General features: G+C 73.0%; 822 protein-coding genes and 12 pseudogenes (1 of these 834 running past the window's edge). 426 read left to right on the top strand and 408 right to left on the bottom strand.

Features of this window, described 5'->3' with window-relative positions; genetic code table 11:
* Positions 1-482: the 3' portion of a hypothetical protein gene (locus tag ACSNN8_RS30980; RefSeq protein ID WP_436653511.1), read on the top strand. The gene continues 121 nt to the left of window position 1, outside the view; only the last 482 of its 603 coding nucleotides appear in the window; its start codon lies beyond the left edge, outside the window; the stop codon is at positions 480-482.
* A gap of 63 nt (positions 483-545) precedes the next feature.
* Positions 546-1,934: an SGNH/GDSL hydrolase family protein gene (locus ACSNN8_RS30975; protein ID WP_436653510.1), complete on the top strand. Its 1,389-nt coding sequence runs from the start codon at positions 546-548 to the stop codon at positions 1,932-1,934.
* Between the two features lie 402 nt (positions 1,935-2,336).
* Here ACSNN8_RS30975 and ACSNN8_RS30970 read toward each other — a convergent pair whose 3' ends face one another.
* The gene (locus ACSNN8_RS30970) at positions 2,337-5,333 is read right to left on the bottom strand and encodes a glycoside hydrolase family 2 TIM barrel-domain containing protein (RefSeq protein ID WP_436653509.1); all 2,997 of its coding nucleotides are present in this window, start codon (positions 5,331-5,333) and stop codon (positions 2,337-2,339) included.
* 86 nt (positions 5,334-5,419) lie between these two features.
* Between ACSNN8_RS30970 and ACSNN8_RS30965 the strand changes: the two genes are divergently transcribed.
* Positions 5,420-6,607, top strand: coding sequence for a CDP-glycerol glycerophosphotransferase family protein (locus tag ACSNN8_RS30965; RefSeq protein ID WP_436653508.1), 1,188 nt, complete (start codon positions 5,420-5,422; stop codon positions 6,605-6,607).
* A 79-nt stretch (positions 6,608-6,686) separates the two neighbouring features.
* Here the strand turns inward: ACSNN8_RS30965 and ACSNN8_RS30960 are convergent, their stop codons facing one another.
* Positions 6,687-7,703: a LacI family DNA-binding transcriptional regulator gene (locus tag ACSNN8_RS30960; protein WP_436653507.1), complete on the bottom strand. Its 1,017-nt coding sequence runs from the start codon at positions 7,701-7,703 to the stop codon at positions 6,687-6,689.
* Between the two features lie 139 nt (positions 7,704-7,842).
* Between ACSNN8_RS30960 and ACSNN8_RS30955 the strand changes: the two genes are divergently transcribed.
* From ACSNN8_RS30955 to ACSNN8_RS30935, 5 genes are read left to right on the top strand one after another with little or no spacing between them, the layout of a single operon-like run.
* The gene (locus tag ACSNN8_RS30955) at positions 7,843-9,126 is read left to right on the top strand and encodes a sugar ABC transporter substrate-binding protein (RefSeq protein WP_436653506.1); all 1,284 of its coding nucleotides are present in this window, start codon (positions 7,843-7,845) and stop codon (positions 9,124-9,126) included.
* Positions 9,123-10,652, top strand: coding sequence for an ABC transporter permease subunit (locus ACSNN8_RS30950; RefSeq protein WP_436653505.1), 1,530 nt, complete (start codon positions 9,123-9,125; stop codon positions 10,650-10,652). The genes ACSNN8_RS30955 and ACSNN8_RS30950 overlap by 4 nt, the downstream gene beginning before the upstream one ends.
* Position 10,653: 1 nt before the next feature.
* On the top strand, positions 10,654-11,502 hold the full coding sequence (locus ACSNN8_RS30945) for a sugar ABC transporter permease (RefSeq protein WP_436653504.1): 849 nt from the start codon (positions 10,654-10,656) through the stop codon (positions 11,500-11,502).
* On the top strand, positions 11,502-13,787 hold the full coding sequence (locus ACSNN8_RS30940) for a TIM-barrel domain-containing protein (RefSeq protein ID WP_436653503.1): 2,286 nt from the start codon (positions 11,502-11,504) through the stop codon (positions 13,785-13,787). Before ACSNN8_RS30945 ends, ACSNN8_RS30940 begins: the two co-directional genes overlap by 1 nt.
* A 12-nt stretch (positions 13,788-13,799) precedes the next feature.
* A complete protein-coding gene (locus ACSNN8_RS30935) occupies positions 13,800-16,535 on the top strand; it encodes an alpha-amylase family glycosyl hydrolase (RefSeq protein WP_436653502.1) in 2,736 nt (911 codons plus the stop codon).
* A 7-nt stretch (positions 16,536-16,542) separates the two neighbouring features.
* On the opposite strand, the gene ACSNN8_RS30930 is transcribed toward ACSNN8_RS30935, so the two are convergent.
* The gene (locus ACSNN8_RS30930; RefSeq protein WP_436653501.1) at positions 16,543-17,262 is read right to left on the bottom strand and encodes a GDSL-type esterase/lipase family protein; all 720 of its coding nucleotides are present in this window, start codon (positions 17,260-17,262) and stop codon (positions 16,543-16,545) included.
* 166 nt (positions 17,263-17,428) lie between these two features.
* On the opposite strand from ACSNN8_RS30930, the gene ACSNN8_RS30925 reads away from it, so the two are divergent.
* The 6 genes from ACSNN8_RS30925 (at position 17,429) to ACSNN8_RS30900 (ending at position 24,798) form a co-directional block, all read left to right on the top strand.
* Complete coding sequence (locus ACSNN8_RS30925) at positions 17,429-18,898, top strand: family 43 glycosylhydrolase (protein WP_436653500.1); 1,470 nt, start codon at positions 17,429-17,431, stop codon at positions 18,896-18,898.
* 142 nt (positions 18,899-19,040) lie between these two features.
* Complete coding sequence (locus ACSNN8_RS30920; protein ID WP_436653499.1) at positions 19,041-19,781, top strand: TetR/AcrR family transcriptional regulator; 741 nt, start codon at positions 19,041-19,043, stop codon at positions 19,779-19,781.
* 88 nt (positions 19,782-19,869) lie between these two features.
* The gene (locus ACSNN8_RS30915; RefSeq protein ID WP_436653498.1) at positions 19,870-20,553 is read left to right on the top strand and encodes a hypothetical protein; all 684 of its coding nucleotides are present in this window, start codon (positions 19,870-19,872) and stop codon (positions 20,551-20,553) included.
* 57 nt (positions 20,554-20,610) lie between these two features.
* Positions 20,611-21,447 (top strand): DUF2382 domain-containing protein, encoded by an 837-nt coding sequence (locus ACSNN8_RS30910; RefSeq protein ID WP_436653497.1) that lies wholly within the window; start codon positions 20,611-20,613, stop codon positions 21,445-21,447.
* Positions 21,448-21,526: 79 nt separating this feature from the next.
* Positions 21,527-23,497 carry an ATP-binding protein gene (locus ACSNN8_RS30905; protein ID WP_436653496.1) on the top strand — a complete coding sequence of 657 codons (1,971 nt, stop codon included), beginning with the start codon at positions 21,527-21,529 and terminating at the stop codon, positions 23,495-23,497.
* Between the two features lie 83 nt (positions 23,498-23,580).
* Complete coding sequence (locus ACSNN8_RS30900) at positions 23,581-24,798, top strand: low temperature requirement protein A (protein ID WP_436653495.1); 1,218 nt, start codon at positions 23,581-23,583, stop codon at positions 24,796-24,798.
* Between the two features lie 36 nt (positions 24,799-24,834).
* Here ACSNN8_RS30900 and ACSNN8_RS30895 read toward each other — a convergent pair whose 3' ends face one another.
* Positions 24,835-25,449 (bottom strand): chemotaxis protein CheB, encoded by a 615-nt coding sequence (locus tag ACSNN8_RS30895; RefSeq protein WP_436653494.1) that lies wholly within the window; start codon positions 25,447-25,449, stop codon positions 24,835-24,837.
* A gap of 138 nt (positions 25,450-25,587) precedes the next feature.
* Here ACSNN8_RS30895 and ACSNN8_RS30890 point away from each other — a divergent pair, with 138 nt between their 5' ends.
* Entirely contained in the window at positions 25,588-26,310 is a 723-nt protein-coding gene (locus ACSNN8_RS30890; protein WP_436653493.1) for a Crp/Fnr family transcriptional regulator, read from the top strand.
* Positions 26,311-26,319: 9 nt separating this feature from the next.
* On the opposite strand, the gene ACSNN8_RS30885 is transcribed toward ACSNN8_RS30890, so the two are convergent.
* From ACSNN8_RS30885 to ACSNN8_RS30865, 5 genes are read right to left on the bottom strand one after another with little or no spacing between them, the layout of a single operon-like run.
* Positions 26,320-27,759 carry an ATP-binding protein gene (locus ACSNN8_RS30885; RefSeq protein ID WP_436653492.1) on the bottom strand — a complete coding sequence of 480 codons (1,440 nt, stop codon included), beginning with the start codon at positions 27,757-27,759 and terminating at the stop codon, positions 26,320-26,322.
* Positions 27,756-28,466, bottom strand: coding sequence for a response regulator transcription factor (locus ACSNN8_RS30880; RefSeq protein WP_436653491.1), 711 nt, complete (start codon positions 28,464-28,466; stop codon positions 27,756-27,758). Before ACSNN8_RS30880 ends, ACSNN8_RS30885 begins: the two co-directional genes overlap by 4 nt.
* Positions 28,445-29,878, bottom strand: coding sequence for a streptophobe family protein (locus tag ACSNN8_RS30875; RefSeq protein WP_436653490.1), 1,434 nt, complete (start codon positions 29,876-29,878; stop codon positions 28,445-28,447). Before ACSNN8_RS30875 ends, ACSNN8_RS30880 begins: the two co-directional genes overlap by 22 nt.
* Positions 29,878-30,660: an ABC transporter permease gene (locus ACSNN8_RS30870; protein ID WP_436653489.1), complete on the bottom strand. Its 783-nt coding sequence runs from the start codon at positions 30,658-30,660 to the stop codon at positions 29,878-29,880. Before ACSNN8_RS30870 ends, ACSNN8_RS30875 begins: the two co-directional genes overlap by 1 nt.
* Positions 30,657-31,568: an ABC transporter ATP-binding protein gene (locus ACSNN8_RS30865; RefSeq protein ID WP_436653488.1), complete on the bottom strand. Its 912-nt coding sequence runs from the start codon at positions 31,566-31,568 to the stop codon at positions 30,657-30,659. The genes ACSNN8_RS30870 and ACSNN8_RS30865 overlap by 4 nt, the downstream gene beginning before the upstream one ends.
* Before the next feature lie 202 nt (positions 31,569-31,770).
* On the opposite strand from ACSNN8_RS30865, the gene ACSNN8_RS30860 reads away from it, so the two are divergent.
* Together ACSNN8_RS30860 and ACSNN8_RS30855 are read left to right on the top strand one after the other, a co-directional pair.
* A complete protein-coding gene (locus tag ACSNN8_RS30860; protein WP_436653487.1) occupies positions 31,771-33,273 on the top strand; it encodes a S8 family serine peptidase in 1,503 nt (500 codons plus the stop codon).
* A gap of 64 nt (positions 33,274-33,337) precedes the next feature.
* On the top strand, positions 33,338-35,854 hold the full coding sequence (locus tag ACSNN8_RS30855) for a putative bifunctional diguanylate cyclase/phosphodiesterase (protein WP_436653486.1): 2,517 nt from the start codon (positions 33,338-33,340) through the stop codon (positions 35,852-35,854).
* Here the strand turns inward: ACSNN8_RS30855 and ACSNN8_RS30850 are convergent.
* Positions 35,811-37,016: a PucR family transcriptional regulator gene (locus ACSNN8_RS30850; RefSeq protein WP_436653485.1), complete on the bottom strand. Its 1,206-nt coding sequence runs from the start codon at positions 37,014-37,016 to the stop codon at positions 35,811-35,813. The genes ACSNN8_RS30855 and ACSNN8_RS30850 overlap by 44 nt on opposite strands.
* Before the next feature lie 111 nt (positions 37,017-37,127).
* Here ACSNN8_RS30850 and ACSNN8_RS30845 point away from each other — a divergent pair, with 111 nt between their 5' ends.
* The 3 genes from ACSNN8_RS30845 (at position 37,128) to ACSNN8_RS30835 (ending at position 43,382) form a co-directional block, all read left to right on the top strand.
* Complete coding sequence (locus ACSNN8_RS30845; protein ID WP_436653484.1) at positions 37,128-38,198, top strand: ferredoxin reductase; 1,071 nt, start codon at positions 37,128-37,130, stop codon at positions 38,196-38,198.
* A gap of 11 nt (positions 38,199-38,209) precedes the next feature.
* Positions 38,210-39,412: a fatty acid desaturase family protein gene (locus ACSNN8_RS30840; protein WP_436653483.1), complete on the top strand. Its 1,203-nt coding sequence runs from the start codon at positions 38,210-38,212 to the stop codon at positions 39,410-39,412.
* Between the two features lie 916 nt (positions 39,413-40,328).
* The gene (locus tag ACSNN8_RS30835) at positions 40,329-43,382 is read left to right on the top strand and encodes a BTAD domain-containing putative transcriptional regulator (protein ID WP_436653482.1); all 3,054 of its coding nucleotides are present in this window, start codon (positions 40,329-40,331) and stop codon (positions 43,380-43,382) included.
* On the opposite strand, the gene ACSNN8_RS30830 is transcribed toward ACSNN8_RS30835, so the two are convergent.
* The 5 genes from ACSNN8_RS30830 to ACSNN8_RS30810 all read right to left on the bottom strand — a co-directional run bounded on the left by ACSNN8_RS30830 (position 43,366) and on the right by ACSNN8_RS30810 (position 47,232).
* Complete coding sequence (locus ACSNN8_RS30830; RefSeq protein WP_436653481.1) at positions 43,366-44,127, bottom strand: ABC transporter permease; 762 nt, start codon at positions 44,125-44,127, stop codon at positions 43,366-43,368. The genes ACSNN8_RS30835 and ACSNN8_RS30830 overlap by 17 nt on opposite strands.
* On the bottom strand, positions 44,124-45,056 hold the full coding sequence (locus ACSNN8_RS30825) for an ATP-binding cassette domain-containing protein (protein ID WP_436653480.1): 933 nt from the start codon (positions 45,054-45,056) through the stop codon (positions 44,124-44,126). Before ACSNN8_RS30825 ends, ACSNN8_RS30830 begins: the two co-directional genes overlap by 4 nt.
* 52 nt (positions 45,057-45,108) lie before the next feature.
* Positions 45,109-46,104 (bottom strand): hypothetical protein, encoded by a 996-nt coding sequence (locus tag ACSNN8_RS30820; protein ID WP_436653479.1) that lies wholly within the window; start codon positions 46,102-46,104, stop codon positions 45,109-45,111.
* A complete protein-coding gene (locus ACSNN8_RS30815; protein ID WP_436653478.1) occupies positions 46,101-46,445 on the bottom strand; it encodes a PadR family transcriptional regulator in 345 nt (114 codons plus the stop codon). The genes ACSNN8_RS30820 and ACSNN8_RS30815 overlap by 4 nt, the downstream gene beginning before the upstream one ends.
* A gap of 103 nt (positions 46,446-46,548) precedes the next feature.
* The gene (locus ACSNN8_RS30810; protein WP_436653477.1) at positions 46,549-47,232 is read right to left on the bottom strand and encodes a 4'-phosphopantetheinyl transferase family protein; all 684 of its coding nucleotides are present in this window, start codon (positions 47,230-47,232) and stop codon (positions 46,549-46,551) included.
* A gap of 116 nt (positions 47,233-47,348) precedes the next feature.
* Here ACSNN8_RS30810 and ACSNN8_RS30805 point away from each other — a divergent pair, with 116 nt between their 5' ends.
* Entirely contained in the window at positions 47,349-47,969 is a 621-nt protein-coding gene (locus tag ACSNN8_RS30805; RefSeq protein WP_436653476.1) for a trimeric intracellular cation channel family protein, read from the top strand.
* 112 nt (positions 47,970-48,081) lie between these two features.
* On the top strand, positions 48,082-48,474 hold the full coding sequence (locus tag ACSNN8_RS30800) for a cupin domain-containing protein (RefSeq protein ID WP_436653475.1): 393 nt from the start codon (positions 48,082-48,084) through the stop codon (positions 48,472-48,474).
* A gap of 82 nt (positions 48,475-48,556) precedes the next feature.
* Here the strand turns inward: ACSNN8_RS30800 and ACSNN8_RS30795 are convergent, their stop codons facing one another.
* Genes ACSNN8_RS30795 through ACSNN8_RS30785 form a run of 3 tightly spaced genes read right to left on the bottom strand, consistent with a single transcriptional unit; the run spans position 48,557 to position 52,694 of the window.
* Entirely contained in the window at positions 48,557-50,164 is a 1,608-nt protein-coding gene (locus ACSNN8_RS30795; RefSeq protein ID WP_436653474.1) for a DUF2334 domain-containing protein, read from the bottom strand.
* Positions 50,164-51,324, bottom strand: a complete 1,161-nt coding sequence (gene wecB, locus ACSNN8_RS30790; RefSeq protein WP_436653473.1) for a non-hydrolyzing UDP-N-acetylglucosamine 2-epimerase — start codon at positions 51,322-51,324, stop codon at positions 50,164-50,166. The genes ACSNN8_RS30795 and wecB overlap by 1 nt, the downstream gene beginning before the upstream one ends.
* 20 nt (positions 51,325-51,344) lie before the next feature.
* The gene (locus ACSNN8_RS30785) at positions 51,345-52,694 is read right to left on the bottom strand and encodes a glycosyltransferase (protein ID WP_436653472.1); all 1,350 of its coding nucleotides are present in this window, start codon (positions 52,692-52,694) and stop codon (positions 51,345-51,347) included.
* A 402-nt stretch (positions 52,695-53,096) separates the two neighbouring features.
* On the opposite strand from ACSNN8_RS30785, the gene ACSNN8_RS30780 reads away from it, so the two are divergent.
* The 5 genes from ACSNN8_RS30780 (at position 53,097) to ACSNN8_RS30760 (ending at position 57,233) form a co-directional block, all read left to right on the top strand.
* Positions 53,097-53,270, top strand: a complete 174-nt coding sequence (locus ACSNN8_RS30780) for a CsbD family protein (RefSeq protein WP_436653471.1) — start codon at positions 53,097-53,099, stop codon at positions 53,268-53,270.
* Between the two features lie 202 nt (positions 53,271-53,472).
* The gene (locus ACSNN8_RS30775; RefSeq protein ID WP_436653470.1) at positions 53,473-53,808 is read left to right on the top strand and encodes a YciI family protein; all 336 of its coding nucleotides are present in this window, start codon (positions 53,473-53,475) and stop codon (positions 53,806-53,808) included.
* A gap of 27 nt (positions 53,809-53,835) precedes the next feature.
* A complete protein-coding gene (locus ACSNN8_RS30770; protein WP_436653469.1) occupies positions 53,836-54,012 on the top strand; it encodes a DUF1059 domain-containing protein in 177 nt (58 codons plus the stop codon).
* 111 nt (positions 54,013-54,123) lie between these two features.
* Positions 54,124-56,388: a putative bifunctional diguanylate cyclase/phosphodiesterase gene (locus ACSNN8_RS30765; RefSeq protein ID WP_436653468.1), complete on the top strand. Its 2,265-nt coding sequence runs from the start codon at positions 54,124-54,126 to the stop codon at positions 56,386-56,388.
* A 62-nt stretch (positions 56,389-56,450) separates the two neighbouring features.
* A complete protein-coding gene (locus ACSNN8_RS30760; protein WP_436653467.1) occupies positions 56,451-57,233 on the top strand; it encodes an alpha/beta fold hydrolase in 783 nt (260 codons plus the stop codon).
* Here ACSNN8_RS30760 and ACSNN8_RS30755 read toward each other — a convergent pair.
* Positions 57,230-59,512 (bottom strand): glycoside hydrolase family 9 protein, encoded by a 2,283-nt coding sequence (locus ACSNN8_RS30755; RefSeq protein WP_436653466.1) that lies wholly within the window; start codon positions 59,510-59,512, stop codon positions 57,230-57,232. The genes ACSNN8_RS30760 and ACSNN8_RS30755 overlap by 4 nt on opposite strands.
* A gap of 221 nt (positions 59,513-59,733) precedes the next feature.
* Here ACSNN8_RS30755 and ACSNN8_RS30750 point away from each other — a divergent pair, with 221 nt between their 5' ends.
* Positions 59,734-60,114: a hypothetical protein gene (locus ACSNN8_RS30750; protein WP_436653465.1), complete on the top strand. Its 381-nt coding sequence runs from the start codon at positions 59,734-59,736 to the stop codon at positions 60,112-60,114.
* A gap of 52 nt (positions 60,115-60,166) precedes the next feature.
* Here ACSNN8_RS30750 and ACSNN8_RS30745 read toward each other — a convergent pair whose 3' ends face one another.
* The gene (locus ACSNN8_RS30745; RefSeq protein WP_436653464.1) at positions 60,167-61,054 is read right to left on the bottom strand and encodes an aldo/keto reductase; all 888 of its coding nucleotides are present in this window, start codon (positions 61,052-61,054) and stop codon (positions 60,167-60,169) included.
* A 187-nt stretch (positions 61,055-61,241) separates the two neighbouring features.
* On the opposite strand from ACSNN8_RS30745, the gene ACSNN8_RS30740 reads away from it, so the two are divergent.
* Positions 61,242-62,285 (top strand): NAD(P)-dependent alcohol dehydrogenase, encoded by a 1,044-nt coding sequence (locus tag ACSNN8_RS30740; RefSeq protein WP_436655462.1) that lies wholly within the window; start codon positions 61,242-61,244, stop codon positions 62,283-62,285.
* Here ACSNN8_RS30740 and ACSNN8_RS30735 read toward each other — a convergent pair.
* Together ACSNN8_RS30735 and ACSNN8_RS30730 are read right to left on the bottom strand one after the other, a co-directional pair.
* Positions 62,249-63,343, bottom strand: a complete 1,095-nt coding sequence (locus ACSNN8_RS30735) for an alpha/beta hydrolase fold domain-containing protein (RefSeq protein ID WP_436653463.1) — start codon at positions 63,341-63,343, stop codon at positions 62,249-62,251. The two genes, ACSNN8_RS30740 and ACSNN8_RS30735, sit on opposite strands and share 37 nt — an antisense overlap.
* Before the next feature lie 131 nt (positions 63,344-63,474).
* Entirely contained in the window at positions 63,475-64,053 is a 579-nt protein-coding gene (locus ACSNN8_RS30730; protein ID WP_436653462.1) for a TetR/AcrR family transcriptional regulator, read from the bottom strand.
* Between the two features lie 87 nt (positions 64,054-64,140).
* On the opposite strand from ACSNN8_RS30730, the gene ACSNN8_RS30725 reads away from it, so the two are divergent.
* From ACSNN8_RS30725 to ACSNN8_RS30715, 3 genes are all read left to right on the top strand, one after another.
* Positions 64,141-64,587: an anthrone oxygenase family protein gene (locus ACSNN8_RS30725; protein WP_436653461.1), complete on the top strand. Its 447-nt coding sequence runs from the start codon at positions 64,141-64,143 to the stop codon at positions 64,585-64,587.
* 76 nt (positions 64,588-64,663) lie between these two features.
* Positions 64,664-65,173, top strand: coding sequence for a hypothetical protein (locus ACSNN8_RS30720; protein WP_436653460.1), 510 nt, complete (start codon positions 64,664-64,666; stop codon positions 65,171-65,173).
* Positions 65,174-66,679, top strand: a complete 1,506-nt coding sequence (locus ACSNN8_RS30715) for a flotillin family protein (protein WP_436653459.1) — start codon at positions 65,174-65,176, stop codon at positions 66,677-66,679.
* A gap of 48 nt (positions 66,680-66,727) precedes the next feature.
* Here the strand turns inward: ACSNN8_RS30715 and ACSNN8_RS30710 are convergent, their stop codons facing one another.
* Complete coding sequence (locus ACSNN8_RS30710) at positions 66,728-67,732, bottom strand: TerC/Alx family metal homeostasis membrane protein (RefSeq protein ID WP_436653458.1); 1,005 nt, start codon at positions 67,730-67,732, stop codon at positions 66,728-66,730.
* Between the two features lie 270 nt (positions 67,733-68,002).
* On the opposite strand from ACSNN8_RS30710, the gene ACSNN8_RS30705 reads away from it, so the two are divergent.
* From ACSNN8_RS30705 to ACSNN8_RS30695, 3 genes are read left to right on the top strand one after another with little or no spacing between them, the layout of a single operon-like run.
* Entirely contained in the window at positions 68,003-68,125 is a 123-nt protein-coding gene (locus tag ACSNN8_RS30705) for a hypothetical protein (protein WP_436653457.1), read from the top strand.
* Between the two features lie 60 nt (positions 68,126-68,185).
* Positions 68,186-68,590: a PadR family transcriptional regulator gene (locus tag ACSNN8_RS30700; protein ID WP_436653456.1), complete on the top strand. Its 405-nt coding sequence runs from the start codon at positions 68,186-68,188 to the stop codon at positions 68,588-68,590.
* Entirely contained in the window at positions 68,565-69,224 is a 660-nt protein-coding gene (locus ACSNN8_RS30695; RefSeq protein WP_436653455.1) for a hypothetical protein, read from the top strand. Before ACSNN8_RS30700 ends, ACSNN8_RS30695 begins: the two co-directional genes overlap by 26 nt.
* A 1,203-nt stretch (positions 69,225-70,427) precedes the next feature.
* Here the strand turns inward: ACSNN8_RS30695 and ACSNN8_RS30690 are convergent.
* Together ACSNN8_RS30690 and ACSNN8_RS30685 are read right to left on the bottom strand one after the other, a co-directional pair.
* Positions 70,428-71,420 carry a VWA domain-containing protein gene (locus ACSNN8_RS30690; RefSeq protein ID WP_436653454.1) on the bottom strand — a complete coding sequence of 331 codons (993 nt, stop codon included), beginning with the start codon at positions 71,418-71,420 and terminating at the stop codon, positions 70,428-70,430.
* 13 nt (positions 71,421-71,433) lie between these two features.
* Positions 71,434-73,161, bottom strand: coding sequence for a class F sortase (locus ACSNN8_RS30685; protein ID WP_436653453.1), 1,728 nt, complete (start codon positions 73,159-73,161; stop codon positions 71,434-71,436).
* A gap of 124 nt (positions 73,162-73,285) precedes the next feature.
* On the opposite strand from ACSNN8_RS30685, the gene ACSNN8_RS30680 reads away from it, so the two are divergent.
* The 6 genes and pseudogenes from ACSNN8_RS30680 (at position 73,286) to ACSNN8_RS30655 (ending at position 78,125) form a co-directional block, all read left to right on the top strand.
* Positions 73,286-74,758, top strand: coding sequence for a serine/threonine-protein kinase (locus ACSNN8_RS30680; protein ID WP_436653452.1), 1,473 nt, complete (start codon positions 73,286-73,288; stop codon positions 74,756-74,758).
* Between the two features lie 73 nt (positions 74,759-74,831).
* A complete protein-coding gene (locus ACSNN8_RS30675; protein WP_436653451.1) occupies positions 74,832-75,131 on the top strand; it encodes a hypothetical protein in 300 nt (99 codons plus the stop codon).
* Entirely contained in the window at positions 75,116-75,937 is an 822-nt protein-coding gene (locus tag ACSNN8_RS30670) for a hypothetical protein (protein ID WP_436653450.1), read from the top strand. The genes ACSNN8_RS30675 and ACSNN8_RS30670 overlap by 16 nt, the downstream gene beginning before the upstream one ends.
* Positions 75,934-77,043, top strand: coding sequence for a flavin reductase (locus ACSNN8_RS30665; RefSeq protein WP_436653449.1), 1,110 nt, complete (start codon positions 75,934-75,936; stop codon positions 77,041-77,043). The genes ACSNN8_RS30670 and ACSNN8_RS30665 overlap by 4 nt, the downstream gene beginning before the upstream one ends.
* Positions 77,040-77,699: pseudogene (locus ACSNN8_RS30660) on the top strand (Type 1 glutamine amidotransferase-like domain-containing protein); the annotation flags it as partial. The gene ACSNN8_RS30665 and the pseudogene ACSNN8_RS30660, both read left to right, overlap by 4 nt.
* 66 nt (positions 77,700-77,765) lie before the next feature.
* Complete coding sequence (locus ACSNN8_RS30655) at positions 77,766-78,125, top strand: ASCH domain-containing protein (protein WP_436655460.1); 360 nt, start codon at positions 77,766-77,768, stop codon at positions 78,123-78,125.
* A 35-nt stretch (positions 78,126-78,160) separates the two neighbouring features.
* Here the strand turns inward: ACSNN8_RS30655 and ACSNN8_RS30650 are convergent, their stop codons facing one another.
* Together ACSNN8_RS30650 and ACSNN8_RS30645 are read right to left on the bottom strand one after the other, a co-directional pair.
* Entirely contained in the window at positions 78,161-79,993 is a 1,833-nt protein-coding gene (locus ACSNN8_RS30650; protein ID WP_436653448.1) for a bifunctional sugar phosphate isomerase/epimerase/4-hydroxyphenylpyruvate dioxygenase family protein, read from the bottom strand.
* Between the two features lie 10 nt (positions 79,994-80,003).
* Positions 80,004-80,837: a shikimate dehydrogenase family protein gene (locus ACSNN8_RS30645; RefSeq protein ID WP_436653447.1), complete on the bottom strand. Its 834-nt coding sequence runs from the start codon at positions 80,835-80,837 to the stop codon at positions 80,004-80,006.
* A 158-nt stretch (positions 80,838-80,995) separates the two neighbouring features.
* Between ACSNN8_RS30645 and ACSNN8_RS30640 the strand changes: the two genes are divergently transcribed.
* From ACSNN8_RS30640 to ACSNN8_RS30600, 9 genes are all read left to right on the top strand, one after another.
* Positions 80,996-81,256 carry a hypothetical protein gene (locus ACSNN8_RS30640; protein WP_436653446.1) on the top strand — a complete coding sequence of 87 codons (261 nt, stop codon included), beginning with the start codon at positions 80,996-80,998 and terminating at the stop codon, positions 81,254-81,256.
* Positions 81,253-82,521: an MFS transporter gene (locus ACSNN8_RS30635; protein WP_436653445.1), complete on the top strand. Its 1,269-nt coding sequence runs from the start codon at positions 81,253-81,255 to the stop codon at positions 82,519-82,521. Before ACSNN8_RS30640 ends, ACSNN8_RS30635 begins: the two co-directional genes overlap by 4 nt.
* A 1-nt stretch (position 82,522) precedes the next feature.
* Positions 82,523-82,681, top strand: a complete 159-nt coding sequence (locus ACSNN8_RS30630) for a hypothetical protein (RefSeq protein ID WP_436653444.1) — start codon at positions 82,523-82,525, stop codon at positions 82,679-82,681.
* 51 nt (positions 82,682-82,732) lie between these two features.
* Complete coding sequence (locus tag ACSNN8_RS30625) at positions 82,733-83,278, top strand: hypothetical protein (protein WP_436653443.1); 546 nt, start codon at positions 82,733-82,735, stop codon at positions 83,276-83,278.
* A gap of 35 nt (positions 83,279-83,313) precedes the next feature.
* A complete protein-coding gene (locus tag ACSNN8_RS30620; RefSeq protein ID WP_436653442.1) occupies positions 83,314-85,554 on the top strand; it encodes a S8 family serine peptidase in 2,241 nt (746 codons plus the stop codon).
* Positions 85,551-86,198 (top strand): response regulator transcription factor, encoded by a 648-nt coding sequence (locus ACSNN8_RS30615; RefSeq protein ID WP_436653441.1) that lies wholly within the window; start codon positions 85,551-85,553, stop codon positions 86,196-86,198. Before ACSNN8_RS30620 ends, ACSNN8_RS30615 begins: the two co-directional genes overlap by 4 nt.
* A gap of 110 nt (positions 86,199-86,308) precedes the next feature.
* Positions 86,309-86,917, top strand: a complete 609-nt coding sequence (locus tag ACSNN8_RS30610; protein WP_436653440.1) for a hypothetical protein — start codon at positions 86,309-86,311, stop codon at positions 86,915-86,917.
* A gap of 16 nt (positions 86,918-86,933) precedes the next feature.
* Complete coding sequence (locus ACSNN8_RS30605) at positions 86,934-88,904, top strand: sensor histidine kinase (RefSeq protein ID WP_436653439.1); 1,971 nt, start codon at positions 86,934-86,936, stop codon at positions 88,902-88,904.
* Positions 88,905-88,996: 92 nt separating this feature from the next.
* Positions 88,997-89,569 (top strand): RNA polymerase sigma factor, encoded by a 573-nt coding sequence (locus ACSNN8_RS30600; protein ID WP_436653438.1) that lies wholly within the window; start codon positions 88,997-88,999, stop codon positions 89,567-89,569.
* Here the strand turns inward: ACSNN8_RS30600 and ACSNN8_RS30595 are convergent.
* Both ACSNN8_RS30595 and ACSNN8_RS30590 read right to left on the bottom strand, forming a co-directional pair.
* Positions 89,553-90,335, bottom strand: a complete 783-nt coding sequence (locus ACSNN8_RS30595; RefSeq protein WP_436653437.1) for a 2-keto-4-pentenoate hydratase — start codon at positions 90,333-90,335, stop codon at positions 89,553-89,555. The two genes, ACSNN8_RS30600 and ACSNN8_RS30595, sit on opposite strands and share 17 nt — an antisense overlap.
* 42 nt (positions 90,336-90,377) lie before the next feature.
* Positions 90,378-91,181, bottom strand: a complete 804-nt coding sequence (locus tag ACSNN8_RS30590; protein ID WP_436653436.1) for a serine hydrolase domain-containing protein — start codon at positions 91,179-91,181, stop codon at positions 90,378-90,380.
* Positions 91,182-91,260: 79 nt separating this feature from the next.
* Between ACSNN8_RS30590 and ACSNN8_RS30585 the strand changes: the two genes are divergently transcribed.
* The gene (locus ACSNN8_RS30585) at positions 91,261-92,091 is read left to right on the top strand and encodes an IclR family transcriptional regulator (protein ID WP_436653435.1); all 831 of its coding nucleotides are present in this window, start codon (positions 91,261-91,263) and stop codon (positions 92,089-92,091) included.
* A 4-nt stretch (positions 92,092-92,095) separates the two neighbouring features.
* Here ACSNN8_RS30585 and ACSNN8_RS30580 read toward each other — a convergent pair whose 3' ends face one another.
* The 4 genes from ACSNN8_RS30580 to ACSNN8_RS30565 are packed head-to-tail and all read right to left on the bottom strand — an operon-like array spanning position 92,096 to position 95,617.
* On the bottom strand, positions 92,096-92,881 hold the full coding sequence (locus tag ACSNN8_RS30580; RefSeq protein WP_436653434.1) for a 2-keto-4-pentenoate hydratase: 786 nt from the start codon (positions 92,879-92,881) through the stop codon (positions 92,096-92,098).
* 59 nt (positions 92,882-92,940) lie between these two features.
* The gene (locus tag ACSNN8_RS30575) at positions 92,941-93,948 is read right to left on the bottom strand and encodes an amidohydrolase family protein (RefSeq protein ID WP_436653433.1); all 1,008 of its coding nucleotides are present in this window, start codon (positions 93,946-93,948) and stop codon (positions 92,941-92,943) included.
* Positions 93,945-94,766 carry an alpha/beta fold hydrolase gene (locus ACSNN8_RS30570; protein WP_436653432.1) on the bottom strand — a complete coding sequence of 274 codons (822 nt, stop codon included), beginning with the start codon at positions 94,764-94,766 and terminating at the stop codon, positions 93,945-93,947. Before ACSNN8_RS30570 ends, ACSNN8_RS30575 begins: the two co-directional genes overlap by 4 nt.
* Before the next feature lie 14 nt (positions 94,767-94,780).
* Positions 94,781-95,617: an alpha/beta fold hydrolase gene (locus ACSNN8_RS30565; RefSeq protein ID WP_436653431.1), complete on the bottom strand. Its 837-nt coding sequence runs from the start codon at positions 95,615-95,617 to the stop codon at positions 94,781-94,783.
* Positions 95,618-95,859: 242 nt separating this feature from the next.
* On the opposite strand from ACSNN8_RS30565, the gene ACSNN8_RS30560 reads away from it, so the two are divergent.
* Positions 95,860-96,684 (top strand): IclR family transcriptional regulator, encoded by an 825-nt coding sequence (locus ACSNN8_RS30560; RefSeq protein WP_436653430.1) that lies wholly within the window; start codon positions 95,860-95,862, stop codon positions 96,682-96,684.
* 4 nt (positions 96,685-96,688) lie between these two features.
* On the opposite strand, the gene ACSNN8_RS30555 is transcribed toward ACSNN8_RS30560, so the two are convergent.
* The 7 genes from ACSNN8_RS30555 to ACSNN8_RS30525 form a co-directional block, all read right to left on the bottom strand.
* The gene (locus ACSNN8_RS30555) at positions 96,689-98,116 is read right to left on the bottom strand and encodes a dihydrolipoamide acetyltransferase family protein (RefSeq protein ID WP_436653429.1); all 1,428 of its coding nucleotides are present in this window, start codon (positions 98,114-98,116) and stop codon (positions 96,689-96,691) included.
* Between the two features lie 13 nt (positions 98,117-98,129).
* Entirely contained in the window at positions 98,130-99,536 is a 1,407-nt protein-coding gene (gene lpdA, locus ACSNN8_RS30550; RefSeq protein WP_436653428.1) for a dihydrolipoyl dehydrogenase, read from the bottom strand.
* Entirely contained in the window at positions 99,533-100,510 is a 978-nt protein-coding gene (locus ACSNN8_RS30545; protein WP_436653427.1) for an alpha-ketoacid dehydrogenase subunit beta, read from the bottom strand. The genes lpdA and ACSNN8_RS30545 overlap by 4 nt, the downstream gene beginning before the upstream one ends.
* On the bottom strand, positions 100,503-101,456 hold the full coding sequence (locus ACSNN8_RS30540; RefSeq protein ID WP_436653426.1) for a thiamine pyrophosphate-dependent dehydrogenase E1 component subunit alpha: 954 nt from the start codon (positions 101,454-101,456) through the stop codon (positions 100,503-100,505). The genes ACSNN8_RS30545 and ACSNN8_RS30540 overlap by 8 nt, the downstream gene beginning before the upstream one ends.
* 87 nt (positions 101,457-101,543) lie before the next feature.
* Positions 101,544-101,795 carry a hypothetical protein gene (locus ACSNN8_RS30535; protein ID WP_436653425.1) on the bottom strand — a complete coding sequence of 84 codons (252 nt, stop codon included), beginning with the start codon at positions 101,793-101,795 and terminating at the stop codon, positions 101,544-101,546.
* Positions 101,792-102,781 (bottom strand): MBL fold metallo-hydrolase, encoded by a 990-nt coding sequence (locus tag ACSNN8_RS30530; protein ID WP_436653424.1) that lies wholly within the window; start codon positions 102,779-102,781, stop codon positions 101,792-101,794. The genes ACSNN8_RS30535 and ACSNN8_RS30530 overlap by 4 nt, the downstream gene beginning before the upstream one ends.
* A 2-nt stretch (positions 102,782-102,783) precedes the next feature.
* Positions 102,784-102,993, bottom strand: a complete 210-nt coding sequence (locus ACSNN8_RS30525) for a dodecin domain-containing protein (RefSeq protein WP_436653423.1) — start codon at positions 102,991-102,993, stop codon at positions 102,784-102,786.
* 121 nt (positions 102,994-103,114) lie between these two features.
* Between ACSNN8_RS30525 and ACSNN8_RS30520 the strand changes: the two genes are divergently transcribed.
* Positions 103,115-104,482, top strand: coding sequence for an MFS transporter (locus ACSNN8_RS30520; protein ID WP_436653422.1), 1,368 nt, complete (start codon positions 103,115-103,117; stop codon positions 104,480-104,482).
* Positions 104,483-104,508: 26 nt separating this feature from the next.
* Here the strand turns inward: ACSNN8_RS30520 and aroQ are convergent, their stop codons facing one another.
* Both aroQ and ACSNN8_RS30510 read right to left on the bottom strand, forming a co-directional pair.
* A complete protein-coding gene (gene aroQ / locus ACSNN8_RS30515; protein ID WP_436653421.1) occupies positions 104,509-104,976 on the bottom strand; it encodes a type II 3-dehydroquinate dehydratase in 468 nt (155 codons plus the stop codon).
* Between the two features lie 78 nt (positions 104,977-105,054).
* Positions 105,055-105,732, bottom strand: coding sequence for a DUF998 domain-containing protein (locus tag ACSNN8_RS30510; RefSeq protein WP_436653420.1), 678 nt, complete (start codon positions 105,730-105,732; stop codon positions 105,055-105,057).
* A 219-nt stretch (positions 105,733-105,951) separates the two neighbouring features.
* Between ACSNN8_RS30510 and ACSNN8_RS30505 the strand changes: the two genes are divergently transcribed.
* The 4 genes from ACSNN8_RS30505 (at position 105,952) to ACSNN8_RS30490 (ending at position 111,310) form a co-directional block, all read left to right on the top strand.
* Positions 105,952-108,159 carry an Ig-like domain-containing protein gene (locus ACSNN8_RS30505; RefSeq protein WP_436653419.1) on the top strand — a complete coding sequence of 736 codons (2,208 nt, stop codon included), beginning with the start codon at positions 105,952-105,954 and terminating at the stop codon, positions 108,157-108,159.
* A gap of 140 nt (positions 108,160-108,299) precedes the next feature.
* Positions 108,300-109,118, top strand: coding sequence for an SGNH/GDSL hydrolase family protein (locus ACSNN8_RS30500; RefSeq protein WP_436653418.1), 819 nt, complete (start codon positions 108,300-108,302; stop codon positions 109,116-109,118).
* A 61-nt stretch (positions 109,119-109,179) separates the two neighbouring features.
* Entirely contained in the window at positions 109,180-110,541 is a 1,362-nt protein-coding gene (locus ACSNN8_RS30495) for an FAD-binding oxidoreductase (RefSeq protein WP_436653417.1), read from the top strand.
* A gap of 10 nt (positions 110,542-110,551) precedes the next feature.
* Positions 110,552-111,310, top strand: a complete 759-nt coding sequence (locus ACSNN8_RS30490) for a hypothetical protein (RefSeq protein WP_436653416.1) — start codon at positions 110,552-110,554, stop codon at positions 111,308-111,310.
* Here the strand turns inward: ACSNN8_RS30490 and ACSNN8_RS30485 are convergent.
* Positions 111,289-112,674: a phenylacetate--CoA ligase family protein gene (locus ACSNN8_RS30485; RefSeq protein WP_436653415.1), complete on the bottom strand. Its 1,386-nt coding sequence runs from the start codon at positions 112,672-112,674 to the stop codon at positions 111,289-111,291. The two genes, ACSNN8_RS30490 and ACSNN8_RS30485, sit on opposite strands and share 22 nt — an antisense overlap.
* Before the next feature lie 971 nt (positions 112,675-113,645).
* Here ACSNN8_RS30485 and ACSNN8_RS30480 point away from each other — a divergent pair.
* Positions 113,646-114,560 (top strand): hypothetical protein, encoded by a 915-nt coding sequence (locus tag ACSNN8_RS30480; protein ID WP_436653414.1) that lies wholly within the window; start codon positions 113,646-113,648, stop codon positions 114,558-114,560.
* Here the strand turns inward: ACSNN8_RS30480 and ACSNN8_RS30475 are convergent.
* Positions 114,557-115,417 carry a sulfurtransferase gene (locus tag ACSNN8_RS30475; protein ID WP_436653412.1) on the bottom strand — a complete coding sequence of 287 codons (861 nt, stop codon included), beginning with the start codon at positions 115,415-115,417 and terminating at the stop codon, positions 114,557-114,559. The genes ACSNN8_RS30480 and ACSNN8_RS30475 overlap by 4 nt on opposite strands.
* An 89-nt stretch (positions 115,418-115,506) precedes the next feature.
* Between ACSNN8_RS30475 and ACSNN8_RS30470 the strand changes: the two genes are divergently transcribed.
* Positions 115,507-116,031 carry a flavin reductase family protein gene (locus tag ACSNN8_RS30470; RefSeq protein WP_436653410.1) on the top strand — a complete coding sequence of 175 codons (525 nt, stop codon included), beginning with the start codon at positions 115,507-115,509 and terminating at the stop codon, positions 116,029-116,031.
* Here ACSNN8_RS30470 and ACSNN8_RS30465 read toward each other — a convergent pair.
* Positions 116,028-117,692, bottom strand: a complete 1,665-nt coding sequence (locus ACSNN8_RS30465; RefSeq protein WP_436653409.1) for a CocE/NonD family hydrolase — start codon at positions 117,690-117,692, stop codon at positions 116,028-116,030. The two genes, ACSNN8_RS30470 and ACSNN8_RS30465, sit on opposite strands and share 4 nt — an antisense overlap.
* A 199-nt stretch (positions 117,693-117,891) precedes the next feature.
* Here ACSNN8_RS30465 and ACSNN8_RS30460 point away from each other — a divergent pair, with 199 nt between their 5' ends.
* Together ACSNN8_RS30460 and ACSNN8_RS30455 are read left to right on the top strand one after the other, a co-directional pair.
* Positions 117,892-118,230 (top strand): STAS domain-containing protein, encoded by a 339-nt coding sequence (locus ACSNN8_RS30460; protein WP_436653407.1) that lies wholly within the window; start codon positions 117,892-117,894, stop codon positions 118,228-118,230.
* Between the two features lie 113 nt (positions 118,231-118,343).
* Positions 118,344-119,600, top strand: a complete 1,257-nt coding sequence (locus ACSNN8_RS30455) for a prolyl oligopeptidase family serine peptidase (protein ID WP_436653405.1) — start codon at positions 118,344-118,346, stop codon at positions 119,598-119,600.
* Between the two features lie 31 nt (positions 119,601-119,631).
* On the opposite strand, the gene ACSNN8_RS30450 is transcribed toward ACSNN8_RS30455, so the two are convergent.
* Complete coding sequence (locus tag ACSNN8_RS30450) at positions 119,632-124,671, bottom strand: diguanylate cyclase (RefSeq protein ID WP_436655458.1); 5,040 nt, start codon at positions 124,669-124,671, stop codon at positions 119,632-119,634.
* Between the two features lie 154 nt (positions 124,672-124,825).
* On the opposite strand from ACSNN8_RS30450, the gene ACSNN8_RS30445 reads away from it, so the two are divergent.
* Positions 124,826-126,571, top strand: coding sequence for a RyR domain-containing protein (locus tag ACSNN8_RS30445; RefSeq protein ID WP_436653403.1), 1,746 nt, complete (start codon positions 124,826-124,828; stop codon positions 126,569-126,571).
* A gap of 87 nt (positions 126,572-126,658) precedes the next feature.
* On the opposite strand, the gene ACSNN8_RS30440 is transcribed toward ACSNN8_RS30445, so the two are convergent.
* The 5 genes from ACSNN8_RS30440 to ACSNN8_RS30420 all read right to left on the bottom strand — a co-directional run bounded on the left by ACSNN8_RS30440 (position 126,659) and on the right by ACSNN8_RS30420 (position 131,253).
* Positions 126,659-127,846, bottom strand: a complete 1,188-nt coding sequence (locus ACSNN8_RS30440; protein WP_436653401.1) for a hypothetical protein — start codon at positions 127,844-127,846, stop codon at positions 126,659-126,661.
* A gap of 112 nt (positions 127,847-127,958) precedes the next feature.
* Positions 127,959-128,675 carry a SigE family RNA polymerase sigma factor gene (locus ACSNN8_RS30435; protein WP_436655455.1) on the bottom strand — a complete coding sequence of 239 codons (717 nt, stop codon included), beginning with the start codon at positions 128,673-128,675 and terminating at the stop codon, positions 127,959-127,961.
* Positions 128,676-128,752: 77 nt separating this feature from the next.
* A complete protein-coding gene (locus ACSNN8_RS30430) occupies positions 128,753-129,517 on the bottom strand; it encodes a class I SAM-dependent methyltransferase (RefSeq protein WP_436653400.1) in 765 nt (254 codons plus the stop codon).
* A gap of 9 nt (positions 129,518-129,526) precedes the next feature.
* Positions 129,527-130,486, bottom strand: coding sequence for a DUF808 domain-containing protein (locus ACSNN8_RS30425; protein WP_436653398.1), 960 nt, complete (start codon positions 130,484-130,486; stop codon positions 129,527-129,529).
* Between the two features lie 80 nt (positions 130,487-130,566).
* Positions 130,567-131,253, bottom strand: coding sequence for a TetR/AcrR family transcriptional regulator (locus ACSNN8_RS30420; RefSeq protein ID WP_436653397.1), 687 nt, complete (start codon positions 131,251-131,253; stop codon positions 130,567-130,569).
* A gap of 110 nt (positions 131,254-131,363) precedes the next feature.
* On the opposite strand from ACSNN8_RS30420, the gene ACSNN8_RS30415 reads away from it, so the two are divergent.
* Both ACSNN8_RS30415 and ACSNN8_RS30410 read left to right on the top strand, forming a co-directional pair.
* Positions 131,364-132,098: an SDR family oxidoreductase gene (locus tag ACSNN8_RS30415; RefSeq protein ID WP_436653395.1), complete on the top strand. Its 735-nt coding sequence runs from the start codon at positions 131,364-131,366 to the stop codon at positions 132,096-132,098.
* Positions 132,098-132,988 carry an SDR family oxidoreductase gene (locus ACSNN8_RS30410; RefSeq protein ID WP_436653393.1) on the top strand — a complete coding sequence of 297 codons (891 nt, stop codon included), beginning with the start codon at positions 132,098-132,100 and terminating at the stop codon, positions 132,986-132,988. Before ACSNN8_RS30415 ends, ACSNN8_RS30410 begins: the two co-directional genes overlap by 1 nt.
* 33 nt (positions 132,989-133,021) lie before the next feature.
* On the opposite strand, the gene ACSNN8_RS30405 is transcribed toward ACSNN8_RS30410, so the two are convergent.
* From ACSNN8_RS30405 to ACSNN8_RS30395, 3 genes are read right to left on the bottom strand one after another with little or no spacing between them, the layout of a single operon-like run.
* Positions 133,022-134,197: an RNA polymerase sigma factor gene (locus ACSNN8_RS30405; protein WP_436653392.1), complete on the bottom strand. Its 1,176-nt coding sequence runs from the start codon at positions 134,195-134,197 to the stop codon at positions 133,022-133,024.
* Positions 134,194-134,571, bottom strand: a complete 378-nt coding sequence (locus tag ACSNN8_RS30400) for a YciI family protein (protein WP_436653391.1) — start codon at positions 134,569-134,571, stop codon at positions 134,194-134,196. The genes ACSNN8_RS30405 and ACSNN8_RS30400 overlap by 4 nt, the downstream gene beginning before the upstream one ends.
* A 10-nt stretch (positions 134,572-134,581) precedes the next feature.
* The gene (locus ACSNN8_RS30395) at positions 134,582-135,163 is read right to left on the bottom strand and encodes a dihydrofolate reductase family protein (RefSeq protein WP_436653390.1); all 582 of its coding nucleotides are present in this window, start codon (positions 135,161-135,163) and stop codon (positions 134,582-134,584) included.
* A gap of 122 nt (positions 135,164-135,285) precedes the next feature.
* Here ACSNN8_RS30395 and ACSNN8_RS30390 point away from each other — a divergent pair, with 122 nt between their 5' ends.
* From ACSNN8_RS30390 to ACSNN8_RS30360, 7 genes are all read left to right on the top strand, one after another.
* A complete protein-coding gene (locus ACSNN8_RS30390; protein WP_436653388.1) occupies positions 135,286-136,104 on the top strand; it encodes a lysophospholipase in 819 nt (272 codons plus the stop codon).
* Between the two features lie 160 nt (positions 136,105-136,264).
* Positions 136,265-137,239: a LysR family transcriptional regulator gene (locus ACSNN8_RS30385; RefSeq protein WP_436653386.1), complete on the top strand. Its 975-nt coding sequence runs from the start codon at positions 136,265-136,267 to the stop codon at positions 137,237-137,239.
* 75 nt (positions 137,240-137,314) lie between these two features.
* Positions 137,315-138,982, top strand: a complete 1,668-nt coding sequence (gene araB, locus ACSNN8_RS30380; RefSeq protein ID WP_436653385.1) for a ribulokinase — start codon at positions 137,315-137,317, stop codon at positions 138,980-138,982.
* Positions 138,979-139,635, top strand: a complete 657-nt coding sequence (locus ACSNN8_RS30375; RefSeq protein WP_436653384.1) for an L-ribulose-5-phosphate 4-epimerase — start codon at positions 138,979-138,981, stop codon at positions 139,633-139,635. The genes araB (ACSNN8_RS30380) and ACSNN8_RS30375 overlap by 4 nt, the downstream gene beginning before the upstream one ends.
* A 10-nt stretch (positions 139,636-139,645) precedes the next feature.
* The gene (gene araA, locus ACSNN8_RS30370; protein WP_436653383.1) at positions 139,646-141,115 is read left to right on the top strand and encodes an L-arabinose isomerase; all 1,470 of its coding nucleotides are present in this window, start codon (positions 139,646-139,648) and stop codon (positions 141,113-141,115) included.
* A 157-nt stretch (positions 141,116-141,272) separates the two neighbouring features.
* Complete coding sequence (locus tag ACSNN8_RS30365; protein WP_436653381.1) at positions 141,273-142,571, top strand: hypothetical protein; 1,299 nt, start codon at positions 141,273-141,275, stop codon at positions 142,569-142,571.
* Between the two features lie 25 nt (positions 142,572-142,596).
* Entirely contained in the window at positions 142,597-143,232 is a 636-nt protein-coding gene (locus tag ACSNN8_RS30360) for a hypothetical protein (protein ID WP_436653380.1), read from the top strand.
* On the opposite strand, the gene ACSNN8_RS30355 is transcribed toward ACSNN8_RS30360, so the two are convergent.
* From ACSNN8_RS30355 to ACSNN8_RS30320, 8 genes are read right to left on the bottom strand one after another with little or no spacing between them, the layout of a single operon-like run.
* On the bottom strand, positions 143,193-144,020 hold the full coding sequence (locus ACSNN8_RS30355; RefSeq protein ID WP_436653379.1) for a carbohydrate ABC transporter permease: 828 nt from the start codon (positions 144,018-144,020) through the stop codon (positions 143,193-143,195). The two genes, ACSNN8_RS30360 and ACSNN8_RS30355, sit on opposite strands and share 40 nt — an antisense overlap.
* Before the next feature lie 3 nt (positions 144,021-144,023).
* On the bottom strand, positions 144,024-144,959 hold the full coding sequence (locus ACSNN8_RS30350) for a carbohydrate ABC transporter permease (RefSeq protein WP_436653377.1): 936 nt from the start codon (positions 144,957-144,959) through the stop codon (positions 144,024-144,026).
* 12 nt (positions 144,960-144,971) lie between these two features.
* The gene (locus ACSNN8_RS30345; RefSeq protein ID WP_436653375.1) at positions 144,972-146,276 is read right to left on the bottom strand and encodes an ABC transporter substrate-binding protein; all 1,305 of its coding nucleotides are present in this window, start codon (positions 146,274-146,276) and stop codon (positions 144,972-144,974) included.
* Complete coding sequence (locus tag ACSNN8_RS30340; protein WP_436653373.1) at positions 146,273-148,147, bottom strand: glycoside hydrolase family 127 protein; 1,875 nt, start codon at positions 148,145-148,147, stop codon at positions 146,273-146,275. Before ACSNN8_RS30340 ends, ACSNN8_RS30345 begins: the two co-directional genes overlap by 4 nt.
* Positions 148,147-149,658, bottom strand: a complete 1,512-nt coding sequence (locus ACSNN8_RS30335; protein ID WP_436653371.1) for an alpha-N-arabinofuranosidase — start codon at positions 149,656-149,658, stop codon at positions 148,147-148,149. Before ACSNN8_RS30335 ends, ACSNN8_RS30340 begins: the two co-directional genes overlap by 1 nt.
* Positions 149,659-149,668: 10 nt before the next feature.
* Entirely contained in the window at positions 149,669-150,565 is an 897-nt protein-coding gene (locus ACSNN8_RS30330; RefSeq protein WP_436653369.1) for a carbohydrate ABC transporter permease, read from the bottom strand.
* Positions 150,566-150,567: 2 nt separating this feature from the next.
* Positions 150,568-151,506: a carbohydrate ABC transporter permease gene (locus tag ACSNN8_RS30325; RefSeq protein ID WP_436653367.1), complete on the bottom strand. Its 939-nt coding sequence runs from the start codon at positions 151,504-151,506 to the stop codon at positions 150,568-150,570.
* A 17-nt stretch (positions 151,507-151,523) separates the two neighbouring features.
* The gene (locus ACSNN8_RS30320) at positions 151,524-152,879 is read right to left on the bottom strand and encodes an extracellular solute-binding protein (protein ID WP_436653366.1); all 1,356 of its coding nucleotides are present in this window, start codon (positions 152,877-152,879) and stop codon (positions 151,524-151,526) included.
* Between the two features lie 216 nt (positions 152,880-153,095).
* On the opposite strand from ACSNN8_RS30320, the gene ACSNN8_RS30315 reads away from it, so the two are divergent.
* Positions 153,096-153,917: an SDR family oxidoreductase gene (locus ACSNN8_RS30315; protein WP_436653364.1), complete on the top strand. Its 822-nt coding sequence runs from the start codon at positions 153,096-153,098 to the stop codon at positions 153,915-153,917.
* Positions 153,918-154,045: 128 nt separating this feature from the next.
* Positions 154,046-155,437, top strand: a complete 1,392-nt coding sequence (locus ACSNN8_RS30310; RefSeq protein WP_436653362.1) for a carbohydrate-binding protein — start codon at positions 154,046-154,048, stop codon at positions 155,435-155,437.
* Here ACSNN8_RS30310 and ACSNN8_RS30305 read toward each other — a convergent pair.
* Together ACSNN8_RS30305 and ACSNN8_RS30300 are read right to left on the bottom strand one after the other, a co-directional pair.
* On the bottom strand, positions 155,412-155,915 hold the full coding sequence (locus ACSNN8_RS30305; RefSeq protein ID WP_436653361.1) for a MarR family winged helix-turn-helix transcriptional regulator: 504 nt from the start codon (positions 155,913-155,915) through the stop codon (positions 155,412-155,414). The two genes, ACSNN8_RS30310 and ACSNN8_RS30305, sit on opposite strands and share 26 nt — an antisense overlap.
* A gap of 149 nt (positions 155,916-156,064) precedes the next feature.
* Positions 156,065-156,670 carry a DJ-1/PfpI family protein gene (locus tag ACSNN8_RS30300; protein ID WP_436653360.1) on the bottom strand — a complete coding sequence of 202 codons (606 nt, stop codon included), beginning with the start codon at positions 156,668-156,670 and terminating at the stop codon, positions 156,065-156,067.
* Positions 156,671-156,741: 71 nt separating this feature from the next.
* Here ACSNN8_RS30300 and ACSNN8_RS30295 point away from each other — a divergent pair, with 71 nt between their 5' ends.
* From ACSNN8_RS30295 to ACSNN8_RS30285, 3 genes are all read left to right on the top strand, one after another.
* On the top strand, positions 156,742-157,377 hold the full coding sequence (locus tag ACSNN8_RS30295) for a hypothetical protein (RefSeq protein WP_436653359.1): 636 nt from the start codon (positions 156,742-156,744) through the stop codon (positions 157,375-157,377).
* A 35-nt stretch (positions 157,378-157,412) separates the two neighbouring features.
* The gene (locus ACSNN8_RS30290) at positions 157,413-157,910 is read left to right on the top strand and encodes a nitroreductase/quinone reductase family protein (protein WP_436653358.1); all 498 of its coding nucleotides are present in this window, start codon (positions 157,413-157,415) and stop codon (positions 157,908-157,910) included.
* 145 nt (positions 157,911-158,055) lie between these two features.
* The gene (locus ACSNN8_RS30285) at positions 158,056-160,314 is read left to right on the top strand and encodes a putative bifunctional diguanylate cyclase/phosphodiesterase (protein WP_436653357.1); all 2,259 of its coding nucleotides are present in this window, start codon (positions 158,056-158,058) and stop codon (positions 160,312-160,314) included.
* 45 nt (positions 160,315-160,359) lie between these two features.
* On the opposite strand, the gene ACSNN8_RS30280 is transcribed toward ACSNN8_RS30285, so the two are convergent.
* From ACSNN8_RS30280 to ACSNN8_RS30265, 4 genes are all read right to left on the bottom strand, one after another.
* Positions 160,360-160,536: a hypothetical protein gene (locus ACSNN8_RS30280; protein WP_436653355.1), complete on the bottom strand. Its 177-nt coding sequence runs from the start codon at positions 160,534-160,536 to the stop codon at positions 160,360-160,362.
* A gap of 79 nt (positions 160,537-160,615) precedes the next feature.
* Positions 160,616-161,200 (bottom strand): hypothetical protein, encoded by a 585-nt coding sequence (locus ACSNN8_RS30275; RefSeq protein WP_436653354.1) that lies wholly within the window; start codon positions 161,198-161,200, stop codon positions 160,616-160,618.
* 66 nt (positions 161,201-161,266) lie between these two features.
* Positions 161,267-161,971 (bottom strand): TylF/MycF/NovP-related O-methyltransferase, encoded by a 705-nt coding sequence (locus ACSNN8_RS30270; RefSeq protein ID WP_436653353.1) that lies wholly within the window; start codon positions 161,969-161,971, stop codon positions 161,267-161,269.
* A 37-nt stretch (positions 161,972-162,008) separates the two neighbouring features.
* The gene (locus ACSNN8_RS30265; protein ID WP_436653351.1) at positions 162,009-164,315 is read right to left on the bottom strand and encodes a bifunctional glycosyltransferase/CDP-glycerol:glycerophosphate glycerophosphotransferase; all 2,307 of its coding nucleotides are present in this window, start codon (positions 164,313-164,315) and stop codon (positions 162,009-162,011) included.
* Positions 164,316-164,455: 140 nt separating this feature from the next.
* On the opposite strand from ACSNN8_RS30265, the gene ACSNN8_RS30260 reads away from it, so the two are divergent.
* Genes ACSNN8_RS30260 through katG form a run of 3 tightly spaced genes read left to right on the top strand, consistent with a single transcriptional unit; the run spans position 164,456 to position 168,649 of the window.
* A complete protein-coding gene (locus ACSNN8_RS30260; RefSeq protein ID WP_436653349.1) occupies positions 164,456-165,919 on the top strand; it encodes a glycosyltransferase family 39 protein in 1,464 nt (487 codons plus the stop codon).
* Positions 165,920-165,959: 40 nt separating this feature from the next.
* Positions 165,960-166,382: a Fur family transcriptional regulator gene (locus ACSNN8_RS30255; RefSeq protein WP_436653347.1), complete on the top strand. Its 423-nt coding sequence runs from the start codon at positions 165,960-165,962 to the stop codon at positions 166,380-166,382.
* Positions 166,379-168,649 carry a catalase/peroxidase HPI gene (katG, locus tag ACSNN8_RS30250; protein ID WP_436653345.1) on the top strand — a complete coding sequence of 757 codons (2,271 nt, stop codon included), beginning with the start codon at positions 166,379-166,381 and terminating at the stop codon, positions 168,647-168,649. The genes ACSNN8_RS30255 and katG overlap by 4 nt, the downstream gene beginning before the upstream one ends.
* A gap of 66 nt (positions 168,650-168,715) precedes the next feature.
* Here katG and ACSNN8_RS30245 read toward each other — a convergent pair whose 3' ends face one another.
* A complete protein-coding gene (locus ACSNN8_RS30245; protein ID WP_436653344.1) occupies positions 168,716-169,117 on the bottom strand; it encodes a DUF6188 family protein in 402 nt (133 codons plus the stop codon).
* Positions 169,118-169,293: 176 nt separating this feature from the next.
* Between ACSNN8_RS30245 and ACSNN8_RS30240 the strand changes: the two genes are divergently transcribed.
* From ACSNN8_RS30240 to ACSNN8_RS30230, 3 genes are all read left to right on the top strand, one after another.
* Positions 169,294-170,685: an AAA family ATPase gene (locus ACSNN8_RS30240; RefSeq protein ID WP_436653343.1), complete on the top strand. Its 1,392-nt coding sequence runs from the start codon at positions 169,294-169,296 to the stop codon at positions 170,683-170,685.
* Positions 170,686-170,856: 171 nt separating this feature from the next.
* Complete coding sequence (locus ACSNN8_RS30235; protein ID WP_436653342.1) at positions 170,857-171,126, top strand: hypothetical protein; 270 nt, start codon at positions 170,857-170,859, stop codon at positions 171,124-171,126.
* A gap of 184 nt (positions 171,127-171,310) precedes the next feature.
* A complete protein-coding gene (locus ACSNN8_RS30230) occupies positions 171,311-171,664 on the top strand; it encodes a hypothetical protein (protein WP_436653340.1) in 354 nt (117 codons plus the stop codon).
* A gap of 50 nt (positions 171,665-171,714) precedes the next feature.
* Here ACSNN8_RS30230 and ACSNN8_RS30225 read toward each other — a convergent pair whose 3' ends face one another.
* The 4 genes from ACSNN8_RS30225 to ACSNN8_RS30210 are packed head-to-tail and all read right to left on the bottom strand — an operon-like array spanning position 171,715 to position 175,009.
* Complete coding sequence (locus tag ACSNN8_RS30225; RefSeq protein ID WP_436653338.1) at positions 171,715-172,593, bottom strand: pyridoxal-phosphate dependent enzyme; 879 nt, start codon at positions 172,591-172,593, stop codon at positions 171,715-171,717.
* A 21-nt stretch (positions 172,594-172,614) separates the two neighbouring features.
* A complete protein-coding gene (locus ACSNN8_RS30220; protein WP_436653337.1) occupies positions 172,615-173,355 on the bottom strand; it encodes an esterase family protein in 741 nt (246 codons plus the stop codon).
* Positions 173,355-174,215, bottom strand: coding sequence for an RNA polymerase subunit sigma-70 (locus ACSNN8_RS30215; protein WP_436653335.1), 861 nt, complete (start codon positions 174,213-174,215; stop codon positions 173,355-173,357). Before ACSNN8_RS30215 ends, ACSNN8_RS30220 begins: the two co-directional genes overlap by 1 nt.
* The gene (locus ACSNN8_RS30210) at positions 174,212-175,009 is read right to left on the bottom strand and encodes an alpha/beta hydrolase fold domain-containing protein (RefSeq protein ID WP_436653333.1); all 798 of its coding nucleotides are present in this window, start codon (positions 175,007-175,009) and stop codon (positions 174,212-174,214) included. The genes ACSNN8_RS30215 and ACSNN8_RS30210 overlap by 4 nt, the downstream gene beginning before the upstream one ends.
* A 130-nt stretch (positions 175,010-175,139) precedes the next feature.
* On the opposite strand from ACSNN8_RS30210, the gene ACSNN8_RS30205 reads away from it, so the two are divergent.
* The 6 genes and pseudogenes from ACSNN8_RS30205 to ACSNN8_RS30180 all read left to right on the top strand — a co-directional run bounded on the left by ACSNN8_RS30205 (position 175,140) and on the right by ACSNN8_RS30180 (position 182,460).
* Positions 175,140-175,997, top strand: a complete 858-nt coding sequence (locus ACSNN8_RS30205; protein WP_436653332.1) for an aldo/keto reductase — start codon at positions 175,140-175,142, stop codon at positions 175,995-175,997.
* Between the two features lie 54 nt (positions 175,998-176,051).
* Positions 176,052-176,456 (top strand): annotated as a pseudogene (locus ACSNN8_RS30200) (LD-carboxypeptidase); the annotation flags it as partial.
* Entirely contained in the window at positions 176,430-177,047 is a 618-nt protein-coding gene (locus ACSNN8_RS30195; RefSeq protein ID WP_436655453.1) for a hypothetical protein, read from the top strand. The pseudogene ACSNN8_RS30200 and the gene ACSNN8_RS30195, both read left to right, overlap by 27 nt.
* A gap of 281 nt (positions 177,048-177,328) precedes the next feature.
* The gene (locus tag ACSNN8_RS30190) at positions 177,329-181,561 is read left to right on the top strand and encodes a polymorphic toxin-type HINT domain-containing protein (protein WP_436653330.1); all 4,233 of its coding nucleotides are present in this window, start codon (positions 177,329-177,331) and stop codon (positions 181,559-181,561) included.
* Between the two features lie 15 nt (positions 181,562-181,576).
* Positions 181,577-181,993, top strand: coding sequence for a hypothetical protein (locus tag ACSNN8_RS30185; RefSeq protein WP_436653328.1), 417 nt, complete (start codon positions 181,577-181,579; stop codon positions 181,991-181,993).
* Between the two features lie 59 nt (positions 181,994-182,052).
* A complete protein-coding gene (locus ACSNN8_RS30180; protein WP_436653326.1) occupies positions 182,053-182,460 on the top strand; it encodes a hypothetical protein in 408 nt (135 codons plus the stop codon).
* Positions 182,461-182,469: 9 nt separating this feature from the next.
* Here ACSNN8_RS30180 and ACSNN8_RS30175 read toward each other — a convergent pair whose 3' ends face one another.
* A complete protein-coding gene (locus ACSNN8_RS30175; RefSeq protein ID WP_436653324.1) occupies positions 182,470-183,249 on the bottom strand; it encodes a DNA-formamidopyrimidine glycosylase family protein in 780 nt (259 codons plus the stop codon).
* Between the two features lie 54 nt (positions 183,250-183,303).
* Here ACSNN8_RS30175 and ACSNN8_RS30170 point away from each other — a divergent pair, with 54 nt between their 5' ends.
* The 5 genes from ACSNN8_RS30170 to ACSNN8_RS30150 all read left to right on the top strand — a co-directional run bounded on the left by ACSNN8_RS30170 (position 183,304) and on the right by ACSNN8_RS30150 (position 189,026).
* A complete protein-coding gene (locus tag ACSNN8_RS30170; RefSeq protein ID WP_436653323.1) occupies positions 183,304-184,125 on the top strand; it encodes an alpha/beta hydrolase in 822 nt (273 codons plus the stop codon).
* Positions 184,126-184,562: 437 nt separating this feature from the next.
* Entirely contained in the window at positions 184,563-186,137 is a 1,575-nt protein-coding gene (locus tag ACSNN8_RS30165) for a family 16 glycoside hydrolase (protein WP_436653321.1), read from the top strand.
* Positions 186,134-187,138 (top strand): pectate lyase family protein, encoded by a 1,005-nt coding sequence (locus tag ACSNN8_RS30160; protein WP_436653320.1) that lies wholly within the window; start codon positions 186,134-186,136, stop codon positions 187,136-187,138. The genes ACSNN8_RS30165 and ACSNN8_RS30160 overlap by 4 nt, the downstream gene beginning before the upstream one ends.
* A 5-nt stretch (positions 187,139-187,143) precedes the next feature.
* Complete coding sequence (locus ACSNN8_RS30155) at positions 187,144-188,106, top strand: pectate lyase family protein (protein WP_436653318.1); 963 nt, start codon at positions 187,144-187,146, stop codon at positions 188,104-188,106.
* A complete protein-coding gene (locus ACSNN8_RS30150; RefSeq protein WP_436653317.1) occupies positions 188,106-189,026 on the top strand; it encodes a pectate lyase family protein in 921 nt (306 codons plus the stop codon). The genes ACSNN8_RS30155 and ACSNN8_RS30150 overlap by 1 nt, the downstream gene beginning before the upstream one ends.
* Before the next feature lie 85 nt (positions 189,027-189,111).
* Here ACSNN8_RS30150 and ACSNN8_RS30145 read toward each other — a convergent pair whose 3' ends face one another.
* Both ACSNN8_RS30145 and ACSNN8_RS30140 read right to left on the bottom strand, forming a co-directional pair.
* Positions 189,112-189,423: a hypothetical protein gene (locus tag ACSNN8_RS30145; protein WP_436653315.1), complete on the bottom strand. Its 312-nt coding sequence runs from the start codon at positions 189,421-189,423 to the stop codon at positions 189,112-189,114.
* Between the two features lie 76 nt (positions 189,424-189,499).
* Positions 189,500-190,555 carry a DUF3068 domain-containing protein gene (locus ACSNN8_RS30140; RefSeq protein WP_436653314.1) on the bottom strand — a complete coding sequence of 352 codons (1,056 nt, stop codon included), beginning with the start codon at positions 190,553-190,555 and terminating at the stop codon, positions 189,500-189,502.
* A 113-nt stretch (positions 190,556-190,668) separates the two neighbouring features.
* Here ACSNN8_RS30140 and ACSNN8_RS30135 point away from each other — a divergent pair, with 113 nt between their 5' ends.
* Positions 190,669-191,868 carry an acyltransferase family protein gene (locus tag ACSNN8_RS30135; protein WP_436653312.1) on the top strand — a complete coding sequence of 400 codons (1,200 nt, stop codon included), beginning with the start codon at positions 190,669-190,671 and terminating at the stop codon, positions 191,866-191,868.
* Here the strand turns inward: ACSNN8_RS30135 and ACSNN8_RS30130 are convergent.
* Entirely contained in the window at positions 191,790-195,938 is a 4,149-nt protein-coding gene (locus tag ACSNN8_RS30130) for an alpha-(1->3)-arabinofuranosyltransferase domain-containing protein (protein WP_436653310.1), read from the bottom strand. The two genes, ACSNN8_RS30135 and ACSNN8_RS30130, sit on opposite strands and share 79 nt — an antisense overlap.
* A 143-nt stretch (positions 195,939-196,081) precedes the next feature.
* On the opposite strand from ACSNN8_RS30130, the gene ACSNN8_RS30125 reads away from it, so the two are divergent.
* Positions 196,082-197,275 (top strand): glycosyltransferase family 4 protein, encoded by a 1,194-nt coding sequence (locus tag ACSNN8_RS30125; RefSeq protein ID WP_436653308.1) that lies wholly within the window; start codon positions 196,082-196,084, stop codon positions 197,273-197,275.
* On the opposite strand, the gene ACSNN8_RS30120 is transcribed toward ACSNN8_RS30125, so the two are convergent.
* Positions 197,260-197,421, bottom strand: coding sequence for a hypothetical protein (locus tag ACSNN8_RS30120; RefSeq protein ID WP_436653306.1), 162 nt, complete (start codon positions 197,419-197,421; stop codon positions 197,260-197,262). The genes ACSNN8_RS30125 and ACSNN8_RS30120 overlap by 16 nt on opposite strands.
* Positions 197,422-197,491: 70 nt before the next feature.
* Positions 197,492-198,982, bottom strand: a pseudogene (locus tag ACSNN8_RS30115) (hypothetical protein); the annotation flags it as partial.
* Positions 198,983-198,996: 14 nt separating this feature from the next.
* On the opposite strand from ACSNN8_RS30115, the gene ACSNN8_RS30110 reads away from it, so the two are divergent.
* On the top strand, positions 198,997-200,211 hold the full coding sequence (locus tag ACSNN8_RS30110; protein WP_436653304.1) for a polysaccharide biosynthesis protein: 1,215 nt from the start codon (positions 198,997-198,999) through the stop codon (positions 200,209-200,211).
* Positions 200,212-200,231: 20 nt separating this feature from the next.
* Positions 200,232-202,691 carry a fibronectin type III domain-containing protein gene (locus ACSNN8_RS30105; RefSeq protein ID WP_436653303.1) on the top strand — a complete coding sequence of 820 codons (2,460 nt, stop codon included), beginning with the start codon at positions 200,232-200,234 and terminating at the stop codon, positions 202,689-202,691.
* On the opposite strand, the gene ACSNN8_RS30100 is transcribed toward ACSNN8_RS30105, so the two are convergent.
* The 6 genes from ACSNN8_RS30100 to ACSNN8_RS30075 all read right to left on the bottom strand — a co-directional run bounded on the left by ACSNN8_RS30100 (position 202,692) and on the right by ACSNN8_RS30075 (position 209,003).
* Positions 202,692-203,384 (bottom strand): cation transporter, encoded by a 693-nt coding sequence (locus ACSNN8_RS30100; protein ID WP_436653301.1) that lies wholly within the window; start codon positions 203,382-203,384, stop codon positions 202,692-202,694.
* A complete protein-coding gene (locus ACSNN8_RS30095; protein ID WP_436653300.1) occupies positions 203,384-203,713 on the bottom strand; it encodes an ArsR/SmtB family transcription factor in 330 nt (109 codons plus the stop codon). Before ACSNN8_RS30095 ends, ACSNN8_RS30100 begins: the two co-directional genes overlap by 1 nt.
* Before the next feature lie 51 nt (positions 203,714-203,764).
* A complete protein-coding gene (locus ACSNN8_RS30090) occupies positions 203,765-204,532 on the bottom strand; it encodes a methyltransferase domain-containing protein (RefSeq protein ID WP_436653299.1) in 768 nt (255 codons plus the stop codon).
* Positions 204,533-204,607: 75 nt separating this feature from the next.
* Positions 204,608-206,050, bottom strand: a complete 1,443-nt coding sequence (locus ACSNN8_RS30085) for an MFS transporter (protein ID WP_436653298.1) — start codon at positions 206,048-206,050, stop codon at positions 204,608-204,610.
* A 46-nt stretch (positions 206,051-206,096) separates the two neighbouring features.
* Complete coding sequence (locus tag ACSNN8_RS30080; protein WP_436653297.1) at positions 206,097-207,071, bottom strand: aldo/keto reductase; 975 nt, start codon at positions 207,069-207,071, stop codon at positions 206,097-206,099.
* A 654-nt stretch (positions 207,072-207,725) separates the two neighbouring features.
* On the bottom strand, positions 207,726-209,003 hold the full coding sequence (locus tag ACSNN8_RS30075; RefSeq protein WP_436653295.1) for a DUF1479 domain-containing protein: 1,278 nt from the start codon (positions 209,001-209,003) through the stop codon (positions 207,726-207,728).
* Between the two features lie 87 nt (positions 209,004-209,090).
* Between ACSNN8_RS30075 and ACSNN8_RS30070 the strand changes: the two genes are divergently transcribed.
* Both ACSNN8_RS30070 and ACSNN8_RS30065 read left to right on the top strand, forming a co-directional pair.
* A complete protein-coding gene (locus tag ACSNN8_RS30070; protein WP_436653294.1) occupies positions 209,091-210,191 on the top strand; it encodes an ROK family protein in 1,101 nt (366 codons plus the stop codon).
* Between the two features lie 52 nt (positions 210,192-210,243).
* Positions 210,244-211,068: a PRC and DUF2382 domain-containing protein gene (locus ACSNN8_RS30065; protein WP_436653293.1), complete on the top strand. Its 825-nt coding sequence runs from the start codon at positions 210,244-210,246 to the stop codon at positions 211,066-211,068.
* Here the strand turns inward: ACSNN8_RS30065 and ACSNN8_RS30060 are convergent, their stop codons facing one another.
* The gene (locus ACSNN8_RS30060) at positions 211,069-213,825 is read right to left on the bottom strand and encodes an FAD-binding and (Fe-S)-binding domain-containing protein (protein WP_436653292.1); all 2,757 of its coding nucleotides are present in this window, start codon (positions 213,823-213,825) and stop codon (positions 211,069-211,071) included. It abuts the gene before it with no gap.
* On the opposite strand from ACSNN8_RS30060, the gene ACSNN8_RS30055 reads away from it, so the two are divergent.
* The gene (locus ACSNN8_RS30055) at positions 213,824-214,510 is read left to right on the top strand and encodes a GntR family transcriptional regulator (RefSeq protein ID WP_436653291.1); all 687 of its coding nucleotides are present in this window, start codon (positions 213,824-213,826) and stop codon (positions 214,508-214,510) included. The genes ACSNN8_RS30060 and ACSNN8_RS30055 overlap by 2 nt on opposite strands.
* Here the strand turns inward: ACSNN8_RS30055 and ACSNN8_RS30050 are convergent.
* Complete coding sequence (locus ACSNN8_RS30050; protein WP_436653290.1) at positions 214,494-215,030, bottom strand: hypothetical protein; 537 nt, start codon at positions 215,028-215,030, stop codon at positions 214,494-214,496. The two genes, ACSNN8_RS30055 and ACSNN8_RS30050, sit on opposite strands and share 17 nt — an antisense overlap.
* Before the next feature lie 179 nt (positions 215,031-215,209).
* On the opposite strand from ACSNN8_RS30050, the gene ACSNN8_RS30045 reads away from it, so the two are divergent.
* Positions 215,210-216,028: a CAP domain-containing protein gene (locus ACSNN8_RS30045; RefSeq protein ID WP_436653289.1), complete on the top strand. Its 819-nt coding sequence runs from the start codon at positions 215,210-215,212 to the stop codon at positions 216,026-216,028.
* A complete protein-coding gene (locus tag ACSNN8_RS30040) occupies positions 216,028-216,729 on the top strand; it encodes a VOC family protein (RefSeq protein WP_436653288.1) in 702 nt (233 codons plus the stop codon). The genes ACSNN8_RS30045 and ACSNN8_RS30040 overlap by 1 nt, the downstream gene beginning before the upstream one ends.
* A 12-nt stretch (positions 216,730-216,741) precedes the next feature.
* Here ACSNN8_RS30040 and ACSNN8_RS30035 read toward each other — a convergent pair whose 3' ends face one another.
* From ACSNN8_RS30035 to ACSNN8_RS29995, 9 genes are all read right to left on the bottom strand, one after another.
* A complete protein-coding gene (locus tag ACSNN8_RS30035) occupies positions 216,742-218,025 on the bottom strand; it encodes an alpha-hydroxy-acid oxidizing protein (protein WP_436653287.1) in 1,284 nt (427 codons plus the stop codon).
* A gap of 559 nt (positions 218,026-218,584) precedes the next feature.
* On the bottom strand, positions 218,585-219,466 hold the full coding sequence (locus ACSNN8_RS30030; RefSeq protein ID WP_436653286.1) for an alpha/beta hydrolase family protein: 882 nt from the start codon (positions 219,464-219,466) through the stop codon (positions 218,585-218,587).
* A gap of 128 nt (positions 219,467-219,594) precedes the next feature.
* Positions 219,595-220,653 (bottom strand): LLM class flavin-dependent oxidoreductase, encoded by a 1,059-nt coding sequence (locus tag ACSNN8_RS30025; protein ID WP_436653285.1) that lies wholly within the window; start codon positions 220,651-220,653, stop codon positions 219,595-219,597.
* Entirely contained in the window at positions 220,650-221,972 is a 1,323-nt protein-coding gene (locus ACSNN8_RS30020; RefSeq protein WP_436653284.1) for an LLM class flavin-dependent oxidoreductase, read from the bottom strand. Before ACSNN8_RS30020 ends, ACSNN8_RS30025 begins: the two co-directional genes overlap by 4 nt.
* Positions 221,969-222,706 (bottom strand): ABC transporter ATP-binding protein, encoded by a 738-nt coding sequence (locus tag ACSNN8_RS30015; RefSeq protein ID WP_436653282.1) that lies wholly within the window; start codon positions 222,704-222,706, stop codon positions 221,969-221,971. Before ACSNN8_RS30015 ends, ACSNN8_RS30020 begins: the two co-directional genes overlap by 4 nt.
* Positions 222,682-223,512, bottom strand: a complete 831-nt coding sequence (locus ACSNN8_RS30010) for an ABC transporter permease (RefSeq protein WP_436653281.1) — start codon at positions 223,510-223,512, stop codon at positions 222,682-222,684. Before ACSNN8_RS30010 ends, ACSNN8_RS30015 begins: the two co-directional genes overlap by 25 nt.
* On the bottom strand, positions 223,509-224,561 hold the full coding sequence (locus ACSNN8_RS30005; protein ID WP_436653279.1) for an ABC transporter substrate-binding protein: 1,053 nt from the start codon (positions 224,559-224,561) through the stop codon (positions 223,509-223,511). The genes ACSNN8_RS30010 and ACSNN8_RS30005 overlap by 4 nt, the downstream gene beginning before the upstream one ends.
* An 18-nt stretch (positions 224,562-224,579) precedes the next feature.
* On the bottom strand, positions 224,580-225,080 hold the full coding sequence (locus ACSNN8_RS30000; protein WP_436653277.1) for a flavin reductase family protein: 501 nt from the start codon (positions 225,078-225,080) through the stop codon (positions 224,580-224,582).
* Between the two features lie 128 nt (positions 225,081-225,208).
* Complete coding sequence (locus tag ACSNN8_RS29995; RefSeq protein WP_436653275.1) at positions 225,209-226,510, bottom strand: ROK family protein; 1,302 nt, start codon at positions 226,508-226,510, stop codon at positions 225,209-225,211.
* A gap of 143 nt (positions 226,511-226,653) precedes the next feature.
* Between ACSNN8_RS29995 and ACSNN8_RS29990 the strand changes: the two genes are divergently transcribed.
* Positions 226,654-227,772, top strand: a complete 1,119-nt coding sequence (locus tag ACSNN8_RS29990; protein WP_436653273.1) for a M14 family zinc carboxypeptidase — start codon at positions 226,654-226,656, stop codon at positions 227,770-227,772.
* Positions 227,773-227,800: 28 nt separating this feature from the next.
* Here the strand turns inward: ACSNN8_RS29990 and ACSNN8_RS29985 are convergent, their stop codons facing one another.
* Genes ACSNN8_RS29985 through ACSNN8_RS29975 form a run of 3 tightly spaced genes read right to left on the bottom strand, consistent with a single transcriptional unit; the run spans position 227,801 to position 232,486 of the window.
* Complete coding sequence (locus ACSNN8_RS29985) at positions 227,801-228,235, bottom strand: MerR family transcriptional regulator (protein ID WP_436653271.1); 435 nt, start codon at positions 228,233-228,235, stop codon at positions 227,801-227,803.
* 17 nt (positions 228,236-228,252) lie between these two features.
* A complete protein-coding gene (locus ACSNN8_RS29980) occupies positions 228,253-229,710 on the bottom strand; it encodes a SulP family inorganic anion transporter (protein WP_436653270.1) in 1,458 nt (485 codons plus the stop codon).
* A gap of 52 nt (positions 229,711-229,762) precedes the next feature.
* A complete protein-coding gene (locus ACSNN8_RS29975; protein WP_436653268.1) occupies positions 229,763-232,486 on the bottom strand; it encodes a TIM-barrel domain-containing protein in 2,724 nt (907 codons plus the stop codon).
* 778 nt (positions 232,487-233,264) lie between these two features.
* Here ACSNN8_RS29975 and ACSNN8_RS29970 point away from each other — a divergent pair.
* Positions 233,265-233,411 carry a hypothetical protein gene (locus ACSNN8_RS29970; protein WP_436653266.1) on the top strand — a complete coding sequence of 49 codons (147 nt, stop codon included), beginning with the start codon at positions 233,265-233,267 and terminating at the stop codon, positions 233,409-233,411.
* A 317-nt stretch (positions 233,412-233,728) separates the two neighbouring features.
* Here ACSNN8_RS29970 and ACSNN8_RS29965 read toward each other — a convergent pair whose 3' ends face one another.
* On the bottom strand, positions 233,729-234,601 hold the full coding sequence (locus ACSNN8_RS29965; RefSeq protein WP_436653264.1) for an NmrA family NAD(P)-binding protein: 873 nt from the start codon (positions 234,599-234,601) through the stop codon (positions 233,729-233,731).
* A 34-nt stretch (positions 234,602-234,635) separates the two neighbouring features.
* Complete coding sequence (locus tag ACSNN8_RS29960; RefSeq protein ID WP_436653262.1) at positions 234,636-235,301, bottom strand: TetR/AcrR family transcriptional regulator; 666 nt, start codon at positions 235,299-235,301, stop codon at positions 234,636-234,638.
* A 44-nt stretch (positions 235,302-235,345) separates the two neighbouring features.
* Between ACSNN8_RS29960 and ACSNN8_RS29955 the strand changes: the two genes are divergently transcribed.
* Entirely contained in the window at positions 235,346-236,134 is a 789-nt protein-coding gene (locus ACSNN8_RS29955) for an LLM class flavin-dependent oxidoreductase (RefSeq protein WP_436653260.1), read from the top strand.
* Between the two features lie 4 nt (positions 236,135-236,138).
* Here ACSNN8_RS29955 and ACSNN8_RS29950 read toward each other — a convergent pair whose 3' ends face one another.
* Positions 236,139-236,603, bottom strand: coding sequence for an Lrp/AsnC family transcriptional regulator (locus ACSNN8_RS29950; RefSeq protein WP_436653259.1), 465 nt, complete (start codon positions 236,601-236,603; stop codon positions 236,139-236,141).
* 79 nt (positions 236,604-236,682) lie between these two features.
* Between ACSNN8_RS29950 and ACSNN8_RS29945 the strand changes: the two genes are divergently transcribed.
* Both ACSNN8_RS29945 and ACSNN8_RS29940 read left to right on the top strand, forming a co-directional pair.
* On the top strand, positions 236,683-238,014 hold the full coding sequence (locus ACSNN8_RS29945) for an APC family permease (RefSeq protein ID WP_436653257.1): 1,332 nt from the start codon (positions 236,683-236,685) through the stop codon (positions 238,012-238,014).
* A 98-nt stretch (positions 238,015-238,112) separates the two neighbouring features.
* Complete coding sequence (locus tag ACSNN8_RS29940; RefSeq protein WP_436653256.1) at positions 238,113-239,606, top strand: M1 family metallopeptidase; 1,494 nt, start codon at positions 238,113-238,115, stop codon at positions 239,604-239,606.
* Positions 239,607-239,664: 58 nt separating this feature from the next.
* Here ACSNN8_RS29940 and ACSNN8_RS29935 read toward each other — a convergent pair whose 3' ends face one another.
* The 3 genes from ACSNN8_RS29935 to ACSNN8_RS29925 all read right to left on the bottom strand — a co-directional run bounded on the left by ACSNN8_RS29935 (position 239,665) and on the right by ACSNN8_RS29925 (position 248,207).
* Complete coding sequence (locus ACSNN8_RS29935; protein WP_436653254.1) at positions 239,665-240,807, bottom strand: FAD-dependent oxidoreductase; 1,143 nt, start codon at positions 240,805-240,807, stop codon at positions 239,665-239,667.
* Between the two features lie 61 nt (positions 240,808-240,868).
* Positions 240,869-241,450: a TetR/AcrR family transcriptional regulator C-terminal domain-containing protein gene (locus ACSNN8_RS29930; protein ID WP_436653253.1), complete on the bottom strand. Its 582-nt coding sequence runs from the start codon at positions 241,448-241,450 to the stop codon at positions 240,869-240,871.
* Between the two features lie 1,387 nt (positions 241,451-242,837).
* Positions 242,838-248,207 (bottom strand): carboxyl transferase domain-containing protein, encoded by a 5,370-nt coding sequence (locus tag ACSNN8_RS29925; RefSeq protein ID WP_436653251.1) that lies wholly within the window; start codon positions 248,205-248,207, stop codon positions 242,838-242,840.
* A gap of 129 nt (positions 248,208-248,336) precedes the next feature.
* Between ACSNN8_RS29925 and ACSNN8_RS29920 the strand changes: the two genes are divergently transcribed.
* The 16 genes from ACSNN8_RS29920 to ACSNN8_RS29845 all read left to right on the top strand — a co-directional run bounded on the left by ACSNN8_RS29920 (position 248,337) and on the right by ACSNN8_RS29845 (position 265,931).
* Positions 248,337-250,292: a 3-oxoacyl-[acyl-carrier-protein] synthase III C-terminal domain-containing protein gene (locus ACSNN8_RS29920; protein WP_436653250.1), complete on the top strand. Its 1,956-nt coding sequence runs from the start codon at positions 248,337-248,339 to the stop codon at positions 250,290-250,292.
* Between the two features lie 111 nt (positions 250,293-250,403).
* Positions 250,404-251,333 (top strand): DeoR/GlpR family DNA-binding transcription regulator, encoded by a 930-nt coding sequence (locus ACSNN8_RS29915; protein WP_436653248.1) that lies wholly within the window; start codon positions 250,404-250,406, stop codon positions 251,331-251,333.
* On the top strand, positions 251,330-252,355 hold the full coding sequence (locus ACSNN8_RS29910) for a LacI family DNA-binding transcriptional regulator (RefSeq protein WP_436653246.1): 1,026 nt from the start codon (positions 251,330-251,332) through the stop codon (positions 252,353-252,355). The genes ACSNN8_RS29915 and ACSNN8_RS29910 overlap by 4 nt, the downstream gene beginning before the upstream one ends.
* Positions 252,356-252,518: 163 nt before the next feature.
* The gene (locus ACSNN8_RS29905; protein ID WP_436653244.1) at positions 252,519-253,973 is read left to right on the top strand and encodes a sugar porter family MFS transporter; all 1,455 of its coding nucleotides are present in this window, start codon (positions 252,519-252,521) and stop codon (positions 253,971-253,973) included.
* Between the two features lie 4 nt (positions 253,974-253,977).
* Positions 253,978-254,928, top strand: a complete 951-nt coding sequence (gene iolC, locus ACSNN8_RS29900; RefSeq protein WP_436653243.1) for a 5-dehydro-2-deoxygluconokinase — start codon at positions 253,978-253,980, stop codon at positions 254,926-254,928.
* Positions 254,921-255,784 carry a Cgl0159 family (beta/alpha)8-fold protein gene (locus ACSNN8_RS29895; RefSeq protein ID WP_436653242.1) on the top strand — a complete coding sequence of 288 codons (864 nt, stop codon included), beginning with the start codon at positions 254,921-254,923 and terminating at the stop codon, positions 255,782-255,784. Before iolC ends, ACSNN8_RS29895 begins: the two co-directional genes overlap by 8 nt.
* A gap of 15 nt (positions 255,785-255,799) precedes the next feature.
* The gene (locus tag ACSNN8_RS29890) at positions 255,800-257,293 is read left to right on the top strand and encodes a CoA-acylating methylmalonate-semialdehyde dehydrogenase (RefSeq protein WP_436653241.1); all 1,494 of its coding nucleotides are present in this window, start codon (positions 255,800-255,802) and stop codon (positions 257,291-257,293) included.
* Between the two features lie 2 nt (positions 257,294-257,295).
* Positions 257,296-259,152 carry a 3D-(3,5/4)-trihydroxycyclohexane-1,2-dione acylhydrolase (decyclizing) gene (gene iolD, locus ACSNN8_RS29885; protein WP_436653240.1) on the top strand — a complete coding sequence of 619 codons (1,857 nt, stop codon included), beginning with the start codon at positions 257,296-257,298 and terminating at the stop codon, positions 259,150-259,152.
* A 14-nt stretch (positions 259,153-259,166) separates the two neighbouring features.
* Positions 259,167-260,111 (top strand): TIM barrel protein, encoded by a 945-nt coding sequence (locus ACSNN8_RS29880; RefSeq protein ID WP_436653238.1) that lies wholly within the window; start codon positions 259,167-259,169, stop codon positions 260,109-260,111.
* Positions 260,108-261,124 carry a Gfo/Idh/MocA family oxidoreductase gene (locus ACSNN8_RS29875; RefSeq protein ID WP_436653237.1) on the top strand — a complete coding sequence of 339 codons (1,017 nt, stop codon included), beginning with the start codon at positions 260,108-260,110 and terminating at the stop codon, positions 261,122-261,124. Before ACSNN8_RS29880 ends, ACSNN8_RS29875 begins: the two co-directional genes overlap by 4 nt.
* A gap of 2 nt (positions 261,125-261,126) precedes the next feature.
* Positions 261,127-261,993: a sugar phosphate isomerase/epimerase family protein gene (locus tag ACSNN8_RS29870; protein ID WP_436653235.1), complete on the top strand. Its 867-nt coding sequence runs from the start codon at positions 261,127-261,129 to the stop codon at positions 261,991-261,993.
* Positions 261,994-262,160: 167 nt separating this feature from the next.
* Positions 262,161-262,622: a MaoC family dehydratase gene (locus tag ACSNN8_RS29865; protein WP_436653233.1), complete on the top strand. Its 462-nt coding sequence runs from the start codon at positions 262,161-262,163 to the stop codon at positions 262,620-262,622.
* Positions 262,619-264,322 carry a PHA/PHB synthase family protein gene (locus tag ACSNN8_RS29860; RefSeq protein ID WP_436653231.1) on the top strand — a complete coding sequence of 568 codons (1,704 nt, stop codon included), beginning with the start codon at positions 262,619-262,621 and terminating at the stop codon, positions 264,320-264,322. Before ACSNN8_RS29865 ends, ACSNN8_RS29860 begins: the two co-directional genes overlap by 4 nt.
* A gap of 19 nt (positions 264,323-264,341) precedes the next feature.
* Entirely contained in the window at positions 264,342-264,632 is a 291-nt protein-coding gene (locus tag ACSNN8_RS29855) for a hypothetical protein (protein ID WP_436653229.1), read from the top strand.
* 73 nt (positions 264,633-264,705) lie between these two features.
* A complete protein-coding gene (locus ACSNN8_RS29850) occupies positions 264,706-265,542 on the top strand; it encodes an alpha/beta fold hydrolase (RefSeq protein ID WP_436653228.1) in 837 nt (278 codons plus the stop codon).
* Positions 265,539-265,931 carry a helix-turn-helix domain-containing protein gene (locus ACSNN8_RS29845; protein WP_436653227.1) on the top strand — a complete coding sequence of 131 codons (393 nt, stop codon included), beginning with the start codon at positions 265,539-265,541 and terminating at the stop codon, positions 265,929-265,931. The genes ACSNN8_RS29850 and ACSNN8_RS29845 overlap by 4 nt, the downstream gene beginning before the upstream one ends.
* Before the next feature lie 39 nt (positions 265,932-265,970).
* Here the strand turns inward: ACSNN8_RS29845 and ACSNN8_RS29840 are convergent, their stop codons facing one another.
* The gene (locus tag ACSNN8_RS29840; RefSeq protein ID WP_436653226.1) at positions 265,971-266,225 is read right to left on the bottom strand and encodes a hypothetical protein; all 255 of its coding nucleotides are present in this window, start codon (positions 266,223-266,225) and stop codon (positions 265,971-265,973) included.
* Positions 266,226-266,342: 117 nt separating this feature from the next.
* On the opposite strand from ACSNN8_RS29840, the gene ACSNN8_RS29835 reads away from it, so the two are divergent.
* Together ACSNN8_RS29835 and ACSNN8_RS29830 are read left to right on the top strand one after the other, a co-directional pair.
* Positions 266,343-267,110, top strand: coding sequence for a 3-hydroxybutyrate dehydrogenase (locus tag ACSNN8_RS29835; protein WP_436653224.1), 768 nt, complete (start codon positions 266,343-266,345; stop codon positions 267,108-267,110).
* Position 267,111: 1 nt separating this feature from the next.
* Positions 267,112-267,999 carry an alpha/beta fold hydrolase gene (locus ACSNN8_RS29830; protein ID WP_436653222.1) on the top strand — a complete coding sequence of 296 codons (888 nt, stop codon included), beginning with the start codon at positions 267,112-267,114 and terminating at the stop codon, positions 267,997-267,999.
* A 26-nt stretch (positions 268,000-268,025) separates the two neighbouring features.
* Here ACSNN8_RS29830 and ACSNN8_RS29825 read toward each other — a convergent pair whose 3' ends face one another.
* Positions 268,026-268,748: an STAS domain-containing protein gene (locus ACSNN8_RS29825; RefSeq protein WP_436653221.1), complete on the bottom strand. Its 723-nt coding sequence runs from the start codon at positions 268,746-268,748 to the stop codon at positions 268,026-268,028.
* A 147-nt stretch (positions 268,749-268,895) separates the two neighbouring features.
* Between ACSNN8_RS29825 and ACSNN8_RS29820 the strand changes: the two genes are divergently transcribed.
* Complete coding sequence (locus tag ACSNN8_RS29820) at positions 268,896-269,297, top strand: STAS domain-containing protein (RefSeq protein WP_436653219.1); 402 nt, start codon at positions 268,896-268,898, stop codon at positions 269,295-269,297.
* 130 nt (positions 269,298-269,427) lie between these two features.
* Complete coding sequence (gene fdhA / locus ACSNN8_RS29815; protein WP_436653218.1) at positions 269,428-270,675, top strand: formaldehyde dehydrogenase, glutathione-independent; 1,248 nt, start codon at positions 269,428-269,430, stop codon at positions 270,673-270,675.
* A 13-nt stretch (positions 270,676-270,688) separates the two neighbouring features.
* Here fdhA and ACSNN8_RS29810 read toward each other — a convergent pair whose 3' ends face one another.
* Positions 270,689-271,423, bottom strand: coding sequence for a hypothetical protein (locus ACSNN8_RS29810; protein WP_436653217.1), 735 nt, complete (start codon positions 271,421-271,423; stop codon positions 270,689-270,691).
* A gap of 96 nt (positions 271,424-271,519) precedes the next feature.
* On the opposite strand from ACSNN8_RS29810, the gene ACSNN8_RS29805 reads away from it, so the two are divergent.
* Positions 271,520-272,023, top strand: a complete 504-nt coding sequence (locus tag ACSNN8_RS29805; protein WP_436653215.1) for a Pycsar system effector family protein — start codon at positions 271,520-271,522, stop codon at positions 272,021-272,023.
* The gene (locus ACSNN8_RS29800; RefSeq protein ID WP_436653213.1) at positions 272,024-273,451 is read left to right on the top strand and encodes a hypothetical protein; all 1,428 of its coding nucleotides are present in this window, start codon (positions 272,024-272,026) and stop codon (positions 273,449-273,451) included.
* On the opposite strand, the gene ACSNN8_RS29795 is transcribed toward ACSNN8_RS29800, so the two are convergent.
* From ACSNN8_RS29795 to ACSNN8_RS29775, 5 genes are read right to left on the bottom strand one after another with little or no spacing between them, the layout of a single operon-like run.
* Positions 273,439-274,308 (bottom strand): protein phosphatase 2C domain-containing protein, encoded by an 870-nt coding sequence (locus ACSNN8_RS29795; protein WP_436653212.1) that lies wholly within the window; start codon positions 274,306-274,308, stop codon positions 273,439-273,441. The two genes, ACSNN8_RS29800 and ACSNN8_RS29795, sit on opposite strands and share 13 nt — an antisense overlap.
* Positions 274,298-274,975: a vWA domain-containing protein gene (locus ACSNN8_RS29790; protein WP_436653211.1), complete on the bottom strand. Its 678-nt coding sequence runs from the start codon at positions 274,973-274,975 to the stop codon at positions 274,298-274,300. Before ACSNN8_RS29790 ends, ACSNN8_RS29795 begins: the two co-directional genes overlap by 11 nt.
* Positions 274,972-276,654: a hypothetical protein gene (locus tag ACSNN8_RS29785; RefSeq protein WP_436653209.1), complete on the bottom strand. Its 1,683-nt coding sequence runs from the start codon at positions 276,652-276,654 to the stop codon at positions 274,972-274,974. The genes ACSNN8_RS29790 and ACSNN8_RS29785 overlap by 4 nt, the downstream gene beginning before the upstream one ends.
* Complete coding sequence (locus ACSNN8_RS29780) at positions 276,651-278,927, bottom strand: hypothetical protein (protein WP_436653207.1); 2,277 nt, start codon at positions 278,925-278,927, stop codon at positions 276,651-276,653. Before ACSNN8_RS29780 ends, ACSNN8_RS29785 begins: the two co-directional genes overlap by 4 nt.
* Entirely contained in the window at positions 278,920-279,666 is a 747-nt protein-coding gene (locus ACSNN8_RS29775) for a hypothetical protein (RefSeq protein ID WP_436653206.1), read from the bottom strand. The genes ACSNN8_RS29780 and ACSNN8_RS29775 overlap by 8 nt, the downstream gene beginning before the upstream one ends.
* A gap of 206 nt (positions 279,667-279,872) precedes the next feature.
* On the opposite strand from ACSNN8_RS29775, the gene ACSNN8_RS29770 reads away from it, so the two are divergent.
* The 4 genes from ACSNN8_RS29770 to ACSNN8_RS29755 all read left to right on the top strand — a co-directional run bounded on the left by ACSNN8_RS29770 (position 279,873) and on the right by ACSNN8_RS29755 (position 282,370).
* Positions 279,873-280,355: a RidA family protein gene (locus ACSNN8_RS29770; RefSeq protein WP_436653205.1), complete on the top strand. Its 483-nt coding sequence runs from the start codon at positions 279,873-279,875 to the stop codon at positions 280,353-280,355.
* Positions 280,356-280,533: 178 nt separating this feature from the next.
* Positions 280,534-280,899: a hypothetical protein gene (locus ACSNN8_RS29765; protein WP_436653204.1), complete on the top strand. Its 366-nt coding sequence runs from the start codon at positions 280,534-280,536 to the stop codon at positions 280,897-280,899.
* 170 nt (positions 280,900-281,069) lie between these two features.
* Complete coding sequence (locus tag ACSNN8_RS29760; RefSeq protein WP_436653202.1) at positions 281,070-281,624, top strand: hypothetical protein; 555 nt, start codon at positions 281,070-281,072, stop codon at positions 281,622-281,624.
* Positions 281,621-282,370, top strand: a complete 750-nt coding sequence (locus ACSNN8_RS29755; protein ID WP_436653200.1) for a hypothetical protein — start codon at positions 281,621-281,623, stop codon at positions 282,368-282,370. The genes ACSNN8_RS29760 and ACSNN8_RS29755 overlap by 4 nt, the downstream gene beginning before the upstream one ends.
* Positions 282,371-282,408: 38 nt before the next feature.
* On the opposite strand, the gene ACSNN8_RS29750 is transcribed toward ACSNN8_RS29755, so the two are convergent.
* A complete protein-coding gene (locus tag ACSNN8_RS29750) occupies positions 282,409-283,365 on the bottom strand; it encodes a GlxA family transcriptional regulator (RefSeq protein ID WP_436653199.1) in 957 nt (318 codons plus the stop codon).
* A gap of 286 nt (positions 283,366-283,651) precedes the next feature.
* Here ACSNN8_RS29750 and ACSNN8_RS29745 point away from each other — a divergent pair, with 286 nt between their 5' ends.
* The gene (locus ACSNN8_RS29745; RefSeq protein WP_436653198.1) at positions 283,652-284,650 is read left to right on the top strand and encodes an EamA family transporter; all 999 of its coding nucleotides are present in this window, start codon (positions 283,652-283,654) and stop codon (positions 284,648-284,650) included.
* 210 nt (positions 284,651-284,860) lie between these two features.
* A complete protein-coding gene (locus tag ACSNN8_RS29740) occupies positions 284,861-286,192 on the top strand; it encodes a radical SAM protein (protein ID WP_436653196.1) in 1,332 nt (443 codons plus the stop codon).
* Here the strand turns inward: ACSNN8_RS29740 and ACSNN8_RS29735 are convergent.
* Positions 286,179-287,573 carry a pectate lyase gene (locus ACSNN8_RS29735; RefSeq protein WP_436653195.1) on the bottom strand — a complete coding sequence of 465 codons (1,395 nt, stop codon included), beginning with the start codon at positions 287,571-287,573 and terminating at the stop codon, positions 286,179-286,181. The genes ACSNN8_RS29740 and ACSNN8_RS29735 overlap by 14 nt on opposite strands.
* Before the next feature lie 159 nt (positions 287,574-287,732).
* Here ACSNN8_RS29735 and ACSNN8_RS29730 point away from each other — a divergent pair, with 159 nt between their 5' ends.
* Entirely contained in the window at positions 287,733-288,488 is a 756-nt protein-coding gene (locus ACSNN8_RS29730; protein ID WP_436653194.1) for an alpha/beta fold hydrolase, read from the top strand.
* A 746-nt stretch (positions 288,489-289,234) separates the two neighbouring features.
* On the opposite strand, the gene ACSNN8_RS29725 is transcribed toward ACSNN8_RS29730, so the two are convergent.
* Positions 289,235-290,593, bottom strand: coding sequence for a YndJ family transporter (locus tag ACSNN8_RS29725; protein WP_436653193.1), 1,359 nt, complete (start codon positions 290,591-290,593; stop codon positions 289,235-289,237).
* Between the two features lie 1,056 nt (positions 290,594-291,649).
* Between ACSNN8_RS29725 and paaI the strand changes: the two genes are divergently transcribed.
* Entirely contained in the window at positions 291,650-292,090 is a 441-nt protein-coding gene (gene paaI, locus ACSNN8_RS29720) for a hydroxyphenylacetyl-CoA thioesterase PaaI (RefSeq protein ID WP_436653191.1), read from the top strand.
* Between the two features lie 239 nt (positions 292,091-292,329).
* Here the strand turns inward: paaI and ACSNN8_RS29715 are convergent, their stop codons facing one another.
* Positions 292,330-293,691 (bottom strand): PLP-dependent aminotransferase family protein, encoded by a 1,362-nt coding sequence (locus ACSNN8_RS29715; RefSeq protein WP_436653189.1) that lies wholly within the window; start codon positions 293,689-293,691, stop codon positions 292,330-292,332.
* 65 nt (positions 293,692-293,756) lie between these two features.
* On the opposite strand from ACSNN8_RS29715, the gene ACSNN8_RS29710 reads away from it, so the two are divergent.
* Positions 293,757-294,947 carry an MFS transporter gene (locus ACSNN8_RS29710; protein ID WP_436653188.1) on the top strand — a complete coding sequence of 397 codons (1,191 nt, stop codon included), beginning with the start codon at positions 293,757-293,759 and terminating at the stop codon, positions 294,945-294,947.
* 408 nt (positions 294,948-295,355) lie between these two features.
* Entirely contained in the window at positions 295,356-296,456 is a 1,101-nt protein-coding gene (locus tag ACSNN8_RS29705; RefSeq protein WP_436655451.1) for a carboxylate-amine ligase, read from the top strand.
* 10 nt (positions 296,457-296,466) lie between these two features.
* Here the strand turns inward: ACSNN8_RS29705 and ACSNN8_RS29700 are convergent, their stop codons facing one another.
* The 3 genes from ACSNN8_RS29700 to ACSNN8_RS29690 all read right to left on the bottom strand — a co-directional run bounded on the left by ACSNN8_RS29700 (position 296,467) and on the right by ACSNN8_RS29690 (position 298,982).
* Positions 296,467-296,679: a dodecin gene (locus ACSNN8_RS29700; protein WP_436653186.1), complete on the bottom strand. Its 213-nt coding sequence runs from the start codon at positions 296,677-296,679 to the stop codon at positions 296,467-296,469.
* 72 nt (positions 296,680-296,751) lie between these two features.
* On the bottom strand, positions 296,752-298,293 hold the full coding sequence (locus ACSNN8_RS29695) for a M28 family metallopeptidase (protein WP_436653184.1): 1,542 nt from the start codon (positions 298,291-298,293) through the stop codon (positions 296,752-296,754).
* Between the two features lie 125 nt (positions 298,294-298,418).
* Positions 298,419-298,982 (bottom strand): TIGR03086 family metal-binding protein, encoded by a 564-nt coding sequence (locus tag ACSNN8_RS29690; RefSeq protein ID WP_436653183.1) that lies wholly within the window; start codon positions 298,980-298,982, stop codon positions 298,419-298,421.
* Between the two features lie 62 nt (positions 298,983-299,044).
* On the opposite strand from ACSNN8_RS29690, the gene ACSNN8_RS29685 reads away from it, so the two are divergent.
* Positions 299,045-299,461 carry a MarR family winged helix-turn-helix transcriptional regulator gene (locus ACSNN8_RS29685; protein WP_436653182.1) on the top strand — a complete coding sequence of 139 codons (417 nt, stop codon included), beginning with the start codon at positions 299,045-299,047 and terminating at the stop codon, positions 299,459-299,461.
* On the opposite strand, the gene ACSNN8_RS29680 is transcribed toward ACSNN8_RS29685, so the two are convergent.
* The gene (locus tag ACSNN8_RS29680; protein WP_436653181.1) at positions 299,445-300,467 is read right to left on the bottom strand and encodes a LacI family DNA-binding transcriptional regulator; all 1,023 of its coding nucleotides are present in this window, start codon (positions 300,465-300,467) and stop codon (positions 299,445-299,447) included. The two genes, ACSNN8_RS29685 and ACSNN8_RS29680, sit on opposite strands and share 17 nt — an antisense overlap.
* A 55-nt stretch (positions 300,468-300,522) precedes the next feature.
* On the opposite strand from ACSNN8_RS29680, the gene ACSNN8_RS29675 reads away from it, so the two are divergent.
* The 6 genes from ACSNN8_RS29675 to ACSNN8_RS29650 all read left to right on the top strand — a co-directional run bounded on the left by ACSNN8_RS29675 (position 300,523) and on the right by ACSNN8_RS29650 (position 311,093).
* Positions 300,523-301,353, top strand: a complete 831-nt coding sequence (locus tag ACSNN8_RS29675; protein WP_436653179.1) for a phytanoyl-CoA dioxygenase family protein — start codon at positions 300,523-300,525, stop codon at positions 301,351-301,353.
* A gap of 132 nt (positions 301,354-301,485) precedes the next feature.
* Positions 301,486-305,565 (top strand): SpoIIE family protein phosphatase, encoded by a 4,080-nt coding sequence (locus tag ACSNN8_RS29670; protein ID WP_436653177.1) that lies wholly within the window; start codon positions 301,486-301,488, stop codon positions 305,563-305,565.
* Positions 305,562-305,861 carry an STAS domain-containing protein gene (locus ACSNN8_RS29665; protein ID WP_436653175.1) on the top strand — a complete coding sequence of 100 codons (300 nt, stop codon included), beginning with the start codon at positions 305,562-305,564 and terminating at the stop codon, positions 305,859-305,861. Before ACSNN8_RS29670 ends, ACSNN8_RS29665 begins: the two co-directional genes overlap by 4 nt.
* 66 nt (positions 305,862-305,927) lie before the next feature.
* On the top strand, positions 305,928-307,187 hold the full coding sequence (locus ACSNN8_RS29660) for a vanadium-dependent haloperoxidase (protein WP_436653174.1): 1,260 nt from the start codon (positions 305,928-305,930) through the stop codon (positions 307,185-307,187).
* Between the two features lie 211 nt (positions 307,188-307,398).
* A complete protein-coding gene (locus ACSNN8_RS29655) occupies positions 307,399-309,828 on the top strand; it encodes a penicillin-binding protein (RefSeq protein ID WP_436653173.1) in 2,430 nt (809 codons plus the stop codon).
* The gene (locus ACSNN8_RS29650; protein WP_436653171.1) at positions 309,825-311,093 is read left to right on the top strand and encodes a diacylglycerol/lipid kinase family protein; all 1,269 of its coding nucleotides are present in this window, start codon (positions 309,825-309,827) and stop codon (positions 311,091-311,093) included. The genes ACSNN8_RS29655 and ACSNN8_RS29650 overlap by 4 nt, the downstream gene beginning before the upstream one ends.
* On the opposite strand, the gene ACSNN8_RS29645 is transcribed toward ACSNN8_RS29650, so the two are convergent.
* Both ACSNN8_RS29645 and ACSNN8_RS29640 read right to left on the bottom strand, forming a co-directional pair.
* A complete protein-coding gene (locus ACSNN8_RS29645; protein ID WP_436653170.1) occupies positions 311,061-311,840 on the bottom strand; it encodes a metallophosphoesterase family protein in 780 nt (259 codons plus the stop codon). The genes ACSNN8_RS29650 and ACSNN8_RS29645 overlap by 33 nt on opposite strands.
* A gap of 50 nt (positions 311,841-311,890) precedes the next feature.
* Complete coding sequence (locus ACSNN8_RS29640) at positions 311,891-312,514, bottom strand: DUF4839 domain-containing protein (protein ID WP_436653168.1); 624 nt, start codon at positions 312,512-312,514, stop codon at positions 311,891-311,893.
* A 97-nt stretch (positions 312,515-312,611) separates the two neighbouring features.
* Between ACSNN8_RS29640 and ACSNN8_RS29635 the strand changes: the two genes are divergently transcribed.
* Both ACSNN8_RS29635 and ACSNN8_RS29630 read left to right on the top strand, forming a co-directional pair.
* Positions 312,612-313,007 (top strand): VOC family protein, encoded by a 396-nt coding sequence (locus tag ACSNN8_RS29635; RefSeq protein ID WP_436653166.1) that lies wholly within the window; start codon positions 312,612-312,614, stop codon positions 313,005-313,007.
* A gap of 283 nt (positions 313,008-313,290) precedes the next feature.
* Positions 313,291-314,484 (top strand): PP2C family protein-serine/threonine phosphatase, encoded by a 1,194-nt coding sequence (locus ACSNN8_RS29630; RefSeq protein WP_436653165.1) that lies wholly within the window; start codon positions 313,291-313,293, stop codon positions 314,482-314,484.
* On the opposite strand, the gene ACSNN8_RS29625 is transcribed toward ACSNN8_RS29630, so the two are convergent.
* Both ACSNN8_RS29625 and ACSNN8_RS29620 read right to left on the bottom strand, forming a co-directional pair.
* Positions 314,481-314,852, bottom strand: coding sequence for an ATP-binding protein (locus tag ACSNN8_RS29625; protein WP_436653163.1), 372 nt, complete (start codon positions 314,850-314,852; stop codon positions 314,481-314,483). The genes ACSNN8_RS29630 and ACSNN8_RS29625 overlap by 4 nt on opposite strands.
* An 89-nt stretch (positions 314,853-314,941) precedes the next feature.
* On the bottom strand, positions 314,942-316,069 hold the full coding sequence (locus tag ACSNN8_RS29620; RefSeq protein ID WP_436653162.1) for a cellulose binding domain-containing protein: 1,128 nt from the start codon (positions 316,067-316,069) through the stop codon (positions 314,942-314,944).
* Between the two features lie 214 nt (positions 316,070-316,283).
* On the opposite strand from ACSNN8_RS29620, the gene ACSNN8_RS29615 reads away from it, so the two are divergent.
* On the top strand, positions 316,284-316,937 hold the full coding sequence (locus tag ACSNN8_RS29615; protein WP_436653160.1) for a DUF3159 domain-containing protein: 654 nt from the start codon (positions 316,284-316,286) through the stop codon (positions 316,935-316,937).
* 75 nt (positions 316,938-317,012) lie between these two features.
* Positions 317,013-317,186, top strand: coding sequence for a CsbD family protein (locus ACSNN8_RS29610; RefSeq protein WP_436653158.1), 174 nt, complete (start codon positions 317,013-317,015; stop codon positions 317,184-317,186).
* 58 nt (positions 317,187-317,244) lie between these two features.
* On the opposite strand, the gene ACSNN8_RS29605 is transcribed toward ACSNN8_RS29610, so the two are convergent.
* Complete coding sequence (locus ACSNN8_RS29605; RefSeq protein ID WP_436653156.1) at positions 317,245-317,670, bottom strand: PPOX class F420-dependent oxidoreductase; 426 nt, start codon at positions 317,668-317,670, stop codon at positions 317,245-317,247.
* Between the two features lie 186 nt (positions 317,671-317,856).
* Between ACSNN8_RS29605 and ACSNN8_RS29600 the strand changes: the two genes are divergently transcribed.
* Both ACSNN8_RS29600 and ACSNN8_RS29595 read left to right on the top strand, forming a co-directional pair.
* On the top strand, positions 317,857-318,435 hold the full coding sequence (locus ACSNN8_RS29600; RefSeq protein ID WP_436653155.1) for a DUF3455 domain-containing protein: 579 nt from the start codon (positions 317,857-317,859) through the stop codon (positions 318,433-318,435).
* 79 nt (positions 318,436-318,514) lie between these two features.
* Positions 318,515-318,982, top strand: a complete 468-nt coding sequence (locus ACSNN8_RS29595) for a hypothetical protein (RefSeq protein WP_436653154.1) — start codon at positions 318,515-318,517, stop codon at positions 318,980-318,982.
* Here the strand turns inward: ACSNN8_RS29595 and ACSNN8_RS29590 are convergent, their stop codons facing one another.
* The 4 genes from ACSNN8_RS29590 to nhaA are packed head-to-tail and all read right to left on the bottom strand — an operon-like array spanning position 318,983 to position 323,475.
* The gene (locus tag ACSNN8_RS29590) at positions 318,983-319,873 is read right to left on the bottom strand and encodes a carbohydrate ABC transporter permease (RefSeq protein ID WP_436653153.1); all 891 of its coding nucleotides are present in this window, start codon (positions 319,871-319,873) and stop codon (positions 318,983-318,985) included.
* A 3-nt stretch (positions 319,874-319,876) separates the two neighbouring features.
* Positions 319,877-320,770: a carbohydrate ABC transporter permease gene (locus ACSNN8_RS29585; RefSeq protein ID WP_436653151.1), complete on the bottom strand. Its 894-nt coding sequence runs from the start codon at positions 320,768-320,770 to the stop codon at positions 319,877-319,879.
* The gene (locus ACSNN8_RS29580; RefSeq protein WP_436653150.1) at positions 320,767-322,095 is read right to left on the bottom strand and encodes an ABC transporter substrate-binding protein; all 1,329 of its coding nucleotides are present in this window, start codon (positions 322,093-322,095) and stop codon (positions 320,767-320,769) included. The genes ACSNN8_RS29585 and ACSNN8_RS29580 overlap by 4 nt, the downstream gene beginning before the upstream one ends.
* Positions 322,096-322,149: 54 nt before the next feature.
* Positions 322,150-323,475: a Na+/H+ antiporter NhaA gene (gene nhaA / locus ACSNN8_RS29575; RefSeq protein ID WP_436653149.1), complete on the bottom strand. Its 1,326-nt coding sequence runs from the start codon at positions 323,473-323,475 to the stop codon at positions 322,150-322,152.
* A gap of 117 nt (positions 323,476-323,592) precedes the next feature.
* Between nhaA and ACSNN8_RS29570 the strand changes: the two genes are divergently transcribed.
* Complete coding sequence (locus tag ACSNN8_RS29570) at positions 323,593-324,519, top strand: DUF389 domain-containing protein (protein WP_436653148.1); 927 nt, start codon at positions 323,593-323,595, stop codon at positions 324,517-324,519.
* On the opposite strand, the gene ACSNN8_RS29565 is transcribed toward ACSNN8_RS29570, so the two are convergent.
* From ACSNN8_RS29565 to ACSNN8_RS29555, 3 genes are read right to left on the bottom strand one after another with little or no spacing between them, the layout of a single operon-like run.
* Positions 324,516-325,589 carry a sensor histidine kinase gene (locus ACSNN8_RS29565; RefSeq protein ID WP_436653147.1) on the bottom strand — a complete coding sequence of 358 codons (1,074 nt, stop codon included), beginning with the start codon at positions 325,587-325,589 and terminating at the stop codon, positions 324,516-324,518. The genes ACSNN8_RS29570 and ACSNN8_RS29565 overlap by 4 nt on opposite strands.
* Positions 325,586-326,662, bottom strand: a complete 1,077-nt coding sequence (locus ACSNN8_RS29560; protein ID WP_436653145.1) for a sensor histidine kinase — start codon at positions 326,660-326,662, stop codon at positions 325,586-325,588. The genes ACSNN8_RS29565 and ACSNN8_RS29560 overlap by 4 nt, the downstream gene beginning before the upstream one ends.
* Before the next feature lie 18 nt (positions 326,663-326,680).
* Entirely contained in the window at positions 326,681-327,202 is a 522-nt protein-coding gene (locus ACSNN8_RS29555; RefSeq protein WP_436653144.1) for a hypothetical protein, read from the bottom strand.
* A gap of 143 nt (positions 327,203-327,345) precedes the next feature.
* On the opposite strand from ACSNN8_RS29555, the gene ACSNN8_RS29550 reads away from it, so the two are divergent.
* The 6 genes from ACSNN8_RS29550 to ACSNN8_RS29525 all read left to right on the top strand — a co-directional run bounded on the left by ACSNN8_RS29550 (position 327,346) and on the right by ACSNN8_RS29525 (position 332,677).
* Positions 327,346-328,008: a response regulator gene (locus ACSNN8_RS29550; protein ID WP_436653142.1), complete on the top strand. Its 663-nt coding sequence runs from the start codon at positions 327,346-327,348 to the stop codon at positions 328,006-328,008.
* 37 nt (positions 328,009-328,045) lie between these two features.
* Complete coding sequence (locus ACSNN8_RS29545) at positions 328,046-328,750, top strand: Clp protease N-terminal domain-containing protein (RefSeq protein ID WP_436653141.1); 705 nt, start codon at positions 328,046-328,048, stop codon at positions 328,748-328,750.
* Between the two features lie 147 nt (positions 328,751-328,897).
* Positions 328,898-329,722: an alpha/beta fold hydrolase gene (locus tag ACSNN8_RS29540; protein WP_436653139.1), complete on the top strand. Its 825-nt coding sequence runs from the start codon at positions 328,898-328,900 to the stop codon at positions 329,720-329,722.
* 67 nt (positions 329,723-329,789) lie between these two features.
* Positions 329,790-330,761 carry a S1 family peptidase gene (locus ACSNN8_RS29535; RefSeq protein ID WP_436653138.1) on the top strand — a complete coding sequence of 324 codons (972 nt, stop codon included), beginning with the start codon at positions 329,790-329,792 and terminating at the stop codon, positions 330,759-330,761.
* Positions 330,762-330,884: 123 nt separating this feature from the next.
* Complete coding sequence (locus ACSNN8_RS29530; RefSeq protein ID WP_436653136.1) at positions 330,885-331,853, top strand: ATP-binding cassette domain-containing protein; 969 nt, start codon at positions 330,885-330,887, stop codon at positions 331,851-331,853.
* Positions 331,850-332,677 carry an ABC transporter permease gene (locus ACSNN8_RS29525; RefSeq protein WP_436653134.1) on the top strand — a complete coding sequence of 276 codons (828 nt, stop codon included), beginning with the start codon at positions 331,850-331,852 and terminating at the stop codon, positions 332,675-332,677. The genes ACSNN8_RS29530 and ACSNN8_RS29525 overlap by 4 nt, the downstream gene beginning before the upstream one ends.
* Positions 332,678-332,713: 36 nt before the next feature.
* Here ACSNN8_RS29525 and ACSNN8_RS29520 read toward each other — a convergent pair whose 3' ends face one another.
* On the bottom strand, positions 332,714-336,013 hold the full coding sequence (locus ACSNN8_RS29520) for a BTAD domain-containing putative transcriptional regulator (protein WP_436653132.1): 3,300 nt from the start codon (positions 336,011-336,013) through the stop codon (positions 332,714-332,716).
* Positions 336,014-337,590: 1,577 nt separating this feature from the next.
* Here ACSNN8_RS29520 and ACSNN8_RS29515 point away from each other — a divergent pair.
* Positions 337,591-337,749: a hypothetical protein gene (locus ACSNN8_RS29515; protein WP_436653130.1), complete on the top strand. Its 159-nt coding sequence runs from the start codon at positions 337,591-337,593 to the stop codon at positions 337,747-337,749.
* Between the two features lie 9 nt (positions 337,750-337,758).
* Here ACSNN8_RS29515 and tcuA read toward each other — a convergent pair whose 3' ends face one another.
* Positions 337,759-339,201, bottom strand: coding sequence for an FAD-dependent tricarballylate dehydrogenase TcuA (tcuA, locus tag ACSNN8_RS29510; RefSeq protein WP_436653128.1), 1,443 nt, complete (start codon positions 339,199-339,201; stop codon positions 337,759-337,761).
* Positions 339,202-339,291: 90 nt separating this feature from the next.
* Here tcuA and ACSNN8_RS29505 point away from each other — a divergent pair, with 90 nt between their 5' ends.
* Genes ACSNN8_RS29505 through ACSNN8_RS29495 form a run of 3 tightly spaced genes read left to right on the top strand, consistent with a single transcriptional unit; the run spans position 339,292 to position 342,240 of the window.
* Positions 339,292-340,281, top strand: coding sequence for a tripartite tricarboxylate transporter substrate binding protein (locus ACSNN8_RS29505; RefSeq protein ID WP_436653127.1), 990 nt, complete (start codon positions 339,292-339,294; stop codon positions 340,279-340,281).
* Positions 340,278-340,733 carry a tripartite tricarboxylate transporter TctB family protein gene (locus ACSNN8_RS29500; RefSeq protein WP_436653125.1) on the top strand — a complete coding sequence of 152 codons (456 nt, stop codon included), beginning with the start codon at positions 340,278-340,280 and terminating at the stop codon, positions 340,731-340,733. The genes ACSNN8_RS29505 and ACSNN8_RS29500 overlap by 4 nt, the downstream gene beginning before the upstream one ends.
* A 1-nt stretch (position 340,734) precedes the next feature.
* Positions 340,735-342,240 carry a tripartite tricarboxylate transporter permease gene (locus tag ACSNN8_RS29495; RefSeq protein WP_436653123.1) on the top strand — a complete coding sequence of 502 codons (1,506 nt, stop codon included), beginning with the start codon at positions 340,735-340,737 and terminating at the stop codon, positions 342,238-342,240.
* A gap of 2 nt (positions 342,241-342,242) precedes the next feature.
* Here ACSNN8_RS29495 and ACSNN8_RS29490 read toward each other — a convergent pair whose 3' ends face one another.
* Together ACSNN8_RS29490 and ACSNN8_RS29485 are read right to left on the bottom strand one after the other, a co-directional pair.
* Positions 342,243-342,416: a hypothetical protein gene (locus tag ACSNN8_RS29490; RefSeq protein WP_436653122.1), complete on the bottom strand. Its 174-nt coding sequence runs from the start codon at positions 342,414-342,416 to the stop codon at positions 342,243-342,245.
* A 477-nt stretch (positions 342,417-342,893) separates the two neighbouring features.
* Positions 342,894-343,796 (bottom strand): TetR/AcrR family transcriptional regulator C-terminal domain-containing protein, encoded by a 903-nt coding sequence (locus tag ACSNN8_RS29485; RefSeq protein WP_436653120.1) that lies wholly within the window; start codon positions 343,794-343,796, stop codon positions 342,894-342,896.
* A gap of 103 nt (positions 343,797-343,899) precedes the next feature.
* Here ACSNN8_RS29485 and ACSNN8_RS29480 point away from each other — a divergent pair, with 103 nt between their 5' ends.
* Both ACSNN8_RS29480 and ACSNN8_RS29475 read left to right on the top strand, forming a co-directional pair.
* Entirely contained in the window at positions 343,900-344,637 is a 738-nt protein-coding gene (locus ACSNN8_RS29480; protein ID WP_436653118.1) for an ABC transporter ATP-binding protein, read from the top strand.
* Positions 344,634-345,947, top strand: coding sequence for an FtsX-like permease family protein (locus ACSNN8_RS29475; protein ID WP_436653117.1), 1,314 nt, complete (start codon positions 344,634-344,636; stop codon positions 345,945-345,947). The genes ACSNN8_RS29480 and ACSNN8_RS29475 overlap by 4 nt, the downstream gene beginning before the upstream one ends.
* A gap of 39 nt (positions 345,948-345,986) precedes the next feature.
* Here the strand turns inward: ACSNN8_RS29475 and ACSNN8_RS29470 are convergent, their stop codons facing one another.
* Both ACSNN8_RS29470 and ACSNN8_RS29465 read right to left on the bottom strand, forming a co-directional pair.
* Positions 345,987-346,232 (bottom strand): hypothetical protein, encoded by a 246-nt coding sequence (locus ACSNN8_RS29470; RefSeq protein WP_436653116.1) that lies wholly within the window; start codon positions 346,230-346,232, stop codon positions 345,987-345,989.
* Positions 346,233-346,268: 36 nt separating this feature from the next.
* Positions 346,269-347,264 carry an SDR family oxidoreductase gene (locus ACSNN8_RS29465; protein WP_436653114.1) on the bottom strand — a complete coding sequence of 332 codons (996 nt, stop codon included), beginning with the start codon at positions 347,262-347,264 and terminating at the stop codon, positions 346,269-346,271.
* Between the two features lie 130 nt (positions 347,265-347,394).
* On the opposite strand from ACSNN8_RS29465, the gene ACSNN8_RS29460 reads away from it, so the two are divergent.
* From ACSNN8_RS29460 to ACSNN8_RS29450, 3 genes are all read left to right on the top strand, one after another.
* A complete protein-coding gene (locus ACSNN8_RS29460; RefSeq protein ID WP_436653112.1) occupies positions 347,395-348,315 on the top strand; it encodes a GlxA family transcriptional regulator in 921 nt (306 codons plus the stop codon).
* 63 nt (positions 348,316-348,378) lie between these two features.
* Positions 348,379-349,374 carry a type I glyceraldehyde-3-phosphate dehydrogenase gene (gap, locus tag ACSNN8_RS29455; protein WP_436653110.1) on the top strand — a complete coding sequence of 332 codons (996 nt, stop codon included), beginning with the start codon at positions 348,379-348,381 and terminating at the stop codon, positions 349,372-349,374.
* Between the two features lie 667 nt (positions 349,375-350,041).
* Positions 350,042-350,464, top strand: a complete 423-nt coding sequence (locus ACSNN8_RS29450; protein WP_436655449.1) for an ASCH domain-containing protein — start codon at positions 350,042-350,044, stop codon at positions 350,462-350,464.
* 143 nt (positions 350,465-350,607) lie between these two features.
* Here ACSNN8_RS29450 and ACSNN8_RS29445 read toward each other — a convergent pair whose 3' ends face one another.
* The gene (locus ACSNN8_RS29445) at positions 350,608-351,105 is read right to left on the bottom strand and encodes a hypothetical protein (protein WP_436653109.1); all 498 of its coding nucleotides are present in this window, start codon (positions 351,103-351,105) and stop codon (positions 350,608-350,610) included.
* A gap of 98 nt (positions 351,106-351,203) precedes the next feature.
* Between ACSNN8_RS29445 and ACSNN8_RS29440 the strand changes: the two genes are divergently transcribed.
* Both ACSNN8_RS29440 and ACSNN8_RS29435 read left to right on the top strand, forming a co-directional pair.
* Positions 351,204-352,880: an aminotransferase class V-fold PLP-dependent enzyme gene (locus ACSNN8_RS29440; protein ID WP_436653107.1), complete on the top strand. Its 1,677-nt coding sequence runs from the start codon at positions 351,204-351,206 to the stop codon at positions 352,878-352,880.
* Between the two features lie 107 nt (positions 352,881-352,987).
* Positions 352,988-353,878 (top strand): dioxygenase family protein, encoded by an 891-nt coding sequence (locus ACSNN8_RS29435; RefSeq protein ID WP_436653106.1) that lies wholly within the window; start codon positions 352,988-352,990, stop codon positions 353,876-353,878.
* A 7-nt stretch (positions 353,879-353,885) separates the two neighbouring features.
* Here ACSNN8_RS29435 and ACSNN8_RS29430 read toward each other — a convergent pair whose 3' ends face one another.
* Both ACSNN8_RS29430 and ACSNN8_RS29425 read right to left on the bottom strand, forming a co-directional pair.
* Positions 353,886-354,449 (bottom strand): hemerythrin domain-containing protein, encoded by a 564-nt coding sequence (locus tag ACSNN8_RS29430; RefSeq protein ID WP_436653105.1) that lies wholly within the window; start codon positions 354,447-354,449, stop codon positions 353,886-353,888.
* A gap of 316 nt (positions 354,450-354,765) precedes the next feature.
* Positions 354,766-355,206, bottom strand: a complete 441-nt coding sequence (locus ACSNN8_RS29425) for a hypothetical protein (RefSeq protein WP_436653104.1) — start codon at positions 355,204-355,206, stop codon at positions 354,766-354,768.
* Positions 355,207-355,327: 121 nt separating this feature from the next.
* Here ACSNN8_RS29425 and ACSNN8_RS29420 point away from each other — a divergent pair, with 121 nt between their 5' ends.
* Both ACSNN8_RS29420 and ACSNN8_RS29415 read left to right on the top strand, forming a co-directional pair.
* Positions 355,328-356,500, top strand: coding sequence for a sensor histidine kinase (locus tag ACSNN8_RS29420; RefSeq protein ID WP_436653102.1), 1,173 nt, complete (start codon positions 355,328-355,330; stop codon positions 356,498-356,500).
* Positions 356,497-357,165, top strand: a complete 669-nt coding sequence (locus ACSNN8_RS29415; protein ID WP_436653100.1) for a response regulator — start codon at positions 356,497-356,499, stop codon at positions 357,163-357,165. Before ACSNN8_RS29420 ends, ACSNN8_RS29415 begins: the two co-directional genes overlap by 4 nt.
* An 11-nt stretch (positions 357,166-357,176) precedes the next feature.
* On the opposite strand, the gene ACSNN8_RS29410 is transcribed toward ACSNN8_RS29415, so the two are convergent.
* Positions 357,177-358,535, bottom strand: a complete 1,359-nt coding sequence (locus ACSNN8_RS29410) for an aminotransferase class V-fold PLP-dependent enzyme (RefSeq protein WP_436653098.1) — start codon at positions 358,533-358,535, stop codon at positions 357,177-357,179.
* On the bottom strand, positions 358,528-360,105 hold the full coding sequence (locus ACSNN8_RS29405) for an ATP-binding cassette domain-containing protein (RefSeq protein WP_436653096.1): 1,578 nt from the start codon (positions 360,103-360,105) through the stop codon (positions 358,528-358,530). Before ACSNN8_RS29405 ends, ACSNN8_RS29410 begins: the two co-directional genes overlap by 8 nt.
* Positions 360,106-360,345: 240 nt before the next feature.
* On the opposite strand from ACSNN8_RS29405, the gene ACSNN8_RS29400 reads away from it, so the two are divergent.
* The 5 genes from ACSNN8_RS29400 (at position 360,346) to ACSNN8_RS29380 (ending at position 368,186) form a co-directional block, all read left to right on the top strand.
* Positions 360,346-361,974, top strand: a complete 1,629-nt coding sequence (locus tag ACSNN8_RS29400) for a flavin-containing monooxygenase (RefSeq protein WP_436653094.1) — start codon at positions 360,346-360,348, stop codon at positions 361,972-361,974.
* Between the two features lie 17 nt (positions 361,975-361,991).
* Positions 361,992-362,942 carry an alpha/beta hydrolase gene (locus ACSNN8_RS29395; RefSeq protein WP_436653092.1) on the top strand — a complete coding sequence of 317 codons (951 nt, stop codon included), beginning with the start codon at positions 361,992-361,994 and terminating at the stop codon, positions 362,940-362,942.
* 2,219 nt (positions 362,943-365,161) lie between these two features.
* Positions 365,162-365,734, top strand: a complete 573-nt coding sequence (locus tag ACSNN8_RS29390; protein ID WP_436653090.1) for an ArsR/SmtB family transcription factor — start codon at positions 365,162-365,164, stop codon at positions 365,732-365,734.
* On the top strand, positions 365,731-366,999 hold the full coding sequence (locus ACSNN8_RS29385; RefSeq protein ID WP_436653089.1) for an MFS transporter: 1,269 nt from the start codon (positions 365,731-365,733) through the stop codon (positions 366,997-366,999). Before ACSNN8_RS29390 ends, ACSNN8_RS29385 begins: the two co-directional genes overlap by 4 nt.
* A complete protein-coding gene (locus ACSNN8_RS29380; protein WP_436653087.1) occupies positions 366,996-368,186 on the top strand; it encodes a cysteine desulfurase-like protein in 1,191 nt (396 codons plus the stop codon). Before ACSNN8_RS29385 ends, ACSNN8_RS29380 begins: the two co-directional genes overlap by 4 nt.
* On the opposite strand, the gene ACSNN8_RS29375 is transcribed toward ACSNN8_RS29380, so the two are convergent.
* Positions 368,138-368,779, bottom strand: a complete 642-nt coding sequence (locus ACSNN8_RS29375) for a hypothetical protein (protein ID WP_436653085.1) — start codon at positions 368,777-368,779, stop codon at positions 368,138-368,140. The genes ACSNN8_RS29380 and ACSNN8_RS29375 overlap by 49 nt on opposite strands.
* On the bottom strand, positions 368,776-369,405 hold the full coding sequence (locus tag ACSNN8_RS29370) for an FMN-dependent NADH-azoreductase (protein ID WP_436653083.1): 630 nt from the start codon (positions 369,403-369,405) through the stop codon (positions 368,776-368,778). Before ACSNN8_RS29370 ends, ACSNN8_RS29375 begins: the two co-directional genes overlap by 4 nt.
* Before the next feature lie 84 nt (positions 369,406-369,489).
* Here ACSNN8_RS29370 and ACSNN8_RS29365 point away from each other — a divergent pair, with 84 nt between their 5' ends.
* The gene (locus tag ACSNN8_RS29365) at positions 369,490-369,936 is read left to right on the top strand and encodes a MarR family winged helix-turn-helix transcriptional regulator (protein WP_436653082.1); all 447 of its coding nucleotides are present in this window, start codon (positions 369,490-369,492) and stop codon (positions 369,934-369,936) included.
* A gap of 9 nt (positions 369,937-369,945) precedes the next feature.
* Positions 369,946-370,431, top strand: coding sequence for a hypothetical protein (locus ACSNN8_RS29360; RefSeq protein ID WP_436653081.1), 486 nt, complete (start codon positions 369,946-369,948; stop codon positions 370,429-370,431).
* Positions 370,432-370,456: 25 nt separating this feature from the next.
* On the opposite strand, the gene ACSNN8_RS29355 is transcribed toward ACSNN8_RS29360, so the two are convergent.
* Positions 370,457-372,013, bottom strand: coding sequence for a pectate lyase family protein (locus ACSNN8_RS29355; RefSeq protein WP_436653079.1), 1,557 nt, complete (start codon positions 372,011-372,013; stop codon positions 370,457-370,459).
* Between the two features lie 240 nt (positions 372,014-372,253).
* Between ACSNN8_RS29355 and ACSNN8_RS29350 the strand changes: the two genes are divergently transcribed.
* The 4 genes from ACSNN8_RS29350 (at position 372,254) to ACSNN8_RS29335 (ending at position 374,721) form a co-directional block, all read left to right on the top strand.
* The gene (locus tag ACSNN8_RS29350; protein WP_436653078.1) at positions 372,254-372,433 is read left to right on the top strand and encodes a hypothetical protein; all 180 of its coding nucleotides are present in this window, start codon (positions 372,254-372,256) and stop codon (positions 372,431-372,433) included.
* A gap of 406 nt (positions 372,434-372,839) precedes the next feature.
* A complete protein-coding gene (locus tag ACSNN8_RS29345) occupies positions 372,840-373,613 on the top strand; it encodes a class I SAM-dependent methyltransferase (RefSeq protein ID WP_436653076.1) in 774 nt (257 codons plus the stop codon).
* Positions 373,614-373,664: 51 nt separating this feature from the next.
* Positions 373,665-374,120 (top strand): hypothetical protein, encoded by a 456-nt coding sequence (locus ACSNN8_RS29340; protein ID WP_436653075.1) that lies wholly within the window; start codon positions 373,665-373,667, stop codon positions 374,118-374,120.
* 43 nt (positions 374,121-374,163) lie between these two features.
* Positions 374,164-374,721, top strand: a complete 558-nt coding sequence (locus ACSNN8_RS29335; protein WP_436653073.1) for a DUF1990 family protein — start codon at positions 374,164-374,166, stop codon at positions 374,719-374,721.
* 114 nt (positions 374,722-374,835) lie between these two features.
* Here ACSNN8_RS29335 and ACSNN8_RS29330 read toward each other — a convergent pair whose 3' ends face one another.
* Together ACSNN8_RS29330 and ACSNN8_RS29325 are read right to left on the bottom strand one after the other, a co-directional pair.
* On the bottom strand, positions 374,836-375,834 hold the full coding sequence (locus ACSNN8_RS29330) for a hypothetical protein (RefSeq protein WP_436653071.1): 999 nt from the start codon (positions 375,832-375,834) through the stop codon (positions 374,836-374,838).
* A 30-nt stretch (positions 375,835-375,864) separates the two neighbouring features.
* Positions 375,865-376,326 (bottom strand): DUF6924 domain-containing protein, encoded by a 462-nt coding sequence (locus tag ACSNN8_RS29325; RefSeq protein ID WP_436653070.1) that lies wholly within the window; start codon positions 376,324-376,326, stop codon positions 375,865-375,867.
* Positions 376,327-376,376: 50 nt separating this feature from the next.
* On the opposite strand from ACSNN8_RS29325, the gene ACSNN8_RS29320 reads away from it, so the two are divergent.
* Positions 376,377-376,934: a chloramphenicol phosphotransferase CPT family protein gene (locus ACSNN8_RS29320; RefSeq protein WP_436653069.1), complete on the top strand. Its 558-nt coding sequence runs from the start codon at positions 376,377-376,379 to the stop codon at positions 376,932-376,934.
* Between the two features lie 14 nt (positions 376,935-376,948).
* Here ACSNN8_RS29320 and ACSNN8_RS29315 read toward each other — a convergent pair whose 3' ends face one another.
* The gene (locus ACSNN8_RS29315) at positions 376,949-378,121 is read right to left on the bottom strand and encodes a spore photoproduct lyase family protein (protein WP_436653068.1); all 1,173 of its coding nucleotides are present in this window, start codon (positions 378,119-378,121) and stop codon (positions 376,949-376,951) included.
* Between the two features lie 58 nt (positions 378,122-378,179).
* On the opposite strand from ACSNN8_RS29315, the gene ACSNN8_RS29310 reads away from it, so the two are divergent.
* Positions 378,180-378,650 (top strand): glutathione peroxidase, encoded by a 471-nt coding sequence (locus ACSNN8_RS29310; protein ID WP_436653066.1) that lies wholly within the window; start codon positions 378,180-378,182, stop codon positions 378,648-378,650.
* A 32-nt stretch (positions 378,651-378,682) separates the two neighbouring features.
* Entirely contained in the window at positions 378,683-379,561 is an 879-nt protein-coding gene (locus ACSNN8_RS29305) for an AEC family transporter (RefSeq protein ID WP_436653064.1), read from the top strand.
* A gap of 19 nt (positions 379,562-379,580) precedes the next feature.
* Here the strand turns inward: ACSNN8_RS29305 and ACSNN8_RS29300 are convergent, their stop codons facing one another.
* Positions 379,581-380,087, bottom strand: a complete 507-nt coding sequence (locus ACSNN8_RS29300) for a HEAT repeat domain-containing protein (protein WP_436653063.1) — start codon at positions 380,085-380,087, stop codon at positions 379,581-379,583.
* The gene (locus ACSNN8_RS29295; RefSeq protein WP_436653061.1) at positions 380,084-380,620 is read right to left on the bottom strand and encodes a GNAT family N-acetyltransferase; all 537 of its coding nucleotides are present in this window, start codon (positions 380,618-380,620) and stop codon (positions 380,084-380,086) included. Before ACSNN8_RS29295 ends, ACSNN8_RS29300 begins: the two co-directional genes overlap by 4 nt.
* 29 nt (positions 380,621-380,649) lie before the next feature.
* On the opposite strand from ACSNN8_RS29295, the gene ACSNN8_RS29290 reads away from it, so the two are divergent.
* Positions 380,650-381,264: a GyrI-like domain-containing protein gene (locus ACSNN8_RS29290; protein WP_436653060.1), complete on the top strand. Its 615-nt coding sequence runs from the start codon at positions 380,650-380,652 to the stop codon at positions 381,262-381,264.
* An 822-nt stretch (positions 381,265-382,086) separates the two neighbouring features.
* Here ACSNN8_RS29290 and ACSNN8_RS29285 read toward each other — a convergent pair.
* Positions 382,087-383,085 carry a sugar-binding transcriptional regulator gene (locus ACSNN8_RS29285; protein WP_436653059.1) on the bottom strand — a complete coding sequence of 333 codons (999 nt, stop codon included), beginning with the start codon at positions 383,083-383,085 and terminating at the stop codon, positions 382,087-382,089.
* Positions 383,086-383,333: 248 nt separating this feature from the next.
* On the opposite strand from ACSNN8_RS29285, the gene ACSNN8_RS29280 reads away from it, so the two are divergent.
* From ACSNN8_RS29280 to ACSNN8_RS29240, 9 genes are all read left to right on the top strand, one after another.
* Positions 383,334-383,996 carry a DUF2291 family protein gene (locus ACSNN8_RS29280; RefSeq protein WP_436653057.1) on the top strand — a complete coding sequence of 221 codons (663 nt, stop codon included), beginning with the start codon at positions 383,334-383,336 and terminating at the stop codon, positions 383,994-383,996.
* Positions 383,996-385,507: a sugar ABC transporter ATP-binding protein gene (locus ACSNN8_RS29275; protein WP_436653056.1), complete on the top strand. Its 1,512-nt coding sequence runs from the start codon at positions 383,996-383,998 to the stop codon at positions 385,505-385,507. The genes ACSNN8_RS29280 and ACSNN8_RS29275 overlap by 1 nt, the downstream gene beginning before the upstream one ends.
* Positions 385,504-386,586, top strand: a complete 1,083-nt coding sequence (locus ACSNN8_RS29270; RefSeq protein WP_436653054.1) for an ABC transporter permease — start codon at positions 385,504-385,506, stop codon at positions 386,584-386,586. The genes ACSNN8_RS29275 and ACSNN8_RS29270 overlap by 4 nt, the downstream gene beginning before the upstream one ends.
* Before the next feature lie 37 nt (positions 386,587-386,623).
* A complete protein-coding gene (locus ACSNN8_RS29265) occupies positions 386,624-387,613 on the top strand; it encodes a D-ribose ABC transporter substrate-binding protein (protein WP_436653052.1) in 990 nt (329 codons plus the stop codon).
* A gap of 72 nt (positions 387,614-387,685) precedes the next feature.
* On the top strand, positions 387,686-388,567 hold the full coding sequence (locus tag ACSNN8_RS29260; RefSeq protein WP_436653050.1) for a transketolase: 882 nt from the start codon (positions 387,686-387,688) through the stop codon (positions 388,565-388,567).
* The gene (locus tag ACSNN8_RS29255) at positions 388,564-389,526 is read left to right on the top strand and encodes a transketolase family protein (RefSeq protein WP_436653049.1); all 963 of its coding nucleotides are present in this window, start codon (positions 388,564-388,566) and stop codon (positions 389,524-389,526) included. The genes ACSNN8_RS29260 and ACSNN8_RS29255 overlap by 4 nt, the downstream gene beginning before the upstream one ends.
* A complete protein-coding gene (locus ACSNN8_RS29250; protein ID WP_436653047.1) occupies positions 389,519-390,892 on the top strand; it encodes an FGGY family carbohydrate kinase in 1,374 nt (457 codons plus the stop codon). The genes ACSNN8_RS29255 and ACSNN8_RS29250 overlap by 8 nt, the downstream gene beginning before the upstream one ends.
* Positions 390,893-390,944: 52 nt before the next feature.
* On the top strand, positions 390,945-391,925 hold the full coding sequence (locus ACSNN8_RS29245) for a TIM barrel protein (RefSeq protein ID WP_436653045.1): 981 nt from the start codon (positions 390,945-390,947) through the stop codon (positions 391,923-391,925).
* Positions 391,925-393,499 (top strand): nucleoside hydrolase-like domain-containing protein, encoded by a 1,575-nt coding sequence (locus tag ACSNN8_RS29240; protein ID WP_436653044.1) that lies wholly within the window; start codon positions 391,925-391,927, stop codon positions 393,497-393,499. The genes ACSNN8_RS29245 and ACSNN8_RS29240 overlap by 1 nt, the downstream gene beginning before the upstream one ends.
* Before the next feature lie 181 nt (positions 393,500-393,680).
* Here ACSNN8_RS29240 and ACSNN8_RS29235 read toward each other — a convergent pair whose 3' ends face one another.
* Positions 393,681-394,106 carry a VOC family protein gene (locus ACSNN8_RS29235; protein ID WP_436653043.1) on the bottom strand — a complete coding sequence of 142 codons (426 nt, stop codon included), beginning with the start codon at positions 394,104-394,106 and terminating at the stop codon, positions 393,681-393,683.
* A 120-nt stretch (positions 394,107-394,226) separates the two neighbouring features.
* On the opposite strand from ACSNN8_RS29235, the gene ACSNN8_RS29230 reads away from it, so the two are divergent.
* Positions 394,227-394,994, top strand: coding sequence for a hypothetical protein (locus tag ACSNN8_RS29230; protein ID WP_436653042.1), 768 nt, complete (start codon positions 394,227-394,229; stop codon positions 394,992-394,994).
* Between the two features lie 173 nt (positions 394,995-395,167).
* On the opposite strand, the gene ACSNN8_RS29225 is transcribed toward ACSNN8_RS29230, so the two are convergent.
* The 5 genes from ACSNN8_RS29225 to ACSNN8_RS29205 form a co-directional block, all read right to left on the bottom strand.
* Positions 395,168-396,160 carry an SEC-C domain-containing protein gene (locus ACSNN8_RS29225; protein WP_436653041.1) on the bottom strand — a complete coding sequence of 331 codons (993 nt, stop codon included), beginning with the start codon at positions 396,158-396,160 and terminating at the stop codon, positions 395,168-395,170.
* A gap of 76 nt (positions 396,161-396,236) precedes the next feature.
* A complete protein-coding gene (locus tag ACSNN8_RS29220) occupies positions 396,237-397,214 on the bottom strand; it encodes a cupin domain-containing protein (RefSeq protein WP_436653039.1) in 978 nt (325 codons plus the stop codon).
* 4 nt (positions 397,215-397,218) lie between these two features.
* Positions 397,219-398,031 (bottom strand): NmrA family NAD(P)-binding protein, encoded by an 813-nt coding sequence (locus tag ACSNN8_RS29215; RefSeq protein WP_436653038.1) that lies wholly within the window; start codon positions 398,029-398,031, stop codon positions 397,219-397,221.
* Positions 398,032-398,070: 39 nt separating this feature from the next.
* Positions 398,071-398,817 carry a hypothetical protein gene (locus tag ACSNN8_RS29210; RefSeq protein ID WP_436653036.1) on the bottom strand — a complete coding sequence of 249 codons (747 nt, stop codon included), beginning with the start codon at positions 398,815-398,817 and terminating at the stop codon, positions 398,071-398,073.
* A 77-nt stretch (positions 398,818-398,894) separates the two neighbouring features.
* Complete coding sequence (locus tag ACSNN8_RS29205) at positions 398,895-399,101, bottom strand: hypothetical protein (protein WP_436653034.1); 207 nt, start codon at positions 399,099-399,101, stop codon at positions 398,895-398,897.
* Between the two features lie 75 nt (positions 399,102-399,176).
* On the opposite strand from ACSNN8_RS29205, the gene ACSNN8_RS29200 reads away from it, so the two are divergent.
* Positions 399,177-399,929 (top strand): hypothetical protein, encoded by a 753-nt coding sequence (locus tag ACSNN8_RS29200; RefSeq protein WP_436653033.1) that lies wholly within the window; start codon positions 399,177-399,179, stop codon positions 399,927-399,929.
* Here ACSNN8_RS29200 and ACSNN8_RS29195 read toward each other — a convergent pair.
* Both ACSNN8_RS29195 and ACSNN8_RS29190 read right to left on the bottom strand, forming a co-directional pair.
* Complete coding sequence (locus ACSNN8_RS29195; RefSeq protein WP_436653032.1) at positions 399,871-400,689, bottom strand: TIM barrel protein; 819 nt, start codon at positions 400,687-400,689, stop codon at positions 399,871-399,873. The two genes, ACSNN8_RS29200 and ACSNN8_RS29195, sit on opposite strands and share 59 nt — an antisense overlap.
* Positions 400,686-401,672 (bottom strand): Gfo/Idh/MocA family oxidoreductase, encoded by a 987-nt coding sequence (locus tag ACSNN8_RS29190; protein ID WP_436653031.1) that lies wholly within the window; start codon positions 401,670-401,672, stop codon positions 400,686-400,688. Before ACSNN8_RS29190 ends, ACSNN8_RS29195 begins: the two co-directional genes overlap by 4 nt.
* A 114-nt stretch (positions 401,673-401,786) precedes the next feature.
* Here ACSNN8_RS29190 and ACSNN8_RS29185 point away from each other — a divergent pair, with 114 nt between their 5' ends.
* Positions 401,787-402,854: a LacI family DNA-binding transcriptional regulator gene (locus tag ACSNN8_RS29185; RefSeq protein ID WP_436653030.1), complete on the top strand. Its 1,068-nt coding sequence runs from the start codon at positions 401,787-401,789 to the stop codon at positions 402,852-402,854.
* Between the two features lie 804 nt (positions 402,855-403,658).
* Positions 403,659-404,060: a PPOX class F420-dependent oxidoreductase gene (locus ACSNN8_RS29180; RefSeq protein WP_436653028.1), complete on the top strand. Its 402-nt coding sequence runs from the start codon at positions 403,659-403,661 to the stop codon at positions 404,058-404,060.
* Here ACSNN8_RS29180 and ACSNN8_RS29175 read toward each other — a convergent pair.
* The gene (locus ACSNN8_RS29175) at positions 404,038-405,009 is read right to left on the bottom strand and encodes an alpha/beta hydrolase (protein ID WP_436653027.1); all 972 of its coding nucleotides are present in this window, start codon (positions 405,007-405,009) and stop codon (positions 404,038-404,040) included. The genes ACSNN8_RS29180 and ACSNN8_RS29175 overlap by 23 nt on opposite strands.
* A 221-nt stretch (positions 405,010-405,230) precedes the next feature.
* On the opposite strand from ACSNN8_RS29175, the gene ACSNN8_RS29170 reads away from it, so the two are divergent.
* From ACSNN8_RS29170 to ACSNN8_RS29150, 5 genes are all read left to right on the top strand, one after another.
* Positions 405,231-406,010 carry an LLM class F420-dependent oxidoreductase gene (locus ACSNN8_RS29170; protein WP_436653025.1) on the top strand — a complete coding sequence of 260 codons (780 nt, stop codon included), beginning with the start codon at positions 405,231-405,233 and terminating at the stop codon, positions 406,008-406,010.
* A 34-nt stretch (positions 406,011-406,044) separates the two neighbouring features.
* Positions 406,045-406,233: a hypothetical protein gene (locus ACSNN8_RS29165; protein ID WP_436653023.1), complete on the top strand. Its 189-nt coding sequence runs from the start codon at positions 406,045-406,047 to the stop codon at positions 406,231-406,233.
* 104 nt (positions 406,234-406,337) lie between these two features.
* Entirely contained in the window at positions 406,338-407,108 is a 771-nt protein-coding gene (locus ACSNN8_RS29160) for a hypothetical protein (protein ID WP_436653022.1), read from the top strand.
* A 64-nt stretch (positions 407,109-407,172) separates the two neighbouring features.
* Positions 407,173-409,953, top strand: coding sequence for a peroxidase family protein (locus ACSNN8_RS29155; protein ID WP_436653020.1), 2,781 nt, complete (start codon positions 407,173-407,175; stop codon positions 409,951-409,953).
* Between the two features lie 124 nt (positions 409,954-410,077).
* Positions 410,078-410,779, top strand: a complete 702-nt coding sequence (locus tag ACSNN8_RS29150; protein WP_436653018.1) for a VOC family protein — start codon at positions 410,078-410,080, stop codon at positions 410,777-410,779.
* On the opposite strand, the gene ACSNN8_RS29145 is transcribed toward ACSNN8_RS29150, so the two are convergent.
* From ACSNN8_RS29145 to ACSNN8_RS29110, 8 genes are all read right to left on the bottom strand, one after another.
* Complete coding sequence (locus ACSNN8_RS29145; RefSeq protein WP_436653016.1) at positions 410,776-411,714, bottom strand: LLM class F420-dependent oxidoreductase; 939 nt, start codon at positions 411,712-411,714, stop codon at positions 410,776-410,778. The two genes, ACSNN8_RS29150 and ACSNN8_RS29145, sit on opposite strands and share 4 nt — an antisense overlap.
* 297 nt (positions 411,715-412,011) lie before the next feature.
* Positions 412,012-412,731, bottom strand: coding sequence for an alpha/beta fold hydrolase (locus ACSNN8_RS29140; protein WP_436653014.1), 720 nt, complete (start codon positions 412,729-412,731; stop codon positions 412,012-412,014).
* On the bottom strand, positions 412,728-413,669 hold the full coding sequence (locus ACSNN8_RS29135) for an alpha/beta hydrolase (protein ID WP_436653012.1): 942 nt from the start codon (positions 413,667-413,669) through the stop codon (positions 412,728-412,730). Before ACSNN8_RS29135 ends, ACSNN8_RS29140 begins: the two co-directional genes overlap by 4 nt.
* A gap of 51 nt (positions 413,670-413,720) precedes the next feature.
* Positions 413,721-416,486 carry an AfsR/SARP family transcriptional regulator gene (locus tag ACSNN8_RS29130; protein ID WP_436653011.1) on the bottom strand — a complete coding sequence of 922 codons (2,766 nt, stop codon included), beginning with the start codon at positions 416,484-416,486 and terminating at the stop codon, positions 413,721-413,723.
* A 388-nt stretch (positions 416,487-416,874) separates the two neighbouring features.
* On the bottom strand, positions 416,875-417,201 hold the full coding sequence (locus ACSNN8_RS29125; RefSeq protein ID WP_436653009.1) for a zeta toxin family protein: 327 nt from the start codon (positions 417,199-417,201) through the stop codon (positions 416,875-416,877).
* A gap of 111 nt (positions 417,202-417,312) precedes the next feature.
* Positions 417,313-418,098 carry an SOS response-associated peptidase gene (locus tag ACSNN8_RS29120; protein ID WP_436653008.1) on the bottom strand — a complete coding sequence of 262 codons (786 nt, stop codon included), beginning with the start codon at positions 418,096-418,098 and terminating at the stop codon, positions 417,313-417,315.
* A gap of 111 nt (positions 418,099-418,209) precedes the next feature.
* A complete protein-coding gene (locus ACSNN8_RS29115) occupies positions 418,210-418,770 on the bottom strand; it encodes a HEAT repeat domain-containing protein (protein ID WP_436653006.1) in 561 nt (186 codons plus the stop codon).
* A gap of 96 nt (positions 418,771-418,866) precedes the next feature.
* A complete protein-coding gene (locus ACSNN8_RS29110; RefSeq protein WP_436653004.1) occupies positions 418,867-419,562 on the bottom strand; it encodes a CAP domain-containing protein in 696 nt (231 codons plus the stop codon).
* 326 nt (positions 419,563-419,888) lie between these two features.
* Here ACSNN8_RS29110 and ACSNN8_RS29105 point away from each other — a divergent pair, with 326 nt between their 5' ends.
* The gene (locus ACSNN8_RS29105) at positions 419,889-421,448 is read left to right on the top strand and encodes a methyl-accepting chemotaxis protein (RefSeq protein WP_436653003.1); all 1,560 of its coding nucleotides are present in this window, start codon (positions 419,889-419,891) and stop codon (positions 421,446-421,448) included.
* A 148-nt stretch (positions 421,449-421,596) separates the two neighbouring features.
* Here the strand turns inward: ACSNN8_RS29105 and ACSNN8_RS29100 are convergent, their stop codons facing one another.
* From ACSNN8_RS29100 to ACSNN8_RS29065, 8 genes and pseudogenes are all read right to left on the bottom strand, one after another.
* Positions 421,597-422,559, bottom strand: coding sequence for a transketolase family protein (locus ACSNN8_RS29100; protein ID WP_436653001.1), 963 nt, complete (start codon positions 422,557-422,559; stop codon positions 421,597-421,599).
* Between the two features lie 11 nt (positions 422,560-422,570).
* Entirely contained in the window at positions 422,571-423,473 is a 903-nt protein-coding gene (locus tag ACSNN8_RS29095) for a transketolase (RefSeq protein WP_436653000.1), read from the bottom strand.
* A gap of 193 nt (positions 423,474-423,666) precedes the next feature.
* Entirely contained in the window at positions 423,667-424,437 is a 771-nt protein-coding gene (locus tag ACSNN8_RS29090) for an SDR family oxidoreductase (RefSeq protein WP_436652998.1), read from the bottom strand.
* A 28-nt stretch (positions 424,438-424,465) separates the two neighbouring features.
* Complete coding sequence (locus tag ACSNN8_RS29085) at positions 424,466-425,965, bottom strand: sugar ABC transporter ATP-binding protein (protein ID WP_436652996.1); 1,500 nt, start codon at positions 425,963-425,965, stop codon at positions 424,466-424,468.
* A gap of 28 nt (positions 425,966-425,993) precedes the next feature.
* Positions 425,994-426,962: a sugar ABC transporter substrate-binding protein gene (locus ACSNN8_RS29080; RefSeq protein ID WP_436652995.1), complete on the bottom strand. Its 969-nt coding sequence runs from the start codon at positions 426,960-426,962 to the stop codon at positions 425,994-425,996.
* 29 nt (positions 426,963-426,991) lie between these two features.
* Positions 426,992-427,993 carry an ABC transporter permease gene (locus ACSNN8_RS29075; protein WP_436652994.1) on the bottom strand — a complete coding sequence of 334 codons (1,002 nt, stop codon included), beginning with the start codon at positions 427,991-427,993 and terminating at the stop codon, positions 426,992-426,994.
* Between the two features lie 69 nt (positions 427,994-428,062).
* Positions 428,063-428,839 (bottom strand): annotated as a pseudogene (locus ACSNN8_RS29070) (SDR family oxidoreductase).
* A gap of 14 nt (positions 428,840-428,853) precedes the next feature.
* Positions 428,854-430,353 carry an FGGY family carbohydrate kinase gene (locus tag ACSNN8_RS29065; RefSeq protein ID WP_436652992.1) on the bottom strand — a complete coding sequence of 500 codons (1,500 nt, stop codon included), beginning with the start codon at positions 430,351-430,353 and terminating at the stop codon, positions 428,854-428,856.
* A gap of 92 nt (positions 430,354-430,445) precedes the next feature.
* On the opposite strand from ACSNN8_RS29065, the gene ACSNN8_RS29060 reads away from it, so the two are divergent.
* The gene (locus ACSNN8_RS29060) at positions 430,446-431,447 is read left to right on the top strand and encodes a sugar-binding transcriptional regulator (protein WP_436652990.1); all 1,002 of its coding nucleotides are present in this window, start codon (positions 430,446-430,448) and stop codon (positions 431,445-431,447) included.
* 21 nt (positions 431,448-431,468) lie between these two features.
* Here the strand turns inward: ACSNN8_RS29060 and ACSNN8_RS29055 are convergent, their stop codons facing one another.
* Entirely contained in the window at positions 431,469-432,710 is a 1,242-nt protein-coding gene (locus ACSNN8_RS29055) for a pentapeptide repeat-containing protein (protein ID WP_436652988.1), read from the bottom strand.
* A gap of 596 nt (positions 432,711-433,306) precedes the next feature.
* Between ACSNN8_RS29055 and ACSNN8_RS29050 the strand changes: the two genes are divergently transcribed.
* The 5 genes from ACSNN8_RS29050 (at position 433,307) to ACSNN8_RS29030 (ending at position 439,611) form a co-directional block, all read left to right on the top strand.
* A complete protein-coding gene (locus ACSNN8_RS29050) occupies positions 433,307-434,470 on the top strand; it encodes an L-talarate/galactarate dehydratase (protein WP_436652986.1) in 1,164 nt (387 codons plus the stop codon).
* A gap of 216 nt (positions 434,471-434,686) precedes the next feature.
* Positions 434,687-435,586: a 4-hydroxy-tetrahydrodipicolinate synthase gene (dapA, locus tag ACSNN8_RS29045; RefSeq protein WP_436652985.1), complete on the top strand. Its 900-nt coding sequence runs from the start codon at positions 434,687-434,689 to the stop codon at positions 435,584-435,586.
* A gap of 92 nt (positions 435,587-435,678) precedes the next feature.
* Positions 435,679-437,322, top strand: coding sequence for an SLC13 family permease (locus tag ACSNN8_RS29040; protein ID WP_436652983.1), 1,644 nt, complete (start codon positions 435,679-435,681; stop codon positions 437,320-437,322).
* A gap of 45 nt (positions 437,323-437,367) precedes the next feature.
* The gene (gene garR / locus ACSNN8_RS29035) at positions 437,368-438,273 is read left to right on the top strand and encodes a 2-hydroxy-3-oxopropionate reductase (RefSeq protein ID WP_436652982.1); all 906 of its coding nucleotides are present in this window, start codon (positions 437,368-437,370) and stop codon (positions 438,271-438,273) included.
* A gap of 60 nt (positions 438,274-438,333) precedes the next feature.
* A complete protein-coding gene (locus ACSNN8_RS29030) occupies positions 438,334-439,611 on the top strand; it encodes an enolase C-terminal domain-like protein (protein WP_436652981.1) in 1,278 nt (425 codons plus the stop codon).
* Positions 439,612-439,757: 146 nt separating this feature from the next.
* On the opposite strand, the gene ACSNN8_RS29025 is transcribed toward ACSNN8_RS29030, so the two are convergent.
* A complete protein-coding gene (locus ACSNN8_RS29025; RefSeq protein WP_436652979.1) occupies positions 439,758-440,600 on the bottom strand; it encodes an IclR family transcriptional regulator in 843 nt (280 codons plus the stop codon).
* Between the two features lie 192 nt (positions 440,601-440,792).
* Positions 440,793-440,990, bottom strand: a complete 198-nt coding sequence (locus ACSNN8_RS29020) for a VOC family protein (RefSeq protein ID WP_436652978.1) — start codon at positions 440,988-440,990, stop codon at positions 440,793-440,795.
* A 14-nt stretch (positions 440,991-441,004) separates the two neighbouring features.
* On the opposite strand from ACSNN8_RS29020, the gene ACSNN8_RS29015 reads away from it, so the two are divergent.
* Positions 441,005-441,631 (top strand): TetR family transcriptional regulator, encoded by a 627-nt coding sequence (locus ACSNN8_RS29015; RefSeq protein ID WP_436655447.1) that lies wholly within the window; start codon positions 441,005-441,007, stop codon positions 441,629-441,631.
* On the opposite strand, the gene ACSNN8_RS29010 is transcribed toward ACSNN8_RS29015, so the two are convergent.
* A complete protein-coding gene (locus tag ACSNN8_RS29010; protein WP_436652977.1) occupies positions 441,609-442,259 on the bottom strand; it encodes a class I SAM-dependent methyltransferase in 651 nt (216 codons plus the stop codon). The two genes, ACSNN8_RS29015 and ACSNN8_RS29010, sit on opposite strands and share 23 nt — an antisense overlap.
* Positions 442,260-442,670: 411 nt before the next feature.
* Between ACSNN8_RS29010 and ACSNN8_RS29005 the strand changes: the two genes are divergently transcribed.
* A complete protein-coding gene (locus ACSNN8_RS29005; RefSeq protein ID WP_436652975.1) occupies positions 442,671-442,928 on the top strand; it encodes a hypothetical protein in 258 nt (85 codons plus the stop codon).
* A 156-nt stretch (positions 442,929-443,084) separates the two neighbouring features.
* Here the strand turns inward: ACSNN8_RS29005 and ACSNN8_RS29000 are convergent, their stop codons facing one another.
* Together ACSNN8_RS29000 and ACSNN8_RS28995 are read right to left on the bottom strand one after the other, a co-directional pair.
* Positions 443,085-443,414, bottom strand: a complete 330-nt coding sequence (locus ACSNN8_RS29000) for a hypothetical protein (protein ID WP_436652973.1) — start codon at positions 443,412-443,414, stop codon at positions 443,085-443,087.
* Positions 443,415-443,640: 226 nt separating this feature from the next.
* On the bottom strand, positions 443,641-444,003 hold the full coding sequence (locus tag ACSNN8_RS28995) for a hypothetical protein (protein WP_436652971.1): 363 nt from the start codon (positions 444,001-444,003) through the stop codon (positions 443,641-443,643).
* 57 nt (positions 444,004-444,060) lie between these two features.
* Here ACSNN8_RS28995 and ACSNN8_RS28990 point away from each other — a divergent pair, with 57 nt between their 5' ends.
* On the top strand, positions 444,061-444,450 hold the full coding sequence (locus ACSNN8_RS28990; protein WP_436652969.1) for a helix-turn-helix transcriptional regulator: 390 nt from the start codon (positions 444,061-444,063) through the stop codon (positions 444,448-444,450).
* Positions 444,451-444,873: 423 nt separating this feature from the next.
* On the opposite strand, the gene ACSNN8_RS28985 is transcribed toward ACSNN8_RS28990, so the two are convergent.
* The gene (locus tag ACSNN8_RS28985; protein WP_436652968.1) at positions 444,874-445,299 is read right to left on the bottom strand and encodes a hypothetical protein; all 426 of its coding nucleotides are present in this window, start codon (positions 445,297-445,299) and stop codon (positions 444,874-444,876) included.
* A gap of 302 nt (positions 445,300-445,601) precedes the next feature.
* Here ACSNN8_RS28985 and ACSNN8_RS28980 point away from each other — a divergent pair, with 302 nt between their 5' ends.
* The gene (locus ACSNN8_RS28980; RefSeq protein WP_436652966.1) at positions 445,602-446,225 is read left to right on the top strand and encodes a dihydrofolate reductase family protein; all 624 of its coding nucleotides are present in this window, start codon (positions 445,602-445,604) and stop codon (positions 446,223-446,225) included.
* 329 nt (positions 446,226-446,554) lie between these two features.
* Complete coding sequence (locus ACSNN8_RS28975; RefSeq protein ID WP_436652964.1) at positions 446,555-447,721, top strand: LPXTG cell wall anchor domain-containing protein; 1,167 nt, start codon at positions 446,555-446,557, stop codon at positions 447,719-447,721.
* Here ACSNN8_RS28975 and ACSNN8_RS28970 read toward each other — a convergent pair.
* A pseudogene (locus tag ACSNN8_RS28970) lies at positions 447,711-448,135 on the bottom strand (glycerophosphodiester phosphodiesterase family protein); the annotation flags it as partial. The gene ACSNN8_RS28975 and the pseudogene ACSNN8_RS28970 overlap by 11 nt on opposite strands.
* Positions 448,136-448,263: 128 nt before the next feature.
* On the opposite strand from ACSNN8_RS28970, the gene ACSNN8_RS28965 reads away from it, so the two are divergent.
* The 6 genes from ACSNN8_RS28965 to ACSNN8_RS28940 all read left to right on the top strand — a co-directional run bounded on the left by ACSNN8_RS28965 (position 448,264) and on the right by ACSNN8_RS28940 (position 456,127).
* Positions 448,264-449,169, top strand: a complete 906-nt coding sequence (locus ACSNN8_RS28965; RefSeq protein ID WP_436652962.1) for a hypothetical protein — start codon at positions 448,264-448,266, stop codon at positions 449,167-449,169.
* 749 nt (positions 449,170-449,918) lie between these two features.
* Positions 449,919-450,257, top strand: a complete 339-nt coding sequence (locus ACSNN8_RS28960; RefSeq protein ID WP_436652960.1) for a hypothetical protein — start codon at positions 449,919-449,921, stop codon at positions 450,255-450,257.
* 180 nt (positions 450,258-450,437) lie between these two features.
* On the top strand, positions 450,438-450,917 hold the full coding sequence (locus ACSNN8_RS28955; protein WP_436652958.1) for a hypothetical protein: 480 nt from the start codon (positions 450,438-450,440) through the stop codon (positions 450,915-450,917).
* Between the two features lie 135 nt (positions 450,918-451,052).
* A complete protein-coding gene (locus tag ACSNN8_RS28950) occupies positions 451,053-452,468 on the top strand; it encodes a diguanylate cyclase domain-containing protein (RefSeq protein ID WP_436652957.1) in 1,416 nt (471 codons plus the stop codon).
* Positions 452,469-452,601: 133 nt separating this feature from the next.
* On the top strand, positions 452,602-453,621 hold the full coding sequence (locus tag ACSNN8_RS28945) for a methyltransferase (protein WP_436652955.1): 1,020 nt from the start codon (positions 452,602-452,604) through the stop codon (positions 453,619-453,621).
* Between the two features lie 163 nt (positions 453,622-453,784).
* On the top strand, positions 453,785-456,127 hold the full coding sequence (locus tag ACSNN8_RS28940; protein WP_436652953.1) for a hypothetical protein: 2,343 nt from the start codon (positions 453,785-453,787) through the stop codon (positions 456,125-456,127).
* 77 nt (positions 456,128-456,204) lie between these two features.
* On the opposite strand, the gene ACSNN8_RS28935 is transcribed toward ACSNN8_RS28940, so the two are convergent.
* Genes ACSNN8_RS28935 through ACSNN8_RS28915 form a run of 5 tightly spaced genes read right to left on the bottom strand, consistent with a single transcriptional unit; the run spans position 456,205 to position 459,261 of the window.
* On the bottom strand, positions 456,205-456,915 hold the full coding sequence (locus ACSNN8_RS28935; protein WP_436652951.1) for an enhanced serine sensitivity protein SseB: 711 nt from the start codon (positions 456,913-456,915) through the stop codon (positions 456,205-456,207).
* A 40-nt stretch (positions 456,916-456,955) separates the two neighbouring features.
* A complete protein-coding gene (locus ACSNN8_RS28930) occupies positions 456,956-457,273 on the bottom strand; it encodes a hypothetical protein (protein ID WP_436652949.1) in 318 nt (105 codons plus the stop codon).
* A complete protein-coding gene (locus ACSNN8_RS28925) occupies positions 457,270-458,547 on the bottom strand; it encodes a WXG100 family type VII secretion target (protein WP_436652947.1) in 1,278 nt (425 codons plus the stop codon). Before ACSNN8_RS28925 ends, ACSNN8_RS28930 begins: the two co-directional genes overlap by 4 nt.
* Positions 458,544-458,885 (bottom strand): type VII secretion target, encoded by a 342-nt coding sequence (locus tag ACSNN8_RS28920; RefSeq protein WP_436652945.1) that lies wholly within the window; start codon positions 458,883-458,885, stop codon positions 458,544-458,546. The genes ACSNN8_RS28925 and ACSNN8_RS28920 overlap by 4 nt, the downstream gene beginning before the upstream one ends.
* Positions 458,875-459,261, bottom strand: a complete 387-nt coding sequence (locus ACSNN8_RS28915) for a YbaB/EbfC family nucleoid-associated protein (protein WP_436652944.1) — start codon at positions 459,259-459,261, stop codon at positions 458,875-458,877. Before ACSNN8_RS28915 ends, ACSNN8_RS28920 begins: the two co-directional genes overlap by 11 nt.
* A 154-nt stretch (positions 459,262-459,415) precedes the next feature.
* Between ACSNN8_RS28915 and ACSNN8_RS28910 the strand changes: the two genes are divergently transcribed.
* On the top strand, positions 459,416-460,681 hold the full coding sequence (locus ACSNN8_RS28910) for a protein NO VEIN domain-containing protein (RefSeq protein WP_436652942.1): 1,266 nt from the start codon (positions 459,416-459,418) through the stop codon (positions 460,679-460,681).
* Between the two features lie 157 nt (positions 460,682-460,838).
* Here ACSNN8_RS28910 and ACSNN8_RS28905 read toward each other — a convergent pair whose 3' ends face one another.
* The 4 genes from ACSNN8_RS28905 to ACSNN8_RS28890 all read right to left on the bottom strand — a co-directional run bounded on the left by ACSNN8_RS28905 (position 460,839) and on the right by ACSNN8_RS28890 (position 463,206).
* The gene (locus tag ACSNN8_RS28905; RefSeq protein WP_436652940.1) at positions 460,839-461,516 is read right to left on the bottom strand and encodes an SDR family NAD(P)-dependent oxidoreductase; all 678 of its coding nucleotides are present in this window, start codon (positions 461,514-461,516) and stop codon (positions 460,839-460,841) included.
* Positions 461,517-461,541: 25 nt separating this feature from the next.
* Positions 461,542-462,270, bottom strand: coding sequence for an alpha/beta fold hydrolase (locus tag ACSNN8_RS28900; protein ID WP_436652938.1), 729 nt, complete (start codon positions 462,268-462,270; stop codon positions 461,542-461,544).
* A gap of 139 nt (positions 462,271-462,409) precedes the next feature.
* Positions 462,410-462,922: an alpha/beta fold hydrolase gene (locus ACSNN8_RS28895; RefSeq protein ID WP_436652937.1), complete on the bottom strand. Its 513-nt coding sequence runs from the start codon at positions 462,920-462,922 to the stop codon at positions 462,410-462,412.
* The gene (locus ACSNN8_RS28890; RefSeq protein WP_436652935.1) at positions 462,889-463,206 is read right to left on the bottom strand and encodes a hypothetical protein; all 318 of its coding nucleotides are present in this window, start codon (positions 463,204-463,206) and stop codon (positions 462,889-462,891) included. The genes ACSNN8_RS28895 and ACSNN8_RS28890 overlap by 34 nt, the downstream gene beginning before the upstream one ends.
* A gap of 260 nt (positions 463,207-463,466) precedes the next feature.
* Between ACSNN8_RS28890 and ACSNN8_RS28885 the strand changes: the two genes are divergently transcribed.
* From ACSNN8_RS28885 to ACSNN8_RS28875, 3 genes are all read left to right on the top strand, one after another.
* Positions 463,467-464,087, top strand: coding sequence for a TetR/AcrR family transcriptional regulator (locus ACSNN8_RS28885; protein WP_436652933.1), 621 nt, complete (start codon positions 463,467-463,469; stop codon positions 464,085-464,087).
* 131 nt (positions 464,088-464,218) lie between these two features.
* Positions 464,219-465,811 carry an APC family permease gene (locus tag ACSNN8_RS28880; protein ID WP_436652931.1) on the top strand — a complete coding sequence of 531 codons (1,593 nt, stop codon included), beginning with the start codon at positions 464,219-464,221 and terminating at the stop codon, positions 465,809-465,811.
* A 29-nt stretch (positions 465,812-465,840) separates the two neighbouring features.
* Entirely contained in the window at positions 465,841-466,581 is a 741-nt protein-coding gene (locus ACSNN8_RS28875; RefSeq protein ID WP_436652929.1) for an NAD-dependent epimerase/dehydratase family protein, read from the top strand.
* Between the two features lie 34 nt (positions 466,582-466,615).
* Here ACSNN8_RS28875 and ACSNN8_RS28870 read toward each other — a convergent pair whose 3' ends face one another.
* Together ACSNN8_RS28870 and ACSNN8_RS28865 are read right to left on the bottom strand one after the other, a co-directional pair.
* Positions 466,616-466,753 (bottom strand): hypothetical protein, encoded by a 138-nt coding sequence (locus ACSNN8_RS28870; protein WP_436652928.1) that lies wholly within the window; start codon positions 466,751-466,753, stop codon positions 466,616-466,618.
* Entirely contained in the window at positions 466,750-467,010 is a 261-nt protein-coding gene (locus ACSNN8_RS28865) for a hypothetical protein (RefSeq protein WP_436652926.1), read from the bottom strand. Before ACSNN8_RS28865 ends, ACSNN8_RS28870 begins: the two co-directional genes overlap by 4 nt.
* A gap of 419 nt (positions 467,011-467,429) precedes the next feature.
* Here ACSNN8_RS28865 and ACSNN8_RS28860 point away from each other — a divergent pair, with 419 nt between their 5' ends.
* The 3 genes from ACSNN8_RS28860 (at position 467,430) to ACSNN8_RS28850 (ending at position 471,240) form a co-directional block, all read left to right on the top strand.
* Positions 467,430-469,403: an ABC1 kinase family protein gene (locus tag ACSNN8_RS28860; RefSeq protein WP_436652925.1), complete on the top strand. Its 1,974-nt coding sequence runs from the start codon at positions 467,430-467,432 to the stop codon at positions 469,401-469,403.
* Between the two features lie 111 nt (positions 469,404-469,514).
* The gene (locus tag ACSNN8_RS28855) at positions 469,515-470,075 is read left to right on the top strand and encodes a TetR/AcrR family transcriptional regulator (RefSeq protein WP_436652923.1); all 561 of its coding nucleotides are present in this window, start codon (positions 469,515-469,517) and stop codon (positions 470,073-470,075) included.
* Positions 470,076-470,151: 76 nt separating this feature from the next.
* Positions 470,152-471,240: a M15 family metallopeptidase gene (locus tag ACSNN8_RS28850; protein ID WP_436652922.1), complete on the top strand. Its 1,089-nt coding sequence runs from the start codon at positions 470,152-470,154 to the stop codon at positions 471,238-471,240.
* 46 nt (positions 471,241-471,286) lie between these two features.
* Here ACSNN8_RS28850 and paaK read toward each other — a convergent pair whose 3' ends face one another.
* The 6 genes from paaK to ACSNN8_RS28820 all read right to left on the bottom strand — a co-directional run bounded on the left by paaK (position 471,287) and on the right by ACSNN8_RS28820 (position 477,469).
* The gene (paaK, locus tag ACSNN8_RS28845; RefSeq protein WP_436652920.1) at positions 471,287-472,549 is read right to left on the bottom strand and encodes a phenylacetate--CoA ligase PaaK; all 1,263 of its coding nucleotides are present in this window, start codon (positions 472,547-472,549) and stop codon (positions 471,287-471,289) included.
* On the bottom strand, positions 472,549-473,784 hold the full coding sequence (locus ACSNN8_RS28840) for an aminotransferase class I/II-fold pyridoxal phosphate-dependent enzyme (protein WP_436652918.1): 1,236 nt from the start codon (positions 473,782-473,784) through the stop codon (positions 472,549-472,551). The genes paaK and ACSNN8_RS28840 overlap by 1 nt, the downstream gene beginning before the upstream one ends.
* A gap of 348 nt (positions 473,785-474,132) precedes the next feature.
* Positions 474,133-474,528, bottom strand: coding sequence for a hypothetical protein (locus ACSNN8_RS28835; protein WP_436652917.1), 396 nt, complete (start codon positions 474,526-474,528; stop codon positions 474,133-474,135).
* Between the two features lie 208 nt (positions 474,529-474,736).
* Positions 474,737-475,231 carry a hypothetical protein gene (locus tag ACSNN8_RS28830; RefSeq protein ID WP_436652916.1) on the bottom strand — a complete coding sequence of 165 codons (495 nt, stop codon included), beginning with the start codon at positions 475,229-475,231 and terminating at the stop codon, positions 474,737-474,739.
* Between the two features lie 480 nt (positions 475,232-475,711).
* Positions 475,712-477,019, bottom strand: a complete 1,308-nt coding sequence (locus ACSNN8_RS28825; protein ID WP_436652914.1) for a PQQ-dependent sugar dehydrogenase — start codon at positions 477,017-477,019, stop codon at positions 475,712-475,714.
* 9 nt (positions 477,020-477,028) lie between these two features.
* Complete coding sequence (locus tag ACSNN8_RS28820; protein ID WP_436652913.1) at positions 477,029-477,469, bottom strand: Lrp/AsnC family transcriptional regulator; 441 nt, start codon at positions 477,467-477,469, stop codon at positions 477,029-477,031.
* A gap of 131 nt (positions 477,470-477,600) precedes the next feature.
* Here ACSNN8_RS28820 and ACSNN8_RS28815 point away from each other — a divergent pair, with 131 nt between their 5' ends.
* Genes ACSNN8_RS28815 through ACSNN8_RS28805 form a run of 3 tightly spaced genes read left to right on the top strand, consistent with a single transcriptional unit; the run spans position 477,601 to position 481,129 of the window.
* A complete protein-coding gene (locus ACSNN8_RS28815; protein ID WP_436652912.1) occupies positions 477,601-478,683 on the top strand; it encodes a thiamine pyrophosphate-dependent dehydrogenase E1 component subunit alpha in 1,083 nt (360 codons plus the stop codon).
* Entirely contained in the window at positions 478,680-479,669 is a 990-nt protein-coding gene (locus tag ACSNN8_RS28810) for an alpha-ketoacid dehydrogenase subunit beta (RefSeq protein WP_436652910.1), read from the top strand. Before ACSNN8_RS28815 ends, ACSNN8_RS28810 begins: the two co-directional genes overlap by 4 nt.
* Complete coding sequence (locus ACSNN8_RS28805) at positions 479,666-481,129, top strand: dihydrolipoamide acetyltransferase family protein (RefSeq protein WP_436652909.1); 1,464 nt, start codon at positions 479,666-479,668, stop codon at positions 481,127-481,129. Before ACSNN8_RS28810 ends, ACSNN8_RS28805 begins: the two co-directional genes overlap by 4 nt.
* 22 nt (positions 481,130-481,151) lie before the next feature.
* Here the strand turns inward: ACSNN8_RS28805 and ACSNN8_RS28800 are convergent, their stop codons facing one another.
* Complete coding sequence (locus ACSNN8_RS28800) at positions 481,152-481,589, bottom strand: DUF6174 domain-containing protein (protein WP_436652907.1); 438 nt, start codon at positions 481,587-481,589, stop codon at positions 481,152-481,154.
* Between the two features lie 80 nt (positions 481,590-481,669).
* On the opposite strand from ACSNN8_RS28800, the gene ACSNN8_RS28795 reads away from it, so the two are divergent.
* Positions 481,670-482,380: a helix-turn-helix domain-containing protein gene (locus ACSNN8_RS28795; protein WP_436652906.1), complete on the top strand. Its 711-nt coding sequence runs from the start codon at positions 481,670-481,672 to the stop codon at positions 482,378-482,380.
* Here ACSNN8_RS28795 and ACSNN8_RS28790 read toward each other — a convergent pair.
* From ACSNN8_RS28790 to ACSNN8_RS28775, 4 genes are all read right to left on the bottom strand, one after another.
* A complete protein-coding gene (locus tag ACSNN8_RS28790) occupies positions 482,362-482,937 on the bottom strand; it encodes a dihydrofolate reductase family protein (protein WP_436652904.1) in 576 nt (191 codons plus the stop codon). The genes ACSNN8_RS28795 and ACSNN8_RS28790 overlap by 19 nt on opposite strands.
* Before the next feature lie 85 nt (positions 482,938-483,022).
* Positions 483,023-483,976: a LacI family DNA-binding transcriptional regulator gene (locus ACSNN8_RS28785; RefSeq protein ID WP_436652902.1), complete on the bottom strand. Its 954-nt coding sequence runs from the start codon at positions 483,974-483,976 to the stop codon at positions 483,023-483,025.
* Positions 483,969-484,169, bottom strand: coding sequence for a hypothetical protein (locus ACSNN8_RS28780; RefSeq protein ID WP_436652900.1), 201 nt, complete (start codon positions 484,167-484,169; stop codon positions 483,969-483,971). The genes ACSNN8_RS28785 and ACSNN8_RS28780 overlap by 8 nt, the downstream gene beginning before the upstream one ends.
* 354 nt (positions 484,170-484,523) lie before the next feature.
* Positions 484,524-485,693 (bottom strand): acyltransferase family protein, encoded by a 1,170-nt coding sequence (locus ACSNN8_RS28775; protein ID WP_436652899.1) that lies wholly within the window; start codon positions 485,691-485,693, stop codon positions 484,524-484,526.
* 449 nt (positions 485,694-486,142) lie between these two features.
* Here ACSNN8_RS28775 and ACSNN8_RS28770 point away from each other — a divergent pair, with 449 nt between their 5' ends.
* Entirely contained in the window at positions 486,143-486,553 is a 411-nt protein-coding gene (locus ACSNN8_RS28770) for a hypothetical protein (RefSeq protein WP_436652898.1), read from the top strand.
* 75 nt (positions 486,554-486,628) lie between these two features.
* Here the strand turns inward: ACSNN8_RS28770 and ACSNN8_RS28765 are convergent, their stop codons facing one another.
* Entirely contained in the window at positions 486,629-488,215 is a 1,587-nt protein-coding gene (locus ACSNN8_RS28765; RefSeq protein ID WP_436652897.1) for an MFS transporter, read from the bottom strand.
* 106 nt (positions 488,216-488,321) lie between these two features.
* Here ACSNN8_RS28765 and ACSNN8_RS28760 point away from each other — a divergent pair, with 106 nt between their 5' ends.
* Both ACSNN8_RS28760 and ACSNN8_RS28755 read left to right on the top strand, forming a co-directional pair.
* Positions 488,322-489,965 carry a diguanylate cyclase domain-containing protein gene (locus ACSNN8_RS28760; RefSeq protein ID WP_436652895.1) on the top strand — a complete coding sequence of 548 codons (1,644 nt, stop codon included), beginning with the start codon at positions 488,322-488,324 and terminating at the stop codon, positions 489,963-489,965.
* Complete coding sequence (locus tag ACSNN8_RS28755; protein WP_436652893.1) at positions 489,962-491,164, top strand: helix-turn-helix domain-containing protein; 1,203 nt, start codon at positions 489,962-489,964, stop codon at positions 491,162-491,164. The genes ACSNN8_RS28760 and ACSNN8_RS28755 overlap by 4 nt, the downstream gene beginning before the upstream one ends.
* Here ACSNN8_RS28755 and ACSNN8_RS28750 read toward each other — a convergent pair.
* Both ACSNN8_RS28750 and ACSNN8_RS28745 read right to left on the bottom strand, forming a co-directional pair.
* On the bottom strand, positions 491,145-491,753 hold the full coding sequence (locus ACSNN8_RS28750) for a DUF998 domain-containing protein (RefSeq protein WP_436652891.1): 609 nt from the start codon (positions 491,751-491,753) through the stop codon (positions 491,145-491,147). The two genes, ACSNN8_RS28755 and ACSNN8_RS28750, sit on opposite strands and share 20 nt — an antisense overlap.
* Positions 491,754-491,760: 7 nt before the next feature.
* A complete protein-coding gene (locus ACSNN8_RS28745) occupies positions 491,761-492,381 on the bottom strand; it encodes an alpha/beta hydrolase (RefSeq protein WP_436652889.1) in 621 nt (206 codons plus the stop codon).
* A 916-nt stretch (positions 492,382-493,297) separates the two neighbouring features.
* Between ACSNN8_RS28745 and ACSNN8_RS28740 the strand changes: the two genes are divergently transcribed.
* Positions 493,298-493,807 (top strand): GNAT family N-acetyltransferase, encoded by a 510-nt coding sequence (locus ACSNN8_RS28740; RefSeq protein ID WP_436652888.1) that lies wholly within the window; start codon positions 493,298-493,300, stop codon positions 493,805-493,807.
* Here the strand turns inward: ACSNN8_RS28740 and ACSNN8_RS28735 are convergent.
* Positions 493,722-495,179, bottom strand: a complete 1,458-nt coding sequence (locus ACSNN8_RS28735; RefSeq protein WP_436652887.1) for an MDR family MFS transporter — start codon at positions 495,177-495,179, stop codon at positions 493,722-493,724. The genes ACSNN8_RS28740 and ACSNN8_RS28735 overlap by 86 nt on opposite strands.
* 68 nt (positions 495,180-495,247) lie before the next feature.
* Between ACSNN8_RS28735 and ACSNN8_RS28730 the strand changes: the two genes are divergently transcribed.
* Complete coding sequence (locus tag ACSNN8_RS28730) at positions 495,248-495,835, top strand: TetR/AcrR family transcriptional regulator (protein ID WP_436652885.1); 588 nt, start codon at positions 495,248-495,250, stop codon at positions 495,833-495,835.
* A 63-nt stretch (positions 495,836-495,898) separates the two neighbouring features.
* Positions 495,899-497,191: a diguanylate cyclase domain-containing protein gene (locus ACSNN8_RS28725; RefSeq protein ID WP_436652884.1), complete on the top strand. Its 1,293-nt coding sequence runs from the start codon at positions 495,899-495,901 to the stop codon at positions 497,189-497,191.
* On the opposite strand, the gene ACSNN8_RS28720 is transcribed toward ACSNN8_RS28725, so the two are convergent.
* Genes ACSNN8_RS28720 through ACSNN8_RS28705 form a run of 4 tightly spaced genes read right to left on the bottom strand, consistent with a single transcriptional unit; the run spans position 497,188 to position 500,448 of the window.
* Positions 497,188-498,123 carry a glycine betaine ABC transporter substrate-binding protein gene (locus ACSNN8_RS28720; protein ID WP_436652882.1) on the bottom strand — a complete coding sequence of 312 codons (936 nt, stop codon included), beginning with the start codon at positions 498,121-498,123 and terminating at the stop codon, positions 497,188-497,190. The two genes, ACSNN8_RS28725 and ACSNN8_RS28720, sit on opposite strands and share 4 nt — an antisense overlap.
* An 11-nt stretch (positions 498,124-498,134) precedes the next feature.
* Entirely contained in the window at positions 498,135-498,794 is a 660-nt protein-coding gene (locus tag ACSNN8_RS28715; protein WP_436652881.1) for an ABC transporter permease, read from the bottom strand.
* On the bottom strand, positions 498,791-499,441 hold the full coding sequence (locus ACSNN8_RS28710; RefSeq protein ID WP_436652880.1) for an ABC transporter permease: 651 nt from the start codon (positions 499,439-499,441) through the stop codon (positions 498,791-498,793). Before ACSNN8_RS28710 ends, ACSNN8_RS28715 begins: the two co-directional genes overlap by 4 nt.
* Positions 499,438-500,448: an ABC transporter ATP-binding protein gene (locus ACSNN8_RS28705; protein WP_436652878.1), complete on the bottom strand. Its 1,011-nt coding sequence runs from the start codon at positions 500,446-500,448 to the stop codon at positions 499,438-499,440. The genes ACSNN8_RS28710 and ACSNN8_RS28705 overlap by 4 nt, the downstream gene beginning before the upstream one ends.
* 109 nt (positions 500,449-500,557) lie before the next feature.
* Here ACSNN8_RS28705 and ACSNN8_RS28700 point away from each other — a divergent pair, with 109 nt between their 5' ends.
* On the top strand, positions 500,558-502,015 hold the full coding sequence (locus ACSNN8_RS28700; RefSeq protein ID WP_436652877.1) for an aromatic amino acid ammonia-lyase: 1,458 nt from the start codon (positions 500,558-500,560) through the stop codon (positions 502,013-502,015).
* Here ACSNN8_RS28700 and ACSNN8_RS28695 read toward each other — a convergent pair.
* Together ACSNN8_RS28695 and ACSNN8_RS28690 are read right to left on the bottom strand one after the other, a co-directional pair.
* The gene (locus tag ACSNN8_RS28695; protein ID WP_436652875.1) at positions 501,982-502,476 is read right to left on the bottom strand and encodes a cysteine dioxygenase; all 495 of its coding nucleotides are present in this window, start codon (positions 502,474-502,476) and stop codon (positions 501,982-501,984) included. The genes ACSNN8_RS28700 and ACSNN8_RS28695 overlap by 34 nt on opposite strands.
* Positions 502,473-503,351, bottom strand: a complete 879-nt coding sequence (locus ACSNN8_RS28690) for an amidohydrolase (RefSeq protein WP_436652873.1) — start codon at positions 503,349-503,351, stop codon at positions 502,473-502,475. The genes ACSNN8_RS28695 and ACSNN8_RS28690 overlap by 4 nt, the downstream gene beginning before the upstream one ends.
* 134 nt (positions 503,352-503,485) lie before the next feature.
* Here ACSNN8_RS28690 and ACSNN8_RS28685 point away from each other — a divergent pair, with 134 nt between their 5' ends.
* From ACSNN8_RS28685 to ACSNN8_RS28675, 3 genes are all read left to right on the top strand, one after another.
* A complete protein-coding gene (locus ACSNN8_RS28685; protein ID WP_436652872.1) occupies positions 503,486-504,481 on the top strand; it encodes a LacI family DNA-binding transcriptional regulator in 996 nt (331 codons plus the stop codon).
* An 81-nt stretch (positions 504,482-504,562) separates the two neighbouring features.
* Positions 504,563-505,195 carry a TetR/AcrR family transcriptional regulator gene (locus tag ACSNN8_RS28680; protein ID WP_436652870.1) on the top strand — a complete coding sequence of 211 codons (633 nt, stop codon included), beginning with the start codon at positions 504,563-504,565 and terminating at the stop codon, positions 505,193-505,195.
* 13 nt (positions 505,196-505,208) lie between these two features.
* The gene (locus ACSNN8_RS28675; RefSeq protein ID WP_436652869.1) at positions 505,209-505,598 is read left to right on the top strand and encodes a TIGR03618 family F420-dependent PPOX class oxidoreductase; all 390 of its coding nucleotides are present in this window, start codon (positions 505,209-505,211) and stop codon (positions 505,596-505,598) included.
* Between the two features lie 18 nt (positions 505,599-505,616).
* Here ACSNN8_RS28675 and ACSNN8_RS28670 read toward each other — a convergent pair whose 3' ends face one another.
* Positions 505,617-507,047, bottom strand: a complete 1,431-nt coding sequence (locus ACSNN8_RS28670; RefSeq protein ID WP_436652867.1) for an aromatic amino acid lyase — start codon at positions 507,045-507,047, stop codon at positions 505,617-505,619.
* A complete protein-coding gene (locus ACSNN8_RS28665; RefSeq protein ID WP_436652866.1) occupies positions 507,044-508,054 on the bottom strand; it encodes an ornithine cyclodeaminase family protein in 1,011 nt (336 codons plus the stop codon). The genes ACSNN8_RS28670 and ACSNN8_RS28665 overlap by 4 nt, the downstream gene beginning before the upstream one ends.
* Before the next feature lie 59 nt (positions 508,055-508,113).
* Here ACSNN8_RS28665 and ACSNN8_RS28660 point away from each other — a divergent pair, with 59 nt between their 5' ends.
* A complete protein-coding gene (locus tag ACSNN8_RS28660) occupies positions 508,114-508,965 on the top strand; it encodes a MurR/RpiR family transcriptional regulator (RefSeq protein WP_436652865.1) in 852 nt (283 codons plus the stop codon).
* A gap of 98 nt (positions 508,966-509,063) precedes the next feature.
* Here the strand turns inward: ACSNN8_RS28660 and ACSNN8_RS28655 are convergent, their stop codons facing one another.
* Positions 509,064-509,768, bottom strand: a complete 705-nt coding sequence (locus ACSNN8_RS28655; RefSeq protein WP_436652863.1) for an SDR family oxidoreductase — start codon at positions 509,766-509,768, stop codon at positions 509,064-509,066.
* Positions 509,769-509,826: 58 nt separating this feature from the next.
* Between ACSNN8_RS28655 and ACSNN8_RS28650 the strand changes: the two genes are divergently transcribed.
* Entirely contained in the window at positions 509,827-510,210 is a 384-nt protein-coding gene (locus ACSNN8_RS28650) for a MerR family transcriptional regulator (RefSeq protein WP_436652861.1), read from the top strand.
* A 35-nt stretch (positions 510,211-510,245) separates the two neighbouring features.
* On the opposite strand, the gene ACSNN8_RS28645 is transcribed toward ACSNN8_RS28650, so the two are convergent.
* Genes ACSNN8_RS28645 through ACSNN8_RS28635 form a run of 3 tightly spaced genes read right to left on the bottom strand, consistent with a single transcriptional unit; the run spans position 510,246 to position 512,645 of the window.
* The gene (locus tag ACSNN8_RS28645) at positions 510,246-510,992 is read right to left on the bottom strand and encodes a phosphotransferase family protein (RefSeq protein ID WP_436652859.1); all 747 of its coding nucleotides are present in this window, start codon (positions 510,990-510,992) and stop codon (positions 510,246-510,248) included.
* 32 nt (positions 510,993-511,024) lie between these two features.
* Positions 511,025-511,906 (bottom strand): aminoglycoside phosphotransferase family protein, encoded by an 882-nt coding sequence (locus ACSNN8_RS28640; protein ID WP_436652857.1) that lies wholly within the window; start codon positions 511,904-511,906, stop codon positions 511,025-511,027.
* Between the two features lie 52 nt (positions 511,907-511,958).
* Entirely contained in the window at positions 511,959-512,645 is a 687-nt protein-coding gene (locus tag ACSNN8_RS28635; protein WP_436652856.1) for a hypothetical protein, read from the bottom strand.
* A 143-nt stretch (positions 512,646-512,788) separates the two neighbouring features.
* Here ACSNN8_RS28635 and ACSNN8_RS28630 point away from each other — a divergent pair, with 143 nt between their 5' ends.
* The gene (locus ACSNN8_RS28630; protein WP_436652854.1) at positions 512,789-514,126 is read left to right on the top strand and encodes an FAD-dependent oxidoreductase; all 1,338 of its coding nucleotides are present in this window, start codon (positions 512,789-512,791) and stop codon (positions 514,124-514,126) included.
* Between the two features lie 134 nt (positions 514,127-514,260).
* A complete protein-coding gene (locus ACSNN8_RS28625) occupies positions 514,261-515,445 on the top strand; it encodes a molybdopterin molybdotransferase MoeA (protein ID WP_436652853.1) in 1,185 nt (394 codons plus the stop codon).
* 6 nt (positions 515,446-515,451) lie between these two features.
* On the opposite strand, the gene ACSNN8_RS28620 is transcribed toward ACSNN8_RS28625, so the two are convergent.
* From ACSNN8_RS28620 to ACSNN8_RS28610, 3 genes are all read right to left on the bottom strand, one after another.
* Entirely contained in the window at positions 515,452-517,080 is a 1,629-nt protein-coding gene (locus tag ACSNN8_RS28620; protein WP_436652852.1) for a thiamine pyrophosphate-binding protein, read from the bottom strand.
* Positions 517,077-517,850, bottom strand: a complete 774-nt coding sequence (locus ACSNN8_RS28615; RefSeq protein ID WP_436652851.1) for a cyclase family protein — start codon at positions 517,848-517,850, stop codon at positions 517,077-517,079. Before ACSNN8_RS28615 ends, ACSNN8_RS28620 begins: the two co-directional genes overlap by 4 nt.
* Before the next feature lie 74 nt (positions 517,851-517,924).
* On the bottom strand, positions 517,925-518,905 hold the full coding sequence (locus ACSNN8_RS28610; protein ID WP_436652850.1) for a hypothetical protein: 981 nt from the start codon (positions 518,903-518,905) through the stop codon (positions 517,925-517,927).
* Between the two features lie 146 nt (positions 518,906-519,051).
* Here ACSNN8_RS28610 and ACSNN8_RS28605 point away from each other — a divergent pair, with 146 nt between their 5' ends.
* A complete protein-coding gene (locus tag ACSNN8_RS28605) occupies positions 519,052-519,303 on the top strand; it encodes a type B 50S ribosomal protein L31 (protein WP_436652849.1) in 252 nt (83 codons plus the stop codon).
* A 13-nt stretch (positions 519,304-519,316) separates the two neighbouring features.
* Here ACSNN8_RS28605 and ACSNN8_RS28600 read toward each other — a convergent pair whose 3' ends face one another.
* Both ACSNN8_RS28600 and ACSNN8_RS28595 read right to left on the bottom strand, forming a co-directional pair.
* Positions 519,317-519,841: a GNAT family N-acetyltransferase gene (locus tag ACSNN8_RS28600; protein ID WP_436652847.1), complete on the bottom strand. Its 525-nt coding sequence runs from the start codon at positions 519,839-519,841 to the stop codon at positions 519,317-519,319.
* Positions 519,841-520,623: an SDR family NAD(P)-dependent oxidoreductase gene (locus ACSNN8_RS28595; RefSeq protein ID WP_436652846.1), complete on the bottom strand. Its 783-nt coding sequence runs from the start codon at positions 520,621-520,623 to the stop codon at positions 519,841-519,843. The genes ACSNN8_RS28600 and ACSNN8_RS28595 overlap by 1 nt, the downstream gene beginning before the upstream one ends.
* A gap of 115 nt (positions 520,624-520,738) precedes the next feature.
* Here ACSNN8_RS28595 and ACSNN8_RS28590 point away from each other — a divergent pair, with 115 nt between their 5' ends.
* The gene (locus ACSNN8_RS28590; RefSeq protein WP_436652844.1) at positions 520,739-521,920 is read left to right on the top strand and encodes an MFS transporter; all 1,182 of its coding nucleotides are present in this window, start codon (positions 520,739-520,741) and stop codon (positions 521,918-521,920) included.
* Here ACSNN8_RS28590 and ACSNN8_RS28585 read toward each other — a convergent pair.
* The 3 genes from ACSNN8_RS28585 to ACSNN8_RS28575 form a co-directional block, all read right to left on the bottom strand.
* The gene (locus tag ACSNN8_RS28585; RefSeq protein WP_436652843.1) at positions 521,906-522,838 is read right to left on the bottom strand and encodes an NADP-dependent oxidoreductase; all 933 of its coding nucleotides are present in this window, start codon (positions 522,836-522,838) and stop codon (positions 521,906-521,908) included. The genes ACSNN8_RS28590 and ACSNN8_RS28585 overlap by 15 nt on opposite strands.
* 48 nt (positions 522,839-522,886) lie before the next feature.
* Positions 522,887-523,591 carry a GTP pyrophosphokinase gene (locus tag ACSNN8_RS28580; RefSeq protein ID WP_436652841.1) on the bottom strand — a complete coding sequence of 235 codons (705 nt, stop codon included), beginning with the start codon at positions 523,589-523,591 and terminating at the stop codon, positions 522,887-522,889.
* Between the two features lie 96 nt (positions 523,592-523,687).
* On the bottom strand, positions 523,688-526,612 hold the full coding sequence (locus ACSNN8_RS28575; RefSeq protein ID WP_436652840.1) for a M36 family metallopeptidase: 2,925 nt from the start codon (positions 526,610-526,612) through the stop codon (positions 523,688-523,690).
* 127 nt (positions 526,613-526,739) lie between these two features.
* On the opposite strand from ACSNN8_RS28575, the gene ACSNN8_RS28570 reads away from it, so the two are divergent.
* The 3 genes from ACSNN8_RS28570 to ACSNN8_RS28560 all read left to right on the top strand — a co-directional run bounded on the left by ACSNN8_RS28570 (position 526,740) and on the right by ACSNN8_RS28560 (position 528,900).
* Entirely contained in the window at positions 526,740-527,318 is a 579-nt protein-coding gene (locus tag ACSNN8_RS28570; protein WP_436652838.1) for a hypothetical protein, read from the top strand.
* Between the two features lie 5 nt (positions 527,319-527,323).
* Complete coding sequence (locus ACSNN8_RS28565; RefSeq protein WP_436652836.1) at positions 527,324-528,352, top strand: alpha/beta fold hydrolase; 1,029 nt, start codon at positions 527,324-527,326, stop codon at positions 528,350-528,352.
* A 152-nt stretch (positions 528,353-528,504) separates the two neighbouring features.
* The gene (locus tag ACSNN8_RS28560; protein WP_436652834.1) at positions 528,505-528,900 is read left to right on the top strand and encodes a hypothetical protein; all 396 of its coding nucleotides are present in this window, start codon (positions 528,505-528,507) and stop codon (positions 528,898-528,900) included.
* A gap of 370 nt (positions 528,901-529,270) precedes the next feature.
* On the opposite strand, the gene ACSNN8_RS28555 is transcribed toward ACSNN8_RS28560, so the two are convergent.
* The 3 genes from ACSNN8_RS28555 to ACSNN8_RS28545 form a co-directional block, all read right to left on the bottom strand.
* Entirely contained in the window at positions 529,271-530,035 is a 765-nt protein-coding gene (locus ACSNN8_RS28555) for an arginase family protein (RefSeq protein WP_436652832.1), read from the bottom strand.
* 2 nt (positions 530,036-530,037) lie between these two features.
* Positions 530,038-530,856 carry a polysaccharide deacetylase family protein gene (locus ACSNN8_RS28550; protein ID WP_436652830.1) on the bottom strand — a complete coding sequence of 273 codons (819 nt, stop codon included), beginning with the start codon at positions 530,854-530,856 and terminating at the stop codon, positions 530,038-530,040.
* A gap of 101 nt (positions 530,857-530,957) precedes the next feature.
* Complete coding sequence (locus tag ACSNN8_RS28545; RefSeq protein ID WP_436652828.1) at positions 530,958-531,428, bottom strand: MarR family winged helix-turn-helix transcriptional regulator; 471 nt, start codon at positions 531,426-531,428, stop codon at positions 530,958-530,960.
* Between the two features lie 71 nt (positions 531,429-531,499).
* Between ACSNN8_RS28545 and ACSNN8_RS28540 the strand changes: the two genes are divergently transcribed.
* The 3 genes from ACSNN8_RS28540 (at position 531,500) to ACSNN8_RS28530 (ending at position 535,048) form a co-directional block, all read left to right on the top strand.
* Positions 531,500-533,005 (top strand): FAD-binding oxidoreductase, encoded by a 1,506-nt coding sequence (locus tag ACSNN8_RS28540; protein WP_436652826.1) that lies wholly within the window; start codon positions 531,500-531,502, stop codon positions 533,003-533,005.
* Positions 533,002-533,862, top strand: a complete 861-nt coding sequence (locus tag ACSNN8_RS28535) for an LLM class flavin-dependent oxidoreductase (protein WP_436652824.1) — start codon at positions 533,002-533,004, stop codon at positions 533,860-533,862. The genes ACSNN8_RS28540 and ACSNN8_RS28535 overlap by 4 nt, the downstream gene beginning before the upstream one ends.
* Positions 533,863-534,478: 616 nt before the next feature.
* Positions 534,479-535,048 (top strand): RNA polymerase sigma factor, encoded by a 570-nt coding sequence (locus ACSNN8_RS28530; protein WP_436652823.1) that lies wholly within the window; start codon positions 534,479-534,481, stop codon positions 535,046-535,048.
* A gap of 286 nt (positions 535,049-535,334) precedes the next feature.
* Here the strand turns inward: ACSNN8_RS28530 and ACSNN8_RS28525 are convergent, their stop codons facing one another.
* Positions 535,335-535,526, bottom strand: a complete 192-nt coding sequence (locus tag ACSNN8_RS28525; protein WP_436652821.1) for a hypothetical protein — start codon at positions 535,524-535,526, stop codon at positions 535,335-535,337.
* 426 nt (positions 535,527-535,952) lie between these two features.
* On the opposite strand from ACSNN8_RS28525, the gene ACSNN8_RS28520 reads away from it, so the two are divergent.
* The 3 genes from ACSNN8_RS28520 to ACSNN8_RS28510 are packed head-to-tail and all read left to right on the top strand — an operon-like array spanning position 535,953 to position 538,125.
* Positions 535,953-536,645: a hypothetical protein gene (locus tag ACSNN8_RS28520; RefSeq protein WP_436652819.1), complete on the top strand. Its 693-nt coding sequence runs from the start codon at positions 535,953-535,955 to the stop codon at positions 536,643-536,645.
* On the top strand, positions 536,642-536,995 hold the full coding sequence (locus ACSNN8_RS28515) for a transcriptional regulator (protein ID WP_436652818.1): 354 nt from the start codon (positions 536,642-536,644) through the stop codon (positions 536,993-536,995). The genes ACSNN8_RS28520 and ACSNN8_RS28515 overlap by 4 nt, the downstream gene beginning before the upstream one ends.
* Entirely contained in the window at positions 536,992-538,125 is a 1,134-nt protein-coding gene (locus ACSNN8_RS28510; protein WP_436652816.1) for an alpha/beta hydrolase family protein, read from the top strand. The genes ACSNN8_RS28515 and ACSNN8_RS28510 overlap by 4 nt, the downstream gene beginning before the upstream one ends.
* Positions 538,126-538,129: 4 nt before the next feature.
* Here ACSNN8_RS28510 and ACSNN8_RS28505 read toward each other — a convergent pair whose 3' ends face one another.
* From ACSNN8_RS28505 to ACSNN8_RS28495, 3 genes are read right to left on the bottom strand one after another with little or no spacing between them, the layout of a single operon-like run.
* The gene (locus ACSNN8_RS28505) at positions 538,130-539,839 is read right to left on the bottom strand and encodes a glycerol-3-phosphate dehydrogenase/oxidase (RefSeq protein WP_436652814.1); all 1,710 of its coding nucleotides are present in this window, start codon (positions 539,837-539,839) and stop codon (positions 538,130-538,132) included.
* Positions 539,839-541,356 carry a glycerol kinase GlpK gene (gene glpK / locus ACSNN8_RS28500; RefSeq protein ID WP_436652813.1) on the bottom strand — a complete coding sequence of 506 codons (1,518 nt, stop codon included), beginning with the start codon at positions 541,354-541,356 and terminating at the stop codon, positions 539,839-539,841. Before glpK (ACSNN8_RS28500) ends, ACSNN8_RS28505 begins: the two co-directional genes overlap by 1 nt.
* A complete protein-coding gene (locus tag ACSNN8_RS28495) occupies positions 541,349-542,188 on the bottom strand; it encodes an MIP/aquaporin family protein (protein ID WP_436652811.1) in 840 nt (279 codons plus the stop codon). The genes glpK (ACSNN8_RS28500) and ACSNN8_RS28495 overlap by 8 nt, the downstream gene beginning before the upstream one ends.
* 127 nt (positions 542,189-542,315) lie before the next feature.
* On the opposite strand from ACSNN8_RS28495, the gene ACSNN8_RS28490 reads away from it, so the two are divergent.
* The gene (locus ACSNN8_RS28490) at positions 542,316-543,068 is read left to right on the top strand and encodes an IclR family transcriptional regulator (protein ID WP_436652809.1); all 753 of its coding nucleotides are present in this window, start codon (positions 542,316-542,318) and stop codon (positions 543,066-543,068) included.
* Positions 543,069-543,087: 19 nt separating this feature from the next.
* On the top strand, positions 543,088-544,578 hold the full coding sequence (gene glpK, locus ACSNN8_RS28485) for a glycerol kinase GlpK (RefSeq protein WP_436652808.1): 1,491 nt from the start codon (positions 543,088-543,090) through the stop codon (positions 544,576-544,578).
* Here glpK (ACSNN8_RS28485) and ACSNN8_RS28480 read toward each other — a convergent pair.
* The gene (locus tag ACSNN8_RS28480; protein WP_436652806.1) at positions 544,549-548,343 is read right to left on the bottom strand and encodes an AAA family ATPase; all 3,795 of its coding nucleotides are present in this window, start codon (positions 548,341-548,343) and stop codon (positions 544,549-544,551) included. The genes glpK (ACSNN8_RS28485) and ACSNN8_RS28480 overlap by 30 nt on opposite strands.
* Positions 548,344-548,454: 111 nt before the next feature.
* Between ACSNN8_RS28480 and ACSNN8_RS28475 the strand changes: the two genes are divergently transcribed.
* The 3 genes from ACSNN8_RS28475 (at position 548,455) to ACSNN8_RS28465 (ending at position 550,366) form a co-directional block, all read left to right on the top strand.
* Positions 548,455-549,519, top strand: coding sequence for a class I SAM-dependent methyltransferase (locus tag ACSNN8_RS28475; RefSeq protein WP_436652804.1), 1,065 nt, complete (start codon positions 548,455-548,457; stop codon positions 549,517-549,519).
* 93 nt (positions 549,520-549,612) lie between these two features.
* Entirely contained in the window at positions 549,613-550,050 is a 438-nt protein-coding gene (locus tag ACSNN8_RS28470) for an SRPBCC domain-containing protein (RefSeq protein WP_436652802.1), read from the top strand.
* Complete coding sequence (locus ACSNN8_RS28465) at positions 550,037-550,366, top strand: ArsR/SmtB family transcription factor (RefSeq protein WP_436652800.1); 330 nt, start codon at positions 550,037-550,039, stop codon at positions 550,364-550,366. Before ACSNN8_RS28470 ends, ACSNN8_RS28465 begins: the two co-directional genes overlap by 14 nt.
* A gap of 4 nt (positions 550,367-550,370) precedes the next feature.
* Here ACSNN8_RS28465 and ACSNN8_RS28460 read toward each other — a convergent pair whose 3' ends face one another.
* The 5 genes from ACSNN8_RS28460 to ACSNN8_RS28440 form a co-directional block, all read right to left on the bottom strand.
* The gene (locus ACSNN8_RS28460; RefSeq protein ID WP_436652798.1) at positions 550,371-551,357 is read right to left on the bottom strand and encodes a LacI family DNA-binding transcriptional regulator; all 987 of its coding nucleotides are present in this window, start codon (positions 551,355-551,357) and stop codon (positions 550,371-550,373) included.
* A 36-nt stretch (positions 551,358-551,393) separates the two neighbouring features.
* The gene (locus ACSNN8_RS28455) at positions 551,394-553,181 is read right to left on the bottom strand and encodes a hypothetical protein (RefSeq protein ID WP_436652796.1); all 1,788 of its coding nucleotides are present in this window, start codon (positions 553,179-553,181) and stop codon (positions 551,394-551,396) included.
* A 110-nt stretch (positions 553,182-553,291) separates the two neighbouring features.
* Positions 553,292-554,662: an FAD-binding oxidoreductase gene (locus ACSNN8_RS28450; RefSeq protein ID WP_436652795.1), complete on the bottom strand. Its 1,371-nt coding sequence runs from the start codon at positions 554,660-554,662 to the stop codon at positions 553,292-553,294.
* Positions 554,659-555,456 (bottom strand): alpha/beta fold hydrolase, encoded by a 798-nt coding sequence (locus ACSNN8_RS28445; protein ID WP_436652793.1) that lies wholly within the window; start codon positions 555,454-555,456, stop codon positions 554,659-554,661. The genes ACSNN8_RS28450 and ACSNN8_RS28445 overlap by 4 nt, the downstream gene beginning before the upstream one ends.
* A gap of 10 nt (positions 555,457-555,466) precedes the next feature.
* Positions 555,467-556,438 (bottom strand): zinc-dependent alcohol dehydrogenase, encoded by a 972-nt coding sequence (locus tag ACSNN8_RS28440; protein ID WP_436652792.1) that lies wholly within the window; start codon positions 556,436-556,438, stop codon positions 555,467-555,469.
* Between the two features lie 142 nt (positions 556,439-556,580).
* Here ACSNN8_RS28440 and ACSNN8_RS28435 point away from each other — a divergent pair, with 142 nt between their 5' ends.
* Together ACSNN8_RS28435 and ACSNN8_RS28430 are read left to right on the top strand one after the other, a co-directional pair.
* Positions 556,581-562,031, top strand: coding sequence for a carboxyl transferase domain-containing protein (locus ACSNN8_RS28435; RefSeq protein WP_436652790.1), 5,451 nt, complete (start codon positions 556,581-556,583; stop codon positions 562,029-562,031).
* Between the two features lie 99 nt (positions 562,032-562,130).
* Complete coding sequence (locus ACSNN8_RS28430) at positions 562,131-562,322, top strand: hypothetical protein (RefSeq protein WP_436652788.1); 192 nt, start codon at positions 562,131-562,133, stop codon at positions 562,320-562,322.
* Between the two features lie 7 nt (positions 562,323-562,329).
* On the opposite strand, the gene ACSNN8_RS28425 is transcribed toward ACSNN8_RS28430, so the two are convergent.
* Together ACSNN8_RS28425 and ACSNN8_RS28420 are read right to left on the bottom strand one after the other, a co-directional pair.
* Positions 562,330-563,139 (bottom strand): hypothetical protein, encoded by an 810-nt coding sequence (locus ACSNN8_RS28425; protein ID WP_436652787.1) that lies wholly within the window; start codon positions 563,137-563,139, stop codon positions 562,330-562,332.
* Positions 563,132-563,644 carry a sigma factor-like helix-turn-helix DNA-binding protein gene (locus ACSNN8_RS28420; RefSeq protein ID WP_436652785.1) on the bottom strand — a complete coding sequence of 171 codons (513 nt, stop codon included), beginning with the start codon at positions 563,642-563,644 and terminating at the stop codon, positions 563,132-563,134. The genes ACSNN8_RS28425 and ACSNN8_RS28420 overlap by 8 nt, the downstream gene beginning before the upstream one ends.
* 126 nt (positions 563,645-563,770) lie before the next feature.
* Between ACSNN8_RS28420 and ACSNN8_RS28415 the strand changes: the two genes are divergently transcribed.
* The gene (locus ACSNN8_RS28415; RefSeq protein WP_436652784.1) at positions 563,771-564,937 is read left to right on the top strand and encodes an RtcB family protein; all 1,167 of its coding nucleotides are present in this window, start codon (positions 563,771-563,773) and stop codon (positions 564,935-564,937) included.
* A gap of 13 nt (positions 564,938-564,950) precedes the next feature.
* Here ACSNN8_RS28415 and ACSNN8_RS28410 read toward each other — a convergent pair whose 3' ends face one another.
* Together ACSNN8_RS28410 and ACSNN8_RS28405 are read right to left on the bottom strand one after the other, a co-directional pair.
* Entirely contained in the window at positions 564,951-565,517 is a 567-nt protein-coding gene (locus tag ACSNN8_RS28410; protein ID WP_436652783.1) for a phosphoesterase PA-phosphatase, read from the bottom strand.
* 24 nt (positions 565,518-565,541) lie between these two features.
* Positions 565,542-566,612: a calcium-binding protein gene (locus tag ACSNN8_RS28405; RefSeq protein WP_436652781.1), complete on the bottom strand. Its 1,071-nt coding sequence runs from the start codon at positions 566,610-566,612 to the stop codon at positions 565,542-565,544.
* A 221-nt stretch (positions 566,613-566,833) separates the two neighbouring features.
* Here ACSNN8_RS28405 and ACSNN8_RS28400 point away from each other — a divergent pair, with 221 nt between their 5' ends.
* From ACSNN8_RS28400 to ACSNN8_RS28385, 4 genes are all read left to right on the top strand, one after another.
* A complete protein-coding gene (locus ACSNN8_RS28400) occupies positions 566,834-567,112 on the top strand; it encodes a hypothetical protein (RefSeq protein WP_436652779.1) in 279 nt (92 codons plus the stop codon).
* Complete coding sequence (locus tag ACSNN8_RS28395) at positions 567,112-567,495, top strand: hypothetical protein (RefSeq protein ID WP_436652778.1); 384 nt, start codon at positions 567,112-567,114, stop codon at positions 567,493-567,495. Before ACSNN8_RS28400 ends, ACSNN8_RS28395 begins: the two co-directional genes overlap by 1 nt.
* Positions 567,496-567,530: 35 nt before the next feature.
* Positions 567,531-568,619 (top strand): phospholipase D-like domain-containing protein, encoded by a 1,089-nt coding sequence (locus tag ACSNN8_RS28390; RefSeq protein ID WP_436652776.1) that lies wholly within the window; start codon positions 567,531-567,533, stop codon positions 568,617-568,619.
* A 637-nt stretch (positions 568,620-569,256) separates the two neighbouring features.
* Positions 569,257-571,206: an acyl-CoA dehydrogenase family protein gene (locus ACSNN8_RS28385; RefSeq protein ID WP_436652774.1), complete on the top strand. Its 1,950-nt coding sequence runs from the start codon at positions 569,257-569,259 to the stop codon at positions 571,204-571,206.
* Positions 571,207-571,383: 177 nt separating this feature from the next.
* Here the strand turns inward: ACSNN8_RS28385 and ACSNN8_RS28380 are convergent, their stop codons facing one another.
* Positions 571,384-572,433, bottom strand: coding sequence for a M48 family metallopeptidase (locus tag ACSNN8_RS28380; RefSeq protein ID WP_436652772.1), 1,050 nt, complete (start codon positions 572,431-572,433; stop codon positions 571,384-571,386).
* 261 nt (positions 572,434-572,694) lie between these two features.
* Between ACSNN8_RS28380 and ACSNN8_RS28375 the strand changes: the two genes are divergently transcribed.
* Complete coding sequence (locus ACSNN8_RS28375; RefSeq protein ID WP_436652771.1) at positions 572,695-573,555, top strand: alpha/beta fold hydrolase; 861 nt, start codon at positions 572,695-572,697, stop codon at positions 573,553-573,555.
* A gap of 96 nt (positions 573,556-573,651) precedes the next feature.
* Here ACSNN8_RS28375 and ACSNN8_RS28370 read toward each other — a convergent pair whose 3' ends face one another.
* The 5 genes from ACSNN8_RS28370 to ACSNN8_RS28350 all read right to left on the bottom strand — a co-directional run bounded on the left by ACSNN8_RS28370 (position 573,652) and on the right by ACSNN8_RS28350 (position 579,318).
* Positions 573,652-574,623, bottom strand: a complete 972-nt coding sequence (locus ACSNN8_RS28370) for an endo-1,4-beta-xylanase (protein WP_436652769.1) — start codon at positions 574,621-574,623, stop codon at positions 573,652-573,654.
* Positions 574,624-574,839: 216 nt separating this feature from the next.
* Positions 574,840-575,373: a GNAT family N-acetyltransferase gene (locus tag ACSNN8_RS28365; protein ID WP_436652768.1), complete on the bottom strand. Its 534-nt coding sequence runs from the start codon at positions 575,371-575,373 to the stop codon at positions 574,840-574,842.
* Positions 575,374-575,989: 616 nt separating this feature from the next.
* Positions 575,990-577,891: a multicopper oxidase family protein gene (locus ACSNN8_RS28360; RefSeq protein WP_436652767.1), complete on the bottom strand. Its 1,902-nt coding sequence runs from the start codon at positions 577,889-577,891 to the stop codon at positions 575,990-575,992.
* Entirely contained in the window at positions 577,888-578,331 is a 444-nt protein-coding gene (locus ACSNN8_RS28355; protein ID WP_436652765.1) for a DUF6220 domain-containing protein, read from the bottom strand. The genes ACSNN8_RS28360 and ACSNN8_RS28355 overlap by 4 nt, the downstream gene beginning before the upstream one ends.
* Positions 578,332-578,340: 9 nt before the next feature.
* Positions 578,341-579,318, bottom strand: coding sequence for a carboxymuconolactone decarboxylase family protein (locus ACSNN8_RS28350; protein ID WP_436652763.1), 978 nt, complete (start codon positions 579,316-579,318; stop codon positions 578,341-578,343).
* A gap of 144 nt (positions 579,319-579,462) precedes the next feature.
* On the opposite strand from ACSNN8_RS28350, the gene ACSNN8_RS28345 reads away from it, so the two are divergent.
* Complete coding sequence (locus ACSNN8_RS28345) at positions 579,463-580,596, top strand: sensor histidine kinase (RefSeq protein WP_436652761.1); 1,134 nt, start codon at positions 579,463-579,465, stop codon at positions 580,594-580,596.
* Positions 580,593-581,252: a response regulator gene (locus ACSNN8_RS28340; RefSeq protein ID WP_436652760.1), complete on the top strand. Its 660-nt coding sequence runs from the start codon at positions 580,593-580,595 to the stop codon at positions 581,250-581,252. Before ACSNN8_RS28345 ends, ACSNN8_RS28340 begins: the two co-directional genes overlap by 4 nt.
* Positions 581,253-581,258: 6 nt before the next feature.
* On the opposite strand, the gene ACSNN8_RS28335 is transcribed toward ACSNN8_RS28340, so the two are convergent.
* Positions 581,259-581,750, bottom strand: coding sequence for a hypothetical protein (locus ACSNN8_RS28335; protein WP_436652759.1), 492 nt, complete (start codon positions 581,748-581,750; stop codon positions 581,259-581,261).
* Between the two features lie 195 nt (positions 581,751-581,945).
* Between ACSNN8_RS28335 and ACSNN8_RS28330 the strand changes: the two genes are divergently transcribed.
* Positions 581,946-583,235: an acyltransferase family protein gene (locus tag ACSNN8_RS28330; protein ID WP_436652758.1), complete on the top strand. Its 1,290-nt coding sequence runs from the start codon at positions 581,946-581,948 to the stop codon at positions 583,233-583,235.
* On the opposite strand, the gene ACSNN8_RS28325 is transcribed toward ACSNN8_RS28330, so the two are convergent.
* Positions 583,232-584,737, bottom strand: coding sequence for a lysyl oxidase family protein (locus ACSNN8_RS28325; RefSeq protein WP_436652756.1), 1,506 nt, complete (start codon positions 584,735-584,737; stop codon positions 583,232-583,234). The genes ACSNN8_RS28330 and ACSNN8_RS28325 overlap by 4 nt on opposite strands.
* A 145-nt stretch (positions 584,738-584,882) precedes the next feature.
* On the opposite strand from ACSNN8_RS28325, the gene ACSNN8_RS28320 reads away from it, so the two are divergent.
* Positions 584,883-585,659, top strand: coding sequence for an inositol monophosphatase family protein (locus tag ACSNN8_RS28320; protein WP_436652754.1), 777 nt, complete (start codon positions 584,883-584,885; stop codon positions 585,657-585,659).
* 54 nt (positions 585,660-585,713) lie between these two features.
* Here the strand turns inward: ACSNN8_RS28320 and ACSNN8_RS28315 are convergent, their stop codons facing one another.
* Positions 585,714-588,884, bottom strand: coding sequence for a LamG-like jellyroll fold domain-containing protein (locus ACSNN8_RS28315; protein ID WP_436652753.1), 3,171 nt, complete (start codon positions 588,882-588,884; stop codon positions 585,714-585,716).
* 187 nt (positions 588,885-589,071) lie between these two features.
* Here ACSNN8_RS28315 and ACSNN8_RS28310 point away from each other — a divergent pair, with 187 nt between their 5' ends.
* Positions 589,072-589,392, top strand: coding sequence for an antibiotic biosynthesis monooxygenase family protein (locus ACSNN8_RS28310; protein ID WP_436652752.1), 321 nt, complete (start codon positions 589,072-589,074; stop codon positions 589,390-589,392).
* Here ACSNN8_RS28310 and ACSNN8_RS28305 read toward each other — a convergent pair.
* Entirely contained in the window at positions 589,367-590,407 is a 1,041-nt protein-coding gene (locus tag ACSNN8_RS28305) for a hypothetical protein (RefSeq protein WP_436652750.1), read from the bottom strand. The two genes, ACSNN8_RS28310 and ACSNN8_RS28305, sit on opposite strands and share 26 nt — an antisense overlap.
* A 56-nt stretch (positions 590,408-590,463) precedes the next feature.
* Here ACSNN8_RS28305 and ACSNN8_RS28300 point away from each other — a divergent pair, with 56 nt between their 5' ends.
* Complete coding sequence (locus ACSNN8_RS28300; protein WP_436652749.1) at positions 590,464-591,450, top strand: LacI family DNA-binding transcriptional regulator; 987 nt, start codon at positions 590,464-590,466, stop codon at positions 591,448-591,450.
* On the opposite strand, the gene ACSNN8_RS28295 is transcribed toward ACSNN8_RS28300, so the two are convergent.
* Together ACSNN8_RS28295 and ACSNN8_RS28290 are read right to left on the bottom strand one after the other, a co-directional pair.
* Complete coding sequence (locus ACSNN8_RS28295; protein WP_436652748.1) at positions 591,447-592,721, bottom strand: lactate racemase domain-containing protein; 1,275 nt, start codon at positions 592,719-592,721, stop codon at positions 591,447-591,449. The two genes, ACSNN8_RS28300 and ACSNN8_RS28295, sit on opposite strands and share 4 nt — an antisense overlap.
* Positions 592,722-592,745: 24 nt before the next feature.
* Entirely contained in the window at positions 592,746-593,315 is a 570-nt protein-coding gene (locus ACSNN8_RS28290) for an ester cyclase (protein WP_436652747.1), read from the bottom strand.
* Between the two features lie 58 nt (positions 593,316-593,373).
* Here ACSNN8_RS28290 and ACSNN8_RS28285 point away from each other — a divergent pair, with 58 nt between their 5' ends.
* The gene (locus ACSNN8_RS28285; protein ID WP_436652745.1) at positions 593,374-594,009 is read left to right on the top strand and encodes a TetR/AcrR family transcriptional regulator; all 636 of its coding nucleotides are present in this window, start codon (positions 593,374-593,376) and stop codon (positions 594,007-594,009) included.
* A 9-nt stretch (positions 594,010-594,018) separates the two neighbouring features.
* Here ACSNN8_RS28285 and ACSNN8_RS28280 read toward each other — a convergent pair whose 3' ends face one another.
* Both ACSNN8_RS28280 and ACSNN8_RS28275 read right to left on the bottom strand, forming a co-directional pair.
* On the bottom strand, positions 594,019-594,357 hold the full coding sequence (locus ACSNN8_RS28280; protein WP_436652744.1) for a VOC family protein: 339 nt from the start codon (positions 594,355-594,357) through the stop codon (positions 594,019-594,021).
* Between the two features lie 144 nt (positions 594,358-594,501).
* A complete protein-coding gene (locus ACSNN8_RS28275) occupies positions 594,502-594,705 on the bottom strand; it encodes a hypothetical protein (protein WP_436652742.1) in 204 nt (67 codons plus the stop codon).
* Between ACSNN8_RS28275 and ACSNN8_RS28270 the strand changes: the two genes are divergently transcribed.
* From ACSNN8_RS28270 to ACSNN8_RS28255, 4 genes are read left to right on the top strand one after another with little or no spacing between them, the layout of a single operon-like run.
* A complete protein-coding gene (locus tag ACSNN8_RS28270; RefSeq protein ID WP_436652741.1) occupies positions 594,683-595,288 on the top strand; it encodes a dihydrofolate reductase family protein in 606 nt (201 codons plus the stop codon). The genes ACSNN8_RS28275 and ACSNN8_RS28270 overlap by 23 nt on opposite strands.
* A gap of 52 nt (positions 595,289-595,340) precedes the next feature.
* A complete protein-coding gene (locus ACSNN8_RS28265; protein WP_436652739.1) occupies positions 595,341-596,135 on the top strand; it encodes a DUF2785 domain-containing protein in 795 nt (264 codons plus the stop codon).
* Positions 596,125-597,027: a fructosamine kinase family protein gene (locus tag ACSNN8_RS28260; RefSeq protein ID WP_436652738.1), complete on the top strand. Its 903-nt coding sequence runs from the start codon at positions 596,125-596,127 to the stop codon at positions 597,025-597,027. Before ACSNN8_RS28265 ends, ACSNN8_RS28260 begins: the two co-directional genes overlap by 11 nt.
* 22 nt (positions 597,028-597,049) lie before the next feature.
* A complete protein-coding gene (locus tag ACSNN8_RS28255; RefSeq protein WP_436652737.1) occupies positions 597,050-597,586 on the top strand; it encodes a GNAT family N-acetyltransferase in 537 nt (178 codons plus the stop codon).
* A gap of 15 nt (positions 597,587-597,601) precedes the next feature.
* Here ACSNN8_RS28255 and ACSNN8_RS28250 read toward each other — a convergent pair whose 3' ends face one another.
* Genes ACSNN8_RS28250 through ACSNN8_RS28220 form a run of 7 tightly spaced genes read right to left on the bottom strand, consistent with a single transcriptional unit; the run spans position 597,602 to position 604,419 of the window.
* Complete coding sequence (locus tag ACSNN8_RS28250; RefSeq protein WP_436652735.1) at positions 597,602-598,465, bottom strand: sugar phosphate isomerase/epimerase family protein; 864 nt, start codon at positions 598,463-598,465, stop codon at positions 597,602-597,604.
* Positions 598,462-599,517, bottom strand: a complete 1,056-nt coding sequence (locus tag ACSNN8_RS28245; protein ID WP_436652734.1) for a Gfo/Idh/MocA family protein — start codon at positions 599,515-599,517, stop codon at positions 598,462-598,464. Before ACSNN8_RS28245 ends, ACSNN8_RS28250 begins: the two co-directional genes overlap by 4 nt.
* The gene (locus tag ACSNN8_RS28240) at positions 599,514-600,341 is read right to left on the bottom strand and encodes a sugar phosphate isomerase/epimerase family protein (RefSeq protein WP_436652733.1); all 828 of its coding nucleotides are present in this window, start codon (positions 600,339-600,341) and stop codon (positions 599,514-599,516) included. Before ACSNN8_RS28240 ends, ACSNN8_RS28245 begins: the two co-directional genes overlap by 4 nt.
* 11 nt (positions 600,342-600,352) lie before the next feature.
* Positions 600,353-601,279, bottom strand: a complete 927-nt coding sequence (locus tag ACSNN8_RS28235) for a Gfo/Idh/MocA family protein (protein WP_436652731.1) — start codon at positions 601,277-601,279, stop codon at positions 600,353-600,355.
* A complete protein-coding gene (locus ACSNN8_RS28230) occupies positions 601,276-602,145 on the bottom strand; it encodes a carbohydrate ABC transporter permease (RefSeq protein WP_436652730.1) in 870 nt (289 codons plus the stop codon). Before ACSNN8_RS28230 ends, ACSNN8_RS28235 begins: the two co-directional genes overlap by 4 nt.
* Entirely contained in the window at positions 602,142-603,086 is a 945-nt protein-coding gene (locus ACSNN8_RS28225) for a carbohydrate ABC transporter permease (protein WP_436652728.1), read from the bottom strand. The genes ACSNN8_RS28230 and ACSNN8_RS28225 overlap by 4 nt, the downstream gene beginning before the upstream one ends.
* A gap of 1 nt (position 603,087) precedes the next feature.
* A complete protein-coding gene (locus tag ACSNN8_RS28220; protein ID WP_436652727.1) occupies positions 603,088-604,419 on the bottom strand; it encodes an extracellular solute-binding protein in 1,332 nt (443 codons plus the stop codon).
* A gap of 157 nt (positions 604,420-604,576) precedes the next feature.
* Between ACSNN8_RS28220 and uxaC the strand changes: the two genes are divergently transcribed.
* Together uxaC and ACSNN8_RS28210 are read left to right on the top strand one after the other, a co-directional pair.
* A complete protein-coding gene (uxaC, locus tag ACSNN8_RS28215) occupies positions 604,577-605,971 on the top strand; it encodes a glucuronate isomerase (protein WP_436652726.1) in 1,395 nt (464 codons plus the stop codon).
* On the top strand, positions 605,968-607,197 hold the full coding sequence (locus ACSNN8_RS28210; protein WP_436652724.1) for a mannitol dehydrogenase family protein: 1,230 nt from the start codon (positions 605,968-605,970) through the stop codon (positions 607,195-607,197). Before uxaC ends, ACSNN8_RS28210 begins: the two co-directional genes overlap by 4 nt.
* 17 nt (positions 607,198-607,214) lie before the next feature.
* On the opposite strand, the gene larC is transcribed toward ACSNN8_RS28210, so the two are convergent.
* From larC to ACSNN8_RS28180, 6 genes are all read right to left on the bottom strand, one after another.
* Positions 607,215-608,411 carry a nickel pincer cofactor biosynthesis protein LarC gene (gene larC, locus ACSNN8_RS28205; RefSeq protein WP_436652722.1) on the bottom strand — a complete coding sequence of 399 codons (1,197 nt, stop codon included), beginning with the start codon at positions 608,409-608,411 and terminating at the stop codon, positions 607,215-607,217.
* Positions 608,408-609,145 (bottom strand): nickel pincer cofactor biosynthesis protein LarB, encoded by a 738-nt coding sequence (gene larB, locus ACSNN8_RS28200; protein WP_436652721.1) that lies wholly within the window; start codon positions 609,143-609,145, stop codon positions 608,408-608,410. The genes larC and larB overlap by 4 nt, the downstream gene beginning before the upstream one ends.
* Positions 609,132-610,010 (bottom strand): ATP-dependent sacrificial sulfur transferase LarE, encoded by an 879-nt coding sequence (gene larE, locus ACSNN8_RS28195; RefSeq protein ID WP_436652719.1) that lies wholly within the window; start codon positions 610,008-610,010, stop codon positions 609,132-609,134. Before larE ends, larB begins: the two co-directional genes overlap by 14 nt.
* 115 nt (positions 610,011-610,125) lie before the next feature.
* Positions 610,126-610,341, bottom strand: coding sequence for a DUF397 domain-containing protein (locus ACSNN8_RS28190; RefSeq protein ID WP_436652718.1), 216 nt, complete (start codon positions 610,339-610,341; stop codon positions 610,126-610,128).
* Positions 610,342-610,433: 92 nt separating this feature from the next.
* The gene (locus ACSNN8_RS28185) at positions 610,434-612,095 is read right to left on the bottom strand and encodes a fatty acyl-AMP ligase (RefSeq protein WP_436652716.1); all 1,662 of its coding nucleotides are present in this window, start codon (positions 612,093-612,095) and stop codon (positions 610,434-610,436) included.
* A 62-nt stretch (positions 612,096-612,157) separates the two neighbouring features.
* Positions 612,158-612,529 carry a hypothetical protein gene (locus tag ACSNN8_RS28180; protein WP_436652714.1) on the bottom strand — a complete coding sequence of 124 codons (372 nt, stop codon included), beginning with the start codon at positions 612,527-612,529 and terminating at the stop codon, positions 612,158-612,160.
* Positions 612,530-612,706: 177 nt separating this feature from the next.
* Between ACSNN8_RS28180 and ACSNN8_RS28175 the strand changes: the two genes are divergently transcribed.
* Together ACSNN8_RS28175 and ACSNN8_RS28170 are read left to right on the top strand one after the other, a co-directional pair.
* Entirely contained in the window at positions 612,707-613,045 is a 339-nt protein-coding gene (locus tag ACSNN8_RS28175; RefSeq protein ID WP_436652713.1) for an ArsR/SmtB family transcription factor, read from the top strand.
* 19 nt (positions 613,046-613,064) lie between these two features.
* A complete protein-coding gene (locus tag ACSNN8_RS28170; RefSeq protein ID WP_436652711.1) occupies positions 613,065-613,862 on the top strand; it encodes an SDR family oxidoreductase in 798 nt (265 codons plus the stop codon).
* On the opposite strand, the gene ACSNN8_RS28165 is transcribed toward ACSNN8_RS28170, so the two are convergent.
* Together ACSNN8_RS28165 and ACSNN8_RS28160 are read right to left on the bottom strand one after the other, a co-directional pair.
* Positions 613,831-616,029, bottom strand: coding sequence for a putative bifunctional diguanylate cyclase/phosphodiesterase (locus tag ACSNN8_RS28165; protein WP_436652709.1), 2,199 nt, complete (start codon positions 616,027-616,029; stop codon positions 613,831-613,833). The genes ACSNN8_RS28170 and ACSNN8_RS28165 overlap by 32 nt on opposite strands.
* A 38-nt stretch (positions 616,030-616,067) precedes the next feature.
* Positions 616,068-616,778: a copper homeostasis protein CutC gene (locus tag ACSNN8_RS28160; protein ID WP_436652708.1), complete on the bottom strand. Its 711-nt coding sequence runs from the start codon at positions 616,776-616,778 to the stop codon at positions 616,068-616,070.
* Positions 616,779-616,872: 94 nt separating this feature from the next.
* Between ACSNN8_RS28160 and ACSNN8_RS28155 the strand changes: the two genes are divergently transcribed.
* On the top strand, positions 616,873-617,466 hold the full coding sequence (locus ACSNN8_RS28155; protein WP_436652706.1) for a TOPRIM nucleotidyl transferase/hydrolase domain-containing protein: 594 nt from the start codon (positions 616,873-616,875) through the stop codon (positions 617,464-617,466).
* Positions 617,467-617,492: 26 nt separating this feature from the next.
* Here ACSNN8_RS28155 and ACSNN8_RS28150 read toward each other — a convergent pair whose 3' ends face one another.
* Together ACSNN8_RS28150 and ACSNN8_RS28145 are read right to left on the bottom strand one after the other, a co-directional pair.
* Positions 617,493-617,780 carry a DUF4287 domain-containing protein gene (locus ACSNN8_RS28150; protein WP_436652705.1) on the bottom strand — a complete coding sequence of 96 codons (288 nt, stop codon included), beginning with the start codon at positions 617,778-617,780 and terminating at the stop codon, positions 617,493-617,495.
* Between the two features lie 75 nt (positions 617,781-617,855).
* Positions 617,856-618,500 (bottom strand): ATP-binding cassette domain-containing protein, encoded by a 645-nt coding sequence (locus ACSNN8_RS28145; RefSeq protein WP_436652703.1) that lies wholly within the window; start codon positions 618,498-618,500, stop codon positions 617,856-617,858.
* A 285-nt stretch (positions 618,501-618,785) separates the two neighbouring features.
* Here ACSNN8_RS28145 and ACSNN8_RS28140 point away from each other — a divergent pair, with 285 nt between their 5' ends.
* The 6 genes from ACSNN8_RS28140 (at position 618,786) to ACSNN8_RS28115 (ending at position 624,401) form a co-directional block, all read left to right on the top strand.
* Entirely contained in the window at positions 618,786-620,690 is a 1,905-nt protein-coding gene (locus ACSNN8_RS28140) for a cytochrome c oxidase assembly protein (RefSeq protein ID WP_436652701.1), read from the top strand.
* A gap of 52 nt (positions 620,691-620,742) precedes the next feature.
* Complete coding sequence (locus tag ACSNN8_RS28135; protein ID WP_436652699.1) at positions 620,743-621,291, top strand: copper chaperone PCu(A)C; 549 nt, start codon at positions 620,743-620,745, stop codon at positions 621,289-621,291.
* A complete protein-coding gene (locus tag ACSNN8_RS28130; RefSeq protein WP_436652698.1) occupies positions 621,288-622,454 on the top strand; it encodes a Dyp-type peroxidase in 1,167 nt (388 codons plus the stop codon). The genes ACSNN8_RS28135 and ACSNN8_RS28130 overlap by 4 nt, the downstream gene beginning before the upstream one ends.
* On the top strand, positions 622,451-623,002 hold the full coding sequence (locus ACSNN8_RS28125; protein WP_436652696.1) for a copper resistance CopC family protein: 552 nt from the start codon (positions 622,451-622,453) through the stop codon (positions 623,000-623,002). Before ACSNN8_RS28130 ends, ACSNN8_RS28125 begins: the two co-directional genes overlap by 4 nt.
* A gap of 158 nt (positions 623,003-623,160) precedes the next feature.
* Positions 623,161-623,814 carry a VOC family protein gene (locus ACSNN8_RS28120; RefSeq protein ID WP_436652695.1) on the top strand — a complete coding sequence of 218 codons (654 nt, stop codon included), beginning with the start codon at positions 623,161-623,163 and terminating at the stop codon, positions 623,812-623,814.
* Positions 623,815-624,068: 254 nt separating this feature from the next.
* Entirely contained in the window at positions 624,069-624,401 is a 333-nt protein-coding gene (locus ACSNN8_RS28115; RefSeq protein WP_436655446.1) for a hypothetical protein, read from the top strand.
* On the opposite strand, the gene ACSNN8_RS28110 is transcribed toward ACSNN8_RS28115, so the two are convergent.
* On the bottom strand, positions 624,379-625,539 hold the full coding sequence (locus tag ACSNN8_RS28110; protein WP_436652693.1) for an MFS transporter: 1,161 nt from the start codon (positions 625,537-625,539) through the stop codon (positions 624,379-624,381). The two genes, ACSNN8_RS28115 and ACSNN8_RS28110, sit on opposite strands and share 23 nt — an antisense overlap.
* Positions 625,540-625,619: 80 nt before the next feature.
* Here ACSNN8_RS28110 and ACSNN8_RS28105 point away from each other — a divergent pair, with 80 nt between their 5' ends.
* Positions 625,620-626,060: a MarR family winged helix-turn-helix transcriptional regulator gene (locus tag ACSNN8_RS28105; RefSeq protein ID WP_436652691.1), complete on the top strand. Its 441-nt coding sequence runs from the start codon at positions 625,620-625,622 to the stop codon at positions 626,058-626,060.
* Positions 626,061-626,091: 31 nt separating this feature from the next.
* On the opposite strand, the gene ACSNN8_RS28100 is transcribed toward ACSNN8_RS28105, so the two are convergent.
* Positions 626,092-626,574: an NADPH-dependent FMN reductase gene (locus ACSNN8_RS28100; protein WP_436652689.1), complete on the bottom strand. Its 483-nt coding sequence runs from the start codon at positions 626,572-626,574 to the stop codon at positions 626,092-626,094.
* Between the two features lie 180 nt (positions 626,575-626,754).
* Here ACSNN8_RS28100 and ACSNN8_RS28095 point away from each other — a divergent pair, with 180 nt between their 5' ends.
* Entirely contained in the window at positions 626,755-627,492 is a 738-nt protein-coding gene (locus ACSNN8_RS28095; RefSeq protein WP_436652687.1) for an SDR family oxidoreductase, read from the top strand.
* Positions 627,493-627,504: 12 nt separating this feature from the next.
* Here ACSNN8_RS28095 and ACSNN8_RS28090 read toward each other — a convergent pair whose 3' ends face one another.
* The 4 genes from ACSNN8_RS28090 to ACSNN8_RS28075 are packed head-to-tail and all read right to left on the bottom strand — an operon-like array spanning position 627,505 to position 633,220.
* On the bottom strand, positions 627,505-628,374 hold the full coding sequence (locus tag ACSNN8_RS28090; RefSeq protein ID WP_436652685.1) for an RNA polymerase sigma-70 factor: 870 nt from the start codon (positions 628,372-628,374) through the stop codon (positions 627,505-627,507).
* Positions 628,375-628,403: 29 nt separating this feature from the next.
* Entirely contained in the window at positions 628,404-630,125 is a 1,722-nt protein-coding gene (locus ACSNN8_RS28085) for a vWA domain-containing protein (protein WP_436652684.1), read from the bottom strand.
* Complete coding sequence (locus ACSNN8_RS28080; RefSeq protein WP_436652682.1) at positions 630,122-630,922, bottom strand: hypothetical protein; 801 nt, start codon at positions 630,920-630,922, stop codon at positions 630,122-630,124. Before ACSNN8_RS28080 ends, ACSNN8_RS28085 begins: the two co-directional genes overlap by 4 nt.
* 15 nt (positions 630,923-630,937) lie before the next feature.
* On the bottom strand, positions 630,938-633,220 hold the full coding sequence (locus tag ACSNN8_RS28075; RefSeq protein ID WP_436652681.1) for a putative bifunctional diguanylate cyclase/phosphodiesterase: 2,283 nt from the start codon (positions 633,218-633,220) through the stop codon (positions 630,938-630,940).
* A gap of 215 nt (positions 633,221-633,435) precedes the next feature.
* On the opposite strand from ACSNN8_RS28075, the gene ACSNN8_RS28070 reads away from it, so the two are divergent.
* From ACSNN8_RS28070 to ACSNN8_RS28060, 3 genes are all read left to right on the top strand, one after another.
* A complete protein-coding gene (locus tag ACSNN8_RS28070) occupies positions 633,436-633,987 on the top strand; it encodes a snapalysin family zinc-dependent metalloprotease (RefSeq protein ID WP_436652679.1) in 552 nt (183 codons plus the stop codon).
* 168 nt (positions 633,988-634,155) lie between these two features.
* Positions 634,156-636,177: an ATP-binding protein gene (locus tag ACSNN8_RS28065; RefSeq protein ID WP_436652678.1), complete on the top strand. Its 2,022-nt coding sequence runs from the start codon at positions 634,156-634,158 to the stop codon at positions 636,175-636,177.
* A gap of 63 nt (positions 636,178-636,240) precedes the next feature.
* Positions 636,241-636,783, top strand: coding sequence for a dihydrofolate reductase family protein (locus ACSNN8_RS28060; protein ID WP_436652677.1), 543 nt, complete (start codon positions 636,241-636,243; stop codon positions 636,781-636,783).
* A gap of 207 nt (positions 636,784-636,990) precedes the next feature.
* Here ACSNN8_RS28060 and ACSNN8_RS28055 read toward each other — a convergent pair whose 3' ends face one another.
* A complete protein-coding gene (locus tag ACSNN8_RS28055; protein ID WP_436652675.1) occupies positions 636,991-637,842 on the bottom strand; it encodes an ABC transporter permease in 852 nt (283 codons plus the stop codon).
* Positions 637,839-638,804 carry an ATP-binding cassette domain-containing protein gene (locus ACSNN8_RS28050; protein ID WP_436652673.1) on the bottom strand — a complete coding sequence of 322 codons (966 nt, stop codon included), beginning with the start codon at positions 638,802-638,804 and terminating at the stop codon, positions 637,839-637,841. Before ACSNN8_RS28050 ends, ACSNN8_RS28055 begins: the two co-directional genes overlap by 4 nt.
* Positions 638,805-638,883: 79 nt before the next feature.
* Between ACSNN8_RS28050 and ACSNN8_RS28045 the strand changes: the two genes are divergently transcribed.
* Together ACSNN8_RS28045 and ACSNN8_RS28040 are read left to right on the top strand one after the other, a co-directional pair.
* Entirely contained in the window at positions 638,884-639,672 is a 789-nt protein-coding gene (locus tag ACSNN8_RS28045) for a cyclase family protein (protein WP_436652671.1), read from the top strand.
* An 85-nt stretch (positions 639,673-639,757) separates the two neighbouring features.
* Positions 639,758-640,015 carry a hypothetical protein gene (locus tag ACSNN8_RS28040; protein WP_436652670.1) on the top strand — a complete coding sequence of 86 codons (258 nt, stop codon included), beginning with the start codon at positions 639,758-639,760 and terminating at the stop codon, positions 640,013-640,015.
* 12 nt (positions 640,016-640,027) lie between these two features.
* On the opposite strand, the pseudogene ACSNN8_RS28035 reads toward ACSNN8_RS28040, so the two are convergent.
* A pseudogene (locus ACSNN8_RS28035) lies at positions 640,028-641,184 on the bottom strand (alkaline phosphatase PhoX).
* A 198-nt stretch (positions 641,185-641,382) separates the two neighbouring features.
* Complete coding sequence (locus ACSNN8_RS28030) at positions 641,383-642,171, bottom strand: helix-turn-helix transcriptional regulator (protein WP_436652669.1); 789 nt, start codon at positions 642,169-642,171, stop codon at positions 641,383-641,385.
* 118 nt (positions 642,172-642,289) lie between these two features.
* On the opposite strand from ACSNN8_RS28030, the gene ACSNN8_RS28025 reads away from it, so the two are divergent.
* The 3 genes from ACSNN8_RS28025 to ACSNN8_RS28015 are packed head-to-tail and all read left to right on the top strand — an operon-like array spanning position 642,290 to position 645,121.
* On the top strand, positions 642,290-643,123 hold the full coding sequence (locus ACSNN8_RS28025) for an SDR family oxidoreductase (protein WP_436652668.1): 834 nt from the start codon (positions 642,290-642,292) through the stop codon (positions 643,121-643,123).
* A gap of 9 nt (positions 643,124-643,132) precedes the next feature.
* On the top strand, positions 643,133-643,855 hold the full coding sequence (locus tag ACSNN8_RS28020) for a GNAT family N-acetyltransferase (protein ID WP_436652666.1): 723 nt from the start codon (positions 643,133-643,135) through the stop codon (positions 643,853-643,855).
* 9 nt (positions 643,856-643,864) lie between these two features.
* On the top strand, positions 643,865-645,121 hold the full coding sequence (locus ACSNN8_RS28015) for an alpha/beta fold hydrolase (protein WP_436652665.1): 1,257 nt from the start codon (positions 643,865-643,867) through the stop codon (positions 645,119-645,121).
* Between the two features lies 1 nt (position 645,122).
* On the opposite strand, the gene ACSNN8_RS28010 is transcribed toward ACSNN8_RS28015, so the two are convergent.
* From ACSNN8_RS28010 to def, 3 genes are all read right to left on the bottom strand, one after another.
* Entirely contained in the window at positions 645,123-645,452 is a 330-nt protein-coding gene (locus ACSNN8_RS28010; RefSeq protein WP_436652663.1) for a winged helix-turn-helix domain-containing protein, read from the bottom strand.
* Entirely contained in the window at positions 645,449-645,928 is a 480-nt protein-coding gene (locus ACSNN8_RS28005; RefSeq protein ID WP_436652661.1) for a hypothetical protein, read from the bottom strand. Before ACSNN8_RS28005 ends, ACSNN8_RS28010 begins: the two co-directional genes overlap by 4 nt.
* A gap of 82 nt (positions 645,929-646,010) precedes the next feature.
* Complete coding sequence (gene def, locus ACSNN8_RS28000; protein WP_436652660.1) at positions 646,011-646,544, bottom strand: peptide deformylase; 534 nt, start codon at positions 646,542-646,544, stop codon at positions 646,011-646,013.
* A 73-nt stretch (positions 646,545-646,617) separates the two neighbouring features.
* Here def and ACSNN8_RS27995 point away from each other — a divergent pair, with 73 nt between their 5' ends.
* Together ACSNN8_RS27995 and ACSNN8_RS27990 are read left to right on the top strand one after the other, a co-directional pair.
* A complete protein-coding gene (locus ACSNN8_RS27995; RefSeq protein ID WP_436652659.1) occupies positions 646,618-646,779 on the top strand; it encodes a hypothetical protein in 162 nt (53 codons plus the stop codon).
* A gap of 135 nt (positions 646,780-646,914) precedes the next feature.
* A complete protein-coding gene (locus ACSNN8_RS27990; RefSeq protein WP_436652657.1) occupies positions 646,915-648,285 on the top strand; it encodes a dihydrolipoyl dehydrogenase family protein in 1,371 nt (456 codons plus the stop codon).
* Between the two features lie 83 nt (positions 648,286-648,368).
* Here the strand turns inward: ACSNN8_RS27990 and ACSNN8_RS27985 are convergent.
* Positions 648,369-648,962: pseudogene (locus ACSNN8_RS27985) on the bottom strand (DUF3152 domain-containing protein); the annotation flags it as partial.
* Positions 648,963-649,032: 70 nt separating this feature from the next.
* On the bottom strand, positions 649,033-650,499 hold the full coding sequence (locus ACSNN8_RS27980) for an ATP-binding cassette domain-containing protein (RefSeq protein ID WP_436652656.1): 1,467 nt from the start codon (positions 650,497-650,499) through the stop codon (positions 649,033-649,035).
* Between the two features lie 212 nt (positions 650,500-650,711).
* On the opposite strand from ACSNN8_RS27980, the gene ACSNN8_RS27975 reads away from it, so the two are divergent.
* Together ACSNN8_RS27975 and ACSNN8_RS27970 are read left to right on the top strand one after the other, a co-directional pair.
* A complete protein-coding gene (locus tag ACSNN8_RS27975; protein WP_436652654.1) occupies positions 650,712-652,214 on the top strand; it encodes an alpha/beta fold hydrolase in 1,503 nt (500 codons plus the stop codon).
* A 40-nt stretch (positions 652,215-652,254) separates the two neighbouring features.
* Positions 652,255-652,656: a GNAT family N-acetyltransferase gene (locus tag ACSNN8_RS27970; protein ID WP_436652652.1), complete on the top strand. Its 402-nt coding sequence runs from the start codon at positions 652,255-652,257 to the stop codon at positions 652,654-652,656.
* 9 nt (positions 652,657-652,665) lie between these two features.
* Here the strand turns inward: ACSNN8_RS27970 and ACSNN8_RS27965 are convergent, their stop codons facing one another.
* Positions 652,666-653,259: a GNAT family N-acetyltransferase gene (locus tag ACSNN8_RS27965; protein ID WP_436652651.1), complete on the bottom strand. Its 594-nt coding sequence runs from the start codon at positions 653,257-653,259 to the stop codon at positions 652,666-652,668.
* Positions 653,260-653,405: 146 nt separating this feature from the next.
* On the opposite strand from ACSNN8_RS27965, the gene ACSNN8_RS27960 reads away from it, so the two are divergent.
* Positions 653,406-655,289: an ABC transporter ATP-binding protein gene (locus ACSNN8_RS27960; RefSeq protein ID WP_436652649.1), complete on the top strand. Its 1,884-nt coding sequence runs from the start codon at positions 653,406-653,408 to the stop codon at positions 655,287-655,289.
* Between the two features lie 7 nt (positions 655,290-655,296).
* Here ACSNN8_RS27960 and ACSNN8_RS27955 read toward each other — a convergent pair whose 3' ends face one another.
* Both ACSNN8_RS27955 and ACSNN8_RS27950 read right to left on the bottom strand, forming a co-directional pair.
* Positions 655,297-656,226 (bottom strand): SIS domain-containing protein, encoded by a 930-nt coding sequence (locus tag ACSNN8_RS27955; RefSeq protein ID WP_436652647.1) that lies wholly within the window; start codon positions 656,224-656,226, stop codon positions 655,297-655,299.
* Positions 656,223-656,672 (bottom strand): MarR family winged helix-turn-helix transcriptional regulator, encoded by a 450-nt coding sequence (locus ACSNN8_RS27950; protein WP_436652646.1) that lies wholly within the window; start codon positions 656,670-656,672, stop codon positions 656,223-656,225. The genes ACSNN8_RS27955 and ACSNN8_RS27950 overlap by 4 nt, the downstream gene beginning before the upstream one ends.
* Before the next feature lie 202 nt (positions 656,673-656,874).
* On the opposite strand from ACSNN8_RS27950, the gene ACSNN8_RS27945 reads away from it, so the two are divergent.
* Both ACSNN8_RS27945 and ACSNN8_RS27940 read left to right on the top strand, forming a co-directional pair.
* Positions 656,875-657,276: a hypothetical protein gene (locus ACSNN8_RS27945; RefSeq protein WP_436652645.1), complete on the top strand. Its 402-nt coding sequence runs from the start codon at positions 656,875-656,877 to the stop codon at positions 657,274-657,276.
* 159 nt (positions 657,277-657,435) lie between these two features.
* The gene (locus ACSNN8_RS27940) at positions 657,436-659,490 is read left to right on the top strand and encodes a cellulase family glycosylhydrolase (RefSeq protein WP_436652643.1); all 2,055 of its coding nucleotides are present in this window, start codon (positions 657,436-657,438) and stop codon (positions 659,488-659,490) included.
* Here the strand turns inward: ACSNN8_RS27940 and ACSNN8_RS27935 are convergent.
* Together ACSNN8_RS27935 and ACSNN8_RS27930 are read right to left on the bottom strand one after the other, a co-directional pair.
* Complete coding sequence (locus ACSNN8_RS27935) at positions 659,471-660,385, bottom strand: DMT family transporter (protein ID WP_436652641.1); 915 nt, start codon at positions 660,383-660,385, stop codon at positions 659,471-659,473. The two genes, ACSNN8_RS27940 and ACSNN8_RS27935, sit on opposite strands and share 20 nt — an antisense overlap.
* Before the next feature lie 71 nt (positions 660,386-660,456).
* Entirely contained in the window at positions 660,457-660,993 is a 537-nt protein-coding gene (locus ACSNN8_RS27930) for a TIGR03086 family metal-binding protein (protein ID WP_436652639.1), read from the bottom strand.
* A gap of 63 nt (positions 660,994-661,056) precedes the next feature.
* Here ACSNN8_RS27930 and ACSNN8_RS27925 point away from each other — a divergent pair, with 63 nt between their 5' ends.
* The gene (locus tag ACSNN8_RS27925; RefSeq protein WP_436652638.1) at positions 661,057-661,830 is read left to right on the top strand and encodes an AraC family transcriptional regulator; all 774 of its coding nucleotides are present in this window, start codon (positions 661,057-661,059) and stop codon (positions 661,828-661,830) included.
* Between the two features lie 19 nt (positions 661,831-661,849).
* Here the strand turns inward: ACSNN8_RS27925 and ACSNN8_RS27920 are convergent, their stop codons facing one another.
* Positions 661,850-662,338, bottom strand: coding sequence for a MarR family winged helix-turn-helix transcriptional regulator (locus tag ACSNN8_RS27920; RefSeq protein ID WP_436652636.1), 489 nt, complete (start codon positions 662,336-662,338; stop codon positions 661,850-661,852).
* A gap of 87 nt (positions 662,339-662,425) precedes the next feature.
* On the opposite strand from ACSNN8_RS27920, the gene ACSNN8_RS27915 reads away from it, so the two are divergent.
* Complete coding sequence (locus ACSNN8_RS27915) at positions 662,426-663,001, top strand: NADPH-dependent F420 reductase (protein WP_436652635.1); 576 nt, start codon at positions 662,426-662,428, stop codon at positions 662,999-663,001.
* A 35-nt stretch (positions 663,002-663,036) separates the two neighbouring features.
* On the opposite strand, the gene ACSNN8_RS27910 is transcribed toward ACSNN8_RS27915, so the two are convergent.
* The 6 genes from ACSNN8_RS27910 to ACSNN8_RS27885 all read right to left on the bottom strand — a co-directional run bounded on the left by ACSNN8_RS27910 (position 663,037) and on the right by ACSNN8_RS27885 (position 668,983).
* Positions 663,037-663,648 (bottom strand): hypothetical protein, encoded by a 612-nt coding sequence (locus ACSNN8_RS27910; RefSeq protein ID WP_436652634.1) that lies wholly within the window; start codon positions 663,646-663,648, stop codon positions 663,037-663,039.
* Positions 663,645-664,979, bottom strand: coding sequence for a hypothetical protein (locus ACSNN8_RS27905; RefSeq protein ID WP_436652633.1), 1,335 nt, complete (start codon positions 664,977-664,979; stop codon positions 663,645-663,647). The genes ACSNN8_RS27910 and ACSNN8_RS27905 overlap by 4 nt, the downstream gene beginning before the upstream one ends.
* Positions 664,976-665,764: an ATP-binding cassette domain-containing protein gene (locus tag ACSNN8_RS27900; RefSeq protein ID WP_436652631.1), complete on the bottom strand. Its 789-nt coding sequence runs from the start codon at positions 665,762-665,764 to the stop codon at positions 664,976-664,978. The genes ACSNN8_RS27905 and ACSNN8_RS27900 overlap by 4 nt, the downstream gene beginning before the upstream one ends.
* 19 nt (positions 665,765-665,783) lie before the next feature.
* The gene (locus tag ACSNN8_RS27895; RefSeq protein ID WP_436652630.1) at positions 665,784-666,572 is read right to left on the bottom strand and encodes a zf-HC2 domain-containing protein; all 789 of its coding nucleotides are present in this window, start codon (positions 666,570-666,572) and stop codon (positions 665,784-665,786) included.
* Positions 666,569-667,108, bottom strand: coding sequence for an RNA polymerase sigma factor (locus ACSNN8_RS27890; RefSeq protein WP_436652628.1), 540 nt, complete (start codon positions 667,106-667,108; stop codon positions 666,569-666,571). The genes ACSNN8_RS27895 and ACSNN8_RS27890 overlap by 4 nt, the downstream gene beginning before the upstream one ends.
* Before the next feature lie 72 nt (positions 667,109-667,180).
* Complete coding sequence (locus tag ACSNN8_RS27885; RefSeq protein ID WP_436652626.1) at positions 667,181-668,983, bottom strand: NAD(P)-binding domain-containing protein; 1,803 nt, start codon at positions 668,981-668,983, stop codon at positions 667,181-667,183.
* Positions 668,984-669,058: 75 nt separating this feature from the next.
* On the opposite strand from ACSNN8_RS27885, the gene ACSNN8_RS27880 reads away from it, so the two are divergent.
* Together ACSNN8_RS27880 and ACSNN8_RS27875 are read left to right on the top strand one after the other, a co-directional pair.
* Positions 669,059-670,228 carry a hypothetical protein gene (locus tag ACSNN8_RS27880; RefSeq protein ID WP_436652624.1) on the top strand — a complete coding sequence of 390 codons (1,170 nt, stop codon included), beginning with the start codon at positions 669,059-669,061 and terminating at the stop codon, positions 670,226-670,228.
* Positions 670,229-670,267: 39 nt separating this feature from the next.
* Positions 670,268-671,464 carry an amidohydrolase gene (locus ACSNN8_RS27875; RefSeq protein ID WP_436652622.1) on the top strand — a complete coding sequence of 399 codons (1,197 nt, stop codon included), beginning with the start codon at positions 670,268-670,270 and terminating at the stop codon, positions 671,462-671,464.
* A gap of 25 nt (positions 671,465-671,489) precedes the next feature.
* On the opposite strand, the gene ACSNN8_RS27870 is transcribed toward ACSNN8_RS27875, so the two are convergent.
* From ACSNN8_RS27870 to ACSNN8_RS27855, 4 genes are read right to left on the bottom strand one after another with little or no spacing between them, the layout of a single operon-like run.
* Positions 671,490-672,641 (bottom strand): winged helix DNA-binding domain-containing protein, encoded by a 1,152-nt coding sequence (locus ACSNN8_RS27870; protein ID WP_436652620.1) that lies wholly within the window; start codon positions 672,639-672,641, stop codon positions 671,490-671,492.
* Positions 672,642-672,651: 10 nt separating this feature from the next.
* Positions 672,652-673,386, bottom strand: a complete 735-nt coding sequence (locus ACSNN8_RS27865; RefSeq protein ID WP_436652618.1) for an SDR family NAD(P)-dependent oxidoreductase — start codon at positions 673,384-673,386, stop codon at positions 672,652-672,654.
* Complete coding sequence (locus ACSNN8_RS27860) at positions 673,383-674,234, bottom strand: fumarylacetoacetate hydrolase family protein (protein WP_436655444.1); 852 nt, start codon at positions 674,232-674,234, stop codon at positions 673,383-673,385. Before ACSNN8_RS27860 ends, ACSNN8_RS27865 begins: the two co-directional genes overlap by 4 nt.
* A 47-nt stretch (positions 674,235-674,281) precedes the next feature.
* The gene (locus ACSNN8_RS27855) at positions 674,282-675,130 is read right to left on the bottom strand and encodes an SMP-30/gluconolactonase/LRE family protein (RefSeq protein WP_436652616.1); all 849 of its coding nucleotides are present in this window, start codon (positions 675,128-675,130) and stop codon (positions 674,282-674,284) included.
* 67 nt (positions 675,131-675,197) lie between these two features.
* Here ACSNN8_RS27855 and ACSNN8_RS27850 point away from each other — a divergent pair, with 67 nt between their 5' ends.
* The gene (locus tag ACSNN8_RS27850; protein ID WP_436652614.1) at positions 675,198-676,913 is read left to right on the top strand and encodes a dihydroxy-acid dehydratase; all 1,716 of its coding nucleotides are present in this window, start codon (positions 675,198-675,200) and stop codon (positions 676,911-676,913) included.
* Positions 676,914-677,717: 804 nt separating this feature from the next.
* Positions 677,718-678,353, top strand: coding sequence for a DUF6518 family protein (locus tag ACSNN8_RS27845; protein ID WP_436652613.1), 636 nt, complete (start codon positions 677,718-677,720; stop codon positions 678,351-678,353).
* Between the two features lie 147 nt (positions 678,354-678,500).
* Here ACSNN8_RS27845 and ACSNN8_RS27840 read toward each other — a convergent pair whose 3' ends face one another.
* Positions 678,501-679,616 carry a MerR family transcriptional regulator gene (locus ACSNN8_RS27840; RefSeq protein WP_436652611.1) on the bottom strand — a complete coding sequence of 372 codons (1,116 nt, stop codon included), beginning with the start codon at positions 679,614-679,616 and terminating at the stop codon, positions 678,501-678,503.
* 131 nt (positions 679,617-679,747) lie between these two features.
* Between ACSNN8_RS27840 and ACSNN8_RS27835 the strand changes: the two genes are divergently transcribed.
* Positions 679,748-679,996, top strand: a complete 249-nt coding sequence (locus ACSNN8_RS27835; RefSeq protein WP_436652609.1) for a transposase — start codon at positions 679,748-679,750, stop codon at positions 679,994-679,996.
* Positions 679,997-680,032: 36 nt separating this feature from the next.
* On the opposite strand, the gene ACSNN8_RS27830 is transcribed toward ACSNN8_RS27835, so the two are convergent.
* Positions 680,033-681,481: a protein kinase domain-containing protein gene (locus tag ACSNN8_RS27830; protein ID WP_436652608.1), complete on the bottom strand. Its 1,449-nt coding sequence runs from the start codon at positions 681,479-681,481 to the stop codon at positions 680,033-680,035.
* 145 nt (positions 681,482-681,626) lie between these two features.
* On the opposite strand from ACSNN8_RS27830, the gene ACSNN8_RS27825 reads away from it, so the two are divergent.
* Entirely contained in the window at positions 681,627-682,400 is a 774-nt protein-coding gene (locus tag ACSNN8_RS27825; RefSeq protein WP_436652606.1) for a universal stress protein, read from the top strand.
* Positions 682,401-682,413: 13 nt separating this feature from the next.
* Here the strand turns inward: ACSNN8_RS27825 and ACSNN8_RS27820 are convergent, their stop codons facing one another.
* Complete coding sequence (locus ACSNN8_RS27820) at positions 682,414-683,337, bottom strand: hypothetical protein (protein WP_436652604.1); 924 nt, start codon at positions 683,335-683,337, stop codon at positions 682,414-682,416.
* Positions 683,334-684,215, bottom strand: coding sequence for a hypothetical protein (locus ACSNN8_RS27815; RefSeq protein ID WP_436652602.1), 882 nt, complete (start codon positions 684,213-684,215; stop codon positions 683,334-683,336). Before ACSNN8_RS27815 ends, ACSNN8_RS27820 begins: the two co-directional genes overlap by 4 nt.
* A 198-nt stretch (positions 684,216-684,413) precedes the next feature.
* On the opposite strand from ACSNN8_RS27815, the pseudogene ACSNN8_RS27810 reads away from it, so the two are divergent.
* The 3 genes and pseudogenes from ACSNN8_RS27810 to ACSNN8_RS27800 all read left to right on the top strand — a co-directional run.
* Positions 684,414-685,670, top strand: a pseudogene (locus ACSNN8_RS27810) (M14 family metallopeptidase); the annotation flags it as partial.
* A 76-nt stretch (positions 685,671-685,746) separates the two neighbouring features.
* Positions 685,747-686,256, top strand: a complete 510-nt coding sequence (locus tag ACSNN8_RS27805) for a YciI family protein (RefSeq protein WP_436652600.1) — start codon at positions 685,747-685,749, stop codon at positions 686,254-686,256.
* A gap of 67 nt (positions 686,257-686,323) precedes the next feature.
* On the top strand, positions 686,324-687,511 hold the full coding sequence (locus ACSNN8_RS27800; protein ID WP_436652599.1) for a WD40 repeat domain-containing protein: 1,188 nt from the start codon (positions 686,324-686,326) through the stop codon (positions 687,509-687,511).
* 115 nt (positions 687,512-687,626) lie between these two features.
* On the opposite strand, the gene ACSNN8_RS27795 is transcribed toward ACSNN8_RS27800, so the two are convergent.
* Complete coding sequence (locus ACSNN8_RS27795) at positions 687,627-688,400, bottom strand: class I SAM-dependent methyltransferase (RefSeq protein ID WP_436652597.1); 774 nt, start codon at positions 688,398-688,400, stop codon at positions 687,627-687,629.
* 62 nt (positions 688,401-688,462) lie between these two features.
* On the opposite strand from ACSNN8_RS27795, the gene ACSNN8_RS27790 reads away from it, so the two are divergent.
* Both ACSNN8_RS27790 and ACSNN8_RS27785 read left to right on the top strand, forming a co-directional pair.
* Positions 688,463-688,813, top strand: a complete 351-nt coding sequence (locus tag ACSNN8_RS27790) for a helix-turn-helix transcriptional regulator (protein WP_436652596.1) — start codon at positions 688,463-688,465, stop codon at positions 688,811-688,813.
* Positions 688,810-689,244 carry a hypothetical protein gene (locus ACSNN8_RS27785; protein ID WP_436652594.1) on the top strand — a complete coding sequence of 145 codons (435 nt, stop codon included), beginning with the start codon at positions 688,810-688,812 and terminating at the stop codon, positions 689,242-689,244. The genes ACSNN8_RS27790 and ACSNN8_RS27785 overlap by 4 nt, the downstream gene beginning before the upstream one ends.
* 55 nt (positions 689,245-689,299) lie before the next feature.
* Here the strand turns inward: ACSNN8_RS27785 and ACSNN8_RS27780 are convergent, their stop codons facing one another.
* A complete protein-coding gene (locus ACSNN8_RS27780) occupies positions 689,300-689,761 on the bottom strand; it encodes a VOC family protein (protein WP_436652593.1) in 462 nt (153 codons plus the stop codon).
* Entirely contained in the window at positions 689,758-690,321 is a 564-nt protein-coding gene (locus ACSNN8_RS27775) for a DinB family protein (protein ID WP_436652591.1), read from the bottom strand. The genes ACSNN8_RS27780 and ACSNN8_RS27775 overlap by 4 nt, the downstream gene beginning before the upstream one ends.
* 72 nt (positions 690,322-690,393) lie before the next feature.
* On the opposite strand from ACSNN8_RS27775, the gene ACSNN8_RS27770 reads away from it, so the two are divergent.
* A complete protein-coding gene (locus ACSNN8_RS27770) occupies positions 690,394-691,317 on the top strand; it encodes a helix-turn-helix transcriptional regulator (RefSeq protein WP_436655442.1) in 924 nt (307 codons plus the stop codon).
* Here the strand turns inward: ACSNN8_RS27770 and ACSNN8_RS27765 are convergent.
* The gene (locus ACSNN8_RS27765; RefSeq protein WP_436652590.1) at positions 691,304-694,708 is read right to left on the bottom strand and encodes a hypothetical protein; all 3,405 of its coding nucleotides are present in this window, start codon (positions 694,706-694,708) and stop codon (positions 691,304-691,306) included. The genes ACSNN8_RS27770 and ACSNN8_RS27765 overlap by 14 nt on opposite strands.
* A gap of 18 nt (positions 694,709-694,726) precedes the next feature.
* Here ACSNN8_RS27765 and ACSNN8_RS27760 point away from each other — a divergent pair, with 18 nt between their 5' ends.
* On the top strand, positions 694,727-695,476 hold the full coding sequence (locus tag ACSNN8_RS27760) for a PIG-L deacetylase family protein (protein ID WP_436652589.1): 750 nt from the start codon (positions 694,727-694,729) through the stop codon (positions 695,474-695,476).
* Here the strand turns inward: ACSNN8_RS27760 and ACSNN8_RS27755 are convergent.
* The 3 genes from ACSNN8_RS27755 to ACSNN8_RS27745 are packed head-to-tail and all read right to left on the bottom strand — an operon-like array spanning position 695,470 to position 697,417.
* The gene (locus ACSNN8_RS27755) at positions 695,470-696,084 is read right to left on the bottom strand and encodes a hypothetical protein (protein ID WP_436652587.1); all 615 of its coding nucleotides are present in this window, start codon (positions 696,082-696,084) and stop codon (positions 695,470-695,472) included. The genes ACSNN8_RS27760 and ACSNN8_RS27755 overlap by 7 nt on opposite strands.
* Positions 696,085-696,115: 31 nt before the next feature.
* Positions 696,116-696,991 carry an aminoglycoside phosphotransferase family protein gene (locus tag ACSNN8_RS27750; protein ID WP_436652586.1) on the bottom strand — a complete coding sequence of 292 codons (876 nt, stop codon included), beginning with the start codon at positions 696,989-696,991 and terminating at the stop codon, positions 696,116-696,118.
* 9 nt (positions 696,992-697,000) lie between these two features.
* Positions 697,001-697,417, bottom strand: coding sequence for a hypothetical protein (locus ACSNN8_RS27745; protein ID WP_436652584.1), 417 nt, complete (start codon positions 697,415-697,417; stop codon positions 697,001-697,003).
* 1,030 nt (positions 697,418-698,447) lie between these two features.
* Between ACSNN8_RS27745 and ACSNN8_RS27740 the strand changes: the two genes are divergently transcribed.
* Complete coding sequence (locus ACSNN8_RS27740) at positions 698,448-699,281, top strand: hypothetical protein (protein WP_436652583.1); 834 nt, start codon at positions 698,448-698,450, stop codon at positions 699,279-699,281.
* A 14-nt stretch (positions 699,282-699,295) separates the two neighbouring features.
* On the opposite strand, the gene ACSNN8_RS27735 is transcribed toward ACSNN8_RS27740, so the two are convergent.
* The 5 genes from ACSNN8_RS27735 to ACSNN8_RS27715 form a co-directional block, all read right to left on the bottom strand.
* Entirely contained in the window at positions 699,296-699,721 is a 426-nt protein-coding gene (locus tag ACSNN8_RS27735) for a MarR family winged helix-turn-helix transcriptional regulator (protein ID WP_436652581.1), read from the bottom strand.
* A 419-nt stretch (positions 699,722-700,140) separates the two neighbouring features.
* Positions 700,141-701,331 carry an IS110 family transposase gene (locus ACSNN8_RS27730; protein WP_436652580.1) on the bottom strand — a complete coding sequence of 397 codons (1,191 nt, stop codon included), beginning with the start codon at positions 701,329-701,331 and terminating at the stop codon, positions 700,141-700,143.
* Positions 701,332-701,582: 251 nt separating this feature from the next.
* The gene (locus ACSNN8_RS27725) at positions 701,583-703,139 is read right to left on the bottom strand and encodes a diguanylate cyclase domain-containing protein (protein WP_436652578.1); all 1,557 of its coding nucleotides are present in this window, start codon (positions 703,137-703,139) and stop codon (positions 701,583-701,585) included.
* Positions 703,140-703,190: 51 nt separating this feature from the next.
* Positions 703,191-703,874: a response regulator gene (locus ACSNN8_RS27720; protein ID WP_436652576.1), complete on the bottom strand. Its 684-nt coding sequence runs from the start codon at positions 703,872-703,874 to the stop codon at positions 703,191-703,193.
* On the bottom strand, positions 703,871-705,397 hold the full coding sequence (locus ACSNN8_RS27715; RefSeq protein ID WP_436652575.1) for a sensor histidine kinase: 1,527 nt from the start codon (positions 705,395-705,397) through the stop codon (positions 703,871-703,873). The genes ACSNN8_RS27720 and ACSNN8_RS27715 overlap by 4 nt, the downstream gene beginning before the upstream one ends.
* A gap of 80 nt (positions 705,398-705,477) precedes the next feature.
* Here ACSNN8_RS27715 and ACSNN8_RS27710 point away from each other — a divergent pair, with 80 nt between their 5' ends.
* Positions 705,478-706,896 (top strand): cation:dicarboxylate symporter family transporter, encoded by a 1,419-nt coding sequence (locus ACSNN8_RS27710; RefSeq protein WP_436652574.1) that lies wholly within the window; start codon positions 705,478-705,480, stop codon positions 706,894-706,896.
* A 121-nt stretch (positions 706,897-707,017) separates the two neighbouring features.
* On the opposite strand, the gene ACSNN8_RS27705 is transcribed toward ACSNN8_RS27710, so the two are convergent.
* Positions 707,018-707,488, bottom strand: coding sequence for an AAA family ATPase (locus ACSNN8_RS27705; protein ID WP_436652573.1), 471 nt, complete (start codon positions 707,486-707,488; stop codon positions 707,018-707,020).
* Between the two features lie 77 nt (positions 707,489-707,565).
* Between ACSNN8_RS27705 and ACSNN8_RS27700 the strand changes: the two genes are divergently transcribed.
* From ACSNN8_RS27700 to ACSNN8_RS27690, 3 genes are all read left to right on the top strand, one after another.
* Positions 707,566-709,428: a protein kinase domain-containing protein gene (locus tag ACSNN8_RS27700; protein WP_436652572.1), complete on the top strand. Its 1,863-nt coding sequence runs from the start codon at positions 707,566-707,568 to the stop codon at positions 709,426-709,428.
* Positions 709,429-709,545: 117 nt separating this feature from the next.
* Positions 709,546-710,121: a nucleotidyltransferase family protein gene (locus ACSNN8_RS27695; RefSeq protein WP_436652570.1), complete on the top strand. Its 576-nt coding sequence runs from the start codon at positions 709,546-709,548 to the stop codon at positions 710,119-710,121.
* 83 nt (positions 710,122-710,204) lie between these two features.
* Positions 710,205-711,641 (top strand): NF041680 family putative transposase, encoded by a 1,437-nt coding sequence (locus tag ACSNN8_RS27690; protein WP_436655440.1) that lies wholly within the window; start codon positions 710,205-710,207, stop codon positions 711,639-711,641.
* Here ACSNN8_RS27690 and ACSNN8_RS27685 read toward each other — a convergent pair.
* Positions 711,638-715,060, bottom strand: a complete 3,423-nt coding sequence (locus ACSNN8_RS27685; protein ID WP_436652569.1) for a PAS domain S-box protein — start codon at positions 715,058-715,060, stop codon at positions 711,638-711,640. The two genes, ACSNN8_RS27690 and ACSNN8_RS27685, sit on opposite strands and share 4 nt — an antisense overlap.
* A 71-nt stretch (positions 715,061-715,131) precedes the next feature.
* Here ACSNN8_RS27685 and ACSNN8_RS27680 point away from each other — a divergent pair, with 71 nt between their 5' ends.
* Entirely contained in the window at positions 715,132-717,642 is a 2,511-nt protein-coding gene (locus ACSNN8_RS27680; protein WP_436652567.1) for an ATP-binding response regulator, read from the top strand.
* Between the two features lie 28 nt (positions 717,643-717,670).
* Here the strand turns inward: ACSNN8_RS27680 and ACSNN8_RS27675 are convergent, their stop codons facing one another.
* Both ACSNN8_RS27675 and ctaD read right to left on the bottom strand, forming a co-directional pair.
* Positions 717,671-718,426, bottom strand: a complete 756-nt coding sequence (locus ACSNN8_RS27675) for a septum formation family protein (protein ID WP_436652566.1) — start codon at positions 718,424-718,426, stop codon at positions 717,671-717,673.
* A 45-nt stretch (positions 718,427-718,471) separates the two neighbouring features.
* Positions 718,472-720,217 (bottom strand): aa3-type cytochrome oxidase subunit I, encoded by a 1,746-nt coding sequence (gene ctaD, locus ACSNN8_RS27670; RefSeq protein ID WP_436652564.1) that lies wholly within the window; start codon positions 720,215-720,217, stop codon positions 718,472-718,474.
* Between the two features lie 235 nt (positions 720,218-720,452).
* Here ctaD and ACSNN8_RS27665 point away from each other — a divergent pair, with 235 nt between their 5' ends.
* Together ACSNN8_RS27665 and ACSNN8_RS27660 are read left to right on the top strand one after the other, a co-directional pair.
* Positions 720,453-721,403: a sulfite exporter TauE/SafE family protein gene (locus ACSNN8_RS27665; protein WP_436652562.1), complete on the top strand. Its 951-nt coding sequence runs from the start codon at positions 720,453-720,455 to the stop codon at positions 721,401-721,403.
* A 60-nt stretch (positions 721,404-721,463) separates the two neighbouring features.
* Positions 721,464-721,655: a hypothetical protein gene (locus tag ACSNN8_RS27660; RefSeq protein ID WP_436652561.1), complete on the top strand. Its 192-nt coding sequence runs from the start codon at positions 721,464-721,466 to the stop codon at positions 721,653-721,655.
* Between the two features lie 3 nt (positions 721,656-721,658).
* Here the strand turns inward: ACSNN8_RS27660 and ACSNN8_RS27655 are convergent, their stop codons facing one another.
* Positions 721,659-722,258: an AAA family ATPase gene (locus ACSNN8_RS27655; RefSeq protein ID WP_436652559.1), complete on the bottom strand. Its 600-nt coding sequence runs from the start codon at positions 722,256-722,258 to the stop codon at positions 721,659-721,661.
* Positions 722,259-722,331: 73 nt separating this feature from the next.
* Between ACSNN8_RS27655 and ACSNN8_RS27650 the strand changes: the two genes are divergently transcribed.
* From ACSNN8_RS27650 to ACSNN8_RS27640, 3 genes are all read left to right on the top strand, one after another.
* Positions 722,332-722,763 carry a hypothetical protein gene (locus ACSNN8_RS27650; RefSeq protein WP_436652557.1) on the top strand — a complete coding sequence of 144 codons (432 nt, stop codon included), beginning with the start codon at positions 722,332-722,334 and terminating at the stop codon, positions 722,761-722,763.
* Complete coding sequence (locus ACSNN8_RS27645) at positions 722,760-723,629, top strand: hypothetical protein (protein ID WP_436652555.1); 870 nt, start codon at positions 722,760-722,762, stop codon at positions 723,627-723,629. Before ACSNN8_RS27650 ends, ACSNN8_RS27645 begins: the two co-directional genes overlap by 4 nt.
* Before the next feature lie 69 nt (positions 723,630-723,698).
* Positions 723,699-724,235 carry a hypothetical protein gene (locus ACSNN8_RS27640; protein ID WP_436652554.1) on the top strand — a complete coding sequence of 179 codons (537 nt, stop codon included), beginning with the start codon at positions 723,699-723,701 and terminating at the stop codon, positions 724,233-724,235.
* On the opposite strand, the gene ACSNN8_RS27635 is transcribed toward ACSNN8_RS27640, so the two are convergent.
* The gene (locus ACSNN8_RS27635) at positions 724,178-725,644 is read right to left on the bottom strand and encodes an amino acid permease (protein ID WP_436652553.1); all 1,467 of its coding nucleotides are present in this window, start codon (positions 725,642-725,644) and stop codon (positions 724,178-724,180) included. The two genes, ACSNN8_RS27640 and ACSNN8_RS27635, sit on opposite strands and share 58 nt — an antisense overlap.
* A 142-nt stretch (positions 725,645-725,786) precedes the next feature.
* Here ACSNN8_RS27635 and ACSNN8_RS27630 point away from each other — a divergent pair, with 142 nt between their 5' ends.
* Both ACSNN8_RS27630 and ACSNN8_RS27625 read left to right on the top strand, forming a co-directional pair.
* Positions 725,787-726,293: an N-acetyltransferase family protein gene (locus ACSNN8_RS27630; protein ID WP_436652552.1), complete on the top strand. Its 507-nt coding sequence runs from the start codon at positions 725,787-725,789 to the stop codon at positions 726,291-726,293.
* 207 nt (positions 726,294-726,500) lie between these two features.
* On the top strand, positions 726,501-726,920 hold the full coding sequence (locus tag ACSNN8_RS27625; RefSeq protein WP_436652550.1) for a nitroreductase family deazaflavin-dependent oxidoreductase: 420 nt from the start codon (positions 726,501-726,503) through the stop codon (positions 726,918-726,920).
* Here ACSNN8_RS27625 and ACSNN8_RS27620 read toward each other — a convergent pair whose 3' ends face one another.
* Entirely contained in the window at positions 726,921-727,865 is a 945-nt protein-coding gene (locus ACSNN8_RS27620; protein WP_436652549.1) for an alpha/beta hydrolase, read from the bottom strand. It lies immediately after the preceding gene.
* A gap of 133 nt (positions 727,866-727,998) precedes the next feature.
* On the opposite strand from ACSNN8_RS27620, the gene ACSNN8_RS27615 reads away from it, so the two are divergent.
* Complete coding sequence (locus ACSNN8_RS27615) at positions 727,999-729,195, top strand: histidine kinase (protein ID WP_436652548.1); 1,197 nt, start codon at positions 727,999-728,001, stop codon at positions 729,193-729,195.
* The gene (locus ACSNN8_RS27610) at positions 729,192-729,854 is read left to right on the top strand and encodes a response regulator (protein ID WP_436652546.1); all 663 of its coding nucleotides are present in this window, start codon (positions 729,192-729,194) and stop codon (positions 729,852-729,854) included. The genes ACSNN8_RS27615 and ACSNN8_RS27610 overlap by 4 nt, the downstream gene beginning before the upstream one ends.
* 383 nt (positions 729,855-730,237) lie before the next feature.
* Here the strand turns inward: ACSNN8_RS27610 and ACSNN8_RS27605 are convergent, their stop codons facing one another.
* The 3 genes from ACSNN8_RS27605 to ACSNN8_RS27595 form a co-directional block, all read right to left on the bottom strand.
* Positions 730,238-731,227 carry a LacI family DNA-binding transcriptional regulator gene (locus ACSNN8_RS27605; RefSeq protein WP_436655438.1) on the bottom strand — a complete coding sequence of 330 codons (990 nt, stop codon included), beginning with the start codon at positions 731,225-731,227 and terminating at the stop codon, positions 730,238-730,240.
* A gap of 177 nt (positions 731,228-731,404) precedes the next feature.
* Positions 731,405-731,788, bottom strand: a complete 384-nt coding sequence (locus ACSNN8_RS27600; RefSeq protein WP_436655436.1) for an RICIN domain-containing protein — start codon at positions 731,786-731,788, stop codon at positions 731,405-731,407.
* A gap of 833 nt (positions 731,789-732,621) precedes the next feature.
* On the bottom strand, positions 732,622-733,626 hold the full coding sequence (locus ACSNN8_RS27595; RefSeq protein ID WP_436655434.1) for a LacI family DNA-binding transcriptional regulator: 1,005 nt from the start codon (positions 733,624-733,626) through the stop codon (positions 732,622-732,624).
* A 363-nt stretch (positions 733,627-733,989) separates the two neighbouring features.
* On the opposite strand from ACSNN8_RS27595, the gene ACSNN8_RS27590 reads away from it, so the two are divergent.
* From ACSNN8_RS27590 to ACSNN8_RS27550, 9 genes are all read left to right on the top strand, one after another.
* The gene (locus ACSNN8_RS27590) at positions 733,990-734,982 is read left to right on the top strand and encodes an ABC transporter substrate-binding protein (RefSeq protein WP_436652544.1); all 993 of its coding nucleotides are present in this window, start codon (positions 733,990-733,992) and stop codon (positions 734,980-734,982) included.
* A gap of 55 nt (positions 734,983-735,037) precedes the next feature.
* Positions 735,038-736,558, top strand: a complete 1,521-nt coding sequence (locus ACSNN8_RS27585; protein ID WP_436652543.1) for a sugar ABC transporter ATP-binding protein — start codon at positions 735,038-735,040, stop codon at positions 736,556-736,558.
* Positions 736,555-737,571, top strand: a complete 1,017-nt coding sequence (locus ACSNN8_RS27580; RefSeq protein ID WP_436652541.1) for an ABC transporter permease — start codon at positions 736,555-736,557, stop codon at positions 737,569-737,571. Before ACSNN8_RS27585 ends, ACSNN8_RS27580 begins: the two co-directional genes overlap by 4 nt.
* A complete protein-coding gene (gene yjfF, locus ACSNN8_RS27575; protein ID WP_436652539.1) occupies positions 737,568-738,587 on the top strand; it encodes a galactofuranose ABC transporter, permease protein YjfF in 1,020 nt (339 codons plus the stop codon). The genes ACSNN8_RS27580 and yjfF overlap by 4 nt, the downstream gene beginning before the upstream one ends.
* On the top strand, positions 738,584-740,242 hold the full coding sequence (gene araB / locus ACSNN8_RS27570; protein WP_436652537.1) for a ribulokinase: 1,659 nt from the start codon (positions 738,584-738,586) through the stop codon (positions 740,240-740,242). Before yjfF ends, araB (ACSNN8_RS27570) begins: the two co-directional genes overlap by 4 nt.
* Positions 740,239-740,910, top strand: a complete 672-nt coding sequence (locus ACSNN8_RS27565) for an L-ribulose-5-phosphate 4-epimerase (protein ID WP_436652536.1) — start codon at positions 740,239-740,241, stop codon at positions 740,908-740,910. The genes araB (ACSNN8_RS27570) and ACSNN8_RS27565 overlap by 4 nt, the downstream gene beginning before the upstream one ends.
* Entirely contained in the window at positions 740,907-742,382 is a 1,476-nt protein-coding gene (araA, locus tag ACSNN8_RS27560) for an L-arabinose isomerase (RefSeq protein ID WP_436652534.1), read from the top strand. Before ACSNN8_RS27565 ends, araA (ACSNN8_RS27560) begins: the two co-directional genes overlap by 4 nt.
* A gap of 84 nt (positions 742,383-742,466) precedes the next feature.
* Positions 742,467-743,321, top strand: a complete 855-nt coding sequence (locus ACSNN8_RS27555; protein ID WP_436652532.1) for an epoxide hydrolase family protein — start codon at positions 742,467-742,469, stop codon at positions 743,319-743,321.
* A complete protein-coding gene (locus tag ACSNN8_RS27550; RefSeq protein ID WP_436652531.1) occupies positions 743,291-743,569 on the top strand; it encodes an alpha/beta fold hydrolase in 279 nt (92 codons plus the stop codon). Before ACSNN8_RS27555 ends, ACSNN8_RS27550 begins: the two co-directional genes overlap by 31 nt.
* Before the next feature lie 34 nt (positions 743,570-743,603).
* Here ACSNN8_RS27550 and ACSNN8_RS27545 read toward each other — a convergent pair whose 3' ends face one another.
* The gene (locus ACSNN8_RS27545) at positions 743,604-744,476 is read right to left on the bottom strand and encodes a substrate-binding domain-containing protein (protein ID WP_436652529.1); all 873 of its coding nucleotides are present in this window, start codon (positions 744,474-744,476) and stop codon (positions 743,604-743,606) included.
* A 508-nt stretch (positions 744,477-744,984) separates the two neighbouring features.
* Here ACSNN8_RS27545 and ACSNN8_RS27540 point away from each other — a divergent pair.
* A complete protein-coding gene (locus tag ACSNN8_RS27540; RefSeq protein ID WP_436652528.1) occupies positions 744,985-745,461 on the top strand; it encodes a DUF6082 family protein in 477 nt (158 codons plus the stop codon).
* A 72-nt stretch (positions 745,462-745,533) separates the two neighbouring features.
* Positions 745,534-746,112 (top strand): hypothetical protein, encoded by a 579-nt coding sequence (locus ACSNN8_RS27535; RefSeq protein WP_436652527.1) that lies wholly within the window; start codon positions 745,534-745,536, stop codon positions 746,110-746,112.
* 118 nt (positions 746,113-746,230) lie between these two features.
* Here the strand turns inward: ACSNN8_RS27535 and ACSNN8_RS27530 are convergent, their stop codons facing one another.
* The 4 genes from ACSNN8_RS27530 to ACSNN8_RS27515 all read right to left on the bottom strand — a co-directional run bounded on the left by ACSNN8_RS27530 (position 746,231) and on the right by ACSNN8_RS27515 (position 749,531).
* Positions 746,231-747,223, bottom strand: coding sequence for a nitronate monooxygenase (locus ACSNN8_RS27530; protein ID WP_436652526.1), 993 nt, complete (start codon positions 747,221-747,223; stop codon positions 746,231-746,233).
* 139 nt (positions 747,224-747,362) lie between these two features.
* Complete coding sequence (locus tag ACSNN8_RS27525) at positions 747,363-747,950, bottom strand: TetR family transcriptional regulator (protein WP_436652524.1); 588 nt, start codon at positions 747,948-747,950, stop codon at positions 747,363-747,365.
* 63 nt (positions 747,951-748,013) lie between these two features.
* The gene (locus ACSNN8_RS27520) at positions 748,014-748,373 is read right to left on the bottom strand and encodes a YciI family protein (RefSeq protein ID WP_436652523.1); all 360 of its coding nucleotides are present in this window, start codon (positions 748,371-748,373) and stop codon (positions 748,014-748,016) included.
* Positions 748,374-748,514: 141 nt separating this feature from the next.
* The gene (locus ACSNN8_RS27515) at positions 748,515-749,531 is read right to left on the bottom strand and encodes a LacI family DNA-binding transcriptional regulator (RefSeq protein ID WP_436652521.1); all 1,017 of its coding nucleotides are present in this window, start codon (positions 749,529-749,531) and stop codon (positions 748,515-748,517) included.
* Between the two features lie 146 nt (positions 749,532-749,677).
* Between ACSNN8_RS27515 and ACSNN8_RS27510 the strand changes: the two genes are divergently transcribed.
* From ACSNN8_RS27510 to ACSNN8_RS27490, 5 genes are read left to right on the top strand one after another with little or no spacing between them, the layout of a single operon-like run.
* On the top strand, positions 749,678-751,606 hold the full coding sequence (locus ACSNN8_RS27510) for a beta-galactosidase (protein ID WP_436652519.1): 1,929 nt from the start codon (positions 749,678-749,680) through the stop codon (positions 751,604-751,606).
* A 2-nt stretch (positions 751,607-751,608) separates the two neighbouring features.
* Complete coding sequence (locus ACSNN8_RS27505) at positions 751,609-752,526, top strand: carbohydrate ABC transporter permease (protein ID WP_436655432.1); 918 nt, start codon at positions 751,609-751,611, stop codon at positions 752,524-752,526.
* Positions 752,523-753,365 carry a carbohydrate ABC transporter permease gene (locus ACSNN8_RS27500; RefSeq protein ID WP_436652517.1) on the top strand — a complete coding sequence of 281 codons (843 nt, stop codon included), beginning with the start codon at positions 752,523-752,525 and terminating at the stop codon, positions 753,363-753,365. Before ACSNN8_RS27505 ends, ACSNN8_RS27500 begins: the two co-directional genes overlap by 4 nt.
* Before the next feature lie 10 nt (positions 753,366-753,375).
* Positions 753,376-754,698: an ABC transporter substrate-binding protein gene (locus tag ACSNN8_RS27495; RefSeq protein WP_436652516.1), complete on the top strand. Its 1,323-nt coding sequence runs from the start codon at positions 753,376-753,378 to the stop codon at positions 754,696-754,698.
* A gap of 7 nt (positions 754,699-754,705) precedes the next feature.
* Complete coding sequence (locus ACSNN8_RS27490; RefSeq protein ID WP_436652514.1) at positions 754,706-756,778, top strand: alpha-galactosidase; 2,073 nt, start codon at positions 754,706-754,708, stop codon at positions 756,776-756,778.
* A gap of 106 nt (positions 756,779-756,884) precedes the next feature.
* Here ACSNN8_RS27490 and ACSNN8_RS27485 read toward each other — a convergent pair whose 3' ends face one another.
* Positions 756,885-759,140, bottom strand: coding sequence for a catalase (locus ACSNN8_RS27485; protein ID WP_436652512.1), 2,256 nt, complete (start codon positions 759,138-759,140; stop codon positions 756,885-756,887).
* Positions 759,141-759,384: 244 nt separating this feature from the next.
* On the opposite strand from ACSNN8_RS27485, the gene ACSNN8_RS27480 reads away from it, so the two are divergent.
* Positions 759,385-760,281 (top strand): PRC and DUF2382 domain-containing protein, encoded by an 897-nt coding sequence (locus ACSNN8_RS27480; protein ID WP_436652510.1) that lies wholly within the window; start codon positions 759,385-759,387, stop codon positions 760,279-760,281.
* 36 nt (positions 760,282-760,317) lie between these two features.
* On the opposite strand, the gene ACSNN8_RS27475 is transcribed toward ACSNN8_RS27480, so the two are convergent.
* Together ACSNN8_RS27475 and ACSNN8_RS27470 are read right to left on the bottom strand one after the other, a co-directional pair.
* Complete coding sequence (locus tag ACSNN8_RS27475; RefSeq protein ID WP_436652508.1) at positions 760,318-760,665, bottom strand: DUF6401 family natural product biosynthesis protein; 348 nt, start codon at positions 760,663-760,665, stop codon at positions 760,318-760,320.
* A 643-nt stretch (positions 760,666-761,308) separates the two neighbouring features.
* Positions 761,309-762,340: a hypothetical protein gene (locus tag ACSNN8_RS27470; RefSeq protein ID WP_436652506.1), complete on the bottom strand. Its 1,032-nt coding sequence runs from the start codon at positions 762,338-762,340 to the stop codon at positions 761,309-761,311.
* Positions 762,341-762,511: 171 nt separating this feature from the next.
* Here ACSNN8_RS27470 and ACSNN8_RS27465 point away from each other — a divergent pair, with 171 nt between their 5' ends.
* The 7 genes and pseudogenes from ACSNN8_RS27465 to ACSNN8_RS27435 form a co-directional block, all read left to right on the top strand.
* Positions 762,512-763,822: an AI-2E family transporter gene (locus ACSNN8_RS27465; RefSeq protein WP_436652505.1), complete on the top strand. Its 1,311-nt coding sequence runs from the start codon at positions 762,512-762,514 to the stop codon at positions 763,820-763,822.
* A 167-nt stretch (positions 763,823-763,989) separates the two neighbouring features.
* Positions 763,990-766,860: an ATP-binding protein gene (locus ACSNN8_RS27460; RefSeq protein WP_436652503.1), complete on the top strand. Its 2,871-nt coding sequence runs from the start codon at positions 763,990-763,992 to the stop codon at positions 766,858-766,860.
* Between the two features lie 30 nt (positions 766,861-766,890).
* Positions 766,891-768,273, top strand: coding sequence for an FAD-binding oxidoreductase (locus ACSNN8_RS27455; RefSeq protein ID WP_436652502.1), 1,383 nt, complete (start codon positions 766,891-766,893; stop codon positions 768,271-768,273).
* Entirely contained in the window at positions 768,270-769,040 is a 771-nt protein-coding gene (locus tag ACSNN8_RS27450) for an SDR family oxidoreductase (protein ID WP_436652500.1), read from the top strand. The genes ACSNN8_RS27455 and ACSNN8_RS27450 overlap by 4 nt, the downstream gene beginning before the upstream one ends.
* Before the next feature lie 182 nt (positions 769,041-769,222).
* Positions 769,223-770,632 carry a M28 family peptidase gene (locus ACSNN8_RS27445; protein WP_436652499.1) on the top strand — a complete coding sequence of 470 codons (1,410 nt, stop codon included), beginning with the start codon at positions 769,223-769,225 and terminating at the stop codon, positions 770,630-770,632.
* 78 nt (positions 770,633-770,710) lie between these two features.
* Positions 770,711-771,232 (top strand): hypothetical protein, encoded by a 522-nt coding sequence (locus ACSNN8_RS27440; protein ID WP_436652497.1) that lies wholly within the window; start codon positions 770,711-770,713, stop codon positions 771,230-771,232.
* Positions 771,233-771,236: 4 nt separating this feature from the next.
* A pseudogene (locus ACSNN8_RS27435) lies at positions 771,237-771,791 on the top strand (DUF998 domain-containing protein); the annotation flags it as partial.
* A 93-nt stretch (positions 771,792-771,884) separates the two neighbouring features.
* On the opposite strand, the gene ACSNN8_RS27430 reads toward ACSNN8_RS27435, so the two are convergent.
* The 4 genes from ACSNN8_RS27430 to ACSNN8_RS27415 form a co-directional block, all read right to left on the bottom strand.
* Complete coding sequence (locus ACSNN8_RS27430; RefSeq protein WP_436652496.1) at positions 771,885-773,162, bottom strand: ABC transporter permease; 1,278 nt, start codon at positions 773,160-773,162, stop codon at positions 771,885-771,887.
* A complete protein-coding gene (locus ACSNN8_RS27425) occupies positions 773,159-773,851 on the bottom strand; it encodes an ABC transporter ATP-binding protein (RefSeq protein ID WP_436652494.1) in 693 nt (230 codons plus the stop codon). The genes ACSNN8_RS27430 and ACSNN8_RS27425 overlap by 4 nt, the downstream gene beginning before the upstream one ends.
* Positions 773,848-774,852, bottom strand: a complete 1,005-nt coding sequence (locus ACSNN8_RS27420; protein WP_436652493.1) for an efflux RND transporter periplasmic adaptor subunit — start codon at positions 774,850-774,852, stop codon at positions 773,848-773,850. The genes ACSNN8_RS27425 and ACSNN8_RS27420 overlap by 4 nt, the downstream gene beginning before the upstream one ends.
* A gap of 186 nt (positions 774,853-775,038) precedes the next feature.
* Positions 775,039-776,001 (bottom strand): pectate lyase family protein, encoded by a 963-nt coding sequence (locus ACSNN8_RS27415; RefSeq protein ID WP_436652492.1) that lies wholly within the window; start codon positions 775,999-776,001, stop codon positions 775,039-775,041.
* A 289-nt stretch (positions 776,002-776,290) separates the two neighbouring features.
* Between ACSNN8_RS27415 and ACSNN8_RS27410 the strand changes: the two genes are divergently transcribed.
* Positions 776,291-777,787 (top strand): diguanylate cyclase domain-containing protein, encoded by a 1,497-nt coding sequence (locus ACSNN8_RS27410; RefSeq protein ID WP_436652490.1) that lies wholly within the window; start codon positions 776,291-776,293, stop codon positions 777,785-777,787.
* Positions 777,788-778,770: 983 nt separating this feature from the next.
* Here the strand turns inward: ACSNN8_RS27410 and ACSNN8_RS27405 are convergent.
* The gene (locus ACSNN8_RS27405; RefSeq protein WP_436652488.1) at positions 778,771-780,276 is read right to left on the bottom strand and encodes a sensor histidine kinase; all 1,506 of its coding nucleotides are present in this window, start codon (positions 780,274-780,276) and stop codon (positions 778,771-778,773) included.
* Positions 780,277-780,303: 27 nt separating this feature from the next.
* The gene (locus ACSNN8_RS27400; RefSeq protein ID WP_436652486.1) at positions 780,304-780,558 is read right to left on the bottom strand and encodes a zinc-ribbon domain-containing protein; all 255 of its coding nucleotides are present in this window, start codon (positions 780,556-780,558) and stop codon (positions 780,304-780,306) included.
* 107 nt (positions 780,559-780,665) lie between these two features.
* Here ACSNN8_RS27400 and ACSNN8_RS27395 point away from each other — a divergent pair, with 107 nt between their 5' ends.
* On the top strand, positions 780,666-781,052 hold the full coding sequence (locus ACSNN8_RS27395; RefSeq protein WP_436652484.1) for an HPF/RaiA family ribosome-associated protein: 387 nt from the start codon (positions 780,666-780,668) through the stop codon (positions 781,050-781,052).
* 60 nt (positions 781,053-781,112) lie between these two features.
* On the opposite strand, the gene ACSNN8_RS27390 is transcribed toward ACSNN8_RS27395, so the two are convergent.
* A complete protein-coding gene (locus ACSNN8_RS27390) occupies positions 781,113-781,757 on the bottom strand; it encodes a response regulator (RefSeq protein ID WP_436652483.1) in 645 nt (214 codons plus the stop codon).
* Entirely contained in the window at positions 781,757-784,003 is a 2,247-nt protein-coding gene (locus ACSNN8_RS27385; protein WP_436652481.1) for a histidine kinase, read from the bottom strand. The genes ACSNN8_RS27390 and ACSNN8_RS27385 overlap by 1 nt, the downstream gene beginning before the upstream one ends.
* Positions 784,004-784,094: 91 nt before the next feature.
* Between ACSNN8_RS27385 and ACSNN8_RS27380 the strand changes: the two genes are divergently transcribed.
* From ACSNN8_RS27380 to ACSNN8_RS27335, 10 genes are all read left to right on the top strand, one after another.
* Positions 784,095-785,078, top strand: coding sequence for a CPBP family intramembrane glutamic endopeptidase (locus ACSNN8_RS27380; RefSeq protein WP_436652479.1), 984 nt, complete (start codon positions 784,095-784,097; stop codon positions 785,076-785,078).
* 1,050 nt (positions 785,079-786,128) lie between these two features.
* Positions 786,129-788,237, top strand: coding sequence for a hypothetical protein (locus ACSNN8_RS27375; RefSeq protein ID WP_436652477.1), 2,109 nt, complete (start codon positions 786,129-786,131; stop codon positions 788,235-788,237).
* A 4-nt stretch (positions 788,238-788,241) separates the two neighbouring features.
* Complete coding sequence (pelF, locus tag ACSNN8_RS27370) at positions 788,242-789,762, top strand: GT4 family glycosyltransferase PelF (RefSeq protein ID WP_436652475.1); 1,521 nt, start codon at positions 788,242-788,244, stop codon at positions 789,760-789,762.
* Complete coding sequence (locus ACSNN8_RS27365; RefSeq protein ID WP_436652473.1) at positions 789,759-791,165, top strand: hypothetical protein; 1,407 nt, start codon at positions 789,759-789,761, stop codon at positions 791,163-791,165. Before pelF ends, ACSNN8_RS27365 begins: the two co-directional genes overlap by 4 nt.
* Positions 791,166-791,190: 25 nt before the next feature.
* A complete protein-coding gene (locus ACSNN8_RS27360) occupies positions 791,191-791,916 on the top strand; it encodes a sugar phosphate nucleotidyltransferase (RefSeq protein WP_436652471.1) in 726 nt (241 codons plus the stop codon).
* Complete coding sequence (locus tag ACSNN8_RS27355; RefSeq protein WP_436652469.1) at positions 791,913-792,749, top strand: NAD-dependent epimerase/dehydratase family protein; 837 nt, start codon at positions 791,913-791,915, stop codon at positions 792,747-792,749. The genes ACSNN8_RS27360 and ACSNN8_RS27355 overlap by 4 nt, the downstream gene beginning before the upstream one ends.
* A gap of 8 nt (positions 792,750-792,757) precedes the next feature.
* Positions 792,758-793,615 (top strand): endo alpha-1,4 polygalactosaminidase, encoded by an 858-nt coding sequence (locus ACSNN8_RS27350; protein ID WP_436652468.1) that lies wholly within the window; start codon positions 792,758-792,760, stop codon positions 793,613-793,615.
* A gap of 22 nt (positions 793,616-793,637) precedes the next feature.
* Entirely contained in the window at positions 793,638-794,945 is a 1,308-nt protein-coding gene (locus ACSNN8_RS27345) for a nucleotide sugar dehydrogenase (protein WP_436652466.1), read from the top strand.
* Complete coding sequence (locus tag ACSNN8_RS27340) at positions 794,942-795,898, top strand: NAD-dependent epimerase/dehydratase family protein (protein ID WP_436652465.1); 957 nt, start codon at positions 794,942-794,944, stop codon at positions 795,896-795,898. The genes ACSNN8_RS27345 and ACSNN8_RS27340 overlap by 4 nt, the downstream gene beginning before the upstream one ends.
* Positions 795,895-796,599 (top strand): hypothetical protein, encoded by a 705-nt coding sequence (locus tag ACSNN8_RS27335; protein WP_436652463.1) that lies wholly within the window; start codon positions 795,895-795,897, stop codon positions 796,597-796,599. The genes ACSNN8_RS27340 and ACSNN8_RS27335 overlap by 4 nt, the downstream gene beginning before the upstream one ends.
* Here the strand turns inward: ACSNN8_RS27335 and ACSNN8_RS27330 are convergent.
* The 7 genes from ACSNN8_RS27330 to ACSNN8_RS27300 all read right to left on the bottom strand — a co-directional run bounded on the left by ACSNN8_RS27330 (position 796,588) and on the right by ACSNN8_RS27300 (position 803,707).
* Complete coding sequence (locus ACSNN8_RS27330; RefSeq protein WP_436652461.1) at positions 796,588-797,289, bottom strand: GNAT family N-acetyltransferase; 702 nt, start codon at positions 797,287-797,289, stop codon at positions 796,588-796,590. The genes ACSNN8_RS27335 and ACSNN8_RS27330 overlap by 12 nt on opposite strands.
* Positions 797,286-798,626 (bottom strand): NtaA/DmoA family FMN-dependent monooxygenase, encoded by a 1,341-nt coding sequence (locus ACSNN8_RS27325; protein ID WP_436652460.1) that lies wholly within the window; start codon positions 798,624-798,626, stop codon positions 797,286-797,288. Before ACSNN8_RS27325 ends, ACSNN8_RS27330 begins: the two co-directional genes overlap by 4 nt.
* Positions 798,619-799,692, bottom strand: a complete 1,074-nt coding sequence (locus ACSNN8_RS27320; protein ID WP_436652458.1) for an LLM class flavin-dependent oxidoreductase — start codon at positions 799,690-799,692, stop codon at positions 798,619-798,621. Before ACSNN8_RS27320 ends, ACSNN8_RS27325 begins: the two co-directional genes overlap by 8 nt.
* A gap of 2 nt (positions 799,693-799,694) precedes the next feature.
* Entirely contained in the window at positions 799,695-800,657 is a 963-nt protein-coding gene (locus ACSNN8_RS27315) for an ABC transporter substrate-binding protein (RefSeq protein WP_436652457.1), read from the bottom strand.
* Between the two features lie 10 nt (positions 800,658-800,667).
* A complete protein-coding gene (locus tag ACSNN8_RS27310; protein WP_436652455.1) occupies positions 800,668-801,384 on the bottom strand; it encodes an amino acid ABC transporter ATP-binding protein in 717 nt (238 codons plus the stop codon).
* On the bottom strand, positions 801,381-802,256 hold the full coding sequence (locus tag ACSNN8_RS27305; RefSeq protein WP_436652454.1) for an amino acid ABC transporter permease: 876 nt from the start codon (positions 802,254-802,256) through the stop codon (positions 801,381-801,383). The genes ACSNN8_RS27310 and ACSNN8_RS27305 overlap by 4 nt, the downstream gene beginning before the upstream one ends.
* Before the next feature lie 83 nt (positions 802,257-802,339).
* A complete protein-coding gene (locus ACSNN8_RS27300; protein ID WP_436652453.1) occupies positions 802,340-803,707 on the bottom strand; it encodes an MFS transporter in 1,368 nt (455 codons plus the stop codon).
* A gap of 94 nt (positions 803,708-803,801) precedes the next feature.
* Here ACSNN8_RS27300 and ACSNN8_RS27295 point away from each other — a divergent pair, with 94 nt between their 5' ends.
* The 7 genes and pseudogenes from ACSNN8_RS27295 to ACSNN8_RS27265 all read left to right on the top strand — a co-directional run.
* On the top strand, positions 803,802-805,406 hold the full coding sequence (locus ACSNN8_RS27295; RefSeq protein ID WP_436652451.1) for an ABC transporter substrate-binding protein: 1,605 nt from the start codon (positions 803,802-803,804) through the stop codon (positions 805,404-805,406).
* Positions 805,403-806,317, top strand: coding sequence for an ABC transporter permease (locus ACSNN8_RS27290; protein WP_436652449.1), 915 nt, complete (start codon positions 805,403-805,405; stop codon positions 806,315-806,317). The genes ACSNN8_RS27295 and ACSNN8_RS27290 overlap by 4 nt, the downstream gene beginning before the upstream one ends.
* Positions 806,314-807,159: an ABC transporter permease gene (locus ACSNN8_RS27285; RefSeq protein ID WP_436652447.1), complete on the top strand. Its 846-nt coding sequence runs from the start codon at positions 806,314-806,316 to the stop codon at positions 807,157-807,159. Before ACSNN8_RS27290 ends, ACSNN8_RS27285 begins: the two co-directional genes overlap by 4 nt.
* Positions 807,156-808,763: a dipeptide ABC transporter ATP-binding protein gene (locus tag ACSNN8_RS27280; RefSeq protein ID WP_436652445.1), complete on the top strand. Its 1,608-nt coding sequence runs from the start codon at positions 807,156-807,158 to the stop codon at positions 808,761-808,763. Before ACSNN8_RS27285 ends, ACSNN8_RS27280 begins: the two co-directional genes overlap by 4 nt.
* Positions 808,760-809,812, top strand: a complete 1,053-nt coding sequence (locus tag ACSNN8_RS27275) for an LLM class flavin-dependent oxidoreductase (protein WP_436652443.1) — start codon at positions 808,760-808,762, stop codon at positions 809,810-809,812. Before ACSNN8_RS27280 ends, ACSNN8_RS27275 begins: the two co-directional genes overlap by 4 nt.
* Positions 809,809-810,921, top strand: coding sequence for an LLM class flavin-dependent oxidoreductase (locus ACSNN8_RS27270; protein WP_436652441.1), 1,113 nt, complete (start codon positions 809,809-809,811; stop codon positions 810,919-810,921). The genes ACSNN8_RS27275 and ACSNN8_RS27270 overlap by 4 nt, the downstream gene beginning before the upstream one ends.
* Positions 810,922-811,356: 435 nt before the next feature.
* Positions 811,357-811,749 (top strand): annotated as a pseudogene (locus tag ACSNN8_RS27265) (IS30 family transposase); the annotation flags it as partial.
* A gap of 54 nt (positions 811,750-811,803) precedes the next feature.
* Here the strand turns inward: ACSNN8_RS27265 and ACSNN8_RS27260 are convergent.
* The 4 genes from ACSNN8_RS27260 to ACSNN8_RS27245 form a co-directional block, all read right to left on the bottom strand.
* Positions 811,804-813,732 (bottom strand): endo-1,4-beta-xylanase, encoded by a 1,929-nt coding sequence (locus ACSNN8_RS27260; RefSeq protein WP_436652439.1) that lies wholly within the window; start codon positions 813,730-813,732, stop codon positions 811,804-811,806.
* Between the two features lie 311 nt (positions 813,733-814,043).
* Complete coding sequence (locus ACSNN8_RS27255) at positions 814,044-814,637, bottom strand: hypothetical protein (protein WP_436652437.1); 594 nt, start codon at positions 814,635-814,637, stop codon at positions 814,044-814,046.
* A complete protein-coding gene (locus ACSNN8_RS27250; protein WP_436652435.1) occupies positions 814,634-815,365 on the bottom strand; it encodes a hypothetical protein in 732 nt (243 codons plus the stop codon). Before ACSNN8_RS27250 ends, ACSNN8_RS27255 begins: the two co-directional genes overlap by 4 nt.
* On the bottom strand, positions 815,362-816,054 hold the full coding sequence (locus tag ACSNN8_RS27245; RefSeq protein ID WP_436652433.1) for an ABC transporter ATP-binding protein: 693 nt from the start codon (positions 816,052-816,054) through the stop codon (positions 815,362-815,364). The genes ACSNN8_RS27250 and ACSNN8_RS27245 overlap by 4 nt, the downstream gene beginning before the upstream one ends.
* Positions 816,055-816,150: 96 nt before the next feature.
* Between ACSNN8_RS27245 and ACSNN8_RS27240 the strand changes: the two genes are divergently transcribed.
* Genes ACSNN8_RS27240 through ACSNN8_RS27230 form a run of 3 tightly spaced genes read left to right on the top strand, consistent with a single transcriptional unit; the run spans position 816,151 to position 818,496 of the window.
* Positions 816,151-817,017 (top strand): sensor histidine kinase, encoded by an 867-nt coding sequence (locus ACSNN8_RS27240; protein WP_436652432.1) that lies wholly within the window; start codon positions 816,151-816,153, stop codon positions 817,015-817,017.
* On the top strand, positions 817,014-817,721 hold the full coding sequence (locus ACSNN8_RS27235; RefSeq protein ID WP_436652430.1) for a response regulator: 708 nt from the start codon (positions 817,014-817,016) through the stop codon (positions 817,719-817,721). Before ACSNN8_RS27240 ends, ACSNN8_RS27235 begins: the two co-directional genes overlap by 4 nt.
* Entirely contained in the window at positions 817,711-818,496 is a 786-nt protein-coding gene (locus tag ACSNN8_RS27230; RefSeq protein WP_436652428.1) for an SAM-dependent methyltransferase, read from the top strand. The genes ACSNN8_RS27235 and ACSNN8_RS27230 overlap by 11 nt, the downstream gene beginning before the upstream one ends.
* A gap of 123 nt (positions 818,497-818,619) precedes the next feature.
* On the opposite strand, the pseudogene ACSNN8_RS27225 reads toward ACSNN8_RS27230, so the two are convergent.
* Together ACSNN8_RS27225 and ACSNN8_RS27220 are read right to left on the bottom strand one after the other, a co-directional pair.
* Positions 818,620-818,853 (bottom strand): annotated as a pseudogene (locus ACSNN8_RS27225) (helix-turn-helix domain-containing protein); the annotation flags it as partial.
* A 16-nt stretch (positions 818,854-818,869) separates the two neighbouring features.
* On the bottom strand, positions 818,870-819,400 hold the full coding sequence (locus tag ACSNN8_RS27220; RefSeq protein ID WP_436652426.1) for a CGNR zinc finger domain-containing protein: 531 nt from the start codon (positions 819,398-819,400) through the stop codon (positions 818,870-818,872).
* A gap of 100 nt (positions 819,401-819,500) precedes the next feature.
* On the opposite strand from ACSNN8_RS27220, the gene ACSNN8_RS27215 reads away from it, so the two are divergent.
* On the top strand, positions 819,501-820,496 hold the full coding sequence (locus ACSNN8_RS27215) for an EamA family transporter (RefSeq protein ID WP_436652424.1): 996 nt from the start codon (positions 819,501-819,503) through the stop codon (positions 820,494-820,496).
* Positions 820,497-821,684: 1,188 nt separating this feature from the next.
* Here ACSNN8_RS27215 and ACSNN8_RS27210 read toward each other — a convergent pair.
* Positions 821,685-822,317, bottom strand: a complete 633-nt coding sequence (locus ACSNN8_RS27210; RefSeq protein ID WP_436652422.1) for a DedA family protein — start codon at positions 822,315-822,317, stop codon at positions 821,685-821,687.
* Between the two features lie 68 nt (positions 822,318-822,385).
* Positions 822,386-823,189: a CPBP family intramembrane glutamic endopeptidase gene (locus ACSNN8_RS27205; RefSeq protein ID WP_436652420.1), complete on the bottom strand. Its 804-nt coding sequence runs from the start codon at positions 823,187-823,189 to the stop codon at positions 822,386-822,388.
* A gap of 72 nt (positions 823,190-823,261) precedes the next feature.
* On the opposite strand from ACSNN8_RS27205, the gene ACSNN8_RS27200 reads away from it, so the two are divergent.
* A complete protein-coding gene (locus ACSNN8_RS27200) occupies positions 823,262-824,986 on the top strand; it encodes a sensor histidine kinase (protein WP_436652418.1) in 1,725 nt (574 codons plus the stop codon).
* Positions 824,977-825,633, top strand: coding sequence for a response regulator (locus ACSNN8_RS27195; protein ID WP_436652417.1), 657 nt, complete (start codon positions 824,977-824,979; stop codon positions 825,631-825,633). The genes ACSNN8_RS27200 and ACSNN8_RS27195 overlap by 10 nt, the downstream gene beginning before the upstream one ends.
* 48 nt (positions 825,634-825,681) lie before the next feature.
* Here the strand turns inward: ACSNN8_RS27195 and ACSNN8_RS27190 are convergent, their stop codons facing one another.
* The 4 genes from ACSNN8_RS27190 to ACSNN8_RS27175 all read right to left on the bottom strand — a co-directional run bounded on the left by ACSNN8_RS27190 (position 825,682) and on the right by ACSNN8_RS27175 (position 829,505).
* A complete protein-coding gene (locus ACSNN8_RS27190; RefSeq protein ID WP_436652416.1) occupies positions 825,682-825,921 on the bottom strand; it encodes a hypothetical protein in 240 nt (79 codons plus the stop codon).
* Between the two features lie 149 nt (positions 825,922-826,070).
* Positions 826,071-827,816 carry a potassium channel family protein gene (locus ACSNN8_RS27185; protein ID WP_436652415.1) on the bottom strand — a complete coding sequence of 582 codons (1,746 nt, stop codon included), beginning with the start codon at positions 827,814-827,816 and terminating at the stop codon, positions 826,071-826,073.
* A 47-nt stretch (positions 827,817-827,863) separates the two neighbouring features.
* Complete coding sequence (locus ACSNN8_RS27180; protein WP_436652413.1) at positions 827,864-828,250, bottom strand: DUF6394 family protein; 387 nt, start codon at positions 828,248-828,250, stop codon at positions 827,864-827,866.
* A gap of 76 nt (positions 828,251-828,326) precedes the next feature.
* Positions 828,327-829,505 carry a zinc-dependent alcohol dehydrogenase gene (locus ACSNN8_RS27175; RefSeq protein WP_436652411.1) on the bottom strand — a complete coding sequence of 393 codons (1,179 nt, stop codon included), beginning with the start codon at positions 829,503-829,505 and terminating at the stop codon, positions 828,327-828,329.
* Between the two features lie 143 nt (positions 829,506-829,648).
* Here ACSNN8_RS27175 and ACSNN8_RS27170 point away from each other — a divergent pair, with 143 nt between their 5' ends.
* Entirely contained in the window at positions 829,649-831,805 is a 2,157-nt protein-coding gene (locus ACSNN8_RS27170; RefSeq protein WP_436652409.1) for a beta-glucosidase family protein, read from the top strand.
* A 42-nt stretch (positions 831,806-831,847) separates the two neighbouring features.
* Here the strand turns inward: ACSNN8_RS27170 and ACSNN8_RS27165 are convergent, their stop codons facing one another.
* The gene (locus ACSNN8_RS27165) at positions 831,848-832,012 is read right to left on the bottom strand and encodes a hypothetical protein (protein WP_436652407.1); all 165 of its coding nucleotides are present in this window, start codon (positions 832,010-832,012) and stop codon (positions 831,848-831,850) included.
* A 35-nt stretch (positions 832,013-832,047) separates the two neighbouring features.
* Positions 832,048-832,824, bottom strand: a complete 777-nt coding sequence (locus tag ACSNN8_RS27160) for a phosphotransferase (protein WP_436652405.1) — start codon at positions 832,822-832,824, stop codon at positions 832,048-832,050.
* A gap of 52 nt (positions 832,825-832,876) precedes the next feature.
* On the opposite strand from ACSNN8_RS27160, the gene ACSNN8_RS27155 reads away from it, so the two are divergent.
* On the top strand, positions 832,877-833,320 hold the full coding sequence (locus ACSNN8_RS27155; protein ID WP_436652404.1) for a hypothetical protein: 444 nt from the start codon (positions 832,877-832,879) through the stop codon (positions 833,318-833,320).
* Between the two features lie 81 nt (positions 833,321-833,401).
* Here the strand turns inward: ACSNN8_RS27155 and ACSNN8_RS27150 are convergent, their stop codons facing one another.
* On the bottom strand, positions 833,402-834,814 hold the full coding sequence (locus ACSNN8_RS27150; protein ID WP_436655430.1) for an LVIVD repeat-containing protein: 1,413 nt from the start codon (positions 834,812-834,814) through the stop codon (positions 833,402-833,404).
* Between the two features lie 164 nt (positions 834,815-834,978).
* On the opposite strand from ACSNN8_RS27150, the gene ACSNN8_RS27145 reads away from it, so the two are divergent.
* The 6 genes from ACSNN8_RS27145 to ACSNN8_RS27120 all read left to right on the top strand — a co-directional run bounded on the left by ACSNN8_RS27145 (position 834,979) and on the right by ACSNN8_RS27120 (position 841,403).
* Complete coding sequence (locus tag ACSNN8_RS27145; RefSeq protein ID WP_436652402.1) at positions 834,979-835,641, top strand: DUF305 domain-containing protein; 663 nt, start codon at positions 834,979-834,981, stop codon at positions 835,639-835,641.
* A 9-nt stretch (positions 835,642-835,650) separates the two neighbouring features.
* Complete coding sequence (locus tag ACSNN8_RS27140; RefSeq protein WP_436652401.1) at positions 835,651-836,763, top strand: NAD(P)H-dependent flavin oxidoreductase; 1,113 nt, start codon at positions 835,651-835,653, stop codon at positions 836,761-836,763.
* A complete protein-coding gene (locus ACSNN8_RS27135) occupies positions 836,763-838,274 on the top strand; it encodes an acetyl-CoA acetyltransferase (RefSeq protein ID WP_436652400.1) in 1,512 nt (503 codons plus the stop codon). Before ACSNN8_RS27140 ends, ACSNN8_RS27135 begins: the two co-directional genes overlap by 1 nt.
* 58 nt (positions 838,275-838,332) lie before the next feature.
* The gene (locus tag ACSNN8_RS27130) at positions 838,333-838,776 is read left to right on the top strand and encodes a hypothetical protein (protein WP_436652398.1); all 444 of its coding nucleotides are present in this window, start codon (positions 838,333-838,335) and stop codon (positions 838,774-838,776) included.
* A 25-nt stretch (positions 838,777-838,801) separates the two neighbouring features.
* A complete protein-coding gene (locus ACSNN8_RS27125) occupies positions 838,802-839,248 on the top strand; it encodes a hypothetical protein (protein ID WP_436652397.1) in 447 nt (148 codons plus the stop codon).
* A gap of 82 nt (positions 839,249-839,330) precedes the next feature.
* Positions 839,331-841,403 (top strand): MMPL family transporter, encoded by a 2,073-nt coding sequence (locus ACSNN8_RS27120; RefSeq protein ID WP_436652395.1) that lies wholly within the window; start codon positions 839,331-839,333, stop codon positions 841,401-841,403.
* A gap of 22 nt (positions 841,404-841,425) precedes the next feature.
* Here ACSNN8_RS27120 and ACSNN8_RS27115 read toward each other — a convergent pair whose 3' ends face one another.
* From ACSNN8_RS27115 to ACSNN8_RS27100, 4 genes are all read right to left on the bottom strand, one after another.
* Positions 841,426-842,403, bottom strand: coding sequence for an IS481 family transposase (locus ACSNN8_RS27115; RefSeq protein WP_436652394.1), 978 nt, complete (start codon positions 842,401-842,403; stop codon positions 841,426-841,428).
* A gap of 66 nt (positions 842,404-842,469) precedes the next feature.
* A complete protein-coding gene (locus tag ACSNN8_RS27110; RefSeq protein WP_436652392.1) occupies positions 842,470-843,258 on the bottom strand; it encodes a nucleotidyltransferase domain-containing protein in 789 nt (262 codons plus the stop codon).
* A gap of 18 nt (positions 843,259-843,276) precedes the next feature.
* Positions 843,277-844,032 (bottom strand): hypothetical protein, encoded by a 756-nt coding sequence (locus ACSNN8_RS27105; RefSeq protein ID WP_436652391.1) that lies wholly within the window; start codon positions 844,030-844,032, stop codon positions 843,277-843,279.
* On the bottom strand, positions 844,032-844,538 hold the full coding sequence (locus ACSNN8_RS27100) for a SigE family RNA polymerase sigma factor (RefSeq protein ID WP_436652390.1): 507 nt from the start codon (positions 844,536-844,538) through the stop codon (positions 844,032-844,034). The genes ACSNN8_RS27105 and ACSNN8_RS27100 overlap by 1 nt, the downstream gene beginning before the upstream one ends.
* A 130-nt stretch (positions 844,539-844,668) precedes the next feature.
* Here ACSNN8_RS27100 and ACSNN8_RS27095 point away from each other — a divergent pair, with 130 nt between their 5' ends.
* Positions 844,669-845,352: a GNAT family N-acetyltransferase gene (locus ACSNN8_RS27095; RefSeq protein WP_436652389.1), complete on the top strand. Its 684-nt coding sequence runs from the start codon at positions 844,669-844,671 to the stop codon at positions 845,350-845,352.
* A 156-nt stretch (positions 845,353-845,508) separates the two neighbouring features.
* Complete coding sequence (locus ACSNN8_RS27090) at positions 845,509-847,122, top strand: ABC-F family ATP-binding cassette domain-containing protein (protein ID WP_436652388.1); 1,614 nt, start codon at positions 845,509-845,511, stop codon at positions 847,120-847,122.
* A gap of 44 nt (positions 847,123-847,166) precedes the next feature.
* On the opposite strand, the gene ACSNN8_RS27085 is transcribed toward ACSNN8_RS27090, so the two are convergent.
* The 6 genes and pseudogenes from ACSNN8_RS27085 to ACSNN8_RS27060 all read right to left on the bottom strand — a co-directional run bounded on the left by ACSNN8_RS27085 (position 847,167) and on the right by ACSNN8_RS27060 (position 851,228).
* The gene (locus tag ACSNN8_RS27085) at positions 847,167-847,613 is read right to left on the bottom strand and encodes a DUF6918 family protein (RefSeq protein ID WP_436652387.1); all 447 of its coding nucleotides are present in this window, start codon (positions 847,611-847,613) and stop codon (positions 847,167-847,169) included.
* Between the two features lie 162 nt (positions 847,614-847,775).
* A complete protein-coding gene (locus tag ACSNN8_RS27080) occupies positions 847,776-848,531 on the bottom strand; it encodes a lipase family alpha/beta hydrolase (RefSeq protein WP_436652386.1) in 756 nt (251 codons plus the stop codon).
* A 152-nt stretch (positions 848,532-848,683) separates the two neighbouring features.
* Positions 848,684-848,830: pseudogene (locus ACSNN8_RS27075) on the bottom strand (IS30 family transposase); the annotation flags it as partial.
* Between the two features lie 98 nt (positions 848,831-848,928).
* Positions 848,929-849,411: a hypothetical protein gene (locus tag ACSNN8_RS27070; protein ID WP_436652385.1), complete on the bottom strand. Its 483-nt coding sequence runs from the start codon at positions 849,409-849,411 to the stop codon at positions 848,929-848,931.
* Between the two features lie 19 nt (positions 849,412-849,430).
* Positions 849,431-850,399: an ABC transporter substrate-binding protein gene (locus tag ACSNN8_RS27065; protein WP_436652384.1), complete on the bottom strand. Its 969-nt coding sequence runs from the start codon at positions 850,397-850,399 to the stop codon at positions 849,431-849,433.
* A 157-nt stretch (positions 850,400-850,556) separates the two neighbouring features.
* A complete protein-coding gene (locus ACSNN8_RS27060) occupies positions 850,557-851,228 on the bottom strand; it encodes an MBL fold metallo-hydrolase (protein WP_436652383.1) in 672 nt (223 codons plus the stop codon).
* A 132-nt stretch (positions 851,229-851,360) separates the two neighbouring features.
* On the opposite strand from ACSNN8_RS27060, the gene ACSNN8_RS27055 reads away from it, so the two are divergent.
* Positions 851,361-852,317: a TIGR03885 family FMN-dependent LLM class oxidoreductase gene (locus ACSNN8_RS27055; RefSeq protein WP_436652382.1), complete on the top strand. Its 957-nt coding sequence runs from the start codon at positions 851,361-851,363 to the stop codon at positions 852,315-852,317.
* Between the two features lie 3 nt (positions 852,318-852,320).
* Here ACSNN8_RS27055 and ACSNN8_RS27050 read toward each other — a convergent pair whose 3' ends face one another.
* Positions 852,321-852,824: a hypothetical protein gene (locus tag ACSNN8_RS27050; protein WP_436652381.1), complete on the bottom strand. Its 504-nt coding sequence runs from the start codon at positions 852,822-852,824 to the stop codon at positions 852,321-852,323.
* Positions 852,825-852,981: 157 nt separating this feature from the next.
* Here ACSNN8_RS27050 and ACSNN8_RS27045 point away from each other — a divergent pair, with 157 nt between their 5' ends.
* Positions 852,982-853,770, top strand: a complete 789-nt coding sequence (locus tag ACSNN8_RS27045) for a class I SAM-dependent methyltransferase (protein WP_436652380.1) — start codon at positions 852,982-852,984, stop codon at positions 853,768-853,770.
* Here the strand turns inward: ACSNN8_RS27045 and ACSNN8_RS27040 are convergent.
* Together ACSNN8_RS27040 and ACSNN8_RS27035 are read right to left on the bottom strand one after the other, a co-directional pair.
* Complete coding sequence (locus ACSNN8_RS27040; protein WP_436652379.1) at positions 853,745-854,956, bottom strand: LCP family protein; 1,212 nt, start codon at positions 854,954-854,956, stop codon at positions 853,745-853,747. The genes ACSNN8_RS27045 and ACSNN8_RS27040 overlap by 26 nt on opposite strands.
* 440 nt (positions 854,957-855,396) lie before the next feature.
* Positions 855,397-856,080: a S1 family peptidase gene (locus tag ACSNN8_RS27035; RefSeq protein ID WP_436652378.1), complete on the bottom strand. Its 684-nt coding sequence runs from the start codon at positions 856,078-856,080 to the stop codon at positions 855,397-855,399.
* 157 nt (positions 856,081-856,237) lie between these two features.
* On the opposite strand from ACSNN8_RS27035, the gene ACSNN8_RS27030 reads away from it, so the two are divergent.
* Positions 856,238-857,686 (top strand): aldehyde dehydrogenase family protein, encoded by a 1,449-nt coding sequence (locus tag ACSNN8_RS27030; protein WP_436652377.1) that lies wholly within the window; start codon positions 856,238-856,240, stop codon positions 857,684-857,686.
* On the opposite strand, the gene ACSNN8_RS27025 is transcribed toward ACSNN8_RS27030, so the two are convergent.
* Positions 857,664-858,470, bottom strand: coding sequence for a hypothetical protein (locus ACSNN8_RS27025; RefSeq protein WP_436652376.1), 807 nt, complete (start codon positions 858,468-858,470; stop codon positions 857,664-857,666). The genes ACSNN8_RS27030 and ACSNN8_RS27025 overlap by 23 nt on opposite strands.
* 7 nt (positions 858,471-858,477) lie before the next feature.
* Complete coding sequence (locus ACSNN8_RS27020) at positions 858,478-859,167, bottom strand: DivIVA domain-containing protein (protein ID WP_436652375.1); 690 nt, start codon at positions 859,165-859,167, stop codon at positions 858,478-858,480.
* Positions 859,168-859,286: 119 nt separating this feature from the next.
* Between ACSNN8_RS27020 and ACSNN8_RS27015 the strand changes: the two genes are divergently transcribed.
* On the top strand, positions 859,287-859,634 hold the full coding sequence (locus tag ACSNN8_RS27015; protein WP_436652374.1) for an MmcQ/YjbR family DNA-binding protein: 348 nt from the start codon (positions 859,287-859,289) through the stop codon (positions 859,632-859,634).
* Positions 859,635-859,642: 8 nt separating this feature from the next.
* Here the strand turns inward: ACSNN8_RS27015 and ACSNN8_RS27010 are convergent, their stop codons facing one another.
* Genes ACSNN8_RS27010 through ACSNN8_RS27000 form a run of 3 tightly spaced genes read right to left on the bottom strand, consistent with a single transcriptional unit; the run spans position 859,643 to position 864,281 of the window.
* Positions 859,643-860,425, bottom strand: coding sequence for an ABC transporter permease (locus ACSNN8_RS27010; RefSeq protein ID WP_436652373.1), 783 nt, complete (start codon positions 860,423-860,425; stop codon positions 859,643-859,645).
* Entirely contained in the window at positions 860,422-861,387 is a 966-nt protein-coding gene (locus ACSNN8_RS27005; protein ID WP_436652372.1) for an ATP-binding cassette domain-containing protein, read from the bottom strand. Before ACSNN8_RS27005 ends, ACSNN8_RS27010 begins: the two co-directional genes overlap by 4 nt.
* A 59-nt stretch (positions 861,388-861,446) precedes the next feature.
* Positions 861,447-864,281 carry an ATP-binding protein gene (locus tag ACSNN8_RS27000; RefSeq protein WP_436652371.1) on the bottom strand — a complete coding sequence of 945 codons (2,835 nt, stop codon included), beginning with the start codon at positions 864,279-864,281 and terminating at the stop codon, positions 861,447-861,449.
* Positions 864,282-864,368: 87 nt separating this feature from the next.
* Here ACSNN8_RS27000 and ACSNN8_RS26995 point away from each other — a divergent pair, with 87 nt between their 5' ends.
* The 3 genes from ACSNN8_RS26995 to ACSNN8_RS26985 all read left to right on the top strand — a co-directional run bounded on the left by ACSNN8_RS26995 (position 864,369) and on the right by ACSNN8_RS26985 (position 867,316).
* On the top strand, positions 864,369-865,502 hold the full coding sequence (locus ACSNN8_RS26995) for an AI-2E family transporter (protein ID WP_436652370.1): 1,134 nt from the start codon (positions 864,369-864,371) through the stop codon (positions 865,500-865,502).
* A gap of 80 nt (positions 865,503-865,582) precedes the next feature.
* Positions 865,583-866,419, top strand: a complete 837-nt coding sequence (locus tag ACSNN8_RS26990) for a helix-turn-helix domain-containing protein (RefSeq protein ID WP_436652369.1) — start codon at positions 865,583-865,585, stop codon at positions 866,417-866,419.
* 138 nt (positions 866,420-866,557) lie between these two features.
* Positions 866,558-867,316 (top strand): SDR family oxidoreductase, encoded by a 759-nt coding sequence (locus ACSNN8_RS26985; RefSeq protein WP_436652368.1) that lies wholly within the window; start codon positions 866,558-866,560, stop codon positions 867,314-867,316.
* Between the two features lie 111 nt (positions 867,317-867,427).
* Here ACSNN8_RS26985 and ACSNN8_RS26980 read toward each other — a convergent pair whose 3' ends face one another.
* Complete coding sequence (locus ACSNN8_RS26980) at positions 867,428-868,804, bottom strand: cellulase family glycosylhydrolase (protein ID WP_436652367.1); 1,377 nt, start codon at positions 868,802-868,804, stop codon at positions 867,428-867,430.
* 207 nt (positions 868,805-869,011) lie between these two features.
* Between ACSNN8_RS26980 and ACSNN8_RS26975 the strand changes: the two genes are divergently transcribed.
* From ACSNN8_RS26975 to ACSNN8_RS26960, 4 genes are all read left to right on the top strand, one after another.
* The gene (locus ACSNN8_RS26975) at positions 869,012-869,518 is read left to right on the top strand and encodes a sigma factor-like helix-turn-helix DNA-binding protein (protein ID WP_436652366.1); all 507 of its coding nucleotides are present in this window, start codon (positions 869,012-869,014) and stop codon (positions 869,516-869,518) included.
* A gap of 2 nt (positions 869,519-869,520) precedes the next feature.
* Entirely contained in the window at positions 869,521-870,603 is a 1,083-nt protein-coding gene (locus tag ACSNN8_RS26970; RefSeq protein WP_436652365.1) for a hypothetical protein, read from the top strand.
* An 82-nt stretch (positions 870,604-870,685) separates the two neighbouring features.
* Positions 870,686-871,174, top strand: a complete 489-nt coding sequence (locus ACSNN8_RS26965; RefSeq protein ID WP_436652364.1) for a nuclear transport factor 2 family protein — start codon at positions 870,686-870,688, stop codon at positions 871,172-871,174.
* Positions 871,175-871,230: 56 nt separating this feature from the next.
* A complete protein-coding gene (locus ACSNN8_RS26960) occupies positions 871,231-873,519 on the top strand; it encodes a putative bifunctional diguanylate cyclase/phosphodiesterase (protein ID WP_436652363.1) in 2,289 nt (762 codons plus the stop codon).
* Positions 873,520-874,258: 739 nt separating this feature from the next.
* Here ACSNN8_RS26960 and ACSNN8_RS26955 read toward each other — a convergent pair.
* Positions 874,259-874,696 carry an acyl-CoA thioesterase gene (locus ACSNN8_RS26955; RefSeq protein ID WP_436652361.1) on the bottom strand — a complete coding sequence of 146 codons (438 nt, stop codon included), beginning with the start codon at positions 874,694-874,696 and terminating at the stop codon, positions 874,259-874,261.
* Positions 874,693-875,328, bottom strand: coding sequence for a TetR/AcrR family transcriptional regulator (locus tag ACSNN8_RS26950; protein ID WP_436652360.1), 636 nt, complete (start codon positions 875,326-875,328; stop codon positions 874,693-874,695). The genes ACSNN8_RS26955 and ACSNN8_RS26950 overlap by 4 nt, the downstream gene beginning before the upstream one ends.
* Positions 875,329-875,389: 61 nt before the next feature.
* Between ACSNN8_RS26950 and ACSNN8_RS26945 the strand changes: the two genes are divergently transcribed.
* Positions 875,390-876,514: a methyltransferase domain-containing protein gene (locus ACSNN8_RS26945; protein ID WP_436652359.1), complete on the top strand. Its 1,125-nt coding sequence runs from the start codon at positions 875,390-875,392 to the stop codon at positions 876,512-876,514.
* 497 nt (positions 876,515-877,011) lie between these two features.
* On the opposite strand, the gene ACSNN8_RS26940 is transcribed toward ACSNN8_RS26945, so the two are convergent.
* The 3 genes from ACSNN8_RS26940 to ACSNN8_RS26930 all read right to left on the bottom strand — a co-directional run bounded on the left by ACSNN8_RS26940 (position 877,012) and on the right by ACSNN8_RS26930 (position 879,670).
* On the bottom strand, positions 877,012-877,779 hold the full coding sequence (locus ACSNN8_RS26940) for an SAM-dependent methyltransferase (RefSeq protein ID WP_436652358.1): 768 nt from the start codon (positions 877,777-877,779) through the stop codon (positions 877,012-877,014).
* A gap of 50 nt (positions 877,780-877,829) precedes the next feature.
* Positions 877,830-878,807 carry a helix-turn-helix domain-containing protein gene (locus ACSNN8_RS26935; protein ID WP_436652357.1) on the bottom strand — a complete coding sequence of 326 codons (978 nt, stop codon included), beginning with the start codon at positions 878,805-878,807 and terminating at the stop codon, positions 877,830-877,832.
* 140 nt (positions 878,808-878,947) lie between these two features.
* Entirely contained in the window at positions 878,948-879,670 is a 723-nt protein-coding gene (locus ACSNN8_RS26930) for a hypothetical protein (RefSeq protein ID WP_436652356.1), read from the bottom strand.
* A gap of 65 nt (positions 879,671-879,735) precedes the next feature.
* Between ACSNN8_RS26930 and ACSNN8_RS26925 the strand changes: the two genes are divergently transcribed.
* Entirely contained in the window at positions 879,736-880,455 is a 720-nt protein-coding gene (locus ACSNN8_RS26925; protein WP_436652355.1) for an MBL fold metallo-hydrolase, read from the top strand.
* A 12-nt stretch (positions 880,456-880,467) separates the two neighbouring features.
* Here the strand turns inward: ACSNN8_RS26925 and ACSNN8_RS26920 are convergent, their stop codons facing one another.
* Positions 880,468-880,896: a hypothetical protein gene (locus tag ACSNN8_RS26920; RefSeq protein ID WP_436652354.1), complete on the bottom strand. Its 429-nt coding sequence runs from the start codon at positions 880,894-880,896 to the stop codon at positions 880,468-880,470.
* A gap of 254 nt (positions 880,897-881,150) precedes the next feature.
* On the opposite strand from ACSNN8_RS26920, the gene ACSNN8_RS26915 reads away from it, so the two are divergent.
* From ACSNN8_RS26915 to ACSNN8_RS26875, 9 genes are all read left to right on the top strand, one after another.
* Positions 881,151-882,248 carry a ScyD/ScyE family protein gene (locus tag ACSNN8_RS26915; RefSeq protein ID WP_436652353.1) on the top strand — a complete coding sequence of 366 codons (1,098 nt, stop codon included), beginning with the start codon at positions 881,151-881,153 and terminating at the stop codon, positions 882,246-882,248.
* Positions 882,249-882,325: 77 nt separating this feature from the next.
* A complete protein-coding gene (locus ACSNN8_RS26910) occupies positions 882,326-882,697 on the top strand; it encodes a DUF3817 domain-containing protein (RefSeq protein ID WP_436652352.1) in 372 nt (123 codons plus the stop codon).
* A gap of 181 nt (positions 882,698-882,878) precedes the next feature.
* Positions 882,879-883,877 carry a methionine ABC transporter ATP-binding protein gene (locus ACSNN8_RS26905; protein ID WP_436652351.1) on the top strand — a complete coding sequence of 333 codons (999 nt, stop codon included), beginning with the start codon at positions 882,879-882,881 and terminating at the stop codon, positions 883,875-883,877.
* Positions 883,874-884,530, top strand: a complete 657-nt coding sequence (locus tag ACSNN8_RS26900; protein ID WP_436652350.1) for a methionine ABC transporter permease — start codon at positions 883,874-883,876, stop codon at positions 884,528-884,530. The genes ACSNN8_RS26905 and ACSNN8_RS26900 overlap by 4 nt, the downstream gene beginning before the upstream one ends.
* Before the next feature lie 11 nt (positions 884,531-884,541).
* On the top strand, positions 884,542-885,366 hold the full coding sequence (locus ACSNN8_RS26895) for a MetQ/NlpA family ABC transporter substrate-binding protein (protein ID WP_436652349.1): 825 nt from the start codon (positions 884,542-884,544) through the stop codon (positions 885,364-885,366).
* Between the two features lie 28 nt (positions 885,367-885,394).
* Positions 885,395-886,165 (top strand): poly-gamma-glutamate hydrolase family protein, encoded by a 771-nt coding sequence (locus ACSNN8_RS26890; protein WP_436652348.1) that lies wholly within the window; start codon positions 885,395-885,397, stop codon positions 886,163-886,165.
* Positions 886,166-886,244: 79 nt separating this feature from the next.
* The gene (locus ACSNN8_RS26885; protein ID WP_436652347.1) at positions 886,245-888,761 is read left to right on the top strand and encodes a M14 family zinc carboxypeptidase; all 2,517 of its coding nucleotides are present in this window, start codon (positions 886,245-886,247) and stop codon (positions 888,759-888,761) included.
* 77 nt (positions 888,762-888,838) lie between these two features.
* Positions 888,839-889,555 carry a hypothetical protein gene (locus tag ACSNN8_RS26880; RefSeq protein ID WP_436652346.1) on the top strand — a complete coding sequence of 239 codons (717 nt, stop codon included), beginning with the start codon at positions 888,839-888,841 and terminating at the stop codon, positions 889,553-889,555.
* Between the two features lie 24 nt (positions 889,556-889,579).
* On the top strand, positions 889,580-889,936 hold the full coding sequence (locus tag ACSNN8_RS26875; protein ID WP_436652345.1) for a hypothetical protein: 357 nt from the start codon (positions 889,580-889,582) through the stop codon (positions 889,934-889,936).
* A gap of 129 nt (positions 889,937-890,065) precedes the next feature.
* Here ACSNN8_RS26875 and ACSNN8_RS26870 read toward each other — a convergent pair whose 3' ends face one another.
* Complete coding sequence (locus tag ACSNN8_RS26870) at positions 890,066-890,779, bottom strand: MFS transporter (protein ID WP_436652344.1); 714 nt, start codon at positions 890,777-890,779, stop codon at positions 890,066-890,068.
* Between the two features lie 196 nt (positions 890,780-890,975).
* On the opposite strand from ACSNN8_RS26870, the gene ACSNN8_RS26865 reads away from it, so the two are divergent.
* Positions 890,976-892,151 carry a 4-hydroxybenzoate 3-monooxygenase gene (locus tag ACSNN8_RS26865; RefSeq protein WP_436652343.1) on the top strand — a complete coding sequence of 392 codons (1,176 nt, stop codon included), beginning with the start codon at positions 890,976-890,978 and terminating at the stop codon, positions 892,149-892,151.
* Positions 892,152-892,185: 34 nt separating this feature from the next.
* Here ACSNN8_RS26865 and ACSNN8_RS26860 read toward each other — a convergent pair whose 3' ends face one another.
* On the bottom strand, positions 892,186-892,866 hold the full coding sequence (locus tag ACSNN8_RS26860) for a SprT-like domain-containing protein (protein ID WP_436652342.1): 681 nt from the start codon (positions 892,864-892,866) through the stop codon (positions 892,186-892,188).
* 68 nt (positions 892,867-892,934) lie between these two features.
* Here ACSNN8_RS26860 and ACSNN8_RS26855 point away from each other — a divergent pair, with 68 nt between their 5' ends.
* Positions 892,935-894,272, top strand: coding sequence for an MFS transporter (locus ACSNN8_RS26855; RefSeq protein WP_436652341.1), 1,338 nt, complete (start codon positions 892,935-892,937; stop codon positions 894,270-894,272).
* Positions 894,273-894,372: 100 nt separating this feature from the next.
* On the opposite strand, the gene ACSNN8_RS26850 is transcribed toward ACSNN8_RS26855, so the two are convergent.
* The 3 genes from ACSNN8_RS26850 to ACSNN8_RS26840 all read right to left on the bottom strand — a co-directional run bounded on the left by ACSNN8_RS26850 (position 894,373) and on the right by ACSNN8_RS26840 (position 897,024).
* Positions 894,373-894,879, bottom strand: a complete 507-nt coding sequence (locus ACSNN8_RS26850) for an NUDIX domain-containing protein (protein ID WP_436652340.1) — start codon at positions 894,877-894,879, stop codon at positions 894,373-894,375.
* Between the two features lie 159 nt (positions 894,880-895,038).
* Positions 895,039-895,443, bottom strand: coding sequence for an NUDIX domain-containing protein (locus ACSNN8_RS26845; RefSeq protein WP_436652339.1), 405 nt, complete (start codon positions 895,441-895,443; stop codon positions 895,039-895,041).
* Positions 895,444-895,761: 318 nt separating this feature from the next.
* Entirely contained in the window at positions 895,762-897,024 is a 1,263-nt protein-coding gene (locus ACSNN8_RS26840) for an SGNH/GDSL hydrolase family protein (RefSeq protein ID WP_436652338.1), read from the bottom strand.
* A gap of 308 nt (positions 897,025-897,332) precedes the next feature.
* Between ACSNN8_RS26840 and ACSNN8_RS26835 the strand changes: the two genes are divergently transcribed.
* Positions 897,333-898,043, top strand: coding sequence for an alpha/beta fold hydrolase (locus ACSNN8_RS26835; protein ID WP_436652337.1), 711 nt, complete (start codon positions 897,333-897,335; stop codon positions 898,041-898,043).
* Between the two features lie 2 nt (positions 898,044-898,045).
* Here ACSNN8_RS26835 and ACSNN8_RS26830 read toward each other — a convergent pair whose 3' ends face one another.
* Both ACSNN8_RS26830 and ACSNN8_RS26825 read right to left on the bottom strand, forming a co-directional pair.
* Positions 898,046-899,935, bottom strand: coding sequence for a caspase family protein (locus ACSNN8_RS26830; RefSeq protein WP_436652336.1), 1,890 nt, complete (start codon positions 899,933-899,935; stop codon positions 898,046-898,048).
* Complete coding sequence (locus ACSNN8_RS26825; RefSeq protein ID WP_436652335.1) at positions 899,932-900,300, bottom strand: hypothetical protein; 369 nt, start codon at positions 900,298-900,300, stop codon at positions 899,932-899,934. The genes ACSNN8_RS26830 and ACSNN8_RS26825 overlap by 4 nt, the downstream gene beginning before the upstream one ends.
* A gap of 170 nt (positions 900,301-900,470) precedes the next feature.
* On the opposite strand from ACSNN8_RS26825, the gene ACSNN8_RS26820 reads away from it, so the two are divergent.
* Positions 900,471-901,064 (top strand): GrpB family protein, encoded by a 594-nt coding sequence (locus ACSNN8_RS26820; RefSeq protein WP_436652334.1) that lies wholly within the window; start codon positions 900,471-900,473, stop codon positions 901,062-901,064.
* Here ACSNN8_RS26820 and ACSNN8_RS26815 read toward each other — a convergent pair.
* Positions 901,039-901,620, bottom strand: a complete 582-nt coding sequence (locus ACSNN8_RS26815) for an NIPSNAP family protein (RefSeq protein WP_436652333.1) — start codon at positions 901,618-901,620, stop codon at positions 901,039-901,041. The genes ACSNN8_RS26820 and ACSNN8_RS26815 overlap by 26 nt on opposite strands.
* Between the last annotated feature and the right edge of the window lie 119 nt (positions 901,621-901,739).

Genomic DNA, 901,739 nt, shown 5'->3' with positions numbered 1-901,739 from the left:
CGGACGGCCATCGGGTGCTGCTCGCCGGGACCGCGGAGCTCGGCCGGTTCGTCGCCGGCACGTACTCGTTCGACGACGTGCAGGTGGTGCCGATTCGCGTCAATCGGTCGGATGCGGCGTGGGTGGTCGTGGCCGGGCCCCTCACGCTGCGGTTCGCCGTGGGCGGCCGCGGTGCGCTGGGCCGGCTGCTGCGCTCGGTGCCGCGGCCGCTCGCGCGGCAGCTGCCCTGGGTGCGGGCGATCGACGTACCGGCGCGGCTGCTGCGCGGGGTGCGCACGCACGGCAGCGCGGGCAACGGCCGCCGGGAGTGGTACGCCGTGCACGACCTGCACCGCATCGTCGGCGCCCGCGCCCTGCTCGACGGGCTGAACCTCGGCAACCTGGCCGCGGTGGACCCGCCCGTACGGTTCGGGTTCGGCTCCACCCCCCGCTTCCCGGCGCTGGCCCGCGTGACCACCACCGTCGAGATGCCGCCCCGCTGAACGATTGTCCGGCGCCCGCCCCGGTGGTAACGATGGGCATCAATGGACAGCGGGAGGAGCGACATGCGCATCACCCGAATCAGCAGAGCTTTCCTGGCCGTCGCGGCGTGTGTGCTGCTCGCGCCCGTCGCCGCCGCCGAGGCCCACGACCGGGCCTGGACGAGCGCGTGGACCGGCGCGGCGCAGGGCGTCTATCCGGCCGGCTACTCGGTCGGCCAGCCCGGACCCGTCGGCCCGGCCGGACCGGGCAACACGGCGCCGCTGCTCACCGCGGCGTTCCCCGACAACCAGGCACGCGACCAGACCCTGCGGATGATCGTGCACCCGAGCGTGACCGGCACGAGCTGGCGGATCCGGTTGACCAACGAGTACGGCACCAGGCCGGTCACCTTCGGGCGGGTGTACGCGGGCCGGCAGTCCATCGGCGCGACGGTGGCGCCGGGCACCAACCGTCCAGTGACGTTCGCCGGGCGGCGCTCGATCACGGTACCGGCGGGCCGCACGGCGCTCAGCGACCCGGTCTCCGTGAAGATCACCGATGCGTGGTCGCAGCGCCTCGCGGTGAGCCTGCACGTGGCCGGCGCCAGCGGCCCGATGACGTGGCACGCCGCCGCGTTCACCACCTCGTACGTCTCGGACCCCGGCGCCGGCGACCGCACCGCCGACCCCGGCGAGACGGCGTTCCCGCACTCCACCACCTCGTGGTTCTTCCTCTCCGAGGTGCAGGCGCTGCGCTCGCGCACCGCGACCGTCGTGGCGTTCGGCGACTCGATCACCGACGGCTTCTTCTCCACGATCAACGGCAACGACCGCTGGCCCGACGTGCTCCAGCGCCGGCTCGACGCGCGCCCGTCCCCGCGCGGCGACATCTCCGTGGTCACCGAGGCGATCGGCGGCAACATGGTCACCCGGATCGGCCGCACGCCCGGCGGCTGCACCCCGTGCGACGGCCCGCCGGCCCTCGACCGGCTCGACCGTGACGTGCTGTCACGCCCCGGCGTGCGCGTCGTCATCCTGCTCGAGGGCATCAACGACCTGGGCGGCGGCAACGCGACCGCCGAGCAGGTGATCGCCGGCTACCGCGAGATCATCCGCCGGGTCCACGAGCGCGGCATCAAAATCATCGGCGCGACGCTGACGCCCTCCGCGGGCACCGAGTTCGGCCTGTACGGCACCCCGCAGACCGACGCCAAGCGACGGACGATCAACGCCTTCATCCGCACGAGCGGCCAGTTCGACGGCGTCGCCGACTTCGCGGCCGTGACCGAGGACCCCGCTGCCCCCGGCCGCCTGCGCCCGGCCTACGACACCAACAGCAGCGTCGGCGGCCCCGGCGACCACCTGCACCCCAACCGGGCCGGCTTCCTCGCCATGGCCGGCGCGATCGACGTGGACCAGCTGGAGCGCTTCGCCCTGGACGCAACCCGCCCGGCCGCCGTCCCCGCGCGGTGACGGGGTGAGTGTCGCGGCGAAGCGCTAGTCCGGCCGGTCGGCTGCCGTCCCCGCGCGGTGAGGGGGTGAGCGTGACGGCGAGCCGGAAGCCCTCGCCCGTCGGCTACCGTCGCCGCGGGGTGGGCGTAACGGTGAAGCGGCGACCCGGGTCGGCCGGGTGCCATCACCGCGCGGTGGCGGGGTGTGCGTCAAGGCGAGGCGGTAGCCGTGCTGCTCGTCTGCCGCCACCGCGGGTGGGCGTCACGGCGAAGCGGTAGCCCTGGCCGGTCAGCTGCCGTCACCGCGCGGGTGAGCGCGGTGGGCGTCACGTGAAGCGGGAGCCCTAGCCTCTCGGCTGCCGTGACCGCGCGGTGAGCGCGGTCGGCGTCACGTGAAGCGGTGGCCTTGGTCGGTCGAGTGCCGTCACCGTGCGGGGACGGGGGTGAGCGTCACGGCGAAGTGGTAGCTCCGGTCGGCCGCGAGCTGGTGCTCGGGCGCGACGCCCGGGCCGCACGAGGCCGAGCCCAGCCCGTTCTGGGCCAGGTCCGTGTTCACATACAGCCGGTCCCGCGGCCGGAGGTCGTGCGGGTGCCGGGCCGCGTCGAGGTCGGCGCTGGTCCAGCGCCGCACGGTCAGTTCGAAGGTGGGCTCGCCGCCGATCCGGACGCCGCCGCCGTCGGGGCCGGTGATGCGGGCCCACCGCACCGCGGTCCGGTTGCCGTTCTCCTGCGGACGGACGTACGGGGTCTGCAGCTCGGCGACCCGCCCGGCCCAGCGGCCCATCCGCGCGGCCTGCCGGCTGTCGGCGTACGCCTCCCCGGGCCCGCCGCCGAACCACTGCACCTCGTCCAGGGCGGCGGGCAGCGCCATCAGCAGCCCGACGCGGGGCAGCACCCCGGTCCACGGCCCGACCGGCTCGGTCGTGACGTGCACCGCGAGGCCGTCGCCGCGCGCGGTCCACCGATAGGTGGCGAGCACGCCCAGATCCGTGGCGGCGGGGGCGACACGGGTCCGGACGACGTACGCGTCCCCGTCCGGCGCGGCCTCGAGCAGCCGATGCTGCAGCCGGTGCAGCCCGGTGCGGCGCCACTCCCGGGCCACCCCGGACGCTCCGCGCGACGGTTCGTCGTTGTCGGTGGGCGCCCGCCACAGGTCCAGCCGAGGTCCCGTCACAGTCATCCCGGCCAGCCGCACCAGCATCCCGGTGCGCGGGTCGAAGCGGCCGGGGCCGAGCTCCACCAGCCCGTCGTCGCCCGCCCGAGGACGGCGAACACCCCGGCCGGCCGGGTCGGTCGGCCCGGCTCCAACAACCGGCCCAGCGGTCGCGGCCGGGCCGGTTCCGAAGGCCGGGCCGGAGGTGGGGGCCTGGCCGGCGAGGTGAGCTGGGCCGGGCGGGGGCCCAGGCCAGGGGGCCTGCGCCCAGGCGACCTCGTGGCCGGGCGGGGCCCACGGCTCGGCGGCGGCCAGGACGGCCCGCACGGTGAGCCAGCCGTCCGGGCCCGGCGCCGCGCCGGCGGGCACGGGCACCGTGGCCGTGGCGCCGGGGGCGACGACCGGCACGGTGAGGACGCCGCCGGCCACCGTGGCGCCCTCGTGCTCGAGGAGCCACTCCCACCGCAGGTGGGCGGTGTCGCGGACGTCGTAGCGGTTCGCCACGGTGACGGTGGCCGCGGCCGGGTCGACGCTGAGCCGTACGGGCTCGTAGACCTTCTTGAGCTCCGCGAGCCCCGGCGACGGGGTGCGGTCGGGGAAGAGCAGGCCGTCGGCGATGAAGTTGCCGTCGTGCAGCGGCTCGCCGAAGTCCCCGCCGTACGCGAAGAAGTCCCCGCCGCCGTCCGGGCGCGGCCGGCGGATCGCCTGGTCGATCCACTCCCACACGAACCCGCCCTGGCACCGCGGATACGTGTCGAACAGCGCCTGGTACTCGGCGAGCCGGCCGGGGCCGTTGCCCATCGCGTGCGCGTACTCGCAGAGCAGGAACGGCAGGGCGCGCCGGCGGGCGTCGGCCTCGGGGTCCGGCAGCGGCGGCTCGCGGCGCCGGCCGATCTCGGCGACCTCCTCCGGGGCGGCGTACATGCGGCTGTAGCAGTCGGCGTCGGTGCTCTCCCGGTCGCCCTCGTAGTGGATCATGCGGCTCGGGTCGCGGTCGCGGATCCAGCGTGCCATCGCCGTGAGGTTGCGCCCGGTGCCCGACTCGTTGCCCAGCGACCACGCGATCACGCTGGGGTGGTTCTTGTCGCGCTCCACCATGCGCCGCGCCCGGTCCACAAAGGCCGGTTGCCACCGCGGGTCGTCGGCGGGGTTGCCGCGCCACCCGATCACGGAGAACCCGTGCGTCTCGACGTCGCACTCGTCGATCACCCACAGGCCCAGCTCGTCGCAGAGCGCGAGGAACTCCGGGGCGGGCGGGTAGTGGCTGGTGCGGACGGCGTTGATGTTGTGCCGCTTCATCAGCAGCAGGTCCTCGCGCATGGTCGCGACGGTCAGCGCGCGCCCGGAGCCGGGGTGCCACTCGTGCCGGTTCACCCCGCGCAGCGAGACCGGCACGCCGTTGACCGTCCACCGGCCGCCCTCGAGCGCGACCGTGCGGAAGCCGACCGCCAGCTCCGCGCGCTCGCCGGGCGTGGACACCTCCATCCGGTACAGCACCGGGTCCTCCGCCGACCACGGCCGCACCCCGGCGAGCTCGTGCGGGCCGGCTGCGTCGACGTCCGTCAGGCCGAGCTCGGCGATCGTCAGCCGGGCCGGCGCCGGGGTCTCGACGCGCAGCTCGCCGCGGCCGGTGCGGTGGTCGTAGCCGGCGTGCACGAACACGTCGGCGAGCCCGCCGGCCGGGCGCGCCTGCAACCGGACGGACCGGAAGATGCCCGACAGCCACCACATGTCCTGGTCCTCGAGGTAGCTGCCCGCGGACCACTGGTGCACCCGCACGGCGAGCACGTTGCGCCCCGGCCGCAGCGCCGCGCCGGCCGGGAACTCCGCGGGCAGCCGGCTGCCCTTGGCGTGACCCAGCTCGACGCCGTTGAGCCACACCCGGTAGCACGAGTCGACCCCCTCGAACCGCACCACGGCCGCTCCGGCGGGCCAGTCCGCGGGCAGCTCGAAGGTGCGGCGGTAGTCGCCGGTCGGGTTCTCGTCGGGCACGTACGGCGGATCGATCGGGAACGGATACCGCACATTGGTGTACGCCGGAGCGCCGTACCCGTGCAGTTGCCAGTGAGCCGGCACCGGGAGCTCATCCCACTGCCCGTCGTCGAAGCCCGGCTGCGCGAAGCCGTCGCCGGCCGTGTCCGCGGCGGGCGACAGGCGGAACCGCCACGGGCCGTCGAGGGGCAGCCGCGCCGCGTCCGAGGCGGGAACGGCCCGCGGCGTGCACACGCCCTCGCCCGGTCCGGGATCCTCGAAGTATCGAGCCGTCATCCGCGCACCGTACCCGCCGTTTCCCGGGGGTTAACCGGGCGTGCGTCGGGTATGCGGGCAGCCCTTGCGGACCGGAGGGGGAGCGGATGAAGGTCGTCCACTACAGCGTGGGGGGCGGATATTCGGACAGTCCGCGCGCCCTCTACGAGCATCTGGTCGCCACGGGCCACCCCGCCGAGCAGGTCTGGCTGGCCGCCCCGAGGCGCCGCCACCAGTTCCCGCCGGGCACCGCGACGGTCGAGTTCGGCAGCGGTCAGTCCATTGCGGAGCTCGAGTCGGCCGACGTGGTGGTGGCGAGCACCCACATCGAGCTGGAGTGGACCAAGGCGCCCGGCGCGACGTACCTGCAGACCTGGCACGGCACGCCGCTCAAGCACATCCACTTCGACTCGCTGTGGGCCCCGCCCGGCCGGGTGGCGGACCTGACCCGCGACGTACGCCGGTGGGACCACCTGCTCTCGCCCAACCGGCCCAGCACCGAGGTGCTCCGCGGCGCGTTCGGCTTCACCGGCGAGGTCGCCGAGACCGGTTACCCGCGCAACGACGTGCTGCTCGGCCCCCACCGCGACGACATCCGCGCCGAGGTGCGTCGCGGGCTGGGCATCCCCGACGACGCGACGGTGGTGCTCTACACCCCGACGTGGCGCGACGACGTCCTCGACGCGCAGGGCCGGCAGGACTTCTCGCTGCAGCTGGACCCGGACGACTTCACCCGCCGGCTGGGCCCCGGCCACTACCTGCTCGTGCGGACCCACTTCCTGGTCACGGCGGAGCTGCCGCCGATCGACGGGCCGCGGGTGCGCGACGTGTCCGCCTATCCGGAGGTGAGCCACCTCTATCTGGCCGCCGACGCGATGGTGACCGACTACTCGTCGACGATGTTCGACTTCGCCGTCACGGGCAAGCCGATGCTGTTCTTCACCTACGACCTCGCGGACTACCGCGACCGGCTGCGCGGCTTCTACTTCGACTTCACCGCGCAGGCGCCCGGACCGCTGCTGCACACCAGCGCCGAGGTCGTCGACGCGCTCGCCGACCTGCCGGCCGTGCGGGCCCGGCACGCTGAGGCGTACGCCCGGTTCCGCCGCACCTACTGCCACCTCGACGACGGCCACGCCGCGCAGCGGGTCGCCGCCCGGTTCCTGCGACCGCCCGGCCTCGCCGACCGCCCGGCCGGGGCCGTCCCGCGGCCCACCTCCCAGGCAATCACCAACAGAGCCTCGACGGCGAGGACGTCGCCCGGCACCAGGATCACGTCCGCCGGCAGCCGGTAGTTGCCCGGCGCCGGGGCCGTGAACTCGGGCGTCACGTCGTGAGAGCCCCGGCGGGCCTGTCGGACAGCCGGCCGGCGCCTCATCCGGGCGCACCCGGGACCGGGCCGGTGGTGCCGCGGACGACGATGTGGGTGGGCAGGGTGACGTGCGGCGAGTCGGCCTCGCCCCGTTGCAGGATGCGGTGCGCGAGCTCGCCCGCCACGGTGCCCTGCTGCTTCACGGGCTGGTGCACCGTGGTCAGGTCGAACATGTCGGCCAGGTGGTGGTCGTCGATGCCGACGACCGACATCGCGTGGGGGACCGGCAGGCCGGCGCGGCGCAGTGTGCGCAGCGCGCCGAACGCGACCTCGTCGGAGAAGGTCACGACGGCGGTGGGGGGCTCGGGGAGGCTGAGCAGTTCGCTCATGCCCTCGACGCCGCCGTGGCTGCCCCAGCGGCGGTGCACGACGTAGTCGGGGCGCACGTCCAGGCCGGCCTCCTCGAGCGCGGCGGTGAAGCCGCGCAGGCGGGCGCCGGGGGCGGCGTACTCGAGGCTCCAGGTGCCGGTCGAATTGATCATCGCAATGCGCTCGTGGCCGGCCCGCACGAGCTGGGCGGTGGCCTGGCGGGCGGCGGCGACGTCGTCGATGCGCACGTGCGGGTGGTCGCGCAGCGTCCCGCCGGCCATGACGACGGTGACGCCCATGAGGTCGAGGCGCCGCCGCTCGTCGTCGCTGATCGGCAACGCGATGAGGATGAGCGCGTCCACCTGCCGCCGGGCGGGCAGCTCCGCGAAGAAGCGCCGCCGCTCGCGCTCCTGCTTGACCTCGTAGAGCAGCACGTCGAGGTCGGTGCCGCGCAGCGCGGTCACGATGCCGTCGAGCATGGACGCGTAGAACCAGTGCGCGACGTCGGGGGTCACCACCGCGATGCGGCCGTTGGAGCCGCGCGCCAGCCGGGCGGCGTCGGGGGAGACCGTGTACGACAGGTCCTCCGCGAGGCTCTTGATGCGGCGCCGGGTCTCCTCGGACACCCCGGGCGCGCCGCTCAGCGCGCGGGACACCGTCGCGATCGAGACGCCCGCGCGCTCCGCCAGATCGGCCATGTTCAACGCCACGGCTGACACCGTAGAACACGTAAGCGTTTACGTAAATCAGCGCTCCAGAGTCCAAGGCGATAGACATCCGTCGTTGACAAGCGCAGTGACGGGTCTCACTCTGTCTGCGTAAGCGTTTACGCCAGGGGGAGGAGCCCCGATGAGACGCCGCCTCAGCCTGCTCGCCACCGTCACGCTGCTGTCCGCCGTCGCGTGTTCGAGCAACGACGGCGGCGAGCCGCCACCCCCGTCGGCGAGCAGCGCGCCGGCCACCGCGGGCAGTGGCGCCCCGGCCCGGGAGGACGCCGACCTGGTGATCTGGACCTCGGACGTGGCGAGCCGCGCGGTGCGGCCGATCGCGGAGAGGTTCGGCAGCGCGAACAACATCAAGGTCGCGGTGCAGGTGATCGCCGCCGACCTGGCCGCCAACGCGATCACGGCGAACGCGGCCGGCAACGGCCCCGACATCCTGACGCTGCCCAACGACTTCCTCGGCGGAGCGCTGCAGAACGGCGCCGTCACCCCGCTGTCGCTGCGCGCCGAGGACCTCACCGCGTACGAGAAGGGCGCCGTCGACTCGGTGAGCCGCAACGGCCAGGTGTGGGCGCTGCCGTACGGCATGGAGAACCTCGTGCTCTACCGCAACACCAAGGCGGCTCCGGCGGCTCCGGCGACCGTCGAGGACCTCGTGGCGACCGGCCGGGCCGCGGTGAAACGGGGAACGGTCAAGCGGGCGCTGGCCCTGCCGGTCGGGCAGGAGGGCGACGCGTACCACATGCATCCGTTCTTCACCTCGGCCGGCGGCAGCCTGTTCGCCGTCGGCGCCGACGGCCGGTACGACGCCTCCCGCGTCGGCATCGGCACGCCCGAGTCGATCGCGGCCGCCCGCCGGATCGCGGCGCTGGGGGAGAAGGGCTCCCGGGTGCTGACCCGCTCGGTCGACGGCACCAACGCGATCGCGCAGTTCACCGGGGGCGACGCCGCCTACCTGATTTCCGGGCCGTGGGCGCTTGCCGACATCCGCAAGTCCGGGATCCCGTACGACATCACGCCGATCCCGCCGTTCCGCGGTGGCCGGCCGGCCGCCCCGTTCCTCGGCGTGCAGGCGTTCTGGACCATGTCGAACGCCCGGAACCCTGCCTTCGCCGAGGAGTTCGTCACCAAGACCATGAACACGCCCGAGGCGATGACGGCCATGTACGAGCAGGACCCGCGCCCGCCGGTGCGCACCGACGTGCTGCGGGCCGTGTCGGCCAGGGATCCGGACATGGGCAAGCTCGCCGCCGGCGCGCGCAACGCGACGCTGCTGCCGGACTTCCCGTTCATGTCGGGCGTGTGGCCGCCGCTGGGCCAGGCGTACGCGGCCGTCGTCGGCGGCGCGGACCCGGCCGCGACGATGCGCAGGACCGGCCGCACGATCGAGAGCGTGGTCCGGTCCAAGTGATCGTCCTCGCCGTCCGGGTGCTCTGCCTGGGGACGACGGCCGGCACCGCGGCGGCGCTCACCCCCGGCCTGGTGGCGGGCGGGCACCACGTCGTCCTCACCGTCGTCTGGGCGATCGTGGCGGTGCTGCTGGCCACGTACGCCACCCGGCGCGCGCTGCTGGCCAAGTACATCGTGCCCGGCTCGCTGCTGCTCCTGCTGTTCACGGTCGCGCCGGTGCTCGCCACCGTGCAGCTGTCCACGACCAACTACGGCGACGGCACCCGCACCACCAAGGAGCAGACGATCGCCCGCATCCTGGGCAACTCGGTGGTCCAGGCCCCGGACTCGCGCACGTTCGCGCTGGCCGTGGCGACCACGGGCGACCCGGCCACCGGCCCGTGGACGTTCTTCCTGGTCGACCGCGCGACCGGGGCGGCGTACGCGGGCACGCAGGACGGCCTGGAACCGCTCGACGCCGGCCGGGCGACGGTCAGCGGCGGCTACGTGACCGCTGCGCCCGGCTACACGTTCCTGACCCCCGCCCAGGTCAACGCCGCGGCGCAGCGGCTGCGCGAGGTCAGCGTGCCCACCGGCGACGGCGCGATCCGCCTGCGGGGCCTGCGCGAGGCGTTCGAGGGCCGGGCGGTGCTGGCGTACGACCGGGCCACCGACACGATCACCGACACCCGCACCGGCGTGCGCTACACCGTCCGCGAGCAGGGCGACCGCGAGTACTTCGTGGACGGGCACGGCACCCGGCTGGCGGACCAGTCGTGGCGCGCCGGCGTCGGCTGGGACAACTACCGGCGCGCGTTCACCGACCCGCGCATCCTCGGCGGCTTCCTGCGGATCTTCGGGTGGACGGTCGGGTTCGCCGCGGGCTCGGTCGTGCTGACCTTCGCCGTGGGGCTGGGCCTGGCGGTGATGCTCAACGACCCGCGGGTGCGCGGGCAGAAGCTGTACCGCTCGGTGCTGCTGCTGCCGTACGCGATCCCCGGCTTCATCAGCATCCTGGTCTGGTCGGGGTTCTACAACCGGGAGTTCGGGCTGATCAACTCGCTGACCGGGCTGAGCGTCGACTGGCTCGGCGACCCGTTCTGGGCCAAGGTCGCGCTGCTGCTGCTCAACACGTGGCTCGGTTTCCCGTACATGTTCCTGGTCGCCACCGGGGCCCTGCAGGCGATCCCGGCCGAGCTGCGCGAGGCGGCGACGATCGACGGCGCGGGCGGCCCCACCGCGTTCCGCCGGATCACGCTGCCCTTGCTGCTGGTCGCCGTGGCGCCGATCCTGGTAGCGACGTTCGCGTTCAACTTCAACAACTACAACGTCGTCGAGCTGCTCACCCACGGCGGGCCGTTCACCCCCGACAACCCGGACGCGGGCGCCACCGACATCCTCATCAGCTACACGGTGCGGCTCGCCTTCGGCGCGGGCGGCGCGCAGTTCGGCTTCGCGTCCGCGATAGCCACCCTGCTCTTCGTCATCACGGGTGTGCTGGCGGCGGCCCAGTTCCGGGCCACCCGCCGGCTCGAGGAGGTGTACTGACGTGTCGCGCTGGTGGCGGGAGGTCGGCTGGCGTCACGCCGGCGGGCTGGTGGCCGTCGCGTTCGCCGTGATCCCGGTGCTCTACGTCGTCTCGGCGGCCGTCAACCCGCTGGGCACGGTGGCCTCGACCGGCGTGGTGCCGGGCGAGGTCAGCCTCGTGCACTTCCGGGCGCTGTTCGACGACCCGGCGCGGCCGTTCCTGCGCTGGTCGCTCAACACCCTGGTGGTGTGTGTGGCCGTGACGGCAGTGCAGGTCTTCTGCAGCGCCCTCGCGGCGTACGCCTTCTCCCGGTTCCGGTTCCGCGGCCGCCGCGGCGGGCTGCTCACGCTGCTGCTCATCCAGATGTTCCCGCAGTTCCTCGCGGTGATCGCGCTGTTCACCGCGATCACCGAGCTGGGCGAGGCGATCCCGGCGCTCGGGCTCAACACGATCGCGGGCTACAGCCTCGTGCTGATGGGCAGCGCGCTGGCCCAGGTGTGGCTGCTCAAGGGCTACTTCGACACCGTGCCGCGCCAGCTCGACGAGGCGGCCGTCGTGGACGGCGCCGGGCACGCGACGATCTTCTTCCGGATCGTCCTGCCGCTGGCCCGCCCGATCCTGGCGGTCACCGGGCTGCTGGCCTTCGTCGCCACGATCGGCGAGTTCCTGCTCGCCTCGATCTTCCTCACCGACACCCGCGCCAAGACCCTCGCCGTCGGGCTCTACGGCATCATCGAGTCGGACCGGTCCAACAACCTCGGCGTCTTCGCGGCCGGTGCGCTGATGACCGCGCTGCCGGTGGTGCTGCTGTTCCTGTTCCTGCAGCGCTACATCGTCGGCGGGCTCACCGCGGGATCGGTGAAGGACTGATGCGCCCCGAGGCCGATCCGGCGGCCGTGGTCGCCGGCGACCGCTACCGCATCACCGTGCTCACCGACGGCCTGGTGCGCCTGGAGTACAGCGAGGACGGCGTCTTCGAGGACCGCGCGTCCACGTTCGCGCTCAACCGGCGGCTGCCCGTGCCCGGCTTCCGCGTGCTCGACACCGGCGGCCACCTCGAGATCGTGACCGCCCGGTTCCGGCTCACCTACGACCGCGGCCCGTTCACCACCAGCGGGCTGAGCCTGGCCGTGCGCGGCGGCGTCACCACGTATCACTCGGTGTGGCGCTTCGGGCAGGAGCCGCAGACCCTCGGCGGCACGGCCCGGACGCTCGACAACGCCGACGGCGCGATCCCGCTCGCGCCGGGCGTCGTGTCGCGCGACGGCTACGCCGTGCTCGACGACTCGCGCTCGCTGCTGTTCGACGACGACGGCTGGGTCGCCGCGGACAACGTGGGCCGCACCGACCTGTACGTGTTCGCCTACGGCCACGACTACGCCGAGGCGCTGCGGGCGTTCTACGCCGTGTCCGGCCCGCAGCCGGTGCTGCCCCGCTGGGCGCTGGGCAACTGGTGGAGCCGCTACCACCGCTACACCGCCGAGTCGTACCTCGAGCTCTTCGACCGGTTCCGGCGCGAGGGCCTGCCGTTCTCGGTGGCCGTGCTCGACATGGACTGGCACCTCGTCGACGTCGGCCCCGAGCACGGCAGCGGCTGGACCGGCTACACCTGGAACCGGGAGCTGTTCGGCGACCCCCGGGCGTTCCTCGGGCGGCTGCACGACGAGGGCCTGCGGGTCACGCTCAACGTGCACCCGGCCGACGGGGTCCGCTCGTACGAGCAGGCGTACCCGGCGATGGCCGCGGCGCTGGGCCGCGACCCGGCGTCCGGCGACCCGATCGCGTTCGACGTGACCGACCGCAGCTTTCTGAAGGCGTACTTCGAGGTGCTGCACCGCGGCCTCGAGGCCGACGGCGTCGACTTCTGGTGGCTCGACTGGCAGTCCGGGCCGTACTCGCGGGTCGCCGGGATCGATCCGCTGTGGATGCTTAACCACTATCACTTCCACGACAACGGGCGGATCACCTTCTCCCGGTACGCCGGGCCGGGCAGCCACCGCTATCCGGTCGGCTTCTCGGGCGACACCGTCGCCTCGTGGGCGTCGCTGGAGTTCCAGCCGCACTTCACCGCGACCGCCGCCAACATCGGGTACGGGTGGTGGAGCCACGACATCGGCGGCCACTTCTTCGGCGTGCGCGACGACGAGCTCGCCACCCGCTGGGTCCAGTTCGGCGTCTTCTCGCCCATCATGCGGCTGCACTCGGCGAAGGACCCGTTCCTGACCAAGGAGCCGTGGGCGTTCCCGCAGCCCGCCCGCGACATCATGACCTCGTTCCTGCGGCTGCGGCACCGGCTCGTGCCGTACCTGCACACCATGAACCACCGCGGGCTCCCGCTGGTGCTGCCCATGTACCACCGCGAGCCGGACCGCGACGCGGCCTACGAGGTGCCCAACCAGTACCAGTTCGGCACCGAGCTGGTCGTCGCGGCGATCACCGAGCCCGCCGACCCGCGGACCTGCCTGGGCCGCGTCAGGGCGTGGCTGCCCGACGGCGTGTGGGTCGACGTGCTGACCGACCTGGTGTACGAGGGCGGCCGCACGCTTTATCTGCACCGCGACCTCGAGACGATCCCCGTGCTCGCGGCCGCCGGCGCCCTCGTGCCGCTGGACGGTCAGGCCGTGCCCGGCAACGACCCCGTCGACCCGGCCCACCTCGAGGTGCTCGTGGTGGTGGGCGCCGACGGCGAGTTCGACCTGGTCGAGGACGACGCCCGGACGCCGCTGCGGTTCCGCCAGCAGGACGGCGTCGTGCAGATCGGGCCGGCGAGCGGCGCGACGGGCGTACGGACCTGGACCGTCACGCTGCCGGGGTTCCTCGGCGACCCGGTGGCGAGCGTGGACGGCGCACCGGTGCCCGGCGAGGTCCGTTCGGGGGAGAGCCGCACTTCCATCACCGTCGATAGGGTTCCGGTCATGGCCACCCTGCGGATCGGCGTCGGCGCCCGGCCCCGCCTCGCCCGCAACGACGTGGCCGGGCGGCTGTTCACGCTGCTCAACCGGGCCCAGATCGAGTACCGGACGAAGACCCTCGTGCTCGACGCCGCGACGGCCCAGCGCTCGCTGGCGGTCCGCCTGTCCACTCTGCAGGCCCTGGACCTGGACGAGCCGCTGGCCACCGCCGTCGGGGAGATCCTGCTGGCAACCACCGATTGACCTGGAGGTCCGATGCGCATCCGATCCGGTGTCGCCGCCGCGGTGGCCACCGTGCTCGCGGCCGGGGCGTTCAGCGCCCCGGCGAACGCGGGCTCCTCCGGCCTGCCCGCGCGGCACTCGCTGCGCGCGCCGGTCACCGACGAGAACTTCTACTTCGTCATGGCCGACCGCTTCGACAACGGCAGCACCGCCAACGACACCGGCGGGCTCGGCGCCGACCCGCTCGTGTCCGGCTTCGACCCCACCCGCAAGGGCTTCTACAACGGCGGCGACCTCGCCGGGCTCCAGCGCCGCCTCGACTACATCCAGGGGCTGGGCACCACCTCGATCTGGCTGACGCCCAGCTTCAAGAACAAGGCGGTGCAGCTCGAGGACGGCCCGTCGGCCGGCTACCACGGCTACTGGATCACCGACTTCACCCGCATCGACCCGCACCTGGGCACCAACGAGGAGCTGCGCACGCTGGTCGACGCCGCGCACAAGCGCGGGATGAAGGTCTACTTCGACATCATCACCAACCACACCGCCGACGTGATCGGCTACGCCTCGGGCGCGCGGCAGCCGTACGTCTCGAAGGACGTCCGGCCCTACCGCGACGCCACCGGCCGCCCGTTCGACGACCGCGACTACGCCGGCACGAACACCTTCCCCCGGCTCGATCCCGCGACCTCGTTCCCGTACGTCCCCGTCCTCGACCCGGCCGAGCAGAACCTCAAGGTGCCGGCCTGGCTCAACGACGTCACGCTCTACCACAACCGCGGCGACACGACGTTCACCGGCGAGAACTCGCTGTACGGCGACTTCTTCGGCCTCGACGACCTGTTCACCGAGCACCCCCGCGTCGTCGACGGCATGATCGACATCTACGAGAAGTGGATCGCCGACTTCGGCATCGACGGCTTCCGGATCGACACGATGAAGCACGTCAACGACGAGTTCTGGCAGAAGTTCGGGCCGCGGGTGCTCAGCTTCGCCCGCGCGCACGGCAAGCGCGAGTTCTTCATGTTCGGCGAGGTCTTCGACACCAGCCGTCCGTTCACCTCGACGTTCACCACCCGCGACCGCATGCAGGCGGTGCTCGACTTCCCGTTCCAGGACGCGGCGCGCAACTTCGCCTCGCGCGGGCAGCCCGCCGCCGCGCTGGGCGAGTTCTTCGCCGGCGACGACTGGTACACCGACGCCGACTCCAACGTCTATCAGCTGCCGACGTTCCTCGGGAACCACGACATGGGCCGCATCGGCTCGTTCGTGCAGGCCGACAACCCCGGCGCCGGCGACGCCGAGTGGCTGGCCCGCGACCGGCTCGCCCACGAGCTGATGTACTTCTCGCGCGGCAACCCGGTGATCTACTACGGCGACGAGCAGGGCTTCACCGGCCCCGGCGGCGACCAGGACGCCCGGCAGACCATGTTCGCCAGCCGCGTGCCCGAGTACCTCGACGACGACCTGCTCGGCACCGCCGCGACCCACGCGCAGGACAACTTCGTCGCCACGCACCCGCTCTACCGGGCGATCGGCGACCTGGCCGCCGTGGTCGGCAAGCACCCCGCGCTGCGCGACGGCGCCCACCAGCACCGGTACGCCGACGCGCAGGCCGGCGTCTACGCGTTCTCCCGCATCGACCGGCGGCAGCAGAAGGAGTACGTCGTCGCGCTGAACAACAGCGAGCAGGCGCGCACGGTGGCGATCCCCACCTACGCGGCCGGGCAGCCGTTCACCGTGGTGTACGGCTCGGGCCCGCGCGCCGTCGCGGGCGCCGACGGCAAGCTGACGGTGACCGTGCCGCCGCTGTCCACCGTCGTGCTGGGCTCCGCCGGCCGGATTCCCGCCTCCCCGGCCGCTCCCGCGGTGTCGCTCGCCGCGCCGGCGCCGACCGGCTCGCGCATGCAGGTGTCCGCCGACGTGGCCGGGTCCTCGTTCTACGAGGTGACCTTCTACGCGAAGGTCCGGGGCGGCAACTGGATGCCGATCGGCACCGACGACAACGCGCCGTACCGCGTCTTCCACGACGTGTCGGGCCTGCGCGCGGGTGCCGAGGTCGAGTACCGGGCCGTGGTGCTCGACAACGCCGGCCACACCGCCTCCAGCCGTACGCGTTCCGCCCGCGTGCCCGCCCCCACGCTCACGCTGGAGGCGCCCGCCGAGGGCAGCAACGTCCGCGGCACGGTCGAGGTGCGCGCGGTCGCCGACCCGGAACGCGCCTCGCACGTCGTCCGCCTCGAGCGCAGCATCGCCGGCGGCGCGTGGACGCCGATCGGCACCGACTCGTCGTCGCCCGCGTACACCGCCTTCGACGACCTCGCCGCGCTCAATCTGGCGGCCGGCACCGAGGTGCGCTACCGCGCCGTCCTCCTCCAGCCGCGCACCGTCAGCGCCGTGCGGACCGTCCGCTACGCCGGGCCGCCGCTGCAGGTCGCGACGCTGCGCTATCACCGCCCGGCCGGCGACTACGACGGCTGGGGCCTGCACCTGTGGGGCGACGCCGTCGATCCCGCCGTGCTGGCGCGGATCGCCTGGGACCGCCCGCTTCCTCCGGCCCGCATCGAGAACGGGTGGGCCGTCTTCGAGATCCCGCTGGCCGACGACACCCGTCCGGTCAACTTCATCCTCCACCAGCCCAACGGCGACACGGTCCCCACCACCCGTGAGCCCGGCGGCGACCGATCGTTCACCCCGATCGACCATCCCCAGGTGTGGATCGAACAGGGCGACCCCACCGTCCACACCACCCCACCGGCCGGCGGCTGACCGCGGGTCACCCCCGGGCGCGGCCGGGCAGCCACCCGGCCGCGCCCGCGGTCTCCCACCACGCGCGGCGGATCTCGTGGGCGCCCCAGGCGTTCGGCTCGATGACGCCGCAGAACCACAGATCCCGGTTCGCGGGCCGGGGATGCGGCTGCCCCGGATCCCCGGCGTGCGCGCCGTGCCCCAGGAAGCGGGCGTGCACGTCGGCGACCCGGGCACCGTGCCGCCCGGCGAGCGCGGTGAGGGCCTCGTTGAGCGCGCTCACCGCCCGCGGCCCGTCGGGCCAGGGCGGCAGCACGTGCCCCGGCACGGCCCCGGTGCCGTCGCTCGGGTCGTACACGGTGGTCACCACGATGCGCGGCGCTTCGCCGCCCGCGGTGAGCCGGCCCAGGATCCGCTCGCCCCGGTCGGCGACCGCCCGGATCACGGCCCGGGCCGCGCTCGCGTCCCCGTAGGCGCCCATCAGGTCGTTGCCGCCGATGCTGATCGTCACCAGGTCGGCACGCCGGTCGAGGCGCGGCAGCTGCCGCTCCAGCACGCTGACGGTGGTGGCCCCGTCGGCGGTGAGGTCCAGTTTGTCGTAGCCGTGCGAGGCGAGGTCCCGGCCCGCCCAGTCCGGGAAGTCGGCGTCCCGGTTGCGGTGCAGCAGGCTCGCCGCCCCTCGCCCGGCCCCGCCGGCGTAGACGTCGATGGACATGGAGTCGCCGAGGGCGACGTAGAGCAGCGTCACGGGCCCTCGTCTTCCCCTGCCTCCGCGCGGTTAACCAGCCGACCGCGCCGGCGGCCGAAGCACCAGACAATCGCGAATCCGTCGTTGACAAAGGCAGTGAACGTTAACATCGACGAAACGCGATGGAATGGTGGCCGGCGGGCCGTTTCGACCACGAGGAGCGCTCATGCGTATCGGCAGGCTTCGTGCGGCCCTGACGAGCGGGGTGGTCCTGGTGCTCGCGGCGGTCGGGGCGGCGGCCGTGACGAGCGAGGCGTCAGCCGCCACGGTGACGCCCGGGGTGCCGTACGTGCTGGTCAACCGCAACAGCGGCAAGGCCCTCGACGTCTACGACCTGGCCACCGCGGACGGGGCGGCGATCAACCAGTACACCCGCAACGACGGCGCCTGGCAGCAGTGGCGGTTCCTGGACTCGGGCGGCGGCTGGTACCGGCTGCAGTCGGTGCACAGCGGCAAGGTGCTGGACCTGCCGACCACCGCGGACGGCGTGCAGCTCGTGCAGAACGCGGACCGCAACGACGCGCGGCAGCAGTTCCGGCTCGCGGACTCGGCGGGCGGGCTGGTCCGGCTGATCAACCGCAACAGCGGCAAGGCCCTCGACGTGTGGGAGTGGTCCACGGCCGACGGCGCGAAGGTGTCGCAGTATCGGGACCTCGACGGCGCCAACCAGCAGTGGCAGCTGGTCGCGCTCGGCGGCGCGGCCCGCACGTTCACGAACCCGATCAAGCGCAACGGCCCGGACCCGTGGCTGCAGTACCACAACGGCTTCTACTACCTGGCCACCACGACGTGGAACTCGACGATCACGATGCGCCGGTCGGCCACGCTGGCCGGGCTCGCGTCGGCCGCCGACCAGGTGGTGTTCAACCTTGCGGGGCGCACAGGAGGTTGCTGCAACATGTGGGCGCCGGAGTTCCACCTGATCAACGGCCGCTGGTACCTCTACTACGTGGCCGGGCAGAACGTCGCCGACTACAACCCGACGCAGCGGCTGCACGTGCTCGAGAGCTCCGGCTCCGACCCGATGGGCCCGTACGCCTTCAAGGCCGACCTCGGCAGCGACTGGCAGCTCGACGCGAGCGTCCTGAGGGTCGGCAGCAACCTGTACCTGATGGGCACGTACGGCGGTGACGGCGCCGGGCAGAGCAACTTCATCCAGAGGCTGAGCAACCCGTGGACGCTCAGCGGCTCGCGCGTGCGGCTCAGCTCGCCCACCCTGGCCTGGGAGCGGCAGACGGGGGCGGTCAACGAGGGCCCCGAGCCGCTCTACCACGACGGCAAGGTCATGGTCGTCTACTCCGCCTCGGCGTGCTGGGGCCCCGACTACAAGCTCGGCCTGCTCACGCTGACCGGCGCGGACCCGATGAACCCGGCGCACTGGACCAAGAGCCCCGACCCCGTCTTCCAGCGCAACGACGCCAACGGTGTCTTCGCCCCGGGGCACAACGGCTTCTTCTCCAGCCCCGACGGTACGGAGGACTGGATTGTCTACCACGCGAACGACTCCGCGGGCGGGGGCTGCGACATGAACCGCTCGACCCGCGCGCAGAAGTTCACCTGGAACGCCGACGGCACGCCGAACTTCGGCACGCCGGTGCGTCTCGGCACGTCCCTGACCGCGCCGTCCGGCGAATAGGCCCGGGCGTGCCCGACGAGGTGACGCGCGCGTGGTCCGCTGCCGGCCGCGGGCGTGGGCGCGCCCCGGGCGGCCGTTCCGCGGTGGACGGGCGTGCCAGAATCGTCGCGTTCGGACCGACCTGCGGCGCGGCGGAGAAGCGATGACCGAAGAGGACACCCGGGAGGCCCGCGCGGGCGCCCCCACGACCGGCCGGGCGGCGCTCGATCAGCGGCGCATCCTCGAGGCCGCGGTGCGGTTCATCGACGAGCACGGGCTGCGTGAGCTGACCATGCGCCGGCTGGGCGCCTATCTGGACGTCGAGGCCATGGCGCTCTACCGGCACGTGCCCGGCCGCGAGGCCCTGCTCGACGGCGTCGTGGAGACCGTCGTCGACGAGCTGTTCGGCGACCCGGACGTGCATCTGGAGGCCCACGCCGGCTGGGTCGACTATCTGCAGCGCCTCGCGCACGGGCTGCGCCGCATCGCGCTGGCGCATCCCGAGGTCTTCCCGCTGGTGGCCACGCGCCCGCCGGCCGCGCCGTGGATCCGGCCGCCGCTGCGCAGCCTGCGGTGGATCGAGTCGATGCTGCACGTCATGACGTCGGCGGGGTTCAGCGACGAGGCCGCCGCCGCGGCGTACCGGGCGTTCAGCAGCTTCCTGCTCGGCCACCTGCTGCTCGAGGTGTCGGCCCACGGCGTCGAGACGGGTCCGGTCGAGGAGCCCGACGTCTCGCCGGTGGGCGACCTCAGCGCGTACCCGATCGTGCGCCGGATGGAGCCGCACCTGGCGCAGGACGTCGCGGCCCAGGACTTCGAGGAGGCCCTCGAGGCGCTGCTCGACCGGGTGGCGCTGTTGCTGCCGCCCCGCAGCCGCCTGCGCCGCGCGACCGATCACGAGTGATTCCCGGGACAGGCGTTTACCGTGTAAACGCGGGGGCAAGTTCGAGGGTGTAGCCGCGCACCGCGGCTTTCGGCAGCCCGGAGTAATCATGACGTCGCCCCCCGATTCCTCGTCCCCGTCAGGCGCTCGCGCCTGGCACCCCGAAGACGGCTCACCCGATCAAGAAAAGACCACAAAGGACGGTCGCGGCGCCACCTCGGCGCTTTCCGACCGGCAATCCGTCGTGGCGCGGGAAAAGGATCGCTACGGCGGCATCAAATGGGGGTCGGCCTTTTTCGGCTGGCTGACCGCCACCGGCACCGCCGTGATCCTCACCGCCGTTCTGCTGGCCGCCGGGGCCGCGGTCGGCGTGTCGACCGGCACGACCGCCTCCGACGTGCAGGGCCAGGCGTCGCAGGAGGTGGGAAAGATCAGCGTCCTCGGCGGCATCCTGCTGCTCGCGGTGCTGCTCATCGCGTATTTCTGCGGTGGCTACGTCGCCGGGCGGATGGCGCGTTTCGACGGCGTCAAGCAGGGAATCGCGGTGTGGGTGTGGGCGATCGTGATCGCCGTGCTGGTCGCCGTCGCCGGTGCCGTGGCGGGCGAGAAATTCGACATCCTCGATCGCGTCGGCGGGTTTCCCCGGCTTCCCGTCGGCGGCGGCGACGTGACCACCGGCGCGATCATCGCGATCGTCATCGCGGTGGTGGCCGCGCTGATCGGCGCCATTCTCGGCGGGCTCGCCGGAATGCGCTTCCACCGCAAGGTCGACAAGGCCGGCCTCGGCCACTGACGTATTTCGTACCGATGCCCGGCACAACCGGGCGGATCCCTCAGGGAAAGGTTCACCATGATCTCCCAGAACGACATTCAGCAGATCTTCGGCTCCACCGTCTACACCACGGGCGGCGACAAGATCGGATCCGCCGGACAGGTCTACCTCGACAACACCACCGGCAACCCGGAGTGGGTATCGGTGAAGACCGGCCTGTTCGGCACCAAGGAGTCGTTCGTCCCGCTGCAGGACGCCAAGCTGGCCGGCGACCGCGTCGAGGTGCAGTACAGCAAGGAGCAGGTCAAGGACGCTCCGCGCATCGACGTCGACGGTGACCTGAGCCCCGCGCAGGAGGAGGAGCTCTACACGTACTACGGCCTGTCCTCCGGCGGCGGCAGCTACACCGACGAGACCCGTACGGCCGGCACCTACACCGACGAGACGCGCACCACCGGCACCTCCACCGGGACCCGCGCCACCGGCGTCCGCGGCGACGACGACCGCGGCGACACCTCGGGCCCGAACACCGACGACGCGATGACCCGCTCGGAGGAGCGCCTGGTCGCCGGCACCCGCACCGAGCAGGCCGGCACGGCCCGGCTGCGCAAGTACGTCGTCACCGAGCAGCAGCAGGTCAGCGTCCCCGTCACCCGCGAGGAGGCGACCATCGAGCGCGAGCCGATCACCGACGCCAACGTCGGCGCGGCGCTCGACGGCCCGGACATCTCGGAAGAGGAGCACGAGGTCACGCTGCACGCCGAGCGGCCGGTCGTCGAGACCGAGGCCGTCCCGGTCGAGCGGGTGCGGCTCAACAAGGAGACCGTCACCGACGAGGAGACCGTCGGCGGCGAGGTCCGCAAGGAGCAGATCGAGTTCGACGGCGTGGACGGCACCGAGCGCCGCAAGCGCTGACCTGAGCTTCGCCCGCCCGCCGGTGTCGTGTACGCCAAACGACCCCGGCGGGCGCGCTGTCCGCTCTACGCTGACCGGTGTGGCAGTGGTCCTGATCGCGGAGGACAGGCTCGACGAGCAGAAAGTCATCACCGAGGTCGTCCGCCGGCTCGGCCACGAGGCAACCGTGGCCGACGACGGCTGGAGCGCGCTGCTGGCGGCGACGCTGCACCGTCCCGACCTGGTGATCGCCGACGTCGAGCTGCCCCAGCCGGACGGCCTGCAGCTGTGCCGCGCCCTGCACGAGAACCCCGCGCTCACCGGTGTGCCCGTCGTCCTCGTCACGGCGACCCGGCCGCACCACCCGGCCCCGACCGGCTGCGCCGCGGTCGCCACCGTGCCGCGCCCGTTCGACCTGCGGCAACTGTCCCATGTCGTGGCCGAGCAGCTCGCCACGACCGGGGAGCCGTACGGGCTGGGCACGCCGGGCGTCGCCATGCCGGACGACCCCGAGTTCGTCGAGGCGCTGCTGCGCAGCACCGACACCGGGCTCGCGGCGTGCGACCGGGCCGGCCGGCTCACCTTCTACAACCGTGGTCTGAGCGAGTTCTTCGGTCCGGACGCCGCGGGGGTGCCGCTGGCCGAGTGGGCCAAGCGGTTCGGGCTGCGCCACCACGACGGCCGGCCGCTGCGCGCCGACGAGGTGCCGATGATGCGCGCGCTGGCCGGGGAGACCGTGCGGCACGCCGGCCTGCTGGCCCACGACCGGCAGGACCGCCTGCGCTGGCTGACCGTCAACGCGCACCCGGTTCGCGACCGCGACGGCACGATCATCGGCGCCGCGGCCGCCGTCCAGGACATCACCACCAGCTACCAGGCCCGGGTGTACGAGTCGTGCAAGACCGCAGTGCTGGAGGCGCTCACCGCGGGCACCAGCGCGAGCACGGCGCGGGCGGAGGCCGTACGGACGATTGGCACCCGCCTGGGCTGGTCGTACGTGCGGCTGTGGGTGCTGGACCAGGTCACCGATCAGCTGCAGACCGACGCCACCTACACCGCCCCCGGCGAGCAGCCGCCGCCGATCCCCACCTCGTTCGCGCGCGGCGAGGGCCTGGCCGGGTTGTGCTGGCAGCGGGGCGAGCCGATCTGGGTGCCCGACATCCACGCCGACGCCTCGCCCGTGCTGCCCGCGGTCCGCGCGGGCACCCGGTTCCGGGCCGCGGGCGCCGTGCCCGTCCGCGCGGGCAAGCACGTCACCGGCGTGATGACCTTCTTCTCGTACGATCCGCAGGAGCCGGAGCCCGGGCTCGCCGTGCTGCTGACCGGGGTCGCCGACAGCATCGGCGCGCACCTGCAGCAGCACCGCGCCGACGACCTCGCGCGGCACCTCGCCGCGATCACCGAGGAGTACGTCGCGCTGGCCGGCCACGAGCTGCGGACCCCGCTGACCTCGATCACCGCCTACACCGAGCTCATCGCCGAGGCCCCCGACCTGCCCGCCGACGTGCGCGACCTGGTCGAGGTGGTCGAGCGCAACAGCCGGCACCTGCGCCGGCTGATCGACCAGCTGCTCGACCTGGCCGCGCTCGACACCGGGCACCTGCGGATCGCCGACGACGTGGTGGACCTGACCACCGTGACGGTCGAGGCGGTCGAGTCCATGCGCGAGGCGGCGGCCGCCCGGCGGATCGCCGTCGTGCTGGAGGCGGCCCGGGAGGCGCCCGTGCGCGGGGACGCAGACCGGCTCAGGCAGGTCGTGCTCCACCTGCTCGACAACGCCGTCAAGTTCAGCCCCGACGGCTCCGCCGTCACCGTCCGGCTGACCCGGAAGGACGGCGCGGTGCTGCTCACGGTCGCCGACACCGGCGTCGGGCTGCCCGGCGGCCGCACGGCCGACCTGTTCCGCCGCCTCAACCGCGGAGACAACGCCCGGCACAAGGGCGTGCCCGGCAACGGCCTGGGGCTTGCGCTCTGCTACACCATCGTCGAGCACCACCGCGGCACCATCGTGCTGAGCCCGAACGAGCCGCAGGGAACCACGGCGACCGTACGGCTGCCCGCCTCCGGCTGACGTTCGGCGCGCCCGGGCCGTGTGGGAACGCGCCACAGGGGTAACCCGAGCGGTCACAGGCCGCGGCGGACCCGGGAGGCGCCATGACCGACGCAGAGGACCGGCGCACGCTCGACGAGCAGGAGAAGGAACAGGTCGAACCGGTCCGGCCACCGGACCTCAACCAGGAGTCGAACCGCTCCGCGACCCGGCTCGAGCTCTTCTTCGACCTGGCGTTCGTGCTGTTCGTGGCCCGCTGCGCCGACGTGCTCGCCAAGGACGAGACCTGGCACGGCGGGTTCGTCTTCGCGGCCGTGCTGACGGTCGGCTGGTGGGCGTGGGCCAGCACCACCCTGTACGCCAACCGGTTCGACACCGACGACGCCGTGTTCCGCCTGCTGACGCTGGCCGCCATGATCGGCGTGGTGGCGATGGCTGCCAGCGTGGACAAGATCGACGAGTCCACCGGGCGCTGGTTCGCGCTCGGCTACGTGGTGATCCGGCTGGCGCTGATCGCCGGCTACGTGCGGGCGTGGCGGCACGTCCCGGACGCCCGCCCGACCGCCCGGCTCTACCTGATCGGGCACTCGCTGGGCGCGGCGATCTGGCTGGTATCGCTGGCCGTGCCGACGCCGGCCCGCTACTGGCTGTGGGCCGCCGGCGTGCTGGTGGACGTGGTGTGGCCGACCGCCGCCGCCCGGCTGCGGGACGCCGTACCGCTGCATCTGGAACACCTGCCGGAACGCTTCGCGCTGTTCGTCATCCTCGTGCTGGGCGAGTCCGTCGCCGCGGTCGTCACCGGCCTGCACGACGGCGAGTGGAAGTCGTCCGTGACGGTCACGGCGCTGCTGGCCTTCGTGGCGGCCGCCGCGCTGTGGTGGGTCTACTTCGACCTGGCCGGCGGCGCGGCCAAGCGGCGGCTCACCGAGGAGGGCGAGGAGGTCACCAAGCACGGCGTGCACGACTTCTACGTCTACATCCACCTGCCGCTGGCGGTCTCGCTCGCCGCGGTGGCCGTCGGGCTCGAACACGCCGTGCTGCACGGCGCCGACGACCACCTGACCGCCGGAACCCGCTGGGTGCTCGGCATCTCGGTCGCCGGCTACCTGCTCAGCGCCGCCGTCATGCAGGCCCACCTGGGCCGCCGCGTCCGCGGCGCCCTCCTCTGGCCCGGCGCCGGCGTGCCGCTCGCGCTCGTGATCGCCTCGCTCGATCTGGCCCCCGCGGCCTTCGTCGGCCTGTTCGCCGCCCTGCTGACCGCGGGCGTCGTCACCGGTTTCGTCCTGCACCGCGAGGGCGAGGTCCGCACCGCGAAGGTGTGACGCCCGGTCGCCGAAGCGGTCGTCCCGGCGGGCGGGTCAGGCGGCGAGCGTGGCCCACGGCGACGGCGGCACCCGGAACAGGTCGGCCGCGCCGGGGGCCATGGTCAGCGTGATCAGGGTGGCGGCGATGCGCTCGAGCGGCATGACCAGGTCGACGCAGCCGGTGGCCAGCGCGGCCGAGGGCATGTCGGGAGCGGCGGCGCCGGCCGGGTCCTGCACCACGGCCCGGCCGCCGGCCCGCTTGAGGGCGCGAATGCCGATGGCGCCGTCGTCGAGACGACCCGTGAGCACCACGCCGAGCGCCCGCCGCCCGTACCGCTGCGCCACGCTTGCCATCAGCGGGTTGGCGAGGCGGTGGCCGGCGCCCGGCGCCAGGCGCAGCCGGCCCTCGTCGTCGACGGCGCCGGTGTGCCGCGCGGGCAGCACGACGATGCCGGGCCGGTCGACCTGCAGGCCCTCGTGGGCCGGCGTGACAGGCAGGGCGGCACGCCGGGCGAGCGCGGCGGCGAAGAGGGTGTCGATCGCGGGTGTGCGGTGCTGCACCGCCAGCACCGCGGCCGGGAAGGTCGCCGGCAGCGCCGCGACGACATCGCTGAGGGCGGCCGGACCACCGAACGACGCGACGATCACCACCACGTCGAAGGCCGGCACGCCGCCGCTATGTACGCCACCTGACACAGAAGGAGCATAGCGGTGTCGAACGGTGCCTGACACGACCACGCGCGGGTAGCGCATGGCTGCCGCCGATCGGGGTACGCGGCCGCCTTTGCCCTTCTGAGGAGACGCCCGATGACCGGTTCCCCGGACGCGCGCGACGGCCGTGCCGGCAACTTCATCCTGGCCGCCGTGCCCGAACCGGAGTGGGAGGCCATCCGCAACCGGTGCGAGCAGGTCGAGCTGTCGATCCGCGACGTGATGTACCGCCAGGGCGAGATGATCGACTACGTCTACTTCCCGCTGTCGTGCGTGTGCTCGATGCTCGCCGAGCAGCAGGGCGACGCGACCGTCGAGGTGGGCACCATCGGCCGCGAAGGGATGGCGGGGCTGCCGGCCTTCCTCGGCGTGGCCACCAGCCCGAACATGGTCATGGCGCAGATCGCGGGCGTGGCCCTGCGGCTGCGCATCGAGGACCTGCGCGAGATTCTCGTGGGCGACGGCGTCCTGCACGGCCAGCTGCACCGCTACATCCAGGCGACCATGGTGCAGCTGTCGCAGAACGTCGCGTGCAACCGGCTGCACACCACCGAGGAGCGCGCCGCCCGCTGGCTGCTCATGACCGCCGACCGCGTCGGGGCCGAGCAGTTCACGCTGACCCAGGAGTTCCTCGCCCAGATGCTCGGGGTCCGACGCGGCACCGTCTCGCTGACGGCCGGCCTGCTGCACGGGGCCGGGCTGATCAGCTACCGGCGCGGCGTCATCACCATCGACGACCGGCCCGGCCTCGAGGACGCCGCCTGCGAGTGCTACGGCGTCGTCCGCGCCGAGTTCGACGCGCTCGCCAAGCTCGGCTGACCGCGGGCGTCAGCCGGAGGCCGGCCGGGGCAGCGTGAGCCGGAAGCAGGCACCCTCGCCCACGGCCGTCTCGAGCTCCACGTCGCCGCCGTGCGCCCGGGCCAGCGAGCGGGCGATGGCCAGCCCGAGCCCGGCGTTCGCCCCGCCCGCGCGGGTGCGCGCACGATCGGTCCGGTAGAAGCGGTCGAAGACCCGTTCCGCCTGCTCGGCCGTCATCCCCGGCCCGCGGTCGGCCACCTCCAGCACGGCCCGCCCGTCCACGGTGCCGACACCGACGCGCACCGCTGTGCCCGGCGGGGTGTGCGCGACGGCGTTGCCCACCAGGTTCGCGACGACCTGCCGCAGCCGGGACTCGTCCGCGTCGACCGGGGCCGGGCCGGGCGCACCGGCCCCGCCGGGCCCGGTCAGCTCGACCGGCCGGGACGGGTCCAGCGCGTGCAGGTCGTGGCGGGCGTCGGTGGCCAGCGTGCGCAGGTCCATCGGCGCCCGGTCGAGCTGGCCCTCCGGCGCGTCGTCCAGCTGGGCCAGCAGCAACAGGTCCTCGGTGAGCCGGGTGAGCCGGGTCGCCTCACGGTCGATGCGGCGCATCGCCTCGTCGACGTCGGCCGGCTCGGCGAGCGCGCCCATCCGGTGCAGGTCGGTCGACCCCTTGATCACGAACAGCGGGGTACGCAGCTCGTGGCTCACGTCCGAGACGAACGCCCGCATCCGCGCCTCCGACTCGGCCCGGTCGGCGAAGGCGCGTTCGAGCTGGCCGAGCATCGTGTTCAGGGAGCCCGCCAGCCGCCCGATCTCGGTCGTCGGCGCGGCCAGGCCGGGCACCCGGCGGGTCAGGTCGCCGCCGGCGATCGCGGCCGCCGTGTGCTCGATGCGGCGCAGCGGCCGCAGGCCCCGGCCCAGAGCAACCCACCCCAGCGCGGTCAGCACGACGAGCAGCACCGCACCACCAGCAAGACTGGTGGTGCGCAGTTGCGCGACGGTGGCGTCGGCCTCGGCCATGGGCGCCGCGGCGACGACGGTCCCGTTCCATCCGGCGGTCCGCGCCGCGACCACCCGCCACCGCTCCGATCCGTCGGCGGCGGGCAGGAAGACGCCGGTCCCGTCGGTGGGGACGGCCCGCAGCCGGGCCTCCGGCGGAAGGCTCGCCCGGTCGAGCCGGGAGGACAGCAGGCCCCCGACGATCGCGCCGTCGGTGTCGAGATACACCAGGTAGGGCGCGCCGATCAGATCGAGGGCCGTGTCGAGCACGTCCGTGCCCGCGGTGGGACCCGGCCGGCGCGGGCCGCCCGGCGACACGTTCGAGATCAGCTTCGTGAGGCTGCCGAGCTGGGTGTCGAGGCGGTCGAGCTGGTAGTGCTCCAGCCGGTCGGAGACCACCGTGCCGATCAGGCCGAGCCCCGCCACCAGCAGCGCCGTCGTGATCAGCAGCAGCCGTACGCGCAGGCTCATCGCCGGGGCTCGCGCATCACGTACCCCACGCCGTGCACGGTGTGGATGAGCTTGGGCTCCTCGACGTCGACCTTGCGACGCAGATACGAGATGTACGTGTCGACGATGCTCGCGTCGCCGCCGAAGTCGTACTGCCACACCTGCTCGAGGATCTGCGCCTTGCTCACCACCCGGCCGGCGTTCTCCATCAGGTGGCGCAGCAGCCGGAACTCGGTGGGGGAGACCCGCACCGGACGGCCGTCCCGGGTCACCTGATGCCCCTCCGGGTCCAGCGTCAGCGCCCCCACGCTCAGCAGCCCGGTGGGACGGCCGGACGTGCGGCGCAGGATCGCGTGGATCCGCGCGATCAGCTCCTCGAGGTCGAACGGCTTGGTCACGTAGTCGTCCGCGCCGAGCGACAGCCCGGTCACCTTGTCGGCCGGCCGGTCGCGCGCGGTCAGGAACAGCACCGGCACCGGCCCGCCGCGACCCCGGGTCCGCTGCTCGCGCAGCCGCCGTACCACCTCGAACCCGTCCATGTCCGGCAGCATGACGTCGAGCAGCACCAGGTCCGGCGGCTCCGCCCCGGCCGACGCGATCGCCTCCGTGGCGGTGGCGGCCGAGCTCACCCGGAAGCCGGCGAAGCGCAGGGTCGCGGAGAGCAGCTCTCGTACGGTGTCCTCGTCGTCCACCACCAGCAACGTCGTCATCGGCTCTTGCATGGCCATGGCCGCCAGCCTACGAACACCTCGGCGAGCAGGCTGCCCGCAACCCCGGCGGCGGCGCCCGCGACCAGGGCCAGCCACGGGTTCGCCGCTAGCCGCAGCTCGAGCAGCGGCACCGAGAAGACGAACGCCCGCGCGCCGACCTCGACCGAGACCGGCGACACCAGAGCCAGGACGGCCAGCCCCGAGCCGCCCGCCAGCGCCGGGCCGGCGGCTCGTCGCAGCGGGCCGGGGCCGCCCGACTGGCGGCGGTCCGACTGGCGGCGGTCCGACTGGCGGCGGTCCGACTGGCGGCGGTCCGACTGGCGGCGCGCTCCGGCCGCGAGCGCGACGACGCAGCCGAGCACCAGGGCGGCGGACAGCACGGCGAGCGGCCTGCCGTCCGGCACCGACGGCCCACCGTCCAGGGCGCACGACAGCATCCCTTCGGCGTGCACGCTCCACGGCACCACGCCCAGCAGAGCCAGCGGGAAAGCGAACAGGACCACCCCGGCCGCCGCCGGACCGCCGATCGCCGCGACAACCACCAGGCAGCCGGCGACCGTCGCCGTGGCGGTCCACCACAGGATCCGGGCCCTCGCCGAGGCCGGACGGACCGGCCCGACCCCCGCCGCACGTACCGGCCCGGTCCCGGCCGTAGGGACTGGTCCGGTCCCGGCCGTAGGTATTGGTCCGGTCCCGGCCGGAGGGACCGGTCCGGCCCCGGCCGTAGGAATCCGGCCGATCCCGGCCGGTGGAACCGGGCCGGCCCCGGCCGGGAGGAGGCGGCCGGCTGCGGCCGAGGGATACCTCCCGACAAGCCAGCAGACGATCGCGACGGCGAGCGCACCCACCGCCGCACCGGCCACCGCTGGGCCGACGGCCACGGCGAACGCGGCATCGAGCGCCCGCCCGTCTCCGACCGGCAGACCGCTGCCCGACGGCAGACCGCTGCCCGACGGCAGACCGCTGCCCGACGGCAGACCGCGTCCGAACGGCAGACCGCTCCCGGCGGGGCAGCCCCGCATCCCGGCGTTCGCGCCGCCGGCCGGCAGCGTCAGGGTGCCCCGGGCGGCCCACGCGACCACGCCGGCTCCCACGGCGCAGACGGCCGTGGCCGTCGCGGCCCGCAGCAGCAGGCCGGCCCGGCCGCGGCGCAGCAGGAAAAAGCCCAGCACGACCGCCCCCACGAGCGAGACACCCAGCGGCATCGCGTCGATGCGGCCCTGCACGGCGACCGGCAGCCCGTCCCGCGGGGCCGCGCCCACCTGGACGGGAGCGCCGGTCGCCATCGCGACGACGGCCGCGGTCAGCCGGTGGAGGTCGCCCACCCGGCCGGCGTCGAGCAGCAGCAGGCCGGCTACGGCGGTGCCGGCCATGGCGAGCAGCGCCGCCGCCCCCGCGGCGGCGCCCTCGTACGCATCCCGGACGGCCATCAGACGTCGCGGCGCCGGAACACCACGAACGCGGCGACCAGCACCGCCGCGATGCCGAGGCACATGCCGCCCAGGTTCAGCCACGGATGCGGGAACTCGGGGTCCGGCACCGTGCCGAGGACGGCCGAGCCGCCGATGGTGGGCCAGTAGTGCAGGACGCCGCGCAGCCACGACGGGAACAGGCCGGCCAGCGCGGGCACGAGGAAGACGATCCCGACCAGCGTGGCCAACGCGCCGGCGGTGGCGCGCAGCAGGGCGCCCAGACCGACGGCCAGCAAAGCGATCGCCGCCAGATAGAGGCCACCGGCGGACACCGCGGCGAGCACGCCCGGATCGCCCAGCTCCGCGCTCGGCACGCCCTGCCGGGCCATCAGCGGCTGCCCGATGAGGAACGCGGCGAACATCAGCACCTCGCCGGCGACCACGGCCACGACCGCCGCCGTCACCACCTTGGCCGCCAGCACCCGCGGGCGCCGCGGCGTCGCGGTCAGCGTGGTGCGCATCAGCCCGGTCGCGAACTCCGAGGTCACCACGAGGATGCCGAGCACGCCGACGATCAGCTGGGCCACGATGTACGTCATCGAGCTGCGCCCGGTCGGGTCCCACGCCTGCCGCTCGGCCTGCGTCGCGGTCGCCCAGGCGTCGCCGGCCGCGTTCGACGACAGGATCGTGATGCCGAGCCCGACGACGAACAGGCAGGCCAGCGTGTACCAGGTGGAGTGCAGGCTGCGCAGTTTGATCCACTCCGCGTGCAGGGCGCGCGGGAAGCCGGCCGTCCTCATGCCGCCACCCCCTGGTAGTCGACGCTGTCGCGGGTCAGCTCCATGAACGCGTCCTCGAGCGACGCCCGCTGCGGGGTGAGCTCGCTGAGCGCGACGCCGTGGAACGCGGCGAGCCGGCCGATGTCGCCGGCGCTCATCCCGGACACCACGAGCGAGGACTCGAGCCCGTCGCGGACGGTCGCCCCCGCGGCGGCCAGCCGCAGCGCGAACCCGTCCGGGTCGGCCGCGCGCACGAGCACGGTGCCGCCGCCCCGGCGGGTCAGCTCGCTGACGGCCGTGTCGGCGACGAGCCGGCCCCGCCCGATGACGATCAGGTGGTCGGCGGTCTGCGCCATCTCGCTCATCAGGTGGCTGGAGACCAGCACCGCCCGGCCCTCGGCCGCCAGCGACCGCATCAGCTCGCGCACCCAGCGGATGCCCTCCGGGTCGAGCCCGTTCACCGGCTCGTCGAAGATCAGCACCCGCGGGTCGCCGAGCAGCGTGGCGGCGATGCCCAGCCGTTGCCGCATGCCCAGCGAGAACCCGCCGGCGCGCTTGCGGGCCACGCCCTCCAGCCCTGTTCGGGCGAGCACCTCCCCGACCCGGCGGCGCGGCAGCCCGTTGCTGACCGTCAGCGCGAGCAGGTGGTCGTACGCCGTCCGCCCGCCGTGGACCGCGCCCGCGTCGAGCAGCGCGCCCACCTCCGTCAGCGGCACCGGCAGCTCGCGGTAGCGGCGCCCGTCCACGGTGGCGATGCCCCGGTCCGGAGCGGCCAGCCCGACGATCATCCGCAGGGTGGTGGACTTGCCGGCCCCGTTCGGGCCCAGGAAGCCGGTCACCTGGCCGGCCTCGACGGTGAACGAGAGGTCGTCCACTACGGTCTCGGGTCCGTACCGCTTGGTCAGTCCCCGTACGTCGATAACGCTCATGCCGCCGATGCTGGCGGGCGCGGCTGGCCGCTTCCGCAGAGCTTCTGGGAGAACTCTGAGTGCCGGCCCGCTCCGCACGGCCGCCGCACCCGGGTCCCACAGGAAACCCTGCGAATTTCCCGGAGGTTTCTTCTCGGGTGCGGTCCGGGTCGGCCGATACGGACGCTCAGAACCGAGAGACTGCGGAGTGGCAATGAACCGGATGAGACGACTGAGCGCCTGGACGGCGGCGGTGGCCCTGGGCGCCACGTCGATCGCGGCACCGCCGGCGGCAGCCGCCGGGACGGGGGCGGCGGGAACGCACTGGGCGAGCTGGCTGGGCTCGGCCGTGGCCGACCAGCCGACCACGCTGCGGCAGGTCCGCACGCTGATCGGCGCCGACACGGGCGCCGCGGCCACGCTGACCGGCAAGGGCGTCGGGGTGGCCCTGATCGACACGGGGGTGGCGCCGGTCAGCGGGCTGCCCGCGGCCCAGATCGTGAACGGCCCCGACCTGTCGCTGGAGTCGCAGGCGGCGGATCTGCGCTACCTCGACACGTTCGGCCACGGCACGCACATGGCCGGCATCATCGCCGCCGACGACACCACCACCGGCACCAAGGGGCTGGCGCCGGGCGTCAAGCTCACCTCGATCAAGGTGGGCACGGCTAACGGAACCGTGGACGTGACCCAGGTGATCGCCGCGGTGGACTGGGTCGTCCAGCACCGCAACGACGACTCCGCCAACCCGATCCGGGTGATCAACCTGTCGTACGGCTCGGGCGGCACACCCGACGCGTGGAACGACCCGCTGGGCTTCGCGGTGGAGAAGGCGTGGCAGGCGGGCATCGTCGTGGTGGCCGCCGCCGGCAACGACGGCAACGACTTCGGCTCGCTCGCCAACCCCGCGTCGGACGAGTGGATCATCACGGTGGGCGCCACCGACACCCGCGGCACCCTGGCCACCAGCGACGACCGGCTCGCCTCGTTCACCAACCTGGCCACCGCGGGCAAGCAGATCAACGTGCTGGCGCCGGGCACCTCGATCCTGTCGCTGCGGGACACCGGCTCGTACGTCGACACGACGTACCCGAGCGCCCGCGTCGGCGACACGCTGTTCCGCGGCAGCGGCACCTCGCAGGCGGCCGCGGTCACCTCGGCCGCCGCGGCCCTGCTGCTGCAGGCGCACCCTTCCGCGACCCCCGACCAGATCAAGAGCTGGCTGGTGAGGGGCTCGACCCGGGTGCCCAACGGCGTCGCCGCGACGCTGGGTCTGCAGGGCATCAACGTGAACGGCGCCCTGGCCCGCAGCACCACCACGACCACCGCCCAGGTCTTCTCCAGGTCCAGCGGCGCGGGCACGCTGGACAACTCGCGCGGCTCCAGCCGGGTGATGTTCGACAACACCCCGCTGTCCGGGCAGCGCAGCGTCTGGGGCAGCCTGCCGACCACGACCTGGGCCGCGCGCAGCGGCGCGGGCACCGCATGGGCGGGCGGCGTGTGGATGGGCTACCGGCTGGCCGGCGACGGCTGGACCGGCAGCTCCTGGGCCGGCCGCACCTGGGCCGCGGCCACCTGGTCGAACAGCGCCCCGTGGAGCGCGAGCACGACGTGGAGCGACCCGGCGTGGACGGGCCGCCGCTGGACCGGCCGGTCGTGGACGACCGGCTCCTGGTCGGGCCGATCCTGGTCGAGCGACGACTGGTCGTCGGCGTCCTGGAGCTAGGACTTCTCATCCCTGCCCGGCGGCTGCCGACCTTATGGCGAGGCTACGACGAGGAGATCCGCTGATGGAGACGCTACCGGCACCCGCGCGTGCGCGGCGGCTGTCTCCCGCCGCACGCACCGGCGTGCTCACGGCGGGTCTGCTCCTCGTCGCGTCCGCCATCGTGATCGTCGGCCTCCGGCACGACCCCTCGGCGTACGGGGAAAGTCTCGGTCTTCTCGGCGTCCTCGCGGTGCTGTTCGCCGCGGCGGAGCGGTTCACCGTGACCTTCCCCGTACGGCGCGGGTCGCACACGATTAACCTCAGCGAGATCCCGCTGGTCCTCGGGCTGGTGGCGGTCGCCCCGGCCATGCTGGTGCTGGTGCGGGTGGCCGGCGGGCTCGCCGGGCTGATGCTGCTGGAACGCCAGCGCGGCGCGAAGCTGGCCTTCAACACCGCGCTGTACGGCATCCAGGCCGCCGTCGCCGGGCTGCTGTTCCACCTGGTGGTCCGTTCCGGGGACCCGCTCGGCCCGCGCGGGTGGATCGCCTGCCTGCTCGCCGCCCTGGCCGCCGACCTGCTCTCGGTCGTCCTGATCAGCGCCGTGATCGCCATCAACGACGACACCGAGGAATGGCACCGGCTGCTGCGCGCCGACCTGGGCAACGTCCTGCAGATGCCGCTGGTGGTCGTCACCACCACGCTGGGCCTGATCACCGCGATCGTCGTGCGCGACCAGCTCGCCGCCGCGGCCCTGCTGGGCATCCTCACCTTCGCCATCTACCGGGTGTTCTCCCGCTACAGCCAGCAGACCCAGGGCCACGCGCAGGTCGAGGCCCTGTACGGCTTCACCCGCGCGGTCAGCGGCTCGAACGACGCGACGGCCGTGGCGCACGAGGTGCTGAGCCAGGTGCGCGACCTCGCCCGGGCGGAGACGGCGGAGCTGATCCTGTTCGACGAGGACGGCGGCACCCGTATCCGCCTGTCGGCCCGCGACACCGTGGAGGTGCTCACCGGCGCCCCCGCGGACCCGGCCTGGTGGCAGCCGGCCCGGCACGGCACGCCCGTGCTGCTGAGCGGCGCCCGGGGTCCGGGCCTGCCGCGCGACGCGATGGCGGCGCCGGTCGCCCTGGGCGACACCGCCGCCGTCCTGGCGGTCACCGACAGCCTGCCGGACATCGTCACGTTCGACGCCGGCCACCTGCGGCTGCTGGAGGCCCTGGCCGGGCACGCCGGCGTCGCGCTGACCAACGCCCGCCTGGTGCAGCAGCTCAGCCACAGCGCCCTGCACGACGCGCTGACCGGCCTGCCGAACCGGCGCAAGCTGCTGGCCGACCTGCGCTCGGCGGTGCGGGCGCCGCGGGCGGGCCAGGCCGGCGTCCTGCTGCTCGACCTCGACCGGTTCAAGGACGTCAACGACGCGCTGGGTCACGCGGTGGGCGACGACGTGCTGCGCGAGGTCGGCCGTCGCCTGGGCGACCGGTTCGGCGACCGCGCCACGGTGGCCCGGCTGGGCGGCGACGAGTTCGCGCTGCTGGTGGCCGACGCCGACGAGGCGGCGATCGCGGCCCTGGCGGCGGAGGTGCACGCCGCGCTGGGCGAGCTCACGACGGTGTCGGAGCTGGCCGTGACGATCCGGGCCAGCATCGGCGTGTGCCTGTCGCCGCGGCACGGCACCGACCCCGATCGGTTGCTGCAGCGGGCCGACGTCGCCATGTACGTCGCCAAGCAGGCCCGCACCGGGGTGCACGTCTACCGCGAGGAGGACGACCAGGACACCCCGCGGCGGCTGGCGCTGCTCGCCGATCTGCGCAGCGCCGTCGAGCAGGGCGCGGTGCAGATCGCGTACCAGCCCAAGGTCGACCCCGCGACCGGACGGGTGGTCGGCGCCGAGGCGCTGGCCCGCTGGTCGCGCCCCGACGGCCCGGTGCGCCCCGACGAGTTCATCCCGCTGGCCGAACGCTCCGGCCTGATCGCGCCGCTGACCGAGCACATCCTCGGCACCGCCCTGGCCGCGTGCGCGTCGTGGCGCCGGGCCGGGCACCCGCTGTCGGTCGCGGTGAACCTGTCGCCGCACATGCTCACCAGCGGGACCGCGATCCTGGACGTCGTGCAGCGCGCGCTGCGCACCCACGACGTGCCGGCGCACGCGCTGACGCTGGAGATCACCGAGAGCGGGCTCATCGCCGACGCGGCCAACGGCGTACGGGTGCTGCACGCGCTGAGCGCCCTCGGCGTCAAGCTGTCGGTCGACGACTTCGGCACCGGGCACTCCTCGTTGAGCCGGCTGACCGACCTGCCCGTGCAGGAGCTGAAGATCGACAAGAGCTTCGTACGGGACATCGCGGCCCACCGCGGCCGGCAGGCGGTCGTCGCGGCGTCCCTGCAGCTCGGCCACGCGCTCGGCCTGCACGTCGTCGCGGAGGGCGTGGAGACCCCGGCGGAGTACGACCACCTGCGCGCGCTGGGCTGCGACTCGATCCAGGGCTACCTGGTCTCCCGGCCGCTGCCGCCCGGCGCGTTCGCGCGCTGGCTGGACGAGCACGCCGGCGGGGCCCTCACCCCGGCGGCGCCGGCTCCCGGACGGCCAGCGCGATCATGAGCGCCACCGTCCACTCCGGGTCGCGCAGCCGGTCGCCGTACAGCTCGCGCAGCCGCGTCATCCGGTAACGCACCGTCTGCGGATGGATGAACAGCTCGGCGGCCACGTCGTCGCGCCGGCCCTGGTGCCGCAGCCAGCTGCGCAGCGTCTCGATCAGCTTCGCGGCCGACTCGTCGGGGGACGCGGCCAGCGGCGCCAGCACCTTGGCGCGCAGGTCGGCAAGCGCCTGCTGGTCGGCGGTGAGCACGATCTCGGCCAGGTGGTCCTCGGTGTCGACGACCGTACGCAGCGACGACAGGCGGGGGATCTGCAGGATCCGCACGGCCCGGTCGTACGACGTCTTGACCTGCAGCCACGGCCGCGCCGGACCGACCACCGAGCGCTGCCCGCGCAGCAGGCCGAGCAGCGCCGCCCGCCCGCTGCCCTCGGCATCCGGCACGAGCAGCACCGAGGAGGCCAGCGCCGCCGGGCCGGCCTCGTCGAGTTGCAGCGTGCGGCGATCCAGCAGCTCCACCACCGCGCGGGCGGCGTGCTCCGGCACGAGGACGGCGGTCAGCGTCCGCGGCGGCAGCCAGTCGGCGCGCTGCGCGGCCGCGACCACGACGTGCTCGGCCTCGCCGGCGAGCAGCGCCTGGGTGAGCTGCTCCAGGTGGCGGATGCGGGCCCGGCCGGAGGAGGCCAGCTCGTCGGCGTGCCCGGCGACGCTGGCCGCGGACAGCTCGTCGATGTAGGCGAACACCAGCTCGGCGAAGTGCGCGATGGTCGCGGCCGGCTGACCGGTGCCCAGGCTGATCGCGGACAGCTCGTGCCACGAGACCCGGGCCCCGACCCGGTACGCCGCCAGCAGCGCGTCCAGGCTGCGGCCGTTGCGGGCCTCGCCGCGGCCGAGGGCGTACGCCCCTGCCAGCGCCGGCGCGAGCGGGGACTGCGGATCCGGGCCCTCCGCCCGCGACACCAGCTCGAGGAACGTGCCCAGCGCGGCCCGGACCGCGCGCTCGATCTTCGCGCCGAGCTCGCCCGCGAACGGATCGGCGTACGCCGGCACCTCGGCCATGATCGCGTCGATGGTCTGCGTGGCGACGTGCGGCAGCCGCTCCCGCAGCGGCGCCACCACGGCCGGCGACAGGCGGAAAGTTCTGACATCTGGGAGAGGTTCGGTCACGCCAAATACTCCGGTTTCACCGCCGCACGTTGTCCCGAGAGAACAAAATACAGGGTCTGATTCACTTCGCTCGGTCAGGAATCTACCTCGGTAACGCAGGAAGCTTGTTACGTGGCTGTTATACGTACTCTGCGGACCGGCGCGTGGCGGGTCGTCGAGCTCATCACCACGCCCGTTGTGCCTGCCGACTACCTCGACGTGATCGCTCCGCTTCGCAACGCGCAGGTGCTGCGCGCCCGGGTGGAGGCCGTGCGTCCCGAGACGGACGACAGCGTCTCGCTGCTGCTGCGACCGGGCCGGGGCTGGGTCCGGCACGAACCGGGACAGTACGTCCGGGTCGGCGTGGACGTCGACGGCGTACGGCTGTGGCGCTCGTACTCGATCACCAGCCCGCCCGGGCGCCGCGACGGCCGCATCACGATCACCGTGAACGCCGTGCCCGACGGCGTGGTCAGCACCCACCTGGTCCGCCGGGCCAGGCGCGGGATGGTCGTGGACCTCGACCCGCCGGCCGGCGAGTTCCTGCTCGACACCCCGCGCCCGGCGAAGGCCCTGTTCGTCACGGCGGGCAGCGGCATCACCCCCGTCATGGGCATGCTGCGCAGCGCGCTGCACGAGCTGTCCGACGTCGTCGTCGTGCACTCCGCCGGCACCCGCGAGGCCGTCGTGTTCGGCGCCGAGCTGCGCGCGCTCGCCGCGGCCGGCCGCATCCGCCTGATCGAGCGGCACACCCGCACCGACGGGCGGCTCAAGCCGGCCGACCTCGAGGAGCTGGTGCCCGACCTGTTCGAGCGCCGGGCCTGGGCCTGCGGCCCCAACGAGATGCTCGACGACCTCGAGACGCACTGGGCCGACAGCGACGCCGCGCACCTGCTGCGCACCGAGCGCTTCCGCCCCACGCTGATCAACAGCGGCGGGGGCGGCACCGTCACGTTCCGGCAGTCCGGCACGGTCGTGGAGACCGACGGCACCGAGCCCCTGCTCGACTCCGGCGAGGCCGCGGGCGTGCTGATGCCGTCCGGCTGCCGGATGGGCATCTGCTTCAGCTGCGTGCTGCCGCTGCGCGAGGGCGCCGTGCGCGACCTGCGCGACGGCCGGCTCACCGTCGCCGAGCCCGGCGACACCATCCCCGTCCAGACCTGCATCTCGGCCGCCGCCGGCCCCTGCACGATCGACATCTAAGAGGACCCCGCATGACCGTTATCCAGCGCAAGAAGTCCAACCCGATCGCCCACCTGACGCCCGAGGACATCGAGCAGATCGGCATCGAGCTCGACGCCATCCGCGACGAGGTCATGGGCAGCCGGGGCGAGCGCGACGCCGCGTACATCCGGCGCGTGATCGCCTGGCAGCGCGGGCTCGAGCTCGGCAGCCGCGGGGTGCTGCTGTTCTCGCTGTTCCCGCCGGCCTGGCTGGTCGGCACCGCCGGCCTGACGGTCGCCAAGATCCTCGAGAACATGGAGATCGGCCACAACATCCTGCACGGCCAGTGGGACTGGATGCGCGACCCGAAGATCCACTCGACGAAGTGGGAGTGGGACCACGCCTCCCCGGCCGAGCAGTGGAAGCACTCGCACAACGAGCTGCACCACACGTACACCAACGTCGTCGGCCGCGACAACGACCTCGGCTACGGCATCATGCGCGTCGACGAGGACCAGCGCTGGCACCCCATGCACCTGGGCCAGCCGCTGTGGAACTTCATCAACGCCTGCTTCTTCGAGTACGGCATCGCCGCCTACGACCTCGAGCTGGGCAAGAACCTGGCCACCGAGGAACGCCGCCGCGACCCCAAGTTCCGCGCCGCGCTCAAGGCCGTCCGCAAGAAGATCGGCAAGCAGGTGCTCAAGGACTACGTCGTGCACCCGGCGCTGTCCGGCCCCTCGTTCCTGCACACGGTCGCCGCCAACGCCACCGCCAACCTGATCCGCAACCTGTGGAGCCACTCGGTCATCATGTGCGGGCACTTCCCCAACGGCGTCGAGACGTTCGAGAAGACGTCCATCGAGGGCGAGACCCGCGGCGAGTGGTACCTGCGGCAGATGCTCGGGTCGGCCAACATCAGCGGCAGCAAGGCCATGCACCTGATGACCGGCAACCTGTCGCACCAGATCGAGCACCACCTGTTCCCCGACATGCCGAGCAACCGCTACAAGGAGATCGCCCCGAAGATCCAGGACCTCTTCCAGCGGTACGGGCTCTCCTACACCAGCGGGCCGCTGCCCAAGCAGGTCGCGTCCGCCTGGTACAAGGTCTTCCGTCTCTCCCTGCCCAACCGCGGCGAGGCGGCCGTCCGCCGCCCGGTGGAGAAGAAGGCCCCCGCCACCGCCAACCGGTGGCGCCGCGCCCAGCCGGCCGTCCCCGCGACCGAGCTGGCCGCCACCACCGCTTCCTGACCCCACCGCGACGCCCCGGCCCTCCCACGACGGCCGGGGCTTCGTCGTCTTCACCCCTAACCGCGCCGGCACTCCGGCCGTCCCCGTCGCCGTGCCGCAGCCAGCTCGTCGAGCCGTCCTGGCACGCCGTGTCACCGCTGTCCTTCTGTGCCACCGCTGTCGTTCTGTGCCGGTGCTGTCGTTCTGTGCCGCCGCTGTCGCCCTGTGCCGCCCTGTGCCACAGCTGTCGTTCTGTGTAGTCGTGCCGCCCCACGCCACTGTCATTCTGTGTCACGGCTGTCGCTCTGTGCCGCCACTGTCGCTGCCTGCCGGGACTGTCGCTGCGTGTCGCGACTGTCGCTGCGTGTCGCGACTGTCGCTGCGCGCCGCGACTGTCGCTGGGTGCCGCCACTGTCGCTTCGTGCCGTCGCTGTCGTGGTGAATCGCGGTGGCGCACGGTGCTACGACTGTCGCTCTGTGCCGTTGCTGTCGCGGTGAGCCGGGTTGGCGCACGGTGTCACCGTTGTCGCTCTGTGCCGCCGGTGTCTCGCCGGGGCGGTGCTGGCGCGCGGTGTCACAGCAGTCGCGCTGGGCCACTGGTGTCCTACCGGGTCGTTGTAACGCGGTGTCACTGCTGTCGCGCTGTGCCGCCCTCATGCATCTCTGTCAGCACAATCCGCATGCCGCTTCATAAAGCGCCTAGGTTCCTAGGATGCTTAGCGGTGGTGTGGTTAGCTGCAATGCATTGAAGCTCGAGTCCCGTGCGCGGATCTCAAACCGACGTCAGCAGCCGTGAGACGACTCGACCTATCGGGAGTCCCGGACGACGCCGGTAAAGGCGTGAAGTCGCTGGGGGTTGAAGCCCACAGCGGCCGGGACGGCCGGCGCCGGCTGCGGGGGCCGCTCCCGCTCGCTGGGGCGTGGCAAAATCCTGCGCGTGCAGATCGCGATCCTCGGCCCCTTCGAAGTTCGCGCGGGGAACGGCGCCGCAGTGGACATTCCTGGCGCGCGGCTCCGGGGGCTGCTCGTGGCGCTGGCACTGCAGCCCGGCCGCGTCGTGGGCAAGGCGTCCCTGGTGGACTGGATCTGGGGTGAGCGCCCGCCCGTGGACGCGGCCAACTCGCTGCACCGGCTGGTGTCGCGGCTGCGCAAGCTGCTGCCGGACGGCGCGGTCGAGGGGCATCCGGAGGGCTACCGGCTGGCGGTCGAGCCGGAAGCGGTCGACGCCAAGAGGTTCGAGCTGCTCGTGGCGGCGGGGCGTCTGGAGGAGGCGCTTGCCCTGTGGCGGGGCGCGGCCCTGCAGGATGTCGGGCTGCCGGACAGCGCCGCCCTCGACGCCGCGAGGGTGCGGCTGGAGGAGATGCGGCTGACCGCGCTGGAGGACCGGTTCGAGGCGAGCCCGGGGCAGGTGGCGGAGCTGACGGCGCTGGTCGCGGCCCATCCCGTACGGGAAAGGCTCGTCGCGGCGTTGATGCGGGCGCTCGCCGCGGCGGGCCGGTCGGGGGAGGCGTTGCAGGTCTTTCAGCGTACGAGGGAGGTCCTCGCCGAGACGCTGGGCACCGACCCGTCGCCGGAGTTGTCCGCGCTGCACGTCGCGCTGCTGCGGGGCGAGGGGACGCGGGCGCCGCAGGAGCGGACGAGCAACCTGCGGGCCGAGCTGACCAGCTTCGTCGGGCGCGACGCCGAGGTGGCGCAGGTTCGCGCGCTGGTCGGCGGGCACCGGCTCACGACGCTGATCGGGCCGGGCGGCGCGGGCAAGACGCGGCTGGCCACCGAGGCGGCCCGGACGCTGCTGGGCGATCTGCCGGACGGCGTCTGGCTGGTGGAGCTGGCCCCGGTGGCGGCGGACGGCGACGTGGCGCAGGCGGCGCTGACCGGGCTGGGGCTGCGTGACGCGCTGCTCGGCGGGGCGCCGGACGCGGACCCGGCCGACCGGCTCGTCGCGGCGATCGGGGACCGGGCGGTGCTGCTGGTGCTCGACAACTGCGAGCACGTGATCGAGCGGGCGGCGGCGTTCGCGCACCGGGTGCTGGGGGAGTGCCGCCGGCTGCGGATCCTGGCGACCAGCCGCGAGCCGCTTGGCATCACCGGCGAGGCGCTGTGGCAGGTGGAGCCGCTGGCGTCCGCCCCGGCCGTACGGCTGCTGCGGGACCGGGCGGCCGCGGTGCGCCGCGACCTCGCGACCGACGCCGCCACGTCGTCCACGCTGGTGCGTGTCTGCCGGGCGCTGGACGGCATGCCGCTCGCGATCGAGCTGGCCGCGGCGCGGCTGCGCACGATGACGCTCGAGCAGCTGGCGGCCCGCCTCGACGACCGGTTCCGGCTGCTGACCGGCGGCAGCCGTACGGCGTTGCCGCGGCACCGGACGCTGCGGGCGGTGATCGACTGGAGCTGGGAGCTGCTCACCGAGCCCGAGCGCGCGGTGCTGCGCCGGCTCGCGGTGTTCTCGGGTGGCGCGAGCCTGGAGGCGGCCGAACGGGTGTGCGCGGGCGGCTGCGTGCAGCCGGCGGACGTGCTCGAGCTGCTCACGTCGCTGGCCGAGAAGTCGTTGCTGGTGCCCGAGGGCGACGGCGCGCCGCGCTACCGGATGCTGGGCACGATCAAGGAGTACGCCGGGGCGCGGCTCGCCGAGGCGGGGGAGACCGAGTCGGCCCGCCGGGCGCACCTGGCGTTCTTCACCGAGCTGACCGAGGCCGCCGACCCGCATCTGCGCCGCGCCGATCAGCTGGCCTGGCTGGCGCTGCTCGAGGCCGATCACGACAACATCGGCGCGGCGATGCGGGGCGCGCTCGCGGCCGGCGACGCGCAGGGGGCGATGCGGCTGGTGGGCGGCGCCGGCTGGTACTGGTGGCTCGCCGGGCACAAGGCCGAGGGCATCGAGCTGATCACCGCGGCCACCGGGACGCCGGGCGAGGTCACCGACGACGTACGGGCCAGCGCGTACGCCCTCGCCGTACATTTCACCAGCTCGGGCCGCAGCGACGAGCACCGGACGGCCGAGTGGACCCATCGAGCGTACGAGGCGAGCCTGCGCAGCCGCTCGCGGGACCCGCGGCTGCGGCTGGTCGTCGCGCTGGAGCGCATGTTCGCCGAGCCGGGCGCGCTGCTGTCGGTGTGGGATCCGCTGCTGGACGACGAGGACCCGTGGGTACGCGCCCTCGCCCGGCTGCACTTCGGCAAGGCGCGGATCATGCTGGGCCGTCCGGGGCGGGAGGCCGAGGACGCGATCGAGTCTGCGCTCGCGCAGTTCCGGGCGCTGGGTGAGCGGTTCGGCATCTGGTTCGCGCTGACCGAGCTCACCGAGCGCCTCGCCGTCCGCGGTGACTTCGCGGGCGCGGCCGGTCTGCTGGAGCAGGCGATCACGGTCGCCACCGAGGTGGGGTCGGTCGAGGACGTCATCCGCATGCGGGGCCGGCAGGCGCAGTTGTTCTGGCTGCTCGGCGACGAGCCGGCCGCGGCGGACGCGCTGGCCCAGGCGCACCGGCACGCCGAACGGGTCACCTGGCCGGACGCGCTGGCCGAGGTGGCGCTGGCCGAGGCCGAGCTGGCCCGGTGGCGCGGCGACACCGATCGGGCGTACGCGCAGCTCGGCGTCGCGACGAGCCTGATGCGCGACGAGGCGGCGCGGGCGAACCTCGGCACGGTGACCCATGACGTGCTCGGCTATCTCGTGGACGACCCCGCCGAGGCGCGCGCCCACCGGGAGGCGGCCTACCGGGCGGCGGCCGACACCCACTACGCGCCGCTGGTGGCGCGGATGCTGGTGGGCATCGCCGACCTGGCCGCGCGCCTCGGCGACCTCGAGCGGGCCGCGCAGCTGCTGGCCGCCGCCGACGGCGTCCGCGGGCTGCCGGACCTTTCCGACCGGGACGCGGCCCGGATCGAGCGGGACGCGCGCGGCCGCCTCGGCGACGGGGGGTTCGCCGAGGCGGCTCGCAAGGGGGCGCTGACGGACTGGCGTCAGCTGGCCGAGCTCACGCTCGCTTCTTGAAGGTGGCGCTCGCCCACAGGTAGCCGACGACCGCGATCCCTGCGGACCACGCGAGCGCGGTGATCGTGGCGCCCGTGTCCGGCGTGCCGGCCAGCAGCCCGCGCAGCGCCTCGATGATCGGCGTGAACGGCTGGTACTCGGCGAACTGCTTCACGCCGGGCCCCATCTTGTCGGCGGGCACGACCGCGCTGCTGAAGAACGGCAGCATGACCAGCGGAATCACGGCCATGCCCGCGGTCTCCGGGGTCTTGGCGAACAGCCCCAGCGCCACCGTGAACCAGCTGACCGCGAACGAGACCAGCACGACGAGGCCGGCCACGCCGAGCCAGTCGAGCGGGCCCGCGGCCGGGCGGAAGCCCAGCGCGAACGCCGTCCCGACGATCGCCGCGACCGCGATCAGGTTGGTCACCATGCTGGCGACGACGTGCCCGGTCAGCACCGCGCCGCGGGAGACGTCCATGACCTTGAACCGGTTGATGATGCCCTTGGTCATGTCGGAGTTCACGGCCATCGCGGTGCCGCCGACCCCGTAGCAGATCGCCAGCAGGATCATGCCGGGCGTCGCGTAGTCGGCGTAGTCGACGCCGACGTCGAAGGCGCCGCCGATCACGTACACGAACATCACCATGATGACGACCGGGAACAGCACCGAGTTGAACACCGTCGTCGGGTTGCGGGCCGTGTGCTTGAAGTTGCGGCGCAGCATGATCGCCGAGTCGCCGAGGGCGGTTGCGGTGGTGCTCATCGGACAGTGACCTCCGTGCTCGGGCGGCCGGTCAGGGCCAGGAAGACGTCGTCGAGATCGGGTGTGTGGACGGACAGCTCCTCGGCGGAGACGCCCTGCGCGTCGAGCCGGTCGAGCAGGGCCCGCAGTGCGCGGGTCCCGCCGTCGCCGGGAACCCGCAGGCTCAGGCTCTCGGCGTCCGTGGTGGCCTCGGGGAACAGCCGCGCGGCCGCGTCGAGATCCGCGCGGCCGGCGAACCGCAGCCGCACGTGGCTGCCGGGGATCTGGCGCTTGAGCTCGGCGGCGGTGCCGTGGGCGACCACGCGGCCCTGGTCGAGCACCGCGATGCGGTCGGCGAGCTGGTCGGCCTCCTCGAGGTACTGGGTGGTGAGGAAGACCGTCACCCCGTCGGCCACCAGGGCGCGGATGATGTCCCACATGGTGCGGCGGCTGCGCGGGTCGAGCCCGGTGGTGGGCTCGTCGAGGAAGATGATCCGCGGCTTGCCGACCAGCGTCATCGCCAGGTCGAGCTTGCGCCGCATGCCGCCGGAGTAGGTGGACGCCTGCTTGCCGGCCGCCTCCGTCAGGTCGAAGCGGTCCAGCAGCTGCGCCACGACGCGTCCGTCCGCGCGGTGCAGGTCGGCCATCAGCTGCAGGTTCTCGCGCCCGGTCAGCAGCTCGTCCACCGCGGCGAACTGCCCGGTGACGCCGATCGCCTTGCGGATCTCGCGCGCCTGGGTCGCGGCGTCGTGCCCGTCGACCCGTACGGTCCCGCCGTCGGCCGTCGTCAGGGTGGTCAGCACGTTGACCGTGGTCGTCTTGCCGGCCCCGTTCGGGCCGAGCAGGGAGAAGACCGTGCCCGCGCGGACGGTCAGGTCGATCCCGTCGAGCACCGTCTTGTTCCCGAAGGCCTTGCGCAGGCCCGAAACTTCGATCGCTGAACTACTCATGCGTCCACGATCGGGGCCGGCCCTGTCACCGCCCTGTCACGGCTCTGACACGTCAGTCCCGGCCGCGTGCGGTCTGCACCGTCATCCACGCGAGGGCCAGCGTGCCGGGCACGGCGATCAGCAGCGCGGCCCACCACACGCCGTCGCCCGACCAGTCGAGGAAGGCCTGAACGCCCAGGGAGACCGCGGCCAGTCCGCCGACGACGCGGGCCGCCCGGGTGCGCCAGAACGGGTCCTTGCGCACCGGCTCGTGCTCGGACACCTGCCGGGCGTACTCGTCGACCGGCCCGAACTCGTCCTCCGGCGTGCCGCCCGACTCGGCCAGGTGCGCGCGGGCCTCCCGGGTGAGCTCGGCCGCGCGCCGCGGCGGAACGTCGTAGCGGCCGATCAGCAGGCCGGTCAGCCGGGTGAGCCAGGCGTCGGCGCCGGCCGGCTGCTCGGGCGTGGCCGGCTCGGGCCGCTTGGGCGTACGCACCGAGAGGGTCAGCGTGCCGATCGCCACCGCGACGAGCAGCAGCACCGGCACGTCGAACAGCCGCCGGCTCGGCAGCGTCGTGTACGCCGTGGCCGCGAGCAGGCCCAGCACGCCGGCCGCGAGGTAGCTGTACTTGACCAGGCTGGGGTGTCCGGCGGCGCGCACCGCCTGCGGAATCCCGTAGCCGGCGAACAGCGCCGCGATCAGCACCGCGGTGCCGGCCAGCGCGGCCGTGGTCGCCGGAAAGGCGAGCGTGCGGTCGATCGCGGCGAACAGCAGCGACGCGGCGATCGCGACCAGCGAGAGATGGAACAGCTGGCCGGTCAGGTAGTCGGCGGGGGTCATGCCCTCGCGGTCGACCTTCTCCAGCGTCCCGGGCGGCTGCTCGGCGACCACCGCCGCGGCGAACTCCCGCGGGTCGCCGAACGCCTCGTACGGCGACTCGCCCGTCCGCAGACAGTGGGCGCGCGCGTCCTCGATGATCGGGTCGGCGGCGTGGAAGCCCAGGCCGAGATCGCCCAGGGCCATCCGGGCGGGCAGCTCCCACGCCTCGAACGGTGCGGTCTTCGTCATCGTGCCCCCCGGGGTGACGTGGCCAGCAGGTGGTCGAACGCGGCGGCGAAGGCGTGCCAGAGCTCCCTTTCGGCGGCCAGCCGCTCACGGCCCGCCGAAGTGATCGAGTAGACCTTGCGCCCCGGGCCGCCCTCGCCCGGCTGCCAGTCGGCGCTCACCGCGCCGGCCGCCTCGAGCCGGCCCAGCACCGGATAGAGCGCGCCGCCCTTGAGCTTGCCGAGCCCGTGCTCGGCGAGCCGCTGGGCCAGCGCGTACCCGTGCCGGTCGCCCTCCGCGAGCACCGCCAGCAGAGCGAGGTCGAGCGCCCCCTTGAGCCAGCCGGCACTCGGATCCGCGTCCACCCGGCGCTCACCTCTTCCATCCGCTGACTAGGTGCCGATACGTACTAGTCTGGATCACAACTGGTCTGGGGCGCAAGGGGCCGGCGCGTCCGGGAGACGCCGTTCACCGGCTGACGGGCGGCGCGGCGTGCGGCATCACGACCGCGGAGGTGACGATCAGCCCGTCGCCGACGAAAAACCGGCCGTGCACGACGGTCAGCGGCGGCCCCGCGTCGCTGCGCGTGCCGTCGACCAGCAGCCGCGCGGTCCACGTACGGTGCTCCGGGTCCACCTCGAGCCGGGCGTCCTCGAAGCCGAGCCAGCGCCCGGTCAGCGGGAACCAGGCCTTGTACGTCGACTCCTTGGCCGAGAACAGCAGCCGGTCCCAGCGGACGCCCGGCTCGGCCCCGGCCAGCTCGGCGAGGTGGCGCTGCTCCGCCGGGCCGGCCACGAGGCCGAGCACGCCACGCGGCAACGGCCCGTGCGTCTCCGCGTCGATGCCGACGGACGCGACCACCTCCCGCCGGGCCACCGCCGCCGCCCGGTATCCGGGGCAGTGCGTGATGCTGCCGGCCACACCGGCCGGCCACAGCGGTTCCCGCTTCCCTCCGATGCGCAGCGCCGCCGGCGGAAAGCCCAGCTCGGCCAGCGCCTGCCGGGCGCACCGCCGCGCCGTCACGAACTCCAGCCGACGCCCCGGCGCCGCCGTGGCGACGAGGTCCTCCTCGCCGGCGAAGACCGGTTCGTCCGGGTCGTCGCCGAAGGCCTCGGCGCTCACCACGCCGGCCGGCAGCAACCGCTCGATCATCGGGTCCTCCGGGGGTGCCGTCGGCGACGCAGTGATCGTAAGCGCCTTGCCCGGCCGTCCGGCGGGGCCCTACCGTGGCGGCATGACCGGGCAAGCCGGCGGCCGCGCCCCCTGAGATGGCGGCGCTCGTTCTCGCGTTCGAGCTCGCCGGCATCTTCGCGTTCGCGGTCTCCGGCGCGCTCATGGCCATCCGCAAGGACTTCGACGTCGTCGGCATCGTGCTGCTGGCCGGCATCACGGCGCTGGGCGGGGGAGTGGCCCGCGACGTCATCATCGGCGCCACCCCGCCGGTCGCGTTCACCAACCTGGGCTACTTCCTCATGCCGGTCGCCGCGGCCGCGGTCACCTTCTTCGCGCACCCCGCGATCGAGCGCCTGGCGACCGCCGTGCTGGTCTTCGACGCGGCCGGCCTCGGGTTGTTCTGCGTCACCGGAACGGTCAAGTCCCTGGCGTACGGCCTGAGCCCCCTGCCGGCCGCGGTGCTGGGCGTCGTGACCGGCGTCGGCGGCGGCGTGCTCCGCGACGTCCTGGCCCGCGAGATCCCGGCCCTCGTCCGGCCCGACGGCGAGCTGTACGCCGTGCCCGCCGTCGCCGGCGCGCTGACCGTGGCGCTGCTGTGGTCGCACGACCTCCGCGGCCCCTGGACCGCCGCGGGCGCCGCCGTCCTGATCTTCGTCTTCCGCCTGGTGGCCATGGCCCGCCGCTGGCACGCCCCCACCGCCTGGCGCCGCCGATGATCAGAGCCGGGCTGGCCGCCTGACGGATAGCCGACCGCGCGGTCCCGCTCGGTCGGGTGGCGCGGAGAATCCCGCCTGACAAGCACGATCGTGGTTCGGAAGGAGGGGCACCATGACCTTGCCGTTCGACACCAGGCACCTTTCCGCGGCGGCCGACGCGATCGCGCCGGACGGGTCGGACGTCCGGCTTCTCGTCCAGCTCGACCGGGGCGGTCTCGCGCACTTCTCGCTGGCGCCGCGGGCTGTCTCGGCGCCGGTACGCCACCGCACGGTTGAGGAACTCTGGTACTTCGTCTCCGGTCTCGGCCAGATGTGGCGAAGCCGGGACGGCCGGGCTGCCGTTGTGGACGTCTGTGCCGGAACGTCGATCACCATTCCGGTCGGGACGACGTTCCAGTTCCGGTCGACCTCGGACGAGCCGCTCATTGCGGTCGGGGTGACGATGCCGCCGTGGCCGGGACCGGAGGAGGCAGAGCCAGTCGGCGAAGGCGAGTGGCCGACGTAGCCGGCCGGCGTCAAGCAACGGCAGCGTCGCCCGTACGGGATGCACGGGCGACGCTGGTGCCGGGCCGGAGCAGGACGGGTGCTCAGCCGGCGAGCATGGAGGTGGCGGGAACGAACGTGTAGCCCTGCGCCTTGAGGCCGGTGACGACCTGCTCGAGGTAGCCGGTGCCCAGGTAGGGGTGGTAGAAGAAGCTCGCCACCCCGTCGCGGACGGCCAGGTTGCGGCCGGCCGAGGCGACCAGGTCGGCGGGCAGGCGGGCCGGGTGGTTGTTGAACGAGGTGGGCTCGACGTTGCCGATGTTCTCGGGCACCACGACCGAGCCGTAGACGTCGCGGACGGTGTACGGGAAGAACTGGCCGAACTGGCGGCTGTAGTCGGGCTTGGCGCCGGTCAGCACGCCCGGGAAGTACAGGCCCCGGTCGTAGCGCTTGCCGAACAGCGTGTTGACCGCCTGGTAGTCGGCGGCGCTGCCGGCGTAGTGCGGGAACTCGAACAGCGTGGGCGTGCCCAGGCCGGCGGCGGCGAACACGAGGCCGGAGGCGACCATGCGCCCGCTCGCCCAGGGGGCCGAGTCGCCGGCGACCGGGCCGTCGTAGACCACGTTGTCGGCGCCGTCGATGTGCGCGGCGTAGAACTCGAAGTCGTTGGCGCTGACCCCGTCGTACGGGTTGGCGACGGTGCCGTACTGGTGGGTGTAGCCGTGCATCAGCAGCGTGCCGCCCCGGGCCTGCATGTACTTGAGCGCCGCGACGACCTTGGGCTTGCTCAGCAGCGTGTAGTCCTGCTTGTTCTTGGGATCGCGGAAGCGCGGGTAGACGGCGACGGTGAACGGCACCTTCTGCGCGGACAGGTAGTCGGCGACGGCGGTGAGCTCGGCGGGGTCGGAGTCGGGGCCGACGTCCTCGATGCGCACCAGGCCGCGGTGCCGCTCGGCGGTCCCGGACGCGCCGAGCGAGTCGAACAGCAGGTCGGCGAACGCGAGGTAGCGGTCGTCGTGGGTGACGTACGAGAAGGGGATCTCCCCGACGTAGGTGAAGTTGGCCGAGCGGACCGCCCACGGGAACGTCGACCCGTCCGGGCGCACGGCGGTCGCGAGCGTGGTCACCTTCGCCGGGTCGGTGATCGACAGGTTCATGATCCCGGACTTGTTCTGCGTGTCGCGGGTGAGCTTCTGCTGCTTGTAGTCGACCTCGGCGACGTCGGCGTTGTCGAACGCGCCGCTGGCGAAGCCGTGCTTCGCGGCGAACGCGCCGTCCGCGGTGAGCTGCCAGATGTTGTCGTACACCCAGGTCACCGGCTTGGTGGTGGCGGCCACGTCGGTGAGCAGCGCCGGCGGGATCGGCTCGTCGTAGGTGGAGCCGAGGTAGACGACGGCGGTGTACGCGCCCAGGTCGCCCGCCCGGTAGGACGCGACCGGCGCGGCCGTCCACGAGCCGAAGTGCGAGCTGAGGTTGGCGGTCTGCGTCGCGTAGACCTCGCCGAGCCAGCCGTAGTCGCCCGTGGTGTCGTACAGGATCAGGGTCTTCGCGGCGCCGCCGCCGGGAGCGGCCTTGCCGGACTTCGCGGCGGGCAGCGCGGTGACGGCGGCGGCCGGCTTGACCGCGGCCTCGGCGTCGATCGAGGTCAGGGCGAAGGCGCCCAGGGCGGCGACGGCCAGACCGGCCGAGAGCAGGGGCTTGGTGAGGCGCATCAGCGGGACACTCCAACCATGGCAGCGGGGGCAGCGGTGAGGCCGAGCAGGGCGGCGGTGGCCTGGGCGGTGCGGCGGGCGGCGTGCCCGTCGCCGTACGGGTTGCCGCCGACGGTCATCGCGTCGCGGCGGGCGCGGTCGTCGAGCAGCGCGGACGCCTCCTTGACGATCAGGTCGGTGTCCGAGCCGACCAGCAGGGCGCAGCCGGCCTGCAGCGACTCGACCCGCTCGGTGACGTCGCGCAGCACCAGCGCGGGCACACCGAACGACGGCGCCTCCTCCTGGATGCCGCCCGAGTCGGTCAGCACGAGGTAGGCCTCCGACAGCAGGCGGGACAGGTCCGCGTACGGCAGGGGGTCGGTGACCGTGACCCGCGCCAGCCCGGCGAGCCCGGCCTCCACCTGCGCCCGCACCGCGGGGTTGGGGTGGCTGGGCAGGACGACGTCGATGTCGGGGTGCTGCGCGACCAGTTCGCGGACGGCGGCCAGGATGCGGTCGAGCGGCTGCCCCCACGACTCGCGGCGGTGCGCGGTGACCAGCACGAGGCGGTTGGTGCTGCCCGCGCGGGCCGCGGCGACCTGCGGGTTCTCGTACGGCAGCCGGCGTGCGGCGACGGCGAGCGTCGCGTCGACCACGGTGTTGCCGGTGACCAGCACGTCGGCGGGGGCGACGTTCTCGTCGAGCAGGTTCGTCGCCGCCAGCGGGGTGGGCGCCAGGTGCAGCGAGGCGACCTGCGCCACCAGCTTGCGGTTGGCCTCCTCGGGGAACGGCGAGTCCAGGTCGCCGGAGCGCAGCCCGGCCTCGAGGTGCACGACCGGGATCCGGCGCCAGAACGCGGCGAGCGCGCCGGCCAGGCTCGTCGTCGTGTCGCCCTGCACGATCACCGCGGCGGGCGTGCGGACCTCCCACAGCGCCTCGAGCTCGCGGATCATGCCGGTGAGCAGCTCGGCCTGGCTGCCGGTGGCGCGCTCGACGGTCAGCGTGACGTCCGCGGCGAGGTCGAACGCGGCGAGCGCCTGGGTGACCATCGCGGGGTGCTGGCCGCTGGCGAGCAGCACGGGCTCGACCAGGCCCTGCTCGCGCATGGCGAGGGCGACGGGGGCGAGCTTGACGGCCTCGGGGCGGGTGCCGCCGATCAGGTGCACTTCGGGGAGCGACATTTCTCAGATCTCCTGGGGGGTCAGGCGGCGAGGGCGAGGTCGGGCACGGGGGAGGGGAGCGGTGCTTCGGCGAGACGTTCGGTCTTGGCCCAGGCCTGCCGGCCGGTGGCCTGGCGGGCGACGGCCCGGTAGGTGGCGACGAGCCCGAGCAGCAGGAACGCGGGGTAGGCCAGCGCGGCGAGCAGCAGGCGGGGCAGGGTCTCGTCGCGGAGCCGGTAGCGGTGCACCAGCGCCCAGACGAAGCCGGGGAACCAGGTGACGGTCAGCCAGACGGCTGCGCCGCCGGCGAGCTCCCGCCAGGTCGCGAGGAACGGGACCGGGTGGCCCGCCGCGAGCCCGGCCGTGGCGGCCGCCAACGTGCCGGCCAGCAGCACCGTGATGATCGCGTTGAGCCACGGCGAGACCAGGTAGTGCAGCACCTCGGCGAGCGAGGTGAGCCGGATCCGCTTCGAGGTGGCCAGGCTGCGCAGGTAGCGGGCGCACTGCAGGTTGCCCTGCGCCCAGCGGGTGCGCTGGCGGGTGAGCCGGCGGACGTCGACGACGGCCTGCTGGGTGACCGAGGCGCGGGAGGTGTAGCGGATGCCGACGCCGGACAGGTGCATCCGCAGCCCCAGCTCGAGGTCCTCGACCAGGCACGCCGACCAGGGCGAGTTGCCGAGCGCGAGCAGCGCGGACAGGCGGGTGAACTGGCCGTTGCCGCCCAGCCCGACGGTGTCGAGCCGGTCGCGCAGGCTCTGGCAGGCGTTGACGATGGTGGCGAACTCGAGGTCCTGCACGGCGCCGAGCAGCTTGTCGCGGTTGCGGATGCGCACCTGCACCTGCACCGCGCCGATCGCCGTGTCGCGCAGCATCCGGGAGACCTCGAGCAGGATGTTGGCGCTGCCCTGGCCGTCGCCGTCGATGATGCCGAGCACGACCTTCTCGGGGCGGATGCCGGCGTCGGCGGTCTGCCCGGCGATGTAGCGGTACGCGGCGTTGAGCGCCTCGCCCTTGCCCCGGCGCGCGTCGGGCAGCTCGCGGCGCAGGACGTGCAGGCGGGGGTGGTCGATCGCGGCCAGCACGTCCGGCGTGCCGTCGTCGGAGCCGTCGTCGACGACCAGCACCCGGGCCAGCGTGTTGCCCGGGCCGCTCAGCGCCAGCGCGGCCTTGACGGTGTTGCCGACCACGACCTCTTCGTTGAGCGCCGGAACGATGATCCAGAAGTGCTCGGGGGCGCCGTCGCCGTTCTGCAGCGACCGGGCGACGAGGTCCTGCCGGCGCGAGGCCACGTACCGGACCGCGATGGTCACCAGCGCCACCGTCGACAGCGGCCACGACAGCATGACCGCGTAGCCGGCGACGACGAGGTACCAGCCGTGCTCTCCGCCCATCGGGCCACCTCCGCGTCACCTTCAGTAATGTCGACCGCCGCTTATCGGGGCGCATTAGGACAATACGAAGCTACGCAGCGTGTAACAAGGCCATTAGCCGGACCGACTCGGCAATCTGGCCAAAGGGCCTAACTCAGACATCTCGAACACGCTTTAGCGGGGCGAAACCGGGCGCAATCCGGGCCATTGCCGCAACGGGCCTCGGCGGCCGTGGCGGCGAGTCATCTCACGGTGCGTGATGTCGACGTACGCGGGGAGCGAGCCCCGGCAGGTGACACAGAGTGGTGTGAAGGGCCGGCTACGTGCCTTTTTTCGAGACGACCGGGACGGTTGGTTCGTCCGGTGGCGCCGGGGTATTGAGTCAGGCGAGACAGGACACGACACGACGACGTGGAGGCGACGATGGCTTTCGACGACAAGGTCGACAACAAGGCCGAGGAGCTCGGCGGCAAGGCCAAGGAAGGCCTCGGCAAGGCGACCGACGACAAGGGCCTCGAGGCCGAGGGCAAGGCCGACCAGAGCGGCTCGAAGCTCAAGCAGGCCGGCGAGGACATCAAGGACGCCTTCAAGTCCTGACGGGCTCCCCATCCGTGCGCCGCGGCCGCTGTGCGGTCGCGGCGCACGTGTGCCTGGGCCCGGTGGCAGTCGCCGCCGGGGGTGCCTCGTGGGCGGGCAGCATCTGCCGCAGATTTCCCGGACGCGGGTGTCGACGAGCGGGGTCGCCGTTCGTCGCCTGGGGGAGACACCAACGACCGTCAGGAGTCACACGATGCAGTTCATGCTCCAGATCATCGGTTTCGCCGACGCCCGCTACGCCGAGGGGGAGGGCCCGACCGCCGAGGAGTTCGTCGCCTGGCAGCGGGAGCTGGCCGATGCCAGGGTCCTGGCCGGCGCCGGCTTCCTCGACGACCCACGGCAGGCCACCAGCGTGCGGGTGGACCGGGCCGGCGAGCGGCTGGTCACCACCGGGCCGGTCGAGGGGACGCGGGAGTACCTCGGCGGCTGGGCGATGGTCGACGTACCGGACCTCGACACGGCGGTCGGCTGGGCCGCAGCGTGCCCGGGAGCCAGGCACGGCCGGGTCGAGGTGCGCGCGGCGTTCCCGGTCGTTTAGGCCGCGACCAGGGGGTATCGGTCAGGCATGACAGTGACGATCCGGTGCGCCGACTTCAACAACGACTGCCCTGCCGAGTTCACCACGCCGCAGGAGGACGAGCTGCTGCAGCACGTCGAACTGCACACCAAGGCGGCCCATCAGCCGATGGAATGGACGCCGGAGCTGGCGGAGGTGGTCAAGACCCACGTCAAGCAGGCCTGACATCACAGGGCTGTGACATGAGCGACGGCGGCGCCGAACTCGTCAGGTGACGGCGCTCCCGGCCGATCTTCCCTTGGTCGCCCCAGAAGCGGCGAGACGAGTGGAGCGTTCATGTCCGCATTACCGGCCGGCCTCGGCGCCGCACCGCGATCACCGCGGTTGTGGCTGTGGTTCCTGCTGGCCGGCACGGTGGCGGCCACCGGGTACATCATGCTGCCGCAGAACCAGATCACCAACTGGATCTTCCCGGCGATCAACACCAGCGGCGCCGTGGCGGCGTGGGTCGGTCTCTACCGGGGCCGCCCCCGCAACCGGGCGGCCTGGGGCATGCTGGCCGCGGCGCTGTCGCTGTCGGCGGCCGGGGACATCATCTTCGCGGGCTACGACCTGTTCCACGCGGAGGCGCCGTTCCCCTCGGTCGCCGACGTGCTCTACATCGCGGCCCACCTGCTCGCCGCCGCGGCGGTCGTCCGGCTGAGCCACCACGCCGGGCGCGACAGCATGCTCGAGGCGGGCGTGCTGACCGTGCCGCTGGCCCTGCAGTACTGGATCCACATCATCAGCCCCACCCTGCACGACGGCGGCAACACGCTCGCGGTGCTGGTGGCCGTCGTCACCCCGATCGGCACGCTGATCGTGCTGTTCGGCGCGCTGCGGGCGGGGCTCAGCATGGAGCTGCGCCGCGCCCCCGCCCGGCTGCTGGTGGCGGGCATGGTGGCCTGGTTCGTGCCCGACGCCTACTACGCGACGGCCAGCCTCAACGGCACGTACGTCGCCGGCGGCTGGATGGACCTGGGCTGGATGCTCATGCCGCTGCTGCTCGGGGCGGCCGCGCTGCACCCGCAGATGCCCCAGCTCAACGTGCCGCTGCACGTCTCCACCAACATCCTGAGCGTGCGCCGCTACCTTGTCGTGATCGCCGGCGTGCTGGTGCTGGACGCGTACGCCGCCCTCAGCGCCCAGGGCCCCGACCGGCTCGCCGCCCTCGCCGTGCTCGTCTCCGCCACGCTGGCCGCGATCCGCATCCGCCGCCCGCTGCACGACATGGGCCGGCGCGCCACCCAGGACGCGCTCACCGGCCTGCCCAACCGCACCGAGCTGCTGCGCCGGCTCACGTTCGCGCTGGCCGAGCTGCCCGACGACGGCAGCAGCAAGGTCGCGCTGCTGTTCTGCGACCTGGACCGCTTCAAGGACGTCAACGACAGCCTCGGCCACGAGGCGGGCGACCGGATGCTCGTGACGATCGCCGAGCGCATCGCCGCCTCGGTGCGCGACGGCCGCGACATCGTCGCCCGGCTCGGCGGCGACGAGTTCGTCATCCTGATGCCCGGCGCCACCGACGCGGACACCGACGTCGTCGCCGAGCGGCTGGTCACCACGTTCACCGAGCCCATCGTCCTCGACGGCATCGAGCTCTACCCGTCCGTCTCGGTCGGGGTGCGCACCACCGACGACTACCGCGCCGACCCTGCCGAGCTGCTGCGCGACGCCGACACCGCGATGTACCGCGCCAAGAGCGGCGGCCGGGGCCGGGCCGAGCGCTTCGACGACCGGTACGCCGCGGAGGCCAGCGCGCGCCTGCGGCTGGACACCGAGCTGCGGCACGCGCTCGGCAACGGCGAGCTGGTGTGCGTCTACCATCCCGAGATCGACCTGGTCACCGGCCGGCTGTACGCGCTGGAGGCGCTCGTGCGCTGGCAGCACCCCGAGCGGGGCCTGCTGTCGCCGGACGAGTTCGTGCCGCACGCTGAGACCCACGGCATCATCGGGCAGGTCTTCGAGCAGGTCCTGCACCAGGTGCTGGCCCAGCAGGGCGCGTGGGCCGGCGAGTTCGGCTGGCGCCCGCCGGTGGCGGTCAACGTGTCGCCGCGGCAGCTGAGCGACCCCCGGCTCGTGCCCGTGGTGCTGGCCGCGCTCGAGGCGCACGACGCCCCGGCCTCCGCGCTGATCCTCGAGGTGACCGAGACCGCCCTGGTGGACGACGCGGTGATGACCGGCACGCTGGCCGAGCTGCGCCGGCACGGCGTCGCGGTGGCCGTCGACGACTTCGGCACCGGGTACTCGTCGGTGTCGCGGCTGGCCGACCGGCACTGGGACGCCCTGAAGATCGACCGCAGCTTCGTCGCGGGCATCGTCGACGACCCGGCCCGCGAGGGCGTGGTCCGCGCGATGATCGCCCTGGCCCACTCGCTGAAGCTGCGGGCGATCGCCGAGGGCGTCGAGGACGAGGCGACGCTGGACAAGTTGCGCGAGCTCGGCTGCGACGCGGCCCAGGGCTACTACTACACCCGCCCGGTGGACGCGGCCGGGATCGGCGAGCTGTTCGCGCTGGCGCCGCAGTGGGCGACCCGCGAGCCGGTGTCGTCGGCCGCGTGACGGCCGTAACGGCACGGTGGCATCCGGCCGGTCGGCGGCCGAACGTCTGGTAAACACCAGGGATGGTCATCCCCTGGTCGACGGTCGGCGCCGTCGTGGTCAACGGCGTGCGCCTCGGCTACCGCGAGGCCGGCGACCCGGACGGCGTGCCCGTGGTGCTGCTGCACGGCACCGGCAGCAGCGCGGGCACGTGGGACCGCTTCGCCCCGCGGCTGACCGCCGCCGGCCACCGGGTGATCGCCGTCGACCTGCGCGGGCACGCCACCAGCGAGCGCACCGGCGACTATCTGCTCGACAGCCTCCGCGACGACGTGCTGGGCCTGGTCGAGCTGCTCGGTCTGCGCGACGCCGTCCTGGTCGGGCACTCCGTCGGCGGACACGCCGCGCTGGCCGCAGCCCTGCGGGACCCCGGCCGCATCGCCCGGCTCGTGCTCGAGGACGTGGCGGCCCCGCCGCGCCGGCTTGCGACCCTGCCCGGCGGGTCGCTGAGGCTGCTGTCGGCCGCCACGACCTTCGTGACGGCCCGCCGCGACCACGCCCTGGGCGTGATGGCCTCGATCGTGCTGCAGCTGACCCGCCCCGACCCACAGTGGTGGGCGCGGCTGAGCGACGTACGGCAACCGGCGCTCGTGCTCTCCGGCGGCCCGGCGAGCTGCATCCCCCCGCGACGCCTGGCCGCCGTGGCCGCCGCGCTGCCCGACGCCCGGCTCGTCACCATCCCGGTCGGCCACCGCGTGCACAGCCTCGCCCCGGAGCCCTTCGCCGCCGAGGTCCTCACCTTCCTCGCCGGCTCACGGCCCGCCCCCGTGCCCGCCGCCCCCGTGCCGGCCCTTCCGGCGGGCTAGGACACCGCGCACGGGGTGCCGTTGAGGGCGAACGACGCCGGACGGGGGTTGCTGCCGGTGTGCGTGGCGTTGAAGCCGAAGCTCACCGACGCGCCCGCGGCGAGGCTGCCGTTCCACGACGTGTTGGTCGCCGTCACCTGGGTGCCGGTCTGGGTGACCGCCGCGGACCAGGCCTGGGTGACGCGCTGGCCCGCGGCGTACGGGAAGGTCAGAGTCCATCCGCTGACCGCGGCCGAGCCGTTGGTCAGCGTGACGGTCGCCGTGAAGCCGCCGCCCCAGTCGTTGGTCGAGTAGGCGACCCGGCAGCCCGCCGGCAGAGTCGGCGTCGGCGTCGGCGAGGGGGACGGCGACGGGGACGTGGTGGGTGAGGTCGTCGGCGTGGGGTCCACGGTTCCCGGCTCCGAGCCCCACACCCGGGTGGCGCCGTCGTAGAGCGGCACGCCCGCGTTGGGTCCCGACGCGGCCTGGTAGGACGGGTCGTTCGTCGGATCCCACGTGCCGCCCTCGACGACGCCGATCTTCAGCTGCACCTCCATGCGGTGCGCCGACTGGCCGGCCGGCGCGATCGTGTGGCCGGTGCAGTCCACCTCGACGTACCAGACGGTGCCCGAGTACTGCTTCGCCGCGGTCGGGCCGGGACAACCCTGGGTGTACGGCGACGAGACGGTCAGCGCCGCGTCGCCCTCGCGGGTGAAGTAGTAGCGGAACTTCCCGGCGGTCAGGGCCCGGGCCGGGAACGCCGACTTGTTGTAGACGATCGCCTTGATCCCCGTCGACCGGGTCTCGTTCTGCATGATCGTGGTCTCCACCGACAGCTCCGGGATGTCCGGCTTCTCGGCCACCGGGAAGCCCGCGGCGGGCGCCCCGCCGTACTCGCCGTAGAGCCGCGCCAGCGCCGAGGTGAAGCCGGCGTTGTAGTCGGTCGCCACCTCGTTCATGACGTAGTCGCCGCGGCTGTCGGTGTACTTGTCGTCCGGCGCGGACGGCCCGCCGACCAGCGCGCCGTAGAGCACGTGCCGGGTCTGCTCCGGCACGGTCTGGCTGTCCCACCACGATCCGTGTGCGGTGCGGTGGTGCGGGTTCTTGGGCGCGTTGGTCCCGAAGCCGATCACGTAGCTGGAGTTGCGCGGGTTGGCGCCCAGCGCGTAGTCGATCTGCTTGACCGCGAAGTCGTGATACCGCTGCTTGCGGACGGTGTCGGTCAGCGAGTCGCTGTAGGTGAGCGCGACGAACGCCGTGTTCGCGGCGTAGCGCAGCGCGCCCCACGTGTCCACGACGACCATGCCGCCGGGGGAGGTCCGCACCTTCTCGCCGTTGACGCCGACGGTGAACCAGTCCAGCCAGCGGTTCGCGTCGTCCACGTACTTCTGCTTGCCGGTCAGCTCCGCGAGCAGCACGTAGTTGCCGTACTGCTTGTTGTCCCAGCTGATCGTCCACTTGTACATCTTGGTGCTGGTCTGGTTCTCGTTGCCCTGCGCGTCGTAGCCGGCCTCGGCCTTCGCCAGGTACGCCGCGTCACCGGTCGCCCGGTGCAGCCAGATCGCGCCCCACACCAACTCGTCGGCGTAGCCGCTCCACGACCGGTAGAACGAGGTCGCGTCGGTGATGCACTCGTGGTAGCTCTTCCGCACGGTGTCGGCGAACGTGTACAGCTGCTTCGCGTGCGTGAGCAGCGTTTCCGCGTACGCCGGATCGGTCGCGCGGAACACCATCGAGCTCGCCGCCATCGCCGCCGCGGTCTCCGCCGCCAGCTCCGTCCCGCCGCAGCTCGCGTCGATCTTGTACGCCGGCCGGGCCATCGGCAGCACCTCGGCGGGCCCCCACCACTTGTGGTCGTCGTCGCCCTTGCCGACCTGCCCGTAGAGCACGTTCGCCGACGGGTGCGCCTTGATGAAGTAGTCGTTGGGCACCCGCAGGTTGTTCAGCAGGTGGGTCAGCTGTCCCGAGCTTGCGTACGCGTCCCGGTTCTGCACCGCGCCCCACGCGAGCATCGTCGTCGTGAACGCCATCGGCAGCCCGAACTTGACGTGGTCGCCCGCGTCGAACCAGCCGCCGGTCAGGTCCAGCCCCACGTCCGAGCCGTCGCGCATCGCCGAGTCGCCGCGCCACGAGACCCGGTTCCAGGCCGGCTTCTTGCCCGACACCTGCGCCTCGTAGAAGAACAGCGACTTCTGCAACGCCTCGCCGTAGCTGTAGGCGGGCGCCGCCGCCGCGCCGGTGGGCAGCGCGATCCAGGTCAGGCCCAGGACGAGGGCGGCGAGCAGGGCGCGGATCTTCATGTGGCGACTCCCCGGGGCGATTGACCGTCATCGTTACATGGGAGCGCTCCCATTGCAACGGTGTGTCAGAGTCGTTGCGCGCACCGCTATCTTGGGGCACCGTGACCACTGCGCATCAGCCTCGACGTGCCGGCCGGCGGGCCACCTTCGCGGTTGAGGTTGGCGGCCTTCCCGCCTATGCCGTGCAAGCGGGCGCGGCGGAGGCGACGGACGTTCGCGAGGTGGATGTCTGGGCGGGTGGCAGGAGGCTCACCTGCCGGGACAACGCCGCCTATGTGCCGACGCTGGTGCACCACATGCGGTCCGCCGCGGAGCTGGTCCGGCAACGGAAGGTCCCGCCTTCTCCGTTCCCCTGGCGCTCGCCCGCAGAGGTGTTCCGGCTGCTGAACGCGAACGACAGCGAGCTCCGGCAGCGGTTCTGGCTGCTGCGCCACTGGGACGAGGTCCTCGACAACGTGGAGACCTACGCCTGGCTCGACGACCGGCTGGTGATCGCGTGCCGCATCCGGCAGCCGATCCGCACCGACGTGTTCGTGGCGCGGGTGACTCCCGGCGAGTTCGTGGCCACCGTCGAGGAGGCCCTCGGCCTTCTGGCCCGCTGAGCCGGGCCGTCGATCACTCCCGCCCGCATCCAGGAAAGGTTCGCACGATCCGCTAGTCCTCCGGGATCGCGCGATCGAACAGCTCCGGGCGTGGCACGTCGGGGTCAGGGCCGCTGCGGGTGCCGGTGTCCAGCGCGTCGATGCGGGACATCTCGTCCGCCGTGAGCTCGAAGCCGAACACGTCGAAGTTCTCCGCGATCCGCCCCGGGTTGGTCGACTTCGGGATCGCGGACCGGCCGTGCTGCAGCTGCCAGCGCAGCAGGATCTGGGCCGGGCTCCGGTCGTGCGCGGCCGCGACGGCGCCCACCACCGGGTCCTTGAGGACGTTGCGGCGGTTCTCGCCCCAGCCGGGATAGAACGTGATGCCGCCGATCGGTGACCACGCCTGCGTGAGGATGGCGCGCTCGGCGTCCGCCGCCCGCACGTCGGGCTGGCTGAAGTACGGGTGCAGCTCCACCTGGTTGACCGCGGGCACGACATCGGCGTGCTTCATCAGGTCGGCCAGGTGGTGCGGCTTGAAGTTGCTGACCCCGATCGCCCGCACGGCCCCATCCGCGAGCAGCGTCTCCAGCGCCCGGTAGGCGGCGACCGTCCGGTCGAACCGGTCGGGGGCGGGCTGGTGCAGGATCAGCAGGTCGAGCCGGTCGGTGCCGAGCTTGCGGGTCGCCTTGCCGAACGCGCGCAGCGTCTGATCGTACCCGTAGTCGCTGACCCACACCTTCGTCTCGACGAAGACCTCGTCGCGGTCGACGCCCGACCGGCGGATCCCCTCGCCGACCTGCCGCTCGTTGCCGTAGATCGCCGCGGTGTCGACGTGCCGGTAGCCCACCTTCAGCGCCGTCTCGACCGCGTCGGCGGTCTCCTCCGGGGGACTCTGATAGACGCCGAGCCCGAGGGCGGGCATCGTGACGCCGTTGTTCAGCACGACTTCGAGGCTCATGAGCTCGACGCTAGCTCGCAGGTACTGCCGGTACACGTCTCGTCAGGAACTCCCGCGCGGGTCGCCGGCGAGGTTTCCTGGAGTGGCCTCGTTCTGCCCCTTGAACGGGCCGCGGACGGGTACACAGCAAGGGACGAGCGCCGCGCCGTCACGACCCTGCTACGCCCCTGACATTCCGGAGGACGTCATCCTTACCGTCAACGCCATCGCCGCGACCTCGGCCACCGACCCGCTCGTGCGCACCACGATCGAGCGCCGTGACCTCGGCCCGCGCGATGTACTGATCGAGATCCGCTACGCCGGCATCTGCCACTCCGACATCCACACCGTCCGCGGCGAGTGGGGCGAGGTGCCGTACCCGCTGACCGTCGGCCACGAGATCGTCGGCGTGGTGGCCGAGACGGGCGCCGAGGTCACCCGCTTCCAGGCGGGCGCCCGGGTCGGCGTCGGCTGCATGGTCAACTCGTGCCGCGAGTGCGACAACTGCCGCGCCGGGCAGGAGCAGTACTGCCTCAACGGCAACACCGGCACGTACGCGAGCGTCGACCGCGACGGCACCGTGACCCAGGGCGGCTACTCGACCCACATCGTGGTCGACGAGGACTTCGTGTTGCGGGTCCCCGAGACGATCCCGTACGAGAAGGCCGCCCCGCTGCTGTGCGCGGGCATCACCACGTACTCGCCGCTCTCGCACTGGAAGGCCGGCCCCGGCAAGAAGGTCGCCGTGGTGGGCATGGGCGGCCTCGGCCACATGGCCGTGAAGATCGCCGTGGCGATGGGCGCGGACGTCACCGTGCTGTCGCAGACGCTCGGCAAGAAGGACGACGGGCTGGCGTTCGGCGCGGGCGACTACCACGCCACCAGCGACCAGGCCACGTTCGAGGCGCTGCGCAACAGCTTCGACCTGATCGTCAACACGGTCAGCGCGCCGATCGACATGGCCGCCTACCTGGGCCTGCTGCGGCTGGACGGCACGCTGGTCAGCGTCGGCGCCCCGCCGGAGCCGCTGCCGGTGCCGGTGTTCGCGCTGTTCGGCAACCGGCGCTCGTTCGCAGGCTCCAGCATCGGCGGCATCGCCGAGACCCAGGAGATGCTCGACTTCTGCGCCGAGCGGGGCATCGCGCCCGAGGTCGAGGTCATCGGCGCCGACGCGGTCAACGAGGCGTACGAGCGGGTCCTGCGGTCCGACGTGCGCTACCGCTTCGTGATCGACGTCGACACGCTGCGCTGACCCAGGCTCTTCTCGAAGAACCGGACGACGTACGCCCAGGAGAGCTCGACGGGACGGGCGGGGCGCTCGCGGCAGTCGCGGGTGCTCCGCCCACGCGCGCCCGCGCTGACGGCGGGGTCGGTGAAGAACTCGTTCCACTGGCCGTGCTCGCCGCGGGGGAGCAGCACCAGCGTCGCTCTGCCGCAGGCTGCGCGCACCGCCTCGTACAGCAGGGTGCTCTGCTGCCAGGGCACCAGAATGTCGCGTTGGCCGTGCACGATCAGCAGCGGCGGATCCGTACGGGAGACGTAGTCGACCGGATTGGCCCGGGCGACCGCGTCCGGGCAGCTCTCGATCGGGCAGCCCAGCAGCAGCGACTCGGGCGACCGCGGGTCCGCGTGGCAGCCGGTCAGCCCGAACGCCTGGTTGAACGGCACACAGTCGCCGAGCATGTGCTCGTCCATCCGCAGGAAGTCGGTCGGCGGATAGATCGGCACCGCGGCCTGCACCCGGCTCGACGGCCCGCGGACGCCGACGTTCCCCTCCAGCTCGGGCACGTCACCGGTGACGGCCGCCATCGCCGCCGTCCAGCCGCCCGACGACTCGCCCATGATCCCGATGCGGCGCGGGTCGATGCCGTACCGCCGGGCGTTGGCCCGCAGGAACCGGATCGCCGCCTTGATGTCGTGCAGCTGCGCCGGGAACTGCGCGTTGGCGCTCGAACGGATCGCCACGCCCGCCACCGCGTAGCCGTGCGGGTTGAATCGCGCCGCCACGACGTCCGCCCCCTCGCGGCCGTTCTCCGCCAGCCACCCCGACCCGTGCGACCAGATGATCAGGGGCGCCGGCCGGCCGGTCCTCGGCAGATACAGATCCAGCAGGTGCCCCGCGCTGCCGGCCGGTTCCGCCGGCGCGTACGCCACCCCGGTGATCACCCGCCCACCCCCTCCCGCCGGCACGTGCCCGCTCCCGGTGACCACCCGATCGCCTCCTCCCGCCGTCCGGGCGTGGCCCGGCGCCGACCCGAGCAGCAGCGTGACGATGCCGATGAGACACACGAGGCGACCGGTGCGGGACATGAGCGACCTCCCTGCCTTTACCTGCACCCCAGCAGTGCCCGCCGGACCGCGGCAAGGAACCTTTCCGGAGGCCGGAAGGCCGCCACCCCGCGCTCGGCCGGGCCGTTGGCGAGCCGTCGGCCCAGGGGCCGTCACAGCAGCGCGAGGCGGTCCACGAGCAGTTCCGTCCTGCGCTCGGTGTCGCCAGGCCGCAGCCGTCCGGCCCGCGTCAGGGTCGCCAGCCCGTGCAGGGCCGCCCAGAACACCTCGGTGAACAGCCCCGGGTCGACACCCTCGCCGGCGACCGCGACGAGGGTCTCCCGCAGGGCGGCGAAGCCGTCCTTGAGAGCCTCCGGGCTCTCCTCCACCGCGAACGCCAGGCCGCCGTCGAGCTGGAACATCGCGTCGTAGACCGCGGGGTTGCGCGCGGCGAAGTCGAGGTAGGCGTCGGCGAGGGCGGTGACCCGGGCGCGCCGGTCGTCCGTGGCCGAGGCCGCGGCCCGCAGCGCCGCGGCCATCTCGGCGGCTCCCTCGAGGGCGACGGCGCCGATGATCTCGCGTTTGCCGCGGAAGTGGCTGTAGAGCACGGGCTGGCTGTACTCGATGCGCGCGGCGAGCCGGCGGGTGGTGACCGCCTCCCACCCCTGGTGCTCGGCGAGCTCGCGGGCCGTCGCCAAGATGAGGCGCTCGCGGTCCGCCCGTTCGCGCTCCTTGCGTTCCTGTACCGACATGCCCCCACTCTAGCGCCGCTAGACAAGCGAGCGCTAGTAGGGCTAGCGTTGCCACATCAGCTGTCATTGCTAGGTGCGGAGGGTCGCATGCTCACCATGCTCGAAGTGCTCACCATCGTGGTCGTCGGCGTGATGGTGGGGGTGGAGTTCTGCGTCGCCTTCGTCCTCAACCCGATCCTCGACCGCCTCCCGGGCGACAGCGGCCAGCTCGGCCGCGCCGACGGGGGTCGGATGCTCGGCGCCGTGATGCCGGTCTGGTACATCTCCTCGTTGGTCCTCGTGGCGATCTGGGCCGTCGCGGGATGGCACGACGACGGCGCCGGCATGGTCGCCGGCGCCGGCGCGCTGCTGCTGGTCAGCGTGATCATGTCGGTCCTGCTGCTCGTCCCGATCAACAACCTGAACAAGACCTGGACCCCGGAGAACCGGCCCGCGGACTGGAAGCAGCAGATCAAGCGCTGGGACCGCTTCCACTACGTCCGCGTCGCCGTCATCGTGGCCGCGTTCGTCCTGCTGGCCGCGGCCCGCATGTGAGCCCGCCGGCCGGGCCCCTCGCGCTGGCGCGGCTCCACTACCCTGACCTCGGCGTTCGGGCGGGGAAGGCGGGCGGATGGCGACGGCGACGGTGGTCTTCCTGGTGCTCGGCGCCGCGGGCGTGGCGGTGCTCGCCCTGGCGTTGCTCGGCGGGGAGCTGCTCAGCGTGCTGCACCTGGGCGACGGGCCGGTGTCGCTCGAGGTGGTCGCGGGCTTCCTGGGCGCGTTCGGGTTCGCCGGGGCGATCGCCATGGAGCTGCTGGGCGCCCCTGCGGGAGCCGCCGGCATCGGGCTGGTCGCGGCGGTGCCCACCGCCTGGCTGGCGCTGCGGCTCTCGCGCGCGGCGCACGCCATGCCGACCGACGCCACCCCGCGCCGGGACGACCTGGTCGGCGCGCTCGGCGTCGTCGTCACCGCGGTGCCGGCCGGCGGCGGGTACGGCGAGGTGCGCATCGAGCTGGGCGGCCAGCCGGTCAAGTTGTACGCCCGCGCGGATCGCGCCGTCCCGGCGGGCGCACAGGTCTTCGTCATCGAGGCACCCTCCGACACGAGCGTCGTCGTCGAGGAAACCCTGGGAAAGGTCTAGATGTCACCACTGCTGATCGCCGTAGCCGGCGCCGTTCTCCTCGTGATCCTGCTGGTCCTGTTCGTGCTCTCCCGCATCAAGGTGGCCGGGCCGAACGAGGCGTTCATCATCACCGGCCGCAAGGGGCGGGTGACCAAGACCGCGGACGGCGTCCGCACCACGGACCTGTCCGGGCAGAAGGTCGTCATGGGCGCCTCGGTGTTCGTGCTGCCGGTCGTGCAGAAGCTGCAGTCGCTCGACCTGTCCAGCCGCCGCATCGACGTCAGCATCAAGGGCGCGGTGTCCAAGCAGGGCATCCGCGCCGACCTGCACGGCGTGGCGATCGTCAAGGTCGGCGGCAACGAGGGCGCGATCCGGGCCGCCGCCCAGCGGTTCCTGCACCAGCAGGCCGAGATCGAGGACTTCACCCGCGAGGTGCTGGCCGGCGCGCTGCGCTCGATCGTCGGCCGGCTCACCGTCGAGGAGATCATCCGCGACCGGGCCGCGTTCGCCGGCGCGGTGGCCGAGGAGGCCGAGCACTCGATGACCAACCAGGGTCTGGTGCTCGACACGTTCCAGCTGCAGGACATCCTCGCCGAGGGCTCCTATCTGCAGGACCTGGGCCGGCCCGAGGCGGCCCGGGTGCTCAAGGACGCGGCCATCGCCGAGGCCCGGGCCCGCCAGCAGGCCGAGCAGGAGCGGCTGCTGGCCGAGGAGGCGATCGCCGAGGCGCAGCGCAACCTCTCGCTCAAGCAGGCCGGCATCCAGGCCGAGATCGACGCGGCGAAGGCGAAGTCGGCGGCCGCCGGGCCGCTCGCCCAGGCCGAGCGCGACCAGGCGATCCTCGCCGAGCAGCAGAAGGTGGCCGAGCGCAACGCCGAGCTCAAGCAGCGCCAGCTCGACACCGAGGTGCGCAAGCCGGCCGACGCGCAGCGCTACAAGGTGGAACAGGAGGCCGAGGCCGCCCGCGCCGCCGCCGTGCTGGGCGCGGACGCGCAGCGGCAGGCCACCATCGCGGCCGCGCAGGCGTCGGCCGAGCAGGCCCGGCTCATCGGTGAGGGCGAGCGGGCCCGCCGGGCCGCGCTGGCCGAGGCGAACGCGATCGAGGGCGCCAAGGAGGGCGAGGCCGAGCAGCGCCGCCGGTCCGCGATCGCGGAGGCCGTCGAGCGCGAGGGCGCCGCGGAGGCCGCTGCCATCCTGGCCAAGGGCGGCGCCGAGGCCGAGGCGATGGCCCGCAAGGCAGAGGCGTTCTCCGCGTACGGCGAAGCGGCCGTTCTCGACCTGCTCGTCCGCGTGCTGCCGCAGGTCGTCGAGGCGGCCAGCGCGCCGATGGGCTCGATCGACAAGATGACCGTGATCTCCACCGACGGCGCGTCGTCGCTGACCAAGTCGGTGGCGAACAACGTCGCGCAGGGCCTGCAGCTGGGCACCGACCTGACCGGCATCGACCTGACCGCGCTGCTCGGCAAGCTGGGCGCGGCCCAGGCCACGAACGGCGTCAAGCCGGAGCTCGAGCCCGAGCGCTGAGCCACCGCAGCGCCCGTCCGGGGCGGAGCAGCACGGCTCCGCCCCGGATCAGCGATCCCCGGGGGCGCTGCCGACCGGCACGCGTTCGGCGGCGGCGGCCTCGCGGCGGTTCGCCACCATGCTGGTGATCGTGACGGTGATCAGCGTGAGCGCGATGAACCCCAGCGAGGCGAGCGTGGGCACCTCGGGCAGGCTCGGCCAGACGCCGTGCGCCCAGTGCAGGACCAGCTTCACGCCGATGAACGCCAGGATGATCGCCAGGCCGTGGTTGAGGTGGCGCAGCCGGTCGAGCGCGTTGCGGAGCACGAAGTACAGCGCGCGCAGCCCCATCAGCGCGAACGCATTCGTGGCGAACACCAGGTACGGGTCCTCGGTCACGCCGTACACCGCGGGAACCGAGTCGACCGCGAAGACGATGTCGGTCATGAACACCGCCACCACGACCACCGCCAGCGGGGTCAGCGCGCGGCGGCCCGCCTGCCGCACCACCATCTTGCTGCCCTGATAGTCCTTCGTGACCGGGAAGAACCGGCGGAGCATCCGTACGCTGCGCATCTGCTCGATGTCGACGGTGTGGTCCTCGCCGCGTGCCGCGTCCCGCATGACCTTGCCGGCGGTCAGCAGCAGCACCGCGCCGAACAATAGGAACGCCCACGTGCCGGCCTGCAGCACGGCTGCGCCCGCCGCGATGAACACGCCGCGCAGCACCAGCGCGCCGGCGATGCCGTAGAGCAGCACCCGCTGCGCCAGCGCCGAGGGCACCGCGAACGCGCCGAGCAGCAGCATGAACACGAACAGGTTGTCGACCGACAGCGACTTCTCCACCACGAAGCCGGTGTAGAACTCGATCGCCGGGCGGCTGCCGTACGCCTGCCACAGCACCAGCCCGAACACGGCGGGCAGGGTCAGATAGAAGATCGACCAGCCGACCGCCTCGCGCATCGGCACGTCGTGCGGCCGCCGGGTGACCACGAAGTCGGCCGCCAGCAGGCCGATCAGCACCGCGATGCTGATCGCCCAGAGCTGGGGGGTGGCCACGGTTTCGAGACCCATGCGGGGGAACCTCCTCGGAGAGCGGGCGCCGTGCGCCAACGTCCGAGGTCTCCCTCACCCGCGGGTGTGGCGGGCGAGCGTACGGGGGCATCCGGGACGCCCGTGGTGACCGCAACGCTCTTTGTGAGGTACTCCCCTCGCCGGGCAGCCTATCCGACTTCGCGCCCCGGACGGGCACGTCCGGGGCGAGGATCACGCCATCCGGGTTGACGCCCCTCGCCGGCCGCCGCATGGTGGGGGAGAGGCCCGGACGGCCCTGGGAGGCCCGCCATGCTGGTCGACATCCTGCTCGGAACGCTGCTGATGGCGAGCTTCGTCATCTCGATGACCGCCCTGACCCCGGTGTCCCGTCGGCATCCGCACCGCAGCCACCGGTGGCGCCCCCTCGGCTGACCGCCCCTGCCGGAGAACCACTATTGGACGGCGCCTAATACCGTGAGTATTATGTGGCGCATGATAGCGGCGGCGAGCGAGCCCGACGCGGCGGCCGAGCGGCAGGCCCAGCTCCTGCGCGGCTGCCTCGACATGTGCCTGCTCGCGCTGCTCGCCGGCGAGCCGGCGCACGGCTACGAGCTCGTCCGCCGGCTCGAGACCGCCGGGTTCGGCACGGTCGGCTACGGCACCGTCTATCCGTTGATCACCCGGCTGCACCGCCTCGGCCTCATCGCCAACGCGTCGCAGCCCAGCCCCACCGGGCCGCCCCGCAAGGTCTACCGGCTCACCGACACCGGCCACGAAAGGCTGCTTGCCTGGCGCGAGCAGTGGGTCCAGTTCGCCGGCGTCGTGAACGCCACCCTCGCCGTCCATCCATCACCGCCTCCGGGAGACGACCATGAGCACGTCGACGCCGGTCGTTGACGACCTTCTCGCCGCCGCGGACCGGGAGTGGCGCGCCCTCGGCATCTCCCGTCGCGACCGGGCGACGCTCGGAGCCGACCTGCGGGCCGACCTCGACGCGGCGGCCGCCGACGGGCTCGACCCGCGGGAGCTGCTCGGCGCCGACGCGGCCTCGTTCGCGCTGCGCGTCGCCCAGGAAGCCGGCGCGACGGGGACGCCGCCGCGGTACGGCCAGGTCCTCGGCGTGGCGACCGCGGGGGCGGTGGTCTGCCTCGTCGTGGGCTTCGTCGTGGTGACCGGCCTGCACCAGGTGTTCGTGGCGGCGTTCGACCTGCCGCGCAGCGTGCACGTGCCGGTGTGGCTTGCTGCGGGCGTCTTCTACGGCGCCGTCGCAGCTGTCGTCGTCGCGGGCGCGGTCCTCGCCGTGCGCGTCGCTTTGCGCGGCGTGCCTCTCATCCGGCACACCGCGGCCCGGATGTCCTTGCTGCTGCCACCCGCCGTCGCCGCCGCGATCGCCGCCGCGGCCGGGCTGGGTTGGTCGCGCGACTTCTCGCTCGCCCCGCCGGTGATCGGAGCCGAGGCGGCCATCGTTCTCGCGGCTTTCCTCGGGGCGACGGCGCTGGCCCGCCGCTGGTCGGTGACCGCTACGGGTTGATCGAGCGTGGATCAGCAGCCGGGTGCGGCGACCGGTCCAGCGGCTCCGTGGCGGCGGTCGCGCGTAGGTGGGCCGATCCGGGGTGAGAGCAGCGGTCGCGCGTGGGTGGGCCGATCCGCCGTGAGAGCAGCGGTCGCGCGTGGGTGGGCCGATCCGCCGTGAGAGCAGCGGTCGCGCGTGGGTGGGCCGATCCGCCGTGAGAGCAGCGGTCGCGCGTGGTGGGCTGATCCGGGATGAGAGCAGCGGTCGCGCGTGGGTGCCCTGATTCGGAGTGAGAGCAGCGGTGGCGCGTGGGTGAGCTGCTCCCGGGTGAGAGCCGCGGTCGCGTGAAGGTGAGTGGGCTGATCCGGGATGGGAGCGGCGGTCGCGCGTGGGGCGGGTGGATCTGGGGCGAGAGCAGTGGTCGCGCGTGGGTGCGCTGATCCGGAGTGAGAGCCGCGGTCGTGCGGGGGTGGCCGGGCCGATCAGAGAAAAGAGCGGCGGTCGCACGTGGGCGGGCTGATCCGTGCGGAGAGCAGGGTCGAGCGAGGGCGGCTGATTCGAAGTGAGAGCAGCGGTCGGGCGTGGGAGGGCTGATCCGCGGTGAGAGCAGAGGTCGCGCGTAAGTGAGCTGGTCCGGAGCGAGAGCGACGGTCGCACGTCGTTGGGGAGCTGCTCTGGGGTGAGAGCGGCGGTCGCGAAGGGGAGGGCTGGTCCGGGGTGAGAGCAGCGGTCGGGCGTGGAAGGGCTGATCCGCGGTGAGAGCAGGGGTCGCGCGTAAGTGAACTGGTCCGGGGCGAGAGCGGCGGTCGCGCGTGTTTGGGAAGGTGCTCCGGGGTGAGAGCGGTTGTCGCGAACGGGCGGGCTGGTCCGGGGTGAGAGCGGCGGTCGCAGAGGGGTGGGCTGATCCGGGGTGAGAGCGGCGTTCGCAGAGGGGCGGGCTTGTGCGGGGTGAGAGCGGCGGTCGCAGAGGGGGGCTGGTCCGGGGGAGAGCGGCGGTCGCAGAGGGGCGGGCTGATCCGGGGTGAGAGCGGCGGCCGCAGAGGGGCGGGCTGATCCGGGGCGAGAGCGGCGTTCGCAAAGGGCAGGCTTGTCCGGGGTGAGAGCGGTGGTTGCACAGGGGCGCGGTGACCTGGCGTCGGACCAGCGATTCACGACAGCGGCAGCGGTGGCGGTGGCGGTCGTGCCGTCGCGGTCGGAGGTCGGGCCGGGGTCGCGGCGGGGTCAGCGGTCGCGTGGGGGCGGCACGGTGGCGCGGCCGTGGGCGACCACGATGGGCGGCGGGCGCCGCCGGCGGCGGGAGCGGTGCCACAGGGCCCATCCGCCCAGGCCGACGATCACCGCGACGGCGACGGGCGCCGCCACCAGCCTGAGGGTCCGGCGGCCGGGCGGCCGGTCGGGGGCGGCTGCGGGCAGGCGCACGTCGGCGGTCAGGGTCAGGTCCGCAGTGGTCACCCGCAGCGGGACGACGGCGGGGCGGCGGGCCGGCGTGGGGAATCGGATCAGGTAGCGGCCCCGCAGCGTGGTCTGCACCTGGTCGAGGGCGGGCACCACGACGGGCCGGCCGGCGGGGGCCAGGAAGCCGCCGGTGGCCTCGGCGGCGGTGGTCCAGAAGCGGCCGGCGTCGGCGGTGGTGGCGACGACCAGGACGACGCCGGCGGCGCGGAACCGGTCGGCCACAGCGGTCGCGGAGGGACCTCCGGCGTCGGCGGCTCCGGTGTAGACGACGGTGAGCTTGCGGCCGGCCGGCACGTCGGGGAACTGCTGGGCGGCCAGGGTCAGCGCGGCGGCGGTGTCGCGGGCGCCGTGCGGCCGTACGGCCTCGAGCGCCGCGACGATGCCGCTGGGGTCCTGCTGCGGTGGGGCGATCACGGCGGCGGGCGCGGAGTCGCCGATGACCGTCGCGCGGGTGCCCACGGGGGCCTCGAGCATGAAGCGGGCGCCCGCGCTGAGCCAGGCGGGCAGCGTGCCGGCGCCCGCGGCGGAGGTGTCGGCCACGATGGTCACGGCCAGGTCGCCGGAGAGGAACGGGACGAGTTCGGCGGCGCGACCGGCGCCGTCCACGGTCACCTCGGCCGACCGCGGGCCGGGGCGGGTGCTCGCGCTCAGGTCGACCAGGACGGAGGTCTGCCCGTCGGCGGTGAAGACCGTCCCGACCGGCAGGGGCACCGTTCCGGCGAAGGCCGTGCCCGCGAGCGCGAGGATCAGCGCGGCCACGGCCGGCGAGCGGTCAGACCGCTTCGGCGTAGACGATGACGTTGTCACGGTAGCTTCCGCGGGCGTGGTCGAAGCTGCCGCCGCAGGTGACCAGCCGCAGGGCGGGGTCGAGCGTGGGCGCGTACACGAGATCGGTCGGGAAGCTCGACTTGGCGACCCGCGACACCCGGGTCACGCGGAAGCCGGCGGTGCTGCCGTCGGCCCGTCCGACCTCCACCAGCGCGCCGGGGCTCAGGCCGGCCAGCCCGAAGAAGACGCCGGGGCCGTCGCGGGAGTCGACGTGGCCGAGCAGCACCGCTGGGCCGGGCTGGCCGGGGCGCGGGCCGCGCGCGTACCAGCCGGGCACCGCGGCGTCGGCGGGGACCGCGATCGAGCCGTCGGCGCGCTGCCCGAGGCCGACGAGCCGGCTGTCGACCCGCAGCGCGGGGATGCGCAGGCGCACCGGAGGCGCCACGGTCGCGTAGCTGGTGCTCGACGAGAACGCCATGCCGCCGTAGCCGGTCTGCGCGCCGCCGCGGGGCAGCCGGGCGGCCACCGCGGCCCCGAACGCGTCGGCCAGCGTGCGGGCCAGGTCGAACATGTGGTCGTACGTCTCGTAGGCGATGTCGTGCGCGGACTTGTAGTTCTTGTCCGCGTACGCGTCGGCGTGCTGCACGAGCATCCGGTCGTGCTGGCTGAGCGCGGCCTCGATCGCGGCGGGTGTGGACCGTCCGCCGGTGGCGCCGGAGAGGAACTGGGCCATGGTCCGCTGGAACGTGGCCAGCTGCTGCTCGGAACGCTGTTTCGCGGCCTGGTCCTGCGCGGCCGCGGCGGACGCGTAACCTACGAGCGCTTCGACGTGCGTACCCCAGAGCTGCTGGAACTTCTTGGCGGCCGGCGCGCCGAACAGGGTGTCGATCGCCGCGGCGAGATCGCTGGTGTTGGCGTTGAGCATGCGCCCGGAGGCGGTGAAGTCGGGTGTACGGGTGACCGCCGCCCGGGTGGTGTCCTCGATCAGCACGGCGTGCTCGGCCAGCAGCTTGCCGAGCTGGGAGCGCAGCCGCCACACCGGCTCCTGGAGCTCGGCGGTGTCGGAGGCGGGCAGCAGCGCCTTGGCCAGCCCGAGCCCGAGGTCGTACGTGTGCTGGAAGCCCTGCCGGAACTGCTGGTCGGACCGGGCGTAGTCGCCGGCCGCGTACGCGTCGGCCTGCCCGGTGAGGTGCTCGACGTGGGTGACGACCAGGGTGCGCGCGGTGGCCACGGGCAGCCGGCCCTGCGAGCCGCCGGCGAAGAACTGGGCGAGGTCGCCCTCGAACGTCGTGAGCTGCGCCCGCGCCCGGGCCTCGGCGGCGTCGTCCTGCTCGGCCAGGGCACCGGCGTACGCGAACAGGGCGACGACGTGCCGCGACCACAGTGGCCGGAACTTCTCCGCGGTGGGCGCCCCGAACAGCCGGCCGACCAGGGCCGTCATGTCCGCCGTGTTCTGCCCGAGCGACGCGTTCGCGGCCTGCACGAAGTCGTCGTCGCCGCGGACCCGGCTGCGCATCATGTTGGAGGCCAGCACCGCGTGCTGCCCGAGCAGCGCCTCGAACCGCACCGCCAGGTCGGCGGGGCTGCCGGTCGGCGCCGAGGCCGCGGTCCGAGCGATCAGCTCCCGCGGGGCCTCCGGCGGCGGTGCAGCCCGCACCGACACCACGGTGGCCGCCGTCGCGGTGACCACGGCGGCCGCCGCGATCCGGTATCCGGCTGCTCGCATGCGCATCGCCCGCCTTCATGATCGTTGTGGCAGGTCAGGGGTGCCGATGGGGCCGACGGTACGCCCGCTGCGCGACACAGGTCGAGTCCGCCGGACGGCTGAGGAATCGACACTCATGGTGGAGTTGCGGGTGCCCGCTTGCAGTAACGTCGAGGTGCTGGTGACCACGTGTGACGGCCGGGACCGGCATGGGCGGGTGAAGGCGATGACTGCGGCGGGCGACCTGATCGCCGGACGCTACCGGGTGCGGCGGCCGCTGGCCGAGGGGCATCTCGGCCACATCTGGCTGGGCGTCGATCAGCACACCGGACGGACGGTCGCCCTGAAGAAGTGCGCGCTGCCCGGGAGCCTCACCGAGGAGCAGCGCCTCGTGCTGCGGGTGTGGGTGCCCCGCGAGGCGCGCGCGTTCGCCCGCATCCGTCACCCGAACGTGATCCGCACCCTCGACGTGCTGCTCGACGGCGACGCCCCGTGGATCGTCATGGAGTACGTGCCGTCCCGCTCGCTGTACGACGTGATCCGCGCGGAGGGCTCGCTGCCGCCGCGCCGGGTGGCGGCCATCGGGCTCGACCTGCTGGCCGCGCTGACCGCGGCGTGGGAGGCGGACGTGCTGCACCTGGACGTCAAGCCGTCCAACGTGCTCATCGCCGCCGACGGCCGGGTGGTGCTCACCGACTTCGGCCCGGCGGGCTCGCGCGCCGGGGTGGCCGCGCTGGCGCAGGCCGGGATCATCCTCGGCTCGCCGCAGTACGTGGCGCCCGAACGGCTCTTCGGCATCTCCGACGAGCGCTCCGACCTGTGGTCGCTGGGCGCGACGCTCTACCACGCCGCCGAGGGCCGCACGCCGTTCATGCGCTCGACCGTCGACGAGGGGCTGCATGCTGCGGACGAGGGCCGCCCCGATCCGGTGTACCGCGCCGGCCCGCTCGCCCCGGTGCTGTTCGGGCTGCTGCGCCGCGACCCCGCCGAGCGGCTGAGCGCGGCCGCGGTGCGGGCCCGGTTGCGCCGCATCGCGCCGCCCACCCGGATGGTGCTCGCCCGGCGGGCCGGGACGGCGGCCGCGGCGGTCTCGGTGCTCGCGCTCGGCGGGGCCGCCGCGGTGATCCGCAGCGCCGGCGCCGATCAGGGCGCCCCGCCGCCGCCCGCCTCGGTCGCGCCGTCCCCGGCGCCCACGCTGCCGGCCGGCTTCGTCCGGTGGACCGAGCCGGGCGGCGCCTTCCGGGTGGCGGTGCCGCGCGACTGGCGCCTGACGCCGTCGGCCGGGGGCGTGGTCTGCACCGCGCCCGGCGGTCAGCCCGTGCTCACCGTGACACAGTGGACCGGCGACGGCAGCCTGCTGTCCGCGCTGGTCGAGGCGGAACAGGCGACGCGACGGCGGGAGCCCGGCTACTACCGGATCCGGATGTCACCGGCGACCGACCCGCCCGGAGCAGTGTGGGAGTACACGTACCGCGACCCCGAAGCCGGCGCGATGCGGGCCCAGAGCCGGATCGTGACGGTGGACGGCCGCTCGTTCCGCGTGGACTGGCGCGCCCCGGCCGCCGAATGGGCCGCCGGCCTGCCCACGCTGCTCGCCGTGCTGCCCACCGTCGGCCGGCCCTGACCGCTCCCACTGGTCGGAAGGGGCGTCCGTGCCGGGCGGCCGCCGATGACAGCGTGGGTCAGCGGAGGAACCTATGAGCACCTATCAGATGCAGAAGGTCCTGTTCGACTATCTCAGGGCCCGTGAGCACGCCCCCAAGGACCAGCGGCCGGACATCGCCGCCGTCGTCGCGCACGGCTACGACCTCGACGACGAGGAGCGCAAGGCCGTCGAGGAGCTGGACCTCGGCAAGCTGTACGCGCTCGGCACGCACCCGGTGATCATCAACGGACTGGCCCGCAACATGGGCTATCGCAAGGCCGACTACCGCCCGCTGCTGGCGGGGTCGATGCCTCCGGAGCGGAAGGTGAAGCCGCGATGGCTGAAATCGTGACGGCGTACTGCGCCTCGCACGCGCCGATGCAGGCGGTCGACCCGGAGTCGGCGCCCAAGGCGCAGGCGGACAACTTCTTCGCCGCCCTCGAAGCCGTGCGCAACCAGGCCGAACGCGCGCGCCCGCAGGCCGTCGCGATGCTCTCGGGGGAGCACTTCACCAACTACTTCCTCGACGCGCTGCCGCAGCTGGGCATCGGGCTGGCCGAGAAGTACCAGACCCCGTCGGCGCGGTGGCTGCGCATGGAGCACACCGTGCTGCCCGGCGACCAGAAGCTCGGCGAGCACATCGTGGCCGGCCTGGTCGAGCGCAACCTGTGGCCGACCCTGTCGTACGACATGGAACCCGACCACGGCTTCCTCACCGTCTATGACCAGCTCGACCCGGCATGGCAGACCCCGCTGGTGCCGATGGTGCTCAACTGCACCACGCCGCCGCTGATCACGCTGCGGCAGAGCTACGAGTTCGGCATCGCGATGGGCGACATCCTGCGCTCCTACGACGGGCTCGAGCGGGTGGCGCTGGTCGGCGGCGGCGGGCTGTGCCACTACGTCGGCGAGCCGCGCATCGGCGACATCGACGAGGACTTCGAACGCTGGTTCCTCGCCGAGCTGGGCAAGCCCGACTGCGGCGAGCTGCTCGACGTGCCCAACGACGAGCTGATGGAGGCGGGCAACGGCACCGGCGAGGTCCGCGCGTGGGTGGCGCTGGCCGGCGCGATGCGCGGGCACGAGATGAAGGTGCTGGCATACGAGCCGATCTACGAGTGGATCATCGGAATGGCGGTCGTGACCTGGACGCCGTGACGCCGGTCTTCCGGCAGGTGATCGGCCACTTCACCAGCGGCGTGGTCGTGATCACGGCCGTGCAGGACGAGGTCCCGTACGGCATGACGGTCAGCGCCGTCTGCTCGCTGTCGCTCGACCCGCCGATGCTGCTGGCGTGCCTCAACACCGCGAGCCGCACCCAGGAGGCCGTACGCCGCTCCGGCCTCTTCGCGGTCAACATCCTCGGCGAGCAGCAGGGCGAGCTGGCCGAGCGGTTCGCGCGGCCGGGGGACCGGTTCGCGGGGCTGCGGACCGACCCCGGGCGTACGGGCGTGCCGTTGCTCCCCGGCGCGCTCGCCACGGTGGAGTGCCGCGTCGCCGAGACGGTGAGCGCCGGCACGCACCGCGTGTTCCTGGCCGAGGTGGTGCACGCGGAGGCCGCCGGGGGCTCGCCGCTGGCGTACTTCCGCGGCCGGTTCGGCAAGTTCGAGCCGGCCCAGGACGCGCAGGCGTACCGGACCGTACGCCGGCTCGTCCTCGACCGCCTGCTCGCCCCGGGTGAGCCGGTCGGCGTCGAGCCGCTGGCCGACCGGCTCGGGGTGCCGCCGTCCTCGGTGTACTACGCGCTCACCCGGCTGGTGGGCGACCGGCTCGTGCGGCTGGACGCCCGGCTCGGGCACGTCGTCGCCCCGCTCGACGCGGCGACCTCCGACGACACGCACGACGCCAAGCTCGCCATCGAGCTGGGCGCCGCGGCCCTGGTCGCCGGGCGCCTCTCCGCCGAGCAGCTGGCCTCGCTGCGCTCGCTGGCCGTGGCCGCCGCCTCCCACGTACGCGACGGGCGGTTCACCGACGTGGACGGCTACATCCGCGACAACCACGCCTTCCACCGCTACCTCGTGGACGCCACCGGCGTCCGCGCGCTCGCCGACGCGTACGAGCACCTCAGCCTGCCCGACGTGATGGCGCGGGCGCTGCCGCCCGGCAGCGGGGCCGACCCGCACCTGGTCCGCGACCACTTCGAGCTGGTGGACGCGCTCGAACGCGCCGACCTGCCCGCCGTGCGCCGCGTGCTGACCGCCCACAACGAGCACGCCAAGGCGACTCAGCGCGCCGGCATCCGTGCTAGCGTCGCGCCACCATGAAGCTCCTCCTCACCTCCGCGGGCGTCACGAACGCGAGCATCCGCGACGCGTTGATCGACCTGCTGGGCAAGCCGATCGAGGAATCTGTCGCCCTCTGCATCCCCACCGCCTCGTACGGCAGCCCGATGGTCACCCCCGCTGTCACCTACCGCTTCCTCACCGGGCGGACCGGACAGCCCATGACCGAGCTGGGGTGGAAGTCGCTGGGCGTGCTCGAGCTGACCGCGCTGCCCACCATCGACCGCGACCGCTGGGTCTCGTGGGTGCGCGAGGCGGACGCCCTGCTGGTCAAGGGCGGTGACACGCTGTACCTGAGCCACTGGATGCGCGAGTCCGGGCTGGCGGACCTGCTGCCTGCCCTGCCCGACACGGTCTGGGTCGGGTACAGCGCCGGAAGCATGGTGATGGCGCCCCACGTCGGCCGGGAGTTCGTCGACTGGCAGCCCCCCGCCGGCGGCGACAGCGCGCTCGGGGTCGTGGACTTCGCGATCTTCCCGCACCTGGACCACCCCGACGCCCCCGAGAACGACATGGCCGCCGCCGAGCAGTGGGCCGCCCGCATCCCCGGCCCCGCATACGCCATCGACGACCGGACCGCCCTCAAGGTCACCGACAACCTCGTGGAGGTCGTCTCCGAGGGCCACTGGCGCCTGTTCGACCCGGCCTTCGGTGACCTCCCCGTTCTCGAGCTGGGACGCCCCGGCCCGGAGCGCGACTCCGGGGTGAGCGCCATCCTCACCGGCGCGAAGACGGCGATGACCGGGCTGCCCGCGTTGCACGCCGGCGAGCCGCTGCCCGCGGCCGGCGACCGGTTCCGCGTCGTCGACTCGACCGGCCGCGCGGTGGCCGTGATCGAGCTGACCGACGTCGGCACCTCGCCGATCAGCGCCGTCACCGACGACTACGCCCACGCCGAGGGCCGCGGTTACCGCGACGCCGCCGACTGGCGCGCCGGCCACGAGGACTTCTTCCGCAGCGACCTCGTGGCCGGCATCCTCGGCGGCGTCCCCGACATCGACGACGACACACTCGTGCTGACCCAGCGCTTCGTCCTGACCGCCCGCCTCTCCAGCGACGCCTGACGGGGGATCCACCCGCACCAGGTAGGACGACGCCGTCACGGCTTCCTGAGGCGCAGGTGGCGGTGGGCGGCCATGCGGACCGGGGCGTTGACCTCGCCGAAGCCGTCGTAGCCGCCGCGGCGCTCGACGATCTCGAAGAAGACCCGGCCGCCGTGGACGGGAGTGTAGAGGTGCAGCAGCTCGCCCCCGGAGGCGTCACGGTCGTACAGGATGGCGTGCCGGCGCAGCTGGGCGGCGAACGCGTCGGGCAGGGCGAAGCGCGCCACCAGGTCGGCGTAGTAGTTGTCGGGCACGGGCAGGGTCGTGCCGCCGAGGCGTTCCAGGGCGGCGGCGGTGGTGAAGATGTCGGCGGTGGTGAAGGCGACGTGCTGGGGGTCGGCGACGGCGGGCGCCCAGCCGCCGCGGCGCAGCAGCGAGACAGTCAGCAGCAGGCGTACGCGGCGGTCGGCGGTGTGGAAGGCCTGTGACCGCATCAGACCGTACGGGGCGGCGTACTCCTGGGCCGCGGCCCGCTCCAAGCCGAGCACCGAACGGTAGAACAGCCCGGCCTCGTCGAAGTGGTCGAACGGCTGGGCCAGCCCGACGTGGTCGGTGGTGATCAGGCCGACGCCGGCGGAGGACTGGCCCGTGGCCAGGAAGTCGGCCCGCCAGTCGTCGTCGTCGCGGCTGAAGAACACCGAGGTGCCGTCGGGGGCCGCGATCGCGGCGATGTCCGCCTCGCGCGGGCCGCGGACGCGCGGCAGTGTCGGCGCCAGCAGGGCGGTGGCGCGGGCGCGGGACTGCGCGGTGTCCTCGGTGGTCAGGGCGAAGGCGTCCAGCGCGGCGGCGCCCGTGGGCAGCTCGCGGGTGACGCCGCTGTTGAGCAGGATCCGGCACGCGCCCTGCTCCCACAGCTGCACCGGCTTGGAGCGGTGCTGGCCGGTGTGGGCGAACCCCAGGCCCTCCAGCGCGGTCTGCAGCTCGGGACCGGAGCGGCCGTCCACCGCGAACTCGGCGAAGGCGTGCGCGGACAGCGGCGGCGCGGGCGGCAGGCGGCGCCCGTGGTCGTCCAGGCCGTCCTCGAGCGCGATCAGCGAGCGCATCGCGTCCACGGCCGTACGCCCGGGGTCGGCCTGGCGGAAGACGTCGTTGAACACCTCCAGCGACAGCGGGCCGGTGTAGCCCGAGGCGAGCACCAGCCGCACGAAGCCGGTCAGGTCGAACGAGCCCTGCCCGGGGAACAGCCGGTGGTGGCGGCTCCACTGCAGCACGTCCATGCTCAGGTGCGGCGCGTCGGCCAGCTGAAGGAAGAACACCTTGCCGGGGGTGATGCCGGCGATGCCGGAGGGGCTGACCTCGCGCGAGAGCACGTGGAACGAGTCGAGGCACAGGCCCAGCGCGGGATGCCCGGCCTTGTCGACGATGCGCCACGAGTGGTCCCAGGTGGACACGTGCCGGCCCCAGGCCAGAGCCTCGTACGCGATCCGGAAGCCCCGCTGCGCGGCGCGGTCGGCGAGCCGCATCAGCTGCTCGGCGGCCAGGTCGTCGTCGTCGATCGCGGCGGGGGAGACCGACGAGCAGACCAGCACGGTGTCCGCGCCCAGCTCCGCCATCACGTCGAACTTGTGCTCGGCGCGGGCCAGGTTGGCGGCCAGCTGCGCCTCGGAGACCGCCTCGAAGTCGCGGAACGGCTGGTAGAGGTCGACGCTCAGGCCCAGATCGGCGCAGCGGGCCCGGATCTCGGCGGGCGACCAGGGCGCCAGCACGAGGTCGTTCTCGAACAGCTCGATGCCGTCGAACCCGGCCGCGGCGGCCGCGGCCAGCTTGTCGTCCAGCGCGCCGGACATGCAGACCGTGGCCACCGACCGGCGGAACCTCGAGGCGCCCATCGCCGGGCCCTCACCCCTCGACCCGGGACACCGCGCGCAGCTCGTCCGGCGTCGTGGTGCCGAAACCGAAGAACTCGAGGTACGCCGGGATCTGCTCGAACAGCATGTCCTTGCCGACCTGGACGGGGCAGCCGCGCTCCTGCGCCGCCTGCAGGAAGGGCGTGATCTCGCGCGTCATCACGACCTCGCCCACGAACGTGCCGGGGGCGATCCGGCTCACGTCCACCGGCAGCGGGTCGCCCGGCTCCATGCCCAGCGGCGTGGCGTTGACCACCACGTCGTACCCGTCGGGGTCCTTGGAACCGGTGACCACCTCGATGTCGGGGTAGTTCTTGGAGATGCGCCCGGCCAGCGCGTCCGCGGCCACCGCCTGGGCGTCGAAGACCGCGAGCGTCCCCACGCCCGCGCCGGCCAGCGAGGCCGCGATCGCCGAGCCGACGCCGCCGCTGCCGACCACCAGCGCGCGCCTGCCGGTGAGCTCCACGCCCTTGCGCTGCACGCCGCGCACGAAGCCGGCGCCGTCGAACTGGTCGCCCAGCAGCGTGCCGTCGTCGCGGCGCAGCACCGCGTTGGCGGCCCCGGCGATCTGCGCGGTCGGCGTGAGCTCGTCGACGAGGTCCACGGTGGTCACCTTGTGCGGCATGGTCACCAGCGCGCCGCGGATGTTGGTCAGCCGGAACAGCGGCCGGAAGAACGCCGGATAGTCCGGCGCCTGCACGCCCATCGGGACGACCACCGCGTCGATGCCCCGGTGGTCGAACCAGGGGTTGTAGATCAGCGGCGCCTTGAAGCTGTGCGTCGGATAACCCATGTGCGCGATGAGGATCGTCGTGCCGCTGATCATCGTGACCCCTCCGATCGGTTCCCCGGCCATCGTCGTCGCGCGGGGGCCCGTACGGCGTCCGGTTGCCGATCAGCGGAAGTCGGCCCGGCGCCGTGACCGCCATCGCCCGTAATCGTTCTCACTGAGAGTTGTCCGTCGATGGAGGGGATGCTGGGACCATGGTGACCACAATGCAGGCGGCCTTCGCCGTCGCGATCGTGGCGTTCGCCGCGACGCTCGGCGTGCTGACGACCCTGTTCAGGGCCCAGCTGCGCGGCTACGACCGGGCGGTCGCGGCGGACCTGCTGGACGAGTGGGCGGCCACGTACGCGGCCGATCCGCTCGCGGTGCCGTCCGCCGAGGTGCTCGCCGCGATGGTCCGCATGCCCGTGCCCGCCCGCTCCGTCTGGGACCGGATGTCGGCTAACTTAGCTAGGTGATTGCTAACACTCGGGGCGCCGCCTGGTCCGTGTGGGCCGGCGGACTGCTGATCTACGTCGTCGGCGTCTTCCAGCGCTTCACGCTCAGCGTCGCGGCGGTCGACGCCCTCGACCGCCTCGGCATCTCCGCCGCCGGGCTGAGCGCGCTGGCGGTGGTGCAGGTGGCGGTGTACGCCGCGATCCAGATCCCGGTCGGCGTGCTCGCCGACCGGTTCGGCTACCGGCGGCTGATCCTCGCCGGCGGCCTGCTGATGGCCGTGGGGCAGACCGCGGTGGCGCTCGCGCACAGCCTGCCGCTCGCCGTCGGCGGCCGGCTCGTGGTCGGGCTCGGCGACGGGCTCATGTGGATCTGCATGGCCCGCATCGTCGCGGGCTGGTTCCCGGCCCGGCGCAACCCGCTGATGCTCCAGGTGACCGCCATGGTCGGGCAGCTCGGCGCGATCGCCTCGGCCGTGCCCATGGTGTTCCTGCTGCGCTCCGGCGGCTGGACCACCGCGTTCCTGGTGTCCGCGGGCGTGGGCATCGCCTCGGTGCTGCTGGGCCTGGCGCTGCTGCGCGAGCCGCCGGACCGCGCCGCGCTGCCGCCGGCCTCGGTGCGGGAGCTGGCGGCCACCCTGCGGTGGACGTACGCGGAGACCGGCACCCGGCTCGGGCTGTGGACACACTTCGGCACCCAGTTCCCCGCGATGGCCTTCGCGCTGCTGTGGGGCTTCCCGTTCCTCACGATCACGCAGGACCTGGACGCCACCACGGCCGGCACCCTGCTGTCGATCCTCACGCTGTCGTTCATCGTCGGCGGCCCGATCCTCGGCCACCTGGTCGGGCGGCACCCGCTGTCCCGCTCGCGGATGGCGCTGACGGTCATCGGCTCGTCCGCCGCCGTCTGGACGGTCGTGCTGCTCTGGCCCGGCCGCGCCCCGCTCGGGCTGCTGGTCGTGCTGGTCGTCGTGCTCGGCTGGAACCAGCCCGGCTCGATGATCGGCTTCGACCACGCCCGCTCGTTCAACCCCGGCCACCGCCTGAGCACCGCCACCGGCATCGTCAACGTCGGCGGGCACGTGGCGTCGCTGGTCTGCATCCTGCTCATCGGCCTGGTGTCCACCGCGCTGCCGCACGCGGGCCTGTCCGGCGACGACGCCCTGCGCTGGGCCTTCGCCGTGCAGTATCCGCTGTGGATCGTCGGCGCCTGGCAGATCCTGCGCTACCGCGGCCGGGCCCGCCGGACGTACGGCCGCTACACCGCCCGCCTGCGGTACGGTGCGTGACATGCACCTGGCCATGAGTGCCCTCGTGCTCGCCGCGGGCCTGTCCATCGCGCTGTTCCTCGACGCCTCCTCCGAGGAGCAGCTGTTCGGCTACGTGCTGGCCGCCGTCGGCGCCCTCGGCCTCGCCGGCGCCCTGATCATGCGCCGCCGCCGCGACTGACGCCGCTCTGTACTCCCGCGCGGAGATTGCGGCCGACTGCGGGGAGCGCACATGCGGATGAGGCTGACGACTGCTTCGGTGTTGCTCGTGGTCGCCGCCTCCGCGGGGTGTTCGAGCTCGGCCGACGTCGCTCCCGGTGGGGCCGGCCCGGCCTCGGCGCCGGCGAGCTCGGGCGCCACCGCCGGCACGCCGGCGAGTCCGGTCGCGAGGACAGCCGGCCGGCAGGAGACGTGCGCGGCCTTCATCGCCTGGTTGAGCAGGACATCGGACGACGGCGATCCCCGGGTGCGTGACTACGTCGCCGTGCAGCTCGACCCCGACGGATTCTCCGCGCCCGGCAAGAACGAGATCCTTCGCACGTACTTCGCGTTCCAGGAGCGGGAGTTGCGCCCGGTGGCGGAGGCGGCTGCGGACCCGGCGTTGCGGAAGGCGCTGGGCACACTGGTCGACGGGATTGCCGCCCGCGCCCGGGACACGACCGCGACAAAAACACCCGGGGGCCTGCCGGCCCAGGCGCAGATCATCGGGATGTGTCACCTTCCCGGCCGGGTGGACAATGTTGGCAGTTCCGGCCGCGGGGCTATGTCCTCCGGGTGACAGCGCCCGCGGAGAGGGCTGTCCATACTTCGGGCATGCCTGCGCAGCGCAGCGGCACGCTCGAGGTCGTCGTCCTGCATCACGAACGGGGCGCCCTTGCGGGGGCCACCGTCACGCTGCGCCGGGTGGACTTCCCCAGCGGCCACGGCGTTCGCGCCTCCTTCGACGAGGACACCTCCCGCTACCTGGTGAGCGGGGTGGGCGAGGGCCGTCACCTGCTGCGGGTCGGGCACCCGGACACCAACGCCGACGAGCGGGAGATCGAGGTGGACCCGGCGGGGTCGACCGAGGTGTTCGTGCTGGGTGAGCCGGGGCTGCCGCACTTCCGTCGGGGCCGGGTGCGGGTGCCGTTCCGGCCGCGGGAGGACCTGGTGGGCGTGGTCTTCCGGGCGTCGCTGCCGCGGTCGGCTGCGGACGCTGCGGTCGGCTCGCTGAGCGACCTGGGGCTGGTCGAGCTCGACGTGCCCGAGCACGTGCGGCGCCAGCACGTACGGGTGCTGAGAACGACGCGGAAGGACGGTCTCGACGCGATCGTGCGCAGCCTGCAGGCGCGGCCCGACGTGGAGCGGGCCGGTCCGGTCGTGCTGCTGGACGACCGGTCGGTGTCGTTCCTGACCGACGAGCTGATCGTCCGCTTCGCCGACGCGGTGACCGAGGACCGGGCGGCGGAGCTGCTGGCCGCGCGGGAGCTGCGCGTGCTGCGGCGCCTGCCGTACGCGGGCAACAGCTACCACGTCACGCGGCCGGGACCGCCGAGCTACTCGCTGCTGGACGTCGCGGCCGCCCTCAACGAGTCGGCCGAGGTGGTGTGGGCCGAACCCAACCTGGCGGGCGCCGTCGAGCCCGACGTGATCACGCCGCCGGACCTGCTGTGGGGCGGCCTCTGGGACCGGCGCCTGGTCGGGGCCGACCAGGCGTGGCAGGAGCTGCGGGACGCCGGGGAGCCGGCCTTCGGCTCGCCGGACGTCGTCATCGCGGTGGTCGACTCCGGCATCGGGTCGAGCGGCGGGGTGCCGGCGCACCCGGAGTTCCGGGGCACGGTCTCCAGCGGGGCGCCGAAGGTCGCCCGGCTGTTCGACTTCCGGCAGCTGGTCGAGGGCAACGACCAGACGCAGGACGGCCACGGCGTCAGCGTCGCCGGCATCGCGGCGGCCACCGCGGGCAACCTCGTCGCGCCGGGCGCCACGGTCGCCGAGGGCCTCACCGGCGCCGCGCCGAACTGCCGGGTGATGGGGCTGATCCACGGGGCCACCGAGGCCGACGTCGCCGACATGTACGTCTGGGCGGCCGGCTTCGACCCGGCGAGCCCGCGGCCCGGCTTCCCCGCGCCGCCCGGCTCCGGCGCGGACGTGTTCACCACCAGCGTCGGCTTCGGCGCGGGCGCCCCGCTGTCCGGCACCGCGCAGGCGATGCTCGATCACCTCGCCACCGCGGGGCGCGGCGGCCGGGGGTGCCTCTGCTTCTTCTCGGCCGGCAACAGCGGCGCCGACGTGGTGACACTGCGGCCGTACGCGGGATACGCGCGCAGCTTCGGCACGGCCGCCACGACGCTCGCCGCCGACGGCGTGACCGAGATCCGCGCGCCGTACTCCAACCACGGAACGGTCGAGCTGAGCGCACCCAGCCACGACGGCGACGTGGCGGGGCTGCCCCTGCACGATCCGCCCCTGCACCACGCGTCGTGGTCGTGCACCCCGCCCGGGGAGGGCAACCTCCTCGGGCACGTGGTGGTGACGGACACGCTGACCCGGCCCGCCGCCCGCGGCGACACCACGATCGCCCTCGGCAGCGGCGCCGGGCTCGTGACCGGCGACCGGCTGCTGCTCGGCGACCCTGGGGCCGCGGGCGGCGAGACGGTCCGGGTGGGCGGGCTGCCCGTCGCCGGTGTGGTGCGGGTGGGCGCGCTCCGCCATCCGCATCCGGCGGGAACGACCGTGCGCAGCGGGCCAGCCGACTACCGCAACGACTTCGGTGGCACCTCCGCGGCCGCGCCCCTGGCGGCGGGCGTGGCGGCGCTGCTGCTCTCGGCGGACCCGGACCTCACCGAGGCTCAGGTGCGCACGATCCTGCGCCGGACCGCGGTCAGGCCCGAGCCCGGCAACGCCGACCCGGTCGGCCGCTGGCTCGACGACACCGGCACGCCGTCGTCGGTGAGCGGGCGGCCGCCGTCCTTCAGCCGGTGGTTCGGGCACGGCCGCGTCGATGCCGCCGCGGCGGTGCGCGAGGCGCTGGCCCACGCCGCCCACGTGCGGCAGAGGCGGCTCCCGGTGGGATGAGCGCGTCGCAGAGCGTCCTCATCGTGGACGACCACCCGGTCGTCCGCCGGGGGCTGCACGCCATGCTCGCGGCCGAGGCGTGGGTCGGCGAGGTGCTCGAGGCGGCCACGGTGGCCGAGGCCGTACGCGAGGTCGTCCTGCGGCCGGTGCACCTCGTGGCCATGGACGTCATGCTGCCCGACGGCGACGGCATCGAGGCGACCCGGCGGATCCTGCGGGCCCGCCCGGCGGTGCGGGTGCTCGTCCTGACGATGGCGCAGGACGACGACCTGGTGTCCCGGGCGCTGGCGGCCGGCGCCCGCGGCTACGTGCTCAAGATGACCAGCCCGGACACCCTGATCGACTCGCTGCGGACGGTCGCCGGTGGCGGCATGGTGCTGGGCCCGGACGTCGACCCGGTACCCCTGACCTGTGCGCGGCGAGCGCCGGCCGCGCTGCGCGCGCCGTTCGACCGGCTCACCGTGCGCGAGCGCGAGGTGCTGCAGCGGCTGGCCGGCGGCGACACCAACGCCCGCATCGCCCGGCATCTCGGCGTCACCGAGAAGACGGTCCGCAACCAGCTCACCGCCGTCTTCGCGAAGCTCGGGGTCGCCGACCGCATCCAGGCCGCGCTGCTCGCCCGCGACGCCGGCCTCGGGCCCTGACCGGCACGTCCCGCGCCGCCGGGACATCCGGCTCATGTGACCGGGACACCGGGACGCGATAGTCGGCCTCGAGGCCACGAACGAGTCCGGACCAGAGGGAGGACACCGCCATGCAGGGGTCGCCGCGTTACTTCATCGTCGCCGCCCGGACCTGGGTGCACGCGTACGCCACCACGGAGGACCTCGTCGCCGACGACGCGATCACCCTGCACCACTGCGGTGGTCTCGAGTTCTTCGACAGCGACGGCCACCGCTACGCGCCCGTGCTCGGCGCCGGCCGCACGCTCACGACCATCGCGAGAACACCCGACCCGGCCGACCCGGCCGTGGTCGCGGCGCGCATCCGCACAGCGCTCGGGCACGTCCGCCGGCAGCTGCGGGCCCGGCCGCGGGAGATCTTCGAGAAGGTCAACGAGAACCGGATCCTCAGCCACCACGAGGCGAGCATCGAGCTGATCGAGGAGACGCGCGAGCCGTACCGGCTGAGGTTCAAGGCCGGCGTCGGCGGCGCGGGCCGCAAGGAGTTCACGCTCGACGACGCGTCGTTCGGGTTCGACGGCGCCGGCGAGACGCTGGAGCAGGCGATCGCCTCGCACCTGCCGCTGCTCGGCATCGCTGCCGAGCCGCGCGAGCCCGAGCCGGGCGCGGACCCGGAACACGACCACACGGCGAACCAGAGCTGGGAACACCGGCTGTGCCACGCCGTGGGCCTCTGCTGACCGGCCGGGCGCCGAGATGACACAGGCCGACGCCGCACGTCCCCGGCCGCACCGCTGGCGCGTGGCCGTGCCGGCGACCGCCGCGGTGGGCGCGCTCGTGCTGGCGGGGCAGCTCGTCGACACGGGCGCGGAACCGGGCGGCCCGGTGGCGCTGACCGCCGCGGTCGCATTGTCGTTCACCGCGATGGGCGTGCTCGTGCTCGCCGGCGCCCCGCGCCACGGCGTCGGCCGGCTGATGCTCGCGGCGGGCGTGTGCGCCGCCGTCGCCGCGATCGCCACCAGCTGGACCGGCTGGGGCCCGCTGGCCTGGCTCAGCAAGTGGACCTGGTGGCTGCCGTTCGGCCTGGTGTTCCTGGCATTGCTGGCGTTCCCGGACGGTCGGCTGCCCTCGCCGCGCTGGCACTGGCTCGCCGCGGTCATCGGCGGCGCGACGCTGGTGACCACGGTGGGTCTGGCGGTGGCGGCGGCCGACCATCCCCGCACGTTGCTCACCTCGCTCGACGAGCCGCTGACCGGGCGGGCCCGGCTCGCGCTGGTGATCGCGTTCGGGGCGCTGCTGGTGTCGCTGCTCGGGCTGCTCGGCGTGGTGGCCGCGCTGGGGACGCGGTGGCGCCGCGCCGACGGCGTCACCCGCCGGCAGATCGCGTGCCTGCTGCCCGGCGCCGCGCTGCTACTGCTCGGGCTGATCCTCAACATCGTGGGCGTGACCGGGCTGTGGCCGATCACCGCGGCCGCCGTGCCGCTCGGCATGACCGTCGCCGTGCTGCAGTACCGCCTCTACGACCTCGACCAGCTGATCAACCGCACGCTCGTGTGGATCGTGCTGACCGTGCTGGTGGTCGTGTCGTTCGTCGCTCTTGTGGCCGTGCTGCGCGAGGTCCTCACGAGCGGGTCCGACGACCGCGCCTCGCTGGTCGCCACCGGCCTGATCGTGCTGACGTTCCAGCCGGCGCACCGCCGGGTGCAGCGCTGGGTCAACCGGATGCTGTACGGCGAGCGCGACGACCCGTACGAGGTCATCGCCCGGCTCGGGGAGCTGCTCGGGCACACCGCCGAGCCCACCAGGGTGCTGCCCTCGCTGGTGCACGCCATCGCGGGCTCGCTGCGGGTGCCGTACGTGGCGGTGGAGCTCGAGGGCCCCGGCGGCCCGCGCCTCGCCGCGTCCGACGGCGAGGCCACCACGGTCGTCGAGGCGTTCGAGATGGTGGCGCACAGCGAGACGGTGGGCCGGCTGCTGGTCGCCCGGCGGCGCTCCGGCGACCGCTTCACCCGCCGCGAGCGCCGGCTGCTCGAGGACGTGGCGCTGCACGCGGCCGTCGCGGCCGAGGACCTGCGGCTGATCCACGACCTGCAGGAGTCGCGGGAGAAGCTGGTGGTGGCCCGCGAGGAGGAACGCCGCCGGCTGCGCCGCGAGCTGCACGACGGGGTGGGCCCCACGCTGGTCGGCATGTCGATGGAGCTGCAGGCCGCGCGCCGGATCCTGCAGTGCCCGGCGCGCGCGGAGGAGATCCTGGCGACGCTGGCGGACGACCTGACGCTGTGCATGTCGGAGGTCCGTCAGCTCGTCGACCAGCTCCGCCCGCCCGCGCTGGACAACGGGCTCGAGGCCGCCCTGCGCCTGGAGTGCAAGCGGTTCGACAGCCCGGAGCTGGCGGTGTCGCTGACCGTCGGGCACGACCTGCGCGGCCTGCCCGCCGCCGTCGAGGTCGCGGTGTACCGCATCGTCGGCGAGGCGCTGACCAACGTGGCCCGGCACGCCGCCGCGCGCTCGTGCCGGGTGAGCGTGCAGACGGGACGGTCGCTCGTGCTGGAGGTCTCGGACGACGGCGCCGGCATGCCCGACGCGATCCGCCACGGCGTGGGCATCCACTCCATGCGCGAACGCGTCGTGGAGCTGGGCGGCGAGCTGCACATCGCGACGGCGCCGCGGCGCGGCACGACCGTACGGGCCCGCCTGCCGCTGGCCGCCGTGGCCGGCGTCCCGTGACGCCCGGGACAACTCCGGACAACCGTCCCTGACGCTCGGGACGTTTCCTCGCTCAGGCTCGTGGTGCGACATCGAGCGAGGAGGAACCCGTCATGACCGCACCCACGACGACCTGTCCGCAGCGGATGACCGGCACCGTCGTCCGCGCGGCCGCGGCCGGCGACGAGGCTGCGTGGCGCGCCGTGGTCGCCCACTACGAGGGCCTGGTGTGGTGGGCCGTGCGCCCGTTCCGCCTCGGCGACGAGCAGTCGGCGGACGTCGTGCAGCTGACCTGGCTGCGGCTCGTCGAGAACATCACGAAGATCCGCGACCCGGAGCGGCTCGGCGGCTGGCTGGTCCGCACGGCCACCCGGCTCTGCATCACCGCGCTGCGCCGCAACCGGCACGAGGAGAGACTGGACGAGACCGGCCACGCGCAGGACCGCGAGGGCCCGGAGGCCTTCGCGCTGCGCGTCGAGCAGCGCGCCGTCCTCGGCCAGGCGCTGGCCCGGCTCTCGCCGCGCGACCGGGACCTGGTGCGGCTGCTGGTGGTCGACGACGCCGACTACGACCACATCAGCCGAACGCTCGACATGCCCAGGGGCAGCATCGGCCCGACCCGCGGCCGGGTGCTGCGCCGGTTGCGCGCCGACCTCGAGGACCGCGACGTCAGGAGCGCCGCGTAGTGACCTCGACGGTGCCCAGCGCCTCGAACTCGGCGGTGACGGCCGCGCCCTCGGTGAGCGGCACCGGCTCGGTCAGGCCGCCGGAGAACACCAGCATCCCGGCGCTCAGCCGCTGATCGCGCGCGGCGAGCCGGTTGGCGAGCCAGGCCACGGACGCGGCGGGGTGGCCCATCACGGCCGCCCCGGCCGCGGTCGCCACCACCTCGCCGTTGACCCGCAGCACGACGCCGAGCAGGCGCAGATCCTCCAGAGCGGACGGTGGCACGGCCACCGGCCCGAGCAGGAACGCGCCGGCGCTGGCGTTGTCGGCGATCACGTCGGGCAGGCGGAAGCGGAAGTCGGTGTACCGCGAGTCCAGCACGTCCACCGCCGCGAACACGGCCTCGGTGGCGGCCAGCACGCTGGTCACCGTGGCGGGCGTCGTGACGTCGCGGGCCAGGAGGAAGGCGATCTCCGGTTCGGCCCGCGGGTGGATGAAGCCGGCCCGGTCGAGCGGTTCGCCGTACGGCAGCAGCATCGCGCTGGTGACCCACCCGTACAGCGGGGAGTCGACCTTCATGACCTGCTGCTTGGCGCGGCTGGTGAGGCCGAGCTTGGCGCCGACGAGCCGCTCGCCGGCCTCCAGGCGCGCGGTGATGCCGGCCCACTGCGCGTCGTACGCGGCCGCCTCGTCGAGGTCCGGGTGGTCGTCGGTGAACGGCGCGCGGTCCCGGCGGTCACGCTGCGCGGCGGCCAGCACCCGGGCGATCTCAGCTGGGTCGGTCATCCGGCCATCGTCGGCAGCGGCGCCGCACGGCGGCAAGCGGCGCTACCACTGTGCGGAAGCCAGCACCGCGTCCGCCAGCGGCGGCCACACCTCGGCGGCCCACTCGCCGAACGGGCGGTCGGCCAGCCCCGCGCACGCGAGCCCGGCGACCGGGTCCACCCACAGGAAGCTGCCCGACTGCCCGAAGTGGCCGAACGTCTCGGGGGAGTTGGCCCGGCCGGTCCAGTGCGGGCTCTTGCCGTCGCGGATCTCGAAGCCGAGCCCCCAGTCGTTCGGGTTCTGCCGCCCGAACCCCGGCAGCACGCCGGCCAGACCGGGAAAGACCGGGCGGGTCGCCTCGGGCAGGAGCGACGGGACGAGCGTGGGCGCGAGCAGTTCCCGGCCGAGCGCGGCCAGATCGGCGACCGGCCCGCGCGCGCCGTGCGCCGGCGAGCCGGTCAGCTCGGTGCCGGACATGCCCAGCGGCTCGAGCACCCGCTGGCGCAGCAGCCCGGCGAAGTCCGCGCCCGCCCGCTGCGCCACCAGATCGGCCGCGACCTCGATGCCCCGGTTCGAATAGATGCGCCGCCGCCCCGGCGCGGACAGCACGTCGTCGCTGTCGGGCGCCAGCCCCGAGGCGTGCGCGAGCAGGTGCCGCAGCGTCGACCCCGGCGGCCCGGCCGGCTCGTCGAGCGCCACCTCGCCGCGGTCCACCGCCGTGAGCACGGTCAGCGCGGTGACCAGCTTGGTCACCGACGCCCAGGCGAAGGCGTCGCCGGGCCCGGTGGACGCGAGCGTGCGGGAGGCGTCGGTCACGGCGACCGCGGCCACCGCCGGCCAGTCCGCCACTGCGTCGAGAGCTGCCATTGGGGCACAGTACCCGGCGGCTCTTCTGCTGAGCGGGAGCTTGGCCGGATACCGCGGGGAGCGCTCTTACGATGCGGGCATGGCTTTGGGAGTGGCCGGCGCCGGCGACCGCCGTGGGCGGTCGGTGGTCAGCAAGGCCGTGGCCCTCCTGGACGCGTTCGCGGTCGACGAGCCCGAGCTGAGCCTCAACGAGCTGGCCGGGCGCACCGGGCTGCCGCTGTCCACCACGTACCGGCTGGCCTCCGAGCTGGTGTCGTGGGGCGGCCTGGAACGGGTGCCCGGCGGCGGGTACCGGGTGGGGCTGCGGCTGCTCGAGGTCGGGGCGCTGGCGCCGCGCAGCGCGGGCCTGCACGAGATCGTGGTGCCGTTCATGCAGGACCTGTTCGTCGCGACGGGCGAGAACGTGCACCTCGCTGTGCTCGAGGGCGGCGAGGCGCTGTACGTCGAACGCGTGACCGGGCTGCGCTCGATCCCCGTGAAGTCGCGCCGGTGGGGCCGGATGCCGCTGCACGCCACTGGGGTGGGCAAGGTGCTGCTGGCGTACGCGGACCCGGAGTTCACCGACCGGGTCATCGCGGCGGGGCTGGCGCGCTTCACGCCGTACACCATCGTCGCCCCCGGCCACCTGCGCCGGAACCTGGCCGAGGTGCGGCGCACCGGGGTGGCGTTCGCCCACGAGGAGATGACGGTGGGCCGCGTCTCGGTCGCCGCGCCGCTGTTCGACGCGGGCGACCGCGCGGTGGCGGCGATGTCCATCGTGGTGCCCACGACGGTCGACCCCCAGCGGCTCGCGCCCGCCCTGCGCACCGCCGCGCTCTGCGCCTCCCGGCGGCTGCGCGAGCGGGCCTTCCACGCCGACCCGAAACGCCCGGCGGGGGAGCCCCGCCCCGCCCCGCCCGGCACCGGGTGAGCGGTCAGGAGAAGCGGGCGGTCACGGCGCCCAGGCGGGAGAACTCGGCCCGGAACGAGTCGCCGGGCCGGACGGGGACCATCTTGTGCACGGCGCCGGGCAGCACGACGTCGCCGGCCCGCAGACCCGAGCCGAGGCTGCCCAGCTTGTTGGCCAGCCAGGCGACGCAGCGCGCCGGGTTGCCCAGCGCGGCCGCGCCGGCGCCGGTGTCGAGCAGCTCGCCGTTGCGGCTGACCACGACGCCGATCAGCCGCAGGTCCAGGTCGGTCGCCGGGCGCATGCGGCCGCCCACCACGAGCAGGCCGGAGGAGGCGTTGTCGGCGACCGTGTCGACCAGCTTGATGCGCCAGTCGGCCACCCGGCTGTCCACCACCTCGATCGCGGGCAGCACGCCGGCGACCGCGGTCAGCGCCGTCGCGGTGGTCACTCCGGGGCCGGCCAGGTCGCGCGCCATGACGAAGGCCAGCTCCGCCTCGACGCGGGGCTGCAGCAGCGTGTCGAGCGGGATCTCGTCGCCGTCCTCGACGAACATGTCGTCGAGCAGCACGCCGAAGTCGGGCTCGTCGACGCCGAGCAGCTGTTGCATCGGGCGGGAGGTGAGCCCGATCTTGCGGCCGATCATCCGGGCGCCCGCGGCGATGCGCCGGTCGATGACGCGCGTCTGGATGGCGTACGCGTCCTCGATCGTCAGCCCGGGTGCGCGGTCGGTCAGCGGCTCGACGGGCTGCCGGTCGGCGATCGCGGTGCTCAGCTCGTCGGCGAACCGGTCGAGGACGTCGGCGTCGGTCATTCCCGCAGTCTGCGCGACGGCCGCCCGCCCGGCGCCGGGGCTTCCGCCCAGCGGCAACGTCAGACGATGCCGAGCAGCTTGGCCGCGTTGTCCCACTCGATCGCGCGGGTGGCGGCGTCGTCCAGGCCCAGCGCGCGCACCGGCTCGCGCGGCCGGGGGTCGGACAGCTCGAACGGGAAGTCGCTGCCCAGCATGACGTGCCCGGCGCCGACGTCGGCGACCAGCCGGTCGAGCAGCGTGACCGAGAACGTCGCGGTGTCGTAGTAGAGCCGGTCGGCGTACGTGCTGGGCGGCAGCGGAACGGTGTGCGCGACCTCCTTGTTGCGCCACCCCATGTCGACGCGCCCGCGCAGCGCCGGCACGCACCCGCCGCCGTGCGCGAGGCACAGCGCGAGGTCGTGGCGTTCCAGCACCCCGCCGAAGATCAGCCGGGCCACCGCGAGCGCGGTCTCCATCGGATAGCCGACGAGCTGGGCCAGGTAGAAGTCGCGCTGGCGGCGCGCGTCCGGAACGCCGCTGGGGTGCAGGAACACCAGCACGTTGCGGTCGGCGAGCAGCGCCCACAGGTCCTCGTTGACCGGGTCGTCGAGGTCGCGGCCGCCGCCCTGGCTGCCGATCGCGATGCCGGCCATCCCGAGCTCGTCCAGGCAGCGGCGGGCCTCCTCGGCGGCGCCCGGCCGGCCCAGCGGCACCGCGCCGAGACCGACCAGCCGCCCGGGCGCCTGGGCGACGTGGTCGGCGAGCTCGTCGTTGCCCTGCCGCACGATCTCGGTGGCGAACGCGTCGTCGTCCGCGGTGGAGCAGAACAGGAACGGCGGCAGCGACACCGCGTGGTGGCTGGTGCCGGCGGCGTCCATCCCGGTCAGGCGGTGGCCTACCTCGTACTGCGAGCGGGCCAGCGGCAGCGGCACCCCGGCGGCGATGCCGCTCACCCGCGGGTCCAGCCGCACCACCGAGGGCGCGGCCCCCTGGAGCTCGGCCAGCCCGCGGTCGCGCAGCCGGCGCAGCAGCGGCATCGGCATGGCGTGGGCGTGGACGTCGACGGCGGGGCTGTCCGGAGGCGTCATGGTGGTCCTTCCAGCGCGAATGCGGTGACGGTGGCCACGAACGCGGCCGGGTCCTCCCAGAAGAACAGGTGCCCGCGCCCGGGCAGCAGCTCGAGGCGGGCGCCGGGGATGCGCTCGGCGAGCAGCCGGGCGTTGCGCGGATCCACCACCCGGTCGGCGGTGCCGTGCAGCACGAGCGTCGGCGCGGTGATGGCGCCCTGCCGCAGGCTGCCGAACCGGGCGCCGGCGGCGAGCTGGGCCTGCCAGCCGACCGTGCCCGGACCGCCCCGGTGCACGGCGATCAGGCGCTCGAGCACCTCGGGGTGGTCGCGGACGGTGTCCGCGCCCAGCGTGTTCTGCACGGCCTGCCGGTTCGCCTGCTCGGCGGGCAGCCGCCGGGCCGCGGCGAGCATGCCCAGCGTGGCGGCCGGCATCGGGAAGGCGAACGGCCAGCCGGGCGTGGTCCCGGCCAGCACGAGCGTGCGCACCCGCGCGCCGTGCCGGATCGCCACCTCCTGGGCGATCATGCCGCCGAGGCTGATGCCGACGAGATGGGCGCGGTCGACGCCGGCGTCGTCGAGCACCGCCAGGACGTCGCCGGCCATGTCCGCGACGGTGAGCTGGCCGGTCGGCGCGTCGCTCTCGCCGCTGCCGCGGTTGTCCACCAGGACCAGGGCGAAGTGACCGGCGAGCCCGTCGGCCACCGGGTCCCAGCCGGCGCGGTCGAACCCGAGCCCCTGCACGAGGACCATCCAGGGCAGGCGGCGCAGGCGGGGACGGCGGATGCCGTACGCGATCCGCAGCCCGTCGTGCTGCGCATGCCGCACCCGGGTGACCACGACGGGCCCTTCGCTCAGGCGGCGTCGTCGGCCAGGAAGTCCCCGACCAGCCGGTTGAAGTCGGCGGACCGTTCGATCTGGACCCAGTGCCCGCAGTGGGCGAAGACGTGCAGGTCCCCGTTGTCCACCAGCCGCATCAGCTCGAGCGAGTTGTCCACCGGGATGACCTTGTCCTCGCGCCCGTGGACGATCAGCGTCTTGTGCGGCAGCGCGCGGATCTGCTCGTCCGGGGTGCGCATCGCCTCGACCCAGCGCTGCCGGGGCGCCGGGAACATCGCGGCGAACGACTCCTGGAAGCCCGGCTGCATGCTGGCCCGGTAGCGGACCTCGGCCAGCTCGTCGGGCACCAGCGCGCGGTCGTGGGCGAACACGTCGAGCACGCCGCGCATGTTCTCGAACGAGGGCTCGTACCCCCAGACCCGCTCGAGGCCCTCGGTGATCGGGAAGTCGACGCCCATGCTGCCCATCAGCACGAGCTTGCCGACCCGGTCGCCGTGCTGGGCGGCCAGCCGCAGCGCGATCGCGCCGCCGAAGCTGTTGCCGACCACGTGGGCGCGGTCGATGCTCAGCGCGTCCAGGAACCCGACGACCTGCTCGGTCCACAGGTCGAGGCCGTAGTCGGCCTTCTCCGGGCGCTCGGAGAAGCCGAAGCCGGCCATGTCGGGCGCCAGCACCCGGAAGCGTCCGGCCAGGGCCGGCATGACCAGGCGCCAGTTCGCGTACGCCGTGACGCCGGGCCCGGAGCCGTGGATGAGCACCACCGGCGCGCCCGTCCCCGCCTCCAGATAGTTGGTCTGCACACCGCTCGCGTCGACCGTGCTGCCGATCTCCGGCCGGTCCGTCTCGGTCATCTCCTGCTCCGTCCGCGTCGTCTCCCCGTCGACGGTGCTGCGCCCGGCCCCGCGCGGCAATGCCGCCTTCTGCTCAGCGGGACCGCCCGCGGACCGTCCGGGATACGCGCGAAACCGTCCGGGAAGCGACGGACCGTTTCCGGCATGTGACGCCATTCTCACTGAGTGGCAATGCCGACTTTCGCTCTCCGCCGCCCCATGTAACCGTCGGGTGACGGCTCAGTAACACTCGGGAGGCGCGGATGGCGGGGAACTCCACCGATGCAGGCCGCTCGGTGACCAGCAAGGTCATAGCCATTCTGATGACCTTCCGCACGGGTGAGGCGTACTCGCTCACCGAGATCGCCCGGCTCACCGGGCTGCCGGTGTCGACCGCGCACCGGCTCTCCATGGAGCTGGTCGACTGGGGCATGTTGCAGCGCACGGGGGAGGGGCAGTTCCGCACCGGGTCGCAGCTGCACGCGATCGCCGAGCGGGCCACGGCGGCCGTGCCCAACCTGCACGAACGGGCCCGCCGCGTGATGGAGGACCTGGCCGCCGCGGCGTCCCGGGCCGCCGTGCGGCTGGGGGTGCTGCGCGGCAGCCAGGCGCTCTACCTGGAGAAGGAGCCCGGCGACCGCCCGGTGCCGGTGGCGTTCGGGTCGGAGACCGTGCCGCTGCACGCCAGCGCGCTGGGCCGGGCCCTGCTCGCCTTCGCCCCGCACGACTTCGTCGAGACGATGATCGGCCGCGGGCTGGATCGCTACACCCCGCACACCACCACCGACCCCGACGAGCTGCGGCACGCGCTGGCGGTGATCCGCCTGACCCGGGTGGCGCTCTGCCTGCGCGAGTACGACCGGGACTACTGCGCGGTGGCCGTGCCCGTCTTCGGCATGGGCGGCAGGGTGGTGGCCGCGCTGGAGCTGGGGCTGCGCGACGGCCACGACCTCTGCATGGTGCGCCCGTCGCTGATCGTGGCCGGCCGGGCCCTGACCCGCGAGCTGCAGACCAACGCCGGGCGGTCGTCGCTGACGATCAGCGCCGACCGCCAGTTCGACGCCCTGCTCAACGCGAAGGCCGGGTAGGCCCTCAGGCGAGCTCGGCCTCCCAGTCGCGGTTCTGCAGGGCGTCGCGGACGTAGGCGAGGAACTGTGCGGCCACCACGCCGTCGAGGGCGCGGTGGTCGTACGAGAGGCCGAGCACGCAGGTGTGGTGGACGGCGATGGCGTCGCCGACCGCCACGACCCGGCGGGCCACGCCCTCGGTGGTCAGGATCGCCACGTTGGGCTGGTTGATGACGGCGGCCGAGGCGTATGTGCCCATAGGCCCGGGGTTGCTGATGGTGAACGTGGACCCGGTCATGTCGGCGGAGCCCAGCTTGCGCTCCTTCGCCCGGTTGCCGACGTCGCGGATCGCGCGGGCCAGGCCGCGCAGGTTGAGCCCGTCGGCGTCGCGGATCACCGGGGCCATCAGGCCGAGCCCGGCGACGTCGACCGCGATGCCGAGGTTGACGTAGTGGTGCAGCGTGATCGTCTGGCTGTCCATGTCGATCGAGCAGTTGAGCGGGGGGTACGCGCGCAGGCCGTCGCAGACCGCGCGGCCGATGAACGGCAGGTAGGTCAGCGAGCCGCCCTCCGCCTTGCGGAATGCCGCTTTGTGCTTCTGCCGCACCTGCTCGATGGCTTCCAGGTCGACCTCGATGGACGTCCACACGTGCGCGGAGGTGCGCCGGGACTCGATCATCCGCTGGGCGGTGACGATCCGGACCCGCGACATCGGCTGCACCTCGTCCCGGGCGTCGGCGGAGACGGGCGCGGCGGAGGCGGCAGGCGCGGCCGAGGCGGCGGCCGGGGCGGCGGAGGCGGCGGCCGGGGCGGCGGAGGCGGCGGCCGGGGAGGCGGATCGGGCCGACAGGGCGGCCAGGACGTCCTCGCGCATGACGCGGCCGCCCCCGCCGGTGCCGGTGATCGACGCGAGGTCGAGGTCGTTCTCGGTGACCAGACGGCGGACGACGGGGGACACCATGGGCTGGTCACCGTTGCCGCCGGCGGAGGAAGGAGCGCCGCGGGAGGCGGAAGGCGCGCCGGGGGAGGGCGCGCCGGCGGCGGGGACCGCGACGGGCTCGTCCACCGAGGAGGTGGACGGGAAGACGGGGGCGGCGGCCGCAGCGCCGGCCGGGGTGGCGGGCTCCGCGGAGGGCGGCGCCGCGATGGAACCGGGCGGGCCGACCGACTCGTCGACGGGGGAGTGCTCGCCCTGCCCGATGGCGTCGGCGGGACCGATGCGGGCCAGCGTGGTGCCGACGGGCACCGTGTCGCCGGGGGAGACCAGCACCTCGAGCAGCACCCCGTCGTACGGGCTGGGGATCTCTGAGTCGACCTTGTCGGTGGAGACCTCGAACAGCGGGTCGTCGAACGCCACCGGGTCGCCGACCTTCTTGAGCCAGCTGCTCAGCGTGCCCTCGGTGACGCTCTCGCCCAGCTTGGGCATGTTGACTTCGTTGATCTCGCCGGCCATCGGTGTACGCCTCTCAACCGTGCAGGGAGCGGCCGCTGAAGGTCAGCATGGTCTCCCCGATCGCCTCGGACAGGCTCGGATGCGGATGGATGAAGTGGCCGACGTCCAGCGGCGTGGCCTGCCAGTTGACCGCCAGGTAACCCTCGGCGAGCAGTTCGCTGGCCCACGGCCCGACCAGGTGGAAGCCGAGGATCGGCCCGTTCTTCGCGGACACGACCTTCACCATCCCGTCGGTCTCGCCGATGATCATGGCCCGGCCGTTGCCGGCGAATCGGTGCTTGTGCACCTCGACGTCGTGCCCGGCCGCGCGCGCCTGTTCCTCGGTCAGCCCGGCCCAGGCGACCTCGGGGTGCGTGTAGACGACCCACGGCACGCCGGTGTAGTCGACCGGCACGGGCGTCTCGCCGAGGATGTGCTGGATCGCCACGATCGCTTCGGCGTACGCCACGTGGGCGAGCCCGGGCGTGTCGACGACGTCGCCGATCGCGTAGACCCCGGCCCGGTTCGTGGACATCGTGGCGGTGTCGACGGCGACGAACCCGCGTTCGTCCAGCGCGATGCCGAGGGACTCGAGGCCGATGTCGTCGGTGACCGGCCGCCGGCCGATCGCCACGAGCACCTGGTCGACCTCGATCTTCTCCACGGTGGAGCCGCTCTCGAACCCGACCACGAGACCACCGTCGCTCGGCGAGGGCGCAGTCACCCGGGCGCCCGCGTGGATGGTGGTGCCGCGGCGGGCCAGCGACCGGGCCAGCACCCCGGCGATCTCCCGGTCCGGCCCGATCGGCAGCACGCCGTCGGGCAGCGCCTCGAGCAGGGTGGTCTGCACGCCGACGTCGGTGAACACCGAGGCGAACTCGGAGCCGATCACCCCGCCGCCGATCACCGCGACCCGTTCGCGTAGCACGTCGCTGCGGGTGCTGTGGTCGGAGGTGACGATCCGCTCGCCGTCCGGCTCGAACCCGGGGATCGACCGCGGCACCGAGCCGGTCGAGATGATCGTCGCGCGGCCGCGCAGGGTCTGCCCGTCCACCTCGACGGCGCCGTCCGCGGTGAGCCGGCCGTGGCCCTTCACGATCGTCACCTTGCGCCGCTTGAGCAACGTGGACAGCCCGCCGACCAGCTTGTCGACCACGCCGGTGGTGCGCTGCTCGACCCGCGCCCAGTCCGGCCGGAACGCGCCGTCGCCCTCGGGCATGATCCCGAAGTCGGCGGCGTGGGTGGCCGTACGGTAGACCTCGGCCGTCTGCAGCAGCGCCTTGGCCGGGATGCAGCCGCGGTTGAGGCACGTCCCGCCGACCGTGTCGCGTTCCACCAGCGCGATCGACAGCCCGGCCGACGCGCCGTAGAGCGCCGCCGCGTAGCCGCCCGGTCCGCCGCCCAGAACGACGACGTCGAAATCCGCACCCGAGGGGCTCATGACGTCGCCACCCGCCGGACGGTCTCGATCACCTCGGCGGTCGAGGGCAGCATCGCGTCCTCCAGCGGCGGGCTCGTCGGGATCGGGGTGTTGCGCGCGCCGATCCGGGTCACCGGCTGGTCCAGCTCCCAGAAGCAGCGCTCGCCGATCTCGGCCGCGATCTCCGCGCCGTACCCGAGCCGCCGCGGCGCCTCGTGCAGCACGACGGCCCGGGCGGTCTTGGCGACCGAGGCGCGGATCGTCTCGAAGTCCAGCGGCACGAGCGTGCGCAGGTCGACGACCTCGACCGAGATGCCCTCGCCCGCCAGCACGTCCGCCGCCTCCAGGGCCTGGTGCACGCTCGCCGAGTAGGTGATCAGCGAGACCCGGTCGCCCTCGCGCGCCACCCGCGCCCGGCCGATCGGCACCGGCTCCAGCGACAGCGGCCCGGGCTCCTTGATGCGCCGGTACAGGTACTTGCTCTCCAGGTACAGCACCGGGTTGTCGTCGCGGATCGCGCTGCGCAGCAGCCCGGCGGCGTCGGCGACGGTGGCCGGCGCGACGATCTTGAGGCCGGGGGTGTGCGCGAAGTACGACTCGATGCTCTGCGAGTGCGTCGGCCCGGCCCGCAGCCGCGCGCCGAACGGGCACCGGAACGTGATCGGCATGGCGTCGCCCGTGCGGTAGTGGTGCCGCGCGATGACGTTGGTGATCTGGTCCCAGGCCGTGGAGATGAAGTCGGCGAACTGGTACTCGACGACCGGTCGCAGCCCGTTGAGCGCGGCGCCCGCGGCCAGCCCGGTGAAGCCGGACTCGGCGATCGGGGTGTCCACCACCCGCCGTTCGCCGAACTTCTCGAGGAAGCCCTTGGTCACCTTGAACGCGCCGCCGAACTGGCCCACGTCCTCGCCGATCAGGAACACCCGCTCGTCCTCCTCCATCTCGGCCATCAGCGCCTGGCTGACCGCGTCGAGATAGGTGACCTCGTCAGGCATAGACCCGCTCCTCCTCACGGTCGGGCGTGGGCATCGGGTCGGACAGAGCCTTCCGGCGCGCCTCGATGGCCTTCTGCCGCGCCTGCTCGCGCATCGCGGCGATCTCGTCCTCGGACGCGTGCCCGGCCTCGACCAGCTGCCGGGCGGCGATCTCCACGGGGTCCTTGGCGCCCCACTCCTCGAACATCTCGCGCGGCACGTAGTCGGCGGGGTCGTGCTCGGCGTGCCCGTGCATGCGCATCGTCACGCACTCGATCAGCGACGGGCCCTCGCCGGCGCGGGCCCGGGCCACCGCGCGCTCGGTCGCCTCGTACACCGCGGTGACGTCGGTGCCGTCGACCTTCTCACCCGGGATGCCGTAAGCCACCGCCTTCGTCGCGAAATCCGTGCGCGACTGCAGCCGCAGCGGCGTCGAGTACGCGAACTGGTTGTTCTCGACGACGAAGACGCACGGCAGGTCCAGCACGGCGGCGATGTTGACCGCCTCGTGGAAGTCGCCGCGCGAGGTGGAGCCGTCCCCGCAGTACGCCAGCGCGACGCGGTCCTCGCCGCGGTACTTGAAGGCGAACGCCCCGCCGGTGGCCACCGGGTAGTTGTCCGGGATGTGGCTCGGCAGGTTGTAGATGCCGAGGTCCAGCCGGCCGTAGTGCAGCGTGCCGTCGCGCCCGCCGGTCGGCGAGGTGGCCTTGCCGAGGAAGCTGGCCATCACCTGCCACGGCTCCATGCCGCGCCACAGGTGCGCGCCGAGGTCCCGGTGGATCGGGCAGAGGAAGTCGTCGGGGCGCAGCGCGGCGGCCGTGCCGACGGCGATCGCCTCGTGCCAGTGCCCGGTGTAGACGCTGCCGAGCATCTCGCCCTGCCGGTACATGCTCACCATGCGGTCCTCGACGGCTCGATGCAGCGCCATCACCTGGAAGATGCGGATCGACAGGTCGCGGTCGGGCATCGGACGCCTCCTTCCCCTGCTCCTCCGCGGACGGTAAGCCGCGCCCGGAACGGGCCGACAGATCCGCTTCCGCACACCGGAAACGGCTCAGCGGCCGCCGTCGAGCCAGTCGAGCAGGTCCTGGTACGGCTTCATCGCGGCCCGCATCTGCTTGCTGATCTCGGCCTGCTGGCGGGCCATCCGGCCGACCTGCTCGCTCATCGCGGCCATCTGCTCGGCCAGCGCCGCCAGCGACTCGGCGGCCTTCTGCTGGCGTTCCAGCGCGGCCACGACCGGCGCGTTCGCCGCCCGCAGCACGTCCGCCTGCATCTTCGTCCACGGCCTCCACGGCTCGGTCATCGCGTCTCCCCGGTCGCGTACCACTCGTAGACGCCGTCCGGCCGGATCCGCCGCTCCACCACGCCGTCGTGGCGCAGATAGGCGATGTGGGCCAGCGTCTCGGCCAGCGCGAAGCCGCGCCGGTGCTCGAGCATCACCCGGCTGAACACCCGGTCGGTGATGTCCACGACTGTCTTGGGCCCGTCCTCGACGGCCTCCCGGATCGCCTGCAGACGGCGCAGCTTGTTGCGCAGGATCGCCTCGATGCGGTTCTGCACGTCCCGGAACGGGGTGCCGTGCCCGGGCAGCACCTGCACCGCGCGCAACGCCTCCACCCGGCGCAGCGAGTCCAGATAGCTGCCGAGCGGGTTGGCGTCGAACCCCCGCTCGAAGGTGACCGGCGGCGTCACCCCGGGCAGCAGGTGGTCGCCGGAGAGGACCACCTCGAGGGCGGGCGACCACAGGCAGATGTGCCCCGTGGAGTGGCCGGGGGTGTGCAGCACCTCCCAGTCCTGGCCGCCGATCGGGATCTTCTCGCCGCCGCGCAGCCGGGTCGAGGCCTCGACGACCGAGTACAGGTACGGCAGCCAGTCGCGCAGCCCGTGCGCCACCGCCGGCAGTTCCGCGGACGGCAGGCCGTGGTCGGTGTACGTGTCCCGGCGGCGCGCCACGGCCGTGTCCGGGTGCCGGTACTTCTCGCAGTCCAGGTCGGTCAGCGCGTGCATCCACAGCTCCGCGCCGGTCAGCTCCATCAGCCGCCCGGCCAGCCCGTAGTGGTCGATGTGCGCGTGGGTCACGACGATGCGGGACACGTCGGCCAGCTCGTACCCGGCCGTCCGCAGGCCCTGGCCGAGCTCGCCCAGCCCGTCGCCGTCCGGTCCGGGCCGCCACACGCCGCAGTCGACGAGCGTGACGTGCTGACCGTCGGCGAGCACGTACACGTTGACCGTCTCGATGCCGTTGTGCCCCACCGGAAGCGGCACGCGGGTGATCCCGTCGATCTGCATGGCTACCCGTGCACGCGTTCCATCAGCACGAACCAGACCCGTACGTGGGCCGAGAACTCGATCCGCCCAGCGGTGACCGAGCCGGACACCGCGACGACGTCGAAGCGCTCGATGCCGTCGAGCGTCAGCGCCGCCCGGTCCAGCGCCTCGGCGACCGCCTCCTCGACGGTGCTGCCCGTGCCGGTGAGGTCGATCGCCTTCTGAACCGCCATGCCCGGACCGTAACGCCGCCGGTCAGCCGCCCCGGGCCGCGGATCCGTCCAGTGGAATGCCGTCTGGACGCCGCCGCGGGCGCAGATCTCCAATGGTCGCGCCATCGGTGAGGGAGGATCCATGGACGCGCGCGAGCCGGCCGAGTTCACCAAGACGCCCAAGAAGGCCGCCGCCAGCGGCTGGATGGGCAGCGCTCTCGAGTATTACGACTTCTTCATCTACGCCCAGGCCGCGGCCCTGGTGTTCCCCGACATCTTCTTCCCCGAGGGCAACGACCAGGTCGCCGTCATCTCGTCGCTGGCGCTGTTCGGCGTCGGCTACGTGGCCCGTCCGCTCGGCGCGTTCTTCCTCGGCCACTGGGGCGACACCCACGGCCGCAAGAACGTGCTGGTGCTCTGCATGCTGATGATGGGCCTGTCGACGTTCGCGGTCGGCATCCTGCCCGACTACCACGCGATCGGCCTCGCGGCCCCGCTGCTGCTGGTGATCCTGCGGCTGATCCAGGGCTTCGCGGTGGGCGGCGAGATCTCCGGCGCGAGCGCCATGATCGTCGAGCATGCGCCGTTCGGCCGGCGCGGGTTCTACGCCAGCTTCACGCTGCAGGGCGTGCAGGCGGGCCAGATCCTCGCCGCCGCGGTCATCCTGCCGCTGTCGGCGCTGCTGTCCGAGGACGCGTTCCAGTCCTGGGGCTGGCGGATCCCGTTCCTGCTGAGCGCGGTGGTCGTCGTCGCCGGCATGATCATCCGCCGCCGCGTCGACGAGACCCCGGCGTTCCAGGAGGAGGAGACGCACGGCGAGGTGCCCAAGGCGCCGATCGTGCAGGCCGTGCGGGAGAGCGGCTCGGACATGCTGCGGGTCATCTGCATGGCGCTGATGAACGCGGTGCCGTTGGCCACGACCGTCTTCGGCGCGTCGTACGCCACGAGCGACGCCTACGGCATCAACATGAGCACCACCGCCTACCTGTGGATCTCGCTGGTCGGCAACGCGGTGGCCGTGCTCCTCATCCCGTACGTCGGGAACCTGTCCGACCGGATAGGCCGGCGCCCGCTGATCATCGCCGGGGCGCTGAGCTCGGGTGCCCTGTCGTACGTGTACTTCTACTTCATCAGCCAGGGCAGCGTGGTCGGCGCCTTCATCACCGCGATCTTCATGTGGGGCATCGTCTACCAGGGCTACAACGCGGTGTTCCCGGCGTTCTACCAGGAGCTGTTCCCGACCCGCACCCGCGTCACCGGCTTCGCCGTGTCGCAGAACATCGGCACGATGATCACCGCGTTCCTGCCGAGCATCTACGCGGCGGTAGCGCCGGCCGGGTCGAACGTCCCGCTGATCGTCGGCAGCTTCACGTTCGGCTGCGCCATCATCGCGGCGATCGCCTGCTGGACCGCCCGCGAGACCTTCCGCATCCACCTCAACGACCTCGGCACCAAGGACGCCCAGCCGGTGCCGGCGGAGGAGTACGAGCGGATCCGCGCGTCCGTCTGAGCGGGTCCGCCGACGGGGCCGGGTCTTCAGCTGGAGGCCCGGCCCTCCTCGTGCAGCGCGGCCAGCCCGTCGATGGCGAGCACGTAACCGCGGACCCCGAAGCCCACGACGATGCCCCGCGCCACCGGCGAGATGAACGAGTGGTGCCGGAACGCCTCCCGCTTGTGCACGTTCGAGATGTGGCACTCGACGACCGGCAGCTCGGCGCCCTCGATCGCGTCGTGCAAAGCCACCGAGGTGTGGGTGTACGCCCCCGGGTTGAACACGGCGCCGATGCACTCGCCGGCCTTGGCCCGCGCGCCGAACTCGTGCACCCAGTCGATCAGCTGCCCCTCGTGGTTCGACTGCCGGAACTCGGCGGTGAGCCCGTGCCGCCCGGCCGCGTCCCGGCACATCGCCTCGACGTCGGCCAGGGTGGTGCTGCCGTAGACCTCGGGCTTGCGGGTGCCCAGCAGGTTGAGGTTCGGCCCGTTCAAGACCAGGACGGAAGGCACGCTGACTCCAGGGTGGGCGCGGACGGCGGACGCCCCCAGGCTATCCGCGCGGCCACCCGCGCGCGCCCGCTCTTCCGGTCAGTGACCGGATCGGTCGACCGTCCGGGGCGGCCTCGATGCGGCGCCCAGGGCGGCGAGGCCGATCAGGAAGGGATACAGGATGCCGCGTTCGACCAAGCCGATGAGGACGCCGGCGCCGGAGCCCACGACCGCGAGGAAGGCCGCCAGCGAGACGAGACCCAGTGTCCCGAGCGCCACCAGCGCCCTCCCCAGCCGGCGGGAGACACCGAGCAGCCGGTGCGCCCGGCCGAGCAGGATCACGAGCACGTTGCCGGAGGTGAAGGCCGCGAACGCCCCCAGGCCGTGAGCGGCGGAGGCGTCGGCGGAGCCGGGGAACAGCGCGACCAGGACGGCGCCGGCGGCCAGCACCGCGGCCGTGGCGATCACCGCCCACCGGCGCCCGCGCGGCAGCCCCCTGAGCGCCAGGACGCCCGCGAGCGCGGCGATCCCGAACAGGAAGAAGCCGGTGTTCATCACCCAGGCGAGCGGCGAGTACATGTACTGCCCGAACGCGGTCGAGGGTCCGTGCACCCCGAGGTTGCTGATGAAGTGGTACGTGTAGCTGTACGGCGGATCCGTCCACGCGGCCGCGGCCACGAACTCGGCGGTGAAGTAGATGCCGCCCGCGGCCAGGAGCGCGGTCCGCGCCGCGCGGCTCTGCCGGAGCGGGACGGGTTCGAGGGCGAGATCGGTCAAGGTGTCCTCCTCGGAGCCGGACGTGATGTGTCCGAACACTGCGGCGGGTCGCTGACACCCTGCGGACACGGCGCCGACGCGCGCTGACACGGCTCGGGCGTGCTTGCGGCGATAGCGGCGATATAGGTGGGAGGTCGCAAGTCCCGCGGGCCCGGAAAAGGCCCCGCCTGCTGATTTCCGACTCCCGCGGCGAGCGATCGACGTGCGACGTTGTCGACCATGACTCCTCGTACGTGGACAGTCACCGCCGTGCTGGTGCTCGCCGGCCTCGCCGTGCCGGCCGGTCCGGCGTCCGCCGCGGCCACCCTGCCGCTGAAGGTGGACTTCTCCGACGCCGCGACCGCGCCCGCTGCCGGGTACGTCCGCGACTCGGGCGCCGCCTACACCGACGCCCGCGGCTACGGCTGGGTGGACCTGGGGGAGCGCACGCCGGTCGACCTCACCGGCAACGGGCGCAACCGCAACCCGGCGGCGGGGCAGGCCGATCCGCGGCTCGCCACGTTCCTACACGCGCAGCTGCCGGCGGGCTCGCCGGGGGTGCACACCCCGGGCGCGTGGGAGGCGGCCGTGCCGGCGGGGCTCTACACGGTGACGGTGGCGGTCGGCGACGCGGGCACGGCGACCGACAGCACGCACTGGGTGTCCATCGAGGACCAGAACGCGATCGCCGCGTTCAAGCCGACCGCCACGACCAAGTTCGCGACCGCCACCCGCACGGTGCGGGTCACCGACGGCAAGCTGACCGTCAGCCCGGCCGGCGGCACGAACACCAAGTTCGCGTACGCCGACATCGCCGCGGTGGCCGGCTCGGCGACGATCCCGGCCGTGCGCACCAGCACCCCGGCCAACGGCGCCACCGGCGTGCCGCTGACCACCAGCGTCGTCGAGGACCTCGTGCTGCCCAACGGGGGAGTGCGCGCCGCCTCGCTGACGAGCTCGACGGTCACGCTGACCCGGCTCAGCGACGGCGCGGCGGTGCCGGCGACCACGATCACCAGCGGCGGCGGCGACGTCATCAACCTCTCGCCGACCGCGCCGCTGGCGCCGCTGACGGCGTACCGCTTCACCGTCACGAGCGGGGTCACCGACGTGACCGGCAAGGCCTTCGCGCCGTACTCCATCGTCTTCACCACCGGCAGCGGCGGCACCGGCGGCCCGGTCGCCTTCGACAAGACCGTGGGCGTGGCCACCGGCGCGCCGTTCACCACGGTCGTGAAGGGACCCGACGGCCGGCTCTACGCGGGCACCCTGGACGGGCGCATCTTCCGCTTCCCCATCAACGCGGGCGGCACGCTCGGCACCCCGACGATCATCACCACCGTACGGGACAACGCCGCGGCGCTCGGCCTGCCGGGCGCGCCCGCGCGCACCGTGATCGGCATGGCCTTCGACCCCGCGTCCACGGCCGCCGCGCCGGTCCTGTGGGTCACCGACAACTACGAGTACGTCGGGCCGCTGAACGTGCCCGACTGGTCCGGCCGGATCGGGCGGCTCAGCGGCGCCGGCCTCGGCACGTACACCTCGGTGGTGGTGAACCTGCCGCGCTCGGTGAAGGACCACGAGACCAACTCGCTCGCCTTCGGGCCGGACGGGGCGCTGTACGTGTCGCAGGGCGCGAACAACGCCATGGGCGCGGCCGACTCGACGTGGGGCAACCGCCCGGAACGGCTGCTCAGCGCGGCCGTGCTGCGGCTCGACCCGGCCCGGCTGCCCGCCACGTTGCCGCTGAACGTGAAGACGGAGGACGGCGGCGCCTATGACCCGTACGCCCCGGGAGCGCCCTTGACCCTGTACGCCACGGGCGTGCGCAACGCGTTCGACCTGGTGTGGCACCGCAACGGCCACCTGTACGCGCCGACCAACGGCTCGGCCGCGGGCGGCAACACCCCGGCCACGCCGGCCACCCTGCCCGCCTCGTGCGCCCGCCGCGGCTACACCGGCCCGGCCGTCCCCGCGCTGACCGGCGTGCCCACCGCCGAGACCGACTACGTGTTCGACGTGCGGGCCGGCCGCTACTACGGCCACCCCAACCCGCTGCGCTGCGAATGGGTGCTCGCGGGCGGCAACCCCACGTCGGGCACCGACCCGTTCCAGGTCGCCGCCTATCCGGCCGGCACCGCGCCCGACCCGAACTTCGATCTCGCCGGCACGTACGACGCCGGCCTGCACGCCTCCGCCAACGGCGCCGTCGAGTACCGCGGCGGCGCGCTCAACGGCAAGCTGCTGGTGGTCCGCTACTCCTCCGGGCAGGACATCGAGACCTTCGACGTGGCCGCCTCGGGCGCACTGTCCAATCGCACCACCGGAATCACCGGCTTCACCGGGTTCAGCCAGCCGCTCGACGTGACGCAGGACACCACGACCGGTTTCCTCTACGTGACCGAGCTCGGCGCCAACCGGATCACGCTGCTCAAACCCCGTCCCTGAGCCGGCGCACGGATTCCGGCCGCCGAACGGACGACCCCGAACCGGCCGGACCGCCCTGTCGCATCCAAGATCACGTCCGCTAACCTGAGCCGCCCTCACCTACCGTGATCGTTTCCAGCATCGCAGGAGTTCCTTCCTCCATGGCCTTCCGCGCCGCCTCCGTGGCCGCCCTCGGGCTCGCCGCGGCCATCGCCGCTCCCGTCACGTACGTCCACGCCGCCACCGACCCGGTCCCCGCGCCCCGCGCGAGCACCCCGGTCGTGCGGGCGCTGGCCGCAGGCGCTCCCGCCGAGCTGCTGCAACGGCTGGACGAGGGCTGGCAGGACGCGACCATCACGCTGCTCGGCGATTCCACGGGCAACGAGCGGACCGAGTGGTTCTACCAGCTGTCCACCTGGCTGGCGGCGCGCTATCCGAACTACCGCACCACGTACCGCCTGTGGGACGCCCGCAAGCAGGCGTACGGCGCCCCGACCGTGCTGGGCGCCGGCAACGGCTGGCCGACGTTGTCCATCTACAACGGCAGCGTTCCGGGCGCCAAGGCGGGGTACGCCCTGCAGGGCGCCCGCTTCGGCAAGCTGACCGCGCAGCCGAGCGACCTCGTGCTGCTCAGCTACAGCCACAACGAGGGCACTGCCGGCACGTACCCCAGCTACCTGACGCTGGCCAACCGGCTCGCCGCCAAGCGCCCCGCGCCCGCCGTCGTGCCGGTCCTGCAGAACCCGGAGAGCATGCCCACCCGCACGCTGTCGCAGCAGGTGGGCCACGCCGAGCGGATGAGCGTCATCCGCGAGCTGGCCCGGTCGAGGGGCTGGACCACGATCGACGCCTACACGCCGTTCCTGCTCGAGGGCCGCCGCGGCACCAGGCTCATCCTCGACGGCACCCACCCCAACGCGGCCGGGCAGGCCGTCTGGCTCGCCGCCGCCAAGCAGGTCTTCCTCGCGACGTCCCGCTGACCCCTGCCGCGAGTCGTGTTCACGACGGCACGCAGAGTGGCCGGCGGCTACGGTGGCGCGCATGACTGTTGTCGGCGCGACCGGAGACCTGGCGGACGCCGTACGGGCGTTGCGCCCCCGGCTGGGTGAGCGGCTCGTCACCCCCGAGCGGGCGGAGTACGCGGCCGCGAGCAGGGTCTGGAACGCCGCCGTCACCCGGCGGCCCGCCGTGGTGGCCCGGTGCGCGGACGCGGCCGAGGTGAGCGCGGTCGTGCAGGCCGCCCGCGACGCGGCCCTGCCGCTCTCGGTGCGGGCCGGCGGTCACGACTGGGCCGGGCGGGCGGTGCGCGACGGCGGTGTGGTCGTCGACCTGACCGGCATGCGCGGGGTCTCGGTCGACCCGGCCACCCGGACGGCGACGGTGCAGGGCGGCGCGCTCTCCAGCGACCTGGTCGAGGCGGCCGCGCCGCACGGGCTGGCCGCCTCGACCGGCCTGGTCGGCAGCGTGGGCCTGGCCGGGCTCACCACCGCGGGCGGCTACGGACCGCTGATCGGCCGGTACGGCCTGGCCGCCGACAACCTGCTCGGCGCCGACGTGGTGCTGGCCGACGGCACCCTCGCGGTCGCCGGGCCGGACGCCGACGCCGACCTGTGGTGGGCCCTGCGCGGCGGCGGCGCCAACTTCGGCGTGCTGACCGCCCTGCGGTTCCGGCTGCACGAGGTGCCCGCCGTGCTCGCCGGCATCCTGATGTTCCCGCTCGCCGAGGGCCGCCGGGTGCTGACCGGCTACGCCGAGATCGTCGCGGACGCGCCCGACGAGCTGACCGTCCTCACCGGATTCCTGCCCGGTCCCGGCGGGCCGCTGGCGTTCCTCTGCCCGTTCTGGTGCGGCGCCGACCCGGCCGACGGCGAACCGCACGTCGCCCGCCTGCGTTCCCTCGGCCACCCGGTCGTCGACCAGGTCGCCCCGATGCCGTACGCCGCCGCGCTGCACATGTTCGACGCCGGCATCGTCGAGGGCAACCACTACCTGCTGCGCAGCCGCTGGCTCCCCGCGGTGTCGCCGCCCGCCGCGGACGCGCTCGCCGGCGCGGCGGCCGGGATGAGCTCGCCCTTCTCGACGCTCGTGGTCAACCGCTTCCACGGCGCCGCCACGCGGGTCGCCCCCGAGGCGACCGCGTTCGCCCAGCGCGCGCCGCACCAGGCCGTCGAGGTGATCGCCGCCTGGCCCGGCGGCCCGCCCGACGAGCACCGCGCGTGGGCCGACGCCGTCGTGGCCGCCCTCGACCCCGTGTCGCTGCCCGGCGGCTACCCCAACCTGCTCGGCCCCGACGACGACGCGCGGGCCCGCGAGTCCTTCGGCGCCAACCTCGAGCGGCTCGTCGCGCTCAAGCGCCGCTACGACCCCGGCACGGTCTTCTCGGCGATCCCCGCGCTGGTGTGAGGCGGCCGGCATGCCGCTCACGATGCACACCGCCGCCCAGCGGCCCGACCTGTGGGAGCGGGGCATCCCGTCGGCCGCCGTGTGGCCCGAGTACAACCTGCACGGTGACCGGCTCAACCGGTGGTGGGACCACCTCGACGAGGAGCTGGCCGACTACCAGTTCGTGCTCTGCGACGACGAGGCCGACGAGGTCGTCGCCGAGGGGCACACCTGTCCGCTCTGGTGGGACGGCGTGGACGCCACCCTGCCCGACGGCATCGACGCGGCCATCGAGGCGAGCTTCACCCGCACCCGGGCCGGCGAGCCGGTGAACACGCTGTGCGCGCTGGCCGCCGAGACCCCGCGCGACGGCCGCCGCCGCGGGCTCGCCCGCGAGCTGCTCGGCGCGATGCGCGCGATCGGGGCGCGGCAGGGCCTCACCCACCTGGTCGCGCCGGTGCGGCCGTCGTGGAAGGAGCGCTACCCGCTCACCCCGATCGAGCGCTACGTGCGGTGGCGGCGGCCGGACGGGCGGCTCCTCGACCCGTGGATGCGCGTGCACGAGCACGTCGGCGCCCGGGTGTCGACGCCGCTGCCCCGCTCGCTGCTGATCAACGGCACGGTCGGGGAGTGGGAGACCTGGACGGGCCTGGTCTTCCCCGAGACCGGCGACTACGTCTTCCCGGAGGGCCTGACGACCGTCCACATCGACGTCGAGCGGGACCGCGGCACGTACTGGGAGCCCAACGTATGGATGGTGCACCCGGATCAGGAATCCGGCCGCGTGTAGCGGTGCTTGACCCCGCGCGGGAAGAACTCCGGGTCGTCGGCGGGTCGCAGCACCACCTCCGGGGTCTGGTGACCGGCGGGCACGTAGTGCGCGAACTCGCTGTTGAGCCGCAGCAGCTCGGCGCGGATCGACGTGGCGGCCAGCTCGGCGCGCGCGGGGGTGGGCTCGGCGCCCGCGGCCAGCTCCACGACCACCTGCAGCCGGCGGTCACGGTCGGCGTCCTCGACGGTCCGCAGCACGAACCGCCCGGTCGCCCACTCGCTGATCCCCGGCCGCTCCAGCCCGACGGTGACGTTCTCCGGATAGACGTTGGCGCCGAAGAACGACACCGTGAACAGCGAGCGCCCGAAGACGTACACGAAGGGCAGCCGCGGCCCCGCGCCCGGATCGAAGCCGTGCTCGCGGCAGAAGGCGACGAGCTCCTCGTACGGCAGCACGCCGCCCTCGTCGGCGATGTGGTAGCGCACCAGCGGCACGGTGCCGTCGGCGCTGAACGCCAGCGTCCCGCCCGGCGCGGCCTCGAACAGCCGGGTCGCCGGGTCGTACTGCACCAGCGTCGGCAGCCGCGCGTCGCCGAACACCGACGAGGCCAGCTCGGGGCGCCCCGCGAGGAACCGGCGGATCCGTACGCTCAACGGGGTCTCGTTGCCGAGCACCCCCGCGTCGGCCGTGCCGTACAGCGACGCGATCCCGCTCTCCGGGTCGGCCGTGCCCGCGCGGGCCGCCACCAGGTCGCGCCACTGCTCGCTGAACACCTCGCCGGCCAGCACGAGCTTGACGTCGTACGCGGTCCAGTCCACGCCGCGGGCGAGGCCGGCGTCGATGACGTTCTTGACGAACGGCGGATAGCCCAGCAGCACGGTCTGGTCGTAGAGCCCGCCCAGCTCGCCGACGACCCGCAGGATCTCGTCGATGTCGTTGCCCGGCGCCGCCACCGTGATCGGGTAGCCGTCGGCGGACAGCTGCCGGCACGCGGCCACCGTGTAGAGCCCTCCGACCCAGTTGCCGAGCGCGAAGCACACCACCGCCAGCGTGCTGTGCTCGGCGGCCCCGAACCCGTACTCGAAGACCTGCTCGAAGCGCGCCGTGACCGCCCGCTCGTCCTGCACCGTGCGCGGCCACACCGTCGGCCTGCCCGACGACCCCGACGACACCGCCACGACGGCCGCCGCATCCAGCCGCCCGCCCCGGCACCGATCCGGCAACGGGTAGCGCTGGTGGTAGTCCGCCTTGGTCATCAGCGGGATCGCCGCCGGCCGGTCCACCTCCGCCGGGTCCACACCACAGGCCGCCAGGAAGCGCGCGTACGCGGGCACCGTCCGCACCGCGTCCCGGAAGAGCGCCACCAGATCCAGCTCCGACATCCGAACTCCTCCCGCCCCCGAGGGTGCTCGACCACCCGACTGTAGGCGCTCCCCGACCCACCGTCCTCATCGAGATCCGCCCATGCCGCCCCGCCGGTCCGCGGCCCGCAGACTTCCGGTCCCGACCCCAATGCCGCCGCCCGGGTCGCCGACGACCGTCCCGGCGGCGGCCGTCCCGGCGACGGCCGTCCCGGCCCGGGCCGCGATCCCGGCGGCGCCTCCACCGTGCCGCAATGCCGGCGGTGGCCCTCACCGTCCGGTCCGCGATTCCGGCGGCGGCCCTCACCGCCCGGCCTGCGGGCCCGGACCCGGCCACAGCCGCGCGATTGCGGTCGGCTCGGCGCGACCCCGCCGTCGCACCACCTCTACCTCACCTCCTGGCCGCCCGGTCGGGGACAGCTCGGTCCCCCGGTCGTGTTGTTCGGACGACCTGGGAGGTGTTGGCGCCGGGTCGGATGGCGTCGGTGGATCGCTGACAGAGGCGCGATCGCTGGATTCCCGGGGCAGTGCTCCTCGTAGCGTGGCTGCCGGCGCCGTGGTGCGTCTGGATCGCCGGCGGCGCGGCGAGCGGCTGCGGTCTCCGGTGTGACCCGGCGTGAACAGCACCGACAACGGCCGGCGTGCCGACGAGGCCTGGTGTTCGGCCCGGGCGGCTGCGGTGGTCGCTGCCGGCGCCGAACGGCACGACTCGACGCTTCGCCCCGCGCCCGGGCGCAACGGGCTCCCGCTGATCGCCCGCCGGCCCCGGGCAGCGGCTCGAGCGTGGCCCGGGGCCGGCGAGCCTGATCGGCGCGATGCGGCCGGCGTGCGGTCGGGGAGGAACCGGCCGGGAAAGGTGTCTGAACAATGGCGGCGGATACCCGCTTATCGCCTTTCCGACGCGACGATGCCGGTGCTGCCGTGCCGGTGCTCTCATGGCGGTGACAGAGCGGAACCCCAGCTCAGTGCGGTGATCTAGGCGAGGAGATCCCATGGCACCGACCATTGTCTATGTGCACGGAAACGGGAACAAAGTCGAGGCGGAAAGGCTCCGCTCGCAATGGGATCGGACGCTTTTCGGGCGTGATCTCGGCGGGGCGTCGCGGATGGCGTACTGGGCGTCGTTGCGGTACGCCCGTCCGCTGGAGAGCGAGGCGTGGGAGGACACGGGAGCGGTGCCCGACGCGGCGGCCGGGGTGGGGGAGGCCGAGCTTGCGGTGGCCGACCCGGAGACGTTCATCGCGGAGGTGCTGCTCCAGGCTCAGCAGGAGGCGCCGATGGCGGGGATGGCCGAGCTGGCGGGCGCGGCGCCGATCGAGGCCTGGCTGCGCGACATGACCTACACCGCGGAGGCGCTGGCCGCGGGGGAGGACTCGGAGGTGCTGGGCGCCGGGTTCGCCGAGGCGTTGCCGCTGCCGCGGCGGCTGCGGCTCGCGGCGTTCCGGGCGCTGGTGAAGCGCGCGTTCGAGGACGTGTACGCGTACTTCTTCGGCGGCATGCGGGACCCGATGCGCAAGGTGGTCCGCGAGGCGCTGACCGGCGCCGGCGAGCCGCTCGTGGTGCTCGGGCACAGCCTGGGCTCGATCATCGCGTACGACGCCCTGCTCGACGTGGGTGCGACGGTGGACGTGCCGCTGTTCGTGACGGTCGGCTCGCCGCTCGGCGTCACCGAGGTGCAGGACCTGCTCAAGCAGCCGCTGCGGGTGCCCGGCGGGGTGCGCTCGTGGCGCAACGTCTCGGACGCCCGCGACCTGGTCGCGCTCGACCACCGGATCCGCCCCGAGTACGCGCCGGTGGACCGCTGCGCCGACTTCTTCGTGACCAACACGAGCCCGAACTTCCACGGCATCGAGGGATACCTGCGGACGGCGCCGGTCCGCGACGCCGTGCTGCAGGTGTTCGGCTAGGGCCCGGTCGCCGCCGGCCGCTGCGGGTCGGAGGACCACTGCGACCACGATCCGGGGTAGAGGGCGGCGTCGATGCCGGCGACGGCCAGCGCGGCGATCTCGTGTGCGGCGGTCACGCCGGAGCCGCAGTAGACGCCGACCGGTCCGCGCAGCCCGGCGAAGCGCTCCCGCAGTGCGGGCGTGGCGAGGAAGCGGTCGCCGTCGAGGTTGCCGGCGGTCGGCAGGCTGACCGCGCCGGGGATGTGCCCGGCGCGCGGGTCGATCGGCTCCACTTCGCCGCGGTAGCGCTCGGCGGCGCGGGCGTCCACGAGCGTGCCGGTGCGGGCGAGCTCGGCGGCCTCGTCGGCGGTGAGCGTGGGCAGCTGCCCCGGCCGCAGCTCGACGTCGCCGGGCGGCCGCGGCGCCGTCTCGCCGATGGCCAGCTCGTATCCGGCGTCGCGCCAGGCGGCGAGCCCGCCGTCCAGCAGGCGCACGCCGGGGACGCCGGCCCAGCGCAGCAGCCACCAGGCCCGCGCCGCGGCCAGGCCGCCGCTGTCGTCGTAGGCGACGACCCCGCCGCGCCGGGTCACGCCCCAGCGGCGGGCGTCGGCCTGCAGGCGATCGACGCCGGGCAGGGGGTGCCGCCCGGCGCCGGGTTCGGGCGGGCCGGCCAGCTCGGTGTCGAGGTCGACGTAGACGGCGCCGGGGATGTGCCCGGCGCGGTAGTGCTCGGCCCCGTGCGGGTCGCCGAGCGCCCACCGCACGTCGAGCAGGACCGGCGCGTCCGCCCCGTCGAGCAGCCGGCGCAGCTCGGCCGCGCCGACCAGCACGTCGTCGCGCCGGTCGCTGCCTGTCCCGGCGTCGTCAGATCGGCTCATGTCGCTGCCATCGCTCCCGTCACACAACTGGCTGTCGATGTAAAGGCTACAGTTCCTATAGGTTTGGCTCAGTTGGAAGGAGGGTCACCGTGACCGTCGCCCCGCACCACGCCACCAACGGGTCTTCCTTCGCGATCGACAGCGACCTGTTCAAGGCCCTGCTGCGCCGGCACGCCGCCGCCGTGGTCGTCGTGACCGCGGCCGGGGATCCGCCGGCCGGCTTCACCGCCACCTCGTTCACCTCGGTGTCGCTCGATCCGCCCCTGGTCTCGTTCTGCCTCGCCGACACCGCGTCGGCCGCCCGGGCAGTCTCGCAGGCCGCGACGGTCGCGGTCCACGTGCTGCACAGCGACCAGGAGGCGACCGCCCGCACGTTCGCCACCAGCGGCATCGACCGCTTCGCCGCGCACGGCGCCTGGACGCCCGGCCCCGACGGCGTGCCGCTGCTCGACGGCGTGCTCGCGCGCATCGTCTGCCGCGTCTTCCGCCGCGTGCGCGCCGGCGACCACACGATCGTGCTCGCCACCCCGATCGCCGGCGAGATGCACGGCGACGACACTGCGCAGCCGCTGGTCTACCACGACGGCGGCTACACCAGGCTCCATCGCGACTAGGGCAGAACGGGCAGGGTCAGCCGCGAGGGCCGCGCGTCGTCGTGGAAGATTTCGAAGCGGCACGGGCGGCCCGCGGTGGCGACGCCGAACGGCTCCGGCGTCCCCATGTTGCGGGCGTACCGGGGGAACGCGCCGCCGCTGACCTGCACGCGCAGGCGATGCCCGGCCCGGAACCGGTACGCGGTGGGGAACAGCTCGACCTCCACGGCGAGCACCCCGTCGGCGTCCGGCCGGAGGCCCTGCGCGTCGGCCGTGCGCGGGTCCAGCCGGCGGATGCCGTCGACCACGTTGCGCGAGACGCCCTTGTCGTCCACGTCGCAGAGCCGCACGAAGACATCCGCGTACGGGATGTCGGTGCGCAGGTGGACGGTCGCGTGGACCGGGCCGACCACGTCGAGGTCCGCGCCCAGCGGCGCCCCGGTGAAGACCAGCACGTCGTCGCGCTCCTCGACCCGGCGGTTGTCGGCCTGCTTGCCCGGCGGCTGCAGCAACGGCCCGCCGACGGTCGGGGTCGGCCGCGCCGGGTCGTAGGTGAACCGGCTCGGCTCACCTCCGGCGTGCGGCGCCGACTCGAGCCGCCCGCCGCCCGCCAGGTGAAGATCCCTCTCCCGTACGGCCGGAGGCGGCCACTGGTCGAACTCGAGCCACCGCTTCGCCTGCTGCAGATACACCCGCACCGGCGCGCCCTCGGGCGCGGGACCGCCGTTGAGGTGATGGTCGAGCCACCTGGCGTCCGTCTGCACGATCGTCCGCAGCTCGCCGGGCTCGCCGTGCAGCCAGGGCCCCACGACCAGGCGGGCCGGCACCCCGGCGGCGCGCAGCGCGGTGTAGTCGGCGAGGTTGCCGGCCAGGAAGAGGTCCCACCAGCCGGTCACCATGCTCACCGGCGGCATCCGGCTCAGGTCGGCGTCGTCGTGGTCGGCCTGCGACCAGAAGCCGTCGGACGGCTCGGCGTGGGCGACGAAGTCGCGCCAGAACGGCACCGGCGCCCCCGCCACCGCGACGTCGACGGCCTGCAGCGGCAGCCGGCCCAGCGCGCGGCGGACCCGGGCCTTGACCCGCGGGTCGGGCAGGCCGCCGAGCAGGCCCGGCTGCTCCTGCCGGCCGATCTGCGCCGACCAGCTCAGCGCCGTGTGGATGTTCGGCGTGCCGTGGTCGTAGAACAGCCGGTGCGTCACGTTCGCCGAGGTGATGTGGGGCGAGACGCAGGCCAGCGGCGGGTCGGCGTACGGCGCCACGGCCCACTGGGTGTGCCCGAAATAGCTGCCGCCGGTCATCGCGACCCGGCCGTCGCACCACGGCTGCTGCCGGAGCCACGCGAGGGTCGCCAGGCCGTCGTCGCGCTCGGTGGTGAACGGCCGGAACTGCCCGCCCGAGCCGAACGTCCCGCGCGTCGCCTGCGTGAACACCTGGAACCCGCGCCGGGCCAGAGGAGCGGCGAACAGCTGCCCGAACGCGCCCGCCCGGCCGTACGGCACCCGGATGAGCACCACGGGCAACGGCCCGTCCTGCCCGGCAGGGCGGTAGTGGTCGGCGAGCAGCGTGACGCCGTCGGGCATCGGCACCGCCACGTCCCTGCGGATCTCGTACGGGACCGCGCGCACCGGGAGTCCCAGGGCGGCGTCCGCGGCCAGTCCGGCCAGCCGGGTGAATCTTGCCATCTGCAAGACCATAGCCGCCACGAGTGACCTTTCCTACGGGCGATGTGGTGGCTACTCGCGTCGGCAGCGCGTACCGTCAGGGGCAACGCACCACGTCGGGGCTTCCTGTCGTACTCAGGCTCGTCTTCTCGGCATCGCTTCCGCAAAGCGCGGCAGCGATCTGCATGCATCACTTCGAAGACGCGCCCTGGAGGCCGCTGTGACGCTTTCCCCGTCGGGATATGCCGACTCCCACCTCAAGGTCCACGTGCTGGAGCGCGTCGGCGCCGACGCGGTCGTCACCATGGCGGGCGAGCTCGACACCTTCAACAGCACCCAGGTGCGCGACGTCGTGACCGGCCTGCTGAGCCCCGAGCCGCCCGGCCGGATCGTGCTCGACATGGGCGAGGTGACGTTCCTCGACTCCTCCGGTGTCCGCTCGCTGCTGATCTGCCAGGAGGCGGCCGCCGCTCGCGGCGTCCGGATCATCCTCGAGCGCCCGAACGAGACCGTGCGGCAGATCCTGACCATCTGCGGGGTCGACCAGCTGTTCGCGTGAGCCCGCCCGTGACGTCACGGGATGTTGCCAGGAGATTACGGTCGCGATACGTTGCAGCGATCGACAGGCCTCGTTCTTTTCACGTCGCCGCAACCTGGCACCGGGGAGTCCGCATGTCCATGTCCGTCAGCCGCCGCGGCGTGCTCGCCGCCGGAGCCGGCGCCACCGCCGGCCTGGTCCTGCCGTCCGTGGCCGCCCACGCCGGCGGCCATCAGGCCACCGGCGTCCGTTTCGTCCTCGACGCCCGGACCCTCGACGGCGGTGAGCAGGTCACCGCGGTCACGCTGCGCACCGCCGGGCTGGGGCGCATCGACCCCCGCAGCCTGACCCCCGCCACGTTCACCGTGCACGCCAAGGCGACCAGCCCCATCCCGATCGCTCCCGGCGACCAGATCTTCAGCGAGTACGACCTGGACCGCGTCGTGACCGCCGCCCGGCTCGACGAGCACGGCGACATCGTCCTCGAGCTCCAGCACGGCGAGGGCCGCCCGGGCGCCGCCACGCTCGGCTACATCGCGAGCCGGGGCCGCAACGTACGGCTGAACCTCGTCTACACCATCACCCAGACCGCGCCCCTGGCCATGCGCCACGGCGGCACGCTCACGATCAGCCGCTTCCGGCAGGGCCGCCTGTCCAACCCCGAGGTCGATGCGTTCGGCTACCACGTCTCGGGATCGGGCATGAAGTACCGCCTGTACTCCCCGCCGCGCGGCGGCCGCCGCCCGCTGATCCTGTGGCTGCACGGCGGCGGCGAGGGCGCCTCGCTGCCCGACGGCTACTACGACAACGAGACCACCCTGCGCGCCAACCGCGGCGCCCTGGGCTTCGCCACCCGGGAGGCCCAGCGCATCTTCAACGGCGCCCACGTGGTCGCCCCGCAGAGCACCTCGTACTGGCTGGAGGACGGCGACCGCTTCGCGCCGCAGATCCGCGAGATCGTCGGCGAGGTGGTCCGCCGCCGGGACGTCGACACCGACCGCATCTACGTGGCCGGCTGCAGCAACGGCGGCTACATGAGCCTCAAGATGACCACCGTCTACCGCAGCCTGTTCGCCGCCTCCGTGCCCATCTGCGGCGTGGTGGCCCCGTTCCGCGACAACCCCGCCCCGCTGATCCCCGACGCCGAGCTGGCCCGCATCACCACCCCCACCTGGCTGGTGGCCTCGCGCGACGACGACACCGTGCCGCCCGGCCCCAACACCGTGCACGCCCACGAGGTCATCCCGCGCTCGCTGATGACCCTCTACGACCACGTGGTCTGGAACGGCTACCAGTTCCCCGGCCACTGGTCCTGGATCTACGTCGCCCGCAACGACCCGAGCATCAACGGCACCCACATCTGGCAGTGGATGTCCCGGCAGCGCCGCTGACGGGCCCCGCAGCCCGAACGCGGGCCGCCGGCTAGCCCGTCGCCGACGGGGCGACGGGCTCGGCGACCCGTACGGTGTTGCGCCCCTCGGCCTTCGCCTCGTACAGCGCCGCGTCCGCCCGCCGGACGACCTGCTCGCCGTCGCCCTCCGGGCCGGCCGCGACCGCCACCCCGATGCTCACGGTGACCGCCCCGGACGGGCCGTCCGGGTGCGGGATCCGCAGCGCCTGGATGCCCGCGCGCACCCGCTCCGCCAGGGTGGACGCGATGACCGGGTCGCTGTCGCCCAGCACGACGACGAACTCCTCGCCGCCGTAGCGGCAGGCCAGGTCGGTGCCGGCGCGGATCGCGCCGGAGAGCGCCGCCCCCACCTTGCGCAGGCACTCGTCCCCGGCCTGGTGGCCGAAGCGGTCGTTGTACTTCTTGAAGTAGTCGACGTCGATCATCAGCACGGCGTAGCCGCGGCCGGAGTGCCGCAGCCGGTCGTGGTGCGCGCTGAGCCCCTGCTCGAAGCGGCGCCGGTTGGCCAGCCCGGTGAGCGCGTCGGTGCTGCTCAGCTCCTCCAGCTTTGTGTTGGCGGCGGCGAGCTCGCGGGTCCGCTCGGCGACCCGCGCCTCCAGCGAGGCGTAGAGCAGCGCGTTGTTCAGCGACACCACGAGCTGGCCGGTGATGAGCTTGACCGCGTCGAGCCGGTCGGCCGTGAACAGCCCGCTGGTCTGCCGGTTGGCCAGGATCAGCACGGCCCGCAGCGTGTCGCGGTGCAGCACCGGCACGACCAGCAGCGAGCAGCGCCCGGCCCCGGCCAGGAAAGGGTCGCGCGCGAACCGGTCGTCGCGGGTGGCGTCCTCGACGAGCAGCACCTCGCGGGTGCGGACCGCGTACTGGAACGCGCTCGCCGGCAGCAGCCCGTACACCTCGGCGCCGTCGACGTCGAGCGGGGTGGACCCGTCCGGCCCGCCGGGCAGGAACCACTCGTTGCGCTCGCCGCGCACCACGAGCACCACCTCGCCCGCCCCGGTGAGCGAGGTCAGCTGCTCGACGATGGCCGTGCGCAGCTGCCCCAGGTCGGTGGCCGAGCTGAGCGCCTGTGAGGCCCGCACGATCGCCATCGCGTCCAGGGCGTCCGGGTTCAGCGCGCCGGTGCCCCGCGAGCGGGAGCGTGCGTCCCGTACGGCGGGGCGCAGCACCGGATGCGCGGTCAGCAGCTGCGCGACCTTGGCCGTGGCGCCCCACTGCTCGTACACCCGCAGGGCCTCGGCGAGGTGCAGCCGGCCGCTCGCCTCGAGCCCGATCGACAGGTGCAGCGTCGCGGCCCGTTGCAGGATCAGCGCCGTGTGCCAGGGCCGCTGCTGCGCCTGTGCCGCGTGGACGGCCTGGTCGAACGACACGGACGCCGCCTGAGGATCGCCGTGCAACCAGGCCTGTTCGGCCGACATCCAGAGTGCGAGGTGCTCGAAGTTGGCGGGGCAGTCGGCCGCCCGGGCGCGCAACCACGCGAGGTTGCCGGCGACGGTGGCCAGGCCCAGGTCGTCGGCCCGCACCTCCGGCGGCAGGGCGTGCAACCGGGTGGCGTGCGCCAGCGCGGACAGCACCCGGGCCTGCGCGGCCAGATAACCGGGCAGCACGCCGATGGCGCTCATCGCCGCGGAGGCGTGCCGCTGGAGGGTGGCGTGATCGCCGAACAACGCCGCGGCCAGCGCCCGGCACAGGTGGTAGACGTTGGTGGTGAGCGCCGTCGGCGGCCAGGCGGCCAGGTGGCGTTCCTCGGTGAACCCGTCGTCGTCGAAGCTGCCGGGCGCCGACGTGCGGCCCTGCAGCGCGCGGGCGAGCTGGCGGTGCGCTAGCGCCACACCGGCGAAGAACTCGTTGCCCGTACGGGCGTCGAAGGCGAGCGCCGACTGGATGTCCTCGTGGTAGGCGTCCACAGTGGCCGCCGATTCGAGCCGGCCGACGAGGATCGCGTTCCACGCCCCGGCCGCCATCTCCCGGTCGCCGCCGCGCACCAGACCGTCGTACGCGCGGCGCAGCTCGGCGATCGTCTGCTCGATCGGCTCGGTCCACACCTGCAGCTGCATCGCGTAGCGGTAGCGCGCCAGCGAGGTCGACGGCTCGTAGTCGCGGCTCTCGCCGACCGCGAGCACGTGCCGGCCGATCCGCGGGCCGGCCGCGAAGTCGCCGAGGACCTGCAGCAGCGTCATGCCCACCGACGTGAGCGTGGCGGCGAGATGCGGCGACGGGCCGTACTGCTGCCACATCTGCCAGCTGCGGACGAGGATCCACGGGCCGAGCCGGCGGTCGCCGATGAAGAAGCAGATCGGCATGAGCTTGCCGGCGACGCGGATCACGGCGAGCACCCGCGGGTCGTCGATCTCCGGCCGGGCCAGGTCGGCGGCCGGGTCGAGCCGCTGCGACCAGGCGACGATCTCCCGGCAGAGCTCGGGCAGGCGCGCCGCGAAGCCGGGGCCGGGCCGGTCCTCGCCGAGCCGCGCCAGCAGCTCCCCGCCCAGCTCGAGCGCCTCCCGCTGCCGCGCGCGCTGGGCGAGGCAGCTCAGCTGCACGACGGCCACCGACGCCAGCCGGACGGGGTCGGGTTGCGCGCGTTCCACCGCGGCGTAGACGGCGTCGGCCTCGTCGAGCCGGTTGAGCAGGTGCAGCGCGCGGTGCCGGCGGGCGAGGGCCTCGAACAACGCGGGGTCGTCGTCCGCGACACCCAACCCGGTCAGCGCGTCGACGGCCGCGCCCGCGAAGCGTTCGGCGGCCTCCTGGTTGCCGGACGCGGCGGCGCTCTCCGCGGCCACGGTGAACAGACCCGCCATGGTGCGCCGCTCCGCGGCGTCGGTCACCAGGGCGGCCGCCTCGAGATATTGCGCGGCGGCGACGACGGCGGTCTCCGGTCCGGCGGCGGTTTCCCGGGCGGCGGCGACGACGGCGGTCTCCGGTCCGGCGGCGGTTTCCCGGGCGGCGGCGACGACGGCGGTCTCCGGCACGGCGGCCAGGCGGCGGGCCAGGTCCAGCCGCATCCGGCCCCGCTGCTCGTCGGGGAAGCCGCTCAGCACGGCCCGGCGGACCTGCTCGTTGCGGAAGGCCGGCAGCATCGGCGCGGCCGGATCGCCGGGCGTCGCCGTGACGACGACCAGCTCGTCCTCCAGCGCCGGGTACATCGGCGGGAGCAGCTCCACCAGCGGCACCCCGGCCGCGCCGGCGAACACGGCATTGGACACCTCGTCGCCGCCCAGCAGGGCGAGGACGCGCAGCAGCTCGCGGGTGCGGGCGGGCAGCCGGTCGACGCGGTCGCGCAGCAGCCCGGACACGTCGCTGCGGGACGCCTGCCGGCGGATCAGCTCCTCGTCCCAGTGCCAGCCGTTCTCGCCGAGCGTGAGCGCGCCGTCCCGGCGCAGCGCGTTGACCAGCTCGAGGGTGTCCGCCGGGTTGCCCCCGGCCCAGCGGTGCAGCAGCCCGGCGAGGTGCTCCGCGGCGGCCGGCGTGGGCAGCCGCAGCACCTCGCGCAGCAGGTCACGGGTGCCCTCCGGGGGCAGGTTGCCCAGCTCGAGCAGCGGCACCCGTCCCCGCCAGCGGGCGAGCGTGGCACTGTCCACCTCGGCCGGCCGCACGGTCCCCACCACCAGCACGCCGACGATGCCGGGCTCGCTGAACACCGTCTCCAGCAGGTCGAACGAGGTCGTGTCGGCCCACTGCAGGTCCTCCACGGCCATCAGCAGCGGGCGCCGGGCGCTCACGACGGTGCCGAGCAGCGTGGCGACGGCCTGCCGCAGCCGCACGGCGGCCTCCCCGTCGCCCGTCTCGGCGTTCGGGCCCGGCTCGCCGCCGCCCAGCAGCGTGCCGAACTCGGGCAGCGCGGCCGCGATCAGGGCGGTGTTCGGGCCGAGCGCCTCGACCAGCGACGTCCGCAGCCGGGCCAGCGCCTCCGGCGGCTCGGTCAGCAGCAGGCGGCCCAGCCGGCGCAGCGCGCGCAGCACCGGCCCGGCCGCAGCGCCCTGACGGAACGGGTCGGCGCGGCCGGTCACGAACCAGCCGCCGCGCGCCGCCACCGGCCGCCGCAGCGCGTTGACCAGGGCGGACTTGCCGGTCCCCGCCGCGCCCGCGAGGAGCACCCCGCGGTTGCCGCCCAGCACCGCCTCCTCCCACGCGGCGCGCAGCGCGGTCACCTCGGCGTCGCGGCCGAGCAGCACCGAGGGCGCGGTCAGCCGCAGCGGGAAGTCGCGCTCGCCCAGCCGGAACGGCACGCCCGGCTGCTCGCACAGCCGGGCCAGGTCGTACGCCAGGCCCTCGGCGCTCTGGTAGCGGCGGTCCGGCTCCTTCTCCAGCAGCCGCGCCACGATCGCGGACAGCATCGGCGGCGTGCCGGGGTGCACCTCGGCCAGCGGAGGCGGCACGCGCAGCAGCAGATCCCGTACGAGCTGGAGGTCGTCGCCGTGGGTGAGCGGCGGGTGTCCGGCCACCAGCTCGTACAGGGTCGCGCCCAGCGCGTACAGGTCGGCGCGGTGGTCGACCGGCAGCCCCGTGCGCCCGGTCTGCTCGGGCGGCAGGTACTGCAGCGTGCCCTCGATCTCGCGCAGGTCGCCGAAGCCCGCCTGGTTCTCGGTGAACAGAGCGGACGCGTCGAAGTCGACCAGGACCGGTGAGCCGCGGTCGTCCAGCAGGATGTTCGCGGGGTTGATGTCCTTGTGCACGACGCCGCGCGCGTGCACGCCCGCGATGATGTGCGCGAGCCGGTGCGCCAGCCGCGGCACGCCGGCCGGGTCGATCTCGCGGGCCGCCACGGCGTACGCGAGCGTCCGCCCGCCCTCGTCGGCCAGCAGCGCGGCGTCCGGGTGCGTCCAGCGCGCCAGCCGGACCACGCCCGGCACCCCGGCCAGCCGTTCGAGCAGGGCGTGCTCCCGGCGCCGCCGCATCGGGCCGCTCGCGCCCAGGTACTGCTTCCAGATGACGGTCGTCTCGCCGTCCGGCAGGAACAGGCGCTTGATCAGCGTGCGGTCGTTCGAGCTGAGCACGACGTGGTCGGAGCCGGCCGTGGACAGCGTCGGCCGTCCCCGCCCACCCTCGGCACCCATCGTCACCCGTCCGCCTCGCCGAGCCCTGCTCCGGCTGCGGGGCTCACCTCATCCTGTTCGGCGCGCGACGACCCGATCTGATTCGGACTTCGGGTGATCACGGGCGGACAACCGGTGGATTGGTCGAAACCGGGCGAGGGCCCACGATGGTCGGGTGACGTCAGAGCAGAGCGACGGGCCCGGCCGGGTTTCCTGGATCGCGCGCGGGTTCTTCACGCTGGTCGCCGTCGGCGCCTTCGGGTGCGGCCTGCTGGGCTTCCGGCAGTACCTGCCCGGCCACGACGAGTACGGCCGCGGCTTCCTCGACCTCGTCTACTACAGCCTGCAGCTGTTCGTGCTCGACGCCGCGCCGCTGCAGAACGCCAAGAACCTGCCCGTCCTGCTCCAGGTGGCCCGGTTCGCCGCGCCGGCCGTGACGGCGTACCTCATCCTGCTCGCGGTCCAGGCGCTGATCGCCGGGCGGCTGCGCCAGGGCCGGATCGCGGTCACGGCCGGGCACTCGATCGTCTGCGGGCCGCCCGAGCTCACCGCCCGGCTGGTCCGCCAGATCCTCGGCGAGGCCCGCGGCAAGGTGATCGTGGTCGGTCCCGGCGGCCCGGTGCCGCGCGGGGCGCTGCAGGTGACCGGCGACCCGCGCCGGCCCGCGGTGCTGGCCCGGGCCCGGCTCAGCAGGGCCCGCGAGGTGATCGCCGTGGGGCCGGACAGCGTTCGCAACGCCGAGGTCGCGATCGCGGTGCACACGGTGGACCGGGGCGTCACCTGCTACGCCGAGGCCGAGGACCGCGACCTGTTCGAGGCCGTGATCCGGCAGCGGCTCGGCTCGGGCGAAAGCCGCGTCGACCTGTTCGCCCGCCACGACCGCACCGCGCGCGGGCTGCTCGACTGCCTCCCGCCGTTCCCGCCGGCCGATCCGCGCTCCGCCGTGCTGGTGATCGGCTATGCCGGTCTGGGCCGGGTGCTGGTCGAGCGGCTCCTGCTGTTCTGGGCGGGCGAGACCGGCGCCGGCCGGGTCACGCCGAGCCTGTGCGTGCTCGACCCGGCCGTGCCGGCGGACGCCGTACGGGTGCGCCACGCCGACCCCCGCGGCCGGATCGCCGTCACCGCGCGGACCGCCGACCCGGGCTGGCTGACCTCCGCCGACGACCTGACGGTGCCCGGCTCGGACGGCGCCCCGCGCATCCCCGGCCGGGTGTACGTCTGCCTCGACGACGATGCCGCGGGCATCGCGACCGGCAACGCCGTGCTGCGCCTGCTGGCCGGGCACGACACCACCGTCGTGGTCGCGGTCTCGCGCAGCGGCGTGCTCGGCGAGGCCGCCCTGCGCGAGGCCGAGCACCGCGGCGCGCTGCGGCCTGTGCTGACCCTCGGCCGGGCGCAGCTCGTCCTCGTCAGCGTGCCGCGGACCGCGTACGCCATCTCGGCGATCCGGACCGGCACCAACGAGGCGCTCGCGCGGGCCGTCCACGAGGCGTACGTGCGCAACGAGGAGGCGCTGGGCGAGACCGTCGCGACCAACCCGTCGGTGGTCGCGTGGGCGGACCTGCCGCCGCACCTGCGCGAGTCGAACCGCGAGCAGGCCTGGCACATCGGCCACAAGCTGCGGATGATCGGCTACGCCGCCGTCCCCGCGACCGGCGCCGTCACGCCGGTGACCCTCGCGGACGCCGACGTGGAGATGCTCGCCAAGGTCGAGCACCTGCGCTGGACGACCGAGCGCAGGGCCAAGGGCTGGACCCACGGCGAGCTCCGCGACGACGACCGCAAGCAGCACCCCGACCTCGTCGACTGGGACCGGCTGCCGCCGCGCCGCCAGGAGAAGGACCGCGCCGCCGTCCGCGCGATCCCGTCCTGCCTGGCCGCCGCCGGCCTCACCCTGGTCCCCGCCCCACGCCGGCGCTGACGCCGGCTTCTCCGCCGTCGCCGGCGTCTCCGCGCACCGGCCGGCGCTTCGGCCCCCGGCCGGCGTCTCGGCGCATCGGCCGGGGTCTCAGCGGATCCGCCATGCCGCGGGGCGGACCGTGCCGTCGGCGTTGCTGACCTGCGCCACCAGCAGCCCGGCGTCGGTCAGCTCGACCACCGCGGAGACCGACCAGCCCTCGGGCGCTGCGAGCGCGGTGCGGACCCCCGCCTGCCACAGCGACAGGCGTACGGTGCCGTCCTCGCCCTCCGACCGGATGACCATGCGGCCACCGGAGGCCGCGGCGACCCCGGTGGCCGACCGCTCGCCCTCGGCCAGCGGCACGAGCTGCACCTCGCCGCCGGGCGTCCAGTACGCGGCCTGCTGGTCGACGCGCCCGGCGACGCCGCCGTCGGAGGCCAGCGTGTTCGCCGAGGTCTGCGTGGTGTCGCAGGTGAGGCCGGCGACCGGCTGGCCGGAGGCCGTGGCCCGGCCCAGCACCACGTCGGTGCCGGGCACGCCGCCGACGTGCTTGACCAGCTGGTACGCGATGGTGCCGCCGTCGTTGCTGTAGCCGCTCGCGACGACGCTGCCGTCCGGCAGCACCCGCGAGACGCAGGCGGGGGAGAGCAGGAACGAGCTGACCACCGGGAGCCGCAGCGTCGCGCCGTCGCGCCACAACACCGGACGCGCGGTGATGCCGCGCCCGATGCCGTCGGTCACCCACACCAGCGCGGTGCGGGGACCGCCGACCGAGGCCACCGTACGGCGGTAGCCCGCGTCGAGCTCCGGGGTGCCGCGCAAGGGCGTGCGCGTGCCGTCCCGGGCGACGAGGTCCGACTCGCCCAGGGGCTCCGCGCCGCCGGTGAACACTCCCCAGGGCCCGGTCGGCCCGACCGCGTCGACCCGGATGCCCGGCACGAGCGTGGCGGACCGGCCGCTCACCGACCAGCGCACCGCCCGCGAGGCGCCGCCGACCGTGACCGCGCCGGCCGCTTCGCCGAGATCCGTCACGCCCGCGACCGTGCCGCTCGTGGCGCCCTCGGGCAGCGCGAGCTGGTGCCGCAGCCATCCGCCCCTCGGCGCCCGCGCCCAGCGTTGCGGAAGCCCGTCCGCCGTGCCCGCCACCACCCCGAACGGCGAGACGTCCACCGCCGTGACCGAGGCGACCCCCGCGGGCGCCGGCAACAGCTCACCCCGCAGCGGGGGAGCGGCCGGGGCAGACACGCCCCCGGCAACCAGAAGCGGGACGGCCACGATCGCCAGCGCATTCATCATCAACGATGTCTATCGGACGGCGGGCCGGCTGTCGCATACCGCCAGGCCACCGCCGTGCGGGTGCCTTTGTCGTACGTCAGGTCGCGCCCGATCCCGGGCCGGCCGGCGACAGTCACGCCGAACGCCTTGCCCCACGTGGCGCTCGGCTCCTCGGCGCCGAGCCGCGCCGGGTCGTACACGCCGGCCCGGTAGAAAGTGACGACGCCGTCGCTGAGCGGATAGTCGCGGCCGTCCTCCCCCCGCCAGGTCTGGCCGTCGCGATAGACGGGCAACTCCTGGAGGAGGCGGTCACCTGGCCGACCGGGCCGATCCGGTACTTGCCGGCGCGGTACTCGCCCAGCACCGTGGACCAGCCTTGCGGCAGGGTGAGCAGCGGGGTGGTCGTGTCCGCGCCGGGCAGCAGTTCGGTCACCGACGGCACGGCCCGCAGGGCGTTCAGTCCTCGTGCGGTCTGGCTCTTGACGGTGCCGGTGCGGCAGCCCAGGACCTCGGCCGTCTCCTCGACGCTGAGGCCCTCGAGGAACCTCAGCACCAGGACGGCGCGCTGCCGGGGCGGCACCTGGCTCAGCGCGGCGCGCAGGCGCAGCCGCTCGTCCACCTGCCCCGACTCGTCCGGCCGCGGCACGTCGGGCAACGCGTCCCCGGCCGACCGCTCGCGGCGCCACGGCCGGCGTTTCTCCCCGATCGCGGCGCGCACCACCATGGTGCGGGCGTAGGCGTCCGGCGAGGTCACCCGGTTCCAGCGCAGATACAGCCGCGCGAGCGCACCGGCCACGGCGTCCTCCGCGGCCTGCCAGTCGCCACACGTGACGTACGCCGGCGCGCGCAGCGGCTCGAACCGGACGCGGACGAACCCGCGGAAGAGGGCGACAGGACAGCGCGGGGTTGCACGAAACCGAGAAAAGATCAGGCGGCGCGCAGGACGGCGACGTACTCGGGGTGGTCGCGCAGCGCGGCGGCGAGGTCGGGCTCGCCCGGGCGGGAGGCGGCGACGTCCAGGGCCGCCAGGCGCAGGCCGGTGCCCTCGAGCAGCAGCCGCAGGTCGGCGGGGCTGTAGCAGCGCAGCCGCTGGCTGATGGCGGACTCGGGGTCGGCGGCGGGCCACCACGTGTCGGTGGCGACGGACGTCTCGCGGTCGAACGTGGTGTGCTCGAAGAGCTCGTACGGGTAGCCCTCGTCCGGCCGGGCGGGGCGGTGCTCGCGGTCGCCGTCCCAGCCCGCCCAGACGTACGGGTTGAAGACGTCGATCAGCGCGACGCCGCCGGGCGCCAGCCACTCGCGCGCGATGCGGCGCAGCAGCCGGCGCTGGTCCTCGTCGTCGCCGACCCCGAAGCCGTTCCAATAGCAGACGACGTCGAAACGGCCCCGCGGCCGTACGGCATAGAAGTCGCCCCGGATCACCGTGAGCGCACCGGGCGGCACGCCGGCGGCGAGCCGGGCCGTACGGCCGGCGCGGTCGCTGATCTCGATCGCGGTCACCTCGTGCCCGGCCAGGGCGGCGGCCACCGCCGTCGTGCCGTAGCCGGAGCCCAGCTCGAGCACCCGTCCCGGCCGGTCGCCGGCGTGCGCGCGGATCAGCGCCACCCGGCGGTGGTCCCGGCCGGTGAGCCGCGCCTCGGCATCACCCCACCAGGCGCCGGTGCGCGAGTAGAAACCCGCGACCCAGTCCATGCCGTGACGCTATCTGGCGGCGGGCTCCTCCGGGGTGGCGTGCTCGTCGTCCTTGCCGCGGCGGTGCAGCGTGAACGTCAGCACGGCCACGATGACCGCGCCGATGATCAGGCCGAGGATCGCGCTGAAGAACGTGTTGACCAGCCAGCCGATCAGGCCGCCGAGCGGGCCGGTGGCGTCGTGGGCGGCCTCTTCGGCGTGGTGCACGGCCTCGTAGAGGAAGTGCAGGCCCAGCTCGTCGGTGCCGACCAGGATGATGTGGCCGCCGACCCAGAGCATGGCGGCGGTCCCGACGACGGTGAGCACGGTGAGCACCACGGGCATGGCCTTGACCAGCCCGCGGCCGAACGCGGCGATGCCGCCGGAGCGCCGCGACAGGCTCACGCCGGCGTCGTCCATCTTGACGATGAGCGCCACGACGCCGTACACGCCGACGGTCATGACGAGCGCGACGACGGCCAGGATCGCCAGGCGGGACCAGAACGGCTCGTCGATCACCTCGTTCAGCGTGATGACCATGATCTCGGCCGAGAGGATCAGGTCCGTGCGCACGGCCCCGGAGATCAGCGTCTTCTCGTCCTTGGCCGCCCCGTCCTCGCCGTGGGCGTCGTGGTGGGCGATCTTGGCCCACACCTTCTCGGCGCCCTCGAAGCACAGGTACGCGCCGCCGAGCATGAGGATCGGCGTGAGCAGCCACGGCACGAACTGGCTGAGGATCAGCACGACGGGCAGGATGATCAGGAACTTGTTGCGCAGCGACCCGATCGCGATCCGCCGGATGATCGGCACCTCGCGCTCGGCGGCCAGGCCGTGCACGTACTGCGGGGTGACCGCGGCGTCGTCGATGACCACCCCCGCGGCCTTGGCGCCGGCTTTGGCGGCGGCCGCTCCGACGTCGTCGATCGAGGCGGCGGTGGCGCGGGCCAGCACCGCCACGTCGTCGAGCAGGGCTACGAGTCCACCGGCCAAGGCGAGTCCTTCCAGAGTCGGGCTGCGTCCGTGCCCTCACATTGTGGCAAGGTCCACGGCCGCGGGCTCGGTGCCCCGGCTCAGTCCGGCCGATCGAGGCGGTCGAGCCAGCGGTCGAGCAGGGCGCTCTCCTCGGGCTCGAGCCGGTCGGTCCCGCTCAGCGTGAGCTGGGAGCGCAGCCGGCGGGCCGCGGAGCGTACGGGATCGGGACCGGCCGGCTCGGGAGCGCGGGTGAGCACGGCGGCGAACACCGCGTCCCGGGCCCGGTGCGACAGGCCGGGGTCGTCGTAGCGGCCGGGGTGGGCGATGACGCTGAGCGCCACGCCGGCGTTGACCGGCAGGATCAGCTGGGCGGCCAGCCGCGGCGTGGTCCGCAGCGCGCCGGCGGCCGCGCAGCGCACGAGGGTCGCCTCCAGCAGGTCGAGGACCCGCCCGTGCGCGGCCGTGCCGGAGGCGAACATGAGCTGGTAGAGGGCCGGCTTCTCGAGGGCGAACGCCATGTGGTCGTCCCAGCCGGCGTAGAGGTCGGCGACCGGGTCGTCGGTGACCTCCAGCTCGGCCTTGCGCCGCGCGTACCGGTCGACGCCCGCGTCGGCCACCGCGTGCAGCAGGCCCCGCTTGTCGCCGAACAGCCGGTAGAGGACCGGCTGGGTGACGCCCACCTCCTCGCACACCGCGCGCGTGGCGACGTCGCCGTCCGGGGAGGCGGCCAGCTGCCGCTCCGCCGCCTCGATGAGCGCCGCTCGCACGGCGGTGTCGTCTCGCATGAGAGCAATGATACGACCCAGGGCTAGCGATGATTCGATGCGGGTGCTACGGTCGTCGTATCGGTGAAACGATTTGCCGATAGCGACACTATCGATCTTGAGGAGCAGACATGACCGACCAACGGGTCGCCATCGTCACGGGCGCGTCGCGGGGCATCGGCCGCGCCGTCGCCACCACGCTGGCGGCGGCCGGGCAGGCCGTCGTCGTGGGCTACGCCGGCCACGAGAAGGCCGCGAACGAGGTCGTCGACGAGATCACCGCGGGCGGCGGCCGGGCGGTGGCCGTACGGGCGGACGTGGCCGACGAGCGGGAGGTCGCGGCGCTGTACGACACCGCGGCCGAGGCCTTCGGCGGCGTCGACGTCGTGGTCAACTCGGCCGGCCGCATGACGCTGTCGACGGTCGCCGACCTGGACCTCGACGAGCTCGACGCCATGCACCGCACGAACATCCGCGGCACCTTCGTGGTCGCCCGCGAGGCCGCGCGCCGGCTGCGTCCCGGCGGGGCGATCGTCACGGTCTCCACCTCGGTCGTCGGCCTGCAGTTCCCCACCTACGGCGGCTACGTCGCCAGCAAGAGCGCGGTCGAGGGCCTGACCCTGATCCTGGCCCGCGAGCTGCGCGGCCGCGACATCACGGTGAACACCGTCGCGCCCGGCCCCACCGCCACCGACCTGTTCTTCGAGGGCAAGGACGAGGCGACCATCGAGCGCCTGGCGAAGCAGCCGCCGCTCGAACGGCTCGGCACCCCGGCGGACATCGCGAACGTCGTGGCCTTCCTCGCCGGCCCGGCCGGCCGCTGGGTCAACGGCCAGATCCTGCGGGCGAACGGGGGGATCGTCTGATGGTCGTCCTCGTCACCGGCGCGTCCAGCGGCTTCGGCAAGCTGACCGCCGCCGCGCTGGCCCGCCACGGGCACGTCGTCGTCGCCGGCATGCGCGCCACCGAGGGCCGCAACGCCGCCGCCGTCGAGGAGCTCGACCGGCTGGCCGCCGCCGAGCAGCTCGCGATCTCGGCGGTGGAGCTGGACGTGCAGTCGCAGGGCTCGGCCGACGCCGCGGTCGCCGAGGTGGTGCGCCGCCACGGCCGGCTCGACGTCGTCGTGCACAACGCCGGGCACATGGTGCTCGGCCCGGCCGAGGCGTTCACCCCCGAGCAGCTCGCCGCCGTCTACGACGTCAACGTGCTGGGCGCCCAGCGGGTCAACCGCGCGGCCCTGCCCGTGCTGCGCGAGCAGCGGTCCGGCCTGCTGGTGTGGGTGGGCAGCTCGTCCACCCGCGGCGGCCACCCGCCGTTCCTGGCGCCCTACTTCGCCGCCAAGGCCGCGATGGACGCGCTCGCCGAGAGCTACGCCGCCGAGCTGATCCGGTTCGGCATCGGCACCACTATCGTGGTCCCCGGCGCGTTCACCTCGGGCACCAACCACTTCGCGCACGCCGGGCACCCGGACGACCACGAACGCGAGGCCGCGTACGAGGACCGCTACGGCGAGCTGCGTGCCGGGATCGGCGAGCGGCTGGCCGCCCTCGTGCCGCCCGGCGCCGACGCGCAGCTGGTGGCCGACGAGATCGTCCGGGTCGTCGGGCTGCCCGCCGAGACGCGGCCGTTCCGCACCCACGTGGACCCGAGCCGCGACGGCAGCGAGGTCGTCTCCGCGGTCGCCGACCGCATCCGGTCCGAGTTCTACCACCGCATCGGCATCGAGGACCTGCTGTCCCCGAACGCCGCCCTCTGAGCGCCGAGATGCTCGGCCGCAGCTGACGCGGCCTCACGGCGGCGGGGTCGTGGCCCTCCGGCGCAGGAACGCGGCGACCTCGGGGCTGTCGGCCAGCTCGGCTGCGCGTCGATAGGCGGGGCCGGCGTCGCGGCCGGCCCGGGCGAGCAGGTCGGCCCGGGCCGCCCAGTAGGGCTGGAACTCCTCGGCGCCGGCGGGCAGGGCGGCGAGACCCGCCTCCGGCCCGTGCAGCCGGCCCCGGACGGTCGCCGCCGCCACCCGGGCGCCGAGGCTCGGCGCGACCTTGAGCAGGGCCGCGTAGAGGGTCTCCAGCGCGGCCCAGTCGGTGACCCCGGTGCGGCGGCGGTCGACGTGCACGGCCTGGATGGCGGCCTCCAGCTGGAAGCGTCCCGGCGGCCCGTCCGGGCGTGCCCGGCGCAGGCAGGCCTCGCCCTCGGCCACCAGGTCCGGGTCCCAGGTGGACGGGTCCTGCCCGGCCAGCGGCACGAAGGCGCCCGCGGCCCGGCGGGCCAGCGTCAGCGTCGTCAGCGCTGCCAGGCCCCACGCCTCGGCCTCGGTGTGCAGCAGGCCGGCCAGCGTCACCGCCAGGTACTGGGCCTCGCCCGCCGCCGAGCCGCGGCCGCCGCGCCAGTCGATCGCCGCGCAGCCGTAGACGGCCTCGAGCACCGCGGGCAGCCGCTCGGGCATGGCCCGCCGGTCCGGCACGGCGAACGGGATGCGGGCCTGCTTGATCCGCCGCTTGGCGCGCACCAGCCGCTGCGCCATGGCCGCGGGCGGCACGGCGAACGCCCGCGCCACCTCGGCGGCCTCGAAGCCGAGCACGGTCTGCAGCATCAGCGGCGTGCGGGCGGCCTCCTCGATCGCCGGGTGGGCGCAGACGAACAGCAGTTCCAGGCGTTTGTCCCCGATGGCGTACGGGTCGTGGTCGGCGAGCGGATCCGTGCGGGCGCTGTCGTCCTCGAGCGGCGCCGAGGTGCGCGCGGCGGCCGACTTCCAGGCGTCGCGGCGGCGGTTGCGGGCCACGGTCAGCAGCCATCCCTCCGGGTTGGCGGGCACCCCGTCGCCCGGCCACCGGCGCAGCGCCTCCTCGAACGCGCCGGCCAGCGCGTCCTCGGCCAGGGCCAGGTCCCCGTCCGGCGCCGCGAGCAGGGCGACGAGCCGGCCGTACGAGACCCGGGCGGCCCGTTCCGCCGCCGCGCGCGGGCTCATGCGTTCGGCGTCCAGACCCCGTCCACCGTGTACGTGGCCCCGGGCCGGATCTCCACCGCGCCCCAGTTCACCGGTGGGGCCTGGCGCGCCCACCCGATGGCGGCGTCGAGGTCGGGCACGTCGACGACCACCGTGCCGCCGAGCTGGTCCTTGGTGTCGGCGAACGGGCCGTCCTGCACCTGCAGCCGGCCGTCGCGCACCCGTACGGTGGTGCTCAGCTCGGAGGGCTGCAACACCTCGGCCGCGATCAGCACCCCGGCCGCGTGCAGCGTCGCCGCGTACGCGGAGAACGCCCGCTGGGCCTCGGCCACCACCTCCGCCCCGAGCTCCTCCGGCGTGGCCTCCTGGTAGTGAAACAGCAGCGTGTAGCGCATGTCGTCCCCCTCACCGGACAGCGTACTGAGCGATGATGACGCCGGTCGTGGTGGTGACCGACCGTTCCAGCCGCAGGTCGGCGCGCTCGCCCTCGGCGAACAGCCGGGTGCCCGAGCCGAGCACGATCGGATGCACCTGCAGCACGTACGTGTCGATGAGCCGGGCGGCGTGCAGCGCCCGCACCAGCTCGCCGCTGCCGAGGACGGTCATCCCGTCGCCGCCGTCCGCCTTGCGCTTGCCCACGGTCTCGACCGCCTCGCCGACGAGCAGTTCGGTACGGGGGTACGCCGCCCGCCGGCCGGCCGATCGGGTCACCACCAGCTTCGGCCGGCCGACCAGCACGTCCGTGAACGGGTTCGGCCGCTCGAGGGTGGTCCAGTAGCCGAGCAGGTCCTCGTAGGTGCGGCGGCCGAACAGCAGCGAGCTCGGCTGCGCCATGCCCTCCGCCGCGAAGCTCATCGACACGTCGTCGGCGAACCCGCCGGCCCACCCGCCGTGCGCGAAGCCGTTGCGCGTGTCCTCCCCGGCCCGTCCCGGCCCCTGCATGACCCCGTCGAGTGTGATGCTCTGAAACGCAGTGATGGTCGTCATGGTCCACTCCTCCGCCGGATCACGATGTCGTCGTCATGACGAGCCGGGAAGGGCCCGATCGACAGGTGCGGCGGGAAATTCGACGATCGCACCGGCATGATGGCCCGGAGGAGGCGACAGGCATGACTGACACACGGGACTTCGCGATCGACGGACTGCTCGGACGGCTGGCGGCCCGCGCGTGGGAGGCGGACGAGCCGTCCCACGTCGTCGTGGTCGCGCACGGCTACGGCGAGCACGTCGGGCGGTACGAGCGGCTCGCGCAACGGCTGGTCGCGAGCGGCGCGGCCGTCTACGCGGTGGACCACGTCGGGCACGGGCGCAGCGAGGGCGAGCGGGTGCTCGTGGCGGACTTCGAGGACGTCGTCACCGACCTGCACACGCTGGACGAGACGGCGCGCCGCGAACACCCCGGGCTGCCGGTCGGGCTGCTCGGGCACTCGATGGGCGGGCTGATCGCCGCGCGCTACGCCCAGCGGTACGGGGACACGCTCGCGGCGCTCGTGCTGTCGAGCCCGCTGGTCGGGCGGTGGGAGGCGGCGGCGCAGCTGCTCGCGCTCGACGAGATCCCCGACGTGCCGCTGGACATCACCACACTGTCGCGGGACCCGGCCGTGGGGGAGGCGTACGCCGCCGACCCGCTGGTCTGGCACGGGCCGTTCAAGCGCCCGACCCTGGAGGCGATCGAACGCGGGCTCGAGGCGGTCGCGAACGGGCCGGCGCTGGGCGACCTGCCGCTGATGTGGATCCACGGCGAGGACGACCCGCTGGTGCCGATCGAGGGCTCGCGCGCCGGCATCGGGCACCTGCGCGGGCCGGAGTTCGTCGAGCGGACGTACCCGCAGGCCCGGCACGAGCTGTTCAACGAGCTCGACGCCGACGCCGTGATGACCGAGGTGGCGGACTTCCTGCGGCGCACGGCCGGCAAAGCCCGGGGTTGAACCGCCCGCCGCGGGGAACGCGCCAATCTGCGGGGGTGCCCGAAAAGCGCTGACCCACTTAGTGACGAAAAGTCACCGCTTGACTTCAATGAGTGAAAAGTTAACATTCACGTTACGACGGTGTTAGCGATCACAATAGCAGGCGGGAGGGGCCGGTGGCGTGACGCTGCATGACTCGAACGATGCCCGACGACCGGCGCCGGAGCCGACCGGCGCGTCCCGCATGGAGCTGAGGCAGCTGCGGTACTTCGTCACGCTGGCGGAGGAGCTGCACTTCGGCCGCGCCGCGGCGCGCGAGCACATCGTGCAGTCGGCGCTCAGCCAGCAGGTGCAGCGGCTGGAACGCACGCTGGGTGTCCTGCTCGTCTCGCGCAACACCCGGCACATCGAGCTGACCGAGGCCGGCGTCCGGTTCCTCGCGGAGGCCCGGCAGATCCTGGCCCACCTCGAACGGGCGGCGGCGGCCGCGCAGGGCGCCGGCGACGACGGCCCGGTGCTGCGGATCGGCGTGCTCGACGACGGCTACGGGGCCGTGCGCGCGGCGCTGCACGAGCTGCTCGCGCGGCACCCCGACCTCGAGGTCCGCCTGGTGCACGCCGGCGTCCCCGAGCAGATCCGGTGCCTGCTCGACGGGCGTCTCGACGTCGGCGTCGGACGGGCCTCCGAGGTGCCGCCGGAGATCGCCACCGAGCTGTTCCGGTTCGACCCGCTGGGGGTGCTGGTCCCCGAGGGGCACCGGCTGGAACGGCTCGCGGCGGTGCCGGTGCCGCAGCTGGCCCGCGAATGCCTGCTGCTGCCCGACGAGGCCCAGGCCCCGGAGTCCGTCCGGTTCCTCACCGAGCTCTGCCGCTCCTCGGGGTTCTTCCCGGCCCGCTTCCGCGGCAGCGTGCAGGGCCTGCAGCCCGGCGCCGACCTGGTGGCGGGCGGCCGCTGCCTGATGGTGGTGCCGGAGCCGGCCGCGCCGCTGGCCGGCGTGCGGTGGCGCCCGCTGGTCGAACCCACGCCGCGCTATCCGTGGTCGCTGCTGTGGCGGGCGCACGACGTGCCGCGGCACGTCACCGCGCTGGTCGCGACCGCGCGCCGGCTCGGCCGCCGGGCGGGCTGGGTCACGGCCGACGTGGGGCTCGCGAGCTGACTTATCAGCTCGCGCGATGCGCCCATCTGGATTCGGGCGTTGCTTCGGCGGCTGCCGCGGCGATTGTCTGGCGGGGTGAGCAGCACGCGGGAACCGGTCGTCGTCGGCATCGATTTCGGCACCCTGTCCGGGCGGGCGGTGGTGGTCCGGGTCTCGGACGGCGCCGAGCTCGGCAGCGCCGTCCACGAGTACGGCCACGGCGTCGTCGAGGACGAGCTGCCCGGCGGCGGGCGCAGGCTGCCGCCCGACTGGGCGCTGCAGGTCCCGTCCGACTACGTCGAGGTGCTGCGCACGGCCGTCCCCAAGGCCGTCGCGATGAGCGGGGTGTCCGCGGAGGACGTGGTCGGCGTCGGCACCGACTTCACCGCGTGCACGGTGCTGCCCACGCTGGCCGACGGCACGCCGCTGTGCGAGCTCGACGAGCTGCGCGACCGGCCGCACGCGTACGTGAAGCTCTGGAAACACCACGCCGCCCAGCCGCAGGCCGACCGCATCAACGCGCTGGCGCACGAGCGCGGCGAGCCCTGGATCAACCGGTACGGCGGCCGGCTGTCCTCGGAGTGGGAGCTGGCCAAGGCCCTGCAACTGCTCGAGGAGGACCCGGAGCTGTACGACCGCACGGAACGCTGGGTGGAGGCGGCCGACTGGATCGTCTGGCAGCTGTGCGGCGTCTACGTGCGCAACATCTGCACGGCCGGCTACAAGGCGGTCTACCAGGACGGGCGGTATCCGTCGCGGGAGTTCCTCGGCGCGCTGGACGAGCGGTTCACCGGCTTCTTCGCCGACAAGGTGGAGCAGCCGCTCGCCGAGCTCGGGGCGCGCGCCGGCGGGCTGACCGAGCAGGCGGCCCGGTGGACCGGCCTGCGGCCCGGCATCGCGGTCGCGGTCGGCAACGTGGACGCGCACGTCACGCTGCCCGCGGCGCAGTCGGTGGAGCCCGGCCGGATGCTCATGGTGATGGGCACCTCCACCTGCCACGTGATGAACAGCGAGGCCCTCGGCGAGGTGCCCGGCATGTGCGGGGTCGTGCGCGACGGCATCACCCCCGGTCTGTGGGGGTACGAGGCCGGGCAGAGCGGCGTCGGCGACATCTTCGGCTGGTTCGTGCGCACCGGCGTGCCCGGCGAGTACGCCGAGCGGGCCGCCGCCGCGGGCCAGGACCTGCACCAGTATCTGACCGGCCTCGCCGAGCAGCAGGAGGTCGGCGCGCACGGCCTGATCGCGCTCGACTGGCACAGCGGCAACCGGTCGGTGCTGGTCGACCACGAGCTGTCCGGCCTGATCGTGGGGCTCACGCTGGCCACCCGGCCCGAGGAGATCTACCGGGCGCTGCTGGAGTCCACCGCGTTCGGCACCCGCGTGATCGTCGAGGCGTTCGAGGCGAGCGGCGTGCCCGTGGACGAGCTGGTCGCGGCGGGCGGGCTGCTCAAGAACCGGTTCCTCATGCAGATGTACGCCGATGTGACGCGCCGGCCGCTGTCCGTGCTCTCCTCCGCCCAGGGGCCGGCGCTCGGCTCGGCCATCCACGCGGCCGTGGCCGCCGGGGCGTACCGCGACATCCACGCCGCCTCCGCCGCCATGGGGCACCGGCAGACCGGCGCCTACACGCCCGACGAGCGGCGGGCCGCGGCGTACGACGCGCTCTACGCCGAGTACCGGACGCTGCACGACTACTTCGGGCGCGGCGGCAACGACGTGATGCACCGCCTGCGCCGGATCAGGCGGGAGGCGGGATCGCGATGACGGCGCTCGACGACGTACGGGAAGAGGTCGCCCTGCTGCACAGCGAGCTCGTCCGCTACAACCTGGTCGCGTGGACGGCCGGCAACGTCTCCGGCCGGGTGCCGGGCGAGGACCTGTTCGTCATCAAGCCCAGCGGGGTCGACTACGACCGGATCACCCCGTCCGCCATGATCCTGTGCGACCTGGACGGCGGCGTGGTCGAGGGCGATCTGTCGCCGTCCAGCGACACGGCCGCCCACGCGTACGTCTACCGGGCCCTGCCCGAGGTGGGCGGCGTGGTGCACACCCACTCGCCGTACGCCTCCGCCTGGGCCGCCCGCGGCGAGCCCGTGCCTTGTGTGCTGACCGCCATGGCCGACGAGTTCGGCGGCGACATCCCGGTCGGGCCGTTCGCGATGATCGGCAACGACGACATCGGCCGCGGCATCGTCGAGACGCTGCGCGACTCCCGCTCGCGCGCGGTGCTCATGCGCAACCACGGCGTCTTCACGATCGGGCGCACCGCCCGCGAGGCGGTCAAGGCCGCCGTCATGTGCGAGGACGTCGCCCGCACCGTGCACCTGGCCTGCCAGCTCGGCAAGCCGCTGCCGATCGACCCGGCCGACGTCGACCGGCTCCACGAGCGCTATCAGAACGTGTACGGCCAACGGTGAGGAGTCACCCATGCGGATCTGGTTCCTGACGGGCAGCCAGGGCCTGTACGGCGAGGACGTGCTCGAGCAGGTGCGCCGGCAGTCGCAGGAGATCGCCCGGCAGCTCCCGATGGAGGTGGAGTGGAAGCCGGTGCTCACCGGCGCCACGGCGATCCGCCAGGTGTGCCAGGACGCGAGCCGGGACGACGACTGCGCCGGCGTCATCGCCTGGATGCACACGTTCTCGCCCGCCAAGATGTGGATCGCCGGGCTGTCCGCGCTGCGCAAGCCGCTGCTGCACCTGCACACCCAGGCCAACGTCGAGCTGCCGTGGTCCACCATCGACATGGACTTCATGAACCTCAACCAGGCCGCGCACGGCGACCGCGAGTTCGGCTACATCCAGACCCGCCTCGGCGTGCCCCGCGTCACCGTCGCCGGCCACGTCAGCGACCCGCGCGTCGCCGAGCGGATCGGCGTCTGGGCCCGCGCCGCCACCGCGGTCGTCACCCTGCGCGCCACCCGCCTGGCCCGCTTCGGCGACAACATGCGCGACGTGGCGGTCACCGAGGGCGACAAGGTCGAGGCCGAGCTGCACTTCGGCGTGTCGGTGAACACGTACGGCGTCAACGACCTCGTCGCCGTCGTCGACGACACCTCCGACGCCGACATCGACAAGCTGGTGGCCGAGTACGAGGACGCGTACGACGTCGTGCCCGGCCTGCGCCGCGGCGGCGAGCGCCACGAGTCGCTGCGCTACGGCGCCCGCGTCGAGCTGGGCCTGCGCCGCTTCCTCGACGAGGGCGGCTTCACCGCGTTCACCACCAACTTCGAGGACCTCGGCGGCCTGCGCCAGCTCCCCGGCCTGGCCGTGCAGCGGCTGATGGCCGACGGCTACGGCTTCGGCGGCGAGGGCGACTGGAAGACCTCCGTGCTGCTGCGGGCGTGCAAGATCATGGCCGACGGCCTGCCCGGCGGCACGTCCTTCATGGAGGACTACACCTACCACCTGGCGCCCGGCCGGGAACGCATCCTCGGCGCCCACATGCTCGAGGTCTGCCCCACGATCGCCGCCGGACGGCCCCGCGTGGAGATCCACCCGCTCGGCATCGGCAACCGCGAGGATCCCGTACGCCTGGTCTTCGACGCCGCCCCCGGCCCCGGCGCCGTCGTGGGCATCGCCGACCTGGGCGACCGCTTCCGCCTGGTCGGCAACGAGATCGAGGTCGTCGAGCCCGACGAGCCCCTGCCGCGGCTCCCCGTGGCCCGGGCCGTCTGGCGTCCCCTGCCCGACCTGTACACCTCCACCGAGTCCTGGCTGACCGCCGGCGGTCCCCACCACACCGTCCTGTCGACCGCCCTCACCAGCGCGCACCTGTGGACCTTCGCCGAGCTGACCCGCACCGAGCTGGCCCTCATCGACGGCTCCACCTCCGTGCGGCGTTTCACCCAGGAGCTGCGCTGGAACGACGCTTACTACCGGCTCGCCGCGGGCCTCTGACCACCGTCGGCCGGTGGCGCTGCACTGTGGTGTCGGATCTGCTCCACCAGGCTGGCGGAGCGACAACTGCCGGGATGACGGTGATGGCCGGGCCGGTCGCGCGCCGCGGGAAGTCTCGAGGGCGGGCCGGGGTGAGGCGGCCGCGGGAGGCGAAAGGATGGAACGGGAGACCTGGTCGGCGGTGGTCCTGCTCGCCTTCGTGCCGATAGCCTACGGTGTCAGCCACGCGTGCGGCGTGGTGGTGAGCCGCGCCCTCGAACGCGGTGGCCGGTTCCGCAGCCGTTCGACGGCCTATCTGCTCGGCGCGGTGATCTTCATCCTGGCGTTCGTGCTGTCCGACCTGGTCGGGCAGGCGGGGTTCGGATGGCCGGAGGACGACCGGTCGATCGGTCGATCCGCTGCCCGGGGCGCGCTGATGGTGGGTTTCGCGGTTCCCTGCGGCGCGCTTCTCACGGTGCTCGCGAGGGCGCTGCCGTCCCGGTCGCGCACGGGTCCCGACCTGCGAGCCAACGCCCTGATGGCGGTCCTGTGCAAGGCCGCCGCGCGCCTCGTGCGGGCCGCCGGCGTACTGGCGCCGGTGGGGGTGTGGCTGATCGGCGTCGACAACCGGTGGCGAGCGGGCGCCGCGACGGCCGAGGGTTTCGACCGGGTCGTGGTGGCGTACTGGGCATCGGCCGTGCTGCAGACGCTGCTCGTCTGGGTCGTGGCCCTGGCGTTCTGCGCGATCGGCGCGGCCTGGCTCGAGGGCGTCTCCCGGCAGTTCGCCGTGCCGTTGCGGGCACCACGGGATGCGGTCCTCTACATCCGGCCCTTCGACGAGGAACGGAGGTTGTTCGCGTCGGACCGGACCTTCGAACAGTTCCTCGGCCCTTCGATCGACGAGCGGCTCGGGCCGTTGGTGGCGCTGGGAAACCCGGTCGACCGGGTTCCTCCGCAGGGAGCGGCCCGCGCCTATCCCCGCGACGAGGACTGGCAGGAGGCCCTGATCGAGCTCGCCCGGACGGCAAGGTGCATCGTGGCGGTGACGAGCTCGTCGCCGGCGACGACCTGGGAGTTCCGGCGCATCCGCGAGCTCGGCCTGCAGACCAGGCTGTTCCTCCTGTCACCGCCGCCTGGAGGCCCGGAGACGACGCGGCCCACGCGCCCGATGCCGTGGTTGCGCCGGTTCGCCGGCGCCTATCTCGGCGATGACATCGGGAGCCTGACCCGGCTGGTGGCCCTGCGCGGGCTCCCGAACGTGTGGTCGCCGGCGGCGACGGCGCCCTGGTCGGAGTTCGTCGACGTCCTGCGGTCCTGCGGCTACCGTGTCGGCATGGAGCAGCCCGCTCCCGGCGCCGTTCTGACGTTCGACGATGAGGCGACAGCCGTGGTTCTGCGGGCCGGCGCGATCGGGGCGGACGACTTCCTGGAGCCGATCCTCCGGGCGCTCCGGCCGGGCCGGCTGGACGCCGCCTGAGGCCCGGCCCGGGGATGATGGTCCGGTGGGTGGGCGGGTGTTGTGGATCGGCGGGTCGCCGTGTTCGGGCAAGAGCACGGTCGCGGCGGCGATCGCCGCCCGGTGGGGCGCGTCGGTCTACTCGTGTGACGACGCCTTCGACCGGCACGTCGCGCAGGCGGGCGCGGCCGGGCCGACTCTGCGGAGGGTGGCCGGCATGAGCGCCGGGGACCGGCTCCGGCGGCCGATCGCAGTGCAGGTCGGGGACGTGTTCGGCCTCTACCGGGAGGAGTTCCCGCTGATCGAGGCCGACCTTGCGGGCCTGCCGGGCCCGGTGGTGGCCGAGGGGGCGGCGTTGCTGCCCGAGCTGGTAGCGGCTCGCGGAGTCCCGCCGGAGCGGGCGGTGTGGCTGGTGCCCACCGAGCGGTTCCAGCGGGAGCACTACGCCCGGCGGCGCTGGGCATGGTCGCTGCTCGGCGAGGAGCAGCAGCCGGAGGTGCTGTTCGAGCGGTGGATGTGCCGCGACGCGCGGTTCGCGTCGGTGGTGGCGGGGCAGGCCCGCGAACGGGGATACCGGGTCGTGGTCGTCGACGGCTCGCTCGGCGTCGGCGCGACGATCGAGGCCGTCGCCGAGGTGATGGCTCAGCCCTTGACGGCGCCCGCGGAGAGGCCCGCCACGTAGTAGCGCTGCAGAGCCACGAACAACACCACGCAGGGAATCATGGCGATGACAGCGCCGGCGGCGAGGAGGCCGTAGTCGATGGTGCCGTAGGCGCCCTGCTGGAGGTTGAGCAGGGCCACGGGCAGGGTGTAGAGGTCCTCGCGGGTCAAGAAGGTCAGCGCGCCCAGGAACTCGGTCCAGGAGGCCAGGAACGCGTACAGCGCGGTGGTGGCCATGCCGGGCACCACGAGCGGGCGCAGCACCCGGGTGAGCGTCCGGATCGGACCGGCGCCGTCGACGCTGGCGGCGTCCTCCAGCTCGCCGGGCACCGAGGCGAAGGCGGTGCGCATGACGAAGACGCCGAACGGCAGGTTGACGGTGGTGTAGAACAGCACGAGCCCGAACAGGTTGTCGGTGAGGCGCAGCGTGTTGAGCTCGAGGAACAGCGGCGTCAGGATGGCCTGGAACGGGATCATGAGGGTGACCAGGATGAGCCCGAAGGCGATACCGGAGCCGCGGAACCGGAAGCGCCCGAAGCCGTAGCCGGCCGCGGTGGCGAGCAGGGCGGTGAGCGCGGCGGTGCCGAGCGAGACGAGCAGGCTGTTGAGGATCGCCCGCGGGATGGTGCCGACGGCCGAGATGTTGCGGAAGTTGCCGGTCGTCAGGTCGAACACGGTCGAGCTGTCGGGCGGCGCGGTGATGACGGCGTTGGGCTGCAGCGAGCGCAGCAGCGCCCACGCCAGCGGCGTCACGAAGACCACCAGCGACAGCACGGCCGCCACCGCGTACAGGAAGGTGCGGGTTCGCATGGCTCAGTCCCTCTCGCGCAGCAGCCAGAACTGTGCGGCGCTGATCAGGCCGACGACGACCACGAGCGCGACCGACAGGGCGGTGGCCGCCCCGACCTGCAGCTGGACGAAGGCGCGCTGGTAGATGTACATGACCACCGGCGTGGTCTCGCGGCCCGGACCGCCCTGGGTGAGGATGAAGAACTGCGTGAACGCCAGGAACGACCCGATCACCGACAGGATCAGGCTCATCGCGATCGTGCGCCGCATCATCGGGATCGTGATGTGCCATTCGCGCTGCCACCAGCCGGCGCCCTCGGTCTCGGCGGACTCGTACGTCTCGGGCGGGATCGCCTGCATGCCCGAGAGCAGCAGCACCATCGTCAGGCCGGAGACACCCCAGATCACCAGCACGCTGATCAGCCCGGTGGCCAGCGGCGCGTCGACGAGCCAGGCGGTGCTGCCGTCGGTGAGGCCGAGCCCGCGCAGCACGGCGTTGATGGCGCCGCTGTCCGGCTGGGCCTCGAGCACGGCGATGAAGCTCAAGGTGCTCAGGCCGATGACGTACGGCAGGAAGAAGATCGTCCGCAGCAAGGTGGAGCCGCGCCGCCGGCCGCGCACGACCACCGCCATGGCATAGCCGACCAGCAGGATCGGCACGGTGACGATGGCGGTGTAGAGCAGCGTGTAGAGCACCGACTGGCCGAACGCGGTGTCGCGGAACATCGCCGCGTAGTTGTCCAGGCCGACGAAGTCGTACGAGCCGATCAGCGGCCAGTTCGTCAGCGAGATGTAGACCGCGAACACCAATGGCAGCAGGACGAACGCGATCACGAACGCCAGCGCGGGCGTGACCATCGTCCACGCGACCCGGGTGGGGTGGGTCAGCGAGCCACGCCGGCGTCGCGGTGGTGCGGTTGCGGCCGCCGGGGCGCGTGTCGTGGCTTCGGACAGGGCCATGGTGTGCTCACCTCACAACTGCGCCTGTTCCAGGATGCGGTCGAAGCCCGCCTGTCCCTCGGCCAGTGCGCCGTCGAGGTCACCGTCGAACGTGGCGCGCCGGAACATCGCGATGAACGGGCTGTCGGGCTGGTTGAACAGCAGGTTGTAGGCCAGCGTGGGCGGGGCGTAGCCGCGTTCGAGCCGGTCGAGCGGCGCCACTGCCTGCGGGAACTCGCGGCGGAACTCGGGGGTCGCCACGTCGGAGCGCACCGGCGTGTACCCGCCGCTGGGCAGCGCCGCCTGCTGCGCCAGGTCGAGCGCGAACTTCACGAACTCCCAGCCGCCCGACGCGTTCCCTGCGCCGCGCGGGATGGCGAAGTTGTCGCCGCCGGCGAAGAACGCCTGCCCGCCGTCGGGCCCGGCCAGCAGCGCCACCCCGGTACGTTCGCGCATCTTCTCGTCGGCGTTCAGCACCGCGACCGCGTAGTTGGCCGGGAACAGCCCGACCTTCCCGGCGCGGAAGTCGCTGCCCCAGGCGGCCGCGATGTCGGCGAAGTTGGGCCGCGGCAGCAGGTTCTCGCGCCACAGCGTCCGATAGAGCTCGAGCGTGCGGCGCAGGGCCGGGTTGCCGGCGATGTTGCCACGCTGGGCGCCGACCTCGCCGGCGATCAGGCGCTGGTCGGTGGCCCACACGTGCGGCTGCACGACGAAGCCGAGCACGCCGGGGGAGTTGCCGGCGATCGTCCAGCCGTACACGTCCGGGCCGAGCGCGCGGACCCGCCGGGCGGCCTCGAGGTAGCCGTCGAAGCCGGTCAGCGACCGCTCGTCGACACCGGCACGCTGCAGCAGGTCGCGGTTGTAGAACAGCGCCGAGTTGTCGGCGAGGAACGGCACGGCGTACGCCCGTCCGCCGCGGGTCGCCAGGCGCAGGTGCCCGGAGCTGAGCGCGTCGCGGTACGGCAGCGCGTCGATCAGCGGCGTCAGGTCGGTGAACGCGTCGCGGAACAGGAACAGCATCGAGTTGATGTCGTCGATGTCCACGACGTCGGGCACCCGGCGGCCGCGGATCGCGGTGGCCAGCTTGGTGACGTACTGGCTGTCGAGCACCGGCGTGAGCTCGACGCGCAGCCGGCGCTGCGACCGGTTGAAGCGGTCGACGATCACCTCCGCGCCGGTCCGGGTCGCGGACCGGCACCACAGCCGTACGGTGCCGGTCGCGCCCTCGCCGAAGCCGGCGGCCGTGACGTCCGGTTCCGGCAGCGTCGCCCCGCAGGCCGGCAGCAGCGCGCCCGCCGCGCCGACGCCGGCCAGCTTCAGCACGCCCCGCCGGTTCATCGCGGCAACCACACCCGCATCGGGCCGATGTCGCGGTTCGCCCAGGCGAAGTACGGGATGGCGGTCAGCCGCACCGCCCCGCCGGAGCCCGCCGCGGCGGCCCCGTACGGCCACGGCTCGGGCTCGTGGCGCCGCGCCCAGCCGGGAACCGTGACGACGGTGACGCCGCCCAGCAGGTAGGGCCGGTGCTCCGCGGTGAGCTCGCCCTCCGGGTCGGCGCGCACGTCGTCGACCGTGACGCCGTCGGGCTGGTCCACCTGCTCCAAGGCGTACACCAGTGGGCCGCGCTCGAAGGCGACGCAGTCGCGGACGGCGTCGATGCGCTCGTCGGCGGCCACCACCCGCACGTCCATCGGCAGCACCAGCTCGGCGACGTCGCCCGCCTGCCAGGTGCGGCGGACGGTGGCGTACGCGCCGGGGCCGGCCGGCTGCTGCTCGCCCGCCACGGTCAGCGTCGCGCCCCGCGCCCAGCCCGGCACGCGCAGCGCGAGCGTCCACTCGCCGTCCGGCGTCTCGTCGACCCGCACCCGGATCCGGCCGTCCCACGGGTACTCCGTCTCGACGCTCAGCCGCCTGCCGTCCGCGCTGATCTCGCTCGGCGCGTACAGGTGCAGCTGCACGCCGTCGTCGTCGGTAGTGGCCAGGTAGCTGTCCAGGCTCGCCAGCGTCCGCATCACGTTGGGCGGGCAGCAGGCGCAGTCGAACCAGCCGCGCCGGCCGTGCGCGGGGCTGCGGTTCTCGTCGGCGTGCGCGCCCGAGCGCAGCTGCAGCGGGTTGACGTAGAAGTACTCGCCACCGCTCAGCGAGACGCCCGCGGCGAAGCCGTTGTGCAGCATCCGCTCGGCCACGTCGGCGTAGAGCGCGTCGCCGGTGGCCAGCAGCATCCGCCAGGCCCAGTGCACGCCGCCGACGGCCGCGCAGGTCTCCGCGTACGCCCGGTCGGGCGGCAGCTCGTACGGGTCGCCGAACGACTCGCGGTCCCAGCGCGAGCCGAGCCCGCCGGTGAGGTACGTCTTGGTGGCGAGCATGTCGGCGAACTGCCGGGTGAGCGCATCGAGCAGCTCCTCGTCCTGCAGCTCGACGGCCACGTCGGCGGCGCCCGCGCCCAGGTAGACCGCGCGCACGGCGTGCCCCTCGACGGTGGTCTGCTCGCGCACCGGCACCCGGTCGGAGAAGTACGTGGGCTCCTCGCCGTACCCGGCCATCAGCCCGTGGCCGCGGGCGTCGACGAAGTAGCGCGCCAGCTCCAGATAGGACCGGTTGCCGGTCTCGCGGAACAGCTCGACCAGTGCCGTCTCGACCTCGGGGTGCCCGTCGACGTCGTGCCGCTTGTCCTCGCCGAAGGTCGCCACGAGGTGGTCGGCGAACCGGGTCGCGACATCGAGCAGCGCGCGGTCGCCGGTCGAGCGCACCTGGGCGACCGCGGCCTGGAACAGGTGCCCCGCGCAGTAGTGCTCGTGGCTCCACGGCAGGTTGTGGTAGCGCCCCTTGCCTTCGGCCTTGACCACCGAGCTCAGGTAGCCGTCGGGCTCCTGCGCGGCGGCGACCACGGCGGTGATCTCGCGCTGGGCCCGCAGCAGCTCGTCGGAGGGCCGGCGGGCGTACTCCCACGCGGCCGCCTCCAGCCACTTGTAGACGTCGGAGTCCATGAAGATCAGCCCGCGGGTCCCGCCCTCCCGCTCCCCGGCGGCGATCCGCAGGTTGTCCAGGTTGCCGGCCTTCTCCAGCCGTTCCGGCCCCGAGGCGATCGCCGACTCGCGGTTGGCCTGCTGTCGGGCGGCCCAGAACCCGCCGGTGATGCGGGCGGAGCCGGACGGCACGGGACGCAGCCGGCCGAGGGCCCCGGCGGTGGGCAGAAGCGGGCCGGACATCACGCCGTCCGTCCGGTGAGGCGGATCAGGTTCCACGACAGCGGCGGCAGCTCCACCTGCAGGCGCCCGCCGTCCGGCCGGGGCTCGGCAAGGCGTCGGGGGGCGACGCGGTCGGGGTTGTCGCGGTCGTTGACGGCGTCCGGGTCGTCGTCGGCGATCGCCACGTGCTCGCCGCCGGTCAGGTGCGGCAGCGCCCGCAGGTCGACGTCGACGGTCATCGGCTCGTGCTGGTCGCGGTTGACGGCGAACAGCGCCAGGCCCTCGTCGTCGTCCTGGAGCACGGCCACGGCGTCGAGCAGCGGCACCTCGCCGTGCACCGCCGTCTCGTGGGTGGGCGACTGGGCCTCCAGCCGCAGCACGGTGCCGCGGCCGTGGCGCGAGGTCAGGGCGTACGGGTGGTAGATGCTCTGCCGCCACGCCGGCCCGCCCGTCGCCGTCATGATCGGCGCGATCACGTTCACGAGCTGGGCCTGGCAGCCGATCTTCACCCGGTCGGCGTGGCGCAGCAGGCTGATCAGCAGGTTGCCGACCACGACCGCGTCGGTGACCGAGTACACGTCCTCGAGCAGCGCGGGCGCCTCGGCGATCGGCAGGTTCTCCTCGCCGGGGAAGCGGCTCTGGTACCAGACGTTCCACTCGTCGAACGCGATGGTCAGCCGCTTGGAGTGCCGCCCCACCGCGCGCACGTGGTCGGCCGTCGCGACGATCGCGTCGATGAACCGGTCCATGTCCACGGCCGCGGCCAGGAAGCTGTCCCGGTCGTCGCCGTGCTGCTGGTAGTAGCTGTGCATCGAGATGTGGTCGACGGTGTCGTACGCCTCGGTGAGCGCGATCCGCTCCCAGGTGCCGAAGGTGGGCATCCGGCTGTGCGAGCTGCCCGAGATGACCAGCTCGATGCCCGGGTCCACGAGCCGCATCGCCTTGCCCGTCTCGGCCGCGAGCCGCCCGTACTCCAGGGCGTTCTTGTGGCCGATCTGCCAGGGCCCGTCCATCTCGTTGCCGAGGCACCAGACCTTGATCCCGTACGGGTCCTTGGCCCCGTTGGCCCGGCGGCGGTCCGACCACGCCGTGCCCGACGGGTGGTTGCAGTACTCGATGAAGGCCCGCGCCGCGTCGATCCCGCGGGTGCCCAGGTTGACGGCCATCATCGTCTCGGCGTCCACCTGCGCGGCCCAGCGCTGGAACTCGTCGACGCCGACGTGGTTGGTCTCCAGCGACCGCCAGGCCAGGTCGATGCGGGTGGGCCGCTCGGACACCGGCCCGATGCCGTCCTCCCAGTCGTACGCCGAGACGAAGTTGCCGCCGGGGTAGCGGACGATCGGCACGTTGATGCCGCGGACCAGCTCGACGACGTCCTGCCGGAACCCGTCCGCGTCGGCCGTGGGGTGACCCGGCTCGTAGATGCCGGTGTAGACGCAGCGGCCCAGGTGCTCCACGAAGGAGCCGTACAGCCGCGGGTCGACGGCGCCGATCCGGAACGCGGGGTCCACGGTGAGCGATGCAGAGTGCACGACTGATCTCCTAGCCTTTCAAGCCGGTGCCGGCGATGCCCTCGACGATGTTGCGCTGGAACAGCAGGAACACCGCGACCAGCGGGATGGCGCCGAGCACGGCCGAGGCCATCGTGTCGGCGTAGCGGATGCCGAAGGCGCCCTGCACGGTGGCGAGCCCGACCGGCACGGTCATCAGGTCGGGGTTGGTGAGCACCAGCAGCGGCCACAGCAGGTCGTTCCAGGACGTGACGAACGTGAAGATGGCGACCGCCGCCACCGCCGGACGGGCCAGCGGCATCACCACCTGCCGGTAGATGCGGAACCAGCCGGCCCCGTCGATGCGGGCCGCCTCCTCCAGGTCGCGCGGCAGCCCGTCGAAGAACTGCTTGAAGATGAAGATCGCGACCGCGGTCGGGATCTGCGGCAGGCTGACCGCCCAGTACGTGTTGAGCAGCCCGAGCGCGTCCATCTCGCGGAACTGCGGCACGATCAGCACCTGGCTGGGGATCATGATGCCGGCGAGGATCGCCCAGAACACCACGTTGCGGAAGCGGAAGCGCAGCCGCGAGACGGCGAACGCGGCCAGGCTGGCCGTGACGACCGTGCCGAACGCGGTCAACGTCGCGGTGATCAGGCTGGCCCCGAACCAGTTGAGGATCGCGGTGTCGTCGAGCACCCGCTGGAACGCGGCGAACGTGGGGTTGTCGATGAGCCAGGTCGTCCGGGTGGTCTCGGCGTTCGGCTTGAGCGCGGTGTCGACGGCCCACGCCAGCGGCACCAGCCAGAGCAGGGCGAACGCGATCAGCACGCCGAAGCAGATGCGGTTGAACAGCTTGTGCCTGAAGTCGATCTTCGCCTGGGTGACGCCGGCGCCGGCGGTCTCCGTGGCGAGGTCGCCCGGCGCGGCGATGGTCGGGTTGGCCACGGTCAGACCTCCTTCTCCTGGCGCCGGACGATCGTGAACCACACGGCCGAGACGGCGAGCACGACGAGGAAGAACAGCATCGAGACGGCGGAGGCGAAGCCGAGCCGGAAGTTGGTGAAGCCCTGGTCGTAGACGTACTGCAGGATCGAGCGGGTGGCGAAGTTCGGGCCGCCGGCGGTCATGATGTACATCTGGTCGAAGACCTTGAGCGACGCGATGACCTGGAGCACCGCGACCAGCGTGGTGGTGCGGCCGAGCATCGGGATGGTGATCCGCCGGATCTGCTGCCACGGGCTCGCGCCGTCGATGGCGGACGCCTCGTACAGCTCGCGCGGAATCTCCTGCAGCCCCGCCAGGTAGAGGATGAAGTTGAAGCCCAGCGTCCACCAGACGGTCGTGATGGCCAGCGACGGCATCGCCCAGTTCGGGTCGCCGAGCCAGGCGGGGGCGGTGATGCCGACCTTGCCGAGCCCGGCCTCGAGCAGGCCCAGCCCCGGCGTGTACATGAAGATCCAGATCAGCGAGATGACGGCGGACGGCAGGATGTACGGCGCGAAGAACGCCAGCCGGAAGAACCAGCGTCCGCGCCCGACCCGGTCGGCGAGCAGCGCGAACACGAACGCCAGCAGGATCAGCGGCGGCGTGGTGAGGATCGTGAACCACAGCGTGTGCCACAGCGACGACCAGAAGTCGCTGTCCTGCAGCGCCTCCGCGTAGTTGCCGAAGCCGGCGAAGCCGCCCAGGCCCGGCCGCACCAGGCTGGCGTCGAAGAAGCTCATGATCAGGCCGTACACGGCCGGGCCGATGATGAAGGCCAGGTACAGCACGGCGAACGGCAGCAGGAAGGCCATGGCGGGGCGGCCCTGGCCCTGCGCGGCGGACACGGGACGGCTCGGCGCCTCGGCCGGCCGGGCGCGGTGGGTGACGGTCTCGGTGGACACCAGCGACCTCCGGTCGGTCAGATCGGTGACGACGTACGGGCCAGCCCGCTCAGCGCGGAGCGCATCTGCCGCACCGCGGCGGCGGGCGCGACCTGACCGGCCAGGACGGCGCCGATGGCGGAGCCCGTGACGATCTCGAAGTTCGAGCCGGAGCCGGAGTACCAGCCCTCGGCGTCGTACGCGGCGGCCTCGGCGGCCGAGGCGTAGTTGGACTGCGGCTTCATCTGCCGGTACTCGGCGCTCTCCAGGAACGGCCGCCAGCTGGGCACGTGCCCGCCCTCGGCCCAGGTCTTGCTCTGCGCGAGCATGGCGGAGACGAAGCCGAGCGCCCGGTCGAGGCGCTCCGGGCTGTTGTCCGGATGCCGGGGGAGCACGAACGTGTGCGAGTCGGCCTGCACGGCGTACGGGCCCTCGCGGAACACGTGGGGCAGCAGCGTCATCGAGAACGGCGTCTTGGCCGTCTGGAACGTCGAGATCTCCCACTCGCCCTGCAGGAAGAACCCGGCCTGCCCCTCGGCGAACATGGCGATCGAACCCTGGTAGTCGGCCGCCGACGGGAAGAGCCCGCCGCTGGTCAGGCTGCGCAGGAACGTCAGCACCTCGACGGCCTTCGCGTCGTCGATCACCACCTCGCGGCCCCGGTCGGCGATCATCTGCCCGCCCAGCTGCGAGTAGAACGACTGGAACAGACGCCACGGGGTAGCCGTCTCGCTGATGAACGCGACGACGCCGCCGTACGCGCCGGTGACCTGCTTGGCCTTGCGCATGGCGTCCAGAAAGGCGTCCGGGCTGTCCAGCGGCGCCAGCTTGTCGCCGGCGTCCAGCAGCCCGGCCTTGCGGCAGACGTCGGTGTTGTAGAACAGGACGAACGGATGGGTGTCCAGCGGGATGGCGTAGATGCGCCCGTCGACGAGCCCGGCCTCCCACGTCTTCTGGGTGAACCGGTCGGGGCTCAGGCCGTGCCGGGTCAGCACCGCCGGGTCGAGCTCGGTCAGCAGGTCGGCCTCGACCAGGCTCTTCATCCGGGTCAGGTGCGACACGGCCACGTCCGGCGGCTTCTCGCCGATCGTCGCCAGCGACACCTTGGTGTAGTACGGGTTGCCCCACGCCAGCGTCACGGCGCCGAGCTCGACCTGCGGGTTGTCGCGCTGGTACGTCTGCAGCATCTGCTGCATCCGCACGCCGTCGCCGCCGCCGAACAGGTTCCAGTAGTCCAGCGAGCCGGCCGTCTCGCGGGAAGCGGTCAGGCCGCTGAGCACGTCCGACGAACATCCCGACAGGGCCGCGGCGGCGCCCAGCCCCGCGGTGGCCGTCAGCCCCCGCAGCAGGGTTCGCCGGCTCACCCCGGCGGGCGGTGTGGCGGGTATTTGCATGTGGTCTCCCTCCGGTGGGGCGCACACCGGCGGCGCGCGGCATTCGCGCTGGCAGGGTGGCTGGTGGCGGGCGAGTTCGAGCCTCCCGCCGGGCAGCGAAGCCGGTCAACACCCCGGCTTTCGCAAGCACAGATGAGCCGGTTCGGGAATGCGAAAAGTGCGGCCGGCCGATCTTGAGATATGACTGGGGTAGACAACCGGAGAAAGGACGTACCGATGGCCAGGACCTGGTTCATCACCGGCACCTCCCGCGGCTTCGGCCGCGAGTGGGCCGAGGCCGCTCTCGACCGCGGTGACCGCGTCGCGGCGACGGCCCGCAACGTGGGCTCGCTCGACGAGCTGGCGAGCAAGCACGGCGACAACGTGCTGCCGATCGAGCTCGACGTCACCGACCGCGAGGCCGTGCTGGCGGCGCTGAAGCAGGCGTTCGATCGCTTCGGCCGCCTCGACGTGGTCGTCAACAACGCCGGGTACGGCCAGTTCGGCATGATCGAGGAGATCAGCGAGCAGGAGGCCCGCGCCCAGTTCGAGACCAACGTCTTCGGGGCGCTGTGGGTCACCCAGGGCGCGCTGCCCTACCTGCGCGAGAGCGGCGGCGGCAACATCATCCAGGTGTCGTCGATCGGCGGCATCTCCGCGTTCCCGAACATCGGCATCTACAACGCCTCCAAGTGGGCCCTCGAGGGCTTCAGCCAGGCGCTGGCGCAGGAGGTGTCGCTGTTCGGCATCAAGGTCACGCTGGTCGAGCCGGGCGGGTTCTCGACCGACTGGGGCGGCTCCTCGGCCAAGCACGCCACCGCCTCCCCGGCGTACGAGAAGGTGCGCGAGATCGCCGCCGAGGCCCGCAGCAAGCGGGTGGCCAACCCGGGCGACCCGTCCGCCACCCGCACCGCCATCCTCAAGATCGTCGACGCCGAGAACCCGCCGCTGCGCGTGTTCTTCGGCGAGGCCCCGCTCGGCATCGCCACCGCGGACTACGAGTCGCGCCTCGCCGAGTGGCGCGAGTGGCAGCCGGTCGCGATCGAGGCTCAGGGCTGACCCCCGGATGCCCGCCGGTACACGCCGGCGGGCACGAACGGGCTGTTCGATGACTGTCTATATTGACAACGGCGCGTAACACTTTCGAAACTTCGGGGAGCGCTCTCACGGAGAACGAAGGGTTCGCCATGACACTTCGCACCCGCCTCCTCGCCGCCGCCTCCCTCACCGTCGCCCTCGGCGGATCCGGCGTCCTCGCCGTCTCCGCCCACGCTGCCCTGCCGCCCCCGCCGTCGGGCTGGACCCAGGTGTGGGCCGACGACTTCACCGGCGCCGCGAACACCCTCCCCAACGGCTCCAACTGGATCATCGACACCGGCACGAGCTACCCCGGCGGCCCGCCGCAGTGGGGCACCGGCGAGATCCAGACCTACACCAGCAGCACCAGCAACCTGTCCCACGACGGCGGCGGCAACCTGCGCATCACGCCCCTGCGCAACAGCGCCGGGCAGTGGACCTCGGCGCGCATCGAGACCCAGCGCACCGACTTCAAGGCGCCCGCGAACGGCGTGCTGCGCATCGAGGGCCGCATCCAGATGCCCAACGTCACCGGCAACGCGGCGCTCGGCTACTGGCCCGCGTTCTGGGCGCTCGGCGCGCCGTACCGCAGCGACCGCTACAGCTGGCCGGCCATCGGCGAGTTCGACATCATGGAGAACGTCAACGGCCTCAACTCCGTGTGGGGCGTGCTGCACTGCGGCGTCAACCCCGGCGGGCCGTGCAACGAGACCAACGGCCTCGGCGCCTCCCGGGCCTGCCCCGGTTCGGCCTGCCAGGGCAACTTCCACACGTACGCCTTCGAGTGGGACCGCTCGGTGTCGCCGAACCAGCTGCGGTGGTACGTCGACGGCCAGCAGTTCCACGCGGTGAACCAGAACCAGGTCGGCGAGCCGCACTGGACGAACATGACCGGGCACGCCGGCTACCACATCCTGCTCAACGTGGCGATCGGCGGCGGGTTCCCGAACGGGGTCGCGGGCTTCGGCACACCCACCGCGGCGACCGTGCCGGGCCACCCGATGCTGGTCGACTACGTGGCCGTCTACACCCGCGGCGGCGGCACGACCCCGCCGCCCACCACGCCGCCGCCCACCACGCCGCCGCCGGGTGGCGTCCGCGACGCCTACGCCCAGATCCAGGCCGAGTCGTTCAACGCCCAGTCCGGCGTGATCGTCGAGACGTCGAGCGAGGGTGGCCAGAACATCGGCACCATCCGCACCGGCGACTGGGTGCAGTTCGACAACGTCGACTTCGGCTCGGGCGGCGTCCGCGACTTCGTGGCCCGCGTGGCGTCCGGCGCCGCGGGCGGCGTCAGCGGCCTCGTCGAGGTCCGGGTCGACAACCGCGGCAACGCCCCGATCGGCAGCTTCGCGATCGGCAACACCGGCGGCTGGCAGAGCTGGCGCTCGGTGCCCGGCAACGTCGCCAACGTCACCGGCCGGCACACCGTTTTCCTGACCTTCACCAGCGGCCAGCCCAACGATTTCGTCAACGTCAACTGGTTCCAGTTCCGCCGATAGACGCCCGTCCGGCCCGGGGGTGGGACACCTCCCATCCCCGTCCGGCGCCGCGCGGCTGCAGCTCGAGCACTTCGAGCGCGGCGGAGAGCCTCTCCAGCGCCGCCAGCGCGTCCCGCAGGTCGTCCTCGCCGAGCTCGGCGGCCAGCCGTTCCGCGAAGACGCGGTGCCCCGGCCCGATCCGGTCCAGGGCTTCGCGCCCCGCGTCGGTCAGCGCGAGCAGCTTCGCCCGCGCGTGCGCCGGGTTGGGCCGGTACTCCGCCAGCCCCCTGTCGACCACCAGATCGGCGATGCGCTGCACGCTCTGCCGCGTGATGCCCATCGCCCGGGCGATCCCCGCCACCGGCAGCGGGCCGCCCACCACCGCGCCCAGCACCTGCCACCACGCCGCAGTCAGCCCCGCCGGCCGGGCAAGCGCCTCCGCGACGACCAGAAACTGCCCGTTGAGCCGAAACGCAGCCAGCGCCGCACCGGACAACAACGCCGGCGCCTCCCCGCCCCCAGCCCCCCGCCCCGCCGCGCCCGCTTCCGTGCCACCCCGGCCCGCGCTCCCGCTCGTGCCGCTCGGGCCCGCGCCCGCGCTCGTGCCGCTCGGGTCCGCGCTGGTACTCGCGCCGCCCCGGCCCGCGCTCATCGGGGCGCTGCCGCCGCCAGCACCGGGTAGGCGCTCGCGTCCGACTCCCCGAACAGCCGGTACCAGGCGTCGAGGATCTCCGGCGGATAGGCGTCCAGCCGCGCGAAGATCTCCCGCGCGAACTCCACCGGCGCGGTCGGCCCGGCCGTGATCACGTTGCCGTCGGTGATCGCGGCGGCCTCCCGGTAGTGCGCCGCCCCGGCATATCCCGTCGCGGCCAGATACTCCGCGGCGCCGCTGGTGTGTTCTCGGTCGTCGAGCAGCCCCGCGACGGCCAGCCCGAACGTGGCGCCGCAGATCGCCGCCACCGGCCGCCCCGCCGCGAGGAACCGCCGCGCCGCTTCGGCGAACACCGCGTTTCCGCCCGGCTCGTGCCAGCTGCTCGCCCCGGGCAGGATCAGCATCAGCGACCGCTCGGGGCCAAGCTCGCCCACCGTCATGTCCGGCAGGATCCGCATGCCCCCGGCCGTGGTCACCGGCTCGTCCGTCGCCGCCACCGTCCGCACCTGGAAGCCGCGCGCCCGCAGGTGCGCGGTCGCGTGTCCCACCTCCCAGTCCGCGAGAGTGTCGTACACCGCGACGTGCACCGTCTCGTCTGTCATGACAGCATTCTGTCAAGAATGACAGTGTGCTGTCAATGGCGCGACGGCGCCGGCCTGGCATGCTTGCCGCCGTGGGTTACGACTTGCAGGTCACGCGGGCGTTGATGGCGTTCGACAGCGAGTGGTATCCGATTCTCGATGCCGAGGTGCAGGCGCTGGCCCGCGACGAGCGCGCGAAGCCCGCCCTGGACAAGCTCCGGTTCGCCGCCGGCCGGCTGACCGCCAAGAACCCGGACCCCGGGCTCGTCGGCCGGATGATCGACCTGGCCGCCCGGCTCGACGCCTGGGTGATCGGCGAGGACGGCGAGTGGTACGTCCGGGACGGCGACTGCGTGGTCGCCCGGCAGCGCGGCCCCGAGGCGTTTGCTTGGAACCGGCGCTTCCTCACCCGCGGCACGTGGCTCGGCGGCATGAACGCGCACGCGCCCATCCGGCCGGGGGAGTGGGCGCGGCTGGTGGCCGCCCAGCCCGACTTCACGACGATGACGCGCATCGAGGCGACGCTGCCCTCCGGCGTCCGGTGGATCGCCTGCCCGCCGGTCGCCTGCTGGACCGGCCACCCGTCCGGCAGGGTCATGCCGTTCTTCTTCGACGTGGACGTGATCGAGGTGCGGCACGCCCACGAGCCGGCCGTACGGCGGATGACCGCGCTCGCGACCGCGCTCGGAGCGAAAGTGGTCGACGACTGCGACGTGTCGCCTGCCTGATATCGCGGCGGAGTGTCCCGGTCGAGGCTGGAGGTATGGCCGGCATCTACGCACGAACGATGCAGCGCGTCGGGCACAGCCGCTGGTTCGCGGTCGCGGTCAAGCACGCCGGGTGCAAGGTCGACCGGGTGCTGTTCCGGGCCACCGGCGGCCGGTGGACGATGGGCGGCCGGGATGCGCCGATCATGCTGCTCACCACCCGCGGCCGCCGGACGGGCAAGGACCGTACGGTGCCGCTCCTCTTCGTCCGCGACGGCGAGCGCCTGGTCGCCGCGTGCGAGAACTTCGGCCTGCAGACCGCGTCGAGCTGGCCGTTCAACCTGCGCGCCCACCCGTACGCCACCATCCAGGTCGGCTCGCGCACCGGCCACTACCGCGCCCGGCCGGCCACCCCGGACGAGTGCGACCGCTACGTGCCGCGCCTGGTCGCCGACTGGCCGGCCCACGAGACCTACCGCCGACGCTCCGGTGTCCGCCACGTGTTCGTCTTCGAGCCCGTCGCGTCCCCGCCTCCGGGCCGCCCCGGGGCGTGACGTCCGGCTCGCCGGCGGGCGGACGGTTCCCGGCAGTCGGCCGTTCCGCCCGTCCCGGGGCGTCCGTCGTGCGATTGTGAGAACTGTGGGACGTGGGTCAGAGCGGCCTGCCGCCACGCGCGCGGCCGCCCTTCTCGTCGCCGCCGTGATCGTCGCCGCCGTGCTGGTCGTGCTCGCCTTCGGCGTGTCCTCGCTCGGCGAGCTGGCCGCGCTCATGCTGGGCAGCGCGGTGCTGGTCATGGCCGCGATCGTCGCCGGCGTGCGGCTGCACCGCCCGCGACATCCGGGCAGCTGGTGGCTGATCCTCACCGCGGTCGGGCTGGCCCTGGCGGGCAACGTCGTCTGGGCGATGCTGCCCGCGTCGGTCACCGGCAACGCCGCCGCCATCAACATCATCTACGGCATCACGTACCCCATCCTGTGCACCGGGGTGGCGTTGCTGCCCAACCACCGCCGGCCCGGCGCCGCGTGGCTCGGCATGACGGAGAGCGCGATCGTCGCGTGCGCCGTCGCGGTCGTCTGGTGGATGCTCGTCGTCGACCCGCGGCTGATCGACACCGGGCTGATCCACACCCACGCGTACCTGCTGGTCGAGCCGTTCCTCGACCTGGTCCTGCTCGGCCTGGGCGTACGGCTGCTGCTCGTCGGCGACTCCCGTTCGGTCTCGTACTGGCTGGTCGCGGCGTCCTGCGCGGCACGGCTGACGGCCGATACCGCCTATCTGACCGTCGGCAGCGTGGCCGGCTTCCCCACGCTGCTGAGCATCGCCGGCTGGGTCGTCTGCAACGGCCTGCTCGCCGCCGCGGCCCTGCACCCGTCGATGAAGCGGGCCGTCCCGCTGCCGACGGTGGAGGCGACCCTGCACCGGCAGGGCACGGCCCGGCTGTCGCTGGTCATGGTGGTGGCGACGCCCGCGCTCACCGGCATCTTCCTGTTCCACGAGGGCGTGCGGGACTCGCTGAGCGGCTCGGACGTCATCGTGCCGAGCATCGCCACCGCGGTCACGTCGGCGCTGGTCGTCCAGCGGATGCGCCAGCTCAACCGGGTCGCCGCCCGGCGGGCCGTCGAGCTCGAGACGGCGCTGCGCAAGGAGGCGGAGCTCCAACAGGAGCTGCGCTACCGCTCCGAGCACGACGTCCTGACCGGTCTGCCCGGGCGGTCCGTGCTGTACGACCGGCTCACCCGGGCGCTGGCCCGCAGCCGCCGGGGCGTGCTGCTGGTGCTCGACCTGGACGCGTTCAAGGACGTGAACGACCGGTTCGGCGAGACCGTGGGCGACGACCTGCTCATCCAGGTCGCCGCCCGGCTGCGGATCCTGGTCACCGACGGGCTGGTGTCCAGGATGCACAGCGACGAGTTCGCCGTGCTGCTGGAGGACGCCACGGTGGCCGACGCGCGGGCCGTCGCCGAGCACGTGCTGGCGGCGATGTGGCGCCCGCTGCCGGTGCAGAACCACGAGCTGTTCACGACGGTCAGCGTCGGCCTGCGCGAGCTCGAGGACGACCTGATGCCGGCGGACGTGGTGCGCGACGCGTTCCTGGCGCTGCGCGCCGCCAAGGAGGCCGGCCGGGACCGGCTCGTCTGCTTCGACCAGGCCCTGCGCGACAAGCGGGACCGGGCGGCCCGCACGGTGGAGCGGCTGCGCGGCGCGGTCGGCCGCGACGAGCTGCTGGTGCACTTCCAGCCGCTGATCCGGCTCGCCGACGAGCGCGTCACGGGCGTCGAGGCGCTGGTCCGGTGGCAGCCGCCGGGGGAGCCGCTGGTGCCGCCGGACCAGTTCATCGGCGCCGCCGAGGACAGCGGGCTGATCGTGCCGATCGGCACGTGGGTGCTGCGCGAGTCGTGCCGGGTGGTCGCGGACTGGCACCGGCGCCACGGGACGGTGGTGTCGGTGAACGTGTCACCCCGCCAGCTGCGCGAGCCGGACTTCGGGGCGACGGTGGTGGACGCGCTGCGGTCCTCCGCGCTGCCTCCGGACGCGCTGATCCTGGAGATCACCGAGGGCGTGCTGGTGGACTCGGGTCCGGTCACCGAGCAGGCGATCAGCCATCTGAGCATGCTGCGCTCGCACGGCGTACGGGTCGCCGTCGACGACTTCGGCACCGGGTATTCGTCGCTGGCCTACCTGCGCGACCTGCCGATCGACCACATCAAGATCGACCGGTCGTTCATGCCGGCGCCGGGCGCCTGCGACCCGGCCGCCGTGGCTCTGGTCAAGGCCGTCATCGACCTCGCCGCCGGGCTGGGCCTGGGCACCATCGCCGAGGGCGTGGAGACCGCCGAGCAGGTGGCGCTGCTGCGCGAGCTCGGCTGCGAGCGCGCCCAGGGCTTCCACTACGCCCGTCCGCTGCCGGCGCCGGAGGCCGCCCGCCTGATCGTCGAGGCCGCCCGCGACCGCGTGTGAGACGACGGGAGCCGGGCGGTCGCCGCCCGGCTCACCTCGCGTCGCTCAGGCGTCCGTGCCGCTGGCCGAGTCGGCCTTGTCGTGCTCCTTCAGCTCGGGCCCATCGGAGCCGGAGTCGGAGCCGCTGTCGCTGGGCGCCTTCTTCGAGGCCTCGACCTCGGTCGGCGTGACCGGCGAGCCGGCGCCTTCCTCGGCCGCACCGCGTTCGATGTTGTCGGTCATGATGCCTCCTGTCCGTGATCTCTCCCGGACACCGGCTTACCCGGTGATCCGCCCGGCATGCGCCGCCGGCCGAAGCGCGTCAGCGGTTGGGCAGCAGCCGGCCCAGGATGCCCTGGGCCGTGGCGCCCGCCCGGTAGGACTGGACCAGGTGCGATCCGGCGGCGATGTTCGCGCCGGCCAGCACCGGGCCGAGGAACTGCGCCACGCGCTGCTGCCGCTGCCACTTCGCGATGCTCTCCGGCGTGTGCTCGGTGGGGGTGGTCGCGTCGACGACCTCGATCGGCTCGCCGCGGCGTTCCGCCTCGGCCGTCGCGTCGGAGATCCGCTTGCCGCAGTACGCCGCGTACGCCGTGGCGGCCGCGCCGGCGACCGCGAGGGCCGCCTTGGTGGCGCCCACCGTGCCGAACCCCTGCTGCAGGGCGATGCGCCGCCCGCCGACCCGGGTCAGCTGCAGCCCGGCCGCCAGCGTGGCGGCGATCCCGGCCCACTGCGCCGGCGCGTAGCGGCCCCACGCCGAGCTGGCCACCCGGATCCGGTCGGCGCCCTCCTTGAGGTCGCGGCCGGCCGAGTTGACGCCGATCACGCCCATCGCCGAGCCGCCGAACCACAGCGCCGAGCCGAGGTCGTGGACGGCCTGGGCCACCGAGTGATTGTCGGTCTGCATGGTCGTCATTCCTTCCCTTGTGGCGAGCCGATCGCATACCCACCGTGCCGGGCCGAAACCTCCGGGTCAGCGCGGCGGCTTGACCGCGATGCGGCCCGGGCCCAGGGGCACCAGCAGGAGCGGCTCGCCGGTCTCGCGCAGGAACTCGTCGACGGCCTGGCGCGCGCCCTGGAACGTGCCGTAGTCGTCGATGATGAGCACGCCGCCCGGCGCGAGGCGCTCGTACAGCGTCGCCAGCTCGTGCCGGGTGGACTCGTACCAGTCGGTGTCCAGGCGCAGGATGGCGATCGTCGCGGGCGCCTGCGCCGGCAGCGTCGACTCGACCGGCCCCTGGACGTAGTGGATCTGTTCTTCCGGGTACGGAATGTCGGCGAACCCCTGCCGCACGTCCTCCAGGCTCGCGACCGCCCAGATCCGGGCCGTCCGCGGCTGGGCGCTGAGCAGCTCGGTCACCGGCTTCCCGCCGTACGTCAGGTCCTTGTCGGTCGGTTCGGTCATCCCGTCGAACGTGTCGAACAGATACAGCTCCCGCGAGGTGTCGCCGATCGCCAGCAGGGTGCGCGCGACGACGTGCATGCTGCCGCCGCGCCACACCCCGCACTCCACGATCGCGCCCGGAACCCGGTGCTGCACCACGTGCCGTGTGGCCAGATACAGCGCGTACCGCTTCTCCTTGCGGGTCATCGTGTACGGCAGGGCCGCGCGCAGGATCGGCACCGCCTCCTCGTCGTAGTCGACCGGGTACGTCTCCTCGGCCGGCGGCGGCGCCACGGGAGGCGGCGGCGGAGGCGGGGGAGGGGGCGGCGGCTCAGCCTTCGCGGCGGGACGCCGGGATCCCGCCCGCACGATCTGATAGCCGGTGGTCGTCGCGAGCACCCGGTTGACGCGGGATCGCCACGCCCGGGGCAGATGTCTGATCACTGCGGCCTCCATCGTTGTCGGGCGGCGTCGCGCCGGACGGGACGAACACGCGGCGGACCACCCGCTCGGCGGCCCGGCCGTCGTCGAGGTAGCAGAACCGCTGCCGGAACCGGCGGCGTGCCGCGGTGGCGTCGTCGCCGAGGTGCGCCCCGGCGCGCAGCAGCTCGAGCAGGCCGGGGTACGTGGTGGCGACCGCTCCGGGCGGTTCGGCCGGCAGGTCGAAGTAGACCCCGCGGATCGACCGGTAGGCCTCCCAGTCCGGCGCGAAGATCACGATCGGCCGGTCCAGCACCGCGAAGTCGAACATCAGCGACGAGTAGTCGGTGATCAGCACGTCCGCGGCCAGGTAGAGGTCCTCGACGCGGGGATGCCCGGAGACGTCGACCACCAGGCCGGCTCCGGCCCCCCGGCGCCCCGGCTTGACGTCGAAGTAGTGGGCGCGCACCAGGATCACGTGGTCCGGGCCCAGCTGCCGGGCGAGGTCCTCCACGTCGAGCAGCATCCGGTCGTCGCGGTGCCACTCCCGGTGCGTGGGCGCGTAGAGGACCACCGTCTTGTCCGCGGGCAACCCGAGATCCGTACGGGCCGCCTCGCTGTCCGCCGGGGTGGCGCGGGCCAGCCGGTCGTTGCGGGGGTAGCCGAACTCGAGGGTCTCGTGCCGGCACGGATAGGCGCTCGCCCAGCGCTCGGTGGTGAAGGCGTTCGCCGTGATGCTGAAGTCCCACCGGTCGGCCCGGCGCATCTGGGCCCCGAAGTCCGGGTCCTTCACGCCGCCGGGATAGGGGATCTGGTCGAGGCCCATCACCTTCAGCGGGGTGCCGTGGTGGGTCATGACGTGCACCGAGCCGGGGCGCTTGGTCGCCCAGTCCGGCCAGTTGACGTTGTTGACCAGGTATTTCGCCCGGGCGAGCGCGCGGTGGGCGGCCAGCGTGCCGCTCACCACGTGGTCGACGCCGGGCGGCAGGTCGCGCACCCGGTCGCGGCGCACCACCCAGACCCCGCGCAGGTGCGGCGCCAGCTCGCGGGCCTTCTCGTACACGGCGGCCGGGTTGCAGGCGTACCCCCGGTTCCAGTACGCCGAGTAGACGACCAGCGTCTCGTCGACCGGCAACCGCAGCTGCACCTGGTAATAGCGCCGGAACGCCTGCGCGCGGACGGTGGCGGCCAGCCGGCGCGTCCGCCGCAGCGTGCGCCTGCCGCGGCGGCGGGCCCGCACCCGCAGGCGGTGGGCCGCGCGCAGCACCTCGAAGGTGCGGTAGTGCCCGCCCGCCAGCAGCCGGTGCTTGACGCCCTCGACGCCGCGCGGCACCTCGTAGCCCTCGGGCGGGCGGAAGCGGACGAAGTGCTCGTGCGCCCGGGTGAAGAACAGCCGGCGGGCCCCGCGCGGGATGCGGTTGCGGTTGCCCAGCACCTTGAACAGGTGCCAGGTCATCTGCCGGAACAGGACCGGGCGCACCGCCGCCGGGTCGCGCCCGAAACGGCCGGTCATCTCGTGCGCGCGGGCCCACGCCGGGAAGATCGCGAAGTGCCCGTCGCCGGCGGTGCGGGTGGCGGCGCCCACCCGGCGCTGCCGGTAGTGCACGCAGATCCGGTCCAGCGTGCTGATCCGCTCGGCGGCCGACAGGACGGCATAGGTGTACGGGAGGTCCTCGTACCAGCCGGCCTCGAAGCGGAAGCCCAGCCGGTCCAGCAGCTCGCGCCGCACGATCTTGTTCCAGGCCACGTGGAGCACGTCGGCCACCCGCGGCCAGTCCTCCATGGTGAAGACCTCCGGCGCCTCCCGCAGGATCCGCTGCGCCCAGCTCTTCTGCGCCCGGCCGGTCCACCACTCCCGCACCCAGTCGACCAGCAGCACGTCCGCGTCGGTCTCCCGCAGCCGGTCGGCCACCGCGGCCAGCGCGCCCGGCTCCAGCCAGTCGTCGCCGTCGAGGAACCAGACGTACCGCCCGGTGGCCCGGTCGAGCCCGGCGTTGCGGGCCGGGCCCTGGCCCACGTTGGCCTCCAGGGTGACCACGTGCAGCCGCGGGTCCCGGGCCGCGTACTCGGCGAGGATGCCGGCGCTGCCGTCGGGGGAGTGGTCGTCGACCGCGACGACCTCCACGTCGGTGAACGGCTGGCCGAGCAGCGACTCGAGACACTGGCGCAGGTATCCGTGCACGGAGTGGATCGGGATCACGACGCTGAGAAGGGCCATGACGACCACCTTCGGCTCGGGGCTCGCGTGCGGGGCCACCCGTCGGCGGCGCGCCCCGCATTGCCAGCCGAAGCTAGAATATTCGTCTGCGCCCCGCTGGGTATGCCGTCGTCCCTGTTGCGTCAGGACGGAGGCCCCTCATGAGCGACGCCGCCGACCGCGCGCGGACCGTGGCGCGACGCCTCGCCCCGTGGCTGGTGCCGGCGCTGCTGATGGCTGCCGTCTCCGCCCGGCATCTGTCCACACCGGTGCTGAGCTGGGACGAGATCGCCACTGTGGACGTCGCCACCCGCACGCCCGCGCAGATCTGGCGGCTCGGGCACCACATCGACGCCGCCGTCACCCCGTACTACTTCTTCATGCACGCGTGGACCGGGCTGTTCGGCATCTCGGAGTGGGCGCTGCGGGCTCCCTCGTGGATCGCCATGACCGTCAGCGCCGCGCTGGTGGGGCGGCTGGGGGAGCGCCTGCTCGGTCCCGGCCGGGGGCTGCTGGCCGGGGTGCTGTTCGCGCTGATCCCGCAGACGTCCCGCTACGCCCAGGAGGCCCGGGTCTACGCGATCGTGTGCCTGCTGTTCGTGGTGGCGACGGCGTTGCTGCACCGGCTGCTCGACCGGCCGGGAGCGGGCGCCGTGATCGCGTACGGGACCGCCGTGGTGCTGCTGGGCGCGGCCCATCTGGTCGCCCTCGCCGCGCTCGGCGCGCACGCGGTGATCGTGGGCCTGCACTGGTGGCGCACCCGGCGCGGGCGGACCGTGGTGGCGTGGGCCGCGGGCGTGACCTGGGCCGCGCTGGTGCTGGCGCCGCTCGCGGCGGTCGCGGCCGGGCAGGTCGACGCGCAGGTCGGGTGGATCTACGGACCGCCGACCCTCGACGACCTGCTCGCCGCGCCCGCGGACATCGCCGGGTCGGCCGGCGCGGCCTGGCTGCTGATCGGCCTGGGGGTGGCGGCCACCTGCCGTACGCGCGGCCGGATCGCGGGGCTGGTCGCGCTCGCCCTGCTGCCGGTGGTGACGCTGGCGGTGGCGGCCGCGGCCGGGCAGCCGTTCTGGGTGCCGCGTTACCTGCTGCTGGTGCTGCCGTGGCTGGCGCTGCTCGCGGCGGCCGGGGTGCCCGGGGACGGCCGGGCCGGGCTCGCCCGCGCGATGATCGCCGTGCTGGCGCTCGGCTGGGCGGGGCTGCCCGCCCAGCGGGAGCTGCGGCAGACCGACTCGCACAACGGCGGCAACTACCGCGCGGCGGCCGCGATCGTGGCCCGCGACCAGCAGCCCGGCGACGTGCTGCTGTTCCCCCGCGAGCGCGACCTGCGCCCGGGCATGTACTACTACCTGCGCGGCCGGCCGATCCGGCCCGCCGACTTCCTGCTGGTCCGGTCCGCGGCCGAGGCGGGCGACCTGCGCGCGGTGGAGGCGCCGGACGCCGCTTCCCGGCTGCGGGCGCAGCGGCGGGTGTGGCTCTTCGTGTACGGCAGGCCGAAGAGCCCGGCGGCGGAGCGGCCCGACCTGGCACCCGTGCTGAGCGGCGAGTTCCGCGCGGTGCGCACGTGGCGCCTGTCGAGCTCCACCCTCGTGCTGTACGAGCGCGCCGCCGCGCCGGGAAAGTAAAACTTGATCTGTTCCAGAAAAGGGGACTAGGGTCTGCGGGGTGACGTCCGACTTCGCAGCTCAGCTGCGGGCGGTATCGTTGCGCGTGACCCGGCCACGGTTGGCGGTGCTCGCCGCGCTGCGCGACCACCCGCACGTCGACACCGACACGGTGATCGACCTGGTGCGGGCCGGCCATCCCAAGGTTTCGCACCAGGCGGTCTACGACGTGTTGCGCGCGCTCACCGAGGCCGGTCTGGTGCGCCGCATCGAGCCCGCCGGTGCGACCGCCCGTTACGAGACGCGGGTGGCGGACAACCACCACCACGTCGTGTGCCGCTCCTGCGGCGCGATCGCCGACGTCGACTGCGTCGCCGGCCATGCTCCCTGTCTCACCGCCTCGGACGACCACGGCTACGTGATCGACGAGGCCGAGGTCGTCTACTGGGGCACCTGCCCCGATTGTTCGGAAGGAAACCGATGAGCGACAGCCAGGACAACTTCTCCGCCAGCGCACAGGGGGTAGACAAGAAGGCGGCCGAGGGCTGCCCGGTCGCGCACGACTCCGTCACCTCGCACGGCAGCGAGAGCGAGAACCCCGCGATCGACTCGCCCAAGCCGAAGACCGGTGGGCGCCCGCACAGCAACCGCGACTGGTGGCCCAACTCGCTCGACCTGTCGGTGCTGCACGCCCACTCGAACAAGGGCAACCCGCTCGGCGAGGACTTCGACTACGCCAAGGAGTTCGCCAAGCTCGACGTCGAGGCACTCAAGCAGGACATCATCAAGGTGCTGACCACCTCGCAGGACTGGTGGCCCGCCGACTTCGGCCACTACGGCGGCCTGATGATCCGGATGAGCTGGCACGCCGCGGGCACCTACCGCATCCACGACGGCCGCGGCGGCGCGGGCGACGGCGGCCAGCGGTTCGCCCCGCTCAACAGCTGGCCGGACAACGCCAACCTCGACAAGGCGCGCCGTCTGCTGTGGCCGGTCAAGGCCAAGTACGGCCAGAAGATCTCGTGGGCCGACCTGCTGGTGCTCGCCGGCAACGTCGCCATGGAGTCGATGGGCTTCAAGACCTTCGGCTTCGGCTTCGGCCGCGTCGACGTGTGGGAGCCCGAAGAGATCTTCTGGGGTCCCGAGGACACCTGGCTGGGCGACGAGCGCTACGTCTCCGACAACACGATGGCCGAGGGCGTCGGCGCGACCGAGATGGGTCTCATCTACGTCAACCCCGAGGGTCCCCGCGGCAACGCGAACCCGCTGGCCGCGGCCCACTTCATCCGCGAGACCTTCGGCCGCATGGCGATGAACGACGAGGAGACCGTCGCGCTGATCGCCGGCGGCCACACCTTCGGCAAGACCCACGGCGCCGCTCCCGCCGACAACAACATCGGCCCGGAGCCCGAGGCCGCCCCGATCGAGAACCAGGGTCTCGGCTGGATCAACGCGCACGGCACCGGCAAGGGCCCCGACACGATCACCAGCGGCCTCGAGGTGACCTGGACCGACAAGCCGACGCAGTGGAGCAACCGCTTCTTCGAGATCCTGTTCGGGTACGACTGGGAGCTCACCACCAGCCCGGCCGGCGCGAAGCAGTACGTCGCCAAGACGACCGACGAGATCATCCCGGACCCGTTCGACCCGGACAAGAAGCACCGCCCGACGATGCTCACGACCGACCTGGCGCTGCGCGTCGACCCGGCGTACGAGAAGATCTCGCGGCGCTTCCTGGAGAACCCGGACCAGTTCGCGGACGCGTACGCCAAGGCCTGGTACAAGCTGCTGCACCGCGACATGGGCCCGGTCAGCCGGTTCCTCGGTCCGTGGGTCGCCGAGCCGCAGCTCTGGCAGGACCCGGTTCCCGCGCACGAGGGCCCGCTGGTCAGCGACGCCGACATCGCCGGCCTCAAGGCCAAGGTGCTCGAATCCGGCCTGAGCACGGCGCAGCTGGTGTCGACCGCCTGGGCGTCGGCCGCGAGCTTCCGGTTCACCGACAAGCGCGGCGGCGCCAACGGCGCCCGGCTGCGCCTGGAGCCCCAGCGCAGCTGGGAGGTCAACCAGGGCACGGGCGAGGTCATCACGGCCCTCGAGGGCATCCAGCGCGAGTTCAACGAGGCCGGCGGCGCGAAGATCTCGCTGGCCGACCTCATCGTGCTGGCCGGCTCGGCCGCGGTCGAGAAGGCGGCGCGCGACGCCGGCGTCGAGGTGACCGTGCCGTTCCACGCGGGCCGCACCGACGCCTCGCAGGAGCAGACCGACGTCGAGTCGTTCCGCGTCCTCGAGCCGCGCGCCGACGCGTTCCGCAACTACCTGCGGCCGGGCGAGAAGACCCAGCCCGAGGTGCTGCTGGTCGACCGGGCGTACATGCTCAACCTGACCGCCCCCGAGATGACCGTGCTGGTCGGCGGTCTGCGGGCGCTGGGCAACAACTTCGGCGGCTCGCAGAACGGCGTGCTCACCGACAAGCCCGGCGTGCTCACCAACGACTTCTTCGCCAACCTGCTCTCGCCGGGCACGCGGTGGAAGGCGTCGGAGAACCAGGAGCACGTGTACGAGATCCGCGACCTGGCCACCGACGAGGTGAAGTGGACCGCCACCGCGGTCGACCTCATCTTCGGCTCGAACTCGCAGCTGCGCGCCCTCGCCGAGGTCTACGCCAGCGCCGACGCCGGCGAGAAGTTCGTGCACGACTTCGTCGCCGCGTGGACCAAGGTCATGGAGCTCGACCGCTTCGACCTGGCCTGATCCGCCCGCCGGGAGCCTGCTCGCCGCCGCTTCGAGGCAGCGGGCGGGCTCCCGGCCGCGGGTGTCTCACCCCTCGTAGTCGCCCCACACGGCCACCTCGCCGCCGGGCAGGCACACCACGAGCACGCCGCCCGGTTGCGCGACCGCCCACGACTCCACGTCGGCGTGCGCCTCGACCGCGAGTTCCGACCCGCCGGCGAAGCAGATCGTCAGGGTGCCCGCACGCCCGGTCCACGCGTCGGTGACCACGGCGCCGAGCAGCGTGGCCAGGACGTCCGACGGCTGGTCGCCCGGCTCCACCACGGCCCGCACACCCGGCCCGCTCAGCCGGGCCGCGGTCTCGATCAGCACCTCGCTGCCGCCGGCGAACGTCAGCACGACGGCGTGCCCCAGCCAGACGTACTCCAGCCTCCTGCCGACCAGCAGGCTGACCGCCCGCGCCTCCCGCGTACGCCCCTCGACGACCATCGTTGGCACCATCACTACCTCGGCAAGCTCTCGAAACCGCTGACGGCAGGACGCTAGCCGCGGGTTTCATAAGGGGGCCTTAAAGCAGCCGGAAAAGATCGCCGGCACGCCGCCGCCGCGGCAGGTCGATATCCGGAAGGGCCTCGGCGCGGGCGGATCTTCGCTAACTTCCGGGCATGGATCAGCGTACGCAGGACTTCATCGCGGCCTTTCAGGTGTTTCTCGACGAGGTGGTGGCGAACCACCGCGAGCAGGCGCAGCCGGACGGCGACCGCGCGCTCGCGCCGGTGCTGCAGGAGCACCTGGGCGTCGATCCGCGGGAGATCGCGGTGGTCACCGAGGAGGTGCCGGCCTACCGGTTCGTCGACCTCGACGGGGCGCTCGCCGAGATCCAGCAGCGCGACCAGCACGCCCGGCTGCTCGGCATCGGCGGCGGCGAGCAGCGCAACCATCACTCGCTCGGCGAGCTGCTGGACATGGCGGCACGGTTCCAGCACTTCCCGGTCGGCGCGGTGGACTACTCCAGCGTCGCGACCGGCCCGCGCAGCACGCGGGAGGCGGTCTCGTTCGGCCTGCGCCTGTTCTCGTACGCGGGTGACCCGGTCGCCGTGCTGCAGCGGGCCGCGGCTCCGCGCTACGGCAACACCACCGGACGGATGGAGATCCTCAGCCCGCGGCCGGGCGCCGCGGCGGCGCTGATCGCCGAGGTGCACGAGATGATGGTGCGCCACTCCGTGCTGCGCGGACAGGTGCTGAGCCTGGGCGGCTCGGACTTCGACCCGGGCGTCGGCGGCATCACCTTCCATCCGCGTCCGGAGCTCACCCCGGAGGACATCGTGCTGCCCGCCGGCCTGCTCGACCGGCTGCACCGGCACGTCGCCGGCGTCGCCCGCCACCGCGACCGGCTCCGCGCCGCCGGCCAGCATCTCAAGCGGGGCCTGCTGCTGTACGGCCCGCCCGGCACCGGCAAGACGCACACCGTGCGCTACCTGCTCGGCGCGCTGCCCGAGCTCACCGTGGTGCTGCTGTCCGGCCCGTCGATCCAGTTCGTCTCCGACGCCGCCCGGATGGCCCGCGCCCTGCAACCCGCGCTGGTCGTCCTCGAGGACTGCGACCTGGTCGCCGAGAACCGCGACTACAGCCCCGGCAGCCAGCCGCTGCTGTTCGAGGTGCTCGAGGCCCTCGACGGGCTCAGCGACGACGCCGACGTGGCGTTCCTGCTCACCACGAACCGGGTCGACGTGCTGGAGCCCGCCCTGGCCCAGCGCCCCGGCCGGGTCGACCTCGCCGTCGAGGTGCCGCTGCCCGACCGCGCCGCCCGGCGGCTGCTGCTGGCCCGCTACGCGCGCAGTCTCGCCTTCTCGCCCGCCGTGCTGGACGAGGTCGCGGACCGCGCCGAGGGCATGACCGCCTCGTTCATCAAGGAGCTGGTCCGCCGGGCCGTGCTGATCGCCGCCGAGGACGAGCGCGACGCCGCCGACGCCGACCTCACCCACGCCGTCGACGAGATGCTGGACGAGGCGCACACCATCACGCGCTCCCTGCTGGGCGCCGCCGACCCGGACTGACCGCCGCGCAGGACTCCGTATTCGACCCCATCGGGGCGCTGACCTGGACTTGTCGGTGATCCGCGACGACGTCGAGCCTGGTGTACTGGCGGCGTGGAACCATCTCAGGACGCGCCGCCGCCCCCGCCGCCCTCGTCACGTCGGCCTTTCTGGGTGGGGACGGCTGCGTACGTGCTCGTCGTGCTCGGCATGCTGACGCTGTCCGACGTGTGGTTCTTCGTGGCCGAGATCGCGACCCTGCCCATCGGCATCGGCTGGTTCACGGGCGGTTTGTACATCGTTGTCGCTGTCGCAGGCGAACTGGGCCGGGCCGGCGTGCCCTTGATGTACGTGGCTTTCGCCGCGGCGGCGGTCGTCAACGCTGTTCTGGTGCGTGAAGTATTTCGTTTCGCCGCGCAGCGCTGCAGGTGCCGCAGGCGGCCGCGCAGTTCGCCGGCCTGAAGCCGAGCCGGGTCGGCGCAGGATCACCGACGGGCCCCAGGCCGGGGTGGCGGCCGTCCTCGACGAGGCGGCGGCGTCCCCGGCTGACCACGCGTCACGACAAGCCGAGAAGGGCTGCGGAGAGATCGACATGACCGGCGAATCACCTGGGCAGCGGGCCCGAGTACCGGGCAGGGCGTCCCGGGTGGCGTTGCTGAGTGTTCTCGCGGCCCTTCTCGGAGCCGGGCTCTTCGAGCATGCGGAGGACCCCTGGCTCACCGTGGTTCCCTTTCTCCTGGTGGTGCTGGCGACCTCCGCCCTGACCAGAGAGCTGACGGACCAGGCGCAACGGGGCCGGGGGACTCCGGCCGGTGGCTGGGCGCGCAGCGACACGGCCATCGTCGTGACCCTGGCCGTCCTCGCCGCCCTGCTGACCGCCAGCGCCGCCTTCGCCCGGACGTCGCCGGGCGAGCACACCGCCGCGGCGTGCTTCGCCGCCCTCTACCTCGTGCTCGCCGGTTACTTCTGGTACGTGCGGCGAAGAAATCCGGCTGGGTGACGCCCACCGTCGCTGATGACGTCCGCCGTCCCGGAGACGGAGAGCGCCGCTCAGCCGACCAGGGGCTGGTCGACGCCGAACAGGCCGGGCACGCCGCCGCTGTGCAGGAACACGACCCGCTCGCCGGGGACGGCCGTGGCGGCGAGGCCGGCCATCGCACGGCCGGTGTAGATGGGGTCGAGGAACAGCCCCTCGCGCGAGGCGGCCAGCCGCAACGCCGCGCGGACCGGGTCGGTCACCGTCGCGTAGCCCGGGCCGACCTGGCTGCGATCGATGGTGAGCTCGCCCGGGTCGTCGGCGAGCAGGCGGCGTACGGCGGCGTCCGGGTCGGGCGTCGCGCCGGTGTCGAAGCCGAGCACGCGACCCGCGCCCAGGCCCAGCACCAGGCCGGCCATCGTGGCGCCCGAGCCCACCGCCACGACGACACGGTCGAACGTGGCCTGCGCGTCGAGCTCGCGGGCGCACTCGGCGTAGGCGTGCACGGACGTGGGCGACGAGCCGCCGAACGGGACGAGGAACGAGCCCGTACGCCGTGCGGCCTCGGCGGCGGCGACCTCGTCGGTGGGGCGGTCGCCCGCCCAGACGAGCTCGGCGCCGGCGAGCCGGTCGAGCAGCACGTTGCCGGCCACGCGCGGAGCGGGCTCGCCGGCCAGCACGAGCACGCAGCCCAGCCCGAGGCGGGCGGCCGTGGCGGCGGTGGCGCGGGCGTGGTTGGACTGCGGCGCGCCGGTCGTCACGAGCGTCGTGGCCCCGGCGGCCAGTGCCTCGGCGCAGGTGTAGCGCAGCTTGCGCGCCTTGTTGCCGCCCCCGCCGAGGCCGATCAGGTCGTCCCGTTTGATCCACAGCTCCCCGAGGCCGAGCTCGGCGGCCAGGCGCGGCGCCGGCTCCAGCGGGGTCGGGAAGGCGCCGAAGGGCAGGGGCTCGACCATGCCGATCATGCTAGTCGGCCGCTAGCAGAACTCCGGCAGGTGACGGGCGAGCTGGGCCCGCCACGAGGGCCAGTCGTGCGGGGTGTCCGGGCCCCACATGTCGAGCTCGTGGCGGATGCCCTTGGCGGCCAGCAGCTCCGCCATGCGCGGCGTCGAGGCGAGCGCGCCGGTCGTGTCCTCCCACTGGCCCCGGCCGCAGACGAGCACCAGGTGGAGCCGGGAACGCAGCCAGTCCAGGTGGTCGCCGTGCAGGTTGGCCACGTACGCGGTGGGGTTGTGGAAATAGACCGCGTCGCCGTGCTCGCCCCACGCGTTCCACGTGCCGGGGTCGTAGTTGCCCGACAGGCACAGCGCCTCGGGGAACAGGTCCGCGCGCCGGAAGGCGGAGTTCAGCGCGTGGTAGGCGCCCAGCGAGCAGCCGGCGGTCAGGATGCCGGCGTCGGCGCCGGTGTCGCCGTGGATGTGCGGCACCACGGCCTCGAGGATCCAGGAGTCGTACGCCGCATGGGCGCGGGCGCGGTCCTCCAGCGGCAGGTGGTGCGCCGACCACGTGTCCACGTCGAACGAGTCGACGCAGTACAGCTTGACCCGCCCCGCCTCGATCAGCTCCTCCGCCGCGCCGACCATCCCGTTGTCGGCCCACTCCCAGGCGTTGCCCTTCTCGGTGGGGAACACGAGCACGGGCCGGCCGTAGTGCCCGTAGGCGGCGACCGTCCCGCTCGCACCGTTCGGCGCCTGCAGGTGTACGGAGTAGTGGCGCATCACCGTCCATTCTGCCCCGCTCCCGCGGGCGGAAACCGGTCGGTCAGCCCCGGATCGCCGAACACCGTGATGCCCGCGATGCCGTCGGTCCGGCAGTCGAGCACGACGACGCCGTACCCCGGCACCCGCGCGGCCGGCTGCCCGTTGGCGTACGTCGGCTCCATCCGCCACTGCGTGAGGCCCACCGCGTCGGTGAGCACGGGCAGGCACTGCTCGATGCCGTCGAACCAGCGCCGGTCCGGCACGAGCTCGAGCGTGGCGTCGCGGCGCAGCATCGCGGCGAGCCCGTCGACGTCGGCCGTCTGAAAAGCCGTGATGTACGCGTCGAGCTGGCGCTGCGCCTCGGGGCTACGCGGCTCGGCCACGTCGTCCGGGCGGGGCGCGGTCTCGGCCAGCCGGGCGCGGGCCCGCTGCAGGGTGCTCTTGACCGCGCCGACCGTCTGGCCGAGCATCTCCGCCACGTCGGCCGCCGGAAACGCCAGCACGTCGCGCAGCACCAGCACGGCACGCTGCCCCGGCGTCAGCGTCTGCAGCCCCGCGATGAGCGCCAGCCGCAGGTCGTCACGGTCCTCGGCGTACGGCTGGATCCAGTCCGCGGCCTCGCCGGCGCCCAGCCCGGAGGGCAGCGCGCGCCGGCCGCGGCCCTCCAGCGCCGTCAGCGTGACGTTGGTGGCGATGCGGTGCAGCCACGTGCGGGCCGAGGCGCGCCCCTCGAACCCGGCCCAGCCGCGCCAGGCCCGCAGGTACGTCTCCTGCACGGCGTCCTCGGCCTCGTCCCACGAGCCCAGCATCCGGTAGCAGTGCGCGGTCAGCTCGCGGCGCAGGTGCCCGGTCGCGGCCTCGAATCCGGCATCGGTCATGCGAACAGTGTGCGGCGCAACCACCGTCCCGCCCTCCCGATCGCGTCGTCGGCCACCGGCGACCGGCCGGCCGCCATCTGGAAGGTGTGCAGCTGCCCGGGGAACACGTCCAGCTCGACGGCGGGCGCCCGCCCGGCCAGCATGCGGGCGTCGTCGACGAGCGCCTCGTCGCCGCCTGCCTGCACGTACGTCGGCGGCAGCGCGCCGAAGTCCCAGGGGTCCGGGGTGGCGCCGTGCAGGTAGGCCGCGGCGAGGCTGCGGGTCAGCTCCCGCGTGAAGAACGGGTCGGTGCCGGCGTCGTAGCTCGCACCGGAGTTGTCGAAGTCCACCCACGGCGAGAAGAGCACGAGCGCGGCGGGCGGCGGTACGGCCCGCTGCGCGATCCCGAGCGCGAGCGTGGCGCCGCAGGAGTCGCCGGCCAGCGCGACCCGCCTGCCGGCCAGCGACGCGTACGCGCTGGTGACCTGGTCGAGCTGTGCCGGATAGACGTGCTCGGGCACCAGGCCGTACTCGACGACCAGGGTGTCCAGCCCGGACGCCAGCGCCAGATGCCCGAACATGCGCCGGTGCGTGGCGATCGAGCCGCTGACGAACCCGCCGCCGTGGATCGCCATGAGCACCGTGGTGCCGTCGCCGCCGGGCGGCCGCAGCCACAGCCCCGGCCCGCTCGGCAGGTCGACCTTCTCCTCCCGTACGCCCTCGGGTTCGCTCGCCAGCGACTCCCACGGCCGGCTGTCGTCGCCGGCCGCGCGTTCCTGCCACAGCAGCCGATTCGGATCATGTGTCGTCGTCATACAGGGACAGACCGCGGCCCGCCCCGGAAGGAATCGCGGGACGTAACCCAGATCTCTTCTCCGCCGGGCGCCGGGCGCGGTGATCGGACGTAGCGTCGGCGGGGTCGGCACGAGCGTGAGGAGTCGGACAGTGAGCACACCACAGGCCGGTGCGGCGGGCACGATCGACCTCGGCGGGGACCTCACGGTCAACCGCCTCGGCTACGGCGCCATGCGGATCACCGGGGACGGCATCTGGGGCGAGCCCAAGAGCCGCGACGAGGCGAAGAACGTGCTGCGACGCGCCATCGAGCTCGGCGTCACCTTCATCGACACCGCCGACTCGTACGGTCCCGACGTGAGCGAGTCGCTGATCGCCGAGGCCCTCCACCCGTACCCGGAGGACCTGGTGATCGCGACGAAGGGCGGGCTGGTCCGGCCCGGGCCCGGGCAGTGGACGCCCGACGGCCGGCCCGAGCACCTGCGCGAGGCCCTCGAGGGCAGCCTGCGCCGGCTGCGGCTCGAGCAGATCCCGCTCTACCAGTTCCACCGGCCCGACCCCCGCGTGCCCCTGGAGGACTCGATCGGCGCGCTGGCCGAGCTCAAGGAGCAGGGCAAGATCCGCCACATCGGGGTCTCGAACTTCACCGAGGAGCAGCTGCGCACCGCCCAGCGGCTCACCCCGATCGTCTCGATCCAGAACCGCTACAACGTCGACGACCGCAACTCCGAGTCGCTGGTGGACCTGTGCGAGCAGGAGCAGCTGGTGTTCCTGCCGTGGGCGCCGATCCAGAACCTCGACGGCAACGCCGCCGTGCAGGAGGCGGCCAGGAAGTACGAGGCCACGCCCCACCAGATCGTGCTCGCGTGGCTGCTGGCCCGGTCGCCGCAGATCCTGCCGATCCCCGGCACCGGATCGGTCGGGCACCTCGACGAGAACGTGGCCGCGGCCGGCCTGCGCCTGACCCCCGCCGAGGTGGCGGCCATCAGCGGCCGCGGCAACGCCTGACTCCGGCCGCGAATGCGGTAGCGAGCCGTGCCCGGGCGCGGGGACACTGCGGCGATGACCGTGCCCGACCTGCTTCGGCCCCGTGCTCTGGCGCCCGGCGACCTCGTCGTCATCGCCGCGCTGTCCGGTCCGCTGCACGCCGCCTACGAGCCCGACCTCGAGCAGGCGGTGGCCGTGCTCGAGCGGATGGGGTTCCGCGTGCGCCGTGCGCCGCTGCTGCGGTCGGATCTCCGCCATTGGTGGAGCGCGGCCCGGCCGGCGGAGATCGCCGAGGAGCTCAACGCGCTGCTGCGCGATCCCGAGGTGCGCGCGATCGTCGCGCACGACGGCGGCCAGACGGCGCTCGGCTACCTGGACCTGATCGACGTCTAGGCGGTCGCCGCCGACCCCAAGCCGATCCTCGGCTACAGCGACATCTCGCTGCTGCACCTGGTGCTCCACGCGCGCACGGGGCTGGTCGGGTTCCACGCGGACCTGGCGACGCCCGGGCTCGGCGGGGCGTGGCGGCGCGCGCCCGCGGGCCGCCGAGCCGAGCTCGAGAGGCTCTACACGACGCTGCTAACCTCCACCGAGCCGATCGGGGCGTTGCCCGCCGGCCGGCCGTGGGAGTGCTGGCGTCCCGGCCGCGCCGAGGGCCGCCTGCTCGGCGGGGTGATCAACCGCATCGTCCTGGCTCAGGCGACGCCGTACGCGCTGCCGCTCGACCGGTTCGACGGCGCAGTGCTGTTCTGGGAGGAGACGGGCGGCCTGGCGTCGTACGTGTGGAGCTATCTGCACGTGCTGCGGCACAGCGGCATCCTCGACCGGATCGCCGGCATGGTCGTGGGCGTCCCGCACGCGATCGACGGCCTCGGCCCGTCCGGCGGTCTGCCTGCCCTGCGCGAGATCGTCCTCGACGTGCTGGGCGACCGCGACATCCCGGTTCTCGGCAACGTCGAGTTCGGACACGCCGGCCCCAACCTCCCGATGCCCGTCGGTGTCCGGGTCGCCCTCGACGCCCGGCGGGGCACGCTGTCGCTGCTCGAACCCGCCGTGCGGCACATTTCCTGAACGCGTTTGCGCAGCTACTGCCGTCGATGTTCGCCGAATGGCCGGGGACGGGATGGAACGGGCGCGCCATTCGTGTTTAGATCACGCCGTCGCATCGGAGAACGTCGAAGCCTTGGGCTCATACACGGGGGAAACACATGAACGCGCCTGCCGGCTGACGCCAGCGCTCGACTGAGCACCTCACCTGATTCCGGCCGCCCCGCGGCCGTGCCCGCGCGTGTCCTTTTCCGGTGCACGCGCCCTTTCGACGTGCCCTCACTCTGGCGGAACGGATGCCGGTCATGAAACCCCTGCCGCGGTTACGCGCGCTTCTGGTGGCGTTGCTGACGCTGCTTGTCGTCCTCGCCGGGCTGCACGCCCCGCCGGCCTCCGCGGCGCCCTCCACGCCGGCGGCGCGCCTGCTGGCGGAGCTGCTCGAGGGCGACGACCCGATTCCCGTACCGCCTGTGGTGAGCCAGCCGTGGGACGGCAAAACCGGGCTGGACGCCACCGCCGAACGGTGGCGCAAGGCCGTCGCCGACGTGGCCGAGCTGCACGCGGAGCCGGAGGTGCGCGCGGCGGCGATCGCGGCGCTGACCACCGGCGACACCCAGAAGATCTTCCAGTTCGCCAACGTGGAGAAGCGTCAGCTCGAGACGCAGATCGCGGCCCGCCGCAAGCAGCAGGCCGCGGACAACCTGGCGAAGATCAAGGCGATGGCCGGCACCGGCGGCGAGTACTTCCGCGCCGAGGTCGACCGGGTGCTCAAGGGCAGCGACACCGACCGCGAGCTGTTCCTCGCGTACGGGGCCGACGTCGCCCGCGCCCGCGACGAGAAGGTGGCCGCCGACAAGCAGGCCCGCGCCAACCAGTTGCGCGCCCGCGTCCAGCTGCTGGTCTCCGCGGCGCCGCCCGAGTCGCAGGTGAAGGCCGCGGCCACCGCCGCCCTCGCCGGTGACGACGCCGCGGTCGCCGAGTTCTGGAAGACCGGATACCTGGCCGCCGCGAAGGCCGACGCCGCGGCGCGTGAGCAGTACCTCAAGGACCTCGAGGCCCGCAACAAGGCTGCCGAGGCGCTCTCCGAGCTCGCCCAGCGGGCCCAGCGGGCGTCGGAGGCGCGCACCCGGCTGCTGCGGGCGCACGGCGACGCCGTACGGGAACTGCAGCGCGCGTCGAACGCCATGGCCGGCGCCGCCAACGCCGCCCGGCAGGCCGACCGTGTGCTGCGCGGCCCCGGCACCGTCGCAGGCAAGAACACCGAGCTGACCGCCGCCAAGACGAACACCGCCAACCAGGTGCGGGCCGCACAGGAGGCTGCCCAGCGGTCTGCGTCGGCCGCCGCGGTCGCCACCATGGCCGCCGACGACCTGATCGACACCGGCCTCACCTACGGCGCGGAGTGGTCGCTGATCGTCAGTGGTATGAACGCGGCCGTGGTCGCCGCGCAGGGCGCCGCCACCACGGCGGGCCACGCCATCGACGCGACCATCGCCACCAACAACGCGCAGGGCGCGCAGGCGCAGGCCGAGGCCCACGCGCAGCAGGCCATCAAGTGGCGCCAGCACGCCGAGGAGCACGCCAAGGCCGCGGCGAGGCTCGCCGACGCCGCCAAGCGTCAGGCCGACGCCGCCAAGACGGCCGCGGCGCGCACCAAGAAGGCCCGTGAACAGGCTCAGGCGGCCGAGGCTCAGGCGTGGGCCGCCGCCGAGCGCACCCGCAAGGAGCGGCAGGAGGCCGAGGCGCAGGCCGCCGAGGCCAAGAAGCAGCGGCAGATCGCCGAGGCGGAGCGGGCCGAGGCCGAGCGGCAGCGCGCGATCGCCGAACAGCAGGCCTCCGTCGCCCGCTCCCAGCGGGCCGCGGCGGAGCAGCAGGCGGCCGCCGCGAGCGCCGCCCGCCAGCGGGCCGAGGCAGCGGACGAGGCCGCCGGCGCCGCGGCGAACCGCGCCTGGAACCAGGAGGGCCAGGCGCGCGTGGCCCGCGACGAGGCGGTCGCGGCCGAGCGTGCTGAGCAGACCGCGAAAGCCAGGGCCGCCGCCACGCGGGCGTCGGTCGCCAGCGCCGCGACCGACGCCGAGAAGCAGGAGGCTCAGCGCCAGGCGGACGAGGCGAATGCTGCCGCGGGCCAGGCGGGCACCGCTGCACGGTCGGCGCGGTCGTCGGCCAACGCGGCGACGGGCGCAGCGGCGAACGCCCGGGCGGCGGCGAACCGCGCGCAGGGCGCCGCGGAACGCGCCTGGGCTGCCGCGGAGGCCGCGCAGGCCGCAGCCGACGCCGCGGACGCGGCGGCGGATCGAGCCGAGGCCGCAGCCCAGCAGACGCACGCCTTCCGGCTGAAGGCGGACGCCAAGGCCGCGGTCGCCACCGCGCAGGAGGTCAAGGCCGCTCGTGCGGCGCAGGCCGCGGTGAGTCTGGCGGAGAAGGCGGCGGACGAGTCGGTGCAGTCGCTCTGGGCGGCCAACCGCACCAAGGACGAGGCCGAGGCGGCGAACACCGAGGCGGTCGCCGCGGCGCTGCAGGCGGACATCGCGGTCAACGCGGCCGCGGCGGCGCGGGTGTCGGCGGCGGGCATCGCCGAGCCGGCCAACACGGCGATCGCCATGGTGTCGCCGTTCACCGGCGCCGACATCGACGCCGACTTCGTGCAGCAGGTCGCCCAGCAGGCCACGATCATCGGCCAGGAGCAGGCGACGGCGGCCGCACAGCGTGCCGCCGAGGCGCTCGCCGCGCAGAAGGCGGCCGAGGCCGCCGCGACGACCGCGGCCGAGCAGGTGAAGCCGGCGTTCCTGTCCGCCGCCGCGGCTGCCCAGTCGGCGGCGGAGGCGGCCGCGTCGGCGGCGGAGGCGAAGAAGGCTGCGGCGCAAGCTGCGGCCGACGGGGCCGCGGCTCGTGCTGCGGCGGCCAGCGCGGGTCGCGCCGACGCCCAGGCCCGCGCCGACGCCCAAGCGGCCCGGCAGGCCGCGAATGAGGCGGCCAACGACGCCGCGATCGCCGGGCAAGCAGCACAGGCGGCACAGAACGCGGCCGACGCGGCGAACAGCGCTGCGGCGGCGGCGGAGAGTGACGCCGCCGCGGCGCAGGGCGCGGCCGGCCGGGCGGAGGCCGACGCCGCGAACGCCCAGAGGGCGGCCGACAGCGCTCAGCAGTACGCGAATTCCGCGGCGGCCGCGGCCGACAACGCCGTCCAGTACGCGACCGAAGCGCAGCAGGCTGCCGAACGGGCCGAGGAGGCCGAGCGCCGGCGTGCCGCCGAGGCGCTCGCCAACGGCGTCGCCGACAACGGCGGGCTCCCGCAGGGCGAGGAGGAGCAGGCACTGCTCGACTCGCTCACCCCGGAGGAGCGCGCTCAATACCTGGCGGCGAAGGCCGAGGCCGGCAAGGGCCTGCTGGACTTCCTCAAGGAGAACGCCTGGGATCTGTTCGAGGAGCTCTCGGGCATCGGCGACGTCAAGAAGTGCATCATGGAGGGCAACGTCGAGGCGTGCCTGTGGACGCTCGTGGGGATGCTGCCGATCGGCAAGATCTTCGGTGCCACGGCGAAGCTGGCCAAGCTCGCCCCGAAGCTCTTCAAGTTCCTCGACGGGTTGAAGGCGGCGCGCAAGAAGGCCGAGGACCTGATCGCGGCTGTCCGGAAACGCGACAGCTGCCCGGTCCGGCTGGGCCCGCCGCCGAACAGCTTCGCGGCCGGGACGCTCGTGCTGATGGCCGATGGTTCGAGGAGGAGGATCGAGACCATCCGCGTCGGTGAGCGGGTGCTCGCCTCCGATCCGGTGACCGGCGTCAGCGTGGCCAAGCCGGTAACCGACACCATCACCGGCACCGGCGACAAAGCGCTGGCCGACTTGACCGTCGACCTCGACGGCCCGGCGGGTGGCCGCACCGCGCGACTCACGGCCACCGGCAACCATCCGTTCTGGGCGCCCAACGTCGGCCGGTGGGTCGAGGCGGGCAAGCTGCTGAGCGGGTCGGACCTGCTGACCTCGGACGGCCGGCACGTCGACGTAGAGCGGGTTCGGCACCGCGAGCAGCGGACGACGGTCTACAACCTCACGGTCGCGGACCTGCACACCTACTACGTGGTGGCGGGCGGCCTGGCGCTGCTGGTCCACAACATCGTCACGGGGATCCCGTGCGGGGTGGTGCCGAACGACCTTCCCTCGGGCCCGGCTCTGCCGGTCCGCAAGCCGGCCACCGTCGGCAACGCGGCCGGATACCACAACTACAACGAGACGTTCTTCAAGGCGAATCCCTCGGCACGCGGGAAGGTCTGGGTGCACCACGCGGTCGAGAGGGTGGTGCTGAAGAAGTACCCCGGCCTGTTCACGGAGGACGAGCTGCACTCGCTGGAGAACCTGCGCGGCATCCCGGAGGGTGTCGTGAACAACCGCGTGCATCTCAGCGAGGTCCGTGTCGTATGGAACGAGTTCTACTACGCGATGAAGGAAGCCGGCCGGACCCCGACGAAGCAGGAGGTCCTCGACTACGCCTCGAAGGTCGACGACATGCTGGGGCACTGGTTCGAGCCCAGAATTCGATGAGGATAGGTTGTGGCCATGAGCACTGAACAGCCGAACGGCGCTCCGCGCCGCTACCGGATCGAGCCGGATCCGGCCTGGGACTGGTACGAGGAGGAGGACGGTGGGGTGCTCGCCGTCGAGCTCTCGTGGGTGCCCGACGCCCTGGCCGGACGGCCGCCCGAGGTGGTGGCCGGCCCGGAGCTGGTCGCCGTCATGGCGGACGCCGGACTCACCGGCTACGTCACCGGGCCGGCGCGGGGGTACTACGTCCAGTCCGCCTTCGGAGTCCAGCCCAGCGACACCGCGCCGCCGCTGGTGCGCCTCACCGTCGGCGATGACCAGACGGCCGACTTCTCGTTCCTGGCGTCACAGGGCCTGACCGTCAGCGAGCGGGCTCTCGCCCTGCTGCAGGAGCACTGCCGGAACTTGACGGTCATGCCTCCGCGGAACTGAGCTCCCGGCCGCGAGCCGATCGAACAGGTCCGGATCAGGTAAGGGTAGGTTGCCAGCTCGTGAGCACCGAACAGACGGACACGCCGCGCCGGATCCGCATCGACCCCGACCCGGCCTGGGACGGCTACGACGACACCGACGGTGTGCTCTCGGTCGAGATCTCGTGGGCGCCGGACGCGCTGGCCGGGCGGCCGCCGCAGCTCATCGCCACCCCTGAGCTGGTGGCCGCGCTGTCGGCAGCGGAGCTCACCGGCTACCGCACCGGTGAGGCCCGCGTCAGCTACGACGAGGACGCCTTCGACGTCGAGGAGGGCGACACGCCGCCGCCCATGGTGCGCCTGGTCGTCGAGGACACCCCGGAGGCGGACTTCTCGTACCGGCGGGGCCGGGGTCTGACCGTCAGCGAGCGGGCGCTCGCCGTGCTGCAGGCCCACTGCCGCAACCTGACGGTCACGCCGCCCGGCTGAGCCGGCTGGTCAGGGCTGCGGCTGGCAGTGGGGACACCACCAGGTCTCCCGGTCGTACGGGTCGCTGCCGGCCGCCACGAACGCGACCGGCGTGCCGCATCGCAGGCAGGGCCGCCGGTACCGCCCGTACACCCAATGGGTCCGGCCCCTGCGCAGGTCGCCCGTGGTGCTCTGCGAGCCGTTGCGCAGCCCGAGCCGCATCATGCGGGCGATCACGTCGAGCACCCGCGCGACGTCCACCCGCCCGGCCGGGGTGTGCGGCCAGACCCCGGCGATGAACAGCCCCTCGACGGCCCACAGGTTGCCGATGCCGCAGACGTTGCGCTGGTCGAGCAGCGCCTCGCGGATGCGCCGGGCGGGATCGGTGGCGACGGCGGGCGCCGCCGCGGGCCACCGGTCGGTGAGGATGTCGGGGCCCAGGTGCCCCACCGCCTCGTGCTCGCGCGCCGTGGGCAGCACCCGCAGCACCGGCATGGCGTGCGCGGCCAGCACCCCGGCCGGGCCGAAGTCGAACCACGCGCCGACCCGGTCGGCCGCCGGGCCGGGACGCCAGCCCGCCCGGTGGATGCGCCACGAGCCCTGCATCCGCAGGTGGCTGTGCACGGTGCGCTCGCTGCCGAAGCGCATCAGCAGGTGCTTGCCGACGGCCGCGACGGTGACCAGCCGGTCGCCCGCGAACGACGGCGGGATCTCGCCGCCCCGCCGGAACTGTCCCGCCAGCACGTCGCGCCCGGCCAGCGAGGAGGTCAGCCGCGCGGCGAGCCGCCGGATGGAGTCGCCCTCGGCCACCGTCCCATGATGCCAGCCGCCCGGGCCGGGCACGCGCCGTCGCAGAATGGACCGATGGCGAAGCTGCGGATGGCGCTGGTGGTGGTGCTGCTGGTCGTGGCGCTGCTCGTCGCCCTGGTGTGGCTGCTGCAGCGGCGGCTGATCTACTTCCCGGACCGCTCGGCGCCGCCGCCCGCATCCCGGGTCGTTGCGGGCGCCCGCGACGTCGTGCTGCACACGGCCGACGGCCTGCGCCTGGGCGCCTGGCTGGTGACGCCCCCGGCGGGCCGCCGCGACCGGCACGTGGCAGTGCTCTTCGCTCCCGGCAACGCGGGCAACCGCCTCGACCGCGCGCCGCTGGCCGCCGCCCTGGCCGACCGGGGGCTGACCGTGCTGCTGCTCGACTACCGCGGCTACGGCGGCAACCCGGGCAGCCCCAGCGAGCAGGGTCTGGCCCACGACGTCGACGCCGCGCGCTCCCACCTGGCCGCCCGGGGCCTGCCCCTGGTCTATTTCGGCGAGAGTCTCGGCGCGGCGGTGGTGACGGCCCTCGCTGTCCGGCATCCGCCCGCCGCGCTGGTGCTGCGGTCGCCGTTCCGCGACCTGGCCGCCGCGGGCCGGGAGCACTACCCGTTCCTGCCCGTGCGGCTGCTGCTGCGCGACCGGTTCCCGGTCGGTGACCTGATCGGCCGGGTGCAGCGTCCCACGCTCGTCGCCTACGGCACCGCCGACACGGTCGTCCCGCCGGCGCACAGCATCGCCGTCGCGGAAAGAGCCGCGGGTCCCGTACGGCTGCTCGCCGTCGACGGCGCCGACCACAACGACGCGGCCCTCGTCATGGGCCCGGACCTCCTCGACGCGGTGGCCGAGCTCGTGGACGGCCTCGGGGTCGCGTAGACCGCTGCCGGGTCGTCGATCGCTGGAACGGAACGCACGAATGCGGGCGCCGAACACAGTGGCCGGTTCGATGTCAGGGCGCTCGGCCGTCGCGACCGGCGGCGTGATCCGGGATGGAGATCCGGTCGGCCGCTGTCGATGGAGAAAGCCGGAATCGCGCGCCCGCCCGCCGTTTCGCATGATCGTTCGCGACGCGACGATGCTGTTGCTGCAAACAGCGGTTGCCAACCCCGGCCGGAAACGGTCATAGTAGGGCACCCCATCGGCCAAGCGGCCGGTGCGATGGTTGCTGCGCGATTTCGGATGCAAATTACCTGCAAATGGATTCCATTGACTCGCGCCTATTCCCATTCTTATCTTCGGAAAAGAGATTTCGGCGGCGTTACGTCGTCGCGCCCATCCCCGGCGCCTCCTGCGAATTCCCCGAAGGAAATACCATGACCAGAATTCGATGGATCTCCATCGCGACGACGGTCGTCTCCGCCCTCGTGCTGAGCGCCGTCGTGACCGCCCCCGCCTACGCCGGCCCCCTCTTCTCCGACACCTTCGACGACGGCAACGCGAACGGCTGGAGCCGCTCCGGTGGCTCCTGGTCGGTGGTCACCGACGGCTCACCGGCGTTCCGGCAGTCGAGCACCGGCGCGAACGCCCGGGCGCTGGCCGGGACGACCTCGTGGACCGACTACACGGTCTCGGCGCGGGTGCGGCCGATCGCCTTCGGCGCCACCAACCGCACGGTCGGCATCGCCGCGCGGGCCCGCTCCTCGAGCGAGTACTACGCGCTGGTGCTCACCGGCGGGGGCGCCGCCCAGCTGCAGCGCGTCGCCGGCGGCTCGGCGACCGTGCTCGCCACGGCGGCCGTCGCGGGCGGCACCGGCACGTGGCGCACGCTGTCGCTGACCGTACGGGGCTCCGCGCTGACCGGCTCCGTGGACGGCGCGGCGGTCGTCCGGGCCACCGACGCCACGTTTGCGTCCGGCCGCATCGCGCTGCTGGCCTCGTACGCCAGCGCCTCCTTCGACGACGTCGCCGTGGACACCGAGACGCCCGATCCGGGACCGACCACACCGACCACGCCGCCACCTCCGGGGCAGTGCCGGGTCGCCGGCGCGCCCGCCGGGTTCGCCACGGTGAACGCATGGGGACAGAACGGCACCACCGGCGGGGCGGGCGGCCCCACCGTCGCGGTGGACACGGCCGCCGAGCTGCTCACCGCGATCGCGACCAGCGGGCCGCTCACCATCTGCGTCAGCGGCACGATCACGCTGCCCGCCGGCATGTACGACGTCACGAGCGACAAGTCGATCGTCGGCGTGGGCGCGACCGCGGGCATCACGGGTGGCGGCTTGAACATCGGGCTGCCGGTCTCGGAGGTCACCACGCCGCCGGCGGACGCCGTGCACAACGTCATCATCCAGAACCTGTCGTTCCGCGGCGCGAGCGACGACTCGATCAACGTGCAGATGTTCTCGCACCACGTGTGGATCGACCACAACGATCTGGCCGACGGCTACGACGGGCTCATCGACATCAAGCGCGGATCCTCGTACGTCACCGTCTCGTGGAACCACACCCACGACCACACCAAGAACATGCTGCTGGGCCACGACGACGGCAACGGCGCGCAGGACACCGGGCGGCTGAAGGTCACCTACCACCACAACTGGTTCGACGCGACGCCGCAGCGCAACCCGCGCGTGCGCTACGGCGAGCCGGTGCACGTCTACAACAACTACTACTTCTACAACACCGACACGGGCGTGGCCTGCCAGGCGAGCGCGGGCTGCGTGGTCGAGGGCAACTACTTCGAGAACGTCGAGGAGCCGGTCACCAACACGTACGCCGGTCCGGCCGGCCGCTGCGTGGCGCGCAGCAACGTGTTCGTGGGCGAGTCGGGCGCGCCCGACTGCAGCGGAACGGTGCAGGAGCCGTCCACCTACTACTCGTACACGCTGGACGACCCCGCCTCGGTGAAGGCGATCGTCACCGCGGGAGCGGGGGTGTCGTCGTGAGGCGCCGCTCCCTGCTCGCCGCGGCCGGAGCTGCCGCGGTCGCCACCGGTGGCCTTCCCCGGGCGGCCCACGCGGCTCCCGCCGGACCCGACGGGTTCGCCACCGTCGCGGGACACGGGCTCGCGACCACCACGGGCGGCGCGGGCGGCCCGGTGGTCACGGTGACGACCGCCGCCGCGTTCATCGAGGCCATCGCGCGGCCCGGACCGTACGTCGTGCAGGTCTCCGGAACCATCCCGCTGCCCCGGGGCCGGAACGACGGCATGTACCCCGTGGCGTCCGACAAGACGATCGTCGGGCTGGGCTCGACCGCATCGCTGGTCGGTGGCGGGCTCACCATCGGTCTGCCGGTCGACGACGACGTGACGTCCCCGCCCGCGAACGCGGTGCACAACGTCATCATCCGCAACCTGAGCCTGTCCGGCGCCTCCGACGATCTGATCAACGTGCAGATGTTCAGCCACCACATCTGGATCGACCACAACGACCTGTCCAACGGCGACGACGGCGCGGTCGACATCAAGCGCGGCTCCGACCTGGTGACCGTGTCGTGGAACAGGTTCCACGACCACGACAAGACGCTGCTGCTCGGCCACGACGACGACAACGCCGCGCAGGACACCGGGCGGCTGCGCACCACCTACCACCACAACTATTTCGACGGCTCCGACCAGCGGCACCCGCGGGTGCGGTTCGCGCCGGTCGTGCACGTCGCCAACAACTACTTCCGCGACAACAGCTACGGCATCGCCTCGACCAACGACGCGGGGCTGTTCGTGGAGGGCAACTACTTCTCCAGCGTCAACAACCCCGGCCGCGTCGACTTCAGCGGGCCGCTGGGCCGTCTGGTGCAGCGCGACAACATCCTCGTCGACTGCAACCACGCCATCGAGACGCGCGGCACGGTGACCGACCCGAGGACCTTCTATCCGTACGCGGCGGACAGCGCCGCGTCGGTGCCCAGCATCGTGCCGGCCGGCGCCGGCGTCGGAAAGGTGTGATCGGCATGCGCAGACTTCCGGGCGCGGGCGTCGCCACGCTCGCCCTGCTCGCCGCGGCCGGGATCGGGCCCGCGCGCGCCGTCGCGGCGGTCGCGGCCGTGGCCGACGGCTTCGCTTCGGTGAGCGGCGGGACGACCGGGGGAGCGGCCGGGCCGACCGTCACGGTCACGACCGGCGCGGACCTGGCCCGCTACGCCGGCGCCAACACCCCGTACACCATCCTGGTCTCCGGCCGGATCGCCGTGGACGACATGGTCACCGTGGTCGCGAACAAGAGCATCCTCGGCGTCGGCTCGACCGCCGAGATCACCGGCGGCGGCCTGCAGCTGGGCAGCACCACCCGGCCCGGCAACAACGTGATCATCCGGAACCTCCGGTTCAGCGGCGCCGAGGACGACTCGATCAGCGTCACCAACGGCGCCCACCACGTGTGGATCGACCACAACGAGTTCCTGCCGGCCTACGACGGCTCGCTCGACATCAAGCGCAAGTCCACCTTCGTCACCGTGTCGTGGAACGTCTTCCGCGGCACCGACAAGACCATGCTGGTGGGCCACTCCGACACGTACACCGCCGACGTCGGATACCTGAAGGTGACCTACCACCACAACTGGTTCGACGGCTCCAACCAGCGGCACCCGCGGGTGCGGTTCGGCGAGCCGGTGCACGTCTACAACAACTACTACCGCGACATCGGGCTCTACGGCATCGCGTCCACCGAGAACGCGGGCGTGGTCGCCGAGGGCAACTACTTCGAGAACGTCGCGTACCCGTGCCACTCGACCGGCGGCTACGCGGAGAGCAACCCGGGCCGGCTCGTGCAGCGCGCCAACGCGTTCGTCAACTCCGGCGTGTGCGAGGCGGGCGGCACGGTGACCGAGCCGCGCACGTACTACAGCTACTCGCTCGACCCGGCGTCGTCGGTGCCGTCGCTGGTGACCTCCGGCGCCGGCGTGGGGAGGCTGTGATGCACGCTCTCCTCGCCCTCGCCCTCGTCGCGGCCGCGGGGCTGGCCGCCGCGCCCGCCACGCCCGAAGGGTTCGCCTCGGTGGCCGGCGCCACGACCGGGGGCGCCGGCGGGGTCACGGTCACCGTCGACACCACCGACGAGCTGCTCGACGCCATCGACACCGTCGGCCCGATGGTCATCCATGTCAGCGGCACCATCGCCATCACCAGCAAGCAGGGCGTACGCCCGAACAAGACCATCCTCGGCCTCGGGCCGGACGCCACCATCACCGGCGGCGGGTTCGACTTCTACCGCTCGTCGAACGTCATCGTGCGCAACCTGACCTTCGTCGACGCCGAGGACGACGCGATCAACGTGGGGCAGCAGTCGCACCACATCTGGATCGACCACAACACGTTCGTCCGGCCGGTGGACGGCTCGGTCGACATCGTGCGCGGCGCCGACTACGTCACCGTGTCGTGGAACCACTTCGCGGGCACCGACAAGAGCATGCTGATCGGCCACTCCGACGGCGCCGCCTCCACCGACATCGGCCACCTGCGGGTCAGCATCCACCACAACTGGTTCGACGGCTCCCGCCAGCGACATCCGCGGGTGCGCTTCGGCGAGCCGGTGCACGTCTACAACAACTACTTCGACGGCAACGAGCTGTACGGCGTGGCGTCCACTATGAACGGCGGGGTGCTCGTCGAGGGCAACTACTTCGCCGGGGTGCCCTACCCGTGCTTCTCCACCGGCGGCTACGCCGACAGCGACCCCGGCCGGCTGGTGCAGCGCAACAACATCTTCAGCGGTTCGGGCACGTGCCAGGCCGGCGGAACGGTCGTCGAGCCGCGCACGTACTACAGCTACACGCTGGACCCGCCGGCCTCCGTGCCGTCCCTGGTGCAGGCCGGGGCGGGCGCCGGCCGCCTCTGAACGACCTCGGGCGGGGCCGCGCGGCCCCGCCCGTTTCTGTCAGTCCGGGCGTCGCCGACGGCCGCGCGGCTTCGACCGGGGACGCTCAGGCCGGGTCGGTGTACGAGATCGGCTTGCCGGTGGCGTGGGCGTACGCGATCTCCCTGCTGGTGGACTCGCCGATGTATCCGCCCGGGTTGACGACCAGGACCCGGTCGGCCAGGTCAATCTTGCGTAGGTGAAGGGCGCCCAGCGCGGACTTCTGCTCGTCGGTGATCGGCTCGTCCGCGGCGCCCGGGAAGACGCCCGGCGCGACGACGATGACACCCGCGAGGGTCAGATCGCGGTTCGCCGCGTTCATCTCGTCCGCGAAGCGGGTGGAACCGCAGATGCAGACGATCTCGGGTCGGTCCGGCACGGCTCGGTCCTTCGTGTCGAAGAGGCCGGAGGGATGGCGGGTCGAGGGCCCCTCGGGAGGCCCCCGACCCGGGAGGTCAGGCCTTGACGCCGGCCTCGCTGTCGGCGATCTCCTCGGCGCGGTGGCGGGCGGCGTTGCGGCGGCCCGTGGTGACGAGCACGAGGCCCAGGATCATCAGGATCGCGCCGGCCACGGCGAGGCCGATGGGCAGGTTGCGGCTGATCATCAGGACCTGGCTCTTGGTGTCGCCGGCGGACTGGACGTTGTGGGCGACCGTCTCGTCGGTGTAGATGAAGTTGCCGTCCAGCAGCTGCGTGGGCGCGCCCGAGTCGGGCACGAGCGTCTTCTTCTGCTGCTCCTGCACCTTGATGAACGTGCCGGACACCGGCTCCACCCAGATCGTTCGCACGTTGCCGTACGTCACCTGGCCGCTGTCCGCGTCGGGGGCGAACGTGTTGAGCAGGCCCTGCAGTCGCTCGGCCGGGAAGTCGAGCGCGGTGTCGGCGATGGTCTGCTGGAACCGGTACGTCTCGAGGCCGTCGATCTTCTCGGTGCCCTGGTACTGGATCGGCAGCGCCTTGCGCAGGTCGCGGTCGAAGTACTGGTAGTCCTTCTTCTCGGTGCCGAACGGGAACTTGTAGAGCTGCCCGGCGAAGGTCACCTCGGACGGCGCCTCGGGGCCGTCGGCCTGCAGGAACTGGTCCTTCCAGTCGACGGCGGCGGCGGTGTCGCGGTCGATCGCCAGCGAGGCCTTGTACTTGCTGACCATCTCGCCGGTCTCGACCCAGGTGACCGTGCCGTAGCCGTTCCAGACGACGGCCTCGCCCTCGAGGTCGCCCTCCATCTCGGTGTTGGTGAGGTCGGGCTGGGGCGCGATCTCGGTGGTGGAGCGCAGCGTGCCGGTGCGCACGGCGACCACCGGGTTCGGCTCGCCCTTGGTCTGCAGGAACTTCGCGCCCTGCGCCTCGGCCACGCTGGGCAGCAGGCAGTCCTTGGTCTGGTCGGGCTCACAGAGCTTCAGGTCGTAGGGCAGCCGCGCCACCGCCGGCGCGACGTAGAACGCACAACCTGCCGCGATCACCACGGCGAAAACACCGATGCCGAACAGCACGGCGCCCCAGCGAGCTCTCACGCCCGACCTCCTCCAAGTGAATCGACCGATCGGTATGCCTGCGCGGCCCGATCGCCCATAATGGGCGCACGTTACTCGCCAGTCACATAGTTGCGCGACCCCTGGGACGGAATGTGTCTGTACCGGTTTCGAAACGGCCCCTCCATCGACTTCCGCCGCTGGATGCGGTGCGTGTGGTGGGAGCGCTCGCCGTGGTCGCGCACCACGTCGGGTTCGCCACCGGCGTCAACGTCGGGAATGGACCGTGGGCCGGCTGGCTGGCCCGCCTCGACGTCGGCGTGGCCGTGTTCTTCGTGCTGTCGGGCTTCCTGCTGTACCGGCCGTGGGCGCACGCCCGGGCCACCGGGCAGCCGCTGCCGGACGCCCGCACGTACCTGTGGCGGCGCGCGCTGCGGATCCTGCCGGCGTACTGGGTCGCGGTCGTGGTGTGCCTGCTGGTCGTGCCGCGCAACCACGACGCCTCGGCGGGGGACTGGCTGCGGCACCTGACGCTGACCCAGATCTACCAGACGTACGGGCTGCGGCACGCGCTCGGGCACACCTGGAGCCTGGCCACCGAGGCGGTGTTCTACCTGCTGCTGCCGGTGGTCGCCGCGCTGGCGCTGCTGGGCCGGCGGCGGGCCGGGCGGCCGGTCGCCATCCTGGCCGGGTCGGCGCTGGTCACGGCGACCTGGGTCGCGCTGCTCGCCTCGGGCGTGCTCTCCACCGCCAAGCACACCACGTGGCTGCCGTCGTACGCGATCTGGTTCGGCGCGGGCATGGCGCTGGCCGCCGTGCACGTGTCGCTGAGCAACGGCCTGCTGCCGCGCTGGCGTTTCCTCGACGACCTCGGCCGTGCGCCGCTGGCGTGCTGGGCGCTCGCGCTGGCGGTGCTGGCCGTGGCGACGACCTCGATCGCGGGGCCGCGCAACCTCACCGAGCCGACCGCCGGGCAGTTCGGCGTCAAGATCACGCTCTACACGGTCGTCGCGGTGCTGGTGCTGCTGCCGCTCGCGTTCGGGCCGCCGACGCGGGCCAAGGCGGCGTTCGGCTCCGGCCTCGCCCGCTGGCTCGGGCTGGTCTCGTACGGGCTGTTCCTGTGGCACCCGTTCGTGCTCGAGATGATCTACGAGCTCACCGGGCGCAAGGAGTTCACCGGCGACCTGTTCAGCACGTACGCCCTGACGGTCGCCGGCGGGCTGACGCTGGCCACGCTGAGCTACTACCTGGTCGAGCAGCCGTTCCTGCGGCTCGGTCACCGCCGCCGGCGGCGCCCGCCGGAGAAGACCACCGAGAGCCAGAGCGCCACCCCGGCGGCGACCGCGGTGAGCTGAGGCAGCGCGGCGGTGTGCGAGCCGTCGCCGGTCACTGTGGACCAGCCCGCGAGCGCGAACAGCGCGACCGGCAGCAGCCATCGAGCCCAGCCCAGCGCCCGGCGCAGCTGCCGCCGGTCGAGCGTGTCCAGGTGCGGGCGCAACGCGCGCACGGCGATCACGACGGCCAGCCCCAGCGCGGTCAGCCCGGCCGCGGCCACCCCGCCGACGAGCAGCAGCGCGCCGCCGCCCACCGCCGTGGGCAGCAGCCACCGGCGTCGTCGCCGCACCGCGACCGCGGCGGTCACCGGCGTCCGCGCGGGCAGCACGGCCGCCACCACCACGCCGGTGATCAGCACGGCGCCCGCGGCGAGGGCGAGCCCGTACGTCCGATCGGGCGCGAACCGCAGCGTCACCTCGCCGGCCGGGCCGGGCGGCACGATCCAGCCCTGCTGCCAGCCGTCCACGATGAGCGGTTGCAACGTGCGCCCGCCCAGCGTCGCCTCCCACCCGGGGTTCGTGTTCTCGCGCATCGCCAGCACGCGCTGGGCCGCTGAGGCGTCGAGGTGCACGCGGCGCAGCGTCGGGTCCCACTTCTCGACGCGGACGGGGCTCTCCCGCCCGCTGGTCACGGTCTCGCCGGCGCCCTGGCCGGACTGTGGTCCGCGCAGCGGGGCCAGGCCGAGCCGCAGCGGGTCGGCGGCGGGCGACGCCACCGCGATCACCCGAGTCTCGCCGGCCGGCACCCGCACCGGCGTGGCCGCCGCGCTGCCGCACGGGCGGGCCTGCACCTCGCGCATCTCGAGCAGCTCGCGGCGGGTGGCCACCAGCGCGGTGGTGCGCCGCACGCCGCCGACCGAGACGGCGGGGCCGGTGCCGCAGCGCAGGGTCAGCTTGCGGTCGAGGTCGGTGCGGGCGACCGGCGGGTCGTCGAGCACACTGAGCTCGCTGACGCCGATCGGCAGCTCGCGTCTGGTGTTGCGGTAGGGGTCGAGCGACTGGGCGGGCAGCGCGTTGGCGAACAGCACGGTGATCGCCCCGGTGCGCAGCGGCGGCTGGAAGCGCAGCGAGCCGCTCTCGTCCAGGTAGCCGCTGCGGACGCCGTTGTCGCCGAGCACGGTGACCTGCCAGACGCGCGACGCGGCGACACCGTCGGCCACGCCGATCCGGATGCCGTTGACCTGCCTCGGCTTGAGGAAGCTCAGCCGCAGCCACGGGTTGGTGTCCTCGTCGGCGGCGTACCAGGTGGTGCTCGCGTCGCCGTCGGCCACCGCGCCGGGCCGGGCCGCCGGGTCGGGCACGCCGCTGCTGGACGCGGTCACGCTGGGCACGATGCCGCGGGTCACCGACGCCGCGCCGCCCGGGTCGAGCAGCGCGTTGAGCGCCGACCCGGGCCGGGGCCGGGCGCGCAGCGACAGCGAGTAGGTCGCGGTCACCGGCGCCACGGCGGTGCGGTCGAGGTACCCGCCGTCCTCGGAGTCGCGGACCCGGCTGCCGGAGCAGTACGGGCGGCCGGCGGCGAACGAGCAGGCGGGCGTCGACGGCGCGGCGCTGAACACCATCGCCGCCGCCCGGCCGGGCACGGGGGAGGGCGGCACCACCAGCGTGCGCTGGGCGACGACCCCCGGGATGCGCACCTCGGCGAGGCCCACGCCGCCGTAGCCGAGCCGCACGTCGCGGACCGCGTCCACGGTGATCCGGATCCGGTCGGTCGCGAACTCGGCGGGCAGCGGGACGGTCACGCTCGTGCCGAAGACCTCGCGGGTGATCGGCTCGTTCGGCGCCGCCGTGACGGTGATCCGGGTGGGCACCGAGTCCGTGCCCTGGTCGACGGTGAGCCCGATCTGCGGCACGGTCCGGCGCTCGGGCAGCTCGACCTCGAGCCACTGCCCGGCCGAGGGCTTGCCGGGCGCGGACCGCCACGAGGTGGCCGGGTTGCCGTCGAGCGCCGCGTAGGGCTGGTGGGCCGGGCGCGAGCCCAGCAGCGGATCGGCCTGCGAGTACGCCGTGGAGGCGCGCACGGTCCTGATGCCCTCGTAGCGCACGACCGTGTCCTGCTCGTCGCCCCAGCCGGGCAGGTAGTCGCGGGCGGGCGCGCCCAGCCGCCCGTCGTCGCCGGCCTCGAGCGTGGCCGAGGCCCGGTCGCTCGCCATGCCGAACGCGACCTCGCGGCGGCGCATCCCGTCGGTCAGCACGACCGGCCCGGCGGTCAGGTCGTCCGGCCGGTCGCCGGCCAGCACCGCGGGCCCGTCCGGAAGCTGCCCGGCGGCGGTGGCGGCCAGCAGCGACTCGGGTCCACCCACGACGGTCGCCAGGCTGCTGGAGTCGTACGCGGTCACCGGCTTCACGATGCGGTCGACCCGCCACACCTCGAGCGCCGGGACGCGCACGTCCAGCCCGTCGTCGACGAACACGCCGGGCAGCCCGCCGCCGCCCACCTCGGGCCCGAACGTGGCGACCGGGCTCAGCCCCGGCGAGCGCGCCAGCGCCTGCCGGGTGACGATCGGCTCGGTGGCCTGCGCCCGGCCGTAGTCCAGGTCGGAGCGCACCAGCAGGTACCGCACGCCCGAGCGGGACAGCAGGTCGGCCAGCCCGGGGGAGCCGGCCCCGGTGGCGAGCGCCTCCTCGACCGAGTCGAGCAGCCGGATGGTGGCCGGCGGGGTCAGCGGGATCGAGTTGCGCACGCCCCACCGGCCGCGCAGCAGCGCCTGGGTGATCTCGTCGCTGGGCCGGCCCCACAGGTACTGCGGGAAGCGGGCGGCCGGCACCACCAGCACCTGCTGACCGCCGAGGTTGCGGTCGAGCCACGCGGCGGCGTCGCGCCAGTAGCCGGGCACCTCGGTGAAGCTGCCGGGCGGCGTCAGCCCGCCGGCCAGCGCGGGGCTCGCGACGCCCGCGATCGCCACGAGCGCGACGCCGGTGACCACCGCCGCGCGGGCGCGGGCCGCGCGTCCGAACGCGCCGGCCGAGCGCCACGCCAGCCCCAGCAGGTGGGCCAGGCCGAGCACGAGCGGCAGCCGCAGCACGACGTCGAACTTGTGCACGTTGCGCAGCGGGGCGCCGGCGCCGTCGAGGAACGCGCGCTGGGCGCCTGCGGCCAGCCCGCCGGCCTCGCCGACGTGCCCGAGACCGACCAGGGCGAGCCCGGCCAGCAGGCCGCTGACCATCAACCAGCGGTGCGGCATGCCGCGGCGGGCCAGCCCCGCGAGGCCCAGCCCGGCGACCACCAGCGTGGCGACGATGAGCGTGGTCTCGGTGGCGAGCCGCCAGGCGGCCGGCCACAGCGGACCGAAGGCGCTCGTCAGGTACGCGTGCCAGTGCGAGGCGCCGCGCAGCACCGACACCGCGTCGGTGGGCCCGGTCGTCACGTCGGCGGTCTCGATGAAGTCGAGGAACGGCGGGCTGTACCGGCCGAGCAGCAGCAGCGGCACCAGCCACCACGCGGTGGCGGCCGCGACCGCCGCGCCCCAGGCGGCCAGCGCGGTGAACCGCAGCCGCGCGGGCCGAAGCCCGGCCAGCCACAGCACGGCCAGCGGCACGACGGCGAGCACGGCGGTGGCGTTCACGCCGCCCGCGCACGCGACGACCAGCGCCGAGCGGGTCACCGCCCGGCGGACCGGCACGCCGTCGCGCAGCCCCACCAGCGGCACGAGCACCCAGGGCGCGAGCGCGCTGGGCCACGCCTCGACCGAGATCGGGCCGAGCTCGGTGAGCAGCCGCGGGGACAGGGCGAACGCGACGCCCGCGACGACCCGGGCCCACGGGGTGCCGATGCGCAGCCGCCCGGCGAGCACGACCAGCCCGGTGAACGCGACGCTCAGCAGCAGCGCCCACCACAGCCGCTGGACGACCCAGGCGGGGATCGTGAGCAGCTTGCCGATCAGGAAGAACGGGCCCATGGGCCACAGGTAGCCGTACGCCTGATTTTGCAATTGGCCGAACGTGCCGGCCGGGTCCCAGACGTGCAGCGCGCGGCCGAGCCAGCCGGCCGGATCGACGACCAGGTCCACCTTCGTATCGATGGCGGTCGACCCGGGAGCCTGCAGGAACGCGACCGCGGTCAGCCCGGCGCAGACCGCGAGCAGGCGCAAACGCCAGACAGCGCGCGGAACGCCACCGTCCACTGACGAATTCAGAGCCGGCGGCATCTCGCTCCCGATTGACCGTTGCGGAGTCGCGGGGCGACCCCATACTGTGACCCGACCGCGAATGCTACTCGCGAGTAGGGGTGATTGTGGACACTACCGTCGCCGGGTCCCGGCACGTGCTCTTCCTCAACTGGCGCGACACCCGCAACCCGCAGGGGGGCGGCTCCGAGGTGTACGTGGAGCGCGTCGCGGGCGAGCTGGTGCGGCGCGGTCACCGGGCGACGCTGCTGTGCGCCAAGCACCCGTTCGGGGCCGCCGAGGAGCGGACCGCGGAGGGCGTACGGATCCTCCGGCGCGGCGGGCGGCACACGCTCTACCTGCGGGCCGCCCTGCTGTGGCTGGCCGGCTTCCTCGGCCTCGGCCCGCTCAGCCGGCGCCACGGCCGCCCCACGGTGATCGTCGACGTCGGCAACGGCCTGCCGTTCCTCGCCCCGCTGTGGGCGCGCTGCCCGGTGATCGCGCTCGTGCACCACGTGCACCGCGAGCAGTGGCCGGTCGTGCTGGGCCCGCGGCTGGCCCGCTTCGGCTGGTGGATCGAGTCGGTGCTGGCGCCGCGGGTCTACCGCCGGTGCCGCTACGTGACCGTCTCCGCCGCGACCCGCGACGAGCTGGCGGTGCTCGGCGTCGACCCGGAACGGGTGTCGATCATCCACAACGGCACTCCGGACATGACGACCACGGCTCCGGTGGCGCGCACGGCGCACCCGTCGCTGGTGGTGCTGGGCAGGCTCGTCCCGCACAAGCAGGTCGAGGTGGCGATCGACGCGGTGGCCGCGCTCGCCGGCGAGCTGCCCGGGCTCACGCTGACCGTGGCCGGGCAGGGCTGGTGGGAGCCGGCGCTGCGCGACTACGCCGCGGGGCTCGGGGTCGCCGAGCGGGTCCGCTTCGCCGGCTTCGTGACCGACGCCGAGAAGCGGCGGCTGCTGCGCGAGGCCTGGGTGGCGCTGACCCCGTCGCTCAAGGAGGGCTGGGGTCTGACCATCGTGGAGGCCGCCGCGGTCGGCACGCCCACGGTGGCGTTCCGCGGCGCGGGCGGCGTCGAGGAGTCGCTCGTGGACGGCCGGACCGGGCTGCTGGCCACCGACGGCGCGGACTACACCGCCCGGGTGCGCCGGCTGCTGACCGACCACACCCTGCGCTTCGCGATGGGCGTGGCGGCCCGCTCGCACGCGGCCCGGTTCACCTGGCCGGCGGCGGGGGAGCGGTTCGCGACCCTGGTGGAGGGCGCCGCCCGCGTCCCCGCGCCGGCCGCGGCGGACCGGGCCTACCTGGTGCCGTAGACCCCGGGCACGACCTGGGCGTCGTCGACGGTCTGCGCCGCCTCGGACGGCGAGCCGGTCAACGTGGAGGCCAGCGCCACCGACCCGATGGCGCCGAGGGCCAGGGCGATCACCCCGGCCAGGACCAGAGGAAGGGCCTTACGCATGGGGGGACTCCTTCGACAAGTAGCGATGTGCGCGGGACGTTACCACCTAGTAACTTCATTGCGAAGACCCGTTGGCGTACAACCGGAGGTCGGAGCCGGCATGCACCAGCCTCAATCCGGCAAGCGCGCCGGGCGGGACCGGGGCCTCGCCCTCGACGCGCTGCACGACCACCCAGCGCACGCCGAGGGCGGCCAGCGGCCGGCCGGCGGCGAGCGCCTCGCGGACCTCGCCGGCGCGCCTGCTCTCGCCCGCGATCACGCGGTCGCCCACGAGCAGCCGGTCGTCGCGCACGACGTCGGCGTCCAGGTAGCGCGGCAGCGGGTCGATCACCGTGCGCGAGCGGTTCCAGGCGTACGTGTGATAGCCGGCGAACGGCAGCGAGACGACCTCACCGGGGTCGCGTTCGACCGCGCGCTTCACCACGGCGAAGTCGGCCGGATAGGCGACCGGGCGCAGCCGCCCCGCGGCCCCGAACGCCAGATCGGGCTGCACGACCAGCGGCAGCACCAGGGCGCCGGCCAGTACCTCGCGGCGTCCGACCCGCTCGGCGCCGAGCGCGGCGCAGAGGCACACCAGCAGGGCGTACGGGATCAGGAACTTCTGCCCGTCGCGCAGCACCCCGGCACCGGGCACGGTGGACACCGCCCACTCGAGCAGCGCGCGGCCGCCGGGCAGCGTGGCGAGCGCGGCCAGCACGAAGCCGCCTCCGGCCAGGACCAGCAGGCGGATCGCCGTGGCGCCCGGCCACCGGTCGCGCAGCAGCCGCCAGCCGGTCACGGCCAGGGCGAGCAGCAGCACCGTGCCCGCGAAGGCCAGCGGCGAGGTGCGGCTGGGCAGCGTCGTCTGGGCGTTCCAGATGCCGCCGGTGCCCAGCAGCGCGCCGATCGGCCCGGTCCGGTCCGTGCCGCGCGCGGCGAAGGCGGCCACCCCGGCCGGGTCGCTGCGCCCGTCGGCCCGGCTCAGCGCGGTGGCGAGCAGCCAGGGCGCGTTGAGCAGCGCGACGACCCAGCTGCGGCGGGGCGCGAGCACCAGCACGGTGGCGAAGGCGATCAGCCCGCCGGTCGGTGTCACCGCGGCCGGCGCCGCCGCGGCGAGCACCCGCAGCGTCGCACGCCGGTCACTGCGGCAGGCGGCGACGAGCCACGGCAGGGCGCCGTACGCGAGCAGCAGTCCCCACTGGCCCAGCAGCAGCCGCTCGGCCAGGAACGGCGTCCACGCGTAGCCGACGGCCGCGACCAGCCGGGGCCCGAGCCGGTCGGTGGGCACCAGCCGGCCCGCGCCCAGCGCCGCGAGCAGCAGCACGGCGATCAGGACCCCGCGCTGGATCAGCCAGCCGGGCGCGATCAGCGACGCGAGCGAGACCAGCGCGTCCTGCGGCACGGCGCGCGGCAGCGTGGCGCTCGGCGCGATCAGGTCGGCGCGCAGCGGCTGGCGGGGGACGAACATCATGTCGTACGACAGCACGTAGCCCGGCGCGGCGAGCGGCGCCAGCACGGCGACCGTCACCAGCACCGCCGTGGCGGGCAGGGCCCAGCGCTTGACCTGGCGCACGGCGGCCACTCTAGGGGACTCCGATGAGCAGTCGTACGGGGATCGGCGCGGCCGGCCTGGCGGTCACCGCCGCCGGGGTGCTGGCCAACCTGCTGGCGTACGTCGTCCCGGTCGTCGGCGCCCGGCAGCTGAGCGCGGCCGACCTCAGCGCGCTCGCCACCCTGCTCGCCGTGACCGCCATCGCGGGCGTGGCCGGCACCGGCCTGCAGATCGCGGTGGCCGTGCACCGGGCCAGGCACGGGCCCTCCCCGGCGGCCCGGTCGGCGGCGCTCACGGTCGCGGTGATCGCCGGCGCGCTGGCCGTCGTGCTGCCCGTGGCCGTGCTCGCGCTGCGGCTGCCCGCCCTCGCCACGCTGCTCGCCGGCGTGTCGACCGTCGGCGTGGTGGCGGCGGGGCGCTGGCTCGGCGAGATGCAGGGCGACCAGCGCTTCGTCCCGCTCGCGGCGGGCCTGGCCGTGCTGGCCGGCGGCCGGTACGGCGGCGTGGTCGCGGGGCTCGCCGCCGGTCTGGGGCTGACCGGCGCGCTGCTGCTGGGTGCGGCGAGCGCCGTCGCGGTGCTGCCCGTGCTGCACCTGCTGGCCCGCCGGCCGGGCGTGCTTGTGCAGGGTGAGCCGCTGCCCGCGCGCGCGGTGCTGACCGCGGGCGGCGCGACGCTGGCGATGCTGGTCATCTCGTACGCCGACCTGATCCTGGCCCGCCGTTTCCTGCCGTTCGACGCCTCGGGGGCGTACGCGGTGGGCACCGTGCTGACCAAGGGCGCGTTGTGGGCGCCGCAGGTCGTCACCGTGCTGGCGCTGCCCCGGCTGGCCCAGGCCGACCGGCGCACGCTGCGGGTGGCGCTGTCGCTGGTGACCGCGTGCGGCGTGCTGCTGGTCGCCGGGGCGGCCGTGGCCGGCGGCCTCGCGTTCCGGCTCGCGGGCGGCCCGGACTACGTCGGGCTGGGCCGCTACGCGCCGGTCTTCGCCGCCACCGGCGCCGTCTACGGCGTGCTGTTCGTGCTGGTCAACGCGCAGGTCGCGGCGGGCGCCCGGTGGCCGGCCGCGCCGCTGTGGGTCGCCGCCGCCGGGTTCGCGCTCGCCACCTGGCTGCTGCTGCCGCACACGCTGCCGGGCATCGCGTTCGGCTCGCTGGGCACCGCGGCGGCCGCGCTCGCGGTCACGTCCGTCCTCGTCGGACTGCGGCTGCGCGGAACCGTTACCGCGCCGCGACCGGCGCGTGCAACGCTGTCCATCGATTGATCGAGACGGGGGTCTTGAGGGTGCGGATCGGTGCGCGGTGGTTGCTCGCCGCATGGGCGGTCGTGGTGCTGTTCGCGGTCGCGGCGGCGGCCGGCCCGGTGGCGTCGCCGGTCACGGCCGGCGGCAGCGGGGGCAGATCGGCGGCCGAGCTGACCGCGCTGTGGCAGCGCTACGGCGACACCTCCGGCGCGTGGCTGGGCGCCGACCGGACGGCCTCGGTGCCGCTGCCCGACGGCCGGCGGCTGTGGCTGTTCTCCGACACGTTCCTCGGGCGCCCCGACCCGGACGGCGCCCGGCCGCGCTCGGCGTCGCTGGTGCACAACTCGGCGGTCGTGCAGGACGGCGACCGGCTCACCACCGTCCACGGTGGCAGCCCCAACCGGCCCGAGTCGCTGGTCGCCAACGACACCGACGCCCAGTTCCACTGGATCGGCGACGCGGCGGTGCGCGGCGACGAGGTGCAGGTGCTGGTCAACCGCTACCGCAGCACCGGGCCCGGGCCGCTCGACCACGCGCTGGCCGGCACCGAGCTGACCACGCTGTCGCTGCCGGCGCTCGCCCCTGGCCGGCTGCGGCCGCTGCCGCTGGGCGACAAGGTGTCGTGGGGCTCCGAGGTGATGGCCGACGGCGGGCACACGTACGTCTACGGCACCGAGGCGGCCGGGCAGATGAAGTTCGCGCACCTGGCCCGGGTGCGCGGCGACGACCTCGGCCAGGCGTGGGAGTTCTGGACCGGCAAGGGCTGGTCCAACCGGGTCGACGACTCCGCGCGGCTGCTCAGCGGCGTGGGCACCACCTTCGGCGTACGGCGGGTGGCCGACCGCTACGTGCTGGTCACCCACGAGAACAACCTGCTGTTCAGCTCGGACTTCGTCGCGTACACGGCCGCCTCGCCCACCGGCCCGTTCGAGGGCCCGCACTATCTGTTCCGCGCGCCCGAGACCGAGGCCGGGCACGTGGTCTACGACGCCGACCTGCACCTGGACCTGACCGGGCCGGGTGCGCTGCTGGTCTCGTACAACGTCAACGACCTCGACGAGGCGGTCGCGTACGCCGATGCCTCGATCTACCGCCCGCGGTTCTTCGAGGTGCCGTGGCCGCCCGTCGCCGCCGACCGGCCGCCCGCGCCGCCCGGGGGCCTCACCGCGGTCCCGGACGGGTCGGGCACCGCACGCCTGGCCTGGAAGGCCGAGGGCGGTCGCGACTACCGGGTCCACCGCCGCGACGTCACGGCCGGCCAGACCCATTTCGTCCGGCTCGACGGGGACGCGCCCGGGCGGTTCCGCTCGGAGTTCCTCGTCAACGGGCACAAGTACGAGTTCGGCGTGACGGCCGTGGACCGGCGCGGCGAGAGCGCGATGTCGCCCGTGGCCACCATGACCGCGACCGTGCCGCCCCCGCCGGCGCCGACCCTCGTGCGCGCCGAGCCCGGCGACGACGGCAAGGTCACGCTGCAGTGGACCGAGGTGCCGTTCGTCCAGCTGTTCAAGATCTATTACCGGGACCTGTCCGCCGGGCAGAAGAACCGCAGCCCCGCGGGCGCCTACCCCGGCCAGAGCGCCACGGTCGGCCCGCTGCGCCACGGCCACCGGTACGAGTTCACCGTGGTCGCGGTCGGCGGCGGCGGGGACAGCGTGCACTCCAAGGGCCTGCGGGCCGTCGCCGTGGTCGCCGCGCCGCCCGCGCCCGGCACGCCCAGCGCGCAGGCCCGCCCCGACGGCACGGTGCAGCTGACCTGGCCGCCGGTGGCGCCCGGGCTCGGCTACAAGATCTATCAGCGGGACGTGAGCAGGGGCGGCGCCGACTGGGGGCAGCCCGGCATCGCGAACACCACGCAGTTCCGCTCGCACCCGCTCGAGCACGGCCACGAGTACGAGTTCGTCGTGGTCGCGGTCAACGACGGCGGCGAGGGCGCCCGGTCGCCGGTGGTGCGCGTCCGCGCCCGGCTCGCCGCGCCCGCCGACGCCCCCACCCGGCTGCGGGCCACCCCGGACGGCGCCGCGGTGCTGCTGAGGTGGCGCTCGGAGCAGACGTGGCACTGGGTGTTCCGGCGCGACGTGACCGCGGGGGAGAGCGCGTTCACCCGCGAGGAGTACGCCGTGCAGGGCACCCGGGCCACGCTGAACAACCTGGTGGCCGGGCACGACTACGAGCTCAGGGTCGCCGCCTTCAACCCCGGCGGCGTCGGCCCGCAGTCCGCCCCGGTGCGCGTCCGCGTCGCCTCGGCGCTGCCGACGAACCTGACCGCCACGGCGACCGGGCCGGGCAACGTGCGGGTGACCTGGCGCGAGACCCGCACCGACGTGCTCTACCGGGTCCAGATGCGCGACGCGACGGCGGGCGAGCAGTGGAGCACCGACCCCCTGGTGGTCGACGGCGACCACTACGACCGCATCCTGCTGACCGCCGGCCACCGGTACGAGTTCCGGCTGCAGGTCAACGACCTGACCACCGATCCCGTGTCGGTGACCGTCCGCTGATCACCGGTCGTCCGCGCAGCAGCCGTCCTCGCACGCCTGCCCGCCGGCGACCGGTGCCGCGCAGCAGGCGTCGCCCCGCCAGGCGTCGCGGCCCTCCTTCACCGCCACCACGGCGATGACCAGGGCCGCGGCGGGGTCGGCCCACCACCAGCCGGCCAGGCCGTTGAGCAGCAGCCCGGCGAGCAGCACGGCGGACAGATACGTGCACAGCAGCGTCTGCTTCGAGTCGGCCACGGCCGTGCGGGAACCGAGCTCGCGGCCCGCGCGGCGCTGCGCGTACGACAGGCCCGGCATCACGGCGAGCGACACCGCGGCCAGCGTGATCCCCACCGTCGAGTGGTCGGCGGCGTCCCGTCCCGCGAGCGCCCGCACCGACTCCACGCTGACGTAGGCGGCGAGCGCGAAGAACGAGTAGGCGATGACGCGCAGCGCTCGCCTCTCGCGGGCCTCGGGGTCGCGCCCCGCGAACTGCCATGCGACCGCGGCCGCCGACGAGACCTCGACGACCGAGTCCAGCCCGAACCCGACCAGCGCGGTCGACCCGGCCGCCGTACCCGCCCCGACAGCCACGACCGCCTCGACGACGTTGTAGGCGATCGTCGCCGCCACCAGCAGCCGGATCCGGCGGGTGAGCGCCGCCCGCCGGGCCGCGCCGGGGCCACGGGGCGCGAGCGGGACGATCGGCAGGTCCATCAGCAGCACTCCCCGTCCGCGGCGTCCGGGCAGGCGGCCGGGTCCACGGCGAGCACGAGCCCGAGAAGATCGCCGAGCGCGTGCCGCAGGCGGCCGTCGGCCAGCTCGTAGCGGGTGCGCCGGCCCTCGGGCACCGCCACCACCAGGCCGCAGCCGCGCAGGCAGGCGAGGTGGTTGGACAGGTTCTGCCGGGTGACCCCGAGCAGCGCGGCCAGCTCGGCCGGATAGCCTGGCGCCTCCCGCAGAGCCAGCAGCAGCCGGGCCCGCGTCGGGTCGGACAGGGCGTGGCCGAAGCGGGCGAGGACCTGCCCGTGCGTCACCGTCTCCACAACCGGGACAGTACAGCGATCCGTGTATTCAGGAAAGCGTGTACTCCGAGATCACGTACGGCGCAGGACGAGGGCCAGGTTCCAGGACAGCACCTCGCGGGCCGCCGGCACCCGGACGATCCACTGTGCCCAACGGGGGTGGTAGCGGGCCAGCGCGTCGACCAGCGTGGCCCCGCGGGCGGTGCGCGCCCAGCTCAGGGCCGCGCCGACCGAGTACGGGTGCAGGCTGCGGCGGTACCGGTTCTTCGGCGGCTTGCCGTTGCGGCGCTCGTAGCGGCGGGCCGCGTACTCCCCGCCGAGGTAGTGCCAGGGCGCGGTCTCGTGGCCGCCCCACGGCGACAGCCACGGCGTGAACGACGCGTAGACGAGCCCGCCGGGCCGGGTCACCCGCACCATCTCGTCGAGCATGCGCGGCGGGTCCGGCACGTGCTCGAGCACGTTGGAGGAGTAGCACACGTCGACCGATCCCGTACGGATCGGCAGCTCCATCCCGCTGGCCCGCAACGCGCCGACCGCGGTGTCGTCGCCGGCCGCGCCCGAGGCCAGGTCGCCGGCGTCCGGCTCCAGCCGCACGTACCGGGCGCCCGCCTGCGTGAACGCCGACGCGAAGTAGCCCGGCCCGCCGCCGACGTCGAGCACGAGCCGGTCGCGCAACGACCCGTACCTGCTCAGCTGGCCCACCGAGTCCGCCGCGAGCGCGCGGTAGAACCGGTCCGGGTCGGTCTGCTCGACCAGGAACGCCCGGAACAGCGTCACGGAACGGCGGAGGGTGGCCCTGTGCGCCACGGTTTGCTGCTGCGTCTGCGCCTCGGTCGTCACCGGCCCACTTCCTCATCGACGAAGGTCTGTGGCAATCTACCGGTGAGTAACTAGGGTGACAACAGTCCCTTCCCGTCAGGTTCCGGCCGGGACGGGAGCCGGGGTGTCGATCAGCTCGGCGGCCGTCCGCTCGGCGGTGCGGCGGGCCCAGCGGTTCGTGGTCAGCAGCCCGAGGGTCAGCACCGACAGGCCGCAGCCCACGACGATCCACCAGCCGGGGTGGCTCGCCTCGGCCAGCCCGGCGGGCGACGCGCCGGTGAACCCGGACACCACGACGGCGCCGATCACCGCGACGCCCAGCGAGCCGCCCACCTGCCGCGAGGTCGACGCGACCGCCGCCGCCACCCCGGCCTGGGCGCGCGGCATGCCGGACACCGCCGTGTTCGTGATCGGCGCGTTGACCAGCCCGAACCCGATGCCGAACAGCAGGTAGCAACCGACCAGCACGGCGTCCGGGGTGGTGGCCGTGAGCCGGGTGAGCGGCAGCATCGCGAGCGTCATCGCCGTGCCCGCCAGGATCAGCGGCAGCCGGGTGCCCCGCGCCGCGACCAGCCGGCCGGACAGCGGCGCGAACACCACGGTCATGGCGGCCATCGGCAGCGTGTAGAGGCCGGCGTGCAGGGCCGACAGCCCGCGGGCGTCCTGCAGGTAGAGCGTGTTGAGGAACAGGAACCCGGCCAGCGCGCCGAACGCGGACACCGCGATCACGGTGGCGCCGCTGAACGGGATGCTGCGGAAGAACCGCAGGTCCAGCAGCGGCTCCGCGCGCCGCGGCTCGTACGCCAGAAGCCCGGCCAGCGCCGCCGCGCCCAGCACGAAGCATCCGACGATCTCGGCCGAGCCCCAGCCCGCGCCCGGCCCCTCGATGATCCCGTACGTGACCGAGGCGAGCAGGATGAGCACGAGCGCCTGCCCCACGGGGTCGATGCGCCGCGGCTTCGGCGCCCGCGACTCCGGCACGAACAGCGCGGTCAGCACGACCGCCGCGACCCCGACCGGCACGTTGATCCAGAAGATCGACCGCCAGCCGAGCGTCTCCACCAGCACCCCGCCCAGCAGCGGCCCGATCGCCATGCTCAGCCCGACCACGCCGCCCCACACCCCGATCGCCCGGGCCCGCTCGCGCGGCTCCGTGAACGTGTTCGTGATGATCGACATGGCCACCGGGTTGAGCATCGAGCCGCCCACCGCCTGCACCATGCGGAACGCGATCAGCCAGCCCAGACCCGGCGCCACGCTGCACAGCAGCGAGCCGACCGTGAACAGCGCCAGCCCCGTCTGGAACGTGCGGCGACGCCCCACCCGGTCGGCCGTGCTGCCCGAGAGGATCAGAAGGCTGGCCAGCACCAGCGTGTACGCGTCGATCACCCACTGCAGCCCCGACAGCGACGTGCCGAGGTCCGTGCGCAGGGCCGGCAGCGCGATGTTCACGATGGTGTTGTCCAGCCCCACGATGAGCAGGCTCAGACAGCAGATAGCCAGCACGAGCGCACGGCGGCGGGGATTGAGATCGGGCACCCCTCGTTCCTACCGCCGGTGAGATGCATTCTGCAGTTCTTTCTTGTCACACGTAACCGGACGGCAGCCGCGGCGTGTAGTGCTCCGTCAGCGCGGCGAGCTCCTCGTCGGTCAGCTCGATGTCGAGCGCCGCCACCGCGTCGGCCAGGTGGTGCGACTTCGTCGGCCCCACGATCGGCGCGTCCACGACCGGGTTGTGCAGCACCCACGCCAGCGCCACCTGCGCCATCGGCACCCCCCGCGCCTCCGCGACCCGCTGCACGGCGTCCACGATCGGCCTGTTCTCGTCTCCCTTGTAGCGCTCGTGCAGCGGATCGACCTCCGCGCGCCGGGTCGTCTGGTCCTCCCACGGGCGCGCCAGCCGGCCCTTGGCCAGCGGGCTCCACGGGATCGAGCCCACCCCCTGATCGGCGAGCAGGCCGAACATCTCCCGCTCCTCCTCGCGCTGCACCAGGCTGTACTGGTTCTGCATCGAGATGAACCGCGTCCAGCCGCCCAGGTCCGCCGCGTGCTGCAGCTTCGCGAACTGCCACGCCCACATCGACGACGCCCCGATGTAGCGCGCCTTGCCCGCCCGTACGACGTCGTGCAGCGCCTCCATCGTCTCCTCGACCGGCGTCTCCGGGTCGAACCGGTGGATCTGGTAGAGGTCGACGTAGTCCGTGCCCAGCCGCGCCAGCGACGCGTCGATCTGCGTGAGGATCGCCTTGCGCGACAGCCCTCGGCCGCCCGGGGTGTCGCTCATCGGGAAGAACACCTTCGTGGCGAGCACGATCGAGTCGCGGTCGCTGTACTTGCGGATCGCCCGCCCGACGACCTCCTCGGAGCTGCCGTCGCTGTAGGTGTTGGCCGTGTCCCAGAAGGTGATGCCCAACTCGAGCGCCTGCCGGAAGACCGGCTCGGCCGCGTCGTCGCTGAGGGTCCACTGGTTGGTGCCGCGATCGGGTTCGCCGAAGCTCATGCACCCGAGAGCGATGCGGCTGACCTTGAGGCCCGAGCTACCCAGACGTGTGTACTCCATGGGCTCAACCTAGCCCCGGCCGCGCCTCCCGGCGATCTGCCGCCCTCACCAGCCCACCCCGCCCACCCAGGGGGCTGGCCCGCGACAATACAGCGGTCGAGCGGCGCGAATCGGGTTATCCACAGGGCGCGAGCAGTGAGCTTGGAGACAATCCGCGACGGGCGACGGGCGACGGGCGACGGGCGACGGGCGACGGGCGACGGGCGACGGGCGACGGGCGACGGGCGACGGGCGACGGGCGGCGGGCGGCGGCAGCGGTTGGCAGAGGGCGAACGGCGGGCGGCGGGGCGGCAGAGGCGACGGTGGCAGCGCGCGTCGGCTGCGAGGGCGACGGGGTGCGAGGGCGACGCGAAGCGGAGACAGCGGGCAGCCGACGCTCGGCGGCACGCGCGGTAGTTAGCGGAGGCCGCCGGCCCGTCGGAGCTGGATAAAACGGGCAGCGTGCAGCGGATGGCGTGCAGCTCGACGGCGGCGCGGGCGACGGGCAGCACGCGGCCCAGCGAGGGACCGGCGGCGGCCGACGCGGCGCGGCCGGGCGGTGGGTAGCAGGGATTGCCGCGCGAGTGGACGCGCGGCAGCGCCGACACTAGGCCGGCAGCCAAAAACGCACAGCGGCGGCCCCCGGACAGACCAGACGCCGCCGCTGCGATATCTCTACGACAATCCCAGCCCCCGGCGTCCGATCTCGTTCAGGTCGGCTGGCTGGAAGCGGTTCGGCCAGTCGCGCTCGTAGTGCTCGGCAGGGAAGTCGCCAGGGCTGGACCCCGTCAGGAAGGCCTCCCGCACCGAGACCGAGTAAGCCTCGTTACGGGGGCACCACGGCGCGGCGGGGATGTACATGACGTTGCCCCAGCCCTTCTGGGCCTCGACCGGCGCCACGCTGTGGATCATGTCGCAGTGCCACCAGACGGAGTCGCCGGCTCGGACGTCGGGGATGCCGGCGAGGGCCTCCATGAGCGGCGCGTGCCACTTGTGGCCGGCGGGGAAGACCTGGTTGACGGTGACGCCGCACATGTCGTCGTCGGGGACGTCGGGCAGCAGCGGGCGCAGCATCAGGTACGCCATGGCCTCGGGGATCGGCACGGTGTGCAGCACGCCCTGGTCGTGGTCCATGTCCGAGAGCGCGGTCCAGCCCTGGAACGTCCGGAACGCCGAGCACATGGTGGAGCCGGGATACTGCGGGCCGGCCGTCCGGTGGGCGGCGTCCCACGGGTCGTACTGCTCGACGCTGCCGTCGAACAGGTGCCGGAAGGCCTGCTGGTACGCCTGCGTCATCCACAGGTCGAGCGTGCCGGGGTCGAGGTGGGTGCCCAGCCCGGCGGAGTCGGCGCCCTCGGGGCGGCGGCGGATGCGGTCGGGGTAGAGCGAGTCGCGCTCCGGGTCGAACCACTGGACGCCGTCGGAGGAGGACTTCCACTGGCTGTTGAGGAACGCCTGGACCTTCGCCATGCGCGGGCTCTGCCGGGCCTGCATCTGCGCGGGCGACCAGTAGATCGGGTAGATCTCGGGCTTGGAGCCGACGCTGCCGAAGAAGTCGTCGCCGGGGCCGCGGTAGTTCTCGAAGAAGTGGTTGCTCTCGACGTAGTCGACGATGTCGGCGTCCCACTGCAGCGCCTGCGAGCGTTCGAAGTGGCCGCGCACCACGAGGCAGCCGCGCTTGTGCAGCAACGCCAGCTGTGCGGGGGACACCGTGCCCGCCTCGATGTCGGCGTAGTCGATCACCGGCCAGAGCGTCTCGCCGCGGCGGCGGGCGGCGGTGAGGTCGTCGATCGCGGCCTGCACGCGCTGCTCGACGACGGCGAAGACGTCCTCGACCGTACGGCCGGACGCGGCGATCCGTTCGCGCAGCGCAGCCTTGATCTCCCTGGTGGCGGCCCGGAGGTCGGCGGGCGTCTCCTCCCAGTGCGGCAGGGAGGTGGTCGTCGGGGGCACGGCGTCTCCTTCCAGTCAAGTCTCCTTACTTGTTAACTGTAGGCGGCATCACGCTTCCCAGGCAAGAGCCCTCACTAGAATTGGCGCGTGGATGTCGCCAAGCCTTCCCAGGAGCTGGTCCGCTCGCTCACCGACGAGCACGTGCTGCGGGCGCTGATGCGCCACCGGCGGATGACCCGCGCCGAGCTGGCCGCCGAGATCGGCATCTCCAAGCCGACCGCGGGCGAGAGCGTGCGCCGGCTGACCGAGCGCGGCCTGGTGGCCGACACCGGCGAGCGCACCCCGGGCGGGCGCGGCCGGGGCCGGGTGGGCTCCTACTACGCGCTGACCCCGGCGGCGGGGGTGGCGCTGGCGGTGACCATCTCGCCGGGCGGGGTCGTGGCCGAGTGCCTCGACGTGTTCGGCGACCGGGTGGCACGCGCGGGACGCCAGATCGAGCGGCCCGCACGGCCGAGCCAGGTCTCCGCGGCGCTGCGCGAGGCCGTCGAGGAGGCGGGCAAGGCGGCGGAGCAGCCCGTACGGCTGGCGGTCGTCGGCGCCGCCGATCCGGTGGACCGCACCACCGGGCGCCTGGTCCAGCTGCCCGACGCGCCGTTCCTGGTGGGCGAGCTCGACCCGGTCGCGATCCTCACCCCGTACGCCCAGGGGTCGGTCCTCGTCGACAACGACGTGAACTGGGCGGCGACCGCCGAGCGGGCCGCCCGGCGCCTCGACGACTTCGCCTACCTCTACCTCGGCGAGGGGCTGGGCTGCGCGATCGTCAACGACGGCGCGATCCGGCGCGGGCGCACGGGGCTGGCCGGCGAGATCGCGCACCTGGTCACCGCCGGGCCGGGCGGCCGCGCGACCCGGTTCATCGAGCTGTTCGGCGAGCTCGGGCTGCGCCGCTCCGGGTCGACGGCCATCGACGTCGGGCGGCTGCTGGACAGCGACCGCGCCGAGCGCGACGTCATCGGGGCGGCCGTGGCGGGCGTGATCGCCGCGGTGATCGCCCTGGCGGACCCGCAGGAGGTGGTGATCGGCGGTTCCTGGGGGCCGGTGCTGCTCGGCGAGATCGAGGCCGCTACCGGGCGGCTGCCGCGCCGGGTCCCGCTGCGCGCCACGGGCCTGACCGGAGATCCGGTGCTCTCGGGCGTACGGGCCGAGGCCCTCGACCGCCTGCGAGCCGAGGTCACCGCCGCCGGTTGAGCGCCGCCGCCCGGGGGTAGGAGAGAGGGGCGGGCATCCGAAGGGGACTACGGTGATCACACAGGACAACCTCGGGGACCTCAGCGGCGCCGAGGTTCACGACAGCGCGGGAGAGCGGATCGGCGAGGTCGCACAGATCTACGCGGACCCGGACAGCGGCCAGCCGCAGTGGGTGACGGTACGCACCGGCACGTTCAGCTTCCAGGAGTGCTTCGTGCCGCTGCAGGGCGCGCGGCTCGAGGGCGGCCGGCTGATCGTGGCGACGACCCGCGACCTGGTCATGCAGGCGCCGCTGCTGGAGACCGGCGCGCCGCTCGACTTCGACGACGCCGACCGGCTCTCCGCCCACTACGGCATGGCCCCCGGCACGCCGGAGGCCGCCGGCGGGAGGCACGCCGCCGCCGACACACCCGGCGCCGAGACGCAAGCCGCCGCCGATGCACCCGGCGCCGAGACGCCAGCCGCCGGCGGGACGCACGCCGGTGGGAGGCACGCCGCGGACGACGACGCCATGACCCGCTCGGAGGAGCGCCTCAAGGCGAGCACGGTGCGCGAGCCGGTCACCAAGGTGCGGTTGCGCAAATACCTGGTCACCGAGCAGCGCCAGGTCACCGTGCCGGTCACCCGCGAGGAGGTGCGACTCGAGGAGGTGCCGGTCACCGCCGCGGACGATCCCGGCGCTGCGACCGGCGGCGAGCCCGGCGCCGACGCCACCCCGGACGACATGATCCTGCACGCCGAGCAGCCCGTCGTCACCACCGAGAAGGTGCCCGTCGAGCGGGTGCGGCTGGCCAAGGACACCGTCCACGAGGAACAGACGATCAGCGCCCCGGTGCGTCGCGAGAAGATCGAGTACGACGGCCCCGAGCCGATCTGATCACCGGTCGAGCAGCTGGGCCAGGTGCACGGCCGGGCGGTCGCGCAGGTCGGCCACCTGGGTGCGGCACGAGAACCCGTCGGCGAGCACCACCGCCTCGGGGGCGGCGTCGAGCGCGGGGAGCAGGTTCTGCTCGGCCACGGCCACCGACACCTCGTAGTGGCCGATCTCGACACCGAAGTTGCCCGCAAGCCCGCAGCACCCGGCGAGCCGCCGCACCCGCGCCCCGCCCTTGGCGAGCAGGTCAGCGTCGGTCTTCCAGCCGAGCACCGCGTGGTGGTGGCAGTGCGGCTGGGCGACCACGTCCACGTCCGACAGGTCGGGCGGCGTCCACCCGGGGGTCTGCGAGAGCAGCTCGGCCAGCGTGCGCACCGATCCCGCCACGGCCGCGGCGTCCTCGTCGCCGGGCAGCAGCTCGTGGATGTCCGAGCGCAGCACGGCCGTGCAGGACGGCTCGATGCCGACGATCGGGACGCCCGCGCGTGCCTCGGCGGCGAGCGCTTCGACCGTACGGGAAAGGATCTTCTTGGCCGCGTCGAGCTGGCCGGTGGTGATCCAGGTCAGGCCGCAGCACACCGACCCCGAGGGCAGCCGGGGCTCGTAGCCGGCCGCGCGCAGCACCCGGACGGTCGCCTCGGCCACCTCGGGCGAGAACGCATCGGTGAACGAGTCGGCGAACAGGATCACCGGCTTGCCGCCCGCGACGGGCGTGAACGTGCGCCGGAAGGGCCGCCGCGCGAACGCCGGGACCGACCGTCGCCTGTCGACACCCGCCAGCCACAGCGCGAGGCCGCGCAGCCCGGGCAGGCGCGTGCCCAGGTTCGCCAGCCGCGGCGCCCACCCCGCCAGCCGGGCCCAGAACGGCAGCTTGCCCAGCGTGTAGTGCGAGCGCGGCCGCAGCCGTCCCCGGTAGGTCTGGTGCAGCACCTCGGACTTGTAGGAGGCCATGTCGATGCCGGTCGGGCAGTCCGACGCGCAGCCCTTGCAGGACAGGCAGAGGTCGAGCGCGTCGTGCACCGACGGGTGCGACCAGGGCAGCTCGCCCCGGACGACCTCCTGCAGCACCCGGGCCCGCCCGCGGGTGGAGTCCTTCTCCTCGCGGGTGGCCAGGTAGGACGGGCACATCACGCCGCCGGCCGCGGAGTTGTCGGCGCGGCACTTGCCGACCCCGGTGCAGCGGTGCACGGCCTGCGCCAGGTCGCCGCCGTCGTGCGGGTAGGCCAGCGCCAGCCCCTGCAGCGGGAAGCGACCGGCCGGACGGACGTCGGCGTCGACCGGGTCGGGGTCGACCAGCACGCCCGGGTTGAGCAGGTTGCCCGGGTCGAACGCGCGCTTGATCCCCGCGAACAACGCGAGCGCGTCGGGGGAGTACATGTGCGGCAGCAGCTCCGAGCGGGCGCGGCCGTCGCCGTGCTCGCCCGACAGCGACCCGCCGAACTCGCCCACGAGCTTGGCGGCGTCGACCAGGAACTCGCGCAGAACCTTGGAGCCGCCCGGCCGGTCGAGCGGGAAGTCCAGGCGTACGTGCATGCAGCCGTCGCCGAAGTGCCCGAACGGCGCGGAGCTCATGTCGTACGAGGCCACGAGCTCGTCGAAGCGGGCCAGGTAGGCGCCGAGCCGCTCCGGCGGCACCGCGGCGTCCTCCCAGCCCGGCCACGCCGGCCGGTCGGCGGGGGAGCGCCCGGCCAGCCCCGCGCCGTCCTCGCGGATGCGCCACAGCCGGGCCTGCGTGGCGGGGTCGGTGACGACCAGCGCGTCGTCGGCGATGCCGTCGGCCGCGAGCTTGCGGGCCCGCGCCTCCACCTCGCCCGGGTGGTCGCCGGCCAGCTCCACGAACAGCCACGCGCCCCCGCGCGGCAGCGGCGGCACGGCGTCGGAGCCCCGGCGGGCGCGCAGCACGTCGAGCAGGCGGGAGTCGAGTCCCTCGCACGAGGTGGGCCCGTGCGCGACCACGGCGGGGGAGGCCTCGCCCGCGGCCACGATGTCCTTGAAGCCGAGCACCACCACCACGCGCACGGGAGCGTCGACGACCAGCTTGACAGTCGCCTGCGTAATGATGCCCAGGGTGCCCTCGGAGCCGACCAGCGCCTGGGTGAGGTCGAACCGCTCGGGCAGCAGGTGCTGCACGGCGTAGCCGGAGACCTGGCGGCCGAAGCGGTCGAACTCGGTGCGGGCCGTGGCGAGGTGCTTGCCCACGACCGTCCGGAGCTCGTCGACGACGGGCCCCTGCGGGGCGGTCGTGCTCAGTGTGTCGCCGGCCGCCGTGAGCAGCTCGAGGGCCACGACGTTGTCGGAGGTGCGGCCGTACGCCAGCGAGCGCGACCCGCAGGCGTTGTTGCCGATCATGCCGCCGATCGTGCAGCGCGGGTGCGTCGACGGGTCGGGCCCGAACCGCACGCCGTGCGGGGTGACCGCCTTCTGCAGGACCGCGTGCACGGTGCCCGGCTCGACCACCGCGGTGCGCGCCTCGGGGTCGATCTCGAGCACGCGGTTGAGGTGGCGGGAGAAGTCGAGCACGATGCCCCGGCCCACCGCGTTGCCGGCCACCGACGTGCCCGCCCCGCGCGAGGTCAGCGGCACCCCGGTCTCCCGGGCGACCGTCAGCGCCGCGGCCACCTCGTCGACGTGCCGGGGCCGCACCACCGCGAGCGGCGGAATGCGGTAGAGCGAGGCGTCCGAGGCGTACATGCCCCGGGTGCCCGCGTCGGCGCGCACCTCGAGACCGGCCTTTCCCAGAGCCGCCACCACATCAGTCATGAGTAACATGTTACTCGTGCCCGCGCTCAGCCTTCCGTCCGAGGCCCCGTCGCTCGCCGACGCCGTGGCCCAGGCCGTCCGCGACGGCGTCGCCGCCGGCGAGCTGGTGCCCGACCGGACGTACTCGGTCTATCAGCTGGCCGACCTGCTCGGCGTCAGCCGAAGCCCGGTCCGCGAGGGCATGCTGCGCCTCGCCGAGGCGGGCCTGGTCGAGATCCGCCGCAACCGCGGCTTCCGAGTGCTGCTGCCGCACGCGCACGACGTCGAGGAGATCGTCGAGATCCGCCTGGCCCTGGAGCCGCCCGCCGCCCGCAAGGCCGCCCTCAGGGGTACGCCCGAGGAGCACGCGGCCATCCGGGACGCCCTCGACGCCATGGCGGCCGCGGCCGGCAGCGGGGACGAGACCGCGTTCTGGCCCGCCGACCGCGCCCTGCACGACCTGCTGCTGCGCGCCGCCGGAAACGGCCGGGCCGCCGCCATCGTCGCCCGGTTGCGCTCCACGACCGCTCTGCTGGGCCCGCCCACCACCGCCGGCGGCCGTACCCTGGCCGAGATCCACGCCGAGCACGAGCCGGTCGTGGCCGCCGTGCTGGCCCGCGACGGCGAGGCCGCCGAGGCTGCCATGCGGGCGCACCTCGAGGCGACCGGCAGCCTGCTGGTGGCGCGGCTCAGGACTCCGGGGTAGCGGTGCAGTACGCGTCGGCGCGGTCCACGACCAGGTCCTCCGGCGCCGGATAGCGCCGGTGCAGCGCGGCCAGCGCGTGCTCGTAGGCGAGCCGGCTGTACGGCGTCTCGCGCATCCGGGTGACCGACGCGCGCACGGCCGCGGCGAATTCCTCCGGCCAGCGCACCCGGTGCAGCGCCCGGACGATGTTGGTGTCGCGGTCGACCAGCACAATCTGCACCACGCCGTCGGCGTCGACGCCGGGCAGCCCGTCCTCCGGGGCGAACAGGTGCGGGTTGTACGGCGCCTGCGACCACGACAGGATCGGGCCGAGGCGGTACGCGAGCACGCCCGCGTGTTCGCTGTCGACCCACGCGAACTGGGTCGGGGCCGCGGAGACGGCCTGGACCTCCAGTTCGTGCGGGTGGCTGAGGAACAGCATCAGCTGCACCGGCTCACCGGCGAACATGGTCAGGGCAGCGCCTTCCGGCCAGTCGACGTCCGGATCGAGCCGGCTGCCCACCTCGACGATCAGGTGCACCCCGTCAGCGTAGACGCGCCGGGTTGCCCTCGTGCCCGGTTGGCCGTGATCCACGGACATGCATCTTTAAGTTTTGTTGAAGAAAGATGCGCTCGGCGGCGCGGCCCAGCAGAGTCGAGCGGGCGCCGCGACCGGCGCCCGTCCCACCCGGGACGCCCCCCATTCGATCGAGGACCATCGTGCGTACGCGTCACCGCCGGCCCACCCGCACCCGCGCTCTCGTGCTCGCCACCTGCGCCCTGGGAGTGCTCGGCGCCGGCGCGGCGGGCATCGCCTCCGCGCAGACCACCAAGCACCGCCCGCAGCCGGCCGCCGCCTCACGGTTGGGCGCGCACGTCGAGGCGTCGCGCGACTCCGACTCGCCCCGCCGGGTCGGCGACGTCGTACGTCAGCGGCCGCGCCCGCGCCCCACGGCGACGACCGCGCCCACCTCCACGACGGCGCCCACCACCCAGCCCACGACGGCCCCCACCACCGTCGCGCCCACCACGGTCGCCCCTACGACCGTGGCGCCCACCACCGTCGCGCCCACAACGGTTGCCCCCACGACGGTCGCCCCCACCACCCCGCCGGCCGCCGACACGGTCATCGAGCAGGCGCTGGCGCACATCAACGCCGCCCGCACCGCGAACAACCTCACCCCGTTCGTGCTGGACGCGAAGCTGACCAAGGCGTCGGAGGCGCACAACGCGCTCATGGTCGGCGGCTGCGGCCTCTCGCACCAGTGCCCGGGCGAGGCCGGCCTCGGGGCGCGCTTCACCGCGGCGGGCGTGTCGTGGAACTCGGCCGGCGAGAACATCGGCCAGGGCAACGCGTCGAACAACGCGGCCTCGATCGTCGCCGCGGCCAACGGCCTGACCGACCTCATGCTCGCCGAGGTGCCGCCGAACGACGGTCACCGCCGCAACCTGCTCAACCCCGGCTTCAAGCGGATCGGCCTGGCCGTGACCCGGGGCAGCGACGGCCGCGTCTGGTTCACCCAGGACTTCGTCAACTGATGGCCCCGCGCCTGCTGGCGGTCACCTTCGACGTCCGCGACCCGGCCCGCCCGGCACGGTTCTGGGCGGGCCTGCTCGGCCGCGAGGTGGTCGAGGACGCCGGCGGGCTGCTGCTGCCCGGCGACGACACGCAGGTCGGCCTGCGCTTCGAGCCGAGCGCCACGGACAAGGCCGGCCCCAACCTGGTGCACCTGCACCTCACCAGCGCCGACCTGGAGGGCCAGCGGCGTACGGTCGAGACCGCGCTGCGCCTCGGCGGCGCCCACCTCGACGTCGGTCAGCTGCCCGAGGAGGAGCACGTCGTGCTGGCCGACCCCGCGGGCAACGAGTTCTGCGTGATCGAGCCGGGCAACGCCTATCTGGCGGGCACCGGCTTCCTCGGCGAGCTGGCCTGCGAGGGCGCCCGGGCGGTCGGCCTGTTCTGGAGCGAGGCGCTGGGCTGGCCGCTCGTCTGGGACCAGGACGAGGAGACCGCCATCCAGTCCCCGCGCGGCGGCACGAAGGTCGCGTGGGGCGGCCCACCGATGGCTCCCAAGGAAGGCCCGGACCGGCAGCGCTTCGAGCTGGTCACGACCGGCGACCCGCAGGCCGAGGCCGACCGGCTGATCGCCCTCGGAGCGACCGCGCGCGGAACCGACGACCACGGCCACCTCCTGCTCGCCGACCCCGGCGGCAACGCCTTCCGGCTGCGGCGCAGCTGAGCCCCGCAGCGGTCACGCCCCGGCGGGCCGCAGCAGCTCCCGGGTGATCGACGCGATGTCGCGCGCGCCGGCCAGCGCCATCGTCAGGTCGAGCTCGGCGACGAGGTTGCGGATGACGTCCTCGACGCCCGCGCGGCCGGCCAGCGCGAACCCGTACATGTAGGGCCGGCCGAGCAGCACCGCGTCCGCGCCGAGCGCGAGCGCGGTGAACACGTCGGCGCCGGTACGGATGCCGCTGTCGAACAGCAGCGTGGGCCCGGGGCCGAGCTCGTCGCGGACGGCGACCAGCGCGTCCAGCGAGGCGACCGCGTTGTCGATCTGGCGGCCGCCGTGGTTGGACACGACGACGGCGTCGGCGCCCAGCTCGAAGGCGCGGCGTGCGTCGTCCGGGTGCAGCACGCCCTTGAGCACGATCGGCAGCCGGGTCCGGTCCCGCAGCGTGGCCAGGTGGTCCCAGCTCAGCCCCGGGTTGGAGTAGATGTCGAGGAACGTCTCGACCGCCGCGCGTGGCACGGGGGAGCGCAGGTTGGCCCGGAAGGCGCCGGGGTGGTTGCGGCTCATCGCCAGCAGCGTGCGCACCGCGCCGGCGGTGACCTGGACGGGTGCGCGCCCGGTCGCCCCGGCGAGGCGCTCCGCGACGATCTCGAGGAAGCGCGGGTCGGACGTGTACTGGGCGATGCCGACGCCCCGGCTGAACGGCAGCGAGCCCAGGTTGAGGTCCTGCGGCCGCCAGCCCAGCACGGTGGTGTCGAGGGTGACCACCAGCGCGCCCGCGCCGGCCGCCTCCGCGCGGGCGATCAGGCTGTCGACCAGGCGCTCGTCCTTGCTCCAGTAGAGCTGGAACCACCGCGAGGCGTCCCCCATGGCCGCGGCGCAGTCCTCCATCGGGTTGCACCCCTGGTTGGAGAGGACGTACGTCGTCGAGGTCGCGGCGGCGGCCCGGGCGATGTGCAGGTCGCTGTCGCGCCCCATCAGCGCGCCCGCGCCCACCGGGGCGAGCAGCACCGGCGTCGCGTGCCGGGCGCCCAGCAGCTCGACCGAGAGGTCCCGCTCCGCCGCGCCCGACGCCATCCGCGGCACGATCGCCCAGCGGTCGAACGCCTCCCGGTTGCGCCGCATCGTCCGCCCCTCACCCGCGCCGCCCGCGACGTACGCCCAGGCGGTGGCGGAGCTCGACCGGCGCGCGCGCCGCTCGAGCTCCGCGAAGTCCGCGGGAATCCGCGGCTTGCGGCCGAGGACCCCCTGCCGGTAGATGGCGTTCAGGCGGCGCAGCCCGGCTCCGGGCGTGGTGGGCATGATCGCCACGCTACCGCCCGCCGCGGCCGACCCGTACCCGACGACCGGTCGAACGCCGGGCCGTGCGCTGCGCCGCACGAAGCGGGCACGCCCGGCGCGGATCGACTGGCGCCTGGGCCTGACCGCTTCGACCGTTACGGAACCCCCGCCGTAGCAGCGCCGCCCGGCCGGCGGGCCCACCGGCCGGGCCGTATGCGCAACCTCGGAACAGAGCAGCCGGGGCGTGCGACCGGGACGCCGCACGCCCCGCAGACCCCTCAGCACCGCCGGCGTGGACGTCATCGCCTCCTGAGCCCAGGGCGCCTCGGAGCGGCGCGAACGCCGGTCGAAGCGCGGCCGGTCGTCCACGGACCCACGGATCCGCAGCAGCGCCGCGACGCAGTGCCTGTCAACCGGCTCGGACGCCATTGCCGGGGACGCTCCTGGCGTTGTCCACAGTTGCGGCTCGTCCACAGGGCTCGCCGCAGAGATCCGCTGGTTGCGCCACACTGACCGACGGGGGCTCCCCCTGGGAGGGTGGGCCGGGCGTTGGGCGTGATCTTGGAGGTGTCGAGGCGCCTCAGTCGCCGAGGGGGCAGCTGCTCTCGAATTGGGAAACGGCGCGATCCCCCGTCGGCCCCGGGCACAGGAATTGCTCGTACCGGGTGTCGTCGTCGACGAATCGCTTCAGCCAGGCGACGCTGTTCGAGGCGATCGTCGTGTTGGGGATGTTGGGAGCGAAATGACTCGCTCCCGCCAGTTCGAGATAGGCGCTGTCCGTGCCGTCCGGCAGGCTTTCGAAGAACGGCTCGGAATGCTGCCGCACCGGCGCGATGGTGTCCCGCTGTGCCCCAATGATCATGGTGGGCACCTGGACCCGGCCGAAGGTGCGGTTGAGGTCCCACGGTGTCAGCGGGATCGCGGCCTGGATCGAGGGGCGGCTGTTCGCCGCCTCGAGGGTGCCGCCGCCGCCCATCGAGTGGCCCATGACGGCCAGCCGGGTGGGGTCGACCCGGTCGCGGACGCTGCTGCGCTGGGTGAGGAAGTCCAGCGCGGCCAGCAGCTGCCGGCCGCGGCTGGCGGGCTGGTCCGAGGTGGTCAGCGTGTCGATGTTGAACACCACGAAGCCCTGCGAGGCCAGGCGTGGCGCGAGCCACGCCATGCTGGAGCGCCGGGCGGTGAAGCCGGGCGCGATCGCCACCGCGCCGAACGTGCCGGCGCTGGTGTCGGTGGGGAACACGATGTCGCCGCCGCCGAAGCCGCTGACCGCGCCGCGCGCGACCGTGACCTGCTGGGTGGCGAACGGGCCACGCGCGGCCTGGATGCTCGCCCGGCTCGGGGCGGGCCCGCGCTCGAACTCGTTGGTCGCCGCCTTGGCGTCGGGGATCAGCGTGATTCCGCCGACGGTCAGCGCGGCCGCCGCGAAAAGGCTGACGACATTGCGCGTACGGAATGGGGACATGGTCTCTCCCGGAACGGAAATGCGCGGACCGCGGCCCGTGGGGAGAACGTCCGGGTCCGCGCTTCCCGGCCGTTTTCCCCAGGGGCTTCATCGCGCATTACGGGAATCCCGCCGCCGGCGGATCAGCGTCACGGGGAAGCTGAGACCGCCGTCGCAGCGAGCCGGGCGATCAGCGCGTCGCCGACCCGGGCCGTCTCCCGCTTGTACGGGGTGTCGGAGAGCACGAAGTGGGTGATGCCCAGGTCCGCGTACCGCCGCAGCGCCGCGGCCACCTCGTCGGCCGACCCGACCAGCCACGTCGTGCCCGCGCCCCCGCCGCCGTACCGTCCCGGCGCCGTGTAGAGGCACGAGTCGAGCACGTCCCCGCGCGCGGCCAGGTCGAGCAGCCGCTGCTGGCCTACCGCCGGCCCGCGCAGCTGCTCGTGCACCGGCTGCGAGGCCATCGCCGCCACCCGCGCCTCCGCGTCCCGCCAGGCTTGGTCGGACGTGTCCCGCACGACCGTGGTGATGCGCAGCCCGTACTCCAGCGGCGGCAGTTCCCGGCCCAGCGAAGCGCTGAGCGTTCGCAGCCGCTCGATCCGTTCGGCGATGCCCTCGAGCGGCTCACCCCAGAACAGCTGCACGTCGGCGTCGGTGGCCGAGACCCGTTCGGCCGCGGCCGACGCGCCGCCGAAGTACAGCCGGGGCGCGACGGCCGGGCGCAGCGGCAGCGTCGAGTCGGTGACCTGGAAGTGGTCCCCGGCGAACGTGACCCGTTCGACGGTCCACAGCCGCCGGACGATCTGCAGGAACTCGCGGGTCCGCGCGTACCGCTGCGCCTGGTCGCCCTCGGTGTCGCCGTACGCGGCCAGGTTGTCCTGCCCGCTGACGATGTTGACCAGCAGCCGCCCGCCGCTGAGGTGGTCGAGGGTGGCTGCCGCCGAGGCGAAGTGCGCGGGCTGCCAGTATCCCGGGCGGATCGCCGCGAGCGGCCGGAACGTCGTCGTGCGCGCGGCGATCGCGGTCGCGACCGTGAACGTGTCGGGCCGGCCCCAGCCGGTGCCGATCAGCGCCCCCTCCCAGCCGTGCTGCTCGGCGGTGCGGGCCAGGTCGACGCTGTGCTCGAGGGTGCCGTACCCCTCGACCGCGCTGTCGCCGCGGTGCCCCGGTTCCACGGTGTTGGGGATGTACCACAGGAAGGTGCTCATACCAGCGCCAGCCGGTTCGCCGGGCGGGGCAGCCCGTAGTGCTCGCGCAGCGTCGTGCCCGTGTACTGCGTACGGAACAGGCCCCTCTCCTGCAGGATCGGCACGACCTTGCCCGCGAACGCCTCGATGCCGGAGGGCAGCACGGCCGGCATGATGTTGAAGCCGTCCGCGGCGCCGTTCTCGAAGTAGTGCTGGATCGTGTCCGCGACCTGCACGGGTGTGCCGGCGAAGGTGCGGTGCCCGCGCCCGCCGCCGAGCTTGCCGATGAGCTGGCGCACGGTGAGGTTCTCGCGCCGGGCCCAGTCGACGATGAGCGTACGGCGGCTCTTGGCCCCCTCGACCTGCTCCTCGGCCGGCAGGTCGCCCGGCAGCGGCTTGTCGAGATCGAGGCTGTCGGCGGGGACCTGCAGCGTGTGGGCGAGGGTCGCCAGGGCGTACTGCGGCGCGATCAGCCGGTCCAGTTCGGCGTCGAGCTCGCGCGCCTCGGCTTCGGTGTCGCCGATGACCGGCACGATGCCCGGCAGCACGATCACGTGGTCGGGGTCGCGCCCGGCCGCCGCGGCGCGGCGCTTGAGGTCGGCGTAGAAGGCCTGGCTCTCGGCGAGCGTGGGCTGGGCCGTGAACACCGCCTCGGCCCACTTCGCGGCGAAGTCCTTGCCGTCCTCCGACGACCCGGCCTGCACGAGCAGCGGGTACGCCTGCGGCGAGCGCGGCACGTTGAGCGCCCCCTCCACCCGGAAGAACGCGCCCCGATGCCCGATCTCGTGCACCCGCTCGCGCAGCGCGTGCACGCCGGACTGCTTGTCGGCCACGATCGCGTCGTCGGCCCAGCTGTCCCACAGCTTCGTGGACACCTCGAGGAACTCGTCGGCCCGCTCGTACCGGGTGCGGTGCAGCGGCTGCCCGTCGAGCCCGAAGTTGCGCGCGGCGGCGTCCCCGGCGGTGGTGACGATGTTCCAGCCGGCGCGCCCGCCCGACAGGTGGTCCAGCGAGGCGAAGCGGCGGGCCAGGTTGTACGGCTCGTTGTACGACGTGGACGCCGTCGCGATCAGCCCGATCCGGCTGGTGCTGCCGATCAGCGCGGCCAGCAGCAGCGTCGGCTCCAGCTTGCCGGCGGGCCGGCGCCCCGGGTCGCTCCACAGCACCGGGCTGTCCGCCAGGAACACGGAGTCGAACTTCGCGTCCTCGGCCACCCGGGCCAGGTGCTGGTGCGCGGCGAGCGAGAGGTTCGAGTGCGGGTCCGACCCGGGCAGCCGCCACGACGCCTCGTGGTGGCCGGTGTCGTGCAGGAACAGGTTGAAGTGCAACTGGCGGCTCATCGGCTCTCCTCTTCGACGCCCAGCTGGTCGAGCAGGTGGGTGCGCAGCTTCGCGAAGGCCGCGTCGGAACGCGACCGGTGGGGCAGATCCACGCGTACGTCGGTGCGCACCACGCCGCCGTCGAGCAGGATCACCCGGTCGGCGAGCACGATGGCCTCGTCGACGTCGTGGGTGACCAGCAGCACCGACGGCCGGTGCGCCTCGCACAGCTTGCGCAGCAACCCGTGCATCCGGATGCGGGTCAGGGCGTCCAGCGCGCCGAACGGCTCGTCCGCCAGAAGCAACTGCGGTTCCCGTACGAGCGAGCGCGCCAGCGCGGCCCGTTGCTGCTCGCCGCCCGACAGCTGGAACGGCCAGGCCCGCTCGCGGCCCGCCAGCCCCACCTCGGCGAGCGCCTGCCGGCCGCGCTCGCCGGCGTCGGGGGCGCGCAGCCCGAACGTGACGTTGTCGAGGATCCGCTTCCACGGCAGCAGCCGGCTGTCCTGGAACACCACTGACACCGAGCCGGGCACCACGATCTCGCCGTAGCCGGTCACGTCCCGGTCCAGCCCCGCCAGCGCCCGCAGCAGCGTGCTCTTGCCGGTGCCGGAGCGGCCGATCAGCGCCACGAACTCGCCCGCGGCGATGTCCAGGTCGAGGCCGTTGAGCACGCCGCCGTCCTTGCTGAAGCTGCGGTGCAGGTTCCGGACCCGTACGGCCGGCTCGGTGGTCAGCCCTCGAGCGTCCGACGCCATGCCAGCACCTTCCTTCCCGCCAGGCGCACCACGCTGTCCGCGCAGTAGCCGAAGACCCCGTAGATGACCAGGCCGACGACGATCACGTCGGTCTGCCCGTACTGCTCGGCCAGCGTGATCATGTGGCCGATGCCCGCGGTCGCGTTGTACTGCTCGACGACCACCAGGCCCAGCAGCGACGACGTGACCGCGAACCGCATGCCGAGCAGGAAGCCGGGCGACGCCCCCGGCAGCACCACGTGCCGGACGAACTCGCCGCGCGAGATGCCGATGGTCTCGGCCAGCTCGGCGTACTTGCCGTCGATGCTGCGCAGCCCGTTGTGGGTGTGCACGTAGATCGGCACCATGCTGATCAGCGCGATGGTCACGATCTTCATCTCCTGGCCGATGCCGAACCAGGCGATGAACAGCGGGATCAGCGCCAGCGTGGGCACCGACCGCTTGATCTGGATCGGCCCGTCGATGAGCGACTCGCCGAGGCGCGACAGCCCCGACAGCACGGCCAGCACGGAGCCGATCGCGACACCGAAGCCCAGCCCGAGCGCCGCGCGCTGCAACGACGAGAAGATGTTGCCCAGCAGGTCGTGGTTCACCCACTGGTCGCGGAACGCCACGACCACGTCCCACGGCGCGGTGAGGATCGACGGGCTGATGACGCCGGTCACCGAGCCCACGGACCACACGGCCAGCAGCAGCAGCGGGCCGATCCAGAAGGCGTACGGGATCCGGCGGCCCGGCCCGAGGCGGCGGCGGACCACCCGGGCGTCGGCCTGGAACTTCGCGGGAGGCGCCTGGGTGATGGTCATGCCGCGTCCCCGCTCACCACGGCGGAGCCGGCAGCGGCCGCTTCCACCTTCTCGAAACGCCGGTCGACGAGCGTGGTCACGTCGAGCTTCTCGTGGTTCTGCTGCTCGGCGAGCAGGTCGGCGGTCGCCTGCAGCCGGGCGATCGCGTTGTCCCACGTCGCCGGGATGCCCTTGGTGCCGTCGGCGGCCACGACGTCCTTGGCGTCCTGCGGGCTGAGCCCCTGCGTGTCCTGCAGGTACACCTTCGCGTACTCGCCGGGGTGCTGGTTCTGCCAGAGCAGAGCCTTCGCGCGTACGCCCACGTAGACCTTCAGCGCTGCGGCCTTCTCCGCGTCCTGCACCGTCTTGGTGAGGCAGTACAGCGTGGACGCGTCGTCGCGGATGCCGTGCGAGATGCTGGTGCCCGCCGGGTACTTCGCCTTGTAAATCTTCACCTGGGACGCCGCGATCGGGGCCACGTCCACGGCCTTGCTGCCCAGGGCGGTGGCGTACGAGTCGCCGGTGCTGGTCAGCTCGACCAGCGTCACGTCCTTCTGGGTCAGCCCCGCCTTCTGCAGCACCCGCAGCACGAGCGCGCCCTGCGCCTGGCCCGCGCTGTACGCGATCTTCTTGCCGCGCAGGTCGGCCAGGGAGGCGACGTTCACGCCGGGCGCGACGCCGAGCCGGTAGATCGGGTGCTCGACCGGGTCGACCGTCACCGACTGGAACACGATCTTCGTCGAGGTGCCGGTCCACGCCGCGAACAGCGACGGGATGTCGGCGACCGCGCTGCAGTCGAGCTTGTCGGCGCGGAACGCCTGGATGCTCTGCGGGCCGCCGCTGATGTTTGCCCACTGCACCTCGACGCCGGCGTCGGTGAGCTCGGAGTCCAGCCCGGACGCCTGCACGATCGCCTGGATCGCCGGGTCGCCGATGCGGATCTCGGTGCCGCCCGGGACCTTGTCGGGCAGCGCGGCGGTCAGCTCCAGCGTGGCGCCGGTGTCGCCGTTCGAGCAGGCGGTCAGGACGGTCAGGGCCACGGCCAGCGCTGCCACTGTGCGTTTCTTCATCGGGGGAGTTCCTTTGTCTCAGAGAACGTGGAAGGAGCCGTCGTGGTAGAGCAGGGGAGCGCTGTCGTCCTGCAGCCCGGCCTCGTGGATGCGGCCGATGACCAGGTGCGACCCGCCGGCCGGGTGGCGGTGCTCGATCGTGACGCGCAACCAGGCCGCGGCGTCGTCGAGCAGCGGCTCGCCGGTGGGCAGCCGGCGCCAGCGCGTCGGCGCGCCGAACCGGTCGGCGCCGCTGGTGGCGAACGTCCGGGCCAGCTCGGCGTGCCCGGCGCCCAGCAGGTGCACGACCGCGGACTTCGCGTCGCGCAGGTGCGGCCAGATCGAGGCGGTCGCCGCGATGCTGAACGACAGCAGCGGCGGATCGGCCGACAGCGAGGCCAGCGACGTCACGGTGACGCCGGCGGCGCCGCGTCCCGCGTCGGTGGTCACCACGGCGACGCCCGCGGCGTGCCGGCGGAACACCCGGCGGAACAGCGCCGGATCGACCGGCGCCGGCGCGGGGGAGGCGAGGACGGTCATGGGGGCCTCCGTATCGAGGGCAGGACGCATCGACCCGCCGCGATGCGGGCTTCCGCGCTGTAGGGGCCGCCTCCGGCGTCTTCGCCAGCGGCGTTAATTCATACTATGCAGCTAGGATTAGAAGGCAACTATGCGCCGGTCTGAAATAAGTCCGCCCTGCTCAGCGGCCCCGCATACACCGCATCGAGCGCCACGGCGCCGCCCGCCACCGCCAGCACGTCCCCCGCAAAACTCGAGCCCCGCACGACCCGTGCCACGCTCTCCGCCGCGCCTGCTGTCCCGCCGCTGTCCGGGCTCGCGCCGCCGGTGCTCCAGCCGGCCGCCTCCGCGCGTACGGCCGCCAGGCACCCCGGCAGCCGGTTGACCCCCGGCTCGCACACCACCAGCACCTCCGGGTCGAACAGGTCGAGCAGCGCCGCCACCGCCCGCCCGATCAACCTCGCCCGCTCCTGGAACAGCGCGACCGCCTCTTCCCGCCCTCCGAGCGCCGCGTCCAGCACCATGGACAGCTCGGGCCGGTCGATCACCCCCGCGGCGACCGCCCGCCGCAGCAGCGCCCGTTCCGACACGGCGGCCTGCAGGCACCCCGTCCGTCCACAGGGGCAGCCCCCGGCGACCCCGCCCACCGGCAGATGCGCCACCACCCCCGCCGCCGACCGCGGCCCCCGATGAACCTTGCCGCCCACCGCGAACGCCACCTCGACCACGTTGCCCACGAACAGATGGACCGCGCTTTCCCGGGCCCTCGCCGCCACCTCCCCGACCAGCTGCTCGGCCCGCAGCAGACCCCGCGAGTTGCTGTCCACCTCGACCGGCAGCCCGGTCAGGTCCGCCAGCTCGGCCCCGAGCCGGACGTCGCTCCACCCCAGCATCGGATGCTCCACCACCGTGCCGTTCCCGGTGTCCACCCAGCCCCCGGTGGCAACCCCGATCCCCAGGATCCGTCGCCGCCCGCCCTTGGGCCGCCCCCCGCCCTGCCCGTACCGGCGCCGCAGGGCGACGATCCGATCGGCGACGGCGGCGATCACGTCCGCCGGGTGGCGGCGGCCGTGCGGATCCCGGCGCTGCACGATCACCCGGCCGCGCAGGTCGAGCAGGGCGACGGTCGTGTGCTCGACGGCGATGTGCACGCCGATGACGGCGACCCGGTCGGCGGCGATGTCGAGCGGCACGTGCGGCCGGCCGATGCCCGGCGGGCCCGCCGCCTCGGGGGCCTCGCGGACGAGCCCGTGTTCGGTGAGCGACGCGACGAAGCCGGTGACCGACGCGGCGGACAGGCGGGTGACGCGCGCGATCGAGCTGCGGGCGATCGGGCCGTGGTCGAGGATGGCGCGCAGCACGGTGGCCGTGGAGTCGCCGGGCTTGCGCGCCGCCGGCGGCGGCAGGTCGTGGCGCCGGGTCGTGCGGCGCGCGCGGTCCGGGCCGCTCATGGCGCGAGGTTAACGTGCATTCCGCCGCAAAGCCGCACCAAGTCACCGGACGTTTGACGGTCGGTAACAACCGCGCTGCGCCCGCCCCCGCACGCTCCTAGAGTGGGCCGTGACATCGACGTCACTCGATCGGAGGAAGTCCGTTGATCGGTTCGTCCCAGACCGGTGCCTCCCGGCGGCTCGGCACAGCCGCCGCCGCCCTGCTCGCCGCCGGCCTCCTCGCCGTGCCGAGCCCCGCCCAAGCAGACGCGACCACCCCCACCGCCACCGGCGCCGCGGCAGCCGCGCCCGCCACCCCGACCGCCCCCGCCGCTCAACCCGTACCGCCCAAGGGACTGATCCCCGCCCGGCCGAGCCCCGACGAGGTGCGCCGCGCCCTGACCCGCATCGCCAGGGCCAGCGACGGCCGGGTGCGGCTGGGTGTCATCGGCCGCAGCAACGAGGGCCGCCCGCTGCGGCTCGCGACGCTCGGGCACGGCCGGACCCGGCTGCTCTACGTGACCCAGCAGCACGGCGACGAGCCGCTCGGCACCCCGGCCGCGATCCAGGCACTGTGGACGCTCGGCGTGCCGGACACGGCCTGGCACCGCTGGCTGCGCAGCCGCGTGACGATCGACGTGGTGGTGCAGGCCAACCCGGACGGCGCGGTCCGCAACCAGCGCTACAACCACGACCCGAGCGCCTCGGGTGACTACTCCGAGCCGGGCGTCGGCTACGACATCAACCGCTTCCACAACCCGCTCACGCCGATCGAGGACAACCCCGTGCCGGAGTCGCGCGCGGTGCTGCGGCACTGGCACGCCACCCACCCGCGCGTGGTCGTCGACTACCACATGCAGGGCCGCTACCTGCAGCCCGACGGCCGCGAGACGACCGCGTCGATCCTGTGGCCCACCACCACGCTCGCCCCGGCCGCGGCGGTCACCGCCTCGCGCCGCCTGGCCGTGCACAACTACGACGCCATGACCAGGCTGGCCGGCGCCAACGTCACCCGCTATCCCGGCGGCGACTACGAGGGCATCGCCCGCAACGCGTACGGCATCCTGGGCAGCGCCTCGCTGCTGGTCGAGCTCTCCGACCTGCCCGCCGAGCAGGTCGGCTTCCAGATCCGTACGGCGTACGTCTCGATGGTGACGACCGCGCAGGCCGCCGCCGACGGCTCCCTGTGGCGCGCCGACCCGGCCCGGGCCGACACCATCCCGGCCCGCGGGCCGGCCCTGCCCGACGCGCCGTCCACACTCGTGCGCGCCGACGCGGCCTGACGGCTGCCGCGGCGCAGGGAGTCACCGCTCACGCAGGTCGCCGTGGCGCCGCGGCCTGCGTGGGCGGCACCTGCTTCCCGCTGCGGACGATGTGGTCCTCGATCTGGCGCGCGAACCCCTCGGCGGTCTCGAGTTGCTCGCGCAGGGCGCGCACCCGGTTCTGCGCGGCGGTGTGGAACATCGCCAGCCGGTCCCGCAGCTCGGCGCGGCGCGGGCCCTCGGCGGTGGCGAGCGCGTCGAGGATGTCCAGCAGGTCGCCCATCTCCTCGAGGGTGAAGCCCAGCGGCTTCATCCGCTTGATCACCCGCAGGCGGTCGAGGTCGGGCTCGGTGTAGAGCCGGAACCCGCCCTCGCTGCGCGCGGACGGGGCCACGAGCCCGGCCTCCTCGTAGTGGCGGATCGTGCGGATGCTGAGTCCGACGCGCTCGGCCGCCTCGCCGATCTGCATGCGCCCTGTGATCATGGGATCAGTGTGCCGCATCAGTGCGCGGCGCCCAGCCTGCCCGCCAGGGTGCCGTGCAGGCGCGCGCTGGCGTCGTTCAGGCCGGTGATCTCGACGTGCTTGCCGCGGGCCTCGTACTTGGTGGTGACGGCGTCGAGCGCGGCGACCGAGGAGGCGTCCCAGATGTGCGCGGCGCTCAGGTCGACCACCACGTGGGCGGGGTCGCCGGCGTAGTCGAACTGATGGACCAGGTCGTTGCTGGAGGCGAAGAACAGCTCGCCGTGCACCCGGTAGACGCGGGTTCCGCCGTCGGGCACGAGGACGCTGGTGACCTCGGCGAAGTGGGCCACACGGCGGGCGAAGACGACCATCGCGGTGAGCACGCCGAGCACGACGCCGACCGCCAGGTTGTGGGTGGCGAGCGTGGCCGCGACGGTGACGACCATGACGGTGATCTCGCCGGCGGGCATCCGCCGGAGGGTGGCGGGCGCGATGCTGTGCCAGTCGAAGGTGCCGACCGAGACGACGATCATCACGGCCACCAGGGCGGCCATCGGGATCGTCGCGACGACGTCGCCCAGCGCCACGACCAGGATCAGCAGGAAGACGCCGGCCAGGAAGGTGGACAGCCGGGTGCGCGCCCCCGACGTCTTCACGTTGATCATCGTCTGGCCGATCATGGCGCAGCCGCCCATGCCGCCGAAGAAGCCGGTGACGATGTTCGCGACGCCCTGACCCCACGCCTCGCGCGTCTTGTCCGAGCGGGTGTCGGTGATCTCGTCGACCAGCTTGGCGGTCATGAGCGACTCCATCAGGCCGACGAGGGCGATCCCCAGGGCGTACGGGGCGATGGTCGTCAGCGTGCCGAGCGTGAACGGCACGTCCGGCAGCCCGGGCACCGGCAGGCTGTCGGGCAGCGTGCCCTCGTCGCCGACGTCGGGGACGGTGACGTGCGCAACCGTCGTGAAGACGGTCAGCAGCACGATGGCGACCAGGGGAGCGGGCACGACGGTCGTGAACCGCGGCAGCAGCCAGATGACGGCCAGCGCGGCTGCCACGAGGGGATAAACGAGCCACGGTACGCCGATGAGGTGCGGCAGCTGCGCGGTGAAGATCAGGATGGCGAGCGCGTTGACGAAGCCGACCATGACGCTGCGCGGGATGAAGCGCATCAGCCTCGCGACGCCCGCCACGGCCAGCGCGATCTGGATGACGCCGCCGAGCACGACGGCCGCCACCAGGTGGCCGAGGCCGTGCTCGCGCACCAGCGGCGCGACGACGAGCGCGACGGCGCCGGTGGCCGCGGAGATCATGGCGGGACGGCCGCCGGTGAAGGCGATCGTCACGGCCATCGTGAACGAGGCGAACAGGCCGACCTGGGGGTCGACGCCCGCGAGGATCGAGAACGAGATCGCCTCGGGGATCAGCGCGAGGGCCACGACCAGCCCGGCGAGGACCTCGGTGCGCAGGACGCGGGGCGACAGCAGCGTAGTCACCGCGCGACCCTACCCTCCCGTAAGGGGAGAGTAGGGCCGCTTGCGGCGATCGTCACTTCCGCACGAACACCGGCATCGTGTCGAGCGTGCTGGTAATCTCCTGGGTGGTGCCGCCCCGGTACACGCGGCCGGTGAAGTAGTCCTTCCACGAGCTGCCGGGCGGGAACCAGACCGTCGTCGTCGCGGTGGCGCCCGGCGTGGTCACCGGGGCGACGAGCAGGTCCGGGCCGTACAGGTACTGCGAGCCCGAGGTGGCGTACGCCTCCTGCTCGCCCGGGTAGGCGAGATACATGGGCCGCACGATCGGCGTGCCGGTCCGGCTGGCCTGCACGGCGGCGCTGTACGTGTACGGCTGCAGCTTCTTGCGCAGGTTGAGGAACTTCTTCGCCGAGGCGCCGGCGGCCGCGCCGTACTGCCAGGGCAGGCGGTCGCTGTGGTTGGAGTGCAGCCGGTCGATCGGCTGGAACGTGCCGAGCTGCACCCAGCGGGCGTACAGGTCGTCGGGCAGCTTGGTGCTGCCCGGCTCGGCGCCCGGCTCGGTGGACAGGCCGCCGGTGTGCCCGCCGATGTCGTGGCTGATGTTCGGCAGACCGGTCGCCGCGGACTCGCCCGGGGTGTAGCCGACCTGGAACTGCAGCGACTCCCACGTCGAGGCGGTGTCGCCGGTGAAGTGCAGCGTGGTGCGCTTGTCGGCCCACGGCCCGGTGGGCACGGCGGTCGGGCTGCCGTAGCCGCCGGCCTGCAGCGACCCGTACGCCCGGGAGAACGCGAACCCGTCACGCCGGGCGTACTGCTGGTTGATCCACGCGTCCGGGGTCACGCCCGCCAGCGTCGAGCGCGAGGCGTCGCAGCACCAGTCCAGCCACCAGAAGTCCGGCTTCGCCAGCGAGCTGTGCAGCTGGAAGTACGCGGCGAGCTGGTCCGGGTCGCCGAAGTCGAACGTGTAGCAGTCGGCGCCGCCGTTGCAGCCGGTGCGCTGCAGCTTGCCCTTCGCGGTGGCCTGCGCCTGCGCGAACTTCGGATCCGAGCCCAGGATGCTCGGGTGGATGTTGAGGCTGGTGCGCAGCCCCCGCTTCTTCGCCCACGCGAGGAAGGCCGGCATGTCCGGGAAGCGTGCCGGGTCGGCGCTCCAGCCGTTCCACTTGTCCGGCGCCTTGAAGTCGGTGTCGACGACCAGCACGTCCAGCGGCACGCCCTCGCTGCGGAAGCGGGCCGCGATCTGCTGGAACTCGGCGGCGGTGCGGTCGTAGTACTCGGAGTACCAGACGCCGTACGCCCACTGGGGCAGCAGCTTCGCGGGGCCGGTCAGCGTGGACAGCTCCGCGAGGCCGCGGCGGTAGTCCTGGCCGTAGGCGAACACGTACCCGTCCTGGGCCGTCCCCGGACGCGGGGTGACCTTGCCCTTCGCGTAGAGCGCGGACGCGGAGTCGTCGAGCAGCGACCAGCCGTCCTGGTAGAGCAGGCCCGGCTCGGTGAGCGCCGCGCCGTTCACGCCGTCGAGCCCGCGCCGGTAGCCGCCCAGCGGCGCGTGCGGGGCCAGCAGCGGGCTGCCCGCGGCGACGACCGCGACCGTGTCCACGTTGACGTTGCAGCTCTCGTCGGTCGGGCAGCCGAGAACCACCGTGTCGGTGCCGGCTTCGAGCGTGACCGGCGTTTCGACCGTACGCCAGTAGTCCCATCCACTCGTGGGCGGCAGCGTCACCGTCGAGCCGTCCACCGTCATGGTGCGCGACCGGATCGGCTGCGCGCCCGCCTTGCCGTTGGCGTAGCGCAGTTGCAGCTTGTAGGTGCCGCTCCTGGGCACGCCCGTCACCGTGACCGCGGCCGAGGCGCCGGCGCGCTCCAGGCCCGCCACGAAGCCCTCGCCCGAGTATCCGTTGTGGTCGGCCGCGCTTCGGGCGCCACCCGCGAGGGCACCCTCGTCCGCCTCGCAGACGGCCCCGTACGCGCACGGCTGCGGCGCGGGCGGCGTGGGCGCGGGGAGTGCCGCGCCCGGCTGCACGAGCGCCAGGCTGTCGATGTTGACGTTGCCCGAGTCGGCCGCCGTCCGGACGAGGCTGATCTCGTGGCGGCCCGCCGCGAGTTCGACCGGCACGGTCGCGACCGCCCAGGTGTCCCAGTTCGCCGTCGGCGGCAGCGACAGCGTGCGGTTCTGCCCGTCGACCGCCACCGTCAGCGTGCGCGTGACGTTCTGCCCGTCGCCGCCCGTGCTGTTGGCGTAGCGGACGACCAGGTCGTACGTTCCCGCGGTCGAGCCGGTGAAGACCAGCGCGTCACCCGTGTTCTCGAAGCCGGCCGCGAACCCCTTGCCCGTGAACCCGGCGTGGTTCGTCGCCACTCCCGGCCCGCGCAGGTCCAGGGCCTCCGCCTCACACAGCACGCCGACCGCACAGTCCGGCGGAGTCTTGCCCGCCCACGGCGCTGCCTGCACCGTCTGCCTGCCGTTACGCAGCCGGATCTCGAGGTTGTCGTCCGTGAACGCCCCCGACCCCACCTTGTAGCGCACCGTGAGCGCGCCCGTGTCGATGGTCAGCCAGCCCTTCTCCGTACGCTTGCTGAACCTCACCGGCTTGAAGTCGTCCCGCCCCACCACGTTGAACGTGGCCGCGTCGGTGAAGCTGCCGTACTCCGTGCGGACCAGCGTCGGCGAGAGCACCTGAAAGCGGGCCTTGCCCGACACCACCGTCCGGTCACTTCTCTGCTGCGCCTGCGCCACCCCCGCCGGCGCCAGGGCAACCCCCGCAACCACGACCGCCGCCATTGCCTGTTTGAGCACGCCCACTCCTCGAGCCGACACCCGTTGACAAAGATCAATTACAACGTTGTCATCGACATGTAACAAAGTCAACCAATCGCCGCCCCCATGGCCGAACACCCCTTCCCCGTGCACGTTCACCCACCCTCCACTGTCGCCAGTGCCCCACCGCCCCGCTCCCGCCCGCCGCTCCGGTCTCCTTGCGCTGCCCCTCGTTCCGCCGACCCTGACGCCTCGCCCGGACCGTTTCGGTCGTTCCGCATCGCTGCTCGGGTCACCCGGCCGCGCTTCGCTCCGCCGCTCCTTCCCCGCGCCGCCCCTGCGTGCGGGTCCAATCCGTGCGGTTCCGGGGTGGGTCGAGGCATCACGCGGAGTCTCGGTCCTCGGCATTCAGCAAGGCCTGGACCGCGTGGCGGCGCTCAAGGGCGGCTCGCCGGTCAGCCGACCGCAGGGCGCCGGCTGGTCGGCTGCTCGCCTGTCAGCCGACCGCCGGGCGCGGACGGGTCAGCTGCTCGCCGGTCAGCGACCGCCGACGGGGTCAGCTGAAGCGCTCTCGAGAAAACCTCAGCCCTGCGGCGGGTGGGTCTCCGCCGTGCCCGGGCGGAGGGGGTAGCCGGTGCGGTGCGTCCCGCCCACCCAGGTCGGACGGGGCGCGCGCCGGCGGCGCCGGTGCCCGGCCGCGTAGCGCAGGCAGGTGCCGGCGGTCAGCGCCTCGATCGGGCCGCACCGCTGACAGGCCGAGCCGAACTCAAGGCCGCGCAGCGCGGGTAGCCGCGGCGCTGAGCCAGGACACGCGCACGTGGACCGTGTCGTGTCGGACATCGGGCTGTCGCGCGTCCCCATGATGCTGAGCGGCGTGCACTCGCCGGAGCCAGACGCGCCGCCGACGGCGGCGGGCCCGCCGATGGCCAGCGAGAACCCCGCCGGGCGCGACCGCGGTCAGTGAGGTGCCGCCGGGCGCGACCGCAAGTCAGCGAAACGCTGGCCGGGCGTGACCGCAAGTCATTGAGACGCCCGCTGAGCGCGACCGCGGGTCAGCGTGACGCCACCGGCGCGACCGCGGGTCAGCGTGACGCCACCGGCGCGACCGCGGATCAGCATGACGCCGCCGAGCGTCACCCGGGGGTCAGCGAGACCCCGGCCGGGCGCGACCGCGGGGCAGCGTGACGCCGCCGGGCGCGACCGCGCCGCCGCCGGAGGGGAGCACCGGGCGTCGATGACTCTCCGGCACGGTGACTCCGGCGGCTGCGCGTCGGTGGGCTGTCAGGTCAGCAGCGGGCGCAATGTCGCATAGGCCCAAGCCTCCAGAGTGGTGGGAGTCGTCGTGGTGGCGTCGCGCCCCTGCTCGGGCTCGAAACCGTCGCGGGTGCCGGCGGCCATGCCGACGACGCCGGCCGCCGCCGGCTCGGTGAGGCCCGCGGCGAGCAGGGCCGCGCGCAGCTGGTCGTCGGTGGCCTGCTGGGCCTCGATCCGGCGCCCGGTCGCGGCGGACACGATCGCGGCCGCCTCGCCCCAGCTCAGGTCGGCGGGGCCGTGCACGGCGGCGACCGCGGTGCCCGACCAGCCGGCCAGCAGGCGCACCGCGGCCACCTCGCCGACGTCGCGCGGGTCGACCCAGGCCAGGCGGCGGTCGAGCGGCATCGTGGTGGTCAGCGAGCCCGCGCGCATCTCGTCGAGCTGGCCGAGCAGGTTGGTGAAGTAGTAGCCGCACCGCAGCGTCAGCACGTCGGCGCCGCTCGCGGCGAGCTGTTCCTCGTTGCGGGCCAGCCCGTCGATCAGCCCGGCGCCGTGCCGGCGTTCGGCGCCGACGCTGCTGATCTGCACCACGCGGGCCACGCCGCCGGCGCGCACGGCGGCCGCGGCGCCGGCGCCCATCGTCACCATGTCGGCGAGCGGGTCGGCGGCGGTGAACGACTCGGGTGTGGCCCAGAACAGCGCGTCGGCGCCCTTGACGGCGTCGGCTACGAACGCCTGGTCGAGCAGGTCGCCCTCGGCCACCTCGACGTGCGGCAGCAGGTCGCCGGGCAGCCTCGCGCGGTCGCGCACGAGCACGCGCGGCCGCTCGCCGGCCTGGACGAGCAGGCGGACGACGCGGGAGCCGACATTTCCGGTGGGTGTGGTCACGGCAATCGTCATGGCCACCATGCAACACCGGGGGTACGACACTTTTTCAGCGCGCGCCGACGCCGCCCAGGCCGTCCTCGAGCGCGGCGAAGCCCCGCGCGCCGACGCCGCCCAGGCCGTCCTCGAGCACGGCGAAGGCCCGCGCGCCGGCCGCGGCCACCCGGTCGGCGAGGCCGGGCGGCACGTCGCCGGCCAGCACGGCCTCGCGCACGAGCAGCACGAGCGAGCGCTGCACCGCGATCAGCGAGTGCGCGACCACCCGGGCGGTCAGCGGGTCGCCTCCGAGCCGGGCGGCCAGGGCGTCGCCGATGCGGGTCAGCGACATCAGCTCCCGGGCCTGCAGGGCGGGGCTGCCGGCGATGACCCGGTTCACCGTCCGCAGCCGGTCGAGCGGCTGCGGGTCGTCGCCGTCGAGCTGCCGCAGCAGGCCCTGCGAGGCGAACAGCTCCCGCCGGAACGCCGCCAGCGCGCTCTCGCCCGCCGGGCGCCCGGCGACCGCCTCGACGAGCTCGTGCCCGTACCGGTCGAGCCGCTCGAAGAACAGGTCCTCCTTGGTGTCGAAGTAGTTGAAGACCGTCGCCTCCGCGACGCCGGCCGCCGCGGCGACCTGCGCCACGGTGACCTGGTCGAAGCCCCGGTCGGCGAACAGCGTCCACGCGGTGTCGGCAATGCGATCGCGCGTGCGTTTCTTCTTGTCCTCCCGCAGGCCCATACTCGAATCTTAGAGTGACTCCAAATTTTCGGAGGCGACGGGCCATGGACGTCAGCGTCAGCGTCACCAACTATCCGATCGAGGCGGCCGACCTGGGCCGCGCCGCCGACGACTGCGGGCTGCACACGGTGTGGGCCGCCGACCACCTGATGCAGGCCGATCCTGCCGCGAAGCCCACCGATCCGATGCTGGAGGCGTACGCCGTGCTCAGCTTCCTGGCCGCGGTGACCCGCCGCGTCCGGCTCGGCGCGATGGTCAGCCCGGTCACCTTCCGGCAGCCGGCGCTGCTCGTCAAGATCGTCACGACGCTCGACGTGCTCTCCGGCGGCCGGGCCTGGCTCGGGATCGGCGCCGGCTACCAGAGCGACGAGGCCGCCGAAATGGGTCTGCCGCTGCCCCCGGTGGCCGAGCGGTTCCGGCTGGTGGAGCAGACGCTGCGGCTCGCCGGCCGGATGTGGGACGGCGACAGCCCGCTCGGCCACCCGCTGCCGGTGAGCCGGCCACCGATCCTGATCGGCGGCATGGGGGAGCGGCACACGCTGCGCCTGGTCGCCGAGCACGCCGACGCGTGCAACCTGTTCGACGTCCCGGACGGCGGCGCCACGATCCGGCGCAAGCTCGACGTGCTGCGCCGCCACTGCGAGGTCGCCGGCCGTGACTACGCCGCGATCACCAAGTCCGTCAGCACGGCGCTCGCCGAGGGTGAGACCCCGCGGGCCTTCGCGGACAGATGCGAGCAGTTCCGGGCGTACGGGCTGGATCACGTCGTCGTCATCGCGCGCGGCCGCCCGTTGACCACCCGCGACGTGGAAGTGGTGGGCGCGGCTGCCTGAGCGCTCAGGCCGGTCGGGGCAGCAGGCCGGGCGTCGGGTTCCGTACCTGCTGGAAGATCATTGAGGTGCGGAACCCGGTCACCTCGCGGCGCTTGGTGAGCCGGTCGAGCAGGAAGGCGTGCAGCGCGTCGAGGTCGGGCACGCCCACCTGCAGCAGGAAGTCGTCGCCGCCGGAGAGCACGAAGACGCTGAGCACCTCGGGCATCTGCGACACGTGCGCCTTGAACGTGTCGATGACGTCGCGGTTCAGCGGGCGGACCTGCACGGAGACCATCGCCTGCACCCCGCGGTTGAGCGCGGCGGGGTCGATGTCGGCGTGATAGCCCCGGATCACGCCGCGCCGGGTCAGCGAGCGGACCCGTTCCAGGCACGTCGACGGCGAGACGCCGAGCTGCCGGGCCAGCTCACGGTTGGACAACCGGGCATCTGACTGGAGCTGGGCCACGATCCGCGTGTCGAGTTCGTCCACGACCCCATTCTGACCCCTGGTTCCGGTCAAACGTTCGGCGGGACGCCCCAAGATCCGAACGACTGCCTACCGTCGCCGCATGAGCGAGCACCGGTTGGGACTGTGGCAGGGGACGGCGACCGTCCTCGGGGGTGTGCTGGGGCCGGGCATGCTGGTGCTTCCGCACCTGGCGGCGCAGGCGGCCGGGCCGGGGTCGGTGCTGGCGTGGGCGGGCCTGATCGTGGTGAGCGTGCCGATCGCGTTCACGTTCGCGCTGCTCGGGCTGCGTCACCCGGGCGGCGGCGGGGTGGCCCACTTCGCCGGGATGGCGATCGGGCGGGGGGCGTACGCCGCGGTGGGGTGGTGGTTCTTCGCCGCGGTGCCGATCGGCACCCTCGCCGGTGCGCTCGCGGGTGGGCTTTATGCGGCGGACGCGTTCGGGTGGGACGGCCGGGCCGCCGTGCTGATCGCCTTCGGTCTGCTGGTGGCGGCGTTCGCGGCGAACGCGGCGGGGCTGCGGACCAGCGGGCGCATGCAGGTGGCCATGGTGGGCCTGCTGGTCGTGGTGCTGACCGTGGCGATCGTCGCGGCGCTGCCCGCGGTGCGCGCCGATCGGTTCGAGCCCTTCCTGCCGTACGGGCTCGGCGGTGTCGGCAGCGCGGTCGGCGTGCTGGTGTTCGCGTTCGTGGGCTGGGAGGCGGCCAGTCACCTGTCGGCGGAGTTCGCCGGGCGGCGGCTGCTCACGGCGACCGGGCTCACGCTGGCGGCCGTCACGGTGATCTACCTCGGCGTGGCGGTGACGGGCGTGGGCTCGGGCGCGACGTCGTCCCCCGTGCCCCTGACCGCCATGATGGCCACGCGGCTGGGCGCCGTCGCGGAGCCGGTGACCGGCATCGCCGCGCTGGTGCTCACCTTCGGAGCGATCAACACGTACGTCGCCGGGGCTTCGCGGCTCGGGGTGGCGCTCGCCGGACAGCGGCTGCTGCCGCACCGCGTCTCGTCGCCGCAGCGCAGCCTCGTCGTGCTGGGCGCCGCGACCGGGATCCTCGGCGTGGGCATGCTGCTGCGTCCCGTCGGCCTGGACCCGTTGCTGCGGGCGACGTCGGCGTGCCTGGCCGCCGTCATGTTCGTCGGCACCCTGGCCGCGGTGCGTCTGCTGCCGGGCGGCCGGATGCGCCTGGTCGCGGTGGCCGGCTGCGCGCTCACCGGGCTGACCCTGCTGCTCAGCGGCCTCTACCTCGTGGTGCCCGCGGTCATCGCCCTGGCCGGGTTCGCCGTACGGGCGATCCACTCGACGCGGACCGCCCCGGCTCGCTCAACCCGCCCGCAACCGTTGCGCTCCGCGACTGTGCCGGGGGAGGTCTCCTCACCGGCGCCGCCCTCTTCGGCAGCAAGATCAACGACCTGTTCACCACCGTGGGCGGCAAGCTGACCGCGTGAGCGGACGTCGGGTAGCCGACCCGGGACTGCGATGATCGACAAATTTCGATAGCTTCAACGGGATTGCACGCCGACGGAAGGATGTGCCCCGTGCGAAAGCTGCTCACGACCGTGGCCGTCACCGCGTTGACGCTGGCCGCCACTGCCGTCGCTGCGCAGGCCGCGCCGGCGCCCGGCGGTCCCGGGCTCGGCGACCGCTACTACCCGGACTACGGCAACAGCGGTTACGACGTCTCCCACTACGACATACGCGTGCGCTACACGCCCGCGACCGACCGGCTGACCGGCACCACCACGATCCTGGCGACCGCCACGCAGGACCTGAGCCGGTTCAACCTCGACTTCGTGCTCGACGTCTCCTCGGTGCTGGTCAACAACCGGCCCGCCACCTTCACCCGTCAGGGCGACCACGAGCTGGTCGTCACGCCCGCGCGCCCGATCGCCGACGACGGCCGGATGACGATCGTGGTGCAGTACTCCGGGGTGCCCTCCACCAAGACCGCGGCGGGCTTCACGGCCTGGATCCGTACGCCCGACGGCGCGATGGCCGTCGGTGAGCCCGAGATCGCCTGGTGGTGGTATCCCAGCAACGACCACCCGCTGGACAAGGCCACGTTCGACGTGTCGATCTCCGTGCCCGACGGCGTCGAGGCGATCAGCAACGGCGTGATGCCGCGGCCGCCCGTACGCGAGACCCTGAACTACACCCGGTGGAGCTGGCGCTCGCTCAAGCCGCAGGCGACCTACCTGACGTTCATGACCGTCGGGCAGTACGACGTCACCCAGGACACCGACGCGGTCGGCCGGCCCGTCTACAACGCGTACTCGCAGCTGCTCAGCCAGGATTTCCGCGACGCCGCCGAGGCCAGCGTGGAGCGTACGGCCGAGATCGTCAACTGGGAGGAGACGGTCTTCGGGCCCTACCCGTTCGAGGCCGAGGGCGGCGTCGTCGGACCGCCGGAGACGCTCGGGTTCGCGCTGGAGAACCAGACCCGGCCCAACTACTCGTGGGCCTTCTTCCGCCGCGGCGCGAACACGTCGGTCATCGTGCATGAGAACGCCCACCAGTGGTTCGGCGACTCCGTGTCGGTGGCGCGCTGGGAGCACATCTGGCTCAACGAGGGCTTCGCCAGCTACGCCGAGTGGCTGTGGAGCGAGAAGAACGGCGAGGGCACCGCACAGGAGATCTTCGATTACCTGTACGCCACCACGCCCGCCGACGCTCCGATCTGGACCACGGCGCCGGCCGACCCCGGCGTGGCCCAGCTGTTCGGCGACGCCGTCTACGACCGGGGCGCGATGACCCTGCACCAGCTGCGCCTGGCCGTCGGCGACGACGACTTCTTCGAGATCCTGCGCACCTGGACCGCCCAGCACCGCTACGGCAACGCCACCACCCAGCAGTTCATCGACCTGGCCGAGAAGATCTCCGGCGAGAACCTCGACGCGCTGTTCCAGGCGTGGCTGTTCACGCCTTCCAAGCCGGCCGTCACCGGCGCCACGACCCTGGCCCGTACGGCGCCCGTCGCCCCGAAGTCCTGGGCGAAGATCAGCCAGACCCACGAGCTGCTCCACCGCAACTGACCCACCCTTCGCGCCGGCCCGGTCTCGCCCAGCGAGCCGGGCCGGTCCGCTGCCCGGCTCAGCCGGCCGCGGCGTCGAACGACGCGAACAGCTCGACCAGGCTCCGCGGCGCGTCGTCGTCGAAGAGCAGCTCCAGATTGCCGGCCGATTCCCGCGCGATCTGCTCGCTGCGCGGGAACAGTTCCCTCTCGTACGCGGTGAGGGCCGCCTCGACGTCGCCCCGGTGCGCGGCGATCGCCTTGCCCAGCTCGGCGCCGTCGAGCATCGCCAGGTTCGCGCCCTCGCCGGCGAACGGCGACATCAGGTGCGCGGCGTCGCCCAGCAGCGTCACGCCCGGGACGCGCTCCCACCGGTGCCCGACCGGCAACGCGTTGATCGTACGGGGGACCAGCGCCCCGTCCGCCTCGCTGATCAGCGACCGCAGCTGCGGCGCCCAGTCCGCGAACTGCTCCAGCAGCACGGCCTTGCCCTTGTCGCGATCGGCCCAGTCGACACCGCCGATCCAGTCCTCGGGCACGCGCAGCGCGATGTAGACGTGCAGGCTGCCGTCGGGTTCGCGGTGGGCCAGGAAGCCCCTGCCCGGCGCCGGCGCGAACAGCATGCCGCCGCCGACCACCGAGGCCGGCACCGGGTGGCGCTCGTCCGCCGCGAGGTGGTCCACCTCGACGAACGACATCCCGGTGTACCGGGGGACCGCGTCGGACACCAGCGGCCGGATCCGCGACCAGGCGCCGTCCGCGCCGACCAGGACGTCGGTCGTGACGGTCCCGCCGCCGGCGAAGGTCAGCTCGTGCCGCCCGTCGCCCAGCGACCGCACACCGGTGACCTTCGTGCCCCACTTGACCGTGCCGTCCGGCAGCGAGTCGAGCAGCATCTGCCGCAGCCGCGGCCGGTCCACCTCGGGCCGTTCGCCGGCGCCGTCGTCCGCCTCCTCGCGCAGCACCGTGTTGTCGCGATCGAGGATGCGCATCGCCTGGCCGCCCTCGTGGACGATCGCCCGGAACTGCTCGATCAGCCCCGCGTCGCGCAGGGCCACCTGCCCGTTGTGCTCGTGGATGTCGAGCATTCCGCCCTGCGTGCGGGCGTCCGGCGAGGCGTCCAGTTCGTAGATCGTGGCCGCGATGCCGTGGACCTGCAGGACGCGCGCCAGCGTCAGCCCGCCCAGTCCCGCCCCCACGATTGTCACTGTCGGCTCGTTCATGGCTTCTCCTTCTTTGTACGCGTTCGTGACGAACACGTTCGTAACGGGCATGGGAAACTGCTCAGCCCGCCTGCCGCAGCCCGTCGATGACCGTGCCGAACGCCCACCGCAGGCGCTCCTCACCGCTGCCGGAGAGAAGCTCCCCCCGGACCCGTACGACGTTCGGGTACGAATGCTGCTCCGCCTCCGCCACCGCGAGGGCAAGATCCTGCTCCTCGCCGGCGGCGTCCACGGACTCGTCCCGGCTACCCTGCTCCGCTGCGGTGGCCGTCGCGAGCTGCAACAGAATGTCGGCGCCCCAGGCCGCCTGCCTCTCCTGCACCCCGCCGGCCAGCAGCAGCCCCAGCACCCGGTCGATCAGGCCCAGGTAGTGCGGCCCCGACGGGCGCAGCACCAGGACCGAGCGGGCCAGGCTCGGCCAGGCGAACAGCAACTCCGTGAAGGCACACAGCTCGCCGATCAGCTGCTCCCGCCATCCCTTGCCCGCCGGAGCGCCCTGCTCGAGGTCGGCCACCAGCTCGTCCAACATGGCGCCGTGCAGCTCCGCCGTGTTGCGCACATAGACGTACAGCGAGGCCGGCCCGGTGTCGAGCTCGGCCGCAAGCCGCCGCATCGTCACCTTCTCCAGCCCCTCCGCCCTCATGATCCCCAGGGCGGTCTGCACCACACCGTCTCGGCTGAGGGGCGCTTTGGCCGGCCGATCCCGGCGGCTGACAGGTTCCCGACGCGGTGACATAACACGATCGTAGCGAACATGTTCGTGATGTGCCAAGGGCTGCTGCTTGGTCGCGCTGTGCAGGACTCGGCGGCCAGGGCATCTCGTGGGCAGGCACCGCCCGGGAGGGCTGAGGTGGGGTTACGTCTCTGCGGCGCCCGGCGCCGTCCGCCACCAGCGCAGCCATCGCCAGGATCTGCGGAGGGCGTGCAGCAACTCAAGGACGCGACCCGGGACGGAGTGAGCGGCGCAAGCGGCTCGTAAACCCCGGCGCAGTGCCGGCCGCTTTCCGGCGCTGTGCCGCTTCCCCGGCGCGGTGCCGCGTACTCGGCGCGACGCCGCTTCCCCGGCGCGACGCCGCTTCCCCGGCGCGATGCCGCTTCCCCGGCGCGATGCCGCTTCCCCGGTGCGACGCCGCTTCCCCGGCGCGACGCCGCTTCCCCGGCGCGACGCCGCGTACTCGGCGCGGTGCCGCTTTCTCGGCACGATGCCGACCGGGACGAATCCCGATCCCGAGTCGAGCCGTGTGAGTTGGACGAGCGGCGGCCCGCTCGTTGGGCAGACCCTCGGTACTCGAGTTATCCACAGGCTCCCTCGCGACCTTTGCCCGCGGCGTAGGCTCACCCCACTCCCTGGGCGGGCGGGGGAGGCGGTGGCCCACCGGGCTGATCATGAAGCGAAGGGGCGGCATCCCCTGCCGGGATGATCAGCTGGCAGGAGGGGCGCGGCCTGCCGGGCTGATCACCTGGCAATAGGCGGTAGCCCTGCCGGGCTGAGCGGCGGCATGCGGCGCGGCGGCCAGCCGGGTTGATCAGCGTGCAAGACAGGCGGCGGCCTCGCCGGCTGAGCGGCGGCGAGCGAGGCGGTGGACCGCGGGCCGCGAGGCGGTGGGCCGCGGTTCGCGAGGCGGTGAGCTGCGGGCCGCGAGGCGGTGGGCTGCGGGCCGCGAGGCGGTGGACGCGTGCCGCGAGGCGGTGGACCGCGGGCCGCGAGGCGTTGGCCAGCCGAGCTGATCAGCGGACGGCGGAGGCGGTGGCCCACCGGGCGGTTCAACACGAAAGGGCGGCGGCTTTGCCCGGCTGAGCAGCCGGCGGCCGAGATGGCGGCCCAGGGGCAGGAGAAGCAGTCGCCCACGAACAGGCGAAGGGGTGACCCACAGGCTGACCAGCACGCCGGGAAGCTGCGGCCGACCAAGGGGGCAGCGGTCAGTGAAGGGGGAGAAGCACTTGCTCGCGGCCGCGGGAAGCGGCGGTCGGCCGGGCCGGGCAGCAAACGGCCCCGCCCCCGCACACGCGAGGACGGGGCCGGTGAGCTTCTAGCCCTGCTGCCGGCGCAGGGCGGTGTCGATGGCCTCGATGATCCGCGGCCGCATCTCGGAGGCTTTGATCACCGCGTCGACCGAACCCACCTGCACCGCCCGCTGAATGCTGTGCACCCGATCGAACTCGGCCGCCACCTCACCCAACTTCTCCGTCCGCACCGCAGCCCGCAACTCCTCCAACCCAGCCGCCAACGCCCCCCGCTCCCCACCGGACGCCCCGGCCAACGCCGCCTCCGCCTCACGAACCCGCGGATCGTTCGCGGTCCGCCGGTTCACATCCCCGGTGAACACCACCGCCGCCGCCGGAGCACCCCCCAGCACCGACGCGAACGACCCCTCCAACGCCAGCACCGTCATCGCCGGATTCAACATCTTCGAGAACACCACGAACGCCCCACCGTGATACCGCGAAATCACCGTGAACACGATCGGGCCGGCGAAATTGACGATCGCCCGGCCGATCTCCGCCCCGTACTCCAACTGCAACTTACGCATCGACTCCGGCGACCCGTCAAAACCCGACAGATTAGCCAGCACCACCAACGGCCGATTCCCCGACGCCGCATTGATCGCCCGCGCCGCCTTCTTCGACGACCGCGGGAACAACGTCCCCGCCGTGTACGTGTCCGGCCCATCAGTCGGCGGGAACCCCCGCCGCGGCACCGACCGCGACTCGATCCCCAACAAACACACCGGAATCCCACCCAGGTGCACATCCTGCACCACCGCGGTCTCCGCATCGGCCATCCCCGCCCAGCGTTCCAGTACCGGATGGTCCTGGTCCGAGACGGCCCGCATGACCACCCGGATGTCGAACGGCTTCTTGCGGTCCGGGTTCGCCGTGGACGAGAAGATCTCGCCGACGGTGCTGAAGTCCGTCCCGGCCACCACGTGGGGGAAGTCCGAGATGTCCCGGTCGATCGGATCGGAGGTGTCCAGCCGCCGCGGTCCCGAGGAACCGGGCACCACATAGGTGTGCTCGTAGTGGGCCATCAGCACGTCCCGGGCTGCCGCGAGGTTGGGCGCCCAGTACTGCGCCTGACCGTTCGGGCCCATCACCCGGTCGTAGCCGCCGATACCGAAGTTGTCCTCCGCCGACACCCCACCGGAGAAGTCCAGCGACTGCTTACCGGTCAGCACCATCGCCGAATCCGGCGTCATCACCAGAATCCCCTTGGTGTGCATCAACATCGTCGCCTCGGCGTTCCAGTACGGCTGCGCCCCCACATTGATCCCGGCCACCACAATATTGATCTCACCACCGGCCTGGGTGAACTCCACGATCCGCTTCAACGCGGCCGCCACCCAGTCCATGTTCTCCGTACCGGAATCCATCGAGATCTTCGCGCCCGCCGACAACGCGTACCACTCCAACGGCACGGAGAGGCGCGTGGCCAGATCGAGGGCGGCGATCACCCGGCGGCACTCCGGCTCCGCCAGCGAGCCCAGCGCCTTGGTGGGGTCGCCCATGAGCAGCACCCGCTGGTACGGCCCGGTGGTGACCACGCCGGCGACGAGCGCGGCGGTGTTGCCGCCCTTGGGCCGGTCGACCGGCACGAGCTCCCCGGCGTCGGAGAGGTCGTGCTCCACGAAGTCGCCGAGCAGCGACGTCAGCTCGTACGGATAGACCGTGCCGCGCCGGGCAGCGCGCAGCACCTTCTGGCGGTAGTCGTCGAGCGGCTCGACGGGCTCGGCGGAGGGCTTGCCCACGTGCAGGCGGGCGCCGCGCCCCACCTCGGGCACGATCCGCACGTTCACCTCGGACAGCTCGCCCGCGTCGTCGCGCCGGCTCGCGATGAACTGGACCTCCTCGATGCCGGCGCCGGCCGTGGTGGGCAGGATGCGCTGGATCAGCATGCTGAGGTCGTCGGAGGGCAGCTCGGCGGACGGCCAGACGTACATCATGATCCGGTTGGTGTCGAACCGCTTGGCCGGCTGCGCCGCGCGGATCGCCTCGAGGCCCGCGGTCAGCGCGTCCTCGAGCGCCGGCAGCGCCACCAGCCGTCCCTCGGCGTCGCGCAGCGCGGTGAGGTCGCGGATCTGACCCATGGCGATCAGCCGCTCGTCCGCGGGGTTGGTGCGCGCCACCGCCCGGTAGAGGTAGACGTCCTCGTCGGCCGACGGCAGCCGGGTCAGCTCGAAGCCGCGCAGCCGGTTGAGCTGCAACCGCTGCGCGATCTGCGGGTGCAGGCCCCGGATCAGCCGGTCCTCGGTGAGCCCGCGGAACGTGAAGTGGTGGTGCATCGCGACGCCGCGGCTTCCGGCGATCGTCAGCGTGATGCGGCGCAGCGGCAGCGGCTCGGGCTGACCGGCGAGGATCTCCCGCAGGCGTACGGCCATCTCGTCCACGCCGGGCTGGTTCTCCCAGGTGACGTAGACGTCGGCGACGTCCGCGCCGAGGCTGCGCACCGCGTCGAGGGTGTCCGGCAGCCCGTCGAAGTCCACGGCGGTGGACAGCAGCCGGGTCACGCCGCGCGGGCCGGTGTGCGTGGCGGCGACGAACTTGCAGCCCCCGGACTCGCGCACGGTCACGTCGCTGAGCGCGGCGGTGCCGTAGTAGCGGCGGGTCAGCACCTCGAGCAGCGGGGTCAGGTCGCGTCCGGGCCGGCCGCGGCGCCGCCCGATCAGCCGGACCAGCGGCTCGGCGCTGGCGACCATGGCCTGGATGCGCTCGGCACGGTCGGGCGCATCCGGGTTCTCGTCCAGGTAGCGCAGGTGCGCGCGGACCCCGGCGTAGACCAGGGCGCGGGTGCGGCGCAGCAGCGGCTGGGTGAACCAGCGGAACACCACGCCGCGGGCCAGGTCGGCCACGGCGGGGAAGCGCACCTGGGTGGCCTCGATCAGGTGCTCGAGGGCCAGGCCCGCGGGCTCGGCGAGCAGCGGCGGCGGCCCGGCGAGCCACAGCCGCAGCAGCTCCGACACGACTGCGGCGTCGGCCGTCGTCCGCTGCTGGGCCAGGAAGATCCGGAACACCGCGGACTCGAGCTCGGGCGTACGCTCCAGGTCCGTCACGCCGTAGTGGCCGAGCATCCGGCACAGCCGCGCGCGGAACCGCTCGGGCACGCCGGCGCGTTCCACGTCGAGGCTCTGCAGATAGCTGTGGAAGTACTCGCGGGGGCTGTGCACCTGGCTGTCCGGCTCGGCGTCGACCTGGTCGCCGGGGCGGTTGCGGCTCAGCTCGCTCATGTCGGCGAAGATGGTGAGCAGCTCGACCTCGCCCGGCACGGGTCCGGTGCGCGCGGCCACGTAGCCGGCCGGCAGGCGCGGCGGCACGTCGAAGCCGAGCAGCAGCCCGCGCAGGTCCTGCAGGTCCCGCTCGGGCGACGGGGAGACCGGGGGCAGGTCGATGTCGACCGTCTCGCCGGCCTTCTCCTCGGCCACCTCGGCGTCGGACAGCGGCTCGAGCCGCAGCAGCGGCGCGCCGGTCTCGACCTGGCTGCCCACCGACACCGGGAGCTCGCGCACCCGGGCGTGGAAGGGCGCGCGCAGCACCGTCTCCATCTTCATGCTCTCGAGCACGAGGATCGGCGCGTCGGCGTCCACCTCGTCGCCCACCGCGAGCGGGGTGGCCACGACCAGCGCCGGGGCGGGCGCGCGCACCACGCCGCCCTCGTCCCGGCTGATCCGGTGCGCGACGCCGTCGACCTCCACGAAGTGGATCGGACCGTGCACGGCCGACACGAAGCGGAACCCGTGCCCGTTCACCTCGATCCGGCCGCGGTGCTCGTCGAAGCGCACGAGCGAGACGTCGGCCTCGTGCGCGTCGCCGCCGGCCGCGATGCCGACCCGGAACCGCCGGCCGCTCAGCCGCGCCACGCTGACCTGGTAGCCGGTGCCGCGCAGCTTGAGGCCGAGCGGGCGGCCGATCTCGTGCCGGACCTGCGGACGGCCGCCGTGCGCGGTCTCGAACAGCCGCTGCCGGCTGACCTCCTCCTCGTCCTCGTACGCCTCGATCGCGGCCGCCGCCAGCGCGACGGCGGAGCCGCGGTGGGCCACGAGCCGGCCCTGCGCCCGGACGCGGTCGATCCAGCCGGTGTCGGCGCTGCCGTCGATCACCTCGGGCTGGTCGAGCAGGTCGAGCACGAAGCTCTTGTTGGTCGCCCCGCCGTCGATGATCACGGTGGTCTCGGCCAGCGCGCGCCGCAGCCGGGCCAGGGCCTCGCCGCGGTCCTTCCCGTACGCGATGATCTTCGCGATCATCGAGTCGAACGCGGCCGGGATCGTGTCGCCCTCGCTGACGCCGGTGTCCACCCGGATGCCCGGGCCGGCGGGCAGCACCAGCCGCGCGATGTGGCCGGGGCTGGGCGCGAAGTCGCGGTCGGGGTCCTCGGCGTTGAGCCGCGCCTCGATCGCGTGCCCGAGCTCGGCGGGCGGCGAGCCGGTGAGCCGTCCGCCGCTCGCCACGTGCAGCTGCAGCTTGACCAGGTCGGCGCCCGTGGTGATCTCGGTGATCGGGTGCTCGACCTGCAGCCGGGTGTTGACCTCGAGGAACGCGAACAGCTTCTCGCCGGGGTGGTAGAGGAACTCCACGGTGCCGGCGCCGCGGTAGTCCACGGCCAGGGCCAGCCGGACGGCCGACTCGCGCAGCTCGGCCGCCTGGTCGGCGGTCAGCACGGGCGACGCCGACTCCTCGATCACCTTCTGGTTGCGCCGCTGCACCGAGCAGTCCCGTACGCCCAGCGCCCACGCGGTGCCCTGCCCGTCGGCGATGACCTGCACCTCGACGTGCCGCGCCCCGGTGACCAGCCGTTCGAGGAAGACCACGCCGGAGCCGAACGCCCGCAGCGCCTCCTGGCTGGTCCGCTCGTACGCGTCGGTGAGGTCCGCGTGCGAGGCCACCATGCGGATGCCGCGCCCGCCGCCACCCGCGGTCGCCTTGAGCATCAGCGGGTAGCCGATCTGCTCACCCGCGCGCAGCGCGTCCTCGAGCGTGGCGAGCTCGCCCCGGCTCCACGGGGCGACCGGCACGCCGACCTCCTCGGCGATCAGCTTCGCGCCGATCTTGTCGCCCAGCCGCCGCATCGCCTCGGCGCTGGGCCCGACGAACGTCACCCCGATGCGGTCGCACAGCTCGGCGAACGCCGGGTCCTCGGCGACGAACCCCCAGCCCACCCACGCCGCATCGGCCCGGCTGTCGCGCAGCGCGCGCTCGAGCAGCGGATGGTCGAGATAGGGGCGCGCCGAGGCCGGGCCGAGCGGCCACGCGACGTCCGCCTCCCGGACGTACGTGGCCTCCCGGTCCTCGTCGGTATGGAGCGCGATCGTCTCGATCCTGCTCCCGGACTCCGCGGACAGATCCCGCACGGCGTGGATAAGTCGCATCGCGGCCTCTCCACGGTTGACGATCGCGATTCGACGGAACATGCGCTCCTTTTATGCCGAATCCGCGCGGCGGCACAAGCGCTCTTCCGGCCTGTGGAAAACGGCCGCCGGCAAATGCCAGCATGTGAATGGCCCCTCCTTGATCCGGCGAAAAGGAGGTAACGAGGTGCTATGCAGCCTTTCGTCATCAACGGGCACGACCGTCTCGTTTTCCCGAGCAATTTCCAGCCCGAGCTGGATTTCACCGTGATCAGCAACCTCGACCAGCTGGCCGCGGTGATCCGCCGGGATTTCGAGACGAAGGCGCCCGACGGCACCGAGATCCTGCGCCGGATCGAGGCCGGCGGTCACTACGACACCCGCTACGCGCTCATGCGCGACGTCGCGCTGAACCTCTTCTGGGCGAACCGGTTCGCGATGACGATGTACGAGAAGCGGCCGACCCGCTGGCGCGACGTGCCGCGCAACCGCGAGGACGTGTTCCTGCCGGTGCTCACGCCGTGGGTCGACGCCGAGCGCAAGGTCGCCGCGGTCGAGCGCCAGTACGCCGCGCTGCCCCCGACCTGGGACGCCGAGGTGGAGGACCGCATCTTCGCGGTGCTGTTCGACGTGCTGCGGCACCGGCGGTTCCACGCGACCGAGCTGCCGCCGATCAAGCCCACGGTCGAGCAGATCCTCGCCGAGCCGGACAGCCTGACGTACCGGCTGGACACCTACGAGCCCGACTATCCGATGTACCGCTACCAGCAGATCCTCGACTGCAGCGAGGACGTGCCCGAGCTCGAGGCTTTGCACCGGTGGGCGATGGTGCTGCACAACCAGTACCCGTGGGACCGCGACCGCACCGAGCTGGCCCCGGTGTCGCAGCTGCGCGACGACGACTACGTGATCGTGTTCCACCCGCGCAGCCGCGACGTGCTCGACTTCATCCGCCGCGCCACCGACGGCCGCTCGGGCGTCGCGCACCGCGGCTTCGGCACGTCGCGGCACGTCGAGGCCCGCGAACCCGTCCGTCCGTACCCGCCGGTGCGGGTGCGCGAGCGGTTCCGGGTGCTGCCCCGGATCGAGGCGCTGGCCGCGGTGAAGGGCGAGCGGCTGTGCACCAACGACGACCTGATCCGCAACACCGCGTTCAGCTGGTCGCCGATGTCGGCCCAGGACATCAGCGACAAGACCGGGATCGAGACGCGGGTGTACTCGGCGCGGCCGCTGGAGGACCTGGCCCTGGAGGCGGCCGAGGCGGCGCTGCGGCACGCGGGCCGGCGGCCGGAGGAGATCGGCGCGGTGCTGTTCTGCACCTGCACGAGCACCCGGCTGATGCCGTCGCTGGCCACCTGGCTGTCCGGTCAGCTCGGCATGCAGCAGACCCACGCCTCGTGCGACATCGTGGCGGCGTGCGCGGGGCTGCCGTACGGGTTGTCGGAGGCGACCCGGCTGCTGCAGGAGGTGGAGCGCCCCGTGCTGCTGGTCTGCGGGGAGAAGTTCTCGGACAAGATCGGCACCGTACGCCCTCCGCGCATGATCTTCGGGGACGGCGCGGCGGCCATGGTCATCGGGCCCGCGGGGCCGGGGGAGGGCACCGACATCGAGGTGCTGCAGACGTACGCCAGCGGACCGGTCAGCGAGGTCAACTCGATCGTCTGGCCCAACCCGGAGTTCGACAACAACATCACCGTGTACGGCCCCGAGGTGCGCAACCTGGCCGGCCGCTACCTCAAGCAGATGATCGACGAGCTGCGCGCGCAGCCCGACCCGGACGGCGCCGCGCCCACGCTGCTGGAGAGCATCGAGCTGATCGTGCCGCACCAGGCCAACAAGACCATGGTCATCAAGCTGGCAGGCGACGCGGGGCTGACCCCGGACCGGCTCTACTTCAACATCGAGAGCGTCGGCAACACGTCGGCGGCGAGCATCCCGCTGGCCATCGTGGACGCCCGCGCCGAGGGCGTCATCAAGCAGCCGGTACGGGTGTTCGCGCCCGGCTTCGGCGCCGGCGCGGTCGGCGGCTACGCGGTGCTGCGGATCGACCCGGCCGTCATCGTGGAGGCGGGCCCGCCCTCCGAGGACGCTCCCGTCATCGACCCGGCGCCGGACCCGGCCGACGACGTGCGCGTGGCTTTTGGCTGATTTCGCCCGATCGACGCTGGGTGGCAGGGCCCTTGACCGTGGTCGAGGGCTCCGCCCACACTGGCCGCTAGTTCGTACTACTAATACGTACTAGTAGCCGGCGGAGGCCAGATGCAGACGCGCGTGCGCAACGCGACGGACCGGCGGGAGGCGATGCTCACGGCGCTGCGGGCCGAGGGCTTCCTGTCGATCACCGACCTGACCCGCCGGTTCGACGTGTCGCACATGACGGTCCGGCGCGACCTGCGGCACCTCGAAGAGGACGGCCAGGTGCGCACGGTGCACGGCGGCGCCAGCCTGTCGGGCCCGGCCCTGCACGAGTCGGGGCGGTGGCTGGGCGCCGGCGACGACGCCGAGGTCGGCATCGGCCGGTGCGCGGCCGGCCTCGTCGAGCGCGGCGACACCATCGCGGTCGACGCCGGGCGGCTGGGCTACGAGGTGGCCCGCGCCCTGCCCGGCGACTACCGCGGCACCGTGGTCACGCACTCCATCCCGACGATCCAGCTGCTGATGAGCCGCCCCCGCCCGCCGCGGCTGGTGGGGCTCGGCGGCGAGGTGACGCCCCGCATCTCCGCCTTCGTCGGCGCGGGCACCGTGGCCGCGGCCCAGGGCCTGCGGGTGGAGCTGCTGTTCCTCGGCGTCGACGCGCTCGACGACCGGGGCGCGTACGCCCGCGACGACGCCGAGGCCGCGGTCAAGCGCGCCCTGATCGGCGTTGCCACCCGCATCGTGCTCGTCGCCCGGCACGACAGCTTCACCGGGTCGGCGCCGCTGAGGCTCGGGCTGCTCGATCGGTTCCACGCGCTGGTGACCGACGAGCGGCCGCCGAGCTGTGTGGAGCAGACCCTGCGCCGCGCCGGCGTGCGCCTGCTGATCGCCGGCGCGCCGGGCGGACAACCGAACCGGCCGCCGGGCGGACAACCGAACCGGCCGGCGAGTGGACAACCGAGCCGGCCGGCGGGCGGGCAAATGAGCCGGCCGGTGGGCGGGCTCGCGAGCAGGCCGGTGAGCAGGCCGGCAAACGGGCAGGTGGCCCGATGAACGGGGAGCGGCTGACGCGGCCGACGATGCGCGACGTGGCCGCCCGGGTGGGCGTGTCGCAGGCGCTCGTGTCGCTGGTGTTCCGCGGCGCGCCGGGCGCCAGCCGCGCCACCCGCGACCGGGTGCTGCAGGCCGCGGCGGAGCTCGGCTACCGGCCCAACGCCGCCGCCCAGGTGCTGCGCCGCACCCGCAGCCGGCACCTCGGCGTGCTGTTCACGCTGCGCCAGCCGTTCGACGTCGACCTCGTCGAGGCCCTGCACCCGGCCGCCGAGCGGTACGGCTACCACGTGGTGCTCGGCGCGCTGGGCGCGGGCCGCGACGAGCGCCGCGCGGTCGAGGAGCTGCTGGCCAACCGCTGCGAGGCGATGATCCTGCTCGGCCCGGCCACCGCGGCCGCGCAGCTCGCGATGGCCGCCGAGGGGCTGCCGGTGGTGGACATCGCCCGGCGGTCGGCCGGCGAGGGCGTCGACGTGGTGCGGATCGCCGACGAGCAGGGCGCCCGGCTCGCGGTGGAGCACCTGATCGGGCTGGGCCACCGGTCGATCGTCCACGTGGACGGCGACGGGCTGCCGGGTTCGGTGCACCGGCGGCGCGGCTACGAGCAGACGATGCGGCAGGGCGGGCTCGCGGACCGGATCCGGGTGCTGCCCGGCGATCACACCGAGGAGTCCGGCGCCGCCGCCGTCCGGGATCTGCTCGCCGGCGGGGACCTGCCGACCGCGATCTTCGCGGGCAACGACCGCTGCGCCCACGGCGTGCTCGGCACCCTGCTGCGGGCCGGGCTGAACGTCCCCGGGGACGTGTCGGTGGTGGGCTTCGACGACAGCGGCGTCGCGCGGCTGTCGTTCATCGACCTCACCACCGTGCGCCAGGAGGTGACCCGGATGGCCGAGGCGGCCGTCGAGGCGGTCGTCGAACGGCTGGACCGCGGACGCATCGACGCCCGCGAAATAGTTCTGGAGCCCGCGCTGGTGATCCGATCCACCACCGGGGTGCCCCGCCGTACGCCGGAGATCGTGTGAAAAGCGCACCACGAAATCTCCCGGAAATGTGAACCCCGGCACGGCCCGGTGTTGGCATCCGACCTTATTGCCTCCTCGAGTTGTCGCCTTTCCGGAGCGCGGAGCAGTCTGATCGCGTTCGATGCGTCTGCCTTTTCCCCGGGCGCGTGAAGGGAGATTCACGATGTCGGCTCATCCCGTGCACGGTGGCTCCGCCGAAGTGGGCAGCCCCGGCGGCAACCCCCGGTTCCTGATCAAACTCACGGTGATCTCGACGCTGGGCGGCCTGCTCTTCGGCTATGACACCGGCGTCATCTCGGGCGCGCTGCCATTTCTCAAGGACGATCTGGGCCTGAGCGATCTGCAAGAGGCCACCGTGGTGAGCTCGTTGCTGTTCGGTGCCATGTTCGGCGCGCTGCTCGGCGGCAAACTGGCCGACGCGCTGGGCCGCAAGGGCAGCCTGCGGGTCTGCGCGATCCTGTTCTTCCTCGGCACGATCGGTACCTCGCTGGCGCCGAACTTCGAGGTCATGGTCGTCGCTCGCATCGTGCTCGGCCTCGCCGTCGGCGCCGCCGCGGCGACCGTGCCGTTGTTCCTCGCCGAGATGGCGCCCGCCACCCGGCGCGGCCGGATGGTCACGATCAACGAGTTGATGATCGTCGGTGGGCAGTTCCTGGCCTTCGCGATCAACGCGCTGATCGACGCGCTGTTCAGCGGCGCGCACATCTGGCGCTGGATGCTGCTGGTGGCGGTCGTCCCGGCGATCGCGCTGTTCATCGGCCTGTTCTTCCTGCCCGAGTCGCCGCGCTGGTCCGCGGTGCGCGGCCGCCTCGACGACACCCGCCACGTGCTCGAGCTGAGCCGCGGCCCGGCGGAAGCCGCCGAGGAGTACAACGTCATCGTCATGCACGCCCGGCGCGACGTGGGCGAGGACAAGGGCGCCGCGCTGCGTGACCTGCGGGCCTTCCCGTGGATGCGGCGGATCATGTGGATCGGCATCGGGCTGGCCGTGGTGCAGCAGGCGACCGGCATCAACACGGTCAACTACTACGCGCCCACCATTCTGGAGTCGGCGGGCGTGGGCACCAGCGCGGCGCTGGTGCTGACGATCGCCGTGGGCGTGGTCGGCGTCGGCGGCACGATCCTCGGCATCTACCTGCTCGGCCACATCAACCGGCGGCCGCTGGTGATCACCGGGTTCGTCGGCGTGGCCGCGGGGCACCTGCTGCTCGGGCTGATGTTCCTGCTGCCCGAGTCCCGGGCCCGCGCCTACCTGATCCTCGCCGCGATGCTGGTCGTGGTGTTCTTCGTCCAGACGTTCATCGGCACGCTGATCTGGCTGCTGCTCTCGGAGATCTTCCCGATGACCATCCGCGGGTTCGCGATGGGCGCCGCCGTGTTCGTGCTGTGGACCACCAACACGATCATCTCGTTCGTCTTCCCGCTGCTGGTCGGCGCTCTCGGCGCGACGCTGACGTTCGGGCTGTTCGCGCTCGTCAACGCCGGGTCGTTCTTCTTCGTCTGGCGGCTGTGCCCGGAGACGCGCGGGCGCACGCTGGAGGAGCTCGAGGACGACTTCCGCGAGCACGACGCCGCGCACTTCGCCCACCTGCCGCCCGCCGGCATCAAGGGGTCGTGATGCCATGACCGTCTTCGACGTGCTCACGATGGGCCGCATCGGCGTCGACATCTACCCGCTGCAGGTCGGGGTGTCGCTGCGCGAGGTCGAGACCTTCGGCAAGTACCTGGGCGGCAGCGCCACCAACGTCGCCGTCGCGGCCGCCCGCCACGGCCGCCGCGCTGCGGTGATCACCCGTACGGGCAACGACCCGTTCGGCGAGTTCCTGCACGACGCGCTGCGCGGCTACGGCGTCGACGACCGGTACGTCACCGGCGTGCCCGGCCTGCCGACCCCGGTCACCTTCTGCGAGATCTTCCCGCCCGACGACTTCCCGCTCTGGTTCTACCGCTTCCCCAAGGCGCCCGACCTCGAGATCCGCCCCGAGGAGCTCGACCTCGACGCGGTCCGCGACGCGCGGGTGTTCTGGGTGACCGTCACCGGGCTGAGTGAGGAGCCCAGCCGCAGCGCGACGCTGGCCGCGCTCGAGGCCCGCGACCGGCGCGGGATCACCGTGCTCGACCTCGACTACCGGCCGATGTTCTGGTCGTCGCGCGACGAGGCCCACTCCTGGGTCGAGCGCGCGCTGCCGCTGGTCACGGTGGCCGTGGGCAACCGCGACGAATGGCACACCGCGCTCGGCGACCGGTCGCCCGCCGACGCCGCCCAGGAGGCGATCGACCGCGGCATCGAGCTGGCGATCGTCAAGCAGGGCCCGCGGGGCGTGCTCGGCCGCGACGCCAAGCACACCGTGGAGGTCGAGCCCGTGCCGATCGAGGTGGTCAACGGGCTCGGCGCGGGCGACGCCTTCGGCGGGGCGCTGTGCCACGCGCTGCTCTCCGGCTGGGACCTCGAGCGCACGCTGCACTTCTGCAATGCCGCCGGTGCGCTGGTCGCCGGGCAGCTCGCCTGCTCGGACGCCATGCCCGACGAGGCCGCCGTCGAGCGCAAGCTGCGGGAGGCCGGCCATGCGTGACGACCGGATCCGCGAGCTGGTCACGGCCCGCGTCTCGGGGCAGCGGCGCATCACCGAGCTGGCGGCCGCGCGCAAGCGGCCCGGCGCGCACGAGCGCCACATGATCATCGCGCTCGACCACCCCGCCCGCGGCGCGCTGCGCGCCGGCCGGCGGCCGCTCGCCATGGCCGACCGGTTCGACCTGCTCGACCGGCTCTGCGTGGCGCTGGCCCGGCCCGGGGTCACCGGCGTGCTGGGCACCGCCGACGTCCTGGAGGACCTGCTGCTGCTCGGCGCGCTCGACGACAAGGCGGTGTTCGGCTCGATGAACCGCGGCGGCCTGGCCGGCACGGTGTTCGAGATGGACGACCGGTTCACCGGCTACACCGCCGCGGGGATCGACCGGCGGGGGTTCGAGGGCGGCAAGATGCTGCTGCGCATCGACCCCGACGACCCGTCGACGGTCCGCACCCTCGAGGCGTGCGGCCGGGCGGTGAGCGACCTGGCCTCACGCGGCCTCATCGCGATGGTCGAGCCGTTCCTGTCGCACCGCATCGAGGGACGCATCCGCAACGACCTGACGGCCGAGTCCATGATCCGGGTGATCTCGGTGGCCGCCGGGCTCGGCGACACCTCCGCCTACACGTGGCTCAAGCTGCCGGTCGTGCCCGAGCTCGAGCGGGTCATGGCCGCGAGCACCCTGCCCGCGCTGATCCTCGGCGGTGAGGTCGGCGCCGACCAGGAGGCCACCCTCGAGAGCTGGCGCAGCGCGCTGGCCCTGCCGACCGTCCTGGGCCTGGTGGTCGGCCGGTCACTGCTCTACCCGCCCGACGACGACGTGGCCAAAGCGGTGGACGCCGCGGTCGGCCTGCTCTGAGGAGAAGGAAGCACCATGAAGACCGTTCAGCACTGGATCGACGGATCTGCCGCCCACGGCTCGTCCACCCGCACCGCGCCCGTCTTCGACCCGGCCACCGGCCGGCAGCAGGCCGAGGTCGTCCTGGCGGAGACCAGCGACGTCGACGCCGCGGTGGCGGCCGCGCGCAAGGGCTTCGAGCAGTGGAGCCAGGTGTCGCTGACCCGGCGGGCGCGGGTGATGTTCAACTTCCGCAACCTGGTCATGGAGCACGCCGACGAGCTGGCCCGCATCGTCTCCAGCGAGCACGGCAAGGTGTTCGGCGACGCCAAGGGCGAGGTGGTCCGCGGCATGGAGATCTCCGAGTACGTCTGCGGGCTGCCGCAGCTGCTCAAGGGCGAGTTCTCCGACCAGGTCTCCACCGAGGTCGACTCGTACTCGTTCCGCCAGCCGCTCGGCGTCTGCGCCGGCATCACCCCGTTCAACTTCCCGGTCATGGTGCCGATGTGGATGCACCCGGTCGCGATCGCCTGCGGCAACGCGTTCATCCTCAAGCCCAGCGAGCGGGTGCCGTCCGCCTCGAACTTCTTCGCCGAGCTGTACGCCGAGGCCGGTCTGCCCGACGGCGTGTTCAACGTGGTGCACGGCGACAAGACCGCGGTCGACGCGATCCTCGACCACCCCGACATCGCGGCCGTCTCGTTCGTCGGCTCGACGCCGGTCGCCAAGCACGTGTACGAGCGGGGCACCACCGCGGGCAAGCGCGTGCAGGCGCTGGGCGGCGCCAAGAATCACTGCCTGGTGCTGCCCGACGCCAGCCTGGACTTCGCGGCCAACCACATCACCGCCGCCGCGTACGGCTCGGCCGGGCAGCGCTGCATGGCGATCTCGGTGGCCGTCGCCGTCGGCAGCGCCGGCGACGCGCTGGTCGAGAAGCTCACCGAGAAGGCCCGCGCGGTGAAGATGGGTCCGGCCAGTAGCGAGGACTCCGAGATGGGTCCGGTGATCACGGCGGCCTCCCGCGACCGCATCGTCGACTACATCGACCGCGGTGTGGCGGCGGGCGCCACCCTGCTCGTCGACGGCCGCGAGGCGAGCGGCGACGGCGGCTTCTTCGTCGGACCGACGCTGTTCGACAACGTCACCCCCGACATGGACGTCTACCGCGACGAGATCTTCGGGCCGGTGCTGGCCGTGGTCCGGGTGGGCACCGTGCAGGAGGGCATCGACCTGATCAACCGCAACGAGTACGGCAACGGCACCTGCATCTTCACCAACAGCGGCTCGGCGGCCCGCCGGTTCCAGCGCGACGTGGCCGCGGGCATGGTGGGGATCAACGTGCCGGTGCCCGTGCCGATGGCGTTCTACTCGTTCGGCGGTTGGAAGGCCTCGCTCTTCGGCGACAAGCACATCCACGGCCCCGAGGGCATCAAGTTCTACACCCGCGGCAAGGTCGTGACGGCTCGCTGGCCCGAGCTCGACCAGCCCGAGGAGCACGCGGGGCACATGCACTTCCCGGTGGCGGTCTAGCCGTGGGCGTGCGGCTGACCGTCGCCCAGGCGGTGGTCCGGTTCCTCGCCGTGCAGCACAGCGAGCGCGACGGGGTCCGGCGCCGGCTGGTGCCCGGCTGCTTCGGCATCTTCGGGCACGGCAACGTCGCCGGCCTGGCGCAGGCGCTGCTGCAGGCGCAGCGCACCGGCGAGGCGGACCTGCCCTACTACCTGGCCCGCAACGAGCAGGGCATGGTGCACGCCGCGGCCGGCTACGCCAAGACGCTCAACCGGCTGCAGACGCTGGCCTGCACGGCCTCGATCGGCCCGGGCTCGACGAACATGCTGACCGGCGCCGCGCTGGCCACGGTCAACCGGCTGCCCGTGCTGCTGCTGCCGTCGGACATCTTCGCCACCCGGGCGGCCTCGCCGGTGCTGCAGGAACTGGAGGATCCCGCCGGCTACGACGTGTCGGTCAACGACGCGTTCCGGCCGCTGTCGCGCTTCTTCGACCGGGTGTGGCGTCCCGAGCAGCTGCCGCAGGCCCTGCTGGGCGCGATGCGGGTGCTGACCGACCCCGCGCAGACCGGCGCGGTCACCATCTGCCTCCCGCAGGACGTGCAGGCCGAGGCGTACGACTTCCCCGGTGAGCTGTTCGACGAGCGGGTGTGGCATGTCGACCGTGCGATGCCCTCGCCCGCCGCGCTCGACCGGGCCGCGGCCGTGCTCGGCGCCGCGGAACGCCCCCTGATCATCGCGGGCGGCGGCGTCATCTACGCCGAGGCCACCGAGGCGCTGCGCCGCTTTGCGCGGGCCACCGGCATCCCGGTCGCCGACACCCAGGCCGGCAAGGGCGCGATCAACTGGGACCACCCGTGCGCCGTGGGCGGCGTCGGCTCCACCGGCTCGCAGGCGGCCAACGCGCTGGCCCGCGAGGCCGACGTCGTGCTGGGCGTCGGCACCCGGTACAGCGATTTCACGACGGCCTCCCGTACGGCGTTCCAGCACCCCGGCGTGCGGTTCGTCAACCTCAACGTCGCCGCGTTCGACGCCGCCAAGCACGCCGGCGTGATGCTGGTCGCCGACGCCCGTACGGGTCTGGACGCCCTGGCCGAGGCCCTGGCCGGCTATCACGTCGCCGACGCGTACACGGCTCGGATCCGCGGCCTCACCGCCGACTGGAACCGGGTCGTGGACCGCGCCTACCACCTGGGGCACGGGCCGCTGCCCGCGCAGAGCGAGGTGCTCGGCGCGCTCAACGAGACGATCGGCCCGCGCGACGTGGTCGTGCAGGCGGCCGGGAGCATGCCCGGCGACCTGCAGATGCTGTGGCGCGCCACCGACCCCAAGCAGTACTCCGTCGAGTACGGCTACTCCTGCATGGGCTTCGAGATCGCCGGCGCGCTCGGCATCAAGATGGCCGCCCCCGACCGCGAGGTGTTCGCGCTGGTCGGCGACGGCTCGTACCTGATGATGGCCCAGGAGATCGCGACCGCCGTGGCCGAGCACGTCAAGCTGATCGTCGTCATCGTCCAGAACCACGGGTTCGCCTCGATCGGCGAGCTGTCCGAGAAGCTGGGCTCGCAGCGCTTCGGCACCGCCTACCGCTACCGCGACACCGGCGACAAGCTGCCCACCGACCTCGCCGCGAACGCCGGGAGCCTGGGCGCGCAGGTCATCCGCGTGCGCACCGTCGACGAGCTCCGCGACGCGATCAAACAGGCCCGCGCGGCGACCGTCACGACCGCCGTGCACATCGAGACCGACCCGCTCGCGCCCGTCCCGTCCTCGGACAGCTGGTGGGACGTGCCGGTGCCCGAGGTGGCCGAGCTGGACAGCACCCGCGAGGCCCGCGCCGTCTACGAGGCCCACAAGGCCTCCCAACGTCCGCTGCTGTAGTGAAAGGACCAGCCATGAGAGACCTGTCCCGCCTGCGGCTCGGCACCGCGCCGGACTCCTGGGGCGTGTGGTTCCCGCAAGACCCGCACCAGGTGACGTGGACGCAGTACCTCGACGAGGTGCCGCGCGCCGGATACCAGTGGACCGAGCTGGGACCGCAGGGCTTCCTGCCGCAGGATCCCGCGCGGCTGCGCGACGAGCTGGACCGGCGTGGGCTGAAGGTCTGCGGGGGCACGGTGTTCGCCGCCCTGCACCAGGGCGACGACGCGCTCAAACGGGCGATCGACGCGTTCGGCCGGGAGGCGCGTTTGCTCAGCGCGGTCGGCGCGGAATACCTCGTGCACCTGCCCGAGCAGTACACCGACATGCACAGCGGCGAGGCCACCGAGGCCGCCGAGCTCAACGCCGAGCACTGGCGCAACCTGGTGACCGGCACCAACGAGCTCGGCCGGGTGATCTTCGAGGAGCACGGCGTACGGCTGGTCTTCCACCCGCACGTCGACACCCACGTCGACACCCAGGAGCGCATCGAGCGGTTCCTCACCGACACCGACCCGCGGTACGTCAACCTGTGCCTCGACACGGGGCACATCGCGTACGCGGGCGGCGACAACCTGCAGATCGTCGAGCGGTTCCCGGACCGCATCACGTACGTGCACCTCAAGCAGGTCGACCCGCAGGTGCGCGAGCGGGTGCGCCGCGAGGGCCTGCCGCTCAGCGACGCGGTCAAGCTCGGCGCGATGGTCGAGCCGCCGTACGGGGACCCGCCGATGCCGCCGCTGCTCGACGCCCTCGCCGCGCTCGGCCGCGACATCTTCTGCGTGGTCGAGCAGGACCTCTACCCCGTCGAACCCGACGTGCCACTGCCGATCGCCGCCCGCACCGCCGGGTACTTCGCCGGCTGCGGGCTCGGCCCGGTGCGGCGCTGGCCCTACTCGTCCCCCGGGAGCGCGGCATGACCCTCGACGTGGGCGTCATCGGCGTCGGCATGATCGGGCAGGACCACATCCGGCGGCTCACCCACGTGCTCGCCGGGGTGCGGGTCGCCGCGGTCACCGACGTCGACCTCGACCGGGCCAAGTCGGTCGCCGGAGCCCTCCCCGACGCGCAGGTCTTCGGCGACGGGGCGGAGCTGATCGGCTCCGACGACGTGGACGCCGTCGTCGTCGCATCGATCGGGTCGACGCACGAGGAGTACGTGCTGGCCTGCATCGCGGCGGGCAAGCCGGTCTTCTGCGAGAAACCCCTGGCCACCACCCGGGAGGCGTGCGACCGCATCCTCGACGCCGAGGTGGCGGCCGGCCGCCGGCTGACGATGGTCGGGTTCATGCGCCGCTACGACGACGGCTACCGCGACATGCGCGAGGTGATCGCCTCAGGCCACATCGGGGCGCCGCTGCTGTTCCACTCCGCGCACCGCAACCCGTCGGTGCCCGACGCCGTCACCAGCGCCGGGATGGTCGTCGACACGTGCGTGCACGACATCGACACCGCCCGCTACCTGCTCGGCGCCGAGGTCGCCGCCGTCCAGGTGGCCAAGCCGCGGCGCAGCAGCCGCGCCGCCTCGCACCTGCAGGACCCGCTCGTGCTGCTGCTCGAGATGAGCGACGGCGCGCTCACCACCGTCGAGGCCGCGGTCAACATCGGGTACGGCTACGACATCCGCGGCGAGGTCGTCGGCGAGATCGGCACCGTCGCGCTGGCCGACACCAACCGGATCGTTTTGCGGCGCGACGGCGGCTTCGGCGGCCGGATCCCCGCCGACTGGCGCGAGCGCTTCGTCCGGGCGTACGACGTGGAGCTGCAGGCCTGGGTCGACGCCGCCTCCAACGGCCGCTCGACCGGGCCGAGCGCGTGGGACGGCTACGCGGCGACCGTGGTCTGCGACGCCGGGGTCGAGGCCCTCTCCTCCGGGCAGCGCGTCCCGGTGTCCCTGCGGGACCGGCCCGCCCTCTACGCCCCGGAGGCCTGACCATGGTCAAGATCGCGCTCGACCCCGCCATGTACCACGCGACGCTGTCGGTGCCCGAGGAGCTGCGCAAGGCCGCCGACCTGGGCTACGAGCATCTGGAGCTGTCACCGCGGCCCGACTGGTTCTTCTGGCACCGCCACCCCAAGGCCGACGACGCGATGGTCGCCGAGGCTAAGAAGGCGATGACCGAGACCGGCGTACGGATCTCGTCGCTCGTGCCGGTGTTCAACTGGTCCTCGCCCGACGAGCAGGAACGCCAGGCTCAGGTGCGCAACTGGAAGCGGCTGCTCGAGATCGCCGCGGAGCTGGAGGTCTCGGTCGTCATGTCCGAGCTCTCCGGCGACCCGCGCGACCCGCTGCGCTCCGAGCACGCGTTCTACAAGTCCCTGGAGGAGCTGGCGCCGGTCTTCGAGCGGTACGGGCTGCGCCTGCACCTGGAGGCCCACCCGTACGACTTCGCCGAGCGCAACGACGACGCGGTGCAGATCGTGCGCGGCCTCAACAAGCCGTGGGCGAACTACTGCTTCTGCGCCCCCCACGCCTTCCACCTCTCCGACGGCGCCGGCGACGTGGGCCGGATGCTGCGCTACGCCGGGGAGCGGCTCGCCCACCTGCACATAGCCGACTGCTACAACCACCGCGCGAACGTGGGCAACCGCTACATCGTCAACCCACCCGGCGCCGACGCGCGCGTCCACCAGCACAACGAGATCGGCAACGGTGATCTGGACTGGGACGCGTTCTTCGGCACTCTGCGGGAGGTGCGCTTCGACGGGATCGCCTCGGTGTGCGTCTTCGGCTGGGAGGAGGACGCCGACGCCATCCACCGGAGGATGCTCGAACGGGTGCGGGCGGAGCTGTCGTCCTGAGCCCTCTGGGGCGCTGCCCCAGCCCCCGGCCATCGCTGCGGAGACCTCCCTGGCGATGGTTGCGGTGGGGGCTCATGGCGCGGAGGGCCGATCACGCCGGTCATCGCGTTCCCGGTCAGCGGAAGGACGTCTGTCGGGGCGGCGGGAGGGCGACTTACGTTCGCGGCGTGCCTGAAGTGATTGAAGTGAACGACCTGGCCACGCTCAAGGGTCGTGATCTCGGCAGCTCGCGCTGGCTGACGGTCACGCAGGAGCAGATCTCGACGTTCGCCACGCTGACCGGCGACGAGCAGTGGATCCACGTGGACGTCGAACGGGCAAGATCCGGCCCGTTCGGCGACACGATAGCCCACGGCTTCTTCGTCCTGTCCTGTTCCACCGGCCTGCTCTACGAGCTGCTCGAGGTCCGCGGCGCCTCGCAGATCCTCAACTACGGGCTCAACCGGGTGCGGTTCACCTCGCCGACGCCGGCGGGCAGCCGGGTGCGGATGAACCTGCGCGTCCTCGACGTCACCGAGGTGTCGGGCGGCTCCCAGGTCCTGTTCGCGCTCACCTTCGAGCGGGAGGGCCAGGAGAAGCCGGTGTGCGTCGCCGAGCTGCTGTTCCGCTACTACGGGCAGGCGTCATGACCGAGCCGAACGGAGCGGGAGCGGAGGCCGCCGGTGCGCTGGCGCCGGAGGTGTCGCTGTTCGCCGACAACGACCCCGCCCTGCTGGGACGGGCGCTGGCGGCCGCGGCGAGGGCCACGACCCACAGCCCGCTCGCCGCGACGTCGCTGACGCTGCGGCTGGGGGAGCGGCTGTGGAACGCGGGCACGGCGACGCTCAACCGGATGGTGGGGCGCACGACCGACGGGCCCATGCCGGTCGACCCGCGCGACAAGAGGTTCGCCGACCCGGCGTGGGAGGAGAACCCCGCGTACTGGGGGCTGCGGCAGGCCTATCTGGCGTGGCGGCAGTACGGGCTCGACCTGCTGCAGGCCGCCGACCTGGACCGCACCCAGGCGGGCAAGGCCGAGCTGGCCTGGTCGCTGATGCAGGACGCGATGGCCCCGACGAACTTCGTGCCGACCAACCCGGCCGTGCTCAAGCGCGCGCTGGAGACGGGCGGCCGCAGCCTGGTCGACGGGGCGCGGCAGTTCACCGACGACCTGCTGCACAACAACGGGCGGCCCCGGCAGGTGGACACCTCGCCGTTCGAGGTGGGCCGCAACCTGGCGTGCACACCGGCCAAGGTGGTCTACCGCAGCGACCTGATCGAGGTGCTGCAGTATCTGCCGCAGACCGAGCAGGTGCACGAGGTGCCGCTGCTGTGCAGCCCGCCGTGGATCAACAAGTACTACGTGATGGACCTCGCGCCGGGGCGCAGCTTCATCGAGTGGGCGGTGCAGCACGGCCGTACGGTGTTCGCGATCAGCTATCGCAACCCGGACGAGACGATGGCCCGCACCACCATGGACGACTACCTGGTCAAGGGCCCGCGCGCGGCGATGGACGTGGTCAGCGACATCACCGGCGCCGACACGATCGACTTCGTGGGGCTGTGCCTGGGCGGGGCGCTGACCATGATGACGGCCACCTACCTCGACGAGGCGGGCGACGACCGGCTGGGCACCATCACGCTGCTCAACACGATGGTGGACTACGCCGACCCGGGCGCCCTGGGCCGGTTCACCGACGAGGAGACGGTGGCGAAGCTGGAGCGGCGGATGGAGCGCCGCGGCTACCTCGAGGCCAAGGACATGGTCGGCACGTTCGACATCCTGCGGCCGAACGATCTGATCTTCAATTACGTGGTGTCGAACTGGCTGATGGGCAAGCAGCCGCCGGCGTTCGACATCCTCGCCTGGAACTCCGACGCGACCCGCATGCCGGCCGCGATGCACTCGTTCTACCTGCGCAACTTCTACGTGGAGAACAACTTCGTCAAGGGCAACCTGACCGTACGGGGGCAGCGGCTGCACCTCGAGGACGTGGACAACGACCTCTACATCGTCTCCGCGATCAACGACCACATCGTGCCGTGGACCTCGTCGTACGCGACCCTGCGGCACGTCCGCGGCGACGCCCGGTTCGTGCTGTCCAGCGGCGGCCACATCGCCGGGATCGTCAACCCGCCGTCCGCCAAGGCGTGGTACGTGACCGGCGCCGACTACCCCGACGACCCGCAGCAGTGGCGGGAGCGTGCCGAGCGGCACTCCGGCTCGTGGTGGGAGGACTGGGCCTCCTGGGGCGCGGAGCGGGCCGGCGAGCTGGTGGCGCCCCCGCCGGTCGGGGGAGAGAAGCATCCGGTGCTCGGCGACGGGCCGGGCGAGTACGTACGGACCTAGCAGACCAGAAGGGACTCTCATGAGCTCAGACATGGGCACCGACGCGGCGGCCGCCGCGACGGCGGCCTCCGACGAGGCGGTGCAACGGATCCGCGACCTGACCGAGCAGTTCATCGAGGCGGCCAAGACGGCCGGCAACCAGAGCCTCGACGCGTACGAGGAGTCGCTGCGCACGCTTGTGGAGTTCGAGCAGCGGGCGGCCGGCGCCTCGCAGCTCGACTGGGTGTCCAACATCGCCTCGGCGCATGCCAAGTTCGTCCAGGACGTCAGCGCGGCGTACGTTTCCGCGGCGCGCAACATGCTCAAGTAGGTTCTCTTCGGGTAAGATTCGAAGAAAGCCCCACCGGCTATCGGTGGGGCTTTCGGCACCCCTGGGGGCTGCGATGGATCCGGTTCCGTTCGCCGACCGCGGCACACACCTGCTGGTCCAAGGCATCCGAACGCGCGTCGAGGTCCGGGGGGAGGGGCCACCCCTGCTGCTGCTCAACGGCATCTGGGGCGAGCTGGCCGCCTGGCGCCGCGTTCTCCCGTACGTGCCGGGGTTCCGCACGATCACCTTCGACGCGCCGGGCATCGGCGGCACGGAGATCCCGCCGTACCCGATGTCGCTGCCGGCGCTGGCCCGCTTCGCGGTGGCGGTGCTCGACGCGGTCGGCGAGCGGCGCGCCCACGTGCTCGGGGTGTCGTTCGGCGGCATCGTCGCGCAGCAGGTCGCGACGCAGGCGCCGCAGCGGGTCGATCGGCTGGTGCTGGTCTCCACCAGCTGCGGCATGCTGCACCTGCCGGGCCAGCCCGAGGCGCTGCTGCGGCTCATGCACCCGCTGCCGACCGACCGCACCGGCGCCGCGGCGGGGCGCACGTTCGGCGGCCGGGTCCGCCGCGACCCGTCGGTGCTGGCGCGGCTCAACCTGGACGCGCCCCGCAGCATCGAGGCCTACCTGCACCGGCTCACCGGCCTGACCGGCTGGTGGGGGATGCCGTGGTCGATCCGGCGGCCGACGCTGGTGCTCACCGGCGACGACGACCCGATCGTGCCGGCCGGCAACTCGCGGATCCTGGCCTCGCTGGTCGCCGGCGCCCGGCTGGTCGTGGTCCCCGGCGGCGGTCACCTCATGCTGTTCGACAGCCCGGGCGTCGTCGGTCCCGTGATCGCGGACTTCCTCGCCGGTGCCGCGGCCGGCCGCGAATCGGGAGGCTGGACCGCTACGCTCGCCTCGTGAGCGACCGCCGACTTCCGCCGACGCTGGGCGACATCATCCGGCAGCAACGCGAGCTGGCCGAGCTGCCGATGCGCCAGCTCGCGGCGATGGTCGGCATCTCGGGGCCGTACCTGTCGCAGATCGAGCGGGGCCTGCGGGCGCCCTCGGAGCAGGTGCTCGGCGCGATCGCGAAGTCGCTGCAGACCTCCGCCGAGCGGCTGCAGCAGCAGGCCGAGGCACTCGCCCCCGAGCCGCCGGTGTCGGGCGTGGTCGCGGCGATCGAGCAGGACCCCGACCTGACGGCCCGTCAGCGGCAGGCGCTCACCGAGGTCTACGCGACGATGGCCGAGATGACGCGGATCCGGCGCCGTCGCCGCGGCCGGTCCGACGAGGACGAGCCCGGGACCTGAGCAGGTCCCGGGCTCGCCGTGGTGCTCGGCACGGCCCGCTCAGCTGAGCAGGGTGCGGACGGCGCCGACGTACGCGGCGTTGACGTCCTGCACGAAGGAGGCGTGCGCCCCGATCGCGGTCTTCATCCAGTCGGCGGGGGCGGCGTCGGCAGCGGCCCGCTCGAAGTCGACGGTGCTCTGCACGAACTGCTCGTACGCCTCGAGAGCCTTGCGGCCGATCACGCGGCTGGTCTCGGTGGCCTTCTCGCCGTACTCGCGGACCTGCTCGCCGGCGGCGAAGGTGGCGTCAGTCATGGGAAGTTCCTTCCGGTGGGGTGCCCGTTGTCGTATTAGCAAGTTAGCAAAGTTCTTGCTAACACCGCACCATGACCCCGGTCACTGATCGTCATCGCGTCGTCGTAGGTTCGAGACATGCAGACGACACAGGTGGTCGGACTCGACCTCTCCGGGCGCACCGCGCTGGTGACCGGCGCCGCCAGCGGCATCGGCCGCGCGTGCGCCGCACGGCTGGCGTCGGCGGGCGCGCAGGTCCAGGTGCTCGACGTCGACAAGGCTGCGGCCGAGGAGGCCGCGGCGGCCGTCGGCGGGCGGGCGGTGGCCGTGGACCTCGCCGACCCCGACGCCGTGGACGCGCTCGACGCGCGGGTCGACGTCCTGGTGAACAACGCCGGCCTGCAGCACGTCGCCGCGCTGCCCGACTTCCCGCCCGAGCGCTTCGCCTACCTGCAGCGGGTCATGGTGGAGGCGCCGTTCCGCCTGATCCGGCAGGCGCTGCCGCACATGTACGAGCGCGGCTGGGGCCGCGTCGTGAACATCTCGTCGGTGCACGGGCTGATCGCCTCGCCCTACAAGTCCGCGTACGTGACCGCCAAGCACGCCCTCGAGGGCCTGTCCAAGACCGTGGCGCTCGAGAGCGCCGGCCGCGGCGTCACGTCGAACTGCGTCAACCCCGCGTTCGTGCGCACCCCGCTGGTCGACAAGCAGATCGCCGACCAGGCCGCCGCGCACGGCATCAGCGAGTCCGAGGTGATCGAGAAGATCATGCTCGAGCGGGCCGCCATCAAACGGCTCATCGAGCCCGGGGAGGTCGCCGAGCTGGTCGCCTATCTGTGCACCCCGGTGGCCGACCTGATCACCGGCGCCTCGCTGGCGATCGACGGCGGCTGGACGGCGCACTGACATGGCGTTCTCGATGCTGGAGCCGCAGGAGTTCGACGTCGAGGTGGCCGGCGGCCCGCTGCGGGTGTGCCGCTGGCCCGGGGACGGCCCGGTGGTGCTGGCCGCGCACGGCATCACCGCCAACGCGCTGGCCTTCGCGCGCGTGGCGGAGGCGCTGCACGGCCGGGTGCAGCTGGTCGCGCCCGACCTGCGGGGCCGGGCCCGCAGCAACGGCCTGCCGGGGCCGTACGGCATGGCCGCCCACGCCGCCGACCTGATCGCGGTCGCCGACCACCTCGGCCTGGATCGCGTGCCGCTGGTGGGCCACTCGATGGGCGGTTTCGTGGTGGCCGCGACCGCCGCGCTGCACCCTGGCCGGGTCAGCGGGGTCCTGCTGGTCGACGGCGGCGTGGCGCTGCCGATGCCGGAGAGCGTGGACGTCGACGCCGTCCTCGCCGCGGTCATCGGCCCGGCGATGCTGCGGCTGGACATGACCTTCCCCGACGAGCAGGCCTACCTGGACTTCTTCCGCGCCCATCCCGCGCTCGGGCCCGGCTGGAGCCCCGCCGTCGCCGCGTACGTGCGGCGCGACCTCACCGGCGCGCCACCCGCCCTGCGGTCCTCGTGCGTGCTCGAGGCCGTACGCGCCGACGGCGCCGACACGCTCATCGACCGCACCACGGTCGACGCCGTGCATGGCCTCGCCTGCCCCGCCCGCCTGATGTGGGCCGCCCGCGGCCTGCAGAACGAGGAGCAGGGCCTCTACGACGAGCAGCGCCTGGCCGCCGCCCGCCTCGACCCGGACCGCGTCGCCGTCGAGCACGTCCCCGGCGTGAACCACTACACGATCCTGTTCGACGACCGCGCCGTCGCCCTCGTCGCCGACCGCATCGCCGGCCTGGCCGGCTGAGGGGCGGGGCCGGCTGAGGGGCGGGCTCAGCCGGCCAGCGGCAGCGTGGCCCAGACGACCTTGCCGCCGTCGACCGGGATGCTGCCCCATCGGCTCGACACCGCCTGCACCAGCAGCAGCCCGCGCGGCGCCGCGACCTCGGCCGAGGCCGCGGCGGGCAGGCGGGGCGGGTCGCAGCTGCCGTCGCGCACCGAGATGATCAGGTTGCGGGCGCCGAGGGTCAGGCGCAGGTCGGCCATCGTGCCCGCGTGCTCGGTGGCGTTGTGCACCAGCTCGGCGGCGATCAGGCCGCCCGGCTCGGCGAGGTGCGGCAGGTCCCAGCGGTCGCAGGCGGCGGTCGTCAGCCGCCGCGCGTGGCGGGCCACGCCGCTGAGGGGGAGCAGCCGGTCGCGGACGGACGGCAGCCGGTGGCGGTCCTCCGCCGCGAGCGCCTCGTCCATGGAGGCGAAGACCGGCAGCCGGGGGCAGCTGCGCGCGACGACCTCGGCCACCGCGGGCGGCGCCGAGACCACCAGCGGGATGCCGGGCCACAGCGCGGCGTGGTCGGCGACGGCGGCGAACACCAGCGTGGACAGCGGCGTCGTGACCGTGGTGTCCCGCAGGTCGACGACGAGGGCCTCGGGCTCCTCGGCCAGGCATTTCAGCAGACGGGTGCGGATGCGCGGCACGGTCGGCAAGGACAGCTCGCCGGAGACCGACAGCACCAGCCGGTTGCCGACCGGCTCCACGAGGCACCGAATCTCAGGCACGCGCCCATTGTTGCTCGCCGCATCCGGAGCGTCACCCGTGCGTGAGAGAAGCCACCTGCTCGGAGGCGGGGTACGGTTGACAGCGTTCGTCCGTGGCCTCTAGAAGTGAAGGAACCCCGGACCATTTCCCCCCTGGCTGGAGTTCACGTGTCCCCCTACGACCCGTCCCTTCCCGGCGGACTCCCGGAGCGGCTGCTCGATCTGCAGGTCGTCCCGCCGGCTCCGACGGGGCCGGTGCGCCTCGTGCTGCGCGGTGAGCTCGACCGCGAGGAGGCCGACCACCTGCAGGACGTGTTCGCAAGCGTGGTCCGCGACCACCCCGGCCGGCCCGTCGAGCTCGACGCCGCCGCCCTGAGCTTCCTCGACTCGACCGGCATCCGGTCGCTGCTGACCTGCCGCCTGCTCGCCGAGCAGGCCGGCTGCCGCCTGACGGTCGTCGCCGTCAGCCGCATCGCCCACGAGGTCCTCGAGGTCGCCGGCCTGCTCGACGGCTTCGACGCTCCGGTCCCCGCCTTCGCGGGAAAGGCGGGCGTCCGGCCCGCCGTCTGAGGCAGATGTCGCAATAGACGGGTCTCGTCACTATCGATGGTTCTGTTTCGGCTGCCGCCCGGGAAACATGGCGTTCATGGCCGCGTGACGATCTGGTCACGCATCGCCACACGAACGATGGGAGGCAACGATGCCAGCCAATCGCGCGGTGGTCTACCAGGGCCCCGGCAAGGTCGAGGTCCGTGAGATCGACTTCCCGGCGTACGAGATGAAGGACGGGCCGGGCGTCAACAAGGCCAACGTCGGCCGCCGCACCCCGCACGGGGCGATCCTCCGCACGGTCGCCACCAACATCTGCGGCAGCGACCAGCACATGGTGCGCGGCCGCACCACCGCCCCCGAGGGTCTGGTGCTCGGGCACGAGATCACCGGTGAGGTGATCGAGGTCGGGTCGGACGTCGAGTTCGTCAAGGTCGGCGACATCTGCTCGGTCCCGTTCAACATCGCCTGCGGCCGCTGCCGCAACTGCAAGGAGGGCAAGACCGGCGTCTGCCTCAGCGTGAACCCCGACCGGCCCGGATCGGCGTACGGCTACGTCGACATGGGCGGCTGGATCGGCGGCCAGGCGGAGTACGTGCTGGTGCCCTACGCCGACTGGAACCTGCTCAAGTTCCCCGACCGCGACCAGGCGCTCGAGAAGGCGCTGGACCTGGCCATGCTCGCGGACATCTTCCCGACCGGCTACCACGGCTGCGTGAGCGCCGGCGTGACGACCGGCTCGACCGTCTACATCGCCGGAGCGGGCCCGGTCGGCCTGGCCGCGGCGAGCTCCGCGTGGCTGCTCGGCGCCGCGGTCGTCATCGTCGGCGACCTCAACGAGGAGCGGCTCGCCCAGGCCCGCAGCTTCGGCTGCGAGACGGTCAACGTGGCCGAGGGCGACCCGTCCGAGCAGGTGCAGCAGATCCTCGGCAAGGACGCGCCCGCGATCGGCCAGCCGCTGGTCGACTCGGCCGTCGACGCGGTCGGCTTCGAGGCGCGCGGCCACGGCCGGGACGCGCAGACCGAGATGCCCGCGACCGTGCTGAACTCGCTGATGGACCTGACCCGCGCGGGCGGCGCCATCGGCATCCCGGGCCTCTACGTCACCGGCGACCCCGGCGGCGTCGACGAGGCGGCGAAGGTGGGCTCGCTGTCGCTGCGGCTGGGCCTGGGCTGGGCCAAGTCGCACTCGTTCGTCACCGGTCAGTGCCCGGTGATGAAGTACAACCGGCAGCTGATGATGGCGATCCTGCACGACCGGGTGCAGATCGCCAAGAACGTCAACGCCACCGCGATCCCGCTGGACCAGGCGCCGCAGGGCTACCGGGACTTCGACCAGGGCGCGGCCAAGAAGTACGTGCTCGACCCGCACGGCATGGTGGGCAAGCGCTCCGCGTGAGCCCGCCGGCTGCTCACCGCCGCCGGGCGGTGAGCAGCACCATGCCGGTGGTCTCGTAGCCGTCGCTGGTCGGGGCCGAGTCGACCCGGTCGATCGTCAGGTCGGTGGTGACCGGCTCGAACACCTCGCGGACCCGGTCGGCGTCGACCGGATATCCGGGCCAGTCGGGGCCCGTGCCGATCCGGTAGCGGCCCATGTTCTCCATGAAGGCCGCCACCAGCCACCCGCCGCGGTGCACCGAGCCGGCGTACGCGTGGCAGAGCTCGCGGAACTCCTCCCGGTCCTCGGTTGCGCTCTCCGCCACGAAGTGCATCGACGCCAGGTCGTACGTGTCCGGGGTGAGGTCCCGGGCGCCGCCGCGGCGCACCCGCACGCGGCCCAGGGCCTCGCCCAGGGTGGCGGGCAGGGCCGGCTGCAGCTCGCGGCAGCGACGGTAGAACAGCTGCCAGCTGTCGTCCGGGCCTTCGCGCAGCTGCTGGTCGAGGTACGCCACACTGGCCGCGCTGGGCTCCACGGCCTCGATGTCCCGGCTGACCGCGGCCGCCACCATCAGCGGGTACAGGTTGGGACCGGCGCCGAGCTCCAGCGACCGCCCGAAGTGGCCCGGCTCGAACCGGCGGTAGAACGCCGAGTGGTGCGCGAGCACCGCGTCGTCGTCCGGCTGCACGGCCCGGTAGATCTCGTCCACGTAGTCGGACACCGGCCACAGGTCCCAGTCGACGTCCCGGTTGCGCAGCGGCTCTCCCATCAGTCGATCATGCAACGCCGGGCAGAGATCGGCATCGTTGCGCTGTGTAGGCAATCGGACACGCCCGGGGGCGGCGACCGGCGATAGCGTCGAGACATGGCGCTGGAGGACTCCTGGAAACAGCTTCAGCACGTGCACGAAGTGGTCCGGTACGCCGACGCCAAGGCTGGCCTCATCCTGACGCTCAACGGCGTGCTCGTGGGCCTGGTCGTCATCCGGCTGCAGAGCGGCGGGTTCATCGGCGGCCATCCGGTGGCCGCGCCCGCCCTGATCCTCGCCACGGCGCTGCTCGCGGCCAGCGTCGCGTGGGACATCGCCGCCGTCATGCCGCGCCAGGTCACCGCGGGCGACCGGGGCGCGCTGCTGCACTTCGAGCGCATCGGCGAGCAGTTCGAGGGCCGCCCGGAGGACTACGTCGAGGAGTTCGTCAAGCTCGCCGACGACGCCGACCTGCTGCAGCGCGAGATCGCGGCGCAGGTGTGGGCGACCAGCGTGCTCGCCCGCCGCAAGTACCGCTGCGTGCAGTGGGGCCTGCGCTACCTCGCCGCGGCGCTGGCCGTGTCGGTGTTCGCCGCCGTCGCCGCGGCCCTCGGAGGCTAGATGGCGGCCACGGTCACCGCCGACGACCTGGGCGAACTGACACTTCTCGGTTCGGGCGGGCAGGGCGCCGTGTACGCCGTGGCGGGGCGCCCGGTCGCCTACAAGGAGTTCGCGGCGCCGCTGCGCGACTCCGTCGACGTCGCCGCGCTGCTGGCGTTGGTCCGGCTGCGCGAGGAGCTGCCCGCGGCCACGACCCGCCTGCTCGACGAGCGCGCGGCGTGGCCCACGGCCGTGGTCGAGCGCGACGGCGTGGTGACCGGCTTCCTCATGCCGCGGGCCCCCGAGGCGTTCCACACCCCGATCACCCTGCCGAGCGGGCGCTCGCGGCTGCTCGCGCAGGTGCAGCTGCTGCTCAACGACGAGCGCTACCTCGCCGCCCGCGGGCTGGCCGTCGACGACCGGTTCCGCCTCGAGCTGCTGCACGACGTGGCCGCCACGCTGGACGGGTTCCACCGGCTCGGCATCGTGGCCGGTGACCTGTCGCCGGTGAACCTGCTGTTCACCCGCGAGCGCCGCCCGCGCTGCTTCTTCCTGGACTGCGACGCGATGCGGCTGCGCGGCGCCTCGGTGCTCGGCCAGGCCGAGACCGCGGACTGGCAGGCGCCCGCGGGCGACGAGCAGGTCGCGACGCCGGCCACCGACTCCTACAAGTTCGCGCTGCTGTGCGTGCGCCTGTTCGCCGGTCACCAGAGCTCGCGCGACCCGGCGGCCGTGGAGCGGGCCGGCCCGGTGCTGCGCCGGCTGGTCCAGCGGGGCCTGTCGCCGGACCCGCGGGTGCGGCCCACGATGGGCCAGTGGGAGGCGGCGCTCGCGGCGGCCCAGCGCCCCCGGCGGCCGGCGTTCCCGGCGTCACGCCGGTGGGGCGGGGCGGCGGCGGCCGTGCTCGCCGTCCTGCTGCTGCTCGCGTTCGTGCTGCCGCTGCGCGGGTGCTCGGGGCTGCCGGACGGCATCGGGCTCTCGCTCGGCGGCGACCGGACCGGCGCCGCCGAGCAGGCGGCCGGGGTCGCGCGGCTTCTCGCCGACAGCAGGCGCAGCCGCGACCGGCTGGAGGACGCGGTGACCGCCGTCAAGGCCTGCGCCGGGATCCGGCCGGCGGCTGCGGATCTGGGCACGGTCGCCGCCGAGCGGCGCGCCCAGGCCGAGCGGGTGAAGGGCCTGCGGGTCGACCAATTGCCGGGCGCGGCGAGGCTGCCGGAGCGGATCGTCGCTGCGCTGGTCCCGGCGCGGCAGGCGGCGGACGCGTACGCCTCGTGGGCCGCCGGCGTCGTCCGGCAGGGCTGCCCCTCCGCGGCGCTGGGCGACCCGGACCGCGGCCGGGGGGACGCCGCGGCGCGCCGGGCGCAGGCCGAGTGGAAGCGGGTGGCGCAGCTGTGGAACCCGCTGGCCGACGCGTACGGGCACCCGCGGGTGGCGGCTCAGCGGCTGTGACGGGGCCAGATCGCCAGCAGCGTCCGGTCGTCGTCGAACGTCTCGCGGGAGAAGTCGGCGTCGCGCGCGAACTCCAGCGGCGGGCGCGGCACGGCGAGCCGTTCCGCCAGGTACGCCCCGACGCTGCCCGTGCCCTCGCCGAGCGGATCGCCGATGCCGTCGGTGGCTACCACCAGCACGTCACCGGCCTCGAGCACGCCGCCGCGCGCGACCACCTCGGGCACCCGGGGCAGCGCCGTCACCGCGGGCACCACCACCGCCGGATCGGCTCGGGCGGTGTCGAACAGCCGGCTGAACGTTCCGGCGCGGATCCGCCACGCGCCGCCGTCGCCCACCCGCACCACCTCGGCGACCGGGCCGCCCGGCCGGGGCCGCACCAGCCCGGTGATCAGCGTGGCGGCCATCTGCCGTTCGGCCGTCGCGGCGTCCGGCGCGTCCAGCCCGAGGGCCTGCTCCGCCTGCTGCACCACCTGCCACGCCGCGCGCTCCACCACCCGCGTCCAGTCCACCGCGCCGCCGCCGTCCAGCATGGACAGCGCCGCGGTGATCGCCGCCCGGCAGGCGGCGGTCGCGCCGAGGTGCGCCAGCGGCGTGGCGGAGACCCCGTCGGCGACCGCGAACACGACCGCGCCCGACCCCGGGTGGTGCACGGCCGCCACGTCGTCCTGCCGCGGCACCCCCTCGTACCGGTGGGCGTAGCCGCGCACGGACGCGAGCCGGACGGTCACCTCGCCGGTCGACCAGCCGTCCGCGACGGTGTCCGGGCGGTAGTGGGGCGTCAGCGCGGGCCGGGGCTCGAAGTCGGCGCCGGGCCGGCCCAGCGCGACCGCGCCCCAGTGGCCGCCCTCAGACGACATCGATGGCCATCTCGAATCCCGCCGGCTGCTCGACGACGAGCCGGGCCGGGCCTGCGGCGCGGGCCGGCACGGAATGGATGATGCTGTGCGTCAGCGCGGTGCAGAACTGGGCGACCGCCACCCCCACGTCCACGCCGGCCAGCGCCACGAACGCGAACTCGGGACGGGTCGCCACCTCCACGATCGTCTCGGGGCGGGCCGCGCCGATCCCGCAGGCGATGATGTTCGGGGCGCCCGGCGTGGCGTCGTGGTCGATCAGCATCCGGTGCTCGTCGTGCCAGCGGTCGTCGCTGGGCTGGCCGTCGGTGAGCATGAACACCGCCGGGCGGTGCACGGCGTAGCCCTCGCCCTTCAACCGGCGCACGTCGACGGGCAGCCGGTGCCGCAGGTCGGCGAAGGCCTTGCGGTAGTTCGTGCGGCCGCGGCTGACCAGCCGGGGGAGACGGTCGGTGTCGCGCAGGTCGGCCAGGCGCATCCGCACCTTGACGTCGTCGGAGAACCCGACGATCGAGAACCGCACCTTGGCTGCCGCCATCGGCTGGGCGAGCAGGGCCTCGTGCAGGTCGTCGAGCCCCTGGTTGAGCTCGCCGATGTGCCGCCCCATCGAGTGCGACTCGTCGGCCAGCACGTACACCGGCAGCAGCGTGGCCCTCGGCTCGGGGTTCATGACGGCCTCGCCGCCGAGGTGAAGCCCTGCGGCACCGACTCGGCGGGCCCGCGACGCTCGGCGGGTGGCCGGTCGAGACGCGCGAGCAGGTCGCGGAAGATGAAGTCGGCGCAGTGCCCGGTCGCCGGCACCGGATCGCCCCCGGGCTTGATCGTGAACGCGTTGCCGGGGTCGGAGGCGATGCCGGCGATCAGGTCCGGCGGCGCGTTGCCGAAGCCGAACGCCATGATCACCGCCGGTCGCACGCCCGCCTCCCGGTTGGTCAGCCGGTGCCGCAGCGCGGTCCAGTTGTCGTTGTCGGGCGCGCTGGCGCAGATCAGGTAGATCAGCGGGTCGTTCGCCGGCTCGTCCGAGGAGGCGTGCGCGTCGAGGTGGTCGGCCAGCTCGGCGAACAGCAGCGGGTACGCCGCGGGCTCGCCCGCGGTCAGGTGCGGCGCCTCCAGGTCGGGGGTCACCTCCCCGTACGGCAGCCGTTCGGTGACGTGCGCGGCGTAGCCCAGCACCGCGAGCCGGATCGCCGGCGCGGCGGCGTCGGTGGCGAGCGCGTCGAGCAGGTACGGCAGCGCCGTGTTCACGTGCGGGATCACCTGCTCGGCCCCGGCGGACTCGTCCACCACCAGGTACACCGGCTGGTGCCCGTAGGCCGGGTTCCAGCCGTGCCCGGCCGCGACGGTGATCGGTTCGGACGCCTCCGTGCTCGCGGCGGCGACCGGCGGCTGGTCCCACTGATCGTCGAGGGTGGACTCCAGCGGCACCTCCCGCGGCACGATGCCGAGCTGGGCCAGCAGTTGGGGCAGCAGCATCTGCAGATCCGCCGCCTGCACGACCTTGTCCCTGAGCATCGACTGGAACAGCTCGAGGGTGTGCTGGTTGAAGCGTTCCTGGTGGTCCATCCACGACTCGCGGTGCTCCAGCAGCAGCTTGAGCGCGCCCTGCGCGTCGTCCGGGTGCCGGGCCAGGTGGAGCCGGACGATCTCGTACGCGCCCTGGGTGCCGTCGCCCATCTGGTCCAGCTGGAGCTTGGCCATCTCGCGCTCGAACTCGTGCCTCATCCGGTCCAGCCGTCCGCGCTGGATCGCCGCCTCCAGCTCGGCCTTGTGCTGTGCCTTTTCCACCAGGATCCGGCTCTCCGCCTGCTTGCGGTCGCGCAGGTACTCGATGGCCTTCGGGTTGGGCACCAGCCGCGGCGCCACGTAGAAGATGGTGATGCCGTCGTCGAGCACGTCGTCCCCGTCGAACCGGCTGATGATCTCGCTCTCGGCCAGCTCGGCCAGCTCGATGTCGTACTTGCGCGTGATCCGGCGGAACTCGTCGGCCAGGTGGCTGTAGACCACGCGGGTCGCCTCGGTGATGTTGCGCCGCACGATTTCCTCCGGGTCGTGCACCCGGAACCCGACCTCCACGTCGGCGACGAACTCGTAGTAGTCACCGCGGGCCGGCAGCGGCGTGCTCTTCATCCACGCCCGGCGCCGGTGGTGGCTCATGTCGATGTCGTAGCGGCGCCGGTAGGCGGTCCGGAGCTGCTCCCGGAACGTCATCGGGCGGAAGCCGGGGAAGCTGAACAGCTCGCCGCTGTTGGTCGCGTACACGACGCCGACGTTGGGCGGCCGGCCGCGCGCCGGCATCCCGGGCAGCACCGGGGAGATGTCCTTGATCAGCGGTAGCGGGGTTGCGGTCATGCGGCTTCCGTCCTTACCTTGAGCGCCTTCATCACGGCCGCCGCCGTCTCGGGCAGCGGGAAGGGCGTGTCGGGCCAGTCCCAGCTCGCGGCATGCCGCAGCACGATCGCCCGGGTGCGCGGGCTGGTCGTGGCCACGGCGGAGAGCAGTCGCACCAGGGCGGTGCGGACCTCGTCGAAGGACTCCGCGTAGTCGGCCCAGAGGTTCAGCGCGCCGGCCGCGCCGGAGGCCATGACGCCGGAGTTGAGGACCTTGGCCCAGCAGGCGATGAGCGTGGGCCGCAGGACGGGGCGGCTGTCGGCGAGGTACAGCAGACCGGGCCAGATCTGGCTGTTCTCCCGGCCGGTGCCCTTGCCCACGTCGACGTACGCGAGCAGGTGCTGAGCGACGTGCTGGAAGACCGCCTGCCCGGCCAGCATGCGCCGCGAGTCGGTCTGCCATCGCGCCATGCGGCGCAGCAGCTCCGGGCCGTAGCGGTCCTCGTCCTCGGCGATCAGGTCGGCGAAGCTGGCCCCGATGCCCCAGGCCACCTCCCATGTGTCGATCATCGCCATCCGGTCCAGCCGGTCGAGCGCGCCCTGCAGGTCGACGGGGGCGAGCGCGAGACCACGGACGCGGGCGGAGGTGGCCTGCGCCTGGGGGTGGGCCGAGTTGCCCTGCAGACGGTTCGCCATGCGGCGCACCAGCGGGTACAGCCGCGTGTCCTGGGCCGGTATGCGCATCGCGTAGGCCACGACGTCCCAGGACCACGTGTTGTCGTGCAGGGCCAGCGGCCGCAGGGCCTGGTTGTGCACGAAGTCGAACGCGTAGGTCGACAGCACGCCGAGCGCCGTACCGGCGTACGTCCGCACGTCGAGCGACGGGTTGGTGGCCAGGTCGCGCAGCCACTCCAGCAGCGGCTGCTGGAACCGGTACTGGTGCCACACGTGGTCGAGCACCGAGCGCGGCCGGTCCCGGTCGATGTACTCGACCACCTCGATGGGCGTCCGGCCGAAGTCGCCTAGCTCGGTGGTCTGCCGCGTCCGGGCCCGCAGCATCCGCAGCATCTCCCGGTTGGTCAGCGCGAACGGGTCCCGCCACGGTGGTCGCAGCATCGGCGTGCCGGGCCCGACCGGCTGGGGTGGCCCGTCGAGCAGGTCGCACAGGTTGCGGGCGGCGTGCACGACGCTCTCGTACGGCAGCCCGTTGAGCACGGCGAGCGCGATCGCCGTGCTGCGGGCGGGCACGTCCGGCAGGGCCCCGAACCAGATGTCGAAGTCCTCGACCACGCGCTCGTCGATCTGCTCGCGCAGCCGGTCGACGTCGACGCGCTCGCCGTCGAACTGCTGGTCGATCATCAGCGCCAGGTTGGCCGCCATCTTGACCGGCCGGCCGTCGTGCAGCGTCTCGTCGACGACCTCGGCGACGCGCTCGTCGGCGAGGATGCGCGTGGTCATCGCCGCGGCCGCCGCGCCGTCGAACCGCTCGGTGAGCCGCCAGCGCAGGTGGCTCGCCAGGATGACGCGGTGCGGGCTCGGGCGGCCCAGCGCGACCGCGAAGTCGCCGACGTCGTCGTCGTTGAGCACGAGGTCGGCGTCGATCGTGAGCACCATCCGGGCGTCCCGCTGCTCGAGCGCGGTCGCTATCTGGTGCAGCAACCAGCCCTCCAGCCGGGCCTTGCCCGACGGGTCGCACAGCAGGAACCCGGCGCCGATGGGCAGCGGTTTCTCGCCGGCCGCGTCGGCGTCGAGCCAGCGCGGGAAATCGTGCAGGTCGACGTCGCGGTCCAGGTGGAAGATCGGCCGGTCGGCGGGCGTCTGCAGCAGCCGGATCGCGGCCGCGACCCGGCCGTGCCCGGCGCCGCCGCGCAGCAGCACGAGGCGACGGCTCTGCACGGCGGCGCGGGTGGCCGGCCAGTCCTGGGGGTCGACGAACGCGTGCCGCACCGGGTCGGTGAGCGCGGTGTCGACCTCGCGCAGCGGCGCCGGCTCGGCGCCGCCGACCCGCAGGACGAACTTGTTGCCGGCGACCTGGTCGCCACGCACGTACATGCCCCGGGCGGAGGCGAGCTTCTCGTGGGTCTTGGCCGCCTCGACCGGGTTCGCCGTCGGGGGCGGGCCCTCCGCGATGCCCGACGGCTTCGGCGCCTCCTGTTCCTTGCCGCCCTTGTCCGCGGCTTTGTCCTCGCCGCTCTTCTCGCCGCTCTTGTCCGCGCTGTCGCCCGGTGTGCCGGGGCTGCCGCCGGCGGCCTCGGCGACCCCGTCGGCGCCCTTCGCCCCGTCCGCGTCAGTCATCGCGACCCGCCGCCCGCTCGTTGACGACCTTGATGCCGTAGACCTGGTCGCCGCCCACCCGATAGGCGAAGTTGCCGGCTGCCGGGCCCGCCCGGTCCGCGGCCCGGGTGGGTGGTGGTGGTGCCTGCGCCGTGCGCCCGCCGCCGTTCAGGCCCGGGGGAGAGGGTCGCCCCGGCACGCTGATCCACACCTTCTCGTCGTGCAGCTCCTTGACGCTCAGCACGGCCGGGCCGAACGACGCCGCGTCGATCAGCGGATAGTCGTGCCGGACGACCCCGCGGTAGACCTCGTCGGACACGATCAGCGCCATCCGGGCCTCGGGCGCCGCGCGCAGCACGTCGCGCAGCGGCTGGGCGTCGACCAGCCGGCAGGCGGTGTTGAGCGCCTCGCCCATCCACCCGGTCGCGTCGCGCTGGAGGTGGCCCTGGTGCAGGGAGACCCGCAGGCGCATCCGCAGGGCCTCGCTCGCCATCGTCGCCTTGTGGCCCAGCGCCGCGTCCAGAGCCCGCACGAACGCGCCGGCCAGCGTCGCGGCCGAGACCGCCGGCGGCACGATCAGGATCATCCCGTCGCCGGTGCCGACCCGGTCCACCGCCTGTCCGTCGATGCCCGCCGTGCTCAGCGCCTCGCCGATCACGTCGGTCATGTCCCGCCGCAGCGCCTCCTGGAACGGGTTGGTCCGCGAGCCGAAACTCTCGATGTCGACCACGACGATGGCCTGGAAGGTGGGAACGCCCATGGGTCACCCCTCCGGTGCGGTATCGGCCTCAAAATAAGTCCGGGGCGAACCGGAATCCAGATGCCAACCGGTCAAAAATCACGCACGGCTACCCGGTGTTCACGCAGAGCGGCATCTTCGCTGGTCAATTCCCTGGGGTGACCGACTTCCCGCGTACGGCGGTGACGGTGTGTCGGGAAGCCGACGGTTCTGCGAGAGTGATGTCCATGCATATCGAGAAACGCCTGGCGGACCTCGAGCTCGTGCTCCCGCAACCGCTGCCCGCGCCCGCGAACCTGCCGCTGCCGTTCCCGTGGATCCGGGTGCACGGCGACCGGGCGTACCTCTCCGGGCACGGCCCGCTGGAGGCCGACGGCAGCCTGGCGCAGCCGCTCGGCAAGGTGGGCGCCGAGGTGAGCGAGGAGCAGGCGTACGCCGCGGCGCGCAAGACCGGGCTGGCGATGCTCGCGACCCTCAAGCGGGAGCTGGGCGACCTCGACCGGATCACCGGCTGGCTGCGTGTGTTCGGCATGGTGAACGTCGCGCCGGGCTACAACCGTACGCCCGCGGTCGTCAACGGCTTCTCCGACCTGATCCTCGAGTTGTGGGGCGAGGAGCACGGCCGCCACGCGCGGTCCGCCGTCGGCCACGCGGCCCTGCCGTTCGACATCCCCGTCGAGATCGAGGCCGAGGTCGCCGTCGAGCCCTGAGGGTGCGGCGGTCGACGCGGGTTGATGGTCGGGCGAGGTCGGACCGCGGCTGTCCGAAATTGAGCGTTGTGCCAGATTCGGACCGTCTGTGCCACATCGATGCAGCTCTATTGTGGCTGGCCATGGGCGTCGATACGTTCGGCGGGTCCTGTTCGATCCATGACATGGGGGAATGATCATGAGAAGAAACCGGATCGCGTCCGTCCTCTTCGCGCTCTCCTGCGCGGTGGGCGGTGCCGTCGCCGTCAATGCGACGCCGGCCGGGGCGGTTGCCGCTCCCAGCATCGACGTCGTCAGCGTCCAGACGAACCTGGCCGGCGCCGCGGCGGCGCCGTCGGCCGCGCTCGCGCTGGAGTACCACGTCATCCGCGACAACTTCTACACGTGGGAGACGTGCGAGTCGTACCGCAAGCAGTACGCGGTGAACTTCCCGTACCACCTGGCGTCGTACTGCACCCGGCAGAAGCAGAGCAACGGGCGTCACTGGCTCTACGTGGCGTACGAGACCTGCCCCGACCTCGTTGCGGCCAAGAAGGAAGCCTGACCGCGCGAGCCCTCCCGTCGCGGCGCGCCTGGCCGCGGCGGGAGGTCCTCTGCCTGGCTGCCCTCGGCCTGCTCGCCGGCTGCGCGAAGGACCCCGCGCCGCGACCCTCCGAGCGACGGGCCTGGACGGGCGGCGCGGGTCGATGGCAACCCGCGGACGGGCCGGTCGGGGTGGCTCTGCTCTTCAGCGGCGGCCGCCCGATGGACCTGCAGTGGCTGGCGGAACCGCTGCGCGACGGCGGGATGAGCACGCTCCGGATCGATCCGGCGAGCGGTCCCACCAACCTGGACGGCGCGATCGCTTACGCGGCAGCGTTGGCCGGGAATCCCGGGCCGGTCGGCGTCGTGGCGGTGGGGGCGGATGCCGGCGATGCGTGGCGGGCGCTCGCGGCCGGAGCCCGTCTGCGCGGCGCCGTGATGATCGGCGTTCCGGGCGTCGACAACCTCGACTTCGCGAAGGCACGCGAGGTGCCCGTCCTCGACCTCCACGCCGTGACCGACACGGTCGTCGACCGGGCCCACGGGCGTACGCACGGAGCCCTGGCGCTCGTGGGAGTGCCGCACGAGATGGTCAAGTACGGTTCCGTCCGGCCCGCCTTCTACGACCCGGCGAGCCCCGACTGGGCCGGGGACACCGCCCGGGACGCCGCCGGCCGCGCGGTATCGTGGCTGGGCACCGCGTTCACCACCGGCATGACCGTGCAACCGGGACGGAGCAGCAGGTGACCCGTGTCGACGTGCGAGGCCGGCTGCTGGCCGACCCCGCGGGTGTGGTCAGCATCGAGCCACGCCAGGCGCCCGGCCAACTCGAGGAATCCCTCGCCGGCCCCGTGGCGCCACGCTCACCGATCCACCTGCGGCTGACGGGGATCGACGTCGCGGGCGTCGCCGCGCTGCCGCAGGCCCGCCGCGACGACACGGGCGTGCAGGCCTGGGCCGAGGTGGTCGCCGAACTCGGGCCGGACGGCAGCGCGCGGGTGGAACGGGCCGGGCCGCTGACGGGACTGCGGGACTTCTGGACGCCGGGCCCGTCCGGCGTGCTCGACGCGGACATCGACGCGCCGCCGGGGGAGCCGGCGTGGGGCGTCGCGGAGCAACCGCTGATCGACGACGGCACCGTCCTCAGCCGCAAGATCCTGCGGACCCGCCGGGGCGGGCGCGCGCTCGTGCTGGTCACCACGGCCCCGGACGAGGTGGAGCGCCGGCTGCGGCCGGTGTACGGCGCCCACCTGCACGTCGAACCGAGCGCGTGGACGGCCGAGCAGTACCGCGGCGCCGGCGACATGCTCGGCCGTCACCACGACGAGTGGCAGGTGATCGTGCTCGGCGACCAGGTCGACGGCCGCGGCCGGCTCGTCGTCGTGGCCTTCACCGTCGACACGCCGCCGGCCCTGAGCCGGTGGCTGGCCACGCAGCCGCGCGGGCTGGTCGACCACCGGCCGTGGATCCGCCGCCTGACCTTCGCCGGGTAGCTCGTGACCGCCGCCGTCGTGCGCCCCGGCGGGCAATTTCACGAGACGCCGCGGAACGCCTCGCGGTAGGTCTCCGGGCCGACGCCGCGTACCCGCCGGAACTGGCGCCGCAGCGTGTCGACGCTGCCGAAGCCGCTGCGCCGGGCCACCGAGGCGATCGTCGCGTCGGCGCGTTCCAGCAGCTGCTCGGCCAGCCGCACCCGCTGCTCGCGCACCCAGGCGGCCGGGGTGGTGCCCGTCGCCTCGGTGAAGTGCCGGATGAACGTCCGCGGCGACATCGCGGCCCGCAGCGCGAGCGCCTCCACCGACAGGTCCGCGTCGAGGTGGTCGCCGGCCCAGTCGAGCAGCTCCGACAGGCCCCTGCCCGCGGTCGGCGGCGTCACCGGCCGGCGTGAGAACTGCGCCTGCCCGCCGCTGCGGTGCGCCGGCATCACCATCTCGCGCGCCACCCGGTTGGCGATGTCCGCCCCGTGCTCGCGACGCACCAGGTGCAGGCACAGGTCGATCGCGGCCGACGCCCCCGCGCTGGTCGCGATCGGACCGTCGACCGCGTAGATGCGGTCGGCGTCCACGATCACCCGCGGGAACTGTGTCGCGAGCAGTTCGGCGTACGCCCAGTGGGTCGTCGCCGTCCGCCCGTCGAGCAGCCCCGTCGCCGCCAGCGTGAACGCCCCCGTGCACAGCGCCGCCACCGTCGCCCCGCGGTCCGCCGCCCGGCGCAGCGCCTCGGCCAGCTCCTGCGACGGCGGCGGCACGGGCGGCGCCGCCCCCGTCACGATGATCAGGTCGGCCCGGTCGAGCCGCTCCAGCCCGTCCGACGGCGTGATGTGGAACCCCGTCGAGGTGCGCAGCGGCCCCGGCGTCGCCGCGCAGACCGCGTACGCGTAGCGGGGCAGCTCCGGGTCGGCGCGGGCCACCCCGAAGACCTCGCTCGCGATGCCCACCTCGAACGCCGGCACCGGCTCCGTCACCACCACAGCGACGTCAACCGTCATCCCGGCCCCTCCGCATCCGCTCATCCACTGAAAGATCGCCTTCACTGAGCCCAGCCCACCCACCCGGGGGCCGCCACCCTACGGCGGTTCGAGCGTTCGCCGCTCGAGTTGTCCACAGGGCCGCGACCCTACGGCGAAGCGGGCGTTTCGCTACCCAAGTTGTCCACAGGCCCGCGTCCTCGGTAGCAACGCTCCGCCGGACACCCCACATCCGCGAGCCGCCATGTTGGCGCGAAATGCCGCCTCCATGGCAAGTCTGCCAAACCCCACCGGGTACGCCCCAGACATGACCTTTCTCGGACCGCTGCTGATCGTCTACGTCGTCTGGGGCTCGACCTACCTGGCTCAGAAGATCGGCCTCGAGGGCCTCCCGCCGCTGACCATGAACGCCACCCGCTTCCTGATAGCCGGCGCGCTGCTCTACGCGTACTGCCGCCTGCGGCGCATGCCGAACCCGACCCGTCCGCAGTGGCGCGCCGGCGCGATCCAGGGCCTGCTGCTGCCCGCGGCGGGCACCGGCGGCGCCGCATGGGCCGAGCAGTGGCTCTCGTCCGGCATCACCGCGCTGTTCCTGGCCACCATCCCGCTGTGGATCGTGCTGGGCCGCCGCGTGGCCGACCGCGAGAAGATCAGCTGGCCGGTCGCGCTGGGCCTAGCCGCCGGGTTCGGCGGAGTCGTGGTGCTGGCCCGCCCGTCCGGCGGCGGTGACGCGGTCGCGATCGCGGTGGCGCTGACCGGCGCACTCTGCTGGGGTCTGGGCACGGTGTACGCGGGGCACGCGCCCCGCCCCGCGTCCGCGCTGATGGCGAGCGCGATCGAGATGCTGTGCGCCGGCGCGATCCTGGCCGTGCTGTCCGGGATCACGGGGGAGTGGTCGCGCATCGACGTGACGCCCCGGGCGCTGCTCGCAATCTCGTACCTGATCGTGTTCGGCAGCCTGGTGGCCTACACGGCGTACACCTGGCTTCTCGACCACGTCGCGCCGCGCATCGCCGGCACGTACGCGTTCGTCAACCCGGTCGTTGCCGTGCTGCTGGGCTGGTGGATCCTGTCGGAGCCGCTGACCGTCCGCATGCTGTCCGGCACTGCCGTGATCGCCGCGGGCGTGGCGCTCATCGTGCTGGCCCCCGCTCCCAGCGCTGCCGCCGCTCGTCCGGCGTCTGCTCCCACCACGGCGTGCCCCGCTCACCCAGCGCCACCTTCGCCGCCTGCACCCGGCGACGCGCCGGAGCCGGGTCCTCGCCCCTGCGCAGCGCTATCCCCACATCCCGCCGGGCGGCCATGAGCTCCTTGCGCAGCTCGGCCGCCACGTCCTCGGGGATGGCGGGGTCGGTGGCCCGCCACTTCCGGCCGTTGATGACGATGTAGTGGCCGTCGTCGGTGGTCTCCACGCCCGCCACACTAGGTAAGGCGTGATCCATCGCGCACCCCTTCCGCTTGGCGATGACCGGGCCGCGGTGCAGGATTCAGGCAGGAGAGTGGAAAGGGAGTTCTCATGGCGTCGCGCACCGAACTCGTCGAAGAGTTGATGGGACGTTTCCCGCACGTGCCGCGGGAGGCGGTCATCAAGGAGGACCTGCTCCGCGGCGGGCTGGCGTTCGACGACTCGGCGCTGACCGACAACGAGCACGGCGACGTCAAGCCGAAGTCGTACTTCATCTTCTCGTTCGACCACCGCACGCTGCCCGAGCTGGGCACGGCCGCGCTGCGCCGCCCGCCGGAGGAGATCGTGCTCACCGGAGGCCCGTACGGGCTGCGGCGCACGGTCGTGTCGGTCCGCACCAACCCGAGCTCGCCCTACAAGGTCAAGGCGGGTGAGGACGGCCGGCTCAGCCTGCACCTGGACGGTAAGCCGATCGCCGACGTCGGGCTGCCGCCGATGCCGGACTACTACCGGCACACGCTCGCCAACGGCAAGTCGGTCATGGAGGTCGCCCCGACGATCCAGTGGGGCTACCTGATCTACCTGACCGCGTTCCGCGTCTGCCAGTACTTCGGCGCCAAGGAGGAGTGCCAGTACTGCGACATCAACCACAACTGGCGCCAGCACAAGGCGGCCGGTCGCCCGTACACCGGGGTGAAGCCCGTCGACGAGATCCTCGAGGCGCTCGAGATCATCGACAAGCACGACACCGGGCGTACGTCGCAGGCCTACACGCTGACCGGCGGCAGCATCACCTCGCACGTGGGCGGCAAGGCCGAGGCCGACTTCTACGGCCAGTACGCGCAGGCGATCGAGGAGCGGTTCCCCGGCCGGTGGATCGGCAAGGTCGTCGCGCAGGCGCTGCCCCGGGCCGACGTCCAGCGGTTCAAGGACTACGGCATCCAGATCTACCACCCCAACTACGAGGTGTGGGACAAGAAGCTGTTCGAGCTGTACTGCCCGGGCAAGGAGCGCTACGTGGGCCGGGAGGAGTGGCACCGCCGCATCCTCGACTCGGCCGAGGTGTTCGGGCCGCGCAACGTGATCCCGAACTTCGTGGCCGGCGTCGAGATGGCCGCCCCGCACGGGTTCACCAGCGTGAACGAGGCGATCGACTCGACCGCCGAGGGCCTGCAGTACTTCATGTCGCGCGGCATCACCCCGCGGTTCACCACGTGGTGCCCCGAGCCGACGACGCCGCTGGGCAGGACCAACCCCAACGGCGCCCCGCTGGAGTACCACGTACGGCTCCTGGAGACGTACCGCGCCGTCATGGAGGCCAACGGCCTGACCAGCCCGCCCGGGTACGGCCCGGCCGGGGCCGGCCGGGCCGTGTTCTCGGTCTCCTCGTTCATGGACTCGCTGCCCGCGAACGAGGAGACCGCCGAGGTCACCGCCAGGTGATGTCGGACTCCGAGTAGAGGCAGTTGACGCCGTCCGCACCGCTGCCGATGTGGGACGGCTCGCTGCCCTTCGGCACGCCCTTGTATTTGTCGCAGATGACCGTCTTGCGCGAGCTGTCGTTCAGGATGGTGATGTTGCTGAACCGGGCGGTGTCGCCCCAGTTCGTGTTGATGCCGGCGAGCACCTTCGTCGAGGTGGCGTAGATGGTGTCCATCACGACGTGCCGCTGGTAGCTGGACGAGCAGTTGCCGCACGCCCGGTACAGCTTGCCGGAGTTCTGCACAGTGAACCCGCTGATGTGCACGGTGCCGGGCCCGTTGTGCTGGAACACCTTGTCCGTGCCGGAGCGGGCGCCGCCGCCGACCACGTAGTAGTCGGTGCCGCCGAGGAAGGTGGCGGCGTCCTCGCCCACGTCCTCCCACCAGACGTTCTCCAGCCGGCAGTTGCCCGCGCAGTGCACGCCGTCGCCGGCCGGGGCGCCGATGATGACGTTCTTGAGCGTGGCGCCGGCCGCCAGGTCGAACACCGGGTCCTGGCTCTCGCTCTGCCCGCCGTCGCCGATGCAGCAGATCCGCTTCATGCCGCCGTCGTAGGTGCCGGACACCGCGATGGTGCCGTTGGTGAGGCTGATCGAGCCGGCCGGGGTGGGCCAGGCGGGCGCGTTGCCGCCGCCACCGGGGTTGGTGCTGGTGGGGGTAGGCGTCGGGCTCGTCGGCGTCGGGGCCGTCGGCGTGGGCGTGCTGCCGCCGCCCCCGCTGGTGTTCACCGCGACGTCGTCGAAACCGGCTGAGGCGTACGAGGTCTGCAGCCCGATGCGGCCGCTCGCGCTCACCGAGCTGGTGGCCGAGCCGACCGCGGTGCCGTTGACCGAGCCGGTGATCGTGGAGCCGCTGACCGACAGGCTCAGCGTGTGCCAGGTGCCGGTCGCCACCGTACGGGACGAGGTGCCCAGCACGGTGACGTTGCCGCTGTTCACCGCCTGCAGCTGGGCCTGGCCGCTCTGCAGCGCGAGTCGGTAGAACGTCGTGGAGCTCTTCGACCGCGCGAGCAGCCCCGCGAACCCGCCGGAGCCGAACGACAGCGGCTTGACCTTCGCCGTGACGGTGTAGTCGGTCCAGCTCGAGTCGCCGGCGAACACCCGGGCGTTCTCGCTGCCGGCGTTGGTCTGGCGCAGGCTCTGGCTGCCGTCGGCGACGACCGTCCAGGTGCCGCCCGACTTCGACCAGCCGTTGGTGCCGCCGCTCTCGAAGTCGGCGGCGAAGACCGTGGCGGCGTAGGCGGAGTGGTTCGCGCCCACGGCGGTCACGAGGAGCGCTGCCGCGGTGGCGACGCCGGCGGCCAGTGCCGGTCTGCGCCAACGGCGGAATTGCGGGGATGGCATGGGACCTCCGGTGGCTCTTTCTTGCTCGCTTCTGCAAGGCCGCCGCTGCAACTTGCAGCGGCACGTTTGCACTGGGGAAAGGCCTTTCCTGGACCGCGATGCTAGGCCTGCCGCTCATCGACTGTCAACGATGTGTTCCGGCGGTGTGACCATGGACGGGTGCAGACTTCCGACGGTTTCCCGCTCGCCGTGCAGACCAGCGGCCGCCCCGGCGCTCCGGTGCTCCTGCTGCTCGCCGGCCAGGCCAACTCCCACGCGTGGTGGACGGATCTGCGGCCCGCCTTCGAGGACCGGTTCCGCGTCGTCACTTTCGACTACCGCGGTACGGGCGGGAGCCGCGGCCCCGTCGGCGAATGGTCCACACTCGGCTTCGCCGAGGACGCCGCCCAGGTGCTGCGCGCCTTCGGCGACCTTCCCGCGTACGTCTACGGCACCTCGATGGGCGGCCGGGTGGCCCAGCATCTCGCCGCCCGCCACCCGTCGCTCGTCCGGCGCCTCGTGCTCGCCTGCACCTCACCCGGCGGCCCGCACGCCGTCGAACGCCCTGCCGACGTGCGCCGCCGGCTGGCCGACCCTTCCGGCCGCCCGCAGGCGTTGCGCGAGCTCTTCTACACCGACGCCTGGACCGGCGAGTCCCACCTGTTCGGCGACCCCACGATGACCGTCGAGGAGAGCCGCGCCCACCTGCGGGCCAGCAACGGCCACGACGCCTGGGACGCCCTGCCGCACATCCAGGCCCCCACGCTGGTGCTGCACGGCACCGACGACCTGATGGTCCCTTCCGCCAACGCCCCCTTGCTGACACACCACATCCCCGGCGCCGTCCAGCACCTGCACGAGAGCGGTCGCCACGGCTTCTTCGACGAGTTCGCTGCCGACATCACACCTCTGATCGAAGACTTCCTGACCGCTTAGCCACCCTTCTGCGGCGCCCTCTCCGCCTCGCGCACTCTGCCTCGTGCCTCTTCGAGTGGCGCCTTCCTCGGCGGCGTCCTCCCGCGCGGCGCTATCTCTGCCTGCACCTTCCGCACGGTGGTCCCTCTGCCTGGCACCCTTGCCGGTGCTTTCTCCGCCGTGACGCCGGGCGCGGCTTTGCTCAGCGCATCACGCGTGCCACGCGCTGCGTCGCTGCCGACTTGGCACCGCGGCGGCGCAGCGCATAGTGCTCGCCGCGCGTTTCCTCGCCGGCGCGGCGGCGTGGCGCCTCAGTGTGTCGGGCTTTCTACGCGCTACGTTCCTGCTTGGCGCGGCGGCGTGGCGCCTCAGTGGGTCGGGCTTTCTGCGCGCTGCGTTTCTGCTCGGTCCCTCGCCGTGGCGCCTCCGTGCATCGGGCTTGCCGCGGGCTGCGTTCCTGCTCGGCGCGGCACCGGGGCGCCTCGGTGCGTCGGGCTTTCGCGCGCTGCGTTTCTGTCGGTCCCTCGCCGTGGCGCCTCGGTGCGTCGGGCTTTCCGCGCGCTGCGTTTCTGCTCGGCCCCTCGCCGTGGCGCCTCCGTGCATCGGGCTTGCCGCGGGCTGCGTCCGTGCTCGGCGCGGCACCGGGGGTGCCTCGGTACGTGTGGCCTTTCGCGCGCTGCGTCCCTGCTCGGCGCGGCACCGGGGTGCCTCAGTGCGTCGGGCTTTCCGCGCGCTGCGTCCCTGGCTCGGCGCGGTGCAGGAGCGCCTCAGTGCATCACGCTTGCCGCGCGCTGCCTCGCTGCCCGGCGTAGCACTGCGGCGCATCGGGCGATGAAGAGCCGCTGCACCACCGGAACCACCGGCCCGCCCAGCCGGGCGAGCCAATGCACAGCCCGCGACCGAACGTCGACCACGAACCGCACCGACCCGTCCGCGTCCAGCAGCACGCTGAAGCTCTCGTCGCCGTCGAAGGTGTGCCCCCGCAGCGCCCGGTAGTGCATGACGGTTCGATCCGCTTGCCGCACCACTTCGACGACCTCGCACGGTTCCGGCAGCCGCAACCGCCCGACGCCCACCATGGACAGCATGTGCTGCCCGGCATGAGCCGGCGGCGTTCCCGGCGTGACCCAAGCCCCCGAACGGCGGTGCATCTCCCAGCTCAGCAGCTCCCACGACGCCGCCTCGAACCGCTCCCGTCCCGCATCGTCCGGACCCTCGCTGCCAACAATGTCCGTTTCGAGAGTCGGGCCGCCTGCACCGCGCCGGGTAAGGCCTTTCCCTCCGGTTCGTTGGCCGGGTAAGGCCTTACCCGGCGGGCTGATGCGGTGCGACCAGCGGTTCGCGTGCCACGGCTGGTCGCGCGCGACCCATGCGACGACGAGAGCCGCGAGCACGGCAGTCGCGTTCAGGACGCCGTGGGTCAGGACCATCCACGTCAGATTCATATGCGGTACGGCGACAACCTGCCCCGCGGCGTAGAGCAGGGCCAACGTCATGGTGACGACGCTGACGCCGAACAGAAGCCTGGCAGCCCGGCCGGTACGGGCTGCGACGGCCAGCCACAGACCCGCGGAGAGCAGCCCCGCGCCCACCAACTCGACGAGGTCACCGCTTTCCTGCCCGACCGGCGTACGGCCGATCAGAAACCCCACGCCCACCACCGCCACGCCGGCTGGCGCCAGCCACCGGGCCGCTCGGTGCAACCGTCCATGCCCGTCCGCCAGCGCAAGCAACAGCAATGCGCCGAAGCCCGCCACGTGGAAGTGCGCGGCAGTCAGACCCAGTACGCCCGCCGGAAAGCCCATCAGCGCCACGCCGCCCCGTTCCGCCGCCAGCCCCGCAGCCGCCACCGGCAGGCAAGCGCCCGCGAACGCCACCAACCGATCGCGCCGCAGGACCACCGGCACCGCCAGGCAACCCACCAGGTACGGCACGCACAAGAGCCCCGCGACCTCCCCGCGCGGCAGCACCAGCGCCACCACAGCCGGCACCGCCGCGACCGGCCACCACCGTACGAGGCGGCGCCCGCGACCCAGCGCTCCCATCCCGAGCGGCACGAACGCCAGCACGCACACCGCCACGACGAGATGAAGCCCCGCCCATCCCGCCCCACTCAGCCGATCCACCGCTCCACCGCCTTGAACACGTTCAATTGAACGTGTTCAAGTTAGCAGAAGCGATCTCCAGCAGCGAGATCGGCCGAGCAGAGCAGGGACATGCGGCTGGGGTCGGGCGCGTGCCGGAACGGTGATGCGAGTGGCGTCAGAGCGGGCCGGCAGCAGTCCGGTCGGACTCGGTGCCCGCAGGTCGATACGGACGAATGACGCGGGTTGGCGAGCCGAGGGACGGCCGCTGGCTGCGAGCGCAGAGCAGGACGAGCCGGGACAGGCCTCGGGTGTGGTGGCGTGGGCGGCGTTGCGGCGGACGAGTGGAGGCGGCGTGCGTGGTGCTCTGGCGCGCGGGTGGTGAGGCGGAGATAGGGCGGCCGATGCAGGTGGCGTGGGCGGTGATGTGGCGGATGGGCAGAGGTCAGGCGGCGTGGGCGGTGTTGCGGCGGGCGGAGTCGAGGCGGCGTGAGTGGTGCTCCGGCGCGCGGGTGGTGGTGAGGCAGAGATAGGGCGGCCGGTGCAGGCGGCGTGGTCGGTGTTGTGGCGGACGGCGGTGAAGCGGCCGGTGCAGGCGGCGTGGCGGGGAAGCGCGGGCGTCGGACGAACGTGAGGCGGCCCGGGAGGCATTGTGGCGCGCGGGTGAAGGCCGGGCAGCGTGGGTGGGCGTTGTGGCGGGCGGAGGTGATGCAGCGGGGCAGGTGATGTGGCCGGCGGCCGGAGGCGAGGCGGCGTGCGTGGTGCCGCAGCGCGTGGGTGGAGGTACGGCGGAGCAAGCGGGCGGCGGGCGCCGCGCTGCGGCGCGTGGGTGGAGGTAGGGCGGAGCAACCAGGCGGCGTGGTGGTGATGTGGCGGGCGGGCGCAGACAAGGCGCGGGCGAGACTGAGGGGGACGCGAACCGCATTGGACGGGCTGGGACGGCGGGCGCATGCACTGTTGGCGCAACCACGCCGTGGAGGTGGGGCTGAGGCGAGGCGGGTGGAGGGCCGAGAAGGCGACAGGGAAGGGGAGCGGGTGGATCGCCTGCGGGAAGGCACGCGACGGGGGAGAGGGCGGGGGTGGTGTTACGTTCACGCGATGGCGGAGGAGGACGGGTACGAGGTTGCGCGGCGTGGGGCGGAGACCATGCTGGGCCGGGACGTCGCCAGCCGGGGGCTGGGGATGGAGCTCGTGGAAGTCGCTCCGGGGCGGGCGGTGATCGCCATGCGGATTCGGGACGACATGGTCAACGGCTACGGGCTCTGTCACGGCGGGCTGCTTGCCTCGGTGGCCGATACGGCGTTCGCGGTGGCGTGCAACACGTACGGGGAAGTGACCGTCGCGGCGGGGTTCGACATCACCTTTCTGGAGTCGGGGCGCGCGGGTGATCTGGTGCACGCCAGCGCCGTGGAGCGGGCCCGGCGTGGCCGCTCGGGTCTCTATGACGTGACCGTCACCAGGGTCGAGCCGGGCGGCGGCGAGGTGGTGCTGGCCGAGTTCCGCGGTCGCAGCCGTTCGCTGGGCAAGCCGATCTCCTGAAGGCCGGCGCTCAAACGAGGTGGGGCTGCCAGCTCCCGGATGCCGGCGATCAGGTGAGGAAGGTGGCCAGCTCCCGCATGCCGGCGATCAGGTGAGGAGGGTGGCGAGCTCCCGGACGCCGGCGATCAGATGAGGAGGGCTGCCAGCTGCAGGACGCCGGCGATCAGGTCAGGAGGGCGGCCAGCTCCCGGACGCCGGCGATCAGGTGAGGAGGGCTACCACCTGCGGAATGTCGAGTATCAGGTCACGAGGGTGGCCAGCTCCCGGATGCCGGAGCGCAGACGCGACTCGGTCATCTGCGAGTAGCCGAGGATCAGCGTGGGTGGGGAAGGGGCGCCGTAGTCGGCGAGCGTGGCCAGGGCTATGCCGTTGGCGCGGGCGGCCGAGGCGACTGCAGCGGAGTCGACGGAGGGCGGCAGCTCCACGGTCACGTGCAGGCCGGCGGCGATGCCGCGGACGCGGGCGGCCGGCATCGACGACGCCAGGGCCTCGATGACGGCGTCGCGGCGGCGGCGGTACCGAAGGCGCATGCGGCGCAGGTGACGGTCGAGCTCCCCACGGCGTACGAAATGGGCGTAGGCGAGCTGCTCGATGCGGGCGGTGCCCTGGTCGAGCAGCAGACGCTCGGTGCGCACGTCGCGAACGAGCACGGACGGCAGCACCATCCACCCGAGGCGCAGGGCGGGGGCCAGCACCTTGCTCGCGGTCCCGGCGTACACCACATGGTCCTGATCGAGGCCTTGGAGGGCGCCGACGGCGGGGCGGTCGTAGCGGTACTCGGCGTCGTAGTCGTCCTCGACGGCGATGGCGCCGGTCGCGCGCAGCCAGGCGATCAGGGCGGTGCGGCGGGCGGGGGCGAGCACCACGCCGGTCGGGTGCTGGTGCGCGGGGGTGAGGACGACGGCGTCCGCTCGGGTGGCGGCGAGCCGGTCGACGCGCAGGCCGAGCTCGTCGACGGGGACGCGGACGGCCTCGAGCCCGGCGCGGGCGGCGATGCGGGCCTCCTCGGGGCTGCCGGGCTGCTCGCAGGCGATGCGGCGCGCGCCGCGGGCGGCCAGCGCGCGGCAGATCAGGCCGAGGCCCTGCAGGTAGCCGTTGGTGACGACGACCCGGTCGCGGGTGGCTACGACGCCGCGTACCCGGCCCAGGTAGTCGGCGAGGGTGTCGCGCAGCGTGCCGGTGCCGAACGGGTCGCCGTAGCCGAGATCGTCCACGGTGATCTCGGTGACCGCGTCGCGCAGGCAGCGGGCCCACGCGGCCCGGGGGAACGACGACACGTCCGGGCGGGCGGGCCGGAAGTCGTACCGGATCGGGTCGGAAGACCCGGGCCCCGAGCCCGCGGAGGGGTGGACGAAGGGACCGGCGGCCACCCTCGGCTGCGCGCCCTGGCGCAGCGCGAGATAGCCCTCGGCGGCCAGTTGGGCGTACGCGTCGACGGCCACCTTGCGGGACACGCCGAGCTGCGCGGCCAGCTCCCGGGTGGACGGCACGGGCGTGCCGGCGCGCAGGCTGCCGGAGCGTACGGCGTCGCGGACCTGGCCCTGGATCTGCGCGCTCAGCGTGCCGGGGCGCTCGCGCGAGACGGTCAGCAGCAGCTCCACTGGTCCCCTTCCCCGGGGCGGCACTGGATCTGTTGTTTGTACCAGTTCCCCGCGAGGCTCGACACATGCTGTTTTCCACGTCGGTCGTCGCCCGCCTTCCCCTCGCCACCTTCAGCATCGGCCTGCTCGTGCACGTCGAACGGCTCACCGGGTCGTACGCCGCGGCGGGGGCGGTCGCCGGCGCGCTCGCCGTCGCGCAGGGGGCCGGCGGTCCGCTGCTCGGCCGTCTCGTCGACCGGCGCGGGCAGACCGCCGTCCTGCTGGGTTCCGCGCTTGTCGCCGGGGCGGCGCTGGTGGCCGTCGCACTGCTCCCGGCCGGCGTGCCGCTGCCGGCGCCGCTGCTGCTGGCCGCGCTGATCGGGTTCGCCACGCCGCCGGTGGGCGCCTGCATGCGTACGCTGATCCCACTGCTCACCCCGGGGCAGGATCGGCAGCGCCGGGCGTACGCGGTGGACGCCGCGGCGACCGAGCTGACATGGATCGCCGGACCGCCGCTCGCCCTCGCAGTGGGCTCGCTGGCCGGAACCGGCACCGCCCTGGTCGCGGCCGCTGCCGTCGTGGTCGCGTCCACGGCGCTGTTCGCGCTCGCCCCGGCGTCCCGCGGGTGGCGCCCCACCGGCGCCCGTCGTGCCCGGGGTGGCGCGCTGGCCTCCGCCGCCCTGCGCACGCTCGTGATCGTGCTGGTCGGCGTCGGGATCGTCTTCGGCGCCACCGAGGTCGCGGTGACCGCGTCGTCCGGATCGGCCGCCGGACTGCTGCTCGGCCTCTGGGGCGCCGGATCGCTGGCGGGCGGCGTCGTCGCGGCCCGGCTCGGCGGCGGGGCCCACGACGGCCGGGCGTTCGCGCTGCTGCTGGCCGCGCTCGGCGGCGGGCACCTCGCGATGATCGCCGCGCCCGCCGGGGTCGCCGGGCCGGCCGTGCTCATCGCGGTGGCCGGCAGCACGATCGCCCCGATCCTGGCCAGCGCGTACGGCATGGTCGACCGCGCCGCCCCCGCCGGCACCGCGACCGAGGCGTTCGCCTGGCTCGCCACCGCGACCGCGACCGGCACCGCGCTCGGCGCTGCCGCCGCGGGCGCCCTGGCCGAGCTGACCGGTCCGGCGTCCGGGTTCGCGCTGGCCGGGGCCGCCGGGCTGGCCGCCGCGTCGATCGCCGCCTTCGGACGGCACCTGCCGGGAAACCGGCAGCCGGCGGGCCGGCGCCCCGGACGGCAGGCGGGCAGCGAGCGGCTCGGACGCCTGGTGGCGAGCAAGTAGCTGGCCGGCACGCGGCGAGAAGCGGCACGGCGAGGGACGCCGGGCGGCGAGGAGTCACACAAGGCGTGGGGTGCCAGGCGGCGTGGGGTGTGGGGCGGTGAGAAGCGACACGGGGAGGGGCGCCTGGGCGTGGAGGAATCGCACACGGCGTGGGGTGGCGGGCGGTGTGGGGTGCCGGGCGGCGAGGAGTCGCACACGGCGTGGGGTGCCGGGCGGTGAGAAGTGCTGGGCGGCGAGAAGTGACACGGCGAGGGGTGCCAGGCGGCGACGAGTGGCAGGCGGCGAGCGGCAGCGCGGAGCGAGCACCCCGAGGTATTTGCCGAGGAGCAAACGGGAGGTATGGACCGGTTAGGAAGGGGTAGTCCGCCGCCGGTTCTCCCGGCGAGCGAAAGAGTGGGCAACGACATCATGCTTGATCGGGCCCGGCTGTCCCTCGGCGTGGAGGAGCAGTTCCTGCTGCTCGACCCGCGCACCGGCGTGAACCGGCCGGTGACCGAGCAGGTCATGGCCAAGCTGCCGGACGGGGTGCGCGACCGCGGCCGGCTCGAGTTGCGGTCGAGCACCGTGGAGACGGCGACCGGCGCCTGCACCGATCTGCGCGAGCTGCGGGACCGGGTCGTCCGGCAGCGGCGGGCGGCCGCCGGCGCGGCGGACGACGCCGGTGCGTGGCTGGCCGCCATCGGCGCCACGCCGGTGGGGGAGCCGGACACCACCCCGCCCGCGCGGCCGCGGCACCGGGCGATCGCCCAGCGGTACGGGCCGGTGGCGCTGGACCCGGCGGTCTGCGGACTGCACGTGCACGTCGGCGTGCCGGACCGGGAGCTGGCCGTGCAGGTCTGCAACCACCTGCAGGTGTGGCTGCCCGCGATCCGCGCCCTGACCGGCAACTCGCCGCTGTTCCAGGGGGTCGACACCGGGCATGCGAGCTGGCGGTCCGTGCAGTTGCTGCGCTGGCCGGGCATCGGACCGACGCCCTGGTTCTCGTCCGCGTCCGACTACGACGGTACGGTCGAGGCCCTCAAGACGGCCGGCGTGATGTTCGACGAGCAGATGCTCAGCTGGTACGCCCGGCTGTCGCCGGCGCGCCCGGCCGTGGAGGTCCGCGTGAACGACGTCTGCACCGATGTGGACGACACCGTGCTGACCGCCGCGCTGGTGCGCGCCGCGGTGGCGACGGCCCTCGCCGACATCCGGGCCGGTCGGCCGCCGGCCCGGCCGCGCACCTGTGTCACGGCCGCCGCGCACTGGCGTGCCGCCCGCGACGGGCTGGCCCACACCCTGCTCGACCTGCGGCTCGGCCGGGCCCGGCCGGCGTGGGAGCTGGTCAGCGAGTTCCTGGCGGTGGTCAGCCCGGCGCTGCTCGGCTCGGGCGACCTCGACCTGGCGATCGACGGGCTGGACCGGTTGCGCCGGGTCGGCGACGGGGCCCGGTGGCAGCGCGAGACGTACCGCCGCACCGGTGACCTGCGGGCGATGCTGGCCCGGCTGGCGCAGCGGACCGCCGGGTGAGGCGCGCGGGTCACTCGTCGTCGACGCGGAAGCCGATCTTGAGGCGCACCTGGAAGTAGGCGACGTCCCCGTCGACCACCTGGCCGCGGATCTCCTGCGACTCGAACCACTCGATGTTGCGGACGGTCAGGGCCGCCTTGCGGATCGCGGTGCGGATCGCGTCGTCCACGCTGTCCGGGCTGCTGCCGACGACCTCGCTGAGCCGATACACGTGATTGGTCATGGGCCCACTCAACCAGACCGCGGCCCGGCGCGGCAGGGGTCTGCACGCGCCGGGCCGCGGGTGGAGGAACGGTTACCGGAGGCCGTCGGGCTGCACGGTCCGGGCGGCCGCCGCCGTGGTGCGCGGCGGGATCGTGGACGTGTCCCGCGCGAACGTGGCCATCGCGGTCGCGATCGCGTCGGCGTTGATGTCGAGCGCGAAGGTGTTGATGTTGCCGATCAGCCGGTAGACCCGGCGCAGCTGGGCGTAGACCTCGGCGTCCGCACCGTCGCGCTCCGGGGTGAGGCTGTCGCACGCCTGGTGGTAGCACGGGTCGTACTGCTGGCCCGCGATGCCGCCCCACTTCGCGACGTCGTCCTCGGTCTTGAGGACCTCGGCGCCGGTGAACAGGCCGCCGGACGGGATGCCGACGCCGGCCGCGATGAACGGCCCGTAGTCGGAGCGGCCGGTGAAGTCGGACGCCGACGTGGCCTGCCCGCGGTCGGCGAAGAACTTCTGGAACACCGCCTCGATCTCCGCCGAGCCGGGCGGACCGGCGGGCGCGCCCTCGGCGGCCGAGTCGTCGCCGTCGTACACGCCGAGCGTGTAGTTGGGCGAAGCGATCATGTCGAAGTTCAGGTAGAGCGCGATCTTCGCCTGTTCGGCGGCCGGCAGGTTGGTCACGTAGTACGTCGAGCCGACCAGGTTGGCCTCCTCGGCGCCCCACCACGCGAACCGCAGCTTGTTCTTGTTCTTGAAGTGGCGCATCTGCAGCGCGACCTCGAGAATGCCGGCGCTGCCGGAGCCGTTGTCGTTGATGCCCGGGCCTTCCGGCACGGAGTCGAGGTGGGCGCCGGCCATGACGACCTCGTTCGGGTCGCCGCCGCGGGACTCGGCGATGACGTTCTCGGTCTGGCGCACCTCGGCGACCGTCTCGGTGGTGATGGTGACGGTCAGCCCCGTGGTGCCGGCGAATGCGACGCCCTGCGGGTACGAGATGGAGATCGCCGGGATGCCGACCGGGGTGCCCAGGGTGCCGGCGAACAGGTCCTGCCGATCGGCGCCGGTGGTGTTGCCCTGGTTCATGATGATGACGCCGACCGCCCCGGCGGCCTCCGCGTTCGCGGCCTTCACGCCGAAGTTGCAGGTTCCGCGCTGCAGCAGGGCGATGTTGCCCGCCACGGTGGCGGGGAAGTCGGCGGCCTCGCAGCCGGAGGTGCTGGTGTTCGGCGTCGCCAGCTGCAGGTCGACCGGGACGACCGTGCCGGTCGCGGTGCCGTCGCCCGAGCACTCCAGGACGTCGTAGTCCTCCTGGTCGACGTACGTGGTGGGGGTCGGCGCGTTCTGCGTGAACGACGACCCGGTGTCCTGGCAGAAGTTGAACGGGAACGGCTGGCGGGTCACCTTGTAGCCGGCCGCCCGCATCAGCGTCGACACGTAGTCGGCGCTGCGGGTGTATCCCGGGGTCCCGGAGGCGCGGGTGTCGCCGTTGCGGTCGGCGATGGCCTGGAACGCCACCAGGTGGCGCAGCACGCCGGCCAGCGTGACGGACTTGGTCAGATCCTTGGCGCTGCTGCCGCCCGACCCTGCCTGCGCGGGCGCGGCGGCGGCGAAACCACCCAGCAGCACTGCCACTGCGGCCGCGCCGCCGAGTCTTCTTCGTAGTGAGCGAGACACCACGGTGTGCCCTCCCCTGGAGCGATGATCGTGACATCCAGCAACCTAAATCCGTCTATGCGGGCGCGGAACCGGCCGTCCGGTCACCGCTGAAAGCCGACAGGGTCGCGGCCGAGCAGCAGGAGCAGCTCGCTGAGCGGGTCGGCGCCGGCCGGCACCGGCAGCGCGGGGGCGAAGGCGGCGCCGGGCTCGAGGCGCTCCGGGCCGTCCGGGACGGCGCGGGCGATCGGCAGCGCCAGGGCGAGGGCGTCGGCGTCCGGCTCGTACGGCACGCCGATCGCGCGCGCGACGTCCCACCCGTGCACCACGTAGTCGACCAGGTGGAACGCGATCGCCATCCGGCCCGGGACGGCCCGGTCGAACTCGGGCAGCCGGAACGGGCGGTCCAGCGCGCCCTCGGCGGCGAAGGCCGCGATCACCGCCTCGGCGGCCTGCTCGTACGTCGAGGCGCCGTGGGGCGTGGCGCCCGCGGCGGCGGCGAAGGCGAGGTGTTGCTCGGTCATGTGGGCCAGCAGCGCGGCCAGGTCCCAGCCCGCGCACGGGGTGGGCCGGGTCAGGTCGGCGTCGGTGACCTTGCCGACGAGGGCGGCGGTCGTGCGGACGGCGGCCGCGTCGGCGGGCCGGGGGTCGGTCTCAATCATATGCATGCGCTTATCATGTGCTCGTGCTTATTGATAGTCAAGCAGCGGGGAGGTGATAGGAGTACGACGTGGACGAGCGGGAAGATCTGGGCGCGATGCTCTTCCGGCTGGGCCGGGACCTGCTCGCCATGGAGCAGCCGATCCTGTCCCGGCACGAGCTGTCGATGTGGGCGTACGCGGTGCTGACCGCGCTGCGCGAGGGGCCGACGCGGACCCAGGCGGCGCTCGCGGCCGGCATCGGCGCCGACAAGACGCGGCTGATCCCGGTGCTCGACGAGCTGCAGCGGCGCGGGCTCATCGAGCGCGAGCCCGACCCGGCCGACCGCCGGGTGCGGCTGCTCGGGCTGACGGCCGCGGGCCGGCGCCTGCACCGGGCGGTGCAGGAGGAGATCCGGGCCGGCGAACAGCGGCTGCTCGCCGGCTGTCCGGCTCAGGACCGGGAGGCCTTCGTGCGGACGCTCGCCGCGCTCACGGCCCGGCGGTAGCCGCGGTGCTGCCGCGGACCTCCAGGTGGTGCGGCGCCACGATGCGGCGCGCGGGAAGCGGCTCGCCGCGGTGCCCGATGCGCTCGGCCAGGCACTTCAGCGCGGCCTGGGCGATCGCGGCCTTGTCGGGGGACACGGTGGTGAGCGCCGGGTTCGCGTACCGGCCGTCCTCGATGTCGTCGAAGCCGGCCACCGCCAGGTCGGCGGGCACCCGCAGCCCGCGTCCGACCGCGACGTGCAGGGCGCCCAGCGCGAGCTGGTCGCTGAAGCAGAACACGGCGTCGACCCGCGTCCCCGAGTCGAGCAGCCGGCGCATGGCCTGCGCGCCGTCGGCCCGGTGCAGGTGGTTCACGTCGAGCGCCAGGGCGGGGTCGTACGGGATGCCGGCCTCGGCCAGGGCCTGCCGGTAGCCCTCCGCGCGCCGGGCCGCGGTGCCGTTGACCAGGTGCGGCTGCAGGCCGATTGCGGCGATGCGCCGGCGGCCGCCCGCGATCAGGTGCCGCGTCAGGTCGGCGGACGCGCTCACGTTGTCGATGGCGACGTGGTCGAGCAGGCCGCCGGCGTCCTGCTCGCCGAGCAGCACCAGCGGCGCGCTGTCGGGGCGGCGGGTCAGGTCGGCGGGCGACAGGCCCCACGGGCTCATGATCAGGCCGTCGACGGACTGGGCGCGTACGCCGTCGAGAAGTTCGCGTTCCCGGGCGGCGTCCCCGCCGGTCTGCTGCACCAGCAGGGTCCACGAGTGCGCCTCGGCGTGGTCGGCGAGGTGGCCCGCGAGCTCGCTGAAGTAGGGCGAGGAGATCTCCGGCAGCACGAGCGCGATCAGCCCCGAGCGCCCGCCGCGCAGGTGCCGGGCGGCGGCGTTGGGCCGGTACTGCAGCTCGTCGAGCGCGCGCTGCACACGCTCGCGGGTCTCCGGCGCGACCATCGCGAAGCCGGACACCACGTTCGAGACCGTGCGCACGGACACCCCGGCGCGCTCGGCGACCTGTCTGAGATTGGCGCTCACAAAAACATCTTAGCCAGGTATTGCAACGTGGCATGCAACGTTGCAACATGAAGGTATGACGACTTTCGCGTACGACACCGAGGTTGGCGCCCGGGCCCGCGAGGCCATCTACACCGACGGCATCACCGCCCTCAAGGGCGCGTTCAGCGTCGAGTTCGCGGACGCCATGCGCGAGGACATCGAGAAGGCGTTCGAGGAGGCCCAGTCCCGTCCGGGCGGCTCCGTCGGCCGCGGCCCGAAGCGGTACTACGTCGAGATCCACCCCGAGCAGCTGCGCGGCTTCGTCGAGCTGGTCACCCACCCGTGGGTCGTCGCCGTCTGCACCGCCGTGCTCGGCCCGCAGTACGAGATCGTCGAGCTCGGCTTCGACATCCCGTTCGCCGGAGCGGTCAACCAGCCCTGGCACCGCGACTTCCCGATGCCCGAGGTCACCCGCACCGAGCGCCGGCTCAACTCGCTGGCCTTCAACCTGACCGCCGTCGACACCGACGAGGACATGGGCCCCTTCGAGATCGCCCCCGGCACCCAGTGGGACGACAGCCCCGAGTTCGGCCACGACATGTTCCCGCCCAAGCCGCACTACCCCCGCTACGAGGAGCGCGCGGTCCGCAAGTACCCCAAGCGCGGTGACATCTCCGCCCGCTCGGCGCTGACCATTCACCGCGGCACGCGCAACGAGTCGCAGAAGTCGCGCCCCGTGCTGGTGCTCGGCGTGGACGCGCCCGACGCCACCAACGGCGACAAGCACGCCATGGCGGTCACCCGCGAGTACTGGGAGTCGCTGCCGCAGCTCGTGCGCGACCACCTGCACTGCCCGGTCGTCGACAAGCTGACCCCGATCACCCAGAAGCACACCATCGAGGGCCTGGTCATGGGCGAGGCCTGAGCACGAAGATCTTTGCAGCTTTAACGATTCGCTCCCTGGGTATTGGGCCACCCGACCGCCAGGACGCTCCGGCGGTCCGGGTTGCGTATCCTCCATCGCGAGGCGCGCAGGGAGCGGGGGAGAGCACGCGGGATGGGCGGCGAGGAGACGGCCACCGGCGCGGACGTGTTCGCCGGTGGCAGCGACGTCGGGCGGGACCTCGCCGCGGTGGCCTGGGGCGAGACGCCGCTGGGCGCGCCCGAGGGGTGGCCGCAGAGCCTGCGTACCGCGGTCAGCATCCTGCTGTCCTCGCGTTTCCCCATGTGGATGGCGTGGGGCCCGCGGCTGACGTTCTTCTGCAACGACGCCTACCGCCGCGACACGCTGCGCAACAAGTACCCGTGGGCGCTCGGGCGGCCGGCCGGCGAGGTGTGGGCCGAGATCTGGCCCGACATCGGACCGCGCATCGAGACCGTGCTCGCCACCGGCGAGGCCACCTGGGACGAGGCGCTGCTGCTGTTCCTCGAGCGCTCCGGCTACCCCGAGGAGACGTACCACACCTTCTCCTACAGCCCGCTGCGCGACGACGACGGCGCGCTGGTCGGCATGCTGTGCGTGGTCAGCGAGGAGACCCAGCGGGTCATCGGCGAGCGGCGGATGGCGACGCTGCGCGACCTCGGCTCCGACCCCAGCGTGGTGCGCACCGAGGAGCAGACGCTCTCGTTCTCGGCGGCGCAGCTGGGCCGCAACGGGCGCGACCTGCCGTTCACGCTGACCTACCTGTTCGAGCCCGGGGGCGTACGGCTGGCCGCAGCCACCGGCATCACCGCCGACCACCCCGCGGCCCGCCCGGGCAGGTGGCCCGTCGAGGACGCCGCGCGGGGCGAGTCCGTGGTCGTCGCGCTCGACGGCGGGCTGCCCACCGGCGACTGGAGCGAACCGCCCGTCGAGGCCCTGCTCGTGCCGCTGCTGCAGCAGGGCGGCACGCCGTACGGGTTCATGGTGGCCGGCCTCAACCGCTACCGCACCCTCGACGACGGCTACCGCGGCTTCATCGAGCTGGCCGCCGGGCACGTCGCCGCCGGCATCGCGAGCGCCCGCAGCTACGAGGCGCAGCAGCGGCGCGCCGAGGAGCTGGCCGAGCTCGACCGGGCCAAGACCGCGTTCTTCTCCAACATCAGCCACGAGTTCCGCACCCCGCTGACGCTGATCATGGGGCCGGTCGAGGACCTGCGCACCCGGCCCGACGTCGGCCGCGACGAGATCCGCGCCGAGCTCGACGTGATCCACCGCAACGCCCTGCGGCTGGGCAAGCTGGTCAACGCGCTGCTCGACTTCTCGCGTATCGAGGCCGGCCGGATGCAGGCCCGCTACGAGCCGGTCGACCTGTCCAACGCCACGACCGAGCTGGCCAGCGTGTTCCGCTCGGCCTTCGAACGGGCCGGGCTGGCGCTCGAGGTGGACTGCCCGCCGCTGGCCGAGCCGGTGTACCTCGACCGCGGCATGTGGGAGAAGGTCGTCCTCAACCTGCTCAGCAACGCGCTGAAGTTCACCTTCGGCGGGGGCGTGCGGGTCTCGGTGCGGGCGGACCGCGACGCGGCCGTGGTGACCGTGGCCGACACCGGCATCGGGGTGCCCGCCGAGGAGATGCCGCGGCTGTTCGAGCGCTTCCACCGCATCGAGAACGCCCGCTCGCGCTCCAACGAGGGCAGCGGCATCGGGCTGGCGCTGGTCAAGGAGCTGGTCGAGCTGCACGGCGGCACGATCTCGGCGGAGAGCGCGGTGGGCCGGGGGACGACCTTCACCGTACGGCTGCCGTTCGGCACGCGGCACCTGCCGGCCGACGCCGTGACCGCCCCGAGCAGCACCGCCGCGGTCACCTCGGGCGCCGACCCGTACGTGCAGGAGGCCCTGCGCTGGCTGCCCGGCACCCCCGAGGCGGCGCCCGAGACGGCGCCGGCGGCCCTGGCGCCGGCCACCGTGCTGGTCGCCGACGACAACGCCGACATGCGCGACTACCTGACCCGGCTGCTGCGCTCGGCCGGCCACCGCGTGCAGGCCGTGCCCGACGGGCAGGCGGCGCTCGAGGCGGCCCGGCGGCGCAACCCCGACCTGATCGTCAGCGACGTCATGATGCCGCGCCTCGACGGCCTGCAGCTGGTGGCGGCCCTGCGCGCCGATCCGCGCACGGCCGGCACGCCGGTGCTGCTGCTCTCGGCGCGCGCCGGGCAGGAGGCCTCGATCGAGGGCCTCGAGTCGGGCGCCGACGACTACCTGGTCAAGCCGTTCTCGTCGGCCGAGCTGCTCGCCCGCGTGCGGGCCAACGTGGAGCTGGCCCGGTTGCGCAACCACCACGCCCGGTGGCGCACGGCGCTGATCGACTCGCTGCAGGAGGCGTTCTTCGTCTGCGACGCCGACGGCGCCGTCATCGAGATCAACTCGACGTTCACCGACATCCTCGGGTACGGCCCCGAGGGTCTGCCGTACGCCCCGGTGCACCCGTGGTGGCCCGAACAGGCCGACGACCCCGAGGGCTTCCAGCTCGTGGCCGACGCGTTCGCGCTGCTCATCGAGCGCAGCCGGGGCACGTACACGATCCCCGTCCGGCACCGCGACGGGCACCGGTTGTGGGTCGCGGCGTCGTTCAACCAGGTCGAGGACCCGGACACCGGCCGCCGCGTCATCGTCGGCACGTTCCGCGACGTCACCGCCGAGCACTACGCCGTGCAGCGCGAGAGCGCCCTCGCGGTCCTGAGCGTGCGGCTGTCCGAGGCGGAGAGCGTGCCCGGCGCCCTGGACAGCGTGCTGCCCGACCTGCGCGAGCTGTGGCAGGCCACGCACGTCTGCGCGGCCGTCTTCGGCGCCTCCGGCACACCCGCGCTGACCACCACCGAGCCCGGGGAACGCTGGGAGAACCTGTCCGAGCAGCGCCGCGCGGCGCTGCTCGCCCTGCGCGACCGGCCGCTGCTCACCCCGGTCGCCGAGCAGCCCGGCGACGCCGGCATCGCCCTCGAGCACCCCGGCGGCACCATGGTCCTGCGGGTCGAGCTGCGCGAGAACCGGCCGTTCACCGAGCAGGACCGGACCCTGCTCGCCCTGCTCGCCGGCCACCTCGGCCAGGGCCTGCACCGCATTCACCAGATCGACCAGCAGCGCGAGACGGCGCTGGCGCTGCAGCGGGCCATCCTCGGCCCGGCGCAGCTGCCCAACGGCTTCGCCGTCCGCTACGAGCCGGCGACCCGCCCGCTCAAGGTGGGCGGCGACTGGTACGACACCGTCCGGCTGGCCGACGGGCGCATCGGGATCGTCGTCGGCGACTGCGTCGGGCACGGCCTCGAGGCGGCCACCGTGATGGGGCAGCTGCGCAGCGCCTGCCGCGCCCTGCTGCTGCAGAACACCGACCCCGCGCAGACGCTGACCGCGCTCGACCGCTTCGCCGTCCAGCTCGCGGGCGCCATGTGCGCGACCGTCTTCTGCGGCGTGCTCGACCCGGCGAGCGGCGAGCTGACGTACGCCAGCGCCGGTCACCCGCCCGCGATCGTGACCCACGCCGACGGCACCACCGTCCTGCTCGACCAGGGCCGCTCCCGGCCCCTGGGCGTACGGTCGGCGGGCGAGCGGCCCGAGGCGCACTACACCGTCCCGGTGCGCGCCACCCTGCTGCTCTACACCGACGGGCTGGTCGAACGCCGCCGGCAGCCGCTGACCGCGGGCATCGGCAAGGTCGCCGCCGCGGTGCAGGAGGGCCGGTCCACCGCGCTGGAGGAGCTCGCGTCGCTCGTGATGGACAGCATGGCGCCCGAGGCGGGCTACGACGACGACGTGGCGCTGCTGCTCTACCGGCACCCCGGGCCGCTCGAGCTGGACTTCCCGGCCGACGCCACCCGGCTGGCCACGGTGCGCTCGACGCTGCGCGGCTGGCTCGCCCGCTGCGGCGTCGACGCCACCACCGCGCAGAACGTGCTGGTCGCGGCCGGCGAGGCCTGCGCGAACGCCATCGAGCACGGCCACCGGCACCTGCCCGGCGGCCTGATCCGCCTGCGGGCCGCCGCCACCGCCGACGACCTGCTCCTGACCATCACCGACAGCGGCCGCTGGAAGGCGCCGCGGCCGGCCGAGAACCCGCACCGCGGGCGCGGGTTCACCCTGATGCGGGCGCTCGTGTCGGAGGTCACCGTGACGACCGGTGCCGCCGGAACGACCGTCGGCCTGCTTGCGAGGATTGCCGAATGAGCACTCCGCTGACCCTCACGCCCGGACGCCGATCCGACGGCGCCGTCGTGCTCACCGCCGTCGGCGAGATCGACATGAGCAACGCCGCCACCTTCTCGACCGCGCTCACCGGCGCCGGCCGGGACGCCGAGGGCGCCGGCTTCGTCGTCGACCTCACCGGCGTGCAGTACATCGACAGCGCCGGGCTGGCCGCGCTGTTCCCGCACGTCGACCAGCTGCGGCTGGTCTCCAACGACCTGATCGCGCCCGTGCTGACGATCGCGGGTCTCGACGACATCACCACCGTCCGGTCGTAGATCTGCCACTTGCTCCGGCCGTACGGGGGAAGCGCCGCTCCACCGCAGGGGTGAAGCGTCGTGGTCATGACTGCTCTCGGGCGCCGCGCCGCCGCTGCCGCAACCGCTGTCAGCCTGGTGCCGGTGCTCGCCGGGACCGCGCAGGCAGCACCCGTCGAGACCGCGTCGGTCATCTCCGACTGGAACGCCGTCGCCACCACGACCCTGCAGGGCGACCCCGGCAAGGTCCCCACCGAGAGCTTCCTCTACCTGGGCTTCGTCCACGCCGCGATGTACGACGCCGTGGTCGGCGTGCACCCCCGCTACGCGCCCTACCGCCGGCACGGTGACGCCCCGCGCGGCGCGTCGGCCACCGCCGCCGCGGCTGCGGCCGGTCACAAGATCCTGGAGACCTATTCCCCGTACGCGAAGCAGGCCCTCGACGCCTCCCTGAAGGACTCGCTGGCCGACGTGCCCGACGGCGCGGCCAAGAACGCCGGGGTCTCGTACGGTGTCCGCGTCGCGCGCGACCTCATCGCCCAGCGCGCCTCCGACGGCCGCAACGCGAACGTGCAGTACACCCGGACGCCCGCGCCCGGCGTGTGGCGGCCCACCCCGCCCGCCGGCCTGCCGATGGCCGTCCCGTGGCTCGGCGGTGTCACGCCGCTGCTGGCCCGCAGCGCCGCCCAGTTCGACCCGCCCGAGCCGCCGGCCCTGACCTCCAGGCGCTACACCCGCGACTTCGCCGAGGTGAAGGCGCTGGGCTCGGCCACCTCCACGGCCCGCACCCCCGGCCAGACGGCCACCGCGCTGTTCTACTCCGGCAACGGCGTCGTCCAGGTCAACGCCGCCCTGCGCGCCCAGGCCGCCGCCCGCAACCTCGACATCGTCGACTCGGCCCGCCTCTTCGCCGCCGCCGACATGACCGTGGCCGACGCCGTCATCGCCACCTGGCGTTCCAAGCTGCGCTACGCCTACTGGCGCCCGGTCACCGCCATCCGCGAGGCCGGCACCGACGGCAACCCCGCCACGAGACCCGATCCGGCGTGGACGCCGCTGCTGGCCACGCCCAACTATCCCGACTACGTGGGCGGCTACAACGCCGTGATCGCCGCCTTCTCCCGCGCGCTCGAACGCATCCTCGGCCCCCGGCTCGACCTCACCCTGACCTCCACGGCCGTGCCCGGCGCCACCCGCCACTACCACAGCGGAGCCGTCCTGCGCGCCGACGTCGTCGACGCCCGCATCTGGCTGGGCATCCACTTCCGTACGGCGGACACCGCCGCCCGCACCCTGGGCGTAGACCTGGCCGACTGGGCGACGCGCCGCTACTTCCGTCGCCTGTAGCCGGGGCTCCGTCCTGGCCCCCGCCCCGACGTGAATGCCGCGAAACGGCAATGACGGGGGGACGGACAGGGCGTCCGATCGGGAGGGTGGCAGGCGTACGTCCGGGGGTTCGGTCTTGACGGTGCGGGCGGATTCGGGTTGCACTGCCTCTTGACACGACGAGGTGGAATTGACGGCGCTCGCTTCCGTCGACGCGCGGGATGGTGGTTCGGTGGGATCCTGGGTTCGCAGGGGCGATCACAACATCTTCTTCAACGTGTTCACGCTGCTGCTCTGCGGCGCGGTGGCGGGCGTCGTGGTGGCCGCGGCGGCGTTCCCGGTGGCGGCGATGTCGGGGCTCACGGCGAAGGCGGGCGGGGACGCGTTCGCGAGCCTGCCCAGCGAGCTCAAGGCCTTCAGCGCGCCGGAGATCACGCGGGTGTACGCGTCGGACAACAAGACGCTGCTCGCGCAGTTCTACGACGAGTTCCGCAGCGACGTACCGCTCAAGGACATCTCCAAGCCCATGCGCGACGCGATGGTCGCGGCCGAGGACCGGGACTTCTACAAGCACAACGGCGTCGACCTCAAGGGCGTCGCCCGGGCCGTGGTCAACAACAGCGGCAAGTCGGACGCCAAGCAGGGCGCCTCGACGATCACCATGCAGTGGGTGCGGATGTCGCTGGCCTACTCGGCGACCAGCCCGCAGGAGGTCGTCGACGCCACCGAGGACACCAACAAGCGCAAGATCACCGAGATCAAGTACGCGATGCAGGTGGAGAAGAAGAACTCGAAGGAGCAGATCCTCGAGCGCTATCTGAACATGGCGCCGTTCGGCAAGCAGACGTACGGCATCTACGCCGCCAGCAAGGTGTACTTCAACAAGCGGCCCAAGGACCTCACGATCGGCCAGGCCGCGATGCTCGCCGCGATCGTGCGGGCCCCGTCGTTCTACGACCCCACCACCAAGACCGGCTACGACGAGATCCGCCAGCGCCGCAACGCGTACGTGATCCCCGGCATGGTGGAGATGGGAGCGATCACGCAGGCGCAGGCCGAGAAGGCGAAGAAGGAGCCCATCCCGCGCAAGGTGCAGCAGATCGGCAACGGCTGCGTGTCGGTCTCGAACAACACCTGGGGCTTCTTCTGCGACTACTTCTACCGCTGGTGGATGGACCGGCCCGAGTTCGGCGCCACCACGTTCGACCGTGAGCGCCGGCTCAAGAGCGGCGGCTACCGGATCCGTACGACCATCGACCTGAAGGCGACGGCCGACGCCCGTGAGCGGGTCGCCGACCTGATCAAGGAGAAGAACAAGAACGCGCTGCTGCTGTCCGGGGTGGAGCCCGGCACCGGCAAGGTCAGGTTCCTGGTGACCAACCGCAAGTACAAGCTCGACAACTCCAGGAACCCGCTCTCCTCGGACCCGGCGAAGCGGCGCCAGGGGGTCAAGGCGTCCTATCCGAACACGGTCAACCCGCTGCTCACCGGCGGCGGCGACATCACCGGCTACCAGGCCGGCTCGGTCATGAAGATCTTCACGCTGATCGCGGCGCTGGAGAAGGGCTACCCGCTGCAGTACACGATCAAGGCGGAGAAGTTCTACCGGTCGGGCTACATCATCGAGCGCAGCAACGACTCCGCCTGCCCGGGCACGCACTTCTGGTGCCCGCAGAACTCCGGTGGCGGCGGCGAGGGCGTCTACAACATGTGGACCGGGTTCGGCCGGTCGATCAACACGTACTTCGTGCCGCTCGAGGAACGCGTCGGCGCCGAGAACGTGGTGGGGGTCGCCAAGCGGTTCGGCATCAAGTTCCGCGACCCGGAGGACGCCAAGCTGGCGGCGCCCGGCTCGGCGCAGCAGTGGGGCGCGTTCACGCTGGGCGTCTCGGCGACCACGCCGCTGGACATGGCCAACGCGTACGCCACCCTGGCTGCCGACGGCATGTACTGCGACCCGACCCCGATCGAGCAGATCACCACCCGCGACAACGAGAAGCTCGACATCGGCAAGCCGCACTGCGAGCGGGCGACCTCGGTGGACGTGGCCCGCGCGGCGCTCGACGCGGCGCGGTGCCCGGTGGGCGACCGGTCCCGGCTGGGCAGCTGCGGCGGCGCCACCGCCCGGCAGGTGCGCGGCGTGGTCGGCCACCCCGTGTTCGGCAAGACCGGCACCACCGACAAGGACCGCACGGCCTCGCTGATCGCGGGCACGACCTCGCTGGTCGTGGCCGGCTACCTGGTCAACCCCGACTACCAGGCGCACCGGGACCGGCTGCGGCACGACCAGGTCAACCCCGCCGTGTACCGGACCCTCGCCGACTACATGGAGGGCAGGCCGGAGGTCCAGTTCAAACGGCCGGAGAACCGCAAGCTGGTGTACGGCGACCAGCGGCGCATCCCGAACGTGGAGTGCGACTCGCTCAGCCGCGCGCGCAACCGGCTCGAGAACGCGGGCTTCTTCGTCGTGGTCAGCACGCAGGAGGTCGACTCCACCTGTCCCGCGGGCACCGCGGCGGGCACCGAGCCGAGCCGGCGTACGGTCAAGAACGGCGTCGTGGTCATCCAGGTGAGCAACGGCCGCACCGCCCAGCCGCCGCCGACCGGGCCCGCCACGCCCGGCCTGCCCTCGGTTCCGGGCCTGCCGAGCCCGCCACGGTGACGACCCCGGCGCCGGCCACCGGTCAGCGCGGCGCCGCCGTCGTGGCGCTCGCGGCGCCGGTGCTGGCCGTCGCCGCCGCCCTCGAGACCACCGTGCTGCACTTCGACAGCATGGTCGTGTTCCTGGTGTCCGCGACGCTGGTCACCGCGGCGGTCTGGTACGCGCTGACCCGCCGCGGCCCGCTGCGGTGGCTCGCCGTGCTGGCCGCCGCGCTCGGCGCCCTCGCCGTGGTGATGCTGAGCCTGTCGCTGTTCCTCATGCAGGCCGCCATGCTCACGGTGTTCGCGGTGGCCGGCCGGTACGCGCTGGGCCCGGACGGCGGCGCGCTGGTCACCGGCGCCCGCCCGGCCCCGGCCGCCCGGGAGCCGGTGCTGTTCATCAACCCCAGGTCGGGCGACGGCGCCGCCGAACGCGCCGGGCTGGCCGCCGCGGCCGCCGCGCGCGGCATCAGGACGGTCACGCTGCGGCCGGGCGACGACCTGGCGGAGCTGGCGGAGCAGGCCGCACGCGACGGCGCGGACGTGCTCGGCATGGCCGGCGGGGACGGGTCGCAGGCGCTGGTGGCGGCCACGGCGAACCGGCACGGGGTGGCGTACGTCTGCGTCCCGGCCGGAACCCGCAACCACTTCGCGCTGGACCTGGGCCTCGACCGGGACGACGTGACGGCCGCGCTCGACGCGTTCACCGACGGCGTCGAGCGGGTGGTCGACCTCGGCTCGGTCAACGGCCGGGTGTTCGTCAACAACGCCTCGCTGGGCGTGTACGCCGAGGTGGTGCAGGACAAGGGCTACCGCAAGGCGAAGATCCGCACCTGGGGCCGGCTGCTGCCGGACCTGCTCGGCCCCGGCGCACGGGCGCTCGACCTGGAGTTCGACGGCGCCGACGGCCGCCGCCACACCGGCGTCACCCTCGTGCTCGTCTCCAACAACCCGTACGACCTGTCCCGCGCCGGGCGGGCCGGCGGCCGTCCCCGCCTCGACACGGGCCGGCTGGGCGTCGTCGCGGCCCGCGGCGCGCGGCCGGTGGGGGAGTGGACGACCCGCGAGTTCGAGGTGCGCTCGGCGGCAGACGTGCCGGTCGGGCTGGACGGCGAGGCGCTGCTGCTGACCCCGCCGCTGCGCTTCGCCTCGCTGCCGGGAGCGCTCCGCGTGCGGGTTCCGCGGACGGTTCGTCCGAGCCGCCGCGGCGCCGCGCTCACCCGCAGCGACCTCAGCGCGCTGGTGCGCATCGCCTCAGGGCTGCCGCCGCTGCCAACCCCCGGCTGACCGGCGCCACTCGGTGGCGTCGCCGGGCACGAAGCCGCCACCGTCCCAGTGCCGCACGCTCAGCCGCAGCCCGTCGCCGTCGAGGTCGAGCACGGTGTACGACTGGCTCTCCCCGGCGCGCAGCCGCCGCGAGCACGCCGTCCCGCTCATCACCCCGATCACCCGCCCCGGCAGCTCCGCCTGCGCCGCCACGTGGTCGTGCCCGCACAGGATCACGTCGACGCCCGCCTCCGCCGCCGCCCGCAGCGCACGCTCGTGCCCGTGCACCAGCGTCTCCTGCGGCCGCTGCGCCGAGCGGAACACCGGATGGTGCAGCATCAGCACCTTGAGCCGCGCCCTCGGTCCGAACGCGGTGCCGATCCGCGCGAGCTGCGCGTCGTCGACCAGACCCCCCTTCCAGAGGTACGGCCGGGCCGTGCTCAGCCCGAGCAGCAGCAACCCGTCGTCGCGCACCACCGGCTCCGGCTCCCGGTCGATCACGTCCCGATAGGCCCGCAACGCCCCGAACGCCCGCCGCGGCCGATCCAGCGGCAGGTCGTGGTTGCCCGGCACACACGTCCAGGGCCGCCCGGTCGACTCCAGCAGCGCCCGGGCCGCCCGGAACTGCTCGCCGCGCGCCCGCATCGTGAGGTCCCCGCTGACCAGGATCCGATCCGGCCCGACCGCGACCAGGTCGGCCCGCAGCCCCGCCACCACCGCCGCGTCCTCCGCCCCCATGTGCAGGTCGGTGACGTGGGCCAGACGCATGCCCCGAGCGTAGCCTCGCCGCCGTCGAGGGCCGCTCCGCAGCGTCGCGCCTACCGGACCGCCGTCGAGACCGGGTCGAGGAGAAAGACGCACTGCACCGGGTCGAACTCGCCCACCTTGGCGACGAAGCGGAACTTGTCACCTTCCCCCACGGCGGCGGGGATGCCCGCACCGGTCAGGTTCAGATCGAGGATCCCGACGTCCTCGTACTTGAACGCCGGCCCGGCCGTCGTCTCCGGTCCCTTGTCGTCCGGGCCCAGCAGCAGATCGAAGCGAGTGTCGTAGTCACCGTGCGCGGCCATGTCCACGATCGAGCCGTCGAAGGTGATCGTCTGGCCCGCGTGCCTGGTCGCGAACTTTTCGTTCGCATCGTCGCAGCTGTCGGCCCTGAGCAGCGCCGCGAACTCGGGATTGTTAAGAGCCGTGATGACCTTGACGGCAGCCGGCTTCGCCGTGGTGGGGATCGGCGTCGCGGACGGCTTGTCGGCCGGGGCGGCCGTTGTCCTGGCCGGCTCGTTGGTCTTGCCTCCGTTGCTGAACGCGGCGCCGATGCTGATGACGACGGCCACGATCACGAGGACGGCGGCCGCCGTGCCGATCAGGAGCCACGGCAGCGGCTTTTTCGGCTGACGGAAGGTGAGGGTCGAACGCAGCGTGCCCGCGGACTGTTCCACGAGCCCCCAGCCCGCGACCGGCAGGGCATCAGTAGTGACCGAGCCGGGTCGGCTCGTGGCGCCCGCGCGATCCCGGCGGGTCTGAGAGCATGCAGCGATGACCTCCTACGTGTCGCACACCACCGTGGACTGCGCCGACGCCTATGGGCTGTCGCGGTGGTGGCAAGCCGTTCTGGACTACAGCGAGGACCCGGACGACCCCAACGAGCCGGGGCACGAGGAATGCCTGATCCGGTCGGCCGACGGGCGGCACCGGCTGCTGTTCGTCGAGGTTCCGGAGCCCAAGCGGGGCAAGAACAGGATTCATTTCGATCTGCGTCCGGCCGAGGGCACGCGCGACGAGGAGCTGGCGAGGCTGACCGGGCTCGGCGCGACCGTCGTGGACGATCTCCGCAACCCGGACGGCACGGGCTGGGTCGTGCTGGCCGATCCGGAGGGCAACGAGTTCTGCATCCTGCGGAGCGAGGGAGAGCTCGCGAACCGGCGGTCGTGACGGCGACCGGCGAACAGCGAGCGGCCGGGTGGGCGGCCGGGCGGGCGTACCTCGGACGGGTGGTTAGGCGGGGTCGCCGAGCGCGAGCAACACCGGGGCGGAGCGGCGCGCCGGGCGGGTCGGCGGGCGGTTGCCCGGCGACCTGGCACCGGGGCGGGCGAGATCGACGGCGGGAAACACCCACCGGCGGCCACGAGGAGGCGGCGGCCTCCGGACGGCCGAGGCCGTCTGCCAGGTGTCGCCCTGCAGCGGTGACCCCGGACCGGCCAGTAAGTTGTCGGGTGTGACCCAGGACGAGCGGCTGAGCCGGATGGAGGCCGTCACCGACGCGACGCTGTCCCGGCTCGACGCCTCCGACCTGCTCGACGAGCTGCTCGACCGGGTCCGCGACCTGCTCGGGGCCGACACGGCCGCGATCCTGCTGCTCGACGAGCACGCGGGGCAGCTGGTGGCGACCGCGGCCAAGGGGCTGGAGGACGAGGTGCGCCGGGGGTTCCGCGTCGCGGTCGGCCGGGGGTTCGCCGGGCGGGTCGCGATGACGCGGCGCCCGGTGATGCTCACCGACGTGGGCCCGGGCGACGTGGTGAACCCGATCCTGCTCGCCAAGGGCGTACGGTCGCTGCTCGGGGTTCCGGTCTTCGCCGCCGGCGACCTGGTCGGCGTGCTGCACGTCGGCCGTCTGACCCCGGGCCCGTTCACCGCCGACGACGTGCACCTGCTGCAGCTGGCCGCCGACCGGGCCGGGGTGGCCGGGGCGATCCGCTCGCGGCGCCTGGACCAGTCCGCCGCGCTGGCCGTGCAGCGCAGCCTGCTGCCCGAGCGGCTGCCCACCATCCCGGGCGTCGACCTGGCCGCCCGCTACATCCCGGGCCACGACTTCGGCATCGGCGGCGACTGGTACGACGTGTTCCACCTCGACGGCGGCCGCCTGGGCATCGTCATCGGCGACGTGTCCGGCCACGGTCTGGCCTCCGCGGTGGTGATGGGCCGCATCCGCAGCGCGCTGCGGGCGTACGCCCTGATCGCCGACGACCCGGCCGAGGTGCTCACGCTGCTCGACCGCAAGGTCCGCCACTTCGAGGCCGGGAACCTCACCACCGCGCTGTACGCGATCGTCGCGCCCGACCGTTCCTCGATCCGCATCTCGTCGGCGGGTCACCTGCCGCCGCTGCTCGCGCGGCCCGGCGAGCCCGCGGCCGCGATCGACCTGCCGCGCGACCCGCCGCTGGGCATCGGGACCCACCACCTCGGGCGGCACGCGACCACCGTGGCGCTGCCGCCGAGCTCGGTGCTGGTCTGCTACACCGACGGCCTGGTGGAACGCCGCGACGAGGTGATCGACGTCGGCATCGACCGGCTGAGCGGCCACGTCCGCCCGGAGCCCGCCGAGGCCGTGTGCAACGGCATCATGCTCGACCTGGAGGCGGGCCCGCGCACCGACGACGTCGCGCTGCTGGTGCTGCGCCGGGAGCACTAGACCGTACGCGGAACCTCGGCCCACACCACCTTGCCGGGCGGGGCGGGACGGCTGCCCCACGCGCGGCTCATCGCGGCGACCAGCAGCAGGCCCCGCCCGCCGATCCGGCGCGCGTCCGGCCGCTGCGGGTCGGGCAGGTGCTTGCTCTCGTCGAACACCTCGATCAGCACCGAGTCGGGCCCGCATCTGCAGGCCAGCTCGCCGCCGTCGTCGGTGTGCTGCAGGACGTTGCCGACCAGCTCGCTGATCACGATCATCGAGTCGGCGGCGAGCTCGGGTTCCTGCCACTGGGTCAGCGCGGCCTCGGCGGCGTGCCGCAGGGCCGTGATGTCGGCGCTGTGGGAGAACGGCAGCCGCACCTGATCCATGTCAGGCCTTCTACCCAGCCGCGTTGGATCTACGCAACCCGGCGGGTCCGCCGCTCCCAGGTTCCCCCGGGAGCGGCCTTCCGCAAGCCTCAGCTGTAGGTCAGCGAGAAGCTGTTGGTCGTGAAGGTCGACCGCCCGGCGGTGCCGGAGATCTCGAACCCGAACTGCAGCTCGCCGACCGTCACGTCACCCCACCAGCCGTTCGTGCGCAGCCAGTCCATGATCGCCAGCAGGTCGATCGTGCCGGAGCTGGTGTTGGTGCGGATGAACGAGAACACCGCGTTGGCGCCGTTGGAGCCGCGGTAGACGTTCCACGTGTGCCCGCCGACGGACAGGTTGCGCACGTTGGGCACGGCCCCGTTGGCGTCGTACGACTCGGCGATCGGGCCCACCGCGCCGTGCTGGTTGGTCCAGATCATGACCTCGTACGCGTGGTTGTTCGCCCAGATGTCGTACGTGGTGGAGTAGTCGCCGTCCGCGGGCACCGAGACGTTGAACGAGCTGGTCACCGAGGACAGCGAGCTGAGCGTGCGGTTCAGCGTCCGGCCCGTGTTGGGGTACGACTTCACGCCGCTGGTGCGCGGGTGGTCGGCGACCACGCCCCAGTTCGTGCCGCTGCGCGCCCAGATCGTCTGCGAGCCGGCGCCCGAGCCCCAGATGTTGTTGTAGAGCGTGTAGCCGTTGTTCGTCCACGACGCCCACTGCCCCGAGTCGACCCAGGCGGCGTCGCCCGGGACGCCGCCGGTGCTGGGCGGCGGGGTTGTGGTCGGGCTCGTGGGGGGCGTCGTCGAGGGGGAGGTCGGGGTGACCCCGCCGGTGCAGGCCGTGCCGTTGAGCGTGAACGAGGCCGGGTTGCTGGTGGCGCCGGTGGCCGAGCCGTTGAAGCCGAACGACGCCGTGCCGTTGGTGGCGAGCGAGCCGTTCCAGCTGACGTTGCGGGCGGTGACCGTCGACCCGCTCTGGGTCAGGTTCGCGTTCCAGGCCTGGGTGACGGTCTGCCCGTTGGCGTACGTCCAGACCAGGGTCCACGAGCTGAGCGGGTCGCCCAGGTTGGTGATGGTCACGTTGGCCCCGAAGCCGCCCGGCCACTGGCTGCTGACCGCGTACGCGACCCGGCAGCCCGCGGCCGCCGACGCCGGCGGGGCGGTGAGGACGGCCGCCCCGGAGCTGACGACCGCCGCGGCGGTCAGGGAGAGCGCGAGAGTGCGTCTGCGCATGGTCTTCCTTCGGTCGGAATGCCGTCGAAGCGCTTCGACGGTGGCGTCGGCGCTTCGAAGGACATCGATGGATGGTGTTGGCGCGATGGTAGAACCCGACACCCCGGTCGGCAACCGGCGGCGGGCGCAACCGCCCGCGCCGAGACACCCTCCACCTGGAGTGAGTCCGAGCCCCGGCTGCGGTTAGGCTTTCCTAACTCTCGAGGGGGTGGGGATGACGCAGCCGGAGTCGCTGTCCACGCTGCTGAACGGGCGGCGCGCCGCGATCGACGCCACCCTGCCGGCGGCCGGGTTCGTGGCCGGCTGGCTGGCCGGTGGCCGGTCGATCTGGGCCGGCGCCGGCGTCGCGGTCGCGTGCGCGGTCGTCGTCTCGCTCTGGCGGCTGCGCCACGGCGACAAGCCGCGCGCGGTGCTGATCGGCCTGCTCGGCGTCTGCGTGGCGGCGCTGATCGCGCTGCGCACCGGCCGCGCCGAGGACTTCTTCCTGCTGCAGCTGCTGAGCAACGCCGCGAGCGCGCTGGCCTGGGCGGTCAGCATCGTGATCCGGTGGCCGCTGCTGGGCGTGGTGGTCGGGGGAGTGCTCGGGCAGCGGTTCCGGTGGCGGCGCGATCCCGCCCTGCTGCGCTCCTACTGCCTGGCGAGCTGGGTGTGGGTGCTGCAGTACGTCGTACGGCTGGCCGTCTTCCTGCCCCTCTACGCCGCGGGGCAGGTCGTCGCGCTCGGCGTGGCCCGCGTCGCGCTGACGTGGCCGCTGGTCGCCGCCTGCCTGGCCGTGAGCTGGTGGGTCATCCGCCGCACGCTGCCCGCGGACCACCCGGGCCTGCGCCACCCGGTGATGCCGGACGCCGCCGGGCGCCTGCGGCCGTGACCCGGCGCCGCGGGATTGCGGTTCGCGGCGGATGGGTATCTGCACCGACGTAGGCACGACGATGTGGAGGCTGCCATGGCATTCGACGACAAGGTCGACAACAAGGCGCAGGAGCTCGGCGGCAAGGTCAAGGAGGGCGTGGGCCGCGCCACCGACGACGAGCGTCTGGAGGCCGAGGGCCGCGCCGACCAGAGCAGCTCGAAGCTCAAGCAGGCCGTGGAGAACGTCAAGGACGCCTTCAAGTCCTGACCCCACGACGGACGGCCCGCGGCACCTGGCGCCGCGGGCCGTCTTCTCTCCCCGCGGGTCAGCGCAGGGCCTGCCCGTACACGTGCTCGACCTTGAGCACCATCAGCACGCGCCCGTCGGAGACCATGGCCGAGCGGTACTCCTGCCAGTCGGGGTGCTCGCCGGCGGCCCGGCGGTAGTAGTCGACCAGCGCGTCGACCTCGGGGGAGTCCGGATCGGCGCCCGGCCCGATGAGCTCGACGGCGCCCTCGGCGGTCGCCCACGCCCACCCGTCCGCGCGGGTGACCTCCAGCGCGGCCCGCGGGTCGCGGCGCAGATTGGCGGTCTTGGCCCGGCTGCTGGTGAGCGACACGTAGATGCGCTCGGCGTCGCGGTCGTAGAAGGGAGTGACGGGGGAGAGCTGCGGCATGCCGTTCGCCCTGATCGTCGCCAGCACGCCGAGGCGGCTCTCGGCGAGCAGCGCCCGCGGATCGAAGTCAGTCATCCGATCATTGTCGCCGACCGCCCGCGGATCCCGGCTGTTTCGATCCGCTTCGAGGCAGGGTCGTCCGTTCGGACCATCCACGAAGGACGAACGGGTCGCATTGACGAGGGTCCACATCCCTACCCGTCGGTAGTCCGTGTCCAGCGTCGACGGGGCGACGCTCACGCCCCCTGACGAGGAGACCTCATGCTCAACACGAAGCGTTCCCGGGTCCGCGCCGCCGCCGGGGTGGGGATGGCGGCCGTGGTGGCCGCCGCCGGCGCCGTGACCTACAACGCCTCAGCCGCCGAGCAGGCCCCGATCGCGCCGGCCGCCGTCGGGCCCGACGCCCGCGCGGTGTCGATCCCGGGCATCCCCGCCGCGATCAAGCCGCCCGCGGGCGCCAAGCCGATCGGGGCGTACGTCGTCGCCAGCGGCACCCAGACCTACACCTGCACCGGCGGCGTCTTCACCGGCGCGTCGGTCCCCGAGGCCCAGCTGATCGGCACCGGCGGCCGCGTGCACCACTTCAAGGGCCCGAGCTGGCAGTCGACCCGCGACGGCTCGCTGGTCACTGCCACCAAGAAGGCCGAGAGCCCCCGCGCCGGCACGATCCCCGAGCTGCTGCTCGAGGTGAACTCGCGCACCGGCACCGGCGTGCTGAGCAAGGCCACCTACATCAGCCGCCTGCTCACCTCCGGCGGCACCGCCCCGGCCGGCGCCTGCACCGACGGCGCTACCAAGGCCGTCAAGTACGGCGCGGTCTACGTCTTCTGGACCAACTGACCTCCGCCCCGCGGACGCCGGCCTCCCTGCGCCGGCGTCCCGCGGCGCGCCTACAAGATCATCGTCTACGATCGCGCAGGTGAAACCGGCCGACGATCCTCGCCTGCACGCGGTGTACTGCCCGCGGTCCCGTCCCGCCACCGGCCGGCGGCTGGACATGTTCCCCGACTACGGCGCCTTCCCGGTGTGGTCCTGGCGGATGCTGCCCGCGCGCGGCGGCCATCCGGCCCGCGAGGTGCACGGCGGCATGAGCCCGCGCAGCCTGGGCATCAGCGACGAGCTCGCCGCCGCGCTCGACGAGTGGTCGCGCTGGCAGGACCGGCATCAGCAGGGCCCCGACCTGTGGTCCATCCAGAACGCGCCCCGGGCCACCGACGAGGAGTGGGCCGAGTGGAAGAGCCGCGGGGCGCAGCTGGCGAAACAGCTGGCCGCCGAGTCCGGCGACCTGGTGGTCTACATGTGGCCGTGGGAGGGTTGCGATCCCTCCTGCCCGCACTGCGGCGAGGGCTGCACCCGTAACGGCCCCCCGGCCGCGGACGACGCCTGATCAGCCCTTGCGGGCCTGGGTGGCCACCCCCTCGACGAAGTAGCGCTGGCACAGGAAGAACGCCACGATCATCGGCACGGTGGTGAGGACGGCGCCGGCCAGCACGACCTCCCAGCGGGACTCGCCCGCCTGGCCGAACTGGTCGAGGATCGCCTTCATGCCGCGCGGCATCGTGAACAGCTGCGGGTCGCGCAGGTAGATCAGCGGCTTGAGCAGGTCGGACCAGCTCGCCCGCAGCTCGAACACGAAGGCGACGATCAGCGCGGGCCGGCACAGCGGCATCGCGATGCGCCAGAACAGCCGCCAGTACCCGGCGCCGTCGACCCGGGCCGCCTCGAACAGCTCGCGCGGCAGGCCGAGGAAGAACTGCCGGATCAGGAAGATGTAGAACGCGCTGCCGAACAGGTTGGTGGCCCACAGCGGCACCTGGGTCGCCGCCAGGCCGAGCTCGTTCCAGATCAGGTACGTCGGGATCATCGTGACCGCGCCGGGCAGCATCATCGTGCCCAGCACCATCGCGAACCAGAAATTGCGGCCGGGGAAGCGGAAGTACGCGAACCCGAAGGCGACGATCGCGCTGGAGATCGTGACCGCCGTGGCCGCGGCCAGCGCCACCACGACGCTGTTGACCAGCCAGGTCAGCACGGGCGCGGCCGACCAGATGGTGGCGTAGTTGCCGGGCGCCCAGTGGCGCGGGATCAGCGCGTTGTCGAAGACCTCCGGACGCGGCTTGAGCGACGCGCTCACCAGCCACGCGAACGGGTAGGTGAAGATCACGGCGGCGACGGACAGGACGGTCCACAACACCCAGCGGTGCCGGCGCGCCGGGCGCCGCGCCGACGACGGCGAAGGGGTGGGCGCGGCTACCTGCGGCGCCTCGACAGCGGTCATGGCTCACTCGCTCTCGTAGTAGACGAACCGCCGGCTCAGCCGGATCTGCACCAGCGTGACGACCAGGATGATCAGGAACAGCAGCCAGGCGAGCGCCGACGCGTACCCCATGTGCAGGAACTGGAAGGCCTGCTGGAACAGGTAGATCACGTAGAACAGCGCCGCGTCGTTGCCGTACGTCTGCTGGTTCGCGCTGCCGAAGAACGCGGTGTAGACCTCGTCGAAGGTCTGCAGCGCCGCGATCGTGTTGATGATCAGCGTGAAGAACAGCGCGCCGCTGATCATGGGCACGGTGACGGTCCGGAACCGCGCCCACGCCGAGGCGCCGTCCATCTCGGCCGCCTCGTACAGGTCGCGCGGCACGTTCTGCAGGGCCGCCAGATAGATGATGACCGTGCTGCCCAGGCTCCACGCGCCCATCAGCACCAGGCCGGGCTTGATCCACGGGCCGTCCGTGGTCCAGTTCGGCCCGTCGATCCCGACCCGGCCCAGCACCTCGTTGATCATGCCGACCTGCCCGTTGAACAGCAGCAGGAACAGCACGCCGACCGCGACCTTCGGCGTGATCGTGGGCAGGTAGAAGACCGTACGGAAGAAGCCGGCCGACCGTCGCCCGGCGCGCACCAGCAGCTGGGCGAGCGCGAGCGCCACCACCATCGTCAGCGGCACGTGCAGCACCGTGTAGAACAGCGTGTTGGCCAGGCTCGTGCGCACCTTGGGGTCGGCGAGCAGCTCGCGGTAGTTGTCGCCGCCGACGAACGCGGTGCTGGTCAGCACGTCGTAGTCGGTGAACGACAGCACCAGGCTGGCCACCATGGGGCCGCCCATGAACACGACGAATCCGATCACCCAGGGCGACAGGAACCCGTACGCCGCCAGGGTCTCCCGCTTGATCATGTGCCGCTGTTGGCCTTGTCGAGCGCGGCCTGCGCCTGCTGCTGCGCCTGGGCCAGCGCCTGCGCGGGCTGCTGCCTGCCCTCGAGCACCCGGTTCACCGCGTCCTGCCAGGCGGCCTTGAACTCCTCGCCCGCCGCGAGCGCGGGTTCAGCGAAACCGCTTTCCTGCGTGCGCAGGACGGTCTGCACGGCCGGGCTCGGTTTCACGACGTCCCGGAAGATGACCTCGTCCGCCTTCTTGTTGCCCGTGAACACGCCCGTGAACGGCTTGCCGGCCGCCTGCCGTGCGGCGGCCCGCGCCTTCGCGGCGGCCACCCACGACTCGCTGTCGGTCATCACCTTGATCCACTTGCACGCCTGCTTCGCGTGCGCGCTGCCGGCGGGGATGGCCCAGGCGTTGCCGGTGATCCAGTCGACCGGCCGGGAGTCGCGGCCGGTGAACGGCGCGACCGTCAGCTTCACGGCGGGCGAGTTGTCGGCCAGCACGTTGAGGTAGAAGTCCTCCATCGGGAACGCGCCGAGCTGATTGCTCGCGAACTGGTTCTTGGCGCCGAAGAAGTCGAACGAGTCCCGGAACGACTTGAACCGGGCCCAGCCGCCCTGCGCGTTCACCAGCCCGACCGTGAACTCGAGGGCCTCGACGACCTTGGGGTCGGTCAGCTTGGCGGTCCGGCCGTCGTCGCTGACCAGCGCGGCGCCGTTGGCCCGCGCCCACAGCGGCAGGAACTCCGGGATCTTCGGGTCGAAGCCGATCCGCTGGATGCGGCCGCCGCCGACCTTGGCGAGCTTCGCGGTGTCGGACTTCAGCCTCGTCCAGTCGGAGGTGGTGAAGCGGGCCGGGTCGAGCCCCGCGTCCGCGAACGCCGCATTGCTGATCATCAACACGCGGTTGTTGTAGAACTCCGGCAGCCCGTACAGCTTGCCGTTGAGGGTGGCCTCCTTGACGGCGGCCTCGCGGAAGTGGCTCAGATCGATCTTCTGGTCGGCCACGCAGTCGTCCAGCGGCACGAGCGCCTTCTTGGCGGCGTACGTGCCGAGCAGCCGGCGCTCCATGTAGACCAGGTCGGGCGGGCTCTTGGCCGCCACCGCCGACAGGAACTGCTGGGCGCTGAAGCTGCCCTCCGCCGCCTTGGCCGTGCTCGGCGCGATCGCCTTGTTGGCCAGGTCGAACCGCGTCTTGGCGATGTCGTCGCCGGTGCCGAAGCCCATCATGCTCAGCGTCGCGGCGGCCTCGCCGTCCTGATCGGCCGAGCCCACTCCGCCGCAGCCGGCCGCCAGTGCCAGCACCATCGCGGCCCCGGCCGCGCGCGTCGATCGGTTGAACATCGTTGTTCTCCCAGGTGAGGTGGTACCCCTGGGTGCAACATAGGTCGGCGTCGATCAGCTCGCATCTCGGGACGCCGGGTCGCCCGGCGCGGCGTCCCGCTGATAGACGTCGGGGATGCCGTCGGCGTCCGCGTCGAGGCTCTCCTCGGCGCAGAGGCGGCGGTAGTGCCGGTCGCGGATGCGCAGCACCACGGTCGCCAGCAGCGCCGCGATCAGCGAACCCAGCAGGATGCCGAGCTTGGCGTGCTCGTCGCGGGGGCTGCCGGCGCCGAACGCGAGCTCGCCGATCAGCAGCGACACGGTGAAGCCGACGCCGCCCAGCAGGCCCAGCCCGAGCACGTCCCACCAGCTGAGCCCCTCGGCCAGCCGGGCCCGGGTGAACCGCTGCACCAGCCAGGTCGCGCCCGTGATCCCGGCGACCTTGCCGGCCACCAGAGCGGCGACGACCCCGATCGTCACGGCGTCGCGCAGGCTCGCCCCGAGGCCGCCCGACAGCGTCACCCCGGCCGAGAAGAACGCGAACACCGGAACGGCGAAGCCGGCGGACAGCGGCCGCCACCGGTGCTCGAAGTGCTCGGCCAGGCCCGGGCCCGGCCCCTGCGCGCGACGGACGACCGGCACGGTGAACGCGAGCAGCACGCCCGCGACGGTCGCGTGGACGCCCGACGCGTGCACCAGCCCCCAGGCGAGTGCGGCCGGCGGCAGCAGAAGCCACCAGGAGCGCACCCGGCGCTGCACGAGCAGGCCGAACAGGGCCAGCGGCGCCAGGGCCAGCAGCAGCGGCACGGGATGCAGGCTCTCGGTGTAGAACACCGCGATGATCGTGATGGCGAGCAGGTCGTCGACCACTGCGAGCGTGAGCAGGAACGTCCGCATCGCCGACGGCAGGCTGGTGCTGATGACCCCGAGCACGGCCAGCGCGAAGGCGATGTCGGTGGCGGTCGGGATCGCCCAGCCGCGCGGCGCGCCGTCGCCGGCCGCGACGTTCACCAGCACGTAGATCAGCGCCGGCGCCGCCATACCCCCCACCGCGGCGGCCACCGGCAGGGCGGCGCGCCTCGGGTCGCGCAGGTCGCCGGCGACGAACTCGCGTTTGAGCTCGAGGCCCGCCACGAAGAAGAAGATCGCCAGCAGCCCGTCGGCCGCCCACGCCCCCAGCGTCAGGTCGAGGTGCCACGCGGCCGGGCCGACGGTCCAGCCGGCGAGGTCGCGATAGGCGTCCGACCAGGGGGAGTTGGCCCAGACCAGCGCGAGCACCGCCGCGCCGAGCAGCAGCAGGCCGCCGGTGGTCTCCGCGCGCAGGATCTCGGCGATGCGGCTGGCCTCGGGCCACGAGCCGCGGCCGAACAGCGGCGAGGCGGTCTTGCGCGGGTCGGTCACGGAACACTCCAGGGCACGGCGAAGGACGTCGCCGACCAGTCTTCCCGGCACACCGCGACCAACACTACGCGACGACCGGTCCTAGACTCACCGTGACATTGATCTTAAGGGGCGGACATGCTGCACGTACGGGTCATCGCGCCCGACCGGCTCACCGAGCCGGCGCTCGAGGCGCTGACCGGCGAGGACGCCGTCACGCACCTGGTGCTGCTGCGCGGGGCGGCGCACGCGCCCAGCGGCGACGTGATCGAGTTCGACGTCGTCCGCGAGGGCGCCGACCCGGTCTTCGACCGGCTGCGCGCGCTGGGGCTCGACAGCGACGGCGCCATCGTCGTCGAACGCGTCGACGCGACCCTGTCCGCCTCCGCCGAGCGCGCCGAGCGGCGGGTGCCCGGCCTCGGCGTCGACGCGGTCGTCTGGCACGAGATCGAGCACCAGACCGGCGAGGAGACCGCGCTGTCGGCCTCGTTCCTGGCGTTCATGACCGTCGCCACGATCATCGCGGCGATCGGCGTGCTGCTGGACCAGCCGATCCTCATCGTCGGCTCGATGGTGGTCGGCCCGGAGTTCGGCCCGCTCGCCGCCCTGTGCGTCGGGCTCGTGCAGCGCAAGCCGAGGCTGGCCGGCCGCTCGCTGCTGGCGCTGGGCGTCGGCTTCCCGGTCGGCATGGTGATCACCGTGGGCGCGGTGTGGCTGATGACCGCCGCCGATCTGGTGAACAAGTCGATGCTGCTCGGCGAGCGGCCGCTGACCGACTTCATCTGGCGGCCCGACGCGCTGTCGTGGATCGTCGGCTTCCTCGGCGGCGTCGCCGGCATCCTGTCGCTGACCTCCGCCAAGGCCGGCACGCTGGTCGGCGTGCTGATCTCGGTGACCACCGTGCCCGCGGCGGCCAACGCCGCGGTCGCGCTGGCCTACGGCGTCCGCGACGAGGCGGTCGGCTCCGCCGTGCAGCTGCTCATCAACGTGGCCTCGATCGTGATCGCCGGGGTGCTCACGCTGCTGGTCCAGCAGCTCGTCTGGCGCCGGGCGCGCCGGGGCTAGCCGGGCAGCCACGCCTCGGTGCGCCATCCGCCGGCCGCGGTCGCGCCGGACTGCAGCCGGCCGCCCTGCTGCTGCACCCGTTCCCGCAGCCCGGTCAGCCCGCGCCCGGTGCCGCCCAGATCCAGGCGCTCCAGCCGGGACGCGTCGTTGTCCACCCGTACGCGCAAGGACCGTCCGGCCCCGGCGACCACCACCCGCACCGGTGCGCCCGGGGCGTGACGCAGCGCGTTGGTCAGGCTCTCCTGGACGACCCGGAACGCCAGGTGCGCGACCGGCGCGGGCACCCCGTCGCGGTCGCCCTCGAAGCGGCATGACACGTCCAGCCCGCTGCGCGCCGCGCGGGTCACGACCTCCTCGATCAGCGACAGGTCGGGCCCGCCCACCTCGGTGCCGCCGAGCAGGTCCACCAGCCGCTGCAGGTCGGCACGCCCCTGCCGGCCCGACTCCGCGATCGCGCCGAACGCCTCGCGGGCCAGCTCGGGATCGCGGTCGACCAGCCGCTGCCCGGCCGCCGCCTGGATGATCATCACGCTGATCGCGTGCCCGACGATGTCGTGCAGCTCCGCGGCGATCCGGGCGCGCTCGTGCCGCAGTGCCAGGTCGGCGAACAGCTCCCGCTCCTCCTCCAGCTCGCGCCCGCGCTCGGCGAGCTCGTCGGCGGTCTCCCGCCGCAGGCGCAGCACGGTGCCCGCCAGGAAGGCCGGCACGGAGAACATGGCCAGCGCCACGAGGCTGTCGTGCACGAGCAGCCACAGACCCACGACGTACGCCACCAGGCCCGCGCCGGCGACCCAGGCGGCCCGGCCCGTCCAGGCGAGGGCCGCGACGCCCGCCAGCAGCGCCATGAGCACCAGCGCCGCGTCGGGCAGGTAGCCGTCCCGGGTGCCCGCGGCCAGCCACAGCGCGCCGCCCGCCACCGCGACCGCCCGCGGGTGCTCGCGCCACCACAGCAGCGTGCATCCGCTCGCCAGCACCAGCCAGGTCAGCGTGCTCCACCCGCCGTGCACGGCCGTGGGCAGCGCGACGACGACCAGCAGCAGCGCCGCGATCCCGGCCCGTTCCCAGGTCATCCCGGCACCGGCAGCTGCGCCACCACGTGCGCCCGGCCGCGCGTCACCTTCACGTCGACCGAGCCGCCCAGCAGCCGGGCGCGTTCCCGGACGCGGGTGACCGCCGCACGGACCTCGGCGCCGCGCCCCACCGAGCCGTTCACCCGGATCTCGAGGGCGTCGTCGCAGAACCGCACCGCCACCTCCAGCCCGCCGAGCGCCTCTACCAGGTACTCGACGATCCGGTACGCCGACAGCTCCACCGTGGCCGGCAGCGCCCGCGGGTCGCCGCTGACCGTGAGCCGCGAGCGCGGCGACTCGGTGCGCGCCAGCAGCGCCTCCAGGTGCGCCACGGTCGGCGCCGGTGTCAGGTCGACCTCGCCGCTGCGCAGGAGCCCGACGAGCTCGCGCATGTCGTCCATGGTCTGCCGGCCGCCCGTCTCGATCCGCGCGAGCAGCTCCTTGGCCTGGGCCGGTGGCAGCCCGTCCGCCGACTCCGCGGCCCGGGTCAGCTCGCCGAGGCGCTCCTGCAGCAGCCCGTCGAGCCGGCCCGACAGCCGCGCCCGGTCGTCGGCGACCATCAGCGCCGCCCGCTCGTCGCGCAGCCGGCGCAGCTCCTCGTCGCGGCTGCGCAGCCGGCGGTTGAGGGCGCTGCGCTGCCGGGCGGCCCGCCCCACACCGAACAGGAGGAACGTGACCGGCGCGGCCAGCACCATGGCCCCAGGCCCCGCGGAGCCGTCGACCACCAGGACGGCGAAGCAGAGCGCGACGGTGAGGGCCAGGGTGAGCAGGGCCTTCGTCCGCTCGTAGGTCAGCGCCCCCAGGAACACGAGCGTGAACGCCAGCGGCAGCCCCGCGCCGCAGCGGGTCACCCAGCCGAACAGCAGGTCGTGCACCACCATGACCGCCAGCGCGACCGCGGTCACCGCGAGAGTGCTGCGCCGCCACCACAGCACCGGAACCGTGGCGGCGGCGAACACCGGGATCATCCACACCGACCGGCCGTACGCGGCCGTGTCGAGCGCCATCAGCACCACGCCCATGGCGGTGAGGGCGCCCGCGATCAGCCAGTCGACGACCCGCACTCCCCGCATGGCCGGCCCCCTTCCGCGTCAGGCCGCAGCAACCGCGGCCGGCTGCTGCCTGCGCGCAACTCGATTCTGGACCGCGAGGCCGAGGCCGTAGAAGAGCGCGGCAGCCGGCAGCCCGATTTCCCAGCCGTGCGCCAGGCCGCCGGTCGACGAGTCCCGCACGAGCGTCACCAGCCCCAGCGCGACGACGCCGGCCAGACCGATCACCTGGTTGCGCGCGCCCGGCGCGTACCGGGCCACGGCGTACGCGAGAGCGGCGGCCAGCGGCAGCCCCGCGCCGCACCGGGTGAGCCAGCCGAACGCCAGCACGTGCACGCCCATGGCCGCCACGCTGACGCCCACCACGGCCAGCACGTGCCGCCGTCGCCACAGGATCGGCGCCATCGCCAGCAGGAACACCGGCAGGATCACCCACGACGTCGTCGATACGGGGTGCGCCAGCCCGCTGTCGTCCCCGGCCCTCATGTTCTCCACCATCAGCAGCGCGCCCAGCGCGGTCAGCGCCCCGGCCACCACATAGTCCACCGGACGGATTCCCCTCATCGCCCTGTCCCCTCTCGCATCCATGCCGACGACGGTAGGAATCCGGGCGGGTAGTCCTCGTCTGCCCGCGGGATGACATCGCGCGGGCGCATCGTCCTCGAGGAGGACCCCCGGGCGTACGGGGGCAGGGCAGAATCGCTGACATGGCCGAGAAGATCCGGGTGCTGATCGCCGACGACCAGACGCTGGTCCGCACCGGCTTCCGGGTCATCCTCGAGGCCGAGGGCGACATCGAGGTGGTCGCCGAGGCCGGCACCGGCGCCGAGGCCGTGCGCCAGGCGCAGCTGGCCCGCCCGGACGTGGTTCTCATGGACATCCGCATGCCCGAGCTGGACGGCCTGGCCGCCACCGAGGAGATCCTGCGCCACCGCGACCCGCCCACGATCGTCGTGCTGACGACCTTCGACCAGAACGAGTACGTCTACCGCGCGCTGCGCGCGGGCGCGGCCGGATTCCTGCTCAAGGACGCCCCGTCCACCCGCCTGATCGCCGCGGTGCGCGCGGCCGCCACCGGCGACTCGCTGATCGAGCCGTCCATCACCCGCCGGCTGGTCGAGCGGTTCGGCGCCCCGCCGCGCCCTACCGGGCCGCCGCCCGAGCTGGCCGCCCTCACCGACCGCGAGCGCGACGTGCTGCGCCTGATGGCCCGCGGGCTGTCCAACGCCGAGATCGCCGCCGAGCTGGTCGTGGCGGAGACCACGGTCAAGACCCACGTGGCCCGCATCCTGAGCAAGCTCGAGGTCCGGGACCGCGTGCAGGCCGTCGTGCTCGCCTACGAGACCGGCTTCGCCACCCGTCAACCCTGAGTTGACGGTGCCCATCGGTCAACCTAGGGTTGACGGCATGACGCAGACGACTCCGCCGGTCAGGCTCGACGACCTGATCACGGCGATCACCCGCAACCACACCGACGCCCTCGACCGGCTGACCGACGCGATGCTGCTGGCCGATCACCTCGGCGAGGTCGCCGACCACCTCATCGGCCACTTCGTCGACCAGGCACGCCGATCCGGCGCGTCCTGGACCGACATCGGCCGCAGCATGGGCGTCACCAAGCAGGCGGCCCAGAAGCGGTTCGTCGGCAAACCCGACACCGACATGTCGCGCGCCTTTCAGCGGTTCTCCCGGCCCGCCCGCACCGCGATCGTGGCGAGCATGGACGAGGCCAAGAAGGCCGGCAACGCCGAGATGACCCCCGCGCACCTCGTGCTCGGCCTGCTCGGCACCGAGGGCACCGCGACCGCAGCCCTGCGCGCCCAAGGCCTCGACCTCGGCCGGGCGCGCGAGACGGTGTCCGCGAGCCTGCCGCCGCGCGGCGACGCCGAGCCGGTGCTGATCCCGTACGACGCCCGCGCGCGCAAGGCGCTCGAGCTCACGTTCCGGGCGGCTCTGCGCCTCGGTGACGAGGGCGTGGGCACGGGACACGTGCTGCTGGGGTTGCTGGAGGAGGAGAACGGCGCGGGCGTGCTCTCCACAGTGGGCGTGGACGCCGCCGCGGCCGAGCATTTCGTCGCGAAGGCCGCCGCCGAACCGCCCGTCGGTGATTGACGGGCGTCGCTCGCGCCGGACGGGAGCGCTCCCGTCGCGGAATCCGGACGACCTTGATGTTCATCACGTGGTTCTGGTTTCGGGCCTGGTGGCGGCATAGCTTGGGGGCGTGCGCGGCCGTTCCGCGCACAGCGAAGGGGGACGGGAATGCCTTACATCACCACGAACGACGGCGTCGAGATCTTCTACAAGGACTGGGGATCGGGGCAGCCCATCGTGTTCAGCCACGGCTGGCCGTTGTCGGCCGACGACTGGGACACGCAGCTGCTGTTCTTCGTGCAGCACGGCTTCCGCGTCATCGCGCACGACCGGCGCGGGCACGGGCGGTCGTCGCAGGTGTCCGACGGGCACGACATGGACCACTACGCCGACGACCTGGCCGCGCTCACCGCGCACCTCGACCTGCACGACGCGGTCCACGTCGGACACTCGACCGGCGGCGGCGAGGTCGCGCACTACATCGCCCGGCACGGCGAGAGCCGGGTCGCCAAGGGGGTGCTCATCAGCGCCGTACCGCCCATCATGGTGCAGACCGAGAGCAACCCGGGCGGCCTGCCCAAGAGCGTGTTCGACGACCTGCAGGCGCAGCTCGCCGCGAACCGCTCGGAGTTCTACCGGTCGCTGCCGGCCGGCCCGTTCTACGGCTTCAACCGGCCCGGTGTCGAGTCCAGCGAGGCGATCATCCAGAACTGGTGGCGCCAGGGCATGATGGGCGGCGCCAAGGCCCACTACGACGGCATCGTGGCGTTCAGCCAGACCGACTTCACCGAGGACCTCAAGAAGATCACCGTCCCGGTTCTGGTCATGCACGGCGACGACGACCAGATCGTCCCGTACGCGGACTCCGCCCCGCTGTCGGCCCAGCTGCTCAAGAACGGCGTGCTCAAGACGTACGCCGGTTTCCCGCACGGCATGCCGACCACCCAGGCCGAGACCATCAACGCCGACCTGCTCGAGTTCATCCGCTCCTGACCGGGCCCGCGGAGCAACCCGCCGGTCGCGGTCCGTGACTGGCGGGTTGTTCCTATGATCTTCAGCGATGAAGACGCTAGCGAGGGTCGTCGTCGCGCTGGTCGCCGCAACGCTGGGGGCCGGGGCTCCGAGCATGCCGGCTCACGCGATCGCTAACGGTGATGACGTCGCCGACGGACAGTACGAGTTCGCGGTCAAGCTCACCGACATCGGCATCCCGACGGCCGACGGCGGCAAGCGCAACAGCTCGTGCTCCGGCGGGCTGGTCTCGCCGCGCTGGGTGCTCACCGCGGGGCACTGCTTCAAGGACGAGAACGACAAGCGGGTGTCGCGCCCGGTCGCGGACCGCACCGTCGCCACCATCGGCCGCGCCGACCTCACCGGGTCGGCCGGCTTCAGCGCCAACGTCGTGGAGGTCCGCCAGCACGGCGACGCGGACGTGGCGCTCGCCCGGCTCGACCGGCCGATCACCGCCATCACCCCGCTCCGGCTCAACCGCAAGAAGCCCGTCCGGGGCCTCGGCGTCCGGCTCGTCGGGTTCGGGCTGACCAACGGCAAGGCCAAACAGACGACCGAGCGCCTGCAGACCGGCCGGTTCCGGATCACCGACGTCGACCGGCTCGAGATGGGCATCGTCGGCACGGCGCCGCGCGACGACACCAGCGCCTGCCCGCACGACTCCGGCGGCCCGTACTTCACCGGCGGCCCGACCGGCCCGGCCGTGGTCGTCGGCGTGGTCAGCCGCGGCCCGCTCTGCCCGCACACCGGCGCGGACACCTCCGCCCGGGTCGACGCGATCGCGCCCTGGATCCTCTCCGTCATCGGCCCCGACCTGCGCGCCGCTGCCAAGCCCACCACCAAGCCGCCGGCCGCGAGCCCGCCCGCGCAGCTGCGGCAGCCCGAATCCGTCTCGCGCGCCGCCAAGGACGAGCCCGTGCCGCCGCTGCTCTGGCTGGCCGCCCTGCCGATCGTGATGCTGGTCGGCGCGCTCGTGATGTGGACCGTCAAGCCCCGCAAGGGCAGCCACCGCCGCCGCTGATCGGCCGTGTCAGCGGCACGCCCGCGGATGTCAGCGATATGTGCGCGGGCTGTCAGCGCCGCGCGGAAGTCTCTTCGCCGAGGGCCGCTGCCCCAGGGCGGCCCGCGACGGAGGGGACGAAAGATGAGCGATCTCGTGGTGCGCGCCGAGGGCCTGCGCAAGCGGTTCGGCAAGACGCAGGCGCTCGACGGGGTGGACCTGGCGATGCGCCGGGGCACGGTGCTCGGCGTGCTCGGGCCGAACGGCGCGGGCAAGACCACCGCCGTACGCGTGCTGGCCACCCTGCTGCGCCCGGACGAGGGGCACGCCGAGGTGGCCGGCATCGACGTGCTGAAACATCCCGGGCGGGTGCGCCGGCGGATCGGGCTGACCGGTCAGTACGCGAGCGTCGACGAGGACCTGACCGGCACTCAGAACCTGGTTCTCATCGGGCAGCTGCTCGACCTGACCACCCGCGACGCCAAGCGGCGCGCCGCCCAGCTGCTCGAATGGTTCGACCTGACCGAGGCCGCCGGGCGGATGGCCAAGACGTACTCCGGTGGCATGCGGCGCCGCCTCGACCTGGCCGCCAGCCTGGTCGGCCACCCCGAGGTGATCTTCCTGGACGAGCCGACCACCGGCCTCGACCCGGCCAAGCGCGAGGACATGTGGGGCGTCGTCCGCTCCCAGGTCACCCAGGGCGCGAGCGTGCTGCTCACCACCCAGTACCTCGAGGAGGCCGACGCGCTGGCCGACGAGATCGTGGTGGTGAACCACGGCCGGGTCATCGCGCACGACGACCCCGACGGGCTCAAGCGCCGGGTGGGCGGGCTCACCCTGCGCGTCCGCCCCGCCGACCCGCAGCGGGTCCCGGACGTGCAGCGGGTGCTCGACAAGGTGGCCGCCCCCGGCACCGAGGCCTCCGCGGACGCGTCCGCGGGCGCCCGCCCCGGCGCCGTCACGGTGCCGGTCACCGACGACACCGCCCTCGACGAGGTCGTGCCCGCCCTGCGCCAGGCCGGCGTCGAGCTGATCGACCTCGGCCTGCACCTGCCCCGCCTCGACGAGGTGTTCCACGCCCTCACCGAGACCCGGAAAGAGGAACTCGTATGACCACGCTCGACGTCTCCGCCCCCGACCTCGCCCGCGACCTCGACCGGCCCCGGGGCGGCTCGTTCGCGGCGCTCGTCCGGCACAGCGTGTCGCTCGCCCGCCGCAGCCTGATCAAGACGATGCGCACGCCGGAGGCCCTGCTCGACGTGACGCTGCAGCCGGTGATCTTCCTGCTGCTGTTCACGTACCTGTTCGGCGGCGCCCTCTCCGGCGGCGACCGGCAGGGCTACCTGCAGTTCCTGCTGCCCGGCATGCTCGCGCAGTCGCTGGCCATGGGCGGCATCGCGCTCGGGCAGAACCTCAACGCCGACATCGAGAAGGGCGTGTTCGACCGGTTCCGGTCGCTGCCGATCGCCCGGTCGGCCCCGCTGGTGGGCGCGGTCAGCGCTGACATCGTGCGCTACCTGACGGTGTGCGTGGTGATGCTCGGCTTCGGCATGCTGATGGGCTTCCGGGTGCAGACCGGCTTCGTGCCGGCGGTCGCCGCCATCGGGCTGAGCATCGCGTTCGGGCTGTGCTTCTGCTGGATCTCGGTGTGGGTGGGCATGCTGGTGCGTACGCCCGGGGCCGTCCAGGGCCTGATGTTCCTGCTGGTGTTCCCGCTGTCGTTCGGCAGCAACGTGTTCGTGCAGACCGACACGCTGCCCGGCTGGCTGCAGGCGTTCGTGCACGTCAACCCGATCACCCCGCTGGTCGAGGCGATCCGCGGGCTGCTCGTGGGCGGCCCGGTGGCGCACGGGCTGACGCTCACGCTGGCCTGGATGGCGGGGCTGCTGGTGGTCTTCGTGCCGCTGGCGCTGCGCGGCTACGCCCGGCGCGCCTGAGCGGCACGACGCCGCCCGACGAGGGGTGCGCCGGGCTCAGGCCTGGCGCGCCTCGACCGTCGCCGGCGGGGGCGCAGGTGGGCCGCCGGCGAGCTGCGCGTGCAGCCGGGCCGGGTCCACCTGGGCAGAGGCCGTCTTGCCGTCCACGCCCCAGCCGGACTCGTACGCCGCGGCGTAGCCGTCGTCGCCCAGCGCGGCGCGGCAGCGGGCGCTCAGCTCCCGGACCTGCACGTCGCTGCGGTCGTGGGTGCCGCGCAGCCGGGCCGCCGAGCCCAGCAGCCGGGCCGCCTCGGCGTGCCGGCCCCGGTGCGCGGCCAGCCCGGCGGCGGCCACGGCCACCAGCGCCAGGATCGGCATGTCCCGGCTCTCCAGAGCCGCCGGGTACGCCCGGAGCAGCGCCCTCTCCGCGCCGGCGGCGTCGTCCAGCTTCACGCACAGGGCCGCCCGCATGGCGCCGGCGATCGCCCGGCCGTGGTCGCCGGCGAGCGTGGGATCGGCCGCGAACTCCTCGTCGGCCCGGTCGAGCAGCTCACCCGCCCGGTCCGTGTCGCCCAGCCGCACCCACATGCCAGCCTCGAGCGCGTTGAGCAGCGTGATCAGCTCCGGCGTGCGGGTGCGCAGCGTCCGCTCCCGTGTCGTCTCGAGCAGCGCTATCGCCTGGTCGAACTCCCCGCGCCGCATGTGCAGGTCGATCCAGCGCAGATCGATGAAGATCTCGTCGCCCAGGCTCAGCGACCCGAACTGCCGCGCCAGCGCCCGGGCCTCGCTCAGGTCGGCCAGCGCGCCGTCGAGGTCGCCGTCGTACTGACGCAGCAGAGCGCGCATCGGCAAGGTCGTCGCCAGGCCCCACCGGTCGCCGCTGCGGCCGAAGTGGTCCAGCGCGGCGGCCACGTCCACCCGTACCTGCTCGAGGTCGCCCTCGTTCTCGGCGAACTGCGCCCGGAACAGGTGGGACAGGCCGGCGAGCCAGGTGTCCGGCCCCTCGGCGAGCCGCTGGAACAGGGCGAGCGCCGCGTCGGCCTGCCGCAGGAAGAACAGCGTCACCCCGGTCAGCGCGCCGGCCAGACCGGGCAGCGCGGGATGCGCGAGCAGGCGGTCGGCGAGGTCGCGCAGCTCGGCGTCGCCGCGTTCGATCGCCTCGGTCTCCTGCTCCGTCATCGCTCCGCGGCTGCTGATCCGGTTGAGCAGCAGCACCGCCTCGGCACAGTCGTGTTGCAGCGACGGCCCACCGGGCTGTGCCAGCGCCGCGGCCAGCCAGAACGAGGCGTCGGCGTGCCGGCCGAACATCTGCCAGTACCACGCCAGGTTCATCGCGAGCGGTACTGCGGCGTCGCCGTCGCCGGAGTCGCACAGGTGGCGCAGCGCGGCGAGCGCGTTGTCGTACTCCGCGTTCAGCACCCGCAGCGCGTCGAGCTGACCGGGACCGCGCAGCTGCGGGTCGAGCCGGGCGACGAGCTCCGACAGATACCGGGCCGCCAGGTCGCGTACGGAACCGAGCGCCCGCTGCTCGGTGAGCCGCTCGACGCCGTACTCGCGCAGGGTCTCCAGCATCCGGTAGCGGCCCTCCGCGGCCAGCTGCAGAATCGACCGGTCCACCAGGGCGGCGAGCAGCTCCGGGATCTCGGCCGGGGGCACCTCGGTGCCGGCGCACACCGCGGCCGCCGACGCCTGGGTCACGCCGCCCGGCAGGACGGCGACGCGTTCGGCCACCGTACGTTCGTGCTCGCCCAGCAGGTCCCAGCTCCAGGCGATGACCGCGCGCAGCGTGCGGTGCCGGGGCGCGGCGGTGCGACTGCCCGTGGTGAGCAGCCGGAACCGGTCGGACAGCCCCGCCGTGAGCTCGGCCAGCGACAGCGTGCGCAGCCGGGCGGCGGCGAGCTCCAGAGCCAGCGGCATGCCGTCGAGGCCGCGCACGACCCGCACCACGTCGGCCAGCGTCGTGTCGTCGACGTCGAACCCCGGGCGTACGGCGGCCGCCCGCTCGGCGAAGAGGCGGACCGACGCCGTCCGGCGGGCCTGCTCCACGCCGTCGCCGGGCTCGGGCAGAGTGAGCGGGCCCAGCGGCACCAGGGCCTCGCCGTCGATCGCGAGCGGCTCGCGGCTGGTCGCCAGCACCCGCAGCCGGTCGCAGCGCGGCAGCAGCGCGGCCACCAGGTGCGCGACCGCGTCGATCAGGTGCTCGCAGTTGTCGACCACGAGCAGCATCTCGCGCCCGGCGAGCTCGTCGAACTCGTCGCGCACCTTGGGGTCGAACAGGGCGGTGCGACGCAGCCCCACCGAGGTCAGCAGCGCCGCGGTGACCTTCGCCGGCTCGGTGATCGCGGCCAGGTCGACAAGCCAGGTGCCGTCCGCGTACTCGTGCCGGTGCCGGCGGGCCGCCTCGAGCGCGAGCCGCGTCTTGCCCGCGCCGCCCGGCCCGAGCACGGTGACCAGCCGGCCAGAGGCCAGCAGCGTGTCGATCCGCGCCAGGTCGTCGTCGCGCCCGACGAAGCTGGTCAGCGGCGCGGGCAGATTGCCCGCGACGGCCCCTGCTCCCGCGGGCCGCCCGGGGTCGCCGGCGGCCGGCGACCCGTTCGGCGAGCGCAGCAGCCGGGTGTGGCGCTCCCGCAACGCGGAACCCGGGTCGGCGCCGAGACGGTCCGCGAGGTCCGCGCGCACCCGCTCGTAGACCGTTAGCGCCTCCGCCTGCCGCCCCTGCACGGCGAGCGCATCCATCAGCAGCGCCGCCGCCCGCTCGTGCACCGGGTCGTCGGCGAGCAGATCGGTCAGCCGGGCGGCAGCCGCGGCCGCACTGCCCAGCGCCACCTCGGCCTCGGCCAGGTCGGCAGCCGCCTCGACCGACACCCGTGCCAGCCGCGTCGCGACAGCCGGCGCCACCTCCGCGACAACCGCGGGCTCCGCACCCGGCGGACCGGCCCAGAGCGCGGCCGCCTCCCCGAGCAGCGACACCGCGGCTCGCGGCTCACCCGTCCGCAGCCGCTCCCGGCCGTCAGCGGCGAGCCGCTCGAACCGCAGCGCGTCGACGTCCGCCGGCTCCACCGCCAGCCGGTAGCCGCTCGCCGTCGGCGCGACCGCACCCGGCGAGCCCAGCATCCTGCGCAGCCGCGACACCAGCGCCTGCAGGGCGTTCACCGGGTCGGCGGGCTGCTCCTGCGGCCACAGCGCGTCGACCAGCGCAGCCGTCTCCACCGCCCGCCCGCCGGCCAGCGCCAGCCGCACGAGCAGGCCCCGCACCCGCGCGCCCGGAACCGGCACGGCCGCCTCGCCGTGCCGCACCTGAAAGGCGCCCAGCAGCGTCACGCGCAGCCGTGTCGCCGAGTCCGCGCTCCCGCCCACGCCTGCGATCCTCCCGCGTGGGTGCCCGGGACCCAAATCCGGCGCGCCCGGTCTGTGGACGGGGGCGCCGGCCGGTATCCGGAGCGTCCACTCCTGTGGACGACGCCGGGCTTCCGATCGTCGGGGGCGGTAGCGTCGCGCCCCTCTACTTTCTTTCCCTGGGCGGGCGGGGGAGGCGGTGGGCTGGCTTGGGGAACAGTTGGCCGCGCTGGGAGGGGGTGGGCTGGCTCGGGAGACGGCTGGTCGCGCTGTGTGAGGGGGTGGGCTGGCTCGGGGGACGCTGGCCGCGCTGTGAGGGGGTGGGCGGGCCCCAGGAGACGGCCGGCCGCGCCGGGACGGGATGGGCGCGCTTTGGGACGGCTGGCCGCGCTGAGAGGGGTCGGGTTGGGGAGGCGGTGGGCTGGCTCGGGGGACGGCTGGCCGCTCTGTGAGGGGTGGGCGGGCCGCAGGAGACGGCCGGCCGCGCCGGGACGGGATGGGTGGGCTTTGAGACGGCTGGCCGCTGAGAGGGGTGGGCAGGCTTCAGGCGACGGCCGGCCGCGCTGGGAGGGGTGACCGGGCTTCGGGGGACAGCTGGCCGTGCCGGGAGGGGTTGGCCGGCTCGGGGGCAGCTGGGCCGCTGCCGACCGGACGACCCGGCCGGCGGTCCGGGCGGGGTCGATGGTGCGAGGCGCTGACGGGCGGTCCGGCGGTTGGCGACGCGGGCTTGTGGCGGTCGCAGGCCGAAGATGCCGGCGGCGGGCAGGCACTGGCGGACACGCCTGCGGGCTGGTCCGCAGCGCGTGGTTCCAGAACGCAGGTGTGCTGGAGAGGCCGACTCGTGCGGTGGGCGACTAGAGGTTCCCGTGGCGGCGGCGGTGAGCTGATGGGGGCGCGAGCGGGAGTACTGAGGCGTCGGCGAGCGAACCGTGTGCAGTGACCAGTGGACGCCGATGTGGTGGGCGGTGACGGTGGCAGGTGGGAGACGGCGATCTGCCGGTGAGCGAGGCGGCGGCAAGAGAGGCGGCTGCCGCTATTACGGCGTGACGCGGCGCAATTGCCGTGACAGTGGCCGCAAACGAGGCGGACGCAGGTGCTGCCACGGCGGCGCGGTCACGACGGGTTGGTTATGCGCTGTGATGTCGGCGGGGAGGTGCAGTCGCTGCGGCGCGGGGAGCGGGGTCCTGTCGGCGGGGAGGCGCGGTCGCTGCGGCGCGGGGAGCGTGGTCCTGTCGGCGGGGAGGCGCGGTCGCTGCGGCGCGGGGAGCGTGGTCGTGTCGGCGGGGAGGCGCGGTCGCTGCGGCGCGGGGAGCGTGGTCGTGTCGGCGGGGAGGTGCAGTCGCTGCCGCGGGAGGAGCGGGGTCCTGTCGGTGGGCAGGCGCGGTCGCTGCGGCGCGGGGAGCGTGGTCGTGTCGGCGGGCAGGCGCGGTCGCTGCCGCGGGAGGAGCGGAGCCATGTCGGCGGACCGGGCCGGGTCGAGCGAGGTGACGGCGGCCGAGGGAGCGCGGGCACGACTGCGGGAATCGGGGGTTGAGGCCAGCGGTTGGAGGAGCGCTGTTCGGGGCAATACGAAGCCTCTTCTACGTTAGGAAAAGGCTATGCGGGCGCTGCTGGTGACGCTGGGGATCGTGGCGATTGTGCTCATCGTGCTGGGGCTGGTCATCAAGGCCGTCAAGTGGCTGCTCATCCTCGGGCTCATCGCGCTCGTCGCGTCGATCGTTCTGGGTGTCGTGAAGGGCCGCCGGGCCCTGCGGTAGCCCGGCGGGTCAGGCGAGTTCGCCGGCGCGGCGGCCGAAGACGGCGCCGGCGGTGAGGCCGCTGCCGCCGGGATAGTTGCCGCTGAAGAGGCCGCCCAGCATCTCGCCGCAGACGAACAGGCCGGGCATCGGGGAGCCGGCGGTGTCGAGGACCCGGCCGTGCGTGTCGGCGCGCAGACCGCCGAACGTGAACGTGATGCCGCACGTCACCGGGAAGGCGGAGAAGGGCGCCGTCCGGATGGGCAGCGCCCAGTTGCTCTTGGGCGGGTCGGTGCGGGAGGCGCGGCCGTCCTTTACGGTGGGATCGAAGGGGATGCTCTCGTCGATGGCGGCGTTGAAGGCGGCGATCGTCCGGTGCAGGGTGCGGGCGTCGACGCCCATGCCTTCGGCCAGGGCGGTCACCGTGGGGGCGGTCACGACGGTGGCGCCGGGGGAGTCGTACTCCTCGGTGCGCAGCAGGGGGCGGATGGCGGCGTCGAAGACCTGGAACGCGATGCCCCGGGGCTGGGCCAGAATCTCCGCGCCGTAGCGGGCGTACGTGTAGTTGCGGAAGTCGGCGCCCTCGTCGAGGAAGCGGCGGCCGTCGAGGTTGACCACGATGCCCAGCGGATAGCTCTGCCGGGTCAGCCGGTTGGTCAGCTCGCGGTCGCCGGTGGGGGCGGCGCCCGCGTCCCAGGCCACGCTGTGACACGTGGACCAGTCACCGCCGCGTGCGGCGCCGATGTCCAGCGCCGCGCGCAGCATGTCGCCGGTGTTCAAAGGCGTTCCCCGTACGAGGGCCCGCTCCCAGCCGGGGCCGAGGTGTTCACGCCGCCAGGCGGGGTCGGCCTCGAAGCCCCCGGCGGCGAGCACGACCGACTCGGCCTCCACAACGGAGCCCGACGAGGTCCGCACCCCGGTCACCCGCCCGTCCGCCGTCACGAGGCCGGTGGCCCGCACCCCGTACCGGATCTCGATGCCGGCGTCGAGCGCCGCGCGGGTGTGCTGCTCCATCAGCCCCTGACCGCCGCCCGTGCTGCCGACGGCCAGCCCGCCCCAGAACGTGTGGCGCCCGTCGGAACCGCGGTACGCCTGCCGCTCGTACATCAGCCGGAACCGCAGCCCGAGGCTGTGCAGCCACCGGATCGCCGGGCCGCTGCCGGTGGTCAGCACCCGCGACAGCTCCGGATCGTTGCGCCCGCCGGTGACGCGGGCGAGGTCCTCGGCGAAGCTCGACGCGGGGTAGGGCGGCAGGTCGGTCGTCGGGTGGCGCTCGTCGGGGTCGACGAACTCCAGCACGTCGGGCAGGCCCTCGTGCGCGATCCGGAACGCCCCGGCGGTGTAGAAGCTGTTGCCGCCCGCCTCGGCCGGCGAGCCCTTCTCGAGCAGCACAACCCGCCGGCCGCGGGCGGCCGCGGCGTGCGCGGCGCAGAATCCGGCGTTGCCGCCACCGACCACCAGGACGTGCGTCACGCCGCCTCCCAGGGCAGGATGAAAGATCCAGGAACCTGAATCTATGTGAGGGTCGGGCGGAACGTCCACGAAAGCGTAGGTGGGATGCGGATGGCCTGGAAACCGGCGGCCGTGGGGCCGTACGTGGCGGCGGCGCTGGCGACCGTCGCGCTGGTGGCGTCCACAGTGTGGGGCAACGGCGAGGACGCGGGCTTCCTCAACGGGCGGCAGCTGCGGCTGATGGCGCCGGCCGCGCCCGGCGGTGGGTGGGACCAGACCGCCCGCGAGATGCAGTCGGCGCTGCGCGACGAGGTGGGGCGCACCGAGGTCTACAACGTGGCGGGCGCCGGCGGGACGATCGGGCTGAGCCAGTTCGTGCGGCTCGACGGCGACGCCACCCAGCTCATGGTGATGGGGCTGGTGATGGTCGGCGCGATCGAGAGCAACGACGCGCCGGTCGCGCTGGACCGGACGACGCCGCTGGCCCGGCTGCTCACCGACTACGAGGTGATCGTGGTGCCGGCGGACTCGCCGGTGCGGACGATGGGCGACCTCGTCTCGCGGATGAGGCAGGACCTGGGCAAGGTGTCGTTCGCGGGCGGGTCTGCGGGCGGCATCGAGCAGATCCTGGCGGGGCTGATCGCCGACGCGATCGGCGTGGACCCGGGCGAGGTCAACTACGTGGCGCACTCCGGCGGCGGCGAGGCGCTGTCCACACTGCTCTCCGGCCGCGCGACCGCCGGCGTGTCCGGGGTCTCGGAGCTCGAGGCGCAGATCGAGGCGGGGACCGTACGCCCGGTGGCCGTCTCCAGCCCGCAGCGGCTGCCCGCGTTGCCGGACGTGCCGACGCTCAAGGAGCAGGGCGTCAACGTGGAGCTCGCCAACTGGCGCGGGGTGGTCGCCCCGCCGGGGATCAGCGCCGACGAGGAACGCGACCTCGAGGACCTGCTGGTGCGGATGACGCGTACGGAGTCCTGGCGCGAGACGCTGCAGCGGCGCGGCTGGATCGACGCCACGCTCACCGGGCAGCAGTTCGAGCAGTACATCGAGACCGAGCGGCGCACCGTCACCGACGTGCTGGTGAAGATGGGGCTGGCATGAACGAGGAGTCGGAGAAGAGGGCCGCCGGGCTGCTCGGGATCCTGATGATCGTCGGGGCGGTGGTCGTGCTGGTCGACGCGGCCCGGCTGCGCGGCTCCGACGACGCCCTGGGCCCGGCCGCGGCGCCGACGCTGCTCGGTGTGCTGCTGGGCCTCCTCGGCGGCGGCCTGGCGTTCCAGTCGCGCCGTTCCCTGCGTACGCGCACCGGCGAGCACCGGCGCCTGGGACGGCTGGCGGCCCTGGTGGTCACGCTGATCGCGTTCGCCCTGTTGCTGCCGATCATGGGGTACGTCGTGTGCAGCGCGGGCCTGTTCGTCAGCGCCGCTCTGCTGCTCGGCGCCCCGCATCCGGCGCGCGTGGTGGCGTACGGCTGGACTCTGGCCGTCGTGGTTTTTCTGATCTTCGACGTGCTGATCGGGTTGTCGCTGCCGACCGGGCCGTGGGGGTTCTGACATGGGTGACCTGCTCACCGGCTTCGCCGACGCGCTGACCCCGGGCAACCTGCTGTGGGCGCTGGTCGGCGTCACGATCGGCACCGCGGTCGGCGTGCTGCCCGGCATCGGCCCGGCCCTCACGGTGGCGCTGCTGCTGCCCGTCACCTTCCGCCTGGAGCCCGCCGCGGCGCTCATCATGTTCGCCGGCATCTACTACGGCGGCATGTACGGCGGCTCGACCACGTCGATCCTGCTCAACACCCCCGGCGAGAGCGCCTCGGTGGCGACCGCGCTGGAGGGCAACCGGATGGCCCGCGCCGGACGGGGCGCGGCCGCCCTGGCCACGGCCGCGATCGGCAGCTTCGTGGCCGGCACCATCGGCACGATCGCGCTGTCGGCGTTCGCGCCGGTCGTCGCGGACGTCGCGATCCACTTCGGCCCGCCCGAGTACGTGGCGCTGATGGCGGTCGCGTTCGTGACGGTCAGCGCGCTGCTGGGACCCAGCCTGCTCAAGGGCGCCGCGAGCCTGGTCATCGGCGCGACGGTCGGGCTGGTCGGCATCGACACCCAGACCGGGCAGGCGCGGCTCGCGTTCGGCGTGCCGTCGCTGCTCGACGGCATCGACGTGGTGATCGTGGTGGTGGCGCTGTTCGCGCTCGGCGAGGCGTTCGCGCACCTGCTCGCCGGCACCGGGGACAGCCGGGTGGAGCCCGTGCGCGGTCATCCGGTGCTGTCGCGCGCCGACTTCCGCCGGTCGTGGCCGGCATGGCTGCGCGGCACCGCGCTCGGCTTCCCGATCGGCAGCCTGCCCGCGGGCGGCGCCGACGTGCCCACGTTCCTCAGCTACAGCCTCGAGAAGCGGCTGTCCAAGAACCGCGCGGAGTTCGGCCACGGCGCGATCGAGGGGGTGGCCGGTCCCGAGGCGGCCAACAACGCCGCCGCGGCCGGGGTGCTCGTGCCGTTGCTGACGATCGGGCTGCCCACCTCGGCGACGGCGGCGGTGATCCTGACGGCCTTCCAGTCGTACGGGTTGCAGCCCGGCCCGCAGCTGTTCAGCGAGTCCGGGGACCTGGTGTGGGCGCTGATCGCGAGCCTCTACATCGGCAACGTGCTGCTGCTGGTGCTCAACCTGCCGCTGGTGCGCCTGTGGGTGCGGCTGCTGACGATCCCCGCGTACGGGATCTATGCCGGGGTGCTGGTCTTCGCCTGCCTGGGCGCCTTCGCCGCGGGCGGCACCGTCGCCGACCTGATCGTGCTCACCGTGCTGGGCCTGATCGGTCTGCTCATGCGGGAGGCGGGCGTGCCCGTCGCGCCGGCCGTGGTGGGGCTGATCCTCGCGCCGCTGGCCGAGCAGCAGCTGCGCAGGGCGCTCGCGCTCAGTGAGGGCGACTGGACGGTGCTCGTGTCGTCGCCGCTGACCGTGATCCTGTGGATCGTGGTGATGCTGGCGCTGGCCGCGCCGCTGTTCGCCGGTTTCCGCCGGCGCCGGGCCGAGATCCCGGAGGACCTCGGCGACGACGCCTGAGCTCAGCCGCGAGCCTCGGGCTCCGGCTCGGCGGCCGCGTGGCGGCCCTCGGTCGCGGCCCGGCGCTCGAGCTCCTCGTCCTTCAACAGATACTTCTTGATGTTGACGGTCGAGCGGGCGCCGAGGTCGTCCGGCTTGGCGGCGTGACGGCCGGCCGGCTGGTTGGTGTCGGTCATGACCGCAAACCGTACCCTCTTCACCTTTTCTTGTCTCCTGCCCACGCCTGCCACATATCGGCACGGCCGGGTTCCGGACTCGATCGGATGATCGGCGGCCGGGGCGATCCCCGATGGGGGGGCGACGCTGAACGGTTGCTCGGTACCCGCGGCGCGCCCACCGGCCCACCGTGGTGGACATGGACGGCGTGCTGAGCTTCCTCGACGGCGGCAAGAACCTCTTCATGAGCGCGATCGGAGGCGGCTTGGTGACTCTGGCTCTCACCTACCCGTACGACTGTCCCCGATCTCGTGCCGGCTGGTCCCCGGACGGTGTGAACAGTCGACCTGCGAGAACATCTTCGGGTTCGATGCCTTCCTCGCCGTGCAGCGGCCGGAGATGTCGGTCATGGTGGCCTTTCTCGTCGCCGCGGTGTTCGCGTTCGTAGCGGCCGTGGTGGGCCATGTCGCCGGCAAGGAGACGTGAACCGGAGGCGCTCAGCCGGAGGCTGCGGACAGCAGGGTCTCGAGGCCGTCGAGGAGGCGCTGCAGGCCGAAGTCGAGCAGGATGTCCAGGTCGAAGTCCTGGTCGCCGGTGGCTATGAAGCGCGCCATCAGCGGTAGCTCGCCGGTGGCCAGGACGGCGGTCATGCGCTGCTGCTGGGCTGCCAGCCACTCGGTGTCGGTGATGCCGGTCTCCTGCTCGGCCTGGGCCTCCTCCTCGAGGTTGACCGCGGTGCCGCGGACGTAGTTGGCGACCGTCACGGCGGTGCGGAACTGCAGGGCCGGGGTGAGGCCGAAGCCCTCCAGGGCCCGCATCGTCCACTCGGTGTGGGCCATCGCGTGCGGGGCCAGCAGCGGGCGGGTGAACGAGACGGCCTGCGCCAGCCACGTGTGGCGGCGGTACATCGACCACTGCAGGCGGGCCAGCGCCTCGACGCAGGCGCGCCAGCCGTCGCGCGCCGGCGACAGGTGGGGCGGGGGAGGGTTGGCCGCCATGACCTTGTCCATCATGAACAGCACCAGCTCCTCCTTGTCGGCCACGTGGCGGTAGACCGACATGGTGGGGATGCCCAGCTCGCCGGCCAGGCGCCGCATCGACAGGCCGGTCAGCCCCTCGGCGTCGGCGATCGTGACGGCGGTGCGGACGACCAGGTCGCGGTCGGGCGCGGCGCCGGGCAGCACGGCCCCGGCGGCGACGACCGTGCCGACGCCCGGCCGGGCCCGGACCAGGCCCTCGTCGCGCAGCTGGGCGATCACCTTGGTGGCGGTTGCCATCGCCACGCCGTACTCGGCCATGATCTGCCGGGTCGACATGATGCGCTCGCCGGGAGCGGGCTCGCCGGCGGCGATCCGGGCGGCGAGCTCGGCGGCGATCCTGCGATACACGGGGATGTCCATCCGGGCCTCCTGGTGCACTAGAGCACCTCACCCTAGTGCACTAGCTCGATCGGGGTGCTAGCACTACCGCGTTCAAGGGTAGTGCGCTCGTACGGTGTATCCCATGACGGACATCGTGAAGGTCGAAGAGCTTTACAAGACGTACGACGGCGGCGTGACCGCCCTGGACGGGGTCACCGCCGGGTTCGCCGCGGGCAGCTTCACCGCGGTGATGGGACCGTCCGGCTCGGGCAAGAGCACGCTGCTGCAGTGCGCGGCGGGGCTCGACCGCCCGACCGGCGGCCGGGTGTTCATCGACGGCGCCGAGCTGACGGCCACCAAGGACACCCCGATGACGAAGTTCCGGCGGGCCCGGGTGGGCTTCGTCTTCCAGGACTACAACCTGCTGCCCTCGCTCACCGTCGAGCAGAACGTGGTGCTGCCGCTGCGCCTGGCCGGCCGCCGCGCCGACCGGCGGCGGGTGCGCACGGTGCTCGAGCAGCTCGGGCTGGGCGACCGGACCGGCGAGCTGCCCGAGCGGCTCTCCGGCGGCCAGCGTCAGCGCGTGGCCGTCGCCCGGGCGCTGGTCGCCGAGCCCGCGGTGATCTTCGCGGACGAGCCGACCGGCGCGCTCGACCTGCGCAGCGCCCGCGAGGTGCTGGAGCTGCTGCGGTCGGTGGTGCACCAGTTCGGGCGCACGGTCGTGATGGTCACCCACGATCCGGTCGCCGCCGCGTACGCCGACTCGGTGCTGTTCCTCGCGGACGGCCGGCTGGCAGGGTCGCTGCACGCGCCCACCGCGGACGCCGTCGCCGAACGCCTCGCCCATCTCGGCGACCGCGCGATGGGAGCGGTCGCATGATCGCCGTCGCGCTGCGCAACCTGCGCCACCGCCCCGGCGGCTTCGTCGCCACGTTCCTGTCCGCGTTCCTCGGCGCCGCCCTCATCATGGCGTTCGCGTCGCTGATCGACACCGCCGCGGACGCCGACGCGGTCAGCAGCGAGTCGCTGAGCACCACGGCGAGCATCGGCGGCGGCTGGTGCCTGGTCATCGTCGCGTTCGCGGTGACCTCGACGCTGAGCCTGGCCGTCCGGCAGCGCGCCGACCAGATGGCCGTGCTGCGGCGCGCCGGCGCGACCGGGCCGCAGCTGCGCCGCATGATCGTGGGGGAGGCGCTGCTGATCGCGCTGGCCGCCTCGGCGGTCGCGGTGCCGGCCGGGTTCGCGCTGGGCCGGCTGCTGGTCTCGCTGCTGCACGACACCGGGCAGGTCGCCGGCACGGTCGACGCCGCGTTCGGCGTGACCGCGCTCGGCGCCGGCTTCGGGGTCACGCTGCTGGGCTCGTTCGCGGCCGGGGTCGCGACGGCCCGGCGTACGTCCAAGCTCGGTCCGCGACGGGAGCGGCCGCTGCTGCGGCGCATCGGCGGAGGGCTGTTCCTGCTGACCGGCGCCAACTGCGCGGTGCTGACCGCCACCCTGATGGACGGCAAGGGCATCGACGCGATGCAGACGGCCGGGCAGGCGGGCATCTGGTCGTCGGTCGGGCTGGCGCTGCTCGCGCCGGAGCTGCTGCGGCTGGTCACGGCCGTGCTGGGACCGGTCGTCCGGCTGCTGGGCGCCGCCGGGGAGCTGGCGGTCACCGGGGTGCACGCACGGACGCGGCAGCTGGCCTCGGCGGTGATGCCGGTGCTGCTGTTCACGGGCATCGCGACGGCCACCGTCTACATGCAGGGCATCGAGGACGACGCCGCGGCCGGGCAGGTGCAGCCCGACTACGCGCAGGACATCAAGACGCTGAACTACGTGGTCATCGGCATGATCACGCTGTTCGTGGCGATCATGCTGGTCAACACGCTGATCGCGGCCACCGTGCACCGCCGCCGCGAGTTCGCCCAGCAGCGCCTCGCCGGCTCCACCCGGGGCCAGCTGCTCGCCATGGTGTCGCTCGAGGGCGTGCTGGTCACGGTGACCGGGGTGCTGGGCGGGCTGGTCGCGTCGACGGCCACGATCCTGCCGTTCGGCTCCGCCCGCGCCGACCGGGTCTGGCCGGACGCGTCGCCGCTGCCGTTCGCGCTGATCGCGGCGACGGCGGTCGTGCTCACCGCGTTCGCCATGATCCAGACCACGAGGCGTACGGTCCGGGGGCCCGCCACCGTCGCGGTCCGCGCCTGATGGGACGGCCGTGCGAGGGGCTCCGCGCCGCGGGGCCCCTCAGTCGTCGTCGCGCTCGAGCCGGGACGGCCGGCGCCGGCGCAGCCTCGGCAGGCGCTTGCCCAGCAGCAGATAGGCCGCGTACGCCACGGCGGCCACCGCGACGGGCACGCCGCGCCAGCCGTCGTGCAGCACCAGCGGCGGAGCGGTCGAGATCAGCGCCATCGCCAGCACCAGCCGGTGCGTCGGCAGCCGGCCGGGGCCGCGCCCCGGCCGTCGCACTGCCGGCCCTGTTCTGTTGCCCACCGAGGTCAGGTTAGCCCCCGGATCTTCGGCTGCCGGTCAGCCCCTCCGGCGGCCCAGCGCCACGGCGCCGGCGGCGGCCACCGCCGCGGCGCCCGCGAGCGCCACCCGGTGCATCGACGCCCACGACCAGGCGTCGCGGGACTTGGCCCGGTCGTCGAACATGCCGTGCGCGCCGCGGTCGGCGTCGTCGTCCTGCGGCTCGAACACGTTGCTGCCGTGGCGCGGGCCGTCGGAGTCGCTGAGCTGGCCCTCGACCACCTTGCGGGCCAGGTACCAGTCCATGAACCCGGGCGCCACCCGGTTGCCGAGGATCGTCTTCGCCGTCGAAAACCCCACCCACAGGTTGCGGCGCGGGTGGTCGGCCAGGAACCGGATGGCGCGGGCGGCGACCTCGGGCTGGAAGATCGGGGCGACCGGCTGCGGGTGCTGCTCGAACTCGCTGGCGTTCCAGTCGAACTGCACAGTGTTGACGCCGGGCAGCTGCACCATGCTCACCCGTACCCGGCTCCCGGAGTGCTTGAGCTCGGCGATCACGCTCTCCGTGAACCCCTTGATCGCGTGCTTGGCGCCGCAGTACGCGCTCTGCAGCGGGATGCCGCGGAACGCCAGCGCGCTGCCCACCTGCACGATCACGCCGCGGTCGCGGGGCCGCATCTTCTCCAGCGCCACCCGGGTGCCGTGCACCTGGCCGTAGTAGGTGACGTCGGTGATCCGCCGGTACTCGTCGGCGGGGATGTCCCAGAAGTAGCGCAGGTCGCCGGAGAACGCGTCGTTGACCCACAGGTCGATCGGGCCCAGCTCGCGCTCGATCCGGTCGGCCGCCTCGCGCACCTGGTCGAGGTCGGCCACGTCGGTCGCGACGCCCAGCCCGCGTCCGCCGGCCGCCTCCACGTCCTCGACGGCCCCCTTCAGGCCGGCCTCCCCGCGGGCCAGCACGGCGACGTCCCAGCCGTGCGCGGCCAGTTCCCGCACGACGGCCCGGCCGATGCCGGCGGTCCCCCCGGTGACCACGGCGATGCGGCGCTCTGTCACGGCGTTCCTCCTCGTTGCCACGTCATACCAGGAAGGCAGTTACCCCGGGTCACCGCCGGGAATCCCGCCGCCGCCGACATTGATGCTTACCCTTGGTGCCGTGCCGCCGCCTCGCCTCCACCGTGTCGCCGTGCTCGTGCTCGAGGGCGCCAAGCCGCTCGACGTGGGCATCCCGGCCCAGGTCTTCACGACGCGGGCCAGCATGCCGTACGAGGTGCGGGTCTGCGGCGCCGCGCCGGGGCTCGTGACCGGCGGCGACGGGCTGTCCTACCACGTGGCCGACGGCCTGGACGCGCTCGACTGGGCCGACATCGTGTTCCTGCCCGGCTACCGCTTCCCCGACCGCGAGGACCCGCCGCCCACGGTCGTCGCCCGCCTGGTCGAGGCGCACGAGCGGGGCGCGCGGCTCGCGGCCATCTCCACCGGCGCGTTCGCGCTCGCGGCCACCGGGCTGCTCGACGGCAAGCGCGCCACCACCCACTGGCACTACACCCGGCAGCTGGCGCTCAAGCATCCCCGCGTCCAGGTCGACGAGAACGTGCTGTTCGTCGACGAGGGCAGCGTGCTGACCTCGGCCGGCGCAGCGTCCGGCATCGACCTGTGCCTGCACATTCTGCGCGGCGACCTCGGCATCGCCGCGTCCAACCACGCGGCCCGCCGGCTCGTGGCGGCGCCCTACCGCAGCGGCGGCCAGGCCCAGTACGTGCCCCGCAGCGTGCCGGAGCCGCTGGGCGCGCGCTTCGCGGCCACCCGCGAGTGGGCGCTGCACCGGCTCGACAAGCCGCTCACCCTCGAGATCCTCGCCCGGCACGCGGCCGTCTCGCCCCGCACGTTCTCCCGCCGTTTCGCCGAGGACACCGGCCACACGCCGATGCAGTGGGTGATGCGGGCCCGCATCGACCTGGCCCGCGAGCTGCTCGAGCGGTCCGCGCTGTCGGTGGAGCAGATCGCCGCGCGGGTCGGGCTCGGCACGGGCGCGAACCTGCGCCTGCACTTCCAGCGCATCCTGGGCACGACGCCGAGCCAGTACCGCCGGACGTTCGTGGCGTGATCCTTGTGAACGGTGGCGCGCCCGCCACTGTTTCGCCGCCGCCGTCGACGCGAGCCTGGAGGCATGACTCGCATCGCCATCAACGGATTCGGCCGCATCGGACGCAACGTGCTGCGGGCTCTGCTCGAGCGCGACAGCAAGCTGGAGGTCGTCGCCGTCAACGACCTCACCGGGCCGGCCACCCTCGCCCGCCTGCTCGCCTTCGACACCGCCGCGGGCCGCCTCGGCCGCCCCGTGAGCGTCGAGGGCGACGACCTGCTCGTGGACGGCCACCGCATCAAGGTGCTCTCGTCGCCCGACCCGGCCGCGCTGCCGTGGCGCGAGCTCGGCGTCGAGATCGTGCTCGAGGCCACCGGCCGGCTCACCGCCGCGGCCAAGGCCCGCGCCCACCTCGAGGCCGGCGCGCGCAAGGTGCTCGTGGGCGCCCCCTCGGACGGCGCCGACGCGACGCTCGCCTACGGCGTCAACCATGCCGCGTACGACCCCGCGGCGCACACCGTCGTCTCGAACGCCTCCTGCACGACCAACGCGCTGGCCCCGCTCGCCTCGGTGCTCGACGACCTCGCCGGCATCGAGCACGGCTTCATGACGACGGTGCACGCCTACACCCAGGAGCAGAACCTGCAGGACGGCCCGCACCGCGACCCCCGCCGGGCGCGCGCCGCCGCCGTCAACATCGTGCCCACCACCACCGGCGCCGCCAAGGCGATCGGCCAGGTGCTGCCCCGCCTCGACGGCAAGCTGTCCGGCGACTCGATCCGCGTGCCCGTCCCGGTCGGCTCGCTGGTCGAGCTCAACACCGTCGTCGCGCGCGACGTCACCCGCGACGAGGTCCTGGCCGCCTACCGCGCCGCCGCCTCGGGCCCGCTGGCCGGCATCCTCGAGTACTCCGAGGACCCGCTGGTGTCGTCGGACATCGTCGGCAACCCGGCGTCGTCCATCTTCGACTCGGCGCTCACCCGCGTCGACGGCCGCCACGTCAAGGTGGTCGCCTGGTACGACAACGAGTGGGGCTTCTCGCACCGCGTCATCGACACGCTCGAGCTGCTGGCCGCCTGACTGCTAGGAAGGGGGCATGCCGTTCACTGTGGTTCTGCTCCCCAGCCCGTTCCTCGGCCCGGCCGTGTGGGAGCCGGTCGCCCGGGCCCTGCGCGACGACGTCGGCTGTGCGGTGACGGTGCCCGCGCCACCCGACCCCGCGGCGGCCGACCCGGCCGTGGTGCTCGCCCGGTTCGAGGAGCAACTGCCGGACGGTGACCTGCTGCTCGTGCCGCACAGCAACGCCGGGCTGTACGTGCCGGCGATCAGCGTGCGACGCCCGGTGCGCGGCGCCGTGTTCGTGGACGCGGTGCTGCCGCCGGGCCGCGGCTCCGTGCCGGTCGCGCCGGACGGGCTGCGGGAGGCGCTGCGCGAGTCGGTGGACGCGGACGGGAAGCTGCCGCCGTGGACGCAGTGGTGGCCCGAGGAGGACGTGGCCGGGCTGTTCCCGGACGACCACGTCCGCGCGCTCGTGGCGGCGGAGCAGCGCCGCGTGCCGTTCGCCTATCTGAGCGCGCGGGTCGAGGCGCCCGACGGCTGGGACGCGCTTCCCGCGGCGTACCTGTCCTTCGGCGACACCTACGCCGAGGAGCGCGCGGACGCGGCGGCCCGCGGCTGGCCGGTCAGCGTGCTGGCCGGCGACCACCTGCACATGCTGCACGCCCCGGCGGCAGTGGCGGCCGAGGTGATGCGCCTGGCGGTCCCGGACCTGCCGTCGTTCGAGTTCGCCTTTCCCGGCGCGCTGCGCGACAAGCTGGTCGCGGCCGTCCTCGACGGCACCAAGACCACCACCACCGGGCTGCTCCAGGACTACGAGATCGACGGCGAGCCGCTGCCCGTCGCGGGCGCGCGGGCGGCTGTGATCGACTCCGCCGGCCGTCCGGTCGCGGTCATCGAGATCACCGAGGTGCGGGTGTGCCGGCTCGCCGACGTCGACCTCGGCCACGCCCGCGCCGAGGGCGAGGGCCACGACTCGCTCGCGGCCTGGCGGGCCGCGCACGAGGAGTTCTGGCACGGGCCGGACCATCGAGGATGGCTGGGCGACCCGGGGTTCACCGTGGACGACGACACCCAGGTGGTGCTGCAGCGGTTTCGCAGGGTGCCCGCGTGACGCTCACGCTGATACGCCGTTCACCCGTGGGTGCGGGCGCATGGGGCCGCGGGTGCCGGAGAGACCGCGATGGCGGCCGTGGTCTCCCCGGCAGGTTCGGCGGCGACCACGCGAGCCCGCTGCCCGGCTGAACGGCGGCGGAATCAGCGCGGCGGCCCGGTCCGGGGTGCCGCGATCGCCCGCGCGCCGGCGGGCTGCGCGCCGGGCATCCGGCGCGGCGCCCGGCGGAAGCCGTCGCCGCCCAGCCGGGCCGCCGCGAGCTCGGCAGCGTCCATCGTGGGCGCCTGCTCGCCGGTCGCCCGGCTGGCCAGCGACGGATGCTGCTTCTCCCATTCGTCGCGGACCTTCGCCGGCAGGTGCAGATGCCGCCAGATCCGGCGCAGCACACCCGGGTTCAGCAGGTCGTTGATCTCACAGCAGTCGGCGGCCTGGCACAGTACGGTCTGATAGGCCTGGCGCACCTGGGCCGGATCCTCCAGGTCGAGGATGCGGCGGCTGCGGTGCCCGGGGGCCATGCGCCGGGGCAGCTCGAGCTGCCCGACGCTGTGACCGTGCAGGTCGTCGAGACTGTCCGGAACGCTGGGTGCCCGGTTGGCGGGGCCGCGGTTCTGGCGGCCGTCACGGGCGGCGACGTACGGCATGAGCCCAGGCTAGGCTCGCCCGGGTGCCGTGGTCACCGGTTGAGCGGGACAGGTTGTCAGGGTGCCAAAAGTGCTGTGAGGGAACCATGGACACACCGATGTTGCAGAGGTTGCGGGACGGCTCGATCGGCGCGGGGGTGGTGCTCGACGGGCCGTACGGGCCGCGCCGCGTGACCTACGCCGACCAGACCGCGTCCGGGCAGGCGCTGGACTTCGTCGAGGACTACATCCGCCGGACGGTGCTGACCGGCTACGCCAACACGCACACCGAGGCCTCGGCCACCGGCGCGCGCACCGGCGCGCTGCGCGAACAGGCCCGCGCGACGATCCACCGGGCGGTCGGCGGCGGCCCGGACGACGTGGTGCTGTTCTGCGGCTCCGGCTCCACCGCGGCGGTCAACAAGCTCGTCGCGCTGCTCGGTCTGCGCGTTCCCGAGAACCTCGACGACCGGTACGCGCTGACACAGCGCATCCCCGCCGCCGAGCGCCCGGTCGTGTTCGTCGGCCCCTACGAGCACCACTCCAACGTGCTGCCCTGGCGCGAGTCGATCGCCGACGTGGTGGAGATCGGCAGCGACGGCCGCGGGCACCCCGACCTCGACGACCTCGCCGCGGCCCTCCGGGCGTACGCCGGAAGGCCCTTGAAGATCGGCAGTTTCAGCGCCGCCTCGAACGTCACGGGCCTGCTCACCGACGTGGCGGCGATCTCGGCGCTGCTGCGCGAGCACGGCGCGCTGTCGCTCTGGGACTACGCGGCCGGCGGCCCGTACCTGCCGATCAGCATGGCCGGCAAGGACGCGGTCTTCCTGTCGCCGCACAAGTTCCCCGGCGGCCCGCAGACCCCCGGCGTGCTGGTCGTCGGCCGGCGCCTGCTGGTCAACCGGGTGCCCACCGTGCCCGGCGGCGGCACCGTGGCGTTCGTCGACCCCGACAGCCACCGCTACCTCGACGACCCGGTCGCCCGCGAGGAGGGCGGCACCCCCGCGATCGTCGAGTCGATCCGCGCCGGGCTGGTGTTCGCGGTGAAGGAGGCGGTCGGCGCCGACGTGATCGCCGCCCGCGAGCACCGGCTGTGGCAGCGCGCCCGCGACCGCTGGGCCGCCGACGACCGCATCGAGATCCTCGGCGATCTCGACGCGCCGCGCCTGCCGATCGTGTCGTTCCAGATCCGCGCCGGCGCGCGGCACCTGCACCACAACTTCGTGGTGACGCTGCTCAACGACCTGTTCGGCATCCAGGCGCGCGGCGGCTGTTCCTGCGCCGGCCCGTACGGGCATCGCCTGCTCGGCATCGGCGCCGAGCTCTCGCACCGCTTCGAGCACGAGATCGAGGCCGGCTGGGAGGGCGTCAAGCCCGGCTGGGCGCGGCTGAACTTCGCCTACTTCCTCAGCGACACGGCAGCCGATTACCTGCTCGACGCCGTCAGCCTGATCGCCGCCCACGGCGCCCGCCTGCTGCCCGACTACCGTTTCCACCCGCGTACGGGCCAGTGGCGCCACGTCGCCGCCGACCGCACCCTGCCCGCCCTGTCCGACCTGCGCCTGCACCCCGACGGCTCCGTGACCCAGCCCCCGCCACCCGCCACGGCCGGCGAGGGCGCCCTGCCCGGCTACCTGTCCGAGGCCCGGTCCCTCCTGGCGTCGCGCCCCGACCCGATCGACGGCGCGGGGGCGGGGCTGCCCGCCGCCTTCGAGAAGCTCCGCTGGTTCCTGCTGCCCGACGAGTGCCTGCAGGGCTGGCTCCCCGACCTCGGCGACGGCATGCCCGACCTCTGACCGATCCGCCCCCCATGTCGGGTGAGCGAACGAATGGTTGACGAAACAAGTTTCCGGCGTATCGTGGGAGGTGCTTGAGGCTTCAACTAAACGCCGGGAGTATCGACATGACCAGCACCACTGCGGTGGCGGACGCCCGCATTCCGGCCGCGCACCCGTTCGCGGCGCACCTGCGCAAGGTGGCGGCCGAGGAGCCGCACCGCGAGTGGACGCCCGCCGACGGGCCGCTGCCCAGCCTCTACGTCAGCCACGGCGGCGGGCCGATGCCGTTCGAGAACCCGCAATGGCTCGACCCGCTGCGCTCCTGGGCCCGGTCGCTGCCCAAGCCCCGCGCCGTCCTCGTGGTCAGCGCCCACTGGGAGTCGGCGCCGCTGGCGATCAGCGCCACCCGGCCCGACGAGCTGGTCTACGACTTCGGCGGGTTCGACCCGCTGTACTACACGTTCCGCTACGACACCCCGGATTCCGGCGAGCTCGCCCGGCAGGTCACGGCGATGATGCCGGACGCCGAGCGGGTGCACGAGCACGGCCGGCGCGGGCTCGACCACGGCGCCTGGGTGCCGCTGAAGATCATGTACCCGGCGGCGGACGTGCCGGTGCTCCAGCTCAGCCTGCCCACCGAGGACCCGGACCGGCTGCTCGCCCTCGGCGCCCGCCTGCGGCCGCTGCGCGAGCAGGGCGTCCTGGTCGTCGGCTCCGGCCACATGACCCACGGGCTGCCGTTCCTCACCCGCGAGATGTTCACGCACAACCGGGTGCCCGGCTGGTCCGCCGAGTTCGACGCGTGGGCGGCGGAGGCGCTCGACCGTGGCGACGTGGCGGAGCTGGCGCGCTTCCGCAGCGCCGCCCCGGGCATGCCGTTCTCCCACCCCACGGTCGAGCACTTCACGCCGCTGTTCGTCACGCTGGGCGCGGCCACCGACCCGGCCGCCCCGGTGCTCACGAAGCTGGACGGCTACTCGGTCGGCCTGTCGCGCCGCTCGTTCCAGGCGGCCTGAGCCCGCGCTACTTGGTGGCGCGGCCGGTGAGCTTGTCGCGCAGCCGGTCGACCAGGCCGACGCCGGGGCCGACGAGCTTGTGGAACAGCTCGTTGTTGGGGGCGCTCGGGTGCGGGCGGGTCGGGGCCAGCTTCTTGGCGGTCTCGACCTTGCCGGCCAGCTCGACCAGCTCCTCGCGCGGGATGACGCGGCGCAGCTCGGGGAACTGGTCGTTCTCCTCGTCCTGCACGTGGTCGGCCAGGATGGTCTCGAGCTTGCGCAGCGCCTCGTCGAACTCGGGGCTGCTGACGTCGACGTCCTCGAGGCGCTTCATGGCCTCCTCGAGCTCCTTGTGCTCCTCGACGTCGTGCTCGACCGCCTTCTCGCCGTCCGGCAGGTACTTCTTCATGGCCGGGTAGACGTACATCTCCTCGGCGACCGCGTGGCGCACCAGCTCGCTGATGGCGGTGTCGGTCAGGTCGCGGCGGATCATCGGGTCGCGGATCGTCCAGATCTCGCCGATCAGCGCGGTGACGTCGCGGTGGTCGCTGGTCAGGACGTCGACGACGTCCCCGGTGGCAGGGCTGGTCATCCTCGGCTCCTTCTGCATAGGTGGGCGGCGGCCCAGTACCCGGCCGCCGCCGAACTATGCAGGCAGTCCGAGGCCGCCCTTCGCCGCGCAGTACGCGCCGGAGCCCACCCGCGGCGCGTGCTCGCGGTGGTCCCGGCGCCCTTCTCGTCGGAGCGCCACGTGATCCGACGTCGTGTCCGGCCCGGGCCGGCGCCACCGCGATGGCCTCCCCGATGCCCGAGTCCGAGCCGGTCACCACGGCAACCCGGTCATAGTTCTCATATCTCGGCGGCATGACGCCCGGGTACCCCCGAGACCCGGGCGTCGTACGTGCCGGCTACACGCTCATCACGGGGATGGCGCAGGTGGCGTCCGGGTTCAGGTACACCCGGGCGAAGACGCCCCGGTTGGTGTTCACGGAGTACTGCGTCGTGCCCCACGGCGAACCCGTGTCGCCGGTGGCGCCGACGTCGCGCAGCGAGCCGGTCGTGCCGCCCCAGACCTGCACCCGCGTGTTGCCGCCGCTGTTCTTGCGGATGTAGACGCCCAGCTGCGACGGCTTGAAGGACGGCTGCGTGCTCCAGGAGACGCGGTGGATCACGTACTTCGAGGACGCTTCGTCGGTGTAGCGGATGAAGGCGGTGAACAGGAACAGCCGGCCGGCCACCGTGCAGTGCCCGTGCAGCGGGAACGGTGGCGCGGGCGCCGCGTGCGCCGGCGGGGCGAACCCCAGCACGGTCGCGAGGATCAGGACGGGTACGAGCAGAAGTCGTCTCATGCTGCCGACTATCGAGCAGTGTCGCTGCCGTGTCGTGGTGCGCCGGGATGAAGACTCCTGCGGTACGCGGCTGCACCGCTCGGTTGACGACAGCGGCGCCGGCCGAGGCTATGGTGCGCCGATGGGGTGGCGTGCCGTCCGGTGGCCGCAGGGGGTGGACGCCCTGCTGGCGTGCGGGCTCGCGGCGGTCGGCGTCCTGCAGGGGCTGGACGACGCGACGGGCCGGTGGCGGCCGTTCGACCTCACCGCCGTGCTGCTCACCGCGCTCGCCACTTTGCCCACCGCGGTACGCCGGCGCGCGCCCGTCGCCGTCCTGCTGGTCTGCTGCTCCTTCTGGATCGGGCAGATCGCGCTCGGCTACAGCCCGGTCGTCACCACGTACGGCCCGCTGCTGGCCCTGTTCACCGTGGCCGCGACCCAGCCGCGGTGGCTCGCGGTCTGTTCCTGCGCCCTGGGCAGCGGCATCTGGATCGTCAGCGGCCTCGCCACCCACTTCGCCTCGCCGGCCGGTGTGGTGCTGACCGGGCTGGCCGTGCCCGCCGTGGTCGGCATGGTCGGCGACGGCGCCAAGCAGCTGGCGCTCGCCAACGCGCGGCTGGCCCGCGACCGCGAGGAACGGGCCCGCCGGGCGGTCACCGCGGAACGCCTGCGCATCGCCCGCGAACTGCACGACGTGGTCGCCCACCACATGTCCGTGGTGTCGGTGCAGGCCGGTCTGGCGCGGTACGTGCTGCGCGCCGACCCCGCCACGGCCGAGACCGCACTGAGCACCGTGCTGACCACCAGCGCCGAGGCGCTCGACGAGATGCGCCGCGTGCTGGCCCTGCTGCGCGCCGGCGAGGGCGACGACCCGGCCGCCGACGACCCCGCGCCCGGGCTGCCCGGCATCCTGGCGCTGGCGCAGCGGGTCCGCGCCGCCGGGGTGCCCGTCGAGGTCGAGGTCGCCGGCGAGCCGCGCCCGCTGCCGTCCGGCATGGACCTGTGCGTGCACCGGATCGTGCAGGAGAGCCTCACCAACGTGCTCAAGCACGCGGCCCCCGCCACCGCGTCGATCACGTTGCGCTACGGCGACGCCGAGCTCACCGCGACCGTCCGTGACGACGGTGCGCGGGCCCCGGCTGCCGCGGCCGGGGGGCGTACGGGGCAGGGACTGATCGGCATGAGGGAACGGGCCTTGCTCTACGGCGGTACGCTCGCCGCTGCGCCACGGCCCGGGGGAGGGTTCGAGGTCCGGCTCGTCCTGCCACTGCCCGCAGCGCCCGCGCGCGAGGAGGGAGACGACCCCGCCGCATGATCAGCGTGCTCGTCGTCGACGACCAGGTGCTCGTCCGTGCCGGTCTCGCCGCCCTGATCCGCGCGGCGCCGGGCTTCGAGGTCGTCGGGGAGGCCGTCGACGGCGAGGAGGCGGTCGAGCTCGCGGTCCGGCTGCGGCCGCGGGTCGTGCTCATGGACATCCGCATGCCCGGCGTCGACGGCACCGAGGCGACGGCCCGCATCCTCGCCCGGTGCCGCCCGTCGCCGCCGCGCGTGCTCGTGCTGACCACCTTCGACCTGGACGAGTACATCTACGCCGCGCTGCGTGCCGGGGCGAGCGGCTTCCTGCTCAAGGAGACCGAGCCCGAACGCCTGCTGGCCGCGATCCGGACCGTCGCCGAGGATGACACGCTGCTCGCCCCCGCCGTCACCCGCCGTCTGGTCGAGGCGTTCGTGCCCCCGGCCCGCCCGGGACGCGCCCTGCCCGCGCTGTCCCCGCTGACCGCCCGCGAGACCGAGATCCTCCGCCTGGTCGGCACCGGCCGCTCCAACGCCGCGATCGCCGCCGCCCTGGTCGTCAGCGAGGCCACCGTGAAGACCCACCTCACCCGGCTGATGTCCAAACTCGACCTGTCCAGCCGCGCCCAGGTGGTGGTCACCGCGTACGAGACCGGGCTGATCACGCCGGGCCGCCGCGAGGCCTGAGCGCCGGCCGGTCAGCAGCGCACCCTCGGGGCCAGCCCGGTGGTGTCGGCCCGCCGGTCGCGGTAGGTCGCGGTGAGGAAGTCGAGCAGCCGGTGCACGTCGCCGTGGGTGGAGGCCACCCCGAACGACACGCGGATCGCGCCGCCGCTGGGCAGCCCGATCCGCTCCAGGTACTCGTCGATCGTGCGCAGCCCCCAGCGCGACGAGCCGCGCAGCTGCCCCCGGCCGATCGCGAAGGCCCCCTCGCCGGCGCCCGGGTTGCAGAAGCAGCCGGTCCGCAGGCTCACCCCGCCGGCCGCGGCCTCCGCCGCCACCAGGCGCTCGTCGACGATGCGGCCGTCCGGGGCGAGCAGGTTGAACGCGATCGTGCCACCCCGGTCGCGGGTGCCGGCCGGGCCGTAGACGCGCACCATCGGGGTGCCGTTGCCGTGCCGCATCGCGGCGAGCCGGTCCAGCAGCAGGCCGGTCAGCTCGCCCACCCGGGAGCGGACCCGCTCCCGGCCGATCTTCGTCAGCCACTCCAGGCCGAACTCGACGTCCGGGATGCTCAGGAAGTTGAGCGTGCCGTCCTCGAACGCGGTCTCGTCCGGGGCGAGCTGGTGCCATTCCGTGCCCACGCTCACCGCGGCGATCGTGCCGCCGGCGAACCACGGCCGGCGCAGCCGCGCCAGCGCCTCGCGGCGGGCGACCAGGCTGCCCACGCCGGTCGGGTAGCCGAGCACCTTGTACCAGCTGATCGGCACGAAGTCGGGTGTGACCGCGGACAGGTCCAGGTCGTTGACGCTCAGGTACGCGGCGACGTCGAGCAGCACGTCGTACCCCGCCCGCCGGGCCCGGTCCACCCAGCGCAGCGGATGCCGGACGCCGGTGAAGTTGCTCTGCGCCGGAAACGCGAACAACCCGCGCCCGCGCAGCGCGGTCCCGATCGAGGCATCGGGGATGCGCAGCTCGGGCGGGGTCAACGGCACGTAGCGCCGGCGGGCGCGGGCCCGGCGGGCGAACTCCCGGATCCCGTTCACCGAGTTGTGGTTGTCGGACGTCATCACCAGGCCGCGGCGGCGCCCGAACGGGTACGCCTCCCCGACCAGCCGGCACGCGCCGGTCGCGTTCGCCGTGAAGATCACCGCGTACTCGTCCGGGTCGGCGTTGAGGAACCGCAGCACCGCCCGGCGCGCCGACTCGACCAGCTCGGTGCTGGCCACCGACGCCGGGTTCTCCGAGTGCGGGTTGCCGTAGGCGCGGCCCGCCAGCCGCTCGCGGTGGGCGTGCAGCTGCGCTTGCGCGTACACGCCGGCGCCGGTGTAGTCCAGGTAGACCTCGTCGCCCAGGTGGGCGTACTCGGTGGCGCGCAGGTCGTCGAGCTCAGGCACGGCGGCGCAGCACCCCCCACGTCGCGGCCAGGAAGACCGCGGTCATCCCGCCGAGGATCAGCCAGTCGACCAACACCGGGCGCGAGAAGCTGTCGCCGTACGTCGCCAGCAGCGGCGGCCCCAGCGGCGAGCCCCCGTCGCGCCACAGCGCCTCCAGCCCGGTGCTGTGGCCCAGGGCCTCGAACGACCACCGGTTCGACATCGCGTAGCTCATCCACCGGCCGACCGCGGCCATCTGCGGCACCGGCAGGATCGCGCCGACGAACAGCACCTGCGGGAAGCAGAGCATCGGCAGCAGCAGGCCGGCCTGCGCCACGTCGGACACGCTCGCCGAGCAGAGCAGGCCGAGCGCCAGGGCGCAGGCCGACGCGAGCAAGGTGGTCACATACACCGCGCCGAAGTCCGCAGCGGCCAGCGCCGGCAACCGGTCCAGCGCGCGCAGCACGCCCAGCAGGAGCAGGTCGACCACGGCGAGCAGCGGCAGCAGCAGGATCACCTTCGCCGCCAGGTAGGGCCCGAGCCGCAGCCCCGCGAACACCTCCCGGCGCAGGATCGCCAGCTCGGTGCAGATCTGCAGCAACCCGTAGGTCAGCCCGAAGAAGAACACCCCGAAGGCGATCCAGAACAGGATCATCACGGTGGTCGACGGGTCCGGCCGCTCGAACGCCCCGGCCTTGAACAGCATCAGGAACATCGCCAGGATCGCCAGCGGCGACCCGGCGAGGATGGCCAGGGTCAGCCGGTTGGCCACCAGGACGGCCAGGTTGCGCCGGGTGAGCAGCAGCGTCTGGCGGGGTGCGGGCCGGCGCGCCGGCGTGGTCGCGCCGCCGGGCAGCCCGGTGCCACCGGCGTCGTGCTCGAAGGTCGGGGCCCCGTCGAGCCGTCCGTAGATGCCGGCGATGTCGTCAGCGCCGAAGTGGGCGGCGGTGTCCCGGGCCGGGCCCGCGTAGACCAGGCGCCCACCCGGCGCGAGCACCACCGCGGTGTCGCACCGCTGCACGTCGGCCGGGTTGTGCGTGGTCAGCACCACCGGCACCCCGTCGGCCGCGAGCCGGCGCAGCAGCGCGAGCAGGTCCGCCGCGGACGCCGGGTCCAGCCCGGAGGTCGGCTCGTCGAGGAACAGCGCGGACGGCCGGGCCAGCAGCTCCACCGCGATGCTGGCCCGCTTGCGCTCGCCGCCGCTGAGCGAGCCGACCGGGGTGTCCGCGCGGCCGGTGAGCCGCAGGACCTCGAGGACCTCGTCGACGCGCTGTTCCGGCGCGCCGCGCAGCCGGGCGGCGTACCGCAGCGTCCGGGCCAGCGGCAGCTGCTGGTGGATGATGTCGTCCTGCGGGACGTACCCGATCGGGCCGGGCGTCCCCGAGAAGAGCACCTCGCCCTCGGCCGGCGGGCGCACCCCGGCCAGCGCCTCCAGCAGCGTGGTCTTGCCGGCGCCGCTCGCGCCGATCACCGCCACCAGCTCGCCGGCCCGCACGGTGAGGGAGACGTCGTCGAGCGTGCGGCGGCCGCCGCGCACCACCTGACCGAGCCCGACGGCCCGCAGCGAGCGTGGTTCGTTGATGACGGGCACGGACCGAACCGTACCTATGCCACTCAAGCGCGTGAATGCCCTTGATCTCCGCCGCAGGTGGGGCCGCATTCGTCGGGTCTTTCGCAGCGAGAACGAAACATCGCCGAAACATTGACCCAATGCAGAATGCATTCTACGGTGTGGGCTACGTCACGAACCGGTCACCGTTGGTGACGTCCCTCCGGTCGAGCCGCAGCCTCCGAGCCGGCGACCGCCTCCGATCCGCTCAGGAGTACGCCCATGTCCGTACCCGCACAGCAATCCGATCGCACCGTCCCGCCGAGCGTGGACGCCGTCATCGTCGGCGCCGGCTTCTCCGGGATGTACCTGCTGCACAAGCTGCGCCTGCAGGGCCTGACCGCCGTCGTGTTCGAGGCCGGCACCGGCGTCGGCGGCACCTGGTACTGGAACCGCTACCCGGGCGCCCGCGTCGACGTCGAGAGCCTCGCCTACTCGTACTCCTTCTCCGAAGACCTCGAGCAGGAGTACCCCTGGCAGAAGCGCTACCCCACGCAGCCCGAGATCCTCAAGTACGCCAACCACGTCGCCGACCGCTTCGACCTGCGCAAGGACATCGTCTTCCGCACGCGCGTCTCCGGCGCGACGTGGAACGAGGACGACCGTACGTGGCTGGTCCGCACCGAGCACGAGGACGCGGTCACGGCCCGGTTCCTCATCATGGCGACCGGCTGCCTGTCCGCGCCGAAGCTGCCCGAGATCCCCGGCATCGAGACGTTCAAGGGCACCTCGTACCAGACCTCGCGCTGGCCGCACGAGCAGGTCGACTTCACCGGGCTGCGGGTCGGGATCATCGGTACGGGCTCCTCCGGCGTGCAGTCGATCCCGGTGATCGCCGAGCAGGCCGCGGAGCTGACCGTCTTCCAGCGCACCCCCTCGTACTCGCTGCCGGCCCGCAACCGCCCGCTGCGCGACGACGAGGTCGCCGAGATGCGCGCCAACTACCGCGCGTACCGGCAGCAGCAGAAGGAGTCCGGCGCGGGCGTGCCCGTCGTCGTCCCGACCAAGTCGGCGCTCGAGGTGTCCGACGCCGAGCGCGACAAGACGTTCGAGGAGGCGTGGGAGAGCGGCAGCCTGGTCAACCTGCTGTCCACGTACACCGACCTGGCCACCAGCCAGGAGGCCAACGACACCTGCAAGCGGTGGATCCACCGCAAGATCCACGAGATCGTGCGGGACGAGCAGACCGCCGACGACCTGTGCCCGGAGTACCCGTTCGGCACCAAGCGGCCCTGCCTCGACACCGGCTACTTCGAGACGTTCAACAAGCCGGACGTGCACCTGGTGAACCTGCAGCGCACCCCGCTGGTCGAGGTCACGGAGAAGGGCATCCGCACCGCGGAGCGGGAGTACGAGTTCGACGTCATCGTCTACGCGACCGGCTTCGACGCGATGACCGGCGCGCTGACCAACGTCGACATCCGCGGGCGCGACGGGCTGTCGCTCAAGGAGACGTGGAGCGCCGGACCGCGTACGTACCTCGGCATCGGCTCGGCCGGCTTCCCCAACCTGTTCATGATCACCGGTCCGGGCAGCCCGTCCGTGCTGTCCAACATGATCGTGTCGATCGAGCAGCACGTCGACTGGGTCGCCGACGCCATCGCCCACCTCGACCACCGGGGCCTGCGCACCATCGAGCCCACGCCGGCCGCCCAGGACGAATGGGTCGACCACGTGAACCTGCTCGCGAGCTACACCCTCTATCCGCGAGCCAACTCCTGGTACATGGGCGCGAACGTGCCCGGCAAGACCCGCGTCTTCATGCCGTACTGCGGCGGCGTGGGGGAGTACCGCAAGAAGTGCGACGACGTGGCCGCGAAGGGCTACGAGGGCTTCTCAGTGGCTGCCTAACTATCGTGGAGGTACGGATGTCCCGCCGTGAACTGATCGACCCCGAGGTACGCGTCCCGCTCGACCAGCTGCTCGAGGCCATGCCGGGCGGCTTCAACGCGGTCCCCGACATCGTGCAGCGCCGCGCGACCGTCGAGGCCATGCTCAGCGGCATCGAGGTGCCCGACAACCCCAACGTCCGCAAACAGGACCGCACGGTTCCCGGCCCCGAGGGCGAGCCGGACATCACCGTACGGATCTACCGCCCTGTGAATGCCACCGGCACGCTGCCCGGCATCTTCTACATCCACGGCGGCGGCATGATCCTCGGCAGCGTCGAAGGCGAAGACGCCAACGCCACCCTGCTGTGCGACCAGGTCGGCGCGCTCGTGGTGTCCGTCGAGTACCGCCTGTCGCCCGAGCACCCGCACCCCGCCCCGGTCGAGGACTGCTACGCGGGGCTGGTCTGGACGGCGAAGAACGCCAGCGAGCTCGGCTTCGACCCGGACCGCCTGGCCATCTACGGAGCCAGCGCGGGCGGCGGCCTGACCATCGCCACCGCCCTGCTGGCCCGCGACCGCGGCGGCCCGGCGCTGAAGTACATGATGCCGATCTACCCGATGATCGACGACACCAACACGACGCCGTCCAGCTCCGAGATCGTCGACATCGGCATCTGGGACCGGGCCGGCAACCTCGAGGCGTGGGCCTGGTACCTGGGCGGCAAGCCCGCCGACCAGTACGCCGCCCCGACGCGCGCCACGGACCTCTCCGGCCTCCCACCGGCGTTCATCGACGTCGGCACCGTGGACCTCTTCCGCGACGAGGACATCGCTTTCGCCCAGCGCCTCATGGCGGCGGGGGTTCCTACCGAGCTGCATGTGCATCCCGGTAGCTATCACGCTGCTGAGACGTTCGCCGCTGAGGCTGCGTTGTCGAAGCGGATCTGGGGCTTGCGGCTGGATGCCCTTCGGCGGGCTCTCGCCTGAGTCATTGCCCCGGGGGTCTCTCGGCTCCCGGGGCCGCCTTGCGCTTGGGACGGTCAGTGGGTGGGTTCGCTTGCGCTGGGACGGTCAGGGGGTGGGCTTCCTTGCGCTGGGACAGTTAGTGGGTGGGTTTGCTTGCGCTGGGACGGTTAGTGGGTGGGCTTGCTTGCGCTGGGACGGTCAGGGGGCGGGTGACCACTGACGGCGGTGGGGCGTCTTATTGCCGTCAGTGGTCACCCGCCCCCTGACCTTGCATGGTGGTCCGTCACCGTGGGGTGGTGGTTGCTCGCTGCTGGGTGCCTGGCTGAGGCGGCGGTCCCCTTGCGGTGGGTGGTCTGGCTGCCGCGCTGTGGTTCCGGTGGGAGAGACAGGTCGGGCAGGCCGAGCTAAGTAGGTGGCTGAGGTGACGAACCTCGCCGGTCACGGTCGGCGCTGCGCGCCTGGTGGGGGGTCGGCCTTCAGACCGCGGTGAGCAGCCATCCGGCTCGCCACTTGCGACCATCGGCGCGTTGGCCCCTGTCAGCGAACCGCTCGCCGTTCCAGCTGCGGCCCCAGCAGCCACGGCAGCCTGCCGCCACAGTGATGCCCGAGCGGCTGGCCGTAGCCGAAGAACCAACCGCCAGCCGCAGCCCGGCGGCCAGCCGTACCCGGTCGCAGCACTCAGCGCAGTGCCGCCGGCAGGCGCCGCGCAGCCCCGGCCGTAGTTGCAGCCCCGGCCGTAGTTGCAGCCCCGGCCGTAGTTGCAGCCCTGGCCATAGTTCCAGCCCCGGCCATAGTTGCAGCCCCGGCCGCCGCTGGCGCGGCCTACCGTCAGCCGCAGGCCTAGCCACTATCCGTGACTGCTGCCGACGCTACAGCCGCGAAGTGCGGCCTCAGCCATAGCGCTTCAGTCGCCAGCCCACCCTTCAGCTCATCACCGGTGCAACTTCAGCCACCAGCCCCATCCCAGCCCAGATTCAGCTCAACCCCAGCGCAGCTCCAGTCCCTAGCCCCACCTCAGTCTCGCCTCCAGCGCGACTCCAGCCGCACCCCATCCCAGCTGAGTTCGCCTCTACCCCAGCGCAGTCTCAGTCCTCAGCCTCAGCGCAGCCGCCAGTGCAGCTTCAGTCAGTAGCCCGATCCCACTCGAGTCCAGCCCGGTCCCAGTAGAGCCAGCCGGATTCCAGTAGCCAGCCGGATCCCAATAGAGCCAGCCGGATCCCAGTAGAGCCAGCCGGATCCCAGTAGAGCCAGCCGGATCCCAGTAGAGCCAGCCGGATCTCAGTCGAGCCAGCCGGATCTCAGTCGAGCCAGCCGGATCTCAGTCGAGCCAGCCGGATCTCAGTCGAGCCAGCCGGATCTCAGTCAAGCCAGCCGGATCCCAGTCGAGCCAGCCGGCTCCCAGCGCAGTTCAGCTGCCAATCCCACCCCTCAGCCGCGCCGCCAGTGCAACTTCAGTCGCCAGCCGCGCCCTCAGCCTCGCCGCAAGTGCAACTTCAGCCGCCAGCTTCATCTCAGCCCGAGTCCAGCCCGACCCAGCGCAGTTCCAGTCGCTAGCCCCGCCGTCAGCGCAACCTCAGCGATCGGCCCATCCCAGCCGGGTCTAGCCTCAGCCCCACCCTGTGCAGTTTCAGCCGCCGCTCGCAGCTGCCTCCGCAGTCGTCACCGCAGCCCTACCGCACGCAACTTCGGCCGGGAGCCGCCAACCGCTACCCAAAGGTCGCCTTCGCGGCGACCAGCCGCTGGCCGTCAGCAGCGTCCCGGCCGTCAGCAGCACCCGGCCGCCAGCAGCGTCCCGGCCGCCAGCAGCGTCCCGGCCGCCAGCAGCGCCCGGCCGCCAGCAGCACCTGGCCGTTAGAGGCGCCCCGGCCGCGAGCAGCACCCCCGGCCGCAAGGCAGCTCCCCGGCCGCGAGCAGCACCCCCGGCCGCGAGCAGCGCCCCGGCCGCGAGCAGCACCCCCCGGCCGCGAGCAGCGTCCCGGCCGCGAGCAGCGCCCCGGCCGCAAGGTAGCTCCCGGTGCAAGCCGGCGTCCGCGATCCTGGCTCAGTGTCCGGCCGCTGCCCCGGCAACTTTCTCCGCCAGCCGTAGCCCCCAGCCGCCAGGCGCCAGGCGCCAGCGCCGCACTACGTGCCCGCAGTTTGCCGCTCCGACCGCTGAAACTCGGCACGGCTTAAGTCCCTTATACCGACCAATTGCACAATGACTCTTGCGCAACAGATCTTGTGCATGTGAGGGTGCGGTTATGACGGCGGATGAAGTGCGCAAGGTCAGTGACTCTCGGGTGTTGGCTGCGATGGCGCATCCGTTGCGGCGGCGGCTGATGGATGTGTTGAAGGTGCATGGGCCGGCCACGGCCAGTGTGCTGGCGGGCGCCACGGGGCAGGCGATCGGGAACGTGAGCCACCACCTGCGGGTGCTGGGGGAGTGCGGGCTCATCGAGGAAGCGCCCGAGTTGGCGCGGGATCGGCGGGAACGGTGGTGGCGGCTCGTCTCGCGGGGGGTGCGGTGGTCCACGAGCGACTTCCAGGACGACCCGGCGACGGCGGCGGTGGCGGACGCGGCTCAGTCGTTGAACCTCGACCACCAGGTGGGGCAGGTCCGGGGGTGGTTCGCGGCGAGCGACGACGACAAGGAGCGCTGGCGGGACTGCACGTTCGCGATGGACCAGTGGCTGCACCTGACGCCGGAGGAGCTGCGGGAGCTGGGGGAGGAGATCAACGAGCTGCTGGAGCGGTGGCGGCGTAGGCAGGCGCCGGATGCGGGCGGACGTCAACCGGTGTTCGTGTTCGCCTACGGCGTGCCGGGCAAGCCGTGACTGCGCCGGTAGCGGAAGGGGCACGGCTCGCCGGGCACCGGGACTTCCGGCTGTTCTGGGCGGGTCAGACCACGAGCAAGTTCGGCAGTGCGATCACCGCGGTCGCGCTGCCGCTGGTGGCGGTCGGCACGCTGGACGCCTCGACGCTGGAGGTCGCTCTGCTGCAGGCCGCCGTCTGGCTGCCGTGGCTGCTGATCGGCCTGCCCGTGGGCGTCTGGGTCGACCGGCTCCCGCGCCGCCCGGTGATGGTCACCTGCAACGTGGCGGCTCTGCTGCTGTTCACGAGCGTGCCGGTGGCAGCCTGGCTCGACGCCCTCACGATCGGGCACCTGCTCACGGTGGCGTTGCTGGCCGGCGCGGCGTCGGTGTTCTTCGAGACGGCGTACCAGGTCTATCTGCCGTCGCTGCTCGGCCCGGACCGGCTGGCCGAGGGCAACGCCAAGCTGCACGGCAGCGAGGCGACCGCCCAGGTCGCCGGCCCGGGCGTGGGCGGCCTCATCGCCCAGCTGGCCGGCGCGGTCTTCGGCCTGCTCGCCGACGCGGCCACGTTCCTGATCTCCACCGTCTGCCTGCTCGCCATGCGTCACCGCGAACCACGCCGGCCCGCGCGCAGCCCGCGCCGGGCCCTGCTGACGGAGATCACCGAGGGGCTGCGATTCCTGGCACGCGACCCGTACCTGCGGGTCCTGGCCGCCTTCGGCGCCGCGGCGAACCTCACGCTGACGGGCTACCAGTCGATCCTTGTCGTGTTCCTGGTGCGGGAGAACGGCGTCCAGCCCGGCACGGTCGGCGTCGTCGTCGCCGTCATGAGCGGCGGAGGGGTCCTCGGCGCCCTGATCGCCACCAGGGTGGCCCGGCGTTTCGGCACGGCTCGCGGGATGCTGCTGTGCCAGCTCGGCGCGGCCCCGTTCGCCCTGCTTATCCCGCTCGCGGGCGCGGGCCTGCGGCTCGCTGCGGTCATGGTGGGAGGCATGGCAGTCGGCATGGGGGTGGTCGCGGGCAACATCATCAAGGACAGCTTCCGCCAGACCTACACGCCCCACCACCTCCTCGGCCGGGTCGTGACGGGCATGCACCTGATCAACTACGGCACGATCCCGGTGGGCGCCTTCCTCGGCGGGCTGCTCGGCACCGTTCTGGGCCTGCGTCCCACCGTCTGGGTCATGACCGTCGCGTTCGTCCTCTCCACCGGCATCCTCCTTCTCGGCCCGATCAAGGGCCACCGGGAGCTTCCGCACGCGGCGGCTTCTAGGCTCGGGGCATGAGCCTCGACGTCGCCCGGATCCGGTCCGCCTATCCCGCCCTTGCCGAGGGCTTCGTGCAGTTCGACGGGGCCGGCGGCACCCAGCCGGCCGAACCGGTCATCGCGGCGATCGCCGGGGCGATGCGGACGGCGGTGTCCAACCGCGGGAGTGCGCACGAGCCTGCGCGCCGGTCCGGGGAGATCGTGGCGGCGGCGCGGTCGGCGGTGGCGGACCTGGTGGGCGGCGTGCCGGAGGGGGTGGCGTTCGGGCCGAGCGCGACGGCGCTGACCTACCTGGTGGCGCGGACGCTGTCGCGGGGGTGGGGGCCGGGGGACGAGGTGGTGGTGTCGCGGCTCGACCACGACGCCAACGTGCGGCCGTGGGTGCAGGTGGCGGAGGCGGCGGGGGCGAGCGTCCGGTGGGCGGAGGCCGACCTGGCGACCGGGGAGCTTCCGGTGGAGCAGTACCGCGAGCTGGTCGGGCCCCGTACGCGTCTGGTGGCGGTGACCGCGGCCAGCAACGCGATCGGCACCGTGCCGGCGGTGCGCGAGATCGCGGACGTCGCGCACGCGGCGGGCGCCCAGGTGTACGTGGACGGGGTGCACGCGACTGCGCACCGGCCCACCGACGTGGCGGCGCTGGGCGCGGACTTCTACGTGACCAGCGCGTACAAATGGTCGGGTCCGCACTACGCCGCGGTGGTGGCCGACCCGGCCGTGTGGGAGCCGCTGCACCCGGCGAAGCTGGTGCCGTCGCCGGCCGGGGCGCCCGACCGGTTCGAGTTCGGCACGCTGAGCTTCGAGTTGCTGGCGGGCATCACCGCGGCGGTCGACTTCCTGGCGGGGCTGTCCGGCGCTGACGGCTCCCGTCGCGGCCGCCTGCTGGCGAGCATGACGGCGGCCGCGGACTACGAGAGCCGGCTGGCCGCCCAGCTGCTGACGGGGCTGTCGGCGCTGGACGGCGTGACGGTGCTGCCCGCGGGCGGCGACCGGTGTCCGACGATCTCGTTCCGGGTCGACGGGCAGGACCCGGCCGAGACCGCGCGGCGGCTGGGGGAGCAGGGCATCTGCGTCTCGCACGGCGACTACTACGCCGCGGAGTACTTCGAGGCGGCGGGGCTGCGCGCCACCGGCGGGGCGGTGCGCGCCAGCCTCTACCACTACAACACCGCGGACGAGGTGGACCGCCTGCTCGAGGCGCTGAAGTAGGGCAGACGGACGGCGAGCACAGCGGTGGCCACGGCGAACGCGAACCCCGCGAGAGGCTGCGCGACCTCCACCGTCTGGCCCGCCAGCACGAAGACCGGAATCAGCACCGCGTACGCGACCCCGGGCCACCGCAGCCGGGGGTCGCTGCGCGCGATCGCCGTCCCCAGCACCACCGCGGCCACCATGAGCAGGAACGAGGCGGACAGCGCGGTGGCGAACAGCGCCGGGCCGTACGCCGTGTCGTCGTTGAGGGCGGCCATGCCGGGCACGCCGGCCAGGTGCGCGCGGCCGATGCCCGGCTGCACGAAGGCGGCGCTGCCGAACGCGGACGCCAGGAAGACGTTCGCGACCGTGGTCAGCACCAGGCCGACGACCGCGCCGCGGCGGTACCCGAGGTGGACGGTCACCGCCGCGGCGCCGAGGATGGCCAGCGCGGCGCCGAACACGCTGCCGCCGAGATGGCTCAGCAGGAACACGTCCGTGGTCACGTAGCGGGCGTACGCGTCGAAGTCGTCCACCGGCGGCTGGTGCGTGAGCGTGCCGAGCCCGAGCAGGACGCCGTACGCCGGCAGCGCCCACAGCCCGGCCCTCACAGGAACACCTTGGCAAGGTCGCGGGCCTGCGCGTGGGCGAGGCGGCGGCCCGCGTCGGCGTCGGCGGTCGCGAGGTTCGGCCGGAAGTGCACGGTCCGGATGTCGTCCACGCCGGCCCAGCGCAGCCAGTCCTCCACGTACGGCGCCTGGAAGTCGGATCCGAACGCCGGGCCGCGACCGGGGCCGTAGACCGCACTGGTGTAGATGACCGCGGCGCGCTTGCCGCGCAGCAGACCGCGGTAGCCCTGCTCGGGGTCGAAGCCGAACACCATGCCCGGCTGGCTCACGACGTCGATGAACTGCTTGAGGACGTACGGGATCCCGGCGTTCCACATGGGCACGCTGAACACGTAGCGGTCCGCGGCGTCGAACCGGCGGAACGTGCGGATCGCGGCGTTCCACGCGTCCGCGGCGGCGCCCTGCGGTTCCTCGCCGGCGAAGACGGCCATCTTGGCGGCCGCGGCGTCGGGCCCGAACGCGGGCAGGGTGCCGTCCCACAGGTCGTACTCCTCGACGGGTGTTTCCGGGGAGACCTCGCGGAGCGTGTCGAGGAAGGTGCGGGCGATCGCGAGCGACTCCGAGCGCGGGCCGCGGGGCGAGGCGGAGATGTGCAGTACCTGGTTCACGGCGACTCCTTCGTTGATTTGCGTGCGCACGCACATTCTTACGCCGATGCGTGCGCACGCACAAGAGTTGGGTAGGGTCGGGTGATGAGCGACACCGACGTGGCCGCCTGGGCCGCCCTGCTGCGCGTGCACGCCGCCCTGGTCCCGCGCATGGACCGCGAGTTGCAGGCGCGCTGCGGCCTGCCGCTGACCTGGTACGACGTGCTGCTCGAGCTGAACTCCGCGCCCGGCCGGCGGCTCAGCATGGGCGAGCTGGGCGAGGCGGCGGTGGTCAGCCGCACGCGGGTCAGCCGGGTGGTCGACCAGCTCGTCGCCGCCGGCCTGGTGAGCCGCGAGTCCAACCCCGACGACAAGCGTTCCGCGTACGCGGTCATCACCGACGCCGGCCGCAAACGCCTGCGCGCGGCCGCGCCCGTCTACCTCGACGCGATCCAGCGGCTCTTCACCGCCCGCATGACGGCCGCCGAGTCCCGTTCCGTCGCCGCGGCGCTGGAGAAGGTGCTCGCCGCCCTCCCACCTGCGCAGGGGTAGCGTGACGCTGTGGCGGCGAACGGCGATGAGGCACAGCAGAGCGTGAGCGACCGCGTCGTGGCGGACTTCGGCGACGGGTACGAGGTGGAGGCGATCGCCGCGCGGTACGGCCTCACCGTCGACGAGGTCTTTGCCGTGGTGCGGCTCGAGCTCGGCGGCGCCCAGGCGTCCGGCCCCGGGCTGCCTGCCGCGCCGGTGTGGCCGCCGCCCGCCTACGCGCCGCCCGCCGCGGATCCCTATTCGCCGCCTGCTGCGGGTCCTTATGCGCCGCCGGGGCCGTATCCGGCGCCGCCCGCCTATGCGCCGGCGGCTCCCGAGTACTACGCGCCGCCGCCCGCGTACGGGGCTTCGGGGTGGGAGGACGAGGTCACGGACGACGACGTCATCGTGGCCGAGTACGGCGAGGGGTACGACGTCGAGGCGATCGCGCGCAAGCACGGCATCGGGGTGGAGCGGGTCTACGAGGTGGTGCGGCGGGTGCTGGGGGAGGGGTGACCCCGGACAGGGCCACCCCTGCCGGTCAGGAGGCGTACGTCTCGAACTCGGCGATCCGCGGGGCGGCCGTCGCGCTCGTGATCTCGAAGGTGATCTTCTTGAGCGAGGTGGGCGTGAACGTGATGACGCCCGCGCCGCTGCCGGTCTTGAGCACGGCGCCGGTGTCGGCGTTCAGCACGCGGTAGGCGCCGATCGTGCCGCCGCCCGAGGCCGTACGGATGTTGATGCGCGACACCGTGGTGGCCGAGCCCCACTTGACTGAGATCGAGCCGGTGGCGGCGTTCGGGGCCCAGTAGGTGCTCGCGTTGCCGTCCTTGACGTTGCCGTAGCTGGTGCCGCTCGCCTTGCTCGAGCCGTCCGCGCCCGCGCTGAGGCTCAGGTTGGTGCCGCTCGGCTGGGTCGGCGTCGGGGTGGGCGTGGTCGGGCCGGGCGTCGTCGGGGTGGGCGTCGTGGGCGTGGGGGTCGTCGGGCCGGTCGTCGAGCAGTTGCCGGTGGACGTGCGGATGCCGGTGTTGGCGCCCGCGGTCTGACGCACGACGTCGGGCACACAGGCCGCGCCGTCGAGGCGGTACGCGTACGGGATGCTCACGCTCGTGGTCGACGTGAGGTTGGGCCCGGCCGGATTGGTGTCCTCGCCCGGCGCCGACCAGGTGACGTTGTCGAGGATGTTGCCCGCCACCTCCCAGTAGCCGGCCTGGTCGGTGTAGAACGTGCCGAGCACGTCCTTGGAGTCCTCGAAGTAGTTGTTCTCCACCTTGGCGCGGGCGCCGGCGCGCGAGTTGATGCCCGATTCGTTCAGGCTGTAGTAGTAGTTGTTGAAGATGTGCGCGACGCCGCCGCGCAGCAACGGCGTACGGGAGTCGATGTTCTCGTAGCGGTTGTGGTGGAACGTGATGAAGCTGTTGCCGGTGTCGCTCTCGCTGGAGCCGATGAGCCCGCCACGGCCGGAGTTCCGCAGGACGCTGTACGACAGGGTGACGTACTGGGTGTCGTCCTTCATGTCGAACAGGCCGTCGTAACCCTCCGCCTCGCCGCCCGACGCCTCGAGCGTGACGTGGTCGACCCAGACGTTGCGCACCGTGCTCTCCATGCCGATGGCGTCACCGCCGTTGGACAGCGGCGAGCCCGACTTCTTGACGTTCCGCACGGTCACGTTCTGGATGATGATGTTGCTCGAGTCGCGGATGTGGATGCCGAGCTGGTCGAAGACCGCGCCGCCGCCCACACCGATGATCGTGACGTTGCTGATCTGCTTGAGCTCGATCCGGTCGGCCGCGGTGTTGCAGCTGTCGCCCGACACCTTGGTCGTGTTGCCGTGGTTGATCGTGCCGGAGACCTCGATCGTGATCGGCGTGCTGCTGCTGGCCCGGCTGCAGAGGGCCTGGTGGATCTGGGTGCCGGTGGTGGCGCGGACGGTCGCTCCGCCGTTGCCGCCCGTGGTGCCGCCGTTCTGCGAGGCGTATCCGGTCGCGGTGCCGACCGCCGCCGCGCTGGCCTGGGGCAGCGGCAGTGCCGCCACGATGGCCGCGCCGGTGGCGCCCGTCGCCAGCGCCACGAGGGCGCGTTTTGCTGATCGTTTCACGGTTTCTCGCTCCTTGTCGCATACCGGGCGCTGCCACTACGAACCGTTGTCTCGGGTCCGCAACCGTCCGGGCTGCGAACCGGCCACCCACGCCGACTCGGCGATCCGTATGCAGGAAAGCGCTTACCTCTGCGAGGATAGAAAGATGTAAATGGCGATAGCAAGCGTTTGCAGTGTTTGCATCGGCATGAGCCGCCCGAGTCCGGGTATGCGCGTCGTTTGGAGACGAAGGAGGCTGACATGTCAGTTCGCGAGCCGAACGAGCAGCCCGAATTCGAGCGGCCCATCGACCTCACCGACCTGCCGGGACGGGGGGAACGCCCCGGACCCGCCCGGGTGCTCGAGCACCATCCGGACGACTCCGGCCTGCCGGGGGATGTTCCGGGGCCCAGCGGGCCGAACTCGCCGCCGCGCCAGTAGGGGCGGTTGGGCAGCTCCCGCTCATCAAGATCGCAGGTTGCCGCCCACGCAGAGAGCCCACCCTCCACCGGGGGAAGCCCCCGTCGGCCATTGTGGCCGAAAGGGCGGGCCTCTGCGGCGCGCCCTGTGGACGACCGCCGTCTGTGGACAACTTGCGGTCGAGCAGTTCTCGTGCGCGCTGAGTGGCGCGCCGCGGGCTGGCCTGATGTGCGCTCGAGCCGTTCTCGTGCGCGCTCGCCGTGCGGCGTGCGGCGGGCCGGCCTGACGTGCGCTTGTGCTGTGGCGAGCTCGTGCGGTGCGGTGCGCGGCGGACTGATCTGATGTGCGCCTGAGCTGCGGCGTGGATCAGCGCTGCCGCATGCGGCGGACTGATCTGCCGCGTGCTTGGACTGTGGTGCGGTGCAGTGTGCGTGAAGTTGCCCAGGGCGGCGACCCCGGCTACCTGGAGTTCCTGCAGATCCTCTGCGACGACGAGATCACCCGCCGCGCCTGGCATCCTGGCGCCATGGCCGATGACGAACTGGACAGCCTGCTGACCGAGCAGATCGCCTACTACCGGACACGTGCCGTTGAATACGACTCCACGTACCCGTTGGACGTTCACGCCGACGCGGACGCGCGAGCTGAACTCCTCACCAGGCTCGAACAGCTCGCGCCCTTCGGTAAGACACTGGAACTGGCGTGCGGGACCGGACAGTGGACGGCCGAACTCGCCCGCCACGCAACAGAAGTGACTGCTGTCGATGCTGCACCGGAGGCGCTGACGATCTGCCGTCAGCGCGTCGGGACGGCTCCCGTGCGTTTCGTCGAAGCTGACCTGTTCACGTGGCGGCCGCAGGAACGCTACGACTTCGTCTTCTTCTCCGCGTGGTTGTCACACGTGCCCCCGCAGCGCTTTGACACCTTCTGGGCGCTTGTCGCCGACTGCTTGAAACCAGGCGGCAGCGTCTTCGTGATCGACGAACTGCCGGCCGTTGCCGCGGTCGAACGGCCGGCTCCCGAACAGCCCGCTCCGGCAGTGCATCGCGAAGTCTCCGGAGGTCGGGCTTTTCGCGCCGTCAAGGTTCTCTACGCTCCCGACGAGTTGCAGGTCCGGCTCGATGCCCTCGGCTGGAAGTCAGACATAAATACGGTGGGCTGGCGGTATTTCTCCGCTTCACTGCGCCGAGACGAGCGATGAGTGCGGAGATTCACCGCGGATCTCGAGGCACGATGGCCGGGACGGAGCCAGGTGGAAATCGATCTCACGCACGAGGTGTCGGGACGGGGCAGCGCCGCGCCCAGGAAGCCGTACGACCGGCGCCTTGTCATGGCCGCCGCCGCCCTGGCGATCGGGCTTGTCGCCGGCGCCGTGGGCGTGACGATCGGCAGAAGGAGCAACCAAGGCGGCTCGGTGACGTTGGCCCATGCTGCCCTCACGGGTGCGAACCACAAGGTGCGGCTGCAATGGAGTCTGGCCAACTTCAGTTCCGAAGATGCTCAGGTGAGATCGGTCCTTGTCGACGAGATGCCCGTGGCGATCGAGTCGCCGATCATCATCGGCCGCTCCATCACCGAGTTCACCACGCCCCTTCGCTGCGGCGACGAGGTTCCCCAGCTCACCATCACGTTGACAGATGGCGATGGGCAGAGAAACGGCCTGGGCTACCTGGTGGACAAGGGTGACTGGACCAGGCTCTGCGGGTGACGGGCCGGCGGAACTCGGCCTGAGATCCAGTTACCGTGACCCAATGCGGCGCAAAGTCACCAGGTCCTTGGCGGAGCTGGCCGCTGCCCGCCTGACATACGAGGAAGTGGGCGCCACCAGGGCCGAGTCGTTGCCCGCGGGGTATGGCCATGTACGTCGCGATGTCATCATCGGCACCGGCCCGGAGGTTTTCGAGCGTGCAGTTGCCGCGCTGTTCGAGTGGCGCATGCATCAGAAGGCTGGCCTTGCTGTCATCGCCTCCAGCGGTAGTCCGGCGCCAGGAACTGACGTCGTGCTTCGCGCCGGTCCCGCGGTCCTGCATGTCACGATCCCGTGCCGCGTGGTCTACACCGTCGATGAGGTCGGCCGTCGCGGGTTCGCGTACGGAACCTTGCCGGGTCATCCGGAACGGGGTGAGGAAGCCTTTATTGTTCACCGGACCGGCGCGGGCGACGTGCAGTTCCGGATCCGGGCGTTCAGCCGGCCGGCATCGCTTCTGGCGCGAGCTGGTGGACCCGTCACACGCATGGTGCAGCAGTACGCGACAGACCGCTACGTCATCGCACTGCGCAACCTTGCCCGAGGCGATACCGAGTTCTAGCGAGCCTTTACACAGCAAGGGGCTTCGACACATCGCTGCACCGTCCACCGCGCGACCTGCGCGGCAGGGGAGCGCACGAGACTAGAGCTGCAGCGAGAGTTTCTCCTGTTGCGGTCATTGCCGACCATTCGACCCGACTTCCCACCTCTGCTCCGCGGTGTGGATGTCGGTTATCTGCGGGATCGGTCGTCCCAGGTATTCCGGGTTGGCGTAATGCCGCTGCGTCAGTCTCATTCCTTCGAGCATGTCGGGCAGCGCGTGCCCGCTCGGATTTCGGGCGGCATCGGGATGGCGCGGGTCGTCGGCGGGCAGCAGCCACAGTCCGGCGTTGAAGGCGATGTCGGCGTCCGGGTCGTCGGCGAGAACCTCGTACACGCGCCGGGTGGCGCCGGGCAGGTTCGCCAGCCAGTACCGGACCGTGGCTGATCTGTCCCGAGCCAGCACGAGGAGATCGGTTTCGGGGATCTCCCAGCCGTGGACCGCCTTCGCGTGGACGACGGAGCTGCGAACCTCCCAGGCCGGGTCGCGTACGAGTTGCCGGCGCTGCGCCACGGTGGTGCCAGGATTCATGCCGGCGCAGCCTCGCACGCGGGCATCGTCGTCGCGCAGCAGCAGCTGCAGGGTGGCCGGGTCGTCGGTGCACTGGGCCAGCGCCTCGCGGACCACGCGCTTCGTGTCGCGGGCCAGCCGCGCGCTGATGCCGGCGGGCAGGCCCGGGCGCTGAGCCAGCACCAGCCGTACGTCCTTGTCCGTTGCCTGGCACATCGCGTGTTGCACAGTGCGGTCGATGGAGGGGTTGTCGATGACGGACAACCGGACTGACCAGTGCGGATCCGACAGCAGGGCGATCATGACCTCGGCCGGTGTGGCGGGGTTGGTGGCCACGGCCTGGCGAGTGGCGCGGTCGGCGTCGCCGGCCAGCTCCCGCAGGGCATCCGGAGGAGTGTCGACCCGGCCGGCGACGATGCGCCGGATCGTCCGGGACGGATCCTGAGCCATCGCGGTCAGCAGATCGGGGCTCGCGTCCCCGTGCGAGGCGGCCGCAGCCCGGACTCGGACCTGCTTGTGCCGGCTTCTTTCCCCCAGGTCTGCGGTGTCGCGGCCCGTCGTCATCCCGCCGGCCTAAGTACCCACCGCATGGCTCTACCGGAAGCCGCGGAAGATGCCGTCGCCGTCCACGTTCTCGGCGAACTCCTCCCCATCCATGTTCGAGATGGTCAGGTTGTTCTGAACCGACCACATCTCCGATGGCACGACTCGGAACGTGGCACCGTATTGAGGCCCCTTCCCCGGGTCCACCAGGCCTTCCCCGTAGTCGTAGAGGTTGACCACCAGGACCGGGTGGTCCGGGTCGGTGAGCGTCTTCGCGTCGACGAGGAAGGCGACAGCCTGATCCACGTCCTCAGGCACCATCTCCAACAATTGTGACGACGTGACATTCTCGTACGCGAGGTCATCCACGAACGCAACGAAGGCTGCGAACCCTTCCTCCGTTTGCGGTTCACTGATCGCCGCCTGAGTCTCTTCCCATTCCTGCGGATGGCCGAAGTCAGTACGAATCACCAGGGAGACGTCGGAGTTCCGGTGCCACATGCGATCAGCCACGCCCGCGAAGGTAAGCCGAGCCGACGCCGAAGGTGTGGTTAGGTCTGGTCGTGGCAGCAGATCGACCGGGCCGGATCATCCTGCTCAACGGGGCCTCGAGCTCGGGGAAGAGCAGCATCGGGCGGGCCCTGCTGCCGCTGCTGGCCGACCCGTGGTTCCTCGTGCCCGTGGACGCGATCGGGGCGATGCGCTCGACCGTGCACACCCGGGTGCTCGACGAGGCGGAGATCGGCGACATGCTGAGGAGGACCCGGCTCGGCTATCACCGGGCGGTGGCGGCGCTCGCGTCGGCGGGCAACCACGTCATCATGGACTACCCGCTCAGCGAGCGGTGGCGGGTCGCGGACCTGCTCACGACGTTGGCCGGCTACGACGTGACGCTGGTGGAGGTCCGGTGCTCGCCCGAGGAGCTCGAGCGCCGCGAGCGGGCCCGCGGTGACCGGCCGCTCGGGCTGGCCGGCTCGCAGACGCTGGTGTACGAGCACGGCGAGTACGACATCGCCGTCGACACCACGACCGCCGGGCCCGGCGAGTGCGCGCGGACGATCGTACGGGAACTGGACGGGCTCGCATCCCCGAAGGGGTTCGACCGGCTCCGTCGCCGATAGCTGCCCCAGCCTGACTACGTCCAGTAGAGGATGCGGCAGGAGGGGAGGCGGGACGCGAGCTCGGCCTCGAACCAGCCGCGCAGTTCGGCCATCACCTCGCGGGGATAGACGTACTTCACCGCGCCGAACTTGCCGTGTTTGCGGGTGCGGGACTGCTCGTCCATCTCCAGGCGGGTGCGCGGATACCAGCCCAGCAGCACCTCCTTGCTGCCCGGCGTGAACCGGTGGGTGATCAGCTCGGCGGTGAGGTCGAGGCCGGGCACCCCGTCGACGGCGGCCGCCACGGCGTCGAGCAGTTCGCCGTAGTGGTCGCGCCAGTTGTCGACGGTCATGATGGGCGCGATCGTCAGGCCCACGGGGTAGCCGTCGAGCGCCAGCTTGCGCAGCGCGGCCAGGCGCTCCGGCAGGGGAGTGGTGCCGCCCTCCATCCGGGTGGTGACCGGCAGGCAGTTGACGCTGAACCGCACCCGCGTACGCCCCCGGTGGTCCAGCCCCACGAAGGTGTCCACGTCGGCGAACTTGGTCGTCCACCGCAGCTGCACGGGCGCTTCCCAGGCGCCGAAGTGCTCCACCGCCCGCCGCCAGCTGCCGGTCAGGTGCTCCAGCGCGAGCGGGTCGGTGTAGCAGGACGCCTCGAACGTGGTGCCCTCGTCGCGGCGGGCCACCCGGCGCGACGTGACAGTGCCCTCACCCACGTACGGCGTGAGCCCGTCGAGGATGTCGTCGAGGTCGGCGTACACGCGGGTCACCGGCGGCCCGGACAGCGAGCCGGCCAGGTAGCAGTACTGGCAGTGCGCGGGGCAGCCCTCGGCCAGGTCGAAGCGCCAGTCCGCGCTCGGGGCGATCGGCTGCAGCTTGCGGCGCGACGGCGGGCTCACCACGATCGCCATCGTCGACTTCGCCCGGGCGTACGTCTGCCGGTCGTTCTCGCCCCGCAGACCGGTGAGCCGCGCCGACTTGAGCCGCTCCACCTCGATGCCCAGCCCCTCGACCCGTTCGATGATCCGCAGGCCGTGCGGGTGGTCGTACGCCGGTGGGGTGGCGACCACGCGCTTCGGGATCCAGCGGCGGCCGGGGCGGGCGGGCGGCGCGACCCCGCTGAGGTCGTGGGTCCACACCTGCTCGCCGCTGGCGCTGTGCGGAGCCGCGGGATCGTCGAGGGCGAGCGGCGTGTCGAGGTCGGTCACCCCGGGCAAGTACCCTCGCCAGGGCGGATGTACCGCCCCACAACGATCGGGGGCACCGATGACGGCGATCCAGGAGATCCCGCTGAAGACCATCACCGGCGAGGACACCACGCTCGGCGCGTACGCCGGGCAGGTGCTGCTGGTGGTCAACGTCGCGTCGAAGTGCGGTCTGACCCCGCAGTACGAGGGCCTCGAGAAGCTGCACGAGCGGCTGTGTGACCAGGGGTTCTCCGTGCTCGGGTTCCCGGCCAACGACTTCGCCGGACAGGAGCCCGGCACCGACTCCGAGATCGCGGAGTTCTGCCGCAGCACGTACGACGTGCAGTTCCCGATGTTCTCCAAGATCAGCGTGCTGGGTCCGCAGCGCCACCCGCTCTACGACGCGCTCGCCGGCGACCAGGACGTCCAGTGGAACTTCGAGAAGTTCCTGATCTCGCGCACCGGTGAGGTCGCCGGCCGGTTCTCGCCGCGGGTCACGCCGGACGACGCCGAGCTGACCGCGGCGATCGAGCGGGAGCTGAACTCATAGCGGACGCGTTCTCCGGGTTCGCGGTCATCGGCGTGATCGTGCTGGCCGGCTGGGTGGCCGGGCGGTGGGGCCGGCTGCCCGCCGACACGCAGACGGTCGCGGGCCGGCTGGCGTACGCGATCCTCACGCCCTGCCTGATCTTCAGCGGGGCGGCGGCGTCGGACCCGGGCGCGCTGTTCACCCGGCCGCTGCTGGTCTCGGCGGCCGCGGCGTTGCTGTGCTTCGGGCTGCACGCGCTGACCACGCGCCGCCGCGACCCCGGCACCCGCATCGTGGGCGCCCTCGCCGGCGGCTACACCAACGCCACGTACATCGGCATCCCGGTGGCCGCCTACGTGCTGCGCGACACCGCGCTGGTCGTGCCGATCGTCATGCTGCAGCTGCTGGTCATCACGCCGATCGCGCTGACGCTGCTGCAGCTCGTCACGACGGGTCACAGTTCCTGGCGTACGTCACTGACCGTGCCGCTGCGGATGCCACTCACGGTCGCCGTCGCGCTCGGGGTGGTCGTCGCCGTGACCGGCCTGCGGATCCCCTCCGTGCTGGCCGAGCCGATCACCGCGATCGGCCAGGCCGCCGTGCCCGTGGTGCTCCTGGTCTTCGGCATGTCGCTGTCGGGCCGCCGCGTGCTCGAGCCCGGCCCCGACCGCCTGCCCGTCGTCGCCGCGGTCGTGCTCAAGACCGCGGTGATGCCCGCGCTCGCCTTCCTGCTGGCGCTGGCCCTGCGGCTGACACCCACCCAGACGTACGCGGTGACGGTGCTCGCGGCGCTGCCGACCGCGCAGAACATCTTCCTGTACGCGCAGAGCTTCGGCACGGCGCTGATCCTCGCGCGCGACGCCATCTTCCTGTCCACGCTCGCCTGCGCGCCCGCCCTCGTGGTGATCACCGGTCTGCACGCCCTGGCTTGAAGCGCGCCCGGCGTCGCCGTCATCGCGACTCCTCCCTGAGCTCCAGCAGCCGGCCGATCACCTCCTCGCGCCGCTCCGGGTCGCGCACGGCATACGTGCCGGGGGAGTCGTACGCGGAACGCAGCCGCTCGGCGCTCCGGTCGTCGAGCGCCACGCCCGTCCGGTCGATGAGCGCAGCCGCCTCACGGGCGCTCTCGTAGGTGTCGTCCACGACGATGTCCACGAGCAGCGGCAAGATCGGCGTGCAGTCGTACGGCCGCAGCGCGTACAGCAGCGTCCCGCGAAGTCCGCGCGTGTGCTCCTGCCGCAGCAGGCCGGCGATCACTTCGAACGCCTCCGGCGCCTCCAGGTCCGACAACGCCAGCGCGGCCGCGTTGCGCAGCCTCGGATGCCCGGTCGTCCCCAGCACGTCCAGGAGCGCCGGGACCGCCGCCCGATCGCCGCGCGACCCGAGCTGTAGCGCGGCGGCGCGGGCCGCCTCGACGTCCGCGCCCAGCAACACGGCCAGCAGGTGGGCGTCGCTCACCCCGCTGCACCCTCGCCGTAGCGGGCACGGGTGATCGCGTGCACGGCGACTGGCTGCTCGTGCACCGGCACGACCGTGTCGAACTCGTGCACGAGACCGAGCTTCTCCATGACCCGGGCCGACCGTACATTGTCGACGTGCCGGATGCTGACGACCCGGTCCAGTCCCACCTCGTCGAAGCCGAACCGCAGCGCCGCCGCGGCCGCCTCGGTCGCGTACCCCCGGCCCCAGAACCGGCGGCCCAGCCGCCAGCCGATCTCCACCGCGGGCAGCACCTCCGGCAGGAAGGCGGGCACCGCGAGCCCCGCCCACCCGATCAGCTCGCCCGACGCGCGTTCCTGCACGGCGAACAGCCCGAACCCGCGCTCGTCCCAGTCACGCATCATCGTGCGCAGGCTCTCCGCGCTCTGCCCGCGGTCGCGCACCGAGCCGTCCAGGATGTGGCGCATCACCTGCGGGTCGGCGTTGATTGCCGCGAGCGCGTCGAGGTCGTCGTCGCGCCACCGCCGCAGCGTCAACCGGTCGGTCTCCACGCGCCCATTCTGCGGCGTAGTCTCGCGCGATGACGACCAAAGCCGACTTCAAGAAGGAGTTGGACGCCTACCACGCGCGCCCCGGCGAGTTCCGCATCGTCGACGTCCCGCCGCTGCAGTACCTGATGATCGACGGGCACGGCGACCCCAACACCGGCCCCGCCTTCGCGCAGGCGACCGAGGCGCTCTACCCCCTGGCGTACGCGCTGAAGTTCGCCAGCAAGCGTCGGCTCGGCCGCGACTACGTCGTCATGCCGCTCGAGGGCCTGTGGTGGGCCGACGACCTGGCCACGTTCACCGCCCGGCGCGACAAGTCCCGCTGGGACTGGACCCTCATGATCATGGTGCCGGACTGGATCGATCGAGACATGCTCGCGGAGGCGGTCGCCGGCAAGGAGGGACCGGCGCGCCTGAGCGACGTGCGGCTGGAGACGCTGACCGAGGGGCGGTGCGTGCAGACGTTGCACGTGGGGCCGTACGACGACGAGGCGGAGGTGCTGAGGCGTCTGCACGACGAGTTCCTGCCCGGGCAGGGGCTGCGCGAGACCGGGAAGCACCACGAGATCTACCTGAGCGACGCCCGCCGCGTCGCGCCCGCCAAGCTGCGCACCATCCTCCGCCAGCCGGTGGTCGCCTCGTCCTGAACCAGCCCCACCCCGCCCACCCAGGGGGCTGGCCCGAAAATACGGCAAGCGCGGCCGCAAAAGTGCGTTGTCCACAGGCACATCGACGTGACGTGCCAGACAATCGTCGGCGCGGGGCGCGGGGCGCGGGGCGCGGGGCGCGGGGCGCGGGGCGCGGGGCGCGGGGCGCGGGGCGCGGGGCGCGGGGCGCGGGGCGCGGGGCGCGGGGCGCGGGGCGCGGGGCGCGGGGCGCGGGGCGCGGGGCGCGGGGCGCGGGGCGCGGGGCGCGGGGCGCGGGGCGCGGGGCGCGGGGCGCGGGGCGCGGGGCGCGGGGCGCGGGGCCGCAGGAGTGCAGCGCGAACGGCGAAGGGCCGCGCGGCGTCTGGGCGCGAGACGGGTTGCGGGCAGACGTACGAGTCGCGGCGCGAGAAGGGGTAGGCCAGTGGGGGCGCGCGAGGCGCGAGGCGGCAGGGGTGCAGCGCGAACGACAAAGGGCCGCGCGGCGTCTGGGCGCGAGACGGGTTGCGGGCAGACGTACGAGTTGCGGCGCGAGAAGGGGTAGGCCGGTGGGGGCGCGCGGGTGGAGCCGGACGCCCGCGTCTGGCGCGGTGGAGCGGACGCACCGATGGGGCCGGCGGTGGAGGCGGACGCACCGATGGGGCCGGCGGTGGAGGCTGACGCACCGAAGTGGCGCGTGCCCAAGTAGCAAGGCGCGAGCAAGGTCCGAGCACAAGCGGTGCAGGCGAGGGCATGGACACGAGACGCAGGCGACGACGAGGCGCCGGCGAGCGCGTGATGGCCCGAGGCGACACCGCGGCGGATCGGCAGCGCTGGTGAGCCGGCTCAGGCGTCGATCAGGCTGCGGGCGACCTGCAGGTCGGTGACCAGCACGTTCGCCCAGCCGCCGCGCAGGGCGGCGCGGATGGCGTTCGCCTTGCGCAGGCCGCCGGCCACGGCGACGCGGCGGGGGACGGCTCGCAGCGTCGACGCGGGGATGCCGAGCACCCGCTCGTCGAAGCCGGACTCGATGTGCCGGCCCGCGGAGTCGAAGAACCGCATGCACACGTCGCCGACGGCCCCGGCCGTGCGCAGGCCGGGCAGCTCGCTCTCGGCGAACGCGTTGCCGCTCTCGCGCAGCAGCGGCGACGGCTCGATGCTGCCGACGCCGACCAGCGCCATCGTCAGCTCCTCGCAGGCCTTGAGCACGGGCTCGATGTTCGGGTCGGTGACCATCATCTGGCGCATGTCGCCCGACGCGAGCAGGCCGGGCGCCTGCAGATACACGGCCTGCGCGCCGGTCAGCGCGGACAGCCGGCCGGTGATGCGGGTCGCGAGGGTCTGCGCGGTCACGTTGCCGACCCCGCCCAGCATCTGCACGACCTGGTCGGCCACCTGGGTGGGCCGGGGGTGCATGGCCTCGACGGTGGCGAGGATCGTGGAGCTCCAGGACGAGACGCCGATGCGCTCGCCGCCCATCAGTGTGGTCTCCAGATAGACCGCTGCGGCGGCGCCGAGCGCGCGCATGACCTGGCTCTCGTCGGCGTGGTCGTCGGTGTCGGCCACGATCACCTCGGTGACGCCGTACGCCTGCTCGATCTGCTCCTCGAGCTCCGCGTACACGCCTCTCGGGGCGATCACGGTGGTGCGTACGATGCCGAGCTCGACCGCCCGCTTGAGCAGGCGGGAGACGCGCGGCTGCGAGATGTGCAACTGCTGGGCGATCTGGGGCTGGCGCAGCCCGCGCTCGTGGTACATGCGGGCGACCTTGGTCAGCAGCCGGATCTGATCGGTGGCGATCTCGTCCAGCCCGGTCGTGCGCGCCGCCGGAAAGCGCTCTGCCACTCGGACCTCCCGTGTGCGTCACCGCGGCCGGAGAAGAATATCGATTCGGCCGCCGCCCCGCCGGCCAGGGTCCCGGCAACCGGGGCGCATAGAAATTCTGCCCTGCATCGGTATCACATCGGCACCGTAAGCGGCGCGGATCACCGCCGTCAAGCAACTCCGAGCGGTCCGGAATCAACCGTTGACAAGAACGACATCGAGGATTCACAGTGAGGGCATGCCCAATCGCCTATGAATGGATATTCAGCATGACGGTGATCACACGCCGGGCGGCCGCCCTCGTCGTCGCGGCGGCAACGGCAGCCGCGCTGGCGTCGGCCTGCTCGAAGGTGCCGGGCGTCTACGTCTACGAGAAGGACGGGCAGACGGCCGCCGCGCAGTCGGCCACCGACCCGAAGACCTATGTGGCCGACAACTGGTCCCAGAAGATCGTGCCGACCGTGCACGACAACGCTGTCGACATCACCACGGTGGCCGCGGCGATCGACCAGGACCCGGCGGCGGCCGGCAAGCAGTACGGCAAGCAGGCCGGCACCGGCAGCCCGTACGCCTTCATGGTCAAAGGTTCCGGGACGGTGACCGACGTCGACACCACCGCGCCCACCGGGCCGGTCACCGTCGAGGTGCCCCGGCCGGGCGGCAAGCCCTTGAAGATCACCATCGCGACCGGCCCGGTGATCGCCGGCACCGCCGTGCGCGACGCGGTCGGGTTCATCTCGTTCGGCGACTTCACCAACCAGATCGACTACGCCGAGGTCGCCAACCAGATCAACGACAAGGTGAAGACCGACGTCGTCGCCAAGGTCGACCGTGACGGCCTCAAGGGCAAGAAGGTCGACTTCCACGGCGCCTTCTCGTCGCTGACGCCGGGCACGATCTTCCTGGTGCCCACCGAGCTGGCGGTGAAGTGATGCCCGAGATCCTCGAGGCACACCACATCAGCAAGAACTACGGCGGCGTGCGCGCGCTCAAGGACGTCACGTTCACGGCGTACCGCGGCAAGGTCAACGTGCTCGTGGGGGAGAACGGCGCCGGCAAGTCGACGCTCATGAAGATCCTGTCGGGCTCGGAGCAGCCGACCACCGGCGAGATCCTGCTCGAGGGCGAGCCGGTGCAGCTGACCAGCCCGCGCGAGGCGCAGGAGCGCGGCATCGGGATCATCCATCAGGAGCTCAGCCTGTTCCCGAACATGACGATCGCCGAGAACCTGTTCGCCGGCCGCGAGCTGCGCCGGGGCCGCCGGTTCGTCGACGCCGCCGAGCAGCGCAGCCGCGCGAAGAAGGTGCTCGAGCGGCTCGGCCAGGACCGGCTCGACCCGGACGCGCTCGTCGGCGACCTGCCGATCGGCCAGCAGCAGCTCGTCGAGATCGCCCGGGTGCTGCTCACCGACGTCCGCGTGCTGATCATGGACGAGCCCACCTCGGCGCTGTCCAACCACGAGGTCGACGTGCTCTTCGAGGTGATGGGCGACCTGCGGCGCCAGGACGTCACGGTCATCTACATCTCGCACAAGCTCGACGAGTTCCGCCGCATCGGCGACTGGGTGACGGTCTTCCGCGACGGCAGCCTGGTCGCGCACGAGTCGATGACCCGGACCGACACCGGCTGGATCGTGCGCCAGATGGTGGGCCGCGACCCCGACTCGCTCTACGTGCGCAACAGCTCGCCGACCGGAGACGTCCTGCTCGACGTCCGGGGCCTGACCGTGCCCGGCACCGTCAAGGTCGACGACGTGTCGCTGACCGTACGGGCCGGCGAGGTGGTCGGCATCTACGGGCTCATGGGCGCCGGGCGCACCGAGCTCATGGAGACGCTGATGGGCATGCGCCGGGCGAGCGCCGGCGAGGTGCGCGTGCAGGGCCGGCTCGAGCCCAAGGGCACGGTGCAGGCGCGGATGGCGGCCGGTCTGGCGCTGGTGCCCGAGGACCGGCAGCGCGACGGGCTCGTGCAGACCATGTCCGTACGGGACAACATCCTGCTCGCCACGATCAACCGGATGACCCGCGGCGGGCTGCTCGCGACCTCCGCCGAGCAGCGCACCGCCGGCGGCAAGGTCGGCGAGCTGGCCATCAAGATCCCCGGCCTGGCCGCGCTGGTCACCGCGCTCAGCGGCGGCAACCAGCAGAAGGTCGTGCTCGCCCGGGCGCTGCTCACCGACCCGGTGGTGCTGCTGCTCGACGAGCCCACCCGCGGCATCGACGTCGGCGCGAAGTCGCAGATCGCCTCGCTGATGGCCGACCTGGCCGCGCAGGGCTTCGGGGTGCTGTTCATCTCCTCCGAGCTGGCCGAGGTGATGGCCATGGCCGACCGGGTGCTGGTGATGGCCCGCGGGCGCATCACCGCCGAGTTCACCGCCGAGAACGTCACCGAGGAGGCGCTGGTCGCCGCCTCCGCCTCCGACACCGTCCTGGAGACCTCATGACAGACACGCACGTCGCCGCGCCGGCTCCCGCCGCCACGGCGCCACCGCCCGGCGAGCCGGGCAACACGGCGCTCGCCCGGGCCGCGCTGCTGCTGCTGCGGGGTCGCACGCTTGTCGTCCTCGTCGTCCTGATCATCATCTTCAGCTCGATCTCGTCGGAGTACCTGACGCAGAGCAACCTGATCCTGATGACCAAGCACGTGGCCATCAACGCGATCCTGGCCATCGGGGTCACCTTCGTGATCCTGACCGGCGGCATCGACCTGTCGGTGGGCTCGATCGCGGGGCTGGCCAGCATGGTCGCCGGCGGCCTGCTGTTCAAGGGCCTCAACTTCCCCGGCGGTACGGTGTTCTTCTCCGTCGCCGTGGTGATCCTCATCGGCATCGTGGTCGGCGCTCTGGTCGGCGCGGTCAACGGCCTGCTGGTCACCCGGTTCAAGGTGGCGCCGTTCATCGCCACGCTGGGCATGCTCTACGTGGCCCGCGGCGCCGCGCAGCTGCACAGCAACGGCGGCACCTATCCCGACCTGGCCGGCACCGAGGCGCGCGGCAACACCGGGTTCGGCTTCATCGGCGTCGACAGCGTGCTGGGCATCCCGGTCGCCGTCTGGATCATGGTCGTGGTCGCCGCGGCCGCGATCGTCGTGACCACCAAGACGCCGTTCGGCAAGCGGATCTTCGCGGTCGGCGGCAACGAGCGCGCGGCGGTGCTCTCCGGCATCCGGGTCAACCGCATCAAGATCGCCGTGTACGTGATCTCGGGCGCGTGCGCCGCGCTGGCCGGGCTGCTGCTCACCTCCGAGCTGGGCGCCGCGTACCCGGACACCGCCACGACGTACGAGCTCAACGCGATCGCCGCGGCGGTCCTCGGCGGCACCGCGCTCAGCGGTGGCCGCGGCACCATCATCGGCACCGTCATGGGCGCCTTCGTCATCGGCTTCCTCAGCGACGGCCTCGTGCTGGTCGGCGTCTCCACCTTCTGGCAGTCGGTGGTCAAGGGCGCCGTCATCGTCTTCGCCGTCATCACCGAGCAGGCGCAGCAGCGTCTGCAGTCCAACCTCGCCAAGCGCACCGCCTGACACAGCCCCCGTTCGTCCGTGAAGGGACAGATCACAAGTGAAATCCCCCTGGAGAAGAGTTCTGCTCGCCGCCGGCACCGCCTCCGTCCTCGCCCTGACCGCCTGCGGCGGCGGCGGTGACGACCAGGAGTCGTCCGGCTCGGGCGCGGCGCCCGCCGCGTCCAAGCTGATCGTCATCATCACCCCGTCGCCCGACAACGTCTTCTTCAAGGCCGAGCAGGACGCCGCGGCCGCCCAGGCCAAGAAGCTCGGGTACGAGACGCTGGTGCTCAGCCACGACGACGACCCCACCAAGCAGAGCCAGCAGTTCGACACCGCGATCTCCCGCAAGGCCGCCGCGATCATCCTGGACAACGCCGGCGCCGACGCGTCGGTGACCGCGATCCAGCGCGCCAAGGACGCCAAGATCCCGACGTTCCTCATCGACCGCGAGATCAACAAGTCCGGCGTCGCGGTGGCGCAGATCGTCTCCAACAACGCCCAGGGCGCCGGGCTCGGCGGTCAGGAGTTCGCCAAGCTGATGGACGGCAAGGGCGAGTACGCCGAACTGCTCGGCAAGCCCACCGACACCAACGCCGGCGTGCGCTCGAAGGGCTACCACGGCGTGCTCGACCAGTACCCGGACCTCAAGATGGTCGCCCAGCAGAGCGCCAACTGGGACCAGGCCGAGGCGCTGCAGAAGACCCAGACGATCCTGCAGGCGCACCCGAACATCAAGGGCATCATCGCCGGCAACGACACGATGGCCCTCGGCGCGTACGCGGCGGTGCAGGCCTCCAGCAAGAAGAACATCATCGTCGTCGGCTTCGACGGCAGCCCCGACGTCGTCTCCTCGATCCAGAAGAACGGCATCAAGGCGACCGTGCTGCAGCCCGCCAGCAAGATCTCGCAGATGGCCGTCGACCAGGCCGACGCGTACATCAAGAACGGCAAGGCCGACCAGCCCGAGAAGCAGTCCGTCGACTGCGTGCTGGTCAATCCGGACAACGCCGCATCGGTCAAGGACTTCGCCGTCGCCGGCTCCTGACCCGCACCGCCGGGCGGGCTCCCGACCGGGCCCGCCCGGGCTCGACCGTCACACCTTTCAGAGAGGCACACCATGCTGGTCGCCGACCCCCGTACCGCCGCCGACTGGCGCCGGTTCCGGCAGGAGTTCGCCGAAGCCGGTCCCGAGCGCCGCCGCGAGATGCTGCGGGAGCGGGCCAACCGGTCCCGCACCACCGACCTGCACATGATCGGCCGGGCCGGCCTGGGCCACGTGGGCGGCGACATGTCCGTCCTCGACATCCTCACCACGCTGTTCTTCGCCGTGCTGCGGATCGACCCGGAGAAGCCGGAGTGGACCGACCGCGACCGGTTCGTGCTCAGCAAGGGCCACACCGCCGGCGCCCTGTACGCGACGCTGGCCGCGGCCGGGTTCTTCGCGGCCGGGGAGCTGGAGACGTTCGCCGCTCCGCTGTCCGCGCTCAACGGCCACCCCAACCGGGTCAAGGTGCCCGGCGTCGAGACCAACACCGGCCCGCTCGGGCACGGGCTGCCGGTCGCCGTGGGCATGGCCGTGGCCGGCCGGCTCGCCGCCTCGTCGCGCCACGTGTACGTGGTGCTCGGCGACGGCGAGCTGCAGGAGGGCAGCAACTGGGAGGCCGCGATGACTGCGGGCCACCGCCGGCTGGCCAACCTCACCGCGGTCGTCGACCGCAACCGCCTGCAACAGGGCGCCCGCACCGAGGACACCAACGGCCTCGACCCGCTCGACGCCAAGTGGCGGGCCTTCGGCTGGGACGTGCTGGAGGTCGACGGCCACGACCACCTCGCGCTGCTGGAGGCCTTCACCTCCCCGCGCGGGGACCGGCCCACCTGCGTCATCGCCAACACGACCAAGGGAAGAGGCGTCTCGTTCATGGAAGACCGCGTGGAGTGGCACCACAAGGTGCCCAGCGCCGAGCAGATCGCCACGGCGTCGGTGGAGCTGGCCCGATGAGCGCGCCCGTCCGTTCGGCTCCCGAGACCTTCGACTGCCGGGTGGCGTTCGCCGAGGAGCTGATCGCGCTGGCCCGCGAGGACGAGCGGATCGTGGCCGTCTGCAACGACTCGGTGGGCTCGAGCAACCTCGGGGGCTTCCAGAAGGAGTTCCCGGACCGGCTGATCAACGTGGGCATCGCCGAGCAGGACATGGTCGGCGTCGGCGCGGGCCTGGCGCTCAGCGGGTACGTCCCGTTCGTGTGCGGCGCCTCGCCGTTCCTCACCGGCCGCGCCCTCGAGCAGATCAAGGCCGACGTCGCGTACAGCCAGTCGCCGGTGATCCTGTGCGGCATGAGCCCGGGCATGGCGTACGGCGAACTGGGCCCCACCCACCACTCGATCGAGGACCTGTCCTGGCTGCGCGCGATCGCCGGGCTGGACGTCGTGGTGCCCGCCGACCCGGCCGAGACCCGCTCCGCGGTGCGCTGGGCCGCCGGCGCCTCCCGGCCGGTCTTCCTGCGCGTCGGCCGGTTCAAGGTGCCCGCGGTGACCGGCGACCGCCCGTTCACCCTCGGCGAAGCCGCCCGCCTGCGCGACGGCACGGATGTCACGGTGGTGGCGACCGGAACGATGGTCTCCCGTGCCCTCGAGGCCGCCGAGGAGGCCGCCGAGCAGGGAGTGTCCGTACGGGTGCTGAACATGTCGACGATCGCCCCGCTCGACGAGGCGGCGATCCGCGCGGCCGCCCGCGAGACCCGCGCCATCGTCACCGCCGAGGAGGCCACCACCACCGGCGGGCTCGGCGCCGCGGTCGCCGCCGTGGTCGTCGCCGAACGCGTGCCCGTGCCGATGCGCATGCTCGGCGTGCACCGCGAGTTCGCGCCCACCGGCAGCACCGCGTTCCTGCTCGAGCACTTCGGGCTGACCGCGGCGGACATCCGGCGCGCCGCGATCGGGCTGGCCCGCGCCGATGCCTGACGACCTCGTCCTCGCGATCGACCAGGGCACCAGCTCCACCAAGTGCCTGCTGGTCGACTCGTCGGGCACGGTGGTGCGCAGCGGGTCGGCGCCCGTGCCGATCCGCTATCCCCGGCCCGGCTGGGTCGAGCAGGACGCCGACGAGATCCTCGGCAGCGTGCTGACCGCGGCCGCCGCGTGCCTCGACGGTGTCGAGCGGAGCCGCGTCACGGCGGTCGGGCTCAGCACCCAGCGCGAATCGGCCGTGGTCTGGGACCGGCGTACGGGGGAGCCGGCCGGCCCGGTGCTGGGCTGGCAGGACCAGCGGGCCCAGCCGCTCTGCGACGCGCTGCGGGGCAAGGCCGCCCGCGTGCGGGAGATCAGCGGGCTGCCGCTCGACCCGATGTTCAGCGCGGCCAAGCTGCGGTGGCTGCTCGACCGTACGCCGGACGCGGCGGTCGGCACCGTCGACTCCTGGCTGCTGTACGCGCTGACCGGCAGCCACCAGATCGAGTCGGGCAACGCCTCGCGCACCCAGCTGCTCGACGTGCGCGCCGGCACGTGGAGCGCCGAGCTGCTCGACCTGTTCGGCATCCCGTCGAGCGCGCTGCCCGTGATCACGACGTCCGCGGGTGAGCTGGGCCGCATCGGCGCGCGTGGGGGAGTGCTCCAGGGGTTGCCGATCACTGCCGTGCTGGGCGACTCGCATGCCGCGCTCTACGCGCACGGCGCCGCCGCTTCCACGGGCGTCAAGGTCACGTACGGGACGGGGTCCTCGGTCATGCGCCTCGGCGCGGTCGCCGACCCGGGTGTCTGCCTCACCGTGGCGTGGAACGACGCCCTGGCGTCCGAAGGCAACATCCGGTCCTCGGGCGCGACCGTCGCCTGGCTGGCGTCGCTGCTGGGAACCTCGGCGGCGCAGATCGGGCAGATGGCCGCCACGGCCTCCGCCGACGGCGTGTTCCTCGTGCCCGGCTTCGGCGGCCTCGCGGCGCCGTGGTGGGACGACACCGCGGTCGGGCTGATCAGCGGCCTCACGCTGGGCACCCGGCCGGAACAGCTGGCCCGCGCCGCCGTCGAATCGATCGCGCACCAGGTCGCCGACGTGGTCGACGCGATGGGCCCCGCCGGCGCGCTGCTCGCCGACGGCGGCGCCAGCGGCAACGACGTCCTCATGCAGATCCAGGCCGACCTGACCGGCGTGCCCGTGCGCCGGGCCCGCACCGGCAACCTGTCCGCCCTCGGCGCCGCGTTCCTGGCCGGCGGCTTCACCCCACCCATCGCGTACGACGAGTTCCTTCCCGCGCCCGGCGACCCCACCCCTCATCGCGCCGCCTGGCGCGCCGCGGTAGCCCGCGCCCGCACCCCTTCCGCGTCCCCTTCGTGAGCCCGCATCCCCTCCTGGGCCCGCACCCCTCTTCGAACAGGAGCTGAGCACCATGACCGAGTACCCCCGTTTCGGCGCCGGCCTGTGGCACTTCGCCACCTACGTCGACCGGTACGCCACCGACGGCTACGGCCCGGCGCGCACCACGCTCGAGGCGATCGAGCTGGCCGGTCAGGTCGAGGACCTGTCCGTGGTCGACCTCAACTACCCGTTCACCCCCGGCGTCGGCTTGTCCGAGGTCAAGGACGCGCTCGCCGCGCAGAACCTCACCGCCATCGGCATCACCCCCGAGATCTACCTGCGCAGGTTCAGCCGCGGCTCGTTCACCAACCCCGACCCGGCCGTGCGCAAGGCCGCGCTCGACCTCATGCACGAGGCGGCCGGCATCGTGCGCGAGCTCGGCGCCGACTACGTGAAGATCTGGCCCGGCCAGGACGGCTGGGACTACCCCTGGCAGGTCGACCACCGCACCCTGTGGAAGCTGGCCGTCGACGGCATGCGCGAACTGGCCGGCGCGCACCCCGACCTCAAGTTCGCCATCGAGTACAAGCCGCGCGAGCCGCGCGTGAAGATGACGTGGGACTCCGCCGCCCGCTCGCTGCTGGGCATCCAGGAGATCGGCCTCGACAACGTCGGCATCCTGCTCGACTTCGGCCACAGCCTGTACGGCGGGGAGTCGCCCGCCGACGCCGCCCAGCTCATCATCGACCACGGCCGGCTCTACGGCATGGACGTCAACGACAACCTGCGCGGCTGGGACGACGACCTCGTGGTCGGCACCGTCCACCTCACCGAGATCTTCGAGTTCTTCCACACCCTGCGCAAGAACAACTGGGACGGCGTGTGGCAGCTCGACCAGTTCCCGTTCCGCGAGGACAGCGTCGACGCCGCCCGCACCGCGATCGGCACGCTCAAGCGCATCCACCGCGCCCTCGACCGTCTCGACACTGCGGCGCTGGCCGAGGCGCAGGAGCGGCAGGACGCCATGGCCGCGCAGCGCATCGTGCAGAACGCGCTCTTCGGGGAGCTGTGATGCGGCGCCCGCTCGCCCCGGCCGCCCGCTTACTCGCCTCGGCCGTCGCCTTGCTCACCGGTGCAAGCATCATCGGTGCGTCCCCGGCAACCGCCGCCCCGTCTTCCCTGAGCGGCAACTTCTCCGCTTCTTCCACTTCGGCGAAGCCGCGCACCGTCGTCACCACCGACATGGAATCCGACGACATCGCCTCGCTGGTGCGCTACTTCCTCTACACCAACGATCTCGACACCCAGGGCATCGTCTACACCAGCAGCAAGTTCCACTGGGCCGGCGACGGCAAGGGCACCGAGTTCTTCCTGCCCGACCGCGAATACACGACCCCGCAGACCTCGTGGCGCTGGACCGGCAACACCACCATCGAGGACAAGCTGATCCCCGCGTACGCCCAGGTCTATCCCAACCTGCGCAAGCACGACGCGGACTACCCCAGCCCGGCGAGGCTGAGGTCGCTGGTGCGGCTCGGCAACATCGCGTTCGAGGGCGAGATGGCCGCCGACACCCCCGGCTCCGACCTGATCCGCGGGCTCCTGCTCGATAGGGATCCCCGCCCGCTTTACCTGCAGGCGTGGGGCGGCACCAGCACGATCGCCCGCGCCCTCAAGTCCATCGAGGAGCGGTACTCGTCGACGCCGCAGTGGTCGCGCATCCAGGCGGCCGTCTCGGCGAAGGCGGTCATTCTGGCAAGCGGTTTCCAGGACGAGACGTACGCGAACTACATCTCCGTGACCTGGCCCCGTCTTCGCGTGGAGGATCGGTCGGCCGGATACGCCACGTGGGGATTCAACTGCAACAACGGCCAGGGAAACATGCGGGGTCTTCCCGCCGACCGCATCTACTTCACGGGTGCGTGGATCCGGAAGAACATCCAGATCGGCCCGTGGGGCTCGCTCTACCGCTCGTGGCTCGACGGGCAGACCACGCCCGGCGACCCGCTCGACGTGTTCGGCGACCCGGCGAAGGCCCCCGGCGGCTGGTGCAAGCCGATGGGCCCGTACGACTTCCTCTCCGAGGGCGACAACGTCGTCTTCAACCAGCTGCTGCCCACCGGCCTGCAGAACCCCGCCGACCCCACGACCGGCGGCTGGGGCGGCCGTGCCTACCAGGTAAGCGCTTCCCCCAACCTGTGGAGGCTCGTCCCCACTGAGAAGGACGCCACCGGCGCCGACGTGGCCAACCTGACCACGCTGCGCTGGGCCGGGGCCGCCCAGAACGACTTCGCCGCCCGCATCCGGTGGACGCTGACGCCGCGCTACTCGCAGGGCAACCACCCGCCGTCGGTCCGCATCGCCGGCCGCGACACCGTGCGCGCCCGCCCGGGCTCCACCGTGACGCTGTCCGCCCGCCTCGCCGACCCCGACCGCGACCGGGTCACCGCGACCTGGTGGCAGTACCGCGAGGAGGGCACCTACCCCGGCGCCGTCACCATCACCAGCCGCGGCGACCACCGCGCCGCGGTGACCGTCCCCGCCGACGCCAGGCCCGGCCGGACCATCTCCGTCATCCTGCAGGGCACGGACGACGGCGGTTTCCCGCTGACCCGCTACGACCGAGTGACCATCCGCGTCGCCTGACCCGAGCCCGATCCGCCGCCGTCCCGGCCACAGCCGGCTTCTCTTGCCGCCGTCGGATCACCGGTCGCTCCGCCCGTCGCCGTCCCGCATAGCGGGGCGGCGACGCCGCGTCTGGCTCACGGTTGGGTGCGCGGCACGCACCAGACGCCGCGCACTTCCGCATCGTCGGACAGCCAGATCGTCAGCCGGCGTTGTACTCGACGGCCACGTCGAGCACCCAGGTCACGCCGAAGCGGTCCGCGACCATGCCGTACAGCGGCGACCACCCGGCCGGCCCGAGGTCCTCGACCACCGTGCCGCCCTGGGAAAGGCCTTTCCAGTACGCGGTGACCTCGTCGGCATCGGTGCCGCGGACCGACACGAAGAACGGCCGGTCGCCGCGGTCGTACGACTGGCTCTCGCGCACGTCGTACGCCATGACGTGAAAGCCGTTGTCGGCCCGGACCTCGCCCCACGTGAGCCGGTCGGCGTCGGCCGGGTGCTCCACGCGCCCGCTCTCGGCGTAGGTGAACGCAGAGAGCTGCCCGCCGAACACCGACTGATAGAACTCGAGCGCCGCGCGGGCCTGGTCCTGGAAGTTCAGGTGGACGGTGGTGGTGATGCTCATGGGGGTGGCTCCTGTCGGATCGTGGTTGCTTCTCGCAGGACCAAGACTCGCAGCCATAGGTGCCAGGGTGTGTCACCTGTCGTCACGTGATTTCGGGACGAGATCGGGAACCTCGCGGGTATGGCTTTTCCTTACGGTGCCAACCAGGAGGTGGGCGGCCCCGAGGGCGACAGCTACGGCGTGGTCCTCGTGCGGACCGCCGACGCCGCAGCCGCGACGGCCGTGCTGCGGAGGATCCGGTTCACCGGCTGGGTCGCCCCCGCGCGGGACGGCTGGCTTCCGGTGATCGCCGTGCCCGGCGTCGGCGCCGTGGCCTCGGGCCGCCGGGGCATGGTGGGAGTCGGCGAAGCCCTCGCCGAGCACCTCGGCGCGACAGTCCTGACCGTACGGGTCGTCCGCGACCGCCAGCTGGCCCTGGTGGCCTGGTCCGCCGCAAACGACGACGACCGGCCGCGCGAGGTGGGCCGCTACGTCAGTGATCCGGCGCGTGAGCCGGGCGCCGACGAGGACGTGCTGTCGGATCCCTACGGCGTCGAGGCCGCGCCCGCGTTGGCCGAAGCCTGCGGCCGGCCCGAGGTGGGCGGCGACCTGGCCGAGATCCTGGCCGAGCGGCTCGACCCGGAGAGCGTCATCGAGTCCGAACGGCTGGCCCGGGTGCTGCGGCTGCTCGGCCTGCCCACCTGGCTGGTCGCCGTCGCGGCGCTGCCCCGGGCGATCCCGACCGGGCCCGGCGCCCGCGAGCTGACCCGGCTGGGGTTCGGGCTGCTCGGGCCGGCGGGCCTGCTGTGCGCCCGGGCGGCACGCGTGGTCCGGCGGCGCCGTCCGCCCGCGCCGGTGCTGGCCGACCCGCCCCGCGGCGGCTCCGGCATCGATCCCTGGCTGCTCTGATCGCGGGAAAGGCCCTACCGCCGGCGAGGCAGGCCGACAGCGGAAGCGGCCGACCGGGCCCGCCGACAGCGGGAGCCGCCGACCGGGCCCGCCGACAGCGGGAGCCGCCGACCGGGCCGGCCGACAGCGGGAGCCGCCGGGTCACCGTTTCGAGGGGACGGCGAACAGAGCCGTCAGCGGGAGCGGGGCAGGCAGCACTTCTTGTACTTGAGACCGGAACCGCACCAGCACGGCTCGTTGCGCTCCGGCGGCCAGGTGATCTGGGCCGGCCCGGCGAACAGCTGGCCGGCGTACCCGGCGCGGGTCCGCGCGTCGGCGGGGTCGCCGTCGGTCCCGGCGAAGGCGACGAGGCCCTCCACCGAGGCGGGCAGCACGGCCAGGCCCTTGCGGCCCGCGGCGGCCAGGCGGACCAATTCGCGTTCGAGGCGGGCGCGGTGCTCGTCCCAGGTCGCGCCGTACTGCTCGGCGGCGGCGGGCCACTGGGCGAGCAGGCTGTCGAACTCGGCGTGCGGCCAGAACAGCAGGTCGCCGTCGGGCTCGGCGTCGACCCGGGCGCCGGCGTTGGCCAGCTTGGACTCGAGCCGCTCGGCGAGGTTGTCGTGGGCGTCGTGCTGCAGGCCGAGCGCGTGGCGCAGCCGGTGCCGCTGCTGCAGCAGGAAGAACAGGAACCCGGCGTCGTCGGCGTCGGTGGGCTCGGCGGCGCGTTCGGCGAGCAGACCGCGTACGGCGTCGGTCAGCCACTCCTCGGCGACCGTGGCGCGCCCGCCGGCGGCCAGCGCGGCGCTGAGGAAGGCGGCGGCGTCCGTGTGCTGGGTGAGCGTGGGCCGCAAGGGCTCCAGCTCCGCCATGGCCTCGTCCTCGCGGCCGGCGCGGAACAGGATGCGGGCGCGCAGGGCGCGGGCGGCGGCGGCCTGGCTGTCGTCGCGTTTGCCGTACGCCTCGACGGCCCGGTCGGCGTAGCGCAGCGCGGCGTCCAGCTTGGTGCGGCTCTCGGCGATCTCCGCGGCGAGCGCGAGCGCGTATCCGGCGTCGTCGGGGTCGGCCAGCCGCCCGGCCTCCACCGCCTCGGCCAGCTCGGCCGCGACGCCGAGCGGGTTGGCCGCCCCGAGGGCGGACTGCCGGATCTCACTGAGGTCGGAGCTGGTCAGCTCGGTTCTTGTCGGCACGCCGTTACCGTACTGCTCCCGCCCCATCCGCGGCTGTTGATCTGGGTCTCATTCGGGGGATGTCGCGGGCCGGCGCTCACGTGAGCCGCACGACGCGGGGAAGGGGGGACGGGTGCGGCGCGAGGGCCGGGCGGCGGCGGTACTCCTGCGGGCTCACGCCGCGCTCGCGCTTGAAGGCGTTGCTGAGCGCGAAGGCGCTGCCGTAGCCGACGCGGCGGGCCACCGACTCCAGCGTCGCGTCGCCCTGGCGCAGCAGGTCGGCCGCGAGCGTCAGCCGCCAGCCGGTCAGGTAGGCCATCGGCGACTCGCCCACGACCTCGGTGAACCGGCGCGCGAGCGAGGCGCGGGAGACGCCCGTACGCGCGGCGAGCGAGGCGACCGTCCAGGCGTACGCGGGATCGTCGTGGATGAGCCGCAGCGCCGGCCCGACGACCGGGTCGGTGCGGGCCCGCTGCCAGCCCGGCACGTCGTCGCCGGCCGCGGCCAGCCACGAGCGCAGCACGCTGACCAGCACCAGGTCGAGCAGCCGGTCGAGCACGAGGTCCTGGGCCGGCTCGGTGCCGCGCATCTCGCGGATCAGCAGGTCGATCAGCGCCCGGTCGCCCGCTTCGGCCGGCCGGATCAGCAGCCCGGGCAACGCGTCGAGCAGCCGGCGGCTGACCTCGCTGTGCATCTGGTAGGTGCCGCTGATCATGACGGTGGCCCCGTCCGGCGCCGCGCCCCAGGTGCGTACGCCCTGGTCCGTCATCGTCATCTCGGTGCCGTCGACCGACTCGCAGCGCTGTCCGGGGTGGATGATGATCTGCGGCGCGGTGCCGGGGGAGTCGGCCACCACGTACGGCTCGGTGCCGGTGACCACGGCCACGTCGCCCGGGCCGATGCGGGCCGGCGCGGTGTCCTGCTTGACGATCCAGGCCTCGCCGCGCACGAGCGTGATCAGCGACAGCGGGGAGCCGTCCCGGATCCGCAGCGACCACGGCGGATCCAGCACCGAGCGCAGCAGGAACGCCCCGCGGGCACGGGGCCCGTCGAGCAGGCCGGTCAGCGCGTCCATGCGATCACCGTACCGGCGGCACGCTCCACACCCCGGTGGCCGCCGCGGCCGTCGCGTACGCGGAGAAGTCCCGGGCGGGCCGGCCGAGCGCTTCCCGCACGCCGTCGGCCGGCTCGGCGTTGCGCCCGTCGAGGATGCCGCGGAACATGTCGCCCAGCTCGACCGGCAGCCCCGCGGCGAGCAGCACCCGCTCGTACTCCTCGGAGCCGATCGGCGTGTAGCGGATGGTGCGCCCGGTGGCCCGGCTCAGCTCGCCCGCCACGTCGGCGAAGGTCAGCGCCCGCGGCCCGGTCAGCTCGTACCGCCGGCCGCGATGGCGCGGATCGGTCAGTGCGGCCGCCACCACGTCCGCGATGTCCTCGGCGTCGACGAACGGCTCGGGCACGTCGCCCGCGGGCAGCCGGATGTCGCCGTCCAGCACCGCGTCGCGCAGGAAGTCCTCGCTGAAGTTCTGCGCGAACCAGCTGCACGCGACGACCGTCCACGCCGTTCCGGCCGCCGCCACGCGCTGCTCGGCCTCACGGGCGAGCGGCTCGCCGCGGCCCGAGAGCAGCACGAGATGCTCGACGCCCAGCTCGGCCGCGAGGCCCGCGAACGCGCCGACCCGATCGGCCGCGCCCGGCAGCCCGAGGTCCGGATGGAAGGTGACGTACGCGGCCCGCTCGCCCTCGATCGCGGGCTGCCACGTCGTCTCGTCGTTCCAGTCGAACCGCGTGGCGGAGTGCCGCGAGGCGATCCGTACGTCGATGCCCTGTGCTGTCAGGCGGTCGGCCACCCGCCGTCCGGTCTTGCCGGTGCCACCGATGAGAAGCGTCATGCCTCCATGGAACCGGCCCGGGCTGAGACCCTGAATGGCTCAGATGCTCGGCTGCATAAGTGGGACGCTCAGGTGGCGGGCACGGCCGGGCGCTGGCCGGAAGGCGCTGAGGCGGGCGGCCTCGTCCGCGGCGGTGCGGGCCTCGAGCGCGAGGCTGCGGCTCGCGCGGTGCGCGAGGTCGGCGTCGGAGTGGGCGGCGCGCTCGGCGGCGACCGCCTGCTCGTAGCGGTGCCGCAGCCACGCCGCCGACGTCCGGGCGATCACCAGTTCCTGCTCCACCGGGTGCAGCCGGGCGTCCCAGGCGTACGCCGTCAGCGCCCCCACCGGCAGCTCCCCGCGGCTCACGGCGGCCGCCACCGCTCGGTGCAGGAAGCGCTCACGGGCCGCGTACTCCTCGCAGGTGCGCGCCGACCACGGCCGGCCCCACGCCGTGCCGGTCAGCAGGGCTCGCAGCCGCGAGTCGGCCGTCAGCCACGCCTCCCAGGCGGCGGTCGCCTCGTCGGCCGACCGCTCCCACATCTCCTGCCAGCGCCCGGCGCCGGTGGCGGCCCGGTCGGCGGCGACCCGCACCTCGGCGGCGTACTGCGCCGCCCGCTCGGCCTCGGCGGCCCGCCGGCGGCGGTGCTCGCCGCGCCGGCGCAGGGCGGCGAGCATCTCGCGCAGCGGCCGCTGCCCGCTGTCGAGGCCGCCGAGCAGCAGCAGCGCCGGGAAGGTCAGCACGATCAGCGTCGCCCAGATGACCGCCGGAGCCGGCTCGCTGAGCAGCATTTCCGCAACCAGGTTCATGTCGGGTGTCCCGTTCGTCCGCGAGTCGTCGAGTGACAGGCTGCGACCGTCGGGCGCCCGGGGCGCCGGGCCGACGGTCAGGCGGACACGAGCGGGGGAGCGCGGGAGCCGCGGACGCCCGCGGTGAACTGCGAGCGCAGGACGGCGACGCGCGCGGCGGGCGGGGCGTCCGGCGTGGACACCGGCTCGATCGCCGACGGCTCGGCCGGGCGCCGGAGCAGCGCGGACACGAGCGAGAACAGCGACGACAGCAGCAGCGCCCAGCGCGAGCCCGTCGTCACCATGGGTCCACCCTATACGGTGTTCCGGCGAGTCGCACGCCACGTCACACCACGCCGGAATGCGGGTATAAGGCAAGGGTGGAGGACTTCGCCGCGCCGGCCCTGGCCGCGCTCAGAGCCGGGTTCGGCACCCGCGAGGCGCTGGCGGGGCTGGCGCCCGGACTCGTCGTGCCCGACCCGCGGGGCTGGATCCCGGCCGACCTGCTGGCCGCCGACGACACCGGCCTGCTGCTCGCCGCGGCGCAGCGCCGGTGGCGGACGCGCCCGCACGTGGCCGCCGCGCTGATGTGGAAGGCGTACTCGTACTGGCTCTCGGTGCCGGCCGCCTTCAGCTGGGTGGCCGCGCGCCGGGTGCCGCACCTGTCGGCCGGTCAGGTGCTCGTGCGCCTCGACTCGGTCGCGCCCGTCCGGCTGGGGCTGCGGCCCGGCATCGGGGTGTCGGTGCTGCCCGACGACCCGCTGGCCCGCGACCCCGCGCCGCACGTCGAAGTGGTGCCCGACGAGGCCGCGCTGCTGACCTCGCTGCGCCGCGTGCTGCTCGACGAGCACGTCACCCCGGTGCTCGACGCCTTCCGCGGCGCGGTCCGGATCAGCCGGCGTCCGCTGCTGGGGTCGCTGGCCGCGGGCGTCGCCCACGCCACCCGGCACGCCGTCCGTTCGGTGCCCGGCGCCTCCCCGAGCGCGGTCGGCACCCTGCTCGGCGCGCTCGACCTCGCCGACCTGGTCGAGGTGACCGCCGGCCAGGTCCGCCGCCGCACCTGCTGCCTGGCGATCACCCTGCCGCAGCCGCGGATCTGCACGGACTGCTGCTATCAGCCCCAGCCGGGCTGAACGCCGTGCGGAACCGCTCGAGGGCTTGCTCGGATCCGCCGGACGCCCACGCCTCGAGCCCGACGACGCCGCGGTAGCCCAGCCGCCGCAGGGCCGCGGCCACCACCGGGTAGTGGACCTCGCCCGTGCCCGGTTCGCACCGCCCCGGCACGTCCGCAACCTGGATCTCCCCGACCCACGGCAGGGCCCGCTCGACCAGCTCGACGAGGTTCCCCTCACCGATCTGCGCGTGGTAGAGGTCGAGGTTGAGGCGCAGGTTAGGGCTTTCCACAGCTTCGACGAGGGCCAGCGTGTCGGAGGCCCGGGCGAACGGTGTGCCCGGATGGTCGACGGCGGTGTTGAGGTTCTCGAGGGTGAAGACGCGCCCCGCCCGCTCGCCGAGCTCCGCGAGCCGCGCGAGGGTCCGGGCCGCGGTCAGCCACATCCGCGGCGTCACCTCGGTGGCGGGCACGACCGGCAGGCCGCGCCCGTCGAGCCCGGTGCCGTGCACGTTGAGCCGCGGGCAGCCGAGACGCTCCGCCGCTTCGAGCGACAGCCGCGCGGTGCGCAGCAGCTCCCCGGCCCCGTCCGGGTCGGCGAGCGTGCCGCTCAGGTATCCGGTCATCGACGAGATCGTGGCCCCCGTCGCCGCCAGCGCGTCGAGGTCCTTGGTGGCCCAGCTCCACATCTCGACCTCGAAGCCGAGCGCGTCGATGCGCCGCACCCGCTCGGCGAACGGCAGGTCGAGGAACACCATCTCGGCGCAGGCCGCCAGCCTCACTTCGCCACCTCGACGGGCTTTCCCGTACGCACGGACTCCGCGGCGGCCAGCGCGATGGCGAGCGCGGCGCGGGCGTCCTCACCGGTCACCGGCGCCGGCGCGCCCGTGCGGACGGCCTCGGTGAACGCGGCCAGCTCGGCGACGTAGGCGCTGCCGAACAGCTCCTGGTCGCTGCTCGAGGTCTCCACGATCCGCCCGCCCGCGCCGGAGAACGTCAGGCCGGTGCGCCGCCCGTCGCCCATCGTGACCATGCCACCCGAGCCGAGCACCTCCCCGCGTACGTCGTAGCCGTAGCTCGCCTCGAAACACGCCTCCGCCGTGCCCATCGCACCGTTGGCGAACCGCACCGTCACCACGGCGGTGTCGAGCAGCCCCCGGTCGCGCCACTCCGGCTCGACCAGCGCGTCGGCGACCGCGTACACCTCGGTGGCCTCCGCGCCCGGGTTGAGGAACCGCAGCGTGTCGAAGTCGTGGATCAGCGTCTCGTTGAAGACGGTGCCGGGGGCGATGCGGGCGGGGTCGAAGCCCGCCGGGTCGCGGGTCAGCGACCGCAGCAGCCGCGGCGTGCCCACCTGCCCGGCGTCGGTCAGCCTGCGGGCCGCCGCCCAGTCCGGCGCGAACCTCCGGTTGAAGCCGACCTGCAGCACCACGCCGGCCGCCCGCGCGGCGTCGATCACGCGGTCCGCCTCGGCCAGGGTCAGCGCCATCGGCTTCTCGCAGAACACGTGCTTGCCGGCCCGCGCCGCCGCCACGGCCAGCTCCGCGTGGAACCGGGCCGGCGCGGCGATCACGACGGCGTCCACATCGGAGTCGGCCCACACCCGCTCCGGGTTCTCGTACGAGCGGTCGGCGCCCAGCCGCTGCGCCGCGCCCGGCACAGGGTCGGCAACGGCCACCAGGCGCACGCCCGGCAGCCGGCGGCTCAGCGTCTCGCCGTGGAACAAGCCCATCCGTCCCGACCCGATGAGGGCGACTCCTGTCATGCCTGCGGTCCCTTCTCTGGAACGTTCCAGTGGTCGCTCCAGGCTGAACGACCGGGGCGCCGGCGGTCAACGGCCGTGCTGGAACGTTCCAGATGATGCGATTACGCTGTCGGAGTGCGCGACGAACGCAGGCCCACGCTCACCGACGTGGCCACCCGCGCCGGCGTCTCCAAGTCGCTGGTGTCGCTGGTGATGCGCGACGAGCCCGGGGCGAGCGCCGAGACCCGCCGACGCGTGCTCGAGGCGGCCGACGCGCTCGGCTACCAGCCCGACAGCCGGGCACGGCTGCTGCGCAGCGGTCGCAGCCGCCTGCTGGGCGTCGTCTTCGGCATCCAGCACCCGTTCCACGCCGACCTGGTCACCGGCCTCTACACGGCGGCCCGCGAGACCGGCCACGAGCTGGCGCTGAGCGCCGTGACCCCGCAGCGCAGCGAGCACGAGGCCGTCACCGGCCTGCTGCAGGACCGCTGCGAGGCGCTCATCCTGCTCGGCCCGCAAGCCCCCGCCGCGAGCCTGGCCCGGCTGGCGTCACGCCTGCCGGTCGTCGTGCTGGCCCGGGCCGTACGCGCCCCCGAGGTCGACGTCGTCCGCAGCGCCGACGCCGAGGGCCTGCACCTGGCCGTGGACCACCTGGCCGGGCTCGGCCACCGCCACATCACCCACATCGACGGCGGCCGCGCCCCCGGCGCCGCCGACCGCCGCCGCGGCTACCGCACCGCCATGCGCCGCCACGGCCTGACCGGCGAGCTGCGCATCCTCCCCGGGGGCCTGACCGAGTCCGACGGCGCCGCCGCCGCGAGGCAGTTGCTGGCCGACCCGCCGACCGCCGTCACCGTCTTCAACGACCGCTGCGCCACCGGCGTCCTCGACGTCTTCGCCCGCGCGGGCGTCGACGTCCCGTACGACATCAGCGTGATCGGCTTCGACGACAGCAGCCTGGCCCGCCTGGCCCACGTCAACCTGACGACGGTCGCCCAGGACGTCCCCACGATGACCCGGCTGGCCGTCACGCGGGCCATCGCCCGGGTCGCCGGGCGCGACCCGGGCCTCGCGGAGGCGTCGGCGAGCATCACCCGTCCGGCTGCGGAGGGCCTGTCGCCGGTCTCCTTGCCCCGCAGCGACCGCGAGGTGATCGTCCCGCCCCGTCTCGTCATCCGCGGCACCACCGGGCGCCCGAGCTGAGCCGCCGGCCCGCTGGTCGAGCGCCCCGGCAACCGGCGGTTCCCTCTGAGTCGCCGGCTCGCTCGTCGAGTTCCCGCAGCAACCGGGCGTCCGAGCTGAGGCGCCGGCCCACTGGTCGAGTGCCTGCGGCAACCGGCCGTCCGGGCGCTGTTGCACCGGCCGATCGCCTGCCACGGCGGACCCGGCCCGCCCGTTGTCCGGGCATCCCGCCGTCCTCGACGCGACGGTGGTCCGGCGGTCTCGGCCGGGGGGGTGAGTGCCAGGTAAGGCACGGTGCACCCTCCGCCGATCGAACGCGGCACCAACCGCCGAGCCGGCCGCCCTCCCGAGCGAGCGTTCCGGCGGTGCAACGAGCGCCGTTCCCCGTGCGCGGCGCATAAGTGACTGCCGAACTGACCGCTGTCTCCAGCGCGGTGACCGATGTCCCGCGGCGCACCGGACGCCGTTCATCGCACGCGCCGAGTCGACGAAAGCCGCCGCACCCCTACCGTCCGAGCCGACCGAATCCCCAGCGCGAGAGTCGCCCGGCGTCGGCCGCGTTCCGCCTCGGCGCCGGCCCGGAGGCGACCCTGCGGGACACCACCCGGGATGCGTGACCCCCCGACCCTTCAGCTCCAAAGCGCCCGACGACCCCCGAGCTGAGAGTTCGGTGTGAATCCGGCCCTGTGGACAAGCGCGGGACGCCGCTCTCCGCCGGAGTAGAGTCGGCCGCTCCCCGGGTGGGCGGGGGTATGGGCGGGCCCACCCAGCACGTGATCATGCAGCGGGCGGCGGGCATGATCAGCGCGGGCGTAGGGTCGGGGCATGGCGATCTTGCCCGAGGGGCTGCTGAAGTTGCTGCGCGGCGCGAGTCCGTGCTTTGTCGCGACCGTGGACCCGGACGGGTCACCGCAGCTCACCGAGGTGTGGGTGGGCACGGACGGCGAGCGCATCCTGATCAACACGGTCGAGGGCTTCCGCAAGGTGCGCAACGTCGAGCGCGACCCGCGCGTCTCCGTGATCGTGGCCGACCCGGCGGACGTGAGCACCTACTACTCGGTGAAGGGCCACGTCGTGGACGTGACCCCGAAGGGCGCCGCCGAGCACATCGAGCAGCTGGCGCAGAAGTACCTCGGCGGGCCGTACCCGTGGTTCGGCGGCCGCGACCAGGTGCGCCTGATCGTCACCGTCGAGGTCGACAAGGTCATCCACGCGCCGTGGGGCTGACCTCCACCAGGGCGGAGCGCAGTTCGGCGGTGAGCTCGGCGAGGGCCTGCGGCGCGCTGCGGCACAGCCGGGGGAAGGCCAGGAAGCCGTGCGGCATGCCGACGTACGTCGTGACGCGCACGGGAACGCCGACGGCCCGCAACGCCGCGGCGTAGCGCAGGCCGTCGTCGCGGATCGGGTCGTGCTCGGCCACCTGGACGAGCGCCCGGGGGAGCCCGCTGTGGTCGGGCGCGAACAGCGGTGAGGCGTACGGGTCCCGGGCGTCCGCGTCGCCGAGATAGTGATCGCGGTACGCGACCGTGTCGGCCTGCGTGAGGATCGGCGCGCCGGCGTTCTCCGCCAGCGACGGGCTCGAGCCGGTCAGGTCCGTGGCCGGATAGATCAACCCCTGGAACGCGAGCGCCGGGCCCGACCGGTCGCGGGCCATCAGCGCCGTGACGGCCGCCAGGTTGCCGCCCGCGCTGTCGCCGATCACGGCCAGCCGGCCCGCGTCGGCGCCGAACTCCGCGGCCTGCGCGGCCACGTCGACCAGCGCGGCGTAGCAGTCCTCGGCCGCGGCCGGCCACCGGTGCGTGGGGGCCAGCCGGTAGTCCACCGACACCACCACGGCTTCCGCCGCGGCCGCGACGTTGCTGCACAGCCAGTCCGCGGTGTCGAGCGAGCCGACCACCCAGCCGCCGCCGTGGAAGTTGACCACCAGCGGCAGCGTCCGGTCGCCCGCCGACCGCGGCCGGTACGTGCGGATCCGCAGCCGCTCGGTCTCGCCCGCCGCGTACCCGTCGGTGAGCGTGACGCCGGGCGCGACGGCGCCGAGCAGCAGGTCGGTCACCGGGTTGTGGCTGACCTTGGCCTTCTGGTTGCGCAGGATCTGCTCGGTGCTCTGCCCCACGATCGACGACCGGCGCAGCGCCCGCCCGAGCAGCCGCACCCTCAGATCGATCTTCGCCATGGCCCGCCTCCGTGTGATCGCCGTACCCGATCATGGTCCTACCCACCGGAAGCCGCGGCTACTACATTGATGCCCGTGCGGACCGAGCGAGCATGACGCCTTCCGAATCGTGCCTCCACCTCAGGCGCCGCCTGTACCTGCCGGACGACCGCTTCGCCTCGGCGGCCGCCTTCGTGCGGGCGTAGCGGGTCGGCGGGCGCCCGTTCGCCTAGGCTGAGATCATGACCTCGAGGCCCGTCCGCATCGGGCTGCAACTGCAGCCGCAGCACGCCGACTACGCGTCCATCCGCCGCACCGCCGCCGAGGCCGAGGACCTCGGCGTCGACATCCTGTTCAACTGGGACCACTTCTATCCGCTGTACGGCGAGCCCGAGGGCCTGCACTTCGAGTGCTGGACGATGCTCGCCGCCTGGGCCGAGCAGACCTCGCGCGTCGAGATCGGCGCGCTGGTCACCTGCAACAGCTACCGCAACCCCGAGCTGCTCGCCGACATGGCCCGGACGGTGGACCACATCAGCGACGGCCGGCTCATCCTGGGCATCGGTTCGGGCTGGTTCGAGAAGGACTACCAGGAGTACGGGTACGAGTTCGGCACCGCCGGCGGCCGCCTCGACGACCTCGCGGAGGCCCTGCCGCGCATCGAGTCGCGGTTCGGCAAGCTCAACCCCGCGCCCACCCGCAAGATCCCGGTGCTGATCGGCGGCGGCGGCGAGAAGAAGACGCTGCGCCTGGTCGCCAAGCACGCCGACATCTGGCACAGCTTCGGCGACGCCGAGACGGTCGAGCGCAAGGCCGGCATCCTGCGGCAGCACTGCGCCGACGTGGGCCGCGACCCGGCCGAGATCGAGCTGTCCACCGCCGTGCAGGGCAAGCCCGCCGACGTGGGGCGTGAGCTGCTCGACAAGGGCGTCACCCTGTTCACCGTGAGCACCAGCGGCCCCGAGCACGACCTCAGCGGCCTGCGGGAGTGGCTCACCTGGCGCGACCAGATCAACGGCTAGTTTGGCTGTTGATCACCACGGGTAGGCGGAAGGCATGACTTTGCGCCTTCCGTCCGACCCGGACAAGTACCCGCCGCTCGACCCGGGCGCCCCGATTCCGGACGACCCGGGCGAGCTGGAGCCGGGCACGCTGCCGCCGCCGCCCGCCGAGCCGTCCCCGGTGCCGCTCGAGCCGGTGCCCGAGCCCGCTCCCGAGCCGGGTGGCGTACCCGAACCTGCCTGATCGGACGAGGGTCCGTCCCCTGTGAGTTCGTTGTGGCCCGCCTGTACCTTGGGCGCGTCACCGTCGGCGCCCCGCCGATCGGGGCGACGAAACGGGGGCACATCGTGAAAAAAACACTTCTGGGTTCGGTGGCCGTGCTGACGTCGGCCGCCCTGCTGGCGACCGGCTGCGCCGGCCAGGACGACGACGGCGCCAAGTTCGAGCAGCCGGCCGCCCCGGCCGCCACCTCCGCCGCCGCTCCGGCTACGCCCGCCGGCAACGGGGTCGAGAAGCTGACCGCCGAGCAGATCCTCGCCAAGGCCAAGGCGGCGCTCAAGGCGGCCGGGTCCTTCCACATGAAGGGCAGCATGAAGACCGACGACGGCAAGATGGGCCTCGACTTCAAGATCGAGGGCCAGAACGTCAAGGGCACGCTGGCGATGGACGGGCCCCGGGTCGAGCTGCTGTCGGTGGGCAAGCAGCGCTTCATCCGCCCGGACGCGGCGTTCTGGGCCATGACCAGCGGCGGCAAGGCGCAGGCCGCGCAGATCACCGAGGTCGTCGGCGACCGCTGGGTGAAGGTCAAGGCCAACGACGCGAGCTCGGCCGGCATGTTCACCGCCACCGACATCGACGAGCTGCTCGACGCCGACGGCAAGGTGACCAAGGGCGCCGTCACCACCCTCGACGGCAAGCCCGTGGTCGGCCTCAAGGAGAGCGCCGCCGACGGGGGCACGCTCTACGTCGCCACCACCGGCCAGCCCTATCCCGTCCGCCTCACCGGCCCCACCCCGGCCGACGGCGCGCTGGCCTTCACCGAGTTCGGCGCCACGTTCCCCGAGATCAAGGCGCCCGCCGCCGCCGACGTGATGGACCTCGACAAGCTCATGAAGTAGGGCCGCGTGCCGCAATGACCGGTACGCGACAGCGCCACCACGTCCGTGCCCCCATAGTGTTGCGATGACGACGGGGACGCGGGCGCGGTGGCAGGAGACGTACCTGGGCGGGTCGCCCGAGGCGGAGCGTCTGATCTTCGAGCGGGTGGCCGTGCAGATCATGCAGACGCAGCTGCGCAACCGCCCGGCGAAGGACGCGCCGATCGTCGCCGGGTTCCAGGCCAAGGGCACGTACGCGGTGGACGACGCCGTGCTGCGGTTCCGCGACGACCTGGCGCCCGAGCTGCGCACCGGGTTCGCGCAGCCCGGCGCGGCCTACCGCACGGCCGTGCGGTTCAGCAACGCCGAGGGGCGCATCCGCGACGACCGCGAGCCCGACCTGCGCGGCGCGGCGCTGCGCGTCACGGTGTCCGACGACGAGCACCACGACCTGCTGATGACCAACGCGCCGGTGTCGCACGCGCGCGACGCCCGGCAGTTCGCGGCGTTCGCGCTCGCCACGGCGGGCGGGGGAGCGGGCCGCTACGCCGGGCTGGTCAAGCTGGCCTTCACGATCGGGCCGGACGAGACGATCCGCATCGTGCGCAACGTGCTGGCGGGCCGGCGCCGCATCACCAGCGTCGCCGAGGAGACGTACTGGAGCCGTACGCCCGTCGCCTGGGGCGAGGAGGCGGTGCAGTACCTGCTGCGGCCACTGCCGGGTGTCGTGGGCGACGCCGGGGACGGCCCGGACTTCCTGACCGCGGAGATGGCGAGCCGGTTGCGGCGCGGCGACGTGCGCTTCGAGCTGTGCGTCCAGCGCTTCCGCAACCCCGAGGAGACGCCGATCGAGGACGCGGCCGTCGACTGGCGCTCGCGGGACGCGCCGCCCGAGCCGATCGCCACGCTCACCATCGGGGCGAGCTCGTGCGACAACCCGGTCGTGCACGGGCTGCGCTTCAACCCGTGGAACACCACCGCCGGGTTCCGGCCGCTCGGCAACCTCAACCGGGCCCGCAAGGCCGCGTACGACGCCAGCGCCGCGCACCGCGACCGGCAGCGCTGGCTCACCGAGGTCCCGCTGCGCAACCGGATCGCGGGCGCCGCCGTGCGCACGGTCTTCGGCGCGGTCAACCGCATCCGCCCGTGGCACCGGCTGCCCGACGCGCTCGCGCTGCTCAACCTGGCCGCGCTGCGCGACGAGCTGCGCCGCCACAACCTGCTCGACACCGAGGTGCGTGAGGCGCCTCCCCGCGTACGGCAGGCTCCTGTTCCCCCGTCGGACGACGAGCGGGAATTCCGTACGCACGAAGGGCTTTTCAACGACTTGTCGGCGCCCGCCATGGGCGCGGTCGGTGCCGCGTTCGGCCGCAACGTGCCCGCCGCCTACCGGCCCGAGCTCGTCGACGAGCCCAACCCCGTCGTGGTCAGCCGCGAGCTGCTGCGCCGCGACACGTTCAAGCCCGCTACCAGCCTCAACATCCTGGCCGCCGCGTGGATCCAGTTCCAGGTGCACGACTGGGTGGTGCACGCCCGGCACCCGCTCGGCGTGGACGACGTCCGCGTGCCGCTGCCGCCGGACATGCCCGGCTGGGCCAACACGCCGGGCGGACCGCTCGAGCCCGAGATGCGCATCGGCGGCAACGTCAGCCGCGGCACCGGCGCGGACGGCGTCGAGCTGCTGTTCGGCAACGTCGCGTCGCACTGGTGGGACGGCTCCGAGGTCTACGGCACCGACACCGCCTCGGCGAACCTGCTGCGCGACGGCGCCGAACTGCGGCTGACCGCCGACGGCTACCTGCCCGTCGACCTCGACGGCTCCGAGGTGACCGGGTTCCGCGAGGCGTGGTGGCTCGGCCTCAGCAGCATGCACACGCTGTTCGCCCGCGAGCACAACGCCCTCTGCGCCGAGCTCGCGCGGCGCAACCCCGGCTGGGACGACGAGCGGACGTACCAGACCGCCCGGCTCATCGTCTCCGCCATGATCGCGAAGATCCACACCGTCGAGTGGACGCCCGCGATCCTCGCCACCGACGTGCTCCAGCGGGCCATGAACGTCAACTGGCACGGCGTGCCCGCCGGCGACTGGCTCAGCCGCGCCGGCCTGTGGCTCACCGACGCCAACGCGCTGCACGGCATCCCGAGGACCACGCCGGACCACCACGGCACGCCGTACTCGCTCACCGAGGACTTCGTCACCGTCTACCGCATGCACCCGCTCATCCCCGACGACTACACGTTCGTCGCGCCGGACGGCTCGCCGCTGGGCACCCGCACCTTCGGCGACCTGATGGGCGCCCGCGCCGACGACGAGCTGCGCGCGATGGGCCTGAGCGCCGTGCTGCACTCGTTCGGCATTGCGCACCCCGGCGCCATCACGCTGAACAACTACCCGCGCGCCCTGCTCGACCTGGAACGCGACGGCGAGCGCATCGACCTGTCCGTGGTCGACCTCGTGCGCACCCGCCGCCGCGGCGTGCCGCGCTACAACGACTTCCGCGCCGGGCTGCACCTGCCCCGCATCGAGCGGTGGGAGGACCTCAGCGCCGACCCGGAGACCGTACGCCGGCTCCGCTCGGTCTACCGCAGCGTGGACGAGGTGGACACCATGGTGGGGCTGTTCGCCGAGACCCCGCCCGAGGGGTTCGGCTTCTCCGACACCGCGTTCCGCGTCTTCATCCTGATGGCCTCGCGGCGGCTGCAGAGCGACCGCTTCCTCACCGCCGACTACCGTCCCGAGATCTACACCCAGTACGGCCTGGACGTCATCGCCGACACGACGATGACCGGCCTGATTAGCCGCCACTGCCCCGACCTGGCCGCCGTCCTGCCCGAGCACGCCAACGCCTTCGCCCCCTGGCGCTGACCCGCGACCACCCGATCGCCGGGGTGATTTCTGGTTTCCGTCGCGCCCCCGCGCGGTAATCGACAGTGGTCGGTTGTCGAGCGGCGGGCGGGGTGGGCGAATGGTTTCCGGAGCGGTGCGGCAGATGACCCATCCGATGGCGCAGTTCGACGGGCTGACGCTCGAGGTGTCCGACGCCGCGAGCCAGGCCGGGTTCTGGCGGTTGGCGCTGGGCGGCCGGGTCGTCGACGAGGGCGACGGGCGGCTGCGCGTCGCGCCGGGCCCGGGACGGCCCGCCCGCGAGATCCTGCGACTGCACACAGTGGACACCTGCGCGCCGGACGACGCCCGCGTGCACCTCGACATCCGGCTCGCCGGCGCCGACCCCGGCGAGCTCGTCGCGGCCGGCGCCCGGCTGGTGCGCCGCCCCGGACCCGACCCGTGGTACGTGCTGGCCGACCCCGAGGACAACGAGTTCTGCGCGTTCCCGGGCCGCGACGACCGGCCGCCCGGCATGTTCGAGCTGGTCGTCAAGTGCGCCGACGCGCACGGGCTGGCCCGCTGGTGGGCCGCCGTGCTCGGCGGCCACGTCGAGGACGAGGGCGAGGCCGCCTCGGTGGTCGGCGCGCCCGAGTTCCCGTGGGACTACATGGTTTTCGACCCGGTGCCCGGCATCGAGCGCTTCGACGCCCGGGTGCGCTGGAACCTCACCGGCCGCGACCCGGACCCGGAGGCGCTGCTCGAAGCGGGCGCCACCGTGGTGGCCAAGCCCGACCGGGAGAACCCGTGGTGGGTGCTCGCCGACCCCGGCGGCAACCGCTTCTGCCTCACGCCTTCGGGCGACTAGCTCACCAGCGGCTTGAGCGCCGCGCCGACGGCGGCCACCACGCCCGGCCGGTGGCCGTTGCGGATCAGGTTGATGCAGATGCCGTCGATCCCGGCGCCCAGCACGCGCTCCTGAAGCTGCTCGGCGACCTGCTCGGCGGTGCCCAGGAACGCGCGGTTGCGGCGGTCCTCCGGGATCGTCCCGGCGAGCTCCTTCACCTCCTGCTCGGTCTCGCCGACCATGCCCATCACCAGAAAGCTGGTGGCCAGCGTCGCCGGGTCGCGGCCGATCTCCTCGCAGCGCTGCCGCAGCACCGCCACCTTGTGCGGCAGCTGCTCGACGTCGCAGATGATGTTCATGTGGTCGGCGAAGCGGGCGGCCAGCCGGAACGTCTTCTGCTCACCCGACCCGCCCAGCATGATGGGGATGTCCGGCCGTACGCGCGGGTTGTTCATGGCGCCGCGGGCCGTGTACCACTTGCCCTCGAACGTGGCCGGCTCGCCGCGCAGCATCGGCTCGATGATCGTCAGCGCCTCCTCGAGCCGCTCGAACCGCTGCCCGAACGTGCCGAACTCGAACCCCAGGTCGTGGTGCTCCCGCTCGAACCACCCGGCACCGATGCCCAGGATCGCGCGGCCCTTGGAGACCACGTCGAGGGTGGTCACGCACTTGGCCAGCAGTGCCGGATTGCGGTACGTGTTGCCGGTGACCAGCGTCGACAGCTGCACCCGTGACGTGGCCGTCGCCAGCGCCCCCAGCGCCGTGTACGACTCCAGCATCGCGTTCTCCGGGGCGCCGATACCGGGCAGCTGATAGAAGTGGTCCATCACCAGCACCGTGTCGAAGCCGGACGCCTCGGCCTCCCGCGCCTGCGCGATCACGGTGTCGAACAGGTCCTCGTCCGGCACGCCGGGATAGGTGAAGTTCGGGATCTGGTAACCGAGCCGGATGCTCACACTGCCTCCGATGTAAGAGGGCTATCACTTGGCAATGTAAGAGCCTACTCACATGAGGCCGCGAGGGCCACCATCCCGTCGTGACCAGCAGCGGAGCACGTCGCGCGTCTCCTCCTCGGCGGTGACCCGGATCGGCCTTCCTGGTCAACATCGACCGCTGGCTTTGCCGGCCTCACCGAGCAGGACCAGGGTGGCCGGGCTGGTGGCGGCAAGGTCGAGGAAGGCAGACAGGTGAGCCATCTCCTTCCGGCGCCCGATCATCTCCAACTCCTCTCCGAGCCGCCACGCCCTCTCACATCAGCTGCCGATCGCGGCGATCGCCTCGCGAATCACGTCGGCGACCTCCTTGGGGTGGGACAGCATCACGACGTGCGAGGAGTCGATCTCGACCGCCTTGATGCCGGCGCGCTGGTAGCCGAAGCGCTCCACGTCCGGATTGATGGTGTTGTCGTTGCTGGAGATCACGCCCCAGGCCGGCTTGGTCCGCCAGGCGGCGACCGCGGCCTTCTCGGAGAAGGCCGCCGCGGCCAGCGGGCGCTGCGAGACGGCCAGGACGCGGGTCAGGGCGCGGTCGACGTCGTGGGCGAAGACGTCCGGGAACTTCTCGATGTCGACGCTGACGTCGGTGCCGGGCTCGGTCGACCCCTCGATCGGGTACGGGGTGTAGACCAGCGCCGAGGCCAGCTCGGAGTCGGGGAAGCGCCCCTGCAGTTCGCCCAGGCTCTCCCCTTCCTGCAGCGCGTAGCCGGACAGGTAGACCAGCGCCTTGACGTTCTCCTCGGCCCCGGCGACGGTGATCACCGCGCCGCCGTAGGAGTGCCCGACCAGCACGACCGGCCCGTCGATCGAGCGCAGGACCGAGCTGATGTACGCGGCGTCACCGGACAGCGAACGGTTCGGCACCGCAGGCGTGAGGACCTTGATGCCGGCGTCGAGCAGCTCCGGCACGAGCCGGGCGAAGCTGGACGCGTCGGCGAAAGCGCCGTGGACCAGGACAACGGTGGGAGTGGTGCTCATCGGCTCAGGGCCTCCTTGATGAATGCGGCGCCCTGCGTGGTGGCGGCGATCGCGGCGTGGGTGTCCTTCATGGCGTTGACCATGACGAAGTCGTGGATGATGCCCTGGTAGCGCACGCCGGTGACGGGCACGCCGGCGGCGCGCAGCTTGGCCGCGTACGCCTCGCCCTCGTCGCGCAGTACGTCGGCCTCGCCGGTGATGACCAGCGCCGGCGGCAGGTCGGCGAGGTCCTCGAGCGAGGCCCGCAGCGGCGAGGCGGTGATCTCGTCACGCTGGGCCGGGTCGGCGATGTACTGGTCCCAGAACCACTGCATGGCGTCGCGGCGCAGCCAGTAGTTCTCGGCGAACTGGTGGTAGGAGTCGGTGTCGAACGCGGCGTCGGTGACCGGGTAGTAGAGCAGCTGCGCGGCGATGGCCGGGCCGGAGCGCTGCTTGGCCAGCAGGGTCAGCGCCGCGGTCAGGTTGCCGCCGACCGAGTCACCGGCGACCGCGATGCGCGAGCCGTCGAGGCCGTGCTCGCTGCCTTTCTCGGCGACCCAGAGCAGGGTGGTGTAGACCTGCTCGAGCGCGACCGGGTAGCGGGCCTCGGGGGAACGGTCGTAGTTGGTGAACACGGCGGCCGCGCCCGACTGCCGGACCAGCTCGCGCACGAGACGGTCGTGGGTGTGCGCGTCGCCGAAGACCCAGCCGGCGCCGTGCGTGTAGAGCAGCACCGGCAGCGGCCCGGTCACTCCGGTCGGGCGGTAGATGCGGATCGACACGTCGCCGGCGGTCAGATCCTCGACCTCGGTGCCGGGGACCGGGAAGTCACCGTCCTGGGTGGCGTCGACGACCTTGCGGCCCTCGATCGGCCCCAGGTCGGGCAGGAAGGGCGGTTTCGCCGTGGCGTCGGCGAAGGCTTGCGCGGCCGGTTCGAGCACCGGTTTCGGGTAACCCATCTCGGTTCCTCTCTCTGCGAAGAACCGAGCACACCAAAACCAACTGCACGATCACTGATCGCCTTTTGCAGTTCCGTCATCGGCCAGGACAGCGTCGACCTCGGCCATGAAGGTGGCGAAGTACTCGGGGCCAAAGCTCGCGGCATGCTCCGCTTCCCGGCCCTGGACGAGTTCGTGGGCGCGCTGCGCAGCCGTACGTGCTCGAGCCGTGTCGCCGATGCGGTGGTAGGCCTGGGCCAACACCATGGTGGCCCCGAAGGTGACGTGGTGGTCGTCGGAGGACACCCGTGCCAGCGCCCACTCGCCCCACCGCACCGCCGCCCGGTTGTCGCCGAGGCGCAGGGCAAGCCTGGCGCGTTCCGACGCCAGGGAGGAGCGGGCGTCCTGAATCCCCGCCGCGGTGGCCACATCGAAGGCCTCGTCCGAGGCGACGGCCGCCCCGGCCAGGTCACCGTTCTCCTCCCGGGCGGTCGCCAACGCGTCGTGGGCGTAGAGCAGAACGCTCGGCTCGCCGCTCTGGCGGGCGGCTGCGACAGCCCGCTCCGCGTAGGGAATCTGCTGTGGCCCGAGGGTGATCGGCGGCTGTGCGAGGTTGCGCAGGACCTGCGCCTGGCCGATCACGTCGGCCCGGCTTTCCGCGATGGCCAGTGCGCGCATCAAGTAGTCGCGGGCGCGATCGGGCTCGGCGAACTTCGCCTGCAGCGCGGCCTCACGCAGGAAGGCCGTCTCGATCTCGGGGTCGCCCAACTCTCTCAGCGCGTCCACCACCCGGAAGCTTTGCCGCCGGGTCTCTTTCGTCGTGTCGAGCCGGGACGCGCGCATGGGACGCGAATGCATGATGATCAGCGCCGCGTCGCGACTCCAGCCCCGGTCCAGGGCCAGGTCGGCCACCGCCAACACCGCTCGCCGCTCCCGGCCGTACCAGTCCAGGGCCGCGGGAACGTCTTCCGGCCGGGGCGGGAAAACGTCCGCTGGGGCCGAGCCGAGACGGGTCGGGGGCAGCAGCTGGAAAGTCAGGTAGGCGTTGTAGGAGGCGTGCACGTAGTGCTCGACCAAGCGGCGTTCCGCGTCGAGCCGGCCATCGCGTTCGTCGTCGATGAGTTCGGCGGCGTACGCCTTGAGCAGGTCGTGCGCCGTGTACCGGCCGGCGCCCAGCGGGGTGAGTATGTTCATGACGGTCAGTTCGGTGAGTTCGCCCCGTACGTCGGCGCCGGCGATGCTGGCCGCTGTGTCGGCTGCGACGTCGGTGTCCGGGTAGACGGCGAGCAGCCGGAACAGTCGGGCCGCGGGCTGGGACAGGACCGCGTAGGACCAGGAGAAGGCCGACCGCACGCTGTCGTTCTCTTCGCCGGTGTCGAGCACGTCGAGCCGGTGGCCGGGGGAGTCGAGGTCGGCCACCACATCGGCGAGGCTCTCTCCGGGGCTGACCGCGATCCGCGCGGCCGCGATCGACAACGCCAGGGGCAGGCCTGCGCACAGCTCGACGAGCTTGTCGGCTGCGCCGGGCTCCGCGGCCAGCCGATCCGCTCCGAGCCGGCGGGCGAGCATGTCGCGGGCCGCTGAACGGCCGACCCGGCCGACGTGCACGGGCCATGCGCCTTCGCGTGCGACCAGGCTGGGCATGCGGTTGCGGCTGGTGATCACGATCAAGCAGCCTGGCGAACCTGGCAACAGCGGGCGCACCTGGGCCGAATCGCGGGCGTTGTCGAGTAAAACGATCATGCGCCGGCCGGCGAGCGCGGACCGGAACCGGGCGCACAGCGCGTCCATGTCGTCGCGCTCGGTCGGCGCCGAACCCAGGCTGATCAGCAGCGTGGTGAGTGCTTCGGCCGGGCGCAGCTGCCGGCCGCCCGGGGCGAAACCGCGCAGGTCGAGGTACAGCTGACCGTCCGGGTAGTCACCAGCGATCCGGTGCGCCCAGTCGACAGCGAGAGCGGTCTTACCCGCGCCGCCCATGCCGCTGAGCACAACGATTCCGGCCCGGCGCCCGCTGTCGAGGGCGGCCGTCAGGTCGTCGCGCGGGCTGAATGCGCCCACCCGGAGCGGCAACTGGGCCGGCCGGGACCCGTCGACGCCCTCCGGATCGGTCAGTGCGTCCAGATGGGCCGCCTGCAACTCGGCGCCAGGGTCGGCCCCCAGCTCGTCGGCCAACCGTTGCCGCACCTGCTCGTAGTGGGTCAGCGCCTCGGCCCGGCGCCCGGCCGCGGTCAGCAGCCGGATCAGACCGGCCTGCAAAGGCTCGTGAAACGGCGCAGCTTGGGCGTAACCGGTCAGCAGGGGCAACAGCCGATCGGCCCGCGGATGATGCAGGGCCCGCAACGCCACGTCGGCTTGGGCGGTTTCGATGGCCGTGAAGGGCGGCAGCTCGAGCACATTCGCCGGAAGCCCGGCGAAGGGCTGGCCCTGGGCCAGGGTGAGGGCTTGCTCGAACTTGCCGACCGCGTCGGGGCTGTCGCCGGCCGCGCGGGCCGCGGCGGCCAGCTCGAAGAAGGCCATCAGGTCCGACGTCCGCGCGTCCTGCCGCAGCCGGTAGCCCTCCCCAACCGGCAGTAGCCAGGTCCCGGCCTCGCGGTGGGTCAAGTCCGGCTCGAACAACCGGCGGACCTGTCCGATCAGCCGCTGGATCTGGTTGACCGCGCTGGCCGAGGGCTGTTCGCCCCACAAGGTGTCCACCAGTTCGGCCGTGGTGACAGTGGCCCCGCGCGCCGCGAGCAGGACGGCCAGCACCGTCCGGACCCGGGTCGACCCGATCTCGATCTCGGACCCCTCGCGCCACAGCCGCAGACCTCCGAAAACACGCACTCGAACCGTGGTCATGACCACACTGTCGCGGGTGCGGCGCGGCCGGACAACCACTCGGCGGTGAGCGTGATCAGCAGCACCCCCGGACCAGGGCCGGCCGGTATTTCCCCCGATGACGACCCGTACCAGTGCTTCACAGGATTGATCGCATCACTGTCGCAGCAAGCGCGGCTTCCCCGATTCGCTGCTGCCGCCGAGCCTGAACTACACGCCGTTCACGGCGGCCGGCGGCGAGCCCGGCACCGACGTCACGGTCAAGCCCGAGTCGGTCGGACCATGACCGCGTTCAGGGCGTGCCGTCATCCGCTCTGGGGGCTGCACCCCGCGTCGTCAATAGCGTCGGCGGGTTGCTGCGATCGACGCAGACCGGGCCTGCCGTGTCGCGATAGCGGCAGGCGCTGCGTCAACGGCGGTGCCCGGGCAGCGGCCCACGCCCCGGCCTGCCGTTGCGCGTCGCCGGGCGTGAGCTGCCGGCTGGTTCCGCCGCCGCCCGCGCAACTGGCCGCCCCGGATCGTCCCCAACCGACGACGCGGTCATCGCTGCGACCATCCGTGCGTAGTCGGGGTGGAATGCGCGCAGGTCATCGACGTCCAAGCCGACCGCGTGCTCGCGGCCCAACTGGCGCAGCACCCGGCGTTGCACCATGCTCCTACACGCGCCGGGCCGGCCGCCGATCAAGACTGCGGCCGGTTGCGGGTGCGAGGCGCGCCCGGTCAGCAGCGCCGGCACGATGACCTGATCGAACAGGGCCCGGGCGGCGTGCTCGTCAGCCGATATCCGCCCATCACGCCGCTCCTGGGTGGCGCCTGGCTCGTCGGGGCGGTGGCGGGCACACAGCGGTCAGGCCGGTTGCAGCTGCAAGACCGTGTCGCCCTGCTCGTCGACGGGCTCGATCAGCTCGGGGCCGCGGGCGGCGCCGCGGCCGGTCTTGTTGACCGCGGTGGACACCGCACGGACCTGCAGCGGGGCGTAGTCGATGCCGGTGATCAGTTCGTGGGCGGCTTGTTTGTCGGTCAGTGCCGGGTCGAGCCAGGCGTCGATGCGCTCGGGCGGGAGGATCACCGGGGTGCGCTCGTTCATCTCGCCGGCCAGCCAGGTGGCGTGGTGGGTGATGATCGCCGCGGACCACAGCCAGCGGTCGGGGTCGTCGGCGTCCTTGTCGGGGTCGGCCCATTTCTCGTACAGCCCGGCGAACGACAGCAGGCCGTCGGCGGGGTGCACGTAGTAGGGCTGTTTGTAGTCGTTGCCGTCGGCGTCCTGGCCGGTGAGCCATTCGTAGTAGCCGGTGGCCGGGATGATCGCGCGGTGCCTGGCGAACGGGCCGCGCCACGACGGTGCGGTGGCGAGCCGGTCGGCGCGGGCGTTGTGCAACGACGGCATCCGCTTGGCTTTGCCGGTCTTCGGGTCGGTGCCGGGCTTGAACCAGAACGGTACGAGCCCCCAGCGCATGGCCCGGACCTCGCGCACGTCCCGGTCGCCGTCGTGGCGTTGCACGACGGTGTAGACCTTGGTGGTGGGGGCGACGTTCCAGGACGGCGCCAACTCGACGCCGTCGCCCGGGCCGGAGGCCTGGTAGAGCTCCTGCAGCTTCGACCGGTCCAACGCTGACACGTATCGCCCGCACATTTCGCGCTCCGTTTCTCGTCCGCCCCACGACGGTATCCGAGCCGGGCCCGGGTCTCTCGACGCCACGTCCTTCGCTCGAGCGCCGTCCGGCTCATACAAGAAAAGAGTCGGCTACTGCCTGTTCAACCTCGCGAGGCCGCGAGCGGCGAACGCGCGCACCTGGTCGTCCGGGTCCGCGAGCAGCCCGCGAAGGGTGGGTTCGGCTACCCGGCCAGGCAGCCCACCCAGGTACCAGCCGAGAACCATCCGTACCTGCGGAACCGGATCGTCAGCCAGCGGCAGCAACACCTCGAGTGCCCCGGGCCGCGCGTGGAAAGCCACGATGCCGGCAGCCCTGGAACGGACCTTCGGATCAGCGTCGTCAAGCAAGGTCCGAGCCAAAGCGTCGACCCGCTCGACGTCGGGTTGGTTCGTCAGACCCTCCAACGCCGTGGACCGCAGCTGCGGGTCGGCGAGGGCTGCCGCGAGGAAATCGAAGTCGCGCGCATCTCCGAGAAAGCCGACCAGCCGAAGGCGCATTCCCTCCTCACCGGCAAAGGACCGGACAGCGGAGCGGCTACCCTCCGGATCGTCTTCGACAAGCGATTCGATGTCATCGATCAGTGGCGCCACGTCCACCTCCGGACCCGCCGCGGCGAGCGCGCGCAACAGCCTGTCGAGGGCTGCGGACATCCCTCAAGCATAGTGATCACCGGCCCTGTCCGGGCATGCCGCTCAGCGGCATCTGGTGCCGGGACAGGGGAGCGGAACCACTCCGCCACTTGTGGGTCAGATTCGCCCGAAGTTCTGGGTCCAGTAGAGGGAACCGTCGGCCGCATAGGCCACACCCACTCCCACGGCGACGCTCGAGCAGTTGAGGATGTTGGCGCGGTGGCCGGCGCTGTTCATCCAGCCGGTGACGACGGCCTGCGGCGTGCGGTAGCCCCAGGCGATGTTCTCCGCAGACGCGCCGGTGGTGTAGCCGGCTCGCGCCTCGCGAACGACGAAGGTGCTGCCGTCCGACCCGGTGTGGTCGAAGAAGGTGTTGGTGACCATGTCGGTGCTGTGCGCCCGCGCGGCGGCGACCAGGCGGCTGTCGATGCGCAGCGCGCCGCAGCCGTTCTTGATCCGCTCTGCGTTCGTCAGCGTGACGACCTGCGTCTCGATGTCGTCGGAGGCCACCGGCGAGGAGGCCGGGACCGGGGTCGCCGTCGGTGCGGCCGGCTTGGTCGAGGTGCCCGGTACGGGGCTGCTGGTCGGCCGGGATGCGACCGGGTACGCCGGCCGGGTGAAGCGAGGGGCCGGCTTGCGGCTCCATCCGTCGCCCGGCTGGTACTGCCGGCCGTGCGGGTGGTCGGAGTCGGAGATGACGCCGGCCTCGGTCGGCTGGGCTGCGGAAGCCGCGAGAGCTGGACCGGCGAAGACGATCATGGGGGCTGCGATGAGTGCGGCGGCGATGGCGGCGCGCCGGATCGTTCGGGTCACGATGAGCCTCTTCGGTGCAGTCGACATGGTCACCGTCTGATTCGGCGATGCCGGGCGGGCGGCCGAGGCTCAGACCCCAAAGGCACCCTGGGGCAACCGAGACGCCACGCACGGAGCCGGCCGGCGCGTTGCGGGTCGGCCCGCTGTGCGGGTCCGAGGGCACTGTCGCGGAGGCCGTCGACTCATTCGGCATGTATGGGGGCCGCCATGGTGTGGGCTCTGAAGGCTCGCGGCGAAAAGGTGCCTAAGTCGCTGCATGATCATGCCGATAGGGCGGATACGAGGCGTGTGGTCGCATCGCGCGCCGATCAGTCCTGGAGACGCGCATGGCCCGCCTCGCTGATATCAGCGTTGCCAAGAAGCTGACGCTCATCGTGCTGATGGGGATGCTGGTCACCGTGCTGGTGACGATGATCGGGATGTGGTCGCAGGGCCAGCTGACGACGCATGCCCAGACCCTCCGGGACTACACGGTCACCCAGGCCGCGCTCAATCACCTGGACACGCGCGAGAGCGAGCTCAAGGTCGACGCATACCGCGCCGCGCACGGTGACGACACCACCGCAGACGCTACGGACGACGTTGCCTCGGCCGGCGAAGCCTTGCAGGCAGCCGGCGCACTGAAACTGCCGGGCTCGATCGACAACGACATCAACGGCCTGGGCGACAACGTGCAAGCCTTCAGTTCGTTCGTCACCACCTTCGTCAACGACGCCAAGGCGAAACCGAGCAGTGTCGACGCGCGCTATGACCAGATAGCCGAGCAGAACAACGTCGTGGACGACCAGATAGACGCCGTCCATGGCGAACTCGATGCGGCCGTGGCCGTGCAGCAGAAGTCCATGGCTTCGACCAAGAACGCCGCTCGCCTCTGGATGCTGCTGGTCGCCGGTGCCGGCCTGCTCGTGGTGGCTCTGCTGGCAGTACCGCTGGTGCGTTCGATCCTCGGGCCGGTACGCCGGGTGGGACAGATGGCCGCCGCGCTGTCCGCCGGAGATCTCACTCGAACCAGCGGTGTTCGCTCCCGCGACGAACTCGGCGTCATGGCAGAAGCGCTCGACACTGCTGTCGGCACACTGCGGCGCACCATGCAGGAAATGGCGGCCAGCTCTCACACTCTGGCCGGCGCCGCCACCGAGCTGGCCGCCACCAGCGCGGAACTGGCGGCGGGAGCGCAGCAGACCAGCCGCCAGACAGCGGCCGCGGCCGGGGAGGCCGACGACATCTCCCGCAACGTGCAGACCGTCGCCGCCGGCGGTGAACAGATGAACGTGTCGATCCGGGAGATCGCCCAGAACACCAGCAAGGCCGCAGAGATCGCCGGACAGGCCGTCGGTGAGGCGGCCCTGGCCACACGCAGCATCGAGCGACTGGGCGACTCGTCCGCCGAAATCGGCAACGTCATCAAGCTGATCACCGCGATCGCTGAACAGACGAACCTGCTCGCCCTCAACGCCACCATCGAGGCCGCCCGCGCCGGCGAAGCAGGCAAAGGGTTCGCCGTGGTCGCCAGTGAAGTCAAGGACCTGGCCCAGGAAACCGCCAAAGCCACGGAAGACATCGGTAACCGGGTGGCGGCCATCCAGTCCGACACCGGCGGGGCCGTCGAGGTGATCAACCGGATCAGTGCTGTCATCACCGAGATCAACGACTATCAGACGACCATCGCCAGCGCCGTGGAACAGCAGAGCGCGACCACAGCGGAGATGTCGCGCAGCATCGACGAGGTCGCCTCGGGTGCCCAGCGGATCGCGGAGCGCATCGCCGACGTCGCCCACACCAGCGACACCGCGGTCGAAGGGGTGGACCAGACCAGCCAGGCCAGCAATGAGGTGGCGCGCACCGCCGAGCACCTCCGCGTCCTGGTGGGTTCCTTCCGCGTCTGACCGGTCCGAAGGTCCGGCCGGGCTGATCGAGCTCTGCTGACCATGAGCACCACGCCGTCGTTGCGCTATGCGAACCTGGACGGGCGGATCCTGCATCGCGTGAGTGTCGCGGCGACGACCCGCCCGTCCATAGGTGCAGCACTGAAAGTCAGTGCTGCTGGATCAGCGCCCTGGCCGACTCCGCGATGCCGCTCGGGGACATGCCGTAGCGGTCCAGGAGGAAGCCGGCGGAGCCGGTGGGGGCGAACTCCGGTACGCCGAGGATCGTCACGCGGGTGGGGTGGCCGGCGACGACGGTCTCGGCGACGGCGCCGCCGAGGCTGCCGGCGGTCGTGGCCTCCTCGGCCGTGACGATGCCGGCGGTTTCCCGGGCGGCTGCCAGGACGGCGTCGGTGTCCAGCGGCTTGACGGTCGGCATCGAGATCACGCGGGTGTTGATGCCCTCGGCGGCGAGCTGTTCGGCCGCAGCGAGGGCCCGCCACAGGACGGTGCCGTTGCTGATGAGGGTGACGTCGTCGCCCTCGCGGACGGTGATCGCCTTGCCCGGAACGAACTCGTAGTCCTCCGGATAGATCTCCGGCACGCTCATGCGGCTGACGCGGATGAAGGCGGGACCGTCGGTGGCGGCGGCCCAGCGCATGGCGGCGGCGGTCTCGACGGGGTCGGCGGGCACGATGACGGTCATGTTGTCGAGCGCCCGCAGCCAGGCGATGTCTTCGATGGAGTGGTGGGTGGGGCCGAGCTCGCCGTAGGCCATGCCGGGGCTCATGCCGCACAGTTTGACATTGCGGTTGGAGTAGGCGACATCGGCTTTGATCTGCTCGAGTGCTCGGGCGGTGAGGAAGCTGGAGGCGGCCGAGACGAACGGGATGCGGCCGCCGTTGGCCAGGCCGGCGGCGACGCCGACCATGTCCTGTTCGGCGATGCCGACGTTGATGAGCCGATCCGGGAACGCCTTCTTGAACGCGTCGAGCTTGCTGGAGCCGACGGAGTCGTTGACGACGCCGACGATGCGGTGGTCCTCCTGCGCCAGGTCGGCGAGCGCTTTGACGTAGGCGTTGCGGCAGTCGAAGCGGGGCCGGTCGACGATGGAGTCCTGCGGGGAGGTCATGGCGGTTCTCCTCAGTTGCGGGTCGTGTCGCGGGCGGCGGCGAGCTCGTCGAGGGCCTGCTGGAATTCGCCCTCCGACGGCACCCGGTGGTGCCAGGCCACGTTGTTGCTCATGTAGGTGATCGGGTGGCCCTTGTGCGTGTGGGCGATGACGAAGGTGGGCTTGCCGGGCCGGAACGGCACCGCGGACAGCACGTCGTACAGCTCGCCGTGGTCGTGGCCGTTGACCTCCACGACGGCGAAGCCGAACGCGGCTGCCTTGGCGTCGAGCGGGTCGAGGTCGTTGGTCTGGCGGACGGTGGCGCCCTGCTGCAGCCGGTTGCGGTCCACGATGACCGTGAGCCGGTCGAGCTCGTACTGCGAGGCGGCCATCATGGCCTCCCAGTTGGAGCCCTCCTGCAGCTCGCCGTCGCCGGTCAGCACGTAGGTGCGTCGCCGGGAGACGTCCAGCTTCGCGGACAGGGCATGCCCGACGGCGATCGGCAGTCCGTGCCCGAGCGGGCCCGTGTTGGCTTCGACGCCCTTGACCTTGTTGCGGTTGGGGTGGCCGTTGAGCGGGGACAGCGGCTTGAGGAAGGTGGCGAGGTCCTCGACGGGCAGGAACCCGAACGCGGCCAGGGTGGTGTACAGCGCGCCGGCGACGTGGCCCTTGGAGAGGATGAACCGGTCCCGCTCGGGGTCGTCGACGGTGTCGGGGCGCACGTTGAGCACGGCGCCGTAGAGGGTGGCGAGGATGTCGATGGCGGAGAAGTCGCCGCCGATGTGGCCGGCCCCGGCGTGGTGGACCAGTTTGAGGTCCTGGATGCGGATCTGGCGGGCTGCCTCGGCGATGTGGGCGATCTGCTTCGCGCGGCTGCTGTGCGGCGCAAGGTGCCCGATCACCGGCAGGGTGGCGTGTTCGGTGGTGAGTGTCATGCGTCTGCGTCCTTCAGGTCGGCGGTGGCGCGGCGTGCGGCGGGTCGTGAGGCGGTGCGCCAGATGGCGGCGCTGGTGGAGGCTTTGACCGGGCCGGGCGTGTGGGTGATCTGCCGGCTTCCGGTTGCCGGCGATGAGGGGCCGGCGTGCGTGCTGAGTCCTGGTGGCTCGTTCCGATCCGGGAGTGCCGCCCTCACCAGCAGGTGAAGCCGCCGTCGACCAGCAGGTCGACCCCGGTGCAGAAGCTGGCGGCGTCGCTGAGCAGGAAGACCGCCGGTCCGACGAGCTCGTCCACGGTCGCCATCCGGCCGAGCGGCGTGTCGGCCTCGAACTGGCGGACCTGCTCGGCGACCTCGGGGCGGGTGTTCATCGGGGTGGCGGTGTAGCCGGGGCTGATCGAGTTGACGCGGATCCCGCGCCGGGACCACTCCATGGCCAGGCTGCGGCTGAGGTGCATGACACCTGCCTTGGAGGCGTTGTAGTGGCCCTGCAGCAGTCCGCGGTTGACGATCGTGCCGGACATCGAGGCTATGTTGACGATCGAGCCACCGCGGCCGGCGGCCAGCATGGCGCGCGCTTCGGCCTGGCAGGAGAGGAAGACGCCGGTGAGGTTGATGTCGATCACGCGTTGCCACTGCTCGAGCGGCATGGTCTCGGCGGGGGCGGCGTTGGCGACGCCGGCGCTGTTGACGGCCAGGGTGAGGTCGCCCAGAACGCTCTGGGCCCGGCTCACCGCCTCGGCGAGGCTGCCGGCGTCGGTGACGTCCCCGGCGATCGGGAGAGCTTTGACGCCGGCGGCCTGGATGTCGGCGCAGACCTGGTCGAGTGCGGGACCGGGCAGGTCGAAGCAGGCGACGTCGGCGCCGGATTCGGCGATGCCGACGGCGATGGCGCGGCCGATGCCGCTGGCGGCGCCGGTGACGAAGGCGGTGCGCTGATCGAGCCGGAAGGTGGGGACGGTCATGATTTCGCCTTTCGTGTTCGGTGGCCGCTCAGGCGGCGGCGAGGTGCATGACGGCGACGTCGGTGGCTTCGCCGCGGTCGAGGATGCCTTTCTGCTCGCCGCGGGCCAGGACGAGGACGCGGTGCGACAGACCGAGCACTTCCTCGAGCTCGGAGCTCACCACGATGACGGCCATGCCCTGCTTGGCGAGGTTGACGATGACGTCGTAGATGGCGGCCCGAGCGCCGACGTCGATGCCCCGGGTGGGTTCGTCGAGGATGACGACCTTGGGCCGGCGTTCCAGCCACTTGGCGATGACGACCTTCTGCTGGTTGCCGCCGGACAGAGTTCCTGCGTGCTGCTCGGTCCGGCCTTTGACCTGCATGATGCGGCAGGCGTCGAGTGCCACCTCCCGGACCCGGCGGGGGCTGATGAAGCCGCCGGGCCCGGCGATGCGGTCCAGGTTGGCCAGGGCGACGTTGTCGCCGATCGTCATGTCCAGCACGACGCCCTGCGCCTTGCGGTCCTCGGGCACCAGCACGACACCGGCTTGAATGGCATCGGTCACGGCGCCGGAGCGAAGCTGCCGACCGTTGACGTGCACGGTGCCTGAGGCCACCGGGTCGGCGCCGGCCACGGCCCGGACCAGCTCGGTGCGGCCGGCCCCGACGATGCCCGCGATGCCGAGGATCTCGCCCTCGCGGACGGTGAAGGAGATGTCCTTGAAGAAGCCGTCCGTGGCGGTGAGCCCCTGCACGGTGATCACCTCGCGGTCCCCGGGCGGGTCGGCGTCGGGGAAGACGCTTTCGATGCTGCGTCCCACCATGTCCTCGACGAGTTGGGTGACCGGTACCTGCGCGGTGTCGTGGGAGGCGACGTGCTGGCCGTCGCGCAGCACGACGATGCGGTCGCAGATGCGGGCGATCTCCTCCAGCCGGTGGCTGACGTAAATGAAGGAGACGCCCTCCTTGCGCAGCGCGTCGACCTGCGTGAACAGGTGTTCGGTCTCCTCCTCGCCGAGGGCGGCGGTCGGCTCGTCGAGGATGAGCAGGCGGGCGTTGAGGGTGAGCGCCTTGGCGATCTCCACCTGTTGTTGCGCGGCGACCTTGAGGCTGCCGACGAGCCGGCGGGGGGATACGTCGAGGCCCAGACGGCGGATCTGTTCGTAGGCGCGCCGGTCCATCTCCTTGCGGTCGATGCGCCCGCCGCTCATCAGCTGGCGGCCCACGAAGACGTTCTCCGAGATGGACAGGTCCGGCAGCAGGCGCATCTCCTGGTGGATCAGGCCGATGCCGGCCTCGAGCGCGTCGGCCGGAGCGGACGGGGCGTACGGCTGGCCGTTCCACCACATCTCGCCGGTGTCCGACGGGAAGTCACCCGCGATGATTTTGGAGACGGTGGACTTTCCGGCGCCGTTCTCGCCCAGCAGAGCCACGCATTCGCCGGGGCGGACGTCGAGGTCGACGCTGTGCAGAGCCTGGGTGGCGCCGAACCGTTTGGAGACACCGCGGACCTTCAGTCCGCTGTGCTCGCTCGTTGTCGAGGTCATGACTGCTCCTGGGACAGGCGTGAGCGGATCAGGGGTGCTTGGCGATGTATTCCTCGGCCTTGGCCGTGTCGCTGCTGGTCAGCAGGTTGGCCTTCTGCAGCTGGGTGGCCGGAACGGACTTGCCGCCGACCAGGTCGATGGCGTTGGCGACGGCCATGCGCCCCATCAGCTGGGTCTGCTGCACCATGGTGGCGTCGATCTTCTTGTCCCGGACGGCCTGCAGGCCGGCCTTGTCCCCGTCGAATCCCACGACCAGAGGCTTGGGGCTGAGGTTGGCGTTCGCGACGGCCTGGGCGGCGCCGAGGGCGAGGGCGTCGGCCTGTCCCCAGAAGACGCTGATGTCCGGGTGGGCCTGGATCATGTCCTGCGCGTTGGCGAAGCCTTCCTCCTGGCTCCAGGCGTCGGTGGGCTGCTGGGCAACGACCTTGAGGCCCGGCGCGGCCTGCAGGGCCTGCTGGAAGCCCTTCTGCCGGTCGATCTGGGGGGTCGTGCCGATCTGGCCCTGGATGATGCCGACGGTGCCCTTGCCCTTGGTCTGCTTGACGACCCAGTCGCCGAGTTCCTTGGCGGCGGCCACGCTGTCGGTGGCGATGAAGGTCTTGCCGGGGGCGTCGGCGGCGTTGCGGTCGATGTTGATGACCGGGATGTTGGCGCGCTCCGCGGCCTTCACCGGGACGCCGGCGGCGGTGGCGCCGGCGGGGATGTAGATGATGGCGTCGACCTGCTTGGTGATGAAGTCCTGGATCTGGCTGACCTGGCGCGAGGAGTCGCCGCCCGCGTCGGACACCACGACGGTGACGCCCTTGGCGGCCGCTTCGGCGCTCACCGACTGCTTGATCTGGTTGAAGAAGTCGGCCTGCAGGTTGGCCACGGCCAGGCCGATGGTGATCTTGTCGCCGCCGGATCCGCCGCCGTCGGCGCTGTCGCGGTTGCAGGCGGTGAGCGAGGCGGCGGTCAGGGTGGCGAGGGAGATAGCGAGAGCACTGCGGAGTTTCATGTCTTTCCTTCCGGGGTGAGGTGGGGGTTTCAGGACGCTCGGCGGCGCAGGACGTCGACCATCACGGCCAGGGCGATGACGATGCCGATGACGACCTGCTGCACGAACGGGGAGACCTCGAGCAGGTTGAGGCCGTTGCGCAGCACGCCGATGATCAGGACGCCGACGATGGTTCCGGGGATCCGGCCGACACCGCCGACGAGGCTGGCGCCGCCGATCACGACGGCGGCGATGACGTCGAGTTCGAGTCCCACGGCCGCGCTGGGCTGTGACGAGTCGAGGCGGGCGGCCAGGGCGACGCCGGCGATGCCGGCGAGCAGGCCGGTCACCGCGTAGACGCTCGCGGTGGCTGCCTTGACCTTGATGCCGGCGAGCCGGGCCACCTCCCGGCTGCCGCCGATGGCGTAGAGGGCACGGCCGCCGGGCCGGTAGCGCAGGAACGCCCAGCCGGCCACCAGCAGCAGCACCAGCACGATCGTCGTGACGGTCAGGAAGCCGAAGTAGCGTTCGGTGGACAGCGCGGTGAACCAGGCGGGATAGCCGACGATCTGCTGACCGTCGGTGATGACGTTGGCGAGACCGCGAGCGATCGACAGCATCGCAAGGGTCGCGATGAACGGCGGCAGCTTGGTGAGCGTGATGCCCAGACCGCTGGCCAGCCCGCACAAGCCACCGACGAGGACGGCCGCGACGATGCTGAGCCACAGCGGCCAGCCGCCGTTGTGCGAGGTCCAGCCCAGGATCATGGTGGACAGGGCGAGGACCGAGCCGACCGACAGGTCGATGCCGCCGGTCACGATGACGAACGTCATGCCGACGGCGAGGATCCCGAGGATGGTCACCTGGTCGAGGACGTTGAGCAGGTTGTTGACCGTCAGGAAGTACGGGGTGGCGATGAACAGGGCGAGGCAGAGCACGAGCAGGCCCACGAACGGCCCGCCTGTTCCGCTGCCCAGCCGGCGCAGTCGCTGCAGCAGGGCTGAGCGGTCTTCTGATTTGGCGCTCGGTTGTGCGGACACGGCTGTACTCACGGTGGCTCCTGAGGTGAGGGAGTGGCAGAGCACTGAGGGGTCGAGACGGGAGCGCGCGGCTCTCGTGGCTCAGTTCATGAACATGCCGCCGTCGATGTTGATGGCCTGGCCGGTGATGTATCCGGCCTCGTCGGAAGCCAGGAACAGCAGCAGGTTCGCGACGTCGTCGTTGGTGCCGGCGCGTCCGAGGGGGATGCCGGCGACCCACTCGGCCATCAGCTCGCCGGGCGCGTAGTCCCCGAGCAGCCGGCCCCATTCGCGGTCGTTGTAGGCCCACATGTCGGAGCCGACGATCCCGGGGCAGTACGCGTTGACGGTGATGTTGTGCTTGGCCAGTTCCTTGGCCAGGCTCTGGGTCAGGCCGATGACGCCGAACTTGCTGGCGGCGTAGTGGGGCGTGTAGATGAATCCTTGACGGGCCTGCCCCGAGGCGGCGTTGAGGATGCGGCCGCCGCTGCTGGTCCGCCGGATGAGCGGTACCGCCGCCTTGGCGCACAGGAACGCGCCGGTGGTGTTGACCGCGAGCACACGGTTCCACGCCTCCAGACTCAGTTCCTCGAGCGGCGCGATGGTGATCGTGCCGGCGTTGTTGATCAGCACGTCGAGGCGTTCGAACCGGGTCTCGGTCGCGGCGATGAACGCCGTCACGTCGGCTTCGTCGGTGACGTCGCATCGGACGCCGAGGGTCTGCGTCCCGAAGGTTGTCTGGACCTCCGAAGCGGCTTACTGGACGCGCTCGTCGCGGTCGACCAGGACGACGGCGGCGCCTTCGGCCGCGAAGCGGTCGGCGATGCCACGTCCGATGCCGGCGGCCGCGCCGGTCACGGCGACCACCTTGTTCTCCATGCGGCGGGCCGAACTCATGGCTGGCTCCTTGATCTTCGAGGGAGCTCGCGCGCGGCGGCGACAGCGGCATGCCAGCCGTCCATACGCTCCCGACGGGATTTCGAATCGGGACTCGGCTCGTATCCGGCGCCGGTCCGGCCTAGGCGATCCAGATCGGCGACCGTCCACAGTCCGGCGCCCAGCCCGGCGACGTGGGCTGCGCCCAGCGCCGAGAGTTCGGCGGCCGGTGAGGTACGGACGTGGCGGCCGGAGGTGTCGGCCTGAAGTTGCATGAGCGTGGCGTTGGCCGACGGGCCGCCATCAGCGAGGATCATCTGCACCGAACCGCCGGACTGTTCCACCGCGGCGACGACGTCCTCGATCTGGTAGGCGATGGACTCCAGTGCTGCCCGGGCCAGCTGTTCGCGGCCCGTGCTGTCGGACAGTCCGACGATCATTGCCCTGGCCTGGTCGTCCCAGTACGGGGCGCCCAGACCGGTGAAGGCCGGCACGATGAAGACACCTTGGCTGTCGCAAGCGGCGGATGTTGCCAGCTGGCCCGGTGTCGATTGCAGCAGGCGGGCCAGCCAGACGAGGGTGGCCCCGCTCGAACGGATGTTGCCTTCCAGCGCGTACGTGGGGTGGCCGAGCTGCCAGGCGATGGTGCGCGCCACGCCCGTTGCCGGCCGAGCACCGATCGTGGCGACGCCCATGACGGACGACCCTGTGCCGTAGGTGACTTTGACTCGGCCGCCGGTCCAGCCGGCGTGCGCGAACAGAGCGGCGTGCGAGTCACCGAGGACACCGGTGACCGGCACACCCTGCAGGTTCGGGTGCAGGCCGTCGCAGGACGTGAACGGTCCGGTGGAGGCCGTCACCTCCGGTAGCGCCTGCGACGGGATGTCGAACAGATCGAGCAGCCACGGGTCCCAGTGGCACGTCGAGATGTCGAGCAGCTGGGTACGTGCGGCGTTGCCGGTTTCGATGAGGTGCTGTCCGCCCAGCCGCCACAGCAGCCAGGAGTCGATGGTGCCCAGGCACAGTTCGCCTCGGGTGCTACGGGAGCGGTCCTGGTCGTACTGGTCGAGCAAGGCTGCTGCCTTCGACGCTGAGAACATGGCGTCCAGGGGCAGACCGGTGATGTCGCGGATCCGGTCGGCGTGTCCGATCGCGCGCAGCCGTGCGCAGAGGTTCGCGCCGCGGGTGTCCTGCCAGCCCAGTACTGGACCTAAGGGCTCCCCGGTGTGGCGGTCCCACAACAGCGTGGACTCCCGCTGAGTGCTGAGACCGACCGCGACCACCCGGCCCGGGCGAGCCTCAGCCAAGACGTCATGGACCGCCTGCTGGACGGAGCGCCAGATCTCCTCCGGGTCCTGCTCGGCCCATCCCGGCCGGGGATGGCGCTGGGTGATCGACACGGTGGCCCGGTGGCTGATCTCACCGTGTCCGGTGACGACGACCGCCTTGGTGGCGCTGGTGCCTTGGTCGATGGCGAGGACGACGTCACCGTCCTCAACTCGTTCGTCGGATGTCATCCGCATCTCCATTCGATGCCGAATAGATACCCAGCAGATTGCAAGCCTGTGAATGCCTTGTCAATCATGAATATCTATGCAAGAATGGGATCATGAACGCGAGTGCTGTACGGCCGATAGCGGCCGGCCTCGGCGTCGATCAACTCCGCCTGCTGTCCAAGATTGCTCGGATGTACCACGAGCAGGGATTTCGGCAGCCGCAGATCGCCGCCGACCTGAACATCTCCCAGTCTCGTGTTTCGCGGCTGTTGAAACAGGCCGTCGACATTGGCGTGGTTCGAACCGTGGTATCGATTCCACATGGCGTCTATACCGACATCGAGCAGAAGCTCGAAACAAGGTTCCGGCTTCGGGACGCAGTCGTCGTCGACGCCGGCGGATCGCCGGCGGACGTGCTGCGCACGCTGGGCGGGGCAGCCGCCACCTACCTCGATGAGACACTCGCCAACGACGACGTCATCGGCATCTCGTCCTGGAGCGCGACGTTGCTCGCCACGGTCGATGCGATGCGGCCGAAGAGCCACCTGACCGTCGACGTGGTCACGCAGTTGTCCGGAGGTATCGGCGAGCCGCAGGTTCAGGTCGATGCGACCCGGCTCCTCGACCGATTCGCCACCCTCACCGGCGGCCGGCCGTTGTTCCTGCCGACTCCTGGGCTGGTCAACAGCCCTACCGTGCGCCGCGCGCTCCTCAATGATCCAGCAGTCAAGGGGGTGCGCGACGTCTGGAATCGCCTGACAGTCGCCCTTGTCGGCATCGGAACCGTTCAGCCGTCGCCGCTCCTTGCCCGTAGCGGCAATGCCATCGAGCCGGAACAGCAGCGCCGGCTCGGTGAGCTCGGAGCGGTCGGAGATGTCTGCTATCGCTTCTTCGACAGAGACGGCGAGCTCATCAACTCACCCTTTAATGATCGAATCCTCGGCATCAGTCCAGGCCAGCTCAAAGCCACCCGTCGTCGTATCGGCGTGGCTGGAGGGCCGGAGAAGTATTCAGCCATCGCTGCTGCCCTGAAGGGTGGATGGGTCAATACTTTGATCACGGATCTCAATACAGCGGAGCGGCTGCTGAACGGGGAGCCCGGGCCGGTGGACTGAGGTAAACGCATACGCAGCTAGTCACTGCTGTTGGCAGGCGGGCGCAGGCGCAGAGCGCAGGGTGAAGCCACGAGGCAGGAGAGGAGCCGGCGGAGACGTAGCGGCGCAACTCAATCGGTCGGCGTCGAGATTCGTCACCGAGCGAAGATCGAAGGCTCTAAGGTTGGCGTCGTCCCACCTGGCCTCTTGCACGTCGGCTGCGGGGAACAGAGACGTTCGTTCCGAGCGGGCGCGCCGGAAGTCGGCCCGTCTCAGATCGGCCTCGAAGAATCTGGTGTTGCTCAACGTCGTTTCTTGGAAGTCCGTGCCGACGGCGATCGCTTGGGCGAAGTAGGCGCCACGAAGATCGGCCAGCCAGAACGACGATCGTGATATGTCGGCCTTGTCGAAGGAGGCCGACTCGAGTTTGGCGCGGTTGAAATTCGCCGTGGCGACGCGGCTGCCGTCGAGCCGCGCGTACCTGAGCGTGGCTCCGAAGAACTGGCCGTACGACAGCTCGGTATTCGAAAGATCAGCCGAGGTCAAGTCCGAACCCAGGAAGGTCGCACCGGCGAAGCTTCCGCCGGTCATAACCGCGCCTCTGAGCGAGGTACGGCTGAGATCGAGCAGCACGCCACCGTCGGCGGTAGCGTCGCGCCGAGTGAGCACGGTCAGGGCTGCCTGAGCATCCGGCTGTACCGGGCTGGGCGCCTTACCGCCCGTCTCGCGCGGCGCGTGCATGCGGACGTACGTCGACAACACCTGCACGATCGTCGGTTGGTCCGGGCGGGAGTCGCGCATGAGGCGGCCGAGCGCGAAGATGGCGCCCAGGCGGACGTCGATGGACGGCGAGCCGAGCTGCTCCACCGTACGGCTGTACCGGTCGGTGATCTGCCCCTGTTCGCTGATCCTCAGCTGATCCCGGGTGGCTCCCACCGACTGGGCGGTGTAGACCAAGGCAGCGACAGCGGCCAGCGCAGTCAGCGCCGAAACGCCTACCTGCGCCCACGTCGACCAGGAACGCTCCTCCTGCTTGTTCTCGCTGGCGGGCGGCGGCGGAGAGGGAGAGGGAGAGGTGCGGCGCGTTCCGCGCCTGCCTCGCATCCGCCACATGACGGTAAGGCTGACACCGAGGACGACAACGGCGGCCAGTTGGCCCCCCGACAGGTGATTCCGGAGAAGCGTCACGACCCACCAGACGGGCTGGATCGTCAGCACCAGCAGACCGGCCGACCCGCACACCCACGCAGAACGGATCAACATCCGGCGGTGGGCTTCAAGCATGCCCCGATCATCTGCGGGGCCTGCGGAGATATGGCGCCTACGTCCGTGATCCGACGGTCGCTGGGAGTGCTGGAGGTGTACGCGCAACGCCGGGATCGGGACGTGCAGAACGGTACCGGCCGCTGGGTGCACCCGGACGACCGGGGCCGCGGCTGTGGGCTGCGCCTTGGATTCGCACTGCGGCGACCCGACTTCTCCGCCTGGTAGCAGTCGCCCGGGATCTGCGCAGGCTGGCATCCGGCCGCGCGCGGGGCGTTGAGCTGTCGCTCGAGGTTCTACCGGCCGGTGGAGACGCGGGCGTAGCCGATGCGGATGTCCCTGGGGTGCGCCGGCGCAGGGGCGAGCAGGTCGACGGTGTCAGGCGTCGTCATGTCCGAAGTCCTGTCGGAAAACGGCGATGACGGGTAGCGACCTGAGGTGCCTCGGACGATGCTGCATGGTGAGGCCGCGCATTCGGCAAGTTCCTTGGACCTCTTGTTGCCCGAGGCGATCAAACCCGTACGACCTGCACCTCGACGTTGTCCATCCTCGGTCTCGGCGTCGTTCTGCTGTGAGAACGTCGCTGTCGGCTGATTGGCGAAGGTGGTGAGGCACCGATGACCCCGCGCGAAAACAGGAACGACAGCCTCCAGTCGAGCAGTGACCGGATCCGGCATGTACGGCTGTCCTCGATCAACCTTCCGCTCGCCACCCCGATCAGCGACGCGAAGGTCCTGACCGGCGTGCAGAAGCCGATGACTGACATCGTCTTCCTGTTCGCGGAGATCTCGACCGACGAGGGCCACAACGGGATCGGATTCTCCTACTCCAAGCGAGCCGGCGGCCCCGCCCAGTACGCCCACGCGAAGGAGATCGCCGACCGGTTGCTGGGGGAGGACCCCAACGACATTGCTTCGATCTACACCAAGCTGCTTTGGGCGGGGGCCTCGGTGGGACGAAGCGGCGTGGCGACGCAGGCGATCGCCGCCTTGGACATCGCCCTGTACGACCTGAAGGCGAAACGGGCCGGCCTGTCGCTGTCCAAGTTCCTCGGGTCGTATCGGCAGTCCGTTCAGTCGTACAACACCTCCGGCGGCTTCTTGCACCTGGCGATCGAGGAAGTCAAGGACCGCGCTACAGCGTCACTGGCCGAGGGAATCGGCGGCATCAAGATCAAGGTGGGCCAGCCGGACAGCCGCATCGACCTCGGCCGCGTCGCGGCCCTCCGCGAGCACCTGGGCCCGGACGTCCCCCTCATGGTCGACGCCAATCAACAGTGGGACCGTCCGACCGCGATGCGGGTCGGCCGGGCATTGGAGCAGTTCGATCTGGTGTGGATCGAGGAGCCGCTCGACGCTTACGACGCGGAGGGTCACGCCCAACTGGCCACGGCGCTGGACACCTCGATCGCCACCGGCGAGATGCTGTCCAGCGTGGCCGAGCACATCAGCCTCATCGAGCACCGTTCGGTCGACATCCTCCAGCCCGACGCCCCGCGCATCGGTGGCATCACGCCGTTCCTGCGCCTTGCCGCCCTGGCCGATCAGGCCGGTCTGCACCTCGCCCCGCATTTCGCCATGGAGATTCACCTGCACCTGGCGGCCGGCTATCCCCGCGAGCCGTGGGTGGAGCACTTCGAGTGGCTGAACCCCCTGTTCAACGAGCGCCTCGAGAACCGCGACGGCCGAATGATCGTCCCGAACCGGCTGGGCCTCGGTTTCACCCTCAGCGATCAGGCTCATGCCTGGGTCACCGACACCGTCGAGCTCGGGAAATTCTGAACCGCTGACCGCGCCCCGCATCGACTCGTATGTCGATCTCGCGTTCTCCGTCTTCCATGGCGTGCTTGCCCTTCGGGCACTGCACCATCCGTCAATATTGACATGAAGACAGCCTGCTTCGTATGTAGACACGTGTCTCCTATGTTTCTTACGGTTTCAGGTAGACGGACATCCATGTGACATCCCCGTGACATCCAGAGACGAGAGGTCTTCGCCATGCAGTCACCCTTCGGGGCCATCCCGGCCATGGTCACGCCACTGGACGCCCGCGGCGAGGTCATGGAAGGCGCACTGCGTGAGGTCATCGACTTCACCATCGGTAACGGCGTGCACGGGCTGTTCGTCCTCGGCAGCAGCGGGGAGATCTACGGGCTCACCGCCGCGCAGAAGCAACGGGTCGTCGAGATCGCCGTCGAGCACACGGCAGGGCGGGTGCCGGTCTATGCCGGCGCCAGCGAGATCACGACTCGGGACTGCATCGCCACTGCCCGCATGGTTGAGCAGGTGGGCGGCGTGGCGGGGCTGTCGGTTCTGACGCCGTACTTCCTCACTCCGAATCAAGCCGAGCTCATCGAGCACTTCACGGCCGTCGCCCGCTCCACCGAACTGCCCGTGATGCTCTACGAGAACGCCGGCCGTACCAGGGTGCCGATCGAGGTCGAGACCTGCCGCGTGCTCAGCAAGGTCGACAACATCGTCGGCATCAAGGACAGCAGCGGGGACATGACCCGGATGCTGAACTACCTGCGGGTGACCGACGAGTCGTTCACGATCCTCGCGGGACGCGACACGATGATCTACGCCGCGCTGTGCCACGGCGCGCGGGGCACGATCGCGAGCACCGCTAACCTGGCGCCTCGACTGGTCGCCGACATCTACGAGGCCTACCGCGCCGGGGACCTCAAGCGCTCTCTGGACCTGCAGTTCGCCCTGGCGCCGCTGCGCGCCTGGGTCGAGCGTGCCACCTTCCCCGTCGTGCTCAAGGAGGGCCTGCGGCTGCTCGGCATCGACGCCGGCGTGTGCCTGGCTCCCGCAAGCGGGCTCTCCGAGGCGGAGCGTACGGAGCTTCGAGCCGTTCTCGCCGGCTTGCCGGTCCAGAGCACAGTGCGCCGCTGACCCCCTCGCACAGCTGACTCTCGTCCGGCCGCGTTGCCGGAGCCTCTACCACTCCTCACGCTGGAGCCTCCCTGAAAGTGGGTTGGTCCGCTATGCCGCTCGTCATCGTCGGCCTGGCCGTCATCGTCCTGCTCGTCCTCACGACCCGCCTCAAACTCAACGCCTTCCCGGCATTGATCCTCGTCGCCCTCGGCGCCGGTCTGGCACAGGGCATGCCCCTGTCCGACACCTACGAGTCCATCGTGGACGGCATCGGTGGACAGGTCGACGACCTCCTCATGATTCTCGGCTTCGGCGCCATGCTCGGCCGCATCCTGGCCGACAGCGGCGCCGCCCAGCGCATCGCCACCAGCATGGTCCGCACGTTCAAGATCAGCCGGGTGCAACTGGCGATGGTGCTGACCGCCTTCGCCATCGGCATCACGATGTTCTACGAGGTCGGCTTCATCCTGCTGATTCCCATCGTGTACACGATCGTGCGGGAGAACCGGCTCCCCCTTCTGTGGGTCGGCCTTCCCATGTCCATCGCCCTGTCGACAATGCACAGCTTCCTCCCACCGCACCCCGGCCCGGCAGCGGTGGCCGGAACCTTCGAGGCGAGCATGGGCCTGACCCTGCTCTACGGACTGCCGATCGCGCTGCCGGCCGCGGCTCTGATCGCCTTCAGCTGGCCCCGGCTGCCCGGCGTCAAACGCATGCACCCGGCGATCCCGGCCGGACTGGTGGCCGAGCAGGATCTCGACGAGGCCGACCTGCCCTCGTTCGGCACCTGCCTGGCCATCGTGCTCATCCCCGTGGTGCTGATGGCCGGCGCTGCCGTCGGCGAGCTGGCAATGGCCGAGAGCAATCCGGTCCTGCCGTTCCTGGTGTTCTTCGGTGAAGGCCCGATCGCGCTGCTCATCGCCCTGCTGGTGGCCATCGTCGTGCTGGGTCCGCGGATCGGGCGAGCCGAGCAGGCGCCGCGACCGGAGGGTCTGGTACTCGTCGATGAACGCACCAGCGAGCTGCAGGCCAGCGAGGCCACGGCCGGCGTGTCGTCGGGCGCGACCAGCCGCGCAGGCACCGCGGTCCCGACCGCCGCATCGACGTCCGCTCCGGAACGGAGCAGCAGCCCCAGTGGGCCGCCGACGCCCCGCCAACCGTCCGACGACCCGCCCGACTCCGCCTCCGGCGGCACAGCGTCGCCCGGTGGTACAGCCTCGACCGGCGACACTGCGTCGCCCGGCGGCGCGGAGCCCCGGTCCCGAGCACGACGACGCGGCGACCGCTACGACGGTGTGCTGGCGGCGTGCACCGACGCCGTGAAACCCATGGCGATCATCCTGCTCATCATCGGCGCCGGCGGCGCGTTCAAGCAGGTTCTGGTCGACTCGGGGATGGCTGACTACGTCAAGGACCTCACCGCAGGGTGGAGCATCTCGCCCCTGGTCCTCGCCTGGCTCATCGCCGCGATCCTGCGTCTGGCGCTGGGCTCCGCCACGGTCGCCGTCGTCACCGCCGCCGGCGTCGTCGCTCCGCTGGTGGCGACCTCCGGCGCCAGCCCGGAACTGATGGTCATCGCCGTCTCGTGCGGAAGCATCGCCTTCTCGCACGTCAACGACCCCGGATTCTGGCTCTTCAAAGAGTTCTTCGGCCTCTCGGTGGTCCAGGCCCTCAAAGCGCGCACCACCTACACCACGGCACTGGGCGTGCTCGGCCTCGGCGGCGTGCTGCTCATGAGCACCTTCGTCGGCTGAGCCGGCCGGCACCCCACCACGTCCACCATCGAAGGAGACACACGCATGCGGATCGGTTTCATCGGGCTCGGCATCATGGGCAAGCCGATGAGCAAAAACCTGCTGGCAGCCGGCCACGACCTCGTGGTCAGCGACCACAACGAGGCGGCGGCCGCGGAACTGCTGGCGCTGGGAGCCAAGGCCGGTGGCACGCCGCGCGAGATCGCCGACGTCGTCGATGTGATCATTACGATGCTGCCGAACTCGCCCCAGGTGCAGGACGTGGCGCTGGGCCGTGGCGGGCTCGTCGAGACGTCGAACACCGGCGTCGTCTTCGTCGACATGAGCTCCATCGCGCCGCTGGCCGCGCGAGCGATCCACGACGCGCTGGCGGACAAGGGAATCGTGATGCTCGACGCCCCGGTCAGCGGAGGGGAGCCGAAGGCGATCGACGGCACGCTGTCGATCATGGTGGGTGGTGACGCCACGGTCTTCGAGCGCGTCCAGCCGGTCCTCGCCGCGCTGGGATCGTCGGTGGTACGCGTCGGTGACATCGGCGCGGGCAACACCGCCAAGCTCGCCAACCAGGTCATCGTGGCCCTCAACATCGCCGCCGTCGCCGAGGCCCTGGTCCTGGCGCAGCGCTCCGGCGTCGCCGCGGATGCAGTCGTTGCTGCCATCCGTGGTGGCCTCGCCGGCAGCACGGTGCTGGACAGCAAGGCGGCGATGATGCTTGATCACGACTTCAAGCCCGGCTTCCGCATCGAGCTGCACATCAAGGATCTGATCAACGCGCTGGACACTTCCCACGAGGTCGGCGCCGCGCTGCCGCTGACCGCCTCGGTGCTTGAGATGCTCGTCGCCCTGCGTACCGGCGGGCGCGCCCGGGACGACCACAGCGGACTCGTGCAGTACTACGAGCAGCTCGCCGGCACCCGCATCGCCCGGTCACAAACGAATCAGGAGGGCTGAAGGATGGGAACGCCACGAGTCGTGCGATCCACCGTCTATCCGGTAGCCGGGCATGACAGCATGGAACTCAACCTCAGCGGAGCCCACGCCCCCTACTTCACCCGTAACCTGCTGATCCTCGAAGACTCCGCCGGGAACATCGGCGTCGGAGAGGTCCCCGGCGGGCAACGCATCACCGCCACCCTGCAGGACGCCGCGCCGTACCTGCTCGGCAGCGACATCGCCCGCTACCGCGATGTGCTGCGCCGGGTGCGACACGAGTTCGCCGACCGCGACGTCGGCGGCCGCGGCCAGCAGACCTTCGACCTGCGCACCACGATCCACGCCGTCACCGCGATCGAATCGGCGCTGCTGGACCTGCTCGGGCAGCACCTCGACCTGCCCGTCGCCGCGCTGCTCGGACCCGACGGGCAGCAACGCGACAGCGTACGGATGCTCGGCTACCTGTTCTACCTCGGCGACCGGCGCGCGACCGACCTCGACTACCTCTCCGACGAACACTCCGGCAATGACTGGTACCGGCTGCGGCACGAGCAGGCGCTGACCCCCGAAGCCGTCGTAGCTCTCGCCGAAGCGGCTCAGCAGCACTACGGCTTCAAGGACTTCAAACTCAAAGGTGGAGTCCTTGACGGCAGTGCCGAGGTCGAAGCGGTCCGGGCACTCAAGGCCCGCTTCCCCGATGCGCGCATCACCCTCGACCCCAACGGAGCGTGGTCGCTCGACGAGGCCGTGTCGCTGTGCGCCGGACTGCGCGACGTGCTCACCTACGCCGAGGACCCCTGTGGCGCGGAGGCCGGGTTCTCCGGCCGAGAGGTGATGGCCGAATTCCGGCGGCGCACCGGACTGCCCACCGCCACCAACATGGTCGCCACCGACTGGCGCCAGCTCATGCACGCCGTACAGCTGCACAGCGTCGACATCCCCCTCGCGGACCCGCACTTCTGGACCATGCAAGGCTCCGTCCGCGTCGCCCAGCTCTGCCAAGACCTCGGACTCACCTGGGGCTCGCACTCCAACAACCACTTCGACGTCTCACTGGCCATGTTCACGCACGTCGGCGCCGCGGCTCCCGGCGACTACACCGCCCTGGACACCCACTGGATCTGGCAGGAAGGCATCGACCGGCTCACCCGCGAACCGCTACGGATCGAAAACGGTGAGGTCAAGGTGCCCCCACGCCCCGGCCTCGGTGTCGAGATCGACCTCGACCGGGTCCAGGCTGCCCACGAGCTGTACCAGCAGAAGGCGCTCGGCGCCCGCGACGACGCCCAGGCCATGCAATACCTCGTGCCAGGCTGGACGTTCGACCCCAAGCGTCCCTGCCTCGTCCGGCCATGACCGGCCACATCATCGCCGCACCGACACGTTCAAGGGCTCCTGACAGCCGCCCAAGCAGCCACCGCGCACGAGGCGGACCGTCGCGGTGGCCGGCCGCGACGACCGGCCAACGACGCCCGCACCCGCTCACGACGTGACGTTCGGAATCACTCCCAGGCCCGCGAACCCGACGGCGGCGGCGGAGTCAGCCGCTCGATCGCGTACTTCGTCCGGCACAACTCCTCCACCACCTGCGCCTCGCGATCGCCGCGTAGCCGTTCCACCGGCACCGAGCAGCTGATCGCGTCCACCGGCACCGAAGCCACCCGCAAGGCCACACCGAAACAGACGACCCCGAGCAGGTTCTCCTGCCGATCGATGGAATAACCGCGCTCCCGGACCGCCTTCAAGTCCGTCGTCAGTGCCTCCGCGTCGGTCAAAGTGTGGGGAGTCAGCGGCGCCAACGTCGACGGCAGGTGAGCCACGACCGAGTCGTCACCCTCCACGTCCAGACGCTCCGCCAGCAGGGCCTTGCCCAACGCGGTGCTGTACGCGGGCAAGCGCCGCCCGACACGGCTGAACGGGCGCAGGTACTGGCTCGACTCGTGCGTCGCTAGGTACACGATGTCGGCGCCGTGTAACCGCCCGTAGTGGATCGTCTCATCGAGCTTCACGCTCAACTCATTGACGTGCGGCTGCACGATCCGCAGCAACGGATCGAAGTCGAGATACGTCGTGCCTGCCAGCAGCGCCCGGATACCGATCGAGTACAACGTTCCGCTCGCGTCGGTCCGCACCCAGCCTCGCTCCACCAGCGTCCGCAACAGCGCGTAGACACTGCTCCGCGGCGCACCCAGGGCGTCACTCAACTCGCGCAGACGCACCGGCTCGTTCCCGCGCGATGCCATCAACTCCAGCACATCGACGGTCCGGGCAGCAGACTTCACCTCCCGGACGCCGGCGTCCTTCGCCGCCGCATCACCTGCCGACGGAACCTTCTCTCCGACCATCAACGCCTCGCTTCAGCTATGCCCGTCTGTCTACAAGTGTAGGCGGAGGTCAATAAGCGGACTGATTACTGCTTCCGCACCGTCAGGACATCTCAGTCGCCCGACGCCAAGCGATTGTCATGTCGGGTTCGACGTCGCCGCGGGTCAGGCCGCGCCGGAGGGACCGGGAGGAAACGGCAGTGATCGTGTGTCTCATCCGAACATCGCCGCCACGTGCGCAGCCAACTCGTCGGCGGGGACGTCGTGCAGGTGCTGGTCGATCGCCCAGCGGTGCCCGGAGGGGTCCAGGAACTGCGCTGTGCGGTCACCCCAGAACGCGTCGTGCGGCGGTTCGAACGCCGTGCTGCCGGCGGTGATCGCTCGAGCGTAGGCGGCGTCGACGTCAGGCACGGGCAGATGAACGCATCCTCGCCGCACTTCGCGAGTTGCTGGAGGCACGCACGTTCGACTCGCTCAGCGTGGCCGAGATCATCGCTGCCGCGGAGGTCTCGCGGGCGAGTTTCTACTTCTATTTCGCAGGTAAGCAGGCGGCCCTGGCCGAATTGGTGCGCCGCGCGGTCGATGCCGGTCACCAGGCTGCTCAGCCATGGGTGCGGGCACAGGCCGACGCACGAGAGACCCTGCGGGCGGGTGTTGAGGCCGGGGCCGAGTTGTGGCTCTCCCACGCGGGCGTGCTGCGCGCCATGCCCTTGATACGCGCGCATCATGCGTCGGCAAGGGCGACCCGGCCTGATCGAACCCCTGGCGTTCACCGCGATCACCACGGCCACGGATACGGCCGGGCCATCACCGTGGCCGCGGCCGCGGCATTGCAAGAGATGGGGGCATCCAGAGCCACGGTGTGCACCCCGAGCAGCAACGCCGGCGGCGTGGCGACATACGTTTCGGCCGGCTCCCAGACGTCACCGACTTCCGCCGTACGAATTGACGCTGCCACCCGCAACCGTGGAGCACAACGAGAGCGGCGATGGACGCGCCGGTTTGTGCGCGCGGGTTGTGTGCACCTTTCTAGCTTGGTTTGCGGGCGCTGACCAGGTGGGTCGACAGCCAGGGACCGCTCCACCACAGCCGCCAGCCCAGATTGCGCCGGCTCACGTCGAGCATGCCGAGGTGCCGCAGTCGTTGCTGATACTGACGGGTGCCACCCAGGTCGGCGATCAACAGTCGTCCTCCGGGCCGCAGCACCCGCGCCGCCTCGTCGATCGCGCGGTCCCGGTCCTTCTGCGCCTTCAGGTTGTGCATCGCCACATTGGAGACCACGACGTCGAACGATTCATCGGCCAGCGGCAGCTCGAGCAAGTTGCCGGTATGGAGCTCGACGCGGTCCGTCACTCCCGCGGCGGCCGCGTTCCGCATCGTCGCGTCCGGGCTGTTACCCGACTGATCGGCCCGCCACAGGTCGACGCCGACCGCTCGTCCGGCAGGAACCCGCTGCGCTGCGGAGATCAGCAACGCGCCGCGACCGCACCCGAGATCCACGATGTTCTCGCTGCCGCGCAGGTTCAGCCCATCGAGCAGCCGCCCCCAGACGACGAACTTCCCGACGCGGGAGGCATAGAGGGCCAGTACGCAACAGGCCAGGATCAGCGCGACGCCGACCAGCGGCCAGAACGTCCGCTGGACGACAGCCTGGGTGATACTGCCGACGATCAGCACCACAGGCACGATCAGAAGCCGGGGAGCGTCGATCCCGTAGTCGCCCGCCGGCCGAGCCGTCGGCGTGCCTGCAGCTCGATCTTGATTCACATCGGAGTACGTTAACCGCTACCCACGGGGCTCGCTGCCCCGCTGAACGACCACAGCGTCGACCCGACGACCCCCGGCGATAGCCGTCTCGAATGGCGTGGCGCACGGATCCCGGCAGATCCGCGTACTCGTGCCGACGGGTACCGGCCGATGTGTGGACCTGCACGCCAGACAGGCGTTGATTGGAGCATGGCATCCAAGCGTTCGTTCGTGTCAAGCCGAGGACGAGCGCCGCTTTACTGGTGGCCGATGGCTAACGCACACCCCGGTGTCTGCCGATGACAACCCGGTAAGTCGCCGCTGGAGCGAAGGGCACTGATAGTCATGGACCCGCTGCTGCTTCTCTTGCAGGAAGACGCCGCGCACGAACTGGCCGCCGCCGCGACCAACCTGGCGGTCACCGTGGAGTTGCTCAGCGCGGCGCATGCCGTGGCGGCCGGCTCGGGTGACCCGGGCGCTGCTGAGCTGCTCGCCGCGATCGACGCGATGACTGCCGTGCGTGACAGCCTGCATGGGCATGCCGCCACCCTGTCCAACGCCGGCCGCTTCGGCACCGTGGCCGTCCGTGGCGCATCCGGCTGACGAACGCCGGCTGCCCCGCGCCGCGTGACCCGCTGGACGCCTGGCATGCCGAGCCGGTGTTGGACGCGGTGCAGGTTGAGCTCGACGTCAAGCGCGCGATGATCGCGCTGCTGCCCACGGTGTGGCAACAGCGGCTGCTGTGTCCGCAGCGATTGATCATCGTGGGCGCCGGCCGTGATTCGGGGTGACTGCCTCCAGGACCAGTACGGTCATGTCCAGCAGACGCCGGTAGTAGGCGGCCTCGCTGCCGGACAGCTCCGCAAGGACCCGCCCGAGCCGGCGCTCGTGGGCCGCGAGCAGGTCGTACCGCCGGCTGTCGACGGTCCCGCCGTTGTCGAGCCACGTGCTGACACAGCCCGCGACGTCCGCGTCGAGCGTCACCATTTCGGCACCCGCCACGTCGAGCGACGTCAGCCGGCTCGGGAAGGGGGCCTCGGCATGCGCCCTCCATAGCCCTGCCACGGCCGTCATCCGGTCCTCGTCCATGCCGTACGGCGCTCCGCTCCTCGATGACGTCGGCCTCGACGCCTCGCAGCTTAGCGATGCGCCGGTCAGGCGGTGTCGGCGACGACGTGGACCAGGATGCGGGTCTGCTGGGCGATCGCTCACCCCGTACTCGGACTCGAAGTGCTGCATGTCGGGGGTGTGGATGCGCCCGGCCGGGGTAAGAGCTGAGGGCAGCGCCGGCGCCGGACCCGCGTCCGTCGCACCGTCAGGTGTCCAGCGGTGTCAGGACGGCGATCCGCCAGCCCGCGCCGGTGCGGACCAGCTGGTAGAGGTTGCGCTCCCCGGGCACATCGGCGTCGTAGCTCCAGGTGACGTCGGCCCATACGCTGTGCCCGGTCTCGGCGACGACCGCGATGGTCGCGTCGGCCCGCGTGACGCCCTCGTACTGGCCGAAGGCGCCGGCGAAGAACTCCTTGGTCTGCGCGGCGTCCGAGACGGCGACGGCCTGATCGGGGAACTCGATCAGCGCGGGCACGGCGTAGTGGTCGGCGATCGCCGACGGATCCCGCTCGAGCAGGGCGCGGGTGTAGGTGTCGAAGAATTCTCGGGCAACGGCTTCTCCAGTCATGGCCTTCACGCTAGGACGAAACCTGGACACGCCGGTGTCGTGGTTACGATGAGTTTCATGGAGTTTCCCACCGGACGGGCGGCCGCCGCCTCGCGTGACGCCCACCTGACCCTGCGGCGGGTGGAACGCCAGCAGCAGCTGATCGAGCAGTTGTACGCCGGCCCGCACCGGCTCACCCTGCGCCGGCTCGCCGACGGCCACCGGGTGACCGAGCGCACCATCGCCCGCGACCTCGAACGGCTGCGCCACTCCGGGGTCCCGATCACCGTCGTCCCCGGTCGCGGCGGCGGCGCCACCATCGACCGCACCCTGTCCATCGCGCCGATCGCGTTCGACCTGCCCGAGGTCGCCGCCCTGATGGCCAGTCTGGCCGCGCTCGGCCCGACGGCCAGCCCGTCCGCGGCGTCCGCCATGCGCAAACTCGCCGCTGCGCTGCACGCCGCCTAGCGCCGCCATCGCCCGGCTCAGCGCAGACGAGCCGTCTCGTTCACCGGCGCCCCGCGGTGGTGCCGTCCGGCCACACGTCCATGGTGGAGACCCTAGCCGCGTCCGGGCAGAGCCGGTGCAGGCACGCGTCGGCAGGACCGCGCGAACCGCCTGACGGACGGATCAGAAGGTGTCCCGCTGGCTTTCATGCTGAGCGCCCCACCTGCGTTCACCCAAGTAGACAGTTCTGCCCTTGGTCCGTCGGGATCTGCTGGTGTCCACTGTTCGCCGCGGTGTCGGGCATGTAACGGGCACGCTCCTCGCGCCCCTGATGAGACTGGTTTCCTACCGGGCGTTGCGTCCTCGAGGTCGGCGCGGGTCGTAGCTACGGCCCGATCACTGCTCACTTCCTTCCTCGCGGCCCCGACCGCGGCTCACTTCACGTCAGAGTTGTGAAGGACGCCGGCGACGCAGCGCCAACACGATCATCGAGACGACGGTCGTCCCCACCGCCAGGCCACAAAGGAGCGCGATCGTGCCGACGCCGTACAAGCCGCTGTCGTCGGTTGCGGCCGCGGTGGCGGTCCAGGCGGCGGTGAACGCCACCGTCATCACCGGCGCGGCGACGAACCACCGGACCCCGAGCAGCAATACGGCGACGAGCAGGACGAGCAATGAGACGGCGCAACCGATCACCTGCCACGTCTCGTACGGGCCGCTGAGGTTCTGCGTCCGCGGGTCGATCCGGTAGTCGTGGTCCCAGCCCATCCACGCCGACCATGACCCTGCCGACAGGGCCGCGACAACCAGCCCGCCGACGACCTGAACCCACACCGGTGAGCGGCGTACACCCGCCTCTTGTGTTGTCATGGTGCGAAGCTATCGCCGGTCCGAAGCCGGCACCTGGGCTCGGATACTCAAACAGCGGCATCGGCGGGCGAGTACTGACCGCCGAGTACATGTAGTCGCGGCCCTGCCGAACCGACGCGCGATGACTGCGGCAGACGAGGATGCCACGCTGGCGCCGAGGGGTAACTCGGTCCCGGAGCCGAACAGGGAGGCGCGGGACTGCCTACATCGGTAGCGTCGGTGGGAAGACTTCGCGTGAACTGCCAAGACTTTTGGCTGACACATGGCGCCCGACGTTCGGATCAGTCAAGGAGGGAGTCGAGATGGCGAGAGTTGTCATGCAGGCTGTGGTTTCGGTGGACGGCTATATCGCCTATCCCGATGACACGGTCGGGCCGCTGTTCGACTGGTACGGCAACGGTGACGTCACCGTCCGAGCCAACGACGAGTGGGCGTTCAACGTCAGCCGTGCCTCCGCTGACTACGTGAAGGCTTTCTGGGACGTCATCGAGGTCACAGTGATCGGCCGCCACCTGTTCGACACCACCGACGGCTGGGCGGGCGTACCCGCCGCCGGGAACGAGCTCGTCGTCGTGACCCACCGCCCGCTGCCCCAGGAGTGGCTCGCGAGGTTTCCGGACGCGCCGTTCCATACAGCCGACTCGGTCGAGGCCGGCATTGCCCTCGCCAAGGACCTTACCGGTACCGGTTTGGTCTGCGTGACGGCAGGCGACGTCGGCGGACAGGCGTTCTCCGCGGGCCTCGTCGACGAGGTAGCGATGGACGTCGTCCCGGTCGTCATGGGGGAGGGGAAACGGTTCTTCGGCAGCCACACCGGCACCGTCATCCTCGACGACCCCGACATGATGGTCCAAGGCGACCGCGTGCTGCACCTGCACTACACCGTCAAACGCGACCGGAAGGCAGACCCCGTTCACCCATCATGACGAAGGCCGCGCACGGTGAGGCCGGTCGTCGACGGCGGTGAGCTGCCGCTGAACCCACCAGCAGCGCCGCTGCCGCGGTGATCGGCGGGAGCGTGCTCACCGCCAGCACGGCTCGGGGAGTCGGGGCGGGGCCGGGGATGCGGGTAGGGGCCGCGTGGGGGGCGAGAAAGCGACAGCAGCAACCGAAAGGACCATGGCGGGCCCGGCCCGGCGCGCATATAACGGTCGGGGCTTCGATCGATCATGGGGGATTCGTGTTCAAGCTTCACCGTTTGGTGGCGGCGGCTGCCGCTGTTGGTGCACTCGTCTGGGCTGTGCCGTCGCCGGCCGTGGCGGCGCCGTCGGAGGCGCCGTTCCGGCTCGTGGTGCCGGATGTGGGCGTATCGAACGTCACGGGGTCCTACGTTCCGTCGGTCCTGGTTCCGGAGGACTCGGCGCCGCAGTCGCTCGGCGGGGTGCGGATCACAGTGGACGCCGGCGAGGTCGCCGGGTTCGCCACGGTCTCGTTCATGGCGCGGGAGTGCTCGGTCAGCTGCGACCTCGGCGCCATGGGTGCGCCGGGGACGTGGCGGTTGCCGCAGATGCTCGTCAAGCCCAAGGCGGGTGCGGCGGTCGGGACCTCCGGGTCGGTCAAGGTGACGGTGCAGGCTGACGGGTACGAGCCCGTGGTCGCGACGGCGAAGCTGACGGTCACCGACGTGGACGTCGTCGCCGGGCCGCCCGCCGCCACGTACACCGTCCGGAACGGGACCGAGAAGGCGAAGGTCGTCCTTCAGGTGACGAACCGTGGCAAGGAGACTGTCTCCGATCTGACGTTCGCCTTCGCCGGCGACCTCGGCCTGCGGTGGCGGCCGACCGCCCCGGACGTGAACTGCCGGTACGGCGGCGGCGGCGTCTCCCGGGAGGTCTTCTACGGGCCGGAGATGTTCTGCGACGTACACAACTTCGACCTGCAGCCGGGACAGACGTATGAGCTGGTCGACACCGGTCTGATGGCGCCCGGGGGCGAGCTCGGCGACCGGTACGCGTTCCGGGCGACGTTCTGGGCCGGCCCGGGAGCCGAGAACGTGACCGACGCGCTCCGCCAGCTGCCGGGCATGTACGCGTACTCGCACGGCATCAACGTGCCGCAGCGGATCCCCGCGGGCAGCGGCGCGCCGGTCAGCTCCGGCCTCATGGTGGTGGGCGCGCTCACGGTGGGTGCGCCGACGACGACCACGCCTCCGGGTGTACCGGGCGAGCCGGTGCCGAGCGGAACCGCGGCTCCGGGTGAGCCCACGACCTCGGCTGAGCCGACGACGCCCGGCCAGTCCCCGACCCCGGGCGAGACCGTGACCCCGGCGCCGGGCCAGGGCGGTGGCGGCGGCGAAGGCGGCGGCCTGCCGGTCACGGGCAGCGACGTGACGATCGCTGCCGGGCTGGGCGGCGTGCTGCTGGCCGCGGGAGTGGGCGCGTTCGTGACGGCTCGTCGCCGTCGCACCCGTTTCACGGCCTGACGAAGAAGTGCAGGCGCCTGCCCGATGCTGCAGGCGCCTGCCGGAGGAACCCGCTCAGATGGGCCGAAGGCCGCGCGACTCGTAGGCGGCCGGTCATGATGCCGTCCACGCCCAGGTCGAGTAGGCGCCTGCATCTCAGCGGGGTCGTCGATCGTCCAGACGTACATGGAAAGGCCCAGGCGGTGGGCACAGGCGACGAAACGCCGGTCGACCACGGGCGGCGGGTCCTGCCGGGCGGGCACCTGGGCGGACGGGCAGGCCGGTGAGCGAGGCCAGTCGCAGGCGAGCCACCGACCGTACGTCCAGGGAAGCGGCGACCGTGGAGCCGGCCAGGTAGCGGGCGGGGGCGAGGCGGCGGTCGCTGAACGGGGCGAGCAGTACGCGGTCGGCGGCGCCGGTGTCGTGGATGGTGCTGCACGGTGCCGCTCGCCGAGTCGCGTTAAAGAAGCTTTAAGGATCGCTTGCTCAGCGTCGTGAACTGCTGCCACATCATTGCTCGTACATCTCGGCACAAGCAGTACCGAGACGAAGAGGAGCCGTGCATGTATCGACGCGGAGTCAGCAGCCGGACGCGCAAGCTGGTTATTGGAGGTGCCGTCGCAGCGCTGCTCGGCTCGGCTCTCGCGGTCGGCACGGGGATGAGCCAGGCCGCCGAACAGGGCAACGCCGGAGCCGGCTCCGGTGACATCAACGCTTTGGTGCCGGCGCTGGGTTTCAGCCCGGGCGATCCGAACGCGACGGCCGACCGCGTTGGCCCTACCGGGGTGAATGTTCCCGGTCGTTGCCCACCCACTCAAGCCCAGGTGAACGCGCAGGTAGCGCTCAAAAATGGGAACCTTCCGAGTGGAACGGACCTGGAGAGCCGCATCCAACGTTTTGAGAAGACCTTGTCGGCGATTCAAGACTTGAAGTGCCCCGCGTCTTCCACGACTTTGCTGGGCCGCTTGAAGTCGTTGACCGCGCTGCGCGGAAACGCGAACCGCGATAACGTCCTGCGTGGTTTGGGTTTGAACGAAACGCCGGCGGACAGAGCCGCTGCCGCAGGATCCGGTGACGCGGCCGGGAATGGAGCGACGGGGAACGCCGGAGCCGGCTCCGGTGACATCAACGCTTTGGTGCCGGCGCTGGGTTTCAGCCCGGGCGATCCGAACGCGACGGCCGACCGCGTTGGCCCTACCGGGGTGAATGTTCCCGGTCGTTGCCCACCCACTCAAGCCCAGGTGAACGCGCAGGTAGCGCTCAAGAATGGGAACCTTCCGAGTGGAACGGACCTGGAGAGCCGCATCCAACGTTTTGAGAAGACCTTGTCGGCGATTCAAGACTTGAAGTGCCCCGCGTCTTCCACGACTTTGCTGGGCCGTTTGAATTCGTTGACCGCGCTGCGCGGAAACGCGAACCGCGACAACATCCTGCGTGGTTTGGGTTTGAACGAAACGCCGGCGGGATAAAGCCGCGGGGAATGCGGCGCCGGCGGAATAAGCGCTCGCAGAGCGGCGCCGCGGACAATGGCAACCTGATCCTTCGCGGATCCTGATCCACCGCGCGAAGCCGCTTCGCCGGAGGCCCTCACACCACGGGGGTCTCCGACGCGTCCGTGGTGGGCCATGCGCGCGGCGCCAAGTCCGCCGGGGATGCCGGCGCGCTGGCGCGGGCGAATGAGGCCCTGCTCAGCAGCGGCAGCAGCAGCCGCGGCTGGGGCGCGGGCGCCGACAGGCCGAGCTTTCGAACGCGGCTCGGTCGAGACGCACCTGCCGTTGCGCGGCGCCGTCGCGGCAGGCCTACGTCGCCTGCCAGCAGACCAAGACCTGCTCGGCGGTGCCCGGGTCCGTCAGGACGTGCAGGTCGGTGTCGCGCAGCTGCTGGCAGATGCGGCCGGTGCAGTTGCGTCCGCACAGCGCGCATTGCGGCCGGCTGCAGCCGTGCTTGGTCTGCAGCGCGGCCGGCGCCCCGGGTCTCGTCGGTACGCGCGGTGGTGGCCTGCCCGCACTTCGAGCTGCAGGAACGAGCGTCTGCGGCACTACTTCTGTGCTGCGGCACGCCGATGGGGGCTGTTCGGCCGCCCGCAGCGCCCGTGTCGGCGGTCCGGGCGACGCCGATCGTGGCCGGGCAGGGGGCAAGGCACCGGGCGCTAGATTGCGGCGTTCGGCATCGGTGGATGAGGCGGCAGCGGTGAACCCGGTCGACAGGTGGTGGTTGAGTGATCGGCGTGCGGATGCCGGGATTTGTCAGTGCGGCGCTTGTGGCCGTCGCCGGACTGGGCGGTGTGGGAGCCTGCGGCGGGAACGACGACAGTGCGCCGGAGCGCCGGATCGAGGTGTGCATCGCGGCTGATGGGCAGCGGCGAGACGGTGATCGGACCGAGGTGGAGTTCCGGCAGGACAGTGCTGTGCTGGCGCACGGTGCGATTGTGGTTGGTGGCAGCTTCGCCGCTCCGGTGCCGGCAGATGCCGCGGTCGGCATCTTCGTGGACGGCAAGTCGTACGGCGACAGCCCGGCGGGCTCCGGCGATACCTCGTTCGGTTGTCCGGTCGCTTGACCCCGGTACGCGCCGAGCCGGCCGCGTCATCCCGGCTGTCGAGCTCACCTGGATCGTCACCGCCGGCTACCGCAGCGCACGCGGCCTGCCCCTTGGCCCGACTCAAAGCAACTCTGCGTAGGCGCGGCCGGCCGTACACTCGGCAACCGGACCGATCATGGCCGGGCTGGGGGAGCGCGAATGGCTGACAATTCTGCCGCCCGCGACGTCGCGACGTTGAGGCTGCCGGGGATCGGCTGGCTGCTGCAGTGGCGCAGCGACGGCTTCTGGCGCGACCTCAGCGACGCCCAGGACCAGGACGAACGCGCCGGTGTGCACACCCCGGCCGAGGACGACTGGGTGCGCTGGAGCGGGCATGCTGCGCCGCACGCGCGCGGCGGCGCATGGGGTGGGACAACAACGTGGTGGCTGGTCTACGGCGAACTGCCCGGCAGCACCGCCCCTACCGTCGAACTCGCCGACGGGACCCGACCGCCGGTACTGCAGGTGGGGCGGGTGTGGGCATGCGAATGGCACGCCGCGGCCCAGCCCGTCAGCGTGCACGTCGAGAACGAGCGGTTCGACCTGCCCTTCATCGAGCCGTCCTACCGGCGTTCGATGGGCGCCGTCAGCGAATCCGAGTCGCAGGGCAGAGCGGCAAGAGGCTGGTTCACCGGCTGACCCGCGAACTACGTCGTGACTCAGCCGCGGCGTGAGGCCGTGTCGGGGAAGTAGTACGGGCCGAGGGTGGAATTACAACCCGGCTGCGCCCAGAATGCCCCTTGAATTGTGGCGGCGGGGGCCGATGGTAGTGGCATGGTCGGACATGCGCTGCACGCGAGGTACATCACGCTACGGTCGTTCGTCAAGGGCGATCTGATGCGGGCGCTGCGGCTGTTCTTCCTGGTCTCGCTGCTGATTTGTTCCGTGGGTCTGACCGCGGAGATCTCGCGTATGGGCCATGGCGTCGCGGCGATTGTGCTGTGCGCGGGCGTACAGCTGTTGGTGATCTCGCTGCGGGTCGTGGAGTTCCGGCGGGCGCGTCCGGGCCCGGTCTGGGTCGACGTGATCGAGCTGAGCGCGGTGCTGGTCCTGATGTCCCAGGTCACCGAGATCGCGCCGATGATCAGCACGATGTTCATGTCCGTGCTGTTCCGCGCGGCGATCGGCCGGCTGCCCCGGCTGATCGGGTCGCAGGTCGGCTACCTGGGCGTGTGGGCCATCGCGATCGCCATGCCGTGGCACGTCGAGCCGGTACTCGGAGCGATGATCTCCCTGCCCACGACCACGTTCATGGTTTTCGGTACCCGTACCCTGATGGCGAAGCTGCAGGAGCAGCAGAACGCCCAGAACACCCTGCTGGAGGGCGTTCTGACCGAGCTGCCGACGCCGGTGGTCGTCGTCGACTCCGCCGGTGACGTGGTGATGGCCAACTCGGCGGTGATGGAGCTGATCGGGTGGTCGCAGCCCGGTGAGGCGAACCTGCGTGATCTGCAGCTGCAGGACCTGGAGCAGCGCCCGGTCAATCTGCACGACGTCGTCGCCGACTCCGGTGCGAGCGCCAGCCGGGTCAAGATCGAGGTACGGCTGGTACGTACCGACGGCACGGTGCTGCAGGTGGTGGTGCAGACCGTGCCGATGGCTCAGGGTTTCACTCAGGGCCGCGGTGTGGTGCTCGCGTTGGTGGACGTGACGGCGCAGCGTTCGTACGAGGAGCGTCTGCACAAGGCCGCGTACTTCGACATGCTGACCGGGCTGCCGAACCGCCGCATGCTGTTCGAGCGGCTGAACGTGACGCACAGCGACGGGACGCCGTACTCCGTGCTGTTGATCGACCTGAACGACTTCAAAGTCGTCAACGACACCCTGGGTCACAAGATCGGTGATGAGCTGCTGGCCGGGATAGCTCAGCGGATCCTGTCGGCCGTCGACAACACGGCCACCGTGGCCCGTCTTGGTGGTGACGAGTTCGCGGTGCTGCTGCCGCACGCGGCACCGGCCGACGCCGAAGCGGCTGCACAGGCCGTGCGGGAGTCGTTCGCCGAACCGTTGCAGCTCAGCTGCGGCTCCCTGCACGGCAAGGGCACCGTCGGTCTGGCCGTCGCTGAACCCGGCGACACCCCGGACCAGGTCATCGAGCGGGCTGACCACGCGATGTACCAGGCCAAGGCCCACAGCAAGCAGCGCACCCGCTCACCTCAGTGCCCGCGCAGCAACCCGGTTGGTGCCTGAACGAGCCTCGTTGCAAGGTCTGGACGCGTACGACGCGATCAGCCGTACGCCGAAGCAGTTCTTCTGTCGGTGCCCGTGTCGGATCTCCAACGCAACGACCTGCGGGGTGTCGCAGCGACGGCACCATGCGACAGTGACCCTCACCGCCGAGTCGTGGCGGCTGGCAGAGCTGGCCGACGGCTTCCTCGTCACCCAGCTGCTCTACGCCGCGGCCGAGTTGCGGTTGGCCGACGTGCTCGCGGCCGGTTGCGCGGACGGTCCGGCCGTTGCCCGGGCAGCCGGCGCCGACCCGGACACCGTCACCCGCATCCTGCGCGGGCTGTGCGCGGCCGAGGTGTTCGCCGAGACCGAGCCGGGCCGGTTCTCGCTCGGCCCGCTGGGTGAGTATCTGCGGGACGGCGTACCCGGATCACAGCGCGGGCCGATCCTGGCCCGCGGGGCCCTCTACTACGCCGCCGCCGGCGGTCTGCTCGACGCGGCCCGGACCGGGCGGAACGCGTTCGAGCAGACGTACGGTGACTCGTTCTTCGCCCATCTGCATCGGGTTGCGGCGCACCGCGAGGCGTTCGAGGCCTCCATGGCCGGCCGCGCCCAGCACGAGGCCGAAGCCGTGGTGGCCGCCTACGACATGACCGGGATCGGCCACCTGGTCGACGTCGGCGCCGGTCCCGGCCTGATGGCCCGCGCCGCGCTCCGTGCGGTGCCGTCGATGACCGCGACCCTGGTCGACCGCCCGCCGACCCTGGACCGCGCGCGTGCCGAGCTGGCGGACGCGGGTCTCGCCGAGCGGTGCACGTTCGTGGCGGCGGACTTCTTCGAGTCGGTGCCGGGCGGCGGCGACGCGTACCTGCTGTCCAGGGTCCTGCACGACTGGCGCGACCGGGACGCCATCCGGATCCTGCAACGGTGCTGGGCAGCCATGCCCGAGCATGCCCGCCTGCTGGTGGTCGACGCCGTCATGCCGGAGCGGGCCCGCGACGAGCCGGCCGCGATCCGGATGGATGTGCTGATGCTGCTGCTGTTGAGCGGCCGCGAACGTACGCGCGAGGAGTTCGAGCACCTGCTGACGGCGTCCGGATTCAGCCTGCGACGACTTGTTCCGACCGGCTCGCCGACCGGGTTGGCCGTCCTCGAGGCGAGGCGCACCCGATGAACGCCTCGGGCGACACAGCGGGACTAAGGAGTGATTGGTTCACCGGAAGAAGTGCAGGCCCATTGGCGGTGAAGTCCGCGGGGCCGCAGTGCAGGATGCGCCTCTTCGGACCAGTTTGCCGATAGCGCCATTCCGGCCGGGTCAGGCGGCGCACCCTGACGTTATGAGCCAGGTGGTGCAGGCAGCAGGCGACCCGACGCTCGATCCAGCGACCGCCGCCCTCGGTGCCGGCGGCGTGCACCCCCGGAGTCAACGCAGGCGCGCCGGCCTAACGGTGCTTGCCGCTGTCTGCCTGGCGGCGCTGTCAGCGTCTCCCGCCATGGCGACCACGCCGGCAGCGTCCAATGGGAAAGCGTGCACCGTCATCGGCACCAAGGGCAACGACCGGCTCCGCGCCACCCACGCCCTCGACGTCGTGTGCGGCCTCGGCGGTGACGACACTCTCATCAGTGCGGCCGGGGGAGCCGTACTGGACGGCGGGTCGGGCGTCGATGTGCTCGTCGGCGGTGGCGGAGCAGACACGCTGATCGGCGGCGCCGGCACCGACACGCTGACGGGAGGCGCGGGCAACGACGTGCTGGTCGGCGGAGCCGGCGCCGATCAGCTCAGCGGTGGCGCCGGGGCTGACACCGTCTCCTACACCGACCACAAACTTGCAGTCACCGTGACCCTTTCCGGCAGAGCCGGCGCCGGCAGTCCGGGGGAGAACGACCGCATCGGCGTGGGCGTCGAGAACCTCGTCGGCGGCGCCGGCGCCGACATCCTGCTCGGCTCCGGCTCGGTCAACATCATCATCGGTGGAGCAGGGAACGACACCGTCAGCGGCGGCGCCGGCGACGACACGCTCAGCGGCGGTGACGGCAACGACGCCATCGACGGCGGCGCCGGCGACGACAAGGTCGCCGGTGGGGCGGGCAGCGACAAACTCGCCGGCGGCTCGGGCAACGACTCGCTTTCCGGCGGTACGGGCAGCGACGTCCTCAGCGGCGGTGCGGGCGACGACACGCTGACCGGCGGCGTCGGAGACGACGCCATCGACGGCGGTGCCGGTGATGACAGCATCGCTGGTGGAGGCGGAACAGACACCTGCAGCCCCGCGGAGCGCGGCGCATGCGACCTCGATCGTCCGGCGGAGACGCCGAGCCCGGCAGCAACGCCGAACCCGGCAGCAACGCCGAGCCCGGCAGCAACGCTGACGCCGGGTAGCACGGAGCCGACACCAAGTCCGGCACCGACCCTCAGCACTACAGCAGCCCCGGTCCTCGTCACGACACCGGCACCGAGCACGGAGCCCCCGCCCGCCACCGAACCGTCACCAACTGTCGGCCCCACACCGCAGCCCGCGCCCCCACCGGCGCCCAGCGCGCCGACCAGATTGACCATCACAGCTGGCGACAGCACCGTGAGTCTGACCTGGGAGGAAGCACCGGGCGCGACCGCATACCTGGTTTTCCGCGACAACAATCAAGTAACGACCGTCAACGCCCCGACGTTCACAGATACTGATGTCGCCAATGGCACCGCCTACACCTACACCGTCCGGGCCACGAACAGCTTCATGCAGCTGTCCAGCCCGACTGCGCCCGTCACCGCCACTCCACGGCCCCCGGACACCTATCCGCCTGCCGTCGACATCCCCACCGTCGTCTGGACCACTGCGCTCAGCCTCAGCAACACCACCGAGCAAACAGTGACGCTGCGGATGCGGGTCACCGACGCGGGCGCCGGCGTCGCGTCGGTGGCCGCGGGGTTACGCAGTCCCGACTCCACCCTTGCCTTGCTGCCACTGGCGAATGCCCGTCGCATCTCCGGTAGCGACAACGACGGCATGTGGGAAGTCGCCGGCACTCTGCCGAAAGCGTCCGCCGACGGGACGTGGCGGCTGGCACAGCTGCAAGCCGCTGACCGGGTCGGCTTGTCGACCAGGTACACCATCGCCACGGACGGGACCGCCACTGCACCAGCACCCGCCGGTATCGTCCAGCAACCCGTCTTCCACATGACCACGCCGGGCTCTGACATCATGACCGACGACTGCCCATTCGGGCGCTCCAGTTCGACCTGCGTCATCCGAGGCACGTCGGACCGCGAGTTGCCCGTCGCCAACCTGAACACGTTGTCACCATCGTGGTCCTACGGCCAGTCGGTCAGCAACGATCAGGACCGGACGGTGACGGTGTCGGTGCAGCTCGGAGACGCGCACAGCGGCGTTGCCGAGGCCGTCGGATACCTCACCGGTCCTGACGGAACGACCATCTCCCTGCCCGGAACCACCTCACAACCGGTCTTGTACCGTAGCAGCGGCTGGATCATGAGCGGAACGCTCCCCGCAGGTGCGGCGCCCGGGCAATGGTGGGTGAGCGGTCTGCGATTCACCGACGGCGTCGGACACACCCAGGTGGTCACTCTGCGTCCCGACGGGTCCTACACCACCGCAGACGGGACCGCCGCCGGCCAGCCGTTGATGAGGCCACTGACCGTTATCGCACCACGGACCGGCGGATGAGCCGCAGGCGTGGCACAGCGATCCGGTCGACCGCATCAGGGAGTCGGTTTCTGAAACCAGGCGACCGCGGTGCCCCGCTACGGCGTCGCCGTGCCGCGCTCGTAGAACGGCTCGGTGTGCTCGAGCATCCACCGCGTCACCGGGTCGGTGGGATCGTCCAGGAACACGGTGTCCACGGACCAGGGGAGGGGTGCCTGGCCGGTCGCGGCTCGCACCGCTGCCACGCAGTCGTGCTGCCACCCGCTGACACCGCGGTCGGCCAGCACCCCGATCAGCAGGCTCGGCGGCTGGTCACCGGCCTGCGTCAGCGCTCGCCGGGCTTCGACCACCGCGGGCACCCGGGTGAACTCGGTGCGCAGCGCGGCGAGCAGCTCAGTGGGTTCCGTCTCGGGCCGGCCCAGCCGGAGCCGGGCGCCCGCCCGTACCGTCGTCTCGCCGCGGATGGTGCGTACGCCGTCTGCGCGGATCGGCAGGCCGAGCTCGGCGCCGGGGTTGACGGCCAGCCCCAGCTCGGCGGCCATCAGCCCGGCCAGTTGCCGGCCCGGCAGCTCCATGTGGGCCTGGTCGCCGGCGCCGCGTGCGTACTGCTCCGCGGAGGTGTAGGCGGCCACGTACGGTTGCCCGTCGAGCAGCATGACCGGCAGCTGCGCCTGCCCGGCCGGGCTCGCCCCGCCGGGAAGCGGCACCCACAGCGGGTTGTCGGCGACCGCCTGCAGCAGCTCGTCGACGCCGACCTGGCCGGCGCGGGCGCCGGCCAGCGCCTGCTCGAGCGGGTTGGCCGGGAACACGGCAGCGCACCTCCACACCGATGTCGGGAACGTTATTGAATCAGTCGCCGGTCAGCAGCGTGCGCAGCCGGTCCACCAGGTGCTCGAGGCGGTCGTTGACCGCGATCCGTTCGGCTTCGTCGTCGCGGTGGATGTAGTAGTCGGAGAAGTTGCGGCCGCCGGCGTACAGGCTTCGGAACCGGTCGCGGGCCGCCTGCAGCATCTCGGCGTCGCCTGCGTCGGTGACCGACAGGTCGGCGGCGATCTGCCGCATCCTCTGCTGCCACACGTATGCGCCGCGGCCTTCGGCCAGCAGCAGCTCGGACAGCTGCTGCGCGACGGCGCGGGCTTCGTCGACTCGTACGCGGTGGTCGCTCAATGCAGGGGCTCCGAGCCGAGCACGGTCACACCCGGGATCTTCCACGGCTGCGGGATGAACACCTGATGCCCGCCGCCGACGTAGATGCCGCCCTGGTTGGCGACCGGGCCGGGATACACCTTCGTCCCGGCCGGGATCTGCACCTCGTAGACGGCGTCGACCGGCGAGGCGCCCTGCCATTCCCCGGTGCGCGCGTCCACCCATTGGGCCTTGACGGCGGTGTCGACGCGCACCTCGGCCACCCCGGCGGGCGGTTCGGTGGAGAACCACTGCCCGAGCGGGGAGCCCTGGCTGTCGCCGCCGCGGTAGAACACCCGGTCGTCGCTCAGCTCGACCTCGTCGTAGCGGCCGCCGGCGAAGTTCGCCGCCGGTGGGCTGTCCCCGGTCGCGAGCGGGCCCGGGTTCTCGACCATGTTGAACTCGTAGTCCTCGGGCGGCTTCGGAGCCAGTGGATCGTGCGGCTTCCCACCACCACCACCACCGCGGTGGGGGGTGCTGCCCGGCCCGGACCGCGACAACCGCGCGAGCAGGTTGCGCAGCCCGGCGAGGGTGTCGGCCAGCTTGCCGATCATCGGGACGAGTTTGCGCAGGCTGTTCAGCAGGGCCCGTACGAAATGCTGGATCTTGTTCACCCACGTGGCGACCAGGGCGGAAACCTGCCCGATGACCACCGGGGTCGCCAGGCCCAGGGTGAGCCCGGCCTCGGCCAGCCACTGCGGCAGCCGCGCGGCGAGGGTGCCGATGAACTGGGCGATCAGGTCCCGGACGATGCCGCGTACCAGCCCGACCAGCAGCCCGGCGCCCTCGACCGCCGAGGAGATGCCCTGCGACGCCGACGCCAGCCCTTCCAGTACGGAGGCGTGCATGCCCGCGTGCTCGCGGTAGGCGTCACCCGAGGCGCCGAACCAGCCGGCGACCTCCCCGTTGAGCCGGGCCACGTAGTCCTGCCGCGCCTGGTCGGTGAACGCGGCGACGTTCTTCCACGTGGCGGCGTGCGCGGCTACCTCATCGGCGTTGCCGGCCAGCCAGTCCAGGGCGTCCTTGAGCGGCTGCACATGCTCCATCAGCCACGCCACACCCCAGGACACCAGCGACCCCAACGGGTCGATCGCCAGCGACAGCATGTCCAGGGAGGCGCCGACCCCGCCGAGGGTGCCGTCCACCCAGCTCTGGTTCTGGATGCCCGACGTGATCAGGTGGGCGTCCTCGACCAGCCCGAGCCCGGTGGACCAGGTGGTCGAGTCGTGCACGGGCGCGACGAGCGGGCTGGTCACAGCGGCAGCTTCGGCAGCCCGGCCGGCGACCTGCCGGCGGTGGTCACCCGGTCCGCACCGGCCTGGTCGCTGCGGGCGGCATTGTCGGCCACGGCGCGCAGCCCGGCCGCGGTCTCGCGCAGCCCGTCGGTGCTGCCGGTCAGCGCCGTCAGGGCGGCGTCGAACGCGGGCTGGAGCAGGCCGGGCAGGAACTGGCACAACTGCCCGTACGCCTGGGTGTCCATGCTGACCTGCCCGACCGCCGCCTTCGCGTCGGCGACCGCATCGGCCACCGCGTCGACGCTGCCGGCGTGCCGGCGCACCGCGTCGATCGGCACCTGCATCGCGTCACCGCTCATCGCCGGGCTCCTGCGCCGCCGGGAACCGCTGCTCGAACGAGCCGATCACCGCACGGCCGGTCTCGGTGTCCGCGCCGACCGTCTGCTGCACCTGCTCGGCGACCTGCGCGGACAGCCGCTGCTGCGCGGCCCGCATCACCGCCAGCGTGCGCCGGGCCAGCTCCGGGCCGGGGAGCCGCTGCACCCGGTCGTCGAACGCGAGGTCCTCGACCTGGCCGCTCGACCCGACCGTCACCGTGATCGACCCGTCGTCGCTGCTCGCCCGGGCCGTCAGCGCGGCGACCTGCCGGGCCAGCTGCGCGGTGCGACTCGCGTGCGCGTCGACGCCGGCGACCCACGAGTCCAGCCAGTCCTCCGCCGCGTCGACGTCGCGCATCCCGCCCCGGCCTCCCCACGTGTCGGTACCCGCTGCACAGTATGAGTTGCCGTCAAACCACAGCAACCCGCCTCACCACATCGGTCACTCCGCTGCCGTCGACCAGCCGGGCGATGTGCTGGCGGCCGGGCCCCGGCCCCGACAGACTGGCGCGATGGCCGTCAACTTCGATCTCGACGCTCGCCGTAGCGCCGCTCCCGGCGACCCGAGGGGACGCACCTGGGCCGGCTGGGACAAGCACGCCGGTGACGACGACTTGTGGGAGGCCAACCGCGGCCCGTGGACGTTGGCCGGCGGCGCCGCAGGTGAAAGGTTCGCCACCCTGTCGCATGACGGCATCGTCCAGGTCGTCGCGGAGATCACCGGCCGGCAGCAGTACCCCCCAGCACATGGCGACATGTGGACCCTGACCGGAAGGGTGTTACGCCCGGGGGACCCGGTCCGCGATGAGCTCGTCGGCTCGCCCGCGCGCCAGGGTTCGGTCAGCTACTACGACACGGCGGACCTCGACACGATGACCACCAGCGAGCGAGCCGCCGTAGCCGATCGCGCGCCCGTGACGATGCTGGTCACCTGGAACCCGGCGAGATGGCGCATGGGCGACTACGACGACGACGTGATTGCCACCGCGGGCGGCGGATTCGTGCGCGGCCGCTGGTCGACCGGCAGCCGCACCGGCGGGATCGAACCCGGCGACCGCGTCTTCATGCTGCTGCAAGGTGACGGCCCCCGCGGCATCGTGGGCAGCGGCACCTGCGCCAGCCGCATCTTCCAAGCCGGACACTGGGATCCGCAACGCACTGGTGAGCAGGCCAACTACGCGCTCATCGACTGGGACACCCTCGTCCCGCTCGACGACGTGCTGCCGCGACCGGAACTGATGGAGATGATCCCTGCAGGAGGCGAGTGGCGGCCGCAGAGCAGCGGGACGTTGTTGTCACCCGAGGTTGCACAGCAGTTGGAGCAGCTGTGGGCCGGACACCTCGGGCTCTCTGCACCGGTGCCGCCGCGGACCTCGCCACGTCAGGGCTGGCAACTCGACCCCGTCCGGCGCAAGAAGGTGGAAGACGCCGCCCAAGATCGGCTCACCGCCCATTTCCGAGCGCAGGGCTGGACAGTCAAGGACACTCGTTACGGCAACCCGTACGACGCCGTCGCCAAGCGGGAGGGGGAGATCCGTTACCTCGAGGCGAAAGGCACCGAGACCGCCGGTGCGGCGGTCATCGTGACACCGAACGAGGTCGCGTTCGCCCGCGACCACCCTGGCCAGTGCGTCATGGGCATCCTGGCCAACGTCCGGTTCCGGGCCGACGGGGAGGTGGACCCGGCCAGCGGCGCCTTCCGGGTCCTCGCCTGGAATCCCGACGCCGGCGATCTTGCGCCCCGCGCCTACGACTGGACGGCTCCGCCCTCGGCGTAAGACTCATCAACGGCCGGCTGACGTGCTTGCCGCGACGTGTCGACACGAGGCAGATCCCACCGGCAGCCCTCCACGATCTGGCCGCCTCCCGTGCGGCGGCTGCCGGCGGTGCCTGCGTCATGTCGACTCTTCGCGTCTCAGGCGTGGAACGCGGTGGTCACTGGCCGTCGAAGTAGATGTCGGTGCTCCACTGGGCGGGCGGCTGGGTGTGCAGCGTCCAGTAGTTCCCGGCGATGACGTCGGGGTCGAAAGGGGTGCCGGGGGCGATGCCGCCGGCGACGGTGACCCCGGCGACGTGCACACCGTCGGGGGCGAGCTCCTCGGCGAGCATGGTCACGGCGGCGCGTACGCCCACCTTGCCCAGGGACAGGCTGCCGAGCCGTGCCGACGGGTGGCGCGCCACCCCGCCGCCCGTGATGAGCAGGGTGCCGGACCGGGCGGCGCGCATGGCGGGCGTGAAGACCTGGGCGGTGGTGATCCCGCCGAGCACGTTGATGGCGTACGTGTGCTGGAGCTCTTCGGCGGCGGTGGCGAGCAGGCTGTCCGGCCTCACGACCGCGGCGTTGTAGACCACGACGCCGGGCGTGATGCGCTGCGACAGCTGCTCGAGCCCGGTCCGGAAGCCTGTCACGTCGCCGGCGTCGGCGGTGAAGGTGTCGACCGTGGCGCCGTCGGCCCGCAGCTCGTCGGCGAGCTTGGCCAGGTTGTCCGCGTCGCGGGCCACGAGGGTGATGGCGAAGCCTTCGCGGGCGAAGCGGCGGGCCACGGCGAGGCCGAGGCCGGGGCCGGCGCCGATGACTAGGGCGTGCTGAGGGTCCAGTGTGTTGTCCGACATGGTGATCTCTCTTTCGAAGGTGCCCTCAGGCGGCGGCGTGGGCGGCGGCGGCCAGGATCGCGTCGATCGTGACCTGGGGCTGGGAGATCATCGAGACGTGCGAGCCGGTCGCCTCGGTGATCGTCGAACCGGCCCGTTCGGCCATCGAGCGCTGCACGGCGGGCGGGATCACCCTGTCCTCGGTGCCGACGACCGCCCAGCTCGGCAAGGTCTTCCAGGCGGCCCTGATCGACGGGGCGGTGTTGGCGCTCAACGTGATCGGCCGCTGCCCGGCGGCGATCAGCCAGCGCTCGTCCTCCGGCAGGTCCTGGGCGAACGCCTCGTGCACGGCCGACGGCTTGAGGAACGCCTCGGCGTCGCCCTGAGGCGCGCCCGGATAGCCGGCGATGTCGAACACCACGGTGGGGTCCGGGACGTCGAAGGCCGAGCCCGAACCGCCCAGGATCTGAAAGACCGTCTCGCCCTCCTGGGGCAGGAACGCGTCGACGTAGACCAGGGCCCGCACGTCACCGCCGTCGGTCGCCGCATTGGTGATCACGGTGCCGCCGTACGAGTGGCCGACCAGCACGACCGGGCCGGTGGTGCGCTGAGCGAGAAAGGACGAGACGTACGCCGCGTCGGTGGCGATCCCGCGCAGCTGATTGGTCGGGGCGAGTACGGTCAGTCCCCGCCCGCGCAGGGCGGTCGTGACGGCGTTCCAGCTGGACGCGTCGGCCCAGGCTCCGTGCACGAGGACGATCGTCGGTTGTGTCATGTCTTTCCTCCGGACAATTGCGGCGGACCATTTCCGCCGGACGGATCAGGCCGTACTGCGATAAGGGACTCTTGCGAGTCGAACGGCGCGAGGACATCGGCCTCAACGCTGATCGAGCGCCTCGGGCGTGTGGTGGCCGTCAGCGGGCGGCGGCTTCGATCACGCTGATGACCTGGGCGGGGTGGCTGACCATGACGGCGTGCGAGGAGTCGACTTCGGTGGTGTGGGCCTTGGCGCGCGCAGCCATGTAACGCTCCAGGTTCGGGGCGATGGCATGGTCGTGCCGGGCGACGAGGTAGTAGGTCGGAACGGTGTGCCAGGCGGCCGCGGCGACCGGCTCGCTGAAGGCGGCGGCGTCGAGGGGTTCCTGCGTCGTGGCCATGTCGGCCGCCGTGGTCCGGTGGACGTCGCCGGCGATGACGCTGCGGAACGCGGCCGGGTCGACGTAGAGGTCGGCGCTGTCGGGTCCCGTGGAGACCTGCTGCAGCGGCAGCGCCGGAAGCGGGTCCTTGACCGGGGTGGCGTTGAGCGGGCCGAGGGTCTCCCCGGTGTCCGGGGCGAACGCGGCGATGTAGACCAGCGCCTTGACGGCCGGGTCGCCGGCGGCCGCGGCGCCGATCACCGCGCCGCCGTACGAGTGTCCGACCAGCACGACCGGCCACCGATGGAGTCGACCAGGCTCTTGACCGCCGCGGCGTCGGAGGCGACACCGCGCTGAGGTGTGGACGCGGCGCGGACCGAGTAGCCGGCTTTGTGCAGCCGCTCGATGACGCCGTCCCAGCTCGAGGAGGTGGCCCACGCCCCGTGCACCAGAACGATGGTCGGCTTGGGCGGGTGGTGCGCGGAAGCCTGGGCGGGAAGCGCCAGAGCCAGGCCGGCGGCCACCGCGGCCGCCCCGGCGCCGCCGGCAAGGCTCCGGGCGATGTGCTTGCGCATGAGTGAACCAATCTTGTCCGGCCGGGAGCATCCCGCCCCGGCACACGATGAATCCCGCCGCAGGCGCAGCGAGGCGATTACCGATCGACGGCGTGAACGGGTGAAATCCCGCCGACTTCGGGAGGAGAACGTCACCGGCGATCGGCGACCATGGCAGCGAGCGTATTCACCATAGGCTCCTATATTCAATATCTGTACCTGTGGCGAGCGCGACATCGGGTGCGGGCGCTGCCGCGGACGACCGCCGCTACCATCTGGGCGTGACTACCGAGCGCTACCACTCGCCTCGCCGCGCCGAGGCGGCTGCCGCCACGCGGGCCGCGATCCTGGAAGCCGGTAGGCGGCTGTTCGTCACGCAGGGCTACGCCTCGACGACCGTGCCGCAGATCGCCCGCTCGTCCGGCGTTGCCGTTCCGACCGTGTACACCAGCACGGGTGGGAAGGCGGACATCCTGGCGGCGCTGCTCGAGCCGGCGGCGGGGGATCCCTCCATCGCCGAGTACCTGGCCATCATCGTCGCGTCCACCGACGCCGTCGAGATCATCCGGCTGACCGGCGAAGCGGTCCGGCGTACCCACGAACGGCACTGGGAGACGATCACGCGGCTGTTCCCGCAGTGTCAGTTCGAACCGGGAACCGCCGAACTCTACGAACGGACGACCCAGCGATTCGAAGCGGCGCTGGGTCAGGTCGCCGACCGTCTGATAGCCCTCGACGCGGTGCGCGAAGCGCTCGACCGGACCACCGTTCACGATCTGGTCTGGTTCTATTTCGGCGCCGCCGCCTGGCCGACCCTGATCCGCGATCGCGGCTGGACCTTCGACCGGGCGCAGGAATGGCTCACCGAGCAGTTGACGACCGCTCTGTTGCCGCATTCGTAGTGCCCGCATCCCGTTCCGAACACCCGTCCACCCGACCGTGTGAACCCTGCGTGCGGCTGCGTGCATGGTCACCGGCGGGGTAAGCGGCGCCGCGCCGCGGCTCGCCGGCGCGGTGCGAGGGATGGGTGTGCATGACGGAGACAACTTCAACGCCGGGCGACGAACGCGGTCGGGGGTTGCGGCGCGGTGTCGGACCGTTCGGCTCGTTCGCGGCCGGCTTCTCGTTCGTGTCGATCCTCACGACGGTGTTCCAGCTGTTCGGCCTCGGGTTCGGCTTCGGCGGCGCCGCGTTCTTCTGGACGTGGCCCGCGGTGTTCGCCGGGCAGCTGCTGGTCTCGTTGTGCTTCGCCGAGCTGGTGGCCCGGTATCCGATCTCCGGCGCGATCTTCCAGTGGTCCAGTCGCCTGGCCGGCACCGATATCGGCTGGTTCACCGGCTGGGTGATGGTCGTCGGGCAGATGCTGACCGTCGCGACGGCGGCGATCGCGATGCAGACCGTGCTGCCGGCCATCTGGTCCGGGTTCCAGGTCGTCGGCGGGCCGGGCGCCCCGGCCGACCCGACCACGGCGACCGGCGCGCAGAACGCGGTCCTGATCGGTCTGGTGGTGCTCGTGCTGAGCACCGGGATCAACATCGGTGGTGTACGGATGATGGCGGTCTTCAACTCGATCGGCGTGACCATCGAGATCGTCGGCGTCATCGCGCTGGTGGTCGTGCTGTTGCTGCTGTCGGAGCGGGGCTCCGGGGTCGTGCTGACGACCACCGGGGCGGCCGAGGGGCCGTACCTGCCGCTGTGGCTGGCGTCGTCACTGGTGGCGGCGTACGTGCTGGTCGGTCTGGACTCCGCCGGTGAGCTGGCGGAGGAGACGAGGAGCCCGCGGCGGCTGACCCCGAAGACGATCGTCCGGGCGTTGCTGGCGTCCGGCGTCGGGGGACTGCTGCTGATCCTCGCCGGTATCCTCGCCGCGCCGAGCCTGACCGACGGCACGCTCAGCGAGAAGGGCCTGGCCTGGGTGGTCACCAGCCGGGTGGGCGGCGTCGGCGCGTCGGTCCTGCTGGCGGCCGTGGCGATGGCCATCTTCGCGTGCACGCTGGCCGTGCAGGCGTCCGGCACGCGCATGCTGTTCTCGATGGCCCGGGAGGGCACGGTGCCGTTCTCCCGCCGGCTGCGCACGGTGTCCGACCGTACGGGAACGCCGGTGGCCGGCTCGATCGTGGTCGGCGCCGGCGCCGCGATCGTGCTGGCGGTGAACTGGAACCAGCAGGCGGTGTTCACCGCGCTGGCCTCGACGGCTGTCGCGATGCTGTACCTGGCGTACCTCGGGGTGACGCTGCCGCTGCTGGTGAAGCGGATCCGCCGGGGCGGTCTGGAGCAGGGCGTCGCGGAGGACGGCAAGCCGCTGTTCTCGCTGGGCCGCTTCGGCGTCCCGATCACCGTCGCGGCTGTGCTCTACCAGATCGGCATGGTCGTGAACCTGCTCTGGCCCCGCGCGGCCGTCTACGACCTGACCGGTCGCACGTGGTGGCTGCAGTGGAGCGCCCTGCTGTTCCTCACGCTCGTCCTGGTGGTCGGCGCCGCGGTTCACCTGCGGACCCGGCTGCGCCGGCAGGGGCCGATCGTGCTCGACCCCCTGGCCACGTCGGCGTATCCGCTGGAGAGTGATTCCGCCCGGACGGGCAGCGCGCCGTCCGCTGTCGCCTCGGATGGGCGCCCGGGTGATTGATCGGCGCGCCGGTGGTTATTCGCCTGGGCATGGATCCTCGGCGGGTACTTCTCACCGGCGCGCAAGGGCGCGTCGCCACGCAACTGCTCCCGGCACTGCGGGAGCGGTGGGAGCTGCGGCTGCTCGACCACGCCGGCGGGGACGGTGACGACCTCGGCGCTCCGCTGCTGGTCGGTGAGCTGACCGACCGCGAGCTGCTGGGCAAGGCGCTCGACGGTGTCGACGCGGTCGTCCACCTGGCCGGCAACCCGGACCCGGAAGCGCCGTGGCGGGAGCTGCGCGAGCCGAATGTCGAGGGCTTCGCAGTGCTGCTCGACGTGGCGCACGAGCGTGGCGTGCGCCGGGTGGTGTTCGCCAGCTCGGTGCACGCGATGGGCGCGCACGAGGGGCGGCGGCACTGGCCGCTCGATCCCGCCTGGCCGCCGGCCCCGTGCTGTTCGTACGGTGCCACCAAGGCCTTCGACGAGGCGCTGGCCCGGGCGTACGACTACCGCACCGGCCTGTCGCTGATCGGCCTTCGCCTGGGCCTGTGCGCGCCGGAGGCGACGCCGGAGCAGGCGGCGGCGGGCTGGCTGCGCCCGGCGGACCTGCAACGCATCGTCGTCGGCGCGCTGGAGACCGACGTACGGTTCGGCATCTACCACGCGGTGTCGTGGGGCGCCCGGCACCGGTGGGACCTCGGCGCCACGATGGCCGATCTGGGATACGAGCCGGACCGCGACGTCGAGGACCCGCCGGCGACCGACGAGCTCATCACCTGCCGCCCGTGAGGACCACGACGGCGGGGACAGCGTAGGGCTCGGGTCAGCGCCTGATGGGCCGCCGGGCGGCCAGCGCTTCGAGGGCGTCGCGGCCGCTGACGTCGTGCCGGTCGATGTGCAGATGCTGAAGGTGCTCCAGGTCTTTCCACATCCGCCGCAGGCGGGTTCCGAAGTTCTTCATGCCACCACCCTCGCGTGCCCGGCCCCCGCGGACGAGTGGCAGGAATGCCAACATGCAAGCAAATCCTGCCGTGTCGCGTCCGCCAAGGCGCCGAGCGTGATCTGCCGCACGACCGCCGCGGGTTGCAGCCCGCCGGCGGACATGCAGGACTCGCCGACCACCGAGAGGACGGTGATCGAATCGTGCAGTGGGGCCCGCGCGGCGACGTCGTGCACGCTCAGCGTCGAGGTCTTCCCGTGACCGTCCACAGAGACCACCAGCGCGCGGTCCGGTGTGAGGTGGACCGGGGAGCGGACGGCGGGATACTCGTACCCTCCGAGGTCTTCGAAGTTCCTGATCCCGTACGTCCGGAGCCGGTCGCCCAGCGGAGGTCGAACGTCGCGGCCCCCGGCGTGTACGCGAACGAGCCGAGGGCGCGCGGCGCCTTGGCCCGCGCCCGAACTGGAGCGTCACCGCGTCGAGGCGGTACAGCACGCCGTTGCGGTAGCCCTTCGAGCAGGCGACCAGGACTTCGCCGCGGTCCATCGATGGATCGCAACATCGACCGCCGGGCCGGTGGTGAGCGTCGGCGGGGCGACCGAGCGGGGGAGGAGCCCCCGCGACGGCGTGAGCCACGCCCCGGCGTTGCGGGCGGCGGGGCGGTGCGGATCGGGCGGTCCCGATATCGTCGGTCGGCGTGGAGCAGACGATCGCGGCGGTGCTGTTCGTTCCGACGATCATCGTGACGGTGCTGATCTTCGCCACGGTGATCCGGCGGCTGCTCGGCGTGCGCGTCAGCCTGGTCCGCACGCTGCTGGCCGCCGTGCTGGCGCTCGTGATCACGACGCCAATCCTGACCGCCCTGGCGCCGGCGGACCCGTCGGCGGTCGGCGGCGGCGAGGCGTTCCTGCTCGGCACCGCGTCGATCGTCGTGGCGGCGCTGCTCGCGATGGCGGCGCTGGTGGTGCTCGAGGTGCTGCTGCCGACCGGCTCGCTGCCCGGGCCGGTGGAGGCGTGGCGGGGCGCCCGGCGGAGGATCGCGCGGACCCGCCGCTACGCCACCATCGTGCGGATCGCGCTGCGGCACGGGCTCGGCCGGTTCCTGCGGGGACGGCCACCGGCCGGGCCGGCGTCGGCCGCGGCACGCCGGCGGCTGGCCCGCTCGCTGCGGGCGGCCCTCGACGAGGGTGGCGTCACGTTCGTCAAGGTGGGGCAGCTGCTGTCCACCCGGCGGGACCTGCTGCCCACCGAGTTCGTCGACGAGCTGACCGCGCTGCAGGACCGGGTGGCGCCGGTGCCGTGGCCGCAGGTCGCCGCGGTTCTGACCGCCGAGCTGGGCCGGCCCATCGAGGAGGCGTTCCGCGACATCGACGAGGAGCCGCTGGCCGCGGCGTCGGTGGCTCAGGTGCACGCGGCCCGGCTGCCCGACGGCACCGAGGTCGTCGTCAAGGTGCAGCGGCCGGGCGTCGCCACGGTCGTGGAGCGCGACCTGGACATCCTGTTCCGGCTGGCGGATCTGCTCGAGGACCGCACGTCGTGGGGGCGGACCTTCGGCGTACGGGGTCTGGCCGCCGGCTTCGCGGAGGCGCTGCGCGAGGAGCTCGACTTCACTGTGGAGCGCGACAACCTGCAGTCGATGGCCGCGGCGCTGGCCGGGTCGCCGGGGCGGGGGCTGCAGGTGCCCACGGCGTACGCGGAACTCAGCTCCGAGCGCGTGCTGGTGATGGGTCGCCTGCCCGGCACGCCGCTGGGGGCGGCCGGCGACGTGCTCGACCGGCTGGGCGCCGAGCGGCGCGCCGCCCTGGCGGCCGGGCTGCTGGACAGCATGCTCGACCAGATCCTCGTGCACGGCGTCTTCCACGTCGACCTGCACCCCGGCAACCTGCTGATCGGCGACGACGGCGAGCTCGGCATGCTCGACCTGGGCTCGGTGGGCCGGATCGACGCCGTGACCCGTACGGCGATCGGCCAGCTGCTGCTGGCAGTGGGGCGCGGCGACGCGGTGGGCGTCAGCGACGCGCTGCTGCGGCTGCTCGACCGGCCGGACGCGGTCGACGAGCGGGAGCTGCAACGGGTGGTCGGCGCGCTGATCGTGCGGTACGCCGCGCCGGGCAGCACGGTCGGCGTGGCGGCGGTCGCGGCGATCCTGCAGACGTTCACGGCGCACGGCCTCGGCGTACCGCCGTCGGTCGCGGCCGTCTTCCGGGCCGTCACCACCCTCGAGGGCACGCTCGCGCTGATCCACTCCGGGTTCGACCTCGTGGGCCAGGCCCGCGCCTCCGCCCGGCGGCGGATCACCGAGACGTTCACGGTGGGCAACGTGCGCGACGCCCTCGAGCAGGAGCTCGTCGCGCTGCTGCCGCTGCTGCGCGGCCTGCCCCGGCGCCTCGACCGGATCGGCGACGCGGTGGAGCACGGGCGGCTGCGGTTCACCGTACGGCTGTTCGCCGACGAGCAGGACCGCCGGCTGGTGACCGGCCTGCTCCACCAGACGCTGCTCGCCCTCATCGGCGCGACCGCCGGAGTGATGGCCGCCCTGCTGCTCGGCGCCGGCGGCGGGCCCCGGGTCACCACCGGGATCACCCTGTTCCCGCTGCTGGGCTACGGCCTGCTGGTCGTCTCGGTGGTGCTTGTCCTGCGCGTGCTGGTCACCATCTTCCGGCGCGAGTGACGTGCACGGTCTCGCCTCACGCACACCATGCCGGCGGACGCTCACCCCGCCCGGCGACGGGGGAGGGGTAATGTAAGAGGCCACTCACATCGGCGCGGGCGGGAGGACGGCGTGTCACCGAAACGGGGCTACCATCACGGCGACCTGCGCGCGGCGCTGATCGACGCGAGCTTCGAGCTGCTCGCGGAGGGCGGCCTCGAGCGCTTCTCGGTCGCCGCCGTGGCGCGGCGCCTCGGGGTGAGCTCCGCGGCGCCGTACCGCCATTTCCCCGATCGGGCCCGCCTGCTCAGTGCCGTCTCGGGGGCCGCCGCCCGCGACCTGCGCGCCGAGATCCTCGCGGCCGACGGGGGCGACCTGGCCGCGGCCGCCGGGGCGTACGTGCGTTTCGTCGTCCGCACCGGGGCCGGCTTCCCGGTCATCTTCGCCGCGGAGCTGTACGCCGTGCCCGACGACGACCGCCGCGACCACACCCGGGCGCTGATGACCACGATGCTCGACCTGGCGCCCGCGCCCACGCAGCCGCAGTCGGTGCAGCTGGTCGAGGCCACGATCGCCGTCGCCCACGGCTACGCGTCGCTGTACCTCGACGGCTTCTTCTCCCGCAGCGCCCACCCCGTCGACGACATCGCCGCCCGAGCAGTCGAGGCCGCCCGCAACCTGACAACCTCGTAGCAGCGTCGCCGCCCGCAACCGCACCGCACCCGGATGGTGGCCGGGGCGGCACCCGGGGGCCCGGAGTCTCTCTCGGGTGACGACACGACAGGAACTCCGACCGGATCGCAAGGTTCGCGCCCGAGCCCGCCGGGCCCTCACCGCTCCGCTCCTGGCGGCCCTCGCCGCCGGCCTGGTGGTCACCGCGCAGCCGGTGCCGGTGCAGGCCGCGCCGCCCGTGGTGGCGCAGACGTGGACGACGCTGATGTACCGCAGCCTCACCCGCCAGCAGGTCGCGGCGACGCTGCGCACCACCATCGCCGCCCAGCAGGCCACCGTGACGACCCTGAACGCCGAGCTGGCCACGGCCACCACCGCGAACACCCTCGCGCAGACGCAGCTGACCGCCGCCACCACGGCCGACACCGCCGCGCGGGCCCGCCGAACCGCCGCTCTGACCGCCCTGTCCACCGCCCAGCAGAACCTCGCCAAGGCGACGAAGAAGAAGCCGCGCAGCAACGCCGCCATCACCCGCGCCAAGAACGCGGTCGCCACCGCCACCAAGACCCTGGCGCTGCGCAGGACGGAGGCGCACAAAGCCGCGGCGGCCCTCGCGACCGCCACCGCCGCTCAGAAGTCCGCCGCCACGGCCGTCACCACCGCCACCGCCGACCGGGACGCCGCCGCGACCGCGGTCACCGTGACCCAGACGAAGCTCGCCACCCTGCCGACCGCGTACTCGCTGGCCGACCAGGCCGCGACGATCAGCCGCGACGTGGTCACCCAGACCCGCGGCGCGTTCACGACCGCGGACACCACGCTGGTCAACGGCACCACTGTGCACAAGAGCGTGGCGTACGCCTTCCGGCGCATGGTGGACGACGCCCGCGCCAACGGCATCGTGCTGACCGCCGGCGGCTTCCGCACCAGGGAGCGCCAGATCGAGCTGCGCAAGATCAACGGCTGCCCGGACGTGTGGACCGCGCCCTCCTCGTCGTGCCGCGTGCCGACGGCGATCCCGGGCCGCTCGCTGCACGAGCTCGGCATGGCCGTCGACGTCAGCCAGAACGGCCGCACGCTTACCCGCACGAGCACCGGCTTCAAGTGGCTGCAGGCGCACGCCAAGGCGTACGGCTTCGTGAACCTGCCCTCGGAGCCGTGGCACTGGTCCATCACCGGCGGCTGAGCCGCGGGCGGGCGGGCACGGACGATCCGTGCCCGCCTCCTTGTCGTCAGCGGTTGTCGACGATCCGGCGGGCCTTGCCGGCGGAGCGCTCCAGCGCGTCCGGCGCCACCACGTCGACCCGCACGCTGACGCCCACGTTGTGTTTCACGAGGGCGGCCAGGTCGCGGGCAAGGGCTTTGCCGTCGGCGGCGCCGGTGCGCGCCTCGACGCGTACGGTCAGCTCGTCCAGGCGGTCCGGGCGGTCGAGCACGCACTGGTAGTGCGGGGCCAGGCCCGGCACCCGCAGGATCAGCTCCTCGATCTGCGTGGGGAAGACGTTGACCCCGCGCACGATCATCATGTCGTCGGTGCGGCCGGTCACCTTCTCCATCCGGCGCATCGTGCGGGCCGTGCCCGGCAGCAGCCGGCTCAGATCGCGCGTGCGGTAGCGGATGATGGGCATGGCCTCCTTGGTGAGCGAGGTGAACACGAGCTCGCCCCGCTCGCCGTCGGGCAGCGACCGCCCGGAGCCGGGATCGATGATCTCGGGGTAGAAGTGGTCCTCCCAGACGTGCAACCCGTCCTTGGTCTCCACCACCTCGGCCGCCACGCCCGGCCCGATCACCTCGGACAGCCCGTAGATGTCGACCGCGTCGATGCCCAGCCGCTGCTCCATCTCGCGGCGCATGTCCTCGGTCCACGGCTCGGCCCCGAAGATGCCCACGCGCAGCGACGTCGCCCGCGGGTCGATGCCCTGCCGGTCCATCTCGTCGACGATCGTCAGCATGTAGCTGGGCGTCACCATGATGATGTCCGGCTCGAAGTCCGCGATCAGCCGCACCTGCCGCTCGGTCATGCCGCCCGACACGGGGACGACCGTGCAGCCCAGCCTTTCGGCGCCGTAGTGCGCGCCCAGCCCGCCGGTGAAGAGCCCATAGCCGTACGCCACGTGGACGCGATCGCCCGGGCGGCCGCCCGCCGCCCGGATCGAGCGGGCCATCACGTCCGCCCACATGTCGAGGTCGGCCTGCGTGTAGCCGACCACGGTGGGGCGGCCCGTGGTGCCGCTGGACGCGTGGATCCGCGCGATCCGCTCGCGCGGAACGGCGAACATGCCGTACGGGTAGGTCTCGCGCAGATCGTCCTTTGTGGTGAACGGGAACTGCGCGAGGTCGGCGAGGCTGCGGCAGTCCTCGGGGCGTACGCCGGCCTCGTCGAACTTGCGGCGGTAGAGCGGCACGTTGGCGTACGCGTGCCGCAGGGTCTGCTGCAACCGACGGAGCTGGAGCGCGCGCAGCTCGTCGGGCGACGCCGTCTCGATGGCGTCCATCAGGCCGTGGGGCGGCGCTGCCCGGGCACGGCGGGACGCAGCGCGCCGTCGTGGGCGAGCTCCGTGAGTACGGCGTTGAGGTCGTCCACCTGCTGCTCGGTGTGCGCGGCGGTGAGCTGCACCCGGAAGCCGATCTCGTCGCGCGGCACGCCGGGGTAGGGCGCGAGCGTCACGTACTGGCCGGCGCTCCACAGCCGCTCGGACACGTCGATGAGGTCGTGGTCGGGCGAGATGGGGATCTCGACGACCGGGGTGTCGTGCACGTTGAGCGTGTGCACGCCCAGACCTCGTACGTGGGAGAGCAGTTTCGCCGTGAGCCGGTAGAGGTGCGCGCGCAGCTCGTCGCCGCGCTTCTCGTTCACGTCGAGCCCGGCCATGACCGTGGCCAGCGACGCCACCGGCGACGGGCCCGAGTAGAGGTAGGTCGGGGCGTCCACCTTGAGCTTGTTCTTCACCGCCGTGGGCAGCGCGAGATAGGCCAGGAGCGACGAGTACGCCTTGGAGAAGCCCCCGACCAGGATGATGTTGTCGTACGTCTCGCCGCTGTGCTTGACGATCGCGTTGCCGCGCATGCCGTACGGGGAGAGCTCGATCTCGCTGCGCTCGCCGATCACCCCCATGCCGTGCGCGTCGTCGACGTAGAGCGTGGCGTCGTACTCCCGGCACAGCGCGGCATAGCGGCGCAGGTCCGGGATGTCGCCGGTCATGCTGTTGACGCCGTCCATGCACACCATGACCGGCCGCGCGGTGGCCTCCTTGAGCAGCCGCTCGAGCTCCTCGAGGTCGCCGCTGCGGAACCGCGTCATCGTGGCTCCCTGACCGCGCGCGAACACGCAGCCGTCGTAGATCGTGCGGTGCGCGCGGCTCTCCATGATGAGCGTGCCCTTGCCGATCAGCGCCGGGATCACCCCGAGGTGGATCTGCGAGATCGTGGGCAGCAGCAGCACGTCCTCGGCGCCGAGCAGCTCGCTCAGGCGCTCCTCGAGCTGCGGGTAGAGCTGCGGGCTGCCGAGCATGCGCGACCAGCTGGGGTGGGTGCCCCAGCGGCGCAGCTGCGGCTCGACGGACTCGATGACCTCCTCGTCGAGGTCGAACCCGAGGTAGTTGCAGGAGGCCCAGTCGACCAGCCAGTCCCGGCCGATCCTGATGCGGCGGCCGTCGATCTCCTCGATGACCGCGTCGTACATCCGGCTGTTGACCCGAAGGTCCTCGATGTCATGGGTTTGGGCCGGCATGTCGTACCCCTTTCATGATTCTCGTTCACGAAAGGCCTACCCTCATGATCGTCGGTCAACCCGATTGGTCAGACAGATCCGCACCACACCACGCCACACCACGCCGTGCCGGGCACCGGCCGGGAGCGACGCTGGAGAGTGAGGCGTTCGCGGCCTCGGTCCAGCTGCGCGCAGTCTCCGCGACGAGCGCGGGCGCCGCGCCGACGGACGCTTCCGGATTTGTGCACGCTGCGTGCGAACGATCGTGAAGCCACTCAGGGCGCGTGCGCGGATGTGCCGAGTTGAGTGCCCGCGATCAGGGGTAGGGCTGGTCCGTACGAGCGAAGCGCATCGGCTGATCTGCTGGGGTCAAGACGGCTTTCGCGCGTAGCCGCACTCATCATGCACCCAGCGGTCGAGGTAGGCAGCCCGCTCTTTCGGCGAGTCCACGACCTGCAACCATTCGGCCGACGCCCGCTTCATCTGTCGGACCGCAGCCGCATCCCGTTCCGGCGATCCTGTCCCAGGAGCGTCCATTGCGTCCGTTAGTTCGCCCCAGATCAACCACTGATTCCGCGATATCTCGGACAGTTCGTCATTGAATGCTCCGGACATACCTGCAGCGGCGAGGCCTGAGAAGTACGCGCCCGCCTCATAGGTATGGTGGTCCTCCTCGGCATGAAGTACTCGGCGGGCCTGGTCTATGGTTGCTGCCAGGAAGCCAGGAAGCCCGGTTTCCCGGTCCCATTCCCATCCCGATGTCACGCCTACGATTCTATCCCGCTCCGTGCCATCGCTGACGGGCCACAGCGCCGAACTGACATGCCGCCGTCCGCGTGTGGCAGCCGGAAGACCCCTGACGCCTCGTAGTCCGGCGCGGTCGCGGAACCGGGCCGTCCACTTCCAGCAGTGGAACGGCCGGGGATCGGTCACGCGTACGACGGGGACTTGTCTGCTCCCGGGCCTTACGGTCTCACCATGCCGGCGGTCGGTCGATGACGACCACCCGATCGTTCTCGGGGAGGAAGCCGAGGACCGGATGCTCGGCCGGCTTGCCCATCTCGCCATCCATCAATACCGGCTTGCCGAGGTGCCGGCCGACTGTCCGGAAAAATTTGCAGAACTCGTCGAGCTGCTCCTGACCCTGTATTTCGCGCAGGTTCAGATCAAAGTCGATCTCCTCGACCGCAGAGAACCTGAAGATCATCAGCATGCGGGCGGACGGCCATACCCGTAGAGCCGGGCACTCCGAGTCGGGTTCCCGGCCCAGGATCGCCGCCGCGGTGGGTAGCGGCAGGACCGTCTCACCTTCGCAGTATTCGAACCGCCAGCCGCGCGCGACGATGAGATCGAGGAGAGCCTGCCAGTCCGCCACCGAGGTATGCGGAACGCAGGCATCGGGAAGTGATCCCATCAAAGCCGGATCAAAGAGTTCCTGAACGTCGTCCCAGAGCAGGTCAGCGGCCACGCGGTCATCATGTCGAACGCGTCCCGCTGACGGCATCCGGATTTGCCGCAGACAACGCGCGCCCTGTTTGCGGTATCCGTAACGGCGCGTGAGCAGTGGACGACGCTGACCCCAGCCTCCGACGGTCGGACGATGGCCGCCAGGTGGGAGCGTTCGCGAGGGCGCCACCGCGGAGCCCCATCGCCGCAGGCGCCGTCGGACTCGCCGGGGCGTTCGGTCCCACGAGAGCGTGCCGATCGCCTGGAGGCGCAGCCGATAGCGCTCGGTGCGTCAGGCGGTGCTGAGACATCGTCGATGGGGTGCGCCACCGCGTCCGGCTCGAGCACCACGATCGCGCGCTGCCCGTCGAACGCCGCCGCGAGAGATCCCATCCAGCCCGCGCCTCCCGGCGGACTGCTACGAGCAGTCGCGCTGCGGCATGTGGCACGGCACGAGCACCGGCATCCGGGCCGCGGCAGCGGCGTCTGTGACGAGCCGGCGTCACCGCCCCGGGCCGGCCGCGATCCGGTAGATGGCGCCGGCGTAGTCGTCGCTGACGTACAGCGCGTCGTCCGGGCCCTGCACGGCCATCACGGGCCGGCCCCAGCGGGAGCCGTCCTCGAGCTGGAAACCGGTGAGCAGCGTCTGCTGCGGGCCGAGCGTGCCGCCGCGCCAGGCGAAGAACGACACCTCGGGCGGGCGCGGCGGGTTGCGGTTCCACGAGCCGTGGATGCCGGCCAGCGCGCCGTCGCCGTAGCCGCCGGGCACGTCGGTGACGAAGCTCAGGCCCAGCGGCGCCGAGTGGGCGCCCATGCCCTGCTCGATGCGCGGCAGCTTGGCGCAGTCGAGCTGGGAGCCGTCCCTGTTGGTGTCGGGGTCCCGCAGGAACGGCCGCCGGGTGTAGCTGAGGGCCCCGGCGTCGAGGTCCGGGTCCGGGTTGCAGTACGGCCACCCGAGGTCGCGTCCCTGGGTGAGCCGGGCGAGCGGCTCCAGCGGGTGGTCGTTGACGTACGCCTCCTCGACCTCGCCCTGCTGGGTCGGCACGTTGTCGCGGTTGTTCACGGCGGTCCAGAGGTCGCCGTTGGGCGCGATCGCGAGCCCGGTGCCGTTGCGCACGCCCCGCGCGAACGTCCGCAGCTCCCCACCGGCCGGCTTGACCAGGATCGCGGCACGCTCCGGCCGGGCGTCGCGGTCCTCGGCGGAGATGTTGCCGGTCGAGCCCACCGAGATGTAGAGCGCCTTGTCCCGGCCGACCACCACGGTCTTGAGCGCGTGCGCGTACTTGCCGCCGAGCTCCGCGCTCTTCTCGTCGGGCAACCCGTCGATCACGACACGCTTGCCGCTCACCCGGCCCGAGGCGTACGTGAAAGCGTCCACCTGGTCGCTCTCCGCCACGTAGAGCGTGGTCCCGTCGAAGGCCAGCCCGTGCGGCTGGTTGAGCCCGCCGACCAGCGTCTCCTGCCCGCCGGAGGTCAGCGCCAGCACGTCGCCGGACTCGGGCCGCGACACGAGCAGCCTGCCGTCCGGGGCCCAGGCGAGCAGCCGCGCGCCCGGCACCCGCGCCCACACGCTGACCGTCCACCCGGGTGGCGCCTGCACCGTGCGCGGCCGGTCGAACGGCGCCTGGCCGTTGCCGCCGCGCACCTCGGTGGCGACGAGGCGCTGCACGGGCGCCGACTCCGAGGCCGCTGCGGATGCCGACGCCGCGGGCGCCTCGGGCTGCCTCGGCGCCGCGGCCGGCTCGGCGGAGCAGGCGGCCAGTCCGGCGACGAGGCCGCAGGCCACCATCGCACGCGGGAAACTTCTCATCCGTACCCCTTACCCCGGTTCGGCTTCTTCGAAGACGAGCAGCGTCCGCGTGTTCACGACGCCGGGCATGCCCTGGATCTCGTCGAGCACCAGCCGGCCCAGTGCCGCGTTGTCCGGCGCGCGCACCAGCATGATGACGTCGAACTCGCCGCCGACCAGCGCCAGGTGCACGACGCCCGGCAGCGCGCGCAGCCGCTCGCCGACGTCGCGCCACTCCGCCTGGTTGAGGTTCACGGTGACGTACGCCGAGGTGCCCAGCCCCGCCGCGACCGGATCGACGTCGGCGCGGAAGCCGCGGATCACGTTGGTCGCCCGCAGCCGCTCGACCCGGGCGTACGCGTTGGCGCGCGAGATGTGCAGCCGCTCGGCCAGCGTCCGCATCGACATGCGCCCGTCGTGGGTGAGCTCGGCCAGGATCCGCCGGTCGATGTCGTCGAGCGCCTGAGCCACTTGTCTCGCCACCCCGCCCCGGTCGCCGCGCCTGCTGGACGATCGGCTCCCGGAAAGCGCCGACCGCGATACATCTTCTCGCTTCCGCGCCAGTAGTGGAATCCAAATGGCAACGGGGCCAGCATGACGTCATGACAGGTGACGCACACCACCTTCTGCCCTCCGCCACGCCTGTGACCCTCATCGATGCGAACGGCCACCCCGTCGCCGACGCGGGACACGACCTGCCCGACCGCGAAGCCCTGCGGCAAGCGCTTTCCGCGCTGATCACCGCGCGGCGCCTCAACGACCAGGCGTACGCCCTGGTGCGGCAGGGCCGGCTGGCCGTCTACCCCTCCTCGCACGGACAGGAGGCCTGCCAGGTCGCCGCCGCCCAGGTGCTGGCCGACGGGGACTGGCTGTTCCCGACCTACCGCGACACCGTGGCGGTGGTCGGCCGCGGCGTCGACCCGGTCGAGGCGCTGACGCTGCTCAAGGGCGACTGGCACTGCGGCTGGGACCCGTACGAGCACCGGGTCGCCCCGCACACCACGCCGCTGGCGACCCAGCTCCCGCACGCCGTCGGGGTGGCCCACGCCGCCCGGCTGCGCGGCGAGCCCGGCGTCGTGATGGCCCTCTGCGGTGACGGCGGCACCAGCGAGGGCGACTTCCACGAGGCGCTCAACTTCGCCGCGGTGCTGCGCGCGCCGGTCGTCTTCCTGGTCCAGAACAACGAGTACGCGATCAGCGTGCCGCTGGCCCGGCAGACGGCCGCCCCGTCGCTGGCGCACAAGAGCATCGGGTACGGCATCCCGGGCGAGCGCGTCGACGGCAACGACGCGGCCGCCCTGCTCGCCGTGCTCGGGCAAGCGGTTTCCCGGGCCCGCGCGGGCGGCGGCCCGCAGCTGGTCGAGGCGCACACGTACCGGATGCAGGCGCACACCAACGCCGACGACGCCACCCGTTACCGCACACCCGAGGAGGTCGAGGCGTGGGTCGCCCGCGACCCGCTGGTGCGCCTCACCCGCTACCTCGACCTGCCCGCCGCGGAGGTCGCCGCCCTGCACGAGGAGGCGGAGCGCGTCGCCGCCCACCTGCGCGACGGCCTCAACCGCGACATCGAGCCGGACGCCGCTCAGCTGTTCGCCCACGTCTACGCGTCACCCACGCCCCAGTTGCGGGAGCAAGCCCTTTCCCTGGCCGACGAGCTCGATCGCGAGGTGCCCGCGCGATGACCCACGAGAAGCTGACGATGGCGCAGGCGCTCAACCGGGCGCTGCGCGACGCGATGACCGACGACCCCACCGTGGTCGTGTTCGGCGAGGACGTGGGCCCGCTCGGCGGCGTCTTCCGGGTCACCGACGGGCTGACCGCCGCGTTCGGCGAGGACCGCTGCTTCGACACCCCGCTGGCCGAGTCGGGCATCGTGGGGGTCGCGGTCGGGATGGCGATGAACGGCATGCGCCCGGTCGTGGAGATGCAGTTCGACGCGTTCGCGTACCCGGCGTTCGAGCAGATCGTCAGCCACGTCGCGAAGATGCGCAACCGCACCCGCGGGCGGGTCGCGCTGCCGATGGTCATCCGGATCCCGTACGCCGGGGGCATCGGCGGCGTGGAGCACCACTGCGACTCGTCGGAGGCCTACTACGCGCACACGCCCGGCCTGCACGTGGTCACGCCGTCGACGCCCGGGGACGCGTACGCCCTCATGCGGGAGGCGGTCGCCGCGCCCGACCCGGTCGTGTTCCTCGAGCCCAAGAAGCTGTACTGGGCCAAGGAGGAGGTCGCGCTCGGCCCGTCCGCGTCGCCCGTGATCGGCCGGGCCGTCGTCCGCCGCCCCGGCACCGACGCGACGCTGATCGCGTACGGCCCGAGCGTGCCCGTCGCCCTGGAGGCCGCCGAGGTCGCCGACCGCGAGGGCCGCAGCCTGCAGGTGGTCGACGTCCGCTCGATCGTGCCGTTCGACGACGAGACCGTCTGCGCCGCCGTCCGCGCCACCGGCCGCGCGGTCGTGGTCGCCGAGGCCCCCGGGTTCGCGAGCGTCGCCTCCGAGATCGCCGCCCGCGTCACCGAACGCTGCTTCCACTCGCTGGCCGCGCCGGTCCGCCGCGTCACCGGCTTCGACATCCCCTACCCGCCGCCCAAGTCCGAGCACCTGTACCTGCCCGGCGTGGACCGCATCCTCGACGCCGTCGACGACCTGCAGTGGGAGGACTCGTGAGCGACCAGGTGTTCCGGCTGCCCGACCTCGGCGAGGGCCTGACCGAGGCCGAGGTGGTGCGCTGGCTGGTGTCCGACGGCGACCTCGTCGAGGTGGATCAGCCGGTGGTCGAGGTGGAGACGGCGAAGTCGCTGGTCGAGGTCCCCACCCCGTACGCCGGGCGGGTCGCCACCCGGCACGCGCCCGAGGGGTCGGTGCTCGAAGTGGGCAAGCCGCTGCTGACCGTCGCGCTCGCCGACACCCCCGCCGAGGCGTACCGCGAGGAGGAGCGCGCCGGCTCGGGCAACGTCCTCATCGGGTACGGCACCCCGGGCGCCGCGGCGTCACCCGGCCGCCGCCGTCGTCCCCGCTCAGCCGTCACCCATCCGCCGTCCGCACCCGTGGCCCCCTCCGCGGCTGCGCCCTCCGCGGCTGCGCCCTTCTCCGCCTCGCCCGCGTCTGCCTCTGCCACGCCTGTCGGGCCGCCTGTGCCGCCGGCGTCCGCGGCTCCGGTCCGGGCTCGCCGCGTGCCGCTCGTCGTGTCGCCGCTGGTGCGTCGCCTGGCCCGCGAGCGCGGCGTGGACCTGCGCGCGGTCGAGGGCTCCGGCCCCGACGGCCTGATCGTCCGCGCCGACGTCGAGCGCCTGCTGTCCGCCCCGCCCGCGCCCGCCCTCGCCGCGCCTGCCGCCGTTTCGGCCGCGCCCGCCGCGGTTTCGGTCGCGCCCGCCGCCGTCCCTGCCGTTCCCGCCGCCGTCCCTGCCGTTCCCGCCGCGGTTCCGGCCGCTTCCGCCGCGGTTTCGGCCGCTTCGGCTCCCGGGGAGCGCCGCACTCCGCTCTCCGGGTTCCGCCGCGCGGTCTCCGCGGCCCTGTCGCGCAGCCGCTCCGAGATCCCCGAGGCCACCGTCTGGGTCGACGTCGACGCCACCCTGCTGTGGGAGCTGCGCGAGGCCACCCGCCCCGGCCCCGGCCTGCTCGCCTATCTGGCCCGCTTCGTCGTGGCCGCCCTCAAGGAGTACCCGGTCTTCAACTCCCGGGTGGACACCGAGCGCCAGGAGATCGTCGAGCTCGACCGCATCGACCTCGGGATCGCCGTCCAGGGCTCGCGCGGCCTGGTCGTCCCCGCCGTCACCGACGCCGGCGCCCTGACCACCACCCGGCTGGACGAGGAGATCCGCCGCGTGACCGAGGCCGCCCGTGAAGGCAGGGTCCTCGGCGCCGGCACCTTCACCCTCAACAACTACGGCAGCTTCCGCGTCGACGGCAGCGCCGCCATCATCAACCATCCGCAGGTGGCCATCCTCGGCTTCGGCCGCATCCTGGACCGCCCGTGGGTGGTCGACGGCCGGATCTGCGTCCGCAAAATCACGCAGATGAGCTTCGTCTTCGACCACCGGGTCAGCGACGGCGCCACCGCGGCCGGCTTCATGCGGGCCGTGGCCGACGCCGTCGAGAACCCGGCGTCGGCGATCGCGAGGCTCTGACCGGCCGGGAGGCAGGGCGCGGCTAGCCTCGCTCGAACGCCGTGACCGTGTAGCAGCTCTCGTCGTCGGTCGAGTTCTCCGCCGGGTCGATGGTGATCCGCGTCGGGTGCCCGTCGGCCGGGTCGGTCTCGATCCGGGCCACGTCCGCTCCGGCGCGCCGGGCCTCGTCGAGCTCGTCGGCCAGCCGCCCCAGCGTGGGGATCGTGTCGCTCGGCGAGTCCGCCACGGTGCGCCGGGCGGGCTCGTCCAGCCCCTCGGCATGCGTCACGCGGCCGTCGCGCACCGTGATGCGATAGCGGCCGATCAGCGCCCGTTCCCCGCACTGCGAGTCGAGCTCGTACGTGTAGGCCGCCGGCTCCTCCCACGACAGCGCTGCCTCGTGCTCCTGCGGCCCGTCGCAACCGGCCAGGACACCCACCACCGCGGCCGAGGCGGCCCATCGCCGTACGTGTGAAGACATGGCTGGTACGACGGGCGCCGCTCCCGGCCGGTTCCGCGGACGGGTTCGATCCGCACCCGGCGAGCACGTATCCTTCGGCGGTGGGGCTGCGGTTCGAGACACGCCGGTCCGACTCGCCGTGGGCCGACGCCGTGTGGACCTGCACCAGCGAGCAGGTCACCACCATGACGTCGGTCGCCGGGGTGCGGTGGGGCCTGGTGTTCTGGGAGCAGGACGGCCGGACGCACGCGGGCATCACGGGCCCCGGCACCCGCACCGGCACGGCGCCGGTGCCGGAGGGCGCGACGTTCACGGGCATCGAGTTCGCGGTCGGCACCCGGTTGCGGGCCGTGCCCCCGCCGGCGCTGGTCGACGGGGGGATCCCGCTGCCGGGCACGACGCGGCGCAGGTTCCGGCTGGACGGCGCGAGCTGGGAGACGCCCGGCCCCGACGACGCCGAGGCCCTGGTCGGCAGCCTGGTCCGGGCGGGGGTCGTCGTCCGCGACCGGCTCGTCGCCGACGTGCTGCGGGGGCACCGCCCGGACACCTCGGGGCGTACGGTCGAACGCCGGTTCCGCGCCGTGACCGGGCTGACGCGGGGCGCGGTCCGGCAGATCGAGCGGGCCCGCACGGCGGCGGAGCTGCTGGCCGCGGGCGACCCGGCTGCCGAGGTGGTCGCCAAGCTCGGCTATTTCGACGAGCCGCACCTGGCGCGAGCCCTGCGCTCCTATGTGGGCCGCACCGCCGGGCAGCTGCGCGAGGGCGCAGGCGGTGCGATCGGCCTCGACCTCGCTCAGCGCCGGACGTCGTAGACCAGCTTGAGGATCCCGTTCGCGTAGCTCTGCGACTCGCGCAGCGTCAGCATGTACTTGTCCCGGTCGGCCCGGCCGAACAGGCTCTTGCCGGCGCCGAGCAGCACGGGGAAGACGAGCAGGTGGTACCGGTCGATCAGCCCCGCGTCCGACAGCCGCCGGGCCAGCTCCGCGCTGCCGTGGATGAAGACGGCGCCACCCTCGCTCTGCCGGAGCGCGGCGACGTCCTCGGTGGAGCGCAGGATCGTCGTCGGCCCCCACCCGTCGACGAGCGCGTCGTCGGGCAGCGTGGCCGAGACCACGTACTTGGGCAGCTCCTTGTAGCCGGCGTGGTCCTGCGAGCCCGGCCAGACCGGCGCGAACGCCTCGTAGCTGCGGCGGCCGAACATCAGAGCCGTCGTGCCGGCCATCTCCTCGCCCTTGAGCGACCACGCCTCCGGCACGAACTCGAGGTCCTGGAACACCCACCCGCCGCTGCGGTGCCCCTCCTGCGGCCCGCCGGGCGAGTCCACCACGCCGTCGAGCGACATGAAGCCGGTGTAGACCAGGTCACGCATGGTGAGTCCCCTTCTGCTCGGGCGAGCTGCCGGGTCCACCGTAGAGCGGGGCGAGGCGCCCGTCTTGGACGGAAACGACAGCCGGCTATCCGAGCGCCGCGGTGCTGCCGCGCACGATCAGACGGGTGGCGAGCTCCGTGCTGGCCGGCGCGGCCTCGTCGCCGCGGGACAGCTGCAGCACGGTGCGGGCGGCGAGCCGGCCCATGTCGCGCAGCGGCTGACGCACGGTGGTCAGCGGGGGAGAGGCCCACCGGGCGAGCGGCACGTCGTCGAAGCCCACGACGCTGAGGTCGCCGGGGATCCGCAGGCCGAGCCGCCGGGCCGCCTCGTAGACGCCGAGCGCGATCTGGTCGCTGGACGCGAAGACGGCCGTCGGGCGGTCGGCGCGGTCGAGCAGGCGCCGCCCGGCGTCGAGCCCGGTGGCGTACGAGTATTCGCCGTGCTCGACGGGTGCGGTGTCGCCGAGCAGTGAGCGGAAACCGTCGATGCGGGCCCGGGTGCACAGCAGCAGCGGCGAGCCGGCGATCATCGCGATCCGCCGGTGGCCGAGGCCGGCCAGGTGCGCGGCGGCGGCCCGCGCGCCCGCCCAGTTGGTCGCGCCGACGGCGGGCGACGACAGCGGGCGCGCCGCGGGGTCGACCACCACCACCGGCACGCCGCGCCGCTCCAGCGCCTCGGTGAGCCGCCGGCTGCCGCTGGTGGCCGCGAGCATCACGCCGTCCGACGGCGCCTCGACGACCCGCGCGCCGCCCATCGCCACGAGCCCCACCCCGGCGTCCTGGGCGACCGACTCCATCCCGCGCAGCTGTTCCAGCTCCCAGGCGCAGTCGATCTCGGGGAAGATGACGTGGATGACCCCGGCGGCGCTCCGCTTGTGCGACGCCCGCGGCCGGTAGGAGTGGCGCCGCAGCAGCTCGTCGACCCGTTGCCGCGTCGACGGGGCGACCTGGCCGAAGCCGTTGAGCACCCGCGACACCGTGGCCACCGACACGCCGGCGTCGTGCGCGATCTCGTCCAGCGTGATGCGTCGCTCAGGCATGGGTCCACTCCCCGCAGGAGAGCCGGTCGGTGAGCACCGGCGGCACCAGCGTGGTCGTGGGCGCGCCGGCCGTCAACAGCATTTCGACCGCCATTCGCCCGAGCAGCGCCGCCGGCACCTGCACGTTGGTCAGCGGGGTGGCCGACGTGTTCCACGCACAGCGCGGCCGCCCGCTCGAAGTCCAGGTCCACATAGGTCAGCCCCCATGGGTCGGCCGGCACGCCGAGCACGCTCGGCCGGCTCAGGTCCCGCAGCGTCGGCACCCGCGCGTCGTCGGTCTCGACGTCCATGACGATGAGCCCGTCGACGAGCGCGCTGCCCGCACCCGGGGCCATGCGTCACATCCCAGGAGGGGGGCGGCCCGCATCGGTAAGGCGTCCTCCCGGTCGCTGCCGCGCCCGGCCCGTTCCCGCTGCGGGCCGCCCGCCCGCCTTTCGAAGCGCTTCGACACGGCGGCGAACGTGTCGTCGTGTTTCGGCGGTTGACGCATTGTCCACCCGGGCCTCCCGGGCCCGTCAAGATATTGTCCTCGATGGACCGGACCGGGTCACCGCATGCCGAACAGCAGCCGGGTCACCCGGGTGCGCCGCACGACCAGCTCGTACACCGCGAACATCACCACGAACGAGCAGCTCACGATCGCCGCGTACTTCACCGCGATCGGCGCGTCCCACCGCACGACGAAGAACGCGACCGCCACCACGATCGGCTGGTGCAGGATGTAGAGCGGCAACGCCGCCGCGCCGAGATAGCCGTAGACCCCGGCGCGCCGGCCCGCGGGGCCCGGCCCGCCCGTCCGGCGCCGGTCGAGCAACCCGAGGATGGCCACCAGCCAGCACCATCCCGCCACCGAGAACAGCACCCGCGCCAGCACGGCGTGCGCGGTCAGATCGGTGAACGGATCACCGTCGGCCGTGCTCAGCGCCGCCCCCGCCGCGCCGAACAGCACGACGCCCGCGAACGCCGCCACCCTCGCCTCCCGGCGCATCGCCTCGCGGAAGCGGTCGTCCCCGGCCAGCGCGAACCCGTACAGGAAGAACATCAGGTACGCCCACCGGCTCCACCCCGCGAACGCCTCCTCCATGCCCAGCACCGCGCCGATGACCGCCAGCGGCAGGGCCGGCGCCACCAGCACCGTCCACCGTGGCACCTGCGCCGGCCGCCACCCCGGCAGCCACCTCACGAGCGGCGCCAGCATCAGCGAGAACGCCAGCAGCAACACGACGAACCACAGGTGCCCGGTCTCGAAGTGCTCACCCTGCAGCAGGAACGGAAAGTCCGGGACCGACACCCGTACGTCGAAGAAGCGCGGCAGGAACTCCCAGTACGACTCGTGGTACCCCGGATCGGCAGCCCGGAGCCGCAGCCATTGCGGCAGCGGAAGGATCGTCAGCGTGGCGAACACCAACGGGACGCCCAGCCGCAGCAGCCTCTCCCGGACGAACCCGCCGGCCCCGCGCCGCCCGATCGAATGCCACGCCCCGAGCCCCGCGATGAGGAACAGCGCCGGCATCGCCCACACCACGCCCAGCCCCGCCACCCACGTGACCGCCTCGGTGGTCTGCGCGTTCTTGACGTAGAAGTCGTCGCGGGTGTCGAACACCAGCGCCGCATGAAAGAACACCAGCCCCAGCACCACGACGAGCCGGATCGCGTCAAGCTCCGGCCGCCTGGTCGCCTTCACATCCGGGGCCGTCGTCTCCCGTGGTTCCGCCATCGCGCCTCCCCGGCCCAGAATGCCAGCGCCGTGCCACCTCGACCCTCATCAGCCGTGCCATGCGCGACGCCGGCGCCCCGACTGCCGCGTACACCTCAGTTCCATCGCGGCGACCGACCGACAGACTAGGTTCCTAGGATGCCCTACGGGCAGGGGCGTGGGCCGCATTCTCGGGACTGCGTACGCCGGGATGTCTGACCGTCGACGCCTCGTGGTCGGGCGGGGTGCGCGTCACCGGGGACACCGCCGGCACGGTGAGCGTCCGGTACGGCGATCGGCGCGTAGAGGTGGCCGTTCAAGCCGGGGAGCAGGACGCTCCAGGCCCGTGAAGGGCGCTACCCGTACGGCCCGGATGATCTCTATCGGGTAATAGCCGTGGCGGTTTCGCCCTTTTTGGGGCTTACGTGGTTATCTGATCTTGCAAGTCGTCATGACGAGAAAGGAATCAGATGAACCGCATTACCCGTCTTCTCGCCATCACCGGCCTCGGGCTGGGCATCGCCGCGACGGTCGGGGCCGGTCCGGCTCAGGCCACCACCGGCACCGCGCAGGGCGCCGCGTCCAGCACCGCCGCCACGTCCGGGGCCCACTACGACTGGGACGACGAGGAGGTCGTCGGCTACTTCCGTTCGCTGCGCGCCTGCGAGCGGGTCGGCCGGCTGGGCGAGCTCCGCGGCCGCTGGGACGACTACGACTGCGACCGGGCCGGCTTCGGCTGGGGCCGTGGCTCGTGGGTCCTGACGGTCGATGACTTCAACGGTCGCTGGGACCGCCGCAACTGGTACGGCGGCTGGTACAACGGCTACCGCGGCGGCGACTTCCGGGGTGGCTTCCTGAACTTCGTCAACTTCCACCGCTGAGGTTTCCGCGAAGTAGCGGGCCACACCCCTTCAGGGGTGTGGCCCGTCGCCGTTCCCGGCCCCCGGCGGCGCGCGTCAGTCCCGGCCGGCCCGGGCCGAGAACAGGTGGCTCGCGTGCGGCGGCCCGTCGGCGAGGGCCTGCGCGCGTTCCTCGGCCTCGCGGTCGAGGCCGGTGAGGCGGCCCTCGTGCTGCCGCCGGTGCTCGTCCCAGCTGTCCACCACGTACGCCTCGACGAAGCGGCCCGGCTGCTCGCCGTCGCGGAAGAGCCCCCACCGGACGGCTCCGGTGCGCAGCCGGCTGCGACGCACCGCCTCCATCGCCTCGGCGAACTCCTCCTCGCGCTCCGGGCTCACCGGGTAGGAGACCGTGACGAGCACGGGCCCCTCGTGGCTGTCGGGCTCCATCTCGAGGTGCGGCTCGGGCCAGAACACCGCGGGGTCCAGGTCGAGCCCGGCGGTTTCGCGCATCGGCCACCAGCGCTGGGTGGCGACGCCCGCGCCCATCAGCGCGGCGGCCGACACGTACGCCACGACCAGACCGGACGCGTCCGACAGCGCGCCCCACACCAGGGCGCCCACGGCCTGCCCGGCGGCGAAGACCATCTGGTAGACGGCGAGCCCGCGGGCGCGCACCCAACCGGGCAGCACGAGCTGCATCGAGGCGTTCACGCTGGAGAGCACGAGCACCCAGGCGACACCGGCCGGCACGAGCGCGACCGTGACGGCGACCTCGGAACGTACGAGGCCCAGCACCACCAGGGCCGCGGCGAAGATCAGGCCGGCGACCGACATGAGGGTGTTCAGCGGCCAGCGGGCGCGCAGCCGGGGCAGCAGCACGGCGGCGGCGACCGCGCCCGCCCCGATCGCGCCGAGCAGGATCCCGTACCCGCCGGAGCCGAGGCCGAGGCGCCGGCTGGCCACCAGCGGCAGCAGGGCGAACAGCGCGCTGCCGGGCACCAGGAACAGCCCCGCCCGTAGCAGGATCCGTTTGACCAGCGGCGCGTGCCGCACATAGCGGCCGCCCGCGCGGACGGCGGCGGCGAACCGCTCGGGCGCGCGGACCGCGTCGGTGACCGGCGGGCGCCACCGCCAGAGGACGTACGCGAAGATCACGAACGACAGCGTGTTGAGCGCGAAGACGGCGCCCACCCCGGTCCGCGCGACGAGCACGCCGGCGATCGCCGGTCCGACCGCGCGGGCCAGGTTCATGCTGATCGCCCCGAGCGCCGAGGCGTTGGGCAGCTGCGCGCGCGGCACCAGCTCGGGAATGATCGCCTGCCAGGCCGGCGCGGTCACCGCCTGCCCGGCGCCGAGCACGAACGTCAGGGTCAGCAGCAGCGTCGCGGGCATCCGGCCGGCGAACGTCAGCACGGTCAGCAGCCCGCACGCCGCGACCAGGAACAGCTGGGTCGCCATCAGCAGCCGCCGCCGGTCGAACGTGTCGGCCAGCGCACCGGCCGGCAGCGCGAACACGGCGATCGGCAGCGTGCTCGCCGTCTGCACGACCGCGATCAGCGTGTCGGTGCCCGACTGCTCGACCAGCAGCCACTGGGCGCCGACGGTCTGCATCCAGGCGCCGATGTTGCTTGCCAGCAACGCCAGCCACAGATTGCGGAACACGACGATGCGCAGCGGCCCCCACGCCGACGGGTCAGCGGTCACCGCCGGTGCCTACCCCGTCCCGACGGGGACAACCGCTCAAGAATCCGCGGGCCCTGCCGATCAGAGGGGGACGCCCCCGTCGCCGCGACCACGAGGACCCACACGGATGAAGGCAACCGGCCGCCGTAGCTGGATCGGCCTCGCGCTGGTCCTGGCCGTGCTCGTCGGCGGCTCGGCCACGTCGTGGCTGGTGATGCTCGAGGTGCGGCAGGTGCAGCAGCGGCACGCCGGGTTGCTCATGGACCACAACGCCGACGCGATCCAGCGCGCCGTCATCGACGAGGCCGCCCGCTACACCGAGACGCTGGCCGACCTGAGCGCCTCCGTGGGCACCCAGACCGACTTCAACGCCACCGACTTCGCCTCGATCACCTCCCGGCTCAGCCGCAACCGGCTGCCCGGCGCCAGCGCGGTCAGCTTCGTCGTGCCCGCGCAGACCAGCGAGGTGCCGCAGGTGCAGAACCTGTGGCGCGAACGCGGCGCCGCGGGCCTGCGGCTGAAGGCCGCCGGCGACGCCGACCAGCACCTGTTCGTGGTCTTCAGCCGCACGTTCGACGACGTCACCCCCAGCATCGGCCGGGACCTGAGCCAGGCCGACGAGCCGGACGCGGCGCTGCGGTCCGCGCGCGCCAGCGGCCAGCCCACGATCAGCCACCCGTACGTGCTGTTCAAGGACCGCGCCCTGCCGTCCACGCTGCGACAGCAGTCGTTCCTGCTGGCCGCGCCCGTCGTGCGGGCCGCCGGAACGGCCGGGGCCGGGGAGTTCCTCGGCTGGATGGTGCTGTCGATGCGCGGCGCCGACTTCGTCAACGAGACCCTGCAGACGTACGCCGGGGCGCTGGTCCGCGTGACGCTCAGCGACCTGCAGCAGTCCGCCGTGACGGTGGTCGCCTCCACCCGCACGTCCGCCGCCCTGCTGCCCGACCCCGGCCTGCGCCGGATGCGCACCACCTGGGTCGGCGAGCGGCAGTGGCAGATCGACGTGCAGCCCACCACCCGGCTGTTCAGCGACACCGACCGCCGCCTGCCGGTCGCCTCGCTGTGCATCGGGCTGCTGGTGACCGTGCTCGCCGGGGTGCTGGCCGACTCCCGGCGCCGCGCCCTCAAGCGCGTCGACCAGGCCACCGCCGCGCTGCGCCGCGACATCGACCAGCGCAAGTCGGTCGAGGCCCGGCTGCGCGAGAGCGAGGACGCGCTGCGCCGCCTCGCGCTGCACGACTCGCTCACCGGGCTGGCCAACCGCACGCTGTTCGCCGAGCGTCTCGGCCACGCGCTGCGCGCGCAGGCCCGCTCCGGCGAGCCGCTCGCGGTGTTCTTCATCGACCTGGACGGGTTCAAGGCCGTCAACGACGGGCTGGGCCACAGCGCCGGCGACGTGCTGCTCACCGAGGCGGCGCGGCGCCTGGAGCAGTGCGCCCGCGCCAGCGACACCGTGGCCCGCCTGGGCGGCGACGAGTTCGCGATGCTCGCCGACGGGCTGACCGGCGACGACGACGCCGAGGCCATCGCGCAGCGCATCGTGGCGGGGCTGCGGGCGCCGTACGACATCGACGGCCAGCCGGTGACGATCAGCTGCAGCGCCGGCGTCGCGATCTCCCCGCCCGGCGCCGCGTTCGACGCGGAGAGCCTGGTGCACGCCGCCGACGAGGCGATGTACGCGGCGAAGGCCGCCGGCAAGAACCGGTTCGTGATCAGCCGGTACAGGCATGTACCACCCGTGGAGCCGGCGGGATTACCGTCGGGCACATGACGCCACGACCCCACGCCGGCCCCGAGGTCGGCGGCCGCATCCGGGCGCGCCGCCTGATGCGGGGCTGGAGCATCCGGTTCGCGGCGAGCCGGGCCGGTGTCTCGCACGCCACCTGGAGCCGCATCGAACGGGGGCTGCAGGCGACGGGCAACCGGTTCACGCTCGCCGACATCGCCCGCGCGCTCGAATGCCACCCGGACGAGCTGGCCGGCGCGCCGGTGCCCGCCGCCGACCGGCAGGCCTCCGCGGCGCTGGCGGGCGTGCACGCCGTACGCCAGGCCCTGATCGACATCGACCCGGCCGAGCCGGCGCCCGGGCTCGCCGCGCCGCTGCCGGTGCTGGCCCGCTCGGCCGAGCTGGCCGAGTCGCTGCTGCAGACGTGCGACTACGCCGGGGCGGTGCGCCTGCTGCCCGGGCTGCTGCGCGACCTGCACGCCGAGACCGCCGGCCCGGACGGCCGCCGGGCGTACCGGCTGCTCTGCTCGGCCGCCCACACCGCCTCGTCGGTGCTGCGCAACCTCGGCCTGCCCGCGGACGCGTGGCTGGCCGCCGAACGCTGCCGGGAGGCGGCCGAGGGTGCGGACGACCCGGTGCTGCGCGGCTATGCGACGTACGCCCGGGCGAGCGCGGCCGCCGCGGCCGGCTCCTACCAGCGGGCCCTGACCCTGGCCGAACGCGGCGCCGACGACCTGCGCCCGCACAGCGCCCGCCCCGGCGGCGCGGAGGTGCTGGGCACGCTGCACCTGATGTGCGCGATGGCAGGGCAGGGCAGCGGACGCCCGGACGAGAGCCGTGCCTTCTCGGCCGAGGCCGCCGCGCTCGCCCGGCGCACCGGCGAGGCGCCCACCACCATGGGGCTGTTCTTCGGGCCCACCAACGTCGCCATCTGGCGCATCACCATCGAGGTCGAGGAGGGCGACCCCGGCCGCGCCGTGGAGATCGCCCGGCACACCACGCCCGCGGCCGTGCCCATCGGCATCCGGCAGGTCTACTACTACGCCGACACCGCGCGGGCGCTCGCCCAGCTGCGCACCGCCGACCGCGAGGCCGTCCGGTTGCTGCTCAACGCCGAACGGGTGGCGCCCCAGCACGTGCACACCTCCGCCGCGGTCGCCGAGACCGTACGGACGCTGCTCGAACGCTCCTCACGCCGGGCGGGCGGCACCGAGCTGCGCGGCCTCAGCGCCCGCCTCTCCTGACGCCCCGCGAGCCGGTCAGCAGGGCCGTGCCGACCAGCCAGCTCACCGCGACGGCCAGCACCAGCCGCTCGACCAGCGCGCCGAAGCCGCTGCGCCCCACCACCAGCATCGTCACCCCGAGCGTCGCACCCAGCGGCACCATCAGGACCACGCCGACGCCCGCCAGCCGCCTGGCCGCGGTGCGCAGGTCCGACAACCAGATCAGCGCCATCGCACCCGCCAGCACCACCAGCCCCACCACGCTGGCAGCGGTGTGCACCACGTCGGCCACCGTCGTCGGCTCGTACGGCGGCAGCGGGCACCGGTCCGTGCACGCCACCACCCCCGAGGTGGCCGCCAGCACCGACGCCACCAGCAGCGCCGCGCTCACCGCCCTCAACGACCGCAGCGCCGCCCCCAGCAGCGCCACGCCCACGGCGAGCAGGACGAGACCGCAGCGGTACGGGAACGGGTACGGCTGCCCCGCCGTGCCCGCCTCACTGACGTACCCGTCCCACCAGCTCCCTGCCGGCGCCACCAGCGCGACCAGCATGGTCACCGCCCCGGCCGTCACCGCCGCGGCGCTGCCGATCGCCGTCCCCCTGCTCACCCGTCCATCATGATCGACACAGGTGCCGCGCGAAGAACCGCACCGCGTTGTCCGCCTCGAACCGCGGCAGCTCCACGTGCCGTCCCGGGTTCGCGTGCAACGACTTCTCCGCCGAGCCGAACGCGTCGAACAGCGCCAGCCCCGCCTCCCTCGGCACGAGCTCGTCGTCCCACTGCAGCGCGAACTCCACCGGCACGGTGACCCGCGCGGCCAGCTCCGCCCGGTCGTCGCTCAGCCCGATCAGCCCCAGCGCCGCCGCCCGTACCCGCGGTTCGGCCGCCACGACCGCCAGCCCGACCGCCGCCCCCATCGACACGCCCCAGAACCCGGCCGGCCCGCCCGGAGCCAGCAGGTCGATTGCCGCCCGCCACTCCGGAACGGCTCGCCCCGCCACCTCGGCGTTCCCGATCTGCCGCGAGGGGTGGTCGCCGTGGCCGGGCGCGTCCAGCGCGACGACTCGGAAGCCGGCCGCCACCAGAAGCCCGGCCCGCCCCACGACGCTCGGCGCCCCGCGGTGCTGCCCGCCGCCGTGGGCGACAAGGATCAGCGGGCCGTCGCCGGTCGCAGGTTCCCACACCGTGCAGGGAACGTCGTCGTGGACTCGGAGGTGCCGCTCTGTGAAGGTCATGATGTGCCTCTCGGGATGCCTGTGGGGGGCTCTCCCGGTGGCGCTCAGCGGAGCGTCGCGGAACCGGGGAGGGCCCGACCGTGTGGTGCTGCTGCGTTGATCGGTCTCACCTCCTCGGGTGCGGGTGCGGCTGGGGCTTCGCGCCGGAGTGATCGGCGGATCGCCGCCGAACCGTAGCAGACGGCGGGTTGTCCACAGGCGACCGCGGGGGTGGGTCGCGGCGACGTAGGCTCGGCCCCGGCCCCGGCCCCGGCCCCGGCCCCGGCCCCGGCCCTTGGGTGGGCGGGGGAGGCGGTGGCCCACCGCGATCTTGAAACGGTGAGCCGGTCGCCGGGTGAGGCGATCATGTGGGCGCCGGAGTCCCGGATGCGGCGATCGTGAGCGTCGGGCGCAAAGACGCGACTGCGGGGATCGGGGACGGGCTCGCCGGCTTGCCGCGCTGCCTGTGATCGGACTCGGGGGTGGCTCCGGGGCGCGGGGCGTCGCTCGTTCGACGGGGAGCTGGGGCATGCGTGGCGCAACGACGGGCGATCGGCAACCGGCCGAGGTCGAGCTGCGGCCGGCCGGACCCGCGGGTCGACCGGCACGTCGGCGGGGGTGTGCGGCAGGCCGTGCTGGCGCACGGGAGGAGAGCTGGAGGCGACCGGAGGGGCGACGCGGGCGGTCAGGCTGCAGGCGAAAGGCGGGCCGACGCGAGCGGGTGGGACCGGCTGCGACCGGAGCGGCCAAGGCGTGCGGGTGACTGGGTCGACCGGAGCAACCAAGGCAGGGCGGTGGCCGCGTCGACCGGAGGCGCTGAGGTGGACGGTGGCTGGGTCGATCGGAGGTGCCAAGTCGGGCGGGCGGCTCGGGGGGATCAAGGGGACCGCAGCGGCGCGGGGCACGAGGCAAAGCGCGCGTGGCAGGATGTGGGGCCGTGAAGCGATCGGTACGTTTCGTCCCCCTGCCGCAAGCCGTGCTGGAAGCGCTCCTCGCGGGCGACCTCACCAAGGCCCGTGAGATGACGGGAGTTCCGCTCTCGGAGTGGTTCCTGTCCGACGAGGTGACCTGGCTGTGGCGGATGCGGCGGAACCAGATCGCGGCGGATCCACGCGCGGCGGACTGGGTGGTGCGGGCGGCGGTGTCGGTTCCGGACGGGACGGTGGTGGGGGCGGGCGGCTTCCACGGGCCGCCGGACGACGCGGGCATGGTGGAGATCGGGTACAGCACGGACCCGGCCCATCGGCGGCGGGGTTACGCGAAGGCGATGGTGTCGGAACTGTTGCGCTGGGCGGCGAGCGAGCCGGCAGTGCGTACGGTCCGGGCCAGCATCAGCCCGGCCAACGCGGCGTCGCTGGCGACTATTGCCGGCTTCGGGTTCGCTCACGTGGGGGAGCAATGGGATCCCGAGGACGGTCAGGAGCTCCTGTACGAGCGGGCGCCGTAGGCGGGGCGGCGGCCAGGTCGACGCGGCCGGGCAGGACGAAGGACACCAGCACGGCGACGCCGGTGAAGCCGACGGTCCACCAGAAGGCGACGTCGAACGCGGCCGCGGGGGAGCCGGTGCGGGTGGCGGAGGTCGCGAGGACGACGGCGAGCAGGGCCACGCCGGCGGAGCCGCCGACCTGCTGGGCGATGCGGGTGACGATGCTGGCGTGCGGCACCTCGTCGTGGGACAGGCCGACGAACGCGACGGCCATCAGCGGGATGATGACCGTGCCGAGGCCGAGACCGCGGACGAACAGCGCCGCCAGCAGCGCGGCGCGGTTGTCGGTGAGCGCGAACGGCACGGTGGCGAGCCCGACGACGGCGAAGCCGGCGATCGACACGGCGCGGGCGCCGATGCGGTCGAGCAGACGGACGGCGACCGTACGGCTGAGCAGCGAGCCGACGCCCTGCGGAATGAGCAGCAGGCCGGCGGTCAGGGCGTCGGTGCCGTGCAGTTGCTGCCAGTAGAGCGGCAGCAGCAGCATCGCCCCGTACAGGGAGGCGCCGGACAGGAACATCAGCGCGGTCGCCGCCCACGTCGGGCGCGAGCGCAGCACCTGCAGGTCGACGAGCGCGTCGCCGCGGCGGCGCAGCGCCCACAGCACGAAGGCGACCAGCAGCGCCGCGCCGCCGGCCATCGGGGCGAGCACGTCGGCGCGGGCGAGGCCGCCGTGTCCGGCGACGTTGGACAGGCCCCACAGCAGCGCGACGAGCGCGGGCGACAGCAGCGCCAGACCCACGGCGTCGAGCCGTACGCGGCGGGCCGGCTCGTCGGCGGCGATCAGCCGGTGGGCCAGCACCAGACCCGTCAGGCAGAGCGGCACGTTGACCAGGAACAGCCAGCGCCAGTCGCCGGCGCCGAGGATCAGCCCGCCGATGACGGGTCCGAGGATCGGCCCGAGCGCCGTGGGCAGCGCGACGATCGACATCAGCCGGCTGCGGTCGGCGCCCTGCGCGGCCTGCATGATCATGGTGACCATCAGCGGCATCATCGCCCCGCCGCCGGCGCCCTGCACCACGCGGAAGGCGATCAGGCTGGGCGCGTCCCAAGCGAGCGAGCAGAGCACCGAGCCGAGCAGGAACACGGTGAGCGCCGCCAGCCAGAGCCGCTTGGCGCCCAGGCGGCTCTGCAGCCAGCCGACCGTCGGGATGACGACGCCGAGAGCCAGCAGGTACGCGGTGCTGACCCATTGGATGGTGCCGACCCCGGCGTGCAGATCGGCCGCCAGGTCGTGCAGCGCGACGCTGACGATCGTGGAGTCGAGGATCACCGCGACGCCGCCGGTCAGCACGGCGACGGTGGTGCGCAGGGTTTGCCGGTCGAGGGCCATGGAACCGCCTTAAGATACGCGGATGTATCTAACGGCTCGACGGTAGGCGGTCGCGCTAAGATACGCAAGTGACTCTTAAGACCCGTCGGCGCGGCGCCGAGCTCGAGGACGCGATCGTCGCGGCCGCCTGGGACGTGCTGGTCGAGAGCGGCTACCCAGGCTTCACGTACGAGGCGATCGCCGCGCGCGCCGGCACGAGCCGTCCGGTGCTCTACCGGCGCTGGCCGCAGCGCGAGGACCTGCTGCTGGCCACGCTGAACCGGGTCTGGTTCTCGCACGCGATCCCGCTGCCCGACACCGGCAACCTGCGCGACGACGTGATCGGCTTCCTGCGCAACGCCGACGCCGGCCGCACCCGGCTGCTGACGACGATCAGCGTGCAGCTGATGGACTACTTCCGCGAGAGCGGCAGCAACTTCGGCGAGCTGCGCGACCGGCTCCGCGCGCCGGGGCAGCCGACCGGTCTCGAACGGCTCGTCGCCCGCGCGGCCGAGCGCGGCGAGCTGCCCGCCGTGCCGCGCTCACCGCGGGTCGTGAACCTGCCGTTCGACCTGCTGCGCCACGAGATGTTCATGACGCTGCGCCCGGTGCCCGCCGAGGTGATCACCGAGATCGTGGACGACGTCTGGCTGCCGCTGCTGCGCTCGGTCGCCTGAGCGCGTCCGGCGCGGGCGGTCCGCGCGGCGCGCGACGACCGGATCCGCCGGACGTGGCGGCTGGTGACGGCCTCGCTCTGCCTCGCGCTGGCCACGCCGGCGCTGTTCGTGTTCGTCACCGGGGCACGGCCGTTCCCGCAGCCGGGCGACGGCGCCCACATGGGCTTCGTGCTGCTGCTGTTCGCCGCGCTGCTGTCGTACCCGCTGCGGGCGGCCGGCCGCCGCCAGCGGTGGAAGGCGGCGCTCGACTCGGCCACCGTGGCGCTGGGCGGCTCGATGGTGCTGTGGTACCTGGCGATCGGCCCTGCGCTGGACCGCGGCGACGCCTCGTTCCGGCTGGTGCTCGCCGCCGCCGCGTACCCGATGGTGGACCTGCTCGTGCTGTTCGCGCTCGCCCGGGTGCTGCTGCGCGGCGCCGAGCGCGGCGCCCGCCGGCCCCTGCTGCTGCTGGGCGCCGGGGTGGTGGCGCTGCTCGCCGGCGATGCGTACCTCGGCTACACGCAGGCGCACAGCGGGGTCGTGGAGCGTACGCCGTGGCAGTTCGCCTGCTGGCTGACCATGCACCTGCTGCTCGCGTGCGGCGCGGTCGAGCAGTGCCGCCGACCCGCTGACGCAGCCGCGCGGGACGAGCCTGTCCGCGGCGGTCTGGCCACCAAGCTGCCCTACCTGGCGATCGGGGTCGGGTACGCGCTGATGGCGGTGGCCGCCGCCCGGCAGGGCGAGCTGTACCCGTGGGCGGGCCTGGTCGCCGGCGGCGTGGCGATCACCGGCCTGGTGGTGGCCCGGCAGATGCTGGCGCAGCACGAGATCGAGGAGGCCGCGGCGACCGACGCGCTGACCGGCCTGGCCAACCGCGCCCGGGTGCACCGCGAGCTGGGGCGGCTGCTGGAGCGGCCCGGACGCACCGCGGGCGTGCTGCTGATCGACCTGAACGGCTTCAAACCCGTCAACGACTCGCTCGGGCACGCGGCGGGCGACCGGCTGCTGGTCGCGGTGGCCGACGTGCTGCGGGCGAGCGTGCGCGGCGACGACCTGGCCGGCCGGCTCGGCGGCGACGAGTTCGTGGTCGTGCTCGACGCCGTCTCCGGCGCGGACGAGGCGGTGGCCGTGGCGCGACGGGTCACGGAGGCCCTGGACAGCCCGGTCGTCATCGCGGAGACGCCGGTGCGCATCACGGCCAGCATCGGTGTGGCGGTGTGCGAGACCGGGACGCTCGGCGCCGACGCGGCGCTGCACCGCGCCGACGTCGCGATGTATCACGCGAAGCGCAGCGGGAGCGCGTACGAGGTGTGGAAGGCCGGGGAACGCAGCGCCGCCCGGGCCGTGGGCCCGGGCGGCGTGCGGCGAAGCGGCTAGGAGAGGCCGTTCTCGGACAGCCAGCCCTTGGCGACCGTCGCGGTGTCCTGCTTGTCGACCTGCACCTTGGCCAGCGTGGCCGTGAGGTTCTCGGTCGTCAGCTTCGCCGAGACGGCGTTGAGCGCCGAGGTCACGGTCGGGTTGTTCGCCGACGTGCGGATCAGCGGGATGATGTTCTCGGCCAGGTACAGGTTGCGCGGGTCCTCGAGCACGACCAGCTTGTTGGTGGCGATCGCCGAGTCGGTCGAGAAGATGTTGCCGACGTCGATCTGGCCCTTGACCAGCGCGTTGACGGTCAGCGGGCCGCCCGCGTCGAGCGGCTTGAACTCCTTGAACTTGACCCCGTACAGGCTCTCCAGGCCCTTGAGGCCCTGGTAGCGCTCCTGCCACTCGGGGCCGGCGCCGATGGTGAGCTGGCCGGCGACCGGCTTGAGGTCGTCGATCGTCTTGAGCTTGAACTTGGTCGCCGTCTCCTGGGTGACGGTGAGCGTGTCCTTGTCCTCGGCGGCGGACTGCTCGAGCACCTCGGTGCCCGACGGCAGCACCTTCTTGAGCGCGGCCAGCACGTCCTCGGGCTTGCTGACGCCCTCGGGCGCGCCGCCCTTGGCCAGCGCCGACAGCAGCGCGCCGTTGTACTCGGGCAGCAGGTCGATCGAGCCGTCCTGCAGGGCCTTGAGGTACAGCTCGCGGGCGCCGATGTTGAACTGGCGCTTGACGGTCACGCCCTTGGCCTCGAGGGCCTGCGCGTAGATCTCGCCGAGCAGCTCGCTCTCGGCGAAGTTCGCCGAGCCCACGGTGATGGTGCCGGGCGCCGCGCTGCTGCCGCCGCCGGAGTCGTTGGCCAGCGGGTCCTCGTCGGCGCCGCAGGCGGTGAGGGCGACGGTCAGGGCGACGGCGACGCCTGCCAGACCGAGTCGGCCAAAGCGTTTCATGGGTGAACCCTTCATTTGGAGGCCCGCATACCGGGCGAGACGATCCAGCGCTGTGCGAGCGCCAGGACCAGGTCGAGCAGTACGGCCAGCACCGCGACGACGATGGCGCCGGCCAGCACGCGGGAGTAGTCGTTGACGGCCAGCCCGTCGATCAGCAGCCGGCCCAGCCCGCCGAGCCCGACGGCGGCGGCCACGGTGGCGGTGGCGACCACCTGCAGGGCGGCGCTGCGGAAGCCGCTCATCAGCACCGGCAGGGCCATCGGCAGCTCGACGCGGGTGAGCACCTGCCACGGCCGCATGCCCACGCCCCGGGCGGCGTCGACGACCCGCTGGTCCAGCGAGCGCAGCCCGGCGTACGCGGAGGTCAGGATCGGCGGGATGACCAGCACGGTCAGCGCGATCAGCACCGGGAGCAGACCCAGCCCGAGCAGCGTGACCATCAGCATCAGCAGGCCGAGCGTCGGCAGCGAGCGGCCGGCGTTGCCCGCGTTGATGGCGATGAACGAGCCCCGGCCGGTGTGGCCGATGTAGAGGCCCACCGGCAACGCGATCACCGTGCCGATCGCGAGCGCCAGGAAGACGTACCAGAGGTGGGACAGGATCAGCTGCGGGATGCTGCCCGTGGCGCCCAGCTCCCAGTGCGCCGCGTCGAGGAGGTACGTGAGGTTCACGCCCGGCTCCCCTGGAAGCGGGTCCACGGCGTGACCGCGCGCTGGATCAGCACGATGATCAGGTCGGCGATGCCGGCGAGCGCCACGGACAGGATGATGCCGACCAGGATCGGCTCCAGGTAGAACAGCTGGAAGCCCCGGGTGAACAGTTGGCCCAGCCCGCCGACGCCGATCAGCGCGCCGACGCTGACCAGGCTGATGTTGGCGACGGTGGCGACCCGCAGGCCCGCCAGGATGACCGGCAGCGCGACCGGCAGCTCCACGTCGAGCAGCCGCCGCAGCCGGCGGTAGCCCATCGCGGTGGCGCTCTCGACGACGAGCCGGTCGACCGAGCGCAGGCCGTCGGCGACCGTGCGCGCCAGCAGCGCCACGGTGTAGATGGTCAGCGCGACCACGATGTTCAGCGGCGACAGGATCCTGGTGCCCAGCACGACCGGCAGGAACACGAACAGCGCCAGCGACGGGATCGAGTAGAGCACCCCGGCCACGTTCACCAGCGGGTGGTAGAGCCACGGGAACCGCACGCCCAGGTAGCCGATCGGCAGCGCGATGACGAAGCCGAGCAGCACCGGGATCAGCGCGAGGGTGATGTGCTGGCGCAGCGCCGCCCACACGACCTCGGAGTTGTTGGACAGATAAGTGATCATGAGGGTCGCCGGGCCGCCAGGTAGTCGACGAGGTCGTGGTGCGGCGCGATGCCGTCGGCGACCCCGTCGGCGTCCACCCGCACGGCGATGCCCACCGGCGAGAGGATCGCGAGGTCGGCGACCAGCCGCAGCGAGTCGGTCGCGGTGAACGTGCCGCCCGTGGGCTGCACACCGGAGCCCGTCTTCCAGCCCTGCGGCCGACCGGCGTCGTCGAGCACGAGCTCGGCGGGCACCGGGCGCACCGGCAGCCCGGACGCGTCGTCGAACGACAGGCTGCGCAGCCCCCGGTCGCGCCCGACGAACTCCGCGACGAACTCGTCGGCGGGCGCCGCGAGCAGCTCCTGCGGGGTGCCGACCTGGGCGAGCACGCCGCCCTGCCGGAAGATCGCGACCACGTCCCCCAGTTTGATCGCCTCGTCGATGTCGTGGGTGACCATCGCGATGGTCTTGCCGAGATCGCTCTGCAGCCGCAGGAACTCGCGGTGCAGCCCCTCGCGCACGACCGGGTCGACCGCGCTGAACGGCTCGTCCATCAGCATGATGGGCGGGTCGGCGGCGAGCGCCCGCGCCACGCCGACGCGCTGCTGCTGGCCGCCGGAGAGCTGGGCCGGGTAGCGCTTGGCGAACTCGGCGGACAGGCCCACGCGCTCGAGCAGGCCGAGCGCGGCGGAACGGGCCTCGCGGCGGGTCTTGCCGAGCAGCACCGGCACGGTCGCCACATTGTCGAGCACCGTGCGGTGCGGGAACAGGCCCGCGTTCTGGATCACGTAGCCGATGCCGCGCCGCAGCAGCGCCTCGTCCTGCTGCGCGACGTCCTTGCCGTCGATCAGCACGCGGCCGGAGGTCGGGTCGATCATCCTATTGATCATGCGGAGCGAGGTCGTCTTGCCGCAGCCGGACGGCCCGACGAAGACCGTCATCTTGCCGGTGGGCAGTTCGAGCGAGACGTGGTCGACAGCCGTGCTCCCGCCGGGGTAGACCTTCACGACATCGTCGAATGTGATCATGGCGCTCCACTTCTTGAATACGCCTATTCATACTTCCGCTGTAGTGAATAGGATGTCAAACGGGCCGGGGGAGCCGTTACGGGATGGAAACACGAGTCATGGTGGCGCTATGCAGGCAGAACGACTGGACGGGCGGAGCCTGACGATAGCGGGCCTGGTTGCCATTGCCTCCGGTCGATCCGGGGTGGACGTCGACCCGGCAGCGCTGCGGCGGGTCGCGGAGCGACATGCGCTCCTGCAGCAGGCGCGGGCGCAAGGCGCAGTCTACGGGGCGAACACCGGCGTCGGGGCCAACCGGCACGAGCGCACGGGCGCCGACGAGCAGCGCGGCCTGAGGCTGCTGCGCAGCCACTGCGCGGCGGTCGGTCCGGTGATCGACGACACCACGGCGCGGGCGACGATGGCCGTGCGGCTCAACCAGATCCTCGCCGGCGGGTCGGGCGTCTCCCGGCACGTCGCGGAGTGCCTCGCCGAGGCGCTGCACGACGGGGCGGTGCCGACGCTCCACGAGTGGGGCGCGATCGGCACGGGCGACCTGGCCGCGCTGGCCGAGCTCAGCCTCACGCTGGCCGGGGAGCGGCCGTGGCGCGACGGCAAGGGCCCGGTCACGATGTTCGGCGCCACCGACGCGCTGCCGATGATCAGTTCGAGCGCGCTGACCGTGGCGACGTCCGCGCTCGCGCTCCAGCGGGTGCAGAGCCAGCTGCGCGCGTCGGTGGTGGTGGCCGCGCTGAGCTTCCTCGCGCTGCGGGGCAACCCCGAGGCGTACGACGTGGCGGTGCACCGCCAGCGGGCCCACCCCGGCCAGGTGGAAGTGGCGAAGATCATGAGCCGGCTCGTCGCGGGCAGCGCGGCGCCGGTGCGCATCCAGGACCCGTTCGGGCTGCGGGTGCTGCCCCAGGTGGTGGCGCCGGCCGTGCACGCGGCCCGCTGCCTCGACGACGCGCTGATCGCCGAGATGAACGCGGCGCTGGAGAACCCGCTGGTCACCCCGGAGGGCGTACGGCATCACGGGCAGTTCCACACGGCGACGCTGGCGACCCAGCTCGACGCGCTGCGCGGCGCGTTCCTGCCGGTGCTCTCGCTGTCGTCGGCGCGGCTGGGGCTGCTGATGCGCCCCGACCTGACCGGCCTGCGCGCGTTCCTGGCGGCCGGCCCGGCGGGCAGCTCCGGCCTGATGATCAGCGAGTACGTCGTGCAGGACCTGCTGACCGAGATCCGCGTCGGCATGACCCCGACCGCGGCCGGCACGCTGAGCATCTCGCTGGGCCTGGAGGAGCACGCGAGCTTCGCCACCCAGGGCGCCCGGTCGCTGCGCACGATGACCCGGCTGGCCCCGACGCTGCTGGCCGCCGAGCTGGTCGCCGCGGTGCGCGCGCTGCGGATGGCGCCGGGCCGGCTCGTCGTCGGCCCGCTGCGCGAGGCGTTCGAGCTGGCCAACGAGGTGCTCGACACCGACGAGGAGGACCGGCCGCTCGGCGACGACCTCGAGCGCGCCGCGGCCGTGCTGCCGCTGCTCGGCGGGGTGCTCGACTACTCGTCGATGGGCCTCAACTCGTCGGCGTAGCTGACCGCGCGCCGGCGCAGCACCCCCGCCCTGCTGATCGAGTACTGCCCCATGCGCCACAGCGGCGGCGAGTACGCGTGGATCGACACCGACCCGTCGACCGCCCCGCCCATCCGGTGGATGTGGTCGGGGCCGAACGCGAAGGTCCGCCCCGCCTCGACGACCCGGGTCACCGGCTCGCCGCCCATCCGCGGGGTGGCCTCGGTGACCGCGCCCCGGGTGACCGCGACCGCGCCCGAGGACGTGTCGTGGTCGTGCCAGCCGGTGTCGTCGGCCACGTTCCAGCACAGCACCCACACGTCGACGTCGCTGTCGCGGTGCAGCGACGCGTAGTGGCGCCTGCCGGTGTCGTGCCGCACGAGCGGCTCCCACAGCTCGGGCCGCGCGGCCAGCTCGGCGACCCAGCGCTTGAGCTCGTGCGGGTCCAGGACGCGACCGGGCAGCGCCGGCAACACGGTCATCGGGGGCCTCCGGTCAGGAAACGGTGCGGGTTCGCGGTGTACAGGGCGTGCGTGAAGGCGGCGCCGAGGCCGGGGTCGGTCGCCTCGGCGTACGGGCGGTCGGAGCCGGAGACGATCGGGTCGACGCCCACGACCCGGACCAGCGCGTCGACCGCCCGGGTGCCGTACGACGACGTCTCGTAGAAGACGTTCGGGTCCAGCGCGCCCAGGGCGCCGCCGCGCGCGGCCAGCCGTTCGTGGTGCAGCGGCGCGAGCCCGGCCAGCGCCACGAAGCCGATCCGCACGTCGCGGCGGCCGGCGACGTGCCACGCGAGCCACGCCTGGTGCAGCTGGGCGACGTACGGGACCAGGGCCGGCCACCAGCCGGGCAGGCCCTCGTCGCAGGCGGGCGCCGGGCCGGGGTGCACGAGCACCGGCTTGCCCGCGCGGCAGGCCTCGTCGAGCAACGGCCCGACGTGCGCGATCCCGGCCGGGTCCTGCATCGCGGTGGCCGGCAGCTGCAGGCCCGCGACGCGCTCGTGCCGCAGCACCTTGGCCAGGCCGTCCGGGTCGGGCTCGTCCACCGTCGCCGCCGCCCAGACGTGGAACGGCTCGCCGAGCTCCAGCGCGCTCTCGTGCCACAGGTCGATCAGCTCGGCGCCGTCGTGCCGGGGCAGGTGCTCGATGCCCAGCGGGCTGGACAGCGACAGCAGCACCCGGCCGGCCGGCTCGGTGGCCCGCCGGTGGGCGACGTCGTGGGCCAGCGGATCCACCGCGTACGGGTCCTCGCCGGGCAGGTGCAGCGTCCAGTCCCGCAGGTACGGGTACGCCGTGCGGCGGCGCAGCGCCTCGACCAGCCGGGCGGGCCACAGGTGCTGGTGGCAGTCGAACAGCATCCCGGCTCCTTTCGCACCGCCCGTCCGGGAGGGAAGCGCTTCACTGGATGCATTCAGTGAAGCGCTTCCGTGCCTACCCGCGCAAGGTGATCTCATGCACCGGAGTTGTCGTACCGCGGTGTTACATTCGCTCGGTGTCACGGCAGCCCGGGCGGCGCACGCTGCAGGACCTCGCCTCCGCGGCCGGGCTCTCGCTGGCCGCGACGTCGTACGCGCTGCGTGGCGTGCGCGGCTCGCCCGAGACGATCCGCCGGGTCCGCGAGCTCGCCGACGAGCTGGGCTACACCGTCGACCCGATCGCCCGGGCGCTGGCCAGCGGGCGCACGGGCTGGGTCGGGGTCTCCGGCTCGCTGCGCGACCTCTGGCAGCAGGACCTCTCCGTGCTGCTCACGCGGGCGTTGCGCCGCCGGGGGCGCTACGCGACCATCGCCGACGCGGACGCCGACCCCGCGCTGGAGCGCCGGATCGTCGAGCAGTTCGCCGCCCAGCGCGTCGACGCCGTCCTGGTCTCGCCCGTCGACCCCACTGCCGGCTATTGGCGGCTGCTCGAGGAGTCCGTAGCGGTCGTCTCCATCGGCGACGCGCTCACCGGCCGGCCCGGCTCCGGCAGCGTGCTGTTCGACAACGAGCACGGGGTGCGGGCCGCGTTCGCCCACCTCGCCGGCCTCGGGCACCGCCGGGTCGGGCTGCTCGCGCCCGCCCTGCCCTCCACGCCCGGCCGCCCCGCGCAGCTGCTCGCGCCCGCCATCGCTGCCGCCCTCGGCATCGAGCTGGTCGCCATCGCCGCCCCCGCCGCGACCGCCGAGGCCGTCGACGTGGTGGCGGCCCTGCTCGCCGCCCCCGACCGGCCGACCGGCGTCTTCTGCCTCAGCGACTCGCTGGCGTTCGCCGTCTACCGGGCCGCGCGCGAGGCCGGCCTGCGCATCCCCGGCGACCTGTCGGTGATCGGCTACGACGACCACCAGCTCGCCGTCCTGGTCGAGCCCGCGCTGACCACCATGGCCTGGGACGAGGACGCCATCGTCGAGGCGGCCGTGGGCCAGCTCGACGAGCCCGCCGCCGCCCGCCCGATCTTCCGCCCCGAGCTCGTCGTGCGCGGCTCCACCGGCCCTCCCGCTCCCGCCCGCTGATCCGGGCTGCCGGGCGCCGGCCGCCAACCGGAAGAGCGCTTCCATTTGGAATTCCTCTTCCACTTCACTACGCTCGGCCTTGTGACCAAAGCCGTCCCGCCCCTGCGGCGCGATGCCGAGCGCAACCGCCGGCTGCTGCTGCGCACGGCGTACGAGCTGATGGCCGTCCACGGTCTGGACGTGTCCTACGAGGACATCGCCCGGGCCGCCGGCACCGGGATGGGCACGGTGTACCGCCGCTTCCCGCACCGGCGCGATCTGCTCGACGCCCTGTTCAGCGAGCACATCGACACCCTCATCGACATCGCCGCGCAGGCCGCGCGCCACGACGACGCCTGGGCCGGGCTGTCCTGGTTCCTCGAGCGGCAGCTCGAGATCGAGGCCCAGAGCCGGGGGCTGGGCGAGCTGCTGCGCAGCCGGAGCCAGGCCACCGAGCTGGTGCGGCGGGCGCACGAGCGGATGACCCCGCTGGTCGCCGGCCTCATCGCCCGGGCCGTCGACGCGGGCCAGCTACCGGCGGGAGCGACCCCCGCCGACTTCGCCGCGGCGCACGTGATGGTGGGCAGCGTCATGGACGCCTCCCGCTCCTTCGCCCCGCAGCTGTGGCGCCGCGCTCTCGCGGTCGCCCTGGCGGGGCTGCGTCATGCCGACCTGTCCGGCACGCCGCCGGACGAGACGGTCATCAGCCGTCTCTACAACGAGTCCCAGGAATGAAGGTCCAGCCCGCATGGCTCTGCCCGATGCCCTCCTCGCCGTCCTGAACGACAAGGCGATCTGCTTCGTCACCACGCTCATGCCCGACGGCTCGCCGCAGATCTCGCAGACCTGGGCGGGCACCGACGGCGAACACGTGCTCATCAACACGGTCGACACCCACCAGAAGACCCGCAACCTCGAGCGCGACCCGCGGATCGCGATCGGCATCGCCGACCCCGCCGCGCCGTCGCGGTCCTGGGCGTTGCGCGGCAGCGTCGTGGCCATGACGACCGAGGGCGCCCGGGAGAACATCGACGAGCTGTCCCACAAATACATCGGCCGTCCGTACCCGGGCTTCGGCGGCGGCTCCCAGCAGCGAGTCCTGCTGACCGTCAAGGTCGACCGGGTGCACACGCCCTGAGCCGGGCCGGCCGCGCGGTCACGACGCGACGGGTGCCCAGCCGGCGGCCAGCAGCCGGAGGATCCGGTCGAGGTCACGGCCGTACGGCCGGTCGCCCGTGCCCTCCGGCAGCACCGCGTCGATCTCGTCCAGCGCCACCGGCGCGCCGAGCCGCTGGGCCTGCACGACGGCCAGCAGCTCGCAGGCGAGCACGTCGCGCAGCCCGTCGACCGCCTCGGTCAGGCACTCGGCGGCCTCGAAGCCGAAGCTCTGCACGTCCTCCTGACCCAGCGAGGTCTCCATCGCGCCGAGCAGCGTGGGCGCGGCGAAACGGCGCAGCCGGTGCGCGACCCCGACGGCTCGTTTGTGGACGGCGGCCATCCCGGCGTGCAGGCCGGGGGAGCCGGACAGCTGCGGCGGCAGGCCGGTCACCCGCGGGTCGAGCAGGCGGTGCAGCCGGGCCGCGCCCAGCTCGGCGAGGTGCGCCAGCGCGGCGGTCAGCGCGCCGAGCGCCGCGGTCAGGTCGGTGCCCGCGAAGCCGAACGTGCCGACGAACTCGCCGCCCAGGTGCGCGGGGGAGTCGGTGACGGCGCCCAGGGCCCGGTCGGCGGCGGCGTCGAGCGCGGTGACGGCCCGCAGCGCGACGGCCAGCGCGGGCGCGGTGACGCGGAACGACACGGGCGCCTGCAGGGCCCCGCTCGGTTCGTCGCCGCGCCGCCTGCGCAGGTCGCGGAGGACGGCGCCGAGCTCGTCGCTGTCGGCCAGCGCCGGGTGCAGCGGGTCGAGGCTGGCGCGGATCGCGGCGTGCGAGGCAGCGGCGCCCGCGACGGTCTGGGCGAGCAGCGTGCTGGCGGCCTCGCCGCCGAGCACGGCCAGCCCGGTCAGGCCCGGCACGCCCTCGAGGAAAGCAATGCCCTCCTTGGGGCCGAACGACCGCGGCGCCAGGCCCGCCTTGGCGAGCGCGGCGTCGGCGGGCAGGTCGTCCAGCACCTCGCCGGTGCCCAGCAGCACGGCGCCGGCGTGGGCGAGCGGGATGATCTCGCCGGCCGCGCCGCCGCCGCGAGCCGGGATCGCGGGCACGACGTCGGCGTCGAGCAGGCCCGCCAGCGCCTGGCACAGCTCGGGCGACACCCCGGCGGCCGGGTGCAGCAGGGTCCGCAGCCGGACGGCCAGCAGCGCGCGGGCCTGGTCGCGGCGCAGCCACGGGGCCGAGCCGACCGCCCGGCCGGCCATGAGGTTGTCCTGGTGGCGCGCCTGCTCGGCGGGCTCCAGGCGGACGCCCGAAAGCGCGCCCATGCCGGTGTTCACACCGTAGACCGTCCGGCCCGCGAGGTCGCGCAGCGTGGCGCGGCGGCTCCCGGCCAGCTCGTCGAGCAGCGCGGGGGCGAGCCGCAGCCGCAGGACGCCGCGGGCCACCTCGGCGATCACCGGGCGGCTCAGGTCGTCCGGGCGCCGGATCTCGAGGGTCATCGATAGCGCAGCATCGTGCCCGCCCCGGCGGCCTCGGCGCGGGTCAGGACCAGGTGGGCCAGCGCCACGTCGAGGATCGACAGGCCGCGGTGCCAGAACAGGATGCGCTCGTCGGGGCGCTCGCGGCCGGGCTTGCGCCCGCTGACGATCTCGCCGATCTGGGCGTACAGGCTCTGCTCGCTGAGCCGCCCGGTGTCGACGTGCGCGCGCAGCGCCCCGAACCGGCCGGAGCGCGACTCGCGCCAGTCGTCGACGACCACCTTGTCCATGACGTCGAGCAGGTCGAGCTCCACCGCGCTCACCGTGCCGTAGGGCACGACGAAGGCGCCGGGCCGGACGGCGGCCGTACGCAGCAGGGGTGCCGGCTTCTCCAGGCGGGACGCCTCGACGAGGATGTCGGCCCCGTCGTACGCCTCGTCGGCCGTCGCCACCGCGCGCACGGGCGTGGCGGTGACCTCGCGCAGCCGTGCCGCGAACGCCTCCCGCGACTCGGGCCGGCGGCTGGTCACCCGGATCTCCTCGAGCGGGAACAAGCTGTCCAGCATGGTGACGTTGGCGAACGCCGTGCCGCGCGCGCCGACGTGCCCGAGGACCCGCGAGTCCGGCCGGGCCAGGTGCTTCGCGCCGACCGCGGTCATCGCCCCGGTGCGCACCTCGGTGATCCAGGTGGCGTCCATGATCGCCAGCGGGACGCCGTTGGTGGGGTCGTAGACGGTCATCAGCGCCAGCTCGCTCGGCAGGCCCTGCAGGTAGTTGGGCACGAAGTCGCCGACGACCTTGACGCCGCTCAGGCCCCGCTCGCCCAGCGTGTCGACGTGCCCGCGCAGCACGTTGAAGTGCCCCGCGCCCCCGTTGTTGGGCACCAGGTGGGTGCGCGGCTCGAACACCGTCTCGCCGCGGCCGTGCGCGGCCACGACGGCCTCGACAGCGCCGATCACGTCCGCCGTGCCGATGCCGAGCCCGTCGATGTCGGCCGCGTTGAGGAACCGCAGCTCGATGTGAATCATGTAATGCACCCTATAGCCTGGGTGTTTCGAAGTATTCAGTCTCGCGCGGGGTGGGTGCTATGACACTGCAGAACAGGACACTGCAGAACAGCCTCGACACCGGTCGCGCGGAGGACTGGCTGCTCGACCTCGCCCAGCGGCACCGGCTGTCGCCGACCCAGCGCCAGATCGTGCAGCGCATGCTGGGCCTGTTCCCCGACGTGGCGTTCCTGTCCACCATCGAGATCGCCGAGCGGGCCGGGGTGTCGCAGCCCACGGTCACCCGGCTGGCCACGGCGCTGGGCTTCGCGGGCTTCCCGGAGTTCCGGGCGGCGCTGCGCGAGGTGGTGCTCTCCGGGCGGGCCGGGGCGGCGCCCGACCGGCACAGCGCCGTGGACCTCGAGGTGGGCAACCTGGCCGGCCTCAAGCGCACGCTCGACTCGGAGCGGATGACCTCGGCCGTACGGCTGCTCGCCGCCACCGCCCCGCTGGGCGTGGTCGGCCTGCGGGCGTCCGCGGCACTCGCCGACTACTTCGGCTACTTCGCGCGCCGGGTGCTGCCCGCGGTCTCCGTGCACACCGACGCGAGCTGCCTCGACGACGCCGTGCTGGGGCTGCGCCACCAGGGCGCGACCGCGCTGCTCGCCTTCGCGATGCCGCGCTACCCGGCCGCCACGGTCGCCGCGATCCGCCTCGCCCGGCAGCTGGGCATGGCGACGGTCGTGGTCGCCGACAGCCCGCTGGCCCCGTTCGCCGCCGACGCCGACGTGCTGCTCGTCGCGCCGGTCGGCACGGGCCTGCTCTTCGACTCGCACGCCGCCGGCGTCGTGCTCGCGATCAGCCTGCTCGACGCCGTCGCCGCCACCGACCCCCAGCGCACCCAGCAACGCCTCGAGGCCCACGAGGCCCTGGTCGGCCGCTGGATGCTCTAGTACGGCAGCCGCCATTCGTGATCATGGCTGGAATTCGAGGCTGAGGCGGCCGCGGATGACCGCCTGTCACGTAGCGTCCAGGGCCCGGGCACGCCAGGTCAGATCAGCTGCGCGAGCCGTGTGTAGAAGTCCTCCGGGTCGGCGGTGGCCGACGACTTGAAGAGGGCCGCGATGTCGTCGACGACAACCTCGTACCGTCCGGCCTCGACGCCGTCCAGGGTCGCCCGCGCCACGACGGCGGGGTCGACCTTAGGCAGGTCCAGGCCCTTGGTCAGGTCCGTGTCGGCCAAACCGAGGTGCACCGACGTGACCAGGGTGCCCTGCCCGGCGAGTTCGTGCCGGAGGCCGTTGCTCATGCTCCATTGCGCGGCCTTGCTCGCCGCGTAGCCGGTCGCGCCGGGCAGCGGGAACCAGGAGGCGGCGGACGCGATGTTCACGACGGCGCCGCCACCGTTGGCGGCCAGGACCGGTGCGAAGCCGCGGACCATCGACAGGGTTCCCCAGAAGTTGACCTCCATCTCCGCGCGCAGGCTGTCCGGATCGCCCAGCAGGGTGCCGCCGAAACCCGCACCGGCGTTGTTCACCAGCAGGTCGACGTCGCCCGCTGAACGGGCGGCGTCGGTCACTGCTTGCGGATCGGTGATGTCGAGAGCCAGGAGGTGGGCACCGGGCAGATCGACGGTTTCCGGACGTCGGGCGGTCGCGTAGACCTTCGCTCCGCGCTCCAGCAGGGCCTTGGCCAACGCGCGGCCGATGCCGCGGTTGGCGCCGGTGACGAGCGCGGTGGCTTCGTTGATCTTCATGGGGTTACGCTAGAACGTCACGCCGACGTGAGATTCAAGTCAGACGTTTTGGGGATCTTTGCGCATCGGGGAGCTGGCCGAACGAGCCGGAGTGAGCGTGCGAGCCCTGCGCTACTACGAGGAACAGGAGCTCCTCGTACCCGATCGCAGCTCGGGCGGTCATCGGCGCTACCCGGTGAACGCGGTGGACTCGGTGCGGTTCATCCAGCTGCTCTTCGCAGCCGGCCTCGGTAGCAGGGCGATCAAGGGTTTCCTGCCGTTCCTGGAAGACGGCATGAGCACGCCCGAGATGCTCGCGCAGCTGGCCACCGAGCGCGCCCGGATCCGCGCGAAGATCGAGGAGCTGAGTGCGGCCGATGCCCGGCTCGGCGACCTGATCGAGCAGGGAGCCCGGCTGCGAACGCCGAGTGTCCCCATGCGTTGCTCCCCCTTCACCGCCTGATGGGCAGCTGCCATTCGTGATCATGGCTGTTGTTCCTAGGGCTCGCGCATCCGGGCGCGAAGCACGTCGAACTCGCAGCCCGGGGCGTCGGGGTCGAAGCCGTGCTCGATCAGCCAGCGCGACGCGGTCAGGCTGCGCAGCGACCACCAGGCGCGGATCACGTCGCGGTCCGCGCCGGGGCCGTAGCCGGCGAGCAGGTCGTCCAGGCGCTCCTCGTGCCCGAGCGTCAGCGTGGCCAGGTCGAACATGGCGTCGCCGGGGGCGGCCTCGGACCAGTCGATGACGCCGGTGACCTCGTCGCCGTCGACGAACACGTGGGTGATCTGCAGGTCGCCGTGGAGGAACGCCGGTTGCCACGGGCGCAGCGCGGCCCCGGCGATCTCGCGGTTGCGCCGGACCACCTCGGCGGGCAGCACCGCCTGGGAGAGCAGCCACGCGCATTCGCTGTCGAGCTCGGCCGCCACGTCGCCGAGCGTGGGCCCGGGCCACGGCGGCAACGGCGCCTCGTGCAGCCTGCGGATGGCGGCGCCCGCCGCGGCCCACGCGGCCGGCGAGGCGGCCGACGGTTCGCCCAGGACGCCGAGCGCCTTGCCGGGCACGGCGGCGATCGCGAGCACGGGCGGCTCGCGCCAGAGGATCGGCGGGGTGGGCACCGGCGCCAGGCCCATCGCCCGCACCTCGACGTCGGAGTGCGCCGGGTCGCCGTCGACCTTCAGGAACACATCCCCCACGCGCAGCGTCGCGCGTTGGCGGTGGGCGACGACGACGTGGACGTCCTCCACACCGGTCCTCCTCGCGGAGACGTTCGCCGCTGTCACGCCGACAGCACCGCGGTGAGCTGCCGGGTGGTCTGCGCCCTCACCCAGGGATTGGTGGCGGCGTAGGCGCGGTACGCGAAGACGCCGCCGATCAGCGACCGTCCCCGCCCGCGCGCCCAGGTGGCGTCGTCCACGGCGAGCGCCTCGCGGAAGGCGTCGCGCGCCCGGCCCTCCAGCAGGGTGAACGCCATCATCAGGTCGCGGGCCGGGTCGCCGCGTCCGAGGCCGCCGAAGTCGATCACGGCGCTCACCTTGCCGTCCGTGGTGAGCAGGTTGCCGGTGTGGAAGTCGCCGTGGTACCAGACCGGCGGGCGGTCCCAGCCGGGCGCGGTGACCGCCTCCCGCCAGATCGCGAGCAGCGCCCGGGCGTCGAACGCGCCGGCGATGTCCGCGATCGCGGCCCGCACCTGCTCGTCGCGGTCGGCGAGCGGCTCGTCCTGCTCGACGGCCGAGGAGAGGTCGACCGCCCCGGACAGGTCGGCGGACTGCAGGGCGGTCAGGAAGTCCGCGAGCCGCAGCGCCGTCTCGACGGAGTCCCCGAGCTCCTCGTAGCGGGCCACCGATCCGTCCAGCCATCGGGAGACGCCCCACGGCCACGGATATTCGAGATCGGGCTCGCCGACGGCAACGGGTTCGGGGATAGCCAACGGCAGGCAGGGGGCGAGCCGCGGCAGCAGCCGCAACTCCTTGGCCGCCTGCCGGATCGCGCCCTCGTGGCGGGGGAGCCGCACCGACAGCTCGGCGCCCAGCCGGTAGATGACGTGGTCCGACCCGCCCGGCGAGACCCGCGTCAGGGCGAGCCCCGCCCACTGCGGGAACTGGCTGTCGACCAGCCGCCGGACCAGCCGCTCGTCCGCTTCGAAACGTTCGATCGTCACGTGGACCATGACAGCCGATTCCCAGGGCCGCGTCGATCCATTTTGGTCCGGCTCAGCCGCCGCTGCCGCACTCGGGGGCGGCGCCCGCGTCGCGCCAGATGCGCTTGAAGCCGCTGCCGGTGTACTCGTAGCGGTAGAACAGCGTCAGGTCGGGGCAGGCCTTCTCGCCCTTCGCGCTGGTGCCGTACGCCCGGACGCCGACGATGCCCTTGTTGAAGGTCACCTTCTGCACGACCGGCTCGTCCATCTTGGCCACGTCCTCGAGCAGGGTCCCGATCCGGCGCGGCTGCGCCGGGTCGGAGGCGCCGTCGAACACCTCGATCGTCGAGTGCCAGTACGAGGTCGACGCCTCGCAGCTGCGGGTGACCAGGGTCTCGGCCAGGCCGTCCTCGGTGACGTCCTGCTCGACCACGCCCTGGATCTCGGCCTTCTGTCCCTCGTAGGGGCAGGGCTTCACGAAGGCGGCCCAGCCGCCGGGCTTGCGCGCCGGGGCCTTGCTGGGCGTGCTCTTCGTCCTCGTCGGAGTGCTCCTGGCCGTCGGCGGCGTGACGGTGACGGTGGTGACCTCCGCCGGCGCGCCGGTGGCGGGCGGGGACGTCGCAGGGCTGCCCCCGAACCCGGTGTCCGGCGTGCCGGTGGCCGAGGGCGGCGCGGCGGCGTCCACCGGGTCGTCGCCGCGGTCGCAGGCCGCGGTGGCCGTGACCGCCACCGCCACGAGGGCAAGGGGCAGAGCTCGCATCAGGGGTCCCCGTCGAAGTCGCATGTCCTCACGCTACGGACGGACCCGGCGCCTCGTGATCCCGGATTGATGCCATCGCCGCGGCGCGGTCGGCTTCGCGACGGACACCCCTCTCGATCTTCCGGCGACCCTACGCTCGCGGCATGGATGTGGCAGTCGTGGGCGCCGGGCCGACCGGCCTGTTCACCGCGGTCGCGCTCGCCCGGCGCGGGCACCGGGTGACCGTGGTCGACCGCGACGGCGGGCCCGCCGCCGACGGCCGGTGGAACCGTCGCGGTGTCATGCAGTTCCACCACCCGCACGGCTTCCGGCCGCAGGTCGCCGAGGCGATCGAGGCCGAGATGCCGGAGCTGATGACCGCGCTCGACGAGGCGGGCGCCGAGCGGATCGTGATGCGCGGCGGCGACGGGCAGCGGGCCCGGCACACCGGCCTGCGCTGCCGTCGCGAGGTGTTCGAACGGGGGCTGCGGGCCTTCGCCGCGGCGCAGCCGGGGGTGACCCTGCGGGTGGGTCACGTCGACGACGTGCTGCGCGACCGGGGGCGTGCGGCGGGGCTGCGGGTCGACGGGCTCCGGGCGTACGCCGACCTGGTGGTCAACGCCTCAGGCCGGGCCTCGCGCGTCGGCGCCGGCCTGCGCGCCCCGGCCGAGGGCGGCGACTGCGGTCTCTCGTACGTCTCCCGGCAGTACAGGCTGCTCCCGGGCGCCGAGCCGGGGCCGACCAACGCGCCCGTCGGCCTCATCCAGACGCTGTCCGGCTACCTCGTGGCCGTGTTCCTGCACGACCGGCGCACGTTCTCCGCGCTGCTCATCCGGCCCACCGACGACCGGCGGTTCGGCGTGCTGCGGTTCCCCGAGGTGTTCGAGACCGCGGCGCTCGCCGTGCCCGCGCTGGCCGCCTGGGTGACGCCCGAGCGCAGCGTGCCGATCACCCCGGTGCTGCCCGGCGGGCGGCTGCACAACACCTACCGCGGCCAGCTCGACGAGCACGGCCGAGTCGCGCTGCCCGGGCTGCTGCACGTCGGCGATGCGGTGTGCACCACCACCCCGTCCGCGGGGCGCGGCATCGCCGTCGCGCTGCGCCAGGCCGTCGCGCTGCTGCGCCTGATCGACGAGAACCCCGGCGACCCCGCCGCGGTGGCCTGCGCGTTCGACGCCTGGTGCGCCGCCGACGTCCGCCCGTGGTTCGACGACCACGTCCACTGGGACGCCGACCTGCTGCGCCGCTGGGCGGGCGGCGACGTCGACGTGACCCGCCGGCTGCCCAGCGACCTCATCATGGAGGCCACCGAGGCCGACCCGTCGCTGCTGCGCGTCGTGGGCCCGTACATGGCGATGGAGGCGCTGCCGGCCACCCTCGACGAGGTGGAGCCGCGGGCCCGCGCCATCTTCGCCCGCGGCTGGCGGCCCACGCCGCACCCGGGCCCCACCCGCGACGAGCTGGCCGAGCTGATCACGCCCCGCTACGCGCGGACGGCGTAGGCGCGGGTTTCGCCGGCGGCCCGCCCGGGAAAGCGGACGCGTCACATCCGGCGTATCCGGGGAGAGAGCTTTTGGCCGCACTGCCGCCGCGGGCCCGGCACACCGCGGACACGTCGGGTGGGTGTACTGAGCCGGTGCAGACCACCGAGCGGCGCCGCTGCGCGACCGGCATGCCGTGGGCCGGCGCCTACGCGACCGCCCGCGACCTGGCCCGCGCGCTCCCGGCCGAGGCCGTCGCGCCCGAGGCGGCCCGTGGGCGGGTCCTCGCCGCCGCCGTGCACGCGGCTGCGCCCGTGCCGTCGTTCGACTTCGCGGCCATGGACGGGTACGCGGTGGCCGGCCCCGGCCCGTGGACCGTCACCGGGCTGATCCTCGCCGGTCGGCAACCGCACGCGTCCGCGGCGGGCCGGCTGCGGGCGGGCACGGCGGTCGAGATCGCCACAGGGGCGCCGGTGCCGGACGGCGCGGAGGCGGTGCTGCCCTACGAGGACAGCCGGCGCGAGGGCGCCACGCTGATCGGGGCGACCGGCGGCCGTACGCACATCCGCCGCGCCGGCGACGACCTGCGCACGGGGGACCTGGTCGTGGCGGCGGGGCGCACCGTGACCGCCACGGTGGTCGCGGCGGCCCGGCAGGCGGGGGCCGAGCGGCTCACCGTGCACCGGCGTCCGGCGGTGAGCCTGCTGGTCACCGGCGACGAGGTCGTGATGGCCGGGCCGGCCGCGCCCGGGCAGGTGCGCGACAGCTTCACCGGCATCGTCGACGCGATCGCGGGGCGGGCGGGGGGCGAGTTCCGCGGCAGCCGGCACGTCGCCGACGACCCGTCCGCGCTGCGGGCCGCCCTGAGCGGCGCGGACGGTGACGTCGTGGTGGTCACCGGCTCGTCGTCGGCGGGGGCCGCCGACCACCTCCACGAGCTGCTGGACTCCCACGGCGCCGCCTGGCACGTCCGCGGGGTGGCGTGCCGGCCCGGGCACCCGCAGGGTCTGGCCGCGCTGCCGGACGGGCGGATCGTCGTCAGCCTGCCGGGCAACCCGTACGCCGGGCTCGTCGCCGCCCTCACCCTGCTCGAGCCGCTGGTGGCTGCCCTCGCCGGACGGCGGCCGGCGCCGCTGCCCGCCGCCGTGGTCACCGGCACGGCGAAGCTGATGCCCGGCGGCGTGCGGATCGCGCCCGTCCGCCTCCACGGAGACGTCGCCGAGCTGCTGCCCGCGCCCGGCTCGGCGGCGCTGGCCGCCGCGGCCGGCGCGGACGCCCTGGCCGTGCTGCTGCCGGACTGGACGACCGGCGGCCGCGCGAGCCTCCTGGCGGTGCCCTGAGGCCCGTCAGTGGCCGCGGAAGGCCTCCTCGAGCCACCACGCCGGGCGGCCCGCGGCGACCTTCGCGTCGATGACCAGGGGGACGGTGCGCGGGCCGGCGAGCCACCGCTCGACCGGGGCGAGGTCGGACGGGTGCCGCACGGTGACGGCCTCGCAGCCGTATCCGCGGGCGATCGACGCCAGGTCGGTCCCGGGGAAGGTCACCGTCGACAGCGGATGGCCGTGCGGACCGAAATGGTGCACCTCGGCCCCGTACGCCTCGTCGTCGTAGACCGCGATCACCATGCCCAGGCCGAGGCGCCGGACCGTCTCCAGCTCGGCGATGCCCATCAGGAAGCCGCCGTCGCCGCACGCCGCCACCGGGACGCGTCCGGGCGCGGCGAGCGCGGCGCCCAGCGCGGACGCCAGCCCCAGGCCGACCGACTGGAACGCCTGGGTGAAGCAGAAGCCGCGGTGATCGGGCACGGACAGGAACATCGACGGATAGCCCATGAAGTTGCCCGAGTCGACGGCCACGACGCGGTCTCGGGGGAGCAGATCGTCGAGCGCGATGCTGAACGTGCGCGGGTCGACGTGGGTGGCGTCGCCGTCGTCGTCGTACGCCACGTCGCGCCAGCGCCCGGCCGAGGCGAGCCTCTCCCGTACGTCGGCGGTCCGGTAGCCGGCAGCCGGGCGCACCGCGGGCAGCACCGCCCGCGCGCTCGCCGCGACGTCCCCGGTGATGCCCAGGTCGACGCGGTGGTGCGCGCCCAGGGCGGCGGGGTCGAGGTCGACCTGCACGACCTTGGCCGTGGGCGCGATCAGCGCGCCGTGCCGGGTCGTCCACATGGTCAGCGACGCGCCCCACGCCACCACGACGTCGGCAGCCGTGATCAGCTCGGCGGCGAGCGGGGTCGCGAACCCGCCCGACACGTCCAGGCTCCACGGGCCCGCGAACAGGCCCTTGGCGACGGCCGAAGTCGCCAGCAGCGCCCCGCAGGCGGCGGCCAGCTCCTCGAGCTCGGCGCGCGCGTGCCGGGCGCCCCGCCCCGCGATGAACACCGGCCGGGCCGCGCCCGCGAGCACGGCGGCGAGGGCGTCCACCGCGTCCGCGGAGGCGGCCGGCGGCATCGCGCGGACGTCGGCGGGCGGGTCCGCGAGCTGCGCGGGAGCCGCCTGCACGTCCAACGGCAGGTTCAGCACGACCGTACGCCGCTCGTGCGCGGCCAGCCGCCACGCCCGCGTGACGTCGGCGACGACCGTGGCGGGCCCGTGCACCCGCTCGCTCGACGCCCCCACGGCCCGCGCCAGCGCGTCCTGGTCGACGCGGAAGTTCGACCGCAGCGCCGCGGCGGCCGGCTCGGCCGCGAGCACCAGCAGCGGCGTACGGCTCTTGGCCGCCTCGGCGATCCCGGTCATCGCGTTGGTCAGCCCGCAGCCCTGGTGCACGCTGACCACCCCGACCCGCCCGCTGACCCGGGCGTACGCGTCGGCCGCCGTGGCCGCGCCGCCCTCGTGCCGGGTGGCGACGAACGTGGCGCCGTGCGCGACCAGCGCGTTGGTGACGTGGAAGTTGCCGCTGCCGACCACCCCGAACACGTGCGAGGCGCCCAGCCGCGCCAGCGTGGCGCCGGCAACCTCGGCGACGGTGGTCACCGCTCGACCAGGGCCAGCACCCGTGCCGGGCTGCCCGAGCCGCCCACGATGGGCAGCGGCGCGGCGATCACGACCGCGCCGGTGGGCGGCAGCGCATCGAGGTTGCGCAGCTGGGTCAGCCCGTACTTGCCGGCGCCCAGCACGTAGGAGTGGCACGGGAAGGCGGGGTCGAACCCGAACGCCTGCCCCGCGTCCGTGCCCACCGTCTCGACGCCCACGCCGATGACCGGCGCTTCCTCGGCGAGCCACTTGGCGCACTCGACCGAGATGCCCGGGGTGTGCGGGCCGCTGTCGTCGGCGTTGAGGAAGTCGTCCTGGCTGCTGGAGCGGGCGTCCCAGCCCGTACGGACCAGGAGCCACCCGCCGGCCGGGAGCGGAGCGTGCGCCGACTCCCACTGCCGTACGTCCTCGACCTGCAGCAGGAAGTCCGGGTCCGCCGCGACCCGCTCCGACACGTCGATCACGGCGGCCGGCGCGATCAGCTTGCCCGGCGCGATCCGCGACACGTCCTCGCCGTCCCGGGCGGTCACCCAGTGCACGGGCGCGTCCAGGTGGGTGCCCGTGTGCTCGCCCGTGTGGATGTTGTTCCAGTACCAGGCCGGCCCGCGGTCGTCGTAGCGGCTGATCTCCTCGAGCCCGAACGGGATCGTGTCGGCGAACGGCGGCGGCAGCTTGAGGATCGGCGTCTCACTCGTCAGCGGCGCCGTCAGATCGACGACCTCCACCGAGCCGGCCCGGACAGCGTTCACGAGCTCCTGCAGTACGCCCACCGTTCCTCCACATGTGATCGCGGCCGCGTCGCCAGCAGCCTACGACCACCCCCGGCCGCGGTGGCAGAGGGAAATCACGGATCTGATCGGGGCAGGGGTGGCATCGCCGCACCTCGCTCCGTTCGCTCCTCGAGAAGCTTCAGGCGTTCCAGCTCCGCGCGCGCCGTCGCAGCCTCTGCCGCCGGAACGGCTCCGTCCGTGATCAGCTGATCGAGCCGAACGAGTCGATAGGTGGGGGTCCACTGGTTCGAACCCAAAAGGTCGTCGAGGAGGTCCTGCCGCAGGTCACGAGCGATCGCGGGGTCGATCTGCCGTTCCTGCCGGTGCAGTTCTCGCAGATCAGCGAGGGGTCGGCCGGAAGGCGTCACGCCGGTCGGAGCGGGCTGGACGGCGGGTGGCTTGTCGCTGCCGATCGGCAGAAGGTCCGTCGCGATGTTGATTGCACCGCCCCAGACCACCTGAGTGGCGATGTACGTGGCTGCTGTGACGGCGGCCGGCGCTTTTCGGAGGGCGAGACCACCGGCTGTGAGCACGTGCAGCAGGGCGCTCCTTGCCGTTCCGAGCGTCGCCCGCCGGGCCTCGAGCGGTGCAGGGTGGGACGGCAGATCGTCGTCTCGCACTCCGGTCATTCGCCGCAGCCGGGCGTGAAGGTAATGAAGCGCGACTTTGGCGGCAGCCGCCGTGTCGGCTGCTGTGATGTTGCCGGTCGTGGGCAGATCGTCGAGCGACCGCACGCCTATGTCCAGGATTTCCGCGGCCGGTGGCGGCGGGACGTGGCCGACCCGGATGAGGACGTCGGCCAGTTCGTCAGTGAGAGCAACCTTGGCCGCTGCTCGGTCGAACGTCGCCGGAGCCGGTTCGCTCAGGCGTTGCCAGAACGACTCCTGTCCCAGCAGGCTGTCCAAGGTGGCAATCGTCCGCGCCTGCGCCGCCTCCAGCGCGGAGAGTTCCAGCACTGGTCGGCCACGTGCCTCCAGTGCGACGTTGATCAGTCGTATCGACGCCTCGGCATCTCGCAGCACGGATTGCTCAGCCGCAGTGAGCTTCTCGACCATACGACGATCGGACTCCCGCTCGGCGTGCTGCTCCAGCGGTGATCCGTCGCTTCCGATGTCCGATGCCGGACCGGGGAATGCTGGCTCCGGGCGGAATTCGGAGGACCCTCCGGTGGTTCAGGACGACGGATCCTTTGGAGGACAGCATGAAGAACGGCATCCACCCCGACTACCGCACCGTCGTCTACCGTGACCGCAACGCGGACTACGCGTTCCTCACCCGGTCGACCGAGACCAGCGACAAGACGATCGAGTGGAGCGACGGCAAGTCGTACCCGGTGATCGACGTGCAGATCTCGGCGGCGAGCCACCCCTTCTGGACCGGCCGCACGCGGGTGCTCGACACCGCGGGCCGCATCGAGAAGTTCCGCGCCAAGTACGCGAAGTTCGCGAAGTAAAGCCGGGCCGTGGTCAGGGCGCGATCGGCCGGCGCAGGCGGGCCGACCGCACCCCCTCGGCGGCGCCCAGGCCGTCCCACGGCGTGACCGCCTCGACGAAGGTGAAGCCGCGCGCCCGATAGAACGGCTCGCCCTTCGGGTTGCCCTGATAGACCGACACCCACTGCTCGCGCGCGCCGCGTCCCACCAGCTGACCGGTGACGAAGTCGAGCAGCCGGCTGCCGAGGCCGCGCGCCTGCACGTCGGGGCGCACGTACAGCACGAACAGCTCGCCCACGCCGGGCGCGGTGAGCCCGCCGCCGGCCGCGCCGAGCACCTGGCCGTCGCGGACCGCCACCGCGTACCCGAGCCAGCCGTCCCCGTCGCCGATGCCGACCTCGCCCTCGATGCGCGCGGCGGTGTAGTAGGTGGCGATGGCCTCGTCGATGGCCTGCTGCGGGAGCAGACCGGCGTACGTGTCCCGCCAGCTCGCGGCGCACACCTCGGCGATCTGACCTGCCTCGTCCGGTCGGGCGAGCCGGACCTCGACGACCGCCATCAGGGGAGGATGGCGTCGACGTAGCCGCCGTCGACGCGGACGGCGCCTCCGGTGGTGGCGGAGGCGAGCGGCGAGGACAGATAGACCACCATGTTGGCGATCTCCTCGGGTTCGATCAGCCGCTGGAGCAGCGACTGCGGGCGGTGGCGGCGCATGAACTCGCGCTGCGCCTCGTCCCACGGCAGCTCGTCGCCGACCAGCGAGCGGACGAAGTCCTCGACGCCGCCGGTGTGGGTCGGGCCGGCGATGACGCTGTTCACGGTCACGCCCGAGCCGGCCGCCTCCTTGGCGAAGCCGCGGGCCACGCCGAGAAGCGCGGTCTTCGACACCCCGTAGTGGATCATCTCGGCGGGGATGACGACGGCCGAGTCGCTGGCGATGTAGAGCACCCGGCCCCACCCCCGCTCCCGCATGCCGGGCAGCAGCTCGCGGGTGAGCCGCACCGCCGCGAGCACGTTGACCTCGAAGTACCGCCGCCAGTCGTCGTCGGTGATCTCCAGGGCCGGCTGGGCGCCGAAGATGCCGAGGTTGTTGACCAGGATGTCGACGGGCCCGGCCGCCTCGAGCACCGCCGCGGCGCCCTCGGCCGTCGAGACGTCGCCCGGCGCGGCCACGAAGCCGTCGCCGCCCAGCTCCTCGAGCGCGCGCTCCACCGACTGCGCGGAGCGGCCGTTCACCGCCACCCGCGCGCCGGCCGCCGCGAGCCCGGCCGCGATGGCCCGGCCGATGCCCTGCGTGGAACCGGTGACCAGGGCCGTCCGGCCGGAGAGATCAAGACGCATGCGGACGATTCTCCGCCGCCCGCGCTCCGGCCGCATCCGCGATGAGAGCCCGGTCACGGTAGAGGTCAGACATCGCTCCGGGCTGTGTACGTTCGTACGCAACGTCAGGAGAGTCATGGACCAAGCGACCGCCCGCCGCCGATCGGCGCTGTACGCGCTGTTCTTCCTGCCCGGACTGGGGATCTCGTCGTGGGTGACCCGGACGCCGGACATCCGCGACGAGCTCGGGGCGTCGACCGCCGAGATGGGGCTGGTGCTGTTCGGCCTGTCCGCCGGGTCGATGCTCGGCATCCTGGGCTCCGGCCGGCTGGTGGCTCGGCTGGGCACCCGCCCGGTCGCCGCCGCCGGCATCCTCACCGCCGTCGCGAGCATCCCGGTCGTCGGGCTGGGCGCCGCGCTGCACTCCAGCGGCGTTGTCGCGGCCGGGCTGCTGCTGTTCGGCCTCGGCATGGGCGGCGGCGAGGTCGCGATGAACGTCGAGGGAGCCGACGTCGAACGGCTCGCCGGCCGGGCGGTGCTGCCGACGATGCACGGCTTCTTCAGCTTCGGCACGGTCGCCGGCGCGCTGGCCGGCATGGCGCTGACCGCCGTGGCGTTCCCGGTGGCCTGGCACCTCGTGCTGGTCGGCCTGCTCAGCGTGCCGGTCGCGCTGCACGCCCTGCGCTCGATCCCGGCCGGGGTAGGCCGCGCGGACGCCGGCGCGGGCCGGCGGGAGGCGGGCGCCCCGGCCTGGCGCGACCGGCGGCTGTGGCTGATCGGCGTGATCGTGCTGGCGATGGCCCTGGCCGAGGGCGCCGCGAACGACTGGCTGCCGTTGATCATGGTGGACGGCCACGGGCTCGACGCGGCGCTGGGCTCGGCCGTCTACGCGGCGTTCGCCGCAGCCATGACGATCGGCCGGTTCGGCGGCGGCTGGTTCCTGCGCCGGTACGGGCGCGCCACGGTGCTCGGCGCCAGCGCCGTGCTCGGCGGCCTCGGCCTGCTGCTGGTCATCGCCGTCGACAACCAGGTCGTGGCGGGCGCCGCCGTGCTGCTCTGGGGGATCGGGGCGTCGCTCGGCTTCCCGGTCGCGCTGTCCGCGGCCGGCGACTCCGGACCCGACCCGGCGGCCCGCGTCGCGCTCGTCGCCACCGCGGGGTACGTGGCGTTCCTGGTCGGCCCGCCCGCGCTGGGTTTCCTGGGCGAGCACTACGGCCTGCGCAACGCCATGGTCGTGGTGCTCGCCGTGCTGGTGGCCGCCGCGCTGGCCTCGCCCGCGCTCCGCAAGCGTCCCGCGCCGGAGTCAGTCCACGTTTAGGACGATCTTGCCCTGGACGTGGCCCTGCTCGATCAGCCGGTGCGCCTCGGCAGCCTCGGCGAGCGGCAGCTCGCGGGACACGTGGACCCGCAGCCGGCCGGTCGTGACGAGGGCGCCCAGCGACTCCAGCTCCATGCCGTCGGGGCGGACGAAGACGTACCGGCCGCCCTGCTCGCGCACGGCGGAGTCGACCACCGACGCGTGCCGCACCCGGTGGCGGATCAGCGCGGGCGTCTGCGTGAGCGCGTCGCCGCCGTGGAAGTCGACGGCCGCGTCCACCCGGCCGTCGCCGCCGGCCAGGTCGGCCAGCCGCTTGGGCAGGTCGTCGCCGTACTCGACGGGCTCGGCGCCGAGGCCGCGCAGGAAGTCGTGGTTGCCGGGCGAGGCGGTGCCGAACACCCGGGCGGCGCCCATCGCGCGGGCGATCTGCACGGCCAGGTGGCCGACGCCGCCCGCCGCCGCGTGCACGAGCACCACGTCGCCGGGCCCGACGTGCGCGGCGCCGAGCGCCTGCAGCGCGGTCAGGCCCGCCAGCGGCAGGCCGCCGGCCTCGGCGAACGACATCGCGGCGGGCTTGTGCGCCACCGCGCGCTCGGCGACGGACACCAGTTCGGCGTACGTGCCGTGCTGCACGCTGTCCTTGCGGGCGTACGCCATGACCTCGTCACCCACGCCGAACCGGGTGACCGCGGCGCCGACCTGGTCGACCACGCCCGCCACGTCCCAGCCGGGGATCAGCGGGAAGTGGTGCGGATAGGCGCCCTGCAGGTAGCCGGCCCGGATGACGTGGTCGACCGGGTTGACGCCCACGGCGCGCACCCGGATCCGCACCGTGTCGGGCCCGACCGGCGGGTCGGGAAGCTCCCGCAGCGTCATGACGTCCGCGTCGCCGTACTCGTCCAGCGCGATAGCCCTCATGCCTGGCATATTTCCCTATCCGCGCCGTTCATTCGGCCGAAACGGGATCTAACGCCGGGGACCGTGGATCTCGCGGTGCAGGCGTTCCATCCGGCGGTCGAGGCGGGCGGCGTCCTCGGCCGCGGCGGCGAGCTCCTCGCGCAGGGCGCCCGGCACCTGCGGGTCGTACTTGTAATGGATCTTGTGTTCGAGGCTGGCCCAGAAGTCCATCGCGGCCGTGCGCAGCTGGATCTCGACCGGCACCTGCACCACGCGCTCGGAGAGGAACACCGGGATCTCGACGATCAGGTGCAGGCTGCGGTAGCCGTTGGTCTTGGGCTGCGCGATGTAGTCCTTGGTCTGCAGCAGCGTGATGTCAGGCTGGCGGGTCAGCATGTCGGCGACGGTGTAGACGTCGGAGACGAAGCTGCACACGATGCGGATGCCGGCGATGTCGCGGATCTTCGTCCGCACCTCGTCCAGGTTCGTCGAGCAGCCGATCCGCTGGGCCTTGGCGGCGATGCTGGCGGGCGTCTTGAGCCGGGGGAGCACGTGCTCGATCGGGTTGCCGCGGCCCCGGTGCGCGAGCTCCTCGGCCAGGATGTTGATCTTGGTGCCGATCTCGGCGAGCCCGAACTTGTAGACGAGCATGAAGTGGGTGAGCTCGTCGCTCAGGGCGTGGAACGCCACCGGCCCGGAGTCGGCCCACCGCGCGATCTGCCGATCGCCGTCCTCGGTCGTCAAGGTGTCCGTCTCCGGTGTCGAGCTCCGCATGCGCCGCCCACCACCCTAAGCGCAGCGTGCCACCGTCGAGCGCGGACGACGGCGGCGGCCCGCCGGAAGGCAGGCCGCCGCCATTATCCCAAACCCCTACTTCGCGTACGCCTGGAACTCCGCGACCCGCACGTTGAGCGCCTGCGGACTGGCCGTGGCGCAGTCCGTGGCCGCCCGCGGGTCGTTGTCCTGCTCACCGCGGAAGTCGGGACCGCCGGTGCACTGGTTGGTCACGACCTCGAGCCGCAGGTGCGTGGCGGTCGTGTCGCGGATGTCGAAGGACTTGACGACCAGGTCCTTGACCCGCGGCCGCGGCGCGGTCGACGGGAACGCGTCCGGCCGGCTCGTGTAGACCGTCCGGAACTGCGCCGCGTCGGAGCACGTCACGGTCGCCGTCGCGGTGCACGCGAGCACCTTGAACTGCCGCAGCGCGGTGTACCGGTTCTGGGTGCCCGCGTCGGGGTCCCCGGTGACCGGCGGGCGCAGCTGCGCGCTGACCTGCACCCGGCGTACGGTCTGGGCCCCGCCGGCCAGGTCGACGGTGACCTGCTTGCCCGCCACCGGACTGGCCAGCGACGCCCAGTTGGTGGCCTCGTCGTCGTCGGTGATCCGCGGCAGGTTGATGCCGTCGCCGGTCGCGACCGCGCCCGCCGCGCCCGAGGCCAGGTTGTGCGGCATCCGGACGGTCAGGGTGCGGGGCAGTCCCGGCAGCAGCAGGGTGTCGCCGACCCGGGCGTGGCCGTGACCGGGCGCCTGGGCGATGAACCCGTACGAGCCCGCCACCATCCTGACCTGGTCGGTCAGCGGCGTGGCCGGGTCGGTGTCGGCCACCGGCACCGCGCGGGCCTGGTAGTCGCCGACGAACAGCTTCGCGCCGGTCACGGGCCTGCCCGCCTCGTCGACCGGGCGGAACCGGACGGTCGCCTCGGAGGCGTACGGGGAGGCGAAGCTCGGCGTCGGGTCCGCGTCGGCGGGCCCGTTGCTGACCGCGCTCTCACCCAGGCCGCGCTTGGCGAACGCGTTCCACAGCAGCGCCTGGTTGGCCCCGCCGAAGCGCACCAGGTCGGCGCCGAGCAGCGCGTCGCGGGCGTCCACCTGGCTGTTGTTGGGGTTGGCCAGCAGCAGGAACGAGTCGAACACCAGCTGGATCCAGCGCCGGTTGCCCGGGCACTTGGTGACCGGCGTCCGGCCGTTGGCGCACGACTTGTTCAGCGCGGGCGTGCCCGCGCCGTACTTGCGGATGAACGCCTGCCGGATGTCGAAGTTCGTCGCCGTCCACACCTCGCCGGACGCGTGCACCTGCAGGCCCACGAAGTCGTAGTCGAGGCTGGAGTAGTTGAGCGGGCTGTCGCTCATGTTGTAGTTGCGGATGCCGGCGATCGGGTCGCTGGTGACGTACTGCCCGATCGTGTACGCCTGCCGGCCGCGCGGCGCGTAGCCGTGCTCGTTCAGATATTCCATCGCGAGCTGGTCCGACCAGCTCTCGCTCATGCCCTGCGGCGAGCTCAGGCCCGCGTCCGGACCGGCGATCATGCGGTTGGTGATCGCGTGCGTGTACTCGTGGCCGATCACCGACATGTCGTAGTCGCCGTCGACGCACTCCGGGTAGAACGCGGCCGCGATCGGCTGCCACAGGTACATGTTGGTGATCGGCGCCTCGCCATCGGGCGGGGTGATCTGGTTGGCGTTGTTGCGGGCCTCGAAGTTCGGCGGGCCGCCGGTGATGCCGCCGGCCTGCGCGTTGCCCTGCTCGTAGTCGTCACCCAGGCCGCCCGGCCGCAGGTTGTCGTCCTGCATGTTCCAGGTCGCCTCGGTGAACCCCAGGTGGTACGACCAGTCGTGCATGCGGTTGTGCATCCCGAACAGGTTCGCGCGCGCCGCGTCGATGTCGTTCCTCTGCGGCGTGGTGAATACGTCCGGCGAGCAGCGCTCCCGGTGCCACTGGTTGGTCCACGGGTACCGGTAGTCGCGGTTCGGCCGCGGCGTCGCGGTCTCGGTGCCGACCGTGTACGGGTCGTTGGAGTTCCAGTTCTCCACGGCGATCGCGTTGTTGCCGCGCGTGGTGAACGTGGGCTCCCTGGTGGCCGGGTCGACGTCCCAGGGCAGCGGCGACGCGCTGCTCGCCACGGCCTCGTCGCAGCCGCGCTGCGGGGTCCAGCACCAGGTGCTGCGGGTGTCGGTGCTGGAGTAGTTCGTGGGCGGCGAGCTCGGGAACACGTCCCACGACGGGTTGTCGCTGTCGTGGTCGACGATGCTCTCGCGCACGAGCACGCTGCCGTCGCGGGCGTCGACGTACGTCGTGAACGCCACCGGGTCGGCGCCGGTCAGGTCGGCGCCGAAGGTGACCTGGTAGGCCGCGCGGGCGCCCCGGTCCGCGGTCGGCACCGCGACGAGCTTGTTCGCCAGCACGGTCGGGCTCGCGACGCCCGCCTCCTTGGCGGCGGCCGCCGCGGCCTGGTCGGCGATCAGCGTGGCCGGCTCGGGCGCGACGGCGTCGCGGGCGAGCGACGAGCTGACGTACCAGACCTTGCCGTCGCGCACGCCGACGCTGAGCAGGCCGTCGCGGCCGGCGACCAGCTCGCCGAACTTCTGCCGGAACACCACGACCGCGCCCTCGCCGATCGCCGAGGTGGTGAGCAGCTCCAGCGCCTCCGCTCCGCGGGAGGTCAGCCCCAGCACGTCGAGGTTCTTGCCGACGTACGCCCGGGCGGCCGCCACCGGGTCGCCGGGAAGGCCCGCCTCGAGGGGCGCGCCGGTCGCGGTCAGCGACGCGGGGGTGCCGAGGGCGTTCCATCGGGCCTGGGCGCCGGCCGCCGCCGCGCGCTGCCCGCTCGTCGGGGCGAGCCGGCCCCGCCGGTTGTCGACTACGTGGTCGTGATGGTCGTCGCCCTGCACCTTTTCGGCAGGGGCCTGGGCCGGGGCCGCGGGTGCCGCGTTGCCGCCGGATGAGGCGGTCAGCACGATCGCGGCGGCTAAGAACCCGGCAGCGGTTCCCGCCAACGCACGGGGTGGGGTGCGCACGGTACCTCCCTTGTGGAACGGCTGTTACCTAGGCCATCCGATCGCACCGCCGCCCGGGCCGACATCGACCAAACATCTAAATACATCGATAAGGAGGTGATGTATCCGGTCTGGCATGATGCTGGGCGTGCACTCCGACACCTCCGAGACCTTCGCGCTGGCCAGTCGCCGGGTGATGCGGTTCGGCGCCGCCTACGCGATCGCGGTGGTGGTCGTGAACGCGCTCGCGCTGGCCGGGCTCACCGCGGTCAGCAACGGCGCGGTCGACCCCACCGCCGTGGGCACCCAGGCGTCCGTGCTGATCGGCGGGGCGGTCGCCGGCACGGTCACCCTCGTCTGCGTGATCTGCCTGCTGATCTCCACGGTCGTCTGGCTGGTCAGCGCCCACCGCCTCTCCGCCGCGGGTCCCGGCCCGATCGGGTACGGCGCCCTGGCCGCCGGCGTCGTGCTGACCGTGCTGGCGTACGTCGTACCCGGCCGCATGCCGACCGTCGCCACCACCGCCGCCGCCGAGATCGCCCTGCGCGTCGGCGGCGTGGCCGTCCTGCTCGCCGGCGTGGCCGCCGTCCGCGCCCGCCTCCGGCGCGAGACCGGCCACGAGCTCCCCGCCGCGACGCCGCCGCTGGTCACCGCCGACGACTGGGACGCCTCGAAGTGGGACCCCGAGGTCCTGCGCGACATCGAACGCCGCCGCAAGGCGGGCTGACCCCCGTGGACGTGCAGCCCGACCTGCGCTTCGCCCGCGCCGGCGACGGCGTGACGCTGGGCTACCAGATGGTCGGGCAGGGGCCGGTGCTGGTCTGGATGCCGTCGCTGAGCAACATCGTGGCGCAGTGGCGCATCCCCGCCGTCCGGGACGCGTACACCGGTCTGGCCCGCAACCACACCGTGGTGCTGTACGACGGCCGCGGCACCGGAGCCTCCGACCGGCGCATCGACCTCACCGACCTGGGGGTCGAGGCGCACCTGCGCGACCTGACCGCGGTACTCGACCACGCCGGCATCCGGCGGGCTTCGCTGCTCGGCTACTACCACTCGGTGGCCACGGCCATCGCGTTCGCCGCCCGCCACCCCGAGCGGGTCGAGCGGCTGGTGCTGTTCGGCGGCGCCCCGCGGATGCGCGAGGCGATGCGGCCGGCGCAGACCCAGGCGCTGCTGTCACTGGTCGACCAGGACTGGAGCCTGTTCGCCGACGCCGCCGCGACGGCCTGGCTGGGCTGGGACGTCACGCCTTCGGGCCGGCTCACCGCCGAGGCCTTCCGCACGGCCACCACGGCGGCGGTGGCCAAGGCGTGGTTCGAGGCCGCCCAGGAGATCGACGTGACCGGCGACGTGGGCCGGGTGCGGGCGCCCACGCTCGTGCTGCACCGCCAGGGCGAGCAGCAGATCCCGGTCGAGGTCTTCCGGCGGCTCGCCGCGGCCCTGCCGGACGGCCGGCTGGTCGAGCTGCCCGGCTCGACGCCCACGCTGTTCGTCGAGGACCCCGCCGCCGACCTGCACCTGGTCAGCCAGTTCGTGACGACCGGCCGGGTGGCGCGCCTTCGCCCCCTCGTCCTGACCGCCCGCGAGCGCGAGGTGCTGCGGCTGCTGGCCGAGGGCAGCTCGAACGCCGGGATCGCCCGGCACCTCGGCATCGCCGTGCACACCATCGAACGCCACCTGGCCAACATCTACCGCAAGTTGGGCGTCCGAGGCCGTACGGCTGCCGTCGCCCACGCCCTGCGCCACCCGCCGGCGTGACGGAAACCCGCCACGCGCCCTACGCCACCCGCCGGCGTGACGGAAACCCGCCACGCGCGCTGCGCCACCCGTTGGCGTGACGGAAACCCGCCACGCGCGCTGACGGATCCCGGGGAAGCAGCAGCCCCCTTGCGGCGCCCACACTCGACCGCATGACAACCGCCCCGAGCAGCACTTCCTGGCGCTTCGCCCGAGCCACCGCACCCGTGGTCCGCACGTTGGCCGGCCGCCGCGCCTTCCCGCTGTGGGCGGTCGTGCACCACCGCGGCCGCGTTTCCGGCCGCAGCCTGTCCGTCCCGGTCACGCCGATCGCGACGCCCACCGTCTTCGTCATCAACCTGCCCTGGGGCGCCCGCACCAACTGGGTCCGCAACGTCCTGGCCGCCGGCGAGTGCACCCTCCGCTGGCGCGGGGCCGACCACCACGCCGAAGATCCCCGGATCCTGGACGCTGCGGGGGCTCGGCCGTATTACTCGCGCTTCGCTTGGTGGGTGGCTCGTACGCTGTTCCCCGCGGACGCTTGGTTGCTGCTGCGCCGCACCTCCTGACGCCGCCCGCCGTCGCGGCCTGGGTTCGCGCTTGCGACGCCTCTGCGGTCCGACTTTCTTCCCGGCCCACGTCGCCCGCCGCCGCCCACGGCGCTCCGCTCCCTCTGCCCGCGGCGCTCGACGTACTGCTCGTGGTGCCCGCGCCGCTCCCGCCGCCCCACCGCCCAGCGCCGCCCGGGCGTCCGCGTCATGGCCGATCCGTTGCGCTAGTCGACGCTCGCGCGCTGTTGCCCCTGGCCAGCCGCTGCGTCGCGCCACTCCTCACCGCCCGACAGCCACGGCGGCCCGGCCCCGGCGGAGCGAATTGTCAGCCACATCACGGCCGATGCCCTGTGGACAACCCGAAAAGTGGCCCACGAGCGCCGTACTCTCAGGCCGGCCCCCTGGGTGGGCGGGGTAGGGCTAAATGGGCGAGCAGACGAGCCCGCCCCGAGCGCTCCGGATCGCCGGCGGCGGGCCACCACGGGCAGGCGACGTCGAGCGCAACCACGCGCCCCGTCTCGAGCAACCGCTCGCACGCGGCCAGCACCGCCCCGCTCGAAGGGCCGCCCTCCACCGGGAACCGCAACCCCGGCAGTTCCGCAGCGTCGATCACGTCGAGGTCGATGTGCACCACCAGCGGCCCGGGCGGCACGCTTTCTGCCGTGACGTCCTCCACGGCGATGCGCCGGGTGGCGCTTCCCTCCAGGTATTCCGCCTCTGCCGGGTCGAGGTCGCGGGCGTCCACGAGCACGGCCCGCTCCGGGGCGACGGGTCGCAACCCGATCCGATCGGCGTACAGCTCGGGATGCGCCCCCGTGATCAGCCGCAGCGACAGGCCGCCGAGGTAGCCGGAGGTGCTGGTCTGCAGGGTGTGCACGTCGCCGTGGGCGTCGAACCAGACGACGGCGGGGTCGACGCCGGTGCGCTGGACGCCGGCGACGGTGCCGCCGGCGATCAGGCAGTCGCCGGAGACGACGACCGGCATGTCGGTGGCTGCGGCGACTGCGGCGGCGGTCGCCTCGTACACGGCGGAGACCCGGTGCCACACGTCGCCGTCGGGCAGGGGCGGACGTACGGTGACGTCGGCGCGTACGGGGAGATCGTCGTCGGGGAGTTGGTCGTCCTGGTGGTACGGCACGAGGATCGTCGTCACGATCAGGGAATGTAGTCCTCGAGCCGGGCGGGCGTCAGGCCCGCGCGGTGCACGGCGGCGAGCACGGCCAGGAAGTCGTCGACGAAGCGCGGGCGGAAGTGCATCAGGATGATGTCGCCGGGCTGCACGCCATGGCCCTCCTGGTAGAACACCTTGCCCTTGTTGGTGGCCTCCTTCCAGAAGAACGCGGCCTTCATCCCGCAGTCGTGCACCACCCGCAGCGTGGTGGTGTCGTGCGCGCCGCCGGGCGGGCGGAACAGCGTGGGGCGTTGCCCGTAGAGCTGCTGGAGCCGGTCGGCGCCGCCGCAGACCTCGTGCTTCTGGAAGGCGTACGACCGGCCCTTGAGCACGGGATGGCTGATCGTGTGGTTCTGGATCGTGGCGCCGGCGGTGCGCAGCCGGGCGAAGTAGGCCGGGTCGTCCTTGATCGCGTCGACCTCGAGGAACAGCGTGACCGGCACGGCCGCGGCCTGGAACAGCCGCAGCGCGTGCGGGTCCTTCACCCAGCCGTCGTCGATGGTGATGAAGGCGACCCGCTGGTTCACGGGGAGGCGGCTGAACCAGCCGGCCGTGCCGTTCGCCGGCAGCGCGACCTTGACGGGGGCGGGCGGCGGCGCGAACTGGGGGATCCGGACGCGCAGGTTCGCCGGCAGGGCGGCGAGGGCCGCCTGGCGGGGTGTCGGCGTGGGCGGGGAGGAGCTCGGGCTGGGCGGCGCGGCGGACGAGGTCGAGGGCGCGGGAGTGGCGGGCGGGTCGGCCGTGCTGCATCCGGCGGCCGCGACCAGCAGCAGCGCGGCGGCCACCGTCCGAGCAACCCTCATCCGTACGCCCCCTCGCGGCAGTGGATCTTCGCCTTAGGGACGCACGGAGCGGGCCGTCTCGTGGCTCGCCCGGCCGGATTGTGGTTTTTCCCACGAGCGGGTCAGACCTCGAGCGCCTCCTCGACGATGGAGCAGGCCTCGACGGTGTGGCGGGGTGTGCCGCCGGACGCCTTGACGAGCAGCCGGCGGAACTGGGCGCGCTCGTCGGCGTCGAGGGTGCCCAGCGCGGCCTCCTCGGCCTCGGCGACCTGCCCGCACAGTGCGGCGATCGCCTCGCGGCCGCGCTCGGTGGCGACGATGCGGCGCTGGCGGCGGTCGTCGGGGTTGGGGCGGCGCTCGACGAGCCCGGCGGAGACCAGGTCGTCGATCAGGTAGGTCATCATCGTGCGGTCGATGCCCAGCCGCGCCGCGAGCGCCGCCTGGCTGGGCGGCGTGCCCTGCACCACCTCGCACAACGTCTGGTAGCCGCGGGAGCCGTGCGGGAAGTCGCCGAGTTTCGGGCCGACGCGGTCGGTGTAGGACCGCAGCAGGATGCCCAGCGCCGCGCCGAAGTCGTCTGTCGCCTCGCTCACCCTGCCATCCTATCTGCTGGACAGATCGTCTGTTCTTAATACTATCTAGCTAGACGACGATCGGAGAAGTTGTGAGCGACGAGAGCGAACTCGATCCGTGGACGGCGGCCGTCTGGCGAGCCGCCCGCGACCCGCACGCGTCGATCGACGTGCCGGCCGACCTGCCGGCCGCGTCGCCGGAGATGCTGGAGAAGGCGCTCGAGACGCTGGAGGAGCTGGCGGGCCCGCGGGTCCGCCCGGCTGCTGCGGCGGCCCGGCGGTTCGGTGACGTCCCGGCGACGCTGGTGGCGCTGGAGCCGGGCGACCCGGGCTACCGGGCCCGCCGCTCGACCTACATGCGGGGCGGTTCGCCGGCGCTGATCCTGCGGCCGCGGACGCCCGCCGAGGTGGCCGACGCGCTCGCGGTCGCGCGTGAGCACCGTGACCTGCCGTTCGGCCTGCGCAGCGGCGGCCACGGCGTGAGCGGCCGGTCCACCAACGACGGCGGCCTGGTGCTCGACGTCGGCGACCTGAACGGCGTGGAGGTGCTCGACGAGGACCGCCGCCTCGTCCGGGTCGGGCCCGGCGCCACGTGGAAGCAGGTCGCCGCGGTGCTGGACAAGTACGACTGGGCGCTGGGCTCGGGCGACTACGGGGGAGTGGGCGTGGGCGGGCTCGCGACCGCCGGCGGCATCGGGCTGCTGTCCCGCGAGCACGGCCTGACGATCGACCGGCTGCGCGCCGTCGAGCTGGTGCTCGCCGACGGGACCCCGGTGCGGGCGAGCGCCGACGAGAATCCCGAGCTGTTTTGGGCGGTACGCGGGGCCGGCGCCAACTTCGGGGTGGCGACCGCGTTCGAGTTCGAGGTGGAGCAGGTGCGCGAGGTCGGCTGGGCGCAGCTCGTGCTGGTCACCAATGACATCGAGCAGTCCCTGCGGGCGTACGGGAAAGCCGCCCGCGAGGCTCCCCGGGACACGACCGTCTTCTGGCTCACCGGCCCGCCGCGCCAGGGACAGTCGGTGATCCAGATGTACGGGCTGGTCGACGCGTCCGATCCCGACGTGATCGTGGAGCGGCTCACCCCGTTCGCGACGACCGGCCTGCTCGCGCAGCAGCAGGTGGCGCTCACCCGGTACGCCGGCGTGATGGCCCAGGCGGCCGACGTCGGTCCCGGCGGCCACCACGGCCGGGGCGAGCCGGTGGCGCGGTCGGGGTTCCTGCCCGAGCTGACCGACGAGTTCGCGCGCGACGCCGCCCGGCTGCTGAGCACGGGTCAGGCGGCGTTCTTCCAGCTGCGGCACATGGGCGGCGCCATCGCCGACACTCCGCCCGAGGCCACGGCGTTCGCCCACCGTACGTCCGAGTTCCAGGTGACCGCGCTCGGCGCCGACCGGCGGGGTCTCGACGAGGCATGGGACCGGCTCGCCGCCCACTTCGACGGGCTCTACCTCAGCTTCGAGACCGACCGGCGGCCCGAGCGCCTGCACGACGCGTTCCCGCCCGCGACGCTGGCGCGGCTGCGCGAGCTGAAGCGCCGCTACGACCCCACCTTCCTGTTCCGCGACAACTTCGGCATCGATCCGGAGGGGGAGAAATGACCGACTACGGGCACGACCTGCTGTTCGGCACCTTCGTCACACCCGACGCCCGGGCGGTCGACCTGGCCGTGGCCGCCGACCGTGCGGGCCTCGACCTGGTGACGTTCCAGGACCACCCCTACCAGCCCGCGTTCCTCGACACGTGGACGCTGATGACGTACGCGGCGGCCCGCACCGAGCGGATCCGGCTCACCGGCAACGTGCTCAACCTGCCGTTGCGCCCGCCCGCCGTGCTCGCCCGGGCCGTGGCGTCGCTCGACGTGCTGACCGGCGGCCGCGTCGAGCTGGGCCTCGGCGCGGGCGCCTTCCCCGACGGCGTGGCCGCGATGGGCGGCCGCCGGCTCACCCCGGCGCAGGGCGTCGACGCGCTGGCCGAGGCGATCCCGATCATCCGCGACCTGTGGGACACCGGCACCCGCGAGCGCGTCGACCACCGGGGCACGTACTACACGGTCGCCGGCGCCAAGCGCGGCCCGCGCCCGGCCCACGACGTCGGCATCTGGATCGGCGCCTACAAGCCCAGGATGCTCGCGCTGACCGGCCGCCTCGGCGACGGATGGCTGCCGTCGCTGAACTACCTGCCCGACGGCGTCGGCTCGTTGCCCGGGATGAACGCCCGCATCGACGAGGCCGCCACCGCGGCCGGACGGTCCCCTTCCGCCGTACGCCGCCTGCTGAACTTCCTGGCCGTCGAGGGCCCGCCGGCCCAGCAGGTCGAGTACTTCGCCGGGCTGGCCCTGAACCACGGCATCAGCGGCTTCATCGTCGCCTCCGACGACCCGCGCACCGCCGAGGTGCTCGCCGCCGAGGTCGCCCCCGCCGTCCGCGAGCTGGTGAAGCGCGAGCGCGGCAGCTAGCTGTGCTACAGGTCACAACCGCGCCGCCAACCTTTTGAGGATCTGCGCGTCCTTCCGGGCGACAGTGCACCGACCGACAAGTGCTGGAGCTTGAGATGCGCAGATCCACCCGGGCCCTCGCGGTCACCGCCGGGGCCGCGGCCGTCGTCGCCATCGGCGGGGTGTCCGCCGTAGCCGCCTTCGCCGACGACACGACGCCCGCCCCGGCTGTCTCGCCGGCTCCATCAGCCTCCGCCTCCGCGGAACCGGCTCCGTCAGCCTCCGCCTCCGCGGAACCGATTCCCTCCGCCTCCCCCTCCGCCTCCGCGGAACTGACCCCCTCCGCTTCGGCGCGGAAGCCGACCGCCGAGCCGGTTCCGTCCGCGTCGGGGTGGAAGCCGACGGGCGAGCCGGTTCCCTCCGCGTCGGGATGGAAGCCGACCGGGGACCCGGCTCCTTCCGCGTCGGGGTGGAAGCCGACCGCCGAACCGGCTCCTGCTTCCACGCGGACGCCCGCCACCGCGCCGGCGCCGACCTCTTCGGCCCGGTCCGCTTCCTGAGGCCGGGCGCGCCGGCCGCCTCCGTACGGCCGGCGCGTCCGCCGCCATCCCCGAACCCCACCCCCGCGAGGCCCTTTGTGATCTCCGTGCTGCCGTTGCCTGCGTCGCTGCTGCGCTGGAGGCGAGGGGCCGCCCCGGGCACCGTCGTGACGGCGGTGAGTGCGGCGCCCGCGATCGACGAGCTCTATCGGGAGCGGCGCCTGCCGCTGGTCCGGCTGGCCGTGCTCATGGTCGACGACCTGCCCACCGCCGAGGACATCGTCCAGGACGTCTTCACCCGGCTCTACCGCCGGCACGGCACCGACCTGGACGCCGTCGCCGACCCGGACGCCTACCTGGTGTCCGCCGTCATGAACGCGGCCCGCTCCGCGCTGCGCCGGCGCCGGATCGCCCGGGCCTACCTGCCACCGCGCCCGGACCCCGCGCCGGCCGCGGAGGACGAGGCCCTGCTCGGGGCGGGCGACCGGGAGGTGATCCGGGCACTGGGCCGGCTGACCACCCGGCAGCGCCAGGTCGTCGTCCTGCGCTACTGGTCCGGCCTCTCCGAGCGCGAGATCGCCGGCGCCCTGCGGATCACCACCGGAACCGTCAAGTCGACCGCGCACCGCGCCCTGACGCTGCTCCGCGCCCAGCTGGGGGAGAGATGACCGAGCCCGACCTCGAACGGCGCCTGCGCGCGGCCCTGTCCGCCCGGGCCGCCGCCGTCACGACCCGCGACCTGCGCTTCGAGCCGGCCCCGTCCCGCCGCGGCACGCCGGCCCGATGGTGGCTGCCGCCGGCCGCCGGCCTCGCCGCCGCAGCCGCGACGGTCACGGCGTTCGTCCTGCTCCGGCCCGCCGATCCGCCGCCGGCGCCACCGGCCTCGCCCGCCTCACCCGCTCAACCCGCCCCGACCACCCACCCCGCCTCTCCGACGAAGCCCGCCTCACCCGGTCAGCCCACCGCGCCGACGGACCCAGCCTCTCCGGCGAAGCCCGTCCCCCTCACCCCGACGACTTCAGCCGCGCCGACGAAGCCCTCTTCATCCATCAAGCCGACCTCGCGCCCGGGTGCAGCGCCTTCCGCATCCCCGCCCGCTCCCTCGCGCTTCTCGACCACGGCCCAGCCGACCTCCATCGCTTCCAAGCCGGCCGGATCTGTCCCGCTCACTCCCCGCTGAAGCCACTCCCGAGCCGCCCGGCCGGCACCCCGACGGCGACGCGCCACTGCGCCGACCGTCGGCTGCCGGCTCGCCGACCCACCCGTCCGCCAACGCGCCAACCCACCGATCCGCCAACCCAGCGATCCGCCAACGCGCCGCCACGCCAACCCATCGCGCCAACGCAGCGCACGCCCGAGCGACCCGCCAACGCACCGCCGCGCCAACGCACCGCCGCGCCAACGCGCTGCCTCTCCGGCCGCGCCGACGTGCCGCGCGCCGCGCTGGCGATCCACCAACGCACCGCCGCCGACCGTCCGCCGCGGGCCCCACCAAAAAACGCATCGACCAGCTGAGGGCCGAAGTAGACATTCGCACTAGCGCCGACTGGTTTGTTGTGGAAACCTGTTGGCATGGACAGCGAAGCGGTGCCCCTGGGCGCCGACCCCCGGCAGTTGCTTTCGGACGTGCGCGCCCTCACCCACCAGGTCCGGCGCGACCAGCGGATGACCTGGGCCGCGCTGACGATCCTCGGCGCGGTGACGCTCGCGGGGATCCCGTTCGACTGGTTCGGCATGTGGGTGCGCTGCCACCCCGACGGCAGCTGCGAGTTCGCCCGGCGCGGCCTGCTCTACTACTGGCCCCCGGCGCTGCTGCTGGCGTACGCGGCTATCGCCGTCTGCTACGTGCGGGCCGCCCGGGCGCGGGGCCTGGGCGCGCGGGTCCTGCCGTACGCGATCACGGGCGCCGTGACCACCGTCGTGTTCACCGGCGTGGCGGTGGCCGCCGCCCTGTACCTCCGGAGCCACCCGGCGCCGATGGATCCGCTGCCGTACTGGTGGTTCGTGCTCGACCGCCTGATCATGCCGTGGGGGGCGATCGGCATCGGGCTGCTCGTGCTGGCCCGGGTGGAGCGCAACGTCGCGCTGCTGCTGTTCACCCTGGCCTACCTGGCTCTGGTGCTGCTGGTGCTGCCGATGGACTTCGGCTTCGGGCCGCCGCACTGGGGTCTCCGCACGGGAATGGCGGTGCCTCAGCTCCTCGCCGGCGTCGTGCTGCTGCTGGGCGCCGCCGGGTTCCGGGCGGCCCACCGGCGGCAGCGGTGACGGCCGTGACCGGCGTGCCCGATCCGGACGCCGCGCACCCGGTCACCGGGCTCGACGAGGTGGTGCACCAGCGCGTGCGGCTCGGCATCCTGACCATCACGCACGAGGCACGCCGGGTCGAGTTCGGCTATCTGCGCACGCATCTGGAGCTGACCGCCGGCAACCTCTCCAAGCACCTGAGCGTGCTGGAGGAGGCCGGGCTCGTCGAGGTCGAGAAGGGCTACGAGGGCAAGCGCGGCCGCACCTGGATCACCCTCACCGCCGCCGGCGACACCGCGCTGGCCGACGAGATCCGGCGGCTCAAGCAGCTCATCAGCCGCGTCGAAACCACCACCCCGGAGGACCGATGACCCTCGCCCTGACCCGCCGGAGCCTGCTCACCGCCGCGCTCGCCGCCGGGGCCGCCGTGCCGCTCGGCGCCGCTCGCGGCTCGGCGGCCGCCGCCCGGCTCACGCTGCCCCCGCCCACCGGACCGCACCCGGTCGGCGCCGTGTCGCTGCACCTGGCCGGGCACGGCCGGGAGCTGATGGCCGGCGTCTGGTATCCCGCCACCCGCGACGCCCGGCGCCATCCGGTCGTGCCGTGGCTGCCCGCCGCGCCGATGCGGGCGCTGCTCGAGTCGGCCGGCTTCGGCGCCGACGTCGCGGCGGCGCCCCGGACCGCCGGCCACGGGGGAGCACCGGTGCTGCGGACCTCCGGCCGGCTGCCCGTCGTCCTGTTCTCCCACGGCGCCGGCGGGCACCGGTCCGAGGCGACGATCGTGACCCAGGAGCTCGCCAGCCACGGCTACGTCGTGGTCACGGTGAACAGCCCGAACGACTCGTACGGCGAGTTCCCGGACGGCCGGCTCATCGTCCCCACCGAGGTGTCTTCCACGCCGTGGGATCACGCCCGCGACGTCCGGTTCGTCCTTGACCGCATCGAGGAGCTCGCCGCCGGGCGCAACCCCGACGCCGGGCGCCGCCCGCTGCCGGCCGGCCTGGGCGCCGCCCTCGACCTGAGCCGCGTCGGCATGTACGGCTTCTCCAAGGGCGCGACCGCGACGGCCCTGGTCATGAACGTCGACCGGCGGGTGCGGGCCGGGCTCAGCCTGGACGGCCCGATGCTGTCCCAGCCGCCCGCCGCCGAGCTCGACCGGCCGTTCATGCTGATGACCGCCGAGAACGTCCCGGGCGGCGAGGAGTCCGGCGTCGCCGAGTTCTGGCCGCTGCTGCGCGGGTGGCGGCTCCAGGTGCACGCCAAGTGCGCGCCCCACGCCGTTTTCTGCGACACCCAGTGGCTGATCCCGCAGCTGGCGGCGATCACCGGGATGAGCGCCGAGGAGCTCGCCGGCTGGGTCGGCACCTTCCCCCCGGCCCGGGCGGTGCGGATCCAGCAGGCGTACCCGCTCGCCTTCTTCGACCTGCACCTGCGCCACCGGCGACAGCGCCTCCTGGAAGGACCGAGCCCGGCCTTCCGGGAGGTGCTGTTCGTCGGCTGACCGGTCAGGCCCGCGAGGCGGTCACCGGGACCACGTCGGGGGCGCCCAGCCGCGTCGCGTCGGCGGTCTCGTCGTCGGGTTGCTCCTGCGACTCGCGTTCGGCCTCCACCCGGGCGCGGTAGTGCTCCACCTCGCGGGCGGTCTGCTCGGGCGTCCACCCGAGCACCCCCGCCATCAGCTCGGCGACCTCGGCCGCGCAGATGACGCCGCGGTCGAAGGTCTCGATCGAGATGCGGGTGCGCCGGGTGAGCACGTCCTCGAGGTGGCGGGCGCCCTCGTGACCGGCGGCGTAGACGATCTCCGCCCGCAGGTAGTCGTCGGCCCCGGTCAGCGGCCGGGCCAGCGATGGGTCGGCGGTGAGCAGGCCGAGCACCTCGTGCACCAGCGAGCCGTAGCGGCCCAGCAGGTGCTCGACGCGGGCCACGTGCAGTCCCGACTCGTCGGCCAGGATGCGGCGGCGGTTCCACAGTGCCGGGAAGCCCTCCGCGCCGAGCAGCGGCACGCGGTCGGTGCACGACTTGGCGACCGAGCGGCCCAGCCCGTGCACGCAGGCGTCGACCGCGTCGCGGGCCATCACCCGGTACGTCGTGTACTTGCCGCCGGCGACCACGACCAGCCCGGGCACGGGGCTGCCGACCATGTGCTCGCGGGACAGCTGCGAGGTGGCCTCGGACTCGCCGGAGAGCAGCGGGCGCAGGCCGGCGTACACGCCCTGCACGTCGGTGCGGGTCAGCGGCGTGGACAGCACCGAGTTGACGTGCTCGAGCAGGTAGTCGATGTCGGTGCTGGACGCCGCGGGGTGCGCCTTGTCGAGCGACCAGTCGGTGTCGGTGGTCCCGACGATCCAGTGGCGGCCCCACGGGATCACGAACAGCACGCTCTTCTCGGTGCGCAGGATCAGGCCGCTCGCCGACTGGATGCGGTCGCGCGGCACCACCAGGTGGATGCCCTTGGAGGCGCGCACGTGGAACTGGCCGCGCTCGCCGACCAGCGCCTGGGTGTCGTCGGTCCACACCCCGGTCGCGTTGATCACCTGCTGGGCGCGGACCTCGAACTCCCGGTCGAACTCCAGATCCTTGACCCGTACGCCGGTGACGCGCTCCCCCTCGCGCAGGAAGCCCACCACCTCGGTGCGCGAGGCCACGTGCGCGCCGTACGCCGCCGCGGTGCGCGCGAGGAACATCGTGTGCCGCGCGTCGTCCACCTGCGCGTCGTAGTACTGGATCGCCCCGACCAGCGCCTCCTTGCGCAGCGCCGGGCAGACCCGCAGCGCGCCGGTGCGGGTGAGCTGGCGGTGCCGCGGCATGCCGCCGCCCAGCGCCATCGTGTCGTAGAGCGTGACGCCCGCGCCCGCGTAGGCGCGTTCCCACGCGCGGTGCTTGAGCGGGTAGAGGAACCGGACCGGCCGCGCGAGGTGCGGCGCGAGGCGCGACAGGATCAGGTCGCGCTCGTGCAGGGCCTCCCGGACCAGGGCGAAGTCGAGCATCTCGAGGTAGCGCAGGCCGCCGTGCAGCAGCTTGCTGGAGCGGCTCGACGTGCCGGACGCGAGGTCGCGCGCCTCGACCAGGCCGACGGACAGGCCGCGGGTGGCGGCGTCGAGCGCCGCCCCCGCCCCGACCACGCCGCCGCCGACCACCAGGACGTCGAGCTCGGCGCCGGCCAGCGCGGCCAGCGCCGAGTCCCGATACTGCGGGGAGAGTGCGACGGTCATCATCAGTCCACGTCGACCCAGTCGAGGGTGCGTTCCACGGCCTTCTTCCACCTTCCGTAGCCCGTCTCCCGCTGCTCCGAGGACCACTGCGGCTCCCAGCGCTGCGACTCGTTCCAGTTCTCGCGCAGCTCGTCGGTGTTCTTCCAGAACCCGACCGCCAGCCCGGCCGCGTACGCGGCGCCCAGCGCGGTGGTCTCGGCGACGACCGGCCGGCTGACCGGCACGCCGAGCACGTCCGCCTGGATCTGCATGGCAAGGTTGTTCGCCGTGATGCCGCCGTCCACCTTGAGCACGTCGAGCGTCACGCCGGAGTCCTGCGCCATCGCGTCGACCACGTCGCGGCTCTGGTAGCAGATCGACTCGAGCGTGGCCCGCGCGATGTGCGCGTCGGTGTTGAAGCGGGACAGGCCCACGATGGCGCCGCGGGCGTCGGAGCGCCAGTAGGGGGCGAACAGCCCGGAGAACGCCGGCACGAAGTAGACGCCGCCGTTGTCCTCCACCTGCGAGGCGAGCCGCTCGCTCTCGGCCGCCTCCCGGATGATGTGCAGCTGGTCGCGCAGCCACTGCACGGCCGAGCCGGTCACCGCGATCGAACCCTCCAGCGCGTAGATCGGCGCGGAGTCGCCGAACTTGTAGCAGACGGTCGTCAGCAGGCCGTTCTCGCTGCGCACCAGCTCGGTGCCGGTGTTGAGCAGCATGAAGTTGCCGGTGCCGTACGTGTTCTTGGCCTCGCCCGGCGCGAAGCACACCTGCCCGACCGTGGCCGCCTGCTGGTCGCCGAGGTCGCCGGTCAGCGGCACCTCGCCGCCCAGCGGGCCCGGCCAGCGCGCCACCCCGTACGTGGCGGGGTCGGACGACGGCCGGATCTCGGGCAGCATCGACCGCGGAATGCCGAAGAAGCTGAGCAGCTCGTCGTCCCAGTCGAGGGTCTCGAGGTTCATCAGCATCGTGCGGCTGGCGTTGGTCACGTCGGTGAGGTGGTTGCCGCCGTCGACGCCGCCGGTCATGTTCCACAGCAGCCAGCTGTCGGTGTTGCCGAAGATCGCGTCGCCGCGCTCGGCCGCCTCGCGGACCCCGTCGACGTTCTCGAGGATCCACTGGATCTTGCCGCCGCTGAAGTACGTGGCCGGGGGCAGCCCGGCCTTGCGGCGGATCACGTCGCCGCGGCCGTCGCGGTCGAGCGCCGAGGCGATCCGGTCGGTGCGGGTGTCCTGCCAGACGATGGCGTTGTAGTAGGGCCGGCCGGTCGTGCGGTCCCACACCACCGCGGTCTCGCGCTGGTTGGTGATGCCCAGCGCGGCCAGGTCGCTCGCCTGCAGGTTGGCCTTCTGCATGGCCGTGCGCGTGACGGTGACCGTACGGTCCAGGATCTCGACCGGGTTGTGCTCGACCCACCCGGCCTGCGGCAGGATCTGCTCGTGCTCGAGCTGGTGGCGCGCCACCTCGTTGCCGCCGTGGTCGAAGATCATGAACCGGGTGCTGGTCGTGCCCTGGTCGACGGCGCCGACGAAGTCAGCCATTGCGTGCCTCCACAGTCTCTCTGGTCTGCTGGTCGGGCAGTTGCCCCGGCTCCTGGCCCAGGGCGGGCAGGTACCGGCCGATCAACCCCTGGTACAGGCCGGCGCCGAGCACCCCGCCCAGGATGGGCGCCACGATCGGGATCCAGAAATAGAGATACCCCGTCTGGTCCCGCCATGCCCCGCCGTAGCCGGTGAGGAAGCTGGCGAGTCGCGGTCCGAAGTCGCGGGCCGGGTTGATCGCGTACCCGGCGTTGGTGCCCCAGGCCATGCCGATGCCGACCACCAGCAGGCCGATGACGAACGGGGCGAGGTTGGCGGCCGGGGGAGTGCCGGCCGCGTCGGTGATGGCCAGGATCAGGAACAGCAGGATCGCCGTGCCGATGATCTGGTCGCGGAAGGCGCCCCACTCGCCGACCGGCAGGGCCCCGTTGCCGGGCAGGGTCGAGAAGACGCCCTGAGTCTTGATGGTCAGGCCGGGGTCCGCGGCGTGCAGGACCTCGGTGTAGTTCCACCGCACGATCAGCGCGGCGACGAACGCGCCGAGGGTCTGCGCGATGCTGTACGGCAGGACCTTGCGCCATTCGAAGCCCTTGAACACCGCCAGCGCGATGGTGACCGCGGGGTTCAGGTGCGCCCCGCTGATCCGCCCGGCCACGTACACGCCGAGCATCACGCCGAGCCCCCAGGCCCAGGCGATGCTGTCGTGGTCGCCGATCTCGGCGCCGGCCACCTGGGCCACGACACCGACACCGAACAAGATGAGGATCATGGTTCCGGCGAACTCGGCCGCCAACTCGGCAACCAGCCCCGGGACCTTGAGTCGTGACGCCATGTGGCCTCCTCCAGGTCGACCTCTTGCAGGACGCTAGGTAGCCGCACCGGCACGAACAATGAACACCATTCGACAATGTCGAACGTTGACGGGCGGGCGCGTCTGGGCGGAGACATATCGTCGACACGTGCCGGGAACAGTGCAGTCGATCGAGCGCGCCGCCGCGGTGCTGCGTCTGCTCGCGGCCGGCGCCGGACGGCTGTCGCTCGGCGAGATCGCGCGCTCGCTCGACCTGGCCAAGGGCACCACCCACGGCATCCTGCAGACGCTGCGCAAGGTGGGCTTCGTCGAGCAGGACCGCGCCTCCGGCCACTACCAGCTCGGCGCGGCGATGCTGCGGCTGGGCACCGGCTACCTCGACGTCAACGAGCTGCGATCCCGCTCGATCAACTGGGCCGACCCGCTGGCCGCGCGCAGCGGGGAGGCGGTGCGCATCGGCACGGTCCTCGAGGGACAGGTGCTGATCGTCCACCACGTGTTCCGGCCCGACGACACGTTCCAGACCCTCGACGTGGGCAGCCTGTTGCCGCTGCACGCGACCGCCCTGGGCAAGTCCCTGCTGGCGTACGGGGTGACGCCGCCCGCCCGGCTCGACCGGTTCACCAGCCGCACCCTCACCCGGCCCCGCGACCTCGCGCTCGCGCTGCGCGAGGTGCGTGACGCCGGCTGGAGCGCCGACATCGAGGAGCTGACCCCGGGCGAGGCGTCGATCGCCGCGCCGATCCGGGCGTACGGCGGTCTGGTCGTCGGCGCCATCGGCATCTCCGGCCACGTCGAGCGGTTGTGCGACAGCCGGTACCGCCCACGGCCGCAGCTGGTGGCCAACGTACGCGACGCCGCCCGCGCGGTGTCCCGTGACCTCGGAGCCGCCCGCCACTGACACCCCTTGGGGAGGGACCATGTCCGAGCGCTATGTCGTCGCCATCGACCAGGGCACCACGTCGACCCGGTGCATCGTCTTCGACCGCCGCGGCCAGCTCGTCTCCCTCGCCCAGCAGGAGCACAAGCAGTACTACCCGCGGCCGGGCTGGGTGGAGCACGACGCCGCCGAGATCTGGCGCAACGTCGAACGGCTCGGGCCCGAGGCGCTGCGCCGGGCCGGGGCGTCGATCGACCAGGTGGCCGCGGTCGGCATCGCCAACCAGCGGGAGACCACGATCCTGTGGGACCGGGCGACCGGCAACCCGATCGGGCACGCCGTGGTCTGGCAGGACACCCGCACCGACACGATGGTGGGCCGGCTGGGGGAGGCGGACGGCGCCGAGGGCGTACGCCACCGGTCGGCCCTGCCGCTGGCCACGTACTTCTCCGGACCGCGCCTGCGCTGGATGCTCGACCACCACCCGGGCCTGCAGGAGCGGGCCGAGCGCGGCGAGGTGCTGTTCGGCACGATGGAGACCTGGCTGATCTGGAAGCTCACCGGCGGCCTGCACGTCACCGACGTCACCAACGCCAGCCGCACGCTGCTGCTCGACGTGCACACGCTGGACTGGTCGCCGGAGTCGCTGGCGTTCTTCGGCATCCCGCGCGCGATGCTGCCCGAGGTGCGCCCGTCCGTCGGCGTGTTCGGCACGGCCACGTCGGCCTTTCCCGGCGTGCGCATCGGCGCGGCGCTCGGCGACCAGCAGGCGGCGCTGTTCGGGCAGACCTGCTTCGCGCCGGGGGAGGCCAAGTGCACGTACGGCACCGGCAGCTTCCTGCTGCTCAACACCGGCGCCGAGCTGGTCCGCTCGACGCACGGGCTGCTCAGCACGGTGGCGTACCAGATCGAGGGCGAACCGGCGGCGTACGCCCTGGAGGGCTCGATCGCCATCACCGGCTCGCTGGTGCAGTGGTTCCGTGACCAGCTCGAGCTGATCGCCAGCGCGCCCGAGATCGAGACGCTCGCGCGCACGGTGAGCGACAACGGCGGGTGCTACATCGTGCCGGCGTTCAGCGGGCTGTACGCCCCGTACTGGCGCAGCGAGGCCCGCGGGGTCATCGTGGGCCTCACCTCGTACATCACCAAGGGTCACCTCGCGCGGGCGGTGCTCGAGGCGAGCGCCTGGCAGACCCGCGAGGTGGTCGACGCGATGAACGCCGACTCCGGCCTGGCGATGTCCACGCTGCGCGTCGACGGCGGCATGACGGCCGACAACCTGCTGATGCAGTACATCGCCGACGTGCTGGACGTCCCGGTCGTCCGCCCCCTGGCCGCCGAGACCGTCTCGCTGGGCGCTGCCTACGGGGCCGGGCTGGCCGTCGGCTACTGGCCCGACCTCGAGGGTCTGCGCCGCAACTGGCACCGCGCGGCGCAGTGGCTGCCCACGATGGAGCCCGGCCGGCGTGAGACGGAGTACGGCAACTGGCAGCGCGCGGTCTCACGCACCTTCGACTGGATCCAGGCGTGAGATCCGCTCGCAGCACGGCCGGAGCAGCGCCAGATAGCGCGCCGCCTCGCGCGCCCGGGGCAGGAACCGCCGCAGCGCCGCGTGGTCGCCGGCCGCCTCGAGCGCCTGCACCAGCACCCACGACTCGAGCGGGATCTCCTCGGGGCCGGGACGCCGCCCCAGCGCGACCATCCGCCCGGCGGCTGCCCGCGCCGCCGTGACGTCGCCGAGCCGCAGGTCGAGCAGCGCGCGCATCGCCTCGGCCATGCCCGGGTGATCGTGGTCGGGAACCACCGTGGCGGCCACCTCGCGCGCCCGCTCGGGCTCGCCGCGACCGGCCAGCGCGAGCGCGCCCACGAGCGGGCCGCTGCGGATGTACGGGCAGCTCATCGCGGCCAGCGGACCCTGCCGCAGGCTCAGGTGCTCGTCGAGGTAGGCGTCCACCTCGGTGAGGCGGTCCAGCTGCTCGAGGCAGATCAGCACCGCGGCGGTGCCGTGCAGCCGGTCGTGCGGGGAGAGCTCGCGGGCCCAGTCGTACGAGCGTCGCGCGTGCTCCAGCGCGCCGCGGTAGTCGCCGCGCACCCCGCCGACGACCACGGTGGCGATCGCCTGCCCGAGCGCCCGGTCCCGGTCGCGGCCCTCCTGCTCGACCAGGGCGACCTCCTCGAGCACGGCCTCCACCGCGTCGTCGTAGCGCTCCTCGAGGAAGCAGACCGACGCCTGCCCCAGCAGCGCGAGCGCGCCCAGGGTCGGCGAGCCCAGCCGCCCGGCGATCCGGCGCGCGCCGGCCGCGGCCCGGCTGCGTCCCGGCGCCGGCAGCGGATCGGCGCGCCCGGTGCCGGTCCAGCGGCTGCCGCACAGCGCGCGCAGGGCGAGCAGCTGCGCCTCGATCGCCGGGTCGGTGACGACCGCCAGGCCCGCGTCGATGACCCGGTCGCCCAGCGCGGGGTCGGCCGGCGCCCGGAACCCGCCCCAGCGGGCCACGACCATCTGGGCCACCTTGAGGCACAGCCCGGCCCGCCGGTTGCCGGGCGGCAGCGTGGCGATCGCCTCGCGCCACGCCCGGACGGCCTCGTCGCCGTCGTACGCGGTCTCGTGGTCGTCGCCGGCCGCCTCGATCGCCTCGGCGCGCTCGGCCGGGTTCGCGGCGTACCGCAGCGCCCGGCGGTGCAGCTGCAGCGCCCGGTGCACGGCGGAGCGGCGGCGCGCGAGCGCCCCGGCGGAGATCAGCGACCGGAACGCCTTGCCGCGCACCCATTCGCCCGGCGCCGGCCCGTCCGCCGCGGCGGCGTAGTGGACGGCGACCAGCTCGATCACCTCGTGCACGCGCTCCCGGGCGACCTCCTCCAGCCAGCCCGCGACCTCGGCGTGCCCGGCGGCGCGCTCGGCGATCGGCAGGCCCGCGTACGCGACGTCGCGCAGCAGGGCGTGCTGGAAGGCGTACTCCTCCTGCCCGGCCACGGTGGACGCCGGGCGGGCGCGGACCAGGCCTCGGGCCTCGAGCGCGGACAGCTGGGCGGGCGCGGCGCGCAGGGGAGCGGCCCAGAAGGTGCGGCCCACCACGGCGGCGCGGCGCAGCAGGTCCTTCTCGGCGGGCGGCAGGGCGTCGATGCGGGCGGCCAGCAGGGCGTGCAGCGTGTCGGGGAGGGCGCCGCGGCCGCCCTCGGCCACGTGGGCGGCGAGCTGGCCCAGGAAGTACGGGTTCCCGTCGGCACGTGCCAGGATCTGGGCCCGGCGGCGCGGGTCGAGCCGGTGCCCGAGGGCGTCGAGCAGGGTGCGGGCGTCGCCGTCGGGCAGCGCCCGCAGCGACACCACGTCGCCGTCGGCGGAATCGCGCCCGGGGCGGGTGGTCGCCAGCAGGACGACCGGGCCGTCGGCGCGGGCCACCAGCCGGGTGAGCAGGGCCAGCAGCGGCGCGCCTGCCCAGTGCAGGTCCTCGACGATCAGCAGCAGCGGTTGCCGCGCGGCCAGCGCCGTGGCCAGCCGCGGCCACGCCCGGGCGAGCGCGTCGGCGACGTCGCGGGGGTCGGCCTCGTCCAGCGGGTTTCCCGGCAGGCGCAGGCCCGCCGTGGTGGCGAGCGCGAAGATGTCCGGCTCCCCGAGCAGCCCGCGCAGCCGGTCCCGCAACCGCTGCCGGGCGCGTCCGCCGGAGTCGCCGAGCGGAATGCCGCACGCCTCGCGAAGGATCTCCCCCAGGGCCCAGTACGTGATGCCGTCCCCCGCCGCGAGGCACCGTCCCCGCAACACGCACAGCCCGGGCCGCCGCGCGATCACCTCGTGCACGAGCCGCGTCTTGCCGATGCCCGCCGCCCCCGACACCGTGACCAGCCGCGGCCGCCGGCTGCCCACCGCCTCGTCGACCAGCCCGAGCACCGCCCCCAGCTCCGCCGCCCGCCCCACCATCGGCGGCTCGTCGCGGCCGTCCGGCGCCGCCCGGTCCGCGCCCACGAGCCGGCGCGCCCCCTTGCCCGCCTCCTCTGCCGCCTGCTCGAACCGGAACCCGCTCGGCGCGCCCCGGCCCGTCCCCTCCGCCGCCCGGCACGTCCGCTCCGCGGCCAGCAACGTCCCCGGCGCCGCCGAGGCCCGCAGCCGCGCCGCGCTGTCGAGCACCGGCCCACCGATCCCCGCCGGCCCGCCGCCCGTCCCCGCCAGCCCGCCGCCCGTTCGCGCCGGCCTGCCGCCCGTCCGCGCCGGGCCGCCGGTCATCCCTCCTGCGCCCAGTGGCCCACCGGCCTCTCCTGCTCCGCGGAGCCTCTCCCGACCTTCCCTCTCCACGCCGGACATCTCGGGCGCGATGATCTCGCCGGTGTCGACGCCCAGGCGGATCGGGACGGGGAAGCTGCGCAGCACCTCGTCGCCGGCCCAGAGGGCGCGGGCGGCATGGTCCTCGCGGGCTGCCGGGAACCCGAAGACGCCGATCACGCCGCCGCCGACCAGCCGCTCGGCGGTGCCGCCCCACCGTTCGACCGCGGCCGCGAGCAGGTCGGTCCAGGCGGCGACCTCGCGGCGGGCCGTCTCGGGATCGGCGTCGGCGTCGGCGTCCCGTACGCCCCGCAGGTCCGCATCGAGAACCGTGACGAGTTTGCGCTCCTCGGGCACGTGCCCGGCCGGTTCCCCCGGCGGGTCGGCGGCCAGTTCCGCGCGCAGCCGCCGCAGGTCGTCGCCCGGCTCGACGTCCAGCTCGGTACGCAGCGCCTCGGCCAGCCGGTCGTACCAGCGCAACGCGAGATGCCGCCTGCCCTGCGCCGCCTCCAGGCGCATCAGACGGCCGTACGCCTCCTCGTGCAGCGGATCGAGCTCGACGACCCGGTGCAGCGCCGCCCGGTCGCCCCGCTCGAGCAGCAACGGCACCACCGCGGCCCGCAGCTCGGCGCGGCGCGGCTCGGCCCAGGCGTCGAACCTGTTCTCGGGCAGCAGGTCGCCCGTGTAGAGCGCCAGCGCCTCCTCGAGGTCCCCCCTCGCGGCGGCGGCCTCGAACGCGTCGACGTCCACCCACAGGTCCGCCGGGTCCAGGCTCAGCAGGTCGTCGCGCAGCCGGATGCGGTCGCCGCCCAGCACCCGGCGGGCGTAGTGCAGCGACTTGTGCAGCCGGCCGGCGCCCAGGGCGGGGTCGGCGCCCGGCCACAGCAGGTCGATCACCTGGTCGCGGTGCAGCCGGTGCCGCAGGGCCAGGATCTTGACGAGTGCGGTCGCGCCGCTGCGCCGCCAGGCGCCCGCGGCCACGGGCGTGCCGGCGACCTCCGCCCGGAAGCCGCCGAGCAGACGAAGACGCAGGCCGGCCGGCATCCGATGATTGTGCGCCGGTCGCGTCCCCGGCGCGGACAGCAAGCGGACACTGCGCGGAAATCCCCGCGGCTAGGTTGCCGGCACCACGGACACGACGCGAGAGGACATGTCATGACGGTGACGACTGTGGACGAGCAGCGGCTCATGGAGTTCGTCTTCAAGGCGGTCGGCGACTTCGGCGCGATGCTGGCCGGCTCGCTGGCGGTGATCGGCGACAAGCTGGGCCTGTACCGCGCGATGGCCGGCGCCGGCCCGATGACGCCCGGCGAGCTCGCCACCGCGACGGGAACGGCCGAAAGGTACGTACGGGAATGGCTCTGCGCCCAGGCCGCCTCCGGATACGTCTCGTACGAGGGTGACGACCGGTTCTCGCTGTCCGCCGAGCACGCCGTCGCGCTCACCGACGAGAACAGCGGCGCCTGCGTGATCGGCGGCTTCGAGCTGGTGCTGGCGGCCGTACGCTCGACCGACCGCCTGGTGGACGCCTTCCGCACCGGCGAGGGCGTCGGCTGGCACGAGCACCACCGCGACCTGTTCGAGGGCTGCGAGCGGTTCTTCCGGCCCGGCTACCACGCCCACCTCGTGGGGGAGTGGATCCCCGCCCTGTCCGGCGGTGTCGAGGAACGGCTGCGGGCCGGCTGCCGGGTCGCCGACGTGGGCTGCGGGCACGGCGCCTCCACCATCCTGCTGGCCGGGGCGTACCCGGAGTCGACCTTCGTGGGCATCGACTACCACGCCGGCTCCATCGCCGCCGCCCGCGACCGGGCCGCCCTCGCCGGGGTCGCCAACCGCACCCGCTTCGAGGCGGCCTCCGCCACCGAGCTCTCCGGCACGTACGACCTGATCTGCCTGTTCGACTGCCTGCACGACATGGGAGACCCCGCCGGGACGCTGCGCCACCTGCGCGAGCACCTCGACCCCGGCGGCAGCATCCTGCTGGTGGAGCCGTTCGCCGGCGACACGGTCGCCGACAACCTCAACCCCGTGGGCGCCGTCTACTACGGAGCGTCCACGCTGCTCTGCACGCCCAACTCCCTCGCCCAGGAGGTGGGGACCGCGCTGGGCGCCCAGGCCGGCGAGCCCCGCTTGCGCGCCGTCGCCGCCTCGGCCGGTTTCACCTCGTTCCGGCGGGTCGCCGAGACCCCGTTCAACCTGGTCTTCCAGCTCCGCTCCTGACCGCCGCGCCTCGCCGGCTCCCGCGGTTGACGCAACTGCATGGTTGCTATAGCGTGAGTAGCAACCAAACAGTTGCGACATGAGGAGATCGACATGGCATTCCCCGACCGGATCGAGCGCACCCTCGAGCTGACCCACCCGGTGGAGAAGGTGTGGGCCGCGCTCACGACCGCCGACGGCCTGGGCACCTGGTTCGGCAACCGGGCCGAGGTGGACCTGCGCGTCGGCGGCGAGGCGACGCTCACCTGGGACAGCGGCGACACCGCCACCCTCACGATCGAGCGCGTCGAGCCGCCGAAGGTGTTCGCGTACACATGGCCGATCTCGGGCCTCCCGGCGGGCGACCCGCGACGGACCTACGTGGAGTTCACGCTGGAGCCGACGGCCGCCGGCACTACGCTGACCGTGGTCGAGACCGGCTTCGCGCAAGTGGCGGACGGCGACGGCCACAAGGCGGCGTACTCGGGCAACACCGAGGGCTGGACGAACGAACTGGGTGAGCTGGTCGCGTATCTCGATGGAAAACTCTGATCTGGAATCCGTCGCGCAGGAGGTCTTCACGGCCCTGGCCGACCCGAGCCGGCGCGGCATCCTCGCCGCGCTGGCGGCCGGCGGCCCCGCCACCGCGACCGACCTGGCCGCGCGGCTGCCCATCACCCGGCAGGCCATCGCCAAGCACCTCGCCCTGCTGGCCGAGGCCGGCCTGGTGGTGGCCGAGCCGGGCGAGCGCCGCCGGGTCCGCTACCGCGTGGACTCCGCCCCCATGAAGGTCGCCCAGCAGTTCCTGGGCGCCCTGGCCCGCGACTGGGACGGCCCGCTGACCGCCCTGCAGCAGCGCCTGGGGTGAGCCCTCAGGCGGCCGTGCTCTGGCGGACCTGGAGGCTGGCGGGGAAGACCAGGCGCCAGTGCGGGGCTATCTGGCGGTTGATCAGGGCACGCGTCGCGGCGGCGGCCATCTGCTCGACGGGCTGGTGCACCGAGGACATGGGCGGGTTGGCGCACTCGGCGATCACGCTGTCGTCGAAGCCGACCACGGCCACGTCGTCGGGGATCTTGCGGCCGGCGTCGCCCAGGGCCTGCATGGCTCCGGTGGCCATCAGGTCGCAGCCGGCGAAGATGGCGTCGATCCGCGGGTGCGACTCGAGCAGCCGGCGGGTCAGCTCGTAGCCGGACTCGCGGCGGAACTTGCCGGTGGCGGAGATGTCGGGCAGGCCGAAGTCGCGCACGGCCCGGCGGTAGCCCTCCCGGCGGCCGTCGGCGCAGGAGTTGCCGGCCTGGCCGTGCAGCGCGGCGATGTGGCGCCGGCCGGTGGCGTGCAGGTGCTGCATGGCGGCGTACGCCCCGTCGGCGTTCTCCAGGCCGACGAACGGCAGGCCGGGCACCGACGGGCCGAGCGTGACGACCCGTTCGCAGCGCCGGTAGAAGTCGACGGCCAGCTCGGACGGCACGTGGATCAGTAGGACGCCCAGGCTCACCGAGGCGGCGATGCGGTTGAGCAGCGCGGCGGTGTCGCGCTCCTCGACGACGTGCACGCGCAGCTGGGCGTTGCTGCCGGCCAGCTCCTGCAGCACGCCCGCGGTGACCCGGCCGTAGTAGGGGCTGGTGCCGAACACCGCGGTGTCGTCCACGATCACCAGCTCGACGACCTCGCCGTGCCCGGAGGCCAGCGCGCGGGCCACCGGGTCGGGCCGGTAGCCCAGGTGCGAGATCACCCGGCGGACGTGCTCCCGGGTCTGCGCCGACACGCCCGGCGCGTCGTTGATGACCCGGGAGACGGCCGCCTTGGACACGCCGGCCTCCGCGGCGACGTCGGCCAGCGTCGGTCTCCTCTGCGCCATCCGGCAAGTGTAGGAGGGACCGTACGCCCGGCCGCATCAGGATTTCAGGTAGCCGACCACGTCCACGGTGACATTCCCGGAGGCCGCGGCGTTGTTCAGCACGGTCAGCCGGCCGGACGTGCCGAGCGTCACGCGGACGGTCGCGTTGCCCGGCTGCCTGGCCGCGTGCGTGGCGACCACCGCGGCGGGCGTCCGGGCGCCGGCCGGGAACAGCTTCAGGCTGCCCGCCCGCGTCACGCCGTTGACCGAGACGTTCACCAGCACCTCGCGGACGCCGGTGGCGGGCACCCCGACGCGTCCCGCGACGTTGAAGGTGAGCGTCTTCCCGCCGCGCAGGCCGCGGGCGTTGAGGATGCGGGCGGGCGTGACCGGCACGTACGAGCCGGCGCGGTACCACCCGACCAGGTTGGCGGCCAGGTGGGCCGAGCCGCCGGAGGCGTTGCGCAGCGTGATGCGGCCGCCGCTGCCGAGCGGGACCACGAGCCGCTGGGTGACCGCCTGCCCGGCGACGTGCACGTTGGTGGGCGCCGCGGGAACCCGGCCGCCCGTCGGGTGGACCAGCACGCCGCCGGCGGCCCGTCCACGCGCGACCGCCACGTCCAGCGCGACCGCTGCCACGCCCGTTCCGCGGATGGTGACCGTGACGGACTTCTGCGGGCCCAGCTGCGTGGCCGGGAGCACCCGGGTCGTGGGGACCGGCACGTACGGGGCGGGAACGACCGCCGAGGGCAGCAGCCGGACGGCGCTCGCCGTGTTGTTCGCCGACTCGAACGTCACGACGACCTTGCCGTCGGGCTGCGCGCCGCCGCCGCTGCCGCCTAGGCTGCGCTGCGCGCCCACCTGGTCGACGACGACCTCGCCGCCGTTGCCGAATGTGCCGTCCGCGATCCCGGCCGCGGTGAACCGCTGCACGTAGACCTGGCTCGCGCCGCAGTCGCCGTGCCCGATCAGGTAGACGCCCGCCGCGGTCGCGAACGAGCGCCGTCCGGTCGGCGTGCAGTCGTGCGCCGCGCCCACGGCCATTCCGGCGCTGCCGAAGCCGGTGTCGCTCGCGCCGGTTGCCAGCACCCGCACCACGGCCATCCGGCCGGCGGCGGAGCCGCTGACCAGGTACGCGCCGCCGGCCGCCGTGATCGCGTACGGCTGGAAGCCGGTGGGCAGCGCCGCGGCCGGGGCGCTGTCCTCGATGCCGGCGGCGGTGTAGCGGCGTACGCCCGCGTCCGTGAGCACGGCGACGGTGGTGCCGGAGGCCGCGACCGAGTGGACACTCTCCCGCACCGTGACCACGCCGCCCGCGCCCCACGTGGTGGCGAGCGTCCCGTCCGGCCGGACCGCGGCGAGCAGATGGGCGGCGGGGGAGGTGCTCCGGTCGATGCCGTGCACGATCAGCACGCCGTCCGCCCGTCCGGTCACACCGGCGACCGTCTCGACCGTGCGGTCGGCGAGCACGCTGGTCGACGCGAGCGTGGCGCCCGTGCCGCTCACCCGGTGCACGAGCAGGCCGCGCTGGTCGCCACCGGCGGTGACCACGGAGGCCGAGCCGTCGGTGTTGACGTTGAGCAGACCGCCGTACGGCAGCGCGACCGCCCCGCCCGTACCGAACGAGGTGTCTCTGGCCCCGCCTGCGGTCAGCCGGTTCAGGCTCGTGTCACCCAGCGCGTCGGTGGTGATGAGAAAGGCCCTTCCCGCGGCGTCGACGGCCGTGCCGGACGGGTCGCCGGCCACCGTGGCGATGCCCGCCGTGCCGTACGAGGCGTCGACGTTGGGCGTGGCGGCGGCCAGCGCGGCGCCGCCCGGCCCGGCGAGCGCCAACGGTACGGCCACGATTGCGGCAAAACAGACACGAGGGACAAATTGCATGCGCGCCAGCATGGGGTCCGCGGCGCGGACGCCTCAACTCCCGCGCCGGGATTCCCCTCGTCGCGGTCGTCCGTTCAGCCGATGACCTTGCCGGGGTTGAACAGGTTGAGCGGGTCCAGCGTCTGCTTCACGGCGACCTGCATGGCGAGCACCGGATCCGACAGCTCCTGCCGCATTCCGGCCCGCTTGAGCAGCCCGACGCCGTGCTCACCGGTCACCGTCCCGCCCATGGCGATCGCGGCGGCCAGCATGTCCTCGAACGCGGCCTGCGCCGCTCGCCGCGCCGCGTCGTCGCCGGCCGGGGCCAGGATCAGCGGGTGCAGGTTGCCGTCGCCGGCGTGCGCGATGGTCGCGATCGTGACGCCGTGCCGCGCGGCGATCTGCTCGATGGCCGTCAGCATCTCGGGCACGCGCGAGCGGGGCACGCAGACGTCCTCGGTGAGCACCGGGCTCAGCCGCTCCAGGGCCGGGTACGCCAGCCGTCGCGCCGCGAACAACGCCTCGGCCTCGATCTCGTCGGTGGACTGCTCGGCCCACAGCGCGCCCGCCGACCGGAACACCCCGGCGACCGACGACGCCTCCTCGTCGCCGGCCAGGCCGGGGGTGTCGAGCTGGGCGAGCAGCAGCGCCGCCGCGTCGGACTCCAGGCCCAGGTGCTTCCACTCCTCGACGGCGCGCAGGCAGGTGCGGTCGAGCAGCTCGAGGGCGGCCGGCAGCAGCCCGGCCCGGGTGATCGCGGCCACGGCCTCGCCCGCGGCGACCACGCTGCCGAAGGCGCCGACGACCGTCCGCGGGGCCTCCCGGCGGGCCGGACGCAGCCGCAGCGTGACCTCGGTCAGCACCCCGAAGGTGCCCTCCGAGCCGGTGAACAGCCCGGCCAGGTCGTAGCCGCTGACGCCCTTGGTCGTCCGCCTGCCCAGGCGCACCACCGTGCCGTACTCGCCGGCCGGGCCGCCCACCACGGCCTCCAGCCCCAGCACGTAGTCGCGGGTCACGCCGTACTTGAGACAGCACAGCCCGCCCGCGTTGGTCGACACGTTGCCGCCGATCGTCGACCACGGCGCGCTGGCCGGGTCGGGCGGATACCACAGCCCGTGCTCGGCGACCGCCCGCTTGAGGTCGTCGTTGATCACACCGGGCTGCACGGTGGCGGTCATGTTGTCGGCGTCGATCTCGACGATCCGGTTCATCCGCGACAGGTCGAGGATCATCGCGCCGTCGACCGCGTTCGCCCCGCCGGACAGACCGGTGCCCGCCCCGCGCGGGATGATCGGCACCCGCCGGGCGGCGCACGCCGCGACCACCCGCCGTACGTCCTCGGTGGTCCGGGGGCGGACGGCGGCCAGCGCCCGGCCGTAGGGCGCCCATTCGGCGTCGTCGTGGCTGAGGCTCTCCAGGACGTCCGCGTCGTCGATCACGTCGAGGCCGCTGAGCAGGTCCTTCACGACAGGAACTCCAGGATCGCGGCGTTGGTGAGCTCGGGCTGGTCGAGGTTCGCGGCGTGCCCGCAGTCGTCCAGCGTGACGGCCTCGGCCAGCGGGTTCGTGGCGGCCGCGGCGCTCGCGTGCCCGCACGGCCACAGCTGGCTCTGCCGGCCGGCGACGAACAGCGCGGGCACCCGCATGCGGGCGATCACGTCGCGCCAGTCGGCCTCGGCGTGGTTCTGCAGCAGCGCGCGGCGTTCGGGCGTCCGCGGATCGGCGAACACCGGCGGGCGGCCCAGCGCCTCGACCACCCGGGAAATGCCCGCCAACCGGTGCTCCCGCAGCCCGCGCCCGGTGTCCGGGACGCCGCCGTCGAAGAACGTACCCACGTTGTGCCTGGTCAGACCGTAGAAGCCGTGCTCCCAGGAGACGTCGTTGACCATCTTGGGGGTCTGGTCGATCGTCACCACCGCCCGCAGCCGCTCGGCGCCGAACAGGTCGTAGTAGGCCCAGATCGCGCTCGCGCCCATCGACCCGCCGACCAGCACCACGTCGTCGAGGCTCAGCGCGGCGAGCACCTCCTGCACGTCCTTGCCGTGGCGGGACAGGCGCTGACCGTACGGGGGTGAGTCCGAGCCGCCGTGCGAGCGGCGGTCGAGGCCGACGACCCGGTAGCCCTCCGCGACGAGCGCGGCCCGCTGCAGCTCCCAGCTCTCCAGCGGCGCGCAGAACCCGGCGATCAGGACGACCGGAACCCCGTCGCCCTCGTCGGCGTAGTTGAGCCGCACCCCGTCGCTGGTCGTGATCGTCGGCATGGCGGCGAGCCTACGTCGCGTTCGGCCGGACGATCACTTTCAGCCCGGTGCGGGCGGCGGCCGTGGCCAGCGCGCCGGTCACGTCGTCGAGCGGGAACACGTCCGACACCAGCGGGGCCAGGTCGACCAGCCCGCGCGCGGCCAGGTCGATCGCGCGGGGATAGACCTCGCCCATCCGCCGCGCCAGCACGAGCGTCAGCCCCTTGCGGCGGGCGAGCGCGGCGCTGAACGACGTGCGGTCGCCGTCGGGGATGCCGACCAGCACCACCCGCGCGCCCGGCTTGGCCAGCCGCAACGCGGTGTCGACGGCCTCCTCGGAGCCGGAGACCTCGTAGACCACGTCGGCGAGGCCGTCGCCGGTGGCCGCTTCGGCGCCGAACTTCTCCGCGGCGGCCATCCGGTGCGGCAGCGGCTCGGCGGCCAGCACGCGGGTGGCGCCGTGCCGCCGGGCGAGCTGCACGAGCAGCAGGCCGATCGGCCCGCAGCCGACGACGGCCGCCGTCGAGGCCATCCGCTGGTGGCCGAGGTCCATCGCGTGCAGGGCGACGCCGAGCGGCTCGAGGACCGCGCCGTCGTCGTCGGACAACGCGTCGGGCAGCCGGTGCAGGCGGTGGGCCGGCCAGGTCAGGAACTGCCGCAGGCCGCCGTCGCACGAGCCGTGCCCCGCGAAGACGATGTTGAGGCAGAGGTTGGGGTCGCCGCGCTCACACGGCTCGCAGTGACCGCACGGCAGGGCCGGGTCGATCGCCACCCGTACGCCGTCGTCCGCTCCGCCCCGGATGACGCCCGCCATCTCGTGCCCCAGCACGAGCGGCCGCGCGACCGCGGCGTCGCCGATCCCGCCCTCGGTGAACCAGTGCAGGTCCGAGCCGCACACGCCCACCGAGGTCACCTCGACGAGCTGCTCGCCCTCGCCGGGCGACGGCTGATCCTCGTCGTGCAACCGGACGTCGCCGGCACCGTGAAGTCGGGCAACTCGCATGCGCCGACGCTAACACCGGCCCCTCGCCCCGGCAGCGTGCCGAAGTACCGGGTGGACCCCCTACCCAAGGCCGTGCCCGGCCCGAGGCGTCACATGTAGTCTCCTGACGAAGCTTTTCCGGGTGAGGTAGGGACGCGTTCGGGTGTTCAGTCGTATTGCCATCGTCAACCGTGGTGAGGCCGCCATGCGCCTCATCCACGCAGTCCGTGAGCTGGCCGCCGAGACCTCGGCCCCGATCGAGACGGTGGCGCTGTTCACCGACGTCGATCGCGGGGCGACGTTCGTCCGCGAGGCCGACATCGCGTACGACCTCGGTCCGGCCGCCGCCCGGCCCTACCTCGACCTCAAGGCCCTCGAGCGCGCGCTGGCCGACACCGGCGCCGACGCCGCCTGGGTCGGCTGGGGCTTCGTCGCGGAGGACCCGGCGTTCGCCGAGCTGTGCGAGCGGGTCGGCGTCACCTTCATCGGGCCGGACGCCGAGGCGATGCGCAAGCTCGGCGACAAGATCGGCGCCAAGCTGATCGCCGAGGAGGTCGGCGTCCCGGTCGCGCCGTGGAGCCGCGGGCCGGTCGAGACCCTCGAGGCCGCGCTGGCCGCCGCCGAGCACATCGGCTACCCGCTGATGCTCAAGGCGACCGCCGGCGGCGGCGGCCGCGGCATCCGCGTGGTGCGCGACCCCGACCAGCTCGCCGACGCCTACGAGCGCACCAGCCAGGAGGCGGCCCGCGCCTTCGGCAGCGGCATCGTGTTCCTCGAGCGCCTGGTCACCGGCGCCCGCCACGTCGAGGTGCAGGTCATCGCCGACGGCGAGGGCACGGCGTGGGCGCTGGGCGTGCGCGACTGCTCGGTGCAGCGACGCAACCAGAAGGTCATCGAGGAGTCGGCGTCGCCGGTGCTGCCGCCCGCGCGGGTCGCCGAGCTCAAGGCCTCGGCCGAGCGCCTCGCCGTCCGCGTGGGCTACCGCGGCGCCGCGACCGTCGAGTTCCTCTACCACCCCGGTGACGACCTGCTCGCGTTCCTCGAGGTCAACACCCGCCTGCAGGTGGAGCACCCGATCACCGAGTCGACCACCGGTTTCGACCTGGTCAAGGCCCAGCTGCACGTGGCGTCGGGCGGCCGGCTGACCGGCGAGCCGCCCCGCGAGCGCGGCCACGCCGTCGAGGCCCGGCTCAACGCCGAGGACCCCGACCGCGACTTCGCGCCGTCGCCGGGCCGCATCGCCCGCCTCGACCTGCCGGCCGGTCCGGGCATCCGGGTCGACACCGGCGTCAGCGAGGGCGACACGATCCCGGGCGACTTCGACTCGATGATCGCCAAGGTCATCGCGTACGGCAAGGACCGCGACGAGGCCCTGGGCCGGCTGCGCCGGGCGATGGCCGAGACGACGGTCGTCATCGAGGGCGGCGCCACCAACAAGAGCTTCGTGCTCGACCTGCTCGACCAGCCGGAGGTCATCGACGGCTCGGCCGACACGGGCTGGATCGACCGGGTCCGCGGCGAAGGCCGCCTCGTCTCGCACAAGCACTCCGCCGTCGCGCTGGCCGCGGCCGCGATCGAGGGCTACGAGGAGGAGGAGCGCAGCGAGCAGCAGCGCCTGCTGTCCACGGCGTTCGGCGGCCGCCCGCAGGTGCGCCACGAGAGCGGCCAGCCGCTCGACCTCAAGCTGCGCGGCGTCACCTACCGGGTGCGGGTCGCCCGGGTCGGCGCCCGCCGGTTCCGCGTCGGCATCGAGGCCGGTCCGCTGGTCCGCACGGCCGACGTCGAGCTCGAGCGCTTCGACAAGCACACCGGCCGCATCGTCGTCAACGGCGAGCGGCACCGGCTGCTCACCGGCACGCACGGGCCGGTCCACCTGGTCGAGGTCGACGGCGTCACCCACCGCGTCAGCCGCGACGAGGGCGGCGTGCTGCGCTCCCCGATGCCCGCGCTGGTGATCGCCACCCCGCTCGCGGTCGGCGCCGAGGTCGAGGCCGGCGCGCCCGTGCTCGTGCTCGAGGCCATGAAGATGGAGGCGGTGCTCCGCGCGCCGTTCCGGGCCCGCGTCAAGGAGGTGCTGGTCGCGGTCGGCGCCAAGGTCGACTCCGGCGCGGCGCTGCTGCGGCTCGAGCCGCTCGGCGACGCCGGGGCCGAGCAGCAGGCGGCCGTCGGCGCCGTCGAGATCGACCTGCCCGACGCCCCCGCCGAGGAGTCCGCCGGCCGCCGCGCCGCCCGCGGCCAGGAAGACCTGCGCAGCCTGCTGCTCGGCTTCGACGTCGACCCGCTCGACGAGCGCCGCGTGCTCGCCGACTACCTCGCCGCGGCCTCCGACGGCAGCGGGCCGCGCCCGCTGGCGGGCGAGATCGCGCTGCTCGAGGTCTTCAGCGACCTGGCCGAGCTGAGCCGCAACCGCCCGGCCGGCGACGACGGCCCGGGCGACACCCACGTGCACAGCGCCCGCGAGTTCTTCCACACCTATCTGCAGAGCCTCGACGTCGAGCGGGCCGGCCTGCCCGAGTCGTTCCAGGCGCGGCTCGCCAAGGCGCTCGGCCACTACGGCGTCAAGGAGCTGGAGCGCACGCCCGCGCTCGAGGCCGCGGTCTTCCGCATCTTCCTGGCCCAGCAGCGCGGGTCCGCCGACGCGTCCGTGGTCGCGGCGCTGCTGCGCGCCTGGCTGCAGTCGCCGCCGCCCGACGAGACGCTGCGCGAGCCCGCCGGCCTGGCCCTCGAGCGGCTCGTCGCGGCCACCCAGATCCGCTACCCGGCCCTGGCCGACCTGGCCCGCGGCGTGGTGTTCTCGTGGTTCGGCCAGCCGCTGCTGCTGCGCAACCGCGCCCGCGTCTACGCCCAGATCCGCAAGCACCTGCGCCACCTCGACCTCGAGCCGCAGTCGCCCGACCGCGACGAGCGGATCGCCGAGATGGTGCGCAGCACCGAGCCGCTGGTCCGGCTGCTCGGCCAGCGCCTCGTGCGGCACAACCTCGACAACTCGGTCATCCTCGAGGTCCTGACCCGCCGCTACTACGGCAACAAGGGGCTCACCGGCCTGCGGACGTCCGGGTCGTTCGTCGTCGCCGAGCGGGCCGGCTCGTGGATCGTGTCGACGGCGGGCCGGTTCGACCAGCTCGGCGCCGCGCTCGACGGGCTCGCCGCGCTGGCCGGCGACGCGCCCATCGACGCCGACGTCTACCTGCTGTGGGAGGGCCAGCCGGCCGACCCCGACGCGATGGCCGCCGCGCTGCACGAGGTGATCAGCGCCCACCCGCTGCCCGCGCAGGTGCGCCGGCTCACGGCCACGGTCGCGGGCCGCGGCGGCGCGCTCATGCACCACCACTTCACCTGGCGCCCGTCGAGCGCGGGGATGAGCGAGGAACGGCTGATCCGCGGCCTGCACCCGTACATCGCCCAGCGCATGCAGCTCGAGCGGCTGCGCAAGTTCGACCTCACCCGCCTGCCCTCCTCCGACGAGGAGATCTACCTGTTCCGCTGCGTCGCGCGGGAGAACCCGGGCGACGACCGGCTGGTGGCCTTCGCCCAGGTGCGCGACCTCACCGAGCTGCGCGAGCACGACGGCCGGCTGGTCTCGCTGCCCACCGCCGAGGAGACGATCGCGACCTGCCTCGACTCGATCCGCCGGGCGCAGGCGCAACGGCCGTCGGACAAGCGGTTCAGCACCAACCGGATCGTCATCTACGTGTGGCCGCCGATCTCCATCACCCGCGCGGAGATGGAGATGATCGCCCGTCGCATCCTGCCCACCAGCGCGGGCGCGGGCCTCGAGGAGATCGAGTTCATCGGCCGCCACCAGGACCCGTCCACGGGCGCGCTCACCAAGATCGCGGTGCGCATCTCCAACGACGCCACCGGCGCGACGGTCCTCACCGTCGGCGAGCCCACGGACGAGCCGATCGAGCCGCTCGACAACTACCGCCTCAAGGTGCTGCGCGCGGCCGCCCGCAACACCGTCTATCCGTACGAGCTGACGTCGCTGCTCGGCGACTTCGTCGAGCACGACCTCTCCGACGCCGGCGAGCTCGTGCCGGTCGACCGGCCCAAGGGCGGCAACACCGCGGGCATCGTCGCCGGCGTCGTGACCACGCAGACGTCCCGGCACCCCGAGGGCATCACCCGGGTGGTGCTGCTCGGCGATCCCACCAAGGCGCTGGGCTCGCTGGCGGAGCCGGAGTGCCGCCGGGTGATCGCCGCCCTCGACCTCGCGGACCGCCTGCGGGTGCCGCTGGAGTGGTACACGCTGTCCTCCGGCGCGAAGATCTCGATGGATTCCGGTACGGAGAACATGGACTGGGTGGCGGCCGCGTTGAAGCGGATCGTGGAGTTCACCCAGGCCGGTGGTGAGATCAACATCGTGGTGGCCGGCATCAACGTGGGGGCGCAGCCGTACTGGAACGCCGAGGCGACGATGTTGATGCACACCAAGGGGATTCTGGTGATGACGCCGGATTCGGCGATGGTGCTGACCGGTAAGCAGTCGCTGGACTTCTCCGGTGGGGTGTCGGCGGAGGACAACTTCGGTATCGGCGGCTACGACCGGGTGATGGGCCCCAACGGTCAGGCGCAGTACTGGGCGCCGAACCTGGCCGCGGCTCGGGACGTGCTCATGTCGCACTACGACCACACGTACGTCGTTCCGGGTGAGGCCGGGCCGCGGCGGGCCGAGACCACCGATCCGGTCGACCGGGACATCTCCGACTTCCCGCACGTGGTGGCCGGCAGCGACTTCACCACGGTCGGGGAGATCTTCTCCGCGACGGCGAACCCGGACCGCAAGAAGCCGTTCGACATCCGCACCGTGATGCGCGCGCTGGCCGACCAGGATCATCCGGTGCTGGAACGGTGGGCGGGGATGGCCGATGCGGAGACTGCGGTGGTGCAGGATGTGCATCTGGGTGGGATTCCGGTGTGTTTGTTGGGGATCGAGTCGCGGTCGGTGCCGCGGCGGGGGTTCCCGCCGACTGATGGGCCGGACACGTACACGGCGGGGACGTTGTTCCCGCGGTCGTCGAAGAAGGCGGCGCGGGCGATCAATGCGGCGTCGGGGAATCGGCCGTTGGTGGTGCTGGCTAATCTGTCGGGTTTTGACGGGTCGCCGGAGTCGATGCGTAAGTTGCAGTTGGAGTACGGGGCGGAGATCGGCCGGGCGATCGTGAACTTCGCCGGCCCGATCGTGTTCACGGTGATTTCGCGGTATCACGGTGGGGCGTTCGTGGTGTTCTCGAAGATGTTGAATCCGGCGATGACGGTGCTGGCGTTGGAGGGGTCGTTCGCGTCGGTGCTGGGGGGTGCTCCGGCGGCGGCGGTGGTGTTCACCGGGGATGTGAACCGGCGGACCGCGAACGATCCGCGGGTTCGTGAGGCGGAGGCGGCGTTGGCCGGGGCGTCCGGTGGGGAGCGGGGTGCTTTGGCGGCTGGGTTGGAGGAGTTGCGGGCTGCGGTGCGGACGGAGAAGTTGGGTGAGGTGGCGGCCGAGTTCGATCGGGTGCACAGCATTCAGCGGGCGGTGCAGGTCGGTTCGGTCGACGCGGTGATCAAGGCCTCCGAGATGCGGCCGCGGATCATCGAGGCCATCGACACCGCCCTGCGCCGGCAGCAGGGCTGACAGCTCATCGGCCCCGTCCTCGCGTGTGCGGGGGCGGGGCCGCTGCGCGCTCGGCCTCGCGGGGCGGAAGGGCGGGGCCGACTCGTCTACGCTGCCGCCATGATGCCCGCTATCCAGGTGCTGGGGTTCGTCGTGTCCGCCGCGGTCGTCGTCGTCCTCGTCGTCACCGGTGTGCGGTCCGTGGTCGAGGATCGCCGTGCCGGGCGTCGCGCCGACGAGACCGGCGGCGGCCACGCGAGCGACGACCCCACCCCCGGATACTGGGACGACGGCTCGCCCGGCAGCGCGTGAGGCGTACCTACATCCGGGCGGCCGCCTTGCCGCCCAGCTCCCGGATCCCCTCCTCCGGCAGCTCCGGGGCGGAAATCTCGGTCAGCACGTCGCCCGAGCTCACCAGCACGAGCCGCGTCGGGCGGCGGTCGCCGGAGCGGAAGACCACCAGCAGCGACTCGTCGCCGGCGAAGTCCCGGCTCGCGACACGCACGGACCGGCCGGGCGCGGGCTCGCACGCCGCCACCCGCTGCCGTACGCCGTCCAGGTAGGCGGCCGCGCCCCCGGCGGTGAAGCGGCTGGTGCGCTGCAGCACCGAAGACCGTCCCTTGCGCAGCGCCTGAGTCGCCTCCAGGAGCGTGTCCGGCCGGAAGCCCTGCGCGCAGCCCAGCGCCGACGCGGCGACCTCGAAGCCCCAGTCCCCGGCGGCCCCGGACGAGTCGCTCACGTACCCGGGTCCGGCGTCGGCGGGCTCCAGCAGCGGCACCAGCGAGCCGCCGTCCGGGACGGGTTTGTGGATCACCCCCGGGATCCTCGCGGGCGCGGACGGGCCGGAGGACCGGCCCGGCAGGGGAGCCGCGGTCGGCGTGGACCAGGGCAACCGGGGCGGCGGCGCGGGCGCCGTTGCCGCCGGAGCGGGAGCCGGGGTCTGCGGCGGCCCGGCGGTGACCCGGGCGACCGCGACGCCGCCGGACACCAGCCCGACCCCGACGATCCCGGCCACCGCGGCGACCTGACGGGCGGTCCGGCGGCGTGCGCGGCTGCCGACCTGCTCCGTCGAGGCCCAGAGGGTCGTCTCGGTCTCGGTGAACAGCTTGCGGAAAGCCGGATCAGGCATGGTGGTACTCCTCGTCGAGCAGGCCGGCCAACGCCCGGCGACCGCGGGCCAGCCGCGTCTTGACCGTGTTGACCGGCACCCCGGTCTGCTCCGCCACCTCGGCGACGGGCAGGTCCATCAGGTGGTGCAGGGTGATCGCCTGGCGTTCCCCCACGGACAGCTGCTTGAGCGCGGCGATCAACGCGACGGTGTCGGGGTGCGGCGGCGCCACGTCGGGACCGGCGCCGTGCCTCAGATGGGCCCGGAACCGGTTCCTGGCCTTGCGCCAGTGGTTCACGCACAGGCGGTACGCGACCGTCCGCAGCCACGCCTCGGGATCGTCGTACGCCGACACTGCCGACCAGCGCTGCCAGGCGCGCACGTACGCCTCCTGCGCAGCGTCCTGTGCCTCGGCCCGGTCGCCCGTCATGGCGTACAGATAAGTGACGAGCCTATGTCGGGTCCCGCCGTAGAACTCCTCGAAGCCGCCGTGGTCGGCCGCCCCGCCCCCTCCCGGTGTCGTCACATTGCAACACCCGCGGGAGGACCGCCCGGTTTCAGGGGACACCGTTAATTCGAAGGCAGTCGCGATCTTGTACGGCTAGCGTGACGGAGCCGGACAGAGGCCGGACACGGGAAGGAGTGGAGTGCGATGGAGAAGATCAACGAGCGACTGCTGAACTGGGCGAGCCTGCTCGAATCGGGGACCCGCGAGCAGGCCGAGAAGGCGTCGCGGCTGCCCTTCATCCACCCGCACATCGCCCTGATGCCCGACGCCCACCTCGGCAAGGGCGCCACGGTCGGGTCGGTGATCCCGACTGTGGCCGCGATCATCCCGGCGGCCGTGGGCGTCGACATCGGCTGCGGCATGGCGGCCGTCCGCACGCAGTACCACCGCGACGAGCTCAAGCCGAACCTGGCCGAGCTGCGCACGTCGATCGAGCGGGCGGTCCCGCTCAGCGCGGGCTCCTACAACACCCGCGTCACCGCCACGGCGCGTACCCGGGTCGAGGAGCTCAAGGTCAAGGCGGAGAAGGCCGGTTTCGACCCGGGCCGCTACGCGGGCAACTGGGAGCTGCAGCTGGGCACGCTGGGCTCGGGCAACCACTTCATCGAGGTCACCGCCGACGAGAAGGGGCAGGTGTGGCTGTTCCTGCACTCGGGCTCGCGCGGCGTCGGCAACAAGATCGCCTCGTACCACATCAGGGTGGCGCAGGAGGCGGCGAAGCGCTGGTACCTCGACCTGCCCGACCCGGACCTCGCGTACCTCGCCGAGGGCACCGACGAGTTCTGGACGTACATCCGGCAGCTGCGCTGGGCGCAGGACTTCGCGCTGGCCAACCGCGACGAGATGATGGACCGGGTCGTGGACTGCTTCGCGCAGTACGTCGGCGGCGAGGTGCGCGAGCTCGAGCGGGTGCAGTGCCACCACAACTACACCGAGCAGGAGACCCACTTCGGCAAGCAGGTGTGGCTGTCCCGCAAGGGCGCGATCAACGCGGAGAAGGGCCGGCCGGGGCTCATCCCGGGGTCGATGGGCGACGCCTCGTACGTCGTGGTCGGCAAGGGCAACCCGGTGGCGCTCAACTCGTCGCCGCACGGCGCGGGCCGGCAACTGTCACGGTCGAAGGCGCGCAAGACCTTCACCCGGGAGCAGCTGCGGGAGGCGATGAAGGGCATCGAGTACCGCGACACCGACGCGTTCCTCGACGAGATCCCGGGCGCCTACAAGCCGATCGACGTGGTGATGCAGGACGCCGGCGACCTGGTCGAGGTGCGGCACACGCTGCGCCAGATCGTGAACGTCAAGGGCGACTGAGCCGTACGGGCCCTCATCGCAGCAGCGGGAAGACCGTTCCCGCGATGAGGGCCCCGGCCAGCGTGCCCGCGACGACCTGCGCGACGGTGTGCGCCCGCAGCGCGACCCGCGACCAGCAGATCAACGGCACGAGGGGCACGCCCGCGAGCGCCACCGGCCCGTAGACGACGATCAGCACCACCACGGTCCCGGCAGCCACCCCGGCGTGGATCGACATCTTCCAGTACGCCGTGACGAGCGCGAAGACGACCAGTCCCGCGATGCCGGCCGCGAGCAGTGCCAGCAACTCGCGAGGCGCGCCCAGCACGAGCAGCGCCGTCGTGCCGATCGCCACGCACACCATGCCGAAGATCAGCGGGCCTCTGCGGTGCTCCCGCTCGGGGATGTGGTGGTCGGTCAGCTCGCCGCGGCGGACACCCCTGAGGACGTACGCCATGGGAAGGCCCGCCGTGAACAGCGCCGCCGGCGCGCCCCACCAGCTACCGGCGTGCAGGCCCACGACGAGCAGCAGCAGGCCCACCAGGACGCCGGGTGCGAAGACCTCGGTGACGATCCTGGCCGTACGGGTTCCCAAGGTCACCGGGAAACGATACGTCGGCGCAGGTCAGGGGATTTCAGGGTCGGTGCGCTCGCAGCCGGCCGTGACGTCGCCGCGGCCCGCCGTGCACAGGTCGTTGCCCGCGCCGGCGTCCAGGCGGTCCGCCCAGGCGCCGTGGTCGTCCCCGAAGAGCTGGTCGTCGCCGGCGCCACCGGAGAGCGCGTCCTTGCCGGCGTTGCCGCTCAGCTGGTCGTTCCCGCCGTTGCCGTGGATGGCGTCGTTGCCGCCGCCGCCGCCCAGGTACTCCCCGCGGGGACCACCGGAGATCCAGTCGGCGCCCTCGCCACCGGTGATGCTCTCGATGTCGGAGCTGATCGTGTCGTGCTCGCCGGGCTTGCCGTCGTCGCCGGTCACGCCGTCCGGGTCCAGGCGCACGGCGGCGGCGTAGTAGTCGTAGCCGATGGAGTCGGCGCCGGGACCGCCGAGGTAGCGGTCGGCGTCCGGGATGCGGTCGGCCGGGTCGGGCCCGTACACCTCCATCGGCGTGAAGGAATCGTCTCCCGGCCCGCCGTCGACGGTGTCGTTGCCGCCGGTCACGGTGAAGCTGTCGTCGCCGTTGCCGCCGAGGATGACGTCGTTGCCGTCGCCGTCCTCGATGGCGTCGTTGCCGTCGCCGCCGGAGACGCGGTCGTTGCCGCCCAGCGCCTCCACGCCGTCGTTGCCGCCGAGCCCCCAGATGGCGTCGTTGCCCTCGCCGCCCTTGAGGATGTCGGCCTTCGGGCCGCCGGTGAGCTTGTCGGCGCCGCTGCCGCCGTCGGCCGACATCGGCAGGTCGGTCTTGTTGACCACGACGTCGTTGCCGTCGTAGAGGTAGAGGCGCACCCAGGTGGGCCGGGCGGTGGCGCACCGGACGGTCGTGGAGTCGACCGCCTTGCAGCCGGCGCCCGGCGTGATCGCGGTGCGGTCGTCGATCGTGACCGTGCTGCCCGAGCGCGTGACCACGACGCCGTTCACCCGGCCCTGCGCGGCCTGGTACTGCACGACGCCCGATCCGACGACGGCCGCGCGCCCGCCCGTCGCGGCGTCGGCCGGCAGCGCGACCAGCACCAGCGTCCCCGCTGCGGCTGTGCCGAGCACCCCGGCACCGATCCTGACCCTGCGCGACATCGTTCCCCCCGTGGTTCGCGGCGCGTGGATCATACAGACGCACGCCGATCCCGTCCGGGCGGCCCGGGGCGACGAATACCCAACGCAACCGCGTCGCAGAAAATGTCGTACCCCCGGGCTAGCTTGTGCGATGAGTCCGGAACGCGACCGCAGTCCTACCACCGAGAGCGCCAACGAAGGAGGAGATCCTCATGACCGCCACCGCCATCCTGACCGCCGCCCGCGCGGAAGCCCTGTTCACGAGTGGTCTGTCCACCGGCAGCCGGCCCACCCGGGCCGTCGTCGACGAGGCGATCCGCACCGCGGTGCGCGCGCACAGCGGTGTTCGCGGCTGCGCCGCCGACGTCGCGGGGGAGTACGGCGACCATCCCGAGTGTGCCGCTCCGCGCATGCGCTGGGCACGCAGCGTGGTCGAGGAGCTGTACGAATCCCCGCGCAGCCGCCACGACAGCTGGGCGCTGGTCGCCTGATGGCCGTGCACGGGCGGATGATCGCCGACGGGCTGCGCGTGGGCGCCGAGTTCGCCCCGCCGGGCACCCGCATCGTCAAGGTGTTCCGGGTCGACCAGGGCGACTCCGCAGGCCCCGGCCAGCCCCGCGTCTGGACGATCATCGACTTCGAGGCCGACGACGCCGACGCGATCGCCGCCGCGCTGGCCGACGCCCTCGAGCCCGTCGGCGGCTGGTATGCCGACTTCGTCGACGGCGACGACCGCGTGGTCGTCTTCGCCGGCAAGGTGTTCCGCTACGCGCCGGGCGATCGGGAGACGCACGCGGCGGCCGTCGCCCACGGGCGCGCGGCCGGTGTGCCCGAGCACCAGCTCGACTGGGAGAGCGCTTCGTCGGACGGGTGACACCGCGGGCCGCCGCGGGGCCCCACACTGGCCGCATGGGTGTGGACCTGGGCAGTGTGGAGCTCTACGCGGGGCCGGCCGTGCTCGGCGGGCCCGACGACCTCGACGTGGTGATCCGCGAGTTCATCGCCGGCGCCACCGACACGTTGCTGATCGCCGTGCAGGAGCTCGACTCGCGCGCGATCGCCGAGGCGGTGCTCGCGGCCAAGGCGCGCAAGGTCGGCGTGCAGATCGTCCTCGAGGGCGACTACCTCGTCGAGGACCCGCCGGTCGCCGACCCGTGGAGCCTCGCCGGCGACAACGAGCACAACCGGGTCATCCACGCCGCGCTGCTGCGGGCCGGCGTCGACCTCGTCACCGACCTGAACCCGAAGATCTTCCATCAGAAGTTCATCGTGCGGGACCCGGGCGCGCCCACCGCCGCCGTGCTGACCGGCTCGGCGAACTTCACGCTCACCGACACCGGCAAGAACGCCGGCGGCAACAACCTCAACCACGTGCTCGTGCTGCACGGCCAGACCGCCGCCGGGCTCTATCTGCGCGAGTTCGAGCGGCTGCGCAGCGGCACGTTCGGCGAGCTGCGCGAACGCCGCGAGTCCAAGCCCCGCGAGTTCCGCCTCGGCGGCATCCGCGTCAAGCCCGTCTTCGCGCCGCACCAGGGCCCCGAGATGGAAATCATGAAGCAGATGCTCAAGGCGCAGCACCGTGTCGACTTCGCGATGTTCACCTTCGCCCAGTCCTCGGGCATCGACGACACCATGTTCTGGCTGCTCAAGGCCGGCATCCCGGTGCGCGGCGTCCTCGACCGCGCCCAGGGCAGCCAGGCCTGGGCCGCGACGGTCCCGCTGCGCACCCGGGGCGCCCAGCTTTTCGAGAACACCCCCCGCAACGGCGTCCGCAAGGTCCACCACAAGCTCATGGTGATCGACGAGCAGCTCGTCATCGTGGGCAGCTTCAACTACACCGCCCCCGCAGCCACCCTCAACGACGAGAACATCGTCGTCCTCGGCGACCTGGAGGAGACCGACCCCAAGGCCCGAGAGGCCCAACACCGCCTGGCCGCCTACGCCCTCACCGAGATCGACCGCATCGTCACGAACCTCTCCCGCCCCGTGGCCCCCTGACCGTCGCCCGCCCTGCCTCTCTCGCCCACTCCTCAGAGCGCCCCGCCCTGCCTCCCTCGCCCACGCCCCAAGCGGCGGCGCCCCGCCCGGCCTCCCTCGCCCACTCTTCAGAGCGCGGCGCTCCGCCCTGCCTCCCTCGCCCACGCTTCAGAGCGCGGTGCGCCGCCACCTCCCCGCCCTCGAAGAGGCGCCTCGTCTTCCGCCCGTAAAGCCCCTCGCCGCAGCACCCCTCGGCGGTGTGTCTCGCCCGTTCTCCGACCCGGCCATCCCTCGCAGGCGAGGCGCCTCCCGGCTTCTGTCGCCCGGCCACCTGCGGAGCGTGAAGCATCGCCCCGCGGGACGGTTTCCGCCTCTCGCCTCGTCCAAGCCGGCCGTGCCCATGGCGCCCGATCACCGATCGGAGCGGAGACGTTGCTCTGCCTCTCGCCGAGCCCCCCGGTGAGCGCAGCGCCTCCACCTCGCACCCATCACCCATCGGGCACAGCGCCAGCCGCCTCACCCGATTACTCCGTGAGCGCGGCGCTCCGGCTCTCTCGATCGCTCGGCCTCGAGCTGGTCCGTGGCGGGCTTCGCCGGTGATCGCAACCGGGGCGGGGTAGAGTTGCTACTCGCCAGTAACAACGGTGGTGGAGGCGACATGCTGAGCTCACGGCTTCAAGAAGTGCTGGACGGCCGGTGGGCGCACGTCCGCAAGGCTGCGCGGGCCGAGCTCGCCGGCGACGCGTTCGTCGCGGTGCCCGGCGAGACGATCGACGAGGCACGCGAGCGGGTGACGCGGCTGCTGCGCGCGCTGCCGTCCGATCCGGGCGTCGCGGCGGGCTTCCCCGTGGAGTACGGCGGCCAGGCCGACCCGGGCGGCTCGGTGGTGGCGGCCGAGATGCTCGCGCAGATCGACCTGTCGCTGATGGTGAAGGCCGGCGTGCAGTGGGGCCTGTTCGGCGGGGCCGTGACCGCGCTCGGCACGAAGTACCACCACGACCGCTACCTGCGCGACATCATCTCGGCCGACCTGCTCGGCTGCTTCGCGATGACCGAGACCGGTCACGGCTCCGACGTGCAGCAGCTGCGCACGACCTGCACGTACGACCCGTCCTCGGGCACCTTCGACCTGCACACGCCGCACGAGGCCGCCCGCAAGGACTACATCGGCAACGCCGCCCGCGACGGCCGGATGGCGGTCGTCTTCGCGCAGCTGATCACCGGCGGCAGGCGTTACGGCGTGCACGCGTGGCTGGTCCCGATCCGCGACGACCGGGGCAACCCGTTGCCGGGCGTGACGATCGGCGACGACGGGCACAAGGCCGGCCTGCTCGGCGTGGACAACGGCCGGCTCTCGTTCGACCACGTGAGCGTGCCGCGCGAGATGCTGCTCGACCGGTACGGCCAGGTCGCGCCGGACGGCACGTACACCAGCTCGATCGACAACGACGTGCGCCGCTTCTTCACGATGCTGGGCACGCTCGTGCGCGGCCGCGTCGTGGTCGGCGGGTCCGCCGCGAACGCCGCCAAGAGCGCGCTGACCATCGCCGTCCGCTACGGCGAGTCGCGCCGGCAGTTCACCGCGCCCGGCGAGGACCGTGAGGTCACCCTGAACGACTACCTGGCACACCAGCGCATCCTGGTCACCCACCTGGCCGACGCGTACGCGCTGCACTTCGCGCAGGACGAGCTGGTCGCCACGCTGCACGAGGTGCAGACCGCCGACGGGCCGGTCGACGAGCACCGGCAGCGCGAGCTCGAGTCGCGCGCCGCCGGTCTCAAGGCGGCGCAGACGTGGCACGCGACGCGCGCGATCCAGGCGTGCCGCGAGGCGTGCGGCGGCGCCGGCTACCTGGCCGAGAACAGGCTGCCCGGGCTCAAGGCCGACACCGACGTGTTCACGACCTTCGAGGGCGACAACACCGTGCTGCTGCAGCTCGTCGCGAAGGGCCTGCTCACCGGCTACCGCGACGCGTTCGGCTCGCTGGACGGCTGGGGCCGCGCCACGTTCGTCGCCGACCAGGTCCGCTCGATGGTGCTCGAACGTACGGCCGCCCGGGGCCTGATCCAGCGGCTGATCGACGCGGTGCCCGGCCGCGACGAGGAGGTCGCGCTCACCCACCGCGGCTGGCACCTGGCGCTGTTCGAGGACCGCGAGAAGCACCTGCTCGACGGCGCGGTCCGGCGGCTGCGCAAGGGCGCGTCGCAGAAGCGGGACCGGCAGTTCGACATCTTCAACGACGTGCAGGACCACGTGCTCGAGACGGCCGGCGCGCACATCGACCGGATCGTTCTCGAGGCCTTCGTCGCGGGCATCGACCGCACGGCCGACGACGAGGCCAAGGCGCTGCTGTCCAAGGTCTGCGACCTGTACGCGCTGAGCACCATCGAGTCCCACAAGGGCTGGTACCTCGAACACCAGCGCATCACCCCCGCGCGCTCGAAGGCGGTCACCGCCAAGGTGAACGAGCTCCTGCGCCAGCTGCGCCCGCACCTGACCACGCTGGTCGACGCGTTCGCCATCCCGGACGAGTGGCTGAACGCGGCGATCCTCCGCGAGGAGCCCACCCGCCAGGACACGATGGCCGCCCACGACGCCGCTGCCTGACCGCGCCGCCGACTGGCCGCGCGGCCGCGTGACGGCGTGCCGACTGACCGCGCCCCCCGCGTGATGGCGCTGCCGCCCGACCGCGCTGCCGCCCGACCGCGCTGCCGGCTGTCGGCGCCGCGGCCCGGTGCGTTCCGGTGGCGGCGCGGCCTCGATACCCGCGCCGCCACCGGAAGATCAGGCGCCGTCCCCGTTCGAGCCGCGCCCGTTCGCCCAGCCGCGCGCGCCGCGGGCAGCCGAGCCGATCAGGTCGGCCGCGCCGCCCGCGGCCTTGCGGGCGAACGTGACGAGCGGATCGGGCGACTCGCGGAACGCGTCCCGGTAGCTGGCGGCCGCCGCCTTGACGTCCGCGGTCACCGACGCGTCGCGGTCGTCGTCGCGACGCGGGTAGTCGCCGCCGAGGATCCGCGTGTACTCGCCGGAGTCGACCCACTTCTGCAGCTCCGCGGCGCGCGCCACCGGCACCGGCTCGCCGCTGAACGCGGTCATGCCGATCTTGTGGATGCTGTCGCGCAGGTCGCCGCCGCCCTCGTACTCGGCGGCCTGCTCGAGGAACGCCGCGGTGTCGATCTGCGACAGGTCGCCGCCGCCGGCCAGCTTCATGAACAACCGCAGCGACGCCGCCGGGTCCTGCGCGGCCAGCAGCCCCGCCCGGTCGGCGGAGAGCTCGGCCTTGCGCCACCACTCGTACATCGCCGCGATGATCGCCCGCAGCGCGATCGCGCCGACCGGCAGCCAGCTGACGTTCGTGACCCACCGGGTCAGCAGCGTCATGATCGTCTGGTAGACGGCGTGACCGCTGCGCACGTGGCCGATCTCGCGGCCGAGCAGCGTACGCAGCTCCTCGTCGTCCAGTTTCTCGACCGCTCCGGTGCTCACCACGATGAACGGCCGGTCCATGCCGATCGCCTTGCTGGTGATGAACGGCGACTGGTTGACGTACACCTCGGGGCGGTCCGTCACGTCGAGCGACTCCGCGGCCTCGGCGAACAGCCCGTGCACCCGGGGATATTGCCGGTGGTCGACCCGGATCGCGCCGGCCAGGTACGACAGGCGGAACCCCCGCTCGTTCCACATGCCGAACAGGCCGCGCACCACGTCGTCGAAGCCACGCAGCTCCCGCAGCGCGGTCAGCGCTCCCCGGTCGGCCGGATGCTCCCACGCCCGCGAGCTGATGCCGGTCAGCACCACCCGCCGCCGCGCCGGCCGGTCATCCTCGATGGTCATCGTGATCCTCCCGTTTCGCTTGTGGTGATCGAGGATCCCGGATGGTAGCGGTCGGGCGCATCCTGCAGAGGGCCCGGAATGCGGGGGCAGTTTCTGCGACTTTCGGCCGATGCCGGGCCCCTACCGAAGACGGGTGCCGGACCAGTACCGAAGTCGGTGCCGCACCGGCGGCCGAGCCACGAGAATTCGTTGCGGCGGCGCCGATGAGTTCCGGCCGCGGCACCGGTCCTACCGGCACCACAGACGAAAGGGCAGCCCGCAATGAGCATCGAGACGCACACCCTCACCACCGACGGCGCCGAGATCACCTACGACGTCCGTCCGGGCGACGGCCCCACGCTGTTCCTGCTCGGCTCGCCGATGGACGCGAGCGGCTTCTTCACCCTCGCGGGTCACTTCCCGGACCGCAAGGTGGTCACCTACGACCCGCGCGGCGCCGGCCGCAGCAAGCTCACCGGCGGGCAGACCACCTCGACCCCCGAGCAGCACGCCGACGACATCAGCCGGGTCATCGACGCGACCGGCGGCGGCCCGGTCGACATCTTCGCCTCCAGCGGCGGCGCGGTGAACACGTTGGCCCTGGTCACGGCGCACCCCGAGCAGGTACGGACGCTGGTCGCGCACGAGCCGCCGCTCATCCCCGTGCTCCCCGACCGCGAGACGGCGTCCGTCGCCACCAAGGGCATCGCCGATCTCTACCAGCGCGAGGGCGTCGGCCCCGCGATGGTCCGCTTCATCCTCGTCGTCAGCCACAAGGGCGAGATCCCGGCCGGCTGGCTCGACCAGCCCGCGCCCGGCCCCGAGCAGTTCGGCCTGCCCACCGAGGACAACGGCGACCGCAGCGACGTCCTGCTCGGCCAGAACCTCGTCGCCTGCACCCACTACGAGCCCGACTTCGCCGCACTGCGCTCCGCGTCCACCCGCATCGTGGTCGCCGTCGGTGAGGAGTCGAAGGACCAGCTGGCCTTCCGTGCCGGTCTGGCCGTGGCCGCCCGCCTCGGTTCGGAGCCCGTCTACTTCCCGAGCGGGCACGCCGGCTTTTTGGGCGGCGAGTTCGGCCAGCACGGCGACCCCGACAACTTCGCCGTCACGCTGCGCCGCGTCCTCGACGAGCAGCGCTGAGCGTTCGGACGGCGCAGCGCGAGGCGCTCTGCTCGGGCGTGGACGTGCGTCGCCCGTCCGGGTCCGCGAACGGGGGGACCCGGACGGGCGAGCGGGTCAGCGGCGAGCGCGGGCCAGGGTGTCGCGGATCGTGTAGTAGGCCGGCTTCTTGGTGAAGTCGTCCCACATCACGGTCGCGGCGCCCTCGGTCGGGAAGAACACGGGCACCCAGGAGTACTTGTCCGTGAAGCCCCAGATCGTGAACGAGTTGCAGTCGTCGACCGCGAGGCACGCGTCCAGCACGGTCTTGTAGTACGAGGCCTGCGTCTGCAGCTGCTCGGCGGTGGGCACGCCGCCCTCGGGCAGCGTCATGCGCACGTCCAGCTCGGTGATCGCGGTCTTGAGGCCGAGGTCGTCGAAGCGCTGCAGGACGCCCTGCAGCTGGTCGGGCGCGCCGTACTGCATGCTCAGGTGTGCCTGCGACGCGAAGCCGTGCAGCGGCACGCGCTGGGCGAGCAGCTGACGGGCCAGGTTCTCGTACGCGTCGACCTTGACCCCGGGCCACTCGACGCCGTAGTCGTTGAGGAACAGCTGCGCCTTGGGGTCGGCCTGGTGCGCCCAGCGGAACGCGTCCGCGACGATGCCGGGGCCGAGCTCACGGATCCAGATGTTCTCCTGGCGGTACTCGCCGTTCTCGTTGAAGATCTCGTTCGCCACGTCCCACTGGTGGATCTTGCCGCGGTAGCGGCCGACCACCGTGAAGATGTGGTTCTTGAGGATCGAGCGGAGCTCCGCCTTGGTGAACGTGCCCTCGCTGAGCCAGGCCGGGTTCTGGCTGTGCCACAGCAGCGTGTGGCCGCGGACGACCTGGCCGTGCTCGTGGGCGAACCGCACGATCGCGTCGGCCGGCCCGAAGTTGTACTTGTTGCGCTCGGGGTGGATGAACTCCCACTTCATCTGGTTCTCGGGCGACACCGAGTTGAATTCCCGGGCCAGGACCCTGCGGTACGGCCGGTCGTAGGTGAACGGGTCGGGATAGGGCTGGTCGACGTGGTGACCACCGCCGGCGACCGCCGAGCCGATCCGCAAGTCTCGCGGCGCTACCGAGCGAAGCGGCTTGTCCTTCGGGGTCGCTTCAACCGGTTGCGCCACGAAACCAAGGGTTGCCGTGGTGGCGAGGACGGCCACCACGGCACGGGCTGCTTTTCTCACAAGAACTCCTTTGAGGAATCGTCAGTGGATTCGATCCCGTAAGTTGCGGAGGTTCCTCGTAAGTTATGCGCCGCAGCGGAGTCCGTCAATCTCTCAGGCCCGGCGTTCGCGCACGATCGTCGTCCCGCTCTCGCCCTCGGCCTCCGGATCGCGTTCCTCCCGGCCGACCTCGTCGAAGCCCGCCTTGATCGCCACTGCCGCCGACGCCTTGTTCGCCTCGTCGTACCTGATCACCACTCGGTCGACGCCCGGCAACGCGAGCGCGACGCGGGTGATCGCCTTCACCGCCGCCGTCATGTACCCCCGCCGGGCTGCGGTGCTGCGGGTCCAGTAACCGATCTCGAGCGTTCCGGGCCCCATCCGTGTCATGAGTCCGATCGAGCCGACCAGGTCCCCGACGGTCGTGAAGATCGCGTAGTTGAACTGGGTGCCGGCGTCCCAGTCCTCGCGCGAGCGGGCGACGTACTCGCGCCAGTCCTCGAGGCCGTAGGCATCCGTCGCCCACGGCAGAAATAGGCGCAGCTCGGGCAGCGACTCCTTGATGGCGGCGAGCGCCTCGACGTCCCACGACGTCTCCCAGCGCTTGAGCACCAGCTCCCCGGCATTGATCATCTCAGGCGGTTCCATGGCCGGAAGCCTCTCGCCGCGGCGCCCACCCACGCAAACGGATTGCCCCGGCGCTCCGATCACGCCGAGGGCGGGGCACCCGAGCGAGACGTTCAGGCGGCGCAGACCGGGGGAGCGAGACGATCACGCGGGCGAAGACCGGAAGCGCAAGACGATCGCGTGGATGTGGGTCAAGGAGCGAGACGTCACGTGGGTGAACGTCAGGGGCCGAGACGATCACGCGCTGAGAGATGGCAGGCGTTCGCCCGGCTGAGCGGCGGTGGGGCGCGGGACTTCGCGGAGGTGATTGGTGGCGGGTGCCGGGACGGTCGCGCGGTGGGAGGCGTCGCGGGGGCGGGCGCGGGACGGTTGCGGGCTGAGCGGTGGGAGAGGCGTCGCGGGGGGCGGTTGCGGGTCGGTCGCGCGGATGTGCGGTGGTGCGTGCAAGACGTCTGCCCCCTGAGCGGGGGAGCGGAGGTGGGACCGGGGTGCTCAGTGGGGTGCGAGACGTTCGCCCGGGTGTGGGTGTGGGAATTCGTGATGATCGTGCGGGTGGGGTGCAGCGGCCGGAGGCGATGGCGCGACGGAGGTGTGGCGGCCCGAGATGGCGTGGGGAGGCGATGGGTGGGGCTGCCTCTCAGACGTACATGAGGTGCAGCATCATGCCGGCGTCGGCGTGGGGGAGGTTGTGGCAGTGGTTGGCCCACACGCCGGGGTTGTCGGCTCGGAACGCCACCTTCCACACCTCGCCGGGGCGGACGTCGAACGAGTCGAGCCACAGGGGGCTTCCGGTGGCGGGGCGGCCGTTGCGGGAGAGCACCAGAACGTGATGTCCGTGCAGGTGCCATGGGTGCACGGTCAGTGAGCGGTTCACGATGGTGAACATGACGACCTCGCCGCGGCGGACCTGTTGGACGGGGATGTCGGGGTCGGCGGCGCCGTTGACGGTGTGGGCGTAGCGGGGGAGCAGGCCGCGCAGGTCGGCGCCGCGGTCGAGCACGAGCGTGAACTCGCGGTCGAAGCGTGACCACGGCACGGGAGAAGCGGCACCGTGCGTGAGCGGATCGGGCATGGGCGACTGTGCGGTGGCGGCACGGCCAGAGAGCGAATCCGACGCCGGCGGCGGTGTGGGTGAGGGCGGGTCGGGTGCGGTCGGCGTGGGGAACGCGAGATCGGACCCGGGCGGCGGCAGGGGAGAGGCCGGACCGGGCGCCCGCGACGACGCGGGAGGGGCGGGTTCGGGCGCGGGCGGGGGCGCGGAAAGAGGGGAGCCGTACGTGAGGGGATCCAGCACGGGCCACCCGCCGGTGTCAGCGGTCACGGGGCCGGTCGCGTACGTCAGACGGCCGTCCACATAGAGCGCGCCCGCCCCGGTGAAGGCAAGGTCGTAGCGGCCGCCGGCGGGGATCGACAGGGCCGTGCCGGCGAGCGACGCGGGGCCGTGCAGGTCGACGCCGTCGATGGCGACGACCCGGAAGGGCGCGCCGGCCAGGGCGTACCGGTGGGTGGTGCTGTCGGTGTTGATCAGGCGCAGGCGTACGGGTGTCCCGGGCGCGACGGGCCTCGTGGCGGGTGCGGGCAGCAGCCGGCCGGCGAGGGTGTGGACCGGCAGGGTGACGTCGACGCCGCGCGGCGGGCCGGGGCGTACGACCAGAACGCCGTACAGACCCTTGCGGACGGCCGGGTCGGAAGCCGAGTGGGTGTGGTACCAGTACGTCCCGGCCTGGTCGACGGCGAAGAGGTAGACGAACTCCTGCCCGGGCAGCACCGCCGCCTGGGTCACGCCGGGCACCCCGTCCTGGCTGTTCGGCACGTCGTAGCCGTGCCAGTGCAGCGTGACCCCGCGTTCGATGTCGCGGTTGCGCAGCGTCACCTCCAGGACGTCACCGACGGTGGCCTCCAGGGCGGGGCCGGGCACCTGACCGTTGAACGCCCACGTGTCGCCGTCGACCGCGGCCGTCAGGATGAAGCGCTTGGTCGGCTTGCCGACGGCGGGCGAGGCGACCGGGCCGTGATCGTGGCGTACGGGCGGGGCAGCGCCGGCCGTGGCCGCGAGCCCGGTGCCCGCCACCAGCGCAGCGACCGCCACCACGACGGTCGCCCGGGCGACCGCGGGGGAGGGACGCGGGCCCAGCAGCCGCCAGGTGAGCGCGGTCGCGGCGGCGACCCCGGCGACCGCGAGCAGCCCCGTGGCCGCCGACACCGGATACCCGTGCAGGACCGTCACCAGCACGGCGGCGCCGGCGGCGTACCCGGCGAAAAACAGGGCCACCGGTCGCCGCGACCACACCGCGACGACCACCGCCGCGGCGCACAGCGGGGCGGCGATCACGACCTTCTCGGCGGCGAACCACCATCCGGCCCGGGCGAGCGCGAGGACGGTGACCGTACGCCCGGCCGTGGCGAGCAGCGCGAACAGGCCCAGGCCGAGCGCGGTCCGGCGGCGCCCGGCGGCAGCGGCGGCGCCCGCGCCGAGCCAGCCGGCCGCCGCGAGCACCGCGACGACGAGGTCGGCGGCGAGCCACGAGCCGGTGCTCATACCGGTTCCGCCGAGCGGGCGGGCGCGTCCGCGGCGGCCGGCTGCGCCCACCGGCCGGCCCCTCGCACGACCGCCACCACGACGTGCACGGCGATGATCCCGTTGACCGCGTGCACGCCGCCGACGATCAGGCCGAGGGTGGTGCTGCCGCCCGACGCGTCGGTGAACGCGTCCGCCAGCCCGGCGAGCAGCGCCTGCAGCACGGTCAGCCCCAGCGGCAGCACGGTCAGCACGACGAGCCGTCCGGGCGCCTTCGCGAGCACGGCGCAGAGCGTGGTGAGCAGGGTGAGGGCGGGGATCACGGCCATCCCGGTGATCGAGTGCAGGGCGTACGCGTCCTCGCCCGCCGGCCTCGTGAACGCGCCCACGGCGGCGAACACGAACTGCAGCGCGAAGACCACGAGCAGGACGGTGCTGGTGACGACGAAGGCTCGGCGCATGGCGTGCTCCTATCGGAGGGCCGGGTCGAGCGCCCGGCAGACGTGGTCGGTGGCCGCGAAGGCGCCGTACGCGACCAGGCGTACGAGGTCCGCGTCGGACGGGTGGGAGAGCCGCCACAGCGCGACGTCGCCCGGCGTGATCGCCGCGGGGGCGAACGCCGCCAGCAGCGCGATCCGCGTGCCGACCCGGTCGGCCGCGGGCAGGTCGCGCACCAGGTCGACGGCCCACTCGGCGGGCCGGTCGGGGTGGTGCCCGTCCTCCCATCGCACGGTGGCCGTGACGGTTCGCCGCGCCACGTCGCTCAGCAGCGCGCCGGCCGCCTCGGCGGCGTTCCGCAGGGCTCCGTACGCGGGACCGACCGGGCTGTCCCCGGCCCATGCGGGCGGATCGCCGGGCTGCACGAGCGACAGCCCGAGTCCCGGCTCCACGCCTCCGCGGGCTGCCCGCGCGCAGAGGCGCCCGCCCGCCGACCGCACGGCCGGGAAGCGCTGCAGCCCGCCCGGCAGCAGGTCCGGGGTCAGCAGGGCCGAGACGATGCGGTTGAGGAAGTGGAACGTCAGCAGCGTGCCGGTCAGCTCGGGACCCTGCGCACCGGTCCACGCCGTGGCCCGGGGACGGCGGCTGTCCGCGGCCCAGCGGGCGAGCTCGGCGTGCCGCGGCCGGGGCGGCGGATCACCGCGGGCGATCGTCTCGGCCGGCTCCGGCTCGCCGAGCGCGTGCAGCAGCGTCACGTGGGCGTCCACACAGAACCGGCACCGGTTGGCGAGCGACGTCGCTGCCGCCACCACCTCGCGCTCGACCCGGTCGGTGTCGCCCGCGAGCAGCGCCTCCCGCAGCAGCGCCCACGTCGGCGCGAGCAGCTCGGGCGCCGCGGCGAGGGCCTGGAAGGCGGGCAGCGGCCCGAGGAAGTCCCGCCGCATCTGACGGTGCACCTCGGCGGTCATGCCGTGCACGGCCTTGGCGGGTGTGAAGAATCGGTAGGTCATGGAGCCGATGCTCGGCGCGGCGGGCGTCGAAAGCGTCGTGCCGCCGCAGGCAGTTGGCGGGGTGCCGATACCGCGTCCGCAGTACGCCACATCTACCGCAGGCGCGGGACGACGCCCGCGGCCGAGCCGTCCTACAGTGCGAACGTGCGCCCGGATCTGCCCTACCTTCTCGGCGGCGTCACCCTCGGCGCCGTGCTGCTCGGCAACGCGGCCCTCGCGCCCGGCGCCGCACCCGTGCACGCCCTCGACGTCGTCCTGGCCGTGGTCATGGCCGCCGGCGTGGCCCTGTGCCGCCGCTACCCCGTGCCGGCGCTGCTGGTCGTGACCGCGTCCATGCTGGCCTTCCACCTGCGGGTGCACGCCGGTGTGACCGCCGCCTTCCCCGTGCTCGTCACCGTCTACAGTGCCGCCTGGCAGGGGCACCGGCTGCCGTCCGCGCTGGCGAGCGTCGTCTTCCTGGGCGGCTTCCTGAACCGCGACGTCACGGTCGCGCCCGCCGGTCGCCCGGGGCAGGAGATCGTCGAACGCACCTCGCTGCTGCTGGGCTGGTTCGTGGCCGCCAACGTGGCCGGGCTCGTCGCGCGGCAGCGCCGGGCCTACCTCGAACAGGTCGAGCAGCGCGCCGCCGACGCCGAGCGCACCCGCGAGGAGGTGGCGCTGCGCCGGGCCGGCGAGGAGCGCCTGCGCATCGCCCGCGACCTGCACGACTCGCTGACCCACAGCATCTCGGTCATCAAGGTGCAGGCCGGCATCGCCGTGCACCTGGCCCGCAAGCGCGGCGAGGAGCCGCCCGCCGCCCTGCTCGCCATCCAGGAGGCCGGCGGCGCCGCGATGCGGGAGCTGCGCGCCACGCTCGAGGTGCTGCGCGACGTCGACCGGGTCGGCCTGGCGCGCGTGCCGGAGCTGGCCGAGCGCACCCGCGCCGCCGGTGTCCCCGTGCAGCTGACGGTCTCGGGCACGCCGGCCGACCTGCCGGCCGAGGTGGACCAGGCCGCGTACCGGGTCGTGCAGGAGGCGCTCACCAACGTCGCCCGGCACGCCGGCCCCGCCGAGGCCCGCGTACTCCTCGAGTACGCCCCGGCCGGGCTGACCGTCTCGGTGACCGACGACGGCCGGGCCTCGCCCGCGCGGCCGGTCACGCCCGGGGTCGGCCTGCGCGGCATGCGGGAGCGGGTCACCGCGCTGGGCGGCTCCCTGGAGGCGTCGCACTGCGACGGGGGCGGTTTCGCCGTACGGGCCGTCTTCCCGCTCGTCACCGCGTCGTCGGCGGCCTCGTGATCCGGGTGCTGCTCGCCGACGACCAGGCGCTCATGCGGGCCGGCTTCCGGGCGCTGCTCGACGCCGAGGACGAGCTCGAGGTCGTCGGCGAGGCCGGGGACGGCGCCCGCGCCGTCGAGCTGGCCCGCCGCCTGCGCCCGGACGTCGTGCTGATGGACGTCCAGATGCCCGGCCTCGACGGCATCGAGGCCACCCGGCGCATCGCCGCCGATCCGGCGCTGAGCGCCGTACGCGTCCTGATCCTCACCAACTACGGCCTGGACGCGTACGTCTTCGCCGCCCTCCGCGCCGGCGCCAGTGGTTTCCTGCTCAAGGACGCCGACCCGGCCGACCTGCTCCACGCCGTGACCGTCGTCGCCCACGGCGACGCCCTGCTGGCCCCCGCCGTCACCCGCACCCTGATCAGCGAGTTCGTCGCGGGGCCGCCGCCCGACCCCGCCGCCGGCCGCGCCGTGCTCACCACCCGCGAACAGGAGATCGTCGAGCTGGTGGCCCGCGGCCTGACCAACGACGAGATCGCCGGCCGCATGGTGATCAGCCCGCTGACCGCCAAGACCCACGTGAACCGCGCCATGATGAAGCTGCACTGCCGCGACCGGGCCCAGCTGGTCGTCTGGGCCTACGAGTCGGGCCTGATAGCCCCGCGCCGCCGCTGACCCGCCTCAGGCGCCGGCCGCGGCCAGGAACGGCCGGGCGGCCGCGGACGGGGTCAGCACCGTGATCGAGGAGCCGTCGGTGAAGGTCAGGGTCAGGCGGCCGGACTTCTCGGCGGTGGCGGCCAGCTCGGCGCGCGGGCACTCCCAGCGCAGCCGCAGCGGCGAGTCCGGAGTCGGGTTGAGCAGGGCCCGCCACGAGGTGAGCCGCTGGGCCAGCACCAGCAGGCGGCGGTCGGTCAGGGCCACGATCCGCGGGTCGTTGACCGTGCGGATGTGCTCGTCGAGGGTCACCGCCCGGCTGCGCGGCGGTCCGGCGACGCCGCGGCGGGGGCCGGGGTCGCGGCGGCGCAGGCGGATCAGGGAGATGTCGGCCCGGGTGATCGGGGACGGGGGGTGGCCCTCGGCCCGGCCGGCCCAGACGGCGGCCCGGAAGGTCTCGCCGGGCTGCAGGTGCTCCTGCACCCGGGCCTGCAAGCGTGCGTCGTCGCCGGAGGTCACTGCTGCGCTCCTGTCCCTGTTTGCTGTGGTGCAGTCTGACACCGGTTCGAGGCCTCTGAAAACAGGGCACCGGTCGGATGATCAACATTGGCCGGACGGACGGGTGCCCGGGCGCGTCCGGTGGTTTACGGCCACCGCTCCGGCGTGGTCCTGTACGAGGGCTGTATGTTCACGACCCGTGGCGGAGGCCCACCCATGACTGCAAGTCCCGCCACTGCGGCACCCGCCGTGGCCGCGGCCGCATCACCGAAGTCCCGGAACCGGTACATCGACACGCTGCGGGCCCTCGCGATCGTCCGGGTCGTGATCTACCACGCGTTCGGCTGGGCGTGGCTCACCTATGTGCTGCCCGCGATGGGTGTCATGTTCGCGATCGCCGGCTCGCTGATGGCCGCCTCGCTGGCCAAGTCCGGCGCGCGTCAGGCGGTCTGGTCGCGCATCCGCCGCCTGCTGCCCGCGCTCTGGACGTTCGCCGCGGTGGCGCTGCCGCTGATGTTCTGGCACGGCTGGTCGGCCAGCGATCCCGATCACCCGCTGCACCGGCTCAACCTGGTGTTCTGGCTGTTCCCGCTCGAGGACCCGCCGGGCAGCTCGTGGGGTGAGCCGTTCTGGGAGGTGCTCTGGTACCTCCGGGCGTACCTGATCTTCGTGCTGGTCTCGCCGATCCTGTACTTCGCCTACCGCAAGCTCGGCTGGGCGATGGTGGCGATGCCGCTGGTCGCGCTCGCCGTGCTGACGGTCACCGGCTTCCGCCTGCCGGACCCGATCGACGGCATCATGTGGGACTTCGTCACGTACGCGGCCTGCTGGATCGCCGGGTTCGCGCACCGTGACGGCCGGCTGCACCGGCTGCCGCTGGCCGCGTGGATCGCGGTGGTGACCGCGGTCGGCGGCGTCGGGCTGTACTGGCTGTTCACGCACCCGACCGACTGGGGCTTCGACCTCAACGAGGTGCCGGTCGCCCGGACGCTCTGGTCGCTGGCCTTCGTCCTGATCGTGCTGCGGTTCCGCCCGACGATGGCGGTGCTCGAGCGGGCCGACTTCAAGTGGCTGTCGGAGTCGGTACGGGTGATCAACGCCCGGGCGATCACGATCTACCTGTGGCACTTCCCGCTGATCGCCGTGGGCGCGCGGGTGCTGGAGCACTACGAGGTGCCGTGGGCGACGTTCCAGTACATCATCTGGATGCTCGCGCTGGAGGGCGTCATGGTGCTCGGCGCGGTGCTGCTGTTCGGCTGGGTCGAGGACGTGTCCGCCAAGCGCAAGGCGTCGCTGTGGCCGCGGCAGGCGCTGGCGGGCATCCCCTCCGGCCCCGCACCCGCGAGCGTGGAGCCGGCCCCCGCTCCGCATGTCGAGCCGGCCCCGGCCCCGGCCCCGGCGCCGCGCGTCGCGGAACCGCAGAGGACCGGCACCGTCTACGGCTCGGCCGCGGTCCGCGGGGTGGCGCGGATCGACGAACCACCCCACGGACCGTCCGGCTCCTAGCCCTTGATGCCGTTGACCGGCGGCACGGTGAGCGTCCGCTTCGCCGCCGTGCCGCCGAGCACGATCTTGCGCAGCGACGTGTTGTTGCCGGTGCTCAGCTCGGCCAGCTTGCCCGCCGGGTTCGCCTTGACCTGGATGTAGTAGGTGCCGTTGGGCAGCCCGGTCACGTCGAACGACTGGCCGGGGCGGTCCTGCGTGTAGGTGTCGCCGTTGCCGATGTCGAGCACCTCGCGCACGCCCACCGACGTCTGCGTGCCGCACGACGTCTCGAGGTCGGTGTTGTAGGGCCGCCACTTGGCCTGCGGGATCGTGTAGTCGACCTGGTCGGTGTTGGCCAGGCAGAACGCCTCCTTGCCGCTGCGCGCCGCCTGCTTCTGGTCGGCCTTGAGCAGGTTGTACTGCGCGAAGTCGGTGAAGTGCCAGTGCAGGTGCCCGACCCGCTTGTCCCACTCCATCGTGCCGGCCGGGACCGCGCCGACCTGGTTGCCCTGGGCGTCGAAGAAGTACTGGTACGCGTCCATCAGGCCCTGCCCGCTGCGGCGGAACCCGTCGACCAGCAGCGGCGAGCTGCCGCCGTTCCACACGGTCGCGCCGAAGTTCACGTACCACTTGTTCTTGGGGGCCTTCTCGATCGAGATGCCCCACGCCGGCAGCGACCGCAGGTCCGGCCGCGGCCCGCTCGTGGGCGCCGCCGCGCGGACGTCCGGCTTGGCCGCGGGCCGGTACTCCGCGCGGTAGGACGAGACCTGCGGGCCGTGCTCGTGGTCGTGCGCCCGGGTCTCCGCCTTGGAATCCTCGCGCCCCTTGACCACGGTGAGGGCGACCGTGGCCGTGGCCTGCTTGGCGGTCATGCCGAACAGCTTCTGGTACGGGGCGTTGACGCTCACGGTCACCGTGTACTTGCCGACCGGCAGGTCGAACGCTTTGCCGTGGGTGGGCAGGTCGTCGGTCGACGAGGCCCAGCCCGCCTGCACGCCCCAGACCGCGCCGAGCGCGAACGGGTTGCCCGCGTCGCAGCCGAACGGGTACGGCGTCTGCGCGGGCGCGTCCGGCCGGGTGCGCACGGAGTCCTCGGAGTTGGGGCACCAGTTGGTCCAGTAGCGCTTGACCACCGCGCCCTTGCCGTTCTTGATCGTCACCGTGGTGAGCCGCTTGAGCCCGGCGAAGTCGGTCACGGTGCCCTTCGGCAGCGCCACCCGCTTGCCCGCCGTGACGAGCTCCGCCGTGATCGGGTTCGCGTACGACTTGCGGGCGGCCCGGATCTCCAGCGGCTCCTTGCCCGCCACCACGTTGAGGCCGAGGTCCAGGTCGACGGTGAAGCCGTCGCCGATGTCGTACCGTTCCGCCGTGATGCTCCTGCTCGCCGCGACCAGGCTCGCCCCCGCGGGCGCCGTGGCCGCGTCGGCCACCTGGATCCCGACGAAGGCCAGCGTCGCCGGCGTGATCCCGGCCAGCGCGGCGAGCGCCCACCTGCGACGGCGGCGCCGATTCTCGTGCGTCATGCTTGTGTCCCCCCAGAGCGCGTACGAATTCACGTGCGCCCATGCAACCCGCAAGCCTGTGAGGCTGCTGTGAGCAAACGGCAGACGCCCCTCGAATCAGCGGCGCGCTGTCCGGTATCCGACGGCCTCCGCTAGCGTGGCCGGAATGGACCGGGATCTTCTCGCGGCGCGCGACCTCGCCGCCACCTTGGCCGTACGGGCGGGCCGGCTGCAGCTCGAGCGGCGCGACACCCTGCGCGTCGGCGCGCCCAAGGCGCACGCCAACGACGTCGTCTCCGACGTCGACATCGCCAGCGAACGGCTCATCGTCGAGGCGGTCTCGGCCGCCTGGCCCGACGACGCCGTGCAGGCCGAGGAGGGGCACGGCCGGGCCGGCGGGAGCGGCTGGAAGTGGGTGATCGACCCGCTGGACGGCACCCGCAACTACATCAGCCGCACCGGCCCGTGGTCGGTCTGCATCGCGCTGTACGAGGGTGACGAGCCGCGGGTGGCGGTCGTGCACGAGCCGGTCGCGGACGAGACGTTCAGCGCGGTCGACGGCGGGGGAGCGCTGCTCGGTGACGAGCCGATCACGGCGTCGAGCGGGCCGCCGCTGGACGAGGCGCTGATCGGCGTCAGCTTCCAGCCCGGCCCGCGGACCAAGGCGCGCGCGGGCCGGGTGATCGCCGGCCTGCTGCCGGTCTCCGGCGACATCCGGCGGCTGCCGGCGGCGCTCAACCTGGTCTACCAGGCCGCGGGCCGGCTCGACGGCGGCCTGGCGCTGGACACGAAGCTGTGGGACATTGCGGCCGGCGCGCTCATCGCCCGCGAGGCCGGCGTCGTACTGGGCGGGCACGGCCCGGACTACACCACCGAGCTGACCGTCGGCGCCGCCCCGGCGCTGTGGCCGGTCCTGTCCGAGCGGGTCCGCTCGCTCGCGTGAGAAAGGCCCACCCCGCGAGCCGCGGGATGGGCCTTTCCTGCTTCGGTCCGGTGGTCAGCCGGCCTCGGCCTGGTACAGGGCCGCCACCTCGGCGTCGGTCAGCGACCGGTCGTACGCGTGGACCTGGTCGACCGAGCCCGACCAGTAGTCGGTCCGGTTGCCCGCGTACTTGGCGCGGCCGACCGACAGCGGGCCGGTGCTCACCACGTCCGGGCCGGCCGGCACCGCGGCCACCCGCTGCCCGTCGACGTACAGCCGGGCCTCGCCGGTGGCGTGGTCACGCACGCCGACCAGGTGGTACCAGCGGTTCAGCTCGGGCTGCACCTCGAGGCGGGCCCGGTTGCCGCCGGGCGTGCTGAAGGCGAACGCGCCCTGGCCGTACTGCAGGTAGAACGGGTTCTCGCGGGTGCGGCCGTCCTGGCTGACCACGGTCGCGTAGTTGCCGGGCAGCTCGTCGAGCGTCACCCACGCCGACACCGTGTAGTCCTTGGTGGTGTCGAGCACCGGCGCCGCGGTGTCGGCCGAGTCGCCGTCACCGTCGAACTTCAGCGCGGAGCCGCTCCTGCCGGTCGTCCACGCGGTGTCACCGGTCAGGGTGAGGTCCGCCTTGCTGCCGCTCGAGTCGCGGGCGACGGTGCCGGCGCCCTCGTCCAGCGCCCAGTCGCCGCGGCCGGGGAACGTCGCGTCCGAGGCCGGGTTGGCGCCCGCCGCGATGACCTTGAGGTTGACGGCCCGTACGGCCGCGGGGTCGACCTTGATCTCCCGCCGGTCGTAGGTCCACAGGCCGTTGAGCTCGGTCTCCAGGTCGGTGATCTGGGTGTAGACCGATCCGGACAGCTCGGCCCCGGCGGCCTCGAGGTAGAACCGCTCGGTGTTGTCCACGTACTTCGCGGTCAGCGCGGCCTTGTCGGCGACGCCGCTGTAGATGACGGCCGGCGGGCCGGGCCACATGTGCCCCGGGGTGCGCAGCGTGAAGCCGCCGTGCTCGCCGTCCATCGCGATGCGGGTCGCGTCCGGGTACGCCGGGTCGGTGTTGTTGTAGTCGTGGTGGTCGATCACGTCGCCGCGACCGGAGTCACCCTTGGAGGCGCAGCAGTTCACGCCGCTGTGGGCGTTGAGGATGCGCGACGGGTCGAGCGCCTTCATCTCGTCGGCGATCCGCCCGGTGGCCGTACGGTCCCACTCGCCCCAGCCCTCGTTGAACACGATCCAGCCGATGATCGACGGGAAGTTGTGCAGTTGCCGCATCTCCTCGCGGCCCTGGCTCAGGAACGCCTCCTGGCCTCCCGCGCCGGTGATGTCGGCCGACACGAAGTCCTGCCACACGAGCAGGCCGAGCTCGTCGGCGTGCCGGTACCAGCGGGCCGACTCGACCTTGATGTGCTTGCGGACCGCGTTGAAGCCGAGCTTCTTGGTCTCCACCAGATCGAACCGCAGCGCCGCGTCGCTGGGCTGGGTGTAGAGCCCGTCGGGCCAGAAGCCCTGGTCCAGCGTGGCGAGCGAGAAGATCGGCTTGCCGTTGAGCACGAGCTTGGGGAAGCCGCCGACCTTCTGCACCTCGACCTGCCGCAGACCGAAGTAGCTGCGGACGGTGTCCGCGCCCAGCCGGACGTCGAGGTCGTAGAGGTACGGGTCGTCCGGGCTCCACAGGTGCGGGTCGGTGACCTTCAGCGTCAGCGGCGTGTTGGCCGCGCCGGTCACGGTGCCGACCTTGCGGCCCCGCTTGTCGAGCGCGGTGGCGGTCACCTTCGCGGTCGAGTTCGCGTTCACCCGGACGGTCGCCGAGGTCAGCGTCGGGGTGACGACCACCTCGTCGATCGCGCCCGGCACGACCGGCTCCATCCACACGGTCTGCCAGATGCCCGACGACGGCTCGTAGACGATGCCGCCCGGGTTGAGCGACTGCTTGCCCTTGGGCTGGTCGGGGCCGGTCACGTCGGTGACGCCGACGATGATCTCCTGCGGGCTGCCGCGCTTGAGGGCGTCGGTGATGTCGGCGGTGAACGCCGTGTAGCCGCCGGTGTGCTCGGCGACCAGCTTGCCGTTGACCCACACCCTGGCCTGGTAGTCGACGGCGCCGAAGTTGAGCTTGACGCGCTTGGTGCGCCAGCCGCTCGGCACGGTGACGAGCTTGCGGTAGAACATGTGGTCCTCGCGCCGCTCGATGCCCGACAGCTGCGACTCCACCGGGAACGGCACGACGATCCGCTCGCCGAGCCTCTTGCCGAACGCGGGCTGCTGGCCCTCCTCGGCGCCGGCGAACTCCCACGGGCCGTTGAGGTTGAGCCAGTCCTTGCGGACCAGCTGCGGCCGCGGGTACTCCGGCAACGGGTGGTTCTCGTTCAGCCGGTCGCCCCACGGGGTGGTCAGGCGGTGCGTGGACGTGTTGGTCGCCGAGCGGAAGAGCTGCGGCACGGTTTCGCCGCCGACCTTCAGCCCGCCGGTCCCGTCGTAGGTGACCCGGACCCGCTGGCCCTTCTGCACGGCCGCGCCGAGCGTGACGACGACCTTCGTGGTGTCGCGGCGGTCGACGCGCGCCGACGCGACGGGGAACGGCGTGGTGTCGACCTCGACCGTCAGGTGCTGCGCGAACTGCGCGAGGTCGTCGACCCGGGCGTCGAAGTCCGCGGTGAGTGTCCTGCCGTCCGTGCCGACGGTGAAGCCGGCGGGGAAGACCTGGAAGCCGTCCGGCGGGGTGAACGCCGACTCGGGCACGATCTGCTTCGCCAGCCCGGCGGCGGACCAGCGCAGGAACAGATTCGCGCCGCCGACGTCCTGGAACATCTCGATGCGGACCGTGTGCGCCTCGCCCGCCACCAGGTGCACGGGGGCGCTGGTCTGCTCGACGTCCCAGTCGCCGACCCAGTGGTCGATCACCGGCTCGTCGTCCAGGAAGAAGCGGAACCCGTTGTCGCCGATCAGGAAGAACGTGTAGTCGCCGGTCGCGGGCGCGGTCAGCTTGCCGGTCCAGCGGGCCGTCGTGTGCTCGGTGCGGCCGGTCAGCGACTGGAAGCTGCCGGCCAGGCCGGGCAGGTCGATGTTCGGGTCCAGGACGGTGCCGCCCAGCTCCGCGAAGTCGCGGGCGCCCGGGGCGGACATCCGGAAGTACTCACCCTTGAGGCCGTGCACGGTCGCTGCCGCCTGGGGCGCTCGGGCGTAGGCGGCGCCGGACGGGACCGCGAGGGCGGACAGGACCAGCAGGACGGCCAGGAGGATCGGTCTCACGGGTGATCGCGGCATCGAGTGTTTCCCTTCGATCAACGGCGCATTGCGATCACATTCAGGCATTCACATGCGTGATGTCAACACATCGAAACAACCGCGAACACATTCGCTATCGGGTTTGCACGTGCGCGCACGCCGGCCGGCCCGTGGGAGGGTGCAGGGGTAACCGGCACGACGAGGGGGAGTCATGATCGCGAGGACGTGGCGCGGCTGGGCCCGGGCCGGGACGGCCGCCGCTTACGAGCACCACTACCGCACCGAGGTGGCCGCGCACCTGCGCAGGGTGCCGGGCTTCCTGGGCGCCCGGCTGCTGCGCGGCACCGAAGGCGACGAGGTGGTGTTCACCTCGATCACCTACTTCGCCGGGCCGGACGACGTGCGCGCCTTCGCCGGCGACGACGTCGGCGCCGCGATGGTGGAGGGGGAGGCGCGCCGGGTGCTGACGCGGTGGGACGAGCGGGTGCGGCACGACGAGGTGGTCGTCACGATCGCCGGCGGGATCGGATGACGGCCAGGGCGACGGCCAGGCCCGCCGCCAGCGCGGCGACGCCGCCGGCGACCACGAGCAGGTAGCGGGGCGGGCCCGCCTGCGACTCGCCGGCCCTCGGCGTGGCGCCGCCGGGGCTGGGCGTCTCCGGGCTGGGCGTCTGCCGGCTGGGCGTCGCTGCTGCCGTGGCGGTGGGGGACGGGCGATCCGGCAGGGGATAGCGCAGTATCCGGGGACGTACGCCCTCGGAGACCGTCAGCAGCGAGCGGCCGTCGGCGCTGTAGGTCACCGACTCGCCCTGCGGCTCGTCGGGCAGCGGGATCGGGCGGGGCGTGCCCCCGGTGAGCGCCGCCACCACGTCGCCGCCGGGCACGTCGAACTCGAAGGCGTCGGCGTACGTGCGCAGCACCACGTGGCGGCCGTCGGGCGAGGCGGCGGCGCCGGTGACCGCGGCGCGGCCCAGGAACGAGAACGGGTTGCTCGTGGTGCTCGACGGCAGGGAGACCTCGCCCGCCGCGGTGAGCCGGGTGGTGGCCGTGCCCGGCGCCGCGGCGGTGTAGAGGCGGGCGTCCTTGGTGACCACGATCGGGCTGCCCCCGGCGGTCACCAGCAGCGCCTCGGCGTCGTGCGGGCCGTCGGGATAGGTCAGCCGGTGCAGGGTCGCGCGCCCGGCGCCGGGCGCGAGCTTCCACAGCGCGACGGTCCCGCGGTTGCGGCCGTTGTCGCCGATGTCAGCTACCCACACCGTGCCGCCGGCGCCGCGGGCCAGGTCCTCGGTGTCGCGCGGCCGGGAGGCGTACGGGACGGTCCTGGTGACGCGGCAGCGGCTGTTCAGGAAGAAGATCCGGCGGTGCGAGGCGAGGTCGGCGCCGTCGTTGACCACCACGTAGCCGTCGCCGGTGGCGAGCATGCCGGAGAGCTCGTCGAGCCGGTCGTCGGCGATGGTGCACACCGTCGTGGCCGGCGCCGCGGAGGCGGGCGTGGCCGGGGCCAGGATCGCGACGGCCACCAGGGCGCCGGGCAGGAGAGTGCGCATTCGACCTCGTCGGACAGGGCTGTTTTGCGGACGTTGACCGATTTACCATTCCGGGCATGGGCCGCCCGACAATCTACGACGTCGCGCGCGAGGCGGGGGTGGCCGCTTCGACGGTGTCGCGGGCGTACGCCCGGCCGGGTCGGGTCAACGCCGACACGGCTCAGCGGATCTTCGAGGCCGCGCAACGGCTCGGCTACCGCTCGGGGGCGACCCGGCAGGCGGCCCCGGCCGGCGGGCAGAACGCGATCGCGCTGGTGGTCGCGGACGTCACGAACCCGTTCTACGGCGACATCATCAAGGGCGCGTACGAGGCGGCGCGCGAGGCCGGCTACCAGCTGATCCTGTCGCACACCAACGAGTCGCCGAAGGTGGAGCGCCAGACGATCGAGCAGGAGCTCGCGCAGGTCGACGGGGTGGTGATCGCCAGCTCGCGGATGACCGACTCCGCGCTGCGGATGGTCGCCAAGCAGAAGGCGGTCGTGCTGCTCAACCGGATCATCCCGGAGGCCAACTGCGTGCTCAACGACGCCGAGCGCGGCATCCGGCGGGCCGTCGAGCACCTGGCCTCGCTCGGGCACGACCGGATCACGTACGTGGCGGGTCCCGAGACGAGCTGGTCCGACGGCGTGCGGTGGCGGGCGTTGCGCAAGGCCGCCGCGGAGCTGGGCGTCGAGCCGCGCCGGATCGGGCCGTACGAGCCGACCGTGCTCGCCGGGCTCAGCGCCGCGCTGCGCGTGGCCGAGACCGACGCGACCGCCGTGCAGGCGTACAACGACCAGCTCGCGATCGGCATCCTCAAGGGGCTGGGCCGCCTCGGCGTGGCGGTGCCCGAGCAGGTCAGCGTCGTCGGCTTCGACAACATCATCTTCGACGAGCTGGTCGAGCCGCAGCTCACCACGATCGCGTCGCCGCTCTACCGGATGGGGTTCACCGGCGTGCAGAACTGCATCGCCGTGTCGCAGGGCGCCAAGCCCAGCGGCCGGCCGCTCGTGCTGCCCGTACGCCTGATCGTGCGCGGCTCCACCGCCCGCGCCCGCCGCTAGCGCAGCCGGAACAACACCTCGCCGGCCCGCGGCACCACCATCGTGTCCGGGTCCGCCTCGAACGCCGCCACGTCGATCGTCACCGGGTCGCGGTAGCCCAGGTTCACCGCGCGGCACACCTCTTCGGGGATGCCGGTCGCCAGGGTCACGTCCACCCGCAGCTTCTCCACCCCGGTCGCTGCGTCGTACGTGCCCGCCCCGCGCAGGTGCGTGGAGTGGGCCAGCACGCCCCAGTGGACGTGGTCGAACCGGTCCCACTGCTTCACGAAGTAGTCCCGGCAGTGGTAGCCGATCTCGTGGATCGCCGGATGGCTCGTCGCGATCTCGGTGATGTGCGGGGCGTAGAGGATCACCTCGCCGCCGTCGGCCACCACCGGCTCGACCTTGTAGAAGCCCTTGGCGCCGGTCCAGATCTCGTCGTACATGCGCGGGATCAGCGACAGCACCCGCCGCACCGGCCGATCCAGGTACGTCACGTGGGTCGCGGCGCTGATCTCGGCGGCGCTCGCCCACGACGAGATGCAGTCGCCGAACGAGATCGAGTGCAGCGCGCTGCTCTTGTCGTCGTCGACGCCGTCGTGCGACGCGGTGACCACGCAGAACGCGTACGTCTCCGCCGGGATCATCGCCGCGCCGTCGTTGATCAGAGCCCGTACGGGGGTGAGCTCGGTCGTGCCGATGATCTCCGCCGACGTGATGAGGGCGCCCAGCCAGTGCGACACGTCGATGATCTGCTGCCCGGCCACGCCCGGGAAGAAGTACTTGTTGCCGCCCGACATGCCCACCACCTCGTGCGGCAGCACCGGGCCCACCACGATCGCCACGTCGTGCTCCACGACCGCCCGGTTGAGCAGCACCGGCACGTCCAGGCTCATCCGCCCGTCCGACAGCTCCTCCACGCGCGAGCGCGGGATCGTGCCGAGGTGCGCGAACGTCGACGGCTCCCACCACTCGTGGTTGAGCACCGTGGTGTCCTCGTACGGGCCGCCGAGGTGGGTCCGGAGGGCTTCCGCCGACATCGCGCCGTGCGTGCCCAGCGCGATGAGGACGGTCAGCCGTGACACCCGGCCGTGCAGCGCCTGGTGCACGGCCCGGACCAGGAGCGGCAGCGGGCAGGTGCGGGTCGCGTCCGGCACGAGCACGCACACGCTGCGCCCGTCCACGTCGATCCCGCCGAGCTGCTCGCCGACGAACGCCGTGACCTCGCCGGGGGTGAGCACCCGGTCGGCGCCGCCCACCCGCGCGGCCCGCCCGGTCACCGTGGAAGTCATGCCGCCTCCTTCTCGCCGCCCTGCTCAGGCCGACGCTACGCCCTGCTTCTCCCGGCGGGGCGCGAGGGCGGGCTGCATCTGCTGCTGCTGCTGGCGGGCGGCCTGCCGCGTGGCGAGCGCCATCCGCACCAGGAACAGCGGCGTCGGCGGCACCCAGTGCAGCTGCTTGCTCATCGTGAGGTCGTCGCGGTTCGCCCAGTGCTCCACCACCTTGCCGTCGCGCATCCGGCTCCAGTGGGTGTGCGTCACCGCCATCCGGCGCCCGGTCGGCGGGATCGCCTGGGCCACGCGACCGTGCTCGTCGTACGCGACGAACGGCCCGACCTGACGCCCGGACATCGTGCAGTGCACGACGACCAGGTCGCCGGATTGCACCGCCTCGTGGATGTCGAACTTCAGGTCGGCGAAGCCGGCACGCAGCCAGCGTGCGGTGGCGGCGAAGGCGTCCGGGCCCCGGCCCCGGCAGTCCGGCGGCTCGTCCTTGGCCTCGCGGTTGACCGCCTCGGGATGGACGACGTCGTGCAACTCGGCCAGGTCGCCGGAGGCCATGATGGTCATGGCGCGGACGGCGGTCTCGATGTCGTTGGTCTCCACAGTGCACCTCTCATTCGGTTACTATGGCCGAGTATTCGATACTGGCGGACGGTAGGCAATGAACAGACGGCCATACGACAACACGCTGCGCGCCGAGCAGGCCCGCCTCACCCGCCGCCGCGTGCTCGCGGCCGCCCACGACCTGATCGTCGCCCGCGGCCCCAGCGCGGTCACCATGCGCGACGTCGCGGCGGAGGCGGGCGTGTCGGCCGAGACCGTGCAGAAGGCGTTCGGCAGCAAGGCCGCGCTCATCAAGGAGACGTACGACGTCACCCTGGCCGGCGACGACGAGCCCGTCCCGATGATCGACCGCCCCGAGTACCACGCGCTCCTGACCGCCCCCACGCCGATCGAGAAGCTCTCCCGCTACGCCGCCATCGCGCGCGCGTTGAGCGAACGGCTCGGCCCGTTGCTGTCGAAACTGCTGGCCGGCGCCCGCAGCGGCGACCCCGACCTCGCCACCTTCCGCGAGACCATCAACGCCGAACGCCTGGTCGGCGCCACCTGGATCGTCGGCCAGCTCGCCGACCTCGGGGGCCTGCGCGCCGACCTGCCCCCCGACCAGGCCCGCGACATCGTCTGGGCCATGATCGCGCCCGAGCTCTACGAGCTGTTCGTCACCGACCGCGGCTGGACCTCCGAGCAGTACGAGCAATGGCTGACCCGGGCCCTCGTGGACGCCCTGACCGGCTGACCCCCGGGGTCACCCCCGGCTCTCCCGGCCGGCCGCCGCCACGATGGCGTTGTCCGGTCCGGCCCGCACGATCTCGAAGTTGTCCTCGGGGTCGGCGACGTAGACGGACCGGCCGGGGAAGAACCCGGCGTCCGCCGGCTGCTCGGTGATGCGTCCTCCGGCCGCCCGGAACCGCTCCGCGAGCCGATCGACCTCGGCCGCCTCCCGCACGACGATGCCGATGGTGAACCGGATGCCGCCGCGGCCGAGTTCCTGGTCGCCGCGGCCGTCGGCGGCGAGCCGCTCGGCCGGGAACAGGGCCAGCACCGCTCCGTGCAGCCGGAACGCGGCGAAGTCGGCATCGTCCACGACCTGCGGAATCCGAGGGCACGGTAGAAGTCGCGCTGCCGCGGCACGTCACGGACGCCCAGGGTGAAGACGTTCGCCAGGGGCGTGGGCAGGGCGTCCGGACCTGCGTCGGTCATCGCCCCAGGACGGGGCGGCCTCGGCGGCTCAGACAGACCCGTCCAGCGAGGTGACCTTGCCCGCCAGGGAGTTCGGGCTGGTCCGCGTCACGCCCCGGATCACGGCCGAGCTGCCCGCCTCGGACAGGATGAAGGTCTTCAGCGACGGCGCGGATGCGGTATCGTCCGCACGACTGATTGCGTTTCGCAACCACTTGAGGAGGTCCGCGGTGACGCACACCACGAGCCACATGTCGATCTCGCTGGACGGCTTCGTCGCCGGGCCGGAGCAGAGCCGGGAGAACCCGCTGGGCAGGCGGGGGCGCGAGCTGCACGGCTGGCACATCGGCGACCCGCGGGCCACCGACGCCGACAAGGTGGCGAACGAGTGGCTCATGCGCCCGCGAGGCGCGTACGTGATGGGGCGCAACATGTTCGGCCCGATCCGCGGGGAGTGGGACGAGGAGTGGACCGGGTGGTGGGGCGCCGAGCCGCCGTACCACGCGCCGGTGTTCGTGCTGACCCACCATGCCCACGACCCGATCGAGATGGAGGGCGGGACGACGTTCCACTTCGTCACCGGGGGCTTCGACGCCGCGTACGCCGCGGCGTGCGAGGCCGCGGGGGACAAGGGCGTGGACATCGCCGGCGGCGCGTCGACCGTCCGGCAGGCCCTCGTCGCGGGCGTGATCGACGAGTTCACCCTCGACATCGCCCCGGTGCTGCTCGGGTCGGGTGAGCGCATCTTCGACGGGGTCGAGTCGTTCGGCTTCGAGCCGGTGGAGGTGCTGCACTCGCCGCTGGCCACCCACATCCGCTACCTCCGCGCCGGCTGACCGGCACGCGCCTGCCGTCGCGCGCCGCGGGGCCTTCGCTATCCTCACCCGGGTGAGCGACGTCCCCGCGCCGGCAGATCTCGAGGCGTCGCTCGCGGAGCTGCTCGAGCTGCTCGCCTCGCCCGATCCCCAGGTGCGCGACGGGCACGCGTACGCCACTCTGGCCGGCTGGATCCGCGGCGGTGTGCTCGATGCCCGGCTCCCCGCGCTCGGCGACGCCCTGACCGGCCGGCTGGCGGACCCGCGCGTGCAGGCGCGCACGTTCGCGCCGCTCGTTCTGGCCGCCGCCGTCGACCGCGACCGTACGGAAAGCCTGCTCGACGGCGCGACCGTGCGGCGCTGGCTGGAGGCGTTCGCCGCCTGGTGGCCGGCCGAGCGTGACGTGCGCGGCTGGGACGACCGGCTCGGCTGGTTGCACGCGATCTCCCACGGCGCCGACCTCGCCGGCGCGCTGGGCGCCTCCCCACGGCTCGCGGCTCCCGACCTGACCGTGCTGCTCGACCTCGTCGGCAGGCGGACCGTCGCGTCCACCGGATACCGCTTCGCCCAGATGGAGGAGGACCGGCTCGCCCGGGCGCTGACCCGGATCCTGGCCCGCCCGCAGGTCACCGAGCCCGCCGCGACCGGGTGGCTGCGCCGGGTGGACGAGCTGTTCGACGGCGTCGGGCCCGGTCCGCTGCCGGTACCGGTGGCCAACACCCTCGCGGTGCTGCGGGCGACGTACGTCATGGCCGACCGGCGCGCCCTGCCGCACCGCACCGCGGTCACCGACGCCATCGCCGTACGCCTGAACACCGCCTTCGACGCGTACCCGCCGCAGCGCGAGGACCGTGCCGATGTCCCGTGAGACCGTGCTGAGCGCGACCGATCTGGCGCAGCGGCTGTCGCGGGCGGGGATCCGCGACGTCGTCGCCGTCGAGCCGGTGAGCGGCGGACTCGCCGCGATCGCCGGCATAGCCCGGCGCGCGGACGCGCCGTCGGTCTTCGTCAAGGCCTTCGCCGCAGCGCCGGACGGTGACGGGAACGCCTTCGTCGCCGAGGCCGAGGGGCTGGCGGCCCTGCGGGAGCTCGGCGGCCTGGCGACCCCCGAGGTGATCGTGGCGGACCGGGAGGTGCTCGCGTTGTCGCTGCTGCAGCCCCGGCCGCGCAGTGCGGCCTTCTGGGAGCAGTTCGCGCACGCGCTCGCCCGCGCCCACACGAGCACAGTGCATCCCCGCTTCGGGTGGCACCGCGACAACTGGTTGGGTCGCCGCCGGCAGGTCAACACCTGGGCCGACGACGGGTTCGCCTTCTTCGCCGAGCACCGGCTGCTCCGCTGGCTTCCCGAGCCCCGCGTCGAGGCAGCGCTCGACCGCGCGGACCGGGCCGCGCTGGAACGGCTGTGCGCTCGGCTTCCCGAGCTGCTGCCGGACCGGCCGGCCTGCCTCACCCACGGCGACCTGTGGGCGCAGAACGTGCTGGCCACCGCGGACGGACGAGCGGCGGTGATCGACCCGGCGGTGTCGTACATGTGGGCCGAGGTGGACCTGGCCCACCTGTGGACCACGGCGCCGCCGCCGGAGTCGCGCCGGTTCTTCGAGGTCTACGCCGAGCTGACCGGGCTCGACGCCGGCTGGCCCGCCCGCATGCCGATCGTCCAGCTGCGGCAGCACCTGGCGGTCGTGGCCCAGTTCGACGACGACTGGGGCGCCGCCGAGATCATCCGTACCACGCTGGCGCCCTTCCGTGCGGCCGGCTGACGCAGAGGGGAGGCTGCTCGCGATGACCGATCGGCGCCACCACAGCGGCCATGTCCGCATCGTGCATCTGGACGGCACGACGTTCCGCGCGCTGGCCCGGGGCGACCTGGCCGCCGTGGAGGCGGCCTGCCCGGTGCCGCTGTCGGACTATCTGACCGGCCCGGAATGCCGCGGACTGTGGCGCATGCGCAGCGAGCAGTGCGACCGCGATCCGGCCGCGGCGGCGTGGGTCACCGGCATCGTCTGGGACGACCGGCAGTCCCTGGCGGTCGGCGCGGCCGGCTTCCACGGACCGCCGGACCCGGACGGCATGGTGGAGATCGGCTACCGCATCGACCCGGACCACCGGCGGCGCGGCTACGCCCGTGCGGCCCTGGAGGCGCTGCTGGCCAGGGCCGCGCGGGAACCCGCCGTCCACCGCGTGCGGGTCAGCATCAGCCCCGGCAACCTGCCCTCGTCGACCCTGGCGCTGCAGTACGGCTTCCGCCGGATCGGCGAGCAGTGGGACGACGAGGACGGGCTGGAGCTCGTCTACGAGCTGCCGGCCGGACAGCCGTGACCGGGTGCGGGCTGGTCACTGCGTGACGCGGTCCGCCAGGGCGCGCCGGGCCCAGGCGTACGACATCTCGTGGGACTCCAGCTTCGACTCCACCGACGGCTCGTCCACCTCGATCATGAAGTCGCCGTCGTAGGAGGCGGGGATCGCGGCGAGGACGGCGTCGAAGTCGACCACGCCCAGCCCGGGCTCGGCCCACAGCCGCTTGGAGGCCGTGGCCTCGCGGTAGGACAGCGTCGCGCCCTCGAGGTGGTCGGGGAAGACGTCCTTGATGTGGATGCCGCCCAGGCGGTCGGCGTAGCGGCGGAGGAACGCGGCCGGGTCGATGCCGGCCCAGCGCAGGTGGCCGGTGTCGGGTCCGAAGCCGATAACGTCGGGCCCGAGGTCGTCGAGCAGCCGCGTGATCTCGTACTCGGTCTCGAAGACGCCGCCGACGTGGGAGTGGTGCAGCGGCCGCAGCCCGCCGGCCGCCAGTGCTCGGCACACCTCGCCGCACATGTCGATCGCCCGCGTCAGCCGGCCCTCGTCGAAGGCGGCGCCGACCGCGGGCCGGTCGAGCCGCTCGGGCACGGCCATCGAGGAGATCATCGTCCGGTCGAGGCCCAGCGCGGTCTGCTCGTCCGCGAAGCGCCTGGCCTTCTCGACCTCGCCGGCGACCGTGACGGAGTCGTCGAACGGCGAGTTGAACAGGCTCAGCGACGGGGACAGCCCGTACCCGCCGATCCACGCGCGGTACTCGGGCGGCGTCATGCCGGTGGGCACGTCGGCCTTGACGGCGGTGAACCCGATGGCGTGGAAGTCGGCGAACGCCTCGTCGAACACCTCGCGCGTCTTGCCGGCCGAGGCCCAGTACGGGATGGGGTTGGCGGCGATCCGGCTCATGCGAGGCTCACCGGCCTGCCGGTGCGCGCCGACTCGTACGCCCCGGTGATCACCGCGATCGACTGCCGGTTCGTCTCGAGATCGACCCGCAGGGAGCCCGTGCCGGCGAGGGCGTCCAGGAAGTTGAGGTACTGCAGCCGGTGGGCGTCCGAGAGCTGCGCGGGGTCGCTGCTCGCCGTGTCCCCGCCGCCGCCCGAGGTGACCTGTGTCGTGCCCATCAGCCGCTCCTCGATCGCCTCGCCGACCGGCGTCGCGTGGAAGAACGCGAGCCGGTCGTTGTCGATGACCGCCGAGCCGCGGTCGCCGTGCACCTGCAGCCGCGCGCTGAGGCCGGGGTACGCCGAGGTGGTCGCGTGCAGCACGCCGAGGGCCCCCGACTCGAACCGCACCACGCCGACGGCCACGTCCTCCACCTCGATGCGCTCGTGCGCGAGCGTCCCCGTGTAGGCGAAGACCTCCACCGGCCGCCCGAGCGCGGCGACGAGCAGGTCGACGGTGTGCACGCCCTGGTTCATCAGCGCGCCGCCGCCGTCGAGCTCCCAGGTGCCGCGCCACTCGCCGGAGTCGTAGTAGCTCTGCCCGCGCCACCAGTCGATCGCCGCGATGCCCGACGAGACGCGCCCGAACTCGCCGGCCGCGATGGCGGCCAGGGTCTTCTCGGTGGACGGGTCGAACCGGTGCTGCGAGATCACGGTGACCAGCGTGCCGGCCTTGTCGCGCGCGGCGATGATCTCGTCGGTCTTCGCGACCGTGACCTCGGCGGGCTTCTCGATGATGACGTGCTTGCCGGCGGCCAGCGCCTCGATCGCGACCGTGCCGTGCAGGCCGGTCGGCGTGCACACGACGACGACGTCGATCTGCTCGGCGGCCAGGGCGTCGGCCAGCGAGGTGTACGGGCGGCCGCCGCGGGCCTCGGCGAGGGCGGAGGCGCGGTCGGGGATCACGTCGACGACCGCGGCGAGCGACAGACGGTCGGTCAGCCGGCTCATGACCAGCCCGTGCTGCTTGCCGATCACTCCGGCGCCGACCAGGGCGAACGAAGGAACACTCATGCGTACGGGATCTCCTCGGTCTCGAGCAGGCCGGTGAAGGCCCGCCAGGCGGTGCGGAACAGCTCGGGCCCGGAGAAGCCTCCGGTGGCGTGCCCGGCGGCGAGGTGCGGCTCGAGCGAGAAGAACCCGTCGAACCCGTCGTGGTGCAGCGCGCGCAGCGTCTCGGCGACCTCCCCGTCGCCCCGGCCGGCGGGCACCACGGTCCCGTCGGCGAGCAGCGCGTCCTTGATCTGCACGTATTCGACGTGCGGGCGCAGCTGGGCGTAGCCGTCGGTGTACGGCCGGACGCCGACCTGCACGAAGTTGGCCGGGTCCCAGGCCAGCCGCAGGTAGGGCGAGCCCACCGAGCGGATCAGGTCGAGGCAGCGGCTGGGCACGTCGCCGTAGATGTGTTTCTCGTTCTCGTGCAGCAGGATCAGGTCGGCGTCCTCGGCGACGCGGGTCAGCGCCCGCATCCGGTCGATGACCTCGCCCCGGTGCTGGGCGGGGTCGGAGCCCGCGGGCAGGAAGAACGAGAAGATCCGGATGTACGGGGCACCGAGCAGGCCGGCGACCTCGGCGGCGTGTTTCATGCGGTCGAGGTGCGGCGCGAAGTCGTCCTCGATCCCGATCTTGCCGATCGGCGACCCGATCGAGGACACCTTCAACCCGTACGCGGAGAGGGTCTTCTGCACCGTGCCGAGCTGGTCGGGGGACAGGTCCAGGATGTTGACGTCCCAGGCGCTGCGCACCTCGACGTACTTCATGCCGAGGCCGGTGACGACCTCGCACTGCTCGGTGAGGTCGGGGGAGATCTCGTCGGAGAAACCGGAGAGGGTCCACATGGTCGTGCCCTTCAGCTGTGTCGGTAGATCTCGTCGATGATCAGCTGCGCCGCGAGCGCCTCCCGCGGGCCGATCCAGAACGGCTCGGGGGCCTCCAGCGAGCGGTAGAAGTCGGCGATCAGCAGCTCGTGCGACGCTCCCCAGTAGGAGCGGCCGGTCCCGTCCGGGGCGAGCTCGGCGATCGTCTCGGTGCGGCCGTCGGCGTAGGTCGCCGTCAGGTCGCCGCGGATGAGCAGCGTGCCCCGCTCGCCGGCGATCTCGACGGTGACCGGCGAGTCGGTGGCGTTGGTGGTCGTCGCGAAGAACACGCTGCGCGCGCCGCCGGCGTGGTCGAGCACCAGGTGCGCGGTGTCCTCCACCTCCCGGGACGCCCCGCCGTACCGTCCGGCGTGCCCGGCGACGGCGGTGACGTCGCCGAGCAGCCACTGCAGCAGGTCCAGCGTGTGGATCGCCTGGTTGATCAGGACGCCGCCGCCCGCTCGCGAGAGCATGCCGCGCCACGGGCGGGCCGCGTAGTAGGCGTCGTCGCGGTGCCACAGCACGGACGCCGAGCCGCCCCGCAGCGCTCCGATCTCGCCCGCGCGAACGAGGTCGAAGGCGGCCTGCGAGGTCAGGTTGTACCGGTTCTGCAGGCACACGCCGACCTTGAGCGACGGGTGGTCCTTGGCCGCCGCGACCAGCCGCTCGGCCTCCGCGACGGTGTGCGCGACCGGCTTCTCGAGCAGCACGTGGACGCCTCGCGACAGCGCGTCCAGGGCGATCGGCACGTGCCGGTCGTGCGGCGTGCAGACGTGCACCACGTCGGGGCGTACCTCGTCGATCAGGGCCCGGTGGTCGCCGCGCGAGTCGCACACGCCGACCAGCTCGGCGCCCAGCTTCTCGATCGCGGCCAGGTGCACCACCGACACGTCGCCGAGGCCGATCACCGCGACCCTCACTTGACGCCGCCCGCGGTCAGCCCGCCCACCAGATAGCGCTGGAAGGCCAGGTAGAGCAGCACGACCGGGGCCGCGCAGATCAGCGCCGCCGCCATCATCTGCGAGTACACGGGCAGCGCGCCGCCCTCCTGCTGCGACCCGAAGATCTGCAGCGCCACGGCCGCGGTGTGCGTCTCGGGCCGGGTGAGCACCGAGGCGAACAGCACGTCGTTCCAGCCGAGCAGGAACGCGAAGATGCCCGCCACCACGATCGCCGGCAGGCTCAGCGGGAAGATGATCCGCCAGAGGATCACCACCGTGGACGCGCCCTCGGTGCGGGCGGCCTCCTCGAGCTCGCGGGGCAGCCCGCGCAGGTAGGTGACCATCACCCAGGTGGAGAACGGCAGGGCGAAGGTCAGGTACGCCACGAACAGCCCCCAGCGGGTGCCGATCACGGTCAGCCCGAGGTAGTTGCCGGCCGACGAGAACAGCACGAACACCGGCAGCAGCATGAGCGTGCCCGGGATGCTCTGCAGGCCCACGAGCCCGCGCAGGATCGTGAGCCGGCCGAAGAAGGTGTAGCGGACCAGCACGTACGCGGTGGTGGTGCCCAGCAGCGCCGACGCGACCGCGGTGAGCGCGCAGACGATCAGGCTGTTCACGATGCCGGTGGACAGGTCGGCCGTGGTCCAGATGCGGGTGTAGCTGTCCAGGCTGAACGAGCTGGGCCAGTACTCGCCGGACGCCACGCCCACATCGCTGTTGAGCGAGGCCAGCACGATGTAGAGCACCGGGATCAGCACCATCGCGACCAGCAGCGCGGTCAGCACGACCAGCAGCCAGCGCGGCAGCAGCCGCTGAGCCTCGGCCGAGGCGGACAGGCTCACTTGCGGCCTCCTTCGTCATGGACGTCCAGCCGGACGGCGCGCAGGTAGACGAACAGCGGGATCGCGATGAGCACCAGCGACAGCACGGCCATGGCCGCGCTCAGCCCGAACCGCAGGCTCTGGAAGCTGGTGACGTACACGATCATCGGCATCACGTTGACGTCCTCCGGCGCGGGCGCCCCGAACAGCACGAACGGCAACGTGAAGTTGTTGATGTGGTTGAGCGTCGCCAGCAGGCACGCCAGCAGCACCGGCCCGCGCAGGTAGGGCAGGATCACCCGGCTCAGCTTGGGCCACCAGGGCGCCCCGTCGACCGCGGACGCCTCGTGCACCTCGTTGTCCACCGACTGCAGCGCCGCGAGCGCCATCAGGTAGATGAACGGCCACGCCGCCCAGATCTCGACCAGGATCAGCGCCCAGTACGAGCGGGGGCCGGTCAGCCACAGGCCGCCCTCGATGCCGACCTTGGACAGCCACGCGTTCACGACGCCGTCGGGCTGCAGCATCGTGCGCCACACCGTGGCGACGACGAACGACGGCAGCACGTACGGGATGAGGAACACCGCCCGCACCAGCGCGCGGCCCTTGTACTTGTTCTGGGTGACCAGCGCGGCGGCGATGCCGATCGGCACGGTCGCGATCGTCGACAGCACCGCGAACGAGACGCTGATCCAGATCGAGGGCAGCAGGCCCGAGCCGAACGACTCGACGTAGTTGTCCAGCCCGACGAACGGCGCCTGGACCCAGCGGCGCAGCGTGTACTGGTCGAGGTCGATCATCGAGATCCACAGCGCGAGCGCCAGCGGGATCAGCACGACCAGCACCATCAGCACCCCGCCGGGGGTGAGCAGCCACAGCGGCCGCTGCTGCTCGGTCACCCCGCGGCGGCGCTGTTGTTTGCGCGCAGCGGCCTTCTCCGGCGGCCGGACGAGGGTCGTCATGTCACTTGGCCCGATCCAGCGCGGACTGGGCGGCCTTCTGCGCGTCGGCGACGCGGGCCTCGATCTGCTGCGCGCTGATCGAGCCCTTGCCCAGGTCGGGCAGCGACTGCACGGCCACGTTGGTGAGCGCGAGCTGGATGTCGCCCCAGGCGCCGGTGAACGGGGTCGCCACCGACTTCTTCGCCGCCTCGGTCACCGGGGCGAGCTGCTTGTCGGAGGCCAGCGTCTGCAGCGCGGCCGCGTTGGCCGGCAGGTTGCCGAACTTCTTGTAGTAGTCGAGCTGCGCGTCGGAGTCGGTGACGAGCTTGACGTACTCGAACGCCAGGTCCTTGTTCTTCGAGTAGTCGGCGACCAGCAGGTTGTCGCCGGACAGGATGCTCGCGGCCTCCACGCCGTTCGCCGGGCGGCTGGTCGCGCCGGGCGGCACGGTCGGCAGCAGCGCGAACGCCCACTTGCCCTTCACCGCGCCCTGCTCCAGCGAGTTGATCGCGGTCGGCGTGGTGAGCATGAAGTAGCCGGTCTTGCCCTTGGCGAACGCGGCCACCGCCTGCGGGTTGGTCCAGCCCACGGCGGCCGGGTCGACGACCTTGTCGCGGGTCAGCCAGCCGAAGTACGTGTCGTACGCCTTGAGCACCGTCGGGTCCTGCAGCTTCGCCGTCTTGCCGTCCACCAGCGGGTTGCCGGCCTGGATCGACATGCCCCAGACGAACTTCCACGGGTCGAAGTTGTCCTTGTACGCGACCGCCAGCCCGTACTGGTCGCCCTTGGTGAGCTGCTTGGCGTGCTGGGCCAGCTCGTCCCAGGTGGTCGCGGGCTTGGCGATGCCCGCCGCCTTGAGCAGCTCGGTGTTGTACGCCATCACGAACGGGCGGCTCACCCACGGGATGCCGACCTGGTTCTGCTCGTCCGGGCCCGAGATGCCCAGCGTGGCGGGGTTGAACTTCTCCTTGCCGCCGATCTTGCCCCACTCCTCGTCGCCCATCTTGACGAAGGCGCCGGTCGAGTAGGCCGTCGGCGTGAACGTCGTGCCGACCGCGTAGACGTCCGGGCCCGAGCCCGACACCACCGAGGTCTGGATCTTCGTGAGCTCGTCGTTGGCGCTGGCGAACGTCTCGAACTTCACCTCGGCGCCGGTCTGCGCGCGGAACTTCTCGCTGATCGTCTTCTGCCAGGCCGCGAACTCGTCGGGGTACTGGGTGTTCGCCGCGATCAGGACGTTGAGCGTCTTGCCGCTGCCGTCGCCGCCACCGCCGCTGTCGTCCCCGCCGCCGCAGGCCGCGAGCGCGGTGGTCAGGGCTACCGCGCCGGCCAGAGTTATCCTTGCGAACCGCATCGGAGTCTCCTTCTGCCTTCAGTGACCCGCATCACTGTTACGGGATGGTTTCCTCCGGTGACTCTCCGGCGCAACGAGTTGCCAGTTGTTGCCTGCACGCTCAGGCAACAGGTGGCAACCGCTTGCCACCGGCGCGCCGTCCGCCCAGGCTCGGCCCATGGCTGCCCTGACGCTGCACCCCGACCGGCTGCTGCCCGCCGACCCCGGCGTACGGTCCATCGCCCGCCGCCTCTACCAGGAGGTACACGCCCTGCCGATCGTCAGCCCGCACGGGCACGTCGACCCGCGGCTGATCCTGGACGACGCGCCGTTCGCCGACCCGGCGTCGCTGTTCATCCAGCCCGATCACTACGTGACGCGGTTGCTGCACGCGGGCGGCGTGCCGCTGGAGGCGCTCGGGGTGGGGGAGGGGCCGCTGCCCCCGGCGCGGGCGCGCGAGGCGTGGCGGCTGTTCTGCGCGAACTGGCACCTGTTCCGGGGCACGCCGGTGCGGTACTGGCTCGAGTCGTCGTTCGCGTCGGTGTTCGGCGTGGTCGCCCGGCCGTCCGCCGGCAACGCCGACGAGCTGTACGACGCGATCGCCTCGCGGCTGACCGAGCCGAGCCACCGGCCGAGGGCGCTGCTGCGCACCTTCAAGATCGACTTCCTGGCGACCACGGACGACCCGGCCGACGACCTGGCCGCCCACCGCGCGCTGCGCGACGACCGGTCGGTGACCACGCGGATCGCGCCGACGTTCCGCCCCGACCGCTACCTCGAGGTCGGCCGGCCCGGCTGGTCCTCGCTGGTCAAGGAGCTCGGCGACGTGGGCGACTACGACAGCTACGTCGCGGCGCTCGAGGAGAGGCGGCGCTACTTCGTCTCGCTCGGCGCGGTCTCGGCCGACCACGGCCACTTCGACGCCGGCACCGAGCCGCTCGACAGGCACGAGGCCGCGCGGATCTACCGGGCCGCGCTCGCCGGCACGGTCACCCCGGCCGAGGCCACCGCGTTCCGGCGGCACATGATCTTCGAGATGGCCCGCATGTCGTGCGACGACGGCCTCGTGATGACCCTGCACCCCGGCGTCTGGCGCAACCACCACCCGGCCACGCTCGCGGCGCACGGACCCGACACCGGCCACGACATCCCCGTCCAGCTGGAACTGACCGCGGCCCTGCAGCCGCTGCTCGAGAGGTTCGGCGCCCACCCCAACCTGCACCTGGTGCTGTTCACCGTCGACCCGGACGTCTACAGCCGCGAGATCGCGCCGCTGGCCGGGTTCTATCCCGCCGTGTACGCCGGAGCGCCCTGGTGGTTCCTCGACAACCCCAGCGAGATCCGGCGCTACCAGGAGGCCGTCACCGAGACCGCCGGGTTCAGCCGGCTGTCCGGTTTCATCGACGACACCCGGGCGTTCTGCTCGATCCCCGCCCGCCACGACATGTCCCGCCGCCTCGACGCCGGCCACCTCGCGCGCCTGGTCGCCGAGCACCGCCTCGACGAGGACGAGGCCCTCGACACGCTGACCGCCCTGGTCGCGACCCAGCCCCGGAAGGTGTTCAAGCTGTGAGGCCCGTGCGCATCGTCCACCTCGGCCTCGGCGGCTTCTTCCGCGCCCACCAGGCCTGGTACACCGGCTTCGACCCCGACTGGGGGATCGCCGCCTTCACCGGCCGCTCGCACGAGCTGCCGACGTTGCTGTCGCGGCAGCGCGGCCGCTACACGCTGGTCGTCCGCGGCCCCTCGTCGGACACGCTCGAGGTGCAGGAGGCCGTCGTGGCCGCCTACACCGGCACCGACCTCGGGCCGTGGAACGCGCTGCTGGAGGACTCCGCGGTGGCCGTCGTGACGATCACGATGACCGAGGCCGCGTACGCCCCCGGCGGTGTCGTGGCCGAGCGTCTGGTCGGTGGCCTGGCCATGCGCCGCCTCGCCGGTGCCGGCCCGCTCGCCGTGGTGTCCTGCGACAACCTGCCCGGCAACGGCGAGGTCACCGCCCGGGTGGTCCGCGACCTGGCCGCCCGGCTCGATCCCGGGCTCGACGAGTGGATCGCCGCGAACGTCTCGTTCGTGACCACCATGGTCGACCGCATCACGCCCCGGACGACCCCCGATGACGTCCGGGACGTGGCCGCCGCCGGAGGCTGGGACGACGCCGTGCCCGTGGTCACCGAGCCGTTCACTGAGTGGGTGCTCAGCGGCGACTTCCCCGCGGGCCGCCCCGCCTGGGAGAAGGCCGGCGCCCGCTTCGTCGACGACGTGGTGCCGCACGAGACCCGCAAGCTGCTGCTGCTCAACGGCGGCCACTCCCTGCTGGCGTACGCCGGGAGCGCGCGGGGCTTCGAAACCGTCGCCGCCGCCGTGGCGGATCCGGTCTGCCGCACCTGGCTCGACGAGTGGTGGGACGAGGCGTGCCGGCACGTCCCGCTGCCGGCCGCCGAGCTCACCGCCTACCGCGCCGCGCTGCTGGACCGCTTCGCCAACCCGCGGATCCGCCACACCCTGGCCCAGATCGCCGCCGACGGCTCCCAGAAGCTGCCCATCCGCGTCCTGCCCGTCCTGCGCGGCGAGCGGGCCGCGGGCCGTCCCGCCGCGGGCGCCGTCCGCATCGTCGCCGCCTGGATCAACCACCTGCGCGGCGCCGGGGCCCCGGTGAACGATGCCGGAGCCGAGCCCTTCCGCGCCCGGGCCTCGTCCGTGCGTGACGTGCTCGAGCTGCTGGGCTCCGACCTGTCGGGCGACGCCGACCTGGTCACCGCCGTCGAGGCGGAGGTCCGCAGGCAGTCGCCAGGCTGATCGAGCGCGCGCGCCCCTCAGCCGTCGGCCGGTTCCGGCACCTCAGCGCCGACCAGCAGGCCGGCCGCGGCGGCGGCGGTGAGCGCCTCCTGCAGCACGAGCCGTTCGGGCCGGCCCCGGCGGCGAGCCAGCGCGGCCACGTCCTCGAACTCCGGCATCACCTGGACGATGACGCCGTCGCGGTGGGCGAGCTTCACCGCGACGGTCTCGCCGTCGACGCTCACGCCGGCGAAGCTGCGCCGCAGCGCCACCTTGCCGCGGGCGCTGTGCCGCACGCCGAGCGTGCTGGTCTCCCGGAAGATCAGCTCCCGCAGCGGGCCGGCGAGGGCGGGCGGGCAGAGCACGCTCAGCGTGTGCGCCGGCCGTCCCTTCTTCATCACGATCGGCACCAGCCACGCGTCGGACGCCCCGGCCGCCAGCAGCCCGCTCAGCACGCCCGGCCACAGCCGCGGGTCGAGGTCGTCGACGTTGGCCTCGAGGAGCACGGCGTCCTGCTCCTCGGCCGGCCTTCCCGCTCGCGAGCCGACCAGCACCCGGACGACGTTGGCGTGCCCCTCGGGATCGCGGCTGCCCGCGCCGATCCCGGTGGCCTCGAGCCCCATCGGCGGCAGCGGTTCGCACGCCCCGGCGAGGGTGCGGAGCAGGGCCATCCCGGTCGGCGTGGCCAGCTCGCCCGCGCCGCCCGCGGACACCTGCCAGCCCACGCTCAGCTCGGCCACCGCGGGCGCCGGCACCGGCAACCGCCCGTGCGCCGACCGGACGAACCCCGACCCCACCGCCACCGGCCCGGCCGACACGCTCGTGACGCCGAGGTCGGCGAGGGCCGCGCAGCACCCGACCACGTCCGCGATCGCGTCGAGCGCGCCCACCTCGTGGAAGTGCACGTCGTCGGCCGGGATGCCGTGCACCCGCCCCTCCGCCTCGGCCAGCCGCCGGAACACCGCGGTGGCCGGCTCCAGCCCGTTCAGCAGTCCCCGCACGTCCGCCCACGTCCGGTGCGGCGGGTCGCCGACGAGCGGCTCCACCTCGGCCTTGAGCGCTCGCAGGCCGCCCCGGACGACTTCCCGCGTACGGACCCGGACCGTCCCGCCGGACACCTGGTCGACCGCCTTCCGCACCGCCGCGAGCGACGCCCCCGCGTCGAGCAGCGCCCCGAGCAGCATGTCGCCCGCCACCCCGGCGGACGCGTCGATCCAGGCGTGCCGCTGCGTCACCGCGTGCCCGCCGCTTCCCCGCCGGATCCGGCGCCGCCCGCCCGGGTGGCGGCCTCCGGCGGCGCCGTGATCTGGGCGGCGAGGTGGCCCGCGCCGTACCCGTTGTCGATGTTGACCACGGCGACGCCGGGAGCGCACGCGTTGAGCATCGTCAGCAGCGCGGCCAGCCCCTCGAAGGCGGCGCCGTAACCGACCGACGTGGGCACGGCGACCACCGGCGCGGAGATGAGCCCGGCCACGACGCCCGGGAGCGCGCCGTCCATCCCGGCGACCACGACGACGGCCCGCGCGCGGCGCAGCAGTTCCACCTGCGCGAGGATCCGGTGCAGCCCGGCCACGCCCACGTCGACGACCAGGTCGGTGGCGCGGCCCAGGAACTGCGCGGTCAGCGCCGCCTCGCGCGCGACCGGCAGATCCGACGTGCCCGCGGCGACCACCACCACGCGCTCGCCGGTCGGCTCGGGAAACCGCGGCGGCCACGCCAGCAGCCCCGCGACCGGATCGTGGAAGGCGTCGGGCAGCACGCCCAGCACCGCCGCGGCGTGCTCCTTGCCGGCCCGCGTGAACAGCGTGACCGCGCCGGATCGCTGCCCGACGGCGGCCGCGATCCCGGCGACCTGCTCCGGCGTCTTGCCCGCGCAGTAGACGGCCTCCGGATATCCCCGCCGCCGCGCCCGGTCGTGGTCCAGGTTCGCGTACGAGCTCAGCGGCGCAGCCGCGTCAGCGTCCGTCATCGACCGGTCCTTCGCGGTTCTCGGGCGCGTGAGCGGCCGGGCCGGTGTAGGCGCCGGTGAAGGCCCCGGACTGGATGCCGGCCAGGTCCAGGGTGACGAAGCGGAAGCCCGCCCCGGTCACGGCGCGCAGGATCAGCTCGCGCAGCGGCTCGCGCACGGCGCGCACGAGGTCGTCGGCGGGCAGCTCCACGCGGGCGATGTCGCCGTGGTGGCGCACGCGCAGGTCGCCGAAGCCCAGCCGGCGCAGCGCCGCCTCGGCCTGGTCGACCTGGCTCAGCTTGCGCGGGCTCACGATCTCGAAGTGCGGGATCCGCGAGGCGAGACACGGCGCGGCCGGTTTTTCGGCGCACGGCAGGTCCAGGGCGCGGGCGATCCGCCGTACGGCAGCCTTGTCGAGCCCCGCGGCGGCGAGCGGGGTCAGCACCCGGTGCGCCGCGGCCGCCCGCGCTCCGGGACGGTCGTGGCGGCGCACGTCGTCGGCGTTCTCCCCGTACGCCACGGCGTCGAGCCGATGCCGTGCGGCGACCTCCGCGCCGATCCGCGTGAACAGCTCGTCCTTGCAGTGGAAACACCGGTCGGGCCCGTTGGCGCGGTACTCCGCGCGCTCGCCCTCCCGGGTCTCCACCTCGACGACCGCCACCCCGATGCGCCGCGCCACCTCGTGCGCGGCGGTGCGCTCGTCGGCGGCGAGGCTGGGCGACACCCCGAGGACCGCCACCACCCGGTCGCCGCCCAGCACCCTTACCGCGAGCGCCAGCAGAACCGACGAGTCGACCCCACCGGAGAACGCCACCCCGAGCCGCTCGACGCCCTCGAGCTCCCGGGCTACCGCCGCCGTGGCGTCGCCTGCTTCTGCTGGTGTCACGCAGCCATTGCACGCCGCCGCCCCCCACCCGTGGCAAGCGGTTGCCATTTGTTGCGTCGCGCAGAGTAGCCCCGCGCTGTGATCAGCCGCCCGGACGCGGCACGGGACGGCCGGGTCAGCGACCCAACTGGTCGAGCTCGAACTCGTTGTCGCGGACGCCGCCGAGGAAGGCGCGCCACTCCGACACCGTGAACGTCAGCACGGGACCGCCGGGGTCCCGCGAGTTCCGAACGCCGATGACGTCTCCGGCCAGAGTCACCTCGACGCAGTTCGTCTGCAGGCTGCGGTTGGTCTTGTGCCACCGGGCAGCGCTGAAGTCCGGTTGATTCATGTGTCCCACCCCCATTTCCCCTGATCGTATGGAAGCAGAGGTGTGAGGCAACGGTTCCTGGCTGTCGGCAACGCGACGGGGGTCGTTCGCAGTCACTCACTTGAATTGTCGAGGAGCGTGCGGGCGGCGGCCCGGCGGAGTTTGCCCGACGGCGTCTTCGGCAGCGAGCCGGGCAGCAGCACCCGCACGACGGCGGGCCGGGCGTCGATCTCGGCGACCACCCGCGTGGTGACCTCCCGCGCGATCCGCCGGGCGGCGTCCGCGTCGCCCGCCTGCCGCGACTCCACCAGCACGGCGAACGACTCCCGCGCCGCACCGCCGCCCCCGCCGTCGCCGGCCGGGCCGGACGAGCCGCCGAAGGTGCGCGCGAGCAGGCGGACGGCGGCGACGTTTCCCTCGCGGACGCCGGGGACGGCGCCCGCGGCGCGTTCGATGTCGGTCGGGTAGATGTTGCGGCCGCCCATGATGATGACGTCCTTGCGGCGGCCGCAGACCACCACCTGGCCGTCCGCGAGGTAGCCCTCGTCGCCGATGTCGAGCCAGCCGTCGGCGTCGCGGGCCGGCTCGTAGCCCTCGGGCGTCACATAGCCGTCGGTCACCGACTCGCCGCGTAGCTGGAGCCGGCCCACCCGGCGCTCGTCCAGCGGCTTGCCGTCCTCGTCGACCACGCGCACCTCGACGCTGGGGAACGGCCGCCCCAGCATCGGGATCTCGCGCGGGCCGGGCGTCGCGGCGCGGTCGCGTTCGAGCGCCACCGGGTCGACGCGGTCGAGCGTCATGGGCCCGGCCACCTCGGACATCGAGATCACCAGCGTGCTCTCGGCCGCGCCGTAGCAGCAGTTCACCGCGCCCGGATCGAAGCCGAACCGCGACGCGACCTCGACGAACGCCCGCATGGTGCCGGGGTCGATCGGCTCCGCGCCGTTGCAGGCGACCCGCAGCGCCGACAGGTCGAGCGTGCCCGGCTCGACCCGGGCGAGCTGACGGGTCAGCACGGCCCAGGCGAAGTTGGGCGCTGTGGTGATCGTGCCGCCGTAGCGGCTCATCAGCTCGGCCCACAGCAGCGGGCGGCCCAGGAAGTCGGCCGGGGTCACGCTGACCAGCTCGAGCCCGCTGAGCATCGGCAGCGCGAGGCAGCCGATCATGCCCATGTCGTGGAACATCGGCAGCCACGACACCATCACGCCGTCCTCGCCGCAGCCCAGGTGCTCGGCGGCGTCGTGCAGGTTGGCGTGCAGGTTGCGGTGGGTGATCCGCACGGCCTTGGGCTCGGCCGTCGACCCGCTCGTGAGCTGCAGCAGCGCCGGGCTGTCCTCGTCGGACGCCACGGGCTCGATCTCGGGGCCGGACGCGAGCCCGGCGGGGGAGAGGGCCGACTCGAGGCCGGAGGCCATCGCGGCGAACGGCGGGCCCACCACGACGGCCCGGGCGCCGATCATGCGCAGCACCCGCAGCGTGTCGTCGCGCCACACCCGCAGGTCGGTGCGCGGCGTGGGCTGGTGCAGCATCGTCACGCTGCCGCCGGCCAGCCAGACGCCCTGGGCCACCGGCGCGATGTCGGCCGGCATCCCGGCCAGCACCGCCACCGCCTGCCCGGGCCGCAGCCCGTGGGCGACCAGCCCGCCCGCCACCCGGCGGGCATGCGCGTGCAGGTCGGTCCAGCTGCGGCGCGCCGCCTCGCCGGGCTCACCGGTCACCATGCCGGTGCGGGCCCGGGCGGCGGTCGCCACCACACCGTCGACGAAGCGGCTCACTCGACCTCCCGGAAGGGTCACGTGCCCGCCACGCTACGCGAACCCCCGCATGATCGCGGATCTCAGATGTCGAGCTGCTGTTCGATCACCCGCAGCCGGTGCCGGGCCATCGCGAGGTTGGCGCGGTCGCGGTGCAGGGCGAGGTAGAGGAACAGCCCGCGCCCGTCCGGTGAGGTGATCGGCCGCATCAGGTGGTACTGCGTGTCGAGCGTGACCAGGATGTCCTCGATCCCCTGCTCCATGCCGAGCATCTCCAGCGTCCGCAGCTTCGCGCGCAGCACCTCCGTGCTGGCGGCGGCCGCGACGCCGACGTCGAAGCCGAACCCGCCACCCGCGGTGCCCAGCGCCATCCCGCTCGTCCAGTCCACGACCGCCACCGCGATCGCTCCGTCGACGCCCAGCGCGTCCTTGAGTGCGACGTCCACATCGGCCATAACGTCGTGTGCTCCTTCCGTGGTCCGGCACCCAGCATCGGCGGAAGTGGCGCGTGTCGATCGGACAGCGGGTCCGTCCTGGCAGCGCGCGTGAGTTACATCATCGAAGGGTCGCGGGAAGCGACTTGAAGACTTTCGCAATTGCCGAATTGTTGTGCCCGGTGGGGGAGACGCCCGATGTCAGTGCCGCTCTACCAGGCGAAGGCCGAGATGTTCCGGACGCTGGGCCACCCCGTGCGGATCCGCGTGCTCGAGCTGCTGCAGGCGGGCCCGCGACCCGTACGGGACCTGCTCGCCGAGATCGACGTGGAGCCGTCGAATCTGTCGCAGCAGCTGGCGGTCCTGCGGCGCACGGGCGTGGTCGTGTCGTTCCGGGACGGGCCGCTGGTGATGTACGCCCTGAGCACGCCCGACGTCGCCGACCTGCTCGCCGCGGGCCGCCGCATCCTCGGCGCCGTGCTCACCGACCGGGACCGCCTGCTGGCCGAGCTGAACGACCACACCGCCGGGTCGTGAAGTGCAGTAGGGTGCGTCGATGCACCGCACCGCGTTGATCACCGGCGCCTCGTCCGGCATCGGCCTGGCGACGGCCAGGGCGCTCGCCGGTCGTGGCTACCGGGTCCTGGGCACCAGCCGGCACCCCGAGGCGCTGACCGAGAAGGCCCACGGCGTCGACTACCTGCCGCTCGACCTGTCGGACCCGGCTTCGATCGAGGCGCTGGCGGACGCCGTCGGGTCCGTGGACGTGCTGGTCAACAACGCCGGCGAGAGCCAGTCGGGGCCGTTCGAGGAATTGCCGGGCGAGGCGCTGCGCCGGCTCTTCCAGATCAACGTCCTGGGACCCGTACGCCTGACGCAGTTGACCGTTCCCGGCATGCGCGAACGGGGCTATGGCCGCGTGGTGATGATCGGCTCGATGCTCGCGTCGTTCCCGCTGGCGTACCGCTCGTCGTACGTCGCCTCGAAGGCGGCGCTCAAGGGCTTCAGTAACGGCGCCCGCCACGAGTTCTCGCCGTACGGCGTCTGGTTCACCACCGTCGAGCCCGGCTCGATCAGCACCGGCCTCAGCGCGCGCCGCACCAGCTACATCCGGCCCGACTCGCCGCACCGCGACGACTACCGGCGCATGCTCGTCGCCCTCAACCGCAACGAGGCCGCCGGGGTGTCCGCCGAGCGCGTCGCGGCCACCGTCGTCACCGCGATCGAGGCCGCCAAGCCCCGGCAGCGCTACGCCGTGGGCAGCAACGCGGGGCTGGTGTTCCCGCTGCGCCGGGTGGTGCCGGTGTCGCTGGTGGAGCGGCTCACGCACCGCCGGCACGGCCTGGCCCGCTGACCGCCAGGGCCGCGAAGTCTGGCTGGGGCACCGGCTTGCCGAAGTAGTAGCCCTGGCCGTACTGGTAACCGAGCGCCCGCAGATAGGCCGCCTGCTCGCCGGTCTCCACGCCCTCGGCGACGGCGCGCAGGCCCAGGCCGTTGCTGACGTGGATGAGCGCGTCCACGATGACGGCCCGCCCGCCCGGCTCGGTGATCTCGTCGACGAACGACTTGTCGACCTTGAGCACGTCGACCGGCACCGTCCGCAGCAGCCCCAGCGACGAGTGCCCGGTGCCGAAGTCGTCCAGCGCGATCGGCACGCCGGCGCGGTGCAGGGCCTCCACCGCCTCGATCGCCACGCCGCCGCCGAAGATGGCCGTCTCGGTGACCTCGACCAGCAGCCGGCCCGGGTCGAGGCCGGTCTCGGCGAGGATGCCCTCGACCACCTCGGGGAAGCCGGGCTCGCTGAGCTGGCGGGCCGACACGTTCACGCTGACGTAGCCGGGCGCCGTCGCGCCGAGCTCGCGCCGCCAGGTGGCCAGCTGCCGGCACGCCGTGCGCATGACCCACTCGCCGAGCTCGACGATCAGCCCGTTGTCCTCGGCCACCGGGATGAACGCCGCCGGGCTGACGAAGCCGCGGACCGGGTGCACCCACCGCACGAGGGCCTCGACGGCGACCGTACGCCCGTCGCGCAGCTCGACGATCGGCTGGTAGACCACGTGGAAGTCGCCGTCGGTGAGGCTGTGCCGCAGGTCCGCGCCGAGCCGCTCGGCCGCCTCGGCACGCTCGTCGAGCTCGGTGTGGTAGACCATCAGCCGGCCGCCGGACGTCTTGGCCGCGTACCGGGCCGTGTCGGCGCGCCGCACCAGCTCCGAGGCCGGCACCCCGCCGCCGGAGGACACGCCGAGGCGCGCGCTGAGCAGCAGCTCGTGCTCGCCGGCCTGCACCGGGCGGCGGACGAGGTCGGCCAGCCGTGCGGCCACCCGGCCCGCCTCGCCCGGCAGCGTGTCGTGCACCAGCACGGCGAACTCGTCGGCGCCCATCCGCGCCACCAGGTCGCCGTCGCGCACGTGGGCGCGCAGCAGGTCGGCGACCGCGCACAGCGTCTGGTCGCCGACGGCGCGGCCGAGCCGGTCGTTGATGTGCTTGAAGCCGGCCAGGTCGAGCATGACCACCTGGCAGCGCCCGTCGTCCACGGCCTCGGCGGCCAGCCGCTCGAACTCGCGGCGGTTGGGCAGCCCGGTCAGGTCGTCGTGGGTCGCCTGCCGGCGCAGCTGGCGCGCCTGCCGGTCGACGCGGGAGATGTAGCCGTTCAGCCGGGTCGCGACCAGCACGAACAGCGCCATCGAGCCGATCGCCACGGCCGGCCAGCTCTCCTGCGCGGCGCCGCGCTCGCCCTGCACCAGCAGCAGCGCGGGCACCAGAAGCATCGAGCCGGTCAGCACGGCCAGCCGGCTGCGGCCCAGCCCGTCGCTCTCGGTGGCCGCCGGCAGCACCGGGGCGGGGTGCACGGCAGCGGCGGCCCACAGCGAGTAGGCGAGCAGGTAGCCGGCGTACAGCAGGGTGCCGAGCGCGGCCGTGACGCCGGGCATCAGCGTGTAGACGACGTTGAGGGCCAGCGTCAGCGCGCTGCCCGCGGTGAGCAGCCACAGGCTTCCCGTACGGGGTCCGCGCCGCAGCAGGATCGGCACGACCACGGCCAGCAGCAGCACGCCCGCGGTGGGATAGCCGGCCGTGGCCAGCCGGGCGGGCAGCGGCGTCGCCGTGTCGGCGAGGATCGGCTCGATCAGCAGCACCCAGTACACGATGCCCACGGCGACCGCGATGATCGCCGAGTCGATCAGCGTGCCCCGCCAGAGCGCGCCGCGCTGGCGGGTGAGCCGGAACAGCGCCGCGGTCAGCAGCGGGTAGGCGGCGAGGTAGCAGGCGTCGGCCCAGGACGGGTACGAGACCGGGCCCCAGGCGATGATGAGGTCGCCGAGCACCCACGCGGCGAGCCCCGCGGCGAACAGGTACCACGCCGGCGCGCGGTTGCGGCGGGCTCCGACCACCATCAGCAAGGCCGAACCGACCGACGTCACCGCCGACAGGGCCGTCTGCGGCCACCCCCACGGCAGCACGGCGTAGACGACCGTCGCCACGGCCCCGAACCCGAGCCAGAGGGCCCACAGCTTTCTCGGCACGTCCTCCTATCGGCCGTACGCGGGCGAAGTTGAGCCGCTCAGCCGGCGCGCACCGCCGTCAGGATCCGGGCGGCCTCGTCCTCGTCGGTGGTCTCGCGGCCGCTCCCGCCGGCCGGGGCCGCGGTGCCGAGCGACACGCTCACCGGGTCGGGCACGATCTGCTTGGCCGAGGCGTGCACCGCCGCCACCCCGGTCCGTACGATCTTGTCGACCACGCCCGGCCGCACTCCGCCGCCCGCCATGATCTCCAAGCGGCCCGCGGCCGCGTCCACGAGCGCCTCCAGCGCGGGCAGCGCGTCGGCCACGTTCGCCGCGCCCGCCGAGGTCAGGATCCGCCGCACCCCCAGCGCCACCAGCTCGTCGAGCCCCGCCCCCGGGTCGGCCACCGTGTCGAACGCCCGGTGGAACGTCACCTCCGCGCCCCCCGCCGCCGCCACGACCCGGCCCACCAGCTCCGCGTCGACGCGCCCGTCGCGGACACCCCCGACGACCACTCCCGCGGCACCCGCCGACAGGACGTGGCGTACGTCCGAGACGATCGTGGTCACCTCGCCGGGCGCGTAGTCGAAGCCGCCCGGCCGGGGCCGCACCAGCACGTGCACGGGCGGCATCCCCGCCGTGCCCACCGCCGCCTCGACGAACCCGAGCGACGGCGTGATCCCGCCCAGCGGCAGCGCCGAGCACAACTCGATCCGGTCCACCCCGAGCCGGGCCGCGACCGCCAGCCCGTGCGCATCCTGAACAGCCAATTCGAACGCAACCATCGCCGGCGCAGTCTCCAGTTGTCCTCGTGGGCGGGGCGCGCCCAGTATCCCATCGATGCGCTGTGGGTAGGGAGCAGGCATGCTCGACCGCCACGCCTCGCTCCCTGCCACCGCCCGCGCGCCGGCGGAGGTCGGCGACGCCGAGACCCTGATGCTCGTCGAGGGCGTCAGCGACCGGATCGCCGTCGAGACCGCCGCCGCCGGGCTGGGCCGCGACCTGACCGCCGAGCGGGTTCTGGTCGTCCCGATCGGCGGAGCGCACGCCATCGCCCGCTTCGTGGCCGGCCTGGGCCCCTTCGGGGAGCGGGTACGGCTGGCAGCCCTGTGCGACCAGCGCGAGGAGTTCCTCTTCCGGCGCGCGCTGCACCCTCTGCCGCGTGCCACCCTGCACGTCTGCGTCGAGGACCTGGAGGACGAGCTCATCCGCGCCGTCGGCGTCGCCCACGTCGAGGCGGTCTTCGCCGCGCAGGGCGACTCCCGCGCCTTCCGTTCGATGCGCGCCCAGCCCGCCTGGCGCGGCCGCGACCCCGCCGCCCAGATGCGCCGCTTCCTGGGCAGCGGCTCCACCCGCAAGTCCCGCTACGCCGCCGCCCTCACCGAGGCCGCCCTCACCCGGGACGCCCTGCCCCGCCCGCTCGCGCAGCTGCTGGCCACCCGGACGAGCAGGTCCTGACCGTGACTACGGGTGCCGGCGCCCCGTCACTGGGTGCGGTTCGCCTTGCCGTCGAGACGGAGCTCGTTGCTGGGGTCGCTGTGCGTGGTGCCGCTGTCGACGTGCTTGTCGCTGATCCTCGTCCCGTTCTTGATCACGTGGACGAGGGCCATGGCGTGGCCGCGGCCGAGGTCGTAGTCGTCCTTGAGCCACTGGACGATCTCGCCCGCCTTGGTGCCGGCGTCGTAGCCGCGCTCGTGGGCCTCGGCGACGAGGTCGGCGGGGATCTTGCCGGTCTTGACCTCGATCGCGTCGAGGTAGGCCTGGAAGGACATGGGGCGCTCCTGACAGTGATGAGTGTGGTCCTGCCCGGACTGCCACTCTAGGTACCGGACGCCACGCGGCCGAGGTCAGGGGACGACCGCGTACGCCTGCCGGTCCTGCGGGGCCGCGGCGGTGAGCCGGCCGCCGGAGAGCAGCACGACCCGGTCTGCCGCCGCGGGGCGGTCGGTCGCGGCGAGCGTGGTGGTGGGCAGCCCGGCGAGCACCCGCCGTTCGGCGTCCGCGCTCAGCGCCGAGGTGGCGTCGTCGAGCACGAGCAGCCGCGGGCGGCGCAGGACGGCCCGCGCCAGGCCGATCTGCTGCCGCAGCGCGTCGGGGACCGGCGCGTCCAGGACGGTGTCCAGGCCGTGCGGCAGATCGCGGACGTCGTCGTCGGCCCCCACCAGCCGCAGCGCCTCCCACAGCGCGGCGTCGTCGTGGCCCGCGCCGAGCGCCAGGTTCTGCCGGACCGGCGCGCCGGCGATGAACGGGCGGCGGGTCACCACGGCCACGCTCGCCGCGATGTCGTCACCGTCGAGGGTGCGCACGTCGGCGCCGTCGAAGCGGACCACGCCCTCGGTGGGAGCCAGCCCGGCCGCCAGGTCGAGCAGCGTGGTGCGGCCCGACCCGCTCGCGCCCGCGACGACGGTGACCGTGCCCGGCTCGAGCACCAGGTCGACGCCGGCGAGGATGCGGCGGCCGTCGCGCACGACCCCGGCTCCGCGCAGTTCCACCCGGAGCGGGCCCGGACGTCCGGTTTTCCTTCGCACCACGACCCGCGCCTCCCCCTGCGCCACAAGACCTATGAATCTAGTGGGCCTTGCGGGGGCGCGCCAGGGGAATCTTCGCGGCGCCACCTCAGCGGCACGCGGCCCCAGCCGGAGTCCGAGGCCAGGTGGAAGCCCGTGGCGATGCGCCTGCCGTCGCGGAAGACGTCGAAGTTCGTGTCGGTCAGCCCGGTGCCCGGTCGCCTCGGACTCGACCGGAACTTCGGCGGGCCACCGGACGACTGACCACCCGTGCGCATCGCTGTGAGATCGGGAGCGGCCGCCTTCGTCGTCGTGGGCGTCCTGGTGGCGGCCCTGCTCTACGGCGGCGCGGTGGACGACGCCGTGCTGCCCGGCATCCCCAGCCCCGGAGCCGTCACCGAGTGGGTGCTGCCCGCGCTGACGATGCTGGCGACGGTGCTCGGCGTGCTGACCGTCGGGCTGACCGCGACGGCGGCGTTCCTGCTGCCCGGCGACGGCCGCAGCGTGGCTGCGCACGGCTGGCTGCTGCTGCGCCGCTCCACCTGGCTCGCCACCGGGTGGGCGGCCACCTCGGCGGCTCTGGTCGTCTTCACCGTGTCGGACGTCCTGGGCGTGCCCGTGGCCGGGCTGGGCCGCGCGTCGGTGCTCAGCTTCGCCTTCTCGGTCTCGCAGGGTCAGGCGCTGCTGCTGCAGGCGGTCCTCGCGCTCGCGGTGGCGGCGTTGTCGCGGGCCGGGGTCTCGCGCGGCGTTGCGGCGGCGACCGCGGCGGTGGCGATGGCCGCGGCGCTGCCGCCCGCGTTCACCGGCCACTCGGCGGGGGCGGGCAACCACCAGATCGCCGTGACGAGCCTGGCCCTGCACGTGCTCGCGGCCTCGCTGTGGGTGGGCGGGCTTGCGGGCCTTCTGCTCGTCCGGCGTCATCGCCGTTTCGCCGAGACCGCGGCCCGCTACAGCCGCCTCGCGCTGACCTGCTTCGCCGCCACCGCGATCAGCGGCACCGCGAACGCGGCCGTGCGGCTCGGCGCGCTGCCGGCGTTGTGGAGTTCCCGATACGGCGTGCTGGTGCTGCTCAAGGTGCTCGCGCTGCTCGCGGTCGGCGCGATCGGCGCCGCCCACCGCGGTCGCACGCTGCCTGCCCTGCGCGCCGGCGCCCCGCGGGCGTTCCTGCGGCTGGCCGCCGGCGAGCTCGTCGTGCTCGGCGCGGCGGTCGGCCTGGCGGTCGCGTTGTCCCGCAGCCCCACGCCGGTGCCCGAAACCGTGGTGGAGCCCGATCCGCTCGTGGAGCTGCTCGGCTTCGCCCAGCCGGGCCCGCCGACGGCCGTGCGCATGCTGACCGGCCCGCTGCCCGACATGTTCTTCCTGACCGTGGTCGCCGCGGGCATCCTCGCGTACCTGGCGGGCGTGCGGCGGATGCGCCGGGCCGGAAACCCGTGGCCGGTCAGCCGTACGGTGTCCTGGGTCGGCGGCCTGGTGCTGCTGGCCGCGGTCACCGGGCTCGGCGTGGCGCGGTACGCGTACGTCCTTTTCAGCGTCCACATGGTGCAGCACATGGTGCTCTCGATGGTCGTGCCGATCCTGCTGGTCGGCGGCGCGCCGGTGACGCTGGCGCTGCGCACCCTGCGCCGCCCCGCGGACCCGCAGGTGCGCGGCGTGCGGGAGTGGCTGCTGCTGGCGCTGCACAGCAGGCCGGCCCGCGTGCTCACCCACCCGCTGGTCGCGCTCGGGATCTACGTGGTCAGCCTGTACGGCCTCTACCTGAGCGACCTGCTGGGCACGCTGATGCGCTACCACCTCGGCCACCTCGCGATGCTGGCCCACTTCGTCGTCGCCGGCTACCTGCTGTTCTGGGTGCTGATCGGCGCCGACCCGGGGCGGCGCCGCGTCCACCCCGCGCTGTTGACCCTCGTGCACCTGCTCGCGATGGTGGCGCACGCCTTCTTCGGCTTCGTGCTGCTGCAGTCCACGACGGTGATCGCGGCCGGCTGGTACACCGCCGTCCACCCGTCGTGGGCCTCCTCGCTGCTCGACGACCAGCACCTCGGCGCCGCGCTGGCCTGGGCCTTCGGCGAGCTGCCCGGGGTCGTCGTGATGCTGCTGCTCGTCCGGCAGTGGATCCGGTCCGACGAGCGCGAGCAGGCCCGGGTCGACCGGGCACTCGCCCTGCAGAAATCCTGAAATCTCCGCCTTTGCCGGGAACTATTCCGGCCCGTGCGGGGACCAATGCAGCATGCGAGACAACCTCCTGCGCCGCGGTCCGCGGCACACCCTCGTCGCCCTCACGCTGGCCGGCGCTCTCACCACGCTCGGCCTCGCCGGCTGCGGCTCCACCACACCTGCTCCGGCAGCGCCTGCCGCGGCGACGCTGTCCATCCGGGACCCGTGGGTCAAGGCGGCGGCGGCCGGCGAGATGACCGCCGCCTTCGGCACCCTGGTCAACGACACGGATGCCGCCATCACCGTCACCGCCGCCGAATCGCCCGCCTCCCCGATGGAACTGCACGAGATGTCCATGAAGGACGGCAAGATGGTGATGCAGCCCAAGCAGGGTGGCTTCACGATCGAGGCGCGGGGCACCCACGAGCTGGGCCCCGGCGGCGACCACCTGATGCTGATGAAGCCCGTCAAGGCCATCGAGCCGGGCGATGCGCTCACGTTCACGCTCAGGACGGCCACCGGCGGCACCGTGACGTTCACCGCCATCGCCAAGCCGTTCGCCGGTGCGAACGAGAGCTACGACCCCGGCCACATGGCGCCCATGGAAAGCGCCGCCCCGTGACCTCTCGCCGTTCCCTGCTCACCGGGGCCGCGGCGGCCGGCCTCGGTGCGGCGGCCGGCGCCGGAGTCGTCGCCGGGGTCGCTTCCTCGGGCCGGGACACCGCGGCCGCGTCGCCACCGGCCACCGGCACGGCCACCGTGGACTTCCACGGCCCCCGGCAGGCGGGCGTCGCCGAGGACCCGCCCGCGCACGCCGCGTTCGTCGCGTTCACCCTGCCCGCCGGCACCGACCGGCGCACCCTGGGCCGGCTGATGCGGCTGCTCACCGACGACGCCGGCCGGCTCACCCGCGGCGTGCCGGCGCTCGGCGACACCGACGCCCCGCTCGCGGCGCTGCCGGCCCGGCTGACGGTCACGTTCGGCTTCGGACCCGGGCTCTACCGCGCCGCGGGCCTGCCGTCGCCGGTCGCCGACCTGCCCCCGTTCCGCATCGACCGCCTCGAGCGGCGCTGGTCCGGCGGCGACCTGCTGCTGCAGATCTGCGCCGACGACCCGCTGACCGTCGCGCACACCCAGCGGATGCTCATCAAGGACGCGCGCCCGTTCGCCGCCGTCCGGTGGGTGCAGCAGGGCTTCCGGCGCAGCCCCGGCGTGCAGGCGCCCGAGCACACCCAGCGCAACGTCCTCGGCCAGCTCGACGGCACGGCCAACCCTCGCGCGGCCGAGATCGATCCCGCGGTGTGGAATCCCGACGGTTCGACCACCCTGGTCGTCCGCCGGATCCGCGCCGAGATCGAGAAGTGGGACATCCTCGCGGTCGCCGACAAGGAGAACGCGGTGGGCCGCCGCCTGGAGTCCGGGGCGCCGCTGAGCGGCGTGCGGGAGTTCGACGAGCCCGACTTCACCAAGCTGGACGCCTCGGGCCTGCCCGCGATGCCGGACTTCGCGCACGTCACCCGCGCCCGGGTCACCGATCCCGCGCTGAAGATCCTGCGGCGGCCGTACAACTACGACGGTGCCCCGAACGCCGCCGGGCAGCCCGACGCGGGCCTCATCTTCGCCGCCTACCAGCGCGACGTCGTACGCCAGTTCGTCCCCATCCAGCAGCGCCTCGCCGACAAGGACCTGCTCAACGAATGGATCACGCCGATCGGCTCCGCGGTCTTCGCGATCCCGCCCGGCTGCGCGGAAGGCGGCTGGATCGGCGAACGGATCCTCGGATGAGGCGTCTGGCGGCGGCCTGTTTTGCCCTGGCCTTGGCGCTGGCGCTGGCGCCCGCCACGCCCGCGCAGGCGCACGCCGAGCTGGTCTCGGCCTCCCCGGCGCAGGGTGCCGCCCTGGCCACCGCGCCGGCCGCCGTCACGTTGCGCTTCACCGAGAAGCTGAACCCCGACTTCACCACGATCGTGGTCAGCAACGCGGCGCGGCAGCGCATCCCCGCCTCCCCTCCGGCCGTGCACGACGCCGACGGCACCATCACGCTCGAAGGGTTGCTGCCCAGCGGCGCCTACACGGTCGCCTACCGCGTCGTCTCGGTCGACGGGCACACCGTGCAGGGGTCGTACGACTTCACCGTCGGCGCAGCCGCACCTCCGGCTGCGGCCGGCACCCGCGGTGGCGTCCCGGCCGGCGTGCTTGTCGCGGTCGGCGTCCTCGCGGTGCTTCTTGCCGCGGCCGGCCTCACCCTGTCCGTCTCCGGCCGGCGTCGCGCCGCCGCGCTCACCCCGGCGGCCCCGCCGACCCGGCCGGCCCGGCCGGACCCGCCCGCGTAGCCCGCCCCTCGGGCATCGCCGGACCCGCCCGCGTAGCCCGCCCCTCCGGCATCGCCGGACCCGCCCGCGTCGCCTGCGCCGGGGGGCCAGGGAGCGTCTCGGCGGGTCCGGCCGGCCGTTTCGTGCCGGTGGGGACCGGATGGGACAGGATCGAGGTCATGACGACTCTCACCGGGCAGCAGATCGCGGACGCCGGCCTGGACGGCTGGGCCTGCCTCGGCTCACGCCTGCAGACCCGGATCGCCACCGGCGACTTCGCGGCCGGGCTGGCCCTGGTCGCCGCCATCGGCGCCGCCGCCCAGCAGGCGGGGCACCATCCGGACGTCGACCTGCGGCCCGCCCACGTCGACGTCCGGTTGACCAGCCACGACGAGCAGGGCGTGACCGAGCGCGACGTCGAGCTGGCACGGACCATCACCGCCCTGGCCGCCGCCACCGGCCTGCGTCCGGGAAAGTCCGGGGTGTCCCGGCTGGACATCGCGCTCGACACGCCGGACCGGCAGCGGGTGTTGCCGTTCTGGCAGGCGGTGTTCGGCATGGTCCCCGCGGACGACCCCGAGCTGGGCATCGACCTGCACGACCCGGCGGACGTGCTGCCCAGGCTGTGGTTCCAGCACTCCGGCGACGAGGAGCCGCGCCAGCGCTGGCATCACGACCTGGTGATCGACCCGGCCGAGGTCCAGCCGCGGATCGCCGCCGCCGTCGCCGCGGGCGGCCGTCTGGTCAGCGACGCGGATGCGCCGTCGTTCTGGGTGCTGGAGGACCCGGAGGGCAACAAGGTCTGTCTGTGCACTTGGCAGGGCCGTGACTAGGGACGTCCCCACATGCGCCTTGTCGCAAAGGCGGCTGTCGCGTGGCCGTGACCCGTCGTTCCGTCACTGAGGGCGTCCCGAGGCGATGATCCAGCACCCGGGGCGCCCTCAGGCATGTCCGGATGCCCCGCGGTGTGGCCCGGATCATCGGCGGGCGTGGCGGCCGGGTGGGTCCGGCGGCGGCTGCCTACCGTGGGAGGCCGGAATCGGGTGGCGAGGGGTGATCGGTGAGCGGGACCGTCGAGGGTTGCACGCTGACCGTGTGCCGCGACTGCTGCTGCGGCAACGCGCTCAAGCACCCGTCGGTCGACCACGACGCCCAGCTCGACCGGCTGCGCACGGCGCTGACCCCGCAGCACCGGGTCCGTACGAGCCAGTGCCTCGACGTCTGCGCCGAGGCGAACGTGATGGTGGTGCACCCGACCCCCGCGGCGCGGCGGCGGGGAGCCACGCCGGTGTGGTTCGGGCTGGTGCTCAGCGACGCCGTCGAGGCGGACCTGGTGGCCTGGGTCGAGGCGGGCGGTCCGGGTGTGGCCGCCATTCCGCCGGTGCTGGACCTGTCGGTCATCCCGGCGCCCGGGCGCTGACGGTCCGCGTCGTCCGGACCGGGATCGCGACCGCCGCCAGCAGCGGGAAGAGCACCGTCGCGGCGAAGGCGGTCCCGTACCCGGTGGCGCCGATCAGGGCGGCCATGGCCGGCGGCGTGGCGGTGCCCACCGCGTTCTGTGCGGTGTTCTGGATGCCGAGCGCCCGACCGGCCCAGCCCCGGCCCGCGTACTCGGCGACCGCGGTGAACGCGAGACCGTTGGGCCCGACGGTCAGCACCGCCGCCGCCAGCAGCGCGGCCACCGAGACCGCCGCTCCGCTCGTGGCCGCCAGGACGCCCATGGCGGCCGCGATGACCAGGGCGATCACACGCATCGGGCCGGTCCGCGAGCCGGCCCGGTCGGACCACCAGCCCGCGGCGAGCCGCATCAGCGCCCCGGCGGCCTGGCCGACCGCCAGCACCCGGCCGGCGGCGTCGGGCTGCCATCCGTGCGCCTCCACCAGGAACACGAGCGCGAACGTCGCCACGGTGAACTGCGGGACGATCAGCAGCGCGCTGGCCAGGTGGATCCGCCACAGCGCCGGCGTGCGGTAGGGCGAGCCGGCGGGCGCGTCGCCGGTGGCGCCCGACGCGGCCGGGTCGCGCACCAGGACGGCGACGAGCACGGCGGCGATCAGGCAGAACAGCCCTAGGAAGGTGAGGGCGCCGGCGACCGCGAGCACCGGCAGGACCAGGGCGGCAACCGCGACGCCGAGCGGCTGGGCCGTCTGCCGCAGGCCCATCGCCAGGCCCCGCTCGTGGGCCGCGAACCAGCCCAGGATCAGCCTGCCGCTGGAGGCGTGCACGGCCGCGCCCGCCGCGCCCGCGAGGAAGAACGCCACGCCCAGCCCCACCGCGCCGTGCAGCCGCGTCGCCACCAGCAGGATGACGCCGGCCAGGGCGAGCCCGGTGGTCATCGCGAGGCGTTCCCCGCGGCGGTCGGCGACCGCGCCCCAGGCGATGAGGGTGGTGAGCAGCCCGGCGGTGGGGGCGGCGGCGAGCAGCCCGGCCGCCGGCAGCGAGAGGCCCGCGTCGCGGACCGCCGGGATCAGGTACGGCAGCCCGTACTGGAACGCGGATCCGGCGGTCATCGCCGTCATCCCGATCGCCAGGACCGTCCAGCGGCGGTTGGTCGCCATGGCCCCTCCTCAGCATGCTGATGGTTATCAGATGCCTGATAGCTAACAGCACACTGAGCCCCTCGGCTACAGTGAGTGGCGTGCATTACTCGGAGCGGCTGCTGGGCTATGTCAAGCGGGCGGAGCAGACCACCCAGGCGGCGAAGGAGCGGGCGCTGCGCGAGTTCGGGCTGACCCCGGCGCAGCAGACCGCGCTGGCGGTGCTCTCCGACCATCAGGGCATCACGGCGGCCCAGCTGGCCCGCGAGTGCGCGGTCACGCCGCAGACGATGAACAGCACGCTGAGCCGCCTGGAGAAGGCGGGCCTGATCGCCCGGGCGCCGCATCCGATGCACGGCACGCTGGTCGAGATCCGGACCACCGAGGCCGGGCGTTCGCTGTTCGCCCGGGCCGACGCGCGGGTCGCCGAGCTCGACGCGGCCCTGAGCGACGAGTTCACGCCGGGCGAGCTCAAGACGCTGAGGGCGATGCTGGACCGCGTCGCCGCGGCCGCCCGGCGGCAGGAGGGATCGAGGGCGTGACGCCGTCCCACCCGGTCCTCCCGGCGCGGGATCAGGCGATGAGCGCCGCCGTGTACTGGTCGGCCACGGCGGCGGGTTCGGCCAGCTCGGGCCCGACGGCGGTCAGTCCGAAGTCGACCACGTCCGCGCCCAGCTCGCGCAGCAGGCGGGCCAGGAACGCCTCCGCGGTGTCGGCCTGGCTCTGGCTCTCGGCGGTGACCACGGGGACGGCCAGCACGCCCGCGAGGGCGTTGGCCGGCAGCTGGTCGAGCAGCACCTTGAGCGCGCCGGAGAACGTGCCCCGGTAGGTGGGCGTCGCCACGATCAGCAGTGCGGCGTCCTGCACCTCCATGAGCGCCGCCCCGGTGGCGCCGTCGGCGGGGGTGAGCAGGCCGGGACCGAGCTCCGCGACGTCGACCGTCACGAACGAGCCGTCGCCGCGGCTGCGGGCGAACCGTTCGCCCAGTTCCGTGGCCAGCCGCAACGTCCTCGACCCGGGGCGGGGGTGACCCGAGATCACAACCACGTCCGGCATGGGCGCCTCCTCGATGCATCGGCTTCCCGCCATCATCCGGGGTTGGCACCCCAGATCGCCATACGTCAAGAGCAGGTAACTCTGCGTGACAACCGCGCCCCGATCCAAAAGCCTGTCACAACCGCGGAGGCTGTCCGGTCTCAGCTGCCGACCGAACACACCACGAAGGGTGGGACACACATGAGAATCGCCGTGCTGGGTGGGACCGGGCTCATCGGCTCGCAGGTCGTCGCGCTGCTGCGGGAGGACGGGCACGACGCCGTGCCGCTGTCGCCGAGCAGCGGGGTCGACGTCATCACGGGCGACGGGCTCGACCGCGGGCTCGAGGGCGCCGACGCGGTGGTCAACCTCACCAACTCGCCGACGTTCGACGAGGCTTCGATCGACTTCTTCCGTACGTCGATGGGGAACATGCTGGCGGCCGCCGAGCGCGGCGGCGTCCGCCACGCGGTCGTCCTGTCGATCGTCGGCGTCGACCGGGTGCCGCTGGACTACTACCGGGCCAAGGTGCTGCAGGAGGAGCTGCTGCGCAACGGGCCCGTGCCGTGGTCGATCGTGCGGGCCACGCAGTTCTTCGAGTTCGTCGGCTCCGTGCTGTCGTGGACCTCCGACGAGCACACCGTACGGCTGCCCGCCACACCGGTGCAGCCGCTCGCGTCGGCCGACATCGCCCGCGCGGTCGCCGAGGTGGCCGCCGGCGAACCGCTGCGCGCCATCCGCAACGTGGCCGGTCCGGAGGTGTTCACCCTGGACGAGCTGGGCCGGATCGCGCTGGAGGCCGGGGGCGACGAGCGTACGGTCGTGGTCGACCCGACGGCGGGCCTGTTCGCCGCGGTCGAGGGTGACGTGCTGACCGCCGGGGGCGACGCCGTGATCGCGAAGACCACGTTCCGCGAGTGGCTGGCCCGCAAGGGGTAGCCGCCCGCGGGCTCAGCGGAACGTCGTCAGCTTCTGCTGGTTCATCACCCACAGCAGCTGCTCGATGCCGTCGTCCGAGGCGTCGATCGTCAGGACCGCCACCACGTCGCCGCCGCGCCGCAGGACCACGCCGGGCCGGCCGTTCGTGGTGGCGGGCTCGGGCTCGAGGCCGTCCCACCACCAGCCCGAGAACGCCGCGATGAACCGCGCCACGCGGGCCGCGCCGGACACCACCTTGCGGGCGGCGTGCCGGGCGCCGTTGCCGTCGGTGATGCTGGCCACGTCGGCCGCGAAGAGCTGCTCCAGCGCGGCGAGGTCCCCGGTGCGCGCCGCCGCGATGAAGGTGGTGAGCAGCTGCTTCTGGGCGGCCGTGGACACCCGGGCCTTGCGCTCGCCGGTGACGTGCCGGCGGGCGCGCGACACGAGCTGGCGGACCGCGGGCTCGGTGCTGCGCAGGATCTCCGCGATCTGCCCGTACGGGTAGTCGAAGGCCTCGCGGAGCACGTAGGCCGCACGCTCGGTGGGCGTCAGCTTCTCGAGCAGCACCAGCACGGCGAATTCGAGCGCGTCGCCGGTCTCGGCCCCCAGGTAGGGATCGGCGCCGGTGTCGACCGGCTCGGGCAGCCACGGCCCGATGTACGTCTCCCGGCGTACGCGTGCCGACTGCAGGTGGTTGATCGCCAGCCGCGTGGTCGTCGTCGCGAGGAACGCGCCCGGGTTCTCCACCGTGTCCCGGTCGTACGCCTGCCAGCGCAGCCACACGTCCTGCACGAGGTCCTCGGCCTCGGTCACGCTCCCCAGCATCCGATAGGCGATGCCGAACAGCCGCGGCCGCACCTCGGTGAACACCCGCGCCGCCCCATCGAGATCCCCCGTCCCCATGCCGCCATCCTTCCCTGTCGCGCCGGTGGTCAGATCGGGGCGCCGCCGAGCTGGTCGAAGATCTGCTTGACGATGCCGCGGATGTGGTCGGCCGAGGAGCGGCCGCGTTGCGAGGGCAGGGGAGTGGGGCAGTCGGGGCGGTCGGAGATGCAGTAGACCCAGCGCTTCTCGTCCTGGTCGAGGCGCGCGGGGCGGGCGGTCGCGCGGCAGTCCGAGGGCAGGGTGCTGTAGATGCGGTCGACCACGCACAGCGGCTTGGCGCCGACCAGGACGAAGAAGACCTGCACGCCGCTCTGGCGGTACCTGCGGATGCGCTCGGTGTCGCGCTGCTGCTCGCGGGTGCTGCCGGCGCCGGCCTGCTCGCCGTCGGTGATGACGATCAGCGCCTGCTTGCGGGGGTTGTCGGCGTTGACGCCGACCTCGTCGCGGACCAGGTCGGCGGTCTCGCGCACGGCCTCGATCACGGGGCTGCCGCCGCTGCGGCGGACCACCTCGGGCACGGTCAGCCGGGTCGGGTCGCCGAAGCCGCCCGCGGTCAACGGCTCGTACACCGCTCCGGCGCTGCCGGGGAAGCCGAAGAACGCCACCCGGTCGGTGGCGGACAGGCTGCGCAGGGCGGTGGTCATGGCCTCGGCGACCTGCCGCTTGTAGGGGTCGGTCGAGCCGGACTGGTCGATCGTGATGGCCAGGCTGATCCGCTTGCGCAGCGTCTCGCGCCAGCGGTCCAGCACGGCCCGTACGACCGGGCCGTCGCGGCGGGTGAGCGGATGCCCGGCCGTGCCCGCGTCGAAGCCGGCCCCGCCCAGCGCGTCCTGCCACCGGTCGCCGGTCATCGTCCGGAAGAACGCCGTGGCCAGGTCGTGCTTGCGGTCGTCGAGGCCCGGGCGCAGCAGGAACGGGTGGTCGAGCGTCGGGTCGGGGCCGGCCAGGTCCACCGCGCGGTAGTAGTGGCCGAGGTCGGGGAACCCCTCGTACACCGCCTTCTCGACGATCATGGCGTTCGGCAGCCCGGCCACGTCGACGGGCGGCCGGAACGAGCCGAGGTAGTCCACGATCTCGCCGGGGTACGAGGCCACCGACCGCTCGAGGGGCGCGGCCAGCGCGTCGAGCTTGCCCGCGCGCACGTCGTCGGCGGAGATGCCGCTGCCGCCCCCGGCCGCGGCCTCGAAGGCCAGGATCGTGGCCATCGCGCCCGAGGTGGAGTTGAGCGCGTTCTCCTTGACCAGCCCGAGGCGGCCCGCGGCGGCCTGCTCGGCGAGCGCGTGCCAGGTCGTGGAGCCGGCGCCGCCCAGCTCCGCGGCGAGCGGCGAGCCGACCTTCACGTACAGCCGCATCGTGCTGGTGGTGAACGAGCCCAGGCTGTCGTCGTACCGGCCGCGGCCCTGATCGAGCAGCGAGTTCCAGAACGAGTCGGTGGGCAGCCACACGTCCGGCAGGTCGGTGACGTCGTCGCGGTCGAGCGAGCCGGCGATCGCCTGCTGCGCGTAGCCGGAGCTGATCGGCACGACGTCGACGCACCCGTACGTCCTGGCGGCCTGTTGCAGCACGCCGAGCCGACCGTCGTCGCCGGTCGCCGGGATCGGGCGCGCCAGGCCGGGCTCGGTCGACGACCAGACGGTGATCGAGGTGCCGTGGCAGGGGTCGCCGGAGGGCAGCACGAGCTGGCCGAGGCCGTAGACGACGATCGCCCCGACCAGCACCCCCACCAGGTCGGCGAGGTAGCGGCCGCCGCGGACGGGATCCATGCTCACCTCAGGAACGACACGGTGGACGCGACCCGGGCCAGGTAGGCGATCGCCCCGCACGCCAGCGACAGCAGCAGGACCGTGGCGAACGAGCTCGCGGCGCCGACGACCGAGATCCGTACGGCGAAGTAGAGCGAGGCGGCCACGGCCACGGCCGCGCCCACCGCGAACGAGCGCGGGTCGAGCAGGCTGTCGAGATAGCGCGACTGCCGGTGTTCGAGGCGGCGGACCTCGCGCACCGCCGTGGCGACCTCGCGGGCCAGCTCGGCCGGCTCGTTCGGCAACTGTTGCGGGTTGTGCTGCAGCACGAGCCTGCGGAGCCGGCCGATCGGGCTGTCGTCGTCGCGGTAGTTCGTGTCCTCGTGGCCGAGGCTCCAGCCGCGCTGGCCCTTGCGGACCATCCACAGCCGCAGCCTCGGACCGCTGTGGTGGTCGAGGGCCGAGACGAGCTCGCGGTGGCTGTCCGACTCGCCGTTGCTCGCCCCGTACTGCCAGGCGTACAGGCCGACGAACATCGTCGCGTCGCGGATCTGCTGCTCGGGCGGCTCGATGTCCGATCGCTCGACGAGGACGACCGGGTCCCGGCTCAGCCGCTCGCGGATCGCCGCGCGGTGCTCGGCCAGCTCGTCCCAGGTGGACCCGAGATAGACCGTCACGGGCCGTCGCGCCGACTCGCGCAGCCGGCGGAACGGCCACGAGACCGTCGTGACCAGAACGGTCACGGCGAGCGTGCCCAGGTAGGAGCCGAGGTTGTCGGTGATGTGCCGCCACAGGCCGGAAAGCACGATCGAGCCTCCACGCATCAGTGGAGGTCAATCCTAGGCGGCCGCTGCCACCACCGGGTCGCCGGCGAACAGGCCCTCGAGCGCGGCCGCGGGCATCGGGCGGCCGAACAGGTAGCCCTGCGCGAAGCGGTAGCCGGCCTCGTGCAGCCGTTCGGCCTGCGCCGGGGTCTCGACGCCCTCGGCGACGGCCTGGATGCCGAAGTCGTCGGTGAAGCCCAGCAGGTTGCGCACGATGATCTCACCGGCCCGGCCGGCGGTCGCGCCGCTGACGAACGACTTGTCCACCTTGAGGACGTCGACCGGGCAGTCGAGCAGCAGGCTGAGCGAGGAGTGGCCGGTGCCGAAGTCGTCGAGGGCGATGCCCACGCCCAGGGCCTTGAGGCGGTGCACCTGCTCGACGGCGATGTCGGCGGTCAGCACGGCGGTCTCAGTGACCTCCAGCATGAGGCGCTGCGGCTCCAGTCCGCTGTCGCGCAGCAGCGCGGCGACGCGGTCGACGAACTCCGGGTCGGCGAGCTGGCGGGCCGACACGTTCACGCTGACCCGCCGCGGCGCGCGGTCTCCGAGCCGGTCGCGCCACTCGACGGACTGGCGTACGGCCTGCTCCAGCACCCAGTCGCCGATCTGCACGATGAAGCCGTTGCGCTCGGCGAGCGGGATGAACGCGTCCGGCCCGAGCAGGCCCCGGTCGGGGTGCTGCCAGCGGATCAGCATCTCGGCCCCGGCGGGGGCGCCGGCCGGCAGCGTGACGATGGGCTGGTAGAGGGCGACGAGCTCGCCCGCGGGCAGGGCGCGGCGCAGCTCGGCGGCGAGACGCGCGGCCTCGTCGGCGGCCCGGTCCATCTCGGCGGCGAACCAGTGCCAGCCGTCGCCGCCCGCGCTCTTCGCCGCGTACATGGCGACGTCGGCGCGGCGCAGCAACTCCGCGGGCTCGTCGCCGGGGCGGGCCGTCGTGACGCCGACGCTCGCGGCGGTGACCACGGCGTGCCCGGCCAGCTCGGACGGCGCGCCGACCGCCCCGGTCACCCGGCCCAGCAGGTCCTCGATGTCGCCGCCGGGCAGCACCAGGATGAATTCGTCGCCGCCGAGCCGCGCGACGAACCCGGCGTCGCCCACCACCTCGGTGAGCCGCCGGCCCGTGACGCCGATGAGCAGGTCGCCGACGTGGTGCCCGAGCCGGTCGTTGACGTCCTTGAAGTCGTCCAGGTCGATCATGGCGACGTGGAAGCGGTCGCCCTCGGCGAGCCGGCCCTCGAGGTGCTGCGCCAGCAGTGCGCGGTTCGCCAGGCCGGTCAGACTGTCGTGGGTGGCCTGGTGGGTGAGCCGCTCCTGGTAGCCGCCGAGCTCGTCGAGCAGCCGGTTGTTGTCGCGCAGCGCCAGGATCTGCCGCACCACCACCAGCGCGGTGAGGACGACGGCGGCGATCTGCATGGTGATGGTCTCGGTCGCGTCGCCCGTGCCGGTGGACAGCAGCAGGATGTCCGTGACCGCCACCGCCACGTACGGCAGCCAGCTGACCTGCGGGGAGGAGCGTCGCACGGCCGGGGTGCGGATGCCGTTGTGCCACTGGCGGGTGGCGGCCAACGTGATGGTCAGCGCGGCCACCGGCACCGACACGAGGCTCGACGACAGGTAGGGCAGGCCGGCGAGGAACGGCGACAGCCCGCCCAGCCCCGCCGCCGCCGCGCAGCCGACCGCCAGCACCGAGATCGACTGCCGGTCGAGCCGGCCCGCGCCCGCGAAGCCGACCTTGACGAAGGTCGCCATCCCCACGAACGCCGACAGCATGATGGCCAGCATCGGGCCCGCGGAGCCGGTCTGCGCGGTCCACTGCTCGTGGTCGCGCAGCGAGACGTGCCAGACCAGGGCGCCGACGGTCACCAGGACCACGCAGGCGTCCAGGCCGAACCGGATCCAGTCGGCGCGGCTGCGCTGCCACGACGGCAGCCGCAACAGTGCCCAGATCACCAGCGCCAGCACCGCCAGGTAGAGGGCCACGGTCACCGGGGCCAGCCGCTGCGAGGGCGCGTCCCCGCCGACCGCGTCGATCGTGTTGCCGATGGTTCCGCCGACGAAGAAGACGCCAGCGAGCGTGAGGTGCCACCAGAACCGGCTGGTCCCGCGGTCGAGGCGGGGGTCCCGGGCCGTACGGGCACAGGCCACCGCCGCCACGGCCGCGCTCACGGGCAGCGGCAGCCAGCCGATCACCGGGTGGGCGTACTCGTGCACCAGCCCCACGAGCACCCACACCGCGCCGGCCACGACCGGCAGCGCGCCGGCCAGCTCCAGTCCGTGCGCTCGGCACCACCGCCGCATGACGTCCCCGTTCCTCTTCCGATGTCACCGGCGCCCATCGGCCGGTGCCCGGGCGAGTTGAGAACCCGGCCCGGCCCGAAGCGCGCGCCGGCGCGGTGACCCTGATCGCACGCGGGGGAGGACGGAATCGATATGCCCCGAAAGCATCGATGACCATCTTTGGGTCGCTAGGGTCGGGGCCAGGAAATCCCCCCATCCCCCGCAGGAGGGCATCGATGCTTCTTCGACGGTTGGCGGCCGCGCTGTGTGCGGTCGTCGCGATCGGCGGCGTGCAGGTGGCGAGCGCCGGGCCGGCGGCCGCCGCGCCGCGCGTGCTGTATTACGACGCCGGCCAGGCTCAGGAGTTCGTGGCCGTGGTCAACCAGGGTGCGCAGATCTGGAACAGCCGCGCGACGAACGTGCGGCTCGAGCCGGTTCCCGCCGGCCGGACCCCGAACATCCGGGTCTACGCCGACAACAACTGGCCGCGGGCGCAGACGACCTCGCTCGGCAACGGCCGCGTCTGGATGGGCCGGCAAGCGGTCAACCAGGGCTACTACCCGCCGCGGATCGCCGCGCACGAGCTCGGGCACATCCTCGGGCTGCCGGACCGGCGTACGGGACTCTGCTCGGATCTGATGTCGGGCAGCAGCGCGCCGGTCTCGTGCACCAACGCCTATCCGAACGCGCAGGAGCTGGCCACGGTCAACGCCAACTTCCGCGCCTCCGCGACGCTCACGCCCAGGACGTACGTCTGGCAGCCCGCCCTGGCCGGCGCGGCGGGTTAGGAGGCGCGCACCAGCCGCGGCTCGGACAGCCGTGACGCCGCCGGGCCGCCGTGCTCGATCTGATCGAACAGGGCCCCGGCGGCGGTGCGGGCCCGCGGCGGCTCAGCAGCGCCGCGGGAATGCCGAACATTGGGTATGCGCGGCCTCAGGGATTGGTGGCGTCCGGCGGTGACGCCGCTGGTGGTGTGGCTGCTGCTGGTCATCCTGGGCACCGGTGTGCTGCTGTGGCAGCAGAACAACAGCCGCAGGACGGTGGTGCAGCGCTTCGACAACGGCGTGAGCCTGCTGGGCGACTTCATGACCGGCATCGCCACCGGCGTGCTCGAGCGGCAGGGCGTGCAGGCCCGCGCGTCGCTGGCCGACCCGGTGGTGCGGGCCCGCGACTTCGAACGCGCGGTGGCCGGCTTCGGCTATCCCGCGGCCGTGCTGCTCGACGCGCGCGGCCGGGTCCTGCAGGTCGTGCCGGCCGACCCGTCCGTGATCGGCAAGGACATCTCCGGCCGGTACGCGCACCTGCGCACCGCGCTGGACGGCACCCCCGCGGTCTCCGGCGTGGTCGACTCCGCCGCCGAGGGCATCCCCGTCGTCGCGTTCGCCGTGCCGTTCGACACGGCCCAGGGCCGGCGCGTCTTCTCCGGCGCCATCCCGATCAAGGCGAGCCCGCTGGCCTCGTACTTCACCAGCGCCCTCTCGCTGACCGGCGCGCGGATCCAGCTCGCGGACCCCGGCGGCGGCATCGTCGCGGCGACCGAGCCCTTCGCCGCCCGCACCCCGACGCTCGCGACCCAGGACCCGCCGCTGGCCGCCGCGCTGTCGCAGGACCGCGACGGCCGCTACCGCGCCGGCGGGCACTGGTGGCGCTACGCCTCGGTCGCGGTCACGGGCACACCGTGGCGGCTGTCGGCGACCGTACGGGAAGACGTCCTCTACGCCTCGCTCGCGGACAACGAGATCGCGGGACGCGCGGCCCTCGGCGGCGCGGCGGTGGTGGGCCTGGCGGTCGTGCTGGCCGCCGGCCGGGCCCGGGCCAGCCGCCGCCAGCTGCTGCTCAGCGAGCGCCGCTTCCGCAAGGTGTTCGACGGCTCGCGGATCGGCATGGTGCTGGCCGACACCGAGGCGCGCTGCCTGCGGGTCAACCCGGCCGCGTGCCAGATCTTCGGCCTCGCGGAGGCGGAGTTCCTCGGCCGGCGCCTCGAGGACTTCACCCACCCCGGCGACGCCGGGCTGACCGCCGGGCCGATGCGCGACTGCCTGGCCGGGCGGATCGACGGCTTCGACCTCGACAAGCGCTACCTGCGCGCGGACGGCGGGGTCGTCGAGGCCTCCATCACGACCGCGGTGCTGCGCGACGACGAGGACCGGCCGCTGTACTTCGCCACCCAGATCATCGACACGACCGAGCGCCGCGCGCTGGAACGCGAACGCCAGCGCGACCGGGCCGAGCTCGCCCGGCGCGCCGAGGAGCTGCAGGACGCCAACACCCATCTGGCCGACGTGATGGCGATGCTCAGCCACGACGTGCGCCAGCCCCTCGCGAAGATCGTCGGGCTGGGGGAGCTGCTGCTCGAGGAGTGGGCGGACGTCCCCGAACACGTCAAGACCGACGACGTACGCCGGATGACCGTCGCCGGGCACCGCGCGAACGACCTCGTGACCGACATCCTGATGCTCGCCCAGTTCGACGCGGGCGCGATGCTCGCCCGGCCCGTCCGCATCGACATCTCCCACGCCGTACGGGAGGCGGTCACCGCCCACCACGTCGGCGCCGGCACGCCGATCTGCGTGATCGCCCCCGACGAGACCACCGGCCTGGCCGACCCCGGGCAGCTCCAGCTCATCCTCGGCAACCTGCTGACCAACGCCACCAAGTACGGCCGTCCGCCGATCGAGGTCACCGTCGTCAACGCGGAGGAGCAGGTGGCGGTCCGGATCGCCGACCACGGCGAGGGTGTGCCGCCCGACTTCGTGCCGCACCTGTTCGACCGCTTCGCCCGGGCCGGCACCGGCGTCGCCACCACCACGTCGGGCACCGGCCTCGGCCTCTATCTGGTGCGCCAGCTCGCGCAGGCGGGCGGGCTCGACGTCTCGTACGAGCGCAACGAGCCGCACGGCGCCGTCTTCACCGTCACCGTTCCGCGCGCCTCCTCCGGCGCCCGCCGCCGCGACGCCGAGGCCGAGTTCGCCACGTAGCCGGCGCACGTCGGCTCGGCGCCGTCGCGATGAGTTCCGGCCCCGGGCGTGGTCCTACGGGTCATGCGCAAAGTCGTGCTCTACTCCCTGATGTCCCTGGACGGCGTGGCCGAGAGCCCCGACGCCTTCGTCTTCGACTTCGACGGCCCGATGACCGACAACCTCGCCGCGGTGATCGGCCGGCAGGACACGGTGCTGCTGGGCCGCCGGATGTACGACGAATGGGCCGCCTACTGGCCGACGTCCGACGTGCAGCCGTTCGCCGATTTCATCAACACCGTGCAGAAGTACGTCTTCACGAGCACTCCCGTCGACGCGACGTGGGCGGCGACGTCCGTCGTCACGACCGACGCCGCCGCCTTCGTCCGCGACCTGAAGTCCCGGCCCGGCGGCGACATCGGCGTGCACGGCAGCATCCGCCTGGCCCGGTCGCTGCTCTCCGCGGGCGTGATCGACCGGCTGAGCCTGGTCGTCTGTCCGGCGCTGGCCGGCCGCGGCCGCAAGCTCTTCGAGGACGACCGCAAGCTCCAGAGGCTCACGCTGGCCAAGGCGGCCCCGACCCCGTCGGGCGGCCTCCTGCTCGACTACGAGGTCGACCACGCCTGATCCCCGTGCCGCGGCCGCCAGGGATGCCCGCCGGGATGCACAGCCGGGCTCGGGCCGCGGACCGGGCACCGGGCGGCGCGTGCCGGCTGGGCGGGGCGCATCCGACTTCCGCCAGTTGCCCGCACCGGCTGAGGTGTCGCCGTGAGGCGACCTGCCGATGACCGCCGCCCCACCAGCAAGGCGTGGCCTATGCCGGCGGGCCGTCGTTCACTTGCGGTTGTAGAGGCGCATCGTCAGGGTGCCGAAGACGAGGACCAGCACCCCGCTCGCCACGAGCGTCCACACCGTCTCGGCCATGTCGGGCGTGCCGGCCATGATGGAGCGGATCGCGGTGACCAGGTGGCTGATCGGGTTGAGGTCGACGAACGCCTGCAGCCAGCCGGGCATCGTGGCCGGGTCGACGAACACGTTGCTCAGGAAGGTCAGCGGGAACAGCACCAGCATGCTGACGCCCATCACCGATTTCTCCGAGCGCAGGAACAGGCCGAACATCGTCCAGATCCACGAGAACGCGAACGAGAAGACGACCAGCAGCCCGATGCCGCCGAGCACACCGGGCACGCCGCCGCCGGGGCGGAACCCGAGGATCAGGCCGACCACCATGATGGTGGTCGCCGCGAGGATGTAGCGCAGCACGTCGCCGAAGATCATGCCGACCAGGGCGGCGGGCCGCCACACGGGCAGCGTGCGGAAGCGGTCGAACACGCCCCGCTCGATGTCGGTGTTGAGGCCGACGCCCGTGTACATCGTGATCATGACGACGCTGGTGACCATGATGCCGGGCAGGAAGAACTGCAGGTACTCGCGCGTCGAGCCGGCGAGCGCGCCGCCGAACAGGTACGTGAACATCAGCGTCATGATGATCGGGAACGCGGTCACGTCGAACAGCTGCTCGGGCACGTGCTTGATCTTGAGCAGGGCGCGCCAGCCGAAGGTCAGCGACGCGGAGAGGGCGCTGGGCCGCCGCGGTCTGTCGGCCGGCGCCAGCACGGCGCTCAGCGTCTCGCGCGAGGGCGCGTACGCCGCAATGGTCTCGGAGGACTCGGTCGTCGTGCTCATGTCGGCGCCTGCCGGTCGGTCAGGGCCAGGAAGACCTCGTCGAGGCTCGGCTGGCCGAGGGAGAAGTCGTCCACGGTGATGCCGGCCCCGGCCAGCCGGGCCAGGGCCTGCGACGCCATCTCGGCGGCGCCGCGGTCGGAGCCGCCGGCCTCCACACGCGCGGTCAGCGCCACCGGGTCGGCCTCCTGCTGCACGGTCGTGCCGAGCACGGCGGCGAGCTCGCGTTCGGCGGCGGGGCGCTGGGCGGCGTCGCGCAGTCGCACGTGGACGGTGCCCGCGCCGACCGAGGACTTGAGCTGACCGGGGGTGCCCTCGGCGATCACCTTGCCGTGGTCGATCACCGCGATGCGCCCGGCGAGCTGGTCGGCCTCGTCGAGGTATTGCGTCGTGAGCAGGACGGTGGTGCCGTTGGCGACCACGATGCGCACGATGTCCCACACCTGGTTGCGGCTGCGCGGGTCGAGGCCGGTGGTCGGCTCGTCGAGGAACAGCAGGTCGGGCGTGTTGAGGATGCTGGCGCCGATGTCGATGCGCCGCCGCATGCCGCCGGAGTACTTCTTCACCTGCCGGTCGGCCGCCTCGGTGAGCCCGAACGCCGACAGCAGCCGGGCCGCCCGCTCGCGGGCCTGCGCCCTGGAGTAGCCGAGCAGCCGCGCCAGCAGCACGAGATTTTCGGCGCCGGTGAGGTCCTCGTCGACCGAGGCGTACTGCCCGGTGAGGCTCACCCGGCTGCGGACGGCGTCGGCCTCGCGCCGCACGTCGCGGCCGAACACCCGCGCCTCGCCGCCGTCGGGCCGCAACAGCGTGGCGAGCATCCGCACCACAGTGGTCTTGCCCGCGCCGTTGGGCCCGAGCAACCCGTAGACCGTGCCGGGCGGGACCGTCAGATCCACGCCGTCGACGGCTCTCGTGTCCCCGAACTTCTTGACCAGCCCGGCTGTCTCGATGGCCGGTGCGCTCATGGGTCCTCCTTCCCTCGGGTTCGGGCGACATCCTCGCGCAGGGGTATGACACTTTGCTGAGAGCCGCTAGATTGCGCGCATGTGCGTCGACAAGGTCTCTCGCCGATCTCTGCTGTTCGGCGCGGCTGCCTCGGCTGCCGCGGTCACTGTCCCCACTCCCGCACAGGCCGCCGTGCGGAGCAAGCACGGGCTGCAGGATCTCACCCATCCGGTGACCCCTGCCTTCCCGGCGTTCGAACCCGGTGAGGAGCCGTCGCGCCACACGGCCACCTCGATCCCGGAGGACGGCTACTACATGCAGGAGTGGACGATCCTCGAGCACTTCGGCACGCACGTCGACGCCCCGGCGCACTTCACGGCGGGCGGGCGGACGTCGACCGAGCTGGCCCTGGCCGAGCTGATCAGCCCGGCGGTGGTCATCGACATCGCGCGGCGGGCGGCGCACGAGCCGGACACGACCGTCACGGTGGCCGACCTGGTGGCGTACGAGCGCAGGTACGACCGCATCCCGCGCGACGCCGCAGTGCTGCTCCACAGCGGCTGGGCCACGAAGGCGGGCGACGCGGACGCGTACCGCGGCACCGACGCCGGCGGAACGCTGCACTTCCCGGGCTTCAGCGTCGAGGCGTGCGAGTGGCTGCTCACCAAGCGCCGCATCCGCTGCCTGGGAGTCGACACGCTGAGCATCGACCCGGGCATCTCCACCGGCTTCGAGACGCACCTCGCGCTGACCGGCGCCGACCGCTACGGCGTGGAGAACATCGCCCACCTCGACCGCGTCCCGCGGCACGGCGCGACGCTCACCGTGGGCCTGATCCCGTACCAGGACGGGTCGGGCGGGCAGGCCCGGGTGTTCGCAAGTTGGTAGGAAGCGAAAATTCTTCGAACCGGATGACGGGTACGCGACGTACAGTGCGATCGGGAGCACATGTGCTTTCACCAAGGAGGTCGCGATGAGCACCGAGGACAAGCGCAGGGAGTTCGACGACATCGTCGCCCGGCTGACCACGGACTATCCCGCGCTGACCCGCGCGCCCTGGCCCCGCTGGCCGCGGCCGGTGCTGATCACCGTGCTCGTGACCGCGGGGGTCGTCTGGGGCTTGCTGTCGGTGGCGATGGTCGCCTGGGGTCTGCGCGGGGTCGCGCTGACCGCCGCGGTCGTCACGACCGCCGTGGTGGCAGCCGTGCTCGACGCCCGAAAACCTCTATGAGCACGGGGGGCCTCAGCGGAACGGGCCCGTCACGCAGTACGTGATGCCGCCGGAGGACGCTCCGGAGGTGCCGCGCTGTGACGAGAAGTAGAGGCGGTTGCCGGCCGGGGTGAAGGCCGGGCCGGTGAGCTCCGAGGCGCTCTGGCCGGTGACGCGCAGGAACACCGAGATCTCGTCGTCGGGCGTGATCAGGCAGATGTCCATGCTGCCGCCGTCCTCGGCGACGTACAGGTCGCCCGACGCGGAGCCGGTCACGTTGTCGACGCCGGTCAGTGGGGCCGTGCCGGGGCTGACCAGGCTGTCGTCGTACGCCAGCTCGTAGGTGCTCGTCGCCAGGTTCACCTGCCAGACCCGGTTGTCGCCCTTGGTCGTGAACCAGACCGTGTCGTTGGCGTAGTGGCAGCCCTCGCCGCCGTTGAAGACCTTCGCGCCGGAGACCTGGTAGCGGGTCCGGGTGGGGGAGCCGTCGGGGTCGGGCACGTCGGCCCAGGTGAACGAACCGACGTGGCCGTGCCGGCGCGCAGCACCTGCAGCCTGCCCGACGACAGGTCGCCCCACGAGGCGGGCACGAAGCGGTAGAAGCGCCCGTCGGTCTCGTCCTCGGTGAGATAGACGACCTTGCGTACGGGGTCGGCCGCGGCCGCCTCGTGCTTGAACCGCCCCATCGCGGGCCGCACCACCGCCGAGCCGCCCAGCGGGTACGTCTCCCACACCCGGCCCAGCGTGATCTCCTCGCACGACAGCCACGTGTTCCACGGCATCCGGCCGCCGGCGCAGTTGTTGGTCGTGCCCGACAGGATCCGCGACGCGCCGGTGACCCGCCCGCCGGCGTCGAACACGATCCGGGAAGCCCCGCCGCCGGCCGACGCGGACACCTCCGAGTTCGAGACGTACACCCAGCCGGTGCCGTTCGGGATGACCGCGCCGCCGTCGGGGGCGTCGTGCCAGACGTACGAGGTGCCGGGCACGGTCTGCCGCGAGCGCGCCACCACCTGGCTCGTGAAGCCGGCCGGCAGCTGGATGCCGTTGGCGTCGGCGGCCCGCAGCGGCCCGTACGGCCCGGTGGCGTTCTGCGCGGGCGCCGCGTACGCCGCCGGCCAGGCGGTGAACGGCAGCGCGATGCCACCGGCTCCGGCGACGGTGGCGCGCAGCAGGGTACGACGGTCCATCGGGATCCTCCTCGGGGGTCGCTGCCCGGAACGCTGCCGGTCGCCGCTGGCCGCCGCGTGAACAGCCCATTGACGAGCGTCGAAGAGTTGCCCCTCGGGTCGTTGCGGCCCTCGTGGGCAACGCCGCCCTGTTCGCCGACCTGGACACCCGCTCCGAGCACGTCGCCCCGGCCGCCTGACGATCGCCGCGGCCGGTTCCTACAGCTGCGCGAGGCTCGCCGCCGACGGGGTGCCCGGCTCGGCGTGGTGCAGCACCATCTGAAGGCCGTCCGAGCCGACCACGGCCAGCTTCTCGCGGCGCAGGTGCAGGTCGCCGACCAGCGGGTGCCGGATGTGGGCGGTGTCGCTGCCGCCGCGCCGGATGTCGTGGCGCGCCCACAGCTTGCGGAACTGCTCGCTCTTGAGCGACAGCTCGCCGATCAGCCCCTGGAACCGGGGGTCGTCGGTGTCCGTGCCGACCTCGGCGCGCAGCTGCGCGACCACGCTTGCCGCGTTCTGGTCGAGGTCGGGATGGTACTCGCGCGCCACCGGGTCGGTGAAGGCGGCGAGCAGCCGGTTCACGCCCGGGGCCATCAGCGGCGACAGCGCCACCGCGAGCCGGTTGGCGGTCAGCACGTCGCGGTAGCGGTTCACCACGAACGCGGGCACGTTGAGCGTCTGCACCAGCATGTCGATGCCGGCCGGCACCCGCTCGGCCCGGCGTGCCGGCCTGCGGCGCGGCCGCGACAGGGCCATCAGGTGCGCCGCGCCGTCCTCGTCCAGCCGCAGCACGCGGGCGAGCGCCTCGACGACCTGAACCGAGGGCGTACGGTCGCGGCCCTGCTCGAGCCGCAGGTAGTACTCGGCGCTGATGCCGGCCAGCATCGCCACCTCCTCGCGCCGCAGCCCCCGCACCCGCCGCATCCCGGTGCCGCCGGGCAGGCCGACGTCCGCGGGCTGCACGAGCTCGCGCCGAGCCCGCAGGAAATCGCCCAGTTCGCTCCGCATACCGCAACGGTAGGCGGTGCCCGGCTCCGGTGGCTGGTCCCGCCACTACCAGGAACGACTCGGACTGCCACCGGGCGCGCGCGGCGGGAAGAGTTGGTGTCGGAAAGAGGAGGAAGCAATGGCAACGTGGTTCATCACCGGCGTCAACAGCGGCTTCGGCAGGCACCTGACCGAGCAGCTGCTGGAGCGCGGCGAGCGGGTGGCCGGCACCGTGCGCCGGGCCGGGTCCGTCGACGACCTCGCGGCGAAGTACGGCGACCGCCTGTGGGTCGCCCACCTCGACGTCACGGACCTTCCCGGCGTACGGGCGACCGTCGACCGCGCGTTCGCCGAGCTCGGCCGGGTCGACGTCGTCGTCAGCAACGCCGGGTACGGCCTGTTCGGCGCCGCCGAGGAGCTCACCGACGAGCAGGTGATCGACCAGCTGAACACCAACCTGCTGGGCTCGATCGCCGTGGTCCGTGCGGCGCTGCCGCACCTGCGCGCGCAGGGTGGCGGGCGGCTGATCCAGATCTCGACGTACGGCGGTCAGGCTGCCAACGCCGGGGCCTCGCTCTACCACGCGGGCAAGTGGGGGATCGAGGGCTTCCTGGAGAGCGTCGCCAAGGAGGTCGCCCCGTTCGGCATCGGCGTGACCATCGTCGAGCCCGGCGGCGCGCGCACCGAGTTCCGCTTCGGCAGCCTGCAGTTGGCGACGCCCCTGGCCGCGTACGACGGCACCCCGGCGGCGATGGTGCGCGGCGCCAAGGACCGCAGCCGGCCGCCGCTGGGCGATCCGGCGAAGATGGCGGCGCGGATCATTGAGAGCGCCGGGCAGGAGCCCGCGCCGCTGCGGCTGGTGCTCGGCAGCGACGCGTACGGCTTCGTCACCGCGGCCCTGCGCGAACGGCTCGCGCAGATCGAGCCGCAGCGGGCCGTGGCGGCGTCCACCGACTGGGCGGACCCGCAGTAACGTGATCGGGTGCCGACCCCGTACCGCTCCGAGATTCGCACCCGCCTCGACGATCCCGCTGCTCAGCGGGCCGCGATCGACGCCGGCTACCGGCGGGAGGGGATCGCGCGCGGCGCCGGCCCGGGCCGGGAGGACCTCGTGGTGTGGGGGCGGCTCGCCGACGACCCGATCGGGCCCTCGCCGCGGACGCTGCCCGACCTGCCCGGCGGCGAGCTCACCGACGGGGTGATCCGGGTGCGGCCGCTGCGTCCCGACGACCTCGACGGCTGGTACGAGCTGCGCTGCCTGCCCGAGGTGGTGGAGAGCTCGGTGCCGCCGGTGCCGCCGCCCCGGGACGAGGTCGAGCGGCTCTTCGCGTACGCGGAAGGTCGTTGGCTGGCCGGTGAGATGGCCGCGATGAGCATCGTCGACGCGCGCAGCGGCTCGTTCGCCGGGCAGATCGCGCTCTACTACTTCGCGCCGCACCACCGTGAGGGCATGCTCGGGTACGGGGTGCTGCCGGCCTTCCGCGGGCGCGGGTACGCGCGCCGCGCCGTCGAGCTGGTCACCAAGTGGGCGTTCACCGAGGTGCGGCTGCAGCGGGTCGTGGCCGGCGCCGCGGTGAGCAACCTGGCCTCGCAGAAGACGCTGCAGGCCGCGGGCTTCGAGGTCGAGGGCAAGCAGATCGGCATGTTGCCTGCTCCGGGCGGTGGTCGCATCGACACGGTGCTTTATGTCAGACGGCGGTTCTAGGGTGTGCCCATGATTGCTCACCCCGGAGTCCGTTTCGCCGACCACACCGTCACCGTGCCGCTCGACCACCGCGATCCCGGTGGAGACACGATCGAGATCTTCGCCCGCGAGGTGGTGGCCGCCGACCGGGCCGGCGACGACCTGCCCTGGCTGCTGTTCCTGCAGGGCGGGCCGGGCGGCAAGGCGCAGCGGCCGCTGCGCGCCGAGGCGTGGATCGGCCGGGCCGTGCAGACCCACCGGGTGCTGCTGCTCGACCAGCGCGGCACCGGCCGCAGCACCCCGCTCACCGCGCGGACGGTCGGCGACCGGTCCGCGAAGGAGCTGGCCGACCACATCAAGCTGTTCCGCGCCGACAGCATCGTGGCCGACGCCGAGATCCTGCGCGAGCGGGTCGCGGGCGGCGCCCGGTGGGACACGCTCGGCCAGAGCTACGGCGGGTTCGTCACGATGAGCTACCTCTCGGCCGCCCCGCAGGCCCTGCGCACGTGCTACGTCACCGGCGGCCTGCTCGCCACCGCCACCGCCGACGACGTGTACGCCCGCACCTATCCCCGGGTCGCCGCGAAGAACGCGGAGTACTACCGCGCCTTCCCCGACGACGTGGCCGCCGTGCGCCGCATCGCCGACCACCTCGCCGCCGAGGACGTCCGCCTGCCCGACGGCGACCGGCTGACCGCCGAGCGGTTCCGGCACCTGGGCAGCGCGTTCGGCATGAGCTACGGCTACGCGCAGCTGCACTGGCTGCTCGACGAGGCGTGGCACGGCGACCAGCTGTCCGACACGTTCCGCTACGCGGTGATGGGGCTGACCGGTTTCATCGACATGCCGCTGTTCGCCCTGCAGGAGTACTGCTACGGCGCTCCCGGGCAGGTGACGGGCTGGGCCGCCGAGCGCGCCCTGGCGGCCCGTCCCGAGTTCGCCGCCGACGCCACCCCGCTGCTGTTCACCGGCGAGATGATGTACCCCTGGATGTTCGAGCAGATCGCCGCGTTGCGCCCGTTCGCCGGCGCCGCTGACCTGCTGGCGCAGACCGACGACTGGTCCGCCCTCTGCGACCTCGACCGGCTGGCCGCCAACGAGGTGCCGGTGCTCGCCGCCGTCTACGCCGACGACATGTACGTCGACATGGGCCTGTCCCTCGACACCGCCGCCCGCGTCGGCAACGTCCGCACCTGGGTCACCAACGAGTACGAGCACGACGGCCTGCGCTCGGCCGGCGACACCATCCTCGGCCACCTGATGGACATGGCCGCCGGCCTGCGCTGACTCAGCCGGTCGTGGCGTCGGAGGGGAGGACGGCCAGGCCCGAACGCACGACGATCTCCTGCAGGGCGGCGACGTGGCTCGCGAAAGCCTGCCGGCCGAGCGGGCTCAGCCGCACCGAGGTGCGGGCGCGCTTGCCGACGAACGACTTGCGGATGTCGACGTAGCCGGCCTCCTCGAGGGTGGTCAGCTGCTTCGACAGGGCCGAGTCGGAGAGGCCGGCCTCGTCGCGCAGGTACTTGAACTCGGCCCACTCGGTGGCCGCCAGCAGGCTCACGAGCGACAGGCGCGTGGGCGAGTGGATCAGCTCGTCGAAGCGGGGCTCGGCGCTCACCGCGGGCCGGCCGGCGGGCGCGAGAGCATGACCCGGCGCAGGTGCGCCATGAGCGCGGGACCGCCGACGGCCATGCCCACGGCGACCGGCACGCACGCGATCGTGCCCGGCGCGGGGACGCCGAGGGCGTCGAGGGTGAAACCGAGGCCGAGCCCGACCGCGACCAGCGCGAGGGCGAAGGCCGCGATGGCCAGCCCGCCCCGGACGCCCAGCAGGTCGTTGCGCACCTGCACCCGGGACCGGCGCACGATCGCCAGGATCAGCGCGGCCAGCCCGGAGACGTAGAGGACGGTGCCGGTCGCCACCAGCCACGGGCGGCCGCTCTCGACGGCCGCCACGAACAGCAGCATGAGCGCGCCGACCGACGGCCAGAACCAGCCGGGCACCAGGTTCGCGACGATCACCTGTTCCCGGCGGGCTCGCACCTCGGCGAGCGCCAGCTCGGCGTCGATGGGTGATATGCGCGGAGCGTCCATGGCTTCCCCCTCGGGCATGTACTTGCCTACCAGGAAAGTATGACGCTCACTTTCCCGGTAGGCAAGTGCTTTCCCGAGCGGTTCAGTGCGGGCTGACCTGAACCCGGGCGTCGGCCCACGACGCCTCGCGCAGGGTGGCCAGGATGCGCTCCTGACCCGCCTGGTCCTGCCGGTCGATGAACAGCACGCCGTCGAGGTGGTCGGTCTCGTGCTGGATGCAGCGGGCCAGCAGACCGGCGCCGACGATCTGCACCGGGTCGCCGTGCTTGGTCAGCCCCTTGGCGACGACGTTCATGCGCCGCTTGGTGTCGAGGTAGATGCCCGGGATCGACAGGCAGCCCTCGGGGCCGTTCTGCTCCTCGTCGTCGGGGAAGTCGAGCCCCGGGTTGATCAGGTGGTCGAGCCGCAGGTCGTTGCCCGGCAGGTCGGGGTTGATCGCGAAGACCCGCAGCCCCACCCCGATCTGCGGGGCCGCCAGCCCGGCGCCGCGCGACTCGGCGAGCGTCTGGTTCAGGTCGTCGACCAGCCGGTGCAGTTCGGCGTCGAACACGGTCACGGGCTCCGCGACCTGGCGCAGCACCGGGTCGCCGACCTTGCGGATCGTCAGCACAGTCATGCCTGCCACGGTACTCATTCCAGTCACTGGGATCCGCCGTCGCGGCCGACCCTCCGAGGGGTCCAATGGCGCCGTGCAGCTCCGTAACCACGCCTGGCCCGCCCGCCATCCCCACCGCCGGGCCGCGGGCGGCCGCTGCGCGGTCACGTTCCGCAGCCGGCGCGCCACCCTGATCGCCGCCCGCCTTTCCCCCCGCTGCCGCGACGCCGCCCGGCTGCTCTTCCTGGTCCGCTGACGCCGGGCCGCCTCCCCGCACGGCTGCTCTTCTTCATCCGCTGACGCCGGTTCGCCTCCCCGCGCAGCGACGCCGCACGTGATCGGCGACATGTATGGGTGTCTCCGGCGCGCCGTTGGGTCGATCATTGGGGGCATGCAGACTTTCGACGTGGTGGTGGTGGGTGCCGGGCCCGGCGGTGAGGTCGCGGCCGGCAAGCTCGCCGAGGCGGGGCTCAGCGTGGCGATCGTGGAGGGCGACCATGTCGGCGGGGAGTGCTCGTTCTATGCGTGCATCCCGTCGAAGGCGTTGCTGCGCCCGGGCGAGCTGCTCGACGAGGCGCGGCACGTGCCGGGGGTCGCGGAGGCGGTGACGGGCGAGCTCGACGTGGCGGCGGTGCTGCGGCGGCGCGACGAGCTCATCAACAACGAGGACGACAGCTCGCAGGTGCCGTGGCTGACCGACCGGGGCGTCACGCTGGTGCGCGGCTGGGGGCGGCTGGCGGGTCAGAAGCGGGTCGCGGTGGGCGACGAGATCCTCGAGGCGCGCCGCGCGGTGATCCTGGCGGGCGGCACCCGGGCGGCGCTGCCGGACGTCGAGGGGCTGGCCGAGGCGAACCCGTGGACCAACCGCGAGGCCACCACCGCCAAGGACGTCCCGGCGTCGCTCGTGGTCATCGGCGGCGGCGTGGTCGGCTCCGAGATGAGCCAGGCGTACGTGTCCCTGGGCGCGCGGGTCACGATGGTGGTCGGCCGCGGGGTGCTGCCGCGCGAGGAGGACTTCGCGGGGGAGCAGGTCGCCGCGTCGCTCGCCGAGCAGGGCGTGGAGATCCGCAAGGGGCAGCGCCCGAAGTCCGTGCGCCGAGACGCGTCCGGGGTGACGGTGACGCTGGCGGACGGCAGCACCGTGACGGCCGACGAGGTCCTGGTCGCGACCGGGCGTACGCCGCAGACGGCCGACCTGGGGCTGGAGACCGTCGGGCTCGAGCCGCAGGGGTACGTCGGCGTCGACCGGCACATGCGGGTGCCGGGGCAGGACTGGCTGTACGCGATCGGCGACGTCAACGGGCGCGCGCTCTACACGCACATGGCGAAGTACCAGGCCGGGGTCGCGGCGGCGGAGATCCTCGGCAAGCCGATCGCCACCGACCACCTCGCCGACGGGCCCGGCGCGCCGCGGGTCATCTTCACGGCGCCGCAGGTCGCTGCCGTGGGTCACACCACCGCGAGCGCGCAGGCGGCCGGGCTGCGGGTGCGCGTGGTCGACGTGCCGACCGACGGCAACGCGGGCGGTTCGTACTCGGGCGGGGTCGTCGGCACCAGCCGGTTCCTGGTCGACGAGGACCGCGGCGTGCTGGTCGGCGCCACGATCACCGGCACGCAGGTGGCCGACTTCCTGCAGGCCGCCACCATCGCGATCGTGGGCGAGGTGCCGGTGACGCGGCTGCGGCACGCCGTGCCGTCGTTCCCGACCCGCAGCGAGATCTGGCTCAACCTGTTCAACGCGCTGGGCGTCCAGTCCGGGTAAGGCCACGGGTTCGGGGTGCAGCCGTGCAGGCCGAGCGTCTGCTGGAGCATGACCGGCGCCGGGTCGCCCTTGGCGGGGCACTGCTCGTGGCCGTGCCCGAGCCGGTGCCCCACCTCGTGGTTGACCATGTAGGCGCGGTACGCGCGGAGATCCCGGTAGTACGGCACGCCGGCCGCCCAGCGGGCGACGTTGAGCACCACCTTGGCGCCGTTGCGGCACGACGTGTAGCCGTCCGGGACGTCGTCGCACAGCTCGTCGCGGGTGCCCGGCGTGGCCAGGTAGAGCGTGAAGTCGTACGCCTGCCCCGGTCCGACCCGGCGGAACCGCCACCGGCCGCCGCCCGTCCAGCCGCGCGGGTCCGCCAGGACCGCCTGCGCCGCCGCGGCGAAGCCCGCGGGTGAGACGCCGGTGATGCCGCGTTCCACCACGACCCGGTAGCGCATCAGGCGGCCCCGGGCGCCGACGGTCTCCGTCCCGGCCCCGGCGGTGATCCAGCGCCCGCTCCCGTGCCGCGGGTAGGCGATCTTCACCGGCTTCGCCGGGCGCGACACCGACGGGGACGGCGTGGCGGCCGCCGACGACGGGCCGGGGTGGTGCGGGCGTGCGGCGACGGCGGTGCCGCAGCCGGCCAGCAGACCGGCCGCCAGGACCGCCGCGGCCCATCGGTGTGTACGCATCGTCATGCCATCCCTTCCGATCGACATGACGATGCGTACGGTTAGCCGGGGTTGCCTCGTGCCGGACAGATCACATCCGCAGCGCCGGCCAGCCGCCCAGATCGGCGAGCATCCGGCGGTCGTGGGTGGCGACGACGACCGCGGCGGCGGCGGTGCGCAGCGCGGCGGTGAGCTCGTCGACCAGCGTCGCGGACAGGTGGTTCGTGGGCTCGTCGAGCAGCAGCACGTCGGGGAGCCCGGCGAGGACCTCCTCCAGCAGCCGCTGCCGGTGCTCCCCGGGCGACATGCGCGCGGCCGCCGACGTCACCTCCTGCGGCAGGTGGCCGATCCGTGCTCCGGACAGCCGCCGCACCCCACCGGTCGTCGGCGTCGCCGCGCCCGCCAGCACGGCCAGCAACGTCGACTTCCCGGCGCCGTTGGGACCGGTCACCAGCAGCCGGTCACCGCCGGCGAGCCGCACCGCGACCGGTGACCGCAGCCGGCCGGCGACGGTGAGGCCGTCCGCGTCCAGCAACGGCACGCCGGGCCGCGTGCCCGCCGGTGGCCACCGCAGTGGCCTCGGCGGCGCCGGCAGGGTGATCCGGTGGGCGGCCAGGGCCTCCTGCCGGCGGTGCAGCGCCTGCACCACGCCGGGCGCGCGGCTCTGCCGCTTGTGCCGTCCGGTGCCCTTGTCGGGGCGCCAGCCGGTGCTGAGCCGCCCGCGAGCCTCGTCGACCGCGCCGGCCAGCCGGGCGTGCTCGGCCACCTGCGCGTCGTACTCCTGCTGCCAGCGCTCCCGCTCGCGGGCCCGGGCCTGCTGCCAGCCGTCGTAGCCGCCCGCGTACCGGCGGGGCCGGCCGTCCGGGGTGGGGTCGAGGTCGAGGAACTCGTCGGCCACGTCGCGCAGCAGGGCGCGGTCGTGGGTCACGACGAGCACGCCGCCGGGGTGCTCGCGCAGCCGCCCGGTGAGGAACGCCAGCCCGCCGGCGTCGAGGTGGTTGGTGGGCTCGTCCAGCATCAGCAGGTCGTGGCGCGCCCCGAGCACACAGGCCAGCCGTACGCGATACCGCTGCCCGACCGACAGCGTGGCGAGGCGCCGCTCCCGGTCGGTGCACGCGCCGAGCGCCTCGAGGGCCACGTCCACGCGCCGCTCGGCGTCCCAGGCGTCCAGCCGCGTCGCTTCCTCCAGGGCCGACGCGTACGCCCCGGGGTCGCTCCCGACCGTCTCGAGCGCGGCGTCGAGCGCCGCCAGCGCCAGTTGCGCGGGGCGGATGGCGTGCGCCACCAGCGTGCCGACGGTGTCGCCGTCGCCGACCGGCAGCGCCTGCTCCGCCACGCCGATCGTTCCGGAGCGGTGCACCGAGCCGTGGTCGGGTTCGCCGAGGCCGGCGAGAACGTGCAGGAGCGTGGTCTTGCCGCTGCCGTTGCGGCCGACGACCGCCAGGCGCGAGCGGGTGGAGACGGTGACGTCGACGCCGTCGAGCACGACGCGGTCGCCGCGGATGACACGGACGCCCTCGGCCCGTACGTGGGCGGAGGTCTTTTCGAGAATGTTCACAGGTCTGCTTTCCGGCTCGTCCGGGAGCCGGGCAGCGCGGGGTGCACCGCCCGGCGATGACGCCAGGACGGCGGTGCAGGAGCCAGGTGCTCGAGCCGCCGTCAGCGGCCGGAGCGCATCCGCATGAAAGCGACGCCGGTGAACATGGCAGCGACCGTACCCACCGACGTGCCGGCGCCGCATCCGATTTACGCCGCCGGGTACGGTCAGGCGTGGCTCTCGCCCGGGAATGGATCGCGGTGCTGGTCGCCGTGACGGCCGTCGTCGCGGGCGGCGTGCTGCTGGGGATGGCCGACGGAGATGCTCGGTGGCAGCACGTCGTCGTCGACGGGGTGCCGCTCGACGTGGTGACGCCTGCGGGCGCGCAGCGCGGCCCGGGCGTCGTGGTCGCGCACGGCTACGCCGGGTCGGCCCGGCTGATGGCCCCCTTCGGCGACACGCTGGCGGCGCGCGGCTACCCGGTGGTGCTCGCGGACCTCGACGGTCACGGCGCGAACACCCGGTCGCCGCGCGACCTGACGCACGACCTCGACGTGGCGGTGCGGCACCTGCGCGGGCTGCCGAGCGTCGACCCGGACCGCATCGCGCTGGTCGGTCACTCGATGGGCGCCGGGGCGGTCACCGAGTACGCCGCCGCGCACCCCGCCGTCACGGCCACGGTGGCGATCTCGCTGCCCGACGCGTCGGCCGGATCCCCGGAACGCTTGCTGGCGCTCGTCGGCGCCCTCGAGTTCCGCAGCTTCCGCGAGGCAGCCGACCGCTCGCCGCACCACGCGGTGATCCCCGGCGTCGAGCACATCTCCATCCTGTACGCCGGCCGGACGCACCGCCTGACCGCCGACTGGCTCGACGACAGCTTCGCCCGCCCCCGCGCCCACGCCCTGCCGTCCCCGACCCGGCGGCTCGCAGCCTCGGCCGTCCTGCTGGCCGGCCTGCTCCTCGGTTTCGCGCCGCTGACCCGGCTGCTGCTCGGCTCCCGCGAGAGCCGCCGCCCCGCCCGGCCGCTGCCCGGCTCACCCGCAGCCGCGGGTGACGACGCGCCCGCTCTGCTGGCGCCCGACCCGTCGGCGTCCGAAGAGGCCGCGCCGACCCGGCCTGCACCTGAGCCGTCGGCGTCTGCAAGAGCCGCGTCGTTCGGCAGGGCCGCGGCGGTGGCGGTGGGCGCGGCCCTCCTGGCGGTTCTGGTGGCGCCGATCCTGCCGACCGTACGGCTACCGCTCGAGATCGGCGGGCACGTGGCCGGCTACGCCGCCGTGACGGGTGCCGCGATCCTCGCGTACCGCAGGACCTTGACCTCGCCCCTCGGGGGCCGCCGCGCGCTGGTCGCCGCCCCGCTCCTGATCGCGTATGCGGCCCTCGTGATCGCCGTCCCGCTGCACCTCGGCTTCACCCACGCCGTTCCGGCCGGGCCGCGCTGGTGGCTGCTGCTCGTAGTGTGGGCCGGGTTCGCCGTGCTGGCCTACGCCGCCGACCGGCTCGCCGGCGGCACCCTGCTCGTCTCCGCGATCGCGGTCGTCGGGCTCACCGCCGCGTCGCTGCTCGGCCTCGCGTCCGGCTTCGTGCTGCTCGTCGTCCCGCTGCTGGCCCTGCTGATGCTCCTCCAGGCCGGGCTCGCCGCGGTGCTGCGCGCCCGCGCCGCCCCGCCGTGGCTGACCGCCCTGACCGGCTCCCTGGTGGTGGCGTGGCCCATCGCCACCACGCTGCCGCTCGCCTGACAGGGCTGTGCCGCGCGGACCGGCGGACTAGCGTGGCCGGGTGACGATCCGGCTCGTGTCCCGTTTCCCCGTCGACGACCAGCGACTCAGCGCGTTGCACGCTCGGGCGTTCGGCGCGGACCCCGCCGAGGTCCGGCCGTGGGCGCAGCGGCTGGAAAGGCACGCGCTCACCTGGATCGGCGCCTTCGACGGCGGCGACCTCGTCGGGTTCGTCCAGGTCTGCTGGGACGGCGGCAGCCACGCCTTCCTGCTCGACACCGCGGTCGACCCCGACCGCCGGCGCCGCGGCGTGGGCACCCGTCTCGTCCGGGCCGCGGCAGACGAGGCCCGCGCCGCCGGATGCGCGTGGCTGCACGTCGACTTCGAGCCGCATCTGCAGCGCTTCTATCTCGACGGGTGTGGCTTCCGGCCGACGCAGGCCGGGCTTGTTCGCCTGGGATAGGCCGGCGGGTCAGGAGGCGCGCAGCAGCGTCCAGCCGGGACGGGCGACGAAACCCAGCCTCTCGAAGAAGGCCACGGTGTCCTCGCTCGCGTGCAGGTAGGCGGTGTGGGCCCCCGCCGTCTCGCCGCGGCGCAGGACGGTCTCGGTCAGGACGCGGGCGTAGCCCTCGGTGCGGAAGCCGTCGACCGTGCCGACGTTGGCGATGCCCAGGTGGCCGTCGCAGAGGATGCCCGCGCCCGCGGCCACCGGCAGGCCGCTGTGCGTCTCCGCCACGTACGCCCCGATCAGCGGGTTGGCCAGCGCCTCGGCGGTGTAGACGCGGGCCACCGCCTCGGGCGGCACCCCGAACGCGCGGCCCACGACGTCGGCGAACGTGCCGGCCTCGTCGCTGGCCAGGCGGCGCACGACCGCGAGGCCGGCCGGCACCGAGCCGGTGGAGCGGCGCCCGGCCAGCCGGGCGACCATGAGGACGTCCCCGGTCAGGCCGAGCCCGGTGACGGGCGGCCCGGGCCGCGGGCGGCCGCGGCGGCCCGTGCGGCGGCGGGAGGTTTCGAGCATCTGGAGAGCGGCGCCACGGGCGCGCTCGATCGGATCGTGGTGCATGAGGCCTTCACGGAGAGACGGAGCTGAAACTTTAGCTCGCGAATGATTCACGGTTGTAACGGCGCGATGTGCCGACTTGCCGCGCCGGTGGCGACAGAACGGCCGGAAGCCGCTTATGTGGAGGTAACCGGTCGAGTGAGGTGCCTGTGAGCGTCGCTGAGGAAACTGTCCTGCCGGAGCTGCGGAACGCGTGGTGGGAGCACGGCGTACGGCGGCGGGCCGAGACCGGGGTGTTCGGCGTCTTCGCGGAGTTGCCGCAGTTCGTGGGGCAGGCGGCAGCCATCGCGTGGCGGGCGGACCGGGCCCGGACGACGCTCGTGGCGCTGGCGACGCTCGCGGCGGGGTCGATGGCCACGTTCGGGCTGCTGTCGACGCAACGGATGCTGGTCGCGCTGTTCAGCGCCGGTCCGACCCCCGACCGCGTACGGGCGGCGCTGCCCGCGCTGGCCGTGCTCGCCGCGGTCACGGCCGCCCGTGGCGGGCTGGGCATCGCGATCGGCTACGCGCAGAACGGGCTGACCCCGCGCGTCAACCAGGCCGCCGAGCGCCGGCTGTTCGAGGCGACCACCGCCGTACGGCTGGACGCCTTCGACGCCGACGCGTTCTCCGACGACATGGAGCGCGCCAGCCGCGGCAGCGACGCGGCCAACGGGCTCGTCGACGACACCACCAACCTGCTGGCCGGCGTTGTGGGGCTGATCGCCGTGGCCGTCGCGGTCGTGCTCATCAACCCCCTGCTGCTGCTCGCGCTGGTCGTGGCGACGCTGCCCAACGGGTACGCGGCCCTGCGCGCCGGCCACCTGCGGTACGCGAGCTTCCTGGCCGGGTCCGTCCGGCGGCGCCGCCTCATGGTGCTGGAACGGCAGATGGCCGATCGCGCGTCGGCGCCGGAGCTGCGCTCGTACGGCCTGCGCCGTTTCCTGCTCGGCCAGTACGACATGGTGATGGGCGCGCAGACCGCCGAGGAGCTCACGCTGGCCCGGCGCGTCACGACGACGATGAGCCTCGGCGCGGTCATCGGCGGCATCGGCCTCGGCGGCGTGTGGGTGCTGCTCGGCGCGCTGCTCGCCGGCGGGCACATCCCGCTGTCCGCGGCGGTGACCTGCGTCGTGGCGGTGCAGGCGGCGCAGCGGTCGCTCGCGGTGGTCACCATCCAGCTCGACCACATGTTCACCGACGGCCAGTTCTTCAAGGAGTACGTGGGTTTCCTCGACCGCGCCCGGCAGTACATGCCCGCCGACGAGACGGCCGGCCGCCCGCGCCCGGAGCCGTTGCGGCGCCTGGACATCCGCGACGTGAGCCTGCGCTATCCCGACCGCGACACGCTCGCCGTCGACGACGTGACGATCAGCATCGAGGCCGGTCAGACGGTCGCGTTCGTGGGGGAGAACGGCTCCGGCAAGTCCACGCTCGCCGCGATGATCGCCGCGCTGCGCTCGCCCACCGCGGGCACGATCGAGTGGAACGGCCGCCCGCTGCCGGACTGGGACCGGGCGGCGCTGCAGTCGCGCATCGCCGTCGTGCTGCAGGAGCACCACAAGTGGCCGTACACCGCGGCCACGAACATCGCCATGGGCGACCTCGCCGTCGACGCCACCCAGGAGACCATCGAGGCCGCCGCGCGCAAGGCCGCCGCGCACGAAACGATCCTCGCTCTGCCGCACGGTTACCGGACGCTGCTCGACCGGACGTTCAAGGAGGGCCACGACCTCTCCGGCGGCCAGTGGCAGCGGATCACCGCGGCCCGGGGCTTCTACCGCGACGCCGACCTGCTCATCATGGACGAGCCGTCGTCGGCCCTCGACCCGCGCGCCGAGGACGCGCTGTTCCAGGCGATCCGCGGCCGGCAGGGACACCGGACGACGATCCTGATCACGCACCGCCTGGCCAACGTCATCCACGCCGACCAGATCTTCGTCCTGCACGAGGGCGTCCTGGTCGAGCGGGGCAGCCACGCCGACCTGATGGCCGCGGACGGCCGCTACGCCGGGCTGTTCCGCATCCAGGCCGCCGGCTACCAGCCCTCCTGAGGCGGCGTCAGGAGGGCCACAGCTCCGGATCGGCCCAGGCGCCGGTGATCGCGACGTCGGCGTCCTGGCCGCGCAGCCGGGCGAACCGCAGCGCCAGCCGCTGCAGCCGTACGGTCATCGGGATCTGGTCGAGCAGCGCGGAGCCGGTCCGCACCGACGTGGTCATCGTGGCCACCGGCATCCGTTCCAGCCGGGCCGCGTGGCGCAGGCCCTCGGTGAGCTCGTCGGGCTGGAGCACCAGCAGCGTGTCGGCCGCGGTGTAGGGGACGGCGCCGCCGTGCAGCAGGCGGTCCGGGTCGAAGCCCTCGCACAGGATGCGGGCGCCCTCGCGGATCTTCAGGGCGCCCTCGCGTGCGGTGACCGACCACAGCCCCGGCCCGGCGATCGCCATCGCGCGGGCCAGCACAGGCACGTCGTCGCTCCTGTCGTCCAGCGCGGCGGCGACCTCGCGGATCGCCTCCGGCCCGCCGTGCGGGGCCCCGAGGTGGTGGGCCAGCTGGGCGAGCACGACCAGCGCGGCGGTGTAGCTGACCGTGTAGGTCTCCGAGGCCTCGGCGAGCGGCGTGCGCACCGCCTCCGGCCAGTCCACGTCGGGCCCGGTCACCGACACGAACGGCACGCCGGCCTCGAGAAGCAGGGTGCGGCTGCGCCGGGCGTACGCCGTCCGTCCGGTGTGGGTGATGACGACCGCCGCGTCGCCGTCGCGCAGCAGGTCCCGCTCGAACGCGTTGGCGGCGATCCACCGGGCGTCGTGGCCCGCGTCCGTCATCGCCGCCGCGCCGAGCTCGGCCGCGTGCAGGCTGGTGCCGGTGCCGATCAGCCAGATGCGCCGCGCCCCGGCGAGGCGCCCGGCGGCGTCCGCGGTCGGCGCCGGATCGGCGAGGCCGCCGATGACCCCGGCCTGCGCCGCGATCATCCGCTCCAGCTGTGCGGTCATGGGTGACGCTCCGATCCGTGGTGGGTGACCAGCAGGGTCAGCAGGCGGGTGAGCTCGTCGCGCTGCGCCGGGGTGAGCGGCGCGAGCACCTCGTCCTCCACCCGGGCCAGCAGCTTGCCGAGGCTGCGTAGCCGGCGGCGGCCCGCGGCGGTGAGCGTGACGAGGTTGCGGCGGGCGTCGGCGGGGTCGGGGGAGCGCTCGATCTCGCCGGAGGCGGCGAGCTCGTTCAGGACCGCGACCAGGTCGCTGCGGTAGATGCGGGTGCGGTCGCTGAGCCGGGCCTGGCTGGCCGGGCCGAACTCGTCGAGCGTGGCCAGCACGGCGTAGTGCCACTTGCGCGCCCCGACGGCCGCGAGCTCCTCGTTCACGCGGCGGTCGGAGTGCATCGCGGCCAGCGACAGCAGCCGCGTCCGCAGGGTCCGCAGCCGCTCGGCGCCATCCTTCACGCGCCGACCCTAGCACTTGTGTTAGTGGCACTAACGTTCTAGCGTGCAGCGTTAGTGCGACTAACAGTACGGAGGACGACGTGACCACCATCCCGTTCGGCCCGCAGCTCGTCGGGCGCACCGAGAAGGCCCTCAACGCCCTGGGCAGGCAGCCGCCTGCGGGAGCCGGTCGGACCGGCGTGAATCCCGCTATGCTGCCCCGATGACGACGACGGCGACCCGCCGCAACATCCCGGCCTCCGGCTCCGCGCCGGGGTGGACGCTGGTGGCCGCCCAGGGCGGCTACGTGGCGCTCTACCTGCTCTGCGGCTGGCTGGCGCTGGCGCGCGCCGAGGAGGTCACCGGCCGCTGGCAGGTGCCGGAGTACGGCAGCGTCGACCCCGGTTGGGCAGGGGCGTTCGCGGCCGGCACGATCCTGCAGCTCGGCCCGGTCCTGACCGGCCTCGGCCTGTTCTGCTCGATCATGTTCTTCCTGATCGGCGGCGCGCGCGGAAACCGTCGCCTGACCGTCGCGCTGCTCGTCACCACCGCCGCGACCCTGGCGACGCTGGTGGTCTCGTTGACCCCCGCACCCCAGTCGCTGGGCGGCTGGCTCCTCGACTAACGGAAGCGCGGCATGGTAGGAGCGCCCGCCGCTGCGGCGCAAGCTTGGTAAGACAGAATTGGGAGCGCTCCCAAAATGCGGGCGCGCCCATTGACGCTCATCGAACCGCTTCGATACCGTCCGCTCCTCCTGTCACGCGCGCGTTTCGAAGGCGGACTCATGGCTCATTCCTCCGGAAGGCGACGGCTGCACGCGGCCGTCGCGGGCGTCGTCGCCCTGCTGACCCTGCTCGGCGTCTGGACCGCTACCTCCGCCGGCGCCGCCGCGGCCGGCTGCAAGGTCGTCTACACCGTCGGCGGCCAGTGGAGCGGCGGCTTCACCGCGAACGTCGCCGTCACGAACCTCGGTGACGCCGTCGACGGCTGGCGTCTCGCGTGGACGTTCCCGGCGGCGGGCCAGAAGGTCACGCAGGCCTGGAACGCCTCGGTCACGGCCGAGGGCGCCACCGTGACGGCCACCAACGCGAGCTACAACGGCTCGCTGGCGACCGGCGCCACCGCGTCGTTCGGCTTCAACGGCAGCTGGACCGGCAGCAACCCGATCCCCACGAGCTTCTCGCTCAACGGCGTGACCTGCACCGGCTCGGCCTCGACCGGCAGCGCGACCCCGACTCCCACCACGACCACCGCGCCGCCGCCGGCCGGCGACGCCGCCGAGACGGTCGCCGCCATGCAGCCGGGCTGGAACCTCGGCAACTCGCTCGACGCGACCGGCGCCGACGAGACCTCGTGGGGCAACCCGCGGGTCACCGAGGCGCTGCTCGAGGGCGTCAAGGCGCAGGGCTTCAAGAGCATCCGCATCCCGGTCACCTGGGGCCAGCACCAGGGCGGCGCCCCGGCGTACACGATCGAGCCCGCCTATCTGGCCCGCGTCAAGGAAGTCGTCGACTGGGCGCTGGCCGACGGCCTCTACGTGATGATCAACGTGCACCACGACTCCTGGCAGTGGCTCAACGCGATGCCCGGCGCGCAGGCCCGCTACGACGCCACCTGGACGCAGATCGCCGCGGCGTTCCGCGACCACTCCAGCAAGCTGGTCTTCGAGAGCGTCAACGAGCCGCAGTTCACCGACGAGGCGCAGAGCGAGGCGTACCTGGACGCGCTCAACAGGTCGTTCCACAAGATCGTGCGCGGCTCCGGCGGCGGCAACGCCACCCGGCTGCTGGTGCTGCCGACGCTGCACACCTCCGCCGACCAGGCCCACCTGGACGCACTGGCCGGCACGATCGCCGCGCTGAACGACAAGAACATCGCCGCGACCGTGCACTACTACGGCTACTGGCCGTTCAGCGTGAACATCGCGGGCACCACCACGTTCGACGCGACCACCCAGGCCGACCTCACCGGCTACCTCGACCGCTCGGCCGCCGCGTTCACCGCCAAGGGCATCCCGGTGATCATCGGCGAGTTCGGGCTGCTCGGCTTCGACCGCTCGCTCGACGCGGTGGAGCAGGGCGAGAAGCTCAAGTTCTTCGAGTTCCTCGGCTGGTACGCCCGGCAGAAGAACATCACCACGATGCTCTGGGACAACGGCCAGCACTTCGACCGTACGGCGCTGACCTGGAAGGACCCGGAGCTGTACGCCCAGATCAAGTCCAGCTGGACGACGCGCTCGGGCACCGCCTCGACCGACCAGGTGTTCCTCGCGAAGTCCGCCGCGATCACCGACCGGACCGTCACGCTCAACCTGAACGGCACGACGTTCTCGGCGCTGCGCTCCGGCAACGCCGACCTGGTCCGCGGCACCGACTACACGATCAGCGGCGACCAGCTCACGCTCAAGGCGGCGCTGCTGACCAGGCTGGCCGGCAACCGCGAGTACGGAGTGAACGCGAAGCTGTCGGTCGTGTTCAGCGCGGGCGTGCCGTGGCGGATCAACCTCATCTCGTACGACACCCCGGTCGCGGCGGCCGCGAGCGGGACCACGGCGGCGTTCGCCATCCCGGTGACCTTCCGCGGCGACCGGCTCGCCACCATGGAGGCCAAGTACGCCGACGGCAGCAACGCCGGCCCGCAGAACTGGACGTCGTTCAAGGAGTTCGCGTACACCTTCCTGCCGAACTACACCGCGAACACCGTGACGCTGACTCCGGAGTTCTTCGCCGAGGTCACCGACGGCGCCAAGGTGACGCTCACCCTGCACTTCTGGAGCGGCGCCAAGCTGAGCTACACCGTCACGAAGTCCGGGAGCACTGTCACTGGTGCGACCGCATGACGGGCTGCGGAGCCGGCCGCCGGCGCGGCCGGCTCCGCGACACCGCCACGCCGGCGAGGCACAGCGCCCCGCCGCCGACGGCGAGCAGGCCCGGAACCTCGTCGAGGATCAGCCAGGACAGGCCGATGACGACCACCGGGACCGCGTACGTCGTGGAGCCCATCTTCCCCGCGGTCGTGCGCGCCAGGGCGTACGCCCAGGTCGTGAACGCCACGGCCGTGGGGAAGACGCCCAGGTAGACGACGTTGAGCGTGGCGCTGATCGGCGCGTCGGCGAGGTCGCGGACCAGCTGCCCGGCGAACGGCAGGCACGCGACCGCGCCGATCAGGCAGCCGAACGTGGTGGCCTGCAGCGCGGACGCGTGCTTCAGCGCGGGCTTCTGGGCGACGACCCCCGAGGCGTACGTGACGGCGGCGACCAGGCACAGCACCACGCCCAGCACGGAGGACCGCCCGCCGCCGGACATGGACAGCCCCACCACGACCGCGCCCGCGAACGACACCGCGATGCCGGCCAGCAGCCGCGGCGGGAACCCCTCGTGCAGCAGCCACCCGGCGAGCAGCGCCATCAGCGCCGGGCCGACGTTGACGACCATCGCGGCGGTGCCCGCGTCGACCAGCTCCTCGCCCCAGTTGAGCGCCACCATGTAGAGCCCGAACCAGAGCACCCCCGACACCGCGATCCCCGGCCACGCCGCCCGGGGCGGGAGCCCCTGACGGCGTACGGCCAGAAACACCAGCAGCACCGCCGAGCCGGACAGCAGCCGGCCCAGCGCCAGGGAGCCGGGGGAGAAGTGCGGGGCCGCGGCCCGGATCCCGACGAACGCCGAGGCCCAGAACACGACCGTGACCGAGGCGGCAGCGACGGCTGTCCTCGGCACGCGATCAGAAGTCATACCGCCATCTCACATCGCCGACCTTTCGGCAGCCAGCGAAAAACGGACGCCACCCTCAGCGAGGACAGCGACTACTCCGGCTGCCCCGGCGGCGTGTCGCACGCGCTCCACGCCGGATCGCGTCCGCTCAGACCGAGCGCGCGGTCGAGGTCGCCCGCGCCGGCGGGGACCTCGACCGGCGGCCCGAACAGCCCCATCCGGCGGCCCTGCTCCTGAAAGGCGGTGAGGAACGTCAGCGTGGTGCCGGCAAGCTCCGCAGGGACGGGCAGCGCGCGACCGGTGGCGCGGGCGAGGTCCCAGCCGTGCAGGACGAGGTCGGCGACCAGCATGTCGGCCACGGTCCGCCCGGGCATGACCATGCCGCCCATGTCCACCGTCGCGGGCGGGCCGGCCCAGCTGAGCGCACTCAGGTCGTACCCCGGGAACGGTTCGCCCCAGTGCCCGGCGGGCACCGGGGCGCCGCTCATCGCCAGATCCAGAGCCGCGCCGACCTGGTGCAGATGGCCGATCAGCGCGGCGACGTCCCAGTCGTGGCACGGCGTGGGCGCGGTGGCGAGCGCGGGCGGGGTGTCGCGGACCAGCGCCGCGAGGTCGTCGGTGAAGGACATGCGGGCGACGCTAGGCGAAGCTGCGGGCGCGGTCTTGAAGAAAGGCGACAGTACGCTGGCGTCATGCCCGGGATCCTCGACGCGCTCGCCGCGGCGGATCACTTCCGGTACGCCCAGACGCCCCCGTCCGCCGACCTCGCCCCCTTCGTCGTGCACCACTGGCAGGTCAGCTGGGACCTGACCGGGCGCGAGCCGTTCACGCAGTGGGTGCTGCCGTTCCCGTCGGTCAACATCACGTTCACCGCCGGCCGCTGCCGGGTGGCCGGGGTGCCGCGCGGGCGGTTCTGCGAGGTGCTGACCGGCGCCGGGCGGGTGGTCGGCACGCGATTCCGCCCGGGCGGCTTCCGGCCGTTCGCGCAGGCGGAGGTCGCCACGCTGACCGGCCGCTTCGTCGGAGTCCACGATTTCTACGGCGAGGCCGGGCGGGCGCTGGCCGAGGTGGTCCCCGCTGCGGACGACGCGGCGGCCGTGCGCGAGATCGAGGCCTTTCTGCGCTCCTTCCGCCCCGTGCGGGACGCGGACGCCGAGCTCGTGGCCGTCGCGGTGGACCGGGCCGAGGCCGACCCGGCGATCGTGCGCGCCGACCAGCTCGCCGCGGCCACCGGCACCGGCCTGCGACGGCTGCAGCGGCTGTTCCGGGTGCACGTCGGGGTGGGACCGAAGTGGCTGATCCGCCGTTACCGGCTGCACGAGGCGGCCGAGCGGCTGACCGCCGGGGGCGAGCTGGACCTGGGGCGGCTGGCCGGCGAGCTGGGCTACAGCGACCAGGCGCACCTGACCCGCGACTTCACCGCGTTGATCGGGGCACCCCCGGCCCGTTACGCCCAGCGCCAGTAGCCGCCGCCGGAGGCCCGGGTCAGTCGTAGCGCTCGTAGACCGCGGACTTGGCGCGTTCGGGGTCGAGGCGGTGCAGGATGGCGTCGGCTATGGCGGACAGCTGGGTCACCTGCTCGGGGGTGAGGGCGTCGATCACGGTCTCGCGGACGGTGGTGACGTGGCCGGGGGCGGCCTGGACGACCTTGTCCCAGCCGGCCTCGGTGAGCCGCGCGTTGGTGGCGCGCTTGTCCTCGGGGCAGGGGAAGCGCTCGAGCAGGCCGCGTGCCTCGAGGCGCTGCACGACGTGGGACAGGCGCGCCAGGGTGGCGGTCGTGTTGTCGGCCAGCGCGGTCAGGCGCAGGGTGCGGCCGGGGGCCTCGGACAGCATGGCCAGCACGAAGTAGTCGAAGTGTGTGAGCTGCGAGTCGCGCCGCAGCTGGGAGTCGAGGGCGGCGGGCAGGAGCTCCAGCACGGCGGCCAGGCGCACCCAGGTCGCCTGTTCCTTCTTGTCGAGCCATCGCGTGTCCACGGTCACAAGTATTCCACGAGATTAGTTGTTGCTACAACAACGATGCTCATGAAATGGTTGTAGCAACAACCGAGTGAGGAGCTAGTCATGGCGACCATCAGCATCATCGGCACGGGGAACATGGGTCAGGCGATCGGCGGCCTGGTCGCGAAGGGCGGCAACACCGTCCAGCAGCTGAACACCTCGACCGCCGACCAGCCCGTCACCGGCGACCTCGTGATCCTCGCGGTGCCGCACGCCGCGCTCGCCGACATCGTGGCGACCCGCGGCGCCCAGCTCGCCGGCAAGGTGGTCGTCGACATCACCAACCCGGTCGACTTCGCCACCTTCGACGACCTGACCGTTCCCGCTGACGGGTCGGCCGCGGCCGAGCTGGCCGAGGCGCTGCCGCAGTCCAAGGTCGTGAAGGCGTTCAACACCAACTTCGCCGGCACGCTGGCCACCGGCTCGGTCGGGGCCGAGACCACCGCGGTGCTCATCGCGGGCGACGACGCGGACGCGAAGGCCGCCGTGGCCGGGGTCGTCGAGGCGGCGGGCCTGCGCGCGGTCGACGCCGGCTCGCTCAAGCGGGCCCGCGAGCTCGAGTCGCTGGCGTTCCTGCAGATGACCCTCGCGGCCCGCGAGAAGCTCTCCTGGACCGGTGGCTTCGCCGCCGTGGCCTGACGCGGAGGGGGCCGGGTGATCCCGGCCCCCGCCGGCTACTGACCCAGGATCGCCTCGGCGGGCGCCCGTCGAGGGCCTGCCCGCCAGGCGTAGGTGAGCACGCCCGCCCCGAACAGCCCGGCCGCCGTGGCGGCGGCGACCCTGCTCCCGGCCGGCTGCGTCAGCCAGAACACGGCCTGGGCCCAGCCGGGCTCGGAGCGGGTGAACATCAGCTGGGCGACGGTCCAGCAGATCGGCACCTGCCACGCCATCCGGGCGCCGGCCAGCGCCGCGCCCAGCCCGATCACGCCGGCCAGGCCGGCCGCGTCGCGGATCAGCACCTGCGCCGGGCCGAACGAGGCGCCGGTGGCGCGGCTCGCGACCAGCGGGACGCTGACCACCACGACGAGCACCAGCAGGTGCACCGCGCGCCGCGGCGGCCACGGCAGCGCCGCCGTGGACTCCAGCGAGTCGTCGTCGCCGGACAGCGTCGGGATCAGCGGCGCCAGCGCCAGCAGCACGGTCAGCATCGCCAGGTTGCCGTTGACCTCGCGGCTGTCGCTGAACACCGACCATCCGGCCCAGCTGAGCGCGGACGCCGCAACCGACAGCAGCAGCGCCGCGGGCAGGCGCCGGGAGCGGCAGTAGAAACCCAGCCAGCGCGTCACGACCGGGCCCCCGTGAGCAGCGGCAGCAGGTCCTCCCGGCAGGCCAGCGACGCGTCGCGCAGGGCCGTCACCCGCCGCAGCTGCTCCTGGGCGGGCAGCGCGCGGAGTTCGCGTACGGTGTCCCGGACGTCCTGCCGCATCTCCGGGTAGTACCGCAGGCCGTCGTCGACGCCGGTCAGCTCGTCCTTGCCCAGCAGCCAGGCGCCGGCCGCGTGCATGGCCACCAGATCCCGGCCCCCGCCGCGGCACCCGTTCCAGGTGGTGCCCGCGCCGGCGACGATGCTCTCCACGAGCGACCCGCCGCCGTCCAGGCCGAGGTCGAAGTTCACCGTGCCGGGCTCCGGGCGGGTGGTGCCCGTGCCGTCCCAGTCGGACTCGCCGGGCTGGTAGACCTCGTCCGCGCGCCACTCGACGGCCCGGGTGGGCGCCCCGGGCAGCTTGCCCAGCAGCGCCAGGGCCTCGCGCACCTGCGGCGCCGCGTCCCCCAGGGCGTACGCGTGGGCCTGGGTCACGCAGACCGGCCCGTCGCAGACGAGACGCTGGGCGGCGGTGTCCACATGGTACCGGTCGGCCATCGCCGTGCCGGGCACGATCGCGGCGACGGTGCCGGCCGCGCCCAGCACGACGGCCGCGGCCACGCGGGGCACCCAGGAGCGGCCCGCGGCGAGCAGCAACCCGGCGAGGAGCAGCCCCACGCCGAGCACCGCGTACCCGGTGACCGCCCGGCCGTTGATCGCCTCCCAGTCGTACGACGGGGGTTGCGCCAGCATCGACAGGTTCTCCAGCGGCGACGGCTCGCCGGGCGGGCCGGACTCGGAGAAGCCCAGCTGCAGCAGCAGTCCGAGGACCGCGACCAGCGGCGGCACGACCAGCGACGACCAGGCCCGGCCCGCGGCCACCCCGAGCCAGGCGCCGCCGGCCAGCACCAGCATCCCGCTCAGCGGCCACAGCACGGTCACCGCGCTCGCGTAGGAGCCGGTCGTCAGCAACAGGACCGCGCCGGCGGCGAAGACGAGCAGGTACGCCACGCCGGCCGCCGCTGCCAGCGCCAGCATCCCGGGCAGGACCCGCTGCAGGCGGGGCCGCGCGGTGCCGGCGACCAGCTCGTCGGCGCGGGTGCGGCGCTCGCGGCGGCCGAGCACGGCGCCGCCGGCCAGCGCGAGCGGGAGCAGCAGGAACAGCGACGACGCGTGCACGTACGCGAACATCAGCCACTCCGACCAGCGGAGGTTGCCGCTGAGCGCGAACAGCGCGGCGGAGGCCACGACGAGCAGGGCGGCGAGCGTGAGCGCGTTGGAGCGGCGCAGCTCGATGGCGAAGATCCGGCTCACGACGCGCTCCGGTGGCCCGCGAGCAGCGTGGTGTAGCCGCGCTCGGCCGCGCTGTCGCCGGTGCCGCCCTGCTCGCCGAGCCGGGTGAGGTCGGCGGGCAGCCCCTGCCAGACGAGCCTGCCCTGGTCGAGCAGCACGACGTCGCTGCAGGCCGCCACCACGTCCTCGACCAGGTGGGTGGAGACCACCACGCAGCTGTCCGCGCCCAGCTCGCGCAGCAGCGTCCGGAACTCGACGCGCTGCTCGGGGTCGAGCCCGACGGTCGGCTCGTCGAGCAGCAGCAGGCCGGGGTCGTTGACGATGGCCTGCGCGATGCCGGCGCGGCGCAGCATGCCGCCGGAGAGCGTCCTGAGCCGCGCGTCGGCCCGGCCGGTGAGCCCGACCCGGTCGACCGCGCGCTGCACGGCGTCCGGGATCGCGGCCTTGGGCATCTCGCGCAGCCAGGCCATGTACTCGACGTACTCGCGCACGGTGAAGCGGGGGTAGAAGCCGAAGTGCTGCGGCAGGTAGCCGAGCCGCCGGCGCAGCGGGCGCAGCGTGCGCCCGTCGGTCACGTCGGCGCCGAGCAGCCGCAGCCGGCCGCCGGAGGGCCGGTGCACCGTCGACAGCGCCCGCATGAGCGTGGTCTTGCCGGCGCCGTTGGGTCCGAGCAGCCCGTGCACGCCGGTGCCGAGCTCGAGGTCGAGGCCGTCCACGGCGAGGTGCCGCCCGGCCCTGACCCGCAGCCCGGCGGCCTCGACCGGCCAGGCGTACGTCGTGGGTCCGAGCTCGGTGGCGCTGACCATCCGTACCAATGTCGTCTCCTCAGCCGAAGCGGTGGTCGCCGGCGCGCAGGCCGGCCAGAACGGCGCCGGTCAGGGCGGCGACCGCCCAGACCGGCATGGTCGACGGCGCGATGACCGCCGGGGGGTTCGAGGTGGCGATCGCGGGCAGGGCGACCGCCAGCAGCCAGCCGCCGGCCAGGACCGCCGCCGCCCGGCTCACGCCGACGAGGCCGCCGAGCAGCAGCGTCGCCGCGGTGAAGGCGAGGCTGGGCAACAGCCACAGCGCCGGCGACATGCCCAGCCGCCAGCCCGCCACGGCCAGCGGCGGCAGCACCGTCGCGAGGACCACGACCGTGCGGCGCAGCAGCAGTTCCAGGCCGGCGCGCGCGGTCCCCGAGGTGATCTCCCACGCCGGGTCGGCGCGCCGGGACCAGCTGATCGCCAGGCCCGCGAGCGGCGCCACCGGCGCCAGCAGCAGCACCAGCGACGGCCGCTCGGGGAACTCCCGGTCGAGCAGGAAGGCCGCGAGCACGGCGCCGAGCACCGTGACGGTCCACGGGATCACCGACCACACCGCCCAGCGGTGCGCCCGGCGGCGCCAGGCACGTCGCCGGACCGGCGCAGGCCCGGAGCGAACTCCCTTGTCGAGGCGCACCTGCACGTCGTCGAGCAGCGCCCGCAGCGGAGGCGCGGCCTGGGCGGCGAGCAGCCCGCGGCAGCCGGCGCAGCCCTCCAGGTGGACCTCGATCGCCCAGACGGCGGCCGGGTCCTGGTGCGGGTCCCCGGCGGTGTAGGCGGCCAGCGAGGCGGCCGGGATGTGGTCGGTCACGACAGCGCCTCCCGCAGCACGGTCCGGGCGCGCCGGGCCCGGCTCTTGACGGTTCCCTCGGGCAGCCCGAGCAGGATCGAGGTCTCGCGAACGGTCAGCCCGTCGAGGACCATCGCGTGCAGCACCTCGCGCAGCTCCGGCGCCAGGCGCGAGAGCGCGGCGCCGACGTCGTCGCCGATCGAGCCCGCGAGCGCCTCGTCCTCGGCGGCCGGCGCCGCGCGTACGGGAAGCTCCTCGGCCGGCACCTCGGGATGCCGGGCCCGGCGGCGCATCGCGTCGACGAGCCGGTGCGCGGCGATGGTCCACAGCCAGCCCGCGCCGCTGCCGCCGCCGTGCGCCCCGGCGAACGAGCCCGCCGCCCGCCACACCGCGAGGTACGTGTCCTGCAGGACCTCGGCCACCATTCCGTCGTCGGAACAGCGGCGCCGCAGCCGCACGGCCAGCCACGGCGACGTGCGCCGGTACAGCTCGTCGAACGCGGCCCGGTCGGCCCGGGCGACGCGCCGCAGCAGCTGCTCCTCGTCCAGCTCGGTCACTTCCACATCAGGACAGACGACGGCGCCACCCGCGACGGATCATCCTCGCGAGTGGCGCCGGTCACATTCCGCTCAGGACGTGTGGTACGACTCCTGGAGCCGGTAGACGGGGGTCGGGATGCCCTCGTAGCGGGCCTTGAGCTGCAGCGCCAGATAGAGCGAGTAATGCCGCGACTGGTGCAGGTTGCCGCCGTGGAACCACAGGTTCTCCTGCTGGGTGGGCTTCCACATGTTGCGCTGCTCGCCCTCCCACGGGCCCGGGTCCTTGGGCGTGTCCGACCCCAGGCCCCACACCTTGCCGACCCGGTCGGCGGTCTGCGCGTCGACGATGTCGGCCACCCAGCCGTTCATCGAGCCGTACCCGGTCGCGTACACCACCAGGTCCGCGGGCAGCTCCGTGCCGTCCTCCAGCACCACCGCGTCCTCGGTGAGGTGGTCGACCTGGCCGTGCGCGAGCTTGACCCGGCCGTCGGCGACCAGCTCGGCCGCGCCCACGTCGATGTAGTAGCCGGACCCGCGTCGCAGGTACTTCATGAACAGCCCGGACCCGTCGGCGCCCCAGTCGTGGTCGAAGCCCGCCTTCTCCAGCCGCGCGTAGAACTCGGCGTCGCGCTCGGCCATCCGCTCGTACAGCGGGATCTGGAACTCATGCATGATCCGGTACGGGATCGACGCGAAGATCATGTCGGCCTTGTCGGTGGTGATGCCGGACGCGACCGCGCGCTCGGAGTAGAGGTCGCCCAGCCCGATGTCCATCAGCGACGCCGACTTCACGATGTGCGTGCTCGACCGCTGCACCATCGTCACGTCCGCGTCGTGCTCCCACAGCGCGCCGCAGATGTCGAACGCCGAGTTGTTGGAGCCGATGACGACGACCCGCTTGCCCGCGTACGCCTCCGGTCCCGGATGCCGGCTGGAGTGCTGCTGCTCGCCGCGGAACACGTCCTGCCCGGGCAGGCTCGGGTAGTTGGGCTTGCCGGACATGCCGGTCGCGAACACCACGTGCGCGGGCCGCAGCTCGACCGATCCGCCCTCGCGCTCGACGGTGACGCTCCAGCGCCTCTCCTGCGCGTCGAAGGTCGCCGAGCGTACGGCCGAGTTCGTCCAGTACGGCACCTCCATGACCCGCGTGTACATCTCCAGCCAGTCGCCGATCTTGTCCTTGGGCGAGAACACCGGCCAGGTCGGCGGGAACGGCAGGTACGGCAGGTGGTCGTACCAGACCGGGTCGTGCAGGCAGAGGCTCTTGTACCGGCCCCGCCACTGGTCGCCGGGCCGCGCGAACTTGTCGAGCACCAGGGCGGGCACGCCGAGCTGCCGCAGCCGGGCCCCGAGCGCGATGCCGCCCTGCCCGCCGCCGATCACCACGACGTACGGCTGCTCCTCGACGCCCAGCGTGGCGGCCTCGGCCTCGCGCCGCTCCTTCCACGACTGCCGGCCCTTGGCGAGCTCGTGCTCCACGCCCTGCGGCCGCCGCGCGCCCAGGCTCTCCTCGTGGCCCTTGAGCTCGCGCAGCGTCGTCAGCAGCGTCCACGCGCCCTCGGGCCTGAGCCGCAGATGGCCCGTGCCGCGGCCGACCGCCGTCTCGAACCGGATCCACGCCTCGATCACGCCGCCGCTCTCGGTGGGCTCCTCGAGCAGCTCGAAGCCGCCCGGGTCGGTCGTGTCGAGCGTGTGCGCCAGCAGGTCGGCCACCCCGTCGCGGCCCTCGACCGTCGTGATGTTCCAGGTGAACGCGACCAGGTCGCGCCAGAAGCCGCCGGGGGCGAACAGCGCGGCCGCGGCCGTCACGTCCCGGGCCCGCAGCGCGGCCTCGAAGGACGCGAGCCAGTCGTCCACGCGCTGCCGTACGGGAAGCTCGGTTGTCTGCGTCATGGCAGCCAGCGAACCGCTCCGGTCGCGGTGCGCAACAGGGTTGCAACACATTGCACACGCGCGCCATATTCGCGTATGGGCGAATTCAGCGCGGTGCGGCCGGGCACCGACCTGCCCCGGCATGCCCGCGAGCTGCGCCGTGTGCACGACGCCGTGCTCGCCGGCGGCCGCCCGCCGCACGCCCCGCGCGCCCTGGTCGAGCGCTCGTGGAGCCGGGTGCTCGGGCTGGGCCTCGACCCCGGCCGTGCCAACGCCCGCGACCCGCTGCCCTTCGACGAGGTCGAGCGGCTGCGCCGCGAGTCCCCGCTGGCGCTGATCGTCGACGAGCTGCTGCGCCTGGCCGACGGCCTGCTGCTGGTCGTCACCGACGCCGGCGGCGTGATCCTGTGGCGGGCCGGCCCGTCCGCGCTGCTGCGCCGGGCCGACGCGCTCGGCTTCGGCGAGGGCGCCGACTGGACCGAGGCCGCCGTCGGCACCAACGCCATCGGCACCGCGCTGGTCGAGGCCGCGCCCGTGCAGCTGTTCTCGGCCGAGCATTTCGAGCAGGCCCAGCACGCCTGGTACTGCACCGCCCACCCGGTGCACGACCCGCGCACCGGCGAGCTGCTGGGCATCGTCGACGTCAGCGGCCCCGCGCTCACCCTGCACCCCGCGGTCGGCGCCCTGGTCGAGACCGGCGTACGGCTGGCCGAGGCCCAGCTCTGGCGCCACCACACCGACCACCTCGACCGCCTGCGCCGCTCGGCCGCCCACGTCATCGCGGCCGTCCGCGGCCCGCTGCTGATCGTCGACGACCACGGCTGGGTCGCCGCCGCCGACGGCGTGGCCGCCCGCGACCGCATCGGCGCACCGAGGCCCGGCGCCGCGCTCGGCGTGCCCGGCCTCGGCCTGTGCCTGCCCGAACGCCTCGCCGAGGGCTGGCTGGTCCGCCCCGCCGGCGCGCAGCACGCCCTGCGTGCCACCCTCGACCTGCGCGCCTCGCCCGTGCTCGAGGTCCGCGGCGGGTCCGCGCCGTGGCGCACGCCGCTGACCCGCCGCCACGCCGAGATTCTGAGCCTGCTGGCCGCGTGCGGCCCCGCGGGCCTGACGGCCGCACAGCTCAGCGGCCGTCTGTTCGGCGATGCCGACCACGTCGTCACCGTCCGGGCCGAGGTCTCACGGCTGCGCCGGGCGATCGGCGCCCTGGTCGCGACCAGCCCCTACCGCCTGGCGGAGGGCGTGAGCCTGCGGATCGACCGGGGCTGAGCCCTTCGATCCGCGCGCCGGGGCGCGTAGCGTGCAGCCATGGACCCGGCGAGGCTTCGCGCCGTCTACGAGGATCTGCACCGTCATCCGGAACTGTCCTTCCAGGAGCACCGGACCGCCGGCATCGCCGCGGCGTGGCTGCGCGAGTGCGGGTACGAGGTGGTCGAGGGGCTCGGCGGCACGGGCGCCGCCGGGGTGCTGCGCCGCGGTGACGGTCCGGTGGTGTGGTTGCGCGCCGACATGGACGCGCTGCCCGTCGCCGAGGAGACCGGGCTGCCGTATGCCAGCGGCGTCGACGGGGTGTCGCACGCCTGCGGCCACGACATGCACGTCACCTGGCTGATGGGGGCGGCGGCCGAGCTCGCGTCGGCCCGCGACTGGCGGGGCACGGTGGTGGCGGTGTTCCAGCCGGCCGAGGAGCTCGCCAAGGGCGCCCAGGCGATGGTGGACGACGGCCTCGCCGACCGCGTGCCCCGGCCGGACATCGTGCTCGGCCAGCACGTCGCCCCGCTGCCCGCGGGCAGCATCGGCCTGACACCCGGCCCGATGTGGGCGGCCTCCGACTCGTTGCGGGTCACCGTCCACGGCCGGGGCGGGCACGGCTCCCGGCCCGAGACGACCGTCGACCCGGTGGTCATCGCCGCGGCGACGGTGCTGCGGCTGCAGACGATCGTCTCGCGGGAGGTGTCCACCGCCGAGACGGCCGTGGTCAGCGTCGGCTCGGTGCAGGCCGGCACCAAGCACAACATCATCCCCGACACCGCCACGCTGCTGCTCAACGTGCGCACGTACGACGCGAAGGTGCGCGACCGGGTGCTGGCCGCGATCAGGCGCATCGTCGCCGCCGAGGCCGCGGCGGCCGGCGCACCGCGCGATCCGGTGGTCGTGCTCGAGGAGTCCACGCCGACGCTGACCAACGACGTCGCGGCGGCCGAGCGGACCCGCCCGGCGCTGGAGTCGGTGGCCGGCCCCGGCCGGGTGTTCGACCCGGGCCCGCTGCCCAGCAGCGAGGACGTGCAGGTGCTGGCCACCGCCGCGGGCGCGCCGATCACCTACTGGCTGCAGGGCGGCGCCGACCCCGCGCTCTTCGCCGGCGCCACCACCAGGGAGCAGCTCATGGAGGTCGCCGGGCGCATCCCGTCGAACCACTCGCCGCAGTACCACCCGGTGCCGCACCCGACGATCGAGGCCGGCGTGGCCTCCCTGCTCGCCGCCGCCCGGGCCTGGCTGAGCTGAGCACCCCGGCCGCTCCGTCCACGCCTCAGGGCTTCATGGCGGGGGAGGAGTAGACGCTGCCCACGCGGTGGCCGTCGAGCCAGGCGGTCAGGCGGGCGGCCTCGGCGTCGAGCAGCCGGCGGCCGTCGGCAGGCACGTCCTCGAGCAGGCGCACCCGGACGACTCCGGCGGCGTCCTGGGTCCAGCAGCCCACGGCGCGGCCGTTGAACCAGGCGGTGGTGCCGGCGTTGCCGTTGCGGTCGAACAGCAGCGAGCGGTGCGGGCCCAGGTAGAAGTCGCGGCCCCTCCAGCCCATCACGGTGGGGTCGAGGACCGGCAGCAGCGCGGCCCACGGCTCGGGCCAGGGCACCACGCCGAGGTCGTCGGGCAGCAGCCAGCCGGTCGCGCCGCCGTCCAGGGTCACCGGCTCGGCGGCCAGGGCGGTCAGGGCGGCGCGCACGACCGCCTTGGTGGAGCCGAGCCACCATACGAGGTCGTCCTCGGTGCCGGGGCCGAACGTGAACAGCCAGCGGCGGACCAGCTCCCGGTAGCCCTCGTCCGCGGACAGCGGGGCCGGCACCGGGGACAGCCAGTGCCGCATGAGGGTCCACCGGGGCCGCGAGACGTGCCAGCCCTGCGTGTTGGTCCCCCGCACGACGTCGCCGGTCAGACCCAGGTGGGTCAGCACCCGTCCCGCGCTCCACGAGACGCCGGGCGTCACCGCGACCTTGACGTCGATCATCGGCACGGCCCGGCGCAGGTCGGCGGCGAGCAGACCCTCGGGCGCGTCGGCGAGCACGTCGAGCACGGCGGCGCGGGCCCGGTCGAGCCACTCGTGGCCGTCCGCGGCCAGCCCGGCCTTGACCGCGTCCTTCGTGATCGCGGCGCGTTCCATGGCCGCGGACCGGGCCGACGCGCTCGGCCACACGAAGGGCAGCAGCTCGCGCGGGAAGACGAACAGCGTCCGCCGCATCGCCAACTGCTTGACCAGCGTACGGTCGGCGTACAGCGCACGGTCGACGTCCGCAGCCGACAACGACGGCACCCGCGCCCAGCAGGACAGGTACACGGTCGCCGGCTCGGTGGAGTGCAGCACCGTCATCGCCCGCGTGGCAGCCTCGGGCGATTCCGCCTTGCCGGCCAGCGCGTGCCGTACGGCCAGCCGGGCACGCCGTTCCTCGTTGCTCACGTGGCGCATGACGCCAAGACTATTTGCGCAGCCGCAGACCCTGCATGCCGCCGTCCACGGCCAGCGCGACACCGGTGGTCGCCGACGCGTCCGGCCCCGCCAGGTACGCGATGGCGTCCGCGACCTCGTCGGCGCTGACCAGCCGCCCGGTGGGCTGGCGGGCCTCCAGCGCGGCCCGCTCGGCCTCGGGGTCGTCGGCGGCGGCGAGCAGCCGGCCGATCCACGGCGTGTCGGCCGTCCCCGGGTTCACGCAGTTCACGCGGATGCCCTCGGCGAGGTGGTCGGCGGCCATCGCCAGCGTCAGCGACAGCACCGCGCCCTTGGTGGCGCTGTAGAGGGCCCGGCGCGGCAGCCCGGCGGTGGCGACGATCGAGCACGTGTTGACGATCGCGGCGTGCGACGACTCGCGCAGGTGCGGCAGCGCGGCCCGGGTCACCCGCACCATGCCCTGCACGTTGACGTCGAAGACCCGCGCCCACTCGGCGTCGTCGTTCTCCTCGACGGTGCCCTGCGCGCCGATGCCCGCGTTGTTGACCACCACGTCGAGCCCGCCGAACTCGGCCGCCGCCGCGGCGACCGCCGTCCGTACCGAGGTGTCGTCGGTGACGTCGCAGCGCAGGCCGAGCAGCGGCGCGGGCACGTCGGTGTTCAGGTCGAGCGACGCGACCCGGTAGCCGCGCCGGGCCAGCAGCCCCGCGGTGGCCAGGCCGATGCCCGAGGCGCCGCCGGTGACGATCGCGCGCAGCCCGGTCATCGGGGGCCCACCACGCGCTGGCGGGCGCTGCCCAGGTGCTGGATGCCGAGCGTCATCACGTCGCCGGGCTTCAGATAGACCGGCGGCTTCATGCCGAGCCCGACTCCCGGCGGCGTGCCGGTGTTGATGAGGTCGCCCGGCTCCAGCACGAGGAACTGGCTGAGGTAGTGCACCACGAAGTACGGGTCGAAGATCATGGTCTTGGTGGTGCCGGTCTGGCGGCGCTCGCCGTTGACGTCGAGCCACATGTCGAGGTCGCGCACGTCGGGGATCTCGTCGGGGGTGGCCAGCCACGGGCCCGCGGGGTTGAACGTCTCGGCCGACTTGCCCTTGACCCACTGGCCGCCGCGCTCGTTCTGGAACGCCCGCTCGCTGACGTCGTTGACCAGCACGTAGCCGGCGATGTGGTCCGCGGCCGCCTCGGGGGAGTCCAGGTACGAGGCGCGCTTGCCGATCACGACGCCGAGCTCGACCTCCCAGTCGGTCTTGGTTGAGCCGCGCGGGATCCGTACGTCGTCGTCCGGTCCGATCAGCGTGTTGGGCGACTTGTTGAACACGATCGGCTCGGCGGGCACGGCCTGCCCCGTCTCGGCGGCGTGGTCGCTGTAATTCAGCCCGATGCACAGGATCTGGTGCGGCCGCCCGATCGGGGCGCCGATCCGCTGGTCGCCGAACGGCTGCACGTCGCCGGCCGCGACCCGCTCGGCCACCGGGCCGGCCAGACGTGCGAGGCCGCCGCTGCCGAAGAACGTCTCGTCGAAGTCCGGCGCCAGGTCGGACACGTCGACGTAGGTGTCGTCCGAGACGCGGACGGCGGTCTTCTCGACGCCGGGCGCGCCGATGCGCATCAGTTGCACGGCCGAACTCCTTCTCTCAGGGCTTCCAGTACGGCGTATCAGGGCTTCCAGTACGGCGTACGCAGACCGGTCGTTCCCACGTCGGCGGTGAACAGGCGTCCGGAGGTGGGGTGCCGGGTCAGGTCGGCGGGCGACATGTTCTCGGTGGCGGTCGTGATCACCAGGACGTCGAGGCCGGGCCCGGCGAACGCGCAACTGGTCGGCTGGGGCGCCGACACCTCCACGACCGCGAGCAGGTCGCCGGTGGGCGTGCGGCACTCGACCCGCCCGCGGCCGTGGACCGCGATCCACAGGTTGCCGAGGGTGTCCACGCACATGCCGTCTGGCGTGCCGTCGGAGATGCGGAACGCCTCCCGGCGCTCACCGGACGGGTAGGCGCGGGCGTACACGATGCCGGGCACCGAGTCGATGCTGTAGAGCGTGCCCCCGTCCGGGCTCCACGCCAGCCCGTTCGACAGGGTCAGGTCGTCGTCGAGCACGGTCACCGCGTCGCCGTCCAGCCGGACCAGCCGCTGGGTGCCCTGCGAGCCGTCGAGGGCCATGCTGCCGATCAGGAACCGGCCGTCCGGGTCGACACCGCCGTCGTTGAGGCGGCTGCCCGCCCGGCCGAGCCGGGCCAGCGGCGTACGGCCGGCGGCCTCGACGACGTCGCTGCGCGTGGCCACCAGCAGGTCGCCCGCCTGCGACACGGCCACCGCGCACGCCAGGTCGCCGAACTCCCAGGTCTGCGTGACCGTGATCCGGCCGGGCTCGACGTGGCCCGCGTGCACCGTGCCGCCGAGGATGTCGACCCACAGCAGCCGCTGCCGGTCGTGATCCCAGATGGGTCCCTCGCCGAGGGCGTACGCCTCCGCGCCCGCCGGCCTGGCCACGAAGCGCGCCGTCATGGTCTCCGATCGTAGGCCCCCGTAGCCGATCTTCCCAGTTCGCCGGGACGGGGGTTACAGTCCGGGCATGGCTGTTCGACGGAGCGCACAGTGGTACGGCGGCGACGACCGGAACAGCTACATCCATCGCGCCTGGATGCGGCGGGGGCTGCCCGCCGACGCGTTCGACGGCCGCCCGCACATCGCGATCGCGAACACCGCCTCCGACCTGACGCCGTGCAACATGCACCTCGACGAGGTCGCCCGCAGCGTCGCCGACGGCATCCACCGCGCGGGCGGCGTCGCGCTGAACCTGCCGGTCGTGTCGCTCGGCGAGACGCAGGTGCGCCCGACCGCGATGCTGTGGCGCAACATGGCCGCGATGGCGATCGAGGAGATGCTGCGGGCCAACCCGATCGACGGCGTCGTGCTGCTCGGCGGCTGCGACAAGACGATCCCCGCGCTGCTCATGGCGGCCGCGTCGGTCGACCTGCCGGCCGTCGTGGTGCCCGGCGGCCCGATGCTCACCGGCACGTTCCGCGGCGTCCCGCTGGGCTGCGGCACGGACGTGTGGAAGCTGTCCGAGGAGGTGCGCGCGGGCACGCTGGCCGAGGCCGAGTTCCAGCGCTCCGAGTCGTCGATGATCCGCAGCAAGGGCCACTGCAACACGATGGGCACCGCCTCGACCATGGGGCTGCTCGCCGAGGTGCTCGGCATGACGCTGCCCGGCGTCGCGGGCACGCCCGCCCCCGACAGCCGCCTGCTCGAGGCCGCGCACGCCACCGGCGTGCTCGCCGTCGACCTCGTCGAACGCGACCTGCGGCCGAGCGCGGTGATGACCCGCGCGTCGTTCCTCAACGCTGTCGTGGCGCTGGCTGCCCTCGGCGGCTCCACCAACGCCGTGGTGCACCTGCTCGCGATCGCCGGCCGGCTGGGCGTCGAGCTCACCCAGGACGACTTCGACCGTACGGGCGCCGGTGTGCCGTTGCTGGTCGACCTGCAGCCGGCGGGCCGTTTCCTGATGGACGACCTGTACCGCGCCGGCGGCCTGCACGCGGTGCTCGCCGAGGTCCGCGACCTGCTCGACCCCGCGGCGCTGTGCGTGACCGGCGACCCGTTCGTCGACCACCTGGCGGACGCCCGCGTCTACGACCGCGAGGTGATCCGCCCGCGCGAGGACCCGCTGCAGCTGGAGGCAGGCATCGCCGTGCTCTACGGCAACCTCGCCCCCGGCGGCGCCCTCGTCAAGCCGGCCGCCGCCAGCCCCGCCCTGCTGCAGCACCGCGGCCCGGCCGTCGTCTTCGACTCCGTCGAGGACCTCAAGGCCCGCCTCGACGACCCGTCGCTGGAGGTCACCGCCGACTCGGTGCTCGTGCTGCGGGGATGCGGCCCCAAGGGCTACCCCGGCATGCCCGAGGTGTCCAACATGCCGCTGCCCGCCAAGCTTCTCGCCGACGGCGTCCGCGACATGGTGCGCATCTGCGACGGCCGGATGAGCGGCACCGCGTACGGCACGGTGGTCCTGCACGTAGCCCCCGAGGCCGCCGCCGGCGGGCCGCTGGCCAAGGTCCGCACCGGCGACATGATCGTCCTCGACCTCGAACGCCGCCGCCTCGACGTCGACGTCCCCGCCGCCGAGTGGGAGGCCCGCGAGCCGTCCCCGGAGGCCACGCGCGCTTATGCGTCGCCGCGCCGGGGGTGGGAGAAGCTCTACGTCGAGACGGTCGGCCAGGCCAACACCGGCGCCGACTGCGACTTCCTGCTCGGCTCCAGCGGCGATCAAGTCTCCAGGGAGTCGCACTGAGGACCTGTGGACAACCGGCCCCTCTCCCAGGCGGCGGGTGTATGGTCGCGTCCCTTCGGCCCCACCGCCGCTCCCCGGGTGGGTGGGGGGTAGGGATGGCCCCACCGCATGATCGTCGCGGAGCCATCTTCCGGCTGGTGATGCACCGCGGTCGGCCCAGTGCCGCGGCGACCATTGCCTGGCCCGCGCCTTCACGCAGTCGGCCGGCGAGCACGACCGGCTCATGCTGCGACCAGGGCGCGTCTCGAAGGAGATGTGTCGTTGGTCGGTACGCAGTGAGGTCCATCGACCAACAAGAACATGAATGTTGGAGACCTCGTGGCCACCATGGCGGTGACGAGGCGGCTTGATCTGACCGACGCGCAATGGGCGCGCAGCCGGAGGCGTTGTTGCCTGCGCTGAAGCGGCCCAGTCGGCCGTCGCAGTGGACGAATCGACAATTGATCGACGGCATCCCGTGGCGGATGCGTGTCGGCGCGCCATCGCGTGGCGTACCTGCTGGCCATGAGGTCATGGCAGGCGGTGTTTGCCCTGTTTCGGCGTTGGTAACGGGCTGGTATCGGGGCAGTGGTTCGGTCACGCGTTTCTGCGCCCTCGGGATCTCACCTCTCTCGATGTTCGCGAGTTCGGGCGCCCACTTCACGCGAGTACCGGCGGACGTGTCCTCGGTCAGCACGCCGTTGACGCAGGGTGACAGGCGCCGGAGACACCGCGCGCCTAGTCTGCGGCAGATCAGTGCACCGATCCCTAAGTGGCTTGTGGTGGAAAATCATGCATGCCGGCAGGTCCGGCAGAATGATCGTCGTGAGTTTCTGGCTTGGTCGCGTGTGGTGGGTCGGTGTAGCCCTGATCGCGGGAATGCTGGTGGGCAGCGTCGATTCGGTGGTGAATCACGTGCCGGTGTTTCTTGGTGAAGTGAGTGATGCGCGCGCTGAGCGGGGTAGCTGGTCGCAGGTGGCGGAGTTCGCGAGCCTGATTCTTGATGCCGGTTGGGCGTGGGCAGCTTTGGCTGTGCTGACGGGTTGGCTGGCGAGCCGGAATGTGCGGCCGGTTGCGGGATCAGCGCGGGCAGCGGTGGCTGGGGGTCTGTCGCTGATGTGTGCCACCGCCGCCTACTACGGAACGGATCTGCTGTTCGACGGTGGCACCTGGTGGGGCTGGGTGACTAGGTACTGGCTCATCGGCAGCGTGGTGCTCGGTCCGCCGCTCGGTGTTGCCGGCGCGTTGATCCGGCGTGGCGGTGCGGTCGGCGCGGTCGCCGCCTGCGTTGTCCCGGTTGGTGCGGCGCTGCAGATGGTTCTTCTGCCGCCGACGCCGGAGAGCCGGATGGCGGAGCCGGTTCAGTGGAGCGTGTGGTTCGCGGCTGTGATCACGATCGGATTGATCGCCTGTAAGGGCGGCCGTCGCCCTCGGACCGCATCGCCGGTTGAGCCGGTCTGAACGCCGTTGGAAGTGCGCGTGATCGTCAGTAAGAGTGACGAAGGTGCCAAGCCGACGACACGGTCAGCGGCAGATCCGTGCGTCCCGCCGGGGTTGCGGGTCCGGTCTGTGGGTCAGCTCGCCGGGCGCGCTTGTCGGGAGGGATATTCAGGCCACGAGCAGACGAAGACCGAGTTCTGCCGTGTCGAGGGCGACAAGGTCGCGGTTACGCTCTGCCCACCGGCCTGAGGACAGATCATTGCGGAGTTCGGCCACTGCCCGCTGCTCGGCCTGCTGTCCGACCCTGGTCCATACCGATACCGCGCGGCGCACATGCTCATCCAGATAGGCCTCAGGCCGGCGCCAATGCGCCTCGAAGAAGCCGTCAGCGCAGTCCCACGGGACGAGCACCGGCTCGGCGCGGCCCCCGATCGCTTGAGTCAGGTCGGCCAAGGACGGCCAGCCGACGAGGAGGTCAGCGAACTCGGGCAGGTAGTCGCGGGTGAGCCAGAACCGCTCGCGCCAGCCGGTGTTGTCGGCGTCGTAGGTGAATACCACCACGCGGCGGGCCACCCGCCGCATCTCCCGCAGCCCGGCGACCGGGTCGGGCCAATGATGGACGGTGCTGACCGCCATGGCGGCGTCGAAGGACTGGTCCCCGAACGGCAGGCGTTCGGCTTCAGCTGCCACGCAGGGTGCGGCACCTGGGGGACGTTGTGCTCGCATGACCGCCGACGGTTCCACCGCCGTGACCTCACGGTCCGGTGGCTCGTAAGAACCGGTGCCTGCCCCGACGTTCAATACCGTTCGGGCGTCCCCGAGTGCGTCCCAGATGCGCGCGGCGATCCGGGGCTCGGTGTGCCGCGTGGCCGGGTAGGCGAACCCGATGGTGTCGTACAACTGCGCGCCGAACACTTTGAGTTGCTCCTCCGGAGTCGTCCTGATGCCCCTTGCCCGAGCCTCCAGTTCCCTGTCGATGGCCGCCACCATGGCAGCAGCACGGTCACGCTGCTCCAGCAGCAGACCCCGAAGCCGGTGCAGGTGCGCGACCGCGTCAGTGGCCGGGTCATCAACCAGATCCGCGATCTCTCGCAATCCGAAACCCAGCCGCCGATAGGCGAGAACCTCCCGCAGCCGCTCCATGTCGTCCGCGGAATAGGCCCGATACCCCGCGACGGTCCGCCCCGATGGCCGCAACAGGCCGATCTCGTCGTAATGATGCAGCGTACGGACGCTCACCCCGGCTAGCTCGGCCACACGCCCCACGGTCAGATGCTCCTCCACACCCCGACTATGTGGCATGACGCCACGTCAGGGACAAGCGCGCTATTGATGTGCCTGCCGGCCGCCATCGCCTTCTGCGGCTGGTGCGGATCCTGCCTGACCCGCCGGTCGAGCCTGTCATGGTCCTCGGGGTGGATGACTTCGCGGTCGAACGGGGCCATCACTACGGCACTGTGCTGATCGACTGCGGGACTCGCAAAGTCGTCGACGTGCTGATCGGCCGGGACGCGCAACCGCTCACCGCGTGGTTGCGGGGGCACGACCGCAGCCCGCTGTGCCACTCGTGGATGCCGCCACTTGCGACCGGTCCTGCAGCCGACTCCTGCCTGTGCCCGTCGCGCGCCCGGTCCGATGCGGCGCGCGGGACGGACGTCAGCTGACGCTGGCGGAGGGCTCCCCACTCGAGCAGGTCACGGTCATCGTGGTGGTGGCGTTGCCGTGCTTGAAGACGACGGCGGGGGACGAGGAAGGCCGGTGTCGGCGGACTGCACCTTGTAGGTCTTGCGCGGCTCGTACGAGAGGATCTGCGCGGTCCCGGCCGAGGGGCACGTCGCGGTCAGGGTGCCGGCGGCGGAGGAGAAGTCGCGCGGGGTGGTGGGCGCGGGCGGCGGGGTGGTGCCGGGGGCGGGTCCGCCCGCGGGCGTGGACGGCGTGGGGCGGGTGGTCGGGCCGCCGGCGGGAGGTGCGGCCGGCGCGGTCGCCCGGGGAGGGGTGGGAGCCGTGCCGGTCGGTGCCGGCGGCGTGCCGACCGCCTGATCGGTCGTGAGGGAAGCGAGGGGAGCCACGGGAGGGAGGGGAGCGCCGGATCGGCGGGCGGACGGCTGGAGGGACGCGGGGGCGGGCGGGGCGGAGAGCGGGCCGGAGCGCTGAGCGGCCGACGGGGTGCCGGCCACGGCGGGAGCGGGCCCGGCGGTCGAGGAGTCGCCGTCGGGGAGGAGCTGCCAGGTCGCGACCGCCGCGGCGCCGGCGGCGAGCAGCGCGGCGGCGACGGCCGGGCGGCGGCGCGACCGGGGTGTCCCGGCGGCGGGTACGGGCAGCGTGGCGGCGCGGGTCAGCAGCGCGGCGACCTCGCGGGCGCTCGGGCGGCGGGACGGGTCCTTGATCAGGCAGCGGTCGCAGAGGTCGGCCACCAGGTCGGGCACGCCGGGCACCGGCGGCAGGGCGGCGGGCTCGACGTAGATGTGCGCCTTGAGCATCTGGGTGGTGTCCTCGCTGGTCCACGGCGAATGGCCGCAGAGCAGGCGGTACAGCACCACGCCCAGCGCGTACACGTCCGAGGCCGGCTCGACCGCGTCGTCGAGAAGGCGCTCCGGGGCCAGGTAGGCGGGGGTGCCCAGCACCTCGGGATCGAGGTCGCCGGTGCCGCTGGGGGCGGTGGCGGCGGCGATGCCGAAGTCGACGACCTTGGCGCCGGTGGTGCCGAGCATGACGTTCGCGGGCTTGATGTCGCGGTGCACGAGGCCGATGGCGTGCGCGGCGGCCAGCGCGGCGGCGATCTCGGCGCAGATCCGCATCGCCTGCCGCGGCGGGATCGGCCCCTCGGCCATCCGGGCGCCCAGCGTGCCGCCCTCCACGAGCTCCATCACCACGTACGGGAAGACCCGGCCCCCGGTGGTGACCTCGCCGTAGTCGTGCACCTGCGCGATGTTGGGGTGCGACAGCGCGGCGGCGGCGCGCGCCTCCTGACGGATCGGGTGCCCGGCCACGATCTTGACGGCGACCTGGCGGGCGAGCACGTGGTCGCGGGCCCGCCAGACGACCGCCATGCCGCCCGCGCCGATCGCGTCGAGCAGCTCGTAGCGGCCGCCCAGCACGAGACCGGTGAGGCCCCGTCCGAGCGGGTCGGTGGTGATCGCGCCGTCCATTCGGGGCAGTCTGCCTTGATCGACCGTCGTTCGCATCCCCCGCGTGGTCTGTCAGCCTGTGCATACGGCCTTGCCGCCGCGTCGCGCCGGGTCGAGGCTGGAGTCTGTGCCGCCGTACGGCGACCTGGTTCTCGGGGAGGCGCACATGAACAAGACGCGGATCGTGGTCGGTGTGGACGGTTCGGGCCACGACGGGCCCGCGGTCGGCTGGGCCGCGACCGAAGCGGTACGCCGCGGCGTCGAGCTGCGGATCCTTTCGGCGTACTACCGCCGCCGCTCCACCCCCGGGCCGTCCGGCAGCCATTCGGCGGAGTCGCACGCGATCGAGGCCGTGCACCGCGCGGTCGCTCACGCCCGCGAGATCGCCCCGGGGGTGCAGGTACGCTGCCAGGCACTGCCCGGCTACGCGGTGCCGACCCTGGTGCACGCCTCCGAGGAGGCGGCCATGCTGGTCGTGGGCAACCGCCGCGACGCGGGTCTGCCGGTGCTGCCGATCGGCTCGGTGGGCAGCCAGGTCGCCACCCAGGCGCGCTGCTGCGTGGTCGTCGTGCGCGGCCGCTCCGATCCGGACGCCGGGCCGGTGCTCGCGGCCCTCGACGACGGCCCGTCCGCCTCCACGGTGGCCGGCCACGCGTTCGAGGAGGCGTCCCTGCACGGGACCCAGGTGCTGGCGATCACCGTACGCGAGGGCGGCGGCGCCGCGGACCCGCTGGAGATGTGGCGTGACAAGTACCCGGACGTGCCGGCCTCGTACGAATGTGTGGCCGGCCGCCCCGACGAGGTGCTGGTGCAGCGTTCCCGCGCGGCCCGGCTGGTCGTCGTCGGCCCGCGGGCGCACGGCTACCAGGGGCTGATGCTCGGCACGATCGGCACCCGGCTGATCGAACGCGCGGGCTGCCCGGTGCTCGTCGCCCGCTGAGGCCGGGCGGGGCTCAGTAGTGGGGGACCATCTGCAGGCGGATCCGGTCGTCGTAGGGGACCAGCAGGGTACGGCTCTGCGCGGTCCAGACGGCGGGCACCAGGAACAGGCGGTCGCCGGCGGCCACGAGCAGCCGCAGGCCGGTGTAGCGGTGCTTGAACTCGCCCGTCAGCGGCGTCTCCTCGACCCCCGCAGGCAGGCCGGCCAGCGCCTCCTTGGTGTCGAGGACGATCTCGGGCCGGTTCGGCAGGTCGACGGCGTCGTTCATCGCCTGGCCCTGGCCGAACGCCCACGCGAAGCTGTTCGCGGCCCAGAACAGCCCGACCAGCGCCAGGCCGGTGACCGTGATCGCCAGCAGCCGCCGCAGCCGGACGACGGCGGCGCTGGTGTACCACTCGGCGAACCGGCCCGAGCTGGGGCGCGACAACACCTTCGCGGCGGCCCAGCCGCCGTACGCCAGAAGCACCGGCCCGAGGGCGAGGGCGAGCGCGCTGGTGCCGGGGACCTCCGCGCGGGACACGCGTTGCACCAGCAGCCCGATGGTCGCCCGCGCGGTCAGCAGCGCACCGGCGGCCATGAGGAAGGCGGCCGTGGACAGCGCCGCCCGCCGCCGTTCCCGGTCCGTGGTCAGCCAGCTGACCGCGCCGTGCACGCCGATCGCGACCAGCGTGGCCAGCAGCACCAGCGCGGCCGGCACGTAGAGCACCTCCAGGCCGTACAGCATGAGGCTCTGGTTGGAGAGGCCGGCGAGGTCGAGGTGCAGGCCGAAGTACTCGAACCGGGCGCGGGTGCCGATGTAGCCGAAGAACAGCAGCAGGGCGGTGACGGCCGTCGTCGGGGCGAGGATGCCGGCCAGGTCGCGGGCGCGGGCGGACCAGTCGCCGCCCGCGTCCGGTGGCGGCGCCGCGGCGTGCGTGCGCCGGGCGAGCTTGTTCATTCGTCGTCGGCCGTGTCGCAGAACTTCGACTGGTTGTCGTCCTCGGGCTTCGGCACGTTGTAGCAGACCCGATCGTCGCTCGTCACCGTCCACGTGACGATCACGGGCCGGTCGGAGGTGGGCGGGTCGTCCTCGAGCTCGGGTCCCGAACATGCCTTGGCCCCGGCCGAGGTGCACCGCGCGCGGGCGTCGAGGCGCACGAAGCCCCGGTGCCGGCCGGGCTCGTCGGTGGTGGGAGAGGCGCCGGTGTAGCAGGACTTGCCGGGCTGCAGCGTCATCCCGTTGCGGCACTGTGGTCCCTCGCTTCCGCCGTCCGTGCCGCAGTCCTGCGCGTCGATCCGGAGGTCGCCGGCGACGCGCAGGTTGCTGATCCGCACCGGCAGGCCGGCGTCGTCGTTCGTGAACACCGTGCACATCGTGCGGGGGTTCCGGTTGTTCAGCGTCACGCCGCCGACCTGGATGACCCTGGTCCTCGGCGCGGGAGGCGCCGCCTGGCTGGTCGGGCTGGACGACGACGGGCTCGTCGTGGCCGTGCGCGGGGAGGTCGTTCCCGGCCGCGCCGTCGTGGGCTCGCTCCGGGGGCGGGTCGCGGTCTCGGTTGCGGTCGCGGTCGCGGTTGCAGTCGAGGTCGAGGTTGCGTCGTCCGGCCGGTCGGTGGGCTTGCCGGCCGGGGGCGGGGTGGCGTCGGGCGGCTCCGGTGCGGGCAGGGCGCCCGCGGGCGGGGTGGTGGTCGTGGCGGCGGGGGCGGTCGCGGCGGGCACGAACTCGGCCGGGCCGGGGTCGCCGGTGACCAGGCGGATCAGCCAGACGACTCCCACGGCGAGGAAGACCACGAGCGCGGCCGCGACGGCCACCAGGCGACGGTTTCTTCCCGGCATGTCGGCCTCCTCCACGTTGATCACTGTGCGTGACAAGGCATGTCTGACTGCGTACCACAGCGGCGAGGCGGGCGAAGTCGGCTGAGCGACCCGGCCATCATTCCGGTGAGAGGGAGTCAATGGCATGGCCTGATCGATTGCCATCAATGCAGCGCCGATGATGAGGTAGGGGCACCAATCCCCACCTGGAGGTCGTTCATGAGACGACGTACCACTGTGGCCGCGCTGGCCGTCGCGCTGCTGGGCGCCCTCGTCGCCGGGGTGCCGGCCGGCGCGGCGCCCGCCGGCAGCTCCGAGCCGGCGCAGTACGAGATCTACGACGTACGCAACGCCGCGCAGCGCACCGTGATCGCCCGCACCGGCGCCGCCATCGACGCGGTCGAGCACGCCGTCGTCACGGTCACCGCCACGCCGGCCGAGGTGCGCGCGCTGCAACGGCAGGGCTTCACGGTGCAGCCGGTGCTGAGCACGTACGACTTCCCGCCGTCGGACGCGCCGTACCACAACTACAACGAGATGGTCGCCGAGGTGAACCAGGTCGTCGCCGCGTACCCGTCGATCGCGAGCAAGCGGTCGATCGGGCGCACGTACGAGGGCCGCGACATCGTCGCCGTGAAGATCTCGGACAACGTGGGCACGGACGAGAGCGAGCCCGAGGTCCTCTACGACGCCAACCACCACGCCCGCGAGCACCTGACCGTCGAGATGGCGGTGTACCTGCTGCACCTGTTCACCGACAACTACGCCGGTGACACCCGGATCCGCAACGTCGTCAACAGCCGCGAGATCTGGATCGTGCCCTCGGTCAACCCGGACGGCTCCGAGTACGACATCGCGACCGGCAGCTACCGCTCGTGGCGCAAGAACCGGCAGCCCAACAGCGGATCGTCGAACGTGGGCACCGACCTGAACCGCAACTACGGCTACCGCTGGGGCTGCTGCGGCGGCTCGTCGGGCAGCACGTCGTCGGCGACCTACCGGGGTCCGTCGGCGTTCTCCGCGCCCGAGACGCGAGCGGTCCGGGACTTCGTGAACAGCCGGGTGGTCGGCGGCCGCCAGCAGATCAGGGCCGCGATGGACTTCCACACGTACTCGGAACTGGTCCTCTGGCCCTTCGGGCACACCACCGCGAACACCACCACCGGCATGACGGCCGACGACAACAACACGTTCGCCACGTTCGGCCGGCAGATGGCCGCGACCAACAACTACACCCCCGAGCAGTCGTCGGACCTCTACATCACCGACGGCGACCTGCTCGACTGGCTGTGGGGCACGCACAAGATCTTCGCGTACACCTTCGAGATGTACCCGCGCAGCTCGTCGGGCGGCGGCTTCTACCCGCCGGCCAGCGTGATCACCCGGGAGACCACCCGCAACCGCGAGGCCGCGCTGCTGCTGGCCGAGGTCGCGGACTGCCCCTACAAGGTGATCGGCAAGCAGTCCACGTACTGCTCCGCCGCCTGACCTCCACCCCCGTCGACGCCGCCCGGCCACGGCCGGGCGGCGTTCGCTCCGCCGAAGGGAAACCGTGCAGTTCCTCGTGTACGGCCGGGACCGTCCCGGAAGTCTGGCGCTCAAGCTGAGCCTCACCGACGAGCACTGGGCCTTCATGGACCGCTACGCCGACCGGCTCGTCGCGCGCGGCCCCACGCTCACCGGCGCCGGACTGCCCACCGGCAGCCTGCACATCGTCGACCTGCCGGGCCCCGACGACGCGCGCGCCTTCGCCTACGAGGACCCGTACTACGTCGCGGGCGTCTTCGAGACCGTCCGGATGTGCCGCTACGTCAGCCTGCTCACGCGCCCGACGGCCGGGCATCCCGGCTACGACCGCTTCCTGGTGACCAGCGTGGGCCGTTCCCCGATCGCGTCGCGCCACCTCATCGCGTACGGCGACCTGTTCACCATGAACGGCGAGGCCCACGTCGGCCGCGCGGCCCTGCTGCGCGCCGCCGACCCGGACGCCGCGGCCCGCTGCGCCCCACCCGGCGCCGAGGTCCACCGCTGGCGCCCCGGCGGCCGCCCGTCGCCGCTCTAGACCCCCGCCCGGATGAACGGCGACGAAGTCGCCCGAAGCGCCCACCGGTGATCGTTACGGTGCGGGCATGACTACTCGGAGAGTCCTCAGGAACACGGTCAGGGGCACCGGCTGGGCGGTCGCCGCGGCCATGGCCGGGCTGCTCGTGCCCGCCGTCGCGCAGCCCGCGTACGCGGTGAGCCCGGACCTCGTCGTGCAGCAGCTGGCCGCGGACGCCGTCGCTGCCCGCAACCGGGTCGTCGTGCCCGGCGCCAACGGGATCATCGCCCTGCGCCCCGACGGCAAGGTCTTCGCCACCGTGAGCAAGGGGGCGGTGCGGCAGTGGAACACGGCGACCGGCCGCCGGTCCGGGCCGACGCTGGCCGTCCACGCCGGAACCGTCCACGCCGTCGCGTTCAGCCCCGACGGCGAGCTGCTGGCCGTCGCCGGAGACCGCGGGGTGTCGCTGTGGAACGCCGCCACGGGGGAGCGGTCCGAGGCGGCGCTGACCGGGCACACCGGGCCGGTGCGGTCGGTCGCCTTCAACCCCGCCGGCCGTCTGCTGGCCACCGCCGGTGACGACGGCACCGTACGGCTGTGGGACACCGCCACCGGCGAGGCGGTGCACACCCTGACCGGGCACACCGGAGCCGTGCGCTTCGTCGTGTTCAGCCCCGACGGCGAGCGTCTCGCCAGCGTCGGCGCCGGCCAGGACAACACCGTACGGCTCTGGCACACGCGGACCGGCCGGTTGATCGGCGAGGAGCCGGACGTCACCCCCGGCCCGGTCTACGCGACCAGCTTCACCCCCGACGGGCGGCTGCTGGCGGCCTCCGGGGGCGGCGACAAGATCCAGTTCTGGGACGCGGCCACCGGCGTGCCGGCGGGGGGCCCGCTGACCGGCGCCGGGCCCGTGTACGCCCTCACGTTCAACCGCGGCGGCAAGCTGCTGGCCACCTCCTCCGGCGGCGACAACACCGTCCGGGTGTGGCGCACGCCCGCCGGGCGCCCCGCCTACGACGCCCTCACCGGGCACACCGGGCCGGTGCGCGCCATGCGGTTCAGCCCCAACGGCAAGCTGCTGGCCACCGGCAGCGACGACGGCACCGTACGGCTGTGGGACGCGAAGACCGGCGACGAAGTGGGTCAGCCGCTGATCGGGCACGGCGGCGCGGTCTGGGCGCTGCGGATCACCCCGGACGGCAAGCGCCTGATCACCGCGGGCGCCGACAACAAGGTCCGCCTGTGGCGCGTCCCCGCGAAGAGCGGCTCCTGACGCACGCGCGGGAGTTCGCCGGCCTGGTCGGCGAGCTCCCTCTCGCGGTGGCCGACGGGACTGAATTCCGCACTGCTCGGGCCGGACCAGCCGGCCGCCTTGCGCCACGAAGCCTCTAGCCGGGCCCGCTACCACTGTGGACCGGGGGCGCGGACAGGTGCCGCAGCCGCAGAACGGTCAGGTAGCGGCGCGCGAGCCGGTCGCCCAGCCGGGTGCGGATGCGCTCGGCGATCGCGTCGAGCAGGGGTTCGCGTACACCCTCGGGCAGTTTCCGATAGATCGAGGTCGTGCGGAGCAGGTCCGCGAAGCCCCGGCCGTCGAACCACTGCACCGTGGGGTAGCAACGGTCCTCGTCGCCGGGCCGGGCCTCCTCCTCCAGCGGCGGATGGCCCCACGCGGGATTGCCGGGGGAGTAACGCTCGTGCAGGTCGGCCGTCGCGGCGTACATCTCGGGCTCGCCCGGCCGCCGCACGACGACGTGGCTCAGCAGGGCCGTCCAGCCGCCCGGTCGCAGCAGCTCGGGCACGCGGCGCTCGGCGACCGCCGGGTCGACCCAGTGCCACGACTGCGCGGCCACGAGGACGTCGAAGCGCTTGCCCCGGTTGTCCCAGTCCTCGAACGTCGACGGCACCAGCTCGACCTCGCCGCGCCCGGCCAGCCGGCGACGGGCGACCGCGGCCAGGCCGGCGCCCGGCTCGAGCGCGGTCACCCGCCACCCGAGCGCCGCCAGCGACCGCGTGGCCTGCCCGGTGCCGCATCCCACCTCGAGGGCCGCTGAACCCGCGCCCAGCCCGGTCACCGCCACGAGGTCGGCGAACAGCTCGTCCGGATAGCCGGGCCGGACCCGGTCGTAGAGCTCCGGCACCTCGTCGAACACCAGCCCGCCCACCGTCTCATCATGCCGGGTCGGGCCGGCTTGCGGTTGGGAAGATATCTTCCTAACATGGTCGCATGCCGCCGAGAAAAGCCGGAACCCTGCTGCCGATCGAGGCCGACATCCTGACCGCGGCCCTGGTGATGCACCGGGCCGGGCAGGGGGTCTTCCACGGCTTCGGGCTGGCGCAGGCCCTGCGTGAGGAGCGCGGCTCGCGGTCGCTGACCGCCCACGGCACGCTCTACAAGGCCCTCGGCCGGCTCGAGGAGCTGGGGCTGCTGACCTCCGCGTGGGAGGATCCGCCGGTCGAGGGGCGCCCGCGGCGCCGGCTCTACGAGCTGACCGCGCGCGGCGTGCACGTCGCCGACCAGGCGCGCGCCGACCGGGTCGCCGGGCGCGTTCCCCGTCTCTCGCCGGGGCCGGCATGAGCGCCCGCCCCAGCGAGCGTGCCGCGGCCCTGGTCCTGCGCTGGGTGCGCTTCTACACGCGCCGGCTGCCCGCCGACGTCGCCGCCCGGCGCGTCGACGAGGTGGCCGCCGACCTGCACGACCACATCGCCCACGAGACCGCGCTCGGCACGCCCGACGGGCGGACAGCGCTCGGCGTCCTCTCCCGCTGCGCCCGGGGCGTCGCCGCCGACGCCGCGTGGCGTGGCCGCAACCGATCGCGAAGGAGACACTCCATGAAGCTCTACGCGGCCGCGCTGGCCGTCATCGCCCTCGGCGTCGCCGCCATGATCTTCGGCGAGGGCGACGACTCGCCCGGTCTTCAGCTCATCGGCTTCCTGCTGATCGCGGGCGCTTTCCTCGTCGCCTGGCGCAGGACCGTCCGGCGTCGCCGCAGCGCCGACGGCGGCTGACGGCCCGTGGCCGGGCCGCCGGCCATGTCGGGCCGCCGGCCATGCCGGGCCGGGGTCAATCGAGGCAGAACTCGTTGCCCTCGGGGTCGGTCATCACGATGAAGCCGTAGCTGAGCGGCAGGTCGGGCTCCGAGCGGCTCACCCGCTTGGCGCCCAGCGCCACCAGCCGGTCGCACTCGGCCTCCAGCGCGGCCATCCGCTCGTCGCCCTGCAGGCCGGGGGCGGCGCGCACGTCGAGGTGCACCCGGTTCTTGGCGACCTTGTCCTCGGGCACCTGCTGGAAGAACAGCCGCGGGCGCTTGCCTTCCGGGTCCTCCAGCGCGGACGCGGCGTTGCGGCGCTCCGCCGGCACGTTGTTCTGCTCGAGGAAGTCGTCCCAGGCGGCCAGCGGGTCGGCGCCCTCGGGCAGCGTCACCCCGGGCGGTCCGGGGTGCACGTAGCCCAGCACGTCCCGCCAGAAGGTCGACAGCGCCTTCGGGTCGCGGGCGTCGAAAGTGACCTGAAAATCGCGGCTCATCGGTGGGCCTCTCTCGCGTAGAGGTCGCGCAGCAGGCAGACCTCGGACAGATGGTGGATCAGCTCGCGCTGGATGTGCAGCACGAGGCCGGCCATCGGCGCGTCGGGATGGGATTCCCCGGCGCCGACCGGCACCCGCAGCCCCTCCTCGCCCAGCGCCCGCACCCCGGCCGTCCAGACGTCGAGCTCGTGCTCAAGCTGGCGCAACGCCTCCGCCGCGCTGCCGGCGTAGGACCACTGCTCGTACGAGGCCTCGGGCGCCCCGAAGTGGGCGGCGTTGCGGACGGCGAGCACGCCGACGACGACGTGCCCGAGCCGCCACGCGATCGTGGTGATCGGCGCGGGCGACGGCTCGGGGATGGCGAAGTCGATGGTGAAGTCGCCGGCGCCGGCCTGGATGGGCGCGTGGGACGTGCCGCGGGGCCGCACGTTCCACGCCCCGGGTGCGGGCTCCCAGAAGTACTCGTGGTCGGTGAGACCGTCGAGCCGCGCGCGGATCTGGTTCTCCCAGTGCCACTGCCACTGCTCGCGGAGCGTCCGGTTCCAGTCGAAGGTGTCCATGGTCCCACCCTGGCACGGATGGTGGACAGGATCGGTCCGCCAGGTGGTGCGAAACTGGCAGCCGTGGACGACATGGGGACGACCGAGCGCGTGCTCGCCCTGCTCGGGCTGCTCCAGCAGCGTCGGGTGTGGACCGGCCCGGAGCTGGCCGGGCGCCTCGGCGTCACGACCCGCACGGTCCGGCGCGACGTCGAGCGGCTGCGCACGCTGGGCTATCCGGTGCACGCGGGCAACGGCGTCGGCGGCGGCTACCAGCTCGGCGCGGGACAGGCGCTGCCCCCGCTGCTGCTCGACGACGAGGAGGCGATCGCCACGGCGGTTGCGCTGCTGGCCGGGGCCGGGACCGGCGATGCCGCGCTGCGGGCGCTCACCAAGCTCGACCGGGTGCTGCCCACCCGGCTGCGCTCCGAGGTGCGCGCGCTGGCCGCGTCGGTGGAGTCGTTCGGCGGCGGCCGCCCGTCCGTCGACTCGGAGGTGCTCATGACGCTGGCCCGGGCGTGCCGCGACGAGGTGGAGGCCGAGTTCACCTACCGGGGCGACGTGCGGCGGGTGGAGCCGTACCGGCTGGTCGCCTCGGACCGGCGGTGGTACCTGCTGGCGTACGACCTGGGCCGCGACGACTGGCGGACGTTCCGGCTGGACCGCATGAGCGAGGTCTCCGCCCGCACCTGGCGGTTCCGGCCGCGCCCGGCGCCGGACGCCGCCGCGTACGTGCAGGAGAGCGTCGCCAGCCGGGTCTACCGTCACCAGGCGCGCTTCGAGGTGCGCGCCCCGGCCGAGACGGTCCGCGCGCAGATCCCGGCGTCGGCCGCGGTGGTCCGCGCCACCACGCCGGGCGCGTGCGAGGTGATCAGCGGCGCCGACAATCTCGACTTCATCCTGCTGCACATCGTGCTGCTCGGCCACGCGTTCACCGTCGCCGAGCCGCCCGAGCTGCGGGAGCGCTGCGAGGTGCTGGCGCGGCGGCTGCGCGACGCCGGTGTCACCAGCTCATGAAGACCGAGGCCGCCTCGTCCCGTACGTCCGCGACGGGGTGCCGCCGCAGCGAAAGCAGCGCGTCCCGCCACTCCGGCGACCATCCGTAGTGGCTGCCCCGCGTCGCGAGGACGACAGCCAGCAGGCCGCCCGCTGCGTCGCCGCGCCGGCCCAGCTCGGCGGTCATCCGCAGCGAGCGCGCCTCGTCCTCGCGGGGCATCGTCGCGTACCGGAACTGGCGTGCCACCGTGTAGGCCGCGACGGGCCGGTCCGCGCAGCGGTCGGCCACCTCCGCCAGCACGTCGAGCCCGCCGAGCATGACCATCATCCGCAGCGCGGGCACCAGACAGCCGGGCCGGTCGGCGAGCTCCCGCGCGGCCCGCAGCGCCGGTCCGCGGTCGATCGCCGAGTCGGCGCCGCCGGACCAGCTCGCCACGGCGTCGGCCAGCTCGCCGAGGCGTTCCCGCGCCGGGTGGTCGCGGCCGGCGGCGCCCGCGTCGCCGGCCGTGTCGATCTCGAGCAGCCGCCGCCACACCGGGCCGAGCCCGTCCGCGTGCACGGCCTCGATCATCCGCACCACCGAGTACCGGTCGAGGCCCGCGTCGAGGTCGGTGAGCCGGTCGGCGACCAGCCCGCCGACCTCCGCGATCCACGGCGCCCACTCCGGCATCAGGCCGAAGGCGACGCCGCGCACCCGCCGGTCGTCGCTGCGGCAGGCGGCAGCGACCAGCTCCGCGTACCGGGTGCGGTGCCGGTCGGCCACGGTCGCCGGCTTCGCGGCCAGCACGGCGCGGATCTCCTCGACGGCGCCACGCACCGCGGTTCGCAGGATGTCCCAGCTCTGCGGGGTGTCGAGGCGATCCCGCGCCACAGCGGTCACCGCGGCGCGCACGTCGCGGTGCTGACCTTCCCGGGCGTACGCGGTGAGCAGCGCCGCCGTCGCCGCCGGCCCACCGAACCGGCCGAGCAGCCGCGCCGCCTCCTTGCGGCTGGTCACCCTGCCCGGGCCGAGCAGCACCGGCGTGAGCTGCTCGCGCAGGCGCGACGGCACGGCGAACCGGGCCGCCCGCCCCGCCGCGGAGAGCGCGACGCCGGCCCGGTCGTCGCCCGCGTGCCCGAGCAGCACCGGCAGCGCCTGCTCCGGCCGGTCGGTCCAGGCGAGGGCGCCCAGCGCCGCCTCGGCGAGCACCACGTCGGACGACTCCGCGTACCGCAGCGCGACCGCGGCGCCGAGCTCCGGAACGCGGGCCGCGGCCCGGATGGCGCCGGCCCGCGTGGCGTGGGAGGCGCCGGCGTCCGCGGCGACCTCCTCCTGCAGCCGTGCGAAGGCCGCCTGCTGCCGGGGCAGCCACCGGTCGGCGTGGTGCGGCCGCGGCGGCACCCACCGCACGCCGGCGAGCACTCGGTCGAGCAGATCGGTGCGCCGGGCGCACAGCGTCTCCCACACCACGGGGAGGGCCGCGGCCGACCCGTCGGCGTCGAGCACCTCCGCGACCCGTCCGCCCCGGGTGCGCGGGTCGTCCAGCCACAACGTGATCGCCGTCTGCGCGACTTCGGGCGGGTTCGCCGGGTCGATCGCCCGGCGCAGCAGCTCCTGCAGGCCCGGCACCAGCCGGGCACGCCGCCCGAGGGCGCGGGTCAGCGCGAACAGCGGCTCGTACCGGCCGCGCGCCATGCCGGCCTCGGCCCGGCCGCGCAGCCGGTCGAAGACCAGCGTCTCCTGGCCGCGCCGCAGCGTCCGGTCCAGGCGACCGAGCACGGGCGCGGTGCCGCGGTCCGCGACCAGCTCGACGGTGTGCAGCGCCCACTCGCGCAGCCCGGGCTCGTCCCCGTGGTGCTGCAGCGCTCGGGCCGCGAGCCGCCCGAGCGCCGCGAGCGACGCCGGCGACACGTCACGCGCCTGCGCCGCTGCGGTCGCCAGCTCGGTGAGCCGGGGCACGAGGGCGGGTGTCAGCAGCCGCGCCGCGCCGGCCAGGGCGGAGAGCGCGGCGGCGCGTACGGGATCCTGCTCGTTGCGCAGCCGGTCGAGCAGACCGACCGCCTCGGCGAGCACCTGCGGGTCGCGGGAGCGGCGGGCGGCCTCCAGCAGCAGCACGTAACCGCGGGCGCGCTCGTCCGCGTCGCCGCTGCGGGTGCCGTCCACGATGGCGTCGCGGGCCTGCGGCCACGGCAGGTACGCGCTGAACGTGCGGGTCACGCCCACGCTGCCCCGCGCCGCGGGGCGGTCGAGTTCGCGCCGGGCCTCCCGCGCCCGCACCGCGTGGGGCAGCGCGTCGAGGACCGCGGGGTCGGTCGTGCGGTCGGCCGGCCCCAGCGTCGCGTGCACCGCGTCGTGGAAGGCGCCGCGGCGCCTCGGCGGCAGGACCCTCAAGAGCCGCGCGTACGCCTCCCCGTGCCGGATCCCGCGGCCGAGCGGCGCGAGCTCCCGGTCGTCCAGCACGGCCAGGCGGCGCAGGAGCGCGCGGGGCAGATGCCGGCCGCGCAGCCAGTTCTCGCGACGGGCGCCGGTGAGCAGGGCGACCACGCGCCGGGGATCGCGCGCGGCGAGGCCGCCGTAGCGGGTGAGCTCGCCGGGCAGCCGGTCCTCGGGCGCGTGCCGTTCCAGCAGGTCGAGCACTCCGGCCGGGTCGCAGCGCAGCACGGCGTGCGCGGCGCGGTCCCAGATCTGCTGCCGCACGGCCGGCCCGGCGGCCTCAAGGCGGTCGCGGACGTGGTCGAGCAGCACGGCGGGGTGGCGGCGGGCCACCGCGGTGAGGTTGACCGCGTGGTCGAGGGCGGGCAGATGCTCGCGGACGGCCCCGGCGCCGCACGCGGGCAGCAGCGCGGCCGCTTCCGCGTCGCCGTACAACTCCCGGACGCGGGGGAGCAGCGCGTCGGCTTCTGCATTGCCGTCCCGCTCGCGCGCCCGGGGGAGCAGTGCGTCGGCTTCTGCGTTGCCGTCCCGCTTGCCGGCCTGGGGGAGCAGTGCGTCGGCTTCTGCGTCGCTGTCCTGCTCGCGGGCCGGGGGGAGCAGTGCGTCGGTGAGGCCGGTGGTTCGGGTCGCGCGGAGCGTGCGGTAGATCAGGCGGCGTTCGGCGGCCGGGCGGTCGAGGTCGAGCCCGCCGGCGGTCAGCAGGCCGGCGCGCAGGGCGGCGGCGAGCGCGCGGGCGCGGATCGACGGCTGCGGGTCGTCCAGGGCCGCGAGCACGCCGCCGGAGTCGCCGGCCGCGAGCGCCGCGGTCAGGGCGACGGAACGCTCGTGCGCCCCACCGGCGCGCAGCTCGGCGCACACCTCGGCGCGGTCGGCGGCGCCGCGGGCCCAGGCGGCGACGCGGGCGGTCCTCGCCGCGTACGGCAGCGGGTCGAGCGAAGCGAGAAAATCCCCCGGGGAGCGCGGCACGTCACCCATTCTGCCCAGTCGATCAAGCGACATGCGGAGCATGATGACCCCATGACCGATGACGTTTCCTGGCAGCCCGTCGACGAGGACTGGCAGCGCGCGCTGGCGATCGTGGCCCACCCCGACGACCTCGAGTTCGGCGCCGCCGCCGCGATCGCCCGCTGGACCGCGCAGGGCAAGGAGGTGGCGTACGCGTTGCTCACCAGCGGCGAGGCGGGCATCGACGGCCTGGACCCCGACGAGGCCGGCCCGGTGCGCGAGGTGGAGCAGCGCGCGTCCGCCGCGATCGTCGGCGTCAAGCACGTCGAGTTCCTCGGGCTGCCCGACGGGGTGATCGAGGGCGGCGTGACGCTGCGCGCCGTGCTGTCGCGGGTGATCCGCGTGCACCGTCCCGAGATCGTCATCACCAACAACTTCCGCGACAGCTGGGACCCCGACGGCGCCGCGCTCAACATGTCGGACCACATCGTCACCGGGCGTACGGTGCTCGACGCGGTGCGCGACGCCGCCAACCGCTGGGTGTTCCGCGAGCAGATCGAGGAGGAGGGCCTCGAGAAGTGGGGCGGCGTGCGGCAGGTGTGGGCGGCCGGGTCGCCGCGGTCGCGCCACGGCGTGGACACCACCGACACGTTCGCGCTGGGCGTGCGCTCGCTGGAGGCGCACGGCGCCTATCTGCGCGGGCTCGGCTCCGGCGACTTCGACGCCGAGGAGTTCCTCGAGGGCTTCGCCCGGCAGGCCGGCACGCGCCTGGGTGTGCGCTACGCGACCGGTTTCGAGGTGTTCCGCTTCGACCTCTACTGAGCCGGGTACGCGAGCTCGACCACGAACCACTCGCCCGCGCCGGTCTTGACCGGGCCGCCCGGGTGGTACGCCACCTCGCCGTCCCGCTCGAGTGAGGCGAGCACGTGCGGCCGGTCGGCCAGGTCGAGCTCGCGGCTGCCGTCGACCGTCCAGACGGCGACGTGCGGGTGCAGGATCACCGGCACGCGCCCGTCCGCCGTCCGCGGGCCCGGCGGCTGCCCCTCGACGCTGCGGTCGCCCGGGCCGACGTCCACCGGCGACGGCAGGTTCTCGCCCAGGTCCTTCAGCTCGACCAGCCGGTTCTGGTAGAACCGGTCGCCGATGTTGGTCAGCCGGTGCACGGGCGACAGCGGGCGGTAGACCGCGCCGCCGCGGTACTCGTGCAGGAAGCGCGGCTCGCTGCCGTCCAGCCAGTCCATCCGGCCCTCGGAACCGCAGATCGACAGCACCACGTACGGGTTGTGGTGCAGGTGCCACGGGTGGGTTTCACCCGGGTGCAGCGACACGTCCCACACCCGTACGGCCGGGTTGTCCAGCAGGACCCGCCCGCCCACGTCGTCCAGCACGATCCGCTCGCCGGCGGGGGAGCGCACGATCTGACCCTTCACGCCCCCACCCCACCATCCGACTTGATCGATGTCAAAGGGCGGCGATGCGGGCCAGCGTGCGCCGCCCGACGCGGCGCATCGCCGGGTTCGTCCGGTCGTAGTACCAGACCAGCCCCATCGCCTGCTCGAACGCCCACGCCCGGCCGCGCTCCCACTCCAGGTCGTCGGGCCGCAGGCACTCCCGCAGCGTGCGGCGCGGCCCGCGGTCGAGCAGATGCCACGCGGCGACCAGGTCGAGCGCCGGGTCGGCGGGCCCGAGGCCGCCCACGTCGAGGACGCCGGTGAGGCGCCCGCCCGCGACGAGCACGTTGCCCGGGATGAGGTCGCGGTGGTTCATCACGTCCGGCGAGTCGCCGCGGGGCAGCTCGCGGAAGCCCGTCCAGAGCCGGCGCAGCAGCGGCACGTCGAGCAGGTGCTCGCTGCGCTCCAGGCAGGTCTCCATCCACGCGTCGTGGTCCTTGAGCACGCCGCCGCGGTTCTCCCCGGCGAACGTGCGCCCGCGGGTGTCGATGGCCCGCACGCCCGTGATGAACTCGGCCAGGTCGCGCGCGAAGTCGTCGCCCAGGTCCTCGTCCGCGGCCACCGCGCCGGGCACCCACGACTGCACCGACCACGGCAGGGGGTAGCCCGCGCCCGGCTCCCCGATCGCCACCGGCTCCGGGGTGGCGAACCTGGTGCGCCCCAGCAGCTCCGCGGCCGCGGCGGCCTCGCGTTCCAGCCACTGCCGCGCACCGGCCCGCGGCTGCAGCGGGAACCGCGCCGTCAGCGAGTCGCCGAGCCGGAAGATCGCGTTCACCGTGCCCTGCGAGTCCAGCGGCCGCACCGGCAGGTCACGCCACTGCGGGAACTGCTCGTCCACCAGCGCCCGCACCGTCGCGGCCGTCACCGCGATCTGATCCGCGTGCATCGCCGGCCCTCAGAGGTCCGCGCAGGTGTTGCGCACGTCGACCACGAGCTGCGCCACCCGGCCCGTGTCGAACGTGACCACCGCCTGCTGCACCTGCTGCGCCTGGGTGGCGAGCGTCGCGTACTTGGCGTCCCGCCGCCCCGCCGACTGCGCCAGCGCGATGGCGCCCGCCAGCTGGTAGGTGTTCGCCTCCGTGACCGTCTCGGGCTTCCACTCGTCGGGCACCCGCCCGAACACCCCACAGGCAGCCGCCGCGTCGTCGTCCGCCGCGTCGCCGCCCCCGCCCACGAACGAGCTGGCCGCCCACAGAATCCCGACGACGAGCGCGCCCACGAGCACCCCCGCCGCTCCCGCGAGCAGCAGCGGGTTCACCTTGCGCCGCCGCCTCGCCGCCTCGGGGGGCGGCACTTCCTCGGGGAGCTGCACCGGCGTGAACGTCGTAGGCCCCACGCCCGCCGCCGGCGCGCCCTCGCCCCACACCTCAACCGGTGTCCCACCACCCGGCGCCGTGCCCGCACCCCATCCCGGCGCCGGCGTCCCGCCCGCCGCCGGCGCGCCGGAACCCCATGCCTCGGCCGGTGTCCCGCCGGGCGCCGGTGTGCCCGCATCCCGTCCCGGCGCCGCGCCGGCCGCCGGCGCGCCAGGACCCCATACCTCGGCCGGTGTCCCGCTCGCCGCCGGCGTGCCCGCATCCCGTCCCGGCACCGCGCCGGCCGGCTGCGCGCCAGAAGCCCATGCCTCGGCCGGTGTCCCGCCCGCCGCCGGCGTGCCCGCATCCCGTCCCGGCGCCGCGCCGGCCGCCGGCGCGCCAGGACCCCACGCCTCGGCTGGTGTGCCGCCGGGCGCCGGTGTGCCCGCGCCCCATACTCCGCCCCCTGCCTCGCCGGGCGTCGGCGTGCTCCCGCCCCACGCTTGCGCCCCCGGCCCACCCGGACTCGGCGGGGCGTGCGTCGGCGCGTCGACCAGCGGAGTTTTCTCTGCCGGCGACGTGCCTTCTGCGGGCCGCGCCGCTTCTGCGGGCCGCGCCGCTTCTGCCGGCCGCGCGTCTTCCGCCGGCCGCGCGCCCGAGGCGGGCGGCGTCGGCGGCTGTGCCGGCGGCGGCTGAACCGCTCCGGTCTCGCTCGGCTCAGGCTGCTGCGGCGGCGGCGTGGTCATAGCCGGAAGAATCCCACATCAGCGCTCTCCAGATCACTCCGGCGTCACGATCCGCTTCATCATTGTCCGCTCATCTCGTCCGACGCGTCGGCCCTGTGGACAACTCCGCCGATCCGGGCGCCGCGTCGTTCGGTCCTGTGGACAACTCCGTCCCGCCTTCCTTTGCCGCGTAGGGTGACCCGGTCCGCAGCGCCCGCTGTGGACACCGCGCTCGCGCCTCGGCTGCCGCGCGTAGGGGGCTGCGGCCCGAAGTCGGGCGGTCCCGTCGCGATGCAGAGGAGGGAGACTGGTGACGCAGGCTGTGGTCGACGTGCGCCGTCGGGCTTTCGGCGGCGTGGTCGCGGCCGGGGTGGTGCTGGGCTTGCTGGCTTTCGCGGCCGACTTCGTCGACGGCGCCGCGGGGCAGGTGATGGTCGCGCTGACGAGCAGCGGCTTCGCGTGGGGACTCGCCGCGTTCATCGCAGGCCGGGCGGACGGACGTCGTTCCGGCCGTGAGCCGTCGGTGCCTGCGTCCCCGGAAGTCCGCCCAGGGCTCGTAGTGCCTTTGTCTCCGGAGGCCCGCCCAGGACCAGCGGTGCCTGCGCCCGCGGAAGTCGGCCGAGGGCGGGCCGTGCCGTCGTCCTCGATGTTGCGTGCGGGCGCCGCCGTTGCTCGGGCCACGGGTCTGCTCGTGTCGGCGACCCTCGTCTACTACCTGCTGGTGCTCGTGGGCACGCGGCGATGGCTGGCCGGGGGTGTGGTGGCGGACGGGCTTCGGGACGTTGCGTTCGCTACCGCGTTGTGGGTCGCCGGCTCGCTGGTCGCGGGGACGGTGCTCGGACTGCTCGGACATGTCGTCCGGGAGGCGCCGGCGCCGCGAGGCGCTGCGGCGCTCGGGGCGGCGTGCGGGTTGCTGGCCGGGGACGGGTGGCAGGACCTGATCGAGGCGCCGCCGTCGCTGTTGCTCGCGCTCGGGGATCCGTTCGTCAACGGGTTCGTGGCCGCCGAGCTGGTGCAGGCGGTGCTTCCGGTGGTCGTGCTGGTCTGGCTCGCGACCGTGCACGGCCTCTGGCGATCGTGGATGCGGCTTGCGGTGGCCTGCGTCGGAGCGGCGGTGACGAGCGCCCTGGTCTGGGACGTGCTCGACAGGTTCTAGCGCGATCCAGGGATTTAGAGCAGCCGGTCCAGGATGCGGTGCAGGGCGGCGCGGTCGGTGGCGGGCAGGCCGGCGGTGATCTCGGCGTCGAGCACGGCGGCGACCGTGGTGGCCTCCTCCAGCAGGCGGCGGCCCTCGTCGGTGAGCCGGAGGCGTTGCCGGCGGCGGTCGGCAGGATCGCGTACGCGCCGGACCGCACCCCGCGCCTCGAGGTGGTCGGCGAGCAGGACGATCAGGCTCGGCGCCACGCGCAGCATACCGGCGAGCTCCATCTGCGACTCGGCGCCCTGCAGGTGCAGCACGCTGAGCAGCGCCACGTGCTTCGGCTTGAGGTCGAGGGCGGACAGCCGGGCGGAGTACTGCGCGTCCTGCGCCACCCCGAGCAGCCCCAGCCGGAACGACACCGTCCCCATCGGAGTGCTCGGCTTCTCCGTTGCCATGCGTTCACGATAAGCGCGGCAAACAATTCACGAGCTTAACGATCAGGCGGCAAAGCGCCCGAAGGGGCGGCGGAGATGCGAGGGGCGAGGGCAGGGACGCGGAGGCCGGTTGGCGCGGCGCGAAAAGGGCGCAGAGTCGGGTCGGCGCGGCGCGCAGAGGGGGCGGGGGCGCGGAGGCCGGTCGGCGCGGTGCGAAAAGAGGGCGGGGCACGGAGGCCGGTCGGCGCGGCGCGAAAAGGGGGCGCGGGGGCCGGTCGGCGCGGCGCGAAGGAGGGGCGGGAGCGCGGAGGTGGGTCGGCGCGGCGGCAGAGGGGGGCGAAGGCGGGTCGGCGCGGCGCAAAAGGGGGCGCGGAGTCGGGTCGGCGCGGCGCGGCGCGAAAGAGACGGGGCCGAGGCGGGGGGTGTCCCTATGGGTTTGGTCAAGTGGTGGCGGGCCGAGGCTGGTAGGGGACTTTGTCGCGGAGCATGGCGAACAGGACGTCGCAGCGGCGTCGGGCCAGGCAGATGAGGGCGGCGTTGTGGCGTTTGCCTTGGGCGCGTTTGCGGTCGTAGTAGGCGCGGCTGACGGGGTCGGCCAGGGCAGCGAACGCGGCGAGGAAAAATGCGCGTTTGAGCTGCTTGTTGCCGCCGCGGCTCGGGTGCTCGCCGCGGATGCTGGTGCCGGAGCGGCGGGTGACTGGGGCCAGGCCGGCGTAGGCGGCCAGATGGCCTGGGGTGGCGAAGGCGCTGCCGTCGCCGACTTCGAGCAGGATTCTGGCGGCGGTCCTGACGCCGATGCCGGGCATCGAGGTCAGGACCTGGGCAAGAGGGTGCGCATCGAGCATCCTGTCCACCTCGGCGGCGAGCTGGTCGCGTTGTTGCAGGACGTCGCGCAGGCTGTCGGCCAGCCGAGGCAGGATCGTCTCTGCCGCGGCAGTGCCGGGGACGGTGACCGTCTGCTCGTCCAACGCGGTCATGATCTGCTCGGTGAGGCGTTCACCCATGCGGGGCGCGTTCTTGGACGCGATCGAGAGCAGTTTGCGGCGGCCGGCCTTGCGCAGCCCGGCCGGTCCACCGCAGCGCGACAACAGTTCCAGGACGGCCTTGTGCTGCACTTTCGGCCCCAAGACACGTTCCAAGGCGGGGTGGATCTGGGTGAGCAGGCCACGGATGCGGTTGGCCAGGCGCGTCGCTTCCCCGGCCAGGTCGTCGTCGAAGCCGACCAGGACTTTCAGCTCGGCGAGGGCGTCGTCGCCCACGTTCACGCGGCGCAGCGTGTGTGGCAGGGTGCGGGCGGCGTCGGCGATGACATAGGCGTCGCGGGCGTCGGTCTTCGCGTTGCCGGGGTACAGGTCAGCGATCCGGCGCATCGCCAGGCCCGGCAGGTAGGCGACCTGGTGACCGCAGGCGCGGGCGACCGCGACCGGCAAGGCACCGATCGAGGCGGGCTGGTCGACGACCACCAGCACCGGGCCGTGCTTGGCGAGTTTGTCGAAGACCTGCCGCAGCTTGCCCTCGGTGTTGACCAGCGCCGCGTCGTGCAGGCGTCTGCCGTCGCGGTCCAGGGCGACGGCGTGGTGACCTTCTTTACCGACATCGAGACCCAGGAACACCTGGTAGTCGCCGTGCACCGCATCGCCTCCCCGCGACATCACCCGTCATCTCGATCGCCAGTCTGGCGTCGACTGCCGGCAGCCACGTTACGAAGAGACCTACCCCAGCACCGTGGGTGGCCGTGTCCCTATCAGCGGTCCATCGACGCCACCCGGCCCGGCGACAACACCCCCCGGATCATTCCTACGACAGGGGCGGTAAGTCATACCGGGCCGAGCGACCGAGCAGTCCCCGGCTGGGGACGATCAAAAAGGTAACGGGCGGCGGGTCAGGCGGCGAAAGCGCGCGGCGGCGCCACGCAGACCTCGACCCCGTCGCCGCCGCGGCGCTTGATGCGGTACATGGCGGCGTCGGCGAGGTCGACGACCTCGGTGAGCGCCGCCGCGGGGCCGCCGGCCACCCCGATGCTCAGCGTCGCGGGGCAGTCGGGCAGGGCCCGTACGGCCTGCACCATGCGCTGCGCCACCTCGCGGGCCGGCCCGGTGCCGACTCCGGGCAGCAGAACGGCGAACTCGTCGCCGCCCAGCCGGGCGACCACGTCGTCCTCGCGGACCAGCGCGGTCAGCTCGCCGGCGATCGCCCGGAGCGCGGCGTCCCCGGCCGCGTGGCCGAGCGTGTCGTTGATCTGCTTGAACTTGTCGGTGTCGATCACCAGCACGGTGGCCCAGCCGTGCGAGGCGGTGCGCACCGCCTCGTCGAACGCCCGGCGGTTCGCGATGCCGGTCAGCGGGTCGACGTCGGCGGCGCGCGAGGCGACCTCGTGCCGGACGCGCAGCTGCTCGAGCTTGCGCATGGTCTCGACCGAGTTGAGCGTGCGCAGCCGCTGCTGCCACAGGGCCGCGGCGAGCGTGGCCCCGTACGCCACGCCGGCCGACGCCTCCGCCGAGCCCATGGCGGCCAGCAGCACCGCGTGGGTGTGGTGGTGGGCGGCGGTGAGCAGCACGCCGGTGTCCCCGGGCAGCTCGGCGATGGCCCGCTCGATCACCCGGCGCGCCTCCGCGGGGCGTCCGGTGCGGCGCAGCGCGACCGCGTGGAACGGGCCGGCGAAGGCGAGCAGCAACGGGCTCATCCCGTACGCCCGGAGCCGCTCCAGCAGGTAGGTGATCTCGGTGGCGGACGACAGCGGGTCGTGCCGGTCGGCCTTGGCGCAGGCGGCGGCGAGCAGCGCGTAGTCCCGCCACACCGCGGCGTCCGGGCCGTCGGCCTCGAGCGCCGCGCGGGTCCCGTACGTCTCCGCCTGCTCGGTGTGGCTCTCGGCGGCGCCGACCTGGCCCACCTGGTAGAGCTCGAGCGCCCAGTGCAGGTGCAGCTCGGCCAGGTTGATCAGCCACATCGCGCGGTTGCCGTTGGCCGGCCCGGCGCTGCTGAGCGCGTACGCGGCCTGGTAGTGGGGTTCGACGAGCTCGTAGAGCCGCAGCTCGGAGAAGGCGATGGCGATCGCGACGCGGGCGTTGACGGCGGCGACCGGCTCGGTCTCCTCGACCACGGCGGTCTCGGCCGTCACCAGGTCGCGCAGCACCCCGTCGAGGTCGTAGCTGGCGGTGTGCGCGTCGCCGACGCGCGAGCGGGTCGCGGCGCGGGTCGCCAGCGCGGTCGCGCGCCACCCCGGGCTGCCCTCGTGGTCCGCGGCGGCCAGCATCCGCTCGACGGCGTCCTCGAACGCCGGCATGTCGCCGAGCACGTTGAACGCGGCCACCCGTACGAACTGCAGGCAGGCGTGGTCGCCGTCGAGCAGCAGCGCGTCGGCGCGGGCCACCGCCTCGGCGGCCTGCCCGGTCTGCGCCTGCTCCAGCAGCCGTACGGCTTCGTCGGTCGCGTCCATCACACCTCCCGACGCTGTTCATCGGCCGGGCGGGGCGCGATCCGAGGAAAAGGCCTACATCCGCCGGTACTCGACCTCCGGGCGGCCCGGCCCGCCGTAGCGGGGGCTGCGCACGACCCGTCCGGTCTCGGCCAGATGCTCGAGGTAGCGGCGGGCGGTGACCCGGGAGGCGCCCATCCGCGCGGCGACCTCGGCCGCGGACAGCCCCGCCGGCCCCTCGGCCGCGCGCAGCACCCCCAGCACCAGGTCGAGCGTGCCCTGGTCGAGGCCCTTGGGCAGCGAGTCGGGCGAGGCGCCGCGCAGCGCCGCGAAGGCCCTGTCGATCTCGTGCTGCGCGGCGACCTGCTCCACGCCCAGCAGCTGGCTGCGGTAGCGGGCGTACCCGAGCAGCTTCTCCCGGAAGGTGGCGAAGGTGAACGGCTTGAGCAGGTACTGGGTGACCCCGAGCGACACCGCCGAGCGCACCACCGCCAGGTCGCGCGCCGACGTCACGACCAGCACGTCGGTGCCGATCCCGGCCGCGCGCAGCGCCCGGGTGAGCTCGAGGCCGTTCATGTCGGGCAGGTTGAGGTCGAGCAGCACCAGGTCGACCGGCGTGGAGCGCAGCGCGGCCATCGCCCGCTGCGCGGTGTGGGCGACGGCGGCCACCTCGAACCCGTCGACCCGCCCCGCGTACGCCGCGTGGGCCTCGGCGAGCAGCGGCTCGTCCTCGACGACCAGCACCCGGATGGCGCTCATGCCGCCACCGGGAGCCGTACGGTGATCAGCGCCCCGCCGCCCGGGGACGCCGCCACCTCGATCGAGCCGCCGTGCCGGTCGGCCACCTGCCGGACCAGCGCCAGCCCGAGGCCGCGGCCCCGCGCCTTGGTCGACCAGCCCCGCTCGAAGGCCTCCGCGGGCAGCCCGGGGCCGGTGTCGCCGACCCGTACGAGAACCTCGTCCTTCGCCTCGGCCACCAGCACGGTCACCTCCCGCGGCGGCCCGGTGCCCGCGACCGCCTCGAGCGCGTTGTCCACCAGGTTGCCCACCACGGTGATCAGGTCACGGCTGGGCAGCGGGGTGGTGTCGCTCAGCCGCGACGCCTCGTCGATCACCAGCTGCGCGCCCCGCTCCGCCGCCTGCGCCGACTTGCCCAGCAGCAGCGCCGCGAGGGCCGGCTCGCTCACCGACCCCACCACCTGATCGGTGAGCTGCTGCGCCACCTCCAGCTCGGCGGTCGCCAGCCGTACGGCCTCCTCGGTGCGGCCCAGCTCGACCATGGTCAGCACGGTGTGCAGGCGGTTCGCGGCCTCGTGCGCCTGCGAGCGCAGCGCCTCGGTGAGCCCGCGCACCGAGTCGAGCTCGCCGGTCAGCGCGCGCAGCTCGGTGTGGTCGCGCAGGGTCAGCACGGTGCCGATCGTCTGCCCCTCCGAGCGGATCACCCGCTGGTTGGCCACCAGGATGCGGTCGCCGGCCAGCACGGGCTCGTCCTCGACCAGCGCCTTCGAGGCGACCAGCTCGGTGATCTCCGGCGGCAGGTCGTCGCCGAGCAGCCGCCGGCCCTCGTCGTTGACCAGGGTCACGCGGCCGGACCGGTCGGCCACCACCAGCCCCTCGCGCACCGAGTGCAGCACCGCGTCGTGGTACTCGTACATCCGGGTCATCTCGGCGGGGCCGAGGCCGTGGGTCTGCCGGCGCAACCGGCGGCTGAGCAGCCACGACCCGACTGCGGCCAGCAGTAGCGCCAGCGCCGTCGGGATCGCCACGGCGGGCGTGCGGCCGAGCAGTTTCTGGTTGAGCGCCTCGGTGGTGATGCCGACCGACACCAGCGCGACGACGGCGCCGCGGTCGCGCACCGGCACCACCGCGCGCACCGACTCGCCGAGCGTGCCGACGCTCGTCTCGATCACCGTGCCGCCGTCGAGCGCGCCCTCGATCGACCCGATGAACGGCCGTCCGATCAGCTCGGGCCGGGTGTGCGTGTACCGGGTCCGGTCCGGCGCCATCACCACGATGAAGTCGGTGTCCGTGGCCAGGCGGACGCTTTCGGTGTACGGCTGGAGCACCGCCGACGGGTTCCTGCCGCGCACCGCGTCGACGACCGTGGGCGAGTGCGCCACCGCCTCGGCGATGCCCACGACCTGGTCGATGGCGGCCTGCTCGGTGTCGTCGCGCACCAGCAGCACGGCGCCGGTCGTGCCGATCCCCACCAGGACGGTCACGACCAGCACCTGAAGCACGAACAGCTGGCGCGCGATGCTCCAGCGGCGGGCCAGGGGCATGTTTCGGTCTCGGATCTGTGCAGTAAACAGAATGAACGCAATATGTTTTGGTCGATGAGACCTAGGACACAGTTTGCGCTATGGAGACCCAGAGCAGCACCCCGCGGGTCAGGCGGGATCGGACGCACTACCTCTACCTCGCGGTGATCGCCGCGGTCGTGGCCGGCATCGTCATCGGCCTCGTCGCGCCGGAGGTCGGCAAGGCGCTCAAGCCGATCGGCACCGGCTTCGTCAACCTCATCAAGATGATGATCGCCCCGGTCATCTTCTGCACGATCGTGCTGGGGGTCGGTTCGATCCGGCAGGCCGCCAAGGTCGGGCGCGTCGGCGGCCTCGCCCTCGGCTACTTCCTGATCATGTCGACCGCTGCGCTCGCCATCGGCCTGGTCGTCGGCAACATCATCCACCCCGGCGCCGGGCTGCACCTGGACGCCGCGTCGGCCGCGGCCGGTCAGAAGCAGGCGGGCGGCGCCGCCGACGAGAGCCTGGCCGACTTCGTGCTCGGCATCATCCCGAACAGCCTGCTCTCGTCGCTGACCGACGGCGAGGTGCTCGAGACGCTGATGGTGGCGCTGCTGGTCGGCTTCGCGGTGCAGGGCATGGGCCGGCGCGGCGAGCCGGTGCTGCGGGCGATCACCGTCATCCAGCGGCTCGTCTTCAAGATCCTCGCCATGATCATGTGGCTGGCCCCGATCGGCGCGTTCGGCGCGATCGCCGCGGTCGTCGGCGAGACCGGCGTGGACGCCCTGAAGAGCCTCGCGCAGATCATGCTCGGCTTCTACGTCACCTGCGCGATCTTCGTCTTCGTCGTGCTGGCGCTGATCCTGTACGCGTTCACCCGGCTCAACATCTTCTCGCTGCTCAAGTACCTCGGCCGGGAGTTCCTGCTGATCCTGTCGACCTCGTCGTCGGAGTCGGCGCTGCCGCGGCTGATCGCCAAGATGGAACACCTCGGCGTCAGCAAGCCGGTCGTCGGCATCACCGTCCCGACCGGCTACTCGTTCAACCTCGACGGTACGGCGATCTACCTGACGATGGCGTCGCTGTTCATCGCCGAGGCGCTCGACCAGCCACTGGCGATCGGCGAGCAGATCTCGCTGCTCGTGTTCATGGTCATCGCCTCCAAGGGCGCCGCGGGCATCACCGGCGCCGGCCTCGCGACGCTGGCGGGCGGCCTGCAGAGCCACCGCCCCGAGCTGGTCGACGGCGTCGGCCTGATCGTCGGCATCGACCGGTTCATGTCCGAGGCCCGCGCGCTGACCAACTTCGCCGGCAACGCGGTGGCGACCGTCCTGGTCGGCACGTGGACCGGCGAGATCGACCGCGAGCGCACCCGGCGCGTGCTGGCCGGCGAGGACCCGTTCGACGAGTCCTCGATGCTCGACGAGGAGGACGACGCGGCCACCGACGACGGCCCCGACGACGCCGACGCCCGCGCCGGCACCGTCCCGCCCCAGCCCGGCGCCTCCGTGGAGCCGGCGCGGGCCGCGAAGTCCTGACCCGGCGGGTTTCCATCCGGCTGCCCGGCCCTCCGCGCCCCGCCGCGGACGGCCGGGCAGCCGCCCGGCGCCGATCAGCCCGTGACGGCCGTCGCGATCCGGTCTGCTGCCTGGGCGGGGGTCAGGTGCGTGGTGTCGACGACCTCGGCTCGGCGTGCAGCCAGGTGCGGGCGGCCTCGGCGTACGGCTCCAGGTGGCGCAGGCGGAACGGGGAGGGCACCGGATGCTGGCCGGCGATGCGGGCGCGCAGCGTGTCCCGGTCGGCGTGCAGGACGAAGTGCCGTACGGCGATGGCATGCCCGGCCAGGCCCGTGCTGATCTCGCGCCAGTACTGCTCGACCAGCACGGTCATGGGGACGACCAGCGTGCCGCCGGTGTAGTCCAGCACCCGGCGGGCGGTGTCCACGACGAGCTGCCGCCACGGCGGCCAGTGCTGGAAGTTGTCGGTCGCGGGCAGCCCCGGCGTGATGTCCATGAGGGTCTCGCCGACCTTCTCGGCGTCGAACACCCGCGAGTCCGGGATCAGTTCCTGCACGAGCGCGCTGGTCGTCGTCTTCCCCGCGCCGTGGGTGCCGTTGATCCATACGATCATGCGGACCGAGGCTAGCGGCCGGGGGGAACGGACCGCTGGTCCCGGGGCCGGTTTCGGCGCGCTAGTAGCATGATCGGGTGCTTGCCCCCGGAGCCCTGCTCAGCGACCGTTACCACCTGACCCAGCGTCTCGCCGCCGGCGGCATGGGCGAGGTCTGGCGCGGCGAGGACACGATGCTCCACCGCCCGGTCGCGATCAAGGTGATGCTGCCGGCGCTGCGCAGCGACCGCGAGTTCGTGACCCGGTTCCGCACCGAGGCGCGGATGATGGCGGCGCTGCGTCACCCCGGCGTCGTGCAGGTCTACGACTACGGCGAGACCGCCGAGGGCGACTACCTGGTGATGGAGTTCGTCGACGGCATAGGACTGTCGCGGCGCATCGAGCAGGCCGGGCGGCTCACCCCCGCCGAGACGATGACCGTGGTCGCGCAGGTGGCCGACGCGCTGCAGGTGGCCCACGAGGCGGGCATCGTGCACCGCGACGTCAAACCGGCGAACCTTCTCGTACGCCCCGGCGGCGCGATCGTGCTTGTCGACTTCGGCGTCGCCAAGTCCGCCGCGGGCACCAACCTGACCGGCACGAACGTGGTGCTGGGCTCGGCCAACTACATGGCGCCCGAGCAGGCCGAGGCGCGCCCGATCGGCCCGGCCACCGACGTGTACGCGCTCGGCGCGGTCGCGTACTGCTGCCTGACCGGCCGCCCGCCGTACGTGGGGGACAACCCGCTGCAGGTGCTCAGCCAGCTGGTGTACGGCGACCTGCCGACGCTGCCCCCGGACGTGCCCCCGCAGGTGTCGGCGCTGGTGCTGCGCGCGCTCGCCAAGGACCCGTCGCACCGGTTCGCGAGCGCGGCCGAGATGGCGTCCGCGGCCCGCGCGGCGTCCGGGCCGCAGACCCGCATGTCGTCCGGGCCGTTCACCCCGCCGCAGGCTCGTGCCTTCCGGCAGCCGCCGACCGGGTACGGCCGGCCCGGCCCGGGAACCCCGGGCGGCATCCCGACCGGCGGCACCCCGCCGCAGGGCCGCGTCTCGGGCGGCGCCCCTCAGCAGGGCTTCCCGTCTTCCGGGCGGATGCCCGCCGGCGGCCCCACCTCGGGCCGCGCTCAGCTGCCCGGCACCGCGCCGATGCCCGGAGTCGCGGCCGCGGGCGGGTTCCAGCCCGGCCGCGCCCAGGCGGGCCGCCCGCAGCAGACCGCGTACGGCCCGCTGACCGGCGCCTCCGGAGCCGCGGCCGTCCCGCGCCCGGGCGCGTCCTACGGCGGCGGCGGAAACACAGGCCCCGGCGGCCCCGACGGGTTTGGCAGCGGCGGCCCCGGCGACCGGAGGAGCCGCAGCCGTACGATCACCATCGCGGTGGCCGTCGCGGCGGTCGTGCTCGGCGCCGGCGGTGTCGCCGCGGCCACGCTGATCCCGATCGGCGAGAAGGAGGCCCTGCCCCCGGCCGGCGGCGGCGACGCGGCGGTCGAGCAGTCCACGCCCACCAAGGGCGCCACCACCAAGCCGGGCAAGAAGCCGCGCCGCTCGTCGGCCCCGACGTCCCGGCCGGCCGCCGCGGCTCCCACCACCGAACCCACCGAGGAGCCCGGGGAGCAGGAGACGCCCGAGGCCGAGCCCGCCGACCCCGAGGAGGTCTGCGGCGACGGCTTCGAGGTGCTCGACCGGGCCTCGCTGCGCAGCGGCGGCGCCACCGTGGGCCGCGTCTACCTGCTGCGCGGCGAGGGCGGCAACAACTGCGTGGTCACCGTCAAGACCACCGGCGTCGGCACGCCGTCGCCGATGTCCGCCTATCTCGAGCTCGAGGGCCGCGACCGCGCCGACCGGACCGGCACGTTCGACTCCCACGCCGGCCCGGTGACCGCCGCCGCGCCCGCCACCTGCGTGAAGTGGGGCGGCTCGATCGACGACGCCACCTACGACAGCGACTTCGAGCACTGCGACTGACCCTGTTCTTTAACCCTCCAAGCGGCGCTACTGCGCGGCTCGAAGTCGGCTCAGGGGCGGGCACGTTGAACGGATGAGGCGCATGGTTGGCTACGAGCCATGATCGGTCGCCTCCCCGTGGACGAACAACTCGTGGCGTTGAAGTCGGCGCTGTCTCGCAATGACGTGCTGTTGGAGGTGATGAGCCGTACGGCGTCGCTGGAGTTGCCAGGCTGGTACGTGACGGCGGGCTGTCTCTTCCAGACCGTGTGGAATGTCGTCACGGATAGGAGTCCTACCAGCGGTATCAAGGACTACGACATCTTCTATTTCGACAGCAGTGACCTGTCCTGGGACGCTGAGGACGAGGTGATCAAGGCCGCGCAGCGCGCCTTCACTGGGTTGGCCGCCGACGTCGAGATCCGCAACGAAGCGCGCGTACATCTGTGGTATGAGCAGAAGTTCGGCGTCCCTTGCCCTGCATACGACTCCACCGAGGCGGCGATCGACTCGTTCGCCGCCACGACGTGCTGTCTCGGGGTGCGTCTAGAAACGGACGGACGGTGGCGCATCTATGCGCCACATGGTCTATCCGACGTCTTCGGTATGGTCCTGCGGCCGAATCCCGTTCTAGCTCCGCGCCAGGTCTACGAGGCCAAGGCGGAACGCTGGCTTCAGCAGTGGCCTGAACTCACCGTGCTGCCCTGGCCATGATCCAGCGTGAGCTGCTGGCGCCCTCCGATCGATGATGTGTGCGTGATCGCATCCTGCGCCTATTGACTATCGTTGTGGCGTTTATGGGAACGCGAGTGGAAGCGATCGATCTGCTGGCGGGCTTCCGAGAGCAGATCTACCGGTGTCTGAACACGCGGGCGGATGCGTTGTTCGAGCTGACCGACGCGGTGTTGTGCGCGGACGGGCCGGTCAAATCGTTGGTCGATCTGACGTTGACGGCCGAGCACCGGCGCGGGCACGGCTCTTTGTATGACGCGCTCAACCAGGGACGTATCGATGTGGGGCGGCTTCGGCGGGCGTTGGCGGCGCTGCCGGTGCCGCGCTTCGGTGACGGCCGGATCGTTCTGGCGGTGGACGTGTCGCCGTGGCTGCGATCGGACGCCGCGTGCAGCCCGGAACGGCTGTTCTGCCACGGGTACGGGCGGGCCAAGAGCGCCGCGCAGTTCATCCCCGGCTGGCCGTACTCCTTCGTGGCGGCTCTGGAACCCGGCCGGACGTCGTGGACAGCGATGCTGGACGTGGTCCGTCTCGGTCCCGCCGACGACGCCACCGCGGTCACCGCAAGCCAGTTGCGTGACGTGATCGACCAGCTGATTGCCTGCGGCCAGCAGCAGCCCGGCGACCCGAAAATTCTGGTCGTCTGCGATGCGGGCTACGACGTGACGCGCCTGGCCTGGGTCTTGCGGGATCTGCCGATCGAGGTGGCCGGGCGCATCCGCGCCGACCGGGTCCTGCGGCTCCCGGCCCCGCCGTACGAGTACCACCCGTCCGGCGGCCGTCCACCCAAGCACGGCGGCGAGTTCGACCTGAAGGACCCCGGCTCGTGGCCTGAGCCAGCCGTGACCACGAGCAACGAGACGACCAGCTACGGAAAAGCCGAAACCAAAGCCTGGGACCGGCTACACCCCAGACTGACCCACCGCGCCGCCTGGCTCGATCATCAGGGCACGCTCCCGGTCGTTGAGGGCACCCTCATCCGGCTGCAGGTCGAGTACCTGCCCGGTGACCGCGCCGCGCAACCGATGTGGCTGTGGTGGTCAGGCACCGGCGCGGATCCTGAGGATGTGGACCGGATCTGGCAGGCGTACCTACGCCGCTTCGATCTGGAGCACACCTTCCGGCTGTTCAAGCAGACTCTCGGCTGGACCCGGCCGAAGCTACGCGACCCGCGGGCAGCCGACCGGTGGACCTGGATCATGATCGCCGCCCACACTCAACTACGACTGGCCCGCCCGCTCGCTGTCGATCTACGCCGGCCCTGGGAACAACCGGCACCGCCCGACCGGCTCGCGCCGGCGCGGGTCCGGCGAGGGTTTCGGAACCTCCGCCCGGCCTCGGCTCTACCAGCTGCAGCACCGAAACCGTCACGGCCTGGCCCAGGTCGGCCTCCGGGATCGAAGAACCACAGCCGCGCGACCCGCTACGACGTGGGCAAGACCGTCAAACGCGAAACCTCACTGGGCGGTCCGCCCCGCCGCAAGCCCAAGGCCAAAGGTTAAAGAACAGGCTGACCGTCGCGCAGGATCGCGTCGGCGGCCTCGCGGACGGCGTCGAGCTCGGGGCGCAGGGCGGCCAGCGCCTCGACGGCCGCGTCCAGGTCGGCGCGGCGGGCGTCGTCCTCGAGGCGGCCGCAGGCGTCGGCGGCGTCCCGGGCGCCGATGTTGGCCATGATGCCCTTGAGCTGGTGGGCCTCGTCGCGCAGCGCGGGCGCGTCGTCGAGGGCCAGCGCCTGGCTGACCCGCTCCACGTGGCCGGGGATGCGGTCGACCATCGAGCGCAGCAGCCGCTGGAGGACCGGCGCGCTCTCCGCGGGGTCGGGGCCGCGCAGCTGGTCGAGCCGTTCGCGGATCTGCGTGACCACCGCGGGCGTCGCCCACCTGGCGAGCGCGGCGGCGACGTCCGCGGGCACCAGCGGCTTGGCGAGGTGCTCGTCCATCCCGGCGGCCAGGCAGCGGGCGCGGTCCTCGGGCAGGGCGCTCGCGGTGAGCGCGATGATCGGGACGTGCCGGCCGGGCCCCTCGCGGCGGCGGATCTCGGCCGTGGCGGCGTACCCGTCCATCTCGGGCATCAGGCAGTCCATGAAGATCAGCTGGTACGGGCGGGAGAACGCCAGGTCCACGGCCTCGCGGCCGTTCGTGGCGATGTCCGCGGTGTACCCGAGCGTGGCCAGGATGCCGAGCGCCACCGTGCGGTTGATGTCGTTGTCCTCGACCAGCAGCACGTGGCCCCGGCCGGTCGCCGCGGCGGACGAGGCCGGAGCGGGCGGGTCGGCGACGGCCAGCACGCCGACCAGCGCGTCGTAGAGCTGCGACTGGCGCAGCGGCTTGACGAACGCGGCGGGTTCCGAGGCGTCGTCGGTGAGCAGGATCGTCTTGGGCGCGGGGGTGCCGGCCGGTGCACCGGGATAGCGGCCGTCGTGGATGACCAGGTCGATCGGGCGCCCGGCTGCGGCTGCGTCGCGCAGCACCTCGTACGCGGCCTCGCTCGTGCCGACCCCGGTGGCCTGCATCGACCACGCGGTGAGCTGGTCGGCCAGCGCGGCCCGGCCGGGCTCGTCGCGGTCCACGATGAGCACCCGCAGCCCGTCGAGCGCGTGGCTGTCGGACAGGCCCAGGCCGTCGCGCGCGGTCCGCAGCACGACGGTGAACCAGAACGTGCTGCCCCGGCCGGGCTCGCTGTGCACGCCGATGCGCCCGCCCATCAGCTCGACCAGGTCGCGTGAGATGGCCAGCCCGAGGCCGGTGCCGCCGAAGCGCCGCGTGGTGCCCGCGTCCGCCTGCGTGAACGGCTCGAACAGCTGCTCGCGCTGACGCTCGTCGATGCCGATCCCGGTGTCGCGCACCTCGAACCGTACGGGAACGGCTCCCGGAGCGGCGGGAAGGCCGGGGTCCGGGGCGACGGTGATCGAGACCGAGCCGTACGGGGTGAACTTGATCGCATTGCCGGCGAGGTTGAGGAGCACCTGGCGCAGCTTGGCCGCGTCCCCGCTCACGGTCGCCGGCAGCCGCGGGTCGCACTCGCCGGTGATCGTCACCGAGGTCCTCGTGCCCGGCGGCGCCGCCAGCGCGACCACGTCGTCGACGAGCTGCCGCAGCTGGAAGTTGGTGTCCTCGAGCAGCACCTTGCCGGCTTCCAGCTTCGAGAAGTCCAGCACGTCGTTGATCACCGACAGCAGCGCCGTGCCGGCGGTGGCGATGCCCTCGGCGTAGCGCCGCTGCTGGTCGTCGAGGTCGGAGGCCAGCAGCAGGCCGGTGAGGCCGATGACGCCGTTCATGGGCGTGCGGATCTCGTGGCTCATCGACGCCAGGAACTGCGACTTCAGCCGGGCGGTTTCGAGCGCCTGGTCGCGGGCCTCGGCCAGGGCCTGCTCGGTCTCGCGGCGCGCGCTGATGTCGCGGGCGAACGCGTGGAGGTGCGCGACGCCGTCGTGCCGGATCCGCCACATGGTCAGCTCGATCGGCAGCTCACGCCCGTCGTGGTGCAGCGCCGCCAGCTCGGTGGGGCGGTCGAGCAGCCAGTCCCACCGGCCGCCGAGGAAACGCCGCAGCGCCGCGCGGTAGCGGGCGGGCAGCACGGTGTCGGCGACGTGGCGGCCGACGATCTGCTCGCGCGGCCAGCCGAAGACCTGCTCGGCCTGCCGGTTCCACTCGGAGATCACGCCGGTCTCGTCCATGGTGAAGAACGGGTCCGCGGCCGCCGACATGATCATTTCGAGCTGCTCGCGCTCGACGCGCAGGCGCTTCTCGGCCTCGACGCGGGCGGTGATGTCGTGCGCGACCGTCGACGCGCCGATGATGCGGCCGTCGTCGTCGCGCATCGGGGCCATGCTGAGCGACACCTCGATGATCCGGCCGTCCTTGCGCATCCGCCGGGTCTCGTGCTGCGGCAGCGTCTCGCCGCGGTTGACCCGGTCGAGCAGGTTGCGCTCCTCGTCGAGCCGGTCGGGCGGCAGCAGCCGGGTGACGTCGTGGCCGATCATCTCCTCGGCCGTGTAGCCGTAGAGCCGTTCCGCGCCGGAGTTCCACGTCTGGATCGTGCCGTCGAGCGCCTTGCTGACGATCGCGTCGTTCGACGACTCGACGATCGCGGCCAGCCGGGCGTTCGTGTGAGCCTGCAGCCGCCGCTCGGTGACGTCCTGGATCGCGGCGAGCACCATCATCTTGCCCTCGGCCTGCACGGGGGACAGGCTCACGTCGACCGGGAACTCGCTGCCGTCCCTGCGCCGCGCGGTCAGCAGCATGCCCTCGCCCATCGGGCGGGCCGACGGGGAGGCGAAGTACCGGTTGCGGTGCTGGACGTGGATCTTGCGGCTCGCGCCGGGGACCAGCATCTCGATCGACGCGCCGACGAGCTCGTCGACCGGGTAGCGGAACAGCTCACCGGCGCGGCCGTTCGCGTGCACGATCCGGCCCTCGTTGCTGACGCAGACCATCGCCTCGGGCGAGGCGTCGAGCAGGCTGCGGAACTTGCCCTCGGCCAGCCGCAGCCGGGTCACGTCGACGCCGGCGCCGAAGATCGCGTACGGGCGGCCGCGCCCGTCGCGCAGCACGTGCAGCGTGGTCACGAACCAGCGGCCGCCGAGTTCCTCCTCGTACGCGACGGGGCCGTTGCCGTTGAGCACCTCACGGTCGTGCCGGGTCATCTCGGCCAGGTGCACCGGGTCGTGCACCTCGTGGTCGTAGCGCCCGGTCGCCGTTCCCTCGGGTATGCCGTGCAGCCGCTCGTACGCGGGGCTGACCAGCCGGTAGCGCCCGTCGAGCGCCTTGACGAACGCGGGCGCGGCCGTCTCCTCGAGGATCGCGCCCAGGCGGAGGTAGCGCTCGAGGCGGCGGCGCTCGTGCCGACGGGCGAGGCCGCGCCAGGACCAGGCCAGGCCGCCCGCGGCGAGCGCTGCCGTGGCGACATGTCGGCTGCTCACGGTGAATAACCGTACAAGGGATTAAACGTGCTTTAGGCTGATAACGGACATCAGCAGATGAGGAGCCGCCGGTGGCGACGGTGATGGTCGTCGACGATGTGGCCGCGAACCGGGACATCGTCCGCTTGCTGCTGGGCTACCGCGGTCACGAGGTGATCGAGGCCCACGACGGCGCCGACGCGCTGCGGCTCGCCCACGAGCACCATCCCGACATCGTCGTGTCCGACGTGCTGATGCCCGGCATCGACGGGCTCGAGCTCGTCCACCGGCTGCGCGCCGACCCCGACCGGCAGGCCGCCCAGGCGCCGGTCATCTTCTACACCGCCAACTACCTGGAGCCGGAGACCCGGCCGATCGCCGAGGCGTGCGGGGTCAGCCAGGTGGTGCTGCGCTCGCAGGACCCGCACGAGCTGCTCGACGCCGTCGAGGCCGCGCTGGCGGGCGGGCCGGTCTCGGTCGACGTGGTGCCCTCCGACGACTTCGCGCAGACGCACGCGCAGACGGTCAACGCGAAGCTGATCGAGAAGGTGCGCGAGCTGCACCACACGGAACGCCGGTTCGAGGCGATGGCGGTGGCCTCGCCGGTGGGCATCGCGCTGATCGACGCCGACGGCGAGGCCGACTACATCAACCCGCGGCTGGCGGAGATCATGCGTACGCCCCGGGAAGGTCTGCTGGGCCGCGGCTGGCTCGCCTGCCTCGACTCGACGGCGCACCCCGACGCGCTGGACCTGCTGCGCGGCAACGCCGAGGAGCGCCGGTTCACCCACTGCCTGGAGCTGCCCGACGGCACGCCGCGGTACCTGCGGCTCCAGCTGCGGCAGGTGCACGACGACGAGGCGGAGCTGGCCGGCGGCGTCCTCATGGTCGACGACGTCTCCGACCTGGTGGCGGCCGAGGAGAAGCTGCGCGACGAGACCCGCCGCCGCCAGCAGGAGGCGCGCCGGCGCGACGCGGAACGCCTCGACAGCCTGCGCCGCATGGCCGGCGGCGCCGCCCACGACTTCAACAACATCCTGGGCGCGATCCTCGGCTACACGGCGCTGGCCATCGAGACGATCGAGGACGCCGCCGACGTGCTGACGCCGGACCTGTCGGCGAGCCTGCTGGGCGACCTCGACCAGGTCGTCAAGGGCGGCGAACGGGCGAAGGCGCTCACCCAGCAGCTGCTCGCGTTCGGCCGCCGCGAGATCACCCAGCCCACCACGTTCGACCTCAACGCGCTGCTGCGCGACCTGGTCGGCACGCTGCGCGACGCCGCCGGCGAGGCCTCGGTCGTCCTGCAGCTCACGCCCGGCCCGGCCGACGTGCGAGCCGACCCGCGCCAGATCGGCCAGGTGCTGGTCAACCTGGTCGCCAACGGCGGCGATGCCACCTCCGCGGGCGGCGCCATCACCGTCACCACCTCGGCGACGCCCGCCGGGGACGCCGTGGTGACGATCAGCGACACCGGGCGCGGCATGGCCCCGGACGTGCTCGAGCGCGCCTTCGAGCCGTTCTTCACCACCAAGCGCTCCACCGGAACCGCCGGGCTCGGCCTGTCGACCGCCCACGGCATAGTCAGCCAGGCCGGCGGCCAGCTCACGCTCGCCTCCACCCCCGGCGAAGGCACCACCGCGACGATCGTCCTTCCCGGCGTACGGGAACCGGCCGTCCCCGCCGAGCCTCTGTCATCGGCCACCCCCGCGCCCGCCGCGCCCCCTCCCGCGCCTCCACCGGTCGCCCCCTCTTCCGCGCCGCCCGCCCCGACTTCCTTCTCTCCACCCGCTACACCCGCCCCCGCCCCCGCCGTGCCTGCCCCGTTCGCGCCCGCTGCGCCTGCTGCGCCCACCGCCGCCGCGCCCGCCCCCGCCGCGCATGCCCCGTTCGCGCCCGCTGCGCCTGCTGCGCCCACCGCCGCCGCGCCCGCCCCGGCCGCGCATGCCCCGTTCGCGCCCGCTGCGCCTGCTGCGCCCACCGCCGCCGCGCCCGCCCCGGCCGCGCATGCCCCGTTCGCGCCCGCTGCGCCTGCTGCGCCCACCGCCGCCGCGCCTGCTCTGTTCCCGCACGCCCCGATCGCGCCTGCCTCAACCGCGCCCGCCCCCATCACGCCTGCCTCGACCGCGTCCGCCGCAGTGCCGACCACGCAAACCTCTGCCCCCGCCTCCACCTCCGCCGCGCCCGCCGCCGTGCGTCCGTCCGATTTGTCCACGTCGGCGGGTGCGCCCGGCGGCGAGACGCTGCTGCTGGTCGACGACGAGGCCGACCTGCGCGAAGTCACCGCCCGCTTCCTCGGCGGCGCGGGCTACCGGGTCCTGTCGGCCGCCGACGCCGCGGAGGCCCTGCGCCTGCTCGACCGCTCCGACCACCCGATCGCCGCGATGATCACCGACGTGGTGATGCCCGGGATGAACGGCCGCCAGCTCGCCCGCGTCGCCAAGCAGCGCCGCCCCGACCTGCGGGTCGTCTTCATCTCGGGCTTCGCCGAGGCCCTGATCGACGAGTCCGGCAACAACCTCGAACCCGACTCGATGATCGTCGCCAAGCCGTACACCCGCGACCAGCTCCTGGCCGGAGTGCAGTCCGTGCTGCGCAGCGCCTGACGCGGTCTCGCCGCGGCATCCGAAAAGGTCAGCGCTGAACGCGCCGCAGTGTGCTCTGCAATGTCGCCTTCGGGTCGTAGGCGACGCAATAGACGTGCCGGTCGCCCTGTTTCCACAGATCGGCGGGCGGCGACCGGAAGACGTATTCGTAAATCGACTGGAAATGCTCGACGCCGAGATACGACCGGAACGCCTCCCGGCACCTTTCCCGCGCCACGTCGTCCACCCTGTCCTCGCCCGGGAAGGCGGCGTTCCTCTCCCACGGGTCCGACGACATGATGACCTCGCCGTCGTGCGGTTGGTCGCAGGGGACCACGGTCGTGCTGGACGGCCAGTTGGCGTTGGAGTCGGCGAGCCGCAGGTCGCTGCCGCTGATGCAGTCGCCCGGCTGCAGGGCGGCCATCGCCACCCGCGGCGGGGGACCGGCACTGGTGGCCGGGCCGGGGGCCGGTTCCGCGCTCGACCCGGTGAGCTGCGGCTGCAGGTAGACGGTCACGAGCGCGCCGAGCGACACGAAGGCGAGAACGGAGGCGAGCGGGATCTTCCATCGGCCCCGCGCGTAGCGGACGGCGAAGATCAGCGCCGCGAGCGCAACCGCCGCGATCGTCGAGAAGGCGGCCCGCCACGCCGGCAGTTGGGCGAGGGCCAGGACGAGCGCGACCGTGCCGAGCAATGCCGCCGCGTCGAAGGCCCGCGCGCGAATGCTCCCGGCCGGGGAACGCTCGGGGGAGGGAGTGTCCGACGCGGACTCGGCTACCTTTTGGTCACGCGTGGGGCCGGCCACGTCCTCAAATTAGCACCCGCCCGCACGCATAGGCGGACGTCATAGTCAGCGGTCCTCCTGATAGGTCGCGCCGCCGTGCGATTCCTCGGTGAGCGGTCGCGCGCCACCCTCGGGCGGGCCCGCGGCCGTCTGGGCGCCGGCGGCCAGCTCCGGGAACTTCGCGTCGAACGCGGGCCGCTCCGAACGGATCCGCGGCATCTTGTCGAAGTTGCGCAGCGGCGGCGGGGACGAGGTGGCCCACTCGAGCGAGTTGCCGTGACCCCACGGGTCGTCGACGGTCACGAGCTGGCCCACCCGGTAGGACCTCCACACGTTGTAGAGGAACGGCAGCGTCGAGGCGCCCAGGATGAACGAGCCGATCGTCGAGATCGTGTTGAGCGTGGTGAAGCTGTCGGTCGCCAGGTAGTCGGCGTAGCGGCGGGGCATGCCCTCGGCGCCCAGCCAGTGCTGCACGAGGAAGGTCGTGTGGAAGCCGATGAACGTCAACCAGAAGTGGATCTTGCCGAGGCGGTCGTCGAGCATCCGGCCGAACATCTTGGGGAACCAGAAGTAGATGCCCGAGAACACCGCGAACACGATGGTGCCGAACAGCACGTAGTGGAAGTGCGCGACCACGAAGTAGCTGTCGTGCACGTGGAAGTCGATCGGCGGGGAGGCCAGCAGCACGCCGGTCAGGCCGCCGAACAGGAAGGTCACCATGAACCCGAGCGCGAACAGCATCGGCGACTCGAGGCTGATCTGGCCGCGCCACATCGTGCCGATCCACACGAAGAACTTCATGCCGGTCGGCACCGCGATCAGATAGCTGAGCAGGCTGAAGAACGGCAGCAGCACCTGGCCGGTGGCGAACATGTGGTGGGCCCACACCACGAACGACAGCGCGGCGATCAACAGCGTCGCGGAGACCAGGCCCTTGTAGCCGAAGACGGGCTTGCGGCTGAACACCGGGATGACCTCGGTGATGATGCCGAAGAACGGCAGCGCCACGACGTACACCTCGGGGTGGCCGAAGAACCAGAACAGGTGCTGCCAGAGCATCGGGCCGCCGGTCTCGGGCGCGAACACATGCGCGCCGAGGATGCGGTCGGCGGCCAGGGCGAACAGCGCGGCCGCCAGGAACGGGAAGATCAGGATCACCAGCAGGCTGGTGAGCAGGATGTTCCACGTGAAGATCGGCATGCGGAACATGGTCATGCCGGGCGCCCGCAGCGTCAGGATCGTGGTGATCATGTTGACGCCGCCGAGGATCGTGCCCAGACCGCTGATCGCCAGGCCGACCACCCACATGTTCGCGCCGATGCCCGGGGAGTGGATGCCGTTGCTCAGCGGGGTGTACGCCGTCCAGCCGAAGTCGGCCGCGCCGCCGGGCACCACGAAGCCGGCCACCGCCAGCGAGCCGCCGAACAGGTAGAGCCAGTACGCGAAGGAGTTCAGCCGCGGGAACGACACGTCGGGCGCGCCGATCTGGATCGGCACCACGAAGTTCGCGAACGCGAACACGATCGGCGTCGCGAACAGCAGCAGCATGATCGTGCCGTGCATGGTGAACAGCTGGTTGTACTGCTCGGGGGAGAGGAACTGCATGCCCGGCCGGGCCAGCTCGCCGCGCATGAGCAGCGCCATCAGGCCGCCGATCATGAAGAAGCCGAACGCCGTGGTCAGGTACATGATGCCGATCTGCTTGGCATCGGTGGTGCGCAGGATGCGGGCCAGCGCGCTGCCGCGCACCTGCCGGCGTACCGGATAGGGGCGCGTGACGAGCGGACGCGGTTTCGGTTCGACGGCGGTCATGCGGACCTCCACTTTGGCACGATCGCCCCGTACGCTACGCCGTTCGCTCCAAGACCACAGCTCGGAACGAGCACGATCAAGTTCGATCGCTGCTCAGGTTAAGCAGCGCCTTTGTCCGGGACGGGCGCACAGTCCCGTCCGTCACCGTGGGACTCTCTTGCCGTTCTCCTATCGAAATGGTAGGCAAGATGGGCGCGGCCAAGAACCGGCACGCACCCCCTGGACTGGAGAGACCATGAGGAAACTGATCCTCCTAGCCCTCGTGGGCCTCGGAGCACAACTCGTCGACGGCAGCCTCGGCATGGCGTACGGCGTCACGTCCACCACGCTGCTGCTGGCGATCGGCACCAACCCGGCCGCGGCCTCGGCCACGGTCCACCTTGCCGAGATCGGCACCACGCTGGTCTCCGGCGTCTCGCACTGGAAGTTCGGCAACGTCGACTGGAAGGTCGTCCTCAAGATCGGCGTGCCCGGCGCGGTCGGCGCGTTCGCCGGCGCCACGTTCCTCTCGAGCCTGTCGACCGAGACCGCGGCGCCGATCATGTCGCTCATCCTGCTGGCGCTCGGCCTGTACGTCTTCATCCGCTTCACCACGATGGGCCTGCCCAAGGGCCGGCTGGGCCTGCCGCTGCGCAAGCGGTTCCTGGCCCCGCTCGGCGTGGTCGCCGGCTTCGTCGACTCGACCGGTGGCGGCGGCTGGGGCCCGGTGGGCACGCCCGCGATCCTCGCCTCCGGCCGGCTCGAGCCCCGCAAGACGATCGGCTCGATCGACACCAGCGAGTTCCTCGTCGCGGTCGCCGCGAGCCTCGGCTTCCTGTTCGGCCTCGGCTCCGAGAACATCGACTTCGGCTGGGTCGCGGCGCTGCTCATCGGCGGCGTGATCGCCGCGCCGATCGCCGCCTGGCTGGTGCGCCACATCCCGCCGCGCGTCCTGGGCGCCGCCGTCGGCGGTGTCATCATCCTCACCAACACCCGCACGCTGCTGCGCTCCGACTGGATCGACGCCGCCGACGGCGTGCGCTACTCGATCTACGCCGTCATCTACGTCGTCTGGGCGGCCGCGCTGGCCTACTCGATCCGCGAGTACCGCCGCAACGCCGAGGAGGACCGCCGCATCATCGCGGAGGCCGAGGCCCGGGCGGCCGCTGCCGAGCGGGGCGACGAACGCGAGCTCGACCCCGCCTGATCCCGTACGCCCCCAGGCCGCGCCGGCACGCCGCCGGCGCGGCCGCTACCGTTGCGCCGCATGATGACCGAACTCGCCCAGCGGATCGCCGACGCCCTCAACGAGGCCCTCGACCAGCGCGTCGCCACCGACCACCACCTGCGCCACGTCGAGCGCGGCCTCGCGGCGGGCGGCCCGGACGAGCCGATCATCGCTCTCACCGTCGACGAGGTGGCCCGCATCGCCGCCCGCGCAGCACGCGACGCCACCTGACGCTCACCGCACTCCCGTCACCTCCGCGTCGCCGGTCGCCTTCTCCCGGCAGCGTGCGCACCGCTGCGGGCACGGCGTCAGCGCGGCCGCCCGGCCCAGGCCGCTCTCGTGCAGGATCGTCGCCACGCCGCCGGCGAACGTCGTGGCCTCCGGCAGCACCCGTTCGCCGGGGAGCCCGAGCAGGTCACGCGGCGTGTACCACCGGAGCATCTGCCCGGCCGTCACCGGGATCGGCTCGTCCCGGGTGGCGTGCCGCCGGACCGTCTCGTCGTACGACACGTCGAGGTAGAAGACGTGCGCCGGGCCGGGGTGGGCGTCGACGAGCCGCCGCAGGGCCTCGCCGTAGCGCGCGGAGTGCAGGATGCCCTCGAGAACGACGTGGTAGCCGAACGACAGCGCGGTGCTCGCGGTGGCCGCGACGAACGCGGGCGCCACGGCCTCGGGCGAGCCGCTGTCGTGCTCGCGCAGCATCGTCCGGCGCAGGTAGTCCTGCTCCAGCAGCGCGCACCCCCGCCCGTACCGGCGCCGGACCTCGCGGGCCGTGGTGGTCTTGCCGCTGCCGCTGTTGCCGCGCACGATCACGAGGGTCGGTGCTTCTGCCATGGGCAACCGTAACAACGCGGCCGCCACCGGCCCGCTAGGCTGTGCGGCGCCGGTGACAAGGAGCGGGGACGCCATGCAGGACGAGCTGTTCAGCCCGACGATCCGTGACCAGGCGCCGCCGCGCCGACGGCCGTGGCGGCCCGAGTCGATCGTCTATCCGGCGTTCTTCGGCGGCCCCACCGCCGCCGCGCTGCTGGGCGTGCTCAACGGCCGCCGGCTCGGCCTGCCCACCGGCCACCTGCTCGCCATCGCGGGCGCCGGGGTGGCCGCCTTCGGCGCGCGCCTCGCGGTGGGCGCGTTCGACGTGAGCAGTTCCGCCGTACGGCTGGCCGGCACCGCCACCGGCATCCTGGTGTGGCTGGTCGTCCTGGCCCTGCAACGCCGCCCGTTCCGCGTGGCCACCCTGCGGGGCGTGGAGGCGGCCAGCCTGGTCGTGCCCGGCATCGTCGTCGCGCTCGGCTGCGGGCTGCTCGAGGCCCTGCTCATCCTGGTGCTGGTCCGATGACCTCGCCGTCGCCGGTGCTGCACCGCGCGCAGGCCCTGCTCGCCACGGGCCGCGCCGAGCAGGCGCTCACCGAGCTGTCCACGCTGCCCGCGAGCGAGATCACCGGGTCGTACGCCATGCAGGTGCGCTGCGCCGCGCTCAGCCAGCTCGACCGCTGGCCCGAGGTGGGCGAGGCCGCGCGGGCCGGACTGGCGGCCAACGGCCCCGACCCCGACCTGCTGCTGTGGCTGGGCCGCGCCGAGCACGAGGCCGGACGCGACGAGAACGCCGAGCGCGCCCTGCTCGACGGTCTGGCGCTCGCTCCCGAGGACGTCGACCTGCTCTGCGCGTACGCGGAGTTGTGCGCGGCCAACGGCCAGCTCGACAAGGCGGGCCGGCTCGTGGACCTCGCGGCCGCCCGCGCCCCGCAGGCGCCGGTTGTCTACGCCACTCGCATCCAGGTGGCGCACGCCCGCGGCGACGACCGGGAGGCCCAGCGGATCAGCCGCGAGTTCGTCGGCGTGCACCCCGCCAACCCGGTCGCGCACGCCCTGCTGGGCGGAACCAGCGCCGCCCGCGGCCAGATCGACACCGCGTACGAGGGCTTCCGCCAGGCCGCCGCCGCCCGCCCCACCGAGCAGGTGTTCGCCGAGTCCGCGATGGAGCTCAAGGTCGCCCGCCACCCGCTGATGGTCCCGCTGCGCCCGGTGCTGCGCTTCGGCGCCCTCAAGACCTGGCTGGCCGCGGTGGCCCTGATCTTCGTCCTGCGCGCCGTCGGCCTGCCCGTGCTGGCCGGCCTGCTCGGCTTCGCCTGGCTGGCGTTCTGCATCTACTCGTGGGTGGTGCCGCCGCTGGTCCGCCGCCGGGTGATGCGCGGCTGGCGCTGACCCGCCCGTGCGTGACCCCAGCGGAATCCGGGAGTTGAGCAGCAGAGACGCCCACACCCGGAGGACCCGATGACCACCGCCGCCCAGCGCCTCGTCACGCTGACGGGCCTCGCCCTCGTCCTGCTCACCGCCGTCGGCACCTGGGCCCTCGGGCGGCCGCAGCATGCATCCGCCCGCCCCGGCCCACCCGCGACGAGCCCCGCGCCCGACGCCAGCACTCTTCCCGGCCCCTCCTCCAGCGCCGGCCCCTCCCTCAGCGCCGGCCCCGTGCGGGAGCTCAGCCTGCCCGGTGGGGCGGCCAAGTGCGTGCCGCCCACCGCCGGCAAGCTGCGGGCGTCCGCCGACTTCGCGTTCGCGGGCACGGTGAGCAGCGTCTACCGCGACGCGGTCACGCTGCGGGTGACCGAGGTCTTCCGCGGCGAGCAGGCCGGCGCCGTGCGGGTGCCGCAGCAGGGCACGAGGTCCGAGGGGCTGCTGGGCAGCGGCACGTTCGAGCTCGGCAAGGAGTACCTGGTCGCCGCGGCGGGCGGCGCGATCCTGGTGTGCGGCTACAGCGGCGAGGCGGGTTCGCCGGGGCTGCGGGAGCTGTTCGACACGGCGTTCTGAAGGTAACTACGCCGACGGCCGTACGACAGATAGACGATCATGCCGAGCGCGAGCCACGCGAGGAAGCGCAGCCACGTCTCCACCGACAGGTTGGTCATCAGGTAGAGGCACGCGAGCGCGGAGAGCACGGGCAGCACGGGGGACAGCGGCACCCGGAACGAGCGGCGCAGCTCGGGACGCGTCCGGCGCAGAATCGGCACGGCGAGCGAGACCACCACGAAGGCGAACAGCGTGCCGATGCTCACCAGGTTCGCCAGCGACGACAGCGGCACGAAGCCGGCCAGCAGCGCGATAAACACCGTGATGCCGGCGGTCAGCCGGTACGGCGTGCCCCACCGCGGGTGCACCGCGCCGACCCGCTGGGGCAGCAGCCCGTCGCGCGACATGGCGAAGCCGATCCGGCCGATCGCCACCACGTCGACCAGGATCACGCTGGTCAGACCGGCGACCGCGGCGATCGAGATGAGCGACGACGCCCAGTCGAGGCCGACCGCCGAGAACGCCGACGCGATCGGGGCGCCCGGGTCGATCTCGCGGTAGTCGACCATGCCCACCACGACGAACGACACCGCGACGTACAGCAGCGTCGAGACGCCGAGCGTGCCGAGCAGCCCCAGCGGCAGGTCCCGGCGCGGGTTGCGGGTCTCCTCGCCCAGGTTCGCCACGGCCTCGAACCCGGTGTAGGCGAAGAACACGACGGCGGCCGCGGTCAGAACCCCGGCGATCCCGTACGCCGAGGGCTCGAGCCCGAACAGCAGTTGCGACAGCGGCTGGGTCAGCCCGGATTCGCCCTCGTCGGCGGGCCGGGCGGGCGGCACGAACGGGGCCAGGTTCGCGGTCTTGACGAAGAACAGCCCCGCCACGACCACGAACAGGCAGATCGCGACCTTCACCACGACCAGCACGTTGGTCACCCGGGAGGACTGCCGGATGCCCACCGTGGCGACCGCGCCGAGCAGCAGCGTGATGAAGATGGCGCCGACGTTGACCACGCTGTCCTCGCCGAACAGCGTGGTCGGCAGGTTGAACAGCTCGGCGAGGTAACCGGACCAGCCCCGCGCCACGACGGCCGCACCCAGCGCGAACTCCAGCACGAGGTCCCAGCCGATGATCCAGGCGAAGATCTCACCCATCGTCGCGTACGCGTAGGTGTAGGCGCTGCCCGCGGTCGGCACGCTCGACGCCAGCTCCGCGTAGCACAGAGCCGCGAGCAGGCTGGCGATCCCGGCGAGCACGAAGGACACCGTGACCGCCGGCCCCGCGTGGTCCTGCGCCTCGACGCCCGTCAACGTGAAGATCCCCGTGCCGATGACGATGCCGATCCCGAAGCCCATGAGGGACAGCGGTCCGAGCCTTCGCTGCAGGCGGTCCTTCTGCCCGAGCACGTCCTCGACAGGTTTCGTTCGCATCACCGACACGCCGCGCGGCTTACCCGATCGGCGACGATCCACTCCTGTTTCCCACCACGAGCCCCGCCCGCCACGGCCGCCCCGGCCCCCGCAGGCAGCCTCTCCATCCCCCGTGCCCCGCGATGATCGGTACCGTCGGCGCATGAGCGACGTGGTCATCCGCCCCCTGCGCGCCGACGACGCCGGTGCCGTGCTCGCCCTCTACCAGGCCGGGCTCGACAGCGGCGACGCCAGTTTCGAGACCGCCGCGCCCACGTGGGAGGCGTTCGACGCAGCCCGGCTCGACGCCCACCGGTTCGTGGCCGTCGACGCGGCGGACGCCGTGCTCGGCTGGGTCGCCGTCGCACCGGTCTCCAGCAGGCCGGTGTACGCGGGCGTGGTCGAGCACTCGGTCTACGTCGGCCCGGCCGCCCGGGGCCGCGGCGTGGGCCGCGCGCTGCTCGAGGCCCTGATCGCCTCGACCGAGGCGGCCGGCATCTGGACGATCCAGTCCGGCGTCTTCCCCGAGAACACGGCCAGCCTGGCCCTGCACCGTGCCTGCGGCTTCCGCACCGTCGGCATCCGCGAGCGGGTCGGCCGCCACGCCCTCCGGAACAACCGGTGGCGCGACGTCGTCCTCCTCGAACGCCGCAGCCCGGTCGTCACCTGACGACCGCACGGCGTCTTCGGCTTCTGGGCGCAACCACTCACGCACGTCGCCCGGGCGGGGTGAGCGTTCTGGGCGCGCCGGCGCCCTGCTCGCCCCGGCCGGGTCCCGGCGGGAGCGACGGTCCGTACCCACCACCCCGCTACGACATCCGGCTTTTGATCTTCCTCCTCCGACGTAAGACCGGCGCTTTCTGGGTAACCGGCACTCGTGACCTCAGCTACGGAACTGCACGGACCGCCGCACGTCGCCCGCTACCTCGAGACGAACGGCGAGGACGGCTACTACTGGCGCAACGGGACCGAGATCCTGATCCTGTTCACCCGGGGACGCAAGACGGGCGAGGAGCGCTCGCACGCGCTGATCTTCCGCGAGCACGACGGCGCCTACCTGGTGGTGGCGTCGAAGGGCGGCGCGGAGGCGCCTCCGGCCTGGTTCGTGAACCTGGAGGCGAACCCCGGCGTCGAGGTGCAGATCAAGGGCGACCGCTTCCCGGCGACCGCGCGCGTGGCCACGCCGGAGGAGAAGCCCGCAATGTGGGCGAAGATGACCGAGGTGTGGCCGGACTACGACGAGTACCAGAAGAAGACGTCGCGGGAGATCCCGGTCGTCGTGCTGGAGCGCGCCTGATCATCGGCGGGCCAGCTCGTCGAGGATGTCGACCGAGGCTGCCCACGCCGCCGCGTTGGCGGCGTGGGCCGTCGCGACCGAGCGCACGTCGAACCGGTTGCCCGGGGTGAGCCGGTCGGCCTCGGCGATCATGCGGTCCTGCAGGGCGAGGGGGATCATCCTGTCCCTGGTGTGGCGGATGTAGGTGCGCGGGATCGTGCCCCACGTGTCCCTGTGACCGCGGGCGTCGGCGACCGGGATCTGCGTCGACTCGTCGGGTTGCATGCCGTTGAGCATCGTCAGGAACTCGCCGTCGGTGGAGTCGGCGCACAGCGCCTGTTTCATCTTGGTCAGCACCTTCAGATCGTTGGTGCGGAAGTTGGTGCGGGTCGCGCCGATCACCGCCGGGTCGGCCAGCGAGGCGCCGCCCAGCTCGAGGATCATCGTGCCGGCGGCCTCGGGCGTCTGCAGGTAGTGGCCCATCGTGGGCAGGTCGACGCAGCAGAACGCGGAGCTGTAGACCAGCCGGTGGATCAGCCGCGGCACCTCGTTGGCCGTGCGGCTCACGGTGGCGCCGCCCATGCTGCCGCCCCACAGGATCACCGGGCCGAGCTCGGCCGCGCGGCGCACGACGGCGACCGTGGCCTCGACGTAGTCGTCGAGCGTGACGCCGGCCATCGGCGATCGCTCGGTGGCGAGCGCGGCGAGATTTTGCGGGGCCTGGTAGGAACGGCGGAACTGGCCCGCGCCCAGCCCGTGCCCGGGGAGCTCGACGCCGACCGTCCGATGCCCGCGCAGGGTCAGCTCGGCGTCGCCCCCGGATGCGCCGTTGGCTCCCGTGACCAGGACGAACGTCGTCACGGGACGGTGGGCCGGAATGCTCGCGCGGGCGGCGGAGGGGGTGGCGGCAACCACGGCGGCGCCGGCCGCCGCGCCCAGCAGTCCGCGTCTCGTCAGCTTCGTCATGACGTTTCCCTTCGTTCGGCTTCGGTGTCCATTGAGCCGGAGGGGAGGCCGCGGGCGGCAGCGCAGAAAGTACGGGCGGGGCACCTACTTTGGTAGGGTCCGGCCCGCCGCCGCCCCCGGTAGCGTCGGGCCCATGCAACGGCGGGACGTGCTGCTCGACGGCGTGCTGCTGACCGTACTGGTCGCGGCGGCGGCGCTGGGTGGCGTCCTGACGGCCCTCGTGGTCAAGGATCAACCCCTTCCCCCGTACGCCTGGGTGGTCGTCGCGCTGCAGCTGCTCACGTCCGCCGTCGTTCTCGTGCGGCGTCGCCGGCCCACCGCGGTGGCGGTCACGATCGTCGGGTCGGCGATGGCGCAGACGCTCGTGGCGTTCGCCGCGCCGCTCGACGTGGGCGAGGCGTTGTTGTCGGTCAGCGCGTGGGTGCCCGTCGCGCTCTCCGTCGCGGTGGAGAACGTCACCGAGCGCGGGGTGCCGCGGGCCCGGTCCACGCTGGTCTGGGTGCTGATCGGCGTGCTGACGCTGGTGAGCGTGCGGCCCTGGGCGCCGACGACCAGCTTCGTGGTCAACGGGCTTCTGCACAGTGCGGTGGCGCCGCTGGTGGCGCTCTATCTGGCGGCGCGGCGCCGCAAGCTCCAGCTGCTGCAGGAACGCGCCGACCGGGCCGAGCGCGAGCAGTGGTGGCTGGCCGAGCAGGCGCGGGCCGACGAGCGTGCCCGGCTCGCGACCGAGCTGCACGACCTGGTCGCGCACCGGGTCACGCTGATGACGCTGCGGGCCGGGGCGATGTCGGTCAACGCGCCCGACGACGACACCCGGGCGGCCGCCGAGGAGCTGCGCTCCAACGGCGCGCTGGCGCTCGACGAACTGCGCGAGCTCGTGGGGGTTCTGCGCCGCGGCGGCCGGACCACGGAGGCCCCGCTCGACGAGCCGGCGGTTCCGCCGCTGGCCGAGCTGGTCGACGAGGCCGGGCGGGCCGGGCAGGCGGTGGAGTTCGTCGAGGTGGGGGAGCGGTCTCAGGTGTCCCGGGTGACGGGCCGGACGGCCTACCGCGTGGTGCGGGAGGCGCTGACCAACGCCCGCAAGCACGCCTCCGGCGCGGCCGTACGTGTTGATGCGGAATACCGGCCGGATCAGATCCGCATCGTCGTGCGCAACGGCGCCGGCTCGCCCGCGCCCGGGGCGAACGGCAGTGGCACGGGGCTGGCAGGCTTGCGCGAGCGGGTCGAGTCGATCGGCGGCACGCTGCTGGTCGGGCCCGACGGGGAGGGCGGCTTCCGGCTCGAGACCGTCATGCCCGCGCGGGTGTCAGCCGACAGGGGGCCGCCGTGAAGCCGATCCGGGTGCTGATCGTCGACGACGAGCCGCTGGTGTGCGGGCTCCTCGGGTCGATCCTCTCCGCGGCGCCCGACTTCGTCGTGGTGGGCGCCGCGTCCGACGGCGCCGAGGCGGTCGAAGCGGTGGTGCGCGAGCAGCCCGACCTCGTGCTGATGGACCTGCGCATGCCCGGGGTCGACGGGATCGCGGCCACCGCGCGGATCCGGGCCCTGGTGCGGCCGCCGGTCGTGCTGGTGCTGACAACGTTCGACGCCGACGGACACGTCATCCGCGCCCTGCGGGCCGGCGCCGCGGGCTACCTGGTCAAGTCGACGCCGCCCGCCCAGTTGCTGGACCTCATCCGCGTGGCGGCGCAGGGGCACACCGTCCTGTCCCCGGTCGCCAAGGACGGGCTGGTGGCGGTCTCCGCGACGGCCCACGGCGAGCGCGAGGCGGCGCAGGCGCGGCTGGCCGACCTGACCGAGCGCGAACGCGACGTCCTGGCCGCCATCGGCGACGGCCTGTCCAACGCCGAGATCGCCCGCCGGCTGTTCCTCTCCGAGACGACCGTGAAGGGGTACGTTTCGCACCTGTTCGAGAAGCTGGGCTGCGCCAACCGCACCCAGGCCGGCTTGCTGGCCCAGTCGGCGGGCCTGACCACCACCACCGAATAGGGTTCTGCCGAGCGACGCCGGGCTGCACGCACCGGAACACCCAGCGGGGCCACCCTCCCCTTGGCGGCCCCGACCGGGTCCTCTCTTCCGATGTCAGCGCCACAGGCCTGGGAAAACCCGTAGTGAGACGCTGTTAACGCTAACAGCAAAAGTAGGCTGAGACTAGAGGATTTACGGATGTCGAGCGATCGCATCCTGGTCCGATGTGGAAGCGCGACGGGCGGGACGCGACCTTGGGCCGGGCGTGGGTCGACGGCGTATGGCGGGGCACTGACGTGCGTCACCGGTCCGAGGCATGACGGCGAGGCGCAACGGGTCAGGGATGCGAGCTGCGGCGGTGAGTGGCCGCGCTCGTGGTGGGCGGCTGCGGGGGACGCTGAGGGTCAGGACGGGGGCGGGGCGACGCTGGCGCGCTTGACGAGGGCGGGGGCTATGGTGCGGCGCGCGCTCAGGTCGGGCATGTCGGATTCGATCTGGGTGAGCAGCAGCTCGACGCCGGCGCGGGCCACGGCGTCGAAGTCGGGGCGCACCGTGGTGAGCGGGGGTGTGTAGTACGCGGCCTGGGGGACGTCGTCGAAGCCGACGATGCTGATCTCCTCGGGGACGCGGCGGCCGTGTTCGCTGAGGGCCCGCAGCAGGCCGAGCGCGATGTGGTCGTTGGCGGTGAAGACCGCGGTCACCTCGGGCAGGCGGGCCAGCAGCTTGCCGTTGCGGTATCCCGACTCGGCGCTCCAGTCGCCGGTCAGCAGCGGCGGCTGTTCGGCGCCGGCGGCGCGCAGGGCGTCCTCCCAGCCGCGCACCCGCCCGGCGGCGTCGAACCAGTCGGCGGGCCCGGCGATGTGCCACACGGTCGAGTGGCCGGCGGCCAGCAGGTGCTCGGTCGCCGCCCGCGCCCCGGCCACCTGGTCGACCGTGACCAGCGTGCTGGCCCGTTCGGGGTCGCCGTCGATGGTGACCAGGGGGATGTCCTCGGGCAGCCGGGCCAGCGCCGGTCCGGCGCTCGTCACCGGCGCGATCACGACGAGGCCGGCGACGCGCTGGTCGAGGTGCCGCTCCACCGCGTCCGCGATCGATCGCTCGTTGAGCGTGCGCACGCTGCCGACGTTGACCGCGAAACCGCTCTCCTGCGCCGCCTGCTCGAACGCGGTGAGCATCGACGACGGCCCGTACAGCGCGGTGTTCGGCGCGACGACGCCGATCACCTTGGACGTGCCGGTGACCAGGGCCCGGGCAGTGCGGTTGGGGCGGTAGCCCAGCTCGGCGATCGCCGCCCGCACCTTCAGGCGGGTCTGCTCGCTGACGTTCTTGTGCTCGTTGAGCACCCGCGACACGGTCTGATGCGACACCCCCGCCAGCCGGGCGACGTCCATCATGCCCGGCGGCCGTCCGCGTTTCACGCTCACCCGCACCCCGCATCCACTGGTTGCGGGCAGGATATCGCTTCCGCCCAACAGCCAGTGACGTGCGGGTACGCCGCGCCGCCGAAATCACATTCGCTTTGTGTTATCGCTCGCCGGCGGGAGCGTTCCCACGGATTCCGCGCGGAACGGTCAGCCGAAACGGCAGAGACGGTTCACCGTCCCGGAGCGTGACCTGCGCGCCGGCCATGGACGGACGTGCCCCGTCACGCACGGAACGCGGCCGCCGTTGCCGCACTGGATACGAAACACCCGTTGTTCCCGGAACGCATCCGCCAGCGATGATCGGCGCTTCCGTTGTCGGCCCCCTACATGACGCGAGCGCCGTTGAGACCGGCCGCATTCTCGACGCCGAGGACCTTTCCGCGGTACGGGGTTCCGAAGCCGGAAAAGGTCGCTGCCGTTCACTATCGCGGTCCACAAATGCTCAGCGGTCCCGTTGTCCACCCACTGCAGCACGCGCGCATTGCCCGCGGTCGACATGTTCCCGACGCCGAGCCCCGTGCCGCTGGACACGTTCACCAAGGACCGAGTCGGTCGGCAGCGGGGCCAAGGAGGAGTGAAAGGGGGCGAGAAGTGCGAGGAAGGAATCGAGGGGGCCGGGGAGGAGGGAGCGCAGGCCAAGCCGAGGGGGCGCCGGTGGAACCGAGGGAGGGAGTGCAGGGGAGCCGAGGAGGGGGGCGGGGGAAGCCGAGGAAGGGGGTGGAGGAACGCCGAGTGACGGAGCGCCGGTGGAGCCGAGGGAAGGAGCGCGCGGAAGCCGAGGAAGAGAGTGAAGGGAAAGCCGAGGAGGGGGGCGCAGGAGGTGTGCAGGGGAGGCGGAGGGAGGCGGTGCGGCGGGAGCCGAGGAGGGGGCGCAGGAGGTGTGCAGGGGAGGCGGAGGGAGGCGGCGCGGCGGGAGCCGAGGAGGGGGCGCAGGGGGCGTGCAGGGGAGGTCGAGAGAGGCAGCGCGGCGGGAGCCGAGGAGGGGGCGCAGGAGGTGTGCAGGGGAGGCGGAGGGAGACAGCGCGGCGGGAGCCGAGGGAGGGAGCGCCGGTGGAGCCGAGGACGGGTCGAGGAGGGAGCGCAGGGAAAGCCGAGGGAGGGAGGAAGCGCCGGTGGAGCCGAGGAAGAGTCGAGGAGAGAGTGCAGGAGGAGTCGACCGAGGAGCGCAGGAGGACCGAGGTAGGGGTGCAGGAGGAGCCGAAGAAGGGCGCAGGAAGAGCCAAGGGAGGAGTTGAGGAGCCAGCCGAGGGAGACCGCCGGAGGAGCCGAGTAAGGGCGCAGGAAGAGCCGGGGAGGAGCCGAGCACGCCGCGCCGGTCGAAGATGCCGGTGAGCCGTTGCGGAAGCGAGCGACCGAGCCGCCCCTCAGGCCCGGCGAGGGGCCGGACCGCTGCTGGAGCGGACCACCAGCTGCGGCGCGACCAGCACCCGGTCGGGTGGGGCCGCGTCGGCGGGGGAGGGGGTCATGTGCTCGAGCAGCAGCGCGAGGCTGCGCCGCCCGAGCTCGCCGAAATCCTGGTGCACGGTGGTGAGCGGCGGCAGGAAGAAGCCCGAGTCGGGCATGTCGTCGAAGCCGACCACGCTCACGTCGGCGGGGACGCGCTTGCCGGCCTCGTGCAGGGCCCGCAGCACACCCAGCGCGATCCGGTCGTTGGCGCAGAAGATCGCGGTGACGTCGGGGTCGCGCGCGAGCGCCTGGCCTTGCGCGTAGCCGGATTCGGCGTCCCACCAGCCGTGTTCGACGGGGGGCACCACGGCGCCCGCGGCGTACAGGGTGCGGCGCCAGCCCTCGATGCGCTCGGCCGACTCGGGCCAGTCGGCGGGGCCGGCGGCGTGGTGGACGGTGGCGTGGCCGAGGTCGAGCAGGTGCTGGGTCGCCAGGCGGGCGCCCGCGGCGTTGTCGATCGAGACGGTGGGGGCGGCGTCGGACTCGCCGGCGCCGCCCACGGCCACGCACAGCAGCGACGGCGGGGCCTGCGCGAGGGCGTGGGTGACCGACTGCTTGGGCGCGATGGCGATCACCCCGTCGACCGAGTGCTGGGTGAGGCGGTCGACGGCCTCGAGCACGTGCCGGCGGTCGAGGTCGCGCACCGAGGCGATGCTGACCATGTAGCCGGCGTCGCGGGCGGCGCTCTCGATGCCGTACAGCATGGAGGCCGGGCCGAACAGCGTGGTCTCGAAGCCGATGATGCCCAGCGTGTCGGACTGGCGGGTGACCAGCGTGCGGGCGGCCAGGTTGCGCCGGTAGTTGAGCGAGCGCATCGCGTCGAGCACCCGCGCCCGGGTCTCCTCGCGGACGTTGGGGTGGTTGTTCAGCACCCGGGACACGGTCTGGTGCGAGACGCCGGCGAGTTTGGCGACGTCGCGCATGACGGTCAGACGCGGCCGCGTGGCCCCGTCGGCGGTGGTCTTCCTGGATGACAAGCAGGACCCCCCAAGGGCTCGATGTGAGCGCGCACAGTGTAAGGCGACAGCGGCTCCTGTCCATCGATTCGGCCGCGGTCTTCCTGCACATGGCGGGATGCGGCAATCTGTCGGTAACAAACCGGCGGCGAGGCCTTGACGGGCCTGTTGAGAACGGTAACACTTCCGGAACGCGGTCCTGAGAGTGAGCTCACAGCGACGCGCCGCTACACCGAAGCGACATCAGCGAGACGACCGCCGGCCGCGAACTGCGCCGGATCACAGCTCTGTGAACGTTAACACCTTGCGCCTTTCAACCGGGAGGATCCAGTGCTCAAGAGACTTTCGATCGCGGTGGTCGGCGGGCTGCTGCTCGCCACGACCGTCGCGGGCTGCGGCGGGAACGGTGACGACGCCGGCTCCGGCAGCGGCGGCGGTGGCGACGACAAGATCACGCTCGGGTTCTCGCAGGTCGGCGCGGAGAGCGGCTGGCGTACGGCGAACACCAAGTCGATCCAGGAGTCGGCGGCCGCGGCCGGCATCGACCTGAAGTTCTCCGACGCCCAGGGCAAGCAGGAGAACCAGATCAAGGCGATCCGCAGCTTCATCACCCAGCGGGTCGACGTCATCGCGTTCTCGCCGGTGGTCGAGTCCGGCTGGGGCACGGTGCTCAAGGAGGCCAAGGACGCCGGCATCCCGGTGATCCTCACCGACCGCGCGATCGACGACCCGGACACCTCGCTCTACAAGTCCTTCATCGGCTCGGACTTCGTCGAGGAGGGCAAGAAGGCCGGCCAGTGGCTGGTCAAGGAGTACGAGGGCAAGAACGACCCGGTCAACATCGTGGAGCTGCAGGGCACGCCGGGCGCCGCGCCGGCCAACGACCGCAAGGCCGGGTTCGCCGACGTCATCAAGGCGGAGTCGAAGTTCAAGGTCGTCGCCTCGCAGACCGGCCAGTTCACGCGGACCGACGGCAAGGCCGTGATGGAGACCTTCCTGAAGTCGCAGCCGAAGATCGACGTGCTCTACGCGCACAACGACGACATGGGCCTGGGTGCGATCGAGGCGATCGAGGCGGCCGGCAAGAAGCCCGGCAAGGACATCAAGATCATCACCGTCGACGCGGTCAAGGACGGCATGACGGCGCTCTCCGAAGGCAAGATCAACTTCATCGTGGAGTGCAGCCCGCTGCTCGGCCCGCAGCTGATGGACCTGGTCAAGAAGGTCAACGACGGCCAGACCATCCCGCAGCGCGTGCTCACCGAGGAGACCACCTTCACGCCCGAGAAGGCCAAGGAAGTCCTGGCCGACCGCAAGTACTGAGTCCCGCCTGGTGGGCCGGCCCGCGAGGGGCGGCCCACCGCCGAACGGAGCGCACATGGGCGAGCAGCAAGCGGTCCTCACGATGACCGGCATCAAGAAGGTCTTCCCCGGCGTCGTCGCGTTGGACGGCGTCGACTTCCGGCTGTCACCGGGCGAGATCCACGCCCTCATGGGCGAGAACGGCGCCGGCAAGTCGACGCTGATCAAGGTGCTGACCGGCGTGTACGACATCGACGGCGGCACGATCGAGCTCGGCGGCGAGCAGGTCCGGTTCACCGGGCCGCTGCAGGCGCAGCAGGCCGGCATCAGCACCGTCTACCAGGAGGTCAACCTCTGCCCCAACCTGTCGGTGGCGGAGAACATCTTCATCGGGCGCGAGCCGCGCCGCTTCGGCCGCATCCGGTGGGCGGAGATGCGCCGGCGCGCGCAGGAGAGCCTGGCCCGGCTGGACCTCGACATCGACGTCTCCGCCCAGCTCGACAGCTACTCGCTGGCCATCCAGCAGATGGTGGCGATCGCCCGCGCGACCAGTGCGGGCCGCACCCGGGTGCTGATCCTCGACGAGCCCACCTCCAGCCTGGACGCCTCCGAGGTGGAGCAGCTGTTCGCCGTCATGCGCCGGTTGCGGGACGAGGGCGTGGCGATCCTGTTCGTGAGCCACTTCCTCGACCAGGTCTACGAGATCGCCGACCGGATGACCGTGCTGCGCAACGGCCGGCTCATCGGCGAGTACCGCACCGCCGAGCTGCCCCAGATGCAGCTGGTCAGCAAGATGATCGGCAAGGAGCTCGAGGCGCTGGAGCAGATCGAGGAGCACGCGAAGGAGCCGCCCCGCGAGGGACGCCCCCTGCTGGAAGCAAAAGGCGTCGGCCGTACGGGGGCCATCGCGCCCTTCGACCTGACGATCCACTCCGGTGAGGTCGTCGGCCTGGCCGGACTGCTGGGCTCGGGCCGCACCGAGCTCGCCCGGCTGCTGTTCGGCGCGGACCGGCCCGACCACGGCGAGATCGAGGTCGACGGCGAGCCGGCCCGGTTCCACAGCCCGCGCGAGGCCATGGCCAGGGGCATCGCGTTCTCCAGCGAGAACCGGCGCACCGAGGGGATCATCGGCGAGCTGACCGTCCGGGAGAACATCATCCTGGCCATGCAGGCGGCCCGCGGCTGGACCCGCCCGATCCCGCGCCGCCGCCAGGACGAGCTGGTCGACAAGTACGTCAAGGCCCTGCAGATCCGCCCGGCCGACCCGGAGCGCCAGGTGCGCGACCTCTCCGGCGGCAACCAGCAGAAGGTGCTGCTGGCCCGCTGGCTGATCACCGAGCCCCGGCTGCTGATCATCGACGAGCCGACCCGCGGCATCGACGTCGGCGCCAAGGCCGAGATCCAGCGCCTGGTGGCCCAGCTCGCCGACGGCGGCATGGCCGTGCTGTTCGTCAGCGCCGAGCTCGAGGAGGTCCTCCGGCTCAGCCACAAGATCGAGGTGCTGCGCGACCGGCGGCTCGTCGAGGAGCTCACCAACGGCGACGACGTCGACGCCGACCGCATCATGCAAACGATCGCCAGCGGAGCCACGTCATGACCAACCTGCTCAAACACCGGCTGTTCTGGCCCATCGCCGTCCTGGTGGTGCTGCTGGCCAGCAACCTGGTCTTCTCGAACAACTTCTTCACGATCACGCTGCAGGACGGGCACCTGTACGGCTCGCTGATCGACATCCTGCGCCGCAGCGCCCCGCTCGTGCTGGTCTCGCTAGGCATGACGCTGGTGATCGCGACCGGCGGCATCGACCTGTCCGTCGGCTCGGTGATGGCGATCTCCGGCGCGCTGGCCTGCCTGCTCATCGGCGACCTGGGCAACCCCGACGCGGCCGGGCCGGTGCTGCTGGTGATCGGCGCGGCGATCGCGCTCTGCCTGGTCTTCGGGCTGTGGAACGGGTTCCTGGTCGCGGTGCTGGGCATTCAGCCGATCATCGCGACGCTGATCCTCATGGTGGCCGGCCGCGGGGTGGCGCAGCTGATCACCGGCGGGCAGATCCTGAACGTGCACTCCTCGCCCTACCGCGTGATCGGCGCGGGCTACTTCCTGGCCGTACCGGTGTCGTTCCTCATCGCCGCGGCCGCGGTCGCGCTGACCGTGGCGCTGACGAGGCGTACGGCCCTGGGTCTGCTCCTGGAATCGGTCGGCGGCAGCCCGACCGCCAGCCGGCTCGCGGGCATCCGCGCCCGGCGGATCACGATCATGGTGTACGTCTTCGCGGCCGCCTTCGCCGGGGTCGCCGGGCTGATCTACAGCTCCGACGTCTCCAGCGCGGACAGCAACGCGGCCGGCAACCTGATCGAGCTCAACGCGATCCTGGCCGTGGTCCTCGGCGGCACGGCGCTGACCGGCGGCCGCTTCTCCGTCGCCGGCAGCGTGCTCGGCGCGGTCATCATCACCACGCTCGACATCACCGCGGTCAGCGTCGGCGTCCCGGTCGAGACGACGCTGCTGTTCAAGGCCGTCGTCGTGATCATCCTGTGCCTGGCGCAGTCGGCGACGTTCCGCGCCAAGGTCTTCGGGCGCCTCGCCACGAGAAGGACGGTCGCAGCATGATCGACGTGACCAGCCCGCCCGCGCCGCAGCGCAACCGGCCGCTGCTCGGGGCGAAGCGCGTCTACAAGGCCAACACCAAGCACATCCCGGTGCTCGCCACGCTGGTGCTGCTGATCGTCATGTACTCGGTCGGCGTCTACAACTACGACGGCTTCGGCGACACCCAGGTGCTGCTCAACGTCTTCGTCGACAACGCCTTCCTGCTGGTCGTGGCCGTCGGCATGACGTTCGTGATCCTCACCGGCGGCATCGACCTGTCGGTGGGCGCGGTGATCGCGCTGACCACCACGGTCGCCGCGACGCTGCTGGGCGCCGGCTGGCCCGCGGGCGTCGTGCTGCCGCTCGTGCTGCTCATCGGCACCGCCATGGGCCTGGGGATGGGCTCGGTCATCCACTTCTTCAAGGTGGAGCCGTTCATCGCCACGCTGGCCGGCATGTTCCTGGCCCGCGGCCTGTCGCTGCTGATCAACCGCGACTCGATCCCGATCACGAACGACTTCTGGACGCAGATGGCGCAGAAGCGGTTCCGGTTCGGCGAGGGCATCTTCATCTCGCTCAACGTGGTGATCGCGCTGATCGTGGTCGTGATCGCCGCGCTGGTGCTGGCCTGGACCCGCTTCGGGCGCAACGTCTACGCGATCGGCGGCAACGCCGACTCCGCGCTGCTGATGGGACTGCCGGTCGGGCGTACGCGGATCGCCGTCTACACCCTCAGCGGCTTCTGCGCCTCGCTCGGCGGCGTGCTGTACAGCTTCTACACGTCGTCCGGCTACAGCCTGCACGGTCAGGGCCTGGAGCTGGACGCGATCGCCGCGGTGGTGATCGGCGGCGTGCTGCTGACCGGCGGCTCCGGATACGTGCTCGGCACCCTGCTGGGCGTGCTCGTGCTGGGTCTCATCCAGACGATCATCACGTTCCAGGGCGACCTGAACTCGTGGTGGACCCGCATCGTCGTCGGCATCCTGCTGTTCGCCTTCATCGTCCTGCAGCGGCTCGTCACGAGAAAGGCCAGATGAGGATGGCTCAGTACACCATCGGGGTCGACTTCGGCACGCTCTCCGGGCGCGCCGTCGTCGTCCGTGTCGCCGACGGCGAGGAGGTCGGCGCCGCCGTGCACGAGTTCGCGCACGGCGTCATCGAGCGCACCCTGCCTGCCACGGGACAGCGGCTGCGGCCCGACTGGGCGCTGCAGGACCCCGAGGACTACCTGGACGTGCTGCGCACCGCGGTGCCCCGGGCGGTCGCCGCGGCCGGGATCGACCCGTCCGAGGTGATCGGCATCGCGACCGACTTCACCGCGTGCACCGTGCTGCCGGTGCTGGCCGACGGCACGCCGCTGTGCCGGCTGGAAGACCTCGCGGGCAACCCCCACGCGTACGTGAAGCTCTGGAAGCACCACGCCGCGCAGCCCCAGGCCGACCGGATCACCGAGCTCGCGCACCGCCGCGGCGAGCCGTGGATCGACCGCTACGGCGGCAAGATCTCCTCGGAGTGGCAGTTCGCCAAGGCGCTGCAGGTGCTCGAGGAGGATCCCGCGGTCTACGAGCGCACCGAGCGCTGGATCGAGGCGGCCGACTGGATCGTCTGGCAGCTCTGCGGCCGCGAGACCCGCAACGCCTGCACCGCCGGATACAAGGGCATCCACCAGGACGGCGCCTATCCGAGCAAGGACTACCTCGCCGAGCTCAACCCGGCGTTCGCGGACTTCGCCGACACCCGGCTGGCCCACCCGATCTCGGCGCTGGGACAGCGGGCGGGCGGCCTGACCGCCGAGGCCGCCGCGTGGACCGGGCTGCCCGAGGGCATCGCGGTGGCGGTGGGCAACGTCGACGCCCACGTGACCAACCCGGCCGCCCGCGCCGTCGGACCGGGCCAGATGCTGCTGGTCATGGGCACCTCGACGTGCCATGTCATGAACGCCGACGAGCTGGTCGCCGTGCCGGGCATCTGCGGCGTGGTCGACGGCGGCATCCTCGCCGGGCTGTACGGCTACGAGGCCGGGCAGAGCGGGGTGGGCGACATCTTCGGCTGGTACGTCGAGAACGGCGCCCCGCCGGCCGTGCACGAGCAGGCGCGTGAGGCGGGGATCAGCGTGCACGACCTGCTCTCCCGCCAGGCGGCCGAACAGCCGGTCGGCGGGCACGGGCTGGTCGCGCTCGACTGGCACAGCGGGAACCGCTCGGTGCTCGTCGACCACCACCTGTCCGGGGTGATCGCCGGGCTGACGCTGGCGACCCGCCCGTTCGAGATCTACAAGGCGCTGGTCGAGGCCACCGCGTACGGCACCCGGAAGATCGTTGAAACGTTCGAGCAGGCCGGCGTGCCGGTCACCGAGCTCGTCGCGGCCGGCGGGCTCAAGCGCAACCCGCTGGTCATGCAGATCTACGCCGACGTGCTGCGCCGGCCGTTCAGCGTGGCGTCCTCGGAACAGGCGCCCGCGCTCGGCTCGGCCATCCACGCGGCGGTGGCCGCCGGGGCGTACCCGGACGTCGCCGCGGCCTCCGAGGCGATGGGCCGGGTCGAGAAGGACGTGTGGCAGCCGGTCACCGCGAACGCCGACGTCTACGACCGCCTGTACGCCGAGTACACGCTGCTGCACGACCACTTCGGGCGGGGCCCTGACCTGGCCCTGCACCGGCTCCGCGCGATCAGGAACGAGGCTCTCGCATGACGGTCGAGGACATCCGCGCCGAGGTGTGCGACCTGCACCGCCACCTCACCCGGTGGGGGCTGGTCACGTGGACCGCCGGCAACGTGTCGGCGCGCGTGCCCGGCGAGGACCTGCTGGTCATCAAGCCCTCGGGCGTCGAGTACGACGCGCTCACGCCCAAGTCGATGGTGGTGTGCGACCTCGACGGCAACCTCGTGGAGGGCGAGCACAGCCCGTCCAGCGACACGGCCTCGCACGCGTACGTCTACCGGCACATGCCCGAGGTGGGCGGCGTGGTGCACACCCACAGCCCGTACGCCACCGCCTGGGCCGCCCGCGGCGAGCCGATCCCGTGCGCGATCACCGCGATGGCCGACGAGTTCGGCGGCGACATCCCGGTCGGGCCGTTCGCGCTGATCGGCAGCGACGACATCGGCCGCGGCATCGTGGAGACCCTGCGCGGCTCCCGCTCGCCCGCGGTGCTGATGCGCCGGCACGGCCCGTTCACCATCGGCGCCACGGCGAAGGCCGCCGTCAAGGCCGCGGTCATGTGCGAGGACGTCGCCCGCACCCTGCACCTGGCCCGCCAGCTCGGTCCGATCGACCGGCTGCCCGCAACCGCCGTGGACCGCCTGTTCGACCGCTACCAGAACGTCTACGGCCAGCCCCTGATGGAGGGACAGCAATGAGCGAGCACGAGGTCTGGTTCCTGACCGGAAGCCAGGGACTGTACGGCCCCGAAACCCTTGATCAGGTCGCCGCGCAGTCGCGGGAGATCTCCACCTCGCTGGACGCCGCGCTCGACGTGAAGGTCGTCTGGAAGCCGGTGCTCACCTCCGCCTCCGCGATCCTCGAGCTGGTGCACGAGGCGAACGCCGCCCCGCACGTCATCGGCGTGATCACCTGGATGCACACGTTCTCCCCGGCCAAGATGTGGATCGCCGGGCTGGACGCGCTGCGCACCCCGCTGCTGCACCTGCACACCCAGGCCAACGTCGAGCTGCCCTGGGCGTCGATCGACATGGACTTCATGAACCTGAACCAGGCCGCGCACGGCGACCGCGAGTTCGGCTACATCGAGGCCCGGCTCGGCGTCGCCCGCAAGACCGTCGCCGGCCACGTCAGCGACCCGCGCGTGGTCGGCCGGATCGCCACCTGGGTGCGGGCCGCGCGCGGCTACGCGGCGATGCGCTCGCTGCGGCTGGCCCGCTTCGGCGACAACATGCGCGACGTCGCGGTGACCGAGGGCGACAAGGTCGAGGCCCAGTTGCGCTTCGGCGTCTCGGTCAACACGTACGGCGTCAACGACCTCGTCGCGGTCGTCGACCAGGTCCTCGACGCGGAGATCGACAAGCTGGTCGGCGAGTACGCCGACCTGTACGACATCGACGCCGCGCTGCGGGAGGACCGCCACGAGTCCCTGCGGTACGCGGCCCGCATCGAGCTCGGCCTGCGCGGGTTCCTCGAGGCGGGCGGCTTCCGGGCGTTCACCACCAACTTCGAGGACCTCGGCGGCCTGCGCCAGCTGCCCGGGCTCGCCGTGCAGCGGCTGATGGCCGACGGCTACGGCTTCGGCGGCGAGGGCGACTGGAAGACGTCGGTGCTGCTGCACACGCTCAAGGCGATGGCGCCCGGCGGCACGTCGTTCATGGAGGACTACACGTACGACCTGACCCCCGGCCAGGAGCGCATCCTCGGCGCCCACATGCTCGAGGTGTGCCCGTCGATCGCCGCCGGCACCCCGCGCCTGGAGATCCACCCGCTGGGCATCGGCGGCCGCGAGGACCCGGTCCGCATGGTGTTCGACGCCGCCCCCGGCCCCGCCGTCGTCGTGGGCCTGACCGACATGGGGGAGCGGTTCCGCCTGGTCGCCAACGAGATCGAGGTCGTGCCCCCGTCGTCGCCGCTGCCCAAGCTGCCGGTCGCCCGGGCCGTGTGGAAGCCCGCGCCCGACTTCGCCACGTCGACCGAGGCGTGGCTGACAGCGGGCGGCCCGCACCACACGGTGCTGTCGTCGGCCGTGGGCTCCGAGGAGCTCACCGACCTGGCCGAGATGCTCTCCACCGAGCTGCTCGTCATCGACCGGTCCACGTCGATCCGGCAGTTCGCCAAGGAGGTCCGCTGGAACCAGGCGTACTACCGCCTGGCCCGCGGCTTCTGACGCCTCCCGCGCGCCGGGGCCCGCTCGCCGGGTCCCGGCCGCACCGTGCCCGGAACTGACCGCAATGGCCTCTAGCGTCGGGGTATGACCGATGTCCGAGAATTCCGCATCGAGATCCCCGACGACGAGCTCGTCGACCTGCGCGACCGGCTCGCCCGGACGCGGTGGAGCGTCCCGCTTCCCGGCGCCGGCTGGGAGCGCGGCGTTCCCACCGACTTCCTCCGCGAGCTGGCCGACCACTGGGCCACCGGGTACGACTGGCGTGCCGCCGAGGCCGAGATCAACGCCTATCCGCAGTACGTCACCGAGATCGACGGTCAGCGGATCCACTTCCTGCACGTCCGGTCGGGCTCGCCGGACGCGCTGCCGCTGGTGCTGCTGCACGGCTGGCCCGGATCGTTCGTCGAGTTCCTCGACGTGATCTCCGCGCTGACCGACCCGGGCGACCCGTTCGACCTGGTCATCCCGTCGCTGCCCGGCTTCGGGTTCTCGGCGCCGCTGAGCGGGCCGGGCTGGGACAGCCGGCGGATGGCGACGGCGATCGCCGAGCTGATGCGCCGGCTCGGCTACCGGCGCTACGGCGCCCAGGGCGGCGACTTCGGCGCGTTCGTCGCGCCGGACCTCGGCCGGGTCGACCCGGAGCACGTGGCCGGGGTGCACGTCAACGCGGCGACGCTGGGCTTCATCCCGTACGGGCAGGTCGACGTGTCGGAGCTGACGCCCGGCGAGCGCACGCGCTACGACCGCATGCAGGCGTTCCTGGGGGAGGGCAACGGCTACTTCCAGATCCAGGCCACCCGCCCGCAGACGATCGCCCACGCGCTGACCGACTCGCCGGCCGGGCTGCTCGCGTGGATCGCCGAGAAGTTCTGGAGTGGAGCCACGGCGGCTTCCCCGACCGCGACCGGGTGCTCACCGACGTCACGCTGTACTGGCTGACCCGCACGGCCGGCTCAGCCGCGAACATGTACTACGAGAGCATGCACGGCACGAACTGGCCCACGCCCAGCGACGTGCCCACCGGTGTCGCCAACTTCGCCGAGGACGTGGCGATCCGCAGGTACGCCGAGCAGAACAACAGGATCGTGCACTGGTCGGAGTTCGACCGGGGCGGGCACTTCGCCGCCCTGGAGGCGCCCGACCTGCTGGTGGGCGACGTCCGCGCGTTCTTCGGCCCGCTGCGCTGACGGTCCCGCCGCCGTCGCCGGCCCCAGTGAGCGCTCACACCTCCGCGGTCGACACCGTCCCGCGGGGCATCAGCACCGGGTCGAGGCGCACGGACTCGGCCCGGCGCGCGCCCGAGCCGAGCTGGTCGAGCAGCAGCCGCAGCGCCTCGCGGCCGACCTGGGCGAACTCCTGCCGTACGGTCGTCAGGGCCGGATGGGTGTAGCCGGCCTCGGGGACGTCGTCGAAGCCCACCACGCTGACGTCCTCGGGGATCCGGCGGCCGCTCTCGGTCATCGCGCGCATCACGCCGAGCGCGATGTCGTCGTTGGCGGCGAAGACGGCCGTGCACGCCGGGTTCTCGGCGAGCAGGCGCCCGCAGCGGTATCCGGAGGCGGCGGACCAGTCGGCCCGGACGGCCGGCGGGGCGGGCACCCCGGCCTCCGCCAGCGCCGCCCGCCAGCCGGCCTCGCGGGCGCGGCTGCCGTGCCACTGCTCAGGGCCGGCGACGTGCCAGACCGTACGGTGCCCGTTGGCCAGCAGGTGACGGGTGGCGAGCACCCCGCCGGCGTGCTGGTCGACCGACACGTTCGCCGTGGGGCAGCCGGGCGGGCCGTCCACGGTCACGACCGGCAGGCCCGCGGGCACCGCCTCGAGCATCTCGGCGGCGGCGTCGACCGGCGCGACCACGATGAGGCCGGCGATGCCCTGCCCGGTGATCCGGCGCACCAGCCGGCGCGAGGCGCCCACCGCGTCGTAGCCGGACACGTGCCCGACGGTGACCGGCAGGTCGGCGTCGAGGCTGGCGTCGCCGATGGCCTGCACCATGCTGGCGGGGCCGTAGAGGGTCGTGTTCTGCGCGACCACGCCGATGACGGGGGAGTGCTGGTCGCGTCCGCGGGAACGGAGCGGCGCAGGACGTGTCGGCATTGATGTCGTCCTTTGCGTATGGGATCCCACGAGTCTTGGTGAACGCAAACATGCTTGCTGCGGTCGCGCCGGGTCAAGCCTCCGTTACGTCCTTGTTACATGCTCGTGCGCGACCGCCGGCGGGGCACGTCCGAAATGCCGTGACCGTCCGCCCGCGAGGCGGTTGACGACGTTCGCCGTTTTCGGCGGTCACGGTCACAGCAGGTACTTCTTCGGCCCCGATGGGCAAGGGTTTCGTCATGGACTCACCGTCCTACGCACGGAGGCCTATGCATCATGACCTGCGCATGCACACCCCAGCGGCCCTGACAATACCCCGACCGAGCGAACGGATCACGCATCTGTCCAGTACGGAATACATCGCAACTGCTGACTGACCGGCGGTGGAAGACTGCGTTGTCGACGCCTTCGTCCACGTGAGAGCTTCCGGGAAACCGTGCCCTGAAACAGCAAGCGCCGCCCTGCCCGACCCCGGCGGGACGGTGCGCCAAGGGAACAGAGAGTGATGATGACCGATCTTCCGACCGTCGTGTCGATTGCCGCGCTCCTCGCCGTCGCGATCTCACTCGTGGTGCAGCAGCAACAGGCCCGCACCGCGCAGATGGTCGACGTCCGTGAGCGCCACTTCGAACTGATCAAGTTAATGCTCGATCACCCCGAGCTGGACTACAACGCGACCGACCGCCCGCCGTCCGACGACCGCAAGACCGCGATCGGGATGAGCCTGTGGCTGGCGCACTGGAACACGCTCTGGCACATCGGCAAGCTCGACGAGAAGGCGCTGCGCTTCAACCTCGAGGACCTGTTCGCCAACCCGGAGGCCCGCACCTGGTGGCGCCGCGTCGCGAGCGCCTGGTCGTCGAAGGGCACCCGCCGCGAGCGCCGCTTCCTCGCGATCGTGTCCGAGGAGTGCGAGTCCGCCCGTGCCAAGCCCTCGGTGCAGCGGCGGGAGCCGGTCAAGAGCGGTTCGGGCGTACGGGACTGAGTCCTCAACCGGGCGGGTGCCCCTGCCGATGAGGCAGGTCCCACCGGCACCCACCCCCCCTGAGGTGCACCCTTGAGATACGCCCTGCGCACCGCCGGCTTCGCCGCGTCCTACCTGCTCGCCACCGTCGCCGGACTGCACACGGCCGAGTCCGGGGCAGGCGTACGCCTCCTCTGGCCCGCCGCCGTGATCGGCGCGCTGTGGCTGGTCGCGCAGGCCCGCTCCGGCCGCCGCAACCTCGACGTGATCGCGCTGAGCGTGACGGCCGTGCTCGCGCCTGGCGGCAGCACCGACCCGCTGACCGCTTTCGCCCATGCCGTCCCGCAGGTCGTGCCCGCGCTGCTGTTCGCCTGGCTGTTCGACCGCTGGCTGCCCGGCTACTGGCTCGGCCACGGCGACCGGTTCCGCCGCCCCGGCCCCACCCTGGCCCGCCTGGCCGCGGCCGCCACCCTGGCCGCGATCTCCGGCGCGGTGCTCTCCCAGGTCGTCGACCCGGGCCTGAGCGCCGGCGAGGCGGGCTACCTGGTCGTCCGCGACACCACGGCGGTCCTGCTGGCCGTGCTCGCCACCCGCGGCGTACGCCATCTCCGGCGCCGCCGCCCGGCCGCCCGCCTGGAGCCCCGCCGCCCCGGCCTGACCGTCGTCCGGTAACCGCAGCCGCCACAACGCGGTCCTGAGCGCCGCCTCAGCGCAAGTGGCCGCGGTCCGCCCGGGCGTGGGCCTGAGCGGGGCAGCAGCGCAAGTCGTCCCGGCCGCCCCGGCGCGACGCTCAGCTCGGCATCAGAGCGGCGAGCAGGTCGGCCACCGGGCCGGGGCGGGCCGAGCGGAAGCCGGTGCCGGCCCAGAGGTTGAGGCCGTCGGCGTCGCCCGCCCGGGCGGCCGCGGCACGGATCGGCGCGGTCAGGTGGTGCACGGCCGGATAGCCGATCGGCGCCACGGCGGTGTACGCGTCGGTGAACCGGTTGCGCACCGCCCGCGCCGGCTGCCCGGTGAAGGCCCGCGTCACCACGGTCCCCGGGCCGCGCCCGGCCAGCATGAAGTCGCGCTGTGCCGGGCGCGTGCCGGCCTCGTCGGCGAGCAGGAACGCCGTGCCGCACTGCACCGCCGCCGCGCCCGCCGCGAGCAGCCGCTCGACATCCGCCGGGCCCGCCACCCCGCCGGCCGCCACCACCGGAACGTCCGTGCGGATCGCCCGCAGCACGTCGAGTGCCGTCGCGTCGCCGGTGTAGGAGCCCGGCGACGTGGTGGCGGAGTGGCCGCCGGCCGTGCCGCCCTGGGCGATCAGCGCGTCCGGGCCCACGGCGAGCGCGCGCTGCGCCTCGTCGTCCGACGTCACGGTGATCAGCACGCGGCATCCCGCCTCGCGCAGGGCGGCGACCACGGCCCGGCCGGGCACCCCGAACGTGAAGCTGACGAGCGGGACACCGTACGCCCGGGCCAGCTCCACCTTCGCCGCGAAGTGATCGTCGTCGCCGAGCCGCAGCGGCGGCAGCTCGACCCCGTAGCGTTCCGCCTCCGGTTGCAGCGCGCGGCGGTACCGTTCGAGCGCCTCGACATCGGGCGGAGGCGCCGCCGGCACGAAGATGTTGAGCCCGTACACCCCGTCGACCGCCCGCAGCTCGTCCTCGACCGCTTGCGGCGTCTTGTAGCCGGCGGCCAGAAAGCCGGTCGCGCCCGCGCGCGCCGCCGCGGTGACGAGGGCCGGTGTCGACGGGCCGCCCGCCATCGGAGCGACCACGACGGTACGGAGAAGGTCGCGCATGCCGCCGAGCCTACGACGGCTCGAGCACCGCGAGCAGGTCGCGCACGCCGGGCCTACGACGGCTCGAGCACCGCGAGGAGGTCGCGCACGCCGGGCCTACGACGGCTCGAGCACCGCGAGGAGGTTGCGGATGCCGAGGCTACGACGGCTTGAGCACCGCCCCGATGAGGTCGGTCAGCGGGTCGACGAGGTCGTCCTTGGTCGCCGACGCGAGCGGCTCGAGGCCGCTCTTGGAACGCACCATCGCGATGCCCAGCGAGGCTGCGATGATCATCTGGGCGCGCAGCAGCAGGGCGTCGTCGCCCTCCTCCCAGCCGGCCAGCCTCGCCAGCTTCTCGCCGAACGTGCGCAGGATCCCGAGCCGGATCTCGTCGGCGCGCGCGTCGCCCGAGGACCGCAGCAGCAGGATGAGCTGGCGCGGGAACCCGTCGGACTCGAAGCCGACCGCCTGCTCGGCGATGCGCTCCGCCACCTCGGTGATCGTCGTGCTGCCGGCGGCGCGGCGCACGTCGTGGTCGGCGCTGGTCAGGCAGGCCTCGAACAGCCCCTCCTTGGAGCTGAAGTAGCGGCTGATCAGCGCGACGTTCACGCCCGCGTCGTCGGCGATGTCGCGGACGGTCGTGGCCGCGTACCCGTTGCTGGCGAACCGGTGACGCGCGGCCTCGAGCAGCAGCTGACGCGTCCGGGTCGCGTCCCGGCGCTTGGCGGGAACGGAGCTCGCAGTCACCCGACCAGCGTAACCGCCCCGCGACGCGACATAAACGCTTGTTGACTCTCCGCCCGCTCGCGCTCAGCCCGCGAGCAGTGGCCGCACCTCGACCCAGCCGTCGGCGACCGGGATCATGCGGCCGATCCAGACGGCGTGGTCGAGGTCCGAGGCCTCCACCACGAAGTAGCCGGCCAGCGTCTGCTCGCCCCCGGCGAGCGAGCCCTCGCTCGACACGTTGTCCCGGACCGACACGGCCGTCGACGCCGGCCGCAACGCGTTGCCCGCGATGATCCTTCCCCCGGTTTCCGCGACCTGCCGCGGCAGATGCAGGTGGGCTTCGAGCACGGTCGGCAGGGCCGCCGTCGCGCTGCCCGGCACCTCGCGCTCGTAGACGAGGATCGCGAACTGCGGCAGAGGCGACCGCTTCTTCGGCTCGATCATCGTCGTCCTTCCGGTGCGGCTGTTCGCGAGACGCCCGAGTGTATCCACGCCGTCCGTCAGTTCTGAGGGGTTGCGTGAGGTCCGATCGTCACCACTTCGCCGGACCGATCCGGAACGGAAGACTGCTGTTCGACGGCGCGGTCAGGCGGAGTGGCGCCAGACGACGGGGGAGTCGAGGATGACGCCGGGCTCGACCGGCTCGCCGGCTATCTGGCGCAGGACCGACTCGGCGGCGGTGCGGCCCAGCTCGCGCGCGGGCTGGTGGACCGTGGAGAGCGCCGGCTGGGTGCGCAGCGCCCAGGAGCTGTCGTCGAAGCCCACGAGGCCGACGTCCTCGGGGATACGGCGGCCGGCCTCGCGCAGCGTCTCGAGGGCGCCGGCGGCGACCGCGTCGGAGGCGGCGAACACGCCGTCGATGGCGGGCTCGCGGTCGAGCAGCGTGCGCATCCCCTTCACGCCGCACGTGTAGTCGTAGAGCGGCACGTCGGCGACCAGGTCGGGGTCGAAGCGGTCGCCCAGCGCCTCCCGGAAGCCGGTGAGGCGGTCGGCGCCCGAGTCGCGGTCGAGGGCGGCGGCGATCATGCCGATGCGCCGGCGGCCGGTGTCGAGCAGCCGGCGGGTGACCGCGCGGGCCGAGCCGATGTTGTCGATGCCGACGTACGGGATGCTGCGGTCGAGGTCGGGCGGGTGGCCCACGAACGTCGCGGGCAGCCGGATCGTCGCGATCAGCCGGGTGATCGGGTCGTGCGAGCGGGCCGACACGATGATCGCCCCGTCGACGAATCCGCCGCTGAGGTAGCGGCCCACGCGCTGCATGTCCCGGTCGGAGTCGATGACCAGGCTGACCATCTGGTGGTCGGCCAGCGACAGCGCCGCGTTGGCGCCGAGCATGATGGCGCCGATGTTCGGGTCCTCCAGCAGCAGCGAGTGCGGCTCGAGGGCGAGGAACCCGACGGCCTGCGACCGGCGGCGGGCGAGGTTGCTGGCGGCCCGGTTGGGCACGTAGCCGACCCGGGCGATGGCCGCCTCGATGGCCGCGCGGGCGTCGGCGGAGACGTAGCCGCCGTTGAGCACCCGGTTGACCGTGCCGCGGGAGACGCCGGCGGCCGCGGCCACGTCGTGCACGGTGGCGCGGCGCGGTTTTCCGGTCCCGGTCACGGCAAACACTGTACGGCCCGGCGCCGGCCGCACGCCCGGCGCCGCAACGACGGTATTGACCCGCCACCTGGGCCGTGCCTAGTGTGTGCCCGTTCACACATTCGACACCGGCGCGTTCGTACGGCGAAATGTGTGCACGTGCACACATGGGAGGAGACAGCGTGCTGCTGGGCTGTGACTACAACTTCGAGCAGTGGTCGCCCGCGGTGTGGCGCGAGGACATGGCGCTCATGCGCGAGGCCGGCGTCGGCCTCGTGGCGATCAACGTGTTCGGCTGGTCGCACCTCGAGCCGCGGCCGGGCGAGTACGACTTCGCCGCGCTCGACGAGATCGTGGAGCTGCTGCACGAGGCGGGCATCGGCATCAACCTCGGCACCGGCACGGCGAGCCCGCCGCCCTGGCTGACCCGCCGCCACCCCGAGGTGCTGCCGGTGACGGCGGACGGCACGACCCGCTACCCGGGCGGCCGTCAGGCCTGGTGCCCCAGCTCGCCGGTCTTCCGCGAGCACGCCCTGCGGCTCACGGAGCAGGTCGCCGCCCGCTACGGCGACCACCCGGCGCTCGCGCTGTGGCACGTCTCGAACGAGCTGGGCTGCCACAACGCGCTCTGCTACTGCGAGGCCGGCGCCGCGGCGTTCCGGGTCTGGCTCGAGCAGCGGCACGGCACGGTCGAGGCGCTCAACCGGGCCTGGGGCACCGCGTTCTGGAGCCAGCGCTACGCGAGCTTCGACGAGGTCCAGCCGCCGCGGCTGGCGCTGTCGGTGCGCAACCCGGCCCAGCTGCTGGACTTTCAGCGGTTCTCCTCGGACGCGCTGCTCGCCCACTACCGGGCCGAGGCGGCGGTGATCCGGCGGCACTCCCGCGCGCGGATCACCACGAACTTCATGGTCACCGCCCACATCCGCGCTCTGGACTACTGGAGCTGGGCCCCGGACATGGACGTGATCGCCAACGACCACTACCTGGACCACCGCCTCCCCGATCCGGCCGCCGAGCTGTCGTTCGCCGCCGACCTGACCCGCGGGCTGGCGGGCGGGCGCCCGTGGATGCTGATGGAGACCTCGACCGGCGCGGTCAACTGGCAGCCGTACAACCTCGCCAAGGAACCCGGTCAGCTGGTGCGCGACGCGCTCACCCACGTGGCCCGCGGCGCGGACGCGGTCTGCTTCTTCCAGTGGCGGGCCTCGGCGCAGGGCGCCGAGAAGTTCCACTCCGCGATCGTGCCGCACGCCGGCACGGGCACCGCGGTCTGGCGCGAGGTGCTGGAGCTGTCCGCGACGCTGCGCAGGCTGCGCGAGGTCGAGGGCACGACGGTCGAGGCCGACACCGCGCTGGTCTTCAGCTGGGAGTCGTGGTGGGCCACCGACACGGAGGCGCGGCCCTCGCAGGACCTGCGCTACCTCGACCAGGTGCACGCCGCCCACCGGGCGCTGCGCGAGCTCGGCGTCACCGTGGACGTCGTCGCCCCCGGCAGCGACCTCAGCCGCTACCGCGCGGTGGTCGTGCCCTGCCTGCACCTGGTCTCCGACGAGGACGCGGCCACGCTCGGCGCGTACGTCGAACGCGGCGGCCGGGCGGTGATCACGTTCTACAGCGGCATCGTCGACCCGGACGACCGGGTGCGCCTCGGCGGCTACCCCGGCGCGTTCCGCGACCTGCTCGGCGTGGTCGTCGAGGAGTTCGCCCCGCTGCTGCCCGGCCAGGAGAAGCCGCTGCGCAACGGGGGCCGGGCGACCGTCTGGACCGAGCGGCTGCGCCTGACGACGGCGCGGACCGAGGAGGCGTACGAGGACGGAACGCCCGCCGTCACGCGCAACGACTTCGGCGCCGGACAGGCCTGGTACGTCTCCACGGTCCTCGACCTGCGGGACGTGCTCGTCAAGGTCGTCGACGCGCCCGGCACCCAGAAGGACACCGAGGTCGTCCGGCGCGGCCCGTACGTCTTCGTCATCAACCACGGCGCCAAGGACGTCGAGCACCCGGCCACCGGCGAGGAGCTCGTGACCGGTCAGCCGGTCACCGGGTCGGTGCTCGTGCCCGCCGGCGCGGTCCGCGTCATCAGAGAGCAGGCGTGACCATGACCCGGACCCTCACCGTCGAGGCCGCACCCCCGGTCCGGACCTCGGCCCGCAGAATCAGCCACGGACGGGCCGTCCCGTTCTTCGTGGTGCCGTTCGGCGTGCTGTTCATCCTGTTCTACCTGCTGCCCATCGGCTATGCGATCGTGCAGTCGCTCTACACCGTCGAGCGCACCGGCACCTTCGGCCCGGCCCGCGAGGTCTTCGGCGGCCTCACGCAGTACCGGCGGGTCTTCGACGACGGCGCGTTCTGGGCGTCGATCGGCCGCGTGCTGGTCTTCGGCGTCGTCCAGGTGCCCGTCATGCTGGGGCTGGCCCTGGTGCTGGCGCTGCTGCTCGACTCAGGCCTGGTCCGGGGGCGCCGGTTCTTCCGCCTGGCCTTCTTCGTCCCGTACGCCGTCCCGGGCGTCATCGCCGCGATCATGTGGGGCTTCCTCTACTCCCCGAACCTGTCGCCGCTCAAGCCGGTCACCAGCGCGGTCGACCTGCTCTCCGCCGACCTCGTGCTCTGGGCCATCGCCAACGTCGTGACCTGGGTCTACGTCGGCTACAACATGCTCATCATCTACTCGGCGCTGCTGGCGATCCCGGCCGAGGTGTACGAGGCGGCGCGGCTCGACGGCGCGGGCCAGGTCCGCATCGCGTGGTCCATCAAGATCCCGCTGGTGCTGCCGGCGATCGTGCTGACCACGGTGTTCTCGATCATCGGCACGTTGCAGCTGCTGGCCGAGCCGCAGGTGTTCCGCAGCTTCAGCTCCGCAGTCTCCAGCACGTACACGCCGAATCTGACCGTCTACTCCACCTCGTCGATCCCGAACTTCAACCTCGCCGCGGCGTTCTCGGTGGTCCTGGCGCTGACGACGTTCGTGCTCTCGTTCGCCTTCCTGCGCTTCACCCAGCGAAAGGGCGCCGCATGACCGCGCCGGTCCTCCGGCAGCGCGCGCTGCCCATGCTCGTCATGACGGTCTGCACGCTGTACTTCCTGGTGCCGATCTGGTGGCTGGTCGTCGGCGCCAGCAAGCGCGCCGACGAGTTCACCAGCACGAACCCGCTCTGGTTCGGCGACTTCGAGCTGTTCACCAACATCGGCGACCTGCTGGCCTACCGCGACGGGGTGTTCCTGCGCTGGCTGGGCAACAGCCTGCTCTACACCGGCGGCGCCGCGCTGCTCGGCACGGTGCTGGCCGCGATGTGCGGGTACGCCCTGGCCAAGTACCGGTTCCGCGGCCGGGAGCTGATCTTCAACGTCGTGCTCAGCGGCGTGCTCGTGCCGGCCACCGCGCTCGCGCTGCCGCTGTTCCTGCTGTTCAGCAAGGTGGACGCGACCAACACGTTCTGGTCGGTGTTCCTGCCCAGCCTGGTCAACCCGTTCGGCGTCTACCTGGCCCGCATCTACGCCACCGCGAGCGTGCCGGACGAGCTGCTCGAGGCCGCGCGCATCGACGGCTCGGGGGAGATCCGGACGTTCTTCAAGGTCGCCACCCGGCTGATGTTCCCCGCGCTCGTCACGATCTTCCTGTTCCACTTCGTCGCCGTCTGGAACAACTTCCTGCTGCCGCTGATCATGCTCAGCGACGAGCGGCTGTTCCCGGTGACGCTCGGGCTCTACACCTGGAACACCCAGGTGAACCAGATCCCCGAGCTGCGTGGCCTGGTGATCGTCGGCGCCCTGCTCTCGATCACCCCTCTGGTGGTCGCGTTCCTCGCCCTCCAACGGTTCTGGCGCAACGGCCTGGGTGCCGGCGCCGTCAAGTGAAGGAATTCCCATGCGCAAATCCCTCGGCGTCCTGCTGGTGTCGGTGCTAGCCCTCAGTGCCTGCGGCTCCGGCGACGATTCCTCCGAGGACCGGACCTCGGCCGCCGCCTCCTGCGCCCCCTCCTCGGGCCCGGTCAACCTCACCTACACGACCTGGATCCCCGGCATCGAGAACGTGGTGAAGGTCTGGAACGACAAGAACCCGACCATCCAGGTCAAGGTGCAGACCGGCCCGAACGGCAACGGCGGCACCTACCAGAACTTCTTCAACCAGCTCAAGGCGGGCAACACGCCCGACCTGGGCCACATCGAGTACGACGCGCTGCCCAGCTTCCGCGTGCAGGACGGCCTGTTCGACGTCGCGTCGTGCGACATCGTCGCCAAGGCCAAGGACCAGTTCATCCCCTGGACCTGGAACCAGGTCAGCTTCGGCGACGAGAAGTCCGCCTGGGGCATCCCGCAGGACTCGGGCCCGATGGCGCTGTTCTACCGCGCCGACCTGTTCGAGAAGAACAACATCCCGGTGCCGAAGACCTGGGACGAGTACGCGGCGGCGGCCGAGAAGGTGAAGGCGGCCGGCGGCTACATCACCAACTTCTCGCAGAGCGACATCAACCAGTTCGCGGGCTTCGTGTGGCAGGCGGGCGGCCGCTGGTTCGCCAACGACGGTCAGCAGTGGACCGTCAACCTGACCGACGAGAAGACCAAGAAGGTCGCCGACTACTGGCAGAACCTGGTCAGCAAGAAGCTCGTCTCGACGGTCCCGCCGTGGACCACCGAGTGGGACAACGCCTACAACTCCAGCTCCGCGTGGACCTGGGTGTCCGCGGTCTGGGGCGCCAACTCGATCATGAGCGGCGCGCCGAGGACGGCCGGCAAGTGGCGGGTCGCCCCGATGCCGCAGTGGACCGCCGGCGAGCAGGTCGCGGGCAACTGGGGCGGCTCGGCCACCGCGGTGTTCAAGAACTCGAAGCACCCGTACGAGGCCGCGCAGTTCGCCCTCTGGCTCAACACGAGCGAGGAGGCGCTCGCGCTGCTCAACAAGGAGGCGCAGCTCTACCCGGCCACCACCGCCGGCACGCAGTATTCGTACCTGGGCAACCCGGTGAAGTTCTATGGTGACCAGAAGATCTACGAGCTGTTCGCGCAGGCCGCCGGCCAGGTGACGCCCGACTTCACCTGGGGGCCGACGATGACCTCGACGTACACCGACGCCTCGGACGGCTTCAAGGCGGCGGTGTCCGGCAAGGGCACGCTCAACGACGCGCTCGCGGCGGCCCAGAAGTCGACCATCGACACGCTCAAGTCCCAGAGCATCCCGGTCAAGGAGTGACCCCGAGTTGTTGATCCACCTGCAGGCCGCGGGCACCGGCCTCGTGCTGGACGCCCGCGGCCCGCAGCCGCCCGCGGTCCTGCACTGGGGCGCCGGCCTCGGCGACCTGTCCGCGGACGACCTGGCTGCGTTCGCCGCGGCGGCCGTGCCCGCCGTCCCGCCCAGCTCGCTGGACACCCCGCCGCGGCTGTCGCTGCTGCCCACGCTCGGCGACGGCTGGAGCGGCCGGCCCGCGTTCTCCGGCGCGCCCGGCCGCCCGCGCTGGCGGCTCCGCGAGGTCACGCAGCCCTCGCCCGGCGCGGTGCTCGTCGAGCTCGCCGCGGACGGGCTGACGGTCACCACCGAGGTCGAGCTCGGCGCCCAGGGCGTGCTGCGGGTGCGGCACCGCCTCACCAACCACACCGGCGCGGGCTTCGACGTCGGCTCGCTGGCCGTCGTGCTGCCGGTGCCGGCGCGCGCCGCCGAGGTGCTCGACTTCGGCGGCCTCTGGGCGTACGAGCGCAGGCCGCAACGCCTCCCGCTGGGGCACGGGGCGTGGACGCGCGAGACCCGCCACGGCCGGCCAGGGCACGACGACCCCTACCTGCTCATGCTCGGCACACCCGGCTTCTCGTTCGGCTCGGTGGAGGTGTGGGCCGTGCACCTGGCGTGGAGCGGCGACAAGCAGCTGTGGGCCGAGCGGCAGGCGCTCGGTCCCGCGGTGCTCGGCGCGGGCGAGCTGCTCGCGCCGGGCGAGGTGCGGCTCGCGCCCGGCGACTCGTACGCCACGCCGTGGATCGTCGCGGTCTGGTCCGACCGGGGCATCGACGGCCTGTCGGCCCGGCTGCACGACTGGGTCCGGTCGCGCCGCGCCCCGCTCGCGCCGCGCCCGGTCGTGCTCAACACCTGGGAGGCGGTCTACTTCGACCAGAGCCTGGAACGCCTGCAGCCGCTGGTCGAGGCCGCCGCCGAGGTGGGCGTCGAACGGTTCGTGCTCGACGACGGCTGGTTCCTGGGCCGTACGGACGACCGGCGCGCGCTGGGGGACTGGACCGTCGACCCGGTGCGCTGGCCGTCCGGGCTCGCGCCACTGGTCAACGCCGTGCGGGAACGGGGGATGGAGTTCGGTCTGTGGGTGGAGCCCGAGATGGTCTCGCCCGACTCGCAGCTCGCGCGGGCCCATCCGGACTGGCTGCTCGGCGGCGCGGACGCGGCCACCTGGCGGCACCAGCTCGTGCTCGACCTGGCCATCCCCGAGGCGTACGAGCACGTGCTCGGCAGCCTCGCCGCGCTGCTCGAGGCGTACCCGATCGCCTTTCTCAAGTGGGACCACAACCGTGACCTGCTGCAGGAGGGCTCGGCGCACCGGCAGACGACGGCGCTCTACCGGCTGCTCGGCGAGCTGCGGCGCCGCTTCCCCACTCTGGAGATCGAGAGCTGCGCCTCCGGCGGCGCGCGGATCGACCTGGGCATCGTCGACCTGGTCGACCGGTTCTGGACCTCCGACACCAACGACGCGCTGGAACGCCAGCGGATCCAGCGCTGGACCGGCGTGCTGATGCCGCCCGAGCTGCTCGGCTCGCACGTGGGCGCGCCCACCGCCCACATCACCGGCCGCACCGGCGACCTGAGCTTCCGCCTGGCGACCGCGCTGTTCGCCCACGCCGGCATCGAGTGGGACCTGACCACGGCCCCCGCCGCCGACCGCGCCGTGATCGCTGCCTGGGTCGCCGAGTACAAACAGCGCCGCGCCCTGCTGCACGGCGGCACGACGGTCCGCTCCGACGGCGACGACCCCGCGCGCCTCGTGCACGGCGTCGTCGCCCCGGACCGCCGCACGGCCCTGTTCGCCCTGGTCACGCTGCGCGCGGCCGGCTCCGCGGTCCCCGAGCCCGTGCGTTTCCGGGGCCTCGATCCCGTACGCCGCTACACCGTCCGGCCGCTCCTGCTGGGCACGCAGCCCCGCACCGTGCAGGACGCCCCGCCGCCGTGGCTCGAGCACGGCGTCACCCTGCCCGGCCGGGTGCTGGCCGAGGTGGGGCTGCCCCCGGCGCTGCTCACCCCCGAGCAGGCCCAGCTGTTCACGGTCGAGGCCGTCTAGCCCGGCGCCGCGCGGAGGGGAGTCCGCGCGGCGCCGCACGACGACGTGGACGGAACCGGCAAGGGCCCCACCCCGGGGAGGGGATGGGGCCCGGGACGGCGGTCGGTCAGGCGACCGTGGCCGGGAAGCGGTGCCAGACGCGGTGCTTGGCGAGCAGCGGCTGCAGCTCGGTCAGCGCGGCGGTGGCCGAGTCGGCGCTGATGACGCCCGGGGTGCCGGAGATGCCGGCCTGGGCCAGCACGTCGGCGCCGGCGCCCCACGCGGCGATGGCCTTGGCGTGCCGCCAGGCCTCGTCGACCAGCAGCGTGACGCGCGGGTCCACCAGGGGCGACGAGTCGGCGCCGGCCTTGGCGTCGCGAGCGGGGGCGGCGTCGGGGGCCGGAGCGGGCGCGCCGGCCAGCAGGATCGCGTCGAACTCGATCGAGCGGGCGGTGGCGAACGTGCGCTGCACCGGGACGCCGTCGACCACGCCGCCGTGCGGGGCGATGACCAGCGGCACCATGCCCGCGCTGAAGATCGCCGAGCGGGCCTCCGCCACGCCGTCGAGGCCCGCGGCCGGGTCGACGACGATGCCGATCAGCCGGCCGTCCGGCGGGTACTCGCCGCCGACCTGCGACAGCGCCGGGCTCGGCTCGATCTCGTCCTCGAACGGAACGGTCGGCGCGGGCACCGGCAGGCCCAGGCCGGTCGCCACCTGCTCGCACAGCACCGGGTCGATGTTGGCGAGGCAGGCCACCTGACGCTCCTTGATGGCCTGCTCGTAGCACTTGCCGAGCTCGAACGTGTACGCCCGGATGATGTGCTCCTTCTCGACCGGCGTCATGCTGCGCCAGAACAGCCGCACCTGGCTGTAGTGGTCGTCGAACGACGCGGGATTGGCGCGCACCTTGGGCGCCTCGGCCACCCGTACGGGAATGTCGAGGAAGCCGTCGTCGGTCGTGAACGGGTTGCCGCCGTCGAGCGAGTTCGGCCGGTACGGCGCCACGCCGCCGTGCACCGCGTGCTGGTGCAGGCCGTCGCGCAGCATGTCGTTGACCGGCGCGTGCGGGCGGTTGACCGGGATCTGCATGAAGTTGGGGCCGCCCAGCCGGCTGAGCTGCGTGTCGAGGTACGAGAAGAGCCGGCCCTGCAGCAGCGGGTCGTTCGTCACGTCGATGCCCGGGGGCAGGTGGCCCAGGTGGAACGCCACCTGCTCGACCTCGGCGTGGAAGTTCGTCGGCACCCCGGTCAGCACCAGCTTGCCCACCGGCTGCACCGGCGCCAGCTCCTCCGGCACGATCTTCGTCGGGTCGAGCAGGTCGATGCCCGCGAACGTCTCCTCGGGGGTGTCCGGGAAGATCTGCAGGCCCAGCTCCCACTCCGGGAAGGCGCCGGCCTCGATGGCGTCGTACAGGTCGCGGCGGTGGAAGTCGGGGTCGACGCCCGCGGCGATCTGCGCCTCCTCCCAGTCCAGCGAGTGCACGCCGAGCTTGGGCTTGAAGTGGAACTTCGCCAGCGCCGTCTCACCGGCCTCGTTGATCAGCCGGAACGTGTGGACGCCGAAGCCCTCCATGTGCCGGTACGAGCGGGGGATGCCCCGGTCGGACATGTTCCACATGGTGTGGTGCTGCGCCTCGGTGTGCAGCGAGACGAAGTCCCAGAACGTGTCGTGCGCGCTCTGCGCCTGCGGGATCTCGCGGTCCGGGTGCCACTTCGCGGCGTGCACGATGTCCGGGAACTTGATCGCGTCCTGGATGAAGAACACCGGGATGTTGTTGCCGACCAGGTCGAACGTGCCCTCGTCGGTGTAGAACTTCGTGGCGAAGCCGCGGGTGTCGCGCACCGTGTCGGCCGAGCCGCGCGAGCCCAGCACGGTCGAGAACCGCACGAAGACCTGCGTCTCCTTGCCCTTGGCCAGGAAGCCGGCCTTGGTCACCGACGAGGCGGTGCCGTACGCGGTGAACGTGCCGTGCGCTCCGGCGCCGCGCGCGTGCACGACGCGCTCGGGGATCCGCTCGTGGTCGAAGTGCGTGATCTTCTCGCGGAAGTGGTGGTCCTGCAGCAGGATCGGCCCGCGCGGCCCGGCCTTGAGCGAGTGGTCGGTGTCGCGCAGCCGCGCGCCCTGCGAGGTGGTCAGGTAGTCGCCCTGCTGCGACTTGCTCACCTTGGGCGCGCCGGTGGGCGCCCCGGTCGGCGTGACCGTCTCGGGGGCGTCCTGCTCGCTCTTGGGCGGCGGCGGGCCCTGCGGCGTGGTCGGCTCCTCGACCCCCGGCGTGCGGCTGCCCGGCGCACCCGGGATGCGGTCGCCCAGGGCCTCGGAGACCTTGGCCGCGGCCGCCTCCACGACGTCCTTGACCTTCTTGGCGGGCTTGCTTGCGTCCATCGGTCGGCGCTCCTCCTGGTTCGGCGTGGCCCCGAGGGGCTACCCGCGACAGTTCGGCCCAAACCGGTTCATCGCGGCAAAATAGTGCAGTCCGGGGCCTCTTGGGGCCAGCGGTTGCCCCGAGGGGCCAACATCAAACAGGACGGGTGAATGACCGGAGTTTTCATCGGGTCGGTTGCATAACGGCAAGCGGCGCGGGCAAGGAGGTGGCCGGAGGCGAAAAACGGAGCGAAAGGAGCCCCCCATGATTGACCTCGAGCACGCCACTTCGCTGCACGGCACCGACGTCTACGACAACGACGGCGACAAGATCGGTAGCGTCGGCCAGGTGTGGGACGACGGCCTGGGCCGTCCCGCGTGGGCCAGCGTGAAGACGGGCCTGTTCGGCCTCAACGAGTCGCTCGTACCGCTCGACAACGCCGAGCTGCGCGACGACCGGCTGGTGGTTCCGTTCGACAAGGCCAAGGTCAAGGACGCGCCGAACGTCGACGCGTCGCACGACGAGCCGCTGGTCGGCCAGGACGTCGACCGGCTGTACGAGTACTACGGCCTCAGCTGGGAGGAGAGCTCGCAGGCGTACCGGACCGGCGCCGGCACCGCCGACGCCAGCTACACCGGCACGACCACGACGAGCACCACGACCACGACCGGCGGCGCCTACACGGACCCGGCCGTCGACAACGCCTCGTACCGGAGTGACGCCGGCTACGCCGAGGGCCGCACGGTGGACACCGACCGCGACCGCTCGATCGGCGACGACGCCATGACGCGCAGCGAGGAGCGTCTCAACGTCAACACCCAGACCGAGCAGACCGGCCGGGCGCGCCTGCGCAAGTACGTGGTGACCGAGCGCGAGAACGTGACGGTGCCGGTCTCTCGCGAGGAGGTCCGCCTCGAGCGTGAGCCGATCACCGAGGCCAACCGCGGCGCCGCGTTCGACGGGCCGGACATCACCGAGTCGGAGCACGAGGTCACGCTGCACGCCGAGCGTCCGGTGGTGGAGACCGAGGCAGTACCCGTCGAGCGGGTGCGCCTGGGCAAGGAGACCGTCCGCGACGAGGAGACGGTGACCGGCGAGGTCCGCAAGGAGCGCATCGAAGCCGACCTGCCCGACAGCGAGGGCCGTCGCACCCTCGACTGACGACCGGCCGCGGGAGACGTCCTCGCCGGGATCCGCCTACAGGGCGCAGGTCTCGGCGAGGACGCACACCGCGAGCAGGTGCACCGACGGCCACGAGGCCCGTTCCCAGCCCGTCGTCGTGTGCTCCCGCACGGACCAGCCCTTGGCGGTCACCGTGTCGGCGACCCCGTCGGCGTACGCGGCGAGCATGACCGGATGGACCCGCCCGCGCCGGTCGGTGACCGCGTCGCGGATGTGGGCGATGTGCTGGTCCACCGTGGCGCGCAGACCGGGCAGCGCCCGCATCGCCGCCATGCCGGCCGCGCCGAGGCGGTGCGTCCACTGTTCGAGCGCCAGACCGGCCGCCAGGATCACGGCGTGGTCGCTCTGCCGACTCATGTCCATGGCGAGACGGTACGAATCGTCGGTTGCTCTTTCAAGAGCCGCAACACCGAGTTAACGCGTAATCAACCGTTCAGCCGGGTGCCGGGCCGGTCGAGTCGCGTACCACCAGCGTATGACCACTCGAGCGGCGCCCGCGGGCGCGGTCGGGCCGGCGCCCGCTCGCCGTCGTCGTTGTCCGGCAGCGCGGCGTCGACGCCCAGCGCGTGTTGGCCGATGACCGCCACGCGGCCCCCCGCCGCGCACGGACGCCGGCAGCTCCGACCGCCGACGGTCCTTCTCCTGCGCCTCGGACGCGAGCAGGGCGGCGATCTCGTGCCGGGCAGGTCGAAGTGGCGGTCGCCGCGGGTGTCCGCTTGCGGGCGTTTCATCTTGCCCGCCAACCCGCAGACCCCGCCAACCCGCAGACCCCGCCAACCCTCAGACCCCACCCTCCCAGGGGGAAGCCCCCGCTGCCATTGTGGCCGAATATCCCGATCTTCGCCGGATGACCTGTGGACAAGTCCCGGCTGTGGACAGCGCACAATGAGCGGTAATGCGGTGTAGTGTGAAAAGGGGTCGGCGCTCCGTAATAGGGCGCCAACCTCTTTTCGTACGGTCTTCGGCTCCTTTGCCGACAATCCGTTGGTCGTGCCCGATGCCGGCGTCAGGAAACGATCCCGGTGCCGGTCACATCCACGCCGGCCGTACCAGTCACGTCCGTACCAGTCACATCCGTGCCGGCCGCATCGGTGTCGGTCGTGCCGTTCGTTTCCGTGCCCGTCGCATCGGTGCCTGTCGCGTCCGTGCCGACGCTTGTCGCATCCGTGGTGCCGGTGCCCGTGGTGTCGCCGTCCGTCACATCGGTGCCCGCCGCGTCCGTGCCGGTGCCGGTGGTACCGGTGCCTGTCGTGTCGGTGCCGGTCGTGCCGGTGGCGCTGCCCGCGGTGCTGGTACCGCCCGTGCCGGTGCCCGCGACAGCGGCGCCCGCGGTGCCGGTGCCTGTCGTGTCGGCGCCGGTGCCTGCGGTGCCGCTGCCGGTCGGCGTTGCGGCGGGGGCGGTGTCGACAGGCGCCGGGCTAGCGGCGCCGGTCGGGCTCACGACGGGCGCAGGCGTCGCCGTGCCGATGGGCGCCGGGCTCGCGGTGCCCGCAGGCGTGGAACCGGCCGTGTCCGTCGGCGTGGGCGCTGCCGTGTCCGTCGGCGTGGGCGCTGCTGTGTCCGTCGGGGTGGGCGCGACCGTGTCGGTAGGAGTTGGCGCCGCAGTGTCGGTAGGGGCGGGGGAGGCCGTGTCGGTCGGCGAAGGGCTGGTGGTCGGGGCCGGGCCGGAGGGCGCCGGCCAGCCGGTGGGCAGCCCCGGAAGCCCGGACAGGTCGGGCAGCTGCAACCCGCCCAGGATGATGACCACGATGTTCGGGGTGCCGGGCTGGCCGGGCGCCACCGGGTAGGGGTCGGCGGCGAACGCGGCCGAGGTGGGGCCGAGGGCCAGGGCGGCGCCGGCGGCCAGGCAGGCGGCGGCGGATTTCTTCCTGCGCATCACAATTCCCTCCGAGACGTCATGAGTTCCGGGACAGCTCAGCACAACGGCGCATTCCGTACGGTCGGTTCGCACCATTGCGGCCCGCCGGTTTCCGGCGACCGAAAGGGAATTTGCGGCGCGCATATCGCGGCTCGAAAGGGGTACGCGTCGCGGTTCCATTGCGCTCGAAAGAATGGGGAAAATGGGAAGGGAATGACTGGTGTTTCCGGTTTGGCGGTGCGGGTAACTCTGCGGCGGTAGAGATGCGTTGGCCGGTACGGTGGCGGTGCGTCGGCGCCGCTTCCCGGGGCCCGCGCGCGGTCCGCCCGGCCGTGCGGGGAAGAGGAACCCATGGCCTGGATGGACGAGGTACGCGAACGGGCACGCGCCCGGCTCGAGCAGGCGCGCAAGGGCGCGCAGGTGCCGCCGTTCCTCGACGAGTCGGTCGCCGACCGCGCGACCCCGGTCGTCATGGTCGACGCGTCGCCGCGCGACGAGGACGGGCTGCCCCGCGCTATCCGTGTGGCCGGCGCCTGGTCGTGGCGGATCGTGCTGTTCTTCGCGGTCGGCTGGCTGATGCTGCAGGTGGTGTCCCGGCTGACCCTGGTGGTCATCCCGGTCCTGGTGGCGATCCTGCTCGCGGCGATGTTCCAGCCCGTCGCGGCGTGGCTGCGCAGGAGCGGCATGAGCAAGTCGCTGTCCGCGGCGCTCGTGCTGCTCACCGCGTTGATCGTGGTGTTCGGCGGCCTGGGGCTCATCGTCAACACGTTCGTCGGGCAGCTCGACACACTCAGCCAGCAGGTGGGCGACGGCGTCCGCGAGGTGCAGGACTGGCTCGCCCGCGGACCGCTGCACATCTCGCAGCAGCAGATCGAGGACGCGATCGCCCAGGCGCAGCGCTCCATCACCGAGAACCGGGGCGCGCTCACCTCCGGCGCGCTGACCACCGCCACCACGATCGGCGAGGTCGGCACCGGCTTCTTCCTCACGCTGTTCACGCTCTTCTTCTTCCTGCGCGACGGCGACCAGATCTGGCGATTCCTGTGCCGCCTGCTGCCGCGCGCCGCCCGGGTGCCCACCGCCCGCGCCGGCCACTACGCCTGGCACACCCTGGTGTCCTACGTGCACGCCACCGTCCTGGTCGCCTTCGTCGACGCGATCGGCATCGGCATCGGCCTGTTCGCGCTGGGCGTCCCGCTCGCGCTGCCGCTGGCCGCGCTCGTGTTCCTGGGCGCGTTCATCCCGGTCGTCGGCGCCACCGTCAGCGGCGCGGTCGCCGTGCTGGTCGCGCTGGTCACCGTGGGCCCGGTCAAGGCGCTGATCCTGCTCGGCGTCGTGATCGCCGTGCAGCAGCTCGAGGGCCACGTGCTGCAGCCGCTCATCATGGGCCGGGCCGTGGCGCTGCACCCGCTGGCCGTCATCCTCGCGATCGCCACCGGTGTCGTGCTGGCCGGCATCGTCGGCGGCCTCGTCGCCGTCCCCGTGCTCGCCGTCCTCAACACGGCACTGCGCTACCTGTTCGCCCACCCGGAGGGCGAGCCGACCCCCGACCGCGAGCCCCCCGGCACCAAGCCCCCGGGCGAGGACGACACTCCCAGCGAGCCACCCGCCAGCGACCCGGCTTCCCCGCCGCCCGCGCGCACCTCACTCGACACCGCCTGACCCACAAGCCGCCGCCCGCACGTGGTGCTGACGCCGCCCCCACCTCGCTCGCCGGGCGGGTCGGGGTGGGAAAGGCGCATGTGGCGCTCGCCGGCAGTCGATCCGCGGGGTGAGGGCGGCGCGCGGGTCACTCGACAGCGGTCGACCCGCGGGGTGACGATGGCGCCATGGTGGAGCTGCGGCTCCTCGGCACGTTCGAGCTGCGCGCCGACGGGAAGCCGGTGACGGTCGCGTCCGCCCGCGCGCAGGCGGTGCTGGCGTTCCTGGCTCTGCGCGCGGAAAGCCCTTTCCCGCGGGAGAAGCTGGCCGCGACGCTGTGGCCCGAGTCGTCCGGGCGGCAGGCGCGCACCAACCTGCGGCACGTCCTGCACACGCTGCGCGCCACGGTGCCGGGCATCGACGACCACCTGCGCGCGACCCCGCAGACCCTGACGTTGCACGAGGTCACCGTCGACGTGGCGGCCCTCGACGGCGACACGGTGGACGAGCTGCGCGCCGCCGCCGACTCGTACCGGGGCGACCTGCTCGAGGGCTGGTACGACGACTGGGTCGCCGCCGAGCGCGACGAGTGCCGCCGCCGGATGATCGCCGTGCTCGAGCGGCTGGTGCCGCTGCTCGAGGAAAGCGGTGACCTCGCCGCCGCCGTCCGCTACGCCGAGCGCGCCCGGGCCCTCGACCGGCTCGCGGAACAGCCCTACCGCACGCTGATGCGGCTGCACGACGCGCTCGGCGACCGCGCCCGCGCCGTCCGGACCTACCACGAATGCGCCGCCACGCTGCGCGACGAGCTGGGCGTCGCCCCGTCCGAGCAAACCCGTTTCCTGTACGCCGCTCTCGTGCCCGCCGCCGGCGCCACGCCCAAGGAGAGCGGGTTCGTCGCCCGTACGGCCGAGCGCCGCCACCTGATCGACCTGTGGCGCTCGGCCACCACCGGGCCGCCCCGGCTCGCGGTGATCAGCGGCGAGCCCGGCATCGGCAAGTCCCGCCTGGCCGAGGAGTTCCGCCTGTGGGCCGCCCGCCAGGGGGCCCTCACCGCCTCGGCGCGTTCCTATCCGGCGGAGGGCGTGCTCGCGTACGCGCCCATCGTCGCCTGGCTGCGGGAGCTCGGCGTCCCCGGACGCCTGGAAACCGCCTACCTCGCCGCCCTGGCGCCGTTGCTGCCCGAGCTGGACGTCGCTCCCGCGCCTCCGGACCCCGCCGCGCGGCTGCGGTTGTTCGAAGCCGTCGCACAGGCCCTACGGCCCGGAGCGGGCCGGCCGCTGCTGCTCGTCGCGGACGATCTGCACGCGGCCGATCCGGCGACCTGCCAGTTCCTGCACTACCTGGTGCGGGAGGCGCCCGGCCCGCTGCTGGTGGTCGCGACCGCCCGGCTCGCCGAGACCGACCCGGGAAACCCCTTGCCCACGCTGCTCGACGGGCTGCGGACGCTGGGGCGCTGCACCGAGCTGCCCCTGGAGCGGCTGGACCGGGCCGCGACCGCCGCGCTCGCGGAGCGTTCGGGGCACCGCCTGACGGCCGCGCAGGCGGATCAGCTGCACGCCGAGACGGACGGCAACCCGCTGTTCGTGGTGGAGGCGCTGCGCGCAGGACAGCGCTTTCCCACTCCGCGCGTGCAGGCCGTCCTCGAGGCGCGGCTGCGGCAGCTCACCCCGGCGGCGTTCGAGCTCGCGGGGCTCGCCGCCACGGCCGGGTCGTCGGTGCCCGTGGACGTTCTGGCGGCGGGCGGCCCCGATCCGGCGGCCGCGCTCGACGAGCTGTGGCGGCGGCGGATCCTGGTGACGGGCGGCGGGGACACATACGACTTCAGCCACGACAAACTGCGCGAGGCTGCGTACGGGCTGCTCTCGCCCGCCCGGCGGCGCCGCAACCACCTGGTGGTCGCCCGCGCGCTCCAGCACGGGGACGAGGCCGCCGGACGGGTCGCGGTGCACCTGCTGGAGGCCGGCGAGCGCGACGAGGCCGTTGACTGGTTCGTCCGCGCCGCGCAGGACGCGCAGCGGGTCTACGCCGACGCCGAGGCGGCCCGGCTGCTGCTGCGGGCGTGGGACCTCGTCCGCGGCGGCAAACGGGAACTCGACGTGCTCACCGCGATCCCCGGCCCGCTCAGCTCCACCGAGGGCTACGCCTCCCCGCGGCTGCGCGCGGTGCTCGACCGGGCGCTCGCAATAGCCGGGCCCGCACCGGCCGCGCCGCTGCTGCGCGCCCAGGCGATGGCGGTGCTGTCGCGCGGCGAGTTCGAAGCCGCCCTGCGGTACGGCGCTTTCCTGCAGGCCCTCGGCGAGCGCAGCGGCCAGGCGCTCGGCGGGCGCGACGGCCAGGCGCTCCGCGGGCGCGACGGCCAGGCGCTCGGCGGGCGCGACGGCCAGGCGCTCGGCGGGCGTGGCGTCCAGGCGCTCGGTGGGGACGACGACGTGCTGGCTGTCGAGGGGCACTTCGTGCAGGGGGTCGCGGCGGCGTGGTGTGCGGACAACGTGGCCGCTCGCGAGCACCTCGCGGCCGCGATCGAGCGTTATCGGCCGGCGAACCGGACGCTGCACTTGCTCGCCTACGGCCAGGACCCGCAGGTGCTCTGCCTGGTGCGGCTCGCCCACGCGCACGTCCGGCTGGGCGAACCGGGGGAAGCGAGGCGGCTGCGCGACCGGGCGGTGGAGCTCGCCCGCGCCGGCGGGCATCCGTTCACGCTCGCCGGAGCGCTGCTGTTCGCCGCCCTGTGCGATCTGGACCTCGGAGATGCGGAGGCGCTGCGCGGCCGGGCGGAGGAGCTCCTGGGCGTCTGCGAGGACGTGCCGCCGATCCGGCTGTTCGCCGAGGCGCTGAACGGCTACCTCGAAGGGAAAGGCCTCTCCCGCATCGACGCCACGCTGGCCGATCCGGGCCGGTTCGCGGCGCCGGGGGTGCCGGCCATGCTGCTGCGCATCCGGCTGGCGGCGGCGCGGGCGGCCGGGCTGGCGGGGGAGGAACGCGCCACCGCGGAGAAACTGCTGGCCGACGGCGTACGGGTGTGGGACGCCGAGGCCCGCGAGGTGCTGGAACGCTGAGGGAACGCCCCGCGGCGCACGCTGCCGGGCATGACGACCACCATTCACCGCAACGCCTTTGCGCGTCTGCGCACGGAATTCCGCGGTGCGCTGCTGCGGCCCGGCGACGAGGGCTACGACGAGGCCCGCCGGGTGTGGAACGGCGCGTTCGACCGCTTTCCCGCGCTCGTCGCCCGCTGCACCGGCGCCGGCGACGTCCAGCGAGCCGTCCGCTTCGCGCGGGACAACGACCTGCCGATCGCGGTCCGCGGCGGCGGGCACTCGGTGCAGGGCTACGGCGTCACCGACGGCGGCGTGACCGTCGACCTGTCGCCGATGAAGGCCGTCGCGGTCGACCCGGTCCGCCGTACCGTCCGCGCGGCCGCCGGTCTGACCTGGGGCGAGTTCGATCTGGCGACCCAGCGGCACGGGCTGGCCACCACCGGCGGCTCGGTCAGCTCCACGGGCATCGCCGGGGTCACGCTCGGCGGCGGCTTCGGGCACCTGCTGCGCCGTCACGGCCTCTCGGTCGACAACCTGCGCGCCGCCACCCTCGTCACCGCCGACGGCGACCTCGTCCAGGCCGGCGGCCGACCGCAAGCCGACGACGACGACCTCCTGTGGGCGCTGCGCGGCGGCGGGGGCAACTTCGGCGTGGTCACGGCGCTCGAGTACGACCTGCACCCCGTCGGGCCGATCGTGCTCGGCGGCCCGATCTTCTGGCCGCTCGACCAGGCGCCGCAGGTGCTGCGCTTCCTGCGCGAGTGGGCGCCGGACACCCCCGACGAGCTCAACGTCGCCCTCGTCGCCACCCGCAACCCGCCGGTCCCGGAGCTCGCCGGCACCCCCGTGCTGGGCCTGCTGCCGGTGTGGTGCGGCGATCCGGACGAGGGCGTACGGGTCCTCGCCCCGCTGCGGTCGCTGGGCCGGCCCGTCGCCGACCTCGTGCGGCGGATGCCGTACCGGGCCGTGCAGTCGATGCTCGACCTGGCCGCCACGCCGGGCATCTGCTCGTACTGGCGCTCGCACCGGATTCCCGGCCTGCCCGACGGGGCGATCGACGTCGCGGCCGGCCTCGCCTCGTCGCTGCCCACGCCGCAGTCGCTGCTCATGGCGTGGGTGATCGGCGGCGCGGCGAGCCGGGTCGCGCCGGACGCCACCGCCGTCGGGCCCCGGACGCCCGGGGTGGAGCTGCAGCTCATCGCGAACTGGCTGCCCGGCGGGCCCGCGCAGGACGAGTGGGTGCGCCGTGGGTGGGAGCGGCTGCTTCCGTACGCGGCGGGCCAGTACGTCTCGTTCCTGTCCGACGAGGACCCGGCCGCCGCGTACGGCGACCGCCTTCCCCGGCTCACCGCGGCGAAGAACCGCTGGGACCCGGACAACGTCTTCCGCCTCAACCCCAACATCCAGCCCGACCTCGGAGGAACCCGATGACCATCCTGGTGACCGCTGCGACCGGCAACGTCGGCTCGCACCTCGTCCGTACCCTCACCGCCGCCGGCGAGGACGTCCGGCCGCTGCGCCGTGACGTCCGCTGCGAGGGCGGCGACCGGCTGTTCCTGGCCTGCGGCAACGTGCCGGAGCAGGTCGCGTTCGAGTGCGCGGCGATCGACGCCGCCGTGGCGGCCGGCGTCAAGCAGATCGTGAAGCTGTCCGGCCCGGACGCGTCCGTGGACTCGCCGCTGGTCTTCGAGCGGTGGCACGGCGAGATCGAGCGGCACCTCGCCGCCTCGGGCGTCCCGCACGTGCTGCTGCGGCCGCGCACCTTCATGACGAACCTCTTCGCGTACGCCGGAGCGAGCACCATCTTCGCCCCGGCCGGCGACGCCGCCATCTCGTTCATCGACCCCAGGGACGTCGCCGAGTGCGCGGCCGTGGCCCTCACCGGCGAGGGGCACGAGGGGCGCGTCTACACGCTCACCGGACCCGAGGCGATCACGTACGAGCGGGTCGCAGCGGAGCTGTCGGCGGCCCTCGGCCGCACGGTCGCCTATGTGAACGTCGACGACGACCAGGCCCGCGCGGCGATGCTTGCCGACGGGCTGCCGCCGTTCCTCGCCGACGCGATCGTGGGGATCTTCCGCTCGCAGCGGGCGGGCACCATGGCCGACACCACGGACACGGTGCTGCGCCTGACCGGCCGCCCGCCGCGCTCGATCGCCGACTTCGCCCGCGACAACGCCGCCGTGTTCGGCCGATAGCGTCCCGCATGCCGGTTCCCGCCGTCAGGATGGACGTACGGGAACCGGCATCCCGCTTGTCTTCACGCATGTCAATATTGAAGTCTTGCTATGCAGGCCCTAGGTTTCTCTGCGGGGATCGACGGCCTGACCAGGGCCGTCCGTCCTCGCCGGATCACGAGCCGGATCAACGAGGAGGAACCTTGGACACGCACGCGCGTCCGTCTGCGGTGAGCCGCCGGCGCATGCTGACCATCGCGCTGGGCGGGGCGGCCACCGTCGCCCTGCCCGCGCCCGCCTGGGCCGCCACCGGGCAGCGCCCCGGCGCCGCGCTGCCGCCCACGCTCACCGGCCGCGACATCGACGTGGCGAAGCGGGTCTCCGCCGAGCGCGCGCTCGAGCACCTCAAGGTGCTGTCGATCGGCATCGGGCCGCGCATCGGCGGCACCAGGTCGGAGCGCGTCGCCGCCGGCTACATCTCCGGCGTGCTCGACCGGCTCGGCTACGACGTGCAGCTGCAGCCCTTCGCCGTCGCGGACAAGTTCCTCGCCCAGCTGAGCTCGCCCCGCGGGCTGCCCACCGACCTCAACTGGCAGGCCGGCGCGTCGCCGCACGCGGCGCTCGACACCCGCGTACGCGGGGACGTGCTCGACGCCAAGGCCGGTGGCGAGGCCGACTACCCGGCCGACGTCAAGGGCAGGATCCTGCTGGTCGACTACGTGGCCGACACCCGCGAGCAGGTCGTCGCCACGGCCGTCGCGCGCGGCGCGGCCGCCGTGATCTTCCTGCCCGCCGACCTGGTCGAGCCGCGCCGCGCCTCGGCGTTCAGCCCGCAGCTGCCCGGCTATGCCACGGCGCCCGCCCCCATCCCGGTCGTCGGCGTCGCGCAGGCGCAGAAGCACCGGCTGCGCGCCCTGCTCGCCGCGCGCCGGCTGACGCTGACCGTCGCGACGACGGCGCACCGCAACCTGACCTCGCACAACGTGCTCGCCGACGCGCCGCGCCGCCGGGGCGACTCGGGCACCGGGCCGGTCGTGATGGTGAGCGCCCACTACGACACCGTGATCGGCGCGCCGGGCGCCAACGACGACGGCTCGGGGACCGTACTGTGCCTCGAATTGGCCCGCGTGCTGCGCAAGCTGCCCACCACCGCCCGGCTCCGGTTCGCGCTGTGGGGTTCGGAGGAGCAGGGGCTGATCGGTTCGCGGTACTACGTGGCGCAGCTGCCGCAGGCCGAGCGTGACCGCATCCGCGCCGTGTTCCAGAACGACATGGTCGCCACCAGCTGGGACCCGGCCACCCGGTACTGGCTGCTGTCGTTCGACGGCCTGGCGAACCGCGCGACCGACGAGGTGGCCGCGGCCGCGGTCCGGCTCGGCTACCAGCCGCGGATCTCGCCGGTGACGCTGCGCGGCTCCAGCGACCACCAGTCGTTCCAGGAGGTCGGCATCGCCGCGGCGAACTTCTCCTGGCGCGGCGAGGCAGCCCCGTCGCTGCTGGAGCCGCCGTACCACACCCCCGAGGACACCATCGCGAAGAACATCAGCCTGGAGCGGCTGCAGGTGTCGCTCGAGCTGATCGGCTCCGCCGCGTACGCCACGGCGACCGCCTGACGGCAAGCACCGCTGCGGCGCGCACCGGCCGCGCTCACGGGACAGCGTGGGGCCGGGGCGCGCCTGTAGCGTCCCCTCATGGTGTGGACTCGACGGCTCGCGGTGGCCGGGGTTCTCTGGTGTGCCGCGCTGCTGGTGGTCACGACGCTGCCCGGCGGCCTTCCGTGGCCGATGCCCGTCGTCGTCGTGTCGGCGGCACTGCCGGTGCTGCCGGGTTTCGTCGCCGTCGTGGTGGCGGGCATGGGCACGGCCGGCTTGCGGACCGGGACCCGTGCCGGTGACGCCCAGGCCCTGCGGCGTCTGGCGCGCGAGACGCTGCCGGGCTGGGTGCTCGTCGCGAGCTGGCTGCTGTTCGCCGGCTTCCTGGTGGTCGCCATGCTCTCCCTGATCGGCTCGCCGGGCGTGGCGCAGGAGCAGGCCGGAACGTACGTCGTCACCAACCACGGGGAGACGACGGTCATCACCGAGGCACAGTTCGTGGCCTTGCGGGCGCGGGAGGCCCGGCTCGCGGTCGCGGTGGCGGCCGCCTTCGGCGTGGGCGTTGCCGTCCTCTCCACCGCCCTGCTCCGCCGGAAAGCCGGCGAGGCGGTCCGTCCGTAGAGCGATGGCCACCTCGCGAGCCGCCCGGATGGCGCTGCTGCCGGGCTGCGTCGCGGCGGCGGCCCAGATGGCCGTCTTCGTGACGGTGGCCGGGCTCGTGCGGCCGGGCTATGACGCCAACCGCAACTGGGTCAGCCAGCTCTCGCTGGGCCCCGGCGGCGGCCTGGCGACCGCGAACCTGGCGCTGTGCGGCCTCTGGCTGCTGCTGGGCGCCGAAGGGCTGCGCCGCGCGTTGCGGCCCGGCCGGGAGGCCCGCTGGGCGGCCGCGCTCGTGGGCTGGTGCGGCGCCTGCCTCGTGATGCTGGCACTGGTGCCGACCGACCCGGGCATCGGCTATCCGCCCGGGGTGCCGGAGGCGCACACCGCGACCGGCCTCGTCCACCAGCTCGTGGCGACCACCCTGGGCGCCGCCGGCATCGGCGCGGCGGCGCTGCTGGGGCGGTGCACCGGCAGCGCCCGCGCCGGCCACCGGGTCGCCGCGCTGATGGCGGTGACGTTCACGGCGGCCAGTGTCCTGGTCGTGCTGGACGACACGGGCGTGCTGCCGGGCAACTCGAGCGGGCTGCTGGAGCGGATCGCGCTGTTCCTCGGCCTCGGCTGGATCGGCGTGGTCGCCGTACGCCTGATCCGGACCGACCGGCGCGGCGGGCGGTCAGGCGCGCATCACCGTCGCGATCGGGATGCCGGCGGCGCGCAGCGCGGGGACGAAGCCGCCCAGCACGCCGGCGACGAGGCCCGCGACGATGCCGGCCACGCCCGCCTCCCAGGGGAACTGGACGTCGCGCAGCAACGGTTCCGACGAGCCGACCAGCATGGACACCACCTTGAGCCCGGCCACCCCGGCGCCGATCGCGGCGGTGGCGGTGAGCAGGCCGGTCAGCAGTGTCTCGGCCAGCACGATGCCGGCCAGCAGCGACCGGGGCGTGCCCACGGCGCGCCGCAGCGCGAACTCCTCGACCCGCTCGCCGACCGTGGCGAGGCCGACGTTGAGGATGCCGGCGACGCCGATCAGCAGCACCAGCCCGGCCATCGCGAAGAACACCAGCCGCATCAGCGTGAGCTGCTTCTCCTGCTCCTTGCGCGATTCCACGGTGTACGTGTACGGCTCGTTGCCCAGCGCCTTGAGCTTGCTCGCGACGACGGGCTCGACCGGTGAGCCCTGCGTCATCATCAGCCGCAGCTCGCCGCCGGCCGCCGGGTCGGCCAGCCTCGCCGGGGGCAGCCAGGTGGTGAGCTCGTCCATGCGGACGTACGCCCGCGGTTGACTGTCGCCGTCGTCGACCACGCCGACGAAGCTCGGCGTGACGTTGGCCGAGGCCCCGCCGATGCGCATCTCGGCGGGCACGTGGTACCGGTCGAACGCCTCGGCGGCCTCGCGGTTGAGGACCAGCCGCGGCGCCATCGACGGCACCCGGGTGAAGTCCAGCCATTGCCCGGCCTCCTGGCGGTACGGGCGGAACCGCCGCACGTCGCCGGTCAGCGCGGTGAGCCGCACCTCGACGGCCTGCCCCTTCGTGCCGGCCACCGGCTCGCAGACGCCCTGGGCGTTGCAGTTCACCGGCGGGCCCCAGTCCTCGTCGAGCGGCGAGCCGCCCGGGTTGACCGGCAGCACGCCGGGCTCGCCGATGATGCCGCTGACGCCCACCATCGCCACGGCGTCGGCGCGTCCCCGCACCGTGCTGGTGATGATCTCGCTGGCGTTCTGGTCGGCCGGCATCTCCATGACGCGCGTGCCGTCGTACCCCTGGGTCAGCTCGAGGTCGGCCAGCAGGGCCCGTTCCGCGATGCTGGCGCCCGCCTGTACCACGACGACGGCGAGCACGCCGAGGAACAGGCTGATCATCGACAGCAGCGTGCGCAGCTTGCGGGCGCGGATGCCCTGGATGCCGATGATCAGCGACGAGCGGAACCGCCCGGACAGCCGCCTCACCGCGCCACCGCCCGCTCGCTCAGCACGCCGCCGACCAGGTCGTGGATGCGGCCCATCCGCGCGGCGTGGTCGCGGTCGTGGGTCACCAGGATCAGCCCGCAGCCGCGTTCGGTCGCCGCCAGCAGCGCGTCGATCACCAGCGTCCCCGTCTCCGTGTCCAGCGCCCCGGTGGGCTCGTCGGCGAGCAGGATCCTCGGTTCCCGTACGAGGGCCCGCGCGATGGCCACCCGCTGCTGCTCACCGCCGGACATGCGCGCCGGCCGGTTCTTCGCCAGGTGCGCGATGCCCACCTGGTCGAGCGCCTCCAGCACCCGGGCCCGGCGCTGCCGCCGCGGCAGCCAGCCCTGACCGTTGACCAGCGCCATCGCCACGTTCTGCGCCGCGGTCAGATGCTTGAGCAGGAAGAACCGCTGGAACACGAAGCCGAAGTGCGAGCTGCGCAGCCGGGCCGCGCGGCGCTCGGGCAGCCTGCCGATCTCCTGGCCGTCGAGGCGGTAGCTGCCCGAGTCGGGCCGGTCGAACAGCCCGATGACGCTGAGCAGCGTGCTCTTGCCCGAGCCGGAGCGGCCGACGATCGCCACGCTCTGCCCGGCGTCCACGGTCAGGTCGACGCCGTCGAGGATCGTCCGGGGCTGCTCCTGGCCCTTGAGGACCTTGGTGATGCCGGTGAGCTCGACCAGCGCCGTCATCCGGTGGGGCCCTTGTTCTCCGCGGCGGGCAGGTCGGGGCCGGGCACGGCGATCGTCTCGTCGCCGCGCAGCCCCTTCTTGATCTGCACGACCTTGCCGTCGGTGAGCCCCAGCACCACGTCGACGGTCCGGCGCTGCTGGTTCTCGCCGACGATGTCGACCTTGCCCCGGCCCTGCACGCCCGCGACCGCTTCGACCGGCAGCACCAGCACCTTGGACGCCTTCTCGGTGACCACCTGCAGGGTCACCTGCGCGCCGTTGATCAGCTTGACGCCCTCGGGCGGCACGCAGACCAGCCGCATGCCGGTGGCCTCGGAGCCTTCGCTGCCGCCGCCGCTCTCCTCCTGCTCCGGCGGCGCCGTGGGCGGGATCGGGGCGGCGCCCGAGGCTCCCGGCGCGGGGGTGGGCACGACCGGCGGCGGGGGAGGCTCGGGGATCGTTCCCGCGGGCAGCGCCGCGATGGTGCCGAGCGCGGTACAGGAGAAGGGCCCCGGACCGTTCTTGATCTGCGCGCGGATGGTGGTGACCGCGCCGGAGACCCGGTACGCCTGGGCGCTGTCGATGTCCGCGACGATGCCGTAGCCGGCGTGCTTGGCGGAGACGATCGGCATGCCCGCCGTCACGTCGGAGCGGTCGTCCATCAGCCGCCCGGCGAGGATCGAGTCCTTGGGGATCATGACCTTGCGCGGGTCGCCGTTGTCGTCCCACACCGTTGCCACCCACTTCGGGCGTACGGCCGCGATCGTCGACGGCTTCTTGTCCAGATAGCGCAGCTCCCCGTCGGCGGGCGCGACGATGCCGAACACCGGGTTGATGGCCACCGACCCGGACAGGCTGATCTGGTTGCTCAGGTCCTGGCGGGTCGGTTTCACGGTGGTGAGCACCGTGCCGCGCGCCTCCAGCCCCGGCGTCGCGACGGGCTCCTCCGACGAGTCACACCCGCAGAGCACCGCCGCGATCATCACCGCCGCACCCGCTCCGGTCACCCTGCGTGCGTCCACGTACGTCCCTTCGCCCGGCTCTTCGTTCGGTCCCTCGCCGGTACGTCTCCCCGCCCACCCGGCGCGCAGAGGGTACAAGGATCTCGCAACCGTCGATGCCGGGGCGTTCCGATCCAGCGCAGCGTGCAGCCTCCGGTCACTGTGCGTGCCGGAGGCTGCGACGGTGATGCAGCCGGGGCGGCTGCCTCAGATCTTCCCGGTGCCCGCGCCGGACGTGACGGTCGCCTTGACCTTCTCGCCGGCCTCCGGGGTGTACGAGTAGGGGATCGCCGCCACGGACGCGCCGTTGCGCACCTGCTCGGTGCCGGAGTTCACCTTGTAGTTGTTGAGCACCTTGAGGTTGCCCGGGTCCGAGTCGCCGGTCTGCGTGACCGTCGGGCTCTTCACGTTCTCGAAGTAGTTGCGCTCCACGAGGACGCCCGCGTTCATGGTGGACGCGACGCCGTAGGACCCGATGTTGCTGTAGTAGTTGTTCAGCACGTGCACCGGGTTCGCGAACCGCACCCGCGGGTGCCGCTGGTTGGTGCCCTCGAACCAGTTGTGCACGTACGTCACCCGCAGATGCCCCAGGTCCTGCGAGCTGTTGCCGTCGTCGTGCCCGAGCAGCATCGACTTGTCATGATCGTGCAGCCGGTTCCACGACACCGTGACGAAGTCCGACCCGCGCTTGATGTCGATCAAGCCGTCATGGCCGTTCGCCAGGTCGTTGTGGTCGATCCACACGTTCGTCGTGTTGCTCTGCACGTTGATCGAGTCGTCGCTCGCGTTGCGGAACACCAGGTTGCGAATGATCACGTTCCGGACGCCGGACAGGTTGAGCCCGCCGCCGGTGATGCCCGAACCCGACCCGACGCCGATCACCGTCTTGTTCGACGCCACGGAGTACATGCCGGAGATCGGGATCAGGCCCGACACCCGGACGGTCTGCGACGTGCTGGAGCTCAACGCCGACTTGAGCGCGGAGGCCGACGTCACCGTGACGACGGTGCCGCTGGACCCGCCGGTCGTGCCGCCGTTCAAACTGGCGTAGCCGACCGGGCTGCTCTCGGCGGCGGCGGCCTCGAGCTGGCCGGCGGCGAGCACGCCGCCGACCGCCAGGACACTTGCCGAGAACGCCGAGATCAGCGTCCTGCGTCTTGTTGCGCGCATGAAATCTCCTCCGTACGTGGGAGCGGCGCCGGCCGGCTGTCCGGTCAGCAGTCAGCGCCGTGCGGGGGTGCGGGCGGCACGCGTCGGTGGAGGCGCGCGACGCCCGATGACCGCCAGGTAAGCGCTTACCTGGCGGCCCTCAGAGTAGGCATTGACGAAGGTCAATTCCAGCGGTCGGGCGGATTTCCTGCTGTGAAAACATTCGGCGAATGTTTGCAGCCGTTTCTGCTGTGACGGAATTCGCCCGCCGAATTCCTCAAGCCGCCCCGGCGCTGCCGATCAGACCGGCATGCTCCTGCGTTGCTACGCCGTCGCGACCGGTCTGCTGGTCGCGACCTATCTGGCATGGCCGTACGAGCTGCGCCAGTGGCCGTTCCTCGCCGTCACCCTCGGGGCCGTCCTGCCCGCCGTGGTGCTGGCTCTGCGCCGGGCGCCCGCCGGTGCCCGCGCCCCCTGGTGGCTGATGCTCGTGGCGCTCGTGCTCTACAACGCCGGCAACGTCGTCTGGGTCGTGCTGACCACGACCGGCGGCCGCGCGACCGGCGACGGCAGCGTCGCGGACCTGTTCTTCACCGTCGGCGGCGTGGTCGTGCTCGGCGCCGCCATCGCGCTCGTCCGGCACCGCGGCCGGGGCGACGCCGGCGGCGTCATCGACTCGGTCATCACCGCGGTGGCGATCGGCGGCGTGCTGTGGGACGCCGTCCTGCTGCCCGCGCTCACCGCCCGGCACGTGCCCGACGGCCGCCAGGCTTCGCTGTTCGTGGTCGTCCTCGTCATCACCGGCACGCTCGGCGCCATGCTGCGCGTCTCGTCGTCGACAAGGTCCGCCCCCGTACGACTGTTCACCGCCGGCGTCGCCCTGACCCTGGCCGGCAACGTCGCCTCTTCCCTGACCCTCGACGCGAACGGCGTGCGCCCCGACTGGACCAACATGGTCTTCCTGGCCGCGTACGCCGCCCTCGGCTGCGCCGCCGTGCACCCCTCCGTGGCCGCGGTCGTCGCCCAGGGCCAGGCGCCGGCCGACGACCTGAGCCGCGCCCGGCTCACCTTCCTCGGCGTGATGCTGGCCCTCCCGCCCCTGGTGGGCGGCGTGCGCGCCATCCTGAACCTGCCCACCGACGGCATCCTGGTGGCCCTCTCGTCGGCAAGCCTGATCCCGCTCGTCATGGTCCGCATCGCCCGCCTGTCCGCCCAGCGCCGCCGGGCCGAACAGGCCCTGCACCGCCTCGCCACCCGCGACATCCTGACCGGCCTCCCCAACCGCGCCGCCTGCCTGGCCCGTCTCGCCTCGCTGCTCGCTCCGTCGTCACCGCCCGCTTCCGCCTCGCCGCCTCCCGCCTTGTCTTCGCCAGCTCTGTCGCCGATCGACTCGTCCGCCGCCCGTGACACTGGCGAGCTGGCAGTGCTCTTCTGCGACCTGGACGGCTTCAAGCCCGTCAACGACCGCCTCGGCCACGCCGCCGGCGACGAACTGCTGGTCGCGGTGGCCGACCGCCTGCGCACCTGCGTCCGCGACGGCGACCTGGTGTCCCGCTTCGGCGGCGACGAGTTCGTGCTGCTCTGCACCGGAGCCGACGCCGTCCCGGCGGTCAGCGCCCGGATCGCCGAGCTGGCCGCCCACCCCTTCACCGTCGCCGGCGAGCAGGTCCGTATCGGCCTCAGCGTGGGCGCCGCCCGCGCCCGTCCCGGCGACACCACCGACGAGCTGCTGGGCCGCGCCGACCAGGCGATGTACGAGGCCAAGAAGTCCAAGACCGTCGGCGCCCTCACCCTGGTCAACGCCTGAGGCACCCACGCCTGGTCCGCCTGGGCGCGCCCCGAGCCCGAACGAGCCCTCCCGCCCGAACCTAGGCCATGCCTCACCAGGGTGCTCGGCCCGCCGCGGTGCTCGCCTCGGGCGCTGCAAGGCCTTCCTCGCGTCAGTCGCCACAGGTAGGCCTTCCCGGGTCCGTCCTCGTTCGCCGCGGTAAGGCCTTACCTCGCAAGGACAGGTCGCCGTCCGGGCCGGTAAGGCCTTTCCCGGGGTGGCGCGCCTTCTCAGTGGTGACGCCTTTGGGGGCGGTCGGTTAGCCCGGCCGGTAAGGCCTTTCCGGTGGCGGTCCTTTGGCCCGGTCGGTAAGGCCTTTGCGGGGGGCGATCCGCTCGCCGCGCGTAAGGCTGGGCACTCCGTTAGCCAGGCCGGAAGGCCTTTCCGGGCCGTTCGCTCGCCCAGCCGGCAAGGCCTTTCCGGGGCGGTCCGCTCGGCGCGCGGTAAGGCTTTTCCGGGGCGGTCTGCTTGCCCAGCCCGCAAGGCCTTTCTGGAGCGGTCCGCTCGCCCAGCCGGCAGGGCCTCTCCGGGACGATCCGCTCGGCGCGCGCGGTAAGGCTTTCCCGGGCACTTCCCTTGCCGAGGCGGCAAGGCCTTTCTTCAGGTTGTCCGCTCGCTCCGGCGGTTAAGCCTTTTCAGGGCGGTTTGTTAGCCCGGGCGGCAAGGCCTTAAGGGGCGATCCGCTCGGCCAAGCCGTACGGCCCTTCTGGGGACGTCCGCCCGCCGCGCGCGGTAAGGCCTTTCTGGGACGATCCGCCCGCCGCGCGCGGTAAGGCCTTCCCCGGTTCTTCCCCTTCCGGCGCGACAAGGTCATTCCTCAAGTCGTCAGCTCGAAACAGCGGTAAGGCCTTTCCTGCCGCCGATCGCCGCCTCGACGGCAAGGTTTTCCGCGGCTGCCAGATTCCCGCGGCAAGGCCTTTCCCGGATGGCGCGTGCGGGCCGGCGGCTGGATGGCGCAGCGGTCAGGTGGGGGCGTCCTCGGTTGCGGCAGCCAGCGTGAAGATGAAGCCGGCGCCCTCGGTGTAGGAGGTGTCGAGGCGGATCGTTCCGCCGTGGTATTCGACGATCCGCTTGCAGATGGCCAGGCCGATGCCGGTCCCCGTGTAGACGTCGCGCTGGTGCAGTCGCTGGAAGATGACGAAGATCTTGTCGGCGAACTCGGGGTCGATGCCGATGCCGTTGTCGCGCACGGTGAACGTCCAGAGGCCGCCGTCGAGTTCGGCGGTAATCTCGATCTTGGGGGCGGTGTCGGGACGGCGGAACTTGATGGCGTTGCCGATCAGGTTCTGCCAGAGCTGCGTCAGCAGCGTGGCGTCGCCGGGCACGACGGGCAGCGGCGGCCGGACGAGGGCGGCGCCGGTCTCCTCGATGGGGAACGCCAGCAGGTCGGTCACCCGGTCGAGGACGGCCTCGAGGTCGATGGCGGAGCGGTCGGCGTGCAGGCGGCCGATCCGCGAGAACGCGAGCAGGTCGTTGATGAGCTGCTGCATGCGGGTCGCGCCGTCGACGGCGAAACCGATGTACTGCTGCGCGCGGTCGTCGAGCGAGGACCCGTACCGCCGCTGCAGCATCTGGCAGAAGGACGCAACTTTGCGCAGCGGTTCCTGCAGGTCGTGCGAGGCGACGTACGCGAACTGCTCGAGGTCGGTGTTGGAACGGTGCAACTCCGCGGACTGCCGGCGGCTCTCCTCGAGGCTGTCGACCAGCCGCCGGCGCATCGCCTCGACGTCGGAGGCCAGCAGCGCCAGGTCCGCGGGCCCGCGCGGGGTCAGCTCGTGCTCGAAGTCGCCGTCGGCCACCCGGCGCACCGCGGTGCCGAGCTCGGTCAGCGGCCGCAGGACCACGAGCCGCAGCAACACGGCGATGAGCCCGATCAGCAGCAGCAACGCGATCACGAGGAACGCGAACGCGGTGTTGCGCACCGACCGGCTCTCGCCGAGGTCGGCACGGCCGGCGTCCCGCAGGGCCTCGAGCCGGGTGTCGAGGCTGTCCAGCGGAGCCCGTACGGCGTCGAAGGAGGCCTTGCTGCGGGCGACCAGCTCGGCGGGCACGGCAGCGTCGCGGCGCGCGGTGATCAGCGGGTCGGCCGTCGAGGTGCGCCACTGCTGCATCTGCCGCACGACGGTGTCCAGCTCGGCGAGCGGCTCGCGCGGCAGCAACTCCCGGATCTCGCCGACCAGGCGCTGCTCGGCCGCGGCCCCCGACTCGTACGGCTCGAGGAACTGGCCGTCACCGCTGAGCAGGTATCCCCGTACGCCCGTCTCCTGGTCCACCACCGCGGCGTTGAGCTCGGCCACGGCGGTGCGCGCCGGAGCGATGTGGTCGTTGAGGTCGTTCGACACCTCGGTCGTCCGGTTGAGCAGCCTCGCGCCGACGAGGGTCGCCACGGCGATGAGCACCACCATGGCGACGAGGACGGCGGCGAACCAGTGCTGGCTGGTGAAACGGCGGCCATGCGTGTCGATCACAGCGAGCACGGTACGCGAGGACCGCCGTCACGCCGTGCGGACACCACCGCGCATCAGCTGCTCGGCCTCGTGCTTGCCGATCCGGTCGACGGTGCGGCACATCGGGTTGTGGCATTCCACGACATAACGCGTACGAACTTTGATGAGCGGCACGAAGAACAGGCTCAAACGCGTGACTTCACGAATCAGTAGGAGGCTGCCGGTCTGGCCGCACACACGGCACGGGGCGCCCACCCAGCCGAGCGCGACGGGCTTCGTACGGAAACCGAAGATGAGAAACATGTGCCGGTGTGTACCCCGTCGGCGTGACTGCGTACCGGGTCGTTTGGGTCTTCTCCGGGGCGGGGAAGAGGGTCACGGACAGTATTCGCCAACTCCTAGGAGATGTGATGACAGCTGTGACCGATCCCGCCACCGTGAGTGAGTGTCTTCGCGTCGGCGCCGGGTTCTCGCAGGGCGACCTCAACTGGATCGCCGAGCAGTTCGTCACGCTCGACTCGCGGCTGGCCGCGTTCCACGCCGACTCGACCGAGCTCGAGGTCTCGGTGAAGGACCGCGCCGCCCGGGGGCAGAAGGTCACGCTGGAGTGCTGGATCGCCGGCCGCCAGAAGATCGTCACCACCTCGACCGAGGAGGACCTGCACGCCGCGCTGAACGACGTGCGCGACGACCTGCGCCGCAAGCTCAACGACTCGAAGACCAAGCAGGAACCGCGCCACAACCGGCACCTTCGTGAACACGCCGAGCCCGAGACCGACGGCGAACTCGTGGAATAACACGCAGAACCGCGTACGGGTTGACAAGGCGTCAGCCCGTACGCCGGTGCCCGCCCGTGGTCAGCGCGGGCGGGCCAGCCCCAGGTCGTACGCGACGATCGTGGCCTGCACGCGGTCCCGGGCGCCCAGCTTGGGCAGCAGCGCGTTGACGTGGGCCTTGACCGTGCCCGCCGCGATGCCCAGGGCCGCGCCGATCTCGGCGTTCGACAGGCCGGTGGCCAGGTGCGTCAGGACGTCCCGTTCGCGCGGGGTGAGCCGGCCCAGGCGGGGGTCGTCGTCGCGGGCGGCGGTCACCGACCCGGTGGCGAACGCGTCGATCAGACGCCTGGTGACCGCCGGGCTCAGCATCGCCTCGCCCGCGGCCACGGTGCGGATCGCGGCCACCAGTGAGGCCGGGTCCGCATCCTTGAGCAGGAATCCGGACGCACCGGCGCGCAGAGCCTGGAAGACGTACGCGTCCTGGTGGAACGTCGTGAGCACGATGACCCGCGGCGCCTCCGGCCCGGCCGTGAGTAGCGCGGTGGCGGTGAGGCCGTCCATGCCGGGCATCCGCACGTCCATGAGGACGACGTCGGGGCGTACGCGGGCCGCCAGCTCGAGGGCCGCTGCGCCGTCGCCGGCCTCGGCCACCACCTCGAGGTCGTCCTGCGAGCCGACGATCGCGCAGACGCCGGCGCGCACCATGACCTGGTCGTCCACGACCATCACGCGGATGGCGATGACGGCACCTCCTCCTCGGGAGCCGGCGGGGTGGGCACCGGCTCGGTGAGACCAGGCCCTGCGGGGGTCGGCTGGTTGGGCGTTGCTTGGGTGGGCGCCGGCTGGGCGCGCCCTGGCTGGATGGCCGTTGGTCGGATCGGTGTCGGCTGTGCGGGCGTTGGTTGGGTGGACGCCGGCTGGGTGGGCGTCGGTTGGCTGGGTGCCGGCTGGTCTTGTGCCGGGTCGGTCGAGGCGGCGGGGTCGGCGGGCGGAGGGGCTACGCGGAGGCCGTCGAGCAGAGCGCGCATGGCGGCGAGAGCCGCGCGGGCCTCGTGGACCACGCCGTCGAGGTCGTCGCGTTCGGCCGCCTCGGGGACGCGGGCGGCCGCTGTGAGCACGGAAGCGCGCAAGCCGGCGGCGACGCGGGCCCGCTCGTCGCGGGCGCGGGCTTCGGCCTGGGCGGATACGGCGTGGACAGCGCTTTCCTCGCTGTCGAGGCGATGCTGCCGCCGACGGGCCGCGGCCCAGCCGACGAGCCAGCTTCCGGAGAACGGCAGCGCCAGCACGGATCCGGCGCACACCGCGCCGAACAGGGCCATCGCCACGACCGCGCTCGATCCGGTGAGCCGGGCGCCGCTCGGATCCTCCAGCAGCGGTCCGGCGGCGAGCAGCACGGCGAGGCTGAGCGTGGCCGAGAGCCAACCGCCGACCAGGCCCAGCCAGGAGAGCTTGGAGGGCCGGCCGTACGCCGCTACGGCGTACACGGCGGCGAGATCCGCCCCGGAGCTGAAGAGGAACAGCCACGCCTCCTCCGGCGGGGCCACCCGGAGCGCGAGCAGGAGCGGCCCGAACCAGGTGGTCAGCGCCACGGCCGCCAGCACGGTCCACGGGCGCCGGCGGCGCCACAGCAGGGGGGCGGCGTGCGCCACCACGGCCAGGAGGATCAGCGCAGCCTCGGCGGGTGATGCGCCGTCCTCGTCGATGAGCACGGACACGCCGGCCAGCGGCAGCAGCAACGCCAGCAGCGCCAACCCCGCGTCCAGCACGACCTGACTCCGCAACCAGACCCGCAACCGCGTCGGCGCCGTCGCGGCGGGCAGGAAAGCCCTTACTTCCCAACCGCCGGTCGAGCGGGGGCCGGACAACAGCGGGCGGGACGCGGTGCGGCCGGGTGAGGCGGGGCGGTCAGCCTGTCGGGGGCCGGCCGAGACGGTTCCGCCGTACGGGGCCGCGCGCTCGCGCATCCCGGTGAGACCGCGTCCGCTGCCGAGGCCTGTGGTCGCGGCCGGGGTGGCGGCGGGGCCGCTGTCGGAGATGACGAGCGTTGTGCCGGATCGGTCGTACGCCAAGGAGATCTGCACTGTCGCGCCGGGCGCGTAGCGAAGCGTGTTGGTAAGCGCTTCCCTGGCGATGGCGTGCAGAGCGCCGGCGCGGGCGGGATCGGGCTGTGGCTCGGTGCCGGTGATGGAGAGGTGCACGATCTGGCCGAGCTGGCGGAAGTCGTCGGCCAGGTCTTCGAGGCCCGCGGGCGGGGGAGTGGCGGGCAGCACGGCGACGAGCTGGTGCAGCGCGGTGAGAGTCTCGCGGCCGGTGCGGGCGGCGAACTCGCGGGCGGACGCGCGCAGCTCGGGCTTGCCGACGAACTGGGCGGCGGTCGCGTTGACGACGATCGAGGTGAGGTGGTGGGCGGTGACGTCGTGGAGCTCGCGGGCGAGCCGGCGCTGCTCGGCCGCGGCCGCGTCACGCCGGGCGGCCTCCGCGGAGGCGAGGCGGTGGGCCGCGGCCGAGCGGTCGTCGAGCCAGCGCCGCCGCACCCGGCCGCCGGCGGCGACCAGCGCGTAGAAGGCGAGCGACACGAGCAGGTCGAGCGGTTCGTCGGCGACCACGAGCACAGCCTGCGCGGCCAGCATGCCGAGGACGACGAGCAGTGTCGTACGCCGGGAGCACCGCAGCGCGACGTTGAACAGCGCCACCGACTCGGCCGCCGAGAGCACCAGGAGAGCATCGCCCGGGAAGACGTACACCTGGTCGGGAACGGCCCACACGCCCAGCGCGAGCCCGCCCGAGACCACCGCCGCCGCCACGACGGGACGCCGGCGGCGCCACCCGAGGCCACCGCACACCGCGGCGACGAGCGCGATCGCCGCGGCCGCGGGGGCGACCTCCGCGCGGCCGAGCGAGGGGACCGGCCAGTACGCGAGCTGGGCCACCGCGAGCAGGGCCGGCAGCAGCCAGGCGGGGAGGCGGGCCATGATGGCGACAGCCTATCTATGCCCTGGGGCAGGGGTCGAAGTCCGTCCGCGGCCGGATCCGCCCGCCCGCCGGCGCAGACAGACTCGATCCATGACCGCTGTGCAGTATCACCGCCTCGCCCGGACGCCCGCTCACCGCTGGTGGAAACCCCTCCTCGGTACGCTGTTCCTGCTCGTTTCGGGCGCCGCTCTCATGGTGTTCCTGCTGGGCGTCTCCACCGTCGCGGCGCTGCTCGCCGGTCGGCCGGAGAACGCGGACGGCCTGCCGAGCTTCGGACCCCGCGCCGATCTGGCGCTCGCGTTCCTGTCGATCGCCGTGCTGCTGCCGGTGACGCTGCTCGCCGCCCGCTGGATCCAGCGCCGCCCAGCCGGAACGCTGTCGTCGGTCACGGGCCGCCTGCGATGGCGCTGGCTGTTCACGCTCCTGCCCGTCGCGCTCGTCGCCGTCGTCGTGCTGATGGCCGGCGGGCTGGCGCTGTCGGCCGCGACCGGCGTGTCCGACAGCGGGCTGGGGGAGGAGCTCGCCGGTTGGGGCTCGTTCGCGCTGTCGATGCTCGTCCTGGTGCTCGTCGTTCCGCCGCAGGCCGCCGCCGAGGAGTACGTGACCCGCGGCTGGCTGCTGCAGGCGACGGGCGCGTGGTTCCGTCGCCCGGAGGTGCCGATCGCTGTGCAGGCGCTGGTGTTCGCCGCGGCGCACGGCTGGGGGACTCCGTGGGGGTTCGCCGACCTGTTCGTGTTCGGCGCGGTTGCCGGCTGGCTGACCGTACGCACCGGCGGCCTCGAGGCGGCGATCGCGTTGCACGTCGCCAACAACCTCGTCAGCGCCGCGCTCGCCGCGGCCTTCGGCCAGCTGACCGTCGACGAGACCGCCGCCGACATGCCGTGGCAGTTCTTCGCCGTCGACCTGATGGTGCTGGCGGCGTACGCCTTCGTGGTCGTGCGGCTCGCCGACCGGCGCCGCCGGACCGACGCCGGAGCCGGCGCCGACACGGATGCGTTGGCCCCGGCCGAGCCGCGGCCGTCCCCTCAGGACACACCGCTCGCCCTCGCGACGGACATCAGACCAGGATCCTAGGACGCTCTAGACCGTGTGCCCGCGCGGACAGGGGCAAAGGCGAAGTACATCGGAGCGGCCATGACGCGGTGGCCGCTGACGGGATCGGGACGGTGGCGCGAGCCGCCGGGTGGGGGTCGGGCTGACGGCAACGCGCCGCTGGGTGCCGGATCGGGTCAGCGGCGTCGCGCGCGGTGTGGGCCAGTCGATCCGGCGGCGGTGAGCCGCCGGCGGCGGAGGTCTGTCGACGGCAGCACGCCGCGGGATGCCAGGGTCGGGTCGGCGGCAGCGCGCCCGCGGGATGCCAGGGTCGGGTCGGCGGCAGCGCGCCCGCGGGATGGCCGGGGTGGGGTCGACGGCAGCGCGCCGGGGGATGGCCGCGGTCGCAGCCGCGGCGGCGAGCCGGTGGGGATCGAAGCGGCCAAGAGGACCAGAAGTGGCCGAGGAGAAAGCCGGCCCGTCGGTTGAATGGGGGAGCAGCGGCATCCGCTGAACGTCGGATGACAGCGTTGTCTTGAAAATGCGCGGGCCGGATGAAGACTTAACGGGCGCCGCAGCAATTACCGGCTGGTAATTTGCAAAAAGTGGTCTGACATTTAGGCGGCGGCGGGGAAAGGCGGCGAACGGCCCGGACGTGGGCGATGCGTTCGTGATCCGCCACGCTGCGTCCACACCCGACCGTCCAAACCCGACCGAATGTGCTGCCGGAGTGGATCCCGGCACACCGGCCAACTCGGGCGAACGTCGAGCTACTGCCGCAAAGCTCTGGCCGGCCGCCGCCGGGCGGGCCGCCCGGAAATGTGAACCTGCCATTACCGGCGATCCGAGAAATGGCAAGTCAGACCGATCACGCAACGACTTCACGGTGTTCTGACGAAGGCCAGGCCGGCCTGCCGATATCACCGCGGCCGATGGCCGTCAACGGGCGGGAATGGTCGTCTCGGGGACAACCGGATCGAGCCCCGGCAATCCTTAATTTTTGCTTAGACTCGCCGTCGGCCCCATCCACCGGGGGCCGTCCAGCACCACGCCCACCCCGCCCTTCCCACCGTCCGCCGTGGAGGTTGCTCGATGGACGCTGCCCGCCCCACCGCCTACCGCCGAGCGGTTCGCGCCCTCGTCGCCGCCCTGTGCGCCGGCGCCCTCGTGGCTGCCGCGCCCGCGCCGGCCGATGCGAGACCGGCGCGCCCCAAGGCGCCACCCCAGGTTCCCGGCTTCGGGCAGGTCGCCCGGCCGCCGGTGTCCGCGCCGGCGCCGCTGCCCAAGCGCACCGGCAAGGTCGCCGTCACCAAGCCGAGCGCGGCCAGGAAGACCGCCAAGGCTGCCGGCCTCAACGACAAGGTCGCGCTGCGCGCGCTCGTCGTGGCCACCAACCAGGACGACTTCGGCGTTCCGACGTGGAAGACGACGCTGGACCGGCTCGGCGCCGCCTACGACGTGCTCTACACCGCCACCACGCCGCTGACCACGAGCTCGCTCGTGCGGCCCGACGGCACCGGCCGGTACAACGCGATCCTGCTGACCAACACGATGCAGGTGTACGCCGACGGCGGCGCCTACCTCAACGGGCTCGACAGCGCCGAGTGGAACCTGCTCTGGGCGTACGAGCGCAACTTCGGCGTCCGGCAGGCCTCGCTCTACACCAGCTACGGCTCCTGGCCCGAGGACTACTGCCTGCGCTCGGCCGGCGAGACCTCGGTCGGCGACACCCCGCTTAACGTCAACCTGACGCCGGCCGGCGCGGGGGTGTTCGACTATCTCAAGGCCGACGTGACGATCCCGGTGGTGCAGTCCTACGTGTACCGGACGAGCATCGCCGCGGGCTGCTCCGCCGACGCGATCGCCACCGACGGCACCAACGTGCTGGGCGTGCGCTCCACCTCGACCGACGGCCGGGAGCGGCTCGCGCTCACCTTCACGCTCAACCAGTACCTGCTGCAGTCCGACCTGCTCGTGTACGGGCTGGTGCGCTGGGCGACCAAGGGCATGTTCCTCGGCGAGCAGCGGCACCACCTCAACGTCGACGTCGACGACTGGTTCAACACCGCGGACCACTACTACCCGGACGGCCACGTCGAGTACGACCCGGGCTTCAAGGTGTCGGCGCACGACATGGTGAACCTGGACGCGCGGCAGGACGCGCTGGGCGACGGCTTCCGGTTCAACCTGGCGTTCAACGGCGCCGACATCGACCCGTTCGCCGGCAACCAGTGCAGCCCCGACGGCGGCCCCAACGAGCTGACCGCCACCACCAAGTGCCTCGCGGGCGAGTTCCGCTGGCTCAACCACACGCTCAACCACCCGGAGCTCAACAGCACCGCCTACGCCACGACGTACGGCGAGATCCTCGACAACCGCAACGCGGGCGCGGCGATCGGGCTGGACGAGAGCGACGGCGTGCTCAAGACCCCGGAGTACTCGGGTCTGGGCGTCTACACGGTGGACCCGAACGACGACACCGGCGTGCCGGTCGACCACGGGCTGCAGGGCTCGAACCCGAACCTGCTGCAGGCGGCCAAGGACCTGAACATCCGCTACCTGCACGGCAACATGTCGTTCGCCAGCCACAAGCCCGCGCACTTCAACGCCTCGATCGTGCACCCGCTCGAGCCCGCGGTGGAGGTCGTGCCGGACTGGCCGACGAACATCGCCTACTTCGTCACCACGCCGGAGGAGGAGACCGCGTTCTACAACTCCTTCTACGGGCCGAACGGCAAGTTCCCATACTGGCCGTCGAACCGCACGTACGAGCAGGTCCTCGACTACGAGGCCGGGATCGGGTTGCAGCACGTGGCCGCGGGCGGCATCAACACGCACACCTTCCACATCGCCAACGTCCACGACTACGGCAACGGCCGCACGCTGGTCACCGACTGGGTCGAGGCGGTGGAGGCCAAGTACCGCTCGCTGTACGCGGTGCCGCTGCTCAACCAGGACTGGGCGGCGATCGGCGCGTACACCTCGGTGCGCACCCAGCACTTCGCGCAGCTGGCCGCCGGCGCCGACGCGGTCTACGACCGGTCCACCGGCCAGGTCACGGTGACCTCGCCGGCCGCGGGCACCCTGCAGGTCAGCGGCGTGCAGGGGACGGGGGCGACGACGTACGGCTCGGACGTGACCACGCCGGTCGCGTTGAGCGCCGCCACCGCGGTGACGGTTGCGGCAGCGCCGCGGGCCTGAGCACATGCGGATCGCGCTGGTGTCCGAGGGGACCTACCCGTACGCGATGGGCGGCGTCAGCATCTGGTGCGAGCAGCTCATCAAGGGTATGCCCGACTACCGCTGGGAGGTCGTCGCGCTCACCGTCGACGGCACCGAGCAGTCCGTCTTCGCCGGCCCGGCGAACCTCGACCGGGTGCACTCGGTTCCGCTCTGGGGAGGCCGCCGCGCGCCACGGCGCGGCGGCCCGCCCGGCCCGGCGTTCACCGGTCCGTACGAGATGTTCCTGCGGGCGCTGATCACCCCGCTCGAGACGATCCGCCCCGAGCAGGGCCGGGGCCTGTTCCTGCTGGCCCTGCGCGGGCTCTACGAGTACGCCGAGGCGGGCGGCGACCTCGGCGAGGCGCTGGTGTCCAACGAGGCCGTGACGATGATGCTCGACGCGTGGCACGAGCTGCGCGTCGAGCAGACCGCCCCGGCGCCCACGGTGGCCGACGCCGTGCAGGCCACCTGGCTGCTCGAGCACATGCTGCGCCCGCTGAGCGCCCCGGCGGTGCAGGCCGACATCGTGCACTGCTCGATGAACGGGCTGTCGATGCTGCCGGCCATGGTCGCCAAGTGGCGCTACGGCACCCCGCTGGTGATGAGCGAGCACGGCATCTATCTGCGCGAGCGGTACATGTCCTATCTGCACGACGACGCGCCCCACGCCGTACGGGTGATGGCGCTGAGCTTCTTCCGCTCGCTGGCCGGGGCGGCGTACCTCATCACCGACGTGCTCGCTCCCCACTCGGCGTACAACCGGCGGTGGCAGCTGCACAACGGCGCCGACCCCGAGCGCATGTGGACGATGTACAACGGCGTGGAGCCCGCCGACTTCCCGGCCGCCACGAGCGAGCCCCAGGTGCCCACGATCGCGTTCATGGGCCGGGTCGACCCGCTCAAGGACCTGCACACGCTGATCCGCGCGTTCGCCATCGTGCGCCGCGAGATCCCGCAGGCGCGGCTGCGCATCTTCGGCGGCACGCCCGCGGCCAACCGGCTCTACCACCAGTCGTGCGAGGCGCTGATCACCGAGCTGGGGCTGGACGGCGCGGCCGTGCTCGAGGGGCGCATCGAGCGGGCGGTCGACGCCTACCACGCGGGCAGCATCGTCGCGCTCACCAGCATCTCGGAGGGCTTCCCCTACACGGTCGTCGAGGCGATGGCGTGCGGGCGGCCCACCGTGTGCACCAACGTGGGCGGGGTCGCCGAGGCGGTCGCCGACACCGGCCGGGTCGTGGCGCCGCGCGACCACGCGGCGGTCGCCGAGGCGTGCATCGAGCTGTTGCGCGACGACCAGCTGCGTTACAACATGGGCTTCGCGGCCCGGGCCCGGGTGCTCGAGCACTTCACGCTCGCCCAGTCGCTGCAGATGTACCGCAACGTCTACGAGGGCCTGGTCACGCCGATCACGGCCGGCGCCGAGCCGCGTCACCTGCGCCGGCCGCCCGTTGCGGCGCCGCGGCTGCGACCCGCCGCCCCGGCCTGGGTGGGCCTGCGATGACCGTCGAGAAGGAGGCCGCCGCAGCGGCGGCGCCGCCCACCCATCCGGTCGTCCTGCCGCGCATCTCGACCGACCCGCTCGACACGCTGGTCGACCGGATGCGGCCCGCGCTGGCCCGCGCGGTGGAGGCGCTGCAGGTGGCTGCCGCGCTGGAGGCGGATGGCGTCACCGACCGCATCGCCCGGGTGGAGTACGGCTTTCCCGACGTGTTCGCGCTGGCGCAGGAGGTGTTCCGCCGCCTGGGGCCGCCCGCCGACGACCCGCCCGCGCCGGTCGCCACCGGGCACGGCCGCCGCCAGACCGTCCGGCTGCTGCTGCACGGCCCGCTGTACGCGTTGCCCAGCGCGGTGTTCCCGGCCGTGCTGGCGGTGCTGGGGCAGCGCAACACCGTCGTGGCGCTGACCGTGGCAGGAGTGGTCGGGTGGGCGTACGCGGGGACCGTCGCGTTCGCGGCCTACAAGCTGCTCGGCGCCAACCGCCCGCACCGCGCGGCCCGGCTGCTGCGCTGGTCGGCCGTGGCGGCTCCGGTGGCCGGTGTCGCGGTCGGCGCGGCGGTGGGCGCCGGCGCGTGGGGGCTGATCGTGCTCGTCGCGGGCCAGCTCGGCTATCAGCTCGCCGGCACGGTGCTCATGTTCTACCGTCGCGAGGCTGTGCAGGCGGTGGCGATGGCACCCGCGGTCGTGGCCGGGGTCGTCTATCTGCTCACGCCGCAGGCCCGGGCGGCGGCGCTGCTGACCGCGGCGGGCGGCGTGCTGCTCGCGCTGGGCGCCGCCCTGTGGTGCACGCGGGGCCGGGGCAGCGGCGACGAGCCACGGATGCGGTTGCCGTGGCGGGGGCTGGGCCGGGTCACCGCGTACGGGATCCTGTCGGCGCTGTTTCTGCTGCACGCCGCCGCGCCCTACCTGCTGACCCGGCTGGACATCGCGCTGGGCGCCGCGCCGCTGATCCTGTCGATGGGCTTCGTCGAGTGGCGCGCCGAACGGTTCCGGGCCCGCGCCGTCGCGCTGAGCCGGGTCAGCCGCCGCCCCGCCGACTTCGAGCTCGGCGTCTCCCGGATCATCGGGCGCGAGCTGCTCGTGTGCACCGCCGTGCCGGTCGCGCTGGGCGTCGCGCTGGTCGTGGCCCGGCCCGACCCGGCGGTCGCCGTCATGGCCGCGGCGCACGCCGTGCTCGCCGGCGCGTACTACCTCGCCTTTCTGCTGGCCGCGTTCGAGAGCTTCGGCCGGCTCTGCGCGTCGCTGGTCGCCGCGCTGGCGCTGCACCTGGGCGTCGTGTTCCTGCTCGGCCGGCCCGTCGGCCCGCTCACCGACACGGTCGTGCTGCTCGGCAGCGTGCTCGCGCTGCTCGCGATGTTCCTGCTCGGCCTGGCCCCGTCCGTCCGCCAGGTTCGCCACTACCGGTAGATCGCTGAAAAAGGGGGAGATCGGCATGCACGCGGTGATTCTTGCCGGTGGCAAAGGGGTGCGGCTGCGGCCGTACACGACCACGCTGCCCAAGCCTCTGATGCCCATCGGTGACCACGCGATCCTCGAGATCGTCCTGAAGCAGCTCGCCGGCAGCGGCTTCACCTCGGTGACCCTGGCCATCAACCACCTCGGCCCGCTCATCAAGGCGTTCGTGGGCGACGGCGCCCGCTGGGGCCTGCGCGTCGACTACATCGAGGAGGACCGTCCCTTGTCGACGGTCGGGCCGCTGTTCGGGCTCAAGGACACCCTGCCCGAGCACTTCCTGGTGATGAACGGCGACGTGCTCACCGACCTCGACTACGCCGACCTGCTGCACCAGCACGTGCTGTCGGCCGGCGGGCTGACCGTGGCGATCGCCGAGCGCACCCACAAGGTCGAGTTCGGCGTGCTCGACGTCGAGGCGTCGCGGATCATCGGGTTCCGCGAGAAGCCCAGCCTGCGCTACCAGGTCAGCATGGGCGTGTACGGGATGAGCCGCCGCACGCTGGCCCCCTATCCGGCGGGACGCGCGTTCGGCTTCGACGAGCTCGTGCTCGACCTGCTCGCCCGGCGCGACCACCCGGCCACCTACCCGTTCACCGGGTTCTGGCTCGACATCGGCCGGCCCGAGGACTACGACGAGGCCAACCGCACGTTCGAGCAGCTGCGCCCGATCCTGCTGCGCGACCGCGCCGGGGAGCCGGTATGAGGATCCTGCTGTTCGGCTCGTCCGGCTTCATCGGCCGGCACGTGCGCGCCGCCCTGCAGGACGTGGGCGAGCTGATCTGCCCGGGCCGTGACCGCCACGACCTCGTCGACGGCGAGCCGGAGGCGCTCAAGGCGCTCGTGCGCGCCGAGCGGCCCGACGCGGTGGTGTGCTGCGTGGGCGCGCTCACCGGCACCCCCGGCGAGCTGATGCGGGCCAACGCGATGGTGGCCGCCACCCTGCTGGAGGCCGCGCCCGGGGTGCGGCTGGTGCGGCTGGGGTCGGCGGGGGAGTACGGCGTGGTCCCGCACGGGCACGCCGTGCGCGAGGACGACCGCACCGAGCCGGTGGGGGCGTACGGGGTCAGCCACCAGGCCGGCACGCGGCTGTTCGCGCTGACCGGCAACACGGTGTCGCTGCGGGTGTTCAACCCGGTCGGCGCGGGCCAGCCGGCCGAGAACGTGCTGGGCCGGGTCGCCGCGCAGATCCGGGCCGGCCGCACCGAGCTGACGCTGGGCCCGCTGGGCGCCTACCGCGACTTCGTCGACGTGCGCGACGTGGCGTCGCTGATCCGGGCCGCGGTCACCGCCGCCGAGCTGCCGCACCCCGTCTACAACGCCGGCAGCGGGCGCGCGGTCACCGTCCGCGAGGCCGTGCACATGCTCACCCGCGAGGCGGGCTGGACCGGCACGATCCGCGAGCAGGGGGCCGGCCCGCAGCGCTCCGCCGCGGTGACCTGGATCCAGGCCGACATCACCCGCGCCCGCACCGACCTCGGCTGGGCGCCGGCGCACGACCTCGGCAGCTCGATCAAGAGCATCTGGGCCGAGTCGTGAGAAGGGCGGTGACGGTCCTGCTGGCGGCGCTGACCGTCGCCGCCTGCCACTCCACGCCCGCCCCCGGGCCCGACTCGTGGGCCTATCAACTGCAGGGCTACCGGGACGGCCGCCTCGACGAGCTCGCCGCGGGGCCGTACCGGACCGTGGTCGTCGACCTGGCCCGCGACGCCCACCGCGACTGGTTCACCGCCGGCGAGATCGCCGCCGTGCGCCGGACCGGCAAGCGGGTCCTCGCGTACTTCGAGATCGGCAGCATCGAGGACTTCCGCCCCGAGTACCGGACGATGCCGCGCGACCTGATCGCCAACGAGTGGGCGGACTGGCCGGGCGAGTTCTTCGTCCGCTACTACGACCCGCGCTGGTGGGAGCACGTCGTGCGGCCGCGTGTCGACCAGGCGATCCGGGCCGGGTTCGACGGCGCCTATCTGGACACCCCGCTGGCGTACGAGGAGATCTCGCTCGACGCCGTGCCGGGGCGCGACCGCGCGGCCCTCGCACGGGACATGGCCGCCCTCGTGGCGCGCATCAGCGCGTACGCGAAAGCCCGCAAGCCCGGGTTCCTGATCGTGCCGCAGAACTCGCCGGAGCTGCGGCACCAGCCCGGCTACACCGCCGCCATCGACGGCATCGGCATGGAGGAGCTGTTCTTCCGCGCCACCGACAAGCGCTGCGCCGAGGACTGGTGCGCCGAGAACCTGGCCGAGACCCGGGCGCTGCGCGACGCCGGCAAGTTCGTGCTCAGCGTCGACTACGCCACCCGGGCCGCCGACGTGCGGGCCGCCTGCGAGCACTACGCCACCGAACGCTTCACCGGCACGGTCACCGTGCTGGAGCTGGACCGACCGGGTCCGGTGTGTCCCTGACTCACCTGGAGGAGAGAACCGCATGCCACAGACGATCGGAGTCGTCGGCCTCGGCTACGTCGGCCTGACGCTGACCGCCGCGCTGGCCGACAAGGGGTACGTCGTGCACGGCGCCGACGTGTCGACCCACGTGCTCGACACGCTCGCGCAGGGCCGGTCGCACATCTTCGAGCCGGGCGTCGAGGACATCTTCGCCGAGAAGGTCGGCACCAGCGTCCACGTCGCCGAGACCCTGCCGCACGACACCGTGGAGGTCGCCGTCATCAGCGTGTCGACGCCGGTCGACGAGGCCACCCGCCGCCCCAACCTGGCCAACCTGGCCGCCGCCGCGCGCAGCGTCGCCGCCACCTGCCGGGCCGGCACGCTGGTCGTCGTGCGCAGCACCGTGCCGGTCGGCACCAGCCGCCGCGTCGTGCTGCCCGAGCTGGAGGCCGCGTGGGGCCGGGGCAACGTGCGGCTGGTGATGGCTCCGGAGCGCACGATCCAGGGTCAGGCGCTGCGCGAGCTGGTCGAGCTGCCGCAGGTCGTCGGCGGGCTCGACGAGGACAGCACGCGCGCGGGTGTCGAGTTCTTCAGCGGGCTGGCCCACACCGTGGTGCCGGTGTCGAGCCTCGAGGCGGCCGAGCTGGTCAAGCTGTCCAACAACTGCCACACCGACCTGATCTACTCGTTCGGCAACGAGATCGCGCTGATCGCCGAGCAGCACGGCCTCGACCCGCTCGAGGTCATCCGCGCGGCCAACGTGGACTATCCGCGCCCCGACCTGTCCAAGCCCGGGTACGTCGGCGGTGGCTGCCTGTCCAAGGACCCGTACATCATGCTCGACAGCGCCGGCGGCTACACGCCGTTCCTCGTCGGGCAGGCCCGCGCGCTCAACGAGCACCTGCCCGTGCACGTCGCTGAGAACGTCGTGCGGCTGCTGCGCGAGCTGCGCGGCGAGACCCGCGGGCTGCGGCTGGCGGTGCTCGGCTGGGCGTACAAGGGCTGGCCGCCCACCGACGACATGCGCGGCACCCCGATCGCCACGATGATGCCGATCTTCTCGGCCGCCGGGATCACGGTGACCGGGCACGACCCGATGGTCACCGCCGAGGTCGTCCGGCAGTACGGCGGCGAGCCGATCAGCCTCGACAAGGCGTTCACCGACAGCGACGCCGTGCTGGTCATCAACGACCATCCCGACTACCGCGCGATCGACGTGGCCGCGCTGCTCGGCGACGCCCGCCCCGCGCTGATCTTCGACTCGTGGCGCATCCTCGACGCCGACGCGATCCGCGCGGCCGGGATCCGCTACGCCGGCCTCGGCTACCTGCCGGCGGTGACCGCATGAGGGCGCTGCTGCTCGGCGGCGCGGGCTTCATCGGCCTGCACCTGGCCCGGCGGCTGGTCGCCGACGGCCACGAGGTGACGATCGTCGACGACTTCTCCCGCGGCCGCTCGGACGCCGCCGTGGCGCAGCTGAAGGTCGACGTCGTCTCGGCGGACCTCACCGATCCCGCCTTCTACGCCGGCCTCGAGCGCGGCTGGGACCAGATCTACCTGCTCGCCGCCGTCGTCGGGGTGCGCAACGTGGAGAAGGACCCGGCCCGCGTCGTGCGGGTCAACACGCTCGTGGCGATGCACCTGCTCGACTGGCTGCGGGCCGGCGACCGGGTCTTCTTCGCCTCCACCAGCGAGGTGTACGCGGGCGGGGTCGACGCCGGGATCGTGCCGGTGCCCACCCCCGAGGGCATCCCGACGATGATCTCGGACATCACCGCGCCCCGGTTCGCGTACGCCGCCAGCAAGCTGCTCGGCGAGGCCGCATTCCTGCACACCGCGCGGGCCAAGGGTTTCGACGCGGTCGTGGGCCGGTTCCACAACGTGTACGGGCCGCGGATGGGCGCCGACCACGTGATTCCCGAGATGTCGCTGCGGGCTCAGGGGGGCGAGGACCCGTTCCGGGTGCCCGGCGCCGACCAGTTCCGCGCGTTCTGCCATGTCGACGACGCGGTCGAGGCGATGGTGCGGCTGATGGCCACGCCCGCGGCGGCGGGGCAGATCGTGCACATCGGCAACGACCGCGAGGAGACCAACATCGGCGACCTCGCCAAGCTGGTGCTGCGCGTGGCCGGCGTCAGCCCCGCGATCGAGACGGCCGACGCGCCACCGGGATCGGTGCGGCGGCGCTGCCCCGACCTGTCGAAGCTGCGCGAGCTGACCGGCTACGAGCCGTCGGTGACGCTCGAGGAAGGCGTCCGCACCACGTACGCGTGGTACGCCGAACACGGGAGGCCCTCATGACCGACACCGCGCAGCGCGCGCCGATCTGCTTCTACTACGGCAACGGCCGGCTGCTCGACCTCGCCGAGTACCCGCGCGTGGTGCTCCAGCCGGACTTCTACAACAGCGAGGAGGTCGCGTTCCTCAAGCAGCGCGGCGTGCAGGTGCTGGCCTACCTGTCGCTGTCGGAGGACACCGGCCCGCCCGCCGAGTGGCAGCGCGTCGAGCGCAACCCCGACTGGGGCGGCACCTTCGTGCACGTCGGGCATCCCGGCTGGGTGTCGCACGTGGTCGGTCAGGCCCGCGACGCGCTGAACGCGGGCTTCGACGGGCTGTTCCTCGACACGCTCAACGTGGAGCTGACCTTCCCCGAGGACGTGCCGCACCTGCTGACGCTGGTGGCCGCCGTGCGGGCGGTCTCGGAGTCGGCGTACATCCTGGCCAACCGCGGCTTCGGCATGCTGCCGCGGCTGGCCGAGCTCGTCGACGGGGTGGTGTTCGAGTCGTTCTCGGCCCGTTGGACCGAAGACGGGTACGCCCCCTGGCCGCCCGACGTGCTGGAGTTCCACGCCCAGATCGCCGAGCAGCTGCTGCGGCTGCAGCTCGACCTGTACGCGCTGGACTACGCCGACGACCCGGGCCTGACCGACTTCGCGATCCGCCGGGCCCGGCAGTTCGGCATGCAGTGCATCGTCAGCGACCGCGCGCTCTCACGCGTCTGAGACCCTGCGGTACGCCGCGAACGTGGTCCGCCTCCGCAGGCGGAAGCCGATCGCCTCGTAGAGGCGGATCGCGTTCGCGTTGGCGGCCGAGGTGTGCAGGAACGGCACCTCGCCGCGCTCCCGGATCCCGTACGCGACCGCGCGCACCAGGCTCGTCGCCAGGCCCCGGCCCCGGTACGCCGGATCGGTGCACACGGCGCTGATCTCGGTCCAGCCCGGCGGGTGCAGCCGCTCGCCGGCCATCGCGATCAGCCGGCCCTCGTGGTGGACGCCGAGGTAGGTGCCGAGCTCGATGGTGCGCCGCCGGAACGGGCCCGGCCGGGTGCGCGCGACCAGGTCGAGGATTTCCGGCACGTCCGGGGGGCCCAGCAGGCGCGCCTGCGGGAACGGCTCGGCGCGCAGCGACTCGTCGACGAACTGCACCCCGGCGATCTCGCCCGCCACCTGCCAGCCGGGATGGCTCGCCGGGACCGGGCCCGCCACCGCCACCTCGGCGGCCGGCCCGGTCAGCGCGGCGAGGTCGGCCCACGCCCGCGGGTCCTGCGGGTCGCGCAGCGCGTGGAAGGGCGCCACGTCCTCCTCGTACCGCACGGCCTGCCCGTACGCCTGCGCGAAGCGGGAGTGCGCGCCGCGCAACGACTCCCACGCCGCGTTGTCGAGCACCGAGCGGCCCGCCTCGACGGTCGTCATCCGGCGACCCCGCTCAGGCCGAGGTGGTCGCGCAGCGTGGGCCCGGAGTACTCGGTGCGGAAGACGCCGCGCTCCTGCAGCAGCGGCACCACGGTGTCGGCGAACTCGTCCAGCCCGTCCGGGGTCACGTGCGGCACCAGGATGAACCCGTCGCTCGCGTCCTCCTGCACCAGGTGGTCGATCTCGGCGGCGATCGTCGCGGCCGAGCCGACGAACGTCTGCCGGCCGGTCACCTCGATGACGAGGTCGCGGATCGACAGCTTCTCCGCGGTGGCCTTCTCGCGCCACTGCCGGGCGACGGCGATCGGGTCGCGGTTCATCCGGACGCTGGCGCGGCCGCGCGCGATGTGCTCGGACGACACGTCGGGGTCGATGTCGGGCAGCGGGCCGTCCGGGTCGTACGCGGACAGGTCGCGGTTCCAGAGCTGCTCGAGCACCTTGATGGCGGTCGCGCCGCTGACCTGCTGCCGCCGCACGATCCGCGCCTGCTCCTGCGCCTCGGTGTCGGTGTCGCCCAGCACGAACGTGGCGGCGGGCAGCACGAGCAGCTGGTCACGCTCGCGGCCGTACCGGGCCAGCCGCCCCTTGACGTCGGCGTAGAACTTCTGGCCCTCCGCGAGCGTGCCGTGCCGGCTGAAGATGGCGTCGGCGGTGGCCGCGGCGAACTCGCGGCCCGCGTCGGAGTCGCCGGCCTGCAGGATGACCGGCCGGCCCTGCGGGCTGCGCGGCACGTTGAACCGGCCCGAGATGGCGAAGTGCTGGTCGGTGTGGCGGAACGCGCCGGCCTGCGGGTCGCGCAGGAAGACGCCGCTGTCCTTGTCGGCCGCAACCGCGTCGGCGGGCCAGGAGGCGAACAACTCCTTGGCGGTCTCGAGGAACTGCGTGGCGCGGCTGTAGCGGTCGTCCTCGGCGAGGAAGCCGCCGCGCCGGAAGTTCTCGCCGGTGAACGCGTCCCACGAGGTGACGACGTTCCACGCGGCCCGCCCGCCGGAGAGGTGGTCGAGGCTGGCGAACTGCCGGGCCACCTCGTACGGCTCGTTGAACGTCGAGTTGATGGTGCCCGCCAGCCCGAGGTGCTCGGTCACGGCCGCGAGCGCGGCGAGCACGGTGAACGTGTCGGGGCGCCCCACCACGTCCAGGTCGTAGATCTGGCCGCCCTGCTCGCGCAGCCGCAGGCCCTCGGCGAGGAAGAAGAAGTCGAACTTGGCGCGCTCGGCCGTGCGGGCCAGCCGGGCGAACGACTCGAACTCGATGTGGCTGCCCGAGCGGGGGTCGCTCCACACGGTGGTGTTGTTGACGCCCGGGAAGTGCGCGGCGAGGTGGATCTGCTTAGGCAACGCGGGCTCCTTCGGCGTAGCGGTTGGCCGGGCGCTCGAGGCCGAGCCGGTCGCGCAGGGTGCCGGGCTCGTACTCCGTACGGAACAGGCCCCTCGCCTGCAGTTCCGGGACCAGGCCGCGAGTGATGCCGTGCAGGTCCGACGGCAGGCGGGCGGGGCGCAGACGGAACCCGGTGAGGCCGGCCGCCTGCCACTCCTGCAGCAGGTCGGCGAGCTGCCCGGGGGTGCCGGTGACGACCTTGGCGTCGGACTCGAGCTCGGCCGGCCGGAACGACACCACGAGGTCGGCGAAGACGTGCTTCACCTTGACCTGGTCGACGATCCGGCGGGCGTCGGCGGCGTCGGCCGGGGTCACGTACACGATGTCGGCGGCCCGCTCGGCGAACCGGTACGGGATCTCGGCGTGCGCGAGCGCGGTCACGACCGGCTGGCCCTGCGGCGGCCGCGGCGTGATCGAGGGACCCTTGACGGTGAAGAACCGCCCCTCGAAGTTGATGTAGTGCAGCTTGTCGCGGTCGATGAAGCGGCCGGTGGCGGCGTCGCGGATCTCGGCGTCGTCCTCCCAGCTGTCCCAGAGCCGGCGCACCACCTCGACGTAGTCGGCGGCCTCGTCGAACAGGTCGCTGACCGCCTCCGTGGTGTCGATCCGGACCGTGCGCCGACCGAAGTGCGCGGCCTCCTGCGGCCTCGCGGAGACCTGCACCCGCCAGCCGGCGCGGCCCTTGCTGACGTAGTCGAGCGTGGCGATGGCCTTGGAGATGTGGAACGGCTCGGTGTGCGTGACGGTGGCGGTCGGCACCAGCCCGATGTGGCGGGTCAGCGGGGCGACCCGCGCGGCGATCAGGACAGCGTCGAGGCGGCCCTGCACCTGGGTGGGGTCGTCGCTCTGCACGCCGAGCGCGTCCTCGATGGTGACGAAATCGAGCTTGCCGGCCTCGGCCTCGGTAACCAGGTCGGCCCAGTAACGGGCGGTGAACAGCTCGGCGGGGCGGGCGTCGGGCTCGCGCCAGGCGCCGGGGTGCCAGCCGGCGCCGTCGAGCGCGACGGCCAGGTGGAGGTGGGTCATGGTCACTTCCCCTCGATGGGCAGGCCGGGCGGGTTGACCTCGGCCGTCGGCACGGCCTCGGAAGCGAGGTTCCACCGGTCCAGGATCTTCCGGTAGTCGCCCGACCTGATGAGCTCGTCGAGGGCGGCCTTGTACGCCTCGACCAGCCCGCTGCCCTTCTTCGTGGTGAGCGCGATCTTGCCCTGCAGCGTGGAGCCGGCGCCCGAGTAGGTGCCGATGATCTCGGTCTGCCCGGCCGTGGCGACGTGGTAGGCCGCGGTCGGGTTGGGCCCGAGGTAGGCGTCGATCTGACCGGAGCCGAGCGCCAGGTACGTGGCCTGGTTGGTCTGGTAGTACTTGATGTCCACCTTGGGCAGCCCCTGCTTGACGGCCTCCTCGCTCCACTCCACCAGGATCTTCTCCTGGTTGGTGCCGGAGCCGACGGCGATCCTCTTGCCGGCCACGTCCTTGGGCCCGGTCACCTTCCAGCCTGCGCCCTTCCTGGCCTCGAACGCGAGCTCGTCCTTGCGGTAGGTGGCGAAGTCGTACTTCTGCTTGCGCTCCTCGGTGACCGTGATGTTGGAGGCGCCGAGGTCGTACTTGCCGCTGTCCAGGCCGATGAACAGGTTCTCCCAGCTGGTGTTCTGCAGCTCGGGCTTGAGGCCGAGCACGCCGGCGACCGCGACAGCGATGTCGGGCTCGCTGCCGATCAGCGTCTTGTTGTCGGTGGCGGTGAAGGCCAGCGGCGGGAAGCCCGCGCCGGACGCGCCGACGCCGATGGTCAGCGTGCCCTTGCTGCGGATCCGCTCGGGCAGCAGCGCGGCGGCCGCGTCCACCTTGGCCGGGACGATGCGCTGCTGGTCGGGTCCGTTGTTGATGCTGACGGCGGCGGCCTCCTGCACCTTCACCGGGGTCTCGTCGGGTGCGGAGCAGGCGGCCAGCCCCGCGAGCGTCACGACGGCGAGCAGGGCGGATCTCGTACGCATGGGGCTCCTTTTAGACCAGGACTTTGGAGAGGAAGGCGCGGGTGCGCTCGTGCTGCGGGTTGTCGAGGACCGCGGCGGGCGGGCCCTGCTCGACGACGCGGCCATCGTCGAGGAAGACGATGGTGTCGGCTACCTCGCGGGCGAAGCCGATCTCGTGGGTGACCACGACCATCGTGGCGCCGGCGCGGGCGAGGTCGCGCATGACGTCGAGGACCTCGCCGACCAGCTCGGGGTCGAGCGCCGAGGTGGGCTCGTCGAACAGGATCAGCTTGGGGTCGCGGCCGAGCGCGCGGGCGATCGCCACCCGCTGCTGCTGGCCGCCGGAGAGCTGGCGGGGGTAGGCGTTCGCCTTCTCGGCCAGGCCCACCCGCTCGAGCAGCTCGATGCCGCCGCCGGCCTCCTGCACGTTCTGCAGCGCGGTCATGTGCGGGAACAGGTTGAAGGTCTGGAAGACGAAGCCGATCCGGGCGCGCTGCTTGAGGATGTGCCGCTCGCTGAGCTCGTACAGCCTGGTGCCCACCCGGCGGTAGCCGATCAGCTCGCCGTCGACGCGGACCCGGCCGCGGTCGACCTTCTCGAGGTGGTTGATGCAGCGCAGCAGCGTGGACTTGCCGGAGCCGGAGGGGCCGAGGATCACCGTGACGCTGCCCGCGGGAACGGTGAGCGTGACGTCCTTGAGCACCTCGAGCGGGCCGAACGACTTGTGCACCCCGGTGAGCTCGATCATCGGACGTACCCCCGGGAGAAGCGGCGCTCGACGTAGTGCTGCAGCACCGACAGGGCGGCGGTGAGGATCACGTACCAGACGGTGGCGACCAGCAGCAGCGGCACGACCCGCCCGTTGCGGCCGTAGATCACCTGCACCTGGTAGAACAGCTCGCCGATCGCCAGCACGTACACCACCGAGGTGCTCTTGAGCAGGTTGACCAGCTCGTTGGCGGCGTTGGGCAGGATCGCCCGCATGGCCTGGGGGAGCAGGATGCGGCGGAACTGGCGCAGCCGCGGGATCCCCAGGGCGGCGGCCGCCTCGAGCTGGCGGGAGTCGACCGACAGGATGCCGGCGCGGACGATCTCGGCGGCGTACGCGGCCTCGTGCAGCGCCAGCCCGAGCAGCGCCGCCCCGAACGCGCTGACCAGGCTGGAGGTCTCGAGGTGCACGAAGCCCGGGCCGAACGGGATGCCGAGCTGCAGCCGGTCGTACAGGTAGCCGAGGTTGGCCCAGAACAGCAGCTGCACAATCAGCGGCACGGACCGGAACACCCAGATGAACGTCCAGCTGACCGTCTTGAGCACCGGGTTGCGCGACAGCCGCATCGGCGCGAGCACGATGCCGCCGGCGAAGCCGAGCACCGCGCCGGCGAACGTGAGCTCGAGGGTGATCAGCAGCGCGTCCATCACGGACTCCTCGAAGAAGTAGCCGGCGAACGTGCGCCACTCCCAGCCCGGGTTGGTGGCGAGGCCGTGCAGGAACTGGGCGACGACGACCAGCACGAGCGCGGCGGCGATCCATCGCCAGGGATGGCGGGCCGGCACGACGACGAGGTCGTCCGGGGTGCTCGGGCGGCTGTCCACCGCGCGGGCCGATGACAGGAGACTCACTCCGCTTCCCTCCGCCGTGGGCTGTTGCCGAGAACGCTAGGTCGGCGACCGCAATACCCTCAAGTCCTATCGAAGGTATATGTTTAACGGAGTTGTAAACGCGTGGCGGCCACCGCCGCCCGCCGCTGTTCGACCGCCGCCGCCGCGACCGCCGCGGCGAGCAGGCCCGCGCTGATCGCCAGCCCCCCGCCGGCGGAGCCGCGCAGCACCACGCCGGCGACCGCGGCGGTGCCGACGGTGGCCGAGATGCGCTGCGCGAGCTGCAGGAACGCGGCGGCCAGGCCGGCCGCGCCGGGCGGGGCGTGCGCCAGCGTGAGCGCCTGGTTCGGCGAGACGATCAGGCCGGTCGCGGCGCCGCCGACGAGCTGGGTGACGGCGAGCCAGGGTCCCAGCCGGCCGGGCGGGGCCAGCAGCAGGACGGCGATCGACGCGAGCACGGCCAGCAGCGCCGTGTCCAGCGCCCAGAGAATGCTGCGCCGGCCCCAGCGGCCGACCACCCGCCAGCCGACCGAGGACAGCAGCGCGAAGCCGAGCGCGCTGGGCAGCAGGGTCAGGCCCGCGTGCAGCGCCGACCAGCCCAGGTTCTCCTGCAGGTGCAGGGTGACGGCCAGCGAGGCGGACAGCGCCCCGCCGAACTGGAACGTCGCGATCAGCGTCCCGGCGCGGTAGCCGCGCTCGCCCAGCAGTGCGGGCAGCAGGATCGGGGTGCGGCCCCGGCGCTCGTACCGGCGTTCCCAGGCGATCAGCGCGGCGACCAGCAGCGGCACGCCCGCGAGCCACCCCGCGGCGTGCGGCATCGTGAACGGCAGCAGCAGGCACAGCGTCGCCGCCGCGAGCAGCGCCAGCCCGGGCAGGTCCAGGCTCGTGCGCCGGCCCGGCGCCGGCCGCGCGTGCGGGAACCACCGGATCGCCAGCGGCACGGTGACCAGCCCGAAGGGCACGTTGAGCAGCAGCACGCACCGCCAGCCGTACGCGTCCCCGAGCGCGCCGATCAGGCCGCCGCCCACCAGCGGCCCGATCACGCCGGCGATCCCGCCCACGATGGCGTACGCGCCCAGCGCCCGCGTGCGGTCGCGCCCGGTGAACAGTTCCTGGATGATGCCGAGCACCTGGGGGTTCACCGTGCCCGCGCCGGCGCCCTGCAGCAGGCGGGCGGCCGCGACGACCCAGGCCTCCCGCGCGGTGCCGGCGACTACCGCCGACGTGCAGAACAGCGCGATGCCGGCCACGAACAGCCACTTGCGCCCGTGCGCGTCGCCGAGCCGGCCGCTGGGCACCAGCGCGAGCCCGAACGTGAGGGAATAGCCCGCGACGATCCACTGGATCGAGCTCTCCCCGGCGTCCAGCGAGGCGCGCAGCGCGGGCACCGCGGTGTTGAGGCTGGACTGGTCGAGCAGGGTGGTGAACGCGGCTGCCAGGCAGAGGGCAAGGGTGACCGCTCGACGATGCATGCTTCCCCGCCATCTGGGACGAAGGTCATTGGCCCCTTGCTTATATCCTATTTCAGCTATAGGAAAAAGGGAGTCAGTTTCCCTGGAGGTGGAGATGCGTCGCCGTTCCCTGCTGGTCGCTGCCGCGACGGCCCTGCTCGCCGCGGGCTGCTCCGGCAGCGGTGGCACCGACGCCGCCGATGCCGGCTCCCCGGTCTCCGGAGGCTCGCTCACGTGGGCCGTCGAGACCGAGCCGATCACCCTGAACCCCCACCAGTACGCGCAGGCCAAGGCGCGCCTGCTGGTCTGGAACACCTTCGAGGCCCTGCTCACCCACGACGACAAGGGCGGCTACGTGCCCTGGCTGGCCACCGGCTACCAGGTGTCGCCCGACGGCCTCACCTACACCTTTAAGCTGCGCACCGGCGTGACCTTCAGCGACGGCACGCCGTTCGACGCTGCCGCGGTCAAGGCCAACACCGACCTGCTGCTCTCCGACGGCTACGCGCCCGGCGTCGCCGACGTGCAGCTGAAGAACCTCAAGGCGGTCGAGGTCGTGGACCCGGCCACAGTGCGCTACCGGCTGGCGCGGCCCGACGTGCTGCTGCTCGACTTCCTCTCCTCGCCGCAGGGCGCGATCGTCTCGCCGAAGTCGCTCAAGGAGGCCAGCAATCTCAAGGCCGGCGGCCCCGAGCTGGCCGGCACCGGGCCGTTCGTCCTCGACCGGTACACCCCCGGCCAGGAACTGCACTACAAGAAGAACGCGAACTATCACGAGCGGCCGGCCTACCTCGACGAGGTCACCTACCGCTTCCTCAAGGAGTCGTCGGTGCGCGTCGGCGCGCTGACCTCCGGCCAGGTGCAGGTCATCGAGGGCGTCCCCGCCACCGACCAGGCGCAGATCACCGGCAACCCGGCGCTGACGCTCGCCAAGGGGCTGAACTCCGGATCGGCGTACTCGTACTACTTCAACGTCAGCCACGCGCCGTTCGACGACATCCGCGTCCGGCAGGCGTTCCGCGACGCCCTCGACGTGGACGCCGTGCTCAACGGCGTCTACCGCGGCACCGCCACCCGGGCGTGGAGCGTGGTCGGGCCCACCAGCCCGCTCTACGACAAGTCGCTCGAGGGCACGTACGGCAACAACGCCCAGCGGGCCAACGCGACGCTGGACGCGGCCGGCTGGAAGCAGCGGGACGCGGACGGTTTCCGGGTCAAGGACGGCAAGCGCCTGACCGTCCGGCTCGTGCAGTCGGCGCCGTTCGTCCGCGACCGCCGCGACATCCTCGCCCAGGCCGTGCAGGCCGCGGTCAAGCAGAGCGCCGGCATCGACCTGAAGGTGTCCGTCGTGGACCAGGGCACCGCCACGGCGGCCCTCGAGTCCGGCCAGTACGAGGTCTTCGACAACAGCCGCGCCGACACCGACGCCGGCGCCGCGCTCAACCTGCTGCTCTCGTCGTCCGGCGCGATCAACCGGCTCGGCATCGCGGACAAGACCGTCGACGGGCTGCTCGCCGAGGGCCAGGCCGAGAGCGACCCCGCGGCGCGCGCCAAGGTCTACCGGCAGCTGCAGCAGAAGGTGGTCGCGGACGAGGCGCTCATCCAGCCGCTGTACGCCCCGGCCGACCAGATCGCGGCGTCGAAGAAGGTCGGCGGCCTCGGCTTCGAACCGACTGCGGGCGTGCCGGGCAGCGCCTACGGCGTCTGGCTGAGCAAGTGATCGTCCTGCGGCGGCTGGCCACCGGCCTGGTCGTGCTCTGGGCCGCCGCGACCGCCGCCTACCTGGCCCTGCTCGCGGCGCCCGGCACCACCGTGGACAGCATCATCGGCGACGGCGCCGACACCCCGCTGATCCGCGAGCAGATCATCAGCGAGTGGAACCTGGACCGGCCCGCCGTCGTGCAGTACCTGGACTACCTGTGGCGCTTCGTGCACGGCGACCTCGGCCGCTCGTACCTGCTGCAGCGCCCCGTCCGCGACGTGATCGGCGACCAGATCGGGCCCACGCTCACCCTCGCCGTCGTGGCGGCGCTGCTGGGCGTGGTGCTCGCGCTGGTGCTGGCGGTCACCACCCGGCGGCCGTGGTCGCGGCGGGCCAGCTCGACGGTGGAGCTGGTGCTGGTCTCCACCCCGTCGTTCCTCATCGGCATCGTGCTGCTGAGCGTCTTCTCGTTCCGGCTCGGCTGGTTCCCCGTCTCCGGCGGGCAGGGCCTCGCCTCGCTGGTGCTGCCGGCGATCACCCTGGCGCTGCCGGTCGCCGGGGTGCTCACCCAGGTGCTGCGCGACGGGCTCGACCGGGCGCTGGAGGAGCCGTTCGTGGTCACCGCCCGGGCGCGCGGGCTGGGGGAGCGGGCCGTGCTCGTGCGGCACGCGCTGCGCCACGCCCTGCTGCCGGTCGTGACGCTGACCGGCTGGCTGTTCGGCGTGCTGCTCGGCGGCGCGGTCATCGTCGAGACCGTGTTCGGCCGGCCCGGCCTGGGCCAGGTCACCCTGCAGGCGGTCACCACCGAGGACATGCCCGTGGTGCTGGCCGTCGTGGTGTTCTCCGCCTTCGTGTACGTCGTCATCAACACGCTCGCCGACCTGGCGTACCTGCTCATCGACCCGCGACTGCGCCGGGAGCCCGCATGACCGTCGCCCTCGACCGTCCGTTGCCGCTGCGGCTGCGCCGCCCGTCCGGCGCCGGGGTGATCGCCGCGACCGCCTTCCTGGTGCTGGCGCTGCTCGCCGCCGTGGCCCCGTCGCTGTTCGCCGGCGACCCGCTGACCGCCGACCCGCTGCACGTGCTGGAGGCGCCCAGCGCGGCGCACTGGTTCGGCACCGACCAGCTCGGCCGCGACGTGTTCGACCGGGTCGTGCACGGCGCCCGGCACTCCCTGCTCATCGGCGTGGTCGCCACGCTGATCGCGGTCTCCGCCGGGCTGCTGCTCGGCCTGCTCGCCGGGCTGGCCCACCGGTACGCCGACGAGGCGCTCAGCCGCGCCTTCGACGCACTGTCGGCGTTCCCGCTGCTGCTGCTCGCGCTGCTGTTCGTCGCGGTGGCCGGGCCCGGGACGGTCGGGCTGGTGGTCGCCATCGGGCTGGCCACGACGCCCACCTACGCCCGGGTGGTGCGCACGCAGACGCTGGTGGTGCGGCAGGCGCCGTACGTCACCCAGGCAGTGGCCTTCGGCGGGTCGCGGCTGCTGATCGTGGTCCGGCACGTGCTGCCCAACGTGCTCGGACCCGTGCCGGTGCTGGCCGTCATCGGGTTGGGCGAGGCCATCCTCGCCGCCGCCGGGCTCAGCTTCCTCGGCATGGGACCGCAGCCGCCGTCGCCGGAGTGGGGCGCGATGCTCTCCGAGGGCCGCGGCTACCTGAGCGTGGCGTGGTGGACGACCGTGCTGCCGGGCGTCGTCGTCACGCTGACCGTCATCTCGCTGACCGTGGCGGGGCGCCGGTTGCAGCGCCGCTTCGAGGGGAGGCTCGGATGAGCGAGCTGCTGGTGTCCGTCCGGGACCTGCACGTGACGTTCCGGCATCGCCGCGGCGTCGTCGAGGCCGTCCGCGGCATCGATCTCGACATCGCCCGCGGCGAGTGCGTGGCCATCGTGGGGGAGTCGGGCTCGGGCAAGAGCGTCACCGCCCGCACGCTGGTCGGCCTCGCCGGTCCCGGGGCCGAGGTTCGCAGCTCCCGGTTCACCGTGGCCGGCCGGCCCGTGCCGGGCGACGGGCCGGCTCCCTTCGACTGGCGGGAGCTGCGGGGCGGCTTCGCCGGGCTGGTGATGCAGGACGCGCTCGTCTCGCTGGACCCGCTGCGGACCGTCGGCGCGGAGATCGCCGAGGTGCTGCGCGTGCAGGAGGTCGGCGACCGCCGCGACCGCCCGGCCCGGGTCCGCGACCTGCTGGCCGCCGTGCACGTGCCCGAGCCGCAGCGGCGCGCCGGGCAGTACCCGCACCAGCTCTCCGGCGGCCTGCGCCAGCGCGCGCTGATCGCGTCGGCGATCGCGGCCGGGCCGCCGCTGCTCATCGCCGACGAGCCCACCACCGCGCTCGACGTCACCGTGCAGGCCCAGATCCTCGACCTGCTCGCCGAGCGGCGCGCGGCCGGCGAGACGCTGCTGCTGATCAGCCACGACCTGGCGGTGGTCGCCCGGCTGGCCGACCGGGTCCTGGTCATGCGCGACGGCCGGGTGGTCGAGGCGGGCGCCACCTCGTCGCTGCTGGCCGCGCCGGCCCACCCGTACACCCGGCAGTTGCTCGCGGCGGTGCCCTCGGCCGCCTCCCGCGGCCGCCGGCTGTCCGCCACCACCGCCGCTCCGGTCGCCCCGCCGCCCGTCCCCGAGGCGCCCGCTCCGGCGGTCGTCGTCGCGGAGGGGCTGCGCAAGCGCTACGGCGCGCACACCGTCGTCGACGGCGTCGACCTCGCCGTGCGGCGCGGCGAGATCGTCGGGCTGGTGGGGGAGTCGGGATCGGGCAAGACCACGGTCGCCCAGCTGCTGTTCGGGCTGACCGCACCCACGTCCGGGACCGTGACGTTCGAGGGCGCGCCATGGACCGGGCTGCCGGAGCGGCGGCGCCGTCCGCGGCGCCGCCGCCTCCAGCTCATCTCGCAGGACCCGCTGTCCGCCTTCGACCCGCGCTGGACCGTCCGCCGCATCGTCGCCGAGGCCCTGCCGGGCCGCCCGCCGGCCACCGAGGTGCTCGTGTTGCTCGAGCGGGTGGGCCTGGGCGCCGACGTGCTCGACCGGTACCCGCGGCAGCTCTCCGGCGGGCAGCGGCAGCGGGTCGCCATCGCCCGCGCGCTCGCCCCGCGGCCCAGCCTCATCATCTGCGACGAGCCGGTCTCCGCGCTCGACGTGTCCGTGCAGGCGCAGGTGCTCGACCTGCTCGCCGACATCCGCGCCGCCGACGGCACCGCGCTGCTGTTCATCTCGCACGACCTCGGCGTCATCCACCACCTCGCCGACCGGGTGCTCGTCATGCGCGACGGCGCCGTGGTCGAGTCCGGCCTGGTGGACGAGGTCTTCCACAGCCCACAGCACGAGTACACCCGCGCGCTGATCGACGCGGTGCCGGCCCTGGAGGTGTCGCGATGAAATTCCTGCTCATCACCCTGATCGCCGAGAAGGACGCGAGCCGCCCCGCGCACCTGCGGTTCCGGGAGGTGATCGACAACGCGCTGCTCGCCGAAGAGCTGGGCTTCGACGGCTTCGGCGTGGGCGAACGCCACGAGCGTCCGTTCTTCTCGTCCTCCCCGCCGGTGGTGCTCAGCCACATCGCGGCGCTCACCTCGCGGATCCGGCTGTTCACCGCGGTCACGACGCTCAGCCTGCTCGACCCGGTGCGCGCCTTCGAGGACTACTCCACGCTCGACAACCTCTCCGGCGGACGCCTCGAGCTGATCATCGGCAAGGGCAACGGCGCCGCGCAGGCCCAGCTGTTCCACGTCACCGCCGACGACCAGTGGGACCGCAACCGGGAGAGCTACGAGCTGTTCCGGCAGCTCTGGCGCTCCAACCGGGTCACCTGGCAGGGCCGGTTCCGGCCCTCGCTCACCGACGCCGAGGTGTGGCCGCGGCCGTTGCAGCAGCCGATCCGGGTCTGGCACGGCAGCGCCACCAGCCGGGAGAGCGTCGACCTCGCCGCGCGGTACGGCGACCCGCTGTTCTCGGCCAACGTCACCAACCCCATCGAGCCGTACGCCGAGCTCATCCGCTACTACCGTGAACGGTGGGCCCACTACGGGCACGACCCGGCCGACGCCCTCGTCGGCGCGGGCAGCGCCGGCTACTACGCGGCCCGCACCTCGCAGGAGGCGATCGAGACGTACCGGCCACTCCATGAGGCCCGGATCGCGCTGTTCCGCAAGGTCGGCGTGGAACCGGTCTTCCCCACCCTCGAGGACGCGATCGAACGCAGCTCGATCCTCGTCGGCAGCCCCCAGCAGATCATCGACAAGGTCCACCGCTACCACGCCGAGTTCGGCCACGAGGTCATGCACCTGCACGCCGACGCCGACGGCCTGACCGACAAGCAGCACCGCGCCACGCTCGAGCTGTTCCAGTCCGAGATCGCCCCGGTGCTGCGCCGCGAGATCCCCAGCCGTCCGTTCCCGGCACCCGCCACCGTAGGAGGACTCTCATGACCGTTCCGCTGTCCATCCTGGACCTCTCCCCGCTGGTGTCGGGCGGCACCGCCCGCGACGCGCTGCGCCGCACGCTCGACCTCGCCCGCCGGGCCGAGCAGTTCGGCTACCACCGCTACTGGGTCGCCGAGCACCACCTCACCCCCGGCGTGGCCAGCTCGCAGCCGGCGGTGCTGCTCGGGCAGATCGCCGCGGTGACCGAGCGCATCCGGCTCGGCTCCGGCGCCCTGCAGACCGGCTTCCTGACGCCGCTCGCCGCGCTCGAGCAGTTCGGGCTGCTCGACGCGCTGCACCCCGGCCGCTTCGACCTCGGGCTCGGACGCTCCGCCCAGCGCCGCACGTCGGCGCTCGCCGAGCCGCCCCCGCCCCCCGCCGAGGCCCGCGTCGTCGACGGGCTGCTCATCCCGAAGCACTTCGACTTCACGCCGATCCTGCGCTCGGCCCGCTCGGCGCTCTACGGCAAGCTGCTCAAGCAGCCCGGCGCCGAGCCGCTCGACCTCGACGACGTGGTCGGCGACCTGCAGACCCTGATCGCCGGCCCCTACACCGACGACGAGGGCAACGAGGCGCACGCCGTGCCCGGCGAGGGCGCCGACCTGCAACTGTGGATCCTCGGCAGCAGCGGCGGCGAGAGCGCCCAGGTGGCCGGCGCCCGCGGGCTGCCGTTCGCCGCCAACTACCACGTGGCGCCCGCCAAGGTGCTCGAGGCGGTGGACGCCTACCGTGCCGCGTTCAAGCCGTCGGAGGTGCTCGCCGAGCCGCACGTGATGGTCTCGGCGGACGTGGTGGTGGCCGAGGACGACGAGACCGCCCGCCGGCTCGCCACCCCGTACGGCCTGTGGGTGCGCAGCATCCGGGCGGGCGGCGGGGCGATCCCGTTCCCCAGCGAGCAGGAGGCGGCCGCCCAGCCGCTGAGCGAACAGGACCGCGAGCTGGTGGCGGACCGGCTCGACACCCAGTTCGTGGGGACGCCGGCGGCGGTGGCCGAGAAGCTGGAGACGCTGCGCCGCGTGACCGGCGCCGACGAGCTGCTGGTCACCACGATGACGTACGACCATGCGGACCGGGTGCGCTCGTTCCGGTTGCTCGCCGAGCAGTGGCTGGGGTGACGGGAGGCCGCCCCGCCTGAAGATCGTTCCCGCCGAGTAGGGTCAGGCCCTTCCCGGGTGGCTCGGCTTCAAGGGGTTGTCGCAACACCTGAGCTCACCGAGGGGTGGCAGGTGTCAGATGACGTTGGTGCTGGCTGGCTTCCGGGTCCGGCTAAGGCCGCGCTGTGGCAGGCATATTTGGGTCTTGTGGCGCAGGGTGTAGGCACGAGTGAGGCATGCCGGCGGGACGGCGTGGACCGCAAGACCTGTTATGACTGGCGGCATCCAGCGTGGCGGCAGGTCCGTGACGCCCCGCAGGAAGCCAGGAAGCGGGCCGTGGTCGCGGCCCGCCGGGTGCCAGTCTGCGTGCGGTATCTGTCGCAGGACGAGCGGAGCGTGATCGCTGATCGGCTGCGCGAAGGGGCCAGCCAGACCCAGATCGCGGCGGAGGCGATGCTGCTGCACCTGGCCGCGGGCCGTAACGCCGAACACGTCCGCGACGTCCTGCTGGCCACCGTCGCGACCCTGCCGCAGCATCTGCGCCGATCGCTGATCTGGGACCAAGGCGTCGAGATGGCGTTACACCACCAGTTCAGCCTGGCCTCGGGCATGCCGGTCTACTTCTGCGACCCCCACAGCCCCTGGCAGCGCGGATCGAACGAGAACACCAACGGGCTGCTGCGCCAGTACTTCCCCAAAGGCACCGACCTGACCCAGCACACACCTGAGCATTTGGCCGCTGTCGCGGCCGAACTCAACGGCTGACCGCGTATGACCCTCGGCTGGGACACCCCAGCCGAACGCCTGGCTGAACCCCTGGACACCGACCGTGTTGCAGCGACCCCCTGAAACCGCCTGGGCGGGGGTCTGGGTGGCGTACGTACGAGATCACCTTCGGACTGATCATGCGGCGGCGCAGGCGGTGCCGCTCAGCGAGAACGACGCGGGGGCCGGGTTGGTGCCGGTCCACGAGCCGAGGAAGCCGAACGACGCCGAAGCCCCGGGAGCCACGCTGCCGTTCCACGCGGCGTTCGCGACCGTGACGGCCGTGCCGGACTGCGCCGCCGAGCCGTTCCAGAGCTGGGCGATCTGCTGGCCGGCGCCGAACTGCCAGCCCAGCGACCAGCTCGTCCACGCGGTCGTGCCGGTGTTGGTCACCCGTACGTCCGCCTGGAAGCCGCCCTGCCACGAGCCGGTGATCCGGTAGGTGACCGAGCAGGCTGTCGTCGCGGGGGCGCCGCCGGTCGGGGTGGGGCTGCCCGTGGTGGCGCCGATCCGGCTCGGGTCGACGACGCCCCAGTACGCGGGCTTGGCCTGCAGCCGGGTGTCGAACAGCAGCGGCGCGTCCTTGCGGGTCACGGGGAACGTGTCGAGCCACGTGTTGTCGTCCGCGAGGCCCCACAGCGTCACCGAGGTGATCTCACCCTCGTACTGGCGGAACAGCGCGACCATGTCGCGGTACATGTACGCCTGCTGCAGCAGCCGGTCGGCCGGCGGGGCGGGGAACGACTCGCCCTCGCCGGTGTAGATGCTGACGTCCATCTCGGTGATCTGCTGCTCCACGTCCAGCGGCAGGAACTTGTCGAGCATCGCCCTGGTCTCGGCCACCGTCGGCCAGCTGACGTTGACGTGCATCTGGTGGCCGACGCCGTCGATCGGCACGCCCTCGGCCTTGAGCTGGGCGACCAGCGCGTACAGCTTGTCGCGCTTGGCCGGCACGTTGGTGTTGTAGTCGTTGATGAACAGCTTCGCGTGCGGGGCGGCCTCGCGGGCGACCCGGAACGCCGTACGGATGTAGTCCAGCCCCGCGACGGTGTACCAGGTGCTGCGCCGCAGGCCGTCCGTCTGGTTCTCGTCGACGACCTCGTTGACCACGTCCCACACGCCGATCGTGGTGCCGTAGTGCGCGGCGACCTCGCGGATGTGGTTCTCGAGCCGTCCCAGCAGCAGCGCCTTGTCCCCGGCCGTGGCGGTCATGGGCTCGCCGTCCGCGCCCGTGAAGACCCACGCGGGCGTCTGGTTGTGCCACACGAGTGTGTGCCCGCGGACGGCCATGCCGTGCGCCTTGGCGAAGTTCACGAGCGGATCGGCTTGCGCGTACGAGAAGGCGCCCTCGGCCGGCTCGGTCGCGTCCCACTTGAGCGCGTTGCCCGGCGTCACGCTCGCGAAGTGCTTGCCGAGCAGCTGCCCGTGCTCGGTGAGGATCTCCGCGCCGGTGATGGCCGCGCCGACCGGGAACTCGTCCACGACGTCCTTCAGCGACGGGATGTCGGTCTGGATCGGCAGCACGGGCACGTAACTGGCAGCGACGTCGTCGATGAACAGGTCCCCGGTTGTGGACGACGTCTCCACGTACAGCCGCAGGGACTCCACGTCGGTGGCGAGCGTGTACCGGCCTGTGAGGTTGACCCAGCGTCCGCTGTCCACAGCCGTGTCGCCGACCACCTGGTCGTAGGACGCCACCCCGCCGGTACGCCGTTCGACGCTGAGCCGCGCGTTGTCGGAGCCCTCCGCGAGCCGGACCCAGACCGAGATCGTGTACGACGTGCCCTGCACGAACTCGGCTCGCACGTCGAGGGAGGGGCCCTGCCAGCTGGCCGTACGTCCCGTGACCGCCAGGCTCCCGGTGCCGCCGTGCGCCACCGTCGTGGTGTGCGTGACCCTCTCCGCTGCCCGGCCCGTCCAGCCTTGGGTTGTGCCGTCCTCGAAGTCGTTGGTGAGCACTGTTGTGGGCGCCGGTTCCTCGGCTGCGCTCGCTGTCGTCATCATCGCCACCGTGGCCGCGGGGAGGGCGATCGCCAGGGAGAGGATCGTTCGCAGTGGTGCACGCATGGGACGTCCCTCGGTCTCGCCGCCGTGACAGATCGACAGTCATCGTGGCATGGGAGCGCTCCCAAAGCAACGACGTCCATAAATGTGCGCTGCCGATGGCGCGGGGGTGTGGATGGCGACTGAGCGTTTCGGTCGGGGGCGGAGGGGTGTGGATGGGGCGCAGGTGTAGCCGGCCGTTGTGGATGGCGGGTTGGGTCTGTGGGCTGCCACGGAGTCAGAAGGTCGCGGAGACAGCGGTGGGGCGTCTGGTGCCGGCCGCCGAGTCGGTGCAGGGAAGGGCTGTGATGCGGGTCGACCTATGTCGGGGATATTCAGGCGTTGCGTCTGTGGAAGAAGGCGCCTGCGGTGAGGGTGGCGGCTGTGGGCCAGATGGCGGCGGCGGCTGCGCCGTGGGATGGGTCGGTGAGGGTGGTGTCGGGTAGCCAGGGGGACACGGAAGGGGCGCCGGCGCGCACGATCGGGCAAACAAGCAGGTACAGGGTCACGGCTGAGGCGACGCCGGCGATCGGGCTTCGGGAGAGGCTGCCTGCGGCGGCGCCTACCAGGACTACGCCGATGAGGTAGGCGGCGGTCGATGGGCCGGCGGGTGCGGCCAGCGGCAACGTGACGAGGGCGGTGGCGGCGGTCTTGGCGAAGGTCAGCCGCCAGCGGTGCGGCATGGCCAGCAGGGTTGCGCGGATCTGGCCTCCGGGCTCGTACTCCTGGGTGGCGGTCAGCACGCCGAACACGAGGTAGCCGGCCTGTGTCCACCGCAGCGCCGTCGTGATCGGGTCGGCGTGCGGCGTCGTGCGGTGAGCCGCGAAGGCCAGCAGCGCCGTGGCGGCCCACGTGAGGGCGATGGTCCAGCGGAGTGCGGGCAGTGTGAGCAGTTTGAGCACTTCGGCGCGAACGTCGGCCCGGGTCATGCGGGGCGCCGGTGGAAGAGCCAGGCGGCCACCGCAAGGAAAGCGGCTACCCACGCGGTCATCACCAAGGCGGCGGTGACGGGTCCGATGGCGACGGCGGCGGGATCGCCGCGCACGATCAGGTGTGCACCGACGATGTCGGGAAGGTAGGCGGCCCACGGGATGAGCTTGGTCAGCAGGTAGGAGACCGAGACGACCGTGCTGTTCACGATGAAGTAGGTCAAGGTGATGACGCCGTTGCGGAAGATCAGTGTGACCGCGGCGGCGAGCAGCGCGAGCAGGACCCAGTAGAGGACGGCGCCGGCGATCCGGACGAGGTCGAACGGCGGCGCGTACTCGGGAAGCATGACCTGGGTCAGCAGCACTGTGGCCGAGGCGGTCAGCGCGCCCTGCACGGCGACGACCAGCACGAGCGCGGCTGCCTTGGCGGCGAGCAGGCGGCGCCGGTGAGGCATGGCGAGCAGCGTGGCGGTCATCTGGTGGGCGCCGGGCGAGTCGTCGCCGGTGGACGTGTACTCGCTGCTGACCGTGACGACCCCGAGGATGAGCGCGCCCAGCAGGCCGATGCCGAGGTTCTCGTACCCGAGGTCGTCGATCTGCCCGGATTCGATCGCGCGCCGCACGCCCGGCGTGTTGACGAACACGAGGGCGGGCGCGGCGATCAGGCCCAGCACGAGCCCGGTCCAGGCGGTCGGCAACCCGAGCAGCTTGCGGAGCTCGGCGCTCACCACGAGGTTGCTCCCGTCAGGGACAGGAAAGCGGCTTCCAGCGACTCGTGGTCGCCGATGACCTCGCCGAGGGTGCCGCGGGCGACGATGCCGCCGCGGTCGATGACGACCACGTCGTCGACGGTCAGCGCCAGCTCACCCATCAGGTGGCTGGAGAGCAGGACGGTACGGCCCTCGGCGGCGCACCGGCGCAGGAACGCGCGCATCCAGTGGACGCCGGCGGGGTCCAGGCCGTTGACGGGTTCGTCGAGGACGAGCACGGGCGGGTCGCCGAGCAGCGCGGCGGCCAATCCGAGGCGGCGGCTCATGCCGAGCGAGAAGCGACCCGCCCGCTTGCCGGCGGCGTCGGACAGGCCGACGACGTCGAGCACCTCGTCGACGCGTGCGCGGGAAAGACCGTTGCTGGCGGCCATCCAGCGCAGGTGGGCGCGGGCCGAGCGGGCGCGGTGGGCGCCGCTGCCGTCGAGCAGCGCGCCCACCCTGGTGAGGGGACGGGGCAGGGACGCGTACGGCAGGCCGTCGATGAGAGCCGTGCCGCTCGACGGGCGGTCGAGGCCGAGCAGGATGCGTACGGTCGAGGTCTTGCCCGCGCCGTTGGGGCCGAGGAAGCCGGTCACCCGCGCCGGACGGGCCTCGAAGGACACGTCGTGCAGGATCCCGGCGCGGCTCACCCGGTCGATCGTGATCATAGGGGGAGTCAACCGCGCCGGGCCGTCCGGAGCGTCGGACCCGGGTCCGAAGGCGTGCGCGACCTACGACCGTGGTCCTAGAACTACAGTCGCGGCATGAGCCCACGTCCTCGATGGCGTACCCGGGCGGCGCCCGTGCTGCTGACGGTCGGCGGGGTCGGGGCCGTGGCGATGGTGACCGGCGGAGCGCAGGGCACGGCGGCGAGGGTGGTTCCGGCCGTGCTGGCGGGGGGAGCGGTCGCCGTCGCGGTGTGGGCGGTGTTCCGGTGGCGGGCCGACCGGCGGGCGTACGAGCAGCGGCTGACGGCGTGGGCCGCCTCCGAGGCGGTGCTCGCCGAACGGATGCGGATCGCGGGCGACCTGCACGACATCGTCTCGCACGGGCTCGGGCTGATCACCGTGCGGGCGGCCTCCACCCGGCACCTGGACAAGCCGCCCGAGGTCGCCGCGGCGCTCACCGACATCGAACATGCGAGCCGCGGCGCCACCGCCGAACTGCGGCGCATGCTGACCGTCCTGCGCGAGCCCGCCGCACCCTGGAGCCCGGCAAGCCCTTCCCTGGCGCCGCGTGCTCCGGTGGAGGACCTCAGTGCGCTGCCGGGGATCGTGCGGGCGGCGGAGCGGGCGGGGGTGCGGCCTGAGCTGACGGTGAGCGAGCTGGGGGAGGTGTCGCCGGGTGTGCAGGTCGCCGTCTGCCGGACGGTGCGCGAGGCGTTGAGCAACACGATCCGGCACGCGGGGCCCACCGAGGTGCGCGTCGACGTCCGTCGCGACGGGAAAATGCTTACCGTCAGCGTGGCCGATGCGGGACCGGCGGTGGGGTGGGCGGCCGTGCCGGGGGCGGGGCACGGGCTGGTCGGACTGCGGGAGCGCGTCGCGGCCCTGGGTGGCACCCTCACGACGGGCCGCCAGGAAAGGGGTTTCCGCCTCACGGCGCACATCCCGGACGAGGCGGGCGCGTGAACTCCGTACGCGTCCTGCTCGTCGACGATCAGCCGCTGCTGCGGCACAGCCTCGCGCTGATCGTCGGGAAGGAGCCCGACCTCGAGGTCGCCGGGCAGGCGGGCGACGGCGTCGAGGCGCTGACGCAGGCCCGTGCCACCCGGCCGGACGTGGTGCTCATGGACGTTCGCATGCCGCGCGTCGACGGCCTCGAGGCGACCCGTCGCATCTGCGCCGACCCGGTGCTGGACCGGACGCGCGTCCTCGTGCTCAGCATGTTCGAGCTCGACGAGTACGTGCACGAGGCGCTGCGCGCGGGCGCCTCCGGGTTCCTGCTCAAGGACGCCCTCCCCGAGGATCTGCTGGATGCGGTGCGCCGCACCCACCGGGGCGAGTCGCTGTTCGCGCCGTCGATCCTCACCCGGCTGGTCGGCCACTTCCTGTCCGCACCCAGCGTCACGCGGGACAGGTCGTCGCTGCGCGGGCTCACCGCGCGTGAGGTCGACGTGCTCACGCTCGTGGGCGGCGGGCTGTCCAACGACGAGATCGCCGACGCCCTGGTGATCTCCGTGAAGACGGTCAAGACCCACCTGACGCACCTGCTGGCCAAGCTGCGGGCGCGCGACCGGGCCCAGTTGGTGATCGCGGCGTACGACGCCGGCCTCGTACGGCCGAGGGTTGCGGAGCCGACAGTCCACCCGCGACACTGTCGCCGTGACCGATGATCTCGCCACGAAGCTCAACGTCGACGTGCCGCACTCGGCACGGGTCTGGAACTATTGGCTCGGCGGCAAGGACAACTTCGCGGCCGACCGCGCCGTCGGCGATCAGGTCAAGGCGGTGTTCCCCGAGATCGTCGACGCCGCGCGGCAGACCCGGGCGTTCCTCGGCCGGGCGGTCACGTTCCTCGCCGGCGAGCGGGGCATCCGGCAGTTCCTCGACGTCGGCACCGGGCTGCCGACCGTGGACAACACCCACGAGGTCGCGCAGCGCGTCGCGCCCGAGGCGAAGATCGTGTACGTCGACAACGACCCGCTCGTGCTCAGCCACGCGAGGGCGCTGCTGGCCAGCACCCCCGAGGGCGTCACGACGTACATCGACAGGGATCTGAAGGACGCGCGCGCCGTCATCGCCGAGGCCAGGCACACGCTGGACTTCACGCAGCCGGTCGCGCTCATGCTGCTCGGCGTGATGGGCCACGTCGAGAGCCCCGACGAGGCGCGCGCCATCGTGCGGGCGCTGGTCGACGAGCTGCCCTCCGGCAGCTACCTGACGATGTCCGACGGCACCGCCACCAGCGAGCGCGTCATCGAGTCGCACCGCCAGTACAACGAGAGCGGCGCCGTGCCCTACCACCTGCGCGAGGTCGCCGACTTCAGGTCGTTCTTCGACGGCCTCGAGCTCGTCGAGCCCGGCGTCGTGCCGATCCCGCAGTGGCGGCCCGCCGGCGCGACCGAGGTCGTCGTCGACGGTTACGCGGGCGTGGCCCGCAAGCCGTAGTCAGGCCGCCAGCTGGAAGTCGGTGCGGCGGGCCTGCGTGCGGGCGGTCCGGCGCGTCGCGAGCTCGAAGCGGGCGAGCTCCAGCTTGAGCAGCTCGGGCTGCGGGAGGCGGGCGCCGAGGCGGGGCTGCGGCGGGGTGAGGTCGCGCAGGACGGCCAGCAGCAGGTCGGTCAGGGAGAGCCCGAGCGCGCGGCAGATCGCGGCGAGCAGCTCGGACGAGGGCTCCTTGCGGCCGCGCTCGACCTCGGACAGGTGGCCGATCGACATGCCGACGGCGTCGGCCACCTCGCGCAGCGTGCGCCGCTGGGCCTGACGCGTGCGCCGCAGCACGCGGCCGATGAGCTCCCGCAGCATCATTCCCCGACCCTAGCCGCTATCCGGCCGCCTTGCGCTCCCGGAACGCGATCATGTTCATCCGGTTGCCGCAGCGCACCGTGCAGAACCGTTTGGAGCCGTTGCGCGACAGGTCGAGCACCAGCCCGTCGCAGTCGTCGGCGCCGCAGACGCGCAGCCGGTCCATCTCGTTCATGCGGATCACGTCGGTGAACGCGAGCCCCATCTCGGCCCGGATGCGCTCGGCCAGCGGCGCGTCGGGGGACGTCGCGTGCAGGTGCCAGTCCAGCTCGTCGTGCCGGGCGAGGAACGGCAGCGCCCTGGCCTCGCGCAGCATGCGGTTCACGACCTCGACCGCGTCGTCGCGATCCAGCACCCAGATCTCCCGGAGCAGCGTACGGGTGGCCCGTACGTCGGCAAGCTCCTGCTCGTCGTAGTCGATGCGCCCCGTGTAGATGAACCGGCTCAGCAGCGCCCTCAGCTGCTCGACGGTCGCGAGCTCGTCCTCGCCGCTGCGCGAGCTGCCGGGCTCGGTGTTGGCCAGCGCCACCACGAACTCCAGGGACTCCACCGTGTCAGGGGCAAAAAGCAATTTGACTCCTCACGTAACCCGGCCTAGCGTCAGGACTGTAGTTGTTTTTGACCCTGACATCGTACGTCTGGAGGCAGCGATGCGGTTCTCCACCCAGCACGTCGGGCTGGCCGCCATGGTCATGTCCGCGGTGTCGTTCGGCACCTCCGGCGCGTTCATCAAGCCGCTGCTGGAGGCAGGCTGGTCGCCGGCCGCCGCAGTCACCGTACGCGCCTCGTCCGCCGGGCTGGTGCTGCTGCCCTTCGTGATCTACGCGTTGCGCGGCCGCTGGTCCGCCCTGTGGCGCGGCCGCCGGCGCGTGCTCGGCATGGGCGTGATCGCCGTCGCCTTCACCCAGCTGACGTACTACGCCGCGATCTCACGCATCCCGGTCTCCACCGCGCTGCTCGTCGAATACCTGGCCCCGCTGCTGCTCGTGCTGTGGACGTGGGCCACCACCCGCAAGCTGCCCCGCCCCGCCGTGCTGATCGGCTCGGTGCTCGCCGTCGGCGGCCTCGTGCTCGTGATCGGCCCCGGCGCCCTGCAGGCCGTCGACCCGCTCGGCCTGACCCTCGCCTTCGCCGCCGCCATCGGCTGCGCCGTCTACTTCGTCGTGGCCGCGCGCCCCTCCGACGGCCTGCCGCCCGTGGCGCTGGCCGGCGCCGGGCTGCTGCTGGGCGGCGCCGTGCTGGGCGTCGTCGGGCTGACCGGCGTGATCCCGTTCGCGGCGACCGGCGGCTCGGTCACGATGCTGGGCAGCGACGTGCCCTGGTGGGTGCCGCTGGGCGTGGTCGCCATCGCCGGGACGGCCATCGCGTACGCCACCGGGATCGCCGGCTCCTCCCGGCTGGGGTCACGGCTCGCGTCGTTCCTGGGGCTGCTCGAGGTCGTGTTCGCGTCGATCTTCGCGTGGCTGGTCGTGGGGGAGTCGCTGACCTTGCTCCAGATCGTCGGCGGGGCGCTCATCCTGGCCGGGATCGCCGCCATTCCGTCGGAGCAGCCCGCCGTGGCGGCCGGCCCCGACGCGCAGGTCGCCGGGGAACCGTCCGCCACGCCGGGCGACGAGAACCGGCCCGCGATGATCCCGGCGAGTTGATGCTTTGCGTTCTGGAGATCTCCCGGCTGCGCGCTGGGCTCTTCATGGAGTACCTCGGCCCCACGGAGGGCGGTCCCGACGTCACGATGGTCGGTGCGGGAGATGCCGAGCCCCTGCGCGATCGCCTCTGGCACGGCCATCCTGGCGTGATCTCCGAGCCGGTGCTTGTCACCTGGGTCGGGATCTAGGGGGCGGTCGCCAGTTTCGCGGGCGGTTTCAGTTGCGATGATCGGGGCCGCTATGTGGGGCTGGGCGCCCTCCGCGCCGGGGAGTACGAGAGGCGGCGCGCTCGGGTGCTGGAGGGCAGGCCGCCGACGGGTTGACGGGCCCACCGTTGATACGCGGACCAGCGCGCTCCGGGACATCGTGCGGACCTTATTCACGCGGCGCCGCTTACGGCTAAGACGGTCACGCCGGTTGATGTAGTTTGCCGCGCCGGGGCGACCGAGCGATCGAACCCTTAAGTCCGGACGTTCCAGCCCGAGCACGCTGTTGCCCACGTCGCGCACCGCAATCGTGCGGGCTGTCCTTGCCCTGCACCACGCTGCAGCCATCACGTCGAGTGAAGATCACTCGGTGGGCCACCGCCTCCCCCACCCACCCGGGAAAGCGGTGGTCACGCTACGCCATGTCAAGGGCGAAGGGTCGGTTGTCCACAGGCCACGGGGTGCGATGTGAGCCACCCGGCATGGCTGCGCTCTTGTGGTACGGCGGTGCGCTGCACCGGCGGGCGGGCGTGGGCGCGACATGTTGGTGCCAGGCTGTATGTCGCGAATTGCCGTGTTGTGTTCGCTGTCGGGGCGGCCCGTGGTGGGGGCCGCGTCGCGGCGGCTGACGCGGCGGCGGCTGGGCGGCTGACGCGGCGGCGGCCGGGCGGTGGGGCTCGGCGGCGGCTGGGCGGTGGGGCTCGACGGCGGCTGGGCGGTGGGGCTCGACGGTGGCTAGCGGTGAGGCGTGGCGGCGGTCGGCGGTGGGGCTCGACGGCGGCTGGGCGGTGGGGCTCGACGGCGGCTGGGCGGTGAGGCGCGGCGGTGGCTGGGCGGTGAGGCGCGGCGGTGGCTAGCGGTGAGGCGCGGCGGTGGCTGGCGGTGAGGCGTGGCGGCGGTGGCTGGCGGTGAGGCGTCGGCAGCGGTCGGCGGTGAGGCGTGGCGGCGGGGCGCGGCGGTGGCCGGCGGTGAGCGGTCACCCCTAAGAGGCGCAGACCGCGGCCGGCCGGCGCAGGCGGCGGGCCACGAAAGGCACGACACCGAGGCAGGTGGCTCCGACGGCGGTCAGCACCAGGCCGAGACCGCCGGTGGCATCGGCGCCCGCGGTGATCAGGCCGACGCCGGCGAAGGCGCCTACCCACAGGGCCGTCCCGAGGCCCGACCACAGCACGAAACGGCCGAAGGGCATGCGGACCACGCCGGCCACGATCGGGACGACGGCGTGGACGACGGCGACGAAGCGGACGGCCACCAGGGCCGGGGCGCCGCGCTCGCGCAGGTAGGACTCGGCGCGGTCGAAGCGTTCGGCGCCGATGCGGCGGCCCAGGCGGGTGCCGCGCAGGCGGGGGCCGAAGGCGCGCCCTACGGCGTACCCGCAGATCTGGCCGGCCAGCGCCCCGGCGGTGCCGACCGCGAGCACGGCCGCGAAACCGGCGGGGCCGGACGGCAGCGAGCCGGCCAGCATGACCACCGACTCGCCGGGCACGAGCAGGCCGGCCAGGAACGTCATCTCGACGGCGGAGGACAGGAACGTGAAGAGCAGGACCGTCCACGAGTCGAGGGTGGACAGCCAGTCGACGAAGGCGGTCGCGGCGTTCATCACATCGGTGGGCACGGGATCAGCCTGCCGGTCCCGCGCCCACGAGGCCTCCGGGCACGACCCGGAGATCACCCTGAGAGCGCTCAGGGCTGCACGATCGGGGTCGTCAGCTCGGTGCGGCCGGCGGGGGCCGGCGCGTCGAGCGGCCGGGAGCGCCACGCCGGGCGATCGAGCAGGATCAACGCGAGGGCGATCACGGTCCACGCGACGAGGCCGAGCGTCAGCATGGCCCTGAGGTCGTCGCCCGCGTACCCGAGGGTCTCCGAGACGATGGTGCCCTGCACGATGTGGAGCAGCATGGTCAGCAGCACGCTGCCGTCCGAGCGGCGGAACAGCCAGCAGTACACGAACGTGATGACGAACGTGGTGGGGATGCCGATCCAGCCGACCTCGTTGCCCTGTCCGGAGACGACGAGCGGGACGTGCCAGACGGCGGCCAGCACGCCGAGCACGGCGGCGGAGGCGAGCGGCGAGTGGAGGGCGTCGAGGCGGGGCAGGGCGAACCCGCGCCAGCCGGGCTCCTCGCCGAGCGGGCCGTCCATCGGGTTGACCCAGCGCAGCGCGAACAACAGCGCGACGTCGGTCCAGACGACGCCCGACCAGGACGCGCCGCCGTGGATCGCGGCCGTGCCGAGGATGACGGCGAGCGGCAGGCCGACGGCGGCGACGTAGCAGTACCACGGCACCCGCCAGCGGATCATGCGGCTGCCGAGGTCGCGGAGCGTGCCGGTGACGGCGGCGACGATCAGCGCGGCGACCAGCGGCGCGACCGGCAGCATGGCGGTGCCGGGAATGCCGAACGGCCACGGCGACCAGCCGATGACGTAGGCCAGGACGAAGAACGTGACGAGGGGGTGGCGGCGGATGACTGCGGTGAGTGTGGTCATGCCCTCACGGTCGTCGCACCGGGCGCACGCCGACATGGTGCCCGCCCGCCGTCCACAGGGCGGTTTTCTGGCATGTTCACCGGCGGCCGGCACGCCTATCCTGCTGTCATCGACGGGCTGCGAGCTCCGAGCCGTACGCTGCGGACCGCCCTGGCGCTGGCAGCGCCGGCCGCGGCGGCGATGTCGATCGCTCTCGCCCGCCCGGCCGGGCGGCTCGCGCCGGCTCTGCTGTTCGTCTGGATCCTGCTGGCGTACGTCGTCTGCGGCCTGATCGCCTGGACGCGCCGGCCGGGCAGCGCGTTCGGGCGGCTGCTGGTGCTGGTCGGCTTCGGCGCCGCGCTGTCCAACCTGGCCTGGTCGCCGCACCCGCTGCTGTTCACCGTCGGGCAGGCGGTCGACCTGCTGGTCGTCGCCCTGTTCCTGCACGTCTTCCTGGCGTTCCCCAGCGGACGGCTGAGCGGGTGGCCGCGCGTGCTGGTAGTCACGGCGTACGCGGTCTCGATCGGTCTGCAGCTGACGGCGATGGCGCTGGGCGCGTTCGGGCCGGACAACCTGCTCGCCGTCGCCGACCGGCCGCTCGCCGCCAACGTGGTGCACGCGGTCGAGCTGCTGTCGCTGAGCGCGCTGCTGCTCGCCGGGGTCGGGCTGCTGGCCGTGCGCCTGCGGGCCGGCCCGCTGCGGCGCTCGGTGCGCTGGCTGGTGGGCTCGTTCGCGCTCGGTCTCGTCTCGCTCGCCGTGCTGCTGGTGATGGGCATGCTCGCCGTCCCGGGCTTCACGGCGGTGCAGCGGGTGACGCTCGTGGTGCTCGGGCTGGCGCCGGTCGCGTTCCTGGCCGGGCTGCTCGACGTGCGGCTGGCCCGGGCCTCCGTCGGCGAGCTGGTGGTGGCGCTGCGCTCGGAGCCCGACGACCTGACGCCCGCGCTGTCGCGGGCCCTGCGCGACCCGACCGCGTCGCTGCTCTACTGGCTGCCGCAGTACCGCACCTGGGTCGACCACGACGGCCGGCCGCGGACGCTGCCCGAGCCGGCGCGGGTGATCCGGCGCGACGGGCAGCCGGTCGCCGCGATCGCCCACCATCCCGACGTCGCCGCGGAGCCCGACCTGCTCGACGCGGTCGCGGCGGCGGTCGAGATGGTGCTCGACAACGGGCGGTTGCGCGCGGAGCTCAAGGCGGGTCTTGCGGAGGTACGCGGTTCGCGCGCGCGGGTGCTGGAGGCCGGCCGCCGCGAGCGCCGCCGCCTCGAGCGCGACCTGCACGACGGCGCCCAGCAGCGGCTGGTCGGGCTGTCGCTGCGGCTGAGCCTGCTGGAGAACCGCCTCGGCGCCGACCCGTCCGCCCGGCAGGCGGTCGCCGAGGCCCGCGCCGAGGTCGCCACGTCGCTGGGCGAGCTGCGCGACCTCGCCCACGGGCTCTATCCGGCGGTGCTGAGCGGGCACGGGCTCGCGGTGGCGCTGGAGTCGGTGGCCGCCCGCGCGCCGGTGCCCGTCCGGCTCGAGATCGGCATCGACGGGCGGCTGCCGGAGGCGATCGAGGTGGCGGCGTACTACGTGGTCTGCGAGAGCCTGACGAACGTGGGGCGGCACGCGCGGGCGACCGGCGCCACGGTGTCGGTGCGCAGGGCGGGGGAGGCGCTGATGGTGCAGGTCGAGGACGACGGGGTGGGCGGCGCGGACACCGAGCAGGGCAGCGGGCTGCGCGGGCTGGCCGACCGGGTGGAGGCGCTCGGCGGAACGCTGCGGGTGTGGAGCCCGGCGGGCGGCGGCACGCGGCTGCGGGCGGAGCTGCCGTGCGGGTAGCGATCGCCGAGGACAGCGTGCTGCTGCGCGAGGGGCTGGCCGGCCTGCTGACCGACGCGGGCTTCGAGGTGGTGGCCCGCTGCGGCGACGCGGTCTCGCTGCTGCGGGCGGTGGCCGCGCTCGCGCCGGAGGTGGCGGTGGTCGACATCCGGATGCCGCCCACGCACACCGACGAGGGGCTGCGGGCCGCGGTGCAGATCCGCACGGCCCATCCGCGTACGGCCGTGCTCGTGCTCTCCCAGCACGTCGAGCCGGCGCTGGCCATGACGCTGTTCGCCGGGTCGGCGTCCGGGGCGGGCTACCTGCTCAAGGACCGCATCGGCGACGTCGCGGAGTTCGTCGACGCCGTACGCCGGGTCGCCGCCGGGGGCGCCGCGGTCGACCCGGTGATCGTGTCGTCGCTGGTGGCGCGGCACCGGCCGGACGACCCGCTGGCGGTGCTGACCCCGCGCGAGCGCGAGGTCCTCGAGCTGATGGCGAGCGGTCACTCCAACCAGGGCATCGCCGATCGCCTGGTGCTGACGCTGCGGGCCGTGGAGAAGTACGTGTCGAGCATCTTCGGCAAGCTGGGCCTGCCCGCGACCGGCGCCGAGTCACGCCGCGTGCTGGCCGTGCTGCTCTATCTGCGGCCCGGCGACGGCCGGTGACGCGCCCGCCCCGACCGTCGGGGAGGCCGGGGTGGACGCGCGCAAGGGTCAGCCGCGGCGGACGGTGGGCAGCCGGGAGGCTCGGATGGTGGCCCGCCGAGGACCGATCACCTGCCCCTGGTCGCTCACTTCGACACCCTCCACCTCGTACCAGACATCGCCGTCCTGCTGCAGCGGCGCGCCCGCCAGCACCCGGCTGATCCGGATGCGCAGCGGGCCGATGCCGTAGCGGTAGTCCTCCTCGGCGAAGGTCCAAATGGTGCCCGCGGGTCTGTCGTCGATGGTCATCTCACCTCGCGGGGCCGGGCGGCCGTCGGCCGCGATCGAACGCGCTCCTGTCCGGAACGCTGGCGTCCATCCTGCGCCGACCGTCGCACACGCACAAGGGCATCTGCACGTGCAAGTGCGCTTGCATGAGGGATGTATGTCCGATTGTCTTATGTATCGTCCGACGAACGCACCGGCGTTTCGGGGGAACTGGGTGTTCGCCCAGTCACGCGCTGCCACACCCAGCCGGACGGAACGGTACGTCCGGCGAGCACGTACTCGGCCACCACGCGGTTGGTGAGCGTCTCGAGCAGCGCCCGCCGGGCACCCGACCGGCCCACCAGCAACAGCTGGTCCCCGGCCGCGAGCGTCGTGTCCTCGGCGGGGCCGAGCACGGTCTCGCCGTCGCGCACCAGCATCAGCGGCACGGCGTCGAGGTGGACGTCGCGGTCTCGGGGGTTGCGCAGGAGGTCGCCGAGCCGCGCGCCGCCGGCGAGCCACGGCTCCAGCCCCGGCGTCTCCTTCGCGGTCAGCGTGACCTTCCAGAGGGCGCCCAGCCGCATCCCGCAGTGCGCGCGCATGCGGTCGAGGGTCTCCGCGGCCCACTCGTCGCCGCGGCCCGGCATCTCCTGCAGGAAGCGCCACAGCAGCGGCGTGCTCAGCCGGGCGTAGATCTCGCGGGCCGCCATCTCGCTTGGCACCAGCAGCCAGTCGATCTCCATGGCCGCGAACAGCGGGGCGGTCGCCGGGCGGTTCTGGCGGGCGCCGACGAACAGCGACGGGTTCGCCTTGCGGGCCGCCGCCACCAGCGACAGATTCGTCGCGTCGTTGTCGGTGCCGGCCACGAAGCCCGCGGCCCCGGCCAGGTCGGCCTCTGCCAGCACGGACGGCTCGGACGCGTCCCCCTCGATGAACGTCAGCCCCGGCGCCTCGTCCGGCCGCGGGTCGATGACCGTCACGTCGATGCCCTCGGTGCGCAGGTCCTCGGCGAGCTTCTGCCCGAACCGGCCGTACCCGCTGATCACCCAGCGCCCCGACCTCGGCGGGCGTCCCGGCTCGGGCATCGGCGCGTCCTCGCCGCCGATCAGCCAGGACTGCAGCAGGTACGCCGACGGCGCGTGCAGGGCCAGCCGCAGGTGATCGCCGTACCGGTCGAACGGGTTGATGACCGTGGGGGAGCCGAAGGCCCGCATCCGGTGCTCGATCGCGGGCGACACCGTCCGGGCGAGCACCGGCAGCCCCGGGCGGACCAGGGCGGCGGTCATCGCCACGGTCAGGTTGACCTCGTCGTCGTCGGTCAGCGCCACGACGCCCTCGCAGGCCGGGTGCTCGAGCCCGGCGATGCCCAGCGTGTGCGGGTTCGCGCCGTTGGCGACCAGCCCGGGGATGTCGGCGTAGTAGGGGTCGATGTCGAGGGTGTCGACGTGCTCGGGCGTGGCGTCGACCACGACCAGCCGGCGGCCGAGCGCGTCGAGGGCCCGGCCGAGCAGCTGGCCGGTCTGGCCGTACCCGACGACCAGCAGGAACGGCTCGCGCAGCCGCCGCACCGTACGGGTGAAGCGGCGGTGCGCGAGCGCCTCGCGGAACGCGCGGTCGCGCAGCGTGGCCAGCAGCGCGCCGATGGCGTACGCCCATCCGATCACGGTGAGGTAGATGGTCGCGGTGACCCAGAGTCGCTGCGCGCCGGTGAACGGGTGCGGGATCTCGCCGTACCCGATGGTCGTGGCGGTGTAGCTCATGAAGTAGAACGCGTCGAAGAACCCCATGTGCACCGGGTTGCCGCCGTCGTCGCGGCCCGGGATCAGCGTGAGGCCGAAGACGCTGATCGCGAAGATCAGGATCAGCACGATCAGCGGCGCGCGCATGCGGCGCAGCACCAGGAAGACGGTGGGCGAGCCCTCGGTGGGCCGCGCCATGTGGGTCCGCCGCCGGGGGCCGCCGCCGTGCCGGCGTCCGCGCGGGCTCATCGCCGGTGGAACGTCGTGGTCTCGATCACCAGCAGCGACACCGAGACCAGGTTGGCCAGCAGCGCGCCGCCGGAGAGCGACACCACGCTGGCGGTCGCCTCGGGGGTCATGCCCGCGGAGGAGATCTGGGTCGCGTAGACCCAGGCCAGCGTGGCCGCGATCAATTGCAGGTCGGCCACCAGGCTGGTGGCCAGGTGCACCGCCCCGATCTGCGTGCGGTCGCCGAACTTCAGCACCGTGGCGATCAGGTTGACCACCACCGCGGCGAACAGCTCGTACTCGTTGTGCAGCACCGGATCATCGATGTCGCCGATGAAGAACCCGAAGTTGAGGGTCGCGGCCAGCAGCACGAAGAAGCCGAAGATCACCTTTTCCAGACTCATGCGTCGTCCCCACCTCAGGCCTCACGGTAGTGCAGCGTTGCCGCTCCGGGCCCTCCTTTCCCCTGTCTCTCCCGCTTCAACCGGCTCCCGGCTCCCGGCGGGCGTTGGGCCGCAGCGTCACCTTGACGGCCGAGGCGCGCGGGCCCGCGGCGGCGGTGGACAGGGCGGCCCGCCAGTCGGCGAGGTCGAACACGTGGGTGACGAGGGCGTCCACCGGATACGAGGGGTCGGAGAGCCACTCGACCGCCTGCGCCATCGTGGGGCGCCCGCCCAGCGACGGCTCGGGACCGGAGTTGACGGTGCCCTGGACGGTGAGCTGGCGGCTCCAGACCAGCGACCAGTCGGCGCGCTGACGGCCGGCGGCGCCGACCAGGACGAGCATGCCGGTGGGGCGCAGCAGGTGCAGGGCGAGGTCCAGCGTGGAAGGCCGGCCCACGCAGTCGACCACCACGTCGACACCCTGCTCGAGCAGCGGCCGGGACAGGCGCGGGCGCACGACCCGGCCGCCGTGCAGCTCGGCCAGCGTCTCGACGACCCGGGGACCTGCGGGCAGCGTGCGGTCCGCCCCGGCCGCGGCGGCGAGCGAACCCGGGCCGACGGCGGTGATGTCCAGGTCGGGGTGCAGGCGGCGCAGGGCGGCCATCACCAGCAGGCCGATGGTGCCGGGACCGATGACCACGGCGCGGTCGCCGCGGCGGCGCCACTGCAGGGCCGCGTGCAGGGCGATGGAGGCGGGCTCGGCCAGCACGGCGCGGTGGGCGGACAGCGCGCCGACGCGGTGCAGCTGGGTCTCGTGGGCGACGAGCTGCTCGCCCCAGCCGCCGCCCAGCGCGGCGTCGAAGCCGATGCCGGGGCCGTGGCACCCGGCGGCGCCGGGCTGGTCGAACCGCTCGCAGACATAGGGGAGGCCGTCGCGGCACGAGCGGCACGGCGGGAACCCGCGATGGACGCAGGACACGACGGGGTCGACGACGACCCGCTCGCCGGCGTCGGTGACGGCGACGACCTCGTGGCCGGGGATCTGGCGGCGGGCGGGGTAGAAGGCGCTCAGCACCGGCGACGACTTGGCGTGGGCCACGGCCACGTCGCTGCCGCAGATGCCGGACAGCTCGGGGTGCAGCCGCACCCACCCCGGCGCGCGGGGCAGGGCCGGCGCCGGCAGGTCGTCGCGCAGCGACAGCAGCAGGCCGGGGCGGCGGGTGGCGGCGGTCAGCAGGTAGCGCGGCACCGACAGATCGGCGAGGACGGCTCGCATCCCCCGACTGTCGATCGGCGACGGTCGCTGCGCAAGGTGCGGATCGTGCTACAGCGCGTCCACCTCGTCCTAGCGACGGTCATCACTGCTTCCGGAGGATGTGCACCACGGACGAAACATCACAGCAACAGTGGGAGCGCTGGATGAAACGTATCAACAAGGCGGCCGTCCTGGCTCTGCTGGCGCCGCTCGCGATCGCGGTCACGCCCGCGTCGCCGGCCGCGGCGGCGGACTGCTCGGCGTATCCGTGGATGGACACCCGCAGGTCGCCGGAGCAACGGGCCCGGGCGCTGCTGGCCGCGAGCACGCCGCACCAGAAGTACCGCTGGCTGGTCGAGCAGCCCGCCAACAGCCCGCAGCAGACCGAGTGGGCCGACGGGGTCGTCTACCCCGCCCAGGTCCCGTGCACCCCGACGGTCGTCTACTCCGACGGGCCCGACGGGGTGCGGTTCACGCCGGGCGTCACCGCGTTCCCGGCCACGATCGCCACCGCGGCGACGTTCAACGAGCCCCTGGCGTACGTGAAAGGCGCGGCGCAGGCGGCCGAGGCGTTCGGCAAGGGCAAGAACGTGCTGCTCGCGCCGGGCCTGGCCAGTGGGCGTACGCCCCTCTCCGGCCGCACGCCGGAATACCTCGGCGAGGACCCGCTGCTCACCGGCGTGCTCGCCGCCGCGGGCACGCGCGGCATCCAGAGCAGGCCGGTGCTGGCCACCCTCAAGCACTACGTCGCCAACGAGCAGGAGCTCGACCGGCAGACCAGCTCCTCGAACGCCGGCGAGCGCACGCTCCGCGAGATCTACGACCTGCCGTTCGAGATCGCCGTCGAGCGCGGCGACCCGGGAAGCGTCATGTGCTCCTACAACCAGGTCAACCACGTGTACGCCTGCGAGAACCCGCGGCTGAACCAGGTGCTCAAGGGCGACATCGGCTTCGACGGCTACGTGATGAGCGACTTCGGCTCGGTGCACTCCACCGCGCCCAGCCTGGTGAACGGGCTCGATCAGGAGCTCAACCGGCCGATCTGGTTCACCCCGGCCCGCCTCGACGCGGCGCTCGCGGCCGGGCAGATCACGCAGCGGCAGATCGACGACGCGGCGTTCCGGGTCGTCCGGTCGTACCTCCGCGGTGGCCTCTTCGACCACCCGCTGCCGGCCACGCCGGTCGCGGACGCGTCGACGCCGGCGCACAAGGCGGTCGCGCGCACGACGGCGGAGCAGGGCTCCGTGCTGCTCAAGAACGACGGCCTGCTGCCGCTGAACCCGCGCAGCGGCGACGAGATCGCGGTCATCGGGGCAACCGCGTCCCGTACGCCCACCGGCGGGATCAGCGCCTCGTCGGTGTGCAGCCTGCCGTGGCGCTTCGGCAGCCCGCAGACGCTGCAGTGCGAGGACCTCGTGTCGCCCGAGGAGGGCATCCGCGCGCGGGCCGCCCGCGACGGCGCGACCGTGAGCTTCGACAACGGCAGCGACGTGGCCGCCGCGGCTGCGGCTGCAGCGAAGGCGGACGTGGCGGTGGTCTTCGCGTACGTCCGGATGGGGGAGTTCGCCGACCTGACCGACCTGCGCCTGCAGGGCAACGGCGACGCGCTGGTCTCGGCCGTCGCCGCGGCCAACCCGCGTACGGTCGTGGTCCTGCAGACCGGAAGCGCGGTGGAGATGCCCTGGCTCGACCGGGTGCCCGCCGTGCTCGAGACCTGGTACGCCGGCGAGCAGATGGGCCCGGCGGTCGCGGCGCTGCTGTTCGGCGACGCCAACCCGTCGGGCAAGCTGCCCCTGACGTTCCCGAAGTCGCTCGCCGACACGCCCACCGCGGGCAGCCCCGAGCAGTACCCGGGCGTGCCGGTGGACGGGATCCGGCAGGTGTCCTATTCGGAGGGTCTGCGGGTGGGCTACCGCTGGTACGACAGCGAGGGCATCGATCCGCTGTTCGCCTTCGGGCACGGGCTGTCGTACACCACGTTCCGGTACTCGGACCTGCGCGTCGTCCCGGCCCGCGGCGACGTCCGGATCTCGGTGCGGCTGACCAACACGGGCCGGCGCACGGGCACCGAGGTGGCTCAGGCGTACGCGAGCCTGCCCCCGTCGACCGGTGAGCCGCCGAAACGGCTGGTCGCCTTCTCCCGCGTCACGCTCGCCCCCGGGCAGAGCCGCACGGTCGATCTCACGCTGTCGCGCGCCGACCTGCGGGACCTGCACCTGCTCCAGTACTTCGACGGCGCCTGGAAGACCGCCAGGGGCACGTACGGGATCCAGGTGGGCGGCTCGTCGAAATCCGGGCTGCGGGCCGCGTTCCGCCTCTGAGGCCCGCCGCGGGGGCCGCCGCGCGGCGGCCCCCGCTCACGGTCACTCGGGCAGCGGCACGTCGCTGTTGCCGTGGAAGTCCTCCGGCTCGCCCTCGCCGCCCGCGGCCGGGTCCCGGTGGCCGAGAGCCGTCTCGCCGGGCAGCTCCTCCATCCGCTCCTTGGCGATCTCCTCGAGGGTCTGGTCGTTCTCGTTCACGTCCGACATCGCGCATCCTCCGTGGTCTCGTGGTGGCTACGCCTCTACCCCGCGGGGCCCGGCTCGAAAAGGTGACGGTGGTCGCGGCTCCACCGGATCCGGTCGGCGGTCTCGTCGAGCAACCCCGTCCGCTGCCACTCGGCCTGCGGCTGCAGGCCCTGCCCGGCGAGCCGGCGGGCCCGCCGCCAGACCGCCTCCTGCTCGGCGATCACCTCGTCGACCAGCCCCGCCACCGACTCCAGGCCGTACGCCCCGGCGAACAGCTCCATCCGCCGGCGGCGGTCGGGCGGCCGCGGATAGGCCAGCCACCGCAGGCACATCGCGTCGTCGCGGAACGGCGCCACGTACTCCAGCGCGTACGCGACGTCCTCCACCGGCCGCCCCGGCCACGCGTAGTCCCAGTCGAGGATGCCCACCGGCTGCGACCCGCGCCAGACCAGGTTCCACGGCCCGAAGTCCCCGTGGCGGATCAGCTCGCCGTCCCTCGTGGTGCCCGCCCACCCCGCCTCGGCCGCCGGCCGGAACCCCCGCACCGCGTCGTGGTAGCACCGCAGCAGGCGGGCCATCGCCACGAGCCCGTCCTCGTCGACCACCCGGGCCCAGCCGTCCGCGCCCGAGTCGCCCTCGAGGTAGGTGAGCACCTCGCGCCCCTCGTCGTCGATGCCGAGGAACCGGGGCGCGTACGGGAACCCGATGCTCTCCAGGTGCCGCAGCAGCTCGTGCACCGAGGCCGACCACGGCTGCAGAGGCCGCCGCACGGTGTCTCCCACCCGGACCACGTTGCGGTGCGGCTTCTCCTGCAACATCTCCTGCTCGGCCATGCCTGCGAGGCTATCCGCACCTCCGGCCGCCCCGGCAAGGGAGAATCGGGCCATGGACGACGCTGCGCGGCAGGCGGTCGTGGCGGCTCTCGTGGAGCTGGCGACCGGCGACGACCACCGGGACCGGGCCGATGCGGGGCGGGCGCTCGCCGCCTTCGCCGAGATGCCGGCGGCCCGGGTGGCGCTGCACCGGCTGGTGCTCGACGGCCGGGACACGTACGTCACCTGGAGGACGGCCGAGGCCCTGCTCCGCCGGCACGACGCGCTGGGAACGGTGATCGTGGCGCAGGCTCTGGGCGAGGCCGACGACAACCACGCGCACTGGATCCACACCGCCATCGACGACGTGTTCCTGCTCTATGCCCAGGAGCGGGACGCCGCGGTCGAGGCCCTGACCGGGGAACGGGGGAGAGGCGCCGAGCTGATGCGCGAGGCGCTGCTCGCCCTGAGGCCGATCCTGCATCCCGCGCACCCGTGGCCGCCTCCCGGGGGATGAGCGGAGAGCGGGCCGGACGGGATCGGCGCGGTGCCCGCCCTCCGCGGGGGGAGGACGGGCACCGGGATCGGGTTGCGGTGACTACCAGCGCAGGAAGTTGTCCTGGGTCTGGGCGTTGAAGACGTCGGTGCGGAAGTGCTTGGCCACCGCGGTGCGGATGTCCCTGAGCTCCAGCACGTCGATGCCCTTGGTGATGTCGTTGGAGTAGATGAAGCCGTTGTACCAGTACGCCGACCACGAGCCGCCGCCCGTGAGGGTGGTGGTCGAGATCGGGCCGCGCTCCCAGAACGCGATCTCCTTGGGCTTGCGGGAATTGGTGAAGTCCCACACCGAGATGCCGCCCAGGTACCACGCCTGCACCATGATGTCGCGGCCGGGCACCGGGATCAGCGAGCCGTTGTGGGCCACGCACACCTCGGTGTCCGCGTTGATCCGCGGGATCTTGAAGTAGCTGCGGAACTCGAGCCGGCGCTTGTCGCCCTTGCCGACGATGTCGTAGACGGCGTCCGCGCCGCGGTTCGGGCCGACCGCCTCGTTGCAGGTGGCCGCGCCGCCGCCGCCGAGCTCGTCGGTGAAGACGACCTTGGTGCCGGCGTTGTTGAACGTGGCCGAGTGCCAGAACGCGAAGTTCTCCACGTCGCGGACCGTGGTGATGACCCGCGGGCTGGTCCGGTTGCTGATGTCGAACAGCACGCCGTCACCCATGCAGGCGCCGGCCGCGATGTTCTTCTCGGCGTACACGGTGATGTCGTGGCAGCCCGTCGTCGCGCGCTGCTCGGGCCGCGGGCCGCCCGGGTTGCCGCCGTCGGGGAACACGACCGGGGTGGCGACCACGGCCGCGGCCGTGGGGTTGCGCACCGGCACCTTGACGACGGAGATCTTGTCGTGCGGCAGCGCGCAGTTGGGCAGGTCCGCGGCGGCCAGGTTGTACGACGAGACGTACAGGTAGACGTTCTTCTCGCCGCGCTTGCCCGGCACCAGCGTCAGCGTGTGCGAGCCGCAGTCGGTCTTCACCGACTTGAGGTACTTCGGCGTCAGCGGGTCGCTGATGTCGAAGATCTTGATGCCTTCCCAGCGGTCGCCGGGCACCTCGGTGGTCGACGCCGCGTTCGTGCAGGTGTCGTTCGTCCGCTGCGAGTCGGTGCCGAGGAACAGCAGGTTGCCGCTGATCGAGATGTCGTTCTGCGAACCCGGGCACAGCACCTGCGCCGCGATCGTCGGCGCCTTGGGGTTCTTGACGTCGTAGACGTAGAAGCCGTCGTAGTTGCCGCCGAACGCGTACCGGCCCTTGAACGTCCAGTCCGTGTTCGTGCCGGGCAGCACGGCAGACTTGTCGAGGTGGGCGACCTGCTTGAGGTTCGGGCTGCTGACGATCTCGTCGACGCCCGGGATGGCGCCCGGATCGGCGGGTGCCTGCGCCGCGCTGCTTGCCGGGGCCGCCAGCATGCCGGCGGCCAGGGCGGCCGCGCCGACGGCGGCCAGGCGCTTGAGCATCCGCCCTCGTGGGGCAGTGTGCTTCATGGGACTCCTTCCCTTGACGCATCCCCCGCTGAAGGTGAGCGCGCAACGATGCGTATTCATCTTGGTCGCTACAGTAGTGGCCGGAGCGCGATCGGGGAACATCCTCGGAGATCCATACTGGAGGTTCGGTGGGCCGGGTGAGGACATCGACGCTTGCCGCTGTCGGGGTGATCGTGGCGGGGGCCGTGGTCGTGGCCGTCGCGGCCCGGTCGGGCTCGGACGACTCGGCGGCGGCGCCCCGGCCGAGCGCAAGCGCCACCGCGCCGCAGCGGGTGGTGCTGCCCGGCGCCCCGGGCGACGACGCCGTCGTGACCGACTCGGACAAGGTGAAGGCGCCGGACGGCTCGACGTTCAACGCGATCGACACGACGTTCGTGCAGATGATGATCGTCCACCACCAGCAGGCGATCGAGATGGCCGGGCTGGCGCCCGGCCGGGCCGGCAACGAGCGCCTGGCGGCCCTGGCCGCACGGATCGGCGCCGCGCAGCCGTTCGAGATCAACTACTTCCGGGCCTGGCTCAAGGAGCGCAACCTGCCCGACAGCGACCCGTCCCACGACCACGGCGCCATGCCGGGCATGCAGACCGAGGCGGACCTGGCCGCGCTGGCCGCCGCGAAGGGTCCCGCGTTCGACAGCAGGTTCACCGCGATGATGACCGACCACCACCGCGGCGCGCTGCGGATGGCGGGCGACGTCATCAAGGGCGGCAGCGACGAGAAGCTGCGCGAGGTCGCCAACGAGATGGCGGTCGAGCAGGGCAGCGAGATCCGGCGCCTCGCCGAGGTGACCGACGGGTAACGTGTCGGCATGCGTACGGCCCTGACCGACCTGCTCGGTGTCGAGCACCCCATCGTCGGCTTCAACCGCTCGCCCGCCGTCGTCGCCGCGGTCACCAACGCGGGCGGCTTCGGCGTGCTGGCCGCCAGCGTCTACGGCCCCGAGGAGCTCGACGCCCAGCTCACCTGGATCTCCGAGCAGGTGGGCGGCAGGCCGTACGGGGTGGATCTGCTCGTCCCCGAGAAGTTCGTGCCCGGCGACCCGGCCGACCTGGTGGCCAGCATGCGCGCCCAGATCCCCGAGGAGCACCTCGCGTTCGTGCGCGGGCTGCTCGAGAAGTACGACATCCCGCCCGCGCCCACGGTCGACCACCAGCAGGTCGCCGCGTCGCTGACCACGCCCGGCGCGGTCGCGCTGCTCGACACCGCGTTCCGCCACCCCATCTCGCTGATCGCCAGCGCGCTGGGCACCCCGCCACCCGAGCTGATCGAGCGCGCCAAGGCCGCCGGGGTGGTGACCGCCGCGCTGGTGGGCCAGGCCAAGCACGCCGAGCGGCAGATCGCCGCGGGCGTGGACGTGCTGGTCGCGCAGGGCACCGAGGCGGGCGGGCACACCGGCACGATCGCCACGATGGTGCTGACGCCCGAGATCGTCGACATCGCGGGCGACCGGCCGGTGCTCGCGGCGGGCGGCATCGCCGACGGGCGTCAGATGGCCGCGGCGCTCGCGCTCGGCGCGGCCGGGGTGTGGTGCGGGTCGGTCTGGCTTTCCAGCGCCGAGGACGTGGCGGTGCAGGCCATCAAGCGCAAGTTCCTGGCCGCGAGCAGCGCGGACACCCTGCGCTCCCCGACGCGTACGGGCAAACCCGCGCGCCAGTTGAAGACCGCGTGGCACGACGAGTGGGCGGCGCCCGGCAGCCCCGCCCCGCTGCCGCTCCCGCTGCAGCCGATGCTCGTCGACGACGCGTGGCAGCGCATCGACGCCGCCGCCGAGGCCGGGCACGAGGGCGCGCTGAAGCTCGAGTCGTTCTTCGTCGGGCAGGTCGTCGGGTCGTTCCGCGACATCCGGCCGGCCGGCGAGATCACCCGCACCATGGCGGCCGACTGCGAACGGCGCATCCGCGAGCTCGCCGGACGGCTCTGATGCTCGACGAGCGGACGCCGGTGCTCGTCGGCGCCGGTCAGGTGTCCGAGCGTCCCGGCGAGCCCGGCTACCGGCAACGCCGTCCGGCCGACCTGGCCGCCGACGCGGCGCGCGCGGCGCTGGCCGACGCCGGGGTCGAGGCCCGCGCGATCGACACGGTGGCCGCCGTGCCGCAGTTCGAGATCTCGCTGCCGTGGGCCGTGCCGCTGCTGGGCGCCTCGGACAACTTCCCCCGGTCGGTCGCGAACCGCCTCGGGGCCGAGCCTCGCCGGGCCGTGCTCGAGGTGGGCGGCGGGCAGGCCCCGCAGCACCTGGTGAACGAGTTCGCCGCCGCGATCGCGGACGGCGACGCCGACGTGGTGCTGCTGACCGGCGCCGAGGCCATCTCCACGATCGCCGCGCTGGCCGCCCGCGACGACCGGCCGGACTTCACCGAGAGCCCCGGCGGGCAGCTCGAGGCGCGCGGGCACGGGCTCGACGGCATCGTCTCGGCCCACCACGTCGCGCACGGGCTCTCCGACACCTCTTCGCAGTACGCGCTGTTCGACAACGCCCGCCGCGCCCGGCTCGGCATGTCCCGGGCGGAGTACGCCGCGGCGATCGGCCGGCTGTTCGAGCCGTTCACCGCGGTCGCCGCCGCCAACCCGCACGCGGCGGCGCCCGTCTTCCGCGACGCCACGACCCTGATGACGCCGACCGCCGCGAACCGGCCGATCGCCGACCCGTACACGCGCTACGTGGTCGCCCGCGACAAGGTCAACCAGGGGGCGGCGCTGCTGTTGACGTCGGTCGCGGCCGCGCGGCGACTGGGCGTACCCGAAGATCGGTGGGTCTATCTCGCCGGGCACGCGGACCTGTCCGAGCGCCCCCTGCTCGAACGCGCCGACTACGCCACCTCGCCGGCGGCCGTGCGGGCCGCGCGCCACGCGCTGGAGGTCGCCGGCATCACGGCGGCGGACCTGACCACGCTCGACCTCTACAGCTGTTACGCCGCACCGGTTTTCGTGCTGGCGGAGGCGCTCGGCGTGGCGACCGACGACCCGCGGGGGCTGACCGTGACGGGCGGGCTGCCGTTCTTCGGCGGGCCGGGCAACAACTACTCGATGCACGCCATCGCCACGACCGTCGCGCGGCTGCGGGCCGCCCCCGGCACGTACGGGTTCGTCGCGGCCAACGGCGGGCTGATGAGCAAGCACTCGACGGGCGTCTACACCACCGTCCCGTACGCCTTCCGGCCCTCCGCGAGCGAGCGGATCCAGGCCGAGCTGGACGCCGTGCCCGCGCCCGCCGAGGCCCTGCGGGCCGACGGTCCCGCCGTCATCGAGACCTACACGGTGAAGCACGCGCGCGACGGCAGGCGGGAGGGCGTCGTGCTCGGCCGCCTCGCCGACGGCCGTCGCTTCGTGGCCCGCGCCGACGCCGTGCTCGACCTGCTCACCGACGGCGAGCCCATCGGCGCGCCCGTGGTCGTGCGCTCCACAGCGGACGGCAACGTGGTCGCTGCCCGCTGAGCTGATCCACAGAACTCAGGCCACGCTCAGAGACCGTTGCCCAGACTCGGAGACGTTCATGCAGGAACGCCGAACGGGGGACGCGATGGGAACGACGAGCAGACGTACGGTCCTGGCCGCAGGCGCCGGGCCGGCGACCGCGAGCCTGCTGCCCGTCTCCATCGCATCGGCGGCGGCCGCGGCCCCCGCGAAACTGGGGCTGCGGCTGCCCGCGCCGAGCGGGCCCTTCCCGGTCGGCACGACGGACCTGCACCTGGTCGACCGCTCGCGCGCCGACCCGTACGTGACCTCGCAGCCCTACCGCGAGCTGATGGTCAACCTCACCTACCCGGCCTCGCCCGGCGGCCGGGGCCCGCGCGCCTCCTGGCTGACCCCCGGCTGGGCCACCCGGGCCGACGAGACGTTCGCGTTCGTCCGGGTGGGCTTCGCGACCCGCGGCGGCGGTGCGATCCCGCGCCGCCGCTCCCGGCCGTCCTCGCCCGTCGTCCGGGCGGTGCGCTGACGCCGGGACGCGTACCCTCTGCGCGGTGACCGTCGTCCTCCGGGTGCTTCTCGTGCCGCTGGGCATGCTCGCGGCCGGGCTGGCTGGTCTCGGGGCCGTGCTGCTCTCCGGCCCCCACCCGGCCGACCCGGCCGTCACCTCCGGCGGGTACCTCTTCCTCTTCCTGGCCGGCGGCCTCGTGGCGCTGACCGTCGCGATGCTGCGCGGCAATTTCCCCGCCTGGGTGCTGACCTGCGTGCTCGCCGGCTGCGTCGTGCTGCTGCCGGCGGCGTTCGGGCTGTCCGACGTTGTGGAGGGGCTGGGCGGCGCGGAGCCGGTGTACGTCTCGGAGATGACCGCCACCTCCACGGCCCCGGCGACCGCGGCGACCGCGTTCGCCGGCTTGTCGACGTTGCTGACCTACGCGGGCGCGGCGTGGGCGGTCGTCATGCTGCTGCTGCCCGCCACCCGCCGCGACCTGCGGCGCCGCTAGCGCCCATTAGGCCGGGCGCAAGTCGATTGCAAGCGGGCCACGGCAGGGTCTCCTCCGACGACCGTACGGAGGAGAGACCACCATGTCCCGCATGCTCGGCCGGCTCGGAGGAGCGGCCGCCGCACACCCGTGGCGCACCATCGGCGCCTGGCTCATCGTGCTCGCCGCCCTGAGCGGGCTGTCCGCCGCGTTCGGCGGCGCCCCGCAGGACGACTACAACGTGCCCGGCACCTCGTCGCAGGCGGGCACGGAGTTCCTGCGTGAGCACTTCCCGCAGATGTCGGGCACCGACGCCCGCGTGGTCGTCCACGGCGACCGGCCCCTCGACCCGGCGCCGCTCGAGGCCCTGCGCGGCCGGCTGGCCGAGATGGACGGCGCCGCGATCGTGGCGCCGCCGCGGCTGTCGGCCGACGGGGACACCGCGATCGTCGGCGTGCAGTACGACATCCCGGTCACCGACTTCCGCGGCACCGAGGGCGTCGACGCGCTGCGGGCGGCCACCGAGCCGCTGGCCCGCGACGGCCTGCAGGTCGAGCTGGGCGGGCAGGTGGCCGAGAACATCCAGGCGCCCAGCGGCACCGCGGAGGCCGTCGGCATCGTCGCCGCGCTGCTGATCCTGGCGTTCGCGCTCGGCTCGGTCGTCGCGGCGGGACTGCCGATCGGCGTCGCGATCGCGGGGCTGGCGGCGAGCGCGGCGCTGCTCACGCTGGTCGAACGGGTCACCGACGTCAGCGGCACCGCGCCCACCATCGCGACGATGGTCGGGCTGGGGGTCGGCATCGACTACGCGCTGCTGCTGGTGGCCCGGCACGTCGAGGGGCTGCGCGCCGGGCTCACCCCGCGCGGGGCGGCGGCCGCTGCCACCGCCACCGCGGGCGCCTCGGTGGTCGTCGCCGGGCTGACCGTGCTCGTGTCGCTGTTCGGGCTGCGGCTGTCGACGCTGCCGGCGTACTCGTCGTTCGGGTACGCCACCTTCCTCGCCGTCGTCTCGGTGATGGCAGCCGCGCTCACGCTCGTGCCCGCGCTGTGCGGGCTCGCCGGTCACCGGGTGCTGCCGCGCCGGCGCCGTACGGTGGCTGGGCCCACCCTCACCGCGCGCTGGGCGGCCCGGGTCTGCCGCCGGCCGGTGCTCGCGGCGGTGGGCTCGGTCGCGGTGCTGGTGGCCCTCGCCGCGCCGATGCTGGGCATGCGCACGTGGCCGCAGGACGCCGGCAGCCAGCCCGAGTCGAACACGACCCGCCGGGCGTACGACCTGGTGGCGTCCGAGTTCGGGACGGGCGCCAACGGTCCGCTGGTGCTGGCCGTGGACCGGGCCGCCGTGCCGGACCTGGGCGCGCTGACGGCCGCGCTGCGCGCCGAGCCGGGGATCGCCTCGGTGGCGCCGCCGGTGGTCGAGGGTGACGCCGCTGTCATCGTGGTGGAGCCGCGGACGGGACCGCAGGACCAGGCGACCACCGCGCTGCTGCGCCACCTGCGCGACGACGTGCTTCCCGAGGGCGTACGGGTGACCGGGCTCGTGGCCGTGTTCGCCGACATCTCCGACCGTCTCGCCGAGCGGATGTGGATCGTCGTGCTGTTCGTGGTGGCGGTCTCGCTGGTGCTGCTGACCATGCTGTTCCGCGCCCCGGTGGTGGCGGTGAAGGCGGCCGCCATGAACCTGCTGTCTGTCGCAGCGGCGTACGGCGTCCTGACCCTTGTCTTCCAGAACGACACCACGGCCCGGCTCGTCGGGCTGCCGCACGCCGTGCCGGTGTCGAGCTGGGTGCCGGTGCTGCTGTTCGCCGTCCTGTTCGGACTGTCGATGGACTACGAGGTGTTCCTGCTGTCCCGCGTGCGCGAGGACTGGCTGCGCACCGGCGACGCCCGGGGCAGCGTGATCCGCGGGCTGTCGGCGAGCGGCCGGGTCATCGGCAGCGCGGCGGCCATCATGGTCGCGGTGTTCACCGGCTTCGCGCTCGACCCCGACGTGACGGTCAAGACGATCGGCATCGGCATGGCCACCGCCGTCCTGGTCGACGCGACGCTGATCCGGCTGGTGCTGGTCCCGGCCACGATGACCCTCCTGGGCCGCGCCAACTGGTGGCAGCCTCGCCTGCGGATCCGGGCGAAAGCCGAGCGGACCGAGCCGGCCCGCGAGGCCGAGCCGGTCGGCTAGGTGTGCATCTGCCAGAGTCGGTTTACACCTGGGTCTGACTCTTTTGCTTAAGTCGTTCGTAGGGTGTCTGGCCGTCCAGGGCGCCGTGTGGGCGGTGGTAGTTGTAGTAATCCTCCCATTCGCGCAGCTTGTCGTTGAAGACGCCGGTGTCGTCGATGACGACGCCTTCGAGCATGCGGTAGAACTCTTCGGCGTCGATGCGGTGGGACCGTTCGACCTTGCCGTTGAGGTGCGGCGATGCGGGTTTGATGTAGGTGTGGGCGATGCCTTGGTCGAGCACGTGCCAGTGGAACTGGGTCTGGAACTCGGCACCGTTGTCGGTCTGGATGACCTCCACCCGAAACGGCAGGCGTTGCAGCACGTAGTCGAGGAACTGGATGGCGGTCTTCTGATCGCATCGCGGGTAGATGCGCAGCACGCGCAGCCGGGTGCAGTCGTCGATCGCGGTGAACTGGTAGTACCTGGCACGGCGGCGTTGCTTGGGTAGCCGGCCGGTGATCGGCGCCTTGCCGGCCGCGGGGTCGGCGGGCAGGCCGATCGGCTCGATGAACTTGACGTCGATCTGGAGCCGGTTGCCGGGAAGTGGTTTCTCGTAACGTTTCCAGCGTTTCTCGCGGCTGGTGTAGCGCTGCGAGGCGGGCAGCCGGTTGAGGCCGAGGCGGACCAGGATGTTGTAGATCGCCGAGCTGGTGATCGTGATGTCGTGGTATCGCTTGAGATACATCTGGATCTTCACCGGGCCGAAGTGATAGTTCTGCCGCAGGTAGACGATCTTGTTGACGATGTCGGCATGCGTCGCGGTCGGGCAGTGGTGCGGGGCGCTCGAGCGATCGCGCAGGCCGGTGAGGCCTTCGTCCTGGTAGCGGCGCAGCCATTTGTAGTAGGTCGGCCGGCTGATGCCGTAGTAGCGGCAGGTGCGGGCGACGTTGCCGGTGACTTCTTCAACGTGCCGCAGAACCGCCAGGCGATGCTGTGCCTGACGGTCCAGCTTCTGGTCCATCGACGGGGGCATAAGTCTCCAACGATCGGAGACCCGAAGTGTTAACAACCTCTGGCAGTTTTAGAGCTAGGTGAGCCGCTGGGCGTCGTCGTAGAGCATGTCCCAGAAGGCGAACAGGTCGCGCCGCCTGCTCAGCGGGTTGCCGTACAGCGGGCGCCGGCTCGACCGGGTGCGCAACCGCAGGCTCTCGCGGACGATGCGTTCCCACCGCGGCGCGAAGGTTGCCAGCGCGTGCCGGGCGCCGCCCTCCTTGCTCGTGATGGCGCCGGTGGCCAGCGTGTAGTGGATGCGGCTGAGGCCGGTGACGCACCACACGACCGCGTAGGGGGTCAGCGACGCCACGCCGTGCACGCTGGTCAGTCGGTCGCCGGCGTGCCGCAGGCGGCCCCAGTAGCTGTCCAGGTTCTCGCGGTCCCACCGGCGCAGCTCGGCGGCGTCGGTCCACAGGTCGAGGCCGGCGACCGCCGGGCCGCGGCAGGGCACGCCGCACTGGGCGAGGGTGTGCCGCTCCACCGGGCCGGCGACGGCGGGACCGGGGTGGAAGCGGCCCTCGTGCGAGTGCGGGCCGCCGGTCGCGGGGGCCGCCGCCAGCTCGGCCCGGGTGAGGTAGTAGCCGTCGAAAGTCGGGCGTCTCCGGTACGACCGCAGGCGCCGGTGCGTGCGAGCGAGAGCCTCCGCGGCGTCGCGCGCGGGGGCGCTGGTGACGGCCAGGAAGTCCACGTCGCTGGTGTGCGGGCGGAACTCGCCGAGCGCGACCGAGCCGACGAGGTAGAGCCCCTCGACGAGCCCGGGCGCCTCCTCGTCGGCGATCCGCAGATAGGCCCGCGTCACGTCGTCCGCCTCGGCCGGCATCATGCTGCCGACCCTAGCCGCTCAGCCGACGACGAAGGGCTTGCCGACGGGCAGCTTCGTGCCGGCGGCGTCGTAGGCGGCCCAGTTGGTGACCTTCGGCAGCTGGCCGGGGGTCACCTTGCCCTCCTGGTACTCGGGGCTGTTCTTGTCGACCTTCTGGTAGACGTCGTCGAAGCCGAACCAGAACAGCACGACGTCCGGGTCCTCGCTCCACACCGCGGTGCCGGCGGTGACGACCCGGCCGCGGGACTCGACGGTGATCTTCGTGGCGGGGCCGACGTAGTAGCCGTACATCGGCAGGTCGACGTTGTCGAGGTTGGACGGCAGGCCGATGGCGTGGAAGCCGGGGCTGCGGTCGGGCGCCACGTCGTCGAACTGGTTGTGGCACGGCCCGAGCTTGCCGCTGGTGGCGGCGGCGCACGCGCGGACGCCGAAGGTGATGTCCGGGTACGCCGGGTTGTCGTTGCGGAACGCGGTCACCACGATCTCGCGGTCGCCGCTGCGCAGCCCGGTGGCCACCGGCTGGCCCCAGCTGCCCTCGGCGTCGACCGCCGCGACCGGCCACGCGCTGCCCGGCGCCGGTGCGGGCTGACGCGTCTGCCACACGGTCGCCGCGACGGCGGTGAGGGCGACGACGGCGGCCGCGGTGACGGCGCCGGTCGCGAACCGGCGGCGGCGACGCAGCCGGCGGCCCTCGGTGAGGATGGCGTCGAGCGCGGGCGGGCGGGCGTCGTCGGGCTGCTGCAGGGCGGCGCGGAAGGTGTCGAGGTCGGTCATCAACGGGATCCGTTCTCCACGAGGTCGGCGGGGTCGAGGGTGACGCGCAGCTTGGCCAGCGCCCGCGAGTTGAGGCTCTTGACCGTGCCGACCGCGACGTCGAGCTCGGCGGCGACGTCCTTCTCGCTGAGGTCGAAGTAGTGCCGCAGCACCACCACGGCCCGTTCCCGGTCGGCCAGAGCGGCCAGGGCCGCCAGCAGCCAGCGCTGGTCGGTCACGTCGCCCGCGAGGTCGTGCCCGGAAGGCCGCTCCGGCGGCGCCTCGTGGGCGTCCTCGCGAAGCGGGCGGCGCCACTGGTCCTTGAGGTGGTTCACCATGACCCGGCGGGTGTACGCGTACGGGTCCTGCTTGCGCACCCGCCGCCACGCCGCGTACGTCTTCACCAGCGCCGCCTGCGCCGCGTCCTCCGCCTGCTGCTCGTTGCCCGTCAGCAGGTACGCCGCGCGCCGCAGGCGGTGGAAGCTCGCCCCGGCGAACTCCGTGAACTCCGCGTCACCGCGCGCCATGGGCCATCCTTCGGTTCGTCATGTCAGCTCGACGTGCGAGCCACCGTAAAGGTTCGCTGCGCTATGCGGCCGGTCACACCCGGGGGCGTCCGGCGGGGCGGGCGGCGCCGGCCGGGGTAGGAAGGCAGCCATGACGACCGTGGACCGGGCAGTGCTCGACAACCCCGTGTGGGCGGCGCTGCTGCACGGGCAGAAGGCGTTCGGGGACGTACGGGGGCAGGCCGCGCGGTTCCTCCCCGAGGTGTCACCGTTCGCGGCCGTCGGCGACGCGTCGGGCTGGGCGGACCTCGCGGAGCTGACCGGCCCGGACGGGTCGGTGCTCGTGCCCGCGGCCCCGGACGGGCCGGTGGCCGGCTGGGAGCGGCTCGGCGGCGGCCGGGGCGTGCAGCTCACCGGCGAGGACGTCGCCGGCGCGCCGGACCCGGAGGCGGTCGTGCTGACCGCGGCGGACGTGCCCGAGATGCTCGACCTGGTGGCGCGCACCCAGCCCGGGCCGTTCGGGCCGCGCACCCGCGAGCTCGGCGTCTATCTGGGCATCCGGCGCGCTGGCGCGCTGGTCGCGATGGCGGGGGAGCGGCTGCGCCCGCCGGGCTGGACCGAGATCAGCGCCGTCTGCACGGATCCGGCGTACCGCGGTCAGGGTCTGGCGCGGCGGCTGGTGGCGGCCGTCGCGGCGGGGATCCGCGACCGCGGGGAGCTGCCGTTCCTGCACGCGGCGGGCACCAACGCCGACGCGATCCGGCTCTATCTGGCGATGGGCTTCCGGCATCGGCGGGACCTTAATTTCCACGCCTATCGGCCGTCGGCGCGCTAAGCTCGCCACGCTCGACGACGAGGCGGGAGAAGAACGTGGCAGGGGACGACGACATCTCCGGGTGAGCCACCCGGCAGGTCCGATCGTGTCCTTCTCTCCTGCCCGGACGCCCGCGGGGGCCTCCGGGCGGGCCGTCCTGTCTCGCGGAGCCTCCCCATGTCTGATGGATTCATCGTCTGCACCGCCCTGTCCTTCTCGTGGCCGGACGACACGCCGGTCTTCGACGACCTCACCGTGTCGGTTCCCGGCGGCCGTACGGGGCTGGTCGCCGCCAACGGCGCCGGCAAGAGCACGCTGCTGCGCCTGATCGCGGGCGAACTGCGCCCGACCGGCGGCACGGTCTCGGTGGGCGGGGTGCTCGGCTATCTGCCGCAGCACCTGCCGTTCGCCGGCGAGCAGACCGTCGCCCAGGTGCTCGGCGTCGACCGCACCATCGCCGCGCTGCATGCCATCGAGTCCGGCGACGCCGGCGAGCAGCACTTCGCGGTGGTCGGGAACGACTGGGACGTCGAGGAGCGCTCCCGCGCCGAGCTCGACCGGCTCGGCCTCGGCGACGTGGGACTCGACCGGCGGCTCGGCACGCTCAGCGGCGGCCAGGTCGTCTCGCTCGGGCTGGCCGCGCAACTGCTCAAGCAGCCCGACGTGCTCCTGCTCGACGAGCCGACCAACAACCTCGACGCCGCGGCCCGCGACCGGCTCACGGCGGTGCTGCGCGGGTGGACGGGCTGCCTGCTGGTGGTCAGCCATGACCGCGCGCTGCTCGACGAGATGGACCGGATCGCCGCCCTCGACCACGGCGCGATCCGTTGGTACGGCGGGAACTTCACCGCGTACGCCGAAGCGGTCGAGGCGGAACGGGACGTGGCCGACCGGCAGGTCCGCAACGCCGAGCAGGACCTCAAGCGGCAGAAGCGCGAGATGCAGCAGGCCCGAGAGCGCTCCGCCCGGCGGCAGTCCACGGCGGCGCGCAACCTCGGCAGCGCGGGGCTGGCCCGCATCCACGCGGGCAACCTCAAGAACAGCGCCCAGGTGTCCGCCGCGCGCAGCAACGACGTGCACGCGTCGCGGGTGGTCGAGGCGCAGGCCCGGTACGACGACGCGAGCTGGGCGGCGCGGCAGGACGACCGCATCGTGATCGAGCTGCCCGCGACGGCCGTTCCGGCGGGGCGGACCGTCTTCTCGGGCGAGCGCCTGCAGGCCGCGTACGAGGGGCGGCCGGTCTTCGCCGCGGGCGGGATCGACCTGAGCATCCGCGGGCCCGAGCGGATCGCGCTGCTGGGGCCGAACGGCGCGGGCAAGTCGACGCTGATGCGGCTGATCAGCGGCGACCAGGCGCCGGTGTCGGGCACCGCCGTGCGGGCGGAGGGGCGGGTGGCGTACCTGTCGCAGCGCCTCGACCTGCTGGACGAGGACCGCACCGTGGCCGAGAACCTGGCCTCGTCCGCCCCGGCGCTGCCGGACGCGGAGCGGATGAACCTGCTGGCGCGGTTCCTGTTCCGCGGGAGCCGGGCGCATCTGCCGGTGCGGGTGCTCTCCGGCGGGGAACGGCTGCGGGCCACGCTCGCGTGCGTGCTGCTCGCCGAGCCCGCTCCGCAGTTGCTGCTGCTCGACGAGCCGACCAACAACCTCGACCTCGAGAGCGCCGGCCAGCTCGAGGCGGCCCTGCTCGCGTACCGCGGCGCCTTCGTGGTCGTGAGCCACGACGAGCGGTTCCTCGACGCGATCGGCATCGGCCGCCGGCTGGTCCTCGAGGACGGCCGGCTGTCCTGACAGCGACGGGGGCCGCCCAGCGGCAGCCCCCGTCGCCGAGCCGATCAGGCGGCGTACTTCTCCACCAGCGCGCCGAGGGCCGGCAGGGCGGCCTCGATGTGCTTGGACGCGCCACCGCGAACGGTGTTGTACGCCTTGACGACGACGGCCTTCTCCGACGAGCGGGCCATGTCGTCGGTGACCTTCAGCAGGGCCGGGGTGACCTCGTCCTGACGCTTGACCAGGTAGTCACCGAACGAGCCGCCGCCCGCGACCTGGAAGTCCGCCCAGAACGGCTGCAGCTGCTCGAGCATCGACGGGACCATGATGTTCAGGGTCTCGGTGTAGTAGCCCGGCGCGAACGAGGTGACCGCCTTGTAGGCGAGCTTCACCGCGGCAGCCGACACGCCCGACTTGTTGGCGAGCTCCGACTCGACCAGCGCCTGGGCGTCCTTGACGATGGCCTCCTTGGTGGCCGGGTTGTCGGAAAGCTCAAGAAGGTTCGAAACCATGGTTGTGCGCGCTCCTGTTCACAAGACGACGGCGAGCAGAGTACTCAATGAAGAAACACTTTCAACTCCTGCCTCAGCCGTCCCGCGATCTTCGGTCTGAACGGTGCTGGGGACCGGCCGTTCAGCCGGTGTTTCGCGGCGTGCCCCGGCGGCTGCCGTCTGCTAGGGGCACGCGGTGGGCTCGGTCAGCGGGTCCGTGCCCAGCGCGTCGAGGACCAGAGCGGTGACGTACGGGTCGGTGGGCAGCTCGCCGTGTGCGGTGCGGGCGGCCGGGCAAATGCTCTGCAGCGACAGGTTGACCGCGCCGTCGAGGCGCGCGGAGTCCGGCGGCTGCACGGTCTCGTCGTTCTCCGTCCAGATCGACAGCCACGGCAGCCGCGCCGGCAGCGGGTCGTCGATGCCGTCGAGCAGCTCGCTGCCCGGCGCGAGCTCCTGACAGGCCCGCGGGCACGCGCCCGAGGCGAACCTGGCGCCGAGCCCCGCCAGTTTCGTGCCGTGCAACGGCGACCCCAGCGACACCACCCGGCGCGCCTTCTCCGCGCCGCCGTGCCGATCGACCCACAGCCGCGCGACCACGCCGCCCGCCGAGTAGCCGACCACGTCCACGCTGGGCGCTCCCACGGCCAGGGCGTCGCCCACGGCGGCGTCCAGCGTCGCCGCCTGCTCCTCCAGCGCGCCTGTGCCGTCGCCGGGGAGGGTGAGGACCTTCGCCGTACGGCCCTCGGCCCGCAGGCGGTCGGCGAGGCGGCCCAGCGCCGTGCGGCTGCCGCCGTATCCGGGAACCAGCAGCACCGGGCCGGGCTGCGCCTGATCGGGGCGGGGCCCGTCGTCGTCCCCGCCGTCGACCAGTCGCATGCCGACGAGCGCGAGCAGCACGACCGCCACGACACCGGCGGCTCCGAGCCCGACATATCGCACAAATCCATGATGCGGCAGCGGCCGGCCCGGTGCCTGTGGATAACGCGAGCCGGACCCTTCCGCGGTGGAGTAGGTTGGCCGCCCCCGGGTGGGCGGGGGTCTGGGCGGGCCCACCGGTGATCGCGAGGCCCGGGCGTGATCGGTGCGGAGGCGGTGAGGCGAGGCCGGCCGTTGAGTGCGGCGGCGACGGCGGCCAGGTGCTCGGGACCGTGCTGGATCGGGTCGGTGCCTTCAGGGAAGTACTGGCGTAGCAGCCCGTTGGCGTTTTCGTCGCTGCCGCGTGGCCAGGGTGAGTGGGGCCGCGGAAGGGTGGCGCGGGCCGACGACCTGTGGTGGGGCGGTCGCGCGGAGGCGGTGAGGTGGGGCCGGCCCGGCGGGCCGGCCCCGGGCGAGCGGGCTACTTGACGGTCTTGCAGGTCTGCTCGAACTTGTCGCCGGCGGCCCCGAAGCCCGGCTTCTCCGAGGCGGCGAACGGGTCGGGCTCGCCGGCGACCTGCTTGACCTCGACGGCGAAGGCCTGGGCCTCGGTGGTCACCGTGCTGCCGGGCGCGCCCGATGCGGCGAGCTTCTCGAGCGTGGTGGCGAGGTCGCCGAAGGCCTTCTTGGAGGCGGCCGCGGGGATGTCGCCGTTGCTGTCCAGCGAGGCGCCGATGGTGCGGGTGAAGGTCTTCATGGCGGCCTCGGCCTGCTTGCAGAGCGTGGCGTCGCTCGCGCCGCCTCCGCTCGGCGCGCGCGTCACCTCGCCCGTCGCGGCCGGCGCCGCGGAGGTCGCGGTGGTCGCAGCGGGTGCCGGGGCGGCCGCGGTGGGTTCGTCGTCGCCGCAGGCCGCGAGGCCGGCGAGCGCGGGCAGGAGCAGGAGGGGAAGGAGGTGTCTTCTCACGGCCGTGGAGAGTAGACGATCATCTAGGCAGCAGTTGATCGAGGGCCGGTGCCTTCTTGAAGATGCCGTCGCGCCGGCCCAGCGCCGCCACGCGTTCCAGCGACGGGCGGTTGATGTCCTCGGGCCAGCTGGGCAGGATCATCGCGATCCGCACCGTGTCGTTGATCTGGGTGTACGTGCCGACGACGTCGCGCACCTCCTCGGGGTGCCCGGCCGCGTAGCGCAGCGACTCCTTGATCGCGTCGGTGAAGTCGGTGACCAGCTTGGGCTTCGCCGTGATCGTGCCCTGGCTGGTGAAGTACAGCGCGACGGTGAGGTCGGGCGCGGTGTCCACGAAGTTGGACGCGAGCACCTGGCCGCCCTGGGTGAGCACGGCGCTCAGCTGCGGCTCGACCACCCACGCCGCGTCGACCCGGCCCGCCTGCAGGGCGCCCGGCATGTCGGGGAACGGCATCGCCTGGAAGCGCAGGTTCGCGGCGTCGCCCCCGGCGCGGCGCACCGACTGCCGTACGGTGGTGTCGCCCAGGTTCTTGAGCGTGTTCACCGCGATCCGCTTGCCCGCCAGGTCGCGCGCCGAGCGGATCGGGCTGCCGCCGGTCACCACGATCGCGGAGAAGTCGCGCCCGGACCGGCCGGTGGAGGTGACCCCGTTCGCGACGGCCCGCAGCGGCGCGCCTGCCGACTGCGCCGCCATCAGCGAGGTCACGTTGCTGAAGCCGAACTGGTACTTGCCGGAGAGCACGCCCTCGACGATCGGCGCGCCGCCCTGCTCGGTGGAGAGCGTCAGGTCGATGCCGCGCCGGGCGAAGAACCCCTTCTGCTTGCCGAGGTAGATCGGCGCCACGTCGATGATCGGGATGACGCCGACGGTCACCTTGGCGCCGCCACCGCCACCGCCCGTGCCGTCGGCCCCCGGGTCGTCGGAGGTGCAGGCCGCCGCGGCGAGCAGTGTCGTCACGGCGATGGCAGCGGCGAGGATCCGGCGCATGGTGTGCCCTTTCGAATACGCGGCGCGACTGCGCCCGGCGAAACCTACCTGATCACCGGGCCGAAAGGGACTGGCGGAAAGGGAAATTTGAAGATCCGGACGGACCGGAGGAACGGACGGGGGCGCTCCAGCGTGGACGGGCCGCCGGGCAGCCGGCTCAGAGCGACGCGGCGAGCTTGCGCAGCGCGTCGGCCGCGCCGGTGGTGAGCGGGTCGCCGTGGCCGGGCAGGATCGTGCGCACGTCGAGCGTGGCGAGCTTCTTCACCGAGGCGGCGGCGCCCGCCTGGTCCTCGGTGTACTGCGGATCCGAGCCGGCCAGTCCGTCCGTGGTGCGCAGTGCGTCGCCGGCGACCAGCGTGCCGGTCGACGGGTCGAAGATGGAGATGTGGCCGAACGTGTGGCCGGGCGTGCCGACGACCCGCAGGCCGAACACCTCGTCGCCGTCCGCGAGCCCGGTGAGCGGCTTGTCGGTGGCGATGCCGGCGACGTCGTCCTTGCCGGTGTAGAACGTGGCGTTCGCGGCCTGCGGCGCCACCCCGCCGAGCCCGCCGGCGTGGTCGTCGTGTTTGTGGGTGAGCACGACGTGGCGTACGGCCGCGAAACTGCTGCCCGCGGCGGCGAGCCCCTGGCCGATGGCGTCGGCCGACCCCGCGGTGCCGAGGTCGACGATCGCCGCCTCGGAGCCGCGGACGAGCAGATAGGCCGACACGAACGAGAGGTTGACCCGCTGCCAGCCGGTCGGGGGCGCGGAGGGCGACGAGGCCGAGCCGGCGGCCGGGGGAGTGTCGGCGGCGCCGGAGCAGGCGTTGAGCACTGCCACCCCCAGCACTCCCGCTCCGCCGGTGAAAAGCAGGCGTCTGCTGAACCGGGAATCATGCATACCCGATGCTGACGTGCGGCGGCGGGTGAACGCCAGCGGTTGGCCGATTCCTGTCGGCCGGCGCGGGGTAGAAGGGAGGCCATGACGGAGTACGGCATCCATGCCTCGCACGAGCAGATCCCGCCCGCCGAGTTGCTCTCCGCCGTGGTCGCCGCGGAACGCGCCGGCTTCGACGCGGCGATGTGCTCCGACCATTTCTCGCCGTGGAGCAGCCGGCAGGGCCAGTCCGCGTTCGCCTGGTCGTGGCTGGGCGCCGCCCTGCAGGCGACGAACCTGTCGTTCGGCGTGGTGAACGCGCCGGGCCAGCGCTACCACCCCGCGATCATCGCGCAGGCGATCGGCACGCTCGGCGCCATGTATCCGGGCCGGTTCTGGGCCGCGCTGGGCAGCGGGGAGTACAGCAACGAGCACATCACCGGCGAGCCGTGGCCGCGAAAGGAGGTCCGCGAGGCGCGCCTGCTGGAGTGCGTCGAGGTGATCCGCGGCATGATGGCCGGCGAGGAGGTCTCGCGTGACGGGCTGGTCAAGGTCGACCGGGCTCGGCTGTGGACCCGGCCCGAGGTGGCGCCGCCGCTGATCGGCGCCGCGGTCAGCACGAAGACCGCCGCCTGGTGCGCCGGCTGGGCCGACGGCCTGGTGACGGTCAACGCCGAGGAGGACCACCTGCGGTCGATGATCTCGGCGTACCGGGACGCGGGCGGCCGCGGCCCGGTGTGCCTTCAGGTGCACCTGAGCTGGGCCCCGACCCAGCACGAGGCCGAGGCCGTCGCGCACGACCAGTGGCGCAGCAACATCTTCGCCCCGCCGGTCTGCTGGGACCTCGAGACCGTCGACCACTTCGACGTGGTCAGCGAGAACGTGACGGTCGAGCAGGTGAGCAAGACCGTCAACATCTCGGCCGACCTCGAGTGGCACATCGAGAAGCTGCGCGGCTACGCGGCGCTCGGGTTCGAGCGCATCTATCTGCACCACGTCGGGCAGGACCTCATGCCGTTCATCGACGCGTTCGGCGCCAAGGTGCTGCCGGCGCTGCGGTAGCCGTCAGGGCTGGGCGGCGCCGCAGTCGGTGCGGAACTGGTACGTCGTGGTGTTGGTCCTCGACCCGCCGGCGTAGTCGATGCGCATGCCGGCCGCGGAGCCGTCGAGCGGCCCGCTGCGGTTGATCACGAGCAGCAGGTTGGCCTCCTCGCCGGCCCGCACGGTCGCGTTCTCGGCCGGCATCCGCGACGCCCAGGTCGAGTTGGCCGCCGGGGGATAGACGGCCGTGCTGATCGGGGTGCGGCCGCTGCCCAGCGGCACGAGGAACGCCTTGCCGGTCGTGACGCCGCGGGCGTCCGCCAGGCTGATCTTCTGAACCACGAGGTCGGCGTCGGCGGGCGCCCGCACGACGTCCCCGATCACCATGTCGGCGCCCTCGGGAGCGCGCACACACTGCGTCACCGGATCGCCGCCGAACACCATGCCGCCGTCACTGCTGGAACCGCACGCGCCGGCCGTCACCGCCAGCACCACACCGACCGTGCCCAGGCCACTTCGCCGAATCATGGCTGGGGACCGTACCCGCTGATTGTTACGGAACGATCTCGTTGCGTAATTGTCGGTAACCGCCCTCCGTGACGACGGAATCCTTCGTGGACGATCTTGAAAGGTGCTGTTTCCGGGGCCTCTGGCCAAGGTCCGCCGCACCCGGCAGGATGGCGCCGTGTCCTGGCGCAAGTACCTTCTGATTCCCCGGCTGACCCTCACCGCGATCGGCGCGCCTCGATCCCAGGCGCGAGCGTGGGACCGCTTCTGGGGCGATGTCTCGCGCACCGGGCCGCGCGGCGACGTGCTGTGGGAGGCGGACGAGCCCGCCGAGCTCGAGCGGCTCACCGCCGCCCTGCGCCGGCACGCCGACCTGACGCTGCCGATGGTGGACCTGGGGTGCGGGTCCGGCCGGCAGGCGTACGCGCTGGCGGCGCTGGCCTCCCGGGTGATCGGCATCGACGGGTCGGCGGCCGCGATCGCGCGTGCCCAGGGCTCGGCGGGAGAGGTGGCGTTCCGGGTCGCGGACGTCGCCGGGTCCGGGCTGGGCGCGCGCCTGCACGACGACCTGGGCGACGCCAACGTGCACATCCGCGGCGTGCTGCACGTGCTCGACGACGGGGCCCGCGCCGCCGTGGCCGCGAACGTCGCCGCCGTGCTGGGCGAGCGCGGCACGCTGTACCTCTGCGAGACCAACCACACCGGCGACCCGCTGGACTACCTGCTCGACCAGGGCGCCCGGCCGACCCGGCTGCCGCCGCTGGTGGACCGGCTGATCCGGGCCGGGGTGCGCGCGCCGCGGCGTTTCGGGCCCGAGGAGGTCGCGGCGGCCTTTCCCGGCGACGCGTGGACGGTGCTCGAGCAAGGCGCGACCGAGGTGTACGGGGTGCCGCTGGAGCCGGGCGGGCCGGTGCAGCGAATCCCCGCGTACTACGCCGTCGTCAGGACGCGGCCGTCGCGTCGTTGATCAGCATCTCGGGGTGCCGGCCCAGGAACGCGGGCAGCTGGTCGGCGGCGGTGGCCTCGAACAGGCGCCGCGTGTCCTCGGTGATGCCCTCGCCGCCCTGCTCGCCCTGGGCGTACGTGCCGTTGTTGGTCTTGATCGGGATCAGGTCGCCGGCGGCGAGACCCTTGAGCCCGAAGATGAAGTTCTGCACCGGCACGCCGTGGGTGTCGGTCTTGAGCGACTTGCCGGCCGCGGCGAGGATCTTCGAGACCTTCGAGGGGTTGCCCATGACGCCGGCGCTGCTGGCCTTCTTGGCCATCGCGCGCAGCAGCTGCTGCTGGTGGCGCTGCCGGTCGTAGTCGCCGTTCGCCGAGTGGCGCAGGCGGGAGAACTCGAGCGCCTCCCACGGCTGCATGTTGCGGCAGCCCTTCTTGAACACCAGCGCGTTGCGGGGCTTGGTCGTCGGGTCGGCGCCCGTCGCGTACTCGACCTTGCCGTCGTTGACGACGTAGTGGCTGGACCACATCTCCTTGTCGACGCAGAGGTGCACGCCGCCCATCGCCTCGAGGATGCCCTTGAAGCCGTTGAAGTCGATGACCACGACGCCGTCGAACTCGATGCCGGTCAGCTGGTGGATGGCCTTGGTGGCCAGCTTCGCCCCGCCCTCCCAGCCCCGCCCGTTCTGCGAGCCGAAGAGGTACGCAGCGTTGATCTTGGTGGTCTCGCCGCGGAAGCCCATCTCCGGGTCGGCCGGGATCTCGGCGACCGTGTCCCGCGGGATCGAGATCATGTACGCCTGGTCGTGCGAGGCGGTGATGTGCAGGATCATGATCGTGTCGGACCGCGACTCGCCCTCTTTCCACCCCGTACGGGTGTCGAGGCCCAGCATCAGCATGTTCATCGCGCCCTCGGGCAGCTTGCCCGCGGTGACCGTCTTGTTGCCGAGCCCGTCGTTGTCGAGCACGCTCGAGGTGGTCTGGATGTTCGACGTGAGCTGGTTGAGGAAGTACTTGACCGCCACGAGGCCACCGACCCCGACCAGCGCCAGGATCACGCCGAACGTCGTGACGAGCTTGGCCCACAGCGGCGCCTTGGCGCGGCGGGACTTGGCCTTCTTGCTGGCCTTGCCGGATCCGCCGCCGTAGGTCGTGGTGCGCTGTCCCTGGCGGGCGTCACGATCGCCTCTCGTGGCGGTCTGTGCCGGCATCTGCAATAGCTCCCTCGTGTGACACGGGCGTCCGGCCCCTCCGGAGTACGGAGACCGCCCGCGCCGGGCTCAACGCCGTCAGAACAGATATATGGTCGCGATCTATTAGTCAACCCCGCTTGACGTCCGGTGACCCCGCGGAAACGGTCCGGATGCGAATCGCCGAAAATCGGCACGCTGGGTAGCGGACCGACAGCATCGAGCGCTCCTCCCATTGTTCGACAAAGATCGAAGACCTGCCCGTCCGATGCCCGGTTTGGCCTGCTTTTCCATTCCACGCTCATCCCGCGCCACCGTTGTTCGGCGCGCATTTCTGGGAAAGGGCTGAACGTTTTCCGTGCGCCATTTCCGCGGTTGTTCGGCGGGAGTCAGGAAATGGCGAAACGGACGAGGGCGGTGTGCGGGCCCGGCCCGCACACCGCCCTCGTGGACGGGCGACGTCAGACGCCGGCGACCTGGGTGATCCAGGCGCGGTTGTAGGCGACGCTGCCGTAGTACTGACGGCTGGTGCCGTCGGCGGTGGAGGCGACACCCACCTGGGCGCCGTTGTAGACCTGCGGGCCGCCGGAGTCGCCGCGCCACGCGTTGCCGTTGATCCGGGTGCTGCCGATCGCGCGGCCGCCGTACGCGTCGGTCTGGTTGGTCGAGGTGACCTGCACGGTGGCGGTCTTCAGCGTCGTGGACGCGCTGCAGCCGCTGTAGCAGGTCATGCCCCAGCCGTAGATCGAGTTGGTGGAGCCGACCGGCGGGTACGCGCTCGACAGCGGCATGTAGGTCGTGGTGATCGGCGAGCTGAGCCGCATCAGGGCCAGGTCGGAGCGGGTCGACGTGCTGCTCACGGTGCGGGTCGTGCCGCCCGACGTGCGGTTGACGCTGCCCACCCGCACCGACATCGTGCCCGAGATGCAGTGCCGGGCGGTCAGCACGTAGTTGGCCGAGATGATCGTGCCGGAGCAGGTGAAGCTGCCGTTGCTGAGGACGGCCGCGGCCCACGGCGCGGACGAGACGGTGCCGCCGCCGATGATGGTGGTGCCAGGGTCGCCGGCGGCCGAGGCTGCGGCGGGGACGGCGACGGCGCCGGTCAGGGCGGCGGTGAGCGAAGCGACGACGATGCGGATGCGCACGCCGGACTCCTTTCGGGGGTCGTTCGACACGGCACGAACCGGTCCGGTCCGCCGACGCATCGAAGCTTGTCGAAGTACCGTACGTTGCGCGGCCGGAAAAGGGTTACAGCCCACTTCGCCCCTATCACCGTGTGATGACCGCCGTTAGCGTGGACGCGTGGAACATCAGATGTTCGTCGGCGGCGCCTGGACGGGCGCGCGGTCCGGCGCCACCACCGAGGCGACCAGTCCGGCCACCGGCGAGAGCCTCGGCCACGTGCCCGAGGGCGACCGCGAGGACGCCCGGGCCGCGATCGCGGTCGCGCGGGCGGCCGCACCCGGCTGGGCGCGGTGCACCGCCTTCGAACGGGCCGCGCTGCTGCACCGCGTGGCCGACGTGGTCGAGGCGCGCCGCGACGAGCTCGCCCGTACGCTCACCCTCGACCAGGGCAAGCCGCTGCGCGCCGAGGCCTACGACGAGGTCGACGAGCTCGTCACGTACTGGCGGATGGCGGCCGAGGACGGCAAGCGGCTCGCCGGCCTGCTGCCCAACTCCGCGTCGCCGGGCCGGCGCGCGATGGTCGTCCGGCGCCCGCGCGGCGTGGTCGGCGTGATCACCCCGTGGAACTGGCCCTACACCATGCCGGCCGAGCTGATCGCCCCCGCGCTCGCCTGCGGCAACACGGTGGTCTGGACGCCCGCGCAGTCCACCTCGGTGGCGGCGGTCGCGCTGGCCGCCTGCATCGCCGAGGCCGACCTGCCGCCCGGCGTGCTCAACCTCGTCACCGGCCCGGGCCCGGTGGTCGGCGACGAGATCGCCCGCAACCCGGGCACCGACGCGGTCGCGTTCATCGGCTCCACCGGCACCGGCAGGCACGTCGCGAACGCCGCGGCCGGCAAGGCGATGCTGCTCGAGCTGGGCGGCAACGGGCCGGTCGTCGTGCTCGCCGACGCCGACCTGGACAGCGCGGTCGCAGGCGCCCTGACCGCGTGCTACCTCTGCGCCGGCCAGAGCTGCACCGCGGGGGAGCGGCTGCTGGTCCACCACGACGTACGGGAGGAGTTCGCGTCGCGGCTCGCGGAGGCGGTGCGGCAGCAGGTCGTGCTGGGCGACCCGCTGGACGACGCGACCACGATGGGGCCGCTCAACAACGCCGGCGTGGCGGCCAAGATGGACGACCACGTGGCCGACGCGGTCCGCCGCGGCGCGCGGGTGCTGACCGGCGGTGCCCGCGACAGGGCGCAGAAGACCGACCTGTTCTGGCAGCCCACCGTCCTCGACGGAGTGAGCCGCGACGCGCTCGTGGCCACCGAGGAGACCTTCGGCCCGGTCGCCCCGATCGTGGGCATCGGCTCGCTCGAGGAGGCCATCGCGCTGACCAACGCCTCCCGGTACGGGCTGCTGGCCGCGATCTACACCGGCGATCTGCGGGCGGGGCTCGCGTACGCCGACGCCGTCCGTACCGGCTGGGTCAACATCAACGAGTCGTCGAACTACTGGGAGAGCCACCTGCCGTTCGGCGGCCGGGCCGGCTCGGACAGCGGCATCGGCCGGGTCGGCGGCAGCCACCCGATGGAGGCGTTCACCGAGCTGCAGACCGTGATCATCGGCGGTGGTGCTTCTTGACGAAGGTGTAGCCGGGCTCCAGCGGGCCCACCTGCTCGGTCTCGGCCGCGCGCAGCTGCTTCTCCGAGGGCTGCGCGCCGCGCGGGAGCTTGCGGACGAAGCCGTTCACCCAGTGGTCGCGCCGGTCGGCGCCGGCCGGCACCGGCTCCACCATGGGGGCGTAGAACACCATGTCGGTGAGGGTCTCGCCGTCGACGGCCGGGTACGACGGGTGGCCGGCCCCGTCGAGGCTGCCGGTCACCCGGGTGAGGAACCCCTCGCGGATCAGCTGGTCGACGGCGTTGCGCAGCAGGAAGGCGCCCTTCGCGCCGCGGCCCAGCCCGGCGCGCTTGGCCAGCAGCTCCTCGCTGAGCACCGCGCTGCCGTCGTCGAAGACCCGGCCCAGCTTGCGCACCGCGTGCAGCACCTTGGCCCGGTTGGACCCGTCGGGCCGGTAGTCGCGGGTGACCACCCGGGGGTCGTACTCGTCGTAGTAGTCGACCCCGTCGACGCGCAGCGGCTCCTCGAGCGGGTCGGTGCGGATCACCACCTCGTCGCGGCCGGGCTGCCACGTGACGGTGACCAGCACGCCGGGCGGGATGTCGGCGGGCCACGTGAGCCCGCCGAACTGCCACTCCACGTCCTGCCGCAGATCGCAGGCGAAGACCTCCCGCGTACGGTGCTCGAGCACCACGTCGACGTGGTCCAGCGCGCTGAGCGGCTCGACGCACTCCTCGGGGGCCGCGCACACGCCGCCCTCGAGGTCGCTGCGCCACAGCGCGAGCCGCCGGCTCACCGTCCGCATGCGGCGATCAGTCCAGGTCGCGGCCGCTGGCGCTGTCGAGCTCGGAGAGCTGGCGGGTCACGTGGTCGGCCAGCGCCTGCTGGTAGGTCTGCGCCAGGCGGCCCAGCTTGTCGATCTCGTCGAGCAGCGCGTTGCGCTTGTCGACCAGGCCGTTCATCGCCTCGGTGTGCTTGCGGCGGGCGTCGCTCTCGATCGTGCTCGCGGTCAGCTGCGCATCGCCGGTGATCTTGTCGGACTCGCCCTGGGCGGCGCCGATGAGCGCGTCGGCCTCGGCGCGGGCGTCACGCATGTGCTCGTCGGCGGTGCGCCGCGCCATGGCCAGCACCGGCGACTCCTTGCCGTCGGCGGCCGCGGGCGGCGGGCCGGCCGGGGTCTCGCGGCGGGCGCGCTCGAGCTGGGTCTGCAGGCTGCGCGCGTTCTGCTCGGCGCGGGCGCGGGCCTCCTGCAGCCGGCCCAGCTGGGCGGTCAGGTCGTTGAGCTCGGCCTCCATGGCCCGGTTGTTCGGCATGGCGGCGGGGCCGGCCGGACCGGGCCGCTGCACCTGGTCGTGCAGCGCACGGTTCTCCTCGAGCAGACGCGTGAGCTCCTGTTCGACCTCGTCCAGGAACGCGTCGACGTCCTCCTCGTCGTACCCGCGCTTGCCGATCGCCGGCTTCTTGAACGCCACGTTGTGAACGTCGGCTGGAGTTAGCGGCATCGTGTCCCTCGGTTCCCTGCTGTTACGACCGTGCCGCCGCATCCTACGCACAGACCCCGGCAGTTCGCTCCCGGTGGCATAACATCAGTTGCTCACTTGACACGTGCGGGAGGGCTGGCATGGCCGATGCCGACGACGTCCGGCGGCTGGCGCTCGCCCTTCCCGGCGCCGTCGAGATCGACAGCGACGGGTTCGACTTCCGCGTCGGCAACCACGGCTTCGTCTGGTCCTATCCGCAGCGTGAGCCCGGGAAACCGCGGGTCCTGCGCACCGACGTGGCGGTGCTCTACGTCGGCGACGAGGCCGAGAAGCAGGCCCTCGTGCTGGGCGAGCCGGCGCTGTTCTTCACCGTGCCGTCCTACGAGGGCCTGCCCCTGGTGATGGTGCGGTTGCCCGAGGTGACCGTCGAACGGCTCGCGGAGCTCGTCACCGACGCCTGGGAGATGCGCCGCTCCGCGCGCCCGTGAGGCGAACCCTAGCGGCTCAGCAGGCGGTAACGGCGGACCGCCGCCGGCGCGGAGACCGCGAGCAGCAGCAGCGGCCACGCCACCGCCAGCAGGACGGCGTGCTCGGCCGGCCACGAGTCGCCGCCCAGACCCGGGTTGCCGAACAGCTCGCGGGCCGCCGCGACGGTGGCGGAGATCGGGTTCCACTCGGCGACGGCGCCCAGCCACGCCGGCATCTGCCCGGGCGCGACGAAGACGTTCGACAGGGCGGTGAGCGGGAAGGCCAGCGGGAAGACGATCAGGCTGACCGTGTCGGGGTTGGGCACCACGCTGCCCAGGTAGATGCCGACCCACGTCAGCGCCAGCCGCAGCAGCAGGATCAGGCCGACGGCGGCCAGCGCGGGGCCGGCGCCGCGGTGTGCCTGCCAGCCGACGAGCAGACCGCACACCAGCAGCACCACCATCTCCATGAGGGCCCGGGTCAGGTCGGCGCCGCTGCGTCCCACCATCAACGCCGACCGGGCCGTCGGCATCGAGCGGAACCGGTCGACCACGCCCCGGCTGATGTCGAGCGAGACGGCGGTGGCGGTCGCGCCCAGCCCGTACAGCTGGGTCATGACGAACACGCCCGGCAGCAGGAACTCGCGGTAGCGGTCGCCGCCGACGGCCATCCCGCTGCCGAAGACGTAGCCGAACACAAGCACGAACATGATCGGCAGCGAGAAGTAGAGGACGATCTGCTCGGGCTCGCGCACGACGTGGCGCAGGTAGCGGGTCGTCATCACCCAGCCGTCGGCGAGTGCGGTGGTCATCGGGTCTCCTCCTCGGCACGGCGGCCGGTCAGGCTCAGGAACGCCTCGTCGAGCGTGGGGCGGCGGACGCCGAGGTCGTCGACGGCGATCCCGGCCGCGTGCAGGGCCCGGGCCGCCTCGACCAGGGCGGCGACGCGGTCCGGGACGGCGACGCGCAGGCGCCGGGAGTCCGGGTCGGCGCCGACCTCACCGGGCGGGGTCCCGGCGACCCGGGCAAGCACGCCGGCCGCCTCCGGCACGTGGCCGGCGTCGCGGACGACGACCTCGAGCCGGTCGGCGCCGATCGCGGCCTTGAGCTCGTCGGGCGTGCCCTCGGCGACGACCCGGCCGGTGTCCGCGACGCAGATGCGGTCGGCGAGCTGGTCGGCCTCGTCGAGGTACTGGGTGGTGAGCAGGACGGTCGTGCCGTCGGCGACGAGCTTGCGCACGGTATCCCACACCTGGTTGCGGCTGCGCGGGTCGAGGCCGGTGGTGGGCTCGTCGAGGAACAGCACCTGCGGCGCGCGGATCAGGCTCGCGGCCAGGTCGAGCCGGCGCTGCATGCCGCCGGAGTACTCGCGGGCCGACCGGTCGGCGGCGCCGGTGAGGCCGAACTGCTCCAGCAGCTCGTCGGCCCGCTGCCGCGCGGCCCGCGGGCGCAGGTGCTGCAGCCGGCCGAAGAGCACGAGGTTCTGCCGGCCGCTGAGCGAGCCGTCGACCGCGGCGTACTGCCCGGTCAGGGCGATGCGCTGCCGCACCAGCTCGGGCTCGCGGGCGACGTCGGCGCCCGCCACGACCGCGCGGCCCGCGTCGAAGCTGAGCAGCGTGGCCAGGATGCGGACGGCGGTGGTCTTGCCGGCGCCGTTGGGCCCGAGCAGCCCGCAGACCGTGCCGGCCGGGACATTCAGGTGGAACCCGTCGAGCGCGGCCACGCCCCGATAGGTCTTGCGCAGCCCGTCGGCCGCGATGGCGGTGGTGGTCATGGCCGTCAGCGTGCCGGGCGGCGCTGACCGGTCACGCACCGATCGCTGACGAGCGCCGGTCAGCCGCCGGTGCGCCGCAGGGCGAGGCCGTCCAGCGCGGCGGCGGCCTCGGCGACGGCGTTCTCCCCGTCGGGGCCCGGTACGCCGGGGGTCACCTGCTCGTACCAGCGGGCGGCCTCGGCCGGGTCGCCCAGGGCCTGCGCCACCCGGCCCAGCGTGAGGAGGATGCTCAGACGCGTGCCCTCCGCGGTGTACCAGCCGGTGGGGCACTCCGACAGCGCCTGCAGGCACAGCTCCCGGGCGCGCGCCGGATCGCCGGAGCGCAGCGCCAGCCGGCCCTGCCCGAGGCGCGCCGCCGCGACCAGCTCGGGGGCGCCGCACTCCGCGGCCAGGGCCACGGCCCGCTCCAGGTCGGCACCGGCGCCGGCCGGGTCGTCGCCGAGCATGCGCGCCTCGCCGCGGGAGCGCAGCAGGTCGGCCAGGTCCACCGGGGAGCGCAGCTCGGCGGCCAGCCGGAGGGCCTCGTCCGTTCCGGCGCGCGCGGCGGCGTAGTCGCCGGTGAGCGTGGCCAGCTCGGCGATGCCGGACTGGGCCAGCATCGTGCCCCACCGCTCGCCCAGCGCCCGGAAGCCGGCCAGCGCCCGCGCGAACTCGGCGGCGGCCCGGTCGTGCCGGCCGCGGAAGACGGCCAGCCAGCCGCTGCCGATCGACGCGAGGGCCTGACCCCACGGGGAGCCGCCGAGGCGGACGCGCAGGGCCTCCTGCAGCTCGAGCAGCTGGTCGTGCAGCCCCTCGGGCGGCCCGGCGGCGATCGCCGAGAGATACAGCAGGAACGGCTGCGCGGGCGGGGCCGAGAGCCCGGCCACGTAGCGGGCGGGATGCTCCCCGGCGGGCGGTCCGGACAGCCCGGCGTTCAGCGCGCACAGCACGTGCTCCTCGGCCAGGCCCGCGGGCGCCACCGGGCCCGCCCGGTCCAGCACCTCGCGGGCGAGGGCCGACGCCTCACCGCGGACGCCGTGCAGCCACCAGTAGAACGACAGGGCCGCCACCAGCCGCAGCCCGGTCTCGACCGGACCCTGGCGCACCGCCGCGTGCAGGTTGTCGCGGTCGGCGTCGAGCCGGTCGAGCCACTCCAGCTGCGCCGGGCCGCGCAACTGGGCGTCGGCGGTCTGCGCCAGCCTCAGATAGTGGGCCGCGTGGGCGGCGGTGAGGTCCTCGGTCAGTTGCTCGCCGCAGAAGTCGCGGATCGTCGCCAGCATGCGGTAGCGCGAGCCGTCCCGCTCGATCAGCGACTTCGCCACGAGCCCGTCGAGCACGTCGAGCGTGGCGTCGCCGAGGCCGCAGACCTGCTCGACGGCGTCCAACGCGGCGCCGCCCCGGAAGACGGTGAACCGCGAGGCCAGCAGCCGTTCGGACGGGGTGAGCAGCTCCCAGCTCCAGGCGACCACGGCGCGCAGGGTCCGGTGCCGGGCGGCGGCCGTGCTGCTGCCGCGTGACAGCAGCCGGAACCGGTCGCCGACGCGGCGCGCGAGCTCGTCGACGGGCAGCACGGGCAACCGGGCCGCGGCCAGTTCCACGGCCAGGGGCAGACCGTCGAGCGTCCGCACGATGCTGCGCACGGCCGGCTCGGTCGCGGCGTCCAGCGTGAATCCGGGCGCCACCAAGGCGGCGCGGTCGGCGAACAGCCGTACGGCCGCCTCCGAGGGCAACCCCGGCACCGGCAGCCGCACCTCGCCGGTGACGCCGAGCGGTTCCCGGCTGGTGGCCAGCACGCGCAGCCCCGGGCAGCGCGCGAGCAACCGGCCCGTCAGCGCGGCGGCCGCGGCGACCACGTGCTCGCAGTTGTCGAGCACCAGCAGCAGGTCCCGGGTGGACAGCGCGGCGAGCAGCCGCTCGACGGTGTCCGGGCCGTCGCCGCGCCGGTCGCGCAGGCCGGTGTCGCGCAGCCCGAGCGCGTCGAAGACGGCCCGCGGCACGCCGTCCGGCCCGGACCCGGCGAGCTCGGCCAGGCACACCTCCGCGCCGGGATGCCGGGCCGCCACCTCGAGCGCGAGCCGCGTCTTGCCCGCCCCGCCGGGGCCGAGCAGCGTGACCAGCCGGCCGGTCCGCAGCGCCCGCTCGGCCAGCGCCACCTCCTCGGAGCGCCCGACGAAGCTGGTGAGCTGGGCGGGCAGCCGGTGCCGGGCGGCCGGGCCGGCGGCCGTGTCCCGCAGGATCGACGCGTGCAGGGCCACCAGCTCGGCGGACGGGTCGGCGCCGAGCTCCTCGGCGAGCAGCCGCCGCACCGACTCGTACGCGGTGAGGGCCTCGGCGGGGCGCCCACCGGCGACCAGCGAGCGCATCAGCAGCGCCCAGGCGTGCTCCCGCAGCGGCTCGGCGTCCAGCAGGGCCCGCAGCTCGTCCACCGCGCCGGCCGACGGCCGCGTTCGCAGCTCGGCCTCGATGCGCCCCTCCACCGCCTGCCGCCGCAGCTCGGCGAGGCGGTCGGCTGCTGCGGCGGCGAACGGCGCCGGCCGTACGTCCGCCAGGGCCTCTCCCCGCCACAGCGCGAGCGCGCCGGCGAACAGCTCGCCCGCCACCGGATCGCCGGCCCGCAGCGCGTCCCGGGCCTCGGTGAGCAGGCGCGCGAACCGGTGCGCGTCCACCTCGCCGGGCGCGACGTCGAGGCGGTAACCCGAGCCGTCGTACGTGATCGGCAGCTCCCGCCGCAGCCGCGAGACGTTGGACTGCAGCGCGTTGAGGGCGCCGGCCGGCGGGGTGTCGCCGTAGAGGTCGTCGATGAGCCGGGGGAGCGGCACGACGGTGCCCGCGTCGAGCAGCAACCGCGCGAGCGTCGCCCGCAGCCGGGCGCCGCCCACGGCGGGCAGCGTCGGCCCGAGGATCCCGTACGGCATGGCTCCATTGTCGCCGCCGCGCGAAACCCGGGATGACCCGCGGGCCTTCGCGAGCGGAACGGACCGGTCCTCAATAAGGTGAGCGGCATGCCTGCCAAGCTCAACCCCGACAAGGCGCGGTCCGCGTTACGCACCACGGCCCTGCTCTCGGCGCAGACGCTGGTCGTGCTCGTCATGGCGTACGTCGTGCTGTGGCTGCTCGGCCGCGCCTGGTCGGTCCTGTGGCCGATCGTCGTGGCGCTGTTGCTCACCACGCTGACCTGGCCGGTGGCCCGGTTCCTGCGCAACCGGCTGCACTGGCGGCCCGCGCTGGCCGCCGCCGTGGTGACCCTGCTGTTCCTCGTGCTGATGGCGGGCATCGTCATCGTGATCGCGGTGCCGGTGGCCTCGCAGTCGGGCGAGCTCGCCGACAAGGTGGCCGACGGCATCCAGAGCCTGCGCGACTGGGCGGCGGGCCCGCCGCTCAACTTCGGCGACGACGACGTCACGGGCGCCTTCGACGCCGCGATCGAGCGGATCCAGAACAGCGCCGGCAGCATCGTCTCGATCACCCTGACAGGGGTCAACACGCTGGTCAGCGGTCTGGTCACGTCCGTGCTGGCGCTGTTCCTGATGTTCTTCTTCCTCAAGGACGGCCCGCGTTTCCTGCCGTGGCTGTCCAAGCAGCTCCCCGGCCGGCTCTCGGAGGACGTCCCCGCGGTCGCCACCCGCAGCTGGGACACGCTGGGCGCCTTCGTGCGGTCGCAGGCGTTCGTCGGCCTGCTCGACGCCGTCTTCATCGGCGTGGGCCTGTGGATCGTCGGGGTGCCGCTGGTGCTGCCGCTGGCCGTGCTGACCTTCATCACGGCGTTCGTCCCGATCGTCGGCGCGCTGTTCGCCGGCTTCGTGGCCGTGCTGATCGCGCTGGTGACGCAGGGCTGGGTCGACGCGCTGATCGTGCTGGGCATCATCGTCGTGGTGCAGCAGCTCGAGGGAAACGTGTTCCAGCCGATGGTGCAGAGCCGCGGGCTGGGCCTGCACGCGGCGGTCGTGCTGCTCGCGGTGACGCTGGGCGGCAGCCTGGCGGGCATCGTCGGCAGCCTGCTGGCCGTGCCGGTCGCCGCGCTCGTGTCGGTGGTCTACACGTACGTGCGGGAGCAGCTCAGCGACAACCCGCCGGACCCCGAGCCCGAGGTCCCACCGGAGCCGGCGCCCGACGAGGAACCGCCGGCCATGGTCTGAGCTGGTGGTTCCGCCGGCGTGATCAGGCTCGCAGGGCCGGGGGCTGTCCCGCCGGCGCGGGCTGGTGAAGCATCGGCAGCATGCGGGACATGCTGCCCTCCCGGATGCTGCGGACCAGCGACCCCCTCGGCTGGCGATCGGTGCATGCCAGCACCTGGCGCGACCCGCCCGTCGCCGAGGAGTTCCGCCGCGCCCCCACGGCCGAGCTCACCCTCATCCTGGTCACCAGCGGCAGCTACCGCATCGAGAGCCGCCACGGCGGCGGGTGGCGCGGAGCCGTCTACCGGCCCGGCTCCCTGGGAGTGACCGCGCCCGGCAGGGGCGTGCGGCTGCGATGGCGTGCGGAGAACCCGCACCCCATGGAGTCGCTGCACCTGAGGCTGGACCCCGCGCTGGTGGAGGAGACCCTCACCGCGTACGGGATGACGCCCGCCACCCTGCCCGACGAGCTCACCATGAACGACGAGTACGTGGTCGCCGCCGCCGGCGCGCTGGCCCGCGCGCTGAGCGAAGGCGCTCCCGCCCTCTACGCGGACTCGGTGGCGCAGGGGCTGGCGGCACACCTGGTGCACGGCGCCCGGCCGGCAGCCCAGCCCTCGACGGCCGCCACCGACTTCGACCCCGTCATCGACTACATGCACGCACATCTGGGCGCCGACCTGGATCTGGACCGCCTGGCAGCCGTGGCCGCGATGAGCAAGTTCCACTTCGTCCGCGCCTTCCGCGCCGCGACCGGCCTGACCCCGCACCGCTACCTCACCGTGCTCCGCATGCGCCGCGCGGCCAGCCTGCTGCACACCACCAGGCAGAGCGTCCGCCAGGTGGCCGTCGCCTCCGGCTACCAGAGCCCGAGCCGCTTTGCCGCAGCCTTCCGCCGCGAGCACGGCGTCCCGCCTGGCTCGTTCCGCTCGCGGTAGCGGCCACCGGGAACGCGCCGCCGGGCGCCGGATGCGGCCGGCGCAGCGCCGGGGCCGAGATGAGGTGGGCGCAATAACGGGCGCTACAAGCGCAACGGCGGGACCGGATCCGGGCGATCGAGCGGGCACGGTGAAGCCATGAGCGCACTGCAAGGCAAGGTCGCCGTCGTCACGGGCGGGACCGCCAACATCGGGAAGCTGTTCGCCGAGGCCCTCGCCGACGACGGCGCCGACGTCGTCGTCCACTACAACAGCCCGCGCCGCTCGGCGGAGGCCGACACCGTCGTCGGCGACCTCAAGACGCGCGGCGTCGAAGCCCTCGCCCACCAGGGCGACCTCACCCGGCCGGGGCAGATCACGGCGCTCGTCGACGCCACGATCGAGCGCTTCGGCCGGTGGGACATCCTCGTCAACACCGCCGGCGTCATCGTGCGCAAGCCGCTCGCCGAGACCACCGAGCAGGAGTACGACACGTCGTTCGCCGTCAACGCGAAGGTGCCGTTCTTCCTCATGGCCGAGGCCGCGCGGCGGATGAACGACGACGGCCGCATCGTCAACATGGTGACCACGCAGGTCGCGGTCACGGCGGCGACCTACTCGGCGTACGCCGGCAGCAAGGCGCCGGTGGAGCACTTCACCAAGGCGTTCGCGAAGGAGGTGGGCGCCCGCGGCGTCACCGTCAACTGCATCGCGCCCGGCCCGCAGAAGACAAACTTCTTCTACGACGTCGAGACCGACGAGACCGTCGCCTGGCTCAAGAGCATGACGATCAACGGCGAGCTCGGCGAACCGCGGGACATCGTGCCGGTGATGCGGTTCCTCGTTGCTCCCGAGACGCGCTGGGTCACCGCCCAGACCGTCTACTGCAACGGCGGCATGATCTCCCCGATCAACTGACGCCCACACCAGCCGGCACATCCCCGTCCGGGCCGTCCACAGGACGGCCTGTCTGCCGGCGGGTTGATGTATCCCCGGGCGGACCGTGGAGACACGGTCCGCCCGGGGACGTCAGGACGCGGTGCAGGTCAGCGCCGGGGCGCTGTTGGTGCCGTTCCACGAGCCGAGGAAGCCGAACTGGGTGGCAGCGCCGGCAGCGAGGCTGCCGTTGTAGCTGACGTTCCTGGCCGTGACCGAGGAGCCGCTGCTGGTGACGGTGGCGTTCCAGGCCTGCGACACGGTCTGCCCGTTGGCGTACGTCCAGGTGACCGTCCAGCCGCGGATGGCGCTGCTGCCGGCGGTGACCTTCACGTCGGCCTGGAAGCCGCCGCCCCACTGGCCGGTCACGCTGTAGGTGGCGGTGCAGGCGCCGGCGGGCGGCGGGGGAGTGGTCTGCGTCGGGGTGGGCGTGGGCGACAAGGTGGGCGTGGGCGAAACGGTGGGGGACACGGTGGGCGAGGTCGTCGGCCGGCCGCCGAAGATGGTGGCCTCCTTCGCGGTGGCCTTGAGCCCGTTGGGCCCGTTGACGATGCGCTGCCCCCACGTGGTCAGCTGCGAAGCGTCGAAGTTCGTGGTCATGTCGAGGATCGGGTCGGTGTTGCCCGACCACGACCACGCCAGCCAGCCCAGGTTGCGCCTGACCGCCTCGGACAGGATCGTCGCGTCGTCCACCTCGCCGGCGGCGAACTGCCAGCCGAACTCACCGATGACCAGCGGCCAGCCGTTGCGCTCGAACGTGTCGAGGTAGTCGACGATCGACGTTGATGTGTTGAACACCGCGTACATGTGTATCGACAGCACGGTGTTGTCGCGGGTGTCCGCGTCGAGGATCGTCTGCGCGTTGTCCCGCATGACGTACGTCCAGTCCTGGCCCCAGTTCGGCGCGTCGACCATCAGCAGGTGCTCGAAGCCGTTGCTGCGCATCTTCCGGATCGCCGCCACGGTCGCGGCCGTCCACTGGCCGGGGTCGGTGTTGCCGATCGGCTCGTTGCCGATGTTGATGACGACGTGGTCCTCCTGGCCCACCAGCACGCTCTTGAGGCCGATCCAGTAGTTCGCCGCCTGGTCGAGGGTGTACGCGGCGGCGTCCTCGCCGTACCCGGTGGTGTCGTGGTTCTCCAGCACGCAGATGAGCCGGTTGGCCTTGCACAGCGCGATCACGTTCGCCACGTCGGACGCGGTGTTGGTGGTCCAGCGGCCGCCGCTGAGCACGACCCGTACGGTGTTGGCCCCGGCCGCCTTGATGTCCGCGAACGAGCCCGTGCGGTTGGCGTACCAGGCGTGCGGGTGGTTGACGCCGCGCATCACGAACGTCTGGCCGTTCGCCTCGACGATGTTCCGGCCCACGACGTGCAGCCCGGTGGCGGCGTACGCCGGGCCGGTGAAGAACAGCACTGCCGTCGCGGCGGTGAGCAGAGCGGTGGCGACGACGGAGAGTTTCCGCTTCATGACCTACCTCTGAGTGGGGGACGTGACGGACCGTCAGCGTGCCCACTCATGCCACCGATCCGGCCCGGCTGGGACCGGAAGGGCGCATCACGCCTTTTCCGTGTGACAACACCGTAATGCCCGCTTCCATCCATCGCAATTCGTCGATGTAGCAAGCTTCTTGCGCCGGTCTGGGAACCTTCGGCGGTGCATCCGCGTGTATCGGACATGGTGGTTCCGACGACGTCCCCCCGGCCCACGGCGTCCCCGCACGCCGACGCGGACGGGTTCGAGGCGTTCTATCGCGCGCACGTGGACCGGATCTATCGCGCGCTGGCGGTGACGCTGCGCCGGGACGAACTCGCGCACGAGGCGGTCGACGAGGCGATGGCCCGGGCGTACGCGAAGTGGCAGGTGGTCGGCACGCTCGACAACCCGGCCGGCTGGGTGTTCCGCGTCGGCCTGAACTGGGCGACCTCCTGGTGGCGCAAGCTGCGCCGCGAGACGCCGCCCGTCGACGGCGGCCACCCGGTCCCCGACGGGATGCCCACGGGCGCGCTGCTGGCCCTCGCCGCGCTGCCGATCCCGCAGCGGGCCGTCATCACCTGCCGCATCCTGCTCGACCTGTCCACCGCCGAGACGGCCGAGGCGCTCGGGCTGACCGAGGGGACCGTGAAGAGCCGGCTCTCCCGCGGCCTCGCCGCCCTCCGCACCCAGCTGAGCATCGAGGAGTGAGCATGGACCGCATCCCGTCCGACATCGAGGTCGCCGTGCGCGCCGTGGGCGAGAGCTCCAAGGGGTACGCGGGCGAGCTCTCCGCGGTCTACCGGCGGGCGCGGCGCCGTCGCCGCACGCACCGGGCCGCGGCGGCCCTGACCGCCGTGGCGGTCGCCGCCGGGCTCGTCGGCGGCTTCGCGGTGCGGCATCAGGTCAAGGCAAGGCCTTTCCAGCCCGCCGTCGACCGCGTGCCCGCCACCCAGCGGCTGCTGCTGTCCCATGCGGACGGACGGTACGTGCTCGCGCAGGGCCACGGCGAGACGGTCGTGCTCAACGCCGCCGAGCAGGTCGGGGAGCTCGGTCCGGACGACCGCCTCGTCACGCACCCGGTCAGGTCGGGCGCGCGCTACGAGAAGACGGTCGGCCTGCCCGACGGTCGCCTGGTGTCGCTCGGCCCCCGCGACAACACCGACGGCGTGCTCGTCACCGACGACGCGATGCTGCTGACCGTCGACACCCCCGGCGGCGCCACACTGCAGCGCGACGTCCGCCGCGCGGGAGAGCCGGTGTCGCTGCTGAGCGCGGACGCCACCACCGCGTACCTCTGGCGCCCGGAGGGCATCGCCGCGTACGACCTGGCGAGCGGGCTGGAACGGCTGGTCATGTCGTCGGACTCGCTCGAGCTGCCCGCCGACGACCCGGCGGCCGCCGTGGACGCGGCCGACCTGCTCGGCGATCGGCTCGTGATCGCCGGGGAGAACCGCTCCTGCCGGCCCCTGCTGCTGAACCTGCCGGCGCTGCAGGCCTTGCGCTTTCTGCCGCTGACCGAGCTCGGCTGCCGGTGGGTCGAAGGGTTGCGGCTGTCCCCGTCGACCGGGCGGGTCGCCGTCACCTACCGGGTGAAGCCCGGCGCCTTGCGGGTGGCGGTGCTCAGCACCGAGGACGGCGCCGTGCTGGCCGACCGCGAGGTGGCGACGCTGGACGGCAAGGTGCTCGATGTGACGGTCGACGTGGCCTGGCAGGACGAGCGGACCGTACGCGGAGTGGTCGTGCCGCGCAGCGCCGGCGTGCAGATCCTGCGGTCGTTCACGATCGCCTCCTGAGGCAGGTGCGATCTCGTAAGTTCCGGACCTCATCGCAAGTTGCGGTTTCCGGGGGTGGCGCGCGGGTGGCAGGCTGGGGCCCATGGACCACGAAGCCGTCGCCGCCTGGCGGGCCGCGGGGGAGGCGCGCGACGCGGCCGCCGCGGTCGCCGCCCTCAGCTCGGACGTCCGCCTCATCTCCCCGATCACCGAGCAGTTCACCTTCGACGGGCGCGAGCGGGTGCGCACCCTGCTGGAGGTGGCACTGGCCGCCATCGACGAGATCACCTACACCGACCAGGTGGCCGAGGGGCGTACGGTGGCGCTCTTCTACTCCGGCCGGATCGGAACCACCCGCCTGTACGAGGCGCAGCGTCTGCGGCTCGCCGACGACGGGCTGATCCGCGAGATCACCCTGTTCGTCCGGCCGCTGCCGGCGCTCACCCGGCTGATGACCCGCCTCGGCCCCGAACTGGCGCGCCGCAACGGCCGGCCCGGGCTCGCGCGGCTCGTCCCGCTGACCGCCGGCATGCTGCACTCGATGGCCGACACCGGCGAGAAGAGGTTCATGCCGAAGGCCGCACCCCGGTAATCCTCGGATCGGGCGCCCGCCGGCCGATACGTCCCCCGGTGAACACGGGAGGACAGGTGACCGGACAGCTGTGGCGGGATCCCGCCCTGCGCCTGCTGACAGGCCTCACCCTGCTCGGGTGCGCGCTGTTCTTCGTCCTCCAGGGCGACGCGCCCCGCCAGGTGCAGGTGTACTGGGCGTTCCAGGTGCCGCTCGACGCGGCGCTCGCGCTGGGCGCGTGGCGGCTGCGGGCCCTCTCGCCGGCCCACTTCCGCCGGTTCTTCGCGATGATCGCGTTCGCCGGCGCGTCCTTCGTCGTCGGCGACAGCTTCCAGACGATCAGCGCGCTGGTCGATCCGGGCACGCCGTCGATGAATGGCGGCGCGGTGCAGAGCGCCTGCTTCGTGATCGGCATGAGCAGCAACGTGATCGCCTGCCTGATCTTCCCGCAGGGGCTGCGGACCCGGCGCGAGCGGTCGGTCTTCTGGCTCGACGCCACCACCGTGCTGGTCGGCGGCGCGGTCACGGCCTGGTGCTTCGCGGTCAACCCGGTCGGCGGCGAGCACATCGACCGGGTCACCGCCGGCCTCACCGCGGCGGTCCTGATCGTGTCGGCGTTCTCCGCCACGAAGGTCGCGCTCATCAAGGCGCCCCCGATGGCCCGCGTCGCCGCGTGGCCGATGGTCGCCGCCGCGGGCGTGCAGGGCATCACGACGTTCCTGCCGGGCGACTTCCAGGAGACCGGGCACGCGTACGTCCTGGCGATCCGGCTGGCGCCCTCCCTGCTGATCGCCGCGGGGCCGTGGATCCAGCAGATCGTGCTGCGCGGCGGGCACAGCTCGGGCGCCGGCAAGCGCCGCCCGTACAGCCTCCTCCCGTACGGGATGATCGCCCTGACCTTCGTCATCTTCTTCACGATGCTGCCGCGGCACGCGTCCTCGCAGCTGTGGGGCGCCGCGATCGGCGTCGTCGTGATCAGCTGCCTGGTCGCCGGGCGGCAGCTGGTCGCCTTCCACGACAACATGCAGCTGATCGACCGGCTCGACGTGGCCCTCGACGAGGTGCGCGGGCACGAGGCGCAGCTGCGCGCCCAGGCGTCCACCGACGGGCTCACCGGCCTGACCAACCGCACCCGCTTCAGCGAGCAGCTCGCCGCCGCCGGCGACGCGACGGTGCTGCTCATCGACCTGGACGACTTCAAGACCGTCAACGACACGCTGGGCCACGCGGCCGGCGACGCCCTGCTCGTGGTCGTCGCCGAGCGGCTGCGCGAGGCCGTGCGCGCCGGGGACGTGGTGGCGCGCCTCGGCGGGGACGAGTTCGCCGTCGTGCTGCCCGGGGCCGGCGCCGCGGTGGCCGGGCAGGTCGCCGACGACATCGAGCGCCGGCTGTCCGAACCGCTGGAGGTCGGCCAGCACGTGCTCGTGACCCGCGCCAGCATCGGCGTGGCGCGCAGCCGGCCCGGCGCCGACCCGTCCACGCTGCTGAGCAACGCCGACATCGCGATGTACGAGGCGAAGCGGCGCGGCAAGAGCATGTGGGTGGAGTTCACCGACGAGATGGGCGCGCGGATCAGCGCGGAGGCCGTGCTGATCCGCGAGCTGGGCCAGGCGATCGAGCGCGGCGAGTTCAGCATGGTCTACCAGCCGATCGTCCGGCTCGGCGACGGCGCGCTGACCGGCGTGGAGTCGCTGATCCGCTGGAACCACCCGACCCGCGGACCGGTCACGCCGAGCGAGTTCGTTCCGGTCGCCGAGCGCACGGGCCAGATCGTCGAGATCGGCCGCTGGGCGCTCGCCGAGGCCTGCCGCCAGACCGCGGCGTGGCGGCGCGACCACCCGGAGGCGTCCGCCTTGACCGTCAACGTGAACGTGGCCGGGCGCCAGCTGCGCTCCCCGGGGTTCGTCGCCGAGGTCGACCGGGTGCTCGCCGAGACCGGCCTGCCCGCCTCGTGCCTCAACATCGAGGTCACCGAGACCGCCGTCTTCGACGACGAGGAGTCCACCGAGGTGCTGTTCGACCTGCGCGGCCACGGCGTGCGGCTGTCGCTGGACGACTTCGGCACCGCGGCGTCGTCGCTGGGCCTGCTGCTGACCACGCCCGTGACGACGCTGAAGCTGGACCGCTCGTTCGTCGAGTCCATCACCACCGTCGGCCGGCAGGCGGCCGTGGCCAACGCGGTCAGCCAGATGGCCGCCGCGCTGGACCTCGCGTCGGTGGCCGAGGGGATCGAGACGGAGGAGCAGCGGGCCTTGCTGCTGGAGCTGGGCTATCACTACGGGCAGGGGTACCTTTTCTCCCGGCCCCTGCCCGGCGACGGCATCGACCGCCTGCTGTCCGGCGACCGTCTGCCGCAGGCAGCCTGATCCCGACCTACCCCCGCGGCGTCCTGTTTCCGGCCTGCCTGGCGGCTTTCTGTTTCCGGCCTGCCCCGCGAATTCCTGTTCTCAGCCGGCCCCGCGGCTTCCTGTTCCTGGGCCGCCTGGCGGCTTTCTGTTCCTGGCCCGCCTGGCGGCTTTCTGTTCCTGGCCCGCCTGGCGGCTCTCTGTTCCTGGCCCGCCTGGCGGCTCTCTGTTCCCGGCCCGCCTGGCGGCTCTCTGTTCCCGGCCCGCCTGGCGGCTTCCTGTTTCGAGCCTGCCGGGCGGCTTTCTGCTCCCGGCCTGCCGGGCGGCTTTCTGCTCCCGGCCTGCCGGGCGGCTTTCTGCTCCCGGCCTGCCGGGCGGCTTTCTGCTCCCGGCCTGCCCCGCGGCTTCCTGTTTCCAGCCTGCCCCGCGGCTTCTTGCTCCCGCCCCCCGGCGGCTTCTTGCTCCCCCCGGCGGCTTCTTGCTTCCGCCCCCCGCGGCTTCTTGCTTCCGCCCCCCACGGCTTGTTGCTCCGCCCCCCGCAGCTTCTTGCTCCCGCCCCCCGCAGCTTCTTGCTCCCGGCCCCCGCGGCTTCCTGCCCCCGCCCCGCGGCTTCCCTGCCCCGCCCCCGCGGCTTTCTGCTTGCGGAACAGGTTCCCGGGCACCGCGCTGCTGGCGGAACCAGTCGGCGGGCACCGCGCTGCTGGGCGGAAGTGGTCGGCAGGCGCCGCGCTGCCGGCGGAGCGGGTCGGCGGCCGCCGCGCTACTCGCGGAGCAGGTGGGCGGCGAGCGCGCGGCCCTCGTCGGTCCACGGGGCGGGGCGCATCGTGGCCGGGTCGAGACGGACGTTGACCCGCCGGCCCTCGGCGTAGACCGTTGCGCCGTCGGTGGAGGCGACCGCGAAGCCGTACTGGGCGCTCGTCGTGCCCATGCGGTCGAGCCAGAAGCGGACGTGGACGGCGCCCGTGCCGCGGATCGGCCTGTGGAAAGTGATCTGGTATTCGCGCACCACGTTGAACGCGTCGGGCGTCGTGGGACGGCCGCCGGTGAACGACACGCCGCGCTCCGCCCACCAGGCGGTGATGGCTCTTTCCACAAGCACCGCGTACCGGGAGTTGTGGAGAACGCCCATCGCGTCGAGGTCGTCGAAATGCACAGTCTGCGGGACGGCGGCGCCGGGGGTGTGGACAACGGTCGTCATCGGGGCTCCTCGAGGATCGTCGGGTCGGTGGCGACGGCTTTCAGGTGATCGAGCAGAGCCCGGCGGGCATGGCCGTAGGTGACCTCGGCGCCCAGCACCGGCGCCTGCATCACGGCGCAGACGCCGAGGGACTCCATCTCGTACGCGATGTCGCCCGGATCGGTGCCCCGGCGCAGCTCGCCCGCGGTGACGGCGTCGGCGGCGAGGCCGGTCAGGAAGATCATCCAGTCGCGCAGCTGGTCCGCGAGCCGCTCCTGCACGGCGCCCGGCCGGGCGTTGAACTCGAAGTTCGCGTTGGCGAAGAAGCACCCGCCCGGCAGGACCTCGGCCTCGTAGAACGCGAGCCGCCGGTCGTGCACCGCCCACAGCCGCCGCAACCCGCGCGGCGCCCGCAGGCCGGGCCGGATGACGTGGTCGGTCCACTGCGCGCGGGCGTGCTCGATCACCGCGAGCTGCAGGGCCTCCTTGGACCGCCAGTGCGCGAACAGGCCCGACTTGCTGACGCCGAGCGCATCCGCGACCTGGCCCAGCGACAGCCCGTCGAGCCCGGCCACCGTGGTCATCCGCAGGGCCCGGTCGAGCACCGCGGTGCGGGTGCGCTCGCCCCTCGCCAGCCTGCCGTCGGTCGCCATACGGTCGACCATACAAAACGACCGACCGTTCGTAAACATAGTCTGGTGTTGACTGGACCACGTGGATCATCAACGTGTCAACGCGATCGCCCGCTCACACCACCCCATCGGCGCCCCGATCTCGGGTGTCACCGTCAACAAGGTTCTGCGCCGCGCGGCCCGCCGAGCCAACGCGCGCATCCTCGAGCTGGGCTGTGGACAGGCGGCGTGGGCGATGCAGGCGCTGGCTCACTGCCCCGACGGCCACGCCGACGCGGTCGACCTCAACCCGTACGCCCTCGAGCGCGCCGAAGCCGCCGCGGCGCTGCGCGACCTCGCCGACCGCCTGACCCTGCACGAGCGCGACGCCCGCACCTACGTCCCCGACGGCGACTACGACCTCGTGCTGTGCGTCGGCGCCACCCGCGCCTTCGGCGGCTTCGCCGGCACCCTCGCCGCCGCCGGCCGGCACGTGAACGCCCACGGCGTCCTGATCGTGGGCGAACGCTTCGTGGAGGCGCCGCCTTCTGAGTGGCCGAATTCTGCCGACGCCGGTGCGCTCCACTTCAGCGACGCCGGGGCGCTCGATCGCGGCAAAGCTAGGGCGCTCGGCTCCGGCGAGGCCGGGCTGCTCGATTCGAGCGACGCCGGGGCGGTCGCTGCCGGCGATGCCGGGTCGCTCGGTTCCGGCGACGCCGTTGCGGTCGATGCAGGCGACGGCGGAGGGCTCGGTGCAGGCGGCGCCGAGGCGTTTGACTCCGGCGACGCCGGGCCGGTCGATGCAGGCGGTGCCGAGGCGTTTGACTCCGGCGACGCCGGGGCGGTCGATGCAGGCGGTGCCGAGGCGTTTGACTCGAGCGACGCCGGCGCGGTCGATGCAGGCGACGGCGAGGCGCTCGATGCAGGCGGCGCCGCGGCGCTTGACTCCGGCGACGGGCTCGCGGGTCTCACCGACCTGCCCGGCCTGGTCGACGCCGCGACGGCCGCGGGCTGGCAGCCGATCTACGCCCACGTGAGCGACCCCGCCGAATGGGACGACTACGAGTGGTCGTGCACGGGCTCGCTGCTCGAGTGGGCGCTCGACAACCCCGGCCATCCCGACGCCCCCGAGGCGGCGCGCGCGGCCCGCGAGCGGCGGAACCGGTGGTTGCGCGGCTACCGGGGTGTTCTCGGCTTCGCGACGCTGGTCCTCCGCCGCGCCTCGTAGCCGTCGGCCGGCTTGCCGTCCGAGGGCTCATCGCCGGGGCACAGCTTGAAGAACCAGGAGCGGTGGCCGTGGGTGGGCTCGTCGCCTGCAGGGCGTCGAGGAGGCCGGCAACATCGCCGACGGAGTGGGCGGGGCGCAGCTTGGAGGATGTGGGAGCGGTCGCTGTGGGCGGGCTCGTCGCCGGGGCGCGACTTGGAGGATTCAGGAGCGGTCGCTGTGGGTGGGCTCGTCGCCGGGGCGCGACTTGAAGGATTCAGGAGCGATCGCCGTGGGAGGGCTCATCGCCGGGGTGCAGCTTGAAGAACTAGGAGCGGTGGCCGTGGGTGGGCTCGTCGCCGGTGCGCAGCTTGGAGGATTCGGGAGCGGTCGCTGTGGGTGGGCTCGTCGCCGGGGCGCAGCTTGGAGGATTCGGGAGCGGTCGCTGCGGGAGGGCTCGTTACAGGTGCGAGGCTTCGGCGGCCGGCAGCGGTCGCCGTGAGTGCGGAAAGGTCCGCCGTTCAGGGCTTGCGGCCCACCGCCCCGTACGCCTCGATGGCCTCCACGTCGCCGTCGGGGCGCCAGGCGCTGATCTGCACCAGGCCGGGGTCGATGAGCTCGAGGCCCTCGAAGACGGACTGCAGCTGGGCGGGACTGCGCAGGATGTAGGGCACCCCGCCGCTGTCGGCGAGCTTGCGGGCGCCCTCGACGACGGCCGGGGAGGTGTTGGTGCCGTCCCAGAAGACCAGATAGCTGCCGGAGGGCACGCCCTCCATCACGGTGCCCACGATCGAGCGGACGGTGGCCAGGTCGGGCTCGTAGCCCATCACGCCCATGAACATGACGGCCACGGGCTCGCTGAAGTCGAGCGCCGCTGCCGCCTCGGCGAGGATCTTCTCGGGGTCGTGGTAGTCGGCGTGGACGTACGTGGTGACGCCGGGGCCGGTGAGCAGGGCGCGCGCGTACGCCAGCACCATCGGGTCGTTGTCGACGTAGACGACCTTCGCCTCGGGCGCGATGCCCTGCGCCACCTCGTGGGTGTTCTGCATGGTGGGCAGGCCGGTGCCGATGTCGAGGAACTGGCGGACGCTGGCCTCGGCGGTCAGGTGCCGCACGACGCGGATCAGGAAGCGGCGCGACAGCCGGGCCATCACGGCGATCTCGGGATAGACCTGCGCGACGGCGTCGCCGGCGGCGCGGTCGGCGGCGAAGTTGTCCTTGCCGCCCATCCAGTAGTTCCACATGCGCGCGGCGTGCGGCACGTCCGGCTGCAACTCGGCATCCGTCATGGGACGTTTCTATCGGGCCGGACCGGCGAGCGCAATCACCACTGTGGATGTCAGCGCTGGTCGAGCTCGGCGAGCATGCGCTTGAGGATCTCCGGGGTCCGCGCGGGCGGCGCGGCCTCGATGATGAGCCGCCCGAAGGCCGCCGCGTAGTTGTCGACGTCCTCACGTTTGTCCAGGTAGAGGGCGCTGGTGAGGTGCTCGATGTAGACCACGTCGTCGAGCTCGGCGTGCGGGAACCGCAGGATGCTGAACGCCCCGCCGGCGGCCGCGTGCCCACCCGAGTCGAACGGGATGACCTGCAGGCGTACGTTCGGGTTCTCGCACGCCTCGATGAGCGCGACGATCTGGTCGTGCAGCACGTCGCGCCCGCCGATCAGCCGGCGCAGCACCGCCTCGTCGAGCACCGCCCAGAACGTCGGCGCGTCGGGCCGGTTCAGCGTCGCCTTGCGGCTCATCCGCAGCTTCGCGAGCCGCTCGACCTCGCGGTCGCCGGGGTTGCTGTGCGCGAGCCGGATGACCGCGCCGGCGTACGCCTCGGTCTGCAGCAGCCCGGGGACGAACTGGATCTCGTACGTGCGGATCAGCTCGGCCGCCTGCTCGAGGTCGAGGTAGCTGTGGAACCAGCTCTCCAGCACGTCGCCGTAGCTGTGCCACCAGCTGGGGGAGTTGGCCTCGCGGGTCAGCTCGAGCAGCCGCTCGTGCTCCTCGGGGTCGGTGACGCCGTAGAGGGTGAGCAGGTCGGTCACGTCGCGCGGCTTGAAGCTGACCCGGCCCAGCTCCATCCGGCTGATCTTGGATTCGGAGGCGCGGATGCGGTAGCCCGCGGCCTCACGGCTCACGCCGGCGGCCAGGCGCAGCTCGCGCAGGCGCGCGCCGAGCTGGAGCCGGCGTACGGTCGACCCGCCGGTCTCTCCTCGTCCCGTCACGGTGCCCTGCCTATCAGGAAGCCCGCCCGCGCGCCACTCGCGCCCGGCGGCCCGGCTCGACTTCGTGCTCAGCCACGCGACCATCCTCACCTCGGTGGACACCGCTGTCCAGTGTGGATCAGCCGGCGCCTCGGGGGCGCCGGGCACGGACAGTACCGTACCCGGAGTCGCTCCGCGCCTACTCTGCGGCTGATTAATCCACCGGTTCGGCCGGTACCGGCGGCGCGCCGGGGTCGATCACGTCACTCGTGCGGCAGCAGGTGCCGCCACGTCGCGGCGATGTGCCGCCCGGGCGACACGCGGTAGGACGGCCATGCCGTGCCCGCAGCAGCGGCAGGCAACTCCCGGCGTACGGCTTGCGCGGTCGCCCCGCGCAGGCGTTGCTCGACGTAGCGGCCGCGCGGTGGGGGCGGCAGGGGCCACCCGCGGGGCGCGCCGGGCGGGGAGTCGAGCTCGACCGTGGCCAGCAGGACCGCGTCGGGCCGCCACGGCTCGCCCTGGAGCACGCGGCGGCGCACCTCCTGCGCGTGCGCCCACAAGGCGCGCAGCGCGGCGGGGTAGGCGCGGGCCGGATCGCCGTCGCCCCAGCCGTCGAGCTCCACCGTCAGCAGGGTGCCGTCCTGGCGGCGTACGGTCACCCGGTCGCGAGGGCTGTTCCGGTGGGCCGGCGCGGCGGGGTCGCGCACCGTGCCGCGGGGATCGCCGAGCACCTCCACCGCGCGGGCGCGCAGCGACGCGACCTGCCGCTCGCGCAGGGGCAGGCTCGTGGTGGCGTCGGCGAACCCGGTGTGGTCGTCGTAGACCGCCAGCGGCGGCGGCGCGAGCACGCCCACGCCCGGGAAGAAGAAGCCACCCGGCCGCGCCCACTCGAAGACCAGGCGTCCCTCGGCGGCCCGCGCGGGCGCTCCGGTGAGCCCCGCCACCGCCACCGCCCCGCCCGCGACCAGCAACGTCCTGCGATTCATGCCCGGCAGCCTAATCGGACATTCGCCCCCAAGAGGCCGAAACCGCGAGATGGCAGAATGGCCGGGTGCGAGAAGTGGTGGACGGCGTCTTCGAACTGAGCCTCGGGTTCGTCAACATGCACCTGGTCGTCACCGACGACGGCGTGGTGCTCGTCGACACCGGGCTGCCCCGCAACTCCCGGCGCATCGACCGGGCGCTGCGCGGGCTGCGCAAGCAGATCGGCGACGTCACCGCAGTGCTGCTGACCCACAACCACGTCGACCACATCGGGAACGTGGCCGACGTCCGGCGCCGCTCGGGGGCCCGCGTCTTCGCGCACGCGGCCGACGCCCCGGCCGTCACCGGAGCGATCCGGCCGCAGGAGCCGCGCGGGCTGGCCCGGTTCGCCGCCCGGCTGGTCGGCACGCCCGAGCCGACGAAGCTCGATCAGCTCATCACCGGCGAGGAGTCGGCGCCGCTGCCGGGCTTCACCGCCGTGCACACGCCGGGGCACACGCGCGGCCACGTGTCGTACCTGCTGGACCGCGACGGCGGCGTGATGTTCGTCGGCGACACCGGCACGACCACGCGGGACGGCAGCGTCACGCCGGGGCCGGCGCAGTTCTCCGCCGACGTCGCGCAGCAGGGGCGCAGCCTCGCGAAGCTGGCCGGCTACGGCTTCGAGCACGCGGTCTTCGGCCACGGCGCGGCGGTCACCGGGCGCGCGGTCGAGCGTTTCCGCGCGTACGCGGCGGCGGTCGTCCCGCCGGGCGACGCGCCCGGCGAGGACGCCGGCGACCGCTGACGATCCCCGGGATCAGATGAGCTGGGCGATGCTCAGCCCGATGGAGGCCGGGCGTCGCACGCCGGCGAGCCCGACGAAGTCGTGCACCTCCGACAGCGGCAGCTCGGCGCCCCCCGCGCCGGCGGTCGGGTGCGGGCGGCGGGGCGACGTACGCCCTCCGCTGCCGCCCCGGCCGGGATAGACGTAGAGGCCGTGCTCGGCGTCGGGCACCGCGTCGAGGGCCGCGGACACCACGGGCAGGGCGCGGAACGCCGACCACGCCTCGTCGGTGCGGAACGCTATCTCGAACAGCAGGCCCCACGGCTGCATGTGCCATTCCCAGCGGTAGGCGCCGTTGGTGATCGCCGCCTCCGTCAGGGCGTTGCCGAGGGCGTCGCGCCAGGCACGCGCCGAGCCGCCCGGGGCGTCCAGGACCTCGATCGACCACCATCGCAGCTCCATGGCCTGACTGTAGAACCAGCCGGTCATCCGGTGGAGCCATTGCCGAAATCTGGCACTCGCGACCGCAAATGATCAGAGTGAATGGGTCGTAATGGCGACACTTTCCGGGGAGGCCGATTTCTTCGACGAGTCGGCCGAACGGATGGTTGCCGTGCCTTCACCGCCTTTCTAGGTTGGAATTCGCACCGAAGAAATAAGATCCCGCCGTGGGGCGGCGGGAAAGGTCAGCAAGCGCATCTGTCGAGGGGGACAGGATGAGATTCACTTCTGCGCTGAAAATGGCCGCGGCGGTGGGGACGGGCGCGCTCACGGTTGTCGCGAGCCTGCCCGCCCACGCCGGCGGCCACGGTTCCCGCGCACCGGTCGTCCGCACCATCACCACCAAGCTCGACGGCCCGTACGGCCTCGACGTGCTGTCGCGGCACGTGGCGCTGGTGGCCGAGGCGGACAGCGGCGAGGTCACGGCGGTCAATCTGAGATCGGGCGCCCGCACGACCCTGATCTCGAAAGCGGCGGCGGCGTCCGGTGTGGCGTGGCATCACGGAAAGATCTATGTGGTGCTCGGCGGGCCCGGCGAGGACGGAAAACCGGCGCCCTCGAAATACCCGCCCGCGTCGGTGCTGGTGGCCGACAGGAATGGCAAAAACGTCAGAGTTCTCGCCGATCTGCTGAAATACGAGTTGCGGCGCAACCCGGACGGGCAGAAACAGTTCGACAAGTCCGGAAAGCCCTATGACGCGCTGTCCAACCCGTTCAGCATGACCGCCACGCGGTGGGGGCTGCTGGTGGCGGACGGCGGGGCCAACGACGTGCTGCGGGTCGACCCCCGTACCGGCCGGGTCTCGACGTTCTTCGTGCCGCCGAACCCGCGGACGAAGGAGTGCCTGGCCAAGGGCGCGCAGGCCAACCCCGGCACGATCGGGTGCGACCCGGTGCCGACCGGCGTCGTGGCCCGCGGCCGGTACGTCTACGTCTCGACGCTCGGCGCCGAGAAGCCGGGCGCGGCGGCGATCTACAAGCTGGACGGCCGCACCGGCAAGGTGCTGCGCAAGTACAGCGGCTTCACCTCGCTCACCGGTGTCGCCGTCAGCCCGCGCGGCACCATCTACGCCTCCGAGGTGCTGTTCGGCGCGCCTCCCGGCGAGCAGCCGCCGCCCGGGTTCGACCCGTCGAAGGTGGGCCGCCTGACCCGCATCGACCACGGCCGGGTCACGCACGCCGCCGTCACGATGCCGACCGGCATCGAGTACGCCGACGGCAAGCTCTACGCCACCTCGTGGAGCATCGCCGGGTTCCTCGGCATCAAGCACGCCGGCCGCCTGGTCGAGGTCAACCAGCGGGCCTTCCACTAGGAGGCGCCCGGGAGAAAGCGGCGACCGCCGGGGTCCGTGCCCCGGCGGTCGCTCCCGTGCAACGGGGATACGATCGGATGCTCCCGTCCGGAAACGACCAGTCGAACAGGGGCGTCCTCGTGCCGCAGCCGTACCGCATCTTCCGCATCACGGCCGTGGCCGAGGCCTTCTCGTGGGCGGGACTGCTCGTCGGCATGTACCTCAAGCGCGTCGCCGAGGTCACCGACCTCGGTGTCTGGGTGTTCGGCCGCCTGCACGGGGCGCTGTTCGTCGCCTACGTGGTCGCCGCGCTCTGGACGGCCCGCGCCGAGCGCTGGTCGCTGCCGCGCACCCTGGCCGGCCTGGCCGCCTCCATCCCGCCGTTCACCTCGCTGATCTTCGAGCGCTGGGTCGCGCGCCGCCGCGTGCCGCACGACGGTCCCGCGCTGGTGGGTTCCACCCCCGACTGACGCCGCTCGCGCGGGCATCCTGCCGACCGCGGGCCGATGGGTGGTGGTCAGGGCCGACGGTCGTGATGGTCGTTACAGCGCATGGCGCCGCCCGCACGGGCAGGCTAGCGTGTCGAAGTCTCGTAGCCTATGGGATTTGTGGGTTATACAGAGTCGTCGGCCACGCAAGTCAGGGTGTCACGTGATTGAGATTCGAGGGCTCCGGAAGACGTACCGGGCCACGGGACGGCGCGGCCGGGCGGTCGTGGCCGTCGACGGCGTCGACCTGAGCGTCGCCGAGGGGGACGTGTTCGGCGTGCTCGGGCAGAGCGGCGCCGGCAAGAGCACGCTGCTGCGCTGCGTCACCATGCTGGAACGGCCCGACGAGGGCACGGTGTCGGTCGACGGCGTGGAGCTCACGTCGCTGAACCGGCGGCGGCTGCGCCTCGCCCGCCACGGGATCGGGATGATCCACCAGCACTTCGCGCTGCTGTCCTCGCGGACGGTCGCCGGCAACGTCGCGTTCGCGCTGGAGGTCACCGGGGTCCCGCGGGCCGAGCGCCGCACGCGGGTCGCCGAGCTGCTGGAGCTGGTCGGGCTCGGCGAGCGCGCGGACGCGTACCCCAGTCAGCTCTCCGGCGGTCAGAAGCAGCGCGTCGGCATCGCCCGCGCGCTCGCCACCCGGCCCAAGGTGCTGCTCTCCGACGAGGCGACCTCCGCGCTCGACCCCGGCACCACCGAGTCGATCCTGCGGCTGCTGCTCGATCTCAACGTACGGCTCGGCCTGACCATCCTGCTCATCACCCACGAGATGACCGTGGTGAAGCGGATCTGCCGCTCGGCGGCCGTGATGCGCGACGGGCGCTTCACCGAGTCCGGCGCCGTCACCGACCTGCTGCACGAGCCGGACTCCGAGCTCGCCCGCGGCCTGTTCCCGCTCGACGGGCCCACGTCGCTGCCGGGGCACACCGTCGTCGACGTGACGCTCAGCGGCGAGGAGGCCGAGGCGCCGCTGCTCGCCGAGCTCGCCCGCCGCTTCGACACCGACGTGCGGATCCTCGGCGGCTCGGTGGAGAACCTGGCGGCCACCCGCGCCGGCCGGTTGCGGCTCGCCCTGCCCGGCGACGACCAGGCGCCGCTGGAGTTTCTGCGCAAGCGTGGGGCCCGGCTCAGCGTGCCCCGGACGGAGGGTGCGTCGTGACCTGGTCCGAGATCTCCGACCTGCTCGCGGTCGGGCTGCGGGAGACGGCCTGGATGGTCGGCGTCTCCACAGTGCTCACCGCCGTCGGCGGGCTGCTGCTCGGCGTGCTGCTGGTGCTGACCGCGCCGGGCGGGCTGCTCGCCGCGCCGGCCGTCTCGTCGGTGCTGGGCTTCGTCGTCAACGTGACCCGCTCGCTGCCGTTCATCATCCTTCTCGTCGCGGTCATCCCGTTCACCCGGGCCGTGGTCGGCACGACGATCGGCACCGACGCCGCGATCGTGCCGCTGACGATCGGCGCGATCCCGTTCTTCGCCCGCATCGTCGAGGCGGCGCTGCGCGAGGTACCGCCGGACGTGGTCGCCGCGGCCACCGCGATGGGCGCCACCCGCCGCCAGATCGTCGGCAAGGTGCTGCTGCGCGAGGCCCGCCCGGGCCTGGTCGCGGGCCTGACCATCACCGTCATCGCGCTGGTCGGCTATTCGGCCATGGCCGGCGTGGTGGGCGGCGGCGGCCTCGGCGACCTGGCCATCCGGTACGGCTATCAGCGCTTCGAGACCGAGGTCATGGTCGCCACGGTCGTCGTCCTCGTCGTCTTCGTCCAGCTCGTCCAGATGGCGGGCGATGTCCTCGTCCGCCGCCTCTCCCACAAATAGAAAGGCCGATCATGCGCCGCACTCTGGCCGCAGTCCTCACCTCCGCGACCCTCCTGCTGGGGCTCGCGGCGTGCGGCTCGGACGACTCCGACGCCGCCTCGGGTGCCGCGTCCGACACCCTCAAGGTCGGCGTGAGCCCCGTCCCGCACGGCGAGATCCTCAAGTACATCTCCGACAACCTCGCGTCCGCCGAGGGGCTCAAGCTCGACATCGTCGAGTTCAACGACTACATCCAGCCCAACGTGGCGCTGCAGGAGAAGCAGCTCGACGCCAACTACTTCCAGCACATCCCGTACCTGAACGAGGAGGTCGCGGCGAAGGGCTACAAGTTCACGCCGCTCAAGCCGGTGCACATCGAGCCGCTCGGCCTCTACTCCAAGAAGGTCAAGAGCCTCAGCGAGGTGCCCGACGGCGGCGTCGTGGGCATCCCGAACGACCCGTCCAACTCCGGTCGCGCGCTCAACCTGCTCGCCGCCAACGGCCTGCTGACCCTCAAGGACGGCGCCGGGGTCAAGGCCACCGAGAAGGACATCACCGCGAACCCGAAGAACCTCAAGTTCAAGGCGCTCGAGGCGGCCCAGCTGCCGCGCAGCCTCGAGGACACCGCCGTCTCGGTGATCAACGGCAACTACGCGATCGAGACCGGGCTCAAGCCCGCCACCGACGCGCTGGCGCTGGAGAAGGGCGAGGGCAACCCGTACGCGAACCTGCTGGTGGTCCGCACGGGCGACGAGAGCGACGAGCGGATCGTGAAGCTGGAGAAGCTCCTGCACTCGCCCGAGGTCAAGAAGTTCATCACCGACAAGTACCAGGGCTCGGTGCTGCCGGCCTTCTGAGCCGGCCCGGCCGTGAGAGCATGCAGCCATGTCGATGCTCAAACGCCGTACCGTCCTGACCGCGCTCGGGGCGGCCGCCGTCTCACCGGTGGCCGCCGGAGCGCGTCCGGCTCTGGCCGCGGACGACTACGAATCCAACACCGATCTGTACTCGAGGACCACCGAGGGCGTCGACTACGTCCGGCGGTTCCGGCGGCACGCGGCCGACGAGAGCTCGCCGTACCCGGACACCGCGATCCTCGCCCTGCACGGCGGCGCCATCGAGGGCGGCACGTCCGAGCTGTGCCTCGCGATCGCGGGCTACAAACCGGCCGGCGGGCTGGTCGGCGGCGCGGTCTACGACTACTGGATGCTCGAGGGCATCCGGCCGAAGGACAACGGCAACCTGCACGTCACGTCGACCCACTGCGACGACCCGGTGGCCGAGGCGATCGCCGGGGGAAGCCGCCGCACCCTGTCGCTGCACGGTTTCGCGCCCGAGGAGGCGGGCTACGAGAAGACCGAAGCCATCGTGCTCGTCGGCGGGCGCGACACCGCCCTGCGCAACGCCATGGTGGCTGCGTTGAACGGCGCACTGTTCGACGCGAGGGACGCGGCGGTCAAGCCGAAGCTCAGCGGCGAGGAACCCGCCAACATCGTCAACCGCAATCTGCGCGGCGCCGGCGTGCAGTTCGAGATGACCACGCCGCTGCGCCGGCAGATGTTCGGTCTCGACACCCGCCTCGACCGCAAGGACACCTTGCAGGACCCGTTCTGGAAGTTCGTGAACACCGTACGGGGTGTCCTGGCGGTGCGATGACCCAAACGGTATGACCCGCGCGCGTTGCGGTGGGGGCCGGCGGTGGGGGAGGGTCGGAACATCCCGACGGAGGTGCACTGTGGACCTGCCCCGTACGGCCGCCGGTCTCTGTGCGGCGCTGCTCGCCGCCGGCCTGCTCGCCGCCCCCGCCAGTGGGGCTCCCGACCGCCCGGCGTCGACCCGCGAGTTCGGCAACGGGCCCGAGCGCAACGAGATCGCCGCCGGGGAACCGGCCGTCGCGGCCCTCGCGGCGCCGGCCCCCACCACTGCCTGGAAGCCTGCGCGGCAGGGCTATCCGCGGCAGCACCGGCTGCCGCTGCCGCCGGAGAACCCGGACGATCGGGCGATCAAGCTGGGCCTCGTCCCGTACCACGGCATCGCGCCGAGGCTGAACGCGCTGCAGGCCGCCTCCAACCGGGTGTCGGCCGAGGTGGTCGGGCACTCCGCGCTCGGCCGTGACCTCTACCTCGCCACGGTGACCGCCCCCGAGTCCGCCGCGGAGGCCGCGCGCCAGGACCGCTGGCGGGCGCTCATCGAGGACGACCCCCGCGCCGCCGCCCGCGATCGCGCCCTGGCCCGCGGCTACAAGACGCCGGTGTGGATCAACGCGAACATCCACGGCGACGAGTGGGAGGGCACCGACGGCGCGCTGCGGGTCATCGAGCGCCTCGCCACCGCCACCGACGCGGCGACGGCGGAGTTCCTCCGGCGTACGCGGGTGTATGTGACCGTCACCAACAACCCCGACGGGCGGATCGCCGGCACCCGCGCCAACGGCGCCGGCTTCGACATCAACCGCGACCACGCCACCAGCTCGCAGCCCGAGTCGCGGGCCGTACGCGACGTGCTGATCGCCACCCAGCCGCTGGTGATGCTCGACGAGCACGGCTACACCGGCACCACGCTGATCGAGCCGGCCACGCCGCCGCACGGGCAGAACTACGAGTACGACCTCTACATCAAGCACGCGCTGCCCAACGCGCTCGGCATGGAAGCCGCCATCCAACGGCTCGGGTACGCCGAGACCCAGCGCGCCGACATCCCGTTCCGCGACTACGCGCCCGGCGACTGGGACGACTGGCCGCCGATCTTCACCCCGATGTACTCGATGTACCACGGCGCCATCGGGCACACCGTCGAGATCCCGCTGCGCGTGAACCGAGCCGAATACACCACGTTGCCGGTCGAGGAGCTGCGGCGACGCTCCGCCATCAACACCGATGTCGCCTCCGCGACGATCGAGGCGGCGCTCACGTACGCCGACACCCACCGCTCGGCGCTGCTGGCCGACCAGATCGAGCAGTTCCGCCGCGGCTGGGCGGGCGAGCCGTCGCCGTCGATCCCGGACGGCTTCGTCGACGGCTTCGGCCCCGAGGACCGCTACTCGACGACCTTCCCCCGGGCGTACGTCATCCCCGCGGGCACCCCCGCCGCGGCCCGCCTGGTCGACCACCTCGTCGCCCACGACGTGCGCGTCAGGCGCGCCACCTCGGCTTTCACGCTGAACGGCAAGCGCTATGCCGCGGGCACGTACGTCGTCGACATGCACCAGCCCAAGCGCGGGCTCGCCAACGTCATGCTCGAGGCCGGCCGCGACATCTCCGACCTCGTGCCGCAGATGTACGACATCTCCGGCTGGAGCCACCGCCTGCTCTGGGGCGCGGCGGTTGACATCAGCCGCTACGCTGCCCCTCGCGTTGCTTCCGCGCCGGTGGCCGCCGCCACGGCCACCGGCGCGGTCACCGCCCGCAAGGGCCGCCCCCTGGCCCTCACCCTGCGCGACGGCGCCGACGTACGCGCCGTGAACGCCCTCCTCGACCGCGACGTCAAGCTGTTCCGAGCCGACGCGGCCACCGTCGTCCTCCCCGCCTCCGCGCGCCGCCACGCCGAGCAGGTCGCCGAGACCTACGGCGTACGCTTCGTCGCCGCCCACGGCATCCCCTCCGGCGCCCCCGTGAGCCGTCCCGTGCTCGGCGCCGCCGTCGCCCCCGACGAGCTGTTCGCGCTGCGCCAGATGGGCTTCGACGTGCGTACGGTCTCCACCGCCCTGCTCAACGCCGGAGCGGATCTCGACGGCGTCGACACGCTGCTGGTCTCCTCCGGGCTGAGCTACGCCCAGCTCAACCCGGCCGGTCGCGCCACCGTCGACGCCTACCTGGCCCACGGCGGCGGCGTGGTCACCCGCGGGGCGACCGGGGCAGCCTTCAACACCGCGGCCGGGCTGCTGCCCGCCACCGCGGTCACCGGCCGCGGCGACGCCAACGGAGTCGTCGCCGTGCAGAACACCGGCCCCGTCGTGGGCGCGGGCTCGCTGCCGAACTCGTTCGTGTACTCGCCGATCTGGTTCACGGGGGCGGGCTTCACCGTCGAGCAGCGGTACGGGGGTGACCCGCTCGTCGCGGGCCACTGGCTGCCGGCGGCGCCGGGCGTCGGCGGGCCGGAGCAGGCCGCGGGGCAGGCCGCGGTGGTGTCGGGGACGTCCGTGACGGGGTCGCGGGTGGTGCTGTTCGGGACCGAGCCGTTGTTCCGGGCGCATCCCAAGGGGCTTTATGCGCAGGTGGGGCGGGCTCTGTTCTGGACGGCGGCCCAGGGTTGACCGTCCCCGGCGACAGCTGTCGGTCGGATCGTGCTTTACTTCCGCGGCTGACGATCGAAGCGGGGGACGTGCGGGCGATGCGGCTGGTCATCGGTGGGCTGATCATTCTTGCCCTGAGTACGGCGGGATGCGCGCAGGCGCAAGCCGGCGTGGACCAGCCGGACGTGGCGGTCAGCGTGTCGCTGCCGGCCGATCCGGAGGCGGCGCTCGCCGTGGGTGCCGGGAAGCTGGGCGCGCAGTCCGCGCGGATCGTCATTTCCCTGCCCGGGGTCGCGCCGCTCGCGACCAGGCTCACCGGGATGATCAATGCGGCCACCGGTGACTACGAGGTCGCCTCCGACGCATATGTGGTCCGGCGCGTCGGTGACGACGTGTGGGTCAAGGTTTTGCGGATGCCCATCGGCAAGGCGGTGTTGTTCGACGCGGCGGACCTCAACAAGTGGATCAGGCAGACGGCGTTCAATATCGAGACCACGACCCTTTTCCGGACGGGCTTCCCCTGGAAGCTGCCGCGCACCACGGTGACGCAGGGAACGAAGGTCACCCGGGTCGGTGAGCGCTCGTTCCGGGGCACCCTGCTGAGGAAGCCGAAGTCCGAGGACGGCCACTTCGCGGCGGAGCTCGACGCCGCGGGGCGGCTCACGCGAGTGAGCAGCGGGTTCGGTAAGTCCGCCGACAACCTGTTCGTGCTCGAGTTCTCGGACTACGGGGTGCCGGTGGCCATCGAGCCGCCCCCGGCCTCCGAGGTGATCGAACGGCAAACTTTCAACACGGTGGTCGCGGGCATCCTGTGAGCCGTCTCTGCCTAGGATGCGAGCGTGCCGAACCTCGAAGTGGCCGCCGACGAGGCCTGGCTGGCCTGTCTCGGCGTCGCACCCGGAACAGAGGACGTGTCGGGTGACGAGTACGTGCGAGAGCTGCGCGTCCCGGTCGCGGAGGGCGAAGAGGTGCAGATCACGTGGGACGTCACCGACGACAGTGTCCGGGTCCGTCACCGCCGGGGCGGCCGGGTCGTGGCCGACCTGTTCCGCGAGATGGCCACACTGCTGACGGTTGCGGCGACGGGGTCCGGCGCGGAAATCGTCCTCGAGTACGGCTCCCTCGGCTGGTCCGGACGCGCCCGTATCGAAGTCCTTCCGGCGGTCCGGGTGGAGGACACGGTGCTGCGGTCCTGATGCGCGCCGGTTGATCGCGTCTTTCGCAAGTGGCTCACCGCGCCCCGTCCCGGGAGTCCCGGAGCTTCCAGGTGATCGGTGCCTCTGCGCCGAACAACAGATCCGAAGATATCCCAGCGGCGGTGCTGGTCAGCCGACGCGGGCCTCCGGCGCGGTGAGATAGCGGCCGCTCAAGCGGCGATAGGGGCAGCTGCCCAGCGCGACCGCGGTGGCGATCAGGCCGATCACGCCGGTGAGGATGAAGACCACGGCGAGCCCGCGGGCGGCGCCGGTGCCGAACCAGCTGCCGATCCAGCGGGCGCCCGAGCCGTCGGTCATGAACGGGATGAACACGAACCCCCAGCCCTGCACCGACATCATCGAGAGGCCGTACGCGTCGAGCAGCGCCATGAAGACGCCGCCGAGCAGGTTGTTGAACGCGGAGAAGACGATCAGCGCGGGGAGCCCGGGGACCTGCCCGATGACCCGTACGGTCCCCCGCAGGTCGACCCGGCGGTCGGACCCGGACGCGGCGGCCTGCGACGCCCTACCCGGCGGCACCCGCACGAGCGCCAGGTGCAGCAGCGCCAGCGCCAGCACGACGAGCGCCGCGACCAGCACCCAGAACATCCCGCCGAGTGCCACCAGCAGCCCGCTGATCACGGAGGTGACCAGGAAGGACACCCCCGACGCGGTGCCCACCAGCCCGTTCGCGCGGTCGCGGGTGTCCTCCTCGATGAGCGCGGTCACCATGGCCGGCAGCGCGATCGTCCGGATGTTGCCGGTGATCACCCCGACCATGAGCAGCACGATCAGCGTCCAGAGCCACCCGCTCGCCGGGTCGCGGAACTCCTCGCGCGGCAACCGTCGGCGTACTCGGCCGTCGCGGCGCCGGCGCGGATGCGGAACGGCGCGCCGAGGTTGGCGATGAGCAGCGCCGCCCGGCGACGGCGGCGGCTGGCTGTGGGCAAGGTGAATAGGGAGCAGCCGTACGTAAAGGCCTTTCCGCCCAGTGACAGGAGTTGTCCGGCGGGCCGCCGGAGAAACCTAGCTTGGCCGCATGCGGACTCAAGTGGCGATCGTGGGCGCCGGACCGGCCGGGCTGATGCTCTCTCACCTGCTGCACCTGCGCGGCGTCGAGTCGGTGGTGATCGATCTGCGCAGCCGGGCCGACATCGAGGAGACGATCAAGGCGGGGGTGCTGGAGCAGGGCACGGTCGACCTGATGACGCGGACGGGGCTGGGCGACCGGATGCAGCGGGACGGGTTCGTGCACCACGGCATCAACCTGGCCTTCAACGGCGGCATCCACCGGATCGACATGCACGACCTGACCGGTGGGCGGGCGGTGACGGTGTACGCGCAGCACGAGGTGCTCAAGGACCTGATCGCGGCGCGGCTGGCGGCCGGCGGCGACCTGCGGTTCGGGATCAGCGACACCGCCGTCGAGGGGCTCGACGGCGATCGGCCGGTCGTGCGGTTCACGCACGAGGGCCGCCGCGAGGAGATCGAGTGCGACTTCGTGGCCGGCTGCGACGGCTCCCGCACGTACACCCGGTTCCTGATCCCCGAGGGTGAGATCCGTACGGACTTCTTCCGCCAGTACCCGTTCGCCTGGTTCGGCATCCTGGCCGAGGCGCCGCCGTCGTCCGACGAGTTGATCTACGCGCATTCCGACCGCGGCTTCGCGCTGATCTCCACCCGCTCGCCCAGCGTGCAGCGGCTGTACTTCCAGTGCGACCCGGAGGCGAACCCCGACGACTGGTCCGAGGCGCAGATCTGGGACGAGATCCAGCAGCGGGTCGCCGGCGCGGGCGCCACGATCAAGACGGGGACGATCTTCCAGAAGGCGATCCTGCAGTTCCGCAGCTTCGTGTGCGAGCCCATGCAGTACGGGCGGCTCTTCCTCGCCGGCGACGCCGCGCACACCGTCCCGCCGACCGGCGCGAAGGGGCTCAACCTGGCCGTCGCCGACGTGCACGTGCTCGACCGCGCGCTCGGGGCGTTCTACGAGGCCAAGGACACCGGGCTGCTGGAGTCGTACAGCCGCACGGTGCTGCGGCGGGTGTGGCGAGCGCAGCACTTCTCGTGGTGGATGACCTCGATGCTGCACCGGTTCTCCGGCGCCACCGACTTCGACCTGCGGCGCCAGATCGCCGAGCTCGAGATGGTCACCGGCTCGTCGTCGGCCGCGCGGACGCTCGCCGAGAACTACGTCGGCCTTCCGCTCACCTAGGACAGCGATCACGACTTCGCCGGACGGCGGCGCGCTAGGCGGGCTCCACCGCCGCGAACGCGGCACTGAGCAGGCCCGCCTCCGTCTGCACCTGATAGCGGGAGCGGCCGCGCTTGACCACGACGCCGGTCAGGCCGTGGTACTTGCCCGGGCCGGTCAGCCGGATCCGGTCGCCGACCGCCACCCGCACGGGCGCGGGCGCCGGCGCGGCCGGGCCGGCGACCAGGCGGGCGAGCTCGCTGCGGTAGCGGGGGTGCATCGGCGCCGGGCGGCCCCCGTGCGTCCAGTTGTAGATCGCGGCCACGTCGAAGCGGGTGGAGCAGGACGGGCACGACCGCACCCGGACGGGCCGCCGGTGGGCCGTCATGCGGTGCCCGGCCGGGCACGTCCCCACCCACGCGCCCTCGGCTTTCGGCGCGTCGGCCGGCACGCAGCGGAGGCCGGAGCACCCGATGCGCCGCGCCGTCGCCCGCCACACCCGGTCGTGGCCGTGCCCGGGGCCGGTCAGGGCGTGGGCGATCTCGTGCAGGACCGTGTCGGTCACCTGCTCGGCGGAGTACAGCCCGGTCAGCACCCGGGACAGGCCGATCTCACGACGGTCGAAGCGGCACACCCCGGCGCGGGTGCGGGCGTTGTCGAACACCAACTGCCAGCCGGCGAGCCCGTGCCGCTGCATCAGAGCGGTGGCGAGCCGCCTCGCCTCGGTGAGATCCACGTACGGAGTGTGACACCGGCAACGGATCGATGGACCTCAAGGGTGCTTGAGGTCATACGGTGGACGCCATGGGCGTGCTGCGGGGTCATGTCGGGGTCTTCTACCAGTTGCTGGTCAACACGCTGCTCGTGTCGGTCACCAACTTCACCGTGTGGTTCGCGATCACGTTCTACACGTACCTGGAGACCCGCTCGGTGTTCGCCACGGGCGTCATCTCGGGCGTGTTCCTGGTGATGACGGCGCTGACCGGCATCTGGTTCGGCAGCCTGGTCGACCACCACGCCAAGCGGACGATGATGCAGGTCTCGGCCGGGATCTCCTTGCTGCTGTACGCGGTGGCGCTCACGGTCTACCAGCTCGCGCCGCGCGAGGACTTCCGCGACCCGGCGAGCGGGTGGCTCTGGACGCTGATCGTGCTGCTCATGGTCGGGGTGATCACCGGCAACATCCGGACGATCGCGCTGCCGGCCATGGTGACCGCGCTCATCGAGGAGGACACCCGCGACCGCGCGAACGGGCTGGTGGGCACCGCGTCGGGGGTGTCCTTCCTGGTCACCTCCGTGATCAGCGGGCTGCTGGTGGCGCTCGGCGGGATGTTCTGGGTGCTGGTCGCGGCGCTCGTCGTGCTGGCGCTGGCGCTGCTGCACCTGGCGCTCGTACGGGTGCCGCCGGGTAGGGCGTCGCAGGCCGCGGCGTCCGGGTCCGACCGCCGGGTCGACCTGCGGGGGACCGTACGGGTCATCGGGCAGGTCCCCGGGCTCCCCGCGCTGATCGTCTTCTCCGCGTTCAACAACCTGCTCGGCGGCGTCTTCATGGCGCTGCTCGACGCGTACGGCCTCTCGATGATGTCGGTGCAGGGCTGGGGTCTGCTGTGGGGGGTGCTCAGCACGGGCTTCATCGTCGGCGGCCTGCTGATCGCCCGTACCGGCCTCGGCGCGAACCCGGTGCGGTTGCTGCTGCTGGTCAACATCGCCGGCTGGACGGTGACGCTGCTCTTCCCGCTGCGCGACTCGGTCGTCTGGCTCGCGGTCGGGCTCTACGCGTACATGCTGATCGTTCCCTACGCCGAGGCCGCGGAGCAGACCATCCTGCAGAAGGTGGTCCCGTACGAGCGGCAGGGCCGGGTGTTCGGGTTCGCGCAGAGCGTCGAGCAGGCCGCGTCGCCGCTGACCGCGTTCCTCGTCTCGCCGCTCGCGCAGTTCGTGTTCATCCCGTTCATGACCGACGGCTCGGGCGCCCGCTGGATCGGCAGCTGGTTCGGCACCGGCGCCGCCCGCGGGCTCGCCCTGGTCTTCATCCTCACCGGCGTGATCGGCCTGATCGCCACCGCGGTCGCGCTGGGCAGCCGCCCCTATCGCCGACTGAGCGGCCGCTATCTCACCGCGCCGGAGGCCCACGTCGGCTGACCAGCACTGCCGCTGAGATGTCTCTGCGTCCAGAACTCCCGCCTTGCGTGGATCGGCGGACTCGAGTCGTATGCCTGCGATCTGCGCACCTGGAGATTTGCTAGAGGCCGAGTTGGGCCGGCCGATCCGGAATTCCCGCAGTGAGCAGCGCTGTCAAGGGGGTAGTGAGGTCGCGGGGTGAGAACAGCTCAGATCCCGCATGGTCGGCGATCTCCGAGAGCTGCCACCAGCGGAAGGCGCCCAAGTTCTCCTCGGCGGCGAGTTGGTCGTCCGTCAGGTCGCCGCGGGGCTGGAAGTTGTTCGCGCGGACAAGGAAGTAGTCGTTGATGATGCCGCCGGAGGCCTGCGGATGGTCGGCGGCCGAGACTTCCTGGTGCCAGATGTGCGGGGGATCGGCGGTGACCGCCAGACCGGTCTCCTCCCGCAGTTCCCGGCGCAGGGCCGTCAGCGGGTCCTCGCCGGGTTCTATGCCGCCACCTGGTGCCGCCCAGACTGCCTTCGCTTGTTCGGGTACCGCCGGGTGCGGAGAGTCGAACCGGCAGAGCAGAATGCGGTCGTCCTCATCCAGGATGATCGCGCGGACGGCATGTCGCAGGTCCGGCGTCATGGCACATCGGACGCGGTAGCGAGACTGATGATGATCGGCACCGCCGCACACTATCAACCAAGAGATCGAGCGATGACTCTGAAACGGGGGATCTCGGCTGAGACGATCGCTTGGACCGCGGCGCGGCCCGGATCCGACGAGGAGGCGACGCGTTGACGGTCAGGCGCGAGCGCCCCGCATGGCTTCCATCAACGCCGTGCGTACGGGTTCGTGGGCGAGCGGGGGCAACTCCTCCGGCCAGAACCAACGGATTTCGTCATGTTCATCGGGAGCGGTGTTTGTCGGTGTCCCTTCCCACCCGCTGACGATCCAGGCGTTCAAGCACACCGATTCCTCTGCGCGCCCTATCTCCAGCCGGCACAGGTGGATCGCCGAGCCTGTTGCTATCTGCACGCCTAGTTCCTCGTGTACCTCCCTCGCGAGCGCAGCCAACTCCGTCTCGCCTGAATCGATGTGCCCACCGGCCAGATCCCACACGTTCGGGTAGACACGTTTGTTCGGGCTTCGGTGGACGAGCAGGACTTGGCCTTCGCGAACCAGCGCTGCGGTGACGATCTCGGGCATGGGCGGGATTTTTGCACGGCCCTCCGACAAGAACGTCCGCAACTGCCACGATCCGCGCGCGTCTCCGGATGCCGGGTTGATCAGGCGGCGTGAGCGTTCCACGATCCACCGGCGGGGCAGCACCTTGAACCCGACCTGGAAAGGGGTCGGCCTGGCCCTTGCGGTTCTGTGCATCCCGACTTCGCCGCTGGGTCTTGTCGACCCGTGGCTCCGCTTGCGGATGGACCGCACGTCGTCGGCCCTCCAAGGCGCTCAGCGCGTCGATGTCGGCGCGGAGTGTGGCCCCGTCGACGCCGTGGCGAGCCACGGGTCAGGGGCTCAGGAGCGGAACAGCTCCAGGTCGACGGCGGCGGCGATGGCCTCCATGCCGGCGTCGTTGGGGTGCAGGTGGTCGCCGGAGTCGTAGCGGGCGTTGTAGCGGGTCGGGTCGGCGGTGTCGTGGGTGGCGGCGTCCAGGTCGATCACGGCGTCGCAGCCGCTGCCGTCGGCCTTGATGAAGTCGTTCACCGCGTCGCGGCCGGCCTCGCCCTGCTCGCTCCAGTAGTCGGTGCCCTCGTACGGGGTCAGCGTCGCGCAGAAAATCTTGATGCCGGCGTCGTGGCTGCGCTGGATGAGCTGCTGCAGCGCCGCGATCAGCTGCTCGCCGCTGGGCGGGTTGCCGTCGCCGAGGTCGTTGATCGCCGCGTCCGAGAACACCACCCACTTCACGCCGGTCTGGGCCAGCACGTCGCGGTCGAAGCGGTTGAGCGCGCTCTGGCCCGCGCCGTCCTTGGTGAGCTGGTTGCCGCTGATGCCCGCGTTGAGCACGCCCACGTTCCGGCCCGCCGCGATCAGCCGCCGCGCGAGCTGGTCGGGCCAGCGCCGGTTCTCGCCGAACGTGGAGTCGAACCCGTCGGTGATCGAGGCGCCGAGCGCGACGACCGCGCCCTCGGACTGCGGGTTCTGCACGTCGACGCCGGCCAGGAACGCGTAGTTGTCGAACGTCCGGGCGCCCGACAGCGACGCCTTGGCGGCCTGGTTGCCCGCGGCGACGTAGTTGTGCCGGTTCGCGAACGCGTGCTGGGTGGCCGAGCCGATGCGCTGCGGCACGTAGGCGCTGACCGCGACGTCGCCGCCGGCCGGGAGCGTGAAGTCGGCCGGGTCGCTGACGGCCGTCTGGCCGGCCGGGACGGTCACCGAGTCGTTGCCGCCGAACGTCACGTGTGCGTTCGTCGAGGCGTCCACAGTGCTGCCGTTCAGGTGCTGGGCCAGGTGGACGGCGCTGACCACCAGCGGGTCGCTGCCGAACTCGTTGGAGAGCCGCACCCGGACGACGTCGCCGCCGATGCTGGTGCGGATGATCTGCCGGACCGTCTGACGCTCGAACGCCGGGCCGCCGTTCTGCACGGCCACCGCCCAGGTGCCCGTCCAGGGCGTTCCGGTGGCGCTCGGCTGTGCGCTCGGCTGCGCGCTTGCCTGCCCGGTGGGGGAGGCCGTGACCGGCCCGTCGTCGTTGCCGCGCTGCACGAACACGACCACCGCGACGACGAGGACCGCCACCACTGCCGCGACCGTGATCGTCGTCTTCCTGGTCCAGTTCACCGCGCCCACGGTACTGGAGCCCCTCACCCCTTACGGTGACCCGTCGGCTGGGAGCTTCCTGACAGTGAGCGCGGCTCGTGCCGCACCTCACACCGCGGCGGACGGTTCCCGAGCGGGCCGCTGACCTGCGACGGGAACCGGCGCGGACGGCCTCGCCGGGCGGCGGCCGGACGGGCCGGATCGGGTGTTCGGCGGCGCCGGGTGAGCCGGTCGACGGGGACGCCGCGACCGGAAGGTCATCACCGGCGGCCGGGCCGCCCGGGCGATCGGTCCGGAAGTGCCACGGCGATCCGTGTGATGCTGAGCGCATGAGCGATCTGCGGGTGCTCGCCGGAGGCACGGGCGGGCCGACGATCCTGTTGCTGCACGGGCTCGGCGCGACCGCCGACGTCTGGAACGGGCTCACCCGGCTGCTGGACGGCACGTGGGCGGCGCCGGACCTGCCCGGGCACGGCGGCTCGGCGGCGCTGCAGTCGTACACGTTCGCCGGCCTGGCGGCGGCCGTCGCCGGCCTGATCGACCCGCGCGGCACGGTGATCGTCGGCCATTCGCTGGGCGGCGTCCTCGGCCTGCACCTCGCCGCTCGGCCCGGCGTGCGCCGCGTGGTGGGCGTCGGGATCAAGGTCCGGTGGACGGCCGAGGACCTCGCGAAGGCGGCCGCGCTCGCGCAGCGTCCGGCGCCGATCGTCGCGACGCGGGAGGAGGCGGCGCGGCGGCACCTGCGCGTGGCCGGCCTGGACGGGCTGACCGAGCAGGCGCCCGACGCCGCCGTGGTGCGGACCGCCGAGGGGTGGCGGCCCGCGTTCGACCAGCGTGCGTTCGCCGTCGGCGAGCCCGGTGTGGCCGCCCTGCTCGCCGCCGCGCCGGTGCCGGTCGTGCTGGCCCGCGGCGAGCACGACCCGATGGTCAGCGCCGCCCAGCTCGCCGAGCTGCCCGCCGAGCACGTCGACCTGCCCGGCCTGGGACACAACGCGCACGTCGAGCAGCCGTCCGCCGTCCTGCCCCTGCTGACCGGCTGACGCTACCCGCGGCGCGACCGGCGCAGGTCCAGCACGATCAGCAGGACGAGGACGGCGAGCGGAACCAGGAACATGAGGTTGGCCGCGATCGCCACCGCCACGGGGTCGCCGATCGGCTGTCCCTCCGCGTCCGTCCAGTCTCCCTGGACGGTGACGCCGATCGCGGCGATCTCCAACACGAGGAACAGACTCGCGGCCGTCCAGAGGACGGCCCGCAGCGCCCGCCGTCCGGCCTTCTTGCGCCGGACCCGCCGACGGGCTTCGGTGAGGTCGTCGATGGTCGCCTCGGCGAACGGCCTGCCCAGCGCCAGCCAGTCGGTGGGGTAAGCCATCCAGCCGGCGAACGTGGCGCGGTCGGCGGGGAACAGGTGACCCGCGGCCGCCCGGTCCCAGGTGGCTCGCATGCCGGCGCAGAAGCCGACCAGGTAGGACGCGGACGGGAAGAAGGTGGACGCGGTGGTGCCCGGCGGGGCGGCATGCCCCCCGGCGTGCTGGGCGACGCGGGGCAGCCAAGCGGGCACGTTGTCGGGGCGGCCGAGGTTCTGAGCCCAGTACTGACGCCACGGGGCCAGCCAGCGGACGACGTCGAACTGGCACACCGCCAGCCCGTCGAGCGCAGCCATCGGCACGACCCTCGCGACCCGTTCCCCGTCGCGCTCCCCGCTGCGCCGATCCTCCCGCGGGTCCGGGGGCATGGCGGGCGCCGGACCGGGGGGCGGCGGCCCCGCGGGCGCGACCACGCCCGGAGCGGCGTCGACCGGCGGCGCGGGGCTCGTGATCACGGGCTCGGGTTCCGGCGGGTGCCGGCCGTGTGCCGCGTCGATCGCGGCCTGGATCGCGTCCCGGAGCCGGGCCATGTCGTCGTTGGCGGGCTTGCCGAAGTCGAGCGTGCTGTGCTGCGACGCCACCGCCGGCGCGTTCCGCACCACCAGCTGGAGGAACCCCTGCTGCATCCGGGTCGCGGGCTTGACCACCACCCCGGACAGCCGGCTCACCTCGAACCGGTGCTCACCCTTCGGCCGGTTGGTGAGAGTGAGCCGGCCGATGACCACCGCCTCGCCGTCGAACGACACCCAGCCCTGGACGCCGTGGGCCAGCATCCGCGTGGGTCGCACGTCGGCGGCCTGCGGCGTCGTGGCCGGGGCGTCGGCGACCACCAGCACGCCCTCGCCGACGCCGAGGCGCCGCGGGCGCTGGGGCGACGGGCCGCTGACGACCTCCTCGTAGATGTGGTCGTAGAGCTCGTCCACCGTGACCCGGCCGTCCCGGTCACGGTCGGCCGCACCGGACGATATGCCGCTGATCAATGCGTCGGTGAAGTAGGACGGGCGGACGTCGGCCGCCTCGGCGTCCTCGAAGCTGGCCTCGGTGTCGCCGGACGCGGTGAGGACGGCGAGGCCCGTTCCGCGCGGCATGTCCTGCACGAGCGCCTCGACGTTCGGGCCGGCCGACCGGGCCTGCATGCCCTTGATGAACCCGCCGCTGAAACAGCAGTCGACGAGGATCAGCGTGGCCCGGGAGCGGCTGTTGTGCACGCATTCCCGCACCCATTCGGCGGACACGGCGGTCGATCCCAGAAGATCGCATTCCGTGTCGGTGAACGCGAAGTAGAGCCGGCCCTGCCGGTCCTGCACGCCGTGACACGAGAGGTACAGCAGGTTCATCGCGTCACCGAACGCGGCGTCCGCGAAGAAGCTCTCGATCTCCCGGCGGGCGCGCTGGCTGGAGCAGTCGACCTCGGTGGCCACCTCGTAGCGGCAGTGGTCGGGGTCGCGCAGCAACCGCGCCAGCTCCTCGACGTCCTTGCGCGGTGACCGCAGCCGGGCCAGCGACGGGTCGGCGAACGTGCTGCACCCGAGCAGCAGCGCCCGTCTCGGCGGGCCGCCGGTCACGGCTCGCGCTCGAGCCGGTGCAGGTAGGCCTTCACCAACTCGTCCCGCTGCTGCCGGGTCACCGGTCCCCGGAACCGCGTGCCGTCCACTTCGATCTCGACGTCCCTCGGCTGGCGGCTCAGCCAGGACGCGACCACCGCCATGAGGCCCTCCATCACGGTGGGGGCCAGCGTGACCACCAACGCGCCGACGGTGAGTGCCGTGCCGGACTTCGCGCCGGCCGGCGCCGCGTGCGCGGTGGCCGGCCGGACGTCGTCGACGTCGGTGTCGAGGATCGCGCGGCGCAGGTCGAAGGCCAGGTCCTGCACGCTTTCGGCATCGGCTCCGGGAACCACGACACGGACATCGATCTTCACTGGCTCCATGGACCACTCCGCCCGGCCGTTGATCGTTATCCGATGAATGTCACAAAGACCGTAGTCACTTCGTTCGCAGGACGCCTCATCCGGTCGGACGAACGAATGCGGATTATTGCCTGGTGTGTTCGCGGGCGGCTGGTTAGTCTGGCCGACTTCCTATTTTCCGGAGGTGGGGCATGAGCGGTTATCCGCGCGAGGTCGTGGAACGGTTCCTCGGTACGCCGGAGCAGAATGCGTCCGGCCTGGTGGGGGAGCGGCCGAAACGCTGGGCGCACATCGTGATCGCGGAGCACGACTCGGCCTGGGCCGGACGGTACGAGGCCGCGCGCGCCGCGATCGAAGGGGCGCTGGGGGACGCGGTGCTGGGCATCGAGCACGTGGGGTCGACGTCGGTGCCGGGGCTGGCGGCCAAGCCCATCGTGGACATCGACCTGCTCGTCGGCGACACGGCGGACGAGTCGCGGTTCGTGCCGGCGCTGGAGGCGATCGGGTACCGGCTGGTGCTGCGGGAGCCGTGGTGGCACGGGCACCGCATGCTGGTCGGCGGTGACGAGGACATCAACCTGCACGTGTGGCCGCGGGGCGCGCCGGAACCCGTCCGGCACCGGCTCTTCCGGGACTGGCTGCGCGCGCACCCGGAGGACCGCGAGCTCTACGAGGCCGAGAAGAGGCGGCTGGCGGCCGAGGCGGGCGACTACAACCTGGCCAAGTGCGACGTCATCGACCAGATCTTCGCGCGCATCTTCAGCGCAGGCGGGAGCGGGCAGTAGGCGACAGCCGCAGCTGCTGCCCGCGGACGCCGGCGGCGGGGGTGAGCGGCGCGGGGCCGCGCGTGAACCAGACCAGCGCGTTCTCGCCCGTGCGGACGGGCAGGGCGGGGAAAGTGTTCTCGGCGTGCTCGGTCCGCAGGAAGCCGAACGCGTCCGGGCCGGTCGGGGGAAACGACGTGTTCTCGCCGAGCAGCACCGTGGCCGTGATCGGTCCGCCGCCGGGGCCGCCGGACGGGAAGCCGGGCCGGCCGGGAACGGGCCGCAGCAGCAGGACGTCGTCGCTGTCCAGCATGGTCGCGTTGGCGGCGGCGCTGTGGCGCTTCCAGACCGGGCCGCCGTAGAAGGCCTCGAGCGAGGCCTTGCGCGCCCGCATGTCGGGGAAGCTGCGCAGCCACACGAACCGGTCGGGGTCGTCGAGGTCGCGGAACTGGCCCACCACCGTCATCCCGGTGGCCTCCTGCGTCTCGACGAACTCGCGGTCGAACAGCTCGATCAGCTCGTCGCGCCGGCCGGGGCGCAGCGTGTACTGGCGCAGTTCCACCACGGTGTGGGTCATGCCGGGGCCTCCAAGGTGTGGCGCAGCACGTCGGCGATCGTGGTCTGCGCGAGCTCGCGGCGGACGGCCTGCTCGGGCCCCGCCGTAGGCGGCGTCGAGCACGGGGCGGATGCCGCGGC

Origin of the sequence: Actinoplanes sp. URMC 104 (assembly GCF_051386375.1) — a bacterium.
Lineage (GTDB): Bacteria > Actinomycetota > Actinomycetes > Mycobacteriales > Micromonosporaceae > Actinoplanes.
Note: the sequence above shows the minus strand (reverse complement) of the source record. Positions and strands in the feature narration are given on the sequence as shown.

Excerpts from the sequence above, each read along its gene's own strand:
- ACSNN8_RS30975 (WP_436653510.1), top strand. The coding sequence starts at position 546 with ATGCGCATCACCCGAATCAGCAGAGCTTTCCTGGCCGTCGCGGCGTGT.
- ACSNN8_RS30970 (WP_436653509.1), bottom strand. The coding sequence starts at position 5,333 with ATGACGGCTCGATACTTCGAGGATCCCGGACCGGGCGAGGGCGTGTGC.
- ACSNN8_RS30965 (WP_436653508.1), top strand. The coding sequence starts at position 5,420 with ATGAAGGTCGTCCACTACAGCGTGGGGGGCGGATATTCGGACAGTCCG.
- ACSNN8_RS30955 (WP_436653506.1), top strand. The coding sequence starts at position 7,843 with ATGAGACGCCGCCTCAGCCTGCTCGCCACCGTCACGCTGCTGTCCGCC.
- ACSNN8_RS30940 (WP_436653503.1), top strand. The coding sequence starts at position 11,502 with ATGCGCCCCGAGGCCGATCCGGCGGCCGTGGTCGCCGGCGACCGCTAC.
- ACSNN8_RS30935 (WP_436653502.1), top strand. The coding sequence starts at position 13,800 with ATGCGCATCCGATCCGGTGTCGCCGCCGCGGTGGCCACCGTGCTCGCG.
- ACSNN8_RS30925 (WP_436653500.1), top strand. The coding sequence starts at position 17,429 with ATGCGTATCGGCAGGCTTCGTGCGGCCCTGACGAGCGGGGTGGTCCTG.
- ACSNN8_RS30920 (WP_436653499.1), top strand. The coding sequence starts at position 19,041 with ATGACCGAAGAGGACACCCGGGAGGCCCGCGCGGGCGCCCCCACGACC.
- ACSNN8_RS30915 (WP_436653498.1), top strand. The coding sequence starts at position 19,870 with ATGACGTCGCCCCCCGATTCCTCGTCCCCGTCAGGCGCTCGCGCCTGG.
- ACSNN8_RS30910 (WP_436653497.1), top strand. The coding sequence starts at position 20,611 with ATGATCTCCCAGAACGACATTCAGCAGATCTTCGGCTCCACCGTCTAC.
- ACSNN8_RS30900 (WP_436653495.1), top strand. The coding sequence starts at position 23,581 with ATGACCGACGCAGAGGACCGGCGCACGCTCGACGAGCAGGAGAAGGAA.
- ACSNN8_RS30890 (WP_436653493.1), top strand. The coding sequence starts at position 25,588 with ATGACCGGTTCCCCGGACGCGCGCGACGGCCGTGCCGGCAACTTCATC.
- ACSNN8_RS30885 (WP_436653492.1), bottom strand. The coding sequence starts at position 27,759 with ATGAGCCTGCGCGTACGGCTGCTGCTGATCACGACGGCGCTGCTGGTG.
- ACSNN8_RS30880 (WP_436653491.1), bottom strand. The coding sequence starts at position 28,466 with ATGGCCATGCAAGAGCCGATGACGACGTTGCTGGTGGTGGACGACGAG.
- ACSNN8_RS30875 (WP_436653490.1), bottom strand. The coding sequence starts at position 29,878 with ATGGCCGTCCGGGATGCGTACGAGGGCGCCGCCGCGGGGGCGGCGGCG.
- ACSNN8_RS30870 (WP_436653489.1), bottom strand. The coding sequence starts at position 30,660 with ATGAGGACGGCCGGCTTCCCGCGCGCCCTGCACGCGGAGTGGATCAAA.
- ACSNN8_RS30865 (WP_436653488.1), bottom strand. The coding sequence starts at position 31,568 with ATGAGCGTTATCGACGTACGGGGACTGACCAAGCGGTACGGACCCGAG.
- ACSNN8_RS30860 (WP_436653487.1), top strand. The coding sequence starts at position 31,771 with ATGAGACGACTGAGCGCCTGGACGGCGGCGGTGGCCCTGGGCGCCACG.
- ACSNN8_RS30855 (WP_436653486.1), top strand. The coding sequence starts at position 33,338 with ATGGAGACGCTACCGGCACCCGCGCGTGCGCGGCGGCTGTCTCCCGCC.
- ACSNN8_RS30840 (WP_436653483.1), top strand. The coding sequence starts at position 38,210 with ATGACCGTTATCCAGCGCAAGAAGTCCAACCCGATCGCCCACCTGACG.
- ACSNN8_RS30830 (WP_436653481.1), bottom strand. The coding sequence starts at position 44,127 with ATGAGCACCACCGCAACCGCCCTCGGCGACTCGGCGATCATGCTGCGC.
- ACSNN8_RS30825 (WP_436653480.1), bottom strand. The coding sequence starts at position 45,056 with ATGAGTAGTTCAGCGATCGAAGTTTCGGGCCTGCGCAAGGCCTTCGGG.
- ACSNN8_RS30820 (WP_436653479.1), bottom strand. The coding sequence starts at position 46,104 with ATGACGAAGACCGCACCGTTCGAGGCGTGGGAGCTGCCCGCCCGGATG.
- ACSNN8_RS30810 (WP_436653477.1), bottom strand. The coding sequence starts at position 47,232 with ATGATCGAGCGGTTGCTGCCGGCCGGCGTGGTGAGCGCCGAGGCCTTC.
- ACSNN8_RS30805 (WP_436653476.1), top strand. The coding sequence starts at position 47,349 with ATGGCGGCGCTCGTTCTCGCGTTCGAGCTCGCCGGCATCTTCGCGTTC.
- ACSNN8_RS30800 (WP_436653475.1), top strand. The coding sequence starts at position 48,082 with ATGACCTTGCCGTTCGACACCAGGCACCTTTCCGCGGCGGCCGACGCG.
- ACSNN8_RS30795 (WP_436653474.1), bottom strand. The coding sequence starts at position 50,164 with ATGCGCCTCACCAAGCCCCTGCTCTCGGCCGGTCTGGCCGTCGCCGCC.
- wecB (WP_436653473.1), bottom strand. The coding sequence starts at position 51,324 with ATGTCGCTCCCCGAAGTGCACCTGATCGGCGGCACCCGCCCCGAGGCC.
- ACSNN8_RS30785 (WP_436653472.1), bottom strand. The coding sequence starts at position 52,694 with ATGGGCGGAGAGCACGGCTGGTACCTCGTCGTCGCCGGCTACGCGGTC.
- ACSNN8_RS30780 (WP_436653471.1), top strand. The coding sequence starts at position 53,097 with ATGGCTTTCGACGACAAGGTCGACAACAAGGCCGAGGAGCTCGGCGGC.
- ACSNN8_RS30775 (WP_436653470.1), top strand. The coding sequence starts at position 53,473 with ATGCTCCAGATCATCGGTTTCGCCGACGCCCGCTACGCCGAGGGGGAG.
- ACSNN8_RS30770 (WP_436653469.1), top strand. The coding sequence starts at position 53,836 with ATGACAGTGACGATCCGGTGCGCCGACTTCAACAACGACTGCCCTGCC.
- ACSNN8_RS30765 (WP_436653468.1), top strand. The coding sequence starts at position 54,124 with ATGTCCGCATTACCGGCCGGCCTCGGCGCCGCACCGCGATCACCGCGG.
- ACSNN8_RS30760 (WP_436653467.1), top strand. The coding sequence starts at position 56,451 with ATGGTCATCCCCTGGTCGACGGTCGGCGCCGTCGTGGTCAACGGCGTG.
- ACSNN8_RS30755 (WP_436653466.1), bottom strand. The coding sequence starts at position 59,512 with ATGAAGATCCGCGCCCTGCTCGCCGCCCTCGTCCTGGGCCTGACCTGG.
- ACSNN8_RS30745 (WP_436653464.1), bottom strand. The coding sequence starts at position 61,054 with ATGAGCCTCGAAGTCGTGCTGAACAACGGCGTCACGATGCCCGCCCTC.
- ACSNN8_RS30735 (WP_436653463.1), bottom strand. The coding sequence starts at position 63,343 with ATGTCCCGCACCGGTCGCCTCGTGTGTCTCATCGGCATCGTCACGCTG.
- ACSNN8_RS30730 (WP_436653462.1), bottom strand. The coding sequence starts at position 64,053 with ATGTCGGTACAGGAACGCAAGGAGCGCGAACGGGCGGACCGCGAGCGC.
- ACSNN8_RS30725 (WP_436653461.1), top strand. The coding sequence starts at position 64,141 with ATGCTCACCATGCTCGAAGTGCTCACCATCGTGGTCGTCGGCGTGATG.
- ACSNN8_RS30720 (WP_436653460.1), top strand. The coding sequence starts at position 64,664 with ATGGCGACGGCGACGGTGGTCTTCCTGGTGCTCGGCGCCGCGGGCGTG.
- ACSNN8_RS30715 (WP_436653459.1), top strand. The coding sequence starts at position 65,174 with ATGTCACCACTGCTGATCGCCGTAGCCGGCGCCGTTCTCCTCGTGATC.
- ACSNN8_RS30710 (WP_436653458.1), bottom strand. The coding sequence starts at position 67,732 with ATGGGTCTCGAAACCGTGGCCACCCCCCAGCTCTGGGCGATCAGCATC.
- ACSNN8_RS30705 (WP_436653457.1), top strand. The coding sequence starts at position 68,003 with ATGCTGGTCGACATCCTGCTCGGAACGCTGCTGATGGCGAGCTTCGTC.
- ACSNN8_RS30700 (WP_436653456.1), top strand. The coding sequence starts at position 68,186 with ATGATAGCGGCGGCGAGCGAGCCCGACGCGGCGGCCGAGCGGCAGGCC.
- ACSNN8_RS30695 (WP_436653455.1), top strand. The coding sequence starts at position 68,565 with ATGAGCACGTCGACGCCGGTCGTTGACGACCTTCTCGCCGCCGCGGAC.
- ACSNN8_RS30685 (WP_436653453.1), bottom strand. The coding sequence starts at position 73,161 with ATGCGCATGCGAGCAGCCGGATACCGGATCGCGGCGGCCGCCGTGGTC.
- ACSNN8_RS30675 (WP_436653451.1), top strand. The coding sequence starts at position 74,832 with ATGAGCACCTATCAGATGCAGAAGGTCCTGTTCGACTATCTCAGGGCC.
- ACSNN8_RS30670 (WP_436653450.1), top strand. The coding sequence starts at position 75,116 with ATGGCTGAAATCGTGACGGCGTACTGCGCCTCGCACGCGCCGATGCAG.
- ACSNN8_RS30650 (WP_436653448.1), bottom strand. The coding sequence starts at position 79,993 with ATGGGCGCCTCGAGGTTCCGCCGGTCGGTGGCCACGGTCTGCATGTCC.
- ACSNN8_RS30645 (WP_436653447.1), bottom strand. The coding sequence starts at position 80,837 with ATGATCAGCGGCACGACGATCCTCATCGCGCACATGGGTTATCCGACG.
- ACSNN8_RS30640 (WP_436653446.1), top strand. The coding sequence starts at position 80,996 with ATGGTGACCACAATGCAGGCGGCCTTCGCCGTCGCGATCGTGGCGTTC.
- ACSNN8_RS30630 (WP_436653444.1), top strand. The coding sequence starts at position 82,523 with ATGCACCTGGCCATGAGTGCCCTCGTGCTCGCCGCGGGCCTGTCCATC.
- ACSNN8_RS30625 (WP_436653443.1), top strand. The coding sequence starts at position 82,733 with ATGCGGATGAGGCTGACGACTGCTTCGGTGTTGCTCGTGGTCGCCGCC.
- ACSNN8_RS30620 (WP_436653442.1), top strand. The coding sequence starts at position 83,314 with ATGCCTGCGCAGCGCAGCGGCACGCTCGAGGTCGTCGTCCTGCATCAC.
- ACSNN8_RS30615 (WP_436653441.1), top strand. The coding sequence starts at position 85,551 with ATGAGCGCGTCGCAGAGCGTCCTCATCGTGGACGACCACCCGGTCGTC.
- ACSNN8_RS30610 (WP_436653440.1), top strand. The coding sequence starts at position 86,309 with ATGCAGGGGTCGCCGCGTTACTTCATCGTCGCCGCCCGGACCTGGGTG.
- ACSNN8_RS30605 (WP_436653439.1), top strand. The coding sequence starts at position 86,934 with ATGACACAGGCCGACGCCGCACGTCCCCGGCCGCACCGCTGGCGCGTG.
- ACSNN8_RS30600 (WP_436653438.1), top strand. The coding sequence starts at position 88,997 with ATGACCGCACCCACGACGACCTGTCCGCAGCGGATGACCGGCACCGTC.
- ACSNN8_RS30595 (WP_436653437.1), bottom strand. The coding sequence starts at position 90,335 with ATGACCGACCCAGCTGAGATCGCCCGGGTGCTGGCCGCCGCGCAGCGT.
- ACSNN8_RS30590 (WP_436653436.1), bottom strand. The coding sequence starts at position 91,181 with ATGGCAGCTCTCGACGCAGTGGCGGACTGGCCGGCGGTGGCCGCGGTC.
- ACSNN8_RS30585 (WP_436653435.1), top strand. The coding sequence starts at position 91,261 with ATGGCTTTGGGAGTGGCCGGCGCCGGCGACCGCCGTGGGCGGTCGGTG.
- ACSNN8_RS30580 (WP_436653434.1), bottom strand. The coding sequence starts at position 92,881 with ATGACCGACGCCGACGTCCTCGACCGGTTCGCCGACGAGCTGAGCACC.
- ACSNN8_RS30575 (WP_436653433.1), bottom strand. The coding sequence starts at position 93,948 with ATGACGCCTCCGGACAGCCCCGCCGTCGACGTCCACGCCCACGCCATG.
- ACSNN8_RS30565 (WP_436653431.1), bottom strand. The coding sequence starts at position 95,617 with ATGACCGAGACGGACCGGCCGGAGATCGGCAGCACGGTCGACGCGAGC.
- ACSNN8_RS30560 (WP_436653430.1), top strand. The coding sequence starts at position 95,860 with ATGGCGGGGAACTCCACCGATGCAGGCCGCTCGGTGACCAGCAAGGTC.
- ACSNN8_RS30555 (WP_436653429.1), bottom strand. The coding sequence starts at position 98,116 with ATGGCCGGCGAGATCAACGAAGTCAACATGCCCAAGCTGGGCGAGAGC.
- lpdA (WP_436653428.1), bottom strand. The coding sequence starts at position 99,536 with ATGAGCCCCTCGGGTGCGGATTTCGACGTCGTCGTTCTGGGCGGCGGA.
- ACSNN8_RS30545 (WP_436653427.1), bottom strand. The coding sequence starts at position 100,510 with ATGCCTGACGAGGTCACCTATCTCGACGCGGTCAGCCAGGCGCTGATG.
- ACSNN8_RS30540 (WP_436653426.1), bottom strand. The coding sequence starts at position 101,456 with ATGCCCGACCGCGACCTGTCGATCCGCATCTTCCAGGTGATGGCGCTG.
- ACSNN8_RS30535 (WP_436653425.1), bottom strand. The coding sequence starts at position 101,795 with ATGACCGAGCCGTGGAGGCCGTGGACGAAGATGCAGGCGGACGTGCTG.
- ACSNN8_RS30530 (WP_436653424.1), bottom strand. The coding sequence starts at position 102,781 with ATGCAGATCGACGGGATCACCCGCGTGCCGCTTCCGGTGGGGCACAAC.
- ACSNN8_RS30525 (WP_436653423.1), bottom strand. The coding sequence starts at position 102,993 with ATGGCGGTTCAGAAGGCGATCGACCTCACCGGCACGGGCAGCACCGTC.
- ACSNN8_RS30520 (WP_436653422.1), top strand. The coding sequence starts at position 103,115 with ATGGACGCGCGCGAGCCGGCCGAGTTCACCAAGACGCCCAAGAAGGCC.
- ACSNN8_RS30505 (WP_436653419.1), top strand. The coding sequence starts at position 105,952 with ATGACTCCTCGTACGTGGACAGTCACCGCCGTGCTGGTGCTCGCCGGC.
- ACSNN8_RS30500 (WP_436653418.1), top strand. The coding sequence starts at position 108,300 with ATGGCCTTCCGCGCCGCCTCCGTGGCCGCCCTCGGGCTCGCCGCGGCC.
- ACSNN8_RS30495 (WP_436653417.1), top strand. The coding sequence starts at position 109,180 with ATGACTGTTGTCGGCGCGACCGGAGACCTGGCGGACGCCGTACGGGCG.
- ACSNN8_RS30490 (WP_436653416.1), top strand. The coding sequence starts at position 110,552 with ATGCCGCTCACGATGCACACCGCCGCCCAGCGGCCCGACCTGTGGGAG.
- ACSNN8_RS30485 (WP_436653415.1), bottom strand. The coding sequence starts at position 112,674 with ATGTCGGAGCTGGATCTGGTGGCGCTCTTCCGGGACGCGGTGCGGACG.
- ACSNN8_RS30480 (WP_436653414.1), top strand. The coding sequence starts at position 113,646 with ATGGCACCGACCATTGTCTATGTGCACGGAAACGGGAACAAAGTCGAG.
- ACSNN8_RS30475 (WP_436653412.1), bottom strand. The coding sequence starts at position 115,417 with ATGAGCCGATCTGACGACGCCGGGACAGGCAGCGACCGGCGCGACGAC.
- ACSNN8_RS30465 (WP_436653409.1), bottom strand. The coding sequence starts at position 117,692 with ATGGCAAGATTCACCCGGCTGGCCGGACTGGCCGCGGACGCCGCCCTG.
- ACSNN8_RS30455 (WP_436653405.1), top strand. The coding sequence starts at position 118,344 with ATGTCCATGTCCGTCAGCCGCCGCGGCGTGCTCGCCGCCGGAGCCGGC.
- ACSNN8_RS30450 (WP_436655458.1), bottom strand. The coding sequence starts at position 124,671 with ATGGGTGCCGAGGGTGGGCGGGGACGGCCGACGCTGTCCACGGCCGGC.
- ACSNN8_RS30440 (WP_436653401.1), bottom strand. The coding sequence starts at position 127,846 with ATGATGAATGCGCTGGCGATCGTGGCCGTCCCGCTTCTGGTTGCCGGG.
- ACSNN8_RS30430 (WP_436653400.1), bottom strand. The coding sequence starts at position 129,517 with ATGGACTGGGTCGCGGGTTTCTACTCGCGCACCGGCGCCTGGTGGGGT.
- ACSNN8_RS30420 (WP_436653397.1), bottom strand. The coding sequence starts at position 131,253 with ATGCGAGACGACACCGCCGTGCGAGCGGCGCTCATCGAGGCGGCGGAG.
- ACSNN8_RS30415 (WP_436653395.1), top strand. The coding sequence starts at position 131,364 with ATGACCGACCAACGGGTCGCCATCGTCACGGGCGCGTCGCGGGGCATC.
- ACSNN8_RS30410 (WP_436653393.1), top strand. The coding sequence starts at position 132,098 with ATGGTCGTCCTCGTCACCGGCGCGTCCAGCGGCTTCGGCAAGCTGACC.
- ACSNN8_RS30405 (WP_436653392.1), bottom strand. The coding sequence starts at position 134,197 with ATGAGCCCGCGCGCGGCGGCGGAACGGGCCGCCCGGGTCTCGTACGGC.
- ACSNN8_RS30400 (WP_436653391.1), bottom strand. The coding sequence starts at position 134,571 with ATGCGCTACACGCTGCTGTTTCACTACCAGGAGGCCACGCCGGAGGAG.
- ACSNN8_RS30395 (WP_436653390.1), bottom strand. The coding sequence starts at position 135,163 with ATGACGACCATCACTGCGTTTCAGAGCATCACACTCGACGGGGTCATG.
- ACSNN8_RS30390 (WP_436653388.1), top strand. The coding sequence starts at position 135,286 with ATGACTGACACACGGGACTTCGCGATCGACGGACTGCTCGGACGGCTG.
- ACSNN8_RS30375 (WP_436653384.1), top strand. The coding sequence starts at position 138,979 with ATGACGGCGCTCGACGACGTACGGGAAGAGGTCGCCCTGCTGCACAGC.
- araA (WP_436653383.1), top strand. The coding sequence starts at position 139,646 with ATGCGGATCTGGTTCCTGACGGGCAGCCAGGGCCTGTACGGCGAGGAC.
- ACSNN8_RS30365 (WP_436653381.1), top strand. The coding sequence starts at position 141,273 with ATGGAACGGGAGACCTGGTCGGCGGTGGTCCTGCTCGCCTTCGTGCCG.
- ACSNN8_RS30355 (WP_436653379.1), bottom strand. The coding sequence starts at position 144,020 with ATGCGAACCCGCACCTTCCTGTACGCGGTGGCGGCCGTGCTGTCGCTG.
- ACSNN8_RS30350 (WP_436653377.1), bottom strand. The coding sequence starts at position 144,959 with ATGGCCCTGTCCGAAGCCACGACACGCGCCCCGGCGGCCGCAACCGCA.
- ACSNN8_RS30345 (WP_436653375.1), bottom strand. The coding sequence starts at position 146,276 with ATGAACCGGCGGGGCGTGCTGAAGCTGGCCGGCGTCGGCGCGGCGGGC.
- ACSNN8_RS30340 (WP_436653373.1), bottom strand. The coding sequence starts at position 148,147 with ATGTCCGGCCCGCTTCTGCCCACCGCCGGGGCCCTCGGCCGGCTGCGT.
- ACSNN8_RS30320 (WP_436653366.1), bottom strand. The coding sequence starts at position 152,879 with ATGCAAATACCCGCCACACCGCCCGCCGGGGTGAGCCGGCGAACCCTG.
- ACSNN8_RS30315 (WP_436653364.1), top strand. The coding sequence starts at position 153,096 with ATGGCCAGGACCTGGTTCATCACCGGCACCTCCCGCGGCTTCGGCCGC.
- ACSNN8_RS30310 (WP_436653362.1), top strand. The coding sequence starts at position 154,046 with ATGACACTTCGCACCCGCCTCCTCGCCGCCGCCTCCCTCACCGTCGCC.
- ACSNN8_RS30300 (WP_436653360.1), bottom strand. The coding sequence starts at position 156,670 with ATGACAGACGAGACGGTGCACGTCGCGGTGTACGACACTCTCGCGGAC.
- ACSNN8_RS30290 (WP_436653358.1), top strand. The coding sequence starts at position 157,413 with ATGGCCGGCATCTACGCACGAACGATGCAGCGCGTCGGGCACAGCCGC.
- ACSNN8_RS30280 (WP_436653355.1), bottom strand. The coding sequence starts at position 160,536 with ATGACCGACAACATCGAACGCGGTGCGGCCGAGGAAGGCGCCGGCTCG.
- ACSNN8_RS30275 (WP_436653354.1), bottom strand. The coding sequence starts at position 161,200 with ATGCAGACCGACAATCACTCGGTGGCCCAGGCCGTCCACGACCTCGGC.
- ACSNN8_RS30265 (WP_436653351.1), bottom strand. The coding sequence starts at position 164,315 with ATGGCCCTTCTCAGCGTCGTGATCCCGATCCACTCCGTGCACGGATAC.
- ACSNN8_RS30260 (WP_436653349.1), top strand. The coding sequence starts at position 164,456 with ATGAGCGACGCCGCCGACCGCGCGCGGACCGTGGCGCGACGCCTCGCC.
- katG (WP_436653345.1), top strand. The coding sequence starts at position 166,379 with ATGAGCGACAGCCAGGACAACTTCTCCGCCAGCGCACAGGGGGTAGAC.
- ACSNN8_RS30245 (WP_436653344.1), bottom strand. The coding sequence starts at position 169,117 with ATGGTCGTCGAGGGGCGTACGCGGGAGGCGCGGGCGGTCAGCCTGCTG.
- ACSNN8_RS30240 (WP_436653343.1), top strand. The coding sequence starts at position 169,294 with ATGGATCAGCGTACGCAGGACTTCATCGCGGCCTTTCAGGTGTTTCTC.
- ACSNN8_RS30225 (WP_436653338.1), bottom strand. The coding sequence starts at position 172,593 with ATGGTCGAGCCCCTGCCCTTCGGCGCCTTCCCGACCCCGCTGGAGCCG.
- ACSNN8_RS30220 (WP_436653337.1), bottom strand. The coding sequence starts at position 173,355 with ATGCGCCACTACTCCGTACACCTGCAGGCGCCGAACGGTGCGAGCGGG.
- ACSNN8_RS30215 (WP_436653335.1), bottom strand. The coding sequence starts at position 174,215 with ATGACCGATGCCGGATTCGAGGCCGCGACCGGGCACCTGCGCCGCGAG.
- ACSNN8_RS30210 (WP_436653333.1), bottom strand. The coding sequence starts at position 175,009 with ATGACGACGACACATGATCCGAATCGGCTGCTGTGGCAGGAACGCGCG.
- ACSNN8_RS30190 (WP_436653330.1), top strand. The coding sequence starts at position 177,329 with ATGAAACCCCTGCCGCGGTTACGCGCGCTTCTGGTGGCGTTGCTGACG.
- ACSNN8_RS30185 (WP_436653328.1), top strand. The coding sequence starts at position 181,577 with ATGAGCACTGAACAGCCGAACGGCGCTCCGCGCCGCTACCGGATCGAG.
- ACSNN8_RS30170 (WP_436653323.1), top strand. The coding sequence starts at position 183,304 with ATGGCGAAGCTGCGGATGGCGCTGGTGGTGGTGCTGCTGGTCGTGGCG.
- ACSNN8_RS30165 (WP_436653321.1), top strand. The coding sequence starts at position 184,563 with ATGACCAGAATTCGATGGATCTCCATCGCGACGACGGTCGTCTCCGCC.
- ACSNN8_RS30155 (WP_436653318.1), top strand. The coding sequence starts at position 187,144 with ATGCGCAGACTTCCGGGCGCGGGCGTCGCCACGCTCGCCCTGCTCGCC.
- ACSNN8_RS30150 (WP_436653317.1), top strand. The coding sequence starts at position 188,106 with ATGCACGCTCTCCTCGCCCTCGCCCTCGTCGCGGCCGCGGGGCTGGCC.
- ACSNN8_RS30120 (WP_436653306.1), bottom strand. The coding sequence starts at position 197,421 with ATGCGTAAGGCCCTTCCTCTGGTCCTGGCCGGGGTGATCGCCCTGGCC.
- ACSNN8_RS30110 (WP_436653304.1), top strand. The coding sequence starts at position 198,997 with ATGAGCAGTCGTACGGGGATCGGCGCGGCCGGCCTGGCGGTCACCGCC.
- ACSNN8_RS30100 (WP_436653301.1), bottom strand. The coding sequence starts at position 203,384 with ATGGACCTGCCGATCGTCCCGCTCGCGCCCCGTGGCCCCGGCGCGGCC.
- ACSNN8_RS30080 (WP_436653297.1), bottom strand. The coding sequence starts at position 207,071 with ATGGAGTACACACGTCTGGGTAGCTCGGGCCTCAAGGTCAGCCGCATC.
- ACSNN8_RS30055 (WP_436653291.1), top strand. The coding sequence starts at position 213,824 with ATGAGTAACATGTTACTCGTGCCCGCGCTCAGCCTTCCGTCCGAGGCC.
- ACSNN8_RS30060 (WP_436653292.1), bottom strand. The coding sequence starts at position 213,825 with ATGACTGATGTGGTGGCGGCTCTGGGAAAGGCCGGTCTCGAGGTGCGC.
- ACSNN8_RS30040 (WP_436653288.1), top strand. The coding sequence starts at position 216,028 with ATGGCCCCGCGCCTGCTGGCGGTCACCTTCGACGTCCGCGACCCGGCC.
- ACSNN8_RS30035 (WP_436653287.1), bottom strand. The coding sequence starts at position 218,025 with ATGCCCACCACGCCCGGAGCCGGGCTGCGCCGCCTGAACGCCATCTAC.
- ACSNN8_RS30030 (WP_436653286.1), bottom strand. The coding sequence starts at position 219,466 with ATGTCCCCATTCCGTACGCGCAATGTCGTCAGCCTTTTCGCGGCGGCC.
- ACSNN8_RS30025 (WP_436653285.1), bottom strand. The coding sequence starts at position 220,653 with ATGAGCACCTTCCTGTGGTACATCCCCAACACCGTGGAACCGGGGCAC.
- ACSNN8_RS30020 (WP_436653284.1), bottom strand. The coding sequence starts at position 221,972 with ATGAGCCGCCAGTTGCACTTCAACCTGTTCCTGCACGACACCGGCCAC.
- ACSNN8_RS30015 (WP_436653282.1), bottom strand. The coding sequence starts at position 222,706 with ATGGCGTCGGACGCTCGAGGGCTGACCACCGAGCCGGCCGTACGGGTC.
- ACSNN8_RS30010 (WP_436653281.1), bottom strand. The coding sequence starts at position 223,512 with ATGACCATCACCCAGGCGCCTCCCGCGAAGTTCCAGGCCGACGCCCGG.
- ACSNN8_RS30005 (WP_436653279.1), bottom strand. The coding sequence starts at position 224,561 with ATGAAGAAACGCACAGTGGCAGCGCTGGCCGTGGCCCTGACCGTCCTG.
- ACSNN8_RS30000 (WP_436653277.1), bottom strand. The coding sequence starts at position 225,080 with ATGACCGTCCTCGCCTCCCCCGCGCCGGCGCCGGTCGATCCGGCGCTG.
- ACSNN8_RS29995 (WP_436653275.1), bottom strand. The coding sequence starts at position 226,510 with ATGAGCGGCCCGGACCGCGCGCGCCGCACGACCCGGCGCCACGACCTG.
- ACSNN8_RS29985 (WP_436653271.1), bottom strand. The coding sequence starts at position 228,235 with ATGATCACAGGGCGCATGCAGATCGGCGAGGCGGCCGAGCGCGTCGGA.
- ACSNN8_RS29965 (WP_436653264.1), bottom strand. The coding sequence starts at position 234,601 with ATGACGATTGCCGTGACCACACCCACCGGAAATGTCGGCTCCCGCGTC.
- ACSNN8_RS29960 (WP_436653262.1), bottom strand. The coding sequence starts at position 235,301 with ATGGGCCTGCGGGAGGACAAGAAGAAACGCACGCGCGATCGCATTGCC.
- ACSNN8_RS29955 (WP_436653260.1), top strand. The coding sequence starts at position 235,346 with ATGGACGTCAGCGTCAGCGTCACCAACTATCCGATCGAGGCGGCCGAC.
- ACSNN8_RS29945 (WP_436653257.1), top strand. The coding sequence starts at position 236,683 with ATGAGCGAGCACCGGTTGGGACTGTGGCAGGGGACGGCGACCGTCCTC.
- ACSNN8_RS29935 (WP_436653254.1), bottom strand. The coding sequence starts at position 240,807 with ATGAACGAGCCGACAGTGACAATCGTGGGGGCGGGACTGGGCGGGCTG.
- ACSNN8_RS29930 (WP_436653253.1), bottom strand. The coding sequence starts at position 241,450 with ATGAGGGCGGAGGGGCTGGAGAAGGTGACGATGCGGCGGCTTGCGGCC.
- ACSNN8_RS29925 (WP_436653251.1), bottom strand. The coding sequence starts at position 248,207 with ATGTTCCGTCGAATCGCGATCGTCAACCGTGGAGAGGCCGCGATGCGA.
- ACSNN8_RS29920 (WP_436653250.1), top strand. The coding sequence starts at position 248,337 with ATGCAGCCTTTCGTCATCAACGGGCACGACCGTCTCGTTTTCCCGAGC.
- ACSNN8_RS29915 (WP_436653248.1), top strand. The coding sequence starts at position 250,404 with ATGCAGACGCGCGTGCGCAACGCGACGGACCGGCGGGAGGCGATGCTC.
- ACSNN8_RS29910 (WP_436653246.1), top strand. The coding sequence starts at position 251,330 with ATGAACGGGGAGCGGCTGACGCGGCCGACGATGCGCGACGTGGCCGCC.
- ACSNN8_RS29905 (WP_436653244.1), top strand. The coding sequence starts at position 252,519 with ATGTCGGCTCATCCCGTGCACGGTGGCTCCGCCGAAGTGGGCAGCCCC.
- iolC (WP_436653243.1), top strand. The coding sequence starts at position 253,978 with ATGACCGTCTTCGACGTGCTCACGATGGGCCGCATCGGCGTCGACATC.
- ACSNN8_RS29895 (WP_436653242.1), top strand. The coding sequence starts at position 254,921 with ATGCGTGACGACCGGATCCGCGAGCTGGTCACGGCCCGCGTCTCGGGG.
- ACSNN8_RS29890 (WP_436653241.1), top strand. The coding sequence starts at position 255,800 with ATGAAGACCGTTCAGCACTGGATCGACGGATCTGCCGCCCACGGCTCG.
- ACSNN8_RS29880 (WP_436653238.1), top strand. The coding sequence starts at position 259,167 with ATGAGAGACCTGTCCCGCCTGCGGCTCGGCACCGCGCCGGACTCCTGG.
- ACSNN8_RS29875 (WP_436653237.1), top strand. The coding sequence starts at position 260,108 with ATGACCCTCGACGTGGGCGTCATCGGCGTCGGCATGATCGGGCAGGAC.
- ACSNN8_RS29870 (WP_436653235.1), top strand. The coding sequence starts at position 261,127 with ATGGTCAAGATCGCGCTCGACCCCGCCATGTACCACGCGACGCTGTCG.
- ACSNN8_RS29860 (WP_436653231.1), top strand. The coding sequence starts at position 262,619 with ATGACCGAGCCGAACGGAGCGGGAGCGGAGGCCGCCGGTGCGCTGGCG.
- ACSNN8_RS29855 (WP_436653229.1), top strand. The coding sequence starts at position 264,342 with ATGAGCTCAGACATGGGCACCGACGCGGCGGCCGCCGCGACGGCGGCC.
- ACSNN8_RS29850 (WP_436653228.1), top strand. The coding sequence starts at position 264,706 with ATGGATCCGGTTCCGTTCGCCGACCGCGGCACACACCTGCTGGTCCAA.
- ACSNN8_RS29840 (WP_436653226.1), bottom strand. The coding sequence starts at position 266,225 with ATGACTGACGCCACCTTCGCCGCCGGCGAGCAGGTCCGCGAGTACGGC.
- ACSNN8_RS29835 (WP_436653224.1), top strand. The coding sequence starts at position 266,343 with ATGCAGACGACACAGGTGGTCGGACTCGACCTCTCCGGGCGCACCGCG.
- ACSNN8_RS29830 (WP_436653222.1), top strand. The coding sequence starts at position 267,112 with ATGGCGTTCTCGATGCTGGAGCCGCAGGAGTTCGACGTCGAGGTGGCC.
- fdhA (WP_436653218.1), top strand. The coding sequence starts at position 269,428 with ATGCCAGCCAATCGCGCGGTGGTCTACCAGGGCCCCGGCAAGGTCGAG.
- ACSNN8_RS29810 (WP_436653217.1), bottom strand. The coding sequence starts at position 271,423 with ATGGGAGAGCCGCTGCGCAACCGGGACGTCGACTGGGACCTGTGGCCG.
- ACSNN8_RS29805 (WP_436653215.1), top strand. The coding sequence starts at position 271,520 with ATGGCGCTGGAGGACTCCTGGAAACAGCTTCAGCACGTGCACGAAGTG.
- ACSNN8_RS29800 (WP_436653213.1), top strand. The coding sequence starts at position 272,024 with ATGGCGGCCACGGTCACCGCCGACGACCTGGGCGAACTGACACTTCTC.
- ACSNN8_RS29795 (WP_436653212.1), bottom strand. The coding sequence starts at position 274,308 with ATGTCGTCTGAGGGCGGCCACTGGGGCGCGGTCGCGCTGGGCCGGCCC.
- ACSNN8_RS29790 (WP_436653211.1), bottom strand. The coding sequence starts at position 274,975 with ATGAACCCCGAGCCGAGGGCCACGCTGCTGCCGGTGTACGTGCTGGCC.
- ACSNN8_RS29785 (WP_436653209.1), bottom strand. The coding sequence starts at position 276,654 with ATGACCGCAACCCCGCTACCGCTGATCAAGGACATCTCCCCGGTGCTG.
- ACSNN8_RS29780 (WP_436653207.1), bottom strand. The coding sequence starts at position 278,927 with ATGACTGACGCGGACGGGGCGAAGGGCGCCGACGGGGTCGCCGAGGCC.
- ACSNN8_RS29775 (WP_436653206.1), bottom strand. The coding sequence starts at position 279,666 with ATGGGCGTTCCCACCTTCCAGGCCATCGTCGTGGTCGACATCGAGAGT.
- ACSNN8_RS29770 (WP_436653205.1), top strand. The coding sequence starts at position 279,873 with ATGCATATCGAGAAACGCCTGGCGGACCTCGAGCTCGTGCTCCCGCAA.
- ACSNN8_RS29765 (WP_436653204.1), top strand. The coding sequence starts at position 280,534 with ATGAGAAGAAACCGGATCGCGTCCGTCCTCTTCGCGCTCTCCTGCGCG.
- ACSNN8_RS29750 (WP_436653199.1), bottom strand. The coding sequence starts at position 283,365 with ATGACGGTTGACGTCGCTGTGGTGGTGACGGAGCCGGTGCCGGCGTTC.
- ACSNN8_RS29745 (WP_436653198.1), top strand. The coding sequence starts at position 283,652 with ATGACCTTTCTCGGACCGCTGCTGATCGTCTACGTCGTCTGGGGCTCG.
- ACSNN8_RS29740 (WP_436653196.1), top strand. The coding sequence starts at position 284,861 with ATGGCGTCGCGCACCGAACTCGTCGAAGAGTTGATGGGACGTTTCCCG.
- ACSNN8_RS29735 (WP_436653195.1), bottom strand. The coding sequence starts at position 287,573 with ATGCCATCCCCGCAATTCCGCCGTTGGCGCAGACCGGCACTGGCCGCC.
- paaI (WP_436653191.1), top strand. The coding sequence starts at position 291,650 with ATGGCGGAGGAGGACGGGTACGAGGTTGCGCGGCGTGGGGCGGAGACC.
- ACSNN8_RS29710 (WP_436653188.1), top strand. The coding sequence starts at position 293,757 with ATGCTGTTTTCCACGTCGGTCGTCGCCCGCCTTCCCCTCGCCACCTTC.
- ACSNN8_RS29705 (WP_436655451.1), top strand. The coding sequence starts at position 295,356 with ATGCTTGATCGGGCCCGGCTGTCCCTCGGCGTGGAGGAGCAGTTCCTG.
- ACSNN8_RS29700 (WP_436653186.1), bottom strand. The coding sequence starts at position 296,679 with ATGACCAATCACGTGTATCGGCTCAGCGAGGTCGTCGGCAGCAGCCCG.
- ACSNN8_RS29690 (WP_436653183.1), bottom strand. The coding sequence starts at position 298,982 with ATGCATATGATTGAGACCGACCCCCGGCCCGCCGACGCGGCCGCCGTC.
- ACSNN8_RS29675 (WP_436653179.1), top strand. The coding sequence starts at position 300,523 with ATGACGACTTTCGCGTACGACACCGAGGTTGGCGCCCGGGCCCGCGAG.
- ACSNN8_RS29670 (WP_436653177.1), top strand. The coding sequence starts at position 301,486 with ATGGGCGGCGAGGAGACGGCCACCGGCGCGGACGTGTTCGCCGGTGGC.
- ACSNN8_RS29665 (WP_436653175.1), top strand. The coding sequence starts at position 305,562 with ATGAGCACTCCGCTGACCCTCACGCCCGGACGCCGATCCGACGGCGCC.
- ACSNN8_RS29660 (WP_436653174.1), top strand. The coding sequence starts at position 305,928 with ATGACTGCTCTCGGGCGCCGCGCCGCCGCTGCCGCAACCGCTGTCAGC.
- ACSNN8_RS29645 (WP_436653170.1), bottom strand. The coding sequence starts at position 311,840 with ATGCGTCTGGCCCACGTCACCGACCTGCACATGGGGGCGGAGGACGCG.
- ACSNN8_RS29635 (WP_436653166.1), top strand. The coding sequence starts at position 312,612 with ATGACCTCCTACGTGTCGCACACCACCGTGGACTGCGCCGACGCCTAT.
- ACSNN8_RS29625 (WP_436653163.1), bottom strand. The coding sequence starts at position 314,852 with ATGGATCAGGTGCGGCTGCCGTTCTCCCACAGCGCCGACATCACGGCC.
- ACSNN8_RS29620 (WP_436653162.1), bottom strand. The coding sequence starts at position 316,069 with ATGCGCAGACGCACTCTCGCGCTCTCCCTGACCGCCGCGGCGGTCGTC.
- ACSNN8_RS29615 (WP_436653160.1), top strand. The coding sequence starts at position 316,284 with ATGACGCAGCCGGAGTCGCTGTCCACGCTGCTGAACGGGCGGCGCGCC.
- ACSNN8_RS29610 (WP_436653158.1), top strand. The coding sequence starts at position 317,013 with ATGGCATTCGACGACAAGGTCGACAACAAGGCGCAGGAGCTCGGCGGC.
- ACSNN8_RS29605 (WP_436653156.1), bottom strand. The coding sequence starts at position 317,670 with ATGACTGACTTCGATCCGCGGGCGCTGCTCGCCGAGAGCCGCCTCGGC.
- ACSNN8_RS29600 (WP_436653155.1), top strand. The coding sequence starts at position 317,857 with ATGCTCAACACGAAGCGTTCCCGGGTCCGCGCCGCCGCCGGGGTGGGG.
- ACSNN8_RS29590 (WP_436653153.1), bottom strand. The coding sequence starts at position 319,873 with ATGACCGCTGTCGAGGCGCCGCAGGTAGCCGCGCCCACCCCTTCGCCG.
- ACSNN8_RS29585 (WP_436653151.1), bottom strand. The coding sequence starts at position 320,770 with ATGATCAAGCGGGAGACCCTGGCGGCGTACGGGTTCCTGTCGCCCTGG.
- ACSNN8_RS29580 (WP_436653150.1), bottom strand. The coding sequence starts at position 322,095 with ATGTTCAACCGATCGACGCGCGCGGCCGGGGCCGCGATGGTGCTGGCA.
- ACSNN8_RS29570 (WP_436653148.1), top strand. The coding sequence starts at position 323,593 with ATGCTGCACGTACGGGTCATCGCGCCCGACCGGCTCACCGAGCCGGCG.
- ACSNN8_RS29565 (WP_436653147.1), bottom strand. The coding sequence starts at position 325,589 with ATGACCTGGGAACGGGCCGGGATCGCGGCGCTGCTGCTGGTCGTCGTC.
- ACSNN8_RS29560 (WP_436653145.1), bottom strand. The coding sequence starts at position 326,662 with ATGCGGGGAGTGCGGGTCGTCGACTGGCTGATCGCGGGCGCCCTCACC.
- ACSNN8_RS29555 (WP_436653144.1), bottom strand. The coding sequence starts at position 327,202 with ATGAGGGGAATCCGTCCGGTGGACTATGTGGTGGCCGGGGCGCTGACC.
- ACSNN8_RS29550 (WP_436653142.1), top strand. The coding sequence starts at position 327,346 with ATGGCCGAGAAGATCCGGGTGCTGATCGCCGACGACCAGACGCTGGTC.
- ACSNN8_RS29545 (WP_436653141.1), top strand. The coding sequence starts at position 328,046 with ATGACGCAGACGACTCCGCCGGTCAGGCTCGACGACCTGATCACGGCG.
- ACSNN8_RS29540 (WP_436653139.1), top strand. The coding sequence starts at position 328,898 with ATGCCTTACATCACCACGAACGACGGCGTCGAGATCTTCTACAAGGAC.
- ACSNN8_RS29535 (WP_436653138.1), top strand. The coding sequence starts at position 329,790 with ATGAAGACGCTAGCGAGGGTCGTCGTCGCGCTGGTCGCCGCAACGCTG.
- ACSNN8_RS29530 (WP_436653136.1), top strand. The coding sequence starts at position 330,885 with ATGAGCGATCTCGTGGTGCGCGCCGAGGGCCTGCGCAAGCGGTTCGGC.
- ACSNN8_RS29525 (WP_436653134.1), top strand. The coding sequence starts at position 331,850 with ATGACCACGCTCGACGTCTCCGCCCCCGACCTCGCCCGCGACCTCGAC.
- ACSNN8_RS29515 (WP_436653130.1), top strand. The coding sequence starts at position 337,591 with ATGCGGGCGCTGCTGGTGACGCTGGGGATCGTGGCGATTGTGCTCATC.
- ACSNN8_RS29505 (WP_436653127.1), top strand. The coding sequence starts at position 339,292 with ATGGCCTGGAAACCGGCGGCCGTGGGGCCGTACGTGGCGGCGGCGCTG.
- ACSNN8_RS29500 (WP_436653125.1), top strand. The coding sequence starts at position 340,278 with ATGAACGAGGAGTCGGAGAAGAGGGCCGCCGGGCTGCTCGGGATCCTG.
- ACSNN8_RS29495 (WP_436653123.1), top strand. The coding sequence starts at position 340,735 with ATGGGTGACCTGCTCACCGGCTTCGCCGACGCGCTGACCCCGGGCAAC.
- ACSNN8_RS29490 (WP_436653122.1), bottom strand. The coding sequence starts at position 342,416 with ATGACCGACACCAACCAGCCGGCCGGCCGTCACGCCGCCAAGCCGGAC.
- ACSNN8_RS29485 (WP_436653120.1), bottom strand. The coding sequence starts at position 343,796 with ATGGACATCCCCGTGTATCGCAGGATCGCCGCCGAGCTCGCCGCCCGG.
- ACSNN8_RS29480 (WP_436653118.1), top strand. The coding sequence starts at position 343,900 with ATGACGGACATCGTGAAGGTCGAAGAGCTTTACAAGACGTACGACGGC.
- ACSNN8_RS29475 (WP_436653117.1), top strand. The coding sequence starts at position 344,634 with ATGATCGCCGTCGCGCTGCGCAACCTGCGCCACCGCCCCGGCGGCTTC.
- gap (WP_436653110.1), top strand. The coding sequence starts at position 348,379 with ATGACTCGCATCGCCATCAACGGATTCGGCCGCATCGGACGCAACGTG.
- ACSNN8_RS29450 (WP_436655449.1), top strand. The coding sequence starts at position 350,042 with ATGCGCCTGGCGGTCCCGGACCTGCCGTCGTTCGAGTTCGCCTTTCCC.
- ACSNN8_RS29445 (WP_436653109.1), bottom strand. The coding sequence starts at position 351,105 with ATGCCGTACGTCGCCGCCCGTGACGGCCGCCAGAACCGCGGCCCCGCC.
- ACSNN8_RS29440 (WP_436653107.1), top strand. The coding sequence starts at position 351,204 with ATGTTGCAGAGGTTGCGGGACGGCTCGATCGGCGCGGGGGTGGTGCTC.
- ACSNN8_RS29435 (WP_436653106.1), top strand. The coding sequence starts at position 352,988 with ATGACCAGCACCACTGCGGTGGCGGACGCCCGCATTCCGGCCGCGCAC.
- ACSNN8_RS29430 (WP_436653105.1), bottom strand. The coding sequence starts at position 354,449 with ATGACCAGCCCTGCCACCGGGGACGTCGTCGACGTCCTGACCAGCGAC.
- ACSNN8_RS29425 (WP_436653104.1), bottom strand. The coding sequence starts at position 355,206 with ATGAGACGACTTCTGCTCGTACCCGTCCTGATCCTCGCGACCGTGCTG.
- ACSNN8_RS29420 (WP_436653102.1), top strand. The coding sequence starts at position 355,328 with ATGGGGTGGCGTGCCGTCCGGTGGCCGCAGGGGGTGGACGCCCTGCTG.
- ACSNN8_RS29415 (WP_436653100.1), top strand. The coding sequence starts at position 356,497 with ATGATCAGCGTGCTCGTCGTCGACGACCAGGTGCTCGTCCGTGCCGGT.
- ACSNN8_RS29400 (WP_436653094.1), top strand. The coding sequence starts at position 360,346 with ATGTCCGTACCCGCACAGCAATCCGATCGCACCGTCCCGCCGAGCGTG.
- ACSNN8_RS29395 (WP_436653092.1), top strand. The coding sequence starts at position 361,992 with ATGTCCCGCCGTGAACTGATCGACCCCGAGGTACGCGTCCCGCTCGAC.
- ACSNN8_RS29390 (WP_436653090.1), top strand. The coding sequence starts at position 365,162 with ATGACGGCGGATGAAGTGCGCAAGGTCAGTGACTCTCGGGTGTTGGCT.
- ACSNN8_RS29380 (WP_436653087.1), top strand. The coding sequence starts at position 366,996 with ATGAGCCTCGACGTCGCCCGGATCCGGTCCGCCTATCCCGCCCTTGCC.
- ACSNN8_RS29365 (WP_436653082.1), top strand. The coding sequence starts at position 369,490 with ATGAGCGACACCGACGTGGCCGCCTGGGCCGCCCTGCTGCGCGTGCAC.
- ACSNN8_RS29350 (WP_436653078.1), top strand. The coding sequence starts at position 372,254 with ATGTCAGTTCGCGAGCCGAACGAGCAGCCCGAATTCGAGCGGCCCATC.
- ACSNN8_RS29335 (WP_436653073.1), top strand. The coding sequence starts at position 374,164 with ATGCGGCGCAAAGTCACCAGGTCCTTGGCGGAGCTGGCCGCTGCCCGC.
- ACSNN8_RS29330 (WP_436653071.1), bottom strand. The coding sequence starts at position 375,834 with ATGACGACGGGCCGCGACACCGCAGACCTGGGGGAAAGAAGCCGGCAC.
- ACSNN8_RS29310 (WP_436653066.1), top strand. The coding sequence starts at position 378,180 with ATGACGGCGATCCAGGAGATCCCGCTGAAGACCATCACCGGCGAGGAC.
- ACSNN8_RS29290 (WP_436653060.1), top strand. The coding sequence starts at position 380,650 with ATGACGACCAAAGCCGACTTCAAGAAGGAGTTGGACGCCTACCACGCG.
- ACSNN8_RS29280 (WP_436653057.1), top strand. The coding sequence starts at position 383,334 with ATGACGGTGATCACACGCCGGGCGGCCGCCCTCGTCGTCGCGGCGGCA.
- ACSNN8_RS29275 (WP_436653056.1), top strand. The coding sequence starts at position 383,996 with ATGCCCGAGATCCTCGAGGCACACCACATCAGCAAGAACTACGGCGGC.
- ACSNN8_RS29270 (WP_436653054.1), top strand. The coding sequence starts at position 385,504 with ATGACAGACACGCACGTCGCCGCGCCGGCTCCCGCCGCCACGGCGCCA.
- ACSNN8_RS29260 (WP_436653050.1), top strand. The coding sequence starts at position 387,686 with ATGCTGGTCGCCGACCCCCGTACCGCCGCCGACTGGCGCCGGTTCCGG.
- ACSNN8_RS29255 (WP_436653049.1), top strand. The coding sequence starts at position 388,564 with ATGAGCGCGCCCGTCCGTTCGGCTCCCGAGACCTTCGACTGCCGGGTG.
- ACSNN8_RS29250 (WP_436653047.1), top strand. The coding sequence starts at position 389,519 with ATGCCTGACGACCTCGTCCTCGCGATCGACCAGGGCACCAGCTCCACC.
- ACSNN8_RS29245 (WP_436653045.1), top strand. The coding sequence starts at position 390,945 with ATGACCGAGTACCCCCGTTTCGGCGCCGGCCTGTGGCACTTCGCCACC.
- ACSNN8_RS29240 (WP_436653044.1), top strand. The coding sequence starts at position 391,925 with ATGCGGCGCCCGCTCGCCCCGGCCGCCCGCTTACTCGCCTCGGCCGTC.
- ACSNN8_RS29235 (WP_436653043.1), bottom strand. The coding sequence starts at position 394,106 with ATGAGCATCACCACCACCGTCCACCTGAACTTCCAGGACCAGGCCCGC.
- ACSNN8_RS29230 (WP_436653042.1), top strand. The coding sequence starts at position 394,227 with ATGGCTTTTCCTTACGGTGCCAACCAGGAGGTGGGCGGCCCCGAGGGC.
- ACSNN8_RS29220 (WP_436653039.1), bottom strand. The coding sequence starts at position 397,214 with ATGGACGCGCTGACCGGCCTGCTCGACGGGCCCCGTGCCCGCGGGGCG.
- ACSNN8_RS29215 (WP_436653038.1), bottom strand. The coding sequence starts at position 398,031 with ATGACGCTTCTCATCGGTGGCACCGGCAAGACCGGACGGCGGGTGGCC.
- ACSNN8_RS29210 (WP_436653036.1), bottom strand. The coding sequence starts at position 398,817 with ATGAACCTGGTTGCGGAAATGCTGCTCAGCGAGCCGGCTCCGGCGGTC.
- ACSNN8_RS29205 (WP_436653034.1), bottom strand. The coding sequence starts at position 399,101 with ATGGTGACGACGGGCTCGCGCTGGGCGCTGCTGCTGTCGTCGCTGTTC.
- ACSNN8_RS29190 (WP_436653031.1), bottom strand. The coding sequence starts at position 401,672 with ATGACAGGAGTCGCCCTCATCGGGTCGGGACGGATGGGCTTGTTCCAC.
- ACSNN8_RS29180 (WP_436653028.1), top strand. The coding sequence starts at position 403,659 with ATGGCGATCTTGCCCGAGGGGCTGCTGAAGTTGCTGCGCGGCGCGAGT.
- ACSNN8_RS29175 (WP_436653027.1), bottom strand. The coding sequence starts at position 405,009 with ATGGCGAAGATCGATCTGAGGGTGCGGCTGCTCGGGCGGGCGCTGCGC.
- ACSNN8_RS29170 (WP_436653025.1), top strand. The coding sequence starts at position 405,231 with ATGACCTCGAGGCCCGTCCGCATCGGGCTGCAACTGCAGCCGCAGCAC.
- ACSNN8_RS29165 (WP_436653023.1), top strand. The coding sequence starts at position 406,045 with ATGACTTTGCGCCTTCCGTCCGACCCGGACAAGTACCCGCCGCTCGAC.
- ACSNN8_RS29155 (WP_436653020.1), top strand. The coding sequence starts at position 407,173 with ATGACGACGGGGACGCGGGCGCGGTGGCAGGAGACGTACCTGGGCGGG.
- ACSNN8_RS29150 (WP_436653018.1), top strand. The coding sequence starts at position 410,078 with ATGACCCATCCGATGGCGCAGTTCGACGGGCTGACGCTCGAGGTGTCC.
- ACSNN8_RS29140 (WP_436653014.1), bottom strand. The coding sequence starts at position 412,731 with ATGAGCACCACTCCCACCGTTGTCCTGGTCCACGGCGCTTTCGCCGAC.
- ACSNN8_RS29135 (WP_436653012.1), bottom strand. The coding sequence starts at position 413,669 with ATGGGTTACCCGAAACCGGTGCTCGAACCGGCCGCGCAAGCCTTCGCC.
- ACSNN8_RS29130 (WP_436653011.1), bottom strand. The coding sequence starts at position 416,486 with ATGACCACGGTTCGAGTGCGTGTTTTCGGAGGTCTGCGGCTGTGGCGC.
- ACSNN8_RS29120 (WP_436653008.1), bottom strand. The coding sequence starts at position 418,098 with ATGTGCGGGCGATACGTGTCAGCGTTGGACCGGTCGAAGCTGCAGGAG.
- ACSNN8_RS29115 (WP_436653006.1), bottom strand. The coding sequence starts at position 418,770 with ATGTCCGCAGCCCTCGACAGGCTGTTGCGCGCGCTCGCCGCGGCGGGT.
- ACSNN8_RS29105 (WP_436653003.1), top strand. The coding sequence starts at position 419,889 with ATGGCCCGCCTCGCTGATATCAGCGTTGCCAAGAAGCTGACGCTCATC.
- ACSNN8_RS29100 (WP_436653001.1), bottom strand. The coding sequence starts at position 422,559 with ATGACCTCCCCGCAGGACTCCATCGTCGACCGGCCCCGCTTCGACTGC.
- ACSNN8_RS29095 (WP_436653000.1), bottom strand. The coding sequence starts at position 423,473 with ATGACACTCACCACCGAACACGCCACCCTGCCGGTGATCGGGCACCTT.
- ACSNN8_RS29090 (WP_436652998.1), bottom strand. The coding sequence starts at position 424,437 with ATGACCGTCCCCACCTTCCGGCTCGATCAGCGCACCGCCTTCGTCACC.
- ACSNN8_RS29085 (WP_436652996.1), bottom strand. The coding sequence starts at position 425,965 with ATGACCTCGACAACGAGCGAGCACAGCGGACTGAAGGTCCGCGGTGTC.
- ACSNN8_RS29080 (WP_436652995.1), bottom strand. The coding sequence starts at position 426,962 with ATGAAACTCCGCAGTGCTCTCGCTATCTCCCTCGCCACCCTGACCGCC.
- ACSNN8_RS29065 (WP_436652992.1), bottom strand. The coding sequence starts at position 430,353 with ATGACATCCGACGAACGAGTTGAGGACGGTGACGTCGTCCTCGCCATC.
- ACSNN8_RS29060 (WP_436652990.1), top strand. The coding sequence starts at position 430,446 with ATGAACGCGAGTGCTGTACGGCCGATAGCGGCCGGCCTCGGCGTCGAT.
- ACSNN8_RS29055 (WP_436652988.1), bottom strand. The coding sequence starts at position 432,710 with ATGCTTGAAGCCCACCGCCGGATGTTGATCCGTTCTGCGTGGGTGTGC.
- ACSNN8_RS29050 (WP_436652986.1), top strand. The coding sequence starts at position 433,307 with ATGACCCCGCGCGAAAACAGGAACGACAGCCTCCAGTCGAGCAGTGAC.
- dapA (WP_436652985.1), top strand. The coding sequence starts at position 434,687 with ATGCAGTCACCCTTCGGGGCCATCCCGGCCATGGTCACGCCACTGGAC.
- ACSNN8_RS29040 (WP_436652983.1), top strand. The coding sequence starts at position 435,679 with ATGCCGCTCGTCATCGTCGGCCTGGCCGTCATCGTCCTGCTCGTCCTC.
- garR (WP_436652982.1), top strand. The coding sequence starts at position 437,368 with ATGCGGATCGGTTTCATCGGGCTCGGCATCATGGGCAAGCCGATGAGC.
- ACSNN8_RS29030 (WP_436652981.1), top strand. The coding sequence starts at position 438,334 with ATGGAACTCAACCTCAGCGGAGCCCACGCCCCCTACTTCACCCGTAAC.
- ACSNN8_RS29025 (WP_436652979.1), bottom strand. The coding sequence starts at position 440,600 with ATGGTCGGAGAGAAGGTTCCGTCGGCAGGTGATGCGGCGGCGAAGGAC.
- ACSNN8_RS29005 (WP_436652975.1), top strand. The coding sequence starts at position 442,671 with ATGGACCCGCTGCTGCTTCTCTTGCAGGAAGACGCCGCGCACGAACTG.
- ACSNN8_RS29000 (WP_436652973.1), bottom strand. The coding sequence starts at position 443,414 with ATGGACGAGGACCGGATGACGGCCGTGGCAGGGCTATGGAGGGCGCAT.
- ACSNN8_RS28995 (WP_436652971.1), bottom strand. The coding sequence starts at position 444,003 with ATGACTGGAGAAGCCGTTGCCCGAGAATTCTTCGACACCTACACCCGC.
- ACSNN8_RS28990 (WP_436652969.1), top strand. The coding sequence starts at position 444,061 with ATGGAGTTTCCCACCGGACGGGCGGCCGCCGCCTCGCGTGACGCCCAC.
- ACSNN8_RS28985 (WP_436652968.1), bottom strand. The coding sequence starts at position 445,299 with ATGACAACACAAGAGGCGGGTGTACGCCGCTCACCGGTGTGGGTTCAG.
- ACSNN8_RS28980 (WP_436652966.1), top strand. The coding sequence starts at position 445,602 with ATGGCGAGAGTTGTCATGCAGGCTGTGGTTTCGGTGGACGGCTATATC.
- ACSNN8_RS28965 (WP_436652962.1), top strand. The coding sequence starts at position 448,264 with ATGTATCGACGCGGAGTCAGCAGCCGGACGCGCAAGCTGGTTATTGGA.
- ACSNN8_RS28955 (WP_436652958.1), top strand. The coding sequence starts at position 450,438 with ATGGCTGACAATTCTGCCGCCCGCGACGTCGCGACGTTGAGGCTGCCG.
- ACSNN8_RS28950 (WP_436652957.1), top strand. The coding sequence starts at position 451,053 with ATGGTCGGACATGCGCTGCACGCGAGGTACATCACGCTACGGTCGTTC.
- ACSNN8_RS28940 (WP_436652953.1), top strand. The coding sequence starts at position 453,785 with ATGAGCCAGGTGGTGCAGGCAGCAGGCGACCCGACGCTCGATCCAGCG.
- ACSNN8_RS28920 (WP_436652945.1), bottom strand. The coding sequence starts at position 458,885 with ATGAGCGGTGACGCGATGCAGGTGCCGATCGACGCGGTGCGCCGGCAC.
- ACSNN8_RS28915 (WP_436652944.1), bottom strand. The coding sequence starts at position 459,261 with ATGCGCGACGTCGACGCGGCGGAGGACTGGCTGGACTCGTGGGTCGCC.
- ACSNN8_RS28910 (WP_436652942.1), top strand. The coding sequence starts at position 459,416 with ATGGCCGTCAACTTCGATCTCGACGCTCGCCGTAGCGCCGCTCCCGGC.
- ACSNN8_RS28905 (WP_436652940.1), bottom strand. The coding sequence starts at position 461,516 with ATGTCGGACAACACACTGGACCCTCAGCACGCCCTAGTCATCGGCGCC.
- ACSNN8_RS28900 (WP_436652938.1), bottom strand. The coding sequence starts at position 462,270 with ATGACACAACCGACGATCGTCCTCGTGCACGGAGCCTGGGCCGACGCG.
- ACSNN8_RS28890 (WP_436652935.1), bottom strand. The coding sequence starts at position 463,206 with ATGCGCAAGCACATCGCCCGGAGCCTTGCCGGCGGCGCCGGGGCGGCC.
- ACSNN8_RS28880 (WP_436652931.1), top strand. The coding sequence starts at position 464,219 with ATGACGGAGACAACTTCAACGCCGGGCGACGAACGCGGTCGGGGGTTG.
- ACSNN8_RS28875 (WP_436652929.1), top strand. The coding sequence starts at position 465,841 with ATGGATCCTCGGCGGGTACTTCTCACCGGCGCGCAAGGGCGCGTCGCC.
- ACSNN8_RS28870 (WP_436652928.1), bottom strand. The coding sequence starts at position 466,753 with ATGAAGAACTTCGGAACCCGCCTGCGGCGGATGTGGAAAGACCTGGAG.
- paaK (WP_436652920.1), bottom strand. The coding sequence starts at position 472,549 with ATGGACGCCATCGAGACGGCGTCGCCCGACGAGCTGCGCGCGCTCCAG.
- ACSNN8_RS28840 (WP_436652918.1), bottom strand. The coding sequence starts at position 473,784 with ATGCCGGCCCAAACCCATGACATCGAGGACCTTCGGGTCAACAGCCGG.
- ACSNN8_RS28825 (WP_436652914.1), bottom strand. The coding sequence starts at position 477,019 with ATGAGAAGTTTCCCGCGTGCGATGGTGGCCTGCGGCCTCGTCGCCGGA.
- ACSNN8_RS28815 (WP_436652912.1), top strand. The coding sequence starts at position 477,601 with ATGACAGGTGACGCACACCACCTTCTGCCCTCCGCCACGCCTGTGACC.
- ACSNN8_RS28810 (WP_436652910.1), top strand. The coding sequence starts at position 478,680 with ATGACCCACGAGAAGCTGACGATGGCGCAGGCGCTCAACCGGGCGCTG.
- ACSNN8_RS28800 (WP_436652907.1), bottom strand. The coding sequence starts at position 481,589 with ATGTCTTCACACGTACGGCGATGGGCCGCCTCGGCCGCGGTGGTGGGT.
- ACSNN8_RS28790 (WP_436652904.1), bottom strand. The coding sequence starts at position 482,937 with ATGCGTGACCTGGTCTACACCGGCTTCATGTCGCTCGACGGCGTGGTG.
- ACSNN8_RS28785 (WP_436652902.1), bottom strand. The coding sequence starts at position 483,976 with ATGCCTGAGCGACGCATCACGCTGGACGAGATCGCGCACGACGCCGGC.
- ACSNN8_RS28780 (WP_436652900.1), bottom strand. The coding sequence starts at position 484,169 with ATGTGGACCTGGACTTCGAGCGGGCGGCCGCGCTGTGCGTGGAACACG.
- ACSNN8_RS28775 (WP_436652899.1), bottom strand. The coding sequence starts at position 485,693 with ATGGCGGAACCACGGGAGACGACGGCCCCGGATGTGAAGGCGACCAGG.
- ACSNN8_RS28770 (WP_436652898.1), top strand. The coding sequence starts at position 486,143 with ATGAACCGCATTACCCGTCTTCTCGCCATCACCGGCCTCGGGCTGGGC.
- ACSNN8_RS28760 (WP_436652895.1), top strand. The coding sequence starts at position 488,322 with ATGAAGGCAACCGGCCGCCGTAGCTGGATCGGCCTCGCGCTGGTCCTG.
- ACSNN8_RS28755 (WP_436652893.1), top strand. The coding sequence starts at position 489,962 with ATGACGCCACGACCCCACGCCGGCCCCGAGGTCGGCGGCCGCATCCGG.
- ACSNN8_RS28745 (WP_436652889.1), bottom strand. The coding sequence starts at position 492,381 with ATGACCTTCACAGAGCGGCACCTCCGAGTCCACGACGACGTTCCCTGC.
- ACSNN8_RS28735 (WP_436652887.1), bottom strand. The coding sequence starts at position 495,179 with ATGGCCCTCGACCGGCAAACCCTGCGCACCACCGTCGCCGTGCTGACC.
- ACSNN8_RS28720 (WP_436652882.1), bottom strand. The coding sequence starts at position 498,123 with ATGAAACGCTTTGGCCGACTCGGTCTGGCAGGCGTCGCCGTCGCCCTG.
- ACSNN8_RS28710 (WP_436652880.1), bottom strand. The coding sequence starts at position 499,441 with ATGATCACTTATCTGTCCAACAACTCCGAGGTCGTGTGGGCGGCGCTG.
- ACSNN8_RS28705 (WP_436652878.1), bottom strand. The coding sequence starts at position 500,448 with ATGATCACATTCGACGATGTCGTGAAGGTCTACCCCGGCGGGAGCACG.
- ACSNN8_RS28700 (WP_436652877.1), top strand. The coding sequence starts at position 500,558 with ATGCAGGCAGAACGACTGGACGGGCGGAGCCTGACGATAGCGGGCCTG.
- ACSNN8_RS28695 (WP_436652875.1), bottom strand. The coding sequence starts at position 502,476 with ATGACCGTGTTGCCGGCGCTGCCCGGTCGCGTCCTGGACCCGCACGAG.
- ACSNN8_RS28690 (WP_436652873.1), bottom strand. The coding sequence starts at position 503,351 with ATGCTGTTCGACTGCCACCAGCACCTGTGGCCCGCCCGGCTGGTCGAG.
- ACSNN8_RS28675 (WP_436652869.1), top strand. The coding sequence starts at position 505,209 with ATGGCTCTGCCCGATGCCCTCCTCGCCGTCCTGAACGACAAGGCGATC.
- ACSNN8_RS28670 (WP_436652867.1), bottom strand. The coding sequence starts at position 507,047 with ATGACCCTCGAGATCCGGCGCCCGGACGACCTGAGCCGCCCGGTGATC.
- ACSNN8_RS28665 (WP_436652866.1), bottom strand. The coding sequence starts at position 508,054 with ATGATTCACATCGAGCTGCGGTTCCTCAACGCGGCCGACATCGACGGG.
- ACSNN8_RS28660 (WP_436652865.1), top strand. The coding sequence starts at position 508,114 with ATGACACTGCAGAACAGGACACTGCAGAACAGCCTCGACACCGGTCGC.
- ACSNN8_RS28655 (WP_436652863.1), bottom strand. The coding sequence starts at position 509,768 with ATGAAGATCAACGAAGCCACCGCGCTCGTCACCGGCGCCAACCGCGGC.
- ACSNN8_RS28635 (WP_436652856.1), bottom strand. The coding sequence starts at position 512,645 with ATGCGAGCTCTGCCCCTTGCCCTCGTGGCGGTGGCGGTCACGGCCACC.
- ACSNN8_RS28630 (WP_436652854.1), top strand. The coding sequence starts at position 512,789 with ATGGATGTGGCAGTCGTGGGCGCCGGGCCGACCGGCCTGTTCACCGCG.
- ACSNN8_RS28610 (WP_436652850.1), bottom strand. The coding sequence starts at position 518,905 with ATGGTCGAGAAGCTCACTGCGGCTGAGCAATCCGTGCTGCGAGATGCC.
- ACSNN8_RS28605 (WP_436652849.1), top strand. The coding sequence starts at position 519,052 with ATGAAGAACGGCATCCACCCCGACTACCGCACCGTCGTCTACCGTGAC.
- ACSNN8_RS28600 (WP_436652847.1), bottom strand. The coding sequence starts at position 519,841 with ATGGCGGTCGTCGAGGTCCGGCTCGCCCGACCGGACGAGGCAGGTCAG.
- ACSNN8_RS28595 (WP_436652846.1), bottom strand. The coding sequence starts at position 520,623 with ATGCGTCTTGATCTCTCCGGCCGGACGGCCCTGGTCACCGGTTCCACG.
- ACSNN8_RS28590 (WP_436652844.1), top strand. The coding sequence starts at position 520,739 with ATGGACCAAGCGACCGCCCGCCGCCGATCGGCGCTGTACGCGCTGTTC.
- ACSNN8_RS28585 (WP_436652843.1), bottom strand. The coding sequence starts at position 522,838 with ATGAGGGCTATCGCGCTGGACGAGTACGGCGACGCGGACGTCATGACG.
- ACSNN8_RS28580 (WP_436652841.1), bottom strand. The coding sequence starts at position 523,591 with ATGCGGAGCTCGACACCGGAGACGGACACCTTGACGACCGAGGACGGC.
- ACSNN8_RS28560 (WP_436652834.1), top strand. The coding sequence starts at position 528,505 with ATGACAACCGCCCCGAGCAGCACTTCCTGGCGCTTCGCCCGAGCCACC.
- ACSNN8_RS28550 (WP_436652830.1), bottom strand. The coding sequence starts at position 530,856 with ATGAGGGTTGCTCGGACGGTGGCCGCCGCGCTGCTGCTGGTCGCGGCC.
- ACSNN8_RS28535 (WP_436652824.1), top strand. The coding sequence starts at position 533,002 with ATGACCGACTACGGGCACGACCTGCTGTTCGGCACCTTCGTCACACCC.
- ACSNN8_RS28520 (WP_436652819.1), top strand. The coding sequence starts at position 535,953 with ATGGACAGCGAAGCGGTGCCCCTGGGCGCCGACCCCCGGCAGTTGCTT.
- ACSNN8_RS28510 (WP_436652816.1), top strand. The coding sequence starts at position 536,992 with ATGACCCTCGCCCTGACCCGCCGGAGCCTGCTCACCGCCGCGCTCGCC.
- ACSNN8_RS28505 (WP_436652814.1), bottom strand. The coding sequence starts at position 539,839 with ATGATGACCGTCGCACTCTCCCCGCAGTATCGGGACTCGGCGCTGGCC.
- glpK (WP_436652813.1), bottom strand. The coding sequence starts at position 541,356 with ATGGCTGACTTCGTCGGCGCCGTCGACCAGGGCACGACCAGCACCCGG.
- ACSNN8_RS28495 (WP_436652811.1), bottom strand. The coding sequence starts at position 542,188 with ATGGCGTCACGACTCAAGGTCCCGGGGCTGGTTGCCGAGTTGGCGGCC.
- glpK (WP_436652808.1), top strand. The coding sequence starts at position 543,088 with ATGTCCGAGCGCTATGTCGTCGCCATCGACCAGGGCACCACGTCGACC.
- ACSNN8_RS28480 (WP_436652806.1), bottom strand. The coding sequence starts at position 548,343 with ATGCCGGCCGGCCTGCGTCTTCGTCTGCTCGGCGGCTTCCGGGCGGAG.
- ACSNN8_RS28475 (WP_436652804.1), top strand. The coding sequence starts at position 548,455 with ATGACGGTGACGACTGTGGACGAGCAGCGGCTCATGGAGTTCGTCTTC.
- ACSNN8_RS28470 (WP_436652802.1), top strand. The coding sequence starts at position 549,613 with ATGGCATTCCCCGACCGGATCGAGCGCACCCTCGAGCTGACCCACCCG.
- ACSNN8_RS28465 (WP_436652800.1), top strand. The coding sequence starts at position 550,037 with ATGGAAAACTCTGATCTGGAATCCGTCGCGCAGGAGGTCTTCACGGCC.
- ACSNN8_RS28460 (WP_436652798.1), bottom strand. The coding sequence starts at position 551,357 with ATGGCGCAGAGGAGACCGACGCTGGCCGACGTCGCCGCGGAGGCCGGC.
- ACSNN8_RS28445 (WP_436652793.1), bottom strand. The coding sequence starts at position 555,456 with ATGCCGACGATCACGACCAGCGACGGGGTGCGGCTCAACTACGCCGAC.
- ACSNN8_RS28440 (WP_436652792.1), bottom strand. The coding sequence starts at position 556,438 with ATGCGAGTTGCCCGACTTCACGGTGCCGGCGACGTCCGGTTGCACGAC.
- ACSNN8_RS28430 (WP_436652788.1), top strand. The coding sequence starts at position 562,131 with ATGATGCCCGCTATCCAGGTGCTGGGGTTCGTCGTGTCCGCCGCGGTC.
- ACSNN8_RS28425 (WP_436652787.1), bottom strand. The coding sequence starts at position 563,139 with ATGCCTGATCCGGCTTTCCGCAAGCTGTTCACCGAGACCGAGACGACC.
- ACSNN8_RS28415 (WP_436652784.1), top strand. The coding sequence starts at position 563,771 with ATGGAGAAGATCAACGAGCGACTGCTGAACTGGGCGAGCCTGCTCGAA.
- ACSNN8_RS28400 (WP_436652779.1), top strand. The coding sequence starts at position 566,834 with ATGACCGCCACCGCCATCCTGACCGCCGCCCGCGCGGAAGCCCTGTTC.
- ACSNN8_RS28395 (WP_436652778.1), top strand. The coding sequence starts at position 567,112 with ATGGCCGTGCACGGGCGGATGATCGCCGACGGGCTGCGCGTGGGCGCC.
- ACSNN8_RS28390 (WP_436652776.1), top strand. The coding sequence starts at position 567,531 with ATGGGTGTGGACCTGGGCAGTGTGGAGCTCTACGCGGGGCCGGCCGTG.
- ACSNN8_RS28385 (WP_436652774.1), top strand. The coding sequence starts at position 569,257 with ATGCTGAGCTCACGGCTTCAAGAAGTGCTGGACGGCCGGTGGGCGCAC.
- ACSNN8_RS28380 (WP_436652772.1), bottom strand. The coding sequence starts at position 572,433 with ATGACCATCGAGGATGACCGGCCGGCGCGGCGGCGGGTGGTGCTGACC.
- ACSNN8_RS28375 (WP_436652771.1), top strand. The coding sequence starts at position 572,695 with ATGAGCATCGAGACGCACACCCTCACCACCGACGGCGCCGAGATCACC.
- ACSNN8_RS28365 (WP_436652768.1), bottom strand. The coding sequence starts at position 575,373 with ATGGAACCGCCTGAGATGATCAATGCCGGGGAGCTGGTGCTCAAGCGC.
- ACSNN8_RS28360 (WP_436652767.1), bottom strand. The coding sequence starts at position 577,891 with ATGAGCACCGGCTCGTGGCTCGCCGCCGACCTCGTCGTCGCGGTGCTC.
- ACSNN8_RS28355 (WP_436652765.1), bottom strand. The coding sequence starts at position 578,331 with ATGCGCCGAGCCTTCGTCGTCACCAGCACCGTCCTGCTCGTGGTCTTC.
- ACSNN8_RS28350 (WP_436652763.1), bottom strand. The coding sequence starts at position 579,318 with ATGACCTACCGATTCTTCACACCCGCCAAGGCCGTGCACGGCATGACC.
- ACSNN8_RS28330 (WP_436652758.1), top strand. The coding sequence starts at position 581,946 with ATGACTGCAAGTCCCGCCACTGCGGCACCCGCCGTGGCCGCGGCCGCA.
- ACSNN8_RS28325 (WP_436652756.1), bottom strand. The coding sequence starts at position 584,737 with ATGACGCACGAGAATCGGCGCCGCCGTCGCAGGTGGGCGCTCGCCGCG.
- ACSNN8_RS28320 (WP_436652754.1), top strand. The coding sequence starts at position 584,883 with ATGGACCGGGATCTTCTCGCGGCGCGCGACCTCGCCGCCACCTTGGCC.
- ACSNN8_RS28310 (WP_436652752.1), top strand. The coding sequence starts at position 589,072 with ATGATCGCGAGGACGTGGCGCGGCTGGGCCCGGGCCGGGACGGCCGCC.
- ACSNN8_RS28305 (WP_436652750.1), bottom strand. The coding sequence starts at position 590,407 with ATGCGCACTCTCCTGCCCGGCGCCCTGGTGGCCGTCGCGATCCTGGCC.
- ACSNN8_RS28300 (WP_436652749.1), top strand. The coding sequence starts at position 590,464 with ATGGGCCGCCCGACAATCTACGACGTCGCGCGCGAGGCGGGGGTGGCC.
- ACSNN8_RS28295 (WP_436652748.1), bottom strand. The coding sequence starts at position 592,721 with ATGACTTCCACGGTGACCGGGCGGGCCGCGCGGGTGGGCGGCGCCGAC.
- ACSNN8_RS28285 (WP_436652745.1), top strand. The coding sequence starts at position 593,374 with ATGAACAGACGGCCATACGACAACACGCTGCGCGCCGAGCAGGCCCGC.
- ACSNN8_RS28275 (WP_436652742.1), bottom strand. The coding sequence starts at position 594,705 with ATGTGGCTCGTGGTGTGCGTCACCGCGGACCTCCTCAAGTGGTTGCGA.
- ACSNN8_RS28260 (WP_436652738.1), top strand. The coding sequence starts at position 596,125 with ATGTCCCGTGAGACCGTGCTGAGCGCGACCGATCTGGCGCAGCGGCTG.
- ACSNN8_RS28255 (WP_436652737.1), top strand. The coding sequence starts at position 597,050 with ATGACCGATCGGCGCCACCACAGCGGCCATGTCCGCATCGTGCATCTG.
- ACSNN8_RS28250 (WP_436652735.1), bottom strand. The coding sequence starts at position 598,465 with ATGAGCCGGATCGCCGCCAACCCCATCCCGTACTGGGCCTCGGCCGGC.
- ACSNN8_RS28245 (WP_436652734.1), bottom strand. The coding sequence starts at position 599,517 with ATGAGTGTTCCTTCGTTCGCCCTGGTCGGCGCCGGAGTGATCGGCAAG.
- ACSNN8_RS28240 (WP_436652733.1), bottom strand. The coding sequence starts at position 600,341 with ATGTGGACCCTCTCCGGTTTCTCCGACGAGATCTCCCCCGACCTCACC.
- ACSNN8_RS28225 (WP_436652728.1), bottom strand. The coding sequence starts at position 603,086 with ATGACGACCCTCGTCCGGCCGCCGGAGAAGGCCGCTGCGCGCAAACAA.
- ACSNN8_RS28220 (WP_436652727.1), bottom strand. The coding sequence starts at position 604,419 with ATGCGGTTCGCAAGGATAACTCTGGCCGGCGCGGTAGCCCTGACCACC.
- uxaC (WP_436652726.1), top strand. The coding sequence starts at position 604,577 with ATGGCTGCCCTGACGCTGCACCCCGACCGGCTGCTGCCCGCCGACCCC.
- larB (WP_436652721.1), bottom strand. The coding sequence starts at position 609,145 with ATGACGGACGCTGACGCGGCTGCGCCGCTGAGCTCGTACGCGAACCTG.
- ACSNN8_RS28190 (WP_436652718.1), bottom strand. The coding sequence starts at position 610,341 with ATGAATCAACCGGACTTCAGCGCTGCCCGGTGGCACAAGACCAACCGC.
- ACSNN8_RS28180 (WP_436652714.1), bottom strand. The coding sequence starts at position 612,529 with ATGGCCGATGTGGACGTCGCACTCAAGGACGCGCTGGGCGTCGACGGA.
- ACSNN8_RS28175 (WP_436652713.1), top strand. The coding sequence starts at position 612,707 with ATGTCAGTGCCGCTCTACCAGGCGAAGGCCGAGATGTTCCGGACGCTG.
- ACSNN8_RS28170 (WP_436652711.1), top strand. The coding sequence starts at position 613,065 with ATGCACCGCACCGCGTTGATCACCGGCGCCTCGTCCGGCATCGGCCTG.
- ACSNN8_RS28155 (WP_436652706.1), top strand. The coding sequence starts at position 616,873 with ATGCTCGACCGCCACGCCTCGCTCCCTGCCACCGCCCGCGCGCCGGCG.
- ACSNN8_RS28150 (WP_436652705.1), bottom strand. The coding sequence starts at position 617,780 with ATGTCCTTCCAGGCCTACCTCGACGCGATCGAGGTCAAGACCGGCAAG.
- ACSNN8_RS28135 (WP_436652699.1), top strand. The coding sequence starts at position 620,743 with ATGCGAGACAACCTCCTGCGCCGCGGTCCGCGGCACACCCTCGTCGCC.
- ACSNN8_RS28125 (WP_436652696.1), top strand. The coding sequence starts at position 622,451 with ATGAGGCGTCTGGCGGCGGCCTGTTTTGCCCTGGCCTTGGCGCTGGCG.
- ACSNN8_RS28120 (WP_436652695.1), top strand. The coding sequence starts at position 623,161 with ATGACGACTCTCACCGGGCAGCAGATCGCGGACGCCGGCCTGGACGGC.
- ACSNN8_RS28110 (WP_436652693.1), bottom strand. The coding sequence starts at position 625,539 with ATGGCGACCAACCGCCGCTGGACGGTCCTGGCGATCGGGATGACGGCG.
- ACSNN8_RS28100 (WP_436652689.1), bottom strand. The coding sequence starts at position 626,574 with ATGCCGGACGTGGTTGTGATCTCGGGTCACCCCCGCCCCGGGTCGAGG.
- ACSNN8_RS28095 (WP_436652687.1), top strand. The coding sequence starts at position 626,755 with ATGAGAATCGCCGTGCTGGGTGGGACCGGGCTCATCGGCTCGCAGGTC.
- ACSNN8_RS28090 (WP_436652685.1), bottom strand. The coding sequence starts at position 628,374 with ATGGGGACGGGGGATCTCGATGGGGCGGCGCGGGTGTTCACCGAGGTG.
- ACSNN8_RS28080 (WP_436652682.1), bottom strand. The coding sequence starts at position 630,922 with ATGCGTGGAGGCTCGATCGTGCTTTCCGGCCTGTGGCGGCACATCACC.
- ACSNN8_RS28075 (WP_436652681.1), bottom strand. The coding sequence starts at position 633,220 with ATGCGGCGGTGGTGCCGAGCGCACGGACTGGAGCTGGCCGGCGCGCTG.
- ACSNN8_RS28070 (WP_436652679.1), top strand. The coding sequence starts at position 633,436 with ATGCTTCTTCGACGGTTGGCGGCCGCGCTGTGTGCGGTCGTCGCGATC.
- ACSNN8_RS28060 (WP_436652677.1), top strand. The coding sequence starts at position 636,241 with ATGCGCAAAGTCGTGCTCTACTCCCTGATGTCCCTGGACGGCGTGGCC.
- ACSNN8_RS28055 (WP_436652675.1), bottom strand. The coding sequence starts at position 637,842 with ATGAGCACGACGACCGAGTCCTCCGAGACCATTGCGGCGTACGCGCCC.
- ACSNN8_RS28050 (WP_436652673.1), bottom strand. The coding sequence starts at position 638,804 with ATGAGCGCACCGGCCATCGAGACAGCCGGGCTGGTCAAGAAGTTCGGG.
- ACSNN8_RS28045 (WP_436652671.1), top strand. The coding sequence starts at position 638,884 with ATGTGCGTCGACAAGGTCTCTCGCCGATCTCTGCTGTTCGGCGCGGCT.
- ACSNN8_RS28040 (WP_436652670.1), top strand. The coding sequence starts at position 639,758 with ATGAGCACCGAGGACAAGCGCAGGGAGTTCGACGACATCGTCGCCCGG.
- ACSNN8_RS28030 (WP_436652669.1), bottom strand. The coding sequence starts at position 642,171 with ATGCGGAGCGAACTGGGCGATTTCCTGCGGGCTCGGCGCGAGCTCGTG.
- ACSNN8_RS28025 (WP_436652668.1), top strand. The coding sequence starts at position 642,290 with ATGGCAACGTGGTTCATCACCGGCGTCAACAGCGGCTTCGGCAGGCAC.
- ACSNN8_RS28015 (WP_436652665.1), top strand. The coding sequence starts at position 643,865 with ATGATTGCTCACCCCGGAGTCCGTTTCGCCGACCACACCGTCACCGTG.
- ACSNN8_RS28005 (WP_436652661.1), bottom strand. The coding sequence starts at position 645,928 with ATGGACGCTCCGCGCATATCACCCATCGACGCCGAGCTGGCGCTCGCC.
- def (WP_436652660.1), bottom strand. The coding sequence starts at position 646,544 with ATGACTGTGCTGACGATCCGCAAGGTCGGCGACCCGGTGCTGCGCCAG.
- ACSNN8_RS27990 (WP_436652657.1), top strand. The coding sequence starts at position 646,915 with ATGCAGACTTTCGACGTGGTGGTGGTGGGTGCCGGGCCCGGCGGTGAG.
- ACSNN8_RS27965 (WP_436652651.1), bottom strand. The coding sequence starts at position 653,259 with ATGCACCACGATCCGATCGAGCGCGCCCGTGGCGCCGCTCTCCAGATG.
- ACSNN8_RS27955 (WP_436652647.1), bottom strand. The coding sequence starts at position 656,226 with ATGACCGCACAGCTGGAGCGGATGATCGCGGCGCAGGCCGGGGTCATC.
- ACSNN8_RS27945 (WP_436652645.1), top strand. The coding sequence starts at position 656,875 with ATGACGACGACGGCGACCCGCCGCAACATCCCGGCCTCCGGCTCCGCG.
- ACSNN8_RS27940 (WP_436652643.1), top strand. The coding sequence starts at position 657,436 with ATGGCTCATTCCTCCGGAAGGCGACGGCTGCACGCGGCCGTCGCGGGC.
- ACSNN8_RS27935 (WP_436652641.1), bottom strand. The coding sequence starts at position 660,385 with ATGACTTCTGATCGCGTGCCGAGGACAGCCGTCGCTGCCGCCTCGGTC.
- ACSNN8_RS27930 (WP_436652639.1), bottom strand. The coding sequence starts at position 660,993 with ATGTCCTTCACCGACGACCTCGCGGCGCTGGTCCGCGACACCCCGCCC.
- ACSNN8_RS27925 (WP_436652638.1), top strand. The coding sequence starts at position 661,057 with ATGCCCGGGATCCTCGACGCGCTCGCCGCGGCGGATCACTTCCGGTAC.
- ACSNN8_RS27915 (WP_436652635.1), top strand. The coding sequence starts at position 662,426 with ATGGCGACCATCAGCATCATCGGCACGGGGAACATGGGTCAGGCGATC.
- ACSNN8_RS27900 (WP_436652631.1), bottom strand. The coding sequence starts at position 665,764 with ATGGTCAGCGCCACCGAGCTCGGACCCACGACGTACGCCTGGCCGGTC.
- ACSNN8_RS27885 (WP_436652626.1), bottom strand. The coding sequence starts at position 668,983 with ATGACGCAGACAACCGAGCTTCCCGTACGGCAGCGCGTGGACGACTGG.
- ACSNN8_RS27880 (WP_436652624.1), top strand. The coding sequence starts at position 669,059 with ATGGGCGAATTCAGCGCGGTGCGGCCGGGCACCGACCTGCCCCGGCAT.
- ACSNN8_RS27875 (WP_436652622.1), top strand. The coding sequence starts at position 670,268 with ATGGACCCGGCGAGGCTTCGCGCCGTCTACGAGGATCTGCACCGTCAT.
- ACSNN8_RS27870 (WP_436652620.1), bottom strand. The coding sequence starts at position 672,641 with ATGCGCCACGTGAGCAACGAGGAACGGCGTGCCCGGCTGGCCGTACGG.
- ACSNN8_RS27865 (WP_436652618.1), bottom strand. The coding sequence starts at position 673,386 with ATGACCGGGCTGCGCGCGATCGTCACCGGCGGCGCCTCGGGCATCGGC.
- ACSNN8_RS27860 (WP_436655444.1), bottom strand. The coding sequence starts at position 674,234 with ATGCGCATCGGCGCGCCCGGCGTCGAGAAGACCGCCGTCCGCGTCTCG.
- ACSNN8_RS27855 (WP_436652616.1), bottom strand. The coding sequence starts at position 675,130 with ATGACGGCGCGCTTCGTGGCCAGGCCGGCGGGCGCGGAGGCGTACGCC.
- ACSNN8_RS27850 (WP_436652614.1), top strand. The coding sequence starts at position 675,198 with ATGGCTGTTCGACGGAGCGCACAGTGGTACGGCGGCGACGACCGGAAC.
- ACSNN8_RS27830 (WP_436652608.1), bottom strand. The coding sequence starts at position 681,481 with ATGGACGGCGCGATCACCACCGACCCGCTCGGACGGGGCCTCACCGGT.
- ACSNN8_RS27825 (WP_436652606.1), top strand. The coding sequence starts at position 681,627 with ATGAACAAGACGCGGATCGTGGTCGGTGTGGACGGTTCGGGCCACGAC.
- ACSNN8_RS27820 (WP_436652604.1), bottom strand. The coding sequence starts at position 683,337 with ATGAACAAGCTCGCCCGGCGCACGCACGCCGCGGCGCCGCCACCGGAC.
- ACSNN8_RS27815 (WP_436652602.1), bottom strand. The coding sequence starts at position 684,215 with ATGCCGGGAAGAAACCGTCGCCTGGTGGCCGTCGCGGCCGCGCTCGTG.
- ACSNN8_RS27800 (WP_436652599.1), top strand. The coding sequence starts at position 686,324 with ATGACTACTCGGAGAGTCCTCAGGAACACGGTCAGGGGCACCGGCTGG.
- ACSNN8_RS27790 (WP_436652596.1), top strand. The coding sequence starts at position 688,463 with ATGCCGCCGAGAAAAGCCGGAACCCTGCTGCCGATCGAGGCCGACATC.
- ACSNN8_RS27785 (WP_436652594.1), top strand. The coding sequence starts at position 688,810 with ATGAGCGCCCGCCCCAGCGAGCGTGCCGCGGCCCTGGTCCTGCGCTGG.
- ACSNN8_RS27780 (WP_436652593.1), bottom strand. The coding sequence starts at position 689,761 with ATGAGCCGCGATTTTCAGGTCACTTTCGACGCCCGCGACCCGAAGGCG.
- ACSNN8_RS27775 (WP_436652591.1), bottom strand. The coding sequence starts at position 690,321 with ATGGACACCTTCGACTGGAACCGGACGCTCCGCGAGCAGTGGCAGTGG.
- ACSNN8_RS27770 (WP_436655442.1), top strand. The coding sequence starts at position 690,394 with ATGGGGACGACCGAGCGCGTGCTCGCCCTGCTCGGGCTGCTCCAGCAG.
- ACSNN8_RS27765 (WP_436652590.1), bottom strand. The coding sequence starts at position 694,708 with ATGTCGCTTGATCGACTGGGCAGAATGGGTGACGTGCCGCGCTCCCCG.
- ACSNN8_RS27760 (WP_436652589.1), top strand. The coding sequence starts at position 694,727 with ATGACCGATGACGTTTCCTGGCAGCCCGTCGACGAGGACTGGCAGCGC.
- ACSNN8_RS27750 (WP_436652586.1), bottom strand. The coding sequence starts at position 696,991 with ATGCACGCGGATCAGATCGCGGTGACGGCCGCGACGGTGCGGGCGCTG.
- ACSNN8_RS27735 (WP_436652581.1), bottom strand. The coding sequence starts at position 699,721 with ATGGCAACGGAGAAGCCGAGCACTCCGATGGGGACGGTGTCGTTCCGG.
- ACSNN8_RS27720 (WP_436652576.1), bottom strand. The coding sequence starts at position 703,874 with ATGAGCGCCATCCGGGTGCTGGTCGTCGAGGACGAGCCGCTGCTCGCC.
- ACSNN8_RS27715 (WP_436652575.1), bottom strand. The coding sequence starts at position 705,397 with ATGCCCCTGGCCCGCCGCTGGAGCATCGCGCGCCAGCTGTTCGTGCTT.
- ACSNN8_RS27710 (WP_436652574.1), top strand. The coding sequence starts at position 705,478 with ATGGAGACCCAGAGCAGCACCCCGCGGGTCAGGCGGGATCGGACGCAC.
- ACSNN8_RS27705 (WP_436652573.1), bottom strand. The coding sequence starts at position 707,488 with ATGATCGTATGGATCAACGGCACCCACGGCGCGGGGAAGACGACGACC.
- ACSNN8_RS27690 (WP_436655440.1), top strand. The coding sequence starts at position 710,205 with ATGGGAACGCGAGTGGAAGCGATCGATCTGCTGGCGGGCTTCCGAGAG.
- ctaD (WP_436652564.1), bottom strand. The coding sequence starts at position 720,217 with ATGACCGCCGTCGAACCGAAACCGCGTCCGCTCGTCACGCGCCCCTAT.
- ACSNN8_RS27665 (WP_436652562.1), top strand. The coding sequence starts at position 720,453 with ATGAGGAAACTGATCCTCCTAGCCCTCGTGGGCCTCGGAGCACAACTC.
- ACSNN8_RS27660 (WP_436652561.1), top strand. The coding sequence starts at position 721,464 with ATGATGACCGAACTCGCCCAGCGGATCGCCGACGCCCTCAACGAGGCC.
- ACSNN8_RS27655 (WP_436652559.1), bottom strand. The coding sequence starts at position 722,258 with ATGGCAGAAGCACCGACCCTCGTGATCGTGCGCGGCAACAGCGGCAGC.
- ACSNN8_RS27650 (WP_436652557.1), top strand. The coding sequence starts at position 722,332 with ATGCAGGACGAGCTGTTCAGCCCGACGATCCGTGACCAGGCGCCGCCG.
- ACSNN8_RS27645 (WP_436652555.1), top strand. The coding sequence starts at position 722,760 with ATGACCTCGCCGTCGCCGGTGCTGCACCGCGCGCAGGCCCTGCTCGCC.
- ACSNN8_RS27640 (WP_436652554.1), top strand. The coding sequence starts at position 723,699 with ATGACCACCGCCGCCCAGCGCCTCGTCACGCTGACGGGCCTCGCCCTC.
- ACSNN8_RS27635 (WP_436652553.1), bottom strand. The coding sequence starts at position 725,644 with ATGCGAACGAAACCTGTCGAGGACGTGCTCGGGCAGAAGGACCGCCTG.
- ACSNN8_RS27630 (WP_436652552.1), top strand. The coding sequence starts at position 725,787 with ATGAGCGACGTGGTCATCCGCCCCCTGCGCGCCGACGACGCCGGTGCC.
- ACSNN8_RS27620 (WP_436652549.1), bottom strand. The coding sequence starts at position 727,865 with ATGACGAAGCTGACGAGACGCGGACTGCTGGGCGCGGCGGCCGGCGCC.
- ACSNN8_RS27615 (WP_436652548.1), top strand. The coding sequence starts at position 727,999 with ATGCAACGGCGGGACGTGCTGCTCGACGGCGTGCTGCTGACCGTACTG.
- ACSNN8_RS27605 (WP_436655438.1), bottom strand. The coding sequence starts at position 731,227 with ATGATGGACGTCGCCCGGCTGGCGGGGGTGTCGCATCAGACCGTGTCG.
- ACSNN8_RS27595 (WP_436655434.1), bottom strand. The coding sequence starts at position 733,626 with ATGCGCGACGTCGCCAAACTCGCCGGCGTCTCGCACCAGACCGTGTCC.
- ACSNN8_RS27585 (WP_436652543.1), top strand. The coding sequence starts at position 735,038 with ATGGGCGAGCAGCAAGCGGTCCTCACGATGACCGGCATCAAGAAGGTC.
- ACSNN8_RS27580 (WP_436652541.1), top strand. The coding sequence starts at position 736,555 with ATGACCAACCTGCTCAAACACCGGCTGTTCTGGCCCATCGCCGTCCTG.
- yjfF (WP_436652539.1), top strand. The coding sequence starts at position 737,568 with ATGATCGACGTGACCAGCCCGCCCGCGCCGCAGCGCAACCGGCCGCTG.
- araB (WP_436652537.1), top strand. The coding sequence starts at position 738,584 with ATGAGGATGGCTCAGTACACCATCGGGGTCGACTTCGGCACGCTCTCC.
- ACSNN8_RS27565 (WP_436652536.1), top strand. The coding sequence starts at position 740,239 with ATGACGGTCGAGGACATCCGCGCCGAGGTGTGCGACCTGCACCGCCAC.
- araA (WP_436652534.1), top strand. The coding sequence starts at position 740,907 with ATGAGCGAGCACGAGGTCTGGTTCCTGACCGGAAGCCAGGGACTGTAC.
- ACSNN8_RS27555 (WP_436652532.1), top strand. The coding sequence starts at position 742,467 with ATGACCGATGTCCGAGAATTCCGCATCGAGATCCCCGACGACGAGCTC.
- ACSNN8_RS27545 (WP_436652529.1), bottom strand. The coding sequence starts at position 744,476 with ATGCCGACACGTCCTGCGCCGCTCCGTTCCCGCGGACGCGACCAGCAC.
- ACSNN8_RS27540 (WP_436652528.1), top strand. The coding sequence starts at position 744,985 with ATGACCGATCTTCCGACCGTCGTGTCGATTGCCGCGCTCCTCGCCGTC.
- ACSNN8_RS27530 (WP_436652526.1), bottom strand. The coding sequence starts at position 747,223 with ATGCGCGACCTTCTCCGTACCGTCGTGGTCGCTCCGATGGCGGGCGGC.
- ACSNN8_RS27520 (WP_436652523.1), bottom strand. The coding sequence starts at position 748,373 with ATGATCGAGCCGAAGAAGCGGTCGCCTCTGCCGCAGTTCGCGATCCTC.
- ACSNN8_RS27510 (WP_436652519.1), top strand. The coding sequence starts at position 749,678 with ATGGGAGGAGACAGCGTGCTGCTGGGCTGTGACTACAACTTCGAGCAG.
- ACSNN8_RS27505 (WP_436655432.1), top strand. The coding sequence starts at position 751,609 with ATGACCCGGACCCTCACCGTCGAGGCCGCACCCCCGGTCCGGACCTCG.
- ACSNN8_RS27500 (WP_436652517.1), top strand. The coding sequence starts at position 752,523 with ATGACCGCGCCGGTCCTCCGGCAGCGCGCGCTGCCCATGCTCGTCATG.
- ACSNN8_RS27495 (WP_436652516.1), top strand. The coding sequence starts at position 753,376 with ATGCGCAAATCCCTCGGCGTCCTGCTGGTGTCGGTGCTAGCCCTCAGT.
- ACSNN8_RS27485 (WP_436652512.1), bottom strand. The coding sequence starts at position 759,140 with ATGGACGCAAGCAAGCCCGCCAAGAAGGTCAAGGACGTCGTGGAGGCG.
- ACSNN8_RS27480 (WP_436652510.1), top strand. The coding sequence starts at position 759,385 with ATGATTGACCTCGAGCACGCCACTTCGCTGCACGGCACCGACGTCTAC.
- ACSNN8_RS27475 (WP_436652508.1), bottom strand. The coding sequence starts at position 760,665 with ATGGACATGAGTCGGCAGAGCGACCACGCCGTGATCCTGGCGGCCGGT.
- ACSNN8_RS27470 (WP_436652506.1), bottom strand. The coding sequence starts at position 762,340 with ATGGAACCGCGACGCGTACCCCTTTCGAGCCGCGATATGCGCGCCGCA.
- ACSNN8_RS27465 (WP_436652505.1), top strand. The coding sequence starts at position 762,512 with ATGGCCTGGATGGACGAGGTACGCGAACGGGCACGCGCCCGGCTCGAG.
- ACSNN8_RS27460 (WP_436652503.1), top strand. The coding sequence starts at position 763,990 with ATGGTGGAGCTGCGGCTCCTCGGCACGTTCGAGCTGCGCGCCGACGGG.
- ACSNN8_RS27455 (WP_436652502.1), top strand. The coding sequence starts at position 766,891 with ATGACGACCACCATTCACCGCAACGCCTTTGCGCGTCTGCGCACGGAA.
- ACSNN8_RS27450 (WP_436652500.1), top strand. The coding sequence starts at position 768,270 with ATGACCATCCTGGTGACCGCTGCGACCGGCAACGTCGGCTCGCACCTC.
- ACSNN8_RS27440 (WP_436652497.1), top strand. The coding sequence starts at position 770,711 with ATGGTGTGGACTCGACGGCTCGCGGTGGCCGGGGTTCTCTGGTGTGCC.
- ACSNN8_RS27425 (WP_436652494.1), bottom strand. The coding sequence starts at position 773,851 with ATGACGGCGCTGGTCGAGCTCACCGGCATCACCAAGGTCCTCAAGGGC.
- ACSNN8_RS27415 (WP_436652492.1), bottom strand. The coding sequence starts at position 776,001 with ATGCGCGCAACAAGACGCAGGACGCTGATCTCGGCGTTCTCGGCAAGT.
- ACSNN8_RS27410 (WP_436652490.1), top strand. The coding sequence starts at position 776,291 with ATGCTCCTGCGTTGCTACGCCGTCGCGACCGGTCTGCTGGTCGCGACC.
- ACSNN8_RS27400 (WP_436652486.1), bottom strand. The coding sequence starts at position 780,558 with ATGTTTCTCATCTTCGGTTTCCGTACGAAGCCCGTCGCGCTCGGCTGG.
- ACSNN8_RS27395 (WP_436652484.1), top strand. The coding sequence starts at position 780,666 with ATGACAGCTGTGACCGATCCCGCCACCGTGAGTGAGTGTCTTCGCGTC.
- ACSNN8_RS27390 (WP_436652483.1), bottom strand. The coding sequence starts at position 781,757 with ATGGTCGTGGACGACCAGGTCATGGTGCGCGCCGGCGTCTGCGCGATC.
- ACSNN8_RS27385 (WP_436652481.1), bottom strand. The coding sequence starts at position 784,003 with ATGGCCCGCCTCCCCGCCTGGCTGCTGCCGGCCCTGCTCGCGGTGGCC.
- ACSNN8_RS27380 (WP_436652479.1), top strand. The coding sequence starts at position 784,095 with ATGACCGCTGTGCAGTATCACCGCCTCGCCCGGACGCCCGCTCACCGC.
- ACSNN8_RS27375 (WP_436652477.1), top strand. The coding sequence starts at position 786,129 with ATGGACGCTGCCCGCCCCACCGCCTACCGCCGAGCGGTTCGCGCCCTC.
- pelF (WP_436652475.1), top strand. The coding sequence starts at position 788,242 with ATGCGGATCGCGCTGGTGTCCGAGGGGACCTACCCGTACGCGATGGGC.
- ACSNN8_RS27365 (WP_436652473.1), top strand. The coding sequence starts at position 789,759 with ATGACCGTCGAGAAGGAGGCCGCCGCAGCGGCGGCGCCGCCCACCCAT.
- ACSNN8_RS27360 (WP_436652471.1), top strand. The coding sequence starts at position 791,191 with ATGCACGCGGTGATTCTTGCCGGTGGCAAAGGGGTGCGGCTGCGGCCG.
- ACSNN8_RS27355 (WP_436652469.1), top strand. The coding sequence starts at position 791,913 with ATGAGGATCCTGCTGTTCGGCTCGTCCGGCTTCATCGGCCGGCACGTG.
- ACSNN8_RS27345 (WP_436652466.1), top strand. The coding sequence starts at position 793,638 with ATGCCACAGACGATCGGAGTCGTCGGCCTCGGCTACGTCGGCCTGACG.
- ACSNN8_RS27340 (WP_436652465.1), top strand. The coding sequence starts at position 794,942 with ATGAGGGCGCTGCTGCTCGGCGGCGCGGGCTTCATCGGCCTGCACCTG.
- ACSNN8_RS27335 (WP_436652463.1), top strand. The coding sequence starts at position 795,895 with ATGACCGACACCGCGCAGCGCGCGCCGATCTGCTTCTACTACGGCAAC.
- ACSNN8_RS27330 (WP_436652461.1), bottom strand. The coding sequence starts at position 797,289 with ATGACGACCGTCGAGGCGGGCCGCTCGGTGCTCGACAACGCGGCGTGG.
- ACSNN8_RS27320 (WP_436652458.1), bottom strand. The coding sequence starts at position 799,692 with ATGACCCACCTCCACCTGGCCGTCGCGCTCGACGGCGCCGGCTGGCAC.
- ACSNN8_RS27315 (WP_436652457.1), bottom strand. The coding sequence starts at position 800,657 with ATGCGTACGAGATCCGCCCTGCTCGCCGTCGTGACGCTCGCGGGGCTG.
- ACSNN8_RS27310 (WP_436652455.1), bottom strand. The coding sequence starts at position 801,384 with ATGATCGAGCTCACCGGGGTGCACAAGTCGTTCGGCCCGCTCGAGGTG.
- ACSNN8_RS27300 (WP_436652453.1), bottom strand. The coding sequence starts at position 803,707 with ATGCATCGTCGAGCGGTCACCCTTGCCCTCTGCCTGGCAGCCGCGTTC.
- ACSNN8_RS27295 (WP_436652451.1), top strand. The coding sequence starts at position 803,802 with ATGCGTCGCCGTTCCCTGCTGGTCGCTGCCGCGACGGCCCTGCTCGCC.
- ACSNN8_RS27285 (WP_436652447.1), top strand. The coding sequence starts at position 806,314 with ATGACCGTCGCCCTCGACCGTCCGTTGCCGCTGCGGCTGCGCCGCCCG.
- ACSNN8_RS27280 (WP_436652445.1), top strand. The coding sequence starts at position 807,156 with ATGAGCGAGCTGCTGGTGTCCGTCCGGGACCTGCACGTGACGTTCCGG.
- ACSNN8_RS27275 (WP_436652443.1), top strand. The coding sequence starts at position 808,760 with ATGAAATTCCTGCTCATCACCCTGATCGCCGAGAAGGACGCGAGCCGC.
- ACSNN8_RS27270 (WP_436652441.1), top strand. The coding sequence starts at position 809,809 with ATGACCGTTCCGCTGTCCATCCTGGACCTCTCCCCGCTGGTGTCGGGC.
- ACSNN8_RS27260 (WP_436652439.1), bottom strand. The coding sequence starts at position 813,732 with ATGCGTGCACCACTGCGAACGATCCTCTCCCTGGCGATCGCCCTCCCC.
- ACSNN8_RS27255 (WP_436652437.1), bottom strand. The coding sequence starts at position 814,637 with ATGACCCGGGCCGACGTTCGCGCCGAAGTGCTCAAACTGCTCACACTG.
- ACSNN8_RS27245 (WP_436652433.1), bottom strand. The coding sequence starts at position 816,054 with ATGATCACGATCGACCGGGTGAGCCGCGCCGGGATCCTGCACGACGTG.
- ACSNN8_RS27240 (WP_436652432.1), top strand. The coding sequence starts at position 816,151 with ATGAGCCCACGTCCTCGATGGCGTACCCGGGCGGCGCCCGTGCTGCTG.
- ACSNN8_RS27215 (WP_436652424.1), top strand. The coding sequence starts at position 819,501 with ATGCGGTTCTCCACCCAGCACGTCGGGCTGGCCGCCATGGTCATGTCC.
- ACSNN8_RS27205 (WP_436652420.1), bottom strand. The coding sequence starts at position 823,189 with ATGACCACACTCACCGCAGTCATCCGCCGCCACCCCCTCGTCACGTTC.
- ACSNN8_RS27200 (WP_436652418.1), top strand. The coding sequence starts at position 823,262 with ATGTTCACCGGCGGCCGGCACGCCTATCCTGCTGTCATCGACGGGCTG.
- ACSNN8_RS27190 (WP_436652416.1), bottom strand. The coding sequence starts at position 825,921 with ATGACCATCGACGACAGACCCGCGGGCACCATTTGGACCTTCGCCGAG.
- ACSNN8_RS27185 (WP_436652415.1), bottom strand. The coding sequence starts at position 827,816 with ATGGCGCGGCCCACCGAGGGCTCGCCCACCGTCTTCCTGGTGCTGCGC.
- ACSNN8_RS27180 (WP_436652413.1), bottom strand. The coding sequence starts at position 828,250 with ATGAGTCTGGAAAAGGTGATCTTCGGCTTCTTCGTGCTGCTGGCCGCG.
- ACSNN8_RS27175 (WP_436652411.1), bottom strand. The coding sequence starts at position 829,505 with ATGCGAGCCGTCCTCGCCGATCTGTCGGTGCCGCGCTACCTGCTGACC.
- ACSNN8_RS27170 (WP_436652409.1), top strand. The coding sequence starts at position 829,649 with ATGAAACGTATCAACAAGGCGGCCGTCCTGGCTCTGCTGGCGCCGCTC.
- ACSNN8_RS27165 (WP_436652407.1), bottom strand. The coding sequence starts at position 832,012 with ATGTCGGACGTGAACGAGAACGACCAGACCCTCGAGGAGATCGCCAAG.
- ACSNN8_RS27160 (WP_436652405.1), bottom strand. The coding sequence starts at position 832,824 with ATGGCCGAGCAGGAGATGTTGCAGGAGAAGCCGCACCGCAACGTGGTC.
- ACSNN8_RS27155 (WP_436652404.1), top strand. The coding sequence starts at position 832,877 with ATGGACGACGCTGCGCGGCAGGCGGTCGTGGCGGCTCTCGTGGAGCTG.
- ACSNN8_RS27150 (WP_436655430.1), bottom strand. The coding sequence starts at position 834,814 with ATGCTCAAGCGCCTGGCCGCCGTCGGCGCGGCCGCCCTGGCCGCCGGC.
- ACSNN8_RS27140 (WP_436652401.1), top strand. The coding sequence starts at position 835,651 with ATGCGTACGGCCCTGACCGACCTGCTCGGTGTCGAGCACCCCATCGTC.
- ACSNN8_RS27135 (WP_436652400.1), top strand. The coding sequence starts at position 836,763 with ATGCTCGACGAGCGGACGCCGGTGCTCGTCGGCGCCGGTCAGGTGTCC.
- ACSNN8_RS27130 (WP_436652398.1), top strand. The coding sequence starts at position 838,333 with ATGCAGGAACGCCGAACGGGGGACGCGATGGGAACGACGAGCAGACGT.
- ACSNN8_RS27120 (WP_436652395.1), top strand. The coding sequence starts at position 839,331 with ATGTCCCGCATGCTCGGCCGGCTCGGAGGAGCGGCCGCCGCACACCCG.
- ACSNN8_RS27115 (WP_436652394.1), bottom strand. The coding sequence starts at position 842,403 with ATGGACCAGAAGCTGGACCGTCAGGCACAGCATCGCCTGGCGGTTCTG.
- ACSNN8_RS27110 (WP_436652392.1), bottom strand. The coding sequence starts at position 843,258 with ATGATGCCGGCCGAGGCGGACGACGTGACGCGGGCCTATCTGCGGATC.
- ACSNN8_RS27105 (WP_436652391.1), bottom strand. The coding sequence starts at position 844,032 with ATGACCGACCTCGACACCTTCCGCGCCGCCCTGCAGCAGCCCGACGAC.
- ACSNN8_RS27100 (WP_436652390.1), bottom strand. The coding sequence starts at position 844,538 with ATGGCGCGCGGTGACGCGGAGTTCACGGAGTTCGCCGGGGCGAGCTTC.
- ACSNN8_RS27095 (WP_436652389.1), top strand. The coding sequence starts at position 844,669 with ATGACGACCGTGGACCGGGCAGTGCTCGACAACCCCGTGTGGGCGGCG.
- ACSNN8_RS27090 (WP_436652388.1), top strand. The coding sequence starts at position 845,509 with ATGTCTGATGGATTCATCGTCTGCACCGCCCTGTCCTTCTCGTGGCCG.
- ACSNN8_RS27085 (WP_436652387.1), bottom strand. The coding sequence starts at position 847,613 with ATGGTTTCGAACCTTCTTGAGCTTTCCGACAACCCGGCCACCAAGGAG.
- ACSNN8_RS27065 (WP_436652384.1), bottom strand. The coding sequence starts at position 850,399 with ATGCGCCGGATCCTCGCCGCTGCCATCGCCGTGACGACACTGCTCGCC.
- ACSNN8_RS27055 (WP_436652382.1), top strand. The coding sequence starts at position 851,361 with ATGACGGAGTACGGCATCCATGCCTCGCACGAGCAGATCCCGCCCGCC.
- ACSNN8_RS27050 (WP_436652381.1), bottom strand. The coding sequence starts at position 852,824 with ATGATTCGGCGAAGTGGCCTGGGCACGGTCGGTGTGGTGCTGGCGGTG.
- ACSNN8_RS27040 (WP_436652379.1), bottom strand. The coding sequence starts at position 854,956 with ATGCCGGCACAGACCGCCACGAGAGGCGATCGTGACGCCCGCCAGGGA.
- ACSNN8_RS27025 (WP_436652376.1), bottom strand. The coding sequence starts at position 858,470 with ATGCGGACGGTGAGCCGGCGGCTCGCGCTGTGGCGCAGCGACCTCGAG.
- ACSNN8_RS27020 (WP_436652375.1), bottom strand. The coding sequence starts at position 859,167 with ATGCCGCTAACTCCAGCCGACGTTCACAACGTGGCGTTCAAGAAGCCG.
- ACSNN8_RS27015 (WP_436652374.1), top strand. The coding sequence starts at position 859,287 with ATGGCCGATGCCGACGACGTCCGGCGGCTGGCGCTCGCCCTTCCCGGC.
- ACSNN8_RS27010 (WP_436652373.1), bottom strand. The coding sequence starts at position 860,425 with ATGACCACCGCACTCGCCGACGGCTGGGTGATGACGACCCGCTACCTG.
- ACSNN8_RS27005 (WP_436652372.1), bottom strand. The coding sequence starts at position 861,387 with ATGACCACCACCGCCATCGCGGCCGACGGGCTGCGCAAGACCTATCGG.
- ACSNN8_RS27000 (WP_436652371.1), bottom strand. The coding sequence starts at position 864,281 with ATGCCGTACGGGATCCTCGGGCCGACGCTGCCCGCCGTGGGCGGCGCC.
- ACSNN8_RS26995 (WP_436652370.1), top strand. The coding sequence starts at position 864,369 with ATGCCTGCCAAGCTCAACCCCGACAAGGCGCGGTCCGCGTTACGCACC.
- ACSNN8_RS26990 (WP_436652369.1), top strand. The coding sequence starts at position 865,583 with ATGCGGGACATGCTGCCCTCCCGGATGCTGCGGACCAGCGACCCCCTC.
- ACSNN8_RS26985 (WP_436652368.1), top strand. The coding sequence starts at position 866,558 with ATGAGCGCACTGCAAGGCAAGGTCGCCGTCGTCACGGGCGGGACCGCC.
- ACSNN8_RS26980 (WP_436652367.1), bottom strand. The coding sequence starts at position 868,804 with ATGAAGCGGAAACTCTCCGTCGTCGCCACCGCTCTGCTCACCGCCGCG.
- ACSNN8_RS26975 (WP_436652366.1), top strand. The coding sequence starts at position 869,012 with ATGGTGGTTCCGACGACGTCCCCCCGGCCCACGGCGTCCCCGCACGCC.
- ACSNN8_RS26970 (WP_436652365.1), top strand. The coding sequence starts at position 869,521 with ATGGACCGCATCCCGTCCGACATCGAGGTCGCCGTGCGCGCCGTGGGC.
- ACSNN8_RS26965 (WP_436652364.1), top strand. The coding sequence starts at position 870,686 with ATGGACCACGAAGCCGTCGCCGCCTGGCGGGCCGCGGGGGAGGCGCGC.
- ACSNN8_RS26955 (WP_436652361.1), bottom strand. The coding sequence starts at position 874,696 with ATGACGACCGTTGTCCACACCCCCGGCGCCGCCGTCCCGCAGACTGTG.
- ACSNN8_RS26950 (WP_436652360.1), bottom strand. The coding sequence starts at position 875,328 with ATGGCGACCGACGGCAGGCTGGCGAGGGGCGAGCGCACCCGCACCGCG.
- ACSNN8_RS26940 (WP_436652358.1), bottom strand. The coding sequence starts at position 877,779 with ATGACGGATGCCGAGTTGCAGCCGGACGTGCCGCACGCCGCGCGCATG.
- ACSNN8_RS26930 (WP_436652356.1), bottom strand. The coding sequence starts at position 879,670 with ATGAATCGCAGGACGTTGCTGGTCGCGGGCGGGGCGGTGGCGGTGGCG.
- ACSNN8_RS26920 (WP_436652354.1), bottom strand. The coding sequence starts at position 880,896 with ATGGAGCTGCGATGGTGGTCGATCGAGGTCCTGGACGCCCCGGGCGGC.
- ACSNN8_RS26915 (WP_436652353.1), top strand. The coding sequence starts at position 881,151 with ATGAGATTCACTTCTGCGCTGAAAATGGCCGCGGCGGTGGGGACGGGC.
- ACSNN8_RS26910 (WP_436652352.1), top strand. The coding sequence starts at position 882,326 with ATGCTCCCGTCCGGAAACGACCAGTCGAACAGGGGCGTCCTCGTGCCG.
- ACSNN8_RS26895 (WP_436652349.1), top strand. The coding sequence starts at position 884,542 with ATGCGCCGCACTCTGGCCGCAGTCCTCACCTCCGCGACCCTCCTGCTG.
- ACSNN8_RS26890 (WP_436652348.1), top strand. The coding sequence starts at position 885,395 with ATGTCGATGCTCAAACGCCGTACCGTCCTGACCGCGCTCGGGGCGGCC.
- ACSNN8_RS26880 (WP_436652346.1), top strand. The coding sequence starts at position 888,839 with ATGCGGCTGGTCATCGGTGGGCTGATCATTCTTGCCCTGAGTACGGCG.
- ACSNN8_RS26865 (WP_436652343.1), top strand. The coding sequence starts at position 890,976 with ATGCGGACTCAAGTGGCGATCGTGGGCGCCGGACCGGCCGGGCTGATG.
- ACSNN8_RS26855 (WP_436652341.1), top strand. The coding sequence starts at position 892,935 with ATGGGCGTGCTGCGGGGTCATGTCGGGGTCTTCTACCAGTTGCTGGTC.
- ACSNN8_RS26850 (WP_436652340.1), bottom strand. The coding sequence starts at position 894,879 with ATGACGCCGGACCTGCGACATGCCGTCCGCGCGATCATCCTGGATGAG.
- ACSNN8_RS26845 (WP_436652339.1), bottom strand. The coding sequence starts at position 895,443 with ATGCCCGAGATCGTCACCGCAGCGCTGGTTCGCGAAGGCCAAGTCCTG.
- ACSNN8_RS26835 (WP_436652337.1), top strand. The coding sequence starts at position 897,333 with ATGAGCGATCTGCGGGTGCTCGCCGGAGGCACGGGCGGGCCGACGATC.
- ACSNN8_RS26825 (WP_436652335.1), bottom strand. The coding sequence starts at position 900,300 with ATGGAGCCAGTGAAGATCGATGTCCGTGTCGTGGTTCCCGGAGCCGAT.
- ACSNN8_RS26820 (WP_436652334.1), top strand. The coding sequence starts at position 900,471 with ATGAGCGGTTATCCGCGCGAGGTCGTGGAACGGTTCCTCGGTACGCCG.
- ACSNN8_RS26815 (WP_436652333.1), bottom strand. The coding sequence starts at position 901,620 with ATGACCCACACCGTGGTGGAACTGCGCCAGTACACGCTGCGCCCCGGC.